Raw genomic sequence first — 859,344 nt, forward strand, 5'->3', positions numbered from 1 at the left:
CCGATGGCAGCGGCTCCGGGCACTAGCGCGAGCAAGCTGGCACCCAGCACGAGCCCCACGCTGAGCAGGAGCACGCTCCAGCCGAGAGCGGCGAGAGGACGCCGGCCGCGGCGGATCTGGCTGAGAAACACGCCGATCGTGCCGATCGACAACACCAGCTCGGCGCTGCCTACCGCAAAGAGCAGCAGACCCAGGCCGGCGGCCCCCGCCAGGCCTCGCACCATCAACCCCTGGCCCTCCACCAGGCTCAGTTCCGGCATCCAACTGCCCGCCTGGGCGGCGGAGCTGGGCAGGGAGAACTGGCGCAGGCGGGTGAGCAGAGCTCCAGGCACACCGCGATCCATCGGCGCGGCAGCTTCCACCTGCTGCTCACGCTGAGAAGCGGTCGCGGCTGCTGAACTGACGCGGCCCGATTGACGCTCACGCAGGCGCTCCATCAACACGGCGTCGTAGGCGGCTTCAACCCGAGCCCGCTCCTGGGGATCGTCACCTGCTGCGGCAAGGGCTCGGTCCCGGGCTTGTTGTACCCCTTCAAAAATGGCATCTCGTGAGATGCTCAGGCGCCCGTAGGGATCCTGGGAGCTGGAATCGGAGCCGGAATCAGTCCCGGAAGCCATGGAAGCCTCGTTCTCTACAAGGAGCGTATCGAGCCAATCATGCCGCCGACGGTTTTGCCCCGAACTGGATGATCAGAACAGCGGTGGACCGTGCCGGTAGCCCTGCTGTTGTTCGAATTCGCGACGGCAGTCGCTCAACTGATCGCAGCCGATCCAGCGGCGTCGCTTCAGCAGGGGCATCTGGGGGGGAAGGTGGTGCCCCTCCAGCAGTTCGATCTGCCCCTTCTGGGGATGGCGGAAACAGATGTAATCGATGCCCCCATCCCGGCCGGGGCGATGCAGCCAGATGTTGTCCACGGTGGCGGACCGGACGATCATCTGATTCTGGCGAGCGCAGCGAGGAGCTGCGAGGCGCTCAGAGGCTGATCGGTTCGACCCCACTCACCACCGGTGCGACGGCGCTGAGTTCGAGGGATGGATGCTCCTCTTGCAGCTGGTTGAGATTCCAGCTGTTCTTGAACAGCAGCACCGGCCGAGACCAGGCGTCCTGCACGGTTTTGCAATTGAAGATCCGACCCACCGTCTCCAGGGCCGGCCAGCCGCCACTGACCCAGCGCGCCACTTGGTAGCCCATCGGTTCGAGCCGGGTGGCGACGCCGTATTCATGCTCGAGTCGGTGCTGCACCACCTCCAGCTGCAGTTGGCCCACCGCCGCCAGGATCGGGTCCCGACGGCTCTGATCGGTGTCGTAAAGGATCTGCACCGCCCCCTCTTCCCGCAGCTCGTTGACCCCTTTGCGGAAGTTCTTGAACGCCGAGGGATTGGGGTTGCGCAGCCAGCTGAAGATCTCCGGGCTGAAGCAGGGAATTCCTTCAAATTCCACCTTTGAGCCGGTGTAGAGCGTGTCGCCGATGGCAAACATCCCCGGGTTGTTGAGGCCGATCACGTCGCCGGGGTAGGCGTCGTCCACCACGGCACGGTCCTGGCCGAACAGCTTCTGGGGTCGCGACAGCCGGATCGTTTTGCCGGTGCGGGCATGGCGCACGGTCATGTCTTTTTCGAAGCGGCCGCTGCAGACCCGCACGAAAGCGACCCGATCGCGATGGCGCGGATCCATGTTGGCCTGCAGTTTGAACACGAAGCCACTGAATTCCGGGCGCAGTGGATCGATCAGGCCATCGTGGCCGCGGCCATCCAGCCCACTGCGGGCCGTCGGTTTCTGGGCCATCTCCAGAAAGGCATCCAGAAACGGCCTCACACCGAAGTTGGTCATGGCCGAACCGAAGAACACCGGCGTGAGTTCGCCGGCATGCACCAGTTCAAGGTCGAGCTCCGCGCCGGCGGCTTCCAGCAGCTCCAGTTCCTCCACCGCCTGCTCCAGCAGCTCCGGTTCCACCAGCTCGGCCAGCTCCGGATCGTCGAGGTGCAACAGGCGTTCCTCCGACTGGCGCCCCCGCTCGGCCCGGCTGAACAGCACCACATCACGACTGCGCCGGTCGATCACACCGCGGAACTGTTCACCACTGCCGATCGGCCAGTTCACGGCCCAGGGGGTGAGGCCGAGTTCGGCTTCGATTTCATCGAGCAGGGCCAGGGGCTCCCGCCCGGGCCGATCCATCTTGTTGATGAACGTGAAAATCGGGATCTGGCGCATGCGGCAGACCTCGAACAGCTTGCGCGTCTGGGGCTCGAGCCCCTTGGCGGCGTCCTCGAGCATGACGGCGTTGTCGGCGGCCGCCAGGGTGCGGTAGGTGTCTTCTGAGAAATCCTGGTGCCCCGGGGTGTCGAGCAGGTTGATCGTGTTCGGGCCGTAGTCGAACTGCAGCACCGTGGAGGTGATCGAGATGCCCCGTTGTTTCTCCAGTTCCATCCAGTCGGAGGTCACCTTGCGCTGCTCCCCGCGGGCTTTCACCGCACCGGCCTGTTGGATCGCACCGCCGTAGAGCAGCAGTTTCTCGGTCAGGGTGGTCTTACCCGCGTCCGGGTGGGAAATGATCGCGAAATTGCGACGACGCTCCACCGCCTGGGCCAGATCCTCGCTGGCGGTGTTGGTGGCGGGAACCGTGGTCATGGGCCTCAGGTGCTGAGCACAGCCTGCCAGCTGACGGGGCCTCGGGTGTCCCTGTGGTTCAGCCGAGCCGGCCCCGCACCTCCAGATAGCGATCCTCCAGCTCCACCACCTCCAACGTCTGCAGTCCGGCGTTGGCCAGTTGCTCCCGCACCTCTTTGGCGGTGAAAGCGGCGTGCAGGGAGTTGAGGTAGTCCTGCTGCAGGACAGCCGGTGCGTCGGAACAATGGCGCTCCCGCAGGGCCAGCGCTTGCTCCGGGCTGTCCGGTCGGCGCAGGTCCCGGTGCAGCACGAGGGCGCCAGTGCTGCCGTGGCGTTGATGCAACCGCCAGAGATCCTGGGGATCGTGGAGATGGTGCAGGAGGCTGTTGCTCACGATCACAGTGGCCTCCAGGCTCGGAGCGCTGGTGAGATCCTGCATAGAAGAGGCCTGGTAGCGCAGTCGCTGCAGTCGAGGCTGATCCTGCTGACGGCGTTGCTCCGCAAGCGCGAGCATGCGGGCTGCCGCATCGACGCCGATCACGTCGGCGTTGGGCCACTGCCGTGCCAGCCGCTCGCTGATGTTGCCGGGCCCGCAGCCCAGATCGAGCAGGCGGTCACCGGCAGCCAACTCGCGCTCGTTGGCCAGGCAGAGCTGCTGCAGGGCTTCGATCAGGGCCGCATCGCTGCGACTGAAATCGGCGGCTCCATAGGCGGCGACCTGCTCGAGATCGTTCATCAGCTCCTGTTCGGGGGTGCGTTGCATCAGCTCTTGTGCAGCATCAGGGTCTGGGTGGGGAAGGGGATTTCAATGCCCTCCGCCTCGAGGGTGCTGATCACACGCCGGTTGAGGTCGTGGAGGCTGTCTTCGAAGGCGTCGTGATTGGTGTGGATGGAGCTGAACTCGAGCACGTGGTCGTAGCTGAAGGCGGCAATCCGCTCCAGCCGGCAGGCGCCATAGCGCAGCTGGGGGTCTTGCTCCACGGCGGCTCGCATCAGTTCGGGCACACGTGCCAATTGGTCGGCGGCGGTGCCGTAGGCGATCCCGATAGGGATTTCGGAGAGCTGGGCCCGCTCCACCACCTCCTCCAGTTGCAACAGCAAGGTTTCGCGCATCTGCAGGTAGGCGGGCCAGCCGTGCAACTCCACCATCGCAAACACCACCAGCACTGGTGACGACTCGCTGGGTCGCTCAAGGCTGACCAAAGGATCGTCCAGCCCGGGGAAGGCGGCGAGGGTGCGGCGGGCCTGATGGAGCACTTCCTCCAGTTGGAAAGGGGACCATTCCCCCTCCAGATCGAGCCGGAGTTCCAGCCCCTGCATCGGGGAGCTGTTGCCGGGCAAACCGCGGCGGGAGAAGTTGATGATCGTTGCCTCATCCACCACCGAGTTGGGGATGGTGACGCGACTTTCGAGCGTTTCCAGTTCGAGCGAGCGCAGACCGATCCGGGTCACGAAGCCCAGGTTGTCGCCGACCCGGCAGAACTCGCCGACCCGCAGGGGGCGATCGGTCTGAATCGAGAGGCCGGCGAACAGATTGCCGAGCAGCTTCGAGGCGCCCAGACCGATCGCCAGACCGGGCACGGCCGAGAAGGCAAGCACGGTGCTCGAGGGCAGTCCGAGCAACAGCAATAAGCGGTAAACCAACACCACGGCCACCAGGCCGCCGATGGCGCGGCAGAGGGGCATCACCAGATTGCTGACCCGTTGCAGCTGTAGCGGGGTGCCGCCACCCCTCAGCTTCACCAGCCACTCCGAGCCGGTGCGCCCCACCGCCTCGAACACGAAGAACATGAACACCCCAGCCGTGAGATACCAGATCACGTAGAGCGCGTAGGTGATCACCGCCAGGGGCAGGCCGGTGAAATTGACAACATCGTCGATGAACACCTCGGTGAAGCGGGTGAGGGGCAGGATCGGCAGCACGATCAACACCCGCCTCCAGGCCAGTCGGTCCTGGTTCCAGGGATCCCCCCCCGGTGCCTGGCTGGCCCGCTCCCGGTAGGTCTGCAGCATGAAGCTGCCGAGCCAGGCGAGAAAAAGCAAATACAACACGATGGCCAGAGCGGCACAGGCGATCTGGAACAGGGTCTGATCGCTGATGGGCACTTCGATCAGCTCGCGTACGTTCCGGGGCAGGGCCAGATACCAGGCGGGCGGCACCAGATAGCCCGGGGTGTACACGAAATCCCGGTAGAACACGGGCGTGGCGAACGGTTGATCCACCACCGGGAAGTCGCGGATTTCCTGATACATCTCCGAGATCGCCGCCACGGTGTCTGCGGAGAACAGGTAATCGTGATTGCCGGGATCATTGCTGATCTCGGTGGTGAGGGTGATCGCAGTACCGGGGATCCGCCAGGCATCGGCGGGTTTGGTGCGCTCATCGTTGATCGTCTTCATGCCGGCGGCATCGGGAATGACGATCGGCTGATGGCTATGGGTGAAGACGTAATCGAGCACATGCTTGAGCTGAATCGCCGCCTCATCCGCCATGTCGGTGCGGACACTTTCTGGGAACACAGACGCATCCAGCGCTTTGACCGCGAGCTGGAAGAGAAGCGAGGTGTCGTCGATCTGCTCGCGGCGTTCCAGGGCCTGGGCGTCGCTGTTGGGCAGGGAGGCAACGCGTCCGAGCCGATCGGCTCGCCGTCCCACCTCGGCCATGACGGCATAGAAGTTCAGCAGCGTGGCCCTGGGGCTGTCGCCCACCACCTGGTCGAGCACCACATCCGACCAGCCCGCAGCGATGGCTTCGAGTTCGGCAAAGAACGGTTGCTCCTGAATTGGGATCACCCGGCCCTGACCCGGGCGCTGGTTGCTCACGGCGGGGCGACCGGCGCCGGCCGGCGCTGCCTGCAGGGCGCCACCCATCTGCACCACCAGCAGCAGCGTGGTGGCGAGCAGGATCACGTGGGATCGCAGACGCCTCAGGCGATTCCGCTGCATCTCTGAGCCCGAAAAACTCAATGCATGCTGGCAGCCGGTCTCGCACCGCGCTGGCACTGCTTGTGGTGGTGGTGACCCTTGCTGCCACCACCAGTGGCGTTAGGGTGCGGGAACGCCTGACCGACCACCCGTGACCCTCAGCCCCAGCCGAACGGAGGCCGGCTCCATCGAGACCTCCAGCACCACTGCGATCAGCCTCGGCAACAGCTTGTCGAGTGATTTCCCCCTGACGGCCCCCGCCGCCAATCCGGTCTTCTATCGCACCTACAGCCGTCGCACTGCTTCCGGTCGGGAGAGTTGGAGTGAGGTGGGCGCTCGCAACCTCGGTGGCCTTCAGAAGCTCGGTCAGCTCAGCCCGGAGGAAGTGGCGTTGTTGGCGCGGATGCAGGCCGAGAAAAAGGCGCTTCCCTCCGGCCGCTGGCTCTGGATCGGTGGCACGCCCTGGATTGAGCAACCTGAAAACTTCTCCGGTGCCTACAACTGCACCTCCACCAACCTGGTGGATTGGCAGGCCTTCGGCCTGATGATGGATCTGGCGATGATGGGCTGCGGCACCGGCGCCATCATCGAGCCCCATCTGATCGAGCGGTTGCCTGTGGTGCGCAATCCGATCGAGGTGGTGTCGGTCACCGACATCGGCCTGACGCCGGCGGGGCAACGTCAGGAGCACACCAGCCACAGCATCGACGGTGACCGGGTGGCGATCAAGGTGGGCGACACCCGACGCGGCTGGGTCGACAGTTATCAGTTGCTGCTCGAGCTGAGCAGCGATGCTCGCTTTGAGGGACGCACCGTGCAGGTGGAGGTGGACCTCTCCGATGTGCGGCCGGTGGGCGAGACCCTCAAGGGCTTCGGCGGCATGGCCAATCCTGTGAAGCTAAAGGATCTCTACGGCCGCGTCGCCCGTCTGCTCGGCAAGGCCGTTGGGCGTCGCCTCAATTCCGTCGAGTGTTGTTTGCTGATCGACGAAGCGGCGGTCACGATCGTGGCAGGCAATATTCGTCGCAGCGCCGGCATGCGTCAGTTCGCTGCCAATGATCACGTCGCTGCTGGCGCCAAGGACAACCTCTGGCAGCAGGATGCGGAGGGCAACTGGCGCATCGACCCGGAGCGGGATGCGTTGCGGATGGCCAATCACACCCGCGTGTATCACACCAGGCCCAGCCGCGAGGTGCTGCTGGAGGCGGTGACCAAGCAGTTCCACAGTGGGGAGGGCGCGATTCAGTTCGCTCCCGAAGCGATCGCCCGCTCCAATGCCGACCTGCTCACCACCCCGGAGCTGCGCAAGGAATTCATCGACATCTACTGCGATCAGGGCCGAGAGGAGGCCGGACGCTGGTTGAGCCTTAACCATGGTCCGATTGCTGCGGATGAGTTGGAGCACCGATTGGGTCGCTACGGACTCAACCCCTGTGGCGAGATCCTTGGGGCTGATTTCCACTGCAACCTGGCTGAGATCCATCTCAACCAGATTGATCCCAGTGACGAGGAGGGCCAGCGTGACGCCTTCCGCGCCGGTGCCCTGTCGGTGGCTTGCCTGCTCAACCACCGCTTCGAGGTGGAGCGTTACCGCCAGAGCCGCGCCTGGGATCCGATCGTGGGGGTGAGCTTCACGGGGCTGTTCGATTTCTTTGTGCATGCCTTCGGCACTCCCTGGCTGCGCTGGTGGGAGGCCGGTCGCCCCGACAGTGAAGAGGGTCGCGCCTTCAAGCAACAGGAGGCGGCCTACCTGAGCCGCTGGAAGCGCATCGTTAACGAGACCGTCTGGGACTACTGCGATCGCCATGGCCTGCGTCGTCCCAACCGGTGCACCACGGTGCAACCGGCAGGCACCAAGAGCCTGCTCACCGGTGCCGCGCCGGGATGGCATCCGCCCAAGGCGCAGCGCTTCATCCGCCGGATCACCTTCCGCAAGAACGATCCTGTCGCGATGGCCTGCATGGACTACGGCTACACCGTGGTGCCGTCCCAGTCGGACAAGGACGAGCAGGGCCGTCTGCTCGACGATCCCTTTGATCCCCGTTGCACCGAGTGGTTGGTGGAGATTCCCACGGAAGTCAGCTGGGCCAACCTGCCCGGAGCCGATGCGGTGGACATCAACGCCTTCTCGGCAATGGCCCAGTTCGATTTCTACATGCAGGTGCAGACGCACTACACCGCCCACAACACATCGGCCACGATTGAGTTCCGCGAGCACGAGATCGAACCGCTCACCGACGCCCTGCATCAGACGATCGAGCGCGGTGATGGCTACATCTCCGCGGCGTTGCTTGCCCGTTTTGATGCCAACGCCACTTTCCCCCGCCTGCCCTTCGAGCCGATCGATGCCGCCACCTATGAGCGGATGCAGGAGGAGGTGATGCAGCGGCGTGTGAGCCAGAACTTCTTCGAAGCTCTGCAGCGCTACGACGGCGGTGAGCTCAGCGAGGCTGGGCCCGCCGGCTGCGATTCCGACAAGTGCCTGTTGCCCCTCGCCAAGCCCCAGGGCTGAATGGCGGCAGCGCGCCGCTTAAACTGATGACCTGTCTGGTCTGACCAGGCAGGTGCAGGGAGAGGTGGTCGAGTGGTTGATGGCTCTGGTCTTGAAAACCAGCGAGGTGCAAGCCTCCGTGGGTTCGAATCCCACCCTCTCCGTTTTCTTTCCTACATCTGCTGCTCAGTAGAGCAGGAATCCCGGCCCGAAGCCCTCATCGGGCCAGAAGCCATCATCGCCGACTTGCCATTGATCCGCTGGGATCGGCCCGGAGCTGGGTTGGCTCCCATCGATGCAACCCTCCGGCGTAGTGAAGCCGGAGCTGAAGGTTTCGCAGTTGATCGGATCCGGCTGGGCGAGGTCAGGGTCCTGGGCGCGTGCGGCGGGGAGTCCAGGCAGAAGCAGGGCAAGGAACGCCAGCGGCATCAGGTCTCGCACGGCATCTCGGGAGGGTGACTTCAGCGTAGGGCTCAGAGCTGACTCAGGGTTCCAAGCGGCCAGCCCAGGTTGCGGAGGTGGCGCACCAACACCCGTGAGGCCGCGAAGTAGTCCTGGCTGTAGGACGCCTTGAAGCCGATCTCCCCCAGGGTGAGCAGCAGCAAGCGATGCTCGCGCCGGGTGCCTTCTCGCTCCGCCAGCAAGGCAAACCCTCGCTGCTCCAGGTCATCGCGGAGTTCCTGATTCAGATCCGCAGTGAAGCCCACGTGAAGCACATGGTCGACCGCGCGATAGGCGGTAAACACCCTGGCGCCCTGATGCTCTTCGAGAAACTGATAGCGCTCGGTGACGGCGATCACCGCATCCATCACCGGGGCCTGCAGCGCCTGCTCGATCATGGCCAGATTGGCCCCACTCATGACGGCATCCCTCCGCCGGCAGCGAGTCGCTCCTCACAGGCCAGCTCATAATTGCGGATGGCGCCGGAGGGGATGGCGCCGCTGCTTTTGAGCTGACGCACGGACAGTTCCACGCACTGGAGCACCACGCTGGTGAGCTCGCGGCCCTCGCACTGGGCCCAGCTGCGCAGCAGCACGTGCAGGCTCGGCGGTACAGACACCGTGAGCTTCACCTGGTTTTCGCGGGGAACGGCCTTCATGCCGGCAGCTGTTGGGCCCTAGTGAGTGACCTGAGAGTAACCCTGGAGTTGCTCTGGGGCAACTTTGAAGTGACTCTGCGGGGTCTTCCAGTTGCTCTTGAGTGGCTGTGTGGATGCTCTTCAGCGTCGGAACAACAGGCAGAGGTTGTTCGCGGGCATCGCTTGCAGCTGCTCCAGCGTCAGCTCCGAGTCGCTGGCGAGTTGCTCCACAGCTTCCAGGTCGCGTACCCCCCAGCGGGGGTCGCGGTCCCGCAGGGATTGATCGAACGCGGCGTTGCTGTCACTGGTGTGCTGCCCGCCGCGCCGGAAGGGGCCATAGAGGATCAGGGCACCGCCGGCGCTGAGCCGACCAGCCGCCTCCTGGATCAGGGCCTGGCAGCAGCTCCAGGGGGCGATGTGGATCAGATTGATCGCCACGACAGCGTCTAAGTGTTGCTCCAGCTTTTGAGGAAGCGGCCAGGGGCGGGATTCCACATCGAGTGCCAGCGGTTCGGGCAGGTCTGGCGCGCCTGGTGGATGGCGAATCCAGGCGCTGATGCTGCGGCGGTGGGCTGGATCCGGATCGCTGGTCTGCCAGTGGATGTCTGGGAGCTGCCGCTGGAACCAGAGGGCGTGTTCGCCGCTGCCGCTGGCCACTTCCAGCACCACGGCGCCATAGGGGAGCCAGGTCTTGAGCGTGGCGGCGATCGGCTCCCGGTTGCGTTCGGTGGCCGGAAAGAACAGACGCGCATCCTCCATGGTGCTGCTCTCAGTCGTTGCAGCCCGTGGCCGGGCGCTGGCAATGGGTCACCAGGGAGCCCAGCCACTCCTGCAGCGCCACCAGTTGGTCCGGTTTCAGGCGGTAATACACCCAGCGCCCACTCTGGCGATCGCTCAGCAGACCGGCTTCGCGCAGCACCTTGAGATGAAACGACAGGCGCGACTGGGAGAGGGCGAGTTCGCCGGTGAGGTCGCAGACACAGCGTTCGCCGTTGGCGAGGGTCTCGAGAATGCGCAGGCGCAAGGGGTCGGATAGCGCCTTGAGCAAGCTGCGGGCCTGTTCAGGCTTCAGCCGCTCGCTGGTGGGTCCGGTTGGGATCGCAGCGGCCTGCATGACCAGGGCTCCATCACGCCAGCTTTCAACTTATCGAGCAAGTGATCACGATTGAGCACGTGATCGAGACGACACCCCCACGGTTGCTGACGCATCAAGGGAGGTTGATCCATCAACTGTTTTTGATTTAGCGTTTGGCCTGACTTCGGGCCCTCGGCCATCGGACGCATGCGCATCGGCATCAATGGATTCGGCCGCATCGGCCGGCTGGTGTTCCGCGCCCTCTGGGGCCGCCCTGGCATCGAGATCGTCCATGTCAATGACCCCGCCGGTGACGCTCCCACCGCCGCCCATCTGATCGAATTTGATTCCGTTCACGGCCGCTGGGATCGCAGCCTCAACGCCGAGGCGTCCGGTTTCAGCGTGGATGGCCAAGCGGTGGGCTGGTCGCAGGAGCGCGCCATCACCGCGGTCCCCTGGCGCGAGCAGGGGGTGGAGATGGTGCTGGAGGCCAGCGGCAAGATCAAGACCCCGGAGGCTCTCCAGCCCTATGTCGATGCCATCGGTCTGAAGCGGGTGGTGGTGGCCTGTCCGGTGAAGGGGGTCGTGGCCGGCGCTGAAGCGCTGAACATCGTGTTTGGCATCAATCACCACCTTTATGACCCGGCCCGCCATCGTCTGGTCACGGCCGCTTCCTGCACCACCAACTGCCTGGCGCCGGTGGTGAAGGTGGTGCAGGAGCAGTTCGGGATCGTGCACGGCATGATCACCACCATTCACGACATCACCAACACCCAGGTGCCGATCGATGCGTTCAAAAGCGATTGGCGCCGCGCCCGCTCTGGTCTCAGCTCCCTGATTCCCACCACCACCGGGTCGGCGAAGGCGATCGCCATGATCTTCCCCGAGCTCCAGGGCAAGCTGAATGGTCATGCCGTGCGGGTGCCCTTACTCAACGGCTCTCTCACCGACGCTGTGTTTGAACTCCAGCGCGATGTGACCGTGGCAGAGGTGAATGGTGCTTTCCAAGCCGCTGCTGAAGGGCCCCTCAAGGGAATCCTCGGCTACGAGGAGCGCCCCCTGGTGTCGTGCGATTACACCAACGACAGCCGCAGTTCGATCATCGATGCCCCCTCCACGATGGTGGTGGATGGCAACCAGCTGAAGGTGTTCGCCTGGTACGACAACGAATGGGGCTACAGCTGTCGCATGGCAGATCTCACCTGCCATCTGGTGGCGATGGAGGCGGCCTGATCGGTCATGACGCTCTCCAACCTGCAGCAATACGGCATCGTCACCGCCAATTACTGGGCCTTCACGCTCACCGATGGCGCCCTGCGCATGCTCGTGGTGTTTCACTTCCACGCCTTGGGCTACTCCACCTTGGAGATCGCCTTTCTGTTTCTCTTCTATGAATTCTTCGGGGTGCTCACCAATCTCTTCGGTGGTTGGATCGGCGCCCGCTATGGCCTCCGCCTCACCCTCTGGGTGGGCACGTTGTTGCAGATCCTGGCTCTGTTGATGCTGGTGCCCGTGGCGGCCAGCTGGCCGAAGCTGTTCAGCGTGATCTACGTGATGGTGGCCCAGGCGATCAGTGGAATCGCCAAGGATCTGAACAAGATGAGTGCCAAGAGCGCCATCAAAACGGTGGTGCCCGAAACGCCCGACGACACGGAGCGGGGCGACCACCAGTTGTTCCGTTGGGTGGCCATCCTCACGGGATCGAAGAACGCCCTCAAGGGGGTGGGGTTCTTTCTCGGTGGTGTGTTGCTCACCGCCTTGAGTTTCAATCAGGCTGTCGCCTGGATGGCGGCGGGCCTGGCCGTGGCCTTTGTGCTCACCCTGGTGCTGCCTGGTGAGATCGGCAAGATGAAGGCGAAGCCGGCATTTTCGTCGTTGTTCTCCAAGTCGGAGGGCATCAACATCCTCTCTCTGGCGCGGTTCTTTCTGTTCGGAGCGCGGGATGTGTGGTTTGTGGTTGCCCTGCCCGTGTTTCTTGAGGCGTCTCTCGGCTGGGGCTTCTGGGAGATCGGTGGCTTTCTCGGTCTCTGGGTGATCGGGTACGGGATCGTCCAGGGCACGGCCCCCAGTCTGCGCCGTCTCTGGGGGCAGACCGCCAGCCCCGGTGTGTCGGCCGTGCAGTTCTGGAGTGGACTGCTCACTGCGATCCCTGCCCTGATTGCAGTGGCGCTCTGGCGTGAGGCTGATGTGACCATCGCGATCGTGGCCGGGTTAGCCGCCTTCGGGGTGGTATTTGCGATGAATTCGTCGATTCACTCCTACATGGTGCTGGCCTACACCGATGCGGAGAGCGTCAGCCTCAACGTGGGCTTCTATTACATGGCCAATGCGGCGGGTCGCCTCGTGGGCACCCTGCTTTCCGGTGCGGTGTTTCTGATCGGCGGAACGCCATCGTCGGGCATGCAGGCCTGTCTGTGGTGTTCCTCGTTGCTGGTGCTGCTCTCCTGGCTCAGCAGCCTTCGCCTGCCCCCTGCCAGAACCAGGGCCACTGTGCCCGCGTAGCTTGAAGCCCTGATCCCTCACCCGCCTGAGCGGGTTCGCCTGCACCATGCCCCATCCCGCCCGTCTTGCCGCTTTGCAGGCCATCCAGCAGCGACAGCCGCTGGCCTGTGAGGCCACACCACCGCTGGCGAAGATCTGGGCCAGTGATGTGTTCACCCTGGGGCGGATGAAGAACGCCTTGCCCAAGGAGGCCTACAAGGCGGTCCGCAAGGTGATTCGCGATGGCGGCAAGCTCGACCTCGACGTGGCCGATGTGGTGGCCCAAGCGATGAAGGATTGGGCTGTGGCCCAGGGCGCCCACTATTACGCCCATGTGTTCTATCCGCTCACCAATTCCACTGCGGAGAAGCACGACGGTTTCATTAGCCCCCAGGGTGACGGCGATGCCATCCACGAATTCTCCGGCAAGTTGCTGGTGCAGGGTGAACCGGATGGATCCTCGTTCCCCAACGGCGGCATTCGCTCCACCTTTGAAGCCCGCGGTTATACCGCCTGGGACATCACGAGCCCGGCCTATCTGATGCGCACCCCGAACGGGGTGACCCTGTGTATTCCCACCGTGTTCGTGAGCTGGACCGGTGAAGCCCTCGACAAAAAAACACCCCTGCTGCGCTCCAACGCCGCCATGAACCGGCAGGCCCAGCGGCTGCTCCGCATCCTCGGCAACCAGGAGGTGGCTCCGGTGAACAGCTCCTGTGGCGCCGAACAGGAGTATTTCCTCGTGGATACCCAGTTCGCGACGCTGCGGCCCGATTTGCTCCTCGCCGGGCGCACTCTCTTCGGGGCGCCTTCACCGAAGGGGCAGCAATTTGATGATCACTATTTCGGGGCGATCCCGGAGCGGGTGCAGGTGTTCATGCAAGACGTGGAGCAGCAGCTCTATCGCCTCGGCATTCCGGCTAAGACCCGCCACAACGAGGTGGCGCCGGGGCAGTTCGAGATCGCGCCCGTCCATGAAGCCGCCAATGTGGCCACCGACCACCAGCAACTGATCATGACCGTGCTCAAAGGCACGGCGAAACGCCATGGCTTCACCTGCCTGCTGCACGAAAAACCCTTCGCCGGCATTAATGGCTCCGGCAAGCATGTGAACTGGTCAGTGGGGAACAGCACCCAGGGTAATCTGCTTGATCCAGGTCATACCCCCCACGACAATCTGCAGTTCCTGCTCTTCTGCGCCGCGGTGATTCGCGGCGTGCACCGCAACGGTCCCTTGCTGCGCGCTGTGGTTGCCACCGCCGGCAATGATCACCGCCTCGGGGCGAACGAAGCGCCACCGGCGATCATCTCGGTGTATCTTGGTCAGCAACTGGAGCAGGTGTTCCAGCAGATCCAGCGTGGCGAAGCCACCGGCAGCGCCAGTGGCGGCGTGATGCGGTTGGGGGTCGACACCCTGCCCGAGTTCCCGAAAGACGCCGGAGACCGCAACCGCACCTCTCCTTTCGCCTTCACCGGCAACCGTTTCGAGTTCCGCGCCGTCGGCTCCGGCCAGTCCGTCGCTGGCCCGCTGGTGGCGATGAACACGGTGCTGGCTGATTCCCTCGAGTGGATTAGCGATCGCCTCGAGGCGGAGATGGCTTCAGGTCAGACCCTGGAACAGGCTGCCGCCGCCGTGCTCAAGCAGGTGATGGATCTGCATGGTGCGGCTGTGTTCGGGGGCGATGGTTATTCCGACGCCTGGCATCGGGAAGCGACCGAGCAGCGCGGATTGGAGAACCTCCGCAACACGGCGGAGGCCCTGCCCGTGCTCCGCCGTGATGACGTGCGCGAGCTCTTCCAGCGCCAGGCGGTGATCAGCCCGGTGGAACTGGAGAGTCGTTATGAGGTGTACGGCGAGCAGTATGTGCTGGCCATTGAGGTGGAGGCCCGCGTCGCCCTTTCGATGGTGCGCACCCAGATCAGCCCGGCGGTGGACAAACAGATCAGCAGCCTGGCGCGCAGCCTTCAGCAGCAGCACGCCCTCGGTCTCCAGCCTGATCAGCGCCGTTTGCACCAGCTCAGTGAACTGCAACAACAAATGGAGGAGCACAGCCTGGCCCTGGAGGGCGAGCTGGATCAGTTGCACCACGGCGACACCGCCGCCTCGATGCACGAGTGCGCCCAGGTGATCCTGCCCCGTTTGGCTCAACTGCGTGAGGCGGTGGATGGCCTGGAGGCCAGGGTTGATGACGATCGCTGGCCGCTGCCCTCCTATCGCGAGATGCTGTTCGTGCGTTGAGCGCGTTGCTGTGAGGCAAGCCAGGCAAGCCATCGCGGTGGCGTTCGGGTTGGCGGTGTGCACCGTCAGCCCTGCAGTGCTGGCCCAGTCGGGGGCTGTCGCACCACAAAAGTCCGTTCAGGTTCTGGCGGTCAACAACGGCCAGGAGTTATTGGTGGAGATCGATGGCCAGGGCCGCACCCTGCGTCTCAGTTGTTTGCAGGCCCCCAGGCCCCAGCAGCAACCCTGGGCCGAGCAGGCGACCGTGGCCCTTGCCAAGGAGGCCCCGGTGGGCAGCCGCTGGCAATTCCAGCTGCGCGCGCGCGATGTGTATGGGCGCCTGGTGGGCACCCTGCAGCGCAATGGGCAGGATCTGGCGGCACCCTTGCTGCGCCAGGGGCGCGTGTTTGCCTACGACGGTTTTCTGGGCCGCTGTGACGATCTGCCTTACGCCCGCTGGCAGCGGGAGGCGGCGGCGCAACGGCTCGGGGTGTGGAGTGTGCCGGGAGGGATCACGCGGCCTTGGGACCAACGGGAGCAGACCGCTGCAGCCGAGCGTTTGGCGCCCTGATCCAGCCGTTACCGCCAACGGTGTGCAATCGCACAGCATCGGTCCTCGCTGGCTGAGTGAATGGATGGATTGACTGATCCGCCATGTCCTACGAACCCGGCAGCACCGATTGCCGTCTTTTGATTGATGCCAAGCAACATCTCGAGGAGGCGATCCGCACTCTCAGCGGTCTGCCCCACACCGACCACATTCAGCGTCAGTTGAAAGCGGTGTACAGACAGCTGGAGGGGATGCATGATCTCAAGCGTGCCGGTGGCGCCGGCATCTCCCTTCGCAACGCTGACTGGTGTTCCGCAACGACCAACGCCCTGCCTGGCTGAATTGGCTGTTCCTGGCGATCTTCCTCTGGAGTTCCTGGCAGCTGGCCGGCTTCTGGTTTGCCCAGCTGCATGGCTGATGCACAACGACAGTCCCGTTAGGGTCGGGCCCAGCTGCGTTTCCGCTCCATGCAACGTGTCCAAGCTGTCGCCTGGTTGCTCACCGCTGCTGCAGGTTTCAGTGTTGCGGCTTCTTCTGTCCAAGCGCAGAGCTTCAATCCGGCGGCTGCCGGTCGTGCGATCGGTCAATCCGCCGCGGCCAACTGGTGCAGTGGTGAGGCGATCAAGCCCGCTGTGGTCACGGCCGTGGCCAGCTATGTCGCCGACACCAACCCTCCCACCGGCGCCCTCAGTGATGCCGCCATGTTGGAGATGGGCGGGGAGATTGTGCTCGCTGGTCTCGGTTATGTGTTCTGCAACTGCCCGGATCGGGCCGCCTCGGTGTTTCGTGCCCTCGGCGGTGATCTGGAGCGGCTGGCTGGTCAGCTCGATGTCGACATCAACAAGGTTCTGGGCAACTGAGCCAGGCTGACCAGCCCTTGATCGCCTCAGTCGCTATAGACGTTGAGGAGGCCCTGCTCGGTCACGAAGTAGGTGCCCTCCTCGTCGGTGTAGCGGCGCACCACGGCACCGCTGGCGTCCACGTAGCCACCGGAACCGTCGGCACTAAAGCTGAAGCGCTCCTCAGCCACGCTCACCTGCGTTGTTGTGGGTGTCTGGGACCACTGGCAGCGCTCCTGCAGGATGTTGCCACCGTTGAGCGGAAACCAGGAGCAGCGGGGCCCATCAGCATCGGCCCGGACCGAGGCACCAAGACCGATCAGGGCGAGGCTGCTGATCAGGGCTACACCCGCGCAGCGGCTGACTCGATGTCGCGTCATCATCGATCGAAGGTTCAGCTGTAAGGGTATGCGTTGGGAACAAAAAATTGCTCATTGATCGGTGGCCGCACGTAGTCGCCCTGCTCCGGGCGGGGAGGCAGTTCGATCGCAGGGGGGGTCATGTCGTCCCAGGGCACCTTGCTGAGCACATGGCGCAGACAGTTGAGCCGGGCCCGCCGTTTGTCATCGGCCTCCACGGTGAACCAGGGGGCTTCCGGGATGTTGGTGTGGGCGAACATTTCATCTTTCGCCCGTGAGAATTCCACCCAGCGGTTGCGCGCTTCTAGATCCATCGGGCTCAGCTTCCAGCGCCGGGTCGGGTCATCGATTCGCGACTGAAATCGTGCTTCCTGCTCCTTGTCGCTCACGGAGAACCAGTACTTGAGCAGCAAGATGCCGCTGCGCACGATCATCCGCTCGAACTGGGGGCACGCCTCCATGAATTGATCGACCTGGTCGTCGCTGCAGAAGCCCATCACCCGCTCCACACCGGCGCGGTTGTACCAGCTGCGGTCGAACACCACGATCTCGCCGGCGCTAGGGAAATGCTCCACGTAGCGCTGGAAATACCACTGGGTTTTTTGCTGATCCGAGGGAGTGCCCAGTGCCACCACCCGACAGCCCCTGGGGTTCATCGGTTCGGTCAACCGTTTGATCGTGCCGCCTTTGCCCGCTGCGTCGCGCCCCTCGAAGAGCACGATCATCCGATAGCCCGTCGCCTTGATCCAATACTGCATCTTGACCAGATCGGTCTGGAGACGCACCAGCTCCGACTCATAGAGCTTCTTGTTGAGCCGATCACCGTTGTGGTTGCGACCTTCCAGCAGGTCATCGAGCAGCTCGGATGGATGGTCGATGTCGGCTTCACTGCCATCGAGGGCCTCAAGCACGGTGTCGGGCAGCTTGCCTTTCACCGTTTTGTGCTTGCCGCTGCCCTTGTCCTTGTGATGGTGCTTGCCGTTGTCGTGCTTGTTTTTGGCCATCGTGCGCGGGGCTGCCCTCCCCATTGGTGCCGCGATCCGTCGCCAGGACGCCGCAGAGCAAAGCTTTTCTCAACCATTGCGCGGCAAGGGCAGCGTAAGGGCGATGCCGAACCGCCCTGGAGCCGTTGGCGGCTCGCCATGCAGCCGTAGAAGTGAGCCGCCGTGGAGCTGGGCCACATGGGCAACGATGGCCAGGCCCAAACCGCAGTGTCCCTGCTGGCCTCGGGCTTCATCAAGCCTCTGAAACGGTTGGAGGGCCCGGTCCCATTGATGGGAGGCCATGCCGGCGCCCTGGTCCCACACTTCAACGGTGCAGTGCTGTGGTTGCTGTCGCAGGCGCAACACCACCGGTGGCTCGCCGTAGGTGAAGGCGTTGTCGATCAGGTTGGCCACAGCTCGCCCGAGGGCGACCGGTCGCACCACGATCGGCACTGGCTCAAGATCCAGACGCAGCAACTCCGACGAATGGCTGCTCGACACCTCCGCCAGCAGCTGATCGAGGGGGAGATCCACCGGTTCCTCCGCATCGTTGCCACCGGCGAAGAGCAGAAACTGACCGGTGATTCGCTCCAGGGCCTGCAAATCGTTGGCGCAGCGCTCTCGCTCATCGGCATTGAGCTCCGGCAGGGAGAGGCGGAACTGCAGTCGGGTGATCGGCGCCCGCAAATCGTGGGCAATCCCCGCCAGCATCGTCGCCCTTTCTTGGCGGTTGGCCGCCAGTCGCCGCACCATCGCATTGAAGCGATGGGTGAGCCGCTGCACCTCCGGTGCGCCGCGCGCCGGGACCGCCGCCGGGTCTTCCCCATCGCCCACCAGGCGCAGGGCTTTTTCAAGGCCCCTGAGCGGTCGTTCCACCTCCAGCAGCAGGAACAGTCCAGCCCAGATCACCGCGGCCCCCACCAGCGACAGCCCCAGCAGGGTGGGCTCAGGTGGCCAGGCCATCGGTGAGCGCAGTTGCACGCGCAGCCAGACCGGTTCCAACGGGGAGATCAGCTTAATCCACGCCATCCGCCCCCGGGCGCTGGCCTGCACCATCGGGCAGTGGGCCAGCCGCTCACACAATTGTTGCTGCAGGGCCTCCGCCTGTCGCTGCATCGCCAGCGAGGGCGCTGGCGCAGCGGGTGGTCGAGGACGCACCGCCAGATCCAGGCCGGTCAATTCGCTGACCAGATCAGGTGGGTAGCGCTCCAGTGTCAGTTCGGTGAGACGCACGTTCAGGGCCAATTCGCGCGCCAGCTGCACCGTTTGAAGAGCCTCGATCTGCTGGCCGAACAGGCCCTGCAGCACGACCAGGCAGAGGCCCCAGCTCGCCAGCGCCAGCCCGCCCCAGCCGAGGCCGGTGGCCAGGCGAGGACCCCAGCCGGCGCGGCTCTTCATCGCGACCGGGGCGTGCCGTCGGGAACAAACACGTAGCCGTAACCCCAGACCGTCTGGATGTAACGAGGTCGGCTGGGATCGGGCTCCACCAGTTTGCGCACCCGCGACACCTGCACATCCATGCTGCGGGTGTCGGTGTCGCAACCCGGTCCGCGGGCCAGCTCGATCAGGCGGTCGCGGGAGAGGGGGCGATGGGGATGTTGCACAAAGGCGGCCAGGAGGCTGAATTCTCCGCTGGTGATCACCGTGGCCTGGCCGTCCTTGCGCAGGGTGCGCGCGGCGAGATCGAGTTCGTTGTCGCCGAACTGGATCGATCCACCCTCCGCCAGGGGAGTGCCGGCGGGCATGGCGGTGCGGCGGCGCAACACCGCTTCGATGCGGGCGGAGAGCTCCCGGGGCAGGAACGGCTTGGCCAGGTAGTCGTCAGCCCCCTGCTCAAGTCCGATGATCCGATCGATCCCATCGCCTCGGGCGGTGAGCATCACCACCGGCAGGTCGTCGTCGGCATCACGCAGCCGGCGCAGGGCTGTGAGGCCGTCATCGCCAGGCATCATCAGATCGAGCACCACCAGGTCGGGGCGCTGGAAGTCGAGGCGAGCCTCGAATTGCTTCACATCGCTGAGGCAGCGCACCTCGTAGCCCTGATCGATCAGGTAAGTGCCCACCATCTGGCGCAGCTCTGGATCATCATCCACCACCCAGATCATCGAGGTGCGTGTCATCGCCGGGGCCGCTATCACTCGGAACTGATCGTATGGAGACCGGCAGCGCCTGTCCGCAGGAATCGGACCCTGTCACAGCTCGTGGGCTCTCGGTTGCGGATCAGACATGACCGGGCTTGGTGTCGTCCATAGGCTGGTGCTATGTCGCGTGTTTCTGCCACCCTTCTGGCTGTCGGTCTGGCGCTGTGCCCCACCGCCGTTTCGGCCGCACCCGATGGCGTCCGTGCCTATGGCCGCCGCATGGAGGCTCTGTTCGTGCGGATGGATGCCAATCGCGATGGTCGGCTGGAGCTGCACGAGGTGCGCGGCCAGCCCTACCTGGAGCGCCGGGTGCTGCGCCGTGATTCGCCCGGTTTTCTGCGCATGGAGGATCTGCGTGGTCCGGCAGGCGCCCCCAGCGGTCAACGGCTGCAACGCCGTTTTCGCCAGGCCGATCGCAACGGCGATGGTCGTCTCGATCGTCAGGAGGTGCGCCGGTTGCCCTGGTTGGCGCGTCACTTTCAGAGTCTTGACCTCAATCAAGACGGTGGCCTCACCCTGGCGGAGCTGTGGCTGTTGCAGCGCGCCCTTGCTCCTCGCCCCCAGCCGTGATCCGCTGTGGCTAGCGCTGCGGTCGGCTGCGTTTCGCCGCTGGCGTCAGGGCCTGGCTGAAGGCCCGGAGGATGCGCACACAGCCGCTCACCAGGGCGATCAGGCCCACAAGGAGCAGCGCGGCGAGCAGCAGCACGGCGCCGATTCCGAGCAGGGCCTCGAGCAACTGGCTGAGGCCACGGATCAGATCGGCGATCGCTTCACTCACCACCACCAGGGCATCGATGCGTTGAGGCAACCAGCTCAGGAACGCGAGCAGGCCCACCCCCAGTGCCAGCAGCAGCACTCCCTCCAGACCCTGACGCCAGGGAGCACGCTGCCGTGGCCGAGGTCCCTTGGCGAACACCTTGCGCTCGCGACTCCGGGCTTGGATCGGTCCAGAACGACGCTGCTTCATACCACCAACGGGTGCCCGGCGCCGCGCATCCAGCGCTCAAACTCCAGCACCACCAGTTCGTTGGGGCAATCGATCAAGGTCAGATCGCCGACTGTGCAGTCGCCGTAGCCGCTGTGATGCAGGGTGAGGTGATAGCCGGAGCCACTGAGTCCGCACACCTCAGGGTCACTGCGCACCACCACATCGAGTGCCGCACCGATGCGCGCCACCCGTCGCCTCAGATCTGACCAGCTGGATGCCATGGCAGGGTCCGGCGACGACCCTAATTCTCTTCCTCAGGGGGCGTTCGTCAACGCTTCCTTGACCGCCTGCTCTGCTGCGGGCGGTGCGCTGGGGGGCTGCACCGGCACCATCACCGCCACAACGGCCACGAGCGCCAGCGCCGAAGCGCCCAACAGGGGGGCGCCGAAGCGGCGTCCTGCGGGAATCGATTCGCTGAGGTCGCGGCGGGCCAGGGGCTGCAGGCTGGGGCTGGGCCAGGCCACCTGCACGTTCGGATCAAGCCGCAGCGCATCGAGGCAGCGCATCAGATCGGCCAGTTCAGCATCATCGAGCTGGATCGTGAGTGGTTCCACCCCCGGTTGGCTGCTGCGCAGTTGCAGTTGATGCCCTGTGGCGTTGGGGCCGATGCTCACTGGATCCTGCTCGGCACCGAAGTGGCGGGCGACGCCGGAGAGCAGGTGGCGGCTGTAGGCGGTCACCACCTGGAGCAGGGCTTCGAGATGCTCCCGTTTGCCCTCCAGTTCCGGTGCACCCACCAGCTGGAGTCGCCAGGTGGAGAGAATGCCGATCACACCGCTGCCCTGATCCGAGGAGAAATCGGGCAGACCCTCCACCACCAGGCGTACCGCCGACTGGTCATAGCGATAGGTGAGCTTGAGCATGACGTCAGGGAGTCGGATCGAGAAGGCTGGCGCGCAGCCGGTCGACGCCGCCACTGCCGGCGGCGAGGGCCAGGGTGAGCACCAAGTGTTTCTGCAGCGGTCGGGACTGCTCCGGATCCAGCATCCGCTGCACGGCGCCGCGGCGCGGGTTCATCCGTTCGGCTACCAGATCACGCAGGCGCTGATCGAGCAGATCCCAGCGCTGTTGGGTGAGTGCCTCCGGCTCACGGCTCGACAGCAGTTGATGCAACAGGGGGTAGAGCCGATCGGCCATGGCACAGAGCAGTCGAATCAGCGCTTCGGTTTCAGCGCCACTTACCACGCCGCGGCGCGTCGATCGACGCAGGGGATTGTGGCAGCGGCGCTTCCACAGCTCGACCCGGTTCGGGAACAGATCCGAGAACCCGAGCTGCTGGGTGGCCCAGAGCATGGCTTCACCGCCATTGAGGTCGAGGGCTTCAACGGTGAGCAGCAGCAGGTCAAGACGTTCAAATCCCCGTCTGCTCAGCTCGGCGGTCGCGTTCGTCATGGCTGCGATGATGACAGGGCTCTGGCCTTTACGTCACCTCTCCTTGGATCTTCGCCAGCTCATCCGGGACATTCCCGATTTTCCCAAACCCGGAATTCTGTTTCGGGATATCAGCCCCCTGCTGCGGGACCCGGCGGGATGGTCGGAAGTGATGCGGCGCCTCGGCGATGTGTGCGACCAGTTGCAGCCGGATCTGATCGTGGGGATCGAATCCCGTGGCTTCATCGTGGGCACCGCCCTCGCCACCGATCGGAAACTGGGTTTCGTGCCGGTGCGCAAGCCGGGCAAACTGCCGGGTGAGGTGATTGCCATCGACTATTCACTGGAATACGGCAGCGATCGCCTCGAAATGCATGCCGATGCCCTGCGGGACGGGGCACGGGTGTTGATCGTGGATGACCTGCTCGCCACCGGCGGCACGGCCAGCGCCACCGCCAGCCTGGTGCAACAGGCCGGGGGCCAGTTGGTGGGCTGCGGCTTCGTTGTGGAACTGGCCGGTCTGGATGGACGCCGTCGCCTCCCCGATGAGACCCCGGTGGAATCCCTGATCATTTACAGCTGACCCAGTCGCTGCTGCCATTCCAGGACCTCTTGATATTGCAGGAGGTTGAGCAGGCCGAAGCTCCAGAGCACGATCGGCAGGGGTGCCTGTTCCAGCTCCGCCTGGCGCAGGCCCAGCTCCAGGGCGTTGTCGCTCAGGCCCAATTTCTGTTGCAGAAACGTGAGTAGCTCCGCTGATGGTTTCGGTTGGGGCTGCGTGCAGAGCACCATGGCGGCACTGGTTCGCTGCTTCAGTCTGGTGGCCGTTGCCCGAATGTCATCGCTGCAGGGTCACGAGTGATGGGGCAAGGGCCCATCGGTCATCGCCGCTAAGGCAAGCCGCCGCAGGCCCGGGGAGCGTTGGAGCAGGGCGAGAGCGATGCGGCGCAGACCGAGGAGCAGGGGCTGGCGGTTGGAGAACAGACGAACCAGGGCATCGGTGGCCAGGCCCACCAGAATCAGATCCGGCAAGCGGCGTCGACCGTAAAGGCGGGCGATCCGGCTGGGGGGCACGGCTGAAGACGCGTGGCCTTCCACCAGATCGAGCAGGGTGGCCACATCACGCCAGCAGAGATTGAGCCCTTGGCCGCCGACGGGATGGCAGCGGTGGCCCGCTTCCCCCACCAGCAGCCGATGACCCTGTTGCAAGCGTGGCGCCAGGCTCAGTTGGAGGGGAACGGCGCTGGGCTGATCCAGCAAGGCCTCGACCTCAAGCCCGGCGGGAAGCACGCTCGCCAGTTGATCGAGCAGGCGCGGGCCAGGTAAGGATGCCCGCTCCTGGCAACGCGCAAGCGGAGCACTCCAAACGATCTGGAACGTGTTGTCACCGAGGGGCAGCACCGCCAGGGGACCCTCGGCCCGGAACAGCTCGTAGGCCAGCTGCGGATCGGGGTCACGCAGACGCACCTTCAGGGTGAGGCAGCCCTGGTAGTAAGGGAGGCTCCAGAATGGCAGCTGCCACTGCTTGCGATGGGGTGACCCTGGGCCGTCGCAGGCGATCTCGAGATCAGACTTGCCGCTGGCGGCGTCTGGAGTGGCCTGGCTGGCCAGACTTAACTCCACCGCGGCTTCACTGCGCAAGCGATCAAATAGCAGCGTCATCAAGGGCTGGTGGTCGAGGATCCAGCCGATCGCGGCAACGCCACGGTTGGAACCGATCAGGTCGTTGGGGCCAAACATCACGACGCGATGCAGCTCCTGATCCTCAAGCCGCAGGGCCTGAAACGGGATCAGATGCTCAGCGAGCGCCCCCCAGAGGCCAAGGCGCTCCAACAGGCGCCGCGAGGAATGGGTGAGGGCATAGGCGCGACTGCGCGCCAGAATCTGGGTCTCGCTAAGAGGATCCTGAAGGATCACCGAGCAATGGCGTTGAGCCAGCCCGAGGGCAAGAAGAGCTCCAGTCGGTCCAGCCCCGGCGATGCTCACGCGCAGGAGCGCGTCCTGCGTGAGGTTGACATCGCTCAGGGGCTGGGTGACCAGGGGAGGGGCAGAGACTGCAGTGAGTCTGCATGATGTGCCCCTGGCATTGCGGCTGATCAGCCGAGGCCGAGCAGGCCGTGGGTGAAGGCTTCACCACCGAGGGCGAATTCGGTGGCGAGCAGGGCGATGAAGCCGAGCATGGCCATGCGGCCGTTGAGCTTCTCGGCGCGCTCATGGAAGCCCCAGCCGCTCTCGGGAGCGACCACTTCCATGCGGGGCTCGGTGGCAAAAGCGTTGAGGCGACCACCATCTTCGGTGGTGACCGTGGCACCGCGGATGGTGGGAGCAGAGGAGGGAGTGGACTGCGTCATGGTTCTCGTGTCGTCTCCCTTCACTGTAGCCCGTTGTTAAGAAATTTTTCGCGCTCGTGACAAACGGAGCTGGCAAAGCTCTTCGAATGCGGGCTTGAGCAAATAGGGATACTCCCCCACCCAGAGGCGCAGGCCCGGTAGCCAGGCGTCACTGAGGGCGGACACGCGGGAGAAATCCTTGCGGTCGCTGAGCACCAGGCATCGCAGTCGCGCTCCAGCGCGAATGCTGGCGTGCTTCTTTTGCATCGGAAAACTGAGTCGGCCCAGATAGCCGTCCTCATCCGCCAGTTCCAGCACCATCCAGGTGCGCCGCTGTTCCACCAGCTCCAGGTCGCCGTGTTGGTCGGCCTGTTCGCGCCGGTTCTCCACCCGCTCGCGGGTATAGGCCTCGGCCACCTCACCATCGAACAGGGCGGCTGCCGGATAGCGGCGCAGGGTGGCATTGCGCTGCCCTGCCTCCAAAATCGGCCCCCAGAGGATGTAGAGCAGCAGGGCAACTCCCGCCACCAGCCACACCGAGCCCCAGCGATTGAAGGACAGGGTCTGGCTGATCAACAGGGTGATGACGCCGCCGATGGTGGAAATCAGCACCCGCTGGAGGATTTTGCGCGGGTTGCCCAGGGCAGCGGTGAACTGGTTGCTGGTGGCCACCGCAGGGATCAGCCGCTGCAGCTCACCAGGACGAAGGGGGATCAGCATGACCGGATCGCAGGCATGGACAGCTCAGTTCAAAGCAGCCGTTCGAGGCCGTACACCAGCCCGTCGAGTTGGCGGACGCGCCGCACGCTGAGCAACACGCCGGGCATGTAGGCGGAGCGATCGATGGTGTCGTGGCGGAGGGTGTAGGTCTCGCCGGGGGCTCCGAACATCACTTCCTGATGGGCCACCAGCCCGGGCAGGCGCAGGGAATGGAGGCGCAGGCCGCTGGGACGGAGGCCACCACGACTGCCCTGCAGCGATTCGTGCTCCTCCACCTCGCTGGGATTGAAGCGTTTGCCCAGCTCTTCCATCAGTTCGGCGGTTTTGATGCAGGTGCCGCTGGGGGCATCGGCCTTGCGGTTGTGGTGCAGTTCCGTGAGCTCGGCGTGGTCGTAGAACCGTGCCGCCGCCGCTGCAGCCTGTTGCAGCAGCACCATGCCCACCGAGAAGTTAGGGATCACCGCCCCGCCCATCGAGGCCTTCTCGGCGAACAGCTGCAGCTCCTTCAGTTGCTCAGGGGAGAGGCCGGTGGTGCCGATCACCGGATGCACCCCGTAGGCAATCGCCGCGCGGGTGTGGTCATAGACCACGGAGGGGTGGGTGAAGTCCACCATCACGGCCCCCTGCCCAGGGCCCGCCTGACGCACCTCCTGGCTCACGGCACAGAGGCAACCCTCCAGATCGGCGGTCACTGCCACCTCCAGGCTGCCCAACCCCAGCGCTTCACCCACATCGACGCCCTCCTTGCCGCTGGTGGTGTCGACGGCGCCTGCGAGCCTGCAATCAGGGGAGGCCTCCACGGTTTTCACCACCTCTGCCCCCATCCGCCCCAGGGCACCCACCACCACCACGGGAATCGGGTTGGCTGTTGCGGTTGTCATCGCATCGGACTGGCTGGCAAGAGCCTATGGGGCCGGGCAGCTCTGTAACACCAGGCCCTCAACCCTCGCAGCAAGAACACGAACGCCCGTAGGCTTCTTCACATTGCTCAAACCACGCCGATGTTCACGCAGGTTCGCTCCTCCGACCGCCGGATTGCTCCTGCCGAGAACAACAGCCATCAATCGGTGATGAAGGCGGTCTATGTGGTGCTTGAGCCCCAGTACCAGAACGCCCTCACCCAGGCCGCCCAGAGTCTCAATGCCCAGAACGGCCCTTTGGGGCTCGAACTGAGCGGCTATCTGATCGAGGAACTGCGCGACCCCGACAACTACGCCGATTTCCAGGCCGATGTGGCTCAAGCGGATGTGTTCATCGCTTCGCTGATCTTCATCGAGGATCTGGCCCAGAAAGTGGTCGAGGCCGTCGCTCCCCATCGGGATCGGCTCAAGGCCGCGGTGGTGTTCCCCTCCATGCCGGAGGTGATGCGCCTGAACAAGCTGGGGAGCTTCTCGATGGCCCAGCTCGGTCAGAGCAAGAGCGCCATCGCCGGTTTCATGAAGAAGCGGAAGGAGTCGGGTGGGGCCGGGTTCCAGGACGCCATGCTCAAGCTCCTCAACACCCTGCCCACCGTTCTCAAGTATCTGCCGGTGGAAAAGGCGCAGGATGCGCGCAGCTTCATGCTCAGTTTCCAGTACTGGCTGGGCGGCACCCCCGACAATCTGCGCAATTTCTTGCTGATGTTGGCGGATAAATACGTGTTTCCGCCGTCGGCTGGGGAGGAGCGCCCGGAGCTGGTGGTGGCCGATCCCGAAGTGTTTCCCGATCTGGGGATCTGGCATCCGCTGGCCCCCTCGATGTTTGAGGACCTCAAGGAGTACCTCAACTGGACAGCCAGCCGCAGCGACCTGAGTGAAGCGGCCCGCACTGGGCCCGTGATCGGTCTGGTGCTGCAGCGCAGCCACATCGTCACCGGGGACGATGCCCATTACGTGGCCGTTGTGCAGGAGCTGGAATTCCGCGGTGCCCGCGTGATTCCGATCTTCTGCGGCGGCCTCGATTTCTCCAAGCCGGTCAACACCTTCTTCTACGACCCGCTCAATCCGGATCAGCCCCTGGTGGATGGGGTGGTGTCGCTTACCGGTTTTGCCCTCGTGGGTGGTCCGGCTCGACAGGATCACCCCAAGGCGATTGACGCGCTCAAGCGCCTGAACCGCCCCTACATGGTGGCGTTGCCCCTGGTGTTCCAGACCACCCAGGAATGGGAAGACAGCGACCTCGGCTTGCACCCCGTACAGGTGGCCTTGCAGATCGCGATTCCTGAGCTGGATGGCGCGATTGAACCGATTGTGCTCTCCGGCCGTGATGACGCCACCGGCAAGGCCCACACCCTTCAGGATCGGGTGGATGCGATCGCTGAACGGGCGATCCGCTGGTCGTCGTTGCGGATCAAGCCCCGCGCTGAGAAGAAACTGGCGATCACCGTGTTCAGCTTCCCGCCCGACAAGGGCAACGTGGGAACGGCCGCCTATCTCGATGTGTTCGGCTCCATCCATCGCGTGTTGGAGGAGATGAAGGCGAAGGGATACGACGTGCAGAACCTGCCCCGCGATGGCAAAACCTTGATGGAGGCGGTGATCAACGATCCCGAAGCCCTGCAGGGAGCACCGGAATTGTCGATTGCTCATCGCATGAGCGTGGAGGAATACGAACGACTCACGCCTTACTCCGAGCGTCTTGAGGAGAACTGGGGTAAGCCCCCCGGCAACCTCAACAGCGATGGCCAGAACCTGCTGATCTATGGCCGCCACTTCGGCAACGTGTTTGTTGGCGTGCAACCCACCTTCGGCTACGAGGGGGATCCGATGCGCCTGTTGTATTCGCGAAGCGCCAGCCCCCACCACGGTTTTGCCGCCTACTACACCTATCTGGAGAAGATTTGGAAGGCGGATGCGGTGCTCCACTTCGGCACCCACGGCTCCCTGGAGTTCATGCCCGGCAAGCAGATGGGCATGAGTGAAACCTGCTATCCCGATTCCCTGATCGGCGCCCTGCCCAATCTTTATTACTACGCTGCCAACAATCCGTCGGAGGCGACGATTGCCAAACGTCGTGGCTATGCCTCCACGATCAGCTACTTGACGCCACCGGCGGAGAATGCCGGCCTCTACAAAGGCCTGAAGGAACTGGGTGAGCTGGTGGGCTCCTACCAGCAGCTGCGTGAAGGCGGTCGCGGCGTGCAGATCGTCAACGCGATCGTGGAAACGGCGCGCCAGTGCAATCTGGATAAAGACGTTGAACTGCCTGAAGGCGATGCCGCCAGCCTCGATCTCGAGGGCCGCGATGCCGTGGTGGGTGCGGTGTATCGCCAGTTGATGGAGATCGAGAGCCGGCTGCTGCCTTGCGGCCTGCACACGATCGGCAAGCCGCCCACGGCGGAGGAAGCGATCGCCACCCTGGTGAACATCGCCGCCCTGGAGCGCGAAGAGGAGGGGATCCGCTCGCTTCCGGGTTTGCTGGCGGAGGCACTGGGTCGCAAGATCGACGACATCTACCGGGGCAACGACGACGGTGTGCTCGCCGATGTGGAGCTCAACCGCACGATCACCGAAACCTCCCGAGCTGCCGTCGGCGCGATGGTGCGCTCCCTCACCGGTCTGGATGGTCGGGTGAATCTGCGCGGCAACTTCGGCTGGTTGCTTGATTGGCTCACCAAGTTCGGTTTCAAGTTGCCGACCCCCTGGCTGCGTGCCTGTTGCAGCGCCGGTTTCACCAGTGTGGATTCAGTGGCGCTCGACAAGCTCTTCGCCTATCTGCGCTTCTGTCTTGAGCAGGTTTGCGCCGATATGGAAATGCAGAGCTTGCTGCGGGCACTCGATGGTGAATACGTGTTGCCCGGTCCTGGTGGTGACCCGATCCGCAACCCCGGTGTGCTGCCCAGTGGCAAGAACATTCATGCCCTCGATCCCCAGGCCATTCCCACCCGGGCCGCCGTGGCGGCAGCCAAGGGCGTCGTCGACAAGCTGATCGAGCGTCAGCGTGAAGAGCAGGGTGCCTGGCCGGAAACGATCGCCTGCGTGCTCTGGGGCACCGACAACATCAAAACCTACGGTGAGTCGCTCGCCCAGATTCTCTGGTTCATCGGCGTGCGTCCGGTGCCGGATTCCCTCGGCCGGGTGAACAAGCTGGAGCTGATCAGCCTGGAGGAGCTGGGCCGACCCCGCATCGATGTAGTGGTGAATTGCAGTGGTGTGTTCCGCGATCTGTTCATCAACCAGATGGCCCTGATCGATCAGGGCGTGAAGATGGCCGCAGAAGCCGATGAGCCCCTCGAGCAGAATTTCGTGCGCAAGCACGCGCTGGAGCAGGCCGAGAAGGAAGGTACCAGTCTGCGCGACGCCGCCTGCCGAGTGTTCTCCAATGCCAGCGGCAGCTACAGCTCCAATGTGAATCTGGCGGTGGAGAACAGCACCTGGGAAGAGGAGGGTGAACTGCAGGAGATGTATCTCTCCCGCAAAACCTTCGCCTTCAACGCGGATAACCCCGGGGAGATGAATCAGAAGCGTGAGGTGTTCGAATCGGTGATGAAAACTGCCGATGTGACCTTCCAGAATCTTGATTCCGCTGAGATCTCGCTCACCGATGTGAGCCATTACTTCGATAGCGACCCCACCAACCTGATCAAGGGGCTGCGAGAGGATGGCAAGGCTCCCACCAGCTACATCGCTGATACCACCACCGCCAACGCCCAGGTGCGCTCCCTCAGTGAGACGATTCGCCTCGATTCCCGCACCAAGCTTCTCAATCCCAAGTGGTACGAGGGCATGCTCAACTCGGGTTATGAAGGCGTGCGTGAAGTGGCCAAGCGCCTCAACTTCACCCTGGGTTGGAGCGCCACGTCAGGCCAGGTGGATAACTTCGTGTATGAGGAAGCCAACGAAACCTTCATCAACGACCCGGAGATGCGCAAGCGGCTGATGGAGCTCAATCCCCACAGCTTCCGTCGCATCGTTGGCACCCTGCTGGAAGTGCATGGCCGTGGTTATTGGGAAACGTCCGACGCCAACATCGAGCAACTGCAGGAGCTGTATCAGGAAGTGGAAGACCGGATTGAGGGGGTGGCCCCGGCCGCTTGAGGCCGGGAGCGTTCAGGAGTTGCAGCGGCAATCACAGAGGCTGTCGAGATCGGGGCGTCCGGTCAGGCGAAGGCGTTGGCTGGCCCAGATTGCATAGATCCGATCCACGATCGGTGCGATCAGGGGCCATGCAGTTGGTGCATAAAGCCAGCCCAGCCCGACCAGCCGATAGGCCTCCCGGAACACCGCCACATCCCGCAGTACCGTGCCATCGCTGCGCAGGGCATGAATGCGTGCCATGCCGTCGCGGTAGCTGATCCCTCCCCAGCGTTGGGGGTCGTAGTCGGGAGCATTGAGATCGACAAATCGGATCGCACCGCGCTGATCACGCCGCTTCAGACCCTTCACCTCCCGTCGGCACAGGGGGCAGGCACCGTCGTAGAGCAGGGTCAGGGCTGGCTCGGCCTGAGGGATCAAAGGATGGTGCGCAACTGGCACCGTTTCTAGGATGCGGTGATGGTGCTTGGGCAGCGCATGCGATGGCCATTCGGGCCAGTTGCCAATTTCAGGCTCGGATTGTTGCCCTGGGTTGTGCTGTCGCTCGGGTTGGGGATCACAGCTCTCTGGTGTGCGGATCAGCGCAATTTCCAACGCCTCGAACATGAGCGGATCGAGCGGGACCTCAGTCAGGAGATCAGCCAGGCGATCAGCGAACGCCTTCAGACCAACATCGTGACGCTCGACTCGGTGGTGGGGTTGTTCAATGCCTCCGAGCAGGTGAGCCTGGCCGAATTCACCACCTTTTATGACACCCTGAATAGCCGAGGTTCCACGCTGAAGGGCATCCAGGGCCTCGGCTATGCCGCTGTGGTGCCGGACAATAACGTCGCCGCGTTTGAGCAACAGATCCGCCGTGAAGGGCAACCGGATTTCACGATCAAACCTCCCCGCCCAAGGGAGCTCACCACGGCGATCGTGTATCTCCAACCCAATGATTGGCGCAATCAGCGGGCGGTGGGTTACGACATGTATTCTCAATCCACCCGTCGCGCTGCGATGCAGCTGGCGGCCCTGACCGGGGAGCCGGTGCTCAGCGGTCCGGTGCGTCTGCTCCAGGAAACCAATCTCCAACCCCAGGTGGGAGCGCTTCTGTATCAGGCGATCTATCGCCAGCCTGAGGCGGTGTTCCCCTCCAGCGAGGATCGCCTCAGGCGACTCCGGGGTTGGGCCTATTCGCCGTTGCGGATCGGTGATCTGATCCAGGGTGCGCTGGCCACGGTGCAGGCGCCGGCCTTAGAGAACGCTGCGGTGGTGATTTACGACAGCGATCGCACCATCAAGCGGAATCTTGTTTTTGACAATCGCAACCTCACCGGCAGTGACCGGTTGACCCATCCCACCTGGCGCAATCTCACCGTGGCTAATCGCAACTGGGAGATCGGCGTGCAACTCGATCACCGCAGCATCGATCCCGACGGATGGAGCCAGGGGCTGCTGCTCCAGGCGTTGCTGGGCCTGAGTCTCAGCGCCCTGGCGGCCGTGATCAGTCAGCGCCTGCTCGCCAGCCACCTGGAGCTGCGCGAGGCGCTGGCGCGGGAGCAGGATGCCGCCAAGGAGCAGGCCCTCGCCGCCACGGTGTTTGACACGACACCCATCGGCATCGTGGTCACCGATCCCAACGGCATCATCGTGCGGGTGAACCCGGCCTTCACGCAACTGAGTGGCTATTCCGATCGAGAGGCCCGGGGACAGAAAACCAACCTGATGCGCTCCGGTCGCCACGAGGCGAGTTTTTATGAGCAGATGTGGACGGCAATCATTCAACGCTGTTTCTGGAACGGCGAAATCTGGAATCGCCATCGCAATGGTCAGATCATGCGCCATGAACTGACGATCACCGCCGTTCTTGATGCTCGCCATCAAATTACCAACTTTGTCGGCTTGTTGAATGACGTCAGCGATCGTTATCGCCAGCAGGAGCAGATGCAGTATCTCGCCACCCATGATCCGCTCACCGGTCTGGCGAACCGTGCCCTGCTCGCCGAAGAACTGGAACGCAGCCTTGCCCTCGCCAGGCGGGAGAACCGCGGTGTGGGGTTGTTGTTCATGGATTTGAATGAGTTCAAACCGGTGAACGATCGGTATGGCCACGCCGCCGGAGATCTGCTGCTCCAGGCTCTGGCCCGGCGCCTGAAAGAGTGCCTGCGTGACAGTGACACCCTCTGCCGGCAGGGTGGGGATGAATTTGTGGTTCTGGTGCCGAACGCCCCATCGATCGAGAGTCTGCTGGTGTTGGCGCGGAAACTGCACCACGCCATTGAGCAGCCGTTTGAAGCGATCACGGGCCTGCCTGAACCGGTGCGCATCTCCGTCAGCATCGGTGTGGCCCGCTGGCCGGATCACGCTGGCGATGCCGACAGCCTGATCCGTACGGCCGATGCGGCGATGTATCGCGCCAAATTGATGCAGGAGCCCCGCATCCTGGTGGCGGACTGAGCCCTAACGCCAGAGCGCATCGGCCATCTGCGCCACCTGCCGGATCGGCCCTACATCGTGCACTCGCACCATATCCACGCCAACGGACGCACACTGGGCTACCACGGCAGCCGTTCCCCACAGGCGTGCCTTGGCCCGTGGCTCCTCCAGCACCGCACCGATGAAGCGTTTGCGCGATGGACCCACCAGCAGCGGCATGCCCGCATCGCGCAGGCGAGGCAGGCCGCGGAGCAGCGCCAGATTTTGCTCGGTGGTCTTGGCGAAGCCCAGACCTGGATCCCAGATCAGCTGTTGCGGCTGCACGCCACAGGCCAGGGCCCGTTCCGTCGCCCGCTGCAGGGCCTGATGCACCGCCTCCACCACACCGAGGCTGCCGTAGTCGGTGAAGTCATCCATCGTGCGGCTGTCGCCGCGGGAATGCATCAGCACATAGGGGCAGCCCGCTGCAGCGATCAGGGGGAGCATCGCCGGATCACGCGTACCGCCGCTCACATCATTGATCCAGTCGGCACCGGCTTCGAGGGCGGCTGATGCGACCGGGGCAAGAAAGGTGTCCACCGACAGAATCGCGTCTGGCTGGCTGCGACGGATGGCGCGAAGCACCGGCAGGAGCCGGGCCAGTTCCTCCTCGCTGCCCACCTCAACGGCACCGGGGCGGGTGCTCTGGGCTCCCAGATCGAGCACATCGGCGCCAGCGGCCAGCATCCGCTCCGCTCTGGCGATCGCCCGCTCCGGTTGATCGAACTGACCGCCGTCGCTGAAGGAATCGGGTGTGAGGTTGAGCACCCCCATCACCCCGGTGCGTTGGCCCCATCCTGCCGGCCAGCGCTGCATGGCTCAGCTCTTCTGGTAATTGGCGATCCGGCCGAAGCTTTCCGGATCGAGCGATGCCCCACCCACGAGCACGCCGTCGATGTCGCTCATCGCCATCAGTTGATCGATGTTGCCCGGCTTCACCGATCCGCCGTATTGGATGATCAGATCAGGAGAGCCCACCCAGCTGCGGATCAGGCCACAGATCCGATTCGCTTCGCTGGCCTCGCAGGTTTTGCCGGTGCCAATCGCCCAGATCGGCTCATAGGCCACCACCAGTTTGGCGGGATCAAGGCCCTCCAGGCCCTGTTCCACCTGGCGGCGGATCACCCGCTCCGCTTCACCGCGGCTGCGTTGTTCATCGCTTTCGCCCACACACACGATCGGGATCAGGCCATGGCTCTGGGCCGACCGGCCCCGATGGTTGATCTGTTCGTCGCTTTCGCTGAAGTATTTGCGCGGCTCGCTGTGACCCACGATTGCGTATTGCACGCCGTGCTCCAGCAGCATGGTGGGAGAGATTTCACCGGTAAAGGCCCCTTCCCCCTCCCAGTGCACGTTCTGGGACGACAACTCCAGGCGGGAACCCTGGCCCATTTCCGCCAGAGTGGAGATGGCCGTGAAGGGCGGTGCCACCACCAGATGGCGATCATCCGGTGTGTTGGCGATCAGCGGCAGAAACACGGTCATCCATTCCCTGGCCTGGGCACAGGTCATGTGCATCTTCCAGTTGCCAGCGATCACCGGTTTGCGCACGCTTGCGTCCTCTGCAGCTCAGCAGCAGCCAACTTACGGCCCAGGCTGAAGCGGCTCCTCAACGCTGGCGACCTCCGGGCCCAGCTGCACACGATCACCGATTTGCAGCTGCCGCCCCCGCCGCTGTTCCACCGCGCCGTTCACCGACACATCCCCCGCCTGGATGCGCAGCTTTGCTTCACCGCCAGTGGCCACCCAACCCTGCCATTTGAGGAATTGATCGAGCCTCATGACCCCTGAGCACACCGGATGCCATTGATAGTGTGGCGCGATGCTCACCCCATCTGAAGCCGGTTTCCGCCGGTTGTTGCCGCTCCTGCGACCCCATGGACGCCGGCTTGTCTGGGGTGGTCTGAGCATGGCCGTGTTTGTGGGCAGCTGGCCGGTGCTGATGCACCTGGTGGGTCAGTTCATCCCTGCCCTCGGCTCCGGTGACCTCCAGGTGGTGGTGCCTGTGCTGGGCCTGGTGCTGGTGGTGTTTCTCGTGCAGAAACTGGCCCAGTTTCTCCAGGATTCTCTGTTGGCCGGTCCGGCGTTGCAGGTGAGTCAGGCGCTGCGGCGCGATCTGTTTGAGCGGTTGCAACGGGTGGAGCTCGGTGCGCTCGAGAAGCTGTCGGCCGGTGATCTCACCTATCGCCTCACCGAGGATGCGGACCGGGTGAGTGAGGTGATTTACAAAACCCTGCACGACACGATCCCCAGTGCCCTGCAGCTGGTGGCGGTGCTCGGTTACATGCTCTGGCTCGACTGGAAGCTCACCCTGGCGATCCTGTTGCTTGCCCCCCTGATCGCCTGGTTGATCAGCCTGTTCGGTGCTCGGGTGATGGCGGCCACCGAACGCAGCCAGAAGAAGGTGAGCGAATTGGCCGGTCTGCTCGGTGAAGCGATCGAGGGGTTACCGCTGGTGCGGGCCTTTGCGGCCGAACCGTGGTTGCAGGGGCGGTTTGAAGAGGAGATTGATCAGCATCGTCAAGCGCGATACAACACCTATCGGCTGGTGGCGCTGCAGCATCCGGTGGTGGGGGTGATCGAGGTGCTCGGGATCGCCTTTGTGCTGGTGTTGGCGGCGATCCGGATCAGCAGCGGCGATCTCGACAGTCAGGGGTTGAGCAGTTATCTCACCGGACTGATCGTGTTGATCGATCCGATTGCGCACCTCACCACCAACTACAACGAATTTCAGCAGGGTCAGGCGTCACTGCGGCGCTTGCGGGCGATCGAGAAGGAACCCGCGGAAGCGGCCGATCCCCAGCCAGCTCTGCCGCTGGGTCGGCCCCGCGGTGATCTGGACCTGGAGCGGGTGGAGTTTGCCTATCAGGAGGGCCAGCCTGTGTTGCACGATCTCAGCCTGCAGGTGGCGGCCGGTCAGGTGGTGGCCCTGGTGGGTCCGTCCGGCGCTGGCAAGAGCACCCTGTTTTCGTTGTTGCTGCGCTTCAACACGGCCCAGAGTGGTCGGGTGCTGCTCGATGGAAAGGACCTGGCCCAGGTGAAGGCCCGGGAGCTGAGGCAGCAGGTGGCCCTGGTGCCTCAGCGCAGCAGTGTGTTTTCTGGAACGATCGCTGAGGCGATTCAGTTCGGGCGCCAGGCCAGCCAGGAGCAGCTGGTGGAGGCGGCGCAGCTGGCCAATGCCCATGATTTCATCATGCGCTTACCGGAGGGTTACAACACCCGCTTGGAGGAGCGGGGCACGAATGTGTCGGGGGGGCAGCTGCAGCGGTTGGCGATTGCCCGGGCCGTGCTTGGTAACCCGGCGGTGCTGTTGCTCGATGAGGCCACCAGCGCCCTTGATGCGGAAGCGGAGGCAGCCGTGCAGCTGGGTTTGCGCCAGGCGATGCGCGGCCGCACGGTGCTGGTGATTGCCCATCGCCTGGCCACGGTGCAGGAAGCGGATCGGATTGTGGTGATGGAACACGGGCGCATCCGCGAGCAGGGCAGTCACGATGAGTTGATGCAGCGGGGCGGCCGCTACCGCGAACTCTGCGAGCGTCAGTTCATTCGCGACTTGCAGAACGTTTGAGCTGATGAAACCATCTGAACCACACAACTCTGGTCATGGGGAGGGGATGGACGACGCAGCATTGCCTAAACCTGAGTCTGCATCTGAATCTTTCTCGAGGCATGACGGCTGGGAGTATCGAGTGATTCATATCAACATCAATGAGAAATCAACGCGAGATTCGAGCACCACTCCCAATCCAGAAGCCGCCAGTCAAAAATTGCAGGGTGCCCTGAGCCCTGAATTCATTAAAAGGGAGTTTCCAGGCCTTTACCCCAATCCCAAGCCGGGGTCTGGGCATCCCGCGATGCAATTGCAGAATTTCTTGAATGATCTAGGTCTGCAGGGATGGGAGCTGATTGAAATTAGTCCGGTTGGGAGTTTGTTGATGTTCTTCCTGAAGAGAAAGCGGTTGTCTTCTCCTCAAAAAAACAGCGACTCCGAGGGGCAGGGGTAAGATTTCGAGGGTTTCAGACGATCTGATGGCTCCCGAAAATTCCGAACAGAACCCCGTGCTCACGTTCGAGGGCAAGCGTTACGACCTCAATGCCCTGCCCGATGAGCTGAAGGAGCTGGTGCGGGGCATGCAGGTGGCCGACGCCCAGCTGCGCATGCATGAAGACACTCTCAAGGTGCTCGCCGTTGGCCGGCAGTCGATGGCGATGCAGCTGAACGAGCGCCTCAAGGACATCACCCCTCTTCCGGACGGGAACTGAAGCGGTAGGCGCCGGTGAGTCGGAAGACCACCGGCGAGAGCAGCAGCAGTGCCACCAGGTTGGGCAGGGCCATCAGGCCGTTGAGGATGTCGGCCACGGTCCACACCGTGCTGAAGGTGGCGACAGCGCCCACCACCACCACCGCAACCCAGACGAGGCGGAAAATGGTGAGGGGGAGGCCCACACCCACCAGAAATTCCAGGCAGCGCTCGCTGTAATAGCCCCAGCCCAGGATGGTGGTGGCGGTGAACAGGATCGTGGCGAAGGTCACTAGGTGATCACCCCCTGGCAGGCCCCAGGCGAAGGCGGCCTTGGTCATGTCCACCCCGGCCAGGCCTTCGCTGTATTGGCCGCTGATCACAATCACCAGGGCGGTCATCGTGCAGATGATCAAGGTGTCGATCACCGTGCCGAGCATGGCCACCGCACCCTGCAGCACCGGATCACCGGGGCGGGCGGCGGCTTGAGCGATTGGGGCCGTGCCCAGGCCGGCTTCATTGGAGAACACACCACGGGCGATGCCCTTCTGAATCACCACTCCCACCACTCCGCCGGCGGCGGCCTGGCCGGTGAAGGCATCGCGCACGATCAGGCCGAGGGCCGCTGGAATCGCCCCGAGGTGGGTGATGAGAATCCAAAGAGCCCCAACGATGTAGATCACCGCCATGAAGGGCACCACCAGACCGGCGATCCGTCCGATCCGCTCGATGCCGCCGATGATCACTGCGAAGGTGATCGCCGCCATCACCACGCCGGTGAGCAGGTTGGGGATGCCGTAGTCGTCCAGGGCGTTGGCGAGTTCATGGGCCTGAACGCCGTTGCCAATGCCGAAGCCGGCGAGGGTGCCGAAGATGGCAAACAGGGTTCCAAGCCAGGCCCAGTGCGGGCCAAGACCGTTGCGGATCGCATACATCGGGCCGCCCACGTGTTCGCCGAGTGCATCGGTTTCGCGGAAATGCACCGCGAGGAGCGACTCACCGAATTTGGTGGCGGTGCCGAAGAGGGCCACCAGCCACATCCAGAACACGGCGCCTGGACCTCCCACTCCGATGGCGGAGGCAACACCGGCCACATTGCCGGTGCCGATGGTGGCCGCTAAGGCGGTCATCAATCCCTGAAAGGCGCTCACATCGCCTTCGCCGTTGGAGCGGCGAATGGAATCGAGCATCGCCTGCACCGCAAAACCGAGGCGGCGCAGGGGCATAAAGCGCAACCCGATCATCAGATATACGCCGGTGAAGGCGATCAGGGTCAGGGTGACCGGTCCCCAGACCCAGCCGTTGATGGCATTGAGAAATTCCATGCAGCGGCTGACCCCCAGCGAAATCTTTAATTTTTCGATTAAAGCGAAAAAATCCTGATCAGCAATCAGGCGGCGCCCAGGGGCTCACAGTCGAGGAACTGGAAGACCTGCTCGGACGCGGGGGTGTCGCCGTGGGCTTCACTGCGGACACGACGCTCCTGCAGCACCCAGGGGCCACCCTCCTGGAGCGGAACAAAGGTGTCGGTGAAGTGATTCAGGCCGCTGCGGGCTTCACCGGTGGCGGGATCGGCGTAGGCGCTGGTGTAGGTGTGGCTCAGGTAGCCAGCGCCGGTGTCGGTGGTGGAGCCGGTGTGGATCGTGACCACGGTGCCGTGAATGTGGCGATGCACCATCGTCACCACTCGGTTGTGGATGCGGTAACGATCACCGGCATTCTTGCCACCGACGATCACCTCCAACCCCTCATCGGTGCTGTCACCGGCGGTGAAGGTGTTGTCGCCATGCACCTGATCGAAACTGCGCCGCACCCGGTGAATCGCCACTTCCCAGAGCTGGGAATGGATCGCCTTCTCCACCTCAGGATCCTCGATTCCTTCCACCGTGGCCTTCAGGTCGGCGCCCACCTGGAAGCGCCCCTCGAGGTGGCGATCACCCTGCTGCCAGAGGCATCGGCCGCGATAGCCGCCGAACTCCGGATCCCAGGTGTAGCGATTCTCATAGGCCGCCCGGAAGGCATCCCGGCAGTCGGCTCCCTGAACAGGGGCAGCGGAGGTGGCGATCGTCACGGGCGCTCGTTTGAGAGAGATTTGACCCTAACGAGCCGTCGTTGAGGCGTGCACATCCTGGAGCGCATGGATCTCCAGTTGTTGATGTTGCAGGGCATCGATGCCCTCCACTGCAGCGCGGGCGGCGGCGAGGGTGGTCACCGTCGGCACGTTGTAGTCCAGAGCGGCACGGCGGATGTAGCGATCATCGTGGGCGGCCTGGCGTCCGATGGGAGTGTTGATCACCAGTTGCACGCTGCCGGAGCGGATCAGATCCTCGATGTTGGGCCGGCCCTCATGCACCTTGAGCACGGGCGTCACCGCGATCCCCGCATCCGCCAACACCGTGGAGGTGCCGGCGGTGGCGTTGATCTGGAAGCCGAGGTCGATCAGCCGGGCGGCAATCGGCACCAGGGCCGGTTTGTCGCGGTCGTGGGTGGAGAGGAACACGGTGCCACTGGTGGGCAGTCCGTCACCGGCTCCTAGTTCGGCTTTGGCGTAGGCCATGCCGAAATCGGCGGCGGAGCCCATCACCTCACCGGTGGATCGCATCTCTGGACCCAGCAGCGAATCCGCTCCCGGGAACCGGCGGAAGGGCAGCACCGCCTCCTTCACCGCCTGAAGGGGGGGCACCGGTTCGCTGAGCAGGCCCACTTGTTCGAGGCTTTCGCCGGTCATCAGGCGGGTGGCGATCCGCGCCAATGGTTGACCGGTGGCCTTGGCCACAAAGGGGACGGTGCGGGAGGCGCGGGGATTGGCTTCGATGATGTAAACCACCTCCCTGCCGCTGGCATCGCGCTGGACGGCGAACTGCAGATTGATCAACCCCTGCACCTTCAGGGCCAGAGCCAGGGCTTCGCTCCAGCGGCGGATCGTGGCCAGGGCCTCCGCCCCCAGTGACACGGCAGGCAGGCAGCAGGCGGAATCGCCGGAGTGGATCCCCGCCGGTTCGATGTGTTCCATCAAGCCACCGATCACCACTGTGCCGGAGGCGTCGCAGAGGGCATCCACATCCACTTCCGTGGCGTTCTCCAGGTATTGATCGATCAGCACCGGGTGATCCGGTTCCACCTGCACCGCTTCGGCCATGTAGCGATCCAGCTCCTGTTGATCGAACACCACTTCCATCGCCCGGCCGCCGAGCACATAGGAGGGACGCACCACCACCGGGTACCCCACAGCTGCCGCCACCTCCCGGGCCTCGGCTTCGCTGCGGGCCAGTCCGTTGCGCGGTTGACGAATCTCCAGCTGCCGCAGGATCGCCTCGAATTGCTCCCGGTCTTCGGCGCGATCGATCGATTCCGGTGAGGTGCCGAGGATACGGGTGCCGGTTTTGAGGCCTTGCTCAGTCGCCAACCAGCGCAGCAGGGGCAGGGCGAGTTTCAGCGGGGTCTGGCCACCGAACTGCACGATCACCCCCTCCGGTCGTTCCGTTTCAATCACGTTGAGCACGTCTTCGAGGGTGAGCGGCTCGAAATAGAGCCGATCGCTGGTGTCGTAATCGGTCGACACCGTTTCTGGATTGCTGTTCACCATCACCGTGGCGAAGCCGCGCTCCTGGGCGGCAAAGGAGGCGTGACAGCAGCAGTAGTCGAATTCGATGCCCTGGCCGATGCGATTGGGGCCACCCCCGAGGATCATCACCTTGGCGCGCTCCTCAGGCTGCACTTCGCTCTCTGGCGCCAGGGTCTCCAGGTGACCGTCGGCATTGAGGCGCTGCACCGGTCGTTCGTAGGTGGAGTAGTGATAAGGCGTGGTGGAGGCGAATTCAGCCGCGCAGGTGTCCACGGTTTTGAACAACGGCCGCACCCCGAGGCGGTCACGCTGACTGCGTACCGCCAGCTCCTCAGAACCCACGGCGAAGGCGATCTGCCGATCGGAGTAGCCCAGCTGCTTGAGTTCGAGCAACGCCTCCGCCGAGAGTTGCTCCAGCCGTTGCCCCTGCAGCAGCCGTTGCTCCGCCGCGATCAGCTGGCGCAGTTTGGCTAGGAACCAGGGGTCGATGCGGCTCAGCTCATGGATCTCGCTATCGCTGCGACCGGCCACCATCGCCGCCCGCACCGCCAGGATTCGATCGGGTGATGGGGTGCGCAGGGCCCGTTCCAGATCGGTTTTGCTCCATTCGGGCTCTTCGCGATCACATCCCCAGCCGGAGAGACCCGTTTCCAGGGAACGCAGCGCCTTCTGGAAGGATTCCTCGAAGCAGCGCCCGATCGCCATCGCCTCGCCCACCGATTTCATCGCTGTGGTGAGAATCGCCGGTGATCCCTTGAATTTTTCGAACGCGAAGCGGGGAATCTTGGTGACGACGTAATCGATCGTGGGCTCGAAACAGGCGGGTGTCTTGCCGGTGATGTCGTTGAGGATTTCATCGAGGGTGTAGCCCACCGCCAGCCGGGCGGCGATCTTGGCGATCGGGAATCCGGTGGCCTTGCTCGCGAGGGCGGAGGACCGACTGACGCGGGGGTTCATCTCGATCACCACCACATCGCCGTCGTCGGGATTGATGGCGAACTGGATGTTGCTGCCGCCGGTGGCCACGCCGATTTCACGAATGATGGCGATCGCTTGATCGCGCAGGCGTTGATATTCCCGATCGGTGAGGGTCTGGGCCGGCGCCACGGTGATCGAATCGCCGGTATGCACCCCCATCGGATCGAGGTTTTCGATGCTGCACACGATCACGACGTTGTCGGCCAGATCGCGCATCACCTCCAGCTCGAACTCCTTCCAGCCCAGCAATGACTGCTCGATCAGAATCTGGGAGACGGGGCTGGCATCCAGGCCGCTTTTGCAGATGGCGGCATAGTCCTCCGGGTTGTACGCGATGCCGCCACCGCTGCCGCCGAGAGTGAAGGCGGGGCGAATGATCCGGGGAAAGCTGCCGATGGCGGCACCCACCGCTTCCGCTTCCTCCAGGCTGGAGGCGATGCCCGAAGGGCAGACCTTCACGCCGATGCGCTCCATCGCCTGTTTGAACAGCTGGCGGTCTTCCGCTTTCTGAATCGCCTGGAGATCGGCCCCGATCAGCTCCACGCCGTAGCGCTCCAGCGTGCCGTTCTCCGACAGAGCAACGGCGAGATTGAGGGCGGTTTGTCCACCCATGGTGGGCAGCAGGGCGTCGGGGCGTTCCTGTTCGATCACCCGGGTCACCACCTCAGGGGTGAGCGGCTCCACGTAGGTGCGATCGGCCATGTCCGGATCGGTCATGATCGAGGCGGGGTTGGAATTCACCAACACCACCTCGAAACCATCGGCGCGGAGCGCTTTGCAGGCCTGCGTTCCGGAGTAATCAAACTCGCAGGCCTGTCCGATCACAATCGGGCCGGATCCCAGGAGCAGAATGCGACGCAGATCAGACCGCCGTGGCATGGTCCTCTTGGGATAGGCAAACCTGTTAAGCCTCCCACGCGGATGCACCGCTGAGTGTTCAGGCTGCGAAGGTTGCAGGATCGAGTCGCTAGCGTGAGGAGATCGGCACGCAAAAACGAGATCATGAGCGAGCTCCAGCGCCTGAAGGGGCTGCTGCCACCGGAGATGCAGAGCTGGGTGTTCGTGGAGGCGGCGGCTGCTGTTGATCCGCCCCTGATCACCCTGGAGGAGATCGGCCGCGATGAGGTGGAGATTCAGGTGGATCTCGAGCCCTGGGACAACCTCGCGCTCGACCACCGCAACCTGCTCTTCTGGCATGAGGTGGGTCGGATCCAGAACGACACGATTCCGCGCGACGGTTGGGAGATGGCGGCCCTGGCTATCGGCCTCGGTGGCGCCATCGGGGAGCTCTGGGTGCAGGATGGCTTGTTGCTGGTGATGGCCCTGGGGTTGTCTGGTTTTGCCGGTTATCGCCTCTATCTCAAGAACAACGCCGAGAAACGGCTGCGGGATGCGATTGCCGCCGATGAGCGGGCGATCGACCTGGCTTGCCGCTTCGGCTACAGCGTTCCCAATGCCTACAAAAGTCTGGGTGGTGCGCTGAAGGATCTGATCGAGCAGACGCGTAAGAAGAAGAAGCGGGGCTTCTACGAAGATCGTCTGGAAGCTCTACGCAAGAGTGCAGGCAAGGCCCGGGCTGAAATGGCCCAACAGCAAGGATCCCGTCAGTCCGTGACCAGCGAGAACGTTTATGGCTGATGGCAGCGCCCCAGCCCCGGAGCTGGAGAGTGTTCAACTGGCGGAACTCGCCGCTGATGCCTGCGACGATCGCAAAGCCACAGACATCGAGCTGATCCGGGTCGATGCCGTCTCGAGCCTGGCAGACTGGCTTGTGATCGCTGGCGGACAGAGTGATGTGCAGGTGCGGGCGATCGCCCGTTCCGTGCATGATCGCCTCGAAGCGGAGGCCGGCCGGCTGCCGCTGCGCAAGGAGGGCCTCAACGAAGGGCGCTGGGCCTTGCTCGATTACGGCGAGTTGATCGTGCACATCCTCCAGCCCGGTGAGCGGGGCTATTACGACCTGGAGGCGTTCTGGAGTCACGGTGAGCGCCGACCTTTCGTAGCGTCGGCAACGACACCGGAGTCCTGAGCTGCGCACGCTGCGTTCAGGCCCGCCTGATTGCCCCGATGGCTGCCACTCCTTGCCCTGTTCCGCCGGATCAACGCCCCCAGGAGGAGTTTGAGCAGCTGTGCCGCTCCTGGTTCTTCGCCTGGCCCACCCGGGTGCCCCAGGGGCTGGACCGGGCCCTGCTGGTGAGTTGGTTGGTGTTTCTGCCGATCACCGTGCTCGTGGCCAGCGGCAGCTGGACCCTCCGCCATGACCCGCCACGTCTTTTGGCGGCAGGTGCAGTGGCGGCCCTGGTGTTGCCCATGCTGCTGCTTGTGCGCCAGTGGCTGGGTTGGAGCTACGTGCACAAGCGCCTGCTCTCAGAGATGGTGGAATACGAGGAATCCGGTTGGTACGACGGCCAGGTGTGGGAAAAACCCCTGGCCTGGCGTGAGCGGGATCTGCTCATGGCACGCCATGAAGTGCGGCCGATCCTGGGGCGGTTGGCCCGCTCGATGGCCTGGACCACGGGGTTGCTGCTGGTGGGAGCGAGTCTCTGCCAGGCTCTTTGAAGGCTGTTGACGTCGAGCACATGGCATTGCCTGCAGGCTTTGGGAGTGGTGGTGCGTCGGTGGCTGGCCCAAGCCCGCTGGAGGTGCGCCTCCGGCGGGGCGGTTGTGTGGAGTCGGTGCACCGCGTGCATGCGGTGGTGTGCGATCAGCGGGGCCGGATCCTGATGCGGGCTGGACGCCCCGATCACGAAACCTTCATCCGGTCTGCCCTCAAACCCTTCCAGGCCCTACCGCTGCTCAGCAGTGGTGCGGCCGAGCAGTTCGATTGCGGCGAGAAGGGGGTGGCGATCGCCTGTGCCTCCCACGCCGGCACGCCCACCCATGCCCGCGAGGCCTTTCGGCTGCTGTGGAATGCCGATCTGGAGGTGTCGCAGCTGCAGTGTCCTGTTCCGATAGGGGCGAGTAGCCCGCTGGAACACAACTGTTCCGGCAAGCACGCGGCCTTCCTGGCCACCTGCCGCAAGATGGCCTGGCCAACCGAGAGCTACCTGCAGGGAGATCATCCTGTGCAGCGGGAGGTGCATCGGCGTGTGGCCGAGTTACTCGGTTTGCCCGCTGCGGAATTGGTGGCCGCCCGCGATGACTGCGGCGCTCCGACGCTGCGCTTGCAGCTGGCTCAGATGGCGCTGCTTTATGCCCACCTCGGTGCTTCCACCCAGGCGGAACTGGAGCAGATCAGCCGAGCGATGCTCGCCCACCCGGAGCTGGTGGCGGGAGAGGGTCGCTTTGACACCGAACTGATGCAACGGGCCCACGGTCAGGTGTTGAGCAAAGGGGGAGCGGAAGGCATCCAGTGCCTGAGCCGAATTGGCGAAGGCCTCGGTGTGGCGATCAAGGTGGAAGACGGCTCCAGGCGTGCCAAGCAAGCGGTGGCCCTGCATCTGCTGCGCCAACTCGACTGGTTGACCCCTTCGGGGCTGCAGGAGCTCGAGGAGCAGGTGCTGATCCTCAATCCCGGTGTGAGCCTGGAGGTGGAGGGGGCGCTTCGTTTCCAGGAGGGCTGACCCCCCAGCCCATGGTGTCGGGTGACACCAAGTTGTAGGATGTGGAGGCCGACGCGGGGTAGAGCAGTCTGGTAGCTCGTCGGGCTCATAACCCGAAGGTCGGGAGTTCAAATCTCCCCCCCGCCACCACTTGAAAGCCCCCGGGAGGACCACCTTCCGGGGGCTTTTTGCTGTTGGGGACTGGGATCTTCCAGGTCTGACAGGACGAGGTCCCCACCCCAACACCTGACAGGGGTAACCCCTCGTTTACAGAAAACTCTGGTAATGCCACTACCAGAGTTTTCAGGCTGTTGCCAAGCTCAAGGGGGAGGAGAGGTGGCTCGATCGTGATCAGAGCCCTTCAAACGCTCACCCTCAGCAATTAGTAAGGCTTATGGCCTCAGCCTCCAGTGCTTATCGCCGGGTCCACTCCCAGAAGGACGCCTTCGCGATCAGGAATGACGCTCTACGCAAGATGGGATGTCGTTTCCGCATGATAAAGCGGAAGCGCATCAGGGTGATTCGGATCCTTGACTACAAGCCCGTATGGGATGGGCTCAGGAAGCACCCCGTCGAGTTTGCATCCCCGTTCCGCTGGCAGGACGAGGATTGGTTGACTGGGCCCAACGAGATCAAGGCCATCAAGGAGTGCGCTCAACTCTGCGAGGAGTCTCACGAAGCCGGTCGCTGGCTCGGGACTCGCATCGACTGGCGTCACCACAGCATCGATGTCGAGTCAGGGGCCACCGGTCTGCTCTCCTGGAGCAGCTTCGCGCACTACGTCATGGACTACATCGACCGTGAGCTGGTCCGAGAAGGAAGCAAAAAGAATTACGTGGGGTTCCTCAACAAGATGGCGTCATGGAGCGGTCCTGTGATGTCTGCCAGGATTGAGCAGTGGATTGAGGAGACTGATCCCACTCAGCATCTCGGGGCTTACAAGAACAAACGGGATTTGATCAACAAAATCATCCAATCCAAGGCGATGCCGTTGGATGACCTGTATCAACGCATGGTGGAGCAGGTGGCGAAGGTTGAAGGTGGTCATGGCAGGAAAAGAAAAGCAGTCGATCGCCAAAAGCCCAGGGCGATTCCGCGCGATGAAGACTTTGAGCGTTGGCTTGATGCTTTCCCGGCGCATTTGGCTCCTTTACGCACGGTGTTTGCTTTGATCGCCACCTATGGACTGCGTCCTCATGAGGTTTGGCATCTGGATTGGATTCGCGACACCGGTATCGCCCATATTCGATTCGGCAAGACTGGTGAACGCGTACTGACTCCAGTTCCGTTCCGCTGGGTCCAGCGTTACTCGCTTCCTGATCAGTTGCAGCAGGCTCAGCGTTGGATGCGCAGCCACTCAAAAGTGTTCACCAGACCCTGGCCAAAGCGATCCGCCGAACCTGTCTTCCATCCCGGTGATCGTCTCGTCCCCCTGATCGAGAGGCGCAATGGCCTGATGGATTGTTGGAACTCGGAGGAGCTGGGAGAGCAGATCGCGGTCTGGATGGAGATGGCTGGGGTTCCTGAGCTCTGGGGTGAAACCGTTGAGGGGCGAGGTGAGAGGGAAGACGGTCTATCGAGGGCTCGCTCCTACGACCCACGCCATGCCTTCGCGATCCGTTGCTACCTCAGCGAAGAAACCATGGCAGAACCAGATCAGACTTTTGCTGATTGGATGGGGCACAGCCTTCACGTTCACAAGGACACCTACCGGCGCTGGATTCCTCTTGAGCGGCAAGTCGAGGCGACTGAAGCACGATTACAACGTCGCACTGAACGCCTCGCTGACAAGACGTTCAAGGATTCATACCAAGAAAAAGGGGCCGCCACTGAGGTGGCGACCCCCTCGATGGATGAGGCGACCTATCGCGAGTTTCTTGAGTTTCAGAAGTTCAAAGCCTTTCAGGCCATGCAGAATCCCTAAATTGCTCCCATTTTCAGAAGGGTGCGGGTGTGATGCCAAACCCATTGGGGGCAGGCATCCGACAGGGGGTTCAGCTTGCGGAAGTGTTGCCCTTCCTTGAAATATCCAGCTTTACGCAAGTTTCGCAGAGTGTTGGGATGGCAACCCAGCTGCCCAGCCATGTCCTTGGTTTTTATCCAAGCCTTGTCCGCTATGTGTTGAGGCATGGATCCATCGTTCAGGTTGCTGACAACGTATGGAGGGCCGTTCGCCTCTCCCCCCAGCTCCTCGCCCTTGCTCAGTCGTCGGCCTGAATGAACCAGCCGCTGGCGGGTCCCTCGATCAGCCAACGGGCGTTGAGGCCCTCAAAGGAGTAGCGGATGGAACGTCCTGCGGTGGCGGATCGGGGGCCATAACCACCGCTGCGGACGTGCATCTCGCCGGCGGGGTCATGGACGATCCACTGCTCGGTGGTGGTGTCGATACCGACGATGAGGAGCCAGTGCCCACCACCTGTGGGTTGCTGCCAGCTGCCCTTGTGGAGCACACCGATGGGGATGGGGATACCGCGCTGGAGCTGGGCGATCAGGTGTTGGGGTGTGCCATCGGTGCGGAATCTGGCGCTGATGCCCCAATGGCGGAGGGCCTGGATCTGAGCGGCCGCTGAGGTGGTGTCGCCGTGGTGGTTGAGGAGATGGCGGAGGTAGAGGTCGTCGGGTTGCTGGTGTGGCCCGGATCTGGTGCTGGTCAGGCTCCCAGGTCTGAGGAATTCGAGCAGCATGGCGTTGGTGCTGGAGAAGCACATGCGATCGCCATGGGCGGTGTCGCTGTCGTGCTGAGGGAAGTAGGGAACGCTGAGCTGGATCGTGGTGGCTGAGCGCTGGTGCTGGGACTCAGCTCTTGCCTGCTCGGAAGTGGTTGGCGTCCGGTAGGTCTGCACCCAGGCGTGGCTGGCCTCAAGGACGGGATGGCCCTGAAGGGCGTGCTGGAGCCTGGCGATGGCCTGGCGCTGGTGGGGCAGAGCGGCGTAGTGGGAGAAGAAATCGGCGAGCTCGATCGCAGTAGTGGTTCCTGCGGGATCGCTGGCTGTTCCGGGAACGGCTGGTGTGTCTGGATCAGCAGTGATGGCATGCTCCACTTCCGCAGCGCGCCTGCGGTTCAGGCCGGCGAGAACGCCGCCTGCGCCTTTGTTCCAGCGGGGCAGCTCCTGCGCGATGACCAGGGCTGACGGTTCACCGGCCTGGATGCGCCGGCGCAGGCTGCTGCCTTCGACGGCATGGAGCCCGACATTGAAGGCCCAGCTGACCAGGGCACAGAACTGGTGCTGGGGGAGACCTGGGAGGAGCGCCTCGACGCCTTGTTCAAAACGCGCCAGGTCGCTGGAGAAGAGTCGCTCGCAGTCCGAGCTGGTGTAGGTCTGATTCGGGTGGACGTCAGGTCCGGTGTGACCCCAGCAGCAGGTCCAGGGAGCACCTCCGGAACCGGGATCGGGATAACTGCGGAGCTCGAGCCCCTCAAAGGACTGGATCAGCTGACGGGCGGCGGAGCAGATGCGGCGCTGACGCTGAGGCTGACGCGGGTTTGCCATGGGGAACCGGTGAGCAGGAGAAGGACCACCAGAGGATTCCGGGGCCGGAACCCTGTGACGGTCCTGTGCAGGTGTTGTGTTGCGTGTTCGGCTCGATCGCTTCTTCTCGGCGTCACCGCCCTCTTCTCCCTCTCCTCCCTCTCCTCCATCTCCTCCATCTCCGGCGTCATCCCTCCCGGTGCCCTCAGCTGCAGAGCAGACGGGGGCAGGAGAACTGCCGGGGGGAATGGAGCTCAGGCCGGGTGAGTGGCCAGCCTCGCTCTGGGCCCTGATCCGCGATTGGCTCCGGCCACCGGGGAGTGTTGGTGGAGCGCTGTGGAAGGCGTTTTCGATCGTCAGCCTGGCGCCTTTGCTGGCGAGCGCCTGGATGCTGTGGCGCTACCCCGAGCAGGTGATGGAGCGATTGCTGCAACGGCAGGAGACTTCGCTGGCGGCGATCTTCCGGCGCAGACCGGAGAGCCAGCGCCAGGTGATGGAGCTGCTGGGTTCGTATGTGCAGGAGTACCAGCCGACGCAGATCGCGCTGATTGCGCGCCATTCCGCCATCGGTGTGGAGGAGATCTGGGCGAATGAATCAACAGCGGGCTGGCCGACAGCGACGGGTGGCTTGATGCACGAGAACATGCAACCGGCGCTGGCGGCGATGCTGTTTGAGCTGTGCTGGCAGGGCCCGCTGCGCCACCCGTCGCCAAGGCCGCGTCTGCTCAGGGATGCGCCGAGCCCCTGGCTGGTGTGCGGCCTGAGCGATGCTGCGGATGTCCGGGGCTATGTGCTGGTGCACTGGCAAGGAGCGGAGCGGATTCCTGCGGGTGCGTTGCAGCGTCTGGATGCGGTGAGCAGCGGCATTGAGCGGATTCTGTTTTGAAAGTGATCTCAGGAGCAGCGAGGCAGGAGGGAAGCAAGCAGCAAGGCGTTGGCCAGCAAGGAGGCGGGATGGGAGCGAGGGACTGGATCGCGGCGGTGCTGCTGAGTGCGGCGCTGGTGACGCCTGTGTCGCGGGCCCTGGAGAGCAACGGGCCGATGGCGGCTGGTGCGTATGCGATGCAGGCGTCGTGCCGGTTGGCGGACGGGTTGGTGCGTGCCTGCATCAAGGAGCGACGCAGCGGCCGGATCCTGGGGAGTCGCCCGTTGGTCAGTGAGCTGGAGAAGGAGTGAGCTGGACCTGTCCCGGAACCCTGGGGGGCGATGGAGGCAATGGAATGGCTGGACAGTGGGTGAAACGGTTGATCACCGGTGTGGTGGTGGCGACAGCGTCCTGCGCTGTGCTGCTGTTTGCCGGTTGCAGCGTGGGTGCGCTGCAGGGGAAGCAGTGCGATGACGGCCAGGAACGCGCCTTTGCGGTGCTGGGGGGATTGCTGACCACGGTGATGGGCCTGGCGATCAAGCTGGAGGCCCTGGATGGCCCGAGTGCTGCCGATCGGGAGAAGCAGTTCCGATCTGGTGGTGCATCGGCATGGGGCAGATCTGAGGACGTGATCGATCCGGACCGCTGAGGCGGAGTCCTGAGCTCGGAACCCGGAACCCTGTGGCAGCCACATCAGCTGTTATGGATCAGGTTCTGCGCATCGTCTTCTGCAACGGACAGGTGGCGGAACGACGGGGCGATGACGATCAGGTGGCGGCCCTGTTTGCTGCCGATGCCGGAGGCTTGATCGATTACGTGATCGCCCTGGATCTGATCAGCGGCGCCTGCGCTTTTTTCACCGACGCCACCGACCACCGCTTTGACGCCGAGATCGTCCTGAAGCTTGAGTTCTGACGGGGATTTGTGCTGGGATTCAGTGGCTTTGGTAACGGCGCGAACGCCACGGTGGTTGACGCCGGGTCTAAGAAGGGGATGTAGCAACAGCTACCAAGCGTTCACTCCACCACTTGCGTGGAGCGCAGTTCGATCCAGGCCAAGGAACGGGGACCTGGACTTGCTCCGAGGAACTGAATCATGACCCTGACCTATCGCGGCCAGACTGTCCAGCAGCGCCACGCTGCCGTGACGATGACCAAGCCTGCCCTGACCTACCGGGGCCAGGCCGTGGCCGAACGCAAAGGTGCAGCAGCCACGGCAGTTCACCCTGCCCTGACCTATCGCGGCACGACCTATCGCAAGTGAGCGGTACTGAGGCGGCTTGCCGCCTGAGTCAACTGCTGAGCCCCGCCTGGAGCGGGGCTTTTTTGATGGCAAGCCCTGCGGCCTAGAGGGCGCTGTCCTTGTGGCCAGACGATGCTCAACCAGGCTCAGCAGCAGCTGGTCAACCTCAACGCGCTGAAGACATTGGAGGGGATGGTGACTGGGATGGATGAGGAGTGATCGAAATTCCTAAAACGGAGGGTGAGAACTGAGCAGCGGCGCCAGAAACGCTCAGGCCCGACCGAAGACCTGAAGCAGTTAGCCGGTCCATGGCCAGAGCTGGATGACAACCAGAAGCTCCACAGCCCCGAGAACGCTGTGAGACAACGTTGGTGCCGTCAGCTGTGCGAAGGCGGCTATGGATCGGTTACATAGAACGACCTGCTGGTGAAAGGTGAGGTGTTGGTCAAGCGAGCAAGAAAAAACCCGCCAAGTGGCGGGGTACGAATGAGTTATCGGGAGATCGATGATGATACCCCCTGCATTTCTCTGTAGGGTCTTGTATTGCTTTCGGTCAATAGGAATCAGGTTTCCTGGTATTTATATTTAGAAGAAGTCAATGGCTACGAGCGACAGGTTGCCATCGGTCTCAATCTCTTCAATAGTGACTCCAGAACCAAATCCAATTGCACTGCCATTGGCGCCGGCAAAGAGGTTGGCTGCTTGATTGTCATAGATAGATTCAGGCTCCATTAGTCCCATGTTTTTAGCTTGCAGGCTATCCTCGAGAGTTGTAGTGGAAGCCAGAGATTCATGAATAGAGCGGGGATTGATTTTGCCAAGGAGTTCGGTCAGGGCATTGCCTTTGAATTCACCTGTGTTGGCATGGTCCCGGTCCCAATCAACACGTGGATTCAGGCCAATCAAGTCGTCATGCTCTCCTTTGTAACCCTGTTCTTTCTTGCCATCTGGGCCGTAATCAATCCAGGGATTGAATCCAATCAATTCATCGTGCTCACCTGAGTAACCCTCAGCTGATTCTCCGTCAGGGCCATAGTCGATATCGACTTGAATACCCCGCAGGTCTTCATGTTGTCCAGCGGATGAGCCGCTCCCACCTGTTTGTTCAGGATTTTCCACACTCTGGGACGCATCCTCTGGATAATTGTCGTGACTGTCAGGCGTTCCATCGTTGTCAGTGTCTTTATCCTGGAATACAACAGCGCCTTCTGGGCTGCCGTTTTCATTGGTAACTCGCCAGTTGCCGGTTGGGTTTCCGTCTTTGTCGACTTCTCTTTGCCATCCACAGGTTTCGGTCTCTCCGGTATCTGAATCTTCGCACTCACTGGAGCCCTGAGTGCGCTCCCATCTTGGTCCTTCCGGCGAATTGCCATTGTTGTTGCTCGGCTGAGCGCTTGAGTGTGAACGATCTTGAGCGGACTCCCGTACTGTGATCTCTCCGGGTTGGCTTTGTCTGGATTGCTGACTTGTCGCTTCGTGCTGGTCTTGTTGAGGATCACTTCCCGGGTGGCCGCCACTCGCTGGCTGCGCGATTTGAGATTGGGCTGGTGATGACTGAGTGCCTCGGCTGCCTGTACCGTAGGCACTTGGTTGCCTGGAAGATCCATCCCCAGGGAGAAGCGAATCTCGTTCGAATGGAATCTGCGAATAATTCCATTTGTACTATTAATACTCTCAAAAGGCACAATCACCTCATCAAAGGATGAAGGCGGGAACAGGGTCTCGGGGTAATCTTCTGAGGTCCAGTTCGACACCTTATCCTTGACCCAGCTATAGAATCCTCCCGCTAGCGACGCGATTCCTACTCCAATGGCAGCTGACGCAAGAGCAGGAGCAGCTGCACCAAGGACTGCTGTTGCGACAGCTGCGCCAACGTAGTTCCCCCCAATGGTCAGTGCTACATCTTCCGCGAAGTCAAGGTAGCCATCGCCCCATCCTCCACGCTCGTGATCTTTGGAAACCTCGAGGCCCTCGTTGAGTACCAGGCCAGCTGCTGATTCGATTGCCAGCTTGGCCCCATCATAATATTTTCCATATTTTGTTTTTTTGAGCAGAACAAGAGCGTCATCAACAATCAAGGTTGCAATCGATGCTCCACTTCCCACGGCAGCACCCCACGCTGTGGGTGCCAGAAAAGTGCTTTGCTCGACCACAGTGCCTTTAGAATTTGTCTCATCGGCTGCGTCAAGTGTGACCGATGACTGGAAAGCCATGCCAGACTGTTCTTTCTTAGGATTCGCAGTGAGAGTTTTGAAGGCCATTTCCTAAGTTTTTGAGGTGTATGTCTTCGGGATCTCTCCCTCCGATGCACACACCATCTCCCGAATCACCGGTCCACTCGATGACCTGCGTCAAAGGTGCCTGTGACTTTGCTCACAGCGTGGTCCCTGAGTTCCCGCCGCTCCGCTCACTTCCCCTGTCCTGCTGGCAGCACATGCGTCACCAGATCACCGTTGACCCAGCGGATCACGCCGGAATCCACATCTGCGATCTGGAACATCGACCACGCCTTCGGGTCCCTGGCCCCGCCCTCGCAGTGGATCACCTGACCCATCCACCAGTCACGGTCCTGGGGCTCGCCGGGCATCGGGTCATGACGCACGATCACCGTCATGCCCTGCTGCAGGCCTAGGAAGACTGGTCGCGCCTCCGCTGGAAGTGGCTTCTGCGGAGGGGAGTGATCAACCGACACCGTGAGTAGAACACCTGTTCTTGAGGGTAGGCGGAGTTACGCGTTGCTGCCATGCCAATTCACCCAGCCACCTGCGAGTTGGCAGGCAGCTGGGTGAGGCCCTGCGCCTCAGAGCGCCGAGACGGTGACGCCGGGTGTGCCCTGCAGCTTGCGGGCGATGGCATGGGCGCGCTCAGCGGGAATCAGGCGCTTGGTTTTGACGGGTTTGCCGCGCTTACCGAGCCACTGCAGCTCATAGGGGCTGGTGCCGCCTTTGGGGACACCGGGCGCATAGCGATGGATGCAGAGGAAGCGGATCGGACAGGAGAGAGGTTGAACAGCACAGGCCATGGAGCGGAAGTGCGAGGGACCCCACCGCAAGACCACGGCCGCGAAACCCTCAGGCAAGGACTCCCCGCAGGGGTGCATGGCTCGATCCTTGCCGGGTGAGCAGGCCCGTGGCTGGATGGGGTCAGACCTCGCGCTGCTCTGTGGCAGGCAGTGCTCCAAGCCAACGCGGTTGGTTGGACCTGTGAATTCAGAAGTGGGTCCGCAGGGCGTCGGCGCTGTTGCCCCAGAGCTTGCGTTTGGCGGCCTCGGCATCGGCGATGAACAGCCGCGCTTCTGCGCGGTTGGTGCAGGTGCGTGCCCGTTCTTCCAGCTGCATCAACTGCACCAGTTGCTGGGTTGTGGTCATGACCACCTCCTGGTGTTCCTGCATTAAAGTTAACCCTGGGTTAACCCATTGGTGCGCGTTGGCGCGGAGGCTGATTGGGATGGAGCTGATCAGGCGGCGTTGTGCTCCTTTTCGGTGCCATGGAAGGGGAAGGGAGCCGGTGCAATGGCGCTCTGCCGGCGCTGGGCGCGGAGACGGCCGTATTGCCGTTGCAGCAGCTCGATCACCAGCGTCGGGTGGCGATGGATGAGCTCGAGAAAGGAAGACCGATCCAGGCGCAGCAGCTGCACGGGCGTGAGCGCCCTGGCCGCCAGTTGATGGTGCTGATGCCGTGAGGCGAGATCGGGATAGGAGAAGAGATCGCCGCTGCGGCAGCGAGAGGCTGAGGCGATGTTCGGGCCATCGAGTGACACCAGCCCGCGCTCGACGGCAAAGATGGCGCGGACCGGATCGCCTTGCTGCACGATCAGGCTGCCCGTAGGCAGGAACCAGCGATCGGCACCACTCTGTTCCGCGATCAGCTCAAGGGGTGTGGGCAGGGTGCGCTGGCTGAGAATCTCCATCGCCAACGTCAGGGACTTGATGGAGTTGTAGGCAGAGCAGCGCAGCGGCGCCAGAGCCCGCTGTTGCCAGTCAGGGCTTGCTGTCGTTGATCTCCTTGAGCAGCTCCTCAAGCAGCTGGCGTTCGTCTGGAGTGGGTTGATTGCGCAGGGGTTCAGCCATGTGGAGATCATCGATCAGGCCGTAGAAGCGCACATCGAACCAGAGCAAGAACAACTCGAGTGTGAGCGGTTGGGGCCAGAAGCTCGGGTCCTCACACCAGCAGCGCAGCTCCTCCTGAAAGATCGGCTGGTAATGCTCCCGCAGGCGCTCGTCTGGGGGGCGGTCCTGATCCTGGATGGGGATCAGATAGAGGGAGGGTTCGAGATCATCGATCAGGGGCGCTTCTGGTTCCATTTCATGGGCCCAGGCCCGCATGGGGGAACGGGCGCGGACGCCGATGGCGCAACGATTAACCACTCCCATGCGCCACCACCTCAGAACCACCTCGTCAGCACTGAACGTTGTGTTCAGGTTGACCTGCGCTCAACCGTAGAAACGGCCATGGCGCCCGTCAGCTGATCTCCAGTAGTGCCATCGGCTTGTGCACGCTGTGATGCAGAACCGGCAAGAAGTGGGGGGCCTGATGCTGATCAGGCGCTCCGGCGTGCGCTCTGCGGGTGGGGTCGCCGGAGGGGACGGACCTTGCCGCCCTCGATCGTGCGCGCTTTGAGGGCAGAACCGTGACTGTGACGCCTGGGCTGGGGCTGGGCACCGAGAAGCCGTTGCTGGCTGGCGGGATCGAGCAGAGCCTGGATGTCCTGACCTCCCTGGTCCTGGTAGCGGTACAGCGCCAGGCCATCGGGGACCTGATCAAAGAGCTGTTTGCGGCCGTCTCGGAGCAGAAAGCAGGGGGCCATGACGTCAGTGCACAGAAGCAGCGGAGCTGCACCCATGGAGACGCCGGATCGCTGAGTCGGCAACGGCCCGATGTGGCAGTTCGCTGGGATCACAGCAGAGGCTGTGAGGCTGGGCAGTCGTTGCGGCGAAAGAGACCACCGAGGTAGTGGCGCACGACCGAACGCTCTTTGCAGCCCTGCTGGAACAGAAATCCGGCGATGGCGGCCTGCACCAGGCGGTACTGGTCCCATTGGGGATGCTCGGAGATGAACAGGCCCATCGCCCGATAGAGATCTTCTGGGAGTTGGTTTTCCACACTCACGTGAACGGGCATGGCATCGGGTGTCTCCTGCAACACGCTCTCTCGTTTTCAACGACCCCATCTGGCCACAGGGCGAGGAGTGCTGTCAAAAGAGCGGCAGAGGCGAGAGACGCTATTGAGAATCCCCGCTGCTACTGGGTTTTAAGTGGTCGTTTGTGCTCTGGGACACAGTGCTTGGAGTTGCCGGCGCCCCGCGTCAAGTGGAAAGAGGCTTTTCCACGGTTCTGGCTGGGAAGGCCGTGGTCGCGGCTGATTGAGCGGTTCAAGGCTGTGGAAATGGTGTGGAATGCCGCGCGCGAGATGGTGAAAACAGCGCTGTTCACCGCTGCTGATCAGTGCGGAGCAGGGGCATCTGGAGTCGCGATCGATGCTTGTTGCTGCAGGGGGCCATCGCGATCGGAGCGGTAGCTGAGCTGAGCGCTTGGCTGGCGCTGCTGCAGCCAGTTCAGAACCCGTTCGAGGGATGCGGTGGTGTGGGGTGCACCGGTGCCCATGCCCTCACGGCTGGTGGCGAGGATGCGGAGCCCATCGGGGCTGAGGCGTTCCAGCAGCACCGTGACCAGGAGAACATCGGGTCCGCAGGCGAGCCTGAGTTCCGCATTGCGGGGATCCAACCACTCGAGGTGACCAGCGAGTTCGGTGTTGAGTCGCTCGAGATCGGCCTGAAATGTCGGACCGTGCTCCATGCCGCCGAGAACGGCTTCCAGGCGTGCCATCGCATCCATCGCTATGGGCCCATCATCCCCTGCGTGCGCGTGCGCGTGAGCGTGAGAGCAGTGGCAAGAACGACAGAGCGATGCGGATCGTGGAGGGTGTAGCCCGGGCTGGCTGTTCTGGCTGTGTTCTGCTGAGGACAGAGTCGGTGCAGGGGTGAGGGGTCACGTTCCGTTGCTGTTGCCGTTGTTGCCGCAGGCGCTGGCATGGGCGTGGGCAGGGCTTGTGACTGCCGTCATGGCAGCGTCACCGTCCTGGGCTGGATCCCAGGACAGACAGGGGCAATTGCCAACTCAGGTTCAGCAGCTGGCCCGTGAGCTCCAGGCCTATGGCTTCCAGATCCGACTGGCGCCGCCACCCAAACGCGGTGCGTATGGATTGTTTGAAAGCAAGAGCCGAACGCTGTGGATTGCGCCGGTCACGATCCCTCTGGGGATTGCCCGCCAGACCTTTCTGCATGAGGCGGTGCATGCCATCCAGAGCTGCCCGTCGGGTCAGTTGACGCCCCTGGGAGTCAGCGGCCCTTTGAATCCGGTGGTGGAACGTGAGATCAGCGCGATCCTGCTGCGGAACTATCACCACACCAACCGCTTGCTCGAACGCGAGGCGTTTCTGATGCAGGCCCAGCCAGATGCAGTGCCCCGCCTGCAGGCGCTGCTCAAACGTCGCTGCAGGACACCGTCTTGACCATCGCCGGCGTGGCAGGACTTGCCACCACCTTGACGATTCCCTCGGGTATGCAGTGATCGTTTTTTGATTGTCCTGCCAGCACTTCGTCGTTCATCCGGAGATCAAGCACTGCACTCTCAACGGCTCCAGGTTGCTGCGGTGGTGACGGCACGACCTACCGCAAGTGAGCGGTACTGAGGCGACCTGCCGCCTGAGTCAACTGCTGAGCCCCGCCTGGAGCGGGGGTTTTTTGATGGCAAGCCCTGCAGCTCAGAGCACCGAGACGGTGACGCCGAGTGTGCCCTGCAGCTTGCGGGCGATGGCATGGGCGCGCTCAGCGGGAATCAGGCGCTTTGTTTTGACGGGTTTGCCGCGCTTACCGAGCCACTGCAGCTCATAGGGGCTGGTGCCGCCTTTGCGCACACCGGGCGCGTAGCGATGAATGCAGAGGAAACGGATCGGACAGGAGAGGGGTTGAACAGCGCAGGCCATGGAGCGCAATCGCGAGGGACACCACCGGTGAGGCACGGCCGCGCAACCCTCAGGCAAGGACACCCCGCAGGAGTGCATGGCTCGATCCTTGCCGGGTGAGCAGGCCCGTGGCTGGATGGGGTCAGACCTCGCGCTGCTCTGTGGGCCGACAGTGCTCCAAGCCAGACGCGATTGGTTGGACCTGTGAATTCAGAAGTGGGTCCGCAGGGCGTCGGCGCTGTTGCCCCAGAGCTTGCGTTTGGCGGCCTCGGCATCGGCGATGAACAGCCGTGCTTCTGCGCGGTTGGTGCAGGTGCGTGCCCGTTCTTCCAGTTGCATCAACTGCACCAGTTGCTGGGTTGTGGACATGACCACCTCCTGGTGTTCCTGCATCAAGGTTAACCCTGGGTTAACCCATTGGTGCACGTTGGCGCGGAGGCTGATTGGGATGGAGCTGATCAGGCGGCGTTGTGCTCCTTTTCGGTGCCATGGAAGGGGAAGGGAGCCGGTGCAATGGCGCTCTGCCGGCGCTGGGCGCGGAGACGGCCGTATTGCTGTTGCAGCAGCTCAATCACCAGCGTCGGGTGGCGATGGATGAGCTCGAGAAAGGAAGACCGATCCAGGCACAGCAGCTGCACGGGCGTGAGCGCCCTGGCCGCCAGTTGATGGCGCTGATGCCGTGAGGCGAGATCGGGATAGGAGAAGAGATCGCCGCTGCGGCAGCGAGAGGCTGAGGCGATGTTCGGGCCATCGAGTGACACCAGCCCGCGCTCGACGGCAAAGATGGCGCGGACCGGATCGCCTTGCTGCACGATCAGGCTGCCCGTAGGCAGGAACCAGCGATCGGCACCACTCTGTTCCGCGATCAGCTCAAGGGGTGTGGGCAGGGTGCGCTGGCTGAGAATCTCCATCGCCAACGTCAGGGACTTGATGGAGTTGTAGGCAGAGCAGCGCAGCGGCGCCAGAGCCCGCTGTTGCCAGTCAGGGCTTGCTGTCGTTGATCTCCTTGAGCAGCTCCTCAAGCAGCTGGCGTTCGTCTGGAGTGGGTTGATTGCGCAGGGGTTCAGCCATGTGGAGATCATCGATCAGGCCGTAGAAGCGCACATCGAACCAGAGCAAGAACAACTCGAGTGTGAGCGGTTGGGGCCAGAAGCTCGGGTCCTCACACCAGCAGCGCAGCTCCTCCTGAAAGATCGGCTGGTAATGCTCCCGCAGGCGCTCGTCTGGGGGGCGGTCCTGATCCTGGATGGGGATCAGATAGAGGGAGGGTTCGAGATCATCGATCAGGGGCGCTTCTGGTTCCATTTCATGGGCCCAGGCCCGCATGGGGGAACGGGCGCGGACGCCGATGGCGCAACGATTCACCACTCCCATGCGCCCGTAGCTGAACCGCGCCTGTCGGTGTCCCAGCGAACCCCCTGCGCTCAACCGTAGAAACGTCCATGGCGCCCGTCAGCTGATGAGGCGAAGCGCGGGTGGACCCGATCAGCCCTGCAGCAAGCGATGGGGGCAGCAGGTGGTGTCGAGCGTGGCGATCACGGCACTGTTGTCGGGATGAAGGATCCGGTAGTGCCGTCCGTCGGAACAGCAACGGGTCTGGGCTTCCTGATGGGCCCAGTATTCGCTGCTGCAACGCCCTTGCTCTCGCCAACCATCGGGATGGAGAACCTGAATGACAAACATGAGGTCAGTGTTGGTCGCTTCCTTTCAGTGAAAAACGAGAGCCGGGGAATGGTATGGGATCTGCAGATCGGCTTTGGGATCAAGGCGATTGGCAGTTGATTTGGTCGTGGTTGTCACCGGTTGATGTGTGCATGTGCGGATCAGAAACTTCGTTCCCTGGTTCATTGCAAAGGGTGGCTCCATTGATCGAGCAGGTTGGAGAAGAGTCTGCGGGCCTGCAGTTCGATCTGGGGGTGCAGCCGGGACCAGTCCTGAAGCAATTGCTCCGGACCATCGGCTCCCATCGCAGCGATGACGTAGTCCCGATCCTCTTGGATCCACTGCTCCAGATTTGGACCACTCACTTCGAGATGGCATTGCAGAGCGAACGCATGCTGTGCGATGCGAAAGACCTGCTCGCGGCAGTGCAAGGAGGAGGCCAGCAATGTCGCTGAGGCGGGGAGGCGAATGCGATCGCCATGCCAGTGCAAAACAGTTTCGCTCGGATTCATGCCCCTGAGCACGGGTTCCTGCTCCGCGTTCCTGAGCCAATGAATGGCGCCGTAGCCAACTTCTTTCAAGGGCATGGGTGGTTCACCGACCCGCAGAGGTTCCACCGAGCCGCCAGCGGCGATGGCGAGGAGCTGGGCCCCAAGGCAGATGCCCAGAATCGGTTGTTGCTTCTGGTGTCTGCATCGGATCCACTCGAGCTCCTGTTGCAGCCAGGGCAGGGGATCGGAGGTGCTCATCGGGCCACCGAGCACCAGGGCGATACTGCCGTGCGTTTCGGTGTGATCGGGTAGGCGATCGCCGCGATCGGTGCGAAAGACCTCAATAGCCAGGCCACGCTCCAGTGCCAGATCTGCGATGAGATCCGGCCCCTCACAGGCAAGGTGTTGAAGCACCAGCAATCGATCGGCCATCAGGGAAACGCCGAGGCCATGACTCAGCAGAATTCGGCAGGACGATGTCACTGTCGGATGAGCCGACCAGGCTTGTTTGTTGTGGTTGCTGCAGACCAGGCCAGGAGGCTTGGAGACGATGGGTACCGAAACAGTTGGATGCCCATCGATGGAATTCGCCCTGCTCGCCGGCGTTGTTACGGCCGCTGTGTCGTTCTGCGCGTTCTGGGATCAGAAGGTATCGCGCTGAGCGGATTGTGATCAATCAGCGAACCCTTGTCCGCCATCAGCACGCCGGAGCTTTCTGGCCATTGCGTCAAAGGCAGCCTGTTCTTCTGCTGAGGGGTGGTTGCGCAGTTCTTCCTCATCATCTGCGTCGATGACAAGCGGATGAAGGATGGCAGTGAACCATTGCTGAAACTGTTCCAGGTTCCGATCCTGCGGCCAGAGGTCTCGGTCGTACGACCATGTGCAGAGCTCTTCCTCAAAAATCCACTCACAGCACTCTGCAAGTAGCTCCTCTCCGTCTTCAGCGGAGTCATATTCGGGGATCAGATACACATGTGGTGGAAATCCAAAGCATTCACATCCTTCCGGTGCCACTGTCATGGCCCAATCGATGAGAGGCTGCCGGGCCTGGATGCTGACTGCGCAGCGGTTGACGACTGACATGGAACCGGATGCGCTTTGGTGTTTGCTTCTCTTGACGATGACCTTGTGTTGTCTGTTTTGGGGCGTTCATACAAGCTTTGTTAAAGCCGTTTAGTTGGTGGTTACCCCCCGGCGGCGGGGGAAGAGGATGCCACGCGGCGCCAGGGCTGCGCGAGCCGATCAAGGCGCGATGCGCTGATCGGCCCTTGCCCTCGCGTGTGGGTTCTATTCCTCGCCGCCACCGGGGTGGGTGGTTTGGGTTCTGCTGGCATAAATGGTCTCCCGCGACTGCGGTGGCCCGGCGCATTGAGGCCGCTCTGAGGTGCATGGAAGCGGCTGTGGTGGCTGCGTTGCTGGCGTTTGGTGATGTGCCTTGCTCTTGTTGAAATAGCGGCGCTGCTTATGCCTTGGGCGGGAAGATTTGGGCGCATTAAGTTCTAAGAAGAGAGCCCGAAACTACCTGTTTAGCCTAGCGCATAGTACGCCTGTATTGATAGAATAAGAGGATGCTCAGGGGAGGGTCTCTCGCCCGCTGATTCCCTTGCTGCTGCTGTCTTTTGCTTCCTGAAAATTGGCTCGAAATTTTTGTTCTGGTGCCGCCGCATTGGCGCCGCCTGTTGTTTCGTCAGATCCCTTGTCTGGTTGCACGCAACTGGTGATGGTGGCTGGTGGCGGCCGTGATCTCACCTGGCCGGTGGAGCGGGTTGCGGCCCATCTGCTTGAGGTCTCCCGTGGCCGCTTGGTTCAGGCCTTGTTCCATGGCGCAGCCCGCGGCGCCGATCAGGCGATTGCCGCTGCCGCTGAGCAGCTGGGTTGGCCTCAGTGGCCCTGCCCGGCGCATTGGGATCGCCATGGCCGCTCAGCGGGCCCGATTCGGAATCGGCTGATGCTTGTCACTGCGCTGGAGCGTGTTGCGGCATTGCCGCAGGGCTGCGGCCTGCTGGTGATCGGCTTTCCAGGCGAGCGGGGCACGCGCTCATTGCTGGAGCAGGCCCGGTGCATGGCGCAGCGCGCCAGTTGCTTTCGGGTCGCGGTGCTGCAGATCCCAGGGGCATAGCTGCTTGTGGCGGTGCTCGGCCTTCTGAGCTGAGCCCCTGCTTTCACCCTCACTTCTCTTCATTCCCTTTTCTCTCCTCACCCCCCCATTCACCGATGTCTGTTGCCTTTCCCCTCACTGCCCCTCTGGCTGAATCCGCCAAATTGCCCAGCCTCTGGGAGCTCGGCAGTGCCCTTGAGGCCGAAACCCACTGGATCGCCCAGCTCGCCGAACGCCTCGATACTGGCGATGAGGACGAACGCGCCCTTGCGATTGCGGACCTGGAGGACTCCCTCGCCTCTGAGGAGCACCAGCGGGAGGCGTTTGTGCGTAAGGCCGATGCCACCTGCTGGGTGATCGAGAGGCTCCGCGCTGAGGCCAGTTACCACCAGAGCCAATCGAAACGCTTTGCTGCCCTGGCCAAAGGGGAGGACAACCGCGCCGATGCCCTGGAAGCCACCCTGGTGCATCTGCTCGATCGGCTGGAACCCGGCGCCAGCGCCCACCGGCTCCACGATCACTGCCTCCGCTCGCGGCTGACAGAGGCAATTGAGATCGATGACGCCAGCGCCCTGCCCGCTGAGCTGCTCACCACCCAGACGACAAGCACCCCGAACAAAAGCTCGATCAAGGCCCGCATCCGCGCCGTGATTGCAGCAGCCGTGGCGGGCCTGCCCAAACCAGAAGCGGCCCACCTCGCCTTTTCGTTGGCTGCCACAGCGGTGCCCGGGGCCCGCCTGATCAAGCGACGCCACTGGTCCATCACCTGAGGCCAGGGGCCTCCTTGCCATGGGGTTTGCAGCAGCGGGCCCCATTTCCACTCCCTTCTCTCCAGTTCTCTCCACTCACCCACACACGCACTGAAATCATCGCCATGGCCATCACTTCCACAGCCAGCACCAGCCAATCCAGCAAGGCCGCAAGGCCTTCTTCCAGCGCCGGAGCCGAGCGCTCCGCCATGCCGCGGTTGCCGCAACGCCACCCCTCGGCGCTGCAACTGCTGCGCGAATCGCTCCAGCAGGAAGGCGACGCCACCACGCCCGCTCCTGCTGCGCCTCCGCACGTTGCAGCTGCTCCAGCTGTTTCAGGATTCAGTGCCCGCCAACGGGAGCTGCTCGCCGCCCCGCTCGATCGCGCCAAGGTGCGGCAACGGGAGCAGGGCCGAATGCGCGTCAGCTACCTGGAGGGCTGGCAGGTGATTGCTGAGGCGAACCGGATCTTTGGCTTTGATGGCTGGGACCGGCTCACCTTGAACGCCAGCTGCGTGGCGGAACACGAGCGGCCCGTGGGCCGGGAACGCAAAAGTGGCTGGGGTGTGACCTACACCGTCCGGGTGCGGATTGTCGTGATCGCCGGTGAACGCTGCTTGATCCGCGAGGGCTCCGGTGCCGGCCATGGCATTGATCTGGATCAGGGCCTGGCGCATGAATCAGCGCTCAAGGAAGCGGAGACCGATGCGACAAAACGGGCGCTGATGAGCTTTGGCAACGCCTTTGGCCTGGCGCTCTACGACAAACAGCAACGCCAGGTGAGCAGCGGCAGGGAGCAGGGCTCGGCCACCAAGACCGCTCAGCAACAGGTCGAGCCGGTTGATGCCCCCCTGGAGCCAGCGGTGATCACAGGCCTGCAGACGCGGATCAAGGCGCTGCCCCCATCACGGCTGGAGGCGTTCTCCAGGGGCTTCCGTGTTGCATTCCAGGTGCCTGATACTCAGCCGTCGCTGGCGGGACTGATCACGACCAGCGCCCATCAGCGCTGGATCGAGGGGTTCCTGGGGTTGCGCTCAGGTGCGTGATTCGCGCTCCTGGAGCCCTGCAGCAGCTGAAAAATGGTATAGATTCAGACCTGTATGGACTTTGAATTCGATCCACGTAAAAGCCAGGCCAATCTGGAAAAGCACGGCATCGATTTCATTGCTGCGCAGGCGTTATGGGGAGATCCTGCTCTGTTGGAGATCCCCGCCCGCCCGGCCGATGAACCACGTTGGCTTGTGATTGGTCGAATCCAGAGCAAACACTGGTCAGCCGTGATCACAAGGCGCGGTCAGGCCACTCGATTGATTTCTGTTCGCCGTTCACGCCCTGAGGAGATTCAGCTCTATGAACAGTTCTGAATTTGATCGACGCTTTGACAGCGGTGAGTCCGTTCTGGAGGGCTTGGATCTGGAGTCCGCCCGGCGACCTCGCTTGGAGCAGAAACGCGTCAATGTCGATTTTCCGCTCTGGATGGTGGATCAATTGGATCGAGAAGCGTCGCGTCTCGGTGTAACGCGCCAATCGATCATCAAGGTATGGCTCTCAGAGCGGCTCGAGCATCAACGCGGTGTCGACCCCACCCAGGTTTCAGGCAACCGTTGATGCAGTCCGTGCCCTGGCAAAGGTCAGCGTGACGAACGCATGACTCCAGCGGTGGTGCTTAGCGTTCGCAGGATGTCCGGGTTGGGGGTTGCGGCCATGCCGATCAATAACCCGCTGACCTGGGCGGACTGCCCAGCAGTCGAACGGAATCCCCAGTGCGTCAGTGGGGCCTGGGTGTTTCGTGGGACCCGAATTCCGGTGGCGGCTCTGTTTCAGAACCTGGAGGACGGTGTATCTCTGGCTGAATTCGTGGAGTTCTTCCCGGGGGTCACGATCGAGCAGGCCCGAGAAGTGCTTGGGCACGCGGCGAGAAGCACCGCTATGGATCAGGCCTGATGCGGATCCTGCTTGATCCAGGCACCCCGGAGCTCTTGCGGCGCTGGTTGATCAACCATGAGGTGAGCACCGCCGCAGAAGAGGGCTGGACAAGCGCCAGCAGTCTGGACCTGATCCAGCTGGCGCAACAGCGGGGCTTTGAGGTGCTCATCAGCACCGATGTGAGCCTGAAACATCACCCGAACCTGCAGCGTCCAGCGATCGCGATCCTGGTGCTCTCCACTGGTGAATGGGGCCGAGTGGGTGTGATCGCAGACAACGTCGCCGATGTGGTGGATGCCTTGCGCCCCGGCGAGTACTGCGAGATGACCATCCCCTGACCCTCCAGACCTGACCCCCCAGACCTGACCCCTTGTTCTAGCGGTTTGCCCGGAAGCAACAGAAAAGGCCGGCCAAGGGGCCGGCCTGGACTGCGGCCTCAGCAGAGCTGTGAGGAGGCCTGGATTGCCTCGATCAACGCCTCCTGCTCGGCCTCAAGCGCCTGATCGATTTCATCGATTCGGGCGAGGAAGGAGGCGAGCACCGGCATCACATCCTCTTCCAGGCGGGTGATCTCTTCCTCTCCGTAGGGGTGATCAATCCAGGGCCTGGGGATCAGGAGCCCCCTGGCAGAACGTGAGGCAAGGATCCACTCCACGGCGCGGTAGCAGGACTCAACCAGGGCGATCGGATCACCTGGAGAGGCGGAGATCAGGGAATGAAAGGCCATGAGCAACTGACGCTTGATGGCGCAGCGACGGGACGCCTGCAGGAACACCCCGCCCGGCAAGGGGCGATGGCAGACAAGAAGGTGCGATGAGCAGCGGCGCACAGCGGCTCGCTGCGATCGCACCAGAGCAAGCAGCCCAATCGCCTCGCGTCAGCCCTTGCCCAGGGGTGACCCTGGAGAGGCCCGGCGCAGCGTTTCTTGCGGCGCCTCCGGGAGTGGATGGTGATGAGATACGGCTGATTCACAAAATTGGCTTTGTCGGAGCTTTGTGACTGTTGTTACATGTCTGGCAAGTAACGATCGATAGCTTAAGAAGGTGTCCACGAGAGGATTTTTGGGCTTCCTGAGATCATTTTGCTTGTTCGCTGGCATTTCGCTGTTGTCAGCAGCTGGCTTAATCGCAACCGCACATCCTGATCATCAAGACCGTGGTCATCACGAGATACAGCACGACCATGAGCACAAGTGATCCGCACTGACTCACGAAAACCGTAGTGGTTGGCACTGTTTCCAGGCTGCGTTTAGTCCACTCTAATAAAGCGGGAGTAATACCTAGGGTTCCGGCTCAATTGAGCGCTGGTCCGAGAGGTATCGGCCGATTTTTTTCGGTTGCACGGAGGGATAAAAGCCCGGGAGACCGCTTTTCTCCATCACACTCTTGTCATGGCATCTGAAATAGGCGCTGAGAGCGCTTTCGATCGATCGCAGTCAACAGAGGGTCAACGTGCTCTCGAGAAAGAACATTTTCTCCCTCTTACTGGTTGGCAACAGGAAGTTGATCAAGCTCATCGCTTCGGATTAGAAGCTGCTGAAAGTATTGTTGATCGCAACATTTCCACGTTCTCCAGAGGTGAACTGCCCCACTTTGCGGGTATCAACACCTTCATGAAGGCGCCCTACATCGAAGATGTGAATCGCGTTGGCGAGTTCGATGTGGCCATCGTTGGTGTACCCCATGACAGTGGCACCACCTACCGTCCAGGGACCCGTTTTGGCCCGCAGGGAATCCGGCGCATTTCAGCGTTGTACACGCCCTATAACTACGAGATGGGTGTCGATCTGCGGGAGCAGATCACGCTTTGTGATGTGGGCGATATTTTCACGATTCCAGCCAACAACGAGAAGAGTTTCGATCAGATTTCGAAGGGCATCGCTCACGTGTTTGCCAGTGGTGCCTTTCCGATCATCCTGGGGGGTGATCACTCGATCGGATTCCCTACAGTCCGCGGCGTCTGCCGACACCTGGGCGATAAGAAAGTCGGCATCATCCACTTTGACCGTCATGTCGATACCCAGGAGATTGACCTCGATGAGCGGATGCACACCTGCCCGTGGTTCCACGCCACGAACATGGCCAATGCACCGGCCAAGAACCTTGTGCAGCTAGGAATCGGCGGATGGCAGGTGCCCCGTGAAGGGGTGAAGGTCTGCCGCGAGCGCGGTACCAATGTTCTTACGGTGACTGACATCACCGAGATGGGTCTCGAGGCTGCTGCCCAGATTGCGATTGAGCGCGCTACCGACGGCACGGATTGCGTTTACATATCATTCGACATCGATTGCATCGATGCTGGATTTGTTCCGGGTACCGGTTGGCCAGAGCCTGGTGGTTTGTTGCCCCGTGAGGCCCTGAAGCTTCTCGAGCTGATTGTGCGCAATGTGCCGGTGTGCGGTCTTGAAATTGTGGAGGTATCTCCGCCTTACGACATCAGTGATATGACATCACTCATGGCCACACGTGTGATCTGCGACACGATGGCTCATCTAGTCGTGAGCGATCAATTACCGCGCAAGGAAAAGCCCAGCTGGATCAGTGATGTCTGCAACATGAATGTGGATCAGAAGTGGAGGTAAGTCATGCATGAAGTCGACATGACGAAATGTTTAGTGCTTTCGATGAATGAATGGCGTCAGCAGCACGATCCGGATGTTCCGAGTGTCACTCGGGTCAACTTACAAGTCGGTCAATTTACATGTGTGGAGCCAAAACAGCTTGAATTGACTTGGCGTGTTGCCATTTCCAATAGTTGGCTTGAAGGCGCAGAACTGTCTATTGAGGAAATTCCATTAGTTGCGCGTTGCATTTGTTGCCATAAAACCTACTCCCCAGCTGTTGATAATGCTTATAAGTCTCCTTGTTGCGAGCATCCGATGGAGGATATAGTTGCTGGTCGTGAACTACGGATAAAATCTGTTGATTTTAGCTTTACCCCCGAACCTTCCACTTTGCCTGCTTGATCATGCACATGCCACTTAATGACACATTAGGTCTGAATCTGCTTAGCGCTAACATCCATCAGGCTGAGCACAATCGTGAGTCTTTTGACGCATGGGAGTTGCTTTGTCTCAATGTCATGAGCAGCCCGGGAGCAGGTAAGACATCGCTTCTTGAGAAATCACTCTCGATGCTTTCACCAGAGCTGTCAATGGCTGTTCTTGAGGGGGATATGACAACTCAGCTTGATGCCCAACGTCTAGAAGCTATTGGTGTGCCAGTTGTGCCAATCACTACTGGCCGCTCTTGTCATCTCGATGCCTCTATGGTGAATGGAGGTTTAAAGCTACTTTGCGAGAGGCTCAAACCCACAGAGCTTGATATTTTGTGGGTCGAGAATGTCGGGAATCTTGTGTGCCCAGCTGAGTTTGAGGTTGGCGAGCATCGAAAAGTGGCGCTTCTCAGCGTTACTGAAGGTGACGATAAACCACTTAAGTACCCAATTATGTTTCGACAGGCTGACGTGGTTCTCATTACAAAGGTGGATTTGCTTCCACATCTTCCTGTTAATGTCAATGCATTTCGTCAAAATATTCTCAATATAAATCCCCACGCAACCGTCATTGAAGTGTCAGCGCTTAGTGGCGAGGGTCTTGAGGAGTGGCACCAATGGCTTCGCCAAGCTTTATCAAGCCATTCAGCAAAGGTTTCTGCTCTGGCTCCTGCTTGAGCAGATTACTACCAACTCGACTCATTTATCTCAAGCTATGACTAAACAACTGCGCAATCTTCTTTTTGCAGGTCTTTCCATTGTACTTGCAGTGGCTTGTTCCAGACCATCCGTTCCAACTTCAGGTGGCACTCCAATCGTCTTGGGTTACAGCAACTGGGCTGGATGGTGGCCATGGGCTATTGCGGTAGAGGAGAAAATGTTTGAAAAGAATGGTGTCAATGTCGAAATGAAGTGGTTTGATGGCTATGTGCAATCGATGGAAACCTTCGCTGCTGGGAAAATCGATGGCAACTCTCAGACTCTTAACGACACAATCTCCTTTCTTCCAGGAGAAAATGGTGGAGAGGTAGTTGTCCTTGTTAATGACAATTCATCCGGTAATGATCAGATCATTGCTGACTCGTCAATTAAGACAGTTTCTGATTTGAAAGGCAAAACTGTCGCCGTCGAGGAAGGAGTTGTCGATGATTACTTATTAAGCCTCGCACTTAGGGACGCTGGCATGAATCGTAACGATGTAATCATTAAAGGTATGCCTACCGATCAGGCTGCTACAGCCTTTGCTGCTGGCCAAGTTGATGCCGTTGGAGCATTTCCCCCTTATACCGGTACGGCAATGCAACGCCCGGGAGCGCGAGTGATTGCCACTTCCAAGGAATTTCCTGGTGCTATTCCTGATCTTCTTACTGTGAGCGGAGATCTTATCAAAGAACGGCCTGATGATGTGCAGAAGATTGTCGACACATGGTGGGATGTTCGCGAATTTATGGTTAAAAATCCCAAAAAAGCAGAAGCAATTATGGCCAAGCGAGCTGGCATCCCTACTCAAGAATATGAACAATACAAAAATGGAACACGTTTCTTTTCAATCAAAGATAACCTTGAAGCATTCAGTCCTGGTCAAGGTATGCAGCACATGCCTTATGCCGCTGAATCAATGGCTGACTTCATGGTTTCTGTCGGCTTCATTCCTGAAAAGCCTGACATGAGTAACCTTTTTGACGATAGCTTTGTCGAGAAATCGGCTGCATCCTGATGACTGTCACGACCACCGTTGGTACTAAGGGGAGAAACATCAAGTTTCTCTCCATTTTCCAACTGGGTGTTATGCCATCCAAGACCGTTCGTGGCGGTCTGCAGGTGACATCTCTTCTCGTTCCATTCCTCTTCTGGGTCGCCATAGCTTCTTTCGATTTGGTGGATGCGAAGTTCCTGCCTTCTCCTCAGGCTGTCTTTCGTTCCCTTCTCTCCATGGCTCAGAGTGGTGTTCTTTTCCAAGACATAGTGGCCAGCACTGGTCGTGTCTTTGTTGGATTTTTTCTAGCAACACTACTTGCTGTTCCGATTGGTATTTATATGGGTGTTTATCCAGCATTCTGTTCATTATTAGAGCCACTAATTGCCATGCTAAGGTACATGCCCGCCGCAGCATTTATTCCACTCCTCATTATCTATTTGGGCATCGGTGAGGAGCCAAAGATAGCACTTATCTTTATAGGGACGCTTTATTTTAATATTTTGATGGTAATGGATGCCGTTAAATTTGTCCCAAAAGAGCTTATTGAGACAACGCTTACACTAGGAGGTCGTAGTCGTCATATTTTGGTTCAAGTAGTCGCCCGCTACAGTTTGCCGAATATCATTGATACACTTAGGATTAATATTGCCACCTCCTGGAATTTGGTTGTTGTTGCTGAACTGGTAGCGGCTGAGGTTGGTCTTGGCAAACGCATCCAATTGGCGCAGAGATTCTTTCGTACGGATCAGATTTTTGCTGAGCTTATTGTTCTTGGCCTCATTGGTTTTGCTATCGACATGGGATTTAGGATTTTACTCCGTGTCAGCTGTAAATGGGCTGTTTGAACAATGGAACTTCGAGCTACAAATCTCTCTAAGCGATTTGGAGATAAATTGGTTCTCGATCAACTCACATTTTCGATTGACTCAGGTGAGTTTATAACATTCGTTGGCAGTTCTGGGTCAGGAAAAAGCACGATCTTGCGCCTGGTTGCTGGGCTTGATCATCCGAGTGATGGCTTCCTTTCTGTAGATGGTTCGCCTATACAGGGACCTAGCCCAGACCGAGGAATGGTTTTCCAAAAATACAGTCTTTTCCCGTGGCTTACTGCCGCTGAAAATGTTGCCTTTGGCATGAAATTGCAAAATTTAGATCAAAGGGAGATTAAAGATCGAACTTCATACTTCCTTGAGGTTGTTGGTCTCTCGGATTCTGGTTCTAAATTGCCTCGCGAACTTTCTGGAGGCATGCAACAGAGAATTGCTATTGCACGGTCACTCGCAACTAACCCGAGGCTCTTGCTTCTAGACGAACCCTTCGGGGCATTGGATTTGCAGATTCGAGAATCTATGCAAGATTTTCTTCTTAGCCTTTGGAGAACTACAGGTTTGACGGTATTGCTTATTACCCATGATGTTGAAGAAGCTCTTGTATTATCCCAATGTATTCATGTTCTTGCTCCTAATCCTGGGCGTATCATCCGTTCATTGCATGTTGATTTGGATAAGAGTGACCTCGATCAACTCCGTATGAGCAGTACTTTTCTAGCTATGCGACGCTCTCTTTCATCCACAATGCGGGAGTTGGAGCCGACATTATGCTGAGTAAGTCTTTTCTTGCGACATCCTTTTATCATGGCCCTGAAGTGCATCATTGGGATTGCAATTTTTATGCAAAACAGTTCTGGCATCCCTTGCTAGCACTTTCTCAATTAAAGCAAGGAGAATCTATTGGTTGCATGCTTTTGTCTCAACGCATTATAATTACCTGGCCTATTGGTGATCGTCCCCGAGCGTTTCTGAACCGCTGCCCCCACCGTGGTGTTGCTTTCCGTGCTGACAGCGTATCCGCTAAATCTTGTCGTCGTTTTGTCTGTCCGTACCACGGTTGGACTTATGACTTGCATGGCAATCTTCTTGCGGCTGCACGTGAATCCGAATTTGATGATAATTTTGATCGAAAGCGCTGGAGCTTGTACGAACTTCCATGCCGTATTGATGGACCATTGATTTGGGCCTCATTAAGTGAATGTGCTCTACGGCTTGATGAACAGTTGCACTTGATACACGATTTGACTGGGAATGAATGGAATACTTCTCTTCAAATGATCCATCACTCCCGACGACATATTTCGTGCAACTGGAAAATTGCTCACGATAACACTCTTGATGATTATCACGTTGCGATTGCTCATCCTAAAACCCTTCATCGCGAGCAAGGTCCTGTTCGCAATTATGTTTACCGCTTTAGTCGCTACTGCAATTTATTGCAAACCCCATTTTTAGGTGGTGGTCATTTTTTTACCTTTGGTTTTCCGCCTTGGAGTCATGTGCTTGTCTGGCCAGATTCACGCATAGCACTAATTGAATTTCTGCCAGATCAGCCCGATTGTTGCGTGATGCAGCTCCGTTTATTTGCGAAACATGACTCCATTGACTCGACCTCCGCAAGTAAATGGTTAACTCACTTACTCTGTTTCCTGGAAGAAGATAGGATGCTTGTTGAGTCGGCTCAGCATGGGTATGACTCTGAGTTTACACCTGGTCCACCCCACAGACTGGAACAAAGAATTTTGCATTGGCAAGAGCTTTATCGAGAGCTTTTTGATTCTTCCGGAGTTACTAGTGCGCTACGCAGCCAAGAGGCCATCTCTGAGTTCAATATTTGAATATCTGCCAGAGGGTTGGCTGTGAATGGTTGAATGGGCATGTAGCCATCAGGTCCAAATTCTGGTGTGATCGTGTTGAGTCTTCCTGCGCAGGTATTCTTGTTTAGAAATAGCTGCCAACACCGACGATGTGCTTCTAGTGCTTCTGACCATTCAGGGGCGAAAGGGTGGCTCACCGAAGGGCCTTGAGCATGGCCAACCCGTGCATGAATATGATCCACTCGCTCGGCCATGACTTTGATTGGTTCTAGGTCAGGGGTCATCAATCTTTCACTCACGGCGCACCAATGGCTCAAATCTGCAGTCAATCGTAACCGCGGATGACGTGACAGTCGATCGACAATAGCCCATGGGTTGAACAAGCTCCTGCTTCTGTGTGTTTCAATAGATACTGCTAATCCGCTTGAATCAATAATGTCTAACAGCTTCTCTAAAAACTTATTCTGTACTGATTCGTCCCAGCTGTCGCTACCCGTGATCAACGTAATCTTTTGCGGGGTTAGCGCCCTCGCTTTGCTCAGTTGTGTTGCTATTTCTTCCAGATGCTGCTCAGGTTTGTTGTCGAGGTCAGGAACATATCCGCCCCCGCTGGTCAGTTCAACAATCAGGCTGAGGTTACGCGAATTAAGAGTGCTGATTATCCGATCAACGTCCAGGTTGGCTATTGATCCGTGATTCAGGTTAACTTCTAGTCCGTTGAAGTTTGATTCATAGGCCCGTCTGACAGCTTCATCCCAGCTACCAGTGAACCCCCACATGCTTTGAAATATTTTTAGTCTGCTAGATTGGCTGGCAATCATTTGTATGTTCTATTGAATCAATTATTTTTGGGGGTATTTTTCCCATCGAATTCGTCTGGCTGAACGCCAAGATATGCGGCTTCTCTGAATAGAGCTGCCTTTGCGTTTGCGTCGTTGTCCGCCATGGCTTTGTTAAATCGTACTTTCAGTGATTCGACCAGGGTTTGGCGCTGGCGATCGTTCGGTTTCGTTTCCACGCTTGAGAAAGATGCTTCTGCATTCCTGATCCAACCATACCCACATGATTTTCTCAATTTCCAGTTTTGGCCGATCGTCTCAGGCCCGGCGCAGCGCTCTTGCGGTGCTTCCGGGTGTTGATGCTGCCGGTGGTCCCTGTCCGTACGGTCCGGTGGCGCAGTGCGCTCACCGCGCAGTCATCAGAGCGCCTGCCATGGCGATGGCGTGCTCACAACCAGGATGCCCACCGGTGCGGGGCTGGCAAGGATCAGGCCAGGCCGCGGTGTCTGCACAGCGCACCTTCCGGTGCGACGCGGTCCCTGCCACCCCCACCCCAGCGGGCCTTGGACCTGGTGTTCCACGCCAGTTCTCTCCATGGCACGTTCCTCTGCTCCCTGCTGCGAAGTCCGCTTCCTGGTGCTGCACACCTACCCGGATGGCATCAAGGCCTATGGCCATGAGCGCCTCACCATCCCGATCGGTCGGCGCGGTAAGCCGGTCAAAAAAATGCGCCTGATCCCTGCCGAAAGAGCTCATGCTCTGGCACGCAAGCTGCAGGGCCAGTTCGGCACCACGGTGTCGGTGCTCTGAGGGCGATCGCCCTCGCCGTGGCCGGGAGGTGCATCAGCCTCCCGGTTTTCTGGGCGTATCAGCTGGAACTTGCCTGGATCCCGTCCTGGCGGCAGTGTGAATCCACCCCTGGGGTTGCCTCCGCATGAGCTGGCAGGAGTTCGAACGGCTGGTGGACGATGCCGAGAGCGACCGGGAGCTCCGCTGGGTGTTGCGCCACTGCCGCAGCGCCGAGGACCTGATCCTGGCGGCCCGCAAGCTCGGCTACCGGGTGACGCGGCTGGATCTGCAGCGGGCGATCGAGGAGGAGCGGCAGGAGCTACGTGGTGATCGTCCGGCTGCAGCAGCAGCTGAGGCCACCGCACTGACGGGTGGCTGGGATGATGCGCAGGAGCGGCTGTGATCACCACTCCGCTGCACCAGCAGAAACAGAAGCTGCGGATCACCTACCGGGTGCTCTGGCCCAATGAAACCTCCCGGGTGTTCATCTCCGATGCCAGCCGAGCTGACGCCCAGCTGCAGGTGGAGCGCTGGCAGGCCTGGCGCTCGTTCACCCGCTCGCAGTGGTTCCCGGCACCGTTGACCGCCGATCAGATGCAAGAGCAGGTGGAAGCAGATCTACGCCGCTCCCATCCCCGCGCGCTCGATCTGGTGGTGGAGCGAATCGAGATGGTGCGCCGCTGAGGGCGCAACAAGGAGCGTGATCGCCAATCTCGTTTGGCACGGATGCCCTTGGCGCCACAGATCAGTTGTTGCGCTGCCAGACTCATCGGTCTCATGCTGCTCCGGTTGCCAGCCATGATCGTCAACATTGAATGGCAGGACCAGCACGGCCGCTGGCATCACCTACAAAGCAAGCAGAACCAGACCGACGCCTATCGCGTCGCCATGCGCCGAGCTGAATCCACCGGCAAACGTCACCGCCTGGTGGATGGGGACGGTCGTTTGCTGGAGCTGCTCGCCGCCTGAGCCTGCGTTGCAGCCCCTCAGCTGCTGTGGGCGGCTGCGGCAGCAGCGCGGGGTCCATGGGCGGGAAAGGTGATCACAAACTCTCGACCGGCTTGCGCGCAGAGGGGCAGGCCAAACCGGCCACCACAGTTGATGCACTGGATCCGCTTGCGGCCGGAGGGAAGAGAGCGGCAGGCCGGACAAGCAACAAAGCGCACGCCCTCATGGCGGAATACAGCGGGAGCATCGGCTGGCACAACGCAGACCACTGGGATGCCCTGCCGAAGCAACGCCGCCGCCTTGGAGCGGGACTCGGTGGAGGCATTGATCACCATCCCCTTGGCGGCTGCCAGCCGGATGGTGGCCTGATTGGCCGGCTTCATTGGGAAGTGGGTGAACGACCAGGCCGCCCGCAGATGACGGCAGGCCCGCGCCAGCTGGAGCAGCAGGGCTTGATCGATACGCAGCGGATCGACCGGATCAGGCCATTGATCACCGGCGACGCAATGACGGAAGAGCGTGCCTGCAGGAAGTTCCCGCATCTGAGCAATAAATTCCCCGGCCTGGACGCCGGTGGCGCCTGCGCTGAGCTGATCCCAGTGCCAGCGGGTGCGATACCCGGCTTCTGCATAGCAGCCCTGATTGCCAGCCAGGGGACAGGAGGAGGGACAGGTGAGCCGGCTGGTGCTGGAGACCGCGATCGGGCCGGTTTTGGCATTCCCGGAAGGAAAGGACAGCGCAGCGCGATGGGAGGGATGGACAGCCACGGGTGTGGAGACGCAGGACCCGCCCTGCCCGCGCGCCGCCCGGCAAGGGCCAGCCCCGTTGTCAGATTGAGGCGCAGCGCAGCGGCGCCCCGATCACCGCAGCGGCTGGCTCGTCTCACCCTTGCCCAGGCGCGCAGCATGGAGGGACCTGCGGACGACGCCATGACTTGGTGATCCAACGGATCACATCTGGCTACAACCAGGGAAAGCGTTGTGCATTGCTGTGGCTTTCTGGTGGGTGAACCACAAGCAGACCTACCAGCAGCAAACAAGTGGTGGCTATATCTGGTCCCCCAAGGCAAAGGCTGATGGCAGGAGGAATATCACCTACGACAACCTCACGTTGTGCAGACAGGGAGATGTGGTGTTCAGTTATGCCCACGCCAAGATTCAACAGATTGGCTTGGTGGAAGCTGAGGCGGTATCTGCGCCAAAGCCGCCTGAATTTGGCAAGGCAGGAGACGCTTGGGGTGATGACGGCTGGTTGGTTCACATCAACTGGGGCATGCTGAGTCAACCGTTGGTAACGCTGAACTTTTTTGAGCTGCTGCAACCGCTTATGCCGGAGCGCCATAGCCCGATCAGCACCACCAGCGGGCGAGGTAACCAGGGGGTGTATTTGGCCGGGCTCAGTGAGCAACTCGGCAAGCTGTTGCTCAAGTTGATCGAGGACCATGCAGATTCGGCTGTCCAGGTGCTGCTGTTGACGCTCTCAGAAGAAGCCATTGATGGCTTCATCGGCACTGGATGGGTTCAGTCCGATAAACATTGCGCAAGGCCTAGAGTCATCCCAGAGGCGCCACAACGCATACCGATACGTCCTGCAGTCTGAAAATATGGCATCGGATTTCACGGCTGCTCCTTTAAAACTTTTCCCCATCACCTTCGTTCGAACTAGCACAGTCACAACCACTTGCGCCCCCCCCCGGGGGGGGGGCACCAGCCGGCGTAATGGCGGCAGGGGTCGACAGAAGCCCTTGACAACGTAGAATGATTCTCGTTTGAGCACCTGATTGCTCTTCGCCTCGCTGCTTGCGTTGATCGTCGATCCAACAATGCCTGATTCGTTGTGATGAAGCGTTCGACCCTTGTGGCCGATGGTGTGGAGGTTCGCCATGGATCCCATACCGTCTTGGCGAACATTTCTCTCAGGCTTGAACCCGGGACCCTCACCGCTCTGGTTGGTCCCAACGGGGCTGGCAAATCCACCCTGATGCAGGTGCTTCAGGGGCAACGACAGCCGACGTCGGGATCTGTGACGCTTTCCGGTGCACCGATCGGTCGCTGCCGTGACCAGGTGGCGCTGATGCCCCAGCGGGGCCGAATTGCTTGGTCATTCCCGATCACCGTGCGAGACCTTGTCGCGCTGGCCTCAACCCACAGGTCAGCTCGAAGGCGCGGCTGTTGTGAGGTGGAGGCAGCACTGCAACGCGTGGGCATGGCGGCAATGGCATCGCGGCGCCTGGACTCGCTCTCCGGTGGTCAGCAACAACGTGCTCTGCTGGCAAGAGCGCTGGCGCAATCCACCAGGGTGCTCCTGCTCGATGAGCCCTGCGCTGCGATTGATCCACCTTCACGCGAGCAGTTGCTGCGTTTGATGCAACAACTGGCTGGCTCAGGCCAGACGTTGTTGGTGAGTGGTCACGACTGGGGGTCAGCGCTCCATCACTACGACCGAGTGATTGTGCTAGACGGTCGGATCGTCGCCGATGGTCCACCGGCTGTTATCCAGCAAAGCCTCGGTGATCGCTTGGCTGGAGGATGGGAGTGCCGTGGATGAGATCAGCCTCTGGATCCTGCCATTACTGATGGCAGCGCTGGTGGGACTGCTCTGCCCAATCACTGGCACATTGCTGGTGACACAGCGAAGGGTCTTGCAGGCCAATCTGATCTCCCACGCGGTGTTGCCCGGCCTGGTGGTGGCCGTGGCCTGCGGGGTCGATCCAGCCATTGGAGGCGTGATCAGTGGCCTCCTGGGTGCCTGGCTGGCAGAGCGCCTGCAGTTACAAGAGGGCGCCAGTCAGGATGCTGTGATCAACACGGTGCTGGCAGGTTTTCTTGGGCTTGGTGTTCTTCTGGTCCCCTTATTACAGCTCCGACTTGATCTGGAAGCGCTGCTTTTCGGTGACCTGTTGATTGTGACCGGATCAGATGTCGTGCGCGTCGCTCTCGCCGGCCTTGCCTTGATGACTCTGCTGCTCTCGCGTTACTCACAGCTTGTCTATCTCGGCGTCGATGCCGATGGAGCTGCAGCGGCGGGTCTACCCGTGCGAGGTCTGCGTCTGTCTCTGGCTCTGGTCACAGCCATGGTGATCGTGAGCGCCATGGCGGCCGTTGGCGTGATTCTGGTGATCGGCCTGCTCTGCGCCCCGGTGTTGCCTGGGTTGAACACGGCGTTGAGTCTTCGTGTGGCCATGGCACGTGCCGCTGGGGTGGGGCTGGGGATGAGCGGCGGCGGCTTTCTGCTGGCCCTGCCATTGAATCTGCCACCAGGCCCCCTGATCGGGGTGCTCTGCCTCTTGATGCTGCTTCTGCCTGGGGGGCGTGGCGCCGAAAAGCGTTGAGCCATGCAAGCTGGCTCGATAATCATTATCATTCCGTGCAGTTGGTCGTCTTGGTATGCCGCTGCCAATGTCGCTGTCTCTGGCAGCTCTGTTGCTGGCTTCGTCTCCTGCCAAGCCAGCCATCGTTGCTGCCGATGGCGTGCTGTGTGATCTCACCCGAACCCTGGTTCGCGATCAGGCGAGCGTGTTGTGCCTGATCCCCGCAGGCGCTGATCCCCACACGCTGGCCTTACGTCCTGCCGATCGCAGGAATCTCAACAAGGCCAAACTGATCCTGATCAACGGTTACAACCTCACACCGGCTCTCAACAACGCGTCCGGTGGCGGACCTGTTGTGCGTGTCGCTGAAAAGGCCGTCCCCAACAGTGCCAACAACGATCCACATGTCTGGCATGACCCGGCGAACACAACCGCGATGGTGAGCACGGTCGCCTCCCAGTTAGAGCCATTGATGTCTGCTGGGGGCGATAGGCGCATTCAGCAGCGACGAGCGGCGATGACGTCCGTGCTGCAAGCCCTGGGCACCTGGACAACACAACAGATTCAGACAGTCCCTGAGAAACAACGGGTTCTGGTGACAGGTCACCGTGCCTTCTCCGCCTTTGCCAAGCGCTATGGCATTCGCGAGCTTCCCGTGATTGATGATTTCACGACAGGCGGTCGTTTGCGGCCAGCCAGTCTCTCCACGATCAGCAAAGCGATCCAATCCTCTGGAACGCGAGCCATCTTCCCTGAATCGCTGCCAGCATCGAAAACGATGCGACGCATCAGCCGGGCCAGTGGAATCCCCATCGCCAAACAAGCACTCGTGGCTGATGGTTTGGCACCAGGGAAAAGCCTGATTCAGACCGCCACCGCAAATGTATGCACATTTGTCGATGCGCAGGGAGGCCGCTGCGACACCAAGGCCGCGTCTCAGCTGCAGCAACGTTGGGCTGCCATTTTCTGAGTGATGTCGACCAGTGTTCTGTTCTCTTCCTTTGTGATGAAATTCATGTTTTCCCCAAAACGAAATCTGCTCGTCGCTCTCATACCCCTCAGCCTATGCCTGGCTGGCGACTTGTTCAACCGTGATGCCAGGGCACACGGTGCTGGCGGTGGTGAGGCTCCATTGCCCGCGGGACAATTTCGTGCCTTGCCCGTTATCACCATTGAGGGCCATGGCGGTTTTGAAAACAATTTGGAAGGGCGCCCGCAGCACTACGCGATTGATGGCATGTTCGGTGTTGTTTTGGAGTGGGGACTACCAAACAACGGAAGCTTTACCCTTGAAGCGCAACTCGGACCTGCGTTGGTATGGGGTGAAGCAGAACATTTTTACGGACGAGTGCATGTCGAATCCGATCATGATGATCACAATGAGCATGCGTCAGAACATGAGCATGACGACCATGGAGACCATGCGTCAGAGCATGAGCATGATCATGACGACCACGAAGACCATGCGTCAGAACATGAGGATGACCATGGGCATGACGACCATGCGTCAGAGCATGGGGATGAGCATGACGACCATGACAATCATGCCGAACACACTCATGCGCATGGATCAGGCGCACCTTTCCGGCGCACAGACATCAAGGGATTCCTGCAAGCGCGTTATCAGCCCAATGATCGCCTGGCGTTGTCTGTGGCCTGGGAGCCTTACTACGTCACAGGTGATGAAGGAGAGGATTTTGGCATTGGCCTGAAGAATGAACTTGGCGCTGAAGTGGTCTATGCCTTCGGCGATGGTGATGTGAACTTTGCTCTAGGCGATGGCCTCGAGTCAGTCATTGACGGTGTGTTTGTTTCAGTCGAGAACAGAAGCGGCTGGGAATCCGATGGCACCTTTATTGGCAATTACACCGATCCATGGCTTGGCTTGGGGTTTAATATTGACCTCCTCAATGTCACCCTCTCGGGTGGACCGCGCTTTTACACGCCGGGAAGTTATTCCGGCTTGCCACAGCGTACCGACTGGGGCGGAGAGATCGAACTGGAATATCCCATTGCAGAGAATGTCGTGCTGTTTGCCCACTGGGAACCCGTTTACAGCACGGAAGGAGGCTCGGGCTGGGGTGTTGGCTGGCAGCACCATGTTGGAACAGGGCTCAGCTTGTTGTTCTAAGGAAAGCTTGATTCAGGTCGCTGTGCCATTGGTTGCCCGGCCCTGTCACTTTCTGGCTGGGCCCAGCCGAATGATCACGCCAGGGTGGTGCAAGATATGCCAATCGCTCTCATGCTCCGCCTCCACGGGACCCGCGACAGCCTGCTGGTTGCACTGACAGCCCACTGGGCCGATCAGCAGCTGCAGCTGCCGTCAGGAATCAAGCCCACTGCCGCTCGATCAACTGCTTCTTGCTACGGACCTTGGGATTCACCGGCGGCATCCCCGCAAACTTCGGCGGGATCTCGATCATTGCCTTGTTGATCAGTCCGCCACCGGGTTCGGGTCACTGGCGTAGGCCTCCAGGCCAAGTCGTTGTGCCTAAAGAGGGATCGCGACCTCGATCAGCTTCTTGCGGCTTTTGACGGGGTGGTCGCTCATGGGATGGTCCAGGGATTGATCAGCTACCAGTGCATCCGTCGCTGCGCCCTCGGGATTGAGGTTGTTGGCCCAGGCCAGAACCCATTGATCCGGCTGCGGGCGCATCAGCTCAGAGATCACGTTGGTGTCGAGAACGACCACCGTCATCGTGTTTGCCGTCAGCGTGGCTCGCACTCAGCTGCTGCCGGGCTTGAGCTGCGTTCCGGCATATCGAGCTCCATACCACCCAGTTCAGCGAAATGGGCCTGGATGCAGCTGCCCAGGCTCTCCACCTGAACCTCAGCCTGGCTGGATTCAATCGCTGTTCGCAGGATCGTGCGCGATTCCTCTTCCATGGATCGGCCATGGCGGGCGGCCTGCAATGCCAGCAGTGCAGTTAACGCTATCGACTCCCGAAAGTAATCGGCATAGGCGAACCGGCGCACCAACATCCGATCGACCGCTGCATCGATCGCGGCGGCAAAGGCTTGCCCCAGAGCTTGGTCGCGTTGGCCGTACCAGCGCTTAGTTTCGAGCAAGTCGTCCAGCGCCGTCCACAACTCCGCATCCATGGGCAGGGCGTCGCTGCGGGTGTCCAGACGGGCCCGGACGATTTCTCCACGATCTGGAGACATTCCTCGATTTCGGCGGGATCGGTGCTGGCGCAGTAGCGGCCGAGCTGGGCGGCCTGATTCAGTCGGCGGTCGTAGCAGGCGAAGAGAACAGTCTGTTCAGCGTTGACGTGGAGTTCATGGGCCGCCGCAAGCTGCACACTGTCGTATCCCCGAAGGGCAAGGACGTTGGCAAAGCGCCCAGCAGTTTCCATTACTGGCTGAGTGACCTCAACAAGGGTAAAGGTCTTCCAGGATTGGATCAGGTGCTGCCGGGCCTGTTCGAGATCTTCGTTGCTGATGCTGTGCGCCGGCCCTGGTGGCGAAGCCCTCCCTTCACTGTCTGCCTGGCTGCTGGCTGCACTTAAGCAGAAGCCCCAGACTGGAAAGACTCCGCTCAACGCCGATGAGCACTGCCACAGCCCAACCACTCACGGCGATCCTTCACCGAGAAGAGGAGGTGTACGTGGCCGAGTGCCCGGAAGTGGGCACCGTGAGCCAAGGCGACACCGTGGAAGAAGTGCTGCCGTTGGTGATGCTGCCGCTCTTTGCGGGCCACGCATTGACCCGTTGGGCCCTCCAAGGGTCATACGAGTGGTCATACCAATGGACAGTGCCCAGGAGGCGCGCGCCATTCATCGGTTTGAGTTCAGGCGCAGACGAAGACAGGACTTGCTGCGGTCGCTGGAAGAGCCCCATCCCGACAGCATCACCATCGGCACCCCAGCACTGGGGGCGCTGTACCCAATGCTTGAAACCGGCAGCAGATTCAAGCCCCAGCCGCTTCAGGTGCCTCCGAGCAAACCAGATCGGCAGATTTGCAGGCATCACTGAGGACCTGCAGCAGCACTCGAGGTGACTCCTTGAGCAGCTCCACCCAGTGGCTCAGATAGGCGGCGTGATGCCTTGGCCTCAGCGAAGCCGCACCAGTAGGGCAGGGCTGAGCCTCGCAGGTGCAGGCCCAGGGTGAGCAGTGCTGGATTGGCGCCGCGGTAGCGGCGGCCTCAGAGCAGATTCACGTGGTGCCCCCCCGAGGCGGCATCCCACTCGCGCCGCCAGGGGTTGGTGCCGGCCTCCAGCAAGGCGACCATGGAGGCCACCAGCTTCTCCTCAGGTGAGACCTTGGAGGCAGCACTCGCTCTGGAGGATCGAGGGGATCGGGAAGGGGAAGCAACAGCCACGGGGGAATAAGCGCAGGACCGCAAGCGCAAGCCCGGCCGCGCACGCTGAGGATTCCTGCGCGACGACTTTTGGGGTCTTCAGGGAGAAACTGATCCCCCGGCAGGTCAGTGCTCGTCGTATTTCTGAGCCATAGGCTGCTGGGCACAGCAGACAAGAGCCTCTAGCACCATGGTGTCCAGAACCGCTGAGGGAGGAGTGCTGCTGTGGGTTTTCGTTTCCGTCGCTCCGCCCGCTTGGGCGCCCTGCGGTTTCACTTCTCCAAAAACGGCCTGAGTTCGATCTCAGTTGGTGGCCGGGGTGCCTCGTTCAATGTGCCGGTGAATCGCCGGAGTGGAGCGCGCAGCACGGTGGGCCTGCCAGGGACTGGCCTGAGCTGGAGTGTGGAGCATGAGGCAGACGCTGCCAGGGGCTTGCCCAACAGCCGCCGGCTCAAACCAGGGCAGCTGCAGCTGCTCAAACAGGAATGCCTGCAGATCCTGCACCAGGAGCTCTTTTCCCCAGACAACGACGCCCACCGGCTCTGGAGCGAGGGACTGGTGAGCCAGCTGCTGCTCGATCCACGCGTCAAGGGCCGCACCGCTGGATTGCTGGCGCTGATCGAAACCCCAGAAGCGATGCAGGCCTACATCGAGCGGGGCCGGAGCCAGGACGACGTCAAACGGCGGGCGCAGCGCTGCCTCCAGGCAGCGGAGCTGGCCGGGCGGTTGCTCAATCCCGGTGGCGAGAAATACCTGAATGAGACAACCGAGAAATGAGTGGTTGTACTGATCGCGGCACCCCGTCAACTGCGGGACGCTCGGGACAGCGGGCTGGGAAGCCTGCATCGGCCGTTGTCATGCCAGGCGGGCTTGAGACCCCCGCCTTTTCTCTGGCCAAGTGCTGCATCGATCACACCAGCGTCCGCGTTTCCGGCCTAGACAATCCTGAGACGCCTGAGACTCATGCCTGCCTTTGCTGTGGCCTGCACCCCGCGCGGGTCTTCGATTGAGCGGTTGCAGGCTGGTCGCTACCGGGTCTGCGACACCGACCATCACTGCCGGGAGGTGGAGGACGTCTGGACCGCCTTTGAGCTGGTGCGGGAACTGGAGCTCGAGGGTGCACCGCTGAGCGACACGAACCTTGCTGAGAACAGCTGATGCCAGACGAGCGCCGCTATCGCCTCACCGATGCTGCGATGCAACCCCACCCTTATCTGGATGTTGATTACCCGTCTCTGCAGGAGGCCCTGGATGCGGCACGCCAATGGAGCCGCAACCGGGCCCTGGACTCCTATCAGGCTTCGATCGGCGTGGAGGTGAGCACCGAGCGGGGGGATTGGCGCACCCTGATGCTGCCGACCGAGATCCAGCAACTGGACTTGATCAGCAAGGGGTGAAGCGGCAGAAGCGTCGCCGTTCACACACCCATTCTGGTGGGCCTGCGTTGTCATCACGTCAATTGCTGCCTCCCCATGGGCTCCAAGTTGACGATTACAGGATCGACCCGAGAACGCTCTGCCGTTGATGAGTTGCTGTCGGTCCGCTTCTGGATGAACGGCATGGCTCAAACGGTTCAGGTAGAACGCTCTCGCGCTCTGCGATGCCGCCGTGACCTGCTGTCCACCGGGGCGGTGCTGCTGAATTGATTTTGGAAAATTGTCTGTGATTCTGACGATTGTGTCTGTGGAGTTCACATCCTGCAGTCGATGCCGACTGCCATGTTCACGATCGAGCGGAAGACCTCAGACGGTTGGGTGTCTGTGATTGCGTACAAAACCGAATTGCGGGCGTTTCTGATGGCCCGCAGTCAATGCTTGAGCACTGGAGAGACCTACCGCGTGTTTGACCACAACGGTGATGTGACCAGCGAGGTCACGTTCGCGGAATGCAATCGCCAGTTGGGGGCGCGGTAGCGATCGGACCATCGGCGCGGTTTGCCGGAGCCCAAAGATCGAGGTATGTGCATCGATGGCCGATGGCTGAGTTTTGGATGCTGAGCAGTGCTGCGATGGCGTCAATCGAGCAGGAGGTCGCGAATGCTTGGAACGACGATGTCGTCCAGGGCAATGCCCCGTTCCAGATCTTTGATCACTTCTTGAGCGGCCCAGGTCCCCACAACGGTGCGGCAGTGGTTGTTGCGATCACAAATGCGGTACTGGGTCAGGCGGCTGCGGCTGATCGCAAGACCAGGTGTGTGGCTTTTGATGGTCGGGTGCATCGCATCTCACGCAACTTGCCAAGATCTAACCGATCAGGTGCTTCCCCACTGTTCTCCATGAGCAGGAGGACATGACGCTTGCTACAGCCTCAGATCGAGAGTGCATCCGCCCCGCACACTTGGCAGTGGTGAGGCGCGATCAATCCGTCCTGCCGCCATCGTCTTGATCTGACTGGAGTCACTGGCAAGAAACCCCTCGGATTCCGTCGCTAAGTGCCACACAGCGATCGGAGCGTCGTCGATCTGGGAGCGCAATTCGAGGCAGAGGGGGAGATCGGTTGGCAGACAGGGATGCAGGCAAGGAAACAGCGCTTCCTCGCGGTAGCGCACAGCCAGAGGTTGCTCCGGATGGGGCCAGGGCAAGGCTCGTCCCTGCAACACCAGGTGACAGTTTTTTTGCAGGGTCTGATCGGCAGTCACTTCGAAACGCCTCAGGGAACTGTCGACAAAGCGGCTTGTGCTGCCTCCCTCCACCGGTGTATCGCAAAGCAGAGGCCAGGGTTCGAGGGCCTGACGCACCCAGAGCTGTCCCTGATCCGAGCACCAGTGCAGCAACACGGGGAATCGCCAGTCCCAGATGGCTCGGAAGGGTTGCTGATCCAGCGTTAATCCGCTGCGCGTCAGATCGGCCAGCACCGTTTCCAGATCACGCCAGAGTTCGCTGGGGAGCAGGGCGCGGTCATGGAGCGATTCCCCCCAGGGGTGAAAGTCCACGGGCCGCGTATGGGGTTCGAGCAAACGAACAGCCAGGGCTCGGAACAGCAGCGCCACCGCCGAACTCCAGTGGTGATCCGGCAGCGTTTCAATGGCCCTGAATTCCAACAGGCCCTGGCAACCAGCAGACCAGGCTGGATTCCAGAATTTGTCGAGACTGATTTCACTGCGATGGGTGTTGCCGCTCCGGTCGGCATGCAGATGGCGCAACGTTTCACCGATCGCTACGCGCTGATCACCGTCCGGCAGGCGCTCCAGGGTGTGGAGTGCGAGCTGGAGATCGAGCCGGTTGGCACTTCCTTCATCAGGCCTGGGTGATTGGGAGGCCGGACCAACACTGCGCCCATTGAAGAGATAGGCGAGCGAGGGGTGGTGTTGCCAGTAGCGCAGAAGGCCGACGAGCCAGGCCGGGCGTGAGAAGAACGGATTGTCGTCCAGGTTTGGTCCGCCAAGCAGCAAATGGTTGCCACCACCGGTGCTCTCCTGCCTGTTGTTCCGGAACCGCCAACTGCGCAACCCCACATGGGTCGCGGCTTGTTCAAGGCAGTGCATCCAATCGGCGTAGTCCTGCCAGGTGTGACACACGGGAAGGTTGACTTCCAGAACTCCGGGATCGGCGGTGATGCCAAGCACCTGCCACTGCGTCATTGCATCCCAGGGCAGAACCCCACTGAGCTCAGGCTCAGACCAGGTCTGGCTGTGTCTGGCGATGGAGCGCAATAACAGCAGCAGTGGTTCCCGCTCCAAGGGCGGCAGAAAGATCGTCCAGCCCTCCGGATCGCTCTCAAGCGTCAGGACCTGGCGTAAGGCATCGTCTGGGAAATGCTCCAGTGGCAGGCGCAGGCCAGCTGGTCCTGGGGCCTGAGTGAGTTGGCGCAGCGGTTCTGGCAGCGGCCATGGCACGCCTCTCCAGAGGCCCTGATCACAGCTGAGCGGTACCGCCCAGATCTGACGATCCGATTGGAGCGGATCCCTCAGGGGAAGCGGGTGGAGGGGGCAACGCAGATCAGCACCGACGGCGTGGATCAGGTCGAGCAGCTGCTGTTGCGATGGGATGGCGTTGCTGGTGTTGCTGGTGTTGCCGTGCTGCGGCCAGTGCACCAGGGGCTGACCATCCAGCCCTGTGATCAGACGCAAGACCCAGCGAGGGTTGACTTCGCCGTCGTAGCGCTTTCCAGGGCAATGAATCAGAGAGGATCCAGGCCAGGCGCGTCGTCGTAGTTCGCCAGCGAGAGCACGGGCATAGGTCAGCTTTGTGGGTCCATCAGCGCTCACATTCCATTCGGCGCCATCGGGATGCAGAGGAACGAGGGTTGGTTCTCCGCCCATGGTGAGCTGGATGCCGGCATCCCGAAGTCGTTGCTCGACAACGGCGGTGGTTGCAGTGTTGGCAGCCATCCCTGGTCTCCCGGCCGTGCGGTGTTCCGACCACCTCCAGCTTTCTGAAGCCAGGGGGTGGTGCAGGTAACGATCCACACCCTTTTCGCCTTTCGTTCTCGCCAGATCCGACTTTCAGTGGAAGGTGACCCGTTCGATGGAACCGGCCAGCACCTCGGTTTCTGGTTCAGAAGCGTTGGCGCCCGCGTGTTCTCCCCGGTGTCCTGCCGGCATCGGTGGCGGAATCAGGGGGCCATTCCATTGTGAGGATCTGCGGCCACCAGGTCATTCCGCCGCTGCCAGTTCCTGTTGCAGGGAGCGCAACCAGTGCCAGTCCTCGGCGGTCAGCTGAAAGCGATCAAGGCGTGAGACCGTGCGGCGCAAACGCGCTGGCGTCAGCTGGTGTTCGGCCTTCTCTGCCAACTGGCTGATCAGCACCGGATCGCGACGTTTGATCGCCACCGCCAGGCAGCAGAGCCAGCGTTGGCCTGGCGTCAGTGGGGTGGGTGAGAAGGGAATGGTTTCTGGCATGGCATCAGGGCAGCACTCCAAGCTATGGAGCAGTGTTCGCGGCTTGCTCAGGGCTCTTGGGCCTCAGCCGTTGTGCTGTTTTGAACCGTCAGATGTGGCGATCCGCACGCCTGCGGGACGTCAGTGCCGGATGAATTCGATCAGGCTGATGGCCAGGCGGAGCGATGGTGCCGATGCGTGAGATCACCTTTGAAGTGGAACAGGCCAGGACCAGGCAGCTGACCGGGCGCTCCCGCAACCCACAACTGCGGATCGATGCCAGCAGCCTGGAGGAGCTGCAGCATGAGGCCCGCGATGCCCTGATTCAGCACTACGGGCCTGCCCATGTGGGCTACCGGGCCCGGGTGCGCCGCCGCGTCAAGCTGATGCCGAGTGGCGGGGAGCATCGCTGAGCAGGCAGCCCCAGGCGCGGCGCTGGATCGTCACCGGTTGGGAGTTGATTCCTGTTGCTGTTGCTGTTGTTGACGCCTGAGCTGCGGGGCGCATGACGACCACCTGGCAGAGATCGCCGATGCGGCGGGCATGCAGCAATTCGGGGATGGGAGCGACGCGTGCCATGGAGGGGAAGCAACTGCAGGCAACGTATGGGCCATGGTTCGGCTGCATCCCCGGTGTTGTCAGGGGGTCAGAGTTGTGGCTTGCCTGTTGCTGGGGCTTGGCTCTGTGAGTTCCAGGGTGAGGCCGTGGGTGGCGGCAGTGGCCTCTAGGGCGCGTATGAAGGCGCGAATGCGTGCTGTCGGTGGCTGGTGCTCCTGCTTCTTTTCATCAAAGAAGTCCTGCATCGCTTTGATCAGAGCAATGCCGCGCTCGGTCCCGAACTCGTTCCCCCAACAGAAGATCGGGCGTCCTGTATCAGCAAAGATCGAGACATCGATGGCCTCTCCGTTGCCATCCAGCAACCGCGCCATGAACAGATGCTCGAGCAGCTGTTCATGGTGGTGGTGAGTGGTTGCGTTGCCTTCTGCGAGGGTCATGGCGGCTGCCTCTGGAGAGGAAACGTCTTCTTTCAACGTACAAACCAGTGGCCTGCTGGCAACTCCAGATCTGGTGGATGGTGCAGGTGCATGACGCCAGAGCTGAGTGAAATTTTGCGGATTTTGCATCAACAGCGACAACAGCTGAATGTCTTCTGGATGTTGTTGCCATTTTTCTGCCCTGCTGGCTAGTCAATGGACAGGGCCCGGGATCGCATGGTACTGCCGTTGCAGTTGCGCAGGAGCGCGAATCGGGCCCGGTGTGGTGGTGGCCTGCCACGTGTTTGTGGAGTGATGATCCCATGAAGAACGGCTATCTCAAGGAAGTGTTTGCGGTGGATCCCGCCAGCCACATCCTGTTTCTCAATTGCTGGTCTGCTGATCTGGAGCGTCTGCATGGCGGTGATCTGCGCTGGCCCCCGGTGGCGCTGCCGGCGGAGACCTGGACCGGTTTTGAAGAGATCGTGCTCTGGGAAACCGATCGCAACCGGGTGCTGTTCAAGCTCAATCTCAGGGGTTGGCAGCGCCTCAGGGGTGATCTCAATGCCTGGATTCCGCAGGTGGTGGCGATCGAGGAATTGCTGGAGCCGATGGAGATTTCTCTGGCCCTGGAGGCTGATGCCAACACGATCGTCAATGGCGACTGCAGCCGGATCAGCTTCCTGCCGATGCTGGAGCCGCGGGCGATTCCTGAGGAGCTGTTTGATCAACGCGAACGGCTGATCCAACGGGCTGTGCGGGAAGGCAGGCCGCACGATCGGGGCGAGAAGCTCGGCAGCGATTACTACCAGGAGGTGTTGCGCACCCTGCTGCGGCAGCACGACAGCCTGCGTTGGATGAAAGGCTGGCCCGAAACCTTTGCGGCGATCGTGGAGGCCCTGACACCGGAGACGACCCCGGCACAATTCCAGGGTGCTGATCTCAGCTATCTGACGGACCTGGGGTTGCAGCGGGGCTCGATCAGCACGGCGGATGTGGAGCATTCACGTCACCTACAGATGTCGCTGCGCTGACAGCAAAGTATTGGCAAAAGGCGAAAGCATGAAAAAACCGGCCCTGGGGCCGGTGGTGGATTGAGCACCGTTTCTGGTGGTGCCTCCCGCTGTTTCAGGCTCTGGCTCAGGGCACGCGCGACTGTTATCAGCTGCAGGCAACGTATGGACCAGCGTTCGCTGTGGGTTGCTGTGGTGTCCGGCTCAGATCACCACCACCACCGGTGTGACCGGCCTGCTGGCCTGGTAGGCCTTGGCATGGCTTTTGGCGTTGTAAGCGCAGAGCTCCTCGATGATCGGATAGCCCTCATAGTCCTCGACATGCTGCAGGTCCACCTTGAGGCCAAAGAGTGAATCGGTGGTGACGATATGGATGTTCTGGGCGGCTTTGGAGGCCAGCTGCAGGGCGTCCTCGCTGTAGGCATTGGCACCGGCCAGTGAGGCATTGCGGCTGACGTAGTCCCCCACCAGGGAGGCATGGATGTGACCGGCGAGCACGTGGGTGATGCGCACGCCGAGGGCCGCGGATTTCTGGCCGATCATCGACTGCACTTTCTTCTGGTCGTTGCAGTTCACCTGATGGCCATGCACGAGCAGAAAGGTTTCGCGGTGCACCGAGAAGATCGCCTCATTGCCCTGCAGGCGATGGAAACGCAGACCGGGATCGCTGCCGCCGAGGATCATCTGGAGGATGTAGAAGATCTGGGCGTCGTAGTTGTCGGTCACCGCCAGATCACTCCAGCCCAGTTCGTCCTTGGCCCGTCCCTCATTGCCGGTGATGCCAAAGACATCAAGGAAGAAGTCCTGACGCAGATCGCGGATGAAGTGCTCGAGGATGTGGGCCGCCAGGATGGTGGCGCGGGCCCGGTTTGTGGCCATGTGCAGCAGTTCATCAAGGCGGCGATCGGAATTGAGGAAATCACCACCGCAGCAGATCACCACCCGTTCCACCCCGAAGGCCTGGCCCTGCAGCCGCACCATGCCGGCGAGTTTCTCCAGCCTTCTGGCTGCCACCTCGAAGTCGTAGCGGTTGTCGGGCTGATCGATCAGCTCGTTGAAATGCAGATCACTGAGGTGCACCACGATGGCGGCAGCCTCCGGGTTGAGCTTGCCGGTGCGCACGCGGTAATCGGGCAGGTAGTCCTGCAGCAGCGCCAGCTGCTCCACCAGGGCCTGGCCATAGGCCTCAAGGGCGTTCTCAATGCGGGCGTGCTGGCGGAAAGCTTTGGTTTCGATCCGGTTCCTGTCGCACTGGGCCTGCTTCTGTTTGGCGAGGCGCACATTGGTGCAGAGGAGCTCCTGATCGGCGGCGCGGCGTTTCTCCTCGCTGCTCCAGCCCTCAAGGGGAGCTGACCTCTGCAGGGGCGGCCGGGGCAGGGGAGCGGCGCCGTAGTGCCTGCGGTAAGCCGCCAGGGTGTTTTTCAGAGCCGAGGCCATGGATTTGTAGCCCTGGCGGACGTTGGGGTGGTGCGCGATGAGCTCGCTGACTGCAGCGGTTTTGCTGGGATGGCGCCCGGACTGGATCAGGGCATGCAGATGCTCCAGGTGTTGGGCAGAAGCGGTCATCGGCAGGGAAGGGAAAGGGCGGAAGTGACGAGGGGGGGACGAGGTGGTGATGCGGGGGAAGGCCGCGAGCTTTTGACCTGAGGCCTGACGCATCACGAGACAAGGTATGGAGTGCTGTTCGTTATCGAACAGGAGTTGGTGGGCTGGCCTCTGATGGCTGCTCTGGCCGGGTGTGTTGCTGCAGCTGTTGCTGTTGCCGGTGCCAGCAGCGCTCCACCGCCCGCTCCAGGGGGCTGAGGCGATCGTCCTCCTGGGCCTCCAGGGGGGAACCGGCAGCGTCCAGGCCGGGCTTGAGTTCCAGCACCGCCAGACTGCAGGCCTGACGGATGTCGAGCCATTCCGCCAGGGCGATGCCGAGCGTTTGGGCCACCTGTTGATCGCTGGCGCCCCGCTCGCTGTGGCGCCGGCCCCTGACCCAGAGCTCGCGCATGCGGTGGGTCAGCCGCAGCAGAAAGGAGGTGTCGCGCACGTGGTGCAGCAACTCTCCTTTGATTGCCGGCACCGCATAACTGGAGAAACGCCAACCGCGTGTGGGGTCAAAGCGCCGGCAGGCCTTGAGCAGACCGAGGAAGGCTGCCGATTCCAGATCGTCGTACTCCATCCGGGTGCGGCGCTGAAATCGCCAGGCCTCACGGCGGGCCAGGTTCAGATGGCGGCAGGCCTGATCGGCCTGGGTCTTGCTGAGCTGGAAGCCGAGCGGCCGGACGGACATGGGCAGAAAGGAGCGGGGAGTACCACAACGTATGAGCGTCTGTTCGCAATCGAACAGGAATAGCGTTCCTGGGTGTGCCATGGCGCCGGTGGTGCGTTTTTCGCTGTCGCCTCAGGCCTGGGAGTGCCACTGGGCCCAGGCGGGCAGCTGCAGGGTCTGGATCTGGGCTGGATAAGCGGGCCACGCGCCGCTGGCCTGAGCAGCGCAGAAGCGATCGATCGCCAGGGCCCGTTTTTTGTCGCCGTTGGTGAGCATCGCCTCACTGACGCGGTAGAGGCCGATGGCGTGGGGCGGCTGCTTCTCGATCGCCACAAGCACCACATCCACCGCAAAGGCCGGGAAGGCCTGGGTGGCCAGATGGCGATACCAGCTGGCCTGCAGATCGAGGTGCAGATTGGCGGCCATGCGGGCGATCTCCTCCGGCGCTGCACTCGTGGTGGTTTTCAGATCGAGGATCGTCAGCTGCTGCTGCTTTTGATCGATCAGCACGCGATCCAGGCGCCCCTTGAGCTGCAGACCACCTGCGCTTGTGCTGTGGATCACCAGCTCGTTGTGGCGCCGGTACTGGGGCTGCTCGGGGTTGAACCAGGTGCCGGTGAGGGGATGGCCCAGCAGGCAGGCGGCCATGGCCTCAATGCGCACCAGCTCCTCACGATCGAGGCCGATGCGGGGATCCACTGGGCGACCCTGCGGCCAAAGGCAGGCCTCCAGTTCAGCCTTGCGCCACTGCTCACCTGTAGGCCGCGGGCAGTAGCGAGGGCCTTGAGCTCGCTGAGGTTTAGGTTCACCTCCAGGTCCTGTCTGTCTGCATAGCGACTGCAGAAGTCAGCGGGTTCGAGAATGCGGCAGTGGAAGGCCTGGCCAAAGAGCATCGCCCTGGTGGGCTGCAGCGGTTCGGCATCGGGGCCATAGCGGGCCTGCCAATGGGCGGCTGAACGCAGCAGTTCCCTGGCTTCTGATTGGCTGAGGCCGGGGGCGTTGCGGTAGTCGGCGTCGCTCTGCTGGTAGGTGATCAGGGCAGAAGTGCCTGGTGCGGCGGTTGCCTGTGGTGATGGCATGGCGGAGACCCCCTCAGGCGGCAGCGTTGCTGCTGCTGTTGCTGCCGGTGCGTTGATGGAGGATCAGCTGATCAACGATCGCTGCGGTGACCTGCTCAGCGCCCTGGCCTGCATCGCCCCAGGCTGTTGCATCGGCATAGAGAGCATCCACGTCGGCGATCAGCAGCGGTGTGGTTTCTGCCGGCGAGGCGATGCCGAGCAGGGTTTCCTGCACCTGCAGCAGCGCCGCATCGCAGGGCAGGGGGTCAAGCAGTTCATCCACCAGGGCGATCACGGGCTCGACAGTGCCCGCTGCGGTGCCCGTGCTGTTGTTGGTGCCACTGCGGCGGTGCGCCCGCCGAAACGGTGTGGCGGCGTTGAGCAGGGCGACGTGGCTGATCTCACCGCGCTCGCGGTTGAGGAAAAGCAACTGATCGATCGTCCGATGCTCGGGGTTGACGTTGAGTGCCCCCCAGGCCTGGGTGCGTTGCAGACGCTCGATGCCGGCGTCATCAGTGCTGATCAAGAGGGCCGCAGTAGCGATGTCGGGGCAATCGGTGAGCCAATCGGCGTCTGCGGGGAGGGAGGTGCTGGCCTGACGAGCGGCCTGGGGGGAACGGGTGCTGGTCATGTGCTGGTTCGAAACCGAACAACTGCCAGCAACGTATGGGGCTGCGTTCGCGGAGGTGGCGGAGGTGAATGAGCGGTGCTAGTACATGTGTACGCATTGAGGGCGGTCCGCATGACGAAGGGAAAGACGCAAGCGCAGGCGGAAGGGCCCGTGCTGGTGCCGGTGAGCGCTGACTGCGAGGGCTGGCCCTACCTGCCACCCGAACTGCTCCGGCCCAGCCGCAGCCGCCAGGTCTGCATGACCTGCCACTGGTTTCGCCATCACGCTGGCGCGAGCTGCATCACCCTGCTCTGCTGCCAGTTGCATCAGGGCCTGATCGCCCAGGGTGAACACCTCAGCCGCCGCTGCCACGGCTGGAGCGAAGCGCAGGCGCTGCGGCAGGGCTGGGCACCGGAGGTGGGGTGAGGCGACACCACATTCACGCAGTGGTGAATGCCATAGCTCACAACCACATAAAAACGCCCTGGCTCACCGAAGAGCGTTCCGTTGCTGGGGGAGCGGCGGCGATGCCCGTGGCAGGCGGGGTCGTCCTGGGAATACGCCTCCGTTTCCACAATCACGCCCCACAGCAGCTCACCAGAGGATTGGCGTTTCACCAGCAGGCAACCGATCAGGTCGGGGGCGACCAGCTCGGCAGGGCGGGCGAAAAAAGCTTGGAGGAGCGCTGGGAAGTCTTGGGTGATGGGCTGGGTGGGTATAGGAGTGGCTTGCAGGTCTTGATTCATCCTGCTGACATCAAGCTGTGGATGACCCAAAATGGAGGCATCACACCCACTCACAGCGCAGCAATGTCAGAAGAGCAACTCAAAGCCTTCATGGAAGCTGCCAAATCCGACGCAGGTCTTCAGGAGAAGCTAAAGGCAGCAAAAGATGGTGATGCCGTCGTAACGATTGCCAAGGCTGCAGGTTTTATTATTTCAGCTGAGGAGTTGAAGAGGGCTCATTCAGAGGTATCAGAAGAGGAGCTTGATGGTGTGGCTGGTGGTGGTTTAGCTATATTAGGTACACCGTATCTGTTGGATTGTTGACGCATCCTCTACCCTAATACCCCCAAAGCCCCTGCAGTCGCAGGGGCTTTTTATTTCTTCAATAACCCGCCAGCGCCCATAAATCAGCCTCCAATACCTGGCACCATTGCACTCAACGCAGCCTAACTACAGCCCCATCAAGGCACTCAGTGCATCACAACAAAAACTCAAGGCACACCAAAACCATCCTCAATACTTCTCTCCTATTTTCTACCCTTATTCCTTCAACACATTCACCAAATACTTCGCTCCCTATCGCCATCACGGATGCCATTGGCTCGTCTAAATCTCACCGCAATCTGATGCCACTCGTCAGGGATTTGATTGAGGCGACAATCAAATGCAAAAGGCAGTTGCTGCTGCCCTGACGAGACACGCCTTCTCTTGCTTCTATGAGCACCTCTTGCCTCCACCAATCGCTTCAGCATCCTTGAGCTCCAAAGCAAGCTGCCGACCACTTGGCGCTTCACCAGCAGGCAGCCGATCAGGGCGGGGGCGACCGCCTGGGCGGGGCGAAAGAAGAAGGATTGGGGGAGGGCTGAGAAATCTTGGATGGGCGTGGTGGCTATGGGAGTGGCTGATGCGTAGGTCTCAACATCCAGCTGACGGCAGCCATGGAATGGACGATAATGGGGGCTCACCACACCTCGCCCACTCAAAGCGATGTCAGAAGAGCAACTCAAAGCCTTCCTGGAAGCCGTCAAGGCTGATGCAGGGCTTCAGGAGAAGCTGAAGGCGGCAGGCGATGCGGATGCGGTGGTGGCGATTGCCAAGGCTGCAGGCTTTGTGATTTCTGCTGAGGAGCTGAAGAAATCTCAGGCAGAGATTTCTGAAGAGGAGCTGGAAGGCGTGGCTGGTGGGACTGCAGTGTGTACTTTTGGTTGTGTAACTACTAATAGGTGAAGAGGACATTATAAATAAGAAAAATCTTGCTTAAGCTCCTGTCTGCGTAGGAGCTTTTTATTTTTTCAACTGCCCACGAAGACCCCTCATTCAGCCTCCAATACCTGGCACAATTTCCGTCAATCAAGCAACAGTATTACGTCAGCAATGGCGGAGTTCTTTATTGAACAGATAAATGCTGTCCGTTTTGCTATGATGTGACTGTTGAAGCTCAAACCCAATGTCAGAAGAGCAACTCAATGCGTTTCTGGAAGCAGTTAAGTCTGATGCAGGTCTTAAGGAGAAGATGAAGGCGGCTTCCGATCCGGATGCTGTAGTGGAGATTGCCAAGGCTGCGGGCTATGCCATTTCTGTTGATGAGTTGAAAAAATCTCAGGCAGAGATTTCGGACGAGGAGCTGGAAGGCGTGGCTGGGGGAACCGGCACTGGTGTGACGGGGGGCGGCTGTGGTGGGGTTTTTTAGAAAATATCATAGAAAGAAATATCCTGCTACCTAATCCAGTCAAGCCCCTGTCTCCACAGGGGCTTTTTATTCGGGGGCTTTTTATTTTCTTCATCCACCCTCAACCAGCACCAAACGGCTTCCGATGCCTGGCACCATTGCACTCAGCGCAGCCTGACTACAGACCTAATGAGGCACTGAGCACCAAATCGAAAAATCCAGGGCACACCAAAACCATCTTCAATATTTCTCTCCCTACTTCTACCCTTATTCCCTCAAAACATTCACCAACAACTTCGCTCTCCATCGCCATCTCTGATTCCGTTGGCTCGCCGAAATCTCACCGCCACCTGATGTAGACGCCTACTTAGAGCAGAGGCAGAAGTACATGGGCAGTCGTGGTGGTTCTGAACGTGGTTACTGAGTCATTCTCAACACATCCTGCTGACACCAGGCTGTGAATGGGCGACACTGGAAGTCATCACACCTCACCGCGTCAACCCAATGTCAGAAGAGCAACTCAAAGCCTTCCTGGAAGCCGTCAAGGCTGATGCAGGGCTTCAGGAGAAGCTGAATGCAGCAAAAGATGCTGATGTCGTAGTAGCGATTGCCAAGGCTGCAGGCTTTGTGATTTCTGCTGAGGAGCTGAAGAAAGCTCAGGTGGCAGAGATTTCCGAAGAAGAGCTTGAAGGCGTGGCTGGTGGTGGCTGGCGTGACTTGGAACTCCTGTGAGTTTTGCTTTGTGCCTGTGGAAGTATGAAATTAGAATAAATTGTATATATATCTAATAGATACTGCTGCAACCCTTTCAGCCTAATCCTAAAAAGCCCCTGCGACTGCAGGGGCTTTTTATTTCTTCAGCCACCCTCAACCAGCCCCAAACGGCTTCCGATACCTGGCACAATTTTTTCGTCAATTAAGCAACAGTAGTGCGTCAGCAATGGCGGGGTTTTTTGTTGCCTGCTGCCAACGTCGTCAACGGTTGCTAAAAACGGGCTGTAGCTCCACACGTTCCATGTCAGAAGAGCAACTCAAAGCCTTCCTAGAAGCCGTCAAGGCGGATGCTGGTCTTCAGGAGAAGTTGATGGAGGCAGCTGATGCCGATGCTGTGGTGGAGATTGCTAAGGCTGTAGGCTTTGTGATTTCAGCTGAGGAGTTGAAGAAGGCTCAGGCAGAACTTTCGGAAGGGGAGCTGGAAGGCGTGGCTGGGGGTGTAGGGCCTTGGGGAACCCAAGCTGTTTGTGGTTTTTATGCTAACGGTATTCTTGTTGGCGATGTGACTCCTAAACCCAAAACGTAATCCCTAATCCCGTCAAGCCCCTGTCGCTACAAGGGGTTTTTATTTCTTCAATATCCAACCAAGACCCTTCATTTAGTCGCCAATTTCTGGCGCCTTCGTCATCAACGCTTCCTGAAGACAGATAAGCTATAATGGAATTTGACACCTCGCCCTCTCAAAGCCATGTCAGATGAACAACTCAAGGCTTTCCTGAAAGCCGTCAAGGCTGATGCAGGTCTTCAGGAGAAGCTAAAAGCGGCAGGTGATGCCGATGCCGTGGTGGCGATTGCTAAGACTGCTGGCTTTGGGATTTCTGTTGAAGAGCTGAAGAGAGCTGAGGCAGAGATTTCAGAAGAGGAGTTGGAAGGTGTGGCTGGTGGTGAATGCAATGAGACCTACAATTACGTTCATCGAGGCGGAAACTTTCTCGCGACCTGGGCCATGAAATCTGTCTGTCATTAGAAGACGTGTTATAAAGATGCCAAGAGCCCCTGTAGCGGCAGGGGCGTTTCATTTCTTCAATAGCCCACAAAGACCCTTCATTCAGCCACCAATACCTGGCACCATTATCATCAACGCAACCTGAAGAAAGATAGGCTATACTGGAGGTTTATCTCCTGGTCCTTTCGAGGTAATGTCAGAAGAGCAACTCAAGGCTTTCCTGAATGCCGTGAAGGCTGATGCGGGGCTACAGAAGCAGCTGAAAGCAGCAGGTGATGACGATGCCGTGGTGGCGATTGCCAAGGCTGCGGGCTTTGTCATTTCTGTTGATGAGTTGAGAAGGGCTCAGGCAGAAGTTTCTGAGGAGGAGCTTGAAGGCGTGGCTGGCGGTTGTAGGTATGTTCCAAAGTGGCTACTTGAGCAGGGATGCTGAAGCTTGAGCATCAAAAGTCCGTGCAATCGCAGGGGCTTTTGTTTTTCAATTCGCCATAGCCGTCAGGTACGATCAGCCAGGAAGGCCTGCACCGGTTCAAGCAGCTCAGACACCTCAGGCTGCGGCGGCTGCTTGTAGTAGGTCTCCATCAGCCAGCCCGCTCAGAAGCCCGTCGAGCGTGCGTTCGGTGTGGCGTGTCAAGCGCTGGCGATCAATGGGCGTTGCGGTCCCGAGCAGGGGTTTCAACATTGACGCGAGCACGTCATGCACAGCGTTGCCGACCGTCATCGGGATACTGTTCAACCCCTTGAGCTGCAGGATGCGGCCCTAAGGGATCTCAGGGTCGAATTTTCCGTAGTACTGGTAGAAGTACCAGCGGCGGCAGGCTCTGAATGTCTCAGAGCGAGTGGTAGACCAGCCCAGCTGCTGTGTGTACGCAAAACTCGGCAGGCTGATCTCAGGCATGGCGTGCCGCGTGGCCTCGGGCTCCGCTCCAGTCTGAAACCAAGGTCAAATCACTTTCACTCTGCTCCCGCTCAGCCCCAGAGGCAATGCGTGGAATTCCCGATTGCGCAGCGCCACGGGTGGCGCGACTGTATCGATATCCACCAAGGAGGCGCCCGGATGGACGACACGCCACCTCGCTACCTGTCAGAAGCACGCTGACTGCCGGCCCCTGTTCCAACAGTCTTTACCCAACCGTGGGCAGGTCGTTCAGTCGGGCAAGAGGAGAGACCTCAACCGGTGCGCCTGACTGATCGACACTCCGTTTGCACCGTCACAGGTGCCCCAGGAGACCAAAGGAGCCCACACCTGGAACGTATGGCCCCAGGCGCCAACGCCAGCAGCTTCGCTCAAGACCCAATGCTTCATCGGGATGTGGTTTGCCATGCACCCCCGGGCAGTGCTCGGGGGTTTTGCTTGGAACCCCGTTATCGCCTCTCTCCAGGCACTCGGGCCACATACATACCGTAACCAAAAAAGGATTTGTACTTCCTGTATAGATCGATTTCTGCCTGTTCGCCAGCCACCACTGCACGCGCATCATCCGACTGGTTGTTTCGCTCGAGGTAGGCCTCAAAGCGATCCTGCATCGGCTTGTAGTAGTGATCGAGCCAGCAGTTTTCTGGGAGGATAAAATAGGCATCTGGGATGTAACCAAGTCGTTCGAGAACTTCAAACTTCTCAGATGCCAAGCGAATCTCTGGGTATTCGGATTCCCAGTGTTGGGTGAGTTCCGCGGGTCGCTCGCGCGTCAGCCATGTGATCTCGGAAGCCACGAGATAACCGCCTGGTTTGAGACAGCGCTTCCAGGCGCCTGCTCCATTCTCAAAGCCGATGTTGTAAATTGCACCCTCCGACCAAATTGCGTCAAGCGATTGGTCTTCGAATGGCAGATCATCAATGCTGCAGCAGATGGTGTCAATCTGATCGTCGATCCCGCGTTCGCTCGAGCGAGCATTGAGAGCGTCCAGAAAAGGTTGCAAGAAATCAACAGCAAGCACTTTGGCGTTGAGTTCTTCCGCGAGCACCATCGCTGAGGCGCCGGTGCCGCAGCCAAGATCTGCAATCTGCAGGGCTTTCTCTCGGTTCAGTCCCGTCAGCTGCAGGGCTTTTTTGGTGCAAGCGTCGCTTCCCGGTCCCTGACGCTCGCTGTCCACATGCAGGTCGATCAATAGGCTGAGATCATCCAAGGTGGCATCAGTCACGCTATCTAACTGTAGTGCGATTGCCTTTATGTTCAGTCGTCTTCAACAAGAGAGCTCTACGTTTGGCTCAGGACTGGCCTGCGCTAGCTCAAAAGCGCGATACAGCTCCTTACCGGTTTCAACTACCGGTTCGTAAAGGAGGTCTACGGCTCTTGGGAGTCTGATCCCGTTGTCGTCAGGTTTCCTGCAACTGGTGGTCGCGGAAATGTGATTTCAACAAGCCCCCCTAGGCGCTCCGTCGCACCCAGGGGCTTTGTGTGATGGTTGGGGCTTGCTCTGCCCTGCTCGGCTTAGAACGGCGCACCGGCGCCAGTGCGGCTCCCCGTGTGGGCTGAGCCTCCGGTCTCAGCCGTAGAGGTAGTGGCTGCCAACGCTTGCCGTTCGCTTTTGCTGTCGAGGAAGGTGAGGTTGGCCCGGGTCACCTTGAGGCTGCGGCGCTTCTCGCCATTGCTGTTTCGGTACTCCTGCCAGATCGCCTGGCCCTGCACTGCCACGCGGCTGCCTTTGTGGAGCCGATCGACGCAGTGCTCAGCGGCCTTGCCCCACACCTCCACGTCATAGAACTGCCCCGGTGCGTCCTCTTCTCCCTTGCGGGGCCTGACGTAGGCGCGATCAGCGACGCAGAAGCAGCAGACCTGGGAGCCGGAGTCAAAGCTTCGCAGGCTTGGCGCCTGAACGAGCATGCCGGCAAGAGCGATGGAAGCCATAGGCAACAAGTGGAATCAGGAGGCGTATTGAGCAGGTGGTCGATCAGACCTCTGACAGGATATGGGTCAAGGAAACATCGGCCCGCTGCAGCTGGCTCTGGATCCGCTCCATCAGCCGGTGGTACTGGCAGCGGATCGCTGCGCTGGTGACGCCATAAGTCCTGCCCAGTTCCCGGAAGGTGACCGGCACCGTGTAGAGCTGCCGTTTGCAGACGATCGCCCGTTCCCTGGCGCTGAGACCAAGGCCATCAAACACCGCCTGCAGGACCGTGCCGATCCGCTCGGCGCGCTGGTCCTGCTGCTCGTCATAGTCCTGATGCGGGTCCGCCAGGAACTGGAGCAACTCCTGGCCTTCCTCTGACTGGACCTGTTGGTTGGCGCTCATGCAGTCGGTGCTGCGGAACGCCTGCAAGTACTGCCGCACGGTGTCCAGGGGCTTCTGCAGGCTGTTGGCCACCTCCTCCAGGACGATCGGGCCTCCAGTGCCGTTGCGTGCTGCGGAGCGGGCAGCGAGCTTGCGGGCGGTGTAAGCAACGCTGTGGCAATCGACCGGCACCCGGATCATGCGATGACGATCGCGCAGGAATTCGCCGATCTCCTTGGCGATCCACTGGGCGGCGTAGGTGGAGAAGCGATAGCCCTTCTGGTGCTGGTATTTGAGGGCGGCGCTGCGCAGGCCGATGCTGCCTTCCTGGAGGCAATCGGCAGCGAGGGGTCCGCGCAGGCTGATCCAGGAGAAGCGCTTGCGCATCACGGTGACGATCAGGCGCAGGTTGGCGCGGATCACCCGATCGAGAGCCCGCTGCCCAGCGCGTTTGGACGCTTTGCCGCTGCTGCTGCTCTGGATGGTGCGGCTGAGGATGATCAGCTCCTCGTCGGTGAGACGCGGTTCGCGTCCAGCGGCCTGGAGCCAGCAGGTGACGGTGTCAAGCATGGATCTGGCCTCCGCAGCTGGTGTGGGTTGATTGGTTGGTCTGTTGGGCGGTTGTCGTTGCGGCTTTGGCCTCGTTGTTGAGAGCTGCGCGGATCTGCTCGGCGATGCGCCGCCGCAGGCAGGCATGGTCCAGGCGATGGGCCTCAGGGCGCTGCTGCCCGGCCTGCGGGCCTGAGGCTTGCCGCTGTGGCTGCCGTTGCTGCTCGCGGTGCTGGAGCAGGGCCAGCTGGATGTCATCGCAGCGGGGCAGGGCGGGATTGATGCGCATGCCCTTGCTGTTGATGCGGATGGCGCTGTTGCCGCAGACGCGCCGGCCCTGATGGTCCGATTGGATGCGCTGCATGATTGAGACCTCCTGGTGATGCGAACTGGAACAGGCGTGACCACAAGCTGGCCTCGTTGCGCTGAGGCTGTCAACGTCCATACGAAAGCTTCATGGTTTGCTTATGAATCAGAAGTCGAACAGGGTGCGGTGGTTTGGGCCTCTGCTCCCTCCGGTTCAGGTCCGCGCTTGAGCAGCTGCAGGGCGCCTTCCAGTTCCCCCAGCGGATTGGCCCGGATCACCCGCAGCACCTCCTCAGGTGGCCTGCAGAGCGCAGCGATCGCCTCGGCCAGGGCGCGGCGGTTCTGGCCGATCAGGGGCTGAATCAGGCCCATCAGCAGCCCGCGCAGGCCTGTGCCGCCACCACCCATCGCCTCGACGGTCTCGATCACCTGCTGGATCTCCGCCAGCAGCGGTTCGCGGTAGCGGATCGCTTGCAGGGCGGCCCGTTGGCTGGGGTCGTGGATGTAAAGGCGCAGGGCGCGTCGCTCGGCCCAGCGCTGGTGATCAATGCCGCCACGGCTTGAGCCGGTGAGACGCGATCCCGCTGGGTTGTCGCTCCGGTTGGCTTCGGCTGTTGCCGGCAGGCCTGCCAGTTGTCGCGAGGTGGCAGGTGCTGGAGCGGGCGGGATCGCCTCCAGGCCGGTGCTGTTGAGATCGCTGCTCAGCAGGGCGCTGGCGCGGCGCAGCACGTAGGCGCGCAGGCCACCGGCGGGCAGCTGCTTGAGCAGCGCCTGGAGCTCCTGCTCGCAGCGCTGGATCGTGGCTGGATCGCCCAGATCGAGCCCCGCACTGGCGCGGGTGAGGCGGTGGTCGATCCAGCTGATCGCGCGGTCCAGCAGCGCCTGGAACTGATCGGCCAGTTCGGCGGGATCCTGCCCCGCCGGCAGGCTGAGGATGCGCAGATCCAGCCCGCTGCTGAGCACCTGGGGTTGGAGGGCCGCAATGGCGCGATCGGCGGCACTGGCGCCAGCGGCATCGCCGTCAAAACAGAGCAGCAGCTGCTCGATGCGGCAGTGCTGCTGCAACAGCTGGAGCATCGAGGCTGTGAGGTTGGAGCCCGACACCGCCAGCACGTTGCTGAGTCCCGTCTGGGCGAGGCGGATCACATCGAACTGTCCCTCCACCAGCACCGCCTGCCTGCTGCGGTTGATCGCCTCGCGGGCGCGATCGAGGCCAAAGAGCAGCTGGGATTTCTGGTAAAGCAGGTCATTGCGGGAATTGCGGTACTTGGGTGCTCCCCCCGGCTGGTCGTTCTGGTGGTTGAGCAAGCGACCGGAGAAGGCGACGGTGCGGCCCTGGGGATCGTTGAGCGGCACCATCACCCGCTCACCGTTCCAGCCCAGCTGCCAGTCCCGAATCGTCTGTGGCGTCAGACCACGCCCCTGCAGGTAGGCCAGGGCAGCGGCGCCCTCGCTGCGCCAGAGCCGTTCGGCAAAGGTCTGGCGCTGGGTTTGCCTGAGGGCATACAGCCGTTTGCGTTCGGCCCTCTCCTGCTGCAGGCGATCCCGGTCTGCCGCATCGATCGGCTCAGCTGTGATGCCGAGGCGCTCGGCGAGTTGGAGCACCGCCTCCTGGAAGCTCAGCCCCTGCTGCTCCATCCACCAGCCGATCGCGTCGGTGCCGCGGGCGCAGACATGGCAGTAGGCGAGGTTCTTGCTGGGGTTGAGGCTGAGGCTGGGCCGGCGGTCCTCATGCCAGGGGCAGCGGGTGAGGAACTCACCGCCCACCCGCCTGAGGCTGGCGGGCTCAAAGAGATCGACGATCTGCAGCCGTTGCCTGACCTGCTCGATCACCGTTGGATGCAGCCGCATCAGCAATGGGCCTCGCTGGTGATGGCGTTGTATTCGCGGTTCACCTGCAGGATCGAGGTCTTGCAGTGGATGAAGTCATCGCCGACGCGCTGACCATTGCGGCACTTGGCGTGGGTGAGCTGCAGCACCCCCGGATTGAAGCTTTCGCTGTTGCGCTCGAACTCCAGCAGCCAGACGGCGGTAGCGAGCTGGGCGATCGCATCGGTGCCGTTGATGTGATCCAGCCTGGGTGCATCGCTGAGGCAGGCGTCGCGGTTGAGTTGGGCCATCAGGAACAGATCCAGCTGGCAGGCCTTGGCGGCCTGGTAGAGCAGCAGGATGCGGGCCTCCATCTCCTGGCTGCGGTTGATGTAGCCCTTGCTGGGCCTGAGGGCATGGAAGTGATCGATGAACACCGCTGAGAGCCCGGGGTTGCGGGCCTTGGCGGCATGCATCGCATCGATCATGTCCTCCGCGGTGGCATGGAAGAGGGCCTTGGAGTGGAAATCACCGATGACGCCGGCGTCCCGCTCCTGTTGCCATTGGCTGAGCATCGCCTCAAAGCCGCTGGCCACCTCCCGGCGCCGGCCCCGGCCCTCGAGGATCCAGGCGCGGCAGGCGAGATGGTCGCGGCGGTAGGCGTAATGGCTGAGGGCGCGGGCGGTGATCTCGCGACTGCTGAGTTCACTGGAGAGAAAGAGCACCCCGGCGCCATGGAGGGCCAGGCCCATGGCAGCCGCCATGCCGACGGTGGTTTTGCCGACACCGGTGCGGGCGCCGATGACGTTGAGCTTGCCGGTGTCGCTCGGTTGGACACCGCCCTGCAGGTCCATGTCGAGGGCGGCGATGCCGGTGGAGATCGCCGAGCAGCGCTCCTGGGTCATCGCCTCCAGCAGGGTCTCGCGCTCGCTGGAGAAGCACTCCAGTTCGATGCTCTGGCCCAGGCGCCCGGCGACCAGGGCCCTGGCGTTCTCGATCGCGTTGAGCATGGTCTGGGCGACCTGCTCGATGCAGCGATCGCGGCGCAGGGCCAGCTCCAGCTCAGAGCCGGCGGCCTTGAGGAGGGTGCGGGCACGCGTGGACTGGAGCAGCTCGATCGCGATCTGCAGATCATTGGCGATCAGGCCTGAGGCATCGCGCGCCAGCGCGGTGATGTCAGCGCTGATCTGCTGCAGAGAGCCCTTGATCTGACCACGCTCGAGCCGCAGGCGGGTGGATTCGATCAGGGTGTGGCCATTGAGCGTGCGCAGATCGCGCTGGCCCTGGAAGATCGCCTCGATTTCACTGGAGAGCTGCTGGTGCAGAGGCAGCGACCAGAGGCTGTCTGGGACGCTCTGATCGGGCCTGAGGCCGAGTGCAGCGCGAAAGCGTGCCCAGATCGGGCTGTTGTCCTGCTCGCCGTGGAGCGCAAAGCCGAGGATGAGGCGCTCCTGTTCCAGGCTGCACTCGCCGCTGCTGGCGTTGCTGGGGTCGTCCTTGGGGGCGGAGTTGCTGGGGTCGAGGTTGCTGAGCAGCGCGTCGTCGGCGGCGGGTTCCGCCTCAGCCGCGAGCTGGAGCTGCCCGTCCTGGATCACGACCGTGCCAGCGGCAAGGGCGGCATCGACCGCACCGAGCACCTGCTCGGGAAGGCTGGTGGCGGTGAGTGTGTCCATCAGGCCTGCACCCCGCTGGCTGCGTAGAAGCGACGGGCGTCCTCACGGGCGGCCAGGCGTTCGGCCTTGCTGGGGAAGCCATGCCGGGGCCTGAGGTCACCGGTGAGCGGTTCCGGCGGGAAGAAGTCCGGGTGCTGGGGACCGGCGAAGGCCGGGATGCTGTTGATCGCTGCAGCCAGACGACTGGCATGGGTGCTGGTGGGGTTGGTCTTGCTGGAGGGTTCCGGGGCTTCTTCTGCCAGGGCATGGAAGTGGCCCTTGGGGGTCAGGCCGGTGCCGATCAGCTGCTCGAAGGCGATCGCCTTGCCGCTCCACCAGCGGTTGGCCTTGGCGCCGGCCATCACCTCGGGGAGGAGGGCGAGCACCTGGCGAAGGCCGCCGAGGGCACGGATCGAGCGCTGCCGGGAGGGGGAGAGGTGCTTGAGCGGCCGCCAGGCATCGGGCTTGAGGCGGTTCCAGGAGTCGATCAGCTGCTGCTGCAGATCGGCCGTGTCCGGTTCCGGTGCCGGATCAGCTGGCGGGTCAGGTGGCGGATCAGCTGCGCTTGCGGCAGCGGTTGGCTTGGATGGCTCCTCCCCCCTGCTGCTGGTGGTGACGGGAGAGGGGCTGCTCTTTTCTTCTTCTCTGTTTGGCTGTTGTTTTTGTTTTATATGTGCACCAGGAGAGGGGTCAATATCGACCCCTGAGCGGGTTGGGTTGCGCTCCCGGAGCGGGGTTGGAGCGCGATCCCTTTGCGGGGTGAGGACGGAAGGGGAGTCCTCCCGCGGCGGGATGCCCTTGAGGAGGATCTCGGTGCCCTTGCCCTCGATCGTGCGCAATTCGATCCAGCCGAGCCGGGCGAGATTGGCGAGCTGGCGATCGATCGTCTTGATGTTGGTGCAGCGATCGAGGGCGAGCTGGCGTTTGCTGGTGGAGAGCTGCACCCGGGCCCCGGCTTTGTAGGCCAGGGCGCCATAGAGATCCAGCAGCAGCAAGGCGCCTGGATAGTTGGTATCGGCGAGCTGACAGACGTGAGCGAGCTGGGAGTTGGAGAAGTTGATCAGCATGGCTCTTGATGCGGACTCGCACAAGGTATGGGGGAGCGTTCCATGCCCGGGGACCCCTGAGGCGGGCCGATGCCCGCGAAAGCCGTGTTGTGGCCTGGATTCAGGCCTGAGCTGTCAGGTCATGTGGCGCCCCTGCACGCCGGCACACCAGCTGTAGTGTCTTGATCCGTGCAGGTACCTGTTGACATTCGAATCGTGACGGAGCCATGCTGATCCAAGAGAGGGCTCCGTAGTGATGACGATTCCTGTGCTCAGCCGCGATGGCGTCCTTGCCGACAACGAAGCGCGGCGGGAGGACGGCAAGCAGCACATGTCGGCGGTGATGATCTATTGGATCGCGCGCAACCGCTGGTCCCATCCGATTCTCGAGGAGCTGGCCACCTGGGCCCTGAACGAGGAAGGGGCGCTGCACACCAGTCAGATCTCCCACATCCGCAATGGCCGGATGCGCATGCTCGGCGTCAAGACCGTGGATGCGCTCGGTGCGATCAACCTGGGTCTGTGGATCGTACGCTATGGCGAGCCGGAGCAACTGGAGCAGCTGGGCTGCGCGCCGCTCACCCCCCGGATCGAGGAGCTGCTGGAGGGGGCTGAACCGCTGATCGACCCCCGCACCGAGCAACCCCTGACCCAGGGCGGTTTTCTGGAGCTGTATCTGGGCTATGTGCACCTGCCCGGTGTGATCGGCGGCAGTGGCGGCAGCACCGACATGGCCCAGGTGGCGGCGAACCTCGGCCCCTACATCGAGACGGTGATCCGCAACGCCAGGGTGGATTTCGTTGAGGCACGCCAGGCGTTCACCAAAGCGCTGGCGGATGAGGCCAAGGCCAAGCTGGTGGTGGCAGCAGCAGCGGGCCTGGAAGTGCTCAGCGCCGAGGAACTCACCACCAACGTGCAGGGCATCTGCGCGGGTCTGGAGCGCATCGATGGGCGGGCACGAACACCGGAAGAGCTGGTGCAGGAGCTGCAGGGCTGAAGCTCTGCATCAGCCGGGAGGGTTGCAATGCAGGCTCAGCTGTCGAGCAGCTCCAGCAACCGACCGGAGTCATCCACAAGGCGGTGCCGCTTGCCGGTGGATTCAGCCCGTCGCATGGCGACGCGATAGGCGTCGGTCTGGTTCTGCTTGCTTTGAAGGTGATGCCAGCGGCCGTGCTGGTCCTGCCATTCGATGTTGACGCTCACAAGGGGCGGTGCGGCAGGGTGGGTTGAAAAACTCTATGCGCCACGCGTCACCGCGGCCATGCCAAGGGAAATAGCAGGCTAGTAAATGCCTGGAGTTCTTGAACAGCTCCTCTGTAGATAGTGTCAAGCCGTACGACTGCGCGATCTCAGTGAAATGCTCCGGTGATGTGCATGATCTGATTCTCTCTTGCAACGTCAGGTTGCAAGCGGAGCGGTCAATAAACTCCACAAAATCTTCTGAAACAATTCTGCCGAGATCGGCCACCAGCGTGAGGCTAACAGCTGCATCGCGGGAGACAATACTCAGCATTGATGATGCAGGAACTGCAAACAGTCGGGGCTTCTCCAGTCGCGATCGCCCGATACCCTCAGCCTGCATTCGCGGTTGCATCATTGCCATGGAGCTGATCAGGTCAAGCGATGTGAACACCACGATGACTGAGGCCCACGCGCTCAACCGTGCTCCCAGCAGGCGTGAGAAGCCCGGCAGTTCATCTTTGAAGAAATTTCTGTGGGTTCGCAAGACACTCTCACCCCCTAGAGAAAGCCCTTCCAGGCAATGGACAGACGAGGACCTTGTAACTGGCGCTCGAAGGAGCAGGCAGAAGGGACCTTCAGCAAATCTGAGGCTTGCGCACGCGTAGCCAGGTGGCTACAGTGGTTGGGTGGTTGAAGTTCGGCAAACAGAGCGCTTTGCGCAATGGCTGGGGGATCTACGTGATCTCAGGGCCCGAGCGCGCGTTCAGGCCAGGATTGAGCGTCTTATTGGCGGCAATCCGGGTGACGTCAAACCCATTGGTTCTGGTGTCTCAGAGTTGAGAATCAACTACGGCCCTGGTTACAGGGTCTACTTCCAGCAAAAAGGCTCCACGTTGATCATCCTCTTGGCTGGTGGCGATAAGTCATCACAATCAAGAGACATCGAGGAAGCTCTCTTGCTGGCTCGTCAGATCACGGAGAACCGTTGATGAAGATCAAGACTCTGCCCTACGACGTCGCTGAGACACTTAGAACACCTGACGAAATGGCGGCCTATCTCGAGGCATGCATCGAGGATGCCGATGGCGATGCTGCCTTCATTGCCAAGGCTCTTGGCGATATCGCTCGTGCTCAGGGGATGACGCAGATCGCTCGCCAGACAGGACTCTCTCGCGAAAGCCTGTACAAAGCGCTGTCTGGTGATCGCAGCCCTAGTTTTGACACTGTTCTCAAAGTGATCTCCGCGCTCGGATTAAAACTGAGTGCCGGAGTTCAGGAGAAGGCTGAGGTCGTTTGAGTGCAAATGACCAAGCAAGAGTCAAGTGACTGGGAGTACTAAAGAACAGGAAAAATTCCGTGAATAGAGCATCGAAATCACTGAGTCAGTCCGTCTTGCGCCGCCTTACCAATGACGCCGTCACTACGTTTCTTGGCGAGGCGACACGCTATGAGGCGGCCGCCTGCCCCGGCCTTCAGTTGGCCTTGAGCAACGAACCGGTTGCCGATATGAACATGCTCGTTGTTGGGGCCGGCGCTGACCAAAATCGCTTCCGGGACATGGTGGATTCGTGCCTGGATCGACAGCTTCCGTTTCTCGCCATCATCTTCCCAGAAGCTGACAAGGCTCTCAACGACATCGCAGCCGATCTGGGACTGGTCTATGCGGTGGATTTTCCGATCATGGTGCGTGATGATGTGCCAATCGAGCCATCCGGTAACCCCGACGTTGAAGTTGTTTGCGCGTCCGGCGCCGAGGATGCGGAGGCAAGCGCAGATGTGCTGGTTTCAGCCTATGGCATGCCAAAAGACAGCGTACTTCGAGCGCAGCCTGCGTCCTTGTTCGATTCGACGGGCATCGATGTCTACGTCGCTCGCACCAATGGTGACCCCGTAGGCAGCGTTACATTGACCTATCACGGCGATACCTGCGGCATCTGGGCGATGGGGACGGACGCATCGCGTCAACGGTGCGGAATTGGTCTAAGGCTCCTGTCGACAGCGATGGCGCAGGCACGCAATAACCAGATCCGCCGCTTTTTCCTCGGAGCATCGCCCGCTGGTTACCGCCTTTACGAGAAGCTCGGATTCGAGACTGTCTGCACAGCCAACGTTTGGGTGTCCGGTGAAACTCACCAGGCCTAATATGTCAGTTATCGGGAAACCCAAGAGGCGCAGTCGGGCTGGGTCTCCTGCGCGCTCTGCCCCCGCTCACCTCAAACGTAAGCCTCTAAAGTCGGCCACTAATTATCAGCATTCTGCACAAATCTTCAATACGAATCATGCAGCTTGCATTCGCTTGCGCGTCATTATTCTGGCGCTCATTGGCGTCTGAGGCTTCGCATTCAGGCCCCTGGATGCTGATTAGCGGAATTCAGTGATCGCTTTCCACCCCGCCTTGACGCCAATATCCGGCACGCCTGATTCTTTGTTGATTTTCTCCATCCATTTGGTTTTCACCATCCTGTGACCCTTGAGCACCTGACGCATCCCTGCAGGCGCCTGGGCGGCCGCACACGAGGATCCTCCATCCAGGCAAGGGCTGCGATGGGCGCTCTCAGCTTGGATGCTGCAGGCTCCGAGCAGGAGCATCAACGGCAGAGCCGTGCCTGGCCTCATCGCCTCTGCTGATCCTGCTCCCAGATCCGCTCGAGGGTCTGCCGGGCCGCGTCCGTGTCGGTTTGATCGGAACTGGCGATCTCCCGTTGCCGCCAGGCGCTGGTGAGACGCCAGAACTTGATGCCTGCAGAGAGCGCCACCAGCGCCCAGGGCAGCAGCAACCAGAGGGGGTTGGCCATCACGATGCTTGTTGCGCCCTCCGGCAGCGCTTGGTCTGCTGATGCTGGCGGAAGGCCCATTGGTTGCCTTTGACCGCCATGCCGCAGTGCTCGCAGATCGTCACAGGCGTCTGTTTGTGCCAGTGGGGGCTGCGTTCACCCACCAGCTCGCGCCGGGCGGGATCGATGCCTCTGCCCTGCTGGTAGCGGGTCAGCGCCGGTGCGGTGGTGACGAACCCCGTGTCCAGACAACGGAACAGCAGGGACTGCCCCCGCAGGTTCTGGGTGTTGAAGGTCGTGGTCATCCGGATCGCCGTTGCCGCTACCCATAGTGCCTGTAGAACAGCCCTGCCGCTACTGGTGCTGACTTGTTGGTAGGCCTGTCGAGGCTGCTTGGGGCTTGCTAGAGGTTAATTCTGAACTGCATATTGAAAGGGTTTTGTCAAGACCCATGGGGCCCTCGCTTGACGGCGTCGAATCGGCGTGACAGGGAAGTCGGTGCCTGAGAGCTCTTGTTCCTGGCTACTCTGGTAGTACGACTCTGGTCATGCCTGGTGCTTGTCCTGTGGTAGCAGAGGTTCTGAGCGATTTGCATCGCTCTCATAACCCGAAGGTCGGGAGTTCAAATCTCCCCCCCGCCACCACTTGAAAGCCCCCGGGAGGTCCACCTTCCGGGGGCTTTTTGCTGATCGCCAGGAGCGCGCCTTTGCGGTGCTGGGGGGACTGCTGACCACGGTGATGGCCTGGCGATCAAGCTGGAGGCGCTGGATGGCCCGAGTGCTGCCAACAGGGCGCAGCAGTTCCGATCCGCTGGTGCATCGGCATGGGGCAGAGCTGAGGACGTGATCGATCCGGACTGCTGAACCCATAACCCTGTGGCAGCCACATCAGCTGTCATGGATCAGGTTCTGCGCATCGTCTTCTGCAACGGTCAGGTGTCGGAACGACGTGGCGATGACGATCAGGTGGCGGCCCTGTTTGCTGCTGATGCCGGAGGCTTGATCGATTACGTGATCGCCCTGGATCTGATCAGCGGCGCCTGCGCTTTTTTCACCGACGCCACCGACCACCGCTTTGACGCCGAGATCGTCCTGAAGCTTGAGTTCTGACGGGGATTGTGCCGACTAGAACATCGACATTGCTTTTATTTTACTAATTTTCTTATCGCTCAAACCCTGAAGGTCTTCTGTGGAGATCAAATTGCGTTTGACCATATCGGCCAGAACGAACAATATTTTGGCTTCATCAAATTCTGATCTGCCCTCATGGTCAAACCTCTCTGTGCTGAGAAAGTCGTGGAACTCCCAAATGGATTCCGCTGAACTGAGGGTATTCACCTGCTGTTGCAGCGTAATGATAAGGACCTCAATCGATTTCTGGTTGCCTCGCTCGAAGGCATGGCGAGCAATGACTATTTCATCTTGTGACCAGTCAGTTGCCGACATGAGAATGGAAGAGTGATGAACAGATGGTTGAACTTAAACTGCTTTGTTGGCGAGATTAAGTTTAGGAAGCTCGAACCAGGGAGCGGAAGGAGACTCGTGATGTTCGCGATGATAGCCAAAGTGATAACAGGCCGCGAATGAGACGATCGGATTGAGGGATAGGCTTCTCGGTGTTGCGTTTAAAGATGCATGATTGCTGTGTCGATGTGGCAACCAAGTGCCAACAATGAACAGTTGGAGAGAGCTCAAGACAAGTGGAAGCACGCAAAAGGTAAGCACATTGACAATTGGGGACGTGTTGACCATGCTGGCAAGCCAATAAATCGTCAACCAACCAATCGTCAACTTCATCAGTTGCGAGGAGTGGATATAATTCCCAATAAAATGGGCGTACCAGTTCATGATGTTGGTGTCGTTGTCCCTGTCTGGAGAGAAATCGGGATCGTTCTCTGTTTCCGGAAATTGGTGATGAAGGTTGTGATTACGCTCACACAAATCAAAATCAAGACCGGCGTAAAGAAACAGCATGAGGCTTCCGATCCATCGATTGGCCTCAGGCTTTCCAGCTAGCAGGCTGTTGTGCATCGAATCGTGCGCAACAATGAACAGACCCGTATGCAAAAAGGCCTTAATTGCTACAAGGACAGCAATTAGAATCGGGTGACAAGATCCCAAGTCAAGCTCGAGACCTACGGCAAGTGACCAAATCCAAGCGCCTAAAATGATGGCCGCAATGCTAAGCCCTTTGTAATTATCGACTAACGATTCACTTGCCACTCAGCTTATCTGCGCCTAGCTTGAGAAGCTCATCTGGAGATGCCAAAAGATCAATCGCGACGAAATAAATTTTATTGTTTTCGTCGAGCAGAAAACGCCAGGCAACATTCATGCCGACTTCACGGCCAAACCAGGGTGTCTCGACTTTTCCAGTCACTTTAATTTGATTGAAGCCTCCCTCTGTAGGCTCACCAAAGCCGCCGCGAGGAATCAATTTGAGGTTTTGGCAATCCCGCCTGAAAAATTTCAGAATAGCATCACGACCGATAATTGGTCTTTGGAATGGTGGTTGCAGGGCGCCATCTTCAAGAAAAAGCTCAATAAGTTGATCAAAATCATTTGCATTGAGCAGTTGCATGTAGCTCAAAACCGTTTGGTTGAACACCCCGGGAATCGTAATGATTTCACGTTCGTCTGCAGGTGTTGGAATGACAATCGGTTCAGAAACGATTTTGTCGTCATCGATATTTGGATCGAAACCCATGTCGACAACGAAATTGCGCAGCAATGTAATCTGCTGGCCTTGTTCAACTTTTTTGACAGCTTCCAATACGGAGGAAGCGTTAGCGGAGAGTTTGTATCCTTGGGGAATAGGGGCAACTTTTCCTTGTCGCATGAGCTCGCCGAGCTCATACCAGAATCCGAGTTTCACATTGACTGACCAATAGGCATAGCGGTTTGAAATCGGGCTGTTGATCTTGGAGGCAAGATCACACATGGCTTTTGTTTGTTCGTCAAAAGTCATCGCCTCGATCTCGTCGAGCGTTGGTTTCGCCAGTGCCATCCTTGCGGCTCCAGGTGCCGCCACCGTGATAGTTCGGCCCATTTCCAGATAGGCAAACCAGATGAGAGCGAGTTGATCTTCTGCGCTGAGGAGCTTGTATCGGGCTGTGATGGCGGGAACCGCGTCAGCCGTTCGCGTCTCAGGAAAAATTTGCCGTGCTTTTTCAAGCGTGAACATATGGAGCCGCCAACTGGTTGAACTGTAACACTTTATTTCTTGCTCTGGCCTGTTTGGGCGTTTTTGCCACGGCATCCATGCTGCATTTGTTAAGCGTTGCGCCGCAGGCGTTCTTGAATTCTTCCTTCGCTCGCAGCGCTTTTGTTGCGAGTGCAGTTCGATCCAGCCCCTGGCTTTGGTAACGGCGCGAACGCCACGGTGGTTGACGCCGGGTCTAAGAAGGGGATGTAGCAACAGCTACCAAGCGTTCACTCCACCACTTGCGTGGAGCGCAGTTCGATCCAGGCCAAGGAACGGGGACCTGGACTTGCTCCGAGGAACTGAATCATGACCCTGACCTATCGCGGCCAGACCGTCCAGCAGCGCCACGCTGCCGTGACGATGACCAAGCCTGCCCTGACCTACCGGGGCCAGGCCGTGGCCGAACGCAAAGGCGCAGCAACAACGGCAGTTCACCCTGCCCTGACCTACCGCGGCACGACCTACCGCAAGTGAGCGGCGCTCAGGCGCGTTGCCGCCTGAGTCAACTGCTGAGCCCCGCCTGGAGCGGGGCTTTTTTGATGGCAACGGCTGATTGCAGTGCACCAACGCACCAATGCACTGAGGTGCTGAGCAAGACAAGATGCAAGTGGGAGCGATGCCGATTCGCCGTTTTGCAAGCGACACCAGCGGAGAATCAATTGGTTAGTTTCTCTGGCGTCAAATGCCAACGACGTCATGAAGTTAGATCCGAACCAATTGCCCCGCCGCGTTGAGATTGACGTGCCTGAGCGGGTCATGGAGTGGGTGCGCCAGAAAGCTGCGGAGACGGGCCGCGATCCAGATGAGCTGCTGCTGGAGCTTCTGGATCGGGGACTGCAGCAGGAATAGAACTGAGAGGCCCACAGGGCCTCGGTCGATTGACGGATGTCTTCAGCCAAAGGCCGCGCGTTCGAGCATGTAGGCGGCAAGGTTGCTCATGGAGCGTCCCTCCTGGGTGCTGCGCTTGGCGATCTGTTCGTAGACGTGCAAAGGAATGGTGATGGTGATCCTCTGGGGAGCCCGAGCGATCAACAGGGGAGCGACGAAGTGAGACCTTGCCACTGAAGGGAAAGAAATTGGGCTTGGCGACACTGAAGGCCAGCCACCCCCTTGGTCAATATCATGAAGAAACTCTTAAAATATGCATAAAGCGCATGATTGCGTTGGTTGCTGTGTTGCTGCAGTCGATGTGGAGATCTACTAGTTCGATGCGAACGTTTGATCTTCTGCAGAGTGCAGCAGATTTTCTGCAGTAGCAGAAAAGGAAAACCCAGCCACCTGCGCATTGGCAGCCAGCCGGGTGAGGCCCTGCGGCTCAGAGCACCGAGATGGTGACGCCGAGTGTGCCCTGCAGCTTGCGGGCGATGGCATGGGCTCGCTCAGCTGGAATCAGGCGCTTTGTTTTGACGGGTTTGCCGCGCTTGCCGAGCCACTGCAGCTCATAGGGGCTGGTGCCGCCTTTGGGGACACCTGGCGCGTAGCGATGAATGCAGAGGAAACGGATCGGACAGGAGAGAGGTTGAACAGCGCAGGCCATGGAGCGGAAGTGCGAGGGACCCCACCGGTGAGGCACGGCCGCGCAACCCTCAGGCAAGGACACCCCGCAGGGGTGCATGGCTCGATCCTTGCCGGGTGAGTAGGCCCGTGGCTGGATGGGGTAAGACCTCGCGCTGCTTTGTGGGTGGCAGTGTTCAGCCAGACGCGGTTGGCTGGTCGGACCCGTGAATTCAGAAGTGGGTTCGCTGGGCCTCGGCGCTGTTGCCCCAGAGCTTGCGTTTGGCGGCCTCGGCATCGGCGATGAACAGCCGTGCTTCTGCGCGGTTGGTGCAGGTGCGTGCCCGTTCTTCCAGTTGCATCAACTGCACCAGTTGCTGGGTTGTGGTCATGACCACCTCCTGGCGTTCCTGCATCAAGGTTAACCCTGGGTTAACCCATTGGTGCACGTTGGCGCGGAGGCTGATTGGGATGGAGCTGATCAGGCGGCGTTGTGCTCCTTTTCGGTGCCATGGAAGGGGAAGGGAGCCGGTGCAATGGCGCTCTGCCGGCGCTGGGCGCGGAGACGGCCGTATTGCTGTTGCAGCAGCTCAATCACCAGCGTCGGGTGGCGATGGATGAGCTCGAGAAAGGAAGACCGATCCAGGCGCAGCAGCTGCACGGGCGTGAGCGCCCTGGCCGCCAGTTGATGGCGCTGATGCCGTGAGGCGAGATCGGGATAGGAGAAGAGATCGCCGCTGCGGCAGCGAGAGGCTGAGGCGATGTTCGGGCCATCAAGTGACACCAGGCCGCGCTCGACGGCAAAGATGGCGCGGACCGGATCGCCTTGCTGCACGATCAGGCTGCCGGTGGGTAGGAACCAGCGATCGGCACCGCTCTGTTCTGCGATCAGCTCAAGGGGTGTGGGCAGGGTGCGCTGGCTGAGAATCTCCATCGCCAACGTCAGGGACTTGATGGAGTTGTAGGCACAGCAGCGCAGCGGCGCCAGAGCCCGCTGTTGCCAGTCAGGGCTCGCTGTCGTTGATCTCCCTGAGCAGCTCCTCAAGCAGCTCGCGTTCTTCTGGTGTGGGTTGATTGCGTAGGGGTTCAGCCATGTGGAGATCATCGATCAGGCCGTAGAAGCGCACATCGAACCAGAGCAGGAACAACTCGAGTGTGAGCGGTTGGGGCCAGAAGCTCGGGTCCTCACACCAGCAGCGCAGCTCCTCCTGAAAGATCGGCTGGTAATGCTCCCGCAGGCGCTCCTCTGGGGGGCGGTCCTGATCCTGGATGGGGATCAGATAAAGCGAGGGTTCGAGATCATCGATCAAGGGCGCTTCTGGTTCCATTTCATGGGCCCAGGCCCGCATGGGTGAACGGGCGCGGACGCCGATGGCGCAACGATTCACCACTCCCATGCGCCCGTAGCTGAACCGCGCCTGTCGGTGTCCCAGCGAACCCCCTGCGCTCAACCGTAGAAACGGCCATGGCGCCCGTCAGCTGATGAGGCGACCTGCGGGTGGACCGATCAGCCCTGCAGCAAGCGATGGGGGCAGCAGGTGGTGTCGAGCGTGGCGATCACGGCACTGTTGTCGGGATGAAGGATCCGGTAGTGCCGTCCGTCGGAACAGCAACGGGTCTGGGCTTCCTGATGGGCCCAGTATTCGCTGCTGCAACGCCCTTGCTCTCGCCAACCATCGGGATGGAGAACCTGAATGACAACCATGAGGTCAGTGTTGGTCGCTTCCTCTCAGTGAAGAACGAGAGCCGGGGAATGGTATGGGATCTGCAGATCGGCTTTGGGATCAAGGCGATTGGCAGTTGATTTGGTCGTGGTTGTCACCGGTTGATGTGTGCATGTGCGGATCAGAAACTTCGTTCCCTGGTTCATTGCAAAGGGTGGCTCCATTGATCGAGCAGGTTGGAGAAGAGTCTGCGGGCCTGCAGTTCGATCTGGGGGTGCAGCCGGGACCAGTCCTGAAGCAATTGCTCCGGACCATCGGCTCCCATCGCAGCGATGACGTAGTCCCGATCCTCTTGGATCCACTGCTCCAGATTTGGACCACTCACTTCGAGATGGCATTGCAGAGCGAACGCATGCTGTGCGATGCGAAAGACCTGCTCGCGGCAGTGCAAGGAGGAGGCCAGCAATGTCGCTGAGGCGGGGAGGCGAATGCGATCGCCATGCCAGTGCAAGACGGTTTCGCTCGGATTCATGCCCCTGAGCACGGGTTCCTGCTCCGCGTTCCTGAGCCAATGAATGGCGCCGTAGCCAACTTCTTTCAAGGGCATGGGTGGTTCACCTACCCGCAGAGGTTCCACCGAGCCGCCAGCGGCGATGGCGAGGAGCTGGGCACCAAGGCAGATGCCCAGAATCGGTTGTTGCTTCTGGTGTCTGCATCGGATCCACTCGAGCTCCTGTTGCAGCCAGGGCAGGGGATCGGAGGTGCTCATCGGGCCACCGAGCACCAGGGCGATACTGCCGTGCGTTTCGGTGTGATCGGGTAGGCGATCGCCGCGATCGGTGCGAAAGACCTCAATAGCCAGGCCACGCTCCAGTGCCAGATCTGCGATGAGATCCGGCCCCTCACAGGCAAGGTGTTGGAGCACCAGCAATCGATCGGCCATCAGGGAAACGCCGAGGCCATGACTCAGCAGAATTCGGCAGGACGATGTCACTGTCGGATGAGCCGACCAGGCTTGTTTGTTGTGGTTGCTGCAGACCATGCCCGAATGGCTGGCGACGATGGATACCCAATCAGTTGGATGCCCATCGATGGAATTCGCCCTGCTCGCCGGCGTTGTTACGGCCGCTGTGTCGTTCTGCGCGCTCTGGGATCAAAAGGTTTCGCGCTGAATTCCGGGGCACACTCGGCTGCCTACACTTGTGTAGAAGGAATGAGTTGATGGCATGGTCGCCAATCGCCATCGTCCCCATGGCCATACCCAAAGGGGTATAGAGCTGATGTTTTCCCGTTACCTGTCCTCAGAAGTGAGCCAGGGTTGATGGGCCGGGCGACTCCCTATCAGCCGTCCCTGCTGCGTTTGCTCCATGGCGTGACGGCGTTGCTTGTGCCTCTGGCCTGGCTGAGTGGGTTGGTGGTGTTGATCAATCACGACGGTCGATGGGTGCAGCTGCCAGCTGTTCCTGGTGATTGGATTGATGTGCATGGAACGATCGGTGTGGTGCTGTGGCCCGTGGCGCTGCTGTTTGCGCTCTATGCCTTCACAGCTGGCCGGGCCCGACTGCGCCACCCGGCCAATGCTGCGGTGTTGATCGGGCTGCTGCTGGCGATTGGCAGCGGCAAATTGATGGACGAGGACTGGTTGCGCAGCGGTGAATTGGAGCATTGGCCTTATCGCCTGCATTGCCTGGCCTGGTTGATTATCAGTGGGGCTGTGATCTGGCACGTCGTCGATGTGGTGCGACGTGGCGGTTTGCGCTTGGCAGGTTCCATGGTGAAGTTGACTGTGCGCGACTCAGATCGTCCGCGCCACTGGCCTAAGCAGCTGTTGCAACGGCGTTAAAGCCTGTTGAGTCAGTGTTGATGACGATGGTGAGCATCGCTCACGTGAGGATGTTCATGCTCCTGTTCATCATGAACATGATCGTGGGCGTGCCAAAACGGTTCCTGATTTGCGTTCTCAGGTAACCATTCAAGTGGATGGTCGTGGTTGTGATGCAGGCTGCCGGCTTGGGGGTCATGACGGTGGCGATGGTTATGTCGTTGCAGCGCATGCCGGTGACTGTGGGTATGTTCCTCGCCAAGAAGAACCAACATGCCGATGAGCATCAAGAGTGATGCCAGCGTGATGGCAACCGTCAGCTGCACTTGCAACACAATGACCGAAAACAATGCGCCGATAAAAGGAGCCGCAGCAAACAGCACCGCCTCTCTGGCCGCTCCCAGATTGCGTAGGGCTACCAGATCCAGCCAGATCGAGAGGCCATAACCAAGAGCACCGATCAGCAGCAAGAAGGCCATTGCCGCAGGCGATGGGAACCGTTCATGCATGGCGAAGGCGAGGCCAAGCATTGGCACGGTCGCACCAAGGGATTTGATCGCTGCGATCTGGAGTGGATTGCGCAGAGAGAGTCGTTGGCTGATGGTGTTGTCGATGCCCCAGGCCAGCGTGGCCAGGGTGATCCAGGCGCCGCCTTGCCAGGTGCTGCCATCCAGTGAACCCTCCGAGAGGATCAAGGCTCCGGAGATGGTCAGAGCTGCGGCGATAACACCACGAGAGCCGATGTGTTCGCGACCAATGAGCACCGCAATCAAGAGCGTGAATACGGTTTCCAGATTGAGCATGAGTGAGCTGGATGCGGGCGACAGCAGCGTCAGTCCGTTCACCAGGGCCAATGGACCGACCACACCGCCAAGAAGGGTCAGCATCACCAGCCCACCCCAGTCGCCCCTTTGCACAGGAGTTTCTTGGGATTGCCTTGCCTTGAGCAGCTGCAGAGGACAGAGCATCAGTGCTGCTCCGCCATAGAGCAGGCCCGCGAGGGTTAAGGGAGAGCCTGTGGTGGTGAGGGTGCTGATCAATGGAGCACTGCACCCGAAGAGCACAGCAGCACTGAGACCAGCCCATTGACCTCGCGATCGTGAGGTCATTTCTGAGTTGAGACGAGATGTCTGGGGCATCACATGGGGTTCGCCAGGGATGCGAGCTCCACCAGACTGATCAAGTTCCTTCAGATGATCAAGGGCTGATGACACAGGTTTCTCCTGAGACCCGTTCAGCGCTGCGGGATGTTCAGCTCTATCGGATGGACACCCCGGAGCATGCCTGCCCCTGGGGCCTGAAGGCGGTGGCCCTGCTGCAGAGCCAGGGGATTGCGTTTGAGGATCATCCGCTGCGGAGCGCAGACGAGGTGGAGGCGTTCAAACGTTCCCACGGCGTCAGCACCACGCCCCAGGTGTTCAGCGGCCCTGAGCGGATCGGTGGCTACAGCGAACTGGCCACACGGCTGGGGGTGAAGGCGGAGGGACCGGAGGTGTCGTACACACCAGTGATCGCGGTGTTTGTCAGCGCGGCCTTGATGGCCCTTGCCCTTGGCGCGGGCGTGCGGGGCTTCATGGGCCTGGCGATCAGTCTGCTTGCGATGCTCAAGCTGATGGATGTGCCGGCCTTTGCCGCCAGCTTTCAGAAATACGACCTGCTCAGCCAACGCTGGCGGGCCTGGAGCCGCCTTTATCCAGGGGTGGAGTTACTGGTGGGTCTGGGCATGCTCATGCAACCGGCCTCTGGTCTGGATGGCCTGGTGGGCGCTGTGGCGGTGTTGTTGGGCGGGATGGGGATGCTGTCGGTGGGCAAGGCGGTGTTCATTGATCACCTCGCCCTCAACTGCGCCTGCGTGGGCGGCAACACGCGCACACCGCTTGGCGTGGTGAGTTTTGCCGAGAACCTGATCATGACCTTGATGGGTGCGGCGATGCTGCGGTGAAGACATTGACTTGATGATGGGCAGATTCATCAGCGGTGTCGAATCGCAGCGCATTTGCTTCGTCAGTCACTATCGCCATGCGAGCCCTTTAAGTTAGTTGGCTGAATGATTACATTCTTTCGCCTTTGTGCATGGCCACCACTGTCGGCTCAAGCATTCAACATGATGTTCCACTTAAAATATCGCGAGTTCTGCTAACGGTTGCTGATGTGTCGGCGAACTGTCGCTATTCAGAACGAATACCTCGACAGAACCGGCTTTTGATCGTCAGCAACCACCGTAGCCCGTTTGATGCGCCTCTGCTGATGAGAGCGATCGGTTGCCCGGTGAGATTTGCTTGTCATCACTACATGAGTCAAGTGCCACTTCTGCGCCAGATCACGCTCCTTATGGGCGCATTCCCACTTGAATCTGGACATAGTTGTCAGTCATCCTTCTTTCGCACGTCAACCAATCTTTTGTTGTCCAATCAGTTGGTGGGTGTGTTTCCAGAAGGAGCGGATCCGATGGTGAACGTCAATCCGCCCCATCACCTCAGCACGTTTCATCGAGGGTTTGCACACCTCGCCCTGAAGGCTCCGGTGGACGACCTGGCGATTCTTCCAGTGGCCATCTTTTCAAGGCAGGAAAAGCTGGCAAAGATTGCACCGCTCGCATTGTTTCGTCGTTTCGATCCATCGGAAGCACTTTTCCAAAATGAAGGTTGGCATGCTGCGGTTATTTATCGCCATGTTGACATTGCTTTTGGCAGGCCTCTGATGATTGATAGGGAAGTGAAATCCCGTTATCGAGGTTGTCACGGAGCTTCTATTGTGAGGGAGATCACTGAGGCTTGTCGGGGTCAGATTGCTGATTTTCTAACTCGCAAAAACTGTTAATTTCTGAGTTTATGGCCAGCAATTCAAATTATTTGCGGTTGACTAATTTGACGCAAGCGACATCATCTCGGCCATTGTTTGTGTTTTTGCCGGGTATGGATGGCACTTGCTTTTCCTCGCAATCACAAGCTGTTGGCCTTGGTTCTAGTTTTGATGTCCGAGGTCTTTTTATTCCCCCGTGCGATCGCTCGGGATGGAGCGAGCTGACCGAAGAGGTAGCCACACTGATTCGATTGGAGCAATCTCTACATCCCGGGCAAGCCACCATAATTTGTGGTGAATCGTTTGGAGGTTGTCTTGCCCTAAGTCTGGTGTCGCGATTTCCAGATCTCTGTAATCAGCTGATTTTGGTCAATCCTGCTTCTTCAGCCAGTCAACAGCCATGGATTAGTTCTTTCGCTTTTCTGGCTGAGCTGTTGCCAGCGACGTTCTACAAACTTTCGACTTTCAGTCTCCTTGATCTATTGATTGCATCCCACAGGGTTCGCAAGCCGATGAGGCAGAAATTGTTGTCTGTCATGCAGGCTGTTGGCCCTCAAAATGCCGCCTGGAGGTTGTCATTGCTGAGCAAGTTTGATGTCGACGACTTTGTCATTGATCGTCCGCCGCAATCCATTTTGATTCTGGCTTCCGGCGCTGATCGTCTTCTCCCTTCCAAGCGCGAAGCGTCGCGATTGTCACAACGTTTTCCGAGGGCAACAACCGTGTTGCTCCCTGAGAGCGGACATGCCTGTCTGCTGGAGGATGAGATCGATTTGTCTGCCATCCTCAAGGGTCTTGATCGATGATCTGACCGAGACTCGATCGTTCAGATCACCCACTCCTATGGAACGCAATCAATCTGAATCAGCATGGTGATCAATCGATCGAAGAGGTATCAAGCAACTCCTGATAGCTCTGACTCCGTCTTGGTGTTCGCTGCCAAGGATGCTTCCAGTCGAGACTGCTGGGCTTCGAGGTCGGGCGCAAAACGACGCAGGATTAACTCATCAAGAGCAAATCGGCCAGGACCTGAGGCTAGCAATGACGCTGAAGCTGCAAAATAAAGACCAAGCAGCTCCAATAGGTAGATGTTGAAGCCGTTGATGGCGATTGCGTGATAAATGGCAACGCTGATTGTTCCCAAAATCGCAAGTGCTCCGAATCGGGTCAACAATCCGAGAATGAGAAGCCAGCTCCCGACGATTTCGGAAAAGGCAGCGATGTAAGAGAGTACAATGGGGAATGGCAGATGCAAGGGGCGGACGAAAGCGTCAGCAAAATTCTCGATATTCGCGAGCTTTTCATAGCCGTGATGGATCAAGAGCATTCCTGTGACCACCCTCAGCACAAGGAGCCCAAGGTCAAGAAGGAATGGCTTTGAAAGAATGATGCGAAGCATGAAAAGACTCTTGCGCTTTACAAAACTTAAAGGCAGTGTGGTCGTGGTCGCGAGCTACGCCGCGATGGCAATGCGAATTGAGCAGAACTACCTAGCCCGATAAGGATCCGATGACGTCTCTGGGCGTATCCGCCGAAACTTGCCCGAATTCGCTTCTGGCGGCAGCGTGGATTCACCTCTGGGGTTGCCCCCGCATGAGCTGGCAAGAGTTCGATCCCCTGGTGGACGATGCCGAGAGCGATCGGGAGCTCCGCTGGCTGTTGCGTCACCACCGCAGCGCAGAAGACCAGGTTCTGGCGGTCAGCAAGCTCGGTTTCCGGGTGCTCTGGCCGAATGAAAGCTCCCGGGTGTGCATCTCCGATTCCAGCCGCACGGACGCCGAGCTGCAGGTGGAGCTGGACTTGCGCCACTCCCACCCCCGCGCGCTTGATCTGGTGGTGGAGCGAATCGAGGTGGTGCGCCGCTGAGGGCGCAACAAGAAACGTGATGGTCAATCCCGTCTGGTTACTGCTGCCCTGGGCACTGGTGGCGCTCTCAGCCGGGGTGAAGATCTGGCGTCTCACCAGTCCCTGGCGACAGCGGGGGATGGCCAGCTCTGATCAAACCGACATGAACGCGGCCCGGCAGACCCTCGAGCGGATCTGGGAGCAGGATCAGCAGAGGAGATGAAGGCATGCATTCCCTGCTCTGGGCAAATCGTTGGGGACCTGCTCCGCCTTTGGCCAGCAACCGATTGACGAGCAGCAGTTCATTGCTGCTCGTAATCAATCACACTCGCGGATCTCTGATCGGTGTCCACCAAGCCGGGGGAAGCCCACCCTCATCCGTCAGCCGTGATTACTTGCAGCTAAAGCGTGCGTTTTCAATGGGATGGGACCCATTGGGAACGTCAAGAACGCACTCAAGACGGTTGCCGACCGGGTAATGACTTGACGAGCCAGCGAGGTAAAAGGCGAGTGATGCGACGGCAGATACAGTAAGTAGCGCAACGAGGAAAGCTGAGAGATGCATGGTCGTATTCGTGAGAAGTGTGTGGTGATCAGCGATAGGTGGGGGTGATCCGGATGTGATCTACCCATTCGCAGTCCATATGGGCCGATATGGCTTCCGTATAGATCTGCTGGGTTTGGTTGCCGACTTGGATGAACCCTGCGTGTTGCGCTGATTGAGCAGGCACTGGTGTGCACTGGCGGGTTTGGATGTGAGTCATGGTCTGTGCCTGCGCAGGTACAGCAAAGGTCAGGGTGGTGAGGAGAGGAAGGAAGAATGTGCTGAGGTTCATGAGTCAGGGAATGCGTGCAGGGTTCCCCCTTGATGCATTCATCGTCGGCCGTGGCTATGACGTTCTCCATCACCTATCAAGGGGATTTGTTTGCAGATATCCACTCCCCCACATGGGGGATGTAAAGCTCTGGCTATGCGCTTTGAGCCTGCAATCTGGTGCACTGGCAGAATGTCAGTCTTCAGGTCAAGAGAAGTCAGCAACGTGCTCGCTTGCAGGCACGAGCTATGGCCAGGCGCCTGAGCCCCGGACTCCCTGTCGCATTGGTGGCGCTTGAAGACCCTGATGGGCAGACTGAGTCGATGGACCTCACCCCCAATATCCCAGTCTTGATCTCTGGACTGCCCCAGGTGGCCGACCTGATGCAGGGCAGCAGCACCTTGGCCTGTATTGGGAGTCGTGCCTTGCTGTCCCTTTTTGTTTGCGCTGCGCCTTTCCCTGAAAGTATTGTTGGGGCAGTCACCACAGAAGGAGAGGCTCTCTCCCTGTTAGAGCAACACAAGCCTGCCTTCCTTTTTGTGACCGAATCGCTGGAGAAAGGCAACGGCTTATCGCTAGTACATCGCGCTCACCAGCTGCAACCAGAGCTGCGCACGCTGCTGATCTTGTCGAGCGATCGCCATGAGCGCCTACAGCAAGCAATTGACTACGGCTGCAATGGAGTCGTGGTTGAAAACCGGCTCGCAGAGGGTTCCATGGTTCATGCCATCCGTGCCGTCGTGGGCGGCGGCATCTACTTCGATAGAGTTGCCGTTGGGGCACTGAGATCAAGTGGCCGGGGAGAAATATCTGAACCCGTCGAGCCTTTGAGTCAACGGGAATTGGAAATCTTGCAGCTCGTTCTTCAGGGCTACACCAATAGAGAGATGGCCGACGTCCTAACCGTGTCAGCTGAGACAGTGAAAACTCATATGAGCCATATTCTTTCAAAGTTGCAGGCTAAAGATAGAACCCATGCCGCTGTCATTGGACTGCGCCGTGGACTGGTGAGCTGGGTTTAAGCGGAAGCATGATGCGCCATCAGAACCTCTGGGTGATTGTGGGATCCATCGACAACCAACTGACGATGATGCTCACCAGGTTATCCGCGGTGCTGAAATGTTGATTTTTAATGGCAGCCTGAGCAGTCCCCTTTGAGGCTTCTACCTTCATGCGCGCGATGCAGGCTCTGATGCGCTTGCTGATGCGTGTGATGCTTTCTGTCTCTGCTGCCATGGCAAGAGTTCGAACGCCTGGTGAATGATGTCGAGAGCGATCGTGAGCTCCGCTGGATGTTGCGCTACTGCCTCAGTTAGCGGTGACCGGTTGGAGCGTGTTCGACGCCCGATGATCGCAACTCTCGATGGTCCTTGAGCCAGGCACTGACGCATTGCACGCAGGCTTCCGTCGATTCGTAAGGCAATACATTGCGGCCCGGGATGGTCTCGATCGCCGCAGCAGGCAGCTTCTGCCGATAAGTGGCGAGGCGTTGATCCACGTCGTCCCAGTTGCGTGAGCGGCCGATGCCAGTTGCTGAGCGGCCGAACACTACCAGCAATGGAAGGCTCAGCTGAGTGAGTTGGGGTTCCCAGTCACGCCGCCAGAACCCCGCCAGAAACGAATACACGGCCCATCGGGTCTCCATGGCGCGGGATCCCTGCCTGAGGGTTTCCAGCCACTCCTCATCCACCGCGTCGGCATCGGCAAACAGGTTCTTTTTGGAGAACGACTGCAGAAAACTGCGTCGCCTCGCGTAGCGATAGAAGATGTTGCCGATGGGGCCTTGGAACAACCAGCGCCAGAGCCGCTGGGAGCGTTCAATCGGGAAGGGTTCTTGCAGCACTCGCCAGCCCGGCGGACTGATGGCCACCAGGCCGCTCACCGATTCCGGGGCCTGCTGCATCAGGGCCAGGGCGATGGGCAGAGAGCTGCCCTGGGTGACGAGCACCACTGGACCTGCGTTGCGCTGCTTGAGCAGAGTGACCAGTGGTTGCGCCCAGTCGTTAGGTGAGAGCGGTGCCGTGGAGTAGGGCGCGTTGCCGCATCCGATCAGATCGGGAGCCAGCAGTTCAGTGTTAGGACTTTTTCTGTGCCAGCGCTGAATAAAGCGATCCCAGAACCGTGAGGAGAGCCCCACTCCGATCGGATGGATCAGCAGGAGCGTGGGTTCCTTCTGGTGATCGGCCGATGTCATGCAGCTGTGGGTTCCGGGGTGTCCTGGTCTGGGAAGTGAACGACCAAAAGGGGTTCGTCGGTGAGATCACCGTTGGCGTTGAGCAGTTCCGGGTGGGTGGTGCGCAAGCCAGTGCGGTCTGTTGTCCGAGAGTGCTGGTGACCTCTCGCTGCTCCGGTCTGACCTGCCATCAAGCGGAAGGCCTGCAACAGAAGCACCAGACAACAGGAGCCATAGAGGAGGGGGAACAGGCTGGTCAACATGGATCAGCCCTTTTGCTTGAGCGAGGGAAGGTCGGTTGGTTGGGCCAGAACGTAGGTGACGGCAGCCGTGATCACCACCGAAAAGACAACCATGCCCAGAATGAAAGGAGTGTAATCCGTCACGAGATCAAGCATCTGCAATAAATCGTAACGCTTTGCGAGGGCTGCTGCGTTGGTGCGGCCGGGCATTGGCCAGATCCTGCGATTCAGGCTCCACCGTGTGGATCGCTTTCAGGTGCGGGCTTGGTCATGATTTGGTAGAGCCTGTAGCCACCCCAGCTCCAGACTATTGACCAAAGCACAAAGGTGATGGCGGTACCAAGTTGGCCAGATTCCAGAGAATAAAGGCCAGCATGGATCAAGCCGGCATCAATCAAAGAACCACCGATTCCCCACCCGAGCACCCAACTGAACAGAAAACCAATGGCTTGCAGATTTCCGGTCATGCGAGTGCCTGGTTGTAGCGACGGTTCACCTCAGTCCAGTTCACCAGATCCCACCAAGAACTGATGTAGTCGACCCTGCGATTTTGGTACTTGAGGTAGTAAGCATGCTCCCAGACATCGAGGCCGAGCAGCGGCGTACCGTTCTCGATCCCAGGTAGGTCCATCAAGGGATTGTCTTGGTTGGCCGTGCTGGTGATCGCCAGGCTTCCGTCGTCGGTGCAGATCAGCCAGGCCCAGCCAGAACCGAATCGGCTGGCGGCAGCTTGCGAGAATTGCATTTTCATCGCGTCCAGCGACCCAAAGCTCGAGGTGATTGCTGCTAACAGGTCGTCTGATGGCGTGCCGCCCTCACCAGGTGGTGCCATCACTGCCCAGAATTGGCTGTGATTCCAATGGCCACCGCCGTTGTTCCGCACTGCGAGCGGAAAGTGGGACATCTGACCCTGGAGTGTCTCGAGATCCAAGGATTGCAAGGCAGGGTTGGCTCTGATCTGGCCATTCAGATTGCTCACATAGGCGGCGTGATGGCGATCGTGATGGAGCGTCATGGTGTCTGCATCGATCGCCGGCTCCAGGGCTTCCACTGGATAGGGCAATGGGGGAAGGCTGAATTGGGCCCAGGCCGGTGCTGCAACGGCAACCAACGCCAGAAGTGTTAGGCAGCACGTGCGAATCAGGCGCAACATGAACGGGCAAGCGCAAGTGGCTCCAGCCTGACGGATACCTCGGCTTGGCCGCTGTGGCCCATTCGTGCCGATGCTTGAACTTTCCTCCGTGGGCTGACATGTAGAACGGGCTCTGGCGCTGTTGTTGAGCGGTGGATCTGCGGCCCTGGGAGGCGATCGTGGTGGGCTCCGGCGCCACCGGTGGTGTGGCCGCCCTCACCCTGGCCGAGGCCGGTGTGCGGGTGTTGGTGATTGAGGCGGGGCGCTCGCTATCTGCGCGCGATGCCCTGGGCTTTGAACCGCTCAACAGCCTGCGCCGCTTCAGCGCCCTCAGCAGCGGACGACAGCAACGCCAGGCTCAGCATCCCGGCTACTGGAAGCACAACCCCCAGCTGTTCATCGACGAACAGGAGCACCCCTACAGCCATCCGGCCGAGCGTCCGTTTCTCTGGACCCGGGCCGATCAGGTGGGTGGCCGCAGCCTCACCTGGGGTGGTATCACGCTGCGGCTCTCAGACGCCGATTTTCAGGCGGCCGAACGGGATGGCGTTGGCAGCAGCTGGCCGATTCGCCACGCCGATCTCGATCCGCACTACACCGCCCTGGAGCAACGGCTCGGCGTATATGGGCAGCGGGATGGCTATGGCCAGGTTCCCGATGGCTGGGCCCAGCAGGCCTTGCCCTCCACCCTCGAGGAACAGCGCTTTGCTGCCGCCGTGCGTGAGCAGCACGGCTACCCCTGGATGCCCTCCCGTGGCTTCGCGGCCCATCCAGCCCAAGCCAGGAAGCGTTGGCCCAGCTCCAGCAGCCCCGGAAGCACCCTGCAGGCCGCTCTGGCGACAGGGCGTGTGCAGCTCCTCAGTGAGCACCGCGTCGAGCGTTTCGAGCTCAACCGCCATCACGACCGCGCCGAAGCGGTGATTGCGATCGATCGGGCCACAGGCCAGCGGCAGCGACTGGCGGCCCAGCAGATCGTGCTTTGCGCCTCCACGATCCAGACCCTGCGTCTGCTGTTGCAGTCAGAGGAACAGGCGGCTGAGGGTCGCGGCTTCATCGATCCCTCCGGACGACTCGGCGTGGCCCTGATGGATCACGTGTCGACCTGCCGCTTCTTTGCCATGCCGGCAGCAACGCCCGCCGATCCAAGTGCTCCCGCCACGACCCCGGCGGAGCTTTCCGGCGCCGGCAGCTTTTTTCTTCCTTTCGGTCATGCGCTGCCCGACACCAGCGCCGCCCGGCCCCTGCGGGGCTATGGCCTCTGGGGCGGCATCAATCGTTTCGATCCGCCCGCCTGGCTTAAACGGCAGCCCGAGTGCCGGCTCGGGTTCCTGATCGGCCACGGTGAGGTGCTTCCGGATCCGGCCAATCGGGTCAGCCTTGAGGGGCCCCTCGATCGCTGGGGCAGCCCCACCGTGCACATCGACTGCCGCTGGCGCCGCAATGAAGAGGTGATGACCCGGCACATGGAGCAGACGATCGCCGCTGCGATCGCTGCAGCCGGCGGCACGATGTTGCCCCTGGTTGATCTGGTCAAGGCCCCTCTCATCGAACCGCTGCTGCGGCAGGCGGTCGCTTTGACCGATGGGGCTGCCCCCCCCGGCTACTACATCCATGAGGTGGGCGGGGCGGCGATGGCGGCCAACGAAAGCGAGGGTGTCGTGGACCCCTGGAATCGGCTCTGGCGTTGCCCCAATGTGCTGGTGGTGGATGGCGCCTGCTGGCCCAGCTCCGCCTGGCAGAGCCCCACACTCACGATGATGGCGATCACACGCCGGGCCTGTCTGGCGGCGCTCAGGCCTGGGAGCGACTGAACAGGTCGTCGAGGTAGCGCTCCGTCACGGCGCGATCACTGCAACCGTTCTGGAACAGAAAATGGGCCAGGGCGGAACTCATCAGCCGGTATTGATCCCAGTGGGGGTGGTCGCCGATGAACTCCTTCATGCCGCGATAGAGCACCTCAGGGATTTCCGCTTCCATACTCACGTAGGTGGGTGCGTTCTCGGCCGCAGCCGATCCATCCACACAGCGTTCCAGATGATTCCGATCCATTGAGCGCCTCTGGCGTCAGCACGACATGACCCCAGTAGGAAGCCACAGAACGGTGCGGGGCGTCAAAAGCTGACGCAATCGATCAACATCCCACGATCTCAGGCGAGACTCAAGCACCACATTGGGGCTCCTTGGCCGTCGAGTGGTCCGCAACACGTTGGCTAAGTCGGTTCAGGGCGATGTCAAGCCGAAGTGAATACCGATCCTGCATTTCACAGCCGCAGCACCGCTGAAGCGATGTCAACCCCCGACCTGGGGAAAACGCTGCACAGGCTGTGGAAACCCGGCGCAAAACCGTTGGCCCCGCGAACCGATAAGCCCTGCTAATGGGAGCGAGTCTCGCGAGACCAGGTCGGGAATGAGAAGTATGAGGGGGTGGGAATCACCGGTTTCTTTCAGCTTTCTGTCGCGTTCCTGTTACCGGCGGCGTTGGTGGGTCCAAGCGTGCTCGGCCCGAGGGGATGGGCCGCGTGGGGATAGGGATGGTGGCCATGGCTGTGCTCGTGTGCATGGCTGTGGCCACCCAGGGGGATCGGGATGCCATCGGGCTGGCAGGCGCCGGTGCATTCGCGCTCGCACAGGTCGCAGCCCTCCGTGAGGCCCTCCACGTGATGGTGATGGCTGGCCTGGGCCAGGCCCACCTCCGCCTCGAAGCCCAGCACCTGCGCTCGGTATTTGCACAACGAGCAGTTCATCACCGCCTCGCCGCCCAGCACCTCCTCCAGTCGCTCCAGGAAGGTGTCGAGCACCAGGGGGTGATCGCCGAGATAGGGCGCCGAGAGGAACTCGATCTCGGGGTGATCGGCGGCCACCTTGTCGGTGTGCATTCGGATCCGGCTCACCAGCACGCCGGAGAAGAGGAAGTAAGGGAACACCACGATGCGGCGGAAGCCCAGGCGCACCAAATGACGCAGGCCCGGTTCCACCAGCGGGAAGGTGACGCCGGAATACACGGTTTCACCCCAGCCGAAGCCGAACCCCTCCACCAACATCCGCGTGACCTTGGCCACATTCGAGTTGGCATCAGGATCGGAGGAGCCGCGCCCCACCACCACCAGCAGCGTTTCCGCCAGGGGCACAGCCGGCGCCGCCTCCAGGGTCTCCCGAATCCGGGCGCCGGCGGCGGCGATCATCAGCCGGTCCACTCCCAGCTCCCGTCCGTAGTCGATCGGCAGGTTCCACTCGGCGCTGTAGGTGTTCAACACCGAGGGGATGTCGTTTTTGGCATGGCCCGCAGCGAAGAGCATCGCCGGCACGGCGAGAACCCGCTGCACGCCTTGTTCCCGTAAGCGATCGAGGGCATCGCGCAGGATCGGTCGGGCGAATTCGAGGTAGCCGTGTTCCACCGGAATCCCCGACAGCTTCGGGCGCAAGCCTTCGGCCAGCTGGGCGAATTCCTCAACAGCCAGTTTGTTGCGGCTGCCGTGGCCGCAGATCAAGACCCCATAGCCCTTGGCCTTCAGTTCCGATAACGATGGGATCACAACGGGAAAGTTCCTGATCTGACCCTATCGCCATAACGCCATTGCCAGAACTTGAGCCCCGTCCCGGTGATCTTTCCAGTTGCTTACGCGACTGGAGCGGGCCGACCCCTTTGCTGGTGCGCAGCGGCGGCACCTCGAGCCGTTCCCGTGATCCAGTTCTGTGGAGCCTCGATCTGCGGACCCACTGCCGCGAGCTGCAGCTCAGTGATGACGGCCACAGGGTGCGCGTCGGCGCTGGCGTGACGATGGCGGAGCTGCAACGGCATCTGGCCCCAGCGGGACGCAGTATTCCCACCGGCCTTTCCGGCCTGCCGGGAGCGGGCTATCTGCTTACTGGAGGCATCAGTCCACTCAGCCGCAGTCAGGGTCTGGCGATTGATCGGATCCTCGCTTTGGAGGGGGTGTGGGGCGATGGGGAGCCGTTGGTGCTCACGGCAGAGCAAAGCACCAGCGCTGATGGCCATGCCTCAGACGCCTGGCGGGGTCTGCTCGGGGCGGCGCCGTTTCTGGCGGTGGTGAGCGCCATCGAGCTGCGAACCACACCACGCCAGCCCCTCCAGATCGCCCGTGCCCTGGTGTCGCCCGATCAGCTGGCTGAGTGGATTCAGCGGGCGGAGACCTGGCCGGATGGCCTCAGTTTGCAGTGGTTCTGGTCGGAACGGATCGAAATCCTGCTGGTGGCGATCGAGGTGGATGCCCCGTCGGTTCAGGCCTGGGCCGCGTGTCAACCGCAGCTCGCGCGCCTCCCCGGCGCCGTGGTGGAGCGGATCGATGGGCTGGAGGCCTTGCCGCCGTTCGGGGCGTTGGCCCGTTGCCCACTCCAGAGAGCGCCAGTGGCTCAGGAAGTGCTCGGTCTGCTGGCGCCCGCCTGGGGGGCGGCCACCCCGGCCCTGATCCAGGTGGCACGGCAAGCGATGGCGCAACGGCCGGATCCCGGTTGTGCCCTGGCAAGCCAGCAGCTGGGGGGCGCGACCGCCCGGGTGCCTGCCACCGCGACTTCCTTTGTGCATCGTCAGGCGATCTGGAAACCCTGGATCACCGCCGCCTGGCCCGCTGCCGATCCAGCGGCGCGGCAGCGCAGCCTGGCTTGGCTGCTGCAGCTGCGGGATCAGCTTCGGCCCCACTGCCCCGGAGTGCACCTCGCCCAGCTCCATGACCATCTGCCCTGGCATGGCTGGGAGCTGAAGGCCGCCTTCGGCGACTGGCTTCCCGGTTTGCGACGCCTGAAAGCGCAGCACGATCGCCACCGACTCCTGCCAGGGTTGTGAGATACGGTCGCCGCCAGATGCGGCGGCACTCCATGCGGCAGTGGTTCAGCAATCCAGGCCCGGAACTGCTCTCCGGCCTGGTCGTCGCCTTCGCCATGATCCCGGAAGCGATCGCCTTCTCCGGCATCGCCGGTGTGGATCCCCAGGTGGGCCTGTTCGGTGCCTTCTGCCTCTCGCTCACCATTGCCGTGGTGGGGGGACGCACGGCGATGATCACCTCGGCGACCGGCTCTACTGCCCTGCTGATGACAGGCCTGGTGGCGGCAGGCAATGCCCGCGGTGAGGGGTTGGGGCTGAGTTATTTGTTGGTGGCCGGCCTGCTCACCGGCGTGTTTCAGATCCTCTGGGGCTATCTGCGCCTGGCGTATCAGATGCGCTTTGTGCCCCAAGGGGTGCTCAGCGGCTTCGTGAATGCTCTGGCCCTGCTGATCTTCCAGGCCCAGCTTCCCCAGCTCGGCCTCAATCTCCATTACGGCGAGGCTCAGGCGGCGGATCACGCCTCAACCCTGTTGCCCCACGGCAGCCAGATCCCGATTGTGTGGCTGCTGGTGATTCTCGGCCTGGTGATCATTTATGGCCTGCCTCGGCTCACCCGGCTCGTGCCCTCCCAGCTGGTGGCGATCGTGGTGCTCACCGCCTTGAGCATCGGCTTCCGCCTCGACATCCCCTCCGTGCAGAGCCTCGGCCAGCTGCCCAGCGGCCTGCCCAGCTTTCAGCTTCCCTTCGGTGCCCTCAGTGATGGACGGGTTCCCCTCAATCTGGAGACGTTCGGTCTGGTGTTACCGACGGCCCTGGCGATTTCCCTGGTGGGGTTGATGGAAACCTTCCTCACCCAGGACATCCTGGATGAACGCACCGACAGCAATTCCAACAAAAACGTGGAAGCGCGTGGTCAGGGCATCGCCAACATCGTGTCGTCGCTGTTCGGTGGGATGGCCGGCTGCGCCTTGGTGGGTCAGTCGGTGATGAACATCGAGAACGGTGGGCGCGGGCGCCTCTCCACTCTGGTCTCAGGTCTCAGCCTGATGGCGATGATCCTGTTGGCACGCCCCTGGTTGGAGCAGATCCCCATGGCGGCACTGGTGGCCGTGATGATCAGCATCGCCGTGAGCACCGCCGACCTCAACGGATTGCGTCAACTGGCGCGCATCCCCAAAAGCGACACCTCCGTGATGCTGATGACGTTTGCCGTCACCATGCTCACCACGCCGCACAATCTGGCCCTCGGGGTGCTGGCCGGTGTGGCCCTGGCGGCCATCCTCTTCAGCCGCAAGGTGGCGAAGGTGATCCGCGTGGATGTGGAAGACCTCGGTCCGGACGAGCGTCGTTATGTGGTGAGCGGTCAGCTGTTCTTCGTGAGCAAGGTGTATTTCCTCCAGGGATTTGATGTGCACACCCATCCCGCCCGAATCACGATCGATCTCTCCGCAGCCCACATCTGGGACCAGACCGGCGTCGGCGCTTTGAATCAATTGATTCGCAAGCTCGAGCTCGGTGGTTCCACCGTCACGGTGGAGGGGATGAACGCAGAGAGCCTCAACCTGTTCGAGCGGATCGGCAGCCAGGCCCAGGGGGCCCACGGCTGACTCCGCGCCAGCTGCATCAGCGCTTCTGCGGCGGTTCGGGGGTGTCGGAGGGCTTGAGGAGAACGGCCACCGTTCCCGCCACGATCACCAGAATCAGCAGGCCACCGCCCAGCAGGGGAAGGGTGAGATCGGCATCCATGGCGGTGCGGCAACGATCCTCATGCTGACGCCCGATCCGGATCAGCGGGACTGCTGCATCAGCGCCAGGCAGCTGAGCAGGTCTTTGCGCATGCCCTTGAGACGCTTGCGGATCTGTTCATCCTTCGGTTTGGCCTGCACGTAGCGCTCGGTCACATCCACGCCGATGCTGAGCACCAGACAGAGGGTTTCCACATCGCCGCTCTGGGCAGCCCGCTGCCCGGCGCCATCACGAATCACCTGCAACAGCGCCATCTTGTTGTTGTAAAGCTGGCGATCGGTGGCTTCCCAGGCGCGCACCTCGATCGGTGTGCCAAGGCTGAGGGCCATCCCCACCAGTCCTGCGGTCCAGGGCCAGTTCTGCGTCACGATCCGCCCCGACACGATTGCGCGGAACTTAGGGAGCTTGGCGCCGTTCTGCCATCCTCTCCTCAGCGAGGAGGTTGGAAGCCATGGCCAAGCGTCGCCCCATGGCCCTGCTGCTGGGTCTGGCGCTGCTCGCGGGCTGCGCCACCCTCGGTGAGGGCGGCGCCTCACGGCTCGATCTGATCCGACAGCGCGGCAGCCTGCGCTGTGGCGTCAGCGGCAAGATTCCTGGCTTCAGCTTCCTGCAGACCGACGGCAGCTATTCCGGTCTTGATGTGGATCTCTGCAAGGCGTTTGCGGCAGCCTTTGTGCCCGGAACCGGCGCTGTTGACTATCGCCCGCTGACGGCACCGGAGCGGTTCACGGCCCTGCGCACCGGGGAGATCGATCTGCTCTCGCGCAATACCACCATGAACCTCAGCCGGGATGCGGCGGGCGGCAATGGCCTCAGCTTCGCCCCCGTGGTCTTTCACGATGGCCAGGGTTTGATGGTGACATCAGGCAGCGGCATCAACCGGCTGGAGGATCTCCAGGGGAAGAGCATCTGCGTGGGCTCTGGCACGACCACCGAGCAGAACCTCAACGATGCGTTTGAAGCCAGGGGCATCGCCTACACACCGATCAAATACCAAGACCTGAACCAGGTGGTGGCCGGCTACCTGCAGGGTCGTTGTCAGGCGATGACCTCCGATCGCTCCCAGCTCGCAGCGGCCCGGTCCGGATTCGCCGATCAGGGCAACCACCGGATCCTTGAGGAGGTTCTGAGCAAGGAGCCCCTGGCTCCCGCCTCAGTGGGCGGCGATCAGCGCCTGGCCGATGCGATGCGCTGGGTGGTGTACGCCCTGATCACCGCCGAGGAGCTGGGCATCACCCAGGCCAATGTGCAGGAGCGCTATACCGAAGCGCAGCGGCGCCCGGAACTCACCCGGCTGCGGCGGTTCTTCGGGCTCGATGCTGGCCTGGGCGAGAAGCTCGGTCTGCGCGACGACTTTGTGGTGCAGGTGATCCAGGCCACCGGCAACTACGGCGAGATCTATGCCCGCAACCTCGGACCTGACAGCCAGGTGCCGATCTCCCGTGGCCTCAATCGTCTCGGGAGCGATGGCGGTGTGATGGTCGCCCCTCCCTTCCAATGAGCGCTCCCATGCCTGGGCGACGTCGCTGGTGGCTTCAGGCCCTGGTCGTTCTGGCGGCCCTCACCCTGCTGGGGCTGCTGGTGAACAACCTCACGGTGAATCTGATCCGCACCGGCCTTGGCCTCAGTTTTCATTGGTTATCGCGGCCGGCGGGTTTTGCCCTGGCTGAGCATCCTCTGCCCTACGCCCCATCCGACAGCTACGCCTGGGCTCTGCTGATGGGGTGGCTCAACAGCCTCAAGGTGATCGTGGCCGGTCTGATCCTGGCCACTCTCCTCGGGGTGAGCGCTGGGGCTGCCCGCCGCAGTGCCAATGCCCTGCTGCGCTGGTTGGCGGCGCTCTATGTGGGCCTGATCCGCCAGATCCCCCTGCTGCTGCAGTTGTTGTTCTGGTATTTCGTCGCCTTTCTCGGTCTGCCCCCCGCCTCGGAACCCCTCAGCCCGCTGCCAGCGCTGCTTCGCCTCTCCAACCAGGGCATCGAGCTGCTCGGCGTGCCAATGAGTGTGGAGTTCAGTGCGGTGTTGGTGGGCTTGTCGGTGTTCAGCGGGGCGGCGATCGCCGAGGTGGTGCGGGGCGGTCTTGATGCGGTGCCCAGGGGGCAGTGGGAGGCCTTCCGCAGCCTCGGGTTGCCGGAAGGGTTGGGCCTGCGTCGCGTGATCCTGCCCCAGGCCCTGCCGGCGATCCTGCCCGGACTGAGCAGCCAATATCTCAATCTCGCCAAGAACAGCACCCTGGCGATTGCAGTCGGTTACGCCGATCTCTACGCCGTCAGCGATACCACCATCACCCAGACAGGCCGGGCGATCGAGGGATTCCTGCTGCTGTTGCTCAGCTTTCTTCTGCTCAACCTGCTGATCAATGGCGGCATGCAACTGCTCAACCGGGTGGTCGTGAGCGGACGGCACCACCCCTAAGCTGCGGCCGTTCTTTCCAGAAAGGTCATGGGATCCCGTCGGATCGCTGCCGTGCTGCTGATCGTTGCCGCGATCGCCGCCATCCTGCTCCCCTTTGCGTCCGGAACGCTGCTCACCATCGGCTTGGGCGGTATCGCCTTCGCGGCCGGCATCGGTCAGTTCCTGCGTCTCGGTGGAGAAACCGGCCTGCAGGCCCGCCTCTTCCGCGTGCTCACCGGCCTGCTCTACTGCGGCGCCGCCATCTGGGTGTTGATCGATCCGATCGACAGTGAAATCAGCCTCACCCTGTTTGTGGGCGTGTTGCTGCTGGTGGAAGGGGTGATGGAACTGGCGGTTGGAGCCACCGCAGCGGTTCCTGCCGCTGGCCTGGCGGTGCTCGATGGTGTCGTCACGGCGATTCTCGGACTGCTGCTGGTGCTCGAGTGGCCCACCGACAGCCTCTGGGCCCTGGGCACCCTCTTCGGTGTGGGTCTGTTCCTCTCCGCCCTCAATCTGTTCCAGTCCCCCACCCCCAGCGGCGGCGCCAGCTGATGGGGCGTTGGCGCCATTTCCGGCGCCATCTGCGCCGCCATCCCCTGGATTCGGTCCTGTCCCTGGCGATCCTGCTCTTGATCGCCTGGGCCCTCTGGGCCACCGGCCAGTGGGTGGTGCAGGTGGCCGATTGGCGGGTGGTGGGCGCCAACCTGCCGCTCTACGCCAGTGGCAGTTATCCCGCTGAGCAGCGCTGGCGCCCCCTGCTCTGGCTGGGCCTCATCCTGTTGCTCACCCTGGTCACCCTGCTGGCGCCCTGGCCCGCATCGGGTCAACGCTCCGGCCCCTTCCGGCTGGCCCTCCCCTGGTTGTGGCTTCTGATGCTCCCCCTGGGGTTGGCGGTGCTCGGCGGTGGTGCGGGCACGGGGCTCAGTGCCGTCTCGTCCCGGGCCTGGGGTGGGCTGGTGCTCACCCTCTTGCTCACGGGCGCCAGTGCACTGCTCGCCCTGCCATTGGGCGTGATGCTCGCCCTTGGCCGCAGCAGCGACCTGCCGGTGCTCCGTCATGGCTGTCGTCTGTATGTCGATCTGATGCGGGCCGTGCCGCTGATCGCCGTGTTGTTCTTCGGCCAGCTGCTCATCCCCCTGTTTCTGCCCGTGCAGCTCGAATTGAATCGGCTGTTGCGCGCGGTGCTGGCCTTTGCCCTGTTCGCCTCGGCCTACGTGGCCGAAGATGTGCGCGGCGGGCTGCAGTCGATTCCCGCCACGCAAAGGGAGGCGGCGGCGGCTCTCGGCCTCAACACTTGGCAGAGCCTGCAGCTGGTGGTGTTGCCCCAGGCGCTCCAGATCGCGATTCCCGCCCTCACCAATCAGGCGGTCGGCTTGCTGCAGAACACCAGCCTGATGGCCCTGCTCGGCCTGGTGGAATTGCTGGGCATCAGCCGCAGCTTGCTCGCCAACCCCGCCTTCATCGGCCGGCACCTGGAGGTGTATGTGTGGCTGGCGGCGCTTTATTGGCTGCTTTGCACGGCGATGGCCCTGTTGGCCCGTCGCCTCGAGCGCTCCGTCCAGCCGATCCCCCGCGCCCCAGGCCGATGACCACTGACGCTTCCAGCCCGATGCAGCCGGCGATCCAGGCCAGCGCGATCTGCAAGCGCTACGACCAGGGGCCTGCCGCCCTCGATCAGGTGTCGCTGGACGTGCGCCTGGGTGAGGTGCTGGTGGTGATGGGGCCCTCGGGATCGGGGAAGAGCACCCTGATCCGCACCTTCAATGGTCTGGAGGCGATCGATGCCGGTGCGCTGAATGTGCTCGGGATCCACCTTGATGCCGACCATGACGAGCGCCAGATCCGCCACATCCGCCGGCGGGTGGGGATGGTGTTTCAACAGTTCAATCTGTTTCCCCATCTCTCGATTCTCGACAACATCACCCTGGCGCCGATCCGGGTGCAGAAGCGCTCCCGCCAGGAGGCCGAGAGCCAGGCACGGCAGTTGCTCGAGCAGATGGGCATCGCTGAACACATCCACAAGCGACCGGGCCAGCTCAGCGGCGGTCAGCAGCAGCGGGTGGCGATTGCCCGCGCCCTCGCCCTGAAGCCCGAGGTGATGCTGTTTGATGAACCCACCAGCGCCCTGGATCCGGAGCGGGTCAAGGAGGTGCTCGATGCGATGCGTGCACTGGCGTCCCAGGGCATGACCATGGTGGTGGTGACCCATGAACTGGGCTTCGCCCGGGAGGTGGCCGACCGGGTGTTGTTCATGGATGCCGGCCGGGTGGTCGAGCTCAACGACGCCCGCCGCTTCTTCCACCATGCCGAAGAAGAGCGCAGCCGCCGCTTCCTCAACCAGATGCAGCACTGACTCAGACCGCCTGGAGCCGTTGCAGGGCCCGCTCCGCCGCCATCAGCTCCCGCTCGGTGTGCAGCCAGCTCTCATTGCCCTGGGGCAGCCGGTCCACCTGGTCGGCCAGGCGCAGCAGCAACTGGTCTCGGCGCCCCCGCAGGCTCTCCACCAGCGAGAGCCAGTGCCTGGAGAGGGAGCAGGTCGGTCCGGCGGCAACCATGCAGACAATCTGTAGACAGTTGCCACTCTGGCACAGCTTTGGTTTTGATTTGCTCCTGGCGCTGACGCCATGCTCCGCCTCCTGCTCGAACTGCTGCCCTGCCTCAGCCTCGGCGTTCTGATCGGACGCCAGCGGCCGGGATGGATCCGGCCCCTCTCCGTGCCCTTGGTGCGCTATGGCGTGCCGATCAGCCTGATGGGCCTGTTGCTGCGCGCCGGTCTGAGCTGGTCCCTGCTTGGCTATGCGGCTGTGGCGGTGGTGGTCATCGCGGTGATGCTCACCCTCAGCCATCAGATGGATCCCCTGCGTCGCTGGATCGGTCGGCCGGCACTGGAGCTGGGCACCTGCGTGGGGAACACGGCCTATTTCGGCATTCCCGTCGCTCTGGCCCTGCTGCCGGCGGAGGCCCTCAAGGTGAGCATCGGCTACGACTTCGGCGCCACCCTGCTCGCCTGGGCCCTGGGGCCGTTCTGGCTGGCGCGTGGATGCTCCGTGCCTGGAGAGCATCAACTCCGGGCCCTTTGGCGGCATGTGTGTGAAAGCCCCGCCAGTCGTGGCTTGCTCGGCGCCCTGCTCGTGCACTGGACCCCCTGGCAGCAGGCGGTGTCCGATTGGCTTTGGTGGCCGGCCCGGGTGGTGATCGTGTTGGCCCTCGTGGTGGTGGGGATGCGCCTTGGCGCGATCGATCCCGCTCAGGCGTCGGCCCCAGGCCCCCAGGGCAGCCGCTGGGCCCTGCAGGGCACCGTGATCGCCAAATTGCTGATTTTTCCAGCCCTGGTGTTGCTTCTCACTGGTCCGTTGCCCCTTGCCACCGCCGCCCGCGATGCCCTGGTGCTGCAGGCGGCGGCGCCTACGGCGATTTCCGTGCTCCTGATGGCGGAGACGCAACAGCGGGATCACCACGCCGCTGCACTGGTGGTGTTGCGCAGCACGGCGCTGGCCCTGGTCACCGTGCCGCTCTGGTGGTGGGTCTTGCAGAAGGGGTTGCCGTGGCAGGGTTGAGGCCTGCAGGCGGGAGGAAGACGCGGAAGGTGAGATTGATGCGTGCTTTGGTCACCTTTTTGCGCACGGGCACGGCGTGCAGCCAGGCCTGTTGACAGCCCGGTGCCATCACGAGCAGATCACCATCGCCAAGCTCAAGGTCGTGCCGTTCCCGGGTCTGCCGGTGACGGAACTGAAAGGTGCGGCTGGCACCGAGCGACAGGGAGGCAATCGCCTGATCGGCGGCGATCTCCGGCTCGTCGTCGGCATGCCATCCCATGCGGTCGTTTCCATGCCGATAGAGATTGAGCAGACAGCCGTTGAATGGCGTGTTGGCTGCCTCCCTGACCCGCTCGAGCAGGGGCCGGAACCAGTCGGGCCAACCGTCGCCGCGATGGACAACGCCGCTGTAGCGGTAGGCGAGCCCCTGATCAGCCAGATAGAGGGTGAGACGGGGCACCGGATGCTCCCGCCCGTAGACCCGCACCACCGGTTGTTGCCACAGCAGCCGCTCCGAGAGAAGGGTCTGCCAGTGCCGACAGTCGGGTTCCGGCAACCAGCTGTCATGCCAGTGCCAGGGACGCGTCATCATGCGGCAATGGATCCAGCGGACCTTGCCCATGGTGGCTGACTCCTCCGATGGTCTGCCGCCCCTGATTGCGGCGCTGCTCCGGCCTGAGGCCTACCCCCATCCGGTGGAGACGGTGCAGCTGGTGGAGACCCATATCTCCTGGGTGCTGCTCACCGGCACCTGGGCCTACAAAATCAAAAAGCCGATCGATCTCGGCTTTGTGCAGGCCGGCTCCCTCAGCCAGCGCCAGCACTTCTGCCGCGAGGAGCTGCGCTTGAATCGCCGGCTTGCTCCCGATCTCTACTGCGGTGTGGTGTCTGTGCTCGGCCCTACGGAGCGGGCTCGGATCTCCCTGGACGAGGGGGCGGATGGGCTGATCGAACCGGCGGTGAGGATGCGTCAGTTTCCCGCCCGATCCCTGCTCAGTCGCTGCCTTGCCGCTGGGGTGCCCCGCAGCAGTTTTGAGCAGCTGGCCGAGGATCTGGCCCGCTTTCATCGCCAGGCCGATGCGGCACCGGCCGGTGGCCGCTTCGGCAACGTCGAGGCGGTGGTGGAACCGGTTGAGACCAACCTGCGGGTACTGGAGGAAGAGGTGAGCCCAGCCGCCAGCCGCCACCTCCTGGCCAGGCATCGCGCCTGGGTGGCCTGTGAGGCCAGCCGCCTCGGCTCCCGGTTCCGGCAACGGCTGCGCGATGGTGCCATCCGGGAATGCCACGGCGATTTGCACTGCGGCAACGTGCATCGCCGCGACGACGGCAGCCTGGAGGTGTTTGATGCCATCGATTTCAACCCAGGCCTGCGTTGGATTGATCCGATCAGTGAGATGGCCTTTCTGGCCATGGATCTGCAGGTGCTCGATGAGCCAGCGGCGGCAGCGTGTCTGCTCAATCGCTGGTTGGAGTGCAGCGGCGACTACGCCGGGATGGACCTGTGGCGTTGGTATTCGGCCTATCGGGCGATGGTGCGCGCCAAGGTGTCAGCGCTGCGCCAGCGCCAGGCCCCGAATCCAGCCAACCTGGAGGAACTGGAGCGCTACCTCGCCCGCGCTGCCGCCATGGAGTCAGCGCCCGGGGGTGGGCTGGTGTTGATGCATGGGCTCAGTGGCAGTGGCAAGTCTTTTTGCAGTGAGCAGCTCGTGGCCTCCCTGCCGGCCCTTCGTCTGCGCTCGGATCTGGAGCGGGCCCGTGCCTTCGGTCGTCTGCCGGGGCAGGCGGGCTGGCGCCGCGATGCCGATCCTTACAGCCCGGAGGTGAATGCCTGGCTGTTCGGTCAGCATCTGCCTGCTTTGACGCAGCGGCTGCTGAGCAGCGGCTTCCACGTGATCGTGGATGCCACCTTCCTGCGCCAACGGGAACGGCAGCAGATGTTGAGCCTGGCTTCGCGCTTGCAACGTCCCGCCTGGATCGTTGCCTGCCACTGCAGCGACACCACTGCCGCCCAGCGGCTCATCCATCGTCAGCAGCAGGGGCGGGATCCCTCCGAAGCCGACCTGGCGATTCGTCAGCGGCAGCAGCGATGGCTGGAGCCCCTGGTGGACAGCGAACGGAGTCGCTGTCTGCCGTTCCATGAAGATGATGACCCGGAGGCCTTGGCGGTGCAGTTGCGGCAACGCTTGTCTGCTGACGTCGCGTAACAACGGATGACATCGCCTCGGGCCTGATCGGTCCACCCCCATAGATTTCCGCTATGGCAGCGCGCATCACCAAAGACGAGTTTCTGGCCCGGGCGCAGCAGCGCTTCGGTGATCGCTTTGATTACTCCGCCATTCATTACCGCAGCTATAAGAGCCCGATCAAGATCATTTGCCGCAAACATCCCGTGCAGCCGATATCAATCACGCCGGAAAAACATCTGCAAACCACTGGCGGTTGTCGCCATTGCCTACGGGAGAAACGCGTGGAGTCGCTCGAGCGGGAGTTGAATCGCCAGTCGCCGGAGCGGCAGCTCGAGAGGCCGATCAGCCAGGTGCAGCGTCTGGCCCTGTTGGCTCTGCTTCTCGGTGCGGCCCTTCCGGTTCAGGCCGGCAGCATCACCGCCGAATCGGTGTGGAGTGAAGACGATGCCACGCAGCGCGCCGAGGTGCAGGTGCCCAAAAACAGCACCATCACCGACACCCAATGTGAGACCATTCAGGTGAGAAACAGCGACCGTTATCGCTGCACGGTATTTTTCAAGCCGTAAATCACATTATTCCTTCAGGCTGACGCGTTGATAGCAGAACCAGACCCACTGCTGAAATAGCAGATTGCGGTGGGAGCGCCACAGGGTGCGGGGTTGGTCGGCGTCGAAATTTTCCGGAGGGGGCACATCGCCGCGGGCGCGATCCCGTTCCATTTCGCCAAGGATGCGGGAGGTGTTGTATTCCGGGTGACCCAGATGCATCAGTTGGCGCTGATCGGTGGTCTCGAAAATCGTGTACCCCACCTGCTCGCCATGGGCGAGCAGGCGCAGGCGACCCTGGCGCTGGGCTGCTTCCATCGCTGCATCGCGCAGACCGGCATGGCGACTCTGCGGGCAGACAAAGCGGTCGTCCTGGGTGCCCATCAGGGCGTGACCCGGCACCAGACTGCGCATCGGATACACCCCGAATAATTTGCGCTCGAACGGCACCTTGTCGACTCCTGCCAGATAGGCCAAGGCGAAACCGGCCCAGCAAAGGCCCAGGGTGCTAGCGCACACTCGCCGTGCCTCCTCGATCAACTCCACCAGTTCCGGCCAGTAGTTCACCTGCTCATAAGGCAGATGTTCAACCGGGGCGCCGGTGATGATCAATCCATCCAGGGGAGCGTGAGCCGTCGCTTCGTCCCAACTCACATACAGCTGGTCGAGATGATCGTGATCCCAGGTTTTGTAGCTGTGACTCTGCAGGCGAATCCAGATCGGCTCGATCTGCAATGGCGATAGCCCGAGTGGATGGAGCAAATTGAACTCATATTGCTTCCCCAATGGCATGATGTTGAGGATGCCGATGCGCAGCGGTCGTATGTCCTGGCGTTCCGCCAGCGCCGGTTCAATCCAGGAAATGCCGTTGCGTTCAACCGAGGCGATCTTGTGGTAATTGCGCGGCAGAATCAGAGCCATGGCGTCCGATTGTGAGGTCGCAGATCAGGGAAGGAGAGCCAGGGCCTGATCGAAATCGGCCTTGATGTCGTCGATGTGCTCCAGACCCACCGACACCCGCACCATGGTGGGCGTCACACCGGCGGAAGCCTGCTCCGCTTCCGAAAGCTGCTGGTGGGTGGTGGAGGCCGGGTGGATCACCAGGGTCTTGGCATCGCCCACATTGGCCAGATGACTGGCCAGTTTCAGGCCATTGATGAACTGCACCGCATCATCGAACCCGCCTTTAAGGGCGAACATCAGCATGCAGCCCATGCCGCGACCGGTCAGGTACTGCTTGGCGCGGGCGTGATACGGATCCCCGGGGAGACCGGGGTAGCTGACGGACGCCACCTTCGGGTGCTCCTGCAGCCAGCTGGCGAGAGCCATTGCATTCTCGGCATGGCGCTCCACCCGCAGACTCAGGGTCTCCAGGCCCTGCAGCAGCAGGAAGCTGTTGAACGGGCTCACCGCCGGCCCCCAATCCCGCAATCCCTCCAGACGGGCCCGCAGCGCGAAGGCGATGTTGCGGTCATCGGGCACACCGAGCATTGTGCAGATGTCGCTGCCAAAGCCGAAGGCCTGCCAGTGCACCAGGCCGTGATAGGCGGCGCTGGGCTCACTCATCAGGGGGAAGCGGCCATTGCCCCAGTCGAACGTTCCCGCATCAACGATCACACCACCCAGGCTGGTGCCATGGCCTCCGATCCATTTGGTGGCGCTCTCCACCACCACATCGGCCCCGTGCTCGATCGGGCGGAGCAGGGCACCGCAGGCGCCCAGGGTGTTGTCGACAATCAGCGGAATGCCACGCTCCTTGGCAAGGGCGGAGAGGCCGGCGAAATCGGGAATGTTGAAGCGGGGATTGCCCATTGCTTCCACATAGATCGCTTTGGTGTTGGCATCGATCTGGGCCGCGAAGCTGTCCACGTCATCGCCTTCGGCGAACTTCACCTGGATTCCCAGGCGGGGAAACTGCACCTTGAATTGGTTGTAGGTGCCGCCATAGAGGAACGACGTCGACACCAGGTTGTCGCCCGCCTGCATGCAGTTGGTGATCGCCAGAAACTGCGCTGACTGGCCCGACGCCGTCGCCAGGGCGGCCACACCCCCTTCCAGGGCCGCCACCCGTTTCTCGAACACATCCGTCGTCGGGTTCATCAGACGGGTGTAGATGTTGCCGAACTCCTTCAGCCCGAAGAGGTTGGCGCCGTGCTCGGCGTCATTGAAGACGTAGGAACTGGTCTGATAGATCGGCACCGCCCGGGAGTTGGTCACCGGATCCGGGACCTGGCCGGCGTGGAGCTGGAGGGTCTCGAAACGTTGGGATGCCAAGGCGTGCCAGGTCTGGGACACCCGTTCTAGCTGGCGGCCCCACCCCCCGGACTCCAGTCGGCGGGGGGCTCGGGCTTGTCGCTTTCGGCAAGAGAGGGCAGGGTCTCCCGCAACAGGGGCACGAAGCGGCTGCGCACCTGCTGCCGGAAGCCATCCACCGCCTCGGCGTGCAGCACCGGATAGGCCTGAGGGCCGGCCTGATCCCGCAGGGGCCGCCAGCGGTTGTTGTCTTTGGCCTTGAGCTCTTGCAGTGGTGTGCTCAGATCGAGCTGACGCAGTTCCCCTTGGGCGGCGGCCAGTGTGGTCGCCACCTCCGCCAGTTCATCGCGCACCGGGTCAAAGCCCTTGGCTTTCAGCGTGTCGGGCAGGCCGAGCACCGGCTGGTAGTAGTCGAGCAGGCGCAGCTCCTCCTCCAGCAGGATTGCCCAGGCGCCCCGGGCCCCCTCCGGCAGGCCAAATCCCGCCTCCGCGCTGGTCATCACGTCGAGGTGAAACTGGAGCCAGCGGTAGTACGACTTGTCGCGCAGGCCTTTGCGGACTGCGGCCTTGCCGCTGAGGATCACGGGGAGGGCCGCTTCCGCCTTGCGCAGAAAGAGACGATCCTCCCGCTCCAGATTCATCGCCCCCCAGCGTTGGCGGTATTCCCACAGCTCTGCATAGCGGGCCACATCCTCGTCGGACCAGCCCAGCGCCTTCAGCTCATCGCCCCGATGGGTCAGTTCCTTAGCCACGCGCAGGATCGGTTTCAATCAAAGGCAGCGTAGGCGGTGGCCTCAGGCCCACCTGGTCAGGACGCCGGTGGACTGCTGGCGGGTTGCCGTTGGAGATAGGCGCCAACCCCGATCGGCTCGCTCTGGGCGTAGCCCACCGGCAACCAGAGATCCCCCGCCGCTGAAGCGAAATGAATTTCCCAGTGATAGAGGCCGCGATAGGCCGCCGGGTTGTCCTTGAGCAGGGCGGCGTAGCGGAGCACGGCGTCGCCGTAATGGTCGCTGTTGTTGTAACCCCAGAGCCCGCGGCGGATGTCCTTCAGCCCACCCCGTCGCACCAGATAGCGGGCAGCGGCGTGGATCGCATCCCAGGGATTGCGAATGTCGCCTCCCTTGCCGATGCCTGGCTCCGCCCAGGTGCTGGGCAGAAACTGCATCGGGCCCTGGGCATTGGCCACCGACACCCCATCGATGCGTCCCATGCCGGTTTCCACCAGGTTCACAGCCGCCAACACCTCCCAGTCGATGCCGGTCTGGGCAGCGGCGCTGCGGTAAGCCTTGAGCAACTGGTCAGCCGGTGCGGGTGGGCGGATTCGCCAGGCGGGGAGGCGGTTGCTGGCAGGCCCGCGATGCATGGCGAGTAATTGGCGCCGTGCGGCGATGTGCTGATCGAACACCCAGTGCCAACGCTCGGGGAGGGCGCTGCGCACGGCGGCAGCCCGCTTCGGCTGTTTGGACAACACCCGATAGATCACCTGCTGTTGATGCGCCAGGGGAGGCAGGGCGCTGCTCGGCAACTGCGGATCGCGGATCGAGGTCTCCAGTGCCGCAAGCAGATTCGCCAGGGCCGTGGCGTCTTCAGGAACCAGCGGGTAATGACGCCCTGTGGCGTTGCGGGGCAGGGTTGGATCTGTGGGTAACGCCGGACCCTGGCTGAGTTGTGTTGCGGTGGGTTCGTCGACCTGGGGAGCGTCGCTCTGGGAGCGGGGCTGGCTGGCGATCACCGCCGGCACTAGGGCGGCAGCGATCAGGGGCAGAAGCCAGCGCATCGATCGAGCCATCAACAATGGGTGCAGATCAGGTGGGCAGGAAGGCGCGCCGATCGTGAAAATCAGGCTGGTCGCCGGGGTGGGAGAGGGCCCAGTAGGAGAGGCGACCCCCTTGGTCTTCCACCACCATCGCAAGGCCGATCTCGGGCTGCATCGCTTCGGGCCAGCACGGGTGCAGGTCGAGCTCGATGTCGCAGCGCAGATCCCGGGCCTGACGGCGCAGCTGAATCCGGGGTGCCTGGGGCAGATCCACCAGCTCCGGGGGGCTGCGGTAGGCGCTGAAGGCGTAGAGGTTCCAGTCGCCGTTGGCAGCGGCGTTGAGCTCCCAATAGCGCGGCGAATCGGGCCAGCCGAGGAAGGCCTCAAAGCAGGTGTGTTGCCAGAGGCCATCGCGGCGTTGCGGGTGGCCGGTGCGGCTGGGGCAACGCAGGCCCTCCAGGGAGTCCCAACCCGGTCCGGGCCGCAGACCGAAGCTGAAGGCCAACGCACCGGAGGTCTGCCAGACGGCTTCCACACGCACCAGCAGAGGCGGGCAGGTGTCCGGCGCAAACGGCTGCAGGACGCAGAGCTGGCGCACCATCACCGCGTGACGTGCCATCTCAGGCAGGCTGCTGCGACAGCACGTCGCGGACCAGGGCTTCGATGCCATCCCACTGACGCTCGATCGAGTCGGTGAGGGCGAACTGCACCAAGGCCCGATCCAGGTTGTGGCCCGGTCGTTCGGTGCGGAAGTAGCGATCCCCCTCCAGGTGATCGGTCAGGAAGCGCAGGCCCAGTTCAAAAGGCAGCAGGCGGATGCAGTCGGGCAGATAGTGGCGATCGGCAGCGCTCAGAAACGAACGCCCCACGCCCAGATAGCCCTCGAGGATGGAGCGGCAGAGGTCCAGATCAAAGTGCACCGTGCTCCACTCGCGGCATTCCTCTCCGGCTGGGTTGCAACAGGAGCGCAGACAGTCGCCGATGTCGTAATGCACCAGCCCGGGCTTGACCGTGTCGAGGTCGATCAGGCCCACGGCCTGTCCGGTGCGCTCATCGATCATCACGTTGTTGATCTTCGGATCGCCGTGGATCGGTCGGCGCTGCAGCTCGCCACGTGCACAGGCCGCCTCGAGTACATCCACCGCATGGCGGCGGCGTTCCACATGCTCGAGGGCCAGAGTCAGAGCCGCATCTGTTGATCCCTGTTGACAGTCCTGCCGCACCTGATCGAAGCGGGCCAGATAGGCCGGGGTGATGTGAAACCCCTCCAGGGTGTCCGCCAGATCGGCGATCGGCAGGTCACTCACCAGATGGTGAAACATGCCCAGGCCATAGCCGATTTCGCGGGCATGGGCTTCATCACGGATCACATCGCTCGTGGTGGCGGCGCCGATGTAGCTGATCGATCGCCAGAACTGCCCTTCATGCTCCACCCAGTGCTCCCCGTCGGGGCGCGCGCTGAGCACCCGGGGCACCTCCCAGCGACGCCCGGCCAGCTCCGCCGGTGCGTTGGCGAGGCGATGTTCGACATGGCGGCCCAGGGTGAGCAGGTTGCCCATCACGAGGTCGGGACGCTGGAACACGGTGGTGTTCAGCCGTTGCATCACGAAGGCGTCCGGTTCCCCCTCGCCCCGCAGCTGCACCAGGTAGGTGTCGTTGACGTTGCCCGTGCCGAGCGCGCGGATTGCGGCGATCCGCTCGGGCGCATGGAAGCGGCCGGCCACCAGCTGGAGGGAGGGTTCAGAGAGCGTGGCCCCATCCGCCATGGCTGATCGCATGCGTCTAAAAGGGAGAATGACGCGCTCCCCTGCCGCCGCAAGGCTCGAGTGTGCGGAACCTCAGGCAGCATGGGGCTGACCCGAGCCGACGTTGCCCTTGCCCCGTCTGTTGCATACGGCCGACTGGCAGATCGGTAAGCCTTTCCGCTGGGTGGAGGACACCGCCAAACGCAGCCGTCTGCAGCAGGTGCGCATCGCCATGATCGAGCGCCTCAGCGCTCTGGCGCAGGAGCACAGGCCAGAGGTGCTGCTCGTGGCCGGTGATCTGTTTGATTCCGCGGCGGTGCCCACCGCCACGGTGTTGGAGGTGCTGGAGGCGATCGCTGCCGTCCCCTGCCCGGTGCTGGTGATCCCTGGCAATCACGATCATGGTGGCGCCGGGGGGTTGTGGCGGCGCGGTGACGTGCAACGGGAGATGGCCCGGCGCTGCCCGGATCTGCACCTGCTTTTGGAACGTCGTCCTGTCGAGATCGGCGACCTGGTGGTGTTGCCCTGCCCTCTACTGCGTCAGCACGAGAGCGACAGCCCCACCGCCTGGCTGGAGTCGTTCGACTGGAGTCAGCTGCCTGCCGATCGCTGTCGTGTGGTGTTGGCCCATGGCTCCGTGCAGGGGTTCGGCGCCAGCGATGCGGACCTCACCGCCGCGAATGCCGGGCGCCGCAGCGACAGCAACCGGCTGCGTCTGGAGCGTCTGCCACAGGAGGAGATCGATTACGTCGCCCTGGGCGATTGGCATGCCTTGCATGCGGTGAGCGATCGCTGTTGGTACAGCGGCACTCCGGAGCCGGACCGCTTCCCCCGGACTGCTGATGACCAACGTGGTCAGGTGCTTCTAGTGGAGCTGGCGCGGGGCACCAGGCCGGCCGTGACCCCCCTGCCCACGGCGTCGTTGCGCTGGCACAACGAACGGATCAGCCTCCGCTCCGCCGCCGATCTGCACCGGTTGGATCAATGGCTCGAGCACCGCATCGGTCGGCGCGTTGGGCGGGACCTGCTCCGGCTCGAGCTCGAAGGGCAGCTCGGCCTTGCGGACCATCAGCGGCTCGGTGAGCGTCTGGAGGAGCTGCGCCAGGCGTTGCTGCATCTGCGTCTGCGCGGTCACTGCCATCGCCGCCCTGAGGCGGATGAGCTCCTGGCCCTGCGGGACTGCCCTGAGGGCCCCCTGATCCGGGCCGTGGCCGAGCAGCTCTGCCAGGGCCTCGAGGCCGGTGACGAGCCAGGCGAGGTTGAGCGTCTGGAGACCGCCCTCTGTGAATTGCATCGGCTCACGGAACAGGAGCGCAACGCCCAGGAGGCGCCATGCGCCTGACCCACTGCCGGCTCGAGAGTGTGCGTCGCCACCGCCAGCTGGAGCTGGCGTTTGCCTCCGGGGTGACACTGGTTGCCGGTGCCAATGAGAGCGGCAAGAGCACCCTGGTGGAGGCGATGCATCGCGCCCTGTTTCTGCGTGCCAACGCCACCGGGGCGCCGATTCAGGCTCTGCGCTCGCAGCAACACCCCGGCCACCCCCAGGTGGAGATCGGCTTTGAGGCGGCGAACCAGGCCTGGACGCTCCAGAAACGCTTCAGTGGCGCCAGTGGCACCGCATCCCTGCGCACAGCCGGGCAGGACGTGCTTCAGGGGGGGGATGCGGAAGATCGCCTCGCCCAGTTACTCGGTGTGTCGGAAAGTCTCGGCAGTCGCCAGGCCAACCGCCAACTGCCAGGCCGCTGGGCCCATCTCTGGGTGATGCAGGGTGAGGCCGGGCGCGATCTGTTGGCTCAGGGTGCGGAGCATTACGCCCTGGCGGCCCTGATTGAGGCGCTGGAGGCGAAGGCGGAGGGGGCGTTGCAATCGCCCCTGGATCAACGCGTCAACGACCAGCTCGAAAGTCTGGTGCAGGCCTCGTTGACCAGCCGTGGCGTGCGCACCAACAGCGTGCTCTGGCAATGCCAACAGAGCTGCGCAGCGGCTCAAGAGGCGTTGGAGACGGCGATCGAGACCCGCGAGCGGTTTGAGCAGAGCGGTAAAGCGCTTGATCGGCTTGTGCAGGAGATCGACACGATCGAACGCCAGCAACTGCCCGCGCTGCAGGACCGGATCCGCAGCCAGAAGCAACGCATCAGCCTGCTGCAGAGCCTTGAACCGTTACGGCTGCGGCGTGAGCAGTTGGAACGCCAGCGCAGCAGCCTGCAGCGCCTGGAGACGGAGGCGCACAGCCAGGCGGAGCGCCTCCGCCAGCTGGAGCTGGGCCTGCAACGGTTGCAGCAGGAGAATCACCAAGCCAGCCAGACCTGCCGGCACCAACACACGGAGCTGCAGGCGCTTGAGCAGCAACGCCAGGCTCTCGAGCAACGCGGCCAGGCCTTGCGACGCCTGGAAGAGCGAGCCGGTCTCGAGCAGCGCTGCCGTGAGCTGGAGAATCGTCGGATGAAGGTTCAGGCGTTGCATCGCCAACGCCAGCAGTTGCAGGAGAAGCTGAAGCGTTGCCGCTCCCTCAGCGCCTCGGAGCATGAGGCGTTGCAGGAGCAGCGTCAGGCCTTGGAGGCCCTCAGGATCCGGCGCGAGGCGATGGCCACCCGGGTGCGACTGCTGCGCGCTTCCACGCCTGTGGCGCTGGGTGGCTCAGCACTGCAGGTGGGGGAGGAACGTCTGCTTAGCCAACCCTTCGGCCTGACCGTTGGCGAGGGCGTGGAGCTGGAGCTGACGCCTGGGGGAGGGGCGGACCTGGAGGCGCTCGAACGGGAACGCCGGCAACGGCAGCACCAGCTGGAGCAGATGCTTGAGCGCCATGACCTTGCCAGTGTTGAGGAGGCCGAAGCCCAGTGGCAGCAGCGCTTGCGTCTCGTTGCCGAGCAACGGTTGCTTGAGGGGCAGTGGCAGCAGGTTGCGCCAGCTGAGGACCTCGAGACGGAACTGCAGCACCTGCGCCAGCGGCTGGCGGCGCTCCAGGAGGAGGACACGGCTGTTGCTGATGACCAACCTATTGCTGATGACCAACCTGATCTTGATGACCAGCTGGAGCAGCTCGCGCAGCAACCCGACGCTCTGCATCGGGCTCTGGAGCAGTGCCGGATCAACTATCGGACCGTGCAGGAGAGCTGGAAGCGCCTGCAGGGCCAACGGGAGCCAGCGGAGGCGCGCCTGGCCCAGACCGCAAAGGACTTGCAGAGCCATCAGCTGCAACGGGAACGGCTGCTGACGGAGCAGGCCTCTGGCGCCAAGCAGCAGCAGACCCTGGTGGAGGAGTGCGGGGATCTGGCCCGGCTGGATGCCGCCCTAGAGGCGCTGCGGCGCGAGGAGGACGCCCTGCGCCAGAGCGCTCAGGGCGTACCAAGCGAGGTTGGTGGGGGTGAAGCGGTGCGTGAGGCCGAAGCTGAGCTGCAGCGCCTGGAGGCGGAGGAGCAGCGTCTGGCACGCAGCCTGCAACAGCTCAGCGGGGAGCGGGGCGGATTGCAGGAACGCTGCTTGGCGCTGAGTGATGCCGATCCCTATGCAGCAGAGGAGGAAGCTGCCGCCCGCCTGGAGCAGGCGGAGGCGCGGGAGCGCAGTGAGCGGTTGGTGGTGGAGGCGCAACAGCTGTTGCTGCAGGAATTCCAACGGGCGCGCAGCGATCTCTCCAGCCGCTACACGGTGCCGCTGCGACGCAGCATGGATCGCGTTCTCGCCCCCCTCTTCGGCCCTGAGGGAGCACGCACCGCCCTGGGTTACTCCGCCAAAGATGGCCTTGGCGATCTGGGACTGGAACGGGATGGGCTGTTGTTGCCGTTTGCCGCGTTGAGTGGTGGTCTGCGCGAGCAGCTCAACGCGGCTCTGCGTCTGGCGATCGCCGATGTGTTGCGTCAGGGCCACGACGGATGTCTGCCCGTGCTCTTCGATGACGCCTTCAGCAACAGCGATCCGCAGCGTCTGCAGGCGGTGCTCACCATGCTCCGCCAGGCGGCGGAACGGGGGCTGCAGGTGATTGTGATGAGTTGCGATCCCGATCCCTACCGGGCTATCGCCGATGCGGTGGTGGAGCTGCCAACCAGCTGAGAAGCACCGGCCTCAGAGCGCTGTCATCAGAGCGCCGTTTCGATCACATTCATCGCCCGCAGGTAGGCGGGTGGTTCGGTGGCGGCGTCCAGCTCTTCGAGGCTGCTGTCGTCGCGGATCAGGCGACGGGCGTTATCGGCGATCACCGCATTCACCACCAGATCCATCGCCTCCGGTTGGTGGAGGTTCTGCAGCGCCTCGGCGTAGCGGCGGCTGTGAGTGGGACGCACCGATTCCTGGCAGTAGTTGGAGAGCTCCCGGCTGTCGGTCATCACGGAGAAGGCCACCTCCTTGGTGGAGGTTTTGCCGTAGATCGCCATGTAGAGCAGGTTCACCATCGAGGCGTCATGCACCGGAATGGCGTAGTTGCGCACGATCTGCGGCCAATAGCGCAGCGCCTTCAGCCCTTCCAGTCCGCCTTTGCGCAGACCGGCCTGTTCACACCAGTCCTCCACCTCTTCCATCGCGTGGGGGCAGCGCTGCACCTCACGCATCCGATCCGCCAAGACTTGTCCGGCCTGGAAATTGCGCGTCGGTTTCCCCGACACCGGCAGCATCATGCTGCCGCGCACATCCGCCACCATGGCAGTGAGCTGGGCGAAGGTGTGGTCGCGCACCTTCTCCATATCTCCGCCCCGCACCAGCGCCGCTTCGATCCGCTGCACGCCATAGCCGAGTTCGGTGAGGGCGAACGGTTGACGGTTGTAGAGCCGCTGACGATCCCGCCGGGCCATCGACACGGTTGCCGCCTGATCCAGGCATTGATCCAGCAGCAGGGTGAGCAGGGTCGGCAAGACCCCCGGATTTTGCTGGTGATAGCTGTATCCGAAGCCGGCAAACACCGACGACATGTTTTTTGCCGCCTTGATGTATTGCCCTTCGACGTTGTGGACGCCGGGGGACACCTGAATGTTGGGGGAGAGGCGATCGAGCATGCGCGCGCCGAGCAGGGCGGTGAGCGCATTGGGATGGCAGAAGTTGGCAGTGAAGCTGTCGAGTGGGTTGCGCAGGGCGCCGTGACGGTGGAAGCCGGAGAAGAAGGCCAGGTTCGGCACCTTCTCGCAGAGCACATACGACTCGTTGGCGATGTGGTCATGGCTGAAGGATCCGGCCAGGCAGGCGAGCACCACCTGCTCTCGCCCCAGCTCCTCCCGCAGTCGGCAGGCCTCCTGCAGGTCATCCTCCACGTGGTTGCTGTTGGCACTGAGCACCACCAGCTCACAGCGCTGCAGCAGGTCGGCCAGGGAATTGGGGCGCCGTTCGCCTGCACCAGCGTCGTGGCTCGCCATCCGCTCCACGGCGGCCACATGGTCGGGATCCATGCCGGCGAGGGCGTCGGCGTTGAAGGCACCGAGAAGACTGCGTCCGGGGCGGGCCGCCAGCAGCAGATCGCCTTCGCTCTCCTGCTGCATGGCGCAGTTGTAGGCCAGGGAGGCCGGGTAGAGCCCCACGCTGTAGAAGCCCACCTTGCCCACCTCCAGCTCGCGGATGCGTTGACGCACCAGCTCGGCGTCGAGGCTGCGGGGGAAGAAGGTGTTGCTCTTCAGCGAGGTCTGCATCGTGCTGGCATCACTTGGGGCCTCGGGGCCATGATCCCTCGACACCCTACGCAGCGATCCGATGACGCTCACGCTCTACGGCGGGCCGCGCACCCGCGCTTCGATGCCGCGCTGGTACATGGAGGAAAAGGGCATCGCGTACCGCTTGGAGGAGCTGGATCTCCAGGCCCAGGAGCAGCGTCAACCGGAGTTTCTGGCGATCAATCCCTTCGGCAAATTGCCCGCCCTGGTGGACACCACGGTGCAGGGGGCCGATGGCCAGCCGCTGACGTTGTTCGAAAGCGGCGCGATTCTGCTCCATCTCGCCGACTGCCACAGCGACGACATCACCACCGCGGCGGAGCGGGCCCTCACCAGCCAGTGGCTGCTGTTTGCCAATGCCACCCTGGCGATCGCCCTGTTTGTACCCAGCAACCGGGAGCGGGACTTTCCCCGTCTGATGGGGGTGCTCAATGAGCAGCTCGATCCCGATCGGCCTCTGGTGGGGCGCTGCTGGGGTGCGGCTGACTGCGCTGTGCAGGCCTATCTGGCCTACCTGCCGATCTTTTTCCCGGACATCGATCTGAGCCCCTATCCCAGGATCCAGGCCGTGATTGACGCCGTGCAGCAGCGACCGGCCTATCAAATCGCCATGGGAGCGCGCTGAAGCCGATGCAGTCCCTCAGTCTCAACCAGCTGCACGACGAGCTCGCCGCCAGCCCCGATCTGTTGATCATTCAGGACCTCGATGGGGTTTGCATGCCCCTGGTGCAGGACCCTCTCACCCGGAAGCTCCCGGCTGACTATGTGCAGGCAGCAGCGGATCTTCATGGCCATTTCAATGTGCTCACCAATGGCGAACATGAGGGGCGCCGTGGCGTGAATCGCCTGGTGGAGCAGGCCCTGGGTGATCGGGAGCGTCCCGGTCGCGATGGCCTCTACCTCCCCGGCCTCGCCGCCGGTGGTGTGCAGCTGCAGGATCGCTACGGCAGCCTCAGCCATCCGGGCGTGAGTGAAGCGGAAATGACCTTTCTCGCCGCTGTGCCTGCCACGATGGCGGCGCTTCTTGCCGAGCAGTTGCCGCCGCTGCTGCCCGAGCTGGGGGAAGGGGAGCTGCAGCTGGAGATTCAGCGGGCGATTCTCGACACCCAGGTTTCACCCACGATCAATCTGAACAGCCTCTTCGCCCGGCTCCCCGACGCTGTGGAGCGGCAACGTCAGCTGCAGACGATGCTCGCGGATGTGATGGTCACCCTGATGGACCGGGCGGCGGCGGCGGGATTGGCGGAGTCGTTCTTTCTGCATGTGGCGCCCAACCTGGGCCGGGATGCGGAGGGGCAGGAGCGTCTCAAGCCGGCCCAGCCTGGGGATGTGGGCAGCACCGACATTCAGTTCATGCTGCGCGGCGCCATCAAGGAGGTGGGGCTGCTGGTGTTGATCAATCGCCATATCGCCGCCCGCACCGGTGAGGCTCCCCTCGGTGCTGAGTTCAACGTGCGCTGCGCCCCCCACGACCATGCGGCCCTGCTCGATCTCTGCCATCGCCACATCCCGCTTGATCAGATGCCCCATCTGGTGGGGGTGGGTGACACGGTCACCTCCCATCCCTGTCCGCAGGGGTCGGGCTGGCTGCGTGGCGGCAGCGATCGCGGCTTTCTCACCCTGCTGCAGGAACTCGGTGAGAGCTATGGCCAGCCCAACCGCGTCGTGCTTGTCGACAGCAGCGGTGGCGAGGTGGATCGCCCCTCTCTCGCCGATGGATCGTTGGCGGGGATCAGCGATCCGGAGGATCCGCTCCGCTTCGATGTCTGCGTACCCGGTGGCCCAGAGGCCTACGTGAACTGGTTCAAGACGTTGGCGTTCGCGCGGAGGCGGAACTGAGGGTTCGGGGAAGCACCCGCATCATGAAGGGCAGGGCGGTGATCGACGGTTTGCCGCCACTAACCCACACCGCCTGCTCTTCGCTCCACAGCCTGCGGCCCGGCACGATCAGGCGCGACTTGGAGGCATGGTCGGGCAGAAACGCCGCCGAGAAACCTCGGGCCTGCACGAAGCGGTGCAGGTCATCGAACAAGACGCCATCGTCGGTTTCGATCACCTCCAGGCGACCATCGGGCCGGAAGCCATACAGGATGCGCACGTCGGCCAGACGCATCGGGCCATAGACGCCGCGATAGGTGCTGGGCGGGGTTGAGTTGGGATGGGCGAAGGCATGGAGCCCACCGATGAAAAGGCGATAGCGCTGCTGGCGCTCGGGGGTGAGATCACCAAAGCCGTAGCGCAGCTCTCCCGCTTCGGTGACGGCGATGTAGGCACGCTCGGAGGCAGCGGCTCGATTGCCGGCCCGGCGGATGCCATCGCTCAACATCAAATCGCCATGGAGCACCATGCCCAGCGGTTCGTTCGGATGGCCCTTTTCAAAAGTGGGACCGGTGAAGAACAGCAGGGCCTCGGCATCCCGATTCGCCTCCAACTCCCGGTTCCAGCCGCCGAAGAATTCCAGGTCCACCCAGCGGGGATCGAGGATCACACTCGAATACCCCACCGACACCGTGCTGCCGTCATCGCGGCTGAGCTGCTGCACCTGGTCGGCTTGGAAGACGGCGATCTCCGCCAACGGGGGTGGTTGGGGAGGAGGTTCCGGCAGGAGCCAAGCCAACGACTCGATGCTGCTGGCTTGGCGATCAGAGTTCTGTGCGACCCGCCAGAAGGGTTGGGCTGCCGCCACCAGGGCACCGAGAAGAGTGGAGGCCACTCCGATCGCCACAAGGGTGCCCGCTTTCATGATCCGAAGGGGATCTCAGCGTGGCCATCCTGTCGCGATCCGGCGCTGGGCTGCGGCATTTTCACCAAAGCCTCATCCAATCCTGTGGACGCGGAGCGTCGTTGGCTTCCAGACTGAAATCAAGGCGACATGGGGGTGATCACCATGGGACAGGCTCATCCACCTCTGTCGCTGCCTCGGCACGCCAGTCTCTGTTTGGCGGTCGGTCCCGACAGCGGCGATGCCGACGACGACAGCTGCTGGGAGTGTGTGCAGGGCGAGCTGAGTGAACTCAGCCCTGAGGGGGCCTGCATCGTTCTGGATGCCGATCTGGGACCGACCCGCGCCAGCCATGGCCACCTCAGCCTCGAAGACGACCAGGGCCACTTCGGACATCGACGTCGGGTGCGTGTGCTCTGGCATCGACGCGATATGGGCCACAGTTGCCTCGGTCTTGGCTTCACGTCCTGAGGAGAATGCCCTAGTGCTGCCGCTCCGCCTGCTGCCGCTCACCTCTGCACTCGCGGCACCTGCCCTCGCCTTGTCGCTGGCCAAAGCCGCCGAGCCGCCTGCGGCCTGTGCCGCACCGCAGCCCGGTCAGTATTTGGTGGTGGCGCGGGGCAGCCGCGCCGGTGTGCCGGTGGGGCGGCTCAATCTGGAAACCTGGCAGGCGGATGGTTCCGTGCGCGGTCGTCGTTTTCTGCGCGTGGGTCGCAGCTACAGCGCCTCCAGTTATGAGGGCCGCTGGTCCAGCCTGGGTGGTTGCGGGGCGACGGTGAGCCGAGGGGATGCCGGGCCGTCGAGCCAGCTGTTGCTCAATCAGGTCGGTCGGCCCCGGGTGGGCCTCACCATGGCCGCAGACACGGTGGTGAGTGAGCGCTGGATTCACCAGCCCGACACGGCCTGCACCGCCACCACGCTCGAAGGCACCGTGCTCAGCGATCAACAGGGCTTCAATGCCGAGGGCGCCAACTGGGTGGCCAATGCCGTGATCCAGCGGGAGGTGTGGTCGAACTGGGGCATGGCTGGCCTGGCGGTGTCGTCCTATGGCGGCAAGGCCGAGGTCGCGGCCTATCAAGGTCGCTTCACCCAGGAGGACGGCTGCCTGGGGCGCATCCGCCAACAGGACGCCAAGGGTGTGACCTACGCCTATGTGGCGATCTTGCGCTCTGATGGCCAGGGCTATGCCTATTTGCAGACCCAGGGGGATGGCCTCACGGTGGCCCTGCTCAACCGTGAAGAGACCTGAAGCTGAGTGAAGAAATCGGCGGATCTCGCCCTTGCCGGTTGCTGGATCAGGGCCCTTGATCAACACTGAGATCACTGATTCGGAGGCTCCTATGTCGGATGACACTCCACCCCGCCAGCAACGAGGAGTTGGCTGACGTGTTCGGACCCTGCTCCAACAGTCTCACTTGATTTCTGAAGTCTTCAGCTGAACAAAGCCCCTGCGATTGGACGGTTCTGCTGAGTCCCGATGCATCGCCCTAGGTGCCCCCGGGTGAATAAGACTTCCCACCATGAAACGTCATGGCCCCAGGGCCCTTCGCCGGCCACTCCGCCACACATTGTTCACACAAGATTTCACGGTTCACGATCACAACGATCCGCTGCATCGACAGCACCATGAACCAGAGGCCCGGCCCTAGGTCGGGCCTCTCTGTTGTTCGCCAGAATGCGTTAGCGCCTCAAGCAGCCCGCTGACCTGCTCCTCGACGTCTCGTCTGTTCCCGCCCCTGCAGCGCCGTCGGCTGCAGACCCTGCAGGTGAATCTCGGCTACCGCTGCAATCAGAGCTGCAGCCATTGCCACGTCAACGCCGGGCCGTGGCGCACCGAAGCGATGGCGGAGGCCCAGATCGAGCAGGTGCTCGAGGTGTTGGCCCATCCCAGCGTCGAAACCCTGGATCTCACCGGCGGCGCTCCGGAGCTGCACCCCCGCTTTCGCTCCTTAGTGCGGCGGGCCCGGGCCTTGGGGCGGCAGGTGATCGATCGCTGCAATCTCACCATCCTGTTGGAACCGGGCCAGGAGGATCTGGCCGCCTTTCTCGCCGATCAGGCTGTGCACGTGGTGGCCTCCCTGCCCTGCACAGAGGCGGAACGGGTGAACCAGCAGCGGGGTGATGGTGTGTTCGAGCGCAGCATCGAGGCCCTGCAGCGTCTCAATCACCTCGGCTACGGCGATCCCACCGGCCCGTTGCGATTGGATCTTGTTTACAACCCCTCAGGTGCCAATCTGCCGCCGGCGCAGGCCAGCCTGGAGGCCCACTACCGCGAGGCCCTCGCCCGTGATTACGGCCTCCGTTTCAATCGCCTGCTCACGATCACCAACATGCCAATCGAGCGCTTCGCCCGCGATCTCGCCCATCGTGGTGCGCTCGACGACTACCTCGAGCGGCTCCAGCAGGCCCATCGGCCCGAGAACCTCGAGGCGGTGATGTGCCGCGGTTTGATCAGTGTGAACTGGAAGGGGGAGCTGTTTGATTGCGACTTCAACCAGCAGCTGGGCTTGCCGCTGGGCGGACGCCACCGCCACCTCAGTGATCTGCTCGATCAGGTCGGCGACCTGGAGGGGGAGCCGATTCGGGTGGCGACGCACTGCTTCGGTTGCACGGCCGGTCATGGCTCCAGTTGCGGTGGGGCCTTGAGCTGAGAGCATGGAGCGAACACCGACTTGAGCATGGAGACCCCGGGGCCGGCCCACTGCGGCAGCAAGCCGAAACGCTTTGCTGTGGGAATCGCCCCGCTGGGCACGATTTCGATTGGCATCGTGCCCATGGGAGTGGTGTGCATCGGCATCGTGCCGATGGGGGTGGTCTCCATTGGTGTGGTGGCGATGGGGGTGATCAATTTTTCCGTGGTGGGCATGGGCCTGCTTGCCGTGGGGCTGAACACGATGGGGGTATGGACAGCCGGGCCCCAGGGCATGGGATTGGTGCATCTGGGTGGCAGCCAGGGCGGGCACCACAACCATCAGGGCCATCACCCCGGCCCCGAGGGCGCAGCTACTGGAGGTGAGGCCAACATGCTGGCCTACCCCACTCGGGAGGAGGCGGAGGCGGAAGCGAAAAAACTCGGCTGCACAGGGGTGCATCGCATGGGCAGCTTCTGGATGCCTTGTGAGCACCATCCAGGCAGCTGAGCTCAGCTGCGGCAGTCGGGGCAGATGCCGCGCACGTTGAGGCTCGATTCGATCAGGTCGAAGCCAAACAAACGGGCAGCCTCCTGGCCGGCTTCGATCACCGGTGTGCTCTCAAATTCCTCGGTGCGTCCGCAACGCACGCACACCAGATGGTGATGGTCGTGATGGTCGTCGCAACGGAGCTCGAAACGGCGACCGGCGTCGGTGAGTTCCAGCTCCTGCAGGAAGCCCATCTCTACGAGCAGACGCAGGGTGCGGTAGATCGTGGCCAGCGACACCCGAGCGTCTGCTTCGAGCAGCTGCTGGTGCACGTCTTCAGCGCTGAGGTGCCGGCCGGAGCCGATGCGTTCAAACAGATCGAGGATCCGACGCCGCTGCGGCGTCAGACGGCGCCCGTCCTCATGCAGTCCACGCTCCAGGGGCTCTTCAAGACGAGCCGACGTCGATCCTGAAGGCATCGGCCACGCACCAGTCTTCTCAACAGTAACGACTAATGAGAGGAGGCGACAATGGCTGCAGGCCACGGCGCCCCACAGCATGCGCATCCTTCAGCTCAGCGATCCCCATCTCCTGGCTGATGCCGAGGGGCTGGTGCGTGAGCGCCCCGCCCTCAGCCTCTGGCAACGGGCCCTCGCCCAGGTGCGGCAGACCCGGCCCCACCTGCTGCTGGTCACGGGCGATCTCTGTCAGGACGAAAGCTGGGGCGGCTACAGGCAGCTGCGCGAGTCCCTCACCGATCTTCCCGCCGAGACGGCGGTGGCCCTGGTCGCCGGGAACCACGACCAGCCGACGCTGCTGCGCGCTGCCCTGGGGCGCCAGGCCATGGTGGGACCGGCGGAGATTGTCCGCGGCCAGGGCCGGCTGCTCTTGCTGTCCAGTCATCTGGCAGGGCAGTGCGGTGGCGGCCTGGGAACGCCGCAATTGAGTTGGTTGGAACAACGGCTCAACGATCCGCGCCACACCAGCACCGCCACCTTGGTGGCCTTGCACCATCCACCGCTGCCGATCGGTGACCCCGGTCTGGATCGGATCGGTCTGCGTGATGGCGAGGCGCTGATCAGCCTTCTGCAACGGGCGCCGGCGCTGAAGGCGGTGGTGTTCGGCCACATCCATCAGCACTGGCAGGGGCGCTTGCCAGGCCGGGCCGATGTGGCTCTGCTCGCCTGTCCCTCCACCCTCAAGTCGTTTCAGGCGGTGCAGCCCTGTCCACTGGGACGGCCGGACGATCCGGGGGGGCGATGGCTGGATCTGAAAGCGGACGGTGCCCTGGAGACAAGCCTCTTGCGCTGGTCTTAAGGTTCCGCACTCTGATACGGCTCTGGCGAACGACGGTGGCAGGCTCCTGGCAAGTGGTGATGCGCTGTGTCGCCAGCGCCATGTTTCTGCTCGCCCACGGCTTGCTGGTGCTCGAACACGTGGCGATCGGCACCGCACTCCACGGCGTCGCCGAGCTGTTCCTCGCCCCCTGGGCGGTGCGTCACCGCGCCTGGGACATCATCGTGATCGGTGTGGTCTTCTGTGTGTTTGATCTCTGGGGAACCGTGCGGCTCACGGGGGCGATCAGCTGAGGCTGTCTCCTCAATTGAGCTTTCTCCTCAGTGCGATCCAGCCACGACCCGCTCGACCCACCAGCGCTCGACCACACCGCCGATGCGTTCCCCTGAGGACGGCGTGTTTGGGGCAGGGATCGTGACCACCGACAGTTGGCGGCCGTTGCGGCGATAGTCAAAGCGACAGAAGCCGGCGCCGGTGCCGGAGCAGGCCGACAGGCTGGTGAGAGGCACGCCGGCCCGTTCCTGATCCAGGGGCAAGGCCGGACCAATCGGATGCGGACGCCAGCCTGAGGACACCAGCACCGCATCCGCTTCCAGGATCGACTGGCCTGCGCTGAGCGGCAGACCGCGGCTCGGCTGGGCGGCCACGGGCGCCATGCCCAGGGCCAGCAGCATCACCAGGAAGGACGAGCGGGGCATGCCGGTGGAGGCGACCACCCTGATCCATAGCCACGGATCGGCGGCCCCGACCACAGACCCTCAGGCGGGCACCCTCCCCTCGCTCAAGCAGAGGCTGGTGAGCTTCTGCACGCTGCCAGGCAGGTTGCGCGACACCGGGCAGAGGGCCATGCGCTGGCGGATGTGATCAAGGGCAGCGGCATCGGCCTTGGCGCGATCGTCTGGGCTGGCCGCAGGGTCGAGGCTGATGCGGAAGTCACCCTGGAAGGCGGTCAGAATCCAGTCTTCGCCAGTCGTGACCTTGATTTCGCCTTCGACGCGATGGAGGGGAAGCTCCATCTCCCGGGCATTGGCCACGAGATAGAAGTGTTGGCAGAGCACCAATGAGAGCAGGAAAAGCCGAAAACCGGGCGTGGTGAGGGTTGGATCCTGGGGTTCCCACTGCCCCTCAGCATTGAGAAATTCCACCACCAACGCTTCGGTCTGACGGTCCGGCGCGGGGTGGTCGCTGCGTAGGCGGAACTGGAAGACGCGATCGGCCATGGGAGGAGGGTGATCCACTGGACAAACCCATGGTATGCCTTTACCGGCATGAACGCATCTAGGGATTGGTCGGATCGGCTCTGTGTTCAGGGGGCGAGTCGCTCCACGTGCCAGGTCTCGCCCTCGCGCTGGTAGCGCAAGCGATCGTGCAGGCGATCGGCGCCCCCCTGCCAGAACTCGATCGTCTGCGGACGCACCCGATAGCCACTCCAGAACGGTGGCAAGGGCACCTCACCAGCCTCAAACCGCTGCCGCATCGCCGCCAGCTGCTGCTCCAGCAGTTGGCGGCCGGAAATCACCGAGCTCTGTTGGGAGACCCAGGCACCCAGCTGGCTGCCCCGAGGCCGGGAGCGGAAGTAAGCCAGGGTCTCCAGGAGGGCAATGGGCGACGCCTCACCCTGGATTTCCACCTGGCGTTCGAGGCCATACCAGGGAAAGAGGAGGCCAACCCGGCCATTGGAAGCGATCTGCCTCGCTTTGCGGCTGCTGCTGTTGGTGAAGAAGACAAAACCGCGCTGGTCATAGGCCTTGAGCAGCACGGTGCGGCTGCTCGGCTGATCCGCCGCCACGGTGCTGAGCACCATGGCGTTGGGTTCGAGCAGCTCAGCGGCAAGGGCCTGCTCGAACCAGAGGCGGAACTGGGCGATCGGGTCATCCGCGAGATCGCGGCGGCGAAGGGCCGCCGATCCGTAGTGACGTCGCAGTTCCGCCGGATCCATGCCGATCAGGAGTGGCCCGCCGTGGCCTTCGGTTCGCGATAGTCGAGCCCCATGGCATGCACCAGCGGTTTGAACGGCTTGAGGTAGCGGGCCTCGTGGGGTTCGCCCGGCAGCATCCGATTCCAGTAGAGCCAGGGCAGCATCTTGGTTTTCATCAGATACATGCTCCAGCGCTCCTTGGTGGGATCCACCAGGAAGGAACTGACCGGCTTGTTCTCGTAGTTGAATTCCGCCATCAGGGTCCGGTTGTAACCCGTGATCAGGGGGCAGACGGTGTAACCGTCGTAGTGAGCCGTCAGCGGACGCCCCTCCAGCTGAGCGATCAGGTTCGCTGCGGCAATCGGAGCTTCACCACGCACCGCCCCTGCGGTTTTTGAGGTGGGCAGCTTGGCCACATCGCCGAGGCAGAACACATTCGGCCAACCCGGGTGTTGCAGGGTCTGTTTGTCGGCTGCGGCCCATCCGCCGGGGCCCTCGCCAGCCAGGGGGCTGTTGGCCACCACCTCCGGTGCCGTCATCGGCGGCACGGCGTGGAGCATGTCGAAATGGAGCTCCTGCCGGTGGGGCTCGCCCTCCTCGGGGGTCACCTCAAACACCGCCACTTTCTTCTCGCCGCGCACCTCCACGAGATTCCAGCGGAAGCGGGCATCGATGCCGCGACGGGCCACCACCTGCCGGAGCGTGGCGGCATAGGCGGGCACCGAGAAGATGCCAGCGGTGGCGGTGCAGAACATCACCTTGGTGTTCACCCCCACGCCGCTGCGACTCTTGAAGCGGTCATCGGCCATGTACATCACCTTCTGGGGCGCCCCACCGCATTTCACGGGGGTGCCGGGCATGGTGAAAATCGCGGTGCCGCCCTGGAAGGCTTCGATTGTTTCCCAGGTGTAGGGGGCGTAGCGATTGGAGTAGTTGCTGCAGACGCCATTGCGGCCGAGGCTCTCCACCAGGCCGGGAATCCAGTCCCAACGGCATTGCAGCCCGGTGGCCAGCACCATGGCCTCGTATTGAATGCGCTGACCTGCATCGGTGATCACCGCGTTCTGGTCGGGATCAAACGTGCTGGCCGCCGCCTGGATCCAGGTCACACCCTTGGGAATCAGATCCGCTTCATTGCGGCGGGTGCGCTCCACCGGCATCAGTCCGCCGCCCACCAGGGTCCAGCCGGGTTGATAAAAGTGATCGCTGCTCGGCTCCAGGATCGTGATCTGCAGCGCAGGACGCTGTTTGCGAAGGAGGTTGGCCACGGTGATGCCAGCGGCACCACCGCCCACGATCAACACCTTGGTGGAGACGGTCGCAGGGGAATCAGACATGAACAATCAGCGATACCCAAAAGGTATGCAGACATGCGCTTCCTGACATTCCCCTGAATCGGAAGGAATCCTGCGACCTGAAGGGCCCGACTCAGATCCACCAGGGAGCGCTGCCATCCCGGAAATCGGTCTCCGTCCATGGCGTCAGGCGCACCTGGTCGTCGTCGACCTGCACGTGGTTGAGGGCGAGGGAGAGGGGGGCCGGTCCGCGCACCACCTTGCCCGTGTCGTCGTATCGGGAGCCATGGCAGGGGCAGATGAACTGGTTCGCACCGCTATCCCAGGGCACGACGCAGCCCAGGTGGGTGCAGATCGCATTAAGGCCGTAACTGCCGATGGCCTCCTCACCGGTGACGATCAGATAGGTGGGGTCGCCCTTGAGCCCCTGCACCAGGGAGCGATCGCCAACGTCATGGGCGGCGAGCCAACCGGTGAGAGCGATCGGTTCACCCTGGGCGTTGCGAGCGAGGACGCCGCCTGCCGCAGACGCCTCCCGGCTGGGGGTCAGCATGCGCAGCACGGGATAGAGCGTGCCGAGGGCCACGCCACCAACGGCGCCGAAGCTGAGCCAATTGAGCAGCTGACGGCGTGAGGGGCTGGGCACCGAGTCCGGAAGGGAGGCACCACTGGAGGAAGCCTGGGTCATGGCGGGAAAAGCCGGGATCAAAAGGTTAACCATTTTTGTAGTATCACTGTGATGTGATGTCAATCTCGGCGCTAGGTCTGGGTTGAGATCTAGATGGAGTGGGCAGCGTCGGATGGGCCGAAGTCAGCGTCTGAGGCGCCATCGCGGCATCCTCGAAACGGAGCGGCGGGGCAGCTGGTTGCAGCATTGGCGCGAGCCCTACCTGCAGGCCCTGGCGATGTCATGGCCTGTGTTCCTCGCCCTGGTCGCCGTCGCCTATGGCGCGATCAACGCCTTGTTTGCCGTGCTCTATCGCCTCGACCCCACCGGGATCGCCGGCGTCAGGGCGGCTGGCTTGAGCTGGGCTGAGGCGTTCTTCTTCAGCGTGCAGACCCTGGGCTCGATCGGCTATGGCGCCATGCATCCGATCAGCCTGTACACCAACCTGGTGGTGACCGTGGAGGCGCTCTGCGGCCTGCTCTTCATCGCCCTCACCACCGGGCTTGCCTTTGCGCGCTTCGCCCGGAGCACGGCCCGGATCCGCTTCTCCCAGTTGGCGGTGGTGCATGCCTACAACGGCGTGCCCACCCTGGTGTTCCGACTCGCCAATGAACGTCGCAATGGTCTGCTCGATGCCCGCCTGCGCGCCTTCCTGGCCGTCGACGAAGTGAGCAGCGAAGGGCATCGCATGCGTCGCCTGCTCCCCCTGGCTCTGGAGCGGGATCAAAGCATCGCCTTCCAGCTGATCTGGACGGGAATGCACCGGATCGATGCCAGCAGCCCGCTGTGCGGCCTGGATGGCGCGGCGCTGCAGCGCCTCAACGCCGAGCTGGTGGTGGCCTTCGCCGGGGTGGATGAAACCCTGGAGCGCCCGGTGCATGCCCGCCACAGCTGGCCTGTGGAGCGGATCGCCTTTGGGCGTTGCTTCGAAGACATGCTCGAGCATCAGGCCGATGCGACCCACATCCACTGGGAATCACTCGATCGCACCAGCCCCTGTTCGTTGACGGGGTGACAGCGATCCCAACACAGGGCAGCATGGGGTGCTTGAACGGAGACGCATGCGACGCACTGCTCTGTTGCTGGGCAGCCTTCTGGCCCTGTCTGGTCCAGCCCATGCAGGGCTGATGGACATCCTCGAGAGCATGCGCCCGGCCCAGCCCCAGCGCCTCGAGCCCCAGCTACCACCGTTGCCGGCCCGGCCCGGCCGAGGCAAAAACTGGATCGGCAGGCGGGCCCCTAACGCCAAGCTGCCGATCCTGGTGATGGCCGGTCATGCCGATTCCCAGCGCATGCACGGCGCTGGCACCCCCGGATGGGCGGTGGATCTGGGCGGCGCTGCACCGATGCAGGCAGGGATCACCGATGAGCTCTACTGGAATCTGCGCACCGCCAGAGCCGTGGTGGCTGAGGGGCAGAAGCAGGGTCTCAACATCCGCTTCTACGACCCGGGGATCCGCACACTGCGCAATGAAAACGATCCCCGCTCGAACTGGAGCGTCGGTGCTGAACACGCCGCGCAGGGTGGGTATGTGGTGGAGATCCACTACGACGCCTACAGCCCCCATGGCATCGGCCCAGGCATCATCCCGGCGGTGTCCTACGGCTTTTCGGTGATCGACGAAGCCCTGGCGTCGGAGTTCGGCGCCTATCCCTACGACTACCGCGGCATGCTCGGTGCGCCGCGTCGCGGCATCGCCATGCTGGAGATCGGTCAGCTCGAGGGGGCACTGGAGGCCAGCCTGCGCGATCCCCGGCGCCGTGACACCACGTTGAATCAGATCGCAGCGCGGGTGGTGAAGGCGCTCCAGGACGGCCAGGAGCTGGCCGCCAAAGCCTCCGAGCCGACCGCCGTGTCTCAGCTCGCCAAGCCCGACATCAACCCTCGGGAATGAACACGGCGTACATGCCGCGCAGATCTCCGGGCTTGAAGTTGAAGGCCCGGTCGTTGGGGTAGTTCTCCTGAATGAAAGCGGGTCGATTCGCCTTGCTGCCATGACACGCCAGGCAGCTCGCCTGGACGTCGATGCGGCGGTAGTAGTTCACGCCCGCACCCTGCTCAGCGCTGGCTGGCTCCCAGAGCCCATTGATTTCGGGGTGCTTGGCGAAGAGATCAATCACCTCGGTCTCCTGGGCGCCGATGGGGGCATGATCGGGGTTGCGGTAGTGGCTGGCCACCTGGCGCACGGTCCAGCCGTTGTCCTGGCCAATCGCCATGGCTCTCTTGCCGACGGGCATGCACACCTCACGCATCGTGTCCATGGTGGGCTCGTCCGTACTGCCCTCCAGGGATGAGGCGAGGGAGATGCGCATGCGATCCAGCGCTTCCATCTGATCCACGGCTTTCGCCAAGACAGCCGGGTCGACGGGAGCGGCCCCCTGGTTGGCCAGGGCGATGGCGGGCTGAACAGTGAAGAGCAGCCCTGCGATCAAAGCAGCGAGGAGCTGCGAGAGGGGAGACGTGAGGTTGTTCATCAGGCCGTGAGCAATGTGTTCAAGATGGCCACGCCGCTCACGGCCTGCCACCCAAAAAGGGCCTGGAGGATCCAGGCCCTGATGCCCTGATCAGCTGGGCGGGGTTCAAAGCCCCACTAACCGATCGCAGGTGCTGTGAGCGCCACGGGTTGACTGTCGACCGCTGCCAGATCGAGCGGGAAGTTATGCACGTTGCGTTCATGCATCGCTTCGATACCAAGACCGCCACGGTTGAGCACATCGGCCCAGGTGCTGATCACCCGACCCTGGTTGTCGAGGATCGACTGGTTGAAGTTGAAACCATTGACGTTGAAGGAGAAGCTCACCACCGCCATGGAGGCGAACCAGATGCCGATCACCGGCCAGGCCGCCAGGAAGAAGTGAAGGCTGCGGCTGTTGTTGAAGGAGGCGTATTGGAAGATCAGGCGACCGAAGTAACCGTGGGCAGCCACGATGTTGTAGGTCTCTTCTTCCTGGCCGAATTTGTAGCCACGGTTCTGGGATTCCGCTTCGGTGGTTTCACGCACCAGGGAGGAGGTCACCAGGGAGCCGTGCATGGCGGAGAAGAGGGCTCCACCGAAGACGCCGGCCACACCCACCATGTGGAAGGGGTGCATGAGCACGTTGTGTTCCGCCTGGAGCACCAGCATGAAATTGAAGGTGCCTGAAATCCCGAGGGGCAGGGGATCGGAGAAGGAGCCCTGGCCGATGGCATACACGAGCAGCACGGCGGTGGCTGCAGCCACAGGGGCGCTGTAGGCAACGGCGATCCAGGGACGCATGCCGAGGCGGTAGGAGAGTTCCCACTCGCGCCCCATATAGGCGTAGATGCCGATCAGGAAGTGGAAGATGATCAGCTGATAAGGGCCGCCGTTGTAGAGCCACTCATCGAGGCTGGAGGCCTCCCAGATCGGGTAGAGGTGCAGTCCGATCGCGTTGGAGGTGGGCACTACCGCTGCGGTGATGATGTTGTTGCCATAGAGCAACGAACCGGTCACTGGCTCACGCACGCCGTCGATGTCAACGGGGGGAGCGGCGATGAAGGCGAGGATGAAGCAGATGGCTGCCGTGAGCAGGCAGGGAATCATCAGCACACCGAACCAGCCGATGTAGAGGCGGTTGTCGGTGCTGGTGATCCAGTTCTTGAAGGCATCCCAGGAGCCAACGCGCCTGCGGGACAGGGTTGTTGAAGACATGAGGTAAGGAAGACAGGATGGGAACAGGCGGTGAAGAAAAATCCTCCGATCGGCTGGGGGCTGAGCGGAGGATCACCGTCCCATTCGTTTATAACAGTAGCGTAATGACGTACAGGTGGGGAGTCTTGACGATGCGTACAAACGCTCAATTGTTCAGGCAACCGGCTCGGCTTCTGCTGGCACTGGTGCTCAGCCTTCTCGTGGTCCTGGGGGCAGCGGCCGCCACCAGCGCGGCCGCCCAGCGCTATCGCCTGCACGACCAGAACGGTGAGGCCTGGCTCGCTGTGATGATCGAGACCGAGCCAGCGGATGCCATCCCCTGGCAGCTGCGGCTCACGGCCAGTGACATGGACCAGCACCTAAACCACAGCGCCCCCCTCGCCCTCGCGGATGGCGTGGACCAGACCTGGTCACTCAGCAACACCAGCGCCATGATGGTGCCCTCAGAGCAGGCCGCGATGCCGGCCGGTTCGGCCCAGTTCAGCCTGGAAGCACTCGTTCCGGCGCCTTCGGAGAATCGTCCCCTGCTGTTGCGCATCCCTCTGGAGCCGGGGGGCGAAGCCGTGATCATCAGCGACCCAGCCCTCACTGCAGCCCTGCATCGGGCAGGAGAGCACTATCCAGTACTGACCCGCTGAGATCAGCGCTGCGTAGGCGCGTGTCGCGCAGGTCGCAGCCACTCAGGTCGGCACCCCGCAGATCGGCCCCACTGAGATCAGCGCCATAGAGGCAACTGTGTCGCAAGTTGGCGCCCTGCAGGTTGACCCCCTGGAGCAGGGCAAAGCTGAGATCGGCGGCAGCGAAATCGGCGCCGCCGAGATCGGTGAGCTGGTCGAGCCCGGAGCGGAAATCCGCTTCCACCAGACGGGCGCCGCGCCAGAGGCTTCCGGCGGCCACCACGCCCCGCAGGCAGCAGCGGTGCAGGAAGGCACCAGTGAAATCGGCCTTCTGCAGGCGGGAGCCGGAGAGGTCGGCGTCATGCCAGGAGGAGCCCTGGGCGAGCACGCCGGAGAGGTCGGCGCCCCAGATCAGCGACTGCTGGAAGCAGCAGCCTTCAATGTTGGTGCCGGCCAGACAGGCGTGACCGAAACGGGCTTCCTTGAAGCAGCCGCCGTGGAGATCACATCCGGCCAGATCGAGATCGACGCCATCAATCTCACCGAGGCGCAATCCCGGAAATCGGGTCTGACCGGAGTTCAGTTGATCCCGCAGCTCCTCGACCGTGGTGGGCAGGGCGCTGAAACCAGCCATCAAACGATGGCGCTGAGGGCATCGAGCTGTTGACGCCGGGAGGCGAGCAACAGCTTCTCGGCCTGGGCCACGAAGCGGAACACCGAGCGATCGATCACTTCGTAGAACACCAGCGATCCTTCAGGGCGGCGCTCCACCACGCCGGCGATCGTGAGCAGTTTGAGGTGCTTGGAGACCAGGGCCTGACTCAGACCGGTTTTCTCCACCACGGCGGTGACATTGATCGGCCCGTCGCGCAGGGCTTCCAACACCGCCAGACGGTTGGGTTCAGAAAAGACCTTGAAATAATCGGCGAGATGCTCCATCGGGCCGCGTCACAAGCTTCAGACGCAATCATCATGGCACGGATCCGTTGATCGCCGATTCCGTGTCATCACGCTTTCGTTATGGCATAGTCCTCGAAGCGACTTGCCCTGCGCTCTCGACGCCATGACAGCCACCACCAGCGGAGCACCGGCGGCTCCCCATCTTCGTGAAGACCTGCTCACACCTCGCTTCTACACCACGGAGATCGCCAAGGCCGCCCGCACGGATCTCGAGGAGCAGCGGTCCTCCTTCGAGGCGATGCTCAGTGAAATGGAGGCCGACTACAACCGCGATCACTTCGATCGGCGAGCCCCGCTGGATCGCCTGCACGACCTCAATCCCGAGCAGAAGGGCGCTTATGAAAGCTATCTGGTGCGCTCCTGCGTCTCAGAATTCTCCGGCTTTCTCCTGTTCAAGGAGCTCTCCCGCCAGCTGCGCGACGCCAAGCGCCCGGAGCTCAGCCGTCTGTTCAACCTGATGGCCCGCGATGAGGCCCGCCATGCCGGCTTCCTGAACCGGGCCCTGGTGGCTGAAGGGATCGAAATCGACCTGCCCTCCCTCAGTGGAAAGCGACCGATCACCTGGTTCCCGCTCAACTGGGTGCTCTATTCGGTGTATCTCTCCGAGAAGATCGGCTACTGGCGTTACATCCTGATCGACCGGCATCTCAAGGCCCATCCGGAGAACGCCTTCGCGCCACTGTTTGATTTCTTCGAGCCCTGGTGTCAGGACGAGAACCGCCATGGCGACATTTTCAACATGCTGATCCGTTGTTGGCCCGGCCTCAACAGCGGCCTGCGCGGCTCCCTGCTCAGCCGCTTCTTTCTCTGGAGCGTGTTCCTGACCCACAGCCTCACGGTGTGTGAGCGCGGTGACTTCTACCGTCTGCTCGGCATGGATCCCGACCATTTTGATGCGGAGGTGATGCGCCAGACCAATCGCACAGCCCGGCGCGCCTTCCCCCGGGTGTTTGATCTGGAGAACTCCCAGTTCCTCGCCCTGCGGGATCAACTGGTCGACACCTTCCGGCGCCTGAACAACAGCAAGCGGGATCAGCCAGGGCTGGCCGGTGCCTGGACTCGCCTCGGCCTGAGGCTGCGCTTTGGTCAGTTGTTGCTGCGCCAGTTTCTGCAGCCGATGCAGGCCAGCAACGAGGTGGCGGCATGACACCCACCGATCCATGTCCCCGCGTCTTCATTGGTTTTGATCCGCGCGAAGACGTGGCGGTGAATGTGCTCACCGATTCGATGCAGCGTCATGCCAGCGTGCCAGTGCAGATCGCCCAGATCCGCCTCTCCCAGCTGCGCTCGGTGTACACCCGGCCGCACAATCCACTCCAGAGCACGGAGTTCTCCTTCAGTCGCTTTCTGGTGCCCTGGCTCTGCGGCTACGAAGGTTGGGCCCTCTTCATCGATGCCGACATGCTCTGCCTCGGTGATCTGGCTGAACTCTGGGCCCTGCGCGACGACCGCTATGCGGTGCAGGTGGTCAAGCATCAGCACGACTGCGAGTCGGGCACCAAATTCCAGGGCATGCCCCAGACCCCCTATCGCCGCAAGAACTGGTCGTCGGTGATGTTGTTCAACTGTGATCGCTGCAAGGCACTCACCCCCCAGGTGGTGAACACGGCCAGCGGTCTGGAGCTGCACCAGTTCCAATGGCTCGAGGACGGCGAGATCGGCGAACTGCCGCCGCAATGGAATGTGCTGGTGGGTGTGCAGGACGTTCCCGAAGACGCCCGCATCCTCCATTACACCCTGGGCGGTCCCTGGTTTGACGACTGCCAGACCATGCCTCGCTCCGAGCTCTGGACACAGGCCCGCCAGGCCCTCAACCACCCCTTAGCGCTTCAAGCTTCTTCGTGATGACCCAGCTCGACTTTGCCAGTGCGGCCTACCGCGAGGCCTACAGCCGGATCAACGGCGTTGTGATTGTGGGCGAAGGTCTCGCCAATCGCCATTTCCAGATGTTGGCGCGGCGCATTCCCGCTGATCGCGACGAGCTGCAGCGGCTCGGACGGATGGAGGGAGACCATGCCAGCGCCTTTGTGGGCTGTGGTCGCAACCTCGGCGTGGTGGCCGATCTGCCCTTGGCCCGACACCTGTTTCAGCCCCTCCATGATCTGTTCAAACGCCACGACCACGACGGCAATCGGGCCGAATGCCTGGTGATCCAGGGGTTGATCGTGGAATGTTTCGCCGTGGCGGCTTACCGCCACTATCTGCCGGTGGCTGATGCCTACGCCCGGCCGATCACCGCAGCGGTGATGAACGATGAATCGGAACATCTCGACTACGCCGAGACCTGGCTGCAGCGCCATTTCGATCAGGTGAAGGCCCGGGTCAGCGCGGTGGTGGTGGAGGCGTTGCCCCTCACCCTGGCGATGTTGCAGTCGCTCGCTGCAGACATGCGACAGATCGGCATGGATCCGGTGGAAACCCTGGCCAGCTTCAGTGAACTGTTTCGGGAGGCGTTGGAATCGGTGGGATTTGAGGCTGTGGAGGCCAGGCGACTGCTGATGCGCGCGGCCGCCCGGATGGCCTGATCGCCGGGTCTGATCGCTTGGCCTGATCAATCCAGGGCCACAGGGGCTGCCGCCGGAGGCAGCCCACCAGCATTGCGGTTGAGCCACTCCGGTTCGAGCGACAGGGGTTGGGGGGCGACGCCGAAGCGAAGCTGCAGCCAGGTGGCCACGTTCGGGTCCTGCACCACCACCGCCTCCCGGCCGGCCACACCGAACACCCCTTCCGACCAGGCCTCGGGGAGATACCAGATCCCGGCGTCGCTGGGGGAGGAATGGGCGTGGCGTTCCTTGATCAGTTCGCGCAACTGGCCATCACCACTGAGGCGCCCGACGGGGGCGATCAGAGCCTGCAGGCCGGAGGAGGAGTTCTGGGGGGCGCGGGCCATGACAACACACAACAAACCGAAAACATTGAACCATGGCATAACGGCAGCGTATTACTGTTGACACATTGGTTGCCTCGTTGCCATGACCGCCAGCCACTCGATTTCCGATCACGCCAAGCCCGCCGATGCCGACATGCGTCGCGGCTTTGGCCCAAGAGTGCGCAAGCTGCACAGCCGTATCGGCAAAGCGCATCACAAGGCCGAAGGCATGTCCTTCTCCAGAGCCCTTCTTGCCGGTGATGCGTCGCCTCGTCAGCTGGCGGCCCTGATGCGGGCGCTGGCGCCGGCCTATGCCTTCCTTGAACAGGAAGCGCCCGATCTGGCCTTCTCGCTCGGATCTGATTCGATTCCCTGGCACGACCTGGCCCGCACCACCGCCCTGCGCCACGACCTCGCCATCCTCGCCAGTGTTGCCGCCACGCCGGCATCGGCGGCGGCGGCGATCTGGATGGAGCAACTGCAGCAGCTGGCCCGCCAGGCCCCCCATCGGCTGATGGCCCATGTGTACGTGCGCTACGGCGGCGATCTCTCCGGCGGCCAGCAATTGGCGGCCCAGGCCAACGCCATCCTGAACAAGGCCGGCCTTCCCGCCCTCAGCTTCTGGTCGTTCACGGCACCGATCACCGAGCTCAAGCTGGCGCTCCATGACGGCTTCGAAGCAATGGAACTGTCCGAAGCCGAGGAGGTGGAACTGCTGGATGAGGCGGTGCAGGCCTTCCACGCCACCCAGCGCTTGCTGGCGGAACTGGCCCAGCTCGACTGATCACACCAAAACAGCCCCACGGGTCGCTGCCCCCGGCCCCGTTCATCCATCCCGCCACCAAGCCATCGCATGACAGCAACGCCCCAGACCAGCCGTGCCCTCGAGTTGCTGCTCAAACATGATCGGCCGGTACCCCGATACACCAGCTACCCCACCGCCGCTGCGTTTCGCACCGATGTGGGCGACCTCCAGTTGCGGCAACAGCTAGCGGAAGTCACCGACGCGCCCCTGTCGCTGTACGTCCATGTGCCCTTCTGTCGCCATGCCTGCTGGTATTGCGGCTGCAACCGGATCACCACCCAGCTCGGTTCCAAGGTGGTGGAGCCCTATCTCGCCTCGTTGGCACAGGAACTGGAGCTGATCACCGAGGCCATGCCCCAACGCCGGCGACTGGCGCAGATGCATTGGGGCGGCGGCACCCCGAACTATCTGAATCGGGAGGAAACGTCCCAGCTCTGGGAGCTGATCCGTCGCCATTTCGATTTTGACGACGACCTGGAGGCCTCGATTGAGGTCAACCCGGAAGGTCTCAGCCGCGATGCGGCCTGCCAGCTGCGGGAGCTGGGCTTCAACCGCATCAGTTTCGGTATCCAGGATGCGGATCCGGATGTGCAGAACGCCGTCAACCGGGTGGTGCCGGACACCCAGTTGCGCCGCGCGATGCACTGGCTACGGGAAGCGGGCTTCGAGAGTGTGAATGTGGATCTGATCTGTGGTCTGCCCCTCCAGACCCCGGAGCGGTTCCAGCGCACGCTGGAGCTGGTGCAGGAGTTGCGCCCGGATCGGATCTCTCTGTTTTCCTTTGCCTACCTGCCCGAGCAGTTGCCGATGCAGCGCAAGATTCAGGCGGAGGATCTCCCCAGCCAGCGGCAACGGCTGAGCATGCTGGAGGACGCCAATCAGCTCCTCTGCGTCAACGGCTACGACGCGATCGGCATGGACCATTACGCACTGCATGACGATGGTTTGGCGGAGGCCGCCCGGGAGGGCCGGCTGCATCGCAACTTTCAGGGCTACACCACAGGCGGTGAGCTGGATCTGCTCGGGATCGGGCCGAGCGCGATCAGCCAGTTCCGCCATCTGTTCAGCCAGAACGAACGGGATCTCAAGGCCTATGGCGCTGCTCTGAACCAGGGGCAGTTGCCCGTGGAACGGGGTCTGCTGGTGACCGAACCGGATGTGCTGCAACGCCGGGAGCTGATCCGCGAGGTGATGTGTCGGTTTGAAGTTCAGCTGCCGCCAACCGGTTTTGAGCAGGAATTGGCCGATTTCAAGCAGCTGGAATGCGATGGCTTGGTCTGTCTGAGCCGCGGCGTTGATGGAAGCATCAACGTGCGCGTGACCACGGATGGCCGGTGGTTGATTCGCACAATCGCTGCCGTGTTGGATCCGAACCAACGGCATCAAGCCAGCGGATCGCGGCTGATCTGAAGTGGCCAACATTCCTGGTTTGAAGCCACATCACAATGGAGTCAGAGCTCCCCGCAGCCATGTCTCCAGATCGGGTTGAGAACGCCACCCTGCAGCGTCTCGCCCCTCATCTGGTGGCGCGGCCCCGACGCGGTGTGGTGGGCAGCAGTCGCCAGGCCAAACAATTGCGTGAGGCGATTCGAACCGCTGCTGCTGATCGGGAGCGCCATGCCGTGTTGGTGTTCGGTGAACCGGGCCTGGAGAAAGACAACCTGGCGGCGCTGATTCATTTCGGTTCTGTCGATCGCCATCGGCTGATGTTGCGGATCGACGGCTCACGGATGCGCTCCGATGGGGCCGACCTCTTCGGTACTGCGTCCCAATCCGAGGATCCGCCCCTGTTGCAGCTGTTGGGCGATGGCTCTCTGCTGGTCGACAACCTCGATCAGGTGCCGGAGCCGGCCAGGCAGGCCTTGCTCGATCTGGCCCGCACCGGTGCGTGGCGATCGGTGGGTTCCACCGATCCACCGCATCGGTTTCAGGGGCGCTTGTTCTTCACCGCCGAAACCACCCAGACCCCATTCGATGGCTGCTGCAGCGTGATCAGGGTGCCGCCCCTAAGGGTGCGGCGTCAGGATCTGGGCGAGTGGCTGCGCTATGGCGTGCGCCAACGCAGCCGCAGCCTTGGCTGGGAGCCGGCGCCGGAGGTGCCAATGGCCGTGGTGAAGCAACTGCAGACCCATGATTTCCCCAACAACCTGCGCGAACTGGATGCGCTGATCGATCGAGCCATCCAGCAGGTGCGCCATCAGGAGAACCATCAGAACAACACACGCACGCGGCGTGGGCCGAAACAGTTGCCGGAGGATGTGTTCTGGACCTCACCACGGCAGGAGCACGCCCGCTTCGATCTCTGGCGCTGGAAACCGCAGCTGCGCGATTGGATGCGATCACCACGGCTCTGGAACGGCCTGCTGTTCGGTCTGGTGAGCTGGGTGTTTGTGCTGGTGAATCTCTGGCTCTGGCAGGGCCCCCAGGATCGGGCCCACAACGGCGCCCTGAACCTGTTCTGGGCTTGGTGGTGGCCCTTGATCCTGATCGGTTTCCCCCTGGTGGGGCGGCTCTGGTGTTCCTTCTGCCCGTTCATGGTGTGGGGCACGATCACGCAGCGCCTGGCGCAAAGGCTGGGCTGGCAACCGCTGGCCTGGCCCCGAGGCGATCACGACCGCTGGGCCTCGCGTTGGCTCAGCGCTGGCTTTGCGTTGATTCTGATCTGGGAAGCGGTGTGGGACCTTCCCAACACGGCCTGGTTGAGCAGTTCCCTGTTGCTGTTGATCACCGCTGGTGCCGTGATCGGCTCCCTGCGCTTTGAGAAACGGTTCTGGTGCCGCTACCTCTGCCCGATCGGTGGCATGAACGGCCTGTTCGCCAAGCTTTCGATTCTGGAGTTGCGCGCCCAGGCCGGCATCTGCAGCGGCAATTGCAGCAGCTACGCCTGCTTCAAAGGCGGGCCGGCGGAAGGGGAGGGTCTGGCCACGGAGGGTTGCCCGCTCGGCACCCATCCCGCCCACCTGCGCGACAACCGCAACTGCGTGCTTTGCCTCAGCTGCGCCCAGGCCTGTCCGCATCGCTCGGTCCGTCTGGCGATCCGCCCGCCTGCTGCAGATCTGCAACGGGAGATGGTGACTCCCGAGGGGGAACCGTCCTTGCTGTTGATCCTGGTGGGAAGCATTGCCCTCGGCCATTGGCAGCGCCTGTGGCAGTGGAGTGGTCTCGCGCCGGCCAGCCTCAGCGAGGGGCCCCTCCTACCGCGACTTGCTGTGGCGTCGGCGACCTTGGCCCTGCCCGCCCTGATGTTTTGGCTCGGCCGGACAGTCGTGAGTCGGATCCGGCTCGAACGCTGCCTTTACGGATTGCTTCCGTTGTTCTGGGCCCTGTTGCTCGCGCACCATCTCCCCCTGGGGATGTCGGAAGCGGGACTCCTGCTGCCCGTCAGCCTGTCGCCCTGGCTTGGCGGCGCGGCCCTGTCATTGCCCCACTGGCAGGCTCAGCCCGCGGTGATCGGCTTCTGCCAGAGCGGCGTGGTCGCCCTCGGAGCGATCTGGAGCCTGGTGATCCTGCGCCGCATGTTCAGCCATCGCCGCAGCGTCTGGATCGGAGCGTCCAGCCTGATGGTCACGCTGGCGATCTGCGGCCGCTGGCTGGTGAATGGATCGGGGTAGAGGGATTTGAACCCCCGGCATCCTGCTCCCAAAGCAGGCGCGCTACCAAACTGCGCTATACCCCGGAAGCCCGATTCTAACGCCAGGGCTGTTCGGTGCTGAGATCTGCGGTCTGGCGGCGGAACAGCCCACCCAGGTAGTGACGCACCACCGAACGCTCCTTGCAGCCCTGTTGAAACAGGAATCCGGCGATTGCGGCCTGCACCAGGCGGTACTGGTCCCATTGGGGGTGGTCGGCAATGAACATCCCCATGGCGCGATAGAGATCCTCCGGCAACTGGTTTTCCACACTCACGTGAACCGGCATCGCATCAGGTGTCTCCTGCAACTCGCTCTCTCGCTGTCAACCCATCCATCACGCCATGGCAACCGGTCGACTGTCAAAACGGCTTGATCGGAGGTGATGCAACGGGTGCGTTAGAGCAGATTGCTTGCCCTTACTGGGTTTTGAGGATGGCGATGTGTGCTGGAACACCATCCGGAAGCGGCCTGGAGCTCGCCGTCAAGGGGAAAGGGGGTTTTCCCGAGCTGCCCGACAGAACCCCGCTCGGCCATTCGATTGCCGTGATTGCCCCTGTGGAAAAGCTGTGGAAACGATTGGTTGCGAGGGGGAAAGGAGCTCTGTTCAAGGCTGCTGATCGATCCGCTCCGCTGGCACAGCAATCGCGATCAGCGGACGCAGCCAGGGATTGTTGCCATGGTGATGGGGTGCGCGTTCTATCGATGAAGACGCTCCCTCTGGCCAATGGCGATCGGATGCCGATCCTTGGCCTTGGCACCTGGAAATCGGAACCGGGACAGGTGGAAGCAGTGGTGAGGGAAGCGATCCGCCTGGGCTATCGCCACATCGATTGCGCCTGGTTCTACGGCAATGAGCGCGAAATCGGTCGGGCGATTGCGGCAGCCATCGCGGCCGGTGAGGTGCGCCGCGACCAGCTCTGGATCACCTCCAAGCTCTGGTCCAACAGTCATGGTCGTGAGCGGGTCGAGCCCGCCCTGCGTGAGACGCTCGAGCATCTCGAGCTGGAGTGGCTGGATCTCTATCTGATCCATTGGCCGATTCCGATTCAACCCTCAGTGCAGTTCCCCGCTTCTGCCGAGGATTTTCTCGATCCCATGGCCATGCCGCTCAGCGACACCTGGGCCGGCATGGAGGCGGTGGCTGAATGTGGTCTGACACGTCACATCGGGGTCAGCAACGTGTCGATCGCGAAGTTACAGAACCTGATGGTCCACAGCCGGCGCCCCCCGGAAGTGAATCAGGTGGAACTGCACCCGCTGCTGCAACAACCCGAGCTGGTCAGTTTCTGCCAACGTCACAACATTCTCGTAACCGCCTATTCACCCCTGGGATCGATGGACCGTCCCAGTTTTGTGCAAGCCAGCGATGCGCCGGTCCTGCTCGAGCACCCGGAGATCGTTGCCATCGCCGCTGAGCAGGGCTGCACCCCCGCCCAGGTGTTGCTCGCTTGGCAGGTGCAGCGGAACATTGCTGTGATTCCAAAAACGGTGACCTTGTCACGGTTGCGGCAGAACCTGGAGGCCGCTGCCGTCGAACTCACCCCGACGGCGATGGCCCGGATTGCCCAGTTGGATCGGGGCTATCGCTTCATCGATGGTCGATTCTGGGTGCTTGAGAACGGCCCCTGGTCCCTGGCCTCCATCTGGGACACCTGAATCGTGGCGAGCCAAGTGATGGCACTCAGCGCCAGAACACGCCAAAGCAACCGATCAGCAGGAACAAAAGCGACAAGACCAGAAGGCCGACGCGTGGGTAGCTATGGAGCGTTTCGCCATGGCGGTCGACGCGCAGATGCCTGAGATCGATCCAAGGCACGACACCGCGACGAAACCAGCCGACGCTGGTGACCTCGGATCCGATCAGTTTCGGAACCCGCCGGCGGGCCGTGACCAGCGCTCCAACCAGGGGCACCAGGGCTGCATAGCGGAGGCTGATCAAGCCGGTGCCATCGCGCAGCTCCATGTCGGCACTCCAGCGGTTGCCAGCATTCGCCCGGCCGATCAGCTCGCCCTTGAGGCTCACCAGCCGACCACGCACCGGACTCGCATAGGGATCCGAGAGCAGAGACAGAACATTACAGGCTTCCGGCTGCTTCGAGAGGGGATCGATATAGCCCACCTGCAGCAACAGGCCCAGGCTTAAACCCAGACTCATCCACCCCAAACTGATGGTCATGCGACCGCTCCCCAACCCAAGGAACAGTCCCAGCAGCGCCAAAACCCAGGCGGCATTGGCGACGAGCAGATCCTGGCTGAAGCGAACCAGCAGGCGGCGCTGATCCAAACGACGGCCCGCCTGGATCACCTGGGCCATGTCGAATTCCGCCGTGCGACCCATCCGTTCAGCGGTGGTGCTCAGTGCTCGAATCCGCTTGGCCGTGAGGGGATGGGTGGAGGCAAGCTCCTGCCACCAGGCCCAGGGATTGAACAGATCCCAGAGAAACACCTGGGTGATGACCTCGGGATTAGCGTTGATCCCGAAGGCCGTACCGGTGCTGAGGGCGGCGCGAGGGTCGACCACCCCGAGAGCGCGGGTACCTTCCAACAACCGGGAACGGGACTGCTTTGCGGCCTGAGGCTGCTGATTGAGCCGTTGTTGCTCCTGCACGATTCCGTAGGCGATCTTCACCAGGGCACGGCTGAGGGCGTTGGGATTGCCGGTGACCGTCGCTGAGAACTGATCAGCGAAATATTCCCGAACCCTGGAGAGATAGAGCAGCAGATAGGAGCCCGCCTCATAAACAAGAAACGCCACCGCAGAAATCCAACCGGTGGCACCGCTGTTGTCGTTGGCTTTTCTGTTGAACGTCTCGCCAGCCACATAGATCAGGTAGGCCACCTGCACCAGGCTGGCTGCCAGTGTCATCACCGCGAAATCCCAATGCACGATGTGACCCAGTTCGTGGCTGTAAACGGCGGCGACCTCGTCGTCGTCGAGATAATGAAACAAGCCACGGCTGACGACGATGCGGGCGTGACTCGGCAATGAGCCGTAGGTGAAGGCGGTGGGGTTGTCGTCGTCGATGATGCCCAGACGGGGCATGCTGATGCGGCGTTCCTGACAGATGCGCTGGAGGATGGCGAGGGATTGGGGACTGGACGCCTTGAGCTCCTCTGTTGTGACCCAGCGCGTTTTGTAGAGCCAGGCCTGGATCCAATCCATTAGGAAAGGAGCGAGCAGAAAGCCGAGACCATTCACCGCCAGGGTGATCGCCAAGGCGAGAAGGAGCCCGATCACCGGTTGGGTGTTGTCGACGATCAGCAGCAACGCCAGGATCAGGCTCAGCACCATGCCGCCCAAGAGGGTGAGGCAAGCGAGGGAAGCGAACCAGAGCTGCCCAGTCAATCCAGGCTTAGTCAGACTCATCGGTGTTCTCCATCAGCACCTGAAGGATCAGGTCGGCGTTGACCCAGCGAATCACGCCGCTATCCACATCGGCGATTTGAAACAGCGTCCAGGCCTTGGGATCCCGGGCGCCGCCACTGCAATGCACCACCTGGCCCATCCACCAGTCCCGATCCAACGCCTCGCCAGGAAGCGGGTCATGGCGCACAACCACGGTCATGCCCGGCTGAAGCTTCAGAAAAGCTGGGCGTGATTCCGACGGTAACAACGGCGGTGGAGGGGAGTGATCAACCGACATGGGATCAGTGCATTTGTACTGCAAGCTAAGCGGAGGCAGGCGTTCTGGCGATTCAACCGCCGTAGGACCAGCCGGTGCTGCTGAGCTCGAGCGCCTCGCCATCGCGATGGAGCGTTGCCGTTTTCACCTCCCCCACAAACACGGTGTGATCGCCATGGGCGACCTGGCCCACCAACTCGCACTCCACGGTGCCGAGGGCTTCCTGGAGAATCGGCAACCCCAAGGCACCGAGGCTGTAAGGCGCCGCTTCAAAACGACCTCCCACACCCTGTTGCGGCTTGAAGAACACGGCCCCCAACTCCTTTTGATCCGACGCCAGGACGTTGAGCGAAAAACGGCCAGTGCGCTGGATCATGCCGTTGCTCGTGCTGTCGGCTCGAACGGCCATCACCACAAGAGGTGGTTCAAAGGAGCCCTGGGTCACCCAGCTGGCGGTGAAGCCGTTGATCTCTTCGCCTTCGGCCACGCCGCAGATGAACAGACCATGGGGGATCTTGCGCAGCAGGGTCTTTTTGGCATCGGCATTCAAGGTCATGGGCGTCACCACAACAACTGGCCCTATCTTGGCGAGTGTTGGTGTGGGGTGTCGCACGCGCTCCCAGGGCTGATGCCAGGGTCACATAGCACTAGTCACGCCGCATCATCACTGGAGAGTTCCGCGCCTTTTCGGAAGCGATTGACTCCCGTTGTCGCAGCGCGCTGCGAACGGTTGATCGTTTTGACAAGCAAAAACAAAACCCATCCCACAATCAGGGAGTTGAGAATCACGTCGAGAATGCTTCCGATCGCGATGTTGCCACCGTAATAAGGGAGGTTCAGATCCCTCCAATTGCCACTTCTGATGAATGGATTCAAGAGCGGCATCAGAAAATCATTGGTGAGAGCATCCACGATCTTCTGGAACTGGGTGCCGACCACCACGGCGATCGCAAGGTTCAGGGCATTACCTTTCTGGAAGAAAAATTCTGCAAATTCTCTGAGCCAGCGACCAAACATCAAGCCATAAGACCAAGAAGTCGCAATCATGCCCATGGATGCTGTTTCAATGTCTGGGCGATGGTCAGTCTCGGGGGTGACTCCTGAGCTCGGGATGAACGGGCTTGCTAGGAAGGGGGTGGATCGTGAAATAGGAGAGTGCGGTGTCCAAAGAGCAGCTCGAAGCCCTCTTGGAAGCCATCAAGGCTGATGCGGACCTTCGAGAGAAGCTGAGGGCGGCGGCTGATCGGGATGCGGTGGTGGCGATTGCCAGGACAGCTGGCTTTGTGGTTTCAGCTGAAGAGTTGAAAACCGTTCGCACTGAGATTTCGGATGAGGAGCTGGAGGGCGTTGCTGGTGGAACGGGCCTGCTGTTTGGGGAAGTCACTGTGGAAGCAGCCACAGTGGTGATGCAATCCACAGCAAAAATGGGGCTTGTGTGTAAAGCAGCAGGACCCGACCTTGATTGACTTCAAGACAATAGAGACTCTCCTTCACTGCCGCGCCAGCCAGTGGGCACTGTCTCGCAAAGGAGGTGCCTACGAAAAAAGCAAACAAGTGGCTCGGGGGAGACTTGAACTCCCGACCTTGGGGTTATGAATCCCACGCTCTAACCAGCTGAGCTACCGAGCCGTGTAGGAAGAGTTTAAACGATCGTCCGATCGGGCTTCAGGCGCGGCGGCTGGGCAGGAACGGCATCGGGTCGGTGGCGGCACCGCCGGGCTTACGGATCTCGAAATGGAGGTGCGGCCCGGTGCTGCGCCCCGTGCTTCCCATCAAAGAGATCGTGGCGCCCTGGGGCACCATCTGACCTTTGCGCACGACCAGGCGGCTGTTGTGGGCATAACGGGTGGCGGTGCCATCGCCATGAGACAGCTCGACGAGATAGCCGTAGCCACTGCTCCAGCCTGAGAACACCACAAGGCCATCCTTAGCAGCCACGATCGGCGTGCCGACGTTGTTGGCAATATCAATTCCCTTGTGCATCCGCCCCCAGCGCCAGCCATAACCGGAGGTGAAGACGCCCTTCGCCGGCCAGATGAACGCCTGGCGCTCACCCTGGGGACGCGACGTGCCTGGGAGATTGGGGAGCTCTGGCCAACTGGCACCACCCGAGACGGTGGGACGAATCGCCAACAATTTGCGGGGGGCGGCTTCGGCCACACGCACCGTGGATCCCACCACCAGGCGGGCCAGGTCCATGCCTGGGTTGAGCTTGCGGAACTGGCTGAGGCTCAAACCATGGCTCTTGGCAATCTTGGCGATGGAATCGCCCCGCTGCACCTCCACTTCCGCAACGGGTGCCGGGGGCGCTGACACCGGCGCAGTTCTGCGGATGCTGGAAGCATCAAGTGACAGGCTGCGGCTGAGACGGCTTTCCACCTTGGTGGGCAAGATCAACCACTGCCCTTTGCTCAGCGTTGCCGTGGGTGCTTGCTCATTCAGTTCAGCTAGGGCTGTGAGCGGAAGATCCAGTTCAGCGGCCAGCGCTTCCATGCTGGTGTCACGACTGGCCTGGATCCAGAACTTGGTCTGCAGGGTCGGCAGCGAGGCCAGGAGTTGTTGCTGGCTGACTGGTCTGGCCCCATCGGCGATTCCAGGCTGATGTCCGAGGGCGATCAAGCCAAGAACGGGAAGCGCTGATGTGGTGGTGAGAACCAGCAGGGGCTTCATACCAAGAAAGGGAAACAACAACTCCGGAGAAGCCGCCACGACCCGGAGACGGCCCGAAAGTAACGGGCCGAACACCCCGGTGCAAGGGGGCGTGGTTCAGCCTGACAATCACCACAAGCCGAGTTGCAGGCCGGCCTGGAAGCTCACAAGCGCCGCTGCCACCGACAGATTGAGGCTGCGCACCGCTGCACCACCGGGCATCGGAATCGTGCACATCTGGTCGCAGCGCGCACGGACGCTCTCCGGCAGGCCGAGGTCCTCCCGTCCAAACAGCAACACATCGCCCGGTTGAAAGCGCATCTGAGGCAGGGCCGTGCCGCCATGGCGACTGCAACCGATCAGGCGAAACGGAGTGGGCAGGGCCGCGATGAGCGCTTCGACATCGCCGTGGGTGCTCAGCTGCACATGGGGCCAGTAGTCAAGACCAGCCCGTTTGAGGTAGCGATCCTCGAGACTGAAGCCCAACGGCTCGATCAGGGCCAGGGGTAGCTGGAAGGCCGCTGAGGTGCGGGCGATGTTGCCGGTGTTCGGCGGGATCTGCGGCTCATACAAGGCGATACGCAGGGGGGCAGGCGTCAACTTGGTTGTCGTCATGGCACCCGCTGCCCCACCTGGTGTAAATCGATGGCGCGGCCCTGCACCACCAACCAGCTGCGGCTGGCCAGGCCCTCAAGGCGCTGAGCTAGGGCACCGAGCCGATCCCGGAACAAGCCGCCGATCGCGGTGGGGGGCACCAGGCCCCAGCCTGTCTCCTCGATCACCAGCACAACCGGCTGCTTGCGAGTCTGCAGAGCAGTGAGAAGATCCGCCACGGTGGCCTGCCACTGGGCTTCGACCTGCTCCAGGTGCCAGGCCACAAATCCACCGAGGGAATCAATCAACAGGGCCCGATCCGAGGCAATCGACGCCAAGCCCCACGCCAAGGCAGGGCCGCATTCCAGCAACTGCCAGGCCTCGGGGCGACGCTGGCGATGCAGGCGCAACCGCTCCTGCCAGGCGGGATCCTCGGGTCTTGGATCAGAGGTGGCCACGTAGGTCACGGCGGGATGGTGGCCGAGAAGGTGTTCCGCCCAACGGCTCTTGCCGCTCCGGCTGGGGCCACTCACCAGGATGAGATCCCGCTCGCCGCAGGCCCCAATCCGATCAACCACCCCCATTCATGCCGCGCAGGGTTGCCACGGAAGAGGGGCTGACACGGTTGAGATAGCGGAAGATCCAATACTTGAAGATCGTCGCCAGGATCACCGGGAAGGTGGCGATGAACAACAGGATGAAGTTATCCCGCGCCGGGAAGCCAAAGTGATTGGCGATGCCATCGAGCAGCACCGTCCAACCCTCCGGGCTGTGGAAACCCACAAAGATGTCGGTGAAGAGGATGATCGCGAAGGCCTTGGCGGAATCACTGAGGCCATACACGGCTTCATCAAAGAAACCACGCAACACCCGCAGTTCCTCCCGGCTCACCAGACACACGCCCACGAAAGCGAACAGGGCGGCAATGTCTGAGAACACGTTCTTGACGGCGTGGGTGCTCTCGGAATCCGCCTCCTCCTTCAGTTCCTCGGCCTTAAGGGTGAGGGCCTGTTGCAGGTCTTCCTCACTGGGAATGCCTTTGCCGCGCAGGAGCGCATCGAATTCAATCTCTGCCTTGTAGACCCGCAGTTTCTCCACCGCCTGCTCCTCCAGCTGCGGTTTCGGGTAACTGAGAAAAGGAAGATCGGGGGCGTAGCGATCCACCAAGGGGCTGATCACATAGGTGCGGCTCACCTGTTGCACCAGCAGGGGCACCAGGATCAACAGCAACAGCACCTTGAGCGAGATCAAGGTGGAATCACGGCGCCGACGGAAGCCGGCCACCAGGGTCGCCTCGGCGGTGGGGTCCAACTGCCGCCGCACGGTGTCGACTACGCCGAGCAACGAGCGGGGCAGCGGATCGGGCGCCCGGCTCATGGTGGGGGCGGCCGCTGCGCGCCGCGGTGAATAGCGATTCACCACACTTTCAATCAGCTGCAGCTGACGCAGCTCCTGCATGTCGAGCTGGCCGCGTTGCCCCTCGAGCTTGTCGAGGCTGGTGCGACACACATTCAGGGCGGCTCGGAATTTGCGCAACACGGTGGCCTGCACCGAGCGAGGCACCGACAGCTCAAGGTCGGTGCGGATCGGGCGATCGCCGTAATATTCCAGCTCCAGGCTCTGGATCAGCAGGGCGGCTTCATAGCCCCGATCCAGATCGCTGTTCACATCGCGGTCGTTCGCCTGACCGAAGGTGCTGATCCAATTGCGCATGATCGTGTTCTCAGGCGAGGTCAGCGGGAGAAGACCCACCAGGTGGCCATCGGCACGATGGTGCCCACCACCAGCAGCACCACCACCCAGGTGAAGGCGTTGCTGCTCTGGGTTTCCTCTTTGCTGGGAATGTTGGTGGGCAGGGTGGTGCGCTCCACCTCCACAGGCGGACCAGGGTCTTCGCCGCCATCAAGCACCACGGCGAGACGCTCGATGCCATCCAGGCTGGCTTGGCGGTAGCGATCACCATCCCGCATGGGCTGGCTCATGGTGGTGCGGCCGGTGCTGCGTAACAACTCGGCGGGCAAGCGCTGGCTGAGGGAGGGATCGGCCACCACGGCGGCCTGCTTGTTCTGGGCCTCGATCAGAAACAGCAGGATCGGATCACTGGAGCCCTGATTCGACCATTGAGCAATGAGATCCTCACCGAAGGCGGGAAGGCTGAGGCCGTAGTCGAGTCGACGCACGGTCACCAGACGGGCATCAAGGCGCTGCTCATCGAGCTGATCCAGCCTGGCGCTGAGTTCACTGCGGCTGGCGCGACTGAGCACATCGGCCGCATCCAGCACCGGATCCTCCGGAGCCACCGCAGGAAAATCCTGGGGCGCTACGGCCAGGGCCGCAGGCACCAACAGCAGCAACGACAGGCAGGCGGCGGCAAGTCCGGCCAGCAGCTTCGAGATCCTCGGCATCGATGGAAAAGGCCTGATGCGGGCAGTCTGCCGTCAGTCGGCCAGGCTGTCGCGGTTGAGAGCCATGATCGCTCCGACCACCGCCTCGGCGCGACCTTCCGGCAACACCAATTGGGCGCCGAGTTTGTTCAAAAAATCCGTTTCCGGGGCACCCACTTTGCGGTCGGCATGCACCAGTTGAGCCGCCACCGCCAGGGCGGTTTCCTGCTGATGGGGCTTGAGCTGGGGAAGAGCCTGGGCGATCAGCTGATCGATCCCCTGCTCCCGCAGCACGGTGAGCAGCGTGTCGAACAGCGCCGCCATCTCCTCTTCGCTCCGGTCTTTGTAAGGCGAGCGATATTCGAGTTGGCGCCGCAAGGCATGCGCTTCGTCCTTGCCCAGGACGCCATCACAGGCCACGGCTCCGAGAGCCACGGCGGCAAAGGCTTCGGCCTCAGTCATACCCGCTGGTGCGTGCCACCCCATTTGAGCAAGAGTGCAGCGATCTGACAGCTCTTTCGCGTTCCTTCATGCCAGCCGCCGCCCGCATCACCCTGTCTGCCGGCGTACTGGTGCTCGTTCTGGCCGTTCTGAACGGCTTCACGGCAGCAACGATCGAGCCAAGCCTGCAGCGGGCGGAGGTGATCGCCGGTCTGGCCGGGGTGGGGCTGATGTTGGTGGCAGTGCTCTGGACCCGCGCCGTGCCCCGCGCTGCAGAAGCGGTGGCACTCAGCGCCGAACAGGGCTTTGTGCTCAAGCCGGATCTCACCGAGGCAGAACGGCTCGAACTGGCCTGGGGCAGCCAGATGCTGCTCACCGCCACCTCCGCTGCCACGATCCTGGTGGCCTGGGACGGGGAGGTGCTCCTGAGGCGGGGTCTGATCAGCGACAGCCCGTTTCACCCCGGCGCGATCTGCAGCCGTGCCAGGGAGCAACAACAGCTGGTGTCGCTCGTAAAAACAGCGTTGTATCCCGGCCGCGAAGAATTTGATTCAGTGGTGCCTCAATTGCCGGCGGTGATGGTGCACCCCCTTGGCCAGCGGGGCTGGGTGGTGCTCGGTGGCTGGTCGGAACGATGTTTCACCCGTGCCGATGAGCGCTGGTTCAGCGGTTGGTGCGAACGGCTCAGAACGACACTGGAGCCGGCTTGCGCTTCTTCTGAGGGCCTGGACGGCCCTCCTCCAGGCTGAGCTGGGAGCGCACCTTGTCGCCCGGGGCGGAGAACACCACCAGCCCTTGCTTGCCCACCTTGCCCTCAAGCCTCTGGCTGCGGGTGATCTGGTCATTGGCCTGGCGCCGCAACACCACCTGGCCTTCGGCGAGCACAGCGTCATCGCTCCAGTTCCAGAGACACCGCTCCGCATCGAGCTGATCGCCGGGCTGCTTCAAGCGACAGCCACCGGTCACCAGCACGGTGGTGTCCTTGAGGTTGACGCGGAAGTTCTGGCCGCTGAGGCTTGATTGCTCCATGCGGGCCCGGAACGGTTCGCTGCTGGTGAGCGTCTCCTTCTGAAAGTTCCAACGGGTGGTGAGGGCCTCAAGCACGCCTTGGCGTTTGGGGATCCGCACCTGCACCGGCTCGATCAGATCAATGAATCCTTTCTGGGTGTTGCCGGTGAGGCGACTGGCCTGCAATTGCTGCAGGGTGTTCTGGTCGTCCCGCCGCTGACCGAGAACGGGTCCGCGGGCCTTGAGAGCACCATCGCCGAGATTCCAATCGGCCACACCAGTGCGGATCACCGTGGTGGGAACCACCTGTTTGTTGACCTTGCCGGTCCACTGCTCGAGCTGCACCACGCCCTTGAGCGTGAGTTGCTGGGTGTCCTGGCGCAGCTGGGCCGTGGTGGAGCGGATCCGACTGCTGGCGTCATCGGCTTGGGGACGTTGTTCGATCACCAGCAAGGATTGGCCCGGGGTCCAACGCAACCGATCACCGCTGATCAACACCTTCTGGCCTTGCAGCTGCTGAAGCTGCACCTGACCCTCCAGGATCACCAGCTCGCCGTCGTTGAACACCATCGCCGACTGGGCACGGATTGCAAAAGCCGGGCGGTTGTTGCGATACAACACCCCCGCAGGATTGCGGGCCCGCACCAGGCGCTGCCTCACGTTGTAACGGGCTTCCGGGCTGCTGAGATCCCAATCGCGCTGCCCATCCGCCTTTTTCTGGCGCAGGTCGAGGGAGCGGAACACGAACGGCGGCGTCTCCGGCGTGGTGATTTCGGGTGACGACTGGCAACCGACGAGGACCAGGGGCAGCGCCAGCAAGCCCCCGACCAGGGCTCGCCCAGGGATGGGGTGCATCAGAGCGGAGCGTCGAGTTCGAGGCGGGCCATCACCGGTTGGGGCTGGGGCAGGGGAGAACCGGCGCTCAGCTTGCCCCAGATCAACCGTTCCTTCCAGGTGGTAGCGACGGGCGCTTCACCAAGTTGGTCGAGGATCCGCTGGCTCAGGTCTGGCACAAGGGGCTGCAGCAACAGACCCACCAACCGGCAGCACTCGAGCACGGCGTAGAGATCACGGGCCACGCTCGCCTCATTGCCGGGTTGCTTCATCCGGCTCCAGGGGGCCTGCTCATTGAGGTAGCCATTGGCCTGGATCGCCAGAGAAAGAATCGCCTCACAGGCCTGCTGGAAGTGCAACTCGGGCATCGCTTGGCGCACCTTTTCGATCGTCTGTTCCGCGTCGGCTTGAAGCGCATGCCCCGCAGACGCGGTGGAATCGATTGGCGGCACAGCGTCGTTGAACCATTTGCGCGCCATCGACGCAGTGCGATTGAGCAGATTGCCGATCGTGTTGGCGAGATCGTTGTTCACCAGATCGGTGAAGCGTTGCTGCTGAAAGTCACCGTCCTCGCCAAATTGAATGTCGCGCAGCAGATACCAACGCACCGCATCAGCGCCGCAGCGCTCCAGCAACACCTCCGGATCGAGCACATTGCCCAGTGATTTGCCCATCTTCTGGCCTTCTCGGGTGAGAAATCCATGGCCAAACACCCGTTTGGGCACCGGCAATCCAGCCGACATCAACATCGCCGGCCAATACACGGCATGAAAGCGGAGGATGTCTTTGCCGATCACCTGCACATCGGCAGGCCAACCCGCTGCGCCCAATCGGTCGAGATCCACATCGCCACCGTCATCGAGCAGGGCAGTGAGATACCCGAGCAGGGCATCAAACCAGACATAAAAGGTGTGGCCCTCATGGCCGGGAACGGGCAACCCCCACGCCACATTGACGCGGGAAATCGAGAAATCACGCAATCCGCCCGCCACAAAATTCTGAATCTCCTTGCGGCGGCTGGCGGGAGCGATGAAGCCCGGTTGGTTGATCAGCGCTTCGATCCGCTCCTGGAAATGGGAGAGGCAGAAAAAGAGGTTCTCCTCATCGCGCCATTCCAACGGCTTCTGGTGCAAGGGGCAGCAGGGCTCCTTGGCCTCAGCAGGTTCGTCTTTGAATTCCTCGCAACCGACGCAATACCAGCCGGTCTGGCGGCCGCTGCGGATATCGCCGGCCGCTTCACAGCGCTGGAAGAAGGCTTGCACCAGGGGGCGATGGCGCGGCTCAGTGGTCCGCACGAAGCGGTCGTTGCTGATGCCCCACTGTCGCCAGGCCTCCAGGTAACGGGCGGTGATCCGGTCGCAGTGCTCGCGGGGTTCGATCCCCTGGTCTGCTGCGGTGCGTTGAATCTTCTGGCCGTGTTCATCCACTCCGGTCACGAACAGCACCGTTTCCCCCTCGAGCCGCTGAAAGCGGGCCAAGGCATCGCAGGCGATCGTGGTGTAAGTGCTGCCGAGGTGCGGCCGGTCGTTGACGTAATAGAGCGGCGTTGTGAGGCTGTAGGTCATCGCTTCGGCGGTCGCTCCCGGCCTCAGGCATGGCGCTGGATCCTAACGACCGCTCTTCGCTGCACTTTCCAACCACGATCGTTTCCCATGGCCTCCCCTGAGCCGCTCGATCCCTCCCTCCAGGTCTGGTTGTCGGCCCTGCACCAACTGGCTCTGGCCGATGGCGATTTCGATGCGGAAGAGCGGCGCATGCTCGCGGAACACCTCTCAGAAACCCTGCCGGAATCAGCGCTCGATTGGGAGGCGATGGAGACGGTGGACGACGGTGAACTGGCGCGGCTTCTGGCGGCGGATCCCACCGTGGCCGAGCAGTTTCTGCGCACCGCTGTGGTGGTGGCTCTCGCCGATGGCCATCTCAGCCGCTCCGAACTCGATCTGTTGCAGCACTGGGCCGACCTGCTGGGCTGTGATCAGGCGCCGCTGGCGGGTCTCAAACCCTGCATCGACCACCTCAGCAACGACGACTGGCAACCATTGGAGCCGCTCAAGCATTGGCTGGATGATCTCGACCCCAGCGATCCGCGGGTGGCGGGCTTCATCGTGAACCTGATCCCGGCCCAGTGTCCGTTTGAACGCGACATCGTGCTGTTCGGCCACAAGCTGGTGCACATCCCGCCGATGTGCAAACTAAATCCGCTTTACGACCAGCTGGTGGGTCTTCGTTTCCGCTGCCTCGGCCATCTCTCGGAAGAACAACAATTGCGGATCTGCCGCAAAGACTCCGCCCAGGCATGAGCGCCTCCCTCGACTCAGTCGACGTGCTCGTGTGGGGCGGCGGCACCGGCGGCGTGGCGGCAGCGATCCAGGCGGCGCGTGGTGGTGCCTCCACACTGTTGTTGACCCCTAGCCGCTGGCTCGGCGGGATGGTGAGTGCCGCCGGGGTGTGCTGCCCCGATGGCAACGAGCTCACCCCCTGGCAGACGGGCCTGTGGGGAGCCTTCCTCAGGGAACTGGAGCGGCGTGAGCCTGAGGGGCTCGATCACAATTGGGTGAGCTGTTTCGGCTACCGGCCCACCACCGCAGAGCAGATCCTGCAGGACTGGGTGGCGGCTGAGGCCAAGCTGCTCTGGTGGCCAGGCTGCCGGTTGCTGGCGGTGGAGCGGCATGGGTCGCTGATCACGGCGGTGCGCGTCGAAGTCGACGGAGAGCAGCGCCGGCTTGGCTGTCAGGTGGTGATCGATGGCAGCGATCGCGGCGATCTGCTGCCCCTGGCCGAAGCTCCCTTTCGCTTCGGTTGGGAACCACAGGAGCAATGGGGCGAACCGAGTGCTCCCAGCGCTGAGCGGATTCGCACGGAAGCGTTCTTCAAGGAGCAACCGGTGCAATCGCCCACCTGGGTGGTGATGGGGCAATTGCAGAGCGACACCCTGAAGGCGGATCCAGTTCGTGGCATCGATCCCGCCGCTTACCCCCAGCTACCAGCACCGTTTGAACGCGCCTGTGAAGCCTTCGGCCTGGAGCGCACCCTCACCTATGGGCGCCTGCCTGGTGGGCTGGTGATGCTCAACTGGCCCCTCCATGGCAACGACTGGCATTGGGGGTTGGAGCGAGCCTTCAGCAATGATCCTGCGCAGGAGGCGGAGCTCTTTCACGAGATGCAGGCCCACAGCCTGCGTTTTGGCGAAGCCCTGAAGGAAGCGAGCGGCGGCTGGCTGCAACTCGGCGATGCGTTTCCTGCTGAATCAGGCAGCCCGGCCCCCTGGCTGGCCGCCATGCCCTACTGGCGGGAGGGGCGCCGCATGGTGGGACGCGCCACGGTGATCGAGCAGGATCTGCTGCCCCTTGGCGAGGGGTCTTCGTGCGCTGCCTTGCCGCGCGATCCAGCCGGTGCGCTGCAATCGATCGCTGTGGGCAATTACGCCAATGACCATCACTATCCTGGGCCGGATTGGCCCTTGGCAGCCAAGAGCTGCCGTTGGGGTGGGCGCTGGACGGGCACACCGTTCTGTGTCCCCTACGGCGCACTGGTGAGTGCCGAGATCGACAATCTGCTGGCGGCTGATAAGGCGATCAGCACCAGCCACATGGCCAATGGCGCCACACGACTGCAGCCATTGGTGTTGAACGTGGGCCAGGCGGCTGGAGCAGCGGCAGCGCTGGCGGTGCAATCAGGACGACGACCTGCGCAGGTGACAGCAAGTGAGCTACAAAAACGCCTGCTGAGCGATGCCTACGCACCAGCGGCGGTGATGCCCGATTGGCACACGCCTTGGCATCACCCGCAGTGGCGTGAGCGTCAGCGCAGAGCTCTTGCCGATCCCACAAGCTTGATCCACCCAGTTCTGACTCCGTTCAGCGGGTTCGCCTCTGACGCAGAGTCAGGTGGCATCCCAACAGAACGACAGGCCTCGCACTGGCCTGGGCGGTTGGTGCCTGATGGCTCAGGGGGCTACACCCTCCAGCAGGCCGAAGGGATCTCTTGGCCTTTGATCACCTTGGAACCCTCGATCGATCGTTGGCTGGCGCAACATGAGAAGCCCGTCGACATCAACCTTGTGGGGGTTGTGAATCAATGGGGGCCTTGGCTTCGCGTGATTGGTGTGGCTTGAGGGTTAGTTCAATCCGGGATGATGCCCAGAACCTCTGAGCTTCGGTCCGGCTGAATGCCCACTGCACTGACGCGCCTTCTGGGCCCCTGGAGGCCCGGAGATCTGGATGGCTTCCTGGCTCTGGGTCTCAACAACCTGATTCAGATCCTGCTCATCATCAGCCTCTGCCGCGGCATCCTCGGTTACCCCGATGCCCTGCTGTTCGGGCAGATCCTGCCAGCTGCTGGCGTCAGCCTGTTGGTCGGCAATCTGGCCTACACCCACCTGGCCAGACGCCTCGCTGCTCGGGAAAAGCGCAGTGACTGCACAGCACTCCCCTATGGGATCAACACGGTCAGCCTGTTTGCCTACATCTTCCTGGTGATGCTGCCAGTGAAGCTGGCGGCTCTGAACAGTGGCCAGCCGGAGGCAGCCGCTATCACACGCTCATGGCATGCCGGCATGGTGGCCTGCCTGGGCTCAGGCCTGATCGAAACGGCGGGTGCTTTTTGCGCCGATCGCTTGAGACGCTGGTTGCCTCGTGCCGCATTGCTCTCCACGCTCTCTGGCATCGCTCTCGGTTACATCGCCCTGGGTTTCCTCTTGCGGACCTATGCCAATCCACTGGTTGGATTGGCGAGTTTGGCTGTCATTTTGCTCGGTTACTACGCCAGGGTTCAGTGGCCTTTACCCACGGGGTTAATGGCCGTATTACTCGGCATGGTGCTCGCCTGGAGTAGTGGTCTGATTCATCCCTCGACAAGCGCTTGGCAGGACAGCCTCAGCACAGTCAAGCTTCAAACCCCAACACTGCACCTCACCACCCTCTGGCAGGCACGCGCCGACTTGCTTCCCTGGCTTGGGGTGATCGTACCGATGGGACTGTTCAATGTGATCGGGTCTTTGCAGAATCTGGATAGCGCTGATGCCGCAGGAGATCACTACGGCACTCGCTCCTGCCTCTTGATTGATGGCATCGGCACGTTGGCAGCCGCAGCCTTGGGATCCTGTTTTCCGACAACGATCTACATCGGTCATTCAGGCTTCAAAGACCTCGGGGCCCGTTCGGGTTATTCGTGGCTCAATGGTGTGGTGATGGGAGCAGCCTGCTTCCTTGGACTGTTCGGTCTGATCTCACTGCTAGTTCCCATTGATGCCGGTATGGCGATCGTGCTCTACATCGGGATTGCGATGACGTCACAAGCGTTTCAGGCCACACCGTCCAGGCATGCGCCGGCCGTGGTGTTGGGAATCCTGCCTGGCCTGGCGGGATGGGGAGCACAATTACTGAAAGCTGGCCTGCGAACAGGCGGGTTGGGGAGCGAGGCCAGACCCTTCAACGAGTCGATGATCACCCAGTTGGCATCAGGTGATGTCTGGGCGGCGGGTGCCTTTGCACTTGAGCAAGGACAGATCATCACATCGATGCTGTTAGCCGCCCTGTTGGTCTTTGCCATTGAAAAGCGGTTTCTCGCTGCGGCAGTCTGTAGCGGCTCAGCAGCTGTTCTGTCCTGGTTCGGGGTGCTGCATGCCTGGTCGTTCTCAACAGCAGACACCGTTTTGAATCTGGGCTGGGGGACGGGCCAGCCTTGGGCGATTGCCTATGGCGTCATCACTGTGTTGATTCTGATTGCCCGGATGCTTCCGCAAGATTCTCAAATCGCTGGATGAACCTAGGTCTGGAAGAGGTCGTCTGCTTCATCAAAGCCGGCGGTGCAGCGACAAAGGCAAAGGTTGAGATGATGACGTCACGGTTGGCTCAGATTTCAGTGCTTGGCTCTCTACTGATCACCTTCAACATCCCCAGCCCTCATCTGGAAGGCACGCTGCTACCACGCGGTTTCTTCCTTGGCGTTGGCTTGATCTACCTGGCTGCCCTTGCCGTAGACCGACTGGCGGCGAGCTGGCGTTTGCCAGGGGCTGCCGCCGTGTTGCTCCTGGGCTTTCTGATTCCCACAGCATGGTTGAACCAATCTCAGCTCCTTGATGCCGCTCACGAGGAAACCCTGCATCGGGTCAGCCTGGCGCTCCTGATGTTCTACGCCGGTTGTGTTGAACGCTACATCCAACACATGAACTGCATAGACTCGAACCCTAGATGGGCACATCCTTCAGAATGGACCTGGTCTCTCATTATGAAGACAGTAGATAAGGATTGATTGAGTCTGATCGTTATCGTCATTCCTTTGGATCTCTGTGATCGCTGCTTCACTGTCTAGCTGTACTCCCCTGTCATGCAATCTAATCCGCAGAACCGACTTGATTCTTCAGAAGAATGGGCTGACATTCTCATAATGACAGGATTGCATGAAGAATTGGTAGGGCTCCAAAGGGTATTTGGAAGTGAATGTCATAGACTGGCTCGATATGGGACCTCCTATCTCGTCTACGAATGGAGGCGATCATCACGACATGTGCGGATTGTTGCCCTTCGACAGCAGGAGAAAGGGTTAACCAGCTCGGCAGTCACGGCAACGAAGGCGTTGTGCCTCTGGCGGCCCAAACTAGCAGTGATGACTGGCATCTGTGCCGGCGTAAAATCAGCTGTCAATTTAGGAGACCTGGTCGTAGCTAGCCAATGTTTTGAGCACTCCAGCGGCCAGCTCAGGGATGGTGAATTGATTCCTGAGCAGAATCGAGTATCAACACCGCCGTGGGTACTAGATTTTTTGATGGCGCACACAGATTCCCAGGAGTTGCAAGAGCAAGTTCGAGTTGGTTTCGGCCAGTCGTTGCCCTCTGATCTGATACCAACCATTCATTATGGTGCGATGGCATGCGGTCCGCAAGTGATAAAAGATCAATCGTATATTGAGAGCCTGAAAAGCAAAGAGCATTCCCTGCTTGCCATCGATATGGAGTCGTACGGGATTGCACTCGCCGCCTCGATGTGTAGCACGTATGTGCGCCCGATCGTTCCCTTGATCGTGAAGGGTGTATGTGATTTTGCTGATTCAGAAAAGACAGACGCATGGCACGATTATTGTTCTTATGCAAGCGCTGCGTTTCTACATGCAGTTCTTGACCGAGCCATCAGTCGCGAAAGGGCCTACAATTGGATTAAAGACATCGCAAATGATGACTGATTTGCATGCCGTTGACACTCTGATCTCTGGAGGCATTGTCGTCACCATGGACTCCCATCGTCGTGTCATCGCCGATGGGGCCGTTGCTGTTAAGGCCGGCAAGATCGTATCGGTGGGCGAGCGTCAATCTGTTGAAGCAGTCTGCAGTCCTCAGGATCGCATCGATGCCCAAGGACGCACGGTGATTCCGGGGTTGATCAACGGCCATGCCCACCTGCCGATGACCCTGTTCCGCGGTCTGGCGGATGACCAGGATGTCGATGAGTGGCTGCAGCACACGATCTTCCCAGCCGAGGCGATGAACGTGGATGAGGCATTTGTGCGTTGCGGAACGCGACTTGGCCTTGCTGAGTTGATACGAGGCGGGATCACCACCGTCTGCGATATGTATTACTTCGAAAATGCCGTTGCCGAGGAGATGGCGGCGGCTGGGCTCCGCGGCTTACTTGGTCAGGCTTTGATCGACTTCCCCTCTCCCGATGCCAACGACTATGCGACGGCGCTCGATGTCATCCATCGTTTTGTGGAGCGTTGGCGTGGTCATCATTTGATTACCCCGGCCATCGCTCCACATGCCCCCTACACCGTAGGGGATGAGCACCTGAAGGAAGCCCACCGTTTTGCTCTCGACCACGATTGCCCGTTCATCATCCACCTGGCAGAAAGTCAACACGAGGTGGCTGAAAGTATGCGGCTCAAGGGTGCCAGGCCCGTGGAACATCTTTCCCATCTCGGTGTTTTAAGCAATCGCATGGTAGCAGCGCATGTTGTCTGGGCTGAAAACCATGAACTTGATCTGTTGGCCGACCATGGCGTCGGCGTGGTACATAACCCTCAGTCGAACATGAAACTTGCCTCGGGGGTGGCACCGTTACCACAGATGCTGATGCGGGATATGGCCGTAGGCTTGGGCACGGATGGTTCAGCCTCCAATAATGATTTGAGCTTGTGGGAGGAAATTGACACAGCCGCCAAGCTGCACAAACTGGTTACGGCTGATCCCAAGATGATCTCTGCTCAACAGGCGTTTGAGCTCGCCACGATTCACGGAGCCAGAGCTCTGCATCTGGATCAACAGATCGGCTCGCTGGAGGTGGGCAAGCGAGCCGACATCGTAGTGCTGGAGATGGAGGCGATCAACCAGGTTCCCCTTAGCAGTATTTACTCAGCGCTGGTGTATGCCACCAAGGCCAACGATGTCTGCGATCTGATGGTGGAAGGCCAGGTATTGCTTCGTGATCGCCAGTTAACCACGATCGACGAGAGAATGGTAAAAGATGTTGGCCTTGTGCTGCGAAAGAAGATCGTCGACCGACTGCAAGTCCCACTCTGAATTTTTTAGTGGTATTCCCGGATCGCTGTTGTCATTGCGACCCAGATTCACAATCGGATGTATGCCGCTCTTGCACCATTCATGGTGAAGAGGTCTATTAGCGTGGTGGAATTGAGGGGTTAGCACGAGATCCCAAAAAATTAAATTTGATCCTCGACTATGTTTGAGCAAATCAAGTTGATTGTTGGGAGCTCGCAGCCTTGGTTGTGAGTTCCAAAGTCGTCTGCTTCTGCAATCTACATCCCCAACATGTCATGAGCTCTGCCATCGCAGTGAATTGCGCCGATTGCATGAAGCTGACGCGCAGCAAACCAAAAAGTATTCATTTTTACATCTTCACTAGGCTCGATAGCCAAGCTAGGGCGTTGGCTAAGGCCCTGATTCGGAAACTCCTACGAATGTAGGTGGTTAAAGGGTTTGCCTGCAACTATGGTGACGGGAAACTGCTTATCAAACGATGACTAAGTTCGTACTACATGGCCTTGATGCCGTTCAGGCTGAGTTCTTTGCCTTGATCGAAGGTGATCCTGAACTACGAACGGCCTTCACTGCGATCGCTGAATCCATTGAGAGTGGTGAAGCTAGTGTATTCGAGCGAAGCATGTCCGATTGGCTCAAGTGGCTCGACGATGAGGGGTATAGCGCGCAAACAGTACAAGATAACTCAAATAGATTTGTATCACTCCTTCATGACGCTGGAATTTCGCATCTCATCAGTGGTGACACGAAAACAAATTATTTAGTGCAAGAGCTGAAACAAGTTCCTCATTTGCTCGAGTTGTTGTTCACTCTTTTTGATCATTCGTTAACACTTCATTCTGATGTAGTCGGAGCCGCAGGTGGAACGGGGCTGGCTCGCGGTAAAATTGTGGCTAAGCGTCTTGGTGTAGATCGGAAAAAACTGGCGATTCGAGAAGGTGCAGGTGAGGCTCGGGAAGCATCGAGCGAATTTGATAGCACAGCGCGAGATGGCCAAAGCCAAGGAGGTCTTAACGACCGAGGACTTGAGCCGCGCCGTGACGAGTTTGGCGGCAGAGCACAAGATGTTGCAGACCGGATCAGCACAGCGCGAGAAGGGCGGTACGTCACAAGGGAGGACGGCCTCAATGACCGCGGCCTAGAGCCCCGCCGTGACTACATGCCAACGGGTGCCGAAATGGATTACAAAGCCGAAATGCGGGAGACTACGCCCGGATCGGAGGGCGCTACAGAGAATCGTGGTGGTGAGTCTCAGCGTGCGGCAGACCGGATCAGCACAGCGCGAGAAGGGCGATACGTCACAAGGGAGGACGGCCTCAATGACCGCGGCATGGAGCCCCGCCGTGACTACATGCCAACAGGTGGAGAACGGGATGCAAGAGCTGAAATAGTGCCTGAAGAAGGTCGCAACGGTGCAGGAGTGGAGAGCCCAGCGACGAAGGCCTATGACGATGTGCGAGAGGTGGTAAGGGAAGAGCGAGAACCCATCATTGGTGGAAAAGGAGGAGTGGAGAGACCAGAAGCGAGGAGGTATGACGATGTGCGAGAGGTCATCAGAGATGAGCGTGACCCCATCACGTACGCCTCAAGGGAGGACGACCTCAATGACCGCGGCATTGAGCCCCGCCGTGACTACATGCCAACGGGTGCCGAAATGGATTACAAAGCCGAAATGCGGGAGACTACGCCCGGATCGGAGGGCGCTACAGAGAATCGTGGTGGTGAGTCTCAGCGTGCGGCAGACCGGATCAGCACAGCGCGAGAAGGGCGTTACGTCACAAGGGAGGACGGCCTCAATGACCGCGGCATGGAGCCCCGCCGTGACTACATGCCAACAGGTGGAGAACGGGATGCAAGAGCTGAAATAGTGCCTGAAGAAGGTCGCAACGGTGGAGGACTTAGCCCAGAAGCGAGTAGGGTATATGAGCGAGAGGAAAGAATAGAGAGGAGAGCGGATATGGTCGCTGACGATGTAGCCAAAGTAGCCAAATTGGAGATGCCTGGTCGCAACGGTGGAGGAGTGGAGAGCCCAGCAGCGAAGGCCTTTGACGATGTGCGAACGGTGGTAAGGGAAGAGCGAGAACCCATCATGGGTGGAAAAGGAGGAGTAGAGAGTCCAGAAGCGAGGAGGTATGACGACGTGCGAGAGGAAAGAATAGAGATGAGAGCGGATATGGTCGCTGACGATGTAGCCAAAGTAGCCAAATTGGAGATGCCTGGTCGCAACGGTGGAGGAGTGGAGAGCCCAGCAGCGAAGGCCTTTGACGATGTGCGAACGGTGGTAAGGGAAGAGCGAGAACCCATCATGGGTGGAAAAGGAGGAGTAGAGAGTCCAGAAGCGAGGAGGTATGACGACGTGCGAGAGGAAAGAATAGAGATGAGAGAGGATATGGTCGCTAAAGATGTAGCCGAATTGGAGATGCCTGGTCGCAACGGTGGAGGAGTGGAGAGCCCAGCAGCGAAGGCCTTTGACGATGTGCGAACGGTGGTAAGGGAAGAGCGAGAACCCATCATGGGTGGAAAAGGAGGAGTAGAGAGTCCAGAAGCGAGGAGGTATGACGACGTGCGAGAGGAAAGAATAGAGATGAGAGAGGATATGGTCGCTAAAGATGTAGCCGAATTGGAGATGCCTGGTCGCAACGGTGGAGGAGTGGAGAGCCCAGCAGCGAAGGCCTTTGACGATGTGCGAACGGTGGTAAGGGAAGAGCGAGAACCCATCATGGGTGGAAAAGGAGGAGTAGAGAGTCCAGAAGCGAGGAGGTATGACGACGTGCGAGAGGAAAGAATAGAGATGAGAGAGGATATGGTCGCTAAAGATGTAGCCGAATTGGAGATGCCTGGTCGCAACGGTGGAGGAGTGGAGAGTCCAGCAGCGAGGAGGTATGACGATGTGCGAGAGGTCATCAGAGATGAGCGTGACCCCATCACCTACGCCACAAGGGAGGACGGACTCAATGACCGCGGCCTAGAGCCCCGCCGTGACTACATGCCAACGGATGGCGAACTGGATGCAAAAGCCGAAATGCGGGAGACTAAGCCCGACATGCTCGGTGCCACCGAATGAAGTACCAGCAGTCATAGAAGATAGTGTTCATCACCCTTCCCCATTTTCACAAATGGGGAAGATTTTTCATCTCTGGGGTTAAGATGAAGCTAGTCCACAACTACGTATGACGGACTCACACCATGGCTAGCAATGGTTACCTGACACCACGAGACTTAGCTCGATTAGCATTCATCGAAATGAAATCGAATAATTCCAATCTTACCTCCTCGTTATCGAATGCATGTCATGGATAAAGATTGGTGATGAACAAAGAAGAACGGCCAGCAGGTCGCTTTGATCTGACGACAAGCGAATTCACAAATAGGACGGTTACAGTTAATTCTTTGCTTCGAAACTACAATATAATAGCTGCAACAGGATCACTCTTGGAAGCGCATCTTTTGGCTAGGTTGGGTATTAGTGGAGGGTTTCCAAATCTCGTGGGCTGTGGCACCGACCTTAACGAGGTCCGACAGCTGTGTGCGAATACGAACAATATCCTATTGTTCATGACTGAATCTATAAGTTCCGATTACGGCGCCAAACTCATCAAACTGCTTCGCAAAGACTTCGATTCAATCAAGATTGTTTATATACTTCAGGAAGGAACCATCGCAAACATAATTCGTACATTTGACATAGATGCAGTGCTTATGACAACTTCGTTCGGAACAGGTGCTGTTGCGATTGCACTGTCAGAGATAACTTCAGGCCGTCGCTATCTTGACAAAGCATTCCTAAGGAACCTTTCTCAATCAAGCGTAATATTGACAAAGCGTGAACAGCAAGTGCTTGAATATTTGAAAACAGGCCTGACGAATAAAGAAATTGCAAACAAATTGACAATATCACCAGTGACTGTTCGTGATTATGTGCAAAATCTTATGGTGAAGCTAAATGCAACAAATAGAACGATGGTTGTTGTCAATGCAGGAAACATCGGCTTGACGTAGGTCAGTTGCAACACCGTCCACTCATGCCTACATTTGTAGGTGGTGTGCTGGCCTCTAAATCAATATCATTTGCACAGCTGATTAACTTGTATGCTTGAGAAAAGTGCCAATGATTTAGTTGATCGTCGTTTTGTATACATCACAGGTAGCCTGGCCCTACTAACAGGGGCAACATTGCTTTGGTCTATTTTTGGTAGTCTAAAGCTTGAATCAACTGGGATCGGAATCATTGTACGCGGTAAGCATTTCTACACCATTAACAGTAAACAGCAGGGTGTCGTTGCTAAGCAGTTCTTTGAACTGGATGAGCCAGTAAAAGCTGGAGATATTCTCATGTCTCTGGATACACAGATGGATCAGCTTGGTCTCCAAGCTTCAACTAAAACTCTCGGGTTATCACGACCATTGAGTTTGCTTAGCGATCAAGCAGGTAAGCGTGCTGAACAGATCGCCAAAGATAACATATTCTCTGCCGAGAAACTTTTCAATCGCAATGCTCCATCTCTGAGAAGCTTAATTCAAAAGCAAGAGCTAGCTTATCAGGGAGTTCAAGAACTCTATTCACAAAACAAGGTGAGTAGTGACGAACTTGCATCTGCTTTTTCTTCACTCGTAGATCTAAAGCAACAGCTTGCAGGCCTAGAGAATAGTGTACAAGAACAAAAGTCTAATTATCAACAGCTCTTGCAGGCAAATGCACAGGCTAAAATTAATTTAGAATCGCAGAATATATCAACAGATTCTAATGTGAAACAGTCGCAACTTGCGCTTGATCAATCGAAACTTATACGTTCACCAATCGATGGAACAATGATTAGTTACGACGTACAGCTTGGTGGATACGCAAATCCTGGAGACCCTCTCGTAACTATTGCGCCAAAACACGGCCCGCTCAGGGCCATACTTTTGGTTGGGTCGGATCAATTTGGACGCATCAAGAATGGTGACCGTGTCTTGGTATCTCCCTCTGCTAGCCCGTCGATTCGCTTTGGTTATATTAAAGGAAAAGTTGTAGCAAAAGCTGACGCTCCTGCAACTTCAGCTGAGCTGCTAAAAGCGTTTGGGAGTCAGGATATCGTTCAGTCGCTTCTGCAGAGTTTTAGTAAGGAAGGTCAGGTTAATCTTCCCTACCTCGTGAACGTGCTAATCGAAGAAAAGAATCAACAGCCTATATGGACATTAGGACGACAGCCTCCTTGGGGTCTACGACCCGGCAGCCAGGCAAGTGCTCGGATTATCTCTGAGCAGGTACGCCCAATCAGCCTCCTCATTCCCTTCCTGAGGCAGATATGAGCTACTTCATTAATTGGATTCAATCATTAATTCAGCGGATCGGCCGTCAACCCCCATTCCCACTTGCCATCCAATCTGATGAGACGGAATGTGGACTTGCTTCATTGGCAATGGTGATACGAGCTCTAGGCTGTAACTGTGAATTGGAACGTTTGCGCGAACGTTACGGCTCAACTCGAGGTGGCATGACGGTAGGTGAATTATGTGATTTCGCAGCAACAATTGGACTTCGAGGAATCCCTGCTCGAGTGGCATCGGACGAGTTAACAAAAACACCCTCTATTATATTTTCTAGAAATGAGCACTTTAGTTTATTGTGGAAGATTGAAAAGACAGACGCAACTCGTTTCTATATTGCTGACCCAAGCGATGGCATTCTGTGTTTTTCAGATGATGAAATAAGAGATTACTACTCAGGCATACAGATTTCGTTCCGTCCAATTAAAAAAATCTTTAAAAATCAAAATCTTAGCTCAGCAAGTCAAATCCACTCTGTTTCCTTGTCCTCTCTTCTGATTGGCAGGACACTTATTGTTGCGATCATTTGTGTATTGGCCGTTGTTTCAGCCGTTCTTGCACTGTTGAACGCAGCAGCCCAAGATGTCTTCATGACTTACGTAGTAGAGGAAGGTGAAATTCTATGGACTAAAGGTTTGATTATTGTAACTATCAGCCTCTCCATTCTTGTTTCGTTGGCTGGGCTTATGATGCAGATTGCAGTGCAGAGGCAGTTACAAAAAGTCATCCAGACATGGAACATAGATCTATTTAAATCACTATTTAATGCACCTTACTCGTTTTTTATAAATAAGACTTCAGGTTTGATCTCGTCTCGGTTTAGTCAAGTTGAGGAAGCCTTAGAAGGGTATCAGTCTGCAGTGTTGAGTGCGTTTACGGGATCGTTGAACCTTTTGGTTTTTGTAGTTGCGGTGATGCTTGTTAGCCCACCCCTTGGTCTCGTCTCTGCCCTTGGCATAGCTGGGTTCCTCTATGTAGGTCTGAAATTCTATGGTTATAATATTCAGAACAACTACATGATACGAGAAGCAGAATGTTTAGCCGCAACTGCTGAATTCAAGTTAATTAAGGGACGTGAACAAATCATACTTGAGCACTCAGAAGACGCTATCCAGAGAGAACTCGCATCGGGTTATATTTCGCTTGCGAAGGCTGATCTGTCAACATCTCGAGTTGGGGCGATCAGCGAATTCTTTCTGGGTTTTATCGACCAGTCTCTCAATGCATTACTGCTTATTGTTTCTTCAATACTGATTGTGAATGGAAATCTTACCACAGGTACATATGCGGCCATTAACGTCATCATCGGAACAGCATTGGAGCCAATAAGATCCCTCTCTCAGCTCTTAGAGACATTTCAAAACTCAAAGCTTACTTTTCAATCCGCTGCTGAACTCTTACCCGTTCTTGATGATGCTCCTTCTGATGTAGGAAGCCTGAGCGATTCTGATCCTCAAATCTCGCAGAATGCACCAGCGATACAACTTGTTGACGTTTCATTTCAATATTCAAAATACTCTAAACCCGTATTATCTAATGCCAATTTAACAATTAAGTCCAAATCAGGTCGCTCAATTGCTATTCGCCTAGATGGTAATAGTGGCTCTGGCAAAAGTACTCTTTTGAATTTACTTATGGGACTAATACATCCAACCTCTGGTCATGTACTAATCAATGGAGTTGATCTCAGAACCTTAAACCTAACTGAGCTTCGTAAATTGGTCCAGTACGTGGATCGATCTGCTTTGATAGCTTTCGGTTCTGTTGAGTCAAACGCACGTCTTGGCACTACCGCCAGTCATGACGACTATGAGGCTGTCCTAGCTGACCTTGGATTAAGCCATGAATCAGTTTTTAGCCAGCAGAATGCACGCATCCTGCAGAACGAATCTTCGATCAGTACTGGCCAAGCAGTGATGATTTCCCTCGTTCGCGCCGCCTTACTTAAACCTAAACTCTTAATGATAGACGAGTCTTTAGTAAGTATACCCGAAACTCTTCATAAACAAATAATCGAAGGATTCTTAAAACTCAATGTCAATGTAGTTATTGTTCAACATGGGGACAGTTCGTTCATAAGTGGTTTGCCAACAGTAATGATGCGAGACCTTCAGAAGGAGGGCGCCAACCAATGACAAACAAAAAACTAATACAATCAAATCAACGCTATTGGCTAACCACTACTGAGTACGTTAGATACTTGCTATCAGAGAGCAAGAGTTGTTCCTTCCTCAATACAGAACTGATCCAAGATTCATTATCAGCAATATGTGATCAAGAGAATCTTGGTCTTGAGGGGCTTCTTCAACAATTCTCAGAGTTGTTTCAGGTTAATGAAATTCCATTTAACAGTCGGCAGCTTTCTTCTCTATCTCGCCTCGCGAACGTCGCATTTCTTGTTCATGACAGAAAATTACTTCCTCTCGAATGCGCTCAAGATTCTGAGATCTCATTTGGGGCCGGTGATCAACCTCGAGTCTTCTTTTTGTCAGTGCCGCTACCTAAGCAAAAACTGACAAAGAAGCAATTTGTTAACACATTGATGGAGCGACGCTGGTCGATCATCACTGTGGCCATAGGGCTTGGCAGTCCGCCAGTCATTGGATCGGCAATCGCTGAGCTGCTCCAACAACCTCTTTTTGACAACTTTGTACCAGAAGGACGAATTTCACCCATCATTCTTGTTGGTATTGCAACGATAATCTTGCAGTTGACTGCACAGCTTTTTACATCGATGCAGACGTTAGCTCAGACCTATTTTACGCAGAACCTTGATCTTGAGACCAAGGTTGCAACAGCAAGGCGCTATTTGGACGCCAATAGCAGTACATTACCGCAGAAAGATATCGGTAGCTGGCGCCTTACCTTTAGTGTGGCAAGTGCGTTTCTAGGATCCATAAATTCACTGTTTATATCAATCCCCTTGGCAGTGATATCAATGATTGCCAACGTTCTTGTAATCGGTGCCTTTACAGATCTTTCTGCTGTATGGAACTTATTCTTGATACTTTTGATCCCTACTGCGATCAGCATTGTTATTTCATACCTCAGCTCTAATATATCGATACGTGTGATCGGCCAACAGTCTTCAGTCGAATCAACCATCTATGATACTGTTCGTCAGATAAGAGGTATTTGGTTAACGAATACAGAATCTGTCTACATTAATCGCTTTGTTCGTGCCCGAGTAGCTATGTCAAAAAGCTTGCTTAAATCGGGTAGGCTTGAGGCTATTAGTTCTGTATTAAACGGACTCTTCCAGGGGTTTTTATATGCATTTATCTTCTATCAATATTATAGAAGTTATCTTGATCCCTCAAGGTCCAATTTGTCCGTTGGTTCACTTCTTGTCATCTATTTTGCAATCGGTACATTAAGCGGTTCACTTGCCTCTGTTGCTCAAGATCTTGTTTCAATCGCTCAAAGTCTTCCTACTTACTGGATGCCAAATGCTATCAGAGATATTAATTTCTTTAGGAAACCTCGCACATCATCTTTTTTAGCGGCTCCGCAGAGCATTGTTTTATCTGATTTAACATATACAGCCAGTAACGTTGACTATCCATTTAGTCAACCGATCTCATTTGAAATAAATCTAAATCGCAGCTACGCTCTTATAGGCCCATCGGGCTCTGGCAAATCAACCCTTCTTAGCCTACTTATAGGTCATCTAAATCCACGATCGGGTTCAGTGGACTTGTACGATGATAGACAACAGATTCTACCTTATAATCTTACCGATTGTCGATTACTTGTTCTGGGACAGGAGGCTAGTGCCTGCGGAAGCTATCTCTCTGATGTGGTTGATCCATCACGCCATGTATCCATCGAGAAAATAGAAGCTGCATGCAGGGAACTTGGGTTGTCTGAGTTGCTTGATAGTCTTCCATTGCGGTGGAAAACACCAGTAAATGAATTTAGCCGTGATTTGTCTTTGGGCCAGCTGCAGAGATTTAAAATAGCAAGAGCGCTTGTCAATGACTACGATATCATTATTAGCGATGAGGCAACATGTCATCTTCCGGAGAAGCAGCATCTGGAGATCATGGCCCTACTAAACAAACGCTCTAAACTTCACATTTCTGTTTTGCATCGTTTATCAGCGTTATCACTCTTTGATTATGCGATTGAAATTGATCGATCAGGACAAATTTCAGTCAAATCCACATCAGGTATTACTCCATGAACATCATCACTTCTACTCTGCCCGTACTTGGTATCCTATTTTTGGTAGGATCGCTTGCTCGAGCGCAGGATAAAACTTCATCTTTGAATTGCCAACAAGTATCAATAAAATCCGAACTCTCGACACTTCCCCAGCTTCCTCCGCTTATCTTCTGTGGACCAAGTGATACACATTCACCTTCCCAAGAAAAATCGCTAAACCTTGATCAAACATCTTATCTGAATAACATTGTCTTGGAGAGCCCGTCAGTTTTGTCATATAAATCACAAGTTAAGTCATCCGAATACTCATTAAAATCCGCCAAGGGAAGTTGGTGGCCGAGTGTATCTATGTCGAACAGTTCCGTTTTATTTACCGATATTCTCTCTGCCCAGAACTACGGTGGTACACCTAGCACACCCTCATCACCATCAACATCCGGTACAAGCTTTAATCCCTTTAATGGGAGCAGTTTACGCGATGGTTTCCGAGGTCGATCCAGTAGTGAGCTCACTGGCTGGGCTGAATCCTATTCCAATTACACTCAGGCTTATCCAGTTATTACAATTCAGTGGAACTTTCTAGATCCCTCACGTTACCCACAAATTGCAGCAGCAAAACACCAGCTCGAACTTTCTAAATCCCAACTACTCCAGGCTACACAGGAGAAACGCCAGCAAATTTTGCAGTCATATGGCAATTTTCTTTTTACGGGCTTTCAGATTGCAGAAGTATTGAGGCTTATAGAGCTTCAAGGAAAGATCGTTGGCGAGGCAAATAACCGCGTTAAGCTAAAGCTTTTGCCACGTTTTCAGTATGACCAAGAGTTTCGAACGCTTCTCTCGTACCAGACGCAACTACAGTCATTGAGAATTCAGCAAATGAACGCGAATGTTGCTCTTAACACGCTTCTTTCACCTATAAAAGACGCAGATAATAATCAGCTTGGTGCTCTCACACCTGTATTTTCTCCCATTACACTGCACGAAATTCTTGCACCTGCTATCAAACCGTGGCCATGGGATGATCTTGAGACGGTTAAACGATCTCTAGCCCACTCAGAATCATTAAAGCAACTGATGCTTCAATCGCGTATTGCCACAGATAATGCTAATGAGCAATGGGGTGGTATTTTGCCCACCATTGGACTTCTTGGATATATGACCTACCAATATACAGCTGGTAGCCAGAACTACGCTCCCCCCACACAACCTACTGGTGCCGCGTCTTCCACGTTAAGTAACTACGCTGGTCTGTCATTCTCCTGGAATATCTTTGATGGTTATGCAACGAGAAATCAAGCAAAATCCTATGAACAATCAGCGTTATCATATAAAGCGCAATATCTTGACGCCGCAACGCAACTGAAGGCACAGACTCTTGAAACACTGAACCAACTTTCAGGTAATAATCAATTAATAGGACTCAGCCTCAAAGATTTACAAAGCGCTCGGCAGATCTCATCTGACACCGAAGAACGCTCTGCTGTAGGGCTTGCGCAGCAGTATGACGTCATCAATTCCGAGATGGAAAAGCACCAATCTCGTCTTCAGCTTATTCAAGCTCTTGCCGCTTACGTTAAAAGCTATGAGCAGCTGAAGGGGTTAGTGGGTACCGATTCGAGGCCACAAACTAACAGCACACTGACCAAGTAACTTTGCCCTTTTTATGCTAAACCTTCATACATGTACTGCCCCAGAATGATCTCTTTGGTCTTCCCCTGGTTTGGTAAACACCGATCAGTAATTCATGCAGGTGAGTGTACGAGCCACGAAGATCTGCTACTCGTATTCAACCGCTCTGAGGTATCTCAGCGTTGAGTGGCGGCGTTGAGGTTTTAATTCCGTCGAACCAATAGGCCAAAACACGCTGCAGCTGATTCCCACCGGTTTCAAAAAAGTTTTCACCCCTCTGATCAGGTCACCCGGGGGTTCAAGGACATGACCAATGCGTCGTTACAGCGAAGCCGTCAATGCTGTGAGATGAATGAATCCCCCCAGGTTCGTTGAAAGGGAGATAACGCATTCGAGAAATGCCTACAAAAGGAGGTGTTGGATGGTGCCCCACCCCGACCACAATTGAACCAGTTTTGACATGCACCATCATGGCCCACCTGTTCTGTCCGGTCGCCATCGCTGATGGCCGCAATGCCTTCGCCCTTGAAACAGCGCTGGTGGTGGCTGATGCCAGCTGCCCGCAGATCCGTGAGCTGCTGAGGGCTGCAGAAGCACCGGTGCTCTGGCTCGATGGCCAGGAGCCGCCGCTGCAGGCCGTGAGTCGCGCCCTGGTCCAGCGCCGGCTTTTAGCCAAGCCGGTGGAAACTCTGCACTGGCTGAGCCATGGCAGCCCGGGACGACTGCAGGTTGGTGCCACTGTGATAGGTAGCGCCTCCTTGGCGGCCAATGCTCACAACCTTGCCAGCTGGGGGATCAGCACCCTGGCCCTGTGGAGTTGCCAGGCCGGCGCTGATCAACGTTTCATTGCCCTGTGGGAAGAGCTCACCGGCGCCAGCGTGTGGAGCAGCAGCGGCGTGCTCGGACGCCTTGAGGACGGGAGCTCCCATTGGACTCTTGCGTCAGCCTCCGCAACAGCTCCACCTGCGCTTCCAATTCCAACTGCAAGGCAGCAGGATTGGAGCGGACGGCTGAAAGACAGTCCCCAGAAGGGCGTTGGGTACAACACCGTGGCTACCCCTAACACCTACAGCATCACCAATGCGCCAATTAACTACGTCCATGGCGTCTACGCGAGCGGCGGCACCATTTATGCGGCGACCCAGGGCTCGACGTTTGGTGGCTTGAGCATCTCCACCGACGGCGGCAGCACCTTCACCAACTACGGCATTGCCAATGGGCTGGGGAGCTCCATGGCCAATGACGTCTACGAGAGCGGCGGCTCCATTTATGTCGCGACCTACGGCGGCTTGAGCATCTCCACCGACGGCGGCGCCAGCTTCACCAACTACACCAGAGCCAATGGGCTGGGGAGCAACTTTGTCAATGACGTCTACGAGAGCGGTGGCACCATTTATGCCGCGACCGAGAAAGGTTTAAGCATCTCCACTGACGGCGGCGCCACCTTCACCAACTACACCACCGCCAATGGGCTGGGGAGCAACTTTGTCAATGGCGTCTACGAGAGCGGTGGCACCATTTATGCCGCGACCGAGGAAGGTTTAAGCATCTCCATTGACGGCGGCGCCACCTTCACCAACTACACCACCGCCAATGGGCTGGGGAGCTACAATGTCTGGGACGTCTACGCGAGCGACGGCACCATTTATGCCGCTACTGGCGAACTTCGCAACCCTAAAGCTGGCGGCCTGAGTATCTCCACTGACGGCGGCAACACATTCACCAACTACACCATCCTTAATGGGCTGGGGACCAACACTGTCGTAGGCGTCTACGAGAGTGGCGGCATTATTTATGCCGCGACCCAGAACTCTTACGATGGCGTCTCTGCAGCCGGCGGCTTGAGCATCTCCACCGACGGAGGCAGCACCTTCACAAACTACACAACAGCCAATGGGTTGGAGAGCAACACTGTCAATGCTGTCTACGCAGCCGACGGCACCATTTATGCAGGGACCGCATATAGCCTGACCGTCGCAGCCCCACTCCCGTTGCTGTCGGTCTCCGCTTCCACCAGTCAGGGGTCTCAACTACCTGCCGTCACTGTTGTCTCAACCGACAGTGTCATCACAGAACATGCGCGTGCGCAGCTCAGTGACCAGCAGGTTAACCTCAGCTCCCAGGCGATTGATTTTGGGCTTGAAATCGGTGATGAGTCACCTTCGGCCACGGCCAATATTCCGCTCACCGCTCTGCTTGGTGATCTCACCCTCATTACTGGCGATGGAAAACGTGATCCCTCTATCAATCCGATTTACTACGCAATTGATTCTCAAGGTGCTCTCTCACCCCTCTCCTACGACCCCCTGATCAATGCCGGTGCTCGCTTCTACGACACCGATGGGGATGGCATTGCCGATTTCCTCTCGCTCAAGCTGATCGATGGTGGCTTCGGGGACAAGGACGGCGTCAAAAATGGCGTCATCGATGATCCCTCCGCAATGGGCACCGTCGCCCTCGATCCGGTGATCACCGCTCTTGAGAACGGCTTTCTGCAGGTGGCTGATGCCGCCAATGCCGCACCCGCTGCCATCGCATTGGAGGCCTCTCTCACCAGCCGCGCCAATGCCGTCACGGAGATCGGTTACGTGATCCTCAACGAGGGCGAGGAGGCCTCAACCGTCAGCGACCTCACCGCCTTCCAGGAGCGCGCCAGCCTCCTGTTCTCCGCCCTGGAAAACAACGACGTGACCCTCACCGAGGCGATGACGTTCAACAGTCAGTTCCTGCTGCGCAACGGACAGAGCATCCGCTTTTTTGCCGTCACCAACGGCAGCCTGGCGGATCTCGCCAGCCTCGAGGATTCACGCTTCTCCTTCCTTGATGGCAGCGTCGATGCCACCACCGGCGCGGCCTCCTTCTCCAGCGCCAGCGGCATTGGCTTTGATCTGGAACTGCTCAACAGCGATCAGACGCTCGGTGCTCTGATCGCCCAGGAGCAACACGCCGCACCCCTGCTCGATTTCACCGCCTTTACGAACGACGAAACCATCACCGGCACGATCATTCAGGCCCGTGAAGCCGACTACGACGCCGTCACCGGTTTCTACCGCGTGCTCGACACCAGCGGCAGTGTGCGTGCCGCCGATGGGTCTCTGCTCACCCCCGGTGATGACGGCTACGCCGCCGCCGCTCTGCTGGAGGCCAATCGCATCAGCGCTTTTGACAATCTCTCCATCGCTGATGGTGAATCCTCCTCCACCGAGTTCAGCCTTCAGGACGCCTCCTACCTCGCACCGTATGCCAAGGTGAACGGCAACACCTTCTTTGCCTTCGCGGATGCCAACACTGATGGCCTCTCCCACTTCCGCTCCCTCGGCAGCAACCTCTTTGGCCTGGAAGACCAGCTCGGTGGCGGTGATCTCGATCACGACGACCACATCCTCGGCTTCTCGATCGGTGGCCTCACTGTTTGACGACAATTAGGTAGGCGGAGGACCAAAAGCGGATGTCGCTTGACAACATCGGCACTACCACGACCTACATCAAACCAGGATCACCGTGGCAGAACGGGTTTGCCGAGTCGTACAACAGCCGGTTCAGGGATGAGTTCCTGAACACTGAGCTGTTCACCAGCGTGAGCGAGGCCCAAACCTTGGCTGATCGCTGGCGCTGGGAGTACAACACCTTGAGGCCGCATTCAGCCCTCCAGGGGCGTACGCCCCTGGAGGCAGCTCAACCAGCTGCTGCATAACCACCCACTCTCATTGCGCCTGGACCAATGAAGGGGGTCACGTCATACCCTTTTCTTCTTGAGTCTGATCTGAGGTGGGAGAACCAGAATGGACAAGAAACATCTCAACTCGCCATGAGCTGGTTCAGCTGGTTTTGCGTCTTGCTTCTATGAAGATCAAACTAACTAACCTGCATCACTGATCTGATCGCAGCTATATGATTGTCTTCAGAGTTATGGCTCTGATCTGCTGATATTAGAATTCAGGATTCACGCCAACATCAGTTGGCGTGAATCCTTTGGTCTTAGCTGTTGATTTGTACGTCCTCGTCTCCAGCTGCATCCAAGTCAAGTGGCTGAATATTGCGAAGTAACGAGACAACCAGTTCCAAGATTGCAAGGTCGCGAGTCCATGAGGTCGCCTGTTGCGCATCAGAGCTCTTCAATGATTCCTCAAGGCCTGACTCATGAAGTTTTACCAGGGTGTCAACTAGAATGAGTGCCATGGCATGAGCCTCCATCGGCGACAGATTGGGGAAGCCTGAGCCCAGTGCGTCGGCTTGAGCCTTGAGACAGGCAATAAACTTATCAGACAGTTGGTCGGCTTCTGCCACATTGTCGGGTGCAGTGCCAGTGGAAAATGTCATTTTAATCAAATGTGTTCACGAAGTAACGAGTGAATCGGCATCATTGCAACTGCAAATCACGCCCGAGACACTCTTCTGCTTTTTAGCAGTGTTAGACGCTTGTAGGTACCTACATCTGTAGGTGGCTCTCGAAGCAGCAATTGCTCAGTCCGCCTCCATCACCAGACTCGATATGCTCCGCGCTTGCGATGGGTCATTCTGACAGACCTATCACGACGATCGTTCCGACCGGAATCAAACCTTCTGCAACAGTTGCCCGTTGAACTCTGATCCTGATCTCCCAGGGCAGATGCCGCCTCTGCTCCTTTTCAAATAATTCTTGTCAAGCTAGACAGCTCGATTCGTCTTCCGCTGGTGATGGATTGATTCAAACCAAATCCGGTTGATTCTAACACCGCATCGTTACCGACTATCGCTGTGGATTGAAATGTCTGGCCTGTTCGTAGACAGCAGCACGGCTCTAGATATTTCTTCACCCTTACCGCTGTGACGCTCCTCGGGAGTGACGGCCTTAATTCAGATGTGGTGGTGCCGATGGTTTTACCAATCCGCAGGTGACACGACCACTGACAGGCCTTGCTCTTGCCCATAAACAGCCGTCTGGGGTAGTCGGCACTTCGCCGATCTGATCATCGATACGGAGTAGGGGTCGTCATTCGCCACCCTCGGCCTGGGCGAGATTCAGAGCACGCCCACTCAGTTCAGGGATGAATCATTAACACTGAGCTGTTTGCCACGGTGACGGAAGCCCAGGGTTTGGCCAATCGCTGGCGCTGGGAGTAGACACCCTCGGGCCCCATCAGGCTGCTCAACAAGGAGCTACAGCATGATCACGACCATCCACTCTCATAAGCACGGGATCGGTAGAGGGGGTTACGTCACGGTTCCTATGGAATCCGTCCACCCTAACCGTGCCCGTATCAAGGATGTCCAAGGCCTCCCGGGCGTCGTCCGGTAACGTCACTCGTCGCCGTCCTCTAACCGCACGGAGCTGTACTTGCGGTACAGCCCGCGTTTCCTATCGGCCTGTATTGTTTTGGTAAGAGAATCTGTCTAAATATGCCCGTCTAAAAACGCGGTCATTTTACACTCAGTGATAGAAATCATAGTTCTATCAACGTATCTATGGCCATCTCTTCACCCGCTTCAACAGCCTCACCCTCACCCACTATGACTGCCTCGCTCTCATCAACAACTGTATCAACAATTGCAGACTCTTCATTCGCGAGATCAGCCTCTAAATCGCTCTTCAGAATATTTTCCTCAGAAGAGATGTCTCTTTTGACGTCACTTTCCGCATTCTCGCGGATATTGTCATCAGACTTATCGCCACTATCTTTTTTATCTTCCTTTTTGGTTGCCTTATTCCAGATCTTCTTGATCAGGTGTGAAGACATTTTGATTTTCATGGCGTACCCAAAGATGTTCACCTTTATCTTGTCGCTGGAAGTGTCATTGGAAGTCGATGATTGCGAATCTTTATTATTAATAACATTGTCAGGGTTACTGCTGTTTCCACCATTATGAGCCGGTGTAACCGGCTGAGTAATATCGGATGGTTTCTCTAGGTGTAAACCCCATTGATCTTGGCTAGGCTTGAGTGAATTAATAACTTCACCAACTGTTAGAGTCTGACCAGACTTGATCGCGTTGACATCCTGTTGCCAGGCAATCGCAACTCCCTTGCCCTTGCTGGCATCCTTGCTGATTCGAGGTCTCCATGTCTTTAGAAAACGCCCATTTGAAGACTCGTTTTTATACCATGTCATATCAGCCTTTGCCCATTTGGGATGTCTAATCTTAAATTTAGATGCAAACTGACGAAGAGCCCGGCGAGCATAAGATCCAGTTCGAACTACTGTAGACTTATTAATGTCTAAAGAGGCAATACGATTTAATCTTCCCAAATCACTTCGTAATTTCCGATTGTCCCAACGAACAAGATCCGCTACAGCCGTTCCAACTGATGTGGAACGAAGAGCTGCCGAGATACGCTTGTCCACCCTAATGACAGATGTATTATTAAGCACTCGACTTGCATAGTCCTCTAGTAGTATTGCTCCGAAGACTTTTTCTCCTATGTTGTAAGAGAAAAATTTAGAAATCTCTCTTCTTACGTCCCTTTTCTGATTCTTAGGTAGCGGGATCGTATTGCCGATGGGATAGACGAACAAGTTTTTGAATAGTTTTTTGCCACCACTTTTCCAGTCTGACTTAATTTCAGAAGAATACATGGTCTCAAAAAGTCGTTTTGTATGTTTAATCGACTTTTGTAATTTGATTGCATAGGGGAGGTCATTATTAATGAGCCTACGGTGTTCATGGGCGAATTCAAGTGCAGTGACCTGGTCTTTGAGTCGCTGTGCTTGTCGAGCATGCACGGCCTTGAAATACTTACGTTCCTCAACTGTATTATTTTTGATATAGCTCTGTAGTTTTGCCTTTGCGTTCCAATTCGCAAGATATCCTTGTATCTGCTCATTGAAAGCCTGAGCAGACGCTTTTAGTGATTTATTGTATTTACCGCGGAATAATCTCAACATATCAGCGTGTTTATGCGACGAAATCTGATCTTCGATTTGTGTGATATCAGCCATTTGTGTGATATCAGCCTTTGCAAGTGTCTTAAGTTGATCCACAAGTTTATGCTGAGCAACTTTAACTTTTGGTGATTGCATCTCAAGCAACTCATACGGAGACTTGATGAGGTTGGGTGCAAACTCATGTAATTGCTTGTGAAGCCGGATTTCAACCTTTCCTTCAACGAGATCTTTTTTAATTTTTGCCTTATGTCTCATGCCACTGATACCCACTCGTGCCATATTAGCCGTATCAGAGATATTCTTGAAAACCGGATCTTGTTTGCCCCTGATCTTATGAACGAAATAGTTTAATTCGGAATATTTATAACCTTTCATAAACAGTTTTCTTGGCATGCTTGTATCCCTCCGATAGGCGTTAAAACTACCCTTCCATGTGGCTTCACCTTTGAAAATCTTGCCAAGCTGTCTGCTAAGATTTCTTGTATCTTTGTAGAGATGCTTTGGAAATGTTTTAATACCATGGGCCATTGCAAATACAAGGCCTTCAGTAAACCCAATGGCCCCATTGAATAAACCCGATAAGGTAAAGCTGGGCAAGAACCGTAGCAGAGTACTATTGTTGATAAGTTTTGGTATGCGTGTCCACGAGATGGCATGCAGTATGGGGTCGAAAACGTAATGCTCAAAAACATTCGTAACGCCCAGAATCTTGTCCTTCGAAAATCTAAATACACGATGAACAGGATGGAAGCCAAGATAGTTGCTGTAATATGTATCGCTATACTTTAGAAGCTCTGTAAGACAGTTGTTTTTGAACTTATCGTACGTATACAGAAACTCTGCCGTTTTGGGATCACGCTGGTCTATCACTTCCAAGTTAAGAATGTGATGGCTCTCGTGAATTTGACGACGGATCACGAAAGGCATCGAGCGGTAAGTCATTTCCTCTAAGGCCTTGTCACCAGTTAGTGTGCTTAGCTCTCCATTCGCTAGCCGCGGAAGTGCTTTAGATGCCAGAAAAGAGTCAAAGAGGACAAGATCAGATACATAACAAAGATCTGCAAGCTTAAAAGCAGTTGACTTTGATAGTCCATCGCTGAAAGCTCGTTTATACACATTCTCAGAATTCTTGATCGCGTATTCTTCCGTCTTATTTGCGGCGAGTTCCGCACCGTAGAGCATACGCAACCCACGGGCATCACGCTTCTGATTATGCGAATTAGACTTGAGAGTCGCAAGCTCTGCCGATCTCTGGTGATTAAGATGAGAATAAGCCTTTCCCCAGCTATGAGTTCTAGTTCTTTCAACGATATTGCTGAACTGGTCTGGCCAGAATCTCTTTTCAATTGTTATATCTCGTTTCAAATTATAAGCTATCGCAGAGAGTGCTAATACGCGCCCGAATTTTAACTTAAGATCGTGAGGAATCAGCGTGCCATCACGATACTTCTTGAGGACTTCTTGATCTCTCTGGTACATTTTGAGGCTGCCAAAAGAAATGGTACCAGATTTAGGAGTACAACCTTTCTTAGTACTTTTAGTGTAGGTCCAGGAGGCAGTTGCGGTTTTCGGGTCAAGGGCAACAGACGCATTAATCTGAGTATCGTCTTTATTATTTGGGTCAAAATAATAACCTATTGTAACAGGTGGTGCACCCGTTTGTTTAGATTCAGCAAGTCCTCCTTGGATGAACCCAACCGAAAGGGTTTTTTGTACGTTGTTGTCTGAATACGAGTAATTAGTCTCGTTATAATCAACGCCATCATACCAATTGGTATTTTTAAAGCTTGATGACCAATCATGTCCATTCTGCTTACCTTGACTAGCACTCACGTATCCGGAATAAAACTTCTTAACCTGGTAAGCGACTATACGATGCGCAAGATCTAACTCTAAGTTTTTTACACTGATGTCTTCTATGTGGACACGGCTGTCAATATAAGCTTTTTTGTAAACACTAAAAGCCCTTGAATGATTTTCAAGCGTTTCACGATCGTGATGGATCTCGCGATGAGAACCTGTAGATCGATGTTCTTGCTTGTTCTCCAGGACACTACTGACTTCCTTGAAGTTAGAAAGTCTATGTTCGATTGCACCGATATCTTGCTCCTTAAGTTGAGTTAAATCGTTATTACCTCTTTCCTGAAGCAACGATGCCTCACGTTGCTGCAACTCTGACCTGTGTGATTGCAACTTATTCCTGATATTACTAAGTGAGTGGCCTGGTGTAACGTGGCCAAACCCAGCTCCCGTGTATTGTATAGAATCATCATCTCTATTAATACTGTACTTATCAATAAAACCTAGCGCAGCTTCGCGGCTGCTAAAAAGGGTTGAGTAATCATTGAGTTCAAGTAATTGGGCGTGCTCTACTTTTTGATCGTCTAATAACCCAATGAACTCGTCATTAATTCTATCTGGATCATATCCTTGGTCAATGAGAAACTGATCAACGCTTTCTTTGCTTAATGATATGTTAGCGGCAAGATCTTCGCTAAGCGCTGTCTTAAGAGCTGAGAGTAGTTCAGACACGAATGGTTGCCATCTCTACTTCCATCGTATATGCCCGTCTTGGAGGCGGCAACCTACATTTGTAGGTATACGGCTTGGTAGGTATCTGGGTACTGATCGCATGATATCTGTCAGTTTATCCCCATGATAGTGGATGTTAGCAGTTTAATACCGAATTCACGGATGATTCAGAGCGTTGTTACACAACCCTGGGCTATGCGTATTACTGTGCAGGTCTAACTCCCTTAATAGTGTCAATATTATTAGACAGAGTGCTCACGCAGAATGCTCTCATCGACACATTCCCTCGCCATCTGCTCAGCGCGGCCCTCCCTCGAATCCTGTTCTCTGCATAACTACAATCCAAGCAACAACAACTTATTTAAGCTTTACACTGCTTGGTTATGATAGCTCAGCATAATGCAGCACATGGTGTCATAAATTGGCAATGAAGAGCTGAGAGCGAATGTTGAGTTGATGATATGGCAACCCATTAACTAATCTAGATCAGACTCAAAACCCTCCTCTACATTAATTTCAGCCCTAACATCATTTGTTATATCAGAAGCGGCATCGTCCAGTGCCTTGTCTACACCATTCTGAGCAATATCGGCCAATTCGGGAGCAGGGTGTACGTCCAAGTCGAGCGAGAATCTCATCGGGCGCTCCGGATCAAAAGGATCAGTATCGGCACGAGGGCGAGCCATTAAATTGCTTAGGTCGCTTTGAGCAAACCTACGATCGAGTTTACGGAAATCTGCATTTCCCAGATCAGAGAACACATCTTCATCTGTCAAGTCCGCTGGGTCGATGTCTGAGACCTCTTCGTGTGTCCTAGTGTCAATTTCGACATCATCTTGTCCATGACGCCGTATCGTGACTATGCCTTTCCACTCACCATTGTCAGGAACTTCTGCTTTCTGTCGTCCTTGTAGTGCTAAATGGCCAAGCTTACCAACACCACCCACAAAAAGGACACCAGCTGCCACTTCTAACGCATCAGCACCAAATGCCTCAAACTTCTGCTTTGTGGTCCTCGTTCCTGGTGTCTTCCAAGTTTTTGTGAAACCAGAATCCTTGCCTGTCCCACCTGCTTGAGCGCTAAGAGCCTTTCGTTCTTCTTCAGCAGCAATGGTAAGCTTGGTCAAGATGAGCTTCAGTTCCGGATAATTCAATAAGAGCGCTGCAATAAACTCGGCAACAGTTATGTTACTCGATAGACTCGATGACCAGTCGGCGAGAAATCGTTCTTGTTGCCTGGCTGACAGGACCGCTGATGCGATGTGCCTGAGTGTCTGCTGAAGTGTGTCTGAGTCATATCCTTGATCACCTGCTTACTCGAACCATTCTTGAAGTGTTGATGAATCCAATAGGTCTTGATCAACTTCATGACTGGCTGCAAGAAATTCACGTAGCTCAGATGAATGGTCGCTGGACAGGCCAGGGCAGATCTGATCTAGTTCTTCCAGAAACCCCATCGATCTACCTAACAACTATCTCTCATTCTACCTTGGGTATGTCGACGATGCCTCCTATAATTGTAGGTGTCTGATGCTTCAGGTATCACTGGCTACCAGCGTCAGGGCTGCCTAAAAGTGTGATCAAGGTGCTCAGGCGGTGGTTGTCACCCCTCCCAGCGCCAGCATTCCCTTGATGTCGTAGGCCAGCACTCGCAGGCTGCCGGATCGAGGTAGCCGCCGCGCCGTAGCAAGTTCATCACGATGGTGCGCAGGAAGGCGAACACCGGGCCCCGATCCGGTTGGCGTAGCGGTGGGCGTTCTCACCCAGTTGGGCATCACGCGCCCAGTGCCATTCGTTCTCAATGCTCCAGCGCTGCCAGACCAGGAGCAGCAAGGCTTCTGGAGCTGTGCGCACGCTTGTGAGGAACAGATGCCGCCGCACGCTGCGCTTGTGCTTGTGGGTCAGAGTGTCGGTGATCACCTTCACGATCCAGGCAATACCCGGCCAGTTGGCCTTGATGTACTCCGGGAGCTCCTGGGCCTGCAGTTCCCAGACGGTGTCGCGCCCGTGGCGCTTCTCGTGATCTCTTGAAGTTAAAAGCATGTGACGCTTTCCCTGGAACTGGTAGCCGATCTGGCGGTAGAGGGTCTTCTGGTTGGATTTGACGGTCAGGAGCACGTCGGCACCCTGGGAGAGGCACCAATGAAAAACGACTGCGTGGTGTGCAGGGCATCCGCCTGGATCAACACGCCAACGAGATCCAGTCCGCTGAGCAGCTTTTTCAGCGCCGCACGCTCACTGGATTCGTGGGTGTCCTAGGTCTTCTGGGCAAGGGCAACGCCAAGGGCCCGGGCATAGACCGTGACCTGGGCCACAAAACGGTGGTTACCCTCTTCCGTCTCGATGGCTGAGCCGCGCAGGGTTTTGCCATCACACACCAACTGATCCAGACCATTGCCCCGCCTGGGATCTGGCTGACCATCCAGGCCTGCAGCGCCTGGCCAAATGCCTGCAGGTGGGCCTTGTTGAATAGGTAAAGGAAGGTGGCATTGGAGGGCCAGCGCTTGAAATCAGGCCCCAGAGCCTCGTTCAACACCTCCCGATGCCGCCGGGCAGAGGCCTCCAAATCACGGGAGCTGCGGCAGCCGCTCAGGATCCCGAGCACCGCCACCAGCAGTAGGACCCACTGCGGGTGACGCACCCCACGGCTGTATCGTCCGTCAGGGATGCACTTGAGAAAATTAATCAGGTCATCCGGTGCGGGCTGATTGACTGCGGTGGAGCAGGTTTCGGGGATAGGGGGCACTGAGACCAGCCGAGCGAACCCGATGCTGACAGCACCGCCAAGAGCTACCAGAACAGACTTTTAGGCGGCCCTGCTACCTGCGTAAAACCGCCTCCTTAGTTTCATGGAGCTGAACCATGCGAGTGAAGCTGTTGCCGCTGCTGCGGTGATGGAGGTCGCTGCAGCCGCAGCTGACAATTTCACCTCGAAAGCAGGTGCTCCAGCTGCTCCTACTTGGACCATCACATGAAAGCGCAGGACCAAAATCAGCCAAGCTGTAGTGGCGCCTATTCGTGGAGGAGTGGGCGCAGCATTGATAACTTAACAGAGGGTACTTGCGGACTTATCTGTTCTTTGGTCTCTAAAGAATGCTAGCCCCTGATTACGTTTGGCTTGAATGACCTTCCATCTTCAGAGACATTGCTCTGCTCTGCAATGAGCCGTCAACACAGATCATAACTCAAGTTCCTCTGCATCTTCAATGGTATCGACGAATGATTGTGCTTCGACTTGAACATCTTCCCTTACGATGCCGCCCAATTCAGATTCAAATGATTCTTTAAATACTCCAGCTTCGTTTTCTATACCTGATTCAAAACCTTCTTCTAGCTTTCCTGGGGCTTCAAGGAGGCTGTCGAGCTCACCATCGTTGTCCAGGCGGCCGCCATCGTTTTCACCACCTTTTTTACGGTCGGGCGGCTGAATACGCATACCATCATTATTAACTGCTCTCCTGGCTTCGCGTCCAGCTTTTCTGAAGTTAACATTAGGATTTATCAGACGACTATCGTCATTCATCACCCTGCTGACAAGGTCATCTTCGTCTACATCATTGGGGTTAAACTGCTTATCTGGATCAAGTAGCGCCTTGGTGTCATGCCTTAAGTCCATTTCAGTTGCATCAGGGTTTTCTCGTATAAAATCTTCGATTTGCCCTTTGTAGTGCCCTTTTAATTCTTTTGTCACTTCTGACCTGAGTTTTCTCAATCTGGGCTCGTCTGTTCTGCTAACTTCCTCCCAAGTGCTGGGGCTCAGCCTTTCATCTAGAATTCTCTTTATATGATCCTGGTGATTCACTAAGTGACTACTCATTGCTCCTTCTGCATAGTTATTGATTGAGTTCTCAGTTAATTCGCTGGCCTTACCACCAAATTCAACCGCTTCACCCTTGGTAACTTTATTCATTGTGTCCATTACTTCCCTCGCGTCTTTCATGGCTCTCTCCCTTAGGCCTATAATTTCATCTGGCCCGGTATCTCGAGCAGCGTTATCTGCCAGTCTTTCAACCTGTTGTACCTCTTCCCCTCCTCCTCTAGTCATAGCGCGCTTAATACCCTTATAAGCTAGTATTCCACCACCGGCGACCAACGTGAGACCAACAGTGGCCTCTAGTACATCGACACCAATCGCCTCTCCTTTTTCCATTTTCGTTCGATTCGGATTTTTCTTCCACGTCCGAGTGAATTTCGATGTTCCTCCTGCCATGCCGGCAAGCGTCTCATGTTCCTTCTGAGCTTCTTGAATCAGCAGCTGTAGCTCTTCTAGGGCGCTGGAATAGTCGGATGCCATCACGGATCCAACTTCCAGTAGGCTGGCATTGCTGGCATACAAGCGATCCAATTCTGCAACAAACCGCCCGTGCTGGTCTTCTTGCATATCAGCACTTACAAGATCAACCAGCATGCTGATCAATTCACCCCACTCATACCCTTCATTCAAGATTTCTTGTTTCAGAGTCTGGAATCCTATCGACAGCACTTGGCTGTCCGATTGGTGTCTTGAATGAGCCGTGACAAGGAACTCGCGAAGCTGAGCCGCACTCTGCTCTGTAATATCAGGGTGGACTTGCTGAATGCTTTCAACAAACATGACCGTGGTATCGGATTTCACAATTGTGATTCAGTTTCGAGCTCAGCGCATCCTACAAATGTAGGATTTCTATGATTTTCCTTAGAGTCCTTGTCGAATGTCGCAGAAACTGGTTGCTCGCCGGCCAAAATTTGTCGTTACACAGGCTCATGTCGGCAGCATCAGTTCCTATCGGCAGGTCGGTGGTCCATGGCCCGTATCAGCATGTCTGAGTGGCTGCTGTCTTGTGTCATCTGATCACACCACTTCTACGCGTCGCAGTCCTGCGGCACTCCATTGAGGCATTCGGCACACCACTTAAACCCATTATCCAGTATATTAGTCTATCAGTGTTTTCATTCAATCGGTCACACAACGCCACTCTTCGTCTTGCACATGTTTAGCACATCTGCTATTCCTTCGACAGTATTGCCATCCCTTATAGATGCTGAATCATATCAGTTTGCTAGTGTCAGCTTCATAGTTTAACCCCAACTCGGCATTGCTCGTTTCCACATCGAACTGACTGCGTTGATACAGATATCCATCAACCTGACAATAACTGCCTAGCGGATTATATTGTGCTTTGACAACACGTTGTGTGATCAACTGCTATTGACTCAGATCTGCGCCAGTGCTTACGCAGATTCCCCGGCTTCAGCAACATTCAGCCCTGATCCCACGTTCTTAAACAATCCACCTCCTCAGTAGTCATGCCTACTCGCAGCAAGTTGTGTTAACCCGTGCATGCGCCACTAGGTGCCATCATGGAATCCACTAGCCCTGACCCTGGGAACCCAACAACGCTCAAGTAGCCGTTATCCATGAAGCTCACATGTCGCTGAGTCCATGATTCACGGCTCTGTGTAGGTAAATTTAGAACCTTCAGCGAGCCAGCGGGTCTGCTCAGCTCGGTCATAGATGAACCAGGGCTCAGCACGGTTAAACGTCTCTGGCGTGGTCTGCGTGAGCACCCAATAACAGAACTGAGCCGCCACAGCTGCAGGTATCAGATTGGCTCGGTTGCCACGGAAGAAGGAAGCGAGTGGGAATTCCTCAGGATCTGGTTCGCGCAGGTCGGCTTGCATACCAGTATCCACCTCGCCGGGTATCAACTCAGCAACACCGATGTTTGGATTCAGATCATGCCGCAGACTTGCAGTGACGGCATGCAAAGCATGCTTACTCATGCAGTAAGCACCGAGACCTGGAAATACCGCCTGTGCTGATCGACTCGAAAGGTTGAGTATCCTGCCGCCTGTTGGCATTTGCGGGGCGATTGCGGCAGTGAGCTGAACCGGTGCCACAGCCATTAGGCATAGGGCTCGCTGTAGGTCAGAGGTGCCCTGGTCAATCAGAGCTCCTAACGGCTTAATTGCTCCAGCCGCATTCACAAGCCCTGCAACCGGTCTGCCATCGATCACAGTCTTCAACATGTCGACAGCGGTACTGATCCCATTCGCGTCGCTGAGATCCACGCTCAGTGCAGTGAGATTCTCAGCATGGTCGCAAGCTTGTCGCGACAGTGCCACCACCTCCATTCCAGAGGCGAGCAACAGATTCACGAGTTCACGGCCGATGCCTCGGCTGGCTCCGCTCACCACCACCAACCCATCCGGTAACTGATTGAGCTGATTCAAAACCGCATGCATGACTTTGGCATTACCTTACAATGAATGCTTCGTTGTCGCTTGGAGTGGTGTCATCATGTTTCATAACATGGTAGCGACAAATCCTGATCATGACTATTAATGCCAACTATGACTCAATGAGATGCACGGTCTGATTGGCAAGGGTTTGCGGTGAGCCACAGCCACCCTCCATTCTCGACGCTGCCTGTGGCGTTGTAGTTTTCAGCCAATTGATTGATGACAAGGGCTTTTCTTTTGTTAGGGTTGATATTCATCAAGCAGCCGTCATACAAGCCCTTCAATCCACTGCAGGATTGAGGCAAGCTTCAGATGGCCCTTCCGGCAGAAGCCCCACCATACAAGCTGGTGCGTTTGACGAAGTGACCTGGCCGCCCTGCTTACGAATTTATACAAAGCACTTCGGATCACACATGCTTTTGATGCATTAATCAATCTCGGTGGCAATCAGGCTTGGCTGATGAGAATCAGCGATTGGCAGACTGTGTGAATCGGCTTGCCGATTGCTCTGTGGCTGTGTCATCAACCCCCGCAACCGGATGCCACTGAGCCAGGCCAGTGCAACGGTGGCTGCCGTTGCGATCATCGTCATTGCGGCACTTACACCATTGAGGTGTCCGGTGGCAGCCTCAACGCCAAGGGCTCCAACCTGAACCATCACGGCAAAGCGAAGCACCATCGCCAAGGAGGTGAAGGCATAGGGCTGCCAGCGGGTTGATGACAGCGCGCACATGGCATTCACCATGGTCATCGGTAACAAGGCCAACCGCAACAGGAGCAACGTTGGCCAAGGCAGACAGGTGTTGGAGAAGGTCAGCATCCATTGCCAACGGCGGCGGCTCTCAAAGCGTCGCCTGATCCAGCCGCGACACCAATGGCGGCAGACATGCCAGTTGATGGTGAGCCCGGCACCCTGGGCGATCACTACCACGACCAATCCGCTCACTCCGCCGTAGAGGGCACCAGCCCCGACGACCACCGGACCCATCGGCATCCCCAGACCGACACCGCCTGCGAGCAGCAGCAAGTAAACCAGCGGACTGATAGCGCCCTCAAACAGCATCGACCGGGTACGAGGCGCCCCATGCTGTCATGGGTTTGGCGATGCCACCCTGCGATGTGCTGGAGGCCTCACAGGGCTGGGAGTTCTGGTGGCATTCGCCACAATGCATCCATGAAGGTTGCGTTGTAGAACCAAGCCTGGCTGCAATGGCCAAGACCCTCACGCTCAAGAATCTGCCGGATACGGCTCTTGGCGCCGCAACTCCCACGGCGGACGAGGAGTTGACACGACGCAGCTCCTTGCGCGGTGATCCAACTGCTGGACCCGTGCCATGCTGGAACAGTCTGTAGGAACACCATGCAGGCCTTTTCGGTGCGGCAACTCAAAAGCAACCCATCAACGGTGCTTCGCGCTGCAGAGGCGGATGCCATGGCCCTGGTGACGAGCCATCAGGAGCCCACTGCACTGGTGGTGGCACTAGATCGTCTTGGCTTGCCAGACACAGGAGCCGTCCGCTCGGGTCTTGCCCTGTCGCTGTTTCAGGCCGGATCGTTGTCTGTAGGTGCAGCGGCAAAGATCGCTGGCTTACCCCTCACGCGTTTTCTTGAGATCCTTGCTTCGCTCCGGATCCCTGTGACGGATGCCACGGCTGTTGAATTGGATGACGACCTCGCTCAGGCCAGACGCTGGCTCGCTCAAGAGGTTTGATCCATTCAGAGCATGCGGATTCTCCTGGCAGATGCTGGTCCATTGATCGGTCTGGCCAGGATCCAAAGGCTCCACCTGCTGCACCCGCAGCAGCAGTAATGCAACTGCATTACAATTGGAAGAAGAATCTGGTCAGCCTGTGTCTGCGCCTTCCTCCATTGATCGCTCCCCTGATCAGGTCGAGTCTTCGCTCACCGACCGCTATCAGACAACCGTGCCGCAACCGGTGCGGCAAGCCCTGGGGCTACGCAAGCGAGATCGGATTCGCTACGCCTTCCGCACCAACGGTGAGGTGGTGCTGCAGCGCGTGAGCCCTGAGCCCGTCGATGACGATCCAGCCCTGGCGCCGTTCCTGGCTCTGCTCGAGCAAGACATCGCCAGGGCACCAGCCCGTCTCCAGCCCATCACCTCCGACCTTGTTCAACGCTTGCAAACGCTGGTCGGCGATCTCGAGGTGGATCTCGAGACGCCACTGACGGATGAAGACGAGAGCAGCTCGTGAGCGCTGCCAGTGCAACGCCTATTGCCATCAACGGATGGAGACTCTTTGCACACCCCTTGTTTCTCAATCAGCTGGAGAGCCTGACCGCTGAGGTGGAACGGCTGCGCCGTAGGGATCCTGAGGGTTACCGCAGCAAAAACGCCAGTAAACGCTTAGCGGCGGTGATGCGCTTGATGCTCAACGACATTCCCCAAGACCCCGGCCGCAAGGAATACCGCCAGGGGTCCACCCTCGGCCCTGAGCACCGCCACTGGCACCGGGCCAAGTTCTTTCAGCAATACCGGCTCTTCTTTCGTTTTCACAACCGATCCAAGGTGATCGTTCTGGGCTGGGTGAACGACACAGCCACCAAGCGGGCCTATGGAAGCAAGACAGATGCCTACCGAGTCTTTCAATCGATGCTGGACAACGGTCATCCACCCAGTGACTGGGAAGAACTCCTTCAGGAAGCCAGCCAGGTCAGCACGCGCATGAGGCTTCTCACAACCAGATCCACCGAGCCGAATGGCGAATCAACTGGCTGAAGCCACCAGCTTCAGCTGATCGCGCAACGAATCCACTTGTTGCACCCGCAGGAGCAGCGCTTCGCCGGGCTGGGCGTTCTGGGGACATTCGGCCGCCAGGTCAATGGCCAGCGCCTCGATGCGCACCAGGCCGAGACGATCCTGGGGGCGGAGCCAGCGCAGGAAATCGGCTTGCCACTGTTCCTTGCTGTGCGCTTCAAACCAAACCTGTTGCCAGTGGCGCTGATCTTCTCTGGAGATCGCGATGCCTTCGCGCACGGCGCCATCGAAACTGTTAACGAGCTCCTGCAGAGCGTCGTCGCTCAAGGGAGTGGCGCCGCTGAGCTGCGCCTGGATCTGGCGTTGCACCACCAGATCGCCATAACGGCGGATCGGCGAAGTGGCCTGGGCGTAGGCCGGCAGGCCGAGGCTGAAATGGGGCGCTGCAGTCGTGCCCATCAGCCCGCGGCTGAGGCAGCGCTTGATCGCCGCAAAGCGCACCGCCCCGTCAGGAAGCTCATCCAACTGAGCAGGAGAAGGCAGATCCGCCGGCAACTGACTGCGGAAGGGCAAGGCCAGGCCCTGCTCCATACCGAAACGGGCCGCCACCGCCCCGGCCAGGATCATTGCCTCGGCCACCATCAAGCGCGAGGGGCTGGGCTCGGTGATCGCCACGCTTGGACGATCATCCTCACGGCAGCGGATCCGCCCTTCCGGGAGGTCCATCAACAGCGCACCCTGGCTGACGCGCCATTGGCGGCGGCGCTCCAGCAAGTCGTTCAGCTCCGTCAGGTCCGCCTCTTCCGGCGGAGCAAAATCGATCAATTCATCGGCGTCCTCGTAACTGAGCCGATAGCGGGGCGCCACCCAGCTGCGCGCAATGCCATAGGTCTCGATGGCACCGCTGTCGTCCAGCTCCACCCAGGTGCTCCAGGCGGGATTGCGCTGTCCGGCCCGGAGGCTGAAGGGGCCGGTGGAGAGTGATTCCGGGAACATCGGCAGGATGCCCCGCGCCAGATACAAGCTGCTACCCCGACGTCGTGCCTCCAGATCCAGGGGAGACTCCGCTGCCACCAAACGCCCCGGATCGGCCACATGGATCCAGATCCGTTGTCTGCCGTCGGGCCTGCGCTCCAGGGCCAGGCCGTCGTCGATATCGCGGGTGTCGTCATCGTCGATTGTGACGCAGCGCTGCTGGGTGCAGTCGAGCCTCTCCTCATCCCCGGGCAGGGTGTGATCGTGCAAAACCAGCAATCGCTCCGCCTCAGCGATCAGCTCAGCGCTGAAACCCTGGCTCCAGGTGGTGCCGCCCATCGACACCAGGTGATGGGGATCCCACTGCCCCAGGTCCACAAGCCAATGGCGCAGGCTGCCGCGGTCGTCATCGAGGTGGAGCTGTTTCAGTGCGCTGCGCACCAGGGGGTCGCAGTCGACGAGATCCAACTGGGACGCGGCCACCTGTTGCATCTGGCGCAGAGCGGCTTGCGTCCAGGCATCGAGGCCAGCCGCTTCCACAGGCTGGGGTTGACGCAATAGCGTCAACCAGCGCTGCTCCTGGCGATCACGCAACACCTGTTGATAGCGCTCGCGACGCCGTTGACGCACATCGGTGAGGCTGCGGGGTTCCACCACCCCCTGGCGAAGCCGAAACAGATCCTGACCAGCCTGCAGAGCCAGCCACACGGCAGCACGGGCCACGGCCGAATCGGCGGCGCCCACCAGGGAAGCAAAGCCAGCGAGATCAAGCGTCTCACCCGTGTCGACCAGCAAGACCCAGGCCTGGCCCCAGTCGCGACGCTTGGGACTGGCTTCTGTGAGCTGCTCAGGGCTGAACGACCATGGAAAGACCCCCAACCGGGCCGGTGCATCCACACCGGACGGCAGGGGGTGAATGGGATCGATCTGGCGCGCAGGAAGCACCTGTTCTCGCGCCTTGAAACCAACCTGGAGGCGGACTTTGCTGCCCTGGATGGCCTGGACGACAGCGAGCTGAGCTGTTCCGGAGGCCTGGATCCCGACCAGATCACCCGGTTGGCACGCGACAGCCGCCAGGACTCAACCCTCGGGATTGACGAAGGGGAGCAGGGCCACGATGCGTGCACGCTTCACCGCATTGGTGAGATCGCGCTGCTGTTTAGCGGTGAGACCTGTGAGGCGACGGGGCAGGATCTTGCCACGCTCAGTGATGAACTTCTTGAGCAGATCCACATCCTTGTAATCGATGGGATCGCCGGGTTTGATCGGGGAAAGACGCTTCTTGAAGAAGGAGCTGGACATGACTCAGGAACGCTGGTGGATGGGGAAGACCTGCAAGGTCACTTGATCTCCTTGTGGGGAGTCGACTTGTTGCAGTGGGGACAGAACTTCTTGATCTCCAGCCGTTCGGTGGTGTTCCGGCGATTCTTCTCGGTGGTGTAGCGAGACACACCGGGAGAGCGCTTGGCGGGATTGGACCGGCATTCGGTGCACTCGAGAGTGATCACGATCCGGACGCCCTTGTTCTTGGCCATAAAGGACGTTGCGCCGCAGTTGCGTAGCGAAGTGACAAACAACGAGCCTACAGGGCCGTTGCCCTCCCTTTGGGCTCCGTAGGATCAGTCGCCGTTCCGATCGTCCCGATGCGGGTTTCCCTTTCCTGGCTGCAGGATCTGGTGCAGGTGACTGAACCCGCTGAGGCTCTGGCCGAGCGCCTCTCGATGGCCGGCTTCGAGGTGGAGGCGATAGACGATCTCAGCAGCCTGGCTCAGGGCGTGGTGGTGGGGCATGTGCTCGAGCGGGAGAAACATCCCAACGCCGACAAGCTCAGCGTCTGCAGCGTGGATGTCGGTGAAGCCGAACCGCTGCAGATCGTTTGCGGTGCCAGCAATGTGCGCGCCGGCATCCACGTGCCCGTGGCCACCGTGGGCGCCGTCTTGCCTGCGGTGAACCTCACGATCAAGGCCGGTGAGCTGCGCGGCGTGGCCAGCAACGGCATGATCTGCTCCCTCGCCGAACTGGGTCAGCCCAGTGCGGTGGATGGCATCGCCGTGCTCGAGGACCTCAGCAGCGCGCCCTTGGTGGTGGGGGCACCGATCGCCCCGGTTCTTGGTCTCGATGATGTGGTGCTGGAGCTGGCGATCACCGCCAACCGGCCTGATGGCCTCTCGATGACCGGTATTGCCCGCGAAGTGGCCGCCCTCACCGGAGCCGATCTCAACCTGCCGGCGTTGACGCCCCCAGCGGCTCTGGACGGCCTGGCGGTGGACCCGGCCAGTGCGGAGGCGATGCGGGCCGGCGGGATCTATGCCCTCACCGAACTCAGCGGTGTGGACGCCTCTGGCCCCTCGCCCGACTGGTTGCAGCGACGTCTGCAACGGGCGGGCATGAACAGCGTCAATCCAGCGGTGGATCTCACCAACCTGGTGATGCTCGAACTGGGGCAGCCCCTGCACGCCTTTGACGCCGATGCCCTTGAGCGCCTCTGCGGCAGCGCCGTGCAGGCGGCTGATTTCGGCCTGCGTCAGGCCCGGCAGGGTGAGACGTTCCGGGGCCTCGATTGTCGAGACCTGAGCCTCGATCCACGGGCCCAGGTGGTGACCTGCAACGACATGCCGATCGCCCTGGCCGGCGTCATGGGCAGTGAGGCGAGTGGCGTCACCGCCCAGACCACCAGAATCTGGCTGGAGTCGGCGATGTTCTCCGCAGCCTCAGTGCGCAACACCGCCCGCTGCGCCGGGCTGCGCACTGAGGCGTCCAGCCGGTATGAAAAAGGTCTGCCCCGAGAGGTCACCCTGCTCGCTGCGCAGCGGGCCTGCAGCCTGATTCAGGAGCACTGCGGCGGTCAGGCCGGACCCACCCTGGTGTGCGAGGCACCCATGGAGAGCCCCCAGCCCCTGCTCTTGCGGCGCGATGCCCTGCACCAGCTCCTGGGGCCGCTGGACACGCCGGAGGGGCCGGAGGATCTGGACGATGATGCGATTGAGCGCTGCCTTGAGGCCCTCGGCTGTGAACTCACCAGCACCGAAGCGGGCTGGCAGGTAGCGATTCCACCGTCGCGACGTTGCGACCTGGTGCGAGAAGTGGATCTGATTGAAGAGGTGGCCCGCCTGATCGGCTTTGATCGCTTTGGCTCCCATCTGCCCGATCCCCTGACCCCCGGTGGCCTGACGCCCCAACAGACCGCCGAACGGCGCCTGCGCCAACTGCTCTGCGCCACCGGTCTGCAGGAGGTCACCACCCTGTCGCTCACCGGACCCTCCGACGACGTCGACCGCATCGCCATCGCCAATCCGTTGCTTGCGGAAACCAGTCACCTGCGCACCAGCCTCTGGGACGAGCATCTGCGCATCTGTCAGCGCAATCTGCAGGCGTCCCAACCCGGTTGCTGGATCTTTGAACTGGGGCATGTGTTCCATCGCCAGGGCGAGAGCGGAACGATCGAGCAACGCGCCCGCCTCGGCGGCATGATCTGCGCCGAGCGCCGCCTGGAGCGCTGGAGCAGCAGCGGTAAACCCGAGCCCCTCAACTACTTCCAGGCCCGCGGTCTGCTCACGCGCCTGTTTGCAGGCCTGAAGCTCGAGGTGTCCGATCGGCCCCTGAGCAGCGACGTGCGGCTCCATCCCGGTCGCAGTGCCGAGCTGATTCTGGAGGGCCGTCCCCTGGGCTGCTTCGGTCAGCTGCACCCCCTGGTGTCGGAGCGGTTTGATCTGCCGGAGCAGACCTACGGCTTCGATCTGGATCTAGAGCGACTGCTCCAGGCCGCCACCCGCAGCAACCGCTGGGTGCCTGCCTTCAAGCCCTATCCCACCGTTCCCGCCATGGAACGGGACCTGGCGGTGCTCGTGCAACGCAGCCAGACCTCAGCTGAGCTGATTCAGGCGATCCGTAAGGCGGGCAAACCGCTGCTGGAAAGCGTCGAACTGATCGACCGCTTTGAGGGCGGCCAACTGCCAAGCGACCAATGCAGCCAGGCCTTCCGGATCCGTTACCGGAGCCAGCAGGCCACCCTCACCGACGAAACCGTGCAACCGGTGCACGACAAGGTGCGTCAGGCCCTGGTGAAGCAATTCGGCGCCGAACTCAGGAGCTGACGCGCTCCAGCAGCGCCAGGCACTCCAGGTGGCTGGTCTGGGGGAAAAAGTCAAACGGTTGCAGCCTCTGGATCCGATAGGGCGCCTCCGGACCAGCCAATCGCGCCAGATCCCGCGCCAGCGTGGCCGGATCGCAACTGAGATAGGCGAGCCAGTGGGGCGGGCGGGCGAGGATCTGCTCTGTGACCGCCGGCTCCAGGCCCTTGCGGGGAGGGTCCACCACCAGGGCCTGATGCTGCGGGAGAGCTTCGGCCAGGTGTTGATGCACATCGCCGGCGAGGAAGCGCACACCGGTCAGGCCGTTGTGCTCGGCGTTGCGCCGGGCCTGCTCCACCGACGCCTGGTGCACTTCCAGCCCGAGAACGTTGTGACCAGCCGCGGCGAGGGGTAAGGCGATCGTGCCGATGCCGCAATAGGCATCGATCACGGCAATCGGGCCCGCCTGTGAGAGCAACCACTGGCTCAGGCCCAGCACCGCCCGCTCCGCCTCCGTTGTGTTCACCTGAAAAAAGGTGGTGGAGGCCAGGGTGAGCTGCAGGCCGCAGAACTGCTCCTCCACCGTGCCCGCACCGGCCAGGGTGAGGGTCTGCGGGCCGAGCACGGTGTTGGTGCGCCTGGGTTGGAGGTTGAGGGTCACGCCCTTCACCTGGGGCCAGCGATCACACCAGGCCTGGGCCAGCCTGTGCACGCCGGGCAGTTCGGCGGTGCTGCTGATCAAGGTGATCAACACCTCGCGGCTGCGACTGCCCAGTCTCAAGCCCAGGTGGCGCAGGCCATCGCCCTGGTGCAGATCGGCATCGGCGGGCCAGCCCGTGGCCTGCAGATCCGCCTTGAGCGGTGCCAACAGCTCATCGAGGCCAGGATCAAGCACCGGGCAATGGTTCAGATTCACCAGCTGGTGACTGCCACGCTTGTAATACCCCATGCGCAGTTGCCCCTCCGCATCGCGCTGTAGCGGCAGCAGGGCGCGGTTGCGATAGCCAAGCGGTGCACCCATCTCTGATGGCTCCAGCGGATCCACCGGGTGGTGGAGGCCACCGATCCGGTGGAGGGTCTGCACCAGGCGATCGCGTTTCCAGACGCTCTGATGGGCATCGTCCCAGTGCTGGAGCGTGCAGCCGCCACAGCGCCTGGCGAGGATGCAGGGGGGCGTGCGGGCGCCTGGGGCGGCGAACAGGGTTTCGAGGCGTCGGCCAATCCATTGCGAGCGTCGCCGCTGCACCAGCTGCACCCGGGCCAGTTCACCGGGGAGCAGTTCGGGGATCACCAGCACCCAGCCCTGCCAGCGGGCGATGCCTTCACCGCGCAGGTTGAGATCCTCCCCCTTCACCGTGAGGGTCAGACCGGGGCGGGGTGCGGTTGCGTTCTCGGCCATTGCAAAGGCGTTACACCCAGGCCATCCACCGCGGTCGACAGGCCGGAGAGCACTAAACTCACCTTCAGCATGCCAGCTGCCATGAGCGTTGTTCGGGATCTGATTCTCCAGGCCGATGACGATCTCCGTTATCCGACCAGCGGCGAATTGCGCTCCATCGTCGATTTCCTGGGGCAGGGAGCGATGCGCCTGGCGGTGGTTCGGATCCTCACCGACAACGAGAAGAAAATCGTCGATGAGTCGGCGAAACAACTGTTCAGCCGTAAGCCGGAATACGTCGCCCCCGGCGGCAATGCTTATGGCCAGAAGCAGCGGGCCCAATGCCTGCGCGATTACAGCTGGTATCTGCGCCTGGTGACCTACGGCGTGCTCGCCGGCAGCACCGAGATGATCCAAAACATCGGCCTGATCGGCGCCCGCGAGATGTACAACAGCCTTGGCGTGCCGATGCCGGGGATGGTGGAAGCGATGAAGGCGATGCGGGAAGCCTCCCTGGCCTTGCTCTCCGACGAGCAGCAGTCGCTCGCCTCCCCTTACTTCGATTTCCTGATCCAGGGCATGCAAACCACCACCTGATCTGATCCTTCGCGCACTTCTGTTACTGAATAACCGCCGGCCCACGGGCCGGCTTTTTTGTTGCGCGCAAGTCTCACCAGCCCTGAATAAGACGCAATTCAGGTCTTATCTCTATTCTCAGCCAAGATGTAAGAGAACTCTGCGCCGATCGTCATAACCCGACCGCCGCCGCCTCGATCTGCACCCCATAGCCCACCCCCAATCCTTTGCGTATCTGCTTCTTCAGCAGATACGCGACAGCCAAACAGCCTGTCAGAACTGGGCGATCCAGAGGCCTTCTTTGGACTGGACAAGGCCTACCGCCGCCATGGACGCGGGCTGGCGCCAAGAGGGCCGCAAAATACTCCAAAGCTGTCACCACTTCTGGCAGGTGCGTGCAAGGAAGTAGAAGCCAACCTCTCGAATAAAACTGCACGATTTTTCGTTCTTAAAGAGAACGAAGAGAGAGATCTCGACAGGCTCACACAAGACACCAATCGGGTCCAATCAATCGTCTCATCTGGGACGATTGATTATCGGTCGCGGTAGAGCTCACGCAGCATCTGATACGCCTCATTAAGGCGGCGCATGCCATCGGTGGAACCACCGGCATCGGGATGGCTCTGCATCGCCTGCTGTTTATAAGCGTCGCGAATCGCACGCAAGGTCAATGACGCACCCGCTTGAGTCGGTAGGCCGAGAAGCCGCAGCGCACCATGCACCGTCATCGTGGATTCGAGCGTTTCAAAGGAGGTGATCCGGCGACTGCGCTTGAAGCGATTGACGAAGCGGCGAATCAGGGTAGGGATACGGTTGTGAAGATCGGAGGTGGCGAAGGGGTCTTCCAGCACGCCTGCCACCACCATGACCTGAGCAAACGAAGGCTCAGCCAGGAGCCAGCCCGGGCAACGGGGCTGCAATTGCCGCCCCAACTCAGACCAAGTGAAGATCCGGCTCTCCAAGCCTTCCGCCTGCGGCCAGATGTCGCGCGCCAGCCAGAGCATGGCTGCTTCCAGCACGGTGGCGCCCGGTGCCTGGCCATAGAGATTCACCCAGTGCGACTGGGCCAACTCGGCGCAATGTCGCAACAGGGCCGGTTCAATCGCCGGCAACACCATCGCCTCCTCCAGTGACTCTGGAGCCTCGGGCTCGCGCCGCAAACTTTCGCGCAGATTGCGACTCTTGCGTCGCACAAAGCCAGGCAGGTCAATCCCAGAGCGCGTCTCAGGCTCAACAGGTGGGAGGTAATCGGTGTCATCAGCGGAGGCCTCGCCATCCAGGCGGCGCAACCCCTGGCCACCGATCAAAACCAGGGCCCGATCGTCGCGAAAGGCGCCTGGCTCGTTGGTTTCTGGTGCGGGATCCGGTGGCGAGGGGAGCACGTCCTCGCCATCAGCGGGGAACACCTCTTCAAGCAGACGGGTGAGACAATCACCCCGACCGCGCAGTCCCCACTCGCTGCGCAGGGAATCAATCCAGTCGACGAGATGCTCCGGCAGCTCGACACTGATGCGTCGACGACCGTCTCCTGCAGGCGCGCTCACTCAGCCGTCGTCGCTTGGGGCCAAGACTATCGGCCCTGGAGACGTTTGAGCCACTCCTGCTGGGCACGGATCGCATCGCGATAGCGCTGTTCCAGCGATTGATTGAGGCGATTGGGCATGATCATCGCCGGCGGCATCGGATTGAGACCACCGCGGGGGGCCACCAGCACCGGCGGCGGTGGCACGGGGGCAGTAGGTGGCTGACGTGTGGGCTTGGCCACCGGCTGGGCGGCAGGTTTCGTGGTGGGTTTGGCCTTCGTTGTGACGGGCTTGTCAGTGGCGGGCTTCGGTGCAGCGTTGAGATTGGGCGGAGCCTGGGCTGGGGTGACCTGACGCTTCTTCGCCTCCTGCTGAGCCCGTCGCGCCGCCTGCAACATCTCCTCGCGCTTGCGGAGCATGGCCAGCTGCTGCACTGGCACCACACTGAGCAGGTGGCCCGGCGTGGCATCGGCGGGATACACCAGGCTGACGCGCACCGGGTTCACCTGGCCGCCCTTGAGGTTGAGCTGGGCGATCGGCAGGCTCTGGCCCGACTTGAGACCCACATGGACTTCCTGATATCCCTCCTCGGTTTTGATGCCGATGGAGCCACGGAAGGCGGTGAACGGGGCCCGGCCGGAGGCGACAGGATGGCTGAACACCAACTCGTAGGGACCTTCGCCGCTGAGGTTCAGATCCACATCAAAGCGAACGCCGTAGGTGCCCACATTGTTCACAGCGGAATCGACCATCCGGGTCTTCAGTTGGTTGACCTGGATGTCGCGAGTGCCGAAATGATGCTTGCGGGTGCTGGTCAAGGGCACATGCAAAGGGCCCTGGCCGAGGTCATGGCGGATCGACGCTTCGTATTCATCGCCGAGGGCCACCCCCGCCACCCGAGAGAAGATCTGACCGGCCTGAATTTCTCGGATGCGATTGAGGTAAATCCGGCCGGGAGCGAGGCGTCCTTGATCCAGCACAGCCACCAGATCCTGATCGCGTTTGGTTTCCTCTGCAGCCACGACGGCCATCTGGAAGGGCCCATCACTGCGGCCCTTGAGCAAGCCATTGGCAATACCCCTTGCCGGTAACACAGTGCTCACAATCACCTTGCGGCTCCTGGGCGGAATCACCACCTCGCGCGGAAGACGACGATCCAGTTCACCGCGGAGCATCTGCACAGCGGTGGCATCACCTGGGCCGGTGTTCCAGGGCCTGGGTCCGAGAGGTTTGACCCCCATCAATTTATTGGGGTGATAAGGAGCCTCAAAACTATTTTTCACCGACCCCCGCTCGAATTTGAGGGTCACCGGCTGATCGCCCGGGTTGATCGCGATCGCCGCAATGGTTAACAAGCCGCGCTGACGACGTCCTCCCAGCTTGCTGGCATCGTTTGGGTAATATTTATGATGCATATGCAAGCCAAATTCGCCATTAAATGTGTAGCTTGCGTTTTTTAGTGGTTGATTGTTTTCGCTGGCGATCGCAGACCCCGGCGTTGTGCTCACCAGAATGCCCGGGCCCTCCACAATCTCCGGCTGATTGGAGTGAAGAACGGGCACATTGTTGAAGTTGCCATTGAGCGGCTTGGCCCGCTGGCCCGCCATCAATGGCACATAGGCCCGGGAGGGCGCCATCCACACCGCCTCAGCTGTCGCTAGCGAGACGCCCGTCAAGACCAGGAGTGGGATTCGTTGAGACACCTGAGACGTGGCGAGGGTCGGATTGGGGCGGTTGATGCTTACCAACCCGCGCAAGCCCCAACGTTAAACACGACCACCCCGGAAGCCAAGCACGCCCCCAGCGACCCGATCGGTTCGTCAGGATGGGAGCGAGATCCACCTTTCGTCATGCTGCCTCCCTTCTGCGCCTCGAGCTGCCACAGCACCGATTGGCGCCACAAGCACCAGAAACGCAAATTGGAGATGCTTCGCTTCTGGCGCGACGGCATCGAGCGCCAACTCGCCGCGATCAATGCAGCGATCAGCACCCTGGAGGGCCAGATCGAGCGCGATCAGCCGACTGTCACCCAGGGCTGAGCTCAGCAGACCAGCGGGCTGCAGGTCGTCGCCAGACGCTGCAGCCCCCGGCGCAGGCGCCGTTGCACCGTCATGGCGCTGACCCCCTGCTCCCGGCCGCACTGCCTCAGGCTGAGGCCCTCCAGCACCACGCTGCGGACACTGCGCTGCTCAACCACCGGCAATCGCTTCAATTGCCGCACCAACTGTTCGCGAGTCTCCCGCTGGCTCAGATCCGACCAGCCACCATCTCCCGGTTCCGTCATCGCCTCCGCTTCGCGCCCCTGATCCTCCAACGACCACCAGCGGCCTTGGTTCCGGTACAGCGCCATCACGAGATCATCGCCCCGCTGCTCGGTGCCGTCCTCACGACGGTTGAGGCGCTGGGCTCGTTCCTGCAGCCGCCGAGGCAATTTCACCAAGCCTCGGCTGTCTCGCAGATAGTGAAGGATCGCGCCCCGCACATGGGGCCGGGCAAAGGCCTCAAAAGGCACACCCTTGGCGTCGTCGTACAGGCCGGCGGCTCGAATCAAACCGAGACAGCCCACCTGGAGCAGGTCATCCCTGTCTTCGCCGCTGCGCTGGGCGTAATGGCGGGCAATCGGCTGCACCAGCCGCAGGTGTTGTTCCACCCGCCGATTGCGTTGCTTGGTTGAGGCTTTCATGGTTCTGAATCGTCGACGTCAGCTCGATCTGCCGCCGTCTCTTCAGCGATTCACATCCACATCGGTGCCGCCAACCGTGGAAGCACGGATGTTCGGAACCACCGCCCGCAACAACGCCTCCGGTCCGTGGCGCTCAAGCCAGTCGGCATCGGAGTGGTCGGTGAGCAGCAGATAGCCGGCAAAACCCAGGCCATTGATACTGAAGCCGTGGCTGTGTTCACGCTCGCGGCGAATCAGGGCCATCCACTGGGGCGTCAACAGCAGGTTGTACGGATGGGCTGGAGCAGCGGAGCTCTCCGGATCACCTAGCTCCAGACTCCGCGCCAAGCGCCGATAGAGCTCCTGCAGGCTCAGAGCGGGATCGGAATCGGCTGACCCCCTCTCACGGCTCAGAACGGCGCAGGCGGCCCGCAGCGGATCACCTACCAGGCACTCGGGGCCTTGATTCCCCAGCTGGTCGTTGGTGAATCGAATCTGAGTCTCGAACCAGTGCTGCCTCGGGCAGAGGGGCTCCGTGGGGCTGCGGGGCAACAACTGCAAATGACGATGGGGCTGGCTGGCACCGGCCAAGGGGCCGCTATTGAAGAACCACAGCCCCGTGGTGTCGGCATCCACCTGTGCCACGGCACGCCAATCGTTGGCGGTGAGCCAGGCGCCCTGGGGCACCCAGTCGCGACTGATCAGCAACAGGTGACCGCGTTGCACGGGGTATTTATTGAGGATCAGCACGTGGTCGTCCGCCACGGGCTCCACTTCAAGGCGACGATCCCAGGGCCGGAATGGATTCGGTTTCGGGCCGGCAGGGCGCAGATGGCGGGGCAGGCGACTGCGTAAACGACGGCACTCAAAGCCGGCGTCCTGCAGCGAGGCCAGGGGAAGCACCGCGGTGTCGAGCGGTTGCAGGGCCCCCTGCGCCAAGGCCGAGGCACTGCACTCCAGGGCCCGCTCCCCGATCCTCCCCTCAGCCATCCGCCTCAGCTACCTCCTTCAGCCATCCGTGCGCAGCCGGGCCAACGCAGCACCGGTGTAGTAGCGCCCGAGGATCTCATTGAAACGCAGTCCTTCGCTTGCCAGTTCCTGGGCACCGGTCTGGCTCATGCTGGCACCGAGATGGCCATGGGCTTCGCGGCTGATCTCGCTCGAAGCGGCATAGAGGCTCTCCACCAACCCGCCGCGATAGCTGAGCACCATGCCGCGGGTGGCGGCCGTCGCCTGTCGGGTCGCGTCGGTGCTGGTGGCCTGGCCGCCGTAGGCCTGCCAGCGGGTGGTGTCCCCCAAGTTGTAGAGGGGGCTGGCTGGACGGACCAGATGCACCAGCGCATAGGAGCGCGCTGCAACAGCCTGGGCTTTGAGCGCTTCGCTGCGCCAGTGGCTGGGCATCTCCGCCCCCACCACCGAGGCGACATAACGCTCGAGATCGAGCACATTCACCGCCAGCCAGCCGGCGTCCTGGCGATGGAATTCGATCAGACCCGAGTAGGCACGGCCATTCAGGAGCAAGGCGCCATCGCCTGAGGACTCACAGAACCAGCGCCCGTCGCCCCGCTCCAACCAGAGCGGCAGCTGATCCATGGCCAAGCGCTGGCCAGCTGCCGTGCGGCAGGAGGCGGATCCGCTGCTGCGCACGGAGCGAATCGGCGCCTGACTGAGCAGGGCCACCCGCAGGCGCGGGTTGGGGGATGCCCCGGCGGGAGGCACCTTCGGGACCGGGAAGCCGCGCGGCTTGGTCGGCTGAGCCGATGGGGCCTGTGCCTCTGTGGGGCGAGCCCCTGGCTTGGTGCCGGCATCCGACGCCGCCTCGCCATGGAGCAAGGCCTCAAGGAGCGGCTCCTGGGCCGACCCTGGCGACGGGCGCTGAAAGCCACTCAGCCAGGGCATCCGGCCCAGGGCCAGGCCCCCAAGCGTCAGCAGGGGGAGTAATCCCACCAGCGCCCATCGGCGAAGCATCCAGGCCAAGCGCAAGCGCCACCATCATCGCTGTTTCGCTAGAGGTTGGCGATGACAATCAGCTCCTGGAACGGACTGGCCCTGGTGGTGGGCGCCGGTGGCATCGGCCGGGCCCTGGTGCCAGCCCTGCGACGCCGCTGCAGGGATCTGACCGTGGTGCTCTGCGGTCGCCAATTACCTGCAGACGAGGGCTGGTGTGTGGACCTGGAGGATCCGCGATCGCTCGAGGCCTTGCGGCAACGGGTGGGAGACGCGCCGCAACCGCTGCGGCTGGTGATCAACGCCAGCGGTCGCCTGCATGGCCCCGGCCTGCAGCCGGAAAAACGATTGCAGCAGGTGCGAGCTGAAGCCCTCACCGCCAGCTACGCCATCAACGCGATGGCGCCGCTGCTCCTGGCCCAGGCGATCGAACCTTGCCTCGAGCGGGAGCGGCCGTTCCACTTCGCCAGCCTCAGCGCCCGGGTGGGCAGCATCGGGGATAACCACAGCGGTGGTTGGTACGCCTATCGCGCCGCCAAGGCGGCCCAGAACCAACTCCTGCGCTGCCTCAGCATCGAGTGGGCCCGCCGCTATCCCCAGGCTTGCGTCACCCTGCTCCATCCCGGCACTACCGACACGGCCCTGTCGCGCCCCTTCCAGAGCTTCGTCCCGCCAGGCAAGCTGTTCGCGCCGGCACGGGCCGCCGAACAGCTGCTCGATGTGCTCCTGAGCCAGTCAGCGGCCGACAGTGGTGCCTTTCTCGCCTGGGATGGTCAGGCGATCCCCTGGTAGGCGTGTTCCTTGAGGATCTCGAGGGGCACCACCTGGAGGGTGGACTGCTCGGTGGCCTCCAGGCGCACCAGCGGTGCCATGCCGTCCTCGTAGGCCTGTTTCCAGCGCGGCGCACACACGCACCAATGATCCCCGGGCTGGAGCCCGGGGAATCCGAAGGCCGGCACCGGCGTGGAGAGATCGTTGCCCTGAGCTTTGCTGTAGCTCAGAAAGGCCTCCGTCATCACACAGCAGACGCTGTGTTGGCCGAGATCAGCGGCTTCGGTGCGGCAGTGACCGTCGCGGAACCATCCGGTCATGGGCGAACAGCCACACAGGGCAAGCGGCTGGCCGAGAACATTGAGATCCTCGCTTGGGGACTGGCTTTTCACGGCAGCTGGCGGCGATCGTCGAGCAGGAGTCTGCCGAATCAGTGGCACATTGCGCGACAAGGTGGTTGACGGATCCCGGGGGCGAGGCGTTAAAGGTCAATCAGTTATGCCTCCTCGATGGATTGGGAGTTCACGGAAGACGCGGCCTTCATGGCCCTCTGCGATGCCTTTCGCGAGAGCGGCGAAAGCTCGGCGATCGAATTTCTCGCGAACGGGGAGGGAGCCTTCCATTTTCAGGAGCTCACCCAGAATGCAGCGGGTGAGGGCGTGGACCTGAGCGATTCCGACGATCTCGAGGCCTTTCAGCAGGATGTGATCGACACGATGGAATCGCTCTGTCAGGACTGAGCCTGCCGGCTCTGATTTCTGATTCGTCCGTTGATCAGCTGTAGAAGAAGCTGATCTCCTTCTCCTTCAGGCCCTCCCAACCGGCCGACACCAGCCGCTGGTTCAAGGTGTCCTGATCGAAATGCTTGGCTCCGGTGCGCACGATTCGATTGCGCATCGATTTCCGCACTCCACTGCGCTGGCGCTGCGCCTCGAGGTCCATCACCTCGCGGTAGAGCGTCAGCATCGGCTCGGGCAGGGGGGAACCATCGAGGTCGAGGCCGGCGGCAATAGCCTGGTCAATCGCATCGGGACCGCTGAGATCCATGGGCACAAGGTGGGGCCTGTTCAGTCTGCTGCTGCCGGCCCCTCAGCGGCGTCGAGTCAGGCGCTGAAGTAACGCGCCTTGCTGTGCAGAGCCACCAGGGCCGTGGTGCTCTGCTCGGGGTGGAGCTGCTCCGACTCATCCATCGCCAGGCCGATCCGCTCAGCGTCGAGCCAGGCGAGCTGTTGCCTCGAATCACCCACATTCGGGCAGGCCGGATAGCCAAAGGAATAGCGGCTGCCCCGATACCGCTGTGCCAACACATCGCGGATGGGCAGACCCTCCGGATCAGGGAAACCACAGTCCCGGCGGATCCGGGCATGGGTCCACTCCGCCAGGGCCTCCGCCATCTGCACGGCCAGGCCGTGAAAGAAGAGATAGTCGCTGTAGGCATCCCGCTGGAACAGATCCTGAGCGAAGCGACTGGCCTCCTCGCCCATGGTCACCGCCTGCATCGGCAATACGTCGGTTGGTCGGCCATCGCGCAGATCAGCGAAGAAATCGGCGATGCAATAACGATTGCCGCTGCGTTGGCGCGGCAGGGAGAAGCGACCGAGCTCCTCGGCGCCATCGGTGGAAAACACCAGCAGATCGTTGCCCTCCCGGCCGCACGGGAAGTAGCCGTAGGCCACGGCCGGCCTGAGCAGCTGCTCCGACCGCACCCGCTCCAGCCAGCTCTGCAGGATCGGCTCCGCCTTCTCCTGCAGCTCCGCCTCATAGGCCTCACGCGTTTGCTCCCGGGCTTTGCGCATCTGCCATTGGCCGGCGAAGAGAGCCTGGCGATCGAGGTAGGCGATCACGTCCTCGAGCGGAATCGCCTCCGGGCCCTCGAGCAAGCTGGCGCCCAGGAAGGGGGGCTGGATCGGGGCTTCGGCTGGAACGGCCTCGGAGCGCTCAGAGCTGACCGGCAGAGCTGCGTTTGCCTCACGGGTGGTCTCACTGGCCTCAGCCGCCGCTTCAGCTGCAGCTGCTTGACCTGCACCAGCCTCGCTGACCGCAGAATCCTCTCCACCGATGGTGAGACCTTCAGGCGTGCCATCGAGGAAGCCGCGTCGATCATCCCAACGCTCCTCGGCTCGAGCCTTCACATAGGCATCCATGAAGCGCAGATCGGTGAAAGCATCACGGCCATAGATCACCTTGCCCTCATACACCTCGCTGCAATCCTTGTTGACAAACCGAGGGGTGAGTGCAGCACCACCGAGCACCACGGGCACGCTGATTCCAGCGTCATTGAACGCCTGCAGATTGTCTTTCATGAAGGCGGTTGATTTAACCAGCAAACCGCTCATGGCAATGCAGTCGGCCTGGTGCTCCTGCTGCGCCGCGATGATCGCACCCACCTCCTGTTTGATGCCGAGATTGATCACCTCATAGCCGTTGTTGGTGAGGATGATGTCGACCAGGTTTTTGCCGATATCGTGCACATCGCCCTTCACGGTGGCGATCAAAAACTTCGCCTTCGCCGAGCGCTTGCCATCGGATTTCTCCATGTGGGGCTCGAGGAAGGCCACGGCGGCTTTCATGGTTTCGGCGGATTGGAGCACGAAGGGGAGCTGCATCTGGCCGGAGCCGAATAGATCACCCACCACCTTCATGCCATCGAGCAGAAACGTGTTGACAATCTCCAGGGGCGGATACGACTGGAGGCCTTCGCTGAGTGCCTCCTCAAGGCCAATGCGTTCCCCATCGATGATGTGCTGCTTGAGGCGCTCCTCCACCGGCAGATCGGCCAGGGACGGCCCCGACTGGCGGGCCTCCTTGGCACTCACCCCCTCAAACAGGGTGGTGAGTTCGGTGAGTGGGTCGTAGGTGCAGACGTCGCCCTCAAAGCGACGCCGATCAAAGATCAGATCACGGCAGACCTGCTGGTGCTCCTCGGCGATCTTCATCAAGGGCAGGATCTTGGCGGGCGACACAATCGCTGCGTCCATGCCGGCCTCACAGCAGTCGTGCAGAAACACGGAGTTGAGGCTGATCCGCGCCGCTGGTGACAGGCCGAAACTCACGTTGGAAACACCGAGCACCACGTGCACTCCGGGCAGTTCCTCGCGGATGCGCCGGATCGCCTCGATCGTTTCCAGGCCGTTGCGGCGATCCTCTTCAATCCCCGTGGAGATCGGCAGGGCCAGAGGGTCGTAAAAGATCTCACGGGCAGGAATTCCGAATTCCACCGCATCGCGATAGGCCCGTTTCGCGATCGCCAGCTTCTTCTCAGCCGTGCGCGCCATCCCCTCTTCGTCGATGGTTCCCACCACCACGCCGGCGCCGTAGCGCCGCGCCAGTTCGAGCACCTTGAAGAAGCGTTCATCGCCATCTTCGTAGTTGGTGGAGTTGAGGATGCACTTGCCGCCGGCCACCTTCAGGCCCGCCTCCATCTTCTGCCACTCGGTGGAGTCGAGCATCAGCGGCAGGTTGATGTTGGTGACCACGCGGGTCACCAATTCGTGCATGTCCTGCTCACCATCACGCCCCACATAATCGACGTTCACATCGAGCACGTGGGCGTTTTCTTTCACCTGGCCGCGGGCCACCGCCACCAGGCCATCCCAGTCTTCAGCATTGAGCAGTTCCCGCACTTTCTTGGAACCGCTGGCGTTGAGGCGCTCACCGATGATCAGAAAAGAATTGTCCTGGTGATACGAGGTGGCGCCATAAATCGAGGCCGCCGCCGGTTCGTAGCTGAGCTGCACCCGTTGACGATGCTCCGTGCGGCAGGGACGCTGCGCAGGCTTGAGCTCAGCGGACAACTCCGAGAGCGCTTGGATATGGGCCGGTGTGGTGCCGCAGCAGCCACCGATCACCTGCACACCGAGATCCTCCACGAAGTGCATGAGCTGCATCTTCAGCTCCAGCGGCTGCAGGCGGTAGTGCGCCACGCCACCCACATTTTCAGGCAGGCCGGCATTAGGAATGCAACTGACCACAAAAGGGGAATGCTCCGCCAGATAACGGATGTGCTCCTTCATCTGCTCCGGGCCCGTGGCGCAGTTCAGACCAAGAATGTCGATGGCAAAGGGTTCGAGAATCGCCACCACAGCGGCGATGTCGGATCCCACCAACATGGTGCCGGTGGTTTCCATCGTCACCGACACCATCAGGGGCCGGCGTTCACCAGCGTCGGCGAAGGCGGCCTCAACACCCTGGAGCGCCGCTTTGATCTGCAGCACGTCCTGGCAGGTTTCGATGATGAACAGATCCACATCACCGGCCAACAGCCCGGCGGCCTGTTCGCGGTAGGCCTCTTTGAGGGTGTCGAAGCCGATATGGCCCAGGGTCGGCAGTTTGGTGGTCGGTCCCATGGAGCCGGCCACGAATCGGGGCTTCTCTGCAGTGCTGTATTCCTGCGCCACCGTGCGGGCCAATTCAGCCGCCCGTTTGTTGAGCGCAAACGCCTGATCCTGAAGCCCGTATTCCGCCAACACCACCGAGGCGGCACCGAAGGTGTCGGTTTCGATCACATCGCAGCCGGCCTCCAGAAACTGGCGATGCACGGCCTGCACCGCATCCGGACGGGTGACCACCAGGTTCTCGTTGCAGCCCTCCAGTTCGGGACCGCCGAAATCCTCAGCGGTGAGATTGAGTTGCTGCAGAGAGGTGCCAGTGGCACCGTCAAACACCAGAACCGGGCGTTCAGGAGAATGGAGGCGAGAAAGAAAGCGGGAAACAATGGGGGTCGGCGCCACCAGTTCTGCCTGCATTCCGATTGCTTGCCTCTGGGGCCATCCTAAGAATCGCCTCAGCCGTTGAGGTCGATGCGCGTGACCCAGTGCTCATACGCGGGATCGCGCCCTTCGGTGATCGCCACCAGTCGCTCGCGCAGTGCATTCATCAAGGGACGCTCACTGGAAAGGGTGGTGGATTCCAGCTGGCGCACCGGTGTGATCTTGGCGGCCGTGCCGGTGAGAAACACCTCATCAGCGATGAACAGCTCCGTCTTGTCGACCGGACGCTCCACCACCGTGACCCCCATGCTGCGGGCCAGCTCGATCACGCTGGCGCGGGTGATGCCCTCGAGGATGTCCTGATCCACCCCGGGGGTGATCAGGACGCCGTCGCGCACGATGAACAGATTCATGCCGCTGGCCTCGCTGATCTTGCCGCGGCTGTTAAGCAACAAGGCTTCGTCGAAACCGCTGAGTACCGCCTCGGTCTTGGCCAGGGAGCTGGTGATGTAGGCGCCGCTGATCTTGCCGCGCAGGGGCAGGGAACGATCTTCCTGACGGGTCCAGGAGCTGATCCGGCAACTGACGCCCTCGGGCGAGAGGTAATCCCCCAACTCGAGGCCATAGATCAGGAAGTCGGTTTCGATGTTGTGCAACCGGGGGGCGATGCCGAGGTCACTCGTGTAGACGAACGGTCGCAGGTAGATCGGTGTGGTGGGCCGATTCGCCCGCAGCATCGCGGTGAGTGCCTCCATCACGGTGGTTTCACTCAAATCCGTCAGCAGGAGCCGGGCGCTCTGACTGAGGCGACGGGCATGGCGATCAGCCCGGAACAGAAGCACGTGATCTGCCGTCTGCGGATCGGGAATCGCCCGCATGCCGCCAAACGCGCCCGTGCCGTAGTGGAGCGCGTGGGTCGCGACCGACACCTTCGCTTCTGAGAAGGGGATGCAACGGCCTTCAAACCAGGCGTACGGCAGGAACTGATGCATGGCTGACGGGGCCGTTCGCCAAATCTTCTCACCCACCATCCCACCGGCACGAACGACAATGGCGGCATGCACCGACTGAGCAGCGTCCCTGGATCCGATGAAGGCGGCGAGGTGGTGCTCGTCGAGCAGCCGACGGCACCGCTGTTGCTACTCACCAGCGCCCAGACCGACATCAGCACCCTCGCCAGGGTGTTGGAGGCACCGGAGGCGGCCCCCTGGCGCGATCGGATCCGTGCCCTGCCGCTCGATGCGCTGCAACACCAGGCCCAGATCGATCACTATCTCGCCAGCACTGGTGCCGACGCCCGCTTGATCGTGGTGCGTCTGCTCGGTGGCCGGGGCCACTGGTCCTATGGCTTCGAGCAAGTGCTGCGCTGGCAGGAAGCCCGCAGCGATCGCCAGCTGATCGTTCTGGCTGGCACCCCGGATCAGGACCGTGCCCTGCATAGCCTGAGCTCCGTTCCCGAACCTCTCTGCGATGGCCTCGCTGGCTTGATGCGAGAAGGCGGCCCGGAGAATCTCAAGCGTTGCCTCGATGCCTTGGCTCTGGTGCTGGCAGGCGAGGAGCCCCAGACCTCGGCGCTGGAGCCGCTGCCGATGGCCGATCCGGCCCCCTGGCAGTGGCAGGACACCCCCGGGCCTCGGGTCGGTGTGATCCTGTATCGCGCCCTGGCCCGTGCCGGCGACACGGCGGTGGCGGAAGCGCTGCTCACCAGCCTGCGCCGGCGTGGCCTGGTGCCGCGAGCGCTCTGGGTGAGCAGCCTGCGCGATCCGGTGGTGCAGCAGGGCGTGTTGGATCTCTTGCAGCAACAGCAGGTGGAGCTGGTGATCACCACCACCGCCTTCGCCTCGGTGCAATTCGAAGAGGCCGGTCTTGGCAGTCCGCTCTGGGATCAGCTCGATCGCCCGGTTCTGCAAGTGCTCAGCAGCGGCCGCTCCCGCCAGGTGTGGGCCGATTCCTCCCGAGGCCTCGACCCCCTCGACCTCTCGCTCCAGGTGGTGCTGCCCGAGCTCGATGGACGCATCACCACCCGGGTCGGTGGCTTCCGGGAGCAGCAGCAGGCCCATCCCAGCCTGGCCACGGCGGTGCATGGCCTCGAACCGGACCTCACCGGACTGGACTGGGTGGTGCAACACGCCGAGGCCTGGATTGCGTTGCGGCGCAGCCAGGCCCGCGAGCGTCGTGTCGCCTTGGTTCTGGCCAACTATCCGATCCGCAATGGGCGTGTGGCCAATGGCGTCGGTCTCGACACCCCCGCCTCGTTGCACAACGCCCTGCACTGGTTGCAGGAGTCGGGTCACGACCTCGGTGTCGACCCTTTGCCCGGCACTTCAGAGGCCTTGATGCAGGCTCTGCTGAGGGGGCGCAGCAATGATCCCGAGAGCCACCATCGCCCAGCCCTCGACCACCTCCCCCTTGGCGACTATCAGGCCTGGTGGCAGCAATTACCTGCCGAGGCGCGCCAGGCGGTGGAAGGGCGATGGGGGCCACCGGAGCAGGCGGTGGATCTCGACACAACGTTGGATGGCTCCACTGGTTTCGCCATCCATGGCTTGCGCTTTGGCCATGTGGTGGTGCTGATTCAACCGAGTCGCGGCTATGACCCGGATCAGCTCAGCGATCTCCACTCCCCTGACCTGCCGCCACCGCACCGCTACCTGGCCCAATACCTCTGGATGCGCCAGGTGCACGGTTGCCAGGTGATGGTGCACCTGGGTAAACACGGCAGCGCCGAATGGCTGCCGGGCAAAGCGGTGGGCCTGAGCAAGTCCTGTGCACCGGCTCTGGCTTTGGGGCCGATTCCCCATCTCTATCCCTTCATCGTCAACGATCCGGGCGAAGGGTCCCAGGCCAAACGGCGAGGCCATGCCGTGATCCTCGATCACCTGACGCCGCCGTTGGGGCGTGCTGGATCCCATGGCGACCTGGTGAGCCTGGAGCAGCTGCTCGATGAAGTGGTCGAGGCCCGGCAGCTGGGAGCGGAGCGCTGTGGCGTGCTCGATGAGCAACTGCTCGCGCTGCTCACCCGCCTCAACTGGCCGGGTTTGCCCAGCGGCAGCGTCAACAAGACCCAGGAGCGCCAGGCCCTGTTTGCTGCACCGGAGTGGAGCGATTGCCTGGAGCAGGTGGAGACCTATCTCTGTGAATTGAAGGAAGCGCAGATCCGCACTGGCCTGCATCGCCTCGGCACCGAGCCGGAGCCGCACGCCCTGGTGGAACTGCTGCTGGCGATCGCCCGATGTCCTGGGCCCGATCGCCCCGGCCTCACCCAGGCGATAGCCAGGCGTCTCGGCCTCAGCTGTGATCCCTGGGCCGATGAGGATGGCCAGGCTCTCCAGGCCAGCGATCAGGCCTGGCTGGAGGGCCATGGCATGGAGCGGCCCCGCCGCGTCGCCGATGCCGTCGACTGGTTGGAGCGTCAGGCCTCCACGCTGATTCAGCACCTGATCGAGCGTGAGGGCCGCAACGAAACCGACGGCCAGGCCCTCCATTCCGATCTGGAGCGCTGGCTGCTGGATGGCCGTGATCCAAGCCTGCTGCATCTCACACAAACGTTGATTCCCCGCCTGCGGGCCTGCGCCGATCGGGAGCGGGCGGGATTCCTCCATGCCATGGCCGGTGGCCGGATCGCCAGCGGCCCCTCCGGCGCACCCACCCGGGGGCGACCGGATGTGCTGCCCACAGGCCGGAATTTCTATTCGGTGGATCTGCGCGGACTGCCGACGGAAGCGGCCTGGGATCTGGGCCGGCGCAGTGCCGAACAGTTGCTCGAGCTTTACCTGCTGGAGGAGGGCGAGCCCTTGCGGCATCTGGCCTTGTCGGTGTGGGGCACGGCGACGATGCGCAACGGCGGCGAGGACATCGCCCAGATGCTGGCCCTTTTGGGGGTGAGACCGGTGTGGGATGGACCGACCCGGCGCTTGGTGGATCTGGAGGTGATTCCCCTCGCCCTACTGCAACGCCCCCGCGTCGATGTGACGCTGCGGATCTCCGGTCTGTTCCGCGATGCCTTTCCCCAACTGGTGCGCTGGGTGGATCGGGCGTTGGCGTTGGTGGCCGGCCTGGAGGAAGACGCCCACGACAATCCCCTGGCAGCCCGCAGCCGCGACAACGGTCGCCCGCCGCGGGTGTTCGGCTCCGCACCCGGTGCCTACGGCGCTGGCCTGCAGGCCCTGATTGATTCAGGCCAGTGGGAGGAGCAGGGCGACCTGGCCGAGGCCTTCCTGAGCTGGAGCCGTTGGGCCTACGACGGGCAGGGGGAACCCCAGGAGGATCGGGAGGGCCTGGAGCGCAGCCTGAGCGAGGTGCAGGTGGTGCTCCACAACCAGGACAACCGGGAGCATGACCTGCTCGATTCCGACGATTACTACCAGTTCCAGGGCGGTCTGGCCGCTGCCGTGACGGCAGTGCGCGGTCGACCTGCCGCGCTCTGGTTTGCCGACCACTCGCGGCGAGAGCGCTTGCGCCTGCATCCGCTCGGCAAAGAAATCGACAAGGTGATGCGCAGCCGGCTGCTCAATCCCCGCTGGATCGAGGGCATGCGCGGCCATGGCTACAAGGGAGCCTTCGAGATGGCCGCCAGCCTCGACTACCTGTTTGCCTATGACGCCAGCAGCGGCGTGGTGCAGAACTGGTGTTACGCCGCCGTTCAGGACGCCTGGCTCGATGACAGCGAAAACCGCGCCTTTCTGATCCGCCACAACCCCTGGGCCCTGCGCGACATGGCGGAACGGTTATTGGAAGCCGCCAATCGCCAGCTCTGGTCCGATGCAACGCCTGGGCGACTGGAACGGCTGCGCCAGTTGGTGCTCGAGGCCGAGACGCGCGTGGAGCACGACGGCCTCAGCGACTGAGGCTCAGAAATTGAGACTCAGCTGTTGAGATCCCGCACCATGGCACGGAAGGGATCGATCGAGCCGGGAGCGGCCGACTGGGCACTGCTGGGCTTGGACGCGCTGGCTTCCGGCTTCAGTTCCGTTTTGCGGGCCACGGGAGCGGCATCGGCTGGAGTCGGGGCATTGACGCCGGAGAGGGCGCTGCCTTTAAGGCGTTGATTCAACTCCTGCTGACTCATCGGTTCAGCGAAGGTTTTCTTCACCGGTTTGGGCACGCCCTGGGTCACCGAAACAGTCGCCTCGGTTTTGCTCACACCACCGAGCCCCTCAGAGGCCACATCCACCTTCAGGTCCATGGCATCCACCTCGGTGACCAATTCCTTCGTCCCTGGACTGTCGGCAGTACCGGGGAAGGTGCGGCGGATCGTCTTCGCCTCACGCATGTAGTTGAGATCCCCCAGGGAGGTGGAGGTGTCGCTGTCGAGGAAGAAGGCGTCCTGCTTTTTCGCGGGCTTCGGCTGGACCTGGTTCGTATCGGTGCGCGGCGCTGCAGCGCGGGGATTCAGCAGACGATCGAAGAAACCCATGCCTGATCAACAGGAAGTGGACTGAACTTAGCGACCCTTGAGGTCATGGCCGTGGGTATCGGTGCCACACGTACGCAAAAGGCCAAGGTTCTTCAACTGGGCATCGATCGCTTCGCACATCAGCGGTGTCGGGCTCCAACGCGGTTGCATGTCGTAGTCGTACCAGGCCTCGCCGCCATCGAAGCCCAGCTCAGCCGCCGCATCGATCAGCTCGGGGTAACCGAGGCGATAACGGGCCGGATGGGCCAGCACAGCCAGACCGCCAGCAGCATGAATCGCCTTGCGGACGGCCTCTGCCCGGAGCGGTTCTCCCACCGCCGCATCCCCCTGGCTGTAGACGTGCAACGCCGGGTGGTCGAGCTCGAAGCCCAGCGCCAGCACGTGCACGAGGCAGCCGCGCAGCACGCAACTGATCTCCATGCCGCTCCAGAGGGTGGGCACCGCGTGGCCGGCGTCCAGCTGCCGCTCCAACCAGGCCTGCATCGGGCGGAACGCCGCCGCACTGTGGTGATCGGTGACGGCGAGATGCTTGAGGCCCTGATCGCGGGCCTGCCGAATCAGGGCCTCGGGGGAGAGGCTGCCGTCGCTGCAGAGCGTGTGGCAGTGGAAATTGAGAGCCGCCGGGCAGCTCTCGGGGCCCACCGTTTCAAGGATGGGCCTCAGGGGGTGGCGATCAGTGGCCATGGGCTTCGGCAGGCTCGGCTGCGAGGGCTTCGGCTTTGAGCCGCCGCCAGCGGGCATAGAACTGAATTGAGGCGGCCATGAACACCACTAGGGCAACCACGAACCAGGTGGCGGCGCCGGTCGGAAACTGGTTCTTGAACACCACGAGCATCACCACGATCACCAGGAGCAGGGTGGGGAGTTCATTGAGGGCGCGCAGCTGTCGTCCGCTCCAACGGCAGTCGCCTCGCTGCAATTGCCCCATGAGGCGGTAGCAAAAGGCGTGATAAACGAGGAGTGCGGCGACAAACGCGAGCTTGGCGTGCATCCAGCCCTGATGCAGCCAACTGGGTTGCACCGCCAGCAGGCCCACCGCCATCGACACCGCCACCACCATGCCGGGGGTGGTGATGATGTTGGCCAAGCGCCGTTCCATCAGGCCGTATTGGGTCTGAAAGGGCGTGCGCAGCTCAGGGGCCAGCTCCTCCGCTTCCACGTGGTAGATGAACAACCGCACCAGGTAGAAGAGCCCGGCAAACCACACCACCACGCCCACAATGTGGAGGGTCTTGAACCAGAGGTAGGCCTCGGACGGCAGGGTCATGGGATGAACGTCAACGCGGTGACCCTACGCAGCATTCAGGCCAGCCCGTCAAGAAAACGCTGAGCCCGCTCGCGATGCTCCGCCAGGGTCGCCTCACCCATGCGATCGAGATGGCGCGCCATCATCGCCAGACGCACCTGGCTGCGGAAAAAGTCGCCATGGCGATCGATGAAGCTCCAGAAGAGGCTGTCCCAAACGTCGCACCAAGGCCCCTTCGGGTAATCCGACATCTTGCGCACATAGTTGGAGCCGGAGACGTAGGGCTTGGTGGTGAACAGACCCCCATCGGCGAACTGACTCATGCCATACACATTCGGCACCATCACCCAGTCGTAGGCATCAAGGAACAGCTCCATGAACCAATTGCAAATGCGGGTGGGGTGGAAGCCGCAGAGGAGCATCACATTCCCGAGCAGCATCAACCGCTCGATGTGATGGCAGTAGCCACTGCGCCGCACCCGTTGAATCACTGCATCGATCGGGGGAAGGCCGGTGTGACCGGTGTAGAAGGCCTCAGGGATTGGCCGATCCTCCAGACCCCAGAAATTGCCGTTGCGCAGGGTCACGCCGTGGTGGCGATACATCAACGCCATGAATTCACGCCAACCAATGATCTGACGCACAAACCCCTCGAGTGAATTGAGCGGCACATCCCCCGCCTCAGCCCGGGCCAGGGTGCGATCGAGCACCTGTTGCGGGGTGAGCAGGCCGATGTTGAGCATGGGGGTGAGCACGCTGTGCCAGAGCACGTGATGCTGCCGGCTGATGGCGTCTTCGTAGGCCCCGAACTTCTGCAAGCGTTGCTCGAGAAAGGCCTCGAGCCAACGCTCCGCTCCGCTGTGATCGACCGGCACCAGGCCAGTCACCGGATCCGCCTGAAGATCAGCCTGAAGTGGATCCGGTGGCAGCTGGATCTGCTTCGGCAGCTTTTTGCGATTGTCGGCATCAAAACTCCATCGACCGCCCACGGGTTGACCCTGCGGATCGATCAACACGCCCAAGCGCCGCCGCTGGCGCTCGTAAAACCGGGCCATCGAGGGCTTCTTGCCACGGGCCAGGAAGGCTTCGCCCTCCTCCACCGGCGTCAGCAGCATCGGCGAGGCATACCACGTGAGCCTGAGGCCCTCCCGGGCCGACCAGCGGCGGATGCGGCGCTCCAGCCAGTCATCAACGGGATCGACCAGGTGGAGGTGACGCACCCCCTGCGCCAGCAGCAGGGCCAGATGGTCTTCCGTGCTGGCCGCCTGATCGTGGCGCTGCAGCCGCACCGGATGCCCGGCCGCCTCGAGCCGATGCCTGTAGGCCTCGATCGAGTGGCGATGCAACAGCAGCTTCTGGGGATGGAGCTGCAACGGCCAGGACGGATCTGTGCCAAACAGCAGCGGCTCCTCCACCAGCACCACCGGGCGGCCGGGGGCCAGACCGGGGTGGTGGGCAAACAGCTGGTGGGGGTAGATGAGGGTGATTTCCTCCATCGGCTTCAGCTCAGTTCACCGGCCAGCCGGCAGGCCCGTCGCCCCAGGGCGGTGGCGTAACCCCGGTCGACCTGACCCGCCCGTGGGCTGAGCACCAGGGCGCGACAATCCATCACCACCTTTTCCCGATGGCCGAGCTGATCGTTGAGACGCAGCACCAACTGCCAGTGGTTCTTGGCGCTGCGGGTGATGTGATCCGCGCAGACCGCTCCGGTACAGAGGCCGGGAGCGGCCCAGGCGGCCTGGCCAGCGCAGAGCGCACTGCTCCACAACAGCGCGAACAGGGTGCACAGCAGTGGCCTCAGGCACCTCATCGCGGCAGGGCATCGAAGCGTTCACTCTGGCCCCCAGCCGCCGGCGGGGGGGCCTCCACCTCGGCCTCGTCGAAGCCATGGTCGTCCTGGGGATGAAAGAAGCCATGGATCTGCTCGGCAAGGGAGGGGCCGATCCCCGGTGCCGCCGCCAACTGCTCCACAGGCGCCAGCTGGATGGCATCGATGGAGTGGAAATGGGCCAGCAGGTCGCGCACCCGTTTCGGCCCCAGACCGGGAATATCGGAGAGACGGGAGCGCTTCATCCGTTCGCCCCGCTGTTGACGATGGAAGCTCACGGCGAAGCGATGGGCCTCATCACGAAGCCGTCGCAGCAGAGCCACCCCCAGTTGATCCGGCTCGCTCTCCAGGGGCTGCCGTTCACCCGGCAGAAAAATCTCCTCCCGTTGCTTCGCCAGAGAGCAGACGGTGAGGTCCTGATCCAGATCCAGTTCCCGCAGGGCTTCCATCACGGCTGAGAGCTGACCCTTGCCACCGTCGATCATCACCACATCGGGCCAGTCGTTGAGGCCATCGGTCTGCAGAGCACTGCCACCCCGATGCCGCAGCGCCCCCAGGTCAGCCCCCTCCGCCTTGGCCCGCGCCCACCGCCGGAACCGGCGACGAATCACCTCCGCCATCGACATGAAGTCGTCGCTGTGGCCCGCCCGGACGCTGCTGCTGCGGATCTTGTATTTGCGGTAGTGCTGCTTGGCGGGCAGACCATCGATAAACACCACCTGCGAGGCCACCGCATCGCTGCCCTGGATATGGCTGATGTCGTAGCCCTCGATCCGTCGGGGGGGGCGGGGCAATTCGAGCAGCTGGGCCAGATCTTCCGTTGCCAGGGCCTGCTGTTCCTGCCCCCGTTGGGCCCGCAACAGCTCGAATTCGGCGTTGCGTTGCACCAGCTCGATCAGATCCGCCTTCTGGCGGCGCTGCGGACAGTGGATCTGGACCCGCCGCTCCCGCTGTTCCCCCAACCAGTCCTCCAGCAGGGCCCGCTGGGGCAACGGATGTTGCACCAACAGCTCCGGTGGAATCTCCACCGCATCCACCTGGCTGTAGTGCTCTTCGATCACCCGCTGCAGGATCAATCCCGGCTCCAGGCCCTCGGCGTCGGCGGTGAAACCGAGGCGACCCACCAACTTGCCGGCGCGCATCTGGAACAACTGCACGGCGGCCACCCGTTGATCACACGCCAGGGCGAGCACATCCCGACTCACCGAGGAATCGGGCAGGCTCATTTTCTGATCGGCGGTCAGTTGATCCAGCCCCTGCAGCTGGTCACGGATCCGGGCCGCCGCTTCGAAATCGAGCCGTTCGGCGTAGCGCTCCATCTGCTCGGTGAGCAGGGTCTGAAGCTCATCGCTGCGGCCCTGAAACACCATCGCCACCTTGCGCAGGATGCGGTGGTACTCCTCCGAGCTGATCTTTTCCTGACACACCCCCGGGCAGCGGCCGATGGCATGGTTGAGGCAGGTGCGGTCGGGGTAAAGCGGCCGCGGACGCTGCCGCAGGGGAAACACCCGTTTCACCAGAAACAGGGTGCGGCGCAGCAGGCCAACATCCACATACGGACCATAAAACCGATCGAGGGGGCTGCGAAAACGGCGCCGGCGGGTGATGAACAGACGCGGATAGGTCTCACTCCAGGTGATGCACAGGTAGGGGTATTTCTTGTCGTCCTTCAGCAACACATTGAAGTGGGGCTGATGGTTCTTGATCAGATTCGATTCCAGCGCCAGCGCTTCCGCCTCGCTGTCAGTCACGATGAATTCGATCTCGCACACCTGCCGTGTCATCAGGCGGATGCGGGGGGAGAGGTCGTGACGACTGCGGAAATAACTGCGCACCCGGCTGCGCAGACTCTTCGACTTGCCCACGTAAAGAATGCGATCGTCCTGATCGCGCATCAGGTAACAGCCGGGCTGGGCCGGAATCTCCTTGAGGCGGCGTTCCAGCCGCTCCGGTTGCATCAGCAAGGGTGATCGCACCGACGGTGAAGCCAAGAAGCATCCGCTCCGCATCTTCATAAGATCCTGGCTCGCCCGTCGCCGCACATGCGTGCCCTCTACCCCGGCAGCTTTGATCCGCTCACCCTGGGCCATCTGGATCTGATCGAGCGGGGCTACCGCCTCTTCGGCGAGGTGGTGGTGGCCGTGCTGCAGAACCCCGGCAAAACGCCGGCTTTCAGCCTCGAGCAACGCCTCGACCAGATCAAAGCCTCCACCGCGCACCTCAGGGGCGTGCAAGTGACCAGCTTCGACGGCCTCACCGTGCGCTGCGCTGAGACCATCGGCGCCGATCTGATTCTGCGGGGTCTGCGGGCGATGAGTGACTTCGAATACGAGCTCCAGATCGCCCACACCAACCGATCGCTGCAACCAGAGATCGAAACCGTGTTCCTGGCCACGTCAGCTCACCACAGCTTCCTCAGCAGCTCGGTGGTGAAGGAAGTGGCCCGTTTTGGCGGCCGTGTCAGTCACATGGTGCCGGAGGTGGTGGCGCAGGACCTCGCCAGGCTCTTTAATTTGCCTTTCCCACCTGAACAGCGATGAGCGAGATCCGGTTTCCCGTGCTCGACCAGCTTGATCAGCTGGAGGAGATCGTCCTTGAGGGGAGTCGTATTCCCTTCAGCGGAGGGCGATTGGTCAATGAGCAGGATGCGATCGAGATCCTCGACAGCGTGCGTGAAGCGCTGCCGGCCCAGATCACCCAGGCCGATGCGCTGATCGAACAACGCGACAGCTTCATCGCCACGGCCCGCCAGCAAGCCGAGGAGATCGTTCAGAAAGCGCAGCAGCAGCGTGAGCAGATGGTGAACGCTGCTGCGATTCGCCAGGAGGCGGAGCGCCAGGTGAATGAACTGCGGGAACACACCCGACAGCAGTGTGAACAGCTGCTCCAGTCCACCCGGCAGCAGTCGGCCCAGATGGAGCACGACATGCAGGCCAAGCTCGCCCAACTCGAGCAGCAGTTCGCCGGTCGTCGTCAACAGCTCGAACAAGAAGCGCTGCAGCGACGTCAACAGCTCGATCAAGAAGCGATGGAGCTGAAGCGGCAACTGAGCGAACAGCACGAGCGCAACCGCACCCAGGCGATGCAGGAGCTGGAGCAGATCCGCCAGGAGGGTCTGCGCCTGCAGAAGGAAGCCCAAGCCGAAGCGGAGCGGCTGCATCAGGACGCCCTCAGCTACCGGCAACAGACCCAACAGCAGTGCGAATCCTTGATTCAGCGCAGTCGCCAGGAGGCGGCTTCGGTGCAGGACGGCGCCAACCGCTACGCCGAGCAGACCCTGGGTGAACTGGAAACCCGCCTCAAGGAAATGGCCCAGGTGGTGCTCGCCGGCCGTCAGGAGCTGGTGAAAATCCAGACCCTGAAAACCGAACCATCGCAGGCCAGGCCTGCTGCCGAGAACGAACGGGAGAAAGCGGTGCCCATCTCACGGGCCCGCCGCGCCGCCTCACGGCTCAGACAGATCCGGGGCACGGGCTGAGGCGTTGCACCGAGCGCAACACGGCCCCGATCGTTTGATTCGGGGCCCCGGCACCATTGGAGATCAGGCTCACAAACCGAGGGCCATCGGCGGTCTGGAGAATCCCACTCACAGACCGCACCCCACGCAGGGTGCCGGTCTTCGCCCATAACCGTCCCTCCAGGGACGTGCCTCGGAAGTAATTGCGCAGGGTGCCCCGTCGCCCGGCGATAGCCATGGAGGCCTGGTAGTAGGGCCCCAGGGGGTGTTGATGCATGTGCAACAAGAGGGCCGCCAGGGTCTGGCTGCTGACCCGATTGGAACGGGAGAGGCCGCTGCCATCAGCGATGCGCAGTCCCTGGACGGGCAGATTCTGGGCCGTCATCCAGGCCATCGCCTCACGCGAGGCGGCCTTCACATCCCACTGATCCGCCGCCGCCCGCAACAACACCTCAGCGGTGAAGTTGTGGCTCTCGGTGTTGGCGAGGCTGAGCAGGGCATGCATGGGCGCAGAGGTTTCCTCATGCAGCAACGTCGTGCCCTCGCCATCGGCTGTTCCCATGCCATCGTCCTGGCTCAGATCGGGCGTGACCCGAAGCGGTTGGGGCGCCGCAACCGTGAGCTGCACCGCACCGCCCTGCCGTTGCACCTGTTTGCTGAACAAGGTCTTGAACCGGGCCGCCGGGTTCTGCACCGCCATGTCGAGGGCATTGCTGGTAAGAGCCAGCCGGGTGATCGGTGCGCCATAGGCATAGGCACGATCAGCGGGTTCCCAGTCGCGGGGCCACCAGCGTTGGGGTGGTTCTTCCCGCAACATCAGTTTGATCGGCGCCGCTCCGGTCTCGGGGTTACGGGAGCCGCCTTGCCCCAGAGCTGCCATCGCCAGCCGCTGCAGACCGGCCAGACCCAGGTCGGGATCGCCCTGACCGCGCAACTCCAGCACCCCATCAGGGCGGCGCACCAGTTGGGTGCGCAGGCGGAAGTCTGGGCCAAGACGATCGAGAGCGAAGGCGGTGCTGATCAACTTCTGATTCGAAGCGGGGACCCGAGCGACCCGACCATTCACATCCGCCTGCAACTCCCCATTGCCATCCACGATGCTGATGCTCCAGGCCTGCTTGCCAGCTCCCAGATCGGCTTCCACAGCCCGCTGCAGCGCAGGGCAGCGCTGGCCATCGCGCAAGGAGGGCAGACCACGCGCTTCCTGGGGGGCCTGGGGGCTGAGCAGGGGCACCGGCGGAGGTGCGGCAATCGCCGGTGCGGCGATGGTCAACAAGCTCAGGAGGGGAAGACTGCGTCGCAACGGTTGGATCGGGGTCATGGTCACTCCACCTCGACGCCGCTGACGGTGCCGTTCACCCGATAACGCGGCCCCTCGAGCTCCACCGGGGTGCCGATCTTCAGATTGGTGCCGGCCATCACCACACCACTTTTGGAGACCGTCGCCTCCCCTTCCAAGACAAAGCGAGCATCAAGGGTGCTCTGCCTGAGCCGATTCGGATCCTCCGCCGTCACCACCCGCCCCTCGGGGGTGAGGGTCACCAGTTGTCGGGTGATGTCATCGACTTTCACCAGACGGACCGAGCCATGGGGCTGGTTTCGAATCACGATGCTGGTGCGGCCGTTGGCGAGCGCCTCCTGAATCAACTTGGAGGGATCAGCCGCCGGCACACCGCGCACATCCACGCTGATCTGCACGGGCTTCACAGAGCCGGTAGCGCGAGCGACGGTGTTGCTGAGCTTCGGGCTCCAGAGCACACCGGCCAAGGCAGCCAGTCCGATCACGGCAGCGACGCCATCGATGGCGCTGATCGATCTGAAGCGGGGTCCGCTGGCCATCTGCAGTGCTCTGGAATCGACAGGTTACGGAGGTCAGCCCCAGGCTTCAAGGGCCCGGGGCGATCAGCCGCTCAGGTCCTTGAGGAAGCGATCCATCGCACCGATCTGTTGACCCAGTGCTGCTGCACCATCGTGGAGAGCGCTGTCGATCTGATCCGCGTCGGGGCGCTGATCAAACCGGGTGACCTCCCGGTAGCCATCGGCGTCTTGTCGGAACAACGTCCAGGACGCGGGGTAGCGCCCGAGCAGTGCCGCTCCGGCCAGGGGCTCGAGCCAGTAGGCCACCTGCCAGGTGGCGACAAAACCGCGGCGGCGGGCCCGGGCCACACTGCCGATGCCCACGGCGGCATCCTCCAGGCGACCATTGAGCATCACCACCGGACCGGTCCAGCGTTCACACACCTGCTCCAGCGTGTCGTAATCACTCGGTTGGGGGGTGACCGCGATCAACAGATCGCCCTGGCGCTGATCCATCCGACCGGTAAGCACATCCTGCAGCGAGGCATTGGCGCTCGCCAGCGCACCGCCATCTCGGCGCGCCAGAGCCGCCGCACCAGCATCGGGCCAGACCAGCAGCGGTGAGAGCTCCTGGGCGGCGAGAGCCTGGGCGAAACGAAGCGCCACCGGAAGAATGCGCAGGCCCTCAAAGCGCCAGTGCACCGACCAACGCCGTTGCTTCGGCTCGGCGAGGGCCTCGAGCATGGCCTGCTGAGCCTGATCTTCAGCCTCGAGCAGATCGGCGGGAAGGCGAAGGCTCACGGTCGGGTGCTGGTGGCAGGCCGGAGGGTACTGCGGCTCAAGGCGGTGCCGTCGTGGCGGCGACCTGCTCAAGCGCTCCTTGCACCTGGGCTGCCACACCGTTGAGATCGGCTTCGCTGAGCCAGGGGCCGAGGCTGAGGCGAAGGCCGGAACGACACCAATCCGGTGCGATCCCCATGGCCGCCAGCACCGGGCTGCCACCATCGCGGCCGGAAGCGCAGGCACTGCCACTGCTGATCGCCACACCCTCAGCGGCCAGAGCCCGCACAACGGCGCGTCCAGGCAGCGGTCGTCCCTTCGGATCAGCCGCCAACAGGGCGATGTGGTGCGGCAGTCGCTGCACAGGAGCACCGAGCAGCTGGAGCGGAGCGAGGTTGAGCAACTGCTTCAACAACCGATCGCGCCGTTGTTGCACGGCGCCTATGCCACTGGGGCCTGGTTCGGCTTCAGGCGCCTGCGGATCCACCCAGGGCTCCAACAGGCTGATCGCCCGTGCCATCCCGGCCATCAGGACCACTGGCTGGGTTCCGCCCCGGAGCCCCCCCTCCTGGCCACCACCAGCTTGGATAGGGCCATGCCTTTCCTGGAGAGCCCGGCGTCGCAACAGCAGGCCCACCCCTTTCGGACCACCACACTTGTGGGCTGAGGCACTGAGCAGATCCACGGGCAAGCTGCGCCAGGCGGGCCGACCCTGGCTCACCACCTGGGTGGCATCCACATGCAACGGAATCTCCCGCGCACGACAGGCTTCCCCGACCCTCTCCACCGGTTGAAGCGTTCCCACTTCGCTCTGCCCCCAGATCAACGACACCAGCCGCGTCGGCGGCGCCAGCAAGGTCTCGAGCTGATCGAGGCGAACGGTGCCCTCTTCATCCACGGGCCAACGGGCGATCTGCCAACCCCGCTCCACCATCCTGAAGGCGGCAGCCTCCACCGCCGGATGTTCCACCGCGGAGATCACCAGCCGCCCTGGAGGCTGGCAACGGGCCACACCGAGCAGGGCGAGATGGATCGACTCGGTGGCGCCCGAGGTGACGATCAACTCATCGCGATCGGCCTCGAAGGCCTGGGCGAGCTCGAGGCGGGAGCGCTCCAACTGCTCTGCCGCCTGAAGCCCCTGGGCGTGCAGGCTCGAAGCGTTGCCCCAGGCCGTACGCTGCACGGCCGCCATGTGCTGCAGAACCTCAGGCCGAGGAGGCGCGGTGGCGCAGGCATCAAGGTAAAGACCAGGTCCCAGGTCTGGGCTGAACTCAAGCACCACGATCCCGATCCATCCGCGCCCGCGTGCGCTGCTCCAGGCTCTCGCCGGCCAGATTGATCATGGCGTCAAGCGACATGGACGACAGCAGCGATTGCACCTCCTTCTGCGCTTCCTCCCGCAGACAGCGCTCCGGTTGCTGACAGGTGTCGCTGCAGTCGCGGGCGCAATCAAGTGAGCTCTCCGGGGCTGCGTCAGGGATGGGCACATCGACCTCAGGGAGGACCGGATCAGCGGCCACATCGGCAGGCATATCGGCAGGCACTAGCTCCGGCACCAGAACGCCATCAAACACCGCCTCTGCCGGACCGGTCATCAGGATCGAGCCGGAGCGATCCGGCCAGCTGATCGTGAGCGGGCCGCCGGGGAGTAGCACCTCCGCTGTGGCCTCCGCCAGACCGAGCAGGTGGGCCGCCACGAGGGTGGCGCAAGCTCCGGTGCCGCAGGCCAAGGTCGGGCCCGCACCCCGTTCCCAGACGCGGATCTGCAGACGGTTGGGGCTCAACACCTGGAGAAAATGCACGTTGGTCTTGGCGGGGAAGAGGGCATCCACCTCCAGGGCCGCCCCCCAACGTTCAAAAGGGATCTGATCCAGATCGTCCACTGTCACGACGACGTGGGGATTGCCCATCCCGGCGGCGGCCAGTGCCAGGCGGCGACCATCCAGCTCCACCTCCCCCTGCGGCAGGCCCGCAGCACCCACCGGCAAGGTGGTGGGCACCTGCTCCGGCTGCAGAAAGGGCCGCCCCATGTCGACCTGGATCTGACCATCAGCCAGCAAGGTGGGAATGATCATTCCGGCGGCGGTTTCGATCCGCCAGGTGCGACCGGGGGCATCGCCGTCGCTGTCGGCGAGGAAGCGGGCGAGACAGCGGATGCCGTTGCCACACATCTCGGCCTCACTGCCATCGGCGTTGAAGATGCGCATCCGCAACTCACCTGCCGCCGCTGGTGGAAGCGCCAGGATGATGCCGTCGGCGCCGATGCCGAAGCGTCGGTCGCACAGACGCCGCACCCAGGCGGGGTCTGGTTCGCAGATCGCCGCAGACAGCTGCCCCGAACGCCCCTCGAGCAGGATGAAATCGTTGCCGAGACCCTGATACTTGCTGAACTGGAGCATGGTTGTTCGCGGCGGCAGGATCGATGGAGACCACCAGTTTCGACCCCAGTCTGCCGGGGGTGCGACTGCTCCAGGACTGGCTGCGACAGGGCCGTGTGCTTCGCATTGAACTGAACGACGGGCAATGCCTGGAGGGATCCCTGCGCTGGCAGGACCCGGAATTTCTCGCGCTCAATCGCTCAGACAGTGACCAACCGGTGCTTCTCAGTCGCCGCGCCATCGCCCTGATCCGCACCCTCGGCTGACGCGAAGGCGCTTGCTGGTGGCGGCCACTGGGGGCGGTGTGCGGTTGTGTCACGATCGCCCCAGGTGAGCCCTGCCCGTGACCGCCGCGACCCCGTCGAATTCCGCCCCAGCCCAGCCCGGTGGCCAGCGCTACACCCCCCTGGAGCTGGAGGAACGTTGGCAGCGTCAATGGAAGGCCGAGGGGCTTGATCGCACCCAGGAACCGGCCGAGGGGCAGAAGGCTTTCTATGCCCTTTCGATGTTCCCCTATCCCTCGGGAACACTGCACATGGGGCATGTGCGCAACTACGTGATCACCGATGTGATCGCAAGGGCGCAGCGGATGCGCGGCGATGCGGTGCTTCACCCGATGGGCTGGGATGCCTTCGGACTGCCGGCGGAGAACGCAGCGATCGAGCGTGGTGTGAATCCGGCCGACTGGACCGATCGCAACATCGCCCAGATGAAAGCCCAGCTGAATCGACTCGGCCTCTCGATCGACTGGCAACGGGAACAGGCCACGTGCCACGACGATTACTACCGCTGGACCCAGTGGTTGTTCCTCGAGCTGCATGAGGGCGGGCTGGCTTATCAGAAGGAAGCGACGGTCAACTGGGATCCAATCGACCAGACCGTGCTGGCCAACGAACAGGTGGATGGCGATGGCCGCTCCTGGCGCTCCGGCGCCCTGGTGGAGCAACGCAAACTGCGTCAATGGTTCCTGCGGATCACCGACTACGCCGACGCCCTGCTGGACGATCTCGAGCAGCTCCAGGGGTGGCCGGAACGGGTGCGCACCATGCAGGCGAACTGGATCGGTCGCTCCCGCGGAGCAGAAATCGATTTCGCTGTGGTCGAGCCGGGCGGGGCCACGACGGGTGAACACATCACCGTGTTCACCACCCGCCCCGACACCCTGTATGGCGCCAGTTATGTGGTGCTCGCTCCCGACCATCCCCTGGTGGAGGCCCTGACCAGCGAGGCCCAGCGTGACGCCGTCACCGCGTTCCGCGACCTGATGGAGACCCTCTCCCAGGACGAACGCACGGCAGACGATCAACCCAAACGCGGCCTGCCGCTCGGCAGCCACGTCATCAATCCGGTGAACGGCGAATCGCTGCCGATCTGGATCGCCGATTACGTGCTGTCGGACTACGGCACCGGCGCCGTCATGGGGGTGCCCGCCCATGACCAGCGCGACTTTCTGTTTGCGCGGCAGCATCAGCTGCCGCTGCGCCAGGTGGTGCAAGCCCCTGGCCAGGACGGTCCTGACCCCCTGGGGGAAGCCTGGACCGAAGCCGGTGTGCTGGTGAACTCAGGCCGGTTTGATGGCCTGACCTCCAACGGCGCCAAGGCCGCCATCACTGCCTTTGGCGAGGAGCATGGCTGGGCGAGGGCGACCGTGCAATACCGCCTGCGCGACTGGTTGATCTCCCGCCAGCGCTACTGGGGTTGCCCGATTCCGATCATCCATTGTCCGTCCTGTGGGGCGGTGCCCGTGCCCAGGGAGCAGTTGCCGGTGGAGTTGCCCCGCACGGTGGAGCTGTCGGGCCGGGGCGGTTCGCCCCTGGCCCAGCTTGAGAGCTGGAAAGCGGTGGCCTGTCCCTGTTGCGGTGCCGACGCGCAGCGGGAAACCGACACCATGGACACCTTCATGTGTTCCTCCTGGTATTTCCTGCGCTTCGCCGATCCCCGCAATCAGGAGAAGCCATTCAGCGCCGAAGCGATTGCGCGCTGGCTGCCGGTGCAGCAGTACGTGGGCGGCATTGAACACGCGATCCTGCATCTGCTCTATGCCCGCTTCTTCACCAAGGCCCTGCACGATCGCGGTCTGCTCACGATCCGCGAACCCTTCCAGCGGCTGCTCACCCAGGGCATGGTGCAGGGGGTGACCTATCGCAACCCCAGCACCGGTCGCTACGTGCCCAGCGCCCAGGTGAGCGATCCCGCCGATCCACGCGACCCAGACGACGGCAGCCGTCTGGAGATCCTGTTCGAAAAAATGTCGAAGTCGAAGCACAACGGCGTCGACCCAGCGGCGGTGATCGATCGCTACGGGGCCGACACGGCCCGCATGTTCATCCTGTTCAAGGCGCCTCCGGAAAAGGATCTGGAATGGGATGACGCCGATGTGGAAGGGCAGTTTCGCTTTCTGCAGCGGCTCTGGCGCCTGGTGGATCAGGCCGCTGGCTGCGGCGTTGCACTCGCCACACCCCTGCCCCTGCCAACCGAACTCACACCAGACGACCGCGAGGCGCGCCGGGCCATCCACAGCGCCATCGCCGCCATCGACGAGGACCTGAGCGGGGAACTGCAGTTCAACACCGCGATCTCCGAGCTGATGAAGCTCGCCAATGCTCTTGGAGGGGGCCTCGATCAGCTCTCCGAGGCCGTGCGCCAGGAGGCGCTCTCGGCGTTGATCCGCCTGTTGGCGCCGTTTGCCCCCCACCTGGCCGAGGAGTTCTGGCTACGTCTTGGCGGCCACGGCAGCGTGCACCGGCAAGCCTGGCCCAGCCACGATCCTGAAGCCCTGGTGCAAGACAGCATCGAGCTGGTGATTCAGGTGAAGGGCAAGGTGCGGGGCAGTGTGACCGTGCCGGCCGACGCCGATCGCGAGACCTTGGAGCAACTCGCCCTGGCCAGTGATGTGGCCCAGAAATGGCTGGAGGGCCAGCCGCCCCGACGGGTGATTGTGGTGCCGGGGAAGCTGGTGAATCTGGTGCCCTGAGCTCAGGCCTTGCTGAAGCGCAGCGAGGCGGGTTGATCCCAGCTGCCCTGGGCGATGTAGCCCCGCTTGTTGGCGCAGAGGTGACGCAGGATCCAGAAAATCGGCTCCACGGGTCCTTCACCGATCGCCTGCTGCACATCAGCGGCGGAGCGGCTCACACCGTCGGCGAGCAGGGCCTCCACCTGACCCTGCAACTTGAGGATGGCGGCCGCCGCTTTTTTGCCGGCCTCCACGCCCGGTTGGTGATAGGCATTGATGTTCACCAGTTCGCCGTAGAAGCCCACCGCCCTCTCGAACAGAGCGATCAGAGCACCGAGACGGCGAGCATCGAGGTGGCGCATGCTGATGCTGATGCTCTGGCGACCGCCCTCCGTGAGGGCTGAGCGGGTGCCCTGCAGGAAGCCATCGAGGAAATCGCCGGGGCGTTCGCCGTTGATCTCCGGGATGTCCTCCACATCGGTGAGCTCTTCGATGAAAGTGACGAAGAAATTGTCGACCCCGTCCCGCAGTTGCTGCACGTAGGCGTGCTGATCGGTGGAGCCCTTGTTGCCATACACGGCAATGCCCTGATGCACCTCGGCGCCGCTGCGATCGAGACGCTTGCCCAGCGACTCCATCACCAGTTGCTGCAGGTAGCGGCTGAACACCTCGAGCCGATCGCGGTAGGGCAGCACCACCATGTCGCGCTTGCCCTTGCCCTCACCGGCCACAAACCAGGAGGCAGCCATCAGGGCGGAGGGATTGCGGCGCAGATCGGCGAGCCGGGTCGCCTCATCCATCTGGGCGGCACCGGCGAGGAAATCGCGAATGTTGGCACCGATCAGGGCGCCGGGCACGAGGCCCACGGCGCTGGTGATGCTGGTGCGTCCCCCCACCCAATCGAACATGTCGAAGCGCTGCAGCCACCCCTCCTGCTGGGCTTGCTGGTCGAGGTGGCTGTTCTTCATCGTGATCGCCACCGCCTGACCTGGCCAATCACCCCCGCTGGCCTCGAGGCGGTGACGGGCCTGCTCCATGCCCAGGTGCGGCTCCGGCGTGCCACCGGACTTGCTCACCGTGATCACCAGCGTGGTCTTGATCGCCTCGCCCAGGCCAGCGAGCACGCGGCTCATGCCGTTGGGATCGACATTGTCGAAGAAGTGAAACGGCAGGCCTTCCCCTTGCTTCTGCAGCGCCCGGATCATCAGCAGGGGGCCAAGACCGCTGCCGCCGATGCCGATCCAGAGCACATCGGTGAAGGCCGCACCATTGGGAGCCTTGATCTCACCGGCGATCACCGCCTTGCCGAACTGCTCGATCTGGTCGATCTCGGCGCTGATGTGGTCGGCAACCTCGGGGCTGGGGGCCAGCTGGGGTTGGCGCAGCCAGTAGTGGCCCACCTGCCGCTGTTCATCCGCATTGGCGATGGCCCCGCCCTCCAGGGCCTGCATCGCCTGGAAAGCCTGGTCAAACTGGGGAGCGAGGGCGTCGAGGTCGGCGCTGTTCACGTGCATGCGACTCACATCGAGCCACATCCCCAGATCATCGTGAAACCAGAGCAGATCACAGAAGCGCTGCCACTGGGTCTGGGCATCGCTTGCACTGAAATCCGGAAAGCTCATGGCTGGTCAAACGCTGACGCTCACCAGCAGAAGGTATCCATGATCGGCCGGCCTGCCCATCAACTGCGACACCCCAGCTAGCGTCAGTTCATGGAACGGTTGCGTTCACAACTGCGAGGTCTGGCCCGCCCACTCGTCTGGTCACCCCTGGTGGCCCTTCTGGTGCTGGTTCAGCTCCTGCAGGCCCTGCGCCAGCCCCAGCCTCTGCCCATCGCTGCCGCTGATGGTGGGCCGACCACGCCCCAGACCCTGCAGCCGGAAGCGGAACCCACGGATTTCTCGCCCGAGGAGCTGGCCTACCTACAGCGGCGCTTCGGGGTCCATGGCCCCCAGACCCCCCTCGCCCAGTTGTTCACCCGCGGCGTCGATCAGCTCGAACCGCTCCGCGCCAACACGCTGCTTCGCCTCAGGGAGCTGAAACCGGTGATCCTGCGGGAATCCAAGCGGTTGCGGGTCAATCCGATGCTGATCAGCGGCATCCTCTACGACGAGATCCAACACTCCAAACCCGGCGAAGGTCTTCCCTTCGTGGCCCACTCCGGCCTGGTGAGCACCCTGGGCCCGGCCCAGCTGGGCATCAGCGAACTGATCCATCAGGGCAAACTGCCGCCGGAACCCAGCGCTGCCGACATTGCCGCAGCCCGCGAGTTGCTGCTCGATCCCGAGTCGAATGTGGCGCTGCTCGCTGGCAAGATGGCGCGTCTCAAGGCCGAACTCGGCTTCTCCACCCGCTCGCCGTTGATCGCCAGCCGTTCACCGATGGAGGCGAAAGCGATCGCCACCCTGGCCTATCTCCACAACGGCAAGCTCGACTATCCGGCGCGCATCCTCCGTTACATGCAGGATCCGGCCTTGCATGGACTGATCTACTCACAGCAGCGTTCCGCCCTCGGTGGCCTGATCTGAGCGACTGCAGCAACGTCTTAGCCGGCGCACAGATCGCCGAGGGCGGCGAGGCGTTGCTGCAGGGCCGACCAGTCGAAGCTGCGCGGATCAGCCCGCTCTCCGCCCAGATCCACATGTTCATGGGTGGTGATGGCAGCGGGCGGGATGCCGAAGCTGCGGATCCAGTCGTGCAACACCAGGGCCAGCGCGTCGTATTGCGCCTCGGTGTAACCGCTGTGGCCCGGGTTGTTGTGCTGACCGTCCTCCGGCGTTTCCAAGCTGAGATGCAGGGCGAAGTTGTTCACCGATCCCTGGAAGTTCGGGTTGGTGGCCGCCCATTCCCCCAGAAAAGCGGAATATCCCGCTCCAAAGGCCCGTTTGAGCGGATCCACCACATCCACCACCGTGCCATCGAGGCCGATCAGGGTGTGATAACTCACCTGATCCTCATCGCGGGGATGGGGCGTGCGGAAGGTGTTGAGGGCGGAGGAGAGTGAATAAACGGTTTCATGCAGCACCACCACCCGGGGGCTGGGATTGAGGTTGCGGCCCCAAGGGTCGCGGCGGTAACGGTCGCCGAAGTTGGTCGGATCGATGGCGATTCTCTGACGGCGACCAGGCAGCTGGCGGCGTTCCTGCAGGAGGCGCTGGCGCAGCTTCGGGTCGATGCCGCTGCATTGCTGCGCCAGGGGCGAGGACCAGGCGACGGCCCGCGGCTGCTTCGGTGGGGGTTGATCCGGTTGCGCCTGCTCCGGCCGCCCCTGCTCCGTCACCTCCTCCAATAGGTCCAGCAGGGAAGGGCGACGCTGCTCTGCGCCCGTCTTGGGGTCCTCGGCGCTGAGCCAGAGGGCTCCCATCAGGCCAATCGCCACTGCCGAGCCGACCACGGGCAACCAGCGCCACGGATCGCGCCCCCCAGCGCCCCAGCCGGCACGCCAGCGACTCCACAGCCTGGTCAGATGATCTGGAACCATGCGTCGCGGAGTGCGCAGGCGGAGGGGGACGCCTCAGGATCACAACGGAGGTGCCAATGGTCCAGGGTCGGTTCCGCTTTGATCAGGGTTGCTGTGGCCAAAACGCCGCGACGCGCCAGCACAATCGGCACCGCATCATCGCCGCGCAGAAGCTGCGGCCACTGCTCGAGAGTGCGCAGCCGGCGACCGCGCACCGCCACCAATTCGTCGCCCGGCACCAGGCCGGCCCCATGGCCGGGGCTTTGGCGACGCACCCGTTCCACCACCACCATCTCGCGGTCCTGCCGCAGCTGCAGCCCGGTGTCGTCCTGGTCTGACCGCACTGGCTCCAGACGCAGGCCGATGGCCCTGACGCAGGCCTCGATCGGCAAGGTGCCCCGATCCTCCAACCAACCGGGCAGTGATGCGGCGAGCTGGGGTGAGACCCGGGCGATCTGGGCCTGGATGTCGGCGCGGCCGTAACCGCGACCGCTCCGGCCGAACCGGCGCCAGAGATCGCGCAGCACCTGGGCCAGGCTGGCCTCCGCCTGACGCAATTGCACATCGAGGCAGAAGGCGAGGGCGGCGCCAAGCAGGTAGTAACTGATCTGGCTGTCGGCAGCGGCCGGTGTTCGTTTGTAGAGGCGCACCCAGGCCTCGCGGGAACTGTCCGCCAGGCTCTGCACCTGCAAGCCGGGACTGAGCAACACCCGGGAGAGATCCCTCCCCAGATCCTTCAGCAGCTGATCGCGATCGGAACGGCCCGCCAGCAGGGGCAGGGCCAGGTCGTAATAGCTGGTGACGCCTTCGGCGAACCACAACCCATCGGAGAGCACCGCAGCGCCGTGGTCATAGGGCACGTACTCCTTCGGGCGCAGGCGTCGCACATTCCACTGGTGCAGATATTCATGCCCCACCAGCTGAAGCAGCTCGTGATACCCACTTTCGGACGCCAGGGCCGACCAGGAGAACTGGAGCACGGCGCCATGATCGTGTTCCAGACCGCCGTAGCCCTGCTCCAGCATCTGAATCACCAGCTGATAGCGATCACGGGCCGCCGGGGGCTCAGCCATGAGGCGACAGGTGGCGGTGCAGACGGCCTCAATGTCGGCCAGAAGGGTGGTGGGCCAACCCTGGGGCGGGGCGCCGATCAGCACCAGCTCATGACGGCACCCCTCCACCTCGAAGGTCTGGGCCGAAACGTCACCGGCATGCACCGGGCTATCCACCAACGCATCAAAATGCTCAGCGCAATATCGACCCGACTCCAGCGGCAAGGGCACATGGGCTTGCCATTCGGCAGGCAACTGCAGCTCCAGCCGGTGTTCGCTCCAGCGCTCCCCCTCCACCAGCATCGCCACGGCCGAGAGGCAAAGAGAGGCGAAGTCGGGATCGAGATAGCAGGTGCGCACCGTGAGCTGTCGCGCCTCCAGTTGATAAGTCAGATGGAGCGGCGAGCCCGGTTCGACGGTGGCGGTCCACCGCGACGGGGAGCAGCGCTGCGGCGTCAGGACGTGATCGCCCTGGCGCAGGCAAAGCGAATGCAGGTGCTGCACCGGATCGCGCACCGTGTAAGAGCCCGGCGTCCAGATCGGCAGTTGCCATTGGGCCCGGGCATGGCGCGGCATCCAGCTCTGCTCAACACGCAGGGTCTGGGAGGCGGCATCCCGTAGATCGAGCCGGAGTGTGACGGCAGGTGCGGCAGACAAGGCTTCAGTCGACGCTGACGACAGCGCGAGCGTCCAAGCTGCTCAAGGCCTGAATCAAGGCGTAACGCCGCAGGATCTTCCGCAGCCGCAGCTGGGTCGCGGCACTCCACACCTGTCGCTGCAGGTCAGTGACAAGGTCGAGAGGCTGCTCCGGCGCCGGGCGTCGCCAGGCGAAACAGACCCGACCGTGGCGAGACGCGACGAGATCAACGGGCAGGACGCCGGAGGCGAGCGTGGCCACCGTGCCGTTTCGGCTGACGCTGTAGCCCTCAGCCTCCAACGCTGCCGCCAGACCCTCGAGGTCGGTGAGCACGGTGGGCAGGATGGAGAGATGGGACATGAACCAAATGCCCGCTTTTTCGAACCTTAGCCAGGCTGCGCAACCCGGGGATCAGGCTTCGACCTCTCTGCTGGTGCCGGCGATCGACAGCTGGCCCCAGTTCGATCCGCCCTTGCGCCTCGGGGTGATGGCCTCAGGCGAGGGAACCAATCTCGAGGCCCTGGCCCAGGCCTGCAGGGATGGGCTGCTGCAGGCCCGGCTGCTGCGCCTGGTGGTGAACAAGGCCAATTGCGGCGCACTGGCGCGGGCCGATCGGCTCGGCATTCCCTGGGTGCTGCACGACCACCGTCGCTTCGAGACGCGAGAGGATCTTGATCGCGCCCTGGTGGCGAGCTTCCAGGCCGATGCGGTGGAAGCGGTGGTGATGGCGGGATGGATGCGCATCGTCACCAAGGTGCTGATCGAGGCCTTCCCGCAACGGCTGATCAACCTGCATCCGTCCCTGCTGCCCAGTTTCCGGGGCCTCGATGCGGTGGGACAGGCCCTGGGTGCCGGTGTGCCGATCAGTGGCTGCTCCGCCCACCTGGTCTGTGAAGACGTGGATTCCGGTCCGCTGCTGGCCCAGGCCGCCGTCCCGGTGCTTCCCGGCGACGATCCAGCCAGGCTCGCGGCGCGGATCCGGGTGCAGGAGCATCGGCTCCTGCCCTGGGCCGTGGCGCTCGCCGCGAAGCGTTGGCGCGCTCAGGGGTAGAAGGGTGCCAAGGGCAGTCCGGTGGCCACCGGCAGACCCGCCATCAGATTGAGGCACTGCACCCCCTGACCGGCTTGCCCCTTGATCAGGTTGTCGACAGCACTCATCAGCACCAGGCGGCTGTTGCGCTGATCCACCTGAACCGACAGGAGGGAGAGATTGGTGTGGCGCACCCACTTTGTTGCGGGGTAGGTACCCACCGGAAGCACCCGGATGAAGGGGTGATGGCGATAAAAGGCCTCCAGCACGGTGGTGCAGTCTTCAGCGGTGAGGCCGGGGTCGCGCAGGCGGCCATACACGGTGGCCAGCAAACCGCGCACCATCGGCACCAGGTGGGGCGTGAACTGCAGCTGAATCCCACAACCGGCGGCCTGGCTGGCGAGCTGTTCGATTTCGGATGTGTGGCGATGGCCGATCACGCCATAGGGCGCGATCGACTCCGACGCCTCCGAGAGCAGCAGGTTCTCCTTAGCGGCCCGACCACCACCGGAGGTGCCGGTTTTGGCATCGATGATCAGCCCTTCGGTTTCAATCAGGCCCTGCTTGAGGAAGGGAAGTAGGGGCAACAGGCTGGCGGTGGGAAAACAACCGGGCGCGGCCACAAGCGACGCTGTGGCGATCGCCGGCCCGTTCCATTCCGGCAATCCATACACGGCCTGTTCGCAGAGATCGGAATCCTGACGCTGGCGCTGGGACGCCTCCTGTACATACACCTGACTCCATTGGTCCAGTGAGCGATAGCGGTAGTCAGCGGAGAGATCCACCACCCGAACACTTCGCTCCAGCAGGGCCGGCACCAGATCACTGGCCAGACCGTTGGGAAGACTCAGAACGGCGAAGTCAGCCTGCTCGGCGATCCGATCCGGATCGGGCTTCTCAACGATCGGGTCATCTGCCAGGGGAAGAAAGGAACACAGTTCACTCCAGCGTTGGCCCGCGCTGCGTTCACCACCGAGAAAGGTGACCACCAGGCCAGGATGGTTCTGCAGCAAGCGAAGCGTCTGCAGACCGCCGTATCCGGACGCCCCGATCACAGCAACCCTGCCAACGGGCGTGTCGGGAAGGGCGGGGGAAACGCTCTGCATGAGCCGGTCTGGACGCCGGCTGATCGTAACGGTGTCGATAATGACAAGAGCGCGAACAACAGCCATTTCCTTCGATTCGATTTCCGATGCCCTGGCGGCGATCCGCAACGGAGAGTGTGTCGTTGTTGTCGATGACGAACGTCGGGAGAACGAAGGCGATCTGATCTGTGCCGCCCAGTTCGCCTCACCGGATCAGATCAATTTCATGGCCACCCATGCCCGGGGGTTGATCTGCCTGGCCATGGAGGGGGAACGCCTGGATGCCCTCGATCTGCCCTTGATGGTGGACCGCAACACCGATGCCAATCAGACCGCTTTCACGGTGAGCATCGATGCCGGCCCGGAGCATGGCGTGAGCACGGGCATTTCCGCCGACGACCGCTCACGCACCATTCAGGTCGCCCTGCGTCCGGATGCGCGCCCGGCCGATCTGCGCCGCCCCGGCCACATCTTTCCCCTGCGCGCACGCCAGGGCGGGGTGCTCAAACGGGCAGGGCATACCGAAGCCGCGGTGGATCTTGCCCAGTTGGCAGGCCTCATCCCCGCCGGAGTGATCTGCGAAATCCAAAACGCCGATGGCTCGATGGCGCGGCTTCCGGAACTACGGGACTACGCCCGTCAATGGAACCTGCGCCTGATCAGCATTGCCGACCTGATCCGCTATCGCCTCAACAACGAGCGTTTCGTGCGTCGCCAGGCCCAGGCCACCCTGCCGAGCCTGTTCGGCAGCTTCCAGGCGATCGGCTATCGCAACGAACTCGATGGCAGTGAACATGTGGCGATCATCAAGGGGGATCCGCAACAGCTGCAGGAACCGGTGTTGGTGCGGATGCACTCCGAATGCCTCACCGGCGATGCCTTTGGCTCCTTGCGCTGCGACTGCAGACCCCAGCTGGAATCAGCCCTGGCCCGCATCGAAGCCGAAGGCGAAGGGGTGGTGGTGTATCTGCGTCAGGAAGGTCGTGGCATCGGCCTGATCAACAAACTGAAGGCCTACAGCCTTCAAGATGGCGGGCTCGACACGGTGGAAGCGAACGAAAAGCTGGGCTTTCCGGCGGATCTGCGCAACTACGGCGTCGGTGCCCAGATCCTCAGCGACCTGGGCATCCACCGCCTGCGCCTGCTCACCAACAATCCGCGCAAGATCGCCGGCCTCGATGGTTACGGACTCGAGGTGGTGGAGCGGGTTCCCCTGGTGATCGAACCCGGTGACCACAACGCCGACTACCTCGCCGTCAAACGCGACAAGCTCGGCCATTGGATCCACGAAGTCTCCACGGTGATCTGTTGGGACGGCACCCTGCCGGCGGACGCCCTGCCGCAGCCCCTGGCCATGGCCTCGGAGGCCGCTGCGCTCGAAGGATTGGTGCTGGTGCCCGTGCAATCGCCCCGACTGCTGGCCCTGTGGGAACGCCCCCAGTTCGCCTGGCGGCTGGCGGATGCCACCGCAGAAGCTGCGGGTGAGGGGGAGACCAACTCGACTGAACCCTTGGACAGCCGACTGAACCGCTTGCTGAGCGCCATGGCGTCCTGGCCGATCACGCGCCGGATCGGCCTCTATCGCACATCAAGGCCTGACCAACTGAACCACCCACCCCAGACCCTGGAGCGAGACGAACGGCTGCTGGAGCAGCTGCGGAACGGGACGCCGCCATTGCCGCTCGGCAGCAACGACGTCGCCCTGATCCAGTGGAGCTGACTGCTTAGCAGATCAGTCTTCGACGTTCACCTTGGTGATCCGGGAGCCGTTCTTCAGAGCCAGCACCACCGCCATGTCACCGGTCTGACCGAAGACGGTGTGGACCCCATCGAGATGGGGCTGGGCCTCGTGGACGATGAAAAACTGGCTGCCACCGGTGTTCTTGCCGGCATGGGCCATCGAGAGAGCGCCGGGCACGTGCTTGCGACTGTTGATCTCACAGTCGATCGTGTAGCCAGGGCCACCGGTGCCGGGCATGCCCTTGGCACCTTCACGGGAGTTGGGGCAACCGCCCTGGGCCATGAAGCCGTCGATGACGCGATGGAAGGCAAGCCCGTCGTAAAAGCCATCGCGGGCCAGTTTGACGAAGTTGGCCACGGTGTTCGGAGCGTCGGCATCGAACATCTCCAGCCGGATCAGGCCGGCGTCCGTCTCCATCAGAACAGTCGTCAAGGGGTGAACTGCGCAAACGGTCAGCCTAAGCAGGCGATGATGGTTGTCGACGACAAGATCAGCCAATGAACGCTTCGGCAGGGACGGCTCCCCTCGATGCGGCCCGGGTGGGAGTGATCGGTGGCAGCGGTCTCTATGCCATCGACGGGCTTACGGATGTGCAGGAGGTGGTGGTGGACACCCCCTTCGGCAGTCCCTCCGACCCCCTGCGGGTCGGGCGGCTCAACGGGGTGGATGTGGTGTTTCTGGCCCGCCATGGGCGCGGCCATCACCTGCTCCCGAGTGAAGTCCCCTATCGCGCCAACATCTGGGCGCTGCGCTCCCTCAACGTGCGCTGGTTGGTCTCCGTCTCGGCGGTAGGCTCCCTGCGGGAACATCTGCGCCCCCGCGACATGGTGGTGCCCTCCCAGTTCATCGATCGAACGATGCAGCGGCCCCAGTCGTTCTTCGGAGAGGGTTGCGTCGCCCACGTCAGCCTGGCGGAACCCTTCTGCTCCCGCCTCAGCACCCTGCTCGCCAACGCCGCCGAAGCGGAGATGCCAGCCGGGCACCACCTGCATCGGGGCGGCACCTACCTCTGCATGGAAGGGCCGGCATTCTCGACCCGAGCGGAAAGCGAGCTCTACCGCAACTGGGGCTGTGATGTGATCGGCATGACCAATCACACCGAAGCGCGACTGGCAAGGGAAGCGGAAATCGCCTACGCCTCCCTGAGCATGGTCACCGACTTCGATTGCTGGCACAACGACCACGACGCCGTGTCGGTGGAGATGGTGGTGGGCAATCTGCGCGCCAATGCGGTGGCCACCGGCCCGATCCTCCACCAATTGATGGAGTCTCTGAAGCAGCAGCGGCCCGCCTCGGTGGCCCACACAGCCCTCAAGGACGCCCTGATGACGGCGCCCGAAGCCGTTCCCGCTGAAACAAGACAGCGCCTCGATCTGTTCACCGCCCCCTATTGGGGGCCAGTGAGCACCACCCGGTGAGCCGCAGCCCTAACTAGGGCGACACCAGCGCCGCGCCGCACGACGCCAGGGCGGGCCGCAGTTGTTCGTTGTGCTCCCCCAGACAGGCTCGCGCCGGCTCCGCCTCCAGGCCCGTTGCGGCCATCAGCAAGGCGAGCTTCACCGAGCCTCCCGCTGCCTGCAGCAACCGCTCCCCATCCTCCCGGGGCACCCCCGCCAGATCGCGCAAGATCCGCAGGGCCCGGTCCACCAGCTTGCTGTTGCTAGCGGCCACATCCACCATCCGATTGCCATACACCTTGCCCAAGCGCACCATCACGCCGGTGGAGAGGATGTTTAGCGCCATTTTGGTGGCCGTCCCGGCTTTGAGCCGGGTCGAACCGGTGAGCAGTTCCGGCCCCGTGAGCAGACGGATGTCGATCGCGCAGGGCAGCGACGCCTGGGCGCTGGGGACGCAGGCCATGCCGATCGTGAGCGCGCCGAGGGAACCGGCGTAATCGAGCGCCCCATGCACATAGGGCGTGGTGCCGCCAGCAGCAATGCCCACCACGCAATCGGCCGTGCCGACACCGCGATCACGCAGAGCCTCGGCTCCGGCATCGCGCTGGTCCTCCAAACCCTCCGAACTGCGCAGCAACGCTGGAGCACCACCGGCGAGCACACCCTGCACCAGCTCGGGCGGACTGCAGAACGTGGGGGGACATTCCGCCGCATCCAGCACCCCGAGCCGTCCGGACGTCCCGGCGCCCACATAGAACAAACGGCCACCCTGGCGCAGCCGATCAGCGATCTGATCAATCGCCTCGGCCAGGGCCGGGGCGGCGGCGGCCACCGCCTCCTGGGGGCGACGATCCTCCGTAACAAACAGATCCACCAGGTCTGCGGTGCAGAGGCGATCGAGGGCGTGACTGCGCGGATTGGCCTGCTCCGTCATCAGATGGCCCCGGTCTTCCGATGCTGGAATGTGAGTCATCAGATAGCTCCTCAGAGCAGATTTTCAAGCTGTCGGCGAAACGCCTCCAGCTGGGCTGATTCATCAGAGGGCACAGCGGGTTCGGCGTCCTGCCAACCCGTCACATCCCGGTTGGCTGTGGGCGGCGACAACAACAGCCGCTCCTCATCGGTTTTGGGGACGAAACCACTTTCCACAAACCGCGCCACATAGCCAGCCTCCCGGCAGAAGATCTCGATGTCGTCCCGCTCGATCGCCTCCAGGCTGGGCACCGGAAAATCCTGGGCCTCGAGCAGACCGGCATAGCGCTCCGCATCATCCCGGTTCTCGAACATCAACACCACGGTGGATCCCGCCAGTTCGAGCGAATGGATCCCTTCGCTTTCACCGCCGGCGTCGTAAAGCAGCACGTGAACGAGCATGGCTGTTGGCAAAGCGCAGGCAGTTTGGCACCGGCCCGCGCTCACTCCTCCAGAGCCAGCTCCTGAAGCCGGCGATAGAGAGCCCGTTCAGCCTCCGTCAACGACGAGGGAATCACCACCACGATTTCCACCAACTGATCACCACGCTGACCTTCCAGCTCGAGCCCCCGGCCGCGCAACCGGAGCAAACGGCCGCTGGAGGAGCCAGGCGGCACCTGCAGGGTTACCGGTCCACGCAGAGTGGGCACCTCGACGGCGCATCCGAGCGCCGCGTCTGGAGGCAGCAGTTCGAGGCGATACAGCACTCGCAAGCCATCAATGCGCAGGCCCTCGTCGGTCTGTACGCGCAGGTGCAGAAAGTGATCACCCCCGCCCGGCGTCACCCCCGCCAGGCGCAGACGCCACCCATCACCGGCCCTTGATGGGGTCTGCACCTCCACCAACGTGCCGTCGGCCAGCTCCAGTTCCACGGCGGTGCCGTGCAGCGCCTGATCAGGGCTGAGCCACACATCGGTTTCCAGGCTTTCGGCGGCCTGGACCGGGGGAGGGGGCGGCGGTGGTGCGGCGGCAGGCCAGTCGGCATGGGCCGCCACGTCCGGTTCCGGTCGATCCATCGGTTCCGGCTCGGCCATGCCAAGCACCACGGCGAGGTAGTGCTCAAAACTGGGAAAGCCGCTGGCGAAGGGATCCGCACCGGGCTCGCCCGCGCCCCCCTGCTGACGCGACTCCCAGGCCTGACGACGCCTCGGGTCGCTGAGCACCGCATAGGCCTCATTGACCAACTTGAAGCGTTCCTCGGCCCGAATGTCGTTGCCATTGAGATCGGGATGCCAACGGCGGGCTTCCCGCCGGAAGGCGCGCTTCAGGGCCTCGCTGTCGCTGTCAGGAGGAAGACCGAGCAGCGCCCAGTAATCCGTTTCAGCGGTAGGGGTCATCGTCCCAGGGGTCGAAGCCTTGTCGGGTCGGGCCGTAGCGACCGGATGGCCGCCCACGCGGTGCCGCCCAGGGATCGTCATCCCAGTCGTCATCGGCGAAGAGCTCATCCTTCAGCGAACCGAGCGTGTTGCGGATGCCCTGCAAGGGGCTGGCCTCACTGCGCCGTTCCGCCGAAAGGCGGCGGTTGAGTCCGAACAGCGCCTCCTCCAGGGCACTCACGCTCAGTTCCAGCTCCTGCAGATCCTCCTGCTCGAGCGTGTCCTGCACATCACGCATGGCCATTTCCACGGCGCGCTGCTGCCGTTCGGCGCCGTAGGGCCCCAACTCCAACGCCGCGTCCCGCAAGCGCCGCTCCGCCTGGGCCACCAGGGTGAGGGCCCGGTTGCGCCGTTCGATACCGGCCCGCTTGCGCCGATCCTCATCGGCCCGCTCCTCCGCCTCCTTGAGCATGGCCTGTAGTTCGTCTTCGTTGAGGGTGGAGCCACCCTGAATCGTGACCGATTGCTTTCGGCCCGTGGTGCGGTCGGTGGCGCTGACCTGAAGGATGCCATTGGCATCGATATCAAAGGCCACCTGGATCTGGGGCACACCGCGAGGCGCCGGCGGAATGCCGGAGAGGCGGAAGCGACCGAGGGATTTGTTGTCGGCCGCCATCTGTCGCTCGCCCTGCCACACATGAATCTCCACCGAGGATTGATTCGGCTCCGAGGTGCTGAACACATCGGACTGACGCACCGGAATCGGTGTGTTGCGGGGGATCAGCACCTTCATCAGCCCACCCACGGTCTCCAAGCCGAGCGAGAGGGGCGTCACATCATTGAGCAGCAGATCGCGCAGTTCACCGGTGAGAATCCCGGCCTGCACCGCTGCACCGATCGCCACGACTTCATCGGGATTGACCGACTGGCAGGGGTCGTGGGGAATCAGGGTGCGCACCAGTTGCTGCACCATCGGCATCCGGGTGCTGCCGCCAACGAGCACCACATCGTCCACATCCTCGGCGGCCCAACCGGAATCGCGCAGGGCCGCCTGCACGGGAAGCAGCAGGCGGTCGAGCAGATCGGGGCAGAGGGATTCGAACGTGGTGCGATCCAGCCGGGTTTCGATGTGCAGAGGGCCATCAGCACCGGTGGCGATGAAAGGCAGGGAGATGGGCGTGCTGGCCACACCGGAGAGCTCCTGCTTGGCCTTTTCCGCCGCCTCGGTCAAGCGTTGCAGCGCCTGGCGATCCCGGCGGAGATCGATGCCGTGCTGCTCCTGAAACGCAGCGGCCAACCAGTCGACAATGCGTTGGTCAAAATCGTTGCCGCCCAGCTGGGTGTCGCCATTGGTGGCTTTCACATCAAACACACCGTTGGCGATCCGCAGCAACGACACATCGAAGGTGCCGCCGCCGAGGTCGAACACGAGCACCCGCTTCACAGCGCTGCGGTCGAAGCCGTAGGCGAGCGCTGCCGCCGTGGGTTCGTTGAGGATCCGCTCCACCTCCAGGCCGGCCAGGCGCCCCGCATCGCGGGTGGCCTGGCGCTGGGCGTCGTCGAAGTAGGCGGGAACGGTGATCACCGCGGCTTCGATCGGTTCACCTAAATAAGTGGAAGCGTCATCGACGAGCTTGCGCAGGATCGAGGCCACCAACTCCTCCGGCGCATACTCCCGCTCCATCTGGGGGCAGGCGACTCTCACATTGCCGCGGTCATTGGCGCGGATGGTGTAGGGCACCGCCAGGCTGGAGTCATCGAGCTCGTCCCAGGCGCGCCCCACGAAGCGTTTGAGGTTGGCGAAGGTGTTGCGCGGATTGAGCACCAACTGGCGACGGGCGGCCTGTCCCACCAGCAGTTCACCCTCTTTCGTGTAACCCACCACCGAAGGGGTCGTGCGCATCCCCTCGGCATTGGCGATCACCTGGGGACGACCGGCCTCCAGCACGGCCACGACGGAATTGGTGGTTCCCAGATCAATCCCGACGATTCGGCCCATAGCCACCTGAAGGTCGAACCCACGCTACCGAGGCCACCGCTGGCTTTCAGAGCCCCATGGACAGGGCAATCCCCGCCCTTTAAAGGGACCTTAGTGATGGACCACCCCTCCCAGCATTAGTTTTCGGGGGTCTGTTGCTGCACAGAATGTCTCCTGACACTGAGGAGCAGTACCTCCTGAGGCGTCGGCCGGCTTCCGAGAAGCTTGTTGATGTCGGCTTCAAAAATCTGGCGATCGCGCTGGCCTCGATGGTGGCGATCGTGCTGTTCGCCATTCTCGTGGTGGTGTTCTGGGGTTCCCTGGACTCCATGGGCCGTTACGGCTGGAAGTTTCTGGTGACCTCCAACTGGAATCCTGTCGACGATGAATACGGTGCCTTCACGGCCATTTACGGCACGATTGTCACCTCTCTGTTGTCATTGGCGATCGCCGTTCCCCTCGGCGTGGGCACCGCTGTGTTCATCACCGAAAACATCATTCCGCGCCGAATCCGCGATGTGATCGGTGTGATGGTGGAACTCCTGGCGGCGATCCCCTCCGTCGTTCTTGGCCTCTGGGCCATCTTCGTGCTCGAACCCTTCATTCGGCCCTTCCTTAATTGGCTGAATCAGGCCTTCGGCTGGCTGCCCATCTTCAGCTCCGCTCCGATGGGTCCTGGCATGGCGCCGGCGATCCTGATCCTCGTGGTGATGATCCTGCCGATCATCACTGCGATCGCCCGCGATTCCCTCAATCAGGTGCCGATCAAGCTGCGGCAAGCCGCTTATGGCGTCGGTACCACCCGTTGGGGAGCCATTCTCAACGTGATCCTGCCAGCTGCGGTGTCGGGGATCGTTGGTGGTGTGATGCTCGCGCTCGGACGAGCGATGGGTGAAACCATGGCCGTGACCATGATTATCGGCAATTCGAACAATTTCAGCTGGTCGCTCCTGGCCCCCGGCAACACGATTGCGGCGATGTTGGCGAACCAATTCGGTGAAGCCGATGGCAGCCAGGTGTCGTCGTTGATGTACGCCGCCTTTGTGCTGATCGTGTTGACCTTGGCGGTCAACGTGTTCGCCCAGTGGCTGGTGAAGCGTCTCAGCCTTAAGTACTGATCGAGATCATGACTGTTTCCAGTTCCGCCCGTCCGATTCCCGATCTCAGCTACAAGCCGGGCTTGCAACGCAACCTGCTGAGTCGCCTGCTCACCTTGATTGCCGGCCTGTTTTCGGCCATCTGCGTGCTTCCCCTCGTGCTGGTGTTGGCCTATGTGCTGATCATGGGCGGCGGCAAGATCAGCCTGGCTTTGTTCACCCAACTGCCGCCACCGCCGGGCCTGGAAGGTGGCGGTATCGGTAACGCCATTATCGGCACGATCATCGTGTCGATCATCGCCGGGCTGATCGCCATTCCGGTGGGTGTGGGCGGTGGCATCTTCCTGGCGGAATATTCCAAGGGCGGATCTTTCGCTCAGTTCATCCGCTTCGGCACCAATGTGCTCTCCGGCGTTCCTTCGATCATCGCCGGTGTGTTCATCTACGGCATCATCGTTTCGACCCGGATCTTTTTCGGCAATTCCTACAGCGCTCTAGCCGGTGGTATAGCCCTCTCGATTTTGATGCTTCCCACGGTAATCAAAACCACCGATGAAGGGCTCAAGCTGGTGTCCGACGACCTGCGGCGTGGTGCTCTTGGCGTCGGCGCCTCCCGATTCGTCACGATCGTGCGGATCACCCTGCCGACGGCCTTTACCCCGATCGCCACAGGAGTGGTGCTCTCGATCGCCCGTGCGGCTGGTGAAACAGCACCCCTGATCTTCACTGCCCTGTTCTCTCCCTTCTGGCCAGAGGGAATTTTCAATCCGATCGCCAGCCTGTCGGTGCTGATCTACAACTTCGCGATCATGCCTTATCAGGCCCAGAACGAATTGGCCTGGGCAGCCTCCTTTGTTCTGGTGGTGTTCATCCTCGCCATGAACCTCTTCGCCCGTTGGCTTGGCCGTTTTGCTGCCAAGTAATCGGCATCTTGAACGGTCGCTTCAGCACCCCCTTCTCTGACACCTCTACCAATCACCCTTCAGGGTCATGACTCTCTCCACTGCCATTCCCAGCCAGCAGGTGTCAGAAGATACCTGCATCTCCCTGCAGAACGTCACGATCAGCTACGGCAGCTATGAAGCTGTCCGCAACGTCTTCTGTGACATTCCCCGCGGCAAGGTCACAGCCTTCATCGGCCCTTCCGGTTGCGGTAAATCCACCGTGCTGCGGGCCCTGAACCGCATGAACGACCTGATTGAAGGCTGTTCACTCAAGGGGCGGGTGATTTTCGACGGGGCCGACCTCTATGACCCCAACGTTGATCCTGTGGAAGTGCGCAGGCGCATCGGCATGGTGTTTCAGCAGCCGAACCCCTTCCCCAAGAGCATCTACGAAAACATTGCCTTCGGGGCCCGGATCAACGGCTACACCGGCGACATGGATGAGTTGGTCGAGCGCTCCCTGCGTCAGGCCGCCGTGTGGGATGAGTGCAAGGACAAGCTCAACGAGAGTGGCTATTCCCTCTCCGGTGGCCAGCAACAGCGCCTCTGCATCGCCCGCACGATTGCCATCCAACCCGAAGTGATTCTGATGGACGAGCCCTGCTCGGCCCTCGACCCGATCTCCACCTTGAAGATCGAGGAAACCATGCATGAGCTGAAGAAGAGCTTCACGATCGTGATCGTGACCCACAACATGCAACAGGCCGTTCGCGTCAGCGACATGACGGCCTTCTACAACGCCGAGGCCCAGGAAGGGGGCTCCGGCAAGGTGGGCTACCTGGTGGAATTCAATGAAACCGAGAAAATTTTCAACGCCCCTACCCAACAAGCCACCCAGGATTACGTGTCTGGCCGCTTCGGTTGATCCAGTTGGCGGCACTGCCAAGCTCCGCTCCAGCAGCGGGGCTTTTTTAATGGCAAAAACTAATGGCAAAAAAAACCGGCCCCCTGGGGCCGGATCATGCAACGGAGAGGGAGGGATTCGAACCCTCGATAGAGTTGCCCCTATACAGCATTTCCAGTGCTGCGCCTTCGACCACTCGGCCACCTCTCCAGAGGCTGGGTGTGGCAAGTGAGAATGTAGCAGGGCGTTCCCTCACCACCAGCCATGCCACGCAGCCATCGGATCACGATTCATTGGCGTCAGGCGCATCGCACGATCACCCATGAAGTGCCTGAGGGGGACTACATCCTCAAAAGCTTTGAAGCGCAAGGGGATCCCCTGCCCTTCTCCTGCCGCAATGGCTGCTGCACCGCCTGCGCTGTCCGCGTCCTGAGTGGTGAAGTCGACCAACGCGAGGCGATGGGCCTCTCGAAGGAGTTGCGTGCCAAGGGCTATGGCCTGCTCTGCGTTGCGCGGGCGGTGGGACCGCTTGAGGCCGAAACCCAGGATGAAGATGAGGTCTACGACCTCCAGTTCGGGCGGCACTTCGGACGGGGACAGGTGCGCCCGGGGCTGCCCCTGGATGAGGACTGACGTGATGGACCAACAACAGATCAACCATCTGCACGGGATCGCCCGCCAGGCCGCCGAGGTGGGCGGCACCGTGCTGATGGCCCACTACGGTCAACTCACCTCGATCCGCAGCAAGGGACGCATCGGCGATCTGGTGACGGAGGCCGACCTGGCAGCCGAGGCCGAAGTGCTTGGACTGCTGCGGGAGCGCACGCCTGAGATCGGCATCCTGGCGGAGGAATCGGGCCTCAGTGGCCCGAATCAGGGGCTGCAATGGGTCGTCGACCCGCTCGATGGCACCACCAACTTCGCCCACGGCTATCCCTTTTTCGCCACGTCCGTAGGCCTGACTCTGGAGGGTCGGCCTCTGCTGGGGGCCATCGCCGTGCCCTACCTGAAGCAGACCTATCACGGTTGCCCTGGCCTCGGCGCCTTCTGCAACGACACCCCCATCCATGTGAGCGACTGCAGCAGCCTGCAAGATTCCCTGCTGGTCACCGGTTTTGCTTACGACCGACACAGCCGCCTCGACAACAACTACGCCGAGTTCTGCACATTGACGCACCAGAGTCGGGGTGTGCGACGGGGCGGCGCCGCGGCGGTGGACCTGGCATTCGTCGCTGCCGGACTTGTGGATGGCTACTGGGAACGGGGACTGGCCCCCTGGGATCTGGCGGCCGGCGTGGCTCTGGTGGAATTGGCTGGTGGCGTGGTGAGCGGCTATGGCGACGCCCCGTTTGATCTCCACGAGGGTCGGATCGTGGCAGCGGGGGCAGGGCTGCATACCCCGTTGCGGCAGTGCCTGGCCGGCATCGAACCCCTGGATGGGGCCAGCTATGGGGCGCCAGCGCTGGGGGCCATGGGATCCTGAGAAGGCCCAGTGGACCCATCGCGATGGCCCTTCAACCGGCGGCGGGAGCCCGCGATCTGAATCCCCAGCAGGTCGAACACAACCATCGGCTCAGGGAGCGCCTTGCTTCGGTGTATCGGCGTTGGGGCTACGAGGAAGTGGCGCCACCGCGGGTGGAGCGCCTCGACACCCTCAAAGCCGGCGGCGGCATCGCCAGTGAAGACATCGTGCGGCTGGTGGCGGATGAACCTCTCGGTCTCAGGCCGGAAATGACAGCCTCCATTGCCCGGGCGGCCAGCACCCGGTTTGCCAAGCGCAGTCGTCCCCTGCGGCTGTGGGCTTCGGGCACGGTGTTTGAAAATCGGCAGGCCGATGAAGGCCGCCAATGCATCGAAGAGAAACTGCACAGCGGCGTGGAACTCTTCGGTGCCAACGCGATCGGCGCCGAACTGGAGCTGCTGACGCTGTTGATGGATGCCCTGGCCAGCCTCGATCTTCAGGGGGATCCGCAGGTGCGGCTGCTGCTCGGCCACGCCGACCTGATGACCCTGATCCTGGCCCCCTTCCGCGGCACGGAACGGGAAGCGATCCGCATCGCCCTGATGCGCTACGACCGGCTCAGCCTCGAGGCCCTGGATCTGGATGCCACCACGATGGAGCGGTTGACACGCCTGATGGATCTCCGTGGTGAACCGAACGCCGTGCTCGAAGCCCTGAGGCGATTGTTTGGGCCTCAACCCTCCCTGAGCGAACTGGAGCGTTTGTTCGAGCACCTGACGCCCCTCGCCCGGGGCCAGGGCGTCACCCTGCAGCTGGATCCGAGCTTCCAATCCCATTACGGCCTCTACGACGGCCTGGTGTTTCAGCTGATCTGCCAGGGACAGTCCGCACCCGTGGTGGTGGCCCGGGGTGGTCGCTACGACGCCCTGGTGAAACGCTTCGGCGCCAGCGGCGGTGATGGTGCTGGTGTTGGCTTCAGCTTCTGTCTCGATGACATCCGCGATTTGCCCTCCTCCCTGGCCGATTCCGCCCCATCGGAGCGCCGGGTGCTGGTGTGCCATGGCCCCACGCAGCGCCTGGAGGAAGCGATCGCGGAGCAACGTCGTCTGCATGGCCAGGGCCGCCAAGCCGAACTGGCACTGGAACCCTGCACCGACCGCGCCATGGCGGAGCAGCAGCAACACGACAGGCAATGCGACGACCTGGTCTGGCTTGGTGCCTAAAGTTGCCGTTGCTTGGTTCACGGCATGGCCCACACAATCGTCACCGATGTCTGCGAGGGAATTGCCGACTGCGTCGATGCCTGTCCGGTGGCGTGCATTCAACCCGGCCGAGGGCGCAATAAGAAAGGCACAGAGTTCTACTGGATCGATTTCGACACCTGCATTGATTGCGGCATCTGCCTGCAGGTGTGCCCGGTGGATGGTGCGATTCTTGCCGAGGAACGGGCCGATCTCCAGCGCCGCCCCTGAACGGTTCGGTCACCACCCCACGGGCTGACTTGTTCCGGCCTTCGCTCCTGCCATAGGTTCTGTCAGTCATTGACCCAGGGCGATGCTGGAACAAGGCCAGATTCAGATTCATACCGAGAACATCTTCCCGATCATCAAAAAGGCCGTGTATTCCGGCCATGAGGTGTTCCTCCGTGAATTGGTCAGCAACAGTTCTGACGCGATCAGCAAGCGCCGCATGGCCTCCATGGCTGGCGACTGCTCCGAAGGTTCGGATGGCCTGATTCAGATTCGAATCGACCGCGAGAAAAAAACGATCACCGTGTCTGACAACGGCATTGGCATGACAGCCGATGAAGTGAAGCGGTATATCAACCAGGTGGCGTTTTCAAGCGCCGAGGATTTCCTGGAAAAATACAAACAGGAAAGCGATGCGATCATCGGCCACTTCGGCCTGGGCTTTTATTCCAGCTTCATGGTGGCCAGGCAGGTTGAATTGGTCACCCTCTCAGCTCGGCCAGAGCAGCAGGCCGTGCGCTGGAGTTGTGATGGATCCCCCTCCTTCACGCTGGATCAGGCGGAACGCTCGGAGCCGGGCACCGATGTGATTCTGCATCTGCTGGAGGAGGAGCTGGAGTATCTGGAGCCGGCCCGCCTCCGCACGCTGATCACCCAGTACTGCGACTTCATGCCGGTACCGGTGCAGCTGGAGGGAGAAACGATCAACAAGCAAACGGCGCCGTGGCGTCAGAGCAGTCGGGAGCTGAGTGATCAAGACTACATCGATCTCTACCACTATCTCTATCCCTTCCAGGGTGATCCCCTGCTCTGGGTGCACCTCAACACCGACTATCCCTATGCCCTCCAGGGAATTCTGTATTTCCCGAAATCGACTGGACGAGCCGACTGGGAAAAGGGGGAGATTCGGTTGTATTGCAACCAGGTGTTCGTGAGCGACTCGATCAAAGAAATCGTGCCCCGCTACCTCCTGCCCCTGCGTGGCGTCATTGATTCTCCTGATATTCCGCTGAATGTGAGTCGGAGTGCCCTGCAGACCGACCGACGGGTGCGTTCCATCGGCAATTTCGTGGCCAAGAAGGTGGCGGATCGGCTCAAGTCGTTGAAACAGGACGATGCGTCGGCCTATGCGGATGCCTGGGAAGCGCTGGCGCCCTTCGTGAAGATCGGCGCCATGGAGGATGAAAAGTTCGCCGATCAGGTCGAGCCCCTGGTGCTGTTCGGCACCACTGCCGAAAGCGACGATGGGGAGTCCGAAACCGGGGCGGCCATCCTGCGCAGCGGAGACAAGGCTTACACCACCCTGGAGGGTTACACCTCGCGCCTACCCCAGAGTTCCGACAAGCAGCGCGTGCTCTATTGCAGCGATGAGATCGCCCAGGCTGGCGCCCTCAGCCTCTGGAAGGGCCAGGGCGCGGAAGTGCTCTTTGCCGACACGGTGATCGACAGCCAATTCCTTCCCTGGTTGGAGTCACGCCATGACGAGCTCCGCTTCCAGCGCGTCGATGCGGAACTGGATGACAGCCTGAAAGACGACGCACCAGACCTGGCCGATCAAGGCGGTGAGACCCAGGCGGAAAGTCTGCGCAACCTGATGAAGGAGGCGCTCGCCAACGACAAGGTGACGATTCAGGTGCAGGCGCTCAAGGGAGGAGCCGACGCTCCGGCGGCCCTCATCCTTCTGCCCGAACAGATGCGCCGGATCAACGACATCGGTGCGCTGATGGAACAGCGACTGCCAGGCCTTCCGGAGCATCACGTGTTGGTGGTGAATCGCAGCCATCCGATGGTGGAAGGCCTGCTCAAACTCGAATCCGGCGGCGTGCTGGTGGGCGCTGGCAGCAGCTCCCCCAGCAAAGCCCTCGCCCGCGATCTCGCCGTCTATCTCTATGACATGGCGCGCCTGGCGGTCGGTGGCCTCGAACCGAAGGAACTGAGCGGGTTCCAGACCCGCAGCAGTCGCCTGATGGCCTCACTGATGGAACGGGGACTGTGAGCTTGCTTTGCTAAAGTTGTCGTTTGATCCTTTTGGATCAGCGATCAGTCACGGAGTCGATCATGTCCCGGGTATGTCAGCTCACCGGCACGCGCGCCAATAACGGCATGGCTGTGAGCCACTCCCATATCCGCACCAAAAAGCTGCAGCAGGCCAACCTGCAGCAGCGTCGTCTCTGGTGGGCCGAGGGCAAGCGCTGGGTCAACCTGCGCATCACCACCCGCGCTCTGAAAACGATCCAGAAAAAAGGTCTCGGCGCCTACGCCCGCTCCCTCGGTATCGATCTCAGCAAGATCTGAGTTCTGCCTAAGGTCCTGAGAACGTCAGGATCCTGTCACCATGCAGCGTCGCACGCTCCTCCAACTGTTTCTGGTCGGAGGGGCTTTTGTATGGCGCACGCCCCAGCAGGCCCTGGCCCTCGGCGGCACACTCCCGAGCTTGAACCAAGCGGCCCCAGGATTTGATTGCCCGGGCACCTCACGCCGTGATCCCAGCCGCACCCAGTGGTCGCTGCAGGATTTTCGTGGTCAGTGGCTCGTTCTTTATTTCTATCCACGCGATTTCACCTCCGGCTGCACCCTTGAAGCCCATGGTTTTCAAGCCGCCCTCGCCGACTTCGAAGCTGCCGGAGCATCAATCGCCGCAGTGAGCGCCGATCCTGTCGATGAGCATGCCTCGTTCTGCAGCAGCGAAGGCCTCGATTTCGTGTTGCTCTCCGATCCCAAGGGCCAGGTGAGCCAGCGCTATGGCTCCTGGATGGCACCCTTCTCGATGCGCCACACCTTCCTGATCGATCCGAATGGTGTGTTGCGCCAAATCTGGACCGGAGTGCGCCCAGCCGGACACGCCCGGGAGGTGCTCGCTTCACTGCAGACGCTTCAGGCCACAGGCTGACCCCGCCTCAGGTTTGACAAAGAGCCCGCTTTAAGGAATGGTGGAAGGGGATGTTAAGCGTTGGATTGAAGCAATCCAACCGAGGAGAAATCGCTTCCATGTTGAAAGAAGAAGGCAAAAGTTCATTCATTCTTCTCTACCACCGCACCCCTTTTGACGAAGGTAGAGATGAGCAGGGAAAGCGAATCTGGATCGATCAGAAGAGTCCCAACGGCATCATTCCAACCCTGCGGAACCTGTTTAGCAGCCGCCTTGATGGCACCTGGATTGCCTGGCGTCAGGTGGAATCGATCGATGGGGTTGAGGATGAGCGCATCGCCATGGACGCGCCGGCAGACTTCACGTTGCGACGCATTCCGCTTGAACAGGAGCAGATCTCAAGTTTTTATCACGTCACGTCGAAGGAATCGTTCTGGCCGATTCTTCACACCTTTCCCACTTATTTCGACGTCAACAACACCGACTGGACGATCTTTCAGGACGTCAATCAACGGTTTGCCCAAGCCGCCTGCCACGAGTCGGCTCAAGGGGCCACCGTGTGGGTGCACGACTACAACCTTTGGTTAGCACCCGGCTACATCCGCCAGCAACGACCAGATCTGAAAATCGCCTTTTTCCATCACACCCCCTTCCCCGGGAATGATGTGTTCGCGATTCTGCCCTGGCGGGAGCAGATCCTCGAAAGTCTGCTCAGTTGCGATCTCGTTGGTTTTCATATCCCGCGCTACACCGAAAACTTCGCCCGAGCCGCCAACTGCCTTCTCGGTGCCCGCAAGGGACCGAAGCAGCCAGTCAACGCCCGATTCCTCTCCACCGGCTCCGCCCTCACGGAACCGTCGGAAACACCCTGGCTCGACTACAAAGGTCGGCGGATTCGGCTGCTCTCGTCGCCGGTGGGCACCTCACCGGATGTGATTCAGGCCCTGGTGAATCGCGACGACATTCAGGACTATGCCGCTCGCATTGAAGAGGACACCCGCAAGGGTCGTCAGCTGATCCTCTCGGCCAGCCGGGTGGACTACACCAAAGGCAACGAGGAGTTGCTGCTGGCCTTCGAGCGACTGCTGGAACGTCGCCCGGAATTGCACGGCCAGGTGGTGCTCATGCTCGCCTGTGTGTCAGCCGCCAGTGGGATGAAGATCTACGAGGACACGCAGCGCTCCATCGAAGAAATGGCAGGGCGGATCAACGGGCGCTTCAGCCTCATGGACTGGGTGCCGATCCGCTTCTCGACCCGCCGGATTCCCTACGAAGAAATGGTGGCCTGGTTCAGCAAAGCCGATGTCTGCTGGATCACCCCCCTGCGCGACGGTCTCAACCTGGTGGCCAAGGAATACGCCGCTGCCCGCCGCGATCACGGCGGCGTGCTGGTGCTCTCCGAGTTCACCGGTGCCTCGGTGGTGCTGGATGGTGCCGTGCTCACCAATCCCTATTCCCATCGCCGCATGGATGAGGCGATCGATCAGGCCCTGGCGATGCCCCCCGAGGAACAGCAACAGCGCATGCGCAAGATGTCGGCCGCCGTGGAGGCCTTCACCGTGAGTGACTGGGCTGAGGAGCAGATGGGAGCCCTGCGCGAGGACTCCGGCGCGGCATGACAGCCGCCCTGCGCCGTCTTCGGCCCTGGATGGTGGCGGCCCTGACCATGGCACTGCTGGTCGCAGGGAGCGTCGCCTGGCTACAGGCTCGCCCTATCGAACCGGTCAACATTCTGATGCCGGCGCCGTTTGCCGATGCGACCCAACCCCTGGTGCAGCGGTTCAACCAGGAGCATCGCGGTCGCATCCGGCTCACGGTGACGCGAGGTCCGTTGGAGACGGAGGCAATCTCCGATCTAGCCATCAGCAGTCTGCTGCTGGGCGACACCCCCTTTGATGCCCTGTTGATGGACGTCACCTGGATGCCCAAATATGTGGCCGCGGATTGGCTGCAACCCCTCGATCCCTGGTTTGGCCCCGAGGCTATGGAAGCCCTGGCCGAGGGCGTCCGTGCTGGCAACAGCGTCAACGATGTGCTCTACCGCTGGCCCCTCGTCGCCAGCATGGGGCTGCTCTACTGGCGCACGGATCTGATCGAGCAGCCGCCCCGCACCCCGCAGGAACTGGTGACGATCAGCCGGCAGCTCCAGGCCGATGGCCGGGTGCCCTGGGGCTACGTGTGGGAAGGGCGCCAATACGAAGGGCTCAGCTGCGTGTTTCTCGAGCTGGTTCATGGCTTCGGGGGGTTCTGGTTCCACCCCGACCAGGTGGCTGTGGGCCTCAACCAACCCCAGGCGATCGCCGCAGCCGCCTGGCTGCGTCAACTGATCAGCGAGGGGATCAGCCCCGAGGCGGTGACCAACTACGCCGAACCAGAGGCCTTGCAGAGCTTCAAGGCCGGGGATGCCGCCTTCATGCGCAACTGGCCCTATGCCTGGGCCGAACTCCAGCAGCCGGACAGCGCCGTGCGCGGTCGGGTGGGGATCACCACGATGGTGGCCAACAGCGGCGATCCCTCCACCGCCACCCTGGGCAGTTGGGGCCTTTCCATGTTGCGCGGCAGTGCCCACCCTGAAGCCACGGCCACGGCGATCCGCTATCTCAGCTCCACCGAATCGCAGAAGGCGCTGTTTCTCTCCCACGGCTACACCCCCACCGCAGCAAGCTTGTATCGCGATCCCGAGTTGATCGCTATGAATCCGATCCTCCCCCAACTGGAGGAGGCGCTGAAGCACGCCCTGCCCAGGCCGGAAACCCCCCTCTACGCCCAGATCAGCGACGTGCTGCAGCGTGACCTGAGCGCCAGCCTCACCGCCCAGCAGTCCGCCGCGCAGGGGATGGAGCGGGCCAACGCCAGCACCGAGGCGATCCTGCGGTCCGCCGGAGAAACGCTGTGATCCTGCTGCTTGTTCCCGCCGGCCTGCTCCTGCTCGTGGTGTTTGCGGCGCCGCTGCTGCATTACGCCTGGCTCAGCAACCACGCCGACTCGGTGGTTACCGGCCTGGAGCCGGTGCGCAATCACGGTGCCAACTGGATCCGACTGCTCCAGGATCAACGCTTCTGGCAAGACGCCGCCCAGACCCTGCGCTTCGCCGTGGTGTCGGTGGGGGTGGAACTGCTGCTGGCCCTGGCAATCGCCCTCTTGCTCGATCAACGCTGGCGTGGCCGCGGTGCCGTGCGTGCCATCGCCCTGATTCCGTGGGCGCTGCCCACCACCGTGATGGCCCTGGGCTGGCGCTGGATCTTCAACACCCCCTACGGCCCCCTCGATCAACTGGCACACGCACTCGGCTGGCCATCGCTGAACTTGTTGGCCAATCCTTCAATCACCTGGATCGCCACGGTGGTGGGTGATGTGTGGAAAACCACGCCGTTTGCGGCCCTGATCCTGCTAGCCGGCTTGCAGACCATTCCCGGCGATCTCTATGAGGCGCTGCGCCTGGAAGGGGGCAGCAGCTGGGTCTGCTTCCGACGCATCACCCTGCCCCTGCTGCGCCCTTACCTGGCTCTGGCCCTGTTGTTCCGGCTGGCCCAGGCCTTCGGCGTGTTTGATCTGATCCAGGTGATGACCGGTGGCGGACCGGCCAGCAGCACCGAAAGCCTGGCGCTGTATGCCTACCTCAACGCGATGCGGTTCCTCGATTTCGGCTACAGCGCCACCGTGGTGAGTGGCAGCTTCCTGCTCTTACTCGGTCTCTGCCTCGGCGGTTGGTGGCTGGCCCTCGGCCTCTCCAGGCCCCAGGGGCAGCAGGAGGTGTAAGCGGATGTCACACCAACGTCGCTTCTGGATTGTGCTGTTGCTGGCCTGGTCGCTCGGCCCCCTGCTCTGGCAGCTTTACACCTCCTTTTGCAGCGATCAGGCCCTGGTGACACCCTTTGCCGCCACGCCGGAGCACTGGACCCTGGCCCATTACCGGGCCGTGCTCAACAGTGAGCCACCGTTTTGGCGCTATCTGCTGAACAGCCTGATCGTGGGCACCAGCAGCACGCTGCTCACCCTGGTGATCGCCCTCCCCGCCGCCTATGCCCTCACCCGGCTCAAGCCCTGGATTGCACGCCCGGCGCGGCTGCTGCTGCTGGCGGCCGCGCTGTTTCCCTACGTGTTGCTGTTTTTGGCCCTGTTGGAGGTGGCGCGGAGCTTACATCTGGGCAATCACCTGCTCGCCCTGAGCATTCCCTATGCCGCCCTCTCCCAGCCCCTGGCGATCCTGCTGCTCACCGCAGCCTTCCGGGATCTGCCCCTCGACCTGGAGGATGCCGCCCGTCTTGAGGGGATGGGGCTGTGGCAACGCCTGCGGTGGGTGCTGATCCCTCTGATCGCACCCGCCACCACCAGTACGGCGATTCTGGTGTTTCTCTTCTACTGGAACGAATACCCGATCGCCCTCACCTGGATCAGCGACGCCTCCCTGCTCACCCTGCCGGTGGCGATGGCCCGGATCGCCGGATCCTCGATTTACTCCGTTCCTTACGGTGCCTACGCAGCTGCCACCGTGCTGGGGTCGATTCCGCTGGTGCTCCTGGTGCTGCTGTTCCAGAAATCGATCGTTTCAGGTCTGACCAGCGGAGCCGTGAAGGGATGAGTCTGCGCCTCTCAAACATCGGTCGCCGCGCCGGCCAGCAGTGGATTCTTCGCCATCTGGAGCTGACGGTGAGCGATGGCCAATGCCTCGCCCTTGTCGGCGCGAGCGGCTGCGGCAAAAGCACCACCCTGCGGCTGATTGCCGGGCTTGATCCAGCTGATGAGGGCACCATTGAACTCGGTGGACGCGACATCACCCACATGCCTGCTGTGCAACGCCGCATCGGCATGGTGTTTCAGAGCTATGCCCTGTTCCCCCACCTCAGCGTCGCCGACAACCTCGATCTGGGCCTGAAGATTCGCGGGATCGCCATCCAGGAACGACGCCGTCGGGTGAGCGACGTGCTGGAACGCATGCGGCTGAAGGAACGGGCCGCCCACAAACCGGCCCAGCTCTCCGGTGGTCAACGCCAGCGCGTCGCCCTGGCCCGGGCCCTGCTCCGCGATCCACTCATCTATCTGATGGATGAGCCAATGAGCAATCTCGATGCCCAGCTGCGGGAAGACCTCCGGCCGGAATTACGCCAACTGGTGTTGCGCGATCAGAAACCGGTCCTCTACGTGACCCACGATCAACACGAAGCGATGGCCATGGCGGATCGGATCGCCGTGCTGCATCAGGGCAGGCTGGAACAGATCGGCACGCCGAGCGAGCTGTATCGCGATCCGGTGTCGCTGTTTGTGGCCACCTTCATCGGTCGCCCCCAGATCAACCTGCTGCACACCGAGTCCAGCATCGTGCGTGGCGTCCGCCCGGAGGCCCTGCAGCTGCAAGCCGACGGCCTGCCCTGCCGACTTACCCACCTGGAGTGGCTCGGTGCCTCCCAACTCTGGTATCTCGACAGCCCGCAGGGGGCCTTGCGCATGGTGCTGGCCGCCGACAGCCGCGTCCCCGAGACGATCCGAGTCGGCTGGCGGCCCCAGGACGAGCTGCGGTTTGACGCAGTCAGCGGCCAGCGCCATCGCTAGGTTGACGGCGGCAGTGCTGCGGTCATGGGCGACGGCGGTTCCGGACCGATCCTGATCTGTGGCGTTGGCTCTCTCGGTCAGATCTGCCTGGAGCGGCTCCGCCATTTCGACGTCCCTCTGATCTGCATCGACCGGGATCGACCCGTCTGGCGCTCCGAACAGCTGGAACAGGCGGTGGCCGGCCAGCTGGTGATCGGCGACATGCGCCGGCCCGAGATCCTGCAACGCGCCCAGGTGCGACTCGCCCGCAGCGTGTTGCTGCTCAGTTCCGACAGCACGGTGAACCTGGAAGCGGCGCTGCAGGTGAGAATTCTCAATCCCGACACCACGATCGTGGTGCGCTCGAACAGTCAGCAGGCCTCCCTCAACACCCTGCTGCAGAGCCGGCTGCCGAAATTGACGGTGGTGGATCCGCTGCTGCTCTGCGCCGGAGCGATCGCCCAGTCGCTGCGGCCAGACCGGGCTCCCGCCACCTTCCGCATCGGCGGGGAACGGCTGCGCCTGGAGCGCCTTTCCCTAGGGGATGGCCATGGCAACACCCGCCGAATCCGGCCCCTGCAACTGCAGAGCGGTGACCCACCGGCGGAGGGATGCCCTCTGGTGGTGAGCTGGGAAGCCAGCAGCAGCCGATCGCGACAACACCGGCGCACCCCCTGGACAAGCTTGGGCGCCATGCGGCTGGTGGCCCTGCGGGATCGTCTCCGCCAGCAACTGAAAACTCGCCTGGCCCAACCCCGCGCCTGGGATCTGGCGATCCTGCTGATGGTGGGTCTCTTGATGGTCGGTGTGCAGTATTTCGCCACCGGCAGGGGCCTGCAGGAAGGCCTGTTCATCACGGTGGCCTTGCTCAAGGGGGAACTGGTCGACCCCGTGAACATGCTGATCGAGGCCAGCGGTCAGCCGCTGAACCAATTGCCCCTGCTGGCTCTGGTCACCTCCTTGCTCTATGCCCTGCTCGGCACCGTGCTCACCTCGGCGATTGTGGCCCTGATCCTCGATCAGGTGCTGAGTCGGCGTCTGGGCCTGCAACGGCGGCGGGCGCCGAAACGGGGCAGTCGCACCGTGTTGCTGCTGGAGGGAGGTGCCCTGGCGGCACCGGTGACGGAGCAGCTGGCCCTCGATGGCCTCGATGTGGTGCGGGTGGAAGCGGGAGACGACGAAGGCGACCAACAGCTGAACCGCAGCCTCGAGAGTTTGCGACGCACCCAGTGCCTGGGGGCCGGATTGCTCTCCAACGACCTGCTGCGCAACCTGAGGATCGGCCTGGAACTGCAACAGAGCCTCCCCCACACCCGATTGGCGATCGTGACGAAAGACCTCGATGCGGCCGACGCCCTCGGCGATCTGCTCGGCGGCATCACCCTGATCTCCACCCTCGACCTGGCGGCGGATGCTTTCGTGGCCACCGCCTTCGGCGAGAAAGTGGAGGAGGTGCGCCGGTTGGATGGCAACAACCTGCTTCTGGTGCGCTATCGAGTCGAAACCGACGACACCCTGCATGGCCTCAGCATTGCCAGATTGCAATGCGGCTTCGGGGTCACCGCCGTCGCCCTGCGACGCCAGCTCCACGCCACTTACACCTTGCTGCCCGGCCTCGACTGGACGCTCTCACCCGGCCAGGAGCTGGTGGTGCTGGCCGATCTGAAGGGACTGCGCCGGATCGAACGCAACGACATCCGGCCACCGCGCTGGCGGCTGCGCTACCAGGTGCATCATCGATCGGCCCAGAGCTTCGACACCCAGCAGGTGCTGGCGCGCCACCTGGGCCAGGCGCCTGGTTCCTTTGCCGAAGCGATGGATGGCGCCTGGCACTGCACCCCCGCCCTGGATCTGCCCCTGGCCGAACAACTGCAGGCGGAACTGCGTCGCATGGCGGTGCGGACGGAACGGCTGGCCATGGACGACGGTGCGATGTGCTGCTGAGTACTGCAACGCCTCAGCTGGATCGATGAAATGGGGCGACGCTCGGCCGTCTACCGATGACAACGCTGTTGTGGAAACATCGCAACGACGTGATCGCTTGCCTGGTGCTCCAGGGGTTGCTGCTGCTCATCGGCGCCGCGCTGCACACCCTGATGCTCTCCCAGCCCCTCCCCTCTGACTCCGGACGCCACGGTCTGGTGCTGCCAAGATCGGGCCAAGCCATGCCAACGCCATGACGACGGCGTCCAACGCCTCGCTCAGTTATCAGGACAGCATTCCGGAACCGATCCGACTCCCGGACAGGCCAGGGGAGATGCCCTCCCACCTGTTCGTGCACGGCGGCCTGGCACCGGTGAGTTGCCGAACCCTGGACCTCAGTGACACCGCCGCCGGATGGCAGCTGATCCGTAACGGTGCTGCGCTTCGGGCCTTACGCCAGGAGGGGCAACCTCTCTGGGTGCAGATTCGAGGCCTGGGCGATCGCCCCCTCCTGGAAGACCTGCTCAGCGGCCTCGACCTGGATCCCCAGCTCTGGCCCCTGCTCCTCGATGCCCCCCAACAGGCCCGGGTCGACTCCTTCCCTCAAGCCGTGTTGGTGGTGCTGCATCAGTTTTCACTGGCATCCAATCCGGTGCATCTGATCAGTGAGCAAATCGCCCTGTTATTGGTGAATGATCTCCTGATCAGCATTCATGAAAATCCCCGCAGCGACTTCAGTGATCTTGAGGCCTGGATTCAGAGCTTAGAAGCACCAGAATCCGATCTTGATCTCGACAACCTGCTGCACTATCTGATCGACGAAGTGCTCGACACCCAGTTGCCCATGCTGGAAATCATGCGCAGCTACTTCGATGATCTGGAGGAGACGGCCCTCTTGAGGCCGAAGCCATCGCTGCTCAATCGCGCCTTTCAGCTGCGGATGAATCTGCGTCGCACCCGTCGGCAGCTCTGGCCGCTGCGCAATCAACTGATTCGCCTGCTCAGACAGAGCCAACGCCTGCTCGGCCCCGGCGCACGCCAGGGCCTGCATGAGATGGCCGAACACGTGAACACGCTGCTCGACATCGGTGAACAGATCCAACGCCAGGCCGACGCCGTGACGGATGCCTACATGGCAAGCACTGGCAACCGGATGAATCAGATCATGAAAACGCTCACAATCGTGAGCACAATCTTTGCCCCGCTCACATTCATCGCCGGGATCTATGGCATGAACTTCGAGAACATGCCCGAACTCAAATGGAAATACGGCTATGCCTATTCCCTTCTCTTGATGACCATCATCGCCGCTCTCCAGGCCTATTTCCTCTGGCGCCGGGGTTGGTTTCAAGACTGGACCGGCGGCCGACAAGGAAAACGGCTGCCATAACGCTGCATTAACCCTGGTTCGGAACGCACGGTTCAAGATGGAAGTGTTGTTCTGACTCCTGATGGCCTTCCGCAAGCCTCTGGGTGCCTTCGCCGTGACCGCTACGGCCCTGACGTCGCTGCTGGCTGTCTCAGCCCAACAGCCTTTGCGGGCTCAAGCGACCATCCGGATCAGTGGCTCAAGCACCGTGTATCCGATCACGGCCCGGGCGATTCAACGCTTTCAGAAGACAAGCGAAGGCAAGACCGTCAAGTTTGATCTGAAGGAAACGGGATCCAGCGCCGGCTTCCGCGACTTCTGCAGCGGCAAGGTACCGATGGCCAATGCCTCCAGGCCAATTTCCAGCAAGGAGATCAAGGCCTGCAAGGCCAAAGGGATTCAGTTCATTGAGCTGCCGATCGCCTTTGATGCGATCACCGTGGTGGTGAACCCCAAGAACACCTGGGCCACCACGGTGACCCCGAAGGAACTGTCGCGCCTCTGGCGCAAGCAGGCCCAGGGAACCGTGACCCGCTGGGACCAGGTGAACCACGATTTCCCCAATCAGCCGATCAGGCTCTGCGGCCCTGGCAAGGATTCCGGCACTTACGACATCTTCAACAAAGCGATTAACAAGTCGACCACCAACACGCGCACGGATTACACGGCCAGCGAAGACGACAACGTGCTGGTGAAGTGCGTGGCCACCGATCCCAATGCCCTCGGCTATTTCGGCTTCGGTTATTACAAGAAAAACAGCCAGCGGCTGAAGGCCCTCAAGGTGGTGAATCCGAAAGGCAATCCGATTGCGCCGTCGGTGGCCAGCGTGCAGAAAGAGCTGTATCAACCATTGTCACGCCCTCTGTTTCTCTACGTCAACGACAAAACGCTGAATCAGAACAAAGCCTTCCGCAGCTTTGTCACCAGCTACCTGCGCCATGCCCAGTCATTGGTGGAGAAAGCCGACTACATCCCCCTACCACCCCGCACCTATCGGCTGGTAGAGAGCAAGCTCTATCGCCACATCCTTGGCACCTCCTTCGGCGGCAACATCCCGGTGGGCCTGACCATCGGTCAAGTTCTCGAGCGCAGCTTCGATCAGCACAAGAAACCGAGCTATCGCTGAAGGCAGACGGGGGTCTGCAGCCATGGATGCAACGCCGGATCGCATCGACGCCTACGCCTGTGAACGCATTGCCTCTCAGCTGAAGCGCATTGTTGGGCTCCAGGCCGAAGTACTCGAAGACCGCGATCCAGAACCGTTGCATCAGTTGCGGGTGAGTCTGCGGCGCTTGCGTTGCGTCCTGCTGCAGTTCGAACCATTCCTGGTGTTGCCGAGTGGTGCCACACCCCGCCGGGTGGGGCGGATGTGCGCCAAGCTCGGCCTGGTCCGTGACCTGGATGTGTTGCAGGAGCTGGTGGGCTCCAGCTTCGCCGAGATGCTGGGGCCGCAGGCGTCCGAGGAACTGGCGCCCCTGCGCAAGGCCCTCAGCCGGGAACGGCGCCGGGCCTCGGAGGAGATGAAGCAATCGCTCCGCAGCTCGGCCTACCTCAAAGTGATTGCCCGTCTGCAGCACTGGCTGCGGGAGCCGAACACCACTCCGGCAGCATCGATGCCCATGCAGGCCTGGATCGATGAATTGATCATGCCCTGGTTACCGCCGCTGTGGTTGCATCCGAGCTGGACGCTCGATCCCCTTGAGCATCCCCAGGAACTGCACAGCCTGCGCGGCCGCATCCGGCGCTGCCGCTACATGATCGAAAACCTCGAACCGATCTGTTCGGCGCCGCTCTCGGCCCATCTGCAACGGTTCAAGACCCTGCAAGACATTCTCGGGCAACTGCACGATCTGAATGTGTTCGACAGCCTGGTGGAGGACGCACGCATCAACCTGAGTGCACGCCAGACCAAAGCGGTGCTCCAGCTCAGCCACCAGCGCCAGGAGAGGCTGGCGGCCCAGTGGCGCCTGCAGAGCCAGCGCATGCTCAGGAGTTCGCAGCGCAAGGTCCTGATCCGTCGATTGACCACACCGCGTTGAGCGTCGCCTGGTGCACGGCTGCGTCCCGCCGGATCCGGGCGAGACGCTCAGGATCCGGGAGATGGCCGATCTGCTGCTGCCAACAGGCCGCAATCACCTCGGTGGCAGGCAAATCAGACAGCTCATGACAGGGAACTGCTGCCATCGCTGCTGCTGCAGCCACTTTCGGGTCATAGCTGAGGGCCGCGCAGGGCGCAGCCGCAAGTTGAGCGAGCACCAGGGCATGCAACCGCATCGGAATGACCAACCGTGAGCGGGCGAACCGATTCAGCACATCGGGAACGGAGCGGGCAACGGCGGTTGTACTGATCGCCTGCAGCCTGGCTGGCAACAGCCCCTGGTCGCTCAACCAGCCCAGAAGTGACCCATCCTGCTCCGCGTGGAACGCCAGCCAGAGCAGGGAGGCGTCGGGTTGGCTGGCCATCAGCTGATCCAGCGCCTGGCCGAGACGGCGCCATCCCTGATGATCCAGCAACGGGGTGGGCCGCCAACAGAGCACGATCGGACCATCGCCATGGCGAGGAGTGCCGGGGTGACACCACACGGGGTCGGGCCCCATGGCCATCGGCACCGGAATCCGCCAACGCTGCGCCAGGGCCAGGGAGGCGGGATCGCGCCAGCTGATGCGGCTCGCGCAAGCGAGGCAACGACGCACCAACCAACGGCTGCGACGGCGGCGCAGGGGGCCCAGCCCCTGGCCCCAGAGCACCACCGTGAGCCCGCGGGCGCGGGCGATCAGCAACAGGGCCAGGTAATAGAGCAGGCTTTTGAAGCTGGTGCTGTCCTGCAGCAGGCTGCCGCCACCGAAGACGAGCACATCGGTCTGCTCCAAGACCCGAAGGGTCGCCAGCAAGGAGCGACGTGGCACCAGGCGGGCAGACGGGGCCCGTTGCAGCACAGGTGTTGGATCGTGGGCCGTGATGCTGAGCTGACAGTCGTCAGGCAACTGACCCAACAGCACATCGAGCAAGGCATCGTCGCCAAGGTTGTGTTCGCCGTAGTAGCCGCAGAGCAACACCCGCCTGCGCCCTGAAGCCCTCTGGCCCATGAGGCTCTCCGATCGCACGCCATTATTGGCCAGCTGCTGCGGCCTAAGCTTTTCAAGGCTCCTCAGTGCCCATGCATGCCCTCTCGCTCGGCACCTGGTGGATTCATGTCGCCTCGGTGTTGGAGTGGATCGTGGCGATTGTGCTGCTGCAGCGACTGGCCACGCAACAACGGGAACCGTCCCTCAATTGGCTGGCGCTGGCGATGACTCCCGCCCTGATCAGTGCCATGGCCGCTTGCACCTGGCACTGGTTCGACAACGCTGAAGCGCTGCGGTTCCTGGTGGTGCTCCAGGCCGCATGCACCTTTCTTGGGAACGGCACCCTGGCGCTGGCCGCCTGGAACCTCCGCCGATGAACCCGGATCAGATCAGCCTGGCCATCGCCGCGATCGATCCGGCACCCCTGTTTGCCCTCTCCCTGTTCCCTTACCTGCTGTTTCTCTGGTGGGCGCAGCGGCGTCAACTGATCCCCAGGCTCAGCCTGCTCGGCTTCCAGCTCACCCTGCTGTTCGTGGCGGTCACGATTGCTGCGGCCTTGTTCGCCGACCTGCGCTTCGGGGCCGAACTGGTGGAAGTCGACGGCCTGCATGGGGGTGCCGAAGCCTTTCTCACCCTCAGCAATGCGGTGATCGTGGCGGGGCTGATCGGACGTTTGCGTCACCTGCACCAGGCGAAACAGACCGATGAGACGGTGGATTCAGCACCGAAGGAGGCCGGTGAATAACTCTTACGAGGAGCAGACCGGAGGCTGCTGAAACCTGAAGATGAGGCGTCGCATCATGTTTGGCATGCTCCCCTCGCTTCTGGCTATTGCCCCTGCCACGGTTTCCTGGACCCCGAAAGTGGCCCTGGTGATGGTGATCTGCAACGTTCTTGCCATCGGGATCGGCAAGGCCACGATCAAATACCCGAATGAGGGAGCCAAGCTGCCCAGCCCCGCATTCTTCGGTGGCATGGGTCATGCAGCCCTGCTGGCCACCACCAGCCTTGGCCACATCCTCGGCATCGGTGCCATCCAGGGTCTCGCCGCCCGCGGCGTGCTCTGAAATCATTTCGCTGGCGTTGAGAGTCAGCCTGCGGCCCCAAGGGGCCGCTTTTTGTTGGTTTTGTTGGAAACGTCCTGTCTCCGGACCAGAGCTCTGACCAGAGCTCTGAACTCAGCCAACAGCAGCCGTCGCGGCAACATTGGAGCTGGCCTGAGCAGAACTTGCGCGCAGGGGAGCTCTGCCAAAGCGAGCCACAATCCGCTCGGCCATCTGATCGGGCGTGAGGCCCAGGCTTTCGAAGCTCTGCTGGGGGGTGGCGTGATCCACCAGGGTGTCAGGGATGCCAAGACGGAGCAGGGGCAAGTGCAGGTCTTGATCGCTGAATGACTCGAGCACCGCAGCCCCAAAGCCACCGGCAAGGGCACCCTCTTCCATCGTGACCACCCGGCCGATCCGGCGCGCCAGGGGATGAATCAGCTGCTCATCGAGGGGTCGAAGGAAACGGGCATTCACCACGCTGGCCTCAATGCCCTGCTGGGCCAGGCGATCAGCTGTGGCCATGGCGCGACTCACCATTGAGCCGTAAGCAACGATGAGGAGATCGTCGCCTTCGCGAATCTGCTCGCCGCAGCCGATGGGCAGGGGCTCCCAACCCTCTTCCATCAGCGGCACCCCCTCGCCAGGACCGCGGGGAATGCGAAGGGCGGTGGGGCCATCGTGTTGCAGACAGGTCACGAGCATGCGCTGCAGCTCAGCCTCATCGCGGGGAGCCATCACCGTGAAATTAGGCACGGCGCGGAAGTAGCTGATGTCGTACTGGCCCTGGTGGGTCGGGCCGTCAGCACCAACAATGCCGGCCCGATCCAACACGAAGGTGACGGGCAGATTCTGGATCCCTACATCGTGGATGAGCTGGTCATAGGCGCGCTGCAGGAAGGTGCTGTAAATCGCCACAACCGGCCTGAGCCCTTCGCAGGCCATTCCCGCCGCCAGGGTGACCGCATGCTGCTCGGCAATGCCCACATCAACATATTGTTCAGGAATCGCTTTCTGGAGCAGATCCAGGCCCGTGCCGGTGGCCATGGCGGCGGTGATGCCGATCACCCGGGGATCCTGCTCACACAGCTTCACCAGGGTCTGGCCAAACACCTTGCTGTAGCTGGGGGGTTTGGGGGTTTTACTCGGTCGAGCCTTACCGGTGGAAAGATCGAAGGCCGACTGGGCGTGATAGCCCACCTGGTCGGCCTCAGCGTAGGGGTAGCCCTTGCCCTTGGTGGTGACGACATGCACCAGCACAGGTCCGCCAACGCGATGGGCCGCCTGGAAGGTGCGCACCATCTCGGCCATGTCATGGCCATCAATCGGCCCCATGTAGGTGAAGCCGAGCTCTTCAAACACCGCACCGACCTTGGGCACCGCCAGTCGGCGCATGCTGCCCTTGAGGCGATTCAGTTCCGCTGGCAGCTCACCACCCATGAAGGGCAGATGCTTCATGCTCTCCTCCACGGATCCGGAGAGGAACTGCATCGGCGGGCTCAGCCGCATGCGATTGAGATAGGTGGAGAGAGCGCCGACGGGCGGTGAAATCGACATGTCGTTGTCGTTCAACACCACCACGAGCGGCGTGTGCGGCAGGTGGCCGGCGTGATTGATCGCCTCAAGAGCCATGCCACCGGTGAGGGCGCCATCGCCGATCACCGCCACACATTTGAACTGTTCACCGCGACGGTCTCGCGCGATCGCCATCCCCAAGGCCGCTGAGATTGAGGTGCTGGCATGGCCAGCGCCGAAATGGTCGAAGTCGCTCTCACAACGCTTCAGATATCCGGCCACACCGCCCTGCTGCCGCAAGGTATGGAAGTCGCCGTAGCGGCCGGTGATCAGTTTGTGGGGATAGGCCTGGTGGCCGACATCCCACACCACCCGGTCATGATCCAGGTCGAGGGTCTGGTAGAGAGCCAGCGTCAGTTCCACAACGCCAAGGCCAGGCCCCAGATGGCCACCACTGTTGGAGACCACTTCCAGGTGACGCTCACGGATCTGCCGCGCCACATCCTCCAGCTCAGCCATCGAGAGGCCATGCAGCTGATTCGGATGGGTTAATTCGCTCAGATGCATGCCCGTCCCACGGCCGATCAGGGCAATCTACGGGGCCTACGGCGGAGGCGGCGGTTGCCAGACTGACCCAATGGATCATTACCTGCCCCGCATCCTGCGCGCCCGCGTCTACGACGTGGCCCGGGAAACGCCGCTGGAGCCAGCTGCAAATCTGAGTGAACGACTCGACAACGCGATCTGGCTGAAGCGGGAAGATCTACAGCCGGTCTTTTCGTTCAAACTGCGCGGTGCCTACAACCGGATGGCCCAGCTCTCACCGGAGCAGCTCTCGCGCGGGGTGATTGCCTCCAGCGCAGGCAACCATGCTCAGGGTGTGGCCCTGAGTGCCCAGCACCTCGGCTGCCGGGCCGTGATCGTGATGCCAATCACCACCCCCGAAGTGAAGGTGGACGCGGTGCGGCGTCGGGGCGGCACGGTTGTGCTGCATGGCGAGACCTACGACGAGGCCTATGCCGAAGCCCGTCGGCGCGGCGAAGCGGAGGAGCTCTGCTTCATCCATCCCTTCGACGATCCGGAAGTGATCGCCGGGCAGGGCACGATCGGCATGGAGATCCTGCGTCAACTGCCGACGCCGCCTGATGCCATCTATGTCGCCGTCGGCGGCGGCGGACTGATCGGCGGAATCGCTGCCTACGTGAAGAGCCTCTGGCCCGATGTGGAGGTGATCGGGGTGGAACCCCACGACGCCGCAGCCATGACCCTGTCGTTGGAGGCCGGTGAACGGATTCGCCTCCCCCAGGTGGGCCTGTTCGCCGATGGCGTCGCCGTGCGGGAGGTGGGGGAGCACACCTTTGCGATCGCCCAGGAGCACGTGGACGCCATGGTGACCGTGAGCACCGATGAAATCTGTGCGGCGATCAAGGATGTGTTCGAAGACACCCGCTCGATCCTTGAACCCGCCGGTGCCCTGGCAGTGGCGGGGCTCAAGGCCGATGTGATGCGGCGGGGTTTGCGGGGACAGCAGCTGGTGGCGGTGGCCTGCGGCGCCAACATGAATTTCGATCGGCTGCGCTTCGTGGCCGAGCGCGCCGAACTGGGCGAGGAACGGGAAGCGATGCTCGCGGTGCAGATTCCGGAGCGGGCCGGCAGCCTCCGCCACCTCTGCGAGCAACTCCAGAACCGCAGCCTCACCGAATTCAGCTATCGCATGGCGGCGGGCGACACCGCCCAGATCTTCATGGGCGTGCAGGTGCAGGACCACGACGACCGCCAGGCGCTGATCGAACAGCTGCAGGAGCAGGGCTTCGGATGTCAGGACCTCAGCGACGATGAGCTGGCCAAGGTGCATCTGCGCCACATGGTGGGGGGCCGGCTGCCCCAGGGGGCCCTGGAGGCGGCAGGCCAGCACTGCCAGGAATTGCTGTACCGCTTTGAGTTCCCGGAACGACCCGGCGCCCTGATGACCTTTGTGAGCGCCTTGCACCCGGACTGGACCATCAGCATCTTCCATTACCGCAACCATGGCGCCGATGTGGGCCGGATCGTGGTCGGCGTGCTGGTGCCCGAAGCGGATCGGGACGCCTGGAACGACTTTCTGCGCGATCTCGGTTACGGGAGCTGGGAGGAAACGGGCAATCCGGCCTATGCCCTGTTCCTTGGCCATCGCCCCTGAGGCCAATGGGCGGTAGCTTGAAGCGTTGACGGCCCGGGGCATCGGGATGGCTGACGACAGCACGATCTCCCTGCCCGCCAGGCTTGAGGCGATTCTTTATCTCAAAGGGCGATCGCTCAGCCTGCGGGAACTCGCCGAACTGGCGAATCGACGTGAGCAGGAGGTGGAGGAAGCGATGGTGGCCCTGATGGCGGCCTACGCCCAACGGGACACGGCCCTGGAGATCAGCGTCAGCCAGGGCCGCTACAGCCTCCAGCTCAGAGCCGGCCTGGGAGAGCTGGTGCGCGATCTGTTGCCGGTCAATCTGTCAACGGCCACGCTGCGCACATTGGCCACGATTGCGCTGAAAAAACGGATCCTCCAGTCAGACCTGGTGGAGCTGCGCGGTTCCGGGGCTTACGACCACATCAAAGAGCTGCTCAACCAAAAGTTCATCGAACGCCAGCGCCACAGCGAAGGACGTTCTTACTGGATCAGTCTCACGGAAACATTCCACCGCACCTTTTCGGTGCTGCCCGCCACCGGTCCTGTCGACACCAGCACCGACGAAGCTGCATAGAGTCTGGGGAGATCATCAGTCATCGATGGCCTTCGAACTCGCCTCCAGCCTTCTGCAGATCCTGGCGCAGACACTCCAGATCTATTCACTGGTGTTGATTGTGCGAGTGCTGCTCAGCTGGTTCCCCAACCTCGACTGGGGGAATCCGGTGCTGAGCACGGTCAGCTCGATCACCGATCCCTACCTCAATGCCTTTCGGGGTCTGATCCCGCCGATGGGGGGTCTGGATCTCTCCGCGATCCTCGCCTTCATCGCCCTGAGCCTGATGCAACAGCTGCTGATGTCAGCCAGCTTTGCCTTCGCCAGCGGGATGGCGGCCTATTGAGCTCCTGGCCCACCTCAGCGATGGTCGCCGCTACCACGAAGGCGGCCCCTGGCGGCACGACTCGCCAATTTGGCCAGGTTGGCTTCCGCCACCTCCTCCAGGCTCAGGCCCAGTTCACTGGCCAGCTGGGCGACATACCAGAGCACATCCCCCAATTCCAGCTTGAGCTCCTCACGCACCGCCGCATCAAACACACCACCCCGATCCCGGAGCACCTTCTTCACTTTGTCGGCCACCTCGCCGGCTTCACCGCTGAGCCCCAGGGTGGGATAGATCGGATTGGCGCCAACGTCGGGATAGCGAGCCGTTGTGCGGGCGGATTGCTGGTAGGTGTTGAGGTCCATAAGCGCAACTTCCCCAAGGGATCCTGAACGCCGGAACGCGTCGCTTGCAACGGATCCCGACAGGCCTGGAGGGTAGATTCCGCAATGACTCTGGCGCCGCTGATGGCCCTCATCGATCTGACACGCCGTACCAAGATCGTGGCCACCATCGGCCCCGCCACTGAAAGCCCCGAGCGGATCCGCGAGTTGATCCAGGCCGGAGCCACCACCTTTCGACTGAATTTTTCCCACGGCGATCACAGCGAGCACGCCACCCGCATCGCCACCATTCGTCAGGTCGCCAGCGAACTGGGCCAGCACATCGGCATCCTTCAGGATTTACAAGGGCCGAAAATTCGTCTGGGGCGTTTCGCCCTTGGTCCCATCACCCTGGCCAAGGGCGATTCCTTCGCACTGACCTCGAGATCCGTCCCCTGTGATCAACAGATCGCCACGGTGACTTACGACAAGCTAGCGGCAGAAGTGAGTGCCGGGAGCCGGATTCTTCTCGACGACGGTCGGGTGGAAATGAAGGTAGAGCGCGTCGATCAGGCCGAGCAGACCCTGCATTGCACGGTGACCGTCGGCGGCGTGCTCTCCAACAACAAAGGCGTCAATTTCCCCGACGTGCAGTTGTCGGTGCGAGCTCTGACCGAAAAAGATCGAATCGATCTGGCCTTCGGTCTGCAGCAAGGGGTCGACTGGGTGGCACTGAGCTTCGTGCGCAATCCCTCCGACATGCTGGAGATCCGCGAGCTGATCCGCCAACACGGCTTCTCCACTCCGGTGGTGGCCAAGATCGAAAAATTTGAGGCGATCGATCAGATCGACGCGATCCTGCCGCTCTGCGACGGCGTCATGGTGGCCAGAGGCGACTTGGGCGTGGAAATGCCTGCGGAGGAGGTGCCGCTGCTGCAGAAAGAACTGATTCAGAAAGCGAACAGCCTCGGCATCCCGATCATCACCGCCACCCAGATGCTGGATTCCATGGCCTCCAGCCCGAGGCCAACCCGCGCCGAAGTGAGCGACGTGGCCAACGCCATCCTTGATGGCACCGATGCGGTGATGCTCTCCAATGAAACCGCGGTGGGCGATTACCCGATTGAGGCGGTGGAGACCATGGCCACGATCGCCCGGCGCATCGAACGGGATTATCCGCAACGCAGTATCGACAGCCATCTGCCCAGCACCATCCCCAATGCAATCAGCAGCGCGGTGAGCACCATCGCCAGCCAGCTGAATGCGGCGGCGATCCTGCCGCTCACCAAAAGTGGTGCCACGGCCCACAACGTGAGCAAGTTCCGCCCTGCTGCACCGATTCTGGCGATCACCAGTGAAGTGGCCGTGGCCCGGAAACTGCAGTTGGTGTGGGGCGTGACCCCGCTGGTGATCGCCCAACAAAGCAGCACCTCGGGAACCTTCACCACCGCCATGGGCGCCGCCCAGGACAAAGGCCTGCTCAAGGAAGGAGATTTGGTGATTCAGACCGCCGGCACCCTGGCGGGCGTCGCCGGCTCCACCGACCTTGTGAAAGTGGGCATCGTGAGCGCCGTGCTCGGCCAAGGCACGGGTGTGGGTCAAGGCACGGTGAGCGGCCGGGTGCGCTTGGCCCAGTGCCCTGGCGACGCCTGCAAGATCGAACAAGGGGAGATCCTCGTGGTGCATGACACCACTGCCGATGATCTCGACGCGATCCGCAACGCCGCCGCCGTGATCACCGAAGTGCCGGCGGCTACCTCCCATGCGGCCGTGATCGCCCAGCGACTCGGCACCCCCCTGATTGCCGGCGTGGCCAATGCCACCCGCCACCTACTGGAAGGCGAGGTGGTGACCCTGCAGATCAAGGACGGGCTCGTGCATCGCGGCACCAGCATCAACACAGCCCTCTGATCCGTCAGGATCGGCGTCACCAGCTAAACAATCCTGATGGCGCGCAAGCTACCGCTGAGGGACACGGTGGGCATGGCCCTCAACACCCTCCGGGCCAATCGGCTGCGCAGCCTGCTCACCATGCTGGGGATCATCATTGGCAATGCCTCGGTGATCAGCCTGGTGGGGGTGGGCCGGGGTGCCCAGAACCTGGCGGAAGACCAGCTCAGCAACCTGGGCGCCAACGTGTTGTTTGTGGTGCCAGGCAACAACGACACCCGGCGGCAGGGGGTGGCGTTCCCGAAGACCCTGGTGCTCGAAGACGCGGAAGCGATTGAAGCCCAGGTACCCAGCGTGCGCCGGGTCGCCCCCCAGATCAGCAGCAGCAACGTGGTGCAGGTGGGATCGCGCAGCGCCACGAGCTCCATTTCCGGCGTCACGCCTGAGTTTCTGCCTGTGCGCAGTTTTGAAGTCGCCCAAGGTCGCTTCCTGTCTGAACAGGATCTTCAGGCAGCTCGCAGTGTGGTGGTGATCGGGCCCGATCTCAAAGACAAGCTGTTTCCCAGTGGGTCCGCCATCGGCCAGACGCTGCGCATTCGCAACCAGAGCTTTGAGGTGATCGGTGTGATGGCACCGAAAGGGGCCGTGTTCGGCAGCAATCAAGACGAAAATGCTTACATCCCCCTCACAACGATGGTGAGCCGGCTCACGGGCCGCGATCCCACCTATGGCGTCAGCCTCAGCTTCATCAGTGCTGAAGCCAACGACGAAGCAAGCACCGGTGCCGCCAAATTCCAGATCACCAATCTGTTGCGCCAGCGGCATCGGATCCTCCGGGAGGATGACTTCGCCGTGCGTTCACAGAAAGATGCCCTCACGATTGTGAGCACCATCACCGGCGGCCTGACCCTGATGCTCGGCGCGATCGGCGGGGTCTCCCTTCTGGTGGGAGGCATCGGCATCATGAACATCATGCTGGTGTCGGTGAGTGAGCGCACCGAGGAGATCGGCCTGCGCAAAGCCCTTGGCGCCCGTCGTGCCGATGTGTTGTCGCAATTTCTGGTGGAATCGCTCGTGCTCGCCAGCCTCGGTGGCCTGGTGGGCACCGCGGTGGGGCTCGGCAGCGTTGCCGCCGTTGCTGCCCTCACGCCCCTGCCGGCGAGCATCGGCGCCAGCACCGTGTTGATCACGGTGTCACTGTCGGGCTCGATCGGCCTCTTTTTCGGGGTGGTGCCGGCCCGTCGTGCCGCCCGCCTCGATCCGATCGTGGCCCTGCGCAGCCTCTGAAGCCAGCGATCAAGCGGTGGTGACACCTACAGTCATCGGATCGAACGGTCACCCATGAACCAGCGCTGGCGCCAAATCGCACTCTGGATTCTTCCCATCGGCGTCGCGCTTCTGCTCGGCTGGCAGCTGCTCGGCCAGGGTGGTCTGCAGGCGCTCCGGCCGGGGGGACCCACTGTGGCACCGCGGAATACCGCCGTGGCGCGCATGAGCTACGGCCGTTTCCTTGACTATGTGGAATCCGGCCGCGTCACCGCTGTCGACATCTACGACGGTGGCCGCAATGCGGTGGTGGAGGCGGTGGATCCTGACCTCGACAATCGCGTGCAGCGCCTGCGTGTGGATCTGCCTGGCCTGGCGCCCGAACTGATCAACACTCTCAAACAGGAGGGCATCAGCTTTGACATTCACCCGCCCCGCACGACACCGCCAGCTCTGGGCATTCTCGGCAACCTGCTCTTCCCCCTCCTGCTGATCGGCTCCCTGATCTTTCTGGCGCGTCGATCCAGCGGCATGCCCGGTGGTCCTGGCCAGGCGATGCAGTTCGGCAAAACCAAGGCTCGCTTCGCCATGGAGGCGGAAACCGGCGTGAAATTTGACGACGTAGCCGGAGTCGCCGAAGCGAAGCAAGACCTTCAGGAGGTGGTGACCTTCCTGAAACAACCGGAGCGTTTCACCTCGGTGGGTGCCCAGATCCCTAAAGGTGTGCTGTTGGTGGGTCCTCCCGGAACTGGCAAGACCCTCCTGGCCAAAGCGATCGCCGGCGAAGCCGGCGTGCCCTTCTTCTCCCTCTCCGGTTCGGAGTTCGTGGAGATGTTTGTGGGCGTCGGTGCTAGCCGTGTTCGCGACCTGTTCAAACGCGCCAAGGAAAACAGCCCCTGCCTGATCTTCATCGACGAAATCGATGCGGTGGGACGGCAACGCGGTGCCGGAATCGGTGGCGGTAACGATGAGCGCGAGCAAACCCTCAACCAGCTCCTCACGGAGATGGATGGCTTCGAAGGCAATAGCGGCATCATCATCATCGCGGCCACCAACCGCCCCGATGTGCTCGATTCGGCGCTGATGCGACCAGGGCGTTTCGACCGTCAGGTCACGGTGGATGCACCTGACATCAAGGGCCGACTGTCGATCCTTGAAGTGCATGCGCGCAACAAAAAACTCGACTCCGAGCTTTCCCTCGACAGCATTGCGCGTCGCACCCCCGGGTTCACCGGCGCCGATCTCGCCAATCTGCTTAACGAGGCGGCGATCCTCACAGCCCGGCGCCGGAAGGAGGCGATCGGGTTAGCCGAAATCGACGATGCCGTGGATCGGATCATCGCCGGCATGGAAGGTCAGCCCCTCACCGACGGACGTAGCAAGCGCTTGATTGCCTATCACGAGGTGGGCCATGCCCTCGTGGGCACCCTGGTCAAGGACCACGACCCGGTGCAGAAAGTCACCCTGATTCCCCGGGGTCAGGCCCAGGGCCTGACCTGGTTCTCCCCCGATGAGGAGCAGATGCTGGTGTCACGAGCCCAGCTCAAGGCGCGGATCATGGGCGCCCTCGGTGGACGAGCCGCTGAAGACGTGGTGTTCGGCCACCAAGAGGTCACCACCGGTGCTGGCGGAGACATTCAGCAGGTGGCCTCGATGGCCCGTCAGATGGTGACCCGCTTCGGCATGAGTGACCTTGGACCGATGTCCCTCGAGGGGGGCAGTCAAGAAGTGTTCCTTGGTCGTGACCTGATGACCCGCAGCGACGTGTCCGATGCGATCTCACGTCAGATCGACGAACAGGTTCGGGCCATCGTGAAGCGCTGCTACGAGGAAACCGTGACCCTGGTGCAGGCCAACCGCGACCTGATGGATCGCCTGGTGGAACGCCTGATCGAGATCGAGACCATGGACGGCGACGAATTTCGCGCCATGGTTGCCACAGCGACAACGATTCCCGAGAAAGAGCGATTTTCACCTGTCCTTAACCCTTGAGCCGGGTCGCGACCCCCTTTTGTTCCTAAGTTGACGTGGATTGATACCTCAGCATGAAAGACGATGGGACCCGCTCTCCCATGGAGGGTTTCAGCAGCTTTCGCGGCGACAACTGGAGCCCTCAGCGCCTGATTTTCCATCAGAACCTGGAACAATTTGCCGAGCGCGTCGGCTTAATCGTGGGGCTACAAGCCAACGGCAAAATTGATCAGGACGCGGCCTACGATGAAATCAAATCCCTGTGGGCAGAATTAAAGGAAAGCAAAAAAGACCTCCTGAAATAGAAGGTCTTAAGATCAATACTCTGGTTTTATACCGAAATTCAGTGAGCTTGGCTAAACCGAGTGGACCGGCCTGCGATCAATCACAGAATCAATCAATCCATAGCTCACCGCATCTTGCGGTGACATGAAAAAGTCACGGTCGGTATCCTCCTGAATTTTCTCCAGTGGTTGACCGGAACGCTCAGCGAGCTCACGGTTGAGCTTGTCCTTGAGGAAGAGAATCTCATCGGCCTGGATGCGGATGTCACTGGCCTGCCCCCGAGCCCCACCGAGGGGCTGGTGAATCATGATGCGTGAATGCTGCAGACTGCTGCGCTTGCCCTTGGCTCCGGCACAGAGGAGAAAGGCGCCCATGCTGGCCGCAAGACCGACGCAGACCGTATGAACGTCGGGTTTGATGTGTTGCATCGTGTCAAAAATCCCGAGCCCGTCATACACGGATCCTCCAGGAGAGTTGATATAGAGATAGATGTCCTTGTCAGGATCTTCCGCTTCAAGGAAAAGCAGTTGAGCCACAATGCGATTGGCCGAATCGCTGGTGACAGGCTCACCGAGAAAAACAATCCGCTCCCTCAGAAGACGGGAATAAATATCAAAGGCCCTTTCTCCCCGGCCCGATTCCTCGATCACGATCGGGATCATGCTGCTCCAGCGTCGGATCCACTGATCTTAACGGCGCCATCAGCGACGCTAAGGTCGTTGGCATCTTCTTTCCGTGCCAACGTTGGCTGAGCATCAGACCATTGCTGACAGCAAGCGCGCCTTTCACACCGCCTTCCCGTTTGTAATTCCGCCGCTGTACCGGCGCACGGCCGACGAGCTTCTTGTGGAGCTGCACTTGCTCAGCCATCAGCAGCAGTTTCAGGTGGATGCCCTGTTTGCCGTGGGCTTGCGTCAGGTCTTTCGCGCCTTCACCCGCGGCTACAAACCGGAGCAGCACCTGGCCTCTCTGTTTGAAGCCCTCTGCAGCAGCACCGGATTCCAGGCCGGCGAGTTGGAAAGCCTGGCCGATCAGAGCGAAGCCGCCGTGCGTGGCCATTCCATTGAGGAAGTGCGCCATTGGCTCGAACATGGAGGCGATGGCGCCCCGGCTCCTCTCGCCTCCGTGCTGCAACGGGCCGATAGCAGCAGCTTCCACTATTCACGCCTGATGGCTGTGGGTCTGCTCAGCCTTTTGTCGGAAGCCCAGGGTGATCAAGCCGACCCGGAGCAGCTGCGCAAACTGGCCCATGAGTTGAGCGGACCGCTCGGGTTTGCCCAAACCAGAGTTGAAAAAGATCTCGGTCTTTACGCCAGCAACCTTGAGAAAATGGCCCAGGCGGTGGAACTAATGGAGGAGACCTTGGCGGCGGAACGCCGCAAACGGGAACGACAGCAACAGGAGGCTGCAAGCAGCTGAGGCTCAGGAACCAAAACTGAGTCGACCGTCACAGCGCAGCCAGTCCGTTCCCATCGTTCATCCCGGGAGTGGTCTGAGTTCAAGGGAGAGCATGCCAGCGTCGCGCACCACCTTGGGCCAACGGCCAGGAAGCAGCTGCAACGCCTGCAGTTGCTTCGGCCGGGCCTGCATCTGAAGCCCCTGGCCAGGTGTCATCGAGGCCGCCATGCGCCAGGGGGAGTCGGCAGGTGGCCGCCCCAGACCGATGCTGAGCAGCGCCGGAGCAGGCTGGCCTTTTCTCGCGATCCATCGCCAACCTCCCACCAATGGGCTCCCAGGCCGCTGAGGATCTTCGAACAGCACCTCGCCCGGTGGGGTGTCGGGCTGGGCGGCGAGGCCCCGCTCGATCAAACGACTCTCAATGCGTTCGAGGCTGCGGCGCCAGCGGGTCTCATCCCCCGGAAAAGGAATCTGGATCTCCAGACCGGCCTGAAACGGCCCCTTCGCCTGCTCGATCAATTGCAGGGCAAAAGGTCGGCTCGACAATGTGGTGCGAGCCTTCTGATCGATGCCGTAGTCCTTCTCCAGCGGGGTCTGAATGATCCGCCTTGACAACAAAGCACCGAGCACATCGGCCAGTTGAGGTCCGCGCAGACTCAACAGGGTCTGGGCCGGCAGCGGCTCAGGTTGGGGCCTGGAATCCGCACGGTCCGCCTTGAATGTGGCGGGTGCTGCCGCAAGGGGACGACGACCCACCACCCCCTGCCAACGCAAGGCACGCCCCTGAAGTTCAAGCGACAGACAACCATGGCTGGCCCGTTGCAAGAGGGGCGCGAGAGTGCCACTGACTGAGGCCAGACCGTCGGACGACCAGACCACCGCGGGCCCCTGCTGGAAACGACTGAGGCAGTTCCTCTGCAGTGGCGACGTTGCCTGCGAAGCCCCAGCAGCCTTGAGACGCTGTAGCAGTTGCTGACGATGCAAGGGATCGGCAGCGGTGGCAAGAACCCCCTGAACCGGGGTAAGCATCAGACCCGAGCGATCGGCCCCAGGCAGCAGGGTGGCGGGAAGCACGAGATAGGCCTCCCCATCCGTGCTCCACGCCTGCCACCAGATCGCTGAACCCTGGCGATTCCAGAGTTCCTTCGCCCTGCGCAGGCCGAGCCTCTGGGTCCAGAGCTCGGGCACGGGACGGCCGGGGTCACCGCGGAAACCCTGCAGCAACTGAGTGGCGGCCATCAGGCGACTAAGGCCCGCCTCTTGGGATGTCACCACACGATGACTCGATGCGGAGTGAAGCCACACCCCCAAAGCGCCACTGCAGGTGAGCAACACGACCCCTCCAATCGTGAAGGGACGGGCGAACAGCTGGTGCTTCAGCCTTTCCGCGCAGTGCCTCGCCGCCGCCGCCGATCGCGCCATTCAATGGTGGAGAGATAGATCACGGCCACGCTCACGAACACGAGCAGCGCAGCCGCAGTAAGAGCCAACGCCTGACCCAAACCGGGATTGAGCAAAAACTCCTGCACCTCAGAAGTTCAGGGTGCCGTCGCCGTTACGTCCCCACACCACCATGGCGATGGAAAAACTGAACACGGCGGCCAGGGAGGCCCAGGCAAGGGTGAACAGCATGGAGGTGCAAGCGAATGCTGAGACTTTAACGAGGCCCACGCCCGGATTCGCCAGCGCACCTGATTGCTCCCCATGACCGTTACACCCACAGGCACAGCCACCGTTCTGGACCGCGTGACCAGCCGAAGCGAGTACCCCCAGGCGCGGGTGATCGTGCTCGACGACGACGTCAACACCTTTCAACACGTGGTGGATTGCCTGTGTCGGATCATTCCAGGGATGGGCTCCGAGCGTGCCTGGGACCTGGCTCACCGCATCGATGGCGAAGGGGCTGCTGATGTGTGGTCTGGCCCACTGGAGCAGGCCGAGCTGTACCACCAGCAGCTGAGCGCCGAGGGACTGACAATGGCACCACTCGAGCGCTGCTGAGGAGCGGAGCCAGCCATGACCGCAGCCACCACAGAGCCGGAGGCACTCCGCCCCAGCCAACGCCTTGGCTGGATCGACCTGATGCGCCTGAGCCTGTTTCAGGCCTGTCTGGGCACCCTGGCGGTGGTCTTCACCGGCATGTTCAACCGGATCCTGATCACAGAACTGGCCTTTCCAGCCCTCCTCGCCGGCGGCGGCCTGGCCTTTGAGCAACTGGTGTCACCCTCACGGGTGCTGTTTGGCCATCTCAGTGATTCCAGGCCCTGGTGCGGTGCGCACCGCACCCCCTACATCCTGGTGGGGGCCATCGGCATCTGCCTGCTGGCAGCGCTGAGCGTGCCGATCAGTTTTGCCGTGCGCGAAGCGATCACCAGCGGCTCTGGCGCCCTTGGCACCGCCGGTGTGCTGGCCTTCTGCGGCTTGTTCGCCGCCTACGGACTGTGCACCTCCCTGGCGAGCACCTCCTATCTGGCCCTGGTGATCGATCGCTCCAGCGAAGAGGAGCGCCCCCGCTGCATCGGCATCATCTGGGCGATGCTCACGGTGGGGATTGTGGTGGGCGCCATCGTCATCAGCGTGGCGACCCGTTCTATGGATGGAATCGAATCTCCCGAGCTCCTGCAACCGCTGCTGCAGAGCTTCATGCAGCGGGTGGCCCTGGCGGTGCTGCTGCTGACACTGGTGGCGATCCTGGGCATGGAGCGCCGCCGCGGCAGAGCTGGAGAAACGCCGATGCAAGACCTGGTGACCCTGAACGATGCCTGGGCTGTGATCACTTCCAGCCGGCAGATTCTGGTGTTCTTCGGGTTTCTGGTGCTCTACACCCTCGGACTCTTCCTCCAGGATCCGATCCTCGAAAGCTTCGCCGCCGAAGTGTTCGGGATGCCGATCTCGAAAACGACGCTGCTCAATGCCTATTGGGGGTCGGGAACCCTGGTCGGCCTGCTGTTCGCCGGTCTGTGGTTCACCCCGAAGGTGGGGAAGTTGGCCACCGCCCGGATCGGTTGCTGGCTGGTGGTGGTGTCTCTGGCGCTGTTGGTGCTCACCGGCTGGTTGGAGGCGATGCGCTTCCTTCCAGCGGTGATGGTGCTGTTCGGGCTGGCGGCAGGCATCGGCACCAACAGCGCCCTCACGTTGATGCTCGATCTCACGCTGCCGGCCATGGCCGGCACCTTCGTGGGGATCTGGGGCCTTGCCCAGGCGCTGTCTCGCGCCCTGGGCAAGGTGGGCGGCGGTGGCCTTCTCGATCTGGGTCGGCGCCTGTTCCCGAATCAGGGACCCTTCAGCGGCTTTGCCCTGGTGTTCGGTGTCGAAATCCTTGTGATGATCGCTGCCGCCCTGGTGCTCAATCACCTCAGCGTTCGGCAGTTCCGCGCGGCAACGTCCCAGCGGCTTGAGACGGTGCTCCTGGCGGAGATCGAAGGCTGAGGGCCTTCGTGTCGCCTCAGGCGGCAGGTTGGCGGCTGGATCGGGCGAGCCGAAGCATCACCGAAGTCCTCAGCCGATCGGTCTGGGCATCCAGCACATAGCGGAGGATCCGTCCTGGCGAAAAGGCCAGACCCCGCACCTCATGCCCGTGCACCTCAGCCGTGAGCACCCGCACCTCGACGCCGCAACGCTCCGCCAACGGCCCGGAGACCTGGTGGCGCAGGGCATCCACTGACTTGAGCATCACGCCGAAAGGAGACCTGCCTTTGTCGTAGCCAGAGCCGCTAATTTCGACCAGTCGCAGCGCAAGGTGCCGCCGCTTGGGCCGTCTGGTGATCACCCACAGCACCTACGTGGAGGGCCTGATCGACTGGCTCAAACCCCTGGCTGGGGATCCGAGGATTCAAACAATCACCCCGGCCGTGATCCGTCGCGTGCGGGGTCGCGCCCCCGGACTGCTGCTCAGGGTGTCGACGCCAATCCGCGGTGGACACAAACTGGTAGCCCGCCGGGGCAGCAGTGTCCAGGAGGTGTTCGTGGTCACCGATCTGAGTGCGGAGGAGCTGGGCGATCGGATCGCGCGCTGTCGCCCTGCCTGAACACGGGCCTTGGAGCGAAGGGGGTGAACCGCCGTGCCGTGCAAGCCCCAGTGATCGACCTGGATGAACCAGAAGGGGTAACAAAGTGGGGATTCGTTTCCGGCTGCTTGGCCGGTCTACGGCACCGTCACGACAGTCGCCCCAAGTCGACAGAGAGTCAGATCAGAGCACTAGAGAAAGGCTGTCACCAACACGGCAGTCCGCCGTCAATCTAAGGGCAGAGGCCAGATCGAACGGATCGCACCACGCAGTTCCCGTGCTTCGTGAAACCGCCCTTCACCATCCGTCTGCTCCAGAAGCACCGTGACATGCCCGAGCTTGCGGCCAGGGCTCTCCTCAGCCTTGCCGTACCAGTGCAGGTGAAAGCGCGGGTCGGCCTTCAGGGCCTGAAGTCGTTGCTCCAGGGGGGTCGCCTGATCGGCATCCAGGCCGAGCAGATTCACCATCAGCGCCCCCTGACAGAGCAGGTCAGGATCGGGCACCGGCAGTCCCGCCGTGATGCAGAGCTGCTGGTCGAACTGGCTACTACTGCAGGCTTCAATCGAAAAATGACCGGAGTTGTGGGTGCGCGGTGCGATCTCGTTCACCAGCAGTCCCTGGGGGCCGTAGAAGAACTCCAGGGCCATCACCCCCACATAGTTGAGCTTGGTGAGCAGGGATGCGGCCATGTTGTAGGCCGTGGCCTCCACCAACTGCTCCACCGGAGCTGGAGCCAACACCCAGTCGCACACCTGCTGGTTCTGGTGGGTCTCCACCAGGGGCAGGCTGCGAACCCTTCCCTTGCCATCACGGCTCACCACCAGCGCCAGTTCCCGCTCATACGCCACCCAGGATTCGAGCAGCCAAGCGCCTGGATCCACGGTCCGGAGCAGGTGGGCCAGGTCTTCGATCGACTGGAGAATGCGGGTTCCCTTGCCGTCGTAACCACCGCGGGCCGCCTTCGCCATCACCGGAAACACCCAGCCCTTCGGCAGGGAAGGAGCGCCAGGGTCGATCGACCGGAGCGGCACCCAGGCCGGACCTGGAATCGCCAGGTCATCAAGCAATTGACGCTGCTCCAGCTTGTCGACCAGAGGTTTCAGACTGGCCAACGTGGGCCGGAAACGCACACCCTGCCGCTCCAGCGGCATGAGCGCGTCGAGATCAATCCATTCATTCTCGAACGTCACGCCCTGGCAACCGGCCACCAGCTCCTGGCTGGCGCCGGCATCGAGGGGGTTCGCCTCCACCAGCCGACTCGCCAACGCCGCCGCCGGGTCCTCCCGGGAGCTGCACTGCACCGCCAGGGCCACGCCGCGCTCATGCGCCGCTTCAGCGAGCATCTGGGCCAGCTGCCCGCCTCCGATCACCCCGATGGTGTCGGTGGCCAGCTCCCTCGGGGTGGTGGTCATCGCTGGCGGGCCAGGCACTGCCCGAAGAATGCCATTCCACGCTGCATCGCGCTGCCTCAGGTCAGATCAGGGCCTCGCCTCAGATCAGGCCCCGGTCGCCGGCAAAAGCCAGGCGCACCAGCGTGAGCAGCATCACCAGCAGAAACAGAGCCAGACCCACGGTGCAGGCATAGCTGATCTCCAATTCGGCAAAGGCCTGGTCGTAGACGAAATAGACCAGGGTGCGGGTTGAATCAGCAGGCCCCCCCTGGGTCATCAGGAACACCTCCTCGAACACCTTGGTTGCCGCAATGGCGGAGATCACCGACACCAGGGTGATGTAGGGGCGCAGAAGGGGCAGTGTGATGTCGACATGCTGGCGCCACCCCTCGCTCCCATCCAGCTCGGCCGCCTCGTAAAGCTCGCCAGGGATGCCCTGGAGCCCCGCGAGAAAAATCACCATGTAGTAACCGAGGCCTTTCCAGAGAGTCACCAGCATCACCGAGGGCAAGGCCAGCAGAGGGTTGGTGAGAAAGCCGATCGGCTCGAAACCGGCACCGATCAACACCGACAGCCAGCCGTTGATCAATCCGTTCTCGGCATAAAGCCAGCGGAAGGCGATCGCAGCCACCACGATCGACACCAGCACCGGGGTGTAGAAGGCCGCCCGCAGCCCATGCATGCCTGGCAGGCTTCGGTTGACCAAAACCGCGAGGGCGAGGGAGCCGAGCACAATCGGTGGCACGATCCCGACTAGATACAGCAGGGTGGTGGCCAACACCCGATAAAACATCGGATCCAGGCTGAGCCGTCGCAGGTTGGCTAGGCCAACGAAGCGCAGCGGTTCACTCACATCCAAGCCGGTCTGGGTGAAGGTCATCACCAGGGCCATCAGAGCTGGAATCAACACCGACAACCCGAGCAGGATCAAGGCCGGTGTCAAAAAGGCCCAGGCGGTGAGGGTCTGGCGGGAGCGGGCGATGCGGGGCCGGAACACGTCACGTGATCGAACGCTTGGCGGGAGCGTAGGCGGAGTCCAGCAACGGACCGGCAGAGTGGGGTCATGAACAGGCCCCAGACAGCAGCACCCAGCGCCGAACCCTCCCACCCGGGACTGAGACGCATCCCGGTGGCGCTTGAGCAGCAGCCCTACGCGGTGATGATCGAAGCGGGCGGCCTCGATCATCTGGGGCAGCGCCTGAGCGATGCGGGGGTCCGCTCCGGTCGCAAGGTGCTGATCGTGAGCAATCCCGACGTGGCCAAGCCCTATGGCGAGCGCTGCCTCACCTCACTGCGACAGGCGGGCTTCGACGCCAACCTGCTGGTGCTTGAGGCGGGAGAAGATCGCAAGACCCTGGCCAGCATCAGCCTCATTCACGATGCGGCTTTCGCCCAACGGCTGGAGCGCAGTTCCCTGATGGTGGCTCTGGGCGGCGGCGTGGTGGGCGACATGACCGGCTTTGCCGCTGCCACCTGGCTGCGGGGCATCGGGGTGGCGCAGGTGCCCACCACCCTGCTGGCCATGGTGGATGCCTCCATTGGTGGCAAAACCGGGGTGAACCACCCCGGCGGCAAGAACCTGATCGGCGCCTTCCACCAGCCCCAGCTGGTGCTGATCGATCCAGACACCCTCGCCACCCTGCCGGAGCGTGAATTCCGTGCCGGCATGGCAGAAGTGATCAAGTACGGCGTGATCGGCGATGCGGAGTTGTTCAGGGAACTGGAGGCCGCCGGGGAGCGGCTCGCCTCGATGCGCACACTGCCGGCCGAACTGCTCCAGCGCATCCTGGAGCGCTCCGCTGCCGCCAAAGCCCGCGTGGTGGCGGCTGATGAACGGGAGGGCGGCCTGCGGGCGATCCTCAACTACGGCCACACCCTCGGCCACGTGGTGGAAACGCTCTGTGGCTACGGCACCTATCTGCACGGCGAAGCCGTGGCGATCGGCATGGTCGCCGCCGGCGAATTGGCCCTGGAGCTGGAGCTATGGAACGCTGAGGATCAAGCCCGCCAGCGGGCGGTGATCGCCGCCGCCGGACTGCCCGGCCGCTGGCCGGAACTCGACAGCACAGCCGTGCTGGAGTGCCTGCAGGGCGACAAGAAGGTGCGCGACGGTTGCGTGCGCTTCGTGCTGCCCACCAGCCTCGGCAGCGTGGAGATCCGCAGCGACGTGAGCGGCGCGCAGGTGGTTGCCGCGCTGGCACGCTGCCACGACTAGCGCCCCGTTCAAACCAGCGGCGGTTCCTGCAGAAAGAACAGAGCCGATGCATCGCTGTTGGCTCCCTCGAGGCTGCGACTGAAGGCGATCCAGCGAAAATCACCGAGGGTGTGGGGATCCACCAGGCGCAGCAGCGCTTCGCGGCGCGCCAGCAAAGCCTCCAGGCTCACTCCGCTCTGTTGCTGCAACCCATGCAGTCGCTGCGCCAGACCGAGCGCCAACAAGGCTTCGCCCTGACGGCGCTGGCCCAGGAGCTGCCAACCGGCGGCCAACGCCGCCTGCTCCAGAGTCTCCAGGCAGAGATGGGCCGTGAGATCCCAGCAACCCGGTTCCTGCAGCGGATCGGGGCTGGCCCGCTGCTGCCGGTAGGCCATCAGGGTGCCGCTGCTGCGCTGGGGGGCGTAATAACGCCAGGCCTCAAGGGCGTAATCGATCACCAACAGCACACCGGACTCCAGGGCTGCGGCTGCAGCCCGCAACCAGGGACCCTGCTCGGGATGGAGCTCCGTGCACCAGCCGGGGTCGCGCTGAGGACCAGGCGGCAGCAGCCCGAGGGGCTCAAGCTGGGCGAGCTCCACGGGCTCCAGAGGCTCGCCGGGCTCAAGTCGCAGCGAGGGCTCGGCTCCCGGCACCTGCTGGAGGGCCACCTGCTGACGGCGCCAGAGGGCGCCATCCCACACGATCCGCTCCACCGCCAGGGCATCGAGCACCTCATGGGCCAGCACCACCCCCCGCACGGGCTGGGCTGCCAGCTCTTCAACGCTCAGCCACTGGCAGGGGAGGGGGCACTGGCGCAGGCGCAAGCGCTGCCGCTCGGCCATGCCGGCATTGGGTTCGAGCAGCAGCAATGTGGTGCGCGCCGCCAGCTCGGGCCAGCCGACGGCCAGCTCCTGGGCCAGATCCCAAGCGAAATCGCCTTCACCTGGGCCGGCTTCCACCAGGGCCAGGGGCTGATCGACCGGTTGCTGCTGCAGCCACTGGGCGATCTGGGGCGCCAGGAGGGCAGCGAAATCAGGGCCCAGCGACGGGGAGGTAGCGAAATCGCCGCGGGGGCCCACCAGCAGACGGCCGCTGCCATAGGCCCCATGCTCGGGGTGATGGAGCGCCAGTTTCATGAACTGCCGAAAGGGAATGGAGCCGCCATTCGCAGCCAGTGCGGCGATCATCCAGGCGGGGCAGGCAGCACCAGAAGCGTCCATTGGAGAGAATGCCGTTCACTGCATCAAGGCCATGGGAGCACAACAGCGCTTGCGCACGTTGGTGATCGGGATCGCGCTGACGTGCCTGCTGATCGGTGGAGCTCCCGCAGAAGCGAGTGACAACCCGGAGCTCCTTCCCGACCATGCCACTCCGGTGATCGATCTGGCCCGAGCCTTCAGCGACCAGCAGCGGGCCGATCTCGAAACCAGCCTCGATGACTTCGAGCAACGCAGCGGCTGGAAATTGCGGGTGCTCACGCAATACGAACGAACGCCCGGACTGGCGGTGAAGTCCTTCTGGGGACTGGATGAACGCAGTCTGCTGCTGGTGGCCGATCCCCGTGGCGGCAACCTGCTCAACTTCAACGTGGGGGATGCGTTCTTCGCCCTGATGCCGCGCACCTGGTGGGTGGAACTGCAAACCCGCTACGGCAATCAGTATTACGTGCGAGACAACGGCGAAGATGGCGCCATTCTGGCCGCGATTGGAGCCGTGGAACTGTGTCTCGATCGCGGCGGCTGCCAGGTGGTTCCCGGTCTGCCAGTGGAACAGTGGCTCTGGACGCTCACAACAGCCGTGCTCGGCGGTTTGATCGCCGGATTCGCCGCCTATCCGCGCAAGGAGGGTGAGGTCATCTCCTGGTCGTGGTTGCTGTTGCTCTCTCCGCTCTGGGTGATGCTGTTTGGTGTGTTCGGCATCGCTCCGGTGATCACCCGAACTCAGGAGCTGCTACCGCTCCTGCGCAATGGCCTGGGATTCCTAGGAGGGGCAGTCGCGGCCTATCTGATTGCCGGAGCCACCGTGGGCCGCACCCGTCAAAGCAGTGGCGAGGCCTGAGGACTCAGGCTCCCGCTGATTAGGAGTCAACGCCTCCAATCAGAGGCCGCAGAGCACGGTGGGGCCGGTGCAGACCGGTCGGCGCACGCCCACGCCTTGCTGTTGTTCGGCTGGCTCACGGCGGCTGAGCAACTCACGACGCCGATCGCGAATCTGACGCAGCTGGGCAAGGCTGACGTTGTAGAAGCCACGCAACTGGGTGAAGCGCTTCACGGGCTGGCCGTAGAAGCTGACACCGCGCAGGGTGGGGAAGGAGGCCCATTCCGGGGCCAGAAGGGCAGCGAGTTTCGGGCTCATCACACCGGTGTCGGTGAGGCCCATCGCTTTACGGCGTTGCACCAGAAAAAGGGCACCTTGATCCTGAGCTTCTGGACCGAATCCCTGCACGCCGATGCTGCGCTTGACCAGATCCCAGGTGAAAGGCATGAACTGATACGCCCCAGCGGCAGCGCTGGCATAGCGAGAGGATCGAATCACGCGATTGGGATGGCGATCAAGCGATGCCATCAGACCGCCACCGAACATGACGCGGTAACCAAGGTCACGCCCACCTTTCCAGGTGCCCTCAGCAAAACGGATCGTATTCAGCAGGGCGCGGCGCTCAGGCGTGATGATGTAAGGAAGGGCTGAGGCTTTGGGCTCCTCGGGCAGAGTGACCGAAAGGGATCTAGCCGAAGACTCAACGGAAGGGAAGGGAACGGCAGCAGCCTGAGCAGAAGGCTGCATCGAAACAACGGGTAAACCTGCGACGGCCGCTGCAAGAACACGACAGACGGACGGAGCGAGGGAAACCATAAAAGCGTTCTGTGAAGGACTCTGCCGAAGCAGAAAAGATCGAACCAGAAGCGGATGGAACGATCGATGAACGTTGCCATCGATACGAAATCAATGACGAACAATTCAGGACTGAAACCTCAGTCAGCGGAACTCTGTCGAACGCACCCTCGCGACCCAAGCATCAACGTGCCAGTCACACTTCCGTCCATGGCGTGTTCCTTGGTCATGAATCTGTCAAGAACCAGTGAAAAACCTCCTCACGATTGAGCCCCAATCCGAAAGCGGAAAAGGATCAAAAGTTCTGATCGGAACAGGCCGCATCCGTCGCCGCGATGTGCACGATGGCTCGTGCCGCCTCCAACGCCCCGTCCTTGGGCAGGGCTGCTGCGCTGGGAGCGTGCAGGGGTTGATCCAGTTGCCAGTCGCCACACTCCAGCTGATCACGACGGAGCAGACGGTGGTGTCCATGCAGGCGCAGCCCATTGATCAAGGCGGCGGCCTCAGCAAAGCCAGAGCGTTCCACCACATGCAGGCCACATCCGGCACTGAGGGCTTCACAGAAGCTGCTGTAGCCCGGCTTTCCGAGGTGGCGCTCGCAATGCTTGAGCACATCCAAGGGCCGCACACCAGCGGGCAGAAGCAGCACATTGCCGCAAGCCTCGAGCGCGCGGCAGTGCTCCGGCTCAGCAGGGGCGCTGAGCAGAAAGCGGTGGGTCGGCCAGCGCCTGAACAGCTCAGGGTTCAACGCCAGGCCAAGGCCACCGAAACCCACAAACACCGTGGCACGAGGGTCAGCAGCGAGGGTCTCCTGCAGAGCGGCTGGCAAGGGTCGGCTGGGCGGCACCGTCAGCCCCACCGATCGCTCCGGCAGCCCCCAGGGCATGGCCAGGGAAAAAGGGCAGCGAAGGAGCAGGGTTCCCTGCCCGTAGGCCGCAGCTGCAGTCTCGGCATGGCCTGCGAACTCATTGCCCAGAGGGGCATAGATCTCGTCCCAACCGAAATTGGCCATCCAGATCAGGGGAGCGCCAAGGCGTTGCGCCAGCGCGGCCGCGGCAGGGGGCACATCCCCCACCACCAGCACCGGCTCCCCCTGGCTGGCGAGCCAGGCCGACTCGGCATCCAGCTGCTGCGGCAGCTCCTGCTCGAGTCGCTGGAGCGCGGCGAGAGTGGCGGCGGGATCGGTGCCAAGCGCATCCGACTGCACCATGCCCACGTCCCAGCGCAGGCGCCGCTGCTCCACGGGGAGCCCCATCAACACCAGGCGCAGGAAGGCGGGATCCACAGCGGAACTGAGCACCAACCGCGCCGTGGGTGCGAGGCAATGCAGGGCCGACAACACAGCGGCCTGGCGGGCCGCATGCCCGAAGCCATGACTGCTAAGGCAGACATAGATCAACATGGCGTCACCTCCTGATGGCGCGGATGCTCCGACCGCTGCCACAGGGTTTCCGCATAAACCAGCCGGCCTTCAGGCGCATACCAGCGATGGCTGGCATGGGTCAGTTGCAGGCCGTGGAATTCCACCCAGGCCCAATGGATCAAGTCACGACCGGCCGCGTCCTGTCCGCAGCGGGGAACACAGGCGGCGTTGAGATAGGCCGTGCCATAACGATCCATCAGAAAGGTGCTGCGCTCTCCCTGGCCGCGCTTGAGGCGGTGATGCATGTGGCCGAACACCACCAGGGGCAGGAGGCGTGTGCTGCGGATGCGCTCCAGAGCCAACGCAAGATCCTGATCGCCCCAATCGATGGCTGGCCGCTTCCAGTCTCGACCGCAAAGGCTGGACACGTCGGAGCCCAGACCGCTCGGACCCACATGGGCCAGCACCACCAAAGGCTGATCCAGGGGAGCGCGGGCGGCGGCCTCCACCAGGCGCGTCGCCGACTCCTCCAGCTTCAGCGGCCCATACACAGCGGTGATGGCTCTCGACAGGTGATAGCCCCCGCCGGCACTGCCGGGGCGTGCTCCCAGCACCGAAACGGCTGGCACTGCCGCAGCGTCCCGGTCCCAACGGCGCAGATCCCAGGCGCAGTGGCGTGGACCCAGCAGGTTGAGCTGCCGTTGAAACACCTGGCCACTGGCGTCCTTGCCGTGATCGTGATTGCCAAGAATCACTGCCGTCGGCAACGGCAACGCGGCGATCGCTTTCACCAGGCGTAGATCGCCATCGCTGAGATCGCCGACGAAGAGCACTGCATCCGGCTGCAACCGCTCGAGCAGTTGCCGGTCCCGCGGCCCCCACTGACCATGCAGATCACCGGCGATCGCCAGGCGCAGGGAGGGCGAGGCCGGGGGACTCGAAGCGATCAGGGGCGATGCCTAGGCTGGATTCATCCTGCCCCGAGATGGTCCCGATGACCGCGGACTCCCCAGCGTCCACGGCCGCGACAGCGGTGCCAGCTGACCTTCCCGCCGCCATCGAGGCCCTGCGGCAAGAGCGCAATGCGGTGATCCTGGCGCACTACTACCAAGAGCCAGAGATCCAGGATGTCGCCGATTTCATTGGCGATTCCCTCGAGTTATCGCGTAAAGCCGCCGCCACCGATGCCGATGTGATCGTGTTCTGTGGCGTTCATTTCATGGCGGAAACGGCCAAGATCCTGAGCCCCAACAAAACCGTGTTGCTTCCGGATCTGGAGGCCGGCTGCTCGCTGGCCGACGACTGCCCCGCCGACGCCTTCGCCGCATTCCGCGCCCAGCATCCCGATCACATCGTCGTCAGTTACATCAATTGCACGGCCGCAGTCAAAGCCCAGAGCGATCTGATCTGCACCAGCAGCAATGCGGTGGATCTGGTGAAGCAACTCCCCGCCGATCGGCCGATCCTGTTTGCACCCGATCGCAACCTCGGACGCTGGGTGCAGCAACAAAGCGGCCGGGAGCTCACCCTCTGGCCGGGGCGCTGCATCGTGCACGAAACCTTCAGCGAGGAAGCGGTGCTCAAACTGCAGCTCCAACACCCTGAGGCGGAGGTGATCGCCCACCCGGAATGCCTCGAACCGCTGTTGGATCTAGCCGACTTCATCGGCTCCACCAGCAAGCTCTTGCACCACGCCGAAGCCAGCCCAGCGCCAAGTTTCATCGTGCTCACCGAGCCAGGCATCCTCCATCAGATGGAGCAACGCCTTCCCCAGAAAACCTTCCTCTCGGTGCCGGGAATCGATGGCTGCAGTTGCAATAGCTGCCCCTACATGCGGCTCAACACGCTCGAAAAACTCTGGCGCTGCCTCCACAGCGGCCAACCAGAGATCCAGATGGACGAAGAGCTGCGGCGGCGGGCACTGGCGCCGATCCAGAAGATGTTGGAGATGAGCCTCTGAGCCTGCTGCGTCGCACGCCTGAAGGCCTGTATTGCCCGGCGGCCCAGGCCTGGATCGATCCGATCCGCCCCGTGCCCCGCGCCCTGATCACCCACGCCCATGCCGACCATGCCCGGCCCGGCTGCGGCGAGTATTGGGCTGTGGCCAGCAGTGAAGCGATCCTGCGCCAACGCCTGGGCCGCGAGATTCAACTCCTGCCTGTGGGCTACGGCCAGCTGCATCGCATCGGTGACGCCCGGGTGTCGTTTCATTCAGCCGGCCACGTGCTGGGTAGCGCCCAGATCCGCCTGGAAGCGGCGGGAGAGTGCTGGGTCGTGACCGGCGACTACAAGCGCTGCCCCGATCCAAGCTGCGACCCGTTCGAGCCCGTGCGCTGCGATGTGTTGATCACCGAAGCGACCTTCGCCTTACCGATCTACCAATGGGGCAGTGGCGCCAGCCTGGCCCGGCAGATCCGTGATTGGTGGCAGGCCGACCAGGGCCGCGCCTCATTGCTCTTCTGCTACTCCTTCGGTAAGGCGCAGCGCGTGCTGGCAGAACTGGCCGCGATCGGAGTGGAGGAGGAGGTGCTCCTGCACGGTGCCGTGGAGACCGTGACGCGGCATTACCGGGAGGCGGGGGTGCCGATGACGCCCAGCCGGCCCCTGAGCGACCTGCCCCGCAAACAACCGATGGACGGACGCTTGGTCCTAGCGCCGCCCTCCGCCCATCGCTCCGCCTGGATGCGGCGATTCAAGGCACCACAGACGGCCTTTGCCTCCGGCTGGATGGCCGTGCGCGGTGCCCGGAGGCGACGCGGCTACGAACGGGGTTTCGTGCTCAGCGACCACGCCGACTGGAACGGCCTGATTCGCACAGTGAAGGAGAGCGGGGCGCGGCAGGTGTACGTGACCCACGGCCATAGCGACGTTCTGGCGCGTTACCTCAACGAGGTGGAAGGAATCACGGCAGCACCGCTGGAATCACTGCCTTAGCGTCAGCGCAAAGCCCTGTGCCTCCATGCGTTCTCTCCTGACGGCCTGTCTCGCCCTCACCACCATGGCCGCAGCGATGCCCCAGCACGCAAAAGCCCAGGAGGTGGAGGAGGTGACGATCGAACAGATCCAGACCGTCGTGTTCCCGGCCCAGGGGAATGAGGCGGCAGCGGCGATCTGTGCCGGCCTGGCCGAAGGCGTGCTCAGCCGCGATGGCGTCGGCGTTGATCTGGCCCGGCTGCAACGGGCTCTCTCCCTCACTGGCGACCAAGCGCTGGTGAACCGCTACGTGAACAGCTTCAACACCACGGCCCAACAACAATCCGGTTGCAACATCCGCATCACCGATCCCCAGAACACCGATCTCTACCAGTGGAATTACTGATGGTCTGAACGTTGTGCAGGCCTTCGCAGCCCTGATCGAGGACCTGGACGCCACCACGGGGTCCAAGCGCAAAGTGGCCCTGATCCGTGCGTTCCTCACCAGCCAGCCAGCTGCCGACGGCGCCTGGGCGCTGCAGTTGCTGATCGGTCAGCGCCGCCGGCGTCTGATCACCGGGCGTCGCCTGCGCGAGATTCTGCTCAGCTGCAGCGTCATGCCGGATTGGCTGTTTGCCGAGTGTCACGGACAGGTTGGGGACTCGGCTGAAACCGTCGCCCTGCTCTGGCCCCAGGTGCAGGGCAAGCTCACAGAGCCGGCCAGCACCTGCCCGGCCACCGTGCGCGAAGGGATCGCAGCGATCGCCAACGATCCGCCCTTGCACTGGTGGATGGACACACTCCTGCCCAGCATCGCCAGCCTGGACAACGCCCAGCAGAGTGCCGCCATGCTCAGCCTCTGGCAACACTGCGATCCAAGCCAACATCTGCTGATCAACAAACTGCTCACTGGCGGATTCCGCATCGGCGTGGCCCGCGGGTTGGTGGTGCAAGCGATTGCCAGCGGCTTCGACCTTGAGGAGACGGTCGTGCTCGAGCGTCTGATGGCACCCCAGAGCCCCAGTGCTGCTTGGTTCACCCAGCTCACGGTTGCTGCGACAGCGTCCCGCACCGACCGAGGAGCCATCCCCTATCCATTCTTTCTCGCCAGCCCGCTGCAGCTGGAGGCATTGCGCGACAGCCCGGCCACTGACTGGTGGGTGGAGCACAAATGGGATGGCATCCGCGGCCAGCTCATCCGCCGTGCCAGCGGCGTTTTTCTCTGGAGCCGGGGTGAGGAACTGATCAACACCCAGTTCCCGGAGCTGGTGACGATGGCGGAGTCTCTCCCCCTGAACACGGTGCTGGATGGGGAGGTGATCTGCTGGCCACAGCAGCATCGACAACCCCTGCCGTTCAGCGCCCTGCAGCGGCGTCTGGGTCGCCAACAGGTGGGACGCCGCCTGCGTTCGGAGTGCCCGGCAGCCTTTGTGGCCTATGACCTGCTCGAGCACGAGGGGGAGGATCTGCGCAACCGGCCCTTGCATCAGCGCAGGGACCAGTTGCAAGGCCTCGATCGCAGCGCCATGGAGGAGCCCTGGCGCTTGCGCTGGAGTGAGGCCGACCCTCTGCAGAGCTGGGACGAGCTGGAAGAACTCCGCAACCGGGCAGTCGCCGCCGGCGCGGAGGGCGTGATGCTCAAACATCGAGACTCTCCCTATCTCAGTGGCCGCAAACGGGGTCACTGGTGGAAGCACAAACGGGATCCGATGGCCCTGGATTCGGTGCTGATCTACGCCCAGGCAGGCAGCGGCCGTCGCGCCAACCTCTTCACCGACTACACCTTCGCCCTCTGGGATCGCACCGCCGCCGAACCCGAGCAGCACCGGCTGGTCACCTTCGCTAAGGCCTATTCGGGCCTCAATAATGAAGAGATCCTCGAACTCGATCGCTGGATTCGAGGCCACACCCGCGAGCGGTTCGGACCGGCACGGGCGGTGGAACCCCAACAGGTGTTCGAGATCGGGTTCGAGGGCATCCAGCACTCCAGACGCCACAAGTGCGGCCTGGCGGTTCGTTTCCCTCGGATTCTGCGCTGGCGCCGTGACCGCACCGCCGAAAGCGCCGACTCACTCGGCCAGGCGATGGAGCTGGTCAACAGCACCACCAGCCCCACTCCAGCGGATTGACAGTGCCCTCCCTGCGTTGCCTGGAACCGATTGAACGCTGGTTTGCACGGAAGGGCTGGCAACCCCTGCCCTTTCAGCGACGCGCCTGGGACGCCCATCTCGCAGGGGAAAGCGGCCTGATTCAGGTGCCGACGGGCTCCGGCAAAACCTATGCGGCGGTGATGGCCCCCATCGCCAGGATGCTCGAAACACCAGCGGCGGAACGGGGCGTCCGCCTGCTGTACGTCACCCCGCTGCGTGCCCTCAGCCGAGACCTGGCCCTAGCCCTGGAAGAACCGGTCGAGGCGATGGCCTGGCCCCTGAGGATCGGCATCCGCAACGGTGACACCACCACAACGGAGCGCAGCCGTCAGATCAAGACCCCGCCCGAGATCCTGATCACCACACCCGAATCTCTCTGCGTGCTGCTGGCGGGACGCCACTGCGAACGGCTGTTCCGCGGCCTCGAGACAGTGATCCTGGATGAATGGCATGAGCTGGTGGGCAGCAAGCGCGGCATCCAGACCGAACTGGCCCTGAGCTGGCTGCGCCAGCAGCGGCCAGCTCTACAGACCTGGGCCATCAGCGCCACGATCGGCAACCTCAACGAAGCAGCCCGCCATGCCCTCGGCACCGGGGTCAGGCCCCGCCTGATCACTGGAGCACCGGATCGGGCGCTGCGGATTCAGAGCATCCTTCCCGACAGCATCGATGGCTTCCCCTGGGGCGGGCATCTGGGGCTGCGGCGCTACGACGACCTGGTCGCCTGCCTGCAACCGGAGGTGAGCACCCTGCTGTTCACCAACACCCGCAACCAGGCGGAGCGCTGGTATCAATGCCTGCGCTATGCCTGCCCTGAGATGGAGGGCCTGCTCGCCTTGCATCACAGCGCACTGGATCGCCAGGAACGGGAGGCGATCGAAGCCGCGGTGAAGGTCGGTGCCCTGCGCTGGGTGGTCTGCACCAGCTCCCTCGATCTCGGCGTGGATTTTCAACCGGTGGAACGGGTGGTGCAGATCGGTTCCCCAAAGAACCTGGCTCGCCTGCTCCAACGGGCCGGACGATCGGCCCACCTGCCGGGGGGCACCTCCCAGGTGTTGTTCATGCCCACCAATGCCCTGGAACTGCTCGAGCTCAGCGCCGTGCGTCGTGGCCTGGACAACGGCCTGATCGAAGAGCGACGGCCACCGCAGGCGGGCCTGGACGTGCTGTTGCAACACCTCACCACCCTGGCCTGTGGACCCGGTTTCCAGCCCGAGCCCACCCTGGCGGCGATTCGAAGCACCGCCAGCTTTGAGAACCTCAGTGATCCGCACTGGCACTGGTGCCTGCGCTTTCTCCAGCACGGCGGCGACTGCCTCGGCGCCTATCCCCGTTACCGCAAGCTCGAAGAAGCCGCAAACGGTCGGCTGGTGGTGCGGGACCAGGCGATCGCTCGACTGCACCGGTTCAACATCGGCACGATCACCTCCGCACCGGCCATCCGCGTTCGCTTTGTGCGCGGCGCCGTGCTCGGCCATGTGGAGGAGACCTTCATCAGCCAACTGAAGCCGAAGGATGTGTTCTTCTTCGCCGGTCGTCAGCTGGAATTCGTACGGCTTCGCGACATGACCGCCTACGTGAAGGCCACCAGTCGCAAAAGCACAGCGGTGCCCGCCTGGGCCGGCGGACAGATGGCCCTCTCCGACCTGCTCACCGAGCATCTGCGCCAGGAGGTGGCCCGCGCCGGCCGTGAGGAACTCGACACCCCCGAATTGGAGGCCCTGGCACCGCTCCTGGATCGCCAGCGCGACCTCTCCATCCTGCCGCAGGCGGATCAACTGCTCATCGAAACCTGCCGCACCCGCGAGGGGCGCCATCTGTTCGCCTACCCCTTCGAAGGACGCTTTGTGCACGAGGGGCTCGGGTTTCTCTGGGCCACCCGGCTCACCCGCTGGCAGCGCGGCACGATCACGGTGTCGGTGAACGACTACGGCTTCGAGCTTTTGGCACCACCTAGCTACCCGATGGAGAGCTTGCTGGACAGCCACCTCGACGACCTAATCGCTAGCGACGCCCTGGAAAGCGACCTGGAGCAGGCCCTGAATCTGTCGGAGCTCTGCCGCCGCCGCTTCCGCAGCATCGCCCAGGTGGCCGGCCTGTTGGTGCAGGGCTATCCGGGCCAGAGCAAAAGCGCCGGTCAGCTGCAGATCAGCGGCGCCCTGCTCTGGGAGGTGTTCAACAAACACGAACCCACCAATCTGCTGTTGCAGCAGGCGCGGCAGGAGGTGCTGCAGGAACAGCTGGAGCTCCCGCGTCTGCACAAGGCGTTGGATCGGATGCGCCGCGGCGAGGTGGTGCACAGCGCCACACCCCGCCCTGGTCCGCTGGCCTTTCCTTTGCTCGTGGAGCGTCTCAACAACCGGATGAGCAATGAGTCGGTGCTGGAGCGGGTGCAGCGGATGGTGGCAGCAGCGCAGCGGCTGGAAGCGGATTAGCGTCGGCGCGACTTTGCCGACGCAGTTCCGATGCCGAGGTCCTGGGATGTCTTTCGCCAGTTCCTGCTGCTGGGTTGCACCTCGTTCGGCGGGCCGGTGGCCCACCTGGGTTATTTCCGTGAACGCTTCGTGACCCGCCAGGGCTGGCTCACGGATGCGGCTTACGCCGACCTCGTGGCCCTCTGCCAGCTGTTACCTGGCCCGGCCAGCTCCCAGGTGGGCATCGGTCTCGGCTTGATGCGAGCGGGTTGGCTCGGTGGGCTCGCCGCCTGGATCGGCTTCACCCTTCCCTCGGCGCTGCTGCTGATCATCAGCGCAGCCCTGCTGGCCGCGCACCCCGACTGGCTGAGCGGTGGCTGGCTGCAGGGGTTGAAGGTGGCGGCCGTGGCCGTGGTGAGCCAAGCGGTGCTGGGGATGCAACGAAAGCTGGCGCCGGATCGCGCCCGGGCGAGCTTGATGGTGGCCGCAGCGGCGCTCGTGCTGCTGCTGCCCGTGCCCTGGGTGCAGGTGCTGGCGTTGCTGCTGGGGGCCGGCCTCGGACTGACGGTGCTGGATCCGCCCGACGACCAACCACTCGATCTCGACCAGGCGCATCACACGCAGCTGCGCGTTCCGATCGGTCGGGGTGCGGCACTCCTGATGCTGGTGGGACTGGGATGCTTGCTACTCACCCTGCCTTGGCTAACCGCCAGTGCACGGCCCATGCTCGTGCAACAGCTCGCGTCCTTTCTGCAGGCGGGTGCCCTTGTGTTTGGCGGCGGTCACGTGGTGCTGCCCCTGCTGGAGCAGTCCCTGGTGCCTCCGGGCTGGATCAGCCTGGATCAATTTCTGGCGGGCTACGGCGCTGCCCAGGCGGTCCCCGGCCCGATGTTCAGCCTGGCGGCATTTCTCGGTTTCGACCTCCAAGGCGGGCTGCACGGGGTCGGCGGCGCCCTTCTGGCGCTGCTCGCCCTGTTCTTGCCCGCCTTCCTGCTGATCGGGGGGGTGCTTCCGTTCTGGAGTGATCTCGGCCGACTGGCCACCATGCGGCGGGCCCTGCGGGGCATCAACGCGGCTGTGGTGGGCATCCTTCTGGCGGCCCTGTTCCAACCCGTCTGGCAGGTGGGCATCCGCAGCAGCGCCGATTTCAGCCTTGGCATCGCCGCCTTTTTGCTGTTGGTGGCCTGGCGACAACCGGCCTGGCGCGTGGTGCTGCTCTGCGGCCTGATCGGATTCAGGCTGTGACCGCTGTGGCGGCATCCCACCAGAGCGCCAGCCGTTCCGGCGAGCCATACCAGGTCGTTCCAAACAGGCCGCCGTGGGCCGTGGCCGGCAACACCAGCTGGCGCGCTCCCGTGAGCAGGGCCGAGCTCAGTGGCACCAAGCCATCGCCGAGCACTTCCGCTTCCCCCACGATGCTGCGATAGCTGCCGCGGGCGCTGCGGCGACTGAAGGCCGAGGCCATCGGCCCCTGGAGGTCGAGCTCCCCGGCCACGGCCAGATAATCGACGCCGGCTTCATGGCAGCCGGGAAAGCGCCGTTCCACCATCGCCCGCAGGGGCGTGGCCCGCACCGCCTGATGCGGACTGCCGAGTGTGATCAGCCGGTTGCAACGTTCCGCGCCTGCATAAACCCGTCCGGCAAAAGGCTCCCGGCTCAGATAAAGCCTCAGCATCACCCCACCGGAACTATGACCGATCAGGGTGACCTGACCGGATGGAGAACGGGACTGCTGCTCCTGGACTAGAGCATCGACCCGATCGAGCAACCGCCGCCATCCGAATGCCCAGGTGGTGCTCAGCCAATCAAGCCGGCCCGCCGGCGTGATCGCCACATCGAGTTGGTGCTCCTGCCGCAGCCAATCCGCCATCGGCGCATAGGCCTCATCGGTGATCAGAAAGCCGCCGAGGATCACCACTGGCTGCTTGGGGTCTACCGCAGGCATCGCTCCGCTCGGCATTGATCGACGCCATCATCGGGTCAGCTGGTGAGCACCTGAATGGCTCCGGAACGGGTTGCCGACTATCCCCGCCCGCCGAGGCTCGAGCCCTGCCGTGATCAGGTGCTGGTGCGGGCCTGTGGAGAGAGGTTGTTCGAGGGCCGTGGCTGCATGCGAGTGCTGGAAACCTTCCATGCACCCACCTATTACCTGCCGCCGGAGGGCATGAACCTGCAGCTGTTGCAACCGGCTCAGGGGCGCAGTTTCTGCGAATGGAAAGGAGTGGCCGAATACTTCGATGTGGTGGTGGGCAGCAAGCGACTGGAGCGGGCCGTCTGGCGTTATCCCTCGCCCACAGCCCGCTTCGCGCCGATCGCAGGCTGGTATGCGCTCTATCCCCGCCAGATGGACGGCTGCTGGGTCAACGGTGAGGCCGTGATTCCCCAGCCGGGCAACTTCTACGGCGGCTGGATCACCTCCGCAGTGGAGGGGCCCTTCAAGGGAGACCCGGCCCACCCCGAACTGATCTGATCCCCCGTTTCCGCCGTCCGTTCCCCTCGCCCCATCCCCGATGCCCAACGCGGCCGACGATCCCAGCACCTCCCCGCGACACCAGTTGATCGCGGCTCTGCGCACCAACCCACGCGATCCCACGATCCCGAATCTGATCGCGCAGGTCGAATCCGACAGCACTGTCGACCTTCGCGAGCAGGCCTCTCTGCTGACGGGGGTGTGGGAGCTGCGCTGGAGCTCGTCCTCCCAGCCCTGGCTGAAACAGGCGCCCTGGCTGGAAAATCTCCAACTGCTGGATCCAGCCAGGGGACGGGGCATGAACCTCCTTCGCCTCAGCGGCCCCTTGGGCGGCCTAGCCGCGGTGGCCGTGCAGGCCGACCTGGCGATCGAAGGGCCCCACAGGGTGGGAGTGCGTTTCCAACGCGGTGGCTGGATCGGCCCTTCCCTGCCCGGGGGCTGGCGACCGGAGCTGCTCGCGACCGTGAAGCAATCCTTCCCTGCCTGGCTGGAGATCACTTCTCTTGATCATCAACTGCGCCTGTGCAAAGGCAACGCCGGCACCTATTTCGCCCTGTTGCGACGCGACGACCTGTCACTCGATGCCTTGATGCCGGCCCCGGCTCAAGACGCCTGAAGCCACAGCACCAACAACACCACGGCGGTCAAGAGCAACAGCCACCAGAGCCAGCGACCTCTGGATCGCCCCGCAGAAGCAGTGTTCCGTCCCATTGCCCTCGCCGAGGCCGGAGCACCACAGCGGCTGCAGACCAGGCGTCCCGCCAAGGAGCGGTCGGCGCGAAAACTGCTGGCTCCGCAGCGTGCGCAGCGGCGGCTGTTCACCATGACCTCAGCAACCGATCGGAGAATGCCGCGATGCCGAGTCGTTCGACAAGCGCCAGAGGGGCGATCTGGCTCGATCTGCAGGCGGTGGAGGCCTGGATCGACGGGTACCGGGTGTTCGACGACCTGAGCCTGCACCTGCGCTGCGGGGAGCACACGGCACTCCTGGGGCCAAATGGCTCAGGCAAGAGTTCGCTAGTGAAACTGATCAGCCGCAGCCTGTATCCGGTGGTGCGTGCGGGCTCCCATCTCAAGCTCTTCGGGTCGGACACGGTGAACCTCTGGCAGCTGCGCCAGCGCCTGGGGCTCGTCGCCAGCGATCTTGAAGCCCGCATCCCCGCTGGGCTGATCGGCAGAGAACTGCTGCTGGCCGCCTTCTACGGGGCGATCAGTCTCGGGCGGGATCGCCATCCCAGTGCTGAACAGATCGAGCGCTGCGAGCGCTTACTGCAGGAGCTCGAGCTGGAGGACCAGGCCGATCAGCCCTTCGGCCGTCTCTCCGACGGCCAGAAACGCCGCTTCCTGCTCGCTCGGGCCCTCGTGCATCAACCCGAAGTGGTCGTTCTGGATGAACCCACCAATGCCCTCGATCTCAAGGCCAAGCACCACCTTCTCAACCAGTTGCGCCGTCTGATGGCCACAGGCACCACCCTGGTGATAGTGACGCACCAGCTCGACGCGATCCCACCGGAGATGGAGCGGGTCATCGGCCTGCGCCAAGGCCGGGTCATCCTCGATGGCCATCCGGACCAGGTGCTGGCGGATCGCCCCCTCTCCGACCTGTTCGACACCCCCCTACGCATTGTGACCGCTTCCGGCTACCGACAGGTGCTGCCCGGATGAGCAAACTGGGCGATCAGCCCAGCCAGGACGCTTCGTGATTCTGATGATCCTGCCGGCGCTCACCCTGATGGGTGGCGGTGCACTCGGCAGTCGCTTCCATCCCGGCCATCGCCTTCGCGGCATGATCGCTCACCTGGTGGGAGGCCTGGTGCTGGGCACCGCCGCCGCCGACCTAATGCCCGCAGCCAGCCGCAGCGGTCATCCTCTGGCCCTGGCGCTTGGCTTCTGCTTGGGCTTCTCCCTGCTGCTGGTGATCAATGCAGTGCTCAAAGAGCCGGAGCTCCCCAGCGATGGGGTGCGGGCGCGGCCGCTGGCCATCCTGCTGCTGCCCTTTTTAGTCGACAGCCTGATCGATGGACTGGTGGTGGGCATCAGCAGTGAAGCCACCAGCAACGGTTGGATCATTCCGATCGCCGTGGCCCTGGAGATGGGCCTGGCCGCCCTTGGAGTGGGCACCCTGCTCGGGCGGGGTGCCGGCCGTTGGCGCAGCAGCCTGGCCGGAGTGCTGATGGGCCTGACCTATCTGCTCGGTTTAGGCGTGAGCCAATGGTTGGGCGACTGGTTGCGGGGCTCCGCCCTCACCGGCCTGCTCGCCTTCGGAACCGCAGCCCTGATTTATCTGGTGGTGGAGGAAGTGATGAAGGAGGCCCATGCCGATGGGGAAGATGATTCCGGCGTGGTGAATCTGGCCTTTTTCATCGGCTTGCTCGTGGTGTGGTTGCTCGACAGCGTCCAGGCCTGATCATGGGGTGGGAGCGATGCAACCGACTCAAACCGCTGCCGGCCCTGCTCGGCGGCCTGCTGCTGGGGCTCCCTGGCGCCGACGCGGCGAACGCCAACGACTGCCGCAGCCTGCTGCAACTTGGCGAGCGGGAGGCGCCGCTCAACCGGATGGCGATGGCGACCTGGCTGCTTCGCTGCCTCAACGCAGCCGCTCTCCCCATGGCAGAAGCGGAACGCCTGCGGCGGGAGTATGCGGCAGAGCTCGCTGCCTTGCAGTTTCGGATCGATGCCCTCGAGAGCCGTAGCACCGAGCTGGAAGCTCAGCGATTCAGCACGACCACCAGCCTGCGGGGCACCACCACGGTGGTGGTGGGGGGCAACGCCTTTTTCGGCACCCAGGATTCCACCCTCACAGACACGAGAGCGACCTATGGCGCTGGGGTGGTCAATTACGACCAGAAACTGATTCTCAAAACCAGCTTCACGGGCCGAGATCTGCTCAACATTCGCCTGCGGGCGGGTGACTTTGACAGTGACCGCAATAGCTTCGGCGGCGGCGGCCCCAGTCGTCTATCGGAACTGGAGGTGGCGTTTCAGGAAGGGCCCACCCCAAACCTGCTGGGAATCAATCGCGCCTACTACCAATTCCCGCTTGGATCCAACCTGCGCGCCACCGTGGGCGGCCGGGTGAACCAGTCGGTGATGCTCGGGCTTCGACCCACCGTCTATCCCGACGACACGGTGCTCGATCTGTTCACCCAGGGGGGAGCCTCAGGTGCTTACAGCAGCAATCTCGGGGTCGGTGCTGGCCTGATCTGGTCGCAGGACGGTCTTCGTCTCAGCGGTCAGTACATCGCCGGCAATGGCCAGAACGGCAGCAACAGCGGCGGTGTCTTCGGCGCGAATGCCGGCAGCAGCACCACCGTGCAGATCGGCTATCAGGGCACCAACTGGCGACTGGCGGCCGCAGCGGCCTGGATCGAAAACGGATTCGGGATCATCGATTACGGCAGTCCGTTTGTGCTCTCGAGCTACGAGAATCCCGGCCTCACCAGCAGCTACGCCCTCAGCGGCACCTGGCAACCGCAACGGACTGGCTGGCGGCCCTCGATCAGTGCCGGTTGGGGCCTGAACCAAACCCGCTACGACCCGCAGGTGCGATCCACTGGGCTGGTGTCCACCAGTCAGTCATGGACGCTGGCCCTGCAGTGGGAGGACGTGCTGCTTCAGGGCAATGCCATGGGGGGAGCCATCGGCCAGCCGATCGTCGCCACCGCCCTGGTGGGGGGAACCACGCCGAATGACAGCAGTTTCGTCGCGGAATGGTGGTATCAGGCCCGGATCACAGATGCGATCACGATGACGCCGGCCCTGTTCTGGCTCAGCCGCCCTTTGGGGGCCGACACCCCTGCGGGCACGGCACTGGCCCAACTGGGGCTCTTGCTGAAAACGACCCTGCACTTCTGAGCCGGGCCACTGGAGGTTGGCAGCAGCTGTCATAACCTCGCTGCGCGATGTTGCTCTCGCCATGCACAGCAATGCCAGGATCGATGCGCTGGAGCTCATGCTCACCGACCTGCGCACCCGCAACGAACCGATCCGGCACAAAGCGGCATTCCGTGGCTGCCAGCCGGAGTTTCAGGCCCTGGTGAGCCAACTGATCGAGCAGCTGGAAACGGAATTGCTCGACCAGAAGCGTCGGCACAGAAATGACAAGGGCGCTTAGGAGCTGGCAGCCCTTGGCACCAGCACCAGAAACAGCAGCCACCAGGCGCTCACGGCCACGGTGACCAAGGCGGTGAGCCAAATCCAATGCAGCAAAACCCAGCTGCCAACAATCGCTCCCACACCGGTCAGGAGAATCGACCAGGGCTGACACCACCAAGGCTTCAGGCTCCAGAACGACGGAACCGACTCCGGCTCGGTGTGGCTCATCGCAGCTGCATCAGGTCACCGCGTTCATGCAGGGCCGAGAGGGCGTCGTATCCGCCAAGAAGGGTGCCATCCACAAACACCTGGGGGAACGTGGACATGCCGCTGCGGCCGTGCCAATGATGGAAGGCATCGTCGTGATCAACGCGGAACACCTGATGGGGCACCTCGGCACTGCTGAGCAGACGAAGGGCGCGGGCGCACCAAGGGCAACCGGGAAGAACGGCGATCTCCACCCGGGAGGGCAACGCTTGCCAGGGCGAAACCTGGGTTGATGGCGCCGGCATCGGAGCTGTAACCGGATGGGAGCCGACCGCCACAGCCACCTTGGGCTGGTCGAGCACGCCGAGCAGCAACTCCACCCCTTTGAGCACCAGGGTGCCCGGTTCGAGATGGCCACCCCACACCTGACAGGCACCATCGGAAAGACTCAGATGCAGGTGAGCGCCTTGGGGCGAGACGGTTCCATTGAGGGTGATGATCTCAAGATCTCCCTCCAGCACAGTGGGCTCAGGGCGACCGGGGCACTGAAAGGCTGCGCGGCTGAGATTCCCCACCACGCCGAGCACGAAACCGGAACACTGCTGCTCCCTTGCCAGGGTGTCCAGAAACACCTTGAGATCCTGACCGGGTGCCAATGTCAGCGGCAGCGCTCGCATACCTACGGAATTCGGCCTTTAAACGCGGCCAGGTTACCGCTCACTGGGAAGGTGACTGTCCCTCGCTCGGAAGCTGGCGGTCAAACGTTGTGCGGCCGAAGGTTTTTTCCGTGATCGCATGGATGCGGCCGGAGCGATTCAGCTCCACGATCGACACATCCAGCGCTGTACCCAGAGGGCTGCCGGCTGGAAAGGCAAAGCCATAGGTCTGATCCGCCAGGGAAAAACTGGCGAGCTTGAAGCCATTGTTGGGATTCTGCTGCTGGTAGTAGCGCAGCACAGGTCGGTCGAACATCACACCGTGCACCTTGCCTTGCTTGAGCAGGCTGATCGCCGCGTCCAGGTTGGCTGCCGCCGTGGGCCTGGCTCCGTAGATCCGCGCCCACACCGCACTGGTGGTGCCCTCCACCACCGCAATCGGCTCCCCGGCCAGCGCTTCCGGACGCTGGATCGTGCCCGGTGCCCAGCGGGAGAACGACACCGTGAAGGCCGAAGCCAGACCGGCGGTGACAGATGACAGGGCCACCAGCGACAGCACCATCCAGACCCCGGCAATGGTGCGACCTGTGCGCGACAGGGGCGCCCGATCGCCGTATCCCACCGTGGTGAGGGTCACCAGTGCGAACCACATCCCGTTGCCGACGCCGTGGAAGTAGTGCCGCGGGAACTGTTCATAGTTGCGCCGCCGTTCCGCCAACCAGATCAGGTTGCCGACGATGAACAGCAACAGCATCAACACCCCCAGCGATGAGAGAGCGGCCCAACCGAAAAAGGGAGCGAGGCGGGAGAGCAGACCTGGCGGCCGGATCGGCACCAGAAGACCGAGCTGACCATGGAAATAGGGCTGACTGAAATCGATCGCTTTCTGGGCCAGTCGATCCGGTGTGATGCTCAGCGGTCCGATCGCCAGGTCAACCTGTCGCTCGGCCACCGCCTTGAGATTGGCCTCAGCATTGGCTTGACGCACCAACACGAACGGTTGATCGAGTTGATCGGCGACCTCACGCCACACCTCCACGCTGATCCCGGAGAAGGCATCGTCGCGCTCAAACACAAAGGGAGGACTGCCGCTGACGCCCACCCGGATCGTGGCGGGCAGCCCGGCCTCGAGGGCAAGGCCTCGACTGCCGATGGCCAGGCCGGAGAGGGCCAGCAGGGAACAGAGCAGGGACAGCCGTTGGCGCAACGTGCTCCCTCCGTGAGACTGGGCCATGGCTATCACAGGGGATCAGCCCTGATCGAGCCGACGCACAATCCAGGCCATGGCAGCCAGGGATCCGGCAAGAGCAATCAGAAGGGCGATGGTCATGGCGGAGCGCTCAGTGTGCGAGGGGAGCACTCAGGTTTGCATTGCCATCAGCCAGCAACCAGTCGGCCACTTCCATGCGCAGAGCGAAGGCGCATTCGTGCTGCCCAAGTTGCTCAAGCCAAAGCAGGCGCTGCTCGAGATAACGGACGGTCTCGCGTTCCGGGTGGTGCGGGCAGTCGGATGACGCCACAATGCAACCGCGCAGGCTCGCTCAGGCTGCAGCAGCGGATGTCCCTTCGTATGCCATTGAGATCACACCGGCTCGGACTAACCGCATGAAGGACAACGCCATGGCGAGAGGAGAGGTCCTGTGGCGCTGGGGAGAGGAGGAACTCGTGATGCTGCCGCAACGTGCCCTCTGGCGTCCTGAAAGCCGCCAGTTGCTGGTGGCCGATCTCCATCTCGGCAAGGCGGAACTGTTCCAGGCCCATGGCATTCCCCTGCCCAGCGATGGAGACCAGGCCACCTTCGACCGCCTAATCGACCTCTGCGATCGCCTCGAACCTGACGAGGTGATCGTGCTCGGCGATCTAATCCATGGCCGCCTCGGGCTCACCCCATCCCTGCATCAGCGCCTGCGCAGCCTCCCTGAAGCCTGCGGCTGCGCGGTCCGCCTGATCGGTGGCAACCACGACCGGGGCAGTGATCTGGAGGGTCTTCCGCATCAACCCAGCCAGCGACTCGGTGCCCTCTGGCTGAGCCATGAACCGGAGCCGCAACCGTCGTCATCGCTGCTCAACATCTGCGGCCACGTGCATCCCGTGGCACGCCTCAGGCAAGGCTGCGATGGCCTGCGTCTGCCCTGCTTCGCCTTCCATGCCTCCGACCAGCAATTGCTGATTCCGGCCTTCGGGGAGTTGACGGGAGGGCATGAGTGCGGCCAGCGTTACCGCAAATGGCTGGTGGCTGAGAATGCCATCGTTCCTTGGCTCGATCCGCTCTCCCACTCTCCAAGCAGAAGGCTGGCCCGGTGAAACGCGGATCCTCCCCTTCCGGCACCGCTGAACGCCAGCCCAAACGGCGGCGCTCGCCGGCGCCACGCCGACGCCGCAAGCGGGGATTGCGCAAACGCTGGGTGGTGATCGGTTTGCCCCTGCTCACCTTTGCCGGGCTCCTGGCTCTGGCGCCACCCACCCCGGAAGCCCCCAGCAAGAAACAAACAGCCACCAACGAAGCGTCCTTGGAGGAGGGCGCGGAGGCCGGCACGTTCCGTTATCTGCCCGATGATGAGGTGTATGCCCTCGATTTCGACCCGCGCAAAGTGCGGGTGGGCCTCCTGGAGGGTTGGGACCGCGAACAGGATGCCTTCCAAGACACGGCCGCCCTGGCTTACGTGTCAGGCCCGATGTATGAACGGCATGTGGACAGCGGTGGTCAGGAGATCACCGTGCCCCTGGGCGATCTCAAGCTGGGGCAGCGGATCTGGAAGGGCCGCAACCGTACGGCTGCTCTGCAGAGGGCCTATGTGGGCATCGCCCACGACGGCAGCGTCGACTTCGGCTACGGCGCCCTAACCCCGGAACGGGAACAGCGCTACGACACCTTCATCGGCGGTTTGCACAGCATCTACAACGATCTGGAGGAGCCGCCCGAGAGCTACAAGGGGGCCTACAGCATCAGCATGGGCCAGCGCATCCGCTATTACCTGCCCAGGATCCGAATGATCTTCGGGCTCAAGCAGGACGGCCGCCTTGAGATGCTGATGAGCAAAGACGGGCTCACCCTCGAGCAGACCAGGGATCTGGCCCGCCGCCGCGGACTGGTCGCCGCCTACATGCCCGACCATGCCTCCAAGAGCCGCCTGATTATTCCTGGGGTGAAGGGCTTCACCGAGGAAGACGCCAACTGGATCAGCGGCGGCGCCACCAGTTTTGTGCATGTGCCCTACCTGCTGCGGCTGAGTGAGCGACGTTTCGCCCTGGAAGGCAATCTGATGGCCAACCTCAGCAGCCGCGTCGGGATGGGTGCCCACTGCGATGGACCGATCCGGTGCAGTCAGTGGCTCGGAGGCCGATTGATCGACCGAGCCCTCGCCGGCCTGAACCGCGTCATGGAGCAAGGTGTGGAACCGATCGCCCGAATGATCTGGCCACCGCGCCAACCCTCCCCCGATCCATCGGCACCCTCAGGCGCCGCGCCTGCCACCGCCGTGCGCGAGCGCTCACCCCTGCCGGAACCGCCGATCACCGCTGATCCCCTGGTGCTGCAAGACCCGGAACCACTCCGCACTCCCTCCCTGATGGATGACCCTGTGCTGCCGGAAGCCGATGCCCAGGCAACCCCGCGTCCGAGTCTTCCCCCCGACCTGCCACCGCCTCTGGTGGTGCAGGACGAAGAGCCTGTGGAAGCGACAGCGGCAGCCCCAAGCTCATCGCCAACGACACCGCGCCGGGAACCGGTGATCGGTGCGCCGCCACCGCCGGTGCTGCCGCCGCCCCTGCCCTAACGCCGGAACAGGCCGTTGCAGTCGCCCTGAGGCGGCTTGCTGAAACAGACATTGTCGGGAGACCAGTAGCCGATGGCGGGAAAGCGCAAGCCCTGCCGCCTGGCCTCCGCGTTCACCGCGTCCACACCCCGGGCCGTGACCACCACGTGGCCAGGTTGCTCCACCTGATCCAGAAACTTCTGTTCCTTCATTTCCTGGGCTGCAACGACAGGGGAGGGCAGCAACAGGGTGCCAAGCAGGGGCAGAGCGGTTTTCAGAGCAGACAGAGACATGACGACAAACGTTGACGATTCAGCTGTGATCAGTTGGCTTTCACCACCACGGGCGTGCCGACATCCACCATGTTGAACACCTTCACCACATCGGAATTGAGCATGCGAATGCATCCGAGGCTCACGGCCGCACGCAGCTTGACCCAGTTGGGCCAGGCGGTGCCGTGAATGGCATATTCACCCGAACCCAAAGTGAAGTAAGCCATGTAACGCACGCCCACGGGATTCTTCGGCCCTGGGGCGATCACTTTGCCGTGCTTGTGATACACGGGTTTGGCTTCCTTCCGGGTGATCGCGTAGTCACCAGGAGGAGTGGGAGATTCGGGAGCACCGATCGCTACAGGGAAGCGGGCCACCGGCTCCCCATCATCGAGAATCGTGAGGTACCGCTCCTTGAGGCTCACTTCAACGGTGCGCTCCGCCCGGACCGGACTGGCCGCGGCGGTCGCCAGCACCCCGGCTCCGGCAACGATGGCGAAGCGCTTGAACAGAGCGGAACCCATGGGGTGGAGGCAACAGCAGCGGCAGCATTGTGACGCAAAGGGGTTGGCAGTAACGTCGCCACGTTTTTATGAAGGCTTCAGGCGATGCGCGGATGGATGCTCACGGCAGCGCTCGGCGCCTCCCTGACCCTGCCGGCCGTGGGGGCCCGGGCAGGCTTTTCGCCGGAGGAACTGGCCGGCCATGAAGTCACCGAAATCCAGGCCACCGTCACCACGGTGATTCCGAGTGAAAAGGTGCTGGAAATCGAAGACCCCCAGGGCCACACCGAAGTGCTCACGGTGGGCAGCGATCTCACACCCCTGGCGCTGCAGCCCGGCGATCGAGTGAAGCTCTCGATCCTCGATGGCCTGGTCGTGGATCTGGAACCCTCCCAGGAGCAGGAGCTCAGCTTCAGCAGGGAAGACATCATCCTGCCGATGGACATGGGGCAGATGACCAAGGGCATGCGCGTGGCCCTGGCCTCGGGAACAGCGCGCGTGATCCGGATCGACCGCCAGGATCACAGCATCAGCCTGATGGGCCCCCTTGGCGGCATCCACAATCTAGATGTGCTCAACGCTCAGGGGGATGACGACTTCGCTGACCTCAAAACGGGCGACCTGGTGGACTTCCGTCTGATCCAACCGATGGCGCTCAGCGTGCGCAAGCTGCCGGCATCGAGTCTCACCAAGGCTCCGACTGGCGCCGCTCCAACCTCGGTGCGAACGGTGCGCCCCTCCGCGTCGCTCAAAGCTGAGCTGCTCGAGTCCTTCGAATTCGCCCATCTCGATGGCACCGTCACCCAAGTAATGGATGACGGCCAGGCGTTTGTGGTGCGGGGGCCGGAGGGTCACAGCATCACCCTGTCGGCAGGCCTCGATCTCGGCCGCACGGGCCTTCGCTCGGGCGATCAGGTGTCCGTCGATTTCCTGGAGGGCCTGGTGGTGGACCTGCTGCCAGCCTCAGCGACGCAGCTGACAGTCGCAAGGGAAACCGTGATCCTGGCCAGTGCGTTTGGTCCGGTGCCCAAGGGCACCCGGGTGACCATGGCCACCGGAACGGCCGAAGTGGTGCGGATCGCCAGAAAGGATCACACGATCAGCCTGCTCGGACCGGATGGCCATGTGCACAATCTCGATGTGCGCCGAGCCCTGGAACAGGAGGCTCTGACCTCGCTGCAAGTGGGTGATCTGGTGGATTTCCGCCTGATCCAACCGATTGCCTACGCGATTCAGCGACAAGCAACCGGCAGGAGCTGAGGTCAGGCCTCCGCACCGGAGGCCAGCGCCCGCACCACATCGCCGCGGGTGATGACACCGATGGGTTTCTGCTGATCATCGACAACGATCAAGCGCTGGGTGCTGCGTTCATGCAACAGAGACGCAGCCCGTGGCAGGGGCAAGGCGGCCGCGCAGGTGTGGCTGTCGCGGCGCATCAGGTCGTTCACCGCCGTGCCCAGCACCTGATGGACCTGCCGATCCCAGTGCAGGGGATTGCGGAGGTAGATCACGCTGTCGAGCAGCATCACGTAAGGACCCACATCCACACCGCTCTCGCGCACCATCAGATCCTGTTCCGTGATCTCTCCAACCAGGACCCCCGAGGCATCCACCACTGGCAGGCCGCTGATGTGGTGATCACTCATCAGCGCCACGGCCTCCTGCAGAGGGGTCTCCGGCGTGACCGTCAGCACCGGCGTGGTCATCACCTCACGAACCGACTGCTGGAGCACCATGGAACACATGCGAGTGCAGGCATTCTGAGCCTTGAACAACCCATGTCGCATCTGGGCTGACCGCGTCACGGTGATGCGGGCGATCGCGGGGCTGCCCTTGATTCTCTGCCTGGTGACCGGCCAGGAAGGCATCGCCTGGCTCCTGCTCCTGCTCGGTGGTGCGAGCGACGCCCTCGACGGCTGGCTGGCCCGACGGGCGGGCGCCGGCAGCAGCTGGGGCGCACGCCTGGATCCCCTGGCCGACAAGCTGCTGATCCTGGCCCCCCTGCTCGCGCTCACGGCCCGGCAAACCTTGCCCGCCTGGGCGGTGTGGCTGCTGCTGGCCAGGGAAATGCTGATCTCCGGCTGGCGACGGGACGCCCAGGATGGAGCCCCCGCCTCAAGCGGGGGAAAAGCAAAGACGCTGCTGCAGTTCCTCAGTCTCTTGCTGCTGCTCTGGCCCGAGTCCTGGGGGGTCGCCGGCCTGGTGGATGGGCTGCGGCGCCTGGGCTGGTGGCTGTTCTGGCCCTCCCTTGCCCTGGCGCTGCAATCAGCCCTGCTGTATCTCAGGCCGCGCCGATCAGGGTCTGATCAGCGCTGAGGTCCGGGGCCGGACCCGGATCGCGATGGAAGTCGCGGACATAACTGTCGTGGAAGGCGGACGCCGCATCGAAGCGGGGGCTCCAGGCCAGTTCACGTTCCACCCGGGTGATATCGGTGAGGAAATGGCTGATGCGCAGCGGGAAGGCCTTGCGCGCCTTGGGATCGAGGCCACTCGGATCGAAAAAGCGCACATCGACACTCTGCGGCTCCTTGCCGGCCGCAAGAGCCGCTGCCGCCACCAACCCATTGAAGGTGATGCCACGACGGGAGGAACAGTTGTAGATCCGATTGGTGGCGGCATCGACAGCCAGCGACCGCACCATGGCCTCGGCCAGATCCTCCACATGGCCCACCTGGGTGATCGTGGTGCCATCGCCGGGAACCGGCACCGGCAGGTCATGGTGGATGCGCGCGAAGAACCAGCGCTCAATCGGGTTGTAATTGCCAGGCCCCACGATGTAAGTGGGGCGGAAGCTGGTGAAAGGAATGCCCTCCGCCTGCAGCCAGGCCTCGGTGTGGGCCTTGCCGACATGGCGACTCGCCGGATCCAGAGCGCTGTCTTCATCGAGAGGCCACTGCTCCGAGGCGGCGTACACACCGGCTGAGCTCACGTAAAGAAAGCGATGGCTGGGACTGCCTGTGTGGTCGAGCACAAGGCGACTGTCGTCCAGCGTGCGACCGGAGCTGTCGATGATCACCTCAAAGCGCCGGCCCTGGAGTTGCTGCAGATCAGAGGCCTTGGTGCGATCACCACAGCAATGCTCCACCCCATCCGGCACCCCCTGACGCCCGCGGGTGAACAGGGTGAGGGCATGGCCCTGCGCCAGCAGAGCTGCCACCAGGGGCCTGCCGACGAAGCGGGTTCCCCCCATCACGAGGATGTTCACAACTCATGCAGCGGTTGAGGCGCCATTGAAGCGCGTGCGGCGTTGCTGCTGAAAGCCAGCAACGCCGGCAAGATGCCTGCGGTCTAGGCACCGAGGCTGCGATGAACGATCTGGCAAGAGCGTCCCTGAAGACCCTCGTGGCCAGTGGGTTGGGCATCGCGGTGATGGAGTGGGCCAATCGCGGGCCGTACCTCTCACTCACATTGATCACAACCGTGTTGTTCATCAGCGAAAACGACACAGCCCCTGTGCGCCGGAGCGTGATCGCTGTCGAAGGTGCCGCGATCGGTGTGGTGGTGGGGATGGCGTGCCACAGCTTCGCGAGCAACTGGCTCACCCTGAGCATCGCCCTGCTGATCACCCATTGCCTCGTCACCCAACTGCGGTTGGAAGCGGGCCGGGGGATGGCCTACCTGGGTTGCTGGTCCATGAGTCTGTTCTGGCAAGCCGACACCCGCTTTCACTGGGCCATGTTGATCAACCTGGTCGTGGCCGCGGCCGTGGGCATCGTGATGGCCCATCTGGCCACACTCGCCTTCTTTCCTCGCCTGCGTCGCGATCGTGCCCAGGCTCTGGATCAACTGATCAGCCAAGCTCTGGAACAACGCACTGAGCAGGTACGGCACTGGCTCCTCAACGGTGGCGAGCGACCTACCGCCGACCGCCTTGATGCCATTCAGACGGCGATCCTCCAGCTCACCCAGCTGGTGCAAACAGCGCCAGCACAGGATCACCGCAGACGACGGCTGCGTTCCCGATGGCGCCAGAACGGCCTGCTCTGGCAACAATGCCTGCGTCATTGGACCCTCTTGGAGCAGCAGCTGCTGCACGGTGAGCCACTGGCGGCGCAACCCTTGCTGATCAGCCTCGAACAGCTCCAGGATCTGGTCGACTCGCTGCGCCTGGGCCAGTGGAGCGAAAGCCTGCGCCGCGGCGAGCGGCTCAACGCCACTCTGCAGAGCCAGAGAACTTCGGAGACGACGGAGGGCAACACCGCCCTCAGCACCCTCACTAGCCGAGCCCAACTGCAGGTGGTGCTCAACCTGCTCACCAGCCGAGCCCAGCTCGGAGCGTCCCTCACCAAAGCCTGAGGGATGGCAGCACCGCAATCCCATCGCATTGCCCTGCGTCTCATCGTTGTGGTGGGTCTTCTGCAGGGCCTGGCCCAGATCAGCGGACTGGCCTTTGGCTATTACGCCTCGTTGGCCTGCCTCAGTGTGATGAGTGGCACCTACGGCAACACCCTGGAATTGGGCCGCCAACGGGTCATCGGCACGGTGCTGGGCGGGGTGATCCTCTTCTTTGCCTTTAAGGGGTTCGTGGGAATTCCCCTGGCGTTGGCGTTGCCTCTGGCCTTGCTGCTGGCCCGCCTTGTGGCCGGGGCGTTCGGGCTCACCGTGGGCTATACCGTGTGTTGCTTCGTGGTGGCCATCGGCTGGCTGAAACACGAAAACGTCTACGACAGCTGGATCAGCCTGCGCATTTTCTGGACCTCTCTGGGGGTGATCGTGAGCCTCCTGGCCCTGCGACTGATCTGGCCCTCACGGGCCCGGATGGAGCAACGCCTCGGCCTGCTCAAGCTGTTGGTGGACCTGGCCAGCACCCTGGAGGCCCACATCCAACGGGAGCAGCAGATCCTGCTCTGCGACGAGGAACAGACGCACAGCACGCTCGTGCGCCACGACAGAAAGGAGTTGCAAGAGCGACTGGACGGCCACCGCCAGACCCTGCTGCAACTGCGCAGCAGCCGGCCCGCCGCCATGCGGGAACTCGGTGCCAGAGCCGCCGATCACCCGGTCGCCAGGATGTGGGTGCTGCTCGATGGAGCCGCCTTCACCCTGATCCTGGCGATGGCGGAACTGAGTCGGTTGCCGGTGATCCCCATGGGATTGTCGGCGCTGCAGGCAGCGGCGGAGGAACGTCGGCAGCGGGCCGAGGCGATCGTGGCCCGACTGAGGCTTTGGGAATCCAGCCTCGGCAGATCCATGGTGCTACCGCCTGCTCCGGCCGACACCTGGAGCCTCCGTGGCCTATCAGCGCCCCATCGTCAAAACCTGGAGCAGGCATTCCAGACCCTCACGGAACAGGAACGGAGCGGACTGGCCAGCCGCCTGTTCCAGATCGATCGGATCGACCAGATGCTGCGGGAGGTGGAGGTGAGCTGGGGCCAGATCATCCAACCTCGCCAGGCCCCCTTGATCGAGTCGATCGGCGCCCCTGACCGATGAAAGCCGAGGATGGACGGCTGCAGAGTGCTGGCTGTCATGGAGATCATTCCCGCCATCGACCTCCTGGGTGGGGCCTGTGTGCGCCTGCACCAGGGGGATTACAACCAGGTGACTCGGTTCAGCGATGATCCGGTCGCACAGGCGATGAGCTGGCAGAACCAGGGAGCCCGCCGTCTCCATCTGGTGGACCTGGATGGCGCCAAAAGCGGCGAGCCCGTGAACGACAGCGCCGTGCGCGCGATCACGGCCGCTCTCTCCATCCCCGTGCAACTCGGTGGTGGCGTCCGCACCATTGAACGCGCCGAAGCGTTGCTGGCCTGCGGCCTTGACCGGGTGATTCTGGGCACCGCAGCGCTGGAGAACCCCGAGCTGGTGAAGACGCTGGCGTCACGCCATCCCGGCCGGATCGTGGTGGGCATCGATGCGCGCGATGGAAAGGTGGCGACGCGCGGCTGGTTGGAGACCAGCAACACGGAGGCCACGGGGCTGGCTGCAGCGCTGAGCAGCACCGGCATCGCCGCAATCATCAGCACCGACATCGCCACCGACGGCACCCTGCAGGGCCCGAATCTGGCGGCGCTCCGGTCCATGGCCGCAGCGAGTGCGGTGCCGGTGATCGCCTCCGGCGGCGTGGGCTGCATGGCCGATCTGCTGGCCCTGCTGGCCCTCGAACCCATGGGCATCTGCGGTGTGGTCGTGGGTCGGGCGCTCTATGACGGTCGCATCGACCTGGCAGAGGCAATCAAAGCCCTGGCCACGGAGCGGTTGCAGGACCCGCCGACAGGAACGGTGCGCAGCTGTTGATCGGCGGAAAGCATGCGCTTGCCTTGCGCTTTAAGGTGAAGTCATTCCTGATTCGCCTGTGAGCGGAGCGTCTGCCTCCATCGACCCGCAAGGGAAGCGCGCCATCGAAGGCGGCGTGCAGATCGCCTTTGAGCGTTGCCGGGAACTTGGGATGCGTCTGAGTCGGCAACGACGCATGGTGCTCGATCTGCTCTGGAGTGAGGCCAGCCATCTCAGCGCCCGAGACATTTTTGAAAAGCTCAATGCCCGCGGACGCCACATCGGCCACACGTCCGTGTACCAAAACCTCGAAGCGCTGCAGAGCGCCGGTGTGATCGAGTGTCTCGATCGGGCTAACGGCCGTCTCTACGGCTACCGCAGCGATCCCCACAGCCATCTGACCTGTCTGGATTCCGGCCAGATCGAGGATCTGGACATCGAACTTCCCGAAGACCTACTGCGTTCGATTGAAGAGCGCACCGGCTATCGCATCGAGTCGTACACCCTGCAATTGAACGGCCGTCCTGTGGCTGAACCCGACTGATCCACCGTTGCACTCTGGAGCGGAAGCGCTGCCCTCGTTACGTTGTCGGCAACCATGAGCCTCCGGGGATGCCGTTGTGAGCAGCGCGAACACCGAACTCCTCCTGCTCGCCCCTGAACTGCTCGGCGAATCCCTGGCCCTCCAGCTCAGCCAGCGCTTCTCCGATCTTGAGATCAGGCTCAAGGCCGAGGCTCTCAGTGGATGTCCCTGCCTGGTGATCTGGTCGATCGAGCCAGCAAGCACCCTCGACACCATCCGCCGGGAGCTTCGCCATCTGCAGGAGCGTTGGCAGCCCGCCGCTCTGCTGCTGCTGCTTCCGGCCCATCTGCAGCTGAGCTCAAGCGATCTGCTGACCCTGGATTGCCCCGGTCTGTTGCAGGACCCGGATGTGCAGACCCTGGCGGAGGCGATCACCACCCTTCGCGGAGGGGGACGGGTGGTGCGACTACGGCAGGAGCGCGCGGCGGCTGAAGCCACGACGCCCGACTCGACCATGGGGCTGGGGCAATGGCTGCTGGTGAGCGGTCTGCAACAAATCAGCCAAGATCTTCAGGTGATCGAAGCGCTGCTGACTCCCCCGCCGGAGCACCTGCTGCTGCGCCTTTTGCTGGAGGGCCGTCAGCGGGAACTGCGCAGTGCCCGTGATCTTTTGCTCTGGCTCTGGGGGCCCCTGGAGGTGGGCCTGGCCGATGCCGTGCCGCTTCGCCGCTCTAGCGATCGGCCTGCCCACTCCCGTGATGAAGCGACGGAGGACACCATGGCGATCACCCTGCGTGAGCGCCACGCCACCGCGGTGTGGGCCGCCATTCAGGAGCGGCTCAATGGCGCCGTGAGCGCGGGGCTGGGCAACGCCACCGGCAGCCTGCTGGCGATCGAAGGGCTCCATCCGGAACGGCGTCGAGACCTGCTGCTGGCACTTCTCCAGCAACTCGACCGGGTGATGGCACGACTGCGAAGCGAGGGCAACCTCGAGGGAACCCTGCAGGACAACTGGCATGCCCTGCAACCGGAACTGCGACGCCAGGCCCTGCAGGCCATGGCTGGCAGCTACGTGCGACTGCCCCAGGGCGAGAGTCTCCAGCCCGTGGCCGCCTCCCTCCTCGCCCAGGCTGATTTCGATCAGGGGGATGACGAGCTACCCGATCCCCGCCGCATGCTTGAACCTCTCCTGCTCGACCAGCCGGTGCTGGTGGACGGCCAGCTGTTGCCAGCGGATCATCCCCGGGCCCTGCTGCAGCTGGAGACCCTGGTGAGCAACTGGCTGGTGCGCACCGCCGAACTGATCAGCGCCGAACTGATCAGCGCCTGCAGCGCCTGGCCGGAACTGCGTCGCTACCTGCTCGATCAGCGCCTGATCTCCACCCGGGAGCTCGAGCGACTGCGCAACCAACTCAACAATCAAAACCGCTGGCAAGACTGGATTCAGCGACCGATTCGCCTCTACGAAAGCCGTCGGTTGCTGTATCGGCTCAAGGCCGGTCGCATCGAACCGCTGTTGCTCACCGAGCCCCGCGATGTTGAGTTGCAACAACTCGGTTGGTGGCAACAACAGGTGGCTCTGGTGCTCGAAGCCCGTGATGCCCTGGCCCCGCAGATTCAGGCCTTGGTGCGCACGATCGGAGATCTGATGGTCGTGGTGCTGACTCAGGTGGTGGGACGGGCCATCGGACTGATCGGTCGGGGCATCGCCCAGGGCATGGGACGGAGCCTGAGCAGCCGGCCAGCCGGCCGTGGCTGAGCCGGAGCGTCAGAATGCCGCCTGCTCCGGAGATCGGATGGCCCGCCTGCTGCAAGCGCTGCTTAGTGTCTGTCTCGCCTTTCTGCTGATCGTGCCGCCAGCCCAAGCGGGCCGCGACGACGACGCTTACGACGGCAACATCTTTGCCCTCTATGCCGGCAACGGCTCCCTGGTGCCACCCGCCACCAGCCTCGACGACGCCCTGGCCGCGGGTCGCACGAGTGTGCTCGTCTTCTATCTCGATGACAGCCGCACGAGCAAAGCCTTTGCCCCCTCCGTCTCCGAACTGCAACGGCTCTGGACCCGAAACATCGATCTGATGCCCCTCACCACCGACGCCCTTCAGGATCGCGTCGATCAGGGCCCGACCGACCCGGCCCATTACTGGGGCGGACACATCCCGCAAGTGGTGGTCATCGATGGTGCGGGCTCCGTGCTCCTCGACGCCACGGGGCAGGTGCCCCTCGACCGGATCAACGCGGCCATCAGCAAGGCGACGGGATTGCCGGCCCCGGAAGGGAGCAGCACCAGCCTCAGTTTCAATGAGCTGAACACCGAGATCCAGACCCGCTGACTGTCAGGGGCCTGATCGGTCCAGCGAAAGCGCTTACGCTGCGCGGCTGAACATTCGGTCGGATGACCGCTGGGGCATGGCCGCGTTGATGCTGGTTCTTCTGATCCTCGGGCTGGCGGTGGCCTGGCTCGAAGCACGGCATCGCCTTCGCCCCGCTTCGCCACTCCGCCTCACCCCCCTCGACTGGCAGGTCCAGGCAATCGATCAGGGCCTCCTGATCAGCGGCTGGCTTGACATCCACAACCCCCATCCCCGCATGGAGGTGATGGTGCCCGAGCTCACGATCCAGCCTGTGCTGCTCGGTCAGCAGGACCTCAGCGACCTGCAAACCCAGACCCGGGTCACCCCCCATCACCCCGATGAGGACGCCCGACCCGATGGGTACTGGGCCGCTTACATCGTCAAGGGACGCAAAACCACTCGGGTTGAGGTGGAGATCCGGATCAGCGACCCCGCCGCGTCGTCCCTGGCGGGGCGCGTCGACACGCTCTGGGCCGAGGTGCAGTGGGTGAACTATGGCCCCTTCGGACGCCTGCAACGCCGCCAGGGCGTGGTGGTGCCCGTGCGCCGCCCAGAGGTGCTGGAGCCGGATCAGGTCGTGTTCCGCAAGGGCGAGGGTTGCACCGTGCTGCCCATCCGAACCCATCTGCTCGGCCCACTCGATGACACGATCGAGGTGCTGCGGACCTACGCCGGCCACCTGGTGCAACCGGGTGATGTTCTCACCATCGGAGAAACCCCGGTGGCCGTGATCCAGGGTCGCTACCAGCACCCCTCGATGGTGGAACCCGGCTGGCTGGCCCGCCTGCTCTGCCGCGTGTTTCATCCCACCAGCAGCCTCGCCACCGCTTGCGGGTTGCAGACCCTGATCGACCAGGTGGGGCCGACCCGGGTGTTGGTGGCCTGGGGTCTGGGCCTGGCCCTGAAGCTGGTGGGAAGCCCGGGCGGTTTCTATCGACTCGCCGGCGACCAGGCCCGGCTGATCGACGACATCACCGGCACGACGCCGCCCTACGACCAAACCATCGTGCTCGGGCCTGAGGCACCGGAGGCGCTGTGCCAGGCGGCGGCATCAGCTCTCGGGGTGGATGTTGCGATCGTGGATGTCAATGACCTGGGCCGCGTCAAAGTGCTCGCCTCGAACCAACACTGCGATCACACCTTGCTGCATCGCGCCCTGCGTCCGAACCCGGCAGGCAACGCCAATGAACGCACTCCCCTCGTGCTTGTGCGCCCGGCCTGACAACGCGGCATCTCGCCACGGGAGATACATTGAAGTCACTCTTGTTGAGTGTTCCGGTGGAGTCTTCCGGCAGCTCCCTTCGGGTTGAGCCGCTCCGGGCGGCTCACCTTCATGGTCTCCAGACCGAGGGCTTGGGCGACGACCTGCCCCGGTTTCAGAGGTTGTTGCTGCGCAGCCTGGTGGCACGGCTCGATGGTCTCTGGCCCGGTGAGCCGATCACGCGCCAACCGCGGGTGCTCGTGGCTCTCGAGCAGGGAATCCTCCGAGCCCTTGTTCAGGTGCGTCCCTACAACCGGCAGTGGAGCTGCTGGTTGCTGTCACTCGAAGAGCTCAGCCCCGGCCAGTGGGTGGGCCGGCGTCAACTTCTGAAAGCCCTGCTGCAACAAGCCCTGCTCGGCACTGATGTCCGCTCCCGCAGCTGGGTGATCCGTTGCGACAGCAGCTGCGATGAGCAACTGGATGTGCTGCGCGAACTGGGCTTTCAGCCCCTGAAAACCCAGCGCATCTGGAGGCCAGGGAACGCGGATGCCAGTCAGCCTGCAGCTCTCCCTCACACCCCCACTCCCCTGCCGACCACCTGTCAGTGGAGTCCCTTAAACCGGCGCACAGCTCCCCTGCTCTGGCCCCTGGAACAGGCGGCAAGTTCCAGTCACCTGCGCCAGATCATTGATCGACGCTACCCCGATCTCCTGGATCAATCCGGACGTCACACCGGCGTTCTGCTCTGGGACAGCGGTGAAGCATCGGTCGCCATCGCAGGCCTCGTCCGCCAGGAACTGGCGGACGGGTCGTTCGGGATCGAGCTATTGCGGGATGTGGCCTGGGATGAGCGTCTTAGTCAGGCATTGCCGGCCCTGCTGGATCAGCTCCTGACGCAGCGACCAGCCGTCGTCCTCGTGACCGACCAGGCGGACTCGCCCCTGAGCCAGCTGCTGACCACGGGAGGCTGGCACCCCCTCAGGGAGGAACTCCTCCTCGGCCGCAGCCTCTGGCGGCAACACGGACGCAGCCGGGCCGTTCCCCTCACCCATCCGCTCGACACCATGCTCGGGCGCCTGCAGCCCCAGCATCCTCCGCTGCCCACCCCGAGTTTGGGGCGGCGTTGAGCCAGCCGATGGCCAACGCCAGACCACGACCTCGCTCCGGCTTGAGTCTCGATGTGGGCCGCCGCCGCATCGGCCTGGCCGGCTGCGACCCCCTCGGCATCACCGTGCGCCCCCTGGCAGCCCTCCAGCGCCGTCGCTTTCCCGAGGATCTGGCCCACTTGCGCGACCTCTGCCGCCAACGGCGCGTCGAACTGCTGGTGGTGGGACTTCCCCTGGATCGCAACGGAGAGCCCACTGAACAAGCGATGCATTGCAAACGCTACGGCCTGCGGCTGGCACAAGCCCTGCAGCTGCCCCTGGCCTGGATCAATGAACACAGCAGCAGCTGGGCGGCCGGCGAGGCGCTCGGACTTCACGGCGATCGCAGTGGACAGCTCGACAGTGCGGCGGCAGCCCTGCTGCTCGAGCAGTGGCTGCGGGAAGGCCCCGAACCGGAACCGGTGACCGCGGCGGCCTCGGAGCGTGGCACAAGACCCGACGATGCAGGATCCTGGAGGAACAGCGCAAGCCAGACATGAGCGCCAGCGGAACGGGGAACAGCGGTGAGGTCCCGACTGTTCTGGTCAAAGACAGTGGCGGACGGGATCTGCTCTGCTTCCTGGAGCAGCTGATTCCCCTCGATGGGGAGGATTACGCCCTGCTCACTCCGGTCGACACCCCGGTCTGCCTGTTCCGTCTCAAGGACGGCGAGGATCCGGAGCTGATCGATGCGATTGCCGACAGCGAGCCAATCCTTTCCGTGGCCGATGTGGTGCTTCAGGAGCATGACCTCACCCTGGTGCGCTCTGCCGTCACCCTCACGGTGAGCGGCGAACTCGACGAGCCCGACCCGGATGACCTCGACGATGAGGGCGAGGACGACGACGACTCGGAAACCTACGAGCTGCTGGTGAGCTTCCTGGTGGAGGAACAGGAATATGGTCTTTACATCCCACTGGATCCCTTCTTCGTGGTGGCTCGCATGGTCGATGGTGCGGCGGAGCTGGTGGAAGGGGAAGCGTTTGATCGCATTCAGCCCAGGATCGAGGCCGAGCTCGAGGAACGGGAGCTGCCCAACTGATGAGCCACCACTGGCTGCAACCCGACTGGGATCCCGGCGTCACCGTGGCGCAACTGCCGCTGCAGCCCCTGATGCACCGTGGCATCCACGCTCTGCTCCTCGATGTGGATCGCACCCTGTTGCCCGGCCATGACGTGACCCTGCCGGCGCCGGTGCTCACCTGGGCCACCGAAGCGCGCCGACATCTGAACCTGCACCTCTTCAGCAACAATCCCTCACGGCAGCGGATCGGCGCCGTGGCCGACCAGCTCCAGGTTGAGTTCACCAGCGGTGCGGCGAAACCCCGGCGGGCAGCACTCCGTCGTGTGCTGCACCAGCTCCAGCTCAAACCAGAGGAGATGGCGATCGTGGGCGATCGCCTCTTCACCGATGTGCTGGCCGGCAATCGGCTGGGGCTATTCACTGTGTTGGTGCGTCCGCTCCGAGCTGATGGCACACCCTGTCGCCATGACCGGGTGCAGCGGCTGGAGCGGCAGGTCGCCCGTTGGATGGGGGCAGGGCGTCGATGACGCTGCGGGTGGTGAAAGTGGGCACCAGCCTGCTCCGCGGCGACAACGGCTCTTCCACCTCAGCCGTGATCGGCTGGCTGGCTGATGCGCTCGCCGCGAGTCTGATCCAGGGCGATCGCACGGTGCTCGTAAGCAGTGGGGCCGTGGGCCTGGGCTGCCGGCGCCTGGGGCTGAGCCATCGCCCCGACAACGTGGTGGCCCTGCAGGCGGCCGCAGCCGTAGGCCAGGGACACCTGATGGGCCTCTACGAAGAAGCGATGGCCCGCCATGGTCAGCCCGTGGCGCAGGTGCTGCTCACCCGCTCCGATCTCGCCGACCGACGCAGCTACCGCACCGCTTCAGCCACCCTGCACCAGCTTCTCGACTGGGGTGTGCTGCCGGTGGTCAACGAGAACGACACCGTGTCCTCAGCGGAATTGCGCTTCGGCGACAACGACACCCTCTCGGCCCTGGTGGCGGCGGCTGTGGAGGCCGATGAGTTGATCCTGCTCACGGATGTGGATCGTCTCTACACCGCCGATCCCCGCACCGATGCCAATGCCCATCCGATCACGGATGTGCACCATCCCGCCGAGCTGGCCCGCCTTCAGGATGGGGCCGGTGATGGCGGCCGCTGGGGAACCGGAGGCATGACCACCAAACTGGCAGCCGCACGGATCGCCACGGCCAGCGGCATCACCGTGCACCTGGCCGATGGCCGGCAACGCGAGGTGCTCGAGAAACTGCTCAGCGGTGGCCGGGGCGGCACCGTGTTCCATCCCCACCCCGAACCGCTGGGAAACCGTAAAAGCTGGCTCGCCCATGCCCTTCGGCCCCAGGGGGATCTCAGGCTCGACAACGGTGCCTGCAACGCTGTGGAACAACGCGGCGCCTCTCTACTCCTGGTGGGGATCACCGCCGTGGAAGGCCAGTTTGCCGCCAACCAACCGATCCGACTGCTCGCAGCCGATGGTCGGGAAGTGGCGCGTGGGTTGAGCTCATGGAGCAGCGAAGCGCTTCAGCGGGCCCTGACCCAGGCCCCAGCCACCGCCAGCGGCTCCCCCGTTGTGGTGCATCGCGATGCCCTCGTGCTCACCACGCCTACGATCCGCCCGCAGGACACCTGAATCATGCGTTTCAGTCAGTTGGTTGCGGCGCTGCAGGCGGGCGAGGCCGGCCTTCTCCGCCACGGACTCGGGTGCGACCCTCAGTTGCACTCCGCTGCCTCCCTCGAGAAGGCCACGGCCGATCAACTGAGTTTCCTGGAGCCTGGCAATGCTCTGGTCCAGGCGCTGGCCAGCAGTGCGGTGGGAGCCGTTTTGCTCCCGGATCAGGACGAGCTGGTGCAGCAGGCGCAATCGCGCCAGCTGGCCTGGGCCGTGTGCAAAGACCCGCGCCTGGCCTTCGCGGAATCGCTCGAGCAACTCCATCCAAGGCGTCTTCCCCAGGCGGGCATCCACCCCACGGCGGTGATCGGTGATCGCGTCGAACTCGGTGCCGGTGTCTCGATCGGCGCCCATGTCTGCATCCAGGACGGCAGCCGGATCGGCAGCCAGAGCGTGATCCACCCCGGTGTGGTGATCTATGACGACGTGGTGGTGGGCGAGCGCTGCGAAGTGCATGCCAATGCCGTGTTGCACCCCGGCTCTCGCCTGGGGAACCGTTGTGTCGTTCACTCGAACGCCGTGGTGGGATCGGAGGGGTTCGGCTTCGTGCCCACTGCCCGCGGCTGGCGCAAGATGCCCCAGACCGGCCTGGTGGTGCTGGAGGAGGGCGTCGAGGTGGGCTGCGGCAGCACGATCGACCGCCCTGCCGTGGGCGAAACACGCATTGGTGCCGGCACCAAGATCGACAATCTGGTGCAGATCGGCCATGGCGTGGAAACCGGTCGAGGTTGTGCCCTGGCCTCCCAGGTGGGCATCGCCGGCGGTGCCCGCCTCGGGGATGGCGTGATTCTTGCCGGCCAGGTGGGTGTGGCCAACAGAGCGGTGATCGGCGACCGGGCCATCGCCAGCTCCAAGAGCGGCATCCACGGAGAGATCGCTGCGGGGGAGGTCGTGAGCGGCTACCCGGCGATCCCCAACCGCCTCTGGCTCCGTTGCTCCGCCGCCTTCAGCAAATTGCCCGAACTGGCGAAACAGCTCCGGGAGCTCAAGCGTGCCCAGGAGACGGGAACCACCCCTCAGTAGTCTCGCCGCGTCAGGTCTTGGCTCTGGTTCCATGCGTCACCATCGCGTTGTTCTGCTGCCCGGTGACGGGATCGGTCCGGAGATCACGGCGGTCGCTCGAATGCTGCTGGAGGCCGTGGCGGCAAGGCACGGTTTTGCGATCCAGTTTGATGAGCAGTTGATCGGGGGGGCCGCGATCGACGCCACGGGTGTCCCCCTGCCTGAAAACAGCCTCGAGGCCTGCCGCGGCGCCGATGCGGTGTTGCTCGCGGCAATCGGCAGCCCCCGTTTCGATGCCCTGCCCCGAGAGCAACGCCCGGAAAGCGGTCTCCTCGCCCTGCGCTCCGGCCTGGGACTGTTTGCCAACCTCAGACCGGTGAAGATTGTTCCGGCCCTGAGCGCCGCCAGCAGCCTCAAAACAGAGGTGATCGAAGGAGTCGATCTGCTCGTGGTGCGCGAACTCACCGGTGGCATCTATTTCGGTCAGCCCAAAGGACGGGTGACGGCCGATGGAGAGGAGCGGGGCTTCAACACCATGACCTACTCCGCCTCCGAAGTCGACCGGATCGCCAGGGTCGCTTTCGAGCTAGCGAAAGAGCGCCGCGGCCAACTCTGTTCGGTGGACAAGGCGAATGTGCTGGATGTGAGTCAGCTCTGGCGCGACCGGGTCGAGGCCATGGCTGCCGCCCATCCGGAGGTCAGCGTGAGCCATCTCTATGTCGACAACGCCGCCATGCAGCTGGTGCGCGATCCGCGCCAATTTGATGTGCTGCTTACGGGCAACCTGTTCGGCGACATCCTCAGCGATGAAGCGGCGATGCTCACCGGCTCAATCGGCATGCTGCCCTCCGCTTCCCTCGGCAGTGAAGGGCCCGGCCTGTTTGAACCCGTGCACGGCTCAGCGCCTGACATCGCTGGTCAGGACAAGGCCAATCCAATGGCGATGGTGCTGTCTGCCGCCATGATGCTGCGCATCGGTCTGAAGGAGACGGAGGCTGCCGATGCGCTCGAAGCGGCGGTGGACCGGGTGCTCGCTGCCGGTTACCGCACCGGAGACCTGATGGCCGAGGGCTGTACACCCCTCGGCTGTCGTGCCATGGGTGAACAGCTGCTGGCCCACTGCAACGGTTGAGGCCATTGGCATTCCCGGCCCAGTCACCACGGTGCCGGTCCGCTGACCTGCCAAACTCTTCCAGCCTGCTCAGCCTGCGTCGATGTCGAAGCGTCACCCCGTTGTCGCCGTTACAGGGTCCTCCGGTGCCGGAACCAGCACTGTCAAAAGGGCCTTTGAACACATCTTCGCCAGGGAGAACATCACCCCGGCCGTGGTGGAAGGTGATAGCTACCACCGCTTCGAGCGCACAGCGATGAAGGAAGCCATGGCGGAGGCCATGGCGAAGGGCGAAAACTTCTCCCACTTCGGGCCGGAGGCCAATCTCTTCGACAAGCTCGAAGAGCTGTTCCGCATTTACGGCGAGAGCGGTGGTGGTCAGAAGCGCTACTACCTGCACAGCCCCGAGGAAGCGGCTGAGCACAACGCTCGCCTGGGTACCGATCTGGCCCCCGGTCAGTTCACCCCCTGGGAAAACATTCCCGCCGGCACCGACCTGCTCTTCTACGAAGGCCTGCACGGCGGTGTGCAGGGTGATGGCTACGACGTGGCTGCCCTCGCCGATCTTCTGGTGGGTGTGGTGCCGATCACAAACCTGGAATGGATCCAGAAGATCCACCGTGATAACGCCGAGCGTGGTTATTCGGCGGAAGCGATCGTTGACACGATCCTGCGCCGCATGCCCGACTACATCAATCACATCTGCCCGCAGTTCAGCCGCACGGACATCAACTTCCAGCGTGTCCCCACCGTGGACACCTCGAATCCCTTCATCTGCCGGAACATCCCGACGCCGGATGAAAGCTTTGTGATCATTCACTTCCGCAAGGGAGCCCGGGAGAAGTGGGGAATCGACTTCCCTTACCTGCTGAGCATGATCCACGATTCCTTCATGTCCAGCCCCACCAGCATCGTGGTGAACGGCGGCAAGATGGGCTTCGCCATGGAGCTGATCCTCACTCCGATCATTCATCGAATGATCGAAGAGAAGCAGAAGCTGGCCTGATTCATTTCCAGGCAGGAGCTCTATCGTGGGTCCATCTGAGCAATCAGGTGGGCCCATTTCCATTTCGCCGCCATCCTTTCTGATCAGTGGAGCCGGTGCCCCCATCGGTTCAACGCCGCGATGGGATCGGGTCAACAGCCAAGCGCTGATTGCCCTCGCTAGACAGATCTATTTCCGTTATCTCAGCGAAGCAACGCGAAGCCAGGAACCCAGTGGTGTGGTCGTCTGCCAGCGGAGCGGTGAAGGCCGGGTGGTGTTTGAGCCGCCAACCCTGCTGCCGGATGAGGAATTCCTCTCCACAGCACTGCTGCGCAATCGCGCCCGGCGCTCCGGTGGGCGCTGAAGCCTCCCCCCCATGGCCGCCTTCCTTGCCCTGATGCCGCCCCTCGCCCCGGTGCTGATCCTTTTCGGGGCCTGCGTGGGCAGTTTTCTCAATGTGGTGGTCTGGCGGCTTCCCCGCCGCGAATCGCTGATCTGGCCCGGTAGCCATTGCCCCAACTGCGGCCACGCCGTGCGCTGGCACGACAACATCCCGCTGCTCGGATGGCTGCTGCTGAGGGGCCGCTGCCGCGACTGCGCCTGGCCGATCCCTGCGCGTTACCCCGCCACCGAAGTGCTCTGTGGCGGGCTCTGGCTCACGGCGGCATGGGCCCACGGATCAGCCCTCCATCTGATCGCCGGCCTCGTGCTGGTCAGCCTGCTCCTCACCCTGAGCCTGATCGACTGCGACCATCTCTGGTTACCCGAACCGCTCTGCCGCAGCGGCGTGATCCTGGGGTTGGTGGCCACAGTTGCCCTCACAACGCCGGAACGCTGGCTCGATCACCTGCTGGCGGCGGCGGCCGCACTGCTGGTAATGGAGGGACTGAGCGCTCTGGCGGAGCGACTTCTCGGGCAACCGGCCCTCGGGCTCGGGGATGCCAAACTCGCCGCCCTCGGGGGTGCCTGGCTCGGCCTGGCCGGAATCACCGCCGCCATGGCCCTGGCGGTGTGCAGCGGCGCGATCCTCGGCCTCCTGGGCCGGATCAGCGGGCGCCTCGGCCCCCGGCAACCGTTTCCCTTTGGTCCGTTCATCGCTCTTGGCATCTGGTTGGTGTGGCTCACCGGGCCCCTGTGGTGGTGGCAGAGCTGGATGCGACTGATCGGGGCGAGCTGAGCGTTGCTGCGATGCGATGGGTCTTAAATAGGGCCCAGCAGGAGCGATGACGTGTCACTGTTCGACTGGTTTGCTGATCGCCGCAAGGGTCAATCGGTGAACAAGGTGGCCCAGGAACCGGAAGAGGGCGATGGCCTCTGGAGCAAATGCCCGGAATGCTCTCAGGTGGTGTATCGCAAAGATCTGCTGGCCAATGCCAGCGTGTGTAGCAACTGCGGTCATCACCACCGCATCGACAGCAGTGAGCGGATCGCCGTGATCGTCGATCCCGGCAGTTTCGTTCCTCTTGACACCGACCTGGAACCCACCGATCCCCTGGGATTCAAGGATCGTCGCGCCTACGCCGAACGCCTGCGGGAGATGCAGGCGAAAACAGGCCTGAAAGACGCCGTGGTGACCGGGCTCTGCCGTGTCGAGCACCATCGCATGGCCCTGGCGGTGATGGATTTCCGCTTCATGGGCGGCTCGATGGGCTCGGTGGTGGGAGAGAAGATCACCCGCCTGGTGGAACGGGCCACCGAGGAGCGCCTGCCACTACTGATCGTGTGCGCCTCAGGGGGGGCGCGCATGCAGGAGGGGATGCTGAGCTTGATGCAGATGGCGAAGATCTCCGGGGCGCTGGAGCGCCATCGCGACGCGGGCCTGCTCTACATGCCCCTGCTCACCCACCCCACCACCGGAGGTGTGACCGCCAGCTTCGCCATGCTCGGAGACCTGATCCTTGCCGAACCGAAAGCCTTGATCGGCTTCGCCGGACGGCGCGTGATCGAACAGACCCTGAGGGAGAAACTGCCCGACAATTTCCAGACTGCTGAGTATCTGCAGGAGCACGGATTCGTCGACACGATCGTGCCCCGCACCCAGCTGCGCTCCACCCTGGCCCGACTGCTGCGGCTGCACGGCAGCCGTCCGCTGGAGGCCGTGGGTTGATGGGGCGCCTGCGCCAGTGGTGTCGAGGGGTTCTGCTCTGCGGCGTGGTTCTTCTGCTGAGCTGGTGCTGGAGCGGACCGGTCTGGGCAGGCCCCGTCGACTGGCGTGAGGTTCCCGCCACGAGCGAAGGCCGCCAGTGGTGGGATGCGGGCAGCCTGCGCCGCGATCGAGACGGCAACCTCTCGGTGTTGAGCCGCTACACCGCAGAGACCGATCCCGACACCCCCAGCCTGGGGACCCTGGTGGTGATGCAGATTGACTGCGGCCAGAAGCTGTATCGCGACAAACAGGTGAATGGATTGCCGCGCTGGGGTGCCCAGTGGGAAGCTGCCGGCGATGACGCCCTGATCAGCAACGTGATCGAGGCGGTCTGCAGCTCTGCTCCGGCCTGAATGCCTCTCTCTGCCTCGAATTCTCCCTCAAACGTCCCAGCGCAGATCGGCGTCGCCATCGCTGGCCTCGGCTTCGGCGAAGCTGTGCATCTCCCAGCACTGCACAGCCTGACCGATGCCCAGCCTGTGGCGCTCTGGCATCCCCGCGCCGAACGGCTCGATCAGGCCTGCGCCCAGCATGGGCTGAAGGGGTACCACCACTGGGATGCCCTCCTGGCCGATCCGGCCGTTGAGGCCATCGTGATCGCCACCCCACCGCAGGCACGGTTCGATCTCGCTCGCCGCGCCCTTGAGGCGGGCAAACACCTGCTGCTGGAAAAACCGGTCGCCCTCGAGGCTGACCAGGTGGCCGATCTGCAGCGACTCGCGATCCGGCAGGGCTGCAGCGTGGCGGTGGATTTTGAATATCGGGCCGTGCCGCTGTTCATGCAGGCGGAACGCCTCCTGGCGGCGGGGGCGATTGGCACCCCCTGGCTGGTGAAACTGGATTGGCTGATGAGCAGCCGCGCCAACCCCGAACGGCCCTGGACCTGGTATTCGTCAGCCGAGCAGGGGGGCGGTGTCATCGGCGCCCTGGGCACCCATGCCTTCGACATGCTCGCCTGGTTGGTGGGGGAGATCGATCAACTCCAGGCGTTGCAGCACACGGCCATCGCGGCACGCCCCCTGCCCGGTGGCGGCCAGGCCGCGGTTGATGCGGAGGATGTGGCCCTGATCCAGGCCCGCCTGCTCAGCCATGGAGGCACTGGGCCTGTGCCCGCCCAGGTGAGCCTCGCGTCTGTGGCGCGCAACGGGCGCGGCTGTTGGCTGGAGATCTATGGCTCCGAAGGAAGCCTGGTGCTGGGCAGCGACAATCAAAAGGATTATGTGCACGGGTTCGGACTCTGGCTGGCCCAGAACGGGGAGGCGCCCCGCAGCCTTCAGGCGGATGCAGATCTGCGCTTCGCCACCACCTGGAGCGACGGGCGGGTGGCTCCCGTGGCGCGCATCCAGCAGTGGTGGATCGACAGCATCCGCTCCGGCCGCCCCATGCTGCCGGGGCTGAGCGAAGGGCTACGCAGCCAGCAGGCCTGTGACCGCTGCAGACTGACGCCTTGGGACAAGCCCGGAACAACACGGAATCGGTCGAATGAGATCCGGTAGATTCGCCCGCATTCGTCCCCACGACGTACCACCACCGAGGATTTCACCATGGCGCTCGTTCCGCTTCGGCTTCTGCTCGACCATGCCGCTGAGAACGGCTACGGCATTCCTGCGTTCAACGTGAACAACCTGGAGCAGGTGCAGGCGATCATGGAAGCCGCTGCCGAAACCGACAGCCCCGTGATCCTGCAGGCCTCCCGCGGCGCCCGCAGCTACGCCGGTGAGATCTTCCTGCGCCACTTGATCCTGGCCGCCACCGAGACCTATCCGAACATCCCGGTGGTGATGCACCAGGACCATGGCAACGCCCCTTCCACCTGCTACTCCGCTGCCATCAACGGTTTCACCTCCGTGATGATGGATGGTTCTCTGGAAGCCGATGCCAAGACCCCGGCCAGCTACGACTACAACGTGGCGGTCACCAAGGAAGTGGTGGATTTCGCCCATTCTGTGGGTGTGAGCGTCGAGGGCGAACTGGGTTGCCTCGGTTCCCTGGAAACCGGCAAGGGTGAAGCCGAGGACGGCCACGGTTTCGAAGGCGAACTGTCGAAGGACATGCTCCTCACCGATCCGGCCGAGGCTGCTGATTTCGTTGCCAAGACCAAGGTGGATGCCCTGGCGATCGCCATCGGCACCAGCCATGGCGCCTACAAGTTCACCCGCAAACCCACCGGTGAAGTGCTGGCGATCAGCCGCATCGCTGAGATCCACAAAGCCATCCCCAACACCCACCTGGTGATGCACGGCTCTTCCTCCGTGCCTCAGGAGTGGCTCGACATGATCAACAAGTTCGGCGGTCAGATCCCCGAGACCTACGGCGTCCCCGTCGAAGAGATCCAGGAGGGCATCCGCAACGGTGTGCGCAAGGTGAACATCGACACCGACAATCGCCTTGCCTTCACCGCCGCTGTGCGTGAGGCGGCCTTCGCCGATCCCGCCAATTTTGATCCCCGTCACTTCAACAAGCCGGCCCGCAAGTACATGAAGCAGGTCTGCCTCGATCGTTACCAGCAGTTCTGGTGCGCCGGCCAGGCCAGCAAGATCAAGCAGCAGAGCATCAACTACTACGCCGATCTCTACGCCAAAGGCCAGCTCGATCCCAAAACCGCTGTGGCCGCCTGATCACCGCACGGATCGATCCAGAACAGTTGGGGGGGGGCTATGCCCCCCCTTTTTGATGGAATCAGAACGGACCTTCAGCGCAGTGCCAGGGACCCGCTGCGGCCATCCAGGAGCGCCATCTGGCCCAGTGGTAAGGCCAGGTTCGGCTGGCCGTGACCCACCGGCAGATCCATCACCAGCGGAACTCCCAAATCGCCCAGGCGCTCCTCGAGGATCGCCGCCATCGAGAAATCGCCGGGGAGGATGTCATCTTCCGCCCAGCTGAAGCGGCCGGTGCCGATCCCGGCGACACCCCGCAACACCCCGGCGCTGCGCCATTGGGTCAGCATGCGATCGACCCGATAGGGCGCTTCCCCCACATCCTCCAGCACAAGAATCGCCCCCTCGAGTGAAGGCCACCACGGTGTGCCGATCAGATGGGTCGCCACCGTGAGGTTGGTCACGACCAGGGGACCGGTGGCCCGACCGGGCCGAACAGCCCGACCCGTGAGTGGCGCCACCTCGCGGCCGCTCAGCAACTCCACCGTTCGTTGCCACTGGGCTTCGCTGCCACCGCTGGAGCCATGAATCGCGCCGCGGGAGCCTGCGGCCCACTGCGCCAGCAAAAGAGAGCTGGTGTCGGAAAAGCCCAGGGTCCAGAGGGAACGACGAGGAAACTGGAAGCCAGCTTCAAGAACCCGAGCACCACCCCAACCGGCCCCCACCACGATCAGGCCATCAAGGCTTGGATCGCGCCAGGCCTCCTCCAGGGCTGCACAACGCTGGGCATCCGTACCGGCGAACCACTGCCATTGACGCCGCACCGATACCGGAATCTCCAGGTGCCAACCCTGCGCCGCGCAGCGGTTCTGCAACGGCGTGAAGTCGGTGTCGGGGGCGATCCAGGTGCCCAGATTGAGCGCTCGCAAGCGCGACCCAGGACGCAGCGGTGAGGGTGGGGGTAGCGGTGACGGCAAGGAGCGACCCCGCACCCAAGCGGGAAGCGCCGAACCGAGCAGGGCCCAAGCACTGCTGCTCAGAACGGTGCTGCTCAGAAACGTGCGACGCCGCATCGTCATCGCCCGAGCCCCCCGATATCAGGCGATCAGAGCGCGCAGGAGGCCCTGACCATCGACTCCGCCGATCTGGGGATCGCAGGCACGTTCCGGGTGGGGCATCAAGCCGAGCACAGTGCCGCTGGCATTGGTGATCCCGGCGATATCCGCGATCGAGCCGTTGGGATTGTTGCAGTAGCGCAGAGCAATGGCATCGTCGTCCTGCAGCTGCTTGAGCGTGTCCTCGCTGCACTGATAGCGCCCCTCACCGTGGGCGATGGGCAGCACGATTTCACTGCCGACGCTCTGATCCCGCAACCAGGGCGTGCGAGAGCTGGCCACAGACAGCGCAGCGTCTTCACAAATGAAATGGAGGTTCTGGTTGCGGGTCAGAGCACCGGGCAGCAGGCCCAGCTCCGTCAGCACCTGAAACCCATTGCAGATGCCCAGCACCCGCCCGCCTTTGGCGGCGAAGTCGACCAGAGCCTGAAGCACGGGAGCAAAGCGGGCAATGGCACCGCAACGCAGGTAATCGCCGTAGCTGAATCCGCCCGGCAACACCACCGCATCCAAGCCGCTCAGGTCTTGGTCCTCATGCCAGAGGAAACGGGTGGGCAAGCCGAGGCAGCCCTCAGTGGCCCAACGCACGTCCCGGTCACAGTTGGAGCCGGGAAAAATGACCACCCCGATGCTCATGACTGCTGCAGCTCCAGGCTCCAGTTTTCGATCACGGGATTGGCCAACAGCCGATCGCTGAGCAGCTCCAGTCGCCGCCGGGCCTCCTGCTCATCGGGCGCCTCCAGCTCCAGCTCCACCGCTTTGCCGATTCGCAGCTTGCTCACCCCGTCGACTCCGAGGCGGACCGCTGCGGCACGGGTGGCCTCTCCAGCCGGATCGAGCACGGAGGGACGCAGGTTCACCAAGACGCGGGCTTGAAAACGCGGCACGGACTCCGGGCGGGGATTGTTAAATCTTGACAGGCCGGGGCACCGCTGCCGGAGCGCTCTGGGCACGTTGAAGGCAGGCCGCCATCAGCGCCTTGGCTCTCGCTCCTGCCCAACGGATGCCGTTAGCTCGCCTGCGTGGAGGGCGCTGGATCGCCGTGGGCGCCCTGGGCCTGGCACTCGCGGTCGCGCCGACAAGCCAGGCCGCCGGGCCCCCGGAACTGGTGCTTGAGCTGGAATGCCGCGAGAACGGTGGTCGCTGGCAGACCTGCCGAATGGGGGTGGTGAAGCTGGGGGAGGAGTGGTGGCTGGATCTGGCCCATCAACGCATCCGCTTCCGTCATGACGGCAGCGGCCGGATGCGCATGAAAGGGTCGCGTGATCCGAGCTGGCAATCGGTGCAGGCCCGCTGGATCGCCGAGCGCACCCTTTGCTGGGACGGGGTCTGCGCCCGGGGAGACCTGCCCCTGGATTGAGGGCGAGGTGCAAGCGAAAGCCAAACCGGGAACTGGCTTTTTCTCTCGTGAGCGTTAAAAACAATCCGTAGTTTCGGCATCCGTTTGCGCGCTGCCGATGCCGCTATCCCGGCTCACCACTGCCCTGCTGCTGACCGTTGGGCTGAGCTCCGGTGTCGCCAGGGCCGACACCAGCCCGGAGCAGTGGCTGGCCCTGCTTCAGGAGCGCCAGGAATCGGTGCTGGTGTTGGAGCGCACCGATCGCTCCCTCCAGCCCACCGGCGATCCGATCTGGGATCTGCGCCTTGAGATCCCCGGCCAACCGCCACGCCATTACCCGGCCCTCAGCGGCCGTGCCAATCGCCAACAGGCCAACCGGGACCAGATGGGCAGCCGGGCCCCCCTCCCCCGGGGCCATTACACCCTCGGCGCCGTGGAGCCCCTCGCCGACGGCGCCTATCCGGAGCTGGGTCCGGTCTGGATCAGCATTGAGCCCACCTTCCCCACCGGTCGACGCGTGCTCGGCATCCATCAGGATCCCAGCGCCGGTCTGAATGGCAACAGCGGTACCCTCGGCTGCATCGGCCTCATTCACCGCAAGGACCTGCTGGAACTGTCTGCGCTGATTCAACGCAGCGGCACCCGTCAGCTCGTAGTGCGCCACTGAGGTTTCCTCATCCGCCTCTGGGGCCACCGATCGGCCACTGAGGCCACGCAGCTGAAAGGAGCGACGTTTGAGCCCAATTCCAACCCTGCCATTGCTGACAGCGCCCCTTGATGTGGCGGCGGCTCCAGCACCGCTGCGGCGGCGGGTGCTCCTGGCCTACGGGATCGGCGATGCGGGCACTGGCATGGCAGCGGCGCTCGTGGGGTTCTACCTCTTCGTGTTTTACACAGCCGTTGCCGGCCTGCCCCCCTGGCTGGCTGGCACGGTGCTCATGGTGGTGCGTCTCTGGGATGTGTTCAGCGATCAGCTGATCGGCTGGCTCGGAGACCGCACCCGCAGCCGGATGGGGCCCCGCATCCCCTGGATGCTGGCCAGCGCCCTGCCCCTGGGGATTTCGATGGCCCTGATGTGGTGGGTTCCACCATTCCCGGATCCCTGGCGCTTCCTCTGGTTTGTGTTGATCGCCAGCCTGTTTCAGGCCTCCTATTCCGGTGTGAATCTGCCCTATTCGGCCCTGGCCACCGAGCTCAGCACCGACGTGAATCTGCGCACGAGGCTCAACAGCGCCCGCTTCACCGGGTCCGTGTTGGCCTCCCTGGTGGGCCTGCTTCTGGGCGCCGCCCTGAGCCACAAGGGCGCTGCGGGGTACTGGAGCATCGGCCTGGCCGCGGGAGCGATTCTGATTGTGGGCAGCCTGCTCAGTGCCTTCGGACTGGCTCCGGCAGCGGCCCGATGTCAGCGTCCGAGCCAGGAGCATCGCCCGCTGCTGCCCCAGTTACGCAGCCTGAGCCACAACGGATTCTTCCTGCGGGTGGTGTCGCTCTATCTCCTGGTGTGGGGCGCTCTGCAGCTGATGCAGCCCGTGGCGATCATCTTTCTCTCCGATGGCCTGCACCTGCCCCACAGCTGGAGCACCTCCCTGCTGATTCCCTTCCAGATCAGTGCGATGGTGGGGATCTGGATCTGGAATCAGGTGGCAGCGCAGCGCAGTCGCTTGCTCGCACTGCAGATCGGGGGATCCGCCTGGGTGATCCTGTGTCTGATCACCATGCTGCTGCCCGCTCTGCCCCAGGGGCAGACTCCTCTGGCGCCGGCCAATCGCACCGACCTGGCCCTCTTGCTGGTCAGCCTGGTGGGGCTTGGCATCAGTGCCGCCACCGCCTATCTGCTGCCCTGGGCTTTTCTCCCCGATGCAGTGGATGCGGAAACGGAGCATCCGGCTGGCCTGATCACGGCCTTCATGGTGCAGATTCAGAAACTCGGCAGTGCCCTGTCGGTGTTCGCCCTCGGGCTGCTGTTGAGCTGGAGCGGCTACAACCCCGCCCTCAACGACAACCAACCCGCAAGCGCCCTGGTGATGATCCGTCTGTGCATGGGGCTGATCCCCGCGCTGCTGGTAGTCGCCAGCCTCTGGGTCATGCGGGACTGGAACCGGTTGTTGGCGACAAAGCCAGCAGCTGGGCGCTGAGCTGATCCGCTGCCGCCGGATCGAATCCGATCAGCACCAGATCCACACCCACACCAGTGGCCGGACGCCAGGCCTGCTCGGGTGCGGCTTCAAACCAGCTGTCGAGCCTGGGGCCCACCATTTGGAGCTGGAGGGGCAGGCTTTTGCCTTCCAGCCACATGCGCCCTTTCAGGCGAATCACCCGATGCGCCTGCACAAAGGCAGGCAGGCTGTGCTCCAGTTGCTGCCGCGTCAGTGGCACCTCAAGGCGCACACTGCCGCCAACCACCTCCACATGGCTGTGGTCGTGATGGTCGTGATCGTGATGGCCGTCGTGGTGATGGCTGTCCTGGTGATGGCTGTCGTGATGATCGCCCGTTGGCGTGGGCTCGGCGGCCGAGGCCGTGTTGAGGCCCAACACAATCCTTGGATCCACCTGCCCCCGCTCCATCGCCAACAGGCCCGTGCCAGGACGCACCCGCTCTTGCAACTGGGCCTGGAGTGCGGCCAAAGCCGAAGAATCCAGCCGGTCGGCACGACTGATTAACACCTGATCGGCCGCCTGCAACTGATCCTCAAACAGCTCGTCGATCGAGCTGAGGTGATCGAGGCTGGGATCCTCTAGGCGCTGCTGCTCCAGGGCTTTCGGATCACCCACCGGACTCCCGGCAACCAGGGCCTCCCCATCCACCACCGTGACCACACCGTTCACCACCACCCGGGAGCGCACCTCCGGCCAGGCCAAGGCCTGAAGCAGCGGACGGGGAAGCGCCAACCCACTCGTTTCAACGACGATCCCATCGAGGCGGTCAGCACGCTCCAGCAGGGTGTTCATCGTGGGCAAGAAGTCGTCCTGAACCGTGCAGCAGAGGCAACCGTTGTTCAACTCCACCAGTCGCCCATCGAGCTCATCCTCCGGGCAGAAGCCGCAACTGCGGATGAGATCCCCATCCAGCCCCACAGTGCCGAATTCATTGACCATCACCGCCAGGCGCTGACCGCTTTGGGCGAGCAGATGGCGCAGCAGGGTGGTTTTGCCGGCCCCTAGGAAGCCGGTGATCACGGTGACGGGAAGCCTGGCCATCAGCGGCAACCCAGACTGTCGCGGGTGATCACACCAGTGCGGCTGTTCTCTCCAGCGGCGCGGGCACAGAGGGCCTTCAGCTGTGGCAGATCAATCACGGCATCCGTGAAATCAGCACCTTCAATCTGGGCATCGCCGAAGCGGCTCTGCATCAGCATGGCGTTGGTGAACACGGCATTGCGCAGATCGGCACCATCAAAACGACTGGCAAAGGCCACCACATCCGAAAGATCAGCACCCTGGAGATCGGCACCCTGCAGAGAGGAGGTGTTGATCACAGCCCCGCGAAGATCACTCCCCGACAGATCAACCCCTTGCAGATCCGCCTTCAGAAACTCCTTTTCCTTGAGATCCATCCCGTGCATGTCGGGAACGATCTCCTGAACAGCCCGTTGCCCGCGCAATTCGGGAGCCGTGATGGCCAGGGCCGGTGCAGCGGGGAGCCAGAGCCCGATTGCAAGAACGCAGGCAGCCAAGCTGATCGCCAGGGTGGTAAAGCGGCGGAAAACACGCATGCGCGGCAGAGGAAGCGTCATTTGGTCGTCAGACGACCTGACGTAATTTGATTCGTCACGTTATGGCAGTCCTCCGCCGCCCCACGCGTCATGGCCAACACTCTGCGGGTGGTGGTTCCCCCCCATCCCCTGATCGCCCACTGGCTGACCGTGCTCAGGCATGGCGACACACCGGCGGCTCTCTATGGCACCGGCATGGAGGAGATGGGCCGCTGGCTCACCTATGAAGCGGTGCGCGACTGGCTGCCCCACCGCGCCGAAACGGTCACCACCCCGGTGGCGACGACGGAGGGACGGGTCATTGAAACGGGCGTCCCCCTGTTGGCGATCCCCGTGCTCCCGGGGGGCTTGTCCCTTTGGCAAGGGGCCCGTCAGGTTCTTCCCAATGCGGATCTGTGCCTCTCGGGCATCCCCGACCAGGTAGAAGCGCAGGCGGGCCTGGTGCTGTTTCTCGATCAAATCGCCGACGGCAGCACCCTGTTGGCCCTGTTGGAGCAGCTTCAGGCCCGAGGCGTCGAGGATGCCCGGCGCCTCCGGGTGATCACGGCTGTCGCGGCGAGCCCCGGCTTGAAACGGATCGGTGAGCGCATGCCCGAGCTCACGATTCACACGGCCTGCATCGATGAGGCACTCGACGCTGAGGGACGCATCACGCCGGGCATCGGCGATCCAGTGCAGCGCCAGCAGATTCGATCGGCGAGCCACTCGGCCGGATCGACCTAATCTGGGTGCACTGCGACACACCCCATGGCCCAGCAGCGGGACACGGCCAGCGGCACCCTGATCACCCTGGTGAGTGGTGCCGTTCTCGGAGCTGCCGGGCTCGCCTGGTGGCTTCTTTCCGAGGCGGACCGACGCCAGCGCGGCCAGCGGCAACGCAACATGCTCTACGCCTCGCGCCTCCAAGACGGGAGCGAAGCCAGCGATCCCAGCCGGCGTCGGAACAACCAGGCCCAGCTTGAGCAACGGGTGGAGCAACTCAACGCCGCCATCGCCGATGTGCGCCGTCAGCTCGAAGATCTGGGCGCCAGGAACTGAGGGCTGCGCTCGGTAGGTTGGCGTCAGTCAATCACCGGGCTCCGGCTGCCATCGATGCTCCGCTCCGACGCCGTCACGCAGGGGATCCAGCGTTCACCCAACCGAGCCATGCTCCGCGCCGTTGGCTTCGGGGATTCCGATTTCGGCAAGCCGATCATTGGGATCGCCAACGGGTACAGCACGATCACGCCCTGCAATGTGGGGCTGAACGACCTCGCCCGGCGCGCTGAGGAAGCGGCCCGATTGGCCGGTGGCATGCCCCAGACCTTCGGCACGATCACGGTCAGTGATGGGATCTCCATGGGCACCGAGGGGATGAAATATTCCCTCGTGAGCCGTGAGGTGATCGCCGATGCGATTGAAACGGCCTGCAATGGCCAGAGCATGGATGGTGTGCTGGCCGTGGGCGGCTGCGACAAGAACATGCCCGGGGCGATGATCGCCATGGCCCGGATGAACATTCCGGCGATCTTTGTGTATGGCGGCACCATCAAGCCGGGCAAGCTCGGTGGCTGCGACCTCACGGTGGTGAGTGCGTTTGAGGCGGTGGGTCAGATCACCAGCGGCAAGATCGACGAAGAACAGCTCACAGCGATCGAAAAGAACGCCTGTCCGGGCGCGGGGAGCTGCGGCGGCATGTTCACCGCCAACACCATGAGTGCCGCAATCGAAACGATGGGGCTGAGCCTGCCCTACAGCTCCACCATGGCGGCGGAAGATGCCGAAAAGGCCGAGAGCGCGGCGCGCTCCGCCGAGGTGCTGGTGGAGGCGATCCAACAAAACATCCGTCCCCTCGATCTACTCACCCGTGAAGCGTTTGAAAACGCCATCAGCGTGATCATGGCGGTGGGTGGCTCCACCAATTCCGTGCTGCACCTGCTGGCGATCGCCCGCACCGCGGGCGTGGAACTGAGCATCGACGATTTCGAGCGGATTCGGCAGCGAGTGCCCGTGATCTGTGATCTCAAACCCAGCGGCCGCTTCGTGACGGTGGATCTGCACCAGGCCGGTGGCATCCCCCAGGTGATGAAACTGCTCCTCGATGCCGGCCTGCTCCACGGCGACTGCCGCACGATCGAAGGCAAGACCCTCCGCGAGGTGCTCGCCGCTGTGCCGTCGGTCCCCCCCGCCGGCCAGGACGTGATTCGCCCCCTGAGCCATCCGCTCTATGCCAAGGGGCATCTGGCGATTCTCAAAGGCAACCTGGCCGAGGAAGGCGCGGTGGCCAAGATCAGCGGCGTCAAAAACCCGGTGATCACCGGCCCAGCCCGCGTGTTTGAAAGCGAGGAAACCTGCCTGGCCGCCATTCTCGACAAGCAGATCAACCCCGGCGATGTGGTGGTGGTGCGCAATGAGGGGCCGGTGGGAGGCCCGGGGATGCGGGAGATGCTCAGCCCCACCTCGGCGATCGTGGGCCAGGGGCTGCTCGACAAGGTGGCTCTGATCACCGATGGCCGCTTCTCAGGCGGCTCCTATGGCCTGGTGATCGGCCATGTGGCTCCAGAGGCCGCGGTGGGCGGCACGATCGGCCTGGTGCAGGAAGGCGACAGCATCACCGTGGATGCGAACCAGCTGCTGATTCAACTCAACGTGGATGCAACCGAGCTGGCCCAACGCCGGGCCGCCTGGACCCAACCCGCACCCCGGTATCGCACCGGCATCCTCGGTAAATACGCCCGACTGGTGAGCTCCAGCAGTGTGGGAGCGGTCACCGATCAACCCTGACGGACTGTCCGCCGGAACCCGCTCAGCCATGGCTCCCCTCAGAACACCGCTGCTGCAGCTCGCAGCCTTGGTGGTTTTGCTCGCCCCCATCTCCGCCAGGGCCATGCCCCTGCGGGTGGGGGTCCCGATCGATCAGCCCCCCTGCAGTGAAGGCAGCAGCAGCGGTGGATATCGCGGCTGGGCTTACGACACCTGGGGCTCGATCGCCGATCATCTCGATCGAGACCAACTCCTGGTTCCGCTCGACTCGCTGGAGGCAGGACTGCAGGGTCTCGAAACCAATGCGCTGGATGTGCTCGCGACGTGTCTGACCAATACGCCAGGACGTGCCGCCCGGATCGACTTATCCCTGCCCATCCGGGAAGACAGCCTGCGCTTGATCCAGAAGCGATCGGTCACCCCCCTGCAGGTGACCTTGGCTGTCGTCTCCAATCAGGTGCTGATCGGTAGCTTGATGCTTCTGGTGGGCCTCTCCTGCCTCACGGCCGTGCTGCTGCAGGTTGCCGAACGGAACCATCAAGCGGTCAGCCCCCCACCAACCTGGCCGCAATTGCTCCGGCAGCTGCTGCAGAACACCGGAAGCTTGATCATCGGCTCAGGCATCCATTCCCTGGGCAGCCGATCTGCATCCATTTTGATCTGGACCAGTTTTGGCCTGATTCGCCTGGTGATCGCCGCATTCGTCACCGCCAGTCTCACCACTTGGCTGATCAACAAAGATGAGGCCGGTCCGCGCTTTCAGCTCCCAAGCCGCACGGCACGCGTGGTCTCAGCAAACGACCGGATCGGTGTGATCCAGAACCATGCCGCTGAGGAAATCCTCCGGGCTGCGGAGCTCAGCACGGGAACGCAGTTCAAGCACCTGCGTCGCTACAGCAACCTCACGGCCCTGGCGCAGGCGGTGGCCCGGGATGAGGTTCGCTTCGGTGTGGTCGATAGCCAGGAGGCGATGGCGCTCACCAGCCAACGGCCATGGCAGCAGATGCTCACTGTGAACGAAGCCCGCAAGGCCTACTTCAGTTTCAGTCAGAGTTTTGGCTTCAATCCCCGCCTCCCCCAGGCGACCCAGCGGCAGATCAACCAAGGAATTAGCCGCCATCGGCTCCAACAGGCGCTTCTCGAGTCGGTGAACAGCACCTCCGAACCGTGACCGTCTCGCCGCAGCGGCGATCCTCTCAGCCGGCAAACGGTCAGAGATCAGAACCGCACAGCAACGCCCGCAGCCGCCGCGCCAGTGCTTCCAGTGGCGCCCCATCGCGAGGGCGCTCACACCGTTGGCCACTGCTGCCATCCATCCACACCGGATGGGATCCCTGCCAGAGCAACGGCCGCTCATCCTGCTGCCACCAACTGAGCATCAGGTGCAGATCAGCGCCACTGCGATAGATCTCCAGCTCCAGATCCAGCTCAGGGCGTCGGTCGCCGCCAGGGTCCCTGCTTTCAATCCGCAGGTGGGCGTCGTCTGCGGTCAGATCCACCGCACCATTCACGTTTGACTCCCCAACCACAGGCACGACCGCATGCCGCTGCGGTTTGAGGCACACATCCGCCGCCGCGGCAATCAGCACCTGCAAATCCATCAAACCACCGGTTCAATCGCGCGCACGAGCAGCTGAATCGGGCCAGCGCGGAAGCCGGTGTTCTCACGGCCATCCTCGGCAAAACGGGAATGGAGCAACTGGAGCCGGGTCACTCCCGAGGCATCAAAACGCACCGGCAGGGTCACGGGCTTGGCCCGGACCACAGGCTTGAGATCAGCCAAGGGAATCACCGTGGTGGTGGTTCCCTCAGCCTCGGTCGGCAGCGAAGCCACCCAACGCAGCCCTCCCGGGATCAGATCGGTGAGGCCCAAAACACCATCGCGACAAGCGACAGCCAGCTTGAGGGTGCGACCACCTCCATCCACCACGATCCGCAACCCCTGGGCAGCGGACCAATCCAACGGCGGCCGGAACACCGGAGAGCGGCAGCTCACAAAGCCGCCACCCTCGGCCACCACGTCACCCTCGAGCCAGAGGCCCTCGGAGCTGAAGCGGCAGCCTGCCCTGCTGGACCCGCCCATGATCGTGTCATTGAGGCAGGTCCAATCCGCAAGTCGAACAGACAAGGAGGCCAATCCTCAGTCGACCACGACGGCTTCGAACACCACCAGATCGTTGTTCTTCAGGGCCTCGGCAACGGCGTTACCAACGGAAATCGCCCGGATGCGCGCGTTAATCACGTTGAGCGCAGCGTTGGGATTGACGTTGCTGGGCAGGGTGCCGAGCACATCGCCGAGGCTGAGCTGGCCGATGGCGATCACGGGCTGCTTGGCGATCTTGCCGGCCACGAAGTAGTCACTGAGCGCCACGATCCCAGCGGGAGTCGCCGTCTTGGTGGCGAGGGCCAGGTTGGTGAGGCGAGTGGCGATGGAGGAGCAGCGCTTCTTCACCGAAACGCCTCCCTGGGGAGCGTTCACCAGGGCCACGGGGTAGGAGCCGGAACCGGCCAACGGTGCGATCGTGCTGGGGTTGATCGCCACACCATCAGCGGGGCGGGGCATGGGACCGAGACCCACCACATAGTTCTTGCCCGCTTTGAGGCACTGGAAGGCAAAGATCGTCTGGCTCTTGGCCTCAGCCATCGGCGCACCAAAAGCGAGAGCGGAGAGGGAGAGAGCGCCAGCGGTGGCAGCGAGGCGATGCAACATGGGAGGAAGGAAAAACGGCCCGAGCTTAAGGGGTCCCCAAGGCCGCCTCATCGGCAAGGATGATCACTTCGGCAGCCGGTTGCACCAGGCGAGCCGGGGTGCGCACAGGGGACTCGGCGGGATCGAGCAATCGACTGAGGGCCTGACGCTTGCCTTCACCGCTCACAAGGAACACCACCTGGCGGGCGGCGCTGAGCACGGGAGCGGTGAGGGTGATCCGATCCAGCCCCTTGCCGCGACCGATCGTGGTCCAGCGATCGCGCACCAACGGGGCCTCCGTGCCCGGGAACAGCGAGGCAGTGTGACCGTCATCGCCCAGACCGAGCAGCATCAGATCAAACACAGGCGGTGCACCACTGCACAGGCGCGACACAAGGTCCGCGAAGGCTTCGGCACTGGCCTCAGCCGACGCCAGCTCCACCGTGGGTACGGGGTGAAAACAAGCACGTGCACCCGGCTGCCCCGGCTTCAGAAGCGTGTTGCGCAGCATCCGGGCGTTGCTGGAGGCATCATCAGCGGCAACCCAACGTTCGTCGCCAAGCAGCACATCCACCCGATCCCAAGGCAGGTGCTCATGGCCGAGAACCTCGTAGGCCCTGGCCGGTGTGGTGCCTCCGGAGAGGGCGATCTGGGCTCGGTCTCGCTGATCGAGAGCCAGATCAATTGCCGTGGCGATGTGCTCTGCGGCGCGGCGGGCCAGATCCTGGGGATCCTTGGCCCGCTCGATGCGATAAGAGGTCATCCGACGAACCTCAGTTCAGCCACTCGGTGTGGAACACACCGTCTTTGTCGACCCGCTCGTAGGTGTGGGAGCCGAAGCAATCGCGCATGGCCTGCACCAGGTTCTGGGGCAAGCGCGAGGTGCGGTAGCTGTTGATGTAATCCAGCGTGCTGCTCAGGCAGGGCACGGGAATCCCGGCCTCAGCGGCGCCAGCCACGATCCTGGCCAGGCCGGGTAAGCGACGGTTCACCTGATCGGCAAACCAGGGGTCAATCAGCAGATTGGGAAGCTGGGGATCAGCGTTGAAAGCATCCTGAATGCGCTTGAGCAGACGGGCGCGAATGATGCAGCCGCCCTTCCAGATCTGGGCGATCGACGGCATATGCAGGTTGTAGTTGTGCTCGGCGGAGGCGATGCGTAGCAGCTCCATCCCCTGGGCGTAACTGGCCATGCAGGCCAGCACCATCGCATCCATCAACGGCGCCATGCCGTCGGCGGGGCTGCCCATGTCAAAGGGCTTCATTGCCGGCCCCTTGAGAAGGGTTTCGGCCTTGATGCGCTGATCCTTCATCGAGCTCATCACCCGACCGTTCAATGCGGCATAGATGGTGGGCACGGAAGCCCCCATCTGGAGGGCACTCACGACGGTCCAGAGACCGGTCCCCTTCTGGCCGGCCTTGTCCTGGATCTTCTCCACCAAGTCGCTGCCGTCATCGGGATCCTTGGTGCGCAGACACACTTCCGTGATCTCCACCAGATACGAAGACAATTCCTCGGTGCTGTTCCAGTGGGCAAACACATCTGCCATCGCGCTGCCGCTCAGGCCACCGACCCGCTTCATCAGGTCGTAGCCCTCCGCCAGGATCTGCTCGATGCCGTACTCAATGCCGTTGTGCACGGTCTTGACGAAATGGCCCGACCCCCCGGGGCCGATATAAGTGACGCAGGGCCCGTCTTCCACCTGGGCCGCCATCTTGCACACCAGACTCTCAATCGCGTCGTAAGAGGCCTTGGTGCCGCCGGGCATCATGCTCGGACCTTCCAGAGCACCCTTGGCACCACCGGACACGCCCATGCCGATGAAGCCAAAGCTTTTGCTCTCCAACTCAGCCACCCGTCGCTCGGTGTCGTGGTACTCCGAGTTGCCACCATCGATCAGTAGATCGCCTTCCTCCAGGTAAGGGGAGATCTGCTGAATCACAGCGTCGACCGGGCCACCGGCTTTCACCATCATCAGGATCCGGCGGGGACGCTCCAGCTTGTTGACGAAATCCTGAAGGTCCGTGGCGCCCTGGATGTTGCGGCCGGCCCCGCGCCCGGCGAGGAACTCCTCCGTCTTGGCGTAGGTGCGGTTGTAAACGACGCTGGAGAAACCGTTGCGTTCAGCGTTGAGGACGAGATTCTCGCCCATCACGCCGAGACCGATCAGACCGAAGTGCGCCTTGGACATGGATCCGTGAAGTCATTCACTGGGGTCAGTGTGACCACGACGGAGCGATTCGGCTGCAACCTGCACAACCTCTGACAGAAGGAGGGGATCGGTGGCGATCCCGCTGGCGCGATCAGATCACCGTGCCATCGGGGATGGAGGCATTCTTCACCACCACAACGATGCCGTTGCGGATGTAGAAACCCAGCTCAGGCCGGTCGGCTTCTTCCACGTGGTCTTTGTTGACGATGGTGACGTTGGAGCCGATCCGGGTGTTCTTGTCGAGGATGGCGCGTTTCACCGTGGTGCCCTGACCCACACCCACCGGAATGCCACCACGCTCCCTGAGAACGGCGCGCTCGGTGGAGGATTCGAAGAAATCAGCCCCCATCAGCAGCGAATCTTGAAGCACCACATCGTTTTCCACCCGGCTGCGCACACCCAGCACGCAATGGTGAATGCTGCACGACTTGAGCATGGTGCCCTCGCCGATGATCGACTCCGTGATCTGGGCATCCACGAGTTTGCTGGGTGGTAGATAACGGGGCCGGGTGTAAATCGGAAAGTCTTCGTCGTAGAAGCTGAAGGGCGGTGAAGGTTGCTGGGTCAGGGCCAGGTTGGCCTCGTAAAAAGCTCCGATCGTTCCGATATCTTCCCAGTAATCATCAAACACATAACTCTTGAGCGTCATGCCACCCGCCAGGGCCTCAGGAATGACCTCCTTGCCGAAATCCTTATGTTGGGGATGATCGTTAAGGAGATCGATCAGCGCCTTACGGCTGAACACATAAATGCCCATCGACGCCAGATAGGGCTTCTGCTCAGCCGATTCCGGTGACAAGCCGAAGCGGGAGGTGTCTACGGCCATCTCTTTGAGGGAGTTTCCCTTGGGCTTCTCCCGGAACTCCTGAATGGTGCCATGGGCATCGGTGCGCATCAGGCCGAACGCCTCCGCCTGCTGGGGGTCAACCGGAAGAGCGGCTACGGTGAGATCAGCTCCCGACTGACGGTGATGCTCTACAAAGAGGCTGTAGTCCATCCGGTAGAGCTGGTCCCCGGAGAGGATTAGATATTCATCAACATCCCATTCCTGAAACAGCCATTGATACTTACGCACCGCATCGGCGGTGCCCTCAAACCAGGATGGGCTTTCAGGTGTTTGTTGAGCCGCCAACACTTCCACGAACCCCTGACCGAAACCTGCGCTGAGGTCGTAGGTCTGGGAGAGATGTCGGTTCAGCGATGCACTGTTGAACTGCGTCAACACATACATCTTGGTGATGTTGGAGTTGATGCAGTTGCTGATCGGAATATCGATCAATCGATATTTTCCAGCCAGTGGGACCGCCGGCTTGGCCCTCATCTTGGTGAGCGGGTAGAGGCGGGTTCCTGCTCCCCCCCCCAGAATGATGGCCAGAACGCGCTTCATGCCGCCCCCTTCAGATCGGCGTTGCGCGTGCAAACTTACCGGACATTGCGCCGTTCCAACCGCCATCCGGTGAAGATCGGCCAAGAATGCTGGGAATCAGGTCTGGACTGCAGCGGTGACCGGACGGAAAGGCAAGGCCTCAGGCATCGGCGGAGGCTGGATCGAGCTCCAGCTCGAAGATCCGCTCCACAACCCGCAGGGCTTGCTGACGATCCTGACGGGGCTGGGGACTGCGCAACTGAGTCACGGGCGTGTGCAGGATTTTATTGATGATGCCCTTGCTGAGGGCTTCCACCACCTTGCGCTCCCTGGCCGAGAAGTCGGGCCCCATGCGACTGAGCGCTTTCTGCAGTTCATCCGAGCGGATCTGCTCGAGAGCTGAACGCAAGCGGTTGATCGTGGGAACCGCCTCCAGGCTGTCCCACCACTCCAGGAACAGGCGCCCCTCCTCATCCAGTAGTCCCTGGGCTTCACGAGCCACCTGCTGGCGCGCTTCCTGATTGCGCGCCACCACTTCCTGGAGGTCGTCCACATCGAAGGCCTCAACGCCGGCGATGCCAGCGACATCCGAAGCGATGTTGCGGGGCACGCCGATGTCGATCAGACGCAGGGAGCTGCGGCGGTTCAGCCGTAGCAGGCGAGCGGCATCGATGATCGGATCATCGGCCGCCGTGCTCGTGAACACCAGGGAACAGGTGCTCAAGCAATGGTCCAGCTCCTCCAGGGTGCGGCACTGCACCGGCAGCCCGGGGAAGTCGGCGGCGAGCATCTGGGCCCGTTCACGGGTGCGGTTGAGCAGCACCACGCCGGAACACCCCTTGGCCTGCAGATGTTGCAACAGCAAACGGCTCATGCGGCCGGCACCCACCACGGCCACCTGCTCAGACTCCAGGGTGACCAACTGATCGAGGCCGCGGGCCTGACCGAGCTTCAACTGGGCCAGCTCCACCGCCGCCGAGCTGATCGATACCGCACCGGTGCCGAGGTTCGTTTCACTTCGCACCCGCTTGCCGGTGCTGACCGCCTGGGTGAGGAGACGGTTGAGGATCGGGCCGATCGATTTGTGCTCCTGGCCCAGGCGCATCATCTTCTTCACCTGGGACAGGATCTGGCCTTCGCCGAGCACCAGACTGTCGAGCCCGGCAGAGACCCTCAACAGGTGGGCGACTGCGTCTTGATGGTGATACGTGAAGAGATGGGGGGTGAGGTCATCGGTGGGAAGACCGGAATGACCGCTGAGGAACTCACGCACGGCGGACATGCCCAGCTCGGGATGCCGCACCAGGGTGTAAATCTCAAGCCGGTTGCAGGTGCTGAGGATCGATGCCTCGAGCACCTGCTCATGGTCGCGCAGGGTCTGGAGCGAGGACTCCATCGTCTGCTCCGGGATACTGAGCTTCTCCCGGACTTCAACGGGTGCCGTGCGATGACTGAGGCCGACGACGGCAATATGCATGGAGTGAATCCCTCGAATCCAGACGAAACGGTGATCAGCTCAGAGCGATGCTCTGGGCGCCGTCCTTGATGTGCACCGTGTTGGTGAAGCGGCAGGTGTTGTCGAGATTGCTGATCACCAGGCTGCTGGTGCGGGTGCAGTCCTTTTCGAACTTAACGCCGTGGAACAGGAGGCCGTCGGTGATCCCGCTGCCGGCGAACACGACGTGCTCACCGGAGGCAAGCTCCTCAGCTTCATAGATCTTGTCAGGGTCGCTGATTCCCATCTCGGCCAGGCGAGCCAGGTTGCCCTCCTTGGTGAGATCGGCCCATTCCTTGGTTTGAGCGACAGCGGGGTCATAGACGAGCTGGCCCTGGAAGTGACCACCGAGGGCGCGCATGGCAGCGGCGGAAATCACCCCTTCGGGAGCGGCGCCGATCCCCATCAGGCAGTGGGTGCCGGTGCCAGCGAAGCCACAGGCGATGGCCGCTTGCACATCACCATCGGAAATGGGCTGCACGCGGGCGCCGGTGGCGCGGATTTCAGCGATCAGATCCTTGTGGCGGGCCCGATCCATCACCACGATCGTGAGCTCGCTCACCGCCAGGCCGAGGCACTCGCTGAGGATCTTGATATTTTCGGTGGCCGACTTGCGGATGTCCACCTTGCCCTTGGCAGCCGGAGGAGCGGCCAACTTCTTCATGTAGAAGTCGGGTGCATTGAACAGACCACCGCGATCGGAAGCCGCAAGCACGGCCATCGAACCGCGCTGGTTGTTAGCGCAGAGGTTGGTGCCTTCACAGGGGTCGACGGCGAAGTCGACGCCGGGGCCCGTTCCGCTACCCACTTCTTCACCGATGTAGAGCATCGGCGCTTCGTCACGCTCGCCTTCCCCGATCACGATCCGGCCCTGCATCTGGATCTGGCCCATGCGCTGACGCATGGCCTCAACAGCAGCGGCATCGGCTTCATCCTTCTTGCCGAGACCGGTGAGGCGAGCAGAGGCGATGGCCGCCTGCTCCACGACCTCGAGTATTTCCTGGATGAGAGTGCGATCCACGGGTGTGCGGCGTTGGGGACGGTTGCAGCGAACGGAGAGCGGTGCGGACCGGTCTGGGACTCGCCGAGAGCATCGGCAGGCCTGGGCCAGGGGCGCGATGCCGCAGGGCTTTCCAGCTCTTAAGCGCGGCTCACTGTATCAGTGGCTTCAGCGCTTCCTACAATCGCCGCGCACTCCCGTGGACCCTTCATGAGCACCAAGCCCCTGGTGATCTCCCCGTCGATCCTCTCGGCCGATTTCGCCCGCCTCGGCGAGGAGGTGAAAGCGGTGGATCAGGCCGGTGCCGACTGGATCCACGTTGACGTGATGGATGGTCGCTTCGTGCCGAACATCACCATCGGCCCCTTGATCGTTGAAGCCCTCCGCCCGGTGACCCAGAAACCTCTGGATGTGCACCTGATGATCGTGGAGCCCGAGAAGTACGTGCCCGATTTCGCGAAAGCGGGAGCCGACATCATCTCGGTGCAGGTCGAAGCCTGCCCGCATCTGCACCGCAACCTGGCGCAGATCAAGGATCTGGGCAAACAGGCAGGTGCTGTGCTCAACCCCAGCACCCCGCTCGACACCCTGGAGTACTGCCTTGAGCTCTGCGATCTGGTGCTGATCATGAGCGTGAACCCCGGCTTCGGTGGTCAGAGCTTCATCGAGAACCAGGTGCAGAAAATCCGCGACCTGCGTCGCATGTGCGAGGCCAAAGGTCTCGATCCCTGGATAGAAGTGGATGGTGGCGTCAAAGGAGCCAACGCCTGGAAAGTAATCGAGGCAGGGGCCAATGCGATTGTGAGTGGATCCGGCGTGTTTAATCAGCCCGACTACGCCGCCGCCATTGAGGGCATCCGCAACAGCAAGCGCCCGGAAGGCGTTCTCGTTTGATCAAGAACGGCCATACCCATTGCACAGCCCCGCCACTACGCGGGGCTTTTTCATGGCGTGGGAGCGACGGTTGAATGCATGGCGATGCAGATGGCGATGGCGATGCTCAACCCTCGAAAAACCAGCCATAGCTGTGCAGGCCGATCCCCAGCAGGTTCACGCCGATGTAGCAGACCACAATCACCACCAGTCCGGCAGAGGCCACCAGGGCAGGCCGCCGGCCCTGCCAGCCGCGACTGAGGCGCGTGTGCAGATAGGCGGCATAGACCAGCCAGCAGATCAGGGCCCAGGTTTCCTTCGGATCCCAGCTCCACCAACTCCCCCAGGCTTCATTGGCCCACACGGCACCACTGATGATGCCCACGGTGAGGAGAAGGAAGCCCACGGTGATCGTGCGATAGCTGAGGCTGTCGAGCTGCTCGGCTCGGGAAAACTGCACCGGCGAGAGCTGCCAGGATGCGGTGGACTCAGGCTCCAGGCTGGGTCCGGTCAGAGCCGCACGACGAAAGCCACCGCTTCCGATCGAACTGCTGCGCAATTCCAGGGCATTGCCCCGATCGGTGACGAGTACAGCAATGGACAGCAGGGAGCCCACCAACAGGGCGGCGTAACTGACCATGATCACGCTCACATGCATGACCAACCAGCTCGATCTCAGGGCCGGCACCAAGGGCGATGCCTCCTGCAGACGATCGGGCAGGGCAAAACTGGCGAAGGCAATGCAGCCCAGACCCATCGGCGTAGCGGCAGCCGCCACCAGGGGCGAGGCCCAGGCCCTCTCCACCAGCAGCTGGGTGAGGGTGCAGGCCCAGGCGAGGAAGCAGAGGGATTCGTAGAGATTGCTGATCGGGAAGTGACCCGACTGCCACCAGCGCAACACCAGCTGGGCGGTGAAGGCCAGGTTCGCCAGCGCCACCAGGGTGCGCACGGAACTGGAACTCTCCCCGGTGGAGAGGGCCCAGAAGGCCCAGGGAAGCGCGAGCAACAACAACGCGAACGCGATCAACCCCAGCAGCAGCACAGGCTCGGACAGGGCGGTGTCCAGGAAGGGCGTCAACGCGGAGAACACGAGAGCTGGGGAGGGGATCATCGGCCGATTCTGACGTTCGGATTCAACGGCTGGCCTGCCGAAGCAGCACGCCACCCCCGGCGAGGGAGATCAACACCGGCGCCCAGGCAGCCACCACCGGGGGCAGGGTGCCTTTGACGCCAAGGGAACTGAAACTGAAGCTCAGCACGTAGTACACCAGAATCAGCACCACACTGATGCCGAAGCCCTGGCTGCGACTGGTGCGGCCATTCGGCTTCGCCCCGAGGCTGCTGCCGATCAGACCGAAAACCAGACAGGCCATCGGCAGGGTGAACTTCTCCTGAATGCGCACGCGCATCCGCCGCGCTTCCTTGCGATCGCCGGCTTCATCGAGCATGCGTTCGGCTTCGATCGCCTCGGCCACCGTCATGTTGTTGGCATCCTTCGGCAACTTGGCAATCCGGATCGGTGCGGCACTGAGCGGATAGAGATAGCGATCAAAATCGGCCGACGTCACGCTGCCGGAGGGAGACAGGGTGAGGATCTGGCCATCGAGAAACTCCCATTTGCTCTCACGCTCGTTCCAGCGCGCCTCATCGGCCACCAACATCTGGGTGAAGCCGAGGCGGGAGAAATCGAGCACCGTGACGCCACTCATGACCCCCTCGTTGAACTTTTTGGCATAGAACAACTGGGCCAGCCCGGTCTCCGATTCGCCATCACCGGCCACCAGGCGCCCGAAGCGGGAATAAATGATGTTGCTTCCTTTCTCGGTTGACACGGAGCGACCCAGCGCCCGCTGCAGCGTGATCTCCGCCGAAAGGCTGGTGCGGGGCACGATCACGTCATTGAAGACGAAGGTGAGGCCGGTCATCACCAGCGCGAGGGCCAGGGCCGGCGCAATCATCCGTCTGGCACTGATGCCGACGCTGCGCAAGGCCGTTAGTTCACTGTTCGCCGACAGGCGGCTGTAGGCCAGCAGGGTGGCCATCAAGGTGGCCATCGGGAAGGAGATCACCAGAAAGCTGGGCAGGCGCAGCAACAACACCTGCACCGCGATGCCCACCGGCAACCCCGATTCCACAATCCGGCGGACCAGCTCAAACATCACCCCCACCGAGAGGGACACCACGGTGAAGGCCGCGATCGCAAACAGAAGGGGCCCGATCAGCTCACCGAGGAGCCAGCGATCCAGGAGAGGAATGCGTCGGCACCAGCTGCCAACGCGGGCGATCATCCGTTGGATCACAGCTGGAACCCCTCCCCGAGATAGTGGCGCCGCACCTGGGGATCGTGGGCGACCTGATCGGAGGGACCGGAGGCCAGGATCGAGCCGTCGGTGAGGATGTAGGCGCGATCGGTGATCGCCAGCGTTTCGCGCACGTTGTGGTCGGTGATCAGGATGCCCATCCCCCGATCGCGCAGACCCTGAATCAGCTGTTGCAGATCCGCCACGGCGAGGGGATCCACCCCAGCGAAGGGTTCGTCGAGCAGCAGATAACGCGGACCCTCCAGGCCCACGGCCAGGGCCCGGGCCACCTCGCAGCGGCGGCGCTCCCCGCCGGAAAGCTGATAGCCACGACGGTTGAGAAAGGCACTGAGGTGGAAATCCTCCACCAATTGATGCAGACGCTCACGGCACTGCTGCGTGGGCAGGCAGCTCTGGGCGAGAACAAGCTCGAGGTTCTCGCGCACGGTGAGCTGGCGGAAGACACTTGGCTCCTGCGGCAGGTAACCGATCCCGAGCCGGGCCCGTTCCGGCATCGGCAGCCCGGCGATCGGATGCCCATCCAGCAGCACCTGCCCCTGGTCGGGGCGTAACAAGCCGATCACCAGATTGAAACTGGTGGTTTTGCCAGCCCCGTTCGGCCCGAGCAAACCGATCACCTCACCAGGTGCCAGCGCAATCGAGAGATCGCGCACCAACGGTCGGCCCCCCAGGGTCAGGGAGACCCGTTCCAGGGTCAGGCTCATGGCAGGAGAGGGGTGACGGCCGGCAGCGGTTGGCCCTGGTCCTGGCGGATCACCATCTGGCTGAACACCTGCCCCCCCTGCGGTGGTTCGGCCACGGCGCGCTCATCGTCGAGTGAATACACGACACGTTCAGCCCGAAGGGCATTGCCACCCTCCTGAATCACATCCACATCACCGCTCAGCACCAGCCGCCCCTCCTTGCTGTAGTACTGGGCCTGACGCGAAGTGGCCACCATCCCCCTGGCGGGATAGACAATGCGCACATTGCCGAGTGCCGTCACCACACCGGTGATGTTGTCGGCGCTCTGGGTGTCGGATTCAATCGTGATCAAACCGCCCTGCTGAGCAGGCTGTTGGCTCGCAACAGGCTGTTGCGGCTGGGCGCAGAGGCCCGGCGCCAGAGCACTGAGACACAGCATGGAAAACCAGGCGGTCGACAGCCGTGACACAGAAACCGACAAGGCGTAGCCGAAGATGCGATGGCTCAATGTACCGACATCCCGATCAGGACAACAGACGCAGCGGCGGCAAAGTGATGTCTGGATCCTCACCGTTCTGAAGCGCCTTCAGGCGCTGAGAGACCCGTTCGCGCAAGCGCGGAAGATCAAGTCCGAGATCGGGATCGGCGCGGCCACTGAGGCGACCGAGCCCTTCACCGAACAGAATCGTGGCACCCCGCACATTGCCGCGCTGCAGATGTACCTGGGCCACGGCAATCTGGATCAGCCCCTGCAGCACCCGCCGCTCGGGATCTGAGGTTTCATGCCAGAGATCCTCGAGCACATCGTGGGCGGCGTACCACTCGCCTTGATCAAACAGAGCGACACCCCGCGCGAAACGGGGATCGTCTGCCGTCGCGGTGGGATTGACGCTCAACGCTTGGCCATCTTCTTGGCTGGCAGCTTGCGCAGACGGATCGACTCCGGGGTGACTTCGAGCATCTCATCGGGACCGATGTACTCCAGCGCCCGCTCCAGGGTCATCTGGACGGGGGCCTGCAGGGTGTCGAGTTCATCAGCACCAGCCGAACGCATGTTGGTGAGCTGCTTCGCCTTACAGATGTTGATCTCAAGATCCTGAGGACGATTGTTCTCACCGATGATCATGCCCTTGTACACCTTGGTGCCGGGAGAGATGAAGAACTGGCCCCGATCTTCGGCATTCTTGAGGGCATAGAAGGTGGCGGTTCCCTCCTCAAAGGCGATCAGCACACCATTCCGGCGAGTGTCGAAATCACCCAGCATCGGCCGGTATTCAAAGAAGGAATGGCTCATGATCCCTTCACCGCGGGTGGCGCGGATGAATTCCCCACGGAAACCGATCAGGCCACGTGAGGGAACGATGAATTCGAGCTGGGTGCGACCGTCCTGGCCGGTTTCCATGTTCTGCATCTCACCTTTGCGGGTGCCGAGCTTCTCTATGCAGGCCCCAACCGCTTCCTCAGGCACATCCATCACCAGAGTCTCCACCGGCTCGCAGGGGGTGCCGTCAATCGTGCGGAAGATCACCTGCGGCTGGGACACCTGGAACTCATAGCCCTCGCGCCGCATGGTTTCAATCAGGATGCCCAGGTGGAGTTCACCACGACCGCTCACGGCGAAGCGGTCCGGTGAGTCGGTGTCTTCCACGCGCAGAGCGACATTGGTGAGCAGTTCGCGCTGCAGGCGGTCGCGCACCTGGCGACTGGTCACGAATTTGCCCTCCTTACCGGCGAAGGGGGAGTCGTTGACCACGAAAGTCATCTGCAGGGTGGGCTCGTCCACCTTGATCAGCGGCAGAGCTTTGGGCTCATCCGGGCAGGCGATCGTTTCGCCGATGTTCACATCATCGAAACCGGCCACGGCCACCAGATCACCGGCAGAGGCTTGCTCGATTTCCACACGCTGCAGGCCTTCGAAACCGAGCAACTTGCTGATCCGCCCCTTCTTGACGCTGCCGTCGTCCTTGATCAAGGCCGCACTCTGCCCCTGCTTTATCACGCCGTTGTGAACGCGGCCGATGATGATCCGACCGAGGAAATCGGAGTAGTCGAGGGTGGTGATCTGAAGCTGCAGTGGCTTCTCGGGATCACCGACCGGCGGCGGAACATGGCGCAGGATCGCATCGAACAACGGCCGCATCGTGTCGCTGTCGGTTTTCATATCGGGCTTGGCGAACCCACCCAGACCACTACCGAACAGGTAAGGGAAATCGCACTGATCGTCATCGGCGCCCAGCTCGATGAACAGATCCAGCACCTTGTCGACAGCCGTCTCGGGATCGACGCGCGCCCGGTCGATCTTGTTCACGAACACAATCGGACGGAGCCCCTGCTCCAGCGCTTTCTTCAACACGAAGCGGGTCTGGGGCATCGGCCCCTCATTGGCATCCACGATCAGCAGGCAGCCATCCACCATGCCGAGCACCCGCTCCACTTCGCCACCGAAATCGGCGTGACCGGGGGTATCGACGATGTTGATGCGGGTTTCGTTGTAAGTGACCGCCGTGTTTTTGGAGAGAATGGTGATGCCGCGCTCCCGCTCCAGATCGTTGGAGTCCATCACGCAGGTGGGCACCGCTTCGTTGTCGCGGAAGATGCCGGACTGATTGAGCAGGGCGTCGACCAGGGTTGTTTTGCCGTGGTCAACGTGGGCGATGATCGCGATATTGCGAATCGCCTTATTCGGGGCGCTCATGGGGTCCGTATCGGTCTGAAAAAAGGCTGATCTCGCCCGTGGGCGCAGCCGGCCCAGGCTATCTCAACGTGAGATCCGTCAGGAACCGAGGCGACTGGTGCGTTCGGACCTCGCTCCCCGCAGGCCGCCGCGGGTGACCCCGAGCCGGTGGTCGATCCGTTCCTGCCGCCACACAGCCTCAGAAGCAATCCTGCCCTGGAGAGCCTGTCCATACAGCCTGACGCGGCGCACGCTGGCCTCGGCGTTCTCCTCTAAAAGCTCCAGCCGGAAGTGGCGCAACCCCGCCGCCAGCAGATCGGGCAAAGCCTCCACACCACTCTGGGCTCGGCCATTGAACAGGGTGTTGCGACACCCCAGGTCGGCCCGCAGCGGATGGTCGACACCACTGCGATCGCGCAGGCTCACCACATGCTGTTCACAGGGGCGACCGCAATCGGTGTGGTCGTGCCCCTCGGAGAGGAAGGCACAGAACAAGCAGTGCTCCATGTGAAACAGGGGCATGTGCTGATGCAGGGTCACCTCCAGCTGGGCCGGATCGACCGCCCTGGCCAGGTCGAGCAACTGGCTCAGGTTCAGGTCATAGCTGGCGGTGAGCCGCTGGAGCCCCCAGTGCTCAAGCATCCAGCGATGGCTCAGGGGGTTGGCAATATTCAGGGAGAAGTCGCCGACGCAAGGGGCGAGGGGACTGAGTGTTTCGAGCTGATCGGCATTGCGCACCAGATAACCATCGGCTTCAGCGCGAATCAGCGGTTCCAGGCTCCAGCGCTCGTCGGGCCGGGTGATGCGGGCACCGGCCAAACGGATCCCCCCGGGCCAGTGACCACGGCCGAGCCGCACCGCAGTTTTGAGATCACTGGGGCACTCCAGATCCGCCACCACGCTGGCGATCGGGACGGCATCACCCACCTCGATCAGGGCCTGGAGCTGCTCAAGGCTGCGCACCAGCACATGCAGAGCCGGCACTTCAATGGCAGCGGAACGCTCCGGTCGCTGCGGCGCGCAGGCCGCCAAAGCCCGCTCGATCGCCTCGTGATCTTCCGCAGGCCCGGCGGTGGACGCGCTGTGATCCGTGTGATCCACGTCGGCCATCGCCGTCAGCAGGCGTCGTCGCATCCTGTTGAGTTCGGCGACCGGCAAGAACATCCCCTCCGCCAGGTCGAGCTCCAGAGCCTCCAGCCGCCAGCCCGTACCGCCAAGCCGTCCCAACTGACCCTCGAGTCGCGATCGATCCAGCGCCTGAGCCTGGGCGGGCTGGAGGGCCATGGCACTCTCCACCGTGATCGGCCCGGAGGCCAGGGGCGGCACCACCGCCTGGAGCCGAAGCGGCGCCCCGACCTGACCCGACACCCGCAGCCGCAGCGGCCGCTCCAGGGCTGAGACCTCTAGGGCCGCCTGCCGCTGCCAATGGCTCTGCCACTGGGGATCATCGGTGAGCCACACGGTGGCGCCAGGACGCAGGGCACGCACATCGTGTCGTTTCGGCCCGAGGCGCAGACGACAGCGATCCGTTCCCAGACTTTGAATCTCCATGATCCGCCCCCCGAGCTCCCGAGGCGGCTCCAGGGGATCGGCGTTGACGTCCGCCACCTCCAGCACCAGCCCCTGCCCGGGCCGAAGCGATTCGGAACTTCGCAACACCAGCCAGCCCCGCGCTTCCACACGCTCGAGGCGCCCGATCACGGGTCCACGCTTCTTGCTCCAGAGGCCATGGACAAGCCGGCGGTGGTTCACGCCCTCCAGCCAGCCACTCGAGAGGCCACGGGAAAAGCCCAGCTCCAACTGGCGACGAATGGCTGCAGGGTCGACCGCGAGGCCATCCAGCTGCTGGCGATAGGCCTGGGTGACGGAGGCCACGTAGGTGGGGTCCTTCAGGCGACCTTCGATCTTGAAACTGGCGATCCCCAGGTCGACCAGCTCCGGGAGCAGCGCCCAGGCCGAAAGGTCCTGGGGAGAGAGCAGATAGCGCTGCTCCACCAAATCCCGCTGCTCACCATCCACGATCAAGGCGTAGGGCAGGCGACAGGCCTGGGCGCATTCGCCCCGGTTGGCACTGCGCTGCCCGAGCGCTTCGCTGGTGAGGCACTGCCCCGAGTAGGCCACACACAGGGCACCATGCACGAACACTTCGAGCGGCATCGGCTGCTGACACTGACCTATCTGCTGACACTGCCGCAGCTGCTGTTGCAGGCGCCGCAGGTCCTTCAGGCTCAGTTCTCTGGCGCACACCACCCGCTCACAGCCCGCCGCCGCCGCCTGGGCGACACCGGCAGCGCTGGTGATCGACATCTGGGTGGAGGCATGCAGGGCCAACTCCGGGACGAGTTGACGGGCGAGCATGCAGAGGCCCAGGTCCTGCACGATCAAGGCATCCACCCCAGCCCGTGCCGCGGCCAGCAGCAGGCTCGCCGCGGCGGGGAGCTCATCCGTGAACACGAGCACGTTGAAGGTGAGAAACCCCTTCACGCCCCTGGCATGCAGCCAGGACATGATCTCGGGCAGCTCCTGGAGGCGGAAGTTTTCAGCCCTCAAGCGAGCATTGAAGGCCTCCACCCCGAAATACACCGCATCAGCGCCCTGGGCCACGGCCGCTTTGAGTGCGGCCCAATCGCCGGCGGGGGCCAGAAGCTCGGGCAGCGACAGTGCCGATGCGTTCGACGTCAAAGCGTTTGGGCGAGCTGTCGGGCTGGCTCGAAGCGCCGCAGAGCTTCGGCTGACCCCTCAAAACGCCAGTGCCACGGCTCGTAACTCACCCCCTGAGGGTTCGAGGGTGGGAAGGAGAGCACAAAGTGGTAGCTGGCCGCATGGTCCTGGAGCCAGCGGAAGGCGCGAGTTGTTTCAAACGACTGGGAGAGGTTGGTGCCGGGCGCATCGCCATCCCCCAGATCCATGGCGAATCCCGTGCTGTGCTCCGAATAGCCCGGGGGGGCACTCACCTTGGCCCGCTCTGATGCCGTTTGATTCCGCTCCGATTTCACATCGAAGAAAATCCCCTTCTGGAGGGCATGGGAGCGGTAGCCACTGAGCAAGCGAAGATCCACGCCATCGGCGGCGGCAGCCTGCTGCAGAGCCCTGAACGCCGAGGCCGCATCAGTATGGAGCTCAATGCCAGGCTCCACCGAGACCAGTTCCGTCACAGAGGCCTCCGGGTAGGGAAAGTGGCCGAGAAGGCGACCGTCGGTGCTGGGGGTTTCCTCGATCCCTTCCACCACCACAGACGGTGGAGACAATCTGGCCAGGAGGGACGGACCGAAAAGCACCGTTCCCAAAGACCCCCCAAACACCAGCACACAGGCGATCCAGACACCCGACCCGCCGCCGGAGCGGCGCCGCTCCGGCCGGGCGCGACGTGCGACCGGAATGTCATCCCGGCTGGTGCGACGGGGCGCAACGGCACGAGCCACAACGTTGATGCAGTCTTGTGACGATCGTAAGGGGGGGTGCCAGGCCCCCTCCACAGCACCACCGTTGACGGTGATAGCTTCGCGAGAACAATCCAGCGGAGTCAGGCTGCGATGCTTCGAGTTGCCGTCGTCGGTGGGGGTCCATCCGGATCCTGCGCTGCAGAAATTCTCGCCAAAGCCGGCATCCAGACCTGGCTCTTTGAGCGAAAACTCGATAACGCCAAACCCTGCGGCGGGGCCATCCCGTTGTGCATGGTCGATGAATTCGAGATCCCCGATCACATCATCGACCGCAAGGTGCGGAACATGAAAATGATCTCCCCCTCCAACCGGGAGGTGGATATCAAGCTTGATCCGCTCGGCTACGACCAAAACGCCTACATCGGCATGTGCCGGCGTGAGGTGTTTGATGCGTTTCTGCGCAACCGGGCCGCCGAGCTCGGTGCCACCTTGGTGAATGGTCTGGTGCAGAAGATCGACACCGGCAACCAACGCCAAGGCCCCTACACCCTCCACTACGCCGACTACAGCAGTGGTGGACCCACTGGTGAGATCAAAAGTCTGGAGGTGGATCTGATCATTGGTGCCGACGGGGCTAATTCCCGCGTCGCCAAAGCGATGGACGCCGGCGACTACAACGTGGCGATCGCCTTTCAAGAGCGGATCAAGCTTCCTGCCGAAGAGATGGCTTACTACGAGGATCTCGCCGAAATGTATGTGGGCACCGATGTGTCCCCTGATTTCTATGCCTGGGTGTTTCCCAAGTACGACCACGTGGCGGTCGGAACGGGCACCATGCAGCAGAATCAGTCGCTGATCAAAGGGCTGCAGAAAGGGATTCGGGAGCGAGCCAGCAAGCGCCTGTTCAAGGGCGAAGTGATCAAGGTGGAAGCCCATCCGATCCCCGAGCATCCCCGTCCCCGCCGGGTGGTGGGACGGATGGCCCTGGTTGGTGATGCGGCCGGCTATGTGACCAAGAGCTCTGGTGAGGGGATTTACTTCGCCGCCAAGAGCGGCCGGATGTGCGCGGAGGCGATCGTGGAAATCTCAGGCAACGGTGCGCGCATCCCCACTGAAAAGGAGATCAAAGCCACCTATTTGAAGCGCTGGGACCGCAAGTACGGTGCCACCTATGCCGTCCTCGACATTCTGCAGCGCATTTTTTATCGCAACGATGCTGCCCGCGAAGCTTTCGTGGAAATGTGCGATGACCGCGACGTCCAGAAGCTGACCTTCGACAGCTACCTCTACAAGCGGGTGGTGATGATGAACCCCTGGCAACAGGTCAAGCTCACCCTTCGCACCCTGGGCAGCCTGCTGCGCGGCGAAGCCCTGGCCCCCTCCAACTACGGCCCGGTTCCCTCAGCGGTGGGACGATCGGATGGTGACTTCCTTGCCCAGGAAGCGGCCGAAGCGATTAAAGCCCAAGCCAGCGGCAGTAGCGATCACAAAGAAACCGCCACCGTCGCCTGAGACCAGCCGCCTGAAACCGCGCCCTTGATGCCATCCGTGGATCCAGGCCTCAGGCCTGGATCCGTTCGAACTGAGCCAACACCGTGGCCTGATTGCGCAGGACAGAGAGCAGATTGAGACGATTGCGGCGAAGCTCTGGCTCGTCGGCCATCACCATCACACTCTGATCGCCATCAAAGAACGCTTCCAGGGTGGGCGTGGCCTCCACCAGAGCATGAGTAAGAGCCTGATAATTGCGAGCTTGGGCTAGAGGCTCCAGCTGTTGCACCACGCCATACATCGCCTGCTCGCTCGGTGAGGCAAACCGTTTCGGATCTACGGCGTCGGCGGCATTGAGCACGCCGAGAGACAGATCGCCTTTCTCCGCGAGGCGGGCGGCCCGCTGCACCACCGCCTGAACGGCCACCAGTCGGTTCTGCTGACGCAGCTGGGAGAGAAGGCGGATCCGATCCAGCACATCGATCGGATCGCAGAGGAGGCGTTCGTCGCTGACCGCATCCCCTGCAACGGCCTGCACCAAGTCGGGGTCATGGCCATCGTCTTCAAGCTGGGAATGGATGCGCTGGCGCAACAGGAGCACCAGATCCCTCACCAGGGCATCGGTGTCCACAGCGAAAGCGGGCAGCAGCTCCTGCCAACGCCCAGCAGCGCCCTTCAGGAGCTCGAGCAGATCGAGACGCCAGCCCCGTTCCCAGAGGATCTGAAGGATGCCATTCCCAGCGCGGCGCAAGGCATAGGGATCGGAGGAACCGCTGGGTCGCTCACCTTTGGCGAAAATGCTCAGGAGCAGTTCGAAGCGCTCGGCTAGAGCCACCACGGCGCCGGCATCACTGGATGGCAAGGCATCGCCGGCACCCCGGGGTTGATAGTGCTCCACTACAGCCAGAGCGACGGCGCGGGATTCTCCCTCCTCCAGGAGATATTTGCCTCCGATCAATCCCTGCAATTCCGGGAACTCGCCCACCATCTGACTCACCAGGTCGTGTTTGCAGAGGTGGGCGGCACGACGGGCCGCTTCCTGCGTGGCCAAGGGACAATCGAGCTGCTCGAGCAGCTGGCCTGCGAGGTACTCGATCCGATCGGAGCGATCGCGCAAACTACCCAATCCCTCCGCAAAGGTCACGGCCTGCAGCGCCTCTCTCCGCTCGCAACTGGGCTGGCGGCGATCCACGGTGAGAAAGAATTCAGCATCGGCCAGGCGCGCACTCAACACCCGTTGATTACCTTCACGAATCCGATCATCTGCCGAAGCCAGGCCGTTGCTCACCAACAGGAAGTCGGGGCATAAAACCTCGCGGGCTCTCAACCCGAGGGGATCCATGTTCACGCCTGGACGGCGGAGGGGCACATAACGTTGATGCGATTGCATCACGGTGATGATCACCTCCGGCGGCAACGCCAGATAGCGATCGGCAATCGAGCCGGTGAGCACCCTGGGGGCCTCGACGAGATCCACCAGCTCCTCGAACAGAGCAGGCGGGCAATCAGCCTCGCCCTGCAGGGCCTGGGCCCGCTCCTTAAGGGCGGTGCGGATCATCTCCGCTCGCTCGTCGCGGTCCACCACCACTCCCGCCGCCGCCAGGGCAGCGCCGTAGGCCTCCGCCTCGGCAAGATCCACAGGCTGATCCAACAGGCGGTGGGCCCGGCTGGAACGTCCGCTGTGCACCACCGGATCGCTGGCCGCCAGAGTCACTGGCACGCAGGCCTCGCCGAAGAGAGCCACCAACCAGCGCACCGGACGGCTGAAGCGCTGATCACCCGAACCCCAACGCATGAAGCGACGCCCCTGCAGTGCATCAATCCAACCGGGGATGCGCGCCTGCAACAGCGCCAGGGTGCTTTGACCTTCCACCAACACCGTGGCAAACACACAGTCGCCTTTGGGTGTGGCACGGACCTGCAGAGCCGAGGGGTCGACGCCGCAGCGGCGCGCGAAACCAAGGGCAGCCGGACCGGGCTGGCCATCGACATAGGCCTGGGCAACGGGCGGCCCCTTGCGGTCCTCGCGCAGATCCTCCTGGCGCTCGACCAGGTTCTCCACGATCACGGCCAGGCGCCGGGGGGTGCTGGTGACCTGAATCGCGCCATGGTTCAGACGCCACTCCTTCAGATCGCCCGCCACCGTCGCCTTGAGCTGGGGCAGAGCCAGGCGGGCAAAATCAGCCGGCAGTTCCTCCGTTCCGATCTCCAGCAGAAAGGTTGAAGCCACGCCCGTCGATCCATCCAGTGGCCGACTGTATTGGAAGCCGTTTCGCTACTTTCGGAGAGATGGATTTCGTGTGCCAGTGAGCCAGCTCGACGTCGATGCATCGCAGAGTCCGCTGGGCTCCGGCAACGGCGACGGTGCTCAGACACTACCCAAGGCGGAACAACGCAAGGTCGACAGCGATTACCTGCGCGAACCGTTACTAACAGAACTGGCGAACGATCGGCCCCAGTTCAGTGAGGATGCGCTTCAGATCCTCAAGTTTCACGGCAGCTATCAACAGGATGATCGCGATCGGCGCGAGAAGGGAAAAGACAAGCACTGGCAGATGATGCTGCGTTTACGCAGCCCCGGCGGCAGAATTCCCGCCTCCTTGTTCCTGGCTCTCGACGATCTTTCCAATCGCCTCGGAGACGGCAGCCTGCGGGCCACCACCCGCCAGGCCTTTCAGATGCATGGGGTGGCCAAAGCCGACCTCAAGGAAGTGATCGGCACGATCGTGCGCCACATGGGCTCCACCCTGGCGGCCTGCGGAGATGTCAATCGCAATGTGATGGCACCGGCGGCCCCATTCGACAAGGATGGCTATCCGGCAGCCCGGCAGCTCGCCGATGACATCGCCGATCTGCTCAGCCCCGAAACAGCCGAAGGCTCCTATCTCGACCTCTGGGTCGACGGCGACCTCAGCTATCGGATCAAACCAAACCGCAACGTCAAAGCGGCCCGGCAGCGCCAGCTCGATGGCGCTGTGTTTTCCGGTGATCCACAGGAACCCCTCTACGGCGACACCTATCTGCCCCGCAAGTTCAAGGTGGCCGTTACCGTTCCCGGTGACAATTCCGTGGATCTGCTCACCCAGGACATCGGCCTGGTGGCCTTCAGCGATCCCTCCGGCGCCCTGCGCGGTTGCAATGTGTACGTGGGAGGGGGCATGGGCCGCACCCACAACAAAGAGGAGACCTTTGCTCGGATCGCCGACCCCTTGGGCTATGTAGCCGCCGACCAGGTTCTGGATCTCGTGCAGGCGATCCTCGCCCTCCAGCGCGATCACGGCGATCGAACCCTGCGGCGCCATGCGCGAATGAAGTATCTGATTCACGATCGGGGCATCGACTGGTTCCGCGACGAGCTGCTGGCCCGCTACTTCCAGGGGGAGCTAGGCGCCCTGCGCCATGAGGCAAAACCAAAGCTCACCGACTACCTCGGCTGGCACCGCCACCGGCCTGGCATGTGGTTTGTCGGCATCCCCCTGCTGTGCGGTCGCCTGGAGGGAGAGCTCAAAGCTGGGCTGCGGCGGATCGTGGAGACCTACCAGCTCGAGATCCGGCTGACGCCCAATCAGGATCTGCTGCTCTGCAACATCGGCACCCCGCAGCGGGCCGGCATCCGCCAGGCCCTTGCCGATCTCGGCATCGAGACGCCGGACGCGCCTGCACCGCTGGCCCGCCATGCGATCGCCTGTCCGGCCCTGCCCACCTGCGGCCTGGCGATCACAGAATCGGAGCGCATTCTTCCCGACGTGCTCGAGCGGCTCAACACCCAGCTGGAACAGCTGGCGATCAACAAACCGATCCTGGTGCGGATGACCGGCTGCCCGAACGGGTGTGCACGCCCTTACATGGCGGAAGTGGCCCTGGTGGGCAGCGGCGTGAATCAATATCAGCTCTGGCTTGGCGGCAGCGCCAATCTGCAACGCCTGGCCCGCCCCTTCCTGCAACGGATGCCCCTCGAACAACTCGAGACCACCCTGGAACCTCTGCTGATCAGCTGGCGCGACGCCGGTGGCCGGCGCAGCCTCGGCGACCATGTCGAGAAACTCGGCGATCAGGTTGTGGCGGCACTGCTCGGTGATCAGGCGGTGAGTGATCAGGCGGTGGCCCCCACCTGATCCACCCGGCCGTATCGGGCCGATGGCGCCTGCGTGCGCCAGGCCCAGAGCTGGTCACCGAAACTGAAATGCCACCACTCGTTCGGGTGACGGACCAATCCCTGGGTGTGCAGGCATTCCGCCAGCAGGCAGCGGCGCTGATGCCAGAGCGCAGCCTCCGATTCGGGATCGGCAGCAGCGGCGGCGGCGTGGAACTCCGGCTCCGACACCGCATCGATCGCATCAATGGCCCCGCCCATCTCCAGGGGATGGCCGTTGCGGTCCGCCAGGGTGAGATCCACTGCAGCGCCAGTGCTATGGGGAGGTGGCGTGGCAGGGTCAGCGCTAGGAGGGGCCCAGAAACGGCCCACCCGGCGACGGAGCTCCTGACGCAACATCGGCTGATCGGCGCCGGTGGGATGCAAGCCATGCCGTCGGCATTCCTCGGCCACGGCATGCTCCACCATGAAGGCCTGCACCGCCACCGGACGCCAGGCATCAAAAATCGCCAGGCGCAAGGAGGCATCCCATTGCTGCAGCTGCTGCTCGGCCCGGATCAGCCGCTCGCGCACACCCCGGCGCAAACGAAAGGGATCGGCCCCCTCCCCATAAGGGGCACCGAGGCGCTGATAGGGATGGGGGCGGAGGCAATGAAGAACCGATGGGAGTGGCTCCAGGGGTTCGCCGCACTCATGAATCGAACACTCGTTCCAGGGCCTGGTCATGATTCGCACGCCGAGAAGCTCACCGTCGCATTCCAGACCGTGGCCTTCAATTCAACTGCCCGGCGGCGGCCGTTCGCTGAAGCTGATCCGCCAGGAGTTGCCGGAGGATCGGCTGGTTCTGCAGGCTGGGGTCAGCGCTGATCAACGCTGCGGCCTCTTGCCGAGCTTCTTCCAGCACACTGCCGTCATCAGCCAGGCTGGCCAGGGCCAGATCGGGCAATCCAGACTGGCGGGTGCCGAGAACCTGCCCGGGGCCGCGCAGGCGCAGATCCATCTCGGCGATTTCAAAGCCATCGTTGGAGCGCACCAGCACCTCCAGCCGCTGCTTCGCCAGCACATTGCGGCTGTCGTTGATCAGCAGGCAATGGGAGGCGGCCGCCCCCCGACCAACACGACCGCGCAGCTGATGGAGTTGCGCCAAACCAAAGCGATCGGCGTGGTCGATCACCATCACGCTGGCCTCCGGCACATCCACCCCCACCTCCACCACCGTGGTGGACACCAGCACCTGCGCCCTCCCTTCCGCAAAGGCATGGATCACCGCCTGCTTCTCCGCACTGCTGAGGCGACCATGCAACAACCCCACCTCCAACTCGGGGAACACCTCATCGGACAGTTGGCGATGGACCTCCACCGCTGAACGAAGGTCCAGTTTTTCTGAGTCCTCCACCAACGGCAGCACCACATAGGCTCGCTGGCCACGTGCGACCTCCTCACGGATCAGGGCATAGGCCTCATCCCGGGCTGAAGCGGTGAGCAGCCGGGTCTTGATCGGCGTGCGCCCCGGCGGCAGCTCATCGATCTGACTCACGTCAAGATCGCCATGGAGTGACAGGGCCAGGGTGCGGGGGATCGGCGTGGCCGTCATCGTGAGCAGATGGGGCTGCAATCCTTTGCCAAGCAGGCGGTTGCGCTGTTTCACGCCGAAGCGATGCTGCTCATCCACCACCACCAGGCCGAGCCTTGAAAAGTCGACCGGGTCTTCAATCAGGGCATGGGTGCCCACCAGCATGTTCAACTGGCCGTTCGCCAGATCCGTGAGCAGGCGTCGCCGCGCCGGCCGAGGCGTGGCACCGGTCAGCAGCTCCACCGTCACGTTCAAAGGAATCAACCAGCGACAGAGGCTGCGGTAGTGCTGCTCCGCCAGCACCTCGGTGGGTGCCATGAACGCGCCCTGCCAGCCCGCCTCCACGGCCTTGAGCAGGGCTGCGATCGCCACCACGGTTTTGCCACTGCCCACGTCGCCCTGCACCAGCCGTGCCATCGGTTCCGGCCGGGCCAGATCCAGCTCAATCTCCGCCAGTACACGCTCCTGGGCCGCCGTGAGCCGAAAGGGAAGCTCATCAAGAAAACGCCCCACCAGACCATCACGGGCCCCCAGGGCGCGTAGGGCTGGCGCCTGACGCTGGCGCAAAGCCGCCCGGCGCTGCATCAAGCCGAGCTGAAGCAGGAGGAATTCATCAAACACCAGGCGACGCCGGGCCTGCTGGAGGCTGTCGCGGTGGGGCGGCTGATGAATCGCGTGCAGCGCTTCCGAGCGGGTCATTAAACCGAGCCGCTGACGTTGCTGAGCCGTCAACGGCTCGGGCCAGAGCCGTCCCAGGGGCAGAACGGCGTCAACGGTGCGACGCAGACGATCGGCGGTCAACCCTTCCGTCAGCGCATACACCGGCAGCAGTCGTCCGATCTGGCGAGAACGCAGCGGCGCCTGGGCGCTCTCCATCACCTCGATCAGGGGATCCTGAAAACTGAGTCCATAGGGGCCCGCTTTCACCAGACCGCTGACGGCCACCGTGGTCCCGGGAGGGTATTGACGGGTCTGGCTGTGCAAAGCCGCTGGAGAACTGAAGCGTCGTCCGGCCAGAAAGCGCGTGACCTTCAAACGGCCGGTGGGATCCTGCAATTGCAGCTCCAGAATGGAGAGATTGGGATTGCGCGGACTGGTGAAGCCATGACATCGGCGCACGCTGGCGACGATGGTGGCAGTCTCTCCGGCCTGCAGGGCCTCAATCCGGCGCAAGGCGGAGTAGTCGACGTAGTCGCGGGGGTAATAGAGGAGCAGATCGCGCACCAGCAGCAGACCAAGCGCCGCCAGGCGCTCCGCCAGTTTTGGCCCAACCCCCTTCACCTTCCCCAGGGGCGTGTCAAGGGTCGGCTGGCCACCATGGCGGCTCGGGGACGGCGACGGTGTTCCCGCCGATGGAGCGGGGGGCGCATCGAAGCGGAGCCGTGGCGGCGCCATCGGTGTGCTGGGCTCCAGCCGTTGGCGCAGATCATGCAACCACTGCCGCGTGCTGGTCACCAAACGACGCCGCGCCGCCTCATTCAGCTGCGGATAGCCAGCGAAAGACTCCGCCATCCGAGCCAGACGCTGCCGACTATCAGTAGGAAGGGGGCAAGGGGGCGGTGCCTGCAGTTGCCGGCTCAGAAAGGCGTGGAAGCGCTCCTGGCGGCCCTGCAGATCAGAGCAACCCCGTTCAACCTCCAGGCCCAGAGCAGTCTGCAGTGGCTGCAACCAGGCCCGGAGCACTGACAGATCTTCGGCGGCTAGACCCTGACCAGCCGCCCGTGGTGTCAGCTCTGATCCAGTGGAGGATTGGTTGGGCTGGGCCACCACTGTTGTTGCACCTGCCGGGTCGTTGCACGCCGCTGCCAGTGGCGTTGCTGTCGCACCATTGTGAGCAGCTGACGGCGCCGTTGGCGCAGGCGGGATCGACAGCGACGCAGATCAATCCGATCAAACTCCAGGTCGGCAGGGCGCAGCAGCACCCCGGTCAGGTCGACCCAATGGCCGGCTGGGGCCGTGGGCAAGGGCACACGCAGCCGCAGCAGATTGGACACGGACGGCAACGTCTCGAGCTGACCGGCAAGCGCGGCATCGAGCAGGCTGATCGGCAACAGGCTGTGCATCAGCTGCGCCCGCATCAACTCCACGTTGAGGGCATGGGAGAGATTGCGAAGCCGGCGCATCAGCGCCTGATCCTGGCCGTCCATCCAATGCAGCAGATCCAACGGCAGGCTGGGCAGGAGGCGATCCGAATCGGGGTCGAGCGGATCTGCATCGGTGGTTCCATCCTCCTGTTCAGCCTCACTGCCGGCATCGGACAGCGCGGCACCACTGGCCATCACCTGACCGGCCATGGCAAACAAAGACCTCAGGGTGGTGAGATCGTCCGACTCGGGAGCCGATGCGTCATCGTCATCTGCGGCATCGGCTGCAGGCTGGAGCGCTGGTGACTCCTGAGTGGGCGGCAGCAATCCCTGCAACAGCTCCGGCTGATCGATCGGTGGTGTCAGGCTCAGGGCAATCGAAGCGGACGACTCTCCGCCCCCTGGCGCCTCATCGGTGGTGGGGCGATCGTCAAGCAGGGCCCGCTGGGCCTGCAGTCGCCTCACCAGGTGCTCGCGCTCGATCTGACGCGACAGCTCCATGAGCTGCTCCACCGTGAGCAGGGAGCAACAGCGCTGCACCAGCGCGTCAATCTTTGCCTGAAACGCCTGGCGTGCCGTTGCGTCCAAAACATCCAGGCGCACGCCCTGGTCAGCCGTCAGGAGCGCCGTGAGCACGGTGCGAACAGCGGAAGGAAGCTGCTCGCGCAGCAACTGCAGATAAAGGGCCTGATCCCTGTACAACGCCGGGGCCAGGGATTGGCCCCAGGCGCTTAGGCGAGCGAGTTGTTCGTTCGGATCGCGCACGTGTGAATCGTGCAAGGACGCAGGCTCTGGGGCGGCGACCAACTCAACTCGCAGTCATGGAGGCGACCTCCGTGGCGAAATCAACCTGCTCCACCTCGATCCCCTCACCCAGGGTGTAACGGGTGAAACGACGCACCTGCACGTTTTCGCCGATTTTGCCAGCGACTTGCTTCACCAACTCCGCCACGGTGAGGGAGCTGTCGCGAATGAAGGGTTGATCCAACAGGGCCATCTCCTTCAACCGTTTGCCGATGCGGCCCTCCACGATCTTGGCCTTCATGGCCTCGGGCTTGCCGTCGAGATCGTCGCGGCCCATTTCAATTGCCTTCTCGCGATCCACCACATCCTGAGGGATGTCATCGGTGCTCACGTACTCCACACTCGGGCAGGCCGCAATCTGCATGGCGACGTCGCGCAGCAGCCCCTGGAACACATCGCCACGGGCCACGAAGTCAGTCTCGCAGTTCAGTTCGAGCAGCACACCCACCCGGGCACCGGTGTGGATGTAGCTGCCGATCGCACCTTCAGCAGCGGTGCGACCGGATTTTTTCTCGGCACTGGCGATGCCCTTCTGGCGCAACCACTCGACGGCCTTGGTCATGTCGCCCTCGGTCTCCGCCAGGGCTTTCTTGCAATCCATCATGCCTGCGCCGGTCTTATCGCGCAGATCCTTGACAAGCTTGGCAGAAACGGCAGCCATCGGAGAGGAGAAAAAGGTGGGAAGGAACTGTGACGAACCGCCGATCCGCAACAGCGCATCGGCGGCGTGAACTTAGCGGTTCAGGAGACTCAGCCCTGGGCGTCGTCGGCACCACGCTGATCGTTGGCGCCGTGGCGACCTTCATTGATCGCATCAGCGAGGCGACTCAGCACGAGTTGCACCGAGCGCACGGCATCGTCGTTGCAAGGAATCGGCACTTCGCAGAGATCGGGATCGCAGTTGGTGTCCAGCATGGAAACCAGGGGGATATCCAGCTTGCGCGCCTCCAGCACCGCATTGGTTTCGCGGCGCTGATCCACCAGGATCACCACGTCGGGAAGACGACGCATGTTCTTCAGACCGCCCAGATACTTCTGCAGACGATCGAGTTCGCGCCGCAGCACGGCGGCTTCCTTCTTCGGACGCATGGCGATGGCACCACTGGATTCCATCCGCTCCAGATCCTTGAGGCGATCAATGCGGGCCTTCATGGTGGTCCAGTTGGTGAGCATGCCGCCCAGCCAGCGTTGGTTCACATAGGAGGCGCCACAGCGGCTGGCCTCCAGGGCCACCACTTCAGAGGCCTGCTTTTTGGTGCCAACAAAGAGAAAACGCTTGCCGCTGCGGGCCGCCGAGCGGACCCACTTGTAGGCATTGTTCATGCAGACGGCAGTCTGCACGAGGTCAATGATGTGAACCCCGTTGCGCGCGCAATAGATGTAGCGCGACATCTTGGGGTTCCAACGACGGGTCTGGTGCCCGAAATGGGCGCCAGCTTCCATCATCTCGGCGAGAGTGACAACAGCCATGGTGTTTGGGTTTCGGGTTCGCCTCCACCTGTCAGGGATGGTCTGGGACCAGCACCCGAAACAGACAGGTGTGCGGAATGAATGAACTTGACGAACCTATCAAAGCGTCCGTTGCCGCTCAGGCGATGCCCTGCTGCCGCGCTTCCCGCGCCATCGCCCGCACACCGATTCGATTGAGTGGCAACCGCAGCAACTCCAGAGCCAGATCGGGACGACCGCGGCGAATCAACCAGGCAAGAATCGGCCGCAGACTGCGTTCATTCAGCAGCCCTCCCAGGGTGAGCAGTTCCCAGAGTGCCCGATGCAGCCAGGTGAACTGAATGATGAAACGCACCCGACGGCTTGGGTGCTTCCGATAAAACACAAGCCCCATCCGGGCCCGTTCCTGCTCCACCCGGATCAGATCGGGAATCTGCTCCAGGCGAAAGGCGGGATGCCAGTGGTACCCCACAGCTTCCGGACACTTGACCAACACAACGCCCATCTGACGCAGGCGTTCCCCCAGCTCGAGGTCTTCCCAGCCATAGAGACGAAACCCGGTGTCAAACAGGCCAGAGCGTTCCAGCACCTCCCGATCAATCGCCACATTGCCGGTGGCGAAATAGGCCCAGGAGAGGTCACGCAGCTTGTGACGTTCCGAGGTGGGATCGGCGAAATTGGCCGTGTTGATCACGGCGCCATAGGTGAAACAGAGTCGATCACCCCGTTGCTGCCAGGTGCGGTCCAGGGCGGCGGCGTGGGAGGCCAGGAATCCGGATGTCACGACCAGATCACTGTCGATGAACACGATCACATCGCCTCGGGCCTGATCGACGCCGCGGTTGCGCCCCTCAGCGGGTCCGCCATGGGCCTGCTCGACGAGCCGCACATGGGGAAAGCGGTGGCTGTTGTCGCGCAGCCAGTCGGGTGTGCCATCGGTGGAGCCATCATCGACGACGACCACCTCATACCCCTGCAGCAGTGGACTGGCTTGCTGCTGCTCCAGAGCGTTCAGGCACTTCTCAAGGATCGGCCGCCGGTTGTAGGTGGGGATGACGACGCTGGCAAACATCCGCACGGAATCGGCAGGAGGCTTCTCAGCCTAAAGACATGAAAAAAGGGGGCCGAAGCCCCCCCAAAAGTCTTGTGCGACCGCAGATCAATCGGCGGCGCCACCGTTGTTGGCCGTCCCGGTCACGCCATTGCCAGCACCTTCACCACGGCCATCGTTGCGGAGCTTGCGCTTCTTGAACTTGCGGGCGTAGGCGCGATTGCGCTCCTGCTTTTCCTTCTTGAGATTTCTGCGCTTGGCCATGCGGTTCGAAGAATGGATCGTCGAGAACTGCCACCAACCTACCCTTCCGCCGCATACAGGCGGCCGTCTTCCATGCGCACCAACCGATCGGCCAAATCAAGAATGCGGGGGTCATGGGTGACCATCAGCACCGAACAGGCCTGTTCCCGGGCCAGCCGACGCAATAGCTCCACCACTTCGCGGCCGGTGGTGCTGTCGAGAGCCGCCGTGGGCTCATCAGCCAGGAGCAACTGGGGCTGGGCCGCCAGCGCCCGGGCAATGGCGACGCGTTGCTTCTGACCTCCGGAGAGATCGTGGGGGCGCTTGTTCATGTGATCCTCCAGGCCCACCGCCCGCAACCATTCCCGCGCCTGACCGCGGCGGGCGGCATAGGAGAGGTTGGGCAGAAGGTCGGCGCCCATCTGCACGTTCTGTTCCGCCGAAAGGCAACGGAGCAGGTTGTGGCCCTGAAAGATCATGCCGATCCGGCGGCGCAGGCGCTGCCGGGCACCCCGGCCAGCTCCGCGCAACTGCTCGCCGAACACGCGCAGATCACCCTCCTGCACCTGACGCAACGCACCGATGAGGGTGAGCAGGGTCGTTTTCCCGCAACCGGACGGTCCGGTCAGCAGCACCACCTCGCCGGGCTCGATGCGCAACGACACCTGCTGGAGCACCTGACGGCGCATGTCGCGACGGCCATACCAGTGGCTCAGGCCCTCGATGTCGACCGTGGGAGAACTACCCACGGGGCTCAACGCCGAGGGAGACAGGGTCCTGGTCATCGCGTCAGAAGATCTCGGCGGGGTCGGCATCGATCAGGCGACGCATGGCGAGACAGGCGGACACCATGCACATCACCAGAATCATGCTGAACACGGTGACGGCACGGGTGACGTCCATCCCCACGGGCAGCCGGGTGGCCTGGCGCACGAACCAATACAGGCCCTGGCCAGCGAGGTAGGCCGGCACGTAACCGAACATTGCCAACAGCAGCCCCTCCCGCACCACCACACCCAGCAGTGACGAGAGGCGATACCCCATCGCCATCAGGGTGGCGTACTCGGGCAGATGGTCGCTCACATCGGTGTAGAGCACCTGATACACGATCACGCAGCCCACCACGAAGCCCATGGCAGCGCCAAGGGTGAAGATGAATCCGATCGAGGTGCTGCTGCGCCAGTAGTTCTGCTCGAAATCGATGAATCCCTGCTTTGTGAGCACGCGCACGTCCTGAGGCAAGAGGGCCTGAAGTCGCTGCTGCACCAAGGTCGGATCTGCACCGGGCTTCAACCGGATCAGGCCGAGCTCGATGCTCCCCGCCGGAGTGTTCGGCATGAGGTCGAGAAAGGTCTCGGAGCTGGTGAGCAGGTTGCCGTCGGCCCCGAAGCTGGTGCCGAGCGCCACCAGACCGGCCACTCGCACCCGATTGCCACTGATCTCACTCTCCACAGTTCGCCCCTCGCGGAACCATTCGGCGACGGGGCCAAATTCAGGCCGGGAGCGTTCGTCAAAGAGCACCCGGCCTTTCTGCGAGAGCAGACGAGCCTTGGCGGGCAGGTCCTGATCGGTGAAGAAAGGATCGCCCGGATCAAACCCCAGAGCGAGGATGGAGCGGGTCTGAAGCGTTTCCGGGTTGCGCCACAACATCAGACTCCAGTGCACCGGGGTGATGCCTTCCACGGCCGGATCAGCCATCGCCTGGATCAGCCGCCGCCGCGGAAACCCCGCCATTCGCACCGAGCTGGTGGAGCGGGGACTGATCAACACCAGATCAGCATCAAAGCGACGATGCACGGTGACGCTGGCATCAAACAGCCCGTCCCGAAAGCCGAGCTGCATGAACATCAGAATCCCGGCGAAGCTGATCCCCGCCAGGGCCACCAGAAGCCGCACCGGTTGGCGCACCAACATCAGCGACGCCAGGGGAATCCGACGCCACCACCAGAACCGGCCCATCAGTGCCCCCTCGTCACGGATTCTGGAAGCGGGCGATCACCTTCATCCCCGCCAACCGGCTCACCTTGGCCGCTGATTCAGGCGAAAGCCGCACCCGTACTTCCACAATGCGCGCATCGGCATCCCCGGTGGGATCGGTGGAGAGAACCCGCCGTTGGCGCACCTGGGGGCTGATGCGCACCACCTCACCACTGAGACGACCGCTAAAGCCACCGTTCTCGCTGACCAGGGCAACGGGCTGACCGAGGCGGATGCGATTGACATCCGATTCGTACACCTCAATCAGGGCCTCCATCTGCTGACTGGCACCCACCTCGAGCACACCGTCGGCACTGGAACGCTCACCGACGCGAGTGTGCAGCTTCAGCACCACACCATCAATCGGTGAGCGCAGCTCGGAGTCGGCCAGATCCGCCTTCAACTTGCGCTCACGAGCGAGAGCTTCACGCCGCTCACCCTCGAGGCGCACCAGGTCATCCTGCTTGTCTTCCAGCAGAACAAGCGCGGCGGCTCCTTCCCGGGCAGCAGCGGCATAACGGGACACTTCCCGCTTCTGCATCCGGATTTCGATGTCGAGGGTGCGGAGCTTCTCCCTCACCGCAGCGAGGTCAGCGAGGATCTGGGGGCGGCTGTCGAAACGGGCGAGCACTTCGCCCTGAGCCACTGGATCACCCTCCTTCACCAACAACTCAGCGACCCGAGGCGTGCCACCAAAGCCACTCACCGGAGCGGCCAGCCGCCGCACATCACCAGCGGGCTCGAGCTGACCCAGGGCCGCAACGGCTTCCGGCGGGCGGACTGCTTCAGCCGTGGGAGCAACCGGCTTGGTGGGGGCGGAAGGGCGACGCAGGATCGCCACCAGCAGGATCACAACAAGGAGACCCAGCCCCCCCACGAACCAGACGAGGCGAGGGCGGGCGCTCAAGGTTGCGGCGGATTGTCGAAGAGCAGTTCCTCGATGTAACGGTCCGCCCACTCCGGACTGAACGCCTTCTCCAGAACCCGTCGCGTCTTGTCGTTGCGTTTCTGTTGGAGGCAATAGGAGAGCTGACCCTGATATCGAGCGATGGTAGGAGCCGCCTGAGGCGGATCGGGCTCGGTCTGGTCGATGGCGGCCGCAAGAATCGCCAGGTAAGCCCCCACCAGATCAACAAACCACCCCTCCTCTTCCCGATCAACCGGGCGGATGAAGCGCACATAAGGAGAGAAGATCGTGCCCCAGGGCGGCAACTCGCGCACCTGCTGGAACGGCGGCAACACCAGATCCTCCAGCGGAGTCCGCACCGCATCCGGCAGGCGGTCCGTCACCGGGGAGAGATCGACGATCGCGGCGGAGATGCCGGCCGGACTGGCGACAAGATCAGCGCCGAAAACGGGCAGATCAAAACGCGGATCCGGGAAAAACACGCAGTGAAGGATCTGCAGGCCAAGCCCCAGTCGGGCCGTTTCCAGGTGGAGCTTGCGCAGGCCCCTGCAGTGATGCAGCTCGTTGCGAATGAACAGAGCTTCGCCATCGAGGCTCGCGCTGATCTCCTCCAAGGAGGGATCCACCGCCAAATCGTCCAGCGCCGGAAGCTGGGAGCGGCACTCCCGGATCCGATCCGCCAGAGCATCCATCAACGGATGCATGGGCCGGTCGGGAGCGGTGACGGACGTCGACACAGGTGCGAAAGAGCACAGAATGGGACTTTGCCACGGGATCCTGAGCCACCCCACCCCCGGCCCTGAGCTGTTGCATCAGACCCTGGCCAATGGCAGTCGCTGTGTGCTCGCCCCCATGCCGGAGAGCCCGCTCACCTGTCTGGATTTCTGGTGCCGGGCCGGCAGCGCCAGCGAAGAGAACGGCGAAGAAGGGCTGGCCCACTTCCTGGAGCACATGGTGTTCAAAGGAAGCGACCGGCTCGGCGCCGGGGAGTTCGACCTGCGGATTGAAGCCCTCGGCGGCAGCAGCAATGCCGCCACCGGTTTTGATGACGTGCACTTCCATGCCCTGGTGCCGCCCGACGCGGCGGCGGAAGGGCTGGAGCTGCTGCTCGATCTGGTGCTGCAACCGGCCCTGCAAGCGGAGGCCTTCGCCATGGAGCGGGATGTGGTGCTCGAGGAGATCGCCCAGTACCGCGATCAACCGGATGAACAGGTGATCCAGCACCTCCTGTCGGCCTGCTGCCCAGACCAGGCCTATGGACGACCGATCCTCGGCTGGGAGAGCAGCCTGCAGGCCTGCGATCCCGAGGTGATGCGGCAGTTCCACCGCCGTCGCTACCAGGGTCCCCATTGCTGCCTGGCCATGGCCGGCGCAGTCCCAGCAGGCTGGGAGCAATGGCTGCAATCGAGTGCGCTGGCAGGGCTCGACAGCAAGGGCGACGCCATTCCCGACCCCATCGAACCCACACTCCAGTTCCGACCCGGGCGGCAGGAACAACGGGTGCCCCGACTGGAAGCAGCGCGACTGCTGATGGCCTGGCCGGCCCCTCCCGCCCGGGAGCAGACCACCCTCATGGGCTTCGATCTGGCCACCACAGTGCTGGCGGAAGGACGCCGCAGTCGCCTGGTGCAGCGCCTGAGGGAAGAGCTGCAGATCGTGGAATCGATCGACATGGATCTGACCAGCCTCGAGCAAGGAAGCCTGGTGATGCTGGAAGCCTGCTGCCCCCCGGATCTGGTGACGCAGGTGGAAGCGGAGGTGCGCGCCGTGCTCGGGGCGATGATCGACGCACCGATCGAGAGCCAGGAGCTCGAGCGGGCCCGACATCTGGTGGGCAACGGACTGCGCTTCAGCCTCGAAGCTCCGGGCTCGGTGGCGGCCATCGCCGGCGCCCAGACCCTCTGGCGAGGTCCCCAGGCCCTTCTAGATCCTTTGCTGCAGATGGAGACCTGGGACGGCCCCAGCCTGCAGGAGCGGATTTTTCCCGCGCTGCAACCGGAACTGGCCAGCACCCTGATCGCCCTCCCTGCAGATCCTGCGTGATGGCGACACCTGAATGGATTGTGGATGCGATCAGCACACCCGGTGTGATCGCCGCCAAGCTCTGGCTTCGGGGGGGGAGCGGCAGTGACCCGCTCGGACAGCGTGGCGCCCATCAACTGCTGGGATCCACTCTCACCAGAGGCTGCGGCCCCTACGACCATCTCCAGGTGGCCGATCTGGTGGAAGGATGCGGCGCTGGCCTGCGGTGCGACACCCATGAAGACGGCATCCTGATCAGCCTCAAATGCCAAGACAGCGATGCCAGGCGGCTGCTGCCCCTGCTGGGTTGGATGCTCGACGATCCCCATCTCAGCGAGGAGCAGGTGGAGCTGGAACGGGATCTTAGCCTGCAGGCACTCCAGCGCCAACAGGAGGATCCCTTCCACCGGGCCCATGACGGCTGGAGACAACTGGCCTATGGAGGCGGTCCCTATGGGCACGACCCGCTGGGAATCGCTGCCGAACTGGAGACTCTGAATGCGGAGACCCTGCATCCCCTGGCCCGGCAGTTGGCCCGCAGCCAGGGCATCCTCGCCCTCTCCGGCACGATCCCTGACGGTCTGCTCACGGAGATGCAGGCCTTCCCGGGGTTCAGCAAACCGGCCACCGACCGCGACTGCCCAGGCGCAACCGGCTTGCCACCCATAGCGGAGAGCAACCGGTCGGAACGGGTTGGCCTCCAACCGCTCGACACCGAACAGGTGGTGATCATGCTCGGCCAGCCGACCCTGCCCCATGGCCATACCGATGACCTGGCCCTGCGCATGCTGCAGGCGCACCTCGGGGTCGGCATGACCAGCGTGTTGTTCCGACGATTGCGGGAAGAGCATGGCGTCGCTTACGACGTAGGCATCCACCATCCAGCCCGCGCCGGCGCCGCTCCCTTTGTGCTGCATGCCAGCAGCAGTGCCGAGCGGGCGGCGCTGAGTCTGCGGTTGCTGCAGGAGGCATGGGATGACTTAGCCCACCGGCCGCTCACGGCCCAGGACATGACACTGGCCGCAGCCAAGATCCGCGGTCAGATCGCCCACGCCACCCAGACCTCAGGCCAACGGGCCGAGCGTCGGGCCCAGCTCAGGGCCCTCGGACTGCCTGATGATTACGACCACACCAGCCTGGAGCGCCTGGCCACACTCGAACCCGAGCAGCTGCGCAGGGCCGCCGAACGTCACCTCGATCGCCCCCTGCTCAGCCTCTGTGGACGCGGCGCGGTGATTGATTCTCTCGCCGCAGAGTGGCGCCAAGGGGCTGAACGGAGCGGTTAAGAGCTAGCGCCAGCTGATGCGCCGGTCTCGGGGATCTGCTGCAGCTGATCGAGTGGAATCAGAAACGTGCCGCGGCGAAAGCGCACCACTGCTGTGTTCAGTGGCCGCAGACCGACCAGTTCACCCGGTTCTTCGGGGGTCACGAGATCAGCCGGCCTGAGCATGGGCATCGGATCAGCCGTTTTTAAATAGGGCAAGGGGCGTCGGAGCTGGACGCGATCGCCGATGACTGGGTTCATGATCCCTGGGCAATGGATGCGTCCTACAGCAGGATGGTGGCCAGTTGAGTGTTGCCCGTGCGGGCTCTCGCCACCTGGAGCGGCGCCGTCGCCGGCCTGATGCTGATTCTGGTGGGCAGCCTCATGCCCGCAGCCGTCGTGCTCCCCGTGCTGCCTCCCCAGGTGCTGCCGCTGCCGAGCACCTGGCAGGTGCCGGCCCTGTTGCTCACCGCCCTGATCTGCGGCCCCCGCGCCGGCGTGATGGCGGCCATGGCCTATCTCACCATCGGCCTTGTGGATCTGCCCGTGTTCCATGACGGCGGTGGCCTCGGGTATCTGCTCAATCCCGGTTTTGGCTATCTGGCCGGCTTTGTTCCGGCCGCCTGGTTGTGCGGGCGCCTGGCCCAGCAACGGGGCATGAACGATCTGGCGCGTTTGAGCCTGGCCGCAATCGCCGGGCTGCTCACGATTCAGCTTTGCGGTCTGCTCAATCTGCTGCTGGGCAGCCTGTTTGGACGCTGGAGTGACCCCCTGCCCGAATTGCTGTTCAGCTACGGCATCGGTCCGTTCCCAGCCCAGATCGCTCTCTGCATTGCTGCAGGGGTGTTGGCCCTGCCGCTCCGCCGCCTGCTGATCATCGATTGATGACGCAACGCTGGCCCCCATCGATGCCCGCGCTCGCCTCCAGCAGGCGGGGCGTGTCGAGGACAGCGCTCCTCGGCCTTGCGCTTCTCCTGGTGCTCCTCGATCAAGGCAGCAAGGCCTGGGTGCGGCAGCATCTGCTCCCGGGTGTGGTGGCCCCCCTGATCCCCGGCCTGCTGCAACTGCGCTGGGTCCGCAACACCGGCGCCGCCTTCAGCCTCTTCACAGATGCCACAGGGTTGCTCGCCCTGCTCAGCCTGGTGGTGGCGGTGGTGCTGTTGGTCTGGTTGTGGCGTGCTCCCAAGCTTGGACTGTGGCAAGGGCTAGCGCTCGCCTTTCTGCTGGGCGGAACGGTGGGCAACGGGATCGATCGCTGGCGGCTTGGCCACGTGACCGATTTTCTGGAACTGGTGCCGATCTCGTTTCCCATCTTCAATGGAGCTGATCTCGCCATCAACCTTGCCGTCGCCTGCTTCGCCATCGACGCCCTCAGCCGACGCCGTGACCCCAACGGCACCTGAGCCGCCAACGTCGGGCCACCACCCCTCGGTGGCACGGCTCTGCATCGATCAGGCCGGTCAGCCCTCCCAGTCGATCCCCCTCCACGGCGAGGCCTACCGCCTCGGGCGTGAAGAGGGGATGGAACTGAGCCTCGACCATCCTGCAGTCAGCCGGCAGCATGCGCTGTTGCGCCGGCGTGGCCGCCGCTGGGTCCTGGAGGATCTCAACTCCACCAACGGGCTCTGGTGGCGAGGGCGACGGGTGCAGGAATTGGAGCTGCGCGATGGCGATCGGATCAGCCTCGCTCCTGCCAGTGAACCAGGAGCCCCGAGCCTGCGGTTTCTCAATCCAACCGAACAGGGCCGGCGCAGGCTGGAACGGCTGCTGGGGTTTGGGCTATTGACGGGCCTTGGGGCCACGGCGGCGCTGATGCTCATCGCCGTGCTCGATGTGCCGATCCGCGGACGCCTGGCCACGGTGCAGGGGCCGATCGCCATCTACGACCGCCTCAACAAACCCCTCGAATCGGTGGATTCCAGCCGCCACCGGGAGCTGAAGACGATTTCGGCGTTCTCTCCAGCGCTGGTCGATGCCCTGCTGAGCTCGGAAGACAATCGCTTCTGGTGGCACCCGGGAGTGGATCCCATCGGCACCCTGCGCGCGTTTGCCACCAATCTGAGCGGCGGTCGCCTGATCGAAGGGGGCAGCAGCCTCACCCAGCAGCTGGCACGCAGCCTGTATCCCGATCAGGTCGGTCAGGGGGACACCCTGGGCCGGAAATGGCGGGAGCTGCTGGTGGCCCTGCAGCTGGAAAGCCGTTTCAGCAAAGGAGAGCTGCTGCTCAGTTACCTCAACCGGGTGTATCTGGGCGTGGGCTGGGGGTTCGAGGATGCCTCCCGCGTGTACTTCAACAAATCCGCCTCCAAGGTGTCGCTGCCCGAAGCGGCGCTGCTTGTGGGGCTGCTGCCATCACCCAATGGCCACGATCCCTGCCGCTATCCGCAACGGGCCCTGGAGGCGCGCAACCGCGTGCTCAACAAGATGGCGGATGCCGGGCGGCTTTCTCTGGAGGAGGCCCGTCTGGCAAGACGCCAACCGATCCAGCTGGCCAAGGCGGCCTGCAGCAAGGAAGCGTTGCGCCGCTCCGCTCCCTTTTACACCGATCAGGTTCGGCGCGATCTCAGCGCCCTGGTCGGACCTGATGTGGCCGCCGAGGGCAATTTTCTGATTGAAACCCACCTCGACCCGGTGCTCCAGCAGGTGGTGGAGCGGCAGCTGCAGGAGCTCCTCAACCAGGCCAAAGGGCTGGGCGTGGGCGAGGGCGCCGCGGTGGTGATCGACAGTCGCAACGGCGGCGTGCTAGCCATCGCCGGCGGCAGGGACTACCGATCGAGTCAGTTCAACCGGGCCACCATGGCGCTGCGTCAGCCCGGTAGCACCTTCAAGCTGTTGACCTATCTGGCGGCGCTGCAGCGGGGAATCAAGCCAGGCGACGGAATCGATTGCAGCACTCTGGAGTGGGGCGGCCAACGCTTTGAAAGCAGCTGCAACGGTCGCCTCAGCCTCACCAGTGCCTTTGCCTCCAGCAGCAACACGGCGGCGCTGCGCCTGGCGCGGCGGGTGGGGCTTGAGCAGGTGGTGCGCCAGGCTCGGGCCCTGGGGATCAACACGCCGCTCGACCCCGTGCCCGGGCTAGCGCTCGGCCAGAGCGAGGTGCGCCTGATCGAACTGACTGGAGCCTATGCCGCCGTTGCCAACGACGGGCTCTGGCACCCCCCCACCACAATCCGCAGGCTGCTGGATGCGGAGAGCTGCACCGCCGACACGTTGAAACGCTGCGGCAGCCTCACCGGCGATGGCTCGGCGCAGGTGACCAGCGCCCGTCGTGCCATCAGCAAAGACGTGGCGCAACGCATGCAGGCGATGCTGCGGGCTGTGGTGCGCGGTGGCACCGGCTCCGCCGCCTCCCTGGGGGGCCTGGAGGGGGGCAAGACCGGCACCACCAACGATGGCCGGGATCTGCTGTTCATCGGCTACGAACCCAGCCGGCACTGGGTTCTCGGCATCTGGCTCGGCAATGACGACAACAGCCCAACCGCCAGTTCCAGCGCCCTGGCCGCCTCCCTCTGGGGCGACATCATGCGCGCCGCTGGCAGGGGCAGCGCTGGTCAGCGATGAAAGGGCAGAAGCGATGGATCGTCTGGGCGGGTGGCGCCCTGGTGGTCCTGATTGTGCTGGGGATGGTCCTGCAGGCGATTCGCAACCTGCTGTGGGATCTCAGTTACTGGCTGCCACCCTGGCTGGTGGGTCCGGTGCTGCTGCTGGGCTTCGGTGTGATCGCCGCCCTGGCCTGGCAGCTGGGTTGGCCCTGGTGGCAAGCCTGGCGCCAGGGGAGGGGCCGAGCTGGTAGCGCCGGCCGAAGCCACACCACAGCAGCACCGCCAGCGCCGGACAATCGCCGCCAGGCCGCCGAACAGAGCCTGGAGAGCATCGACCGCTTGCTCGAAAAACTCCAGGATGAGGTAGCCCGCGAAGGCCTGCGTCAAGAGCGTGAGCGGGTGGCGCAGGAGCTCAAGCGCGGTGATCTCACTGTGGTGGTGTTCGGCACGGGATCAAGCGGCAAAACCTCCCTGATCCGCGCCCTGCTCCAGGAGATGGTGGGGGAGGTGGGCGCCGCCATGGGCAGCACCAGTGAAACCCGCAGTTATCGGCTGCGCCTCAAGGGCCTCGAGCGCGGCCTGAAACTCATCGACACCCCCGGCATTCTCGAGAGTGGTCGCGACGGCCGCGAACGGGAGCAGGAAGCGCGCCGACAGGCCAGTCGAGCCGATCTGATGCTGGTGGTGGTGGACGGAGACCTCAGAGCAGCGGAGCTAGAGGTGACCCGCCACCTGGCCGGATTGGGCAAGCGGCTGCTGCTGGTGCTGAACAAATGCGACCTGCGGGGAGAGGAGGAGGAGCGGCGCCTGCTCGCCCTGCTGCATCGGCGTTGCGGCGATCTCCTCAGCAAGGAGGACGTGGTGTCCGCGAGCGCAGCCCCCCAGTCGGTCCCGAGACCTGGGCGCTCCCCCTGGCAACCGCCGGCCGAAGTGGACCGCGTCTTGCGACGCCTCGCCGTCGTGCTCCATGCCGATGGCGAAGAACTCCTCGCCGACAACATCCTGCTTCAGTGCCGCCATCTGGGCGAAGCGGGCCGGGACTTGCTCGATCGTCAACGTCGCCAGGAGGCCGGCCGCATCGTCGATCGCTACAGCTGGATCGGTGGAGGGCTGGTGGCGGCCACTCCCCTCCCCGGGATTGATCTGCTGGGAACCGCTGCAGTGAACGCCCAGATGGTGATCGAGGTGGCGGGGGTCTACGGGGTGCAACTGACCCGAAGCCGGGCCCAGGAGCTGGCGATGTCGGTGGGACGCACCTTGGCGGGCCTGGGGGTGGTGAAAGGGGCTGTCTCCCTGATCGGCACAGCCCTCACCCTCAACCTGCCCACCCTGTTGCTGGGCAGGGCGGTCCAGGGGGTCGCGGCCGCGTGGCTCACCCGCATCGCCGGAGCCAGTTTCATCACCTTTTTCCAGCAGGATCAAGACTGGGGTGATGGCGGCGTGCAGGATGTGGTGCAGCATCACTACGACCTCAGCCGGCGCGAGGCCTCGCTCAGGCGCTTTCTGGAGATGGCGCTGCGGCGGGTGGTGGAACCACTGCAGCGGCGGGAGGCGAAACGACTGCCGCCCCAGCCAGGGCCTCGGGCGGCGGCGGACGCATGGGACCGCGGGAATCCAGCACCGTGATCAGAGCGAGATACACCACACCGATCAGCACCGACAGGGCCCCGGTCACGATCGCCACCCAGCGACCACGGGGCGAGGCAGGTGCAGCCATCAGCCGTTCTCCAGAACCGAACGATTGAGCATGGCAGCCAGCTGATCGAGGTGATGACTTTGGGTGTGGGGATTGCCCAGCACCGCCTTCAACGGATGGCAACCGCCATGGAAGGGGCGCGACAGCATGAATCCCTGCTCAAGCAGCCTGGCGCGTGTGGTCGCCGACCAGGCATCGACTTGATCGGGCGCAGCGATGCGGGGCCGGCACACCAGCAGATGCAAGGGGCCGGAACTGACCTGAATCCGCTCCGGATCCAGACGGGCTTCCAGGAGCTGACGACGCTGCAGGGCACCCTGGAGCAGCGATCGTATCCCGGTTTCGCCCAACTGGCGCAGGCCCAGCCAGAGCTTGAGAATCTCCGCAGGTCTTGAGCCCTGCAATCCCTGCTCGCCTCCATGGGCGTCGCCCCAGGCCGGCTCCATGTAGGGCAGACCGGTGGCGAAGGCCTCCGCCAGCAGTCGACGGTCGGCAACCAGGAGCAGGGAGGACGTTTTGGTGATTCCGAGCAGTTTCTGGGGGTTGACCGTGATCGAATCAGCAAGACCCAGCCCCTCCAGGGGGGCCGAGGTGTCGGGGGAGAGCGCATAAACGGCTCCAATCGCACCATCCACATGCAGCCAAACACCGCGGCGACGACAGAGATCCGCCAGCTGGGGCAAGGGATCGATCGCCCCGCGCACGGTGGTGCCGGCGGTGGCCACCACGGCTAGGCAGGGTCGTCCTTCCGCCTGAAGTTGCTCCAGTGCGGTCTCGAGCGCCTCCAGCCGCATGGCGCCATCGACATCAACGGCGATGCGACGCAGGCCATCCGGCCGCAACCCCATCACGCGCACCGCCTTGTCGAGGGACACGTGGGCCTCGTCGCTGGCGAGCACCACCGCCCCGGGCTCGGCGCTGAGACCAGCCCGCTGCCGGGCCACCACCAAGGCCATCAGATTGCTGAGGCTGCCGCCACTGGCGGGCACGCCACCGGCGCCGGAGGGCAGGCCAAGACGCTGTGCCAGCCACTGACAGAGCTGTCGCTCCAGATGACTGAGGCTGGGCGCCAACTCTTCGGCAAGGAGATTGTTGTTGAGACCAGCGCAAATCAGGTCGGCCGCGATGCTGGCCGTCAACGGCGGCGGATCAAGGTGGGCCAGAGCGCCGGGATGGGAGGGGCGGTAGGCCCCATCCATGACCAATTGCAGGTCCTCCAGCAGCGCGGTGGCCGAGCGCGGGGTCGGCTCCGGAGCGATCGCCGGCAACACCGAGAGGGCCGGCAACGGCCCCCGGCCCTCGGCATCGGCGAACCAGCGACAGAGCCTTTGGCTCGCCTGATCGAGAAACGCCTGCAGCGCCGGGTCCAACCCCTCCGGCGCAGCAAAGAAGGGCAGGGTCAGCATCGGTTCGCGCGCGGGGTTGCCGACCAAGACCATCGCCAGAACAGACGCCATTCTCCCCTGCGGTGGCACAGTGCCATCGACAGGTCACCGTGACGAGTGCCGTGGCTGCCCACCATGTTCTGAGCGATGCGGAACAGAGCCTCTGGATGGGGCGGCTGCTGCGGCGCGCCGATCAGCTCGGCCGTGAGGGCGAAGTGCCGGTGTGCGCCGTGATCCTGGATGGACAGGGGCGGTGCCTCGGTTACGGCGGCAACCGACGCGAACAGCAACGGGATCCCCTCGGCCATGCCGAACTGGTGGCTTTAAAGCAAGCCAGCGAGCTGCGCCAGGACTGGCGTTTCAACGACTGCACCCTGCTGGTGACCCTGGAACCCTGCCCGATGTGCGCCGGCGCCCTGGTGCAGGCCCGCATGGGCCAGGTGATCTTCGCCGCCTGGGACAGCAAACGCGGGGCGCTGGGAAGCACGATCGATCTGAGCCAGCACCGCAGTGCCCACCACTCCATGCGCGTGGTGGGTGGGGTGATGGAGCCTGAGGCGAGAACCAGGCTGGAGGCCTGGTTCAGGCAGCGGCGGCAGCGGCCGACTTGAACCGGGGCAGCTCGGTCTCAAACAGGTTGAGCAGGCGATCCACGTTCTCGGGATTGGAGTTGTAGCCCATCAGGCCGATCCGCCAGATTTTGCCGGCCAGGGTGCCGAGACCACCACCCACTTCGATGCCGTGGTTGTTGAGCAGGTGCTGGCTGAAGGCCTTGCCATCCACCCCGTCCGGGATGCGCACGGTGGTGAGGGTGGGAAGACGCAACGCCTCAGGGGCATGGAGCACTAGGCCGAGCCGCTCGAGGCCGGCCCAGAGCGCTTCGGCATTGCGACGATGACGGGCCCAGGCCTGCTCCAATCCCTCTTCCGCCAGCAGACGCAGGGCTTCCCGCATGCCGAAATTCATGTTCACCGGTGCCGTGTGGTGATAGACCCGGTCACTCCCCCAGTATTGATTCAGCAGGGAGACATCGAGATACCAGTTGGGCACTTTGCTGGAGCGGGAGGCGAGTTTCGCTTCAGCGCGGGGGCCCATGGTGAAGGGTCCGAGGCCTGGGGGGCAGCTCAGCCCTTTCTGACTGCAGCTGTAGGCGAGATCAACTTTCCAGGCATCGAGGTAAAGGGGAACGCCACCAAGGGAAGTGACGGTGTCGAGCAGCAGCAGGCAATCATGCTTGCGGCAGAGATCACCCACACCCTCCATCGGCTGGCAGATGCCCGTGGAGGTTTCGGCGTGAACCATCGCCAGAATCGCGGGCCGATGCTCAATCAGGGCCGCCTCGAGTTCCTCCAGGCTGAAGGCCTCTCCCCAGGGACGCTCAATCACCCGCACATCGGCTCGGTATCGACCCGCCATATCAGCGAGGCGATGACCGAAATAGCCCTTCACAGCCACGAGCACGGTGTCGCCGGGCTCGACCGTGTTGGCCAGGGTGGCTTCCATGGCAGCACTGCCGGTGCCGCTCATGGGAAGGGTGAGGCGATTGTCGGTTTGCCAGGCGTAACGGAGCAGCTCCTGCACCTCGCTCATCAACTCCACGTAGAGAGGATCGAGATGACCAATCGGAGTGCGCGACAGGGCCTGGAGCACCGTGGGATGGGCATTGGAAGGGCCTGGACCCAACAGAAGCCGATCCGGTGTGGCAATCGGGGCAAGAGCCCGGCGGTGGCTCGAATCAACCGGACGCTGAGAGAGCGATGTCGCCAAGGCCTGCACAAGAAATTGTTGGCGTGAAGCCTACGCAGTCGCTCCGCCAAGACGGGGAGAGATGTGCGTTTGCAACGGTGACAGCAGCGAACCGTCAGCGCTGCCGCACGTCGGTGGCCGCCAGGCCGGAGGCCATGTGATCAAAGGGCTGACGGATCACCGCACAGCGATCGAGATCCAGACCCTCCGCCACAAGCCGCTCACAAAGAACCTCGGCCAGCAAAGTGATGCTGCGCACGGTCGGGCCCGTCGGCACTCCCAGGCTCTTGTAGGTGTCATCCAGTCCGTTCAACACCCGTTCGTTGAGGATGGTGCTGTCACCGGCCGCCAGGGCGTAGCTGGCATAGCGAAGGAAATAATCCATATCGCGCAGACAGGCGGCCAGGCGTCGGGTGGTGTAAGCATTACCACCCGGAAGCAGCAGTTCCGGGTCGCCGGCAAACAGCCGCTGGCTCGCTTCGCGCACCACCTCAGCGGCCTCGCGGTTGATCAGTTCCACGGCCTTAAGCCGAATGGAAGCTTCCGAGAGGTAGTCATCGATCCTGTCCATGGCGGAGCGATCGAGGTAACGACCAAGCTGGTCGTAGCGGCCGATCAACCCGGTGATGGCATCACGCATGGCGCAGGCATAGACGATGACAAGCTGGAAAGTAACACCAGCGAACCTCGGAGAACGCTTTGGGTAGCTGCGATATGGGCCAATTGACAGAAACGGTTACCAAGCAGAAAACCGGCGCATCCGCCACAGCGCGAGTGACGAGCGAGGGCAGCAAAATGTACGCATTGATACAAAAAGGGGGTTGATCTCTCCCTACGGTCCGCCACGACTGAGGCTTCGTGCCACCCACACCATTCATGGCCAAGACCGCACAGGACGTTCTCCGGCAGATCAAAGACGACGGCATTGAGCTGATCGACCTGAAGTTCACCGATCTGCATGGCAAGTGGCAGCACCTGACGGTCTGCGCCGACATGGTGGATGAAGAAGCGTTCAGTGAAGGCCTGGCATTCGACGGGTCATCGATCCGGGGCTGGAAGGCGATCAACGCCTCCGACATGGCGATGGTTCCCGATCCCAACACTGCCTGGATCGATCCGTTCTACCGGCACAAAACCCTGAGCCTGATCTGCTCGATCCAGGATCCGCGCACGGGCGAGCCCTACGACCGCTGCCCCCGGGCCCTGGCGCAGAAAGCGCTCTCCTACCTGGCGGGCACCGGCCTGGCCGATACGGCCTTCTTCGGTCCAGAACCGGAATTCTTCCTCTTCGATGACGTCCGCTACAACTCCAGCGAAGGCGGCTGCTTCTACAGCGTTGACACGATTGAAGCCCCCTGGAACTCCGGCCGACTGGAAGAGGGCGGCAACCTGGCTTACAAGATTCAGTTGAAGGAGGGGTATTTCCCGGTCGCCCCCAACGACACCGCCCAGGACATCCGCTCCGAGATGCTCCTGATGATGGGACAACTGGGGATTCCCATCGAGAAGCACCACCATGAAGTGGCCGGCGCCGGCCAGCACGAACTGGGGATGAAGTTCGCGGAGCTGATCCAGGCCGCCGACAACGTAATGACCTACAAATATGTGGTACGGAACGTTGCCAAGAAATACGGCAAAACCGCCACATTCATGCCGAAGCCCGTGTTCAACGACAACGGCAGCGGCATGCACGTGCACCAGAGTCTCTGGAAAGGCGGCCAACCCCTGTTTTTCGGAGAGGGCACCTACGCCAACCTGTCCCAGACCGCCCGTTGGTACATCGGCGGCATTCTCAAGCACGCCCCCTCTTTCCTGGCCTTCACCAACCCCACCACCAACAGCTACAAGCGACTGGTGCCTGGCTTTGAAGCGCCAGTGAACCTGGTGTATTCGGAAGGCAACCGCTCCGCCGCAGTGCGGATTCCGCTGACAGGCCCAAGCCCTAAGGCGAAGCGCCTGGAATTCCGCTCCGGCGATGCTCTGGCCAATCCCTACCTGGCCTTCAGCGCCATGATGATGGCCGGCCTCGATGGCATCAAAAACCAGATTGATCCCGGCGATGGCGTGGATGTGGATCTGTTCGAGCTGCCCGCCGATGAGTTGGCGCAAATCGCCACTGTGCCGGCATCCCTGAATGGAGCTCTGGAGGCCCTGAACGCCGACAAGCACTATCTGATGGAGGGGGGCGTCTTCAGCGAAGACTTCATCAACAACTGGATCGACATCAAATACGAGGAGGTGCAGCAGCTGCGTCAGCGGCCCCACCCCCACGAATTCGTGATGTACTACGACGCCTGAGCCGATCAGCGAAAAGCGTGCCGCAGCTGGGCCAGGGCGCTGTCATGCAAGTGGCGGCGGTGCTGGTCCCGCTGGGCCCAAGCCCGTTGCTGGGCCATGGCATTGCGGCCATCCAGTTGATCGGGATGGGTTTCCAATTGCGCCAAGAGCACCTCGTGGTGGCGCTGCTCCTGAGCATGGTGATCCGACCAGGCGACGAATTCAGCGGCGGCCCGTTGGCGACGCTCCAGCAGGTTGCGGCGATCACGATCGGTCATGGCTTCTCCCTCCGATTCCTGCACTCAGTCTGTAGCAACCACTACCATTTTTTCGGGCTGCGACATGAAACGTGCCATGGCCACGCCAGCAGGGTTCGGTGAGCTGGAATAAGCAGCATCTGAAGACCCGACAGCCGCGATGGCGACGCCCAATCTCACTGAAATCGCCTACCGCACCCTGCAGCAGAGCCGCAGCCTGGCGGGCCTCGCGCACAAGGAATTGAGCACCAAACTCATGGAGTGGGTCGCGCCTGATGCCACCCCCCAAACCGAAGCGGTGCCCCAGGAGATGTTTCTGGAGCTGCGCCGTTCTCTCGCCACCCTTGAGGATCAAGACTGGCAAGACGCCGAAGCCGGGCTCTACCCCACCCGTCAGCTCTTCGATCTCCCCTGGGTCGACTGGGCCACCCGCTATCCCCGGCTCTGGCTCGACCTGCCCTCCACCTGGATGCGGCGCAAAGAGCGGAATGTGCGCGACCTGCCCGATGAGGCGCGGGATGAGCTCTACCCCTCCTATTACCTGCAGAACTTTCACCATCAGACTGATGGCTACCTGAGCGACCACTCCGCCGAGCTCTACGACCTCCAGGTCGACATCCTCTTCAACGGCGCTGCTGACGCCATGCGCAGGCGCGTGATCGCCCCTCTGCTGCGCGGTATCCGCCGTTTTAACAACCGCCCGGCCGCCACCCTGAAGGTGCTCGATGTGGCCACGGGAACGGGGCGAACCCTGCATCAGATCCGGGCTGCGCTGCCCGACGCCACCATGATCGGCCTTGATCTGTCCGAGGCCTATCTGCGGCAGGCGAATCGGTGGCTGAACCAGGGCCGGCAGGGTCTGGTTCAGCTGTTGCAGGGCAATGGCGAATCCCTCCCCTTCGCCGACGGCAGCATGCAGGCGGTCACCTGTGTGTTTCTGCTGCATGAGTTACCCGGCGACGTGCGTCAGGCCGTGCTTGCAGAGTGTTACCGCGTGCTCGAACCCGGCGGTGTTCTGGTGCTGGCCGATTCGATTCAGCTGGCCGATTCCCCCCAGTTCAGCGTGGCGATGGAGAACTTCCGCCGCGCCTTCCACGAGCCCTACTACCCGGATTACATCCGTGATGACATCGACGCCAGGCTCAGCGCAGCAGGCTTCCAGGGGATCACGGCCGAGTCCCATTTCATGACGCGGGTCTGGGCCGCCCAGAAAACCCCATAAGGTTTCCCTGACACGGGCTCTTGCGCCGGGGTCTCTCGACCATAAGGTGCACTCATCCCTGTTGCGGGAGCCCATGACCAACCCCTTTCGTCTTCGCTGGCTTCAGGGCTGGACCTTCCAGCTGGTGCTGATGGAGGGAAAGGTTCAGGTTGAAGCCCATGGCTTCGGCATCTGCCTGCGCACAGCCCTCTTCCCCGGTGAAAGCCCCCGCGCTGCCGCTGATCGCCTGGTGCTGGCAGAAGATCGCCGGCGCCGCGCCCTTCATCAGGCCTGGATTCGCGGGCAGGATCTGACTCAGGCCAGCCCCCAGGTGGTACCCGCCCTCGACGGCCCCCGCCCCGAAGCACCGGAGTCGCTGGTGGTGGTCCACCCCGAGCCCCTGGCGGCCTGATCGCTTCGCCACCAGCCGCTGGCTCGCCCTCCTCAGAGTCGCGCCAAGATCCAGCCCAGAAGAAGGCCCGGCCCACCCCAGCGCAAAGCGCGCCAGAACCACCAACCGGAAGGCATCAGGTTCAACCTCTGCTGCTCCGGCAGTGCTTCGAGGAGCTGGCGCACCAGGGCCTGGCGTTGCCGCACACGCACGCGCTGCTGCCGGCTGTGGCGCCCAGCCCTAACTGGAGCTGAGAGCTGCTGCTCAACCCGCAACCAAGCCCCCAGGCGATGCAACAGGCCCTGGTCTTTCAACAGCCTTTGCCGCGCCATCGGTTGCCGTCGCCCTGAAGGCATGGCTCCATTCCGACGCTGCAGCCCCCAGGATAGAAAGCCGCCACTTTGCCGCCATGGCCCCCTCCAGCGCCTCCTGGCCCGACACCGCACCAGAACTGGCCCGGACACTGCATAGGCAGCTGAGCCTGAACGATCGCAACTGGCATCAGCTGAAAACCGATCCGGATCGCCGCGCCGCTGAACTCCTCGCTGGCGCCCTGGCTCAATTGCTTCAGGGTGGACAGCGCGAAGATGTGGACGCGCTCGTGTGCCAAGGTCTGCGTTGGCTCAGACGGGAACTGAAGGATCCAGGCTGCCCGCACCGCTGACGGCAGGACTCACCGAGGCGGCCTCAGGCCGGCGACAGGCCACCTGCAGACGATTGCCGCGCCGACTCCAGCGCACATCGTCGAAGCACTGATGGATCAGAAACAGGCCGCGGCCATGGTCGATATCAAGGCGGCTGGGGAGATCGCCGCGGCGGGCATGGGCCGGCAAGCCCGCTCCCTCATCCTGGATCTGCCAGACCAACCAGTTGGGGGTGAGGATGCGTCGCACCCGCAGGCATTTGCGCGGATCGCCGGCATTGCCATGGCGCACCGCATTCACCAGAGCCTCCTGCAGGCCGAGCTCAAGGCGACAACAGGTGTCGCGGCAGCGCACCGGCTCGAGGAGCAGCTCCAACAGCGGACTGAGCTGCAGCGTGGACGGCAGGATGAAATCCGCCCAGCGGAACATGGGCGCCACGCCAAAGGACTGCAGCAAACTCTGTAGTGGGTCAACGCTGACGCTCCGTTGCCCGGACGACATCGCAGATCCTGCATCCTGTTTCGACCATACCGGGATGCGGACCGGCTGCCACTACCGCATGGAGCTGGAGCGACGGGCCAGCAGAGAGGGGTGGTTGAGAATGGCATCCATCAAGCGCACGCCTCGGAGCTGGTTGATCAGGGGCATGTGGCCTTCCGGCGCCGTGATCGACCAATCGAACGCACCGGGATACCGGGTCCAGACCCCGTCGAGCTTCCAGCCGATCCGCGGCCAGAGGCGGTCGTAGCGGCCATTGAGGCCCTCCAGGAGACGGGCCTGAACACTGAAACCGAAGCGACCCTGGGAGTAAGCGAACCAGAGGCGATCGAGCGTGACCAGATCCTGCCCCGGCATGGCAGGAACTTCGCTGAAGTACACGTAACCGCGGCGCTCCGCCTCCGCACCGGCCAAGCGGCGGAGAATCGCGCTGGTGCTGCGGTCGGCATCTTCGAACCGTTCGGCCAACAGATCCCGCTGCAACGGGCCGTAATCGATGCCGACCGAGGACGAGGCCTGGAACCATCCGTCGCGGGCGCCGAGCAGGGCGGGCAACACCTGGGGTTGATGGCGTTGCAACACCTGGAGCAACCAGCCCGCTTCCCAGGCGTCGCCGGCTGGGTCAAAAGCGGCAAGGGCGGCGGAACCGAGCGCCGCGATCTCGCCGGCCCTGGATTCCAGCGTGGGGATCAGGGAGCGACGCTGCCGGGTGGAGCCGCTGCTGAAGCGCTCCAACAGTTGTTCAGCGCTGAGGCTGGTGCTGGGAGAGGAACCGGAAAGCATGGGTCAGGGCCGGCGCTGACAGGCTCGGCGTTGGCCCACTATGTCAGGCATGGGCCCATCAACTTCTCTCGAGCTGGAGAGCTTCCGTTGCACGGCAGGTCCGCTGGTGGATGTGCGCAGCCCATCGGAATTCCGGCAGGGTCACTGGCCCGGAGCGATCAACCTGCCGTTGTTCAGCGATGACCAACGGGCCGAGGTCGGCCTCACCTACAAAACCGTCGGCCGGGAGGAGGCGATCCAGCTGGGCCTGGAGGTGGTGGGACCCCAGCTGGCAAGCCTGGCCAAACAGCTTCGCCAGGTTGCGGCTCCAGCGAAACACTCCGCCTCGGGCGCAGCCCTGCGGATCTATTGCTGGCGCGGCGGCATGCGTTCCGGCAGCGTGACCTGGCTGGCCCAGCTGATCGGCCTGTCCCCCGTGCTGCTGGCGGGGGGCTACAAGACCTATCGCCGTTGGGTGCTGCAGCAGTTCCTACGCCCATGGCCCCTGCATCTGTTGGGTGGACGTACAGGAACTGGCAAAACCGACCTGTTGCTGAGCCTGCAGCGGCATGGTGTGGCCGTGGTGGATCTCGAAGGACTCGCCCATCACCGCGGCAGCAGCTTCGGTGGTCTGGGCCAGCCGGAGCAACCGAGCACGGAGCACTATGAAAATCTGCTGGCGGAGCAGCTGGACCACCATCGTGCGCGCGGAGCGTCGCAGATCTGGTTGGAAGCGGAGAGTGCCCAAGTGGGTCGTTGCCGCATCCCCCAGGCCCTGTTTCAGCAGATGCGTGACGCGCCCGTGCTGGAAATCCAACGCAGCCTGGAGGAACGCATCGCCCAACTAGTCAAGGTCTACGCCCCCCTCGGTGCGGCTCCCCTGCAGGCAGCGACGGAACGGATCAGCCGTCGTCTCGGCCCCCAGCGCACCAGGCAAGCGCTTGAGGCGATTCAAGACGCTGACTGGGCGACGGCCTGTCGAGCGATGCTGGATTACTACGACCGCTGCTACGACCATGAGCTCGCCCGGGCCGTGAAGCGCCGGGAGGTTGATCTGCAGGGGCTGGATGTGGAGGAGTCCACCCAGCTGCTGCTGGAGCAGGGCCTGCTGGATTGGTCGGTTTAGTGTTGGCGTTTGGCCTGCTGGGGGACCGCAATGGCAGAAGACACAAACGCTGGTGCAGCGAACAGCGCCGGGCAGGCGGCGGCGGCCATCCAGTTTTTCCGGGGTGTGAATGAGCCGGTGGTGCCCGACATCCGACTCACCCGCAGCCGTGATGGACGCACCGGCCAGGCGATGTTCGTGTTCGAGGAACCGGATGCCCTGGCACCGGAGAGCATGGGTGACATCACCGGCATGTTCTTGGTGGATGAGGAAGGCACCCTGGTGACCCGGGAGGTGAAGGCCCGCTTTGTGAACGGCAAACCGAGCGCGATCGAGGCCACCTACACCTGGAAGAGCGAAGTGGACTTTGAGCGATTCATGCGCTTCGCCCAGCGCTACGCCGATGCCCATGACCTGGGCTATTCGCAGAATTCCGGCAACAATGCCGAGGACGACGACGGGAACGGGTGAAGCTGCCCCAATGGCTTGGACTCGCGGCCCTCATGGCCGCGGTCGTTCTGCTCTGGACGCTCAAGGATGTCCTGATCCATTGCTTTGCCGCCGTCGTGTTGGCGATGGCGCTCTGCACCCTGGTGGGTCGGTTGCGCCAACGCCTGCCCATGCCCAGACCCCTGGCCCTGCTGGTCTGCCTGGTCGGTCTGGCTCTGGTGATCGGTATCGGCGCCGCGATCGTTGTGCCGCCCTTCACCACCCAGTTTCATCAGTTGCTTCTGCAGCTGCCCGCCGCGGCCCGCGAGTTGAAATCGCTCGCGATCCAGAGCATCAACGGCATTTCCGGCATGGTGTATGGCTCGGGAACTGCGGCCAGCTGGAGTGAGCGCCTCTTCCCCGATGGCGTGAACGGTTGGCCCGACGGTTCCGCCCTGGCCTCCGGACTGGGGGGGAGCCTTCAGGGACTGCTCGGGCTCGCCGGCAATCTGGGCAGCGGCCTGGTGCAGATCGTGTTTGTGATCGCTGTGAGCCTGATGGTGGCCGTGCAGCCCCAGGCCTACCGCGAGGTGGCGATCCTGCTGGTGCCCTCCTTCTATCGGCGCCGGGCTCGGGAGATCCTGCTCCAGTGTGGTGATGCGCTGAGCAGCTGGATGGTGGGCCTGCTGATCAGCTCCCTCTGTGTGGCCGTGCTGGCAGGCATCGGCCTCTCCCTGCTCGGCGTGCGCCTGGTGATGGCGAACGCCCTGTTGGCGGGGCTTCTCAATGTGATCCCCAACGTGGGGCCCACGATGAGCACGATCTTTCCCATGGCGATGGCCCTCCTGGATGCCCCCTGGAAATCCCTGGCGGTGCTGGGCCTCTATGTGGTGATTCAGCACCTGGAGAGTTATGTGATCACCCCTTCGGTGATGCACCACCAGGTGAAATTGCTTCCCGGCCTCACCCTCACGGCCCAGTTTGTGTTCACGGTGTTGTTCGGCCCCCTCGGTCTGCTGCTGGCCCTGCCCCTGGCCGTGGTGCTGCAGGTGCTGATCCGAGAGGTGGTGATCCACGACATGCTCGACCGCTGGAAACCGGCACACCGCCACCGGCTCAACCGACAGCTTCCCCACCCGGCCCGATGAACGCCAGGACCCTGCTCGCCGCCCTCACCCTCGTAGTGCTCGCCCTGTTGGTGTGGGAACTGCGCTGGGTGCTTCTGGTGCTGTTTGGGGCCGTGGTATTGGCCGTTGCCCTGGACGTGCCGATCGGCAAGCTGATGCATCTGGGGCTGCCGCGCCATCTGGCGCTGCTCGTGGTGCTGGCCGTGATGACCCTGGGGGGAGCGCTGGTGATCCAGCTGCTGGTGCCGGAACTGCTCACCCAGCTGCAACAGCTCACCTCCCTGGTGCCGAGCCTGTTCGACAAACTCAAATCAATGGTCGCCAGCCAGCCCCAGCTGAGTGAGCTGGAGCGGTCCTTGCCCGATCAGTTCAGCTGGGATCGCATCCAGCCCGTGGGGGTGCAACTGCTCGGAGTGGCGGGGGGTGCCGCCAACAGCGTGATCCAGCTGTTGCTGATGAGCCTTCTCGCCATCCTGATGGCCCTGGACCCCGGAGCCCATCGGCGCATGGTGGTGGCGGTGACACCCCGGCCCGCCCGGCCGATGATGAATCGGGTGCTGGATCGGTGCCGCACGGCCCTCGGCGGCTGGCTGGCCGGGATGACCCTCTCGGCAACGGCCGTGTTTCTGTCCACCTGGCTCGGCCTGGCCCTGCTCAAAGCTCCTTTGGCCCTGCTCAGTGCGCTGGTGTGCGGACTGTTCACCTTTGTGCCCACCATCGGTCCGACGGCGGCGACACTGCTGCCCATGGGCCTGGCCCTGCTGATCTCACCCACGCTCACCGTGCAAGTGCTGGTGCTGCGGCTGGTCCTGCAGAACCTGGAGGCCTTCGTGCTCACGCCGGTGCTGCTCAGCCGCACGGTCAACCTGCTGCCCACGGTGGCCCTAATGGCCCAGCTCAGCCTGGGGGCCCTGCTGGGTTTACCCGGCGTCTTGCTGGCCCTCCCTCTGGTGGTGGTGCTTCAGGTGGGCATGGAGCTGGTGGTGGTGCGCCAGATCATGGATCGCTGGTCTTGACCTGACGAATCGTGTTGCGCGGGCTTGTGCGGGCGGGCCTGGCCTTCGAAGGCCGCAGCTTGGTGGCGGGTTGCCCGGGGCGATGGGGCTGAAACTGGGAGCGGCTACGCGCCATCAGCATCACCAACACCAGGCCGCAGAGCAGATACACAGCCCAGAAGCGCTGCAAACCCATGGATCACTCCTGACCTGAGGGTCCATAACGCCGCCACAACGAAGGCATGGCACAGAGCACCGTGATCGCGAGCGCATGATGACGAATCGCGTAGGAGAGCGCCGTGACGGTGACGTGATCACGGAGGAGGAGAAGCTCCGTACGCAGGTCCAGCAGAGCCAGCAACAGGAGCAGCAGCGGGAACCAGCGATTTCCGCTCGGGGCCGGGCCAACGACACGCTGGCGCCGCCGCGACGTCAGCGGATCAGGCACCACGACGCTGCTGGGACCAGAGCATGAGGAGAGAGGGGGCCAGGGCAATGCTCGACCAGCTGCCCACCACCACGCCCACCGCCAGGGCGATGGCAAACCAGTAGAGCGTGGCGCCACCGAAAAGGATCAGCGCCAACAGGGGCAACAGGGTGGTGCCACTGGTGTAGAGCGTGCGGGTGAGGGTGGCATTCACCGCATTGTCGACCTGTTCCGGTAGGGAGAGAGCGTCATCGAGCCGCTGCCGTTCCCGAATCCGATCGAACACCACCACGGTGTCATTCACCGAATAGCCCGCAATCGTGAGCAGGGCCACGGCGAACAGGCTGTCAACCTCCAGGGAGATCAACAGACCCAGCCAGGCGAACAGGCCACAGACGATCACCACATCGTGGGCCAGGGCCACCAGGGCGAGGAAGGCATAGCGACGGTCGTAGCGAACGCTGATGTAGGCCGAAATCCCGATGAAGGCCACCGCTAGGGAGATCAGGCTGCTGCGCAGCAGCTGGCTGCCGAGGGTCGGACCGATCGTGTCGACCGCTTCGCCACCGGCTTGAAACGGTCCAGCCACAGGCTGAAGTGCCTGAATCAGCGCCTGCCCCTGGGCGGCCGTGAGCGTGGGCAGCCTCAACACCAGCGACTGGCCCCGATCGAGCAACTGCACCCGCGCCGAGGCGAGGTCGGGCGCCGGGATACCGTCCTGCTCAGGCAGGGAGAGCTTGGCCAGGCTGGCCTGCACCTCGGAGACCCGCAACTGGGAGCAGGTGGCACCACAGGCGCGTTCCAGCTGAATCTGGGTGCCGCCCGTGAAGTCAAGGCCAGGGCGGAGCGGCGCCTGAATCGAGGGATTGGTCCAGCAGAGCAGCAGACCAAGGCTGCTGATCAGCAGCACCAGCAACGACACCCACCAGACGCGGCGACGAAGACGACTGAGAGGAAAAACGACCATGGCTCAGGCGGGAGTCGAGGGGAGCTGCCGGGCCGGCAGGAAGTTGGTGGGTCGGCGGAGCGCCTGGTACCCCATCAGGAAGCGCAGCAGCGTTCGCGTGCAGGTGAGGGCCGTGAACAGACTGAGCAGCACGCCGATGCCCAGCGTTGCCGCGAAGCCCTTCACCAGACCGGTGCCGAGGAAAAACAAGGCGGCACAGCTGATCAAGGTGGTGAGGTGACCATCCACGATCGAGGAGAGCGCTTCGGAGAACCCGGTTTCAATCGAGCGAATCAAGGTGGTGCCGCGCCGCAATTCGTCTTTGATGCGCTCGAAGATCAACACATTGGCGTCGACCGCCATGCCGATGCTGAGGATGAATCCGGCGATGCCCGGCAAGGTGAGCGTGACCGGGATCAGGGCGTAAACCGCCAGGTTGAAGAGGGCGTAGAGGCTGAGCGCGAGAACGGCCACGAGGCCGGCGAGGCGATAGACGAGCAGCATGAACAGGGCCACGAGCGCCAAACCGGAGAGAGCGGCGATCAGGCTGCGCTGCACGTTCTCCGCCCCCAGGGTGGGGCCGATGGTGCGCACCTCGAGAATTTTCACCGGCAGGGGAAGGGAACCACCCCGGAGTTGCACCTCAAGATCGCGAGCTTCCTCGGCGCTGAAATTGCCCGTGATGCTGGCGGCGCCCCCCGTGATGCCCGCCGCCTTGAACTGCTCCCCCACGCTCGCTTCGCTGATCGGCTGACCATCGAGAACGATCCCCAGCAGGCGACCAGTGCCGGCAATCGAACTGGTGAGATTGGCAAACGCTTCACCGCCTTCCCGATTGAACGTGAGCGTGACCTCCCAACCGGTGGCATTGGGCTGCTGCTGACGTCCGGCAGTGACCAGATCCTTGCCGGTGAGAGCGGCCGGTTCGAAACGGGCGACGATCTCCTCGTTGACCTTGGCCTGCAACTGCTCCAGCTGCTCCTGTTCACTGCCGGCGCTGCCGCTTAACCCCAGAGCTTGCTGAGCCTTGGCCAGCTGCTCCTGATCCAGGGCCGTCTCGGCATCGTCGGCGGACGACTCCGCACTCCCATCACGGCTGCGAGCCTCCCGCAGGGCGAGAATCTGACGCACCTGGTTTCGCAGTCGCAGCAGACCGCGCATCTCCTCCTCGGTGCCAGGCTTCTGGGCACGGAATTCGAGCAGGGCTGTGCTGCCCAGCACCTTTGCGGCGCGGGACGGGTCGGTTTCGCCCGGAAGCTGCAGAACCAACTGGTCATCACCCACGGTCTGAAGCGTGGATTCCGCCACACCCAGGCCATTGACGCGGCGATCGAGCACGGCCTTCACGGCCTCGAGCTGCTCCGGCTTCACGGTTTGAATTGAGCCTCCCGGCTGCACTTCAAGGGTGAGCTGACTGCCGCCACGCAGATCGAGGCCCAGCTGAAGAGGGAAGCTGGCGAGCACCGAAGCGGCGGCGATCGCCAAAGCGAGGATGAGGGCAAACCAGCCCTGCTGTCGGGCCATGGATCAGAGCCCCTTGCGCACGATCTGCTGCGCCGCCTCAACAATCTGATGGGGCTGGATGATGGTGAGATTCTCCAGGGTGCCGTTGTAAGGCGTGGGAATGTCCTGGCTGGACAACCGCAGGGGCCGGGCGTCCAGGTCGTCGAAACATTGCTCTGTGATCAGGGCGATCAGTTCGGCACCGATGCCACCGGTTTTCATGCACTCCTCCACCACGATCACGCGGTGGGTCTTGCGGACCGATCGGGCGATCGTGTCCATATCGAATGGCTTAAGGCTGATCAGATCGATCAGTTCGGCGCTGATGCCATCGGCCTCAAGTTGCTCCACAGCCTTCAGGCAGTGATGACGCATGCGGGAATAGGTGAGGATCGTGACGTCCGATCCCTCCTGCACCAGATCGGCCTGATCAAGCGCACAGGTGTACTCGCCAGCTGGCAGTTCTTCGCTGAGGTTGTAAAGCAACACATGCTCGAAGAACAACACCGGGTTGTTGTCGCGAATGGCGGCCTTCATCAGGCCCTTGGCATTCGTGGGCGTGCTGCAGGCCACGATCTTGATGCCGGGCACCGCGTGGAAATAGGCCTCGAGCCGTTGGCTGTGCTCGGCGCCCAGCTGCCGGCCCACCCCACCGGGCCCACGCACCACGGTGGGAATGGTGAAGTTGCCGCCACTGGTGTAGCGGAGCATCCCCATGTTGTTGGAGATCTGGTTGAAGGCCAGGAGCAGGAACCCCATGTTCATGCCCTCCACGATCGGGCGCAGCCCCGTCATCGCCGCACCCACCGCCATGCCGGTGAAGCTGTTTTCCGCGATTGGAGTGTCCAGCACCCGCAGCTCGCCGTACTTCTCGTAGAGATCCTTGGTGACCTTGTAGGAACCGCCGTAATGACCGACGTCCTCCCCCATCACGCAGACATGGGGATCACGGGCCATCTCCTCGTCGATGGCTTCACGGAGTGCATTGAAAAGGAGCGTCCCTGCCACGGCGTTGCTGTCGGTCCGGCCAGGCCGGCGTCAGCGGCCAAGCTATCTCAGTCCGGTCAGGCTCAACCGCCGGCGGCAAAGGTGGTGAGCAGCAGCACCGACAGGAGCAGTCCTGGTGAGAGCAGCAGCACCAGTTGACCAAGGTCATGCAGCGTCATGGCAGCCACTCCCCTGAGTGCATCGCATTGGTTGGACCCTAGGCAGGGTCGGCGGGCCGGCCTGTGAAAAGACTGCGAAGAAACACCAGCGCCAGGCCCAGGCCGATGAAGGCAAAGCTGAAGGTGGCGAGAAAGCACATGCCAGTCAGCAGGGTCTTGAGCGCCGAAGCAATGCTCTGGGCGATCGCCGAGCTGTAGTGGGGTGGATGCTCCGCGAAATAGAGCACCATGCGCTTGCTCAGACCAAGGCTGAGCCAGGCCAGCACCAGGCTCGTGAGGGATCCGGAGAGAAAACTGAGCGGCCCTTTGCGTCGCTCGTCGACCGGGGGGGTGCTGTTGGTGTCACTCATGCCAACAGCTTGGCCCCATGGGCGAGAAAGGAACAACTCCAGGCCTCCAGTCCGGCGGCCTGAAACTGCTGCATCCCCTGCTCCAGGGCCCTGTCGGCCTGGGGTCGCCCCGGAAACAGGGCGAAGCAACTCGGCCCCGACCCGCTCATCGCCACCCGCAGCTGGCCGGGAAGCGCCTGCAACAGCTTGAGGGCTGTTTGCACCGCCGGCGTCTGCGGCGCCACCACATCCTGAAGGTCATTGCGCAGAGGCGGTGGCATCGCGGCCTGGGCCGACGCCAACCAGGGAGCCTGTCGCAGCGCAGAGCGCCGTTGCTCAAACGCCTCTTCTCCGTCTTGATAGGTGGCATCACGCCGGCGACGGCATTCGCCGTAGGCCCATGGCGTTGACACGCTGACGCCGGGATCCTTCACCAGCACAATCCCAAAACCCTCTGACGCTTCAGCAGCAGCGGGCAAGGGCTCGAGGCGTTCGCCTCGCCCAAAGCACAACTGGGTGCCTCCCGCCACGCAGAAAGGCATGTCGGAGCCCAGCTCGGCCGCCATCCGCTCCAGATCGGCCTGAGAATGCCCCAGTCCCCAGAGCGTGTTGAGGGCCACGAGAGTGGCAGCCCCATCACTGGAACCACCGGCCAACCCTGCACCGATGGGAATCCGCTTGCGCAAATGGAGACGTGCCCCCAACTCGGAAAAGCCTGAGCGTTGTCGCAGCAGCTCAGCGGCGCGAAGTATCAGGTTGTCAGGTCCGCAACTGAGCTCAGGCCGATCGCAACTGAGCTGGAGTGAGGCGTCGGCGGTGTTGTCGCAGAGCAGCTCGTCGGCCAGGTCGATGCTCTGCATCACCATCGCCAGTTCATGAAAACCGTCGGGTCGCAACCCGAGCACCTCCAGATGGAGATTGATCTTGGCGGGAGCGCTGACGCGAACCGTGGCCGTCATGGCATCGATGCGGCGGGATCGGTCTGATTCAAGCCCCTGGCCAGCGCCACCCAGGCCGCCGGCGCAATCTCCTGAGGCCGTTGCTGAAGATTGATCCCAGCCGCAGTCGCCAGGGCCTGCAACTGATCCGGCGCCGCGAGAGGAGCCAGGGTGTTGCGCAGCATCTTGCGGCGAGCCAGAAAGGCCATACGCAGCAAGCGCTCAACGCCACGGGCCAGCTCGATCGGCAAGCGCTGGTCTGCAGGCAGAGGGTCGAGTCGCACCACTTCCGACTGCACCTTCGGCGGCGGTTGAAAACAGCGCGGCGGCACAGGACAGACGCTGCTGCAGTGCGCCAGCAACTGCATGCGCACGCTCAATGCACTGAAACTGCTCTGCCCGGGGCGGGCACGGATCCGCTCGGCCACCTCCTTCTGCACCAGCAGCACCAGCGACTGATAGGGCGGATCCACCGGTCGATCCAGCCGTCCGACCAGGCGCTCCAGCAAAGGGCCTGTGATGTTGTAAGGGATGTTGGCGACCACCTTGGTGGCACGGCTGCCGCCTGGGCCCTCCAGGGCCACGGCCAGCACATCCCCCTCCTGCAGGGAGAAGCGGGGCTCGACCGCGAAGCGCTGGCGCAGCCCACCCACCAGGTCGCGATCGAGCTCCACCGCATGCACCCACGCGACCGGTGAGGCCAGGAGACGCTCGGTGAGGGCGCCGCGCCCAGGCCCCACCTCCAGCACCCGGTCATCCGCCTGCAGATCGGCGGCCTGCAGGATCCGCTCCAGCACCTGCTCATCCCGGAGCCAGTGTTGGCCGAAGCGTTTGCGCGCGGTGTGACCAGAAAACGTCATGGCGTGTGGCTCGACAAGGTTTCAAAGACGACGCAGGGCACCACTCAATTCAATCGGCGTGCGCGTTTCCACCTCAATCGCCTCGAAGGGAATCCGGATGCCGTTCTGATCCAGCGCCTCCTTCATCGCCTGCTGCACGATCCGTGTGGCCCACCACTGATTTTCATTGCCATGGATTTTGGTGTTGACGCGCACCACCACCGCATTGGCACGCAATTCCTCCACATTCGAGAAATAAGGGTTGTCGAGAAAAACTTCTTTGTATTGCGGGTCCTGCCCTAACGATTTGCCAGTGGCGTTGATGATCGCCTCCACCTGGCGCAGATCGGCGTCGTAAGGAACCGGCAGTCGCACCAGAGACCAGGTCCAACCTTTCGACTGATTGGCCAGAAACGTGACTTGGCTGTTGCGGATGTACCAGACCACCCCCCAGTAATCACGGATGCGGATGTTGTAGAGATTCACCTCCCGCACCTGGCCCAGCACCTCTCCGATTTTCACCGAATCACCGATGCCGAGCTGATCCTGAAAGATGATCAACGTTCCGGCGATGATGTCGGCCACCAGGGATTGGGCACCGAAACCCACCACGCCGGCCACAATGCCCGCGCCGGCCAGCAAGGGCACCAGATTCACCCCAAGGGAATCGAGCATCCAGAGCAGCGCCATGAAGGCCACCAGCAATCGCCACAGGCTCTTGAAGAGGTTGCCCAGGGCCGACACGTGCTGTGCACGCCGGTCGAGCATCATCTTGGTGGCCATCTCGAAGTCGGTCTCACCGAAGAAGGCCGCCCGATCCTGAGGAGGGCGTTTGCGCACCAGCCGCCCCACGACCCGCTCGATCAATCGGGATCCCAGCAACACCGCCAGCCAAGACACCAGGAGAATCACGAGCAGTTGGGGGAGGGCCAACCACAGGCGACTGCTGGTCAGCAACTCCAGCGGGTGAACCAACGGCACGGAATCGATCAGATCAGTCTTTCCACCATGACCCAGCGCACCGGCCTTGTGCTCGGCGCCAAGGGCACCAGTGCCAGCACCACCTCGAGCCCGGCCGTGGCCATCCAGGGATGGTCCGCCTGCCAGCAGGCCAGGGCCCGTGCCAGCCGCAGTCGTTTGCGGTGATGAAAGGCGGCCAGGCCGCCGGCATCAGGACCAAGGCGCCGCCGGGCCTTCACCTCCACGGCGAGCAGACGCATGCGGCAGGAGCGTCCCTTGACCATGAGCAAGTCGATCTCGCCGTAGCGGCAGCGCCAACGCTGGGCCACACAACGCCAACCCTGACCCCGTAACAGACGCAGGGCCCGCTGCTCCGCCCAGCGACCATCCAGGTTCCGGCCGCGGTTCCGTGGTTCCATGCTCTTGTCTCAGGCTCCGCTCTTAGGGTTCCCCTGTGGCCTTTCGATCGATGTCGTTCCGTCCCGCTGCAGCAGTCCTTGCCCTGCTGCTCTCCGTTTGCACCCTGGTGATGGCGCCGCCGGCCGCCCAGGCCGCCATGGACTACGCCAAACAGGTGCTGATCGGCGCCGACTTCTCTGGACGGGAGATGCAGGGCGTCACCTTCAACCTCACCAACCTGCGCGAGGCCGATCTCTCCGGCAGTGATCTGCAGGGGGCCAGCCTGTTCGGCGCCAAGTTGCAGGATGCCGATCTGAGCAACACCAACCTGCGCGACGCCACCCTCGATTCCGCCGTGCTGGATGGCACCAACCTCAACAATGCGGTTCTGGAAGATGCCTTCGCCTTCAACACCCGCTTCATCAATGTGACGATCAGCGGCGCGGACTTCACAAACGTGCCCCTGCGCGGCGATGTGCTCAAAACCCTCTGCGCCGCCGCCGATGGCGTCAATCCGGTGACCGGCCGCAACACCCGCGACACCCTCGGCTGCTGATGAGCTTCGATCCCCGCAGTCTCGAACGCCTGAAGGAACTGGGCCGGACCCTTCCCCAGGCCCTGCCGACGCCTGAGGCGAAACCAGCGCCAGCGCCGAAGGCCAGTGAAAGGCGCCACAAGGTGGAAACGGAGCAAAACCCGGAGCAGCTGTTTCGCGAACTGATGCAGGTGAGCCCCGATGGCACGGTGCCCGAGCATCTGATGCAGCGCCTGAAGGAGGCGGAACAGCGCAGCAAAACGGAACGCCGGCCGGCCACAGGGGCCACCGGCTCCCCCTTGCCGGCCCCGACGGCTGCTCAACGGCCGAACAAAGGCAAAACCACCCGCCCCCAGCGGCCCTCTGTGGCGCCTGGCAGCGAGGAGGAAAGCCTCTATGTGGCCTTCGGCCAGTTGCTGCTGGAAGACGAGGAAGAGGATTGAATCCCTCCCGCTGCCGGATCATCGCCGTCGGCAAAGTGCGCAAAGGCTGGGTGCAGGAGGGGGTGGAGCTCTACCTCAAACGGCTGCCTGGACTCCAGGTGCTGGAACTCAAAGACAGCAACCGAGACAAGGAGGCGGAGGCGATCCGAGCGGCGCTGCGCTCCGATGAGCATCCGGTGATGCTGATGGAGCAGGGGGACAGCCTCGCTTCGGTGCCCTTCGCTAAGCGGCTGCAGCAGTTCGGCAACGAACGCCTGGCCTTTGTGATCGGCGGCGCCGATGGACTCAGCGATGGGCTCAAAGCAGCCGCCCGCTGGCAACTGAGCCTCTCACCGATGACCTTCCCCCATGAACTGGCCCGGCTCCTGCTGCTCGAGCAGCTCTACCGCGCCCAGGCGATCCTGCAGGGGAGCCCGTATCACCGGGCTTGAAACATCTTCAGCGCACGCCTCTGTCGCCAAGGCTTCTGCCCAGGCATCCCGGCAGCGCCACCAGTTCAGATACCCCAGTTGACGAACATGGGGCAGCAGTTCACGCATCATGGCAGCGGCGGCTGAACCGGCAGGGTTGGACTGTTGCCGCGCCAGGCGATAGTTGGCGCAGAAGGCGCCGAACGTTCCCTTTCGCACGCCTTTCTGGCGCTCTAGATGCTTTTGCAACAAGGCATCGCAGCGGTGGGTGCTGACCTCCGTGGCAGCGGCTGAGGCGCCGTAATCCTGATCTCCAGGCAGTAGATCTTCGCCGGTGAATCCGCACACGACACCAGCAGCGCGTGCCGCCCGGTTGTCGTCATCAAAAGCCTGCACCGCTTCCCCGCCCCGGTTTGCCATCTCCTGACGGCAGATCGCAGCGATGTCCTGATCGCGCCAGTCGAACAGATCGCCCACTCCATTGGAATGCACGATGTCGACCATCTGACGGCGCAGCATCCGTTCACTGGCAGCAGCCTGCAGGCGATCGTGCTCCGTTGCCTGCGGCTGGCGCAGCGCCCATTCCGCATTGAGAAAAAACGCCGATGTCGTTCCCTTGCGATGCCCTCCGGCACTCTGCTGGGACTCTCCCATGATCTGCTCCGGCGTCACGACAGGGCCTTCAGGCATCACCATCACTCCGTCCAGATGACGTCATCCAATCCGTCAACGTCAGTGGCTGGAACTTGGCGACGCTCAGGGTCCAGCCGCGGCCGGCCATCGCCCGAAGGCCGGCCTGGAACGCTGGGGTATCCCCCGTGTTCAGCCAGGCGGCCTTGAGAGCCGGCAAGTCTTCCGGCAACCGCTCCATCGGCAACTCCACCAGCAGCAGACTGTCCAGCCCGCAGGCGCGGCGTAGCGGTCCGTCATCACTGCGCTGCCACACACGCAGCAACAGCTCCAGCGCCAGGACATGCGCCACCTCCAAGGGCTGCTCAGCCGCAGCAGCCTCGGCCGTGAGCGAGCGACCGGCCAGAGGCAAGGCCCGTCGCCCCTCCTGCTCGATCAGGGCCAGAGCGACGAGATAGGGAGCCTCAGCCATCAGGAACGCGCCAATGGGCGCATCCTCACCGATCACCCACGCCATCGCCGGAGAACGCCTGTACTATTGCGGTGCGTTAGATGGTCTCCTTTGGCGGTCGATCGCTCCTCTCTTCAGCCCCCGCTGCCCCTGCGGGCCCAGCGCCAGCCCCTGCTGCTGCCTCTGGCGGGCGAACGTGTCGCGGCGGGGTTCCCCTCACCCGCCGACGACTACGTGGAGGTGGGCATCGATCTCAACGACCAGCTGATTCGCCATCCCCTCAGCACCTTCTTCCTGCGGGTGAGCGGCGATTCCATGCTCGGCGCCGGCATCCACGACGGCGACCTGCTGGTGGTGGACCGCAGCCTTGAACCCAGACCAGGCCGGGTGGTGGTGGCCGTGCTCGATGGCGCCTTCACCCTCAAACGCCTGGCCCGCCATCGCGGCCAGCTGCGCCTGGAGGCGGCCAACCCCGACTATCCCCCCCTCGATCTGCACCGCTGCGGTGACGTGCAGATCTGGGGGGTGGCAATCCATGTGATTCACCCCCTGTGATCCACCCGCTCTGAGCCCTCAGAACGCAGCGCCATGCCTGCCGCCACGGCACTGATTGATGCCAACAACTTCTATGCCTCCTGCGAGCAGAGCCTCGATCCCTCCCTGATCGGCCGGCCGGTGGTGGTGCTCTCCAACAACGATGGCTGCATCGTGGCCCGAAGCGCCGAAGCCCGGGCCCTGGGCATCGCCATGGGCACGCCATTCTTCAAGGCAAAACGGGAGCTGGAACGCCATGGCGTGGTGGTGCGCAGCTCGAACTACGCCCTCTACGCCGACATGAGCCAGCGGCTGATGAGCCTGCTGGAGAGGCAGGTGGAAGACCTGGAGATCTATTCGATCGACGAAGCCTTTGCACGCCTGAGCCGACCGGCCGACGGCGACCTGCTGGCCTGGGGGCGACACCTACGCGCCCTGATCCGTCGCAATCTGGGCCTCTCCATCTGCATCGGCCTGGGGGCGAGCAAAGGGCAGGCCAAACTCGCCAACCGCCTGGCCAAAATGGTGGCGGCCCATGCCGGCCTGTTCGACCTGACGCGGTGCAGCGACCCCGACCGCTGGCTGGAAACCATCGCGATCGAGGATGTGTGGGGCATCGGCCGCCAGTTGGCCCACTGGTGTCGAGCGCGGGGGGTGACCCACGCCCGGGCACTGCGCGACATGCCCAGCGGCATCCTGCGGGCCAAGGCGGGGGTCGTGGGAGTGCGGCTGCAGCGAGAGCTGCAGGGTCACAGCTGCCTGCCGCTGGAGCTGACGCCCGCACCGAAGCGGGAAACCTGTGTGAGCCGCAGCTTCAGCCGACCGATCACCGGCCTGGAGGAGCTGCGCGAGGCGGTGGCCACCTACGTGGTGCGCGCCGCCGAAAAATTACGCCAGCAGCATCAGCGCGCCGCCGCCCTCAGCGTCTACACCCGCACCAGTCCCTTCGTCCCCGGTTTCTACAGCAACACCGCCAGCACCCGTCTGGACCTACCCAGCAACGACACCCAGGCGCTGCTCAACGCAGCTTTACCTCTGGTGGAGCGGATTTTTCAGCCGCACCGCCAACTCGCCAAAGCCGGCGTGTTGATGCAGCACCTGGAGAGCACCGACCAGCTGCAACATCACCTGCTGGTGCCCTGCAGCGCCGCCGAGCAACAGCGTCGGCAGGCGCTGATGGCCACGATCGATGCACTAAACCGGCGCTATGGCCGTGGCACGGTGCAATGGGCCGCCTGTGGCCTGGATCCGAGTTGGGCGATGCGGCGGGAACGGCTGGGCCGGGCCGCCACGACCCGACTGCGTGATGTGCCGATCGTGCAGGCCTGAGCCACGATGTCAAGCAGCACACAACCCAGAGATCAGCATGAACAAAGTGCTCAGAACGCTGGCCACAGCCCTGGCGGGGGTGGGACTGCTCGGAAGCACGGTGGGGACGCCGACCCAGGCCTGCACCAGCTTCACCTTGAAGGGCAATGACGGTGGCCATGTGTATGGCCGCACGATGGAATTCGGCCAACCGCTAAACAGCGAGGCGGTTCTGATTCAGCGGGGCACGCCGTTACGCGGCAATGGACCCAACGGCGGCATCGGCAATGGCCTGGCCTGGACCAGTCGCTACGCGGTGGTGGGCATGAACGCCCTGGGCCTCAAGGATGTGGTGCCCGATGGCATGAATGAGAAGGGGTTGGCGGGCGGCCTGCTCTATTTCGCTGGCTATGCAGACTTTCAGACAGTGCCGGCAGGGCAGACGAAGCGATCGATCAACAGCGCCCAACTACTCACCTATGTGCTGACCAACTTCGCCACCATCGAGGAGGTGAAGCAAGGACTTCCCAAGATTCTGGTCAATGGAGCCGCCGTGAAGGCCTTCGGCGGACCGCTGCCCATCCACATGACGCTGCATGACAGCAGCGGCAAAAGCCTGTCCGTGGAATACATCCAAGGGGAGCTGACCATGATGGACAACCCCACGGGGACCTACACCAACGATCCACCCTTTCCTTATCACCTGGCGACGGCAGGGAATTACGCCAACTTGAGCGCCATGCCACCGGCGGAGATGACGATCAATGGTCTGAAGCTGCCACCCACCAGCACCGGTGGGGGCCTGCATGGCCTGCCCGGAGATTTCCTCTCCACCTCCCGCTTCATTCGTGCCCTGCTGCTCAGCCGCTTCGCACCAACCAATCTCAGCACCCGGCAACAGGTGGGCACCGCCTTCCGGCTGTTGGGCCAATTTGACCTGCCACCGGGGAGCATTCTGCTGCCGCCAGGTGGGTCTTTCGGTGGTGCCGGATCCACAACCACTTACGAGATCACGGAATGGACCGTGGCAGCGGATCAGAAAAACCTGGTGTATTACATCCAGACCTATGACAATCCCGGCTTACGCAGTCTGAATTTCGACCAGCTGCCCCTCGATGGAGGAACAATCAAGGTGATGCCGTTGAATCAACCTCTCGACGTGACAGTGCTGACTCCCTCCTGAGCCGAGCTCAGATGTGCTGAAGCAGCTGCACAGCCTGCTCGCGCTGGCTGAGCAGCAACACCATCCGCTCGCCGTGGCTGTTGAGACCGGTCTGCTCCCGGAGCAGATCGTTGCTGGCCAGGGCCAGACCGCAGGTTTCACAGAACAGCACCGGCAGGGTGCCGTCATGGCCAGCCATCCCCTGAAGGTCGAGGGCCTGACGCACGGCCCGCTGCGCTCTCTCAAGACCGAGTCGTTCCACCAGAGCTGGCCAGAGGTGGTTGACGGGGGTGCAGCTGGCGAAATCAAACGACGACGCTGTCATCAAATCAGACCGGGAGCTGCTCGATCGCGACCACGATCATCTGCGGTGTGACCGGGATCGTCTCCAGTGCATCCTCGTTGTCGAGATAGGCGTCGAAGGAGGCGAAGCGTTCGATCCGAGGGGCTGCACCTTCGGCGGCACAGGCCTCAATCCAGTCGTTGTCGTCGGGCTTCACCGCCACGTAGGCCTGAAGGGCTTCCTGCAGGTCGCCACCATCGCCGATGCCCTCCCCGTGCCAGATCGCTTCAAAAAATTCAGACATGGCCCGTGGGGAACAGACGACGGTTGCGGTTGGCGATCGCCACCAACGACAGCATGACCGGAACTTCCACCAGCACACCCACCACGGTGGCTAACGCAGCACCGGACTGCAAGCCAAACAGACTGATGGCCACGGCGACCGCCAGCTCGAAAAAGTTCGATGCCCCGATCATCGCTCCCGGCGCAGCAATCGCGTGCGGTTGCCTCCAAAGGCGCATCCACTGGGCGCTGATCCAGAAGATCAGATAGGTCTGAAGGATCAGGGGTACGGCGATCAAGGCGATGGCCAGGGGATCCGCCAGGATTGATTCGGCCTGCACCATGAACAGCAGCAACACGGTGCCGATGAGGCACACCACGGTGAGCGGTTTCAGGCGTTGTTCCAGCCGCTCAATCCGGCCGGGCGACCTGAGGAACACCCTCGTGAGCCAGCCGGCCGTGAGCGGCACCACCACAAACAAGCCGACAGCAGCAATCAACGTGTTCCAGGGCACCAGAACCTCACTCACCCCCAGCAGCAGGGCGGCAATCGGTGCGAAGGCGAACACCATGATCAGATCGTTCACCGCCACTTGCACGAGGGTGTAGTTGGCATCTCCGTCGCTGAGACGGCTCCACACAAACACCATCGCCGTGCAGGGAGCCACGCCGAGCAGGATCATGCCAGCCACGTACTGATCCCCGAGCTCGGCAGGGATCCAGGCAGAAAACAAGCCACGGATGAACAGCCAGGCCAGCGCCGTCATCGTGAGGGGTTTGATCAACCAGTTCACCACCACGGTGATGAGCAGACCGCGGGGCTGACGGCTGAGACCACCGATCGCGGCGAAATCCACCGCCAGCATCATCGGGTAGATCATGCCCCAGATCAGCAGAGCGATCGGCAGGTTGATCCCAGCCACCTCAAGGGAGGCGATCGCCTGCGGCCATGCGGGCACAGCCGCCCCGAGGGCCACACCGGCAAGGATCGCCAAAGCCACCCACACACTGAGATACCGCTCAAAGATGCCCATCAAATTTCGAGAGTGTGTCGTCATATTGTCGATGACACCATGCGCCGCCATGCAGCCAAGCAACCCTACACAGCTGCTTACATAGAATCTACGAGACTGAAAAGAGGCGCAGTTTCGCTGGGAACCAAATTAAAGATGGCTTCAACTCAAAACCAGACTCGAGAAGTCAATGTCGATGTTTTGATCGTGGGACTTGGGCCAGCTGGTACCGCCTGCGGCCTGGAACTCAACGCAACAGGCATCAAGGTGCTTGGTATCGACCGAAGCCACTTCCCTCGCGACAAGATTTGCGGTGATGCACTTCCTACAGAAGCACAGTTCGAGGTCGACAGGCTCGGACTGGGACAGTCTTGCCCTGAAATAAGGACAACATCACGATTTGCGCAATGGAGCCCAGACGGGAGCCCAAGCTATCAACACTGCTTTCAAACACAAGCGCCCATTTTCCAGGCCATTCGGCGATACGATCTTGACAATTGGCTTGTTAGACAATGCGCCAGCGAAGGGCTCTGGATGGAATTCGGCTGGAAAGTGCAAGTGATCCAACGCGACAACAAGAATAAGACGTGGATTGCCAGCGGATCAATACACTCAAAAAGAGGCCTAAGAATCGGCTCATTTTCGATTTATACGCGCTGCATCGTTGGCTGTGACGGAGTTGGCTCTGTTGTAAGGCGTGCAACAGAACGAAGCAAAGAAACAAAAACCATTGTCCTGGCATCGAGGTGCTATCGACTAGTCGATCCCAGTAGGAATCACAACCAGTCGACCATTGCATTTCGCTGGCAAGGAACGGGGGCATACTCCTGGCGTTTCGCAGTGCCGGGTGGACACAACTGCGGCATCGCTTGGCTTTGCCAGTCGGATCAACCAAAAATCTCAGGAAAAGCCATCATAGATCTCACTCGGACGCTCGAGCCAGGCTGCCGAGACGTCCGCACCATGGGGCTCCCTATCCTTCAATCTATTCCTTCGATCGATGGCGCTGAAGGAATTTTTCTTTGCGGAGATGCCGCCTGCTTGGTCGATCCACTGCTGGGCCACGGAATCGATCGTGCCATGAAAAGCGGAAAGCTCGCTGGCAAGGCATTGAGGGAGAGCCTGAAGAAGGGCGAAAAGCCTGCAGAAACGAGCTTTCGTTATCGAGAAAACCTAGCGAAACAATGCAACGAATGGCTGAATCGTTGCTCATAAATTCAGGCAGTGGGAGGCAAAGCACTGGATGATTCCGAATCGGGATGCACAGGAACAGAGGGTGAATAACCGGCGCAGCGCTGTTGATCGAGAAAAGACAGATGTTGACGCTCGCTGTAATACAGCTGCTGAAAACGCAAGGCATCCGCATTCAGCGTTTCGAACATCGACTGAATGCGCTGCTCCATGTCAACCGAGGGCTGGGGGTCCTGCTGCTCCTCTTGAATCAAGGCCGCAATGCAGCGTTCCAGCGTTTCCAGTCGTTGGCCACTCCAGGCCTCAAGCAGATGGCGACAGCGCTTGAGACTTTTCTGACGCTCGAGCATGGCAGCCGTTCCCCGCAGCTGCTGCAACGGCTGCTCCAGGCTGAGTCGCTGCAACTCGCCTGGTTCCAGCAGCGGGGTCAGCCTGGTGACCAGGGCACTGTTCTCTAGCAACAACTGATCGGTGAGCAGTCGCGCCAATTCAAGATCGGCCAAGGCATGGCCGGGATCGTCGCCCCGACTGATCGCTTCCAGCCGTCCCGCACCCAGGTTGGTTTCCTCCAGTTCACTGATGGCAGCCCAAAGCAGGCGATGGTGCTGAAGGCCAAAATCCTCCAGCTCCCGCTGGCGCAGCTCGCGCCGGATCTCCGGCCGATGGGACGGGCAATGGAGATACAACATCAACAGCTGAGCCTCACAACGCTCCCGTTGACTCGACTCGCCCGGCTGTTCAAAGCGGGCTGCCCGGCCATGCCAACGCTGACCCTTGACCTGCTGACGCAGGTCGTCTTCCAACTGCAAGGCCACCCGGCTCTGACCACCACTGAGGCGTTCAGCCACCTGCTGCAGGTAGTGGGTGCGCAGTGCGGACTGGGGCAATTTGCCCAGCAGTTGCACCATGCCTGACACCGCCTGCTGAAACTGGTCGGCCCGATCAAGATCACGCCCCTCCAGCACCTGCTCGATCTGCCAATCGAGCCAGAGCGGCGCCTGATCCAAGAGGGCGCGGTAGTCGCCGGCGCCATGATCCTGGAGAAATTCATCCGGATCCTTGCCCGAGGGCAGGTGGAGAACCCGCAATTCGAGCTGCCCCTGAAGGGCCAGCTGCTCCACCTCACCGATCGCCCGGTTGGCGGCACGCACACCAGCCCGATCGGCATCAAAGTTCAGAATGATGCGCTTGCTGTCGGTGCAACGGCAGAGCTGGGTGATCTGCTGACCGCTGAGCGCCGTGCCCAGAGAAGCCACCGCATTGGTGATGCCGGCAGCGTGGAGGGCGATGACATCGAAATATCCCTCCACCACCACAGCGCGATCGGCTTTGCGAATCGCGTTGGCGGCCCGATCCAATCCAAACAGGTGCTTGCCTTTTTCAAACACCTCCGTTTCCGGTGAATTGAGATATTTCGGTTCGCTGCCATCGAGGCTGCGCCCACCGAAACCGATCACCCGGCCCTGGCGGTCGTGGATCGGCACCATCACCCGATGGCGGAACCGGTCATAAAAGCCATTCCCCCCCTTGCGCGGCACCACCAGCCCCGCCGCCTCGAGCAGTTCAGGGGCCAGTCCCTCCACCTGCTGGAGATGCTTGAGCAGACCGTCCCACTGATCCGGGGCGTACCCGAGACCGAACTGCTCCAGCGTCGCCTCCCGCAGCCCCCGTTTCTCCTTCAGATAGGCGAGGGCCTCAGCGCCGCCGGCGCTTTTCAACTGGCCGCGGAACCAGCCGGCTGCCAAGGCGAGAGCCCGCTGCAACGTCTCACGACGGGACAGTTGCTGCCGCAGGCGCTCCTGCTGGGGGCCCTCGACGGTTTCAACCGGCAACTGATATTTGCGCGCCAGCTCCAGCACCACGTCACTGAAGCTGCGGCGCTGCAGCTCCATCAGAAACTTGATCGCATTGCCGCCGGCGCCGCAGGAGAAGCAGTAATAGAACTGCTTGGCGGGGGACACCGTCATCGACGGCTTGCTGTCGTCGTGGAAGGGGCAGATCCCCACGAACTCTCTGCCCTTCTTCTTGAGCACCACGTGCTCGCCGACGACATCGACGATGTCGGCCCGTTCCTTGACGGCGTCAATCGTGCGCGGGTGGAGCCTGGGCATCGCCATCCCCGCATTCTGCGAGACCCGGAGCCGGGTGGCATGGTTGACAGGCGATCGGCGCTGGATGGGGATGGCGAGCCTGCTCAAGGCCCTGCGTGGTCGACAGTCGGATGCGGAATGGCGAGCCTGCGGACTGCTGGTGGCCTGCGCCCTGGCGTTCAGCCTGATGACCGTGTGCGTGAAGCATCTCGGCGGTCGGCTGCCGGTAGCGGAAATCGTGCTGGTGCGTTCCGTGATCAGCCTGGCGATCACCCTCGCCATGCTCCAGCAAGCCCAGATCTCGCCCTGGGGACACCAACGCCCCCTGCTGATACTCAGGGGAGCCCTGGGCACCGGCGCCCTGCTGCTGTTCTTCGAAGCCCTGGCAAGGCTGCCCCTGGCCGCCGCCACGCTGATCCAATACACCTATCCAACCCTCACGGCGCTGACCGCCTGGCTGCTGCTCGGTGAACCCCTGCGCAAGCGCATCGGCCTCGCCGTGTTGCTCGGCTGGCTGGGGGTGACCCTGGTGGTGCAGCCCGAATGGATGGGGGAAACGGTGCGGAACCTGCCGCTGCTGGCGGTGCTGGTCGGCCTGGGAGGGGCCCTGCTCACCGCCCTGGCCTATGTGAGTGTGCGCCGCCTGTCGGTGCGGGAACACCCGCTGGTGATCGTGTTCTATTTCCCGTTCATCTCAGTGCCGGTGACCCTGCCACTGCTGTGGGGGCAGGGCGTCTGGCCCACCCTCACCGAATGGTTCTGGCTGATCGGCGTGGGGCTGTTCACCCAACTGGGTCAGGTATGGCTCACGGAGGGACTGGCGGTACTCCCCGCCGCCAGGGCGACCTCGATCAATTACGTGCAGGTGGCCTTCGCCACGCTCTGGGGTGTGTTGTGGTTCGCCGAACCGATCACGGGCACAGTGGTGATCGGGGCCGGCTGCGTGCTAGCCGCCACCCTGATCAGCCTGAGCGCGAGGCAGCCGCGCAGCCTTCAGGAAGGATCCAGCGGCAAAGGGTAGGTGACCCATTCCTGCGTGAGGCCATCAGACGATCCCACCGGCTGGGCCAGCCTCCAACTCTCTCCCCGTTCGCCTTGTTCCAGGAAGAGCTCGAAGGGGCTGTCGACCCGCACCCGATCACCGGGAAGCCGCCAATCGAAACGGCCGGTGAGATGAACGCCACGGTGCTCGCCCAGGCGGATGCTCTCCTGGTCTTCCAGCCGCACCCGGCTCACATCCGGATCCCCGGCGACATCGAGATCAAGGGAATGGGCGATCGCGGACTGCGTGAGTTGAATCTGCAGCCCGAGGGCGCTGAGCAGCACCGAGCGGGGCGGCTGGGAGCCACTACCGCAGGCGCTGAGACCGAGAAGAAGACACACACTGAGAAGCGGACCGAGCGATCGTTTCAGCAGCAAAGCCCTGGTGCGGGCCCAGGTGCGACTCAGCACGGAGACCCCCTGGGTGAACGGCGTCTGGTCGGGCAGCATGGGCGCAGGCGGGAACATCCCCATGATCGGCTGGCTGCAAGGGGATCGCATCGACACCTGGGAGCAGGGAACCCGGCGGGGCTGGCTGATCGCCTGTGCCGGCGTGGGCTACGAGGTGCAACTGTCGGAACGGCACATGGCCGATCCAGAGCAGCAACGCCAGGTGACCCTCTGGATCCACCAGGTGCAGAAGGAGGATGGCAGCAGTCTTTTCGGCTTTCCGGAACGGCGTGAACGCGATCTGTTTCGTCAGCTGATCAGCGTGAACGGTGTGGGACCGCAGGTGGGGTTGGCGTTGCTGGCGTGCTGGCGTGCTGATGAGCTGGTGAACGCGATCCTTGATGGTGATGTGCGCCGCCTGAGCCAGGCGCAGGGGGTGGGGAAGCGCACGGCCGAGCGTTTGGCCGTGGAATTGCGCGATCGCCTCGCCGCCTGGAGCCACCGCGTGGACGCGCCACTCTCCCTGGTGGACCGCCAGGACGTGCACGCCCTACCGATTACGGCCGATCCCCTGCAGGATCTGCAGCTCACCCTGACCAGCCTCGGCTATGAGGATCTGGAGATCCGTCGTGCCCTCAAAGCGGTGGCGACCAGCGCCACCAGCCCTGCGGCAACGGACGGGGAGGCCTGGTTGCGGGAATGCCTGCGCTGGTTGAGCCGAGAGGCAAGTTGAGGGATTCACAGAGAGGCGAGCTGATGAGGGGGCCGTCGAGGAGGTAAATTGGTTGTTTGCACTGTCAGGGCCAGACGCCGCGCATGTCGCTCGATACCACCGAAAAGCAGCAACTGATCAACACCCATCAGACGCACGCCACCGACACCGGATCGGCGGAAGTGCAGGTGGCGATGCTGACCGAGCGAATCTCCAAGCTCAGCAGCCATCTCCAGCAGAACATCCACGACTTCTCGTCACGCCAGGGCCTGCTGAAGATGATCGGACGCCGCAAGCGCCTGCTCGGCTATGTGCGTGGGAAGAGCGAGGAGCGCTACACCAGCCTGATCGCCAAACTGGGCATCCGCGGCTGATCCGCCGCGGTTCCGCCTCGCTCCCCTGCCTTGATGGCCGATCCACGCCGCCCCCTTCCTTTCGAGCCTCGTCGTGCCCCCGCTGCTGGCCCATCCAGCGGCAATGGGAAGCCAAGCAAGGCGAGCCAATCAGCGAAGGGTAGAGCGAACACTGAGGCAATCCCCAAGCACGTGGCCAATCGGATGGCACGCCGGGTGGCGATCGCCACGGGTGTGCCATCCGTGCTTGGCATGGCCGTGTTTGTGATCAGCTACTGGTTGGTGAGTCGAGGCATTCTCGATATTCCCCCCGGTGTCACCCTGCTCGCTTCCGGTGGCTGCTTTCTGCTGGGGCTGGTGGGTTTGAGTTTCGGTGTGCTCTCTGCCAGCTGGGAACCCGAGGCCGGAAGCCTGCTGGGGCTTGAAAACATTAAGCCCAATCTTCAACGCATGCGCAGCTCGATCAAAGCCCAGAAGAGCTGAATCAACTGAGCAGGGGATCGGTGCAACGCGCTGTGAAGGCCTTTGCAGACAGATCGCTGGCGGCCAGGGCCGCATCGCGCACACAGAACTGGGGTCCAAAGCGCACGTAACGCACCTGGGGTCCTTGGCGAACGGCCGCCACCACAGGAACGCGCACCCCCAACTCATCCTGTTGGGGCCGGTGCGACTGCAGGCATTCCCGCAGCCGGTGCTGCACCGCCACATCGCTGGCCTGGTCAGGATCAAGCTCCACAAGCAACAGGCGCAGATCATCGATGGCGCGGCAGTCGTCCACGATCAACTGAACCCGCTCATCGCGGCGATCCACCGCAGCCCACACCAGCAGACGGGCCTCGGCCATCAGGTGATCGGCCAGACGGGCATAACTCTTCGGGAACACCACGGCTTCGCAGCTGCCGGTGAGATCCTCCAGCTGCAGCACAGCCATGCGATCACCCTTGCGGGTGGTCACCTGACGCAGCTCACTGACCATCGCGATCGCACTGACCTTGGCCTTGTCGGCCTGCTCCTGCAGGCTTGCCAAGCCAATGGGAGCCAACAGCCTGGCCGGTGGCCTGAGCTGTTTGAGCGGATGGTCGGACAGATAAAAGCCCACCAGTTCCTTCTCAAGCCGCAGTTTTTCGGAGGGGTGGTAGTCAGGAACGGGGGCAGCCTTGGGGGCCAGGCTGAGATCCGCAGGGCCCGATCCCGCACTGTCTGCGGCGGACGCCATCAGATCAAACAAATTGCCCTGGCCGCTATCGCGATCCTTCGCGCGGGACGAGGCCCAATCGAGCAACAGATCAAGATCGGCGATCAACTGGGCCCGATTCGCCTCGGGCGCCAGGGCATCCATCGCACCGCAGTGAATTAAAGATTCAAGGCTGCGGCGATTCAGCACCGATGAGGGCAAACGGTCGCAGAGATCGGCCAACGACTGGAACGGACCATCCGTCTCACGGGAGGCGATCAGCTGCCGGATCGCACCGTCACCGAGATTGCGCACCGCGGAGAGACCGAAAAGGATGCGATCGCCGGTGGGAGTGAAATCGGTGCCCGATGCATTCACATCCGGTGGCATCACTTCGATGCCCATGGCATTGCAGTTCGCGATGTAGCGCTGCACCTTGTCGCTGGCACCGGCATTCACCGTGAGCAGGGCCGCCATGTAGGCCACTGGGTAGTGGGCCTTGAGATAGGCGGTTTGATACGTCACTGCGCCATAGGCCGTGGAGTGGCTTTTGTTGAAGCAATACTCCGCGAAGAGCACCATCTGATCAAACAGCTCATCGGCGACCTTGTCATCGACACCGCGTTCGCAGGCGCCCTTCACAAAAATGCTGCGGTGTTTCTGCATCTCCGCCACCTTCTTCTTGCCCATGGCGCGACGCAACAGATCGGCCTCGCCCAGGGAGTAACCGGCCAGATCCTGAGCGATCTTCATGATCTGCTCCTGATACACCATGATCCCGTAGGTTTCCTGAAGGATTGGCTCTAGCGATTGATGGGCGAAATCAATCGCCTCGCGCCCATGCTTGCGATTGATGAACTTCGGAATCAGGCCGGCATCGAGAGGGCCAGGGCGATAAAGCGCCAGGATGGACGAAATGTCCTCCAGCGACGAGGGCTTCAGATCGCGAACAATCTGCCGCATTCCCGTTGATTCGAGCTGGAAGATACCTTCCAGATCACCGCGAGCGAGCAGAGCAAACGTGTCGGGATCCTTGGCAGGCAGTTTATCGGGATCAATCCGTTCTCCCAGGCTGGTCTCCACCAGCTCGAGAGTTTTGTCGATCATCGTGAGATTTTTGAGGCCAAGGAAATCCATCTTCAGGAGTCCCATCGACTCCACATCCTCCATGAAATATTGGGTGATCACCTGGCCGTCGTTGTTGCGCTGCAAGGGCACCAGTTCATCCAGCGGGTCAGCGGCAATCACCACCCCGGCCGCGTGCACACCGAAGGTTTTATTGGTGCCTTCGATGCGCATGGCCATGTCGACCCAGCGCTTCACCACCGGATCCTTGTCATATTTGTCGCGAAATTCAGGATTCGGAGACTCTTCTCCAATCATCGCCTTGAGCTTGGCGGGCTTACCGCGCACCACCGGGATCAACTTCGCCAGTCGGTCGGCATCGCCATAGGGGATATCCAGCACCCGCGCCACATCCTTCAACACCGCCTTGGAGGTCATGCGGTTGAAGGTGATGATCTGCGCCACCTTGTCGTCGCCGTAGCGGCGGGTGACGTAGTCGATCACTTCACCACGGCGCTCAATGCAGAAATCGGTGTCGATATCCGGCATCGATTTACGCTCCGGGTTGAGGAAACGTTCGAACAGCAAGCCATTGCTCACCGGATCGATATTGGTGATGCCAAGGGCGTAGGCCACGAGAGAGCCTGCCGCAGATCCACGGCCCGGTCCCACCGGAATGCCCTGGTCGCGGGCAAAGCGGATGTAGTCCCACACCACCAGGAAGTAGGTGGGGAAGCCCATCTGCTCCATGATTCCCAGCTCATAGGTGAGCCGTTCGCCGTAGGTGGGGGCGATCACCGCATCGGCATCGAGCTCCAGGCGCTCGCGCAGGCCACGCTCCGACACCTCCCGCAAATAACTCACCGGGGTGTGCCCCTCCGGGATTGGGAACCTCGGCATCTGGTACCGGCCGAGAATGTCGTAATCCTCGACCTTGTCGGCCACCAACGCCGTGGTGGTGATCGCCTCCTGCACCACCTCCGGCGCGAGATGGTCAGCGAAGAGACGCCCCATCTCCTCTTCGCTGCGGATGTATTCCGTGCCGGTGTAGCGCAGGCGTTTCTCGTCGCTGATCAGCTTGCCGGTGAGCACGCACAACAGGGCGTCGTGGGCCTCCACGTCGTGGCGCGTGAGGTAGTGGGCATCGTTGGTGGCGATCAGACCGATGCCCAGCTCCTTGGCGATGCGCACGATCTCCACATTGACGATGCGGTCTTCGGGAGAACCGTGATCCTGAATCTCAAGGTAGAAATCATCACCGAACACCTCCTGATACCAACGGGCCACATCCCTGGCCACATCCGGACGACCACGCAAAATCGCCTGAGGAATCTCGCCGCCGAGACAGGCCGTGGCGATGATCAGACCTTCGCTGTATTGCTTGAGCAGGTGCTTATCAATGCAGGCCCGCGAGAAAATGCCTTTGCCGCGCATGCCGCGCAGATGACTGAGGCTGGTGAGCTTCACCAGATTGCGGTAGCCGGTGACATTCTTAGCCAGCACCACCAGGTGATAGCGCCGTTCTTTCTTCTGCTGGGGATCCTCGATCGAGCCGTTGATCACATACATCTCATTGCCGATGATCGGCTTGATGCCTGCGGCTTTGCAGAGTTTGAGCAGCTCGATCGCCCCATACATCACGCCGTGATCGGTGAGGGCCAGCGCCGGCATGCCCAGCTCCTTGCAGCGCTCCACCATCTGGGGCAACTGGGAGGCGCCATCGAGCAGGCTGTAGTCGCTGTGGTTGTGTAGGGGAACGAATGCCATAACCCCAGCCTAGGGGGCGGCGCAAGATAGGGGGTCAGGGGCTGAGGTCAGACACCAGATCTGGCGCCTTGACCGCCCCGGGGCTGGGTCAGCCCGGGATCAGGGCCCCCTCAGGACGATGCTGCATCACGGCCGCCGCCTGTTCGTATTGGTGGGCTACCTGCAGCAAACGGGGCTCCTCAAGCACATTGCCAATCAACTGAACACCGATCGGTAGTCCGGCTTCATCAAAGCCACAGGGAACGCTGATCGCCGGCAGGCCGGCGAGGTTGGCCGGGATGGTGAGCAGATCGGCCAGATACATCGCCAGAGGGTCATCGGCATGGGCACCGCGACGGAACGATGTGGTGGGAGCCGTGGGCGTCAGCAGCACATCCACTTGTCGGTAGGCCGCATCGAAGTCCTGACGGATCAGGGTGCGCACCTGCTGCGCTTTTTTGTAGTAGGCATCCACATAACCGGCCGAGAGGGCGTAGGTGCCGATCAGGATGCGGCGCTGCACCTCGGCCCCGAATCCTTCAGCGCGACTGCGGGCCGTCATGCCGGCCAGGCTGTCGGCGTCCTCGGCCCGATAGCCATATTTGACGCCGTCGTAGCGGGCGAGATTGGCGGACGCTTCCGAGGGGGCAATCACGTAATAAGTGGCAATGCCATCGTTGAAGCGAGGGCAGCTCACATCCACCAATTCGGCGCCGAGAGCCTGAAGCTGCTCCGCCGCGGCCATCACCGAAGCTTTCACTTCCGGATCCAGACCTTCCTGATCGAAGCATTCACGCACCAGGCCCACCCGCAGGCCATCGATCGGATCAGCCAGCGTGGCGCTGTAGTCGGGCACCGCTGCCCGCAGGCAGGTCGAATCGCGCGGGTCCGGGCCGGCCATCACCTGGAGCAGGGCGGCGGCATCGGCCACCGTTGTGGTGAACGGACCGACCTGATCAAGGGAGCTGGCAAACGCCACCAGCCCGTAGCGGCTGATTCGGCCATAGGTCGGTTTCAGACCCACCACACCACAGAAGGAGGCGGGCTGACGAATCGAGCCGCCGGTGTCTGAACCGAGAGCAGCCATGCATTCACCCGAGGCCAGCGCCGCCGCACTGCCCCCGGAGCTACCGCCGGGCACATGCTCGAGATTCCAGGGATTGCCCGTGGGACCAAAGGCGGAGGTCTCGGTGGATCCACCCATGGCGAATTCATCGAGATTGGTTTTACCGAGAAGCACGGCACCTGAGCGCCAGAGACGCTCGGTGACGGTGGATTCATAGGGCGGCACAAAGTGCTCCAACATCCGGCTGGCGCAGGTGGTGCGCACACCCCGGGTACAGAGGTTGTCTTTGATGGCCAAGGGCACGCCGGCCAGCGGCGGCAGAGTCTCACCTGCCTGACGTGCCGCGTCGATCCGATCCGCATCGGCACGAGCCCTCTCGGCCGTCACATCGAGAAAGGCGTGGAGGCTGGGATCCACCGCAGCTATCCGGGCCAAATGATGATCGGTGAGCTCCCGGGCGGACACCTCACCAGATTCAAGTTGCTGACGCCACTCGGCGATCGCCATCGGCAGGGCTGTGATGCAGTTGCGACGCTATCAGCCGTTGTCGACCGCAATGGTGAAGGGTTCACCGCGACGGCAGCGCAGCAGGCTGTGATCGATGGACTGAGGCGATTCGGAGGAGACATCCTCCAAGAACGCCGGCAGTTCCCGCTCCAGGCTGGTGCGGGTCACAAACGGACCGAACCAGTAGGTGACATCGGGGCCATGGGTCTGAATTCTTGCCCACCAGGCCATGCCGAGGCCGTTGGCAAGGGTGCGCAGCGGCCGAATCAGGGGGCCCATGGAGCGGGTGGCATGTCTTCGTCATTTTGGCCCGATTCCGCGGCGATGGGACCCGCCGATCCGAGGAAAACAGCGGATCGGATCCGAATCAGAGCTCGATGCTGCCGTCAAACACAGCTGGCGAAGGGGCCGAAGCGTTGTCTTGCTCCGTCCGATTCAGATCGAGGTGCACCACGTCTGCCGATAAACCCTCTGCCGGTGAAGACTCGGGCGCTGGCGCCTCGGGGTTGGGCGCCTCGGGGTTGGGCGCCTGGGCGGCGTTGCTGAAGCGGGGGCGCCGGATCGCAGGGGAGGGGGCCTGACCGCGCAGATCCTTCATCCAGCCGCGGCGGGCAACCTCGTAGAGGCACAGTGCCGTGGCCACCGAGGCATTGAGACTCGGGGTGATCCCGCGCAAAGGAATGCGGATCAGTTGATCGCAGTGACGACGAGTCAACAGCGAGAGGCCATCACCCTCCGAACCGGTGACCACCACCAGGGGCCCCTCCAGATCAGCCTCGGCCAGGGTCAGATCCCCCTCTTCAGCCAGACCGACCACCCGATACCCCGCATCCTTCAGGCTTTCGAGGGAACGATTCAGATTCACCACCCGGGCAACGGGAAGGTGTTCCAGCGCCCCAGCCGCCACCTTCGCCACCGATCCAGTCAGACCGGCACTGCGTCGCTGGGGCAACACCACACCGTGGGCGCCGAGAGCCTCGGCAGATCGAACAATCGCACCCAGGTTGTGGGGATCGGTGAGGCCATCAAGAGCCAGAAGAAGGGGGGGTTCCCCCAGGGAGGCACAACCTTCGATCAGGGTCGGGAGATCGAGGGTTTCCGCAGCGGCGGTCTGCAGGGCGATGCCCTGATGCACCGCACCGCCGGTGATCTGGCCCAGCCGGGCCCAGGTGACCTCTTCCACCAGCACTCCAGAGGCCTTCGCCTCCCGCAGCAGGCCCATGAATCGAGGCGCACTGCGCATGTCGGAGGTGCACCAGATGCGATGAATCGGCCGTCCCGCCTCCAGCGCGGCCTGGGTGGCGTGTCGACCCCAGAGCAGATCATCGGCCGGCGGCTCGGCCGCATGGCTGCTGGCTTCAGGCGCAAGCGCAGGCGCAGCGGCGCGCTCCGGTGGGGTCCAACCGGCACGCTGGGGTCCGCGGCGGTAGTCGGGGCGGGAGCGTTCTGGGCGAGAAGACATCGGCTTGCGCTGATCCCGATCAAAGCGACCTGTTCGATCAGAACGGCCCTCTTGATTCCAACGCGGCTCCCGCGGGGAGTGCTCCTCTCGGTTGAAGCGATCGGGGCGGTCACGCTCCGGGCGACCCCGATCGAATCGATCGCGACTGGGGCGCTCCCGAAACGAGCGTTCGCGATCCGGGCGCTCCCGATCCGGGCGACCTCGGTCGGCACGGTCGCGGCGATAGCGGTCCTCGCGGCGGCCATCGCTGGGCGGTCGGTCATCGCCCTGGCCAGCCCCATCGCGACGGCTGCGGTAAGGACGACTGGAGCGACCCGCTCCTCCTGGCGAACGGCGATCAGAACGGAAGCTCATGGGCAGAACGGTCTATGGCAGGGCGGTGTCGGTCTCCTCGAGTCGATCCAAAAGCTCGGCAAGCCGCGCCGGATTCTGCAAAAAGAGCCAGCCCACCATTGTCTCAAATCCCGTGGCCCGGCCATAAATCGACGCCTCACCGCGCCGGGGCCCACGACCGGCGCGATTCCGCCCCCGGCGCACCCAATCCCTCTCCTGGTCGGTGAGCAGGGGATCAAGCCGCTCGAGCAGATCGGCCTGGGCTGCTGCTTTCACCTCCGCCACCACCGCCCGATGCAGGTCATCGGAGCGTCCCGGACGCCGGCAGTGGCGCAAGCGCTGATGCAGTTCCCACACCGCATCACCCAGCCAGGCCAGCTGAAGTGGCCCAAGACCATCGGCGATGCCGACCTGGGTCGCCTGGGCACGGATCCAGTCGCTCAAATCAAGCCGCCAGCTGATTCATGGCGCTCTCCAGATCGGGAACCAGATGGAGAAACTCCTCCAGACGCACCAGTTTCACCGTCTGAATCACCCGGGCATTGCCAACCACCAGGAAGCTGCGCTTCCCGTCGTTGCACTGCTTGGCGAGCTGCACCATCGCCCCCAGACCGGAGGAATCGATGAAATCGATCTTGCTCAGATCCACAACGACAGCAGACTTGTTGGTCTGCAGCACGTCGCCCACATAGGCCAGGAACTGCTTCTCGGAATAGGCGTCCAGCTGGCCGGTGAAATGGAAGACCAGGCAACGGTCCCGTTGCTCGAAACCGCCGCGCAGAGAAACGGTCAATCGCTGCAGTTCAGTGATGGAACCAGACCCCCTCGAAAGTGTTGTGCCGAAGTGTAGGGATCCTCACCGCAGAACACCACGATTCAGCGCCGTTCCGCCATCAACGCCACAAATCGAGCGAAGTGATGGTCGGCATCGTGGGGACCTGGACTGGCTTCCGGGTGGTACTGCACCCCGAAAACCGGTTGATGACGATGGGCCATGGCCGCCACGGTGCGGTCGTTCAGGTTGAAGTGGGTGATGGCGATCGCCTCAGGATCGAGCGATGCACCATCGAGAGCAAAGCCATGGTTCTGGCTGGTGATTTCCACCTGTCCGGTGGTGCCGCACGGATGGTTCAGACCACGATGGCCGTAAGTGAGCTTGAAGGTGGAGCCCCCCAGGGCGAGGCCGAGAATCTGATGGCCGAGGCAGATCCCGAACAAAGGCAGGTTCTTCTCAGCCAGCAGGTCGCGGGCCAGGCCGATGCCGTTGGTCACAGCGGCGGGATCACCAGGGCCGTTGGAGAGGAACACCCCTTCGGGCTGTTGGGCTAGCACCGTGGCTAGATCGACATCGGCAGGCATCACGGTCACATCGCAGCCATGGCCCACCAACCGATCGAGAATCGCCCGCTTGATGCCGAAATCGATCGCCACAACGCGATACCGCTGGGAGGGCGAGGGCTGCAACCGCTGATCAAAGGCGGCCGAACAGGCGCTTGTCCAGGTGTAGGGATGCTCGGTGGAAACCTGATCGGCCAGGTTCAACCCCTGCATCGACGGAGCGGAGCGCACGGTGTCGAGCAAAGCCTGGGGCGACTGCCCATCACTGCTGATGACGCCATTCATGGCACCGGTCTCGCGCAGATGACGCACCAGGGCCCGTGTGTCGATGCCATGGATGCCCACCACACCATGGGCGTCGAGCCAGTCGGGCAGCGTCTGATGGCAGCGCCAGTTGCTGGGACGGGGTGCCAGCTGCCGAGCGATCAGTCCTCGGGCGTGGGGCCTCTCCGCCTCCTGATCGTCTGGATTGACGCCGGTGTTGCCCAGTTCGGGATAGGTGAATGTGACCAGCTGGCCGGCATAACTGGGGTCGGTCAGCACCTCCTGGTACCCGGTCATGCCGGTGTTGAACACCACTTCGCCCACCACCGACCCCCGGGCACCGCAGGCCAGCCCTTCAAACACGGTGCCATCGGCCAGAACGAGTCGCGCCGTCGCTCTGGCCTGAGCGCCTGAATCAGCAACAGTCATCGGCAGCGCGCTCCCTTCGGCGACAGTCGTGAACTCATTCTTCCTCGGCGGGGTCCAGCGCCTGGCGCAGCTGCTCCAGACGCTTCCAGGCTCGCCCCTCCGCCAGGGCGGTGATGGCGCGATCGACACCGGATCGCAGATCCATCTCCACGCCAGCCACCCAGAGCACCAGCGCCGTGTTGAACGCCACCACATCCCGCTGCGCTTCGCTGCCCCGCCCCTGCAACAGCTCGCGCAGGATCGCCTGATTCAGCTCCAGATCTCCGCCCTTGAGGGCCGACAACGGCGCCTCCCGCAGGCCGAAATCTCCGGGCGCCAGGGTTTCGGCGCGGATCCGGCCCTCCTCCACGATGCGCACGGCATTGGGGCCGGCCAGGGAGGCTTCATCTAAACCGCCGGCGCCATGCACCACCACAGCGCGCCGTTGCCCGAGCTGCTGCAGGGCCTCCGCCATCGGATCAAGCAGATCCGCGCGGGCCACACCGAGCACCTGACCATCGGGCAGAAGGGGATTGACCAGCGGACCGAGCAGGTTGAACACGGTGCGCACGCCAAGGCTGCGCCGCAACGGCGCCAGATTGACCAGGGCCGGATGCCAGGCCGGAGCAAAGAGAAAGGTGACGCCCACGGCGGGCAGCGCCTCCACCACCTGGCGGGCGTCAGCCTGCAAGTGCAACCCCAGGCCTTCCAGAACATCGGCCGAGCCCACCCGACCACTGGCGCTGCGATTGCCGTGTTTGGCCACCACCGCGCCGCAGGCCACTGCGGTGAAAGCCACCGCAGTGGAGATATTGAAGGTGTCGGCGCCATCACCACCGGTGCCGCAGGTATCGACCAGCAGGCCCTCGGGGCGGGCGCAGGGCAGGGGACAAGCCCGGCGCAGCACCTCGGCCATGGCCGCCAGCTCTCCCCCCTGCGCCCCCCGCGCTCGCAGGGCCGCCAGGAAGGCTCCGGTCTGAACCGGGGTGAGCTCCTCCGCCAGCCAGGCCTCCATCAGCGCCGCGGCATCCGAGGGCAGAAGCTGCTCACCCTCGAGCAGGCGATCGAGCAAACGGGGCCAGGGGGCGGAGGCAGTGGCCATGGGCAGACAGAAAAAAACCCGGGTGCGAAGCACGCCGGGCCGGGTGATGGGGACTGTTCCAATATCCCTCAAAAAGCATCATCTGGCCAGAACGCCCCACTCGTTTCCGGCGGCCCCCGACGCAAACTCCGGGTCAAGCCCAACAGCTTCCTAAGTTGAAGCCTGCACCGCCGACTGCATGGCAGCCTTTCGCATTGACCTGATCGGCCGATATCTGAGGCCCCATCGCCGCACCGTCCTGTTCGGCGCTGTGGCCCTGGTGATCGTCAATGTGCTGAGCGTCACGATTCCCCTCGAAGTGCGGCGGATCATCGACGAGCTCCAAGGCGGCTTCGCGGTGAGCGATGTGCTGCGTCAGGCGGGCTGGATCGTGCTCCTGGCGAGCACCATGGCCGTGGTGCGGCTGATCTCGCGGCAGCTCGTCTTCGGCGTGGGCCGCCAGGTGGAGGTGGACCTGCGCCAGAAACTGTTTGAACGGATGCTCGAGCAGGAACCGGGCTGGGTGCAACAGACAGGCAGCGGCGAAGTGATCAGCCGGGCCACCAGCGATGTGGAGAACGTGCGACGCCTGCTTGGTTTCGCCGTGCTCAGCCTCACCAACACCGCCCTGGCCTATGCCTTCACCCTGCCGGCGATGCTGGCGATCGATCCAGGGCTGACCGTCGCGGCGATCGCCCTTTATCCGGTGATGCTCGGAGCCGTGCGTCTGTTCGGGGGGCGGATGATGCGCCAGCAGCGGCGCCAGCAGGAGGAACTGGCCGGCCTCAGCGATCTGATCCAGGAAGACCTCTCCGGCATCGCCGCCATCAAGATCTACGGACAGGAGCCTCAGGAACAGGCCGCCTTCGGGGAACGGAACCTGCGCTACAGGGATTCCGCCATCCACCTGGCGCGCACCCGCAGCACCCTGTTCCCCCTGCTCGAGGGCATCTCCTCGATTTCACTGCTGCTGCTGCTTGCCCTGGGCAGCGGCCAGCTGGAGCGGGGCAGTCTCACGATCGGCGGCCTGGTGGCCCTCATTCTTTATGTGGAGCGGCTGGTGTTCCCCACCGCCCTGCTGGGCTTCACCCTCAACACCTTCCAGACCGGTCAGGTGAGTCTGGAGCGGGTGGAGGAACTGCTGAAACGGGAGCCTCAGATCAGCGATCCGATCACACCCCAGCAACCAACAACGCCAGCGCGGGGACGGATCGAAGCCAGAAACCTCCACATCCGCTACGACGGCAGCAACCGCGACACACTCAACGGCCTCTCGTTTGTGGTGGAGCCCGGCGAGCTGGTGGCGGTGGTGGGCCCCGTGGGCTGCGGTAAAACCACCCTGGCTCGGGCCCTCGGCCGCATGGTGACTGTGCCGGAGGGGGAGCTGTTCATCGACGGTTGCGACGTGACCCAGCTGCGCCTCACAGACCTTCGTAGCCTCATCGCCCTGGTGCCCCAGGAGGGGTATCTGTTCACGAGCACCCTGGCGGACAACCTGCGCTACGGCGAACCATCCGCCCCCCTGGAAGCGGTGGAGGCGGCGGCAGCGGAAGCGCGCCTGCTGGATGACGTGCGCGGCTTTCCGGATGGCTTCGACACCCTGGTGGGTGAACGGGGGATCACCCTGAGCGGCGGCCAGCGGCAGCGCACCGCCCTGGGGCGGGCCCTGATCATGTCGTCTCCGGTGCTTGTGCTCGACGATGCCCTGGCCAGTGTTGACAACAACACGGCGGCGGCAATCCTGGCGTCGGTGCGCGCCCAGCGGCAGCGCACGATTCTGATGATCAGCCATCAACTCTCCGCCGCTGCAGCCTGCGATCGGATCCTGGTGATCGAAGACGGTCAGCTGGTGCAGCAAGGTCATCACAGCGTGTTGGTGGAGGAGGACGGCGCCTATCGACGCCTCTGGGAGCGGGAACAGGCTGCGGAACGTCTCGAAGCGGTGGCCTGACGGCCCGGGCGCGGCTTAGCTGGAGAAGACCCATGGCCTGCCGCCCATGACGCCCGGCACCCCGTTCGCGGTGCGCTGCACCCTCACCTTCGGCGACATCTATCTCCAGATCCTGGCCTGGATGGCGGTGATCTTCGTGAGCCTGGCCGCCGGCCTCGGCTTGATGGGAGCCAGCCGGCCCATCTTCGCCCTGGTGGGCGTGGGCCTGATCCTGGTGCTCAGCCTGCCGTTTCTGCTCTTCGCCTTTGTCACCACCCTGCTGAACCACATTCAGCTGGAGCCGGTGCAGGGTTCCTAGGGTCGAGCGATCTGCCCTCCCCTCCATGCTTCCTTCCTGGTTGACCGGACAGCCGGCGGCGGCCGATGCCGGCGCCGCTGATCGCCATGCGGTGTTGAAGACACCGCTGCATGCGGCCTTGATGGACGACCAGGAAGAAGCCCTGTTCGGTTGCGGTTGCTTCTGGGGCGCAGAAAAGGGGTTCTGGCGCCTCCCGGGCGTGGTGACCACCACGGTGGGGTACGCCGGCGGCAACAGTCCATCGCCCAGCTATCAACAGGTGTGCAGCGGTCGCACCGGCCACGCCGAGATCGTGCGCGTGGTGTGGAGCACGCCAGCGATCGATTTCAGCGATCTGCTCAAGCTCTTCTGGGAATGCCACGACCCAACCCAGGGGGATCGCCAGGGGAACGACCGCGGCAGCCAATACCGCTCGGCAATTTTCACCACCACAGCGCACCAGCTGGAGCTGGCCCAGGCCAGCAAGGAGGCCTATCAGCAGGCCCTGAGCGAGCAGGGGCTGGGCCACATCACCACCGACATCCGCCCAGATCAGACCTACTACCCCGCGGAGACGTATCACCAGCAATACCTGGCCAAACCGGGCAGCCGCCCCTACTGCTCGGCCATGCCCACCGGCGTGCCTCTCAAAGACTTCCCGGGTGCGGCCTACAAACTGCCCGCCCGGGTGTGGAGCCACTACGACTGGTCGATCGACCACTGTGTGCTGCGGGGTGAGAACGCTCCGATCCAGCTGGCCTGATGAAATCCCCCTGGCCCGATTGGATGGTGTTGCTCACCCTCGCCCTCACCCTGGCGCTGGTGTTCGGCCTGGTGTTCAGCCAGCGGCCTTCCGGCACCAAGGAGCCGCCGCTGCTGTGGCGCACGCCAGCAGGCCAGGAGAGCTCCGGTTCCCTGCAGATCTGACCACCAACGGGAACGGGGCGGGAACTTTGCTGGCAAGGTACGCCTTGGCCATGCAGGATCGCCGATCGTGACCTCCCCTCCCGATCCTCATCAGCGACGCCAACTCCACCCGCTGCCGAAGGGGCTGGTGGAGCTCTACGGCTTGATCGCCGTGCTCGTGGTGCTGATCCCGGAATGGCTCGCCGATGGAACGATCAGCCTGGGCAACGGCCGCAGCGGCTCCAGCCTGCCGCTGAAGTCCCGCGCCTGGCGCACCCTGCCGGAGCTTCAACTCGCCTCGATGTCGCTGGCTGAGCTGCGTCAGCTGGCGCGCCAGCTGCGCCTGTGGGGCTATAGCAGCGACAACCGCACCGGGCTCACCGCACGGCTGCTGAAGCGCATCCAACGCCGGACTCAAAGCGGAAGCCGAGGGGGGAATGCCTTGTGATAACTTGCATCTGACGGGGCGTAGCGCAGCTTGGTAGCGCACCACTTTGGGGTAGTGGGGGTCGTGGGTTCAAATCCCGCCGCTCCGATTTCTTTCCATCGTCACCCCAGCTAAAAGCCCCTCCATGGAGGGGCTTTTTTTATTGCTGGAGGGTCAACGCCGGGGCAGATGGCTGATCACCAGATGACGCTGATCATCGATCTTCAACCAGCCTTCATCCCGCAACAAACCGATCACCCGAGTCACGGTCACCCGGGTGGTGCTGAGGGCACTGGCCATCTCCTGATGGGTGAGGCGCAGATTGAGGCGCAGACCGTCCTCACACACCTGGCCGTAATCCTGAGCGAGCAATTCAAGAAACCCGCGCACCCGCTCCTCAACCCGACGTAACCCCAGCAGCGACAACAGGTATTCAGCCTGGCGGTAGCGCACGGCAATCGCCTCCAACATCGCCGTGGCCAGCGCGGGTGACTGCTCCACCTCAGCCATCGTTAAACAGAGCAGATCGCAGTCGGTGAGCGTGACGGCTTCATAGGCCTCCACCGTGCTCAGGGGCTCACCAAAGGGCTCATTGGGGCCAGCGAGACCCAGCAGCAGCTCATCGCCATGCACCGACACAGCGCCGAGCTTCACCATGCCGCGCACCACCAACCAAAGGTTGTTTTTCAGGAGGGGCACCACGCTGCCGGCCGAGAGATGCACCAGATTGCGTTTCTGATAATTCGCCTCGAGCAGATCTCGGAAGCCGTCTCGACGGCGAGCACTGTCGCGGGAGGGAACGGCAACCATGGCAGGTGTCTGTCAGTACGTTCTAACTGTATGGAGCACAACATGCCCTGCAGGCAAAGAGCAGGAAGTGAGGCTATTAAGAGTGGCCTAAGTGGCTGCTAACAACCAAGAAAAAAGGGGTCCTAGCGGACCCCTCCTCAACAAATCTCGCGTCACCACAGCGGTGATGCGATAGAGAGCGGCGATCAGTTGCCGATCTTGTTCACAGCAGCGCGGGCCTTGCTGAGGATTCCGCCCTTGAGGGGAACGAAGCCCATGTCATCGGCCTGACTCTGAGCCTTATCGCTCAGCATGAAGTTGAAGGTCTTCTTGATCGCGTTGGTGTTTTTGCCGTTGCCGGTCTTATAGGCCAGCACCCAGGTGAGGGTGGCGATGGGATAGGCACCCTTGGCGGTGGGGTTGGGGTTGGAGCCGGCCAGGTTGGCATCGAGCTTGATGCCGTTCAGAGCCTTGGCACCGGAGGAGAAGCTGGGCTTCACGTACTCACCAGACTTGTTCTGGAGAGCAGCGGCCTTGACGTTGCCCTTGATGTAGGACTGGTTCACATAGCCGATGGCGCCCACTTTGCTCTGGATGACGCCGGCCACACCGGAGTTGCCCTTGGCACCCACAGCGTTCTTACCGGGCCACTTCACGGACTTACCGGCGCCGAGGGTCCACTCAGGAGAGAAGGCAGCCAGAGAAGCGGTGAACGCCTTGGTGGTGCCGGAACCATCAGAACGGTGCACCCAGGTGATCGGGCCAGCGGCGCAGCCGACCTGCTTCCAGTCGGTGATTTTGCCCATGGCGACCTGAACGGCCTGCTTCTGGGTGAGCTTCAGGTTGCAGCCGGGCTTGTTGTAACCGAAGGCAATCGTGCCACCCACCATGGGGATCTGCACCACACCGCGCTTCACCTTGGCCATGTCGGCGGCCTTCATCGGGTCATCAGAGGCACCGAAGTTGACGGTCTGGTCAATGAAAGCCTTGCGGCCGGAGCCGGAGCCCACGGCCTGATAGTTCACCTGGGGGCCACCGGATTTGGCCAGTTCAGCGAACCAACGCTGATAAATCTTGGCGGGGAAGGAAGCTCCGGCACCGTTGAGACGATCGGCAGCGGAAGCGGAAACACCGGCTCCAAGAGCGAGCACGGAGGAGAACAGAAGAGCCTTCTTGGCGAAGCTCATGGGAAGCCATAGGGAAATCGGCGTCCTATGAGTAGCCAAATGAAAGCGAATTGGTCGTTAGGGGAAGGTTAAGGAGCGATCCGATTAGCGGCCTGCGAAGCGGCAGTTGCGCCTTTTTTATTCACGCTTCCCCCATGGATCTGTTTGCTGCGATACCAAAGCGCGATCCTGCAACCGCGTCGCCACGGCATAACGCTGCAACCAGCGATTGACCCGCGGTCGTTGTGCCGGAGGCACCTCCTCCAACAGCTGCGACAGCTCCAGGGCACCGAGGCGCTTCAGTTCACGCACATCCACATGCCAGAGCGCTTCCGCCTCCCGGATCAGCCGGGCCCAGGTGCGCACCTGCTGCCAATGACGCAGGCGACTGCAGGGTGAAGGTGGGACTTGAACAACCATGCCTTCAGGCTGCTCGAGGCACAGCGATCCAGCGCAAACCATCGGTGTCCTTTCGGACTGCTGAAGCAAATCCTGTCGCGCACCCGCTTCAGGAGGCCAGGGGCTCGGAGGTCTCCAGTGCCACCACCGGGAAATCCAGCGCCTGGGCTTCCCGAGCACTGAGGCGGCGGGTCCAGGCCCCGGCCACCGGATCGTTCCAGCGGAATCCCGCCTCCCGGGCCAGATGGCGCTGCTCAAACGACACCTGGGCGCGCATCAGCAGCCTCGGTTCCAGCCCGAGCCGAATCAGGGTCTCCAGATCATCGCGGCGTTTGAACACCTCCGCGATGTACACGCAGTCGGCGAGGGCGCGGTGTACGGCCCAGACTGGAATGCCGTGGGCCAGAGCGAGATCGCGCACCGAAGGCCGGGGGCGCAGCTGCAGCTCGGCGGGCCAGCGAATGTCGTCCATGGTGCAGAGCCAGGCGGCCCGGGCCGCGGGCAGATGGCCCCGACCGAACCACTGGCGATCAAAGGCTGCGTGATGGGCCACGAGCAGATCCGCCGTATCCATCAGGGCCTGGAGATAGCGCAGCCCATCGCGCCAGGGCTGGGGACAGCGGGTGGCGCTGGCGGCGATGTGATTAATCGCCTGGGCGGGATTGTGGTCAACCGGCAGCAGAAACGACTGCTGCACCAACACCTCCCGCTCCGGCACATCAAACAAAATGGCTCCCACCTCCAGGCATTGATCCTGCTCGGGGTCGAGACCGCTGGTCTCCGTGTCGAGGATCAAGAGGGTGCGCGGATCAGCCGTGCAGGGACCATCGTCGGAAGCTGCTGGCTCTGGCTCCGCAGCAGGGATCGGCTCCACAGGCATCGCTTCAGAGAAGCCCGAGAGCAGATTCAATTGCGATGCGCCAGCCCCGCTCTCCATCCCTTCAGCCTCGACTCCCCCCATTCTCCAATCGCTCGCCAGCGCCCCCTAGGGTGCGAGGCCGATCCGTGCATCCCCCATGGCCCTTGGCGTCGGCGATTCAGCCCCAACCATCCAACTGGAGGATCAGAACGGTGTACTGCGGGACAGCAGTGCCCTCAAGGGCTGTTGTCTGGTGCTGTTTTTCTATCCCAAGGACGAAACACCGGGATGCACCGCCGAGGCCTGCGGGTTCCGGGACAACTACAGCGAGCTTCAGGCCCAGGGCGCGGAGGTCTGGGGGGTGAGCGGGGATGACATCGTCAGTCATCGGCGGTTCGCCGAGCGGCATCAGCTGCCCTTTCCCTTGTTGAGCGATCGCGACCAGAGCCTGCGCCGCGCCTTCGGCGTACCCAAAACCCTGGGCCTGCTGCCATCGCGGGTCACCTACGTGATCGATGGATCCGGCACGATTCGGCATGTGTTCAACAACCTGCTCGATGGCCCCGCCCATGTGAAAGAGGCGCTAAGAATCCTTCAGGGCCTTCAGGGCAAGGCATGAGCCGCTGGCGACGATCTGGGGAATGCTGGTGTCTCTGGCCCGCCCAACCCCGCGCTCTGATCGACTTCATCGGTGGCAGCTACCTAGCGGCGACGCCCCAGATCAGTTATCGGCGCTTGCTGGAAGGGCTGGCGCAGCAGGGATGGGCGATTCACGCCTGGAGCTACGTGCCGGCCTTCGACCACCAGCTGCAGGCCAGACAGGCCTGGGATGCCTTCCGGAGCTGCCGCAACAACCTGATCCAGCGGATGGGTGATCTACCCCAATCGCTCCGGGTCGGCCACAGCCTCGGCTGCAAACTGCATCTGCTGGCTCCGGATGGCGGTCGCAACAGCAGCGGTCTTGCCGCCCTCAGCTTCAACAACTTCGCGGCCGATCGCTCGATCCCCCTGCTCGGCAACCTGGCACCGAGCCTGGGGGTGAGCACGGAGTTCAGCCCGAGCCCGGAGGAAACCCTGCGCCTGATCGCACGCCACTACCTGCCAGCCCGCAACCTGGTGGTGCGCTTCGGCAACGACAGCCTCGATCAAAGCGCGGCGCTGCTCGCCTGCCTCCAGAGCCGTCCCGGCGACCAGAGCACCTGGCTGCAGATGGAGGGGGATCACTTGACGCCCGCCAGTGCCGGGCTGCGTCAGGGCCTGCTGGGCGACTGGGCCGATGATCCCAAACGCAGTCGCAGGCTGCGGCAACTGACTGAAGCCCTGGTGGCCTGGGCGCGCTGAAGCCCCCAGGCGAGCTGACTCGCAGGTGATCAGGCCCGCAGGCGATCCAGCACGGAGCGATCCTCCAGGGTGCTGGTGTCGCCGCTCACCTCCTGACCGGCCGCAAGCGAGCGGAGGATGCGACGCATGATTTTGCCGCTGCGGGTCTTGGGCAGGGCATCGCTGCAGCGGATCTCATCGGGCTTAGCGATCGGACCGATCTCCTGGCCCACATGGGCACGCAACTCAGCCACCAACGCTTCGCTGGGGTCGCGATCGGCCTCCAAAGTGACGAAGGCGACGATGCCCTCCCCCTTGAGCGGATCGGGACGCCCGACCACCGCCGCTTCAGCAACGGCAGGGTGGCTGACGAGCGCTGACTCGATCTCCATGGTGCCGAGACGGTGGCCGGAGACATTGATCACGTCATCGACCCGTCCCATCACCCAGAAATAACCATCGGCATCGCGGCGGGCGCCATCACCGGCGAAGTAGATGCAGGAGCCATCGGCGGGGCGGATGTGCTCCCAGTAGCTCTCCCGGAAGCGCTGGGGGTTGCCGTGCACGGTGCGCATCATCCCGGGCCAGGGGCGACGCACCACCAGGTAGCCGCCTTCATCAGCTCCGACACTGCGGCCCTCAGCATCCACCACATCGGCAGCAATCCCTGGCAATGGCAGGGTGGCGGAGCCGGGCTTGGTGGGGGTGGCGCCTGGCAACGGGCTGATCATCACGCCACCGGTTTCGGTCTGCCACCAGGTGTCCACGATCGGGCAGCGGTTGCCACCGATCACCTCGCGATACCACATCCAGGCCTCGGGGTTGATCGGCTCACCGACCGTGCCGAGCAGGCGCAGGCTGCTCATGTCGTATTGATCGGGCACGGCGCGACCGCTCTTCATGAAGGCGCGGATCGCCGTGGGGGCCGTGTAGAAGATCGTGACGCCGTGCTTCTGGATCAGCTCCCAGAAGGCACCGGGTTTGCTGGGGCGCGGAGCCCCCTCATACATGACGGTGGTGGCCCCGTTGGAGAGGGGGCCATAAACGATGTAGCTGTGGCCGGTAATCCAGCCCACATCGGCGGTGCACCAGTAGATGTCGTCGTCCTTGATGTCGAAGATCCACTGGAAGGTGAGATGGGCCCAGAGGTTGTAACCGGCGGTGGTGTGCACCACCCCCTTGGGTTTGCCGGTGGAACCGGAGGTGTAGAGCACGAACAAACGATCTTCGCTGGCCATCGGCTCCGCCGGGCACTCGGGGCTCTGGCCCTCCACCAGCTCGTGCCACCAGTGATCGCGACCCTCCACCATCACCACCGGTTGCTCGGTGCGCCGCACCACCAGAACTGACGACACGCTGGGGCAGGCGCCGTCTTCAAGGGCCGCATCGACGGCAGGCTTGAGCGAGACGGGCTTGTCTTTGCGGAAACCGCCATCAGCGGTGATCACCGCCTTCGCCTCCCCATCAATGAGGCGATCGCGCAGGGCCTCGGCAGAGAAACCGCCGAACACTACCGAGTGGGGGGCACCGATGCGGGCGCAGGCCAGCATGGCGATCGCCGCCTCCGGCACCATCGGCATGTAGAGCGCCACCAGATCCCCCTTGCCGATACCCATGGCCTTCAGGGCATTGGCGGCCTTGCACACCTCGGCATGGAGCTCCCGGTAGCTGAACCGACGCACATCGCCCGGTTCGCCCTCCCAGATCAGGGCCGTTTTCTCCGCTGTGGGCCCCGCAAGATGGCGATCCAGGCAGTTGTAGGAGAGGTTGGTGGTGCCGCCTTCGAACCAACGAGCGAAGGGAGGATCCCGCCAATCGAGCACGGTGTGAAAGGGCTCGAACCAATGCAGTTCCCGCCGGGCTGCCTCACCCCAGAAGCGATCGGGATCCGCCGACGCCGCCTCGGCCATGGCGCGATACGCCTCCAGGCTGCCGATCCGGGCCCCAGCCGCCAGCGCTGCCGGGGGCTCGAACACCCGCTGCTCATGCAGCACCGACTCGATCGTGGTGGAGGGATCGGAAGCCATCAACAGAGATCAACGGAGCATTGGCCGCATTCAAGCCAGTCGGAGCCACCTGACAGGGCGGGGTGACACGCTTGTTCAAATGCATCCGATCCCGCGGACCATGCCCGCCCCAGCCGCCTGCCTGTTTGATCTGGACGGCCTGCTGCTCGACACAGAGCCCTTGCATGGCCAGGCCTGGACCAGGGCGGCGGCCCATTTCGGCGGCCAGCTCAGCCCAAGCCAACGGCTTCAGCTGCGGGGACGGCGTCGCCAGGACTGCGCCGCCCAGGTGGCCACCTGGCTCCTGGCCGCAAACGCCATCCCGGTGAGCAGCGATGACCTGCTCGCGGTGCAGCAACCGATCTCCCGGCAGTTGCTCGCGGCTGCGCCAGCGATGCCTGGGGCACAAGCATTGGTGCGCTGCTGCGCCGAGCTGTCGATTCCGATGGCGCTGGTCACCAGCAGTGCCAAGGAAGCGGTGCAACGCAAAAGTGCGTCCCATCCCTGGCTGAAGCAGATTCAGACACGGGTACTGGGGGATGACCCGGAGCTGGCGCAGGGAAAGCCTGCCGCTGACCCCTTCCGGCTGGCCGCAGCCCGACTCGGCGTTGATCCGGCGGCCTGCTGGGCCCTGGAAGACTCCCTCGCCGGTGCAACGGCAGCCCTAGCGGCGGGGTGCCGCGTGTGGATTCTCGAGAGCGACGCCGAAGGGGATGGCATCGCCCTCGACCAGTTGCCCGAGGGGACTTGGACCCTGATTCAGCGGCTGGACCAAGTGCAAGGGGAACTGCGACTGCTCGCGGGGGCCTGAGGCAAGGCCACCAACCAATCAGTAGAGACGGCCGAGCACGAAGTCGGGCAGATCGAGCAGAGCACGCCGACTGGGCGACTCGGGCAACCAGACCAGGGCTTCCCGCGCTTCGCGGGCGAAGGTTTCAGCCAGCTCCCGGGTGCGCGGAATGGCGCGGGAGGCGCGCACGAGCTCCAGAGCCTGATCAAGATCTCCGTCACCACTGAATTCCCGCTCGATCAGACCGGCCAGGGTGGGCTGCTCTTCCAGGGCATACAAAGCGGGAGCGGTGAGATAGCCACTGGCCAAGTCGCTGGCGGCGGGTTTGCCGAGCTGCTGATCGCTGCCGGTGAAATCAAGGATGTCATCCACCACCTGGAAGGCGAGGCCGAGCTGACGACCGTAGTGATAAAGAGCCTGCAGGTGATCCGGGCTCTCACCACTCAAAACACCAGCAGCCTTGGCGCTGTTGGCAATGAGTGATGCCGTTTTGCAGTAGCTCTTTTCGAGATAGGTCGCGAAGGTTTGGCCGGTGTCGTAACGGAACAGGCCCTGCTTCACCTCCCCATCCGCCAGATCCATGATCACCCGGCTGAGCAGTTTCACCACCTCGAGGTCATCCAGGTTGGCGAGGTGCCAGCTGGCCTGGGCGAAGAGGAAATCCCCAGCCAACACCGCCACTCGATGGTTGAAACGGCTGTGGACCGTGGCCACACCCCGGCGGGTGGCCGCCTCATCCACCACGTCGTCGTGCACTAACGAGGCGGTGTGAATCATCTCCGTGATCTCCGCCAGCCGACGATGGCGCGCCGTCAGGTCGCCGCTGGGGGAAAGGGCACGGGAAATCAGCAGGACGATGCCCGGACGCAACCGCTTGCCACCGGCACTGAAGAGATGTTCAGCCGCTGCCTGCAGGATCGGATGACCGGCACCGATCAGACTGCGCAGATCGCTCAGGAGCGCTTCGAGATCCTGCTCAACCGGCTGCAGCAACTCTGTAACGGTGCTCATGACTCCCCTCGGCGCTGCGATCCTAGGGGCAGCGAGCCGATGAACGCTGAAGGCTCAGCGCAGCTCCACCAGCTCCACGAGCGGCCGCTCCCCCAGCCAGGGAGTGGCCCGACAGGCAAAGCCTTCGGGATCGGCGGTGACACACAGGCGGGTTGAGCTGAGGGAAAGGGGTTGGTCCGGTCGGCCCTCCTGGGGTGTGCCGAGCAGGGCATCGAGCTGGCGCGCCACCCCTTCCGCCGGATCGATCAGCCGCACATCGGGTGGGAGCAGGCTCTGCAGCAACGGTTGCAGCAAGGGGTAGTGGGTGCAGCCCAGGATCACCGATTGCACCGACGCCTCCAGCAGGGGAGTGAGATACAGCTGGGCGATCTGACGCAGGGCCGGGCTGCTGAGATCACCGGCTTCGATCCGGGGCACGAACTCCGGGCAGGCCTGCTGCACCACCAGCGAACCGGGATGGAGCGCCTCGATGCTTTCCCGATAGGCACCGGAGGCCACCGTGGCCGGCGTGGCCAGCACCCCGACGCGGGACTCCCGCACCAGGGCCGCCGCCGCACCGATCAGGCCCACCACCGGCACCCCCGCCTGGCCCTCCGCCACATCTCGGGCAAGGGCATTGGTGGTGTTGCAGGCCATCACCACGGTGGACACCTGCTGGGAACGCAGCCAGGCCACCACCTCCGCGGCGATCGAGCGGATCTCGGAGGGCGAGCGACTGCCGTAGGGCACCCGGGCGGTGTCGCCGAGATACACGCAGGGCACCGGTCCGTGGCGATGCAACACGCTGCGCAGCACGGTGAGGCCACCGACGCCGCTGTCGAACAATCCAAGACAAACGCTCACCGCACCCCCTGGAGGTACTCGAGGATGCCGGCAGCGATGGCGAGCGCCAGGCGACGGCGATGACCCGCATTCGCCAGCCGGGGCGCATCGATCTCCCCGGTGACAAAACCGGTTTCCACCAGCGCCGAGGGCATGGTGGTGCGGCGGATCACAAAGAAGCGACCGCGACGCACGCCACGATCGGGACTGCCCGGCGAGACATTGAGCACCTGCTGCTGAATGCGCGAGGCCAGGCGAGCCGAGCGGGGGTCGGAGAAATAGAAGGTCTCGATCCCGTTCACCTCCGGGCGCGACATGCTGATCGCATTGGCGTGAATGCTCACGAAGGCGGTGGCACCGATGCGGTTGGCGATCGCCACACGGGGCGGCAAGTCAACATCCACATCCGCCGTGCGCGTCATCGTGACTTGCACCCCCTTGGCCTCCAGCAGCTGGGCCACCTGCAGGGAAATATCGAGCACCACATCGGTTTCGCGCAGCCCGCCGATTCCCACCGCTCCGGGATCCGGGCCACCATGGCCGGGATCGATCACAACCCGATACCGACCCCGCGGCACATCGGGCAGGCCGGAGGCATTGATCGGCGTGCGCGTGGGGGTGATGCGCACCCCAGGCGACCAGCCCCCGGAGCGGGCGGTGAGGTCGCCCTCTCCCATCGCCCGCAGTCCCCGCGTCGGCAGATCGGGGAAGACCAGTTTCCAGCGGTCGGCGGCCGTGCCCACCAGCTTCAGGCGGCCGGGATCAAGATCAACGCCAGGCTGGAACTCGAGCACAAGCCGGGTGGTGCCCGGGGTGGGCTTGCCGAGTCGCACCTCCCGCAAGGCCCCACTGCCAGCCAGGCTGCGCGCCCGACTCAGCTCGCCGGGAAAATCAATCCACACCCGCGGGCCCTGCCGACGATCACCGGCTTCAAAAAAAGCTTCCAGGCGGGCACCGGTGGCGGTGCGCAGTTCGAGCACACCCTCGCGATTGAACGACCAGGCAGCCAGGGCGCTGGCCGCTCGCGCCGGCAGGGCCAGCAGCAAAGCGGACAGCTGCACAAGCGCCAGGCTCGCCAGCGCCAAGGGACGGGGACGGACCGGGCGCATGGGCTCAGAACAGCGCAGGCCGGCGATGTTCAAGGCTGGGCATCTGGCCGCGGATCCGCTTCAGATGGTCGGGATCGATGGGGGCGATGGCAGCACCGGGCGCAACGCCGGCATCGGCGAGCACCGTGCCCCAGGGGTCGATCACCATGGCGTGACCATGGGTCTGACGCCGGCCGTAGTGCAGCCCCGTCTGGGCCGGAGCCAACACGTAGGCCGTGTTCTCGATCGCCCGGGCCTGCAGCAGCACCTGCCAGTGATCCTTCCCGGTGAAGGCAGTGAAGGCGGCTGGGATCATCAACACCTCGGCTCCATCACCGACGAGATGGCGGTAGAGCTCAGGGAAGCGCAGGTCGTAGCAAATGGACACCCCCACTCGGCAGAGACCGGGGATGGTGACGACCGGCGGATGGTTGTGCCCCGGACTGAAGCTGGCGGATTCCCGGTACGTACTGCCGTCTGGCAGGTCCACATCGAAGAGGTGGATCTTGTCGTAGCGCGCCAGCAGCTGGCCATCACGGCCCACCAGCTGGGCCCGTTGATAGGTGTGCTGTCCGTCGCCGACCGGCACAGGAAAACCGCCACCGAGGATGGCCAGCTGGTAGCGGCAGGCCATGGTGACCAGGAAGCGCTCGCACTGCTCCGAGAGGGCGGAGGCCAGTTCGAGGCGGCGCGCATCGTCGCCCATGAAGGCGAAATTCTCCGGCAGGCCCACCAGCTCGGCACCGCGTCGGGCCGCCAGTTCGATCTGTTCTTCCGCCGCCGCGAAGTTGGCCTCTGGATCAGAGCCGCTCGTGAGTTGCACAGCCGCCGCCAGGAAGTCGCTCACGGAAGGTCGAGAAAGGCTCTGATCGTAAGGGGATCCCCCTGGGCGGCAATCTGAAGACCGCGCGGATGACACCGAAGCCGATGACACCGGAGAATCAGTTGGTGAACGGCACGGCCCGGAGCACGCCCGGCTCCACCTGGGTCGGCACCACACGCAGCTGATCTAAACCAGCGCAACAGCGGAAATCGGCGTCGTGATTGCCGAGCCCGATCAGACGTTGACCATGGCTGGCGGTGCGCAGACAGGCTTCAGGGTCGGCCTGCCAGCGCTGCCAGAGCGCCAAAGCCGCCTCCAATTCATCGTTGGCAACCTGGGCCCCCTGGGCGATCAACAGCGAGGCGAGGGCGCCGGCGGCGAAGGAATCCTCCAAGGAGTAGGCCCCTTCCCAGCCACTACCGACGATCAACAGCCGCTCCAACGGCTCTTGCAACAACCGCTCCGCCACTGCCTGGCGATTGGGTAGGGCCGCGGTGAACACCCGCGAAACATCACGCACCCGCTGCAGCGAGCGGGTGCCATTGGTGGTGCTCATGAACAAGCGTTTGCCCTGCACCAACTCCGGCACCACGGCCACCGGTGAATTGCCCAGATCAAAGCCCTCGATCTTCTGGCCACCCCGTTCGCCCACCAACAGTCGGGATCCTTCCGGCCAGGCCGCCGCCGCGGCCCGCAAGGCATCGAGATCACTGAAGGTCTGCACCGCCTCCGCCCCGTTGTGGAGCGCCCAGGCGATCGTGGTGGTGGCCCGCAGCACATCGATCACGACCGCAGCATCGGGAGAGGCTGCCTCCGGCACGTCGTTGGCAACGTGGAAATAGGCGATCTGCAGGGCCACGGCGATCCGGCGGGTGCGTCACAGTACCGGGATCGCCCGATCCGCCACCGTCTGCTCCATGGCCCTGTTTCGCTCCGGACCGGCGACCCGAGACCTGAGGGGCTTCCTGCAGCTCCTGGAGGAGCGGGGCCAGTTGCGTCGGATTACGGCGGCGGTGGACCCCGATCTGGAACTGGCTGCGATCGCCGATCGGGTGCTGGCCGCCGGTGGCCCGGCACTGCTGTTTGAGAACGTGATCGGCTCCTCGATGCCCGTGGCCGTGAATCTGCTCGGCACCGTGGAGCGGGTGGTGTGGAGCATGGGGCTGGAGCGGGCTGAGCAGCTGGAGGAACTCGGCTCCCGCCTGGCCCTGCTCCAGCAGCCCAAACCACCGAAAGGCTTGAAGGAGACCAAGGCCTTTGCTCGGGTGTTCTGGGATCTGGTGAAGGCGGTGCCCGACCGCGACCTCACCCCCCCCTGCCGCCAGCGGATGGTGATGGGCGATGAGGTCAATCTCGACGCCCTGCCGCTGATCCGTCCCTGGCCGGGGGATGCCGGCGGTGTGATCACCCTCGGCCTGGTGATCACGAAGGATCCGGAAACCGGTGTGCCGAATGTGGGGGTGTATCGCCTGCAGAAGCAATCGATCAACACGATGACCGTGCATTGGTTGAGCGTGCGCGGTGGCGCCCGCCACCTGCGCAAGGCGGCGGCTCTGGGCCAGAAGCTCGAGGTGGCTGTGGCAATCGGGGTGCACCCGCTGCTGGTAATGGCCGCCGCCACGCCGATCCCGGTGCAACTGAGCGAATGGTTGTTCGCCGGGCTATACGCCGGTGAAGGAGTGCGGCTGGCCCCGTGCAAAACCCTCGATCTGAAGGTGCCGAGCCACAGCGAAATCGTGCTGGAAGGCACGATCACCCCCGGAGAAGTCAGCCCTGACGGCCCCTTCGGTGATCACATGGGCTTTTACGGCGGCATCGAGGATTCGCCGCTGGTGCGCTTCCACTGCATCACGCAACGGCGCGACCCGATCCTGCTCACCACCTTCAGCGGCAGACCGCCCAAGGAGGAAGCGATGCTGGCGATCGCCCTCAATCGCATCTACACGCCGATCCTGCGCCAGCAGATACCGGAGATCAAAGATTTCTTCCTACCGATGGAAGCCCTCAGCTACAAGCTGGCGGTGATCTCCATCGACAAGGCCTACCCGGGCCAGGCGAAACGCGCGGCGATGGCCTTCTGGAGCGCCCTGCCCCAGTTCACCTACACCAAATTCGTGGTGGTGGTGGATCAGCACATCAACGTGCGCGATCCGCGCCAGGTGATCTGGGCGATCGCCGCCCAGGTGGATCCCCAGCGGGATCTGTTCGTGCTCGAGAACACCCCCTTCGACAGCCTCGATTTCGCCAGCGAACAGCTCGGCCTCGGTGGTCGGATGGCGATCGATGCCACCACCAAAATCGGCCCGGAGAAGAACCACGACTGGGGCGAACCGCTGAGCCGGCCGGTGGAGCTGGAGCAGCGGGTGAGCGCACGAATGGAAGAACTCGGCCTGGCGGACATCGACAGCCATGAGCCCGACCCAGCCCTGTTCGGCTATGTGCTCGACCGGCTGCTGCAGAACCGCCCCATAGGATCGGCTCCATCTCAAGGGGGGTGACCCACCGTGTCCGGAACGACTGGCTCTCCCCGTGACCTGAAGGCGGGCGGACGACTGGGCGGACGGGTCCGGGTACCGGGCGATAAATCCATTTCCCACCGAGCTCTGCTCTTCGGTGCGATCGCCGAAGGCACCACCACCATCGAAGGCTTGCTGCCGGCCGAGGACCCGATCAGCACCGCCGCCTGCCTGCGGGCGATGGGGGCGGTGATCAGCCCGATCGAGGCCGGAGCGGTGATCGAAGTGCAGGGTGTGGGGCTTGATGGCCTGCAGGAACCATCCGAAGTGCTCGACTGCGGCAATTCCGGCACCACCATGCGCTTGATGCTCGGTTTGCTGGCCGGTCGCGAGGGCAGGCACTTCGTGCTCAGCGGCGATGCCTCCCTGCGCCGGCGACCGATGCAACGGGTCGGGCAGCCGCTGGCCCTGATGGGAGCGGAGGTGCGCGGACGCAATGGCGGCAACTTCGCCCCCCTCGCGGTGCAGGGCCAACCGCTCCATGGCGCCGTGGTGGGCACGCCGGTGGCCAGCGCCCAGGTGAAATCCGCGCTTCTCCTCGCTGCCCTCACCGCCAAAGGGGCGAGCACGGTGATCGAACCGGCCCATTCTCGTGACCACAGCGAACGGATGCTGCGCGCCTTCGGTGCTGACCTTGAGGTGGGTGGCGAGATGGGACGCCACATCACCGTGCGGCCTGGTGCCAACCTGCGCGGTCAGCACGTGGTGGTGCCCGGAGACATCAGCTCGGCGGCCTTCTGGCTGGTGGCCGGCGCTCTGGTGCCGGGCGCGGATCTGACGATCGAAAACGTGGGGCTCAATCCCACCCGCACCGGGGTGTTGGAGGTGCTGGAGCAGATGCAGGCGCGGATCGAGGTGCTGAACCAGCGGGATGTGGCCGGCGAGCCTGTCGGCGACCTGCGCGTGCGTCAGGGCCCGCTCCAACCCTTCAACTTCGGCGAGGAGATCATGCCCCGCCTGGTGGATGAGGTGCCGATCCTGGCCGTGGCGGCCTGCTTCTGCGATGGCGTCAGCCGCATCAGCGGCGCCTCCGAGCTGCGGGTGAAGGAAACCGACCGGCTGGCGGTGATGGCGCGCCAACTCAAGGCGATGGGAGCCTCGATCGAGGAACACGACGATGGCCTCACCATCCATGGCGGCCAGCCCCTGCGCGGAGCCGCCCTCGACAGCGAAACCGACCATCGGGTGGCGATGAGCCTGGCGGTGGCGGCGATGCTGGCGGAGGGAGACTCCACGCTGGCCCGCAGCGAAGCAGCCGCCGTGAGCTATCCCGGTTTCTGGAGCGATCTTGAGCGACTGCGCTGCTGAGGGGTCCGGAGCCGAACCCGGAAGCCATCCGCTCGGTCCGCTGACTCCCCTGGACACGGCGGACGGCAGCCTCAGCCTGCACAGCGGCCATTTCCAGGAGGCCTTCCACAGTTCTGCAGGAGCGCTGGCGGAAGCCCGGGCCAAGTTCGCCCAGCCGGCTGAACTGCAGCGCTTTGGCGCCGGTTCCACCCTGCGGGTGCTCGATGTGTGCGTGGGGCTCGGCTACAACAGCGCCGCACTGATGACAGAGCTGGACCAGCCCCAACTCGCCTGGTGGGGGCTGGAGCTGGATCGCCGTCCTCTCGAGCTGGCGCTGGCGCACCCATCCTTCCGCCGGCTCTGGCCTGAGCCGGTGCTGCGGCGGCTTGAGGCGCTGCAGCACCAGGGCGCCTGGCAGGACAGCGGTAGTAGGGGCACGCTCCTGTGGGGGGACGCGCGCCTGACCCTGACGCAGCTGCCGGCGCACAGACGCTTTGACCTGATCCTCCACGATGCCTTCTCCCCCAGCCGCTGCCCCGAGCTCTGGAGCGAGGAGTTCCTCAGCGCTCTGGCACAGCGCCTGGCCCCCGGCGGTCGCCTGCTCACCTACTCACGGGCGGCGGCGGTGCGAGCCAGCCTGCGCCGGGCCGGGCTGACGTTGCGTTCACTGCTGCCGGCACCGGGCCAACGCCAGGAATGGAGCTCGGGGACGCTGGCCCAGCGACCGAACCCGGTGGAGCCCTTACCGGAGCACGGGCCGGGCTGGCAACCGCTGAGCGCCATGGAAGAGGAGCACCTGCACACCCGCGCCGCCATCCCCTACCGGGATCCCCACCAACAGGACGCGGCCACGGCGATCCGCCAACGTCGAGGTGAGGAACAGGAGCGCTGCGCCCTGGAGAGCACCAGCGCCTGGCAACGCCGTTGGATCGGCACCAGCATGGGCAAGAGCAGCGGAATCTCCCGGTAGATTCCGGCCGACTCGCCTGCCGCGCATGCTCGCCGTTGCCGTTCTGGCCGCCGGAAAAGGCACCCGGATGAAAAGCGCCCTGCCCAAGGTGCTCCAGCCCCTGGCCGGCGCCACCCTGGTGGAGCGGGTGCTGGCCAGTGCCCGCCGCCTGCAGCCGGAGCGACGGTTGCTGATCGTGGGCCACCAGGCGGAGCGGGTGGAGCAACAACTGAGCCATGTGGAAGGGCTCGACTTCGTGCTGCAGCAGCCCCAGAACGGCACCGGCCACGCCGTGCAACAACTGCTGGAACCGCTCAGCGACTTTGACGGCGAACTGCTGGTGCTCAACGGTGATGTGCCCCTGCTGCGGGAGGAGACCGTGGAACAGCTGGTGGCGACCCACCGCAGCAGTGGTGCCGACGTGACCCTGCTCACGGCCCGGCTTGCTGACCCGACCGGCTATGGCCGGGTGTTCGCCGATGCCGAAGGCCAGGTGAGCGGCATCATCGAGCATCGCGACTGCAGCGAAGAGCAACGACGCAACACGCTCACCAATGCGGGGATCTACTGCTTCAACTGGCGACAGCTGGCGCGGGTGTTGCCGCAACTCAGCACCGACAACGACCAGGGAGAGCTCTATCTCACCGACACCGTGGCGATGCTGGCCAAAGCCATGCATGTGGAGGTGGCCGATCCCGATGAGGTGAACGGCATCAACAACCGGCAACAGCTGGCCCAGTGCGAAGGGCTGCTGCAGGAGCGCCTGCGACAGCACTGGATGGCGGAAGGCGTCACCTTCATCGATCCCGCCAGCTGCACCCTGAGTGAGGAGTGCCACTTCGGCAGAGACGTGGTGATCGAACCGCAGACCCATCTGCGTGGACGCTGCCGGATCGGCGACAACTGTCGACTCGGACCCGGAAGCATGCTGGAGGATGCAGTCCTGGGTTGCGATGTGACCGTGCTGCAGTCGGTGGTGCGCGGAGCCACCGCGGGCGATGGGGTGGCGATCGGCCCCTTTGCCCACCTCAGGCCGGCCGCGGAGATCGGCGATCAGTGCCGGATCGGCAACTTTGTGGAGGTGAAAAAGAGTGTGCTCGGCAGCGGCAGCAAGGTGAATCACCTCAGTTACATCGGCGATGCCGAACTGGGCCGGGATGTGAATGTGGGGGCGGGCACCATCACCGCCAATTACGACGGCGTCAACAAACACCGCACCGTGATCGGCGATGGCAGCAAAACCGGTGCCAATTCCGTGATCGTGGCCCCGGTGACCATCGGCCAAGCGGTGACGATCGGTGCCGGTTCCACCATCACCAAGGATGTGCCCGATGGCGCCCTGGCCCTGGGCCGCGCCAAACAACTGATCAAGGAACACTGGCAGGGCCCCAAGCCCGAAGCTTGATCAGGCCAGGGCCCGGCCGAGCTCCGGCAGCAGGCGCTCCAGGGCCACCCCGCGACTGGCTTTGAGCAGGAGCGTGTCGCCGGACTGAAGCCAGGCCGCCAGCACCGGCACGGCCTGCTCGGGGGTGTCAACCCGCTGAAGGCGGGGGAGGGCGGCAGCGGCCTCGGCCATGGCGTCGGCTTCTGCTCCCGCCATCACCAGCACCAGACCATCAATCCCGCAGGCCACCGCCCGTTCCGCCACCTGCCGGTGCAGCGCCACGCTCTGGTCTCCCAGCTCAAGCATGGTGCCCAGCACCGCAAAGCGCCGCCCAGCCTGTTGCGCCAACAACTCCAGGGCGGCGAGCACCGCCTCCGGTGAGGCGTTGTAGGTCTCATCGAGCACCTGGATGCCGGCCAGCTCCATGCGGCGATTGCGCCCGCCGGGAACGGCAACCTGCAGATCCTGAAGCTGCGCCAACGGCACGCCGAGCTCCTCCGCCACCGTGAGCGCCAGCAACAGATTGCGGGCGTTATGGCGCCCCTCGAGCGGCAGACGGATCGCGAAGCCATCGAGCCGCAGCACCCCGGCGCAGGCATCGACGACACCGAGGCGATCCACCGGAGCTTCGGGCCGCACAGACCCGAGAGCATCCCCCTCCAACGCCACACGCCGTACCCGACCGCGCCAGCACTGCGCCAGGGCCGCCTCCAGCAGGGGATCACCGGCAGGAATCACCACCAGACCATCGGCCGCCAACGACGCGGTGATCTCACATTTGGCGGCAGCGATCGCTTCCCGACTGCCGAGACGACCGATGTGAGCCGTGCCGATGTTGGTGATTACCGCGATCTGCGGTTCGGCGCATCGGGAGAGACGGGCGATCTCACCGGGGCCGCGCATCCCCATCTCGATCACGGCAGCGCCGTGCTCCGGACCCACACCGAGCACGGTGAGCGGCACTCCGACGTCGTTGTTGTTGTTGCCGATGCTCGCCTGCACGACACCAAGGGGCGCCAAAGCAGCGCGGATCAGCTCCCGCGTGGTGGTTTTGCCGGCGGACCCGGTCACCGCCACCACGGGGCACGGGAGCTGGCGGCGATGGGCGCGGGCCAGCATCTGGTAAGCCTCCAGGGTGTCGTTGACGCGCCAGTGGAGCAACCCAGATGGCATGGGGTCGCTCCAAGCGGTCGCCACCACGGCGGCCTGGGCCGAGCGAGCGGCGGCTTCTGGCAGGAAGCGATGGCCATCAAAGCGCTCGCCCACCAGGGGCACGAAAAAGGCCCCGGCCACGAGCTGGCGGCTATCGGTGCAGACCGGGCCCAGGGGCTGATCCAGCAGCTCTGGGTGCTGCAATCCCACGGGTTCGCCCCAGATCTCGATCAGCTGCCTCAGTGTCAGCACGGTCAGCGGTCTTCGACGTTGAACAGGATCATGCCGTTGCCAACCCGGGCTGTCCTGGCCAGGAGGCGCTGATCGGACGATTCGATCGTGAGGGCGCTGAAGCCCTCGGCCTCAAGTCGCTCCCACCAGCTCTCGGCCAGCGCCTGGCGACGGGCTTGGGGCCAATCCAGCCAGTCGTCCGACACGAGCAGGCGCACGCTGTTGCGGCTCAGTTGGGGTTCGGCGGCAAGAATCAGCCCATCGGAATCGTCAGCGGCGAGGAACTGCAACAGAGGGTCGAGGCGCGGCAACGCAGCTTCCGGCTCAGGAGCTGGTTCAGGGGCTGGTTCCGGTGCTGAATCTGGGGCTGGCTCTGGAACTGGTGCTTGGACAGGCTCCGTGGCCGGCTGTCCCGGCAGAAGCCGGGCTTCAGGCAGGGGCGTGGTGGTGAGCTGCTCCACCTGGGGAGGTGGGGTTGGCTCGGGGTGCAGCCGCTGCCATTGCATCACTCCTGCAGCGAGCAACAAGGCAGGCAGCACAAGCACCAGGGGCCAGAAGAGCGGCGCCAGATCCCGGGGCCAGAACCCCGGCGTGGAGAGATCACCCTCGCGGTTACGACGCCATAGCTCCTGCAGACGCAGGCGCAGATCGGCAGCCACAGCGCGGAGATCCTGGGCTAACGACGACCAGGGGTTGGCATAGGGCGCCGGAAGCGAACCGCTCTCCTCGACGCCTGGATCGGAACGATCGGATCGATCCGCCATTCAGGGTCAGGAGCGGGAGCGGCCGAGCAGGCGAGCCAGAGGATTGCGCCGTTGCACCGGAGCAGCCACAGCGCCTGTCGCCGAAGGGCTGGGCTCGACAGCCGCCTGATGTTCCTCTGCGGACGGACGTGCTGACGGGTCCATCCGGCTGGGATCGGCGTCCTGGCCCTGGGAGAACCGTTCCACGGCCGCCGCATCCGGACTCGGCTCCTTGAGACCACAGACATCGCGGTACATCTGGTCATAGGCGAGGGCGGAGCGATCCCAGCTGTAGTCCTGACCCATGCCGCGAAGCTGCAGCTCCCGCCAGCTCTCCTGATGGCGGTAGGCCTCCCAGGCCCGCACCAGGGCGGTGTAGAAGTCGACCGGTTCAAAGCGATCGAAACAGAAGCCCGTGCCGCTGTGGTGGGCTGGATCGTGGGGCGGCACCGTGTCGACCAGGCCACCCACCTTGCGCACCACCGGCACGCAGCCGTAGCGCATCGCCATCAGCTGACTGATGCCACAGGGCTCGAAGCGGCTCGGCATCAGGAAGGCGTCACTGCCGGCGTAGATCAACCGCGACAGGGCATCGTCGTAGGTGAGGAACACGGCGACCCGGCCGGGATGGCGCGAGGCCAACTGCCAGAGCCCGGATTCCAGCCCCCGATCTCCAGTGCCGAGCACCACGATCTGGGTGTCGGTGTAAGCGAGCAGCCGGTCGGCCACCTGCAGCAACAGATCCACCCCCTTCTGATCCACCAGCCGACTCACCATGCCAAGCAGGAAGGTGTCGGGATTGAGCGTCAGCCCCATCCGCTCCTGCAGCACCCGCTTGTTCTCGGCCCGACCGGAGAGGTCGTCGGCACTGAAGTTGGCCGGCAGGGTGCGGTCGGTGGCTGGATCCCAGGCCTCCAGATCGAGGCCATTGAGAATGCCGCGCAGCTTGCCCGAGATGTAATTGAGCAGTCCCTCCAGCTTTTCGCCGTATTCGGCCGTGCGGATCTCACTGGCATAGGTGGGCGACACGGCGTTGACCCGATCGGCGTAGAGCAGCGCCGCCGCCATGGTGTGATCACCCTGCATGTACCAGGGGCACCAGGTCATCCGATCGAGCTTCCAACGCCAGGGGCCCTGGTATTTGAGGTTGTGGATCGTGAAGACCGTGCTGATCTCCGGGTCTTGATGCATCCACACCGGAATCATGCCCGTATGCCAGTCATGGCAATGCATCACCTGGGGCTTCCACACATTCCAGGCGAACTCCGCCGCCGCGCTAGCGAAGAAGGTGAAGCGCCAGTCTTCGTCTTCACCGCCGTAGATCCGTTCCGGATCAAACACCGGATGGCCCACCAGATAGATGGTCATGCCGTTGCTGGGATGGCGTGTTTCGAACACGGCGAACTCGGTGCCCATGGTCTGGGCCCGCCAGATCGGCTCGTCGGGGATCTGCAGACGACTCCAGAGCTTGCCGTAGCCCGGCATGATCAGACGCACGTCGTGGCCGAGCTTGGCCAGGGCCGGCGGCAGGGACCCCACCACATCACCCATGCCACCCACCTTGACCATCGGGGCGCACTCGGCAGCAGCGAACAGGATGCGCATGGACGGGGAGGCCCCAGGAAGGCGCCGCGACTTTAAGGGGAACCGGGGCCGGTTCAGGGAATCACCGTGACCGGGGTGCCCAGTCGCACTAGGTCGAACACCTCCTGCACGTTTTCCTCATAGAGACGCACGCAGCCATGGGACACGGCCCGGCCGACGGTCCAGCGATAAGGGGTGCCATGGAAACCGGCGACGGTGCAGCCATCGATATCGAGGTATTGCTCGCCATCCCAGCCATTGCGGCCCTTGCAATCGCGATAGAAGCCGATCCAGCGGGATCCGAGGGGATTGCGCTCCCCCTGGCCGATCCGTTCACCGGTCACAGGGTGCACCCAGATCGGCTCCAACACCTTTTCGAGCACCCGATGGCGGCCAGCCGGCGTCTCCCAACCCACCGTGCCCACCGCTGCCGGGAAGCGATGGGTAAGTTGGCCATCCTTCAGCACCATCAGCTGGCGATGGGTGCGGTCGAGCACCAACTGCACACCCACCGTCTGGAACAGATCGGGAGGAATCCGCGCAAGCGACTCCTGCTCCGAGATCGGCTGGGCCAGCGGCGGAATCGGATCGGCAGCTCGATCTGCGGGCGCGGTTGAAGGCGGCGATTCGGCACCGCCGATTTCGCCCTCCACCCTGGCCGGTTGGGGAACCATGGCCTGGCTAGGGGAGGCCAGCAAGAGGCCCAGCGCCATCGCAAGCGACAGGAGGCGTGCGCTGCGGAAACGCGACAGAGAAGCAGCCAACAAAACAGTCAACAGCGATGGCGAGGCCGCACCATCTTTAGCTATGGCAACCAGGGGGATGACGAGAAATCAGGACGGCGCTTCTCCAGGAAGGCATTGCGACCCTCCTGGCCCTCGGCGGTTCGATAAAAGAGATGGGTGGCCTGACCGGCCAGCTCCTGGATCCCGGCCATGCCGTCGGTTTCGGCATTGAAGGCAGCCTTGAGGCAGCGGATGGCTGTGGGGCTGTGCTGCAACACCTCCCGGGCCCAGCGGACCCCCTCAGCCTCTAGCTGCTCGAGAGGCACCACTTGGTTCACCAGCCCCATCGCCAGGGCGTCCTCAGCGCCGTATTGACGGCAGAGAAACCAGATCTCCCGGGCCTTGCGTTGCCCCACCAGCCGGGCCAGATAACCGGCACCGAAGCCACCATCGAAGCTGCCCACCTTCGGGCCCGTCTGCCCGAACACGGCGTTCTCCGCCGCCAGGCTGAGATCACAGAGCAGATGCAACACCTGGCCGCCGCCAATGGCATAGCCCGCCACCAGGGCGATCACCACCTTGGGCAGGCTGCGGATGATGCGCTGCAAGTCGAGCACATTGAGGCGGGGCAGGCCGTCGTCATCGAGGTAACCGCCATCGCCACGCACGCTCTGATCACCTCCGGCGCAGAAGGAGAACCCCCCATCGGCAGCGGGCCCGACGCCGGTGAAGAGCACCACACCGATGTCGCTGGCTTCGCGGATGCGACTGAAGGCATCGCAGAGCTCCACCACCGTGCGCGGCCGGAAGGCGTTGCGTTTCTGGGGCCGATTGATCGCCACACGGGCGATCCCCTCGCTGCAGCGATCGAGCAGGATGTCGCTGTAGTCGCCCCAGGGCTGCCAGGGCACCACAGGCGCACCGGGCAACACGGCGCGGGCGGAACGATCGGTCATGGCAGGCACCCCGTGACGCAGTCATTGTGGTCACCCGCTTGCACAGCGCGGCGCAGGGCCAAGCGCAGGGCCGCATCGCGCCCGCGATCGGTGCGCACCCGCAGCAAGGCCGGACGGCCCTGGGCCCAGCCCCAGTCGAGGGCCTCAGCCAGATCCTCCAGGCAGGCCACCGCACGACCAGGCACCCCATGAGCTGCGGCCAGGGCGAGATGGTCTGCGGCCTGGGGCATGGCGAAGAGCTGGTCAAACTGATCCGCTGCAGCCACCGGCACCGGCAGTTGCGCAAAGATGCCACCGCCACCGTTATCGATCAGCAGCACCAGCAGAGGCGGGCCCTGCGCCGAGGCGAGCAGCCAACCGTTGCTGTCGTGCAGCAGGGCGAGATCGCCCGTCAGCAGCAGGGTGGGTCCATGGGTGCGGGCAAAGCCGAGCGCCAACGACAAGGTGCCATCGATCCCGGAGGCCCCCCGGAAACTGATGCAGCGATGCCGACCACGCTCCGCCAGGGCGAACGCCTGCCAATCCCGCACCGGACTGCTGGCCGCGAGCATCACGGCGCAGTCGGCGGGCAACAAGGGCGGCAAGGCGCACATCAGGGCCGGTTCGCTGACGGCCCCGCGAGCAGGAAGCTGCGCTTCTAACCAGGTCCGCAGCGCCTGATCCTGCTGCTGCCAGAGCTGGCGCAGCGCCTGGGAGGGGGCCTCCGCACCATCAGCGGCAGGAAGTTCCGACGCCAGGGCCTGCCACCACGAAGCCAGACCTCCAGACCACTGGCTGGCCAGCCGCAACGGATCGAGACCGCGCCGCTCCCCCTCGCTGATCACCACCTGGGGGCCGGCCAGCGACTGCAGCCAGCGCTCCAAGCGGCGACTGGCCGGCATCGGGCCGAGGCGCAACACCTGCAGGTCCCGCGGCTCCAGCCCATCGGGCAGGGGCAGGGCATCGGGAAGCAAGAGATCCCAGGCGTGGATCTGTCCCGGCAGATCGGCGGGAATGGCGGCGAGAGGATCCACCAGCAGCGGCCAACCGCTGCGCTGCTGCCAGGCGCTCAGGGCCTGCCGATAGGCCCCGTGCTGATGCGGCTGACCCCGCCACGGCCCGGCGATCACCACACCGGGACGATCGGGATCGAGGCGGCAGCGGGCGTCGAAGACCGGTGCCGCGGACGGGCGCTCCGACGTTCTCGTAGGCGAGGCATCCGCCCAGGACCGCCAGACCTGGTCCTGCTCCTGCGCCGAAGGATGGAGCGGCTCTTCAAAGGGCAGGTTGAGGTGCACCGGACCAGGCCAGCGGTGGGCCTCCCCCCAGGCCTGAACCGCCAGCACCTGCAGCGCTTTGGGCTCCATCCGATCGATCCCGGCGGAATCGCCGTGACCCATCCAGCGGCAGACGCTGCGCAGAAACGTCTCCTGATTCACCGTCTGATTGGCACCGCAGTGCTTGAGCCGCTCGGGTCGATCAGCACTGATCAAGAGCAAGGGCAAACAGGACCGATCCGCCTCCACCGCCGCCGGCAGCAGATTGGCCACCGCCGTGCCGGAGGTGGTGATCACAGCCACGGCCCGACCACTCCCAGCGGCGATGCCCAGGGCATGGAAGGCCGCGGAGCGCTCATCGATGGCGGTGATCAAGGTCAGGCGACCACGTCGGGCCAGCCCACCGGCGGCATGGGCCAGCGGACCACTGCGACTACCCGGGCAGAGCACCAGATGGCGGAGGCCCTGGACGCAGAACCCCTCCAGCAGGGTCAGTGCGGCCTGCAGATTGGCGATCGATCGCGTCAAGCGAGGATGGCGGTGCTGATGGGATCCTCGGTGACCAGGGATCGGACAGGACAGATGACAGCGGACTCCAGGCCTCAGAAGGACGGACCGGCCTGGCGGAACCTGCTGGTGTGGGTGCTAGTGGCGCTGCTGTTGCGCTGGTTGGTGCTCGAGCCACGCTGGATTCCCTCCGGCTCGATGCTGCCCACCCTGCAACTGCAGGACCGGATTCTGGTGGAGAAGCTGAGGCCCAGATGGACGGAGCTGCGCCACCAATCCCTGCCCCTGGGCAGCGTGGTGGTGTTCGCGGCGCCGCCCCGGCTGGTGGAGGCGGGTTACGACCCGAACGCGGCCTTGATCAAACGGGTGGTGGGACGGCCCGGGGACGCCCTGGAAGTGCGCGACGGGGTGTTGCTCCGCAACGGACAGGTGGTGAGCGAGCCCTGGCTGGACACACCGATCGACTATTCCCTCCCACCGGTGACGGTGCCGGAGAATCAGCTCTGGGTGCTGGGAGACAACCGCAACGCCAGCCTGGATTCCCATCTCTGGGGTTCGCTGCCGCAGGATCGGGTGATCGGCACAGCCGTATGGCGCTACTGGCCGCTGACCCGGTTCGGTCCGATTCGGTTCCCCCACCCGGATGCGGAGCTTGCGCATCAGACAGCTGCGGTAGGGTCAACGTCGTGACGGAGAGCACACGGGATGTTCAACCCGGAGTTCCTGACCACCGATAGCCAGGACGGACAACCCGTCAACGGTCTGATTCAGTACCTGCAGGATCAGTCGCCCGATGTGCTGCAACGGGTCGCCAAATCGGCCAGCGGCGACATCCAGGACATCATTCGCCACAACGTGCAGGGGCTGCTGGGCATGCTCCCTGGCGAACATTTCGATGTGAAGGTGACGGCGAGCCGCGACAATCTCGCCAATCTGTTGGCCTCAGCCATGATGACGGGGTACTTCCTCCGTCAGATGGAACAGCGCAAGGAGCTGGAGGAAGCGCTCTTCGCCGACGATCAGATGGCGGTGAATCCCGACGACGATCTGCGTCTCTGATCACGTGGTTTCGGGATCGGAGGGCACCAGCTTGAGATCCAGGAGCCGTTGATCGAGCGCCCCGAGGAAACTCCAGTTGCCCTCACTCGGTGCCCAGGCGCGAGCGTTCAGTTCCGCCCGCAACTGCTGCACCCGCTCCGGCGTGAAGGGCAAGGGCGCGCTGTAGTGGGCGGGCACCAGCCAGCGCAGATCGGGCAGGGCTTCGAGTTGTTCCAGCCAGGCCAGCAGGGTGCGACGGGCGCGGGGGAGCACCAACCGCTCCAGCACCGGCGCCACCTGCAGTTTGGGGGTGGTCTCCCCCATCAAGCGTTCGGCATCGGCCTGCCAACCGGGCTGCCAGGCAAAGGGATAGAGCCCGAAATGGGCCCGGGCATTGCGCAGGCCGGGGCGGAAGGCACGGCGCACCAGCTCGGCCAGGCCGGGAATCTCCAGAGGTTGCGGGCGTAAATAGGACGCGAACAGCACCAATCTGGCCCAGCCACGACGCCTGGCCTCCGGCGTGTCGGTGAGGGGCGCATCGCCACGATCGCGGGCATGGAAGAGCAACGGGGTGGGATCGCGATCGAAGATCGCGGGCGGGGTGGCCGAAATCCCCACCAGGGCGTCGGTGATCAACAGACTCCCCGAGGGACGATGCAGGCAACTGATCTCCTGAAACCGACCCACACCGAGATCGAGGGGGCCCAGCGAGAACCAGTGGCAGACCTCAGGGTGAGGCACACCGTCTTCAAGCAGCAGGCGCCTTCGGCTGCGGGGAATGCCGAGCCAGCTGAGGGGCAGCGGCAGCGGGAAACTCCACTGGCCGGGGCAGAGCCAGAGCTGGGCGTCGGGAAAAGCCCGAGCCAAGGGAGCGAGTGGCAGCTTGTGCTCCAGACCGGAGGCGGTGGGCAACACGATCGTGCACACGGGCCCATGTTCGGCTTCCAGAGCCCGGAGGGCTGTGCGCAATTCGGCCGTGGGGGGCAGCGGATTCACCAGCATCAAGCCCCCCGGCACCTTCACCACCGTGAGCCGGATCGGCACCGCCACGTAATACACGCCCTGGAGCTGCACGAAGCTCCACACCTGGCCGGGGATCAGCTCCTCCATGCAGGTGGCCCGGCGGCCGTAGGGATACAGAGGCAGCAAGGGCCACCAAGGCCAGCGTTGATCGCGCCTCGACACCTCAGAAATCAGCGTTGATGGGTGAGGAGACTCGCTCATGCGCTCAGCATCTGACAATGGGGAGCGGGCCTATCCCCCGAACCCCTGGCGACAACAACGAGCAGACTACGCGCCCCGGAAGGATCACTTGAGCGCGCATGAAGATGCCAAGCCAAGGTCAATTGGGGTTAAAACTCAACTAGACCATCGGCTTAACATCAATGAAGCAAGAGAATCCATCACAATATTGCTTAATAGCAATATCTCACAACCGCAAACATCGCCGCAAACCAGAGGCACGTGTGCCAAATGCGAATCAATTCACAAGACTTACTCGCAAGGCAAGCAACAGAAACGACGCAGGCTGACGCACATCAGTCACTGAAACACTTTGGTGCAACAGCGCAAAGCGCAAGCCGAGAGGTAGCACCGTAGAGTGAAAGTTTGACAAAAAGCAATGGCGCGCATCACCATTGCGCTAAGTGATCGCAACCATTTGGCGCTGAAGCTTTTATCACTACAAAAGGGCAAGCGGGTAATCAAGATTATCCAAGAAGCAATTGAGCACCACCTAAAAAATGAAGGTGCCTACGATTTGGAAATCCAATCAAAAACTGATGACGAGAAAAGCCCAAAAGCGAACACCCTATGAACGCTTCTTAAGCGAAGCACAAAGCCTCAACATGCAATAGAGCTTGAAGTCCCAACAAAGTCCGGAAAAGTTAAATATAGTCAAGGACAAGATTTCGACTGCTGCATGTACGCAGCAGCACTGCATAGACGCAGAATCGTTAGCGCCAGATCTCTAGGTTCCGCCTGACCATTGCCGCAGGTTGGCCGCATGACACGACCACAGATCAGCGCCCTGACACTGGCGCTCGCCCTGGGTCTCACTTCACCCTTAAGCGCCGAAGCCGGCGGATTCCGAACCGGCACTTACCAAACGAACGACAGCTCAAGCAGCCATCGCAACATCACCTCCGGCATGGAGGAGATCCGCAGCGAACGCACTTACACCAACACCATCAACGGCAGCAGCCGGGTTGACCACATTGGGCTGACCATGCAGGCGGATGGATTCGCGTTCAGCCGCCAGATCAACCAGGTGGATGCCAGCCTTGGCGCTCATGGTCTCAGTCGTGATCTCAGCGCAGCCGGCATGAGCCAATCGGATCTCCTGCAATGGAGTGCCACTACCAGTGCCTCGAGCGGCAACAGCGCCGACCATGACCTGAACCTGCAGATGCCCGGAATCGGCCTGGAGAGCTTGTTGATGGAGCAGGCCTCTCAAAGCCTCGGTACCGACGTCAGCAGCAGTCAATCGTTCTCCGGCGGAGCGATCAACCTGCAGGCCAACGATTCCGCCGCCAGTTCCGTTCTGGAACGCCTCCAGACGGGAGAGCAGATCGGCATGAACGGCAGCCTCGATCTGCGCATCGAACGTGGAGGCCAGAACGCTGTGTATGCCATGCAGGACTCCGGTTCCCAACGCCTCCATTCCATCGAGCGCTTCACCGGCAGCAGTGTTTATCAGTCGGAGCGAAGTGGACGTGGTGACCTGTTCGCCTTCGATTGATGCGGCCCCTTTGTCCTGAGCGTGCAGCACACCGCAACGCCACCATCCTCACCGGGTGCCTGCTGGGCGGCTTGCTGGCCATTGCGCCAGTGGGCCTGGCCCAACAGGCATCCATGAGTGCCGATCAAAACACTAACAATCAGGCCATCGCTACGCCGAACAACAACCAGACCAATCAATCGAGCAGTTTCAGCACAGGCGGCGATCTGATCCAGCAAAACATCAATCCCGCCATCGGCAAGCTTGGCGTCATGACCGTTGGCAAGGGGGGCGTCAGTTGCGAATCGGCCAGTGTGTATTTACAGCTCGGTGTTTACCCCTACGATAATCAATATTATGCTGTTTTTGATGACAATGTGCGTGACAAAGACTGGATGCCGCAGGGGGCCTTTGGCGTCTCCATTCCCTTCGGCCCCCAGGTGTCTAGCTGCATTGACGCGATGCGGCATCAGACCCGCCAGGTGACCGTGGCCACCGAGGCGGGGATTCTGCGCCACTGCCTGTCTCTTAGATCGGCAGTGCAGCAGCTTGGCGAGGAGAGGCAACGGCTGGCCGATGCCTTTCCAACCCTTGCCAAGGACTGTCGGGAGATCTGGACAACCGCAGCTGATCCGCTGCCATGGAGGGATTCAACATCGGCTCCAGTTGGTCCTTGAGTTTGCGCAGGGCTTGTTGTTCTAGGCGATGGGCCTGGTATCGGCTCAACCCCATCGCATCGGCGGCATGACTGAGGCTCACGGGCTCAGTCGAGCCAAACCGGAGACCCAGAATCCTTTGTTCGCGCTGATTCAATCCCTGAATCACTTGATGGAGCCAGAGATAATCATCCTCGGGCTCCTGCAAGCGGCCATCACAAACGGTCTCCATCAGAGAACCACCTGACTCACTCGGATCCCAACGTTGATCCAATGACGACACACGGGCGCGTTGCAGAGCATGCAGGGCGAAGCGCAGGCGCTCAGGTTTTTCGTTGAGGTCCACGGCGATCGCATCCAACGAAACGCCTCGATCGGCATCCGAGCGAGCGAGCATCGCACTCACCTTGAAGGCGAGTTGTAACACATTCGAAGGAATATGAATGGCGCTGTGTTGCTCATGTAAAAAGCGATTGAGTGATTCCTTCACCCACCAGAACGCATAGGTGGAGAAGCGATAGCCGCGGGAAGGGTCAAAGCGTTGCGCAGCACGAATCAGGCCAAGATTTCCCGCCTGAATCGCATCCATCGGATCCACACCCAACTGCTCCAGGCGTGCGTGGGATCGTTTCACCACCGCGACCACCAAGCGGAGATTGGCGGTTACCACCCGAGACAGGGCCCGCTGGCCACTACGGACACGACGGGCATCCGGTGCAGCATCTCCCCGCCAGCGCTGAATCAGAGTGCCGAGATGGATTTCTTCTGCCGTGGTGAGCAACGGTGAGCCAGCGATCTGACGCAGGTAATCCGTGAAGGCATCAGCCATAGGAGCCAGGACCTGAACGAGGACTGCAACAGGCTCTGAGCAGAACCAGGCGACGTCTATCGACTTTCGCGTCTCCGGAGCGGTGATGAAGCAGATCGCCATCAGCCAATGCCCCACCCTCCTGAAACGACAGAGGATCCAGACAGTGATCGGAACAGTTGGCCATGAGCGACCACATCCTTGAGCGAAGCCTTGACAGCCGCAGCCCGGGCCACCGCATCCGCCAAGCGGGTATGGCACAGCGCGGTCGACTGGATCCCTTTGTGGACAAGGAGAAGCCCAGGGAGCACAGCCTTTGCCCCCACTGCGGCGCCACCGTGCATCAGGGGCGCTGGAGCTGGCACCAGGCTGTGGAGTCAGCACCTGAGCAGATCTGTCCAGCCTGTCGCAGGATCGCTGAACGCCTACCGGCCGGTGAGCTGGAACTGAGCGGTCCCTTCCTGCAGGAGCACGAGGAGGAGGTGATGCATTTGCTGCTCCACAACGAACAGCGCTACCGATCTGAACATCCCCTCGAGCGGATGATGTGGATGGAGAGCAACGGCCTCAGCGGTGCCACCCGGATTGCCTTCAGCGGCCACCACATCACCCATGGACTGGCCAAGCGTCTGCAACGGGCCTATGGCGGTCGACTCAGTGGCGACGACGTCACCCCCGGCAGCAAGCTCCGCCTGCAATGGCACCGTTGACAATGACGTTGAACAAACGATCGATCAACAGCGGGCACGACTGGGCGGCGGAAGTGAATCGTCGCCCACCGGTGCTGGATCTGGAGCCAGGCCTCTTCACCTGGGACCAGCCGGAGCAGATTGCAGCCTCTCTGTTGCAATCAGCGCGTCGAAGCCGGGCCCGCAAACGCAGCGTTTACGGCAGTGCCATGGCCATGCTGTGTTTGTACATCAACCGGGCCGGGCGCAAGCTTCCCGCCCGGCGTCGTTCGATCCTCACGCAAGCAAAGACGTGCTTGAGGGAGCTGGCTGGGGTTCACCAGAACGGTGGGGAGCCAGGATTGCCAACACATCAGCGTCGCTGAGCTGATCAAACCGCTCGTACCAGAGCCCTACGGCGGTGAGGTGATCCACCAACAGCAACACTTCCAAACGGTCGACAACATGACGCATCGTCTCCACCAGTGCGCGGTCCATCACCGGCACAGCCAGCGTCAGCATCGAGGGACGAGCCAGCCTTAGCGATTGCAAGGCCGCCAAGGTGGTCATGCCCGTGGCGACTCCATCATCGACAACGATGAGGTGATGATTGAAGAGCTCACTGACGTCGGGGTCGTCAAACTCCTGATGGCGGCGCTCCCATTCCTGTTGGGCCAGCCTCAGCCAGGCTTCCGCTTGGGGAAGCATCGACCAGGCCGGATCACCAGGTTCGTGGCGCCAGAGCACCACACCCTCACCAGCCACTGCGCCCAGGGCCAGCTCCGGGCGGGCTGGTTCCACGATCTTGCGCACCGACCAGGTGTGCAGGGGGAGTTGCAGCTTGGAGGCCATCGCTGCCGCCACCGGAACACCGCCTCGGGGCAGGGCGATCAGGCTGGTCATCCCATCGCCATCGGCACAATCCTGCAGGCGTTCGGCGAGAGCGAGGCCGGCCTGATGCCGATCGGTCCAGACCGGTGAATGGTGAAGCATGGAGCGACAGCGCGAAGGGCTGTCTGTCACCTAGGCAGGGCGCCTGGAGCCGGGGCGGTGATGCTCAGCAATGCAGCGGATCAGGTGGGTACCAGCAACCGCAACTTGCGCAATAACAGTCCCATCACCGTTCCTCGGCGGATGATCAGATCGGCGTCCACATCCATACCGGCACGGAGAGCACAGCGCCGCTGACCCTGCCTGAGCTGATCGGCGCTCGGTGTGATCGTCACGGCGTATTCACCATCCACAGCATCAGCAGCGATGGCCTGGATGCGCCCGTCCAGCACCCCGAAATCGGTGTAAGGGCAGGAGCTCACCCGCAGTGCCGCCGCCTGTCCTGCGCGCAGGGGCGCCACATCCCGAGCCGGAAGTTGCACCCGCACGGCCAGGGGCTGGGATGCGGGGGCCAGGGTGGCGACCACATCGCCCGGTTGGAGCACTTGGCCCGGGTAGCGAAGTTTTGTCTCCACCACCGTGCCATCCACGGGAGCAAGCAACCGCATCTGTTCCGTGGCCCTGGCGTTCTCGCGCAGGCGACCCTCGATGGCTGCCAACTGCCGCTCAAGCTCGGCCTGGGAACTGAGTGCCGTACTGAGAGACTGGCGCAATCGGGCCTGTTCGGCCTCAAGACGGGCGCGCTGCTCTCCCACACCGAGGCGTGCCTGCTCCAACCTGCTGCTAGCAACGGCGACCCCGGCCTCTTTTTCCTCCAGCAACAACTGGGGAATCGCCCCTTCCGCCGCCAGGGAGCGCAACCGCTGCAGTTCGCGATCCTGAAAGCGTGATCCGGCGAGGGCCTGGGCCACGCCACCACGTGCTGAGGCGATCTGGGTCTGGATCAGACGGGCGATCGATTGCGTTTGCGCCTGCAGATCAGTGCCTTGCCGTCTGGCCTGATGGAGCTGCTCCTGCAACTGGGTGCGCTCCCGCAGCAACTGCCGACGTTGCGACAGCAAGGGTTCCCGATCGAATTCCGCTAGCAACTGGCCCGCCTTCACCTTTTGATTGGGCGACACCAGCACGCGGCTGAGGCGACCGCCGCCCAACGACTGAACCGGCGAATTTTCTCCCTGGGGTCGCACCTGGCCACTGGCCCGTGCCAATTCATCCAAAGGCCAGACGCAGGCCATGGCGAGGAGAGCGACACCGGCGGCAGCGGTGCGCCAACCGAGCTGGTGTGCCCAGGCCCCGGGCGGCGGCAGAAACTCATCCGGGGTGGCGGGGGGGAGCGCGTGATGGTGTGGAACTGTCATCAGGCCACCTTCAGGAAGGGTGCAACAGGGGCGTGCTCCTGGAGCAAGCGTGGTGTGTTTTCCGCCAACACCTGGCCCTGCTCGAGATAAATAATCCAATCGGCACGCATGATCACCGAGGGGCGGTGACTGATCAGCACGGTGGTGTGTCCCTGACGCTGCTCGAGCAGGCGCTCCATCAGCCGGCTCTCCAGCACGGGGTCGAGTGCAGAGGTGGCCTCATCAAGAATCAACAGCGGTGGATCACTGATCAAGGCCCGCGCAATCGCCAGCCGCTGACGTTGACCGCCGGAGAGGTTGGCGCCGAACTCACCAAGAATCGTGCGATAGCCATCCGGCAGTTGCCGGATGAAATCATCGGCGAGGGAAAGCTGACAGGCCGCAACGATCTGCTCAAAGCTCACTCCCGGATGGGCGAAGGTGAAGTTCTCCGCGATGGAGCGATTGAAGATGACCGATTCCTGCGGCACCAGCACCACCTGGGAACGCAACACATCAAGCGACAGGTCCCGACTATTGAACGGCCCGAAGTGGATCGTGCCCTGATCAGGTGGATAGATGCCGGCCAGGATCTTGCTGAGGGTGCTTTTGCCACAGCCGGATTCCCCTACCAGAGCCGTGGTGACACCTCCTGGAATCAGGAGGTTGAGGTCTTGAAGCAACGCGCGCCGACCAGGATGGTTGTAGGTGATCGCTTCGCAGCGGATTTCAGCATTCCTGGGGATCGTCACCGAGGCACCGGTTCCTGGACCCATCGGTTCCGGTTTGCGTTCCAACACATCACCCATCCGGCGAATCACCACATCCGCCAGCAACAATTCCTGGGTGACACCACTCAAGGATGCGAGCAAAGCCAGCACGTTGGCACCAAAGCCGTTGAACGCCAGCAACTGGCCGATCGAGAGCTCGCGGGCAATCACAAACGAACTGCCGTACCAGAGCAAGGCCACGGTGACCACGCTGCCGAGGGCTCCGGTGAGGCTGGATTCAGCCAACTTCAGCCGCAGCTCGCGCCAGGCGAGGTGTGACATCCGACCGAAATTGCTTTGATATTCCTGCCAGGCCTGGGCGAAGGCCTCACTCGTCTTCAACACACTGGCGCCACGAAAGATCTCCACCAGGAAGCCTTGATTGTCAGCAGAGCGCACCAACAGCTCCCGCGAAGCCGCCTTCAAGGCAGGTAGAAACACCAAACTGCAGGTGATCACCAACGTGTAACCGAGTAAGGCGGCCAGCGTCAGTGAGGCTGAATAGGTCCACATCAGAACCAGCGAAATCAGCGCAATGCAGAACTGACTGGGAAGGCCAAGCACCACCGAGCCAATCAGGTTGTTCACATGCTCGATGTCGCCGATGCGACTCACCGCCTCGCCGCTGCGATGGGTTTCGAAATAACGCAGAGGCAAGAGGAGCAGCTGTCGGCCGTAATGCATCACCATCTGCAACTGCAGCTTCTGACCGAAGTAACCGACCAGATGGCCCTGCAACTGTCCGATCAGCGAACGGAAGGCAAAAAGCAGCATCAGGCCGAGGCAGAGGCTCACGAGCATGCGCTGATCACCGCGCACTAGCACGTCGTCGGTGAGTAGCTGCATCAACAGGGGCAAACCCAGCGACATCATGCCCACCACCAGATTGAGCAAGAGCGCCTGAACCAGAAGTTTGCGGAACGGCAGCACATAGCGCAGCAGCACTGCAAAGGCATGGCTGGGTTCTTCGGGATGCTCAGGACGGCGGGCCGGATCGGGCTCGAGCAGCAGAACGACGCCGTCATTCCAATGCTGCAGGAATCGCTCCCGACTGAGGCGGCGCAAACCGACAGCTGGATCGGCAATCAGCACCTCATCGCCGATCAGGTGATGTAACACCACCCAGTGCTGGCCATCCCAGTGACAGATCAGTGGCAGGGGAACCTCCCTGAGCGCGTCAAGAAATCGCTCCGGCGCTCGGGCAGCCCGCGCTGCGAACCCGAGTTGCTCGGCACCGCGGCGCAGGCCGAGCAAGGTGGTGCCATGGCTGGTGGTGCCCACCGCGTCGCGAATCATCCCCTGGGGAAGCTGAATGCCATGGCTTTTGGCCACCGTGGCCAAGCAGGCGGCCCCACAATCCTCCTCATCGAACTGACGCACGCAGGGATAAGCAGGCGCAAGATGTTGTCCCAGGCGCCGCAATGGCGACAGCAAGACGGCAAGGGAAATGGGCACAGAACCAGCCTTTACGCAGAACATCGGAACAACAGCCATGGGCCTGAGCCCATGGCTGCAAGGGACTAACTACGAATGCGCAGCGACAGCATGTTGACCATCGAAGACACATTCGATTCAGCCCGTCCGCCCAGCACTCCAACAGCCGTGGGTACGGCAAGGTTGAGCTGGTTGGTCTCCACCACAGCCACATCAGTGCTGATCATGGGAGCCACCACTGGTGCCACCTGAGGTGACACCCGGGTGACCAATCGGGGCGACACCTGGATGGAGAAGAAGCCACCTTGAAGGGCTTCACATTGAAGGTCTGAGAGAGCTTCCATAGGAATCAAGAAGAAAGGCGGCCGAAGGCCGCCCGAACAACGAGTCTCAGGCGCGCTGAGCGATCGAAATCTCAGCCGCGTTGAATTGGTCCCGCACACTCACAGCGCCGAGGCCCAGAGCGCCGGCGGTGTACATGCCGTTGTCCTGCACAGTGTTGGTGCGGACGGATTGACGGGCATAGGACTTGCTGCTGTAGCTCGGGCGGGACCAGCGACCACGACGGGAATATCCACCCTGGAGGGTCTCAGCGTGGAGGTCAGAAATCAGTTCGAAAGCAGGCATTGGGTTGATCCAGAGAAGGAACAAAAGAGAGGCGCGCGCCCCAGACAGTCATAAGCAGGAGGCGATTCGTCATTTGGGAATTTCACACAAGTGCAGCTGAGGCGCAGCGCCATCAATCCGCCCATTGGATCAGCACGGATCGGCATCCAGAGTGCTGCAGTGAAGCTGCACCTTGATGCGAGCAACACGCATAAGATTCAGGCGTCGAGCATTCTGCTTCAACACACACCATGAACAACCGCATTCGCGTGCTGCAAAGACAACCCAAGCGAATTTCAATCACCCTCAGTCACAATGTTCATGACGCACTCCTCACACGCTCAGAAGACGAAGGACGCTCCGTATCGAATCTCTGCGCCTTTCTGCTTGAAGAGGCCCTTCGCGACCCTTTGCGCAACGGACAAGCCAATATGGCCTATGGCCAGACCAACGCCCTGAACACTGGCCCCGGCAACGGCTTCAATCCAAGCCCCGGGATGGCAGGGAAACATCCGCCGATCAACAAACCCCGTTACTTTTGAAATGGCAAAGCCCCGGCCTGACCAACCGGGGCTTCTTTGTGTCGCCATCTGCCTTGGCTCAGAGGGCGGGACGCAGGAGCAACTGCCAGAGCTGGCCATGGCCAGAGCGGAAGTAACCCGCACAACCGAGAAGGTAGTAACGCCACATCCGGTAAAACTCATCGCTGAGCGTCCCTTGCAACAGGGGCCAGTGGGCTGAGAACTTCTCCCACCAAGCCAACAGGGTGCGTTCATAGTGGAGTCCATAGTTTTCCCAGCTTTGCAGCTGAAAGACCCCCTCAACGGCTTGCGCTAACTGGGACGGGGCTGGCAGGCGACCACCCGGGAAGATGTAGCGCTCAATCCATGGATCGGTTTGGGCGGTGGTCACAAAGTGACCGATTGTCTGCAACAGGAAGAGGCCATCCGGCAGCAAGCAATCCCGCAAGATCCGATGATACGTGCCTTGATTGACGGGACCCACATGCTCAAACATTCCCACAGATACGATGCGATCAAAGCGCGGTTGATTCAGTTGCGGCAGGGAGCGATAATCAGCCATCAGCACCTCAATCGGCCAATGGGTGTGGTGATCACGGATATAGGCATACTGTCGCGCTGAAATCGTGATCCCATAGCCTTGCACCCCATAGTGCTCGCAGGCATAGGCCAACAAGCCGCCCCAGCCGCAGCCCACATCAAGGAGGCGATGGCCAGGCTGTAACTCCAGTTTGCGGCAGATCAGATCCAGCTTGCGTTCCTGGGCCTGATCCAGGGTGTCGCCGTCGTTCCAGATCGCACAGCTGTAAATCCGCCTGGCATCGAGCATGGCCGCGTACACCCTCGGATCGATGTCGTAATGCACCCGCCCTACGCGAAAGGACCGATGCAGGGTCTGGGGATTCAGCATCCACTCCCGTAGCCGCTGCCAGGCTTCTCGAAGACCCTGCAAAGGATTAGCCTCAAGCTGATAGCGAGCACGCAAGAGCCGTGCAATCAACTCCGGCAGATCATCACAATCCCAATCACCACGAACATATCCCTCCCCAAGAGCCAGCCCTCCCCTCTGAAGCAGGTCAGAAAAAAGACCCCGATCATGCACATCGAGGTCATAGGGCCTTTGGCCATCAAAGCGAACATCTGCCATCGAGGCGATGGTCTCAATGAGAGCTGGTGCGGTCATGCGTGGCTGAACATTGCCTGACAAGGCAAACACGCATCACCAATCAAACCATCACCTGCATCCATTCTGCGGCAGTTGCTCAGCACGGGCACACCAGCTATCAAGACACAGGAATCTTGATCGCCTTTGTTTCGACCGCGCCGCCCTTGCGGGGGATGGAAATCGTGAGCTCACCATTTTCGCAGTGGGCCTTCACTGCCTTGAGATCCGCGTCTTCAGGCAAGGTAAAACTGCGACTGAAGCTGCCATAGGAGCGCTCGACCCGGTGAAAACGAGGATTCTTCTCCTCTTTTTCCCGTTTCCGTTCACCTTGCACGGTGAGTCGGTCACCCGACACCATCACCGACACATCATCACGGCGCATGCCCGGTAGATCGGCTTTGAATTGATAGGAGCCATTGGCTTCATAGATGTCCACACGAGGGCCCCATTCATTCCAGGGCATCGTGGATGTGAATGGCATCGTCGGCATGGCCAGGGCTCGATCCATCATCGCTTCAAGATCATTGAGAGGCTCCCACTTGATCAAGCTCATGTCATCACCTCAAAGGTGTGAAGAGGACACCTTCAGGATATGAATCCCCGTGAAGGCTGAGGATGAAGGGGCTGATCTGCATCAGCCCCACTGCATGGACTCAATCCTGGCAGATCCACTCCTGCGCCTCCAGCATGCGCCCACTGGGAAACACTTCGACCCTGGGCTCACCAAAGCCGCGAACAAGCCTGTGCGCCAACTGCTGCCAGAGCTCACCTGTGACCACCGCAATGCGGGAAGGTTGTTGCCTGTAGGTGTGAATCAGTCGCAGGTGCTCCCGTAGCGCTGTCAATGCAAGCCAACCATCAAACTGACGCAGATCCACAAGTACACGGGGGCGCTCACCGGCGGTAAACAGCCTTGACAGGTCTGTCTCGATGCGTGCAAAGGTCTGCGAATCCAGTAAACCAAGCAGCGTGATCGTGATGACATCACCTGCCCGTTCGAGATGGATGGTGCCAAGGGATTCACTCAACCAACGACGTGCCTCATCTTGTTGCTCCAGACGAAACATGCGCACAGGGCATGGAAGCAGCAGGGCCATCACCGTCGTGGCGTGACGGATCAGGGGCTGATCCGTCACGACGGCGATCCGCTCGAAACCCTCCCAGTGGCGTAGTCCCAGCACCGCGTCATCGAGCGCTGCTGCCAAGCCAAAATGCTGAAAGCTTGATTCAAACACCAGCAGAGCCTTGATGCGCTCAACGTCCAGCAGCCTTGATTCGATCGTTGGCACCACACAGCGCTGTAATTCTGCATCACTGACCTGACCACGAAATGCGAAACCCACAGTGGCTGAGGGCAAGGATTCGATCACTTCAATCATTGGATGGGTGAGAACATCGGCAGAACCGTATCGCCTCGTTATCTCGGCCCTGAACGATGATCCAAAGCCGCTGCATCCATGCAGCATGCCGCAGGCTGATCCACAGCAACAGTCGCGGTTCTCCTTGGTCACCCGCAAAGTTGAGGCCGAACTCTGTAGACAGCGAATGGCCAGCGGTAACGGCGTGTTTCACCTCGATTCACCGGCCTTTGGCGATGGCGACCTGATCCCCTTGATTCATACCGCTGAGAGCCTCAACCTCTCGCCGCCATTGCGTTGGGCTGGAGCACCGGCCGGCACCCGGAGCTTTGCACTGATTGTGGATGATCCCGATGCAGCGGGCGGTCACTGGGTGCACTGGGTTCTCTTCAATCTGCCGCCTGAGCAACGCGCCCTTTCCGCAGCTCAGCCGCAATCGCTGCAGTTGGCCAATGGTGCTCGCCAGGGTTGTTGCTGGGGCATCAACCATTTTCAGCGCACCGGCTACCAGGGTCCACTGCCCCCTGAGGGTGAACTGCATCGCTATGTGTTTCAGCTGTATGCCCTCGATGAGTCGCTGCTGCTACCGGCAGGAAGCACAGCGAGTGATCTGCGGGATGCGATGCAGAGCCATGTGCTGGCTGATGCCTCCCTGATCGGACTGTATGGCCGGCATCAGGGTGAATGAGATGGATCTGTTCTCTGTCGCTCTGTTTTCGGCCTTTGTCGTGCTGCCCCCCGTAGGCCAGGCGCTACGGATCGCCGCACTCTGGATTGCCTGGCTGATCGTCATGCTGTTCCACGTGGAGCTGGGGTTGATGCCCTTGTTTCATGGTCGCTCCGTGCAGATCGAAACGGATGTGCCCGTCGCCAGGCTGCCGCGTCTGTTCATGGCGATGTTGCTGTATCTGATGGTGCCGGTGTTGGCGATGCTCTTGGCCTTCCACGCCGCGGCAGATCCGCAAAGCTGGAGTGCGGCATCCAGCTGGCGGGGCGCCCAGTGGTGGTTGAGCCTGCTCTACACGCTCACCAACCTGATTCACCTCACCGCCGACATCCGCATCCCCGATGCGCGCCGTGATCAGATCGTGCTGATGAGCTTTCTGACCCTGATCGGTCTGATGCTCAATGTGGAGACCTGGCTGTGGTGGCGCGGATGAGCGCCGATCTGACCAGCGCCATCACAATCGCCATAGGTGCCGTGCTGATGAGCCTGATCGCCATGGTGGGAGCGATCACCCTGGTGCTGCCGGCCCGTCGACTGGAAGCTCTGCTGCTGCCACTGGTGGCTCTTGCGGCGGGATCACTGCTCGGAGGTGCACTGTTCCACATGCTTCCCGAGGGATTCTCCCAACTGCTGCCCCGCCGTGGAGCGCTCTGGATCGGCGCTGGTTTCAGCACCTTCCTGGTGCTGGAGCAATCGCTGCATTGGCATCACAGCCATCGCGCGCAGACGCATCGATCAACCGTTGCCGTGAAACCGATGGCTCTGTTGATCCTGCTCGGCGATGGTCTGCACAACTTCATCGGTGGCCTGGGCATCACCGGCACTTATCTGATCAATCCGGCGGCGGGGGTCGCCGCCTGGTTTGCAGCTGTGCTGCACGAAATCCCCCAGGAGCTGGGCGATTTCGGCGTGCTGGTCCACAGCGGCTGGCCACCGACTCGCGCCCTGTTCTGGAATCTGATCTCGGCACTCACCTTCCCGCTCGGTGCCCTGCTGGCCTGGAGTTTTCGCGCCAGCCTGCCCCTGGCCCCCCTGGTGCTCTTTGCCGCCGGAAACTTTCTCTACATCGCCGCCTCGGATCTGGTTCCAGAGATCAAGGCCACACAGCGCACCCTGCCGGCCCTGGCCAATGTGGGTTGGTTTCTGCTCGGCCTGCTGATGCTGCAGCGACTGGCTATTTAATCGTCACGCGCCTCACTTCTCGCGCGCCAGGGATTCCTCAATCAGATAGGCGGCCAGGTTGCTGATCGACCGCCCTTCGGAACTGCTGCGCAGCACCAATCGCTCATACACTGCATGGGCAAGCGTCACCGTGAGGCGTTGTGGTGACTTGAATCGAGCCGGTTGGTTGGGGTTTCCAGATGGCGCCATACCTCAAGAACAACGCAACGTTTCAGCGGCACAACACCCCGCGAAACGGCCTGGTGAAGTCGTGCCTTCATGACTGATGCAAGCGCACCTTAGTGCTCTTGCAAATGCAAGCGCAGCCTTCCGTTGTGGGAATGCGCTGATGTCAGGACAACGAAAATTGAAACGTTTCTGCAGCGCCCGCAGCAATCCAAACGGCATCAGCCTTGATCTGCCTTCCGGCGGACCCTCGTGCAGCTCGCCGCCAGTCAACCGATCTGGGCACTCCAACGCCATCAACTCTGGTCAGCCCTTCGCACCAGGCCTGAGGGACTGAGCAGCGCAGAAGCGGCAGCCCGTCTGCAGCGCTTCGGCCCTAACAGTCTCCCTCCCCTGCGGCGGCGCCCCCTGGCACTGCGCTTCACCGACCAGCTGGTGCACTTCATGGCCCTGCTGCTCTGGGTGGCGGGCGGTCTGGCCTTCCTGGCCCAGGCGCCTCAACTCGGCTGGGTGATCTGGGCTGTGGTGCTGATCAACGCCCTCTTTTCCTTCTGGCAGGAATTCAAAGCGGAACGCACGCTGGAGGCATTGGCAAGCAACCTGCCAGCCCAGGTGCAGGTGTGGCGCGATGGCCAGTTGCAACAGCGCACGGCCCTCGAGCTGGTCTGCGGCGATCGGATTGTTCTCGAGGAAGGCGACCGGATCCCCGCCGACTGCCGGTTGTTGGTGGCCCATCAGCTGGCGGTGAATCTCTCGGTGCTCACAGGCGAATCCCTACCGGTGTGCCGAGAGGACACGATTCAGTCGGAGGCCAATCTCCCCAGCCGTGAACGCTCGAATCTGCTCCTGGCGGGATCGACGGTGGTCGCTGGCCATGGCGAAGCGCTCGTGTATGCCACCGGAGCGGAAACCGAATTGGGGCAGATGGCTCACCTCTCGGCCAGCACAAGCCGCGGCATCAGCACCCTGGAGGTGCAGATCCAGCGGATTGTCCACACGATCACGCTGATCGCGGTGAGCACAGGCGTGCTCACCTTCCTGGTGGACCTTTTGATCGTTCGCCTCACGCCTCTCGAAAGCCTGATCTACGCGGTGGGCATCCTGGTGAGCTTTGTTCCCGAAGGGCTCCTGCCTCAGGTGACACTCACCCTGGCTCTGAATGTGCAGCGCATGGCCCGGCGCCAGGCGCTGGTGCGCAGACTCTCGGCGGTGGAGAGCCTGGGGTCGGTGGGGGTGATCTGCACCGACAAAACCGGCACCCTGACCCAGAACCGTATGGCTGTGGAGACCACCTGGTCGCCTGCGGGCTCCGATCACTGCGATCTGTTGCTCCTCTCCGCCAGCCTCTGCAGCAACGCCAGGATTCAACCCACGGAGACTGGACAGTGGCACGCCAACGGGGATCCGACTGAAGCCGCCCTTGTCATTGCAGCAGTGCAGGCGAAATGGATCGATCTCCACGCTGCACAGGCCTTCCCACGCTACCGAGAAGTGCCATTTGACTCCCATCGCCGCAGGATGAGTGTGGTGGTGGCACCGATGACGCCGATGCCGGGGCTGCCATCACCCGCTTGCCCCGAGCGACTGGTGATCTGCAAAGGAGCGTTGGAGGAGGTGCTGCCGCGCTGCAGCCACTGGCTGAGCGCCGATGCGTTCACACCTCTTGGCCATCAGAACCGTGCGATTGCCGAGGATGCGGAACGCGCCATGGCCGCCAGGGGCATCCGCGTCATCAGCGTGGCCCTACGAACGGGGGATCAGGCACTCGACAACGCGCCACCCGAAGCTCTGGAAAACGATCTGTGCTTGATCGGGCTAGTGGGACTTTATGACCCACCCCGCCCTGAGGTGCCTGATGCCATCCGTCTCTGCAGGAACGCCGGCATCAAGGTGACGATGGTCACGGGCGATGCGGGCCTCACGGCCCAGGCGATCGCCCGCCAGATCGGCCTGCTCGACCCTGAGCCAGGTAACGACCACTCCTCCGGTTTCGATCCTGTGCGGGTGATTGAAGGCAGCACCCTGGAGCGAATCAGCGACCTGCAACTGCGCCACCTTCTGAAGTACCGAACGCGACTGGTGTTTGCCCGCATGTCTCCGGAGCAGAAACTACGGCTCGTGCAGGCCTATCGGCAGCTGGGTGATGTGGTGGCCGTGACGGGCGATGGCGTCAATGACGCGCCGGCCCTGCGGGCTGCAGATGTGGGGGTGGCCATGGGGCGCATTGGCACCGATGTGGCACGAGAAGCTGCCGACATCGTGCTGCTCGACGACAACTTCGCCACCGTTGTGGAGGCCGTGCGCTACGGACGAGGCGTGGTCAGCAACATCCGCAAGTTCATCACCTACATCCTGGTGGCGAACATCGCGGAAGCGACACCCTTTTTTCTGATGGTGGCCTTGCGGATCCCACCGGCCCTCTCGGTGATGCAGATCCTGGCGGTGGACCTGGGCACCGATGTGCTGCCAGCCCTTGGTCTTGGCGCGGAGCGTCCGGATGCCGGGATCATGCAACAACCGCCGCGAGCACGACAGGCACCACTTTTAGATCGCGGGATGCTGATCCGGGCCTACGGATTTCTGGGGGCGCTGGAGGCGTTCTTTGCCATGGCTGCCTATCTGATGGTTTGGCAGCTGGGGGGCGTGAACCTGTGGGAGCTACGCGAACTGACACCAAGCCTGTTCAATCACACGGCGAGCGATCCAATCCAGATGCTTCAACGCAGCGCTTCCAGCGCTGCTTTCGCCACGATCGTGGCCAGCCAGGTTGGTGTGCTGATGGCGTGCCGCAGTGACTGGCGATCGGCATGGTCGATGATGCGCTCGGCCAATGCGCTGCTCTGGCTGGGGGTGGGTGGCGAGCTGGTTCTTTTGATCGCACTGGTGCTTTGGCACCCCCTCGCCGCGCTGTTTGGAATGGCACCGTTTCCGGAGCCGATCCTGCTCTGGATGACCAGCTCGGCTGTGTTGATCGTGCTGGCCGATGACTGGTTGAAACGGCAACAGATGCAACATCGACGCAGAGATACCGTGCATCGGTAACCCACGCATCGACAAGCCGGTCCGCACTCCAATCTGCCCTCAATCGCTGTGGGCTCCATGCGTGTGCTGTTGCTCTATCCCGAATTCCCAAGCACGTTCTGGAGCCTGCATGGGGCTCTGGAATTGCTGGGACGGAAGGTGCTGCTTCCGCCGCTGGGACTGATCACCGTGGCAGCCCTACTTCCGCAGCAGTGGGAGTTCCGTCTGGTGGACACCAACATCCGTCCGGTGCGTGCAGACGATTGGGACTGGGCGGAGCTTGTGATGGCCTCCGCCATGCTCGTGCAACGTCAGCATTTGGCCCAGCTGATTCGTCGTGCCAAACAGCAGCAGCTGCCTGTGGCTGTGGGTGGCCCGTTTGCCACCTCCACGCCGGACGCTCCGGAATTGAAGGACGCTGATTATCGAATCCTGGATGAGGGGGAAATCACGATCCCGCTGTTTCTGGAGGCCCTGGCCCGGGGTGAGACGCAAGGACAATTCCGAGCAGGGGGCGAACGGCCGGATGTGCATCAGTCACCGATTCCCCGATTCGACCTACTCGATTTCAAGCACTACAGCATGATGGCCGTCCAGTTTTCCAGAGGCTGTCCGTATCAGTGTGAATTTTGCGACATTATCGTGCTCTACGGCCGCAAGCCACGCACCAAAGAGCCCTCCCAATTGCTCGCAGAACTCGATTGCCTTCATGCTCTCGGTTGGGGTGGAGAAATCTTTCTTGTTGATGACAATTTTATCGGCAACAAGCGCAACGTGAAGCGACTTCTGCCCGTGCTACTGCATTGGCAACGCTTGCATCAGTGGCCCTTCAGCTTCACCACCGAAGCCTCCCTCGATCTGGCCCAGGATGAGGAGCTGATGATCGCGATGGCGATGGCAGGGTTCAGGCGGGTGTTTCTGGGGATTGAAACTCCGGATCAAGACAGCCTCAAGCTCACGAACAAAATCCAAAACACGCGCCATCCCCTCGATCTGGCCGTGGAGAGAATCACTGCCCATGGTTTGGAGGTGATGGCAGGATTTATTTTGGGCTTTGATGGCGAAACAACCGGAGCCGGGGATCGGATTGTGCAGTTCATTGAACGCACCGGGATCCCCTTGGCCATGGTTGGCATTCTGGTGGCCTTGCCGAACACGGCCTTGTGGCATCGCCTGCAGAATGAGGGGCGACTACTCGAGAGCAAGGACGGCTTCGATCAGGGGGTGCAAACCCATCTGCTCAACTTTCGACCGCAGCGCCCGATGCCGGAGATCGCCGCAGAATTTCTACAGGCCTTCGCAACGCTCTACGACCCACACGCCTATCTGGAGCGGGTGTTTCGTTACTGCTGCTGGCTTGATGCCGGACGGCGTCGGATCGGCCACGAACCGGACCAACATTGGCGATGGAATCAGAGTGCAGGCTTGCTCCGGGGAATCACGATTCTCTGTTGGCGTCAGGGGGTTCTGCGCAAGACACGCTGGCTGTTCTGGAAGCATTTATGGCAGATCGCGACTCATCATCCCCTGATCCTGGATGAATACCTCTGGCTCTTGATGCTCAATGAACATTTCATCACCTATCAAGTCAGCATGACCAATCAGGTGCAACAGCAGCTTCAGCTCTTGACCAGCACCATGCCGTCATGACGAGGCACTCCTGCGTCAGGTGACGTGATCGAAACCAATGGCACCGATCATCACAAGAGTCTGCACCATTCACCCATGTCGACGCAGCATCAAGACGACGAGCTCAAAAAACTGATCGCCTGGTTTGATGAACGGGATCCGCAGGCGGAGGCCTGGCTGAAGGCGATGGCCGATCGTGTCTTCATTCGGGCCTCCCTGGAACAACTCTGGAAGGGAGGGGAGCCAACTCACCACCGACCGGAGGTGTGATTCGCCGCCTGCAGGGGGGTGGCCTCACGCAGCTCTACCAGGGCGCCATGGCCCTGCAGGCGAGCCAGATCCAACGCCTGTTCAGAGCGATGCACCAGATCATCAAAACTGCGATCCGCCGCATGGGTGAGGGCAAGGCCGATCACCGGATTCATCACATAGCCGGGAGGAGCGGACGTCAACTCCATCGCTGCCAGTTTGCTCTGCAGCTCCCGGGCCAACGTGATGCCCTGCTCCACCTCCTGGAGAGGCAGCAAGAGAGCAAAGCGGTCGGCCTGCATGTGAGCAGGAAAATCCTCGGGCCTGGCGTGCTCAGCCAACGCTCTACCCACATCATGCAGAAAGTGATCGCCTTGTTCGTGTCCGCAACTACGGTTGACGGCACGGAAGTTGTTGCAATCCAACAAGAGCAATGCCAGCGGCTGAGCCTGTTCTGTGGCTGCCTGCCATTCCTTCCGCCCCACCCGAAGCAACTGATGCAGGGTGGGTAAGCCGGTGACCGGACAGCGATGGTGCTGTTCATGGCGTTGCAATTCCAGAACCACCAGATCAGCCAACCAACGCAACTGCTGCCGTTGGCGTTCTCTCGGATGGTGGGGATGGCGCGGATCAGCAACACAGAGGGTGCCGAGCCTCGCGCCATGGGGGCCTTTCAGCACAGCCGCAGCGTAAAAACGCAGGCCCGGTTCACCACGCACCAGGGGGTTGTCTCGAAAGCGGGGATCCCGCCGCGCATCCGGAATGACAAACAGCTCGCCCTCGGCGGCGATGGCTTGACTGCAGAAGGAGAGATCACGGGGAATCGCCTCCAGATCACACCCAACACCCACCAAGGGACGCTGGTGCTCGGCGTCCACGATCGACACCATCGCCATGGGCGCTTCCAGGCAACTGCTGGCCAACGACACCAAAAGGGAGAGGGCAGGATCGTGCTCCAGGCCGGAACGATCCAACCGCTGCACCTCTCGGAGGCGCTCCGCTTCCTGAGCACTGTGAACACCAGTGCGTGCAATCAGTTGCGTCATGATCGACCTCTCTCGCCCTTAACCCCAGGCTATGAAAGCTGTCTCAGCTCGTGAGACAGCTGAGAGCTTCATGACGCCGAGCTTCACTGAGACTTTGCTGAGGCACCAAGGCAGCCCGGGGAGAAGCAGGGGCTGGTGGGCTGCAACGAGGCCTCGAGCAGGAATGCAGCCAGATTGCTGAGCGAGCGCCCCTCATGGATGCTGCGCTGCATCAGGCCGTGGGCGATCGCAAAGGGAAGTGTGATCGTGATCCGCTGACTGGAACGAAACCCAACGCGTACGGACGATGTTTGGGGAGACTGCGACAACACCATGGGAACAATCTGACAGGACATAGCCGGTTGGCCCAATGAGCTTCTAGCCAGCGCAGTGCCGCTGCCAAGATCCCACTTCAGGGCGTCCTACAAAAGGGATGGCTGCTTGATGTAGAAACTTCATAAAACCTCGTTGCTTCTTGATCAAGTCGTCAGAAAGAAGTAGAATGAATGAATGAATGAATGAATGAATGAATGAATGAATGAATATAATCATCATCGCAGCTTAAGCCATGAATGTGATCGTGCTGGATGATCATCGGATGGTGGCCCAGTCCATCGCTGCCCTGCTCTCTGAGCTTGGTGGACTGTCGGTGTTAGGAGTCTGCAGCGGCGTCAACGACGCCTGTGCCTTGATCAAGCGGCAGCCGCCCGACCTGCTGGTGTTGGATGTGGACCTGGGTGGTGATGATTACCGCGATGCTGTCCATCTGCTGCACCGCCTTGCACCCGAAGCCCATGTGCTCTTTGTCACCGCTCTGGGGGCCAAGTTTCAACCACCCGCTGAGCTTCGCGCCTTCACCATTGGCGTGGTCGACAAGACCCAGGCTTGGGAGCAACTGCTGAGCAGTCTGCAACTCTGGCGAGCTCAGCACGGCGCTCCGGCGATCAATCTGACGATCGATCAGCTGCAGCGCATCCAGGCGCTCGCACCAAGGGAACAGCGCTTGATGAAAGCCCTCGGCCATGGACTGCTCAACAAAGAAATTGCCCGTTCATTAAATCTAAAAGAAGCCACTGTGAAGACTTACCGAAAACATGTGGCGACCAGCCTCGGTGTCAGTGGATCCCAACTGGTGCGCCTGGCAACGCTCTATCGATGCTGGTGCCTGGATCAACAGAACAGGGCTGGAACCAAAGGGAACATTCAGCTCCCCTGAGCGCCTGCGATCGCGCCAGCGTCAATCGACCTCGATGTTGCTTCGCAATGGCATGCACCGTAAACAGACCCAAGCCCATGCCTCCTGCTGTCGAACTGTTCATCATCAATTCGCGTATGGAGTCACTGGGTAAGCCAGGTCCGCTATCGGCCACCTGCACCAGAATCTGTCCAGCATTCTCAGCCAGAGTCACCGCAAGATGGCGGTGCTGCGGTTCCACGTCGAGCAGCGCCTGCTGAGCATTGACCAAAAGATTGCGGATCGCGATGCTGATCTGGGCTTGGTTCAGCTCCAGAATCACAGGCTCAGCGGGCAGATCCAGATGCAACTGAATCTGGCGCAGGCTGCGTTCGGCACAACGACTGGCAACCAGCTTGTGCACCAGGGCCACCAGATCCACAGGCTCCGTCTGGCCCGGCTGACCACGCAGTAATGCTGTGATTGTGTCGATCAATTGATCGATCTGCTGCGCTGATCGCTGCAGATTCTGAACCTCTGCGAGCACAGCCTCAGGCTGTTCAACACCGCTTTCCAGGCGGCATTGCAGCAGGCGGCTCTGCAGCAGCAGATGACTGAGGGGCTGACGTAATTCATGGGCCAGAGCTGAGGCCTGAAGTCCGCGCTCCAACTTGGCTTCCAGCAAGGCTTGCTGGCGCAGCTGAACAACCTTCAGGCGGCGATTGTGCTGCACAAGCACGACCACCAGGAGGAGCAGGGCGACAGCCGCCATTGAGACCCACATCACTGGAACAGCAAGCAGGGTCCTTTCACACTGACGCCTAGCAACCCGATGACATGTGCGGCCGTAAACAGTGCTGCACATTGGCAGCATCATCGCCGCGGATGCGCATCAACCAATGGCCTGCGCCGCTTCAATCGTGGCCACCTTGAGACGCATCCGCAGCACCGCATCCGGGTTGAGGCTGATCGAATCGATGCCTTCCCGCACCAGAAATTCAGCCAAAGCCGGATGGTCACTCGGCGCCTGGCCGCAGATCCCCACCGGTTTGCCGCAGCGCTTGGCCGCTCTGATCAACAGTTGCATCATCGCCAGCACCGCTGGATCCCGTTCGTCAAACCAGGGCGCCACGGCAGCGGAATCACGATCCAACCCCAGGGTGAGCTGGGTGAGATCGTTGGAGCCAATCGAAAAGCCATCAAACCGCTGGGCGAGCGCATCTGCGCTCAGGGCATTGGCTGGTAATTCACACATCACATACACCTGCAGACCATCACGGCCACGCACCAACCCCTGCTCGGCCATTGCCGCCAGCACCCGATCGCCTTCCTGAGGTGTGCGGCAGAAGGGCACCATCGGAATCAGGTTGGTCAGTCCCAACGTCTCCCTTGCCTTCTGAATGGCCTGACACTCCAGGGCAAAGGCTTCCTGAAATCCCGCTGAGGTGTAGCGGAGGGCGCCACGCCAGCCAAGCATCGGATTGTCTTCCTCGGGTTCGAAGACGCGCCCGCCGAGCAGATGGGCATATTCGTTGCTTTTGAAATCGGAAAAGCGCACCAACACTGGCCGGGGGTAGAACGCTGCCGCCAACCGACCGATTCCCTCCACCAATTGGGTGCGATACCCCTCCACCGGATCGGATGTTGAGGCCTCAGCCAGCCGGGCCGCGATCAAGTGCCGTTCGTGCGGATCCACCACACGCTCGGGATGGAGCAGGGCCATCGGATGCACACCGATCTGATGCGCAATCACAAATTCCAGTCGCGCCAGGCCGACCCCATCACAAGGGATCGCCGCTAAGCGAAAGGCCTCCTCCGGGTTGGCCACATTCATCAGAATGCGGGTGCGCGTTGGAGGAAGGTCACCCAGATCCCGTTCCTCCACATGGAAAGGCACGGCACCGCGATACACCAGCCCCTCATCTCCCTCACAGCAACTCACGGTGACCAGCTGACCGGGCTGAATGCGCAAGGTGCCATCACCGGTGCCCACGATCGCCGGTAGTCCCAACTCCCGCGCCAGGATGGCCGCATGGCAGGTGCGCCCACCGCGATCGGTGATCACAGCGGCGGCGCGCTGAAGAATTGGCTCCCAGTCAGGGTCGGTGCGGGGTGTGACCAACACTTCACCGTTCTGAAACGTGTCCATCTCCTGTTGTGTGTGCAACACACGGGCAACACCACTGCACACACCAGCCCCGATCGCACGCCCGAGGCAGATCGGCTCGCCACCAACGTCATCGAGCACCCAACGGCGCAACACGGTGGCCGGGCGCCTGGCCTGAACCGTTTCCGGGCGCGCCTGAAGAATGAACAGTTCCCCGCTGTCGCCATCCTTGGCCCATTCGAGATCCAGGGGAGTGGGCTGGCCGCGTTGGGCGCTCAGATGCGCTTCGATCCGACAGGCCCAGCGACTGAGCTGCAGCACCTCGTCAGGCGACAGGGCAAAGCGGCGCTGCAAATCTTCCGGCACGGACTCGAGCCGGATGCAACCGCTGGCATCGAGGACACGCCGGCGGGCCTTGGTGCCGCGGCGCCAGCTGAGGATGGCGGGAAATCCCTGGGCCAGGGTGGGCTTAAAGACGAGGATCTCGTCGGGATTGACATCCCCCTGCACCACCGTTTCGCCCAGGCCGTAAGCAGCATTGAGCAACACCACATCGGCGAAGCCCGACTCTGTGTCGAGAGTGAACATCACCCCTGAACAGCCGCGATCGGCCCGCACCATGCGTTGCACCACGATCGCCAGGGCCACCTGCAAGGGGTCAAAGCCATGCAGCTGGCGGTAAGCGATCGCTCGATCGGTGAACAGGGATCCATAACAACGACGACAGGCTTCCAGCAGGGCCTCGTCGCCTCGCACATTGAGGATCGTGTCTTGCTGCCCAGCGAAGGAGGCCTCCGGCAGGTCTTCGGCGGTTGCACTGGAGCGCACCGCCACGGCAGGCCGGCCCATGGCCCGGTAGGCGTCGAGGATCGCCTCAACTAAGGCTGCTGGCAGCGGGGTGTGCTGAACCAAACCCCGGGCTGCAGAGCCGGCTGCATGCAGTGCCGAAAGATCCTGCACATCGAGATTCCCGAGCAGTTTCTCCAAGGGTCGCTGCAACGCCCCCGCCTTCAGCAGCAGGCGATAGGCCTCGGCTGTGGTGGTGAAGCCTTCGGGCACGCGGATGCCTTCAGCGCTCAAGCAGCGGCGCATCTCACCGAGCGAAGCGCTTTTGCCACCCACGATCGCGATGGCATCGTGCCCGACCGCATCGAGCGGCAGCACAAGATCAGATGACACCGCCCCTCATCCCACTCATGGAACGATGGGTTCGCCATGGCAGACCCGCGAGCTCTGCGTAGTTCTTGCAGTTGATCTGCAGCGAGAGGAGTGTGGCGCTGCGATCGGCCTAAGACATGGCCAACATTCGCCCGGCCCAACCGATGCGTGATGGAGCTGTGACCCTGATCCTCAATGGGGCTGGTCGCCAGCCGATCCCCACAAAGGCGGAGCAACTCCACCTTGCGCGTCTGATCCGGCAGGGTCAGGCGGTGGGCGCCTCTCGATCTCAGGCTCGAGCCGGTCAACGGGCCTGCCAGCGCCTGATGAGCGGCAACGTTCGACTGGCGGTGGCGATCGCCCGCGGTTTCATGCCGCGCCTGGGGCAGGGATCGAGCCTGGAATTCGCCGACCTGATTCAAGAGGCGATCATCGGGCTGCACACCGCGGCGCAACGCTTCGATCCGGAACGGGGGTGCAGCTTCAGCACTTATGCGGTGTGGTGGTGTCGCCAATCAGTGCATCGCCTGATCCAGGGGCAGGCCCACACGATTCGGCTTCCGGCCCATGTGCAAGACCTGGAGCGGCGCTGGAATCTGCGTCCGCCCGGCCAGAATCTGGAGCAGTTTTGTGAGCAGTGGCACACCACCCCTGAAGCGATGCAAGGGGTGCTGACCCTCGTGCATCAGGCCAGAACCCGCAGCATCGATGCCGCCGGAGGGGAGCAGGAGCGTGAGGGGATGAGCCTGGCCGAACGGCTGAGTGTTGCCGCCAGTGATCCCCTTGATGCTCTGGACCGCAACCTGCTGCTGGATCGGCTGGCAGCGGCCCTACCGGAGGAGCTGGCCCTAGTCGAACGGCACGTGGTGAAGCAACACACCACCAAGGCGATGGCAACAGAAAGCGCCATCAGCGCCACGGCGATGGCCCGCCGACTGAACCGGGCTCGCAGGAAGCTGCGGGACGCACTGGAGCCCAACAACAGAATCTCGAGACAACAATGACGTTGACACGAAACTGATTCGCAATAGCGGTAGAATCGCGGCATGACCGAGCCCACCACCCTCATCCCCCTCAGCCAGGCGCGCGCTGGCCAGCGGGTCCGCATTCACTCCCTGCCCCAGCAGCCCGAGTGCCGCAGCCGCCTCGCCGCCATGGGAATCCAGATCAGCTCCGAGCTGGAGGTGCTCAGGCTTGGCGCCCCAGGGGGCCTTCTGCACCTCGCCAACGGCTTCCTCGAATTCATGCTGCGCCGGGATGTGGCCCATCACATGACCGTGGAGCTGCTGGCGAACGCCTCACCATGAGTGCAAACGTCTCAACATCAATGTTTTGGTCATGACCGACATGCGCCAGCCGCAGGCATGGGATGCGCGCTATCGGCAGGGCACGGACCGCTGGGAGCTGGGCATGGCAGCGCCACCGCTGCAAGCCTTTCTCGAGCAGCACCCCCTGGCACCCAAGCCCACTGGGACAGTGCTGGTGCCCGGTTGCGGGCGCGGCCATGAAGCCGCCCTGTTGGCCCGCCTGGGCTTCGATGTGGTGGGGCTGGATTTCAGCGTTGAAGCAATCCGTGAAGCCCGGCGCCTGCAGGGCGAACACGAGCACTTGCGCTGGCTTCAGGCCGATCTGTTCGATGGCGCCGCCCTGGATAGAGCCGGTCTGGGGGCCCACAGCCTCAGCGGCGTAGTGGAGCACACCTGCTTCTGCGCCATCGATCCCAGCCAACGCGACCACTACCGCAGCACGGTCGATCGCCTGCTGGAGCCGGGGGGATGGTTGCTCGGGGTGTTTTTCTGCCATGACCGACCCGGTGGCCCGCCCTACGGCAGCGATGCGGAGCAACTGGCAGCGAGCTGGTCGCAGATCGGATTCACCGGCGTGATCTGGGAGCCGGCCCGGGGCTCGGTGGCGCAGCGCAGTGATGAATGGCTTGGGCTCTGGAGCAAACCGAGCCAGGCTGACAACGAAGCCATCCCGGCAGGTTCGCGATGACCCAACCCAACCCTCTGCAGGAACGGCTCACGCGCTGGGGCTTCAGCTGGGCCGGCCTGCGCGATAACCGCCACGGTGAATGGTGGCTGCTCGCCCAGATGACCCTGATCGCAGCCCATGCACTGCCACCGGAACCATCGCTGCAGGCCCTTGGCTGGCACTGGCCTCTGGTCTGGCGCGGGGTCGGTGGCGTGGTGGTGTTGATCGGTGTGGCTGTGGGCGCCCAGGCGGTGTTCTACCTGGGCGATTCCCTCAGTCCGCTGCCGGAACCGATGCCCGGTGCCGCCCTGGTGACCGAAGGGGCCTATGGCCGCTGCCGTCATCCGCTGTATCAATCGCTGTTGTTGTGTTCGCTTGGTGTGGTGCTGCTGTTGGGGAGCCTGCTGCACCTGGGCCTGCTGCTCGCCCTGGCCCTGGTGCTGGGCTGGAAGGCGCGGCGGGAAGAGACACGCCTCTGCGCTGAGCATCCGGATTACGCGACCTACCGGCAGAACACGGCTGCGATCGTGCCCTTTCTACCCTGGCTGGATTGGCGCGGTTGAACCGCCGCTGCCAACGCAGAACGCCGAAGGCCCGGGCCAGGGGAGTGAACGGTCGCAGATAGCCCCCTTCGTGGGGCAGGCCTTTGAGCATGCGATTCCAGTAGATCCAGGGGAAACCGAACCGCTCCAACAGCCACTGGAACCATCTCTCCCGCAGGGGGTTGACCAGAAAACTGCTCACCGGCTGGCGGCTGTAGTCGAATTCCATCAGCATCACCGTGTGATCCGTGGTGATCAACGGGCAAGCGGAATAGCCGTCGTACACGGCCGAGGCCTCTCGCCCCTCCAGTGCAGCGAGTACGTGGGCCGCCACCACCGGCGCCTGCTTGCGGATCGCCGCTGCCGTTTTGGCCGTGGGGAAATTGCCCACATCACCGATGGCCAACACGTTGGCGTAGTGGCGATGTCGCCCACTGGCCGGATCCACATCCATCCAGCCCCCCGGCTCCGCTGAAGCGAGGGGACTGGTCGCCACCACCGGCGGAGCCGTCATCGGCGGCACCACATGCAACAGGTCGTAGTGCAGCGTCTGCAACTGTGGGGATCCGTCCGGTGCCGTCACGGCGAACACCGCCTCGCGACTGCTGCCATGCACGGCCACGAGACGGTGGTTGAGGTGAATCTCGGCGCCGTGCTCCCGTGCAATCCGCCCCATCTGCTCGGCATAGGCGGGCACGGGGAAGAGGCTGGGCTTGGCGCTGCAGAACAGGTAGCGAGTCCTGACGCCCACCCCACTGCGTTGCGCGAAGCGCTCGTGGGCGAGATGCAGGATCTTCTGGGGCGCTCCACCGCATTTGATCGGTGTTTCCGGTTCGGTGAAGATCGCGGTTCCGCCGGCGAAACGCTCCAGCATCCGGCGCGTGTCCTGGGCGAAACGACGGCTGTAGATGCTCACCACACCCTCACGGCCCAGCGCCTGCACTAGACCCGGGATCGAGGTCCAGCCCAGCTCGAGGCCGAGGGCCACGATCAGCACGTCGTAGTGGAGCCGTTCACCCGTGATCAGCTCCAAACGGTTGGCCTCAGGCTCAAAGCGGGCAATGCGGCTGTGAATCCACTCCACATCGGGCGGAAGCACACTCTGCTCCGAACGGCTGGTCTGCTCCGGAGGGATGAAGCCACCAGCCACCAACACCCAGCCCGACTGGTAGTGGTGTTGCGTGGATGGCTCCACCAGGGTGATCGGCACGTCGGGATCGAGGCGACGCAACCAGCTGGCCAGGGTGACACCGCCGGTGCCACCACCGGCGATCAGCACCCGGCGACGCCTTGATGCTCCTTGAGGGATGAATGCCATGAAAGCAAGCCTCTCGCCATATTCATTAACCCCTTCATAGCGATATCGTGATATTCAGAACCAGAGTGTTTTCACCTGTTCTTCCGCCGCTAACAGTGGAAAACGACACCGCCTCAACCCGCCCGGAGCTGCTTCATGCCCCTTGATCCCCTGGTGCTCTCACGCATGCAGTTCGCCCTCACGGCGATCTTCCACATGCTCTGGCCCGTGTTGTCGACCGGGCTGGCGATTTTCCTGGTGGTGCTCGAAGGCTTCTGGCTGCGCACCCGGGATCCCTTCTATTACCGCCAGGCCCGCTTCTGGGCGAAGCTCTACGTGCTCAATTTCGGCATCGGCGTGGCCTCAGGCCTGCCGATGGAGTTCCAGTTCGGCACTAACTGGGCTCCCCTGTCGGAATTCGTGGGGGATTTCTTTGGGGCGGTGCTCGGCTTCGAAGGGGCGATGGCCTTCATGCTCGAAGCAGGCTTCCTCGGAATCATGCTGTTCGGCTGGAACCGGGTTCCCCCGGTCGTCCACTTTCTCTCCACCGTGATGGTGGCCTTCGGCGCCAATCTGTCGGTGTTCTGGATTCTCAGCGCCAATTCCTGGCTGCAGACGCCCGCTGGCGGCAGCTTCGCCGATGGCCATTTCCACGTGCAGAACTACTTCGCTGCGATCAACAACCCCTTCATGCTGCGCAGCGTGTGGCACATGAGCCTGGCCACCGTGGAAACCAGCATGCTGGTGGTGGCCGCGGTGAGTTGCTGGTGGCTGCTACGCCGCGAGGCAGCAGAGGCCATCCGCAGGTTCTTCAGTTTCTCCTTGAAACTGGCTCTGGTGATTCTGCTGGTGGTGGCACCGATGCAGGTGATGGCGGGCCACGAGAGCGCCCTGCAGGTGGCCGAGCACCAACCCACCAAACTGGCCGCGATTGAGGGGATCTGGGACACCCAACCCGCCGGAAGTGCTCCGGAGTGGAGCCTGCTGGCCTTGCCGGATGAAGCGGCGGAGCGGAACCGTTGGCAACTGGGCGTGCCGGGTGGCTTCAGCTGGATTCTCGAAGGTCGCTCCCGCCTCAGCCATGACGTGCGGGGCCTGGACAGCTGGCCCCAGGCCGATCGCCCCAAGATGGTGGGGTTGCTGTTTTATTCCTTCCGGGTGATGGCCGGCATCGGCATCGCCATCACCCTGTTGATGGCGGTGACCATTCTGCTGTGGTGGCGGCGGGGGCTGACGGCGGAGACCCTGAGCCAACTGCCCTGGCTTGGCTGGGCCTGGATCCTGGCGGCGCCGGCGGGATATCTTGCGATCGAAGCGGGCTGGGTGGTGCGCTGCGTGGGCCGGCAACCCTGGACGGTGTATGGCGAACTACGCACAGCCGATGCAGCCACGGTGTTGCCCGCTGGCGAGATTCTCACCAGCTTGATCAGCTTTGCCGTGCTCTACAGCGTGCTGCTGGTCTGCGCCCTCTGGTTCGGTTCCCGCATCATCCGCCGAGGCCCCGACCTCGACCTCACCGCTCCCTAACGCACGACCTCCCAAGCGATGGACTTCCTCGACCTGTTCATGCCAGCGGTCTGGTTTGTGATCCTGGCCCTGTTTCTATTGCTGTATGTGATTCTCGACGGTTTTGATCTGGGCGTTGGCATCCTCTCGCTCACATCGTCAGACGAACAACAACGCAGCGTGTTGATGACCTCTCTGGGCAATGTGTGGGACGCGAATGAAACCTGGCTCGTCTTGATGGGCGGGGCCCTGTTCGGCGCCTTCCCCCTCGCCTACGGCACCATTCTCCATGCCTTGTATGCCCCGATCTATCTGATGATCCTGGGGCTGATCCTGCGGGCGGTCGCCTTTGAATTCCGGGAGAACTCCAGCCAGAAACGGCCCTGGAATCTGATGTTCGGCCTGGGGAGCGTGCTGGCCGCTGCTGCACAAGGCGTGTGCCTCGGCACCGTGCTCACCGGCATTCCCACCGACAGCCAAGGCCACTTCATCGGCTCCACCTGGATCTGGCTGAACTGGACCAGCCTGTTGGTGGCGTTCACCCTGATCCAGGGTTATGTGCTGATCGGATCCACCTATCTGATTCTCAAAACCAGTGGTGATCTGCAGCGCCAGCATGTGCGAACGGCCCAGATTGCCGCTGCCACCACCCTGATCGGCGCTCTGGTGATCACCTCCACCACACCCTGGGTGTCGAGCAGCCTGCGGGAGCGGATCTTCGATCACCAATTTCTCCCCTTGTTCATCGCCTTGCCGCTGCTGGGCATCGCCCTGATCGTGCAACTGTTCCGCAGCCTTCGCCTCGGCCAGGAGGTGTGGCCGATGGTCTACACAGTGCTGCTGTTCGTGCTCAGCTTCGCGGGCCTGGGCCTGCTGGTGTTCCCGGCGATCATCCCCCCGTCGGTGACGATCTTCGAGGCCCACGCCTCGATCACTTCCCTGGTGTTCATGCTCACCTTCATCGGTGTGCTGATCCCGATCATGCTCTTCTACAACCTCTACAACTACGTGGCCTTCCGCGGCAAAGTGCCCAGCCTCGAACAGGCCGACTGAACGCCGCTCCAAAGACGGAACCGCACTAAGCGAAATAACTCATAGTCATAACGAGTCCGCCTTAGTAGGCTCAAGACATGCTCATCAACGCATATGAGCATGTCCAACTGCCATCCGACCATGGACTCCGCCACCCCTGCCGCCACACCGAGCCTGCCGCGCCTGAAGGAGCCGGCACCGGCCTTTGAAGCTCGCACCACCCACGGCCCTCGCAAACTCAGCGACTACAGCGGACGCTGGCTGGTGCTGTTCTCCCATCCGGCCGATTTCACTCCTGTGTGCACCACGGAATTCATCGGCTTCGCGCGTGCCTACTCCCAGTTTCAGGATCTCAACTGCGACCTGCTTGGTCTGTCAATCGATAGCAATTACGCCCACCTCGCCTGGGTCCGCAACATCCGGGAGAAATTCGGCGTGGAGATCCCCTTCCCGATTATTGAGGACCTGTCGATGAAGGTGGCCCATGCTTACGGCATGATCCAACCGGGAGCCTCCGACACATCAGCGGTTCGCGCCACCTTCGTGATCGACGATCACGGCATTCTGCGCGCCATGGTGTATTACCCGATGACCAACGGCCGCTCGGTGGAGGAATTCCTGCGCCTGGTGAAAGCGCTCCAGACCTCTGACACCCATGGCGTTGCGACACCGGAAAACTGGAAACCCGGGGAACAGGTGATCGTGCCCCCACCGGCCGATGCGGCCGCAGCCGATCAACGCATGCACGAAGGCTACGACTACACCGATTGGTACTTCTGCAAGAAGTCGCTCTGAGCCAGCTGAAGCGATGACGAGATCAGCGAACGCCGTTGCGACTCGTCATCGCTTCTTCCCATTCGGCGAACACCGACATCTTGACCAGCAGGCTGGAGTCCGGGTTCAGTCTCTGGCGCAACAGCAGCTCGAACGCTTTCACTTGGAGCATTTGGATTTCTTGCAACCCTTTTTCTTCGTGGGTGACGGGATCAACACCCGGTTGTCAGATGCCTTGGTGCCCACTCAGAAACTGAGGGGTGATGTGGCGATCAGCTCAGGAGCGATGTCCACCTTCACCTTCTCGACCAGAACCAAAAAGAACAAATCGCGGCGACGAATCACACCATTGACTTGCATCAACTCCCCATGGCCAAGATCAAACCTCCTCCCTGATACACGATCAGCGCCAGAATCCAGGCCAGGCTCAGCGACCAGGCCAACGACATGATTGCAAAGTTGCGGCTCTTGGATTCCTGCAGCTGGGCGGCAATCGTGCCAAGGCAGGGGGTGTAAAGCAGCACGAAGGTCATGAAGCTGAGGGATTGCAGTGGGGTGATCACGCTCTGAATCGCCCCACCCAGATTGGATTCGGTGGTCTTGTAGATCACGGCCATCGCCCCCAGCAGGATCTCCTTAGCAATCAAGCCAAAGAACAGCGACACCGTGAGTTCGGGGTTCATGCCGATCGGCCCCAAGATGGGCTGAAAGAACTGACCGATCGCATCGGCGTAGCTGCCGCCGGATCCCTCCCGCGCACCCGGCGGCAAGTTGGTGAGCAGCCAGATCGCCGCCGCACCACCGATGATGAAAATGCGTGTGGTGAAGAGAAAGTTCAGCATCGACGACCAACCCCGGCGGAGGATCGTGATCAGGCTCGGCGCTCGATAAGGAGGCAGCTCCAGCACAAACGACTCATTGCTGGGATAGGCGCGCTTGAAGATCAAACCGGTGATGATCGCCGCCAGAAAACTCATCCAATAGAAGCTGAACAGCACCAACCCCGGCGCCCACCAGGGTTTCGGAAAGAACACCCCAGCAAGAAACACAAACACCGTGAGCCGGGCCTGACAGAGGGCAAAGGGAATGCAGAGCATCGCCAGCAGGCGCATGCCCTGGTCGCGGACCACGCGGGTGCCCAGGATCGAGGGCACATTGCAACCGAACCCCATCACCTGGAGCACAAAGCTGCGACCATCCAGCCCCAGCCAGCGCATGAAGCCATCCATCAAGAAGGCGGCGCGCGGCAGATAGCCCGAATCTTCGATGATGCCGATCAACACATAAAACACAAAGATCAGAGGCAGGAAGGTGGCCACCGTGCTCACCCCCAGCCAGATGCCATCGAGAAGGAAGCGCTTCAACCAATCAGGCGAACCGAGCCACGTCAGCCCCGGCTCCAGCCAGCGGCCCTGGATCCAGTCGAGGCCGAAACCGAGCCAGTCCTGCAGTGGCGTGGTGACCGCATACAGCAGCTGGAACACCACCAGCACAATCGCCAGAAACAGCACCACCCCCACAAGGGGATGCAGCAGGATGCGATCCACCGCTCTCGTGCGGTGATTAAGCAGCCGCTCCGGCAGTGTCACGAATCGGGTGATCAGCTGCTCCTGCACCACCTCGGAAACCTTCGGCTCCAGGTTGAGAGGCTGCTGAGCCCTGGCCGATCGGCACTCCAAACGTTCACCCAGCTGGTGGACGCGATCAATCAGAGCGTGAATGCCCTGGTTGCGCTTGGCACTCACCGGCAACAGCGGCAAACCCAACGCCTTGGACAGGCCTTCATGGTTGATCTCAATCCCGAAACGCTGCGCTTCATCGCTCATGTTGAACGCCGCCACCACCGGCAGCCCCAGGGCCTGGATCTGCATCAACAAGCGCAGCTGACTGGTGATCTGACTGGCATTGAGCACCACCAACACCAGGTCGGGCGGCGTGTTGCGCATGAAGCGCTGCACCACAGCCTCGTCTTCACTGCTGCCGCTGAAATCGTGGATGCCGGGGAGATCCACCAGTTCATAGGCGCGCCCCTGGCGATCCGCCGGCATGGCCCCACGCAGCAGCTCCACGGTGAGCCCGGGCCAGTTGGCAATCTGGGCATTGCCGCCGGTAAGGCGGTTGTAAAGGGTGGACTTGCCCGTGTTGGGCATGCCGAGGAGGGCAATCTTCAGAGCAGACAGGTCCGCACTGCGGCGATGCCGCAGTCGGCGACGCCAGCGCGGCCTGACAGGCCCTGGCCCGCCATCTGGACAGGCACAGGAGTCAGCGGACGACGGAACGGGCTGATCAGAATCAGACATCACATCAGTGTACTAACAGAAACTGCGACTCCTTCTCAAGTTGTCATGGCTCCGCGGCCGACGCCCGCGATGTAATAGTTGAACACCTCGAACCACTCGATGGTGGATGCCCGCTCGATCCTCTGGATGCGCATCGAGCCGGTTTAGCCACTCGTTCCATGGCGGCGCCAACCAGGTTCATTGGCATGAGGACTGATCCACGACATACGGCATCGGTCGCGCCAATCCGGGCTGGTACAAAGGGTGCGCCGGCTCACCGGATTGATTGATTTTCAGGCACATCAACTCCGGAATCATCACCCGGACGTCCTGAGAGCGACCCAAATAGGAGCCATGATTTCCCCATGCCGCGACCACAAGCCCAGCCTTCTTAACCAGCCTGATGATCCAATCATCATTGCCTGAACCAATGGGTTGATCAGCGGCCTTCAGATCACCTGGGGTCGTTGCTCGAAATGCAAAGAGGTTGGCCATGCATAACCCTCCATATCCCCAGTCGTGAGAAAAAGCGATGCATCGACGGATCGTTGGATCATTGACAGCTTCATCGGCACTGGATGGATTCAGACCGATAAACATTGCGCAGGGCCTTGAATCATCCCAGAGGCGCCACAACGCATACCGATACGTCCTGCAGCCTGAAAAAATGGCATCGGATTTCACGACTGCTCCTTTATGTTTTTAGCTTGATATATCCATCCTCAGCAAACAGAGAGATGGTGGTCCGGGGTCTCCATAGGTTGGGAGAAGTCAAAGGGAGCGTGCCAGGTGGCGTCGCGTCGTTTGGCTGATCACCAGCGCCACCACAAAGCCCAGAAATTGCACCATCACCACACACGGACCTGAGGGCAGGTTCGTTAAGCCGGAGCCCAGTAACCCCACGAGGGCGCACCCTCCTCCCAGAAGAGCTGAACTGACTACGTAAACAGGAAAACGACGGCTGAGAAGGCGGCCGGCGCACGCAGGAATCACCACAAACGCACTGATCAACAAGACACCCACCGCCTTGATCGAGACCGCCACAACCACGGCCAACAGAACAATGAAGGACAGGCGGTGCCAGCCGCTGCGCACGCCCATTGCCCCGGCGAGGTCGGTGTTGAGCGTGAGCAACACCTGAGCGCGAAGGCTCAGAGTGAGATACAGCAAAGCAACCAGGAGTAATCCAGCAATCACGCCGAGATCCAGCCAGCTGATGCCCAGAATGTCGCCGAAGAGCAACTGCTGGATCCCACCGCGATAGGTCTCCACCAGACTCAGAGCCAGCACAGCAGCCGCCAGCGAGCTCGAATACACAATGTTCAGCAGGGCATCGGTGGGTAGAGCACTGCGTTGCACCAGTTGATGCACCAGCAAGGCGAAGACCACGGCAAACGGAATCAACACCAAGGTGGGATTGATCCCGAGCAAGATGCCCACGGTGATCCCCAGCAAGGCCGAATGGCCAAGCGCATCGCTGAAGAACGACAGCTGGCGCAAGACCGCAAAGCTGCCCAACACACCTCCGAGGCTGCCCGTGAGCAGCCCCCCCACCAGGGCCCGTTGCATGAAGGGTTCGGCCAGGATGGGAACCAGGGAGGCACCATCAGCCATGGTGCTGATGGCGGTAAGTGATCATGTTGGGGCCGTAGAGCTCATTGAGCCGCTCCGGGCTGAGGGCGTGATCGGGGCTGCCGCTGCAGCGCAAACGCCGATTCAGGCAGAGCACCTGATCGCAGCTGCGGCGCACCATGTCGAGATCGTGGGAGACCTGCAGCACTGTCCAGCCCTCCTGCCGGCGCAGGTCGAACAGCAGCTGTTGGAACTGCTCATTGGAGGGCGCATCCAGACCCGCCTGGGCTTCATCCAACACCAACAACTGACGGGGGCGCACCACACAGAACGCCAGCAACACCCGCTTCAGCTGACCGCCTGAGAGCTCACTGAGCAGGCGCAGGCCCAGATCCACGCAACCGGTGCGCTGCAGGGCCTGCTCCACCGCAGCCTGGCGCCTGCGGCGCTGCGCCCATGGCAGCCGAATGCCAGGGGGATCAAATCCGTACGCAACGAACTCCGCCACCGTGAGCGGGAAACGCCCTTGCAGAGCCAGGGTCTGGGGCATGTAAGCGATCTGGGACCGCACGGCCCGTGGCAGCTGCCCATCGGGGCCCAACGGCTGCCCGAGGATCTCCACGGCACCGGATCGCCGTGGCAGCAGTCCCAGCAAGGCCGCCACCAGGGTGCTTTTGCCCGCACCATTGGGCCCCACCAGGGCGGTGTCGCTTTCCGGGGCAAGGGCGAAAGTGACGCCCTCCACCGCCAAACGCCCACTGCGCTCGACGCTGAGATCGTGCACCTGCAGGACCGGTTGGGTCATCGGGCCTTAACCACCGAACGCCTTGATCAGATCGGCCACGTTGCGCCGCATCACCACAAAATAGGTGTCCGGCTCACGGGCGGACACTTCGGAACCGGTGCCCAGGGGATCAAACACACTGATGGCAACTCCCAGATCCTTCGCCAGGGCTCGATAGGAGCGCTGGTGCTCCTGGGGCTCGGACAGCAACACCTTGATCTGCTGACGCTGCACGACCGCCGACAGCCGCTGCAGATCAGCGGGGCTCGGGCTCAACTCCGGCACATCCACCAGAAAATCGGCCTTGAGCTTGTAGCGCTGGGCGAAGTAAGGGGCGAAATCGTGGAAGGTAATGAAGGTTTTGCCTTGGTAGGGCTTCAGTTGGCTGGCAAATGCGTCGTCCAGCGCCCGCAGCTCTGCGGTGTAGGCCGCTGCATTGCGCGTGTATCCCTCAGCGCAGCTGGGGTCGGCCTTGATCAGGCCATCGCGGATCGTTTCCACCTGCTGCACAGCCCGCAGCGGATCCAGCCAGATGTGGGGATTCACCTCCCCATGGCTGTGGCCGTGCTCATGGTCGTGGTCCTTGTCGTGGTCGTGCTCCTCAGGGGAGTCGATGGTGGCAATGCCGCGACTGGAATCAATCACCACCAGCTCGCTGTTGCCGGCTGACGCCACCAGTTTGTCGAGAAAGGCTTCCATCCCCAGGCCGTTGGTCACCAGCACCCGGGCCTGGCGCAGCGCCACCAGATCGCCAGGTTTGGCCTGGACGTCGTGGGGGCCCGTGGTGGGGGGGGATCAAGGACTTGACCGTGGCGCAATCGCCGGCGACCGCGCGGGTGAACAGGGTGATCGGCAGGAAGGTGGTGACCACCGGCAGCTTCGAGGGGATTCCGGCAGATGGATCCGAGCGAGGCGTGATGCCGCAGGCCGTCATCACACCGGCGAGGAGCACTGCAGCGGAGCAGCGCCAGACACGGGGGAGAAGCGACACAGGGAACGCGTTACCGATAATCGTTCTCATTGTATTCTTCTGCCGCGCGATAGAACGTGCCGCGCGACCGACCGCTTGCTGCCTTCGTCCTGTTTCTGTGTGAGGACCTCTGAATGAACTTCTTCCAGCACCTGCTGGTGGCGCCTGCGGCCCTGGGCCTGCTGGCTCCACTGGCTGTTGACGCCACCAAGCCCGCGACTGCCGCTGAGCTGAACGCAAGACCGCTAAACATCCGTGGCGTTTCCGACTACGCCAGCTCCAGCGAGCAGGTCACCAGCATCACCCAGTTCTCGGATGTGTATCCGACCGACTGGGCCTACCAGGCTCTGAGCAACCTGATCGAGCGCTACGGCTGCGTTGCCGGTTACCCCAACGGCACTTACCGCGGTCAGCGCGCCATGACCCGCTTTGAAGCGGCCGCCCTGCTGAACGCCTGTCTCGACCGCGTCACCGAAGTGACCGACGAGCTCAAGCGCCTGATGAAGGAATTCGAGAAGGAGCTCGCCATCCTCAAGGGCCGCGTGGATGGCCTCGAAGCCAAAGTGGGCGAGCTTGAAGCAACTCAGTTCTCCACCACCACCAAGCTGGAAGGGCAGACCACCTTTGTAGTGGGTGCCAACAGCTTTGGGGGGAATGCCAAGGGAAACCTGGATGAACCCAATGCCACCCGAGCGAACAAGGACTACGGAGCCACCACCTTCAACTACGACCAGCAGCTGATCTTCAACACCAGCTTCACCGGCAAAGACAACCTGATCGCCGTGCTGCGTGCCGGCAACTTCGATGATGGCACCAATGCCTTCGGCGGCGGTGGTCCGAGCCCACTCTCCCAGCTCGAAGTCGCCTTCCAGGAAGGAGACACGCCGAATTTTGTCGTAATCGACAAGCTTTTCTACACCTTTCCTCTCGGTGACAACATCGTGCTGACAGCTGGCGGCAGCGTTGGCCAGGAAGACATGCTCGGCATCTGGCCCAGCGTGTATCCCAGCAGCACCGTGCTCGATGTGCTCACCCTCAACGGGGCGCCAGCGGCCTACAACAAAAACCTGGGGGCAGGCGCCGGCATCACCTGGAACACCAACGGCTTCAGCGTTACCGCCAACTATGTGGCCGCCAACGGCAACAGCAGCAACCCCAACGAAGGCGGCATCGCCACCAACGGATCGGGCGGAACCGGCACCGTGCAGATCGGCTACCAGAGCGACACCTGGGGACTGGCCGCTCTCTATTCGTCGATCCAGAACGGGAACGACATCATTGTGTACGGCACCACCTTTGCTCTGGAGAGCTTCACCAACAAAGGCACCACCTCAGCCTTTGCCCTCAGTGGCTACTGGCAACCGGAAGAAAGCGGCTGGATCCCCTCCATCAGCGCCGGCTGGGGCATCAACTCCACCTCCTACAACGGCAGCGTTTACAACGATCCGAGTGTGGATGCCAGCCGCTTGGTCACCACCAGCCAATCCTGGAGTGTGGGCCTCGACTGGACCGACGTCTTCATCCGAGGCAACAACGCCGGCATGGCTGTCGGCCAACCGGTGTTCGCAACTGCGCTGGAATCCGGGGACACACCACGGGACGGCAATTATGTGTGGGAGTGGTGGTATCAGTTCCAGGTGACGGACAACATCAGCATCACTCCCGCCCTCTTCTACCTCTCTCGTCCTTACGGTCAGGACACACCTGCTGGCGACACGTTCAACCAGTTCGGTGGCTTGGTGAAAACCCAGTTCCTGTTCTGAGCCAATCAAAAGCCCCCTGCGGTTGGTCCGCAGGGGGCACTGTTTGAGATCGCAGAAGGCAGATGTGCAAACAGCTCAGCTCCAGCCGTTGCCTGCCTGCTGTTCCACATAGGCCGCCACATCGGCAATGTCGGTGTCGCTCAGCTTGCCAAGGAAGGAGGGCATCGCGTTTTTGCCTTTGGTCACCTGGGCGGCAATCGCCGCTTCGTGACCTTCGCCATAGCCGCTGAGGTAGGCATCCAGATCGGCCTGCTTCAGGGTGCGCTCCGCGTTCACCACGTTGCCGCCACCGATATGGCAGGCCGCACAGTTGGCGGAGAACACCTGAGCACCATGGGCAGCATCCGCCGCAAAGGCGGCCATGGGTGACAGGAGGCCGATCAAAAGGGCCAGGGCGGCACCGAACAGAACACGCATGGGTGAAATGACAGTCGGATTCATTGTCACGCCCTCTTGGAGCAGAACTGGCTGCGGATGCCGATGTCGTGATGAAGTGTTATCGCGGGCAGGCCCCGGACTCCAGCCCGGGTCATCCGCTGCGTTGCCGCATCTAACGTCATCCAGCACAAGGGTTCCCGCAGGGCTGAACGTTGATGGCTGCGATCCGGCTCCTGGAACTGTTGATTTTGCTCACGGCCCTCATCGGCTTCTGCGGGCTGCTGCTGCGCAAAAACCTGATCCAGAAAGTGCTGGCGATGGATGTGCTCGGCAGCGCCGTGGTTGCCCTGTTTGTGCTGCTGGCCGCCCGCACCGGGCTGCGCAGTCCGATCCTGCCCACGGGCGGCCAACCCCTCACCCAGGCCCTGCTGCAGAACGCCGACCCGATTCCCCAGGCGGTGATCCTCACGGCCATCGTGATCGGCCTCTCGATTCAGGCCCTGTTGCTGGTGGTGATCAGCCGCCTGTCGGCTGTGGATCCCTGCCTGGAACCGGAGAGCTTTGAAGAATGAGCCCACTCGCTCTCCCCATCACTGCCCTGCTGGGCCCCTATCTGGCCGCCTTTCTCAATGCCCTGCTGCCCTCCCTCGGACGGCCCTTGTTGCTCGCCTGCAGCCTGAGCTGTGCCGGGCTTGGCCTGAAGGCGATCCTCAGCGGCAGCCCGCAGCTGCTGACCTGGCTCGGCCCCCTCGGAGTGCAGCTGGCCATCGACCCTCTGGCGGGTTGGTTTCTGCTTCTGGATGGCCTGGTGTTTTGCGCCGTGTTGCTCGATGGCTGGAGCCGACCGCAACGGGCCAGCCAACTCACCCTGATGCTCGTGCTGCTGGGAGGTTTGGGCGGGGCCGCGGTGGTGAGCGATCTGATCAGCCTTTACGTGACCCTGGAGGTGATCAGCATCGCCGCCTTTCTGCTGATCCTCTCCGAGACCGACACCAACCTCTGGATCGGCCTGCGCTATCTGCTGATCGGCAACACCGCCATGACTCTGTACTTGGTGGGTGCTGCCTTGCTCTATGCCCAGACAGAAAGCTTCGGCCTCAGCGAGGCCTCAGCGCTGCCTCTCTGCGCGGGCCATGTGTTCCTGCTGATCGGCCTCTTCACCAAAGGCGGCCTCTTCCTGAATGGGTTCTGGCTGCCCGCCACCCATGCGGCAGCCGCAGCACCGATCTCGGCCCTGCTCTCAGGCTCGGTCGTGACCGCCGGGGTGATCCCCCTGGTGCGCTTCAGCCTCCTCAATGAAGCGCTGGCCCTGCGCATCGGCGCGGTGGGACTGGCCAGTGCGCTGCTGGGCGTGATCGCCGGCCTGATCTGCACCGATGTGAAGCGGTTGCTGGCCTGGAGCACCCTGTCGCAGATGGGATTGCTGGTGTTGATGCCCGCCAGCGCCGGCCTCTTCGGCCTGGCCCATGGACTGGCCAAGGCCGCGCTCTTTCTCAGTTGCCGCCAACTGCCCACCCGGGCACTGGCCCACTGGAACCTCGCGCACTGCCGCCCGGATCAGCGCCTCGCCTTCTGGCTGGCCCCCCTCTCCCTCGCCGGCCTGCCGCCCCTGATCGGTGCCCTAGCCAAAACCGGCACTCCCTCCCTCGCCGGCCCCTGGCTCGCCCCCCTGCTCAGCTTGATCGCGATTCTGGCGATCGCGGTGTACGCCCGTCTCTGGAGCCGAGGCGAAACAACGCCTGCACCTGGGGATCTGACCCAAGCGACCGCCTCAGACGCCCGGTGCTGGTCGGCGGGAGTGGTGCTGCTGCTGGCGTTGTTGTGGCTGCCCCTGCTTCGGCCCGCCTCCCTCACCCCCCTGCTGATGCCCACCAAGTGGCTCTGGCTCGGCGCGAACCTGGCGGCAGGCCTGCTGCTCCATCAGCTGCTGCAGTCACAACGCCAAGGTCCAACCGACGCTCCCTGCACCGCGCCTCCCTTTGTGCTCGAACGCCTAGAACACCTGATCGGAGGGCTGGGCTTGATGGGCAGCGGCCTGCTCCTGAGCCTGCCGGGAGGGTGGCCGCGATGACCTGGTTGCTCAGCTGCCTCTTCCGCCTGCTGCTCTGGTGCCTGCTCACCGGCGATCGCTCCGGCCTGAACCTGCTCATCGGCGCGATCGTGGCCGTGTTGTTACCCCAACGGCGCGGACGCAGCGATCTGCTGTCGTTGCTGCGGGCGCTGGTTCAGGCGATCGCGGCCATCCCCCACGCCTATGCCGAAGCCTTTCGGCTGATGCTGGCGCCGGCGGAAACGGAACAGTGGCTGGAGCGACCCTCAAGCGGCACCCGCACCGCAGCAGCGATCTTTCTTGAGGTGTTTGCGATCACGCTCACGCCCTTCACCCTGGTGCTCGGGGTCAGCGCCGGGCCCGATGGCCCCACCTACCGCATCCATCAGCTGCAGCCGAGCAGCGGCCTTGAGGAGCGCGAACCATGACGCTGCTGCTCTGGGGCATGGTGCTGGCCCTGCTGGTGCCGATCACGGTGATGGTGCGACCGATTCCCGCCTGGGATCGTCTGGCGGCCTTCGCCAGCGTGTCGACCAAGGTGGCGATGATCATTCTGGTGGTAGCGGTGATCCGGGACGAGCGGATGCTCGCCCTGGTGGGTGCGATCGCCCTGAGCGCCGGCAACGCCGGCATGATGCTGCTCGCCCATCTGCTGCGGGAGGTGGAAACCTGATGCACGCCTGGCTCCATCCCCTCAGCCTGATCCTGCTCAGCCTCGGCCTGCTGATGTGGTTCTGGGGCACCTGGCCCCTGCTGCAGCAGCGCAGCCTGCTGGTGAAGCTGCATCGCCTCTCGGTGGCCGACACACTCGGCTCGGCCCTGATGCTCGCGGGGCTGTGGCTGCGCCGTGCCGATCTCTGGCCCCTGCTGCTGCTGGCGCTGATCGGCCTGATGCTTTGGAACACGATCTTCGGCTACGTGCTCGCCAGCTCCTCCCAGACCCCCCGAAGCCGATGAATGCCTTGCTCAGCCTGCAGGGACAGCTGGATGTGCTGCTGCCGATCACGGCCCTGCTTCCCCTCTGCGCCCTGCTGTTGGTGAGTCAGTCGAGCCCCTGGCAGAGCCTGATGCTGCGCGGCATCCTCGGCTCCCTCTCCACCCTGCTTTACGCCCTGCTCGGCGCCGTGGATGTGGCCCTCACCGAAGCCCTGGTGGGCACCTTGCTCTCTACCACCCTCTACGCGGTGGCGATGCGTTCCTCCATGACCCTGCGCCTCGATGACCGGCGCCAGCAAGCCGGCAGCGAAGACGAGGAGCTGCTGCAGTGGATCAGCCCCCTGAACCTCCGGCTCCGGCTGATGACCAGCGCCGACATCATCAGCGGCCAGACCAGGGTGCGCCACGGCTGGCTCGAAGAGGGCCGCACCCTGGTGCTCACCCGGGCCGCCCTGGCACGACGCCTGCGAAACACACCGGGATTCGAACGCTGGCAGGCCCTTGGCGGCAGCCTCCGCCTCCAGGAGGACCCAGCAGCATGAACTGGATCTGGATCTATCTGTTGGCAGCGATCGCCCTGTTCGCGGCCCCCCTGCAGAGCGCACTGCCTTCGGTGGATGGCATCACCACCAGCATCGAAACGATCCGGCAACAGACCGGGGTGCCCAATCTCGTGTCGGGGGTGATCCTGCAGACCCGCCTGTTCGACACGGTGGCGGAGGTGGTGGTGTTCACCCTGGCCGCCAGCGGCGTGCGCCAGGTGCTGAGCGGTGAACCCCAGCGCCTGAGGGTGCGCGGCATGGTGGATGCGCCATCCCGGGTGCTCTGCGAAGTGGGATCCACCGTGGCCGCCCTGATCGCCGTCGAACTGGCCCTGCGTGGTCACCTCAGCCCCGGCGGCGGTTTCGCGGCGGGCGTGGCGGGCGGCACCGCGATCGGCCTGTTGTTGATCAGCGGCGGCGCCGAGCGCTACGAAGGCTTGTATCGCCGTTGGCGGGCCGATTGGCTCGAAAAAGTTGCCGTGGTGGTGTTCATCCTGATCGCCGCGGCCTCCCTGGCCGGGGTCGAGCTGCCCCAGGGGCGTTTCGGTGCCCTGTTCAGCGGCGGCTGGATCCCGCTGCTCAACGCCCTGGTGGCCATCAAGGTGACCCTCGGCTCCTGGGCGATGATTCAGCGATTGGTGCGGCACCGCGGCTTGCTTTAAGGCAGCCAGCGGGCCAGCGCCACCGGGAAATCGAGCACGGTGAGCTGGAGCCCCGCCAGCTTCACCAGGGCCGGTTGGGCCGCACCCTGTGGGCCCTTGCGCAAGGTGAGCAACAGCTGTTGTCCCACTGGATCGAACGCGAGGGATGCCCCGCTCTCCAGCGACCACGGCGCCAGAGAGCGCCGAGCCTGCACCGTTCCCTGCGGATCCAGCTGCAGCAAGGTATCCGTACCCTGCCCGCCCCCCTCGCGCAGCACCACCCAGATACGGGTGCCCATCGCATCACAGCTGGCCGCCATCACCGCCTGCTCCCCCAGCCAGAGCTGACGGGGAGCCTGCGACGGAATCACCAGCTCCAGGGAGCGCCGGTAGTCGGGCCAGTGACGCACCAACACCGCCCGTCCGGCACCACTGCAGAAGGCGCGCAGATCCCGGCTGCCAGGCAGGAGCTGCCGCCGCTCCGTGCCACCATCCGCCGACTGCAGCGCCTCCAGCGAAGCCAGGGCCAGACCGTTGTCGGTCGGCAGCACCACGGCCCCACCACTCGGCAGCAGCTGAATCGTGCCGGAGGGTTGCACAGCGAGATCCACACGACGCCCGGCGCGCTCGCGCAGGGTCACCTGATCACTGTCTGGCTCCTGACCACCGGTCTGGATCAGCAGATCCCCCTGGCGGTCAGCGCTCAGGTGCACAAACATCTGGGCAGGGGCTGTGAGCGGGATCGTCTGACCCCGCAGCGGAAACGAGGGACGCTCCGGAGCCGGCAGCAGCGACCGGGGTTGCAACCGTTGCAGCCAGCCCCGCTGATAGCCCTGGGCATCGGCGCTGACATAGGCCACGCCAGCCCCCTGGCCGAGAGGCTCCACCTGCAGGATGCGCGGATGCATGCCGCTGAGGGGCATCCAGGTGCCGTCATGGCGACGCAGCCGCAGTTGTTCCCCCTGGCGCGTGCGGGCCACCACCAGCAGATGGGGGCGTGGATCCCACCACCAGGCCGTTGTGGGCAGGGCGAGGCCGCGGTTGTCGTCTCCGCCCAACTGGAGCTGCAAGGGTTGACGCAACGGCTGCTCCAGATCGAGCAGCAAACGCAGCAGCCGTTGCTCCCCCTGAAAGCGATGGGGACGGTCGGGCTGCAGACGACTGTCCTGCTGCACGGACGCGAGGCGCATCGGTCGGCTGAAGCGCAGATCCAGCGCTGCAGCAGCGGAATGCACCGGCGCCGGCGCGATGGTTTCCATGTGAGGCGGTTGGCGCAGCAGGACCTGCTGCTGGACGATCGCCAGCCCGGCCGAACCGATCAGCAGAAGCCACAGCGTCCGTGTCATGGCTCCAGGGGCCGCTCCGGTCGCGGGATCGGCGTGATCCGCTCCGGCACCACCACCGGTCGCTGTCGACCCGCCACGCTCTTCACGGTCATGGTGCCGTCAATCTCCAACCACTGATTCACCGCTGGTGCCACCCCACCTGGCCAGGCCACATCCAGCCCGGCCGGCGTCGCATCAGCCAGACAACAGCGCACCAGCAAGCGCGCCAGCTGGGGCGGCTGACCGGCACGCTCCAGCACGAATCCACTGATGCGCACCGGTGCCCCGTCATGCAGGGCAGGGTCGGGCTGACTGCGCAACAGACGCACCCATTCGGTGAGGCTGCGCTGCTCCGGGGGCAGATGAAAGATCAAGACCGGTCCGTCGGGCAGGGCCGTGGGCCGGGTGGCCGCCAGATCACTGAAGGAGGGGGCCGGTGGAAACGCCAGCACGGCAGCTGCCGCACCAGCACTCAACACCCAGTGCCAGGGCACCGCTCCACTGGCGCGCAGGCGCAGGGCCGGCGGGCGGCGCCACCCCAGGGGCAGCCACCAGAGCACAGCGAGGAGAAGCAGCAGAGCTCCAGCCAGGCTCACCAGGGGATGGAAGGCTTCGCGCAGAAGCAACGACAAACGGCCGGACCAACTACTCCAGAACAACAACCAGCCCCAGAGCGCCAGCAGCAGGGAGGGAAGCATCGCCGCCAGCACCCTCACAGCAGCAGCCCATTGACCCATTGCCCCATCAGCAGCACCACCATCGCCGCCGCCACCGCTGTGATCGCAATCGCCCGGGGCTTGAGCACCACCGTGAACAAGCCAGCGAGCTTGAGATCCACCACCGGCCCCAGGAGCAGAAAGGCGAGCAGGGCACCAGGCGTGACCTGGGCCGCAAAGCCCAGGGCCAGGAAGGCATCCACACTGGAGCAGACCGAAATCACCACCGCCATCAGCATCAGGGCGAGGATCGAGAGCGTTGGCGCCTCCCCCACGGCCAGAAGCCAGCTGCGGGGTAGAAAGGTCTGCACGCTGGCAGCGATTGCGCAACCCACAACCAACAGGCTGAGCAGATCGAGGAACTCACGGCTGCTGTGGGCGAGCAGATCCGCAGGCGCCAGCCGGGCCGGTGCCGGTGCCGGCAGGGGTGCCTCGATGGCAGAGGCGCCGAGCATGCCGCTGCGGCGCTCCAACAGGCCCACCTGGGCGAGAGGCTGGCACAGACGCCGCTCCTCCAGGAGAGCATCGGTGAGCAGGGCGTGCTCGGGAACAGGCCGCAACACGAAGGTGAGCGCCAGGGCGATCAGAAAGGCACCGCAAGGCCGGGCGATCAGTAGCCAGGGTTGATCGGGAAACGCCGCCCAGGTGCTGGCGATCACGATCGGGTTGAGCACCGGCGCGGCGAAGAGAAAGCCGAAGCCGGTGCCGAGGGGCGCACCACTGGCGATCAGACGCCGGGCAATCGGCACGTTGCCGCACTCACAGGCGGGCAGGGCAAACCCCATCAGGGCGCCCACCACGGGGGCCAGGAAGGGCTGGCGTGGCAACAGACGGATCCAACCGGTCTGGGGCAGCAGCCAACGCGCCAGACCGGAGATGGCCACACCGAGCAACAGAAAGGGCAGGGCCTCCAGCAACAGGCCCTGAAAGATCGCCCAGGCTGTGGAGAGGGGAGCCATCAAGGCTCCGCCGCAACTTCAGCTCCAGCCCTTGCTGGCCTGCTCTTCCACATAGGCCGCCACATCAGAAATCTGAGTTTCGGTGAGCGTATCGATGAATGCCGGCATGGCGTTGCGGCCGTAGGTCACCTGGGCGACGATCGCGCTCTCATGACCATTGGAATACTGGGCCAGATAGTTCTGCAGATCGGCCTGCTTCAAGGTGCGCTCGCCGTTGACGATATTGCCCCCACCGGCATGGCAGGCGGCACAGTTGGCGGAAAACACCTTCGCTCCCAGGGCGGCATCCGCAGCGGAGGCGCTCAGTGGCGACACCAAACCACAGAGCAGAGCAAGGGCAAAGGAGAGAAGCAGGCGCATGACCAACAGCGCAGTGTTGGTCACATTGTTGGCAGGAATCTCCAGCGGGGTTGTTCGCAACCAGCAGTTGTCATCGATTTGTCACCGAAGACCGATCGAGCCGCCATCAACAACCGATCGGAGACAGATCGCCTGGCCATCCGTATCGTCCAGACAATGGCATCAGCACCTTGATCCCTCCCTTCCCCCGGCACTGCCTCGCCGTCCTGGTCGGTCTGCTCTGCTGGCTGCTGCCCCTGGCGCTGCCAACCGCGGCGATGGCCTGTGTGCCAGGGCTGGATTGGGGCATGCAGCGCTCTCATCTGGAAGACCGCCTCGGGGTGTCGCTCACCGAGGCGGGCGATCGCACCCTTGAAGCCCATGGGTTGACGATCGGTGAGCTGCCCGTGACGCGCCTGCGGCTTCAGCTCAGCGATGGGGGTCTCCAACAGCTCGCCTATGAATTGGAGCCGGATGCGATGACGGAAGTGCTGGCTGGCCTGCGCTCGCGTTATGGCGCTCCGGTGAGCACCACGGTGGAAACGGAGGGCCAACCCATGCAGCAGGTGTGGGTCTGGAACACCGGCACCGATTGCATCACAGCGGTGCGAGCAGGAGACGAAGCGTTCCTGCTCAGCTACCGGCCGAGTCGACTCAATCCAGCCCTGCTCTGACTTCGCTGGGCAACGCCATCAAGCGCTGATCGCTACCGGCAAGAACAGCAAGCCACCGCCCAGCACCACAAACACCGCACCGGCACGACGCAGCAGGGGGGCGGGAAGGCGTTGCATTAACACGGTGGTCACACCCACTACCAGGGCAGAAGCCAGCAGGGCACCGGTCCACCAGAGCAGGCTGCCCTGATCGCGGGGGGCTTCCAGGCCGTGAAGCATGGCGTGGATCGCGATGCCACCAGCCACCAACGGACCAGCCACAGCCGCCAGACGGGCGGGCGCCATCAGCACCAGCCCCACCGCAGCGATCGCCAGGGAGGCGAGGATTTCAGCAGCGGGAACTGTCACACCAGCGAAGCCGATCGCAGCACCCAGCAGGGCACCAGCCAGGGCCCAGAGCAACAGGCGCGTGGAGAGAGCCGCCGCAACGGTGCCGACCGCCACCAGCATCACCAGGTGATCGAGTCCGAGCAGCGGGTGGGCAACACCGGCGAGCAAGCCACCGGAAGCCTCGCCGTGGGCCTGGGCGGAGGGGGACGCAAGCGTGGCCACCAGGGCGGCTGTCAGTCCGACCGGCAGGAGCAGTCGGCGGTTGGGGGTGAAAACCATGGGAATAAAACCGAAAAACAACGCGGAGTGATCAGGCCACCAGGGCCGTCCAGGCGAAGGCGGCGCCAATGCCGATCCAGATGCCGGCAGCTAGACGTCGACCGTTCTCACCGATCGCGGCGATCCAGCGCCTTGAGCCAAGGCACACGGCGAGCAGCAGAGCTCCCTGACCGAGAAACAGTCCGAGGAAATAGGCGAACAGCGGCGTGGGTTCGGCCCCCACGATCATGCCACCGAGCAGATAGCCATGCAGGCCCATCACCGGCAGCAACAGGGCGCTGGGCAGGCTGCCAAGGGCGATCAGGCCTTCGATCGCCAGGCTCAGCGACACCAGCACTTCCGCGAACGGCACCAGGTCGGCCGACAGGGGCACCACCTGGGTGAGGGCCGCCCCCAGCAACCCAGTGCCCAGCAACGGCAACACCCAGGCCACGGGACGCCCCAGGCCGATGAAACCGATCGCCAGCAGGAAGAGCAGATGGTCGGGACCCAGCAGGGGGTGGCCGATACCGCTCACCAGTCCCTGCCAGGCATTGAGCTCGGCCCCCTCAGCCATGCCGAAGGGGTGATGGGCGAGGGCGGGGCCGGCCAGGCTCAGCAGCAACAGGGCGCTGCCACCGAGCAAACCGATGCCACGAAAGGCACCGGAACAGCGGGAAAACTTCAAGTCGATCCTCGTCGATGGAAACCCCGGCGGGCGTTCTGACTGCCATCTGGCCAGGGCCGATGGTTCACAGCTGCGGGACAGCGATGGATTTTCACCATCTTTCCCCGTTACCTCCGGAGGCTGATCCCCACCGGAACCGAGACACCCTGTTCTAGCTCAGGGCTCAATGGCCAGACTGAGCATTCCCACCATGGTCATGGGTGCTGCAGGGCATCCACTTGCTGCCCATCGCATGGGCCCCCTTGCAGTTGAACAAAGGCGCGGCCGCCTCGGCCTCCGCCTTGGTGTCGTAGAGCGCTTTCACGGCACCGCTGCCAGAGGACGACCCACCACTGGTGTGCTGGGCACGGCCGGGTGCGGCCAGCAAGCCTGCAGAACAGAAGGACACGGCGATCAGCAGGGTCGCCACCGGTGACTGACGCATGGGAATGGAAGGATTCAGGTCATTCTCATGCCAAACCGCCCCAAACCGATCAAGCTGCGTTGAACAACGTTGGCAGCCGATCCATTGCGCTCGGGGGGTTCCCAGTTCCAGCCCGCTTCCACTCTCTTCAGCCTGCTGCTGGCACTGATCACCGTGGCCTGCAGCTCAAGGCCACAGCCGGCCGCCCCGCGCAGCGACAGCAGCACACCATCCCAGGCCTGCCTCGGCGATGCCAGCCAGGCCGCCCAAGCCCGGCGTGTGGCCGTGGTGCCCCAGCTGCCCCCCTCGGAGATCTACAGCCGCTGGGCCCCCCTGCTCCAGGAGCTGGGCCAGCGCAGCAAGCTCTGCTTTGAGCTGGTGGTGCCGCCGTCGATACCAGCCTTCGAGCAACTGCTGGAGACCGGCGGCGTCGACTACGCCTTCATGAATCCCTATCACCAGGTGATGGTGAAAGACACCTATCAACCGCTGATCCGAGATGACCAGCGCCAACTGAAGGGCGTGCTGGTGATCCATCGCAAGTCGACAGTGAACACACTGGACGACCTCAAAGGCCAGACCGTCGCCTTCCCCGCTCCCAATGCCTTTGCGGCGTCGCTGTTGATCCGGGCCGATCTGCGCCAGCGCGGAATTCCGATCGAGGCGGATTACGTCACCAGCCACTCGAACGTGTATCGCTCCGTCGCCTTGAAGCTGAGCAGCGCCGGTGGCGGCGTCAACAACACGCTCAACCGGGAGGAGCCGGAGATCGCGCGACACCTGAAGATCCTCCACACCACCCGCGGCTATGCCGCCCACCCCTTCTCCGCCCTGCGCAGCCTCCCCACAGCGGAAACCACCGCACTCGCGGAGGCCTGGCTCGCCCTCGGCAACCAGTCGCAGCAACAGCCCCTGCTCAACCGGGTGCAGATCCCGCGCCCCGTGCGCAGCGACTATCCGCAGGATTACGGCCCGTTGGACCAGCTCGGACTTGATGCCCTGGTGCAGCGGAGCGCGCCATGAACGGCGCGACCCTGCGGCGGCTGGCGATGCTGGGTGGGGTCACCCTGCTGGCCACAACGATTGGGCTCTTGGGGTATTGGCGTTCGGAATCGATCGTGCGCCTAAGCCAGGAGCGCAACCGACAGGCCTTGCTGCGGGGGCTGAGCATCGCCCTGGTGGATCCCCTGATCGGCGAAGATCTCGCCGGCCTGGAATCACGCCTCAAGCAGGCGATGGCCGACCCGAATCTGCACGGCATCGAGGTGCGCAACCGCCAGGGCCAGACCCTGGCCCACCTGGAACGCCCGAGCCCGGGAGCACCCCCCAGCACAGTGATCGGCGCCCCTGCCGCCACCGAGCCAGGACTGATCGAACTCCGCAGCACCATCAAGGCCGGCGGACCGGTCGGCAGCCTGGCGATGACGCGCTGGTCCACACCGGTGGAACAGCTGCTGTTGGAACTGCGGTTGCAGATCCTGCTGATCAGCCTGATGGCGGCCCTGGTGTGTGGAGCCGCGATGTGGCTGGTGGCCCTGGGGCTGCAGGCACGCAACCGGCAACAGCGGTTGGTCCTGGAACAGGAAAACCAGTCGCTGCAACAGGACGCCCTGGTGGATCCGCTCACCGGGCTGGCGAACCGACGCCAGCTGGAGCATTGCCTGGAGCAGCACCTCAGCGCGATGCAGCGCGGCACCACTCCCACCCTGGCCCTCTGCCTGCTCGACCTGGATGGCTTCAAGCCGATCAACGACGTGTTTGGCCATGAAGCTGGCGATCACCTGCTGCAAGAGGTGGGAAAGCGCCTGCGGGCAGGTGTACGCCAGAGCGATCTGGTGGCGAGGCTCGGCGGCGATGAATTCGTTCTTGTGCTCATCAGCACCACCTCGCCCCAGCAGGTGGAGGGATTGCTCAACCGCCTGATCGAGCAGATCCGCCAACCAGTGCATTACCGCGACACCACGGTGTCGGTGACGGCCAGTTTCGGCTGCACCTTGCTGCAGCCCCACACTGACCGACGCGGCAAGGCCGAGTTACCGGGCGTGTCCCAGCTGCTGCGCTGCGCCGATCAGGCGATGTATCAGGCCAAACACCACGGGCGTGACAACTGGAGAATCGTGACGGTCCACAGCATCAACGACCTGACGAGCCTGGCGGCCCCAGCTCCGGCAGCGGCTGCCTCAAGTGGTCAGGTTGGCCTGCTTGTGCCGCAACACACCGTGCTGGGGCGCGAACAGAAAAGCGAGCAGAAACAATCCGGTCTGTACCAAAACGATGCAACCGGCCGTTGAGCTGTCGCTCCAGTAGCTGAGATACACCCCGAACAGACTCGACACCACGCTGCTGCCCACAGCCAGCCAGGTCATGCGATCAAAGCGATCGGTGAGCAGATAGGCGGTGGCGCCAGGGGTCACCAACATCGCCACCACGAGGATGATCCCCACGGTCTGCAGGCCGGCCACCGCCGCTAGCGACAAAATTGAAAGCAGCAGGTAGTGCAATACACCGGTGTTGATCCCGATCGAACGGGCATGGGTGGGATCAAAACAGAACAGCAGCAGATCGCGCCGCAACAGCAGCAGCACCGCCGTCACCACCGCCGAAATCAAAAGGGTCTGCTGAATGTCAGCGGCAGAGATGCCCAGCACATTGCCGAAGAGGATGTGGGTGAGATCGATGTTGCTCCGGGTCTTCGACACCAACACGAGCCCCAGGGCGAAAAACCCCGTGAACACCAGGCCGATCACCGTGTCTTCCTTGATGCGCGATTTCTGCTTCACGAAACCGATCGCCGCCACCGAGCCCACACCGAACACAAAGGCCCCAAGCGAAAAGGGCAAACCAAGGGCGTAGGCAAGCACCACCCCAGGTAGCACCGCATGGGAGACGGCATCCCCCATCAAGGCCCAACCCTTCAAGGTCATGTAACAGGAGAGCAGGCCGCACACGGCCCCCACCAGGCCGCTCACCACCAGGGCACGCACCATGAAGTCATGGCGAAGGGGTTCCAGCAACCAGTCCATCGGCAGATCAGGCGACCGTTCGATCTTCGCTGGCCGGATCGGCGCTAGCCCGATGGGGGATCGTGCGGTTGAGCGGGGTGCGATCCAGGGAGGGGCGCTGCAGCAGTTCCTGACGCCATTGCTGGGCCCAGCGCATCTGACTGCGCTCGTAGATCCGCTCCAGTTCCACAACGGCATCGTCGTGGAAATCCACACGAAGATCGAGCAAAGGGAACGCCGCTTCGCCGCTCACCTGAAGCGCCGCCGATGTCGAGCGCTCCGCGCGCCGGTCACCCCCAGCATCCTCGCCGGCTCGCAGCGCCTGGAGCAGCCGTCGCCCTAACTTCCAACTGGCGTCGGAGGCCAAGAAGGTCGCTTCCATCGCCAGTAGCACCTCCTCCCCCACAAGCAGATTGCCGGCCACGGCCACGTTGTCGCTGCAACGATGCCCAGCCCAGGCGCCGCAACCGTCTCCGGTCCAGCCGGCGGTGTGGCCCGACCCATCGATCAACTGCACCTGGCGCAGCTCTGCCTGGGGGTCATCGGCGAGCAATCCAGTGAGCACCACGGGGGCACTTTGGTGCTGCTCCAGCCGCTCCAGTCCGCAGATGCCGAGATAAGGGTTGGTATGCGCCTGAGTGGCCACCGCTCCAACACCGGCACGGATGTGAGGCACGGTGGAACCCACGGCCAGATGGCAGGTGGCCACAGCCACGCCAAAGCGACCGTTGTGGGGATCCCGGGCCAGGATCGAAAAGGTCATGGCGCCGGATCCAGGCTGCGGTCGAGCTGAAACAGGCTCTCCAACAAAACGGCAGTGCCGGCTTGGCACTGATCGAGGCTGGTGAATTCAGCCGCTGAATGGCTCAGGCCCCGATGGCTGGGCACAAAGATCATCCCCATCGGCCAGCGGCGACCGATCTCCTGGGCATCATGACTGGCCCGGCTGGGCAGATAGCTGCTGGGCAGGCCCAACCGCTCGGCGGCCTGGCGGATCGCAGCCATCAAGGTGGGGTCGGCCGGGGTTGGGGCCACCGCGAACTGGGGTTCCATCGCCAGGCGGCAGCCGGAGCGAGCACGGATCTGCTCCAAAGCGTGTTCCAGACCAGCCTCGAGCCCATCGAGCACCGTCGCATCGAGATCGCGCATGTCGACCGTGAGCGTCACCGCACCCGACACCACATTGGCCGCATTGGGCCACACATCGAGCCGACCAACGGTGGCCACGGGGTCGCCGGGATGGTCCGCAGCCAGACGCTCCACCGCCAGCACCACCTGGGCGGCTGCCACCAGGGCATCCTGACGCCGATCCATCGGGGTAGTGCCGGCATGGTTGGCCTGGCCCTCCACCCGGATTGTGAAGCGGCGCTGTCCGACGACCCCCTCCACCACTCCGATCAGGTCACCGCGATCCTCAAGCACGCCCCCCTGTTCCACGTGCAACTCCAGGAAGGCGGCGATCGCCTGATCCTCGCGGCGGGCCTGGGGCAGGGCATGCCAATCGCCACCGATGCTGGCGAGATTGCGCTCGATCGATTCGCCATTGCTGGTGGCATAGGCGTCAGGGTCGGCAGGGGCGACACCGGCCATTCCCTTGCAGCCCACCATCGTGGACTCCTCATCGGCGAACACCACCACTTCCAGCGGATGGCGCAGGCGAAGGCCCCGCTCCCCCAGGCAGCGCACCACCTCCAGACCGGCCAGCACCCCCAGGGCGCCGTCATAGCGGCCACCCGTGGGCACCGTGTCGAGATGGGAGCCGGTCATCAGGGCGGGCAAGCTGGGCTCCGTGCCCTCAAGGCGACCGATCAGGTTGCCGGCCGCATCGACCCGCACCGTCAAGCCGGCTTCCAGCAACCAGGAGCTGAACAGTTCACGCCCCTGACGATCAGCAGGGGTGAAACCGCGACGGCAGACGGAACCATCCTCCTGACCGCCCACTTCCGCCATCGATTCCAGGCTGGCGAGCAAGCGCAAGCTGTTCGGTTCGAGGCGACCCTGCCCGGCCTGACCGTGGAATTCAGCAGTTGGGAGCGTTTGCAGCAGGGTCAAGCACCAATCTCAGTGGGAAGAGATTAACGATCTCGGCAATGCTGAGGCGGTGATGTATCGAGCGCCACCATTCACCATCCGCTCACACGTGCCAGCCGAGGGCATCCGCTTTCTGGCGCGCCTGGGCGGGCACATCGGTGGCAATGAACATCCGATGCAGCATCTGCACCCCGAGCAGATGGTTGATCAGGGCGTCCATCTGCACCCGATCCGCATCGGTGGTGGCGGGATCCTCATGGCGGGCGAACAGGTCGCGCACCCCATCGGCGCTGAGCAGACCGGCCTCGGCGATCGCCGCATCACTGAGGTAGTCGTCGGCCAGCTGGCGCATCTGATTCCACTTGTCGGGCTCGGTGTGGGCCGGAGGAGCCATGAAGGCGAATTTCTCGCGCTTGTAGAGCACCTCGGGCAACAGCCCGGCCATCGCTTCACGCAACACGTATTTCTCCGTTTTGCCCTTGATGCGCAGCTCCGGAGGCACCTGCACCGCCGCCGCGACCAGATGGTGATCCAGGAACGCGGGCCTCGCTTCCATCGAATTGGCCATGTCCACCCGATCGCCACCCCAGGTGAGGATTTGGCCCTCAAGCATGGTCTTGATCCACACGTATTGGGCCTTGTCGAGGGCGTGGCGCCCCTCGAGCTGATCGGCATCGAGGGTGGCGGCAATCGCTTTGCCAGGGGCATAGCCCTCCAGCGCCTGGCGATGGGGCTCCGCCAGCAGGTCGGGCACCAGGGGAGCGCAGGCCAGCCAGGGCTGCAGGCAGCTGGGGGTGAAGCCCACCACCGCATCGAGATCGGGATCATCCACCTGATCCGCCGCCAACATCGCGCCCTGCACCAGGGCATTCGACTGCTGCAGCAGCTCTTCCCAGCTGCGTCGCTCCGCTTCCGGCAGGTCGTTGAAACCATGCAGAAACATGTCGCGGCGGAAGGCGGGATAGCCCCCGAAGAGCTCATCGGAGCCCTCACCGGTCATCACCACCTTGTAATCCACGGCATTCACATGGCGGCTCATCAGAAATTTCGCCACCGCCAGGGTGTTGTAGATCGTGCGTTCGGTGTGCCAGAGGGTGCGCTCCATCCAGCCATAGAGCTCCTTACCCGACAAGCGCATCAGGTCCTGTTCGGCGCCGGTCGCCTCCGCCATCTCCCGGGCGATCGGCGATTCGTCGTAACGGGCGTCATCGAAGCCGATCGTGAACGCCTTCACCGGGTTTTGACTCACCGCCGCCGCCAGCCCGAGGATCGAACAGCTGTCGATACCGCCGGAGAGATAGCAGCCCACCGGCACGTCGGCCACCATGCGCAGCTCCACCGCTTCCAGCAGGGCGGCCCGGATCGTGTCGATATGCTCCTGCTCGGTGATGGCGGCGTCGCGCTCCCCCTGTCTGGGGAAATCAAGATCCCAGTATTTCCAGTGCTCCACCGTGAGCTGGCCCTCGCGGCGACGCACGGTGATGCCATGACCGGGTGGCACCTGGTGCACACCGGCGAAAGCGGTGGTGCCCGGCACCATCGTCTGCATGAGCTGGTGGAAGAGTCCCTCCGAGGTGAAGCGCCGCTCCACAGCCGGATGGGCAAACAGCACCTTGAGCTCGGAGCCGAACACCAAGCCCGCCGGCGTCAGCGCCCAATACTGGGGCTTGATGCCGAAGCGATCCCGCACCAGATGCAGGGCATCGTCGGCTTCGTCGTAGATCGCGAAGGCGAATTCGCCGCGCAGCTGCGGCAGGGTGGCCTCAAGCCCCTGCTGTTGATAGAGGCGCAGCAGAATTTCTGAATCGCTCTTGCTGTCGAAATGCACACCGCGGGCGGTGAGATCGGCGCGGATGCGCTGGAAGTCGTAGAACTCACCGTTGTGGGCCATCAGCAGCCGCGCCCCGGGGCCGGCGGCCTCGCTCAGGAAGGGCTGACGGGCCCGCGTCTCGTTGAGGTCGATGATCGAGAGGCGGGCATGGCAAAAGCCCACGCCGGCATCGTCAAGGCTGCGGTAGCCGAAGCCATCCGGACCACGATGCTCCTGGATCGCGGCCATGTTCACCAGCAGCTGGGGATCGACGCGCTGATGGGCCTGGGCGCTGAACACCCCTCCGATTCCACACATAACGGTTCCTCAGATCACATCCATGACGCGGTCGATGCGCTCCACCATGCAGGTGAGCAACGCCATGCGCAAAAACACCGCACCGCGAGCCTGCGAGAAATACCAGTTGTGGGGCGTGGCGTCCATACAGGTGCTCAACTCCGCACCACGGGCGAGCGGATGCAACACGATGGCGTTGGGCTTGAACGGCAGATCATGGGTGATCCGAAAGGAATCACCGTGGGTCTCGTAGCTGTCGCCCACCCAGGCGATCGCATTGATGTAGAGCACATCCAGTTCGGGCAATTCGCTCCGCAGGCTGGAGGTCCAGCGCACCGTCAGCCCCGCCTCCCGCAACTCCTCCAACTGGCCGGGATCAAACAGATCCCCACTGGCATTGGTGGCGGGATCATGAATGATCACCAGCTCCGACACCATGTAGGGGAATTTGGCCAGGATGCGCAGCAATGAGCGCACCGTGCGCATCCGGCTGGGGATTCCGATCACCCCGATACGGATGCGTTCCGCCTCAGGCAGAGAGGGATTGGCCAGCTCAGGCCGCCATTTAAAGATCGTGTAGAGATCGGCCATCGCCTGGGTGGGATGTTCATCGATGCCGTTGCCCGCATTGATGATCGGGATCCGCAATCCCTCCACCATCTGATACACGGCATCCGCCTGGTTGTCGCGCAACACCACACAATCGCCGTAGTTGTTGAACATGTGGGCGACATCCAGAAGCGATTCCCCCTTGGCGATCCCGGTGGAGCCGCGATCGGTGATGTTGATCGAATCGCCGCCGAGCCGGTGCCAGGCGCTATCGAAGGAGAGGCGGGTGCGGGTGCTCGGTTCATAGAAGGCGTTGATCAGCACCTTGCCGCGCAGGGGATGGTTGTGGGCGATGTAGCGGTTGGGATTGCTCTCAAACTTGGCCGCCAAACGAAACAGCTGCAGCAGAGAATCGGCGCGGAAAGGCCGGATCGAGATCACATGCTGGTCGGCGAGATCCAACAGGGCATCACCGTTCTCCTGCACCGCATTGAGCAGCGACTGGGGATGACTGGATCCGTACACATCCGGGCCAAGACGCTCAAAACGCTGGGGATCGCAGCGATGGTCGCGCTCAATCACAGGACAACTGGCCATAACAACAACAGCGACACCACCGAAGGCGAAGATGTGGAGCGGGTGGGCATCCGGTGTGTCTTTGGACACCCTTAGACCAGGCTGTGCACGGGGGGCGAGCCCATGCACGGTTTTCTTTACGAGATTGACGCGTTTTTGTAGCCGTTCAAACGTTTGACCGGTGCAAAGGTTCGCTGAGCTACCAGATGCGCCCCCGTCGCCATTCGATCCACCAGATCAGCAGCAGGGCGAACACGGCGAGGATCAATCCCAGCAGGCTGCCCACCACCACCAGTTCAAACAGGGTCGGTCCGGCGATCCAGGTCATGGCCAGCATTCCTCAACCCTCCTTCAAGATGTGCCAGGAGAAACGCTCCGGCCACAGCTGGGTGCCCACTGCCATCACCAGGGCCGACACCGCCGCGGAAATCAACGCAGCGCAGTAGGGCGCAATCAGGGTGTAAGCCAGGAGGCCGCACCCACTTCCCGCCACCATCGCAGCGATGGCGGCGGTGCGATTGGCACTACGCCAGTAGAGGCCATAGGCCACCGGCCAGATCGTGGAGGCCACCAGGGCACCGGTGAAGAACAGCACCGAGGCGAGCGAATCCAGCCGCGGCCAGGAGAGTGCCAGGGTGACGACCCCGAGGCCGATCACCACCAGCCGGGTCGCGCGTTTGAGCTCGGCATCGCTGAGCCGGGGGTTGAGCAGTTTGAACACCACATCCTCAGCCACCAGATCGGCCGTGGAGGCGAGCAGAGAATCCAGCGTGGAGGTGAGCGAAGCGAACACCACCACGAACACCATCGCCGCGCCGCCGGCGCCCAGCAGCTGGGAGGCCACCACAGGGAACACCATGTTCACCTGGGGCAGCTCAATCGCCTGGGCCAGCGCCACCAAGCCGATCGAACCGGTCACCACAGGAACGGTCATCCAGGCGAGGCCACCGAACACAAACGAGCGAAACACCACCGAGGGGCGGCTGGCGAACACCCGCGACCACCAGATGTTGTTGTGAAACACCTCACCCATCGAGAAGAGGGCCGAATTCCAGGCGATCAACAGACCGGCGGGAAGCAACAGATTGAGGCGGCCGGGATGGCTGGCCACCAAGGCGCGATGCACCTCCGGCACGGGGAACTGGCGAAAGGCGAGCACGGCCACCACCACCAGGAGCACCATGATCAGCAACGACTGAATGAAATCGGTGCCCACCACGGCGCGCATGCCGCCATAAAGGGTGTAGATCGTGGACACGCCGATCACCACCACCATGCCGAGGCGGTAATCGAAACCCGATAAGGCCTCCAGCAGGATCCCCGCCCCCATCGCCTGGGTCATCAGGAAGCCGAGGGTGTAGATCGCCGTGATCACCATGAACACCCACCAGGCCGCCCGGCCGTAGCGCAGCCGAAAGAAATCGCCGCTAGTGCGACCGGCAGGCATCAGTTGCTTGATGCGCAGGGCCAGCGGGGCGAACAGAATCAGGCCCAAGCCGGCCAGGGCATAGCTGAACATGCCCCAGAGCCCGTTGCGGTAGCCGAATTCGGGCGCCAGCAGGGTGGTGTTGCCGGTCACCCAGGAGGCCATCAGGGTGGCGGTGCTCAAGGCCAGGCCGATATTCCGCCCCGCCAGCATGTAGTCGTCGGCGTCGCCCTTGCCCTTTCGCCCCCAGGACACGCCGAGGGCGATCCAAAGCACGGAGAAGATCACCACCAGAGCCCAGGCGATCCCGGGCGCCAGAAAGGGTTGGGCCATCAATCCGCTCCCTCGAAGGGATCGCGGCCCTGCCAGTGCCGATACCCCTGCCAGATCATCAACGTGGTGGCCAGTGTGACCACGGCACCGAGCCCAAAAATCAGCAGGGCCTGTGGCAAATCATCCATTGGATTGCGTGCTGCCCTGGGGGGAACCTACCCGTGCCGCCAAGGCTTGCCCATTCCGCAAGGGAGAGGAAAACTTTCTGAATCCGTAACAACACCCACATTCAGCCGTCACCGCGCTCCTGTTCTGTGTGATCACTCGACTGGGTCACCCACCATGCCCTCAGCTGCGCGCCTGCAGGCTTATCAGCAGATTCAGCAACGCCAACCGGTTGCTGTGGAGGCCTCCCAGCCCCTCGCCACCACCTGGGCCGACGATGTGTTCACCCTCGAGCGCATGAAGGGTGCCCTGCCCAAGGCGGTGTTCAAATCAATCCAGCGCTCGATCCGTCAGGGCAGCAAACTCGACCTCTCCGTGGCCGATGCCGTCGCCCAGGCGATGAAGGAATGGGCAACCGCCCACGGCGCGCTGTATTACGCCCATGTGTTTTATCCGCTCACCAACCTCACCGCAGAAAAACACGACGGATTCATTTCACCGCAATCGGATGGCTCAGCGATCAGCGAATTCTCCGGCAAGTTGCTGGTGCAGGGCGAACCGGATGGGTCGTCGTTTCCCAATGGCGGCATTCGCTCCACCTTTGAAGCCCGCGGTTACACCGCCTGGGATGTCACCAGCCCCGCCTATCTGATGCGCACACCGAATGGGGTGACGCTCTGCATTCCCACCGTGTTCGTGAGCTGGACCGGGGAAGCCCTCGACAAAAAAACACCTCTGCTGCGCTCCAATGCGGCGATGGATCAGCAGGCGCGCCGGCTTCTGCAGCTCCTGGGCGAAACCGAAATCGCACCGGTGAATTCCAGTTGCGGTGCGGAGCAGGAGTATTTCCTGGTTGACGAAGCCTTTGCCGCCCTGCGCCCCGACCTGCGCCTCGCCGGTCGCACCCTCTACGGCGCTCCGCCAGCGAAAGGGCAGCAGTTTGACGACCACTATTTCGGGGCGATCCCGGAGCGGGTGCAGGTGTTCATGCAAGACGTGGAGCAACAGCTCTATCGCCTCGGCATCCCGGCCAAAACCCGTCACAACGAAGTGGCGCCGGGACAGTTTGAAATCGCGCCGTTCCACGAAGCGGCCAATGTGGCCACCGATCACCAGCAGCTGATCATGACCGTGCTGCGCAGCACGGCCAAACGCCATGGCTTCACCTGCCTGCTGCACGAAAAACCGTTCGCGGGCGTGAACGGTAGTGGCAAACACGTGAACTGGTCGGTGGGGAACAGCACCCAGGGCAACCTGCTCGACCCCGGCGACACCCCGCATCAGAACCTGCAGTTTCTGCTCTTCTGCGCCGCGGTGATCCGGGGCGTCCACCGCTTCGGCCCCCTGATGCGCACGGCGATCGCCACCGCCAGCAATGATCACCGCCTCGGCGCCAACGAGGCCCCGCCGGCGATCATCTCGGTGTATCTCGGCAGCCAGCTCGAGGAGGTGTTCTCCCAGATCCAGAGCGGGTCTTTGAGCGGCTCGGCGAGCAAGGCGCTGATGTCGCTGGGGATCGACACCCTGCCCGAACTCAACCGCGATCCGGGCGATCGCAACCGCACCTCCCCCTTCGCCTTCACCGGCAACCGCTTCGAATTCCGCGCCGTTGGCTCCGGCCAGTCCGTGGCCGGCCCCCTGGTGGTGCTGAACACGATCCTGGCCGATTCGATCGCCTGGGTGGCCGACCAGCTGGAGGACCTGCTCAAGGCCGGCTCCTCCCTGGAGGAAGCGGGCTTCCAGGTGATCAAACGCACCATGGACGACCACGGTGCCGTGGTGTTCGGCGGCGATGGCTACTCAAGCGAGTGGCATCACAAAGCCGTGGAGGAACGCGGGCTGGAGAACCTGCGCACCACCGCCGATGCCCTGCCGGTGCTGCATCGCCCCGAGATCCGCGAGCTGTTCGAGCGTCAGGGGGTGCTGAGCCCGGTGGAGCTCGAAAGCCGCTTCGAGGTCTATGCCGAGCAATACGTGCTGGCGATCGAAGTGGAGGCCCGGCTGGCGTTACGTCTGGCCCGCACCCAGGTGCTGCCCGCCGTGATGGCCTATCAACGCACGCTCACGGAAGTGATGCTGGAGCAGAAACACCTACACCAACCGGTCACACCGGAGATCCCCGCCACGATCGCTGAGGGGATCGGCATCGTGAGCAGCCGATCCACCGAACTCGAGCGGGCGATCAAGAGCCTGCCCGAAAGCGATGCCGTCGCCCAGATGCGCTACTGCGCCGACACCCTGCTGCCTCTGATGGAGGCACTGCGCGGTGCGGTGGATGGCCTGGAAGAGCTGGTGGATGACAAGCTCTGGCCGCTTCCCACCTACGAAGAGATGCTGTTCATGCGCTGAGTCAACCAGAGACTCACTCAGGCGGTGGGCTCATCGGAACTGTGACCGGTGAGCAGATCCGGGGGGAGCCCACCGAAGGCGAGGGAGAGGTTCTCTGGCGTGAACACCTCCGAAGTCTCGCCATAGGCGAGCACGGTTTTGTTGATCAGCACCACGAGGTCGCAAAAATCGCGCACATGGCTGAGGTCGTGGGTGGAGATCAGGATCGTGCGCCCCTCGCGGCGGAACTGGAAAAACAGTTCAGCCATCAGTTTCTCGGTGCGCACATCCACACCGTTGAACGGCTCATCCAGAAGCAGCACTGAGGCTCCCTGGGCGATGGCCCGGGCCAGAAAAGCCCGCTTGCGCTGACCGCCGGAAAGGGCGCCGATCGGGCGATGGCGCAGATCGAGCAGATCCACCCGGCTCAGGGCCTCACGCACCGCCACGCGATCGGCCTGGCTGGGAATCCGCAGCAGATTCATGGCGCCGTATCGCCCCATCATCACCACATCCCACACCGACACAGGAAAGGCGCAATCGATCCCCTCGTTCTGGGGCACATAGGCCACGGCCTGTTCACGCTGGGCCTCACTCACCTGCAGGCCATTGATCCGGATCCTGCCCCGACTGGGCCGTAGAAAGCCTGTGAGGGCTTTGAAGAGGGTGGATTTACCAGCGCCATTCATCCCCACCAGGCCGCAGATGCAGCCAGGGGGCAAATGCAGCGATGCGTCGTAAAGGGCAACGCTGCCGTTGTAGTCCACGCAAAGCTGATCCACGTCGATGCGGTTGGAATCAGCAGCAGGGAGGCTCCCCACCCGGTGCCCGCGTCGCTGCTCCCCCATCCAGGCATCGATCGAAGCCGTCATCCTGGCAGGTCTGATCCCTTCAGCCCGTCGAGCAGCAGCTTGACGTTGTGGCGCTGCAGATCGATCAGGGTGGGGGCTGGTCCACCGGGCTCTGAAAGGGAATCGACGTAGAAACTGCCGCCGAAGCGGGCGCCGCTGGCACGGGCCACCTCCCGCTGCGCCTTGTCGCTCACGGTGGTTTCGCAGAACACCACCGGCACCTGGCGCGAGCGCACGGTCTCGATCAACTGCACCATCCGGCGGGGCGTGATCTGACTCTCCGCATTCACCGGCCAGAGATAGGCCTCCTCAAGGCCATAGTCATGGGCGAGATAGCTGAAGGCTCCTTCGCAGCTCACCAGCACCCGTTGCTTGGGCGGGATGGTTGCCAGGGCCACACGCAGCTCCTGATCCAGCGCCTGCAGGCGCTGCTTGTAGGCCGCTCCGTTCTGCTGATACGTGGTCTGTCCCTCCGGATCCAGTTGGCTGAACGCGTCCACCAGGCGATCCACATACACCTGGGCTCGCTTAGGGGACATCCAGGCATGGGGATTGGCTTGGCCCGCAGCGGCATCCGAGGCGATCAGCAGCGGCTCCATCCCTTGCGAGAGGGTCACGGTGGGCACATCGCCGGCCGAGGCGATGTAACGCTTCGCCCAGCGCTCCAGCCCAAAGCCGTTCTCCACAATCAGATCCGCCCCGGCAGCCCGCTCCATGTCGCTGGGAGTGGGTTCATAGCCATGCACCTCGGCACCGATCCGGGTGATCGATTGCACATCGAGGCGATCACCGGCCACCTGCCGTGCCATATCGGCCAGCACGGTGAAGGTGGTGAGCACGCGCGGGCGACCGTCCACGGCCTGCGGCGGGGTTGATCGAGGCTCACCGCAGGCCACCAGCAACGCCAGAGCAGCGGCTCCCCCCAGGCGAAGCAAGGCCGACCCCACCCCTCCGACGCACGCCATCATCCCGCGATCAACAGCAGCTTGTTCCAGAAAACGCTAAAGAAGTGCCGTCTCTCCCCTGCCGCCTCCGCACACGATGAATAGCGAATCCCAGATCTGGCCGGTGGTGCTGGTGTCAGCCACGGTTGTGATTCTGCTGATGATCCTCTCGATCACCAGCACCGGCAGCGGCGAAGTCGTGGGGGTGGGCTGAGCTGGAGCCCGACACCCTCAAGAGCGACGCATCTCCTGTTCGATCTCTGCCTCACTGAAACCAGGGTCGGGGTGGGCTGCCGTCCAGGCCTGGATTAACAGCGAGAGCCCCCAGAACGCGATCGGATAGATCGGCCAGAAAAAGCCACGATCGCTGCCCAGCCACACCAGCACCAGAACCACGTTCACCACCACATAGAGGCGGAACTGGTTGTTCAGGTTGCGCCGACGGCGCAACCGTTGCAGAGCCTCATGACGCGCCGCTTCATCATTCATGGAAATGCAGGCGAGGGAACAAAGGAACGACTCAGGCGCTGATCCAGGCTTCCGCCTCGCTGCGGTCGTGGAAGTGACGCATCTCGCCGGCGAGCAGCAGCTTGCCGATGTTGCTTAGCAACTCCATCCAACGGGCTTCGGTGACCAAAGCCATCCGCTCCACCTGGCGGCCGTGGGTCATCACCACCTTGAGGTCGTCGAGCGCTGCGCGCAGTTCCCACCCCTGAAGCTCGCGGGCATCAAACAGCAAGCGCAAGCGATCACCGGTCTGTTCCGCAAACGCCGCATCCAGTTGGGGCATGAAGGCGACGTAGTCGTCATGGGTGAGGGTGCCCCGAGCGGTGACGCGAACCACGGGAACTGGACCCAACGTCAACGACTCGATCTGGAGGCCATGGCTGGTGGAGGTCGTCATCAGTGTTGCTGCGGTTACCCCAGCGTTAGCAACATTGGAGCCGAGAGCAGCCAATGTCGCCTTAATCGTCAAAGTCATGGTCGTGCTTGTTCATCGCTTCGATCACCAGGTCGTGGATCATCAATCGGGTTTCCAGGCGACTGTGATGGGCCACCGTGCGCTGGATCACGTAGTACACGACCAACATCACGGGGAGAACGGCGATGCAGGTGATTTCATACATGGCGTTCAGACATGAACGGCTCTTCCACCAGCATGCCGCTGTTTTCCGCCCGTGCACTGGAGCCGATCCAGGCCGGTCGGGCCTGCTGGCAGCAGATCAGCTTTTCCCTGCAAAAGGGCGATCGGCTCGGCCTTGTCGCCCCATCCGGTGCAGGCAAAACCCTGCTGCTACGCGCCTTGGCTCAACTCGACCCCCTGCGCAGCGGTGACCTCTCATGCCGTGGCACCAGCCCCGGGCAGCTAGGCATGACGCAATGGCGCGCCATGGTGATGCTGGTGGCGCAACGCTGCGCCGTGACACCAGGAACGGTAGAAGACAATCTGCGCCTGCCACTGCACTGGCGCCAACATCGCCACCAGACCAGCTGGCAGCCCGCCACGATCGTGGCCTGGCTGGAAGCGCTGGGGCGCACGAGCGACTTTCTCGGCTGGGATGCGGAGCAACTCTCTGGCGGTGAGCAGCAAGTGCTGAACCTGCTCCGGGCCCTGCAACTGCAACCGGCGGTGCTGCTGCTCGACGAATGCACCGCCTCGCTCGACCCCACCACCTGCCGAGCGATGGAGACCCTGCTGCAGCGCTGGCTCAGCGAGGCGGAACGCGCCTGCGTGTTCACCAGCCATGACCCGGATCAGATCGAGCGCTTCTGCAACCGGGTGCTGGCACTGCCATGAGCATGGGCACGGGGGCCATCGCCATCAGCAACGGACAGCTGGCCGCATCGGCGAGCTTGATACTCCTGAACATCGTCCTGTCGATGGGCCTGCGCCTCGGCCTGGGGCGCTCCCTGCTGCTGGCATCGGTCCGGATGGTGGTGCAACTGCTGCTGATCGGGCAGGTGCTGCAGTGGCTGTTTCTGCAACAAAACCCTGGCCTGATCCTTGCCCTGTCGCTGTTGATGGCCCTCATGGCCAGCCTGGCTGCGGTGCATCGCACCCGACACCGTTTCGCCGGGATTTACTGGCAAAGCTTCCTGAGCATCACCGCCTCCGCGGCCCTTGTCACGGGTCTGGCGATGGCCGGCATCATCCGGGTGCAACCCTGGACCACAGCGCAATATTGGATTCCGCTTCTGGGGATGGTGTTGGGTAACACGCTCAATGCAATCTCACTCGGACTCGACACGTTGATGGAGCGAATGCTGAGTCAACGCGCGATTCTCGAATGTGCACTTTCACTCGGTGCCAGTCGGTGGGAAGCCTGCAGACCGCAGGTGCGTGAAGCCATTCGTGTGGCGATGATTCCCACCATCAATTCGATGATGGTGATGGGTCTGGTGAGCCTGCCTGGAATGATGACAGGCCAGATCCTTGAAGGGGCGCTGCCTTCCGCTGCAGTGCGCTATCAAATCGTGATTCTGTTCATGATTGCCTCGGCCACAGCCCTTGGCGTCACAGCGATTGTTGCCCTTGCCTACCTGCATCTCACCAGCCCTCAACACCATCTACGCCTCGATCGCCTGCAACGCCTCGATCAACCAATGAGGAAACGGATCCTTTAGGGCAAAGGGTGATTCACCCGATACCCGGCCATGGTGATCCCAATCATCAACAACACCAAGGCCAGCGAACCCAGCCAATCCACATGATTCATACGCTCTCCCTCGCGCCCGACTTCTTTATTAAAAACCGGGCAAGCGACTGGCACAAGGGCGGTCGAGAGCGAACACGCAAATCTTTACAACAAATCGTTTCAGGCGATGGATCGCGGCCAATTTCATACTTCAAAGCAAAAAATCACCGGGAAAGCATCAAGAACCACTACCGCGCCCCGGCGTGGCCAGCCAGCAAAGCGCCCACCAACAACTGGCACAGTGCCAGTGCGAAGGCCAAGGTGTGGTTGTGAGGAGTGCCCCTCCGATCCGGAGTCGAAACAAGGTCAGACGCCTGGATTCGGATGTGCCACAGAGCCCTGCCTTCGGCGGGGCTTTTTTCTTGCCGCCTCTCCCAAACGCATCCAGAACCACCCGGGAAAATGACGCCACCGCTACACCCGCTGCGGCGCCAAGTCGGTTCAGTGCAAGGAGATTCAGCGACGCGATGCGCGCGCTCTCCATCCACTTGCTGATCCTGGCCCGCCTGGTGGCTAACGACGGCATCTTCCTCGACAAGCGGCGCATGCCCCAGCGAACCCGTTCGCGTGAAGTGAATGCGGCGATTCAACGCACCTGGCGCCGGGGAGGACGACCACGATCCGGACAATCAGCCGATCGTCCACACCAGATCTGGTGCACCTGAACCCGGAAGCGCCAACGTGGCGATGCAGGCTTCCCGAAAGGGTGCCAAACCCGGCCCACCACACCAGATCTGGGACTTGCGCCGAGCCAACCACCAGGACTATTGGTATGTGCGGTGGATGGCACGACGCGTTTTCGCTCTAGCGTCCGCTCAGGGTCGGGTGATGGGGCACATCACCGACTGACGTGACCCCCGGTCTTGAAGCCGGGGGATTTTTATGGGGCCTTGCTATCAACTGGGGATCCAGGTCGTTCCTGACACGATGACCATCCATCCCGGCCGCCACCTCTCCCCCGAACTGCGCCAGTGCCTGGGGCAGGCCGGCCTGCCCTGCCTGATGACCATGGCGCGCCTGCGCGGAGAGCCATCGGAGCGGGCCCTGGCGGCGATTCGCGGCATCCGTGATCACCTGCTGGAGTTGCCGGACGTGGATCTGAGCCGTCTGCCCAGCCTGGAGCCGGAGGCAATGGCCGCGGGCATCACGGCCTGCGATGCCGATCCGGAATGGCGGGAACGCATCCTCCGAGGCATGACCCTGGTGGCCCTATTCGATGGCGAGCCCAGCCCTGAGGCCCTGGAGCTGCTGGAACGCACCGCCCGCAGCTTCCAGGTGAACGCATCGCCAGTGCGCTCCTACCGGAATGTGATGCAGGAGCGCCTAGGGATGGTGCGCCTCGATCTGGTGCGACGCAGCTTTGTGCGCGATGCAGCACGCGCCACCTTGCGGGATGGGGGGCTACCGATGCTGGCTGCCACCTTGAAGGTGGTGAGCGGACACCGTGATCAGGCCACCCTGGAGCGGTTCCAGGCCCTGCAGGACTACCCGAGCGGCAGCTTCGGCAAGGCCTACGCCGACTTCATCAGCATCAATCAGTTCAATTTCCCAGGTGATGTGGGCGGACCGCCGGTGCCGGTGTTTCGCCACGACTGTTGCCATGTGCTGGGCGGATACGGCACCACGGCAGCGGAAGAAGGCGGTGTGGTGGGCTTCCAGGCCGGTTTCGAGCACCTCGATCCCTTTGATGTGGTGATGTTCGCCATGGCGGAATTCGAGCTGGGGATCGGCGCCTCACCGTTCATCCCTGGGGAATTCGGCCAACTCGATCCCGACCGCCTGTTCGCAGGGCTGGAACACGGCAGCCACGTGAGCACCGATCTGATCCGCGACATCGATCCCTGGGACCATTTCGCCGATCCGCTGGAGGAGGTGCGTCAACGCTTTGCCATTCCTCCCCGGGGCCGCAACCCTGAGTATCCCCAGCCCAGTGCTGCCCCTATTCAGGATTGAGGTCGGCAAGGCGTTCGCGCTGTTGCTGACGGTTGCGATCACGGCGACACCGCTCTGAGCAGTAGCGCACCTCATCCCACACGTCCTTCCACTTGCGACGCCACTGAAACGGGCGTCCGCACACGGCACAGATCTTGGTGGGGCGATCACGCGGTCGCGTCATTGGAGCCAAGGCACTACGCAGCCATAGGGATCAACTCAGAATCATCGCGCCCATGCACAGGCACTGCAGGATGCGGTGGGCGCCCCTTCTGAAACAAGCAGGGTTAGTGGAGGATTCTGTGGGAAGAAGGCGATGGTCAGCCAAACCATTAAAATTGAAAAAGGATCCTTAATAATCTCGCCTAATCACAGCCCTGTATTTTACTTTTAAATTCCCAGTAAAATTCAGCCAACCCACCAGCCAAGCCTTCCAGCTCCTCCTCAGAAACCTCTGCCTGAGATTTCTTCAACTCATCAGCAGAAATCACATAGCCCGCAGCCTTGGCAATGGCCACCACGGCATCGGCATCGCCTGCCGCCTTCAGCTTCTCCTGAAGCCCTGCATCAGCCATGACTGCTTCCAGGAAAGCTTTAAGTTGATTTTCTGACATCGCTTTGAGAGTGAGAGGTGTGATGACATCCAGTATGGCCTATCTGTCTTCAGGCTGCGTTGATAGCAAAGGCGCCAGGAACTGGCGACTAAATGAAGGATCTTTGTGGAATATTGAAGAAATAAAAAAACCCCTGAGTTCTGCAGAGACTTGGGGGTAAAAGGTGAAATAAGTCCCTTCCGCTACATTGGTCCCGACGCGACTCTACCGACCGGATCCACATCAATCCCATAAATCCTCATAATTCCCTGCACAGCCCACCTCCCAGCCACGCCTTCCAGCTCCTTTTCGGAAATCTCTGCCTGAGATTTCTTCAACTCATCAGCAGAAATCACAAAACCCGCAGCTTTCGCAATCGCCACCACGGCATCCGCATCACCTGCCGCCTTCAGCTTCTCCTGGAGATCTGCATCAGCCTTGACGGCTGCCAGGAAAGCCTTGAGTTGCTCTTCTGACATCACTTGGAGTGGGGGCGGTGTAGATCACTCCAGTATCGCCCAACTTCATCCTCTTCGCAGCAAGATGGGATAACGTACGCACAAACAACTACTACAGCGAGTGAGATGAGACTTCCCCAAAAAAGTGCTTTTTACCACCTCGCCGAGCTGGCGCAACAACGATCGAATAGCATTCGCAATGGAAATAAAAAACGCAAGTTGTCGGTATAAATTTTGATGCATCTTACATAGTACAGGAGGGATAGATGCCGAGACTTACCTTGGCATTCATTAGGGCTTCCTGAGAAAGTGAGCCCGAGCCCAATCCGTCAAAGACCTGAGCTCGAATGGCCTGGAGTCTTGTAGTTCATGCGGGGGCCACCTGATTACTCAGATACGCGTAACGTGAATCCTTCCCTGGTTCATTGCCGAGGAGAAGCTGGAGCCAGTACGCAAAAAAGACAAAAAGAAGCTCCAGCAGCTTCTCCAGGTTCATCACCAAAACATTCAGTGCAATGGTTGAACCCTGTGTCGCAGGGAGCTTCTCACGAATCAGGCCCAGTCCAAAGCGCCGCTTGCCTTGTCCAATCTTGCCTTCAACGGCATTCCTTTGGCGCTGGTCATCGATGAATTGCTGCTTCTCTGCCGCCACCAACTCAGGATCGTTCTTCGGCCGTCCCAGACGGGGGCCGCTCAAGCGGATTCCGTGACGCTGACAGAATGCACGGTTTGATCTTGACCGGTAGATCTGGTCAGCACAAATCACTTTCGGATAGTGACCATATCGGCGGCGATAGGCGATCGCTTGAGCCTTGAGGTCCTCTCCTTCGTTATAGGGGTCGTAGCTGAGCCGATCAAGGAAGATGAATCCCTCACCGGTGACAGAGATTGAGATCTTGGCTCCGAACTCAACATTGCAACGAGCTTTCCCGCGTACAATCGGTCTGACATGTGCCTGGCAGAGGCTGACGATGCGAGCAGGGATGCTTCTGCTGTCTGCGTGATAGAGAATGGTCTGCTGTCGGACCAGCTCGCTGATCACAAGCAGCTTCTGGTAGATATGTCGTCCAGCAGCCAGAAGGCAGCCACCACAAGCGATCAGGGCGTCAATACTTGCCAGATTCCTCTTGAGATAGCCAAGCTGCTGCTTGATCGCCTTGCGGATCTTGCTGATACGGGGCTTCTTCTTCTTGGCCACAGCAAGAAACTGCTGTCTCGCCTTTTTGCGGTGTGTACGCGGCTTGTGGCCAAAGCGTTCCCTGACCTGAGGATGCATCGCGTCAATCAGGATCTCAGTCACCTCCCTGGCTTCATTGAGCAGGGATAGATCGGTGGGATGACGGATATCCACCGGCGCACAGGTGGCATCGATTAAGAGTGAACCCTGGTTCGCCTGCTTCTGGGGTGACGGTTGTGGCTGGTCGGCTGTGCTGGTCGATCCGCCTCCACTGCCGTCGTCGTCGCCGGGATCATGGTCAATGGATGAGCGAATCACCTTCAGGCCATGGCGCACAATTCGTTCGTTGCAGTCATTCACAACAGCTTCCGGCAGGCGCTTGCGGAAATACACCATCATCGATGGATCAAACGGTGCCGAATACTGGAATGCTTCCAGGCCGATGAAGAACTGCAAGTATGGGTTCTCCTTGATCTGCTCGACCAGTTCTTCATCCGTGAGCCCGAGGCGAGCCTTGATGATCAAGGCACCCAGTGCCATGCGAAAGGGCTTTGCTGGCGCTCCAAATCCCTTGCAGAACTGAGCCGCGTAATCATCCTCCAGCTCATCCCACGGAATGAGCTCAGCCAGCTTGATCCAGCGATTGTCACCCGAGAGTTTGCCACCAAACGGCAGGAAGAAGTCTTCGAACGAGAGCTGATGACGATGCTCACGCCGGTACATGTGGAAAACTCCGGGCCGCTTTTGGGCTCAAATTGGCCAGTTCTCGCACATTTTAGCGTCAAAAAGAGCTGACATCCATTGCGCTGCAGTGGATCCGGTCTTGTTCAGGAAGCCCTCATTAAATCTTGACTTGGCGCACAGAACCCCTTGCTGAGCCCATAGCCAGCCAAGCTAATAGCATTTAGCCGGGCATTGGATATTAATTAAAGGCTTAGAATTGATTATTAATTAAACAAATTTATCTGCACTTGTGGAAGCGATGCAGAAAAATATCAACTCAGGAAGAGAGATTTTCAATTAACAAGCCGCAAACCCACCACAGGAGAAACTATCACCGACATCCTCGTAGTCAGTCATAATCCCGCACCACCAACCACCACCAGCCATGCCTTCCAGCTCCTTTTCTGAAACCTCTGCTTGAGACCCTTGGAGCTCTTCAGCAGAAATCAAAAAGCCCGCAGCCTTGGCAATCGCCACCACGGCATCAGCATCTCCAGTCGCCTTCAGCTTCTCCTGTAGCCCCGCATCAGCCTTGACGGCTTCCAGGAAGGCTTTCAGTTGCTCTTCTGACATGATTTTTGAGAAGGGGAGGTGAGAACTCCATCATGGCTGACCTTCAGCCTGGTGTCAGCAGGATGTGTTGAGAATGACTCAGTAACTACGTTCAGAACCACCACGACTGCCCATCTACTTCTGCCTCTGCTCTAAGTAGGCGTCTACATCAGGTGGCGGTGAGATTTCGGCGAGCCAACGGCATCCGTGATGGCGATGGAAAGCGAAGTTGTTGGTGAATGTTTTGAGAGAATAAGGATAAAAGAAGAGAGAGATATTGAAGATGATTTTGGTGTGCCCAGGATTTTTGGTTTGGTGTTCAGTGCCTCCTTGGGTCTAGGGAGACTCTGGAAAACCAGGGCCATTCGCGGGACAATGTCCCTGTGATCGCAGGCCAGGACTGGGTTGATGGGCGGCAAACAGCTCGGCTTCTTGGATTACGAGCTCACCACGGCCAAGAAGCAGACCAAACGGGAGAAGTTTCTCTCTGAGATGGAGGTGGTGGTGCCATGGCAGGCGCTGATCGACTTGATCGAGCCCCACTACCCAAAGACGAGCAAGAAAGGCGGTAGGCCTCCCTATCCGTTGGCCACCATGCTGCGGATCCACCTGTTGCAGCAGTGGTATTCACTCAGCGATCCGGCCATGGAAGAGGCCCTGATCGAGGTGCCCACCATGCGCCGCTTTGCCGGCATCGAGTTGATCAGCGACCGGATCCCTGATGAGACGACGATCCTGACCTTCCGCCACCTGCTGGAGAAGCACGATCTGGGCCAGCAGATCTTTGAGACGGTCAAAGCCCATCTCAGCACAAGGGGCATGACGATGCGCCAAGGCACGATCGTCGATGCCACCTTGATTGCGGCACCCAGTTCCACCAAGAACAAAGAAGGGAAGCGCGATCCCGAGATGCACCAGACCAAGAAGGGAAACCAGTGGTATCACCGCTGCGCGGAAGGCTGCGCCTACGGGATGAAAGTCCATATCGGCGTCGACAAGGACTCCGGCCTGATCCATTCAGTCGTCGCCACAGCCGCCAACGTGCACGACCTCACCCCAGCGGCTGAGCTGTTGCATGGCGATGAGGAGGTCGTCTACGGCGACGCCGGCTACCAGGGCATCACTAAACGACCTGAAATGGCGGGCCATTCAGCAGTGTTTCGGGTGGCGATGCGACCAGGCAAACGCCGAGCGCTACCTGACACTCCAGAAGGAAGGCTTGAGGATCTGATCGAGGCTGCAAAGGCACACGTCCGCGCCAAGGTTGAGCACCCATTCAGGGTGATCAAACAACAGTTCGGCTTTCAAAAGACCCGACTGCGTGGCCTGGCCAAGAATCGATGCAAGATTAATGTGATGGCCGCACTGACCAATCTGTTTCTCGCTCGTGGCCATCTACTGGCTGCAGCATGAACACAGAACTGGTGTGGCTGTTGGGATGAACAGGGTGCCAAAAGAGAAGGCAAAGAGCCCGTAATCAGCTATCCAGGGGCTGATTCAAGTCTCAATGCAACACAAAGGCCACGTCAGACAACTTTTGGCGGCCCCGCGCCGCTCAAACCGGCGTTGCCCAGAGCTTCCCTAGTGTCAGGCTGCGTTGATGGAAATGGAGCCAGGTATTGGAGGCTGGATGAAGGATCTTTGTGGGCTATTGAAAAAATAAAACGCCCCTGACGCTACAGGGGCTCTTGTCATCTTTATACCACGTCTTCTAATGACAGACAGATTTCATGGCCCAGGTCGCGAGAAAGTTTCCGCCTCTATGAACGTAATTGTAGGTCTCATTACATTCACCACCAGCCACACCTTCCAACTCCTCTTCTGAAATCTCTGCCTCAGCTCTCTTCAGCTCTTCAACAGAAATCCCAAAGCCAGCAGTCTTAGCAATCGCCACCACGGCATCGGCATCACCTGCCGCTTTTAGCTTCTCCTGAAGACCTGCATCAGCCTTGACGGCTTTCAGGAAAGCCTTGAGTTGCTCATCTGACATTGTTTTGAGAGGGAGAAGTGTGAAATTCCATTATAGCTTATCTGTCTTCAGGAAGCGTTGATGACGAAGGCGCCAGAAATTGGCGACTAAATGAAGGGTCTTGGTTGGATATTGAAGAAATAAAAAGCCCCTGAGTTCTGCAGTGATTTGGGGGAAGAAGGTGAAATGCGACCCTCCCGCTAGATTGGTCCTGACGCAGCTCTACCGACCTGATCCACATCAATCCCATAAATCCTTGCGCAGCCCACCCCCCCAGCCACGCCTTCCAATTCTTCATCCGAAAGCTCTGCCTGAGCTTTCATCAGATCATTAGCAGAAATTACAAAGCCCGCAGCTTGAGCAATCGCCACCACGGCATCCGCATCTTTTGCTATCTTTAGCCTTTCTTGAAGACCTGCATCAGCCTTGACGGCTTCTAGGAACGCTATGAGTTGGTCTTCTGACATCGCTTTAAGTGGGTGAGGTGTATTTGCTTCAATTTTCTCGCAACTCCAGTCTGATGTCAGAAGGATTTAATTCGTCCCAGCCATTGGCTGCTGCACTGGATATCTAGTTCCTACCTGAGGATGATAGATCTTATTCTAGTGTGTCTTGAGTTATTTTGTGAGCGCTGAACACCTTATTGGTCCTGTTGAAAGGTAGCTCTGATAGCGATGCTGCCAGGTATAAGATGCTGGTTCATTGGCTTGTACGCATTATTGATGCAATGAAAAGCCCATGCGATTACAGAAAAATCCGGAACAAAAGATTCATGGATTTACCATCTAGAGACACATGATATAGGTGCAAAACAGAGAGGGCATTTTACAGAGTGGGCCCATAGTAGCTCCTCCAGATCTGCCCTGACCCCCAGCCACACCTTCCAGCTCTTCTTCTGAAACCTCTGCCTGAGCCCTCTTCAACTCATCAGCAGAAATCGCAAAGCCCGCTGCCTTAGCAATCGCCACTACGGCATCAACGTCTGTTGCCGCTTTTAGCTTCTCCTGAAGACCCGCATCAGCCTTGACGGCTTCCAAGAATACCTTGAGTTGCTCATCTGACATCGCATTGAGTGGGGGAGGTGTGATGACCTCAATTATCGCTCAACTCCAGCCTGGTGTCATCATGCCACTGGGGCTCAAGGATGCTGAAGCGATTAGTTGAGACAAGAGGTGCTAAAAGAAGCAAGAGAAAAGGTGTCTCACCAGAACAGCAACAACTGCCTTGTGCATTTGATTGTCGCCTCAATCAAATCCCTGACGACTGGCACCAGATTGCGTTGAAGTTTCGCAGGGCGAATGGCATCCGTGATGGTGATAGGGAGCGAAGTATGTGGTAGCTGCGTTGAGGAAATAAGGGTAGGAGTAAGGAGAAAAGCTTTGAGGATTGCCTTGGTGTGCCTCGAGTTTTTGTTGCGATGCACTGAGTGTCTTAATGGGACTGTCGTTAGGCAGCAGTGATGGCAATGGTGCCAGGTATTGGAGAGTAAATAAGGTTTTTCTGCGGGATATTTAAGAAACAGAAGCCCATGCGTTTGCCGGGACTTTGGGTGTATAGCCTCCCTTTTCTCCCAGTCTATTATACAATCGAATAGTTGTGTTCTTTTCCACAATATATTGGCATGCCCCCAGCTACGCCTTCCAACTCCTCGTCCGACAAGTCCGACTGAGTCTTCTGAAGCTCCTCAGCAGAAATCACAAAACCTGCTGACTTGGCAATCGCCACCACCGCGTCCGCATCTGCAGCAGCCTTCAGCTTCTCCTGAAGCCCTGCATCAGCCTTGACGGCTTCCAGGAAATCCTTGAGTAGCTCTTCTGACATTGTTGTGAGGGAGCGAGGTGTGGTGACCTCCATCATCGCCCAAGCTCTGTCAGGTGTCAGCAGGATTGCATAAGACCCAGCCAAAAGCAGCCACTCCCATAGCCACCACGACCTCCCAGCCTCCCCCAATCTTTCTTCTCTCACCCCGCGGAGCTGGTGGCTGCTGAACTGCTCGGCTGCTTGTTGGTGAAACGCCAATTGGACGGCAGCTTGCTAAGGAACGTGGTGGTGGAAACGGAGGCTTTAATCACGATCTGCGATTCAATCCAATAGCTTGCTAAGTACTCAATCATCTTTGCATATAATCGAGACATCTACTGTGCGAAGGTAATTCATCACCTCGTTTCCAGGCGAGCCCACATGAGAAGCGCCAAGTAATTCCATGTTACGGATCTGTTATTTCACGTTCCTGGGTAGTATGCCATTCATGCCCCCAGCTACGCCTTCCAACTCCTCATCTGAAAGCTGTGCTTGAGCCTTCTTCAGCTCCTCAGCGGAAATCACAAAGCCTGCAGCCTTGGCAATCGCCACAACGGCATCAGCATCTTCAGCCATCTTGAGCTTATCCTGGAGACAAGCATCAGCCTTGACAGACACCATAAAGGCCTTGAGTTGCTCTTCTGACATCGATGCGTCTGAGAGGGACATCATTGATGCCATCATGACACATTTTCAGCCTCGCGTCAGATTCAACAATCGCGTCAGATGCATCCATCCCTTCCGTTGATCATCGCCCTGTGGCTAGCGCCACCGGCCACACCCTCGAGCTCTGAGTCTGAAAGGCCCTCCGGGAATAGATAAGATTCTATGATTGCATCAGCAGAAATCAAAAAGCCAGCTGCATGAGCTATCGCAACCACAGCATCAGAATCGGTTGCTGCATTGATTTTCTCCTGAAGGCCGGCATCAGACTTGATAGCAGCCAAGAAAGCGTTGAGTTGCTGCTCTGACATATGGCAGGTGGATAACAGAAATCAAACCTAGAGGAGCACGTCTATGCTTGCAAGAGAGATGCGATGAGGCATCATCATCTAGCTCAGAGGCATCCATTGGGCACAACCTGCCGATTGGTATGCACAGGGGTTCCAGGAGGGAACCAAGTGCCACCAACAACTTGCTCTAAATCGGCTTCAGACAACGTATTCCATGCCTGCTGCAAAGCGTCGACTGAGAGAAAGAAACCCCTATCTCGTGCCAAGTCACCCAGCTCCTGGAACGATTGGAGACGACTCACCTGTTGACGCAAGTCAGCGTCCGATTGGATCACCTTCAAAAAGTTCTGCAGATCGGTGTTGCCGCTGTTCATCTCAGCAATCTGGTCTTACTAAATTTTAACAGCCTGGACCATCATCAGGCTACACGTGGCTGAATGACCTGGAGCCGTTGGCGTAGTGGAGAAGCTACGGCAGCAGGAATTTCAGTGATGGCATTCTAGAAAAGCCATAACAATCTTCATGGTTTCAAGAGGGATCACAACGTACTTACGGCCAAGACCTAGAAATGCGACCCTTGAAGTCGGGTCGATCGGCTCTCTCTAAAGGGTGTTGTCGGGTCACATTATTTGGCAATCAATCGGCGAGGGCTCGCATGTAGGATCGAGAGAAATATCTCTGTCTATGGAAAGCGAGCCACAGATCCAGCCGCATGCGAAGCGCCGTTGGGGTGCATTAATCGAATTGTTTCTAGCAATCGCAGCGGAGCAGATCGGCACCTCAGCGATGAAGGCATCGAATGGCTTCACGCAATTGCCACTCACCGTGTTGGCTCTTGCAGGCTACGCCCTGTCCATGCTGTGGTTCGGGAGAAGCATGCGTGTGCTGCCCATGGGATTCGCCTATGCCCTTTGGGTTGGTATCGGCATGGTGGTAGCAAGTATTTCGGGGATTGTTCTTTTTTCAGAGGTCTTAACACCTTCTGTGGTCATTGGCTTGATATTCGTTTTTGCAGGAATTCTTGTTTTAAACTCAAGCCAACAGGAGGCCGTCTGATGTTAATTGGCTACGCCGTTCTGATTGCCGCCATTCTTTTTGAGAATCTTGGCACGGCCGCATTAAAGGGTTCCAATGGATTCAAGAGACCAGTGCTGGGTTCAGTTGCGGTCTTGGGATACATCCTGTCGTTCGCTTTTATGGGGCAGGCCTTGGCAAGGCTACCCCTTGCCATTGCCTATTCCATTTGGTCTGGCCTCGGCATGTCTGTTGTGACCCTGACGGGAATTCTCGTTTACAAAGAGAAATTTGGATGGAAAGTTGCTCTTGGCTTGCTTCTCATCTTTTCGGGTGTCGTGATCTCAAACTATCCGGGCTTGGTGGAGTCAATGCCAGGAGTCGCCAGGTGATTTGGGGTTGTTCAGCTCAGGGATGAGTTGTCTGAGCATGTCGTGGTGTTCTCGCAACGCTTTTTCAGAATCCCCGAGCAGCCCATGATCCCAGTATTTTGAGGCAGTAGCTTGATAGTGAAGCTCGCAGACATGTTTGTCCTCCAACATCACCTCCGCGTCAATGGCTGTGGATGTTTTTCTAGCGAATGTCATGCTCTCGCTTTCTCCGTCGTACTTGTAAGTCGCTCCCGTCATCACCGAGGTCTGCACGTCGAGCGGAATGGAGCGGTAGAAGCCTGCTGATTCGGGATAAAAGACGAGGACTGAAACTGGAAATAGCCCAATGTAAAGCCAGGCTTGTGGAATGGAACGGAAGGGGTCCGGATGTTGTTCCACCAGCTCTCGATAGCGCTGATTCAACTCTCGCCTCGATGGGTTCTCGTTGAAGGGACCTCGGATTCGATGCGTTCCATTAATCCATGGGCCTTCCTCGTAGCGGCGTCCATAGAGATCAGTGAGGCCAGGATGGGCAGTGGGGCAGTGGTAGCACTCGTTGTCCACATCCACCATTGCTTTCCAGTTCACCGGTGTGATCGGGCTGGTGTAGAGGCCATCCGTTGGTTCGAGTGATTCCAGCGGGTAAACACTGAGCTCGTCCTCATGACGCGCCATCATTTCAGCGATCGAGCTCTGCGGGCCAGGTTCAAAGCGCAGAAAGAGGAAGCCTCGCCAAATCTCCAACTCCAAGGGCTTCAGCGCCCAGGTGTTGCTGTCCAGGTCAGGGAATTTTTCTGGCTGGGAGACTTTCTTAAGATCTCCTTCCAATGTGTAAACCCAGGCATGGAATGGACACATGATGGCGCCACGACAATGCCCCTGATCCCCTTCCACCAGCCTTGAGCCGCGATGCCGGCAGGTGTTGTGAAATGAGCGAATCACGCCGTCCTGCCCCCGCATCACCAGGGCTCGTTCACCCAACAGGTCAAAGCTGAGCCAGTCTCCAGGCTGCTTGAGATCGTTGACGTGACCGACGACATGCCAATGATTAAGAAAAACCTTCTCTTTCTCCGCGTCCAGTAGCGATGCGCTTCGGTAGCTCCAGGCCGGGAGTCCGTCGCGATTCCAGGTGTTTGCTGATGTCATGGTTCGATTCGACTCAACTCTTGGTAGCAAGCGCGGAGCGGATTGACCTGATCAGAGGCGCGGGCCCGGTCTCCCAGCTGCTTCAACTGCAGCCGTTGCTGGGTTGTGGTCATGATCACCTCACAGCGCACGCCTCAAAAGCTAACCCTTAGTCAACTCATTGGATTAGTCACACTGGTGGGTACGCAACCCCCTTGTTCAGACCAGCCAAGCTGGGCGGCAACGTGCCATAGAGATATTGATTAATCGCTGGGGTGATTGACAGAGCCATCGCAACGGGACAAGACGGTTAATAGCTTCAGCATTCTATCTGCTGGCACAGGTACCGTATCAATGGGTCGAGTGGCTAAGGGGACTGGCTTGCCGTTGCTTGCCATCCTCACTTCGGTGCTTTATAACCACTATAGAAGATTGGATGTCTCTCCCTACTTCATAACGCAGTTGTAAGCCAAAGAGGGAAGATAGAGCCACACACTATAGAAACTCACCATGCCCACCTCGAATACCTGGATGCGTTGACGCACAAAATCTGCGTCTAAGTAGCGGGCAAAGAAGGGATTGCTCTTAAGCGAGTTCAAATTGTGCTGGGATCTGAGTTGGGTGGCTCTTATTTGACAGCTCATATAAAAATATATTAGCCAACATTGCCTCCGGAATTGGTTATCGCCTCCCCTTAGCGACCCGCAGATGACATACCGAAGAAGTAACTAATGAAACTAAATACGCAGGAAAGCAAGAAACATTGCACCAGAGTCTAAAATCAGATACCTCAACAACTATGTCCTGTTTGTCTACAATTTGCGTAGTACTGATTGGTAATACCAAATAAGACCTTTTTCCAATCCCATCCTCCACCAGCCACTCCTTCTAACTCCTCCTCTGAAACCTCCAGAGAGCTTTTAAGCCCCTCAACAGAAATTACAAAGCCCGCAGCCTTGGCAATCGCCACCACGGCATCAGCATCCGCAGCCGTCTTTAACTTCTCCTGAAGTGCCGCATCAGCCTTGACGACACCCAGGAAGGCTTTGAGTTGCTCTTCTGACATCGCTTTGAGAGGGTGAGGAATGGTTAATTTTATTATAACCCATCCTCAGCCTCGTGTCAGCAAGCATTCGGCAACGCAAGCAGCAAGGTTCGCTTCGGCGCAATGGTGTCTGGTATTGGAGGTCGTCTTTAGTACTTCGAGGGTGGTTGAAGAAACAATAAAACCCTCTGCAAGCGCAGGAGTTTGTGCAGGCCTATGTCAATGACTACAAGGTTGTCCATTTCCTTGGCCGGGGTGAAACACACTGTAAATGTAATCGGCCATCCCAGTCATGAAAGCATTGCAACCACCAGCCACGCCTTCCAGCTCCTCCTCTGTAACCCCTGCCTGAGGCTTCTTCAGATCTTCAGCAGTAAACACAAAGCCCGCAGCCATCGCAATCGCCACCACAGCATCAGCATCAGCATCAGTAGCCGTCTTCAGCTTCTCCTGAAGACCTGCATCAGCCTTGACCGCTTCCAGGAAGGCTTTGAGTTGCTCTTCTGACATTGCTTTGAGTGGGCGAAGTGTAATGAGTTCCAGTATCGCCCACTTCAGCCTGATGTCAGCAGGATGGCGTGACAACCAGGCAACAGCAGCCACTCCCATAGCCACCACGACCATCCAAGACCTCCCCTCCCTCCCCCAAGCCTTCTTCTCTCGCCCCGCCCAGTTGGTCGCCCCCGACCTCATCGGCTGCCTGCTGGTGAAACGCCAAGAGAGTGGCGAGCTGCTCTGGGGCGTGATTGTGGAAACGGAGGCGTATTCCCATCAATCAAATCCCTGACGAGTGGCATCAGGTTGCGGTGAGATTTAGAAGAGCCAATGGCATCCGTGATAGCGATAGGGAGCGAAGTTATTGGTGAATGCGTTGAGGGAATAAGGATAGAAGTAGGGAGAAGAAATATTGAAGATGGTTTTGGTGTGCTCTGGATTTTCGGTTTTGCGCTCAGCGCCTCGTTGGGTCTGTTGTCAGGCTGCGTTGATGGCAATGGTGCCAGGTATTGGAGACTGATTTGCTGGTTTATTGGTGTGTCTGAAGAAATAAAAAGCCCCTGCGACTGCAGGGGCTTTAGAGGATTAGGATCGGATCCTATAGCTCAATCTATTCGCCTGCCTCCTTTAGAACAGGCCAGCCAATCGAAGGCACCACCACCAGCCACGCCTTCCAGCTCCTCATCGGAAATCTCTGCCTGAGCTCTCTTCAAATCTTCAGCAGAAATCACAAAGCCCGCAGCCTTGGCAATCACCACCACAGCATCCACATTTTCTGCTGCCTTCAGCTTTTCTTGAAGACCCGCATCAGCCTTGACGGCTTCCAGGAAAGCCTTGAGTTGCTCTTCTGACATCGCGTTGAGTGGGCGAGGTGTGTCTGGCTTCAGTATCGCCCAGTCTCAGCTTGGTGACAGCAGGATGGCATAAGACGTAGGCACGAGTAGCCACTCCCATAGCCACCCAGCCCATCGCCAAGGATTTCCCCGCTCTCCCCCGCAGCTTCTTCTGCCGCCCCGCCGAGCAGGTCGCCCCCGACCTGATTGGCTGCAGGTTGGTGAAACGCCAAGCCGATGGCGAGCTGCTCTGGGGTGTGATTGTGGAAACGGAGGCGTATTCCCAAGACGACCCCGCCTGCCACGGCTATCGCCGCCGCTCCCCCAGCAACGAAACGCTCTTCGGTGAGCCAGGGCGTTTCTATGTGTATGTGAGCTATGGCATCCACCACTGCGTGAAATGAGTGCTTGATCGCCAAGCACCCGTCAGATCTCATTGGATTGGCCGATCCAACCGCTGCTGGCACAACCATCTCAGGCGATCCATCGCCTGTTCACGCAGAAGCAGCTCTGGTCGATGGTCCAGGTGGTGCTCAAGCTCGCATGCGCGCAGCATCACCAAATCCAGTGCGAGGCGTGCATCTGTTTCCGATAACGCGTTGGTGTAGGTCGTCCAACGCCCTGATGCCGATTCAGTAGCCAGACAGCGGCCAAACAACTCCGCATGAAACCGACCCAGTGCTGCCACCATGCCCATGCAGTCGGCGATCAGTTCATCCAACAGGTTGATGCGCATCTGACTCAGCAGGCGTTTGGTGGCCAGATGGGTGAGCTCATGCTCCAGGCGCAGGTTGGATGAGGCCTGCAACCATTCGGCCTCTGTGAGATCTCCAGGCACATCGCTAGCCTGCACCGAGCCATAGGGCGCATCATGCAGAACGATCAGCCGCGCTCTGCTCTGGCGGCCGAACGCTCGAATCAAGCCCCAGTGAATCAGGCCACTCACTGCCTGAGCATGCACGCCATCAACCAGCTTCGCGGGTTCGCCGCGATGAGCCAGGGCACGCACCAACAGCACAAAATCAGCCCAACTGGGCGTCTGCACTACAGGCATGGCGCCGCAAGGATGCGGTGCGATCCAGAAACGCAACGCCTCTGGATCGTGCCAGTGGGGAGGTGCATCAACGCCTGCGATCAAAGCCTGATCCACGCTCTCCCCACGGAGCACCAAAGCCTTGTAGAGATCGCTAGAGCTGATGCCACTCTGTTGCGGCAAAAGCAACTGAGGCAGCCCGCTTTGCAGAAGCTCCAACACGCTCTGGCCCTGCAACACGCCATCCAAAGCATCAGCGGTGAGGTTGCTCCACCACGCCAACTCCGGGGGCTGAGCCAACGGAAACGCCGGCCAGGCTTTTGTTGCATCAGGAAATCCTTCGCAATAGCTGGCAAGCGTGGAATGGATCATCCCAACCAGGATTCTCAGCTCGCGGTGGAGTGATCGAGAGCGACTACAGCGTGAAGTTGACCATTCAGATCACCCATGAAGCGGAAGAGAACAAGGGCAGGCGCGAAAAGAAAATTAGAGAATAGGGCTCGTGAGCTTGCGAAATACTTGATCAATATCGTATCGCCTGCAAGGAAGCAAAACTCAAAGCCATCCTTCTACGTCCCGAACCCTTTATTTCAAATATAAATGCGCCGAGAGAATCAATGAATAATGGTCTCTGTTCCGGGCTCGCCAATGACGCAAGGGTTCTTCGTCATATCGCACATAAAAGTTGGGCCAAATGGATCGCCGCCGCCTGCAACACTCTCGAGTTCTTTATCGGTCAGCCCACGAGAGACGTTCAGCAATTCAGAGGGCTCAATTGAAAATCCCGCCGCCTTGGCGATCGACACAGCTTCCTCAGCCGTCTTGGCCTGCGAAATTCGCTCTCGAAGGCCTGCATCGTCACGACAGGCATTAAGGAAGGATTTGAGTTGATACTCGGTCATTGAAAATATAGAGCTACCATTCTTTTTAAGCTGTCTACTAAGGATTGTCAACAGTCGGTCTCAACAATCGGGGTAGGATTGACCACTCAACAGGAATAACTCGGCTTCATGGCCTGGACCCAACAGTGGCTTGAGCTCATCGCTCCAGACGAGCCCCACAAGCTCGAGCGACGCCTCGCCTGGGACCAGTGGGCTAACAGCAACGCCTTTGCGGAGTGGCTCTCGGCTCCACCGCAGATCGAAACCAACCAATCCAAAGCCTGGCAAGAGGCCCTGACCCATTGCCAGGGATGGCTTCAATGCGCCTGGGATCAGCCCCTCCAGCCGGTGCAGGCCAGCGAACAGCGGCCCTTTGTCGACCTTTGGCTGCCAGTTCGGGATGGCGCCGCAGCAGAGCTGCGTGCAGCGCTTGAGCGCAGCGCTGGGCTTGATCGCATCGGCCCCAACGTGGTCGATCAACTGGCCGACTCCCTGCTGAATCGGCTCTGCGCCATCGGCGAGCAGGTGCTCTGGGATCAGTTCAACACGGGCCGCACTCCTGGAGCGATGCTGCTCGCCCATCTGGGGTCTGCAGGTGATGGAGAAGGGCCGCCGGTGCGAGAGCTCTACACCCGCTTCATCACAACGCACCGGCGCGATGGCTTGCAGAGCCTGCTCACCACCTTCCCCGTGTTGGGGCGCTTCATCGGCACGGTGGTGGCCCTCTGGCATCAGGGCAGCCTGGAGATGCTGGAGAGGATCCAACAGGATCGCTCCATCCTGGCCGAGCATTGTTCGATCCCTCGCGATTGGTGCCTGCAGGCGGTGCAGCAGGGCCTCAGTGATCCCCACCGCGGTGGTCGCGCTGTGGCCATCCTCAGCTTCACATCACCGGATCGCAGCAACAGCCATCGGTTGGTCTACAAACCCAAAGACATGGGAGTGGATGCGGCTTACCAGGCCCTGATTAAGGACCTCAATGCCAACTCCGAGCTGCCTCCCCTGCGCAGCCTCGTGGTGCAGACCTGCGATGGCTATGGCTACATGGAGTATGTGTCCCACACCCTCTGCACCAACGCTGAGGAGCTGGAGCGCTTCTACCGCAACGCCGGCCGACTCACCGCCCTGCTGCACCTGCTCGGCTGTACCGATTGTCACCATGAAAATCTGATCGCCAGCGGTGATCAGTTGGTGTTGATCGACACGGAGACCCTGCTGGAAGCTGACCTTCCCGATCACATCCAGGCGGCTGCTGAGGCAGCAGAACACCAGGAGCCCTCAGGCCTGCAGCAGCGCTTTCGGGGCTCCGTGCTCAGATCCGGTCTGCTGCCCCAGTGGTTGTTCATGGGCCAGGCCAAACAGGCCATCGACATCAGTGCCCTTGGCATCGCACCTCCCGCCAAAGAGGAGATCACGATGGCCGGCTGGCTTGGGATCAACAGCGACGGCATGATGCCCGGCCGGATCAACCGAGCGGCCGAATGCCCCACCAGCCTGCCGGTGGGCTTTGGCCACAGCAATCCGTTGTCCGACCATCTGGAGCCGTTCTGCGCCGGTTTTCGGCTCCAGGCTCAAGAGTTGCTGCAGCTGCGCGAGCGTTGGTTGAGCCCAGACAGTCCGCTGGATCGTTTTGAGGGCCTGCCGCGCCGGATCGTGTTGCGGGCCACGCGGGTGTATTTCGCCCTGCAGCGGCAACAACTCGAAGCCTCAGCCTTACGGACAGAAGAGGCCCAGGCCCTGCGCCTCGAGCAACTGGGCCGCAGCTTTCTTTTAGCCGAGAGCAAACCGCTGCACTGGCCAGTGTTTGCCGCCGAGCGCGAGCAAATGCAACGGCTGGATATTCCATTCTTCACGCATCCGATCGATCGCGATGGCCTGGAACTCGACGAGAAAGGCTCGCTGCTGCCGGGGTTCATCGAAACCAGTGGCCTGGCCTCCGCACGCAAGCGGCTCAGGGCCTTCAATGCAGCCGAAATCGACTTTCAGGAGCGCTTGATTCGTGGTGCCGTGCAGGCCCGCATTCTCAAGCAACGGCAACAGGTCAGTCCATCGGAAGGCATCAATCAACAAGAAGCCCCCCCCCATCCGGCTCCTGCGATCACAGCGGTTGAGGCTGCCACCACCATCGCCCAGACGCTCCTAGATCTTGCGATCCGAGATCCACAGGGGCAGATCGAGTGGTTGGGAATGGATCTCGGTGCCGATGGTGAGAGTTTTTCGTTTGGGCCGGTCGGTCTCTCGCTCTACGGCGGTTCGATCGGCATCGCTTGCCTGTTGAAGCGGCTCCAAGCCCTCGGCACCGCGCCAGCCAAAGTGGAGGCGATCCAAGCGGCGATCCTCAAACCACTGCATGACCTTGTGGGTCAAGCCCATGGCGATGGGCTGAGGCGCTGGTGGCGCGACCAACCCCTGGGCCTGAGTGGCTGCGGCGGCATTCTTCTGGCACTACTCGAGATCGGGGAAACCGAGTTGGCCGCCCAACTCCTGAAAGGAGCCCAGCCCCGCTTCATCGAGGCCGATCAGCAATGGGATGTGATCGGCGGCTGCGCAGGTCTGATCGGACCCTTACTGCAGCTCCGATCCACAGCATCGATTGAACTGGCTGTTTTGGCTGGCGATCGGTTATTGCAAGCCCAGGATGCCAATGGCAGCTGGCGACTGTCGACGCGCCACTCCGGACTGCTGGGGTTCTCCCACGGCACTGCGGGCTATTCCGCCGCCCTGGCGCGGCTCCATCAGGCCACAGACGAGGAGCGCTTTCTAAGGGCAGCACGCCAAGCCGTATCCCATGAGCGAGGCCATTTCCACGCCGATGTCGGCAACTGGCCCGATTTTCGCGGCCAACAGACATCTGCGGAAGGACCCTCTTACATGGTGAGCTGGTGCCATGGCGCACCCGGCATTGCTCTCGGCCGCGCCTGTCTCTGGGGCACCGAACTCTGGGATGACCAGTGCGCTGAGGAACTCAGCATCGCTCTTGAAACCACAGCATCGATCAAGCAAATTAGGATGGACCATCTCTGTTGCGGCTCCCTCGGCTTGATGGTGCTGCTGCGCGATCTGGCCCAAGGGCCCTGGCCGCTGAGCGAACGCGTCCAACAGCTGGCGTTGGCCCAAGCCAGGCAGATCCAGGAGCAGGCGCTGGATCGATGCCAAGGCACGGAACCACAGCTGCGCTGCTTTGGCACCCAGGAAGGCAACCTGGTCTTGCCAGGCTTCTTCACAGGATTGAGCGGGATGGCCTTGGCGTTGCTGGATGATCGCGACTCACAATGTGCAATTAACACACTCTTGAGCGCCGGCCTACTGAAAAAGTAAAGTCAATGACTGGCCAACATGCGCTGAAGGTAACCATGGTTCTTTAGTTCATCCCACTGGCCTGATTCCGCAGGGCAGCCGCGCTCGAGGATCACAATCTGATCCGCCTGTTGAATAGTCGCCAGTCGATGAGCGATGGAAATCCGCGTAATGCCAAGGGCGTTGATCGTTTCAGTGATCGCCAGCTGAGATCGATTATCAAGGGCGCTGGTGGCTTCATCCATGATCAACACCTTCGGTTGGGTGATCAGAGCACGGGCGATCGCAATGCGCTGCACCTGGCCACCCGACACGTTGCCGCCGGAATCGCTGAGCAGGGTCTCCAACTGCATGGGCATCGCACGCACTTCGTCGGCCACTGCAGCCCTTTCAAGGGCTTCCCAGACCTCCTGCTCAGTGCGTTGCACGCCACCGCAGATCACATCGTAAATCGAGCCAGCATTCAGGCGTGCGGTCTGCATCACCACACCAAGCTGACGGCGATAGGCGCGAATCGCCAGCTGACTCAGGGGAATACCATCTACCAATAATTCACCTCCCATCGGTGTGATGAAGCCCAGCAACATTCGCACCAGTGTGGTTTTACCGCACCCACTCGGGCCGGTGATCGCCGTGTGTTGACCCGCCGGGATCGAGAACGACAAATTCTGAAAAAGAGATTCACTGCTGCCCGGAAACTCATAGGCAATGCGGCGCAAACGAAACTCACCCTTCAATTGATGGTGCACCGCATCGGCTTGATAGCCAGGCTCCACGTCGGCGTACATCACCGGTTCAGCCCGCTGCCACAGCACAGCAGCGCGCCCAGCAACGTTGGCAATGAGGTTGACCGCACCGGTCACCGAACCATTGAAGCTACCGAAGGCAGCATTGAAGGAAATAAAAGCCACCACCGTTTGATTTAATTCAAAGCTGGTCGGGCTGTTGAGAACCCGATAAGCCACTACAGCAAACAAAAACAAGCTGGCCAGAGGCGAGACAAGCGTGCCGTATTGCTCAATCGCATCGCTATACACGCTGCTGCGTAATTGCAGGAGGGCATAGCGATTCACCTCACGCAACCATCGCAACAGCACAAACGGTTCCGCACCGGCACTGCGTATCTGGGGCATGCCCATCACGGCTTGGAGAGAAAAATTGGTGATTTCTGCTCCACTCTCGAGCAAGGGCATCTGCAGCTGAATCGAGCGCCAGGTGATCCAAAGCAGGCAGATCACGGCCACCAACGTGAAGGCACTGGCCCAGAGGGCCAGATGACTGTCGTAGACGAACATCAACACGAAATAGCTGACCGCGAACAAGCTCGACAGCAACGTGGAGAGCACACCATTACCCATCAACTGGCGCAACTGGCTGATGGAGCTGACGCGAGAAGCAAGATCACCAGTGGTATAGCGGCTGACAAAACTCATCGGAAGGCGCATCACCCGATCCCAAACGGCCGATTGCAAGCGGAGATCGGCCACACTCTCCAGCCGCAGCATCATCAAATTCTGGAGATATTGGGTGGCGACCGAACCGATCACGATCAACACCACCACGGCGAGCCCCTGAAAAAGCAACTCCTGATCGTTTTGCGGCAGGATGCGACTCACAAGAAGATTGGTCAGCATCGGGATCGACAGATTGAATCCCATCACCACAGCTGACGTGATGATCAACGCCAGCAAGGCTGCGAATTCCGTGCCGAAAGCAAAGCGCAACACCGCCAGGGGACCAGGGACACGCTCCGGTAAGGAAAGGTAAATTTCAAAGCCCGTATCTTCAAACGCCGTGGCATCCGTAGCGGGCTGGTGCGTTTGTTTGACGGGGTCGTAAAGCCAATTAGTGCGACCGCGCCGATAAAGAGCACAAGGGGTGGTGCCCCCTTGGGGAATCACGACCATCAAGGGAACCTCATCACCTTGTGGATGACGAGGCACCTCGACGCGGCGATGATGAATGTCGTTGTGATTTAACAGCGCCTCAATCGAAGCACCCGGCAGTGGCTCCAAAGGCTGATGCCGACGGCCGAGCTCGGCGAGGCAGAAACCCAACAGACGCAGGGAAGCGTCTTGATCATCGTTGGGAGCTTCCTCAAACAACAGAGCCGATTCCAGCGACTGCGCAGCCAGCAAGGCCTGCTCAGCAGCAGGTTGTGGATGTTGACGGTCCATCACGCCACCCCCTGGCCGGCATGCTCTGAATCGACGAGCGCACGAAAAGCGCCGTTTTGATCGAGCAGCTCCTGCGGAGAGCCAAGTTCCACAACAGCGCCCTGAGCCATCACCAACACCTGATCACTGCGCAAGGCGGCATCAAGACGATGCGCCACACTCACCACCGTGAGTCGCCTGGCCTTGAGGGCATCCAAGACGCGCATCTGCGTGGCATTATCGAGCGCACTGGTGGCCTCATCGAGCAGCAAAATGGAGGGTCTGCGCAGAAGTGCTCGACAGAGTTCCATGCGTTGACGTTCGCCACCGCTGAGGTCACTGCCATTGTCTTTGAGATGACGGGCAAAGGCCTCTGGGTGGCTGGTAATGGTATTAAGAATTTGAGCATCGCTGGCCGCCTCCTCAAGATCCTGCAGGAGATAACCAGAGCGCCACAGGGTGATATTGTCGTGAATCGAGGCGTTGAACATGAACACCTGCTGGGGCACATAGGCCAAGCTGTCGCGCATCAACCGATCACCGTGATGCTCCCAGGACTCACCATCAAAGAGCAAACGGCCACCGCTGGGTTGGTACAAACCGGCGAGAACGCGAATCAAGGTGGTTTTACCCGATCCACTACCACCCACGATCGCCAACTGCGATCCTGCCGGAATCGAAAGACTGAGATTACTGATGAAGGGGGGTGAAACAGGATTGAAGCTATAACTGAGGTTCTCAAGGTCTAAACGCCCTTGAAGGCGATCCTGCCGATCCTCGTGCGGCGGAGAAGAGTGTGCTGGCAGGGCAAAACTGCGCACCAAAGGATCATCATTGCTGCGCTTGAGGTCGTCTAGGCGGCCAAGGCTGCCGATCAACTGTTGAAGCGTGGCATTCAGTTGGGGCAACGACGAGATCGGAGCGGTGAGTTGTCCTTGCAGAAACTGAAACGCCACCAGGGTTCCCAGCGACATCTTGCCAGCAATAATCAGCAGACCTCCAGCTGTGATGATCAGGGCACTAAGAAGGAAGGTGCTGCCGCTCGCCGTGATAGTGGCCAAGGCCATCTGGGCGCCGAGCTGTTGATTCTGGGTCACCACATTGCCAAAACTTCCTTGCCACTGGCTGAGGAAGTCAAATTCCAGACCAGACGCCTTCAAGGTTTCAATGTTGTTGATCCCCTGCAGGCCCTTGCCCTGAGCCTTACCCTGTTCGATCGCCAGACGCCGATTGGAGTCATAGCGCTGATCGGTGAGCCACCAATTCAAAACCAGATTGCCGAGCATTACCACCAAAACCAGGAGCGCCAGCCAGGGAGAGATCACCAAAGCAAAAATCAAAACAAAGAGGCCAATCCAGAGCGACAGCCCGAAGCGGAGCATCTGCCCCACCACCACCTGGGTGGTTTCCATCCCCAACAGCATCCGGCTGGCAATTTCCCCCTGAAAACGCGCCTGATAGAAGGCAAACGTCACCTGAAACAACTTACGGAAAAGATCCGCAGTGAGTCGTTTGGAGAGCAACAGCTCCATACGCCGCAACACCAGAAACTGGCCAGCCAACAGCGCCAACCAGGCCAGCAGGGTGATCAGCAACAACCAGATCAACGGGATCCCGAAATAGAAGCGCTGATTCTGAAGAAAACTGTCAATAAACGTAGAGGTAAAGCCAGCCACGAGAAGAGTGAGCACGGCTTGGGCGCTGCTCACCAGTAGCAACACGGCAATCGAATGGCGATAAGGAGCCAGGGTGGCTGGCAGGCTCAGCAAAGGCGAGCGCTCACGCCCGCCGGTTTGAAACTCAGGGCCCGGCTCGAATTCGAGCACAATGCCGGTGAAATTATCGAGGAATTCCTCCATCTCCACCCGCACACGCCCCTGGGCAGGATCACTCAAAAAGGCATGGCTGGCATCAAACCCTTCCACAACAAGGAAATGATTGAACCCCCAGAACACAACGCAAGGAAATTGGCCCTCGCGCCTGAGCTGCTCACCGGAGCAGCGATAGGCGCGAGCCTTGAGTCCGTATTGGCGGCCTGCCACGAGCACCTGTTTCGCGTTTGATCCATCCCGATTCACACCGCAGGCCAAACGCAGCTCACCCAGCTCCACCACTCGGCCGAAGTAGGCGAGGATGGTGCCAAGCGATGCAGCGCCGCATTCAGCAGCTTCGTATTGAAGTCGGGTGCGAGCCTTCACCCGATGACGCTGCAGGCGTTTCATGGCTGCCGTTGTGGTTGGGAAGCCGCGGCTGCCGAGGCTGGTGACTCCGGTGGCGACCAGCCAAAGAAGCGACGCAACGCTGGCAGGACCAGCTCAATCGGAGCCACCCGGCGTGTGGTGACTTCCACGTCCAACCGGTCGCCTGGTGTAGGCGGGAAAGGAAGATCCCCCCGGGAACTCCAGAGGTAACCACCTGTGTTGCGGCCGGTTGAAGTCTTGGCACGCTTGAGTGCCAACACCGCCAAGGTGGGGGCTGGCTCCTTCTGCATGATCACATCAGCGAGAGAGCGCACACCCACCCTGGCCTGCACGTCCTCGCGGCCACTCGGGAGCTTGCCCATGGAGACAACCTCAGCCTGAATTCCACCCACCTCCGATCGTTTATACCCTGATGGTGTTGCCAAGGCACGCATCCCGGGAAACACCTGGGCCATTTCCTTGCTGCTGAGGAACAATGGCACTGCCACAGGATCGTTGAGATCGTCATCACTCAGTTCGAGCAGCACCTGCCCCTGGGTGACCGACTCACCATCGTTGGGGATCACCTGAGAGAGATAGACATCGCGTGTGGCGAACAAAAGCTCTTCGTTGATCAACTTGGCAAGCTCATTACGGAGCTGCTGATAAGCCTGATTACTTTGATTTTGGATCCGAATCAGTTCATTACGATTGCCAAGAATCTGTGATCGGATATTATCCACCTGGGCCTGCTCCTGGAGGATCGACTCGCGACTGACGAAACCACGACCTTCCAACGCCATCATCTTTTGGAGATACGACAAACGACTCGAGAGCTCGCCCGAGAGGATGGCCTGCTTCGACTCGATATTGTCGGATTGGGCACGGGAATCGGCGAGGGTACGATTCAGATCCGTGAGTGCACTCTGCAAGCGCTCCTGCTGCGCTGACGATTGCACCCAAAGCAGCAACGTGCCAGCAGGAATTTGTTGCCCCTTGTAAGTTCGGTTCAGGCTCTCCGCAAACTTGGTTGATGTTTGATCATCTGCACGCGGCTTCGCCTGCCTGTCATAGAGGGAAGCGGTCTGACGCACCATCGTTCGGGCCAAGGCGGCCATCTGTTGGTTGTCAAACTGCTCCGGATCATTGCGAAACTTGAGAGCTGTGCTGTGCCAAGCCTGAACTGGTTCATCGAAGAACCAATGCACCGTGCCATTGGTGCCACTCAAACTGCTATTGATCGTGCTCACAGGCAACAAAACGCCGGTTCCCTGCACAGTGATCGGAATCCTTGCCAAAGTGGCCCAAAGCGCACCGGAGGCTGCAATCAAGACACCTAACACCAGGGTGAGTCGCAAGGGAGGCGTCAAAAGACGCACAGGTCCAGTGCGATCACCGACACGGTGACGCTTGCGTAAGGCCCGATCATTGAATAACTGGGTCATGGCTCGAGCCTCGTGAAGGAATCCGGACGAAAAGGCTCAGGAGAATCTCGCATCATTTTGAGACGCTCCTGCACCTCCTGCTGCGAGGCGCCGGGCCAGGTTGCCGAATAGCGATACAACTCAGCAACAGCACTGTTGTAGCTCAGAACCGCTTGCGACAGCTGCTGAGCCGCAGTAGAAAGTTGTTGAATCGTTTGCACCACACTGGTGATATCGCCCACACCCACATCAAACCGAGCTCGAGCCGCCTCCTGGGCCAATTCGGCACTCCGGTACGCCTGGCGAGCGGTCGTGACGGCTACCTGCGAGGTCTGATACTGGCCATAGCTGGAACGGACTTGCTGGGTGACTTGCAGTTCCGTGAGAGCCGCCTGGGCCAATTGTTGCTGAGCCTGGGCCTTGAGCGCCAGCGCATTCGCGGCATTGATCCCACCATCAAACAACAACCAGTTGAAACCAATACCAATCGCGGCGTTCCACTGACGATTGCGGGCATACTGAGAGCCTGGATCATTCGGCACCGGGACATTTTGGTAGCCGTTTTGACCGAGTAGATTCCCCGTAGCGACCAGAGAGAAGACGGGTAAATATTGTCTTAAGGAGGCCACACTGCTCCACTTGGAAGCTTCTGCAGCTGCCAAGCTCGCGAGAATTTCCTCCCTCTGCTGCGTGGCTCTACGAATGGTCTCCTGCAAAGAGACCTGCCAACGCCCCTGTATCTGGGCTTGCTGGTCTGGAATGGCCAATTGATTAGCAGGTAAGGCTAATTGCTGGGCCAAAAGGGCTGCCTGATCAATGTATTCGCGTGTATACAGCACAAGCTGACTGAGCTGGGCATAGAGCTGAGAACGGGTTTGCTCGAGATCGAGCACCGTGACCATACCAATCGACTTTCGCGCCTCGAGAATCTCAAGCTGTTTCTGGTTGATCGCATAGATTTCCTGAAAGCTGTTGATCAACTGCTGATTGCTCTGAATCGCGTAAAAAGACTCCTGGATCTGCAAAACCAGATTGCGCGCACTCACGTCAAAAAGAAACTTTTGCTGCTGAAGAGAATCAGAGGCGGCATTGATATTGGGTTGACGAGTAGGGTCAAGAAAATTCCAATTCACCTGGGCACCAGGCTGCACAACAAACTGCTGTGACTTTGCCGCCATTTTCCGGCTTTGCCCCTGCGCCTGAAGCTCCTGAACTTGTTGCGCTGGCAAGGCGTACTGATCCTGAACAAATGTGCCCCAGTTACTGCCAACAAAAGGAGTTCCATTGGTGAGCTGCAGCGTGGGATACCAGCGCCTTTGCGCCGCAATCAACTGCCACTCAAACTGCTGAATCGTGCTGAACGAACGAGCGAGCTCGGGATTGTTCTGCAATCCCAACCTGATTGCATCAGAGAGACTGACAGGTCTCGAATTAGCCTTGATTTGATCTTGCAGCTGCTTGAGCTTCCCAACAAGCTCAGACGGCGAAACTTTCTGTTGATCAACGAGGGGTGTCGCTTCAGACGCCGTGACTGCGTCTTGAGCGACAAGAGGTATTGAGAAGCATGCGGATTCAACGCCCAAAAGCAAAGCGCAAACAAGTTGTGCCGTGCAGGCCTTCAAAGCCATGGCATCGAAACAAGCCAGCTTAGTGTGATTTCACGCAAGAGTAACGCAGCTTGCGATGCCACCAGCAAATCAGCAGTGGAATCGGCTGGTGAAAGGCCCCCCGGGCAAGTTGCCGGTGCAATTCATCCCCGCAGTGAATGTGCCCCCAGCCACGCCTTCCAGCTCCTCTTCCGAAAGCTCTGCCTGAGCTGTCTTCAACTCCTCAACAGACACCTCATAGCCCGCAGCTCTGGCAATCGCCACCACGGCATCAGCGTCGGTGGCGGCTTTGAGTTGCTCGTGAAGACCTGCATGAGCCTTGAAGGCTTCCAGGAATGCCTTGAGTTGCTCTTCTGACATCCCTTTGAGAGGGCGAGGAGCTCTCTTTAGTATCACCCATCGTGAGCCTCGTTTCAGCAAGGTGGGGGCAAATGCAGGCAATAGCAGACATTTCAACAGCCGCACAAACGATCACAACGGATCGCTCAGCTATCCCACGCAGCTCCATCACCCGCCCGACGAGCCCAGCTGAGCCGGATGAGGTCTCTCATTCACCCTGGTCGGATCTCCAGGATTCACATTAAACATATCAATCATCAGGGAAACACCTTAACCATTAGCTGCAATCTATTTTTTAAATGCAAGCAAAATGCCCATAAGCCTTTTGCGATCACTGCATGCACAACCATCAATGCTTTCATCCATGTAACTTGAGAGCTTTCAAGAATGCATCTGGGTTGATTGACTCTCAATTGAATGCGTACCTACGAGAAGAGCGCTTCCTGAAATTATAGCATTAATTTCACATTTTACTCACAGCAAGTTTTGCTAAACAATTCTGCAGTGACAAATACTGGTCATCTTTTACCCTAAGCGTGACTGCGACTTCTTCCTTGTATAATTAATCTGTGGAATAAATCAATTCGCTGAAGGCAATCCTTCGGGACTAGCGCCCCTCGAGAAAATGCATATAACTTCTCTTTGTTCGCAGAAGGAGGGGCATCCTCTTTGTTCCATTCTATCAACCCAAGGGAAGAAAGTGATTGATTCTTCGGCAAAATTGTAGACGGAATAATCGTTCCATCACTCATATTTATTTGTTCTGTATTTGCGTATCCACCCTTAAAAAACTTCTGATTCCGCTTACCATAATTTTTCACCCTTAAGTCGGCTCCCCGCAGGTCGGCCCCTTTGAAAATACTGGCCCCATGCAGCTCAGTATCATACAAACTAGCTTCGATTAGGCTTGCCCCTTCAAAATTAGTCGCATATATATTAACATTGTCGAATGAAACCTTAGGCAAGTAGGCATTTTTGAAGCTAGAATCCTTGATGGCTCCCATTATTCTTGAAGAATCCAAGTGGGCAGATTGTAGATCAACCCCATCGAGCCACCACAAGATATAGGAGAATGGTAACTCAGAATGTCCCAAATTAGTATTTGACATAGTGACTGCATTTATATTTAGACATGTTAGCCGTGATTCAGAAAGATTTAGGTCGCTCATGTCGACGTGAGACAAGATGCTTCTTCCTCCAGACATGAGCCCTAGGCCATGGAGAAATTCAAGCGTCTCCTTTATCTTTGCAGATGAAGCCATCGATTCACTCTGAGAGTAGGTTTTGCCTAATCTACTGGCGCTGATAAGGCTTTGAAGTCGCACTTTTAAATAATTAAAAAGTGAACGCTGCTTTGGCGTCAAGCTTTTGGATTGGCGAATTAGTAATCTAAAATCTTCGAGTTGCTGTTGGCTGTATCCTGTTCCAGCATTACCCTGATCTGCTATTGGCGCGAGTTCATTGATGACAATAGACGCCGTAAGAGAGTTTGATGACTGATCCATGAAGCCAAGCTCGTTTTGCCTGAGATATGAGCTGATTTCTTTGGAAAAGTTCTCGTGCTTATCTTCCATCCCCTCTATCCACTGTCGTTGCGACTGTGCTGCTTGACGAGCTTCTTGCATATAATTAAGCCACAAACCGCCTAATGGCACTAACAACGCAATTGCTATTGTGTTAAAATGTTTTTCAATGAATGACACTATGTTCTTGAGCATTACGGCTGTATAAGGTAGTCCAGTATAGCTGAAAATATGTTTCAGCTTGGGATGCCTACGATTGTCTGGAATGAAATCAAGATCTAGGTTTTGACGCAAAGAGCAGTCATTTCCAAAGCCATAAAGGCTTTACGAGCCCTCACCCAAGCATTCTTCGCAAGCCCCGCCTAGTTGGCAGCCTCCCGACCTAACCGATTACGTGCTTGTGAATCGGCTATCCATTAGTATCCCTGATGGCAAAAGAGAGAGAAGTTATCAGCAAATATATCGAGGAAACAGAGACTGTAGCAAGTATATAGATAACGGTACCTGTATGATTTGCCTTGTTTTTGCCGTGAAGGGAAGAGAGTTTTCGCTGGGCTTTTACCCACCCTGTCCAGATGACGATGAAGCCTGGCATTGGATCCCGATAATAACTTGACTACCTGGCAAAATTTAAGAAATTGAAAGCCTCACGATTACAGAGTTTTTAGAGGGGGGATCTTGCAAAATCACAAAAACCCGCAAATAACAACATTTACAATGAGTCCTGATGCCTACTTATAGATTGGAAACAGAAAGACCTGCGAATCGGAATGCAAATCTGTACGGCAGTTGGCTCGGACCAATCAGCCGCGCCTTCCAGCTCCTTGCCTCGAAAGTCACCAACACCTCTTAGGACACCACATATCGATATTAGTATTAGGCATAGATATTCTTCCCCCAGCAACATCTTCCAGCTCATCCCCTGGAACCTCTGCCTGAGCCTTCTGCAGCTCCTCAGCAGAAATCACAAAGCCCGCAGCCTTGGCAATCGCCACCACAGCATCAACATCTTTTGCTGCCTTTAGCATCTCTTGAAGCTCTGCGTCAGCCTTGACGGCTTCCAGGAAGGCTTTGAGTTGCTCTTCTGACATAGGTTTGGAGTGGGCGAGGTGGATGACTTCATTATCGCCCAAGGTCACTCCTGCGTCAGCAGGATTACTTGAGAGACCTCTGGAAAACCCGTCCAGCAATAGTCCCCGCCAATGAAATGGTGCCAGGTATTGGTGGCTGAATGATGGGTCTTTGTGGGCTATTGAAAAAATAAAAAGGCCCCTGCGGTTACAGGGGCATCGGAGCTGATATATGAGTTGTTCAGGCTAATTGCCTATGTAGCTGTTGCATCGGTTAACCAATATAGCTCTTTATTAGTTGTCTTGCCATATGAATGAACCCTCTTTGCAAATAAGTTTCCGACCACCAGCCACGCCTTCCAGCTCCGCGCCCGAAACCTCATCCTGAGCCGTCTTCAGCTCCTCAACAGAAATCACAAAGCCCGCAGCCTTCGCAATCTCCACCACTGCATCCGCATCGCCTGCTGCCTTCAGTTTCTCCTGAAGCCCTGCATCAGCCTTGACGGCTTCGAGGAAGGCTTTGAGTTGTTCTTCTGACATTGCTTGGAGTCGGGTAGAGGTGTGGTTACCTCCAGTATCGCTCATACACAGCTTGGTGTCAGCAGGATAGCGTGAAAAACCTCTGAATAACCTGTACAGCAGTTGTCTCCGCTTTTGAGATGATATCAAGCCAGGTTGATTGACAGGATTAATCGACTGTTAAAGAAATAAAAATCCCCTGTAGCGACAGGGGCTTCAGGGATGTAGGTTCTCGGTATTCAGGGTTTAGCCGCCAGGATGGCCGCAGTACCAGTGGCATTCCATGCTCCACAAGGTTGGTATAAATATCGTGCCACCAGCTGCACCTTCCAACTCCTCCTCTGACAATTCCCTTGATTGCATTGGATTAATATCTTCTGCAATAATTGAAAATCCTGCTGCTTTAGCGATTTCAATAGCAGCTTCAGGGGAGGCTGCTGCCTTGAGCTTTTTCTGAAGGCTGGTGTCAGCTTTGACCTTCTCTAGAAAGGCTTTGAGTTGCTCTTCTGACATCGCGTTGAGTGGGCGAGATGAAGTGACCTCCAGTATCACCCATCCTCAGCCTGGTGTCAGCAGGATGGCGTGACAACCGGGCAACAGCAGCAACTCCCATAGCCAGCACGCCCATCACCAACGATTTCCCAGCCCTCCCCCAAGCTTTCTTCGCCCGCCCTGCCGAGCTGGTCGCCCCTGACCTGATCGGTTGCCTGCTGGTGAAACGCCAATCCTCTGGTGAGCTGCTGTGGGGCGTGATTGTGGAAACGGAGGCATATTCCCAGGACGACCCGGCCTGCCACGGGTATCGCCGCCGCTCTCCCAGCAACGAAACGCTCATTGGTGATCCAGGGCGGTTTTACGTCTATGTGAGCTATGGCATCCACCACTGCGTGAATGTGGTGTTGCCTCACCCCACCTCCGGTGTCCAGCCATGGCAGCGGCGGTTCAGATGTGCACCCTGGCCGATCCGGCCCTGATGCAACTGGCAGCAAAGCAGGCTGATGCAGCTCGCGCAGTCAGCGCTCGCCGGCACTTGCACGGGCCCTTGCGCTTGCGTCTACACGTCCGCCATGCCGACCATTCTCAATGGAGTTGCGTGCCTTTCAGAAATTCGATGATCGTGTTCTGAGTGCGTGCAGCGTCTGGATGGATCCAGGCGCAGGAGTGTGATCCCTTCATGACCCACAGGCATTGCGATTTTGCAATTTGATTGCTCGCAAAGACAGCCTGATAGAGCAACAGATTGTCATGAGTTCCATGCACGATCAACGTTGGACAGCGGATCTCGGCCAGCTCAACCGGTGCCATGATGGTGAATTGCTTAATATCGTTCAAGACCCCTGCTTCCCTGAGAGGGATCTGGTTCCATTGTCTTGACGGCTCTAAGCATCAATTTGAGTTGGCTTGGATCCTGGATCGCTGTCATGACCTGAACATTGAGTTCCTCTGTTGCCAAATGTGAGTTGCCTTTGATTAACTGCAAAGCTTCAATCTTGGGGGCTCGCGAGCCAGCCACTTGAAGAGTTTCTGGCCTGCATCAGCAATCCAATCAAAACCAAGAATCCCTTTCTCCTCTGCTGGCGTATTCCACCGTGCCCCTGACAGTTTCAATGGTCCGACGTAGTGAGTAGACCTGATGTTGCGCCATAGGGAATTCACTGGCTTCCATGGGTGTCGACTTGGGAAGCCGCTTCCAGCTTGATAACAGTATCAGGACATAACGCTTGCAGGAAGCTTTATCGGGTCGGAAGGAAGAAACTGCACCCCAAGGGCTGCGATCATCTCAGCCTCATCACGCCATCGCACACTCACCCGATGGAGCTCAGACGCGCCGATCGTCGATGGGATCCAGAGCTGCGCCTGATCTCCCGGCTGCAGCAGACAATCGTTAGCGATCGCCAGACAAGCTCCACCCTCACTGAGATCGAGCAGATCAGCCTGATGCAGGGGCCCCACCGCTTGATCCGCGCTCCAGCGCTGCAACTGCACAGGCACAGACGGCAGCAGATCCTGTCGGTGATGGCGCCGTTTCTCCCTCCAGGAGCCAGACCAGCGCTGCAACTGCAGATCAAGGTCTCCTGTCATGGCGAAGACAACAGCCAATGGTTGGCAAAGGCGTCGGCCGTCATCGGCCGATGAAAAAGGTAACCTTGGAAGGCATCACAGCCCAGAGAGAGCAGTGCTTGTTGTTGCTGCTTCGTTTCCACCCCCTCAGCCAGGGCCATCATGCCAAGGTCATGAATCAATTGAATCGTGCGACGAACGATAGACAGATCCACAAGATTCCCATGCATTCTCTGAACGAAACTACCATCAATCTTGATCGTTCTGGCAGGAAACATCCGCAAACTCACCAAGGAGCCGTAACCGGTGCCGAAGTCATCCAGGGCCAGACGGAAGCCAGCCGCCGCAAGGGATTGAGCCTGCGCGCAACACACATCAAGTTGCTTCAGCAGGGCTGTTTCGGTGATTTCCAACTCGAAGGCTTCAGGCTCCAGCCCATGACGTTGCAGAATACTGAGTAAATGGCGATCAAAATTCGATTCGGCCACACCAAACTGAGCCGCCGAGAGATTGATCGCCAATCGGGGAACAGGCAACCCATCCTGTCGCCAGCGCTCACATTGCCGGCAAGCCTGATCGAGCACCCAATCGGTGATGGAATGAATCAAGCCCGATTGCTCCGCCAACGGAATAAACACACTGGGCGGCACAAGATGGCCAAGAGAATTGCGCCAGCGCAACAGCACCTCGGCACCTAACAGGGCACCATCTCGGTCCACCTGGGCCTGAAAGACGAGATGAAAATCATCGCGCTTGATTGCCTGCTGCAGATCAGACTCCAGCGACACCCGCTGATGGATGCGCTGACTGATCGTGGTGCTGTAGATGCAGCGGCCCTGCCGAGCCCGCTTGGCCTCCATCAATGCCGTGTTCGCCGACTGCAGCAACACCAGTGGATCATCGCCGTGGGTCGGGTAATGGCTGACGCCGATCGACACCGGAGGGATGAAAGGGATCCCAGCCTTGTCCAACGGGCAGGTAGCGATCAGATTCTTCAGCGAGTCGCACGCAGCAGAGAGCTGCTGAAGAGCAACCGGCATCAGCACAAGAAACTCATCACTTTCCAAACGCACCACCATCGCCTCTGGCGGTAACTGATCGCGCAGGTGGGTGGCAATCGCCAGCAGTAACTGATCTCCCACAGCGTTACCAAAACTGTCATTGATCGCCTGGAATCCATCCAGGTCCAGGTTGAACAGAGCCAGCCCATCGTCACTCACAGCAGCAGAGTGATCGATTGGGCCATCACCGCACTGCCTGGCTAGTTCACGCACAACCGCCTGACGATTGGGCAAGCCCGTCAGGGGATCGTGGTAGGCCAGGCGAGCCAGCTCAGCCTCGATGGTGGCCAGCTTGGTGATGTCCTGCACAATGCCCAAGGAGCGCACGGGAGCGCCGTCGTCGTCGTAACTGGTGGTGCTTCGCGCCTGAATCACCTTCTCGGTGCCATCCGCACAGAGAACGCGATGACGCATGTCGTAAGGCTGCCCGGTTCTCACCGCATCCTGGTAAGCCTGATCCACCCGCTGACGATCCTCGGGATGCACGCAGCAAAGAAACAGGTCGTAGTCGGGTGTTCTGGTGGGCGAGGTCCCGAAGACGCGGTGGGTGCCGGCTGACCAGAGCAGCTCACCGGTGGCATGGATCAGCTCCCAGCTCCCCATCATCCCGAGCTGTTCGGCCTCGATCAGCAGCTGCTTCAACCGATCAGTCAGGCTCTCGCGCTTGATCTGCATGCTGAGAGCAAACCGATGCAGAAACTGCAAGTAATCTACTGAGAACTGATGCAGGCGCACAGCTTGAGCCGCCGCTTGACGCTGGGCGAGGAAACGATCACCCTGCAACCATCAAAGATCTGAACACGAAGGCATGGCGCGTCTGGCCTGGGTGAGCCTCCATCACCAAGCCAGACCGCCCGAGGCGATGGCAGGCATCGACTGCCTCCGGTTCTCCAGCGTGCCCCAACTCCTGGAGCAGAGCACGGCGTCTGATGTGGTTGTTCTGGATGGCCCCGCCGACGCCATGGGCAAGGCGGCCCTGGGCCTCCGCCGCCATACGGCCTACCAGCAGGCTCTGATTTACACCGCCCAACCCGGTGATGACTGGTGCGCAGCCCTCACCGATGGGATAGCCCCGAACGATCCCAACCAGATCAGCGTCGCCTGGAGCCAATGGAACGAACGCCTACAGGTGTTCAACCGCGGCCTACCGCCTCAACGGCTCGATCACCGTGTCCTCTGCTGGCTTTGGCTGCGCCCCACCGCAACGCTCTTGCCCGTGCGCGATTGCCGCAGTGCGGGGATCTACCGCTACCCCCTGGTGGAAGCGATCGCTGCCGACAGCAGCTTCAACAGTTTTGGCTGGCTGCAACAGAAACGCCAGGAGAACCTCCTCGAGGCCGGCAGCCTCACCGATCGCATCCGTCAATGCAGCCAATGCCAGTCGAGCCGGCTCAACTATGTGGATGTCTGCCCCGAATGCCACGGGCTCGACATCGCTCGCCAACCCTCCCTGCACTGTTTCGTGTGCGGCCATGTGGCGCCACAGCAGGAGTTTCTCAAAGGGGAACTGCTGATCTGCCCCAACTGCCTCAGCCGCCTGCGCCACATCGGCAGTGACTATGACCGGCCGATGGAAAACTATCGCTGCCGCGATTGCAGCGCTTTTTTCATCGATGCTGAGGTGGATGTGCGCTGCTTCGATTGCGACCATAACGAGCAACCCGACGACCTGAGGGTGCGGGAGGTTCGACACTTCGGCCTCAGTGAAACTGGCCGACTCGCCTGCCATCAGGGGCTGGATGACAACGCCTTGACCGCCAGCAGCTTTCAGCGCCTGAAGTTGATGGGAGAAAGTGATTTCCTTGAAGCCCTCAACTGGCAAATGGCGATTGCCCGGCGCTACAGCGGCTCCGCCAGCACCACCATCGCCTCAGTGCTGGGGCTCAAGCTGATGAATTTGGAGGCGTTGCTCGGCCAGGCGGGTGAAGGGCGAACGATCGCCATGCTCGACAATCTTGTGGAGCGTCTGATGCAGGTGATCCGCGACACTGATCGCTGCATGCGCGGCAGCGAGGACGTGCTCTGGCTTCTCCTCCCCCAAACATCGGCAGGGGGTCTCCAGCGGTTACAACAGCGACTCGAGGAGGCAGTGATGACACTGCATGACCGCAATGAAAGCCCCCTGGAGCTTCGCTTTGTGGGTTGTGTCCTGCCCGATCAGATCCAGACCGATGAAGACGCCCCCTTACTTCTGGCGCGCCTCAACGGTGATCTGAACTGATCCGGAAGCCAACGAGGAGCACGCATCACGATGGAACTGCTGAACACAGACGCCGAGACCATCCGCCTGTTTCTTCTGCTCTTTCCCTTCTTCATCCTGGTGGATCTACCCCTCACGCTGGTGGTGGTGCTGGGCCTTCTGCGCTGGTGGGTGCGCGAACTGACCTTGCCGCCGCGTCAATCGCCATATCGGCCACGGGTGTCGTGCATCATCACCTGCTACAGCGAGGGCAGCGATGTGCAACGCACGCTGGAGTCGTTATGTGAACAGACCTATGCCGGAGAGATCGAACTGATTCCAGTGGTGGATGGGGCCGCTGTGAATCAGCACACCCTCGAAGCCGTGCGCAGCTTCCAGGTCCGACCGGAATGGAAGCCCAAACGACAGCTCAGGCCCATTGCCAAATGGAAGCGGGGCGGGCGGGTGTCGTCGCTCAACGCCGGGCTGAGCCATGCCACGGGCAGCATCGTCATGGCCCTCGATGGCGACACCTCATTCGACAACACGATGGTGCGTGCGATGGTGCGTCATTTCGAAGACCCGAACGTTCCAGCGGTTGCCGGCAGTCTGCGCATTCGCAACACCTGGACATCTCTGGCCACCGCCATTCAAGCGATCGAGTATCTGATTTCGATTCAGATGTCGAAAACCGGGCTCAGTGAATGGAACCTGGTGAACAACATTTCGGGGGCTTTCGGAGCGTTCCGACGCGACTTTCTGCAACAGATCGGTGGCTGGGACAGCCACAGCGCCGAAGATCTCGATCTCACTCTCCGCATCAAGAACTACTACGCACGTCACCAACGTCTCCATATTCCCTTCGAACCCAAGGCGATCGGCCACACCGACGGACCCACCACCTTCCTGGCCTTGCTCAATCAACGCCTGCGCTGGGATGGCGATCTGCTCTTTCTTTATGCGCGAAAACATGCCGCCAGTTTCAACCCCAGATTGATCGGCTGGTCCAATCTCTTGATGACCCTCTTCAGCGGCTTGTTCATTCAGGTGATGCTTCCTTTCATCATCGTGGGCTACAGCCTGGTCATGCTGATGGTGCTGCCATGGTCCACGCTGCTTTCCCTCAGCTGGATGGTGTATTGCGTGTATCTGGTCATGCTGGGTGTGCAGTTTCTGCTTGCCTTGCTGCTCGTGTCTGAACGGCCTTGGCATGACCTCAAATTAGCTCCGGTGCTCCCCCTATTTCCTATCGCCACCTTTATTCTGCGCTGCTGGAGTGCGGTGACGATCCTGAACGAGTGGTGGCGCCGTGGCCATGAGGAATCCTCAATGGCTCCCTGGTGGGTGCTGCAGCGCGCCACCCGTTTCTGACCTGACGCTTCAGCCATGCGTGTTCCCCATCTGCTGCTTCTGCTCCTCACACCTCTATTGGCGGGCTGGAGCCAGGGCACCTACATCTGGCAAAGCGACGCCTTGTTGAACCACCAAACACGCCGCCAGGAACTGCGTCAACTGCGCCAGCACGGCATGACTGATTTGATGGTGGGGCTGAATGGGGCCCAGGTGCGGAACTCCTCCACACCCGGAGCCCTCAGGGCCTTGGTGCAAGAGGCCCATGCCAACGGCCAGCGGGTGGTTCTGCTGCTCGGGGATCCCGCCTGGATCACCCCGAAAGGGCGGCCCCAAGTGTTGGCCTTGATTCAGCGCTTCCGCGATCTGCCTCTGGATGGTGTACACCTCGATCTGGAGGTGGAACAGCTGGGCTGGCCGGTACCGGCCAGCCGCCTACAGCAGTGGATCACCACAGTTCAGGCGGCACGGGAGGCCAGCCCCTGGCCCCTCAGCCTCTCCGTGCATCCCCGCTGGTTTGAAGCACCAACATCCGCCGAGATGCCCTCGTCACCTTGCGTACCCTGCGCCCTGAAAGGGGTGGAAAGCATTGATCTGATGCTGTATCAACGCAATGCCAAGCGAGTGAGCGAGCGCACGTTGGCGATTGCCAAACGTTGGCCCCAACTCAACTTCCGCCTTGCCCAGAGCGTGGAGCCAGGCCTCCCTGCCACCGAGAGCTGGCGGGGCAGCACAGCCAGCCAACTTCAGAGCCAAGTGCGGCAATGGCAGGAACGCCTAAGCCCGGTCGGCATTGACGGTGTCGATTGGCAGGACTGGGCCTCCTATCCGAAAGACCGCTGACCCATGAAAGTGCGCTTCAACGGAGAGAAGGAACTGACCCCTGATCGGGACAACGGCCTGAAGGTGCTCTATGGGCCTGGAAAACGCACGGCCTATCGCCTGCGCTGGTATCTGATCCTCCTGCTGGTGGCATCCCCCCTGGTGCTGGTGTTCACACGATTGCTTCTGGGTGTGATCCACCAGGAGGTGCCCGCCCAGCTCTCGATTCCCACCCAAGACCTACGCGCTGGCGTGAGCGGCATTGTGGAAACCCTACCGGTGAAAGTCGGTGACAAGGTGAAAGCTGGCCAACTGCTCGTGCAGATCAACAACCCGGATTGGCGCCTGCGTTTGAAGCAACTGGCACCCGCATCCTTGCAACGCCAAGACAACCTCGGCCGTTCGGCCCAGGCGATCGCCCGCAACACTGTGCAGCTGCAAGACCAGATGGTGGATCTCTACAAGGGTCTGCAACGGGAAGGCGGGCTGAGCTCAGCGGAACTGTTGCAATCGGAAGTGCAGCTCAACAGCACCAAGTTGTCGCTCTTGGAGTTGCAACGACGACTACGCCTGGAGACGTATCAGGTGGAGGGTGATCCGATCCAGAATCTGCGAGACGAACGGGAACGGGAATGGCTTCGGGGCCAGATCAAACGTCTCAACCTTCGAGCCGAGGTCAATGGTCGCGTCGCGGAGGTGCTGGTGGATCCCGGCGACAACGTTGGCCCCGGAACGCTACTGATGCGGATTGAACGCGATGAGCAACCTCTGTTGTGGGTGTATTTGCAACCTCGCCAAGCGCGCTCGGCCACACCGGGGCAGCCTGTGAAGGTTCAGATGCCCGACGGCAGCTGGCTGGGAGCCACAGTGGTGGATCAACCCGATTTGGCGCGTCGGTTGCCGCCAGGGCTACGACCCCCAGGCGACGATGATCGCCTGGCCTTGGTGGTGCCGATGCAGTTCAACCAGCCCCTGCCAACGCTTTGGCGCGTGAACCAACTGCCCCTGAAGGTGCACTTTCCGTTTCGATGGCAGAATTTTTGGCCGGGCTGAGCCTCCATGGGCTGACGACACTCGCGATTTAAGCAACGATGAAGGTGGATTCCGGGACGAAGGCTCCGGATTTGCCGCCAAAAGCCAGCAACGACATGCTCGATGCGCCAATCCCCGCTTCTGAGCGCGAGCGGCTCCAGGAGCTCCGCAGCTACGGCATTCTCGACAGCGCCTCGGATCCGGCCTTCGACGACCTGTCGGCACTGGCTCGAGACATCGCCAACGTCCCGATCGGCATTGTCAGCCTGGTCGATGAAAACCGTCAGTGGTTCAAGAGTTGCCTTGGGCTGGAGGCCGAGGAAACCCCTCGAAACATCTCCTTCTGCGGTCACACCATCCTGCAGCGCCATCCTTTGATCATCGAGAACGCCCTGGCCGATGGGCGCTTCGCCGATAACCCCCTGGTGGTGGAGCCACCGCACATCCGCTTCTATGGAGGCTTTCCCCTGATCGCCACCAATGGCTACGCCCTCGGCAGCCTGTGCGTGATCGACACGATTCCCCGCTGCCTAAGCCAACAGCAGGTCCAGTCGCTGCAGAGGCTGGCGCGCGTGGTCGTGCAGCTGATGGAGAAACGACGCAGCGAAGAACTGCTGGCCGAGTCTCAGCGCCGGGCCGTGAATCAACCCTCCGTGGGAGCCAACACCACCAGCATGTTCATCTCGGCGGAGCAACTGCGCTCCATGCTGAACCTGATGATCAGCCTGCAGGAGCGCCAGTGCTTTGCCCTGATGCAGCTCCAACTCAAGGATCTGCGACGTATCGCCATGGCGATGGGTGATCGCACGGCCAATCCGCTGCGTCGCACTCTCCAGGCGCGTCTGACTGAGGTGCTGCCAGCCGATGCGAGCTGCTGCGAGTTGAACGACTACGAATGGATGATCCTTTTGCCCTTTGCCAATCTTGAGGAACCGGTGAAAGCGCTGGCGACAACGATCACCCGCGCACTCGAACAACCGGTGAAGATAAATGATCAACTCTTTGGTTCCACAGTATCGATCGGCATTGCCCTCTTTCGCGACAACTACGACGATGTCTCTTCACTCATCGCCGACACAGCGCTGGCCCTGCGCAAAGCCTCAACCCAGAGCAGCAGCGGCATACGCATGATCGATCTCACCACCCGGCTGCAAGCCCAGGATGATCTGCAGATCGAGGTGGAGATGCGTCACGGTCTCCAGATCGGCGCGCTGACGAAGAACGAGAGCGCTCTGGTGCTGCATCTCCAACCATTCGTGGCGCTGGACAACAGCCAGGTTGTGGGCTTTGAGGCCCTGGCGCGCTGGCGCCGCCCCGATGGCACCCTGCTCTCCCCCGATCGCTTCTTGCCGGCCGCTGCAACGGCAGGTCTGCTGGCCGACCTGGATCAGCAGATGCTCCGCATGGTTCTGGAGGCTTCGGATGCGCTCCATCACGCCGACCCAGACGGCCCCCTCACCCTGAGCATCAACCTCTCCGATGCCGTGCTCAGCAGCGATGCCGCCTTTGAGCGATGGCTGGAGCAGATCGCCAGCCATCCCCTCCCGGCCGGCTGGACGCTGCAGATGGAATTGCTGGAAACGAATCTGCAATTGCGTCCTGATCAACTGCTTCAGAAGCTCCAGATCTTGAAGCAGAGCGGTGTGCGGCTGGCGATCGATGATTTCGGCAGCGGCTATTCCTCTCTCGCGCGCCTCAACCGCTACCCCTTTGATGCTCTGAAAATCGATCGATCGTTTATCCAGCGCATTGACGATCCCGAGCAACCCAGCAACCGACTGCTCGAGGTCATTCAGGCCATGGCGTCCGCCCTGAAGTTGCACACCCTGGCCGAAGGCGTGGAAACCGACGCGCAAGCGCAGTGGTTGCGGCGCCATGGAATCCGAGCCGGGCAGGGATACCTGTTCGGTCGTCCCGTGCCCCTGGCCGTTGCGGTCAAGGAACGGGCAGCACGACGGCGCCAAGCGCATCAAAGTTGGTCGATTTGATGACGTGAGCGGAGCGTGATACGGCGCCAGGCGCTACCAAACAATCAGATTGCGCCTTCCGCATGAATGGAGCTCAGGCCCTGGTGAAGCTGCTGGAGCAGCACGGCGTCACCCATGTCTTCGGCATCCCCGGCGCCAAGGTCGACAGTGTGTTCATTGCCCTGCTCGACTCGCCGATCGAGCTGGTGCTGTGCCGGCATGAACAGAACGCCGCCTTCATGGCCCAGGCCTTCGGGCGTCTGACGGGAACAATCGGCGTCTGTTTGGCCACCTCAGGCCCCGGCGTCACCAACCTGGTAACCGGGCTGGCCACCGCCACCTCCGAAGGCGATCCGGTGCTGGCGATCGGCGGAGAGGTGCCCCTCGATGACCGCTTCAAGCACACCCATCAGGCCCTCGATGGCGTCGATGTGATGCGACCGGTCACCAAATTCGCCCAGTCGGCCCTGAACGTGCACGATCTACCGGAGGTGTTCGGCAATGCGGTGCGCGCCGCCGAAAGTGGACGCCCCGGCGCCGCCTTTCTCGGCCTGCCCAAGGATGTGGGCCTCGCCGAACTCGGCGAGCTGCCGGCCGGACCCTGGGGCCAGCCGATCAGCATCGGCTCGGCCTCAGCCACCAGCGTCAGCCACGCCGCCCAGTTGCTCAACAGCTGCCGCAAACCGATCGCCCTGCTCGGCATGCAGGCCTCCTCCCCCCAACACGCCGAATCGCTCCAACACTTTCTCCAGGCCGCCGGCATTCCCTACGCCTCCACCTTCCAGGGGCCGGGCCAGTGGGTCGCGCCCGACCATTTCGTCGGCCGGGTCGGTCTGTTCCGCAACCAACCGGCCGACAAGCTTCTCGATGCCGCCGATGGCGTTCTCACCATCGGCTTCGATGCGATCGAATACGACCCCAGCCTCTGGAACAGCGGCAATCCACGGCCCCTGATCGCCGTCGATGTGGTGCCCCCCGATCAAGACCGGGCCTTTCTGCCAGCAGCGGAACTGATCGGTGACATCGGCGCCAGCCTCAAGGCCCTGCAGGCAGGACTCACCGTTCAGGTGGATCCCAGCTTCCGCAGCGCCGCCACGGCGCACATCGCTGAACTGCACAGCACCGTGGCCGAGGGAGCCCAGATGGGCGGCTCCCCCGTGCCGCCCCTGCGTGTGGTGCACGACATCCAGCAGGTGATCACCCCCGAGACGATCCTGGCGCTGGATGTGGGCTCCCACTACATCTGGATGAATCGCTACGTGCCGGCGCAACATGCCCGCCAGGTGATGGTGAGCAACGGCCAGCAGACCCTCGGGGTGGCCCTGCCCTGGGCGATGGCGGCGCGGTTGCTCTATCCCGATGCACCGATCCTTTCGGTGTCAGGCGATGGCGGTTTCCTTTTTACAGCCACCGAACTGGAGACGGCCAGGCGCATCGGTAGCCGCTTCGTGCATCTGATCTGGAACAGCAGCTCTTACGACATGGTCGAATTTCAGGAGCAGGCCCACTACGGCAAGGTATCGGGCGTGAAGCTCGGCCACTACGACGTGGAGAAGTTTGCCGAGTCCTTCGGCTGCCGCGGCCATCACATTGACGATGCCGACCAGCTCCTGCCCTTGATCCGGGAGGGGTTGCAACAGGACGTGCCGGTGCTGATCGACATCCCGATCGACTACTCCAAGAACCTGCGTCTGATGCAGGACGTCTACCAGGACTTCATTCACTGATCGCGCCAAACCGTTCCACACCATGAAGACCCATCCCGATCTCGGCCACACCCTGCGACTGCGCCTGGGCGAAGGCCTCTGGCAAGAACTGCTGGCCGAAAGTCAGCGGCGGGGCGAAAGCCCGGCCCATCTCGCTCGCAGCCTGCTCAGCGAGGCTCTCGATCTGGAGCATCACACCGTGTATCAGGTCTCGACTTCCGGGGCCCTGGTGCAGGGGGTGTATCAGGGCTGCGTGCGCGTCGCCGATCTGTTGCGCCATGGCGACTTCGGCCTCGGCACCTTCGCTGACCTCGATGGCGAGGGGATCTTGCTCGATGGCACCTGCTGGCAAGCCCGCAGTGATGGCAGCGTGCACCAAGCTCCCGCCGATGCCGAGGCGCCCTTCTGGGTCACCACCCACTTCCGGGCTGACCGGCAGGAGACCTTGTCCGATGTGCGCAGTTGGGAGGATCTCACCACACGCCTCGATACCCTGCGCGACAACAACAATCTGTTTGTGGGCCTGCGCCTGGAGGGCCAGTTCGAGCGCATGCATTACCGGGTGGCCTGCCGTGCTGAGCCGGGCACCGACCTGGTGAGCGCCACCTCCCATCAGGCCGAATTCCAACTTGAGAATGTGAGCGGCACCCTGGTGGGCTTCTGGACCCCGAGCTTTGCCCGCACCATCAACGTGCCGGGATACCACCTCCATCTGCTCAGCGATGACCGTCAACACGGGGGCCACGTGCTCGATCTGCACTGCCGCGAACTCAAGGTGGCCCTGCACCGCGAAGATGAACTCCATCTCGCCCTGCCGGAAACGCCCGACTTCCTGAAGGCCGACCTCAGTGGCGATCCCGCTGCCGCCCTGGCAGTGGCAGAAAGCAAACACAGCTGACCTCCATCCCCACCACCCCGGCATCGCCCTTGGCCCAGCGTTCTCTCGATCTGCAACAGAGCCAGGAGCTGCTGGAGTGGATCATCCGTTTCGATGCAGCAACCGTGCGGGAACGGGTGGAGGCAATGCGACGCCGCTGGCCCGACGACAGTTCCTTCGCCCTGGCCCAGCGGGCCTTCGATCAGGCCGGCCTCTGGGTGATCGGGGCAGGGGTGGTGACGGGCCTGGCCGCCAATCCCTTCCTCGGTGTGGTGGGCACCCTGGCCGACCTCTCGATCACCGTGCGCACCCAGATCTTCGCGGCCGCCTGCGCAGCAGAACTGCTGATCCCTGGCTTTCTCGATGCCGAAACCGCCCGTCAGGAATTACTGCTGCCGATCTTCGGCACCGGTGTGATCAGTCAGGTGGGGCTGGAGCTGGGCGTCAAGGCCCTCAACACCGCCAGCCGTGAGGTGGTGGTGAAACTGCTGAAACGCCAGGGGGCAGAGATTGTGAACCGGGTGACGGCACGGGCCCTGGGGCGGCGCGTCATGCAACAGGGGCTCATCACCAAAACCCTCCCCGTGCTGGGGGGGCTGCTCGGTGGTGGCTGGAACGCCGTGGAGGTGCGACTGGTGCGCGACCGCACCCTTCGTTATCTCACCAACCACGCCCTCGACGCCTCTCCCGTGATCGACGTGGAAGCCCGACCGATCGAGACGGCCCAGAAGGTTCAGCAGGAACCATTTTGGTAGCAACTGTTACAGACATCCCCTTAGAATGAGCTCACGTTGAGCCCCTTGGGGCTGCAGTTCGTTCCACGCCAGGCAACGGGGGCGTGGGCACTGTGGAGTTCCACCATGAACACCCTCGATCTCACCCGCAATCGCATCCAGAAAGCGGAAGCCCTGCGCGAAGCACAGCGCCTGATGGCGAAGGCCTACCGGGGCGTCGAATACATCGATGCCCATCACACGGCCCAGAAACCCAAAAAGCCCTCCGAACTCCGCTATCGCGGTGTTCGCTACAGCGTCTGAGCCCGGTTACAGGTCCCACAAAAAGCGGCGGGTGTCTCACGCCCGCCGTTTCGTTTGCCGATTTCAGGACGCCGTCCTGCCCCGCAAGTTTGCCGCAGATTGACGCATTGGCCGAGGTTTGACTCAGCGTTTCGGGCCTTCAACCTGTGACTGAATCTGATTGCCACCGTGCTGGCGCCGATGCGCAGGTCTGCTCCTGGGCGAGCAGATCCTCTGAGAGCATCAACAGGGCCATGCCCATCAAGGCAAAGCTGGTGCCGAGATCGGCGGACCTGCTGGTTTCCAGGGTGCGCGCTGCCTGCAGATGCTGGGACCAGGACAGGCGCATGGGAGCTCGTCAAACCTCTCGAATCTGATGGCGGCACAGGCCAGATGCGAGCAGCTTTACAACCCGAAACACTGACAATCGGAGCAGGGCGTGGCTTTTGTTACAGCTTCAACGTGCCCACTCGATACATTCACCTCCATCCATTGGAAGCTGATGAGCATGACGAGCGGAATTCAGTTCACCACGGAACAGCTGTTTCACGTGGAGCAGTTCAACCGAGCCCTGGATGCCACCAGTGATCCCACCCAACTGCGGGATCTGGCCAAACAGCTGCTGAAGGCCTGGCAAACCCAGAAAGCAGCCACAACCTGGATCATGCATCAGCAACTGCAGGGCTCCACCAATGCCTGGGCCATGGCCCAATCCCTGCAGAACGACCAGGCTGATCCAAACGTCGCCTAGCCGAAGAGCATCCACAACCACACCAACAACGCGGCCACGGCTCCCGCACTCAGTAACACCAACAGCGTGAGCCCCAGGCCAGCCGCCACCACAAAGCGGCGGGTGGTGAGCGGAAACAACAGATACACGCTCAAGCCCAGGGCCAGGGGCCAGAGAGGAGGAATCAGCAGGCAAATGAGGGTCAGCGCCCACAACTTGCCCCGGTTGCGCTCGATCTCCTGCTGGCGTTGCCGCAAGCGAGCCTCCGCCTCGGCCGCTGAGAGCGCCTCCTCATCGCTGAGCCAGCGCCCAAGCCGCTGGGCCTGGGCGAAGTCGCGCTCAATCTGAAGTCTGTTCGCGGAATCAGCCATGCCTCAGCCTAAATCGATCAGGATGGACTGAAGCGGAGAACCGAACCATGCGTGAGATGAGCCTGATGGAGCTGGTTTTGCGGAACCTGGCCAAGGTGGCCGCTGGGGCCGGCATTGCCGCGGCCCTGCTCTGGCTCACCTATGTGATGCTCGATGTGCAACACATGCAGAGCGGCTTCACCCTGCCGAGCTGACGCTGAGCTCACCCCCACCTCAAGCCACGGCCTGATGGAACGGAGAGGCCATCGCATCGGCCGCCAGCTCAGCATCACTGGCATTGGCATTGGCGGCAAAGTCATTCACGTCCGCGCGGACGCTGAGCAGTTGGCCATTAATCGCCATCTGCCAGATCTCCACCCGCGATTCTTCCGGTGCGTTGAACCAATAGGTCTCCGACGGCAGGATCACCTTTTCCAGATAAAAGTGGTTTTCACCGATACACTTCAGCACCACCATTTTCGGGGTGCTGTTGGTGTAGAGGTAGTCGCCCATTCAGAGAAAAGCTGCTGCTGCCACAGTGGCGCCGACCCGTCGACCCGGTTTGTCGGATCCAACACAGAAACGCCACTGCTTCAGGTTTTGTTCAGAAACAGGGCTCAATCCACAAAGCGTTTGTAAAGCCAGCGCACAAAACCACCCACCACGGGCACCGGCGCAAAGGTGGGCCCCACGAAATCGAAGTAGTCGCGGTGATCGCACACCTTGCCCTCCGCGTTGAAGCGCAGGCGGCTCGTGCCGGGATAGAGGAACTCGATGCCCTTGATCTTCAGACCCATCTCCCACTCCACAAAGGCGGTGTCGCCCTCGATCGCGATGGCCCCTGGCGCCAGAAACACGTCATCGCAGCGCTGCATCAGCCCGTCCTGGGCGGCGATGTAGGCGGCGATGCCCTGCCGCTCCTGGGTGGGATCCTGAAAATGCACGTTCTCGTCGTAAAGCTCACGCCACTGGGCCTCCGTGGGCGCCGGCTGGCCGTAGGGCTTGGTGAAGAGCGCGCGCAACCGCTCGGAATCATGCAACGCCATCAGCCAGCCGCAAACGCCCTCAGCTTATGGAGGTCCGTTCTGCGGCGGTGAGCTCATGCAGGGCGGAGTAATCGGCCGCATCCAGGTCGGTACCTTCCGCCTGGGCCAGCAAATCGGCCAAGCCCTCCAGGGCCTCGGCGTTCACCCCGGCCAGGGAGGCCTCACGCAGGAACAGGTTGAGGTCTTTGCGCAGGAGGCTGGTGCTGAAGTTGGGGTCGGCATAGTGATGATCGAGCATCCGCGTCAGCTTCTTATCGACCGTGGGGGCGTAAAGGGCGGAGGGGCGCAGCACCTCCATGAACCGCTCCACGTCCAGTCCGGAGGCCTGCACCAGGCGCAGGGCTAGTGAATAACCATGGGTGAGGCTGGCGATCAGCTGGTTGAGCGCCAGTTTGGCCGCTGCGCCGGTGCCCACCGCACCCATCAGGCGCGGCTCGCTCGCCAGACCACGCAACAGGGGCAGTTGACGGGCGAAAACAGCCTCATCACCGCCCGCCATCACGAGCAAACGCCCCTGGAGCGCCTCCGGGCGGCTACCGAGCACCGGCGCCTCCAGATAGCAGCCTCCCTGCCCCTGCACCTGGGCGGCCAGAGCCACACTTTCACTGATGCCCATCGTGCCCATCGGCATCACACAGGCACCGCTCAGAGGACCGATCCGCGCCACCACGTCGGCCGTGACGGGGCCATCACGGAGCACGCTGATCACCGTGGCGCATCCCTGGGCCGCCTCAGCCGGATCGGCGACCACCTGGGCACCGGCGGACATCAGCGACTCACAGCGGGATGGATCCCTGTTCCAAACCCGCAGCAAACAGCCAACCGTCAACAGACGGTGGCCGATGGCGGAGCCGAGGAGGCCAGCCCCAAGCAGAGCAACCTTGGTCATCAGGCCGGAATCGCCTCCATCTCTGGCTCCAGGAGCAGATCCCGGGCGTTGTTGAGCCTGGTCATCATCTCGGGATCACCGCCTTTGTCAGGGTGATGCTGAACCGCCAAGGCTTTGTGAGCCCGCTTCACAGCCTGCTCCGTCAGGCGCCCCGACAAGGCCAGCCCCAATGTCTGGCGGGCACAGATCGCCTCAAAGCCGGGATCCCGGCCGAGGGGGCAACGTTCCCGCTGATGATTGGACTGCCGTGGCTTGCGTTTGGAGCTGCTGCGTTTCCCACCAGTGGCAGAGGAGCTCTTCGCTCCGAATCCATCTCCAGCCATCGACTCATGGGACGTTGGCTTCCCACCTTGCTTGATCGCGAAGCCCCGATCAGGTGACCGAGCCGACAAATGGTCTGGGATCCTGATCAAAGCGATGCTCAAACGGCAGCGCGGACGGTTGGTCCTGGCCTGCAAGAGCCGCGGTGCTTTCAAGGGCCTGCCTGAGCAGCCGGGCGCTGTGCAGAGGCATGTCGCGGGGCACCGAAATCCGGTCGCGCAGATACCGCAGAGCTGCCGCAGACCCTGGAGCTGGCATCACAGGCGTCCCAGCGATCAGCTTCGTGAGTGCTGCGCGCAAGGGCTGATCCAACCCCTCCCCGAGAGGACTGCGTGCCAGCAGCGTGCTGCGATGGCGCAACACCCGCTCCAGGGCTCTGGCCTGGGGAGTCAACTTTCCTTCGGACGGTGACCAGCGGCATTCGAGGGCACCCAGTCCCTCCCCTTGATCCACCGCCGCGGCCATGCGTTGCTGCTGCGCACTGCCGTTGGCCCAGCAACCGCCCATCTGCGGAGGCAGATCGTGCGCATGGGTGTGCACATCGCTCTGGGTGCCCCGGTAGGTCTCGAGCTGCTCGAGGGCTGACAGCCAACGGTCGATGCCGCCATGGGCTTCGCGCAAGGCAAACCCTTTGAAATAGGCCAGCGATGCGTTCATGCGCTCCACATAGGGGATGAACACCAGATCCGCGGTACCGGGTGTTGCCCCTCTCGGATTGTCGGGATCGAGCCAGCAGCCACCACCAATGGCGATCGCCTCCTCCATTTGGGAGGCCAGCCGCTGGAACTGATCCCTGGCACGTCGTTCCTGGTCCTCGCGCAGGCCTGGGGTGCAGAGCCAGACACACCAGGCGCGGAACAGCAGCCGTTCCATCTCACGCAAACGCCTCACCCGCCTGTCATTCATGCCAGCTCCCACCGGCCCGAAAGCGCGTTCGAGGGCGTCCAGGATGCGATCGCTTTCCGTGATCAGCCGACCATCCAGCTCCAGGGCCGGCAGCATCCCCGAGGGCACCTTGGCGGTGAACCAGGGCTCCTTGGGCCCATAGCAGCGCATGGTGACCTTGCGGATCCGATAGGGGATCCGGCGGAACTCCAGCCACAACCACACCTTCTGGCAGTACGGGCACCAGGCGTGATGATCTCGATACAAGGTGACGCGAATCGCGTCCTCGGGTTGACCGAAAAGGCGCAGCGTCGCCTGGGCGTTCGTGGGGCCCTGCACCCGTTCCTCGGGGTCGGGAGCCAGGGCCTCCAACTCCGACCAGCTCAAGGCCTCGGCTACGGCTGCCCTCATTGCCACACCATCCCCGCGTGCCATGTCGCGCCACAGATTGGCAGAAAAAAAGCGCCCGCTGGTGTGAGGAAGACGAGCGCCGATTTCCCAGACCCATGGTTAACGCCACGTAAAGAGATGGCGTCGTTCAATCCGCTACCGAATCCAAAACAAAGCGATAGCGGACATCACCACGACGCAGCCGATCGATCGCTTCATTGAGCCGATCCATCGGCAGATGCTCCACCTGCGGGCGGATGTTGTGCCGCACGCAGAACTCCACCATCTTGATCAAGCTGGCGGGTGAGGAGGTGGGGCTACCGGTGATCGATCGCCGCCCCGGAATCAAATCAAAAGCACCGATGCTGATCGGCTCGAGCACAGCGCCAAGCTGATGCAGGCGCCCGAGCGGCGCCAGCGAGGCCATCACCGCGCCCCAATCAAGGGAGTGGTTGACGGTGTTGATCACCAGATCGAAGCGGCCCGCCAGATCAGGCAGCTCCTCCAACGACTCCACGTGATGGGCCCCGAAGCGCTTCGCCTCCTCCGCCTTGGCGAGATTGGTGGTGAGCGCGGTGACCTCACAACCCCAGGCGCGGGCGAACTGCAGGGCCATGTGGCCAAGCCCACCGATGCCGATCACCGCCACATGGGCCGTGGGCGACACCACTTCATCCACCAAGGGCGCAAATACGGTGATTCCCCCGCAGAACAGAGGGCCGGCTGCCGCCGGATCCATCCCCTCCGGCAAGCGAATCGCCCAGTCTTGCCGGGCGGTGACATGGCTGGCAAACCCGCCCTGGCGGCCCACGATCGTGGCCTCGAGGGACCCGCAGAGATTGGCGGTGCCGCCGAGACAAAGAGCGCAGTGCATGCAACTACCACTGATCCAACCCAGGCCGCGCAGCTCGCCGATCACACCGGGATCCACCCCCTCACCCACACGCACCACCCGGCCGACCACCTCATGGCCGGGAACCAACGGATAGGCACTCAGGCCCCAGTTGTTGTCAAGCATCGACAGGTCGCTGTGACAGAGGCCGCAATGCAGCACCTCGAGCACAAGCTCACCGGCCGCCGGCTCCAGCATCGGCCGCTCGGCCCGCTCCAGGGGTGCGCCGGCCTCACGGGCCTGCCACACGGTGATCGTCACAAGCAAAACCTGCGTGAGACCTTGTTCTAACCATGGCCACCCAATCCGTGTTGACACATTTGTACTACAGCTTTAGAACAGGCGTACCAGCGGCGGATCCATGGCCTCCAGCTCCCCCTACGCCCCCTTCAAAGCCGAGGCCTGGATGCGCGCCTCCGCCCTCTCGCCCCGCAAGCAATGCCCAGGCACGGTTGGATCCAGGACCCCCGCACGAACGACACGAAGCGTTTCCATGCCGATGAAAAAAGCTGGAACCGCGATCCGCGCGTGTTCGTGGATTCAGGGCGACCTCTTCCAGGCCAGCCCCCACTGCTGAAAACCAGGGTGTATCTGCGCCGCGACACGGCTGAACTGCTCTGGCGCGAACTGCTGCGCGTCGGTTGGCGCACCTGCGAGCCCCAATGGGGTGCCGATATCGACGTCTGAGCGATCAGGTAAAGCGGTAGTGCTTGCGCACGGGCTTGTGCACAGTCCAGGTGCAGCACAGCCCCTTGGGGAAATCCACAAGATCTCCCGCGCCGAAATGCACCGGATCCCCACCATCGGGGGTGACGGTCACCTCACCCTCCAGCACCAGGCAGGTTTCATGCTGGTCGTAATGCCAGGGGAAGCTGCTCACCTCACAGCCCCAGATCGGCCACTCCCGCGCCCCCAGAGCGATCACCACGCTTTCCGGGCAAGGAGAGGTCACACGAATCGACACAACGCCTGCATCACAGCCAGTCACTCATGATTGCGCGGCGCCTGGCCATCCCCGGCGAGCAGGCCCTGCTCCCAGCGCCCCAGCTGACGCAACGCCAGGCCCGAGGCCAGAGCGAGCCCAAGACCAACGGCACTGATCCAGCCCCACTGGCCCAGGCCCACCAATGCCGCCGACAGCCAGAGCATGGCAATCAACCAGGGCCGCAAGGCGCGAAGTCGTTGCAATGCCCCTGAACAGCTGCGGCAGTGCTGGGTATGGCTCCGCTCGCGATCCATCAGCGCCTCCAGCCCCTGGCGCGGCGGCAGAGCCCGCCCCGGGAACGGACCACCACCCTGGCGCTGCACCCAGCGATGCAGAGCGGCCACATAACAATCAGAGGCGGTGGGCAGGTAAAAGGCCTTCTCCGCAGCCGCAGAGCCTCCGGCGGCCTCGAGCACCCGCTCCTGCCAGTGCAGGAACACCTGGTCGTCTTCCAGCACCTTGTGGTTGCCGATGTGCTGCAACCAGCGAGGGCGCAGACCGAGCAGCAACCGCGGCGCTGCCGCCTGAAACTGGAACGGGAAGCGGGCAAAGAGCCGGCACTCCCCCGGACGAATCGGGACGGCATACACCACCGTGAGGATGCGGGCGAACCCCTTGGCGGTGAGGTCGTGCCACATCAGCTGGGGAGCCCGGAAGCAGGTTGTCTGGGAACCGAGCTTGCCCCGCCTAGGCCCCTCCTGCCAGAACGCCTCGAAACCGGTGCCATCCTCACGGGTGATCTCGGCCTGAACAGGAGAGGCGTTGTCGCGCCGCCCCACGGTGCGGTGGTGAGTGAAGGGCACGTGGCTCACATCGAGCACGTTCTCGAGCAGCGTCAGCGCATCCATCGGCAGGTCCCGAAAGGTGTCCTGCACCACCCAGCCATCAGCCCACCCTTCCCCCTGCTCCTGCAGCACCGGCACCAGGGGAAGCGCCGCCGGATCGGCTGACGCCGGATCACCGCTCCACACAAAGAGCAAGCCCTGGGCGCTGGCGGTTGGCAAGCTGCGGCAGCTGGATCGACGCCCCTCCGGCCTTGCCTCCTCCGTCATCTGAGGAATGCGGCGGCAATGGCCGCTGCCATCAAAGCTCCAGCCGTGATACGGGCACTCCAATTGCCCCTCCGCATTGATCCGCCCCTCACTCAGGGGCACGAGGCGATGGGGGCAAACGTCGTCGAAAGCACGCCACTGGCCAGCCTCGCGATCCCACCAGAGCACCAAATCCCTCTCCAGCAGCGTGAAGCGGGAGGGTCGACCCCGATTCAGGTCGCACAGATAGGCCACGGGCCACCACTGTTCGCTCCAGCTGGGGGGCATGGCTCAGACACAGATGGGGTCATGATCGCCCCAGGGGCAGCATCACTGCGACCTCAGACCGATGATCGAATCCGGCAACTACGGCGATCCACCACGCACGCGCCGCAAGGACTACGCGCACGTACTGCTGCAACTGCTCAGCCGCATGCGCTACGACCTCCTGCTGCTCCTGCTCGTGACCGGCCTCGTGATGGGGGGGCTGATCCCGAGAGGCTGGGTGGAGAGCGATGAGATCGTGCGCATCCTCGGCATCGCCGTTTCGATCTTCATCGGTTTTCGCAACACCCAGGCGATCAGTCGCTGGTGGGAAGCCCGCAAACTCTGGGGAACCATGGTGAACCAGAGCCGCAACTGGGCCGACAGCCTCGCCGCCTACCTCCCGGTTTCACCCGAAGGGCGGCGCTGGACGACGCGGCTGGTTCGCCTGCAGGTGGCGATCGTGTGGCAATTGAATTTCCAGTTGCGCAACTCCTGGCACCGGGATCTGCGCAGCCTGCAGACCGAGCTTCTCCAAGCCCTGCGGCTGCCGAACAGCACCAACCTGCGCCAGCTCGGCAGGCAACGGGGGCTGTGGTTGCAGCACCTGCACGCCGAAGGGTTGATCGATGGTTGGGGACGGCACCAGCTGGTGGAGGTGGGCAATGCCTGCACCGATGCGATCGGCGGTCTGGAGCGGATCCGCAACACCCCTCTGCCGGCGTCGTATGACGTGTTCGTGCGGATCATCAACTGGGTGTTCGGAATCCAGCTGTTGCTCAGTTTTCACTACCAGGACGGAGGCCGCTTCAGCAGCTTCAACGGCTTCATGATCATGCTCTGCTTCCTGATGGCCGAGCGAATCGGTGCCTATGTGGAAGGGCCCTTTGATGCCGATGGCAGCAGTTTCTCGCTACCCCTCAACAGCATCTGTCTCACCATCAGTCGCGATCTGCTGGGATCGGAGGCTGATCATGTGTTGCACCTGCAATCGCAGGATCCCGTGCGCTGGACCTGACCATGGCCCCACTCATCCGCTTCACCGTCCCCTTCATCCTGGGGCTCCTGCATCTGATCGGACCGGTTCCCGCCGACCTCGGTGTTCAGCAGGGCCAGTTGAGCCCCTGCCCTTCGCCGGCCCACTGCGCGCGCCAGGTCTGGAGCGTGCAGAACCCGACGCAGGCACTCCAGGGTCTGGCCGACCAGCTCAGCCAAGCGCCGCGCACAGCCGTGGTGGAGCGGAGCGACACCTATCTGCATGCCACCTGCAGCAGTCGCCTGTTCGGCTTTGTCGATGATCTCGAGCTCTATGCCGATCAAGAACGGCAGCAACTGCAGGCAAGGTCGGTGTCCCGCCTCGGAGACTCCGATCTAGGCGTGAACGCGCGCCGCCTCGAGGAACTGCATCAGCAGCTGAGCAGTAGTTGATCGGCGAGATCGAGGGCGCTCTGAATCGCGCCCTCGGCCATGGCGAAGCCTGGGCCGGCGATCCAGTCGCCGCAGAAGCCAACCCGGCTTCGGGCACACCATTGCAGCTGCGGCGCCAAACCAGGCGCAACGGGTTGGGCCGCACCCCAGCGCATCACGCCAAGCACCTGGGCCTGAACTAACGAAGCCTGCAGATCCGGCCAGGGGCCGAGGAGCTGGGGCAACAGGGCCCGCAGCCGTTGCTCCTGCTGGCGCAGCAGCTCCGGTTGCTTCGCCGGTGTGATCGTTGCGCCCCCATCGAGACCATGCACCACCAGTCCCAAACGGCCATCGCGCTGACGCTGCAACACGAGCCGTTCCACCCCGAAGTGCTGCTGCGCCTGCGGCGTCAGCCAGATCTGCCGCGGAACCGCCACTGCCTGCGCAGCCGCCTGCGGGGGCAGCGCCAGCATCAGGTTCCAGCGCACCGACGCCTGCATCGCAGCGATGGCCAGCAAAGCCTGATCGAGGCAGGGGTCCTCCCCCTCGGGCAGGGCAACCCGCAGCGGCACCTCGGGCCAATCGAGCATGGCCAGGGAACGGGGATGGGCCAAGAGCGTGCCACTGAGCACCAGCGTGCGGGCCCGGATCGACTGGTCGAGCCACCAGCCCTGGGGGCCATGCTCCAGGCTCCTGATCCGGCCACCGAAACGGGTGATCGTGGCGCCACCGCCACCGCCAGCGGCAAGCAGGGCCTCCGCCACCGAAGCCATCGTCGGCATCCCCCGCCAACGGGGACCTCGCAGCAAGGGGTGATCAGGCGGGGCGACCAGCTGAACAGCGCCAGAACCCAGGTCGAGCCCCACCACCGCGCCCCGATCAGGCACCAACACCCCCTGGGCGATCAAGGGCGCCAACAACGCGGCCAGGGCCGCCTGGGGCTGCTGGCTGAAGCTCAGGGTCGGGCTGCCGTGGTCCAGCCGCCAGAGCGGGTCGTCGCGGCGACGCCGGGTTGCTGCCCGTCCGCCCGCACCACGCCCTGCTTCCAGCACCAGGATCGAGCCGCCAAAGCCCCTGGCCCGCAGGGCCGCCACAAGGGCACAGCCCGACAGACCAGCGCCGATGATGGCGAGATCAACAACCTGATCAGCGGTCGCTTGCATAAAAAAGACGGGTGGCGGCCCGTCTCTCAACTCCCGACATTGTTCCCGAGAAAACCCCAGGCCCTTGCGTTATCGCGCAAACCCTTCAGGGGCTGCTGTAGGAATTCATACTCAAAGGGAAGTTGCCAGGACCGTGGCGAGCAGTTGAGGCGCCAGATCGGGGCGGCTGGTGACCTCAAGAATCCGGCCGATCGACTCCGAGGTGTCCAACGCCTCCACACAGGCCTTCGCCACGAGACGGCGCGGAATGGCGTTGCTGGTCTGTGCGTCGGGCCCAGTCCAGAGAATGCCTTCCGACGCGAGTCCTTCCTCCCGCTCCGAGAGCCCACCCGGTCGGATCACGGTCCAGTCCAGACCGCTGCGCTCGAGAGCCCTCTCGCCCACGCGCTTCCACACCAGGATCAACCCAAACAGGTTGAGCGGATGGCGCCAACGACCAGCGCACAAGGAGCTCACCAACAGCACCCGGCGCACGCCCACCCGGCGACAGCTTTCCACCTGGCGCTGCACGCCCCAGGCGTCGACCCGCATCGGTCCGCTGAGATCCACCGAAGGCCGCGCGCCCGTAGCGATCACCAGCCCATCGACTCCCGTGAGGGCATCATCGAGGGCTACGGCATCGGAGAGCTCAAGCCGGCGCTGGTCGCAGCCCTGCAAGCTCTCAGGCAGCTGCGATGCAGGCCGAAGCAGCAGACGCGGTTGATCACCGCGCTGGAGCAGGTCTTCAGCGATGCGGTACCCGGTCTTGCCCGAGGCACCACTGATGGCAATCGTGCGTGGAGACATGGCAGAGAGTTCAACGACCAGTGGAGGGGACCGGCTTGGTGGCGATCACGGCAAAAAAGGGATCGCCCTGACCACCGATCCAACCCAGCGGTCCCGAAGCGCGCGTCGGCTCGGCGATCAGCTCCGGGCGGGGCCATCCCTGGGCGATCAACACCTCCGCCACGTAGGCGAGGTGGTCACGATCGCCGCCATCGGTCCAGACCTGCGGCGCCTTGCTGAAAAACATCCGATTGCTGAAGGCCACGATCAGCTCTCCTCCCGGTCGGGTCACACGCCACAGCTCTGCCGCCACCGCCTCCGGCTGCTGGAGATATTGCCAACCGGCCACGATCAGGCTGCAGTCGATGCTGGCATTCGCCAGCGGCAATGCTTGCGATTGGTTGAGGTTCTGAACCCAGTGACGATCGAGGCGCGGGTTGGCCTCCAGCTCCGCGGCATTGAGGCCATGGCCGATCACCTGCTCGTAACGCACCTCCTCGGGCAGGTGGCTCACCCAGCTGCTCATCAGATCGAGTACCACGGCGCAACTGGGAATGCGCTGCCGGTACAGCTGGGTGAGACGACGGCGGAAGGGCGCATCCAGATGATGGACGAAACGGGGTTGGGCGTAGAAGAGCGCGTCATCGCTGCCGTCGAGCTTGGTGCGCTGCGCCTCTGTGAGCACCTGCACCGCCATGGCCACTCCCGTGCTGAACACTGCTGCGGAACCTAAAGAAACCCTCGAAAAAACGCGATGCGCCCCCCATGTCCCTGGCTAGGGCAGGGGTGAACCCCACCCCCGCAGGCCCATGGTTCCCTTCGAAACCGAACTCGCCAGCACCGGCACAGCGCCGGTGGCCGAGCCCACCACCTCCACCACGACCGCCCGCCGCAGCATGCGCGAGCAGATGGTGGACGTGATCGATCCACTGCAGAAGCAGCTCGACGCCAAGTTGCACGAACTCGATGAAACGCTGCGTCCTCGCCTGGAGCAACCCGTGAAGGAAAAGCCACTTCTCGCCGTGGCCGTTTCCGCCGGTGTCGGCGTTCTGGTGGGCGCGCTCACCGTGATGGCCGTTCTGGCTGGCGCCCGCTCAAAGGCCGAGTGAGGCCAACAACTCCCGCTGGGCTGCCCGTCCGGTGATGGCATGAGCGGCCATGGCGCCGCTCGCTGCCACCGGCGGAATGCCGATCCCTGGAAAGGTGCTGGCGCCGCAGTGAAGCAACCGCTTCAGCGGTGTTTGCACCCCAGGGAACAGCCCCTTGGCGGCAGACAGCGCCGGGCCATAGCTGCCCTGGTGCACCGAAAGAAAATGGCGATGGGTGAGCGGCGTGCCTTCCATCACCAGATGGCAACGACTGCGCAGGTCGGGGATGCGCTGCTCGAGCACCTGCCAGAACAGGGCACAACGCTGTTGACGCAGCTGGGCATAGGCCTGCGAGCCACGGTCAAGATCAGCCCAGAGGTGCCAGGGTTCGTTGGCCGGCGTGTAGGCATGCAACACGTGCTGGCCTGGAGGCGCCATGGCCGGATCGAGCAAGGAAGGGATCGACACCACCACGGCATTGCGCTCTGCCTGCACCCCCCGCTCCCAGTCCCCCACCCAAACGGTGTGAATCGGCAGATCCTCCAGACCCGCCGCATCAAAACCGAGATGCAGATGGAGGAAAGAGCCGCAGGCCGGCGTCTGCATCCGCTGGCGCCGCCAGGCGGGCACCGCTGCTTCGGGCAGCAGCGCAGCCGTACTCCAGGCATCGGCATTGCTCACCACATGGTTGGCGCGCCACTGCTCGCCATTGGCCAGCACAACGCCAACGGCGCGATCATCCTCCACCACCACCTGCCGCACCCGCGCCCCCAGACGCAGCGCACCGCCATGGGCCTCCAGCCCCCGCACTAAGGCCGCTACCACCGCCGCACTGCCGCCAAGGGGGAAATCAAGGCAGGCTTCCGGATCAAACCATTCGCCGAACAGGGTTGCCATCGCCGCGGCATTGGTATCGGCCATCGGCATGCCGCTGATCAGGAAGCAGAGCAGATCCACCCAATGGCGCAGGAAGGGATCCTGCAGATGGCGGTCCACCAGCGGGCCGAAGGCACCACTGAGATGGCGCAGGGCGGGCAGGTGGGGCAACAGGCGACCACTGCGCCGCAACAACGGCCCCAGGCCTTCGAGCCCATTGGCAGGAAGCGCCAACAGGGGCAGGGCGTCGGCCGCTGCAGCGATCGGCTTCAGCACCGCAGCGAAGCGACACCATTCCTCCACCACCGCAGGCCCACGCAGGTCGGCCACCACCCGTTCAAATCCCTCCGCTCCCACACCGATGCGCAGGTGCCCCTCGGGAAACAGCACATCCCAATCGCGATACGACACCACCTCCAGGGGCTGGTCCAACACCCGCAGGATCTGCGCCAGGGGATTGGCACTCGGCCATCGGCCCAAGCCACTCCAGAGCGAGGGACCTGACTCAAAGTGATAGCCCTGGCGTTCAAAGCCATGGGCGGCGCCGCCCGCATGGCCGTGCGCCTCCAACACCACCACCTCAAGGCCTGCCCGGGCACAAAGCGCTGCACAGCAGAGGCCACCGATGCCGCTGCCGATCACGATCACGTCAGTTGTCGATGCCATCGCCCGGCTACCCGTGGATCGTTCAGTCCGAGTCATAGCCGGTCATTCCTAGGCAACGAATGATGCATGCCGAGGCTGCCGGCCATCGGTAGGTTCGAAACACCACAACCAACGGGCATGGCGGGCGAATCAGAGACCATCAACAACGCAACAGGGCCATCGCTGCCGCTCTGGCGCCGGACGCCGCCGTTGGTGTTGCCGATGCTGGTGTTGAGCGCCGGGTTGGTGATCGCTGGAGCGGTCGCCGTGAAAGGGATCCGCACCGCCGCCGACACGATCACGGTGACCGGAGCCAGCACGGAACGCATCCGCAGCGACTATGCCGACTGGACCGTGGTGGTGACGGGCAATGGCGGCAGCCAGCAGGCCGCCTACCAGAATCTCCAGCCCGATTTGCAACGCACCCTCACCTTCCTGCGTGAGCAAGGCCTGCCCGACGAGGCACTGCAGCTCGCGGTGTTGGAGTCGAACAGCAACCCTGTGCGCAACCGGGTCACCGGTGCGCTGATCAGCACGGAGTGGACCGCCCGCCAACCGATCCGAATCAGCTCCGCCGATGTCGATCGGATCGCAAAGGTGTCTCGCGCCATCGGCAGCCTGATCGGCGACGGCGTCTCATTGACGATCCAACCACCGGCTTACACCTACACCAAACTGGAAGGGAAGCGAGTCGACATGCTCGCCAAGGCCACCGCCGATGCGCGCAAACGGGCCGTCGCCATTGCCCGCCAGGCCGGTTCGGGAATCGGCGCCATCACCAAGGCCGACACCGGCACCTTCCAGATCACCGTGCCCAATTCCACCGACATGGGCAGCTACGGCTCCTACGACACCCGCACGATCGACAAAGACATCACCGCCGTGATGGGTGTGACCTTCCGGGTGCAATAGGAATCAGCCTTCAAGCGCGGCGGAGCTAGCGCGCAAGGCCATCGCCAGATGGGCCTGAAGGGCGCCAAGGGCCATCAATTGCTTGGCACTGCGGCCTTCGGTGAGACCCGAAGATGGCGCTTGAAGACTCCTCATCACGGATACGCTCAAACGGCTCCACTCCTTGAGCAATCCCTGGGGGTCAGAAGCATCAGGTCCAGCATCGGAAGCAGATCCAGCTGGCAATGGCTCAGGATCCGGCTGAGCGGTTTGCAGCATCGCGCTCAACTGCCGGTGGCTGATGGCATCGGGGAGGTTGACGTGCTCCATCGGTCATCACAATCTGTTGCGATCACGCTAAGGAACGGGTGCCGACGCCACCAGTTCGGTCGAAGACCGGATCACCGACCCCAACCCGGCCATGGTGGACACGACGGCTGCTGGCGCCAGGAGTGCTGCTGCCCTGGATCCTGTTGGGCGTGGCCTGGCTGCTGGAGTTGCTTGAGCAGCTGATCGGTGCAGGCCGCTGGTCTCTGGCCATGGGCCCCGGTACGCCCTGGTGGACGCTGTTCACTGCCCCCTTCAGCCACGGCGGCCTCGGGCATCTGCTGACCAACAGCCTGGTGTTTGTGCCCCTGAGCTATCTCGTGCTGATCCGAGGCTTCAAGGCCTACCTGGCCGTGTGGATCGGCGTGATCCTGTTGGAGATTCCGATCTGGCTGCTCTGGCCGGTCGGCAGCCATGGGCTGTCGGGGGTGATCTACGGACTCCTGGGCTATCTGCTGCTGATCGGCTGGCTGGAGCGACAACCCCTGGCCCTGGCCCTCAGCCTGACGGCGCTGCTGCTCTACGGCAGCGCTTTGCCGGGGCTGCTTCCCTGGCTGACGCCAGCGGGAGTGAGCTGGATCGGCCACGCCAGCGGCTTTGCAGGTGGGGTCGTCGCCGCGCTGGCGGTGTCACGCCAACAGCGCCGATCCTCCGCCAAGCCCTGAACGATCAGGCGTCATCACCCGACGAGGGTTGCTCGCCATGGGATGGTGCGGCAAGAAAGCGACCCGACCAGCGCACGGCCAGCACCACACAGGCCGCCCCGTAGCCGATGAAGGTGATCACCTGACCGGCCGAACCGCTGGCATACACCTCCTGATTGAGCAGGAGCCAGTCCACCAGGGATGAGGCCGTCCCCCAAAGAAGCACCCACACCGACACATACAGCACACCCTTCATCACTCAACCCCCTTCCATCGACTGCTGATGGCTGTGCTGGCGATACATATCACTCAAAGGCTCATCCTCCGTTTCGCCCGCGGAAACAGGCGCTGAAGGCCGTGGCTTCGGCGGAGGCTCGGAATCGGAACGTTCCACGCCAGCTTCTTCTCGGGCGATCGCACGGGCATAGGCGGACTCAAGGTCGGACGCCTCGGAGGCTGGATCGCGGGCATGATCACGGGCCATGGGAGCGGGTGCCTGAAGCCGGTCAACCCTCCCATCCTCCCAGGCCTTCGCCAACACCCAAGAGCCTTGAACAAGCAGCAGCGGGCCCAGCGCATTCTGGAGCGCCTGAACGAGCACTATCCGGAGCCGCCCATTCCTCTTGACCACTGCGATCCCTTCACCCTTCTGGTGGCGGTGCTGCTCAGCGCCCAATGCACCGATCGCAAAGTCAACGAGGTGACGCCGGCTCTTTTCGCCGCCGCACCCACCCCCAAGGCCCTCGCCGCCCTCGAGGAGGCCGAAATCCTGAGCTTCATCCGGCAGCTGGGCCTGGCGAAGACCAAGGCTCGCCATCTCAAAAAACTGGCCCACATCCTGGTGGAGGTCCATGGCGGCGAGGTGCCACGCAGCTTTGAAGAGCTGGAGGCCCTACCCGGCGTGGGCCATAAAACAGCCAGCGTGGTGATGGCCCAGGCCTTTGGCGTGCCCGCGTTCCCGGTCGACACCCACATTCACCGACTGGCCCAGCGCTGGGGCCTCAGCAAGGGACTGAGCGTGGAACGCACCGAAGCCGACCTGAAGGCCCTCTTTCCGAAGGAAGCCTGGAATCGCCTGCACCTGCAGATCATTTTTTATGGCCGGGAGCACTGCACGGCAAGGGGCTGCGACGGCACGGTGTGTCCGCTCTGCCGGGAGCTGTATCCCAAGCGCCGCACGCCGGTGACCTGGCGCAAGCCCTAGCAAATGTGGAGATTACGACACTGCAAACGTCAAAAGACTGTTACGTTACGTAGCAATCCACCCCGGAGAGTCGATGAACCGCGATCAAACCCTTCCGAACCAGGCCAGCGACAAGTGGTTTCAGGACGCCGCAGCCCGCGCCATCCATGAAGAGCAACTGGAACGCGTGGAGCGCTTCAACGGCCGCGCTGCCATGCTCGGCATTGTGATCGGCATCCTCACCGAAGCCCTCACCGGTCAGGGCATCGTGCACCAGATCGGCCTTGGCCCCCTCGTGGATGGCTATGCCGCCTGCACCACCCGCTTCCTCCCCTTCTGCTTCTGATCCCAAGGAGAAGACGGAGCGCCATTGAGAATCCAGGCCGCAGCTAGGCTCAAGGGCTGCAATCGCAACTTGGATGGCAAAAAAACGGCGCAAGCTCAGCAAACCGATGGAGGCCGCCATCAGTGCGGCCCAGAAAAAGGTGGAGCTGATCACCGCCAAAATTCGCGACATTCGCGACGAAGACATCCAGAATGAATTCGCCGAGGCCTTCTCGGGTGTTCACGCCACCCTGACTCAACTCAGCAAGCTCTACATTCTCGAGGGTTTCACAGAGGAGAGCGAAGCCTTACTGAATGACTATGGCCGCCTCATTCAGGAATTCGAAGAAGACTACGAGCTTTAAACGAACGACGATTCGGTCTCCTTGGCTCTGCTTCTCCGGGAACTCCCTTGCTTTTGTCGCACCCGCCTCATCAGCGAGATCATCGCCAACACACCATGACCCGCGTCCACTGCCGGTACACCAACGACCTGCGCTGTGAAGCCGAACATGGCCCCAGTGGAGCCGTGATCCGCACCGATAACCCCCTCGATGGGGAGCGGGATCCGGAGGCATTCGGGCCCACCGATCTGGTGGCAGCCTCAGTGGGCACCTGCATTCTCACGGTGATGGGCATCGTCGCCCGACGCCGCGGCTGGGATCTCACGGGCAGCGCGGTTGATGTCGACAAAACCATGGCCAGCGAGGGGCCGCGCCGGATCGGCCACCTGCGCGTGGCGATCAGCCTGCCTGCAGCGCTCGATGCCCAGCAGCGCAGCCTGCTGCAGCGCGCCGCCGAGACCTGCCCGGTGAAACACAATCTCGAACAAACAGCCGAGATCGACCTGGTTTGGTTGTGAACGAGGCGCTCGACTGGAGGACCTGACGACGAAGGGCTGACTATGGGGACCTGAACAATCGGGCGATTGCCTGTACAACCGGTGGGTGGATCAGGAGCGCGCAACCACCATGCCGGAGCAAGCCAACCCATCGCCATCGCCCTCTGTTTCGAGTGAACCGCGCTGGTTCAGGCTCGCGCTGGCCTGCCGCTGGCCCCTCGCTGTGGTGATCGCCGCCTGGGCCGCGGCGGTGGCTGCGATTCAGATCCTCAAGCAACCCCTACCCGTCGGCCTGCCGCTGAACCAACCCTTCCCCGTGCGCCTGGTGGGTGGCATCACGGTGGATCAGCTGAAAGCGCCGATTCAGGTGAACAGCGCCACCCCTCTGAAGATCGAAGCTGCCGCCACCCTGCCGGTGCAGGGCGAGGTGGGTGTCCCGGCTGGCATTGCGGTCAGCCAACCCGTCACCGTGACCGGCGGCGTCGATGTGCAGGGCCAGGTCTCGGTGGATGAGGTGAGCGCACCGGTCAAGGTGCATGGCAGCGATGAGGGGCCAATTCTGGTCGGCACTCCCGAGGATCAGTCCTTGTCGGTGCAGGGAGGCGTGAGCGTGAAGCAGGTGGGCGGCAAGATCAATGTGCAGATCCGCGATGCCGCCAAATCAATGCTGCCGATCCCTTGATGCAGTCGTTGCCCCAGGATTTGCACCTGCCAAGGCTGCGGCTCGCCGTTGTCGGGCACCTCGAATGGGTGACCTTTTTGGCCGTTGATCAGCTCCCCCAAGCCGGGCTGATCAGCCGTGCCCATCGCAGCCTGGAGGAACCCGCCGGAGCTGGTGCTGTGGTGGCGGTGCAGCTGGCGCAACTGTGCGGCGCCGAAGTCATCTTTTTCACGGCGCTGGGGCGGGATGCCATCGGTGAGCGCAGCGAAGCACGGTTGCGGGAGCTGTGGGTGACCCCCCAGATCGCCTGGCGCGATCAACCCACGCGCCGGGGGCTCAGCCTGGTGGATGGCAGCAGTGATCGGGCCATCACCGTGATCGGCGAACGACTCACCCCCACCGCAGCCGACCCCCTTCCCTGGGAGCAGCTCAGCGACTGCGCTGGCGTGTTTGTGTCCGCCAGCGATGCCGAGGGCTTGCGCTTGGCACGCCGCGCACCGGTGCTCACGGCAACGCCACGGTTGCGGTTGCCGCTGCTGCTGAAAGCCGGCGTGGTCCTCGATGCCCTGATCGGCAGCGGCCTCGATCCGAGTGAACAGATCCCCAAGGGTGCCCTCGCCCCTGCGCCACGCCTGCAGATCACCACCGAGGGAGCCGACGGTGGCCTGCTCATCCCCGGTGGACGCTTCTCCGCCGAACCGCTTCCAGGGCCACTGGTGGAGACGTACGGCTGTGGCGACAGCTTTGCAGCCGGCGTGACGGCAGGCCTGGCTGCCGGCTGGAGCGTGGCGGAGAGTGTGCGCCTGGGCGCCCATTGCGGCGCGACCTGCGCCACACGCTTCGGTCCCTACGGCTGAGCGTGGCGCGAATCCGCAGCTGTTCATAGCGTCCTGGTAGTGCCTCCCGAACCGCAGCGGTCGATTCAGCATGTCGGAACTGCAATGCCCCTTCAGTGGTCACGCTGGTGCCACCACCCCAGCAGGCGGCACCCGCAACAGCCAGTGGTGGCCCGACCAGATCGACCTTGGGATCCTGCATCAGCACCACCCCGCCGCCAATCCACTCGGGGTTGATTTCGATTACCCCGCGGCCTTCTCCCAACTCGACTACGCCGGGCTCAAGGCCGACCTGAAGGCCCTGATGACGGATTCCCAGGCGTGGTGGCCCGCCGATTGGGGCCACTACGGCGGCCTGTTCATCCGCATGGCCTGGCACAGCGCCGGCACTTATCGCAGCGCCGACGGTCGCGGTGGAGCCGGCCATGGCAACCAGCGCTTCGCACCGCTGAACAGCTGGCCCGACAACACCAATCTCGACAAGGCCCGCCGCCTGCTCTGGCCGATCAAGCAGCGCTACGGCAATGCCATCTCATGGGCGGATCTAATCATCCTCACCGGCAACGTGGCCCTGGAATCGATGGGCTTCCGCACCCTGGGCTTTGCTGGCGGTCGCACCGACATCTGGCAGCCGGAAGAGGATGTGTTCTGGGGCAAAGAGACCCGCTGGCTTGCCGATGAACGCCACAGCGCCGATGGCCAGCTCGACAATCCACTCGCGGCGGTTGAGATGGGCTTGATCTACGTCAACCCGGAAGGCCCGGAGGGGCACCCGGATCCGCTCGCCTCCGGCAAAGAAGTGCGTGACACCTTCGCGCGCATGGGCATGACCGTGGAGGAAACCGTGGCCCTGGTGGCCGGTGGTCACACCTTCGGGAAATGCCATGGGGCTGCAAGCGCCGATCACCTGGAGGCGGAACCAGAGGCTGCCGAGCTGGCGGAACAGGGCCTCGGATGGCACAACCGCTTCGCAAGCGGCAAGGGGGAACACACCATCACCAGCGGCATCGAAGGAGCCTGGAAACCCAATCCCACCCGCTGGGATCAGGGCTACTTCGAAATGATGTTCACCTACGAGTGGGAGCTGTGCAAAAGCCCCGCCGGTGCCTGGCAGTGGGTCGCCAAGGATGTGAAACCCGAGCACATGATTCCCGATGCCCACGTGGCCGGGAAAAGCGCAGCACCGATCATGACCACAGCGGATCTCTCCCTCCGCCATGACCCGATCATGGCGCCGATCGCCCATCGCTTTCATCAAGACCAGGAGGCCTTCGCCGATACCTTCGCCCGCGCCTGGTTCAAACTCACTCACCGCGATCTCGGGCCTCGCTCGCTTTACCTCGGCCCCGAGCAACCCACCGAGGTAATGATCTGGCAAGACCCCCTGCCGGCGGTGGATCACCCCCTGATCGACGCCTCCGACGTGGCCGTGCTCAAACGGGAGGCCCTGGAGCAGGGCATCAGCATCAGCGCCCTGGTGGCCACAGCCTGGGCGGCCGCCTCCAGCTTCCGCAACTCCGATCGCCGTGGCGGAGCCAATGGCGGCCGGATCCGGCTGCTGCCGCAACGCACCTGGGAGGTGAATGATCCGGATCAGCTCAACAACGTGCTCGGCGCCCTTGAGCAGGTGCAGCAGCGCTTCAACGCCAACCGCTCCGATGGCCGGAAGGTGTCGATGGCCGACCTGATCGTGCTGGCGGGTTGCGCCGCAGTGGAACAGGCGGCCGCCGCCGCTGGGCATGCCATCAGCGTGCCCTTCCGGCCAGGGCGCACCGATGCGGGGCCAGAGCACACCGACACCGCCTCCTTCAACGCGCTCAAACCACTCGCGGATGGTTTCCGCAACTGGAAGCGCCAGGGTCTACCGCTCCGCGACGAACAGCTCCTCGTCGATCGAGCCCAACTCCTCAACCTCAGCGCGCCGGAAATGACCGTGCTGGTGGCAGGCCTCCGGGTGCTGGGTGCCAACAGTCATGGCAACCGCCAAGGGGTCTTCACCGATCGCATCGGCGTGCTCAGCCCCGACTTCTGTACCAACCTGCTCGACATGGGCACGGTGTGGGCACCCACCAGCGAAGCGAAAGATGCCTATGAAGGGCGCGATCGAACCAGCGGATCCCTGCGCTGGACCGCAAGCCGCGTCGATCTGGTGTTCGGCTCCCACAGCCAGCTGCGCGCCATCGTGGAGGTCTATGCCCAGAGCGACGGGGGGGAGCGCTTTGTGCGTGACTTCGTCAGCGCCTGGGTGAAAGTGATGGAGCTCGACCGCTTCGATCTGCGCTGAACGGCAACCAATCCGGCGCTTTTACGAGCTCTCGGGCTTGGTGAATCCAGGCCTGCACCGCGGCAGATTCGACAGCGGGACGCTCTCCAGCCTCGACAGCGCGATAGTGATCGGCCACCGCCCAGGCGGTGGTCTGGGAATCCTCCCCATGGCGCGGGATCAGGTGGAGATGCAGATGGCGGGCACCCTCGCCAAAGGCGATCGCATACACCCGATCGCAGCGCGTGAGCTCTTGCACTAGCTGAGACGCCCTCTGCACCACCAGGCCCCAGGCCTGGGCTTCCTCAGCGGTGAAGTCGATCGGACCGCTCAGATGGCGCCGGGCATCGAGACAACACCAACCGAGCAATGGCGACGGCTGTGGATGATGGCGCAGCAACCAATCTGGATTGCGCCAGATTTCCATGGCATCCAGCTGCACCTGGTCCGCATGCAGGGCGCAGATGCCACACGACAGTGTTGAAACAGGCATCAGTTCAAAAAGCCCCCACCATGCGGCAGGGGCTGTTCCGATTCAACCGCGTGGAGCGCAGCTCAACCGATGGCGGGAGCCTGCAGAGCCACGGGGGTGGACTCAGCAGCAGCCAGGTCGAGGGGGAAGTTGTGAGCGTTGCGCTCGTGCATCACTTCCATGCCGAGGTTGGCGCGGTTCAGCACATCAGCCCAGGTGTTCAACACCCGGCCCTGGGCATCCAGAACCGACTGGTTGAAGTTGAAACCGTTCAGGTTGAAGGCCATGGTGCTGATGCCCATGGAGGTGAACCAGATGCCGACCACAGGCCAGGCCGCCAGAAAGAAGTGGAGGCTGCGGCTGTTGTTGAAGGAGGCGTATTGGAAGATCAGGCGACCGAAGTAACCGTGGGCAGCCACGATGTTGTAGGTCTCTTCTTCTTGGCCGAACTTGTAGCCGTAGTTCTGGGACTCGCTCTCGGTGGTTTCACGCACCAGGGAGGAGGTCACCAGTGAGCCGTGCATGGCGGAGAACAGGGAACCACCGAACACACCGGCCACACCCAGCATGTGGAAGGGGTGCATCAGGATGTTGTGTTCAGCCTGGAACACCAGCATGAAGTTGAAGGTGCCGGAGATGCCGAGGGGCATGCCGTCGGAGAAGGAGCCCTGACCGAAGGGATAGATCAGGAACACCGCAAAGGCGGCCGAGAGCGGCGCGCTGTAAGCGACACAGATCCAGGGGCGCATGCCGAGGCGGTAGGAGAGCTCCCACTGCCGGCCCATGTAGGCGGAAATGCCGATCAGAAAGTGGAACACCACCAACTGGTAAGGACCGCCGTTGTAGAGCCACTCATCGAGGGAGGCAGCTTCCCAGATGGGATAGAAGTGCAGGCCAATGGCGTTGGAGGAAGGCACAACAGCACCGGAGATGATGTTGTTGCCGTAGATCAGGGAACCGGCGACGGGCTCACGGATACCATCGATATCCACCGCCGGAGCAGCGATGAACGCAACGATGAAGCAGGTGGTGGCAGCCAACAGGCAGGGAATCATCAGCACACCGAACCAACCCACATAAATGCGGTTATTGGTGTTGGTGACCCACTGACAGAAGGATTCCCAGCTGCTGAGGCGACCGCTGCGAATGGCAGTAGCCATAGAACAACAGATGAAAAGGACGGATCCACCCGGACGCCACCATGGGCAGCAGAAGGGCAGGCCTTAAGGGTATGGAAAGGTCTCGTCTTTTCCTGAAAACCACAGATTTCGAGTCATGCCTACAGAGAAATTGATGAAGCGCTTCATCAAGCCTTCATGAACTTTTGATGCGCAAGTTTGAGGTCTGGGCGCTCGTCCATTCACGGGCCTGCTGCAGAAAACCATTCCAATCGAGCCGCTCCCGTTCCGCCGCTTGGGCCACCAGTAGGGGAGCCTGTTGCTTCAACAAAGCCAGGTCGGGCTCAGCCACCCCTGCATTGAGGGCCATCCAGTCGGCCATCGACGCTCCCACCACCCGGGTGAGATAGGCGGCGCTGAGGGCCTGGAGTGCACCAGCAGCCAGCCAGCTGCCGCCATCGAGCTTGGCGAAGCCAAGCAGGGCCTGACCACTCCACTCCACCACGCCCTGCGCCAAGGCGGCAGCACCGAGATGGCGCGCCGCCACCTGCAGCACCTCAGAGGTCCAGGGGCAATCCCACACCTGGGCCATCTCCCGCAGCATCAGGCCATTACCAACGGCGACGGCCACCAGATCACCACTGGGCAATGGCGACACCACCACCGCACCCGCCACCAGCCATTGGCTGCGCTGCAGCAGGTTGCGGAACCGTTCACGACGTCGCTGCTCGAGCTCAGCCTGCCAGCGTTGATGCAGACGGGCCAGGAGCCGCTGCCGCGTGGCATCGAGGCTGCGTTGCGGTTGCTGGAGGAGGCGACGCAAGGGCTGCAACAACGGACGCAGCGCCGTCGGCGTGCCGTCCCAGATCAAAAGACGATCGTGCCACCGCTCCGGCAACTGGGCGCACAGGTCGGCTTCGGCGCCGACGTTGCGCTCCACCAGCAGCCAGGCGGGCTGATCGTCAGCGATCTGCTCCAGACGCAGGAAGTCGGCCGCCCGCAGGGGTAACGGCAGGAGAAACAGCAGGGCGTCCTGGTGCTCTAAGGCATCGGGCAAGGTCCAGCTGCCCGTGTTGGTGGTGAGCGGGTGAGCCAGCGACAGCTGCAGCGGGCTGGGGCCGGCCAGGGCCTGCTCGAGCTGCTGGCGTTCTGGGAAAGCCACGCCGGCCGATGCCACAACCGCCATGGCAAGGGGGCCGGAACGCTCCAGCAACGCATCAAGCTGACGCTGGCGTTCCTCGCGGGCCCCAGACTCTTCCAGGGGCTCCTCCAGGCGATCGAACTGATCGAGCACATCCCGGCATCGCTGCACCCAGCCGGGAAGCGTGGTGGGTGCCTGAAACCTCGCGGCTGCCGCTGGCCGGCTCAACCACCACACACCAGCACCGACCACCAACACGCCGAGGCCACCACCGGGAAGATGCAACACGTCGGCGCAGACCCACTGACCAAACAACAGGCTTCCGCCTGCCCAAAGCAAGGTTTGACCCTTCACCGGAAGCCAGTTCAGAGAACCCAGCGACGGCACCGGAAGCATGGGGAGTCGTCTGAAGACCCGGCCTTCCTAGCTCAACCCCGGCACGCACACCAGGGCACAACAGCGCAGAGCACTGGGCGGCAGGCAATCCGACCCCGGCGCTGCACCGCAACTCATGGTGCTCCATAGCCTGGAAGCACCAGCACCCCCCGGATGATCACCGACCGTCGCACCGAGGTGAAACGGGTGTTGCTTGCAGCCCTGGTCATCAACCTGAGCATGACCGGCCTAAAGCTGGTGCTCGGCCTGATCAGCGGCTCCCTCGCCGTGGTGGCTGACGCCATGCACAGCGCCACGGATGCCCTCTCCAGCCTGATGGGGCTTCTCACGAACAGCCTGTCGGATCCCCATCCGGATCGGGACCATCCCTATGGCCATGAGAAATACGAAGCGGTCGGTGCCCTGGCGATCGCCGGTTTCATCCTCTTCACCGCCCTGGAAATCCTGATCACCGCAGGGGAGCGGCTGCTCGACGGTCTGCCAGCCCTGCGCATCAATGGTCCGGAACTATTCCTGCTCCTCCTGGTGCTGCTGTTCAACCTGGGCCTTGCCAGCTACGAGCGGCGGGAAGGTCGCCGCCTGCAGAGTCAGCTCCTCCTCGCCGACGCCCGCCACACCACCAGCGACATCTGGACCACGGTGATCGTGCTGGTGGGTCTGACCGGCGCCTGGTGGTTCAAGGTGAACTGGCTGGATGTCGCCCTGGCCGTGCCGCTGGTGGTGTTGCTGCTGCGGGTGTGCTGGCAGGTGCTCCGCGCCAATCTTCCCTGGCTGGTGGATCACATCGCCATCGCCCCTGAGGCGATTCACGAACAAGCGATGGCCGTGCCGGGCGTGCTCAACTGCCACGACATCGCCAGCCGCGGCGTGCTTGGCCAACGCGTCTTCATCGATATGCACATGGTGGTGGACGCCGATGATCTGCCCACGGCCCACAGGATCACCGAAATGGTGGAGGAGCGTCTGGAGAGTCGCTTCGGACCGGTGCGCTGCACCATCCATCTGGAGCCCCGCGACTACGCCGAACAACACATCACCTTCCGGGGCGCCCACGGATGACGGATCGGAGGACTGACCCGCAACTGGGCCGGTCGTCAGGGCGGCGCGACCGGGCACCGACAGGCCCCCAGTGATGCGTCACACTTGCCGCTGGTTGCAAGGCCTCAGGCCATGACGGATTCCTACGGCGATTCCCAGACGTTTGCGGGAGAGGGTGACACGGGTCGCGATCGCGGCCAAGACGAGGGTGGTCGCCGAGGCGGCTTCCGTGGCGGTGGCGGTGGACGTGGCCAGGGCAACCGGGAGGGCGGCGGCTTCCGCATTCGCCTGAGCGATAACGAAATGCGCGCCACCCGGGCGCTGCAGGAGGCCTTCAATCTCCGCTCCACCGTGGCCGTGCTCGGCTTTGCTGTGCGCACCCTCGGCCAGATGCTCGAGGACGGTGAACTGGACGCCCTGGTGGAGCAGCAGCGCTCCCAGGCCCCCCGTGGCGGTGGTCGCCGGGAAGGCGGACGCAGTGAAGGCCGTGATGGTGGCCGGGGCGGCTGGCGCGGCGAAGGCGGCCGGGGCGAGGGAGGTCGCGGCTCCAGGCCTGACCCCTTCGCCCGCCCGGCCAAACCGCAGCCGGCCGCTCCTGAACCCGAAGCGGAGGTGAACGACGCAGCGGCTGTTGAGGCTGCCAGTGCTGTTGAGGCTGTCGCTGATGTTGAGACAGCCGCTGACACCGACACCAGGACCGACGAGGCCTGAGGCGATGGCACGGTCGCGTGTTCTCTCCGGGGTGCAGCCCACCGGCGCCTTGCACCTCGGCAACTGGCTGGGCGCCATTCGCAACTGGGTGGACCTCCAGCACGACCACGACACCTTTTTCTGTGTTGTGGATCTGCACGCGATCACCGTGCCCCATGACCCGACGCGCCTGGCGAACGACACGCTCAACACAGCAGCGCTCTATCTCGCCTGCGGCATCGACCCCAGGGTCAGCACGGTGTTCGTGCAAAGCCATGTGGCCGCCCATGCCGAGCTCTGCTGGCTGCTCAATTGCGTCACACCGCTCAACTGGCTGGAACGGATGATCCAGTTCAAGGAGAAAGCGGTCAAACAGGGCGACAACGTGTCGGTGGGGTTGCTGGATTACCCAGTGTTGATGGCCGCCGACATCCTTCTCTATGACGCTGACCTGGTGCCGGTGGGAGAAGACCAGAAGCAGCACCTCGAACTGGCGCGCGACATCGCTCAGCAACGCATCAACGCCCGTTTCGGCTCCGAGGAGTCGCCGGTGCTCAAGGTGCCCCAGCCCCTGATCCTTAGGGATGGTGCCCGGGTGATGAGCCTCACCGACGGTCGCAGCAAAATGAGCAAAAGCGATCCGAACGAAGGCAGCCGCATCAACCTGCTCGACCCGCCCGAGCTGATCACCAAGAAGATCAAACGGGCCAAGACCGATCCCCAGATGGGCCTGGAATTCGGCAATCCGGAGCGACCGGAAACCGACAACCTTCTCGGCCTCTACGCCATTCTCAGCGGCCTGGGCCGCGATGCCGCAGCGGCGGAGTGCGCCGCGATGGGCTGGGGCCGCTTCAAACCCCTGCTGGCCGAGGCGACTGTGGCAGCCCTGGAGCCCATTCAAGCTCGGCACAAGGAGCTGCTGGATGATCGCGCCGAACTGGAACAGGTGCTGCAGCAGGGACGTGAACGCGCTCAAACCGTGGCGACCACCACCGTGGAGCGGGTGCGCCAGCAGCTGGGCTTCCTGCCAGCTCGCTGATCAGTGCCACAGCATTACAAAAGTTTCGCTGATCATTAAAACTTCCTGAGGGGATTCCCGGACCTGCGGCGGCCCACTCCCGGAAGCTATGCACGGCCAACGGGTCTCATGGGTCTCAAGCGCCAAACGGCTTCTGCCTGGTGCGCCTATACACATCCGATCGACTCCGTCAAGGGCGGTCGTGCTCCCCTCGTCACCGTCCCAGGCCGGCCTTCAAGGTATGGGGCCCTCGATGGATGGATTTGCGTCGGTTCTCTCGTTGTCAGACCCAACAGCTCCTCTCCGCCACTGCGGTGAGTGCCGGCCTGCTCCTGTGCTTCGGCCAGGGGCTCCATGCCGAACGCGCCCAGGAGCGGCTGGATCAGGCCGAAACCCTGCAGGCGTCGCTGCGCGAACAGGCGGACGCCCGCGCTGAGCTGCTGGCGGATCGCCCCTATCGGATCACCCCCGAGCGCCGCGCCCTCCTCAACACCATCCGCTACGCCGAAGGCACCTGGAAGGACGGTCGCGATCACGGCTACCGCGTGCTGTATGGCGGCAGCCTGTTCCAGGACCTGTCGCGCCACCCAGAAAAAGTTGTGGTGAAGCGATACACCAGTGCTGCCGCCGGTGCTTATCAGTTCCTGCCAGGCACCTGGCGACAAGTGGCCCGCGAATTGAAGCTACCCAGCTTTGAGCCCCAGCACCAAGACCAGGCAGCGCTGCGTCTGGTCGAGCGTCGCGGCGCTCTCGACGAAGTCGACCGCCATGGCCTTACGCCCACGGTCATGAATCGTCTGGCGCCCGAGTGGGCCTCCTTTCCCACCCACGCTGGAACAAGCGCCTATGGGCAGCCCGTGAAAAGCCACGCTGACTTGGCGCGCTTCTACAGCAGCAATCTCGAAGCGATTCGCCAAGGCGCCTGAGTCAGGCCGGCCAGGGCTGTCCGGCCAGCCCCCAGCGAAGCAAACGCAGAGCCCAATAGAGCACCATCGCCGCGCCCACCAGCCAGGCGAGCCTGCGCGCATTCGGGCCGAAGCGGAGCGGTCGGCCCCACACCGCCTGCCGCCAGCCCAACCAGGCCAGGCCTGTCACCAGGGGAGGGCCGAACAGATGCAGCTCCAGGGCCTCCCCCAGATCGCCTTTCAAGGTCGCCAGAGCTGATCGGGTGAGGAAACAGGTGGGGCAGGGCACACCGGTGAGGGCCCGCCAGGGGCATCCCGGTAGCAGCAACGGCACGCCGCGGGCGCGAAGCGTCAACACCAGCAAGACCGCCAGGGATCCGAGGCCGAGCCGCCGCTGACGCCAGCGGATCTTCATCGGGCCGCCTGGGAGATGCGGGCCGCCAGCGCCCACACCTCCATCACCAGCTGATGCCAGGGCGCCATTGCTTCCATGGACACGGCCATGGCCTGAGGAGACGCCTCCACAAGGGCCCGGGTCGCCGCAATCGCCTTGCGGCCCTCCGCCAGGCGCCCAGCCATCTGGGCCCGTTCCTGCGGGGCCATCACCAGATCCGGACACACCGCCAGCAACTCCTCGCCCCGCTGGAACCAATGGCTGAAGTCATTCAGCAGAGAGTCCAGCAAGTTTTCAAGCAGGGCATCGGCATCCGGGTCCATGGCGCTGAATCTCACGCCCATAGGATGGCCGTTCTTGTGCATGAACCGGTGAGCAGCGCTGCAGCAACCACCCCAGCCCCAGCCGCACCGGTGGTTCTGCCCAAAACCAGCGAAAGCGATCAGCTGCTCCGCATCCGCCATTCCATGAGCCACGTGATGGCCATGGCGGTGCAACACCTGTTTCCCCAGGCCCAGGTGACCATTGGCCCCTGGACCGAAACCGGCTTCTACTACGACTTCGACAACCCTGATCCCTTCACCGAAGCCGACCTGAAGGCGATCCGCAAAGAGATGATCAAGATCATCAACCGGAAGCTGCCGCTGGAGCGGATCGAGGTGAGCCGGGATGAAGCCGAGGCCAAGATCAAGGCTCAGAACGAGCCCTACAAACTCGAAATCCTCGCTGGTCTGCAGGAACCGATCACCCTCTACACCCTGGGCGAGCAATGGTGGGATCTCTGCGCCGGACCCCACGTGCGCAACACAAGCGAGCTCAACCCCAAGGCGTTCGCCGTCGAAAGCGTTGCCGGCGCCTATTGGCGTGGTGATGAAACCAAAGCCCAGCTGCAGCGGATTTATGGCACCGCCTGGGAAACACCGGAGCAACTGGCCGAATACCAGCGGCGGAAGGAGGAAGCGCTGCGCCGCGACCATCGCCGCCTCGGCAAGGATCTCGACCTGTTTTCCATCGAGGATGAAGCCGGTGCCGGTCTGGTGTTCTGGCACCCGCGCGGTGCCCGCATGCGCCTGCTGATCGAAGACTTCTGGCGTCAGGCCCACTTTGAGGGGGGCTACGAGCTTCTCTATACCCCCCATGTGGCCGACATCGGCCTCTGGAAGACCTCGGGGCACCTGGATTTCTACAGCGAGAGCATGTTCGGACCGATGCAGGTCGACGAACGGGAATACCAGCTCAAGCCGATGAACTGCCCGTTCCATGTGCTGACCTACGCCAGCCGATTGCGCAGCTATCGCGAACTGCCGATTCGCTGGGCCGAACTGGGAACGGTGTATCGCTACGAGCGCCCCGGGGTTATGCACGGCCTGATGCGCGTGCGGGGCTTCACCCAGGACGACGCCCATGTGTTCTGCCTGCCCGAGCAGATCAGTGATGAGATCCTGCGCATCCTCGACCTCACCGAAACAATCCTCTCCGCCTTCGATTTCCGTAACTACGAGATCAACCTCTCCACCCGTCCGGAGAAATCCATCGGTGACGACGCCGTCTGGGATCTGGCGACGCAAGGACTGATCGAGGCTCTCGAGCGCAAGGGGTGGGCCTACAAGGTCGATGCCGGTGGCGGTGCCTTCTACGGCCCCAAAATCGATCTGAAAATCGAGGATGCGATCGGTCGGATGTGGCAGTGCTCCACGATCCAGCTCGATTTCAACCTGCCGGAACGGTTTGCTCTCAACTACGTCGCCGCCGACGGCAGCAAACAGCGCCCGATCATGATCCACCGGGCGATCTTCGGCTCGCTCGAGCGCTTCTTCGGAATCATGACGGAGAACTACGCCGGCGACTTTCCTTTCTGGCTGGCACCGGAGCAGATCCGCCTGCTGCCCGTCACCGATGAGGTGCTGGCGGATGCCCAGCAGCTCAGCGACCAGCTCCGGGCCGCTGGCATCCGGGCCACGGTGGATCGCAGCGGTGAGCGGTTGGGCAAGTTGATCCGCACCGGCGAACAGATGAAGATCCCCCTTCTGGCCGTGATCGGCGCCAAGGAAGCTGAACAGGGCAGCGTGAGCCTGCGCAGCCGCCGCGACGGCGACCTGGGCTCGGTGAACCGCAAGGCCCTGATCGAGGCGGCCAGCCAGGCCAATCAGGAGCGTCTCGCCTCCCTCCCACTCAGCCCCGCCTCATGACATCCACCCCCATCCGCCATCTCAAGGATCTGGCCCTGCTGCGCACGGCTCCGAGCCTTGAACCGGCCCAGCGCCTGGCCTTGGGCCAGGAACTGCGTGAGACCATGGCCGCGTTTGACTGGTTCACGGTGGGCGTGATGGCCGCCGATGCCGAACAGGCCCTGACAAGCCTGCGCCAACTCGAGGCGGCCTGCGGCTGGGAGGCCATGCAGGTGCAGGACGAGGCACTCGCGCCGGGCGACGGCGTGTTTCTCAAAGCGAATCAAGCCAACGGCACCGTGCGGCTCCGCCAGGAGAGCGGCTTGGGGGAGGGCGTGCTGATCACCGGGCATCGGCACAACGGCGATGGCTCCGGCAGCACCTGGGGGCCGCTCCCGCTCGATTGCTTCGCGAGCTGAGCAAAAGCTTGCCGTTTGGAGCCGCGCTGATCAGCCTTGGTGGGAACGGATCCAACCGGACCCATGGCACCCACGACCTTCCTGGCCGGTGATCTAGGGGGAACCAAAACCTTGCTGTCCCTCTTCAGCACGGTGGAGGGCCAGCTCCAGGCCTTGCATGGACACCGCTACGCCTCAGCGGAATGGCCCTCACTGGACGCGATGCTGGTGCACTTCCTGGAGGAGATGCCAGCGGACCTGGCCCGACCGGCCACCAGCTGCATCGCCGTGGCCGGCCCCGTGCAAGAGGGTCAGGCCAAGCTCACCAACCTGCCCTGGCTGGTGCAGGAAACCTCACTCTGCGCTGCCACCGGCCTGGAGCGACTGGAGCTGGTGAACGACTTCGCCGTGCTCATCCACGGGCTGCCCCACTTCAGTGACAACCAGCAGGTGGTGCTCCAGGAAGGGCAAGCCAGCCCTGGTCCGGTGGCGATTCTCGGGGCGGGCACCGGCCTGGGCATGGCCCGCGGGTTACCCGGCACGGAAGGTTGGATCGCCCTGCCGAGCGAAGGCGGCCACCGGGAGTTCGCTCCCCGCACCGAGGCGGAGTGGGAGCTCAGCCGCTGGCTGATGGCCGACCTGGAGCTGGACCGCCTCTCGGTGGAGCGGATCGTGAGCGGCACCGGCCTCGGCCATGTGATGCACTGGCTCCTGCAACGCCAGGGCAACGAGGACCATCCCCTTCAGGCCCAGGCCCGAGCCTGGCGAACGATCGGGGCCGATCAGCCAGGCCATGAGGACCTTCCCGCCCACACGGGCCGGGCCGCAGCCGCAGGGGATCAGCTGGCCCAGGACGCGCTCACGCTCTGGTTGGGGGCCTACGGCTCCGCGGCCGGGGATCTGGCGTTGCAGGAGCTTTGTCGCGGCGGGCTCTGGGTGGGGGGTGGCACCGCTGAGAAAAACCTGGAAGGGCTCCGCTCCGAACGCTTTATGGAACCCCTGCGCCGCAAGGGACGCTTCCGTCCCTTCCTGGAAAGCCTGCCGATCCGGGCGGTGATCGATCCGAATGCCGGCCTGTTCAGTGCCGCCTGCCGTGCCCGGGATCTGCAGGGAGGCTGACGGCCGGGTGAGACACTGGCCCAAATAGGACAGCAGGGATGGTGCAGCCGCGCATCGGCCAAACGGTGGTGGTGGACGTGCCTGCCACAACGGCCAACATCGGCCCGGGTTTTGATTGCCTCGGTGCCGCCCTCGATCTGAACAATCGCTTCAGCATGCGCCGGATCGAAGGCAACGGCGAGCGCTTTGAACTGATTATCGAAGGCCAGGAGGGCAATCACCTCCGCGGCGGCCCGGAGAACCTCGTGTATCGCGCCGCCCAGCGCGTCTGGAAAGCAGCCGGCGAGGAGCCGGTGGCCCTGGAGGCGAGGGTGCGCTTGGCCGTGCCTCCGGCGCGGGGCCTGGGGAGCAGCGCCACGGCGATCGTGGCCGGTCTGGTGGGGGCCAACGCCCTGGTGGGAGAACCCCTGAGTCGGGAAAAGCTGCTGGAACTGGCGATCGACATCGAAGGCCATCCCGACAACGTGGTGCCCTCCCTGCTCGGCGGTCTGTGCATGACGGCCAAGGCGGCCTCGCAGCGCTGGCGCGTCGTGCGTTGCGAATGGCTGCCGAGCGTGAAAGCGGTGGTGGCGATCCCCGCGATCCGTCTCAGCACCAGCGAAGCGCGGCGGGCGATGCCGAAGACGATCCCCGTGGCCGACGCCGTGGTCAACCTCGGCGCCCTCACCCTGCTCCTCCAGGGCCTGCGCACCGGCAACGGCGACCTGATCGCCGATGGCATGCACGACCGCCTGCATGAGCCCTATCGCTGGCGCCTGATCAAGGGGGGCCAGGCGGTGCGCGAGGCGGCGATTCAGGCGGGGGCCTGGGGTTGCGCCATCAGCGGGGCCGGCCCGAGCATCCTGGCGCTCTGCACCGAGGAGAACGGCGCCGCGGTGAGCGCGGCGATGGTGCGCGCCTGGGAAGCGGAGGGGGTGGCGAGCCGTGCACCCCTGCTGAATCTGCAGACCACCGGCAGTCACTGGCAACCGAAACAGCCTGGGTAGATGTACCCAGGCACCCCCCAGGTGCTGATAAGTTCAATCACAATCTTGTTGCTGCCATGGACGCCAACCTGCCTCTGACGGTTGCGTCCCCGGAAGCCTTTCCCTGGTTATCCCTGATCGTGCTGCTGCCAGCGGCGACGGCCCTGGTGATGCCGTTGTTGCCAGGGGATGACGATCACCCCTCGCCCTGGCCGCGCAACCTCGCCGTCACCATGCTGGCGATCGATTTCGGGCTGATGCTCGCCGTCTTCAGCCGGCTCTACGACCCCCTCGATGGCGGGCTCCAGCTGGTGGAACGGGTCAACTGGCTTCCGGTGATCGGCCTGGAGTGGTCCTTGGGCGCCGATGGCCTGTCCATGCCCCTGGTGGTGCTGAGTGGCCTGGTCACGCTGCTGTCGGTGTGCGCCAGCTGGAAGGTGCACCACAAATCCAATCTTTACTTTGGCCTGCTGCTGGTGCAGGCCTCCGCTCAGGCCCTGGTGTTTCTCTCTCAGGACTTCCTGCTCTTCTTCCTCGCCTGGGAACTGGAACTGGTGCCGGTCTATCTGCTGATCGCCATCTGGGGTGGACAGAACCGCCAGTACGCCGCCACCAAATTCATCCTCTACACCGCTCTCGCTTCGCTGCTGATCCTGATCAGCGGGTTGGCCCTGGCCCTCTCCGGCGACAGCTTCAGCCTCAATCTCACTGAACTCGCCCAGCGCTCCCCCGGCGGCAGCTTTGGCCTCCTCTGTTATCTCGGATTCCTAGTGGGTTTCGGCGTGAAATTGCCGATGTTCCCACTGCACACCTGGTTGCCGGATGCCCATGGTGAAGCGAACGCTCCGGTGTCGATGCTGCTGGCGGGCGTTCTGCTCAAGATGGGCGGCTATGCCTTGCTGCGCTTCAACGTGCAGATGCTGCCGGAAGCTCATCTCACCCTGGCCCCGGCCCTGATCATCCTGGGCATCGTCAACATCATCTACGGCGCCCTCAACGCCTTTGCGCAAGACAATGTCAAGCGCCGCATTGCCTGTAGCTCTGTGAGCCACATGGGCTTTGTGCTCCTCGGCATCGGTGCCGTCGATGCTCTCAGCCTCAGTGGCGCCATGCTGCAGATGATCAGCCACGGCCTGATCGCCGCGGCCATGTTCTTCATCACAGGCAGTTTCTACGAACGCACCAAAACCCTCTCCATCCCCAACATGGGAGGGCTGGCCAAGGTGCTGCCGATCACGTTCGCCTTCTTCCTGGCCAGCTGTCTGGCCTCGCTCGCCCTGCCTGGCATGAGCGGCTTCATCAGTGAAATCACGATCTTCCTTGGGGTGACCAGCCAGGAGCAATTCACCACCCTCTTCCGGGTGATCACCGTGGTGGTGGCAGCCATCGGCCTTGTTCTCACCCCGATCTACCTGCTCTCCCTCTGCCGTCGGGTCTTCTTCGGGCCGCGCATCCCCGCTCTCGCTTTCGTCGATGACATGAGCCCCAGGGAGTTGGTGATTGGCCTCACCCTGCTGGTGCCCACCCTCACCATCGGCATCTGGCCCCGGGTCGCCATGGATGTCTACGAAGCCTCCACCGACGCCCTCGCCGAAACCCTCTCTGGCCATAGCTTGATGGCCCTGAGCTCCCTCTTACCCCTGGGCTGACGCTATGCCTGAGACCCGCGATTTGGCCCTGCTGGCGGGCCAGGGATTCCCCGACTACGAGGCGATCACACCCGACCAGGTGCAAACGCTGATTCCCCAGTTGTTGCAGCGGCTCTCCGACCAGTTTGCCGCCCTGGAAACCAGCCTCGACGACGCCCTGGGCGCCGGCGCCCCCCTGGGCTGGGACATGGTGATGCCGCCCCTGCATCGGATCGGTGAACAGTTGCGCTGGAGCTGGGGTGTGGTGACCCACCTCAATGCGGTCTGCAACTCTCCCGAGCTGCGCGATGCCCACGCCTCCCAGCAGGCCGACGTGGTGCGGTTCAGCAATCGCCTCGGTCAGAGCCGCAGCCTGCATCAGGCCCTCGAGGCTCTGCAGCAGCGGCCATCCGAACCCCTCGACCGCACCCAACAACGAATTCTTGCGTCCGAATTGCTCTCGATGCAGCAGCGAGGCGTCGGCCTGCGCGGCGACAGCCAGGCCGCCTTCAACGCTGCCAGTGAGCGACTCGCCGAGCTCTCCACCCAATTCGGCAATCACGTGCTCGATGCCACCCAGGCCTGGCATCTGGTGGTGGAGAATCCCCGTCACATCGCCGGCCTCCCCGAGCGGGCCCTCGAAGCCCTGGCGCAGGCGGCCCGAGAGGCGGGCGATCGTCATGCGGATGGCAGCGAGGCCTCGGCAGAACGCGGCCCCTGGCGCTTGGGCCTCGACATGCCGCGTTACATCCCCGTGCTCAGCCATGCCGACGATCGGCAGCTCCGCGAAACCCTTTACCGGGCCCATGTGAGCCGCGCCAGCAGCGGGGAGCTCGACAACACCCCCTTGATCCAAGAGATCCTGGAACTCCGCCAGCAGCAGGCCCAGCGCCTCGGCTATGCCCATTGGGCCGAACTCAGCCTTGCCGGCAAGATGGCTGAGGATGTGCCAGCCGTGGAGGCCCTGCTCGAGGAGCTGCGGGCGGCCGCCTACCCCACCGCCTGCCGTGAGCTGGAGGATCTTCAGGCCTGTGCCCGGCGCCATGGAGCCGCCGAAGCCGACGCGCTCGCCCCCTGGGACGTGAGCTACTGGGCCGAAAAGCTGCGTCAGGAACGCTTCGACCTCAACCAGGAGGCGCTGCGCCCCTGGTTCCCGCTGCCCCAGGTGCTCGACGGCTTGTTTGCGCTCTGCGAGCGCCTGTTCGGGATCCGGATCACGGCCGCCGATGGCGAAGCGCCGATCTGGCATCCCGATGTGCGTTTCTTCCGTGTGCTCGAGCGGGATGGCTCGCCGCTGGCCGCCTTTTATCTCGATCCTTACAGCCGACCGGGCAGCAAGCGCGGTGGGGCCTGGATGGACGAATGCCTCAACCGACAACCCGACGGCAAGGGAGGCTGGATCACGCCGGTGGCCTATCTGATCTGCAACCAGACCCCGCCAACCGACAGCAGCCCGAGCCTGATGAGCTTCGAAGAGGTGGAGACCCTCTTCCACGAGTTCGGCCATGGCCTGCAGCACATGCTCACCACGGTGGAGCACCCCCAGGCGGCGGGCATCAACAACGTGGAATGGGATGCGGTGGAGCTGCCGAGTCAGTTCATGGAGAACTGGTGCCTGGATCGCCCCACCCTGATGGGCATGGCCCGCCACTGGCAGACAGGTGAGCCGCTTCCGGAATCCGACTTCGAGAAGCTGAAGCGATCCCGCACCTTCATGACCGGCTTCAGCACCCTGCGGCAGGTGCATTTCGCCCTCACCGATCTGCGGCTGCACAGCAGCTGGACCCCAGACCTCGGCATCAGCCCAGATGAGATGCGGCGCCAGATCGCCGCGACGACGACGGTGATCCCACCGATTGCCGAGGACCGCTTTCTTTGCGCCTTCAGCCATATCTTTGCGGGGGGCTATTCCGCCGGTTACTACTCCTACAAATGGGCCGAGGTGCTCAGCGCCGATGCCTTTGCCGCCTTTGAGGAAGCGGGGCTCGATCTTGATGACCAGGTGAGCGCCACGGGAGAGCGCTTCCGCAGCACCGTGCTCAGCCTCGGCGGCAGCCTCTCACCAGCGGCGGTCTATGAAGCCTTCCGTGGGCGCGCCGCCAGCACCGACGCCCTCATTCGCCATTCCGGCCTGGTCGCCAGCCATGGCTGACCTGCTGGCGCTCTCCGGCCAATGGGGGGCGCGCAAGGAGGACCGAACAGCGCTGGCTCCGCTGCTGCCCTTCCCTGCGGTGCTCGAGGACAGTTGGCTCCGCCGGGGAATCCAGCGCGATGCCTTTCTGCGTGAGCTGTTGCAGGGACTGCACCAACGCCGACTGATCCCCCTGCTCGCCATGCTGCCCAGGGGCTGGCGGCTGGCGCCGGCCGCCCTTCCTGAAAAGCTGCGCGGCCTAGGCTCCCTGCTGGAGGAAGGGCTGGTCAGCCCCACCCTGCTGGCGGCGCTGGCCGACGATCTGCAGCATCTGCTGCCCATCGGCGACCCCGACAACGCCTCGGACGCCACGGCGCTCAGCCGCTGGACGGCCCGGCATGTGGTGAACCCTGAGAACGGTTCGCGCCAAGCCCTGCCCCAATCGCTGCAGCAGTGGCAAGAGCTCGCCAAACAGTCGGCCCAGGAACCCACCCCATGGCCACCCACCAAGGCCGGATCCACGTCAGCCGCGAACCTGGGCAGCCTCGGCGCCGGCCTCACCTGGCACAACCAGGGGCTGACGCACCTGCAACCCGCCCACTGCCGCCAGGCCAACCGCCTGCTCGCCCAGGTGTTCAACGCCCTCGGCGCCAACCGCCTGCCGGCTGCTGCGGTGGAACCCTTCCAGTTCGAAGGTGTCGCCAGCACTGCGGCGCTCATGGCGTTGCTGCGCGGCCGCGGCTGGTCCGCCAGGGCCAGGGTGCGCTCGAGCGTGGCCAGTTTCGGGCTGGGTGCCAGCGCAGCCGCTGAAGACGGCACCTGGCACCAGATCCCCCTGGCCCTTCCGTATCGCACCGGCTTGCTGCGCCATGGCCAGGAGATCGAATCCCTGCTCCCCCACTGCTGCCTGGAGCTGGAACTGCAGCCACCGGAAGCGGCAGAGCCTGTGCTGTTGCAGTACTACCAGGGCACCGAAGGGTTGAACGGCTGGGCAGCGATTAACGACCTCGACCGGCCTTGGCAGAACGACCGCGGCAATGGCACCGTCGCGTACCCAGGCCCAGCCTTTGAAGCGGAGCACCTGGACCTTGCTCTCGATCTCTGCGATCTGATGGCAGCGGTGCACAACAGCACCGCTGCAGCGGGCCAGCTCCGTTTTGGTGGCTATGGCGCCCTCGGCTTCTGCATCGATTCCACCGCCCTACTGGAGCAGGCCCTAACGGGCCGCAGCACGCTGTTCCCCCTCACCCTGGGGGGAATCTGGCGGGAACGGCTGGCGCAGCAACTGGAGCGATTGCTGAACACCGGCCTGAGCACGGCCAACACCAACCACAGCGATGAGGCGGTGGAGCGCTATCGCGACGCCCTCCAACGCCTGCCCCAGGACCTGAGCCTGCATGGCGAAGCAGCCCTGCGCGCCGAAGCCCGCCTGATCCGCAGCCTGCCGACCCACTCTCCCTTTGTGTGCGTGCGCGCTCTCAATGGCGAAGCCGCCGCTGAGACGTCCCTCAGCGATCCGTTGTGAGCTCCAGTTCGCGGCAGATGGCCGCCACCACCTTGCCGCGGTAGTGGTCGCTGAACGGGCCTGAATCACCGTTATGACTCATGCCATCAATGCTGTAGCGATGCAAGGAGCGCGTCCGCTGCCAACGATTCCAGTTGGAGAGAGGAAGCAGGAACAAACGCCCCGGGTAAGCGATACGGCCGAGCGCCGCCACCGGATCCCGACTACCCACCACCATCGCCACATGGTCGACGCTGCTGAGATCGCCATTGCCACTGAACACACCACAAACGGTGATCACCTGCACCGGCACATGGCAGATCTTCTGCAGCATGGCCGCCGTTCCGATCGCCATCTCTCCGCCACCGCTATACCCCACCAGCACCACCCGCACCGCCCGAGAGGGATGGAAACCGAGCCCCTCCAGACGCCTGGCAATTTTGAGCGCCAGCTCGTAATTCATCACCGGGCCGTAGCGACGATCTGAAGAGATCCCCACCTTGATCACATTGTTGGCCTGCACGAAAAAGGCGCACAGAAAACGGATCAGGCCAATCGGATGCTGCTCCTGCAGGGCGAACAGACGCTGCCAGAACCACTGCGAATACGACGAGGCGCGCAAGCCCACCGGCATGATCGTGTAGGCCTCGATCCCCTTCACCAGCAGCATGTCGGCAGCGATGCCCTGCTCGAGCACATCGAGAAAATCACTGACGCGAGGAGGATGGCTCTCCTCGCTCTGGTGAATGCCATCGAGATACACCACAAAGTGACGATGGGGAGACTCGGTCGCTTCGGAGCTTTCAAACAGATGGGAGGGATCGGGAAGGCCCTGCTGCCAACCTTCCCAGAAAACAAAGTCCGCCATCACCGAATACATGCCGGCGAGAGCAACAACGATCAACACGACCGCCACAGTCACCCCGGTGACTTCCTCCAACACCTCCCGTCGAAAAATCAACGAGGCGTCGTGGCGCAGAGCGCTGATGCTGAGCAGAGCCAGCACAGCAACAATCACCAACACGATCAACACCAGGCGCCGACTGAAACGCAGATGGTTGCGGTGATGCTGAATGGCCGAGGTGGCGCCAGTCATGAAAAGACCGTCCGTTGGCGGCAGAGAATCAGGAGAGAGACGCCACTTCCCGCGCCAGGGTGTTGTAACTGGCGCGCCAACGCTGGGCGAAGAGCAAGCCGATCAGGATCAACGACAGCACATAACCCGGCAGACTGATGACCAATCCTTTCTCCAGGGGCACGCCATACACCGCCTGGAGAAGCACCAGTACATTCAGATGCACCCACGCCAGCAGGGTGACGGCGATCAGATCGCTGATGTAGGGCGCCGCGACGAGCACATAAAACAGTCCTGGCCAGAGGGCGACACCCATGCGGTTTCCAAAGGTGATGGGCTGCAGGGGGACCCCCGCCACCAGGGTGAGCATGAGGCTATGGCTGACGATGCCGATCAGGAACGCCAGGCTGAGCACCAGAGCATCCACCACCATGTGAAACAGGATCTGCCGTGGTCGTAACCGATTCGCCAAGAGAGCGAACAGATGGGAGGCCGACATCGACGCGCCGACTCCCACCAGCAATCCAACGCCAACATCCAGTTCGACGAGAAGCTCGCCCATGCCGGCAAGCCCAGCGCTGATGCTCTGCAGCATGGAGTCAGGCACGACGCAGGTGCGGCCGATTCACAATCCAGATCACCACAATCGAAAGCACGGCGCAGTAGAAACACCACACCGAATTGAAAGTGGCGCTGTAGGTGGCCCAGGTGAGAAAGATCGAAACGAAGATCAGCACACCAAACAGCTTCACGGCACGATCACTCACCGCCAGCAGGGGCACCACGATGAAGCCCCAGTAGACGAGTTCGCCAACCGGCTCGGTGTTCACGAAATTATGCAGAGCGCTGTGCAAATTCGACACGTCGTAGAGCAGTCGACCGGTGCTATGCACAGCGGGCTGGACAGCCGGTGGATTAAACAGCACCGGTAGATAGAAACCAACGCCGATCACCGTGGCGACGATCGCCACCCATTTCAATCGATGCTGGAGCCCCTTGGAATCGGTGCTTCGACTGATCGACCAGGCACTCCAGGGGATCCAGATCATCCAGAAGCAGTAGGCGAAAAAGAGAAACCCCAAGGCAGCTGCCGTGGCGAGTGGTTCAATTCCGCCGCGGTCGAGCGCGGTCCACTCCAGGCCCTCCACGAACTGCTGCACCCCGAAGAAGAAGGGCACCAAGGCCAGAGGTTTGTAATCCGGGCGTTCGTGACGGGAGGCCAGATGGTGGGAATACAGACCCAGAGGCATCAGCACCGCAGAGGCGGTGAAACTGGCGGAAGCCGAAAAGCACATTGGCTCAAACGACGGGTGAAGGTGAATCAATGGTGGCAACCGACACCAAACCTGTCACTCAATCGCTGAGAATCGTTTGGGTCAGCAGCTCGAGGGCTCGGGGATGGGCCATCAGCTGCTGGTGAGTCAACACCGGAACCGATTGTTGCGTCCCGAGGGGCAGCACGGCCTGCCATCCGGGAAACACCATCAGATCCCAGCGGCAATAGAAACTGGCGCACTCGAGGGGGCGGAGGCTGGAGGGATCCGCATTGAGGCGTCGCAGCAAACGACTGCCCCGCTTCATATCAGCCAGCCCTGCAAACAACCACCGGGGAATCCACTGCGCCGTGAGCGTGCCGCGCTGAGGGCTGCCGACGCTGATGAAGCGATGGGTGCGGTTGGCACCGCCCAGCTCCTGCAACCACACGCGGCTGATGATTCCTCCCATCGAAAAACCGAGGATGTCGATCTTGCGCTCCGCACCCCACCGGGCCTGGATGTGACCATCCAACTGCTCGGCGAGGCTCCGCAGGGGGATCGCGCCAAGTCGGTGAGGCAGATGGGGCACCAGCAGAGGCACCCGGTGGTCCTCCAGCTGCCGCACCAGTCGATGGAAGAGGTGGGGCGTATCCCAGAGACCATGCACGAGCACGAGGGGCCTGGGCTGTTTCACCGAACCATTCACCGAGGAGCCGGCCAGTGCCGGTGCCGTTCGACGGCAACCGTACCGCTGAATCCTGGAATCGGCGGTTTGGTTTTGCGCAGCAACACGCGCATCGGCACTACCCCATACAGATCGGCAAGACGCTCCAACACCCGTTCGCTGAAGTGCTCAATGGTGTAACAGCGGAGCTCCGACGCCAGCGTCTGCACCGCCTGCACCGCCAGGCTGTAGTCGGCCGTGTCGATGAGGGCGTCGGATCGGGCCGCCGCCTGACAATCCACCAGGAGGGTCAGATCAAGACTGAAGCATTGCCCCTCCAGGCGTTCCCGCTCCAGCACGCCGACATGGGCCCACACGCGCAGATCCTGGATGTGAATCGCGTCGTTCATGGCTCCAGATCGCGGTGACTGAAGCGACGACGACCTTCGGCGAAATCGGCGGCCACATGGCCATCGCCACGCAGGCGATAGCGATAGGTCACCAGCCCCTCCAGGCCAACCGGCCCGCGTGGCGGCAGGGTCTGGGTGCTGATGCCCACCTCCGCACCGAAGCCGTAGCGGAACCCATCGGCGAAACGGGTCGAGCAGTTGTGATACACACCGGCACTGTCCACCGCCCGCAGAAATCGTTCGGCGGTGGTCACGTCCAGGGTGGCGATGGCCTCGGTATGGCGCGAGCCATGGCGACGGATGTGCTCCAACGCCTCCTCCAGATCGCTGACCACCCGCACCGAAAGGATCAGATCGAGGTACTCCCGATCCCAGTCGTCCTCTGTGGCCGCCTCTGCTACGCCGAGGGCCTGACTGCGGGAATCACCAAGCAGACGCACGCCCGCGGCCTCCAACGCCGGCACGGCCGCGGCGAGAAACGCCGGAGCACTGTCTTGATGCACCAGCAGAGTCTCGATCGCGTTGCAGGCCGCGGGGTACTGGGTTTTGCTGTCGATGGCGATCCGCACCGCCTGGGGCACATCCACCTGGGCATCGACGTACAGATGGCAGACACCGTCCGCATGGCCGAGTACGGGGATGCGGGTGTTGTCCTGGATGAAGCGCACCAGCGCATTGCTGCCGCGAGGAATGATCAGATCCACCAATCCATCGAGACGCAGCAACGCCAGGCTCTCCTGGCGGGTGGTGAGCAAGGCCAGGGCATCGGCCGAAATCGTCGTGTCGACCTGGGCACCGCCGAGCCCCTCCTGCAGGGCTTCGATCACGGCACGGTTGGTGCGGTTCGCCTCACTGCCACCTTTGAGAATCGCCCCGTTGCCGGAGCGGATCGCCAGAGACGCAATCTGAATCACCGCATCCGGTCGCGCCTCAAAGATCACCCCCAGCACGCCGAGGGGCACGCTGACCCTCTCCAGCACCAGCCCCTCATCCAGCTCCCGATGCAGCTGACGCACACCGAGGGGATCGGGCAGCGCTGCCACCTGGCGCACGCCATCGATGGCGCCGGCGAGTTTGGCGGCATCCAGCTTCAGACGCGCCACCAGCGCCGGGGCCAGGCCTTCGGCCACGGCTTGCTCAAGATCCTGCTGATTCGCCGCCACGATCGACTCGGCGCGGTGCTCCAACGCTGCGGCCATCGCCTCCAGGGCCTGCTGCCGTTGGCCATCGTCGGTTTGCCCCAGGGCTGTGGCGGAACGGCGCACATCGGTCGCCAACCGCAACAGTTCTGGCGACGGTTCGGGCACACCCTGAGGGGTCATGGGCTGGGGCGGAATCTGCTCAGCATCATCCCGTCCGGCGGGTCAGGCGGGAGGAAGCAGACGATCGATGGCCAAACGGGCGGCACCAAGACGTCCGGCGCCATTCCCCAGCTCACAGGAGCGGATCTCCAGTCCCTCCCGACTCACCGCCTGCACCCGGAGGTCCACTTCACGGCGCACAGCCGGCAGGAAATGCTCTGCTGCCCCGGCCAACCCCCCACCCAGCAGCACCCGCTGAGGCGTGAACACATACACCAGGGAGCTGATGCCAACGCCAAGTGTGCGGCCATAGCGCTCCCACACCGCCAGGGCCTCGGGATCAGCGGCGCAGGCGCGGCGATGGAGCTCCTCCGGCTCCCCATCCCAGAGGCGTCGCAAGGCGGCGATGCTGGCGTATTGCTCGAGCGACCCCCGATTGCCGCTGTTGCACGGGGGGCCGTTGGGATCAATGCCGATCAGGCCCGGCTCGGCGGCGGCTCCGTTATGGCCCGTGAACAGGCGGCCTCCCAGCATCACCCCACCGCCGACGCCGGTGCCGAGGGTGAGCAGAACCACATCGCCGCAACCGCGTGCCGCCCCCTGCCAGGCCTCGCCCACCAGGGCGCAGTTGCCATCGTTGGCCAGGGTGACCCGCCGCTGCAGCTGCGGCTCCAACCATTCGGCCAACGGCACCTCCTGCCAACCCGGCAGATTGATGCACACCCGCGCCACCCGGGCCGCCGCATCCATGGGCCCCGGCAAACCGATGCCCACCACGGCAGCGCAGCGATCGGGATCGAGCGCTTCAATCGCCTCGCAGAGGGCCATGCAGACGGCGCCCGGCACCGCAGGCTGAGGGGTGGCGATGTGCTGTTCAGCCAAGAGTTGGCCAGCACGATCAAACCGGGCGAGTTTGATGCCGGTACCGCCCAGATCGACACCGATCACCTGTTGGCTTGAGGCCTTCATGGGGCTCAGAAGCGAACAAACACCTGGAACTGGCTCTGCCAGGTGCCCTGCGTATCCACCGAACCGGACAGATTGAGGTTGGGACTGATCTGATACGTCAAGGTTCCCTGGGGCGGAATGTCGTTGCGATTGGGGGCGGCCAGCACGGAGAAATTGAAGCGATCGGTGAGGTCCACGCCCACATCGGTGACCACAGCCAGCTGCGGCGGCACCCGACCGGAGACACGTTCATTCTCATCCTGCACCTCAGGCGTGATGTAGGTGGGGTACACGGCAAATTGCAGACGCTGACTGAAGGCATCGGTGAGGGAACCGATCACCGGCGAGAGCAACGACTGACCAAGAACGGCGGCAAGCGCCGCACCACCGCCAGCACCGGTCAAGCCGGCGAGGGAGTTGCCGCCGATCAGACCCAGCAGCTGAGCCCGCGACATCGGTGGGGAACTGCGCAGCTGGATGTTGTCAGCCAGGCGATCGGCCGGCCCCGTCGCCGTGAGCATTACTTTCACAAGCCGCAGCTGGCCGCCCGCACCCAGGTTGCCGGTGCCATTGGTGTCGAACACATTGGTCGACACGGCATTGCTGCCGGTGCCCACACTGATGCTGTCGGAAACCCGGCTGTTGAGCGCCACATCCACATAAGGAATCAATCCCTGCGATGGCGTAAACACGGCCACGTTGGGAGCGCGGCGATCGAGGTTGAAGGTGGTGGTGAACAACGACACGCGGCCAGACAGGAGTTGCACCACCCCCCGCAACTGAAGGCTGGGGTCGAGCGCACCATTGAGCGTGAGCCGACCGGCGGTGCTGAAACTGGCCACAGGCTCCACCGTGACCCGCAGCTTGGGCCCAAGCCGCAGTTGAAAACGATCGAAACGGATCGCGGGGAGATTGGGCAGGGAGGCGCGCAGAGAGCGACTGCTGCTCGCCTCCACATCCGGCCCCAGCAGCACCAGCGGCTGCTGGAAGTTCCAGTTTTCCTCCAGCAGGGTGTCGGCCGTGACCGGTTGGGCCATGGCGGTGGTCGCCGGGGAGGCAGGAGATGAAGCGGCCGAGGCGGTCAGCGACGCCGGCTTCACAAACATCGAGCGAGCCGGTTTGACCGTGCCGTTGTCGATCGTCAGATCTCCCGACAACTGCGGCTGAATCAGGGCACCACGCACCTTCAGATCAGCAGCCACCGCCACATCGGCGATGGGCAGCTTGATCCGTGCCTTCTGAAGGGTCACCGCCAGCGGCTTCGGCTCCGGTACGGGCGAGAACAGGGCCAGGGCGCCGGAGCCACGCAATTCCCCCTGGGAGCCGACGCGGGCGCTGAGGGATTGCACTTCCAGTCGATTGAAATCGAACACGATCGAGGTGTTCAGGTCACTGATCACCTGCTTCTGGATCGTGAAACGCCCCTGCTTCACCACGATGAAGCCATTGGCCTCAGGGGCGCTGAGCGGACCGCGCAGCAACAGACGCAGATTGGTGTCGCCCGCAGTCCAGGCGACCTGATCATCCGTGAATCCGGTCAGGAAGCGCAGGGCATCGCCACGGCTCACCACGCGCACATCCAGCTCTTTGGAGGGATCGAGCGGCACCTGGCCGATCACGGTGACTGGGTCCTGGGCCCCATCGCTGATCAGGGCCAGATCAAGGCGCAAGGCCCCATCCTCGAGGTTGATCTGACCGCGTTCAAGGCTGAGGCGATGACGCCCCACCCGGGCATCCTCCAGCTGGAGATCCGTGCTCAGATCGGGCAGCCCACGGCCGAGGCGGTAGCTGCCGGAGAGCCCGAGCGCTCCCTGCAGCGCCGGCGGCACCGGGGCGACCAGGGCCAGGAGCGTGAAGGGCAGATGCTCGAGTGAAAAGCGTCCTTCGCCGGATTGGATCGGTCCGTTGAGGCTGGCGACGAAGGGTTCGATCTGCAGCGCCCTGTCCTGGTCGTCGCCCTCCACCCAGAGATGGCCACGCGCCTTCAGATCAAGGTTGAGATCCGCCAGGTTGGGCCCGGTGAGATCGAGCACCGCATCCAGCTGGCCGCGGAGATCTTCGGGATGAAATTGGCTGTCGCTGTGCTTAGACAAGGCCTGCTGCCGCAGGCTGGCCTGAATCTCACGCAGGGCCCGCAACTGACCGTCGATCGAGCCACCGAAAGTGTTGATCAGGAGGGTACCCAGATCGCTGGCCCGCCCCCGAGCCGGCGGTTCATCCTCTGCAAGCTGCGGCAGGCTCAGAGCCCCGCTGGTGAGCCAACGGGCACTCAAGCCACGGGCCTCGAGATGGGCATCCAGAGCACCGCCCAACCGTCCCTTCGCCTCCAGCAGCATCTGCCCCGTATCCGGCGGCAGCAATTCACCGCTCAGGTCAAAGCGCTCATTGCGGTAGCGGGCCTGCAGGATGGCCTGACGCAACTGCAGCCCCATCAGCCCGGGGGAGTCGAGCGTTACGGCGCCATCCATGGCCAGAGGCTGCAGGCCGAGGCTGCCCTGCCCGCTGATGCGGCCATAGAGCCCCTCAAAACGCCCCTTGGGGGGAAGCGCCAGCTCCAGACCATCCAGGCTCATGCCATCGGCACGCCATTGATACGACGCGGGTGTGCCCTCCAGGCTCAGCACCCCCTGACGGCGGGTCAGGCGCACCTGGGTGGGCAACCAGTTGGCACCAAGGCTGGCCTCCAGGCGGCCGGGCAGCAGGGACTCCACCGACGCCATCTGCAGCCGGCCGCCACCACCCACCTGGCCTTCAAACCGACCACGCCAGGTTTCCAGCAAACGCAGGGTGCCGGCCTGTGGATCCGTGAGCTGAAGCTCCAGATCGGGCCGGAGGGCCGTCAATGGACCGCCAATACCGCCATAGGCGGAGAGAGTGCCATCCATCGTGGTGCCCAACAGGGGCCCAACGCGAGCGAGCGGAAAGGCCTCAAGACTGAGCTGCGCCGCCAGATCGCCGAGCTTGAGACCGCCACCGGCCAGGGCCAGCGGCAAGGCCGCGGTGGCCTGCAGCTGCGGACTGCGGAAGTGCTTGAGACGCAACTCCCCGGCCTTGGCGCTCCAGTCGGCCCGCAGAGACCAGCGCTCCAGCAGGGGATTGCGCGCCTGATCGAAGCGAAGCGACAGCTCCGGGCTGACGCTGGCGCCACTGAGACGCAGATCTCCCCGCAGCGGCGCCTGGGTGCCCAGCAGATCCGGCACCAGGGGCCAGTGCTTCCACGCCTCTCCATCGAGTTGCAGCTGCTGGCTGCGAATCGCCAACTCGGGATAAAGGGCTCCGCTGAGCGAGGCCGCCAGGCCTGGCCCCGCCAGCTTCAACCGCTCCAGAACGGCTGTGGGGGCCTTGGGCTTGCGCCAGTCGCCGTTCAACTGCAGATCAATAGCGAGGGGTGCCATCACGGGCACCGACTCAGGCAGGGCCCAGCGGCCCGCCAGCCGCAGCCGCGGCTGCTTCCAACGGCCATCAAGGCGCAGGGTGAGCTGGCGCTCTTCGCCGGGTTCACGCAGCACCGCCTTGAGGTCGAGGGCCTGATTCAGATCCACATGGCCGGAGAGGCTGGCTTGGTAGGCGCCATAACGCCAGGTGCTGGCGGGAAGACTGAGGCGCTGGTCACGGCAGCGCAGGCGCCACTGGGGATTACGCAGGGCGCTCTGCAGCGGTTTGCCGCTCACCTCCAGGCCCACCAGAGACAGGGCGCCGGCGCATCCGGCCCGCCCCTGACTCCAACTCAGGCGAAGGTCACCACCGATCTGGCCGCGGAAGGTCAGGGGCATGGAGGCGGGCAGCAGCCCCTGGAACGGCTCCAGACGCACCCGTTCCAGCCTGGTCTGCAGATGCAACTGGGGTTTCACCCAACGACCACGGGCCTTGAGGCTGACCCGTCCCTGCTGCGGCAGGGCCACCTTGAGGGCGACATCGGCCCAGTTTTCGGCCAGATGCACAGAGGCCCGACCATCAGCGCTGAGGGTCAGGCCTGCCGGCTGGATCTGGAGCCGAGCCGGATCCTGAAGCTTCACCTGCAGATCCAGCTTGGGCGGCTTGCCACCGCTGGAGGGCCCAGGCACCCAATAGGCCCCCTGGGCATTGCGGCGCAGATCCACCCTGGCGCCGCGAAGGCTGACCACCGCGACGGGACGCCAGCGCCGCAGGCTGGCCAGCGGATCGAGCTGGAGGGTGAGCCCCGTGATCGAGGCCTTGGACTGATCCTTGAGCCCTGGCAGCACCCGGCTGGGACCGATCGCCAGGCCCCAGGGGCGCAACCCCTGAAAAGGGCCGATCTCCAGGGGATGGCCAAGCGGCTTGGAGAACTGGGTTTCCAGCGAAGGCTTGAGCCGCGTGAACACCGTCGCGACAATCCGATCCAGAGCGACCCACGCGGTCGCTCCGCCCACCAGCAGGACCACCCCACCGCCAAGGAAAACGCGCGACAGGGTCTGCGATCTCACGCCCCTCCCCATCAACGCCGACACTTTTCTCTGGGGCCAGCGCAAAATAACGCTCTCCCCCTGGAAGCACCAGCCCCATGCCACTCCCCGACCTCCTCGACCGTGCGATCGGATGGCTGGCCTGGAGCGGCCTGGCCTTCGCCCTGCTGACGCTGGTCGCGTTTGGGGCCCGTTGGGGTGTGCGCTTCCGTCTCGTGGGGGTGACCAGCTTCACCCTGCTGCTGGCGGTGAGCTGCTGGGCCTTCAGCGTCAGTTACCAGCCTCCCGTGATCGTGGAGGGAGCCGTGCGGGCTCCTGTGGTGTTCGACAACGGCAACGATCTGGTGGTCGCCCAGGCACCGGCCGGGATTTCCAAGGAGGCGGTCGAACCGACCCTGGCTCAACTGGCGGCGAATCTGCGCAGCGGAGGCCGCAACGGTGAAGAGGTGGTGATCCGACTGCGACAGCTCCAACCCGGACCTGAGGGCAGCAGCACCCCGGTGGTGCTAGGGGAGGTGATCGTGGGTCCCCAGGCGGCGGCTTGAGCGCTTCGATGGCGCCACGCTCCCGAAACGACGGCCCGTTCGCCGATCTGCCGGCGTCCTTCCGGGAGGAGCGGCGGGTGATCGAAGCGGCGGGCCTGACCGGCTGGAGCGCTCTTCGGGCCCTCGATGAGGAGGCCCTGAGTCAGCTGGCACGACGAGGCCGCGCGACGGCCCGCAACCTGCGCCGCCTGCAGGGCATCGCAGCCCTCGTCTGCGATCTCGATCTGGCACCAGCTGATGCGGCTCTGTTGATGCATGCAGGCCTGGCGACGATTCCGGCGTTGGCGGCTGCCAGCCCCCAGGATGTGGTGACCCGCACCGGCCGGTTGGAGCGCCAGCTGCGCACCGGTCGCCCACCAGTGGTGGATCTGGCCCTGGCCCAGCGCTGGATTCAGAGGGCACGCCGCTGGCAACCGACGAACTGACCATGACCCGCTGCCGGCCCAGGGGCGGCGGGGTTCAAATGCAGGAAGTGAATGGAGGAGGCACCATGCGCCACCTCTCCTTGGTTTTATCTCTCGCAGCCCTATTGGGTGCATCGCTTGTCGCCCCCGCGACCCAGGCCCAGGAATCCACGCTTCTCGAAAGCGTCAAGCGCAACCCTGGCGAAGCCCGGGCGATGTGCCAACAGTTCAAGGCCCTCAATGCCAAGAACATGTCGGCCACTTCAGCGCAATCGATCAGTGCCGTCGCCAAGCAGCGCAATCTCAGCCGACAGGATGCCGAAATCCTCGTGACCTATGTGATCGGTCTTTACTGCCCGGATGTGCGCTGACCAGCGCTCCGGGCCCGGTTCTTGCCATGACGCGGACCTGACCTGCCGCGACGGCATCCGCTTGAAGGCCACGGTGTGGCGACCTGCTGGGGAAGGGCCCTGGCCGACCCTGGTGATGCGCCAGCCCTACGGTCGCGCCATCGCCTCCAGTGTCACGCTGGCCCACCCGCAGTGGTGGGCTGCACAAGGTTATGTGGTGATCGTCCAGGACGTCCGCGGCCAGGGGGAGTCCGAGGGAGACTTCCGCGGCTTCGCCCAGGAAGCTGCCGACACCGCCGACACCCTGGCGTGGGTGCGCTCACGGCCTGACTGCAACGGCCGCATCGGTTTGTATGGCTTCTCCTATCAAGGGTTCAGCCAACTGGTGGGCGACAGCAGCGTGCCACCACCCGATTGTCTGGCCCCGGCAATGACCGGCCTCGATGAGCGGGACCACTGGAGTTGTGAAGGCGGTGCCCACTGGTGGCATCTCGGCCTGGGCTGGGGTCTGCAGCTGGCGGCGCTACAAGCCGCTCGCCGAGGTGATGCGGAGGCCTGGGACACGATCCGCTCCGCTCTGGAGACGGGGAGCTATCTCCGCGAGGGACGCGCCCTGCTGGCGCAGCACGATCGCCAGGGGATGGCGCACCGCTGGCTGAGCGAAGACCCCAGGGAACGCCAGCGATGGGCGATCCATTCGCCGGCCCCCGGCTGGTTAGCCAGGCCGATGCTGCTGATCGGCGGCTGGTGGGACCCCCATCTCCGCGGCGTGCTGGATCTTCAGGCCCGCAGCCTGGCCGCGGGAGGCGAGCCAGAGCTTCACATCGGTCCGGCCACCCATCTGCAGTGGTGGCCTGAGGTGCAGGAGTTGCATCGACGCTTCTTCCAGCGCCATCTGATCGATGCGGATCCCAATCCCACCCCTCACCAACAGGTGCATCTCTGGGACCAGCGGCTGGAGTGCTGGGGCGGCGTCGTCACGGATCAGGCCGAGGGAGGCTGCTGGCATCTGTGGGGCAACGCCTTGAGCAGCCATGACCCGAGGCTGGGTCAGCTGAGGATCGCCGCTGCAAGCCCGGCCTCCCCCCCAGCAGCGCCGGTGGTCATCGTCCATGACCCATGGCGACCGGTGCCGGCGGTCGGCGGCCATCTGAGCGCCTCGGCGGGCCGCTGCGATCGGTGCAATCTGGATGCCCGCAACGATGTGGTCACCTTCACTAGCCCCCCACTCGAAACACGCCACCGCCTGCGAGGTCGTCCCGAGCTGGAAGTGATCGCCTGGGCTGATCAACCCGGGTTCGACCTCTGCGCCGCCCTCTCGGTCTGCCCCGCCGGCTCCGACGCTGTCGAACAGCTGAGTACCGGCGTGATCCGGCGACTGGGCCCCTCCGCCCTTGAAGCCCAGAGCCAGCGACTGGAACTTCAAGCCCTGGAAGCAGAGCTCCAGCCCGGCGATCGCCTCCGCCTCTCCCTGGCCGGAGCCGCCTGGCCGGCGATCGCCATCAACCCTGGCCACACTGAGCATCCCTGCGGCCCGCCGAGCAGCCACTGCCGGATCATCACCATCACGATCCGCAGCGACAGCGCGCGCCTGCGCTTCCTGCCCCTGATCCCTGCCCCAAGCCGCTGAACCTCCGGCAAACTGGGCGCCAGCTCTGCTTCAGTCGCCCGTGAACACAGCCGTCCGTCTGCTTGCCGTTGCCCTGAGTGCCCCGCTCGGAGCGGTGCTTCCCGGCGCCACAGGGGTGGCCCTGGGCACACCAGCCCTTGCCCAGGCTCAGGCGGTGCCAACGGCGACCCCCAGCACCAGCCTCACGGCCGCCCAGGCCAATGAGGCTGCCCGCACGCTCCTGGAAGCCATCAAGGGGAAGGACGGCGCCACGATCTACAACGGCCTCTCCGATCCCCTGCGCAACAGCACCAGCATCAAGGCCGTGCAGCAGCGGATGGACAGCAATCCCCGGGTGACCTCCTATCGGATCAGCGAGATCTCGCGCGGCATGGATGACACCACCGTCGAGGCCTTCGCCGTGGTGGAGACGCGCAAAGGCGAGGTGCCGCTGCTGCTGGTGCTCGACGACAGCGGCAAATTGGTGGCCTGGAAATGGGTGGGCACCACCCTGCCGATCGAGGAAACGGCGCTGAAGTTCGTGAACGATCTGAATGCCGGTCGCTGGATTGCCGCCCGCTACTACCTCGATCTCAATTTCCAGCAGGAACTGACCCCCCAGGATCTCAAGCGGAAATGGACCAAGCTGGAACGCACCCTCGGTGGCGTCAAACGGGTGAAGAGTGCGCTGGTGGCCAGTCAGGGCGGGGAGCAGCAACTGGTGCTGGTCACGATCGAATTCGGCAAGGTGACCGACAACCTGTTCGTGATCTTCAACCGTGAGGGCCGGATCATCAACGTGGATTTCTCGGCTGATCTGGTCTGAGCCCGATCTGAAGCGCAACGGAAGTTGGCGGCCAGGTTTTTCCGCTTAAGCTCCCGGCCAATCAAGCATTGGCCGGCATGACCAGCACCGTTCTCGACTGGATGGTTCAGGACGGTCAACGTCTGGCGGAATGCCGCCATGACCATCCCTTCGCCGTTCTGGGACCCCAGCCACTGGAGGCTGGCCGATGGGTGGTGCGGGCCTGGATGCCCGAAGCCGATCGGGTCGAGCTCCTGCTCAACGGTCAACGCCTGCCGATGCAGACGCCCCACCACCCATGGCTGTTCGAGGCAGAGTGCGCTCACGACCCAGGCAACGCCTACCAACTGCAGGTGAGCCGGGGTGGCATCGAGCATGTGCAGCACGACCCCTGGGCCTTCCGCGAGGCGTGGATGGGGGAGATGGACCGCCATCTCTTCGCCGAAGGCAACCATCACCACATCTGGCGGCGCATGGGGGCCCATCGCATCCAGATCAACGGGGTGGACGGGGTGATGTTCTGCCTGTGGGCCCCCCACGCCCGCAGCGTGAGCGTGATCGGTGACCTCAACAGCTGGGACGGCCGCCACCACCCCATGCAGCAACGCCTGGGGGGCATCTGGGAACTGTTTGTTCCCGGTCTGGCCGAAGGCCAGCTTTACAAATACGAAATCCGCACCCAGGACGGGCACTGCTACCAGAAGGCTGATCCCTACGGTTTCCAGCACGAGGTGCGCCCTGCCACCAGTTCTGTGGTGAGCCACCTGGATGGGTTCGACTGGACCGACGCGCGCTGGATGCAGGAGCGGGACAGCCGCAATCCCCTCGACCAGCCGATTGCGGTGTACGAAATGCACCTGGGCAGCTGGATCCATGCCTCAGCCCAAGAGCCCTTCATCGAGGCCGATGGCACGGCCCGGCCCCCCGTACCCGCCGCCGATCTCAAGCCGGGTGCCCGCCTCCTTACCTATCCGGAACTGGCGGATCGACTGATCCCCTACGTGAAGGAACGGGGCTTCACCCACATCGAACTGATGCCGATCACGGAGCATCCCTTCGATGGCTCCTGGGGTTATCAGGTCACCGGCTGGTATGCCCCCACCAGCCGCTACGGCACCCCGGATGAATTCCGTGCCTTCGTGGATCGCTGCCATGCGGAAGGCCTTGGCGTGATCATCGACTGGGTGCCCGGCCACTTCCCGCGCGATAGCCACGGCCTCGCCTTCTTTGACGGCTGCCATCTCTACGAGCACGCCGACCCGCGCATCGGCGAGCACAAGGAGTGGGGCACGCTGATCTTCAACTACAGCCGCAATGAAGTTCGAAACTTCCTTGTTGCCAATCTGGTGTTCTGGTTTGACCAGTTCCACATCGATGGCATTCGGGTCGATGCGGTGGCCTCCATGCTTTACCGCGACTACCTGCGGCCGGATGGTGAATGGCTACCCAACGAGCATGGCGGCAGGGAAAACACTGAGGCGGTGCGCTTCCTGCAACAGGCCAACCACGTGCTGTTCGAGCACTTCCCTGGTGCTCTCTCCATCGCAGAAGAATCCACCACCTGGCCGATGGTGACCCAACCCACCGACATTGGTGGCCTGGGCTTCAACCTGAAATGGAACATGGGCTGGATGCACGACATGCTCGATTACTTCGAGCTCGACCCCTGGTTCCGCCAGTTCCACCAAAACAACATCACATTCTCGATCTGGTACAACTACACCGAAAACTTCATGCTGGCCCTCAGCCACGACGAAGTGGTGCACGGCAAGAGTCATCTTCTCCACAAGATGCCCGGAGATGATTGGCAGAAATACGCCAATACCCGTGCCCTTCTGGCCTACATGTGGACCCATCCCGGCAAGAAAACCATCTTCATGGGTATGGAATTCGGCCAGCGCGCCGAATGGAATGTGTGGGGTGATCTGCAGTGGGATCTGCTCCAGTTCGAGCCTCATCAAGGCCTGCAGCGGCTGGTGGGCGACCTGAATGCGCTCTACAAAGCCGAACCCGCCCTCTGGCGCGACGACTTTGATCAATACGGCTTCCAGTGGATCGACTGCAACGACAATCGCCACTCGGTGATCAGTTTCATGCGTCGCGAAAGTGCCGGTGGCAGCTGGCTGGTGGTGGTGGCCAACTTCACGCCCCAGAGCCACTCCCACTACCGGGTGGGAGTGCCGGTTGCCGGCTTCTACGAGGAGATCTTCAACACCGATGCGGCCCAATACGGCGGCAGCAACCTCGGGAACATGGGCAGCAAACCCACCGATGAATGGGGCATCCACGGCTATGAGCACTCGCTCGATCTCTGCCTGCCCCCTCTCAGCGTGATGGTGTTCCGTCACGACCCGAAGCGGAGTTTGCTGGCCGGCGAAAGCGATGTGACGAACCCACCGGCTTCGGCCTGAAGACGCGGGAAGTGGCGGGTTCTCTCAGGTAGGTTGCCCGCTTGATCCGACCGCATTCATGAGCGACGCCCTCCCCCTGCTGCTCCGTGCCGCCCGAGGTGAAGTCGTCGAGCGGCCGCCGGTGTGGATGATGCGCCAGGCGGGCCGCTACATGAAGATCTATCGCGACCTGCGTGATCGCTATCCCAGCTTTCGTGAACGTTCGGAAAACCCCGATCTCTCCTACGAGATCTCGATGCAACCGTTCCACGCCTTCAAGCCCGACGGCGTGATCCTGTTCTCCGACATCCTCACTCCCCTGCCTGGCATGGGGATCGATTTCGACATCATCGAGAGCAAAGGTCCCCAGATCAACGCGCCGATCCGCACGATCGAGCAAGTGAAGGCCTTGCGACCGCTGGAGCCTGCAGAATCGATGCCGTTTGTGGGTGAGGTGCTGGGGCGCCTGCGGCAGAGCGTGGGCAATCAAGCCGCCGTGCTCGGATTCGTGGGTGCACCCTGGACCCTGGCCGCCTACGTGGTGGAAGGCAAGAGCAGCAAGAACTATGCGGTGATCAAGGCGATGGCCTTCCGCGAACCCGAGCTGCTCCATCAACTGCTCGACCACTTCGCTGAGTCGATCGCCACATACCTGCGTTACCAGATCGATGCCGGTGCCCAGGTGGTGCAGATGTTCGATTCCTGGGCCGGCCAGCTCAGCCCGACCGATTACGACACCTTCGCCGCTCCATATCAGAAGAAAGTGGTGGATCGGGTCAAGCAGACCCACCCCGACACCCCCTTCATCCTCTACATCTCCGGCAGCGCCGGGGTGATCGAGCGCATGGGTCGCACCGGCGTTGACATCGTGTCGCTCGATTGGACCGTGGACATGGCCGATGGCTGCGCTCGCTTGCCCGAACACCTCGGTGTGCAGGGCAACGTGGATCCTGGCCTCCTGTTCGGGACGCCGGAAGCCATTCGCGACCGCATCGATGACTGCGTGCGCAAAGCGCGCGGCCGCCGCCACATTCTCAACCTCGGCCACGGCATTCTTCCTGGCACCCCGGAAGAGAACGGGGCCGCCTTCTTTGAGGCGGGCAAATCGGTGATGGAGCGGCTCGGAGCCTTGGCTTGAGCGACGTCACTCAAAACTCCAGCGTGCCCTCGCGCATCCTGATCACCGGCGCCAGCGGCTGCGTGGGCCAATACACAGCGGCCTGGCTGCTCGAACACAGTGATGCCGAGCTGCTGCTCTGGCTGCGGGATCCGGCCAAACTCACGGCGATCGCGGCCGACCACCCCCGGGTGCGGCTGCTGGTGGGTGACCTGCGGGACACCGATCGCTTCGCCGCCGATCTGGCCAGTGTGAACCGCGTGATCCACACCGCCACTGCCTGGGGGGATCCGGAACGGGCGGAGCAGGTGAATGTGGTGGCCGTGAAACGTCTCCTGGCCCTACTCAATCCGGCACAGATCGAACAGATCACCTACTTCTCCACGGCCAGCATCCTCGATCGCCACCTCCAGCCGCTGCCCGAGGCACTCGCCTATGGCACGGAATACATTCAGACCAAGGCCCGATGCCTGCGCGATCTTGAGCAGCATCCCCTGGCCGAGAAGATCGTGGCGGTGTTTCCCACCCTGGTGTTCGGGGGTCGGGTGGATGGCAGCAGTCCGTTTCCCACCAGCTATCTCACCGAAGGGCTGGCCGAAGCGAGCAAGTGGTTGTGGCTGGCCCGCTGGCTCCGGGCTGATGCCAGCTTCCACTTCATCCACGCAGCCGACATCGCCGCGATCTGTGGCCATCTCGCCACCACAGCGCACAAGCCGAATCCGGAGCCGGGGCAAGGCCCCGTGCGGCGCATCGTGATGGGACAGGCCGCCCTTGGGGTCAACGAGGCCGTGGCCACCCTCTGCCGCTGGCGCGGTGTGGCCCGCACCCCCGGAATTCCCCTCTGGCCCTGGTTGATCGAGACCCTGATCCGCATCCTGCCGATCGAGGTGAACGCCTGGGATCGTTTTTCGATCCGCCAACGCCACTTCATTCATGATCCGGTCAGCCAGCCGGAGCGCTTCGGTGGCCGCAGCCATGCCCCCGACCTTGACGCTGTGCTTCAGGATTCCGGCCTGCCTCGGCGGGGACGCCTCTGATCAGCGTTAAGATTGCGTCCAGTTTTGACCACGCGTTGATGTCCCGACTCCGCTCTCTGATTTCCGCTTGCTTCGCTCTGATCCTCGTGTTTGGCCTCGGCATTGCCTCGGCTCATGCAGCCACCGTGGAAGTGAAGCTCGGTAGCGACTCCGGCATGCTCGCCTTCGAACCCAGCACCGTCACGATCAAAGCCGGTGACACCGTCAAGTTCGTGAACAACAAGATGGCTCCTCACAATGCCGTCTTCGAAGGGCATGACGAGCTGAGCCACACCGATCTCGCCTTCGCCCCCGGCGAGTCCTGGGAAGAAACCTTCACTACCGCCGGCACCTACGACTACTACTGCGAGCCCCACCGTGGTGCTGGCATGGTGGGCAAGGTCATCGTCGAATGATCGTCTGACCGACGATACAAACGTTTCAACCCGGTGGTGATGATTGAATCACCATCGGGCTTTTTTTTTTGGTGAAGCTCTGGATAGGGTTGGTCCAGCCGTAACGCAACGCCTTGCCCCTGCCCGGCCTGTCTCTTGGTGTGCTGCTGTTGCTGTGGTTGAGCTTGCTTAGCGGCAGCCCGACCCTGGCCCTCAACCCCACGGACGCGGTGCCGGCCAATCTCGAGAATGGCAGTCAGGTCTTCTCAGCCCAATGCGCCGCCTGCCACATGGGCGGCGGCAACGTGATTCGGGCCAACCGCACCCTCAGCCAGACCGACCTGCAAGCCCACCTTGCGGCCTACCGCAGCGATCACCTCGAAGCGATCGAAGAGCAGGTGGAACACGGCAACAATGCGATGCCGGCCTTTGCCGGCAAGCTGAGCGAGCAAGACATTGCTGACGTGGCGGCCTTCGTGGAAGAGCAGGCGGAGCGGGGCTGGGGCCGATGAGTCGCGAGGCGCTACGAGAGTTTGTCCATGCCGTGGAGCACAGCGCCGCGCTGCGGCGCGACTGCCATCAGGTTGAGGATGCGGAGGGATTGATCGCCCTGGCCCTGCGCTATGGCTTCGCGATCAACCACCAAGACCTTGATGACGATGCCCGCTGCGAGGCGATCGACGCCTGGTTCGCCACCAGCAGGATTCAGCGGAAGCGATCCAACACGGCCAGATAGAGCGCCTCATCCACCTCCCTGATGTCGTATTCCGTCGGCATGGCGCCATGGTGATGTTCGTGCACCACCGTCCAGCACATGCGTTCAGGGTCTTGGGGTGAAGAGCCATAACGCTCCCTGACCCGCTCCACCAACGCCGACACCACAGCAGGATCCACTGCACGCGTTTCAGCCATGGCTGCTCCCCTTGCGTCTCCGAAGATTCGGCTGACCCTACCGACCGAGACCGGTTTGCCGCAGGCTGCCGCAGAGACCGAACGGAACGGATTCGGTTCTCCGCTCCCCAGCGCGGCTCGCCGTTCATACGGTTTGGTCAGCACAACACTGATCCATGCAACCCACGGCCGAACAGTTCACCGAAAAGGCCTGGGCCGCGATCCTGTCGGCCCAGCAGCTGGCCCAGAGCCGGCGCCATCAACAACTGGAAACGGAACACCTGCTGCTCGCGCTGCTGGAGCAGAACGGGCTGGCCTCGCGCATCCTGGAGAAGGCCGGTGTCTCCCCTCCAGCGCTCACAAGCGCAGTGGACACCCACCTGAATCAACAAGCAGCGCTGCAAAGTCCACCTGAGTCGGTGTATCTGGGCAAGGGCCTGAGCGATCTGTTCGACCGGGCCGACGGGCTCAAGCAGACCTACGGCGACAGCTATCTCTCCATCGAGCATCTCCTGCTGGCCCTGGCCGAAGATCCACGCTGCGGCAAACGGCTCCTCAGTCAGGCCGGCGTGGATGCTCAAGGCCTCAAAACCGCCGTTGACGCTGTGCGCGGCAGCCAGAAAGTGACCGACCAGAACCCCGAAGGCACCTACGAATCTCTGGAAAAATATGGGCGGGATCTCACGGCCGCGGCCCGCGATGGCAAGCTCGATCCGGTGATCGGTCGGGATGAAGAAATCCGGCGCACGATCCAGATCCTTAGCCGCCGCACCAAGAACAATCCGGTGCTGATCGGCGAACCCGGCGTGGGCAAAACGGCGATTGTGGAGGGGCTCGCTCAGCGCATCGTCAACGGCGATGTGCCCCAGGCCCTGCAAAACCGCCAGCTCATCGCCCTCGACATGGGCGCCCTGATCGCCGGCGCGAAATATCGCGGTGAGTTCGAAGAGCGACTCAAGGCCGTGCTCAAGGAGGTGACCGCCTCCGAAGGGCGGATCGTGCTGTTCATCGACGAAATCCACACCGTGGTAGGCGCTGGTGCGACCGGTGGCGCCATGGATGCCAGCAACCTGCTCAAGCCGATGCTCGCCCGCGGTGAACTGCGCTGCATCGGTGCCACCACCCTGGATGAGCATCGCCAGCACATCGAGAAAGATCCCGCCCTTGAGCGGCGCTTCCAGCAGGTGCTGGTGGATCAACCCACAGTGGAAGACACGATCTCGATTCTGCGCGGTCTCAAGGAGCGCTATGAGGTGCACCACGGCGTGCGCATCGCCGACAGCGCCCTGGTGGCCGCCGCCGTTCTCAGCAGCCGCTACATCGCCGATCGCTTCCTTCCCGACAAGGCGATTGACCTGGTGGATGAATCCGCCGCCCGCCTGAAGATGGAGATCACCTCCAAACCGGAGGAGATCGACGAGATCGATCGCAAAATCCTGCAGTTGGAGATGGAAAAACTCTCCCTGGGCCGGGAGTCGGATGCGGCCAGCCAGGAACGGCTGGAGCGTCTGGAGCGGGAACTTGCCGAACTAGCTGAGCAGCAGAGCAGCCTCAATGCCCAGTGGCAGCAGGAGAAAGGAGCCATCGATGAACTCTCGGCCCTCAAGGAGGAGATCGAGAAAGTGCAGCTGCAGGTGGAGCAGGCGAAGCGGAACTACGACCTCAACAAGGCCGCCGAGCTGGAATACGGCACTTTGGCCACCCTGCAGAAGCAGTTAAGTGCCAAGGAGGCCGCCCTCGCCGGCGACGATGGCGGCAGCAACGGTGAGAAATCGCTGTTGCGGGAGGAAGTCACTGAAGATGACATCGCCGAGGTGATCGCCAAGTGGACCGGCATCCCCGTGGCGAAGCTGGTGCAGAGCGAGATGGAGAAACTGCTCGGTCTCGAAGACCAGCTGCACGAACGAGTCGTCGGCCAACAGCAGGCTGTGACTGCCGTCGCCGATGCGATCCAGCGCTCCCGCGCCGGCCTCAGCGACCCGCATCGGCCGATCGCCAGCTTCCTCTTCCTCGGCCCCACCGGCGTGGGCAAAACCGAACTCTCCAAGGCGCTGGCCGCTCAGCTGTTCGACAGCGAAGACGCCATGGTGCGCATCGACATGTCGGAGTACATGGAGAAGCACAGCGTCAGCCGCCTGATCGGGGCGCCTCCGGGTTATGTGGGCTACGAAGCCGGTGGCCAGCTCACCGAGGCGGTACGACGCCGTCCCTATGCGGTGATCCTGTTCGACGAGGTGGAGAAGGCGCACCCCGATGTCTTCAACGTGATGCTCCAGATCCTCGATGACGGGCGCGTCACCGATGGTCAGGGGCGCACGGTGGATTTCACCAACGCGGTGCTCATCCTCACCAGCAACATCGGCAGCCAATCGATCCTCGATCTCGGCGGCGATGACAGCCAGCACAGCGAGATGGAGCGGCGCGTGAATGACGCCCTCAGGGCTCACTTCCGGCCCGAGTTCCTCAACAGGCTCGATGAAACGATCATCTTCCACAGCCTGCGCCGCGAGGAGCTGCACCGGATCGTGAACCTCCAGGTGGAGCGCCTGCGGCAGCGCCTCAGCGATCGGAAACTCGGCCTCAGCATCAGCGATGGGGCCACCGACTGGCTCGCCAATGCCGGCTACGACCCGGTGTATGGCGCTCGGCCACTGAAGCGGGCGATCCAGCGTGAACTGGAAACGCCCATCGCCAAGGCGATCCTGGCAGGACGCTTCAGCGATGGCACCACGGTGCAGGTGGAGGTGGATCAGGAGCGGCTGGTGCTGCGCTGAATCAGCTCACCCCAGAGCTGAACCAACCTGGAAGCGCCTCATAACAGGCGGCATTGGCCCGGTTCTCCCGGGCCTCCACCTTCCAGCAGCAGCTGCGACCGCCGTCCCGGTCCTGCAGCAGCTCATTCGCCCAGCCCCAGAGCAGCTGGGCACTGGCTTCCATGCCCACGTTCTCCATCACGCGTAGATCGAGGGCACCCTGCTCGTGCAAGCGCTCCCACTCAGGCAACAGGGGGTCATCAGCATTGACCAGAAACGTGTGGTCGAACTGCTGGCGCAGTTGTGCCTCCAAGGGCCGCAGGCTGGAGAAATCCACCACAAAGCCATTGGCATCTAGCTCACGAGCTGCAAACCAAAAGGTGAAACTGCGGCTGTAGCCATGCACAAAGCGGCAGTGCCCATGGTGCTGCCACTGACGATGGCAGCAGGGATAGCCATCAAAGTGCTTGCTACAGGTGTATCCAGCGGGGGGCGACAACATCAGAACAGGGAAGGAATCGCACTGCGGGAGGATCTTCCTGTCTACATCTGCAGGCTCCCCGACCAGATCCGATGCAGCTTCCCTCCACCGCCTTCCTCGATCAGCTCCGCTTCAATGAAGCCGGTCTGATCCCCGCCATCGCTCAGGATTGGCTGGATGGTGCCGTGCTCATGCAGGCCTGGATGAACCGGGAGGCACTTGAGCGCAGCCTCTCAAGCGGAGAAGTGCACTACTGGAGCCGCTCGCGGCAGGAGCTCTGGCACAAGGGTGCCACCAGTGGCCACACTCAAAAACTGAAGGGAATGCGCTACGACTGCGACGCCGATGTGCTGTTGCTCACGATCGAGCAGACCGGAGATGTGGCTTGCCACACCGGAGCGCGCAGCTGCTTCTACGACGACAGTTTCGGCCCAGGTGGCCTGTCGCCAAGCGGCGGTGGTGCCCAGGCGGAGCCACCGCCGGCGGATGTTTGTACGGAACTGATGCGCGTGATCGAGGGTCGGCGCAATCACCCCGAAGCCGGGAGCTACACCAACACCTTGCTGGACGGTGGCGACAACCGCATCCTCAAGAAAATCGGCGAGGAGAGTGCCGAGTTCGTGATGGCCTGTAAGGACAACAACGCCTCCGAGATTGCCGGCGAAGCCGCCGACATCATCTTTCACCTGCAGGTGGCTCTCGCTCACCATGGGGTGAGCTGGCGCCAGGTGCAGCAGGTGCTGGCTGATCGTCGCGGCGCCCCCAGGCGGGGCTGGGGAGGCCAAAGCGCGTCGGCTGAAGCCTCAACCATTCCAGGGTGAGACGATCTCGCTCACTCAACTGCAACAGGGGCTCTCGCCCCTGATGGACTGCCATCACATCAGCCGCATCGGAACTGTGGCCCCAGAGCCCGAAGGCATGGCCCAGTTCATGCAGGGCCGTGGCCTGAAGTACTGGACCCCGCAACTCCGGAGAGACAAGCACGGTGACCTGCGGCTCAAGGCGCCAGCGATCCAACCGTTGCACCTCCACCACCTGGAGCAAACTGCGGCCGTTGCTGGCCCGCCACCCCGTCGCAAGTTGACGCAAGGGCGGCCGGCGGCGCTCGAGCCGCACATGGGCTCGATCGGGATCATCCACACGGACAATTGGCACGACTTCCCCCCAGGTGGCCAGAGCCGCACCAACTGCCTGAAGCCACCGCGTCTCCCAGCGATCGGGCGTGACGCCTCGGGCTGGCTCCAACCAGACACACCAGCGGGGCAGGACGGGAGGCCCCTTCACCGTGCTGGCCAGGGCGTCGCCGTAGCCGGGAGCACCTCGACGCTCGGGTGGCTGAACGGCCAACGCGAGACTTCGCAGCTCCTGGGCCGGAGGGCATGGATCGGCAATCACGCCGCCGGTAATCCCACCCCCCGGGCCATCAGCGTGGCCAGGAGGGGAACAAAGGCAAATCCCACCAGTTCCACATTGATAATCCAACCCAAACGCGTGGCCAGGGCCTCGCTCACCTTCGGCAACTCCCCCTTACGCAGGGGGATGGCCCAGAGGATGTAGGTGATGGTGGGATACAGCGATAGGGCCCCGACCGAGAGATAGAGCCCCACCTTCCACCAGAACAGGGGATTGCTGGTGTAAAAGGCGCTGCCCTGACCGAAGTAGAGCACCCGGAGGATGCCGCTCACGAGCAGGGCCAAGGCTGCCAAGCCATAAATAATGTCGGTGATCACCATCGCGGTGGCGGCACGCCGATCGGGATCAGGACGGAGCAGGCGTCGCTCAACCACGAGGGCGGCGAAGCAGAGCATGAAGCTCAGGTAATGGACATACGCCACACCGGCGCTTTTGGCGACCGCGGGGGTCAACAGGGTGGCCAGAGGCATGGGAGCAGATCGGAGGCGCCGAGAGTAGCGAGGGGGCGGCGTTCCCGCGGTAGCGCCAAGCAGGAAAACAAAAGCAAACCTGAATAATGCAGCAATCTGGAACTTCGTACAAAGTGTGAATTCCGCAGTCTTTCTTACACTCGCAGAGACAAAAGGTTTTCGTTCTAGGTTCAAAAAAGACAAGCGTCAACCCGGAGTCAGCAATGGTGAGTTCCCTCAGCGCCTTTCTCGGCGAAATCGGTCGCCATCAACTGCTCACTCCGGAACAGGAACTCACCATGGGCCGCAAGGTTCAGGCGATGGTAGCGATCACTGACCGCTGCATGCTTGCGGGAGGAGAAGGCCCGGCCTGCGAGTACAGCGATGATGAAAAGCGCGTGATCAAGCGCGGAGAGAAAGCAAAAAATCAGATGATCACTGCCAATCTACGGCTGGTGGTGAATCTGGCCAAGCGCTATCAGGGCAAGGGCCTCGATCTGCTCGATCTGATCCAGGAAGGCACGCTCGGCCTCACCCGAGCCGTCGAGAAATACGACCCTACCCGTGGCCACCGCTTCTCCACCTATGCCTACTGGTGGATCCGCCAGGGCCTGAACCGAGCCCTCTCCACCCAGAGCCGCACCATCCGCATTCCCGTGAATGTGAATGAAAAGCTCACCAAACTGCGGGCCGCCAAAGCGCGCTTGATGCAGCGCCATGGCCAGTCAGCCAGCCCGGAACAACTGGCGGAAGCGATGAACATCCCCCTCAGTGAAGTGGAGGATCTGCTCGCCTGTGAACTCCGTAGCGTCACGGTGAGTTTGCAGGGGATTGTGAAATCGAAAGCCGATCCATCCGAACTGGTGGATGTGCTTCCCAGTGATGAATTACCACCGATGGAGCGGGCGGAAATCGCCGAGCGCACCGCCTCCGCCTGGACGCTGCTGGAGAAAGCCAATCTCACTCCCAAGGAGCGCACGGTGGTGATGCTGCGCTTCGGATTGGATGGCAGTCACGAATGGCGCACCCTGGCTGAAGTCGCCCGTCACATGAGCTGCAGCCGTGAATACTGCCGCCAGGTGGTGCAACGGGCTCTGCGCAAACTGCGCAAGACCGGCATCCAGCAGGGCCTGGTGAGCAGCGCAGTCTGACCAGAGCTCCAAGGGGAGGGTTCGGTTTGGGACGGTTCCCCTCCCTCGCCGGCCACAAGCGTTCGACTCAGAGTGGATGGGTTCCATCGCCCTTCCGTCATGGCCAAGGCTCGATCCGGCAACGACGTCGTCGAGGCGGAAGTGATCGACAGCGAGGTGATTGATGAAGGGCTGCTGCGGCGCCTACTGCGCCGGGCTGGCCGCGCCCTGGCGCGCCCGGCTCTCGAGGCGATGGAACTCGTGCTGGATCCGGGCACACCGCCCCAGGTACGTCTCACCATGGTCGCGGCCCTCACCTATGTGCTCCTGCCCACCGATCTGATCCCTGATCTGCTGCCGGTGGCTGGCTTCAGTGATGACCTAGTGGCCCTCACGGCTCTGATCGGTCTGCACCGCAATCACGTCACCGACAGCATCCGCCAGCGGGCTCAACGCAAACTGGATCAGTGGTTTCCCAGAGATCGGCCATGACGGGCTGGAACACAACATTCGAAGCGGATCTCGGCCTCCTGCTCAAAGACTGGCTGAAGCAGCAGGGACGCACCCAGGCCGATCTCCGGCGCAGTCTCCGCGCCACATCCACCCGGATGCCGGCACTGCTTGAGGTTCTCGAACGCGAGCATCGCCTCGGCGGTCTCCCCCAACTGGCCGGCCGTTTGTGCGCGATCGAGGCGGAATGGGCGGCCAGCCCCCAGCACGGCAGCGCAGGGGTAGAAGGTCTCAGCGACCTCAACCCCGAAGCGGATCCCTTCGGCCAGCTGGATCTACTCCTGCAGGAGATCCGCGACGATCGTGTCAGCTGAGGGGGATCACGGGCAGGATGGGCGCAGTCGCCCTGTGCCCGTGTCCGGTTCCCCGACGCTGCCCACCTCCCACGGCCTGATGCTCAGCCTCGTCACCGGCCTGCAGCTGCTGGCCCCCACCCCCCTGATGGCCCAGACCGAGGGTTGGCTGCTTGGCCCCAACAGCCGCACGGGCAAAGACAGCACGGTGGTGCCCACCGATTGCGTTGAAGGACCGGATGGCTCCATCAGCTGCAACACCAAGATCGTGAATCCCCCCGGTGACACGCCGGCACGCCCTTACTACGACCCCTTCAGCAACTGAGCCGTTCCGTGCCCCGTCCCCGCCGGTCTCTTCCCAACTTTCTGCACAGCGTTGACACGCTGGAACGGTTGGTGGCCAAGGTGCTCGCCGTGGTCACCTGTGTGGTGATCGCCGCCTCCCTGATCCAACTGATCCAACAGGTTCTGATCTCCCTGATCACTCCTGGCGGTACCTCCTGGCTGGGTGATGGCCTGATCAAGGTGCTCGGCGATCTCCTCACCGTGCTGATCGCCCTGGAGGTGCTGCAGAACGTCACCAGCTACCTGCGCCGTCATGTGGTGCAACTGGAGCTCGTTCTGGTCACCGCCCTCACCGCCGTCGCCCGGAAAGTGATCGTGTTGCCGGCAGGTTCGGAAGACAAACCCCAGTTGTTGATCGGCCTGGGGATTGCCTCCATCTCCCTGGCTGGGGCCTACTGGCTGGTCATGCGGGCCGCGAATCTGCGCCTTCCGGCGACGGATCCCTCCAAAACAAGGTCAGCCACAGCGTTCCAGGCGCCGGATCCGTCCGCTCCAGGCGATGGGGGCGGTGGGGCGGCAGCACCAGCACATCCCCCACGCTGAGATCACGCTCCTCCTCAGGCTCGCGCAAGCGGAGTCGGGCACTGCCCCGCAGCACCAGGAGCCATTCATGCTCGTCCTGGTCGTACCAGAATCCATCGGGACTCGAATGGTCGCAGGAGTGAATCAACTGCAGCCGCCACCCCTCTCCCCGCTGGAGATCGAGCACGGCTTCGGCACCAGCTGCGGGCACGGGGTGCGCCAACAGGTTGTCAGAGCGAAGTCCTGGAGTTTCAGCCGTCTCACCCCAGCGGCGGCCGATCTCAAATCCCCAGTCGCGGGCTAACTGCACCACCTGATTGTGATCGGTGCAGGCCGCGAAGCGTTGACGCCGATCGGGCTGCTCCTCCAGGAACGCCACCAGGGCATTGAGCTGACTGACCTTATCGAGAAATCGCTGCAGATCCGCTTCCGCCAACGCCTGAGTCGTGCACTCTCGTGATCCTGGCAACAGACGGATCGCAGGCGTTGCTATGAAAGTCACAGGGTCCTCACAGGATCACCATGACAACCTCCAGCAGATCTCTGACCATCGGTGAACTGGAGGCGGGATTCTCAAGCTATTGCCAGGCCCTGCGTCGCCTGGTGTCGGAGGGGAGAGATCTCAAGGCGATTCAACGCACCATCTGCTGGGACTACCTGGAACGTTTGCACACCTGTCTGCCCCAGAGCTATCGCTCCCCCAAGGATCTGGTGCTGCGTTACCAGCGCGCCCAGCTCACCGCTGGCGCACAATGAAGCATCCCCTTGGAATGGACGACCTTGATGGCACGCATCAACCGGATCGGCGCCCTGATACTTGCCGTCGCCATCTGGTTGCTGAGTCCTGCTCTGCAGGCCAGCGCTGCCGATGGTGAGCAACTGTTCAACAATCACTGCGCCGGTTGTCACCCCCATGGCGGCAACATCATCCGTCGTGGGCGCACGCTGAAACTCCGCGCCCTGGAGCAACGACAGCTGAACAATCCCGATGCAATTGCACGCATCGCCCGGGAAGGGATCGGCCAGATGGGCGGCTATGCCGAGGTGCTGGGCCCCAATGGTGATCAAGTCGTGGCCCAGTGGATCTGGAACCAGGCTCAGAAGGCTTGGGTCCAGGGATAAACCTCCAGAGCCGTCCAGATTCCTTCGCGCCAATACACATCCTCTTCCAGCAGGTTGCGCACCTGCTCGGACGTTGACGCTTCAAACACACCGAACACGTGCGTGCTGCCCTCCGTGGGGCCCAGGGTGATCAATACCCCCTCATCCTTCAATGCCGCCAGCCTGGCCAGGTGCTCCTCTCGAAATGGCGCACGCTTCTCCAGTGCGTTCTCGCAATACGTGCCCCAAAGAACAAATCGAGCCATCTGTGCAGTGCAATCCAGCATCCACAGAATAAATCAGGAGGATTGGCGCAACCTCAAGAGTGATCGCTATGTTTGGACCGTTGATCTCTTCACACACGATCATGCTCACCGGGAGCGACCTTCTCAACAAAGTCAAAGAGCTCGGCGATGTCAGTAAGTCCGACCTTGTCCGCGCCTGTGGCTACGTCTCGGACAAGAAGGATGGTGGCGAGCGTCTCAACTTCACGGCGTTCTATGAGGCCCTGCTCGAAGCCAAGGGCGTCAACCTGGGCATCGGTGCTGGTGCCGGCGTGGGCAAAGGTGGCCGCAAGCTTTCTTACATCGCCACAGTTCAAGGCAATGGCAATCTCTTGATCGGCAAGGCCTACACCCAGCTGCTCGACTTAAAGCCGGGCGATGAGTTCGAGATCAAACTGGGCCGCAAACAGATCCGCCTCGTCCCCGTCGGCGGCAGCGACGAAGACGACGAGTGATTCTCAACCGGCAGCGGTTCGCAGCTGCCGGCAGAACGCACCCACTTCGGCGGCGGCGGCGCTTCGATCCACCGCCGCCATTCTTTTCACCAACGCGCTGCCAACAATCGCTCCGTCGGCACCCCATTCACGCACCTGCCTCACCTGCTCAGGGCCGGAAATCCCAAACCCCACCGCCACGGGAATCGGACAACATCCCCGCAGGGACGTCACCAACGACGCCACCCGCTGTTCAAGATTGCTGCGTTCACCAGTCACACCAGTGACGCTCACCAGATAAGTGAAGCCTCGACTGGCTTCGGCGATGCGGCGCATGCGCTCAGCCGGTGTGGTGGGTGCCACCAGCAACACCAGATCAAGTTGGTGCTGGGCCGCCAAAGGAGAGAGTCGCTCCGCTTCCTCCAAGGGCAGATCTGGAATCACCAAGCCAGCGGCACCGGCGGCGGCGGCATCAGCAAAGAAGCGTTCAGCTCCGCGATTGAGCAGCGGATTGCTGTAGGTGAAGAGGATCACCGGAAGGGTCAGCCGGCCCCTCAGGCTCTGCAACATGTCCAGCACCCGATCGGGCGTGGTGCCGGCCGCAAGGGCCCGATGGGCCGACGCCTGGATCACGGGACCATCCGCTAGGGGATCGCTGTAAGGAATGCCGAGCTCCACCATGTCGGCACCGTTTGCCTGAAGACTGAGCAGCACCTCGGCGGTGACCTCAAGATCGGGATCCCCCGCCATCAGAAACGGCATCAGGGCCATGCGCCCCTCGTGCTTCAGCGCCTGGAAGCGGGATGCGATCGCGGATGGGGTCATGGTGGGGTGGGTGGCGGGTCGCCACGCCTGAAGCTCTGCGGGAGCCTACGGTTCAACGGGCATCCTCAGAACCTGCCGCGGATTCCGCCTCAAGCTGCGCCAACAAGGCCTGCTGCTCAGCTTCACTGAGGGCATCGAAACGCGCTTGAAGCTCCGCGTCGGTGACCTGGTCGTAGACCTGGCGGTAGCGCCGACGCTGCTCCATGAAGGTCATGCGACCGGTGACCACGCGCAGCAGATAGGAGCCAGTCCAGACGACCACCACAACGATCAGAACCGCCTCAGCGGCAATGCCTGCCGAGGCCCCTTCAAAACCCAAGGCGCTGAATGCGCCATAGCCAAGGGCGCCCAGGCCGAGAACGAGGCCACCCAGCAATAGAACCTTGAATCGTGTCAACCGTTCAGACCTCGCCCTGACCCTGCAGACGGAAATTCAGGAAGGGCGCAAACACAATCATCCCCGGGAAGAACAGAAACACCAGCCCGTACACGACCAAACGCTCGATCTTGCCCATGCGGGTCCAGCGACGCTGCATCCAGAACAGCAGCCCCAGAGGTACCACGATGAGATAAGCGCCAGCCAAGGCGCCATAAACCACAAGCACGGCCAGCCATTGGAGGTCGATCAGACTGGTGATTGCATCCACCTCGGTACGGCCCTTCGTTGGAGCTGAAATCTAGGATGCCGATCAGGGCGCCGGCATGGGCACCTGCGGGGGCGTGGCGGAATCGGTAGACGCACGCGACTTAAAATCGCTTGGGATGCAAATCCTGTGGGGGTTCAAGTCCCCCCGCCCCCATGCCGCCCACCTGATCTGCAGCGGAAGGCCTGGGCAATCCAGAGTCCTCTCCCTAGGTTGTGGGCAACGAGAATTCGATGCTCCATGGAGCCCGCTGAACTGCTGCGCTGTCGACAGCGAGATGCGGGAGAGGAGCCCTGGGATCGCTGGGGGACCTATCTGAGCGACCGGCAATGGGGAACGGTGCGGGAGGACTATTCGGCCGACGGCAACGCCTGGACCTCCTTCCCCTTTGAACACAGCCATCTGCGCACCTACCGCTGGGGGGAGGACGGACTGCTCGGCCTCTGCGATGAGCAAGGCCTGCTCTGCCTGGCCCCCGTGCTCTGGAACGGCGAGGATCCAATCCTCAAGGAGCGTCTGTTCGGCCTCGGCAATCCGGAAGGCAATCACGGCGAAGACATCAAGGAGGCGATGTATCACCTCGCCGGCACTCCCACCGGCAGTTACGCCAAAGCGCTGTATCGCTACCCCCAAACACGCTTCCCCTACGAGCAACTGCGCGAGGAGAATCGCCGCCGCGGCAGGGACCAGCCCGAATTCGAACTGGTGGACACCGGCGTCTTTGACGCCGGACGCTTTTTCGACCTGGAGGTGGAAATCGCCAAAGCCACTCCGGAGGACCTGCTGATCCGCTACACGATCACCAATCAGGGGCCAGACGCGGCGACCCTGCACCTGCTACCCAGCCTTTGGTTCCGCAACACCTGGGGATGGGGTGATGGCAATGCCGCCCGCAGCTGCATTGAACGCACAGACGGCGGGGTGAAAACCTCTGGTCTGCCGGGCCTGCCGGCAATGGAGCTGCGCTGCAATGCGCCGGGCACCTGGTTGTTCACCGAAAACGAAACCAACACCGAAAGCCTCTACGGCCAGCCCCTGACGCAGCCCTATGTCAAGGATGCGTTCCATCGCTATCTGATCCATCAGGAGTCAACGGCGGTCAATCCGGCCCAAAAGGGCAGTCGCTGCGCCCTGCTGCTGCAGCGCCAGCTGGCGGCAGGTGAGGTGTGGTGCGTTGACCTGCGGCTCTGCCGGCATGACCGCAACCATGCCAGCGAGAGCGATTGGCTCCAGCCCAATCAGGCCTCCAGCCTGTTGCAACAACGCCGGGCCGAGTGGGACGACCATCTGACGAGCGTCACAGGCGCGATGGCTGCGGATGACCGCGCCATCCATGCGGCCGCCGCCGCGGGTCTGTTCTGGTGCCGCAAATTTTACAACTGGAATGTGTCGCGCTGGCTGCGGGGCGACCGAACCGGACCGACGCCACCGGAAGCGCGCTGGCACACCGAGAACGCCTACTGGAAAACGCTGCGCTCCCGCGATGTGATCTCCATGCCCGATTGCTGGGAGTACCCCTATTTCTGCCAGTGGGATCTGATGTTCCATGCCGTGGCTTTCGCTGAACTCGATCCAGGTGAGGCGAAACGCCAATGCCGCATGCTGCGCCAGGCCTCCTACACCGCCAACAACGGCCAATCACCGGCCTATGAGTGGGCCCTCTCCGATGCCAACCCGCCGATCGGCGCTTGGGCGGCGCTGCGCATAGCCCAGATTGAAAAACGCTCCGGTCACCCGCTCGACTTCGCCTTTCTGCGCAGTGCCCTGCGCCAATTGATGCTCGAATACGGCTGGTGGGCCAACCGCACCGATCGCAACGGCGACAGCCTGTTTGAGGGTGGCTTTCTCGGCCTCGACAACATCGCCATCTTCGATCGGCGCTATCCCCTCAAGGACGGCAGTCGCATCGAGCAATCCGACGGCACCGCCTGGATGGGCATGCTCAGCCTCAACATGCTCGAGATCGCCGTCACCCTGCATCAAGACCGGCCGGAGTATGCCGAACTCACCGATCGTTTCATCGATGACTTCAGCGTCCTCTGCTTTGCGCTCAACAGCCCGGGCGTGCGGGGCTTCGTGAACTGGGATGAACAGGACGGGTTCTATTACGACGTTCTCAAGCGCCCCGATGGTTCCACCGACTATCTGCGCACCCGCTCTCTTTCAGGCCTCATCCCCTTGCTCGGCATCGCCAGCTTCGACGCTGACGAGGTGAAAGCCATTCCCAACCTCGATGTGCGCCGCACCCTCTCAGAAGTGGCCAAGGAACGGGGCGCACCGTTTGAACACATCAGCCATCTGGGCAGCTGGCACCGCAACCGCGTGCTCTACTCCCTTGTGCCGCCATCCCGACTGCGTCGCATCCTGACGCGGGTCTTCGATGAAAACGAATTCCTCTCGCCCTATGGCATTCGAAGCCTGTCCAAGGTGTACGCAACGTCTCCCTACACCTACGTGGAGGGCAGCGATGTAGCCACCATCAGCTACAGCCCAGCCGACAGTCCGGTGGCCATGTTCGGCGGCAACTCCAACTGGCGCGGACCGATCTGGATGCCGATCAACTTCCTGCTGATCGAAGCGCTGCAGAAATACGGCTTCTTCTTCGGGGATGACTTCCTGATCGAATTCCCCACCGGTTCAGGCCAGCAGATGAACCTGTGGCAGATCTCTCTGGAGCTGCAGAAACGCCTGGTCGGCATCTTCCGTCGCGATGCCTCCGGCAGGCGCGCCTTCAATGGCGAGGTGAACCTGTTCCAGCAGGATCCGCTCTGGCGCGATCTGTTCCTGTTCAACGAATACTTCCACGGCTGCAATGGCAGCGGCGTGGGGGCCAGCCACCAGACGGGATGGACCGCTGTGGTGGCCAAGATGATCACCCAGCTGAATCGATGGCAACACTCTGATTCACCCAGCCATCCTTCATGACGGCACGGTGCGGGCTCCCTAGCGTTGAACCACATCGCCAAGCCCGTGACTGCCATGGACTGTTCCACCCGTGCGGCGCATCGCAACAACCCGATCGAACCGCAGAGCGAACAGTTCGATGTGGTGATCATCGGCAGCGGAGCCGGTGGCGGCAGCCTGGCCCGTGCCCTCGCCGACCGTGGCCACTCGATCCTGATCCTGGAGCGGGGCGGCTGGCTGCCCCGTGAACCCCAGAACTGGGACCCGGTGGAGGTGTTTCAGAACAACCGCTACGTGAGCACCGACCTCTGGGAGGACAAGCACGGCAAGGCCTTCCAACCCGGTAGCCATTACTTCGTGGGAGGCGCCTCCAAGATGTACGGCGCCGCCCACTTCCGCCTGCGGGAGCGCGATTTCGAATCGGTGCTGCACGTGGATGGTGAATCACCGGAATGGCCCCTGAAATACGACGTGTTCGAGCCCTACTACCGCCAGGCGGAGGAGTGGTATCACGTGCACGGAGCACGGGGTGAAGACCCCACCGAACCACCGGCCTCCTCGCCCTACCCCTACGCGCCGATCAGCCACGAACCGCGCATGCAGAAGCTGGTTGACGATCTGCGTTCCGCCGGTCTCCATCCCTTCCATGCCCCCACGGGCGTGGCCCTCAATGAGGCCGATCCCGCCTTCAGCGCCTGCGTGCGCTGCAATCGCTGTGATGGCTTCCCCTGTCTGGTGCACGCCAAGGGAGACGCTGAGGTGATGGGGGTGCGCCCAGCCCTGGATCACGACAATGTGTTTCTGCTCACTGAAGCGGAGGTGCTGAAGCTGCACACCGATGAAAAAGGGCGACAGGTCACCGATGTGGTGGTGAACCATCGGGGCGTGGAACGGCGCTTCCGGGGCCATGTGGTGGTGGTGTCGGCCGGTGCGGCCAACAGCGCCCGCCTGCTGCTGATGTCAGCCAACGATGCCCACCCCCGCGGCCTCGCCAACAGCTCCGACCAGGTAGGCCGCCATTACATGTATCACAACTGCAAAGCCGTAGTGGCTCTGGCCCATGAACCCAACACCACGGTGTTCCAGAAAACGGTGGCCGTGAACGATTGGTATTTCGGTGATGACGCCTTCGACTATCCGATGGGCAATGTGCAGATGACCGGGAAAACCAATGGGGCGATGATGAAGGGCTACAAACCCCGCCTCACGGCTTTAGCACCCACCTGGACGATGGATCGGATCGCCCAGCATTCGCTCGATTTCTGGTTGCAGACGGAAGATCTGCCGCTGGCCGACAATCGGGTCACCGTGAATCGAGACGGTCGCATCCGACTCAGTTACACCCCCACCAACAACCGGGCGTCACAGGAGCTGACCAACCGGCTGGAACAGCTCCTCGACAAGCTTTACCTGCAGAACCATCTGGCGGAACGCCAGATTTACTTCGCCTCAGCGATGGAGATTGCTGCGGTGGGCCACCAGGCCGGCACCTGCCGGTTTGGGACCGATCCGACCCAGTCGGTTCTCGATCTCAACTGCAAGGCGCACGATCTCGACAACCTCTACGTCGTCGATACCAGCTTCATGCCCAGCATCGCCGCCGTGAATCCCTCCCTGACGGCGATTGCCAATGCCATCCGCGTGGCCGAACACCTGGCGGAGCGGCTGGCTTGATCTCAACCCAGCCAGAGCTGGAGACGCGGCGCCAACACAAGCAGATCGACGCTGATCGGACCACCACCTGAACCGATCAGCACGGCGCACATCACCACATACATCGCCGCTTTCTCCCAGCTGGGGGGCTCACCCACCCCCATCGGTCCGGCGTAATCACCTTCAGGAATCTGAAACGGATCCGGTGCAATGAAGGGAAAGCCACTGCGGATTTCCAGCACCACGGCGTAGAGCATCGACACCGCGATCGCAGCGGCCGCCAGAGGCGTCAACACGCCAAGGATCAGGGCGATCCCCCCGGCCCACATCGAAAAAGCGGAGAGAAAACAGAGCCAGGCGGGTGTCTTCATCGCCGTCGCCCAGGTGTTGAGATGACGCAGCTTCGGCCAGCCATGCCGGATGAACACCAGGCCGGTGAACACACGCAGGAGCAACACACTGGCTCCGGCCAGGCCCGAGGGAGCGGCGGGCACCAACAGAGCGACGGGATCCATACCTTGAAGCCGATGGGTGCGCCGACGTTAAGGACAATCGCCTGAGACGTCGTTAAGGCTGCAGCCAGAGGCGATGCCCATCGGGGTCGTGCAGAAGACAGCCCTGCGCCAGCCCAGGATCTCGCACCAGGATCTGGGCATAGAGCGCATCCTCAGGCTGTAGATCCGTGGCCATCGGCCCCGGGGACGCAGGCTGGAGGTAGCGAAGGAATTCCACACCGCAACCCTGGGCCGGACCGATGCCGTGAATCGCCACCTGGGCCTGCTCCAGAGCATCGAGCCGATCCTGCTCCAGCCCCATGTTGTATGTGGCATAGCGGAGCTGGAAGCGCAGCTCACCCACGTAGAAGGCCAGGCTGCGATCACTGTCTGACACGGCGATTGCCGTGTGGTCGAACCCCATGAACAAAGGCTTCTCCGGGCCATGCCAGCGGCGATCCCCCTGCCCCTCGGGGAAGCTGAGCAACTCCATCGCATGGCCGCAGGCATTGCGGAATTTCCAGGCACCCACGCCATTCGGCAACCACTGGGGCGCCTGGGAGATCGGGGTGACCAGGGGCCTGAGACGGGCCGCGGCCTGCTCCAGATTGCTCACAACGATCGCCACATGCTGGAACCAGAGGCCGTTGGACGGCCCCGGCTCCAGGGGCGGCCGGGGCGGCCGATCCGGGAAGGTGATCAACTCCAGCCGCTCCTGCCCCAGCTGGTAAGGGTGCAGCACGGCATGGCTATCACGAAGGCCGAAACGGCGTTGCAACAACTCCCCTGCCAACTGCTCACATGGAAGGGGTCGGGCCTCAAGCGCCGCCATCAGGGGCGTCAGGCGTTGGGGATCGGGCGTGGACACAGCCAGACCCTCGATCCGGCGCTCGGGTCGATCGACAGACACGGCCATGGCAGGAAGAACGCACGTCTGGCAGACAGCACGCCTGTCTTAGCCGGAACCACGCCGATCCACAGGACGTGACAGGAACACAGCAGGATCGGCGAAACCCGGCTATCCATAAGGAGCTTTCCTTTCCCTTCATGACTCAGGTCCCCCAGGCGATGACCTCCCTGTGCCTGCAGGACAAGGTGATCGTCGTGACCGGTGGCAATTCCGGCATCGGCAAAGCGATCGTGGAAACGGTCGGCGGCCTGGGCGCCAAAGTGGTGATCGACTACCGCTCCCATCCCGAGCGCACGGAGGAACTGATCGAGGAGATCGGTGAACTCGGCGGCCAGGCGATCGGTGTGCAGGCCGACGTGAGCAAGCTGGAGGATCTGCAACGCCTGATCGACACCGCCGTGTCAACTTTCGGCCGCGTTGATGTGATGGTGAACAACGCTGGCATCGAGACGCGCACCTCGATTCTCGACACCAGCCCGGAGGACTTTGACAAGGTGATGAATGTCAACCTTCGGGGCGTGTTCTTTGCCACCCAGTACGCCGCCAAGCAGATGATCGCGCAGGGCACGGGTGGGCGCATCATCAACATCTCCTCGGTGCATGAAGACTGGCCGATGCCCAACAACACCCCCTACTGCGTGGCCAAGGGTGGGGTGCGCATGCTCACCCGTACCGCCGGTGTGGAGCTGGCTGGCAAGGGCGTGACAATCGTCAACGTTGGCCCTGGTGCCGTTGCCACGCCGATCAACGACTCCACCATGAACAATCCTGAGCTCCTCGCCAAGCTCAATGCCGCCATTCCGATGGGGCGCATGGCCCAGCCGGAGGAGATCGCGTCCGTGGTGGCCTTCCTCGCCAGCAACGGTGCCAGCTACATGACCGCCACCAGCCTCTTCGCCGACGGCGGCATCATGATGAGTAGCCCCGGACTCTGAGCGCGAACGCCTCCACACCGGCACGGGCGACTGCTGCATCCACATCCGGCGTCATGCCGGACACCCCGATCGCCCCCACCAGCGCTTGATCGCAGCGCAGCACCAGCCCACCGGCCATCAGGGCACAGGGCTGGTGCAGCACCCCCTGCAAGGAGAGCAGCGCCAGCCGCCCGCCGGCGATCGCCTGCTCGGCTGCAGCACTGTCAGCTCCCGTCAGAGCGGCGGTGCGCGCCTTGGCCATGGCCGTTTCCACGCTGGCAGGCGAGGCGCCATCGCAGCGGCGGAAACAGACCAACTGGCCCGCACCATCCACCACCGCAATCGAAACCCGGGCCGCAGCCTGCTCGGCGGCGGCTAAGGCCGACGCCAGCACCGCGTCCGCATCGGCGAGATCCATCCAGAGGCGCTGATGCATCAGCTCAGCTCCACTGAATCGCCATTTTCCAGAGGTGACCCTCCAGCTCCACGCCGGCGGCCAGGGCCTCGAGGGCTTCCGCCGGCAAGCGAAGGGTGGCTTCAGCCTGATGCACGAGGATGTCGACACCCGTGAAATGGAAACCCATCGCCTCACCCTGGGCGGCGATGTCATTGAGGCAGGCGGCGCTGTGAAAACGCTCCAGAAGAGCGGGATCGGCTTTCACGGTGCGGAGGAAGGCCTCCAGTTGGGGATTGCTGGTCATGGCAAAGGATGGCGGTTCAGTCTTTGATAGCGATGCAAGAGATTTCGATTCGGGCTCCCACCACCAGCTTGCTGATGCCGATCACGGCGCGGGAGCAATAGTTGTCGGCATCGGGGAAGAACTCCTGCCACACCGCATCCATCGCCTCGATCTCATCGATGTCGGTCATGTACACCACCGCCTGCCCCACATCGCGATAGGTGCATCCGGCCGCTTCCAGCACACCGAACACATTCTTCAGACATTGGCGCGTGTGTTCGGCCGTGCCGCCCGCCACGGTCTGGTTCGTGACCGGATCCACAGGCATCTGGCCGGACACAAACACAAACTGGCCGATGCGATACCCCTGGCTATAGCTGGCAACCGGCCGGTTGGCCTGCTCCGTGCGAATCGGATGACGTTCAAGGGGCATGAGGCGCGATCAGGCGTGAATCCCCGTGATAGCGGTGGTCAGGGCATGGCGGGGTGTTGAACGCCACGGGTGTTGAGGTGAATGGCATACACCGCATCCCAACTGCAAAGGAACAAACGGTTGCCGAACTCACCACCGAAACAGAGATTGCCCACCAGTTTCGGGGTGAGAATCTTGCCGAGCAGGCTGCCATCGGCAGCGATGCAGTGCACGCCATCCCCGGCGCTGCTCCAAAGATGGCCCTGCTCATCCACACGAATGCCGTCGGCATTGCCCGGGGCGACGCGATGAAAGCTGCGGCCGTTGGCCAGGGTCCGGCCGCCATCGCGCACATCGAACACCCGGATCTGTCGATCGGGGGCAGGGTCATCGGGGGCCCCGGTGTCGACGATATAAAGCAGCGACTCATCCGGCGAGAACGCCAGACCATTGGGGCCTTGCACCTCCTCCAGCGTGGTCATCGCCTGCAGGGAGCCATCGGCGGGATCAAAGCGATACACCGACGGAGCCTGCCAGGAGGCACGACGACCGCCCTCGTAGTCGTTCACCAGACCGTAGAGGGGATCGCTGAACCAGATCGTGCCGTCACTCTTCACCACCACATCGTTGGGCGTGTTGAGGGGTTGGCCAGCATGGGAATCCACCAAGGTCACCACGCGCCCGTTGTGCTCCGTGCGCAACAGGGCGCGATGACCGTGGCTGCAGGTGAGCAAGCGCCCTTGCCGATCCCGGGTCTGACCGTTGGGGAAGCCGGCACGGTGGCGATACACCGTGAGGCCCAGCGCGTCATCCCAGGCGAGGATCCGATCGTTGGGGATGTCGGACACCAGCAGCCGCTGCTGGTCGCCGAACCACACCGGACCCTCCAGCCAACGGCAGCCATCGAACAGGCGCTCCAGCTGGGCGTTGAACAACACCAACTGCTGAAAGCGGGGATCAACGATTTCGAACCGTGTCTCCACGAACTGGCTGCGGGTCACCTCCATCGCTCAGTCCTCACTGAAAGAAGCCGGGAGGACGGTTGCGCCAGGCCTGGTCATGGCGCTGGATGATCAGCTGCACGCAGGGCTCGTCCCCCACCTGGGCGGAGAGATGGCCCTGCTTGCCGTCGGCAGTGGCCACGCAGCCCTGGTCGCCGCCATAGGAATACTCCCCGGCATGCATCACCACCTTGGTGCCGTCCATGCTCTCCACCGACCAGGCCCCACGCAACACGTAGATCCATTTCGGGACGTGGTTTTCATGCCAGTCGGCGGTCCAGCCCACGGGCAGGTAGGTGACAAAGGCATGCCCGTTGTCGAACAACTCACGGGAAAACTGGGGCGAATCCCCGGGCCCGAGTTGGCCGAGCTGAAAGTCACTGATCGTGCACTGCTCCTGGCGACTGACCCCATGCGCATCGGTCCAGAGATGCCAGTAGCGCTCGGGCTGGGGAGCCTGGCTGAAGGGATCGCTCATGCCATCGCAGATGCCTGCGCGCACCCTATTCAGAACGTTCCGCTCTGCCCAGCGTTCTCCACACTCCAGGCCAGCTCCTCACCGGCATGGAACAGCCGTGGCGCTTCCGCAGCTTCGAGTGGTGGGGTCATCGCCGCATCCAGCTGCAGCCGCTCGGGCACGCTCTGGGGCTGGCGCACCAGGGTGACCGTTTCGCTGTTGAGAGGCAGGCGGTAAAAGCGCGGACCATGCTCACTGGCAAAGCCTTCCAGTCGATCTAAGGCCCCTTCCCGATCAAAGATCGCGGCATAGCTCTCCAGGGCGTGGGACGCATTGAAGATGCCCGCGCAACCACAGCTGGTTTCCTTGCCGGAGCGGGCGTGGGGAGCGGAATCGGTGCCGAGGAAAAAGCAGGGTTCACCTCCCGTTGCTGCCGCCACCAACGCTCGGCGATGCCGCTCCCGCTTCAACACCGGCAGGCAGTAGGCATCGCTGCGCAAGCCGCCGGCGAACATCGCATTGCGGTTGAGGTGGAGGTGGTGGGGGGTGATCGTCGCCGCCAGGGTGGTCTCACCGGCGCGATGGCAGGCACTCACATAGTGGGCGGCCTGCTCGGTGGTGATGTGCTCCAGCACCACGCGCAGGGCGGGAAAGCGTTGGCGCAACGGCACCAGATGGCGTTCGATGAACACTGCCTCCCGATCAAACACATCCACCTCGGGATCGGTGACCTCGCCATGGATGAGCAGGGGCTGATCGATCGCCTGCAACATCTCGAGAACGGGCGTGATCGCCTCCAGATCCGTCACCCCCGCTGCGGAGTTGGTGGTGGCGTTGGCGGGATAGAGCTTGACCGCCGTGAACACGCCGGTCTCAAACCCCTGCTTCAGATCCTGCGGATCGGTGGAGTCGGTGAGATAGGCCGTCATCAGCGGCGTGAACGACAGACCAGGCGGCAAGGCCGCCAGGATGCGGTCGCGGTAGGCGACGGCAGCGGCCGCGGTCGTGACCGGAGGCCTGAGGTTGGGCATCACGATGGCCCTGGCGAAAAGGCGCGCTGTTGACGGCAGCACCGCCGCCAGCATGGCCCCATCCCTCAGATGTAGATGCCAGTCGTCGGGGCGACGCAGGACGAGGCGAGAGGGAGAGGCCATGGGCTGCAGACGATCAGGCGGGAAGGCCGGCCACGGCGGAGCGCAGGGCCTCCAATCGATCTTCGCTGATCTGCTCCTGGGGGATCCGCTCAAGCAGCTTCAGCTTCTCCAGCCGGTTGCGGGCGCCACCGGGCAGAAGCACAAGGTGCACCTGGCGGCCCACCTCAAGTGCTTCCTTGATGGCGTTTTCCAAGGCGAGGGAGGCTGTGACGCCGAGATGGGTGACCTCACTGAGGTCAAACACCACGGCATTGCAATTGCTGATCGCGTTGTGCTCCCGGGCGATGGTTTTGGCCACACCGAAAATCATCGGGCCGGCCAACTGGAACAGCAGCACCTTGCCGCCAGCCTGGTCGAGCAGTTGCTGCTCCTCGCCAGACAGCTCCACGTCATCGTCAGCGGTGCTGATCGTTTTCACCCGTTTCGACTGCAGCGCGCTCATGCGATCGATGGTGAGCACATTGGCCACGAACACACCGATGCCCACGGCCGCGATCAGATCCACCAACACGGTGAGGGCAATGACGCCATAGGTGATCAAGGCGGCCTTCAACGACAGGTGATGGGCCCGGCGCAGGAAGTCCCAGTCGATGATGTCGATACCGACCTTGAGCGCGATCCCGGCCAGCACCGCCAGGGGAATGGTGGAGACCAGGGGCGCCGCCAGCAGGATCACGAGCATCAGAATCACGGCCCGCACCACGCCGGACAAGGCGGAGCGTCCACCGGCCTGAATGTTCACCACCGTTCCCATGGTGGCGCCGGCACCGGGCAGCCCTCCGAACAAGCCGGAGGCGATGTTGGCCAGGCCCTGACCCACCAGCTCTTTGTTGGAGTTGTGCTCCGTGCGGGTGAGGCTGTCGGCCACCACGGACGTGAGCAGGGCATCAATGCAGCCGAGCATGCCGAGCACAGCACCATCGATCACCATCAGCCGCAGCTGATCGGCCGAGAAGGTGGGCATGTGCAGGCTGGGGAATTCCGCCTGAAATTCAGGAATCGTGCGCAGACCTGCGGCACTGAAGATGGTGAGGGAGAGAATCGTGCCGACCACCAGCGCCAGCAGCTGGGGCGGGCAAACTTTTTTCAGCCTGGATGGGGTGAACCAGAGGATGGCCACGGTGATCAGGGCCAGGATCAGTTCGTAGGGCCGCACGCCCGAGAGCAACTGGGGCAGCTGCGACAGGGTGCCGATCACGCCACCTTTGGGGCTGGCTTGCCCCAGGAAAGGAGCCAGCTGCAGGATCACCAGGATGATGCCGATGCCCGACATGAAGCCGGAAATCACCGTGTAGGGCATCTGGGTTACATACCGGCCCAGGCGAAACACCCCGAAGAGGATCTGGAACACTCCGGCCAGGATCACCACGGTGAAGGCCATCGCCAGAGCCGTTTCCTTGTCGGGGGCCGTGGCGGTGAAACTGAGGATCACCGAGGTGAACACCACGGTCATGGGACCGGTGGGCTCGGAGATCAGGGTGGGGGTTCCACCGAACAAGGCAGCCACCAGGCCGATGATCACGGCGGCCCACAGACCGGCGGCAGCACCGGCTCCGGAGGCCACTCCGAAGGCCAGGGCCATCGGCAGGGCGATCACGGCGGCGGTGACGCCACCGAAGGCATCACCGCGCAGGTTTCTGGTGCTGATGTGGTTGAAGAGCACCGAAGACAAACGATCAAGAGCGGCGAAATGCTAGGTGGCTTCTGAAAAGAGGAGCCCTGGTTCCGATCAGCGTCCGTGATCAGACTGAACAGGACAATGAATCCCCTGGCCCTGCGGAGCGATGTCGCCGTTCCTGATCTCCGTTCTTGACGTTGTGGTGGGGATCGGCCTGCTCTTCGGCGGTGGTGAGCTGTTTGTGCAAGGGGCCGTGAGTCTGGCCCTGATCCTGGGCATTCCCCAGCTGGTGATCGGCCTCACCGTGGTGGCCCTCGGCACCAGTTCACCTGAACTCTTCGTGAGCGTGGGCTCGGCGCTGGCTGGCTCCGCCGATCTGGCCTTAAGCAACGTGGTGGGCAGCAGCATCTTCAATGTGATGGTGGTACTGGGCAGCAGCGCCCTGGTCATGCCGCTGCGCGTGGAAAGTCGACTGGTGCGACGCGATGTGCCCCTGTTGCTGGCGGTTTCTGCGGCCGTGTGGGGCATGGCATCGGCGGGTCGGGTCACCTGGCAGGCGGGCGTGGCCCTGCTGCTCGCTCTGGTGATCAACACCCTCTGGGAGATCCAGACCGCCAAGGAGGAACCGGAGGGGATCGAGGAGGCCGAGCCAGAGGTGGATGCGGCAAGCGCCAACCGCGGCTGGGGTGGCTCCCTGGTCCGGCTGGCGATCGGAATCGTGCTGCTTGGCTTCGGTTCCAACGTTCTGGTGAAGGGAGCGAGCGCAGCAGCGGCCATGCTCGGCGTGAGTGAAGCGGTGATCGGCCTCACGATCGTGTCGGCGGGAACCTCGATGCCGGAACTGATCACCTCCCTGGTGGCGGCACTGCGGGGACGCACGGATCTGGCGATCGGCAACGTAGTGGGCAGCAATCTGCTCAACCAGTTACTGGTGCTCAGCGGCTCCGCCCTCGCTTCAGGCGCCTATGGCCTGCACGTGGATCCAATCCTGATTCAACGGGACCTGCCGGTGATGGTGCTCACTACCCTGGCCTGCATGCCAATTTTCTGGAGCGATGGCCGGATCACCAGGGTCGAGGGCGGCGTGTTGCTGGGGCTTTACGTGTTTTATGTGATCGATCAGGTGCTGCCCCGCACCCTGCCCAGCTGGCAGGACGAGTTCCGACTGGCCCTGCTCTGCCTGGTGCTTCCGGTCGTGTTGGTGTTGATCAGCGTGCAGGTGATCAGCCACTGGCGCCAACTTCGCTACAGCCGCCGGCGGGGCGACGACGACCTGGCGTGATCAACAGCACAGGAGAGCGGTCGGCATGCGCACACCCACATTTGCAATCCGACAAGAGGGGATGACTCCTGGGGCAAAGCTGACCATCCTTGTAAGGCCAAGTGCGGCTTGCCGATGCTGGAGCTGCTGCCTCCCTTAAACGACAAGAATCTTCCCTGGCTCGATGTGATCCACCCGATCGTGGTTCATTTCGTGATCGCGATGGCTCTGATCACAGTCGTCTTCGACCTTCTGGGCGTGCTGACCAAACGGCGCAACCTGTTTGAGGTCAGCTTCTGGAATCTGGTGGTGGCCACGGTGGCCATCTTCGTGGCGATCATTTTCGGCCAGATCGAAGCCGGGCTCGCCAATCCCTATGGCGCATCCCGCGACATCCTCAACTACCACAGCACCATCGGTTGGAGCCTCGCCGGTGTGCTCGGCCTGCTCACGGGCTGGCGCTACGTGGTGCGGCAGAAGGATCCCACCAGCCTGCCTTCGGGCTTCCTGGTGATTGATGCGGTGCTGGCAGTGCTGGTGTTCTGCCAGGTGTATCTGGGCGACAAGCTCGTGTGGGTCTATGGACTGCACACCGTGCCCGTGGTGGAAGCGGTGCGTAGCGGGGCCCTCTCATGACCACCATTTCGATGGATCTCCTGATTGAGATCGCGTCGCCGATCAATGAAATCGTCGACCAACTCGGGGCCAACGATCTCCCCTATGCCATCCCCCTGCACCCCAACCTGGTGCACTTCACGATCGGATTGTTCGCCATCGGCATCGCCTTCGACTTCGCCGGTGCCTTCTATCCACTCGAGAAGCGGGTGTTCCGCTTTCTGGCGCTGCCGGTGACCCGCACCGGCTTCCACGACGTGGGCTGGTACAACGTGCTCGCCTGTGCCGTGATCACCTTCTTCACGGTGGCTGCCGGTTTCTACGAAATGCTCCTGGCGGTGCCGCTGCCGGGGATCCGCAGTGTGATCGGCCAGAACGCGATCGACACGATGCTCTGGCATGCGATCGGCGGCGTCGCCCTGCTCCTGATCATCGTCGCCATGACGATCTGGCGCGGCTATCAACGCTTTGTGTGGCGCAAGGACCTCGGCCGTCAGGTGAGCTGGCTGTATCTGGGCTGCGGAGCCCTGATCCTTGTGATCATGGGCGTTCACGGCAGCCTCGGCGCCTGGCTTGCCAGCGAATTCGGGGTCCACATCACTGCGGATCAACTCCTGGCTGCTGGAGCCGATCTCCAAGAGGTTCTGCCATGACATCGACAACCCCCAAAGGCAAGAGCGGTTGGCCGATCCGGCTGATCGCCGTCATCCTCCTGGCCACGGCCAGCGACGCCCTGCTCAGCTATCAGGTGTCGCAATGGGCTTATGGCTGGCTGCCCGTACCGGCCTCCACCGCCGCTCCCTATGTCGACGATCTCTTCAGCCTGGAAGTGGGAATCGGCGCCTTCATCTTCTTCGGTTGCACCGGTTTCATTCTTTGGTCGGTGCTGTTCAATCGGGCCGAAAAATACGACGAGAGCGATGGCCTGCCGATCGAAGGCAACAACACACTGGAGGTCACCTGGACGGTGATCCCCTTCATCATCGTCATGATCCTGGCCTATCAGGCCATTCACGTGAGTGAAACCCTCTCGGCCCTCGGGCCCAAAGTGAAATACGACGTGGAAGGGGGCCTGAGCCCAGACACGGCAGTTGTGACGGGCGTGCGGGCTGACATCGGCCCCATTGATGTTATCGCTCGGCAATGGAGCTGGGAGTTCATCTATCCCAACGGCGTGCACAGCTCAGAACTGCATCTGCCCCTCGATCAGCGGGCCAATTTCCGCATGAGCAGCGAAGATGTGATTCATGGATTCTTTGTTCCCGCCTTCCGCCTGAAGCAGGACATCGTTCCCGGCAGCGTGATTTCTTACAGCATCACACCCACCCGAGAAGGGCGTTATCGCCTGCGGGATTCCCAGTTCAGCGGTGCTTATTTCTCCCAGAATCAAACCGATGTGGTGGTGGAGAGCGAAGACGTGTTCAACGCCTGGCTGAAGCAAAGTGCTGCCAATCCCCTGGTTCCCGGATTGAGCCCGGGAACGGCCCTCTATAACGAGCGCCTCGCCAAAGGCAATAAGGGCTGGGCCACGGTGCCACCGGCACCGCCTCCGATGGTGAATGATCCCGGCAATCCCGACGCTCCCCACGACGCCTGACCCCGATGACCACCACCAAGTACGACCCGAGAGTTCTCAAGGCGCCCCATCCCGTGCCCGGTGCACCGGACAACTGGAAGCGCTTTTTCACCTTCAACACCGACGCCAAGGTGATCGGCATCCAGTACATGGGCCTGTCCCTGTTCTTCCTGCTTGTGGGAGGACTGCTGGCCATGGTGATGCGCGGTGAGCTGATCACACCGCCATCGGATCTGGTGGATCCCACCGTTTACAACGGGCTCTACACGATGCATGGAACAGTGATGCTGTTCCTGTTTCTGTTCCCGATTCTCAACGGCTTCAACAACCTGCTGATCCCCACCATGATCGGCGCCCCCGACATGGCCTTCCCGAAGGTGAATGCCGCCGCCTTCTGGCTGGTTCCGGTGTTTGCGGTGGTGTTGCTCTCCAGCTTTTTCGTGCCGGGAGGACCGGCCTCAGCCGGTTGGTGGTCCTATCCACCGGTGAGCATCCAGAACCCCCTCGGCCACTTCCTCAACGGTGAATTCCTCTGGATTCTCGCCGTGGCCCTCTCGGGGATTTCCTCGATCATGGGCGCGATCAATTTTGTGACCACGATCATTCGCATGCGCGCTCCTGGCATGGGCTTTTTCCGGATGCCCGTGTTCGTCTGGACCGCCTGGGCGGCCCAGACCCTGCAGCTGGTGGGCCTTCCTGCCCTCACCGGTGGGGCGATCATGCTGCTCTTCGACCTCAGCTTCGGCACCAGCTTTTTCCGGCCCGAGGGTGGCGGCGATCCGGTGCTCTACCAACACTTCTTCTGGTTCTACTCCCACCCGGCGGTGTATGTGATGGTGCTGCCAGTGTTCGGCATCTTCTCCGAGCTGATCACCGTGTATTCGCGTAAGCCTCTGTTTGGCTACAAGTTTGTGGCGATCGCCTCCTTCATCATCACCTTCCTGGGCTTGATCGTGTGGGTGCACCACATGTTCTATTCAGGCACGCCCCAATGGATGCGCAACATCTTCATCGTCACCACGATGCTGATCGCCGTGCCAACCGGTGTGAAGGTGTTCGCCTGGCTCGGCACGCTTTGGGGAGGGAAGATTCGGCTCACCACGCCGATGCTGTTCGTGCTCGGTGGTGTGGTGAATTTCATTCTGGGTGGCATCACGGGCATCATGCTCGGCACCGCCCCGGTGGACATTCACGTCGGCAACACCTATTTCGTGGTGGCGCACTTCCACTATGTGATCTTCAACACGATCGGCTTCGGAATCTTTGCCGGCATCTACCACTGGTTCCCCAAGTTCACCGGCCGCATGTATTACGAAGGCCTCGGCAAAATTCATTTTGTGCTCACCTTCATCGGCGCCACCCTCAACTGGCTGCCGATGCACTGGGCCGGCCTTTACGGCATGCCCCGTCGCGTTGCCTCCTACGACCCAGAATTCGCCATCTGGAACGTGATTGCCAGCATCGGCGCCTTCATGCTCGGCGTCGCTTCGATTCCCTTCATCCTCAACATCGTCAGCTCCTGGGCCCGCGGCGCCAAGGCCTCCGCCAACCCCTGGAACGCGATCGGCCTCGAGTGGCTCCTTCCCTCACCGCCCCCGGCTGAGAACTTCGAGGATGACGTTCCCACCGTGATCAGCGAGCCCTATGGCTATGGCCTGGGCAAGCCCCTCGTGAAAGACGAGGAGTATTACATCCGCCGTTCCATGGAGGCCTGAAACCGATGACCACAGCCACCCCGGATCTCAACCTCAATCACGAGCCAGGCCACATCAAGCACGATGGCCACAACCTCACCGGCTTCATCATCTTTCTCTGCTCAGAGAGCATCATCTTTCTGGCCTTCTTCAGCGGCTTTGCCTTGCTGAAGCTCACCAGCCCCGAATGGCTCCCGGAAGGGGTGGAAGGCTTGGAGACCAAACTGCCCCTGATCAACACGATTGTGCTGGTGAGCTCCAGCTTTGTGGCCTACTTCGCCGAGCGTTATCTTCACAAGGAAAACCTCTGGGGATTCCGGGCTCTCTGGCTGCTCACCATGGCGATGGGCACCTATTTCGTGTACGGGCAATACGTGGAGTGGTCGGAGCTTCCCTTCAGTCTCTCCAGTGGTGTATTCGGGGGCACGTTCTACCTGCTCACCGGATTTCATGGTCTGCATGTGATCACGGGCATCCTCTTGATGGCCCTGATGCTGTTCCGTTCCTTCCGTCCTAACAATTACGCCAAGGGCGATATGGGGGTCACCTCTGTGAGCCTGTTCTGGCACTTTGTGGATGTGATCTGGATCATTCTCTACATCCTCATCTACGTGTGGCAGCGCCACACCTGAGTCGTTCCTTACCTGAATCGAGCCATGATCATCGATGATCGCCACTACGACGTCATCATCATCGGCAGCGGTGCCGGTGGTGGAACCCTGGCCGGTGCCCTGAGCCGCAAAGGGCACCAAGTGCTGCTATTGGAGCGGGGCGGCGCCATGGCTCTGGAGGATCAGAACGTGGCCGATGTGGATCTGTTCAGGAAAGACCGCTACCACCCCAAGAACGAACGCTGGTTCGGGCCCGATGGTGATCCCTTCGCTCCCCAGACCACCTATGCCCTGGGGGGCAATACCAAGATCTGGGGAGCCGCCCTGGAGCGAATGCGGGAGAAGGATTTCGGCGAAGTCCCCCTCCAGGACGGCGTGTCACCAAGCTGGCCCTTCGATTACGCCAGCCTGGCGCCTTACTACGACGCCGCCGAAACGCTCTATCAGGTGCATGGCCAAGCGGGGGTGGACCCCACGGAGCCGTCACGGTCGGCGCCTTTTCCCCACGCCCCGAAACCGCTGCTTCCCTTCCTGGAACCGCTACGCGATGGCCTGCAGCGTCAGGGGTGTCAGCCCTATGACCTCCCCCTTAGCTGGTCGGCCGATCCCGAGGATCCCTCCGGCGATGCCCAGATTTTCGGTCTGAACCAGGCCGATCCCAACACGCTGGAGACGCGAGCCCTCGCGCGGGTGACCCGCTTGCACACCAGCCCTGATGGACGGGAGGTGAAAGGGGTGGAGGCCGAAGTGGCCGGGGAACTGTGGCTGTTCAGCGCTGATCTAGTGGTGCTGGCCGCCGGTGCGATCAACACTGCAGCCATCTTGCTGCGCTCCAGCTCCGATCGGCATCCACGCGGCCTGAGCAACGGCTCCGACCAGGTGGGCCGCAACCTGATGAATCTGCAGCTCACCTCGATCCTGCAGCTGGCGGCCGAGGCCAACGACGGCCGTTATGCCCGCTCCTTTGGCATCAACGACTACTACTGGGGAGACAAGAACGTCAGCTTTCCGCTTGGTCATCTCCAGAGTGCCGGAGGCGTCTTGCAGGACGCCTTGTTTGCGGAGTCGCCGCCGGTGCTCTCCCTGGTCAGCAAGCTGATCCCCGATTTCGGCCTCGAACGACTCGCCTCCCGCTCGGTGGCCTGGTGGGCGATGACCGAAGTACGACCCGATCCCCACAACAAAGTGTGGCTGCACAACGACCAGATCCGGATCAACTACCTCCATAACAATCGAGAAGCCCACGATCGGCTGGTTTATCGCTGGATCGACACCCTGAAGGCGGTGGAGGCTGATCCGGTGACGCGGGTCGTGACCTCAGCGCCCACCCATCCGCGCGGCGAAGCTCCCCTGAGCGTGGTGGGTTATGCCTGCGGAACCTGCCGGATGGGACAAGATCCAGCCGCCTCAGTGGTGGATGCCACCGGCAAGTGCCATGAGCTCAACAACCTCTACGTGGCCGACACCAGTGTGTTCCCAAGCTGTCCGAGCGTTGGCCCTGGTCTCACCGTGATTGCCCTGGCCCTCAGGCTCGCCGATCAGCTCGATCAGCGCCTTCAGGCCTGAGCCTCAGGCGCACGGCATCACAGCCGGTCTCCATCAGGACTGACGCCATTCACCCACCGAGGAGAAAGGCGCGCAGCGAACCGATCGCTCCAGCCTGAGACGGTTCGGACACCAGCGCTCCCGCCACCAAGCCACCGGCCAGAACACCATTGGGCAGAAAACGGGAGGCCAGCCGGGCCTCCAGTTCGGCATTGATGTCGTCGTCGGGATAGAGGCTAAGCACCGCCATCACTTCGCGATCATCCATGAACTGGCGCACCAGGGGGGTGAGCAGGGCATCGGGGAGAAACCCCTGCTCGCGGCCGAACTGATGCTGGAGCCCATGAAACAGTTCATGGCGCGCCACCTCCGCCATGCTGCGCTGCTTGCGACGTGCCACCTCAGAACACAGGCTCACCTTCTGCTGCGCGGGATCAAAACTGCCGGCACCGTTGTGAATCGCCTGGCAGCCACTCCCTCCCTCCACCACCTGAATGCCCGCCAACGACGACACCAGCAGGAGCAGAAACAGGGGCATCGAGGGTTAACACATCCTTAACCCCTCCATTCTTAAGGGTCTCATCGGATTCCCACAGTCCGTTTGAATACCTATTCGAAGGGTCGACGTCCGATCCAGACCCCCTGATCGTCGGCCCTCACCAGGAACTGATCGGCCTCGGATGTGAGGCTCAATCGGTTGAGCTGCTTCACGTTGACGCCAGGAAAGGCCGTGAGGGGCAAGCGCCGGAGCTGTATCCCCTCGGGGAGTGGGCCGAAACGCTCAGGCCAGCTCCGCACCAGGGTTCCCTCCTCCCAACGGGCCCGGATCAACTCCACGGACACCCCTGAAGCCACAGCGACAGCAGCCGACGGGCGTGGTGAGACAGCTGGTGCATTGTCAACAGGCTTGGCCTTCGCAGCAGCCTTGCCGTTGGCAACAGCCTTGCCGTTGGCAACAGCCTTGTCCCCCGATGCACTCGGTGGGCAGGCCGGGTCCTTCTCGGCACCGGGCTTGGCAGCCGCATCCTTGGCCTCGACCAGCTCCGGTGGCGGCGGCAACTTGGCACTGAGAGTCAGTAGGGAGGAGGGCACCAGCGGCTCCTGTCCACCCAGGCGCCGGCTCAGCCTCACGAGCTGGCGCGTGTTGTCCACCACCGTGGCCGCAGCGGCGGGAGGCGCGGCTCGGCTGCGCCAGCTGGAGGCACCGATCACCGCCGCGTGGATTGCGATGGCCACCGCAACAGGAAGGGCCAAGGGCCACGCTTCAGGGGCGCGCCGGAGGAGGGAGTTCAAGGTCCACATGGAGCGTGCTGGAGTCAAGTTGGGGGAGCAGGTCCTGAACCACACCCCAGGGAACCTGGGGTGCCACCACCAAGCGAACGCGCGTGCTGGAATCCAGGCGTTCGGCGCGCCGCAGGAGAGCGGGCAGGGCGGTGGCGGCAATCGGGCGGTTCCAGAGTCGGAGCGAGCCATCGGCGGCCAGATGGAGACTGACTAGTCCTTGCCGCGCTGGCAATTGCCGCTGCCACTGGGGCAGCACCACCGCTGCCGTGGCGAGAAGCGCAACGGAGACACTGGAAGCAGCGAAGGCCAGCGCCCAGGGCGCCGATGGCGTCTCGTTCATGGCTGCGCCAATCCCTCCGGTCGCTCCAGACGAATCGGCACGTTGCTCTGGCGCCTCAGCCAGCTGAGATCGGCCGCGACCGCTGCACTGGTGCGGGCACTAGAGGGCAGAAGCAGCACCGCAGAGGGCTTGGGCCTGGCCTGACGCAGGGAGCGGGCCAACACCGCGGACGACACGGCATCACCATTGAGGTACCAGCTGCCGCTGCTGGAGCGGACCAACAGCCATTGGCCCGCCGTCCGGGTCCTGGGTGCCGCCTCGACGACGGCAAGATCCTGCGAACTCAGCAACGCAGGCACCACAGCAAGAAAGCCGGTCAGGCTGACCACAACAACCGCAGTGGCAAGCACGAGAGGCATCAACCCAGTGCCGCTCGGCGGTGGAAACAGGCGTCGGCGAAGGTGCTGATCACCGCCTGGCGTTGCATCCGGCAGAGACGCTGCACCACCAGGGCGATGGTGGCGATCAACAGACCCAGCACGGTGCCCACCAGCACCTGGCCATAGCCCACGACCAGGGCAGCACTCTGCGCCGGCAGCACCAGATCTGGGCCCAGATCCCTGAGCAAACGCATGAGGCCCACCACGCTGGCGAGCAAACCGAGCAGGGGGCCGAGCACCATGGCGAGTTCCAAACAGCCATCCCAGCGAGATAGCGATCGCTCCAATCGGCGGCAAAGCCTCTCCTGATGCAATGCCGCCTGAGCGGCGGTTCGATCACTGACTTCATTGAGCAGAGCTTCGAGCTGGGCGGCACCGACCTGGCGCCACCGCCACCAGAAACGGAGGCGATCGATAGCCACCGCAACGACAGCCACCGACAGCAGCAGCAGAGGCACATTCAAAACGCCACCGTGGCGCAGGGCCTCAGCAGTCAGCACGATTCCGCTACCACGCGATCAGGTTGACGTTAGGGACCCCTCGACGACACCCATGTGTTGCACCTGCTTGACAGGAGCGCGTTGACGCCGCAATCCCTCCCATCCCGTGAGCAAGGCCGCAGACACCAGCAAGACGGCGAAGCCGATGCGGAGCTGGCGATCCTTGAGATGGGGCGCCAGGGCCTGGCCGACCAGGCCACCCACCGCACCGCCGATCAACAGGGGAATCACCAGGGGCAAGCGTTCGGCAGGCCAATGACCCAGGGCACCGAGGGCCACCAGGCTGTTCAGGGCAATCAGCACCAGGCTGGTGCCGCTCGCCAACTGCATCGGCAGGCCGGCCAGAAGCACAAGGGCGGGCACGATCGCAAAGCCGCCACCAACGCCGGCAATGCCCGTCAGCAAGCCCACCAACACCCCCTGCAGCATCAGGGCCGGTGCTCGCACCGTGGCAGCGGCAACAGCAGGCTCGTCATCCGCTCGATCCGATCGCTTCTGGCGACTCAGCATCAACCAGGCCGCCAGCAGGGCCGCGACGGCAAACACAGCCAGCTGCACCGGCTCGGCGATCCAGCCGGCCTTCACCATCGTGCCTCCGATCCAGGCCCCCACCAGGGCCGGAACCCCCAGGAGCAGGGCCGGACGGGGCGCGACAAGGCGACGGCGCAGGTAGGGAATCATGTTGGCGATCGCCAGCAGGGTCACCACCACCAGCGAAAGGGGCACCGCATCGCGGGTGGAGAGGCCGGCTCCCGTCACGAGGATGGGAAGCAGCAGGATCGATCCACCGGCGCCGAGCACGGCCAACAGGAAACCGATCACACCACCGCCGAAAAGCAGCAGCGCGATCACGGGCGCACCTGATTCCAGGGCATGGCAGCCAGCAGTCGGGCCATCCCGCAGAAACCACTGATGCCGGCGAACATCAAGCCGGCACCGACAAAGCCACTGAGCCAGATCCAGCCCGGGGCCACCAGCACCGACAGGAGCACGCCAGCGAGCACCAAGCCACCGGCCACGATCTGCACCTGACGCATCAGGGGCAATGGGGCCCCCTTGCGCTTCTCCACAGGAAGACCGGCCTGCTGCCAGGCCAACATGCCGCCCTCCAGATCAGCGAGGCCTTCGCCAAAGCCCTTGGCGCGCAAAGCCGCCATCCCCCGCTCACTGCGGGCACCGCTCTGGCACACCAGCACCACAGGCGCAGAAGGGAGTGGCGCCTCGGTGAGCTGACCGAGGGGCACATTGCGGCTGCCGACGATATGGCCGCCGACGTATTCCATCGGTTCACGCACGTCGATCACGCTGACGCGACCTTGGCGCAAACGGTCCTGCAATTCGTGGGGACTGAGACGCAAGGGAGTGGTGCTGGTCATGACGAAGGGATGGGGTGAATGGGAAGGGGAAGGGGAAGGGATGCAGTGAATCGACCCAGGGAAGCCGGGCCGGTGCCGCTCAGACGCTGAGGGGTTCGGGCATGGGCAGCCCCTTGCGATACCAGTCCTGAAGTCCGCCGCGCAGGTTGGCGACCTTCTTGAAACCGGCCTTGACCAACTGCTGGGTGGCCAGGGCGGAACGGCTGCCGGCATGGCAGAACACCACGGTGGCAGCCTCGGGATCGAGCCGATCGAGATGCTCCGCCAGCTCGGGTAGGGGGATGTTGCGGCTGCCGGGCAGCGCGCCATCGGGCCCCCGGGCTTCATCGGCGTTGCGGACGTCGAGAATCGTGAGCTCGGCGAGATGGTCGGCGACCCACTCGGGCTCCAGCTCCGGCAGACCGGAGTAGCTGCGCTTCAAGGGCGCCCACGCCGGTTGGTCCGGCCCATCGATCCGGGGGCGGCCACTGCGCAGATTCGCCGGCAGGGCCTGGGCGATGCGATGCGGGTGGGGAAGCTTGAGCGATTCCATGTGAATCACGAAATCCCGCTCATCGGCCCCACCACCCAGACGGGCGTTGAGAGCACGCTCCTCGGCAACGCTCGTCACCTGACGACCGATGTAGTCGTGGCCGGGATACAGAAGGCACTGGTCGGGGAGGGAGAGGATCTGCTCGGTGATCGAGCGGTAGAGCGTGCGCGCATTTCCCTGCTGAAAGTCGCAGCGGCCGCAACCCCTGATCAACAGGGCATCGCCGGTGAAGGCCGCACTGGCGTCATCCAGCACGAAGGTCAGACAGCCATCGGTGTGCCCGGGAGTGGCGCGCACCTCCAGGGAACGGGCTCCGAAACCGACGCGATCGCCGTGTTGCAGCGGCAGGGTCACGTTCTCGGCCCTGGCGGCCTCGGCCAGACCGATGGCGCAGCCGGTGGCCTCATGCATCAGCCAGCTGCCAGTGACATGGTCGGCATGGGCGTGGGTGTCGAGGCAGGCCACCAGATCGACCCCCAGCTCACGCACCAGGGCGAGATCCCGCTCATGGCGCTCGAAGACCGGATCAATCAGCACACCCTTGGCCGAGGGCACATCCACCAGGAGATAGGTGAAGGTACCGGTCTCAGCATCGAACAACTGGCGCAGAAGCAGGGAATGGCCCCCTGCGGCGGCCTGGAGAAGCGAAGCGCTAGCCATAGGTCCTCAGATCACTTTATGAGTGTACACGCATATCAACATCGCTCATGGCTTCCGGCCCAGGACCTGCACCACGGCGCTGTCTCCCTGGTGGTAGCGCCCTTCCGCGATCGGGCGCACACATTCCCGCAGGATGTCCAAGTCCAGCCCCTGCAGCTCTCGCTCCAGCTGCACCGGCTCCACCAGCAACTCGAGCACCGGCGGGCCGCCGCTGCCCCGGCCGAGCTGCCGGGGCGTGTAGGCCTCCAGCACCAGCACCCCACCAGGACGCAGGGCTGACACGGCCTCGCCGAGCACACGGGCGCGCAGCGGTGCCGGCAGGTGCATCCAGATCGCCACCACGAGATCCAGGCTTGCGGGGGCGGCTCGCCAGTCCGCCAGATCCCCCTGCAGCGTCTCCAGCTGAAGACCGCGCTGCGCCGCCAGCGACCGCGCTTTCTCCAGCCCCACCACACTGAGGTCCTGGACGGTGACGCGGTGTCCGAGGGCAGCGAGGTGAACGGCGTTACGCCCCTCCCCCTCCGCCAGACAGATCGCATCGCCTGGCGTCAGCGCCGCCGCCTGTTCCCGCAGAAAGTCATTCGGCTGATCGCCATAGGCGAAGCCGTCCTCCCGGTAGCGCTCGTCCCAGAAGCGCGCATCCATGGCCGCATCGCATCACGACGGCATAATGCCTGTATCGGCATAGGGGATGCCATGGCGAGACAACCAGAACACGCCGAAGGGTGTTCCATGCATCAGCTCTCCCCCGAAATGATCGAGGAGCTGAGCGGCTTTTTCCGACTGCTGGGCGAACCGGCACGCCTGCGCCTGATGTGCGAAATCCGCAACGGCAGCAGCGATGTCGCCACTCTGATGGACCGTACCGGCTTCAGTCAGTCCCATCTCAGCCGCCAGCTCGGCCAACTGCAGAAAGCCGGGCTGGTGCAGGTGGAACGCGATGGGAATCGCTCTCTTTACACCGCCACCGATCCAGTGGTGGAGGCCATCTGCCAGCTCGCGCAAGAGCGACTGATGAACCACCTGCGTCAACGACTCGACAGCCTCAATGTCGCCTGAGCCGCCCCAGCTCAGGCCATCGTGACGAATTCCTCCGAGATCGTGGGGTGCAGTGCCATGGTGCGATCGAAATCGGCCTTGGTGGCACCCATGCCAACGGCGATGGCCGCCATCTGAATGATCTCGGCCGCATGCTCTCCCACCATGTGGCAACCGAGCACGCGATCGCTGTCTTTCATCACCACCAGCTTGAGCAGGCAGCGCGGCCCACTCTTCGGCAAGGCCTGGGCCATGGATCGGAACCGGGCGCGATGCACCACGATCGCCTCGGCCCCATAACGCTCCAACGCCAGTTCTTCGCTCAGACCCACGGTGGCCAGCTCCGGCTGGCTGAACACAGCACTGGCGACCAGATCATGATCCACCCGACGGGGGGATCGGCCAAAGACGGTGTCGGCGTAGGCGCGTCCCTCATCCACAGCCACGGGGGTCAGGCAGATCCGATCGGTCACATCACCAACGGCATGAATGTGGGGCACGTTCGTGGCCTGATCGGCATCGACGGCAATGTGATGCCCCTCCACCGCCACCCCGGCGGCCTCCAGGTTGAGACCCTCCAGAAAGGGGCGTCGACCGGTGGCGAGCAACACGCCACCGCACGCAAGCCGCTCTCCCGCCTGGGTGATCACAGTGCAATCCCCTGGCGCCCCCTCGATCGCCGCTGGACTGTGGCAGAAGCGCAAGGCGATGCCTTTCTCCTCCATGCCCTCCTGCACCACCGCCGACAGTTCTCGATCAAACCCCCGAAGGAGGTGATCGCCTCGCACCAACTGGGTGACCTGCACCCCGAGGCCGCTGAGGATGCAGGCGAATTCACAGGCAATGAAGCCGGCGCCAACGATGACCACCCGCTCCGGCAATTGATCCTGGAGGAACATGTCATCGCTGACCCAACCAAGCTCAGCACCGGGAATCTGGGGCCGATGGGGACGGCCGCCCACGGCGATCAAGGTGCGCCCGGCCTGCAACACCTGCTCCGCCTCTCCTCCGGGGCGCGACGACATGGCAATCCGATGGGGATCTTGGAAGCGACCCCAGCCACTCACCAGGGTGACACCAGCCTTCTCCAACAGACTGATGTGGAGAGCATTCAGGCGATCCACCTCCTGGCGGACATTGGCCAGCAAGCGGGAGGTGTGGAACTGGGCGGAAGCGATCTCCACGCCATAGGCAGGGGCATCCTGGAGTTGCTCACTCACCCTGGAGCCATACACCAGCAACTTTTTGGGCACACAGCCCCGGATCACACAGGTGCCGCCAACCCGATCCCCTTCGACGATGGCGACCCTGGCGCCATAACGCGCTGCCCGTTTGGCAGCGGCCAGACCGCCGGAACCAGCCCCCAGCACCACCAGATCAAATGACGTTTCCATCGACACGACCAACAGGCGACCCAGACATCACAGCATTGTGATGACGAACGGATGCCGACACAAGCCCTGACCTGCTCCGGGACAAAGGGCAATCCCGGCCAGAGGAGTGCGCTGGGACACCTGACTGCAGGTAAAGAGATCGTTATCGTGCGGGAAAGAGTTGTATGGCCCAATGAGAAACAAGCGACGCGCTCAACAGCCTGATGGCCGTATCAGCGCTCCGATGCGCCGGGAGCTGACCATGCTGATCACCTGCGACGACATGGCAGCCCGCTTGAAATCCCTCGCTCAGGAAGGACGACGCGACGATTGCCTGGCCCTGATGCAGGAGCTGGGGGAGTGGCAGAGCCGCAGCGCCAAAGCCAAAACCAGCGTGCTTTGGATCCCCTTGGTAACTCAGACGCCCGAGGAGGGCGCCTGAGCACAGAACACAGCCGGATCAGGCGACAGCAGCGGCAGCGCGGTCGAAGTAGGTGCCGATTTCAGACATCAGAGCGGAGCAGTCACCAGCGGTGATGCCGTTCTTGTCGTTGGCGATAGCGATGGCCGCGTCCTTCATCTTGCGAACGCCTTCAGCCACGGAAGCGCCAGGAACGCCCAGGGCCAGGTAGGTCTCACGCAGGCCATTGAGGCAACGGTCTTCCAGCACGGAAGCGTCGCCGGTGAAGGCGGCGTAGGTGACGTAGCGGAGGATGATCTCCATGTCGCGCAGGCAGGCAGCCATGCGGCGGTGGGTGTAAGCGTTACCACCGGGGGCGATCAGGGCGGGCTGCTGAGCGAACAGTTCGCGAGCGGCGTTGGTGACGATGGACGAAGCGTTGGAGGTGATGCGGTTCACGGCATCCATACGCTTGTTGCTGTCAGCAACCATGGCAGCCAGAGCATCGATCTGGCCGGCGTTGATGAATTCGCCACGGGCGTCAGCCTGGGCAACAACCTTGGTGAAGGCGTCGAACATGGGGAAAGAGGGAAGGGACGAGCGTTCCAGGCCAAAAGCTAGAGAGCCCGAAGCGAGAAACGCGATTCAGAATCACAGCGTTGCCAACCCTTCCAGCATGGGGACGATTCAGCGCAGGTTCAAGGCGGCCATCGGCACCGCCATCAGCGTCGCCATGACCGGGTTATGGGTGCCGCCAGCGGCTCTTCAGGCGATCGAGATCAACGGTCAGACCAGCTTTGTGGCCGTGCCCACCAAAGCGAAACTGATCAATTACCGCTGGTATGCCTTCGAGGGAGGCGCAGAACTCTTCTTCGTGCTTGAGCTGCCCGCCGGAGCCGAAGCCGGCCTGGGCGGCATCGGCCTGGAACAGATTCGCGGCGTGCAACCCGCCTTCTATTACGGAGCGATCCAACCCACCGCATTTCTGGGAACCCCCCGCCGGGAAGGCGCCGCCGTGCCGGTGACCGCCAGCTTCAGCGATGAGGCCCGCTCTATCGCCATCCGTTTTCCGGACCCTGTGCCCGCTGGCTCCACCGTCACCGTGGCCTTTCGCATCGGCACCAACCCACCGGCCGACATCTATACCTTTGCCGTTTCAGCCACGCCCTGGGGACCGAACCCGATCCCTCAAAGCGTGGGAGTGGTGCAAATGAGCATCCTTGAGCCGGGAATTTGAGACTCCATAGTGGGTGAGCCACCGCGCCATGCAGATCCTGCACCTGTCTCACTACGAGCCCATTCCCGACTCCGAGGGCGTTGAACTCTTCGAGGTGGCGGTCGCTGCGCTCCAACCCACCCAACTCTGCATCGGGCTGGCCGAAATCCGGAGCCGGCAACACGACTTTGCCCGCGACACACCAGAGCAACAGCGGCGCTACCTCCGCAGCAAACCCGTTCCCCTGGTGCGCAACCAAACGGGAGATCTATGGATGATCGATCGCCATCACAGGCTGCGCGCCCTGCTTGAACTGGATGCCTCGGTCACCACCTTCGGCTATCTGGTTGCTGAAGTCGCATCCAGCAGCCGAGCCGAGACCCTGCGTGAACTGCAAAGCCGGGGCTGGCTCTACCTGCACGACGGCCGGGGCCAGGGCCCCTGGCCACCAGAGCAACTTCCCACCAGCCTGCTCGACCTTCAGGACGATCCCTATCGCAGCCTGGTGTGGAAGCTGAAAAAAGAAGGAGTCCTGCGCCCCCAGCCCCTGATTCCCTATCACGAGTTCCGCTGGGGCGCCTGGCTGCGCCGGCGCCCCCTGCCGCCCTTCCACTCCGGCTGCCTGGAACCGGCACTGCCGACGGCTCGGCGGCTGGCCCGCTCACCGGCAGCCTCCCACCTGGCCGGCTGGAAAGGGGAGGCTTAACGCTTGCGGCGTGAATCGATCTGCAGCAGATCCCGAACCCGTTGCACCTGGCTGGCGAGCTGGGGGTCACTGGCAAGTTTCTTCTCCACCTGCTCGATCGCATACATGACGGTGGTGTGGTCTTTGCCCCCGAAGGTCTCACCGATCCGGGGCAGGCTGAGCCCGGTTCCCTGACGCATGAGGAACATCCCCACCTGCCGCGCCTGGCTCACGGCACGACGTCGGCTGCTGCTGAGCATGTCATCGGCAGACACATCAAACACCTCCGATACCTTCTCAATCACCTGCTGGGGCGTCACCTCCACCCCCTGACCGCTGGGATCGAGCATCGGCGCCACCGACTCCACCGTCATCGGCAGACCGGTGATCGACGCGAAGGCCACCGCCCGGGTGAGGGCACCCTCGAGTTCGCGGATGTTCGATGTGAAACGCCCGGAGATGTACTGGATGAGATCCCGAGGCAGGGTGACCCGTTCCTGTTCCGCTTTTTTCTGCAGAATCGCCATCCGCGTCTCCAGATCGGGCGCCTGAATGTCGGCGATCAATCCCATCGAAAATCGGGAAATCAGGCGCTCCTGCAAACGGGGAATCTGGCTGGGCGGTCGATCACTGGCAATCACGATCTGCCGGCCGGCCTCATGCAAGGCATTGAAGGTGTGAAAGAACTCCTCCTGGGTGTATTCCTTCCCTTCAATGAACTGAATATCATCCACAAGAATCAGATCCGTGGCGCGGTAGCGGTCGCGGAAGGCCTGCATCCCGTCCTTACGGATCGCCTGAATCAGATCGTTGGTAAAGGTTTCGGTCGACACATACGACACGCGGGCGTCTGGATCGATCTCCAAGCGGTAGTGCCCGATCGCTTGCATCAGATGGGTCTTGCCCAGACCGACGCCACCGCAAATAAACAGTGGGTTGAACTCCCGCCCGGGTGATTCCGCCACGGCGAGGGCGGCGGCATGGGCCATGCGGCTGTTGGGGCCCACCACAAATCGGTTGAACACGTAGCGCATGTTCAAGCCGGGCAACCGACGCGGTGCTGCGGCGGTGGCTGTGGCGTTGGAGGTGGCTGAGGAGTTGGCCGTCGCGGCCTGAGCCAACTCAGCGGCCTGGGGCGGAGCGGCCTTGGCCGGATCGGCCGACGCCTCCTCCTCCCGGGCCAGCACGGTCACCGTGACCGGAGCACCATGCAGGTCACTGGCCACCTCGGCGATGGTGGCCACGTAGTTCTTGCGCAGCCAGTTGCTCGCGAAGCTGTTGGGGGCCTGAAGCGTGAGTTCGCCATCGGCGAAGGCGCTGCAGCGGGCCGGCCGGATCCAGGTTTCAAACGTGGGCTTGCTGAGGCTCGACTGGAGGGCGTGCTGCACCTTGTTCCACAGCTCGCTGCCGGTCAGCACCACACCCTCAAGTTCCCTGGAGAGCCGAATCTACGCACCCCCAGCCGGTCGGTCCGTCTTTAATGAGACCCTCGTCTCCGATCGCAGCAACGCCATGGCCCCCGCCGCGCACCCCTCCCGGCAGCGCCTTCTTCGCTGGTTGGGACTCAGCGTCATGGCTCTGGGGTTGACGGGTTGTGATCCCTCCTGGCGTCAGCGCCTCGGCCTCGATTCCAAGCCCGACACCAGCCCCGCCCCCGTCGTCAGCGATGGGCCGCGGTCGGCACCGCTGCAACCGGGCAAGAACGTGATCGTTTCAGCCGTGGAGCGGGTCGGCCCCGCCGTGGTGCGGATCGACACTGTGAAACGGATCAGCAACCCGCTGGGGAACCTATTCGGAGCGGGGCCCTCGATTCAGCAGCAGGCGGGGCAGGGATCAGGCTTCATCACCCGATCCGATGGCCTGATCTTCACGAACGCCCATGTGGTGGAAGGGGCCGACCAGGTGTCGGTGACCCTCCCCGATGGCCGCAGCTACAACGGCAAAGTGCTGGGGGGAGATCCACTCACCGATGTGGCCGTGGTGAAAGTGGTGGCCGAAAAGCTGCCGGTGGCCCCCCTGGGAAATTCCGATGACCTCAAACCCGGGGAATGGGCGATCGCCATCGGCAACCCGCTGGGGCTCAACAACACGGTCACCGCCGGCATCATCAGCGCCGTGGAACGCACCAACGCGGTGGGGGCAGGCCAACGGGTGCCCTACATCCAGACCGATGCGGCCGTGAATCCAGGCAACAGCGGCGGGCCGCTGATCAATGCGTCCGGACAGGTGATCGGGATCAATACCGCCATCCGCCAGGCCCCCGGTGCCGGCCTCAGCTTCGCGATTCCGATCAACCTGGCCAAGCGGATCGCCCAGCAGATCATCAGCACAGGCCAGGCCTCCCACCCCTTCATCGGCGTGCGCCTGCAGAGCCTCACCCCCCAGTTGGCCCGTGAGATCAATGCCACCAGCAAATCCTGTCGCGTCCCGGAAGTGAATGGGGTGCTGGTGATTGAAGTGGTGGAGGACAGCCCCGCGTCCCGGGCCGGAATCCGACCCTGCGATCTCATCCGCAGCGTCAACGGTGAAGCGGTGAAAGACCCCTCCCAGGTGCAGCTCGCCGTGGATCGGGGCCGGGTTGGCAAGCCGATGCCCCTCAGCGTTGAGCGGGATGGCAACACCCAAACGCTGACGGTGCGTCCTGCGGAACTGCCGCGGGAGGGATGAACGGCAACGACTGCAGCGCCGCCCACCGGCCCGTGGTGGTGATCATGGGGCGCTGGCCGGCCGAGGGGCGCTGCAAGCGACGGCTATCGCAAGGCGTGGGAGCCCAGAGGGCGGCGGCGATCCAGCGGCGTCTCAGCCACCACAGCCTGGCCGTGGCCCGTACCCTCGCCCAGGCGGGGCATGTGCACCTGCGCGTCGCCCTCTCCGGCTGTGGCAGCAAAGCGGCCCGTCGCTGGCTGGGGCGAAGCGCCGGCACCCCAACGCTCCAGGGAGCCGGCGGGCTGGGGGAGCGCATGCGCCGTCAACTACTGCAGACCCAGCGGCGCCATCGCGGCAGCGCCATCTTGCTGATCGGCAGTGACCTTCCGGGCCTGGAGGGCCGCGACCTGATGGCAGCCCTGGACGCACTGCAGCACCATCCCCTGGTGCTGGGTCCGGCCGCCGATGGGGGCTACTGGCTGTTGGGCCTCCAGGCGAACCTGCTGAACCCGGTGGTGAGCTGGCCCTTCAGCGCCATGCCCTGGGGCAGCGAGCGGGTGCTGGCGATCACCCGGCAACGGGCCAGGGCCCAGGGACTGGATCCCTGGCTGCTCCAGACCCGCAACGACCTGGATCGGATTGATGACCTGAGCCCGTGGCTGGCCTCCGGCGTCCATGGCTGACAACCGCACCCTGCCACCACCACCACCCCTGAGCGTGGTGATCCCCTGCCTGAATGAGGCGGAGCGGCTTCCCTTGCTGCTGGCGGATCTGCAACGCTGGCCAGCCGCATCCGAGCTGTTGCTGGTGGATGGGGGAAGCACTGATCGCAGTGTCGCCAATGCCGCCCTGGCGGGGGCCCGGGTGCTGACCAGCACGCCTCCCTGCCGCGGCAGACAATTGGCCACCGGGGCGGATCGGGCCCAGCACTCCTGGCTACTGTTTCTCCACGCCGACAGCCGCCTGCCGCCCGACTGGGCGGAGTGCGTGAGCCAGGCGATCAGCCGGGCTGCCCACCACGCCGATGCCATGCTGGGCACCGCCTGGTTCTTCCGCCTCCGGATTACCCCCAGCACCCCCGCGCGACGCCTGTTGGAACGGGCCGTGCAGCTGCGGAGCCAGCTGGGCCAGACCCCCTACGGCGACCAGGGCCTACTGATGCACCGGCGTCTCTACGACGCCTGCGGGGGCTTTGCGCCGATCCCCCTGATGGAAGACCTGGATCTGGTGTTGCGCATCGGCCGCCGGGCTCACCTGCAGAGCCTGCCCTGCCCGATCAGCACCGATGGACGACGCTGGGACCGCTGCGGCGTGTGGCAGCGCAGCTGGAAAAACGCACGGCTGCGACGCCGCTGGCGCCGGGGAGAGGCACCCGAACGCCTGGCCGTTCTCTACGAGAACTGAAACGCAGCTCAGCTGGCGTACCAGAAACCGCAGCGATGCCCATTCGGCTCCAGTTCCCAACCGAGACGCTCATAGAACGGCAGTACACCGGGGTCGGCGAACAGGGTGACCCGTTCGGTTCCCATCCCACGCAGGGCATCGAGCAAGTAGTCCATCAACTGCCGGCCCAGGCCGGCTCCCTGATAGAGCGGATGGATGGCCACGTCCCAGATCGTGGCCTCCAGCACCCCATCCCCAGTGCAACGGGCAAACCCGATCAGCCGGGGCACCCGGGGGTCATGACGCCAGAGGCCAACGGTGATCAGGCTGTTCTCCAGGGCGCGTCGGACCCGGCGCACGGGCCGCCGGCTCCAGCCCACCGCCTCGAGCAGCCGCTCCAGTTCCACGAGATCCAGGGGTCTGGAGCGGCTGAACACCAAGCTCACCTGGGGATTGGGAGACGCGCAAAGACGGGCTTTCTCGCCGTAGGCCTGCACCATCGACTGCGACGTGAGCGGTGGTGCGCTGATCACCCAAGCCTTGCGAATCGGTTCCGATCCTGACGCATCACCCCGTTCTCCGGTCAGCATGGAATCCCCGCTGCGGCCGATGCCTGTCCAGCCTTCCCCGGTTCCACTGCTGGTCGGCATCCACGGCTGGATGCTCAGCCGCAAGGTCTGGGCACCGTTTGAACCGGTCTGGGCAGACACATCGCACACGGCTGGAAGCACACCGACCATGCCCCTGTGGTGTCCGGATCTACCGGGCTTCGGGGAACGGCATCGCCCCTCGGCCCTGCTGCCCACCCTGCCGGCCTACGGCCGCTGGCTGGCGGATCAGGCCGTCGCCGAGGCTGGTCCTCGACCGATCGTCTTGATGGGCCATTCCCTTGGGGCGAGTGTGGCTCTGCATGCGGCCCAGGTGCTAGAGCACCACACGCCGGGGCGTCTCCATGCCCTGGTGCTGATTGCTGCCGGTGGCGGCATCTACCAGCCGCGGCCGTTCCAGCGCCTGCGCCGCGGCGGCCGCCTGGTGGTGCGGCTGCGTCCCCGACTCCCCCTGGCACTCGGTCCGTTTCAGGCGGAGGAACGCGCTGCCCTCGGCCTGTTGATGAACAGCACCTGCCGAGGAGCGATCCGCCAGATTCCCAACCTGGTGGCCAACCTGCCGGTGGCCAATCTCTGGATCAGCGGCAGTGACGACCGCGTCATGGAGCCGGGCTACGTGCGCCATCTCGCCAGCTACAGCCCGCGGCATGCACTGATCCATCTGGAGGGTTGCGGCCATCTGCCGATGCAGTCCCACGCCACCGAGCTGGCCGAGCTGCAGGAGCGCGGGCTGGCTTCAGAGCTTGGCCAGCCCGCGCTCCTGCAGCTCGGCCAGCTCGGCGTAAAGACCACCGAGCGCTCGCAACTCCCGGTGGGTGCCCTGCTCGATCAAACGACCACGGCGCAACACGAAGATCCGATCCGCCGCTTCCACGGTCGCCAGGCGGTGGGCAATCACCACAGCCGTGCGGCGTTCGAGCAGGCGATCGAGATCACGCTGCAGGGTGGCCTCGGTGGAGGGATCCATGAAGGCGGTGGCTTCATCCATCACCAGCACCGTGGGATTGCGGATCGCCACCCGGGCCACCGCGAGAAGCTGACGCTCACCGGAGGACAGATTTCCGCCCCGTTCTCGCAACGGGGAGTTCAACCCTTCTGGCAACCGGGCCAACAGGGGGTCGAGGCCGAGATCCCGGCAAATCTGCTGAAGGCGCTGATCATCGATCGGCACATCCAGGCGCAGGTTATCGGCGACATTGCCGCTGAAGAGGAAGGTGTCCTGCAACACCACCCCCAGCTGCCGGCGCAACTCCGGCACGGGCAGATCACGAATGTCCTGGCCGTCGAGAAGGATCCTGCCTTGCTGGGGTTCATATAAACGGCAGAGCAGGCGGATCACCGTGCTTTTGCCCGATCCAGTCGGCCCCACCAGGGCCACATGCTCGCCGGCGGCAATCCGGAAACTGAGATCCCGCAGGATCGGCTCATCGGGGCGATAGGCAAAACTTACGTTGTCAAACACCACCTCGCCGCGACGGGCCGGCAGGGCCACGAGGTGGGCTGGCGTGGTGCTGGCGCGACGCGACGCCGTGGTCTCGCCCAGGGGGTGATCAACCTCGCCCAAGGTGTGGTCAACGATGTCGAGGGGCTCCTCGAGCAGTTCGCCGATGCGTTCCACGGCCGTCAGGCCCCCCTGGATCTGGGTGAAGCGTTCAGCCAACTGACGCAGGGGATCAAACAAGCGCTGCGAGTAGAGGATGAATGTGGTGAGGGTGCCCAGACCGATCGCCCCGGCAGTCACCATCCAGCCGCCAAGCGCCAGAACCACGGCCACAGCCCCGAGGGCCACCCACTCGATGAAGGCGGAGATGCTGCTGTCGAAGAAGATCGTGCCGTTCACAGCACGGCGGTAGGCCTGTCCGGTATGGGCAAAACGGGCGCTGTTTGCCGCCTCTCGCCGGAACATCTGCACCACATCCAGGCCCTGCAGGTTTTCCTGAAAGTCAGCATTCAGCTGCGACAACTCCTCGCGCACCCGGTAATTGGCCTTCCGGTAGCGCCGCTGCAACCAGAGAATGGTGAGGGTCACCGGAACCTGTGACACCAGCAGCAAGAGCCCGAGTCGCCATTCCACCAACAGCATGGTGATCGCAATCACCAACAGGGTCACCAGGTCGCCGAGCACGCCCACAGCACCGCTGCCGAACACCTCCGCAAGGGCATCGACATCGCTGGTGAGCCTGGTGAGCAACTTGCCGACCGGCATTCTGTCGTGAAAGCGCAGCGACAGCTGCATCGCATGCGAGAAGAGATCGTTGCGGATTCGGGCCGTGAGGCGCTGCCCGACCGCCTGAATATTGAACGACTGGAATCCCTGCAGAGCCAGGCGCAACAACACTGACACCAGCAGCGTGATCACCAGCAGGCGGACCGCCAGAGGCGTGTCGAGCGACTGCAAGAGGGGAAGCACTGATTCGTTGGTGGCACCGCCCGTGCGCCGCAGCACGGCAATCGCCTGGCCCACCAGCAGGGGCTGGATCGCACCGGCCAGGGCCACCGGCACGAGCAACAGGAGCGTGAGCGTGAGCCGGCGTCGATCGCGGCCGAGATAGCGACCAAGCCGCTTGACGCGCTGCAGATCAGAACCGGCCATCAGGCTGCTACCGCCGGATGGCCGGCGGATGACCGCATCGCCTCCACGATGGCGCCCAGCTCACCGCGATCGAGCCGCAGCGACAGGGGGTGGCCCACCAGCCGGGCGGTGGAATAGAACAGGTCTTCGATCGCGACCAAGCCGTTATCCCGCAGGGTTCTGCCGGTGGCCACCAGGTCGACGATCGCTTCAGCGATGCCGGTGATCGGCCCGAGCTCCACAGACCCGGTGAGATGCACCAGTTCGACCGGCAGGTCGAGGGCATCGAAATAGGTGCGGGCGCAGTGGGTGAATTTGCTGGCAACGCGGCAATGGGGGGGCAGATCGGCGGCGCTGAGGTAGCCGCTGCCGTCCTTCACCGCCACCGACATGCGACAGCCGCCAAAGCCCAGATCCACCAGCTGGGCAACGGGCATCTGGTGCTCACGGAGCACGTCGTAACCGACCACCCCCAACTGAGCCTGGCCATAGGCCACATACACCGGCACGTCGCCATTACGCACCAGCAGAGCCCGGGCCTTGCCACAGACGGACGGCACCATCAACTGGCGATTGTCGGGATCGAGGACGGCACTGAAATCCAGCCCTGCCGCAGCGAATCGAGCCACGGAATCCTTCAAGAGCGCTCCCTTGGCCAGGGCGACGGTGATCATGGAGTGATGCGTCGACCTGGACTTTAACGATGCCCCCTGCTGCTGAGGTGCGCGATGGCCTGCACGCCCTGCCGGTGCTCCAGGACAACATCGTCTGGATCTGGGTCGCCGGAGATCGAGCGGTGGTGGTCGACCCCGCCGTGGCCGCGGAGGTGATCGACTGGCTCGAAGCCCGCTCGCTCCGGTTGGACGCGGTGCTCCAGACCCACCACCACGCCGATCACATCGGCGGCACGCCGGCACTGCTGCAACGCTGGCCAGAGGCAGCGGTCCTGGCCGCAGCCAACGATCGAGACCGGATCCCGTTCCAGACCCTGTCGGTGCGGGAAGGCGAGCGGATTCCCCTGCTCGACGGGGAGCTTGAGGTGATGGAGGTTCCCGCCCACACCCGTGCCCACATCGCCTTTGTGCTCACCCCCAGCGATGGACGCCCAGCGGCCCTCTTCTGCGGCGACACCCTATTCAGCGGTGGTTGCGGTCGCCTGTTCGAGGGCACCGCAACCGACATGCACCGCGCTCTGCAGCGCTTCAGTCGTCTACCGGCCGACACCACCGTGCATTGCGCCCACGAATACACCGAAGCCAACCTGCGCTGGGCCGCAGCGCTGCAACCGACGAACGAGGCGATTCAACAGCGGTTGAAGGCGGTGCAGGCCCTGCGCCGAGAGGGCGGCTGCAGCCTGCCCAGCACGATCGCGATCGAACGGGCGACCAATCTGATGCTGCGGGCCGCCGATGCGGAGGAGCTGGGGACGCTGCGCCAGCACAAGGATCACTGGAGGGGCTGAAGCGATCTCAAATGGTGGCCAAGGCCACCGGCGGCAGACGCTGGGGATAGAGCACCACCGCCTCCCCCGGAGACAGCTCCAGGCGGCAGCGGGTGCCGCGCCGGTAATCGCTCTGCAAAGGCAGGCGCAGCCGCAGCTGACGCGATCCCACCTCAACCCGATACAGCCATTCGCGTCCGAGAAATTCCCGACCCATCACGCAGGCCTCAGCCGACGCATCCGGGACCAGGCGAATGGCAGCAGGATCAATCAGAACCGAGGCCTCGGCCAGATCGTCGGCATGGATCCCAGCGGGCATCGGGAAGCGGCCCAGGGGGCAGACCAGATGGCCGCCAGCGTCGGCGTGCACCGGCAGCAGATTGCCCTGAAGCACAAAACGGCCCACGAATGGCGTCGCCGGTTGCTCCACGAGGGTGCGGGGCGACGCACATTGATGAATGATGCCGTTCTGCATCACCGCAACCCGATCGCAGATCGCCAGGGCTTCCCCGGGATCGTGGGTCACGAGGACGCCCGAAGTGCCGCAACGGCTGAGCACGGCGGGCAATTCACTGCGCAGACGCAGGCGCACCTCCACATCGAGATTGGAGAAAGGTTCATCGAGCAGCACCACAGCGGGAGCGGGCGCCAGGGCCCTGGCCAGGGCCAGCCGCTGGCGCTGGCCACCGGAGAGTTCGTGGGGATAGCGGGCGGTGAGCCGCTCAAGCCCAAGCAGCTCCAGCAGCCAGGACGCCCGGCTGGTGTCCTGGCCCCTGCGCAGGCCGAACACCGTGTTCTCCCACGCGGTGAGGTGGGGGAAGAGGGCGTAGTCCTGAAAGACCATGCCCACCCCACGCCGTTCCGGGGGCAGACAGCGCTGAGCATCGGCGGCGATCTGCCCCTGCAGGCACACCTCCCCCCGCGAGGGCTCCTCAAAGCCGGCGATCAGGCGCAGGAGGGTGGTCTTGCCGCATCCGGAGGGGCCGAGCAACCCCACCAGCTCACCCGCCGCCAGGCTTAGGTCGATGCCCTTGAGCGTCCAGTCGCTGTCGCGCCCTGGGTAGCGGTGCCAAAGGCCCGACACCGCAACCGGCGCGGCCTCTGATCCGCGACCCTCCATAGTCCTCAGGGGCGATGATGCCCGCTCATTCTGCGACCCGACCATGCCGGCATCCGCCAGCCCCGAGGCGATCAACACTCCTGCGGCCCCGACCCCGGTGGGGCCCTACAACCAGGCGGTGCGCGCCGGCGAATGGCTCTATTGCTCCGGCCAGATCCCCCTGGATCCCCAAAGCGGCGCCATGGTCGGCGCCGGAGATGTGGAGGCGGAGACCCGCCAAGTGCTGCGCAATCTGGAGGCGGTGCTCTCCGCAGCAGGCGCCAGTGCCGCCCAGGTGGTGCGCACCACCGTGTTCCTGGCCGATCTGAATGATTTTCAGGCCGTCAATGCCATCTATGCGGAGATGTTCGGTGCGGGGGTGAGCCCAGCGCGGGCCTGCGTGCAGGTGGCGGCCCTGCCGAAGGGCGCCCGGGTGGAGATCGATTGCGTCGCCTACCTGGGCTGAACACCGCCGGTGCGGATTCGGCAACGGTGTCATCCAGCTCACCGCGGCCTCCACCCGCTGGCTCTTAATCAGAGCTCAGCTCCTGAACCACGGTGATGCCATCGATCTCCGAGATCACTCCAGTTGCAGCATCTACCGATTCCCTGGCCTGCCTGGATTGTCGTGATCAAGCCGCCCGCACCCTGATCAGCCACGGCTGGCAGCTGCTCTACTCCGGCAGCACGCCGCAACGGGTCACCACCACCCTGCTGGATCCCAGCGAAAGCCTCCAGATCAGCCTGCAGATTCCGGTTCACCATGACGACGACTGGAATCTCTGGCTTGAGGCCTGCCACCACCAGCTCAGTGCGCCACTGCGCGACTGGCTCCAATCCCTCGGAGTGGAGCAGGGCACGCTCAGTCGTCTTAGCGGCCTGGAAAACAGGGTGAATCACGCCCTTGACCTGAGCGCCATGCTTCAGGTCGCGCGCTGGCTGCAGGGGCCGATCCAAGAGATCGAACAACTGGCCCAGGAGCACAACAGCCAACTGGTGCTCCACCTGGCCGGACTGGGTCCGAACAGCTGACGCGGGCCAGCCGCCAACGATCGACCGAGGGGCAGCCGGTTGCATAGGTTGGAGTTGCGCTGCGTGACCCCATGGCACAGACCAAGCTGACCATCGGTGAACTGGAGGCGGGCTATCCCCTGTATTGCAAGGCCCTGCGCCGCTTGCTGAAGGAAGGTCGCAGCACCCAGGACATCCAGAAAACCGTCTGCTGGGGACACCTGGAAACCCTCAACCGCTGCCTTCCCACCCGTTACAAAGCTCCCTCCTATCTGCTCGCCCTCATCCGTCGCGATCTGCAGCAACCCAAGGTCTGAGACGGCGCAGCCGCCCATTCACAACCTCAAGACGTCAGCGGGCGAGCGGGATCCACACCTTCCACCTCCCCTTGAAACACGCGGCTCGCCAGGATATCGGCGGCCTCGATCGTGATCAGGTCATCGCGACTGAGCGGTTGATCCATGCGGGAAAACAACCGGTTGGCCTGGCGCAGACGCAGGCGATCCAGGGCATTGCGAATTGAGCGGGCATTGGCAAAGAACGGCAACTGACGACGACGACGGATGTAATCCGCGAACACCTCCTGGGCATCGTCGGCAAAGCGGTAGCTTTGCTGTTCCAACAGGAGCAAGGCGATCGCCATGAGTTCAGCATCGCTGTAATCCGGAAAATCAATATGGTGGGCGACACGCGATGAAAGCCCTGGATTGGATTGATAAAACTGCTGCATCCGGTCTTTATAGCCCGCAAAAATCACCACAAAATCATTGCGCTGCCGCTCCATATCCTGCAGCAGGATTTCAATCGCCTCAGCCCCATAATCCCTTTCGTTGCCAGGCTTATAGAGGTAGTACGCCTCATCAATGAACAACACACCCCCCTGAGCCCGCTTGATCATCTCGCGGGTTTTCGGGGCGGTATGCCCCACATACTGACCAACAAGATCGTCTCGCGTCACCGTGACCACATGGCCTTTACGCAGATAACCAAGCCGATGAAGAATTTCGGAGATTCGATTGGCCACGGTGGTTTTGCCCGTTCCCGGATGACCGGTGAACGACATATGCAGCGACGGTGCTGAGCTGGGAAGATCGAAGGAACGGCGCGCGCGATCCACCAAGAGCAGAGCGGCGATTTCGCGAATCCGCGTCTTCACCGGCTTCAACCCGATCAGTTCACGGTCGAGCTGCTCCAGCACCTCCGCCACGCCAGATTCGGCGAGGCTCGCTGAAAGATCAATCGAGGAGTCCATCGACCCCTGCCGCGAAGGCATGATCCTGCTCCTGCAGCTGGGCGCCCGCAGACTCATCAGCCGGCCGGAGCGTCAGATTCACATAGGTACGACCAAAGCTGATATCGGGGAAACGCTGCTGTTGCTCGCTGAACACACCGAGTCGATCGAGAAAATCACGGGTGGCGCCGTAGGTTTCGAATTCAACGCGTCGCTCCAGACGAGTCGGGCGCTCGCGCTGCTGCCATTGATGCCTCCCGGTGTGGTCCTGCCCCTGCACCTTCTCGATCGGTCGCTCCACGCTCTCCAGCCTCCCGGCTCTCTGGCTGAACCTAGATCAAGGCTTCGCGACGGGTGCCCATCAGCCGATCCACCCAGGACTGGGCATAGGCCAGGTTCGCCTTGCGGGCCTCGGGATCCTGGCTGTCGAGCGGGTGAGGCATGGTGCCGGCAATAGCGCCATTGGTGACGCAGAACATCGATTTCTGGAAGCTGATGCAGATCTGCACGTGCACATCCACCTGACCGCGCCCATGGTGCTCGTACCAGGCACTGAGTTCCTCAGGTAGATGGCGATACATGTCTTGCATGCAGAGACTGGGTGGGATCCCAGCCCCCATGCTCGGCAGGGGATCGGCATAGAGCGCCCCATACCGAAAACTGCTGGGATCGGGAGAGATCTGCTGGGCCTGGGCGTTGTACGACACCGTGCCCAGAAAGGGCATCCCCCGAAAGAACACCGCTTCCACATAGGGCACGGCAACGTCGGCAAGAAACGTGAGGCCGGCCTCCGGCGGCAGGATCCAGATCGCTTCTCCTCCCAGCTGCACTTGATAGGTGATCGGATCGGCAGCGGCTGCCACGAGCCCATCGCGGATGTGATGCACGACATCTTGCACAGAAGCCACCTCACCGAGGCGATAACAACGGGCCAGATCGAGGAATAGATCGCTCATCACCCGCCAGAACAGGCCAAGGGCGTAGATGGTGGTCAGGGAGCGGATCGCCTCCGGGGCAAAGCCCGGGAACAGGGCGTTGACGCCTGCCAGCAGGGGATCCCGCCGGCGTTTCAACTGGATGATGCGATCACAGGCTGCCAGGAAGGGCGGGCTGTCGAGATAGGCATCAAGACCTCCGGTGCCATGCCAGAACATCGCTTTCTGGCAGTACTCGGCGTATTCAAAATTGATCCGATCCCCGGCCAGATGCTGCCAGAGCCTCGACAGGTTGAAGCCGTCGTGGAAAAAGCGCAGCACCGGGAAGGGATTGAGCAGCTGCGTCTGCCCCTGATACACCAAGTTGCGGCTGTAGGCATCAAGAACAATGCCGTAGCTCTCGAGCACATTCACCACCTGAAGCAGGTGATCAGGAGTGTCGGCCAGAAGAGGCACATCGCCGAGGAGGCGCTCGATCAGCTGCTCACGATCGGGCGGAGTCTGAAGCGGGGACTGGAACTGGAGTTGGGTCATCAGGTGAAACCTCCAGGCAAGGCGGTGAGAGCAAGCTGGCTGAGCCCGGTGGTGGCCGCTTCGCTGATGCCCACCAAGAGGTCAGGGGCCAACCCGAGCACCAACACGCCCAGACTGAGCAGAATCGCAGGCATCTGCTCAGCCAGAGGCACGGGCAACAGGATGCGGGGGTTGGGCTGATCGCCCACAGCGATCGCCAGACGACCAAAGAAGGCGCGATTCACCAAGAGAAGGAAATACACCGCTGTCAATCCAGAGCCCACCATCGACAGCAAGGTCGCGAGAGTGAACGACGGAAGACTGCCGCGGAAGATCAGAAATTCGGAGATGAACCCAGCCATACCGGGAATCCCAGCACTGGCCATCACGCCCACAATCATCAACGTGCCACTGAGGGGAAGACCCCGCTGGGGGTTGAGCAGACCGCGCAGAACATTGAGATCGCGGGTGCCTGTGCGCTCATACACAACGCCCACCACCAGGAAAAGAATGGCCGAAATCAAGCCGTGGCTCACCATCTGGAACACGGCTCCAACCAAAGCCACGGGGGTGGCAGCGGCGGCTGCGAGCAACACGTAGCCCATGTGGCCCACCGAGCTGTAGGCCACCATGCGCTTCATATCGGTCTGGGCGATGGCGGCGAGGGATCCGTAGAGAACGGAAACTGCGGCCCAGATCGCCAACCAGGGGGCCGCCACGGCCCACGCCTCCGGGAACAGACCCAGACAGAAGCGCAGAAGGCCGTAGGTCCCAAGCTTGAGCAGCACACCGGCCAGGAGCACCGACACCGGCGTGGACGCCTCGGTGTGGGCGTCGGGCAACCAGGTGTGAAAGGGAAACAAGGGAATCTTGATCGCAAAGCCGATCAGGAGCGCCCCCATCAACACCAGTTGACTCAGCAGCCCCATGTCCGTGCCGAGCACAGGGTGGAGGCTGAAGTCCGCCGATCCGGTCAGCACGGCCATGCCGAGAAATGCGGCCAGGATCAACACACCCGACACTGCGGTCACGATCAGGAACTTGGTGGAGGCATAGGCGCGATTCGCACCTCCCCACACCGCGATCAGCAGCCAGAGCGGGATCAGCTCCAGTTCATAAAAGAGGAAAAACAGCAGCAGGTTCTGGGCCAGGAACGCACCATTTACGGCGCCACTGATGATCAACAGCAGGGCGAAATAAATCCGGGGGCGATTCTCAACACGCCGGGAGGTGAAGGCGGCGACAAAGCAAAGCAGCCCATTCATCAACACCAGGGGCAGCGACAGACCATCAATGGCGAGGGCGTAATCAAGACCGAGGCTCGGCAGCCAGGGCATGCGCTCGATCAGCTGCAAGCCCGCCTCTCCCGGCTGAAACGCCCACAGCACAGGCAATCCGAGCAGACATTGGGCCATGAGCACAGCCAGGGCCAGGCGGCGAAACACCGGCGCATCGGCACCTGAGGGCCAGAGGCTGATCAGCAGCGCACCGGCAAAGGGGATCAGGAGCAGAAAGGTCAACATCATGGCGTTCATCTCAGCGCTGCAACCAGCTCAAACTGGACAACAGCAGCACGATCGCTGCAATCGCCGTGAGCACATAGGTCTGGCTTCGACCGCTGATGCTCAGCTTCAGCCCCTCCGCACTCTGCAGGGAGAGACGGGCCATGGAATGGAGCACCCCATCAACCACCACACGGTCGAAACGATCAGCCAGAGTGGAAAACGCTGCCACAACACGCACAATCGTGAGCCGATAAAAACGCTCGGTGTAGAAATCGAAGGCGAGAAGATCCTGACACCAACGCATCACCGGGTTCAGGGAACGACTCCAAGCCTTATTAAGCGGTATCAGCGCACCAATCAGCAGCCCCAAAGCTCCACTGCCCACCACCAGAGCGGCTGCCCAGAGCGGGAAAGCCAGCATCCCCTCAAGCGATTCGAGCCTGATCAACAGAAACGGCGTGAGCAGAACGATCACCGCAAGGGCCACCATGGGAAGCGCCATCTGCCAGTTCACCTCCACCGCCCTCCGGGTCTTGAGCAGAGACGCGCCGAGGAACACATGGCGATACACACGGGTGAGGTTGAGCGCCGTGAGCGCATTGGTGAGCAGGAACACACTCAGCAAAGCGGGCGCACGGGCACCGATCAGTTCCACCGACTGGGCCAGGCAAAGGAACCCCCCCAGGGGCAGCAGACCCACCAGGCCGAGGGAGCCGATCAGAAAGGAGCCGGATGTGGCTGGCATCCGCGAGCCAAGACCACCGAGCTCGGTGATGTCCTGACAGTTGGTAGCCGCAATCACGCCACCCACACTCATCGACATCAGCGCCTTGGCAACCGCATGAGCGAACAGAAGCAGGAGGGCGAGCACGGGCACCTGCAGGGCGATGGCAATGAACACCAACCCCAGATAGGCGGTCGTTGAATACGAGAGATTGCGTTTGATATCGACCTGGGCGATCGACACGAGGGAACCACCGATGGCACTGATCGTGCCGATCACCTGGAGCACCACCAAGGTGACCGGAGTCTGCTGAAGCAAGGGCATCACCTTGAGCAGCACGATCGCTCCACAGGTGACGACCACCGAGTTCCGCAGGATCGAGGCTGGATTCGGACCCTCCATGGCTTCATCAAGCCAGAGGTGCATCGGAAACTGGGCACACTTGCCGGTGGGACCGGCAATCAACCCCAGGCCCAGCAAGGTGGCGGCCAGGGGCGGAAGCGTCTGCGTGGCCGACCAGGCATAGAGATCCTCGAAACGCATCACCCCAGCCCAGGCGGCCAAGGCCACCACACCCATCAGCAGCAGCACATCGCCGACGCGTTTCGTGAGAAAGGCATCGCGGGCGGCGGTGACCACCAGGGGCTGGGCGTACCAGAACCCCACCAGCAGATAGGTCGAAAGGGTGAGCATCTCCAGCAGGAAATAGCTCTGAAAAAGGGAGTCGCTGAGCACCACTCCCGACATCGCCCCCTCGAAAAACCCGAGCAGGGCAAAAAAGCGCGCCAGGGCCCACTCCTTATCGAGATACCCGAGGGCATACACCTGAGCGAGCAGGCTGAGGCCGGTGATCAGCTCCAGAGCGGCCAGATTGGTGAGCGACAAGCTGATGCTGATGCTCAGATCGAGATCGGCAAAAGACAGCCAAGGAAACTCGAGCGTGGCCGGCCCAGCGCGCATCACCCCCTGCAGCACCAGGCTCCCGTGCACAAACGCCACCAGCGAGAGCAGGATGTTGAGGTAGGCCGCCGGTCGGTGAGCGTCACGCCGGAACCACCCGAATGCCCAGGGAAGAGCCACGAGTGTGCCAACCACTCCATACAGAGGAATCAGCCAGGCCGTTTGGATGGGCAGTGTGAAAACCGAGCTCAAGAAAGAGGAATCAAACGGAGCGAACCAAAGCCGCGTTGGCCGGGGAATCTAGGCGAAAACCCCAAAATCGAGCATCACAACAGATCAGAGACGCCTCCGGATCCCGGTGGCGACCAGGGCAGGCTCCACCTCCTGGTGCGGGCGGGCAATGATGTGAGCAGCCACCAGACCGTCGCCGACCCGCTCACAGGCATCGGCACCGGCGCGCACGGCGGCATTGACGGCACCGGTTTCGCCACGCACCATCACCGTCACATAACCGCCACCCACATACTCGCGGCAGATCAGCTGCACTTCGGCGGCCTTGGTCATCGCGTCGGCAGCTTCGATGGCTGGCACCATGCCCCTAGTCTCGATCATGCCCAGAGCAATGCCTTGAATCGGGGCTGGTGCACTGGGGGGGAGACTGCTGTCCGACCCCATGGAACCACCAGCTCCGGCCGTGCCACGGGTTGTTGCACTCCCCCGCGCGCTAGTGCTGCGAACCGGTGTGCTGCGAGCGCTGGTGGAACGCCGAGTGGTGGTGCGCCGTGTTGTGGTGGCGCCACGCGTTGGCACCGGCGTCACATCGACCGTGGCTTTCGCTGCAGGCGAGACTGCCGCAGTGGAGCCTGTGGAGGCCGCAGCCGGGGCAGGGGACGCAGGCAGAGCGCTGCCCGAGGCTGGGGTGCCGGAGGTTGCGGCCTTGGCCTGCTCCGTGGGCGAAGACGGCGTGCTGGTGGAAGCGGAAGAACGACGACGAGGAGCTGGAGTGGCCATAGCGAGAGAGGAAGGGATGGGGCGGAGGACGCGGCGCTGGTCAGCTATCCATCCGGCATCCAGTGGTCGATGATTCCACCGATCGTGAGATCCGTGAGCACCTTGTTATCGGGACAAGCGTGACGGGCAGCGGAGCCACTGGCGGTGAACACCCAGTTGCCCTCGCGGGCGCCAACGGGATCCACAGCCACGAGCTGCTTGCCTTTGCTGTTTTGAAGAATGCGCAGGTGCATATGGTCGAGACCAGCCACCCGATAGGTGCACACCAGGGTTCCCTTCACCTGCATGATTTCCATCAGCCCACGCCTTCCTTGGGGGGAGTGGACATCGGCGCCGGGGATGGACTCGGAGCTGGAGCAGCGGCTGGCTTGGGCGGATCAGGTTCCCAGTGATCGATGATGCCAACGATGGTGAGATCGCTGGGATACGACTTGCTACCTGCCGCTTCGCGAGCTGCAGAACTGCTGACACAAATGACCCAGTCACCGGGTTTGGCGCCGACGGCATCGACAGCCACCTTCTTCGTGCTGCCGTCCTGCACCACCTGGAGATGTTTGTGCTCGAAATCCGGGATCCGGTTGGTGGAAACGAGCGGCTTGATGACCTTGACGATCAACATGATCAGTGGGCCTCCTGTTGAACAGGATCGAGTGAGGACCCTACCGGTTCGGCAGGGGTGGCGTCGTCGCGGTCGCGGATGGTGAGAAAGGTGTGGAGCAGACCGTCCTGCATCAGATCGCCATAGCGCTCCACAATCGCCCCATGCACCCGTCGGCAGTCGGAGATGGCTCGCTCGCGGGCGCCAGGCACCTTGCCTGAGTAGTCGAAGCGAACGACCACCGGAATCGGCAGATCTCGGGAAACATTGAGACCTTTGAAGATCTTGACGCCCACATCGAGATCAGGCGCACCCTCCTCCACCGTGTCGAGATGGGCGAAATAAGTGAGGTTGCGAAGGTGCACCTCCTTGAAACCGATCCCCACACCGATGAAGCGCTCGGCGTGACCGGCGTCGGGATAGGCGCCTCCATGCAGAGCACGCACGTAATCCTGCTGGGAAAAATTGTTGATCAGCATCTGACTGATGAACCGCACCATCCCCGGGTCGGGTGCCTCGGCCTGGTGTGTCTCCACGGCTGCTGTCACCGCGTCCCGAGCCTGGCTGGCCGTGAGTGGCAGGGTGCTCTCATACAAGGCACGGCCGCAGAGCCAGCGGCCGAGTTGCAAGCTGCCAGCACGATCGGGCACATGCACGCGAATCGCGTCGGTGTCGGTGTCGAGACCGATCAGAAGCAGATCAACCGAGGCCCCGCAGCAGAAGCTGTTTTCCACCGCTTCACGGAAATCCAGCAGCCGTTGCAGGCCTGCCGAGGCCGCAAGGGCATCGTTGCTGCCATGGGCAGCGCAACCCTGATGCTCGGGGTCCAGGGAACTGAAGTGGTAGTTCACCACCTTCAGATAGCGGGTGGGGGCATGGGGCTCATTCGGCACCTGTTCCCGGTAGCGCCGATGTTCCGTTTTCACCCAGCGGTTGACGGTGTTCTCCACATCGAACATGGCACCGGCATGGGCCCGACGCCGCACCGAACTGAACGGGATCCGCAGGGTGTAAGCGATGGCATGCGCCAAGCGACCATCGGCGCAGGGCGTGACATCGAGAAGATGAAAGCCACAGTCCAGCAGGAAGCGATTAAAGGCTTCCGCCGGTGCACTTGAGGCCCCTCCGTTGAGGGGGTCATCCAGAAAAAATCGATCGCTGATGCTTTGGTGCGACTGAAACACGCACCAGGCGAACAGGGCCCGCATGTCCAGAGGGCGCACCCAGGCCTTGGCCAGGATGTGCTCGGGAAGGTCAAATCCGAGTTCTGCTCGGGCCAGTCGCTGGGCTTGGGCAGTGAAATCGGGGTCGTGCTGAAGCGCAGACACCCGCTGAAGCACAGGAATGATCCGTTCAAACCGGCCCTTCACTTCCAGCTCATATGCCTGGAGTCGGGCATTGTCGTCGCGTTCGGTGAGCGGATGGACAGCCGTGTTGCGAGCCGTGGAGGCTGACTGACGTCGGATCCAGGCCGGCTGCTGCAGCTGACGACGCGTCGGAGCGGTTGGAGCCTGGGACCGCCCGCTCCGCAACGATGGTGTGGAGCGAACCATGCCCCGATCAGCCCCGTGCGCCGCCGGAGACGGTAATCAGGGACCCTTTGTCGGTGTTACCGCTGGACCCAGTCACACGGCTGACCGGCCACTCCGTCTCTTGATTGCGCTTGCGCTCGAATGGTGGCATCGCACCCATGGGGCCGGGACGGGTGGGATTACGACGACGGGCTGAGACCCCTTCCGTGCCGGTGACGTGCTCACCACGATCCCAATCATCGCCAGTGATTTTGGTGGAGGATCCCTCTCCCGTCACCCGGGATGCGGGCGGGGCGGTGGGCTCACTCACCACGGCCACCGTGGGCTGAAACTGACGCTGCTGACGGTTCTGGAAGTCGCGGTTATCGAAGCGAAATTGCTCGGTCCCGGTCACCTTGCCGCCAGCCATATCAAAAGGGCCGGTGATGCGGCTCCCTTGCTCATAGGCCGTGCCGGTGACGCCGGTGCGTTGATCGCGCTGCTGCTGGGCGGCGCGGGCAGGAGACATCACGCTGAAGCGGGTCCAGGCAGCACCTTCAGGCGCGACACCATGGGTATCGGTTCCCTCTGGGGCATCGGAACCACAGGCCGCAGCCAACTGATCGGCCCCCACATAGGGAGTGCCGGTCACCGTTTCGCAGGCACCACGCTCATCACCGGTCATCACACCGCCAACTCCGGGCTGGATTCCGGTCATGGCAGCGCCTGGAGTTCCAGGACGGGAAGGGGTGCGCTCACGCATGGCCTTGACCGCAGGGGTGCCGCAGTAGTGACCAGCCTGCTCAAGCCCGGCGTAGGGAGTGCCGGTCACTGCCTTGCAGCTGCCTGGCTCATCGCCGGTGACCTTGTCGGAACGACCAGTGCGAGTGCCGCTCACCACCTGGTTGCGATTGGTGATGCTGAATCCCACCTTGGCCGCTTCCGGTTCTGCTTTGGTGCCACAGAACGCATTCACCTGTTCGGCACTGATGTATTGATCGCCGGTGACGCGATGGCAGGAGCCAAATTCATCACCGGTCACCTGGGCCGACCGGCCCACCAGGGTGCCGGTCACACCAGTGCCCGACAGAGTGGCCGACACACCGACCTTCGGGGCAGGCCGGCCTTCGGGCAGGGGATCGGAGCCCAGATATTGATCTCCGGTGAGGCTGCGACCAGCACCGGCCTCGTCTCCGGTGACGCGGGAGGAGCGACCGACCATCACGCCACTCACTGGACGCCCCTGGTCAGTGAGGCTGTGTCCCACCTTGCGCGGCGACGGCTGAGAGGAGCCACCACACCAGGCTGCGGCCTGGTTGGCGGAGATGTATTCGGTGCCAGTCACGTTCTTGCAGGTACCGGGCTCATCCCCAGTGACCTTCTCACTGCGGCCGACTTCGTTCCCGGTGACCCGGTTGCCGTGGCTGGTCGCCGACACCCTCACCTTGGCTGGGGTGGTGACCGGAGGCGCGCTCTGGCAGAAGGTCTGGAACACCTCAGCACCGAGATATTCAGTGCCGGTGATCGTGCGACAGGTGCTGGCTTCGTTGCCGGTGGTCTTCACGGAACGGTTGGCCTGGGTGCCGGTCACGGTCTGGCCCGCACTGGTGGTGCTTTCGCCCACTTTCCAATGGGCATCCGCAGCAGCGGCCTGCTTGGCGCCGTGGCGATTGGGACCGGTGGGGCGAGTCACACCGGCGCTTTGCTTGTTGCGGGCACCGGCCTTGGCACGGAGCTCGCGCACCTGCTGGGCAAGCTCGCGGCTGGTGAGATCGGGATTGGCCTGTCGAGCGACAGCTGCTGCACTGGTGGGCTGCTTGCCGGCGGTTTTGCCGTGCTTCGACATCGCCTCACGACGGGCGAGCACCAGAGCTCGGCTCGGATTTTCGATAGCCCGCCGCTTTGGCGTCGCAGAGCGGCGCTCGCCGTTGCGGCTGCTCAGTTGAAGGCGAGATGCGGGACGACTGAGGACTTCGGCGCTCTCCGCTGGCCGCTGGCCACCGCAGGAGCAGGATGAGTTGACCTCGCTGGAGCTGGCAGCAACCTTGCTCGACTGACTGGTCTGCTTGGCCACATCGGCACGATTGCGATCGCGCGTGGTGTCGGCCGATTTGCCTCGACGGGAGAGAGCTTCGCGGCGCGCGAGCACCAGCTCGCGGCTCGGCTGGCTGATGGGCTTGACATGAGAACGGACCGTGGTGGATCGCACAAGCCGTTGCGGAGCTGCAGCAACGGGCTCTGGCGTCGTCACGACGGCCGGCTCGTCAGCACCACTGGGATTGGTGCGGGTCTGGCGGGCATCCGATGCATTGCGAACCCGGTTGGCACTGCCAACAGCGACGGCCGCCTTCTTTCCGGAGGCGGTGAGCGCCTTACGGCGTTCAAGTGCGAGTTCGCGACTGGAAAGTCTTGCCATGTCCGCCCGATGGATTCGTCGTGAAGTGGAGGGGTCATCCCCCCAGAAAAAAATTGAGCCCTGAAGAAGGTCAGGGCTCGGAACCGTTCGATCGAAGATCAGCGGCCTTCGAAGACCACGAAGCAGGCACCCTGGCTTTGGGTGTAAGCGTCGTAACCGACGATGCGCACGTGATGGTCGGGATAAGCGCGATGGCAGGCCTCGAGCTCACTCACCACAACGTTGAGATCTTTCTCGCCGAAGAAAGGCAGCTTCCAATACGACCAGTAGGTGGCCATGGAATTGCTGGGATGGACGTGCTCAACGAGCGGGCTCCAGCCCTGGGCAATGATGTAGGCGATCTGGTCGTAGATCTCGTCCTGGGTCATCGGCGGGAGGAAGCCGAAGGTCTCCAGGGTGGCGACTGTTTGGTAGTCACCCACGGTGCTCTGGAAAGGCATGGGGATCCTGGGTGTAAGAAAAGGGGTTGGCCGGTTGCATCAACCGGCCGAAGAAACGATCAGTTCTGAACGTCGAGCTTGTCGACGGTGTCGAATTCGAACTTGATCTCCTTCCAGGTCTCGAGGGCGATGGCCAGCTCGGGGCTGTGCTTCGCAGCCTCGGTGAGGATGTCGCGGCTCTCCTTCTCGAGATGACGGCCAGCGTTGCGTGCCTTGACGCAGGCCTCGAGGGCCACACGGTTGGCCGCAGCACCTGCAGCGGAGCCCCAGGGGTGACCATGGGTACCACCACCGAACTGAAGAACGGAGTCATCACCGAAAATGGTGACGAGGGCCGGCATGTGCCACACGTGAATACCGCCGGAGGCAACGGCGAACACACCGGGCATGGAACCCCAGTCTTGATCGAAGAAGTTGCCGCGGCTGCGATCTTCGGGCACGAAGGATTCACGCAGCTGGTCGATGTAGCCGAGGGTGGTCTGACGATCACCTTCGAGCTTGCCCACCACGGTGCCGGTGTGGAGCTGGTCACCACCGGAGAGACGCAGACACTTGGCGAGGACGCGGAAGTGAATGCCGTGCTTGGGGTGACGGTCGATCACCGCGTGCATGGCGCGGTGGATGTGCAGGAGCATGCCGTTCTTGCGGCACCACTTCGACAGACCGGTGTTGGCGGTGAAGCCCCCGGTGATGAAGTCGTGCATGATGATCGGCATACCGAGTTCTTTGGCGAACTCAGCACGCTCGTACATCTCTTCCGGAGTGTTCGCGGTCACATTGAGGTAGTGACCCTTGCGCTCACCGGTTTCCTGCTCCGACAGCTTGATCGCTTCGGCAACGAACTCGAAACGGTTCTGCCAGCGCTGGAACGGCTGGGAGTTGATGTTCTCGTCGTCCTTGGTGAAGTCGAGACCGCCGCGCAGGCACTCATAGACCACTCGACCGTAGTTTTTGCCACTCAGGCCGAGCTTCGGCTTAATGGTGCAACCGAGGAGGGGACGACCGTACTTGTTCATCCGATCGCGCTCGACCTGAATGCCATTCGGCGGGCCGTAGCAGCTCTTGATGAAGGCGATCGGGAAGCGGATGTCCTCGAGACGCAGGTGGCGCAGAGCCTTAAAGCCGAACACGTTGCCGACCAGGGAGGTCAGCACGTTGGTGATGGAACCCTCTTCGAATAGATCGAGAGGGTAGGCGATGAAGGCATAGAAAGATTCCTTGTCACCAGGGACATCTTCGATGCGATAGCAACGGCCCTTGTAGAAGTCGAGGTCGGTGAGGAGCTCGGACCACACGGTGGACCAGGTGCCGGTGGAGGATTCCGCTGCCACAGCAGCAGCCACTTCTTCCTTGGGCACACCTTCCTGGCCGGTGCACTTGAAGCAGGCCAGAAGATCGGTATCGAGGGGAACGTAATCAGGAGTCCAGTACGTGTCCCTGTACTCCTTGACCCCTGCGTCGTACTTCTTGCTCATGGGATAACTCCGTTAGGTCGGTGAAGGGGAGGGTTTAGATCGCGACCTTCGAGGACCGATGGTCAGCACCAGTCGCTCAGAGGGTCAGCGGGAGATCTCAGTCCTTCTGACCCAGGAAGTTGCCGTTGCCCAGAGCAGGCTCCACTTCACGGTGGGGGCGGGCGATGATGTGGGCAGCCACCAGGCCGTCGCCCACGCGCTCACAGGCATCGGCGCCAGCGCGAACGGCAGCGTTCACAGCACCGGTTTCACCGCGCACGAGCACGGTCACGTAACCGCCGCCGACGAACTCACGACCAATCAGGCGCACTTCAGCAGCCTTGGTCATGGCGTCAGCCGCCTCGATTGCGGGGACCAGGCCGCGGGTCTCGATCATGCCGAGAGCGATGCCCATGGTTTCGTTAGCCATTGCCTACCGGAGAAGGGGGTGGAATGTTCGCCGCTGACATTGCTCTGCCACGAGCCCAGACGTCAAGCGATCCGGCCCTGCTCGCGCATCACTGTCCATAGTGAACCTGATAAGCGCAGCTAATCAGCAAGGCCCCAACTGTTACGAACGGCTGTGGGGGTTCCGGTGAGCACACCGCCACACAGCGTTGTCAATGCCCTGTGACCGCCATAACTTCACATTCGGAGACAGAACCCTGCGCTTGTGGGGGTGGAATGTTCAACCCGATCTGACTCCTGGCCGACGAGCGAGCGCCGAGACTCCTTACCCCTAGCCCACACAATGGAGGCCCCCATCTCTCCGCGGATTGGCACGGCCCACCCTCACCATTGCCAGCGGCAACCCCATAAAAGTTGCTGAAATCGAGGCGATGCTCGGCCCTCTTCCCCTGGAGGTCCGTCGTCAGCCCTCGGATCTGGAGGTGGAAGAAACGGGTGCGTCCTACCTGGAGAACGCCCGCCTCAAAGCCAGGGCTGCCGCCCAACGCACCGGTCACTGGACCCTGGCGGATGACTCCGGCCTCGAGGTGGACGCCCTGGACGGTGCGCCCGGGCTCTATTCCGCCCGCTTCGCCCCCTCCGATGCCGACAAGGTGAGTCGGTTGCTGGAGGCCCTCAAAAACCACCCCTACCGCAGCGCCCGTTTTCGCAGCGCCATGGTGCTCTGCTCACCGCAGGGCGAGTGCCTCGAGGAAGCGGAGGGACTGTGCTGGGGAGAAATGCTTCAGGCTCCGGCCTATCCAGGGGGCGGCCTTGAATCCCTGTTCTGGGTGCGAGAAGCACAGTGCAGCTACGGCGAATTGAATCCCGCCCAGCTGGCCCGCCTGGGCAGTCGTGGCAAAGCGGCCAGAACCCTGGCTCCCCGGCTACGGAGACGGCTCGGACTGGACTGATCAGCGCGCGGCGGATCGCCGGTTGACCAACTCAATCGCACGCATGGCGGCAGCGGCGGCCTCCTCCACGTCACCCTCGCGACCGGCGAGGGTGAGTCGGCCGAATGCCCCCACCGCTTTCACATCCACCAGGGTGATGTTGGAGGCCTTTTCCGCTTCATTGGCGGCGATCAACACGTAACCCGCCGGCTCCGTTTCCAGGATGAACATGCTCATGCCCGCTTCGATCATCGAACCGCGCCGGTTCTGACGGTTGATCAACACGGCGTGGTCGGGGGTGATCGCCCGGATCACCTCGGTCCAGCTCACATCCGCCGGACTGCGCTGCTCAACCGAGCTGCCGATCGCTTCCAGCACCACATCGCCGGAATGGAGCACGGTGCTCTGATCGCGGTGGTAAAGCGCCATGGATCCGAAGGCCCGCTCCACCACCATCTGGCCAAGCCGCACATTGCTGGCCTTGAGAGCAATGTCGGTGACACGGTGCACCGCCATCCCTGGCGACACCTCCATCCAGAGGCAGGCATCGCCGGGAATCGGCAGGAACCCCTGGCTCACCGAGCCCATATAGGCCGCCAACTGCGGCTGCAGGGAATCGATGAACACATGCGTGCGCAGCTCGATCGACTGCACATGGCTGTTGAGCCGGGTCAGTCGCGGCGATTCGCTGTCGGTGGTGACCACACAGCTGGGACCGCCTGCGGAGGGACGAACCTCCGTACCGGTGACGAGAGCGCTGCCGCCACGTCGCCGCTCCCGAGCATCGAAGCCGGCGAAACGATTCATGACGCGGATCTTACCGGAAGCTCAACGACAAAAGGCCAGTGGCAATCTTGCGCGGCGGCAGGCAACCGATACCGTCCGGCCATCTGCGCTTGGATCGATGGCAGCTCCTGAGCTCAATGCGGAACAGGCTCTCGGCCTGGTGAGCTACTCGCTGATGCAGCGGCTCGCTGACCAGAGCCAGGATCCCCTCCCCTGGCTGGACGCCACCCACTTGCAAGAGAGCGATGGGCTGCGCCAACTGCGGCAGCGTCTGGAGCTGACGGCCCTGGCGATCGACACCGGCGCCCCGCTGTCCACCAGCGAGGTCACCCACTTACTGGGTGCCCGACCAGGGGCGGATGTGGTGGAGCGGGGCGGTCTTCGGGCCCGACGTGTCAGCCGCAACGTGTGGCGGCTGACACGTCTCGACGCTGACTCGCGCTCCTCTGGCGGCTTCAGCGATGACCGCTTCCGCCGCCGCCTCTGAGACGTCTGAGCGCTGAGGGATCAGGACTGACCTTTGTCACCCTCCTTGGCCTTCTCATCGGTCTTGGCTCCGTCCTTCTTCGGTGCGGCGGTCTCATCGATTTCCACACACACGGTGGTGGCAGCCAGCTGCTCCTGGGCAGCTACCACAGGCGCGGCCTTGCCCTTGAGCTTCTCTGCCGCCTGCTCGAGAGTGAGCGACTTGTCTTTGCTCACCGTTTCCACTTCCTTGCGGAAGATGGCAACCTGATCGCGGTATTCCTTCACCTCAGCCTTGTTGAGCTGCTCTTCGGCGCCCTCAAGCTTGGCCAGGGCCGACTTCAGCTGCTCGCCAGCCTTCTCGGCATCGCCGATCGTGGATTGGGGCGTCAAAGCGTTGACCGTTTCGAGGGCGGCATCCACATCGACGCGAGCGGCACAGACCGCTTCCACACCCTGGGCCACCTTCACTTCATCCTTGACCGCCTTTTTCTCTGGCGATTGACAAGCCGCCAGAACCACGGTCAGGGCGAGAACCGCAGGCAGGACGCGCAAAGGAGACATGGGAGATGCAGAACGATTGCGGCAGAAATGTAGACGCAGTTTCCTCCGCCCAGACCACCTGATCCCGAAGAGTTCCTGAGTGCAGGCGCCTCAGCCGATTCCGGCGCCACCCTGAAGACATTGACCGCCGGGCGGGATGCTCACCAACCTGCTGAAGGAATCGGGCCCAAGGGAGGTGTTCTGCGGCCTCACCTCGATCGTCTGGCTGCATCGGCGCATGCCGGATGCCTTTTTCCTGGTGGTGGGGTCACGCACCTGTGCCCACCTGATTCAGAGCGCCGCTGGCGTGATGATCTTCGCCGAGCCGCGCTTTGGCACCGCCATCCTGAGCGAGCGGGATCTCGCCGGCCTCGCCGATGCCCAGGAGGAACTGGACCGCGTCGCCCGCGACCTGCTGCAACGACGCCCTGAAATCCGCACCCTGTTCCTGGTGGGGTCCTGCCCCAGCGAGGTGATCAAGCTGGATCTGGCACGGGCGGCGGAACGGCTCAATGCCAGCCTCTCCGGCAGGGTGCGGGTGGTGAATTACTCCGGCAGCGGCATCGAAACCACCTTCACCCAGGGGGAGGACGGTGCCCTGGCCGCCCTGGTGCCGACGCTGCCGGCGCGGGATGAGCCCCAGTTGTTGCTGGTGGGGACCCTGGCCCATGCGGTGGAAGACCGGCTGATCACCCTGTTCCAGCGCATGGGGATCGCAACAGTGCGGAGCTTCCCGCCTCGCCTGTCAACCGATTGTCCGCCCGTCGGCCGCGGCACCCGGATGCTGCTCTGCCAGCCCTACCTCAGCGACACCAGCCGCGAGCTGCAGGCCCGCGGCGCCGAACTGATCAGGGCGCCCTATCCACTGGGGGCTGAGGGCAGTCGGTTGTGGATGGAAGCCGCGGCCAGGGCCTGGGGCATCGACGAGCCGATCATCCGCGCCACCCTCGATCCCCTCAGCGCCCGGGCGCGCCAGGCCCTCGAACCCCACCGGCAGCGGCTCCAAGGCAAGCGAATCTTCCTTCTGCCGGACTCGCAACTGGAACTGCCCCTCGCCCGCTTCCTGCACCGGGAATGCGGCATGGCGTTGGTGGAGGTGGGCACGCCTTACCTCCACCGCGATCTGATGGAGGAGGAACTGAAGCTCCTGCCCGCCGACACCCGCGTGGTGGAGGGGCAGCACGTGGAACAGCAGCTCGACCGGGTACGGCAGGCGCACCCGGATCTGGTGGTCTGCGGCATGGGCCTGGCCAACCCACTCGAAGCGGAGGGCATCGCCACCAAGTGGTCGATCGAACTGGTGTTCAGTCCGATCCATGGCATCGACCAGGCCGGAGACCTGGCCGAACTGTTCTCACGCCCCCTGGTGCGCCACGGCGCCCTCGCCTTCGCCTGACCCCCACACTCTCACCGCATGGATCTCACCCTCTGGACCTATGAAGGCCCCCCTCACGTGGGCGCGATGCGGATCGCCGCCTCCATGGAGGGTGTGCACTTCGTGCTGCATGCCCCCCAGGGGGACACCTACGCCGATCTGCTGTTCACCATGATCGAGCGGCGCGATCGCCGCCCGCCCGTCACCTACACCACGTTTCAGGCCCGTGATCTCAGCGGCGACACGGCGGAGCTGGTGAAGCGACATGTGCGTGAAGCGGTGGATCGCTTCCAGCCCGATGCCCTGCTGGTGGGCGAGAGCTGCACGGCCGAGCTGATTCAGGATCAACCCGGTGCCTTGGCTGCCGGCATGGGGCTGGAGCTACCGGTTGTGAGCCTGGAGTTGCCGGCTTACAGCAAGAAAGAGAACTGGGGGGCTGCTGAAACGCTTTACCAACTGGTGCGCGGCCTGCTCCAACATCTGCGCCCTGGCTCCACCGATCACGATCCCTGCGCCTGGCGCCGGCAGGAACGGCGCCCACGGGTGAATCTGATCGGCCCCTCCCTGCTGGGATTTCGCTGTCGCGATGACGTTCTCGAGATCCGCCGCCTACTGGAGGCGCACGGCATCGAGGTGAATGCCGTGGTGCCCCTGGCTGCCCGGGTGACGGATGTGGAGCGCCTGCCGCTGGCCGACGCGAATGTGTGCCTGGTTCCAGAGGTCGCCGAACCGTGCTGCACCTGGCTGGAACGCCATTTCGGACAACCCTTCACGCGCACGGTGCCGATCGGCATCGGGGCCACCACCGACTTTCTGAAGGAACTGCACAGCCTGCTGGGCCTGGAGGCACCGGATCCACGGGAAGCCCAGCGTCAGTCGAGGTTGCCCTGGTACGCCGCTTCGGTGGACTCCACCTATCTCACTGGGAAGCGGGTGTTCATTTTCGGAGACGGGAGCCATGCCCTGGCGGCCGCCCGCATCGCTCAGCAGGAACTGGGGTTCACAGTGGTGGGCCTCGGCACCTACAGCCGCGAGATGGCACGGCCGGTGCGGGCGGCCGCCAGGGAACTGGGCCTCGAGGCCCTGATCACCGACGACTACCTGAGCGTGGAGGCCGCCATGGCGGACGCAGCACCGGAGCTGGTGCTCGGGACCCAGATGGAACGCCACAGCGCCAAGCGACTCGGCATCCCCTGCGCCGTGATCAGCACCCCGATGCATGTGCAGGATGTGCCCGCTCGCTACGCCCCGCAGATGGGTTGGGAAGGGGCCAATGTGATTTTCGACAGTTGGGTTCACCCACTGATGATGGGGCTGGAGGAACACCTGATCGGCATGTTCCGCCACGACTTCGAGTTTGTGGATGACCAGCCGAGCCATCTGGGCCATCTCGGCAGCGCCGACACTGCCAAGCCATCCGGCAGCGATTTTGACGCTGCAGGCTCAGAACCGGACCCCGCAGCGAATCTCAACGTGGAGCTGCAATGGACGCGCGATGGTGAAGCGGAGCTGAAAAAGATTCCCTTCTTCGTGCGCGGCAAGGTGAAACGCAACACCGAATGTTTCGCCAGGCAGCAGGGGAAATATCAGATCGACAGCGAAACGCTGTATGACGCCAAGGCCCACTTCAACACCTAAAACCGGCAGCAGATTCTTAGGGTCAGCATAAAGACCTAAGCACAAATCCTCATCAGCTCAGCATCACTTTCCAGACACTCAGGAGCCCATTCAGCATGACCTCAACACTGAAACGCCCGATCGATGGTGAAGGCAGTGTGCAGGTGCACCAGGACGCCTCCATGCGCATCGAAGAGGGGGCGCTGGTGATCGCCGTCTATGGCAAGGGGGGCATCGGTAAATCGACCACATCCTCCAATCTGTCGGCGGCCTTTTCGAAGCTGGGCCGACGGGTTCTGCAGATCGGTTGCGACCCGAAACACGACAGCACCTTCACCCTGACCCATCGCATGGTGCCCACCGTGATCGACATCCTCGAAGAGGTGGACTTCCACAGCGAGGAACTGCGTCCTGAAGATTTCGTCTTTCCCGGCTACAACGGTGTGCAATGCGTGGAGAGTGGTGGCCCCCCGGCCGGCACGGGCTGCGGCGGCTACGTCACCGGTCAGACGGTGAAGCTTCTGAAGGAGCACCACCTGCTCGACGACACCGATGTGGTGATCTTTGACGTGCTCGGTGATGTGGTGTGCGGCGGCTTTGCAGCGCCGCTGCAGCACGCCAACTACTGCCTGATTGTCACCGCCAATGACTTCGATTCCATTTTCGCGATGAACCGCATCGTGGCGGCGATCCAGGCCAAAGCGAAGAACTACAAGGTGCGGCTGGGCGGTGTGGTGGCCAACCGCTCGGCCGACACCGATCAGATCGATCGCTTCAACAACCGCACGGGCTTGCGCACGATGGCCCATTTCCGCGATGTAGACGCAATCCGCCGCTCACGCCTGAAGAAATGCACGATTTTCGAAATGGACGACGACGAGCCAGGAGTCAAAGAAGTCCGCAACGAATACCTGCGCCTGGCCCAGACCCTGCTCGACAGTGTCGAGCCCCTCGAGGCCTCGCCACTGAAGGACCGGGAGATTTTCGATCTCCTGGGCTTCGACTGAGATCAGGCCTCCGCCGATAGCCCCACCAGCTGCATCGAGAGATCCCAGACCCGTTGCGCCGTGTGTGGGTCTGTGGCCTTGTCAGACAACTCCTGACTGAACTGACGACCATCCTTCTTCTGCCGATTGCCCCAGCTCCAGTGCACTCCAGAGGTGCCAAAGTCTGGATCCGCAACGACCTGGGCCACCCGCTCCCCGGCCAGGGCCTGGGTCACATACCCCCCGGTGATGTTCTTCTGGAACCAGGGGAAGATGGTTTGAAATGCTTTCGGTGTGTTGCGAAACAGGGGTGTGTCAGCCACGCAGCCGGGGTAAAGAGAGCTGAACACGATTCCTGTCGGCTCATGCAGGCGCCGATGCAGCTCCTGGCTGGTGATCATGTTGCAGAGCTTGCTGTCTTTGTAGGCCTTGCCGGGCTTGAAGGTCTTGCCGCTGGCCATGCTGATCGGAGCCTGGAACCCCTGCTCGAAGCCCGACAGGTCGCCAAGATCGGCCGGCGCGGGGATGGGAATCTTGCCGCCCAGCTCCTTGGAATTGGCGGTGACCGTGCCGAGGATCACTACCCGACGTGACGGGTGACTGGACGCCTGAAGTGTGGGCAGCAGCAGCTGAATCAGGAGAAAATGGCCGAAATGATTCGTGGCCATCGAGATCTCGTAGCCCTGGGGGGAGCGCTCCGGCTCCTTGAGGCGGGGTTTATAGACGGCGGCGTTGCAAACCAGGGCGTCGAGTTCACCAGGGAGGGAGCCGATCAGGGTCTCAACGCCGGCCCGCACACTGTCGAGATCGCCCAGATCGATGCGCAGATGATGCATCTGAGCGGAGGGAAGCCCCAGAGACTCCGCGGCCTGGGCGGCCCGCACTGGGTCGCGATTGGCGGTCACCACACGCCAGCCCCGATCGACCAGGGCCTTGGCAGCATTCAATCCCACGCCGGACGTGGTTCCCGTGATCAGCGCCGTGCCCGGAGTGGCGGTGGAGGCAGCTGAAGAAGCAGGAGAAGCAGCCATCAGGGCGGGCCGAGAAGGTTCAGAGAGCCAAGGTAACCGCAACACTTGGCGACTCAGCGCCAGATCACACGCAGACGGTTGGGTTCAATCCACTGATCCTGCTCATCCATCAAGCGCTGGTCGCCACCAAGGGTGAACAGGCGATCAAAGCGCTGCTGCAGTTGGCGCAGCTTGCCGGTTTCCACGTCAACAACAGCAGCCAGTTCGCTGTGTCGATCCAGTCGCTGTTGATAAGCCATGGACAGCTTGACCAAGCTGACCACGCCCAGAGCGACCAGACCGAACTTCACGGTGAGTGCCAGGGCACTGCAGAGCAGTTCTCGGCGCTCCGTCTCGAGTTGCAACTCAGAAGCCAGGGAGGCGGCGGCGTGGGGTCGACGCTGGGAGACCTCGCGACCTTCACGCCGCTGACGGGACGACTGAGCCAGGGATGACGCCACCAGGTCGTTCGCGCGGATGACCGCTTGTAACGCAGCCCGTGGGACCTGCCAAGAGGCCCGATCCTGGGATCAGGCGCGATAGAGGCTGACGCAGAGACGCACAGCCAACACACCGGCGTGGGCCGCCACCACCAGAGCGATCAGCACTTCAGCTTGGGTAAGGGAGCTGGCCATGACGTCGAGAGAAAAACACCACCATTGTTCTCCCAACTCCAACGCAGACGCCATCATTCGCAAAGGCCTGTCACACCGCCCATGTCTGTTCTGGTCTCGCAGGAGGGAATCCGCCGCCTGGATCTCACGCCCCTGCAGGACTGGCTCCACACCCCCCTGAGCGAGCGCCTGGCCGCTGGGCCGGTGCTGGAGTTGCGTTACGACTGGCCCCGCGACGGGGACGATCCGCGCGAACTGAGCGAATGCCCGGAACCGCGACTCTGGGCCCTGCGCGCCGATGGTCGCTGCCCCTGGCTACCGCTGCTGCTGGAACGCCAGGGGGGCTCCCTGGCGCAACATGTGGCGATGCTGGTGCCCCACACCTTCAGCCGTAGTGAAGGACTGCGCTTCGACCCCCAGGCCCTCGAACTCTGGATCACCCACCGCCTGATCCTGCTCGACACGCTCGCCAGATCGGAACGCGCATCCCAGCGCGGCAACCTCACCTTGATGGCCCAGAGCCTCGGCTATGAGCTCGATCCAGGCTTCTGGCAGCTGCTGGATCAGGCGCCCTGATGCAGGGCGAGCATCACGGCCCGGCGACCGCTGTCGATCGCCAGCAACAGGGAGAGTCCTCGGAGCATCCAGGCCAGACGGGCACCGCCCACCCGATCGAGCCGGGAAGCCGTCCACTGGGCCGCCACAGCCGCCACAGCCCCCAGGGCAAGGCCCAGCACAGGCACGCCCCGAGCGTCTCCCAGAAACTGGAGGGACGCCGCACTGGAGGAACAGGCCACGGCCAAGGTGCTGAAGCGGATCGCCAGATGAATGGGCACCGCCAGCCCGCGCACCATCAGGGGCACCATCACCAGGCCGCCGCCCAGACCCAACAGCCCCCCGGCCAACCCCGCCACCCCTCCGACGGCCGCCAGGGGCGCCAAAGGCAGCGGGCGAGCATCAACCTCCTCAGAAGCCGCGGCATCCGCCTGGATCGTGAGCGCGAGCATCAAATACAACAGGGCCTGAAGACCGAGCAGATGCCAATCCGCCGCAAAGCGCCCGAGCCGGCTGAACACCAAGGCCGCCAGAAACGCCGCCAGACCGATGGCGAGTCCAGGCCGCAGCGGCAGGCGGCGACGGCGCACATGGGAGAGCGTGCCCCCGAGGGCCGTGGGAACGATCGCGAAGGTGCTGGTGGCCAGAGCCTGATGCGGCGTCAGCCCCATCCAGAGCAACAACGGAGCGAAGATCAGACCGCCGCCGATTCCCAGCAACCCCGCCAGGGCACCGGCCAGCAGGCCCAGGGGCACCACCACCAGTAGATCCCCGAGCTCCATGCATGCCAAGACAACATCCGCATCCTGCCGCTCCAGCCACCCAGGGGAAGGCTGGCGACTGCCATTCCTGGAGTTGGATGGGCCCGAGCAAATGGCCCTGGATCGGTGGTTGCTGGAGCGCAGCGTGCAGCAGCCCGACAGCGGCCCCGTGTTGCGCTTCTACGGCTGGCGCGGCCCCTGGCTGTCGTTGGGACGTCACCAGGGCCGCCTACCGGAGCACTGGCGAACGATGGCCGCCGCCGGCTCCGTGTCCCTGGTGCGACGCCCCAGTGGCGGTGGCGCAGTGCTCCATGCCGGCGGGCTCACCTACGCCCTGATCTGGCCCCAGGCGCCCCGCCACCGACGCCAGGCCTACGGCTACACCGCCGCCTGGCTGATAGACGGCTTCCGCCGACTCGGGTACCCGCTCCAGTGCGGCGAACAAGCGGCTGAGGCCGGAGCCAGGGATTGTTTCGCCACGGCAAGCCCGGCGGACCTGGTGGACGCGCTGGGGCAGAAGCGCATCGGCAGCGCCCAGTACTGGCGCCACGGCCATCTGCTCCAGCACGGTGAAATCCTGATCGAACCGCCGCCGCAACTCTGGATGGAACTGTTCGGCGGTCCAGCACCGGACCCACTGCCTGGGCTGAGCCGCAAGCAACTGATCCAGGCCCTGCAAACGAGCCTGGAAGAACGCTGGGATCCTCTGCGCTGGATCGACAAGACCCTGATGCTGGAAGAGGGGGAGCTGAACCCTTACCGACTGGAGACTCGGCCCACCTGAACGGTGCCGTCGTCCTCGAGCAGCCCCGAAGCACGCATCGCCTCAACCGCCTGAACAAGGGGAAGGCCGAAGGGATAGGTGTTCTGTCGCCGGGCCGCCTGCAGCAGCGGCGGTGGCAATCGCAAGGCCATGGCCTTGAGCACGGCCTCTCCCAGATCACTGCGATCAAGGGTGCCACCGGGCAGCCCGGCCCGATTGATCACCAAGAGGCGACCCTGCGGGCTGGATTCCAGCGCCGGAACCGCCTGCCAGAGCGGTGCTGTCTCGGCAATGGAGGGGAGCTCGGTCAGGGGCTGGAGGTGATCCGCCAGGCGCTGGCGGTCCCATTGCTGCACAGGCAGATCCCTGAGGGGCGCGTCGGTGACATAACCCACCCAACGACCGTCGCGCGTCACCAGCACCCAGTCACCGAGTGGATCGGCGCCGTCGCTGTCATCCGCACCGGCCAGCCGCAGCTGGGACAGGCGGCGCAGGGGCTGATCGGCTTCAAGCACCCGAAACCGACGGCTGGCCGCCTCGGCCACGGTGACACGGCGCAGCACCTGCTGCAGCGCCAGGATCTGGCTCTGGCTTCGGGAGGCGCCGAGACCGAACCAGCCCAGCATCACCAGCCAGAGCGCACCGATGCCACCTCCACGCAGAAACATCCAGGCTCCGAGCACGATCGCGAACAGAGACAGGAAGCGGCCCGTGGCGGTGGCCACCTGGATCCCCTTGCGCTGGCTCCCGGTCCATTGCCAGACCAGAGCCTTGAGGATCAATCCCCCATCCAGGGGGAGTCCGGGCAGAAGATTGAACAGGGCGAGCACCAGATTGAGCGCTCCCAACTGGCCCACCAGGTTGCCGAGCAGGGGGCTGACGTGACTGGCCTGATGCATGGACGACAGGAACAGCCCAGCCAGCACAAGGCTGACCAACGGACCAGCGGCAGCCACCCGCAGGGCCCCCATCGGAGTGGGGCACTCCCGTTCCACGCTGGCGACACCGCCCAGGAGAAACAGGGTGATGCTGCGCACCTTCACACCTTCCTGCAGCGCCACAAGGGAATGGCCCAGTTCGTGCAGCAACACGGACGCGAACAGAAGCAGGGCCGTGAACAACCCCAGCAACCAGCTGAGCCAGGGACCGCTCGCCTGAGCGGCGGGCAGCGAAGCGACCTGATTCTGGAACGCGAGCGTGGCCAGCATCAGAATCACGAACCAACTGGGATGCACCCGCAGGGGAATACCCCTGATCCGCATCAACTCCCAGCCCTGACCCACGCGTCAACCTCCACCGGGCTGTGCAGTATCCCGGAATGACTTCATCCTAGAAACAGTTCCTCCGATGTCCCGATCGCCCCTCGCCCTCAAGATCTGCGGACTGACGGATCCGGCCCAGGCTCTGGCGATCGCCGCCCTCGGCGTCGATGCCATCGGTGTGATCGGCGTTCCTGGCTCCCCCCGCTATCTCCCGGAGAGGGAACGTCGTGAGCTGTTTTCGACCCTGCAGCGCCACCATCCCGCAGTCCTGCGGGTGTGGGTGGTAGCGGATCTCGAGGATGGGGCCATCGCAGCCGGGCTGAGCGGCCCAGGCCGCCCGACGGTGGTGCAGCTGCATGGATCGGAGACCCCGGAGCGGTGCCTCTGGCTGAGGCGACACCACCCGACACTGCAGTGGTGGAAAGCGCTGCGCATCCGGCAACCCGCCGATCTGGATCAGCTGATCCGCTACGCCGAGGCCGTGGATGGCTTGCTGCTGGATGCCTGGAGCCCCGAGCAATTGGGGGGCACCGGCCATCGCCTCGATCTGCACTGGCTCGACACCCTTCAGGACCGCCTGCCGGCTGGCATGCCGTGGTGGCTGGCCGGCGGCATCAGCGCCGAATGGGTTCCGGAACTGCGCCAGCGGGTGGAGCCCCATGGCCTCGATGCCTCCAGTCGCCTGGAAACGGCCCCCGGGGTGAAAGACCTGCAACGGGTCAAGGAACTGATCGATGCCATCCGCCCTGGAGCGGGATAAGTTGAGCGCTTCGATTCAGCATTCGGATGGGTTCTGCCCCGCTTCGCCTCGCCACCCTCGGTGTGGCTTCCCTGCTGCTGGTGACCCAGGCGAGTGCGGGCCGCGGCCAAGGCATGTTGGCCGGATGCCGCCTGGTGAACGGCAGTCTCCAATGCGTCCCGGGCCTCACGACGAGCCCGCAGCAGCAGATTCAGATCCTGGACGGGGAAATCAGCCAGGATCAACAGGAGGAGGGAGCGATCGAGCAGACGATCCAAAACCTGAAGCGTTTCGAACTGGTGGGGGAAGCCAGGCAGGGAGCGTTGATCCGCGCCGAGCTGATGCTTCAGGGGGACAACGTGCAGGAAGTTCACATTCACTGGTACCGGCGCCAGGGCGATGGCTCCTGGATCCTGGTGGATGACATCAGTGAAAGCACTTACCGCATCGGGCCCGATGATGCGGGCGCATCAGTGATGGCGGTGCTCACCGTCCAAACCGACGACGGAACGGTCCGACGCCTGCAGAGCAACGCCATTGGACCGGTACCAACAATCTGAGAAGCTCAGGTGCTCAGAAGAGCTTCCTGCTGGCGGACGAGTTCAAAGAATTCCTGCTTCAGGCTCGGATCGTGACGGAAATCGCCGCGCACCACTGAGTTGACCATGCTGGTTTGCGGTTCACGCACACCCCGCCACTTCATGCAGTAGTGCTGGGCTTTCACGATGATTCCGAGCCCCTGGGGTTCGCAGAGTCGCTCGATTTCATCCGCAAGGATCATCACCGCTTCTTCCTGAATGTGCGGGCGTGAAAACACCCAGTCGGCCACTCGCGTGAACTTGGAGAGTCCGATCACACGACTGCCTGGCTTGATCCCAATCCAACAGTTGCCCATGATCGGCACCAAATGGTGAGAGCAGGCAGAGCGCACCGTGATCGGTCCGACCGTGTAAATCTCATCCAGCTGTTTCACATTCGGAAAACTGGCGATCTTCGGCTGCTGGTGATAGCGCCCTTTGAACACCTCGTGGAGATACATGCGAGCCACGCGCTCAGCAGTTTCCTCGGTGTTGTGATCATTCTCGATGTCAATCACCAGAGCACGCAGCAGGTCGCGCACGCGGTCCGCCACTTCCTGCTCGAGCCCTTCGAGTTCTCCGTCGAGAATGTGATCGGCAATGTTGTCATTGGCCAGAAACGTGGCGCCGGCAGATCTGAGTCGGGCACGAATGCGCTCAGACATCGACTGCGACAGCAAGGGAGCTGTCTCACGGCTGAGTCCGTTGGCTGAAGCAGGAAGCGTGGAAGTCATGAAAGCCGGTTATCAGAAAGCGCCAGTCGCTGGCATCAGAGTGAGATCCTCGATCACCTGCGTGGCGGGTTGCTGGGCGAGGTGAAGAAGGGCTGCCGCCGCCTGTTCGAGAGGAAGCATGGCACGGCGGTCGAAATCGCTCTGCACCGTGGACGAGTCCCAGAGGGGGGAATCGACAGCACCGAGTGTGAGCGTGCAAGCCCGAATTCCATGCGGGCGCTCCTCCTCCGCCAGACATCGGGTGAAGCTAGCCAGTGCCGCCTTGGTGGTGCAGTACGCACCCCAGCCGGGAAAGGCATGGCGGGCGGCATGGCTGCTCACATTGATCACCAAACCTCCGGAGGGGCGCATCACGGGCACCACCGCGGCACACATCTGGAAGACGCTGGTGAGGTTGAGCTGGAACAACCATTGCCAGCGCTCGAGAGGCATCGCGAGCAGATCACCGGTCCAAGCGGCACCGGCATTGTTGATCAGCACGGAGGGGCGCAGCCCCTCACTCAAGAGGGCGGCGACACCCTCAGCGATGGCCTCGGGATCCGCCAGATCAATCGCCCGATAGCGAACGTTTCGCCCGGATGCAGACAACTCGCTGGCGAGGGATTGGAGTGCCGCTTCACTGCGGGCGACGAGAAGCAGATCCCAGCCCGCCTTGGCGAACTGTCTCGCGGCGGCGTGACCGATGCCTCGAGACGCTCCGGTGATCAGAACAGAGGGCAAGATGCCGTTGCAAGCCTCGACACCTTAGACAGCGTGATCGTTCTCCGACGCGGCCCCCGTGGAGAGAACCCGCCCCATCGCTCTGAACTTGCGATAGCGCTGCTCGCGCAACGTGTCGACTGAGAGCCCATCGAGTTCGCCCAGATGGCGCTCGATCGCCTCCTTCAGCACCTCACCGGCCTGAAGCGGAGCCCAGTTGTTCCCACCAGCCGGTTCCGGAAGCACCTCATCCACCACCCCCAGCGTGCAGAGATCAGGACCGGTGATGCGCAGGGCCGCTGCTGCCTCCGGCGCTTTAGCGGCATCACGCCAGAGGATGGAGGCACAGGCCTCGGGGCTGGCCACCGTGTAGACGCTGTGTTCAAACATGAGCAAGCGATCGGCGACTCCAATGCCGAGCGCACCGCCGGATCCCCCCTCCCCGATCACCGTGGCGATGATCGGCACCCGCAAGCGGAACATCTCCCGCAGATTCACGGCAATCGCCTCTCCCTGCCCCTGCTCTTCGGCCAACAGGCCGGCATAGGCACCGGGTGTATCGATGAAGCTGAGGATCGGCAATCCGAACCGATCGGCGTGATCCATCAGGCGCAACGCTTTGCGGTAGCCGCCCGGCGTGGCCATGCCGAAATTACGGGCCACATTTTCTTTGGTGTCGCGTCCTTTCTGATGGCCGAGCAGAAGCACCGCACGGTCTCCGATCCGACCCAGGCCGCCAATCAGGGCCTGGTCATCGCTGCCGCGACGGTCGCCATGGAGCTCAACCCAGTCATCGCAGAACATCTGGATGAAATCCAGAGTGCTTGGCCGGTGGGGGTGGCGGGCCACCTGGATTTTCTGTGAGGGGGTGAGATTGGAGAAGATCTCCTCACGGCGTCGCGCCGCCAGGGTTTCGAGCTGGAGCAGCTGCTGGCTCACATCCACCTCAGAATCCCTGGCTAGCTGGCGGATCTGCTCGATCTGCTGCTCCAGTTCCACCAGGGGCTTCTCGAATTCGAGCAGGGGACGACGGGCCATGGAAGGTGGGGGGAAGAAAGTCAGGCAGCGGCGACCTGAACAGGAGCACTGAGGTTGAGGGTGGAGAAGCCGTGTCGACGCGATGCCTCACCAATGAAATCCATTTTCTCGAGGGTGATGTTGTTTCTCCCCCAGCTGAAATTGGTGTGGCAAGACTCAAATTCGAGCAACATCGCCTCTGCAAAGCAGGCAAACATCTGACGCTGCGGTTTCTCCATTTCCGCCAGCTCCATCATGTTCCAACCAATATCACTACCGAATTCAACAATGCCGCCTTTGAGCACATGCACGCCGGATCCGGCGATCCGGGCATCCAGGTTTTTGGGATAGCCGCCGTCGATCATCAGGCAGGGCTGACGCAGGCTGGCGGCATCGATTTCCAGCGTCCTGGGCATGCTTGCCACCCAGACGACCACATCCGCTTCGGGGAGGGCTTGGTCAAGGGAAAGGATGCGACCGCCACCCAACTCGTTCTGCAGGTCGAGGAGGGGCTGCGGCTGCCGCGCCACAAGCAGCAGCTCTGCCACGCCCGTGCGTTGAGACAGCCACCGGCAAACGGCACTGCCGATATCGCCGGTGGCCCCCACCACAGCGACACGGGCTTTCGAGAGATCGATGCCTAGGCGGGGAGCATTGATCTCAACTTGACGGCTGATCACCCAGGCCGTGTGGGTGTTGCCGGTGGTGAAGCGCTCCCACTCCAGGGTGGTGCTGCGCACATGTTGATGCTGCAGCAAATTGAAGTTCTCGAAAATGATCGAGGTGAAGCCGCCGAGAGCCGTGATGTTGATGCCCTTTTTCTGAGCCAGTTCCATGGCATTCAACACCTTGCGCCGAGCCGTCTTGAAACGGCTGAGCATCTCCGGCACGAAACAGGAATCGATGTAGGCCCCCGTGATGGTTTGGCCGGTGGGGCTGGTCACATCAAACGTTTCCACCAGCTGGGGCGGGGCACTGCACCACACATCAAGATCGCCATCGGCGATGTGATCGAACCCGAGCTCGGAAGCCTTCTGCCTGGCGGCTTCAAAGCTGGTGGAGTGTCCGATCAGACCAAACATGTCCCGCCGACGGTCAAAAGAGAAAGGAACCAGGGCCCAACCGAGCGGCGGACCGGTTGGCCATGCTCCCACGAAAGCATGTATCCGAAACTACGTGACAGTGCACGCAGCGGTTCCGGCAACGTGGGAGCTGGTGAAGTGGATCAGACCGCGAGGGCAGCCGCGGCCATGCGGGCAATGTCACGGGAGCTGAAACCGATCTCGCCGAGGGCCTCTTGGTAAGCGATCAGGAAATCTTCGATCAGATCTTCCTTTTCCATCTGCAGCACAGCGGCGTCGGCTGCCACCTGCTCCAGCATGGAGCGGATCAGGGGCAGGTTGGCCTTGTTGGCCTCCATCAGCTCAACCTTGCTGGCCTCGAAATTGGCCTTCAGCCATTCCTGGCCGTAATTGAGGTGGGTGTACTCATCCTTCACCACGCCTTCGGTGATCTTGCGAGCGAAGGGATCCGCCACCGGGATATAGATGTGATAGGCGGAAATGGCGAACGCTTCAATCAGCAGCGCCTGAATCAACAGGCAGGTCACCACCTTGCCCTCTTGGAGAGCCGTCTGGAAGTTCCCGTGCAGGGGCGCGAAGAATTCCTTGGCAAAGGGAAGGTCTGCCTCAACGCCAAGATTGCGGCCACAGGAGGTGAATCCCTTCATGTGCTTCATCTCCATCCGGGCGAGACGGGCCAGCTCATCCTTCTGCTCAGGGATCAGCGTGCCGAGGGCGATGTAGTTGTCGTGCGCTTCCTGCTCACCCTCGATCACGATCGCATTGATGCGGCTGTAGGCATCCTTGTAAGCCTCGCTGGTGAAATCAGGCAGCTGGGAGCCTGCATCCATTGAATTTTCGAGAACGGCGACCTCAGACGTCTCAAGGGTCGGCATGGGTCTCACAGAACTAGCAATGGATCCGACTGTAACCAGCACATCCGCGGTTGGACTGCTGATGCGTGGTGAGATCACCACCTCGGGACGGAGCCCGGAGCTTCAGGGCGGGGCGGCCAGTCACTCGCCAGCAGCCGTTCGAGGCGATCGCACCAGTGGTCCACCAGGGCAGCCTCCAGGGCTTCCCCCAGCGACCTGGACGCGCCTCGGCTGTCACCGATCACGCCGCTGTCACTGAGATCGCGGCTCATCCAGGCCCAGGGAGCATCGCCCTCCAGGCTCCAGCCAGCCGGTGGCGTCACGGCAGCGTCGAGGCGCTGATGCTCCCCATCCACGGGGCGCTCGGAACCGACCAGATCCGGAGCCAACTGCAGCATCAGGCTGGTTTCTGCCAGGCCGGCATGGAGACCGGTCTGTAATTCCGGAGCGGGAATCAGATCCCCGATGCCGTCGACACCGGCCCAGAGAAAGCAAGGCAGCACAGCCAGGGCCGGCCGGCTGGCCCGCAGGCTACGGGCCGCTGTCTGTAGCAGGGCGATCTGCCCACCATGGGCATTCAGCATCACCAGACGTTGCGCACCGGCATCGGCCAGCTGGCACCCCACCTCTTCAACGAGACGCATCAACAGTTCTGCCGACAGGGAGAGGGTGCCGGGGAAGCCGAGGTGCTCCGGGGAGAAACCGATCGCCTGCACCGGCAACGACCAGACCGGAAGCGCATCCGGCAGGCGTTCCAGGACCGCCGCGAGGATCCGCTCCGCGAACAGGGCATCAGTGGCCAGCGGCAACTGGGGGCCATGTTGTTCGCAGGCACCGAAGGGCCAGACCACCGTGGCCCCCTCCCGAAGCAAGCCGGTGCGCACCTCCGGCCAGGCGAGACGGTCCAGGCGCCGTTGCGGCTTGGGCATCAGACAAAAGGGCGCAGGACACCCCACCCTGCCTGTCAGACTGACCGATCGACGACCCCCCAGGGCCCATGGCCGGATCCGGCAGTCCGCAGCCCAAGCAGCCGAAGCCACCCGCTGCGGCTGCTCCGCGCAAGCCCCAGCTGGTGATGCACATCAGCAAGAAAGAGGAGCAGGATCGCCTACGCCGCGAGGCGGAGGATGCCCGAGCTGCGGCCGTTGCAGCCGAAAAGCGAGCCCTGGAGCTCGAGCAGGCGGCCCAGGCGGCCGGTGTGGTGCCGGCAAGCGGGCCGAGCCGGCCCGTGGCGCCGAGCCGGCCGGGCAGCCCTGTTAACACGGACGAAAGCCGTTTCGACACCGCGGAGCTCGAGGGCCTCTCGATGGCGGATCTGCTCGGCCCCGCAGACCAGCAGAGACGTGCGGGAAGCGCGTCCCGGCAGGAGTCACCACGGGATGAATCGATCAGCCGCAGCGTTGACGATTTCGACTTCGATGAAGATGCCTTCCTCGCGGCACTCGATGCCAACGAACCGGTGGGAACCACCGGTGAAGTGGTCACCGGAACGGTGATCGGCCTCGAGAGCGACGGTGTGTATGTGGATATCGGCGGCAAAGCGCCGGGGTTCATGCCCAAGAGCGAATGCGGCCTGGGGGTGATCACCAATCTCAAGGAGCGTTTCCCCAAGGGCCTGGAGGTGGAAGTGCTCGTGACACGCGAGCAGAACGCGGATGGCATGGTCACGATCAGCTGCCGCGCCCTCGCCCTGCGCAAGAGCTGGGACAAGGTGAAGGAGCTGGAGAAACAGGGCAAGGTGGTTCAGGTGAAGATCAGCGGTTTCAACCGCGGCGGTGTCACCTGTGACTTGGAGGGCCTGCGCGGTTTCATTCCCCGGTCCCATCTGCAGGATGGGGAGAACCATGAAGCCCTGGTGGGCAAGACCCTCGGGGTGGCCTTCCTCGAAGTCAATGCCGACACCCGGAAGCTTGTGCTTTCAGAGAAGCGGGCGGCCACGGCGGCCCGCTTCGCCGAACTCGAAGTGGGCCAGTTGGTGGAAGGCACCGTGGTGGCCGTGAAGCCCTACGGCTTCTTCGTCGATCTCGGCGGCATCAGCGGCCTGTTGCACCAGTCGATGATCACCGGCGGCAGCATGCGCTCACTTCGCGAAGTCTTTGATCAAGGGGATGCCGTGAAAGCCCTGATCACCGAACTCGATCCGGGCCGCGGTCGGATCGCCCTGAACACCGCCCTGCTGGAAGGTCAACCCGGTGAGCTGTTGATCGAGAAGGACACCGTGATGGCGGAAGCCGCCGATCGGGCCAACAGGGCTCGTAACGTCCTCAGGCAGCAAGAACAATCTGCCGGATGATCACGGCCGAACCCGCCTCCAGTGATGGCAGCGCCGATTCCCGAAGCAGCCGCCAGGCCGATTGGGAGCTCGACTTCTACTCACGTCCGATCCTGGAGGCCGATGGCAAAAAACGCTGGGAGCTGCTCATCACGGGCAGTCCCGATCGTTCCGGCCGCCCCCCCTTCCGCTATGAGCGTCGCTGCCCTGCAGGAGAGGTGAATTCCACCTGGCTGGCCTCAGCCCTCCGGGACGCGCTTGATCTTGCCCTGAGTGAAGGATGGTCACCACCGCAACGGCTGCGTTGCTGGCGCAGTGCCATGCGCACCATGGTGCAGCGGGCCGGAACAGAACTTGGTCTGGAAGTCCGCCCCAGTCGGCGCACCTATGCCCTGATCGACTGGCTGGCCCAGCGGGAACGGGAGGTGTACCCGGCTGAAGAGGGCTTCATGGCCGGGCCTCTGGCACCCTCACCGGCGCCGACCCCCACCCCAGCACTCCCCCTGCCGGAAGCGGTGCGCGGCGATGCCTGGAGCTGGGCCTCGCTGCCTCTCGGCAGCCTTCGCGACGCCGAAGACTGGCCCCTGGGCTTCCACGACCTGCTGCCGATCCCCGATGCTCTGGCAGCGGATCACCCCGTGCCCGGGCTTCGCTTGTTCAGCCGCAGCCGCGCCCTCGCCCTGGCGGGTTGGCTTGGTGGCCTGGAACCCGTTCGCCTGCGGGTGGAGGGCTGCCAGCTGGTGCTCGACGCCGGGCAGGACGACGCCTGGCTGGTGACGGACCTCGAGCCTGAGGCCGCCCACACCACACGGCGTGAGCTGGACACGGCACGGGAGCAGATCGGTGGTCTGCAATTCATCGCTGTGCAGACCACGCCTGAAACCCCTCGGTTTGAGGGGTTCTGGATGCTGCGGGATCAACCGGAACCATGACCGGGCTGAGCAGCGATCCGTTGGCCCAGCCCGACAGCCGCTTCAACCTGCTCCAGGGGTGGACCTGGATCGGCTGCTATGGCGGCTACTACCTCAGCGCCGACCTATTGCAGGAGCAGGGGTTTGAGCATGGCTTCTTTACCCGCCGCTGGCAGGGACGGGACCCCGATGCCCTGGCGGCCTATGTGTCGGCCGGCGTCAGCGTGCATCGTCCGCAACAGGTGCATGGCGCCTTGGTGCTAGAGGCCTCCAAGGCCAAGGGGCCACCCTGGCCCGCTGCCGACGGTCTGGTGAGTGATCGGGGAAGCCAGAGCCTCTGGGTCTGTGGCGCCGACTGCACCCCGGTACTAATCGCCGATCCAGGCCATGGCCATGTGGCCGCCTGCCATGCCGGCTGGCGTGGGGTGGCCGCCGGCATCCTGCCCGAGGCCATCAGCCGACTGGAGCAACGTGGTGCCCAGCGGGAGCAGCTGGTGGTGGCCCTGGGCCCGGCAGTGAGCGGTCCCCGTTACCAGGTGGCCCTCGATGTCGCCCAGCAGGTGCTGGCCAGCGTGCCTGTGGATCACCAGGCCGGCATCGTGTCGGACGACCCGGAACCCGGGCGCTGTCGCCTCGACATCCGCCAAGCCGCCACGGCCCAGTTGATCGGCGAGGGACTGCAACCTCAACACATCAGTCGCTGCCCGCTCTGCACCGTCAGCGAACCGGAGTTGTTCCACTCCTGGCGCCGGGATCAGGTGAAGGCGGTCCAATGGAGTGGCATCGTCTCCCAGGCCGCCAGCTGACCGCTCAGCCCGTCTCAGCTGCGAGAATCCGCAACGCCACCGCCTCCGCAGCGCGGATGCCATCAATGGCTGCCGACAGGATGCCGCCGGCGTAACCAGCCCCCTCCCCCGCGGGTGTGAGCCCCAGGGTGTTGATCGATTCGAAACTTGAATCGCGAGGCAGCCGCACGGGAGATGAGGTGCGGGTCTCCACGCCGGTGAGCACAGCATCCGGATGGTCATACCCCTCCAGGCGCGCGGCGAACCGAGGGATGGCCTCCTGCAGAGCTTCAATCATCGGCGCCGGGAGGGCACTGCGCAGATCAGCGGGCCTGGTTCCCGGTTGATACGACGGTTCAATCGTGCCCAGGCTGGTCGAGGGCCGATCGGCGAGGAAGTCGTCCAGGCGTTGCACAGGAGCGCTGTGATCGCCACCGCCGAGGAGAAAGGCCCGCTCCTCGAGCGCACGCTGAAACGCCACACCGGCAAGCGGATCGCCGGCATATCTGGCGAAAGCGGTCAGTTCCTCCGCATCCACCGGCACCACCAGACCACTGTTGGCATTGCGCTCATTACGGGTGTGCTGACTCATGCCGTTGGTGACCACTCGACCGGCCTCGCTGGTAGCTCCGACCACCAGGCCCCCGGGGCACATGCAGAAGCTGTAGACGCAACGTCCGTTGCTGGCGTGGTGAACCAGCTTGTATTCCGCCGCACCCAGCCGCAGATGGCCCGCCTGCGCTCCCCAGCGGGCCTGATCGATCAAGGGCTGGGGGTGTTCGATCCGTAGGCCGACGGCGAACGGTTTGGCGTCCATCGCCACGCCGATCCGATCCAGCATGTCGAAGGTGTCGCGCGCCGAGTGACCAGGGGCGAGCAGCAACTGGCGACAGGGAACGGTCGTGCCATCGGCCAGGCTCAGGCCCACCAGGCGCTGAACCCTGCCATCGGCTCGGGGCTCCGGCAGGGGCTCGAGCTGGAGCTCCTCCACCTTGGCTCCGAAGCGCACCTCACCACCGAGCGCTTCCACCCTGGCTCGCAGCCCCCGCACGACGGTGGCGAGCTTGAAGGTGCCGATATGGGGCCGATGCACCGTGAGGATCTCGGAATTGGCCCCGCACGCCACCAGCTCCTCCAGCACCTTGCGTCCGTAATGCTCCGGATCGCTCACCTGGCTGTAAAGCTTGCCATCGGAGAAGGTGCCGGCTCCGCCCTCACCGAACTGCACGTTCGATTCCGGCTTGAGAGACGCCGTTCCCCTCCAGAACGCGAACGTATCGGCGGTGCGTTGGCGCACCGGCTGGCCGCGCTCCAGCAGGAGAGGCCTGAAGCCCATCTGGGCCAGCACCAGGGCAGCGAAATAGCCGCAGGGGCCAGCCCCCACCACCACAGGGCGCTGCTCGATCCGGTGCGGGAATCCGGCTGGCGCCTGTGCCACCGGGCGGTAAGTGGTTTCAGGCGCCAACCGGATGCGCTGATCACCGCGATGCCGACGGCGCAGCGCACTCTCCCCACGCACCTCCACATCCACGCTGTAGATCAGCTGGATGCGGTCGCGACGACGCGCATCGATGCTGCGTTTCACCAGGCGGTGGCGAATCAATTGCTCCGGAGGCACACGCAACCTGCGCAGAATCGCCGCCTCCAGATCTTCGGGCCCGTGATCGAGGGGGAGCCGAACTTCGCTCAACCGCAGCACGGCCGTTGCCCGCCAGACCTCCTGAAAACCTTACTGAGTGGCGATGAGGCGAGTGAGAGCCTCCCCTGAAGGTGCCTGGGCAGGCCGAAGATCAAGGCCGCTGCTCACCCCCTCCAGACGCACAGCCTGGCCGGTTCGTCGGCGCACGATCGCCTCACAGAGCGGCAGGGATGAGGCGCCTGGATCCATCCAGCCAAGGGGATCACGGGTGCCTTCCGAGGACACAGGAGCGGGGGCCACCGAGGCCAGCGCCAGCAGGCGAGCGGTGTCGTAACCGGCTCCGGCTAGCTGATCGGGTTGCTGTCCGTAACGCTCCTGAAAGCGATGGGCAAAGTTCTCCCAGCCCGGACCGACGGCGGGCCGGCGCAGGGCCAGCTGGGGCCAGGGCTGCTCCTTCAGCTCCGTGACCTGATCGGAAGAGAGCGGCCAGATCCAGGCGGGAGCGGCCGGAGCGAAGGCACCATCGCGCTGAGCACGGCGGAGCGCCTCGGCCAACCGTCCCTGGGGAGGCGCTGCCATCACCAGGGCATCAGGCGCCAACCAGGCCAGGTCCTGCGCCAGCAGTCGCAGGCGGTCGGGATCAACAGGGTCCACCTCCTGAACCAACGCATCGGTGTAGGAGAGCACCTGACCCCCTTCTCCTTGCACCAGGCTGATGAAGGGGGCGGCAGCATCCGCCTCCATGGTGCCCGGATCGCTCACCACCACCATCCGGGTCCAACCCCGACGGATGGCGTCCTGAGCGAGAGCCCGCAGATCGGTGTCGCGTGAAGGCAGCAGGGGCGAGAATCTGGTGCCGGACTCAAGGGCTTTGAGGCCCTGCAGTGAGGTTCCCCTCTGGAAGGGCAGCAGCACCCGGCTGTCGGTAGTCTCCGCCAGCTGAGCGAAGGCACGCAAATCGGCAGCGAAAGGAGCCACCAGCAACGGCGGTGCCATGCCGGAAGGGAACGCTGAGCCGGGGTCGCTGTCCCAGGGCAGCGTGCGCCAGTCGACGCTGACGGGCTGCAGGCCACAGGCCCGCACGGCCGCATCACCGAGCTGAAGACCTTGGAGGAAGGAGACCCTGGCTCGAGCCGGACCATCCGCCAGCAGGATCGCAGCTGCGGAGAGGGGCCGCTGACTGGCCGCAATCACCTGACAGCCCAGCAGACTGGCCGTGATCAGGAACAGCCGGGCGAAGGGCCAGCGTCGCCATGGCAGCGCCCGCAGGAATGGCGCAGCCTTTGATCGCTCAGACCCCGTGGAGGCGTGATCAACGCCGGTGTGGGTTGGAGCCTCCGACGAGGCAGCCATGGCGATACACAGGGCAGTGACAATGCAACCTAGGGAGAGGAATCGGATTCGTCCGGGATTGTGATGGAATCCCCGGGATCAGAGTCCCGTTCGGGTTCAGCCTCGGCTTCGGCTGCTGCCGGGAGCCACAACGCCGCCAGGCCAGCCAACAGCAACATCACACCCAAACCCAGCGCCAGGGAGCGATTCTCACCCGCAGCATCGGTCCAGACCGCCGTGCTCAGAAAAGCAGCGCCCAGGAGCACACAGGGCACCATCACCACTCCGGCAGCAACGCGATTGCGCCCCATTCAGAGCTGGGCAGAGGTGCAGGTGTCACGCCCGAATCCGGCGGCAACCAGTCCCTGCGACAGATCCCTCTCCTCACCGAGAGGCGTCACCCTGGCCAGAAGGACGCCATCGTCGCTGCCTTCAGGGCGGAGGTTGACCCGACGCCGGCGGGGCAGCTCCTGCTTCAACCAGGCCAGGGCTTCAGCCTCTGACGCCGGATCCACGGCGACGCAGGCCAGGCGCACCGTATAGGTGCGGTTGTGATCGCCCACCTGCAGCAGGGATGGCGTGCGCACCTGCAGTACCTCGGCCGCTGCGGCGTTGAAGGGCATCCACAGCAGCATCAAGACCAGCACACCGGCCCCGAACCAGCGACCCATCAGAGCGAGGCCCCGCAGGAGGGGCAAAAACGGTGCTCGTGGGCGGTGGTCGCCCCACAGGCGGCACAGGAGCGGGTCGTGTCCATCGCCAGTTCGGGGTGGGCGGGCAGGCCCACCATCTGAGCATTGCTCTTGCCCGGCGGCACCATCGGATAGCAGTTCTCGCCCCGGCGAACGTGCACATCAATCAGCATCGGACCCGGTGCCTGGAGTGCGGCGCTCAGATCGCTCCGGAGGACCTCCCGATCACTGATCTTCACCCCGTCGACACCGAAGGATCGAGCCAGAGCAATGAAATCAGGCATGCCATTGAGCATGTCGGAAGCGGAATAACGCTCGTCGTAGAAACTTTCTTGCCACTGGCGCACCATGCCCTGCCAGTGGTTGTTCACAATCACCACCTTCACCGGCAGGCCATAGGCCGCCAGAGTTCCCAGCTCCTGAATATTCATCAGAATGCTGGCGTCACCGGCAATGCAGATCACCTGACGTTCCGGGCAGGCCATCTGGGCGCCGATCGCTGCCGGCATGCCGAAGCCCATCGTGCCGAGACCTGAGCTACTGATCCAGCCGCGGGGTCCGTTGCGCAGGTATTGCGCCGCCCACATCTGATGCTGCCCCACATCGGTGGTCACGATGGCGTCATTGGAGCAATCACGCACCGCCATCAGCACCTCCTGGGGGTAAATCGCACCCTCCGGCTGGGGCACCACCAGGGGATAGCGCTGCTTCCAGGCCTCGATGCGCTGCAGCCAGGCGGCCGTTCGGGGCTCCTCGTGACGTTGCAGGCTCATCTCGACCATCCGGGCAAGGCTGAGGCCGAGATCGCCGAGCACGGCCACATCCGCCTGCCGGTTCTTGCCGATTTCCGCCGGGTCGATTTCGAAGTGGATCACCCGCGCCCGTGGCGCGAAAGTGTCGAGCTTGCCGGTGACACGATCGTCAAAACGGGCTCCGACCGCAATCAACAGATCACACTCGGTGACAGCGAAATTGGCGTAGGCGGTGCCATGCATGCCCAGCATGCCCACCGACAGTGGATCGTTCTCATCGAAGGCACCCTTTCCCATCAGGGTGGTGGTGACAGGAATCTGGAACCGATCCGCCAGCACGCGCAGGCTGTCGTGGGCGAAGGCGGAAATCGCTCCACCCCCCACATAAAGAAGCGGGCGGTTGGCCTGTTCGATCAGATCCAGAGCTGCAGCAATCGCGCCATCTTCCGGAGCGGCAGGCTGGCGGAACCCGGCCGGGATCACCGAGCCGGGTTCCACAGGCACATAATCGAATTCCTCCTGGCCCACATCCTTGGGAATGTCGATCAGGACCGGACCGGGGCGACCGCTGGCGGCAATCAGGAAAGCCTGGGCGACGATCGCACCGAGATCCGCAGGGTCACGCACCACCCAGGAGTGCTTCACGATCGGCAGCGTGATGCCGAAGATGTCGGTTTCCTGGAACGCATCGGTGCCAATCGCCGCCCGAGGCACCTGACCGGTGATCACCACCATCGGCACCGAGTCCATCTGGGCCGTCGCGATCCCGGTGACCAGATTGGTCGCCCCAGGTCCCGACGTGCCGAAGCACACACCGACCTTGCCGGTGGCGCGGGCATAGGCATCGGCAGCGTGGGTGCCGGCCTGCTCATGCCGCACCAGAATGTGTCGGACCCAACCCTCCCGCTCGGCCACATGGAGGGCGTCGTAGATGGGCAGGATGGCACCGCCTGGATACCCGAAAATCGTGTCGACCCCGTGTCGACGCAGGGCATCCATCAGCGCCTCAGCGCCGGTGATTCGGCGGTGACCGCCCTGATCGGATGCTTGGGAGACCGAGGGGGCGGAAGTCAGGGTCACTGCGGCATCACACGGGTCTGACCCTCAAGATTAAGGGCCCAGCCGATCCGCTGCTCAGAGCAGGCCGAGGGCATGCAGGGGACCCTGACCGGTGATCAGCTCGAGCAGGAATGCTGAGAAACCAATCATGGCGAGACGCCCATTCCACACTTCGGAGCTGTTGTTCCAACCCCACTCCCACTTCTCCTGGGGATAGAGCTTCACTTTGGTGGGCAGTTCCGCCGCCTGATCCAAATTGATCTCCGGGCCCTCGAGGCTGGCACTGACGAGATCGGCCAGGCCTTCGATGAACGGGGGATAGGTGTCGAGGGCAGGAACGCGACGGAAATGGACCACGCCGGCCTCGGTGGCCAGTTCGCGGTATTCGATGTCGATCTCCTCGAGCGTCTCGATGTGCTCACTGACGAAACTGATGGGCACCACCACCAAGTCGCGGGTGCCGGCGGCACCGAGGGCCTCCAGTGCTTCCTCGGTGTAGGGCTTCAGCCATTCCACTGGGCCGACCCGACTCTGGTAAGCAAGGGTATGGGGATTGGGGCGACCGAGAAGGCGCTCAAGTTCCGCCATGATCAGGGCGGTGCAGGCCTCGATCTCCCGTTGGTAGGGGTCGCCGGCCTCCTCCACATAACTCTTCGGCACCCCGTGGGCACTGAAAAAGACATGGGCTTCCTCGGGCCGCTCCGACGCACGCACCTGTTCAGCGATCAGCTCCGCCATCGCCCGCACATAGCCGGGATGGTCAAACCAGCTGCGGATGCAGCGGATCGGCAGCTGTTGAAACGCAGGATCGAGCTGACGCAGACGCTGGAGCTCGCGAAAGCTGGAGCCGCTGGTGCTGATCGAGAAGTGGGGATACAAGGGCAGAACCACCACCTCATCCATGGCGTCAGCCTTGATATCGGCCACGGCCGATTCCGTGAACGGGTGCCAGTAGCGCATGGCCACGTAAGTGGTGGCCTCGATTCCCCGCTGGCGCAACACACTCTGCAGCTCCCGCGCCTGCTGCTCCGTGATCCGGCGAAGCGGTGAACCGCCGCCGATGGAGCGATAGGCCTCCTGCGACTTGCTGCTGCGCAGGGTGCTGATCAACCAGGCCAGCGGCTTTTGCAGGGCCGGAATCGGCAACCGGATGATCTCTGGATCCGCAAAAAGGTTGTAAAGAAACGGACCCACATCCTGAATCCGTTCGGGTCCCCCGAGGTTGAGAAGCAGGACGCCGACCCGGGCCATGGGGGATGTGCGGGGCATGAGGGGCTTGAGCGTAACCCCCATCAACGCGATGGTGGCGGCGGCAGACCCGGGGCATGGATCTGAGCGGCGACCTGGCACGAATCAATGCCTCCCTGGCGGCGGAGGGCATCCGGCTACGTCTCGAGCAGCGCGGCCGGAAACTCAACCTGCGCGGTCCCCTGCCCTGCCGGCAGACGCCGCACACCACCCGCACCCAGCGCCTCAGCCTCGGTCTACCAGCGGATGCCCAAGGGCTCCGAGAAGCCGAGCGCACCCTGCAGCTGGTCGATCTGCAGCTGCGCCGCCAGCAGTTCCGCTGGGACCAATGGGCCGCCCAGGCCGGCACGGAAGGGAGCACAGGGGAGCGGAGCGGGGACGCCAACGGGATCGCATCCAGCAACGCCGCGGCCGCCCCCAGGCTCGAGCACCAGCTCGAACAATTTGAGCAGGCCTTCTTTGAGGACCCGCGACGGCGGCGCTCAGCGGCGGGCAGCCGTAGCACCTGGACTGCGGCGTACCGGCCCTACCTGCGGCGCCTCAGGAGCCTGGCCAGCGAGCACAACCTCCCTCTGGGGACGGAGCTCCTGCGCATCACGCTGGAGAGCTATGGCGAGGGCAGCCGCAGCCGACAGCAGTGCGCCACGGCCCTCCAGGCCTTGGCCGTCCACGCCGACCTCGCCTTGCCGGAGGACTGGCGAGCCCAGGCGGGGGGCTATGGCCTGCACCGCGCCCGCTTCCGCCAGCTCCCCAGCGACGCCGACATCCTCGAAGCCTTCCTGTTGATCCCCAACCGAAGCTGGCGCCTGGCCTTCGGCCTGATGGCGACCTTCGGGCTGCGCAACCACGAGGTGTTCTTCAGCGACCTGTCGAGCCTGCGCGCGGGCGGGGATCGGGTGATCCGGGTGTTGCCCACCACCAAAACGGGCGAACACCAGGTCTGGCCCTTCCTTCCAGACTGGGTGGAACGCTTCGATCTGCACCACCTGGGTGATGGTCGCGAGGCGCTGCCGCCGGTCTGCACCGATCTGCGGCGCACCACCCTGCAGCAGGTGGGCCGTCGGGTCGCGGAGCAATTCCGTCGCTACGGGCTGCCGCTGACGCCCTACGACCTGCGCCATGCCTGGGCCGTGCGCACCATCCACATCGGCCTACCCGACACGGTGGCGGCCAGGATGATGGGGCACTCCGTGGCCATTCACACCCGCACCTACCACCACTGGATCACCCGCCGAGATCAGCAGCAGGCGGTGGATGCCGCCCTCGCTCGCCTCAAGGCCTGAGCCGGCCCGTCTCGATTGCATCCACTTCCATGACCACTCCCCTTCGCCAGCTCGCCTATCGCCATCGCTGGCTTTACGACACGGTCACGGCGCTGTCGGCTGTAGCTGTGGGGGGTGTGGGCCGGTTGCGCCGCCTGGGGTTGGACGGCCTGGCCTCCCGATTGCCCTCCGGAGCTCCCGTGCTCGATCTCTGCTGCGGCAGTGGCGAGGCAGCCGCTCCCTGGTTGGCCTGCGGGTTTTCGGTCACCGGCCTGGATGTGTCGCCAAGGGCGCTGAGCCTTGCGGCACAACGGCATCCGGAGCTGCGACAGGTGGAAGGACTGGCGGAGGAGCCCCCCCTGGAGAGCGGGCAGTTTGAGGGAATTCAGATCAGCCTGGCGCTGCATGAGTTCACCCGATCGGAACGGCAGAAGGTGCTGCAGAGCGCCTATCGGTTGCTACGCCCCGGCGGCTGGCTCGTGATCGTGGACCTCCATCCCGCCGGGGCCTGGCTGCGACTCCCGCAACAGCTCTTCTGCGCCCTGTTTGAAACCGACACCGCCCTCGACCTGCTGCAGGACAACCTGCCTGCCGAGCTGCAACGACTTGGCTTTGGGGCGGTGGAGCAGGAGCGACTGGCGGGGGATGCCCTACAACGGATCGTGGCGCAGCGACCGCCAGCGGCCATGCTGCCCCCGGACCCCACGCCAACGCCATGACCTCGGGAGAGACCGGATCCGCCCACGACCTCGACCAATCCGCCGACGCCCTCGGCATGGGAGGGGATCTGGCACCGGAGCGAGATGCGGAGGCCTACCGGGCCAGGATGCGGCGGCGGGAGGAGGTGCAGCAGCAGCGGCTCCAGGAACGGTCGCTGGAAAAAGGGCTGGTGATGGTGTTCACCGGGCATGGCAAAGGCAAGACCACCGCAGCCCTCGGCCTCGCCCTGCGCACCCTCGGGCACGGCGAACGGGTGGCGGTGGTGCAGTTCATCAAAGGCGGTTGGGAACCGGGAGAGGCACGCGCACTGCAGGCCTTCGGCGATGCGCTCCAGTGGCATGCCCTTGGCGAGGGCTTCACCTGGGTGACGCAAGATCGGGAACGGGACCGGGAGCTGGTGCAGGGGGCCTGGCAGCAGTCGCTTCACTACCTGCGCAGCAGCGAGCATCAGCTGGTGATCCTCGATGAGATCAACGTGGCTCTCAAGCTCGGCTACCTGTCGCTGGAGCAGGTGATCGCTGGGCTCGACACCCGACCGGAGCTCACCCATGTGGCCCTCACCGGTCGCGGCGCTCCCGCGGGGTTGATCGACCGCGCCGACCTGGTCACGGAGATGACCCTGGTCCGCCACCCCTTCCGGGAACAGGGGGTGAAAGCCCAGGCCGGTGTTGAGTACTGAATTACGTCTGCTCGAGATCAGCCAGCAGCAGGGTGGAGGCGGTGGTCAACACCGACAGACCACTGACCAGAAGTGCTCGATGCACGATCGGATCACGCCAACAGGAGGGATCCCGGCTGGCACGATCCAGCGCGGAGAGCGTGAGGCGGGCCATCACCCCGCTCCGTGGCTCCTGCGACTCCGGCATGAAGGCTCTGGCACTGCCCCATCCAAGCGAGGAATGGCACGCCGCACCAGCCCGTCTCCCGCAAGGGTTGCTGAAAGCCGTTGTGCTTGAAGCCTGTTGCTACTGTCATCAAGATCTGGATGCTGCATGGCTTACGCACGTGCCCTTCTCAAACTCAGCGGCGAAGCGCTGATGGGAGATCAGGGGTATGGAATTGACCCCGCCATCGTTCAATCCATCGCTGAAGACGTGGCTCGCGTGGTTGCCGGAGGCACCCAACTTGCGATTGTTGTGGGTGGCGGCAACATTTTTCGCGGCCTCAAGGGATCGGCGGCGGGGATGGACCGAGCCACCGCCGACTATGTGGGCATGCTGGCCACAGTGATGAATGCGATCACCCTCCAGGACGGCCTGGAGCGGGCGGGGGTGGAAACCCGGGTGCAGACCGCCATCGCCATGCAGGAAATGGCTGAGCCCTACATCCGCCGCAAGGCGATCCGCCATCTCGAAAAGGGACGGGTGGTGGTGTTCGGAGCGGGTTGCGGCAATCCCTTCTTCACCACCGACACCACCGCCGCTCTGCGCGCAGCCGAGATCAGTGCCGACGTGGTGTTCAAAGCCACGAAAGTGGATGGGGTCTATGACCGTGACCCCAACGTGCATGCCAACGCCGTGCGTTACGACCACCTCACCTTCCAGCAGGTGCTGAGCGGAGAGCTGGCGGTGATGGACAGCACCGCCATCGCCCTGTGCAAAGACAACAACATTCCGATTGTGGTTTTCAATCTGTTCGAGCCCGGCAACATCGGCAGAGCCGTGGCCGGCGAATCCATTGGTTCCCGCATCAGCAACTAAAACCTCAACACTCCAGCATCGTCGTCATGTCGCAGAACGATCTCGAAGCCAGCATGCATAAGTCGGTGGAATCCACCCAACGCATGTTCAACACGATCCGCACCGGTCGTGCCAATTCTTCGCTGCTCGACCGCATCAGTGTCGAGTACTACGGCGCCGACACCCCCCTGAAGTCGCTCGCCACCCTGTCGACGCCCGATTCACAAACGATTCAGATTCAGCCCTTCGACATCAGCGCCCTGGCAGCGATTGAAAAGGCGATTGCCATGAGTGAGCTGGGATTCACTCCCAACAACGACGGCAAAGTGATCCGCATCAACGTGCCTCCCCTCACCGAGGAGCGACGCAAGGAATTCTGCAAGTTGGCCTCGAAATATGCCGAAGAAGGCAAAGTGGCCCTGCGCAACATCCGCCGCGATGCCATCGACAAAGTGAAGAAGCAGGAGAAAGAGGGTGAGATCTCTGAAGACCAGAGCCGCGATGAACAAGACAAAGTTCAGAAACTGACGGATCGCTTCATCGCTGCCATCGAAACCCACCTCGCTGACAAAGAAGCCGACATCCTCAAAGTGTGAGATCCCTCGCATGAGCCAGTCGGTGGCCAGTCTTGACGCCGATGTTCTGATCCTCGGCGCCGGCGCCGCCGGTGGAGCCGCGGCCTTTCATCTCGCCGCTGCCGGCCATCGGGTGCTGGTGCTGGAGAGGGACGGAAACGAGCGGATCAAGCCCTGTGGCGGCGGCATGGCGGCCTCCGTGCAGCAGTGGTTCCCCTTTCCCCTCGCCCCGGCGGTGGAGGAGGTGATCCGTCGCGTTGACTTCAGTTGGTGCCTCAGTGATCCGGTGGTTGCCGAGCTACCCGGCAGCGCACCGTTCTGGATTGTGCGCCGGGAACGGCTGGATCAGCTGCTGCTGGAGGAGGCCATGGCGAAGGGGTGCCGGATCGAGCGCGGCTTTGGCGTCGATGACGTCCAGCGGGACGGTGAGCATTGGTGCGTGCGCTCCACAGACGGACGCACCGTGCGCGGCCGAGCGGTGGTGATCGCCAATGGCTCCAACTCCCCCTGGCCAGCGCGGTTCGGGCTCGGGCCCTCAAGCCTGCACCTGGCCAGCACCACCTCGGTGCGCCTCCAGGGGCGGGGATCCCTGCAACCCGGAGCGGCCCGATTTGAATTCGGCCTGGTGCATCACGGCTTCGCCTGGGCCTTTCCCATCGCCGATGGCGTCAATGTGGGGGTTGGAACCTTCATCGGGCGCCAGGCAGACAGCAGCGACACGATCCTGCAGCAGCTCCTGCCCGACCTGGGATTTCCCTCCGACGCTGGCCTGCGCCAGACCGCTTCCCTGCGGGTCTGGAACGGCCATGAGCGTCTCGATGGCGATGGAATCCTGGCCGTGGGGGATTCAGCCTCCCTCTGCGATCCCTTTCTCGCTGAAGGGCTGCGGCCTGCGCTGATGAGCGGCTGCGAAGCGGCCACCCACCTGAACCGCTGGTTGCGGGGAGAGTGCAGCGATCTGCGCGGCTACAGCATCGGCATGCGGCAACGCTGGGGTGACTCGATGGCCTGGGGACGACGCATCGCCCAGGTGTTCTATCGCTTTCCGAAGGTGGGGTATCAGCTCGGAGTCAAACGGCCCACAGCACCCCAACGGATCGCTCAGATCCTCTCCGGTGAGATGGGATACGGAGACATCGCCCAGCGGGTAATCCGACGCCTGTTGTTGCAACGGCGTTAAGCCGGGTCGATGTCGACCTGAAGGCTGAGCTGACGCATCGACGCATCGGCGACGTCAGTCCGGCGCCGACGGCGGCTGCCCTGGCCTCCCGTCGGCGCGAGCCCAGCCCGGCGGGAGCCATGGCGTTCCTGGATCGCATCGGCGATGCGATCAAAACCGGCGGCGCGACGGATTGCCCAGATCCTGTCCCGAGCCTCCCTGGCCGCCTGAGCAGGATCCACGATCGGGGCGGGATGATCACCGCCGCCCCGCCAGGGTTCATGCAGCCATACATCGGGCCGATCGGCGAGTTCCGGACACCAGCGTCGGATGAACACACCCTTGGGATCGTGGTCGAGGCCCTGCTTGATCGGGTTGTAGATGCGGATCGTGTTGATCGATGTGCTGCCGGACTGCATCTGACACTGACTCCAGTGGATCCCCGGCTCGTAATCCACAAACAACCGGGCCAGATGGAGGCCGGTTTCCCTCCAGGGGAGCCAGAGGTGATACGACGCCACTGACATGAGCATCGCCCGCATTCGGAAATTGATCCAGCCATGGGCGATCAGGGCGCGCATGCAGGCATCCACAAACGGCAACCCCGTGCGCCCCTCTGCCCATGCCTGATAACGCTCCGCATCCCAGGCACGGATGTCGCGCATGAAGGGATGGAAATCGCGATGCTCGATCGCCGGCTCACTCTCCAGCTTCTGTATGAAATGGCAATGCCAGTGGAGGCGGGAGCGAAAGTTGCGCACCCCCCGGCCGGCGAGGGAGGCACTGGCCTGCACCACTTCCCGCAGCGACAGGCAGCCCCAGGTGAGATAGGGCGACAGGCGGGAACAGCCGTCGAAGGCGGTGAGCGGACTGGAGATGCTGCCGGAGTAGCGCTGAACGCGACGCTGAAGAAAATCCTGCAACACCGTCTCACCCTGCGGGCGACCACCACGCTGACGGCAAGGACAGGGATCTGCCGCCAGACCCAGGTCTGAAGTCGAGGGCAGACCACCGGGCTGAATCGAAGGCAGCGGCGGCAGAGCGAGCGGCTCCGGCGTGAGCGGAGTCGCCATCCGCTCTTGCCAGCGGGTCGCCCAACCCTCGCGACGGCGCAGACCACGAATCACGCCGAACTGGGGACACTCATGCCAGGGGATGCCGTGACTGCGCGCCCAGGCCTTCACCCGGCGATCCCGGGCAAAGGTGAAGGCATTGCCTGTTTCTTGATGACTCCAGAGCGCCTCCACACCGAGCCGCAGGCGAGCCCGCTCCAACACCTCCACCGCATCGCCCACCCGCACCACCAGGGGCTGACCCAGCGCAGACAGGCGCTCCCGCAGTGCTTCCAGAGCCTCACGGCAGAACGCCCACTGGCGTGCGGACGCATCAGGCTGCAACCAGAACTGCGGCTCAACGATATAGAGAGGCAGCACTGGACCACGCTCGAGCGCCAGGGCCAGCGGCCGGTGATCCACGCTACGCAGATCACGCTTGAACCAGACCAGCTGCAGGGGCTGATCGGCCACCGCCATCACATGCCAAATAGAAGGCCGACCCTAGGCAGGGTCGGCATGGATCGGCATGGAATGGATCAGCGGACCATGCCGGAAGAGAGCTCAGGTGTGAGCCTTGAGCTTGAGGTCACGCAGTCGCTCATCCACCGACGCCAGCAATTCGATCGCGAACATCGGTGCTTCTTGCACGGCAAACAGGAACTTCTCTCTGTTCATCTCGATCAGGCGACAGGAGGTCTCCGCCACAGCGGTGCCGAGACGGCGGTGATCCGGCGTGACCAGGGCACCAGCACCGAACACATGACCAGCCTCGATGACCTCATACCCCTCAAGCCCCTTCTCGGTGAGCCAGTTCAGACGCACCGAACCCTCAAGAACCCCGAACATCGACGAGCCGCTATCACCGGCGGAAAAGATCACATCACTGGCGTTGAAGGTGCGGGACTCGCCTTTGGCGGCGAGGGCACGCATGGTGTCAAGAGCGTTCACGGAAAGGAATCGAGGTCAAGACCCGATGCTGCTCGCACCAGGTAAAGAAGCCGCTAACACGATCGCCATCAAGCGGTCGTAAGCGAAAGAGCAGCACCCAACCCCTGACGCACCTCATCGGGCGTGAGGCGGCCGTCATGGTCTTGATCCAAAGCATCGAACACGGCATCGCTGCCGAGCCATTCATCCCGCGTGATCGAGCCATCACCATTCATGTCGTTGAGCAGGAAGATCTCCTGCACGGCATGACGGAACGCTGAACCGCCCTCCAGTTCGGCGAGGCGATGAGCGAGCTGCTGTTCGAGGGTTTCGATCGCCTTGCTGAAACCCTTGATGCCCTCGCCCAGTTTGTCGCTCGCCATCCGGTCATCGCGCATCAGAGCATCGAAACGCTCCCGGTCGACATGAATCTGCGGCTCGCTGCTGGAGGGGTTGGCGCCATCCAGCTTGCGGGAGAGCACGGCGTCGCTCTGCCGCAGCTGATCCAGCAGCTTGGGGGAGATGGTGAGCAGATCACAACCAGCCAGCTCCACGATCTCGTCGGTGTTGCGGAAGCTGGCCCCCATTACCTCCGTCTTGTAGCCGTAGGTCTTGAAATAGTTGAAAATCCGCGTCACTGACAGCACGCCGGGATCCTCCGGACCCGGATAGGACTCGCGCCCCGTCTCCGCTTTATACCAATCAAGGATGCGGCCGACGAAGGGAGAGATCAGGGTGACGCCGGCTTCAGCGCAGGCCACCGCCTGACCGAAACCGAACAGCAACGTGAGGTTGCAGTGGATGCCTTCCTTCTCCAGAACCTCGGCGGCTTTGATGCCCTCCCAGGTGGACGCAATCTTGATCAGCACGCGGTCGTTGCTGATGCCGGCATCGTTGTAAAGCCGGATCAGTTTGCGCCCCTTGGCGATCGTGGCGTCGGTGTCGTAGCTGAGGCGCGCATCCACTTCCGTCGACACCCGGCCAGGAACGATCTTGAGGATCTGCTTTCCGAAGATCACACTGATCTCATCCAGCGCCTCGTGCACCACATCCTCCACGGGTGCATTGTCACCGATGAGCTTTCGGGAGGAGCGCAGAGCCTCATCGATCAGGCTCTGATACGCAGGAATCTGTGCAGCAGCGAGGATCAGCGACGGATTCGTGGTGGCATCCCGGGGAGTGAATCGACGGATCGCCTCAAGGTCACCGGTGTCGGCCACGACAACGGTCATGGCGGACAACTGCTCGAGGAGGGTGGCCATGGGGTGGAGAAAGGCTCAGTGCCCGTAACGTAGCGGCGGTTTTCGAACTGACAGCCTCCTGAATCACCCGGGTTTGGCGGTGGCGGGCACCTGGGGTGGAATCTGTTCCAGCACCAGCAGACCATCGATGATCTGTTTGGCAACGGGCACGGCCACCGTGGAGCCGTAGGCATTGCCGCCCTGCGGTTCGTCCACCACTACCACCACCACGAAGCGAGGATCGTTCACCGGCAAGGTGGCCACAAAACTGCAAATCCGGGCGCCGGGGATGTACACCCCATTGCGCGCTTTCTGCGCCGTGCCTGTCTTGCCACCGATGCGATAGCCCGGCGTCTTGGCCCCTTTGCCACTGCCCTGGTCGACCACCGACTCCATCCAGGCCATCACGGTGCGGGTGACCTCAGGCTTGAGCAACTGCTGACCTTTCGGCGGACTCGAGCCGGCCAGACCATCGCCGGAGCGGAGACCGCGGGTGATGTGGGGACTGACCAGGCGACCACCATTGGCCAGCATGGCGTGCAGCTGGGTGAGTTTCAGGGGAGTCAGGGCGAAGCCCTGACCGAAAGCGGCAGTGGCCGGTTCGATCGGCTGACTGGTGAACTGCTCTTTCGTCTTCAGCTGACCGGCCTGGGCCCCGGGCAGATCCGTATCGGGTCGCGCTTCCAGCCCCAGCCGCTCCAACCAGTCCCAGTAAAGGGAGGGTTTGAGGTTGCGCATCGCCTGCACCATCCCCACGTTGCTCGACACCTGGAGCACGGTGGGGAAATCGATCACGCCATTGGCCTGGCGATCGTGATTGAAGATTGGCCACCCGCCGATCTGCAACTGCCCCACATCATTCACCGTTCCTTTCGGTTGAATCACCCCCTCCTGCAGGGCGATGGCCAGGTTGATCGGCTTGAACGTGGAGCCTGGTTCATAAAGATCCTGCACCGACCACTCGCGAAAACGCCCCGGAGCGAACGACCAGTAGCGATTCGGGTCGTAGGTGGGGGTGGAGGCGAGCGCCAGCAGTTCGCCGTTGCGAACATCCATCACAATCGCCACACCTTTTTTGGCCTTCCACTGCTTCACCTGGGCGGTGAGAGCCTTGGCCGCCAGCTGCTGCAGGCGGGCATCGAGGGTGAGCTGGAGACGCAGATCATCACCGAAGAACACCCCGGGGCTGAGGTTGTCGGGAAGAGGCGTGCCATCGGCGCCCCGACGCAGGCTGCGCGACTGCTCATGGCGCATCAGGTCGTCATGCCGGCTCTGTTCCAGCCCCGCCTGAGGCACACGCTCCTGATTCAGGAAGCCCACCACATTGGCGAACAGATCTCCCTGGGGATACACCCGATAGGGATAGGCCTCGAGATCAAGACCACTGATGCCGAGACGCCGGATTTCGGCCGCCGTTTCCGGATCGATCGCCTCGGCCAGGCGAATGCCCGATGGGCGGTCTCCCATGCGCTTCACGAGCTCCGCCATCGGCACAGCCAGTAGCCCCGAGAGACGTCGAGCCACATCAAGCGGAGGGCGCACCAGCTGGGGGTCGTCGCCAGGAATATTGAAGTAACGGGGATGGGCCCAAAGCCGAAAGCGTTCCTCATCCAGCGCCACCAAGCGGCCGGAACGATCGACGATCGGTCGACGCGTCCCCAGGGGGTCGGTCGTCTGGGTCTGGAGGGAACGGGCCCGGGCCTCCAGGGCATCACTCTGCACCACCTGGAGCCAGGCCATCCTGCCGATCAGGCCCACCAGGCCCACGCAGAGGAGGGCATACACCAGACGCATCCGGCCAGCAGGAACGGGCTCGAGGCGCACGACCCGCTGGCGGAGCCGTTGCTGCGGACGGGCCCGGCGCTCCGTCAAAACAGGCATCAGCTCAATACCCCTGATGGATGGGTTCCTCCATCCAGGCACCGATCATGGCCAGATGGTCGACCTGGGGCTTCGAGGCCGGCTTCGGGCGTTCGAGATACACGAGATTCGACACCTTGGTGGGCACCAGGGTCTTGGGAAGACGCCCCTTCTCAAGCAGATGGCGCTCAAGCATGGCCGTGGACTCGGTCAGGCGGTGGGATAGGGAACGGGTGTCGTCCAACTGTTGAAACGCCAGGGTCCAGCGGTGCTGCCAATGCAGCGTCAACCCGGTGAGCACCAACACAGCCGCAAACACCCCCACCAGGCTGCCGTCAGCTGCACGATGCAGGCCTGCCAACAGGGGGGATCGCCGGGCCACTTTCTGGGCCGACAGCGACCCCTGAATCAACTCCAGGGCACCGTTCGTGTTGCTCCGCGCAGCAGGAGCAGATCGAGGCTGGGGAACGGCAGTCACGGCACAGACCGACCAATGGGCCAGTGAACCATTCCCAACGCGCTGCCGCAAGCCCGAAACGTCAGGTGCTCACAGGCCCGTTCCCCTTCAGGCCAACAGGATCAGATTGAGAAAGGTGGCGCCGTTCCAGAAGGCATGCATCACCACGCAGGGGAAGAGTCGACCGCTGCTCAGTCTGAGAAGCCCCAGCCCCAGCCCCAGCACAAGCAGCGGCGGCAACTCACCGATGCTGAGATGGGCCACCGCAAAGATGAGCGCACTCAGAAACACGCTCCAACCACGACCGATACTGCGCCCCAGCACCGGCAGCAGCACGCCGCGAAACACCATCTCCTCAAACAGGGGGGCCAGCAGCACCGCGGTGGTGGCCAGAAGGGCCAGGGCCCAGCCATCCCGACTGCGCAACACCAGCTCCAGCAGAGGGTTGCTCCCCCCCTGATCACCGAGCAAGCGCCCCATCAACCACCCGGTGAAGGCCACCGGAGGCATCACCATCAGCCAGGCCCTCCCTCCCTGCAACAGGCCCTGGCCCACCGGCTGCAACCGCCACTGCAGCCAGCCTCCCTCCGGCGCTTCGCGGCGGTCGAGACCGCCGAGCTGCTGCTTGATGATCAGCAGGGGTGGCAGAGCCAGAGCGGAGTAACCCACGAGAACGGCGGCAGCCTGGCTGAGGGGGCCGCGGAGATCGCGCGTGATCCAGCTCGTGAGCGGACTGACCACGAGGGGCAGCAACACTTCACCGAGCACCACGAACCCTCCGGCCACCAGCAGCACCATGTCGATGAGACTGAGGGGCAGCCCCTGAAGCCTGGGCCAGCGCGGTAGATCACCACGCCACAGCATCCAGAGATGGCGCAGGAGCAAACCGACACCCAACAGCAGCGCGAGCAGGGGAAGCAGCTCCGCCAACAACAGACGCCGGGCCGTGGAGCGGGCAACAGCGGGCTGCTCACACTCCTGTGCCGTGCCGCCCAAGGCCAGACAGCTCACCTGCCGGAGCAGCGGGTCTGCCGGAGCCACCTCCAGGAGCCGCCGCTCAGCCGCCGAGAGGCTGGTGCGGTCGGAATCCTCCGCCAGGGCCCGCTGAAGCGGATTCAATCCAGCACCACCCAGGGGAGCTGCCAACAGCCGACGTTGCTGCTCCGCATCGGTCTCGAGGGAGGCCAGCAGCAGACGCTGACGGTCATCGAGGCGATCCAGAGGAATCTCTTGCAGAGATTCCAGGAGGACCTGGGCAGGATCAGCCCCCACCAGAAGAGGGCGGACCGGTTCCGGCAGGGCTGGGCCCGCCAGGAGGGCCATCTCCTGCTGCTGCAGCGACAGGGCCGGGGCCACCGAAGGTCGACTGAGGCTGTCCATCAACCCCACAACCCAAACGGTCACCGCCAGCAGCAGGGACAGAACGGCCAGGAAGCCTTTGAAGGAAGCGATGCGTCCGATCGGAGGAGAGGTCAACGGACCGGCGGCAACTGGGCTCGATTCTCCCCGGCGACCGGGACATGTGGGTGACACCGTGGCGGCAGAACGGGCCCATACGATGACCGCGCCTACGTCTTGATGCGGTGACCTTGCGTCTTCTCCTGGTTCGCCATGGCCTGAGCAGTTTCAATGTGGAACGGCGCATTCAGGGCCGCAACGACCTCTCGGTGCTGACGAGCGAAGGGGAGGACCAGGCCCGTCGCACAGGCCAGGCTCTGATCGATCTCCCCCTCGACGCTGTCTACAGCTCGCCGCTTCAGAGGGCCGCGGCCACCACCGCCGCGATCCTGGGCGTGCGCAGCGACAGCCTGCAACCGGTGCTCGATGAAGGTCTGCTGGAAGTCGACCTGGAACCCTGGAGCGGTCTGACCGCCGATGAGCGCGCCCAACGCGATCCGGAGGCTTACCAGGCCTGGAGGCTCCGGCCGGAAGAGCTGGAGCTCACCCGGACGGATGGGAGCCGCTATCGACCGATCCCCGAGCTGATGGAGCAGGCGCGCCGCTTCCTTCAGACCCTGCTGCAACGCCATCCAGTGGGTGGCGACAGCACCGTTCTGGTGGTGGGACACAACGCGATCCTGCGCTGCCTGATCCTGGTGCTGCTGGGAGAACCGGAGCGTGGCTTCCGACGCCTGCAACTCGACAATGCCTCCCTGTCGGTCTTCAACCTCCAACCGAGCAGCGAGGGGCACAGCGTTCAGATCGAGTGCCTCAACAACAGCAGCCATCTCGGTCAGCCCTTGCCGGCCAAGGGCAAAGGCGCCCGCCTGGTGCTCGTCCGCCATGGCGAAACGAACTGGAACCGGGAGGGCCGCTTCCAGGGACAGATCGATATCCCCCTCAACGCCAACGGCCACGCCCAGGCAGAAGCGGCCCGCGCCTTCCTCGCACCCGTGCCTCTGCAACGGGCCTACAGCAGCTCCATGTCGCGCCCCCGTCAGACGGCGGAGGGCATTCTTCGCTCCCACCCCGGGGTCCCCCTCACCGTGACCGGCGGTTTGATGGAGATCGGCCACGGACTCTGGGAAGGCAAGTTGGAAGCGGAGATTCAGGCCCAGTGGGGCGACCTGCTGGCGGAATGGAAACGCACGCCGCACACAGTGCAGATGCCGGAAGGGGAAACCATCCAACAAGTGTGGGAACGGTCGGTGCACACCTGGACCACGATCGCCGCGAGCCTCGATCCAGAGGAAACAGCCCTGGTGGTGGCCCATGACGCCGTCAACAAAACGATCCTCTGCCACCTGCTCGGTCTGTCCCCCGCCGACATCTGGGCGGTGAAACAGGGGAACGGCGGCGTCACCGTGATCGACATGCCCGTCGATCCTGGCCAGCCTGCAGTGGTGACCTGTCTGAATCTCACCTCCCACCTGGGAGGCGTTCTCGACCGCACGGCCGCCGGAGCCCTCTGAGCCCATGCCGCACACCATGCTGCTGGATCCAGTCCGGATCCTGATCGGCAGCGACCAGGATCCGATTGAGCAGGGCGCCGCCCTGATCCGCGACGGTGCGCTGGTGGACTTCGGTGACGACGCCAGACAGTTGGCCCAGCGGGAGGGCATCGAAGCCCAGGCCATGCCCAAGGCGCTCCTGGCGCCTTTGCTGGTCGATCCCCACTCCGTTCTTGAGCAGCCCCTCATCGGCCAGGCGGAAACGCTGGAGAGCCTGTGCCGCGCTGCCGCTCGGGCGGGCTACGGCCAGGTGGCCCTGCTGCCTCGGGCCGAAACCTGGCGCGACAGGGTCGAGCAGCTCCAGGGGTTCCAACGCCCTGAGCTTGGGGTGCGGCTGCATCTCTGGGGCGGGTTCAGTTGTGGCGGACGCGGCGAGCAGTTTTCTGCCCATGGTGACCTGCTGGAGCATGGCGCCATCGGCCTCGCCGACGATGACCACTGCCCGCCGATTCCCCTGCTGCAGCGGGCCCTGGTGCTGGGAGACATGGGCGCGGCCCCGCTGCTGCTTGCGCCACGCGACCCCCAGATTCAGGGGGACGGCATGGTGCGCGAAGGGGTGGAGACCCTCCGGGCCGGTTGGCCTCCGGATCCGGTCGCCAGTGAAACCCTGCCCCTGGGCCAGCTGCTCGAACTGCAGCGCCAGCACCCGGAGCGCCGTCTCTGCCTGATGAACCTGTCCACGGCCGACGGCGTTAACCAGCTGAAGGCAGCAGTCGTGCCACCACAAGCCAGCGTCTGCTGGTGGCACCTCGTGGCCGACAGCGGCAGCCTGCAGCCCACGGAGACCGGCTGGTGTATCACCCCCTCGCTGGGGGGCCCGGAAGACCGGCAGGCCCTGATCGACGCATTGGAGCGGGGCACCCTGACGGCCGTGGCAGTGCACGCGGTGCCGCTCGACGAGGAAGACTGCCTGCTACCGCCGGGAGAACGCCGCCCAGGACTGGCGGGACACCAGCTGGTGCTGCCGGCCCTGTGGCAGGAGCTGGTCAACGTCCGTGGCTGGTCGGTACGTCAACTCTGGAACGCACTCTGCTTCGGCCCCTCCCGCCTGCTCGGTCAACCGGAGGAGCGACTGGAGGTCGGCAGCAACCGCTGGCTGTTGTTCGACCCCCAGCAGCGCTGGCGCCAGTCGCGTCAGTCAGCCGATGCGCCCCTGGCGGCCAATCAACCGTGGGAAGGGCGAGAGTTGGTGGGCCAGGTGACGGCCTGCGGTCTCACAACCCCAGAGATCCGCTGCGATTGAGGGGCCAGAAACGCCACACAGCGCGGCCGAGGATCTCTTGTTCAGGCAGAAAGGGGCCGCCGGGCCAGTACCGGCCATCCCAGCTGTTGCTTCGGTTATCGCCGAGCGCCAGCACATGGCCCTTGGGCACGGTGACGTTGAGCGTGCGGCAACGGCTCATCCCCTGCGCATCCAGAGGGCAGTAGTTGCTCACATAGGGCTCGGGCACGGCCTTGCCGTTCACACTCACCTCACCCCGAGGATTCACCACCACCTGATCGCCGGCCACCGCCACCACTCGCTTGATGTAAGCGTCACAGGCTGGATCGCCGAGACCGGGGATTAGACCCAGCAGGGGAAAGTTGGCCAGGGCGCATTGCAACGGCGAAGGTGACGTGGTGGATTTCAGTGCCGGATCGAAGGAATAGGGAGAATTGAAGACAACAATTTCACCTCGGCGGGGGGAACGCTGCCGGTAGGTGAGCTTCTCCACCAGCAGGCGATCGTGAATCTGCAGACCCGGCAGCATGGAGCCGGACGGAATGAAACGGGCTTCAGCGATCCAGTGCCTGATGCCCAGGTAGAGAGCGAGGGTGAACAGCACCGGCCCCCAGAAATCCCAGAACGGGTGGGAGCGCCGCGGGCTCGGATCCCTCTGCGCGTCGGACAACTCGCTACAACACGGATTGGAAACGGCAGGATAGGCGCGACCGGTGTCGGCTCCTAGGCTGCCCATCGCCAGGATCGCCCATGGTTCGACCCCGCTGGCAAGCGTTGAAACCCTCCTCAAGCGGACGCTTCTGGCTGCGCTGGGATCGATTGCTGGCGCTGATCGCCAGCGCCAACCTAGCCTGGGTCGTGTTCGATGTGACCTATGTGCCGTTGCGCACCTTCTGGCTGCAGCGCAACCTCTACCCGCTGCCGTCGGTGCCGCTGGCCGTACCGCTGCCCTGGATCCCCGACATCACCCCGGTTTATGACCGGGTGAAGGGCATCGAACCTCATCGCGACACCGCCGCCTACATCGCCCACTTCCGCCAACTCGAGCAGGTGGCCGACCGCCAGGGCATCAACAGCCTCGCCGCGCGGCAGCTGCGCCTGGAAATGGTGGTGCGCAACAGCCAGCTCATCGACGAGAACCCCTTCATCGGCTCTGGCCAGGCCGGCACTCTCGAAAAACTGAAAAATCGTCTACGCGCCCGCGCCGGCCTTGATTCGGCCAAACAAGCGGCCGCCCGTCTCCTGAGCGATGACCAACTCGCTCACGGCGGCTGGGAACAGGAGCGTGAATTCTGGAACCGCCAGATCCTGCCGCTGGCCGCCACCAATTACTGGCGTGGCATCGACGAAAACGGGCAGCCGATCGACCACGCCTGGCGCATCGACACCCCGTTTCAGGTGGTGTTCCTCCTCGACATCCTGATCCGAGCGATCCGACTCAAACGTCGCTTCCCGGCGATCGCCTGGCGGGATGCCCTGCTGCGGCGTTGGATCGACCTGCCGCTGCTGTTGCCGTTCTGGCGCCTGCTGCGAATTATCCCGGTCACCGAGCGGCTGTCCAGCAGCCGTCTGATTCAGCTGGAGCCGCTGCGAACGGTGGTGAGTCGCGGCGTGGTCGCCCTGCTGGCCCTGGAGCTGTTCGAAGTGCTCACCCTGCGGATCCTCGATGCTGTGCAAGGGGTGATCCGCTCGCCGCTGCTGCCCCAGAGAATCCGCGGACTCTGCAGTCACCAGTCGGTGGATGACAACGGCGAACGGGAGCTTGCCGAACTGATCAGGTTGTGGATTCCCCTGTTGCTCACCCAGGTGGGACCGGGCATGCGTCCCCAACTGGTGGCCCTGTTCAGCCACGCGCTGCAGCGCAGCATGAGCGATGCCATGGTGCCTGCTCCGCTGCGTGAACTGGCGGCGGTGCAACGGGCCGAAAACGGCATCAGTCGCCAGCTGGCAACCGGCATGGTCGACGCCTTTCTCGATCTATCGCGACAGACCGGTCAACGCCTGGGACGACGGGACGCCCAGATGGACGATCTGGCCCTGGAGGCGCTCGATCGGTTCTGGGAGGAGTTGGCACGCACTTTGGAGCAGGGTCCCGTGCTGGAGAGGAGTCAGGAGCTGGTGGCGGCCTTCCTCGAGGAACTCAAACGCAACAGCGTGCAGCAGCTGCGCGATCAGGGAGGCGTCGATCAGCTGATCACGGAACTCGATGGTCTCAGCTTCACTGAGGAATCGCCTCGCTCCACACCTCGGCGTTGAAACCGACAAGGAAACGGCCATCCGGGAGTTCGACAAACGGCCGTTTGATCAACTTGCCATCGGCGGCAAGGGCGTCGAGAACCTGGGCATCGGTCATGGCCTTGACGCTGGCCGCACCCAGAGCGCGATAACTCTGACCACTGGTGTTGAGGAGCGGTTGGCGGCGGCCAAACTGCGCCAGAGCACTGGCTAGGAGGTCCCGATCGGGCGGGCTCACGGTGATGTCGTGGAGAGTTACCTCAATTCCCCTCTCCTGAAGCCAGGCCAGGGCCTTTCGACAGGTGGAACAGCGGGAGTAACTCCAGATCGTGAGGCCCGTCACCGGCGATCAGCGGCCGATCAGGGATTTGAGAGCGCCCAGAAGAGAATTCGACCCTTTGCCGACACCGTCATCGGGACGGGTGCGAACGGTGACATCACCATTGACGCTGGTGCGGCAGCTGAGGCGGTAGTTGGCAGGGCGATCAGCCAGATACACCTCCTCAACATCGCTCCGCGGAGAAAGATTCTGAGCACCCTCCAGCACCTCCACCACGCAGGTGCCGCACTGACCGACGCCGCCACAGTTGTTGAGATTGTTGAGCCCCTTGTAGGGATTGATGCCGGCATCCAACGCTGCTTTGCGGAGATTGGCACCTTCAATGCAACCGACCTGCTGGCCTTCCTGCTCGAAACGGATGGTGGGCACGGGTCGTTCACATGCTGGGCGCGCACCAACTTACAAGCTTCCAGGCCCATCCCCGCGGGTCTGCAACGGAACTTGGCTCTTCATGCCTGAGCCGCCCGGATGCAGGACTCCAGCAGGGGCGCCACCGCATCAGCGTCTCGCCAGCCGCCGATCACCGTCACCCGGCCTTCGAGGTTTTTATAGACGCGAAAAAACTCCGCCACATCCTCGAGCTGGTTCGGTGCGATCTGGCGGATGCTGGTGATGCTCCGCTGGCGGGGGTCCGCCACGGGGACGCAGAGGATCTTGCCGTCGTAATGGCCGGTGTCATGCATATCGAGAACACCGATCGGCCTGGCGCAGATCAGGCAGCCCGCGAAGGTGGGCTCCTCCATGATCACCATCGCGTCGAGGGGAGAGCCGTCTTCGGCAAGGGTGTTGGGGATGAAGCCGTAGTCAAACGGATATTTCACCGACGAGTGCAAGACCCGATCCAGGGCCATCACACCGGCATCGGCGAAATACTCGTATTTATTCCGGCTGCCCGCCGGGATTTCCACCAGCAGGTTCACCAAGCCGGGTGATGGCGAAGGGGGAAGGGAGCGCAGATCCATCGCGTTCCTGAACCATGGTGGGGTGGTCACCTCGGACTGGCCGGTCACTCAACACGGCCAACGTCGGTACGCCGATCGTGGCAACCGCAATGGCGAATCCGGTGAGAATGAGTGCCGGGCCTGCGAGATCGAGGCTGTCTTGGGCCGAAAGGTCGGGTTGGGAACCGTGAGGAGGTTCGGGGTCCATGCAGGTGGAAGAGGGAACATCCCGAGCGCTTCGAACCCTCGAAGGGGTTTGTGTTGAGAGCGTCGAGAACCGCAACTCCTGCTATGGAGCAGAAGTGGGCTTCTTTACTATGACACCTCTTTCAGAGGGTTGCCGGCCAACCGGTCGCAACAACCAAGGTCAGGCAGCAGCGCGGTCCTGACGCTCGCGCCGGGAGGCGAGGTCGGAAGGGGGCTCCTGCAGACCCTCCAGATGGGAACGGATCAACCGCAACTCTTCGAGAATTGCCCCAAGACATTGCTGCGTGGCCGTCGAGGGTGAATTCAGCACCTCAACGGTGACTTCCTTGATCCGCAGCACATCCTTGGCAAATCGAGCCACCTCGTTGGGGTGAAACAGAAGCGGGTCTTTCTGATCGCTTCGGTATTCGGGATTGAGCTTGCGGGGATTGAAGGGAGGATTGAGGTTTCTCGGATCGGTGTTGGTGTAGCGATACACCGAAGCACGGGAACGATTGAGTGACTTTTGAACGTCTTCGATACCGACAAGGGCATCGGAACGCGCCATTACCGCATCCACATCAACGGAAGGGTCAACCGTGCCAGCGGCGGCGGAAAGGCTGGGGTCGACCGGCCGTGAGAACATGGAACAAGCCTTATGGCAACTGAAGTCTCACGGACGTTAGCAGTTGAGACTCAGTCGTCACTCCCTCTCTCCCGGATCGGGTCCACTTCGCGGATCGACCCTCTCTGAGGCGGTGGTAACTTCCCGCTTCTTGCTGAATCACGATCATGCGCGTCTCCCGCCTGATGCTGGTGACGTTGCGGGATGTTCCCGCAGACGCGGAGATCGCTTCCCATCAGCTGTTGCTTCGAGGTGGATTCATCCGACGGGTGGGGTCCGGCATCTATGCCTATTTACCGCTGATGTGGCGCGTGCTTCAGCGGATCAATGCGATTGTTCGCGAGGAAATGAACGCGGTGGGGGCCCTTGAGACTCTGCTGCCCCAGCTCCAACCGGCCGAACTCTGGCAACGCAGCGGTCGCTGGCAGGGCTACACCGCAGGAGAAGGGATCATGTTCCATCTCGACGACCGGCAAGGTCGCCAGCTCGGCCTGGGGCCGACCCATGAGGAGGTGATCACATCGTTGGCGGGTGAACTGCTGCGGTCCTACCGGCAACTCCCCGTGACGCTTTATCAGATCCAGAGCAAGTTCCGCGATGAGATCCGCCCCCGATTCGGGTTGATGCGCGGTCGTGAATTCATCATGAAAGATGCGTATTCCTTCCACGCCGACGCATCAGATCTGCAGGCCTGTTACGGGGCCATGGATGGGGCCTATCGCCGGATCTTCGATCGTTGCGGCCTGCAGACCGTGGCGGTGGAGGCCGATAGCGGCGCCATCGGTGGCGCCGCCTCCCAGGAGTTCATGGTCACGGCTGAAGCCGGTGAAGACTTGATCCTGATGAATGAATCCGGTAGCTACGCCGCCAACCTCGAGAAGGCTGTCTCGATCGCACCTGACGCCATTCCACTCCCCGAGGGCGACAGCCGGTCCCTCGACACGCCCGGAGAGCACACGATCGAGGCTCTCTGCAGTGCACAGCAACTCGAGCCCTCCCAGGTCGTGAAGGTTCTCGCGCTGATTGCCCGCATGGATTCCGGAAGCGAGCGCCCAGTGCTGGCCTGCCTCAGGGGCGACCAGGAGCTGAACGAGGTGAAGCTGATCAACGCCCTTACCGCTGCGCTTGGGGAGGGGGTGCTGGATCTGGCCGCCGTGACTGCCGAACAGCTGGAACGGCAGGGACTGCAGCCCTGGCCCTTCGGCGCCCTCGGCCCCGACCTGGAGGACAGCCGACTCGCGGGCGCGCGCACCTGGGTTCCCACGTTTCTGCGCTTCGCCGACCCCACCGCTCTGGCGCTCGAGCGATTCGTGTGCGGCGCGAACACCCCCGACCAGCACCGTTGGGGGTGGCGTTGGCCTGACTGCCAGGTCTTGCCTCAAGCGGTGGATCTACGCAATGCCCAGGCCGGTGACCGCTGCCAGAGCGATCCGGAGCAGACCCTGGTGGCGCGCCGCGGCATCGAGGTGGGCCACATTTTTCAGTTGGGCCGAAAATATTCGCAAGCAATGGACGCCAACTTCACCAACGCCGATGGGGGGCAGGAAGCGCTCTGGATGGGCTGTTACGGCATCGGTGTGTCCCGCCTCGCCCAGGCAGCCGTGGAACAACATCACGACGACGCCGGCATTTGCTGGCCGCTGGCGATCGCTCCATTCCAGGTGATTGTGGTGGTGGCCAACCTGCAGGACGCAACGCAACGCGGCCTCGGTGAGGATCTCTACGCCAAGTTGATGGCCCAAGGCGTGGATGCCCTGCTCGATGACCGTCAGGAGAGAGCTGGGGTGAAATTCAAGGATGCGGATCTGATCGGCATTCCCTGGCGGATCGTGGTTGGCCGCGCCGCCGCTGACGGACAGGTGGAACTGGTGGAACGGGCGACCCGCCAGGCCGATGTGCTGACGGTTGACGCCGCACTCGAACGGGTGCTCGCTGCGGTTGCCGCCGCCTGAACCGCCCCATCCAGGCCTCTTCACCGGCGCCTTTACAGTCCTCAGAACTGATCCGTCGCCATGCTCACCGCCCTGCTTCGCCTGACGAACAAGTTGCTCAAGGCGACCACGACGGCAGCACTGGCCGCCATCCTCGGCGTTTCCCTGCTGCTCACGGCCTGTTCAGGGGCCTCCGCTTCCGGCTTGAGCGGTGACTACGTCGAAGACACCGTGGCTGTGGGCCACAGACTGCAGGCCACCATCGCCCTTCCGCAGGATGATGCCGAACGGCCGGAAGCGGAGGCGGAAGCCCGCACGCTGATCAACGACTACATGTCGCGGTACCGGCCGCGCCCCCAGGTGAACGGACTCGCATCCTTCACCACCATGCAGACGGCCCTGAACTCCCTCGCCGGCCACTACAACACCTACGCCAATCGCCCCCTGCCTGAGGGCCTGAAAGAGCGGGTCGACAAAGAGCTCACCAAGGCGGAGCGGGCGGCTGTGCGCGGCAGCTGAGCACGGCGACCCACTGCTTTTCTTTTGACCGAAGGGTGGTGGATCTGTAAAGCTGTCGGATTGTGCAGATTGGCGGCTTCGGGCCGCAGTGTCTTTGGCCAACGTTGTCGTCATCGGTGCGCAGTGGGGTGACGAAGGAAAAGGGAAGATCACCGACCTTCTGAGTCGTTCCGCCGATGTGGTCGTCCGCTACCAGGGGGGCGTCAACGCTGGCCACACCATCGTGGTTGACGGACAGGTGCTCAAATTGCACCTCATCCCTTCCGGCATTCTTTATCCCGACACCATCTGTCTCATCGGTTCTGGAACGGTGGTGGACCCCAAGGTGATGCTTGGGGAGCTCGACATGCTGATCGAGAACGGCATCGACATCTCCGGCCTGCAGCTGGCGTCGACGGCCCACGTGACCATGCCCTACCACCGCCTGCTGGATCAGGCGATGGAGATGCAACGCGGTGATCGACGCATCGGCACCACCGGGCGAGGGATCGGCCCGACCTACGCCGACAAGTCGCAGCGCAGCGGCATTCGCGTGATTGATCTGCTGGATGAACAACGGCTGCGGGATCGCCTCGAAGGCCCCCTGAAGGAAAAGAACCAGCTCCTGGAAACCATCTACGGCTTGGAACCCGTCGATGGGGAGGCGGTGATCGGCGAATATCTGGATTACGGACGTCGCCTCGCCCCCCATGTGGTCGATTGCACCCGGGCAATTCACACGGCGGCACGGAATCGCAAGAACATTCTCTTCGAAGGAGCGCAGGGAACCCTGCTCGACCTCGACCATGGCACCTATCCCTACGTCACCTCCTCCAACCCGGTGTCCGGAGGTGCCTGCATCGGCGCCGGCGTCGGTCCGACCCTGATCGACCGGGTGATCGGTGTGGCCAAGGCCTACACCACCCGTGTTGGCGAAGGGCCTTTCCCCACCGAACTAAGCGGCAGCCTCAACGATCAGCTCACCGAACGCGGCGGTGAATTCGGCACCACCACCGGCCGCCGCCGTCGCTGTGGCTGGTTTGACGGGGTGATCGGTCGGTATGCCGTTGAGGTGAATGGGCTCGACTGTCTGGCGGTGACCAAGCTGGACGTGCTCGATGAGCTGGATGCCATCCAGGTGTGTGTGGCGTACGAGCTCGACGGGCAGACGATCGAATATTTCCCAAGCTGCGCCGAGGAATTTTCCCGTTGCAAGCCGATCTTCAAAACCCTGCCGGGCTGGCAGTGCTCCACCGCCGATTGCCGCCGACTGGAGGATCTGCCTGAAAAAGCGATGGCCTACCTGCGTTTCCTCGCCGATCTGATGGAAGTGCCCATCGCCATCGTCTCGCTGGGCGCCAGCCGAGATCAGACGATCGTGGTGGAAGATCCGATTCACGGACCGAAACGGGCCCTGCTCAGCGCCTGACCAACAGCCGCAGCGCCCGAAGGGCGATACTGCCGCTGTTCTGCGCCTGATGGCCCCATGACGACACCCCGATTCAGCAACCACGACTGCTCCCTGGATGTGGTGGGAATCGGAAACGCGATCGTGGACGTGCTCGTGCAGACCGATGACAGCTTCCTCGAGACGCACGGTCTGAATAAAGGCGCCATGGCTCTGGTGGATGAGAACCAGGCCCATGCGCTCTATGAAGCCAGCGGCAGCGGTCTGGAGACTTCAGGTGGATCGGCGGCCAATACTCTCGCGGGCCTGGCGCAACTGGGCAGTCGCGCCGGCTTCATCGGCAGGGTCCGCAACGACCAGCTGGGCGAGATCTTCAGCCACGACATCCGTGCCGTCGGCACACGCTTTGACACCCCTGCAGCGATCGATGGCCCCAGCACGGCCCGCTGCCTGATCCTGGTCACCCCCGATGCCCAACGCACGATGTGCACCTACCTCGGTGCCTCGGTGCAGCTCGAACCGGAAGACCTGGACCTTTCGATGGTGCGAGACACCAAAGTGCTCTATCTGGAGGGCTATCTCTGGGACAGCCCCGCCGCCAAACGGGCCTTCATCTCCGCTGCTGAAACCTGCCGGCAGAGTGGTGGCCAGGTGGCTCTGTCACTCTCCGATGGCTTCTGCGTGGACCGGCACCGCGACAGCTTCCTGGAGCTGGTGAACGGTCATGTGGATGTGTTGTTCGCCAACGAGAGTGAGATCACGTCGCTGTACGGCACAGACGATTTCGATCACGCCATCGCCCAGGTGAAGGGGTGTTGCCACGTGGCGGCCCTCACCCGCAGCGAAAAGGGTTCGGTGGTGCTCAGCGGTGATCAACGCTGGGACGTTCCCGCCTACAAGCTGGGGGATCTGATCGACACCACCGGCGCCGGTGACCTCTATGCCGGCGGCTTCCTGCATGGCTACACCCAGGGGCTCGATCTGGAGACCTGCGGCCGGATCGGCTCCCTCTGTGCCGGGCAGGTGGTCACCCAGCTCGGCCCCCGCTCCCAGGTGTCACTCCAGACGTTGGTGCGGGAGCACCTGGGGAGCTAACGCCTCCTGCAGCCAGCCGCCATAGGCGGCTGATGCTGATGCAGTCCAGTGCAGGCACTCGGGTGTGTCGTAACTGTGCAGCGTGTCGAGGGCCTGCCGCAGCGCGGCGAGGCCCTCGGCTGAAGTTTTGATCAGGAGCTGCACCTCCTCAGCCCGTTCAACACCACCGTTCCAGCGATAGCAGGAGCGGATCGGCATCAGGCTCACGCAGGCGGCCAAGCGGCGCTCCACCAGGGCTGAGGCCAGGGCTTCCGCCCGTTCACGATCCGCTTCGGTGGTAAGCACAAGCGTGATCGGCGCGGCCTCGGATCGGGAGTCCATCAGCGAGAAAGGAGGGTCAGGCCAGAGCAGCCAGAAGCGCCTCCACGCTATGCACAACGGAAACTCCGGCGGGCGGGGCTGGCCGCCGCAGCAACCAGAGCCGCAGGCCCAGCGCCTCGGCGACCCGATGCCAGCAGCGTTCGCTCACTCCACCAGACTGGCGGCAGAGCACATCCGTGATCTGCCAGCGGCGGCAAAGAGCCAGCTCCAGAGCCCCGCTTGACCCCGCCGGTGCGAGCGAGTGAAGGGGCCGGAGCAGGGCGAGCTGCTCGGGCGGAATCCCGGCAGCACGGGCCTGACGCAGACCGGCGGGAGTGGGCAGCACGCGGGCGAACAGCTGGGGTGGCGGTGCCGGCAAGGCCGCCACGACAGCCGAGAGATGGCGCGCTCCCAGGGCCAGCAGCAAGCGCTCCGCGCGCAGAAACTGAACGTTGTCGATCATGTGCAGCTGCGCGGCCGCTGCTGGAGCGATCGGTTCCAGCCTCCGCTCGAAACGCACCAGGCACCCTTTGGAGGCGCCGCAGGCCTCCACCAACTGACGGCTGATCAACGTGGCGAAAGGATGGGTGGCATCCACAACCCGATCGATCCTCTGGGTCGCCAGGCGGTGCCGTATCGCCGCCACGTCAGCCAGCGGGCCCACCCAGACATGGCTGAGCGACAGCTGGCGGTAGGCCGCTGCGGCGGCAGGCGTCACAACGCTGACGCTGACCCGCCAGCCCTGCTGGAGCAGGGCGCTCGCAAGGCCTGGCCCCTCACCGGTGCCGGCCAGAAGCCACAGATGCCCCTGGCGATTGTGCGGGCCGTGCATCAGGATGGCGGCTCCATCAAGGCGTCAGACGGCGATGAACCACTGCGTGCTCGAAGTGGAGGTGCTGGAGGCCCCCACCCTTCGCTACACCCAGGACAACCAGACGCCGATTGCGGAGATGGAGGTGCGCTTCGATGCCCTGCGCGCCGACGATCCCGCCGGTCAGATCAAAGTGGTGGGCTGGGGGAATCTGGCCCAGGATCTGCAGAACCGGGTTCAGCCAGGGCAGCGCCTTGTGATCGAGGGACGCCTGCGCATGAACACGGTGCCGCGGCCGGACGGCATGAAAGAAAAACGTGCCGAATTCACGCTCTCCCGCCTGCATCCGGTGGGAACCGCAGCCGCCGGCGCTCCGTCCGCCAGCCCTTCCGCAACGGGCGGCAGGCCAGCCCAGCCCAGCCGTCAGGTCTCTGCCAACCGCCCCCCTGCGCCTGCTGCGCCTATTCAGGACAACGCCTCCACCTGGAACAGCGCACCGCTGGTGCCGGAGACCGACGACATCCCCTTTTGACGGGCGATCCATCCGCAGCTCAGGTGGTCGGGTCGAGTCGCTCCGAGGCCTTGGCGAGCAACTGACCTAGTTCCCGCTCCAGGGCCGCGAGATCGAGACGCAGATCCGACCAGCGACCGCGGTCAATTTGTTCGAGCAGCCAGGCCCGGTCCTGATCGAGCTGGGTGATCAGCTCGGTCAGCTCCGGGGGCTCCGCTGAAGCCGTGCCGGGCATGTCTGACGCAGGACGGTCCATGGGCGGAGGCATCGTGATCCCCATTCTCCCCATGGCGCCCCGCCATCGCGATCGACACCCATGCGTTCGACACCATCACGAGGCACCAGGGGGATGCAGCAAAGTGCAGCTATGAACAACCTGCTTTCACCAGGCAATTTGATCACCGTGGCCGGTGGCGTGCTCACCGTGGTGGGCGCCGTCGCTTACGGCAGCGGCAATGCCAACCTCAGTTTGCCGACGATCTTCTACGGGATCCCGATCCTGCTGGGAGGCCTGGCCTTGAAATCCTCGGAACTGCCTCCTGCCAAGCGGGTGACGCCGGCCAGTCAGCTGAAGAACGAACGCGCCGCCGGCGCCCCCGAACTGGCCAAGCTGCTCAGCGATGTGACCCGCTGGCGCTACGGCCAGAAAGCGCATCTCGAATCATCCCTGGAAGCCCTGAAGCTCTGGGATGAGGACGAACCGCCCCAGCTGCTCGAGATTGAAGAACTGCATGGTTCATCGGGATACGGGCTCAGATTGCGCTTCGAGCGTGGCAAGGTTCCCCTGGAGCAGTGGCAGGAGAAGCAGGAACGGCTCGGTCGCTTCTTCGCCAAGGGGTTGCAGGCCCAGATCACAGCGTTGGGATCCTCCCGGCTGGACCTCACCCTGCTGCCCGCCACAGGCGAGCATGGTCAGCAGTGACCGCGAGCGATGGCCAGCGACGACGCCCTGAGGGTTTCGGTTCTCAGTGAAGCCCTTCCCTACATCCAGCGCTTCGCAGGGCGCCGGATCGTGGTCAAATACGGCGGTGCCGCCATGGCCCATGCCTCGCTGCAGGAGGCCGTGTTTCGCGATCTGGCCTTGCTCACGAGCGTGGGGGTTCGCCCGGTGGTGGTGCACGGAGGCGGCCCGGAGATCAACCACTGGCTGAAAAAGCTTGAGATTCCCGCCGAATTCCGCGACGGGCTGCGGGTCACCGACCCTTCCACAATGGACGTGGTGGAAATGGTGTTGGTCGGACGGGTCAACAAGCAGATCGTGAATGGGCTCAATCGACTGGGTGCTCGTGCCGTGGGCCTCAGCGGCAGCGATGGGGGCCTGGTGCAGGCCCGCCCCTGGGGGGACGGCAGCCACGGGCTGGTGGGGGATGTGGCCCGGGTGGACCCCGACGTGCTCGAACCTCTCCTGGAGAAGGGCTATGTGCCGGTGATCTCCAGTGTGGCGGCCACCAGCGATGGCCGTGCTCACAACATCAATGCCGACACTGTGGCCGGCGAACTCGCCGCGGCCCTCGAAGCGGAAAAGCTGATCCTTCTCACCGACACGCCCGGCATCCTGCGAGATCGGCAGGATCCTGAGTCGCTGATCCGCCAACTGCGCCTGTCGGAAGCGCGGCAGCTGATCGCCGAAGGGGTGGTGGCCGGTGGCATGACCCCGAAAACCGAGTGCTGCATCCGCGCTCTGGCCCAGGGGGTGGCCGCGGCCCACATCATCGATGGCCGCGTCCCCCATGCCCTGTTACTGGAGGTGTTCACCGATGCGGGAATCGGCACCATGGTGCTGGGTCGCGGTTGATCGATGAGCACGCCCACGGCAGCGGCGGAGGCCGCCCTCGAACGGGGGGATTACGGCCAGTGCCTGCAGCTGTTGGAGCCACTCGCAGCGGAGCACCCGATCACCGATCCCCTGGGCGCCCATCTGCGCATGCTGATGGTCACCGCCTGGATGGGCCAGGGCCAGGAGGAGAAAGCCCTGAGCACCTGCCGGCTGCTCACCCGCTGCAAAGACAGCGAGATGCGCAACCGCGCCCGCCAACTGCTCACGGTGCTGGAGGCGCCCAGCCTGCAGAGACCGGCCCGCTGGTCGATGCAACTGCCGACACTGGCGATCGATCCGCAGCTGGGGGCACCGCCTAAGTCAGCACGCCGCCGTCGTCGTCAGGTCCCGGCCGCTCCACCGCCGCCGCCCACAGGGCCAACCCAGGCAGCAGCTCCGGGCTTTGCTGTGGTGGTGCTGGCCGTGCTGCTTGGGCTCACCCTGCTGTTGGGGGGCTGCGGACGCCTGACCACAGACATCCACCTCCCCGGACCCGACCGGATTCAACTGGGCTGGAGCACCGCCAGTGACAGCGACCAGCTGCTTCCCTGGCAGGAACGGCTGGCGTCCAGTCTCGACGCCACAGGGGATGACTGGACCCTGCACAGCAGCGGACACGGGCACCAGCAGTTTGCAAGCCGCACCCTGCGGGGGCAGGAGGCTGGAGCGCTCTGGCAGCGCAGCGTGGCGGTCGCCGCAGCAGCGGCCGGACTGCGCCTCCCCCCACCGCAACTCAACCTGCAGGAACGCAACTGGTTCCTGGGGGTACAACAACGGCTGGAGCTCAGCGTTGATCTGAGCCCGCTTCAGGACTTACCCCTGCCTGCCCTGGATGTGCGCATCGAACCGGCGCCCTCACCCCGGGCCCAGCACGGTGCACCGAACCCAGCGGAGCGCCAGGGCAACACCCTGATCTGGCCCCTGGAAGCGGGCCGGATCAACCAGCTGTCGATGCACCTCTGGCGCTGGAATCCTCTGGGAATCGGCAGTTTGGCCGTGGTGGTGCTGCTGCTGATCAGCCTGCTGTTGCAGCGGCTGAGACTGACCATGGGATTCGGTTATCCGGAACTCCCCTCGTGATTCAGAGGGCGAGCGGGTCAGGATCGACCGCCAGAGCCACATCCGCGGGCAAGGTCTCCCAGAGAGCCATGCCGGCTGGCAGGGGCAGGTCACTCCCCTGCGGGCCGTGGAGCAGCAGCTGCCAGCGACTGCGTCCCGCCACGCGTGCCACCGGAGCCGGCGCAGGGCCGAGCAGCTGCCAATCAGCGGCGGCGCAGAGCGGGCGCAACCGTTCCGCCAGAACGCTGGCGGCGGTAGCGGTGCCCGAAGCCGAGGGCCCCGACAAGCGCAGCAGGCAAGCCCGACTGAAAGGCACCAGGCCCGCCTGCTGCCGCACGGTCCTCTCCTCTTCAAGAAAGCGCTCATAGCGTCCATCCACCAGATGGCGGATGACGGGATGGTCGGGGGAGTAGGTCTGCACCAGCACCTGACCGGGTTTTTCGCCGCGGCCAGCCCGGCCGGCCAGTTGCAGCAGCAGTTGCAGGGCCTGCTCTCCGGCTCGCAGATCGGGGCGATGCAGCAAACCATCCGCAGCGAGCACCGCAGCAAGGGTGACCCGGGGCAGGTCCATCCCCTTCGCCAGCATCTGGGTTCCCACCAACACATCCGCCTCACCGGCGGCGAACTGCTCCAGCAGACGGCGATGGCCGTCGCGCCCACCGGTGGTGTCGCGATCGAAGCGCAGCAGACGCAGCCCCTCCAGCTCCTGGGACAGCTGCTCCAGAACCCGCTGGGTGCCAGCCCCGAAAGGCTTGAAGGCGAGGGACCCGCAATGGCGACAGGACGCCTCCACCTCGGCGCGATGATCACACCAGTGACAACGGAGCCACTGCCGCCCGGGCTGGCTGCCATGCACCGTGAGGGCCACATCGCAGTGCGGACACTGCACCACCTCGCCACAGCTACGGCAACTGAGAAAGCTGCTGTAGCCCCGTCGCGGCACCAGAACCACGGCCTGCTCCCCCCGCTCCGGCAGCACCGCCAGACGATCCATCAGTGCACGACTGATCAAGCGGCGATGGCCGTCCTGCAGTTCTGCCCGCATGTCGATCACATGCACCGGTGGCAGGGGTTGGCTGGAGATGCGCCGGCTGAGGCGCGCCAGGGCCAGTGGACCGGCGGGCGATAGCTGCATCCAGGTTTCCAGGGAGGGGGTGGCGCTGCCGAGAAGCAGCTTTCCCCCCAGATGTCGCACGCGTTCCAGGGCCACATCCCTCGCGTGGTAGCAGGGCATGGGCGACTCCTGCTTGTAGGAACTGTCGTGCTCCTCATCCAGCACGATCAACCCGAGCGGTTCCAGGGGAAGAAACACCGCGGAGCGGGTTCCCACCACCACAAGCGGCGTCTCCGCCTCGAGGCTGCGGCGCCAGGTGAGCACCCGCTCCCGCTCCCTGCAACCGCTGTGATATTCGAGCACCTGGCTGCCGAAGCGACGCCGACAGCGATCCACCAGCTGGGGAATCAGGCCGATTTCTGGAGTGAGCAGGAGCACGTGGCGGCCGGCGGCCAATTCACGGGCCGCCAGCTGCAGATACACCTCGGTCTTGCCGGAACCGGTCACCCCCCACAGCAGCATCCCCCCGCCTGAGGGCTGCTGGGCAAAGGCTTCGAGAACCTGCTGCTGTTCGTCGGTGAGGGTTCGGCCCCCAGCATCCGACGCCACGGGAGTGATCTCAAGCGCAGGAGCCTGACGCCGCTCGCGCCGCGCCAGGCCACGGCGCACCAGGGCCTGAATCAGATGGGGGCCGAATCCATCGGCCTGCAGCTGCCGCTGCCAGGTGCCGCCGCACTGCATCAGGGCCGCATGAAGCGCCGCCTGGCGTGGGGGCAACGCCGTCTCACCCTGAGCACGCGTGTCGGCATCAACGGGCTGAAGCAAGGGCTCCACCCACCAGAGCTCACGGGCGGCGCTGGGCCCTGCCGCGCGCTGCCCAAGCCAGCCAGGCGGCAGGGCCGCCTTGAGCATGCGAAACGAACTGGTGTGACACCGCACCGCCATGGCATCCAGCCATTGGCGCCAGCGGGGCTCCACAGCAGCGCGCTGCAGCAACGCCTCCACCGGTTGCAACGCCGGAGGCGGCGGATCCCCAGGCGACAACAGCAATGAATCAGAGGGGCGGCAGGCGATCACCAGTCCCTGCAGAGGCCGACCCCGCAGGGACACCCGCACGAGATCACCGAGACCAACACCCAGCCCCCGGGAGTCGCTGTAGGTGAAGCTGCGGCCGTCGCGTCCCGCTTCCAACCAGACATCAACCTCAGTCATGGTCGGTGTTTGGAGCACTCACCGGCTGAATGGGGTTGCGGACGCTACAAGTATTTCTTAAGATAAAGATGTTGGACAGCCATGAGCTGTTGTCGGAACCGCGCAGAGTTCCGTCCAGAGGGAAGACACGAAGCTCGAGCCACAGGAGTTCTCTCCAGCATGGCCGACCGGTCTGAGAAAGCCCCTGACAGCCCTGCACCGGTCCCCGGCCCACTCCCCCCTTGTTGATTCAGACACGTTTGGCTGCCATCAGGTCCTGATGACGGCCTGATCGCTCTCCCGTCGATGGGTCATGCACGCATGCCCGTTCGGTGATGTCTTGTCTTGATGCCCGCCCAACCCCTCCTTTTGCCATGAGCCCTGCTGCGACGAAATCCGCTGCGGCCAAACCCGCCATCGTGATGATGGCCGATGCCAACGGAAAGCCCAAAACGGTCAAGGCAGCGGAGAAAAAGCCCGCAGCAACGAAGGGGAAGGCCGCTGCCAAGTCGACGGCCAAATCCAGCCGCAGTCGCTCAACAGGCCTCAAGCCTGGTGACAATCTGAATGCTGCCGCCGATGCCCTGCTCGCCGCGGCCGAGCAGGAATCCACCAGCAAGGCCTCCGGCAAAACAACAAGCGCGAAGACCGCCTCAACCAAAACGGCCAGCACCAAGGCCACCGCTACCAAAGCAACCAAAAGCAAAGCTGCTGAAGCCAAAACGGCCAGCACCAAAGAGGTTGCGGCCAACGCGGCCACAGCCAAGCCTGAAACGACGGCAGCAGCCGAAAAGGATGCCAAAGCCAAAGCCTTGGCCAGCATCAAAATCGGTCCGAAAGGGGTCTACACCGAAGATTCGATCCGGGTCTATCTCCAGGAGATCGGCCGCATCCGCCTGCTTCGTCCAGACGAAGAGATCGAACTGGCCCGCAAAATCGCCGATCTGCTTCTCCTCGAAGAACTGGCCGCTCAGTTCGAGAGTGACAACGGCCGCGAACCCGATACGAAGGAATGGGCTGCCCTGGTGGAGATGCCGGTGATCAAGTTCCGCCGTCGTCTGATGCTTGGCCGACGAGCCAAGGAAAAAATGGTGCAGTCCAACCTGCGCCTGGTGGTGTCGATTGCCAAGAAATACATGAATCGGGGCCTGAGCTTCCAGGATCTGATCCAGGAAGGCAGCCTGGGCCTGATTCGCGCCGCCGAGAAGTTCGATCACGAAAAGGGCTACAAGTTCTCGACATACGCCACCTGGTGGATCCGTCAGGCGATCACCCGCGCCATCGCCGACCAGTCCCGCACCATCCGTCTGCCGGTGCACCTTTACGAGACCATCTCACGGATCAAGAAAACCACCAAGGTGCTCAGCCAGGAATTCGGTCGCAAGCCCACCGAGGAGGAGATCGCCGAATCGATGGAGATGACCATCGAAAAGCTGCGCTTCATCGCCAAGAGCGCCCAGCTGCCGATCTCCCTTGAAACGCCGATCGGCAAAGAAGAGGATTCCCGGCTGGGCGACTTCATCGAAGCCGACATCGAGAATCCCGAGCAGGATGTGGCCAAGAACCTCCTGCGTGAAGACCTCGAAGGCGTGCTGGCGACCCTGAGTCCGCGCGAACGCGACGTGCTGCGTCTGCGCTACGGCCTTGATGACGGCCGCATGAAAACACTCGAGGAGATCGGCCAGATCTTCGATGTGACGAGGGAGCGCATCCGTCAGATCGAGGCAAAGGCGCTACGCAAACTGCGTCACCCCAACCGCAACGGCGTGCTCAAGGAATACATCAAGTGATCACCGGCTGGTGATCGGCTCGGTCTGGAGGGATCAGCCCCCCTCCAGACTTTCGGTGAATTCCTCGAAAGCCCGCTTCAGGCGTTCCACGGGGGTCTCCTCCGGCGGACATTCCTGATTGGTTCGGATCGTGTAGGCATGCAGAAGCCTGGGCTCCGGATTGAGCACGGAAGCCACTGCGGCTTTGAAAAGCACCAGATTCTCCTGGGTGGAGAGTCCGGCCAGAAAAGGCGACAGGATCCAACCGCTACCGGGCTGGGCGGAATCGGAAGGATGTTTTTCCTTCACAAGCAGAGGACGCAGGAGCTGGTAAGCCCGTTCACCGTCTCGATCACTGGTCTGCCGCAGACGGGCGATCAACAGCTGACCGCTTGTGAGCAGCACCAGCCGAATTGTGCCTTCGGCCAATAAAGGCAGAAAGGGCTTCTCGGCATGGGCCGGAACTCCGCTGGCAGAATTCGCTGGCACGCCTCCACCCGAATTGGCGTCATGGCGAACGCCATTGACCACGGGTCCGGGCATGACGAGATCTCAACTGTCTCGAATCGTAAAGCGAGCCGCCGCTCCGAGGTGATGGTCATTCGACTGCGTAATCTGGGCGGCTGCAATCCCCAGGCCATGGCCCTCGAGCATCTGCGCATCGCCTCCCGCCGCAGCCAGCTGGCCATGGTGCAGACCAACTGGGTGAAGGCTGAGCTGGAACAGGCCCATCCAGGTCTGCCCATTTCGGTGGAAGCGATGGCCACCCAGGGCGACAAGATTCTGGATGTGGCCCTGGCCAAAATCGGTGATAAGGGCCTGTTCACCAAGGAACTGGAGGCCCAGATGCTGGTGGGGCGGGCCGAGATCGCCGTCCACTCCCTCAAGGATCTGCCCACCAACCTTCCCGAAGGCCTGATGCTGGGCTGCATCACCGAACGGGAAGATCCGGCGGACGCCCTCGTGGTGAATGCCAAGAATGCCGAGCACAAGCTGGAGACCCTGCCGGAAGGCGCCGTGGTGGGCACCAGCTCCCTGCGCCGGCTGGCCCAGCTGCGCCACCACTACCCGCACCTTGAGTTCAAGGATGTGCGTGGCAACGTGATCACACGCCTGGAAAAACTCGATGCCGGCGACTACGACTGCCTGATCCTGGCTGCAGCCGGACTCACCCGTCTGGGATTCGCTGATCGGATTCACCAGATCATCCCCAGTCATATTTCCCTGCATGCCGTCGGTCAGGGCGCTCTCGGGATTGAGTGCGTGGAAGGGCAGCCCGAAGTACTGGAGTTGATCAAGGTGCTCGAGCATGGTCCCACCGCCAGCCGCTGCCTCGCCGAGCGGGCGTTTCTCCGGGAGCTGGAGGGCGGCTGTCAGGTGCCGATTGGCGTCAACACCCGCATCGAAGCCAACGAACTGGTGCTCACCGGCATGGTGGCCAGCCTCGATGGCAAGCGCCTGATCCGGGATGAACGCCGCGGCACAGTCGACAAAGCCGAGGCAATCGGACAACTGTTAGCCGCTGACTTGAAAAGTCAGGGGGCAGGCGACATTCTTCAGGAAATTTTTGCGGCGGTCCGTCCAGAAGCCTGAAACCATGTCTCTCTTGCACACCGCCGTCGGCATCTTCACCATCTCCAACCCGATCGGCAACCTGCCGATCTACCTGTCCTTCACCGACGGGAACAAGCGCAAGGATCGGGCGATCGCCCGTAGCAGCGCCTTCACGTTTTTGATTGCCCTGTTGCTGGCCACCTGGCTGGGCGACGCCCTGCTTGGTTTCTTTGGCATCGGCCGACCGGCCTTCCAGGTGGCCGGCGGCTTGATCGTGGTGCTGATCGGTCTGTCGATGCTGCGCTCAGAGCCCTCCAAGGTGCATCACGATCCCGATTCGGTGGAGCGAGATCAGGATTCAGCCGTGAAGGGCATTGTTCCCCTCGGGATCCCTCTGCTGGCTGGCCCTGGCACCCTCACTGTGGTGATCGCCGATCCGGCCGCCGCCAGCATGGGCGGCAAGCTCGGCCTCAGCCTGGTGGTGCTTCTTCTCACCGTGGTGGTGTATGTGATCTTCGATGCCGGTGAGATGCTGTCTTCCAAGATCAGCGCATCCGCGTTGCAAGTGCTCACCAAAATCATGGGCCTGCTACTCACGGCCATCGCTGTGCAGATGCTCTTCAGTGGTCTGAGCGCCGGCTTCCCTGTGCTGATGCAGCACATGGCCACCTCCTGATCAATGGGCACAGGCTGATCTTGGGCTCAGCGGGTGATCACCACCGGCGTGCCCACCTCCACCAGGTCGTAGAGCTTTTGCACATGCGCGTTCAGCATGCGCACACAGCCATTCGAGACGGCCGCACGAATCTTCACCCAATGGGGCCAGGGAGTGCCATGAATGCCGAACTGGTTCTGCCCCTGTTGCAGGAAACCGATCCAGCGATGACCCAGGGGAGCCTTGGGTCCTGTGACCGGATGCACCTTGCCTGACTTCGTGCTCTGATACTGCGGGTTCTTTCGCATGTTCTCCACCTGAAAGACTCCGGCGGGGGTAGGCGTTTTGGGATCGCCGATGGCCACCGGCCAGGGCCCGAAGCGCTGACCATCGCGCAGCACGCTGATGCGACGCTGACGCAGATCGAGATGGATCTGCGTGGTGGGAGCGGCTGGGAGCACCGCCAGAGGACCGGGCACCGAAGCGGGGCGAGCCCGTGATTCCATCGGCATGGCCACTGGGATGGCCAGGGCAACGGAAAGACCAGCGAGGGCCGGCCAGGAAAGAGGCACAGAGCGCGTGGACATGAGATCGTCAAGACCCTTTGGTCTCAAACTAAACATCGCCCAGCAAAAAAGCAGCCCTGTCGTCGCAGGGCATGAAAAAGGCGGGGTTGCCCCCGCCCGGATCGACCTCAGACCGGGTTCAGGACTCAGTCGACCAGCTTGGGTTCGATCTCAGCTATGTAGCGAGCTTCGCAGCTCTTGATGATCTCCACAGCCTTCTCGGTGCCGAAGAAGCCGTTGACACTGCAGGTACCGGGCTTCTTGAGGTCCTTGTAGTGCTCCCAGTAGTAGGTGGTTTCCTTCTTCCAGTGCTCACCGAGATCTTCAAAGCTCTTGATGTGATCCATGCGCTTGTCGTCAGCCAACACGGCGATCACCTTGTCGTCCACCTCACCGCCGTCATCGAAGGTCATGATGCCGATGATGCGAGCCTCCACCACGGAGCCCGGGATGAGGGGCTCGGTCACGTTGACAATTTCGATATCGAGCGGATCGCCGTCCTCATCCCAGGTGCGGGGAATGCAGCCGTAGGCAAAGGGGTAAGCCAGAGAGGAGTAGCCAACACGGTCCAGCTTCAGGTGACCGGTCTCGGTGATCAGCTCATATTTGTTGATCGTGTTGGAGTTCAGCTCCACGATCGTGTTCAGCCGCAGCTCCGCCTCATCGGCGAAGGCCGGCAGCACATGCAGCAGGTTGGGCATGCTGCGGCTCGGGGCCTGGTCAAGGTTGGCCATGGACAGGGTGGTTCGGCGCGGCGCATCCTACGAGCCACAGATCGCTGCATACAGCCGATCGACATCGGGCTGCAGAGATCAGTTCACCACCTGCAGCCGCCGAACCCCAGCCTTGTTGATCCAAGCGGCCACAGCGTCGGTGTCGGCTTTGTTGGGCAGACAGATGCAGCCGCTGCCCGGCAAGCAGGTGTGAATCCCGAGGGCGCTGCGGGTTGTGGAGAAGCGAGGGCTGAGATCAATCCACCAGGAACCATCCCAACGCTCCGGCCGGCCGACGTTGTAGCTGCCCACCGGTAGCGGCGCGCCGTTGCCAGGCGACCAGCGCCGATCCGATGCCTGGGCCCTGCGGGTGCCGCTCACCGCTGGCCAACTGGCCAATGTCTTGCCGCCTCGCCGCAACTGCAACACCCAGCGCCGGTCACCGGACGGGAGTGTGCCCTTGGCCTTCTGAAACACCAGCGTGGCTGGCGAAGCCTCAACTGCAAGCAGAAGCGGTGGTGGGGGTGGTGGCAACCAAGCCATGCGGACATCAACCCGTAGGACGCATCTCGCGAATCACTGCATCGATGCAGTGGGGACGATTGCGAATGTAGGCGTTGAACTCAATGGCAAGCAAACGCGCCTCGAAAGCATCACTTGCATAGAAGCAGGCTTCCAATTTCTGACCGTCGAAGTGTTTATAGCGAACCGTGTAAGGATTGAGCAAGGAAAGCGACCGCATGACAGGAACCTAACAGCAACTTTATTTTTACTCAATCTTGACAGCGAGCACCAACATCTTCTCTTGAGATTTCACTAACCAAACCTTAGAGAAGATAGCTCCCCCCAAGCTGGCACTATCAGCTCAGCGGCACTTTCTGGACCGCCTGAGCCTGGATCGCATCCACGGTGTGATGGAGCTGGGCGATGTCATGGAGACCGTTGACGTCGAACCAAGGTGCCGTGGCCCAGTCGAACCCTTCGCCAAAGGTGTTGTCAGGCGCCACCACATACCAATGGCAGTCGACATCCGGCACATCCACAGCGCAGTGCGACCAGTCGTTGCTCCACTGGGGCACCTGCACCCAGAGCACCGCGGCCATCAGCACGCCAAACAGACTGCGGAGCATGGGTCCAATTATGAGACAGGCGGAGCCTAACGGGTCTTCTGGCTGATCCAAGCAGGAGCTCAGGCCAAGGGTTCACAGCTGTAGGTCTCAACCCCACCACGCCGCTGGCGGAACTCAGGGTGATCAGGGTCCTGGGCCCTCCACCACCAGCGACCATCGGTGTAACTGGGGGAACCAGCGTTGTTGGTGCGGGGTAGCTGCAGGGTGACGCCGCGCCAATGAATCAGAACGCCATCACCAGGCAAGGTGCCGGCAGCCGTGTTGGGGATCGAGTCGGCCAGAGCCCCCATCGCCTCCCGGCCCAGATCAATCGTTTCAACACTGAGCCGATCGCCCTCGCAGATCCAGTCGGCCGACACCGGGCTCGGAATCGCCAGCATCAGCTGCAGGGTGAGTGCAAGCGTCACCACGACGCAACAGCAGCGATTGAGCAGGGAGGAATCCACAGCGGGCTCAAGGGCGCGACAGAGTGACAGTGTGGCCTTTCCAGCAATGCTCCCCTTCAGTCCGTTCTGCCCGATCAGTGCAGCGAAGATCGCCGGCCTGAAGGCCACGGTGATGCTGCTGCTCGTGCTTCTGATCAAGTCGAAACTGCTGCGCGTGAAGATGTCACTGCTCGGCTCCCTGCTCGGCCTGTTCATGCTCACCGGATTTCTGTTGAGCACGGGCCTCCTCACCCTGATCGCCGGTGGCGCCGTGGCCTACGCCGCAACAAAAGGCAAGTGATGGACGATTCCTCGAACCAGACCACGGCATCTCCCAGCCGCGAGCAGATCCTGGCTGCCTCGGCAGGCTGGGTAGCCGTTTTGCTCAATGTGATTCCCGGCCTTGGCGCCGGCTACCTGTATCAGCGCCGCTGGAAGGCGTATTGGATCACCTCGGTGCTGGCCACAGCCTGGTTTGCGGCAGGTGCGGCCCTCGGCCAGAACGCTGACCCTGCCGCTGAAGCTCAGAATCAGCTGGTAGGTCTGATCGGCCTGGTGCTGCTGGCAGCAATCACGGCTGCTGAAGCGGGGCTGTCCGTGAAGCGGGTGCGTCGCAACCAGGGGTGAACAACCAGCAGGCCGCTGCCGCTGTGCTTCGGTTCTGGTTTGAAGACTGCCGGCCCCATCAGTGGTTCCAACAAAGCGATGCCTTTGATGGGGAGGTTCGCAGCCGCTTTGGGCCCCTGACCATGGAGGCCCTTGCTGGCCAACTGACGGCATGGGGAGAGGAACCGGACAGCGGGCTTGCCTTGGTGCTGCTGTTGGATCAGTTCAGTCGACAGCTGTATCGGGATCAGCCAGAGGCCTTCAGTGGCGATGCAGCGGCCCTGGCCCTGAGCCGTCAGGCGTTGGCCTGCGGCTGGTTGTCCGACGAAACATCCCGCCCGCGACGACAGTTCTGGTTGATGCCCTTTCTGCACAGCGAAACCCTCGCTGACCTGGAGGAGGGGATTCTGTTGCTCGAGCGCTTCAGCGATCCTGCAACTGCTGCCGTGGCACGAAGAAACAGGGAGCTTCTCCTGCGTTTCGGCCGGTACCCCCATCGCAATGCTGCCCTGGGGCGACTCTCCACTGCAGAGGAGGAGAGCTATCTGCTGACGCGTCACTTACCCCAGTGCGACTGCTGCGGCAGAGCAGGCCCCCTTCACTACCGCGTGCGCAGCGATGCACGGCCTGAGTGGAGACTCGCCTGCCCTGAATGCTGGGAACCAATCAGCCGACAGCCCGGCTACCGCTACGGCGGCACCCGCAAGGCCAACCGCCGTCAACGCAAACGTTGAGGACAAGCGTTGAACACAGGCATCAGAATTCAACCAAAGGTTGAACCGTTCCAGCCCCAGCAGCTGGCCTGGACATCCTCAAAGCCGATGTAGATGCGATTGGCGGGAATACCCGTGCGGGCCTGGATGAGCTCACAAAACGCGGCGGTCATCGCCGGCGGCCTCAGGGCTCCGATCGACTTGACCTCCACATAGGCACAGGGCTCAGCGCTACCGGCGAAGGTCATGGGCACGCCGGTCTCCAGCAGGGTCATCACATAAGCCTCCGGCTTGCCGGTCTGCTCGGCCAACGCCGAAGACAGCTCCTGCAGCAGCGCCGAACCATCCTGGACGGCAGGCAACGACGTGCGCACGTTGATCAGGGGCACAGCGGGCGGAGCAGCGATGCGGAAATGCTGCCACGTCAAGGCATGACTGTCTTGAACCAGCTAGTCCTCCCGCCGGAAGATGCGCTCCAGCTCAGCGCGGAACTCTCGGCTGCTCAGCGGCTCCCCCGCACGGCGGCGGCGGTTGCGCTTCAACAGCGAGGCGATCCACCACACCTGGAGGGCCGCGAAACAAGCACCGAACACCACCAGACTGATGGTGGGCGTATCGAGAGCGGTGAGCATCGGTGGGTTGTTTCTAGGGTGGCCTGCAGGCCTGAATCATCGCGATGAACGCTCCATTCGTGCGCCAGCAGGACAAGGATGAATGGCGTGACTTCATCCTGCGCGAACTGGTGAGCTTTCTCTCGGCTCGCAAGGAGGAGATCTACAGCAACTACGCCGAACGCAGCCAGGGACAATTACCCCTTGAGACGATCGAAGCCGCCGGGCTGATGGATTTCGAGCTGGCGGTCACCTTCCTGCAGGACAAACGCTCCGGCCTGGGCCGCGGTTTCCTGGGGATGAACCTGATCCCCTGAGGTCGGGTCGTCGATCACGCCATCGACACCGGCCGAATCCTCCATCTGAGACTGGAGCTGTTCTGCATCAGGCAACCGATGGTTTTCCAACCCAGTGATCCTCGCTTCTGGAAGGCGATCGTTGGCGTGATCTCCCTGGTGGTGGGTTGCGGCCTGGCTTGGCTGGTGCTGCAGATGTGAGGGGCTTCAGAAAGCAGCCTGCTCAGCCGGTTGTCCTCGGTGATGCGGGAACGCTGAAAAACAGCTGCACTGTCGCCATCGCGACGACCGGACTGGTTCAGGGCACCAAGCATGAACAGACAATGCCCTCGCCCCCATGACCACCGAACAGGCGATCGAACTGATCGAAGGCGCGTTGGATTACAGCCGTCAACGCACCAAATTGCTGGGTAGCTGGGAACGTCAGGGTGATGCTGAGGCGATCCAGCAGGAGTTCGACGAATGGCTGAATCCTCGCGGTGATGCCCTGCCATTGATGCCCTGCCCCCTGCCTGACGGGAAGTGAACGGTTGTCGGCTGGGAAGGGTTCAGCTGATCTCCACCCCTTTACCCCGGTAAAAGGCGAAGCGTTCGCGGATCGATTCGGCGTCGGGCTTGGGAGTGTCATACGCCCAGACGGCATTGCTGATCGATTGATCTCCCACCACCACATCCCAGTAGCGGGCCGTTCCCTTCCAGCCGCACACGGTGGTGTGAGTCGACTCGCGAAAGAATTCCGGGCGCATGGAGGGTCGGGGGAAATAGGGATTACCATCCACCATCACGATGTCGTCGCTTTCAGCAAGCACCTGGCCGTTGAAGATCGCCTTCATCGCAATGCGTACCACCGGAATCAACGGCAGCGTAGGAGGAAGCAGCCCCATGCCATGACCATTCACACCCTTCATCTGGCGGCGTTTTCCGCCGAACCGCTCTACGGCCCCGAGGAAGCACGCACGATCGCCGACCTGGCCGAGACATTGATCGCCGAAGGGCAGGCCAGCTTCACGCTGGAACGGGAGGGAACCGTGGTGGCCCATGCCTGCTACACACCGCTCAGGCTGGTTGAAGCGCCCCAGCTCAAGGCCTATGTGATGGCGCCCCTGGCGGTGCTTCCCGCCTGGCAAAAGCAGGGTCTGGCCACTGAGTTGATGCACCAGGCGGAAGAGGCGCTGGATGCTGATGCGATCTTCGTGCTGGGCAATCCCCTGCACTACGCCCGCCGCTTCTCCACCCCGCATCAGGTGTCGCCTCCCCAACCCACCGACCACGCGGCCTGCTGGTTCGCCCGGGCGCTCAAGCCCGGGGTTCTCGATGACCTCAAGAGCGCATCACAGATCGACGGCGCTCTCAACAATCCGGAGTTGTGGTGATCCCGAATGATTTGGATCTGTGCCATGGTGGAGGAGTGAAGCGGGTGTTCCCACGCAAGGGGGCCCGCCAGCCAAGTGAGCCTGAATATCCACTCCATTCAGCGCGATCCGAATACATCGACCAAGCAAAAACCATGAAAAAACACTCCGCGCCCAAGCGCGATCTGCTCAGTTCGACTGAGCGGACAAGGGCTGTCAGCAGCGCGACTCCTCCCCGGAGCAAGGGCAAGGCCGGTCACTCCACAACACCCCAGTGGATCAGCTGGGAGGATCTGCTCGGGCATCGCTGAGATCTACGAGGGCCAAGCCGCCTTTTGCAGAACGGCCGCAGCATGGGCCTGGGCCTCCGCCGCATCGGGAGCGATCCAAAACGCCAGGTGGGAGCCCGCCGGGATCCAGTGCAGCTCGGCAGCTTCGATCTGGCCATGGGCCCACCGGGCATCCTCGGGAAGCACATCCCGATCGGCTTCACCATGCAGGATCAGGGTGGGGCAGCGGATGGCGGTGAGATCGAGCTGGCTGATCGCCGCCAGCTGCTTTAGATCATTGCGAAGGCCCTCGTGACGTTGCTGAAACCGATCCGACATCGTGCGCATCATCGCCTGCACGAAGGCCAGCTTGTCTGACGAGTGCATCACCTCGCTGACCCGCTCCTGCAAAGCTTCCGGACTGAGGCTGCTTTCCGTCTTCAACAGATTGCTCACCACGGCGCCGGGGAAGTGACGCCCCAACCAATCCATCAAACCAATACCCGGTCGGCTGAGAAAGATCGCTTCTTCCCAGGCACTCAGCTGCTCACCCTTGAGATAAGCCTGCGTCACCCCATCAATCACCACGAGGGATTGCACCCGATCGGGGTATCGACTGGCGAGCAGATAGGCCGGCGGGCCACCAGCAGACGCTCCCACCACGCCAACGGAAGGCAGCTCCAGGGCGTCGAGCAGCGCCGCAAGCAAATCCGCCTGCTCCTCCAGGTGGACGCCGCTGCTGAGGGGAGTGCCCAGATACCCCGGCCGCGACGGCGCAATCACACGAAACCCTGCCTCCAGCAAGGGAAGAGCCATCAACAGCCCCTGGTCGCAACCACCAGGCCCACCATGCACCGAGAGCACGGTGGGCCCCTCACCCAGACAGGCGATCTCCACCGCACCCAAAGCGGTTTTAATCAGCCGGGAAGGCTGGGACAGACAGACCTCAACGCTGAACACGCGGCGGCTGGGCAACTTGAATAACGCTAAAGCGATACCGTCGTCAGCGCATCCCCCTTTTGGGGCATGCCATCTTCACTCTTGAACGTTTTCCTGTGGAGAGCAATGCGCGATTCCACCGATTGCCTTTGTGTTGCGGAGCACCAAGAGTGTGTGCATCGAGATCGGAGGAGCCCATGACGGCCGACACTCCACCGGAGCAAAACTGAGAAGCAGCCTGACTTTCCGGCCCCTGCTCCAACAGTTTCCACCCATCCGTGAGGCTGGTCCTTCGGCAGGCAACGACTGTGCGCCACGTCGATCGACACTCCACTGCACTGCTCACGCGGTTGGTCAACACACCCGTTGCTCAACCGATCAGGTGCCCCGGAGCTGCATCAGCCCCACCTCTGGACTCAAGGCCCCAGGCGCCAACAGCCAGTCGCTTCGCAACGAACGCGAACAAGGCCGTCCCTTCCACCGGAGGGGGCGGCCTTTGCCTTGAAGAAGGCACCGTTTCCCCTGCGAACGGGGTGATGATGCAGGCATGATCAGTTCCCTGCTCAACATTCTCTGGGTCGTGCTCGGGGGGTTTGTGATGGCCCTGGGCTGGTGGCTGGCAGGCCTGATCTGCGCGATCACGATCATCGGGCTGCCCTGGGCGCGCTCCTGCTTTGTGATCGGCAGGTTCTCGCTCTGGCCGTTCGGGCAGGAAGCCGTGAACCGCAAAGATCTGAGCGGCCGAGGCGATCTGGGCACCGGGCCGCTGGGGCTGCTCGGCAACGTGCTCTGGTTCCTGGTGGCGGGGTGGTGGCTGGCGATCGGCCATCTCACCTCGGCGCTGGCCTGCTTCGTGACGATCATCGGCATTCCCTTCGGGATCCAGCACATCAAGCTGGCGCTGATCGCTCTTGCGCCGGTGGGCATGACCGTGGTGCCGGTGCGCTCGACTGATTGAGATCCACTGGCACAACATCGGCCCATGCAACGCGACATCCCCAATCAGGAGACCACGCAGAAATGGTTCCGCAGCCACCTGCTCAACCGCGAGGTAGAACTGCAGGAGCTCTACGAGCTGCCGCTGGGGGAGCTGGATCTGTTGATGGCCGAAACCGCGGAGATCCGCTCCGATCCGGAAAACCGGGCCCGCAACCATGGCCGCTGGTGCACAGCGGGCTACATGCTCGAGCTGGCGCGGATCATTGATGCAAGGCGCCTCAGCGGGGCACCCACCACCACCCCTGGCTGATCAGCATCACCCCATGGACTGAGACGCATGCTCAACGACGGCTCAGCCAGCTCCACACAAACCACACGATCACGGCCAGCAGCACCCAGGGCAGCAGCCCCCGCAGCAGGATGGCCGCGATGAGCAACACGAGCAGGCTCACGGCGGTGCGCTTCACCAGAGCCTTGCTCTGGTCGGTCATGTAGTGCCAGCGGGGAAGGAGCGCCATCGATCTGGAACCTCAGGGTTGCCACCAGGGCCATTGAAACCCTGGCCACTCGATCCGCGTGTTCACCTAATTTGCCCCCTCCCGTGAAGTTGCGGAGGCAAGGGAAGTGTCTCAGTGACATCGTGCTTGAGGATCGGGGTTGAGTTAGTGATCCTGGTCTGCCTGGGCGGAGTGCTGACGTCTTGGCCCTTCGGGACTCCGCCGGTAGACAGCTGGAGGTGTTGCCTTGAATTCCCTATCCCACCAGGGCCAGCCAGGCGCCAGCGGCAGCGGCAAGCAAGCCACAGATCAGTGCCTGCAGCACGGTGGCGGAGGGATCCGGCTTCTCCCAGCGATCAATCGTGCGGCAGGCGATCGCATAACACTCGCCATTGCGATCGAGCTTGGCGAGGTAGCGCTCAATGAAGCGCTCATCCAACTCCAGGCGGTGGAGCTTGGCGCGGATCTGGTTGCGCTCGAACTGGGTCATGGGCGCTCTTCTAACCAAAGGCCACCAAGGGACGTGAGGGCCATCCCCCATTCGGGGGATGCAAAAGCGAAAACACAAACCAAGACTGGCTTCAGGCTGATTGCTTCGATGCCTAACCGCCTGAGGCGTGGTGGCCCAGCTCCTTCAGCTGGAGGTATTGGCATGAGCAGCGACGCCGCCCCGATGGCTCAGAACACGCAAAAGCGCACATCCACAGCATCACCGTTGAGCACCCTGTAGCGGTACAGGCCGGCACGGGGCGTTCTGATCCGCCGATAGCCCGCGGGTTCGGCCATGGCATCAGCCTCTTCGCCGGGGTAGATCACCATCACCTGCAAAGGAACCGCATCGGGCCGTGGATCAAGGCGTGGATCGATCCGCCACTCCTGCGCGCCACCCAGTTGCAGCGTCAGCTCAACCGGCGCTGCTCCCGCGTAAGTGCCGCAACTGGATCCCCTTGCGAATTGAATCGGCACCACCGGAATCGGCGCCGCCGAAGCCGCTGGACTCAACAACGGCAGCAGCATCCATGCGAGCCCAGAAAGAAACGAACAACGCATGCGTGATCAAGTAGCTCAACGGATGATGATGCAAAGCCAAAGCATCACGCACAACATGATCCGCATTGCAATGGTGATGGGTTGGACACTCCTCGTCGGCGGGGTCAACGCCATCACGGCGAGCAGTGCCGGGAAGGCCATGACCGCCGAGCCCTGGGTGAACTGCCTTTACAACAACAAAAGCATCGCCTGCCGGCGCACCTTCCTCTGCACCGATGCCCCCTGCAACCGTTTCAAGCTGGAGTGGAAAGACGGTATCCACGACACCTACACACGGGTGAGGGACGGTGCTGCACGCAATGTGGGCTTCTACAAAGACCAACGGGGAGGAGAATGGATGCTTCGGGGGTATGCCGACAGCTTCGGACTTATCAATCAAACCAACGGGAATACCATCATCTTCGGCATGACGCTGGCGGAATGCCGCAACAGTTCCGGCCTGAGCGATCTCTGCGGACCGAAACAGAATGAGGCCAGGGCTGAGCCCCAGCAGGTCTTGGCAATCCTGCTCAGACAGCTTGATGCCAAGCCCATGGGCCTCTACGACGGGGTGCGCTTGCTGCGGATCAACCGGCAGGGTGGCGGTAGTGTCACCGTGACCGTGAGCTGCGAGCGCGAGCAGTGGCGGGTGCAGAACAGCGACAACCCACAAGGTCGCCCCAGCTTTTACGACGCCCCCTTCCTCTCAGCGAAAGGAATCAGCCGCACCTGGGTGTGCACAGAGCCGGCCAGGGTCCTGGAGTGAGGGATCGAAGAGCGCAGGATCACTGATCGAGGCGGATGGACGCCGAGTCGGGCAATGGATGAAAAAACTTCGTCCAATACAAGACAAAACAAAGTGTGCCATCCGCTCGCCTCTCAATCACCCAATCTTCCCCAACCACAGCCTTAATCACACCCGAGCCAGAAGCAGGGCTTTCGCGATAGCGCGCCTGCCAATACACCGTGCCCGATGCATGGATACGGCAGGGATCATCGCACAGGGTAGTGGGAGCGAAATCACCCAACTGATGCGACTCGTCGATCCATTGCTGATGCAGTAAACGGTGCTCCTCGAGAGAGAAAGCTTGTCCATCAGGCGCATGAATCCGCGCATCAGGATGAAAGAAGAGCCTGGCGATACTGCTGGCGCATTCATCGGATGCAACTCCACAAAACCAATCCTTTGCGAGAGCAGACACTTCGCCAAGCGTGATGCAATTCGACACTCAGACAGCCTTGTAATCCAAACCACATTGTCAGAGAGCGGAGCCAGCCGGGCGGACAGGATGGCTTCCGCTTCGTGCATCAGCGCAACAGCAACTGCATGGGCTGATCCCGGCTCACCAGGGCAGCGGCCCGCGTCCTGCCGCAGTGTTGCAACCCACCTGGGAGCCGAGCAGTGCTCCGAGAGGAATCGCCCAGGAGCGGCCGTCATCCCGTGACATGGCGTAGGCCGCAGCACCACCACCGAGGCCTCCGATCAGGCGACCGAGATTGCAGCGCTGCACCTGTTGCTCCGGCGTGAGTGCTGGAGTGCCGTAGGCCTGATAGCCATTGTTCACTGGTGCTCCATAGCCGTTGCTTTGGACTGCTTGGCTCCTCCACCAGGGGCGCGCCTCGGCCATCGGGGGGAACAGGGCGCTGATGGTTGCGGAAACGCCAAGGCAGCAGACAGCCACTGGCCGCAGCCAACGGTGCTGAAACGCGAAAAAGGTCATGACGCTTGAGTGTGTGTGAGGAGGTCCAACAGACGCCATGCCTGTTGACCTACCACCAGCCAACTCCGAGCCGATAGCGGAAGGATGACTGAACCTGGAGAAGAATCTGACCGGATCTATCCAGCGCCGATCTGCCGACGGCTGAGATCCATGAAATGGCCGGGTCCATACAGCGCCAGAGCAATCACAGCAAACGCGATGGAAGCCATCAGGCTGCAAAGTCCCACCGAGAGTCCTAGAGGTAAGCCGTGCTGCTGAATCCTGCGTGCCGACAGTCCGCTGAAGGCGAAAGCCACCACACCCACCAGGGCCCAAGCGACTCCAGACAGAGACAACCCTCCACTCTCGAACATCGCTGAGCCACCGGCTGCAGCAGCCACCAGCAAACCAACCATGATCAGCCCCACGCTGAGAGGGAACGTTCGCGGCAGGCGTTCCCCCAACGACCAGAAGGCCAGAAGTGCACTCGCCGGCACCGTGAGTGAGAACACCAGGGTCGGCTGGTGCTCAAGGCTTCAGCTGATCCAGAAGGGTCTGGGTCAGCTCCAACTCGCAGCGTGTGGTGAAAATGCCATAGCCCGTGCCCTGGAACGCCATCGACTTGGCATAGGCGCAAATCTTGCGGCGTTCAGCCCGGAAGGCAGAGGCCTGTGCTTTTGGATCGGCACTGGTTTTGTAGAACCCGGTCAGGTTGTCGCGCCAGAGTGTCTGAAACACCTCACTGGGCACCTCTTTGGCCTCCTTGGCCACCCGAGCGAGGGCCTTCTCCAGGCTTTGGTCCATCGTTTTCAGTGCGGCGATCACACAACCGGTTTCAGCCACGGTGCTTTGAGATGAGCTGCACACCTCCGCCGCTGGAGCCGGCAGCGGCAACAGGGGCACGACGGCAGCGGCGAGCATCAGAGAAAGTGAGGCGCGCAAGATCGAACCCTGTCTTCAAGCTGTCCACCATCTTGGCTGAGGTCTGCCAGATAGCAGCTGCGGCACCTAGGACTGGGCCATCTCCCCCTGAACTGGGCCCGATGCTCCGCAGCGTTTGTCTCACATCAGCTCTGATCGCCGGTTCCCTGGTGGTTCCAGCCAAGGCCGAGATCGTGAAATCATTCTGCGTTCTCTCCCGGCACGACCACACCATCCCGGTGGAGGAGTTTGACTGCGAGTTCCGGCAATCCCAAGGGACGGTGCAGGTCACCTCCACACGCTGGTCGTTTCTGTTCCCGGCAGCAGAGCAGGGCAAGACCTTCCAGCGCGACAACTCAATCGAGCGGATCCAGTTGACCAGGGAAGGGGACTACACCCTCAGCATCTATCAGGGCGGCAAGCCGGCTCCGAAAACAGCCCCCAAGGTCTCCAAGGCCTACCCCCTCCTGTGCTGGCTCAACACAGTCGCCTCCACCTGTAAAACCACACCAACGGCGAAGGGCGGCTTCCGCCTTGAGTTTTCCCATGCCGACAAACCCACTTACACCCTCACCCCGGTGGGGCCTGCCACAACTGATCGGCAGGAGATGGTCGACAGCACCGGCACCCGCTGGGCGATGAGCGGTCATCGCTCCTTCCAACTGATGGAGATCGGTGGCTACGGCAACAAGATCGAAGTGAGCGCCCCCTGAGGCGCCTGCATCAAACTCCAAGCAAGCATCTCCTTCCGGCCTGATGGACAAGCCTCAACAACCCTGGCGCCTCTGGGCCTTTGTGATCGGGTTCAACGTGGTGGCGTTTCTCGGCTACGCCTGGGCCCGATCCCATGGCATGTGAAGCAAAGCCTCCGAAAGCTGCCATAACGAAGCCGCCAGCTCGTGATCGGCACCTGCCTCACTCGTGGCCGTGGCCTCAAAGCGATGCAGGCCCGGGCGCACCAGCCGGTTGCTCCAGTAGCTGAAGCCAGGGCTCGAAAAGGCGGCATCCGAAGCCAGATCAGCCAGCAACCGACCGGCCGTTGGCACCGATTCGGTGAGACGCAGCAGATCCCGTGCCACCAGCGCAAACAACGCCATCCCCAGAGGATTGTTCTGGCGATTGTGGCGGAAGAAACCTCCGCTGCTGCGGGGAATCACCAACCCAGGGCTCCAGCTGATCACCGGCATGGAGCCCTCCAGTTGCCGATCGAGCTCGCGCCCCAGCAGCACATTGCAGAGCTTGCTGTCTTTGTAGGCCTTGTCGCCATCGAAGCGATCACTGCCATCGAGCATCACGAAGCCGGCACCCGCCCGAAGCCCCGCCAGATCCCCCAGGTCAGCCGGTTGACCCACACGCCCGCCGCCGCTGGCGGGGTTGTGCACCTCCGAAGCGGTGATCACGATCCGAGGCTGCGTGCCCGCTTGCAACAGCGGCAGCAACCGGGTGGCGATCAACTGGTGGGCCAGCTGGTTCACTGCGAAGGTGATCTCAATCCCCTGGGGCGTGAACACGGGCGCAGTGGCGCCGGCACGTTGCTGGCCGGCATTCAGCACCAGACCATCCAGGGATTGATGTTCATCCAGCAGCTGTTGACAGGCCCTGTCCACACTGGCCAGATCCGCCAGATCGACGGCAATGCAGGCGAGCTGACTGGGCGCCGCTCCGGCAGCAAGCAGCTGCTGCTCCGTCTCTTCTGCACGCTCCGGCGTGCGACAGAACAGAGTGAGCTGATGGCCGCTGCGGGCGAGACGCCGAGCCGCTTCCAGACCGATGCCCGAACTGGCGCCCGTGATCAAGAGTCGTTTCATGGCAACCACGGCCAGCGCAGACCCAGAGCTTCCGCCGGGTTCATCACCAGAGCATTCAAGGCGCGACCGATCAGCACCTGCGGTTCATCGGCGCGGATCGGGATCACCCGGTGCTGGTGGGTGCCGGAAGAATCACTTCCCTTGACCACCCTGCGCCGGATCAGGGAATTGGCGGCCTCCAGGCCACAGACATAAGCCCGCTCCTGACACAGACCCTTGGCGCCATGCTCGCGGCTGCCCATCCGCACCCAGTCGCCGGCACACACGATCGATGGCACCGCCGTTTCCAGCGGCGGCCGCTGACTGAAGCTCCCCGGTGCAAACAGCGACACCGACGCCGGATAGCGCCTCACCTCGGCCTCCAGCACCGTGGCGGTGTGAAAGGCGGGATTAGCCACAGGCAACAACTCCCGCATCAACAACGCCACGATCTCCTGATCGCTGAGGGTTGCGATCGCTGAGGCGTTGTAAAAGTCACTGGCAATCACCGATCCCTGGGGCTGCTCCCCGCCCCATAGGGCTGCTTCCTCCTCCTTCTGCAGCTGATCGAGCATGAAGAAGGTGCCACCGGCCCCCCGCAACGCCTCAAAACGGGAGAACACATTGGCGGGATCGGCAACCTCCACATAGGCATCGAGCCACAGACGCACCGAAACCACATCGATGGCACCGAGCTGTCCGGCCTCCACAAGCTCAGGAACGGCAGCAGCACAGACCGGAGACGCCGCCATCAGCGCGCCCATCCCCTTGGCCCCCACGGCCAGAACCACCGCATCCACCGCTTCAATCAGCCCCTCCTCCCCCGTTTCAACGGCACGGGTTGCCACCGAAGCAACCGCCGAACCATCGGGCGTGAGGTTCAAGCGCGTAGCCAGCGTGCCCCCCAGCACCCGCAGGCCCTTGTGCTCGATGAGCCTTCGGGCCAGGGGTGCAATCAAGGCTTCGCCAATGCTTTGGGCCCGGATCCAGCGCACATCGAAGGAATTCTGGTGCGCAAAGGAGTAGTAGTAAAGAAGCTCCATCGTCACCGCCGCCGAGAGCTCTTCAGGCGGCTTGAACAGTCCCACCAGCAGGGTGGGGCGCAAAAAGTCGTTGATCATCCGCTCGCTGATTCCGACGCTCCGGAACAACGTCAGCGCATCAAGGTTGTCGTAACGCCGATACACCGCATCACTGCGGTGGAGATCGAGCATCGCGTAGAGAAGCCCTGTGATGCTCAACCGATCGGCGATTGGCAGGCGTTTGAAGTTGGTGAGCGTTGCTGCCACCTGTCCCAAAGGACTCGGCCACTGGGGCGCATCCCCGAACACCGGCGCCGAGGCCTCCAGACCATCGGGCGACCAGAAGGCACTGGTGGTGAAGTCCGTGAACACATCGCTGAGGCCGAGCTCAGCGGTGAGGGCATTGATGTTGGGGTAGTCCTTCCAGAAACCGCGGGTGCCGGCTTCAAACGGCTTACCGGTGGCGGTGGTGAGGGGCGTGCTGCCGGTGGGATCTGCCATCCCATCCAGCAGGGTCACACGCACGCCGGCTTCGCCAAGGGCCTTGGCTGCACCCCAGCCAGCCCAGCCGCCGCCAATCACCACCACGTGGGACGCACTGGATTGTTCCGTCATCGCCATCACTCGATCGAAAACTCCCTGCGCAGAGCCCGCGCATCCTGAATGCGCTGCGCTGAGGCCAGCTGGCGCAAACGCATGTTCAACCAGGCTTTCAGCCGGGTGGACGCCACCGATCGGTTGAGCAGCCGATCACTCGGTTCAGGCTCTCCGAAAGGAATGGTCATCAGAACCAGACGGTGCTTGAGGCTAGGCAGATCCGTGCGGCGGCCCGAAGGCGGCACGCTCAGGGCGTGCAAGGGCCATGGTCGGCCGTCACGATGACCTCATCGCCAAGCTTCACGGTCTTTAGCAGGGTTTTGAGGATCGGTTCCTTCACATTCAGGCAACCACCGGTGACTTTCTCACCAATGCGGGCCTCGTTGTTGCTGCCGTGGATCGCGAAGCTGTACCAGCGGAATTTGCCGTCGTATGTGTTGAATCGGAACGGTTGCTTCACGCTGTCGACCGGCTCCAGGCTGATGTAGCCGATGCCGTATTCCCCCACCTCGCCATCGCCACTGAAATCGATGGCGCTCATATTCTTGAACAACGTCGCCTTGAGCTCGGCTTCGCTCTTGCCCGATTGCTTGATCAGCTGCGGGGCCATCACGAACTGGTCCTGGCTCAGAATCGCATTCACCTTGAAGCGCCCCAGCGGTGTGTAGCCCTCCTCGAATCGGGTGCCGGCACAGGTGACGCCATAACGGCCGTAGCCCACTTGAAAACTGGTGGGCTGCTTGCCACGGACCAACGCGCCTTTGCTCTTGGCCGGGTCGCTCAGATCGATCACAATCCGAATTGGACTGTCCAGCGATTCAGCGCTGCCCGAGCCACCGCCTGGCTTTGTGTCATCCCGCCCGCCGCAGCCCGCCAGCAGCAGAGTGAGAGCAAACAACGCAAAGGGAACACAGCGGCCCATCCCGAAGCAACAAGGTGAGTGGTCTCATGCTGGCCAGGCTCAGCGCGCCTACTCCCTGTGGCAGCTGCCATTCTGGACCCACAAAAAAGAGGCTCCTTGCGGCAGCCTCTCGGAGGGTGTGAGGAGAAAAGCCCTGTGAGGAGCTTTCCTATCCACAGTCATAGATCCGAGCCGCCCCTCTGGGGAAGCCCCCAGATCGAAACAGCCCTCAAGGTGCCTTCTGGAATCCAGGGCCAGGCTTGACGGGGATTCCGCCGTTGCAGAAGTTGGAAGCAAACACCTCCTGGTCCTGCACGGTCCAGTCGGGCTTGTTGGCCTGATACCAACGGATGCTGTCGAGATAACAGGTGTTCCAGCGAGCCGACTGTTCCGCAATCGGCCGCAGAGACACGGCGATCGACACCGCACTGGCCGTGGCGATGATCCCCAGCACCGGCATCAGATGGGCATTGATCATGTCGCGTGCTTTTGACATCGCCAAGAGGAAACAACTGGTCTCAGTCTCACTCCATAGCATCGACCAACACGGAAGCCGGGCCCATGCCAACGAGAAACGAGAGCAGCACGTTGGTGATCACCGACTTCAGCCAATTCGCTGAGCGAGTGGATTACTCGCTGCTGGAGGCCCTACGTCCTGATCCTGAGGCCACCAACGATGGCAACGATCACCGGCCTCGCCAGGTGTGCTCGGGCCATTACGTGCCGGTGACGCCCACCCCCTTGCCTGAGCCCGAGTATGTGGCCCACAGCCCAACGCTCTTCGCCGAGCTGGGGCTCAGCGACGCCCTGGCCCACGACGCTCGGTTCCGCCGACTGTTTTCCGGGGATGCCTCGGTGGCCACCAGTCCGATGCGCCCCTGGGGTTGGGCCACGGGCTATGCCCTCTCGATCTACGGCACCGAATACATCCAGCAGTGTCCTTTCGGCACCGGCAACGGCTACGGCGATGGCAGGGCCCTGTCGATCGTGGAGGGTGTCTACGCAGGCCGGCGCTGGGAGATGCAGCTCAAGGGTGGCGGCCCCACCCCCTACTGCCGCGGCGCTGACGGGCGTGCAGTGCTGCGCTCCAGTGTGCGTGAGTTCCTGGCCCAGGAGTTCATGCACGCCCTCGGTGTGCCCAGCTCCCGCTCGCTCAGCCTCTATGTGTCGCGCGCCGAAACCGTGCGCCGGCCCTGGTACAGCCCCCAGTCACGCTCCTTCGAGCCGGATGTGATGGTCGACAACCCCGCAGCGATCAGCACCCGGGTGGCACCGTCTTTCCTGCGCGTGGGGCAGCTCGAGCTGTTCGCCCGCCGCGCCCGCAGCCAAGCCCACCCCGAGGCGATGGCCGAGCTGCGGTTGATTGTGGAACACCTAATCGAACGCAACTACAGGCCCGAAATCGATCCAGCGCTGCCGTTCTCTGAGCAGCTCCTGGAGCTGGCCCGACACTTCCGCGCAAGGCTCACGCGATTGGTCGCCGACTGGATGCGCGTCGGCTACTGCCAGGGGAACTTCAACAGCGACAACTGCGCCGCTGGGGGCTACACCCTCGACTACGGCCCCTTCGGCTTCTGCGAACTGTTCGATCCGCGCTTCCAACCCTGGACCGGAGGGGGTGAGCACTTCTCCTTCTTCAACCAGCCAGCGGCGGCGGAAGTGAATTACGGGATGTTCTGGCGATCGCTGCGGCCGCTGCTCGAAGGCAACCATGGAGCCCTGGCCCAACTTGATGCGATCCACGAAGGCTTCGCCGCCGTGATGCAGCAGGAACTCGAGGCGATGTGGGCCCGCAAGCTCGGTCTCGCCATCTACGACGAAGAGCTGGTGAGCACACTGCTGCAGCTGCTGATGGCCTCTCGAGCCGACTACACCCGCAGCTTCCGGCTGCTGTCGGCCATTCCTGAGCAGGCCTCCGATCTGCACCCCAGCTTCTATGTGCAGAGCTCCAGTGAGCTCGATCAGCAGTGGGAGAGCTGGCTGCAGCAATGGCGCACACAACTGCATGCCAACGGCACCCTGGAGGCAGCATCGGCAGCGATGCGTCGCGTCAACCCCGCCGTCACCTGGCGCGAGTGGCTGATCGCCCCCGCCTACCAGCAAGCGGAACAGGGAGACCACAGCCTGATCCAGGAGCTGCAGGAGGTGTTCAGCACTCCCTACGACGATCTCTCAGAAGACCGTGCTACCCGTTACGACCGCCTCAGGCCCCGCGACTTGTTCAATACCGGTGGCCTGTCCCATTACAGCTGTTCGTCGTAGTCGTCTCTTCCAACGTCATCCCCCACCCAGCGACGAGCGCCTAGGTCAGCGGCAGTATCCCCAGCTGGCCAGAAACCTGTCACCACGATCGACTATTCCGCTGATGGGCCGCAGTACAGGCTGAGTTCAATCAGCCAGCAACCAACAACTTTTAGATGATCTAAAAAAGCATGGTGAGCTGCACCATTCCACTCAAAGAATTCGCTTGAGCATCACGTAGACTCACCAGCGGCAGATACGTGATAGCAGGCTGAAGATAAAGAGCTGGAGCAAGAGAAATCTGCTTATAGACCTGAAGCATCAATTCATTGGAATTGAACGAATCGGCCAAGAAATCACGTGTATTAATACGAGCCCAGGAAAGCCCGAGACCAACACTGTCGTCAGGTCGACTCTTCAGGACTCCCTGAGCCGTGAGACCCGCAGTAATCGAAAGACTCATCTGATTGGTCGTGGAGGGAGACCATCCCGTACTAATAAAACCATTGATGCCACTGCTATCCACTTCAGGGCGGAAACTCGAAAGCCGCTGATTCAGGAGTCCATACAAGCCCCAGGCTCCCAGCTCACTAAAGCAAAGCCCCGGATCAAAACGATCGCAAACCACAGATTCTCCTCCCTGGGACCAGACACCGAACCCAAAAGAGCCAGGCTTGAGGGCATTGCCAGCAACCCAACCGCTGCCGACCTCTGCAATAGCGAAGAGGGGTCCTGTCAGCGAAGGCGTAACCAGACCAGTCTGAATAGAGGCATCACGAAGACCAGCACGACCATCAAAAACTCCAGCACTGACATAGGCACGCGACAGAAAAAGTTCTGGCAACCATGTCGCAGTGACACCGAATGCAGAGTTGGTGTAGCCAGGCAAGCGCCCCAGAAGAGTGGGCATCGAGTAAACAGGGGTAAACGCCAAGCTGGTGAGGCTTGAAATCTCGTAACGGGGATCTCGCGTCACATCCGGACGGTTGATATTGGCGAATACGGTGCTGGCAGATTGCTTCCCTGCGACGAGTCGCAATCTCCTATCGAAAAGGTCCTTGCGCAGAGCAAATTCAAACAGCTCGGTGCGATCCAGAGGAGGAGCTGCCACAAGGCTGTTGCTGCCCTGGACACTTCCGCTCGGCAACCCTGCATCCGTCGTTGCATTCACCTGCAAGCCCTGCACCCAAATCCAGGTGTGATCCAGACCAATCGCCTTGCCTAGATCAAGACTCGCTTCCAGCAACAGCTCCTGAGCAGCCTCATTGGGATTGATCAGACCACCGGAAGGGCCTTCAGAAATCCCTCCAAACCACTGGTCGGTGCCGTTTCCCACCCAAACACCACTAATCCGAAGTGCTCCATCAGCAGGTAGCCCTAGCAATCGCCCCAATTCTCCTGTTCCCGGAGCAGTCTGGGAAGCCGCAGGATTACTCGTGGGCGGTAGAACCTGAGCCATGACTGGCCGGGAAACGGCACCCAGAAGAAGCAAGAGATGCAATAACGAAACACGCTTCAACAGGTATCGGAGATTACGCAACAAACGGAGCCACCGTGAATCCCTCAAAGCATGACGACCCCAGCCAACCGATCCCATGAAGAAACCCTTGAAATATACACCAAAAGCATGATTGCACTGTTTTGCATTGCCGCAGTAGATATTCAGGGCTTCTAGTTCTTGGCTAAACAGAAACAAATTAGATCGGCCCTACGACTCACCTTGACTTGAGTGCAAATATTTGCGAACGAGACACCCAACGCAGGGTGACAAGCAGAAAAGTGATTACCAGACTTTATGGACGCAACTTTCTAAAATGACTAGTCTTCTCGCCCGCAATGCCGAGGTTTTGGTCACAATGGATGGAGAGCGCAGAGAACTGCGAAATGCATCCCTTTATACCGAAGATGGCTGGATCAAGCAGATCGGTCCAGCCGAGGAACTGCCTCAGCATGCCGACACAATAATTGATCTCACCGGCCAAATCGTTCTGCCAGGGTTGGTGAATTGTCACCATCACCTCAACCAGACCCTCACACGCAATATCCCAGCAGCCCAGAACAACAACCTCTTCGCCTGGCTCAAGGCTCATTACAAGATCTGGGCAGGCACCACACCGGAAGCATCACGTCTCAGCGTGCTTGTGGGCTGCGCAGAGCTCGCCCTCTCCGGGTGTACAACTGTTTTTGATCATAGCTATGTCTTCAAGAATGGCAACAGCGCGGATGTGATCATCGAGGCTGCGCGTGAATTAGGCATCCGCTTCCACTGCAGCCGTGGTTCGATGTCCCTCGGGGAATCCAAGGGGGGGCTGCCACCCGATAGCTGCGTGGAGGAGGAGTCGGCAATCCTGGAGGATACGCAACGCGTGATCAAGGCTTATCACAACAGCGAACCCGGTGCCATGACGCGGATCGTCGTCGCCCCCTGCTCACCCTTCTCCGTCACTCCTTCCCTGCTGAGAGACTCAGCAGATCTGGCTCGCCAGTATGAGGGAGTAGGCCTCCATACCCACCTTTGCGAAACGTTCGACGAAGAGCGCTACACCCTCAACACCTACGCCCAGCGTCCCGTTGAATTCATGGAAAGCGTGGGTTGGCTGGGGAACGAAGTTTGGTTCGCTCATGCCATACATGTGGATGACCAGGAGATCGGCCAATTCGCCAGTTGCGGCTGCGGGGTCTCTCACTGTTCCTCCTCGAATATGCGCCTGGCGTCAGGAATTGCGCCCATCAAAAAATACATGGAAGCGGGTGTCAAAGTAGGGATTGGTGTGGATGGATCCGCTAGCAACGACAGCTCAAACATGATGCTGGAGGTACACACAGCCTTCCTCCTCGCGCGTCTGAAGATGGGGCTACAGCCACCAGAAGGGCCCAGCCGCTTCATGAACTTGTCGCAGTCTCACCCAAGAAGGGCCAAGGAATGGATGACGGCTCGCGAAATACTCGAAATCGCCACTCTTGGGGGAGCCTCTGTAATCGGCAGAGACGACATTGGATCACTGGAAGTTGGCAAGTGCGCCGACTTCTTTACGATAGATCTACATACAGTGGACTATGCAGGTGCCCTTCAGGATCCAGTCGCTGCAACCGTATTCTGTGCACCACAGAAAGCTTACTTCACCGTTGTCAACGGCAAGGTGATTGTTGATCAAGGCCGACTGGCTACTGTCGATCTGCCGATGATCATCGAACAGCATAACGCTACTAGCGACAAGCTGATGGGAAATAGCGAGGTTCAATGAGATGAACGGATGGATTCGCTGGGGTATAACCCAGCTCTTCTTCGTCTTAAGCGTGATCTGCAATATCAGTTTCGCGATTTCATCACCCAACCTAATCAGTTCTCTAGGCCTAGAGGAGGCTCAGCTCGGCGAACTGGGTGGTATTTACTTTGCCTCCTTCTCGATAGCGCTGCTCATTATCGGAGGTCTTATGTCCACGATCGAGCCACGGCTTTTGCTGGGCGGTTCCGCGGTTGTGGCAGCGATCGGAGCCCTGATTCTGTCTGCTGCCAATGGATTCGAGGGAGCCCTGATCGCAAGGCTGCTGATGGGCGTCGGACTGTCGACCGCTTTTGTTGGGGTGATCACCTACGTGAGCAAGGAATTCCCCCAGAACTTCGCCTTCATGGCCGCCCTGAGCAATGCCATCGCCAACCTCTGCTCGGCGCTGCTCGCCATCACTAATTCGGTGATTCCAATTCTTGCCGGCTTCCGAGCCCCCTTCCGGCTTCTGGCGCCGCTGATGCTGTTCACCGCTGGTCTGCTGTTTGTGGTTCTGAGAGAGCGCAAGAGCAGCAGCGAAAGTGCTTCCATTCCAGCCGAGGGAAGTCCTCAGGCCACGCTATCGGCAGCGGAGCTACCCACTGCAATCTGCAAAATTCTCACAACTCCTCAGTTCTGGTATGTCGCTCTCTACTTCGGTGGACTTTTCGGATCGTTTCTGGCTTATGCCGATCTCTGGAACATCCCCTACCAGCTCAAGGTATTCGGGCACACCATCCAACATGCCTCGCTCCTGAATTCCGCCTTCCCCATCGGCATGTCTGTCGGCTCGCTGATCGGTGGTGCTTGGGCGAACCGGGCAGGCTTTCTGATACCGATCCGAGTTTTTTCGATCGTTGCGCTGGTTACTGAAGCCCTGCTGTTTGGCAACGCTCTTCCTGAAGCAGGAGCTGGGTTTGCCTTCTTCCTGGTAGGCATTGGCTGCAGCGCCGCATCCCTGGCATTGGCCGCTCTTCCCGAGCACCTGGAGGCGATTCTTGTCCCCATTGCCACCACCTTCGTGATGACCTTCACGTATCTACTGAGTGCCCTCATTCAGGTCCTTGCCGGGCAGCCAGGTGGAAAGTCAGGAATCACGACCTTCACGAGTTACCAGGGAAGCATCGCCACGATCGTGGTTCCGGTCGCCATCGCGGCGGCCTCCTCGTTCCTGATCCGGCGGCGAACCAGAGCAACTGCCGCAATCTGAATCTATCCATGTTTTTCTTGGACAAGTCCAGCCAGGGACACCTTTCTTCAGCTATAAAGAACAAGCTGATTTACACTGAAAGAGACGTGAAACCACCTAGGCTTATCATAGGCAGACATTCAAAATGAGGCAAACCAATCCAATGAATACCTGCAGACTCCAACAAGAATCAAGACAACCCTACGGGTTCAAAATGCTTCAAAAACTTTACGCAACAGGCCTCACACTGCTGATCCTTTTTTCAGCCTGCCTACCGGCTTCTGCTCTGGCATCGACAAATCTGGAGCAACAACTAAGCAACAAAAACGGAATCGCCCACTTGCTGCCGTCATTTCGTGATACCAAGGGGCGCTTTAAAGTTCCTGATCCCACTGAAAATGCTCAAGCTTTTCTCACAGCACAACAAACCCTCACCATCCTGATTGATCAAGCCGAAAGCCAGGCACTCAACCGCCTCAATCCAACTGAGTTGGAAAAGCGGCTCGCCAAGGCGCCCACACGCCTACCAGCGCGATGGAAACGCGCAGAAATTGCAGTGCGGACCGATGGTCGAACCCAGAGCTGCGCAGATGACGGACCAAATTGTGCTGCCTACGGTTCCGACTCGTTTTTAAACACTCTGGAACCAGTTGAGGGCCTTGGAGAAAGCTTCTACCGCAGCGTGAATGCGCGTGGGGAGGCACAGGCTCTTGTCTATGTGCAGCCAACAGCAGTACCCAGCGTCAGCAGACTCCTTCTTGCTGCGGCCAATTCTGCTGGGGTTTGGATTCCCGCTGCATACGCTTTAGGGCCAGCAGGAGGAGAGGCTTTCATGATTGTCAACAATTGCTTGGACCTTGCACAGGAAACCAATGGAGTACTCAAGCCTTCAGCGATGCTCGTTGCCGCTTTGCAATGGGTGGATTAAAGGCGGGACAGGAAGAAACCATTGGAGCGCTAATACAACAAAAATAACAACAAAATCCAAACGCAGAATCACAGCACTCCCAATGCGAGCACCCAGAGAAAGCATTCGAATAGTTCGCATAAAAGCGACTGAACCAATGCAAAACAATACCCTGCGCTGATCGCAGCATGATTTCCATATCATCATGTCAACTTCATAACACTCTCTCACGGACCAACACAGTGTCAATTACGCCATGTCTTTGCGCTTGAAAAACCAACCAAGGTGATCGCGATGGCGATGTTCTGATTCGCCATAGGGCAAGTCAGCTCAGCGGGCCTGGCCAAACGCCGCTATCTCTGCCGGTGTCGGATTCATCGCGATTGCCATCAACAGCAGGTCGGCAGCCAGCAGATGATCCCCCTCAGCAAGCAGTAAGCGTCTCAACAGAATCACATCGCCGTAGTCAGCAGCAGCGTTTCCACTGAGCAAACTCCGGGCCGTACCTCGGGCAACCACCAACTGAAGAGACATGCTCATGGCTTCAAGATGGCACCGCCAATGATTCCAGTGATGAGACAGCAGATTCTCAGCTGATTTGCCAGCCAGGCCCGGGCCGCTACGCCATCAGTGATTGATAGGCCTCTGTCACCCGCCGGAAGGCCTCTGCCGGCGATCACTGCTTCGTTGGTCCGTGCAGCGTTGGTCCGTGCGGGTGCGCCGGCTGCTGTCAGCTCCGGTGCAGCTGGCAGAGTTCCTGATCCAGCAATGCCACCTAGAGAACAGCGATTAAGAAGGGGGATCGAGAGACGGCAGCAACCCTTCGGGATCCCACTGTTTCTTCATCTGCCGCAGCTGGGGCAGCTCAGAGCCGTAAGCAAGCTCCAACTCCCGCTGGTAGCGGACCGTGCTCGGATGCCGCTCCACCAGGTAGACGTGACAAGCCAACGACTCCAATGCATCGAAGACCTCATCGGCCCAACGACAGACGGCCTGCTGATGCAGAGCATCTCCCGCCGACCAGAAGCCGGAGATCACAATCGACCACTCCGCATGACGGCCCCGGTACAGGCTGCTGGCCATCGGCTGATCGGCGACGGCGCCTCCGATGTGCTGGAGATCAATGCGGCAGAGACGATTCGGGGCCTTCCGCATCGCCTCCTCAAGGCGAGGCGCCAACGCATGACTCAGGCCTGAAGGCACACTGACGGTGTAGATCCAGGAGCGCAGGCGGCGAAAGCGATCAGGCTCCACAGGTGGTTCAGGCGGCAGAACACCGTTGCGATCAGGGAGATTGAAATCGGGCAGCCACTCCTGGCCCGCCACATGGTCATGCCAGCACTCCAGACCCTCGCGCAGAAAGGCCGGCAGCAATGCCTCATCGCCCTCCTGGAGCACCACGTAACGCATCAGCTGTGCTTGCTCCTGGTCGGGAGGGACACCAAGCACGAACGAGCAGGCAATCTGCCGCGGCAAGCTCTCGGCACAGTTAAGGGCATCCACAAGGAACGGGAGGGCATTGAGCTGTCGGATCCCATGCAGCGGGCGACGGGGATAGGTGCGCAAGGTCGTCTCCGTGATCACCGCCAGAAAAGGCGCCGCGCCGCGCAGCAGTCGCCAAACCTCCGATCCATCAGCATCTTCGGCTCGAATCTCGAATCGGTCCCCATTGGCACGCACTCCACGCATCGCCACCACGCAATCGAGGGTGAGTCCGAAACTGCGGCTGAGGTGACCGATGCCACCCATGGTCAACAACCCGAAACCCGGCGTGGCGTGCGTCCCCACAGGCACCATCCGGTCGTGGGGCTCTAAGGCCCGCAGAACAGCCCCAACACCGCAGCCCCCCTGCACCGTCACCAAATCTCCACTGACCGTGACGCCCCTCAAATGAGCCGCCAGGTCAAGCATCAGGGCACCGTCACCACTGCAGAAGCGACTGTGGCCGCCACTGCGCACCCGCAGAGGTCGCTTCTGTGCGCAGGCTTGTCGAACGAACGCCGCAACCTCCTGCTCATCGCGAGGCTGGGCGATGGAGGCCGGATGGGCTGCAGCAGCATCGCCATTGAACACTGCGGCCAGCGCGGTCTCATAGGCCGTTTCGCCTTGGTGAAGCTCCATCGAGCGCTGCCGTCAGTACCGCCGACCTCTCGATAGCAAGACCACCACGATTGCCATCAAAACAACATGGTGAGCTGCAGCAGTCCGCTCAAAGAGTCATTGCCTGCATCTTTGTTACCAACACGGGGCAGCAGCGTGAGGGTTGGCTGAAGGAAGAGGGCCTCGGCCAGAGCGATCTGGGCATATCCCTGCAGCATCAATTCATGAGAGTTAAAAGCCTCGGAGAGAAAGCCGCGGGTGTTGAGGCGAGCCCATGAAAGACCCACGCCAAGGCTGTCGTTCGGACGCGCCTCAAGAGGGCCCTGCAACGTGAATCCTCCGGTGATCGACGCATTCATCTGATTGGTGATGGATGGCGACCAACCAGCGCTGAAGAATGCATTGATGCCGCTGCTGTCTTGGTCCGCTCGAAAACTGGAGAGACGCTGATCCAATAGCACATACAGTCCCCAGGCGCCCAAGTCGCTGATGCACTGCTGAGGGTCAAGAGGATTGCACAGCAACGACTCACCTCCCTGAGACCAGACCCCCACACCAAAGGAGCCGGGCTTACGGGCATCGCCAACGACCCAGCCGCTTCCCACCTCCATGATGTTGAACAGTGGACCGCTGAGCGACGGGGACGTCAACCCCGTCTGCACGGAGGCAGCACCAAGTCCTCCCCGTCCATCAAACACACCGGCACTCAAGTACGAGCGGTTGTCAAACCATCCCGGCTGAAGGGTGAACCTCAGGCCAAGCGCTGAATTGGTGTAGCCGGGCAGCCGACCCAGAAGCGTCGGCATGGAATACACCGGTGTGAAGGCCAGACTGGTGAGGCTGGAGACTTCGTAGCGGGGATCATCGGTGGCGTCGGGGCGATTCATATTGGCGAACACAGTGCTGGCCGACTGCTTGCCGGCAACAACACGCAGGCGCCCCTCAAAAAAGTCCTTGCGGATGGCGTACTCGAACAGCTCGGTGCGGTCCAGGGGTGGCGCAGCCACAAGGCTGTTGCTGCCCTGGACACTGCCACTGGCCCTTCCGGCGTTGGTCGTGGCATTCACCTGCAGTCCCTGAACCCAGATCCAGGTGTTCTCCAGACCAATTGCATTGCCCAGATCCAGGCTTGCCTCCACAAGCAGTTCCTGCGCTTCATCGGTGGACCTGGAGAGTCCTCCGGACCACTGCCCCGTGGCGTTCCCCACCCAAACACCACTAATCCGAAGCGCTCCATCAGCAGGTAGCCCCAGCAATCGCCCCAATTCACCCGTTCCCGGAGCAGCCTGAGAAGCTGCAGGATTACTCGTTGGCGGATGAACCTGAGCCATAACTGGCCCAGGAACGGCACCCAGCACAAACAAGAGATTCAATAACGAAACGCGCTCAAACAGGTATCGGAGGTTGCGCAACAAACGGAGCCACCGTGAATCCTTCAAAGCATGATGGCATGCAAAACGAGGAAAACCAGTCCAATGAATACTTGCGGACTCCAACAAGAATCAAGACAATCCTACGGGCTCAAAATGCTCCAAAAACTTTACGCAATAGGCCTCACCTTTCTGATCCTTTTTTCAGCCTGCCTACCGGCCTCTGGTCTCGCATCGACAGGCCTGGAGCAACAACTATGCAACAAGAACGGAATCGCCAATTTGTTGCCGTCATTCCGTGATACCAATGGGCACTTCAAGGTTCCTGATCCCACTGAAAATGCTCAAGCTTTTCTCACAGCACAACAAATCCTCACCATCCTGATTGATCAAGCCGAAAGCCAGGCACTCAACCGCCTCAAGCCAACGGAGTTAAAAAAGCGGCTCGCCAAGGCGCCCACCCGCCTAGCAGCACGATGGAAACGCGCAGAAATTGCAGTGCGGACCGATGGGCGAACACAGAGCTGCGCAGATGACGGACCGAATTGTGCTGCCTACGGTTCCGACTCGTTTTTAAACACTCTGGAACCGGTTGAGGGCCTTGGAGAAAGCTTCTACCGCAGCGTGAATGCGCAAGGAGAGGCACAGGCTCTTGTCTATGTACAGCCAACAGCAGTTCCCAGCGTCAGCAGACTCCTTCTTGCTGCGGCCAATTCTGCTGGGGCTTGGATTCCCGCTGCATACTCTTTAGGGCCAGCAGGAGGAGAGGCTTTCATGATTGTCAACAATTGCTTGGACCTTGCACAGGAAACCAATGGAGCGCTCAAGCCTTCAGCAATGCTCGTTGCCGCTTTACAATGGGTGGATTAAGAGTGGATCAGAAAGAGAATACTGGAGAGCTAAAGATAACAAGAAATAACAACAAAAATCCAAGCGCAGAAGCACAGTACAACCAACTCGAGCGCCCAGAAGAAGCATTCAACCAGTTTGCGTATAGGCGACTGAGCCAAGGTACTAACAACCAGCCAGTGACTGCGACTGTGATCGCATTACTGATCAACATATTAAGCGGTAATGGCATCCGACCCAGAGTAGTGCGACCCAACACCATCAAGATCATCACTGATGGATAGAGCGCCAACCAGACCAGAAGATTGACTTTCCAGGCCGGTGGCTTTTGACCACTCCGAGAGGTAATCCACTGGTCGAAAGACTGAGGTTCGACAAGCGAGCGATAGCGATAGCCAATTGCCTCTTCAGCATGAACCAAAAGCCGCCTTCTGACACGACTATCAAGCCAGGCAAGGCAGTTTTCTAAACTCGTAAATCGAATTCGAGCAACGCAGCGCGTCAAACCCTGCTGATCACTCGGCTCGTAGTCAAGCTCTTGACCAAGATAGCCTTCAAAGAGACTCGCTGCCCGATCAAGCTCTTCTTGAAGCTTGGCAAAAGCACTCACCTGCGAGGGAGGCAATTCATTGTGAAAAGTATAAACAAACTGCTCATCAGAGCCCGTCTGATTACCCATCGAACCAACCTATAAATTGAACGCATCAATAGCGAGCACCATCAGGCAACAAGCGAAATTCCTTCCAAATAGCACAAGCCTCCTCCTGAAGGATTTGATTCAAGCGAATCTCTCGCTCGCCCCTTGCTTTTTGCATGTCAGCATTAATCGCCTCATCAGAAAACAGATCACTATAATCAGACCAAGATGCGGCATAAAAAACGGTTCTAATTCCAGCCCAATAAGCCGTGGCATAGCACATCGGGCAACACTCACAACTCGTGTACATCACACAACCAGAAAGATCCCAGGTTCCGAGAGCCTTGCAAGCAGCACGAATTGCATTCACCTCTGCATGAGCACTTGGATCAAGATCTTTCACCACACTATTCCCTGCCGCAGCGATCACCTCACCATCCTTGGCGATCACAGCACCAAAGGGACCCCCGGTCTTTTCAATAACTCCGGCATTGCGCATTAAGCGAATCGCTTGCCGCATCATTTTCAGATCCAACTCAGTAGCCATCGCCAAGAATCGACTCATTGCATGATGACCATTCAGGCACTGAGTGGCAACCCCTCGACCCATTGCATCGCGACCAAAGAGCTCGATGTCATCGGGCCATAAAAAAATTATCAGAACATGCCATCAAGTCATCAGTGAAGCATAAATTTATAAACGGCTTTAAACCTTTCTGCAACTCTGCAACCTCCTCGCGCCAGAGGACAGAGCCAGAAAGCCAGCAGCCCTCGTTCCATTGATTATCAGTGAATAGAGTTCGCCACCCTCAGGCCACCAGGCGCTGATAGGCCTCTGTCACCCGCCGGAAGGCCTCTGCCGAGCCACCCATATCCGGATGGTGCTGTTTCACCAGGCGCCGAAACGCCTTCTTGATCGCCTCCTGAGACGCACCGGCCTGGAGGCCCAGCACCGCCAGAGCATCCGAACTGGAGGTCCAGGCCTGGGCGTTGCTCTGCCGGCGATCACTGCTGCGTTGGTCCGTGCTGCGTTGATCCGTGCGGGTGCGCCGGCTGCTGTTCGGACGCAGCCGCTGCCGTAGCTCCGCCACCACCCGGGCCGGATCCTCATCCAGCCACTCGCTTGCCCGCACGCCATAGAGCGCGAAGGCGGCCAGCACGGCCATGCCCTTTTTGGTGGCCTTGCGCCCCACCGCCGACAGCAGATCGGTGCCCAGTCCGCTCACCAGCCGGTCAAGGCGCTGCTGGAGACTGAGCTGCGGGTGGAAGCTGCTGCGGTTGAGTCGATCCACCAGAGCCTCCAGGCCGCTCTGACGCAGGTCAGTCCAGCCCGCTTGCTGGGCCATGGCCTCGCCCCAGCGACGCACCTGATCAGCACTCACCCGCGGCGGCGGACTGGCGGAAGGCTCCTGCCATCGCGGCGGCTGCACCCACTGCTGACGTCTCTGCCGCTCAAGCTCCCGCTGCAGCCGTCGCACCTCCCGGCGCAGGGCCTCATTCTCCTCGAGCAATGCCGTGAGATTGACGGTGACACGGGGATCAGCCCCCGGGTCCTGAGCGCACGATCGAGTGGTCGACCACTGGCGCGGATCAAATCCCATGGAATGCGCTCACCAGGGCAGCAGCTCACCATTGGAATGCCAGAAGCTGCCGCTGGTTTCCAGGGTGAGTGCATCGATGCGCGCCAGCAACCCCTCGACCGCCTGCTCCGGAGCAATGCCGTTGGGGTTGAAATTGATCATGCGGGTGCGCACGAGCCCCGGATGCAGAATCGCCACAGCGATACCCCGGGGTTGGAGGTCGATCGCCAGCGACTTGCCGGCCATGGTCAAGGCCACCTTCGACATCCGGTAGCCATAGGAGCCCCCGGAGCTGTTATCGGCGATCGAACCCATGCGACTGGTCATCAACGCAAGCTTGGCCCCCCGCGGCATCTGATCCAGCAGCGCCCGCGCCAGGAGCAACGGCGCCAGGGCATTCAGCTCGAACTGACGGCGGATCCCCTCCGGATCGAGATCCTCCAGCCCCATCGACTGCAGGATGCCGGCATTGAGAATCACCACATCGAGACTCTGTCCCTGCAGGCGAGCCACCAGCTCGGCGGGCGCCGAAGCAGCAGCAAGATCCAGCCCCGCTTCAATTCGCACCCCCAGGGCCTCCAGCTCCGGCGAGGGCTCGCGGCAGACCGCAATCACCTGGTCACCTCGTGCCTGCAACTGCCGGCAATACTCCAGGCCGATACCCCGGTTGGCGCCGGTGACCAGAACTGTTGCCATGACGCTTCCCGCCCGTTCCGTCCCATCCTGACGGCAGCGCAGCCCATCAGCGCATCAGCGTCAGGTCGGGGTACTGACCGGTGAGCTTGCCGTTGCGGTCGTAGGTGTTCATCGCCATCCGGTTGCTGCCATCGAGGGGGATGGCCAACTGCACCACGGCATCACCGGTGTGGCAGGGCTTCGGGAACAGGGTGAGGCGCGCGACGCCGACCACCAGATCGCTGGGCTCGCTGGGGGGCACCAACTGGTCCGGGAAGGTGCCGTTGCGGCCCCAGGGCAGGATCTCGACGCTGTAGTCGCTATCGCAGATTCCGTTCAAAGGCGTGCCCCAGCGGAGGCGAGTGGGCTCGACTGTCAGAACATTCACAACAGCACGACCGGCCGTGCTGTTGGCCTTCCAACGGCCCAGATACATGTTGTCGCCAGCCCATTCGTCGGGCTTGATCGGCTCCTTGACAGGCTGGTCGTTCGATTCAGCACTGAGCCGATGGGCGCGCATCGCCCCGCCGTAGATCGCCCCGATCACGTAGCCGCTCGCCTGGTAGCCCAGTGCACTCACCAAACCGGCAATCAAAGCAGCACTGAACAGGGTCTTCAGGGTGGCGCGGCGCATGGTGATCAAGCAGACAGTCAATCTTCGGGCGCAGCGCGCGGCAGCGCCACCGCGACGTCAGCGTTCCAGCGACTGCAGCAGCTTCTTCAGCTTGCCTGCATTGCGCTTCGAGAGACAGGAGATGGTGGCAGCCGTCTGCCCGCGGGTTTCGATCGCGATCGCATCCCAGAACAGGCCGGATCGATGCGAAAACCCCGCCACCTTCTCCCAGGGCAGCTCCTCATGCCTGGCCGTGAGGCCAAACAGGCTGTAGGAGGAGATCGTGAGTTTCTCCGGTTGCACCACCACCCGCTGCGGATTGAGGCTCAGCTCAAGCAGCAGCGTGGGCAGCAGCTCGGCTTCGATCACCATCGTTCGCAAATCGGCCAGAAGATTGCTGCGATCGCCAGGCCTGCTGGAGCGTTCAAGGCTGCTGCCGCAATGCCGGCAGAGCGTGGCTCCATGAGGACAGAACGATCGACAGGCCTCGCACTGAATGCCTTCCAGTCGGGTGCCACAGGCGCGGCAGACCTGAGCGTCCGAAGGAATCTCCGTGAGGCAGGCGCTGCAACGCTTGAACTCCGGCGCATCGCCTGGAGGGAAAGGCGGCTGCATCGGGGGCATCACCATCGGCGATCAGCGATCGTGTGGTTCGATCCTCCCATTTTCATTTCTTGGAAATGATGTCGAAATGAAATTCCTCTGGCAGAAGGGTCACAGGCGGCCATAAGACAACAGCAGCACTGCGTTCAATCCCATGGCTTTCATCAGTCGCATCTGCGCGACCTCCCGTGGCTCCACGATTGATGCGGTCGGCGAAGGCCGCTACCGCGTCTGCGATCGGCAGGCTCACTGCGCCGAAGTGCAGGGTCTCTGGCAGGCCTATGAAACCTTGCGCCTCCAGGAACAGCGGACCACGTCCTGAACCCGCGCCAACCATCAGAAACTGCTCTGGGTCTGACCGGCGAATCGTCCGGCGTAATGCTCATCGCCCTCCATTCGCTGGAAGATGAACTGGCAGATCGGCGTGTCGGGATACACCGCCAGCGGCGCCGGGCCGAAATTACTCATCTCCAGCACCTGCTGACTGTCGATCCCCGGCCCCATGAACGGTGCACTGATGTGCACCATCAATCCCAGTCGGGCGAAGCGGCTGCGTCCCTCCAGCCAGCCGCACAGTCCAGGGCCGAGCCGCAGACGTTCGCGTGTGATCCCGAGCACGGTCTCGCCGGGCATGATCAAGATGTGTTGGCCGTCGGCAACCTCAACCCGGTCGGTGAGGGCGCGGTAATCGGTGTGCTCACGCACCTCGATCACTTCATGCACCTTGCGGAACACCCGGAAGGTGCTGGCCAGGGTCAGATCCACCGACGCAGGCCCCACCCGGTCGAGGCAGAAGGGGGTGATCGTGATCAAACCATCCTCGATCGCCTGAAGAATGGCCTGGCGTCCAAGCACCACCATGGCGAGATCCTGTGCGGGGCCATGAGTATGGGTGACAGCAGCGGCATCATGACGATGCCGCTTCAAGCACTGACCGTATGCCCGCCTTCACCCTGCCCGGCACCTTCCTGGTTGGCCTGATCGGCCTGTCCGTCGTGCAGGGAGACACGATTCGCTACCGCTGCGGTGGTGGCCAGATCATCGAAGCGCAATACGGCTCCCTCAGCGATCAGTCGTTGTCGTTCGTGCGCCTGCGCCTCCCCGACGGGCGCCGTCTCACCCTGCCCCAGGTGGCCTCCGGCTCCGGTGCCCGCTACAGCGCCGACCAAGACTTCACCTGGTGGAGCAAAGGCAACGGCGGCTTTCTCCAGGAAAGGGGTGACGACGGGAAGTGGCGCATCACCCTGGATGCCTGTGATGCTCAGAACTGACGCTGATCCCCCCCTCGTGATCCCACCCCAGAAACAGATGACCGGCATGCTGGGTCATCCCGTGGCCGAGAACCCGATCGACCGCATGTTCGATGCGGTGTATGCCCACTACAACCTGCCCTGGCAGTTCTGGAAAAGCGACATCGGCTCTGCAGCTGATCTCGCCCATGCGATTCGGGCGCTGGTGCCCCTCGGCTACCGCGGAGTCGGCATCACCGTTCCTTACAAGGTGGCGGTCATTCCGATGCTGGATGCCATCGACGCTGACGTGCGCGCCATCGGAGCGGCCAACTACGTGACGGTGGAACAAGGCCGCCTGATCGGCCACAACAATGACGGCAAAGGGGTCGTCAAAGCGATTGAGAAGGTGTTCTCCCTCCGCGGCCAGCGTGTGGTCATGCTCGGTGCCGGTGGCGCCGGACGGGCGATGGCGGCGGAACTGGCCTGGGCCGGGGCCGACCAGCTCACCCTGATCACCCGGCGGCAGGAGCAAGGGGAGGAGGTGGCCGCGATGGTGAAGCGTGTGTCGGGCGTTGCGGCGGAGTGGCGCCCCTGGCAAGGAAACGTGGTGCTGCCGGAAGGCACCACCCTGGTGATGAATGCCACGCATCTCGGCTGTGCTCCCGACCTGGAGCCGGTGCCCCTCGACTGGAACAGCCTCCAGCCGGGCACCGTGGCCGTGGATGTGATCACCAACCCCCGCATCACCCCCTTTCTGGCGACAGCACAGGCGAAGGGCTGCCAGGTGGTGGATGGAGTCGAGATGCTGGTGCAGCTGGCGATTCAGATCTTCCAGCAGTGGACGGGCATCACCCCGGAAGAAGCGGTGTTCCAACGGGCCGTGGCCGAAGCGCTGGGTGAATGAGCCCGCACACTTCGTCGCCGAAAACTGCCAGGCGATGGTTTTGCGGTGACCATGGGACGCCCCCACCGGCCTCCAGCCGCAGGCCCATGGTCTTCCCCGAACACGGCCTCATTGAGGAGATCCTGACGTCTTACGCCCGGCAGACCGGCGTGGCTGAATCCGACGGGGAACTGCAGCGACGCATCGAGTCGTTCCATGTTCAACTACTCACCCTCACCCACCAGCAACTGACCTGGGTGCATCAGGAATGGTGCGTCTGAGGGCTTGCACGTCCGAAGAGTTGGGCCTCAGAAGCTCAGGCGGCAGCGGGCGGCATGCATCTGGAGCTCCCCCGAATAAGCGCCCCCACCTGGCTGATAGGCATAGGGAGCTCGGTTGCCGGCACCGAGTTCGGCGGCGCCGCAATCGAGCGGACGTCCATCGATCTGCAGGGAAAACTCCTCGACGGTGAGCCCCGGGGCCTGACGACTCTCCTTGCGAATCTCCACTGGTGGCAACGGCGGAATCGGTGGTGGATCCAAGCGGGTGCCTCCAGCCATCACAACGAGCTGTGCGACAGCTTGCCCCAGCAGCCAGGCCTTGACCAGCGCCGCTCAGCAGATCCTTGGCAGCAGTTCCCCGCTCAAGGGCGTCAGGAACCGTTCGGTGCCCAGGGGCGTCCGCAGGCGGACCCGGGGAGCGCTCCGCTCCGCCCACGCCTCCACCGCGCCCACAACGGCACCACCGGTGCCAGCCAGCACGGCCAGAGCAGACTCCGCCTGATCCGGTGGCACCACCAGCACACAGCGTCCTTCGTTGGCCAGGTGGAGCGGATCGAAGCCGAGCAGGTCACAGCAACGGCTCACGGCCGGAACCACCGGGATCCGCGCCTCCTCCAGCACCAGATCACAGCCACTGTCATCGGCAAGTTCCTGCAGGGCCGCCGCCAGGCCGCCACGGGTGAGGTCGCGCAGGCAATGGGGCTGCACTCCGGCCGCAAACAACGCGGCCACCAAGGGCCAGAGGGGGGCACAGTCGCTCAGCACCGGTGGCTGCAGGTCGAGACCATGGCGAGCCGCCAGGATCGCCACGCCATGGCGGCCCAGGTCACCGCTCAACAGCAGCACATCCCCCGGACGGATTGCCGCGGGGCTGATCGCGGCCGGGGCCTCCACCACACCGAGACCACTGGTGCTGATGAAGATCCCATCGGCCTTGCCCCGCTCCACCACCTTGGTGTCACCGGTGGCAATCTCCATGCCCGCCTCGGCGGCGGAAGCAGCCATCGACGCCACCACCCGTCTCAGCAGCTCCAGAGGCAACCCCTCCTCGAGGATCAACGACACGCTCAGATACCGGGGTCGCGCACCCGCCATCGCCAGATCGTTGGCGGTGCCGGTCACCGCCAGGCTGCCGATGTCTCCGCCGGGAAACTCCAGGGGCTGCACCACATAGCCATCGCAGCTGAAGGCCAAAGGAGCGGCAGCAGACGGCAGAACAGCCGCATCGTGGAGAACCACGGCAGCCTCATCGCCTCCTCCCGAACGATCGAGCGCCTGACCTGGCAACAGCGGCCGTAACTCCTGCTGGATCAGGTCGCGCATCAGGGCGCCACCGCCGCCATGGGCCAAGCGGATGCAGTCCGTCATCGCCGATAGCGGTGATAGGCCGCACAGGCTCCCTCGCTCGACACCATCGGCGCCCCCAGGGGCCGCTGCGGAGTGCACGCCCCACCAAAGGCCGGGCACTCCGGCGGCAGGGCCAGACCCCGCAAAATGCGGCCGCTGATGCAGAGCCTGGGGTCGGAGTCATCGCCAGCGGCGACGGCAGGCTCCAGGGCTGCGGCATCGAGATGCCGGTAAGCGGGTCGCAGGGCCAGCCCCCCCTGGGGCAGAACTCCCAGGCCACGCCAAGGACGATCCGCAGGTTCAAACACCGCATCGATCAACGCCTGCGCCGCCCGATTGCCCTCCGGCGTCACCACCCGGGCGTAGGCATTGCTGAGACGCGCTTCGCCCGCCTCCAGTTGTCGCACCGCCTCGAGCACGCCCGCCATCAACTCCGCGGGATCGAAGCCGCTCACCACCACCGGCACCCGATGGCGCTCCACCAGCTGCTCCAGCTGCCGTGTGCCCATCACCGCCGCCACATGACCGGCGGCCAGAAAAGCCTGCACCTCGCTGGCCGGATCGGCAAGGATCGCTTCCATCGCCGGCACGACGCGCACGTGGGCGACCAGCAGCGACAGATTGGGGAGCGCCAGGGCCTTGGCCTGACGCGCCAACAGGGCCGTGGCGGGAGCGGTGGTCTCAAACCCCACCGCCAGAAACACCACGCGGCGATCGGGATGGCGCCGGGCCAGCGCGATCGCCTGAAGCGGCGAAGTGAGCAGCTGCACATCCCCTCCGGCCGCCCGCACCGCCAATAGATCCTGGCCGGGATCACTTCCCGGCACCCGCAGCATGTCGCCGTAGGAACAGAGCACCACATCGGGACGCCGCGCCAGCTTGAGGGCGAGATCAATGCAGGCGGCCGGTGTGACACACACCGGGCAACCGGGACCATGGATCAGACGCACCACTGGTGGCAGCAGCTGATCAAGGCCCCAGCGGAGGATGGCGTGGGTCTGGCCGCCGCAGACCTCCATCAGGGTCCAGGGGCGACGGGTCAGGGCAGCGAGGGTGTCAGCCAGCTGCGCCGTTTGGGCATGGGCGTGGATCAACCGCTCACCTCCAACCCGTCAGGCCACTGAGGGCACGGATGTACTGGGCCCGTTCGTAATCCGCGGGCGTGGCGCAACGCTGCTGACTCATGCAGCCGATCAGATCGGCGACCGCGCCGTAGTCGTGCGCCTCCAACCACTGACTGAGTTCCAGCTCGATCGCCTGCAACCGGTCCGGACCGTGGCGCAAGAGGCTGGCCACCAGCTGGGTGCCACTCGCTCCGGCCATTAATAGGCGCACCACATCGGTGGCGCGCTGCACCCCGCCGCTGGCGGCGAGCTGCAGCGGTTCCCTGCCGTGCAACAAGGCGATCCAGCGCAGGGGCAGATGGAGATCGTGAGGGGTGGAGAGCAGTGGATTGGCCTGCAGCTCCAGCCGCTCGATGTCGATATCGGGTTGATAAAAACGATTGAACAGCACCAGACCATCGGCGCCGGCTGCGGCAAGACGATGGGCCAGCCCCCGGAAGTTGGTGAAGAAAGGGCCGAGTTTCACCGCCAGGGGAAGCCTCACCTGCGCCCGCACACCACGCACGATCGCTTCAATCTCCGCCTCGATCTCACCGCTGCTCAGCAGGGGGTCGGTGGGGAGGCTGTGAATGTTGAGCTCCAGCGCCTGGGCGCCGGCGCTCTCGATCCGGCGCGCCGTCTCCACCCAGCGGCCGGGATGGGTGCCATTGAGACTGGCAATCACCGGGATCGTCAGTTGCTGCCGGGCCCGCTCGATCAGGCGCAGATAGAGATCCACCCCCTCATGCACCACGGCACAATCGGGGAGGTAACTGAGGGCCTCGCCGTAGCTATCGCTGCCCAGGGTGGCGTGATCATGGAGCGCGAGCTGTTCCTGTTCGATCTGCTCCTCAAACAACGAATGCAGCACAATCGCTGCAGCGCCATGACGCTCGAGCTCCAGCATCGGGCCGACATGGTCGCTGAGGGGCATGGCCGCTCCCACGATCAGGGGCGATCGCAACGGCAGCCCGAGCCAATCGCATCGCAGATCCGGATGGCTGGTCATGACGCGCCCTCCTGATGGCTGGCCGCCAGATTGCGATAGACCGCCCAGCGCCGATCGAGATCCGCCTGGGCCGCTTCCACAAGGGCCCGGGCATGCTCCGGCTGGCTGAAGCGCAGCATCCGGAAGCGGTTCTCCTGATCCATCGCCTCCGCCAGGGGGCGCCGGGGACCGGCACTGTCGAGCTGAAGCGGCGTTTCACCGCGGGCCAGCCGCCGGGGGTCGTAGCGGTACAGGGGCCAGCGACCGCAATCAACTGCGAGCTTCTGATGGCCCATCCCTTCGGCCATGTCGATGCCATGGGCGATGCAATGCGAATAGGCCAAGATCAACGACGGCCCCGGGTAGCTCTCCGCCTCCAGAAAGGCGCGGATCGTGTGTTCATCCCGGGCCCCCATCGCCACGCTGGCCACGTACACACTGCCGTAAGTCATCGCCATCAAGCCAAGATCCTTCTTGCCGGCTGGCTTTCCTGCCGCAGCGAATTTGGCGACCGCACCGAGCGGCGTCGCCTTGGAGGCCTGACCGCCAGTGTTCGAATACACCTCCGTGTCGAGCACCAGCACATTCACGTCGCGGCCGCTGGCGAGCACGTGATCCACGCCGCCGAAGCCGATGTCGTAAGCCCAGCCGTCGCCTCCCACCAGCCAAATGCTGCGCTTCACGAGGGCATCCGCCAAACCGAGCAGGGCCTCGGCCCGCTGGCGATCGGGGTGGCCCGCCAGCAGTCGGCGCAGCTCCTCCACCCGCTGCCGCTGCTCGACAATCCCGGCCTCCTCCTCCTGCTCCGCACCGATCAAGTCCTCCACCAGGGCAGGGGGGAGTGGCGGATCCAGCGCGCGCAGCAGGTCCTCAGCCATCTGCCGCTGCTGATCCACCGCCACCCGCATGCCGAAGCCGAATTCGGCGTTGTCTTCAAACAGGGAATTGCTCCAGGCGGGTCCGCGTCCGTCTCGATTGGCGCGCCAGGGCGTGGTGGGAAGGTTGCCGCCGTAGATCGAACTGCAACCGGTGGCATTCGCCACCAACATGCGATCGCCGAACAGCTGGGTGGCGAGCTTCAGGTAAGGGGTCTCACCGCAACCGGCGCAGGCACCGGAAAATTCGAACAGGGGTTCCTGCAGCTGCTGCTGGCCGATCTTGTGCAGGTTGAGGTCGGCGCGCGGCACCTCGGGGAGATGCAGAAAGAAGTCCCAGTCGGCGCGTGCCTGCTCCCGCAGCGGTCGCTGCGGTGCCATGTTGATCGCCTTGCGCTTGGGCTCACTGCGATCCCGCGCCGGACAGACGTTGACGCACAGGGCACAGCCGGTGCAGTCTTCGGCCGCCACCTGGATCGTGAACGTCTGGCCCTGGAAGGCTGGATCGCGAGCGGGGGCGGTGCGAAACCCCTCCGGGGCCTCAGCGAAGGCGGGCCCAGGAGCCACCTTGGCGCGGATCACCGCATGGGGGCAGACCATCACGCATTTGCCGCACTGCACGCAGAGGTCGCTTTCCCACACCGGAACCGACTCAGCGATGTTGCGCTTCTCCCATTGGCTGGTGCCCACCGGCCAGGTGCCATCACAGGGAAGAGCGCTCACCGGCAGCGCATCACCACAGCGCGCCAGCATCGGTGCGATGACGTCGCGCACAAACACCGGCGCCTGCTGCAGTCGATCCTCCCCTGCTGCTCCAGAGGTCTCCGGCCCTGCTTGGGTTTCCAGCGGATCCACCAGGTGTGGCCAGGGCACGGCATGGAGCTGATCCAGGCTGGCGTCCAGGGCGCGCAGATTCATCGCCACCACGGCCTCACCCTTGCGGCCATAGGTCTTGGCGATCGACTGACGAATGCGCTCGATCGCCTGCTCCCGCGGCAACACCCCACTGATGGCAAAGAACCCGGCCTGCATCACGGTGTTGATCCGCGACCCCATGCCGCTGGCTCGGGCCACACGACTCGCATCCACCACCCAGAGCTGCAGATGGCGCTCGCGGATGGTGCGGCGCATCGCCCCAGGCAGGTGACTCCAGGTCTCCTCCGGTGAATAGGGACTGTTGATCAGCACGGTGCCGCCGGGCTGGATGCCGGCCAGCAGATCAAAACGACCGATGAAATCCCACTGATGACAGGCCACGAACGTGGGGCGCTGAATCAGATAAGTGGAGCGAATCGGCCGCGGCCCGAAGCGCAGATGGGAGACGGTGACGGCTCCCGATTTCTTCGAGTCGTAAACGAAATAGCCCTGGGCGAAGAGATCAGTGCTTTCGCCGATGATTTTGATGGCGGCCTTGTTGGCTCCGACGGTGCCATCGGAGCCGAGGCCATAAAACACCGCCCGCACTTCGCCATCATCCCGCGACCCCTCGGTGACGATCGAGGCATCCACCGGCAGAGACGTGTGGCCCACATCGTCTTCGATTCCCACGGTGAAATGGTTGCGGGCCGGCTCCCCGGCGAGCAGCGCCTGCAGATGGCGATCCACGGCATGCACCATCGCCGGGGTGAACTCCTTCGACGACAGGCCATAGCGCCCGCCCAGCACCCGGGGTGGTGCAGCCCCCGGCCACTGCTCACTCAAGGCCGTCACCACGTCGAGATAGAGCGGTTCGCCGCTGGCACCGGGATCCTTGCAGCGATCGAGCACGGCGATCGCCCGGGTGGTGGCGGGCAGGCTCTCCACCAGAAGTCGGGCACTGAAGGGGCGGAACAGTCGCACCTTCAACAGCCCCACCCGCTCGCCCGCGGCCAACAGGGGCTCCAGGCTCTCTTCAGCGGTTTCGCAGCCGGATCCCATCAGCACCAGCACCCGTTCAGCATCGACGGCGCCGCAGTAGTCGAAGGGTCTGTAACGGCGACCGGTGAGCGCCGCGAACGCGTCCATCGCCTCCTGCACCAGACCTGGTGCGGCCTCAATGAAGGGATTCACGGTCTCCCGCGCCTGGAAATAGACATCGGGGTTCTGAGCAGTGCCACGCACCACGGGGTGATCGGGACTCAGGGCCCGGGCGCGATGCGCAGCGATCGCAGCCTGAGGGATCAGCTGCTGGAGCACCGCATCAGGAATCGCAGCCACCTTCTGGATTTCGTGGGAGGTGCGAAAACCGTCGAAACAGTGCAGGAACGGCAACCGACTGCACAGGCTGGCGCGGCTGGCGATGGCGGCGAAATCAGCGGCTTCCTGCACAGACGCCGAGGTGAGGATGGCACAGCCACTGCCGCGTGTGGCCATCACATCACTGTGGTCACCAAAGATCGACAACCCCTGCGCTGCGAGTGAACGGGCGGCCACATGCAGCACCACCGGTGTCAGCTCACCGGCGAGTTTGTAGAGGTTGGGGATCATCAACAGCAATCCCTGGCTGGCCGTGAAGGTGGTGGTGAGGGTTCCGGCCTGGAGGGCGCCATGCACCGTGCCGGCCGCACCCGCCTCGCTCTGCAGCTCCACCACCGACGGCACCGAGCCCCAGAGGTTGGGGCGATCCGCTGCTGCCCAGGCATCGGCCCACTCCCCCATCGGCGACGCCGGCGTGATCGGGTAGATGGCGATCACCTCATTGAGGCGATAGGCCACGCGGGCAACGGCCTCATTGCCGTCGACGGTGATCATCTCCGTCATGGCGCGTGCTCCGTCACAAGACTGAGGGCGATCCCCACATGCACCAGCACCCGATCGCCCACCATCGCCTCGGGCAGGCAGGCCAGGCTCACCTGTTGATGCACGCCACCGAAGTCGACCTCGGCCATCCGGAACAGGGGGTCCGCCGTCTCCTCAATCGTGCGGATCACTCCGGGGGTGGCCAGGCACATGGCGCATGGATCTCGCCTGTTCTCGGTATAGCCATGCTCTGGCGAGCGGCCCAGAGCTGCCCCAGGGCCAGGCCTCCATCGTTGCAGGGGAGCTGTTCCGGCCAGAACACCTCCAGGGAGGCCGCCCGCAACAGGGTGATGCAGCGCTGCAACAACCACCTGTTCTGAAAACAGCCCCCACTCAGGGCCACCTGGCGGCAGCGGTGACGCCGTGCCGTGGTCACGAGCGTGGCGGCCAGCCCCACCGCGATGGCCTCATGGCAAGCGGCCGCCAGGGCGGCAGGCGTATCCCCTCTCCCACCCGGGTCAGCGGCAAGCACAGCGAGCACTCCATCCAGCAGCGGCTGCCAGTCGAGCCAACCAGCCGCCTGATCCCAGCGCAAGGGAGCCAGTGCCAGCGGCGCTTCGATGCCATCATCCGCATCGCCGTGGCGGTGGGCCAGCGCCTCCAGCCGCATGGCCGCTTCCCCTTCATGGCTCTGGAGCTCCACTGCCGCCACCAGGGCGGCAAGACCATCAAACAGACGGCCGAGGGAACTGCAGAGCGGCGACTGCACACTTCGATCCAGAGCCTGCTCGATCAGCTTGAGATCGGCTGGAGCAAAGCGCTGCCGTAACGCGGAAGCGCCTGGATGCGCCGACTGCTGGGCTTCAGAAAGAAGCCCGAGGGCGCAGCGGCGTGCATCGCGCACAGCCAGCTCGGAGCCGGGGAGGGGAAAAGAGCGCAGGCTGAACAGCCGTTGCGGTGGAGCGTTGCCCTCCATCAGGAACAACTCGCAGCCGCGGCCATGGGGTGGTGTGGCGCTGTAGCCCAAGCCATCGGCGGCCCATGCCAACACCGGACCGGCCAGACCATGCTCCGCCACCACCGCCAGGGCGTGGGCGGGATGGTGCTCCACCCGGTAGAGCGGCAAGTGCTGGCGCTCGCTGAGTTCTACAGCCAACTGCGCACTCACATAGCCGGGATGGGCATCGCAGACCACCGCCTCCAGATCGCCGGCGCAACGTGTTGTGATCTCCTTCAGGCCCTGCTGCAGATCGCTCTGTTGGTCGGCGTCGGCCAGATCACCGCGGAAGGGCGCCGGCCAGACCGCTCCCCGATGGGCCAGCACGGGCGCCGACTTGAGATCGCCGCCCAGCGCGAGCAGACACTGATCCGGCGCGAGGCCGACAGGAAGATCCAGGGGGGCCGGCGCGTAACCCCGGGCACGGCGCAGCAGCATCGGTCGTCCATCCACCAGCCGCAGCAGGGAATCATCCAACCGCCGGGCGATCGGTCGGTCGTGAATCAGAAAGGCATCAGCAAGGTTGCCGAGCCGTTCGCGGGCTTCGTCGGGATCGCGGCACTGGGGTTCACCACTGCGGTTGCCACTGGTGGCCACCAGCGGGGCGGCAATGGCCTGGGCCAACAGATGATGCAGGGGAGAAGCCGGCAGCATCACCCCCAGCCAGGGGCTGCCTGGCGCCACCGGATCGGCGCCGTCGGCCTCCATCGACGGAGGGATCCGTCGCCGTTTGAGCAACACGATCGGCGCCGCAGGGCCGCTGAGCTCCCGACGCTCCTCTGCATGGCAATGCACCTGATCGTCAAGCCGATCGATGCGATCCACCAGCAGGGCGAACGGCTTGTGGGGCCGATGCTTACGCAAGCGGAGCCGCCGGACGGCCGCAGCGTTGCCGGCCTCCACCAGCAGCTGAAAACCGCCCACCCCCTGCAGTGCCAGGATCTTCCCCTGCTGCAGGATCGCGATCGCTGCAGCCAACGGCTCCTGCCCGGAGCCATGCCGACCAGCAGCACAGAGATCCTCACCAGCGGCGTCCACCAGCTGCAGCCTCGGTCCACAGGCTGGACAACTGATCGTTTCGGCATGGAAGCGCCGCTGTCCTGGGGTTTCGAACTCGTGCCGGCAGGCCTCGCAGAGGGGAAAACAACCCATCGTCGTGTGGGCCCTGGCAAAGGGCTCCGCCACAGCGATCGAGTAGCGGGGACCACAGCGACTGCAACTGATGAAGGGATAGCGATGGCGGCGATCAGCGGGATCAGCCAGTTCCGCCAGGCAGTCGGCACAGGGGGCAAGATCCGGCACCAGGGCCGGAGCGATCAGGCCCTGACCGAGTGGCAGTGGAGCGCTGGCGGCGATGCTCAACTGCCGTGGTGGCGCTGGCGACGGCGGCAACCAGACTGGATCCAGGCCATCGAGACGGGCAGGAGGCCGCAGGCGCTGGGGCAGCAGCTCCAGCAGACGCTGCAGCTGCCGACGCGACCCATGCAGATCCAGGCACACCGCTCCAGCCTGGTTGTCCAGTCGACCGGTGAGATCAAGCTCCCGAGCCAACTGATGCACCTGGGGGCGAAACCCCACCCCCTGCACCAGGCCGCGGCAGAGCAGCCGCAGGCGCACCCGGGACTCCGCCGTGCTCAACGGGGCTGCAGCGCTCCCAACCGCAGCTGCTGCATCAGGGCATCCATGCCGGCGCCAGTTCTGGCTGACACCTCGAGCACCGTCGCATCCGGAGCCACCTGGGCGATGTGCTGCAGGGCGAGCGACCGGTTGAATCCCACCGCTGCCGCCAGATCGCTTTTGCTGATCACCACCAGATTGGCGCTGTAAAAGGTGGCTGGGTATTTCAAGGGCTTGTCCTCACCCTCGGTAACCGACAGAAGAACGATGCGCTGGGTCTCGCCCAGGTCGTAGGCGGTGGGGCAGACCAGATTGCCCACGTTTTCAATCACCAGCAGCTGGAGCTCCGGCAGGGGAAGCGCATCCACAGCAGCGCCGAGCATCGCGGCCTCCAGATGACAGGCCTGTCCTGTGGTGATCTGAATCGCCTGCACACCGGAGCGTTGCAGGCGACGGGCATCGTGGTCGGTGGCGAGATCGCCGACGATGACCGCCATGGCCGCGGGATCGCAACGGCTGGCCAGGGCTTCAAGCAGGCTGGTCTTGCCCGATCCCGGCGACGACAGCAGGTTCACCACATGAACGCCGGCCTGCTCGAAGCGTTGGCGCAGCAACGCAGCACCAGCGTCGTTCTGGGCGAGCAATGCGGTGTGCAGATGCAGCATCCGCTGGTGTTGATGCTGATGCTGGGGAGCCTGCAGGGAGGTGAGACTGCAGCCGCAATCAGTGCACATGACTGCATCGCAATGGTCTCAGGTTAGACAGCACAGCGCGACTTGACCGTGGCCAATGGCGAGCCTCACGTGACGTCGAGTGAGACCAACTGCAACTCCCGTCCTCGCTCCAATGAGGCGGGACCGCCGCAAACGGGACAGACCAACAGACCGGCTCGCACCGCAAACACCTGGCCACACGAACGACAGCGCCCCTCCGCCGGCACCGACTCGATCTGAAGCCGGGCGCCGGCGGCGAGGCTCTCCGCCATCACCACCTCAAAGGCCATGGCGAGACAGTCGGGCTCAACGCCAGCCAGGGCACCGATGCGCAGCGTGATCGCAACGATGCGCTCGCCGCCATGGCGATCCAGCGCCTCCAGCGCCTGCCGTCGCACCGCCTCCATCAGGCTCAACTCATGCACAACGCTGTTGCCTCCAGCCATTGCCGCACGAGCCGGCGCGCTGCCGGCAACTGCAACTCCATCGCCGCCGACAACCGGGTGCCATGGGCGATCTCTGTGGCGGGGATCCGGAGCATCGCCGCTTCCGGTTCGGCATGCCACAGCGATCGCGCCAGGGCCAGAAGCTGCGCAGCCGTCAGGTGATGGCTGTTCAAGACCGACTCGCCGCAGGCCACAGGGCGAGACACCGATACGAGCAGACGCTGCAACACCGGTGCCGCGGGCGCCGCAGGCGACAGCCAGGCATCGATGAACAGCACCCGATCCACGCCGGCCAGATCGGCCACAAGTTCCGGCGTCAATTGGTGGACGCTGCGCACCCTGAGGGCAGCATCAACAGCCTTGTCATCCACAACAGCCTCCCATTCCTCCGCCAACAGCCGCCCCACCCCGTCATCGCCCCGCAGCGGATTGCCGATACCGATCAGAAGGTTCCGGGCCACCCCGGTGGCCATCGCTGCATCAAGCATCCATCGACATCCCCCTACCGCGCTCGCTCCGCCAACACGGTGCCCCGGTGATCCAGCACTTGCAGATGCAGCGGCATCTGCCCAGCGGCATGGGTACTGCAACTGAGGCAGGGGTCGTAGCAACGGATGCCGGCCTCCACCCGGTTCAGCAACGCCTCGGGAATCGTGGCGTCCGCGGGAACGGGCTGAGGGATGAACTCCCGGGCGATCTGGGCCACGGTGCGGTTCATGGCCAGATTGTTCTGGCCCGTGGCGATGATCAGATTCACGGCGGTGATCAGACCGTTGTCGTCCACGCGGTAGTGGTGGAACAGGGTGCCCCGGGGCGCTTCACTGACGCCGATCGCTTCATTGGCGTTGAGCTGGGCCCGGGCCCGGATCCGCCCCGACAGCAGGCTGTCATCGGCGACCAGCTGTTCCATCCCCTCCAGACAGGCCACGATCTCCACCAGACGCGCCTGGTGATACGCGAACGATGAGGTGACGATCCGACCGCCACTGGCGGCGGTGCCGTTACGGGAGCGGAACGCCTCCAGTTCGCGATCGGCCCAGGGGGTGCCGATCCGCTCGCAGACGTTCAGGCGGGCCAGGGGGCCCACCCGATAGAGGCCCTGGGGATAACCCAGGGGCCGGTAATAGGGGAATTTCAGATAACTCCAGCTCTCCACCGCTTCGCCCACCACGGCGGCGTAGTCCTCTTCCCGCACGCCATCGGCCACCACCGTGCCGTCACTGTCGATGAAGCGAAGCCGTCCCTCGATGCACTCCCAGCCGCCGTCGTCTGCAACCAGAGCCATGAACAGGGAGGGGAAGTCGCCGAAGCTGCGCTGCTCCCGCTCCAGCGGTCCATCCAGCAGACGATTGAGCAGATCAAGAGCCAGGCGCACCGTCTGCTTTGCCTCCGGCAGGTTGGCCAGGATCCAGTCGCGCGCCTCCGGCGACAGCGCACTGCGCACTCCACCGGGTACGGCCCAGGCGCTGTGAATCTTGCGCCCACCGAGCAGCTCCAGCACCTGCTGTCCGAACTGACGCAAACGGATCCCCGCACGGGCCAGGTCGGGATCGGCGGCCATCAGACCGAACACATTGCGGCGATCGGGGTCGCTCTCCCAGCCGAGCAGGAAATCAGGGCTGCTCAGGTGAAAAAACGAAAGCGCGTGGCTCTGGCAGATCTGCGCCAGGTTCAGCAAGCGCCGCAGTTTCCGAGCTGCCGGCGGGGGCTGCACCGCCAGCAGCTTGTCGCCGGTCTTGGCGGCGGCAAGCAGATGACTGACCGGACAGATGCCGCAGATTCGGGCGGTGATGCCCGCCATCTCCGTGAAGGGGCGGCCTTCGCAGAAGGTCTCGAAGCCCCGGTATTCCACGACGTGAAAGCGGGCATCGGCGAGCTGGCCCTCGTCATCGAGATGGAGGGTGATCTTGGCGTGACCCTCAATCCGGGTCACCGGGTCGATCGTGATCGTGCGCATCATCCGAAACGGGGTGGCTGGGGCGGGATGGGCTCGGCCCGGTCCTGGACCACCGATGGCGACCCATCGCCTTGCAACAACGGAGCGATCGCCTCCCGGATGCGCGTCGCCGACGGTGGGCAACCCGGCAGCCACACGTCCACGGCAATCACCTCATGCAATGGCAGCACCCGCTCCAGCAGCTCCGGCACGATTCCAGGCGCTTTTGGGAGCATTCCGGTCGCATCCGCCAGTTCCAGATAGCCCCGCTGCAACACAGCGGCACGGCTTCCACCCTCCTGCCGCTCCTGCCAGAGATTGCGCAGGGCGGGCACATTCCCGGTCACGGCGCAATCGCCGAACGACACCACGCAGCGGCTGCGGGCTCGTAGCTTCAGGGCCAGCTCCAGGTTGTCGGTGTTGGCCACCGCTCCTTCCACCAGGCAGACATCCACCTGCTCGGGGAAGTCCTTGCGGTCGTTGGCGACCGGCGAGTAGACGACGTCGGCCAGAGCGGCGAGCTCAAACAACCACTCGTCGAGATCGAGGAAAGACATGTGGCACCCGCTGCATCCCGCTAACCAGACGGTGGCGAGACGGCAACGATCCGTGGGCGGGCTGGTGGTCATGACAGGGGGTCTCCGGTGGGATGCCAGCGATGCTGCTCGCGGGCCTGTCGCAACAGCAGCGGGCGCTCACGGTGGGGATGTTTTTCCGCCGTCGTGTCGTCCTTGCGGACGATGGCGCCGGTGGGGCACACATCCACGCACTTGCCGCAGGAGGTGCAGGCGCTGACCTCGCCCCAGGGCTGATCGAGTCCGGCGATGATGCGGCACTGTTCGCCTCGGTCGGCCACATCCCACACGTGGGCGCCTTCGATCTCGTCGCAGACGCGCACGCAGCGGGTGCAGAGAATGCAACGGTGATGGTCGATGCTGAACTGGGAGTGGGAGCTGTCGACGCAACGATCGGGGTAGCGGTAGGGAAAGCGGGAGTGATCCATGCCCACCTCGCTGGCCACATCCTGAAGTTCACAGGCGCCATTGGCGACGCAGAAGGCACACACGTGGTTGCCTTCTGCAAAGAACAGCTCCACTGCCATCCGGCGGTAGGTCTGCAGGCGTGGCGTGGCGGTGAGAATCGCCAGGCCCTCCACGGCTTCGGTGGCGCAGGCGGGCAGTAGGCGTTGGCTATCGACCTGCTCCACCAGGCACAGGCGGCAGGCACCCACAGGCGTCAGGCCATCCAGATGGCAGAGCGTGGGCACGCGACTGCCAGCGGAGCGGATCGCCTCCAGCAACGTGGCACCGGCTGGCACCGCCACCTCGACGCCATCAACGCTCAGGGTGAGAACGCTCATCGGCCTAGCTCAGGAGTATCCAGGCACTGGGAGGGCTGGCGGCAGGCGGCCTGATACTCCTGACGGAAGTAGCGCAGCGTGCTGAGCACCGGATTCGGGGCGGCCTGACCGAGACCGCAGAGGCTCATCGCCTGCACCATCCCGCAGAGCTCTTCCAGTCGTGCCAGATCGGCGAGGTCGGCGCGACGTTCGACGAAGCGATCGAGCAAAGCGGCCAACTGCACCGTGCCGGCGCGACAGGGAATGCATTTGCCGCAACTCTCGTTGCAGCTGAACCGCATGAAATGGCGTGCCACCTCTGGCATCGAGGTGGTTTCACCCATCACCACCATGCCCCCGGACCCCATCATCGACCCCAGGGCCCTGAGGCTTTCGTAGTCGACCGGCGTATCGAGCAGATGGGCAGGGATGCACCCCCCCGAGGGGCCGCCGGTCTGCACAGCCTTGACGCCCCCGTTGGGTCCATCGGCGCCTGGAACGCCACCTCCCATGGTCTGAACCACGGTGCGCAGACTCGTGCCCATCGGCACTTCCACCAGACCGGTGCGCTCCACAGCCCCGGAAAGGGCAAACACCTTGGTTCCCTTGCTGCCCTCAGTGCCGATCGCAGCGAACCAGTCGCCGCCTTCGCGCAGGATCGTCGGCACGGCCGCGAAGGTCTCCACGTTGTTGATCAGCGTTGGCGCGCCGGCCAGACCGGACTGGGCCGGGAACGGAGGCCGGGGGCGCGGCGTGCCGCGCCGTCCTTCGATGGAGGCCATCAAAGCGGTCTCCTCACCGCAGACATAGGCACCGGCGCCGACTCGCACCTCGAGCTGCAAGCGAAAGCCGCTGCCGGCGATCGCAGGCCCCAGCCAGTGCTGGCTGCGGGCCTGACGCAGGGCCAGGCGGAGGCGATCAATCGCCAGCGGGTATTCAGCACGCACGTAGATGAAGCCGTGATCAGCGCCAACGGCGTAGGCGGCGATCGCCATGCCCTCGATCAGGCGATGGGGGTCACTCTCGAGCACGCTGCGGTCCATGAAGGCGCCGGGATCACCCTCATCGGCGTTGCACACCAGGGCCCGCGGGCCGGGCGGTTGCAGGGCCACCGTGTCCCACTTCAGACCGGTGGGGTAACCGGCTCCACCCCGACCGCGCAGACCGCTGCGCTTCACCTCCTCCCGCACCTCCGCAGGCGTCATCTCCGTCAACACGCGCTGCAGCTGGCTGTAGGCACCGTGGGCCACGGCATCGTCGATCGATTCCGGATCGATGCGACCACAGGAGGCCAGCACCACCGACTGCTGCAACGCAAAGAAGGGATGGTCGAGATCGAGGCGTTGCCCCCGCAAGGACGAACCCTCCTGGTGCGGGAGATCCGCGGCCAGACGCAGCAGATCCGCGGCCTGCTCCGGGCGTAGACCGGCATACACGGCGGAGGGGCGATCGTCTATCGGATCAAGGGCCACCAGCGGACCACGCCCGCACAGACGCAGGCAGCCCACCGATTTGATCTCGACAGCTTCCGCAGTGCCACCGAGCTGATCGCGGGCCTGAAGCAAGGCCTGCTGAACGGCAGCGGCACCTGCCGAGCGACAGCCACTGGCACTGCAACAACGCAACTGAGTGGCCGTCATGGCGCTTCTCCCAGACCGAGCTGCTGCAGGCGCTGATCCAGGCCTGCAGGATCATCCAGCGGCAGCTTCGGCTCCAGCGCACCATCCACCACCAGCACCGGCGCCTGGCCGCAAGCTCCGAGACAACTGACGTGTTCCAGCGCCCACTCGCCATTGCCGGCCGGATCATCCAGACGCACACCCAGACGGCGTTCCAGGAGGCTGGCCAACTCCGCCCCGCCTTTGACGAAACAGGCGGTTCCGAGGCAGATGGCGCAGCGATGGGCCGTGGGGGCCTTCAGACGGAACAGGTGATAGAAACTGGCAACCCCCATCACGGTGGCGTGGGGCAAGTGCAACTCCTGCGCCACCTGATCCAGCGCCGAACGCGGCAGGTAGCCATGCATCTCCTGCACCTGATGCAGCACCTCGATCAGGGCATCAGCCCGCCCCCGATGCTGGCGGATCAGGCGGGAGGTGCGGGTTGTTGCGGATCCTTCCACCATCCCAATGCTCCCGGCTCGACCGTCCCCGATCCTTCTGGTAGCTCTGATGCAGGTCGTTGTCAGTGATGAGGGCAGCTTCGCCGGATCAGGCCCGGGTGGGATTGGTCTTTGATCACAGGCTGCAGGGACACGACACGGGCCCGGGCCATCCGGAGCAGCCGGAACGGGTGCGTGTTGTGGAGCAGGCCCTGCGGCAACGGGGCCTGCTGCAGCGCTGCCGGCGAATCGACGCCCGACCGATCACCGATGCGGAACTGCTGCGCTGCCACAGCCAGCGCTATCTCAACACCGTGCGCCGCGATGTGGCCTATGGCCGCGGCCAGCTCTCCACCGGCGATACCGCCATCGGTGACGACAGCGAGGATGTGGCGCGCCTGGCTGCCGGTGGCACCCTGGCGGCGGTGGATGCGGTGCTGCAGGGTGCGGTGGATCGGGTCTTCGCCCTGGTGCGACCTCCCGGACATCATGCCGAGGCGAATCGGGGCATGGGCTTCTGCCTGTTCAACAACATCGCCCTGGCGGCCCGCCATGCCCAGGCCGCTCATGGCGTCGAGCGGCTGCTGATCCTCGACTGGGATGTGCATCACGGCAATGGCACCGAAGCGATCCTCGGCGCCGATCCATCCGTGCTGCTGGTGGGCGTCCATGAACGAGGCAACTATCCCGGCAGCGGCGAGAGCAGCACCGCATCGTCGATCAACATCCCCTTGCCGAGCGGGAGTGACGGCCCGCCCCTGCTCCAGGCTCTCGAACACACCCTCGTCCCGGCTGCTGCCCGCTTTCAACCGCAACTGGTGTTCATCTCGGCGGGATTCGATGGCCATGCCGACGATCCACTGGCTGGGTTCCAGCTGCAAGCGGCCGACTACGGCGCCCTCACCCAACTGGCCCTGGCCGTAGCCCGAGACCACGCCGACGGCCGCTTGGTGTCAGCGCTGGAAGGGGGTTACAACCTGCCGGCGTTGGCCAGCAGCTGCTGCGCTCACGTGGAAGCCTTGCTCAAGGCCTGATCGGTGGGATGATCGCGGGTCCAGCGGCGCAGATCAACCCTGGCCTCCACCACGTCGCCGGCGTCACGGAGGCTGAAACCGAGCTTTCGGCAGATCTGCCGCATGCCGTGATTCTCCGGAAGAACCTCGGCCAGCACATGATCAATGCCCTCCTGGCGCCCGATGTGAAGAAGCTGGAATAACAGCGATGTGCCAAGCCCACGCCGCTGGTGGGAGTCGCGCACCAACAGGGAGAACTCAGCATCGTTGCAGCCGTGGAGTCGACTCAGTCGGGCCACCGCCAGCACCTGCCGTTCCTCCTGCCCGCCCCTGCCGTCGACCATGGCGGGATGCTCGGCCACCAGGGCCATCTCCCGGTCGTAATCGGTGCAGCAGATACGCACCAGACGCTCATGGGCGGTGCGATGCCGCAGCGACATCTGGTGGAAATAGCGCAGATGCACGCTGTCGCCCGACAACTGACCGTGAAAGGCCACCAACAACGCCTCATCCTCCGGACGGATCGGGCGGATCAACACCTCGGTGCCATCGGAAAGTTCCATCCGACGGATGTAGTTGGTGGGGTAGGGGCGAATGGCAGGCCTGGGCAGATGGCAGCTGGCCCCGGCGCCCGGCTGCAGCACGATGCGGGCATCCAGAGCCACCAGGGGACGCACCGGATCCCCCGGCAGCACCAGCAGGGGGTTGATGTCGACCTCACGGATCGATGGCTGCTCGAGCACCAGCTGACTGAGGCGTACCAGCAGCTGCTCAATGGCAGCCTGATCAGCGGGCGGGCCGCCACGCACACCGGCCAGGGCCGCAAACACTCGCGTCTGTTCCATCAGACGCCGCGCCAGGGTGGTGTTCAGGGGCGGCAGGGCAACGGCGCTGTCGCGTTGCACCTCCACCAGCGTGCCGCCGCTCCCGAAGAGGATCACCGGGCCGAACTGGGGGTCAAGGCTGCTGCCCACGATCAGTTCCAAAGCCCCATGGCTCGGCAGCATGGCTTGCACGCTGACGCCAGCGAAGGCCTCCGGGCCGCACCGCTCCGGGATCGTGCACGCCATCGTCTCCCAGGCATGGCGGACCGCCTCCGGCCCGCCTAAATCCAACCAGACGCCGCCCACATCGCTTTTGTGGGTGATCCGTTCGCTGTGGAGCTTGAGCACCACCGGATAGCCGATGGTCGCCGACGCGTCCAGGGCTTCTTCAAGGCTCTTGGCCAAGCGAGTTTCCAACACAGGGATGCCGTGGCTGGCGAGCACCTGTTTGGCCTCTACTTCGCTCAACAGCTCCCGGCCCTGGCGTCGCGCCTGCTCCAACACCGCCACACCGCGGCTGCGGCCACCATCGTGATGGGCCGGATCGCGCTCGTCCTCCGGCAGCAGGCTCGGCGTCTCATACACCCCCCGCAGGTTGTAAGTGTGTTGCCAGAGCGTGGTGAACAAGCGAGCGGCGGCGTCCGGGTAGTCGTTGGTGGCGATCCCGGCCTCATTGAGCAACTCCACCGCTCCGGTGACGTCGGCGCCTCCCATCCAGCTCGCCACCAGGGGCTTGCGGCTGCCAGCGGCAAGCTGGCGCAGACGCTCGGCCGTGGCGAGCGGATCGGTCATCGCCTGTGGAGTGAGGATCACCAGCAGGCCGTCGCTGCCGGGATCGGCAAGGGCGATCTCTACAGCGCGGGCATAGCGCTCCGGATCGGCATCGCCAAGGATGTCGATCGGATTGGCATGGCTCCACTGCGGCGGCAACACCTGATCAAGCGCTGCGATCGTGTCGCCCTGAAGGGAGGCCAGGGTGCCACCACTGAGCACCAGCGCATCGGTGGCCAGCACGCCTGGACCGCCGGCGTTGGTAACGATCGTGAGCCGTGGCCCCTGGGGGCGAAGCGGTTGCTTGCCGAGCACATCCGCAAGCTCGAACAGATCGGAGAGCTGGTTGACCCGAAGCACACCGCAACGGCGGAGTGCGGCATCGAGAACCTGATCGCTGCCCGCCAGGGCACCGGTGTGGGAAGCGGCCGCCCGGGCCGCCTCGCTGCTGCGCCCGCCCTTGATCAACACGATCGGCTTGGTGAGAGCCACCTCCCTGGCTGCGGAGAGAAAGGCGCGAGCATCACCGATCGCCTCCATGTAGATCACGATGCTGTGGGTCTCCGGGTCATCGCCCAGATGGGTGATCAGATCGCCCCAGTCCACATCGAGCATGGACCCCATCGACACAAAGGCGCTGAACCCGACCTTTTCACGCCGACTCCAATCGAGAACGGCCGTGCAGATCGCTCCGGACTGGCTGAGAAAACCCACATGACCTGGCTCCGCGATCGTCGAGGCAAAGGTGGCGTTCAAGCCGAGGCGGGGGTTCATCAGGCCCAGGCAGTTGGGACCGAGCACTCGCATCCCCGTGCCGCGCACCAGATCCATCACCCGAGCTTCGCGGGCCAGCCCCTCCGCTCCCACCTCGCGGAAACCAGCGGAGATGATGATCACGGCCTTGACGCCGGCGGCGACGCATTCAGCGATGCGATCGGGGACTCCCGGCGCCGGGGTGGCGATCACCGCCAGGTCGATCGGTTCAGGCACTTCAGCCAGCGCGCTGCAGCAACGCACTCCCAACACGCTGTGCCGCCGTGGGTTAATCGGGTAAACCGTGCCGCCGAAGGGCGAGCGGATCAGATTCCAGAACAGAGTGCGTCCGACGCTGCCAGGCCGTTCACTGGCTCCAACAACGGCGACGCAACCGGGCTCAAACAAAGCCCGCAGGGGCATCGAGCCGCTGCGCAGGATGTCGGCCGTGGGGTCAAAAAGCCTGGGCACACCCGACGGAACCTCGCTTCCCGGGTTGTAGCCAGACCCAGTGCAATTGGCGCTAGCAAGGCAACCGAGCGAGCGTCAGTCGAGCGCGTCGCAGTATTCATCAATCATTTCGACCTTCGACACCGTGGAGGTGTGCGCATCGGTGAGCTGCAGACGCTCCATCGCCGTGGTGGTTGTGATCTGGTGCGCGCCGTACTGAGCACAGACGAGATGGTGACGCTCATAGGTGCTTTCACAACCGCTCAGCGCAGCCGCGACAACAGCGGTGCTGAGGAGCGCTGCTACTTGACCAAAGACCCTCGCATTAACCGTCAAGCGTTTATGCGCACGTTGCCATCAGGTTGAATCAGCTGCAGCCCCCAAGCAATGCGTGATTACACCGATTGCCGATGTGTTCCAGGCGACCAAGACTGTGGGCATCGAGATCGGAGGAACCGGATGACGGCAGACACTCCACCTGAGCAACACCAAGAAGCAAGCTGACTTTCTGGCCCCTGCTCCAACAGTTTTCACACCCAACGAAGGGCTCGTCACCTCATCAGGTCAACAACGCCTGAACGACCCTCCACACCGCACCGCCACAGGTGCCCTTCGGAGTTAAAAGCCCCTCACCTGGAACCATGGCCCCAGGCGCCACCAGTCAGACGCTTCCTGTTTCCTTTCGCTTCACACACTGTCCTTCGCAACGGAGTTTCTTTCTGATTCGCGTTCAGTTCAGTCGTTGACAGGAAACTGATGAACAAACGAGCGACCTAGGCCGTCTCTTCCATCCGGGAGGGGCGGCCTCCCTTTTGACAAGGCGTCACAGTTCCTGCCATGAGGCAGGCCGAGATCCGGGCTCTGAAAATGCAGATCAGCGGCTGGCAGCGTGCCCCGGACAAAAGCGGTTCGCCACTGCCAGAGCCGTGGGGTCGTTGGTCACGGGCTGCCAACCTTTCGGGACTGACCGGGGGATGCGCACATCACCGAGTCGGTCAAAGGTGCGGTCCTGACAGTCGAGGCGATAGGTGAAAAAGGAGCGGGTCGACCCCGCGGGCGTCCCGCCCGTGAAGCTCGGAGCCACATAGCCATCACGCCAACACCGGTTGCGCTCGCAGCGCACCGTGCCGGGGTTGCCTTGATTCAGTCGAGCGGGGATGGCTGGCCACTTGATCACCGTGTGGCCGACGAATTCCAGATATCGATCACGACGACCGCTGAGCACAATCGGTCGCACGGAGGCATCGTCGTAGCTGTAGGGGCTTGGCACCGGCACGGCAACCATCTCCGCCATCGCTGCACCCTCCAGGCCGATTAGCACCTGAAGCAGGGCCGCTGCAGCGGGTATCAACGGCAAACGAGGCATCGGTCTTCGCTTGGGCCCTCACTGTCGATGGCACAGAGCCCGAAGATCTCCCCCAAATGGGGGAGGGTTGTGACCAGCTGCAACTCAGGCTGCGGTATCAAGGCAATGACGTTCGGCAGCACGGCATCGATGGCAAGCGCAGGGGGACCGACGCCGAATCCGATCGGCCATGCGGTGGAGCAACTCTCGAACGCAGTGTTTCCCCAGGCATCGCTCGGACAACTGCTGTTCACCCTGCTGTTACTCGGCCTCGTCGCGCTGTTGATCGGCGTCCCCATCGCCCACCAACGTCGCCACGTGCAGCAGTTTCAGAAGCGCGTTCAGGAGCGCGACAAACCGGACTAGAGCTCAAACGCCCTTACAGCTCAAACACCGTGCCCAGCAGGCTGGCCGGATGATCCACCCCATCCGTGCACAGCAATTCCAACTGCAGCAGCAGGACGACATGAGCCGAGAAGCGAAGCGCCGAAACGATCGCGAGGCCGAGGCAGAGAGGGCAGTGCATCAATCCCATGGATGCAGCTTCGAGCGGTTCTCCCTCCGCTGACGAGAACCGTGCGATTTCTTGACCTTGCGGTGAAGCAAGGAGGCCACAGGGTCTCCGCACTGCGGTCAGTAGTAACGCCCTGGATACTCCCCGGGATGGTCCACCCGCGTCACCCGCACGCCGGCCACGGATCGCCCTGAAAGGCGCAGAAGGTCGCTCCCCGAAACGGCATAACCCAACTCCTGGGCGAGCATGGCCACCTGATCCGCAGTGATCGCCTCCTGCACCTGCCGCCGCAACTGCGGATCGCGCGCCAGCCGCTGAAGAAACTGCTCGAGCGGATTCAGAGGCCTGCCATGCAATCGAGGCAGACCCTACAGGCAGCGATCAGCCTTAATCCTTTCTCCCTTGCGCAGCAGCCGCTGCGCCAGCGTCTATTGCCCCAGGGAGACCATCTCAGCCGCACCTGTTCGTTCTGGGCCCCCACCTGGCAGCAACAGGCGGGTTGGGCACCGGAGGTGGCCTGAGGAGTCAGCGCTCTCGCCAGCGATTCCAGGCCTTTCGATGCCATGGGGTGACGTCCTGCAGGGGAGGCGGAGGCCCTTGCTGGACCCGTTCCATCCGCTCCAACTCCGCACGCAGCTCACGCAACACGGGGATCAAAAGTAGCGCTGCAACGAGTCCCACCACCAGCAGCAGCGGCAGCAAAGTGACCAGCCAGATCGCAGCCACGGTCGCAGCCACAATCCCGGCGAGCATGGCACTCAGTCGCCGCAGCCATCGCGGCCGGCTTCGCCCAGGAAGTTGCTTCATGACAGCACCGCTCTCGAGCTGCACTCTGCCGCGGGCACGCCAGATTCAACCTGGACCAGCGTCAGTCGTGAGGCAATGCGTGATTGCACTGATTGCCGATGTGTTCCAGGCGACCAAGACTGTGGGCATCGAGATCGGAGGAACCGGATGACGGCAGACACTCCACCTGAGCAACACCAAGAAGCAAGCTGACTTTCTGGCCCCTGCTCCAACAGTTTTCACACCCAACGAAGGGCTCGTCACCTCATCAGGTCAACAACGCCTGAACGACCCTCCACACCGCACCGCCACAGGTGCCCTTCGGAGTTAAAAGCCCCTCACCTGGAACCATGGCCCCAGGCGCCACCAGCCAGACGCTTCCTGTTTCCTTTCGCTTCACACACTGTCCTTCGCAACGGAGTTTCTTTCTGATTCGCGTTCAGTTCAGTCGTTGACAGGAAACTGATGAACAAACGAGCGACTTAGGCCGTCTCTTCCATCCGGGAGGGGCGGCCTCCTTCGTGAATGGTCATCGCAGCCAGCCTGGACCATGCTTTGAACAAACGGAGCAGCTGCCACCTTGATCACCACCACTGCTCCACCGCCGATCGCCGGCCGCGAAGACGAGCTCCGGGCCCTGATGGAACAGTCCGCGCTCAGACCACTCATCTCCTCAGAGCGACCGCTGGCGTCGAGCCGCTCCGCCTTTGCCTGTGCGCTGCACATGCATCAGCCCACGATCCCAGCCGGGCCCGATGGAGCGCTGATCTCCCACCTGCAATACATGCTCGACCACCCCGGCGAGGGGGATAACCACAACGCCGAGCCATTTGCCCATTGCTACCGGCGAATGGCCGAGCTGATTCCCGAGCTGATCGGTGAGGGCTGCGAGCCGCGGATCATGCTCGATTACTCCGGCAACCTGCTCTGGGGTGCCACCCAGATGAGGCGTGAGGACATCACTGGCGCGCTCCGATTCCTGGCCTGCGACCAGCAGATGCAGCGCCATGTGGAGTTCCTCGGCACCTTCTGGAGCCATGCAGTGGCCCCCTCCACGCCGATCCCGGATCTGAAGCTGCAGATGAGCGCCTGGCAGCATCAGTTTGCGGCGATGTTCGGTGATGAGGCGCTGCAGAGGGTGCGCGGCTTTTCGCCACCGGAAATGCATCTGCCCAACCATCCCGACACCCTGTTCAGCTTCATCACCGCTCTCCGGGAGAGCGGTTATCAGTGGCTGCTGGTTCAGGAGCACAGCGTGGAAACCCTCAGCGGTTCCCCCCTGAGCAGGGAGCAGTGCCTGCTGCCCAATCGCCTGGTGGCCCGCAATGCTTGCGGTGAGGAGATTGCGATCACAGCGCTGATCAAGACCCAGGGCTCCGACACCAAGCTCGTGGGTCAGATGCAACCCTGCTATGAGGCACTGGGGCTTGATCGCCTCCCCCTCGGCACCACAACGGTGCCCGCCCTGGTGACACAGATTGCCGATGGTGAAAACGGGGGCGTGATGATGAACGAATTTCCCGAAGCCTTCCGGCAGGCCCATCGCCGTCTCCGTGAGAACGGAAACGGTTGTATCGCCATCAACGGCACGGAGTATCTGGCGCAGCTGGATGCCGCCGGAATCGACACCAGTGCATTCCAAACCATTCAGGCGATGGGTCAGAGCCGGCTCTGGGAGGTGGTGGGATCGGCCCCGACGCCGGCAGCTGTGCAGGCTGCGATCGAGCGACTGCAGCAGGCCGATCCCTCCTTTGCGATGGAGGGATCCTCATGGACCAACGATCTCAGCTGGGTGCAGGGTTACGACAACGTGCTGGAGCCGATGCAGGAACTCAGCGCCCGTTTTCACGCCCGCTTCGGTCCACTGCGCGATCAGGATCCAACGATCACCTCAACAGCCCCTTACCAGGAGGCCCTCCTGCATCTACTGCTGCTGGAAACCAGCTGCTTCCGTTACTGGGGGCAGGGCACCTGGACCGACTACGCCAAGGAGATTCACCGGCGCGGCATGGCGCTGCTTGGCTGATCCCGGCGGTTCCGGCAGATCCAATCAAAATGGATGGTGTGTGGGTCACCCCGATGCTTCAGCGCACCTCGCTTGCGGCGGCCGCCCTTGGCCTGAGCCTGATTCCGCTCCAGGCCTGCGCCCAGCCCATCCAACGCAGCGGCCGGTTCCTGGCGGCAGAACACCCTGCCGCCGGGGAGGTGCGCCTGGAGCAGCGAAACGGCAACGCCACGCTGGTGTTCAGCCAAGACTTCCGAACCACTGATCAGGCACCGGACCTGTTCGTGGTGGTGAGCCCCATGGCCATGCCGCTGGAGAACAGCCCAGCACCGGCCTACCCGCTGACGCCAGGAACATTCCGCGTGGTGGCGCCACTGAAGGCAACCAGCGGCAGCCAGCGTTACGGGCTGCCTGCTGATCTCAAGACCAGCGAGCAACGGTCAGTCTTGATCTGGTGTCGCCAGTACAACGCCACCATGAGCTGGGCTCAGCTGGAGTGAGGCTTGCCGATGCAGCGCTCAGCCGGCTGAGCTGGAGCGTCGCCGCACAACACGTCGCCCATCCGGGGTCTGTTCCACCTTGGGTGAGGATTCAGCCGTCGAGGTGACGTCGTCCCCCTTCGGTTCGTCTTCGGGAGGTTCCATTTCAGCCACGAGGCCCACGATCACCGCCGCCTGCACCTGATCAGCCAGATCGCCGATCACCATCAGGGCTTTGAGTGTGAGCTCCAGGCGGGAATCGCGGGGAAGGCCCGGACGCAGCTTCTTCACGCTGGACCAGAGCTCCTGGGCCACTTCCTTCAACAGCGCCTTATCGGACATCCTTTGATGCGATCAATCGCATCAACCTACCGCTCAGCGACTCCCTGCTCATGCCGTCAGAATCGCTGGATGTCCCTGACCCTCGTCTACGACGGCGGCTGCCCGTTCTGCCGCCATTTCGCCCTGCGGAGTGAACTTCTGGGGGGAATCCCAGACCTGCAGATCCGCGATGGTCGCGCCGACCACGGGCTGCGCCGAGATCTGCGCCAACGGGGTTTCGACCTCAACAACGGGGCCGTTCTGCTCGACGGCGAGCAGGTCTGGCACGGCAGTGAAGCGATTGCCGTGCTTTGCCGTCAGCTCACGCCCACCGATCCGATGCTGCAGCTGCTCCACGGCCTCTTTCGCAATCGAAGACGCGCCAATCTCCTCTACCCAGGCCTTCTGGCCGCCCGCCAGCTGGCCCTCGGCCTTCGCGGCCTGCCCCTCGATCCGGACTCCCCTTGAATCAATTCAGCCGACTGTCGCGAAGTGGTGACTCGGCGGTTTGCTGCTCCGAAGCCATGGGCCAGAGACTGAGAACCAGCAGAACCAGAGCCGCCACAGCCATGGGCAGATTTGCGATTGCGCCGGGGGCCGCCGCCGTGGTGGGAATCGTTTTAAGAGCGGGGATTACCAGACCGCGCATCGAATATTCAAACGCGGTGAGCAGATAAAACAGGGGGATCAGGGCGCGGTAACGCACCAGAACTAACAGCTCCAGCAAGGCCAGGATCAACTGGGATAACCCCCAGAGCGCAAAGATCCCCACGATCGTTTCCGCTGCAGCGGGCGAATAGGCATCAAGAGGAATGTGGGCAATCGTCTGGGCCCCACCATCTGGCGCGAAGAGGTGGTGCTGGCTGCGCCAGAGCGTGACCAGCGTCAGCGGCGCAAACATCCAAAGAGCAATGGGATGGCCGGGAAACGCCGCAGTGATTGTGACCGGGAGAAGACGACTCAGCCATCCGAATGTCATTGCTGCACTGCTCAGCGATCCCGATCATCATCAAGGCTGAACACCTCGGGCGCACCTGTCAATGAACGGCAAATGGCTGGTTCTCACCATTCTGCTGGCCCTGGCTGGCGTCGCCGCCTACGAATACGTGCTCCTGCAGGGGCTTGCACCTGCCTGATTGGCTCCCATGGTTTCGCGTCTGTTCTTCGCCCTTCTGCTGGTCGCAGCATTGCTTCTGGCCCCTTCAACGGCCTGGGCCGCCGACCTCAAACTCAGCGCCGTGGAGCTGGCCCCCTGCGACGCCGCCGATCCCGGTGCCCAGCCGGGAGCGACAAGCGCCGGCAACCGCGGCAGCATCAGCAGCCCGGAGGGAGCGAGCTGCTACGTGCTCACGGGCACCGTTGAAAACCCCGGCCGCCGTCCCGTGGTCGACACCGACGTCTACGCGCGCATCCTCGACAGCAGCGGCGAACCGGTGTTGCAGAACCGCACACGGGTGGGGTCCATCGGCGATGTGGAACCTGGCTCCCATCCCTTCGCCTTGCGTCTGGCCGTGCCCACCGGCACCCCAGGCCCCTTTGTAGTGAAGAACGCCCGGGCGCGCGGCTTCAGCGCCCCGGTGCGCAGCCGTGCCGGCGACGACGAAGAGCTGCTGCCCCTGGAACAGGGCGTGATCAGCAGTCAACCCGACCCCGGCCCCCGCTGACGTCTCCATGGACCGCGTTCTGTTTCTCTGCACCGGCAACTACTTCCGCAGTCGCTTTGCGGAGCAGTGGTTCAACCACAGGGCACGTCAGCTCGGACTTGATGACCAGGTGCAGGCCTGCTCAGCCGGCCTGGGGGTGAGGCCTGACAGCGGCAACATGGGTCCGATGGCCAAGGAGGCTCTGGCGGCCCTGCAGGAGCGCGGATTGGAGCTGGATCCAGCGGAGCTGGCCCTGCCGCATCAGGTGAGCCGCCAGGAACTGGAACAAGCCACACTCGTGGTAGCGGTGGACGCCGAAGCCCATCGACCCATGGTGCAGGCCCAGTGCCCTGACTGGGAGGAACAGATCAGCTTCTGGAGTGTGAAGGACCTGGGCGAGGGGGAGGCTGATGCCGACCCGATCGTCCAGCTGCAGGGGCGGGTGGAGCAGGTGCTGCAGCGCTGGCAGGTGCAGCTGAAACGGATTGACCAGCCCCTGCTCGATGCGGTCGCCACCGAAGCGCGCCAACGCAAACGCCTGCGACGCAACCACAACCTGCACCAGGAGAGCGACCTGGTGCAGAGGTTTCTCAATGCACTCCAGCCTGGCACCTACGTGCGTCCCCACCGCCATGTGCGAGCCGAGGCGGGCAGCGGCTTCGAGTGCTTCCTGGTGCTGCAGGGGGCGCTCGGCCTCCTGGTGCTGGATGCTCAGGGCCACGTGCTGAAGCAGGAACGATTGAGCGCCAAGGGCTCCCTACGGGGTGTGGAGCTGGCAGAGAACCAGTTCCACACCCTGGTGGCACTGGAACCCAACACGGTGATGTTCGAACTCAAGCAAGGCCCCTACATCCCCACCGCCGACAAGGACTTCCTGCCGATGTTCCCGCTCGAGGGGACCCCAGAGGCCCAGGACCAGGAGCAGCGCTGGCGGGATCTGTTTAACGGAAACGGCCCCGACTCAGAACAGTGATCCCTGCACCGCCGACCCCGCTGGAGCGCGCACCGATGTGAGCGGCCGGGCCTGCCAGCCGCATGGGGCCCAACCACTCAGCAAAGGCTCGAGAGCACGCAACTCCGCACCGTCACTGGGCGCCATCCAGGCCTCCTCCAGGCCCGCGGGAATGAGCACGGGCATCCGGTCGTGGAGGGGCCTGATCAAGGCATTGGCCTCGGTGGTGAGCACGGTGCAGGTGTCCACCTCACTGCCATCCGCCCCGAGCCAGCGCTCCCAGAGGCCGGCGATCCAGAAGGGCTCACCGTTGTCCCGGGCGATCCGATGCCCCTTCTCGAAAAACGAGGTGGCCGGTATCAGGCAGCGCCGGTGTCGCCAGGCGCCACGGAAACTGGCCTTTTCGGCCACGGTTTCGGCACGGGCATTGAACGGCCTGGGGCCGGTGGAGGGATCCTTGACCCAGGAGGGAATCAGCCCCCAGAGCATGAGGGACGCCTCGGTATTGCCCTCGTCGCGCCGCAGGGCCAGCAGAGGTTCACCGGGGCGGATCAGATCCCTGGGGGCGTATTGGCGCCGGTGCTCCCCATCCAACCGATCCCGCAGCGGCGCAGGCAGACCGTTGACCTCGGTGCTTAAGGCAAAACGACCGCACATCAACCGAGCTCCAGGCAGGCCAAACCAAACACGTCATCCAGAGGAACCGCAGGACAGGGGCCTCGGTACATCCTCAGGGTTCCGCCCACCCGCTCAAAACCCAGATCAGCCAGGAGCGGCCCAGCGCCGGGATTGGCCCCGGGCGAATCGATCAGCACCACTCCCGGATGCTGACTCAGAAGCTGTTGGATCAGCAATGCCGCCAAGGCAGGCGTATCAGCGAGAAGCGGCCCGATGCGCCACCCCTCCCCCCGCGGCAACAGGCAGGGGCGGATGCGGCCGAAGCCATGGCAGCGACCCTCGTCATCGATCAGGGCCTTGACGGTGCCAGCGCGATGGGCGAGCCAATCAGCGAGAAAGTGGGGGCGCGGACTCAGTTCCCGCTGAGCGTCGTAGAGCTGCACAGAGGCCTGGGGAATCGCCGCTCCCTCCAGCAGGCGCAGCCCCTCCGGCAGGGCAGGGCCCACAAGCGAATCAACCTCGCCACTGATCTGCTGACTGATCCGCTGCCAGCGACTTGTGGGTGACGCCGGACGGAACCCCCAGCCGGCGTAATCCTCAATCCGGTCGCTCGCGGCTTCCAGACCCACACAGGGGAGAGCGGCGAGATGGTCGAGGGCGTGCTGCCAGAGCTGTCGCCCATAGCCCTGCCCCCGGTGCTCAGGCACAACGATGTACAGCCCGATGAAGCCGTACTCGAGGTTGTATTTGACGCCAGCGATGCAGCCCACCGGCTCGCTGCCCAGCCAACCGATCCAGAGTCCCTGACGATCGGTGTGGCGATAAATCTCCACATCGCCAAGGCCTGGCGCGAATCCCTCACGCCGGGCCCAATCCGTGAGCCGATCCACCTGATTGGGCTGGAGGGGCCGGATCTGCAGCGTTGACATCCAATGGCGCCCAAGCGCGATGACCCCATTTAGGCATGCACGCACTCAAGCCCACGACCTGCCAAGATTGGTCAAGAAATGCAACGCATTGTTGACATGACCACGGAATCTTTTCTCACCCTGATGCTCGGCTTCGGTGCTGCGGCCACCAGCCTGGCCTTCTGGAAGATCAGCCAGGCCGGATCGGGCTCCAGCGAAAGCTGAATAGGCTCGCTGTCCCCGTCAGTGTTCCGATGACCCCTGATCCCTTCCTCTACGAGCCGTTAGAGGGCTTCGGGGACAGCCTCACGAGCCGGCGGCCATGGAACACCTCCGCCCTGATTGGCGTCGAGCGACTCAATGGACGTGTCGCCATGCTCGGCTTCGCCGCCGCCGTGATCGGCGAATGGATCAGCGGAGTAGGACCGGCCGGCCAAGTGATGGCACTGCTGCGCTGGTACCTCAGCCTCGGGTGAATGATGCATCCACCCAGCATCGGTGAGCTGCTCAAGCTTGAACAACAGGTCCGCTGTGAGGGAACTGGCCTCAGAAACACCGATCTGCAGGGGTCCTGGCGCCTGCAGAGTGTCTGGTCTCGCAGCGGCAAGGAAGCCAGCGCTATCAGCAGTTGGATGCTGCGCCTTGTCAAGGCCCGACTTGAGCTGACCGACACGCGTGATGGATCGCTCTCCATCAGCAACGTAGTGAATCTGGGAGCTCTGGAGCTTCGTTTTCGAGGCAGCGCTCAACTCCATGGCCCACGGCCCCTGTTGCGCTTTCAGTTCGACAGCCTCTCCCTGACCTTCGGCAAGCAAACGCTGCTGCAGCGCCCGCTCACCCCAACAACAGAGCCACGTCGTCAGCCTTTTTTTGCCCTGATCCGGCGTGATCCCTCCGGCTGGCTAGCCGCCCGCGGCCGGGGTGGTGGATTGGCGCTCTGGAGCCTCAAGGGTTGAGGTGCTGTTCCAGCCAGCCCTGATCCCGCAACCAGCAGCGACGGAGATGGGGATGGGGCTTGAGATCGAGCTGCTCCACCCGCTCCAGTTTTACCCGGATCAAAGCCAGCACCTCCGGCTTGGGGGCACCATCAGGGATCTGCTCAGGCCAGGGGCCCTCCGGATTGAAGCCTTCTCCTGGCTGAGGCCAGCCCCAGACCGCACGCCCCCGAGGCGTGAGCCGCTGCCAGTGCTGTTCAAGGGCCTCGCGACCCTGCTCGCCGTCGATGATTCGGGCAAGGCCGCGCAGTCGAAATTGCTCGCGGGTTTTTCGAAACAGCCAGCACAATTCCACCCTGGGCTGATGCAGAAGATCGCTGGGCTTCTCACTGCGCGTGTCGGTGAGCAACTCCAGCTCCCCTTGGGCACTCCAGCCGCGAAACACCAACGTCCTCACCCGAGGACAGCCCTCCGCGGACATCGTGGCCAGTTGCAGCCAACCGCTCCCAGGGGCGCGACCCTCCCGTTGCCGAGCGGCACGCAGGAGGAGGCGCCAGGGAGGCAAGCCCACACCGGCTTCATCGGCCATCTCAGGCTGCAGCATCAGCCTGCAACCAGGGATCAAGGAAAGCCAGGGGCCGATGCATGGTGGCCGAGAAGCCGAGGATCCCCCTGTCCCGGTGGACGTAGAGCGGGGAATTATCGGCAGCCAACAGAAACGTTCCGCCCCGTTGGGTGATGAAACGGTCATCGGGCACATAGGTGCGCCAATGACGCAGCACCTCATTCATGTTGCGCAAGCGCACAGTGGCCAATTCGAACGGACGCTGAAAGCCACGACCGCCAGCCCGTTGAAAGAGAGCCGCAGGAAACGCTGGCAACACCCCGGTTTCAACCACCGCCTCGTCATCGAAGCACTGCGGTGCTCTGCGGTCGCCGGTGTAACCACGCACCACCTCCGCCAGCGTTCCGGGTGACCCGATGCCCGCGCACATCAAGAACAGCGCAGGCCAAGGGCCGCCTGGCAGCTGCAGACCGGGAGAGCAGCCCAGGGCACGATGCAAAGAGGCATCCGCCTCAACCTGAAGCCGTTCGCGAGGGAAGCCTGTGAAAGCGCAGAAGCGATCAGCTCCAGCGCCATCGCCGATAGCGATCGCCAGCACCTGGATGCCGACCCGGTCAAGCTGGGGAAGAACCGGCACCAACGCCTGGGCGTATTCAAGCGAATCGAAGTCCCCAAGCTGGCTGAGCAGGATCACGAGTCGGGGTGCCCCAGCTTCCATGCCAGGAAGCAATGCCAGGCGCGACAGCAACGGCTGCAGATCTGTCATCCCAGGGGAGGCAGCAACTCAGGCTCCGAGGTCGCCAGGGCCGTAAAGGGCTCAACAGCGGCGACGTCAACCTGAAAAGCGAATTCCTGCAATTCCGCATCCAACTCCAGCAGCATCAGGGCCAACGACTGAGCCAGATCTCTGCTGAAGGATCGCGACATGCCAGGTCTCACGCGGGACTCATCCCTTGTAGAAGGCCGGCAGCCACCGCCGTGGCTGCCGTCGCAGCTCAGACACAAAACGTGCCGGAGCCGCGGATCGATCACTGGTGCTCTCGCTGCCAGCGGGTCAGGTTCGCTGGAGAAAACTTGTGACCGTGACGGAGGGCAACCTTGGCAACACAGGTGTTGTCGGTGCCGCAGCTCTCCACTTCACGACGGATCGTGTCGTTGCTTTGAGCCTTGGCGAGGAAAGTCTCCAGTTGTTTCATCGACATGGGCAAGCAGGCGATGGGACTCCCCACCGCTAGGCACCAACCCGTGGGTATGGAGCGACACATCGCTTTTTCTTCGGCTCAGCAGCTCCCTGACAGCGCCGGAGACAGCCTGCTGATTTTCGCCTCGAGATAGGCGAGAAACGGCTCGGCCGACAGGGGGCTTCCACTCACTTGCTCCACCAGCTGCTCCGCATTGAGGGCACGGCCGATCGGATGCACATGCTCGCGCAACCAGGCGAGCATGCTGCTGAGATCGCCTCGAGCGACATGGTCTTCCGGGGCACCGATCGCCGCGGTCATCGCCTCGCTGAGCTGGGCACTGATGAGATGGCCGAGCAGATAGGAGGGGAAGTAACCGAACAATCCCTCGCTCCAGTGCACATCCTGGAGGCAACCCTCGGCGTCGTCGGCGGGCTTGACCCCAAGCAGCTCCCCGTAGCGACGGTTCCATTCCTGCGGCAGATCGTCCACCGCCAGCCCCTGCTCCAGCAGCGCCAGCTCCAGATCCGTGCGAATCAGGATATGTAGCCCGTAGCTGAGTTCATCCGCTTCCACGCGATTGCAGCCTGGCGCCATCGGATTCATCGCCCCCCAGAACTCCCTGGCCGACCCAAGCGGGGCACCCGCCGCGGCGAACCGCTGCCACCAGCGTTCGGCGAAGGGCAGGCTGCGGGCCACCCGGTTTTCCCAGAACAGCGACTGGCTTTCATGCACGGCCATCGACGTGGCCTGCCCCAGGGGCCAGGCAAACCACTGATGGCTGGCGGTGGGCAGCCCCTGTTCATAGAGCGAATGCCCCCATTCATGCGCCGTCGCCAGGAAACAGGAGAGCGGCTGACCGGCCACCACCCGGGTGGTGATCCTGAAATCCCTGGGGCCCAGGGTGATCGAGAACGGATGCGGGGATGCGGCCACGCAGGTGATCGCCGGATCCCGGCCCCAGTCCTCCAGGAGCTGATCACAGAGCTGCTGCTGGGTGGCCGCAGGCAGATCCCAGCTGAGGGACGTGGGCCTTGGGCCGCTGCGCAGCTGATCCAGCAGTTCCGGCAACCGCTGACGCAGGGGCGCGAACAGCTGCCGAAGTCGCTCCAGGCTGAGATCGGGCTCAAAGGGCTGGGCCAGGGTCTCCCAGCAGCTGCGCGGTTCCGCCAGCTGCCGCGCCTGCTCCTGTCGCAGGGCGACCATTCGGGTCAGAGCCGGCGCGAACAGGCTGAAATCGGCGCTGGCTTTGGCCTGCTGCCAGCGGTCGTAGCCTTCAGCCTTGGCCGTGGCCAGGGCACTCACCAGATCGGGGTCGAGAGCCTGCTGGCGGCGCAGATCCTGCTCCAGCAGATCGAGATTGCGGCCACGGGCCACCAGATCGGGAATGGCCGCAGCTCCCGCTGCCGCGATGGCGACACGCCAATCCTGCCGGGCTTCGGCGATCAGGTCGGCATAGGAGGCAGCGCTCTGGCGGGCATGGAGCTGACGCGCCAGCAGGGCCAGCTGCTCACCACGCCAGGCGGCTCCCCCGCTGGGCATGCGCGTGTTCTGATCCCAGTAGAGCGTGCTCTGGATCGAACCGAGCAGATTGGTCTCCCTCAGATGGCGTCCTAGTCGCTCCCAGGCAGTGTCTCCAGCGCCCATGCCATGCCCTTTAACGGGGCACGTTACGGGTGCGGCGGCGGGCTTGCTGCTCGCTGGTCCAGGTGGCCCAATGGCGCCACTCCACTTCGCTGGCGGGTTGCACCGCAGCCACCAGAGCGTTGTCCGTCCAGTAATCGGGAGAATCCAGTGTGCCCAGATGAATCGGGCAGGAGGGTCCGGCTTTCATGGCCGTTCTTTCGATTGTCTTAAGACTGGCTCAATCTGGGACGGATCGGCAAGGGGCGCAGCCCGCCGCAACCGTCAGTCGATCACCTCACCGTCGACGGTGATCTCGAACTCGATCCCAAAGCGATGGGCAGTGGCGCGAAAACGCCGCGCCAGCTCAATGAACAGACGACGCACCAAGGCATCATCGAAGTCGTAGATCTCGAGATTGGCCGTCTTGGCCACAGCCTGCAGAGAGTCGATCAGCTTTTCCACCCGCGGCGCGAATACCTTGCCGAAACGGGCTCGCTTCTCGGCGGCACTATTGAAATCAGGCGTTGCCGCCATCTCACTCGGAATCTGGAAGGATCGAGGCAGTCTGGTGCACACCCTTCGCCTCGACCGAGCCGCCGGTGCCCCTGCCGATCGTTTATCACCCGCGCTACTCGGCTCCACTGCCCAGCAGCCATCGCTTCCCGATGGCGAAATTCCGCCTCCTGCATGACCTGCTGCTGGATCGCGGCTGGATCAGGCCCGATGCGGTGATAAGGCCTGTGAGCATCGCCCGCCGCGACCTCGAACGCATCCACGAGCGTTCTTATCACCAGGCCTTCAGCCTGGGCCAGCTCGGCCGGGCTGAACAACGCCGGATCGGTCTGCCAAACAGCAACGCCCTGGTGCAACGCACCTGGTTGGCGGTGGGTGGCACCCTGCTGACAGCGCGGCTGGCCTTGCGTCATGGCATCGCCTCCCACCTGGCCGGTGGCACCCATCACGCGCACCCTGGCTTTGGTAGCGGCTTCTGCATCTTCAACGACTGTGCTGTGACCGCCGCCGTGCTGCTGGCCGAGGGGGCCGTGAAGCGACTGATGGTGGTGGATCTGGATGTGCATCAGGGCGACGGCACCGCGGCCTGTTTCGCGACGGATCCCAGGGTGTTCACCCTCTCGGTGCACGCCCAGAGCAACTTTCCACTCCGCAAGGGCCGCAGTGACCTGGATCTGCCCCTGGCCGATGGCACGGGCGATGCGACCTACCTCAGCACCATCGGCGATCGCCTTCCCGATCAGCTCGATACCGTTCGCCCCGATCTGGTGCTTTACAACGCCGGCGTGGATCCCCACAGAAACGACCGACTCGGGCACCTGGCTCTCAGCGATGAAGGGCTGCTGCATCGCGATCGCCTCGTCCTCGATG

974 protein-coding genes, 7 tRNA genes, 1 other RNA gene, 10 pseudogenes and 2 riboswitches (2 of these 994 cut by a window edge) are annotated in these 859,344 nt (G+C 62.7%); of the genes and pseudogenes, 453 read left to right on the forward strand and 539 right to left on the reverse strand.

Annotation, left to right across the window (positions count from 1 at the left end):
* From SynWH8101_RS05575 to SynWH8101_RS05595, 5 genes are all read right to left on the reverse strand, one after another.
* A protein-coding gene (locus SynWH8101_RS05575) for a CPP1-like family protein (RefSeq protein WP_130128915.1) crosses the window boundary here: on the reverse strand, positions 1-617 show its 5' portion. The gene continues 76 nt to the left of window position 1, outside the view; the window shows 617 of its 693 coding nt (coding positions 1-617); the start codon lies at positions 615-617; the stop codon falls past the left edge of the window.
* Positions 618-689: 72 nt separating this feature from the next.
* Positions 690-935: a hypothetical protein gene (locus SynWH8101_RS05580; protein WP_165380933.1), complete on the reverse strand. Its 246-nt coding sequence runs from the start codon at positions 933-935 to the stop codon at positions 690-692.
* A gap of 37 nt (positions 936-972) precedes the next feature.
* Positions 973-2,628 (reverse strand): peptide chain release factor 3, encoded by a 1,656-nt coding sequence (locus tag SynWH8101_RS05585; protein ID WP_130128916.1) that lies wholly within the window; start codon positions 2,626-2,628, stop codon positions 973-975.
* A 58-nt stretch (positions 2,629-2,686) separates the two neighbouring features.
* Positions 2,687-3,370 carry a trans-aconitate 2-methyltransferase gene (locus SynWH8101_RS05590; protein WP_130128917.1) on the reverse strand — a complete coding sequence of 228 codons (684 nt, stop codon included), beginning with the start codon at positions 3,368-3,370 and terminating at the stop codon, positions 2,687-2,689.
* Positions 3,370-5,553, reverse strand: coding sequence for a mechanosensitive ion channel domain-containing protein (locus SynWH8101_RS05595; RefSeq protein WP_130128918.1), 2,184 nt, complete (start codon positions 5,551-5,553; stop codon positions 3,370-3,372). The genes SynWH8101_RS05590 and SynWH8101_RS05595 overlap by 1 nt, the downstream gene beginning before the upstream one ends.
* Before the next feature lie 130 nt (positions 5,554-5,683).
* Here SynWH8101_RS05595 and nrdJ point away from each other — a divergent pair, with 130 nt between their 5' ends.
* Both nrdJ and SynWH8101_RS05605 read left to right on the forward strand, forming a co-directional pair.
* The gene (nrdJ, locus tag SynWH8101_RS05600) at positions 5,684-8,044 is read left to right on the forward strand and encodes a ribonucleoside-triphosphate reductase, adenosylcobalamin-dependent (RefSeq protein ID WP_130128919.1); all 2,361 of its coding nucleotides are present in this window, start codon (positions 5,684-5,686) and stop codon (positions 8,042-8,044) included.
* A 58-nt stretch (positions 8,045-8,102) separates the two neighbouring features.
* Positions 8,103-8,187 (forward strand) — tRNA-Ser (locus tag SynWH8101_RS05605).
* A 22-nt stretch (positions 8,188-8,209) separates the two neighbouring features.
* Here the strand turns inward: SynWH8101_RS05605 and SynWH8101_RS05610 are convergent.
* The 5 genes from SynWH8101_RS05610 to SynWH8101_RS05630 form a co-directional block, all read right to left on the reverse strand.
* On the reverse strand, positions 8,210-8,452 hold the full coding sequence (locus tag SynWH8101_RS05610) for a hypothetical protein (RefSeq protein WP_130128920.1): 243 nt from the start codon (positions 8,450-8,452) through the stop codon (positions 8,210-8,212).
* 44 nt (positions 8,453-8,496) lie between these two features.
* Entirely contained in the window at positions 8,497-8,883 is a 387-nt protein-coding gene (locus tag SynWH8101_RS05615; protein WP_130128921.1) for a hypothetical protein, read from the reverse strand.
* Positions 8,880-9,122 carry a hypothetical protein gene (locus SynWH8101_RS05620; protein ID WP_007102692.1) on the reverse strand — a complete coding sequence of 81 codons (243 nt, stop codon included), beginning with the start codon at positions 9,120-9,122 and terminating at the stop codon, positions 8,880-8,882. The genes SynWH8101_RS05615 and SynWH8101_RS05620 overlap by 4 nt, the downstream gene beginning before the upstream one ends.
* Before the next feature lie 120 nt (positions 9,123-9,242).
* The gene (locus tag SynWH8101_RS05625; protein ID WP_130128922.1) at positions 9,243-9,860 is read right to left on the reverse strand and encodes a DUF938 domain-containing protein; all 618 of its coding nucleotides are present in this window, start codon (positions 9,858-9,860) and stop codon (positions 9,243-9,245) included.
* A 10-nt stretch (positions 9,861-9,870) separates the two neighbouring features.
* A complete protein-coding gene (locus tag SynWH8101_RS05630; RefSeq protein WP_130128923.1) occupies positions 9,871-10,215 on the reverse strand; it encodes a helix-turn-helix transcriptional regulator in 345 nt (114 codons plus the stop codon).
* 168 nt (positions 10,216-10,383) lie between these two features.
* On the opposite strand from SynWH8101_RS05630, the gene SynWH8101_RS05635 reads away from it, so the two are divergent.
* From SynWH8101_RS05635 to SynWH8101_RS05660, 6 genes are all read left to right on the forward strand, one after another.
* On the forward strand, positions 10,384-11,409 hold the full coding sequence (locus SynWH8101_RS05635; RefSeq protein ID WP_130128924.1) for an ArsJ-associated glyceraldehyde-3-phosphate dehydrogenase: 1,026 nt from the start codon (positions 10,384-10,386) through the stop codon (positions 11,407-11,409).
* A 6-nt stretch (positions 11,410-11,415) separates the two neighbouring features.
* Positions 11,416-12,678: an organoarsenical effux MFS transporter ArsJ gene (gene arsJ, locus SynWH8101_RS05640; RefSeq protein WP_130128925.1), complete on the forward strand. Its 1,263-nt coding sequence runs from the start codon at positions 11,416-11,418 to the stop codon at positions 12,676-12,678.
* A 46-nt stretch (positions 12,679-12,724) separates the two neighbouring features.
* A complete protein-coding gene (locus SynWH8101_RS05645; RefSeq protein ID WP_130128926.1) occupies positions 12,725-14,896 on the forward strand; it encodes a glutamine synthetase III in 2,172 nt (723 codons plus the stop codon).
* Positions 14,897-14,906: 10 nt separating this feature from the next.
* A complete protein-coding gene (locus SynWH8101_RS05650) occupies positions 14,907-15,446 on the forward strand; it encodes a thermonuclease family protein (protein ID WP_254428063.1) in 540 nt (179 codons plus the stop codon).
* Between the two features lie 83 nt (positions 15,447-15,529).
* Positions 15,530-15,766 carry a hypothetical protein gene (locus SynWH8101_RS05655; RefSeq protein ID WP_130128927.1) on the forward strand — a complete coding sequence of 79 codons (237 nt, stop codon included), beginning with the start codon at positions 15,530-15,532 and terminating at the stop codon, positions 15,764-15,766.
* Between the two features lie 126 nt (positions 15,767-15,892).
* Positions 15,893-16,285: a hypothetical protein gene (locus tag SynWH8101_RS05660; protein WP_130128928.1), complete on the forward strand. Its 393-nt coding sequence runs from the start codon at positions 15,893-15,895 to the stop codon at positions 16,283-16,285.
* A 26-nt stretch (positions 16,286-16,311) separates the two neighbouring features.
* Here SynWH8101_RS05660 and SynWH8101_RS05665 read toward each other — a convergent pair whose 3' ends face one another.
* The 4 genes from SynWH8101_RS05665 to SynWH8101_RS05680 form a co-directional block, all read right to left on the reverse strand.
* Positions 16,312-16,644 carry a hypothetical protein gene (locus SynWH8101_RS05665; RefSeq protein ID WP_130128929.1) on the reverse strand — a complete coding sequence of 111 codons (333 nt, stop codon included), beginning with the start codon at positions 16,642-16,644 and terminating at the stop codon, positions 16,312-16,314.
* Positions 16,645-16,658: 14 nt separating this feature from the next.
* Positions 16,659-17,627, reverse strand: coding sequence for a polyphosphate kinase 2 (gene ppk2, locus SynWH8101_RS05670; protein WP_254428064.1), 969 nt, complete (start codon positions 17,625-17,627; stop codon positions 16,659-16,661).
* Positions 17,628-17,696: 69 nt separating this feature from the next.
* Positions 17,697-19,004, reverse strand: a complete 1,308-nt coding sequence (locus tag SynWH8101_RS05675; RefSeq protein WP_130128930.1) for an ATP-binding protein — start codon at positions 19,002-19,004, stop codon at positions 17,697-17,699.
* Positions 19,001-19,726 carry a response regulator gene (locus SynWH8101_RS05680; protein ID WP_174719501.1) on the reverse strand — a complete coding sequence of 242 codons (726 nt, stop codon included), beginning with the start codon at positions 19,724-19,726 and terminating at the stop codon, positions 19,001-19,003. The genes SynWH8101_RS05675 and SynWH8101_RS05680 overlap by 4 nt, the downstream gene beginning before the upstream one ends.
* Positions 19,727-19,867: 141 nt before the next feature.
* Here SynWH8101_RS05680 and SynWH8101_RS05685 point away from each other — a divergent pair, with 141 nt between their 5' ends.
* Positions 19,868-20,317: an EF-hand domain-containing protein gene (locus tag SynWH8101_RS05685; protein ID WP_130128931.1), complete on the forward strand. Its 450-nt coding sequence runs from the start codon at positions 19,868-19,870 to the stop codon at positions 20,315-20,317.
* Between the two features lie 10 nt (positions 20,318-20,327).
* On the opposite strand, the gene SynWH8101_RS05690 is transcribed toward SynWH8101_RS05685, so the two are convergent.
* The 4 genes from SynWH8101_RS05690 to SynWH8101_RS05705 are packed head-to-tail and all read right to left on the reverse strand — an operon-like array spanning position 20,328 to position 22,127.
* Complete coding sequence (locus tag SynWH8101_RS05690) at positions 20,328-20,714, reverse strand: hypothetical protein (protein ID WP_130128932.1); 387 nt, start codon at positions 20,712-20,714, stop codon at positions 20,328-20,330.
* Positions 20,711-20,956: a hypothetical protein gene (locus SynWH8101_RS05695; RefSeq protein ID WP_007102679.1), complete on the reverse strand. Its 246-nt coding sequence runs from the start codon at positions 20,954-20,956 to the stop codon at positions 20,711-20,713. The genes SynWH8101_RS05690 and SynWH8101_RS05695 overlap by 4 nt, the downstream gene beginning before the upstream one ends.
* Positions 20,957-20,989: 33 nt before the next feature.
* Positions 20,990-21,598 (reverse strand): DUF4335 domain-containing protein, encoded by a 609-nt coding sequence (locus tag SynWH8101_RS05700; protein ID WP_130128933.1) that lies wholly within the window; start codon positions 21,596-21,598, stop codon positions 20,990-20,992.
* 4 nt (positions 21,599-21,602) lie between these two features.
* The gene (locus SynWH8101_RS05705; RefSeq protein ID WP_130128934.1) at positions 21,603-22,127 is read right to left on the reverse strand and encodes a DUF3038 domain-containing protein; all 525 of its coding nucleotides are present in this window, start codon (positions 22,125-22,127) and stop codon (positions 21,603-21,605) included.
* On the opposite strand from SynWH8101_RS05705, the gene SynWH8101_RS05710 reads away from it, so the two are divergent.
* Positions 22,126-22,689, forward strand: coding sequence for an adenine phosphoribosyltransferase (locus tag SynWH8101_RS05710; protein WP_130128935.1), 564 nt, complete (start codon positions 22,126-22,128; stop codon positions 22,687-22,689). The genes SynWH8101_RS05705 and SynWH8101_RS05710 overlap by 2 nt on opposite strands.
* Here the strand turns inward: SynWH8101_RS05710 and SynWH8101_RS05715 are convergent.
* From SynWH8101_RS05715 to dapB, 5 genes are all read right to left on the reverse strand, one after another.
* Positions 22,680-22,898, reverse strand: a complete 219-nt coding sequence (locus tag SynWH8101_RS05715) for a DUF2949 domain-containing protein (protein WP_130128936.1) — start codon at positions 22,896-22,898, stop codon at positions 22,680-22,682. The two genes, SynWH8101_RS05710 and SynWH8101_RS05715, sit on opposite strands and share 10 nt — an antisense overlap.
* 60 nt (positions 22,899-22,958) lie before the next feature.
* The gene (locus SynWH8101_RS05720) at positions 22,959-24,098 is read right to left on the reverse strand and encodes an FAD-dependent monooxygenase (protein WP_370587024.1); all 1,140 of its coding nucleotides are present in this window, start codon (positions 24,096-24,098) and stop codon (positions 22,959-22,961) included.
* A 104-nt stretch (positions 24,099-24,202) separates the two neighbouring features.
* Positions 24,203-24,457, reverse strand: coding sequence for a hypothetical protein (locus SynWH8101_RS05725; protein ID WP_007102673.1), 255 nt, complete (start codon positions 24,455-24,457; stop codon positions 24,203-24,205).
* 36 nt (positions 24,458-24,493) lie between these two features.
* Complete coding sequence (locus tag SynWH8101_RS05730; RefSeq protein ID WP_130128938.1) at positions 24,494-25,156, reverse strand: hypothetical protein; 663 nt, start codon at positions 25,154-25,156, stop codon at positions 24,494-24,496.
* A 29-nt stretch (positions 25,157-25,185) separates the two neighbouring features.
* Entirely contained in the window at positions 25,186-26,037 is an 852-nt protein-coding gene (gene dapB, locus SynWH8101_RS05735; protein WP_130128939.1) for a 4-hydroxy-tetrahydrodipicolinate reductase, read from the reverse strand.
* A gap of 120 nt (positions 26,038-26,157) precedes the next feature.
* Between dapB and SynWH8101_RS05740 the strand changes: the two genes are divergently transcribed.
* Positions 26,158-30,171 carry a magnesium chelatase subunit H gene (locus SynWH8101_RS05740; protein WP_130128940.1) on the forward strand — a complete coding sequence of 1,338 codons (4,014 nt, stop codon included), beginning with the start codon at positions 26,158-26,160 and terminating at the stop codon, positions 30,169-30,171.
* A gap of 12 nt (positions 30,172-30,183) precedes the next feature.
* On the opposite strand, the gene SynWH8101_RS05745 is transcribed toward SynWH8101_RS05740, so the two are convergent.
* Entirely contained in the window at positions 30,184-30,585 is a 402-nt protein-coding gene (locus SynWH8101_RS05745) for a thiol-disulfide oxidoreductase DCC family protein (protein ID WP_370587025.1), read from the reverse strand.
* Positions 30,586-30,690: 105 nt separating this feature from the next.
* On the opposite strand from SynWH8101_RS05745, the gene SynWH8101_RS05750 reads away from it, so the two are divergent.
* The gene (locus tag SynWH8101_RS05750; RefSeq protein ID WP_174719477.1) at positions 30,691-32,607 is read left to right on the forward strand and encodes a CHASE domain-containing protein; all 1,917 of its coding nucleotides are present in this window, start codon (positions 30,691-30,693) and stop codon (positions 32,605-32,607) included.
* 3 nt (positions 32,608-32,610) lie between these two features.
* Here the strand turns inward: SynWH8101_RS05750 and folP are convergent, their stop codons facing one another.
* Genes folP through SynWH8101_RS05765 form a run of 3 tightly spaced genes read right to left on the reverse strand, consistent with a single transcriptional unit; the run spans position 32,611 to position 34,407 of the window.
* Positions 32,611-33,441, reverse strand: coding sequence for a dihydropteroate synthase (gene folP / locus SynWH8101_RS05755; RefSeq protein WP_130128943.1), 831 nt, complete (start codon positions 33,439-33,441; stop codon positions 32,611-32,613).
* A gap of 3 nt (positions 33,442-33,444) precedes the next feature.
* A complete protein-coding gene (tpiA, locus tag SynWH8101_RS05760) occupies positions 33,445-34,176 on the reverse strand; it encodes a triose-phosphate isomerase (RefSeq protein ID WP_130128944.1) in 732 nt (243 codons plus the stop codon).
* 33 nt (positions 34,177-34,209) lie between these two features.
* On the reverse strand, positions 34,210-34,407 hold the full coding sequence (locus SynWH8101_RS05765; RefSeq protein ID WP_130128945.1) for an RNA-binding S4 domain-containing protein: 198 nt from the start codon (positions 34,405-34,407) through the stop codon (positions 34,210-34,212).
* A 40-nt stretch (positions 34,408-34,447) separates the two neighbouring features.
* Between SynWH8101_RS05765 and SynWH8101_RS05770 the strand changes: the two genes are divergently transcribed.
* Genes SynWH8101_RS05770 through SynWH8101_RS05780 form a run of 3 tightly spaced genes read left to right on the forward strand, consistent with a single transcriptional unit; the run spans position 34,448 to position 36,888 of the window.
* Positions 34,448-36,193, forward strand: a complete 1,746-nt coding sequence (locus SynWH8101_RS05770; protein WP_130128946.1) for an ABC transporter ATP-binding protein — start codon at positions 34,448-34,450, stop codon at positions 36,191-36,193.
* A 4-nt stretch (positions 36,194-36,197) separates the two neighbouring features.
* Positions 36,198-36,629: a hypothetical protein gene (locus SynWH8101_RS05775; RefSeq protein ID WP_254428067.1), complete on the forward strand. Its 432-nt coding sequence runs from the start codon at positions 36,198-36,200 to the stop codon at positions 36,627-36,629.
* Positions 36,630-36,654: 25 nt separating this feature from the next.
* Positions 36,655-36,888 (forward strand): DUF6447 family protein, encoded by a 234-nt coding sequence (locus SynWH8101_RS05780; RefSeq protein WP_130128947.1) that lies wholly within the window; start codon positions 36,655-36,657, stop codon positions 36,886-36,888.
* On the opposite strand, the gene SynWH8101_RS05785 is transcribed toward SynWH8101_RS05780, so the two are convergent.
* From SynWH8101_RS05785 to carB, 3 genes are all read right to left on the reverse strand, one after another.
* The gene (locus SynWH8101_RS05785; protein WP_130128948.1) at positions 36,863-38,191 is read right to left on the reverse strand and encodes a sodium:alanine symporter family protein; all 1,329 of its coding nucleotides are present in this window, start codon (positions 38,189-38,191) and stop codon (positions 36,863-36,865) included. The genes SynWH8101_RS05780 and SynWH8101_RS05785 overlap by 26 nt on opposite strands.
* Positions 38,192-38,256: 65 nt before the next feature.
* Complete coding sequence (locus tag SynWH8101_RS05790; protein WP_130128949.1) at positions 38,257-38,937, reverse strand: DUF3386 domain-containing protein; 681 nt, start codon at positions 38,935-38,937, stop codon at positions 38,257-38,259.
* 27 nt (positions 38,938-38,964) lie between these two features.
* Positions 38,965-42,288, reverse strand: coding sequence for a carbamoyl-phosphate synthase large subunit (gene carB, locus SynWH8101_RS05795; protein WP_130128950.1), 3,324 nt, complete (start codon positions 42,286-42,288; stop codon positions 38,965-38,967).
* A gap of 123 nt (positions 42,289-42,411) precedes the next feature.
* Between carB and SynWH8101_RS05800 the strand changes: the two genes are divergently transcribed.
* The 6 genes from SynWH8101_RS05800 to SynWH8101_RS05825 all read left to right on the forward strand — a co-directional run bounded on the left by SynWH8101_RS05800 (position 42,412) and on the right by SynWH8101_RS05825 (position 46,875).
* Entirely contained in the window at positions 42,412-43,047 is a 636-nt protein-coding gene (locus tag SynWH8101_RS05800) for a DUF3318 domain-containing protein (protein WP_007102660.1), read from the forward strand.
* A gap of 22 nt (positions 43,048-43,069) precedes the next feature.
* Entirely contained in the window at positions 43,070-43,438 is a 369-nt protein-coding gene (gene rsfS / locus SynWH8101_RS05805) for a ribosome silencing factor (protein ID WP_130130376.1), read from the forward strand.
* Between the two features lie 38 nt (positions 43,439-43,476).
* Positions 43,477-43,968 (forward strand): CGLD27 family protein, encoded by a 492-nt coding sequence (locus SynWH8101_RS05810; protein ID WP_130128951.1) that lies wholly within the window; start codon positions 43,477-43,479, stop codon positions 43,966-43,968.
* A gap of 20 nt (positions 43,969-43,988) precedes the next feature.
* Positions 43,989-44,972: an asparaginase gene (locus SynWH8101_RS05815; protein ID WP_130128952.1), complete on the forward strand. Its 984-nt coding sequence runs from the start codon at positions 43,989-43,991 to the stop codon at positions 44,970-44,972.
* Positions 44,973-45,024: 52 nt separating this feature from the next.
* Positions 45,025-45,101, forward strand: a tRNA-Met gene (locus SynWH8101_RS05820).
* Positions 45,102-45,345: 244 nt separating this feature from the next.
* Positions 45,346-46,875: a hypothetical protein gene (locus SynWH8101_RS05825; RefSeq protein ID WP_130128953.1), complete on the forward strand. Its 1,530-nt coding sequence runs from the start codon at positions 45,346-45,348 to the stop codon at positions 46,873-46,875.
* Between the two features lie 277 nt (positions 46,876-47,152).
* Here the strand turns inward: SynWH8101_RS05825 and SynWH8101_RS05835 are convergent, their stop codons facing one another.
* A complete protein-coding gene (locus SynWH8101_RS05835; protein WP_130128955.1) occupies positions 47,153-48,442 on the reverse strand; it encodes a glycoside hydrolase family protein in 1,290 nt (429 codons plus the stop codon).
* Positions 48,443-48,668: 226 nt separating this feature from the next.
* On the opposite strand from SynWH8101_RS05835, the gene SynWH8101_RS05840 reads away from it, so the two are divergent.
* The 5 genes from SynWH8101_RS05840 to SynWH8101_RS05860 all read left to right on the forward strand — a co-directional run bounded on the left by SynWH8101_RS05840 (position 48,669) and on the right by SynWH8101_RS05860 (position 50,549).
* The gene (locus SynWH8101_RS05840) at positions 48,669-49,307 is read left to right on the forward strand and encodes a hypothetical protein (protein WP_165380934.1); all 639 of its coding nucleotides are present in this window, start codon (positions 48,669-48,671) and stop codon (positions 49,305-49,307) included.
* 68 nt (positions 49,308-49,375) lie between these two features.
* Positions 49,376-49,597 carry a hypothetical protein gene (locus tag SynWH8101_RS05845; protein WP_130128957.1) on the forward strand — a complete coding sequence of 74 codons (222 nt, stop codon included), beginning with the start codon at positions 49,376-49,378 and terminating at the stop codon, positions 49,595-49,597.
* A 44-nt stretch (positions 49,598-49,641) separates the two neighbouring features.
* Positions 49,642-49,935, forward strand: coding sequence for a hypothetical protein (locus tag SynWH8101_RS05850; protein ID WP_130128958.1), 294 nt, complete (start codon positions 49,642-49,644; stop codon positions 49,933-49,935).
* Between the two features lie 53 nt (positions 49,936-49,988).
* A complete protein-coding gene (locus SynWH8101_RS05855) occupies positions 49,989-50,201 on the forward strand; it encodes a hypothetical protein (protein WP_130128959.1) in 213 nt (70 codons plus the stop codon).
* Between the two features lie 180 nt (positions 50,202-50,381).
* Positions 50,382-50,549 (forward strand): DUF4278 domain-containing protein, encoded by a 168-nt coding sequence (locus SynWH8101_RS05860; RefSeq protein ID WP_130128960.1) that lies wholly within the window; start codon positions 50,382-50,384, stop codon positions 50,547-50,549.
* 564 nt (positions 50,550-51,113) lie between these two features.
* Here the strand turns inward: SynWH8101_RS05860 and SynWH8101_RS14070 are convergent.
* The 10 genes from SynWH8101_RS14070 to SynWH8101_RS05905 form a co-directional block, all read right to left on the reverse strand.
* On the reverse strand, positions 51,114-51,512 hold the full coding sequence (locus tag SynWH8101_RS14070; protein WP_165380935.1) for a hypothetical protein: 399 nt from the start codon (positions 51,510-51,512) through the stop codon (positions 51,114-51,116).
* Positions 51,509-52,789: a hypothetical protein gene (locus SynWH8101_RS05865; protein WP_130128961.1), complete on the reverse strand. Its 1,281-nt coding sequence runs from the start codon at positions 52,787-52,789 to the stop codon at positions 51,509-51,511. The genes SynWH8101_RS14070 and SynWH8101_RS05865 overlap by 4 nt, the downstream gene beginning before the upstream one ends.
* Before the next feature lie 146 nt (positions 52,790-52,935).
* The gene (locus SynWH8101_RS05870) at positions 52,936-53,220 is read right to left on the reverse strand and encodes a DUF3104 domain-containing protein (RefSeq protein ID WP_130128962.1); all 285 of its coding nucleotides are present in this window, start codon (positions 53,218-53,220) and stop codon (positions 52,936-52,938) included.
* A 108-nt stretch (positions 53,221-53,328) separates the two neighbouring features.
* Positions 53,329-53,607, reverse strand: coding sequence for a hypothetical protein (locus SynWH8101_RS05875; protein ID WP_254428069.1), 279 nt, complete (start codon positions 53,605-53,607; stop codon positions 53,329-53,331).
* 130 nt (positions 53,608-53,737) lie between these two features.
* The gene (locus tag SynWH8101_RS05880; protein ID WP_254428070.1) at positions 53,738-53,896 is read right to left on the reverse strand and encodes a hypothetical protein; all 159 of its coding nucleotides are present in this window, start codon (positions 53,894-53,896) and stop codon (positions 53,738-53,740) included.
* A gap of 89 nt (positions 53,897-53,985) precedes the next feature.
* Positions 53,986-54,438 carry a cyclic nucleotide-binding domain-containing protein gene (locus tag SynWH8101_RS05885; protein ID WP_254428071.1) on the reverse strand — a complete coding sequence of 151 codons (453 nt, stop codon included), beginning with the start codon at positions 54,436-54,438 and terminating at the stop codon, positions 53,986-53,988.
* A gap of 70 nt (positions 54,439-54,508) precedes the next feature.
* Positions 54,509-54,901 carry a hypothetical protein gene (locus SynWH8101_RS05890; RefSeq protein WP_130128964.1) on the reverse strand — a complete coding sequence of 131 codons (393 nt, stop codon included), beginning with the start codon at positions 54,899-54,901 and terminating at the stop codon, positions 54,509-54,511.
* A 167-nt stretch (positions 54,902-55,068) separates the two neighbouring features.
* The gene (locus SynWH8101_RS05895; protein ID WP_130128965.1) at positions 55,069-55,335 is read right to left on the reverse strand and encodes a hypothetical protein; all 267 of its coding nucleotides are present in this window, start codon (positions 55,333-55,335) and stop codon (positions 55,069-55,071) included.
* Between the two features lie 89 nt (positions 55,336-55,424).
* Complete coding sequence (locus tag SynWH8101_RS05900) at positions 55,425-55,649, reverse strand: DUF2811 domain-containing protein (RefSeq protein ID WP_130128966.1); 225 nt, start codon at positions 55,647-55,649, stop codon at positions 55,425-55,427.
* A 320-nt stretch (positions 55,650-55,969) separates the two neighbouring features.
* Positions 55,970-56,353 carry a hypothetical protein gene (locus SynWH8101_RS05905; RefSeq protein WP_130128967.1) on the reverse strand — a complete coding sequence of 128 codons (384 nt, stop codon included), beginning with the start codon at positions 56,351-56,353 and terminating at the stop codon, positions 55,970-55,972.
* 283 nt (positions 56,354-56,636) lie between these two features.
* Between SynWH8101_RS05905 and SynWH8101_RS05910 the strand changes: the two genes are divergently transcribed.
* Positions 56,637-57,038 carry a hypothetical protein gene (locus tag SynWH8101_RS05910; protein WP_130128968.1) on the forward strand — a complete coding sequence of 134 codons (402 nt, stop codon included), beginning with the start codon at positions 56,637-56,639 and terminating at the stop codon, positions 57,036-57,038.
* Between the two features lie 252 nt (positions 57,039-57,290).
* On the opposite strand, the gene SynWH8101_RS05915 is transcribed toward SynWH8101_RS05910, so the two are convergent.
* The 7 genes from SynWH8101_RS05915 to SynWH8101_RS05945 all read right to left on the reverse strand — a co-directional run bounded on the left by SynWH8101_RS05915 (position 57,291) and on the right by SynWH8101_RS05945 (position 60,727).
* Positions 57,291-57,512, reverse strand: coding sequence for a hypothetical protein (locus tag SynWH8101_RS05915; RefSeq protein WP_130128969.1), 222 nt, complete (start codon positions 57,510-57,512; stop codon positions 57,291-57,293).
* 189 nt (positions 57,513-57,701) lie between these two features.
* Positions 57,702-57,860, reverse strand: coding sequence for a hypothetical protein (locus SynWH8101_RS05920; RefSeq protein WP_254428072.1), 159 nt, complete (start codon positions 57,858-57,860; stop codon positions 57,702-57,704).
* An 89-nt stretch (positions 57,861-57,949) separates the two neighbouring features.
* On the reverse strand, positions 57,950-58,402 hold the full coding sequence (locus SynWH8101_RS05925) for a cyclic nucleotide-binding domain-containing protein (protein WP_254428073.1): 453 nt from the start codon (positions 58,400-58,402) through the stop codon (positions 57,950-57,952).
* 70 nt (positions 58,403-58,472) lie between these two features.
* Positions 58,473-58,865 carry a hypothetical protein gene (locus SynWH8101_RS05930; RefSeq protein WP_130128964.1) on the reverse strand — a complete coding sequence of 131 codons (393 nt, stop codon included), beginning with the start codon at positions 58,863-58,865 and terminating at the stop codon, positions 58,473-58,475.
* Between the two features lie 111 nt (positions 58,866-58,976).
* The gene (locus SynWH8101_RS05935; RefSeq protein WP_130128971.1) at positions 58,977-59,174 is read right to left on the reverse strand and encodes a hypothetical protein; all 198 of its coding nucleotides are present in this window, start codon (positions 59,172-59,174) and stop codon (positions 58,977-58,979) included.
* Between the two features lie 161 nt (positions 59,175-59,335).
* On the reverse strand, positions 59,336-60,127 hold the full coding sequence (locus SynWH8101_RS05940; RefSeq protein ID WP_254428074.1) for a type 1 glutamine amidotransferase: 792 nt from the start codon (positions 60,125-60,127) through the stop codon (positions 59,336-59,338).
* Between the two features lie 189 nt (positions 60,128-60,316).
* On the reverse strand, positions 60,317-60,727 hold the full coding sequence (locus tag SynWH8101_RS05945) for a hypothetical protein (protein ID WP_130128972.1): 411 nt from the start codon (positions 60,725-60,727) through the stop codon (positions 60,317-60,319).
* A gap of 613 nt (positions 60,728-61,340) precedes the next feature.
* Between SynWH8101_RS05945 and SynWH8101_RS05950 the strand changes: the two genes are divergently transcribed.
* Together SynWH8101_RS05950 and SynWH8101_RS05955 are read left to right on the forward strand one after the other, a co-directional pair.
* The gene (locus tag SynWH8101_RS05950; protein ID WP_254428075.1) at positions 61,341-61,763 is read left to right on the forward strand and encodes an SLOG family protein; all 423 of its coding nucleotides are present in this window, start codon (positions 61,341-61,343) and stop codon (positions 61,761-61,763) included.
* A gap of 95 nt (positions 61,764-61,858) precedes the next feature.
* Positions 61,859-62,512, forward strand: a complete 654-nt coding sequence (locus SynWH8101_RS05955; RefSeq protein WP_130128973.1) for a siphovirus Gp157 family protein — start codon at positions 61,859-61,861, stop codon at positions 62,510-62,512.
* On the opposite strand, the gene SynWH8101_RS05960 is transcribed toward SynWH8101_RS05955, so the two are convergent.
* On the reverse strand, positions 62,505-62,702 hold the full coding sequence (locus SynWH8101_RS05960) for a hypothetical protein (protein WP_130128974.1): 198 nt from the start codon (positions 62,700-62,702) through the stop codon (positions 62,505-62,507). The two genes, SynWH8101_RS05955 and SynWH8101_RS05960, sit on opposite strands and share 8 nt — an antisense overlap.
* Between SynWH8101_RS05960 and SynWH8101_RS05965 the strand changes: the two genes are divergently transcribed.
* The 5 genes from SynWH8101_RS05965 (at position 62,701) to SynWH8101_RS05985 (ending at position 64,755) form a co-directional block, all read left to right on the forward strand.
* The gene (locus SynWH8101_RS05965; protein WP_130128975.1) at positions 62,701-63,537 is read left to right on the forward strand and encodes an RAD52 family DNA repair protein; all 837 of its coding nucleotides are present in this window, start codon (positions 62,701-62,703) and stop codon (positions 63,535-63,537) included. The genes SynWH8101_RS05960 and SynWH8101_RS05965 overlap by 2 nt on opposite strands.
* Before the next feature lie 54 nt (positions 63,538-63,591).
* Complete coding sequence (locus tag SynWH8101_RS05970) at positions 63,592-63,855, forward strand: BrnT family toxin (RefSeq protein ID WP_130128976.1); 264 nt, start codon at positions 63,592-63,594, stop codon at positions 63,853-63,855.
* Entirely contained in the window at positions 63,842-64,099 is a 258-nt protein-coding gene (gene brnA / locus SynWH8101_RS05975) for a type II toxin-antitoxin system BrnA family antitoxin (RefSeq protein WP_130128977.1), read from the forward strand. The genes SynWH8101_RS05970 and brnA overlap by 14 nt, the downstream gene beginning before the upstream one ends.
* Positions 64,100-64,195: 96 nt before the next feature.
* Positions 64,196-64,435 (forward strand): DUF433 domain-containing protein, encoded by a 240-nt coding sequence (locus tag SynWH8101_RS05980; RefSeq protein ID WP_130128978.1) that lies wholly within the window; start codon positions 64,196-64,198, stop codon positions 64,433-64,435.
* A complete protein-coding gene (locus SynWH8101_RS05985; RefSeq protein ID WP_130128979.1) occupies positions 64,435-64,755 on the forward strand; it encodes a hypothetical protein in 321 nt (106 codons plus the stop codon). Before SynWH8101_RS05980 ends, SynWH8101_RS05985 begins: the two co-directional genes overlap by 1 nt.
* 98 nt (positions 64,756-64,853) lie before the next feature.
* Here the strand turns inward: SynWH8101_RS05985 and SynWH8101_RS05990 are convergent, their stop codons facing one another.
* Entirely contained in the window at positions 64,854-65,267 is a 414-nt protein-coding gene (locus SynWH8101_RS05990; protein WP_254428076.1) for a hypothetical protein, read from the reverse strand.
* Positions 65,268-65,685: 418 nt separating this feature from the next.
* A riboswitch (guanidine-I (ykkC/yxkD leader) is annotated at positions 65,686-65,782 on the forward strand.
* A gap of 25 nt (positions 65,783-65,807) precedes the next feature.
* Between SynWH8101_RS05990 and speB the strand changes: the two genes are divergently transcribed.
* The 7 genes from speB to SynWH8101_RS06025 are packed head-to-tail and all read left to right on the forward strand — an operon-like array spanning position 65,808 to position 71,778.
* The gene (speB, locus tag SynWH8101_RS05995) at positions 65,808-66,998 is read left to right on the forward strand and encodes an agmatinase (RefSeq protein ID WP_130128980.1); all 1,191 of its coding nucleotides are present in this window, start codon (positions 65,808-65,810) and stop codon (positions 66,996-66,998) included.
* 3 nt (positions 66,999-67,001) lie between these two features.
* Entirely contained in the window at positions 67,002-67,382 is a 381-nt protein-coding gene (gene hypA / locus SynWH8101_RS06000; protein ID WP_130128981.1) for a hydrogenase maturation nickel metallochaperone HypA, read from the forward strand.
* 2 nt (positions 67,383-67,384) lie between these two features.
* Positions 67,385-68,089 carry a hydrogenase nickel incorporation protein HypB gene (gene hypB / locus SynWH8101_RS06005; protein ID WP_130128982.1) on the forward strand — a complete coding sequence of 235 codons (705 nt, stop codon included), beginning with the start codon at positions 67,385-67,387 and terminating at the stop codon, positions 68,087-68,089.
* Between the two features lie 37 nt (positions 68,090-68,126).
* Positions 68,127-69,128 (forward strand): ABC transporter substrate-binding protein, encoded by a 1,002-nt coding sequence (locus tag SynWH8101_RS06010; protein WP_130130383.1) that lies wholly within the window; start codon positions 68,127-68,129, stop codon positions 69,126-69,128.
* Positions 69,128-69,955, forward strand: coding sequence for an ABC transporter permease (locus tag SynWH8101_RS06015; RefSeq protein WP_130128983.1), 828 nt, complete (start codon positions 69,128-69,130; stop codon positions 69,953-69,955). Before SynWH8101_RS06010 ends, SynWH8101_RS06015 begins: the two co-directional genes overlap by 1 nt.
* Before the next feature lie 3 nt (positions 69,956-69,958).
* Positions 69,959-70,714: an ABC transporter ATP-binding protein gene (locus SynWH8101_RS06020; RefSeq protein ID WP_130128984.1), complete on the forward strand. Its 756-nt coding sequence runs from the start codon at positions 69,959-69,961 to the stop codon at positions 70,712-70,714.
* A complete protein-coding gene (locus SynWH8101_RS06025) occupies positions 70,708-71,778 on the forward strand; it encodes an aromatic ring-hydroxylating dioxygenase subunit alpha (RefSeq protein ID WP_130128985.1) in 1,071 nt (356 codons plus the stop codon). The genes SynWH8101_RS06020 and SynWH8101_RS06025 overlap by 7 nt, the downstream gene beginning before the upstream one ends.
* Here the strand turns inward: SynWH8101_RS06025 and SynWH8101_RS06030 are convergent.
* Positions 71,700-72,578 carry a sugar phosphate isomerase/epimerase gene (locus tag SynWH8101_RS06030; protein ID WP_130128986.1) on the reverse strand — a complete coding sequence of 293 codons (879 nt, stop codon included), beginning with the start codon at positions 72,576-72,578 and terminating at the stop codon, positions 71,700-71,702. The two genes, SynWH8101_RS06025 and SynWH8101_RS06030, sit on opposite strands and share 79 nt — an antisense overlap.
* Positions 72,579-72,595: 17 nt before the next feature.
* Positions 72,596-72,775, reverse strand: coding sequence for a hypothetical protein (locus SynWH8101_RS06035; protein ID WP_254428077.1), 180 nt, complete (start codon positions 72,773-72,775; stop codon positions 72,596-72,598).
* Positions 72,776-73,130: 355 nt separating this feature from the next.
* Between SynWH8101_RS06035 and SynWH8101_RS06040 the strand changes: the two genes are divergently transcribed.
* From SynWH8101_RS06040 to SynWH8101_RS14075, 4 genes are all read left to right on the forward strand, one after another.
* The gene (locus SynWH8101_RS06040) at positions 73,131-73,346 is read left to right on the forward strand and encodes a hypothetical protein (RefSeq protein ID WP_130128987.1); all 216 of its coding nucleotides are present in this window, start codon (positions 73,131-73,133) and stop codon (positions 73,344-73,346) included.
* A gap of 124 nt (positions 73,347-73,470) precedes the next feature.
* Entirely contained in the window at positions 73,471-73,728 is a 258-nt protein-coding gene (locus SynWH8101_RS06045; protein ID WP_130128988.1) for a Nif11-like leader peptide family natural product precursor, read from the forward strand.
* Positions 73,725-74,009 carry a hypothetical protein gene (locus tag SynWH8101_RS06050; protein ID WP_130128989.1) on the forward strand — a complete coding sequence of 95 codons (285 nt, stop codon included), beginning with the start codon at positions 73,725-73,727 and terminating at the stop codon, positions 74,007-74,009. Before SynWH8101_RS06045 ends, SynWH8101_RS06050 begins: the two co-directional genes overlap by 4 nt.
* Before the next feature lie 114 nt (positions 74,010-74,123).
* Positions 74,124-74,294, forward strand: a complete 171-nt coding sequence (locus SynWH8101_RS14075; protein WP_165380937.1) for a hypothetical protein — start codon at positions 74,124-74,126, stop codon at positions 74,292-74,294.
* A gap of 17 nt (positions 74,295-74,311) precedes the next feature.
* On the opposite strand, the gene SynWH8101_RS06055 is transcribed toward SynWH8101_RS14075, so the two are convergent.
* Complete coding sequence (locus tag SynWH8101_RS06055) at positions 74,312-75,040, reverse strand: hypothetical protein (protein ID WP_130128990.1); 729 nt, start codon at positions 75,038-75,040, stop codon at positions 74,312-74,314.
* A gap of 238 nt (positions 75,041-75,278) precedes the next feature.
* Between SynWH8101_RS06055 and SynWH8101_RS14615 the strand changes: the two genes are divergently transcribed.
* The gene (locus SynWH8101_RS14615) at positions 75,279-75,872 is read left to right on the forward strand and encodes a hypothetical protein (protein ID WP_370587036.1); all 594 of its coding nucleotides are present in this window, start codon (positions 75,279-75,281) and stop codon (positions 75,870-75,872) included.
* Here the strand turns inward: SynWH8101_RS14615 and SynWH8101_RS14620 are convergent.
* Positions 75,753-76,166, reverse strand: a complete 414-nt coding sequence (locus tag SynWH8101_RS14620; RefSeq protein WP_370587016.1) for a DUF1643 domain-containing protein — start codon at positions 76,164-76,166, stop codon at positions 75,753-75,755. The two genes, SynWH8101_RS14615 and SynWH8101_RS14620, sit on opposite strands and share 120 nt — an antisense overlap.
* On the opposite strand from SynWH8101_RS14620, the gene SynWH8101_RS06070 reads away from it, so the two are divergent.
* The 4 genes from SynWH8101_RS06070 to SynWH8101_RS06085 are packed head-to-tail and all read left to right on the forward strand — an operon-like array spanning position 76,113 to position 79,714.
* A complete protein-coding gene (locus tag SynWH8101_RS06070) occupies positions 76,113-76,820 on the forward strand; it encodes an ABC transporter ATP-binding protein (RefSeq protein WP_130128992.1) in 708 nt (235 codons plus the stop codon). The two genes, SynWH8101_RS14620 and SynWH8101_RS06070, sit on opposite strands and share 54 nt — an antisense overlap.
* Complete coding sequence (locus SynWH8101_RS06075; RefSeq protein WP_130130386.1) at positions 76,813-77,604, forward strand: metal ABC transporter permease; 792 nt, start codon at positions 76,813-76,815, stop codon at positions 77,602-77,604. Before SynWH8101_RS06070 ends, SynWH8101_RS06075 begins: the two co-directional genes overlap by 8 nt.
* Positions 77,605-77,659: 55 nt before the next feature.
* Positions 77,660-78,553 carry a metal ABC transporter substrate-binding protein gene (locus SynWH8101_RS06080; protein WP_254428078.1) on the forward strand — a complete coding sequence of 298 codons (894 nt, stop codon included), beginning with the start codon at positions 77,660-77,662 and terminating at the stop codon, positions 78,551-78,553.
* Positions 78,554-78,556: 3 nt separating this feature from the next.
* Positions 78,557-79,714 carry a hypothetical protein gene (locus SynWH8101_RS06085; protein ID WP_254428079.1) on the forward strand — a complete coding sequence of 386 codons (1,158 nt, stop codon included), beginning with the start codon at positions 78,557-78,559 and terminating at the stop codon, positions 79,712-79,714.
* 360 nt (positions 79,715-80,074) lie between these two features.
* On the opposite strand, the gene SynWH8101_RS14265 is transcribed toward SynWH8101_RS06085, so the two are convergent.
* Both SynWH8101_RS14265 and SynWH8101_RS14410 read right to left on the reverse strand, forming a co-directional pair.
* The gene (locus SynWH8101_RS14265) at positions 80,075-80,308 is read right to left on the reverse strand and encodes a hypothetical protein (protein WP_174719478.1); all 234 of its coding nucleotides are present in this window, start codon (positions 80,306-80,308) and stop codon (positions 80,075-80,077) included.
* Positions 80,293-80,748: a hypothetical protein gene (locus SynWH8101_RS14410; RefSeq protein ID WP_254428080.1), complete on the reverse strand. Its 456-nt coding sequence runs from the start codon at positions 80,746-80,748 to the stop codon at positions 80,293-80,295. Before SynWH8101_RS14410 ends, SynWH8101_RS14265 begins: the two co-directional genes overlap by 16 nt.
* Positions 80,749-80,864: 116 nt before the next feature.
* On the opposite strand from SynWH8101_RS14410, the gene SynWH8101_RS06100 reads away from it, so the two are divergent.
* Positions 80,865-81,092 (forward strand): hypothetical protein, encoded by a 228-nt coding sequence (locus SynWH8101_RS06100; RefSeq protein WP_130128993.1) that lies wholly within the window; start codon positions 80,865-80,867, stop codon positions 81,090-81,092.
* Positions 81,093-81,728: 636 nt separating this feature from the next.
* Here SynWH8101_RS06100 and SynWH8101_RS14415 read toward each other — a convergent pair.
* Positions 81,729-81,824 carry an ArdC family protein gene (locus SynWH8101_RS14415; RefSeq protein WP_254428081.1) on the reverse strand — a complete coding sequence of 32 codons (96 nt, stop codon included), beginning with the start codon at positions 81,822-81,824 and terminating at the stop codon, positions 81,729-81,731.
* A 285-nt stretch (positions 81,825-82,109) separates the two neighbouring features.
* On the opposite strand from SynWH8101_RS14415, the gene SynWH8101_RS06115 reads away from it, so the two are divergent.
* From SynWH8101_RS06115 to SynWH8101_RS06130, 4 genes are all read left to right on the forward strand, one after another.
* A complete protein-coding gene (locus SynWH8101_RS06115; RefSeq protein WP_130128994.1) occupies positions 82,110-82,661 on the forward strand; it encodes a DUF4236 domain-containing protein in 552 nt (183 codons plus the stop codon).
* Positions 82,662-82,847: 186 nt separating this feature from the next.
* Positions 82,848-83,042, forward strand: a complete 195-nt coding sequence (locus SynWH8101_RS06120; protein WP_130128995.1) for a hypothetical protein — start codon at positions 82,848-82,850, stop codon at positions 83,040-83,042.
* A complete protein-coding gene (locus tag SynWH8101_RS06125; protein WP_130128996.1) occupies positions 83,042-83,281 on the forward strand; it encodes a hypothetical protein in 240 nt (79 codons plus the stop codon). Before SynWH8101_RS06120 ends, SynWH8101_RS06125 begins: the two co-directional genes overlap by 1 nt.
* 357 nt (positions 83,282-83,638) lie before the next feature.
* A complete protein-coding gene (locus SynWH8101_RS06130; protein ID WP_254428082.1) occupies positions 83,639-83,797 on the forward strand; it encodes a hypothetical protein in 159 nt (52 codons plus the stop codon).
* Positions 83,798-83,898: 101 nt separating this feature from the next.
* Here SynWH8101_RS06130 and SynWH8101_RS06135 read toward each other — a convergent pair whose 3' ends face one another.
* From SynWH8101_RS06135 to SynWH8101_RS06145, 3 genes are all read right to left on the reverse strand, one after another.
* Positions 83,899-84,102 carry a hypothetical protein gene (locus SynWH8101_RS06135; protein WP_130128998.1) on the reverse strand — a complete coding sequence of 68 codons (204 nt, stop codon included), beginning with the start codon at positions 84,100-84,102 and terminating at the stop codon, positions 83,899-83,901.
* Positions 84,103-84,183: 81 nt separating this feature from the next.
* Positions 84,184-86,214 carry a transglutaminase family protein gene (locus tag SynWH8101_RS06140; RefSeq protein WP_130128999.1) on the reverse strand — a complete coding sequence of 677 codons (2,031 nt, stop codon included), beginning with the start codon at positions 86,212-86,214 and terminating at the stop codon, positions 84,184-84,186.
* 264 nt (positions 86,215-86,478) lie between these two features.
* Entirely contained in the window at positions 86,479-86,724 is a 246-nt protein-coding gene (locus SynWH8101_RS06145) for a hypothetical protein (RefSeq protein ID WP_130129000.1), read from the reverse strand.
* 173 nt (positions 86,725-86,897) lie between these two features.
* On the opposite strand from SynWH8101_RS06145, the gene SynWH8101_RS06150 reads away from it, so the two are divergent.
* Positions 86,898-87,116: a hypothetical protein gene (locus SynWH8101_RS06150; protein WP_130129001.1), complete on the forward strand. Its 219-nt coding sequence runs from the start codon at positions 86,898-86,900 to the stop codon at positions 87,114-87,116.
* Here SynWH8101_RS06150 and SynWH8101_RS06155 read toward each other — a convergent pair.
* Complete coding sequence (locus tag SynWH8101_RS06155) at positions 87,082-87,282, reverse strand: hypothetical protein (RefSeq protein ID WP_130129002.1); 201 nt, start codon at positions 87,280-87,282, stop codon at positions 87,082-87,084. The genes SynWH8101_RS06150 and SynWH8101_RS06155 overlap by 35 nt on opposite strands.
* A 59-nt stretch (positions 87,283-87,341) precedes the next feature.
* Positions 87,342-87,839 carry a hypothetical protein gene (locus SynWH8101_RS06160; RefSeq protein WP_130129003.1) on the reverse strand — a complete coding sequence of 166 codons (498 nt, stop codon included), beginning with the start codon at positions 87,837-87,839 and terminating at the stop codon, positions 87,342-87,344.
* A 161-nt stretch (positions 87,840-88,000) separates the two neighbouring features.
* Here SynWH8101_RS06160 and SynWH8101_RS06165 point away from each other — a divergent pair, with 161 nt between their 5' ends.
* Positions 88,001-88,711, forward strand: a complete 711-nt coding sequence (locus tag SynWH8101_RS06165) for a hypothetical protein (RefSeq protein WP_130129004.1) — start codon at positions 88,001-88,003, stop codon at positions 88,709-88,711.
* A gap of 183 nt (positions 88,712-88,894) precedes the next feature.
* Here the strand turns inward: SynWH8101_RS06165 and SynWH8101_RS06170 are convergent, their stop codons facing one another.
* From SynWH8101_RS06170 to SynWH8101_RS06190, 5 genes are all read right to left on the reverse strand, one after another.
* Positions 88,895-90,256, reverse strand: a complete 1,362-nt coding sequence (locus SynWH8101_RS06170) for a hypothetical protein (protein ID WP_130129005.1) — start codon at positions 90,254-90,256, stop codon at positions 88,895-88,897.
* Positions 90,257-90,377: 121 nt separating this feature from the next.
* Positions 90,378-90,968: a sigma factor gene (locus tag SynWH8101_RS06175; RefSeq protein ID WP_130129006.1), complete on the reverse strand. Its 591-nt coding sequence runs from the start codon at positions 90,966-90,968 to the stop codon at positions 90,378-90,380.
* A 111-nt stretch (positions 90,969-91,079) separates the two neighbouring features.
* Complete coding sequence (locus tag SynWH8101_RS06180) at positions 91,080-91,595, reverse strand: PD-(D/E)XK nuclease-like domain-containing protein (RefSeq protein WP_130129007.1); 516 nt, start codon at positions 91,593-91,595, stop codon at positions 91,080-91,082.
* The gene (locus SynWH8101_RS14420) at positions 91,508-92,026 is read right to left on the reverse strand and encodes a PD-(D/E)XK nuclease-like domain-containing protein (RefSeq protein ID WP_130129008.1); all 519 of its coding nucleotides are present in this window, start codon (positions 92,024-92,026) and stop codon (positions 91,508-91,510) included. The genes SynWH8101_RS06180 and SynWH8101_RS14420 overlap by 88 nt, the downstream gene beginning before the upstream one ends.
* Before the next feature lie 13 nt (positions 92,027-92,039).
* On the reverse strand, positions 92,040-92,636 hold the full coding sequence (locus SynWH8101_RS06190; protein WP_130129009.1) for a hypothetical protein: 597 nt from the start codon (positions 92,634-92,636) through the stop codon (positions 92,040-92,042).
* A gap of 111 nt (positions 92,637-92,747) precedes the next feature.
* On the opposite strand from SynWH8101_RS06190, the gene SynWH8101_RS06195 reads away from it, so the two are divergent.
* A complete protein-coding gene (locus SynWH8101_RS06195; RefSeq protein WP_254428083.1) occupies positions 92,748-93,041 on the forward strand; it encodes a galactose oxidase in 294 nt (97 codons plus the stop codon).
* 2 nt (positions 93,042-93,043) lie between these two features.
* Here the strand turns inward: SynWH8101_RS06195 and SynWH8101_RS06200 are convergent.
* A pseudogene (locus tag SynWH8101_RS06200) lies at positions 93,044-93,334 on the reverse strand (DNA-3-methyladenine glycosylase); the annotation flags it as partial.
* On the opposite strand from SynWH8101_RS06200, the gene SynWH8101_RS14625 reads away from it, so the two are divergent.
* From SynWH8101_RS14625 to SynWH8101_RS06240, 7 genes are all read left to right on the forward strand, one after another.
* On the forward strand, positions 93,221-93,664 hold the full coding sequence (locus SynWH8101_RS14625; protein ID WP_370587017.1) for a Nif11-like leader peptide family natural product precursor: 444 nt from the start codon (positions 93,221-93,223) through the stop codon (positions 93,662-93,664). The pseudogene SynWH8101_RS06200 and the gene SynWH8101_RS14625 sit on opposite strands and share 114 nt — an antisense overlap.
* Before the next feature lie 663 nt (positions 93,665-94,327).
* Entirely contained in the window at positions 94,328-94,567 is a 240-nt protein-coding gene (locus tag SynWH8101_RS06215) for a Nif11-like leader peptide family natural product precursor (protein ID WP_130129011.1), read from the forward strand.
* A gap of 220 nt (positions 94,568-94,787) precedes the next feature.
* Positions 94,788-95,030 carry a Nif11-like leader peptide family natural product precursor gene (locus SynWH8101_RS06220; RefSeq protein WP_130129012.1) on the forward strand — a complete coding sequence of 81 codons (243 nt, stop codon included), beginning with the start codon at positions 94,788-94,790 and terminating at the stop codon, positions 95,028-95,030.
* 483 nt (positions 95,031-95,513) lie between these two features.
* Complete coding sequence (locus SynWH8101_RS06225) at positions 95,514-95,741, forward strand: Nif11-like leader peptide family natural product precursor (RefSeq protein WP_130129013.1); 228 nt, start codon at positions 95,514-95,516, stop codon at positions 95,739-95,741.
* Between the two features lie 283 nt (positions 95,742-96,024).
* Positions 96,025-96,309, forward strand: coding sequence for a Nif11-like leader peptide family natural product precursor (locus tag SynWH8101_RS06230; RefSeq protein ID WP_130129014.1), 285 nt, complete (start codon positions 96,025-96,027; stop codon positions 96,307-96,309).
* A 162-nt stretch (positions 96,310-96,471) separates the two neighbouring features.
* A complete protein-coding gene (locus tag SynWH8101_RS06235; protein WP_130129015.1) occupies positions 96,472-96,750 on the forward strand; it encodes a Nif11-like leader peptide family RiPP precursor in 279 nt (92 codons plus the stop codon).
* Between the two features lie 172 nt (positions 96,751-96,922).
* Positions 96,923-97,162 carry a Nif11-like leader peptide family natural product precursor gene (locus tag SynWH8101_RS06240; protein ID WP_130129016.1) on the forward strand — a complete coding sequence of 80 codons (240 nt, stop codon included), beginning with the start codon at positions 96,923-96,925 and terminating at the stop codon, positions 97,160-97,162.
* Positions 97,163-97,276: 114 nt separating this feature from the next.
* Here SynWH8101_RS06240 and SynWH8101_RS14080 read toward each other — a convergent pair whose 3' ends face one another.
* The 8 genes from SynWH8101_RS14080 to SynWH8101_RS06270 form a co-directional block, all read right to left on the reverse strand.
* On the reverse strand, positions 97,277-97,450 hold the full coding sequence (locus SynWH8101_RS14080; RefSeq protein WP_165380939.1) for a hypothetical protein: 174 nt from the start codon (positions 97,448-97,450) through the stop codon (positions 97,277-97,279).
* A gap of 644 nt (positions 97,451-98,094) precedes the next feature.
* Positions 98,095-98,856 carry a class I SAM-dependent methyltransferase gene (locus tag SynWH8101_RS06245; RefSeq protein ID WP_130129017.1) on the reverse strand — a complete coding sequence of 254 codons (762 nt, stop codon included), beginning with the start codon at positions 98,854-98,856 and terminating at the stop codon, positions 98,095-98,097.
* A 305-nt stretch (positions 98,857-99,161) separates the two neighbouring features.
* The gene (locus tag SynWH8101_RS06250) at positions 99,162-99,578 is read right to left on the reverse strand and encodes a single-stranded DNA-binding protein (protein WP_130129018.1); all 417 of its coding nucleotides are present in this window, start codon (positions 99,576-99,578) and stop codon (positions 99,162-99,164) included.
* Between the two features lie 43 nt (positions 99,579-99,621).
* Positions 99,622-100,512, reverse strand: a complete 891-nt coding sequence (locus SynWH8101_RS06255) for a sigma-70 family RNA polymerase sigma factor (protein WP_165380940.1) — start codon at positions 100,510-100,512, stop codon at positions 99,622-99,624.
* Positions 100,505-100,855 carry a hypothetical protein gene (locus tag SynWH8101_RS14085; protein WP_165380941.1) on the reverse strand — a complete coding sequence of 117 codons (351 nt, stop codon included), beginning with the start codon at positions 100,853-100,855 and terminating at the stop codon, positions 100,505-100,507. The genes SynWH8101_RS06255 and SynWH8101_RS14085 overlap by 8 nt, the downstream gene beginning before the upstream one ends.
* A gap of 101 nt (positions 100,856-100,956) precedes the next feature.
* A complete protein-coding gene (locus SynWH8101_RS06260; protein ID WP_130129020.1) occupies positions 100,957-102,648 on the reverse strand; it encodes a DNA primase in 1,692 nt (563 codons plus the stop codon).
* Positions 102,648-104,279 (reverse strand): DnaB-like helicase C-terminal domain-containing protein, encoded by a 1,632-nt coding sequence (locus SynWH8101_RS06265; RefSeq protein WP_130129021.1) that lies wholly within the window; start codon positions 104,277-104,279, stop codon positions 102,648-102,650. Before SynWH8101_RS06265 ends, SynWH8101_RS06260 begins: the two co-directional genes overlap by 1 nt.
* A complete protein-coding gene (locus SynWH8101_RS06270; RefSeq protein WP_130129022.1) occupies positions 104,279-105,325 on the reverse strand; it encodes a hypothetical protein in 1,047 nt (348 codons plus the stop codon). Before SynWH8101_RS06270 ends, SynWH8101_RS06265 begins: the two co-directional genes overlap by 1 nt.
* A 235-nt stretch (positions 105,326-105,560) precedes the next feature.
* On the opposite strand from SynWH8101_RS06270, the gene SynWH8101_RS06275 reads away from it, so the two are divergent.
* Complete coding sequence (locus SynWH8101_RS06275; protein ID WP_130129023.1) at positions 105,561-106,301, forward strand: hypothetical protein; 741 nt, start codon at positions 105,561-105,563, stop codon at positions 106,299-106,301.
* Positions 106,302-106,336: 35 nt separating this feature from the next.
* Here SynWH8101_RS06275 and SynWH8101_RS14090 read toward each other — a convergent pair whose 3' ends face one another.
* Positions 106,337-106,507: a hypothetical protein gene (locus SynWH8101_RS14090; protein WP_165380942.1), complete on the reverse strand. Its 171-nt coding sequence runs from the start codon at positions 106,505-106,507 to the stop codon at positions 106,337-106,339.
* Positions 106,508-106,622: 115 nt separating this feature from the next.
* A pseudogene (locus tag SynWH8101_RS14630) lies at positions 106,623-106,907 on the reverse strand (Nif11-like leader peptide family natural product precursor); the annotation flags it as partial.
* A 265-nt stretch (positions 106,908-107,172) separates the two neighbouring features.
* On the opposite strand from SynWH8101_RS14630, the gene SynWH8101_RS06285 reads away from it, so the two are divergent.
* The 3 genes from SynWH8101_RS06285 to SynWH8101_RS06295 all read left to right on the forward strand — a co-directional run bounded on the left by SynWH8101_RS06285 (position 107,173) and on the right by SynWH8101_RS06295 (position 108,628).
* Complete coding sequence (locus SynWH8101_RS06285; protein WP_130129025.1) at positions 107,173-107,475, forward strand: type II toxin-antitoxin system RelE/ParE family toxin; 303 nt, start codon at positions 107,173-107,175, stop codon at positions 107,473-107,475.
* Positions 107,475-107,783, forward strand: a complete 309-nt coding sequence (locus tag SynWH8101_RS06290) for an addiction module antidote protein (protein ID WP_130129026.1) — start codon at positions 107,475-107,477, stop codon at positions 107,781-107,783. The genes SynWH8101_RS06285 and SynWH8101_RS06290 overlap by 1 nt, the downstream gene beginning before the upstream one ends.
* A gap of 95 nt (positions 107,784-107,878) precedes the next feature.
* Entirely contained in the window at positions 107,879-108,628 is a 750-nt protein-coding gene (locus tag SynWH8101_RS06295) for a GNAT family N-acetyltransferase (protein WP_130129027.1), read from the forward strand.
* A 219-nt stretch (positions 108,629-108,847) separates the two neighbouring features.
* On the opposite strand, the gene SynWH8101_RS14515 is transcribed toward SynWH8101_RS06295, so the two are convergent.
* The 3 genes from SynWH8101_RS14515 to SynWH8101_RS06305 form a co-directional block, all read right to left on the reverse strand.
* A complete protein-coding gene (locus SynWH8101_RS14515) occupies positions 108,848-108,973 on the reverse strand; it encodes a hypothetical protein (RefSeq protein ID WP_255423186.1) in 126 nt (41 codons plus the stop codon).
* A 125-nt stretch (positions 108,974-109,098) separates the two neighbouring features.
* A complete protein-coding gene (locus tag SynWH8101_RS06300; RefSeq protein WP_130129028.1) occupies positions 109,099-109,281 on the reverse strand; it encodes a hypothetical protein in 183 nt (60 codons plus the stop codon).
* Positions 109,281-109,565, reverse strand: a complete 285-nt coding sequence (locus SynWH8101_RS06305) for a hypothetical protein (RefSeq protein ID WP_130129029.1) — start codon at positions 109,563-109,565, stop codon at positions 109,281-109,283. The genes SynWH8101_RS06300 and SynWH8101_RS06305 overlap by 1 nt, the downstream gene beginning before the upstream one ends.
* 591 nt (positions 109,566-110,156) lie before the next feature.
* Here SynWH8101_RS06305 and SynWH8101_RS06310 point away from each other — a divergent pair.
* Positions 110,157-110,369, forward strand: a complete 213-nt coding sequence (locus tag SynWH8101_RS06310) for a hypothetical protein (protein ID WP_130129030.1) — start codon at positions 110,157-110,159, stop codon at positions 110,367-110,369.
* Between the two features lie 15 nt (positions 110,370-110,384).
* Here SynWH8101_RS06310 and SynWH8101_RS06315 read toward each other — a convergent pair whose 3' ends face one another.
* Genes SynWH8101_RS06315 through SynWH8101_RS06325 form a run of 3 tightly spaced genes read right to left on the reverse strand, consistent with a single transcriptional unit; the run spans position 110,385 to position 112,443 of the window.
* Positions 110,385-110,705: a hypothetical protein gene (locus tag SynWH8101_RS06315; RefSeq protein WP_130129031.1), complete on the reverse strand. Its 321-nt coding sequence runs from the start codon at positions 110,703-110,705 to the stop codon at positions 110,385-110,387.
* Between the two features lie 33 nt (positions 110,706-110,738).
* Positions 110,739-111,482, reverse strand: coding sequence for a fatty acid desaturase (locus SynWH8101_RS06320; protein WP_130129032.1), 744 nt, complete (start codon positions 111,480-111,482; stop codon positions 110,739-110,741).
* The gene (locus SynWH8101_RS06325) at positions 111,472-112,443 is read right to left on the reverse strand and encodes an orange carotenoid-binding protein (RefSeq protein WP_130129033.1); all 972 of its coding nucleotides are present in this window, start codon (positions 112,441-112,443) and stop codon (positions 111,472-111,474) included. Before SynWH8101_RS06325 ends, SynWH8101_RS06320 begins: the two co-directional genes overlap by 11 nt.
* Before the next feature lie 327 nt (positions 112,444-112,770).
* Between SynWH8101_RS06325 and SynWH8101_RS06330 the strand changes: the two genes are divergently transcribed.
* Both SynWH8101_RS06330 and SynWH8101_RS14520 read left to right on the forward strand, forming a co-directional pair.
* Positions 112,771-112,938 (forward strand): DUF4278 domain-containing protein, encoded by a 168-nt coding sequence (locus tag SynWH8101_RS06330; protein WP_130128829.1) that lies wholly within the window; start codon positions 112,771-112,773, stop codon positions 112,936-112,938.
* Between the two features lie 243 nt (positions 112,939-113,181).
* Positions 113,182-113,313, forward strand: coding sequence for a hypothetical protein (locus SynWH8101_RS14520; RefSeq protein WP_255423187.1), 132 nt, complete (start codon positions 113,182-113,184; stop codon positions 113,311-113,313).
* Positions 113,314-113,355: 42 nt separating this feature from the next.
* Here the strand turns inward: SynWH8101_RS14520 and SynWH8101_RS06335 are convergent, their stop codons facing one another.
* The 7 genes from SynWH8101_RS06335 to SynWH8101_RS06365 form a co-directional block, all read right to left on the reverse strand.
* Entirely contained in the window at positions 113,356-113,526 is a 171-nt protein-coding gene (locus SynWH8101_RS06335; RefSeq protein WP_130129034.1) for a hypothetical protein, read from the reverse strand.
* A 253-nt stretch (positions 113,527-113,779) separates the two neighbouring features.
* The gene (locus SynWH8101_RS06340; RefSeq protein ID WP_130129035.1) at positions 113,780-114,001 is read right to left on the reverse strand and encodes a hypothetical protein; all 222 of its coding nucleotides are present in this window, start codon (positions 113,999-114,001) and stop codon (positions 113,780-113,782) included.
* A gap of 190 nt (positions 114,002-114,191) precedes the next feature.
* A complete protein-coding gene (locus SynWH8101_RS06345) occupies positions 114,192-114,350 on the reverse strand; it encodes a hypothetical protein (RefSeq protein WP_254428084.1) in 159 nt (52 codons plus the stop codon).
* A gap of 89 nt (positions 114,351-114,439) precedes the next feature.
* Positions 114,440-114,892 carry a cyclic nucleotide-binding domain-containing protein gene (locus SynWH8101_RS06350; protein WP_254428085.1) on the reverse strand — a complete coding sequence of 151 codons (453 nt, stop codon included), beginning with the start codon at positions 114,890-114,892 and terminating at the stop codon, positions 114,440-114,442.
* Between the two features lie 70 nt (positions 114,893-114,962).
* Complete coding sequence (locus SynWH8101_RS06355) at positions 114,963-115,355, reverse strand: hypothetical protein (RefSeq protein WP_130129037.1); 393 nt, start codon at positions 115,353-115,355, stop codon at positions 114,963-114,965.
* Positions 115,356-115,465: 110 nt separating this feature from the next.
* Positions 115,466-115,663 (reverse strand): hypothetical protein, encoded by a 198-nt coding sequence (locus tag SynWH8101_RS06360; protein WP_130129038.1) that lies wholly within the window; start codon positions 115,661-115,663, stop codon positions 115,466-115,468.
* A 161-nt stretch (positions 115,664-115,824) separates the two neighbouring features.
* A complete protein-coding gene (locus SynWH8101_RS06365) occupies positions 115,825-116,616 on the reverse strand; it encodes a type 1 glutamine amidotransferase (RefSeq protein WP_254428074.1) in 792 nt (263 codons plus the stop codon).
* A gap of 46 nt (positions 116,617-116,662) precedes the next feature.
* Between SynWH8101_RS06365 and SynWH8101_RS14525 the strand changes: the two genes are divergently transcribed.
* On the forward strand, positions 116,663-116,794 hold the full coding sequence (locus SynWH8101_RS14525) for a hypothetical protein (RefSeq protein ID WP_255423188.1): 132 nt from the start codon (positions 116,663-116,665) through the stop codon (positions 116,792-116,794).
* Positions 116,795-116,943: 149 nt separating this feature from the next.
* A complete protein-coding gene (locus SynWH8101_RS06370) occupies positions 116,944-117,465 on the forward strand; it encodes a cytochrome b/b6 domain-containing protein (RefSeq protein WP_130129039.1) in 522 nt (173 codons plus the stop codon).
* Between the two features lie 11 nt (positions 117,466-117,476).
* Here SynWH8101_RS06370 and SynWH8101_RS06375 read toward each other — a convergent pair whose 3' ends face one another.
* Complete coding sequence (locus SynWH8101_RS06375; protein ID WP_130129040.1) at positions 117,477-118,583, reverse strand: DMT family transporter; 1,107 nt, start codon at positions 118,581-118,583, stop codon at positions 117,477-117,479.
* 68 nt (positions 118,584-118,651) lie between these two features.
* Here SynWH8101_RS06375 and SynWH8101_RS06380 point away from each other — a divergent pair, with 68 nt between their 5' ends.
* From SynWH8101_RS06380 to SynWH8101_RS06390, 3 genes are all read left to right on the forward strand, one after another.
* Complete coding sequence (locus tag SynWH8101_RS06380; protein WP_130129041.1) at positions 118,652-119,386, forward strand: MauE/DoxX family redox-associated membrane protein; 735 nt, start codon at positions 118,652-118,654, stop codon at positions 119,384-119,386.
* A gap of 131 nt (positions 119,387-119,517) precedes the next feature.
* Positions 119,518-120,264 carry a lysophospholipid acyltransferase family protein gene (locus SynWH8101_RS06385; RefSeq protein WP_254428086.1) on the forward strand — a complete coding sequence of 249 codons (747 nt, stop codon included), beginning with the start codon at positions 119,518-119,520 and terminating at the stop codon, positions 120,262-120,264.
* Positions 120,265-120,275: 11 nt separating this feature from the next.
* Positions 120,276-121,052: an alpha/beta fold hydrolase gene (locus tag SynWH8101_RS06390; RefSeq protein ID WP_254428087.1), complete on the forward strand. Its 777-nt coding sequence runs from the start codon at positions 120,276-120,278 to the stop codon at positions 121,050-121,052.
* Positions 121,053-121,141: 89 nt separating this feature from the next.
* On the opposite strand, the gene SynWH8101_RS06395 is transcribed toward SynWH8101_RS06390, so the two are convergent.
* On the reverse strand, positions 121,142-121,645 hold the full coding sequence (locus SynWH8101_RS06395; RefSeq protein ID WP_130129042.1) for a DoxX family protein: 504 nt from the start codon (positions 121,643-121,645) through the stop codon (positions 121,142-121,144).
* A gap of 194 nt (positions 121,646-121,839) precedes the next feature.
* Here SynWH8101_RS06395 and SynWH8101_RS06400 point away from each other — a divergent pair, with 194 nt between their 5' ends.
* Positions 121,840-122,112, forward strand: a complete 273-nt coding sequence (locus tag SynWH8101_RS06400; RefSeq protein WP_130129043.1) for a hypothetical protein — start codon at positions 121,840-121,842, stop codon at positions 122,110-122,112.
* Positions 122,113-122,131: 19 nt separating this feature from the next.
* Positions 122,132-122,314 (forward strand): hypothetical protein, encoded by a 183-nt coding sequence (locus SynWH8101_RS06405; protein WP_130129044.1) that lies wholly within the window; start codon positions 122,132-122,134, stop codon positions 122,312-122,314.
* A gap of 370 nt (positions 122,315-122,684) precedes the next feature.
* Here SynWH8101_RS06405 and SynWH8101_RS06410 read toward each other — a convergent pair whose 3' ends face one another.
* The gene (locus SynWH8101_RS06410; protein WP_130129045.1) at positions 122,685-122,927 is read right to left on the reverse strand and encodes a hypothetical protein; all 243 of its coding nucleotides are present in this window, start codon (positions 122,925-122,927) and stop codon (positions 122,685-122,687) included.
* A gap of 302 nt (positions 122,928-123,229) precedes the next feature.
* Between SynWH8101_RS06410 and SynWH8101_RS06415 the strand changes: the two genes are divergently transcribed.
* Positions 123,230-123,928 carry a response regulator transcription factor gene (locus tag SynWH8101_RS06415; RefSeq protein WP_165380944.1) on the forward strand — a complete coding sequence of 233 codons (699 nt, stop codon included), beginning with the start codon at positions 123,230-123,232 and terminating at the stop codon, positions 123,926-123,928.
* Positions 123,929-123,947: 19 nt separating this feature from the next.
* On the opposite strand, the gene SynWH8101_RS06420 is transcribed toward SynWH8101_RS06415, so the two are convergent.
* From SynWH8101_RS06420 to SynWH8101_RS06445, 6 genes are all read right to left on the reverse strand, one after another.
* The gene (locus SynWH8101_RS06420) at positions 123,948-124,142 is read right to left on the reverse strand and encodes a hypothetical protein (RefSeq protein WP_130129047.1); all 195 of its coding nucleotides are present in this window, start codon (positions 124,140-124,142) and stop codon (positions 123,948-123,950) included.
* Between the two features lie 76 nt (positions 124,143-124,218).
* Complete coding sequence (locus SynWH8101_RS06425) at positions 124,219-125,100, reverse strand: alpha/beta fold hydrolase (protein WP_130129048.1); 882 nt, start codon at positions 125,098-125,100, stop codon at positions 124,219-124,221.
* A complete protein-coding gene (locus tag SynWH8101_RS06430) occupies positions 125,097-125,342 on the reverse strand; it encodes a DUF2973 domain-containing protein (protein ID WP_130129049.1) in 246 nt (81 codons plus the stop codon). Before SynWH8101_RS06430 ends, SynWH8101_RS06425 begins: the two co-directional genes overlap by 4 nt.
* 3 nt (positions 125,343-125,345) lie before the next feature.
* A complete protein-coding gene (locus SynWH8101_RS06435) occupies positions 125,346-125,531 on the reverse strand; it encodes a hypothetical protein (protein WP_130129050.1) in 186 nt (61 codons plus the stop codon).
* A 17-nt stretch (positions 125,532-125,548) separates the two neighbouring features.
* Entirely contained in the window at positions 125,549-125,788 is a 240-nt protein-coding gene (locus SynWH8101_RS06440) for a hypothetical protein (protein WP_130129051.1), read from the reverse strand.
* Entirely contained in the window at positions 125,785-126,474 is a 690-nt protein-coding gene (locus SynWH8101_RS06445) for a superoxide dismutase (protein WP_130129052.1), read from the reverse strand. The genes SynWH8101_RS06440 and SynWH8101_RS06445 overlap by 4 nt, the downstream gene beginning before the upstream one ends.
* 131 nt (positions 126,475-126,605) lie before the next feature.
* Between SynWH8101_RS06445 and SynWH8101_RS06450 the strand changes: the two genes are divergently transcribed.
* Positions 126,606-128,264: a GMC oxidoreductase gene (locus SynWH8101_RS06450; protein WP_130129053.1), complete on the forward strand. Its 1,659-nt coding sequence runs from the start codon at positions 126,606-126,608 to the stop codon at positions 128,262-128,264.
* Here the strand turns inward: SynWH8101_RS06450 and SynWH8101_RS06455 are convergent.
* Entirely contained in the window at positions 128,245-128,502 is a 258-nt protein-coding gene (locus SynWH8101_RS06455; RefSeq protein ID WP_130129054.1) for a DUF2811 domain-containing protein, read from the reverse strand. The genes SynWH8101_RS06450 and SynWH8101_RS06455 overlap by 20 nt on opposite strands.
* A 395-nt stretch (positions 128,503-128,897) precedes the next feature.
* Positions 128,898-129,986: a sirohydrochlorin chelatase gene (locus tag SynWH8101_RS06460; RefSeq protein ID WP_130129055.1), complete on the reverse strand. Its 1,089-nt coding sequence runs from the start codon at positions 129,984-129,986 to the stop codon at positions 128,898-128,900.
* Between the two features lie 41 nt (positions 129,987-130,027).
* Here SynWH8101_RS06460 and SynWH8101_RS06465 point away from each other — a divergent pair, with 41 nt between their 5' ends.
* Together SynWH8101_RS06465 and SynWH8101_RS06470 are read left to right on the forward strand one after the other, a co-directional pair.
* Positions 130,028-131,254, forward strand: a complete 1,227-nt coding sequence (locus SynWH8101_RS06465) for an FAD-binding oxidoreductase (RefSeq protein ID WP_254428088.1) — start codon at positions 130,028-130,030, stop codon at positions 131,252-131,254.
* 32 nt (positions 131,255-131,286) lie between these two features.
* The gene (locus SynWH8101_RS06470; protein WP_254428089.1) at positions 131,287-132,840 is read left to right on the forward strand and encodes a SulP family inorganic anion transporter; all 1,554 of its coding nucleotides are present in this window, start codon (positions 131,287-131,289) and stop codon (positions 132,838-132,840) included.
* Between the two features lie 16 nt (positions 132,841-132,856).
* On the opposite strand, the gene SynWH8101_RS14530 is transcribed toward SynWH8101_RS06470, so the two are convergent.
* Together SynWH8101_RS14530 and SynWH8101_RS06475 are read right to left on the reverse strand one after the other, a co-directional pair.
* Positions 132,857-132,979 carry a hypothetical protein gene (locus SynWH8101_RS14530; protein WP_007102585.1) on the reverse strand — a complete coding sequence of 41 codons (123 nt, stop codon included), beginning with the start codon at positions 132,977-132,979 and terminating at the stop codon, positions 132,857-132,859.
* 41 nt (positions 132,980-133,020) lie between these two features.
* Positions 133,021-133,347, reverse strand: coding sequence for a hypothetical protein (locus SynWH8101_RS06475; protein ID WP_254428090.1), 327 nt, complete (start codon positions 133,345-133,347; stop codon positions 133,021-133,023).
* Positions 133,348-133,430: 83 nt separating this feature from the next.
* On the opposite strand from SynWH8101_RS06475, the gene SynWH8101_RS06480 reads away from it, so the two are divergent.
* The 5 genes from SynWH8101_RS06480 to SynWH8101_RS06500 are packed head-to-tail and all read left to right on the forward strand — an operon-like array spanning position 133,431 to position 137,726.
* The gene (locus SynWH8101_RS06480) at positions 133,431-134,480 is read left to right on the forward strand and encodes an amino acid ABC transporter substrate-binding protein (RefSeq protein WP_254428091.1); all 1,050 of its coding nucleotides are present in this window, start codon (positions 133,431-133,433) and stop codon (positions 134,478-134,480) included.
* Between the two features lie 8 nt (positions 134,481-134,488).
* The gene (locus SynWH8101_RS06485) at positions 134,489-135,394 is read left to right on the forward strand and encodes an ABC transporter permease subunit (protein ID WP_130129057.1); all 906 of its coding nucleotides are present in this window, start codon (positions 134,489-134,491) and stop codon (positions 135,392-135,394) included.
* A 27-nt stretch (positions 135,395-135,421) separates the two neighbouring features.
* Positions 135,422-135,925 carry an HdeD family acid-resistance protein gene (locus SynWH8101_RS06490; protein ID WP_130129058.1) on the forward strand — a complete coding sequence of 168 codons (504 nt, stop codon included), beginning with the start codon at positions 135,422-135,424 and terminating at the stop codon, positions 135,923-135,925.
* Complete coding sequence (locus tag SynWH8101_RS06495; RefSeq protein WP_130129059.1) at positions 135,925-136,962, forward strand: amino acid ABC transporter permease; 1,038 nt, start codon at positions 135,925-135,927, stop codon at positions 136,960-136,962. The genes SynWH8101_RS06490 and SynWH8101_RS06495 overlap by 1 nt, the downstream gene beginning before the upstream one ends.
* Positions 136,963-136,982: 20 nt before the next feature.
* On the forward strand, positions 136,983-137,726 hold the full coding sequence (locus SynWH8101_RS06500) for an amino acid ABC transporter ATP-binding protein (RefSeq protein WP_130130398.1): 744 nt from the start codon (positions 136,983-136,985) through the stop codon (positions 137,724-137,726).
* Between the two features lies 1 nt (position 137,727).
* On the opposite strand, the gene SynWH8101_RS06505 is transcribed toward SynWH8101_RS06500, so the two are convergent.
* Entirely contained in the window at positions 137,728-137,928 is a 201-nt protein-coding gene (locus SynWH8101_RS06505; RefSeq protein WP_007102578.1) for a hypothetical protein, read from the reverse strand.
* 69 nt (positions 137,929-137,997) lie between these two features.
* Between SynWH8101_RS06505 and SynWH8101_RS06510 the strand changes: the two genes are divergently transcribed.
* Positions 137,998-138,930 (forward strand): AEC family transporter, encoded by a 933-nt coding sequence (locus SynWH8101_RS06510; protein ID WP_130129060.1) that lies wholly within the window; start codon positions 137,998-138,000, stop codon positions 138,928-138,930.
* Here SynWH8101_RS06510 and SynWH8101_RS06515 read toward each other — a convergent pair.
* Positions 138,875-139,531, reverse strand: coding sequence for an alpha-ketoglutarate-dependent dioxygenase AlkB (locus SynWH8101_RS06515; RefSeq protein ID WP_130129061.1), 657 nt, complete (start codon positions 139,529-139,531; stop codon positions 138,875-138,877). The genes SynWH8101_RS06510 and SynWH8101_RS06515 overlap by 56 nt on opposite strands.
* Here SynWH8101_RS06515 and SynWH8101_RS06520 point away from each other — a divergent pair.
* Together SynWH8101_RS06520 and SynWH8101_RS06525 are read left to right on the forward strand one after the other, a co-directional pair.
* On the forward strand, positions 139,530-141,113 hold the full coding sequence (locus SynWH8101_RS06520; RefSeq protein WP_130129062.1) for a bifunctional aminoglycoside phosphotransferase/ATP-binding protein: 1,584 nt from the start codon (positions 139,530-139,532) through the stop codon (positions 141,111-141,113). The genes SynWH8101_RS06515 and SynWH8101_RS06520 overlap by 2 nt on opposite strands.
* Before the next feature lie 53 nt (positions 141,114-141,166).
* A pseudogene (locus SynWH8101_RS06525) lies at positions 141,167-141,421 on the forward strand (hypothetical protein); the annotation flags it as partial.
* A gap of 246 nt (positions 141,422-141,667) precedes the next feature.
* On the opposite strand, the gene SynWH8101_RS06535 reads toward SynWH8101_RS06525, so the two are convergent.
* From SynWH8101_RS06535 to SynWH8101_RS06560, 6 genes are read right to left on the reverse strand one after another with little or no spacing between them, the layout of a single operon-like run.
* Positions 141,668-142,561: a homoserine O-succinyltransferase gene (locus tag SynWH8101_RS06535; RefSeq protein WP_130129063.1), complete on the reverse strand. Its 894-nt coding sequence runs from the start codon at positions 142,559-142,561 to the stop codon at positions 141,668-141,670.
* A 24-nt stretch (positions 142,562-142,585) separates the two neighbouring features.
* Positions 142,586-143,914, reverse strand: a complete 1,329-nt coding sequence (locus SynWH8101_RS06540; RefSeq protein WP_130129064.1) for an O-acetylhomoserine aminocarboxypropyltransferase/cysteine synthase family protein — start codon at positions 143,912-143,914, stop codon at positions 142,586-142,588.
* A gap of 26 nt (positions 143,915-143,940) precedes the next feature.
* On the reverse strand, positions 143,941-144,645 hold the full coding sequence (locus SynWH8101_RS06545) for a hypothetical protein (RefSeq protein WP_130129065.1): 705 nt from the start codon (positions 144,643-144,645) through the stop codon (positions 143,941-143,943).
* Between the two features lie 56 nt (positions 144,646-144,701).
* Positions 144,702-145,685 carry a lytic transglycosylase domain-containing protein gene (locus SynWH8101_RS06550; RefSeq protein ID WP_130129066.1) on the reverse strand — a complete coding sequence of 328 codons (984 nt, stop codon included), beginning with the start codon at positions 145,683-145,685 and terminating at the stop codon, positions 144,702-144,704.
* A gap of 16 nt (positions 145,686-145,701) precedes the next feature.
* Positions 145,702-146,271: a DOMON-like domain-containing protein gene (locus SynWH8101_RS06555; protein ID WP_130129067.1), complete on the reverse strand. Its 570-nt coding sequence runs from the start codon at positions 146,269-146,271 to the stop codon at positions 145,702-145,704.
* A gap of 1 nt (position 146,272) precedes the next feature.
* Complete coding sequence (locus SynWH8101_RS06560) at positions 146,273-147,430, reverse strand: phosphotransferase enzyme family protein (protein WP_254428092.1); 1,158 nt, start codon at positions 147,428-147,430, stop codon at positions 146,273-146,275.
* 91 nt (positions 147,431-147,521) lie between these two features.
* Here SynWH8101_RS06560 and SynWH8101_RS06565 point away from each other — a divergent pair, with 91 nt between their 5' ends.
* Positions 147,522-148,739, forward strand: coding sequence for a DNA repair exonuclease (locus SynWH8101_RS06565; protein WP_370587018.1), 1,218 nt, complete (start codon positions 147,522-147,524; stop codon positions 148,737-148,739).
* Positions 148,730-151,444, forward strand: coding sequence for an AAA family ATPase (locus SynWH8101_RS06570; RefSeq protein WP_130129069.1), 2,715 nt, complete (start codon positions 148,730-148,732; stop codon positions 151,442-151,444). The genes SynWH8101_RS06565 and SynWH8101_RS06570 overlap by 10 nt, the downstream gene beginning before the upstream one ends.
* A 26-nt stretch (positions 151,445-151,470) precedes the next feature.
* Here SynWH8101_RS06570 and SynWH8101_RS06575 read toward each other — a convergent pair whose 3' ends face one another.
* Complete coding sequence (locus SynWH8101_RS06575) at positions 151,471-153,003, reverse strand: hypothetical protein (RefSeq protein ID WP_130129070.1); 1,533 nt, start codon at positions 153,001-153,003, stop codon at positions 151,471-151,473.
* 61 nt (positions 153,004-153,064) lie between these two features.
* Here SynWH8101_RS06575 and SynWH8101_RS06580 point away from each other — a divergent pair, with 61 nt between their 5' ends.
* Together SynWH8101_RS06580 and stpA are read left to right on the forward strand one after the other, a co-directional pair.
* Positions 153,065-153,649 (forward strand): glutathione S-transferase family protein, encoded by a 585-nt coding sequence (locus tag SynWH8101_RS06580; protein WP_130129071.1) that lies wholly within the window; start codon positions 153,065-153,067, stop codon positions 153,647-153,649.
* 5 nt (positions 153,650-153,654) lie between these two features.
* Complete coding sequence (gene stpA, locus SynWH8101_RS06585) at positions 153,655-154,863, forward strand: glucosylglycerol 3-phosphatase (RefSeq protein ID WP_130129072.1); 1,209 nt, start codon at positions 153,655-153,657, stop codon at positions 154,861-154,863.
* Here the strand turns inward: stpA and SynWH8101_RS06590 are convergent.
* Entirely contained in the window at positions 154,829-155,767 is a 939-nt protein-coding gene (locus SynWH8101_RS06590) for a hypothetical protein (protein ID WP_130129073.1), read from the reverse strand. The two genes, stpA and SynWH8101_RS06590, sit on opposite strands and share 35 nt — an antisense overlap.
* A 144-nt stretch (positions 155,768-155,911) precedes the next feature.
* On the opposite strand from SynWH8101_RS06590, the gene SynWH8101_RS06595 reads away from it, so the two are divergent.
* The 4 genes from SynWH8101_RS06595 to SynWH8101_RS06610 all read left to right on the forward strand — a co-directional run bounded on the left by SynWH8101_RS06595 (position 155,912) and on the right by SynWH8101_RS06610 (position 158,886).
* On the forward strand, positions 155,912-156,217 hold the full coding sequence (locus tag SynWH8101_RS06595) for a hypothetical protein (RefSeq protein ID WP_165380945.1): 306 nt from the start codon (positions 155,912-155,914) through the stop codon (positions 156,215-156,217).
* Positions 156,201-156,995 carry a hypothetical protein gene (locus tag SynWH8101_RS06600; protein ID WP_130129075.1) on the forward strand — a complete coding sequence of 265 codons (795 nt, stop codon included), beginning with the start codon at positions 156,201-156,203 and terminating at the stop codon, positions 156,993-156,995. The genes SynWH8101_RS06595 and SynWH8101_RS06600 overlap by 17 nt, the downstream gene beginning before the upstream one ends.
* Before the next feature lie 451 nt (positions 156,996-157,446).
* Positions 157,447-158,397, forward strand: coding sequence for an arsenosugar biosynthesis radical SAM (seleno)protein ArsS (arsS, locus tag SynWH8101_RS06605; RefSeq protein WP_370587026.1), 951 nt, complete (start codon positions 157,447-157,449; stop codon positions 158,395-158,397).
* A 27-nt stretch (positions 158,398-158,424) separates the two neighbouring features.
* Positions 158,425-158,886 (forward strand): hypothetical protein, encoded by a 462-nt coding sequence (locus SynWH8101_RS06610; protein ID WP_130129077.1) that lies wholly within the window; start codon positions 158,425-158,427, stop codon positions 158,884-158,886.
* A 2-nt stretch (positions 158,887-158,888) separates the two neighbouring features.
* Here SynWH8101_RS06610 and SynWH8101_RS06615 read toward each other — a convergent pair whose 3' ends face one another.
* Entirely contained in the window at positions 158,889-159,344 is a 456-nt protein-coding gene (locus tag SynWH8101_RS06615; RefSeq protein ID WP_130129078.1) for a Fur family transcriptional regulator, read from the reverse strand.
* Positions 159,345-159,423: 79 nt separating this feature from the next.
* Here SynWH8101_RS06615 and SynWH8101_RS06620 point away from each other — a divergent pair, with 79 nt between their 5' ends.
* The gene (locus SynWH8101_RS06620; RefSeq protein ID WP_130129079.1) at positions 159,424-160,182 is read left to right on the forward strand and encodes a metallophosphoesterase; all 759 of its coding nucleotides are present in this window, start codon (positions 159,424-159,426) and stop codon (positions 160,180-160,182) included.
* A 35-nt stretch (positions 160,183-160,217) separates the two neighbouring features.
* On the forward strand, positions 160,218-160,454 hold the full coding sequence (locus SynWH8101_RS06625) for a hypothetical protein (RefSeq protein ID WP_007102556.1): 237 nt from the start codon (positions 160,218-160,220) through the stop codon (positions 160,452-160,454).
* A 27-nt stretch (positions 160,455-160,481) separates the two neighbouring features.
* On the opposite strand, the gene SynWH8101_RS06630 is transcribed toward SynWH8101_RS06625, so the two are convergent.
* The 5 genes from SynWH8101_RS06630 to petC all read right to left on the reverse strand — a co-directional run bounded on the left by SynWH8101_RS06630 (position 160,482) and on the right by petC (position 164,062).
* The gene (locus SynWH8101_RS06630; protein WP_130129080.1) at positions 160,482-160,859 is read right to left on the reverse strand and encodes a hypothetical protein; all 378 of its coding nucleotides are present in this window, start codon (positions 160,857-160,859) and stop codon (positions 160,482-160,484) included.
* A gap of 60 nt (positions 160,860-160,919) precedes the next feature.
* Positions 160,920-161,381 carry a hypothetical protein gene (locus SynWH8101_RS06635; protein WP_130129081.1) on the reverse strand — a complete coding sequence of 154 codons (462 nt, stop codon included), beginning with the start codon at positions 161,379-161,381 and terminating at the stop codon, positions 160,920-160,922.
* Positions 161,382-161,467: 86 nt separating this feature from the next.
* Positions 161,468-162,100, reverse strand: a complete 633-nt coding sequence (gene pdxH, locus SynWH8101_RS06640; RefSeq protein WP_130129082.1) for a pyridoxamine 5'-phosphate oxidase — start codon at positions 162,098-162,100, stop codon at positions 161,468-161,470.
* Positions 162,101-162,105: 5 nt separating this feature from the next.
* Positions 162,106-163,416 (reverse strand): FAD/NAD(P)-binding oxidoreductase, encoded by a 1,311-nt coding sequence (locus SynWH8101_RS06645; RefSeq protein ID WP_130129083.1) that lies wholly within the window; start codon positions 163,414-163,416, stop codon positions 162,106-162,108.
* A 91-nt stretch (positions 163,417-163,507) separates the two neighbouring features.
* Positions 163,508-164,062, reverse strand: a complete 555-nt coding sequence (petC, locus tag SynWH8101_RS06650) for a cytochrome b6-f complex iron-sulfur subunit (RefSeq protein ID WP_130129084.1) — start codon at positions 164,060-164,062, stop codon at positions 163,508-163,510.
* A gap of 112 nt (positions 164,063-164,174) precedes the next feature.
* Between petC and SynWH8101_RS06655 the strand changes: the two genes are divergently transcribed.
* Positions 164,175-165,056 (forward strand): ion channel, encoded by an 882-nt coding sequence (locus tag SynWH8101_RS06655; RefSeq protein WP_130129085.1) that lies wholly within the window; start codon positions 164,175-164,177, stop codon positions 165,054-165,056.
* Positions 165,057-165,102: 46 nt separating this feature from the next.
* Positions 165,103-165,936 (forward strand): dehydrogenase, encoded by an 834-nt coding sequence (locus SynWH8101_RS06660; RefSeq protein WP_130129086.1) that lies wholly within the window; start codon positions 165,103-165,105, stop codon positions 165,934-165,936.
* Here SynWH8101_RS06660 and SynWH8101_RS06665 read toward each other — a convergent pair.
* On the reverse strand, positions 165,920-166,516 hold the full coding sequence (locus SynWH8101_RS06665) for a DUF3365 domain-containing protein (RefSeq protein ID WP_130129087.1): 597 nt from the start codon (positions 166,514-166,516) through the stop codon (positions 165,920-165,922). The two genes, SynWH8101_RS06660 and SynWH8101_RS06665, sit on opposite strands and share 17 nt — an antisense overlap.
* Positions 166,517-166,632: 116 nt before the next feature.
* Positions 166,633-167,712, reverse strand: coding sequence for a photosystem II q(b) protein (gene psbA / locus SynWH8101_RS06670; RefSeq protein WP_130129088.1), 1,080 nt, complete (start codon positions 167,710-167,712; stop codon positions 166,633-166,635).
* Between the two features lie 131 nt (positions 167,713-167,843).
* On the opposite strand from psbA (SynWH8101_RS06670), the gene SynWH8101_RS06675 reads away from it, so the two are divergent.
* Positions 167,844-168,350, forward strand: coding sequence for a DUF3122 domain-containing protein (locus tag SynWH8101_RS06675; protein WP_187007180.1), 507 nt, complete (start codon positions 167,844-167,846; stop codon positions 168,348-168,350).
* Here the strand turns inward: SynWH8101_RS06675 and SynWH8101_RS06680 are convergent.
* Together SynWH8101_RS06680 and SynWH8101_RS06685 are read right to left on the reverse strand one after the other, a co-directional pair.
* A complete protein-coding gene (locus SynWH8101_RS06680) occupies positions 168,298-168,963 on the reverse strand; it encodes a pentapeptide repeat-containing protein (protein ID WP_130129090.1) in 666 nt (221 codons plus the stop codon). The genes SynWH8101_RS06675 and SynWH8101_RS06680 overlap by 53 nt on opposite strands.
* Positions 168,963-169,268 carry a helix-turn-helix transcriptional regulator gene (locus SynWH8101_RS06685; RefSeq protein WP_130129091.1) on the reverse strand — a complete coding sequence of 102 codons (306 nt, stop codon included), beginning with the start codon at positions 169,266-169,268 and terminating at the stop codon, positions 168,963-168,965. The genes SynWH8101_RS06680 and SynWH8101_RS06685 overlap by 1 nt, the downstream gene beginning before the upstream one ends.
* A 124-nt stretch (positions 169,269-169,392) precedes the next feature.
* Here SynWH8101_RS06685 and acsF point away from each other — a divergent pair, with 124 nt between their 5' ends.
* The 3 genes from acsF to SynWH8101_RS06700 are packed head-to-tail and all read left to right on the forward strand — an operon-like array spanning position 169,393 to position 171,814.
* Positions 169,393-170,436, forward strand: coding sequence for a magnesium-protoporphyrin IX monomethyl ester (oxidative) cyclase (gene acsF / locus SynWH8101_RS06690; RefSeq protein WP_130129092.1), 1,044 nt, complete (start codon positions 169,393-169,395; stop codon positions 170,434-170,436).
* The gene (locus tag SynWH8101_RS06695; protein ID WP_130129093.1) at positions 170,433-171,134 is read left to right on the forward strand and encodes a glycosyltransferase; all 702 of its coding nucleotides are present in this window, start codon (positions 170,433-170,435) and stop codon (positions 171,132-171,134) included. The genes acsF and SynWH8101_RS06695 overlap by 4 nt, the downstream gene beginning before the upstream one ends.
* Entirely contained in the window at positions 171,134-171,814 is a 681-nt protein-coding gene (locus SynWH8101_RS06700) for a long-chain fatty aldehyde decarbonylase (protein WP_130129094.1), read from the forward strand. The genes SynWH8101_RS06695 and SynWH8101_RS06700 overlap by 1 nt, the downstream gene beginning before the upstream one ends.
* Before the next feature lie 26 nt (positions 171,815-171,840).
* Here the strand turns inward: SynWH8101_RS06700 and SynWH8101_RS06705 are convergent, their stop codons facing one another.
* Positions 171,841-172,179 (reverse strand): hypothetical protein, encoded by a 339-nt coding sequence (locus tag SynWH8101_RS06705; RefSeq protein WP_130129095.1) that lies wholly within the window; start codon positions 172,177-172,179, stop codon positions 171,841-171,843.
* Between the two features lie 82 nt (positions 172,180-172,261).
* Here SynWH8101_RS06705 and SynWH8101_RS06710 point away from each other — a divergent pair, with 82 nt between their 5' ends.
* From SynWH8101_RS06710 to SynWH8101_RS06720, 3 genes are all read left to right on the forward strand, one after another.
* The gene (locus SynWH8101_RS06710) at positions 172,262-172,942 is read left to right on the forward strand and encodes a biliverdin-producing heme oxygenase (protein ID WP_130129096.1); all 681 of its coding nucleotides are present in this window, start codon (positions 172,262-172,264) and stop codon (positions 172,940-172,942) included.
* 69 nt (positions 172,943-173,011) lie between these two features.
* Entirely contained in the window at positions 173,012-174,373 is a 1,362-nt protein-coding gene (gene hemN, locus SynWH8101_RS06715; RefSeq protein WP_130129097.1) for an oxygen-independent coproporphyrinogen III oxidase, read from the forward strand.
* 59 nt (positions 174,374-174,432) lie between these two features.
* Entirely contained in the window at positions 174,433-176,574 is a 2,142-nt protein-coding gene (locus tag SynWH8101_RS06720; RefSeq protein ID WP_130129098.1) for a sigma 54-interacting transcriptional regulator, read from the forward strand.
* Here the strand turns inward: SynWH8101_RS06720 and SynWH8101_RS06725 are convergent.
* Positions 176,566-176,639: transfer RNA gene (locus tag SynWH8101_RS06725), tRNA-Pro, on the reverse strand. The genes SynWH8101_RS06720 and SynWH8101_RS06725 overlap by 9 nt on opposite strands.
* Before the next feature lie 11 nt (positions 176,640-176,650).
* The gene (locus SynWH8101_RS06730; RefSeq protein WP_130129099.1) at positions 176,651-176,881 is read right to left on the reverse strand and encodes a DUF2811 domain-containing protein; all 231 of its coding nucleotides are present in this window, start codon (positions 176,879-176,881) and stop codon (positions 176,651-176,653) included.
* Positions 176,882-177,297: 416 nt separating this feature from the next.
* On the opposite strand from SynWH8101_RS06730, the gene SynWH8101_RS06735 reads away from it, so the two are divergent.
* Complete coding sequence (locus tag SynWH8101_RS06735; RefSeq protein ID WP_130129100.1) at positions 177,298-178,251, forward strand: aldo/keto reductase; 954 nt, start codon at positions 177,298-177,300, stop codon at positions 178,249-178,251.
* Between the two features lie 25 nt (positions 178,252-178,276).
* On the opposite strand, the gene SynWH8101_RS06740 is transcribed toward SynWH8101_RS06735, so the two are convergent.
* The 4 genes from SynWH8101_RS06740 to SynWH8101_RS06755 all read right to left on the reverse strand — a co-directional run bounded on the left by SynWH8101_RS06740 (position 178,277) and on the right by SynWH8101_RS06755 (position 181,271).
* Positions 178,277-179,962, reverse strand: a complete 1,686-nt coding sequence (locus tag SynWH8101_RS06740; RefSeq protein ID WP_130129101.1) for a M48 family metalloprotease — start codon at positions 179,960-179,962, stop codon at positions 178,277-178,279.
* Positions 179,949-180,239 carry a DUF3104 domain-containing protein gene (locus SynWH8101_RS06745; protein WP_130129102.1) on the reverse strand — a complete coding sequence of 97 codons (291 nt, stop codon included), beginning with the start codon at positions 180,237-180,239 and terminating at the stop codon, positions 179,949-179,951. Before SynWH8101_RS06745 ends, SynWH8101_RS06740 begins: the two co-directional genes overlap by 14 nt.
* A 52-nt stretch (positions 180,240-180,291) precedes the next feature.
* On the reverse strand, positions 180,292-180,774 hold the full coding sequence (locus SynWH8101_RS06750) for a flavin reductase family protein (protein WP_130129103.1): 483 nt from the start codon (positions 180,772-180,774) through the stop codon (positions 180,292-180,294).
* Between the two features lie 95 nt (positions 180,775-180,869).
* The gene (locus tag SynWH8101_RS06755; RefSeq protein ID WP_254428093.1) at positions 180,870-181,271 is read right to left on the reverse strand and encodes an MscL family protein; all 402 of its coding nucleotides are present in this window, start codon (positions 181,269-181,271) and stop codon (positions 180,870-180,872) included.
* Positions 181,272-181,378: 107 nt separating this feature from the next.
* Here SynWH8101_RS06755 and SynWH8101_RS06760 point away from each other — a divergent pair, with 107 nt between their 5' ends.
* Entirely contained in the window at positions 181,379-181,684 is a 306-nt protein-coding gene (locus tag SynWH8101_RS06760; RefSeq protein ID WP_130129104.1) for a Nif11-like leader peptide family natural product precursor, read from the forward strand.
* An 89-nt stretch (positions 181,685-181,773) separates the two neighbouring features.
* Here SynWH8101_RS06760 and SynWH8101_RS06765 read toward each other — a convergent pair.
* The 7 genes from SynWH8101_RS06765 to SynWH8101_RS06795 all read right to left on the reverse strand — a co-directional run bounded on the left by SynWH8101_RS06765 (position 181,774) and on the right by SynWH8101_RS06795 (position 186,307).
* Positions 181,774-181,847: transfer RNA gene (locus SynWH8101_RS06765), tRNA-Met, on the reverse strand.
* Between the two features lie 36 nt (positions 181,848-181,883).
* Positions 181,884-182,963, reverse strand: a complete 1,080-nt coding sequence (locus SynWH8101_RS06770) for a peptidoglycan DD-metalloendopeptidase family protein (protein ID WP_370587019.1) — start codon at positions 182,961-182,963, stop codon at positions 181,884-181,886.
* 33 nt (positions 182,964-182,996) lie between these two features.
* Positions 182,997-183,482: a tRNA (cytidine(34)-2'-O)-methyltransferase gene (locus tag SynWH8101_RS06775; protein WP_130129105.1), complete on the reverse strand. Its 486-nt coding sequence runs from the start codon at positions 183,480-183,482 to the stop codon at positions 182,997-182,999.
* The gene (locus SynWH8101_RS06780; RefSeq protein ID WP_130129106.1) at positions 183,479-184,045 is read right to left on the reverse strand and encodes a bifunctional adenosylcobinamide kinase/adenosylcobinamide-phosphate guanylyltransferase; all 567 of its coding nucleotides are present in this window, start codon (positions 184,043-184,045) and stop codon (positions 183,479-183,481) included. Before SynWH8101_RS06780 ends, SynWH8101_RS06775 begins: the two co-directional genes overlap by 4 nt.
* A complete protein-coding gene (gene pxcA, locus SynWH8101_RS06785; protein WP_130129107.1) occupies positions 184,032-185,174 on the reverse strand; it encodes a proton extrusion protein PcxA in 1,143 nt (380 codons plus the stop codon). The genes SynWH8101_RS06780 and pxcA overlap by 14 nt, the downstream gene beginning before the upstream one ends.
* 20 nt (positions 185,175-185,194) lie before the next feature.
* Complete coding sequence (gene psb32 / locus SynWH8101_RS06790) at positions 185,195-185,866, reverse strand: photosystem II repair protein Psb32 (RefSeq protein ID WP_130129108.1); 672 nt, start codon at positions 185,864-185,866, stop codon at positions 185,195-185,197.
* Between the two features lie 33 nt (positions 185,867-185,899).
* A complete protein-coding gene (locus tag SynWH8101_RS06795; protein ID WP_130129109.1) occupies positions 185,900-186,307 on the reverse strand; it encodes a tellurite resistance TerB family protein in 408 nt (135 codons plus the stop codon).
* Between the two features lie 68 nt (positions 186,308-186,375).
* Between SynWH8101_RS06795 and SynWH8101_RS06800 the strand changes: the two genes are divergently transcribed.
* Entirely contained in the window at positions 186,376-187,035 is a 660-nt protein-coding gene (locus SynWH8101_RS06800) for a cofactor assembly of complex C subunit B (protein ID WP_130129110.1), read from the forward strand.
* Here SynWH8101_RS06800 and lptC read toward each other — a convergent pair.
* Positions 186,971-188,149, reverse strand: a complete 1,179-nt coding sequence (lptC, locus tag SynWH8101_RS06805) for an LPS export ABC transporter periplasmic protein LptC (RefSeq protein WP_130129111.1) — start codon at positions 188,147-188,149, stop codon at positions 186,971-186,973. The genes SynWH8101_RS06800 and lptC overlap by 65 nt on opposite strands.
* Positions 188,149-189,693: a methionine--tRNA ligase gene (metG, locus tag SynWH8101_RS06810; RefSeq protein WP_130129112.1), complete on the reverse strand. Its 1,545-nt coding sequence runs from the start codon at positions 189,691-189,693 to the stop codon at positions 188,149-188,151. Before metG ends, lptC begins: the two co-directional genes overlap by 1 nt.
* Positions 189,694-189,780: 87 nt before the next feature.
* On the opposite strand from metG, the gene SynWH8101_RS06815 reads away from it, so the two are divergent.
* The 14 genes from SynWH8101_RS06815 (at position 189,781) to SynWH8101_RS06880 (ending at position 211,422) form a co-directional block, all read left to right on the forward strand.
* Complete coding sequence (locus tag SynWH8101_RS06815; protein ID WP_130129113.1) at positions 189,781-190,428, forward strand: Mo-dependent nitrogenase C-terminal domain-containing protein; 648 nt, start codon at positions 189,781-189,783, stop codon at positions 190,426-190,428.
* On the forward strand, positions 190,425-192,242 hold the full coding sequence (locus tag SynWH8101_RS06820; protein WP_130129114.1) for an FAD-dependent oxidoreductase: 1,818 nt from the start codon (positions 190,425-190,427) through the stop codon (positions 192,240-192,242). Before SynWH8101_RS06815 ends, SynWH8101_RS06820 begins: the two co-directional genes overlap by 4 nt.
* A gap of 54 nt (positions 192,243-192,296) precedes the next feature.
* On the forward strand, positions 192,297-193,892 hold the full coding sequence (locus SynWH8101_RS06825) for an NCS2 family permease (RefSeq protein WP_130129115.1): 1,596 nt from the start codon (positions 192,297-192,299) through the stop codon (positions 193,890-193,892).
* Positions 193,889-194,380: a hypothetical protein gene (locus tag SynWH8101_RS06830; RefSeq protein ID WP_130129116.1), complete on the forward strand. Its 492-nt coding sequence runs from the start codon at positions 193,889-193,891 to the stop codon at positions 194,378-194,380. The genes SynWH8101_RS06825 and SynWH8101_RS06830 overlap by 4 nt, the downstream gene beginning before the upstream one ends.
* 135 nt (positions 194,381-194,515) lie before the next feature.
* Positions 194,516-195,307, forward strand: a complete 792-nt coding sequence (locus SynWH8101_RS06835; RefSeq protein ID WP_187007181.1) for a hypothetical protein — start codon at positions 194,516-194,518, stop codon at positions 195,305-195,307.
* Positions 195,300-196,640, forward strand: a complete 1,341-nt coding sequence (locus tag SynWH8101_RS06840) for an amidohydrolase family protein (protein WP_165380947.1) — start codon at positions 195,300-195,302, stop codon at positions 196,638-196,640. The genes SynWH8101_RS06835 and SynWH8101_RS06840 overlap by 8 nt, the downstream gene beginning before the upstream one ends.
* A 457-nt stretch (positions 196,641-197,097) precedes the next feature.
* Positions 197,098-199,683, forward strand: coding sequence for a hypothetical protein (locus SynWH8101_RS06845; protein WP_130129119.1), 2,586 nt, complete (start codon positions 197,098-197,100; stop codon positions 199,681-199,683).
* A 245-nt stretch (positions 199,684-199,928) separates the two neighbouring features.
* A complete protein-coding gene (locus SynWH8101_RS06850) occupies positions 199,929-200,618 on the forward strand; it encodes a response regulator transcription factor (RefSeq protein WP_130129120.1) in 690 nt (229 codons plus the stop codon).
* Positions 200,619-200,708: 90 nt separating this feature from the next.
* Entirely contained in the window at positions 200,709-201,911 is a 1,203-nt protein-coding gene (locus SynWH8101_RS06855; protein WP_130129121.1) for an HlyD family efflux transporter periplasmic adaptor subunit, read from the forward strand.
* The gene (locus tag SynWH8101_RS06860; protein ID WP_130129122.1) at positions 201,908-204,064 is read left to right on the forward strand and encodes an ATP-binding cassette domain-containing protein; all 2,157 of its coding nucleotides are present in this window, start codon (positions 201,908-201,910) and stop codon (positions 204,062-204,064) included. Before SynWH8101_RS06855 ends, SynWH8101_RS06860 begins: the two co-directional genes overlap by 4 nt.
* A complete protein-coding gene (locus SynWH8101_RS06865; RefSeq protein WP_130129123.1) occupies positions 204,061-206,115 on the forward strand; it encodes an ABC transporter ATP-binding protein in 2,055 nt (684 codons plus the stop codon). The genes SynWH8101_RS06860 and SynWH8101_RS06865 overlap by 4 nt, the downstream gene beginning before the upstream one ends.
* Positions 206,112-207,749 (forward strand): TolC family protein, encoded by a 1,638-nt coding sequence (locus SynWH8101_RS06870; protein ID WP_130129124.1) that lies wholly within the window; start codon positions 206,112-206,114, stop codon positions 207,747-207,749. Before SynWH8101_RS06865 ends, SynWH8101_RS06870 begins: the two co-directional genes overlap by 4 nt.
* Positions 207,750-208,198: 449 nt before the next feature.
* Positions 208,199-211,144, forward strand: coding sequence for a DUF4347 domain-containing protein (locus SynWH8101_RS06875; protein ID WP_165380948.1), 2,946 nt, complete (start codon positions 208,199-208,201; stop codon positions 211,142-211,144).
* 32 nt (positions 211,145-211,176) lie between these two features.
* A complete protein-coding gene (locus SynWH8101_RS06880) occupies positions 211,177-211,422 on the forward strand; it encodes an integrase core domain-containing protein (protein WP_130129126.1) in 246 nt (81 codons plus the stop codon).
* A gap of 284 nt (positions 211,423-211,706) precedes the next feature.
* On the opposite strand, the gene SynWH8101_RS06885 is transcribed toward SynWH8101_RS06880, so the two are convergent.
* The 4 genes from SynWH8101_RS06885 to SynWH8101_RS06900 form a co-directional block, all read right to left on the reverse strand.
* A complete protein-coding gene (locus SynWH8101_RS06885) occupies positions 211,707-212,048 on the reverse strand; it encodes a hypothetical protein (RefSeq protein WP_130129127.1) in 342 nt (113 codons plus the stop codon).
* Positions 212,049-213,151: 1,103 nt separating this feature from the next.
* Positions 213,152-217,123 carry a hypothetical protein gene (locus SynWH8101_RS06890; RefSeq protein ID WP_130129128.1) on the reverse strand — a complete coding sequence of 1,324 codons (3,972 nt, stop codon included), beginning with the start codon at positions 217,121-217,123 and terminating at the stop codon, positions 213,152-213,154.
* A 476-nt stretch (positions 217,124-217,599) separates the two neighbouring features.
* Complete coding sequence (locus SynWH8101_RS06895; RefSeq protein WP_130129129.1) at positions 217,600-218,250, reverse strand: hypothetical protein; 651 nt, start codon at positions 218,248-218,250, stop codon at positions 217,600-217,602.
* A 568-nt stretch (positions 218,251-218,818) separates the two neighbouring features.
* A complete protein-coding gene (locus tag SynWH8101_RS06900) occupies positions 218,819-219,241 on the reverse strand; it encodes a transposase (protein ID WP_130129130.1) in 423 nt (140 codons plus the stop codon).
* Between the two features lie 44 nt (positions 219,242-219,285).
* Here SynWH8101_RS06900 and SynWH8101_RS14430 point away from each other — a divergent pair, with 44 nt between their 5' ends.
* Positions 219,286-219,474, forward strand: coding sequence for a hypothetical protein (locus tag SynWH8101_RS14430; protein ID WP_254427902.1), 189 nt, complete (start codon positions 219,286-219,288; stop codon positions 219,472-219,474).
* 80 nt (positions 219,475-219,554) lie between these two features.
* Here the strand turns inward: SynWH8101_RS14430 and SynWH8101_RS14635 are convergent.
* The 4 genes and pseudogenes from SynWH8101_RS14635 to SynWH8101_RS06920 all read right to left on the reverse strand — a co-directional run.
* Positions 219,555-219,869, reverse strand: a pseudogene (locus SynWH8101_RS14635) (transposase family protein); the annotation flags it as partial.
* A gap of 432 nt (positions 219,870-220,301) precedes the next feature.
* The gene (locus tag SynWH8101_RS06910) at positions 220,302-221,738 is read right to left on the reverse strand and encodes a hypothetical protein (RefSeq protein ID WP_130129131.1); all 1,437 of its coding nucleotides are present in this window, start codon (positions 221,736-221,738) and stop codon (positions 220,302-220,304) included.
* An 812-nt stretch (positions 221,739-222,550) separates the two neighbouring features.
* Positions 222,551-223,348 carry an SDR family oxidoreductase gene (locus SynWH8101_RS06915; RefSeq protein WP_130129132.1) on the reverse strand — a complete coding sequence of 266 codons (798 nt, stop codon included), beginning with the start codon at positions 223,346-223,348 and terminating at the stop codon, positions 222,551-222,553.
* 424 nt (positions 223,349-223,772) lie between these two features.
* Positions 223,773-224,408, reverse strand: a complete 636-nt coding sequence (locus tag SynWH8101_RS06920) for a VTT domain-containing protein (protein WP_130129133.1) — start codon at positions 224,406-224,408, stop codon at positions 223,773-223,775.
* A gap of 297 nt (positions 224,409-224,705) precedes the next feature.
* Between SynWH8101_RS06920 and SynWH8101_RS06925 the strand changes: the two genes are divergently transcribed.
* From SynWH8101_RS06925 to SynWH8101_RS06935, 3 genes are all read left to right on the forward strand, one after another.
* On the forward strand, positions 224,706-225,056 hold the full coding sequence (locus tag SynWH8101_RS06925; RefSeq protein ID WP_130129134.1) for a UPF0175 family protein: 351 nt from the start codon (positions 224,706-224,708) through the stop codon (positions 225,054-225,056).
* Between the two features lie 139 nt (positions 225,057-225,195).
* Positions 225,196-225,558 (forward strand): type II toxin-antitoxin system PrlF family antitoxin, encoded by a 363-nt coding sequence (locus SynWH8101_RS06930; RefSeq protein ID WP_254427903.1) that lies wholly within the window; start codon positions 225,196-225,198, stop codon positions 225,556-225,558.
* Positions 225,555-226,082, forward strand: a complete 528-nt coding sequence (locus SynWH8101_RS06935; RefSeq protein ID WP_130129135.1) for a type II toxin-antitoxin system YhaV family toxin — start codon at positions 225,555-225,557, stop codon at positions 226,080-226,082. Before SynWH8101_RS06930 ends, SynWH8101_RS06935 begins: the two co-directional genes overlap by 4 nt.
* Here SynWH8101_RS06935 and SynWH8101_RS06940 read toward each other — a convergent pair.
* The 3 genes from SynWH8101_RS06940 to rpmG all read right to left on the reverse strand — a co-directional run bounded on the left by SynWH8101_RS06940 (position 226,071) and on the right by rpmG (position 228,571).
* A complete protein-coding gene (locus tag SynWH8101_RS06940) occupies positions 226,071-227,981 on the reverse strand; it encodes a ribonuclease catalytic domain-containing protein (RefSeq protein ID WP_254427905.1) in 1,911 nt (636 codons plus the stop codon). The two genes, SynWH8101_RS06935 and SynWH8101_RS06940, sit on opposite strands and share 12 nt — an antisense overlap.
* A gap of 135 nt (positions 227,982-228,116) precedes the next feature.
* Entirely contained in the window at positions 228,117-228,338 is a 222-nt protein-coding gene (gene rpsR / locus SynWH8101_RS06945; protein ID WP_006041316.1) for a 30S ribosomal protein S18, read from the reverse strand.
* A 38-nt stretch (positions 228,339-228,376) separates the two neighbouring features.
* Positions 228,377-228,571 (reverse strand): 50S ribosomal protein L33, encoded by a 195-nt coding sequence (rpmG, locus tag SynWH8101_RS06950; RefSeq protein WP_007102505.1) that lies wholly within the window; start codon positions 228,569-228,571, stop codon positions 228,377-228,379.
* Positions 228,572-228,679: 108 nt separating this feature from the next.
* Between rpmG and pheT the strand changes: the two genes are divergently transcribed.
* Positions 228,680-231,130: a phenylalanine--tRNA ligase subunit beta gene (gene pheT, locus SynWH8101_RS06955; protein WP_130129137.1), complete on the forward strand. Its 2,451-nt coding sequence runs from the start codon at positions 228,680-228,682 to the stop codon at positions 231,128-231,130.
* Here pheT and rlmD read toward each other — a convergent pair.
* Positions 231,120-232,505 carry a 23S rRNA (uracil(1939)-C(5))-methyltransferase RlmD gene (gene rlmD, locus SynWH8101_RS06960; protein ID WP_130129138.1) on the reverse strand — a complete coding sequence of 462 codons (1,386 nt, stop codon included), beginning with the start codon at positions 232,503-232,505 and terminating at the stop codon, positions 231,120-231,122. The genes pheT and rlmD overlap by 11 nt on opposite strands.
* A gap of 81 nt (positions 232,506-232,586) precedes the next feature.
* On the opposite strand from rlmD, the gene SynWH8101_RS06965 reads away from it, so the two are divergent.
* On the forward strand, positions 232,587-233,081 hold the full coding sequence (locus SynWH8101_RS06965) for an allophycocyanin subunit alpha-B (RefSeq protein WP_130129139.1): 495 nt from the start codon (positions 232,587-232,589) through the stop codon (positions 233,079-233,081).
* A 512-nt stretch (positions 233,082-233,593) separates the two neighbouring features.
* On the opposite strand, the gene SynWH8101_RS06970 is transcribed toward SynWH8101_RS06965, so the two are convergent.
* Both SynWH8101_RS06970 and SynWH8101_RS06975 read right to left on the reverse strand, forming a co-directional pair.
* A complete protein-coding gene (locus SynWH8101_RS06970) occupies positions 233,594-234,604 on the reverse strand; it encodes a molecular chaperone DnaJ (RefSeq protein WP_130129140.1) in 1,011 nt (336 codons plus the stop codon).
* A gap of 26 nt (positions 234,605-234,630) precedes the next feature.
* Positions 234,631-236,220, reverse strand: coding sequence for a DUF3370 domain-containing protein (locus SynWH8101_RS06975; RefSeq protein WP_165380950.1), 1,590 nt, complete (start codon positions 236,218-236,220; stop codon positions 234,631-234,633).
* 213 nt (positions 236,221-236,433) lie between these two features.
* On the opposite strand from SynWH8101_RS06975, the gene SynWH8101_RS06980 reads away from it, so the two are divergent.
* Positions 236,434-236,622: a hypothetical protein gene (locus SynWH8101_RS06980; protein WP_130129141.1), complete on the forward strand. Its 189-nt coding sequence runs from the start codon at positions 236,434-236,436 to the stop codon at positions 236,620-236,622.
* Between the two features lie 2 nt (positions 236,623-236,624).
* On the opposite strand, the gene SynWH8101_RS06985 is transcribed toward SynWH8101_RS06980, so the two are convergent.
* Genes SynWH8101_RS06985 through SynWH8101_RS06995 form a run of 3 tightly spaced genes read right to left on the reverse strand, consistent with a single transcriptional unit; the run spans position 236,625 to position 239,213 of the window.
* A complete protein-coding gene (locus SynWH8101_RS06985) occupies positions 236,625-237,266 on the reverse strand; it encodes a sigma-70 family RNA polymerase sigma factor (protein WP_130129142.1) in 642 nt (213 codons plus the stop codon).
* A gap of 42 nt (positions 237,267-237,308) precedes the next feature.
* Complete coding sequence (locus SynWH8101_RS06990) at positions 237,309-238,235, reverse strand: ATP adenylyltransferase (protein ID WP_130129143.1); 927 nt, start codon at positions 238,233-238,235, stop codon at positions 237,309-237,311.
* 18 nt (positions 238,236-238,253) lie between these two features.
* Complete coding sequence (locus SynWH8101_RS06995; RefSeq protein ID WP_165380951.1) at positions 238,254-239,213, reverse strand: SpoIID/LytB domain-containing protein; 960 nt, start codon at positions 239,211-239,213, stop codon at positions 238,254-238,256.
* A 51-nt stretch (positions 239,214-239,264) separates the two neighbouring features.
* On the opposite strand from SynWH8101_RS06995, the gene SynWH8101_RS07000 reads away from it, so the two are divergent.
* Positions 239,265-239,984, forward strand: coding sequence for an SDR family NAD(P)-dependent oxidoreductase (locus SynWH8101_RS07000; protein ID WP_130129144.1), 720 nt, complete (start codon positions 239,265-239,267; stop codon positions 239,982-239,984).
* On the opposite strand, the gene SynWH8101_RS07005 is transcribed toward SynWH8101_RS07000, so the two are convergent.
* Positions 239,966-240,283, reverse strand: a complete 318-nt coding sequence (locus SynWH8101_RS07005) for a DUF2237 family protein (protein ID WP_254427906.1) — start codon at positions 240,281-240,283, stop codon at positions 239,966-239,968. The two genes, SynWH8101_RS07000 and SynWH8101_RS07005, sit on opposite strands and share 19 nt — an antisense overlap.
* Positions 240,284-240,472: 189 nt before the next feature.
* Here SynWH8101_RS07005 and SynWH8101_RS07010 point away from each other — a divergent pair, with 189 nt between their 5' ends.
* Positions 240,473-240,703, forward strand: coding sequence for a hypothetical protein (locus tag SynWH8101_RS07010; protein ID WP_007102493.1), 231 nt, complete (start codon positions 240,473-240,475; stop codon positions 240,701-240,703).
* 34 nt (positions 240,704-240,737) lie between these two features.
* On the opposite strand, the gene SynWH8101_RS07015 is transcribed toward SynWH8101_RS07010, so the two are convergent.
* Genes SynWH8101_RS07015 through SynWH8101_RS07025 form a run of 3 tightly spaced genes read right to left on the reverse strand, consistent with a single transcriptional unit; the run spans position 240,738 to position 245,664 of the window.
* A complete protein-coding gene (locus SynWH8101_RS07015; protein ID WP_130129146.1) occupies positions 240,738-241,010 on the reverse strand; it encodes a DUF4090 family protein in 273 nt (90 codons plus the stop codon).
* A 56-nt stretch (positions 241,011-241,066) separates the two neighbouring features.
* Complete coding sequence (gene metH, locus SynWH8101_RS07020; protein WP_130129147.1) at positions 241,067-244,708, reverse strand: methionine synthase; 3,642 nt, start codon at positions 244,706-244,708, stop codon at positions 241,067-241,069.
* A gap of 38 nt (positions 244,709-244,746) precedes the next feature.
* Positions 244,747-245,664 carry a branched-chain amino acid transaminase gene (locus SynWH8101_RS07025; protein ID WP_130129148.1) on the reverse strand — a complete coding sequence of 306 codons (918 nt, stop codon included), beginning with the start codon at positions 245,662-245,664 and terminating at the stop codon, positions 244,747-244,749.
* 66 nt (positions 245,665-245,730) lie between these two features.
* Between SynWH8101_RS07025 and cobN the strand changes: the two genes are divergently transcribed.
* Positions 245,731-249,519 carry a cobaltochelatase subunit CobN gene (gene cobN, locus SynWH8101_RS07030; RefSeq protein ID WP_130129149.1) on the forward strand — a complete coding sequence of 1,263 codons (3,789 nt, stop codon included), beginning with the start codon at positions 245,731-245,733 and terminating at the stop codon, positions 249,517-249,519.
* A 17-nt stretch (positions 249,520-249,536) separates the two neighbouring features.
* Here cobN and SynWH8101_RS07035 read toward each other — a convergent pair whose 3' ends face one another.
* From SynWH8101_RS07035 to uvrC, 6 genes are read right to left on the reverse strand one after another with little or no spacing between them, the layout of a single operon-like run.
* Entirely contained in the window at positions 249,537-250,088 is a 552-nt protein-coding gene (locus SynWH8101_RS07035) for a hypothetical protein (protein WP_130129150.1), read from the reverse strand.
* 27 nt (positions 250,089-250,115) lie between these two features.
* A complete protein-coding gene (locus SynWH8101_RS07040; protein WP_130129151.1) occupies positions 250,116-250,772 on the reverse strand; it encodes a PHP domain-containing protein in 657 nt (218 codons plus the stop codon).
* Complete coding sequence (hemJ, locus tag SynWH8101_RS07045; RefSeq protein WP_130129152.1) at positions 250,762-251,355, reverse strand: protoporphyrinogen oxidase HemJ; 594 nt, start codon at positions 251,353-251,355, stop codon at positions 250,762-250,764. The genes SynWH8101_RS07040 and hemJ overlap by 11 nt, the downstream gene beginning before the upstream one ends.
* Positions 251,356-251,390: 35 nt before the next feature.
* Complete coding sequence (locus SynWH8101_RS07050) at positions 251,391-252,830, reverse strand: cryptochrome/photolyase family protein (protein ID WP_130129153.1); 1,440 nt, start codon at positions 252,828-252,830, stop codon at positions 251,391-251,393.
* A gap of 5 nt (positions 252,831-252,835) precedes the next feature.
* Positions 252,836-253,144, reverse strand: coding sequence for a hypothetical protein (locus SynWH8101_RS07055; protein ID WP_174719502.1), 309 nt, complete (start codon positions 253,142-253,144; stop codon positions 252,836-252,838).
* The gene (gene uvrC, locus SynWH8101_RS07060) at positions 253,141-255,171 is read right to left on the reverse strand and encodes an excinuclease ABC subunit UvrC (RefSeq protein WP_130129154.1); all 2,031 of its coding nucleotides are present in this window, start codon (positions 255,169-255,171) and stop codon (positions 253,141-253,143) included. The genes SynWH8101_RS07055 and uvrC overlap by 4 nt, the downstream gene beginning before the upstream one ends.
* 33 nt (positions 255,172-255,204) lie before the next feature.
* Between uvrC and coaD the strand changes: the two genes are divergently transcribed.
* Together coaD and SynWH8101_RS07070 are read left to right on the forward strand one after the other, a co-directional pair.
* The gene (gene coaD, locus SynWH8101_RS07065; protein ID WP_130129155.1) at positions 255,205-255,702 is read left to right on the forward strand and encodes a pantetheine-phosphate adenylyltransferase; all 498 of its coding nucleotides are present in this window, start codon (positions 255,205-255,207) and stop codon (positions 255,700-255,702) included.
* Positions 255,699-256,640 (forward strand): hypothetical protein, encoded by a 942-nt coding sequence (locus tag SynWH8101_RS07070; RefSeq protein ID WP_130129156.1) that lies wholly within the window; start codon positions 255,699-255,701, stop codon positions 256,638-256,640. Before coaD ends, SynWH8101_RS07070 begins: the two co-directional genes overlap by 4 nt.
* Here SynWH8101_RS07070 and dacB read toward each other — a convergent pair.
* The 5 genes from dacB to dapF form a co-directional block, all read right to left on the reverse strand.
* Complete coding sequence (gene dacB, locus SynWH8101_RS07075) at positions 256,615-257,940, reverse strand: D-alanyl-D-alanine carboxypeptidase/D-alanyl-D-alanine-endopeptidase (RefSeq protein ID WP_165380952.1); 1,326 nt, start codon at positions 257,938-257,940, stop codon at positions 256,615-256,617. The genes SynWH8101_RS07070 and dacB overlap by 26 nt on opposite strands.
* Positions 257,941-257,942: 2 nt before the next feature.
* Entirely contained in the window at positions 257,943-258,458 is a 516-nt protein-coding gene (locus tag SynWH8101_RS07080; RefSeq protein WP_130129158.1) for a DUF4330 domain-containing protein, read from the reverse strand.
* A 63-nt stretch (positions 258,459-258,521) separates the two neighbouring features.
* Positions 258,522-259,217: a DUF1995 family protein gene (locus SynWH8101_RS07085; RefSeq protein ID WP_130129159.1), complete on the reverse strand. Its 696-nt coding sequence runs from the start codon at positions 259,215-259,217 to the stop codon at positions 258,522-258,524.
* Positions 259,218-259,254: 37 nt separating this feature from the next.
* The gene (locus SynWH8101_RS07090; protein ID WP_130129160.1) at positions 259,255-260,478 is read right to left on the reverse strand and encodes a cysteine desulfurase family protein; all 1,224 of its coding nucleotides are present in this window, start codon (positions 260,476-260,478) and stop codon (positions 259,255-259,257) included.
* A complete protein-coding gene (dapF, locus tag SynWH8101_RS07095) occupies positions 260,468-261,595 on the reverse strand; it encodes a diaminopimelate epimerase (protein ID WP_130129161.1) in 1,128 nt (375 codons plus the stop codon). The genes SynWH8101_RS07090 and dapF overlap by 11 nt, the downstream gene beginning before the upstream one ends.
* A 23-nt stretch (positions 261,596-261,618) precedes the next feature.
* Between dapF and SynWH8101_RS07100 the strand changes: the two genes are divergently transcribed.
* Complete coding sequence (locus tag SynWH8101_RS07100; protein WP_130129162.1) at positions 261,619-261,840, forward strand: hypothetical protein; 222 nt, start codon at positions 261,619-261,621, stop codon at positions 261,838-261,840.
* A 77-nt stretch (positions 261,841-261,917) separates the two neighbouring features.
* Positions 261,918-264,548: a leucine--tRNA ligase gene (leuS, locus tag SynWH8101_RS07105; RefSeq protein WP_130129163.1), complete on the forward strand. Its 2,631-nt coding sequence runs from the start codon at positions 261,918-261,920 to the stop codon at positions 264,546-264,548.
* 2 nt (positions 264,549-264,550) lie between these two features.
* On the opposite strand, the gene SynWH8101_RS07110 is transcribed toward leuS, so the two are convergent.
* Positions 264,551-266,149, reverse strand: coding sequence for a glucose-6-phosphate isomerase (locus SynWH8101_RS07110; RefSeq protein WP_130129164.1), 1,599 nt, complete (start codon positions 266,147-266,149; stop codon positions 264,551-264,553).
* A 90-nt stretch (positions 266,150-266,239) separates the two neighbouring features.
* On the opposite strand from SynWH8101_RS07110, the gene SynWH8101_RS07115 reads away from it, so the two are divergent.
* On the forward strand, positions 266,240-267,055 hold the full coding sequence (locus SynWH8101_RS07115; protein ID WP_130129165.1) for a helicase DnaB: 816 nt from the start codon (positions 266,240-266,242) through the stop codon (positions 267,053-267,055).
* Between the two features lie 17 nt (positions 267,056-267,072).
* Here SynWH8101_RS07115 and SynWH8101_RS07120 read toward each other — a convergent pair whose 3' ends face one another.
* The 3 genes from SynWH8101_RS07120 to SynWH8101_RS07130 are packed head-to-tail and all read right to left on the reverse strand — an operon-like array spanning position 267,073 to position 270,036.
* The gene (locus tag SynWH8101_RS07120) at positions 267,073-268,008 is read right to left on the reverse strand and encodes an N-acetylmuramoyl-L-alanine amidase (protein ID WP_130129166.1); all 936 of its coding nucleotides are present in this window, start codon (positions 268,006-268,008) and stop codon (positions 267,073-267,075) included.
* Positions 267,990-269,696 carry a M61 family metallopeptidase gene (locus SynWH8101_RS07125; RefSeq protein WP_130129167.1) on the reverse strand — a complete coding sequence of 569 codons (1,707 nt, stop codon included), beginning with the start codon at positions 269,694-269,696 and terminating at the stop codon, positions 267,990-267,992. The genes SynWH8101_RS07120 and SynWH8101_RS07125 overlap by 19 nt, the downstream gene beginning before the upstream one ends.
* A gap of 4 nt (positions 269,697-269,700) precedes the next feature.
* Complete coding sequence (locus SynWH8101_RS07130) at positions 269,701-270,036, reverse strand: hypothetical protein (protein WP_130129168.1); 336 nt, start codon at positions 270,034-270,036, stop codon at positions 269,701-269,703.
* Between the two features lie 7 nt (positions 270,037-270,043).
* Here SynWH8101_RS07130 and purN point away from each other — a divergent pair, with 7 nt between their 5' ends.
* Positions 270,044-270,727, forward strand: a complete 684-nt coding sequence (gene purN, locus SynWH8101_RS07135) for a phosphoribosylglycinamide formyltransferase (RefSeq protein WP_165380953.1) — start codon at positions 270,044-270,046, stop codon at positions 270,725-270,727.
* Here the strand turns inward: purN and argC are convergent.
* Positions 270,718-271,812 (reverse strand): N-acetyl-gamma-glutamyl-phosphate reductase, encoded by a 1,095-nt coding sequence (argC, locus tag SynWH8101_RS07140; protein WP_130129169.1) that lies wholly within the window; start codon positions 271,810-271,812, stop codon positions 270,718-270,720. The genes purN and argC overlap by 10 nt on opposite strands.
* Before the next feature lie 40 nt (positions 271,813-271,852).
* On the opposite strand from argC, the gene ribBA reads away from it, so the two are divergent.
* The gene (gene ribBA, locus SynWH8101_RS07145) at positions 271,853-273,511 is read left to right on the forward strand and encodes a bifunctional 3,4-dihydroxy-2-butanone-4-phosphate synthase/GTP cyclohydrolase II (RefSeq protein ID WP_130129170.1); all 1,659 of its coding nucleotides are present in this window, start codon (positions 271,853-271,855) and stop codon (positions 273,509-273,511) included.
* A 12-nt stretch (positions 273,512-273,523) separates the two neighbouring features.
* Here ribBA and SynWH8101_RS07150 read toward each other — a convergent pair whose 3' ends face one another.
* Positions 273,524-273,949: a peptidylprolyl isomerase gene (locus tag SynWH8101_RS07150; RefSeq protein WP_038001350.1), complete on the reverse strand. Its 426-nt coding sequence runs from the start codon at positions 273,947-273,949 to the stop codon at positions 273,524-273,526.
* Positions 273,950-274,029: 80 nt separating this feature from the next.
* On the opposite strand from SynWH8101_RS07150, the gene mtnP reads away from it, so the two are divergent.
* A complete protein-coding gene (gene mtnP, locus SynWH8101_RS07155) occupies positions 274,030-274,950 on the forward strand; it encodes an S-methyl-5'-thioadenosine phosphorylase (protein WP_130129171.1) in 921 nt (306 codons plus the stop codon).
* 13 nt (positions 274,951-274,963) lie between these two features.
* Here the strand turns inward: mtnP and murQ are convergent, their stop codons facing one another.
* The 4 genes from murQ to dnaK are packed head-to-tail and all read right to left on the reverse strand — an operon-like array spanning position 274,964 to position 279,216.
* Positions 274,964-275,902 carry an N-acetylmuramic acid 6-phosphate etherase gene (murQ, locus tag SynWH8101_RS07160; protein ID WP_165380954.1) on the reverse strand — a complete coding sequence of 313 codons (939 nt, stop codon included), beginning with the start codon at positions 275,900-275,902 and terminating at the stop codon, positions 274,964-274,966.
* Between the two features lie 11 nt (positions 275,903-275,913).
* Positions 275,914-276,303 (reverse strand): DUF3110 domain-containing protein, encoded by a 390-nt coding sequence (locus tag SynWH8101_RS07165; RefSeq protein ID WP_130129172.1) that lies wholly within the window; start codon positions 276,301-276,303, stop codon positions 275,914-275,916.
* 41 nt (positions 276,304-276,344) lie between these two features.
* Positions 276,345-277,238 (reverse strand): DnaJ C-terminal domain-containing protein, encoded by an 894-nt coding sequence (locus SynWH8101_RS07170; RefSeq protein WP_130130410.1) that lies wholly within the window; start codon positions 277,236-277,238, stop codon positions 276,345-276,347.
* On the reverse strand, positions 277,222-279,216 hold the full coding sequence (dnaK, locus tag SynWH8101_RS07175) for a molecular chaperone DnaK (RefSeq protein WP_130129173.1): 1,995 nt from the start codon (positions 279,214-279,216) through the stop codon (positions 277,222-277,224). The genes SynWH8101_RS07170 and dnaK overlap by 17 nt, the downstream gene beginning before the upstream one ends.
* 146 nt (positions 279,217-279,362) lie before the next feature.
* Between dnaK and pstC the strand changes: the two genes are divergently transcribed.
* From pstC to pstB, 3 genes are all read left to right on the forward strand, one after another.
* Positions 279,363-280,313: a phosphate ABC transporter permease subunit PstC gene (gene pstC / locus SynWH8101_RS07180; protein WP_130129174.1), complete on the forward strand. Its 951-nt coding sequence runs from the start codon at positions 279,363-279,365 to the stop codon at positions 280,311-280,313.
* Positions 280,314-280,321: 8 nt separating this feature from the next.
* A complete protein-coding gene (gene pstA / locus SynWH8101_RS07185; protein ID WP_130129175.1) occupies positions 280,322-281,215 on the forward strand; it encodes a phosphate ABC transporter permease PstA in 894 nt (297 codons plus the stop codon).
* Positions 281,216-281,282: 67 nt separating this feature from the next.
* Entirely contained in the window at positions 281,283-282,101 is an 819-nt protein-coding gene (gene pstB / locus SynWH8101_RS07190) for a phosphate ABC transporter ATP-binding protein PstB (RefSeq protein WP_130129176.1), read from the forward strand.
* A gap of 102 nt (positions 282,102-282,203) precedes the next feature.
* Here the strand turns inward: pstB and SynWH8101_RS07195 are convergent.
* Positions 282,204-282,290: transfer RNA gene (locus SynWH8101_RS07195), tRNA-Ser, on the reverse strand.
* A 54-nt stretch (positions 282,291-282,344) separates the two neighbouring features.
* Between SynWH8101_RS07195 and SynWH8101_RS07200 the strand changes: the two genes are divergently transcribed.
* The 17 genes from SynWH8101_RS07200 to SynWH8101_RS07280 all read left to right on the forward strand — a co-directional run bounded on the left by SynWH8101_RS07200 (position 282,345) and on the right by SynWH8101_RS07280 (position 298,740).
* Positions 282,345-282,713, forward strand: a complete 369-nt coding sequence (locus SynWH8101_RS07200) for a 2Fe-2S iron-sulfur cluster-binding protein (RefSeq protein ID WP_130129177.1) — start codon at positions 282,345-282,347, stop codon at positions 282,711-282,713.
* Between the two features lie 4 nt (positions 282,714-282,717).
* On the forward strand, positions 282,718-283,563 hold the full coding sequence (locus SynWH8101_RS07205; RefSeq protein WP_130129178.1) for an inositol monophosphatase family protein: 846 nt from the start codon (positions 282,718-282,720) through the stop codon (positions 283,561-283,563).
* Positions 283,564-283,586: 23 nt separating this feature from the next.
* Positions 283,587-284,765, forward strand: coding sequence for an ATP phosphoribosyltransferase regulatory subunit (locus SynWH8101_RS07210; protein ID WP_130129179.1), 1,179 nt, complete (start codon positions 283,587-283,589; stop codon positions 284,763-284,765).
* 24 nt (positions 284,766-284,789) lie between these two features.
* Positions 284,790-285,014, forward strand: coding sequence for a ferredoxin family protein (locus SynWH8101_RS07215; protein WP_130129180.1), 225 nt, complete (start codon positions 284,790-284,792; stop codon positions 285,012-285,014).
* 82 nt (positions 285,015-285,096) lie between these two features.
* On the forward strand, positions 285,097-287,007 hold the full coding sequence (htpG, locus tag SynWH8101_RS07220) for a molecular chaperone HtpG (protein ID WP_130129181.1): 1,911 nt from the start codon (positions 285,097-285,099) through the stop codon (positions 287,005-287,007).
* A gap of 62 nt (positions 287,008-287,069) precedes the next feature.
* Entirely contained in the window at positions 287,070-287,306 is a 237-nt protein-coding gene (gene rpmB, locus SynWH8101_RS07225; protein WP_007102451.1) for a 50S ribosomal protein L28, read from the forward strand.
* 40 nt (positions 287,307-287,346) lie between these two features.
* Positions 287,347-287,901, forward strand: a complete 555-nt coding sequence (locus SynWH8101_RS07230; RefSeq protein ID WP_130129182.1) for a peroxiredoxin — start codon at positions 287,347-287,349, stop codon at positions 287,899-287,901.
* Positions 287,902-287,999: 98 nt separating this feature from the next.
* Positions 288,000-289,499 (forward strand): glucosylglycerol-phosphate synthase, encoded by a 1,500-nt coding sequence (gene ggpS / locus SynWH8101_RS07235; protein WP_130129183.1) that lies wholly within the window; start codon positions 288,000-288,002, stop codon positions 289,497-289,499.
* On the forward strand, positions 289,496-290,776 hold the full coding sequence (locus SynWH8101_RS07240) for an ABC transporter substrate-binding protein (RefSeq protein ID WP_130129184.1): 1,281 nt from the start codon (positions 289,496-289,498) through the stop codon (positions 290,774-290,776). Before ggpS ends, SynWH8101_RS07240 begins: the two co-directional genes overlap by 4 nt.
* Entirely contained in the window at positions 290,773-291,639 is an 867-nt protein-coding gene (locus SynWH8101_RS07245) for a carbohydrate ABC transporter permease (protein ID WP_130129185.1), read from the forward strand. Before SynWH8101_RS07240 ends, SynWH8101_RS07245 begins: the two co-directional genes overlap by 4 nt.
* A 4-nt stretch (positions 291,640-291,643) precedes the next feature.
* On the forward strand, positions 291,644-292,462 hold the full coding sequence (locus tag SynWH8101_RS07250) for a carbohydrate ABC transporter permease (protein ID WP_130129186.1): 819 nt from the start codon (positions 291,644-291,646) through the stop codon (positions 292,460-292,462).
* Positions 292,459-293,430: an ABC transporter ATP-binding protein gene (locus tag SynWH8101_RS07255; RefSeq protein WP_130129187.1), complete on the forward strand. Its 972-nt coding sequence runs from the start codon at positions 292,459-292,461 to the stop codon at positions 293,428-293,430. Before SynWH8101_RS07250 ends, SynWH8101_RS07255 begins: the two co-directional genes overlap by 4 nt.
* Before the next feature lie 24 nt (positions 293,431-293,454).
* Positions 293,455-295,353, forward strand: a complete 1,899-nt coding sequence (locus tag SynWH8101_RS07260; protein WP_130129188.1) for an NAD(P)-binding protein — start codon at positions 293,455-293,457, stop codon at positions 295,351-295,353.
* Between the two features lie 56 nt (positions 295,354-295,409).
* Positions 295,410-295,589, forward strand: coding sequence for a hypothetical protein (locus tag SynWH8101_RS07265; RefSeq protein WP_130129189.1), 180 nt, complete (start codon positions 295,410-295,412; stop codon positions 295,587-295,589).
* On the forward strand, positions 295,586-296,722 hold the full coding sequence (gene corA / locus SynWH8101_RS07270; protein WP_130129190.1) for a magnesium/cobalt transporter CorA: 1,137 nt from the start codon (positions 295,586-295,588) through the stop codon (positions 296,720-296,722). The genes SynWH8101_RS07265 and corA overlap by 4 nt, the downstream gene beginning before the upstream one ends.
* 61 nt (positions 296,723-296,783) lie before the next feature.
* Positions 296,784-297,827, forward strand: coding sequence for a PstS family phosphate ABC transporter substrate-binding protein (locus SynWH8101_RS07275; RefSeq protein ID WP_130129191.1), 1,044 nt, complete (start codon positions 296,784-296,786; stop codon positions 297,825-297,827).
* 22 nt (positions 297,828-297,849) lie between these two features.
* On the forward strand, positions 297,850-298,740 hold the full coding sequence (locus SynWH8101_RS07280; RefSeq protein WP_130129192.1) for a CHAD domain-containing protein: 891 nt from the start codon (positions 297,850-297,852) through the stop codon (positions 298,738-298,740).
* Here SynWH8101_RS07280 and csaB read toward each other — a convergent pair.
* Complete coding sequence (gene csaB, locus SynWH8101_RS07285) at positions 298,688-299,788, reverse strand: polysaccharide pyruvyl transferase CsaB (RefSeq protein WP_254427908.1); 1,101 nt, start codon at positions 299,786-299,788, stop codon at positions 298,688-298,690. The genes SynWH8101_RS07280 and csaB overlap by 53 nt on opposite strands.
* Positions 299,789-299,859: 71 nt before the next feature.
* On the opposite strand from csaB, the gene SynWH8101_RS07290 reads away from it, so the two are divergent.
* The 3 genes from SynWH8101_RS07290 to psaK all read left to right on the forward strand — a co-directional run bounded on the left by SynWH8101_RS07290 (position 299,860) and on the right by psaK (position 300,834).
* Positions 299,860-300,144, forward strand: a complete 285-nt coding sequence (locus SynWH8101_RS07290) for a DUF2499 domain-containing protein (RefSeq protein ID WP_007102438.1) — start codon at positions 299,860-299,862, stop codon at positions 300,142-300,144.
* Positions 300,141-300,512: a DUF3593 domain-containing protein gene (locus SynWH8101_RS07295; protein WP_130129193.1), complete on the forward strand. Its 372-nt coding sequence runs from the start codon at positions 300,141-300,143 to the stop codon at positions 300,510-300,512. Before SynWH8101_RS07290 ends, SynWH8101_RS07295 begins: the two co-directional genes overlap by 4 nt.
* A 64-nt stretch (positions 300,513-300,576) precedes the next feature.
* Positions 300,577-300,834, forward strand: a complete 258-nt coding sequence (psaK, locus tag SynWH8101_RS07300) for a photosystem I reaction center subunit PsaK (RefSeq protein WP_130129194.1) — start codon at positions 300,577-300,579, stop codon at positions 300,832-300,834.
* Between the two features lie 111 nt (positions 300,835-300,945).
* Here psaK and dxs read toward each other — a convergent pair whose 3' ends face one another.
* Positions 300,946-302,892 (reverse strand): 1-deoxy-D-xylulose-5-phosphate synthase, encoded by a 1,947-nt coding sequence (dxs, locus tag SynWH8101_RS07305; RefSeq protein ID WP_130129195.1) that lies wholly within the window; start codon positions 302,890-302,892, stop codon positions 300,946-300,948.
* A 70-nt stretch (positions 302,893-302,962) separates the two neighbouring features.
* Here dxs and ilvA point away from each other — a divergent pair, with 70 nt between their 5' ends.
* The 3 genes from ilvA to SynWH8101_RS07320 are packed head-to-tail and all read left to right on the forward strand — an operon-like array spanning position 302,963 to position 305,388.
* Positions 302,963-304,504, forward strand: a complete 1,542-nt coding sequence (gene ilvA, locus SynWH8101_RS07310) for a threonine ammonia-lyase, biosynthetic (protein ID WP_130129196.1) — start codon at positions 302,963-302,965, stop codon at positions 304,502-304,504.
* Positions 304,505-304,550: 46 nt separating this feature from the next.
* Positions 304,551-305,063 carry an SMC-Scp complex subunit ScpB gene (gene scpB, locus SynWH8101_RS07315; RefSeq protein WP_130129197.1) on the forward strand — a complete coding sequence of 171 codons (513 nt, stop codon included), beginning with the start codon at positions 304,551-304,553 and terminating at the stop codon, positions 305,061-305,063.
* 25 nt (positions 305,064-305,088) lie between these two features.
* On the forward strand, positions 305,089-305,388 hold the full coding sequence (locus tag SynWH8101_RS07320) for a YggT family protein (RefSeq protein ID WP_130129198.1): 300 nt from the start codon (positions 305,089-305,091) through the stop codon (positions 305,386-305,388).
* A 14-nt stretch (positions 305,389-305,402) separates the two neighbouring features.
* Here SynWH8101_RS07320 and SynWH8101_RS07325 read toward each other — a convergent pair whose 3' ends face one another.
* Positions 305,403-305,732 carry a nucleoside triphosphate pyrophosphohydrolase family protein gene (locus tag SynWH8101_RS07325; RefSeq protein ID WP_130129199.1) on the reverse strand — a complete coding sequence of 110 codons (330 nt, stop codon included), beginning with the start codon at positions 305,730-305,732 and terminating at the stop codon, positions 305,403-305,405.
* A gap of 102 nt (positions 305,733-305,834) precedes the next feature.
* Between SynWH8101_RS07325 and pyk the strand changes: the two genes are divergently transcribed.
* From pyk to SynWH8101_RS07345, 4 genes are all read left to right on the forward strand, one after another.
* Positions 305,835-307,601, forward strand: coding sequence for a pyruvate kinase (gene pyk, locus SynWH8101_RS07330; RefSeq protein WP_130129200.1), 1,767 nt, complete (start codon positions 305,835-305,837; stop codon positions 307,599-307,601).
* Between the two features lie 36 nt (positions 307,602-307,637).
* Entirely contained in the window at positions 307,638-308,867 is a 1,230-nt protein-coding gene (locus SynWH8101_RS07335) for an ABC transporter permease (protein WP_130129201.1), read from the forward strand.
* Positions 308,868-308,921: 54 nt separating this feature from the next.
* Positions 308,922-310,838, forward strand: coding sequence for an ATP-dependent zinc metalloprotease FtsH (gene ftsH / locus SynWH8101_RS07340; protein ID WP_130129202.1), 1,917 nt, complete (start codon positions 308,922-308,924; stop codon positions 310,836-310,838).
* An 80-nt stretch (positions 310,839-310,918) separates the two neighbouring features.
* A complete protein-coding gene (locus SynWH8101_RS07345) occupies positions 310,919-311,122 on the forward strand; it encodes a hypothetical protein (protein WP_130129203.1) in 204 nt (67 codons plus the stop codon).
* A gap of 51 nt (positions 311,123-311,173) precedes the next feature.
* Here SynWH8101_RS07345 and clpP read toward each other — a convergent pair whose 3' ends face one another.
* A complete protein-coding gene (clpP, locus tag SynWH8101_RS07350) occupies positions 311,174-311,764 on the reverse strand; it encodes an ATP-dependent Clp endopeptidase proteolytic subunit ClpP (protein WP_130129204.1) in 591 nt (196 codons plus the stop codon).
* 82 nt (positions 311,765-311,846) lie between these two features.
* On the opposite strand from clpP, the gene psb29 reads away from it, so the two are divergent.
* A complete protein-coding gene (gene psb29, locus SynWH8101_RS07355; protein WP_130129205.1) occupies positions 311,847-312,521 on the forward strand; it encodes a photosystem II biogenesis protein Psp29 in 675 nt (224 codons plus the stop codon).
* A gap of 57 nt (positions 312,522-312,578) precedes the next feature.
* Here the strand turns inward: psb29 and SynWH8101_RS07360 are convergent, their stop codons facing one another.
* The 3 genes from SynWH8101_RS07360 to petN all read right to left on the reverse strand — a co-directional run bounded on the left by SynWH8101_RS07360 (position 312,579) and on the right by petN (position 314,132).
* The gene (locus SynWH8101_RS07360) at positions 312,579-313,775 is read right to left on the reverse strand and encodes a hypothetical protein (RefSeq protein ID WP_130129206.1); all 1,197 of its coding nucleotides are present in this window, start codon (positions 313,773-313,775) and stop codon (positions 312,579-312,581) included.
* Between the two features lie 101 nt (positions 313,776-313,876).
* On the reverse strand, positions 313,877-314,029 hold the full coding sequence (locus SynWH8101_RS14100) for a hypothetical protein (protein ID WP_165380880.1): 153 nt from the start codon (positions 314,027-314,029) through the stop codon (positions 313,877-313,879).
* Position 314,030: 1 nt separating this feature from the next.
* A complete protein-coding gene (petN, locus tag SynWH8101_RS07365) occupies positions 314,031-314,132 on the reverse strand; it encodes a cytochrome b6-f complex subunit PetN (protein ID WP_006041398.1) in 102 nt (33 codons plus the stop codon).
* Positions 314,133-314,204: 72 nt separating this feature from the next.
* On the opposite strand from petN, the gene clpS reads away from it, so the two are divergent.
* Positions 314,205-314,501 carry an ATP-dependent Clp protease adapter ClpS gene (gene clpS, locus SynWH8101_RS07370; RefSeq protein ID WP_130129207.1) on the forward strand — a complete coding sequence of 99 codons (297 nt, stop codon included), beginning with the start codon at positions 314,205-314,207 and terminating at the stop codon, positions 314,499-314,501.
* Positions 314,502-314,516: 15 nt separating this feature from the next.
* Positions 314,517-315,929: a BCD family MFS transporter gene (locus tag SynWH8101_RS07375; RefSeq protein WP_130129208.1), complete on the forward strand. Its 1,413-nt coding sequence runs from the start codon at positions 314,517-314,519 to the stop codon at positions 315,927-315,929.
* A 16-nt stretch (positions 315,930-315,945) separates the two neighbouring features.
* Here SynWH8101_RS07375 and SynWH8101_RS07380 read toward each other — a convergent pair whose 3' ends face one another.
* Positions 315,946-316,173: a hypothetical protein gene (locus SynWH8101_RS07380; protein ID WP_130130412.1), complete on the reverse strand. Its 228-nt coding sequence runs from the start codon at positions 316,171-316,173 to the stop codon at positions 315,946-315,948.
* A gap of 76 nt (positions 316,174-316,249) precedes the next feature.
* Between SynWH8101_RS07380 and SynWH8101_RS07385 the strand changes: the two genes are divergently transcribed.
* Entirely contained in the window at positions 316,250-316,528 is a 279-nt protein-coding gene (locus SynWH8101_RS07385; RefSeq protein WP_130129209.1) for a DUF2103 domain-containing protein, read from the forward strand.
* 21 nt (positions 316,529-316,549) lie between these two features.
* Here the strand turns inward: SynWH8101_RS07385 and ssrS are convergent.
* The 3 genes from ssrS to SynWH8101_RS07400 form a co-directional block, all read right to left on the reverse strand.
* Positions 316,550-316,733: non-coding RNA, 6S RNA (gene ssrS / locus SynWH8101_RS07390), on the reverse strand.
* Position 316,734: 1 nt separating this feature from the next.
* On the reverse strand, positions 316,735-317,919 hold the full coding sequence (locus tag SynWH8101_RS07395) for a 5-(carboxyamino)imidazole ribonucleotide synthase (RefSeq protein WP_130129210.1): 1,185 nt from the start codon (positions 317,917-317,919) through the stop codon (positions 316,735-316,737).
* A gap of 79 nt (positions 317,920-317,998) precedes the next feature.
* The gene (locus tag SynWH8101_RS07400) at positions 317,999-318,895 is read right to left on the reverse strand and encodes a carbohydrate ABC transporter permease (protein WP_130129211.1); all 897 of its coding nucleotides are present in this window, start codon (positions 318,893-318,895) and stop codon (positions 317,999-318,001) included.
* A 66-nt stretch (positions 318,896-318,961) separates the two neighbouring features.
* On the opposite strand from SynWH8101_RS07400, the gene aroB reads away from it, so the two are divergent.
* Positions 318,962-320,113 carry a 3-dehydroquinate synthase gene (aroB, locus tag SynWH8101_RS07405; protein ID WP_130129212.1) on the forward strand — a complete coding sequence of 384 codons (1,152 nt, stop codon included), beginning with the start codon at positions 318,962-318,964 and terminating at the stop codon, positions 320,111-320,113.
* A gap of 8 nt (positions 320,114-320,121) precedes the next feature.
* Here the strand turns inward: aroB and SynWH8101_RS07410 are convergent, their stop codons facing one another.
* Complete coding sequence (locus SynWH8101_RS07410; protein ID WP_130129213.1) at positions 320,122-321,312, reverse strand: class I SAM-dependent methyltransferase; 1,191 nt, start codon at positions 321,310-321,312, stop codon at positions 320,122-320,124.
* A 31-nt stretch (positions 321,313-321,343) separates the two neighbouring features.
* On the opposite strand from SynWH8101_RS07410, the gene SynWH8101_RS07415 reads away from it, so the two are divergent.
* Complete coding sequence (locus SynWH8101_RS07415; protein ID WP_130129214.1) at positions 321,344-322,150, forward strand: TPM domain-containing protein; 807 nt, start codon at positions 321,344-321,346, stop codon at positions 322,148-322,150.
* A 39-nt stretch (positions 322,151-322,189) separates the two neighbouring features.
* On the opposite strand, the gene SynWH8101_RS07420 is transcribed toward SynWH8101_RS07415, so the two are convergent.
* From SynWH8101_RS07420 to SynWH8101_RS07430, 3 genes are all read right to left on the reverse strand, one after another.
* Complete coding sequence (locus tag SynWH8101_RS07420; protein ID WP_130129215.1) at positions 322,190-322,945, reverse strand: glycoside hydrolase family 104 protein; 756 nt, start codon at positions 322,943-322,945, stop codon at positions 322,190-322,192.
* Positions 322,946-323,219: 274 nt separating this feature from the next.
* Entirely contained in the window at positions 323,220-324,326 is a 1,107-nt protein-coding gene (locus SynWH8101_RS07425) for a hypothetical protein (protein WP_130129216.1), read from the reverse strand.
* Positions 324,320-325,204, reverse strand: a complete 885-nt coding sequence (locus SynWH8101_RS07430) for a TIGR04168 family protein (RefSeq protein ID WP_130129217.1) — start codon at positions 325,202-325,204, stop codon at positions 324,320-324,322. The genes SynWH8101_RS07425 and SynWH8101_RS07430 overlap by 7 nt, the downstream gene beginning before the upstream one ends.
* A 68-nt stretch (positions 325,205-325,272) precedes the next feature.
* Between SynWH8101_RS07430 and nadA the strand changes: the two genes are divergently transcribed.
* The 6 genes from nadA to chrA are packed head-to-tail and all read left to right on the forward strand — an operon-like array spanning position 325,273 to position 333,009.
* Positions 325,273-326,247, forward strand: coding sequence for a quinolinate synthase NadA (gene nadA / locus SynWH8101_RS07435; RefSeq protein ID WP_174719503.1), 975 nt, complete (start codon positions 325,273-325,275; stop codon positions 326,245-326,247).
* A 2-nt stretch (positions 326,248-326,249) separates the two neighbouring features.
* Positions 326,250-327,221, forward strand: coding sequence for a ligase-associated DNA damage response exonuclease (locus SynWH8101_RS07440; RefSeq protein ID WP_130129219.1), 972 nt, complete (start codon positions 326,250-326,252; stop codon positions 327,219-327,221).
* Positions 327,222-327,246: 25 nt separating this feature from the next.
* Positions 327,247-327,606 carry a DNA ligase gene (locus SynWH8101_RS07445; protein ID WP_130129220.1) on the forward strand — a complete coding sequence of 120 codons (360 nt, stop codon included), beginning with the start codon at positions 327,247-327,249 and terminating at the stop codon, positions 327,604-327,606.
* 13 nt (positions 327,607-327,619) lie between these two features.
* Positions 327,620-329,329 carry an ATP-dependent DNA ligase gene (locus SynWH8101_RS07450; RefSeq protein ID WP_130129221.1) on the forward strand — a complete coding sequence of 570 codons (1,710 nt, stop codon included), beginning with the start codon at positions 327,620-327,622 and terminating at the stop codon, positions 329,327-329,329.
* Positions 329,326-331,785: a ligase-associated DNA damage response DEXH box helicase gene (locus tag SynWH8101_RS07455; protein WP_254427909.1), complete on the forward strand. Its 2,460-nt coding sequence runs from the start codon at positions 329,326-329,328 to the stop codon at positions 331,783-331,785. The genes SynWH8101_RS07450 and SynWH8101_RS07455 overlap by 4 nt, the downstream gene beginning before the upstream one ends.
* 30 nt (positions 331,786-331,815) lie before the next feature.
* Positions 331,816-333,009 (forward strand): chromate efflux transporter, encoded by a 1,194-nt coding sequence (gene chrA, locus SynWH8101_RS07460; protein WP_130129222.1) that lies wholly within the window; start codon positions 331,816-331,818, stop codon positions 333,007-333,009.
* Here the strand turns inward: chrA and SynWH8101_RS07465 are convergent.
* Entirely contained in the window at positions 332,999-333,709 is a 711-nt protein-coding gene (locus SynWH8101_RS07465; RefSeq protein WP_130129223.1) for a triacylglycerol lipase, read from the reverse strand. The genes chrA and SynWH8101_RS07465 overlap by 11 nt on opposite strands.
* Positions 333,710-333,763: 54 nt before the next feature.
* On the opposite strand from SynWH8101_RS07465, the gene SynWH8101_RS07470 reads away from it, so the two are divergent.
* Positions 333,764-334,234 (forward strand): DUF427 domain-containing protein, encoded by a 471-nt coding sequence (locus SynWH8101_RS07470; protein WP_130129224.1) that lies wholly within the window; start codon positions 333,764-333,766, stop codon positions 334,232-334,234.
* Between the two features lie 40 nt (positions 334,235-334,274).
* Entirely contained in the window at positions 334,275-334,850 is a 576-nt protein-coding gene (locus tag SynWH8101_RS07475) for a PAP/fibrillin family protein (RefSeq protein ID WP_130129225.1), read from the forward strand.
* Here the strand turns inward: SynWH8101_RS07475 and SynWH8101_RS14300 are convergent.
* A complete protein-coding gene (locus SynWH8101_RS14300) occupies positions 334,838-335,059 on the reverse strand; it encodes a transcriptional regulator (protein ID WP_130129226.1) in 222 nt (73 codons plus the stop codon). The two genes, SynWH8101_RS07475 and SynWH8101_RS14300, sit on opposite strands and share 13 nt — an antisense overlap.
* Before the next feature lie 30 nt (positions 335,060-335,089).
* Between SynWH8101_RS14300 and SynWH8101_RS07485 the strand changes: the two genes are divergently transcribed.
* The 4 genes from SynWH8101_RS07485 to SynWH8101_RS07500 all read left to right on the forward strand — a co-directional run bounded on the left by SynWH8101_RS07485 (position 335,090) and on the right by SynWH8101_RS07500 (position 338,348).
* The gene (locus tag SynWH8101_RS07485) at positions 335,090-335,899 is read left to right on the forward strand and encodes an ABC transporter ATP-binding protein (protein ID WP_130129227.1); all 810 of its coding nucleotides are present in this window, start codon (positions 335,090-335,092) and stop codon (positions 335,897-335,899) included.
* Positions 335,900-335,942: 43 nt separating this feature from the next.
* The gene (locus tag SynWH8101_RS07490; protein WP_254427910.1) at positions 335,943-336,641 is read left to right on the forward strand and encodes a ZIP family metal transporter; all 699 of its coding nucleotides are present in this window, start codon (positions 335,943-335,945) and stop codon (positions 336,639-336,641) included.
* A 2-nt stretch (positions 336,642-336,643) separates the two neighbouring features.
* Positions 336,644-338,089: an iron uptake porin gene (locus SynWH8101_RS07495; RefSeq protein ID WP_254427911.1), complete on the forward strand. Its 1,446-nt coding sequence runs from the start codon at positions 336,644-336,646 to the stop codon at positions 338,087-338,089.
* A gap of 61 nt (positions 338,090-338,150) precedes the next feature.
* Positions 338,151-338,348, forward strand: a complete 198-nt coding sequence (locus SynWH8101_RS07500) for a hypothetical protein (protein WP_130129229.1) — start codon at positions 338,151-338,153, stop codon at positions 338,346-338,348.
* Here the strand turns inward: SynWH8101_RS07500 and SynWH8101_RS07505 are convergent.
* The 4 genes from SynWH8101_RS07505 to SynWH8101_RS07520 form a co-directional block, all read right to left on the reverse strand.
* Positions 338,345-338,557 (reverse strand): DUF6737 family protein, encoded by a 213-nt coding sequence (locus SynWH8101_RS07505; RefSeq protein WP_130129230.1) that lies wholly within the window; start codon positions 338,555-338,557, stop codon positions 338,345-338,347. The two genes, SynWH8101_RS07500 and SynWH8101_RS07505, sit on opposite strands and share 4 nt — an antisense overlap.
* A complete protein-coding gene (locus SynWH8101_RS07510; protein ID WP_130129231.1) occupies positions 338,554-339,213 on the reverse strand; it encodes a PCC domain-containing protein in 660 nt (219 codons plus the stop codon). Before SynWH8101_RS07510 ends, SynWH8101_RS07505 begins: the two co-directional genes overlap by 4 nt.
* A 40-nt stretch (positions 339,214-339,253) precedes the next feature.
* A complete protein-coding gene (locus tag SynWH8101_RS07515) occupies positions 339,254-340,426 on the reverse strand; it encodes a transporter substrate-binding domain-containing protein (protein WP_254427912.1) in 1,173 nt (390 codons plus the stop codon).
* Between the two features lie 106 nt (positions 340,427-340,532).
* On the reverse strand, positions 340,533-340,712 hold the full coding sequence (locus SynWH8101_RS07520) for a hypothetical protein (protein WP_130129232.1): 180 nt from the start codon (positions 340,710-340,712) through the stop codon (positions 340,533-340,535).
* 85 nt (positions 340,713-340,797) lie between these two features.
* Here SynWH8101_RS07520 and pdeM point away from each other — a divergent pair, with 85 nt between their 5' ends.
* Both pdeM and SynWH8101_RS07530 read left to right on the forward strand, forming a co-directional pair.
* The gene (pdeM, locus tag SynWH8101_RS07525; protein WP_130129233.1) at positions 340,798-341,496 is read left to right on the forward strand and encodes a ligase-associated DNA damage response endonuclease PdeM; all 699 of its coding nucleotides are present in this window, start codon (positions 340,798-340,800) and stop codon (positions 341,494-341,496) included.
* The gene (locus SynWH8101_RS07530) at positions 341,493-342,968 is read left to right on the forward strand and encodes a hypothetical protein (protein ID WP_130129234.1); all 1,476 of its coding nucleotides are present in this window, start codon (positions 341,493-341,495) and stop codon (positions 342,966-342,968) included. The genes pdeM and SynWH8101_RS07530 overlap by 4 nt, the downstream gene beginning before the upstream one ends.
* Here SynWH8101_RS07530 and SynWH8101_RS07535 read toward each other — a convergent pair.
* The gene (locus tag SynWH8101_RS07535) at positions 342,965-343,240 is read right to left on the reverse strand and encodes a hypothetical protein (protein WP_174719504.1); all 276 of its coding nucleotides are present in this window, start codon (positions 343,238-343,240) and stop codon (positions 342,965-342,967) included. The genes SynWH8101_RS07530 and SynWH8101_RS07535 overlap by 4 nt on opposite strands.
* 29 nt (positions 343,241-343,269) lie before the next feature.
* Positions 343,270-343,743 carry a L,D-transpeptidase gene (locus SynWH8101_RS07540; RefSeq protein ID WP_130129235.1) on the reverse strand — a complete coding sequence of 158 codons (474 nt, stop codon included), beginning with the start codon at positions 343,741-343,743 and terminating at the stop codon, positions 343,270-343,272.
* A gap of 84 nt (positions 343,744-343,827) precedes the next feature.
* Between SynWH8101_RS07540 and SynWH8101_RS07545 the strand changes: the two genes are divergently transcribed.
* Positions 343,828-344,982 (forward strand): hypothetical protein, encoded by a 1,155-nt coding sequence (locus tag SynWH8101_RS07545; RefSeq protein WP_254427913.1) that lies wholly within the window; start codon positions 343,828-343,830, stop codon positions 344,980-344,982.
* Between the two features lie 2 nt (positions 344,983-344,984).
* On the opposite strand, the gene SynWH8101_RS07550 is transcribed toward SynWH8101_RS07545, so the two are convergent.
* Positions 344,985-345,458, reverse strand: a complete 474-nt coding sequence (locus SynWH8101_RS07550; protein ID WP_130129236.1) for a CBS domain-containing protein — start codon at positions 345,456-345,458, stop codon at positions 344,985-344,987.
* Between the two features lie 31 nt (positions 345,459-345,489).
* Here SynWH8101_RS07550 and SynWH8101_RS07555 point away from each other — a divergent pair, with 31 nt between their 5' ends.
* Positions 345,490-346,038 (forward strand): CDP-alcohol phosphatidyltransferase family protein, encoded by a 549-nt coding sequence (locus SynWH8101_RS07555; protein ID WP_130129237.1) that lies wholly within the window; start codon positions 345,490-345,492, stop codon positions 346,036-346,038.
* Here SynWH8101_RS07555 and SynWH8101_RS07560 read toward each other — a convergent pair.
* Positions 346,004-346,927, reverse strand: a complete 924-nt coding sequence (locus SynWH8101_RS07560; protein WP_130129238.1) for an NAD-dependent epimerase/dehydratase family protein — start codon at positions 346,925-346,927, stop codon at positions 346,004-346,006. The two genes, SynWH8101_RS07555 and SynWH8101_RS07560, sit on opposite strands and share 35 nt — an antisense overlap.
* A 101-nt stretch (positions 346,928-347,028) precedes the next feature.
* Between SynWH8101_RS07560 and SynWH8101_RS07565 the strand changes: the two genes are divergently transcribed.
* The 21 genes from SynWH8101_RS07565 to fba all read left to right on the forward strand — a co-directional run bounded on the left by SynWH8101_RS07565 (position 347,029) and on the right by fba (position 365,719).
* The gene (locus tag SynWH8101_RS07565) at positions 347,029-348,018 is read left to right on the forward strand and encodes a hypothetical protein (protein WP_130129239.1); all 990 of its coding nucleotides are present in this window, start codon (positions 347,029-347,031) and stop codon (positions 348,016-348,018) included.
* A 3-nt stretch (positions 348,019-348,021) separates the two neighbouring features.
* Entirely contained in the window at positions 348,022-349,155 is a 1,134-nt protein-coding gene (locus SynWH8101_RS07570; RefSeq protein WP_130129240.1) for an FUSC family protein, read from the forward strand.
* 36 nt (positions 349,156-349,191) lie between these two features.
* Positions 349,192-349,959 (forward strand): 1-(5-phosphoribosyl)-5-[(5-phosphoribosylamino)methylideneamino]imidazole-4-carboxamide isomerase, encoded by a 768-nt coding sequence (gene hisA / locus SynWH8101_RS07575; protein ID WP_130129241.1) that lies wholly within the window; start codon positions 349,192-349,194, stop codon positions 349,957-349,959.
* A gap of 151 nt (positions 349,960-350,110) precedes the next feature.
* A complete protein-coding gene (locus SynWH8101_RS07580) occupies positions 350,111-350,482 on the forward strand; it encodes a Fur family transcriptional regulator (protein WP_254428115.1) in 372 nt (123 codons plus the stop codon).
* Positions 350,483-350,558: 76 nt separating this feature from the next.
* The gene (locus tag SynWH8101_RS07585; protein ID WP_130129243.1) at positions 350,559-352,220 is read left to right on the forward strand and encodes a DUF3685 domain-containing protein; all 1,662 of its coding nucleotides are present in this window, start codon (positions 350,559-350,561) and stop codon (positions 352,218-352,220) included.
* A 37-nt stretch (positions 352,221-352,257) separates the two neighbouring features.
* The gene (locus SynWH8101_RS07590; RefSeq protein ID WP_130129244.1) at positions 352,258-352,794 is read left to right on the forward strand and encodes a thylakoid membrane photosystem I accumulation factor; all 537 of its coding nucleotides are present in this window, start codon (positions 352,258-352,260) and stop codon (positions 352,792-352,794) included.
* A 76-nt stretch (positions 352,795-352,870) separates the two neighbouring features.
* A complete protein-coding gene (locus SynWH8101_RS07595; protein WP_130129245.1) occupies positions 352,871-354,037 on the forward strand; it encodes a F420-0:Gamma-glutamyl ligase in 1,167 nt (388 codons plus the stop codon).
* 56 nt (positions 354,038-354,093) lie between these two features.
* Positions 354,094-355,143 (forward strand): hypothetical protein, encoded by a 1,050-nt coding sequence (locus tag SynWH8101_RS07600; RefSeq protein ID WP_130129246.1) that lies wholly within the window; start codon positions 354,094-354,096, stop codon positions 355,141-355,143.
* A gap of 8 nt (positions 355,144-355,151) precedes the next feature.
* On the forward strand, positions 355,152-355,661 hold the full coding sequence (gene ruvX / locus SynWH8101_RS07605; protein ID WP_130129247.1) for a Holliday junction resolvase RuvX: 510 nt from the start codon (positions 355,152-355,154) through the stop codon (positions 355,659-355,661).
* A complete protein-coding gene (locus tag SynWH8101_RS07610) occupies positions 355,658-356,203 on the forward strand; it encodes a DUF3727 domain-containing protein (protein ID WP_130129248.1) in 546 nt (181 codons plus the stop codon). The genes ruvX and SynWH8101_RS07610 overlap by 4 nt, the downstream gene beginning before the upstream one ends.
* Positions 356,203-356,712 carry a YqeG family HAD IIIA-type phosphatase gene (locus SynWH8101_RS07615; protein WP_130129249.1) on the forward strand — a complete coding sequence of 170 codons (510 nt, stop codon included), beginning with the start codon at positions 356,203-356,205 and terminating at the stop codon, positions 356,710-356,712. The genes SynWH8101_RS07610 and SynWH8101_RS07615 overlap by 1 nt, the downstream gene beginning before the upstream one ends.
* A complete protein-coding gene (gene proB, locus SynWH8101_RS07620; RefSeq protein WP_130129250.1) occupies positions 356,709-357,818 on the forward strand; it encodes a glutamate 5-kinase in 1,110 nt (369 codons plus the stop codon). Before SynWH8101_RS07615 ends, proB begins: the two co-directional genes overlap by 4 nt.
* A gap of 3 nt (positions 357,819-357,821) precedes the next feature.
* The gene (gene lpxD / locus SynWH8101_RS07625) at positions 357,822-358,880 is read left to right on the forward strand and encodes a UDP-3-O-(3-hydroxymyristoyl)glucosamine N-acyltransferase (protein WP_130129251.1); all 1,059 of its coding nucleotides are present in this window, start codon (positions 357,822-357,824) and stop codon (positions 358,878-358,880) included.
* A gap of 31 nt (positions 358,881-358,911) precedes the next feature.
* Positions 358,912-359,991 (forward strand): 3-isopropylmalate dehydrogenase, encoded by a 1,080-nt coding sequence (gene leuB / locus SynWH8101_RS07630; RefSeq protein ID WP_130129252.1) that lies wholly within the window; start codon positions 358,912-358,914, stop codon positions 359,989-359,991.
* Between the two features lie 82 nt (positions 359,992-360,073).
* Entirely contained in the window at positions 360,074-360,976 is a 903-nt protein-coding gene (locus SynWH8101_RS07635) for a phosphoribulokinase (RefSeq protein ID WP_130129253.1), read from the forward strand.
* 25 nt (positions 360,977-361,001) lie between these two features.
* A complete protein-coding gene (locus SynWH8101_RS07640) occupies positions 361,002-361,319 on the forward strand; it encodes a hypothetical protein (RefSeq protein WP_174719505.1) in 318 nt (105 codons plus the stop codon).
* A 12-nt stretch (positions 361,320-361,331) separates the two neighbouring features.
* Entirely contained in the window at positions 361,332-362,132 is an 801-nt protein-coding gene (locus tag SynWH8101_RS07645; protein ID WP_130129254.1) for an A24 family peptidase, read from the forward strand.
* Between the two features lie 51 nt (positions 362,133-362,183).
* Positions 362,184-363,062 carry an acetyl-CoA carboxylase, carboxyltransferase subunit beta gene (gene accD / locus SynWH8101_RS07650; protein ID WP_130129255.1) on the forward strand — a complete coding sequence of 293 codons (879 nt, stop codon included), beginning with the start codon at positions 362,184-362,186 and terminating at the stop codon, positions 363,060-363,062.
* Positions 363,062-363,454 (forward strand): hypothetical protein, encoded by a 393-nt coding sequence (locus tag SynWH8101_RS07655; protein ID WP_130129256.1) that lies wholly within the window; start codon positions 363,062-363,064, stop codon positions 363,452-363,454. Before accD ends, SynWH8101_RS07655 begins: the two co-directional genes overlap by 1 nt.
* A complete protein-coding gene (locus SynWH8101_RS07660) occupies positions 363,455-364,597 on the forward strand; it encodes a Gfo/Idh/MocA family protein (protein ID WP_130129257.1) in 1,143 nt (380 codons plus the stop codon).
* A gap of 48 nt (positions 364,598-364,645) precedes the next feature.
* Positions 364,646-365,719 (forward strand): class II fructose-bisphosphate aldolase, encoded by a 1,074-nt coding sequence (fba, locus tag SynWH8101_RS07665; RefSeq protein ID WP_130129258.1) that lies wholly within the window; start codon positions 364,646-364,648, stop codon positions 365,717-365,719.
* A 74-nt stretch (positions 365,720-365,793) separates the two neighbouring features.
* Here fba and SynWH8101_RS07670 read toward each other — a convergent pair whose 3' ends face one another.
* The 3 genes from SynWH8101_RS07670 to purS are packed head-to-tail and all read right to left on the reverse strand — an operon-like array spanning position 365,794 to position 367,700.
* Positions 365,794-366,771, reverse strand: coding sequence for an LD-carboxypeptidase (locus tag SynWH8101_RS07670; protein WP_370587027.1), 978 nt, complete (start codon positions 366,769-366,771; stop codon positions 365,794-365,796).
* Positions 366,772-366,795: 24 nt separating this feature from the next.
* A complete protein-coding gene (gene purQ / locus SynWH8101_RS07675) occupies positions 366,796-367,449 on the reverse strand; it encodes a phosphoribosylformylglycinamidine synthase subunit PurQ (RefSeq protein ID WP_130129260.1) in 654 nt (217 codons plus the stop codon).
* Complete coding sequence (purS, locus tag SynWH8101_RS07680; protein ID WP_130129261.1) at positions 367,446-367,700, reverse strand: phosphoribosylformylglycinamidine synthase subunit PurS; 255 nt, start codon at positions 367,698-367,700, stop codon at positions 367,446-367,448. Before purS ends, purQ begins: the two co-directional genes overlap by 4 nt.
* Before the next feature lie 92 nt (positions 367,701-367,792).
* On the opposite strand from purS, the gene SynWH8101_RS07685 reads away from it, so the two are divergent.
* From SynWH8101_RS07685 to SynWH8101_RS07695, 3 genes are all read left to right on the forward strand, one after another.
* Positions 367,793-368,173, forward strand: coding sequence for a hypothetical protein (locus SynWH8101_RS07685; RefSeq protein ID WP_254427914.1), 381 nt, complete (start codon positions 367,793-367,795; stop codon positions 368,171-368,173).
* Positions 368,174-368,270: 97 nt separating this feature from the next.
* Positions 368,271-368,819: a L,D-transpeptidase gene (locus SynWH8101_RS07690; protein WP_130129262.1), complete on the forward strand. Its 549-nt coding sequence runs from the start codon at positions 368,271-368,273 to the stop codon at positions 368,817-368,819.
* A 67-nt stretch (positions 368,820-368,886) separates the two neighbouring features.
* Positions 368,887-370,287, forward strand: a complete 1,401-nt coding sequence (locus SynWH8101_RS07695) for an MFS transporter (RefSeq protein WP_254427915.1) — start codon at positions 368,887-368,889, stop codon at positions 370,285-370,287.
* Here SynWH8101_RS07695 and cobW read toward each other — a convergent pair.
* On the reverse strand, positions 370,235-371,350 hold the full coding sequence (cobW, locus tag SynWH8101_RS07700) for a cobalamin biosynthesis protein CobW (protein WP_130129263.1): 1,116 nt from the start codon (positions 371,348-371,350) through the stop codon (positions 370,235-370,237). The genes SynWH8101_RS07695 and cobW overlap by 53 nt on opposite strands.
* The gene (locus SynWH8101_RS07705) at positions 371,350-371,886 is read right to left on the reverse strand and encodes a pentapeptide repeat-containing protein (protein WP_130129264.1); all 537 of its coding nucleotides are present in this window, start codon (positions 371,884-371,886) and stop codon (positions 371,350-371,352) included. The genes cobW and SynWH8101_RS07705 overlap by 1 nt, the downstream gene beginning before the upstream one ends.
* A gap of 69 nt (positions 371,887-371,955) precedes the next feature.
* On the opposite strand from SynWH8101_RS07705, the gene SynWH8101_RS07710 reads away from it, so the two are divergent.
* The 4 genes from SynWH8101_RS07710 to SynWH8101_RS07725 are packed head-to-tail and all read left to right on the forward strand — an operon-like array spanning position 371,956 to position 375,778.
* On the forward strand, positions 371,956-372,588 hold the full coding sequence (locus SynWH8101_RS07710) for a uracil phosphoribosyltransferase (RefSeq protein WP_130129265.1): 633 nt from the start codon (positions 371,956-371,958) through the stop codon (positions 372,586-372,588).
* Positions 372,589-372,612: 24 nt separating this feature from the next.
* A complete protein-coding gene (locus SynWH8101_RS07715; RefSeq protein WP_130129266.1) occupies positions 372,613-372,903 on the forward strand; it encodes a hypothetical protein in 291 nt (96 codons plus the stop codon).
* A 54-nt stretch (positions 372,904-372,957) separates the two neighbouring features.
* Complete coding sequence (gene ilvD / locus SynWH8101_RS07720; RefSeq protein WP_130129267.1) at positions 372,958-374,628, forward strand: dihydroxy-acid dehydratase; 1,671 nt, start codon at positions 372,958-372,960, stop codon at positions 374,626-374,628.
* 28 nt (positions 374,629-374,656) lie between these two features.
* Positions 374,657-375,778, forward strand: a complete 1,122-nt coding sequence (locus SynWH8101_RS07725; RefSeq protein WP_130129268.1) for a transporter substrate-binding domain-containing protein — start codon at positions 374,657-374,659, stop codon at positions 375,776-375,778.
* A 40-nt stretch (positions 375,779-375,818) separates the two neighbouring features.
* On the opposite strand, the gene SynWH8101_RS07730 is transcribed toward SynWH8101_RS07725, so the two are convergent.
* The 8 genes from SynWH8101_RS07730 to glpX all read right to left on the reverse strand — a co-directional run bounded on the left by SynWH8101_RS07730 (position 375,819) and on the right by glpX (position 383,391).
* Positions 375,819-376,208 carry a hypothetical protein gene (locus SynWH8101_RS07730; protein ID WP_130129269.1) on the reverse strand — a complete coding sequence of 130 codons (390 nt, stop codon included), beginning with the start codon at positions 376,206-376,208 and terminating at the stop codon, positions 375,819-375,821.
* The gene (locus tag SynWH8101_RS07735; protein WP_130129270.1) at positions 376,208-376,735 is read right to left on the reverse strand and encodes a CIA30 family protein; all 528 of its coding nucleotides are present in this window, start codon (positions 376,733-376,735) and stop codon (positions 376,208-376,210) included. The genes SynWH8101_RS07730 and SynWH8101_RS07735 overlap by 1 nt, the downstream gene beginning before the upstream one ends.
* 12 nt (positions 376,736-376,747) lie before the next feature.
* Positions 376,748-377,317, reverse strand: a complete 570-nt coding sequence (locus SynWH8101_RS07740) for a hypothetical protein (protein ID WP_130129271.1) — start codon at positions 377,315-377,317, stop codon at positions 376,748-376,750.
* 25 nt (positions 377,318-377,342) lie between these two features.
* Positions 377,343-378,059 carry a 6-phosphogluconolactonase gene (pgl, locus tag SynWH8101_RS07745; RefSeq protein WP_130129272.1) on the reverse strand — a complete coding sequence of 239 codons (717 nt, stop codon included), beginning with the start codon at positions 378,057-378,059 and terminating at the stop codon, positions 377,343-377,345.
* Positions 378,060-378,069: 10 nt separating this feature from the next.
* On the reverse strand, positions 378,070-379,488 hold the full coding sequence (gndA, locus tag SynWH8101_RS07750; protein WP_130129273.1) for an NADP-dependent phosphogluconate dehydrogenase: 1,419 nt from the start codon (positions 379,486-379,488) through the stop codon (positions 378,070-378,072).
* Positions 379,489-379,600: 112 nt separating this feature from the next.
* A complete protein-coding gene (locus SynWH8101_RS07755) occupies positions 379,601-380,896 on the reverse strand; it encodes a glucose-1-phosphate adenylyltransferase (protein WP_130129274.1) in 1,296 nt (431 codons plus the stop codon).
* Between the two features lie 139 nt (positions 380,897-381,035).
* On the reverse strand, positions 381,036-382,352 hold the full coding sequence (locus SynWH8101_RS07760) for a glutamyl-tRNA reductase (RefSeq protein ID WP_130129275.1): 1,317 nt from the start codon (positions 382,350-382,352) through the stop codon (positions 381,036-381,038).
* 34 nt (positions 382,353-382,386) lie between these two features.
* Positions 382,387-383,391 carry a class II fructose-bisphosphatase gene (glpX, locus tag SynWH8101_RS07765; protein ID WP_007102342.1) on the reverse strand — a complete coding sequence of 335 codons (1,005 nt, stop codon included), beginning with the start codon at positions 383,389-383,391 and terminating at the stop codon, positions 382,387-382,389.
* A 189-nt stretch (positions 383,392-383,580) separates the two neighbouring features.
* Between glpX and rpe the strand changes: the two genes are divergently transcribed.
* The gene (gene rpe / locus SynWH8101_RS07770; protein ID WP_130129276.1) at positions 383,581-384,264 is read left to right on the forward strand and encodes a ribulose-phosphate 3-epimerase; all 684 of its coding nucleotides are present in this window, start codon (positions 383,581-383,583) and stop codon (positions 384,262-384,264) included.
* A 106-nt stretch (positions 384,265-384,370) separates the two neighbouring features.
* Here the strand turns inward: rpe and ccsB are convergent, their stop codons facing one another.
* The 8 genes from ccsB to SynWH8101_RS07810 all read right to left on the reverse strand — a co-directional run bounded on the left by ccsB (position 384,371) and on the right by SynWH8101_RS07810 (position 393,344).
* On the reverse strand, positions 384,371-385,354 hold the full coding sequence (ccsB, locus tag SynWH8101_RS07775) for a c-type cytochrome biogenesis protein CcsB (protein WP_130129277.1): 984 nt from the start codon (positions 385,352-385,354) through the stop codon (positions 384,371-384,373).
* 22 nt (positions 385,355-385,376) lie between these two features.
* Entirely contained in the window at positions 385,377-386,531 is a 1,155-nt protein-coding gene (locus SynWH8101_RS07780; protein WP_130129278.1) for an LptF/LptG family permease, read from the reverse strand.
* 8 nt (positions 386,532-386,539) lie between these two features.
* On the reverse strand, positions 386,540-387,268 hold the full coding sequence (lptB, locus tag SynWH8101_RS07785; protein ID WP_007102338.1) for an LPS export ABC transporter ATP-binding protein: 729 nt from the start codon (positions 387,266-387,268) through the stop codon (positions 386,540-386,542).
* A complete protein-coding gene (locus SynWH8101_RS07790; RefSeq protein WP_370587028.1) occupies positions 387,265-387,687 on the reverse strand; it encodes an LptA/OstA family protein in 423 nt (140 codons plus the stop codon). The genes lptB and SynWH8101_RS07790 overlap by 4 nt, the downstream gene beginning before the upstream one ends.
* Positions 387,688-387,772: 85 nt before the next feature.
* Positions 387,773-388,144, reverse strand: a complete 372-nt coding sequence (locus tag SynWH8101_RS07795; RefSeq protein ID WP_130129279.1) for a DUF309 domain-containing protein — start codon at positions 388,142-388,144, stop codon at positions 387,773-387,775.
* Positions 388,141-389,943: a translational GTPase TypA gene (typA, locus tag SynWH8101_RS07800; protein ID WP_130129280.1), complete on the reverse strand. Its 1,803-nt coding sequence runs from the start codon at positions 389,941-389,943 to the stop codon at positions 388,141-388,143. The genes SynWH8101_RS07795 and typA overlap by 4 nt, the downstream gene beginning before the upstream one ends.
* A 78-nt stretch (positions 389,944-390,021) precedes the next feature.
* Entirely contained in the window at positions 390,022-392,583 is a 2,562-nt protein-coding gene (locus SynWH8101_RS07805) for a U32 family peptidase (protein ID WP_130130422.1), read from the reverse strand.
* A 17-nt stretch (positions 392,584-392,600) separates the two neighbouring features.
* A complete protein-coding gene (locus tag SynWH8101_RS07810) occupies positions 392,601-393,344 on the reverse strand; it encodes a M15 family metallopeptidase (RefSeq protein ID WP_130129281.1) in 744 nt (247 codons plus the stop codon).
* 111 nt (positions 393,345-393,455) lie between these two features.
* On the opposite strand from SynWH8101_RS07810, the gene chlP reads away from it, so the two are divergent.
* Complete coding sequence (gene chlP, locus SynWH8101_RS07815) at positions 393,456-394,817, forward strand: geranylgeranyl reductase (protein WP_130129282.1); 1,362 nt, start codon at positions 393,456-393,458, stop codon at positions 394,815-394,817.
* A gap of 49 nt (positions 394,818-394,866) precedes the next feature.
* Here chlP and glyS read toward each other — a convergent pair whose 3' ends face one another.
* Complete coding sequence (glyS, locus tag SynWH8101_RS07820; protein ID WP_130129283.1) at positions 394,867-397,026, reverse strand: glycine--tRNA ligase subunit beta; 2,160 nt, start codon at positions 397,024-397,026, stop codon at positions 394,867-394,869.
* Positions 397,027-397,102: 76 nt separating this feature from the next.
* On the opposite strand from glyS, the gene SynWH8101_RS07825 reads away from it, so the two are divergent.
* Positions 397,103-398,911, forward strand: a complete 1,809-nt coding sequence (locus SynWH8101_RS07825) for an NADPH-dependent assimilatory sulfite reductase hemoprotein subunit (protein ID WP_370586979.1) — start codon at positions 397,103-397,105, stop codon at positions 398,909-398,911.
* On the opposite strand, the gene SynWH8101_RS07830 is transcribed toward SynWH8101_RS07825, so the two are convergent.
* From SynWH8101_RS07830 to SynWH8101_RS07880, 11 genes are all read right to left on the reverse strand, one after another.
* The gene (locus SynWH8101_RS07830) at positions 398,890-399,615 is read right to left on the reverse strand and encodes a M15 family metallopeptidase (RefSeq protein WP_165380956.1); all 726 of its coding nucleotides are present in this window, start codon (positions 399,613-399,615) and stop codon (positions 398,890-398,892) included. The genes SynWH8101_RS07825 and SynWH8101_RS07830 overlap by 22 nt on opposite strands.
* Before the next feature lie 46 nt (positions 399,616-399,661).
* Entirely contained in the window at positions 399,662-402,232 is a 2,571-nt protein-coding gene (recG, locus tag SynWH8101_RS07835; RefSeq protein ID WP_174719506.1) for an ATP-dependent DNA helicase RecG, read from the reverse strand.
* Positions 402,190-403,326, reverse strand: coding sequence for a hypothetical protein (locus SynWH8101_RS07840; protein ID WP_130129284.1), 1,137 nt, complete (start codon positions 403,324-403,326; stop codon positions 402,190-402,192). Before SynWH8101_RS07840 ends, recG begins: the two co-directional genes overlap by 43 nt.
* Before the next feature lie 28 nt (positions 403,327-403,354).
* Complete coding sequence (gene tsf / locus SynWH8101_RS07845) at positions 403,355-404,011, reverse strand: translation elongation factor Ts (RefSeq protein ID WP_130129285.1); 657 nt, start codon at positions 404,009-404,011, stop codon at positions 403,355-403,357.
* Positions 404,012-404,100: 89 nt separating this feature from the next.
* Entirely contained in the window at positions 404,101-404,820 is a 720-nt protein-coding gene (gene rpsB / locus SynWH8101_RS07850; RefSeq protein WP_007102325.1) for a 30S ribosomal protein S2, read from the reverse strand.
* 118 nt (positions 404,821-404,938) lie between these two features.
* The gene (locus SynWH8101_RS07855; RefSeq protein WP_130129286.1) at positions 404,939-405,871 is read right to left on the reverse strand and encodes a glycosyltransferase family 2 protein; all 933 of its coding nucleotides are present in this window, start codon (positions 405,869-405,871) and stop codon (positions 404,939-404,941) included.
* An 87-nt stretch (positions 405,872-405,958) separates the two neighbouring features.
* On the reverse strand, positions 405,959-406,114 hold the full coding sequence (locus SynWH8101_RS07860) for a hypothetical protein (RefSeq protein ID WP_006171625.1): 156 nt from the start codon (positions 406,112-406,114) through the stop codon (positions 405,959-405,961).
* A 38-nt stretch (positions 406,115-406,152) separates the two neighbouring features.
* Positions 406,153-406,878, reverse strand: coding sequence for a DevA family ABC transporter ATP-binding protein (locus SynWH8101_RS07865; protein WP_130129287.1), 726 nt, complete (start codon positions 406,876-406,878; stop codon positions 406,153-406,155).
* A 4-nt stretch (positions 406,879-406,882) separates the two neighbouring features.
* Entirely contained in the window at positions 406,883-408,052 is a 1,170-nt protein-coding gene (gene devC / locus SynWH8101_RS07870; protein WP_174719507.1) for an ABC transporter permease DevC, read from the reverse strand.
* A gap of 13 nt (positions 408,053-408,065) precedes the next feature.
* Positions 408,066-408,977 (reverse strand): HlyD family efflux transporter periplasmic adaptor subunit, encoded by a 912-nt coding sequence (locus SynWH8101_RS07875; protein WP_130129289.1) that lies wholly within the window; start codon positions 408,975-408,977, stop codon positions 408,066-408,068.
* Entirely contained in the window at positions 408,974-409,681 is a 708-nt protein-coding gene (locus SynWH8101_RS07880; protein WP_130130426.1) for a phycocyanobilin:ferredoxin oxidoreductase, read from the reverse strand. Before SynWH8101_RS07880 ends, SynWH8101_RS07875 begins: the two co-directional genes overlap by 4 nt.
* Before the next feature lie 52 nt (positions 409,682-409,733).
* On the opposite strand from SynWH8101_RS07880, the gene SynWH8101_RS07885 reads away from it, so the two are divergent.
* Complete coding sequence (locus SynWH8101_RS07885; protein WP_130129290.1) at positions 409,734-411,020, forward strand: pitrilysin family protein; 1,287 nt, start codon at positions 409,734-409,736, stop codon at positions 411,018-411,020.
* Positions 411,020-412,285: a pitrilysin family protein gene (locus tag SynWH8101_RS07890; protein ID WP_130129291.1), complete on the forward strand. Its 1,266-nt coding sequence runs from the start codon at positions 411,020-411,022 to the stop codon at positions 412,283-412,285. Before SynWH8101_RS07885 ends, SynWH8101_RS07890 begins: the two co-directional genes overlap by 1 nt.
* Here the strand turns inward: SynWH8101_RS07890 and SynWH8101_RS07895 are convergent.
* The gene (locus SynWH8101_RS07895; RefSeq protein WP_130129292.1) at positions 412,282-412,524 is read right to left on the reverse strand and encodes an NAD(P)H dehydrogenase assembly family protein; all 243 of its coding nucleotides are present in this window, start codon (positions 412,522-412,524) and stop codon (positions 412,282-412,284) included. The two genes, SynWH8101_RS07890 and SynWH8101_RS07895, sit on opposite strands and share 4 nt — an antisense overlap.
* A 57-nt stretch (positions 412,525-412,581) precedes the next feature.
* Here SynWH8101_RS07895 and SynWH8101_RS07900 point away from each other — a divergent pair, with 57 nt between their 5' ends.
* From SynWH8101_RS07900 to SynWH8101_RS07915, 4 genes are read left to right on the forward strand one after another with little or no spacing between them, the layout of a single operon-like run.
* Positions 412,582-413,148, forward strand: a complete 567-nt coding sequence (locus SynWH8101_RS07900; protein WP_130129293.1) for a biotin transporter BioY — start codon at positions 412,582-412,584, stop codon at positions 413,146-413,148.
* Positions 413,149-413,171: 23 nt separating this feature from the next.
* Complete coding sequence (gene lspA / locus SynWH8101_RS07905) at positions 413,172-413,666, forward strand: signal peptidase II (protein WP_130130427.1); 495 nt, start codon at positions 413,172-413,174, stop codon at positions 413,664-413,666.
* The gene (locus SynWH8101_RS07910; RefSeq protein ID WP_370586980.1) at positions 413,647-415,824 is read left to right on the forward strand and encodes a transglycosylase domain-containing protein; all 2,178 of its coding nucleotides are present in this window, start codon (positions 413,647-413,649) and stop codon (positions 415,822-415,824) included. The genes lspA and SynWH8101_RS07910 overlap by 20 nt, the downstream gene beginning before the upstream one ends.
* On the forward strand, positions 415,821-417,431 hold the full coding sequence (locus SynWH8101_RS07915) for a YcjF family protein (RefSeq protein ID WP_130129294.1): 1,611 nt from the start codon (positions 415,821-415,823) through the stop codon (positions 417,429-417,431). The genes SynWH8101_RS07910 and SynWH8101_RS07915 overlap by 4 nt, the downstream gene beginning before the upstream one ends.
* A 90-nt stretch (positions 417,432-417,521) precedes the next feature.
* Here SynWH8101_RS07915 and SynWH8101_RS07920 read toward each other — a convergent pair whose 3' ends face one another.
* Positions 417,522-418,940 (reverse strand): aminotransferase class V-fold PLP-dependent enzyme, encoded by a 1,419-nt coding sequence (locus SynWH8101_RS07920; RefSeq protein ID WP_254428117.1) that lies wholly within the window; start codon positions 418,938-418,940, stop codon positions 417,522-417,524.
* A 113-nt stretch (positions 418,941-419,053) separates the two neighbouring features.
* On the opposite strand from SynWH8101_RS07920, the gene SynWH8101_RS07925 reads away from it, so the two are divergent.
* Positions 419,054-419,497 (forward strand): nucleoside deaminase, encoded by a 444-nt coding sequence (locus SynWH8101_RS07925; protein WP_130130429.1) that lies wholly within the window; start codon positions 419,054-419,056, stop codon positions 419,495-419,497.
* On the opposite strand, the gene SynWH8101_RS07930 is transcribed toward SynWH8101_RS07925, so the two are convergent.
* Positions 419,469-420,653 (reverse strand): alanine--glyoxylate aminotransferase family protein, encoded by a 1,185-nt coding sequence (locus SynWH8101_RS07930; RefSeq protein ID WP_130129296.1) that lies wholly within the window; start codon positions 420,651-420,653, stop codon positions 419,469-419,471. The two genes, SynWH8101_RS07925 and SynWH8101_RS07930, sit on opposite strands and share 29 nt — an antisense overlap.
* A gap of 94 nt (positions 420,654-420,747) precedes the next feature.
* A complete protein-coding gene (locus SynWH8101_RS07935) occupies positions 420,748-421,272 on the reverse strand; it encodes an allophycocyanin subunit beta (RefSeq protein WP_130129297.1) in 525 nt (174 codons plus the stop codon).
* A 236-nt stretch (positions 421,273-421,508) separates the two neighbouring features.
* On the opposite strand from SynWH8101_RS07935, the gene glnA reads away from it, so the two are divergent.
* Positions 421,509-422,930, forward strand: a complete 1,422-nt coding sequence (gene glnA, locus SynWH8101_RS07940; protein ID WP_130129298.1) for a type I glutamate--ammonia ligase — start codon at positions 421,509-421,511, stop codon at positions 422,928-422,930.
* Positions 422,931-422,935: 5 nt separating this feature from the next.
* Here the strand turns inward: glnA and SynWH8101_RS07945 are convergent, their stop codons facing one another.
* Positions 422,936-423,187 carry a hypothetical protein gene (locus SynWH8101_RS07945; RefSeq protein ID WP_130129299.1) on the reverse strand — a complete coding sequence of 84 codons (252 nt, stop codon included), beginning with the start codon at positions 423,185-423,187 and terminating at the stop codon, positions 422,936-422,938.
* Between the two features lie 139 nt (positions 423,188-423,326).
* Here SynWH8101_RS07945 and SynWH8101_RS07950 point away from each other — a divergent pair, with 139 nt between their 5' ends.
* Positions 423,327-424,388 carry a class I SAM-dependent methyltransferase gene (locus SynWH8101_RS07950; protein ID WP_130129300.1) on the forward strand — a complete coding sequence of 354 codons (1,062 nt, stop codon included), beginning with the start codon at positions 423,327-423,329 and terminating at the stop codon, positions 424,386-424,388.
* Between the two features lie 73 nt (positions 424,389-424,461).
* Positions 424,462-424,779, forward strand: a complete 318-nt coding sequence (locus tag SynWH8101_RS07955; RefSeq protein WP_130129301.1) for a copper-binding protein — start codon at positions 424,462-424,464, stop codon at positions 424,777-424,779.
* A gap of 32 nt (positions 424,780-424,811) precedes the next feature.
* On the opposite strand, the gene SynWH8101_RS07960 is transcribed toward SynWH8101_RS07955, so the two are convergent.
* Positions 424,812-425,090, reverse strand: coding sequence for a hypothetical protein (locus tag SynWH8101_RS07960; protein ID WP_130129302.1), 279 nt, complete (start codon positions 425,088-425,090; stop codon positions 424,812-424,814).
* Between the two features lie 77 nt (positions 425,091-425,167).
* Between SynWH8101_RS07960 and SynWH8101_RS07965 the strand changes: the two genes are divergently transcribed.
* Positions 425,168-425,422: a DUF6439 family protein gene (locus SynWH8101_RS07965; RefSeq protein WP_130129303.1), complete on the forward strand. Its 255-nt coding sequence runs from the start codon at positions 425,168-425,170 to the stop codon at positions 425,420-425,422.
* Here SynWH8101_RS07965 and SynWH8101_RS07970 read toward each other — a convergent pair.
* Complete coding sequence (locus SynWH8101_RS07970; RefSeq protein ID WP_130129304.1) at positions 425,382-425,903, reverse strand: ATP-binding protein; 522 nt, start codon at positions 425,901-425,903, stop codon at positions 425,382-425,384. The two genes, SynWH8101_RS07965 and SynWH8101_RS07970, sit on opposite strands and share 41 nt — an antisense overlap.
* A 51-nt stretch (positions 425,904-425,954) precedes the next feature.
* Positions 425,955-426,683, reverse strand: coding sequence for a GUN4 domain-containing protein (locus SynWH8101_RS07975; RefSeq protein WP_130129305.1), 729 nt, complete (start codon positions 426,681-426,683; stop codon positions 425,955-425,957).
* A gap of 40 nt (positions 426,684-426,723) precedes the next feature.
* Between SynWH8101_RS07975 and mnmH the strand changes: the two genes are divergently transcribed.
* Genes mnmH through SynWH8101_RS07995 form a run of 4 tightly spaced genes read left to right on the forward strand, consistent with a single transcriptional unit; the run spans position 426,724 to position 430,339 of the window.
* Positions 426,724-427,788, forward strand: a complete 1,065-nt coding sequence (gene mnmH, locus SynWH8101_RS07980) for a tRNA 2-selenouridine(34) synthase MnmH (RefSeq protein WP_130129306.1) — start codon at positions 426,724-426,726, stop codon at positions 427,786-427,788.
* A 30-nt stretch (positions 427,789-427,818) separates the two neighbouring features.
* Positions 427,819-428,238: a photosystem II reaction center protein Psb28 gene (psb28, locus tag SynWH8101_RS07985; protein WP_130129307.1), complete on the forward strand. Its 420-nt coding sequence runs from the start codon at positions 427,819-427,821 to the stop codon at positions 428,236-428,238.
* Complete coding sequence (locus SynWH8101_RS07990) at positions 428,235-429,344, forward strand: AI-2E family transporter (protein ID WP_130129308.1); 1,110 nt, start codon at positions 428,235-428,237, stop codon at positions 429,342-429,344. The genes psb28 and SynWH8101_RS07990 overlap by 4 nt, the downstream gene beginning before the upstream one ends.
* Positions 429,341-430,339, forward strand: coding sequence for an AI-2E family transporter (locus tag SynWH8101_RS07995; protein WP_130129309.1), 999 nt, complete (start codon positions 429,341-429,343; stop codon positions 430,337-430,339). Before SynWH8101_RS07990 ends, SynWH8101_RS07995 begins: the two co-directional genes overlap by 4 nt.
* Here the strand turns inward: SynWH8101_RS07995 and SynWH8101_RS08000 are convergent.
* The 10 genes from SynWH8101_RS08000 to SynWH8101_RS08045 all read right to left on the reverse strand — a co-directional run bounded on the left by SynWH8101_RS08000 (position 430,320) and on the right by SynWH8101_RS08045 (position 437,845).
* Entirely contained in the window at positions 430,320-430,514 is a 195-nt protein-coding gene (locus SynWH8101_RS08000) for a hypothetical protein (protein ID WP_130129310.1), read from the reverse strand. The genes SynWH8101_RS07995 and SynWH8101_RS08000 overlap by 20 nt on opposite strands.
* A 3-nt stretch (positions 430,515-430,517) precedes the next feature.
* Entirely contained in the window at positions 430,518-430,769 is a 252-nt protein-coding gene (locus tag SynWH8101_RS08005) for a hypothetical protein (RefSeq protein ID WP_130129311.1), read from the reverse strand.
* The gene (secF, locus tag SynWH8101_RS08010) at positions 430,759-431,712 is read right to left on the reverse strand and encodes a protein translocase subunit SecF (RefSeq protein ID WP_130129312.1); all 954 of its coding nucleotides are present in this window, start codon (positions 431,710-431,712) and stop codon (positions 430,759-430,761) included. The genes SynWH8101_RS08005 and secF overlap by 11 nt, the downstream gene beginning before the upstream one ends.
* Before the next feature lie 3 nt (positions 431,713-431,715).
* Positions 431,716-433,215: a protein translocase subunit SecD gene (secD, locus tag SynWH8101_RS08015; protein WP_130129313.1), complete on the reverse strand. Its 1,500-nt coding sequence runs from the start codon at positions 433,213-433,215 to the stop codon at positions 431,716-431,718.
* 3 nt (positions 433,216-433,218) lie between these two features.
* Positions 433,219-434,202 carry a pyruvate dehydrogenase complex E1 component subunit beta gene (locus SynWH8101_RS08020; protein ID WP_130129314.1) on the reverse strand — a complete coding sequence of 328 codons (984 nt, stop codon included), beginning with the start codon at positions 434,200-434,202 and terminating at the stop codon, positions 433,219-433,221.
* A 196-nt stretch (positions 434,203-434,398) separates the two neighbouring features.
* On the reverse strand, positions 434,399-434,710 hold the full coding sequence (locus SynWH8101_RS08025; protein WP_130129315.1) for a DUF3082 domain-containing protein: 312 nt from the start codon (positions 434,708-434,710) through the stop codon (positions 434,399-434,401).
* Complete coding sequence (gene ispE, locus SynWH8101_RS08030) at positions 434,707-435,648, reverse strand: 4-(cytidine 5'-diphospho)-2-C-methyl-D-erythritol kinase (protein WP_130129316.1); 942 nt, start codon at positions 435,646-435,648, stop codon at positions 434,707-434,709. The genes SynWH8101_RS08025 and ispE overlap by 4 nt, the downstream gene beginning before the upstream one ends.
* Positions 435,645-436,487 carry a 16S rRNA (adenine(1518)-N(6)/adenine(1519)-N(6))-dimethyltransferase RsmA gene (rsmA, locus tag SynWH8101_RS08035; protein ID WP_130129317.1) on the reverse strand — a complete coding sequence of 281 codons (843 nt, stop codon included), beginning with the start codon at positions 436,485-436,487 and terminating at the stop codon, positions 435,645-435,647. Before rsmA ends, ispE begins: the two co-directional genes overlap by 4 nt.
* 21 nt (positions 436,488-436,508) lie before the next feature.
* Positions 436,509-437,447, reverse strand: coding sequence for a mechanosensitive ion channel family protein (locus SynWH8101_RS08040; RefSeq protein WP_130129318.1), 939 nt, complete (start codon positions 437,445-437,447; stop codon positions 436,509-436,511).
* An 8-nt stretch (positions 437,448-437,455) separates the two neighbouring features.
* Positions 437,456-437,845, reverse strand: a complete 390-nt coding sequence (locus SynWH8101_RS08045; RefSeq protein WP_130129319.1) for a YraN family protein — start codon at positions 437,843-437,845, stop codon at positions 437,456-437,458.
* Positions 437,846-437,895: 50 nt separating this feature from the next.
* On the opposite strand from SynWH8101_RS08045, the gene SynWH8101_RS08050 reads away from it, so the two are divergent.
* The 3 genes from SynWH8101_RS08050 to SynWH8101_RS08060 are packed head-to-tail and all read left to right on the forward strand — an operon-like array spanning position 437,896 to position 439,234.
* Positions 437,896-438,381: a pentapeptide repeat-containing protein gene (locus SynWH8101_RS08050; protein WP_130129320.1), complete on the forward strand. Its 486-nt coding sequence runs from the start codon at positions 437,896-437,898 to the stop codon at positions 438,379-438,381.
* Positions 438,381-438,803, forward strand: coding sequence for a hypothetical protein (locus SynWH8101_RS08055; RefSeq protein ID WP_130129321.1), 423 nt, complete (start codon positions 438,381-438,383; stop codon positions 438,801-438,803). Before SynWH8101_RS08050 ends, SynWH8101_RS08055 begins: the two co-directional genes overlap by 1 nt.
* Positions 438,800-439,234 (forward strand): 23S rRNA (pseudouridine(1915)-N(3))-methyltransferase RlmH, encoded by a 435-nt coding sequence (locus SynWH8101_RS08060; RefSeq protein WP_130129322.1) that lies wholly within the window; start codon positions 438,800-438,802, stop codon positions 439,232-439,234. Before SynWH8101_RS08055 ends, SynWH8101_RS08060 begins: the two co-directional genes overlap by 4 nt.
* On the opposite strand, the gene SynWH8101_RS08065 is transcribed toward SynWH8101_RS08060, so the two are convergent.
* The gene (locus SynWH8101_RS08065; protein ID WP_130129323.1) at positions 439,133-439,903 is read right to left on the reverse strand and encodes a hypothetical protein; all 771 of its coding nucleotides are present in this window, start codon (positions 439,901-439,903) and stop codon (positions 439,133-439,135) included. The two genes, SynWH8101_RS08060 and SynWH8101_RS08065, sit on opposite strands and share 102 nt — an antisense overlap.
* Positions 439,896-440,315, reverse strand: a complete 420-nt coding sequence (locus SynWH8101_RS08070; RefSeq protein ID WP_130129324.1) for a hypothetical protein — start codon at positions 440,313-440,315, stop codon at positions 439,896-439,898. Before SynWH8101_RS08070 ends, SynWH8101_RS08065 begins: the two co-directional genes overlap by 8 nt.
* A gap of 90 nt (positions 440,316-440,405) precedes the next feature.
* Between SynWH8101_RS08070 and SynWH8101_RS08075 the strand changes: the two genes are divergently transcribed.
* Genes SynWH8101_RS08075 through SynWH8101_RS08085 form a run of 3 tightly spaced genes read left to right on the forward strand, consistent with a single transcriptional unit; the run spans position 440,406 to position 443,319 of the window.
* Entirely contained in the window at positions 440,406-440,849 is a 444-nt protein-coding gene (locus SynWH8101_RS08075) for a LexA family transcriptional regulator (RefSeq protein WP_130129325.1), read from the forward strand.
* A gap of 33 nt (positions 440,850-440,882) precedes the next feature.
* Positions 440,883-442,157 (forward strand): Y-family DNA polymerase, encoded by a 1,275-nt coding sequence (locus SynWH8101_RS08080; protein WP_130129326.1) that lies wholly within the window; start codon positions 440,883-440,885, stop codon positions 442,155-442,157.
* 37 nt (positions 442,158-442,194) lie between these two features.
* Positions 442,195-443,319, forward strand: coding sequence for a choloylglycine hydrolase family protein (locus tag SynWH8101_RS08085; RefSeq protein WP_130129327.1), 1,125 nt, complete (start codon positions 442,195-442,197; stop codon positions 443,317-443,319).
* A 7-nt stretch (positions 443,320-443,326) separates the two neighbouring features.
* Here SynWH8101_RS08085 and SynWH8101_RS08090 read toward each other — a convergent pair whose 3' ends face one another.
* From SynWH8101_RS08090 to arsB, 3 genes are read right to left on the reverse strand one after another with little or no spacing between them, the layout of a single operon-like run.
* The gene (locus tag SynWH8101_RS08090; RefSeq protein ID WP_007102261.1) at positions 443,327-443,623 is read right to left on the reverse strand and encodes a hypothetical protein; all 297 of its coding nucleotides are present in this window, start codon (positions 443,621-443,623) and stop codon (positions 443,327-443,329) included.
* Positions 443,624-443,627: 4 nt separating this feature from the next.
* Entirely contained in the window at positions 443,628-443,885 is a 258-nt protein-coding gene (locus SynWH8101_RS08095) for a hypothetical protein (RefSeq protein WP_130129328.1), read from the reverse strand.
* Positions 443,878-444,897, reverse strand: coding sequence for an ACR3 family arsenite efflux transporter (gene arsB, locus SynWH8101_RS08100; RefSeq protein ID WP_130130430.1), 1,020 nt, complete (start codon positions 444,895-444,897; stop codon positions 443,878-443,880). Before arsB ends, SynWH8101_RS08095 begins: the two co-directional genes overlap by 8 nt.
* Before the next feature lie 39 nt (positions 444,898-444,936).
* Between arsB and SynWH8101_RS08105 the strand changes: the two genes are divergently transcribed.
* Complete coding sequence (locus SynWH8101_RS08105) at positions 444,937-446,091, forward strand: NAD(P)/FAD-dependent oxidoreductase (RefSeq protein ID WP_130129329.1); 1,155 nt, start codon at positions 444,937-444,939, stop codon at positions 446,089-446,091.
* Between the two features lie 2 nt (positions 446,092-446,093).
* Here the strand turns inward: SynWH8101_RS08105 and dnaG are convergent, their stop codons facing one another.
* A complete protein-coding gene (dnaG, locus tag SynWH8101_RS08110) occupies positions 446,094-448,184 on the reverse strand; it encodes a DNA primase (RefSeq protein WP_130129330.1) in 2,091 nt (696 codons plus the stop codon).
* Between the two features lie 64 nt (positions 448,185-448,248).
* Here dnaG and SynWH8101_RS08115 point away from each other — a divergent pair, with 64 nt between their 5' ends.
* Positions 448,249-449,178 (forward strand): DMT family transporter, encoded by a 930-nt coding sequence (locus SynWH8101_RS08115; RefSeq protein WP_130130431.1) that lies wholly within the window; start codon positions 448,249-448,251, stop codon positions 449,176-449,178.
* Here the strand turns inward: SynWH8101_RS08115 and SynWH8101_RS08120 are convergent.
* Positions 449,151-449,648, reverse strand: a complete 498-nt coding sequence (locus tag SynWH8101_RS08120; protein ID WP_174719509.1) for a hypothetical protein — start codon at positions 449,646-449,648, stop codon at positions 449,151-449,153. The genes SynWH8101_RS08115 and SynWH8101_RS08120 overlap by 28 nt on opposite strands.
* 22 nt (positions 449,649-449,670) lie before the next feature.
* Here SynWH8101_RS08120 and ruvA point away from each other — a divergent pair, with 22 nt between their 5' ends.
* The 3 genes from ruvA to SynWH8101_RS08135 all read left to right on the forward strand — a co-directional run bounded on the left by ruvA (position 449,671) and on the right by SynWH8101_RS08135 (position 451,136).
* Positions 449,671-450,321, forward strand: coding sequence for a Holliday junction branch migration protein RuvA (gene ruvA / locus SynWH8101_RS08125; RefSeq protein WP_130129331.1), 651 nt, complete (start codon positions 449,671-449,673; stop codon positions 450,319-450,321).
* Positions 450,322-450,404: 83 nt separating this feature from the next.
* Positions 450,405-450,674, forward strand: a complete 270-nt coding sequence (rpsO, locus tag SynWH8101_RS08130) for a 30S ribosomal protein S15 (protein WP_007102254.1) — start codon at positions 450,405-450,407, stop codon at positions 450,672-450,674.
* A gap of 33 nt (positions 450,675-450,707) precedes the next feature.
* Positions 450,708-451,136 (forward strand): PAM68 family protein, encoded by a 429-nt coding sequence (locus SynWH8101_RS08135; RefSeq protein ID WP_130129332.1) that lies wholly within the window; start codon positions 450,708-450,710, stop codon positions 451,134-451,136.
* Position 451,137: 1 nt separating this feature from the next.
* Here the strand turns inward: SynWH8101_RS08135 and SynWH8101_RS08140 are convergent, their stop codons facing one another.
* The 8 genes from SynWH8101_RS08140 to trpD all read right to left on the reverse strand — a co-directional run bounded on the left by SynWH8101_RS08140 (position 451,138) and on the right by trpD (position 461,118).
* Complete coding sequence (locus tag SynWH8101_RS08140; protein ID WP_130129333.1) at positions 451,138-454,659, reverse strand: DNA polymerase III subunit alpha; 3,522 nt, start codon at positions 454,657-454,659, stop codon at positions 451,138-451,140.
* 88 nt (positions 454,660-454,747) lie between these two features.
* The gene (gene gatA, locus SynWH8101_RS08145) at positions 454,748-456,211 is read right to left on the reverse strand and encodes an Asp-tRNA(Asn)/Glu-tRNA(Gln) amidotransferase subunit GatA (RefSeq protein WP_130129334.1); all 1,464 of its coding nucleotides are present in this window, start codon (positions 456,209-456,211) and stop codon (positions 454,748-454,750) included.
* A gap of 30 nt (positions 456,212-456,241) precedes the next feature.
* Positions 456,242-456,490: a DUF1816 domain-containing protein gene (locus SynWH8101_RS08150; RefSeq protein ID WP_130129335.1), complete on the reverse strand. Its 249-nt coding sequence runs from the start codon at positions 456,488-456,490 to the stop codon at positions 456,242-456,244.
* An 88-nt stretch (positions 456,491-456,578) separates the two neighbouring features.
* Positions 456,579-458,027 carry a 23S rRNA (guanosine(2251)-2'-O)-methyltransferase RlmB gene (gene rlmB, locus SynWH8101_RS08155; protein ID WP_130129336.1) on the reverse strand — a complete coding sequence of 483 codons (1,449 nt, stop codon included), beginning with the start codon at positions 458,025-458,027 and terminating at the stop codon, positions 456,579-456,581.
* Positions 458,028-458,039: 12 nt separating this feature from the next.
* A complete protein-coding gene (locus SynWH8101_RS08160) occupies positions 458,040-458,450 on the reverse strand; it encodes a ribonuclease III domain-containing protein (protein WP_130129337.1) in 411 nt (136 codons plus the stop codon).
* A gap of 1 nt (position 458,451) precedes the next feature.
* Positions 458,452-458,799, reverse strand: a complete 348-nt coding sequence (locus SynWH8101_RS08165; RefSeq protein WP_130129338.1) for an STAS domain-containing protein — start codon at positions 458,797-458,799, stop codon at positions 458,452-458,454.
* A gap of 83 nt (positions 458,800-458,882) precedes the next feature.
* The gene (gene carA, locus SynWH8101_RS08170; protein WP_130129339.1) at positions 458,883-460,037 is read right to left on the reverse strand and encodes a glutamine-hydrolyzing carbamoyl-phosphate synthase small subunit; all 1,155 of its coding nucleotides are present in this window, start codon (positions 460,035-460,037) and stop codon (positions 458,883-458,885) included.
* A gap of 34 nt (positions 460,038-460,071) precedes the next feature.
* Positions 460,072-461,118, reverse strand: coding sequence for an anthranilate phosphoribosyltransferase (gene trpD, locus SynWH8101_RS08175; protein WP_130129340.1), 1,047 nt, complete (start codon positions 461,116-461,118; stop codon positions 460,072-460,074).
* Positions 461,119-461,296: 178 nt separating this feature from the next.
* On the opposite strand from trpD, the gene SynWH8101_RS08180 reads away from it, so the two are divergent.
* The 6 genes from SynWH8101_RS08180 to SynWH8101_RS08200 all read left to right on the forward strand — a co-directional run bounded on the left by SynWH8101_RS08180 (position 461,297) and on the right by SynWH8101_RS08200 (position 464,767).
* On the forward strand, positions 461,297-463,048 hold the full coding sequence (locus SynWH8101_RS08180; protein WP_130129341.1) for an ABC transporter ATP-binding protein: 1,752 nt from the start codon (positions 461,297-461,299) through the stop codon (positions 463,046-463,048).
* A gap of 46 nt (positions 463,049-463,094) precedes the next feature.
* Positions 463,095-463,346: a hypothetical protein gene (locus tag SynWH8101_RS08185; RefSeq protein WP_130129342.1), complete on the forward strand. Its 252-nt coding sequence runs from the start codon at positions 463,095-463,097 to the stop codon at positions 463,344-463,346.
* A 25-nt stretch (positions 463,347-463,371) separates the two neighbouring features.
* Positions 463,372-464,088 (forward strand): peptide-methionine (S)-S-oxide reductase MsrA, encoded by a 717-nt coding sequence (msrA, locus tag SynWH8101_RS08190; protein ID WP_130129343.1) that lies wholly within the window; start codon positions 463,372-463,374, stop codon positions 464,086-464,088.
* Entirely contained in the window at positions 464,088-464,252 is a 165-nt protein-coding gene (locus tag SynWH8101_RS14105) for a hypothetical protein (protein WP_165380957.1), read from the forward strand. The genes msrA and SynWH8101_RS14105 overlap by 1 nt, the downstream gene beginning before the upstream one ends.
* A 67-nt stretch (positions 464,253-464,319) precedes the next feature.
* Positions 464,320-464,679 (forward strand): hypothetical protein, encoded by a 360-nt coding sequence (locus tag SynWH8101_RS08195; protein ID WP_130129344.1) that lies wholly within the window; start codon positions 464,320-464,322, stop codon positions 464,677-464,679.
* A gap of 14 nt (positions 464,680-464,693) precedes the next feature.
* A tRNA-Pro gene (locus SynWH8101_RS08200) sits at positions 464,694-464,767 on the forward strand.
* 65 nt (positions 464,768-464,832) lie between these two features.
* Here SynWH8101_RS08200 and SynWH8101_RS08205 read toward each other — a convergent pair.
* The 4 genes from SynWH8101_RS08205 to SynWH8101_RS08220 form a co-directional block, all read right to left on the reverse strand.
* Positions 464,833-465,468, reverse strand: coding sequence for a Crp/Fnr family transcriptional regulator (locus SynWH8101_RS08205; RefSeq protein ID WP_007102239.1), 636 nt, complete (start codon positions 465,466-465,468; stop codon positions 464,833-464,835).
* A gap of 185 nt (positions 465,469-465,653) precedes the next feature.
* The gene (gene pstS, locus SynWH8101_RS08210; protein WP_130129345.1) at positions 465,654-466,634 is read right to left on the reverse strand and encodes a phosphate ABC transporter substrate-binding protein PstS; all 981 of its coding nucleotides are present in this window, start codon (positions 466,632-466,634) and stop codon (positions 465,654-465,656) included.
* A 117-nt stretch (positions 466,635-466,751) separates the two neighbouring features.
* Complete coding sequence (locus SynWH8101_RS08215) at positions 466,752-467,033, reverse strand: hypothetical protein (RefSeq protein WP_130129346.1); 282 nt, start codon at positions 467,031-467,033, stop codon at positions 466,752-466,754.
* An 88-nt stretch (positions 467,034-467,121) separates the two neighbouring features.
* The gene (locus SynWH8101_RS08220; RefSeq protein ID WP_165380958.1) at positions 467,122-467,949 is read right to left on the reverse strand and encodes a 3'-5' exonuclease; all 828 of its coding nucleotides are present in this window, start codon (positions 467,947-467,949) and stop codon (positions 467,122-467,124) included.
* A 79-nt stretch (positions 467,950-468,028) separates the two neighbouring features.
* Between SynWH8101_RS08220 and SynWH8101_RS08225 the strand changes: the two genes are divergently transcribed.
* Complete coding sequence (locus SynWH8101_RS08225) at positions 468,029-468,490, forward strand: peroxiredoxin (RefSeq protein WP_130129347.1); 462 nt, start codon at positions 468,029-468,031, stop codon at positions 468,488-468,490.
* Complete coding sequence (locus SynWH8101_RS08230; protein WP_130129348.1) at positions 468,487-469,212, forward strand: DUF1350 family protein; 726 nt, start codon at positions 468,487-468,489, stop codon at positions 469,210-469,212. The genes SynWH8101_RS08225 and SynWH8101_RS08230 overlap by 4 nt, the downstream gene beginning before the upstream one ends.
* A gap of 29 nt (positions 469,213-469,241) precedes the next feature.
* Here the strand turns inward: SynWH8101_RS08230 and acs are convergent, their stop codons facing one another.
* Positions 469,242-471,218, reverse strand: a complete 1,977-nt coding sequence (gene acs, locus SynWH8101_RS08235) for an acetate--CoA ligase (RefSeq protein ID WP_130129349.1) — start codon at positions 471,216-471,218, stop codon at positions 469,242-469,244.
* A 100-nt stretch (positions 471,219-471,318) separates the two neighbouring features.
* Between acs and SynWH8101_RS08240 the strand changes: the two genes are divergently transcribed.
* Entirely contained in the window at positions 471,319-472,008 is a 690-nt protein-coding gene (locus SynWH8101_RS08240; protein WP_130129350.1) for an HAD family phosphatase, read from the forward strand.
* 18 nt (positions 472,009-472,026) lie between these two features.
* On the opposite strand, the gene sds is transcribed toward SynWH8101_RS08240, so the two are convergent.
* From sds to SynWH8101_RS08265, 5 genes are all read right to left on the reverse strand, one after another.
* Positions 472,027-472,998, reverse strand: a complete 972-nt coding sequence (gene sds / locus SynWH8101_RS08245; protein ID WP_130129351.1) for a solanesyl diphosphate synthase — start codon at positions 472,996-472,998, stop codon at positions 472,027-472,029.
* Between the two features lie 54 nt (positions 472,999-473,052).
* A complete protein-coding gene (murI, locus tag SynWH8101_RS08250; RefSeq protein WP_130129352.1) occupies positions 473,053-473,841 on the reverse strand; it encodes a glutamate racemase in 789 nt (262 codons plus the stop codon).
* Positions 473,838-474,929, reverse strand: coding sequence for an N-acetylmuramoyl-L-alanine amidase (locus SynWH8101_RS08255; RefSeq protein ID WP_130129353.1), 1,092 nt, complete (start codon positions 474,927-474,929; stop codon positions 473,838-473,840). The genes murI and SynWH8101_RS08255 overlap by 4 nt, the downstream gene beginning before the upstream one ends.
* A 4-nt stretch (positions 474,930-474,933) precedes the next feature.
* Complete coding sequence (locus tag SynWH8101_RS08260; RefSeq protein WP_130129354.1) at positions 474,934-475,755, reverse strand: carbon-nitrogen hydrolase family protein; 822 nt, start codon at positions 475,753-475,755, stop codon at positions 474,934-474,936.
* A 94-nt stretch (positions 475,756-475,849) separates the two neighbouring features.
* A complete protein-coding gene (locus SynWH8101_RS08265; protein WP_130130434.1) occupies positions 475,850-476,584 on the reverse strand; it encodes a 2-phosphosulfolactate phosphatase family protein in 735 nt (244 codons plus the stop codon).
* 64 nt (positions 476,585-476,648) lie between these two features.
* Between SynWH8101_RS08265 and SynWH8101_RS08270 the strand changes: the two genes are divergently transcribed.
* The 4 genes from SynWH8101_RS08270 to glmU are packed head-to-tail and all read left to right on the forward strand — an operon-like array spanning position 476,649 to position 481,888.
* Positions 476,649-478,229, forward strand: a complete 1,581-nt coding sequence (locus tag SynWH8101_RS08270; RefSeq protein WP_130129355.1) for a UbiD family decarboxylase — start codon at positions 476,649-476,651, stop codon at positions 478,227-478,229.
* A gap of 6 nt (positions 478,230-478,235) precedes the next feature.
* The gene (gene aroA, locus SynWH8101_RS08275) at positions 478,236-479,555 is read left to right on the forward strand and encodes a 3-phosphoshikimate 1-carboxyvinyltransferase (protein WP_130129356.1); all 1,320 of its coding nucleotides are present in this window, start codon (positions 478,236-478,238) and stop codon (positions 479,553-479,555) included.
* Complete coding sequence (locus SynWH8101_RS08280; RefSeq protein ID WP_130129357.1) at positions 479,536-480,504, forward strand: tRNA (5-methylaminomethyl-2-thiouridine)(34)-methyltransferase MnmD; 969 nt, start codon at positions 479,536-479,538, stop codon at positions 480,502-480,504. The genes aroA and SynWH8101_RS08280 overlap by 20 nt, the downstream gene beginning before the upstream one ends.
* Positions 480,505-480,529: 25 nt before the next feature.
* On the forward strand, positions 480,530-481,888 hold the full coding sequence (gene glmU, locus SynWH8101_RS08285; protein WP_130129358.1) for a bifunctional UDP-N-acetylglucosamine diphosphorylase/glucosamine-1-phosphate N-acetyltransferase GlmU: 1,359 nt from the start codon (positions 480,530-480,532) through the stop codon (positions 481,886-481,888).
* On the opposite strand, the gene murF is transcribed toward glmU, so the two are convergent.
* The 6 genes from murF to menD form a co-directional block, all read right to left on the reverse strand.
* Positions 481,889-483,271: a UDP-N-acetylmuramoyl-tripeptide--D-alanyl-D-alanine ligase gene (gene murF, locus SynWH8101_RS08290; RefSeq protein WP_130129359.1), complete on the reverse strand. Its 1,383-nt coding sequence runs from the start codon at positions 483,269-483,271 to the stop codon at positions 481,889-481,891.
* A gap of 2 nt (positions 483,272-483,273) precedes the next feature.
* Positions 483,274-484,014 (reverse strand): hypothetical protein, encoded by a 741-nt coding sequence (locus tag SynWH8101_RS08295; RefSeq protein ID WP_130129360.1) that lies wholly within the window; start codon positions 484,012-484,014, stop codon positions 483,274-483,276.
* A 6-nt stretch (positions 484,015-484,020) separates the two neighbouring features.
* A complete protein-coding gene (gene glgA, locus SynWH8101_RS08300; RefSeq protein ID WP_130129361.1) occupies positions 484,021-485,598 on the reverse strand; it encodes a glycogen synthase GlgA in 1,578 nt (525 codons plus the stop codon).
* Between the two features lie 53 nt (positions 485,599-485,651).
* Positions 485,652-486,251, reverse strand: a complete 600-nt coding sequence (locus tag SynWH8101_RS08305) for a L,D-transpeptidase (protein ID WP_370587029.1) — start codon at positions 486,249-486,251, stop codon at positions 485,652-485,654.
* 131 nt (positions 486,252-486,382) lie between these two features.
* On the reverse strand, positions 486,383-487,258 hold the full coding sequence (menB, locus tag SynWH8101_RS08310; protein ID WP_130129362.1) for a 1,4-dihydroxy-2-naphthoyl-CoA synthase: 876 nt from the start codon (positions 487,256-487,258) through the stop codon (positions 486,383-486,385).
* Positions 487,255-489,042: a 2-succinyl-5-enolpyruvyl-6-hydroxy-3-cyclohexene-1-carboxylic-acid synthase gene (gene menD, locus SynWH8101_RS08315; RefSeq protein ID WP_130129363.1), complete on the reverse strand. Its 1,788-nt coding sequence runs from the start codon at positions 489,040-489,042 to the stop codon at positions 487,255-487,257. Before menD ends, menB begins: the two co-directional genes overlap by 4 nt.
* A 54-nt stretch (positions 489,043-489,096) precedes the next feature.
* On the opposite strand from menD, the gene lepB (SynWH8101_RS08320) reads away from it, so the two are divergent.
* Together lepB (SynWH8101_RS08320) and SynWH8101_RS08325 are read left to right on the forward strand one after the other, a co-directional pair.
* The gene (gene lepB, locus SynWH8101_RS08320; protein ID WP_130129364.1) at positions 489,097-489,711 is read left to right on the forward strand and encodes a signal peptidase I; all 615 of its coding nucleotides are present in this window, start codon (positions 489,097-489,099) and stop codon (positions 489,709-489,711) included.
* Positions 489,712-489,726: 15 nt separating this feature from the next.
* Positions 489,727-490,080: a DUF760 domain-containing protein gene (locus tag SynWH8101_RS08325; RefSeq protein WP_130129365.1), complete on the forward strand. Its 354-nt coding sequence runs from the start codon at positions 489,727-489,729 to the stop codon at positions 490,078-490,080.
* Here SynWH8101_RS08325 and SynWH8101_RS08330 read toward each other — a convergent pair whose 3' ends face one another.
* On the reverse strand, positions 490,081-491,283 hold the full coding sequence (locus SynWH8101_RS08330; protein ID WP_130129366.1) for a DUF4336 domain-containing protein: 1,203 nt from the start codon (positions 491,281-491,283) through the stop codon (positions 490,081-490,083).
* Between the two features lie 397 nt (positions 491,284-491,680).
* On the opposite strand from SynWH8101_RS08330, the gene SynWH8101_RS08335 reads away from it, so the two are divergent.
* Positions 491,681-491,875 carry a hypothetical protein gene (locus tag SynWH8101_RS08335; RefSeq protein ID WP_130129367.1) on the forward strand — a complete coding sequence of 65 codons (195 nt, stop codon included), beginning with the start codon at positions 491,681-491,683 and terminating at the stop codon, positions 491,873-491,875.
* A 189-nt stretch (positions 491,876-492,064) separates the two neighbouring features.
* A complete protein-coding gene (locus SynWH8101_RS08340; RefSeq protein WP_130129368.1) occupies positions 492,065-492,799 on the forward strand; it encodes a hypothetical protein in 735 nt (244 codons plus the stop codon).
* Between the two features lie 507 nt (positions 492,800-493,306).
* Here the strand turns inward: SynWH8101_RS08340 and SynWH8101_RS14435 are convergent.
* Positions 493,307-494,263 carry a sigma-70 family RNA polymerase sigma factor gene (locus tag SynWH8101_RS14435; protein ID WP_254427918.1) on the reverse strand — a complete coding sequence of 319 codons (957 nt, stop codon included), beginning with the start codon at positions 494,261-494,263 and terminating at the stop codon, positions 493,307-493,309.
* A 164-nt stretch (positions 494,264-494,427) separates the two neighbouring features.
* Here SynWH8101_RS14435 and SynWH8101_RS08350 point away from each other — a divergent pair, with 164 nt between their 5' ends.
* Together SynWH8101_RS08350 and SynWH8101_RS14640 are read left to right on the forward strand one after the other, a co-directional pair.
* Complete coding sequence (locus SynWH8101_RS08350; RefSeq protein ID WP_130129370.1) at positions 494,428-494,952, forward strand: BCAM0308 family protein; 525 nt, start codon at positions 494,428-494,430, stop codon at positions 494,950-494,952.
* Between the two features lie 2 nt (positions 494,953-494,954).
* A complete protein-coding gene (locus SynWH8101_RS14640) occupies positions 494,955-495,296 on the forward strand; it encodes a DUF3175 domain-containing protein (RefSeq protein WP_174719546.1) in 342 nt (113 codons plus the stop codon).
* Here the strand turns inward: SynWH8101_RS14640 and SynWH8101_RS08360 are convergent.
* The 5 genes from SynWH8101_RS08360 to SynWH8101_RS08380 all read right to left on the reverse strand — a co-directional run bounded on the left by SynWH8101_RS08360 (position 495,208) and on the right by SynWH8101_RS08380 (position 499,969).
* Positions 495,208-495,903 carry a phosphoribosyltransferase gene (locus SynWH8101_RS08360; protein WP_130129372.1) on the reverse strand — a complete coding sequence of 232 codons (696 nt, stop codon included), beginning with the start codon at positions 495,901-495,903 and terminating at the stop codon, positions 495,208-495,210. The two genes, SynWH8101_RS14640 and SynWH8101_RS08360, sit on opposite strands and share 89 nt — an antisense overlap.
* Before the next feature lie 80 nt (positions 495,904-495,983).
* Entirely contained in the window at positions 495,984-497,159 is a 1,176-nt protein-coding gene (locus SynWH8101_RS08365; protein ID WP_130129373.1) for an HlyD family efflux transporter periplasmic adaptor subunit, read from the reverse strand.
* Positions 497,159-499,402, reverse strand: a complete 2,244-nt coding sequence (locus SynWH8101_RS08370) for a peptidase domain-containing ABC transporter (protein ID WP_254427919.1) — start codon at positions 499,400-499,402, stop codon at positions 497,159-497,161. Before SynWH8101_RS08370 ends, SynWH8101_RS08365 begins: the two co-directional genes overlap by 1 nt.
* 26 nt (positions 499,403-499,428) lie before the next feature.
* Complete coding sequence (locus SynWH8101_RS14305) at positions 499,429-499,686, reverse strand: hypothetical protein (RefSeq protein WP_130129374.1); 258 nt, start codon at positions 499,684-499,686, stop codon at positions 499,429-499,431.
* Between the two features lie 46 nt (positions 499,687-499,732).
* Complete coding sequence (locus tag SynWH8101_RS08380) at positions 499,733-499,969, reverse strand: hypothetical protein (RefSeq protein WP_130129375.1); 237 nt, start codon at positions 499,967-499,969, stop codon at positions 499,733-499,735.
* A gap of 230 nt (positions 499,970-500,199) precedes the next feature.
* Between SynWH8101_RS08380 and SynWH8101_RS08385 the strand changes: the two genes are divergently transcribed.
* Entirely contained in the window at positions 500,200-500,490 is a 291-nt protein-coding gene (locus SynWH8101_RS08385; RefSeq protein ID WP_130129376.1) for a hypothetical protein, read from the forward strand.
* A 58-nt stretch (positions 500,491-500,548) separates the two neighbouring features.
* On the opposite strand, the gene cfa is transcribed toward SynWH8101_RS08385, so the two are convergent.
* The 3 genes from cfa to SynWH8101_RS08400 form a co-directional block, all read right to left on the reverse strand.
* Entirely contained in the window at positions 500,549-501,652 is a 1,104-nt protein-coding gene (cfa, locus tag SynWH8101_RS08390; RefSeq protein WP_130129377.1) for a cyclopropane fatty acyl phospholipid synthase, read from the reverse strand.
* Between the two features lie 100 nt (positions 501,653-501,752).
* On the reverse strand, positions 501,753-502,142 hold the full coding sequence (locus tag SynWH8101_RS08395; RefSeq protein ID WP_254427920.1) for an Hsp20/alpha crystallin family protein: 390 nt from the start codon (positions 502,140-502,142) through the stop codon (positions 501,753-501,755).
* A gap of 145 nt (positions 502,143-502,287) precedes the next feature.
* Positions 502,288-502,992, reverse strand: a complete 705-nt coding sequence (locus tag SynWH8101_RS08400) for an STAS/SEC14 domain-containing protein (RefSeq protein WP_165380961.1) — start codon at positions 502,990-502,992, stop codon at positions 502,288-502,290.
* Positions 502,993-503,179: 187 nt separating this feature from the next.
* Between SynWH8101_RS08400 and SynWH8101_RS08405 the strand changes: the two genes are divergently transcribed.
* The 3 genes from SynWH8101_RS08405 to SynWH8101_RS08415 are packed head-to-tail and all read left to right on the forward strand — an operon-like array spanning position 503,180 to position 504,901.
* The gene (locus SynWH8101_RS08405; RefSeq protein ID WP_130129380.1) at positions 503,180-503,680 is read left to right on the forward strand and encodes a YbhB/YbcL family Raf kinase inhibitor-like protein; all 501 of its coding nucleotides are present in this window, start codon (positions 503,180-503,182) and stop codon (positions 503,678-503,680) included.
* On the forward strand, positions 503,658-504,152 hold the full coding sequence (locus SynWH8101_RS08410) for a hypothetical protein (RefSeq protein WP_254427921.1): 495 nt from the start codon (positions 503,658-503,660) through the stop codon (positions 504,150-504,152). Before SynWH8101_RS08405 ends, SynWH8101_RS08410 begins: the two co-directional genes overlap by 23 nt.
* Positions 504,149-504,901: a ZIP family metal transporter gene (locus SynWH8101_RS08415; protein WP_130129381.1), complete on the forward strand. Its 753-nt coding sequence runs from the start codon at positions 504,149-504,151 to the stop codon at positions 504,899-504,901. Before SynWH8101_RS08410 ends, SynWH8101_RS08415 begins: the two co-directional genes overlap by 4 nt.
* Before the next feature lie 12 nt (positions 504,902-504,913).
* On the opposite strand, the gene SynWH8101_RS08420 is transcribed toward SynWH8101_RS08415, so the two are convergent.
* Positions 504,914-505,090 carry a hypothetical protein gene (locus tag SynWH8101_RS08420; protein ID WP_130129382.1) on the reverse strand — a complete coding sequence of 59 codons (177 nt, stop codon included), beginning with the start codon at positions 505,088-505,090 and terminating at the stop codon, positions 504,914-504,916.
* Between the two features lie 228 nt (positions 505,091-505,318).
* Between SynWH8101_RS08420 and SynWH8101_RS08425 the strand changes: the two genes are divergently transcribed.
* The 3 genes from SynWH8101_RS08425 to SynWH8101_RS14125 all read left to right on the forward strand — a co-directional run bounded on the left by SynWH8101_RS08425 (position 505,319) and on the right by SynWH8101_RS14125 (position 509,986).
* On the forward strand, positions 505,319-508,108 hold the full coding sequence (locus SynWH8101_RS08425) for a cation-transporting P-type ATPase (protein ID WP_130129383.1): 2,790 nt from the start codon (positions 505,319-505,321) through the stop codon (positions 508,106-508,108).
* Positions 508,109-508,165: 57 nt separating this feature from the next.
* Complete coding sequence (locus SynWH8101_RS08430; RefSeq protein ID WP_130129384.1) at positions 508,166-509,737, forward strand: B12-binding domain-containing radical SAM protein; 1,572 nt, start codon at positions 508,166-508,168, stop codon at positions 509,735-509,737.
* Positions 509,738-509,812: 75 nt separating this feature from the next.
* Entirely contained in the window at positions 509,813-509,986 is a 174-nt protein-coding gene (locus SynWH8101_RS14125) for a hypothetical protein (protein WP_165380962.1), read from the forward strand.
* On the opposite strand, the gene SynWH8101_RS08435 is transcribed toward SynWH8101_RS14125, so the two are convergent.
* Together SynWH8101_RS08435 and SynWH8101_RS14535 are read right to left on the reverse strand one after the other, a co-directional pair.
* Positions 509,965-511,011 carry a sensor domain-containing diguanylate cyclase gene (locus SynWH8101_RS08435; protein ID WP_130129385.1) on the reverse strand — a complete coding sequence of 349 codons (1,047 nt, stop codon included), beginning with the start codon at positions 511,009-511,011 and terminating at the stop codon, positions 509,965-509,967. The genes SynWH8101_RS14125 and SynWH8101_RS08435 overlap by 22 nt on opposite strands.
* Before the next feature lie 83 nt (positions 511,012-511,094).
* On the reverse strand, positions 511,095-511,346 hold the full coding sequence (locus SynWH8101_RS14535; protein WP_371413206.1) for a hypothetical protein: 252 nt from the start codon (positions 511,344-511,346) through the stop codon (positions 511,095-511,097).
* A gap of 212 nt (positions 511,347-511,558) precedes the next feature.
* On the opposite strand from SynWH8101_RS14535, the gene SynWH8101_RS08445 reads away from it, so the two are divergent.
* Positions 511,559-512,206, forward strand: a complete 648-nt coding sequence (locus SynWH8101_RS08445) for a response regulator transcription factor (RefSeq protein WP_130129387.1) — start codon at positions 511,559-511,561, stop codon at positions 512,204-512,206.
* Here the strand turns inward: SynWH8101_RS08445 and SynWH8101_RS08450 are convergent.
* Together SynWH8101_RS08450 and ppsA are read right to left on the reverse strand one after the other, a co-directional pair.
* On the reverse strand, positions 512,106-512,936 hold the full coding sequence (locus SynWH8101_RS08450) for a HAMP domain-containing sensor histidine kinase (RefSeq protein WP_165380963.1): 831 nt from the start codon (positions 512,934-512,936) through the stop codon (positions 512,106-512,108). The genes SynWH8101_RS08445 and SynWH8101_RS08450 overlap by 101 nt on opposite strands.
* A 120-nt stretch (positions 512,937-513,056) precedes the next feature.
* Positions 513,057-515,450 carry a phosphoenolpyruvate synthase gene (gene ppsA / locus SynWH8101_RS08455; RefSeq protein ID WP_130129389.1) on the reverse strand — a complete coding sequence of 798 codons (2,394 nt, stop codon included), beginning with the start codon at positions 515,448-515,450 and terminating at the stop codon, positions 513,057-513,059.
* A 116-nt stretch (positions 515,451-515,566) separates the two neighbouring features.
* Here ppsA and SynWH8101_RS08460 point away from each other — a divergent pair, with 116 nt between their 5' ends.
* From SynWH8101_RS08460 to SynWH8101_RS08495, 7 genes are all read left to right on the forward strand, one after another.
* Complete coding sequence (locus SynWH8101_RS08460; protein WP_130129390.1) at positions 515,567-516,433, forward strand: sigma-70 family RNA polymerase sigma factor; 867 nt, start codon at positions 515,567-515,569, stop codon at positions 516,431-516,433.
* A 42-nt stretch (positions 516,434-516,475) separates the two neighbouring features.
* A complete protein-coding gene (locus tag SynWH8101_RS08465; protein WP_130129391.1) occupies positions 516,476-516,736 on the forward strand; it encodes a ferrous iron transport protein A in 261 nt (86 codons plus the stop codon).
* Positions 516,737-516,767: 31 nt separating this feature from the next.
* Entirely contained in the window at positions 516,768-517,424 is a 657-nt protein-coding gene (locus SynWH8101_RS08470; RefSeq protein ID WP_130129392.1) for a methyltransferase domain-containing protein, read from the forward strand.
* The gene (locus SynWH8101_RS08475) at positions 517,421-517,966 is read left to right on the forward strand and encodes an isoprenylcysteine carboxylmethyltransferase family protein (RefSeq protein WP_130129393.1); all 546 of its coding nucleotides are present in this window, start codon (positions 517,421-517,423) and stop codon (positions 517,964-517,966) included. Before SynWH8101_RS08470 ends, SynWH8101_RS08475 begins: the two co-directional genes overlap by 4 nt.
* A 1,432-nt stretch (positions 517,967-519,398) precedes the next feature.
* Positions 519,399-520,769, forward strand: coding sequence for a cytochrome ubiquinol oxidase subunit I (locus SynWH8101_RS08485; protein WP_254427923.1), 1,371 nt, complete (start codon positions 519,399-519,401; stop codon positions 520,767-520,769).
* A gap of 18 nt (positions 520,770-520,787) precedes the next feature.
* Positions 520,788-521,801: a cytochrome d ubiquinol oxidase subunit II gene (gene cydB / locus SynWH8101_RS08490; RefSeq protein ID WP_130129394.1), complete on the forward strand. Its 1,014-nt coding sequence runs from the start codon at positions 520,788-520,790 to the stop codon at positions 521,799-521,801.
* 93 nt (positions 521,802-521,894) lie between these two features.
* The gene (locus SynWH8101_RS08495; RefSeq protein ID WP_254427924.1) at positions 521,895-522,575 is read left to right on the forward strand and encodes a peroxiredoxin; all 681 of its coding nucleotides are present in this window, start codon (positions 521,895-521,897) and stop codon (positions 522,573-522,575) included.
* 338 nt (positions 522,576-522,913) lie between these two features.
* Here SynWH8101_RS08495 and feoB read toward each other — a convergent pair whose 3' ends face one another.
* The 5 genes from feoB to SynWH8101_RS08520 all read right to left on the reverse strand — a co-directional run bounded on the left by feoB (position 522,914) and on the right by SynWH8101_RS08520 (position 527,933).
* Positions 522,914-524,854 (reverse strand): ferrous iron transport protein B, encoded by a 1,941-nt coding sequence (gene feoB, locus SynWH8101_RS08500; RefSeq protein ID WP_254427925.1) that lies wholly within the window; start codon positions 524,852-524,854, stop codon positions 522,914-522,916.
* Positions 524,855-525,031: 177 nt separating this feature from the next.
* Positions 525,032-525,517, reverse strand: coding sequence for a DUF1643 domain-containing protein (locus SynWH8101_RS08505; protein ID WP_130129395.1), 486 nt, complete (start codon positions 525,515-525,517; stop codon positions 525,032-525,034).
* Positions 525,518-525,604: 87 nt separating this feature from the next.
* Positions 525,605-526,447, reverse strand: coding sequence for a metal ABC transporter permease (locus SynWH8101_RS08510; RefSeq protein WP_130129396.1), 843 nt, complete (start codon positions 526,445-526,447; stop codon positions 525,605-525,607).
* Complete coding sequence (locus SynWH8101_RS08515) at positions 526,440-527,210, reverse strand: metal ABC transporter ATP-binding protein (protein ID WP_130129397.1); 771 nt, start codon at positions 527,208-527,210, stop codon at positions 526,440-526,442. The genes SynWH8101_RS08510 and SynWH8101_RS08515 overlap by 8 nt, the downstream gene beginning before the upstream one ends.
* Before the next feature lie 6 nt (positions 527,211-527,216).
* Complete coding sequence (locus SynWH8101_RS08520) at positions 527,217-527,933, reverse strand: metal ABC transporter solute-binding protein, Zn/Mn family (RefSeq protein ID WP_254427926.1); 717 nt, start codon at positions 527,931-527,933, stop codon at positions 527,217-527,219.
* 360 nt (positions 527,934-528,293) lie between these two features.
* On the opposite strand from SynWH8101_RS08520, the gene SynWH8101_RS08525 reads away from it, so the two are divergent.
* The gene (locus tag SynWH8101_RS08525; RefSeq protein ID WP_130129398.1) at positions 528,294-529,922 is read left to right on the forward strand and encodes an iron uptake porin; all 1,629 of its coding nucleotides are present in this window, start codon (positions 528,294-528,296) and stop codon (positions 529,920-529,922) included.
* A 75-nt stretch (positions 529,923-529,997) separates the two neighbouring features.
* Here SynWH8101_RS08525 and SynWH8101_RS08530 read toward each other — a convergent pair whose 3' ends face one another.
* Positions 529,998-530,339: a c-type cytochrome gene (locus SynWH8101_RS08530; RefSeq protein WP_130129399.1), complete on the reverse strand. Its 342-nt coding sequence runs from the start codon at positions 530,337-530,339 to the stop codon at positions 529,998-530,000.
* Positions 530,340-530,515: 176 nt separating this feature from the next.
* Between SynWH8101_RS08530 and SynWH8101_RS08535 the strand changes: the two genes are divergently transcribed.
* From SynWH8101_RS08535 to SynWH8101_RS08565, 7 genes are read left to right on the forward strand one after another with little or no spacing between them, the layout of a single operon-like run.
* Positions 530,516-530,872: a cation:proton antiporter subunit C gene (locus tag SynWH8101_RS08535; RefSeq protein ID WP_130129400.1), complete on the forward strand. Its 357-nt coding sequence runs from the start codon at positions 530,516-530,518 to the stop codon at positions 530,870-530,872.
* Entirely contained in the window at positions 530,869-532,371 is a 1,503-nt protein-coding gene (locus tag SynWH8101_RS08540) for a proton-conducting transporter membrane subunit (RefSeq protein ID WP_130129401.1), read from the forward strand. The genes SynWH8101_RS08535 and SynWH8101_RS08540 overlap by 4 nt, the downstream gene beginning before the upstream one ends.
* The gene (locus SynWH8101_RS08545) at positions 532,368-532,778 is read left to right on the forward strand and encodes a Na+/H+ antiporter subunit E (RefSeq protein ID WP_130129402.1); all 411 of its coding nucleotides are present in this window, start codon (positions 532,368-532,370) and stop codon (positions 532,776-532,778) included. The genes SynWH8101_RS08540 and SynWH8101_RS08545 overlap by 4 nt, the downstream gene beginning before the upstream one ends.
* Complete coding sequence (locus tag SynWH8101_RS08550) at positions 532,775-533,023, forward strand: hypothetical protein (RefSeq protein WP_007102150.1); 249 nt, start codon at positions 532,775-532,777, stop codon at positions 533,021-533,023. The genes SynWH8101_RS08545 and SynWH8101_RS08550 overlap by 4 nt, the downstream gene beginning before the upstream one ends.
* Positions 533,023-533,307, forward strand: a complete 285-nt coding sequence (locus SynWH8101_RS08555; RefSeq protein ID WP_130129403.1) for a monovalent cation/H(+) antiporter subunit G — start codon at positions 533,023-533,025, stop codon at positions 533,305-533,307. The genes SynWH8101_RS08550 and SynWH8101_RS08555 overlap by 1 nt, the downstream gene beginning before the upstream one ends.
* A complete protein-coding gene (locus SynWH8101_RS08560) occupies positions 533,304-533,828 on the forward strand; it encodes a hydrogenase subunit MbhD domain-containing protein (protein ID WP_130129404.1) in 525 nt (174 codons plus the stop codon). Before SynWH8101_RS08555 ends, SynWH8101_RS08560 begins: the two co-directional genes overlap by 4 nt.
* On the forward strand, positions 533,825-534,490 hold the full coding sequence (locus SynWH8101_RS08565; RefSeq protein WP_130129405.1) for a Na(+)/H(+) antiporter subunit B: 666 nt from the start codon (positions 533,825-533,827) through the stop codon (positions 534,488-534,490). The genes SynWH8101_RS08560 and SynWH8101_RS08565 overlap by 4 nt, the downstream gene beginning before the upstream one ends.
* On the opposite strand, the gene SynWH8101_RS08570 is transcribed toward SynWH8101_RS08565, so the two are convergent.
* From SynWH8101_RS08570 to SynWH8101_RS08585, 4 genes are read right to left on the reverse strand one after another with little or no spacing between them, the layout of a single operon-like run.
* Positions 534,487-535,815, reverse strand: a complete 1,329-nt coding sequence (locus SynWH8101_RS08570) for a hypothetical protein (RefSeq protein WP_130129406.1) — start codon at positions 535,813-535,815, stop codon at positions 534,487-534,489. The genes SynWH8101_RS08565 and SynWH8101_RS08570 overlap by 4 nt on opposite strands.
* Positions 535,812-536,531 (reverse strand): TIGR03943 family protein, encoded by a 720-nt coding sequence (locus tag SynWH8101_RS08575; protein ID WP_130129407.1) that lies wholly within the window; start codon positions 536,529-536,531, stop codon positions 535,812-535,814. The genes SynWH8101_RS08570 and SynWH8101_RS08575 overlap by 4 nt, the downstream gene beginning before the upstream one ends.
* Positions 536,507-537,469, reverse strand: coding sequence for a permease (locus SynWH8101_RS08580; protein ID WP_130129408.1), 963 nt, complete (start codon positions 537,467-537,469; stop codon positions 536,507-536,509). Before SynWH8101_RS08580 ends, SynWH8101_RS08575 begins: the two co-directional genes overlap by 25 nt.
* An 18-nt stretch (positions 537,470-537,487) precedes the next feature.
* Positions 537,488-537,829 carry a c-type cytochrome gene (locus tag SynWH8101_RS08585; RefSeq protein ID WP_130130441.1) on the reverse strand — a complete coding sequence of 114 codons (342 nt, stop codon included), beginning with the start codon at positions 537,827-537,829 and terminating at the stop codon, positions 537,488-537,490.
* 170 nt (positions 537,830-537,999) lie between these two features.
* On the opposite strand from SynWH8101_RS08585, the gene SynWH8101_RS08590 reads away from it, so the two are divergent.
* Complete coding sequence (locus SynWH8101_RS08590) at positions 538,000-538,482, forward strand: hypothetical protein (RefSeq protein WP_130129409.1); 483 nt, start codon at positions 538,000-538,002, stop codon at positions 538,480-538,482.
* An 18-nt stretch (positions 538,483-538,500) separates the two neighbouring features.
* Here SynWH8101_RS08590 and SynWH8101_RS08595 read toward each other — a convergent pair whose 3' ends face one another.
* The 3 genes from SynWH8101_RS08595 to SynWH8101_RS08605 all read right to left on the reverse strand — a co-directional run bounded on the left by SynWH8101_RS08595 (position 538,501) and on the right by SynWH8101_RS08605 (position 540,182).
* Positions 538,501-539,091 carry a HupE/UreJ family protein gene (locus tag SynWH8101_RS08595; protein ID WP_254427927.1) on the reverse strand — a complete coding sequence of 197 codons (591 nt, stop codon included), beginning with the start codon at positions 539,089-539,091 and terminating at the stop codon, positions 538,501-538,503.
* Positions 539,092-539,122: 31 nt separating this feature from the next.
* The gene (locus SynWH8101_RS08600) at positions 539,123-539,758 is read right to left on the reverse strand and encodes a HupE/UreJ family protein (protein WP_130129411.1); all 636 of its coding nucleotides are present in this window, start codon (positions 539,756-539,758) and stop codon (positions 539,123-539,125) included.
* Between the two features lie 7 nt (positions 539,759-539,765).
* A riboswitch (cobalamin riboswitch) is annotated at positions 539,766-539,914 on the reverse strand.
* A gap of 7 nt (positions 539,915-539,921) precedes the next feature.
* Positions 539,922-540,182 carry a DUF3721 domain-containing protein gene (locus SynWH8101_RS08605; protein WP_130129412.1) on the reverse strand — a complete coding sequence of 87 codons (261 nt, stop codon included), beginning with the start codon at positions 540,180-540,182 and terminating at the stop codon, positions 539,922-539,924.
* Positions 540,183-540,251: 69 nt separating this feature from the next.
* Between SynWH8101_RS08605 and SynWH8101_RS08610 the strand changes: the two genes are divergently transcribed.
* Both SynWH8101_RS08610 and SynWH8101_RS08615 read left to right on the forward strand, forming a co-directional pair.
* Complete coding sequence (locus SynWH8101_RS08610; protein WP_130129413.1) at positions 540,252-541,184, forward strand: phosphate/phosphite/phosphonate ABC transporter substrate-binding protein; 933 nt, start codon at positions 540,252-540,254, stop codon at positions 541,182-541,184.
* Positions 541,181-542,452, forward strand: a complete 1,272-nt coding sequence (locus SynWH8101_RS08615; RefSeq protein WP_130129414.1) for a diguanylate cyclase — start codon at positions 541,181-541,183, stop codon at positions 542,450-542,452. The genes SynWH8101_RS08610 and SynWH8101_RS08615 overlap by 4 nt, the downstream gene beginning before the upstream one ends.
* Here the strand turns inward: SynWH8101_RS08615 and SynWH8101_RS08620 are convergent.
* The 8 genes from SynWH8101_RS08620 to SynWH8101_RS14545 all read right to left on the reverse strand — a co-directional run bounded on the left by SynWH8101_RS08620 (position 542,342) and on the right by SynWH8101_RS14545 (position 550,313).
* Positions 542,342-543,184: a metal ABC transporter permease gene (locus SynWH8101_RS08620; RefSeq protein ID WP_130129415.1), complete on the reverse strand. Its 843-nt coding sequence runs from the start codon at positions 543,182-543,184 to the stop codon at positions 542,342-542,344. The two genes, SynWH8101_RS08615 and SynWH8101_RS08620, sit on opposite strands and share 111 nt — an antisense overlap.
* A gap of 7 nt (positions 543,185-543,191) precedes the next feature.
* Positions 543,192-543,926 carry a DUF1028 domain-containing protein gene (locus SynWH8101_RS08625; protein WP_130129416.1) on the reverse strand — a complete coding sequence of 245 codons (735 nt, stop codon included), beginning with the start codon at positions 543,924-543,926 and terminating at the stop codon, positions 543,192-543,194.
* Complete coding sequence (locus tag SynWH8101_RS08630; protein WP_130129417.1) at positions 543,923-545,215, reverse strand: Zn-dependent hydrolase; 1,293 nt, start codon at positions 545,213-545,215, stop codon at positions 543,923-543,925. Before SynWH8101_RS08630 ends, SynWH8101_RS08625 begins: the two co-directional genes overlap by 4 nt.
* Before the next feature lie 82 nt (positions 545,216-545,297).
* Positions 545,298-547,322 (reverse strand): asparagine synthase (glutamine-hydrolyzing), encoded by a 2,025-nt coding sequence (gene asnB / locus SynWH8101_RS08635; RefSeq protein ID WP_130129418.1) that lies wholly within the window; start codon positions 547,320-547,322, stop codon positions 545,298-545,300.
* A 9-nt stretch (positions 547,323-547,331) separates the two neighbouring features.
* Positions 547,332-548,447, reverse strand: coding sequence for an aspartate carbamoyltransferase (locus SynWH8101_RS08640; RefSeq protein ID WP_130130442.1), 1,116 nt, complete (start codon positions 548,445-548,447; stop codon positions 547,332-547,334).
* Positions 548,448-548,625: 178 nt separating this feature from the next.
* Positions 548,626-548,754 carry a hypothetical protein gene (locus tag SynWH8101_RS14540; protein WP_255423167.1) on the reverse strand — a complete coding sequence of 43 codons (129 nt, stop codon included), beginning with the start codon at positions 548,752-548,754 and terminating at the stop codon, positions 548,626-548,628.
* Between the two features lie 12 nt (positions 548,755-548,766).
* A complete protein-coding gene (locus SynWH8101_RS08645) occupies positions 548,767-550,185 on the reverse strand; it encodes an urea transporter (RefSeq protein ID WP_130129419.1) in 1,419 nt (472 codons plus the stop codon).
* The gene (locus SynWH8101_RS14545) at positions 550,185-550,313 is read right to left on the reverse strand and encodes a hypothetical protein (protein ID WP_007102131.1); all 129 of its coding nucleotides are present in this window, start codon (positions 550,311-550,313) and stop codon (positions 550,185-550,187) included. The genes SynWH8101_RS08645 and SynWH8101_RS14545 overlap by 1 nt, the downstream gene beginning before the upstream one ends.
* Before the next feature lie 154 nt (positions 550,314-550,467).
* On the opposite strand from SynWH8101_RS14545, the gene SynWH8101_RS08650 reads away from it, so the two are divergent.
* Positions 550,468-552,639, forward strand: a complete 2,172-nt coding sequence (locus SynWH8101_RS08650) for a glutamine synthetase III (protein ID WP_130129420.1) — start codon at positions 550,468-550,470, stop codon at positions 552,637-552,639.
* A 17-nt stretch (positions 552,640-552,656) separates the two neighbouring features.
* Here SynWH8101_RS08650 and SynWH8101_RS08655 read toward each other — a convergent pair whose 3' ends face one another.
* The 5 genes from SynWH8101_RS08655 to SynWH8101_RS14130 all read right to left on the reverse strand — a co-directional run bounded on the left by SynWH8101_RS08655 (position 552,657) and on the right by SynWH8101_RS14130 (position 555,540).
* Positions 552,657-553,466 carry a metal ABC transporter ATP-binding protein gene (locus SynWH8101_RS08655; RefSeq protein WP_174719547.1) on the reverse strand — a complete coding sequence of 270 codons (810 nt, stop codon included), beginning with the start codon at positions 553,464-553,466 and terminating at the stop codon, positions 552,657-552,659.
* 20 nt (positions 553,467-553,486) lie between these two features.
* Positions 553,487-554,434: a metal ABC transporter substrate-binding protein gene (locus SynWH8101_RS08660; RefSeq protein WP_370586981.1), complete on the reverse strand. Its 948-nt coding sequence runs from the start codon at positions 554,432-554,434 to the stop codon at positions 553,487-553,489.
* A 210-nt stretch (positions 554,435-554,644) separates the two neighbouring features.
* The gene (locus SynWH8101_RS08665) at positions 554,645-554,902 is read right to left on the reverse strand and encodes a 2TM domain-containing protein (RefSeq protein ID WP_130129422.1); all 258 of its coding nucleotides are present in this window, start codon (positions 554,900-554,902) and stop codon (positions 554,645-554,647) included.
* 31 nt (positions 554,903-554,933) lie between these two features.
* The gene (locus tag SynWH8101_RS08670) at positions 554,934-555,317 is read right to left on the reverse strand and encodes an STAS/SEC14 domain-containing protein (protein WP_130129423.1); all 384 of its coding nucleotides are present in this window, start codon (positions 555,315-555,317) and stop codon (positions 554,934-554,936) included.
* A gap of 61 nt (positions 555,318-555,378) precedes the next feature.
* Entirely contained in the window at positions 555,379-555,540 is a 162-nt protein-coding gene (locus SynWH8101_RS14130) for a hypothetical protein (protein ID WP_165380965.1), read from the reverse strand.
* An 11-nt stretch (positions 555,541-555,551) separates the two neighbouring features.
* On the opposite strand from SynWH8101_RS14130, the gene SynWH8101_RS08675 reads away from it, so the two are divergent.
* The 5 genes from SynWH8101_RS08675 (at position 555,552) to SynWH8101_RS08695 (ending at position 559,062) form a co-directional block, all read left to right on the forward strand.
* Complete coding sequence (locus tag SynWH8101_RS08675) at positions 555,552-556,211, forward strand: ATP-binding cassette domain-containing protein (protein ID WP_130129424.1); 660 nt, start codon at positions 555,552-555,554, stop codon at positions 556,209-556,211.
* A 2-nt stretch (positions 556,212-556,213) separates the two neighbouring features.
* Positions 556,214-557,038 carry an iron export ABC transporter permease subunit FetB gene (gene fetB / locus SynWH8101_RS08680; RefSeq protein WP_130129425.1) on the forward strand — a complete coding sequence of 275 codons (825 nt, stop codon included), beginning with the start codon at positions 556,214-556,216 and terminating at the stop codon, positions 557,036-557,038.
* An 83-nt stretch (positions 557,039-557,121) separates the two neighbouring features.
* Entirely contained in the window at positions 557,122-557,382 is a 261-nt protein-coding gene (locus tag SynWH8101_RS08685; protein ID WP_130129426.1) for a hypothetical protein, read from the forward strand.
* A gap of 194 nt (positions 557,383-557,576) precedes the next feature.
* On the forward strand, positions 557,577-557,774 hold the full coding sequence (locus SynWH8101_RS08690; RefSeq protein WP_130129427.1) for a hypothetical protein: 198 nt from the start codon (positions 557,577-557,579) through the stop codon (positions 557,772-557,774).
* Between the two features lie 262 nt (positions 557,775-558,036).
* Positions 558,037-559,062, forward strand: coding sequence for a TerB family tellurite resistance protein (locus SynWH8101_RS08695; protein WP_130129428.1), 1,026 nt, complete (start codon positions 558,037-558,039; stop codon positions 559,060-559,062).
* On the opposite strand, the gene SynWH8101_RS08700 is transcribed toward SynWH8101_RS08695, so the two are convergent.
* The 5 genes from SynWH8101_RS08700 to SynWH8101_RS08720 form a co-directional block, all read right to left on the reverse strand.
* Positions 559,049-559,225: a DUF2256 domain-containing protein gene (locus tag SynWH8101_RS08700; RefSeq protein WP_130129429.1), complete on the reverse strand. Its 177-nt coding sequence runs from the start codon at positions 559,223-559,225 to the stop codon at positions 559,049-559,051. The genes SynWH8101_RS08695 and SynWH8101_RS08700 overlap by 14 nt on opposite strands.
* A 181-nt stretch (positions 559,226-559,406) precedes the next feature.
* Positions 559,407-559,655, reverse strand: coding sequence for a Nif11-like leader peptide family RiPP precursor (locus SynWH8101_RS08705; RefSeq protein ID WP_130129430.1), 249 nt, complete (start codon positions 559,653-559,655; stop codon positions 559,407-559,409).
* Positions 559,656-559,837: 182 nt separating this feature from the next.
* Positions 559,838-560,113 carry a Nif11-like leader peptide family natural product precursor gene (locus SynWH8101_RS08710; RefSeq protein WP_130129431.1) on the reverse strand — a complete coding sequence of 92 codons (276 nt, stop codon included), beginning with the start codon at positions 560,111-560,113 and terminating at the stop codon, positions 559,838-559,840.
* Between the two features lie 346 nt (positions 560,114-560,459).
* Complete coding sequence (locus SynWH8101_RS08715) at positions 560,460-561,992, reverse strand: IS5 family transposase (protein ID WP_254427928.1); 1,533 nt, start codon at positions 561,990-561,992, stop codon at positions 560,460-560,462.
* Positions 561,993-562,289: 297 nt separating this feature from the next.
* Positions 562,290-562,565: a Nif11-like leader peptide family natural product precursor gene (locus tag SynWH8101_RS08720; protein ID WP_130129432.1), complete on the reverse strand. Its 276-nt coding sequence runs from the start codon at positions 562,563-562,565 to the stop codon at positions 562,290-562,292.
* 387 nt (positions 562,566-562,952) lie between these two features.
* Here SynWH8101_RS08720 and SynWH8101_RS08725 point away from each other — a divergent pair, with 387 nt between their 5' ends.
* Positions 562,953-563,957, forward strand: coding sequence for an IS5 family transposase (locus SynWH8101_RS08725; RefSeq protein WP_130129433.1), 1,005 nt, complete (start codon positions 562,953-562,955; stop codon positions 563,955-563,957).
* 298 nt (positions 563,958-564,255) lie between these two features.
* Here the strand turns inward: SynWH8101_RS08725 and SynWH8101_RS08730 are convergent, their stop codons facing one another.
* From SynWH8101_RS08730 to SynWH8101_RS08770, 7 genes are all read right to left on the reverse strand, one after another.
* Positions 564,256-564,534, reverse strand: coding sequence for a Nif11-like leader peptide family RiPP precursor (locus SynWH8101_RS08730; protein ID WP_130129015.1), 279 nt, complete (start codon positions 564,532-564,534; stop codon positions 564,256-564,258).
* A 179-nt stretch (positions 564,535-564,713) separates the two neighbouring features.
* Complete coding sequence (locus tag SynWH8101_RS08735) at positions 564,714-564,980, reverse strand: Nif11-like leader peptide family natural product precursor (protein ID WP_130129434.1); 267 nt, start codon at positions 564,978-564,980, stop codon at positions 564,714-564,716.
* A 318-nt stretch (positions 564,981-565,298) separates the two neighbouring features.
* Complete coding sequence (locus tag SynWH8101_RS08740) at positions 565,299-565,577, reverse strand: Nif11-like leader peptide family RiPP precursor (RefSeq protein ID WP_130129435.1); 279 nt, start codon at positions 565,575-565,577, stop codon at positions 565,299-565,301.
* Between the two features lie 514 nt (positions 565,578-566,091).
* Positions 566,092-566,334: a Nif11-like leader peptide family natural product precursor gene (locus tag SynWH8101_RS08750; protein ID WP_130130444.1), complete on the reverse strand. Its 243-nt coding sequence runs from the start codon at positions 566,332-566,334 to the stop codon at positions 566,092-566,094.
* A gap of 396 nt (positions 566,335-566,730) precedes the next feature.
* Positions 566,731-566,961, reverse strand: coding sequence for a Nif11-like leader peptide family natural product precursor (locus SynWH8101_RS08760; protein ID WP_130129436.1), 231 nt, complete (start codon positions 566,959-566,961; stop codon positions 566,731-566,733).
* A gap of 74 nt (positions 566,962-567,035) precedes the next feature.
* The gene (locus SynWH8101_RS08765; protein ID WP_130129437.1) at positions 567,036-567,287 is read right to left on the reverse strand and encodes a Nif11-like leader peptide family natural product precursor; all 252 of its coding nucleotides are present in this window, start codon (positions 567,285-567,287) and stop codon (positions 567,036-567,038) included.
* An 83-nt stretch (positions 567,288-567,370) separates the two neighbouring features.
* The gene (locus SynWH8101_RS08770; protein WP_130129438.1) at positions 567,371-567,640 is read right to left on the reverse strand and encodes a Nif11-like leader peptide family RiPP precursor; all 270 of its coding nucleotides are present in this window, start codon (positions 567,638-567,640) and stop codon (positions 567,371-567,373) included.
* A 310-nt stretch (positions 567,641-567,950) separates the two neighbouring features.
* On the opposite strand from SynWH8101_RS08770, the gene SynWH8101_RS08775 reads away from it, so the two are divergent.
* Both SynWH8101_RS08775 and SynWH8101_RS08780 read left to right on the forward strand, forming a co-directional pair.
* Positions 567,951-568,322, forward strand: a complete 372-nt coding sequence (locus tag SynWH8101_RS08775) for a multidrug efflux SMR transporter (RefSeq protein WP_130129439.1) — start codon at positions 567,951-567,953, stop codon at positions 568,320-568,322.
* Entirely contained in the window at positions 568,322-568,672 is a 351-nt protein-coding gene (locus SynWH8101_RS08780; protein ID WP_130129440.1) for a multidrug efflux SMR transporter, read from the forward strand. The genes SynWH8101_RS08775 and SynWH8101_RS08780 overlap by 1 nt, the downstream gene beginning before the upstream one ends.
* On the opposite strand, the gene SynWH8101_RS08785 is transcribed toward SynWH8101_RS08780, so the two are convergent.
* The 3 genes from SynWH8101_RS08785 to SynWH8101_RS08795 form a co-directional block, all read right to left on the reverse strand.
* Positions 568,649-569,797, reverse strand: coding sequence for an aromatic ring-hydroxylating dioxygenase subunit alpha (locus tag SynWH8101_RS08785; protein WP_130129441.1), 1,149 nt, complete (start codon positions 569,795-569,797; stop codon positions 568,649-568,651). The two genes, SynWH8101_RS08780 and SynWH8101_RS08785, sit on opposite strands and share 24 nt — an antisense overlap.
* A gap of 769 nt (positions 569,798-570,566) precedes the next feature.
* Positions 570,567-570,842, reverse strand: a complete 276-nt coding sequence (locus tag SynWH8101_RS08790) for a Nif11-like leader peptide family RiPP precursor (protein ID WP_130129442.1) — start codon at positions 570,840-570,842, stop codon at positions 570,567-570,569.
* A gap of 198 nt (positions 570,843-571,040) precedes the next feature.
* Entirely contained in the window at positions 571,041-571,445 is a 405-nt protein-coding gene (locus tag SynWH8101_RS08795) for a Nif11-like leader peptide family natural product precursor (protein WP_370586982.1), read from the reverse strand.
* On the opposite strand from SynWH8101_RS08795, the pseudogene SynWH8101_RS08800 reads away from it, so the two are divergent.
* Positions 571,384-571,596, forward strand: a pseudogene (locus SynWH8101_RS08800) (DNA-3-methyladenine glycosylase); the annotation flags it as partial. The gene SynWH8101_RS08795 and the pseudogene SynWH8101_RS08800 sit on opposite strands and share 62 nt — an antisense overlap.
* A gap of 325 nt (positions 571,597-571,921) precedes the next feature.
* Here SynWH8101_RS08800 and SynWH8101_RS08805 read toward each other — a convergent pair.
* A complete protein-coding gene (locus tag SynWH8101_RS08805; RefSeq protein WP_130129444.1) occupies positions 571,922-572,170 on the reverse strand; it encodes a Nif11-like leader peptide family natural product precursor in 249 nt (82 codons plus the stop codon).
* Positions 572,171-572,268: 98 nt separating this feature from the next.
* On the opposite strand from SynWH8101_RS08805, the pseudogene SynWH8101_RS14645 reads away from it, so the two are divergent.
* Positions 572,269-572,547 (forward strand): annotated as a pseudogene (locus tag SynWH8101_RS14645) (DNA-3-methyladenine glycosylase); the annotation flags it as partial.
* Positions 572,548-572,582: 35 nt separating this feature from the next.
* On the opposite strand, the gene SynWH8101_RS08815 reads toward SynWH8101_RS14645, so the two are convergent.
* Both SynWH8101_RS08815 and SynWH8101_RS08820 read right to left on the reverse strand, forming a co-directional pair.
* Positions 572,583-573,482 (reverse strand): hypothetical protein, encoded by a 900-nt coding sequence (locus SynWH8101_RS08815; protein WP_130129446.1) that lies wholly within the window; start codon positions 573,480-573,482, stop codon positions 572,583-572,585.
* 314 nt (positions 573,483-573,796) lie between these two features.
* Positions 573,797-574,084: a Nif11-like leader peptide family natural product precursor gene (locus tag SynWH8101_RS08820; protein ID WP_130129447.1), complete on the reverse strand. Its 288-nt coding sequence runs from the start codon at positions 574,082-574,084 to the stop codon at positions 573,797-573,799.
* Between the two features lie 108 nt (positions 574,085-574,192).
* Here SynWH8101_RS08820 and SynWH8101_RS08825 point away from each other — a divergent pair, with 108 nt between their 5' ends.
* Positions 574,193-577,381, forward strand: a complete 3,189-nt coding sequence (locus SynWH8101_RS08825; RefSeq protein WP_130129448.1) for a type 2 lanthipeptide synthetase LanM family protein — start codon at positions 574,193-574,195, stop codon at positions 577,379-577,381.
* A gap of 2 nt (positions 577,382-577,383) precedes the next feature.
* Here SynWH8101_RS08825 and SynWH8101_RS08830 read toward each other — a convergent pair whose 3' ends face one another.
* The 9 genes from SynWH8101_RS08830 to SynWH8101_RS08870 form a co-directional block, all read right to left on the reverse strand.
* Positions 577,384-579,537 (reverse strand): ATP-binding cassette domain-containing protein, encoded by a 2,154-nt coding sequence (locus SynWH8101_RS08830; RefSeq protein WP_130129449.1) that lies wholly within the window; start codon positions 579,535-579,537, stop codon positions 577,384-577,386.
* Entirely contained in the window at positions 579,537-581,738 is a 2,202-nt protein-coding gene (locus SynWH8101_RS08835) for an ATP-binding cassette domain-containing protein (protein ID WP_130129450.1), read from the reverse strand. Before SynWH8101_RS08835 ends, SynWH8101_RS08830 begins: the two co-directional genes overlap by 1 nt.
* Positions 581,735-583,141, reverse strand: a complete 1,407-nt coding sequence (locus SynWH8101_RS08840) for a hypothetical protein (protein WP_130129451.1) — start codon at positions 583,139-583,141, stop codon at positions 581,735-581,737. Before SynWH8101_RS08840 ends, SynWH8101_RS08835 begins: the two co-directional genes overlap by 4 nt.
* Complete coding sequence (locus tag SynWH8101_RS08845; protein WP_130129452.1) at positions 583,138-584,748, reverse strand: TolC family protein; 1,611 nt, start codon at positions 584,746-584,748, stop codon at positions 583,138-583,140. The genes SynWH8101_RS08840 and SynWH8101_RS08845 overlap by 4 nt, the downstream gene beginning before the upstream one ends.
* A 69-nt stretch (positions 584,749-584,817) precedes the next feature.
* A complete protein-coding gene (locus SynWH8101_RS08850) occupies positions 584,818-585,087 on the reverse strand; it encodes a Nif11-like leader peptide family natural product precursor (RefSeq protein WP_130129453.1) in 270 nt (89 codons plus the stop codon).
* A gap of 509 nt (positions 585,088-585,596) precedes the next feature.
* Entirely contained in the window at positions 585,597-586,769 is a 1,173-nt protein-coding gene (locus SynWH8101_RS08855; protein ID WP_187007146.1) for a pentapeptide repeat-containing protein, read from the reverse strand.
* Between the two features lie 656 nt (positions 586,770-587,425).
* Positions 587,426-587,722, reverse strand: coding sequence for a Nif11-like leader peptide family natural product precursor (locus SynWH8101_RS08860; protein WP_370586983.1), 297 nt, complete (start codon positions 587,720-587,722; stop codon positions 587,426-587,428).
* A gap of 231 nt (positions 587,723-587,953) precedes the next feature.
* Positions 587,954-588,199: a Nif11-like leader peptide family natural product precursor gene (locus SynWH8101_RS08865; protein ID WP_130129455.1), complete on the reverse strand. Its 246-nt coding sequence runs from the start codon at positions 588,197-588,199 to the stop codon at positions 587,954-587,956.
* Between the two features lie 225 nt (positions 588,200-588,424).
* Positions 588,425-588,691 (reverse strand): Nif11-like leader peptide family natural product precursor, encoded by a 267-nt coding sequence (locus SynWH8101_RS08870; protein WP_130129456.1) that lies wholly within the window; start codon positions 588,689-588,691, stop codon positions 588,425-588,427.
* Between the two features lie 98 nt (positions 588,692-588,789).
* Between SynWH8101_RS08870 and SynWH8101_RS08875 the strand changes: the two are divergent.
* A pseudogene (locus SynWH8101_RS08875) lies at positions 588,790-589,077 on the forward strand (DNA-3-methyladenine glycosylase); the annotation flags it as partial.
* 181 nt (positions 589,078-589,258) lie between these two features.
* Here SynWH8101_RS08875 and SynWH8101_RS08880 read toward each other — a convergent pair.
* The 3 genes from SynWH8101_RS08880 to SynWH8101_RS08890 form a co-directional block, all read right to left on the reverse strand.
* Positions 589,259-589,510 carry an alpha/beta fold hydrolase gene (locus SynWH8101_RS08880; RefSeq protein ID WP_130129457.1) on the reverse strand — a complete coding sequence of 84 codons (252 nt, stop codon included), beginning with the start codon at positions 589,508-589,510 and terminating at the stop codon, positions 589,259-589,261.
* A 375-nt stretch (positions 589,511-589,885) separates the two neighbouring features.
* Positions 589,886-590,260, reverse strand: a complete 375-nt coding sequence (locus tag SynWH8101_RS08885; RefSeq protein WP_130129458.1) for a PilZ domain-containing protein — start codon at positions 590,258-590,260, stop codon at positions 589,886-589,888.
* Positions 590,257-591,975: a bifunctional diguanylate cyclase/phosphodiesterase gene (locus SynWH8101_RS08890; RefSeq protein WP_130129459.1), complete on the reverse strand. Its 1,719-nt coding sequence runs from the start codon at positions 591,973-591,975 to the stop codon at positions 590,257-590,259. Before SynWH8101_RS08890 ends, SynWH8101_RS08885 begins: the two co-directional genes overlap by 4 nt.
* Positions 591,976-592,108: 133 nt before the next feature.
* Between SynWH8101_RS08890 and SynWH8101_RS08895 the strand changes: the two genes are divergently transcribed.
* From SynWH8101_RS08895 to SynWH8101_RS08935, 9 genes are all read left to right on the forward strand, one after another.
* Entirely contained in the window at positions 592,109-593,521 is a 1,413-nt protein-coding gene (locus SynWH8101_RS08895; protein WP_217350133.1) for a hypothetical protein, read from the forward strand.
* A 30-nt stretch (positions 593,522-593,551) separates the two neighbouring features.
* Positions 593,552-594,850: a glycosyltransferase gene (locus SynWH8101_RS08900; RefSeq protein ID WP_130129460.1), complete on the forward strand. Its 1,299-nt coding sequence runs from the start codon at positions 593,552-593,554 to the stop codon at positions 594,848-594,850.
* Positions 594,851-594,865: 15 nt separating this feature from the next.
* Positions 594,866-595,672, forward strand: coding sequence for a hypothetical protein (locus SynWH8101_RS08905; RefSeq protein ID WP_130129461.1), 807 nt, complete (start codon positions 594,866-594,868; stop codon positions 595,670-595,672).
* A gap of 3 nt (positions 595,673-595,675) precedes the next feature.
* Positions 595,676-596,704 (forward strand): HlyD family secretion protein, encoded by a 1,029-nt coding sequence (locus tag SynWH8101_RS08910; RefSeq protein WP_130129462.1) that lies wholly within the window; start codon positions 595,676-595,678, stop codon positions 596,702-596,704.
* 38 nt (positions 596,705-596,742) lie between these two features.
* A complete protein-coding gene (locus tag SynWH8101_RS08915) occupies positions 596,743-598,671 on the forward strand; it encodes a sensor domain-containing phosphodiesterase (RefSeq protein WP_130129463.1) in 1,929 nt (642 codons plus the stop codon).
* Positions 598,672-598,733: 62 nt separating this feature from the next.
* Complete coding sequence (gene alsS / locus SynWH8101_RS08920; RefSeq protein ID WP_130129464.1) at positions 598,734-600,377, forward strand: acetolactate synthase AlsS; 1,644 nt, start codon at positions 598,734-598,736, stop codon at positions 600,375-600,377.
* Between the two features lie 22 nt (positions 600,378-600,399).
* Positions 600,400-601,254 (forward strand): acetolactate decarboxylase, encoded by an 855-nt coding sequence (budA, locus tag SynWH8101_RS08925; RefSeq protein WP_165380968.1) that lies wholly within the window; start codon positions 600,400-600,402, stop codon positions 601,252-601,254.
* Between the two features lie 29 nt (positions 601,255-601,283).
* Positions 601,284-601,988, forward strand: coding sequence for a hypothetical protein (locus tag SynWH8101_RS08930; protein WP_130129465.1), 705 nt, complete (start codon positions 601,284-601,286; stop codon positions 601,986-601,988).
* A 105-nt stretch (positions 601,989-602,093) separates the two neighbouring features.
* The gene (locus SynWH8101_RS08935; RefSeq protein WP_130129466.1) at positions 602,094-602,270 is read left to right on the forward strand and encodes a DUF4278 domain-containing protein; all 177 of its coding nucleotides are present in this window, start codon (positions 602,094-602,096) and stop codon (positions 602,268-602,270) included.
* Between the two features lie 139 nt (positions 602,271-602,409).
* On the opposite strand, the gene SynWH8101_RS08940 is transcribed toward SynWH8101_RS08935, so the two are convergent.
* A complete protein-coding gene (locus SynWH8101_RS08940) occupies positions 602,410-602,598 on the reverse strand; it encodes a hypothetical protein (RefSeq protein WP_130129467.1) in 189 nt (62 codons plus the stop codon).
* Between the two features lie 159 nt (positions 602,599-602,757).
* Between SynWH8101_RS08940 and SynWH8101_RS08945 the strand changes: the two genes are divergently transcribed.
* Positions 602,758-603,000 (forward strand): hypothetical protein, encoded by a 243-nt coding sequence (locus tag SynWH8101_RS08945; RefSeq protein WP_130129468.1) that lies wholly within the window; start codon positions 602,758-602,760, stop codon positions 602,998-603,000.
* On the opposite strand, the gene SynWH8101_RS08950 is transcribed toward SynWH8101_RS08945, so the two are convergent.
* Complete coding sequence (locus SynWH8101_RS08950; protein ID WP_130129469.1) at positions 602,997-603,350, reverse strand: hypothetical protein; 354 nt, start codon at positions 603,348-603,350, stop codon at positions 602,997-602,999. The genes SynWH8101_RS08945 and SynWH8101_RS08950 overlap by 4 nt on opposite strands.
* Before the next feature lie 47 nt (positions 603,351-603,397).
* On the opposite strand from SynWH8101_RS08950, the gene SynWH8101_RS14140 reads away from it, so the two are divergent.
* Complete coding sequence (locus SynWH8101_RS14140; protein WP_165380969.1) at positions 603,398-603,544, forward strand: hypothetical protein; 147 nt, start codon at positions 603,398-603,400, stop codon at positions 603,542-603,544.
* A gap of 19 nt (positions 603,545-603,563) precedes the next feature.
* Here the strand turns inward: SynWH8101_RS14140 and SynWH8101_RS08955 are convergent, their stop codons facing one another.
* The 6 genes from SynWH8101_RS08955 to SynWH8101_RS08980 all read right to left on the reverse strand — a co-directional run bounded on the left by SynWH8101_RS08955 (position 603,564) and on the right by SynWH8101_RS08980 (position 608,013).
* Positions 603,564-603,842 (reverse strand): DUF1830 domain-containing protein, encoded by a 279-nt coding sequence (locus tag SynWH8101_RS08955; RefSeq protein ID WP_130129470.1) that lies wholly within the window; start codon positions 603,840-603,842, stop codon positions 603,564-603,566.
* Positions 603,843-603,946: 104 nt separating this feature from the next.
* A complete protein-coding gene (locus SynWH8101_RS08960) occupies positions 603,947-604,375 on the reverse strand; it encodes a nuclear transport factor 2 family protein (protein WP_130129471.1) in 429 nt (142 codons plus the stop codon).
* 19 nt (positions 604,376-604,394) lie between these two features.
* A complete protein-coding gene (locus SynWH8101_RS08965) occupies positions 604,395-605,264 on the reverse strand; it encodes an NAD(P)-dependent oxidoreductase (protein ID WP_130129472.1) in 870 nt (289 codons plus the stop codon).
* Complete coding sequence (locus tag SynWH8101_RS08970) at positions 605,264-605,587, reverse strand: molecular chaperone DnaJ (RefSeq protein WP_130129473.1); 324 nt, start codon at positions 605,585-605,587, stop codon at positions 605,264-605,266. The genes SynWH8101_RS08965 and SynWH8101_RS08970 overlap by 1 nt, the downstream gene beginning before the upstream one ends.
* 49 nt (positions 605,588-605,636) lie before the next feature.
* Positions 605,637-606,881: a glutathione S-transferase family protein gene (locus SynWH8101_RS08975; protein ID WP_130130449.1), complete on the reverse strand. Its 1,245-nt coding sequence runs from the start codon at positions 606,879-606,881 to the stop codon at positions 605,637-605,639.
* A 127-nt stretch (positions 606,882-607,008) separates the two neighbouring features.
* Complete coding sequence (locus tag SynWH8101_RS08980; protein ID WP_174719510.1) at positions 607,009-608,013, reverse strand: NAD(P)-dependent alcohol dehydrogenase; 1,005 nt, start codon at positions 608,011-608,013, stop codon at positions 607,009-607,011.
* A 177-nt stretch (positions 608,014-608,190) separates the two neighbouring features.
* On the opposite strand from SynWH8101_RS08980, the gene SynWH8101_RS08985 reads away from it, so the two are divergent.
* A complete protein-coding gene (locus SynWH8101_RS08985; protein ID WP_130129474.1) occupies positions 608,191-608,439 on the forward strand; it encodes a DUF1651 domain-containing protein in 249 nt (82 codons plus the stop codon).
* A 4-nt stretch (positions 608,440-608,443) separates the two neighbouring features.
* Here SynWH8101_RS08985 and SynWH8101_RS08990 read toward each other — a convergent pair whose 3' ends face one another.
* Positions 608,444-608,716 (reverse strand): cupin domain-containing protein, encoded by a 273-nt coding sequence (locus SynWH8101_RS08990; RefSeq protein WP_165380970.1) that lies wholly within the window; start codon positions 608,714-608,716, stop codon positions 608,444-608,446.
* Positions 608,717-608,736: 20 nt separating this feature from the next.
* The gene (locus tag SynWH8101_RS08995) at positions 608,737-610,056 is read right to left on the reverse strand and encodes a Rieske 2Fe-2S domain-containing protein (RefSeq protein WP_130129476.1); all 1,320 of its coding nucleotides are present in this window, start codon (positions 610,054-610,056) and stop codon (positions 608,737-608,739) included.
* Positions 610,057-610,117: 61 nt separating this feature from the next.
* Between SynWH8101_RS08995 and SynWH8101_RS09000 the strand changes: the two genes are divergently transcribed.
* Together SynWH8101_RS09000 and SynWH8101_RS09005 are read left to right on the forward strand one after the other, a co-directional pair.
* On the forward strand, positions 610,118-611,050 hold the full coding sequence (locus SynWH8101_RS09000; RefSeq protein ID WP_130129477.1) for a bestrophin family ion channel: 933 nt from the start codon (positions 610,118-610,120) through the stop codon (positions 611,048-611,050).
* A gap of 2 nt (positions 611,051-611,052) precedes the next feature.
* Positions 611,053-611,460, forward strand: coding sequence for a DUF1499 domain-containing protein (locus SynWH8101_RS09005; protein WP_130129478.1), 408 nt, complete (start codon positions 611,053-611,055; stop codon positions 611,458-611,460).
* On the opposite strand, the gene SynWH8101_RS09010 is transcribed toward SynWH8101_RS09005, so the two are convergent.
* From SynWH8101_RS09010 to SynWH8101_RS09020, 3 genes are all read right to left on the reverse strand, one after another.
* Complete coding sequence (locus SynWH8101_RS09010; protein ID WP_130129479.1) at positions 611,439-612,602, reverse strand: NAD(P)-binding protein; 1,164 nt, start codon at positions 612,600-612,602, stop codon at positions 611,439-611,441. The genes SynWH8101_RS09005 and SynWH8101_RS09010 overlap by 22 nt on opposite strands.
* Before the next feature lie 111 nt (positions 612,603-612,713).
* Positions 612,714-613,388 carry an SDR family oxidoreductase gene (locus tag SynWH8101_RS09015; RefSeq protein WP_130129480.1) on the reverse strand — a complete coding sequence of 225 codons (675 nt, stop codon included), beginning with the start codon at positions 613,386-613,388 and terminating at the stop codon, positions 612,714-612,716.
* Between the two features lie 10 nt (positions 613,389-613,398).
* The gene (locus SynWH8101_RS09020; protein WP_130130451.1) at positions 613,399-614,064 is read right to left on the reverse strand and encodes a methyltransferase domain-containing protein; all 666 of its coding nucleotides are present in this window, start codon (positions 614,062-614,064) and stop codon (positions 613,399-613,401) included.
* A 112-nt stretch (positions 614,065-614,176) separates the two neighbouring features.
* Here SynWH8101_RS09020 and SynWH8101_RS09025 point away from each other — a divergent pair, with 112 nt between their 5' ends.
* Entirely contained in the window at positions 614,177-614,476 is a 300-nt protein-coding gene (locus SynWH8101_RS09025) for a hypothetical protein (protein WP_130129481.1), read from the forward strand.
* On the opposite strand, the gene SynWH8101_RS09030 is transcribed toward SynWH8101_RS09025, so the two are convergent.
* On the reverse strand, positions 614,462-615,997 hold the full coding sequence (locus tag SynWH8101_RS09030; RefSeq protein ID WP_130129482.1) for an NAD(P)/FAD-dependent oxidoreductase: 1,536 nt from the start codon (positions 615,995-615,997) through the stop codon (positions 614,462-614,464). The genes SynWH8101_RS09025 and SynWH8101_RS09030 overlap by 15 nt on opposite strands.
* A 117-nt stretch (positions 615,998-616,114) precedes the next feature.
* Between SynWH8101_RS09030 and SynWH8101_RS09035 the strand changes: the two genes are divergently transcribed.
* Complete coding sequence (locus tag SynWH8101_RS09035) at positions 616,115-616,888, forward strand: SIMPL domain-containing protein (RefSeq protein WP_130129483.1); 774 nt, start codon at positions 616,115-616,117, stop codon at positions 616,886-616,888.
* A gap of 3 nt (positions 616,889-616,891) precedes the next feature.
* Here the strand turns inward: SynWH8101_RS09035 and SynWH8101_RS14550 are convergent, their stop codons facing one another.
* Positions 616,892-617,023, reverse strand: coding sequence for a hypothetical protein (locus tag SynWH8101_RS14550; protein ID WP_255423168.1), 132 nt, complete (start codon positions 617,021-617,023; stop codon positions 616,892-616,894).
* Between the two features lie 296 nt (positions 617,024-617,319).
* Here SynWH8101_RS14550 and SynWH8101_RS09040 point away from each other — a divergent pair, with 296 nt between their 5' ends.
* Positions 617,320-617,859, forward strand: coding sequence for a rhomboid family intramembrane serine protease (locus SynWH8101_RS09040; protein ID WP_130129484.1), 540 nt, complete (start codon positions 617,320-617,322; stop codon positions 617,857-617,859).
* 4 nt (positions 617,860-617,863) lie between these two features.
* Here SynWH8101_RS09040 and SynWH8101_RS09045 read toward each other — a convergent pair whose 3' ends face one another.
* Together SynWH8101_RS09045 and SynWH8101_RS09050 are read right to left on the reverse strand one after the other, a co-directional pair.
* Positions 617,864-618,094 (reverse strand): hypothetical protein, encoded by a 231-nt coding sequence (locus SynWH8101_RS09045; RefSeq protein WP_130129485.1) that lies wholly within the window; start codon positions 618,092-618,094, stop codon positions 617,864-617,866.
* A 3-nt stretch (positions 618,095-618,097) separates the two neighbouring features.
* On the reverse strand, positions 618,098-618,322 hold the full coding sequence (locus tag SynWH8101_RS09050) for a hypothetical protein (protein WP_130129486.1): 225 nt from the start codon (positions 618,320-618,322) through the stop codon (positions 618,098-618,100).
* 66 nt (positions 618,323-618,388) lie between these two features.
* On the opposite strand from SynWH8101_RS09050, the gene nth reads away from it, so the two are divergent.
* The 7 genes from nth (at position 618,389) to katG (ending at position 623,967) form a co-directional block, all read left to right on the forward strand.
* Positions 618,389-619,042: an endonuclease III gene (gene nth, locus SynWH8101_RS09055; protein WP_130129487.1), complete on the forward strand. Its 654-nt coding sequence runs from the start codon at positions 618,389-618,391 to the stop codon at positions 619,040-619,042.
* Between the two features lie 73 nt (positions 619,043-619,115).
* Entirely contained in the window at positions 619,116-619,367 is a 252-nt protein-coding gene (locus SynWH8101_RS09060; protein WP_130129488.1) for a high light inducible protein, read from the forward strand.
* A 73-nt stretch (positions 619,368-619,440) separates the two neighbouring features.
* Positions 619,441-619,710, forward strand: a complete 270-nt coding sequence (locus SynWH8101_RS09065) for a hypothetical protein (protein WP_130129489.1) — start codon at positions 619,441-619,443, stop codon at positions 619,708-619,710.
* Between the two features lie 95 nt (positions 619,711-619,805).
* The gene (locus tag SynWH8101_RS09070) at positions 619,806-620,207 is read left to right on the forward strand and encodes an OsmC family protein (protein WP_130129490.1); all 402 of its coding nucleotides are present in this window, start codon (positions 619,806-619,808) and stop codon (positions 620,205-620,207) included.
* An 85-nt stretch (positions 620,208-620,292) separates the two neighbouring features.
* Positions 620,293-620,868, forward strand: coding sequence for a hypothetical protein (locus tag SynWH8101_RS09075; RefSeq protein WP_370586984.1), 576 nt, complete (start codon positions 620,293-620,295; stop codon positions 620,866-620,868).
* Positions 620,868-621,704, forward strand: coding sequence for a PfkB family carbohydrate kinase (locus SynWH8101_RS09080; RefSeq protein WP_130129491.1), 837 nt, complete (start codon positions 620,868-620,870; stop codon positions 621,702-621,704). The genes SynWH8101_RS09075 and SynWH8101_RS09080 overlap by 1 nt, the downstream gene beginning before the upstream one ends.
* 70 nt (positions 621,705-621,774) lie before the next feature.
* Complete coding sequence (gene katG, locus SynWH8101_RS09085) at positions 621,775-623,967, forward strand: catalase/peroxidase HPI (RefSeq protein ID WP_130129492.1); 2,193 nt, start codon at positions 621,775-621,777, stop codon at positions 623,965-623,967.
* Here the strand turns inward: katG and SynWH8101_RS09090 are convergent.
* The 3 genes from SynWH8101_RS09090 to SynWH8101_RS09100 all read right to left on the reverse strand — a co-directional run bounded on the left by SynWH8101_RS09090 (position 623,918) and on the right by SynWH8101_RS09100 (position 627,073).
* On the reverse strand, positions 623,918-624,439 hold the full coding sequence (locus SynWH8101_RS09090) for an HIT family protein (protein ID WP_254427930.1): 522 nt from the start codon (positions 624,437-624,439) through the stop codon (positions 623,918-623,920). The two genes, katG and SynWH8101_RS09090, sit on opposite strands and share 50 nt — an antisense overlap.
* A gap of 62 nt (positions 624,440-624,501) precedes the next feature.
* Positions 624,502-625,578, reverse strand: coding sequence for a photosystem II q(b) protein (gene psbA, locus SynWH8101_RS09095; protein WP_130129493.1), 1,077 nt, complete (start codon positions 625,576-625,578; stop codon positions 624,502-624,504).
* A 154-nt stretch (positions 625,579-625,732) separates the two neighbouring features.
* The gene (locus SynWH8101_RS09100) at positions 625,733-627,073 is read right to left on the reverse strand and encodes a YcjF family protein (protein WP_130129494.1); all 1,341 of its coding nucleotides are present in this window, start codon (positions 627,071-627,073) and stop codon (positions 625,733-625,735) included.
* A 153-nt stretch (positions 627,074-627,226) separates the two neighbouring features.
* On the opposite strand from SynWH8101_RS09100, the gene SynWH8101_RS09105 reads away from it, so the two are divergent.
* The 4 genes from SynWH8101_RS09105 to SynWH8101_RS09120 all read left to right on the forward strand — a co-directional run bounded on the left by SynWH8101_RS09105 (position 627,227) and on the right by SynWH8101_RS09120 (position 630,745).
* Positions 627,227-628,132 (forward strand): cation diffusion facilitator family transporter, encoded by a 906-nt coding sequence (locus SynWH8101_RS09105; protein WP_130129495.1) that lies wholly within the window; start codon positions 627,227-627,229, stop codon positions 628,130-628,132.
* 111 nt (positions 628,133-628,243) lie between these two features.
* On the forward strand, positions 628,244-628,822 hold the full coding sequence (locus tag SynWH8101_RS09110; protein ID WP_130129496.1) for a hypothetical protein: 579 nt from the start codon (positions 628,244-628,246) through the stop codon (positions 628,820-628,822).
* Between the two features lie 4 nt (positions 628,823-628,826).
* Positions 628,827-629,840: a tryptophan--tRNA ligase gene (gene trpS / locus SynWH8101_RS09115; protein WP_130129497.1), complete on the forward strand. Its 1,014-nt coding sequence runs from the start codon at positions 628,827-628,829 to the stop codon at positions 629,838-629,840.
* A 236-nt stretch (positions 629,841-630,076) separates the two neighbouring features.
* The gene (locus tag SynWH8101_RS09120) at positions 630,077-630,745 is read left to right on the forward strand and encodes a glycoside hydrolase family 104 protein (RefSeq protein WP_130129498.1); all 669 of its coding nucleotides are present in this window, start codon (positions 630,077-630,079) and stop codon (positions 630,743-630,745) included.
* 1 nt (position 630,746) lies between these two features.
* On the opposite strand, the gene SynWH8101_RS09125 is transcribed toward SynWH8101_RS09120, so the two are convergent.
* Positions 630,747-631,139, reverse strand: coding sequence for a DUF2752 domain-containing protein (locus tag SynWH8101_RS09125; protein ID WP_130129499.1), 393 nt, complete (start codon positions 631,137-631,139; stop codon positions 630,747-630,749).
* The gene (locus tag SynWH8101_RS09130) at positions 631,136-631,441 is read right to left on the reverse strand and encodes a DUF2605 family protein (protein WP_130130454.1); all 306 of its coding nucleotides are present in this window, start codon (positions 631,439-631,441) and stop codon (positions 631,136-631,138) included. Before SynWH8101_RS09130 ends, SynWH8101_RS09125 begins: the two co-directional genes overlap by 4 nt.
* 24 nt (positions 631,442-631,465) lie before the next feature.
* Between SynWH8101_RS09130 and thrS the strand changes: the two genes are divergently transcribed.
* From thrS to SynWH8101_RS09165, 7 genes are all read left to right on the forward strand, one after another.
* Positions 631,466-633,307, forward strand: a complete 1,842-nt coding sequence (thrS, locus tag SynWH8101_RS09135) for a threonine--tRNA ligase (RefSeq protein ID WP_130129500.1) — start codon at positions 631,466-631,468, stop codon at positions 633,305-633,307.
* Positions 633,304-633,705, forward strand: coding sequence for a DUF1824 family protein (locus SynWH8101_RS09140; protein ID WP_130129501.1), 402 nt, complete (start codon positions 633,304-633,306; stop codon positions 633,703-633,705). The genes thrS and SynWH8101_RS09140 overlap by 4 nt, the downstream gene beginning before the upstream one ends.
* 63 nt (positions 633,706-633,768) lie before the next feature.
* Entirely contained in the window at positions 633,769-634,803 is a 1,035-nt protein-coding gene (locus tag SynWH8101_RS09145; protein ID WP_130129502.1) for a glucokinase, read from the forward strand.
* A 38-nt stretch (positions 634,804-634,841) separates the two neighbouring features.
* Entirely contained in the window at positions 634,842-635,789 is a 948-nt protein-coding gene (thrB, locus tag SynWH8101_RS09150) for a homoserine kinase (protein ID WP_130129503.1), read from the forward strand.
* 56 nt (positions 635,790-635,845) lie between these two features.
* Positions 635,846-637,417, forward strand: a complete 1,572-nt coding sequence (locus tag SynWH8101_RS09155) for an NAD(P)H-quinone oxidoreductase subunit 4 (RefSeq protein ID WP_130129504.1) — start codon at positions 635,846-635,848, stop codon at positions 637,415-637,417.
* Positions 637,418-637,421: 4 nt separating this feature from the next.
* Positions 637,422-639,548: a M3 family metallopeptidase gene (locus SynWH8101_RS09160; protein WP_130129505.1), complete on the forward strand. Its 2,127-nt coding sequence runs from the start codon at positions 637,422-637,424 to the stop codon at positions 639,546-639,548.
* Positions 639,541-641,052 carry an arginine repressor gene (locus tag SynWH8101_RS09165; RefSeq protein WP_130129506.1) on the forward strand — a complete coding sequence of 504 codons (1,512 nt, stop codon included), beginning with the start codon at positions 639,541-639,543 and terminating at the stop codon, positions 641,050-641,052. The genes SynWH8101_RS09160 and SynWH8101_RS09165 overlap by 8 nt, the downstream gene beginning before the upstream one ends.
* Here SynWH8101_RS09165 and SynWH8101_RS09170 read toward each other — a convergent pair.
* From SynWH8101_RS09170 to SynWH8101_RS09205, 8 genes are read right to left on the reverse strand one after another with little or no spacing between them, the layout of a single operon-like run.
* Positions 641,036-642,127 carry an alpha/beta hydrolase gene (locus SynWH8101_RS09170; protein ID WP_130129507.1) on the reverse strand — a complete coding sequence of 364 codons (1,092 nt, stop codon included), beginning with the start codon at positions 642,125-642,127 and terminating at the stop codon, positions 641,036-641,038. The genes SynWH8101_RS09165 and SynWH8101_RS09170 overlap by 17 nt on opposite strands.
* Before the next feature lie 28 nt (positions 642,128-642,155).
* Positions 642,156-642,701, reverse strand: a complete 546-nt coding sequence (locus SynWH8101_RS09175; RefSeq protein ID WP_165381019.1) for a hypothetical protein — start codon at positions 642,699-642,701, stop codon at positions 642,156-642,158.
* Positions 642,702-642,705: 4 nt separating this feature from the next.
* Entirely contained in the window at positions 642,706-643,401 is a 696-nt protein-coding gene (locus SynWH8101_RS09180) for a DUF6629 family protein (RefSeq protein ID WP_130129509.1), read from the reverse strand.
* A gap of 58 nt (positions 643,402-643,459) precedes the next feature.
* Positions 643,460-644,056 (reverse strand): triacylglycerol lipase, encoded by a 597-nt coding sequence (locus tag SynWH8101_RS09185; protein WP_254427931.1) that lies wholly within the window; start codon positions 644,054-644,056, stop codon positions 643,460-643,462.
* An 8-nt stretch (positions 644,057-644,064) separates the two neighbouring features.
* Positions 644,065-644,436 carry a dihydroneopterin aldolase gene (folB, locus tag SynWH8101_RS09190; RefSeq protein ID WP_130129511.1) on the reverse strand — a complete coding sequence of 124 codons (372 nt, stop codon included), beginning with the start codon at positions 644,434-644,436 and terminating at the stop codon, positions 644,065-644,067.
* The gene (locus tag SynWH8101_RS09195) at positions 644,433-645,758 is read right to left on the reverse strand and encodes a glutamate-5-semialdehyde dehydrogenase (RefSeq protein WP_130129512.1); all 1,326 of its coding nucleotides are present in this window, start codon (positions 645,756-645,758) and stop codon (positions 644,433-644,435) included. Before SynWH8101_RS09195 ends, folB begins: the two co-directional genes overlap by 4 nt.
* A 42-nt stretch (positions 645,759-645,800) precedes the next feature.
* Positions 645,801-646,706, reverse strand: coding sequence for an ROK family protein (locus tag SynWH8101_RS09200; protein ID WP_130129513.1), 906 nt, complete (start codon positions 646,704-646,706; stop codon positions 645,801-645,803).
* Between the two features lie 5 nt (positions 646,707-646,711).
* On the reverse strand, positions 646,712-651,142 hold the full coding sequence (locus SynWH8101_RS09205) for a translocation/assembly module TamB domain-containing protein (RefSeq protein ID WP_130129514.1): 4,431 nt from the start codon (positions 651,140-651,142) through the stop codon (positions 646,712-646,714).
* A 65-nt stretch (positions 651,143-651,207) separates the two neighbouring features.
* Here SynWH8101_RS09205 and SynWH8101_RS09210 point away from each other — a divergent pair, with 65 nt between their 5' ends.
* From SynWH8101_RS09210 to SynWH8101_RS09260, 11 genes are all read left to right on the forward strand, one after another.
* The gene (locus SynWH8101_RS09210; RefSeq protein WP_130129515.1) at positions 651,208-651,654 is read left to right on the forward strand and encodes a Ycf51 family protein; all 447 of its coding nucleotides are present in this window, start codon (positions 651,208-651,210) and stop codon (positions 651,652-651,654) included.
* A gap of 8 nt (positions 651,655-651,662) precedes the next feature.
* Positions 651,663-652,079, forward strand: coding sequence for a DUF4332 domain-containing protein (locus tag SynWH8101_RS09215; protein WP_130129516.1), 417 nt, complete (start codon positions 651,663-651,665; stop codon positions 652,077-652,079).
* A gap of 2 nt (positions 652,080-652,081) precedes the next feature.
* Positions 652,082-652,429 carry a hypothetical protein gene (locus SynWH8101_RS09220; protein ID WP_370586985.1) on the forward strand — a complete coding sequence of 116 codons (348 nt, stop codon included), beginning with the start codon at positions 652,082-652,084 and terminating at the stop codon, positions 652,427-652,429.
* Positions 652,419-654,038 carry a CocE/NonD family hydrolase gene (locus SynWH8101_RS09225; protein WP_130129517.1) on the forward strand — a complete coding sequence of 540 codons (1,620 nt, stop codon included), beginning with the start codon at positions 652,419-652,421 and terminating at the stop codon, positions 654,036-654,038. The genes SynWH8101_RS09220 and SynWH8101_RS09225 overlap by 11 nt, the downstream gene beginning before the upstream one ends.
* A gap of 40 nt (positions 654,039-654,078) precedes the next feature.
* Entirely contained in the window at positions 654,079-654,843 is a 765-nt protein-coding gene (locus tag SynWH8101_RS09230) for a DUF3887 domain-containing protein (protein ID WP_130129518.1), read from the forward strand.
* Between the two features lie 77 nt (positions 654,844-654,920).
* Positions 654,921-657,233, forward strand: a complete 2,313-nt coding sequence (gene glgB, locus SynWH8101_RS09235) for a 1,4-alpha-glucan branching protein GlgB (protein ID WP_130129519.1) — start codon at positions 654,921-654,923, stop codon at positions 657,231-657,233.
* A gap of 58 nt (positions 657,234-657,291) precedes the next feature.
* Positions 657,292-658,350, forward strand: a complete 1,059-nt coding sequence (gene hemE / locus SynWH8101_RS09240) for a uroporphyrinogen decarboxylase (RefSeq protein WP_130129520.1) — start codon at positions 657,292-657,294, stop codon at positions 658,348-658,350.
* 23 nt (positions 658,351-658,373) lie between these two features.
* The gene (locus tag SynWH8101_RS09245; protein ID WP_130130456.1) at positions 658,374-659,366 is read left to right on the forward strand and encodes an NAD(P)-dependent oxidoreductase; all 993 of its coding nucleotides are present in this window, start codon (positions 658,374-658,376) and stop codon (positions 659,364-659,366) included.
* Positions 659,367-659,404: 38 nt separating this feature from the next.
* Positions 659,405-659,761 (forward strand): plastocyanin, encoded by a 357-nt coding sequence (gene petE / locus SynWH8101_RS09250; protein ID WP_370586986.1) that lies wholly within the window; start codon positions 659,405-659,407, stop codon positions 659,759-659,761.
* Between the two features lie 113 nt (positions 659,762-659,874).
* On the forward strand, positions 659,875-660,252 hold the full coding sequence (locus tag SynWH8101_RS09255; protein WP_130129522.1) for a c-type cytochrome: 378 nt from the start codon (positions 659,875-659,877) through the stop codon (positions 660,250-660,252).
* The gene (locus tag SynWH8101_RS09260) at positions 660,249-660,476 is read left to right on the forward strand and encodes a Nif11-like leader peptide family natural product precursor (protein WP_130129523.1); all 228 of its coding nucleotides are present in this window, start codon (positions 660,249-660,251) and stop codon (positions 660,474-660,476) included. Before SynWH8101_RS09255 ends, SynWH8101_RS09260 begins: the two co-directional genes overlap by 4 nt.
* Here the strand turns inward: SynWH8101_RS09260 and SynWH8101_RS09265 are convergent.
* Positions 660,446-660,652, reverse strand: coding sequence for a hypothetical protein (locus tag SynWH8101_RS09265; RefSeq protein WP_130129524.1), 207 nt, complete (start codon positions 660,650-660,652; stop codon positions 660,446-660,448). The genes SynWH8101_RS09260 and SynWH8101_RS09265 overlap by 31 nt on opposite strands.
* Positions 660,653-660,807: 155 nt before the next feature.
* Here SynWH8101_RS09265 and clpB point away from each other — a divergent pair, with 155 nt between their 5' ends.
* Positions 660,808-663,405: an ATP-dependent chaperone ClpB gene (clpB, locus tag SynWH8101_RS09270; protein ID WP_130129525.1), complete on the forward strand. Its 2,598-nt coding sequence runs from the start codon at positions 660,808-660,810 to the stop codon at positions 663,403-663,405.
* 1 nt (position 663,406) lies between these two features.
* Here clpB and SynWH8101_RS09275 read toward each other — a convergent pair whose 3' ends face one another.
* On the reverse strand, positions 663,407-663,886 hold the full coding sequence (locus tag SynWH8101_RS09275; protein ID WP_130129526.1) for a 6-carboxytetrahydropterin synthase: 480 nt from the start codon (positions 663,884-663,886) through the stop codon (positions 663,407-663,409).
* Between the two features lie 71 nt (positions 663,887-663,957).
* Between SynWH8101_RS09275 and hisIE the strand changes: the two genes are divergently transcribed.
* Positions 663,958-664,686, forward strand: a complete 729-nt coding sequence (hisIE, locus tag SynWH8101_RS09280) for a bifunctional phosphoribosyl-AMP cyclohydrolase/phosphoribosyl-ATP diphosphatase HisIE (protein WP_130129527.1) — start codon at positions 663,958-663,960, stop codon at positions 664,684-664,686.
* Here hisIE and SynWH8101_RS09285 read toward each other — a convergent pair.
* Positions 664,640-665,260, reverse strand: a pseudogene (locus SynWH8101_RS09285) (peptidase); the annotation flags it as partial. The gene hisIE and the pseudogene SynWH8101_RS09285 overlap by 47 nt on opposite strands.
* Positions 665,257-665,748 carry a DUF2214 family protein gene (locus tag SynWH8101_RS09290; RefSeq protein ID WP_130129528.1) on the reverse strand — a complete coding sequence of 164 codons (492 nt, stop codon included), beginning with the start codon at positions 665,746-665,748 and terminating at the stop codon, positions 665,257-665,259. The gene SynWH8101_RS09290 and the pseudogene SynWH8101_RS09285, both read right to left, overlap by 4 nt.
* Positions 665,749-665,951: 203 nt before the next feature.
* On the opposite strand from SynWH8101_RS09290, the gene SynWH8101_RS09295 reads away from it, so the two are divergent.
* The 5 genes from SynWH8101_RS09295 to SynWH8101_RS09315 all read left to right on the forward strand — a co-directional run bounded on the left by SynWH8101_RS09295 (position 665,952) and on the right by SynWH8101_RS09315 (position 668,548).
* Complete coding sequence (locus tag SynWH8101_RS09295; RefSeq protein WP_130129529.1) at positions 665,952-666,878, forward strand: sigma-70 family RNA polymerase sigma factor; 927 nt, start codon at positions 665,952-665,954, stop codon at positions 666,876-666,878.
* Between the two features lie 99 nt (positions 666,879-666,977).
* A complete protein-coding gene (locus SynWH8101_RS09300) occupies positions 666,978-667,349 on the forward strand; it encodes a YkvA family protein (protein ID WP_130129530.1) in 372 nt (123 codons plus the stop codon).
* Positions 667,346-667,681 carry a hypothetical protein gene (locus SynWH8101_RS09305; RefSeq protein ID WP_130129531.1) on the forward strand — a complete coding sequence of 112 codons (336 nt, stop codon included), beginning with the start codon at positions 667,346-667,348 and terminating at the stop codon, positions 667,679-667,681. The genes SynWH8101_RS09300 and SynWH8101_RS09305 overlap by 4 nt, the downstream gene beginning before the upstream one ends.
* Before the next feature lie 79 nt (positions 667,682-667,760).
* Positions 667,761-667,985: a hypothetical protein gene (locus tag SynWH8101_RS09310; protein ID WP_254428119.1), complete on the forward strand. Its 225-nt coding sequence runs from the start codon at positions 667,761-667,763 to the stop codon at positions 667,983-667,985.
* 8 nt (positions 667,986-667,993) lie between these two features.
* Positions 667,994-668,548 (forward strand): phosphate-starvation-inducible PsiE family protein, encoded by a 555-nt coding sequence (locus tag SynWH8101_RS09315; RefSeq protein ID WP_254427932.1) that lies wholly within the window; start codon positions 667,994-667,996, stop codon positions 668,546-668,548.
* Here SynWH8101_RS09315 and SynWH8101_RS09320 read toward each other — a convergent pair.
* Positions 668,511-669,029: pseudogene (locus SynWH8101_RS09320) on the reverse strand (Nif11 domain/cupin domain-containing protein); the annotation flags it as partial. The gene SynWH8101_RS09315 and the pseudogene SynWH8101_RS09320 sit on opposite strands and share 38 nt — an antisense overlap.
* 20 nt (positions 669,030-669,049) lie before the next feature.
* On the opposite strand from SynWH8101_RS09320, the gene SynWH8101_RS09325 reads away from it, so the two are divergent.
* Both SynWH8101_RS09325 and SynWH8101_RS09330 read left to right on the forward strand, forming a co-directional pair.
* On the forward strand, positions 669,050-669,283 hold the full coding sequence (locus tag SynWH8101_RS09325) for a DUF3136 domain-containing protein (protein WP_130129533.1): 234 nt from the start codon (positions 669,050-669,052) through the stop codon (positions 669,281-669,283).
* A gap of 27 nt (positions 669,284-669,310) precedes the next feature.
* Positions 669,311-669,649, forward strand: a complete 339-nt coding sequence (locus SynWH8101_RS09330; RefSeq protein WP_130129534.1) for a c-type cytochrome — start codon at positions 669,311-669,313, stop codon at positions 669,647-669,649.
* On the opposite strand, the gene SynWH8101_RS09335 is transcribed toward SynWH8101_RS09330, so the two are convergent.
* On the reverse strand, positions 669,625-669,894 hold the full coding sequence (locus tag SynWH8101_RS09335; protein ID WP_130129535.1) for a YciI family protein: 270 nt from the start codon (positions 669,892-669,894) through the stop codon (positions 669,625-669,627). The genes SynWH8101_RS09330 and SynWH8101_RS09335 overlap by 25 nt on opposite strands.
* Positions 669,895-669,995: 101 nt before the next feature.
* Between SynWH8101_RS09335 and SynWH8101_RS09340 the strand changes: the two genes are divergently transcribed.
* Entirely contained in the window at positions 669,996-670,367 is a 372-nt protein-coding gene (locus SynWH8101_RS09340) for an AbrB family transcriptional regulator (protein ID WP_130129536.1), read from the forward strand.
* Between the two features lie 3 nt (positions 670,368-670,370).
* Here SynWH8101_RS09340 and trpA read toward each other — a convergent pair whose 3' ends face one another.
* Genes trpA through SynWH8101_RS09355 form a run of 3 tightly spaced genes read right to left on the reverse strand, consistent with a single transcriptional unit; the run spans position 670,371 to position 671,818 of the window.
* Positions 670,371-671,171 (reverse strand): tryptophan synthase subunit alpha, encoded by an 801-nt coding sequence (gene trpA / locus SynWH8101_RS09345; RefSeq protein ID WP_130129537.1) that lies wholly within the window; start codon positions 671,169-671,171, stop codon positions 670,371-670,373.
* Positions 671,172-671,223: 52 nt separating this feature from the next.
* A complete protein-coding gene (locus SynWH8101_RS09350) occupies positions 671,224-671,568 on the reverse strand; it encodes a DUF3007 family protein (RefSeq protein ID WP_130129538.1) in 345 nt (114 codons plus the stop codon).
* A gap of 4 nt (positions 671,569-671,572) precedes the next feature.
* Positions 671,573-671,818, reverse strand: coding sequence for an NAD(P)H-quinone oxidoreductase subunit L (locus tag SynWH8101_RS09355; RefSeq protein WP_130129539.1), 246 nt, complete (start codon positions 671,816-671,818; stop codon positions 671,573-671,575).
* A 67-nt stretch (positions 671,819-671,885) separates the two neighbouring features.
* On the opposite strand from SynWH8101_RS09355, the gene SynWH8101_RS09360 reads away from it, so the two are divergent.
* From SynWH8101_RS09360 to SynWH8101_RS09370, 3 genes are all read left to right on the forward strand, one after another.
* A tRNA-Leu gene (locus tag SynWH8101_RS09360) sits at positions 671,886-671,971 on the forward strand.
* Positions 671,972-672,055: 84 nt separating this feature from the next.
* A complete protein-coding gene (locus tag SynWH8101_RS09365; protein ID WP_165380971.1) occupies positions 672,056-674,740 on the forward strand; it encodes a glucosidase in 2,685 nt (894 codons plus the stop codon).
* 54 nt (positions 674,741-674,794) lie between these two features.
* Positions 674,795-676,393 carry a GMC oxidoreductase gene (locus SynWH8101_RS09370; protein ID WP_130129540.1) on the forward strand — a complete coding sequence of 533 codons (1,599 nt, stop codon included), beginning with the start codon at positions 674,795-674,797 and terminating at the stop codon, positions 676,391-676,393.
* A gap of 2 nt (positions 676,394-676,395) precedes the next feature.
* On the opposite strand, the gene SynWH8101_RS09375 is transcribed toward SynWH8101_RS09370, so the two are convergent.
* Positions 676,396-676,887, reverse strand: a complete 492-nt coding sequence (locus SynWH8101_RS09375; protein ID WP_130129541.1) for a DoxX family protein — start codon at positions 676,885-676,887, stop codon at positions 676,396-676,398.
* A gap of 52 nt (positions 676,888-676,939) precedes the next feature.
* A complete protein-coding gene (locus SynWH8101_RS09380) occupies positions 676,940-677,782 on the reverse strand; it encodes a VOC family protein (protein ID WP_130129542.1) in 843 nt (280 codons plus the stop codon).
* A gap of 152 nt (positions 677,783-677,934) precedes the next feature.
* Here SynWH8101_RS09380 and SynWH8101_RS09385 point away from each other — a divergent pair, with 152 nt between their 5' ends.
* A complete protein-coding gene (locus SynWH8101_RS09385; protein WP_130130459.1) occupies positions 677,935-678,711 on the forward strand; it encodes an SDR family NAD(P)-dependent oxidoreductase in 777 nt (258 codons plus the stop codon).
* On the opposite strand, the gene SynWH8101_RS09390 is transcribed toward SynWH8101_RS09385, so the two are convergent.
* From SynWH8101_RS09390 to SynWH8101_RS09420, 7 genes are read right to left on the reverse strand one after another with little or no spacing between them, the layout of a single operon-like run.
* Positions 678,686-679,126 carry a heme-binding protein gene (locus tag SynWH8101_RS09390; protein WP_130129543.1) on the reverse strand — a complete coding sequence of 147 codons (441 nt, stop codon included), beginning with the start codon at positions 679,124-679,126 and terminating at the stop codon, positions 678,686-678,688. The genes SynWH8101_RS09385 and SynWH8101_RS09390 overlap by 26 nt on opposite strands.
* A 4-nt stretch (positions 679,127-679,130) precedes the next feature.
* Positions 679,131-679,391 carry a Nif11-like leader peptide family RiPP precursor gene (locus SynWH8101_RS09395; RefSeq protein WP_130129544.1) on the reverse strand — a complete coding sequence of 87 codons (261 nt, stop codon included), beginning with the start codon at positions 679,389-679,391 and terminating at the stop codon, positions 679,131-679,133.
* A 16-nt stretch (positions 679,392-679,407) separates the two neighbouring features.
* On the reverse strand, positions 679,408-679,803 hold the full coding sequence (locus SynWH8101_RS09400; protein WP_130129545.1) for a RidA family protein: 396 nt from the start codon (positions 679,801-679,803) through the stop codon (positions 679,408-679,410).
* Between the two features lie 38 nt (positions 679,804-679,841).
* Complete coding sequence (locus tag SynWH8101_RS09405) at positions 679,842-680,789, reverse strand: SMP-30/gluconolactonase/LRE family protein (protein ID WP_130129546.1); 948 nt, start codon at positions 680,787-680,789, stop codon at positions 679,842-679,844.
* Positions 680,790-680,799: 10 nt separating this feature from the next.
* Positions 680,800-681,261, reverse strand: a complete 462-nt coding sequence (locus SynWH8101_RS09410) for a cupin domain-containing protein (RefSeq protein ID WP_130129547.1) — start codon at positions 681,259-681,261, stop codon at positions 680,800-680,802.
* 29 nt (positions 681,262-681,290) lie between these two features.
* Entirely contained in the window at positions 681,291-682,394 is a 1,104-nt protein-coding gene (gene pyrC, locus SynWH8101_RS09415) for a dihydroorotase (protein WP_130129548.1), read from the reverse strand.
* Positions 682,395-682,407: 13 nt separating this feature from the next.
* A complete protein-coding gene (locus tag SynWH8101_RS09420; RefSeq protein WP_130130460.1) occupies positions 682,408-684,057 on the reverse strand; it encodes a SulP family inorganic anion transporter in 1,650 nt (549 codons plus the stop codon).
* Between the two features lie 121 nt (positions 684,058-684,178).
* Between SynWH8101_RS09420 and SynWH8101_RS09425 the strand changes: the two genes are divergently transcribed.
* The 7 genes from SynWH8101_RS09425 to SynWH8101_RS09455 all read left to right on the forward strand — a co-directional run bounded on the left by SynWH8101_RS09425 (position 684,179) and on the right by SynWH8101_RS09455 (position 691,335).
* A complete protein-coding gene (locus SynWH8101_RS09425) occupies positions 684,179-685,294 on the forward strand; it encodes a calcium/sodium antiporter (RefSeq protein ID WP_130129549.1) in 1,116 nt (371 codons plus the stop codon).
* 114 nt (positions 685,295-685,408) lie between these two features.
* Positions 685,409-685,909, forward strand: coding sequence for a DUF2231 domain-containing protein (locus tag SynWH8101_RS09430; RefSeq protein WP_130129550.1), 501 nt, complete (start codon positions 685,409-685,411; stop codon positions 685,907-685,909).
* An 11-nt stretch (positions 685,910-685,920) separates the two neighbouring features.
* The gene (locus SynWH8101_RS09435; RefSeq protein ID WP_130130461.1) at positions 685,921-686,541 is read left to right on the forward strand and encodes a DUF2231 domain-containing protein; all 621 of its coding nucleotides are present in this window, start codon (positions 685,921-685,923) and stop codon (positions 686,539-686,541) included.
* On the forward strand, positions 686,538-687,485 hold the full coding sequence (locus tag SynWH8101_RS09440) for a cytochrome c oxidase subunit II (RefSeq protein WP_130129551.1): 948 nt from the start codon (positions 686,538-686,540) through the stop codon (positions 687,483-687,485). Before SynWH8101_RS09435 ends, SynWH8101_RS09440 begins: the two co-directional genes overlap by 4 nt.
* Positions 687,486-687,490: 5 nt before the next feature.
* Positions 687,491-689,179: a cbb3-type cytochrome c oxidase subunit I gene (locus SynWH8101_RS09445; protein ID WP_130129552.1), complete on the forward strand. Its 1,689-nt coding sequence runs from the start codon at positions 687,491-687,493 to the stop codon at positions 689,177-689,179.
* A gap of 5 nt (positions 689,180-689,184) precedes the next feature.
* Positions 689,185-689,790: a heme-copper oxidase subunit III gene (locus tag SynWH8101_RS09450; RefSeq protein WP_130129553.1), complete on the forward strand. Its 606-nt coding sequence runs from the start codon at positions 689,185-689,187 to the stop codon at positions 689,788-689,790.
* Positions 689,791-689,814: 24 nt separating this feature from the next.
* Positions 689,815-691,335 carry a GMC oxidoreductase gene (locus SynWH8101_RS09455; RefSeq protein ID WP_130129554.1) on the forward strand — a complete coding sequence of 507 codons (1,521 nt, stop codon included), beginning with the start codon at positions 689,815-689,817 and terminating at the stop codon, positions 691,333-691,335.
* A 49-nt stretch (positions 691,336-691,384) separates the two neighbouring features.
* Here the strand turns inward: SynWH8101_RS09455 and SynWH8101_RS09460 are convergent, their stop codons facing one another.
* From SynWH8101_RS09460 to SynWH8101_RS09500, 9 genes are all read right to left on the reverse strand, one after another.
* Positions 691,385-691,852 carry a hypothetical protein gene (locus SynWH8101_RS09460; protein WP_130129555.1) on the reverse strand — a complete coding sequence of 156 codons (468 nt, stop codon included), beginning with the start codon at positions 691,850-691,852 and terminating at the stop codon, positions 691,385-691,387.
* A 71-nt stretch (positions 691,853-691,923) separates the two neighbouring features.
* Positions 691,924-692,568, reverse strand: coding sequence for a hypothetical protein (locus tag SynWH8101_RS09465; RefSeq protein WP_130129556.1), 645 nt, complete (start codon positions 692,566-692,568; stop codon positions 691,924-691,926).
* Positions 692,569-692,578: 10 nt separating this feature from the next.
* Positions 692,579-692,938 carry a hypothetical protein gene (locus SynWH8101_RS09470; RefSeq protein ID WP_130129557.1) on the reverse strand — a complete coding sequence of 120 codons (360 nt, stop codon included), beginning with the start codon at positions 692,936-692,938 and terminating at the stop codon, positions 692,579-692,581.
* Complete coding sequence (locus SynWH8101_RS09475; protein ID WP_130129558.1) at positions 692,935-693,297, reverse strand: hypothetical protein; 363 nt, start codon at positions 693,295-693,297, stop codon at positions 692,935-692,937. The genes SynWH8101_RS09470 and SynWH8101_RS09475 overlap by 4 nt, the downstream gene beginning before the upstream one ends.
* Positions 693,297-693,818: a MotA/TolQ/ExbB proton channel family protein gene (locus tag SynWH8101_RS09480; protein ID WP_130129559.1), complete on the reverse strand. Its 522-nt coding sequence runs from the start codon at positions 693,816-693,818 to the stop codon at positions 693,297-693,299. The genes SynWH8101_RS09475 and SynWH8101_RS09480 overlap by 1 nt, the downstream gene beginning before the upstream one ends.
* Positions 693,819-693,836: 18 nt before the next feature.
* Complete coding sequence (locus SynWH8101_RS09485; protein WP_130129560.1) at positions 693,837-694,670, reverse strand: sulfite exporter TauE/SafE family protein; 834 nt, start codon at positions 694,668-694,670, stop codon at positions 693,837-693,839.
* Positions 694,667-695,194 (reverse strand): rhodanese-like domain-containing protein, encoded by a 528-nt coding sequence (locus tag SynWH8101_RS09490; RefSeq protein ID WP_130129561.1) that lies wholly within the window; start codon positions 695,192-695,194, stop codon positions 694,667-694,669. Before SynWH8101_RS09490 ends, SynWH8101_RS09485 begins: the two co-directional genes overlap by 4 nt.
* A 79-nt stretch (positions 695,195-695,273) precedes the next feature.
* Complete coding sequence (locus SynWH8101_RS09495) at positions 695,274-696,386, reverse strand: MBL fold metallo-hydrolase (RefSeq protein ID WP_130129562.1); 1,113 nt, start codon at positions 696,384-696,386, stop codon at positions 695,274-695,276.
* 45 nt (positions 696,387-696,431) lie between these two features.
* The gene (locus SynWH8101_RS09500) at positions 696,432-697,031 is read right to left on the reverse strand and encodes a class I SAM-dependent methyltransferase (RefSeq protein ID WP_130129563.1); all 600 of its coding nucleotides are present in this window, start codon (positions 697,029-697,031) and stop codon (positions 696,432-696,434) included.
* A 51-nt stretch (positions 697,032-697,082) separates the two neighbouring features.
* On the opposite strand from SynWH8101_RS09500, the gene SynWH8101_RS09505 reads away from it, so the two are divergent.
* The gene (locus SynWH8101_RS09505; protein ID WP_254427934.1) at positions 697,083-697,445 is read left to right on the forward strand and encodes a helix-turn-helix transcriptional regulator; all 363 of its coding nucleotides are present in this window, start codon (positions 697,083-697,085) and stop codon (positions 697,443-697,445) included.
* Between the two features lie 11 nt (positions 697,446-697,456).
* Here SynWH8101_RS09505 and gorA read toward each other — a convergent pair whose 3' ends face one another.
* Positions 697,457-698,818: a glutathione-disulfide reductase gene (gorA, locus tag SynWH8101_RS09510; protein WP_130129565.1), complete on the reverse strand. Its 1,362-nt coding sequence runs from the start codon at positions 698,816-698,818 to the stop codon at positions 697,457-697,459.
* A gap of 223 nt (positions 698,819-699,041) precedes the next feature.
* On the opposite strand from gorA, the gene SynWH8101_RS09515 reads away from it, so the two are divergent.
* Positions 699,042-699,239 (forward strand): hypothetical protein, encoded by a 198-nt coding sequence (locus SynWH8101_RS09515; protein ID WP_254427935.1) that lies wholly within the window; start codon positions 699,042-699,044, stop codon positions 699,237-699,239.
* A gap of 18 nt (positions 699,240-699,257) precedes the next feature.
* Here the strand turns inward: SynWH8101_RS09515 and SynWH8101_RS09520 are convergent, their stop codons facing one another.
* Complete coding sequence (locus SynWH8101_RS09520) at positions 699,258-699,776, reverse strand: phycocyanin subunit beta (protein ID WP_007100570.1); 519 nt, start codon at positions 699,774-699,776, stop codon at positions 699,258-699,260.
* Positions 699,777-699,873: 97 nt separating this feature from the next.
* Here SynWH8101_RS09520 and SynWH8101_RS09525 point away from each other — a divergent pair, with 97 nt between their 5' ends.
* Both SynWH8101_RS09525 and SynWH8101_RS09530 read left to right on the forward strand, forming a co-directional pair.
* Complete coding sequence (locus SynWH8101_RS09525; protein WP_130129567.1) at positions 699,874-700,434, forward strand: DUF2808 domain-containing protein; 561 nt, start codon at positions 699,874-699,876, stop codon at positions 700,432-700,434.
* Between the two features lie 28 nt (positions 700,435-700,462).
* Positions 700,463-701,119 (forward strand): ParB-like protein, encoded by a 657-nt coding sequence (locus SynWH8101_RS09530; RefSeq protein ID WP_130129568.1) that lies wholly within the window; start codon positions 700,463-700,465, stop codon positions 701,117-701,119.
* Here SynWH8101_RS09530 and dnaA read toward each other — a convergent pair.
* Positions 701,116-702,519 carry a chromosomal replication initiator protein DnaA gene (dnaA, locus tag SynWH8101_RS09535; protein WP_130129569.1) on the reverse strand — a complete coding sequence of 468 codons (1,404 nt, stop codon included), beginning with the start codon at positions 702,517-702,519 and terminating at the stop codon, positions 701,116-701,118. The two genes, SynWH8101_RS09530 and dnaA, sit on opposite strands and share 4 nt — an antisense overlap.
* Positions 702,520-702,610: 91 nt before the next feature.
* Here dnaA and SynWH8101_RS09540 point away from each other — a divergent pair, with 91 nt between their 5' ends.
* Genes SynWH8101_RS09540 through SynWH8101_RS09550 form a run of 3 tightly spaced genes read left to right on the forward strand, consistent with a single transcriptional unit; the run spans position 702,611 to position 705,148 of the window.
* Positions 702,611-703,765 carry a trypsin-like peptidase domain-containing protein gene (locus SynWH8101_RS09540; protein WP_130129570.1) on the forward strand — a complete coding sequence of 385 codons (1,155 nt, stop codon included), beginning with the start codon at positions 702,611-702,613 and terminating at the stop codon, positions 703,763-703,765.
* On the forward strand, positions 703,762-704,427 hold the full coding sequence (locus SynWH8101_RS09545) for a TIGR04282 family arsenosugar biosynthesis glycosyltransferase (protein WP_130129571.1): 666 nt from the start codon (positions 703,762-703,764) through the stop codon (positions 704,425-704,427). Before SynWH8101_RS09540 ends, SynWH8101_RS09545 begins: the two co-directional genes overlap by 4 nt.
* Positions 704,420-705,148: a TIGR04283 family arsenosugar biosynthesis glycosyltransferase gene (locus tag SynWH8101_RS09550; protein WP_130129572.1), complete on the forward strand. Its 729-nt coding sequence runs from the start codon at positions 704,420-704,422 to the stop codon at positions 705,146-705,148. Before SynWH8101_RS09545 ends, SynWH8101_RS09550 begins: the two co-directional genes overlap by 8 nt.
* A gap of 8 nt (positions 705,149-705,156) precedes the next feature.
* Here the strand turns inward: SynWH8101_RS09550 and SynWH8101_RS09555 are convergent, their stop codons facing one another.
* On the reverse strand, positions 705,157-705,627 hold the full coding sequence (locus SynWH8101_RS09555; protein WP_130130462.1) for a GNAT family N-acetyltransferase: 471 nt from the start codon (positions 705,625-705,627) through the stop codon (positions 705,157-705,159).
* A 160-nt stretch (positions 705,628-705,787) separates the two neighbouring features.
* On the opposite strand from SynWH8101_RS09555, the pseudogene SynWH8101_RS09560 reads away from it, so the two are divergent.
* Positions 705,788-706,390: pseudogene (locus tag SynWH8101_RS09560) on the forward strand (alpha/beta fold hydrolase); the annotation flags it as partial.
* An 81-nt stretch (positions 706,391-706,471) separates the two neighbouring features.
* Here SynWH8101_RS09560 and SynWH8101_RS09565 read toward each other — a convergent pair.
* Together SynWH8101_RS09565 and hisG are read right to left on the reverse strand one after the other, a co-directional pair.
* Positions 706,472-708,328 (reverse strand): ABC transporter ATP-binding protein, encoded by a 1,857-nt coding sequence (locus SynWH8101_RS09565; RefSeq protein WP_130129573.1) that lies wholly within the window; start codon positions 708,326-708,328, stop codon positions 706,472-706,474.
* Complete coding sequence (gene hisG, locus SynWH8101_RS09570; RefSeq protein WP_130129574.1) at positions 708,328-708,981, reverse strand: ATP phosphoribosyltransferase; 654 nt, start codon at positions 708,979-708,981, stop codon at positions 708,328-708,330. Before hisG ends, SynWH8101_RS09565 begins: the two co-directional genes overlap by 1 nt.
* A gap of 29 nt (positions 708,982-709,010) precedes the next feature.
* On the opposite strand from hisG, the gene gloB reads away from it, so the two are divergent.
* Positions 709,011-709,769, forward strand: coding sequence for a hydroxyacylglutathione hydrolase (gloB, locus tag SynWH8101_RS09575; protein WP_130129575.1), 759 nt, complete (start codon positions 709,011-709,013; stop codon positions 709,767-709,769).
* A 7-nt stretch (positions 709,770-709,776) separates the two neighbouring features.
* Here gloB and SynWH8101_RS09580 read toward each other — a convergent pair whose 3' ends face one another.
* On the reverse strand, positions 709,777-710,868 hold the full coding sequence (locus SynWH8101_RS09580; RefSeq protein ID WP_130129576.1) for an ABC transporter ATP-binding protein: 1,092 nt from the start codon (positions 710,866-710,868) through the stop codon (positions 709,777-709,779).
* A 43-nt stretch (positions 710,869-710,911) separates the two neighbouring features.
* Between SynWH8101_RS09580 and SynWH8101_RS09585 the strand changes: the two genes are divergently transcribed.
* From SynWH8101_RS09585 to SynWH8101_RS09595, 3 genes are all read left to right on the forward strand, one after another.
* The gene (locus tag SynWH8101_RS09585) at positions 710,912-711,313 is read left to right on the forward strand and encodes a Rid family detoxifying hydrolase (protein ID WP_130129577.1); all 402 of its coding nucleotides are present in this window, start codon (positions 710,912-710,914) and stop codon (positions 711,311-711,313) included.
* 95 nt (positions 711,314-711,408) lie between these two features.
* A complete protein-coding gene (locus tag SynWH8101_RS09590; RefSeq protein WP_130129578.1) occupies positions 711,409-711,879 on the forward strand; it encodes a hypothetical protein in 471 nt (156 codons plus the stop codon).
* Between the two features lie 71 nt (positions 711,880-711,950).
* Positions 711,951-712,175, forward strand: coding sequence for a DUF3136 domain-containing protein (locus tag SynWH8101_RS09595; RefSeq protein ID WP_130129579.1), 225 nt, complete (start codon positions 711,951-711,953; stop codon positions 712,173-712,175).
* A 26-nt stretch (positions 712,176-712,201) separates the two neighbouring features.
* Here SynWH8101_RS09595 and cbbX read toward each other — a convergent pair whose 3' ends face one another.
* The 13 genes from cbbX to SynWH8101_RS09665 all read right to left on the reverse strand — a co-directional run bounded on the left by cbbX (position 712,202) and on the right by SynWH8101_RS09665 (position 725,526).
* Positions 712,202-713,110: a CbbX protein gene (cbbX, locus tag SynWH8101_RS09600; protein ID WP_130129580.1), complete on the reverse strand. Its 909-nt coding sequence runs from the start codon at positions 713,108-713,110 to the stop codon at positions 712,202-712,204.
* Complete coding sequence (locus SynWH8101_RS09605) at positions 713,094-713,390, reverse strand: 4a-hydroxytetrahydrobiopterin dehydratase (RefSeq protein ID WP_130129581.1); 297 nt, start codon at positions 713,388-713,390, stop codon at positions 713,094-713,096. The genes cbbX and SynWH8101_RS09605 overlap by 17 nt, the downstream gene beginning before the upstream one ends.
* A 31-nt stretch (positions 713,391-713,421) precedes the next feature.
* A complete protein-coding gene (locus tag SynWH8101_RS09610; RefSeq protein ID WP_130129582.1) occupies positions 713,422-714,558 on the reverse strand; it encodes a CO2 hydration protein in 1,137 nt (378 codons plus the stop codon).
* A complete protein-coding gene (locus tag SynWH8101_RS09615; RefSeq protein WP_130129583.1) occupies positions 714,558-716,063 on the reverse strand; it encodes an NADH-quinone oxidoreductase subunit M in 1,506 nt (501 codons plus the stop codon). Before SynWH8101_RS09615 ends, SynWH8101_RS09610 begins: the two co-directional genes overlap by 1 nt.
* A 10-nt stretch (positions 716,064-716,073) precedes the next feature.
* Positions 716,074-717,918: an NAD(P)H-quinone oxidoreductase subunit F gene (locus SynWH8101_RS09620; RefSeq protein WP_130129584.1), complete on the reverse strand. Its 1,845-nt coding sequence runs from the start codon at positions 717,916-717,918 to the stop codon at positions 716,074-716,076.
* Between the two features lie 84 nt (positions 717,919-718,002).
* A complete protein-coding gene (locus SynWH8101_RS14560) occupies positions 718,003-718,677 on the reverse strand; it encodes a BMC domain-containing protein (protein ID WP_304623157.1) in 675 nt (224 codons plus the stop codon).
* A gap of 44 nt (positions 718,678-718,721) precedes the next feature.
* On the reverse strand, positions 718,722-718,973 hold the full coding sequence (locus SynWH8101_RS09635; protein WP_007101973.1) for a carboxysome peptide B: 252 nt from the start codon (positions 718,971-718,973) through the stop codon (positions 718,722-718,724).
* Positions 718,973-719,296 carry a carboxysome peptide A gene (locus SynWH8101_RS09640; RefSeq protein ID WP_130129586.1) on the reverse strand — a complete coding sequence of 108 codons (324 nt, stop codon included), beginning with the start codon at positions 719,294-719,296 and terminating at the stop codon, positions 718,973-718,975. The genes SynWH8101_RS09635 and SynWH8101_RS09640 overlap by 1 nt, the downstream gene beginning before the upstream one ends.
* 2 nt (positions 719,297-719,298) lie before the next feature.
* Positions 719,299-720,828, reverse strand: a complete 1,530-nt coding sequence (locus SynWH8101_RS09645) for a carboxysome shell carbonic anhydrase (RefSeq protein WP_130129587.1) — start codon at positions 720,826-720,828, stop codon at positions 719,299-719,301.
* A gap of 7 nt (positions 720,829-720,835) precedes the next feature.
* Positions 720,836-723,202 (reverse strand): CsoS2 family carboxysome shell protein, encoded by a 2,367-nt coding sequence (locus SynWH8101_RS09650; RefSeq protein ID WP_130129588.1) that lies wholly within the window; start codon positions 723,200-723,202, stop codon positions 720,836-720,838.
* Positions 723,203-723,300: 98 nt separating this feature from the next.
* A complete protein-coding gene (locus SynWH8101_RS09655) occupies positions 723,301-723,642 on the reverse strand; it encodes a ribulose bisphosphate carboxylase small subunit (RefSeq protein ID WP_006043651.1) in 342 nt (113 codons plus the stop codon).
* 59 nt (positions 723,643-723,701) lie between these two features.
* The gene (locus SynWH8101_RS09660) at positions 723,702-725,117 is read right to left on the reverse strand and encodes a form I ribulose bisphosphate carboxylase large subunit (protein WP_007101969.1); all 1,416 of its coding nucleotides are present in this window, start codon (positions 725,115-725,117) and stop codon (positions 723,702-723,704) included.
* A 97-nt stretch (positions 725,118-725,214) separates the two neighbouring features.
* A complete protein-coding gene (locus SynWH8101_RS09665; protein WP_006169870.1) occupies positions 725,215-725,526 on the reverse strand; it encodes a BMC domain-containing protein in 312 nt (103 codons plus the stop codon).
* 346 nt (positions 725,527-725,872) lie between these two features.
* On the opposite strand from SynWH8101_RS09665, the gene SynWH8101_RS09670 reads away from it, so the two are divergent.
* Complete coding sequence (locus SynWH8101_RS09670; RefSeq protein ID WP_130129589.1) at positions 725,873-726,457, forward strand: non-canonical purine NTP pyrophosphatase; 585 nt, start codon at positions 725,873-725,875, stop codon at positions 726,455-726,457.
* Here SynWH8101_RS09670 and SynWH8101_RS09675 read toward each other — a convergent pair whose 3' ends face one another.
* A complete protein-coding gene (locus SynWH8101_RS09675) occupies positions 726,458-727,243 on the reverse strand; it encodes a BMC domain-containing protein (protein ID WP_130129590.1) in 786 nt (261 codons plus the stop codon).
* Positions 727,244-727,340: 97 nt separating this feature from the next.
* On the opposite strand from SynWH8101_RS09675, the gene SynWH8101_RS09680 reads away from it, so the two are divergent.
* Positions 727,341-727,709, forward strand: a complete 369-nt coding sequence (locus SynWH8101_RS09680) for a hypothetical protein (RefSeq protein ID WP_130129591.1) — start codon at positions 727,341-727,343, stop codon at positions 727,707-727,709.
* Positions 727,710-727,729: 20 nt separating this feature from the next.
* Here the strand turns inward: SynWH8101_RS09680 and SynWH8101_RS09685 are convergent, their stop codons facing one another.
* Positions 727,730-728,251, reverse strand: coding sequence for a hypothetical protein (locus SynWH8101_RS09685; RefSeq protein WP_130129592.1), 522 nt, complete (start codon positions 728,249-728,251; stop codon positions 727,730-727,732).
* Positions 728,252-728,387: 136 nt separating this feature from the next.
* Here SynWH8101_RS09685 and SynWH8101_RS09690 point away from each other — a divergent pair, with 136 nt between their 5' ends.
* The 3 genes from SynWH8101_RS09690 (at position 728,388) to bchL (ending at position 732,229) form a co-directional block, all read left to right on the forward strand.
* Positions 728,388-729,626 (forward strand): ferredoxin:protochlorophyllide reductase (ATP-dependent) subunit N, encoded by a 1,239-nt coding sequence (locus SynWH8101_RS09690; RefSeq protein WP_130129593.1) that lies wholly within the window; start codon positions 728,388-728,390, stop codon positions 729,624-729,626.
* An 18-nt stretch (positions 729,627-729,644) separates the two neighbouring features.
* On the forward strand, positions 729,645-731,243 hold the full coding sequence (locus SynWH8101_RS09695) for a ferredoxin:protochlorophyllide reductase (ATP-dependent) subunit B (protein WP_130129594.1): 1,599 nt from the start codon (positions 729,645-729,647) through the stop codon (positions 731,241-731,243).
* Between the two features lie 95 nt (positions 731,244-731,338).
* Positions 731,339-732,229 (forward strand): ferredoxin:protochlorophyllide reductase (ATP-dependent) iron-sulfur ATP-binding protein, encoded by an 891-nt coding sequence (gene bchL / locus SynWH8101_RS09700; RefSeq protein ID WP_130129595.1) that lies wholly within the window; start codon positions 731,339-731,341, stop codon positions 732,227-732,229.
* Positions 732,230-732,231: 2 nt separating this feature from the next.
* On the opposite strand, the gene SynWH8101_RS09705 is transcribed toward bchL, so the two are convergent.
* From SynWH8101_RS09705 to psaM, 3 genes are all read right to left on the reverse strand, one after another.
* Complete coding sequence (locus tag SynWH8101_RS09705) at positions 732,232-733,239, reverse strand: protochlorophyllide reductase (protein WP_130129596.1); 1,008 nt, start codon at positions 733,237-733,239, stop codon at positions 732,232-732,234.
* A gap of 53 nt (positions 733,240-733,292) precedes the next feature.
* A complete protein-coding gene (locus tag SynWH8101_RS09710) occupies positions 733,293-733,679 on the reverse strand; it encodes a hypothetical protein (protein ID WP_130129597.1) in 387 nt (128 codons plus the stop codon).
* A 69-nt stretch (positions 733,680-733,748) separates the two neighbouring features.
* Positions 733,749-733,853: a photosystem I reaction center subunit XII gene (gene psaM, locus SynWH8101_RS09715; protein ID WP_007101959.1), complete on the reverse strand. Its 105-nt coding sequence runs from the start codon at positions 733,851-733,853 to the stop codon at positions 733,749-733,751.
* Between the two features lie 81 nt (positions 733,854-733,934).
* Here psaM and SynWH8101_RS09720 point away from each other — a divergent pair, with 81 nt between their 5' ends.
* Positions 733,935-734,408, forward strand: coding sequence for a CRR6 family NdhI maturation factor (locus tag SynWH8101_RS09720; protein WP_130129598.1), 474 nt, complete (start codon positions 733,935-733,937; stop codon positions 734,406-734,408).
* On the opposite strand, the gene SynWH8101_RS09725 is transcribed toward SynWH8101_RS09720, so the two are convergent.
* Entirely contained in the window at positions 734,396-735,169 is a 774-nt protein-coding gene (locus SynWH8101_RS09725) for a TSUP family transporter (RefSeq protein WP_130129599.1), read from the reverse strand. The two genes, SynWH8101_RS09720 and SynWH8101_RS09725, sit on opposite strands and share 13 nt — an antisense overlap.
* A 91-nt stretch (positions 735,170-735,260) precedes the next feature.
* Here SynWH8101_RS09725 and SynWH8101_RS09730 point away from each other — a divergent pair, with 91 nt between their 5' ends.
* Entirely contained in the window at positions 735,261-735,932 is a 672-nt protein-coding gene (locus tag SynWH8101_RS09730) for a lipoate--protein ligase family protein (RefSeq protein ID WP_370586987.1), read from the forward strand.
* Here SynWH8101_RS09730 and SynWH8101_RS09735 read toward each other — a convergent pair.
* On the reverse strand, positions 735,905-737,194 hold the full coding sequence (locus tag SynWH8101_RS09735; protein WP_130129601.1) for a site-2 protease family protein: 1,290 nt from the start codon (positions 737,192-737,194) through the stop codon (positions 735,905-735,907). The two genes, SynWH8101_RS09730 and SynWH8101_RS09735, sit on opposite strands and share 28 nt — an antisense overlap.
* A 64-nt stretch (positions 737,195-737,258) precedes the next feature.
* Here SynWH8101_RS09735 and SynWH8101_RS09740 point away from each other — a divergent pair, with 64 nt between their 5' ends.
* Both SynWH8101_RS09740 and SynWH8101_RS09745 read left to right on the forward strand, forming a co-directional pair.
* Positions 737,259-737,933 carry a phosphoribosylanthranilate isomerase gene (locus SynWH8101_RS09740; protein ID WP_130129602.1) on the forward strand — a complete coding sequence of 225 codons (675 nt, stop codon included), beginning with the start codon at positions 737,259-737,261 and terminating at the stop codon, positions 737,931-737,933.
* Positions 737,934-737,959: 26 nt separating this feature from the next.
* Positions 737,960-738,472 (forward strand): hypothetical protein, encoded by a 513-nt coding sequence (locus SynWH8101_RS09745; RefSeq protein ID WP_130129603.1) that lies wholly within the window; start codon positions 737,960-737,962, stop codon positions 738,470-738,472.
* A 5-nt stretch (positions 738,473-738,477) separates the two neighbouring features.
* Here SynWH8101_RS09745 and folE read toward each other — a convergent pair whose 3' ends face one another.
* The 6 genes from folE to SynWH8101_RS09775 form a co-directional block, all read right to left on the reverse strand.
* Positions 738,478-739,224: a GTP cyclohydrolase I gene (folE, locus tag SynWH8101_RS09750; RefSeq protein WP_130129604.1), complete on the reverse strand. Its 747-nt coding sequence runs from the start codon at positions 739,222-739,224 to the stop codon at positions 738,478-738,480.
* 12 nt (positions 739,225-739,236) lie between these two features.
* Positions 739,237-739,944, reverse strand: a complete 708-nt coding sequence (locus tag SynWH8101_RS09755; protein WP_130129605.1) for an SDR family oxidoreductase — start codon at positions 739,942-739,944, stop codon at positions 739,237-739,239.
* A 24-nt stretch (positions 739,945-739,968) separates the two neighbouring features.
* Positions 739,969-740,961 carry an acetyl-CoA carboxylase carboxyltransferase subunit alpha gene (locus tag SynWH8101_RS09760; protein WP_130129606.1) on the reverse strand — a complete coding sequence of 331 codons (993 nt, stop codon included), beginning with the start codon at positions 740,959-740,961 and terminating at the stop codon, positions 739,969-739,971.
* Positions 740,962-740,981: 20 nt separating this feature from the next.
* Complete coding sequence (locus SynWH8101_RS09765) at positions 740,982-742,022, reverse strand: long-chain acyl-[acyl-carrier-protein] reductase (protein ID WP_130129607.1); 1,041 nt, start codon at positions 742,020-742,022, stop codon at positions 740,982-740,984.
* 143 nt (positions 742,023-742,165) lie between these two features.
* Positions 742,166-742,897: an aldehyde oxygenase (deformylating) gene (locus tag SynWH8101_RS09770; protein WP_130129608.1), complete on the reverse strand. Its 732-nt coding sequence runs from the start codon at positions 742,895-742,897 to the stop codon at positions 742,166-742,168.
* A gap of 74 nt (positions 742,898-742,971) precedes the next feature.
* Positions 742,972-743,805 (reverse strand): creatininase family protein, encoded by an 834-nt coding sequence (locus tag SynWH8101_RS09775; RefSeq protein WP_130129609.1) that lies wholly within the window; start codon positions 743,803-743,805, stop codon positions 742,972-742,974.
* A 68-nt stretch (positions 743,806-743,873) separates the two neighbouring features.
* On the opposite strand from SynWH8101_RS09775, the gene SynWH8101_RS09780 reads away from it, so the two are divergent.
* The 3 genes from SynWH8101_RS09780 to pgeF are packed head-to-tail and all read left to right on the forward strand — an operon-like array spanning position 743,874 to position 746,865.
* The gene (locus tag SynWH8101_RS09780; protein ID WP_130129610.1) at positions 743,874-745,169 is read left to right on the forward strand and encodes a S1 RNA-binding domain-containing protein; all 1,296 of its coding nucleotides are present in this window, start codon (positions 743,874-743,876) and stop codon (positions 745,167-745,169) included.
* Positions 745,166-746,080: a Tab2/Atab2 family RNA-binding protein gene (locus tag SynWH8101_RS09785; RefSeq protein WP_130129611.1), complete on the forward strand. Its 915-nt coding sequence runs from the start codon at positions 745,166-745,168 to the stop codon at positions 746,078-746,080. Before SynWH8101_RS09780 ends, SynWH8101_RS09785 begins: the two co-directional genes overlap by 4 nt.
* Entirely contained in the window at positions 746,077-746,865 is a 789-nt protein-coding gene (gene pgeF, locus SynWH8101_RS09790) for a peptidoglycan editing factor PgeF (protein WP_130129612.1), read from the forward strand. The genes SynWH8101_RS09785 and pgeF overlap by 4 nt, the downstream gene beginning before the upstream one ends.
* 4 nt (positions 746,866-746,869) lie before the next feature.
* Here pgeF and SynWH8101_RS09795 read toward each other — a convergent pair whose 3' ends face one another.
* Genes SynWH8101_RS09795 through hemH form a run of 6 tightly spaced genes read right to left on the reverse strand, consistent with a single transcriptional unit; the run spans position 746,870 to position 753,569 of the window.
* Entirely contained in the window at positions 746,870-748,543 is a 1,674-nt protein-coding gene (locus tag SynWH8101_RS09795; protein ID WP_130129613.1) for an NAD(P)/FAD-dependent oxidoreductase, read from the reverse strand.
* Positions 748,544-748,573: 30 nt separating this feature from the next.
* Positions 748,574-749,836: a histidine kinase gene (locus tag SynWH8101_RS09800; RefSeq protein ID WP_254427936.1), complete on the reverse strand. Its 1,263-nt coding sequence runs from the start codon at positions 749,834-749,836 to the stop codon at positions 748,574-748,576.
* A gap of 29 nt (positions 749,837-749,865) precedes the next feature.
* Positions 749,866-750,126, reverse strand: coding sequence for a GIVxVP protein (locus SynWH8101_RS09805; protein WP_130129614.1), 261 nt, complete (start codon positions 750,124-750,126; stop codon positions 749,866-749,868).
* Positions 750,127-750,486, reverse strand: coding sequence for a nuclease (locus SynWH8101_RS09810; RefSeq protein WP_130130465.1), 360 nt, complete (start codon positions 750,484-750,486; stop codon positions 750,127-750,129).
* Positions 750,486-752,339 (reverse strand): biosynthetic-type acetolactate synthase large subunit, encoded by a 1,854-nt coding sequence (gene ilvB / locus SynWH8101_RS09815; protein ID WP_130129615.1) that lies wholly within the window; start codon positions 752,337-752,339, stop codon positions 750,486-750,488. Before ilvB ends, SynWH8101_RS09810 begins: the two co-directional genes overlap by 1 nt.
* A 54-nt stretch (positions 752,340-752,393) precedes the next feature.
* Complete coding sequence (hemH, locus tag SynWH8101_RS09820; protein ID WP_130130466.1) at positions 752,394-753,569, reverse strand: ferrochelatase; 1,176 nt, start codon at positions 753,567-753,569, stop codon at positions 752,394-752,396.
* Positions 753,570-753,643: 74 nt separating this feature from the next.
* Here hemH and SynWH8101_RS09825 point away from each other — a divergent pair, with 74 nt between their 5' ends.
* From SynWH8101_RS09825 to cobO, 3 genes are read left to right on the forward strand one after another with little or no spacing between them, the layout of a single operon-like run.
* The gene (locus SynWH8101_RS09825; RefSeq protein WP_130129616.1) at positions 753,644-754,849 is read left to right on the forward strand and encodes a site-specific integrase; all 1,206 of its coding nucleotides are present in this window, start codon (positions 753,644-753,646) and stop codon (positions 754,847-754,849) included.
* A gap of 29 nt (positions 754,850-754,878) precedes the next feature.
* On the forward strand, positions 754,879-755,547 hold the full coding sequence (locus SynWH8101_RS09830; protein ID WP_130129617.1) for a class I SAM-dependent methyltransferase: 669 nt from the start codon (positions 754,879-754,881) through the stop codon (positions 755,545-755,547).
* Positions 755,544-756,227: a cob(I)yrinic acid a,c-diamide adenosyltransferase gene (gene cobO, locus SynWH8101_RS09835; RefSeq protein ID WP_130129618.1), complete on the forward strand. Its 684-nt coding sequence runs from the start codon at positions 755,544-755,546 to the stop codon at positions 756,225-756,227. Before SynWH8101_RS09830 ends, cobO begins: the two co-directional genes overlap by 4 nt.
* Position 756,228: 1 nt before the next feature.
* Here cobO and SynWH8101_RS09840 read toward each other — a convergent pair whose 3' ends face one another.
* Positions 756,229-756,414, reverse strand: a complete 186-nt coding sequence (locus SynWH8101_RS09840) for a hypothetical protein (RefSeq protein WP_007101934.1) — start codon at positions 756,412-756,414, stop codon at positions 756,229-756,231.
* 126 nt (positions 756,415-756,540) lie between these two features.
* Between SynWH8101_RS09840 and pyrH the strand changes: the two genes are divergently transcribed.
* From pyrH to SynWH8101_RS09855, 3 genes are read left to right on the forward strand one after another with little or no spacing between them, the layout of a single operon-like run.
* Positions 756,541-757,248, forward strand: a complete 708-nt coding sequence (gene pyrH, locus SynWH8101_RS09845; protein ID WP_130129619.1) for a UMP kinase — start codon at positions 756,541-756,543, stop codon at positions 757,246-757,248.
* A 26-nt stretch (positions 757,249-757,274) separates the two neighbouring features.
* Positions 757,275-757,823: a ribosome recycling factor gene (gene frr / locus SynWH8101_RS09850; RefSeq protein WP_130129620.1), complete on the forward strand. Its 549-nt coding sequence runs from the start codon at positions 757,275-757,277 to the stop codon at positions 757,821-757,823.
* A 10-nt stretch (positions 757,824-757,833) separates the two neighbouring features.
* Positions 757,834-758,982 (forward strand): NAD(P)/FAD-dependent oxidoreductase, encoded by a 1,149-nt coding sequence (locus SynWH8101_RS09855; protein ID WP_130129621.1) that lies wholly within the window; start codon positions 757,834-757,836, stop codon positions 758,980-758,982.
* On the opposite strand, the gene SynWH8101_RS09860 is transcribed toward SynWH8101_RS09855, so the two are convergent.
* From SynWH8101_RS09860 to SynWH8101_RS09885, 6 genes are all read right to left on the reverse strand, one after another.
* Entirely contained in the window at positions 758,979-760,493 is a 1,515-nt protein-coding gene (locus SynWH8101_RS09860) for a deoxyribodipyrimidine photo-lyase (RefSeq protein WP_130129622.1), read from the reverse strand. The genes SynWH8101_RS09855 and SynWH8101_RS09860 overlap by 4 nt on opposite strands.
* 84 nt (positions 760,494-760,577) lie before the next feature.
* Entirely contained in the window at positions 760,578-760,964 is a 387-nt protein-coding gene (locus SynWH8101_RS09865; protein WP_130129623.1) for a Crp/Fnr family transcriptional regulator, read from the reverse strand.
* A gap of 68 nt (positions 760,965-761,032) precedes the next feature.
* Positions 761,033-762,205 carry a transaldolase gene (locus tag SynWH8101_RS09870; protein WP_130129624.1) on the reverse strand — a complete coding sequence of 391 codons (1,173 nt, stop codon included), beginning with the start codon at positions 762,203-762,205 and terminating at the stop codon, positions 761,033-761,035.
* Between the two features lie 63 nt (positions 762,206-762,268).
* Positions 762,269-764,065, reverse strand: a complete 1,797-nt coding sequence (locus SynWH8101_RS09875) for a penicillin-binding protein 2 (protein ID WP_130129625.1) — start codon at positions 764,063-764,065, stop codon at positions 762,269-762,271.
* A 4-nt stretch (positions 764,066-764,069) separates the two neighbouring features.
* On the reverse strand, positions 764,070-764,522 hold the full coding sequence (locus SynWH8101_RS09880; protein WP_130130467.1) for a hypothetical protein: 453 nt from the start codon (positions 764,520-764,522) through the stop codon (positions 764,070-764,072).
* Positions 764,523-764,609: 87 nt separating this feature from the next.
* Positions 764,610-765,977: a CPBP family intramembrane glutamic endopeptidase gene (locus SynWH8101_RS09885; protein WP_130129626.1), complete on the reverse strand. Its 1,368-nt coding sequence runs from the start codon at positions 765,975-765,977 to the stop codon at positions 764,610-764,612.
* 107 nt (positions 765,978-766,084) lie between these two features.
* On the opposite strand from SynWH8101_RS09885, the gene SynWH8101_RS09890 reads away from it, so the two are divergent.
* On the forward strand, positions 766,085-767,413 hold the full coding sequence (locus tag SynWH8101_RS09890) for a histidine phosphatase family protein (RefSeq protein WP_130129627.1): 1,329 nt from the start codon (positions 766,085-766,087) through the stop codon (positions 767,411-767,413).
* Positions 767,414-767,417: 4 nt separating this feature from the next.
* A complete protein-coding gene (locus SynWH8101_RS09895) occupies positions 767,418-768,695 on the forward strand; it encodes a dihydroorotase (protein WP_130129628.1) in 1,278 nt (425 codons plus the stop codon).
* On the opposite strand, the gene lepB (SynWH8101_RS09900) is transcribed toward SynWH8101_RS09895, so the two are convergent.
* Complete coding sequence (lepB, locus tag SynWH8101_RS09900; RefSeq protein WP_130129629.1) at positions 768,667-769,344, reverse strand: signal peptidase I; 678 nt, start codon at positions 769,342-769,344, stop codon at positions 768,667-768,669. The genes SynWH8101_RS09895 and lepB (SynWH8101_RS09900) overlap by 29 nt on opposite strands.
* An 80-nt stretch (positions 769,345-769,424) precedes the next feature.
* Here lepB (SynWH8101_RS09900) and SynWH8101_RS09905 point away from each other — a divergent pair, with 80 nt between their 5' ends.
* On the forward strand, positions 769,425-770,930 hold the full coding sequence (locus SynWH8101_RS09905) for a hypothetical protein (protein WP_130129630.1): 1,506 nt from the start codon (positions 769,425-769,427) through the stop codon (positions 770,928-770,930).
* Here the strand turns inward: SynWH8101_RS09905 and SynWH8101_RS09910 are convergent.
* From SynWH8101_RS09910 to SynWH8101_RS09925, 4 genes are all read right to left on the reverse strand, one after another.
* Positions 770,893-771,252, reverse strand: coding sequence for a Spx/MgsR family RNA polymerase-binding regulatory protein (locus SynWH8101_RS09910; protein ID WP_130129631.1), 360 nt, complete (start codon positions 771,250-771,252; stop codon positions 770,893-770,895). The genes SynWH8101_RS09905 and SynWH8101_RS09910 overlap by 38 nt on opposite strands.
* Before the next feature lie 6 nt (positions 771,253-771,258).
* A complete protein-coding gene (locus SynWH8101_RS09915) occupies positions 771,259-771,618 on the reverse strand; it encodes a 2Fe-2S iron-sulfur cluster-binding protein (RefSeq protein WP_130129632.1) in 360 nt (119 codons plus the stop codon).
* Positions 771,619-771,698: 80 nt separating this feature from the next.
* Complete coding sequence (locus SynWH8101_RS09920; protein WP_130129633.1) at positions 771,699-772,211, reverse strand: inorganic diphosphatase; 513 nt, start codon at positions 772,209-772,211, stop codon at positions 771,699-771,701.
* A gap of 346 nt (positions 772,212-772,557) precedes the next feature.
* Entirely contained in the window at positions 772,558-773,022 is a 465-nt protein-coding gene (locus SynWH8101_RS09925) for a resolvase (protein WP_130129634.1), read from the reverse strand.
* A 146-nt stretch (positions 773,023-773,168) separates the two neighbouring features.
* On the opposite strand from SynWH8101_RS09925, the gene SynWH8101_RS09930 reads away from it, so the two are divergent.
* From SynWH8101_RS09930 to SynWH8101_RS09945, 4 genes are all read left to right on the forward strand, one after another.
* On the forward strand, positions 773,169-774,953 hold the full coding sequence (locus SynWH8101_RS09930) for a proline--tRNA ligase (protein ID WP_130129635.1): 1,785 nt from the start codon (positions 773,169-773,171) through the stop codon (positions 774,951-774,953).
* 60 nt (positions 774,954-775,013) lie between these two features.
* Entirely contained in the window at positions 775,014-775,451 is a 438-nt protein-coding gene (gene psb27, locus SynWH8101_RS09935) for a photosystem II protein Psb27 (RefSeq protein WP_130129636.1), read from the forward strand.
* A gap of 88 nt (positions 775,452-775,539) precedes the next feature.
* Complete coding sequence (locus SynWH8101_RS09940; protein ID WP_174719511.1) at positions 775,540-776,859, forward strand: adenylosuccinate synthase; 1,320 nt, start codon at positions 775,540-775,542, stop codon at positions 776,857-776,859.
* A 57-nt stretch (positions 776,860-776,916) separates the two neighbouring features.
* Entirely contained in the window at positions 776,917-777,933 is a 1,017-nt protein-coding gene (locus tag SynWH8101_RS09945) for an adenosine kinase (protein ID WP_007101913.1), read from the forward strand.
* On the opposite strand, the gene cutA is transcribed toward SynWH8101_RS09945, so the two are convergent.
* Positions 777,895-778,254 carry a divalent-cation tolerance protein CutA gene (cutA, locus tag SynWH8101_RS09950; RefSeq protein WP_130129638.1) on the reverse strand — a complete coding sequence of 120 codons (360 nt, stop codon included), beginning with the start codon at positions 778,252-778,254 and terminating at the stop codon, positions 777,895-777,897. The two genes, SynWH8101_RS09945 and cutA, sit on opposite strands and share 39 nt — an antisense overlap.
* A 16-nt stretch (positions 778,255-778,270) precedes the next feature.
* On the reverse strand, positions 778,271-779,065 hold the full coding sequence (locus SynWH8101_RS09955) for a precorrin-6A/cobalt-precorrin-6A reductase (RefSeq protein ID WP_130129639.1): 795 nt from the start codon (positions 779,063-779,065) through the stop codon (positions 778,271-778,273).
* Positions 779,066-779,099: 34 nt separating this feature from the next.
* Between SynWH8101_RS09955 and SynWH8101_RS09960 the strand changes: the two genes are divergently transcribed.
* On the forward strand, positions 779,100-779,576 hold the full coding sequence (locus SynWH8101_RS09960; RefSeq protein ID WP_130129640.1) for a single-stranded DNA-binding protein: 477 nt from the start codon (positions 779,100-779,102) through the stop codon (positions 779,574-779,576).
* Positions 779,577-779,595: 19 nt separating this feature from the next.
* Here SynWH8101_RS09960 and SynWH8101_RS09965 read toward each other — a convergent pair whose 3' ends face one another.
* A complete protein-coding gene (locus SynWH8101_RS09965; RefSeq protein WP_370586988.1) occupies positions 779,596-779,811 on the reverse strand; it encodes a hypothetical protein in 216 nt (71 codons plus the stop codon).
* 111 nt (positions 779,812-779,922) lie between these two features.
* Between SynWH8101_RS09965 and SynWH8101_RS09970 the strand changes: the two genes are divergently transcribed.
* Genes SynWH8101_RS09970 through SynWH8101_RS09980 form a run of 3 tightly spaced genes read left to right on the forward strand, consistent with a single transcriptional unit; the run spans position 779,923 to position 782,451 of the window.
* Positions 779,923-780,477, forward strand: coding sequence for a DUF2854 domain-containing protein (locus SynWH8101_RS09970; protein WP_130129641.1), 555 nt, complete (start codon positions 779,923-779,925; stop codon positions 780,475-780,477).
* A gap of 9 nt (positions 780,478-780,486) precedes the next feature.
* Positions 780,487-781,350: an acetylglutamate kinase gene (gene argB / locus SynWH8101_RS09975; RefSeq protein WP_007101907.1), complete on the forward strand. Its 864-nt coding sequence runs from the start codon at positions 780,487-780,489 to the stop codon at positions 781,348-781,350.
* 3 nt (positions 781,351-781,353) lie between these two features.
* The gene (locus SynWH8101_RS09980) at positions 781,354-782,451 is read left to right on the forward strand and encodes a DUF3153 domain-containing protein (protein WP_130129642.1); all 1,098 of its coding nucleotides are present in this window, start codon (positions 781,354-781,356) and stop codon (positions 782,449-782,451) included.
* A 1-nt stretch (position 782,452) separates the two neighbouring features.
* Here the strand turns inward: SynWH8101_RS09980 and priA are convergent, their stop codons facing one another.
* Entirely contained in the window at positions 782,453-784,696 is a 2,244-nt protein-coding gene (priA, locus tag SynWH8101_RS09985) for a primosomal protein N' (RefSeq protein WP_130129643.1), read from the reverse strand.
* A gap of 353 nt (positions 784,697-785,049) precedes the next feature.
* On the opposite strand from priA, the gene rpoD reads away from it, so the two are divergent.
* Entirely contained in the window at positions 785,050-786,465 is a 1,416-nt protein-coding gene (rpoD, locus tag SynWH8101_RS09990) for an RNA polymerase sigma factor RpoD (protein ID WP_130129644.1), read from the forward strand.
* 33 nt (positions 786,466-786,498) lie between these two features.
* On the opposite strand, the gene SynWH8101_RS09995 is transcribed toward rpoD, so the two are convergent.
* Positions 786,499-786,987, reverse strand: a complete 489-nt coding sequence (locus tag SynWH8101_RS09995) for a DUF6561 domain-containing protein (protein WP_130129645.1) — start codon at positions 786,985-786,987, stop codon at positions 786,499-786,501.
* Positions 786,988-787,083: 96 nt separating this feature from the next.
* Here SynWH8101_RS09995 and hemC point away from each other — a divergent pair, with 96 nt between their 5' ends.
* A complete protein-coding gene (gene hemC, locus SynWH8101_RS10000; protein WP_130130469.1) occupies positions 787,084-788,037 on the forward strand; it encodes a hydroxymethylbilane synthase in 954 nt (317 codons plus the stop codon).
* Positions 788,038-788,041: 4 nt separating this feature from the next.
* Positions 788,042-788,674, forward strand: coding sequence for a MarC family protein (locus tag SynWH8101_RS10005; RefSeq protein WP_130129646.1), 633 nt, complete (start codon positions 788,042-788,044; stop codon positions 788,672-788,674).
* A 26-nt stretch (positions 788,675-788,700) separates the two neighbouring features.
* Here SynWH8101_RS10005 and SynWH8101_RS10010 read toward each other — a convergent pair whose 3' ends face one another.
* From SynWH8101_RS10010 to SynWH8101_RS10035, 6 genes are all read right to left on the reverse strand, one after another.
* Positions 788,701-789,240 (reverse strand): L,D-transpeptidase, encoded by a 540-nt coding sequence (locus SynWH8101_RS10010; protein ID WP_254427937.1) that lies wholly within the window; start codon positions 789,238-789,240, stop codon positions 788,701-788,703.
* Between the two features lie 125 nt (positions 789,241-789,365).
* Positions 789,366-789,953, reverse strand: coding sequence for an inorganic diphosphatase (locus SynWH8101_RS10015; protein WP_130129647.1), 588 nt, complete (start codon positions 789,951-789,953; stop codon positions 789,366-789,368).
* Positions 789,954-790,031: 78 nt separating this feature from the next.
* Positions 790,032-790,475, reverse strand: a complete 444-nt coding sequence (locus SynWH8101_RS10020) for a L,D-transpeptidase (protein WP_130129648.1) — start codon at positions 790,473-790,475, stop codon at positions 790,032-790,034.
* Between the two features lie 7 nt (positions 790,476-790,482).
* Entirely contained in the window at positions 790,483-790,674 is a 192-nt protein-coding gene (locus SynWH8101_RS10025; RefSeq protein WP_130129649.1) for a hypothetical protein, read from the reverse strand.
* Between the two features lie 118 nt (positions 790,675-790,792).
* A complete protein-coding gene (locus SynWH8101_RS10030) occupies positions 790,793-791,062 on the reverse strand; it encodes a hypothetical protein (RefSeq protein WP_130129650.1) in 270 nt (89 codons plus the stop codon).
* Positions 791,063-791,121: 59 nt separating this feature from the next.
* Positions 791,122-791,442, reverse strand: coding sequence for a hypothetical protein (locus SynWH8101_RS10035; RefSeq protein WP_130130471.1), 321 nt, complete (start codon positions 791,440-791,442; stop codon positions 791,122-791,124).
* Between the two features lie 112 nt (positions 791,443-791,554).
* Here SynWH8101_RS10035 and SynWH8101_RS10040 point away from each other — a divergent pair, with 112 nt between their 5' ends.
* Genes SynWH8101_RS10040 through SynWH8101_RS10050 form a run of 3 tightly spaced genes read left to right on the forward strand, consistent with a single transcriptional unit; the run spans position 791,555 to position 792,827 of the window.
* Positions 791,555-791,788: a hypothetical protein gene (locus SynWH8101_RS10040; protein WP_130130472.1), complete on the forward strand. Its 234-nt coding sequence runs from the start codon at positions 791,555-791,557 to the stop codon at positions 791,786-791,788.
* The gene (locus SynWH8101_RS10045) at positions 791,788-792,114 is read left to right on the forward strand and encodes a hypothetical protein (RefSeq protein WP_130129651.1); all 327 of its coding nucleotides are present in this window, start codon (positions 791,788-791,790) and stop codon (positions 792,112-792,114) included. The genes SynWH8101_RS10040 and SynWH8101_RS10045 overlap by 1 nt, the downstream gene beginning before the upstream one ends.
* Positions 792,111-792,827, forward strand: coding sequence for a DUF924 family protein (locus SynWH8101_RS10050; RefSeq protein ID WP_130129652.1), 717 nt, complete (start codon positions 792,111-792,113; stop codon positions 792,825-792,827). The genes SynWH8101_RS10045 and SynWH8101_RS10050 overlap by 4 nt, the downstream gene beginning before the upstream one ends.
* Positions 792,828-792,856: 29 nt before the next feature.
* Here SynWH8101_RS10050 and SynWH8101_RS10055 read toward each other — a convergent pair whose 3' ends face one another.
* Both SynWH8101_RS10055 and SynWH8101_RS10060 read right to left on the reverse strand, forming a co-directional pair.
* Positions 792,857-793,195 (reverse strand): phenylpyruvate tautomerase MIF-related protein, encoded by a 339-nt coding sequence (locus tag SynWH8101_RS10055; RefSeq protein WP_130130473.1) that lies wholly within the window; start codon positions 793,193-793,195, stop codon positions 792,857-792,859.
* Positions 793,196-793,255: 60 nt separating this feature from the next.
* Positions 793,256-793,438 (reverse strand): hypothetical protein, encoded by a 183-nt coding sequence (locus SynWH8101_RS10060; protein WP_130129653.1) that lies wholly within the window; start codon positions 793,436-793,438, stop codon positions 793,256-793,258.
* A 44-nt stretch (positions 793,439-793,482) separates the two neighbouring features.
* On the opposite strand from SynWH8101_RS10060, the gene SynWH8101_RS10065 reads away from it, so the two are divergent.
* Positions 793,483-793,734, forward strand: coding sequence for a hypothetical protein (locus SynWH8101_RS10065; RefSeq protein WP_130129654.1), 252 nt, complete (start codon positions 793,483-793,485; stop codon positions 793,732-793,734).
* Between the two features lie 316 nt (positions 793,735-794,050).
* Positions 794,051-794,239: a hypothetical protein gene (locus SynWH8101_RS10070; RefSeq protein ID WP_130129655.1), complete on the forward strand. Its 189-nt coding sequence runs from the start codon at positions 794,051-794,053 to the stop codon at positions 794,237-794,239.
* A gap of 22 nt (positions 794,240-794,261) precedes the next feature.
* Here the strand turns inward: SynWH8101_RS10070 and SynWH8101_RS10075 are convergent, their stop codons facing one another.
* Positions 794,262-794,546 carry a DUF427 domain-containing protein gene (locus SynWH8101_RS10075; protein WP_130130474.1) on the reverse strand — a complete coding sequence of 95 codons (285 nt, stop codon included), beginning with the start codon at positions 794,544-794,546 and terminating at the stop codon, positions 794,262-794,264.
* A gap of 54 nt (positions 794,547-794,600) precedes the next feature.
* Here SynWH8101_RS10075 and SynWH8101_RS10080 point away from each other — a divergent pair, with 54 nt between their 5' ends.
* Positions 794,601-795,086: a GNAT family N-acetyltransferase gene (locus SynWH8101_RS10080; protein ID WP_130129656.1), complete on the forward strand. Its 486-nt coding sequence runs from the start codon at positions 794,601-794,603 to the stop codon at positions 795,084-795,086.
* Positions 795,087-795,379: 293 nt separating this feature from the next.
* On the opposite strand, the gene SynWH8101_RS10085 is transcribed toward SynWH8101_RS10080, so the two are convergent.
* The gene (locus SynWH8101_RS10085; RefSeq protein ID WP_254427938.1) at positions 795,380-796,309 is read right to left on the reverse strand and encodes an alpha/beta fold hydrolase; all 930 of its coding nucleotides are present in this window, start codon (positions 796,307-796,309) and stop codon (positions 795,380-795,382) included.
* Between the two features lie 511 nt (positions 796,310-796,820).
* Between SynWH8101_RS10085 and SynWH8101_RS10095 the strand changes: the two genes are divergently transcribed.
* Positions 796,821-797,231: a YccF domain-containing protein gene (locus SynWH8101_RS10095; RefSeq protein WP_130129657.1), complete on the forward strand. Its 411-nt coding sequence runs from the start codon at positions 796,821-796,823 to the stop codon at positions 797,229-797,231.
* Between the two features lie 24 nt (positions 797,232-797,255).
* On the forward strand, positions 797,256-797,522 hold the full coding sequence (locus tag SynWH8101_RS10100) for a hypothetical protein (RefSeq protein WP_130129658.1): 267 nt from the start codon (positions 797,256-797,258) through the stop codon (positions 797,520-797,522).
* 31 nt (positions 797,523-797,553) lie between these two features.
* Here the strand turns inward: SynWH8101_RS10100 and SynWH8101_RS14145 are convergent, their stop codons facing one another.
* The 3 genes from SynWH8101_RS14145 to SynWH8101_RS10110 all read right to left on the reverse strand — a co-directional run bounded on the left by SynWH8101_RS14145 (position 797,554) and on the right by SynWH8101_RS10110 (position 798,726).
* Positions 797,554-797,730 carry a hypothetical protein gene (locus SynWH8101_RS14145; RefSeq protein ID WP_165380973.1) on the reverse strand — a complete coding sequence of 59 codons (177 nt, stop codon included), beginning with the start codon at positions 797,728-797,730 and terminating at the stop codon, positions 797,554-797,556.
* Positions 797,731-797,965: 235 nt separating this feature from the next.
* The gene (locus SynWH8101_RS10105) at positions 797,966-798,199 is read right to left on the reverse strand and encodes a hypothetical protein (RefSeq protein ID WP_130129659.1); all 234 of its coding nucleotides are present in this window, start codon (positions 798,197-798,199) and stop codon (positions 797,966-797,968) included.
* Between the two features lie 188 nt (positions 798,200-798,387).
* Positions 798,388-798,726: a hypothetical protein gene (locus SynWH8101_RS10110; RefSeq protein WP_130129660.1), complete on the reverse strand. Its 339-nt coding sequence runs from the start codon at positions 798,724-798,726 to the stop codon at positions 798,388-798,390.
* A gap of 88 nt (positions 798,727-798,814) precedes the next feature.
* On the opposite strand from SynWH8101_RS10110, the gene SynWH8101_RS14450 reads away from it, so the two are divergent.
* The gene (locus tag SynWH8101_RS14450) at positions 798,815-799,504 is read left to right on the forward strand and encodes a hypothetical protein (protein WP_254427939.1); all 690 of its coding nucleotides are present in this window, start codon (positions 798,815-798,817) and stop codon (positions 799,502-799,504) included.
* 19 nt (positions 799,505-799,523) lie between these two features.
* Here the strand turns inward: SynWH8101_RS14450 and SynWH8101_RS10120 are convergent, their stop codons facing one another.
* The 4 genes from SynWH8101_RS10120 to SynWH8101_RS10135 form a co-directional block, all read right to left on the reverse strand.
* A complete protein-coding gene (locus SynWH8101_RS10120; RefSeq protein WP_130129661.1) occupies positions 799,524-799,967 on the reverse strand; it encodes a hypothetical protein in 444 nt (147 codons plus the stop codon).
* A gap of 114 nt (positions 799,968-800,081) precedes the next feature.
* Entirely contained in the window at positions 800,082-800,459 is a 378-nt protein-coding gene (locus SynWH8101_RS10125; RefSeq protein WP_130129662.1) for a glycine zipper 2TM domain-containing protein, read from the reverse strand.
* A gap of 116 nt (positions 800,460-800,575) precedes the next feature.
* Complete coding sequence (locus tag SynWH8101_RS10130) at positions 800,576-800,950, reverse strand: hypothetical protein (RefSeq protein ID WP_130129663.1); 375 nt, start codon at positions 800,948-800,950, stop codon at positions 800,576-800,578.
* Between the two features lie 16 nt (positions 800,951-800,966).
* Entirely contained in the window at positions 800,967-801,359 is a 393-nt protein-coding gene (locus SynWH8101_RS10135) for a lysozyme inhibitor LprI family protein (protein WP_130129664.1), read from the reverse strand.
* Between the two features lie 122 nt (positions 801,360-801,481).
* Between SynWH8101_RS10135 and SynWH8101_RS10140 the strand changes: the two genes are divergently transcribed.
* On the forward strand, positions 801,482-802,072 hold the full coding sequence (locus tag SynWH8101_RS10140) for a hypothetical protein (RefSeq protein WP_130129665.1): 591 nt from the start codon (positions 801,482-801,484) through the stop codon (positions 802,070-802,072).
* Between the two features lie 114 nt (positions 802,073-802,186).
* Here SynWH8101_RS10140 and SynWH8101_RS10145 read toward each other — a convergent pair whose 3' ends face one another.
* From SynWH8101_RS10145 to SynWH8101_RS10160, 5 genes are all read right to left on the reverse strand, one after another.
* Positions 802,187-803,167 carry an SDR family NAD(P)-dependent oxidoreductase gene (locus SynWH8101_RS10145; RefSeq protein ID WP_130129666.1) on the reverse strand — a complete coding sequence of 327 codons (981 nt, stop codon included), beginning with the start codon at positions 803,165-803,167 and terminating at the stop codon, positions 802,187-802,189.
* Entirely contained in the window at positions 803,164-804,789 is a 1,626-nt protein-coding gene (locus SynWH8101_RS10150; protein ID WP_130129667.1) for an FAD-dependent oxidoreductase, read from the reverse strand. Before SynWH8101_RS10150 ends, SynWH8101_RS10145 begins: the two co-directional genes overlap by 4 nt.
* Positions 804,789-804,953: a hypothetical protein gene (locus tag SynWH8101_RS14150; protein WP_165380975.1), complete on the reverse strand. Its 165-nt coding sequence runs from the start codon at positions 804,951-804,953 to the stop codon at positions 804,789-804,791. The genes SynWH8101_RS10150 and SynWH8101_RS14150 overlap by 1 nt, the downstream gene beginning before the upstream one ends.
* Positions 804,954-805,012: 59 nt before the next feature.
* Positions 805,013-805,687, reverse strand: coding sequence for a L,D-transpeptidase (locus tag SynWH8101_RS10155; RefSeq protein WP_130129668.1), 675 nt, complete (start codon positions 805,685-805,687; stop codon positions 805,013-805,015).
* A 208-nt stretch (positions 805,688-805,895) separates the two neighbouring features.
* A complete protein-coding gene (locus SynWH8101_RS10160) occupies positions 805,896-806,162 on the reverse strand; it encodes a hypothetical protein (protein WP_130129669.1) in 267 nt (88 codons plus the stop codon).
* 65 nt (positions 806,163-806,227) lie between these two features.
* Here SynWH8101_RS10160 and SynWH8101_RS10165 point away from each other — a divergent pair, with 65 nt between their 5' ends.
* The gene (locus SynWH8101_RS10165; protein ID WP_130129670.1) at positions 806,228-807,928 is read left to right on the forward strand and encodes a YdiU family protein; all 1,701 of its coding nucleotides are present in this window, start codon (positions 806,228-806,230) and stop codon (positions 807,926-807,928) included.
* 160 nt (positions 807,929-808,088) lie between these two features.
* Here SynWH8101_RS10165 and SynWH8101_RS10170 read toward each other — a convergent pair whose 3' ends face one another.
* A complete protein-coding gene (locus SynWH8101_RS10170) occupies positions 808,089-809,603 on the reverse strand; it encodes a carbohydrate porin (protein ID WP_254427940.1) in 1,515 nt (504 codons plus the stop codon).
* Positions 809,604-809,721: 118 nt separating this feature from the next.
* On the opposite strand from SynWH8101_RS10170, the gene SynWH8101_RS10175 reads away from it, so the two are divergent.
* The 3 genes from SynWH8101_RS10175 (at position 809,722) to SynWH8101_RS10185 (ending at position 813,290) form a co-directional block, all read left to right on the forward strand.
* Complete coding sequence (locus tag SynWH8101_RS10175) at positions 809,722-811,152, forward strand: 8-oxoguanine deaminase (protein ID WP_130129671.1); 1,431 nt, start codon at positions 809,722-809,724, stop codon at positions 811,150-811,152.
* A 1-nt stretch (position 811,153) separates the two neighbouring features.
* Complete coding sequence (locus SynWH8101_RS10180) at positions 811,154-812,383, forward strand: nitrate/nitrite transporter (protein WP_130129672.1); 1,230 nt, start codon at positions 811,154-811,156, stop codon at positions 812,381-812,383.
* 193 nt (positions 812,384-812,576) lie between these two features.
* Positions 812,577-813,290, forward strand: a complete 714-nt coding sequence (locus tag SynWH8101_RS10185; RefSeq protein WP_130129673.1) for a hypothetical protein — start codon at positions 812,577-812,579, stop codon at positions 813,288-813,290.
* Positions 813,291-813,599: 309 nt separating this feature from the next.
* Here the strand turns inward: SynWH8101_RS10185 and SynWH8101_RS10190 are convergent, their stop codons facing one another.
* The 3 genes from SynWH8101_RS10190 to SynWH8101_RS10200 form a co-directional block, all read right to left on the reverse strand.
* Positions 813,600-813,809: a hypothetical protein gene (locus SynWH8101_RS10190; RefSeq protein ID WP_130129674.1), complete on the reverse strand. Its 210-nt coding sequence runs from the start codon at positions 813,807-813,809 to the stop codon at positions 813,600-813,602.
* Between the two features lie 249 nt (positions 813,810-814,058).
* The gene (locus SynWH8101_RS10195) at positions 814,059-815,390 is read right to left on the reverse strand and encodes an FAD-binding oxidoreductase (protein WP_130129675.1); all 1,332 of its coding nucleotides are present in this window, start codon (positions 815,388-815,390) and stop codon (positions 814,059-814,061) included.
* Between the two features lie 56 nt (positions 815,391-815,446).
* Positions 815,447-816,577, reverse strand: a complete 1,131-nt coding sequence (locus tag SynWH8101_RS10200; protein ID WP_254427941.1) for a carbohydrate porin — start codon at positions 816,575-816,577, stop codon at positions 815,447-815,449.
* Positions 816,578-816,895: 318 nt separating this feature from the next.
* Between SynWH8101_RS10200 and SynWH8101_RS10210 the strand changes: the two genes are divergently transcribed.
* Positions 816,896-817,609 carry a hypothetical protein gene (locus SynWH8101_RS10210; RefSeq protein ID WP_130129677.1) on the forward strand — a complete coding sequence of 238 codons (714 nt, stop codon included), beginning with the start codon at positions 816,896-816,898 and terminating at the stop codon, positions 817,607-817,609.
* Between the two features lie 7 nt (positions 817,610-817,616).
* Here SynWH8101_RS10210 and SynWH8101_RS10215 read toward each other — a convergent pair whose 3' ends face one another.
* The 6 genes from SynWH8101_RS10215 to SynWH8101_RS10240 all read right to left on the reverse strand — a co-directional run bounded on the left by SynWH8101_RS10215 (position 817,617) and on the right by SynWH8101_RS10240 (position 821,723).
* Entirely contained in the window at positions 817,617-818,267 is a 651-nt protein-coding gene (locus SynWH8101_RS10215; protein ID WP_130129678.1) for a hypothetical protein, read from the reverse strand.
* A 25-nt stretch (positions 818,268-818,292) separates the two neighbouring features.
* Positions 818,293-818,772: a nucleoside deaminase gene (locus SynWH8101_RS10220; RefSeq protein ID WP_130129679.1), complete on the reverse strand. Its 480-nt coding sequence runs from the start codon at positions 818,770-818,772 to the stop codon at positions 818,293-818,295.
* A 262-nt stretch (positions 818,773-819,034) separates the two neighbouring features.
* On the reverse strand, positions 819,035-819,826 hold the full coding sequence (locus SynWH8101_RS10225) for a J domain-containing protein (RefSeq protein ID WP_130129680.1): 792 nt from the start codon (positions 819,824-819,826) through the stop codon (positions 819,035-819,037).
* A 9-nt stretch (positions 819,827-819,835) separates the two neighbouring features.
* On the reverse strand, positions 819,836-820,501 hold the full coding sequence (locus SynWH8101_RS10230) for an SDR family oxidoreductase (RefSeq protein ID WP_130129681.1): 666 nt from the start codon (positions 820,499-820,501) through the stop codon (positions 819,836-819,838).
* Positions 820,502-820,547: 46 nt separating this feature from the next.
* Positions 820,548-821,114 (reverse strand): hypothetical protein, encoded by a 567-nt coding sequence (locus tag SynWH8101_RS10235; RefSeq protein WP_130129682.1) that lies wholly within the window; start codon positions 821,112-821,114, stop codon positions 820,548-820,550.
* A 57-nt stretch (positions 821,115-821,171) separates the two neighbouring features.
* The gene (locus tag SynWH8101_RS10240) at positions 821,172-821,723 is read right to left on the reverse strand and encodes a zinc ribbon domain-containing protein (RefSeq protein ID WP_130129683.1); all 552 of its coding nucleotides are present in this window, start codon (positions 821,721-821,723) and stop codon (positions 821,172-821,174) included.
* A 127-nt stretch (positions 821,724-821,850) separates the two neighbouring features.
* Here SynWH8101_RS10240 and SynWH8101_RS14155 point away from each other — a divergent pair, with 127 nt between their 5' ends.
* Positions 821,851-822,018, forward strand: a complete 168-nt coding sequence (locus tag SynWH8101_RS14155) for a hypothetical protein (RefSeq protein WP_165380976.1) — start codon at positions 821,851-821,853, stop codon at positions 822,016-822,018.
* Positions 822,019-822,032: 14 nt separating this feature from the next.
* On the opposite strand, the gene dcd is transcribed toward SynWH8101_RS14155, so the two are convergent.
* On the reverse strand, positions 822,033-822,557 hold the full coding sequence (dcd, locus tag SynWH8101_RS10245; RefSeq protein ID WP_130130478.1) for a dCTP deaminase: 525 nt from the start codon (positions 822,555-822,557) through the stop codon (positions 822,033-822,035).
* A 77-nt stretch (positions 822,558-822,634) separates the two neighbouring features.
* Between dcd and SynWH8101_RS10250 the strand changes: the two genes are divergently transcribed.
* The 3 genes from SynWH8101_RS10250 to SynWH8101_RS14160 all read left to right on the forward strand — a co-directional run bounded on the left by SynWH8101_RS10250 (position 822,635) and on the right by SynWH8101_RS14160 (position 824,092).
* Positions 822,635-822,967 (forward strand): MliC family protein, encoded by a 333-nt coding sequence (locus SynWH8101_RS10250; RefSeq protein ID WP_130129684.1) that lies wholly within the window; start codon positions 822,635-822,637, stop codon positions 822,965-822,967.
* Between the two features lie 16 nt (positions 822,968-822,983).
* Positions 822,984-823,832 carry a shikimate dehydrogenase gene (locus tag SynWH8101_RS10255; protein WP_254427943.1) on the forward strand — a complete coding sequence of 283 codons (849 nt, stop codon included), beginning with the start codon at positions 822,984-822,986 and terminating at the stop codon, positions 823,830-823,832.
* An 86-nt stretch (positions 823,833-823,918) separates the two neighbouring features.
* Entirely contained in the window at positions 823,919-824,092 is a 174-nt protein-coding gene (locus SynWH8101_RS14160) for a hypothetical protein (protein ID WP_165380977.1), read from the forward strand.
* Positions 824,093-824,119: 27 nt separating this feature from the next.
* On the opposite strand, the gene SynWH8101_RS10260 is transcribed toward SynWH8101_RS14160, so the two are convergent.
* From SynWH8101_RS10260 to SynWH8101_RS10330, 15 genes are all read right to left on the reverse strand, one after another.
* The gene (locus tag SynWH8101_RS10260; RefSeq protein ID WP_130129685.1) at positions 824,120-824,371 is read right to left on the reverse strand and encodes a hypothetical protein; all 252 of its coding nucleotides are present in this window, start codon (positions 824,369-824,371) and stop codon (positions 824,120-824,122) included.
* A gap of 54 nt (positions 824,372-824,425) precedes the next feature.
* The gene (hypE, locus tag SynWH8101_RS10265) at positions 824,426-825,460 is read right to left on the reverse strand and encodes a hydrogenase expression/formation protein HypE (protein ID WP_130129686.1); all 1,035 of its coding nucleotides are present in this window, start codon (positions 825,458-825,460) and stop codon (positions 824,426-824,428) included.
* On the reverse strand, positions 825,457-826,458 hold the full coding sequence (gene hypD / locus SynWH8101_RS10270; protein ID WP_370587030.1) for a hydrogenase formation protein HypD: 1,002 nt from the start codon (positions 826,456-826,458) through the stop codon (positions 825,457-825,459). The genes hypE and hypD overlap by 4 nt, the downstream gene beginning before the upstream one ends.
* Before the next feature lie 79 nt (positions 826,459-826,537).
* On the reverse strand, positions 826,538-827,551 hold the full coding sequence (locus SynWH8101_RS10275; RefSeq protein ID WP_130129688.1) for a dihydroorotate dehydrogenase-like protein: 1,014 nt from the start codon (positions 827,549-827,551) through the stop codon (positions 826,538-826,540).
* Complete coding sequence (gene nifJ / locus SynWH8101_RS10280; protein WP_130129689.1) at positions 827,548-831,144, reverse strand: pyruvate:ferredoxin (flavodoxin) oxidoreductase; 3,597 nt, start codon at positions 831,142-831,144, stop codon at positions 827,548-827,550. The genes SynWH8101_RS10275 and nifJ overlap by 4 nt, the downstream gene beginning before the upstream one ends.
* On the reverse strand, positions 831,141-831,335 hold the full coding sequence (locus SynWH8101_RS10285) for a HypC/HybG/HupF family hydrogenase formation chaperone (RefSeq protein ID WP_130129690.1): 195 nt from the start codon (positions 831,333-831,335) through the stop codon (positions 831,141-831,143). The genes nifJ and SynWH8101_RS10285 overlap by 4 nt, the downstream gene beginning before the upstream one ends.
* Positions 831,311-833,758, reverse strand: a complete 2,448-nt coding sequence (hypF, locus tag SynWH8101_RS10290; RefSeq protein ID WP_165380978.1) for a carbamoyltransferase HypF — start codon at positions 833,756-833,758, stop codon at positions 831,311-831,313. Before hypF ends, SynWH8101_RS10285 begins: the two co-directional genes overlap by 25 nt.
* On the reverse strand, positions 833,755-834,471 hold the full coding sequence (gene hypB, locus SynWH8101_RS10295) for a hydrogenase nickel incorporation protein HypB (RefSeq protein WP_130129692.1): 717 nt from the start codon (positions 834,469-834,471) through the stop codon (positions 833,755-833,757). The genes hypF and hypB (SynWH8101_RS10295) overlap by 4 nt, the downstream gene beginning before the upstream one ends.
* A 65-nt stretch (positions 834,472-834,536) precedes the next feature.
* On the reverse strand, positions 834,537-834,875 hold the full coding sequence (hypA, locus tag SynWH8101_RS10300; protein ID WP_130130480.1) for a hydrogenase maturation nickel metallochaperone HypA: 339 nt from the start codon (positions 834,873-834,875) through the stop codon (positions 834,537-834,539).
* Positions 834,863-835,369 (reverse strand): hydrogenase maturation protease, encoded by a 507-nt coding sequence (locus tag SynWH8101_RS10305; protein ID WP_165380979.1) that lies wholly within the window; start codon positions 835,367-835,369, stop codon positions 834,863-834,865. Before SynWH8101_RS10305 ends, hypA (SynWH8101_RS10300) begins: the two co-directional genes overlap by 13 nt.
* A 29-nt stretch (positions 835,370-835,398) precedes the next feature.
* On the reverse strand, positions 835,399-836,856 hold the full coding sequence (locus tag SynWH8101_RS10310) for a Ni/Fe hydrogenase subunit alpha (RefSeq protein WP_130129694.1): 1,458 nt from the start codon (positions 836,854-836,856) through the stop codon (positions 835,399-835,401).
* Positions 836,853-837,461, reverse strand: coding sequence for an oxidoreductase (locus SynWH8101_RS10315; RefSeq protein WP_130129695.1), 609 nt, complete (start codon positions 837,459-837,461; stop codon positions 836,853-836,855). The genes SynWH8101_RS10310 and SynWH8101_RS10315 overlap by 4 nt, the downstream gene beginning before the upstream one ends.
* Positions 837,458-838,192 carry a bidirectional hydrogenase complex protein HoxU gene (hoxU, locus tag SynWH8101_RS10320; protein WP_130129696.1) on the reverse strand — a complete coding sequence of 245 codons (735 nt, stop codon included), beginning with the start codon at positions 838,190-838,192 and terminating at the stop codon, positions 837,458-837,460. The genes SynWH8101_RS10315 and hoxU overlap by 4 nt, the downstream gene beginning before the upstream one ends.
* Positions 838,189-839,811: a NuoF family protein gene (locus SynWH8101_RS10325; protein WP_130129697.1), complete on the reverse strand. Its 1,623-nt coding sequence runs from the start codon at positions 839,809-839,811 to the stop codon at positions 838,189-838,191. Before SynWH8101_RS10325 ends, hoxU begins: the two co-directional genes overlap by 4 nt.
* A complete protein-coding gene (locus tag SynWH8101_RS10330; protein ID WP_130129698.1) occupies positions 839,808-840,296 on the reverse strand; it encodes an NAD(P)H-dependent oxidoreductase subunit E in 489 nt (162 codons plus the stop codon). The genes SynWH8101_RS10325 and SynWH8101_RS10330 overlap by 4 nt, the downstream gene beginning before the upstream one ends.
* A gap of 65 nt (positions 840,297-840,361) precedes the next feature.
* Here SynWH8101_RS10330 and SynWH8101_RS10335 point away from each other — a divergent pair, with 65 nt between their 5' ends.
* Positions 840,362-841,306: a histone deacetylase gene (locus tag SynWH8101_RS10335; protein WP_130129699.1), complete on the forward strand. Its 945-nt coding sequence runs from the start codon at positions 840,362-840,364 to the stop codon at positions 841,304-841,306.
* On the opposite strand, the gene SynWH8101_RS10340 is transcribed toward SynWH8101_RS10335, so the two are convergent.
* From SynWH8101_RS10340 to SynWH8101_RS10350, 3 genes are all read right to left on the reverse strand, one after another.
* A complete protein-coding gene (locus tag SynWH8101_RS10340) occupies positions 841,279-844,104 on the reverse strand; it encodes a bifunctional acetate--CoA ligase family protein/GNAT family N-acetyltransferase (RefSeq protein ID WP_370586989.1) in 2,826 nt (941 codons plus the stop codon). The two genes, SynWH8101_RS10335 and SynWH8101_RS10340, sit on opposite strands and share 28 nt — an antisense overlap.
* A 75-nt stretch (positions 844,105-844,179) precedes the next feature.
* A complete protein-coding gene (locus SynWH8101_RS10345; RefSeq protein ID WP_130129700.1) occupies positions 844,180-844,419 on the reverse strand; it encodes a hypothetical protein in 240 nt (79 codons plus the stop codon).
* A 538-nt stretch (positions 844,420-844,957) separates the two neighbouring features.
* A complete protein-coding gene (locus SynWH8101_RS10350) occupies positions 844,958-845,449 on the reverse strand; it encodes a hypothetical protein (RefSeq protein ID WP_130129701.1) in 492 nt (163 codons plus the stop codon).
* Positions 845,450-845,554: 105 nt separating this feature from the next.
* Here SynWH8101_RS10350 and SynWH8101_RS10355 point away from each other — a divergent pair, with 105 nt between their 5' ends.
* Entirely contained in the window at positions 845,555-845,794 is a 240-nt protein-coding gene (locus SynWH8101_RS10355) for a hypothetical protein (protein WP_254427944.1), read from the forward strand.
* 13 nt (positions 845,795-845,807) lie between these two features.
* On the opposite strand, the gene SynWH8101_RS14165 is transcribed toward SynWH8101_RS10355, so the two are convergent.
* Both SynWH8101_RS14165 and SynWH8101_RS10360 read right to left on the reverse strand, forming a co-directional pair.
* A complete protein-coding gene (locus SynWH8101_RS14165) occupies positions 845,808-845,963 on the reverse strand; it encodes a hypothetical protein (protein WP_165380980.1) in 156 nt (51 codons plus the stop codon).
* Between the two features lie 98 nt (positions 845,964-846,061).
* Complete coding sequence (locus tag SynWH8101_RS10360) at positions 846,062-846,298, reverse strand: Nif11-like leader peptide family natural product precursor (RefSeq protein ID WP_236629647.1); 237 nt, start codon at positions 846,296-846,298, stop codon at positions 846,062-846,064.
* Here SynWH8101_RS10360 and SynWH8101_RS14170 point away from each other — a divergent pair.
* The gene (locus SynWH8101_RS14170; protein ID WP_165380881.1) at positions 846,293-846,463 is read left to right on the forward strand and encodes a hypothetical protein; all 171 of its coding nucleotides are present in this window, start codon (positions 846,293-846,295) and stop codon (positions 846,461-846,463) included. The two genes, SynWH8101_RS10360 and SynWH8101_RS14170, sit on opposite strands and share 6 nt — an antisense overlap.
* A 4-nt stretch (positions 846,464-846,467) precedes the next feature.
* On the opposite strand, the gene SynWH8101_RS10365 is transcribed toward SynWH8101_RS14170, so the two are convergent.
* A complete protein-coding gene (locus SynWH8101_RS10365) occupies positions 846,468-846,749 on the reverse strand; it encodes a hypothetical protein (RefSeq protein WP_130129702.1) in 282 nt (93 codons plus the stop codon).
* Positions 846,750-847,368: 619 nt separating this feature from the next.
* On the opposite strand from SynWH8101_RS10365, the gene SynWH8101_RS10370 reads away from it, so the two are divergent.
* Both SynWH8101_RS10370 and SynWH8101_RS10375 read left to right on the forward strand, forming a co-directional pair.
* Positions 847,369-848,754, forward strand: coding sequence for a glycosyl hydrolase family 57 (locus SynWH8101_RS10370; protein ID WP_254428120.1), 1,386 nt, complete (start codon positions 847,369-847,371; stop codon positions 848,752-848,754).
* Positions 848,755-848,807: 53 nt separating this feature from the next.
* Positions 848,808-849,233, forward strand: coding sequence for a DM13 domain-containing protein (locus SynWH8101_RS10375; RefSeq protein WP_165380981.1), 426 nt, complete (start codon positions 848,808-848,810; stop codon positions 849,231-849,233).
* A gap of 18 nt (positions 849,234-849,251) precedes the next feature.
* Here SynWH8101_RS10375 and SynWH8101_RS10380 read toward each other — a convergent pair whose 3' ends face one another.
* Entirely contained in the window at positions 849,252-849,554 is a 303-nt protein-coding gene (locus SynWH8101_RS10380; protein WP_130129704.1) for a TIGR03894 family protein, read from the reverse strand.
* 69 nt (positions 849,555-849,623) lie between these two features.
* On the opposite strand from SynWH8101_RS10380, the gene SynWH8101_RS10385 reads away from it, so the two are divergent.
* Positions 849,624-850,001 (forward strand): DCC1-like thiol-disulfide oxidoreductase family protein, encoded by a 378-nt coding sequence (locus SynWH8101_RS10385; protein ID WP_130129705.1) that lies wholly within the window; start codon positions 849,624-849,626, stop codon positions 849,999-850,001.
* Between the two features lies 1 nt (position 850,002).
* Here SynWH8101_RS10385 and SynWH8101_RS10390 read toward each other — a convergent pair whose 3' ends face one another.
* Complete coding sequence (locus SynWH8101_RS10390) at positions 850,003-850,512, reverse strand: hypothetical protein (protein ID WP_130129706.1); 510 nt, start codon at positions 850,510-850,512, stop codon at positions 850,003-850,005.
* A gap of 166 nt (positions 850,513-850,678) precedes the next feature.
* Here SynWH8101_RS10390 and SynWH8101_RS10395 point away from each other — a divergent pair, with 166 nt between their 5' ends.
* The gene (locus tag SynWH8101_RS10395) at positions 850,679-851,197 is read left to right on the forward strand and encodes a hypothetical protein (RefSeq protein WP_130129707.1); all 519 of its coding nucleotides are present in this window, start codon (positions 850,679-850,681) and stop codon (positions 851,195-851,197) included.
* Between the two features lie 7 nt (positions 851,198-851,204).
* Positions 851,205-852,149, forward strand: a complete 945-nt coding sequence (locus tag SynWH8101_RS14650; protein ID WP_370586990.1) for a WbuC family cupin fold metalloprotein — start codon at positions 851,205-851,207, stop codon at positions 852,147-852,149.
* On the opposite strand, the gene SynWH8101_RS10410 is transcribed toward SynWH8101_RS14650, so the two are convergent.
* Together SynWH8101_RS10410 and SynWH8101_RS10415 are read right to left on the reverse strand one after the other, a co-directional pair.
* A complete protein-coding gene (locus SynWH8101_RS10410) occupies positions 852,138-852,785 on the reverse strand; it encodes an SOS response-associated peptidase (protein WP_130129708.1) in 648 nt (215 codons plus the stop codon). The two genes, SynWH8101_RS14650 and SynWH8101_RS10410, sit on opposite strands and share 12 nt — an antisense overlap.
* The gene (locus SynWH8101_RS10415; RefSeq protein WP_130129709.1) at positions 852,785-853,675 is read right to left on the reverse strand and encodes a GNAT family N-acetyltransferase; all 891 of its coding nucleotides are present in this window, start codon (positions 853,673-853,675) and stop codon (positions 852,785-852,787) included. Before SynWH8101_RS10415 ends, SynWH8101_RS10410 begins: the two co-directional genes overlap by 1 nt.
* A gap of 233 nt (positions 853,676-853,908) precedes the next feature.
* Here SynWH8101_RS10415 and SynWH8101_RS10420 point away from each other — a divergent pair, with 233 nt between their 5' ends.
* Positions 853,909-854,130, forward strand: a complete 222-nt coding sequence (locus SynWH8101_RS10420; RefSeq protein ID WP_130129710.1) for a chlorophyll a/b-binding protein — start codon at positions 853,909-853,911, stop codon at positions 854,128-854,130.
* A gap of 3 nt (positions 854,131-854,133) precedes the next feature.
* Positions 854,134-854,610 carry a hypothetical protein gene (locus SynWH8101_RS10425; RefSeq protein WP_370586991.1) on the forward strand — a complete coding sequence of 159 codons (477 nt, stop codon included), beginning with the start codon at positions 854,134-854,136 and terminating at the stop codon, positions 854,608-854,610.
* Here the strand turns inward: SynWH8101_RS10425 and SynWH8101_RS10430 are convergent.
* From SynWH8101_RS10430 to SynWH8101_RS10450, 7 genes are all read right to left on the reverse strand, one after another.
* The gene (locus SynWH8101_RS10430; protein WP_254427945.1) at positions 854,600-855,193 is read right to left on the reverse strand and encodes a pyridoxamine 5'-phosphate oxidase family protein; all 594 of its coding nucleotides are present in this window, start codon (positions 855,191-855,193) and stop codon (positions 854,600-854,602) included. The two genes, SynWH8101_RS10425 and SynWH8101_RS10430, sit on opposite strands and share 11 nt — an antisense overlap.
* Entirely contained in the window at positions 855,180-855,920 is a 741-nt protein-coding gene (locus SynWH8101_RS10435; RefSeq protein WP_130129713.1) for a peroxiredoxin-like family protein, read from the reverse strand. Before SynWH8101_RS10435 ends, SynWH8101_RS10430 begins: the two co-directional genes overlap by 14 nt.
* Positions 855,917-856,081 carry a hypothetical protein gene (locus SynWH8101_RS14175; protein ID WP_165380882.1) on the reverse strand — a complete coding sequence of 55 codons (165 nt, stop codon included), beginning with the start codon at positions 856,079-856,081 and terminating at the stop codon, positions 855,917-855,919. The genes SynWH8101_RS10435 and SynWH8101_RS14175 overlap by 4 nt, the downstream gene beginning before the upstream one ends.
* 101 nt (positions 856,082-856,182) lie before the next feature.
* The gene (locus SynWH8101_RS10440; RefSeq protein ID WP_130129714.1) at positions 856,183-856,356 is read right to left on the reverse strand and encodes a Nif11 family protein; all 174 of its coding nucleotides are present in this window, start codon (positions 856,354-856,356) and stop codon (positions 856,183-856,185) included.
* Positions 856,357-856,434: 78 nt separating this feature from the next.
* Positions 856,435-857,982: a carboxypeptidase M32 gene (locus SynWH8101_RS10445; protein WP_130129715.1), complete on the reverse strand. Its 1,548-nt coding sequence runs from the start codon at positions 857,980-857,982 to the stop codon at positions 856,435-856,437.
* Positions 857,983-857,992: 10 nt separating this feature from the next.
* Entirely contained in the window at positions 857,993-858,169 is a 177-nt protein-coding gene (locus SynWH8101_RS14180; RefSeq protein ID WP_165380982.1) for a hypothetical protein, read from the reverse strand.
* A 74-nt stretch (positions 858,170-858,243) separates the two neighbouring features.
* Positions 858,244-858,495, reverse strand: coding sequence for a hypothetical protein (locus tag SynWH8101_RS10450; RefSeq protein ID WP_130129716.1), 252 nt, complete (start codon positions 858,493-858,495; stop codon positions 858,244-858,246).
* Positions 858,496-858,560: 65 nt separating this feature from the next.
* Here SynWH8101_RS10450 and SynWH8101_RS10455 point away from each other — a divergent pair, with 65 nt between their 5' ends.
* Positions 858,561-859,344: the 5' portion of a histone deacetylase gene (locus tag SynWH8101_RS10455; RefSeq protein WP_130129717.1), read on the forward strand. Its footprint extends 131 nt past the window's final position; only the first 784 of its 915 coding nucleotides appear in the window; the start codon lies at positions 858,561-858,563; its stop codon lies off the right edge, out of view.

Source organism: Synechococcus sp. WH 8101 (assembly GCF_004209775.1).
Classification (GTDB): Bacteria; Cyanobacteriota; Cyanobacteriia; order PCC-6307; family Cyanobiaceae; genus Synechococcus_C.

Excerpts from the sequence above, each read along its gene's own strand:
- SynWH8101_RS05580 (WP_165380933.1), bottom strand. The coding sequence starts at position 935 with ATGATCGTCCGGTCCGCCACCGTGGACAACATCTGGCTGCATCGCCCC.
- SynWH8101_RS05585 (WP_130128916.1), bottom strand. The coding sequence starts at position 2,628 with ATGACCACGGTTCCCGCCACCAACACCGCCAGCGAGGATCTGGCCCAG.
- SynWH8101_RS05590 (WP_130128917.1), bottom strand. The coding sequence starts at position 3,370 with ATGCAACGCACCCCCGAACAGGAGCTGATGAACGATCTCGAGCAGGTC.
- SynWH8101_RS05595 (WP_130128918.1), bottom strand. The coding sequence starts at position 5,553 with ATGCAGCGGAATCGCCTGAGGCGTCTGCGATCCCACGTGATCCTGCTC.
- SynWH8101_RS05610 (WP_130128920.1), bottom strand. The coding sequence starts at position 8,452 with ATGCCGCTGGCGTTCCTTGCCCTGCTTCTGCCTGGACTCCCCGCCGCA.
- SynWH8101_RS05615 (WP_130128921.1), bottom strand. The coding sequence starts at position 8,883 with ATGAGTGGGGCCAATCTGGCCATGATCGAGCAGGCGCTGCAGGCCCCG.
- SynWH8101_RS05620 (WP_007102692.1), bottom strand. The coding sequence starts at position 9,122 with ATGAAGGCCGTTCCCCGCGAAAACCAGGTGAAGCTCACGGTGTCTGTA.
- SynWH8101_RS05625 (WP_130128922.1), bottom strand. The coding sequence starts at position 9,860 with ATGGAGGATGCGCGTCTGTTCTTTCCGGCCACCGAACGCAACCGGGAG.
- SynWH8101_RS05630 (WP_130128923.1), bottom strand. The coding sequence starts at position 10,215 with ATGCAGGCCGCTGCGATCCCAACCGGACCCACCAGCGAGCGGCTGAAG.
- SynWH8101_RS05635 (WP_130128924.1), top strand. The coding sequence starts at position 10,384 with ATGCGCATCGGCATCAATGGATTCGGCCGCATCGGCCGGCTGGTGTTC.
- arsJ (WP_130128925.1), top strand. The coding sequence starts at position 11,416 with ATGACGCTCTCCAACCTGCAGCAATACGGCATCGTCACCGCCAATTAC.
- SynWH8101_RS05645 (WP_130128926.1), top strand. The coding sequence starts at position 12,725 with ATGCCCCATCCCGCCCGTCTTGCCGCTTTGCAGGCCATCCAGCAGCGA.
- SynWH8101_RS05655 (WP_130128927.1), top strand. The coding sequence starts at position 15,530 with ATGTCCTACGAACCCGGCAGCACCGATTGCCGTCTTTTGATTGATGCC.
- SynWH8101_RS05660 (WP_130128928.1), top strand. The coding sequence starts at position 15,893 with ATGCAACGTGTCCAAGCTGTCGCCTGGTTGCTCACCGCTGCTGCAGGT.
- SynWH8101_RS05665 (WP_130128929.1), bottom strand. The coding sequence starts at position 16,644 with ATGACGCGACATCGAGTCAGCCGCTGCGCGGGTGTAGCCCTGATCAGC.
- ppk2 (WP_254428064.1), bottom strand. The coding sequence starts at position 17,627 with ATGGCCAAAAACAAGCACGACAACGGCAAGCACCATCACAAGGACAAG.
- SynWH8101_RS05675 (WP_130128930.1), bottom strand. The coding sequence starts at position 19,004 with ATGAAGAGCCGCGCCGGCTGGGGTCCTCGCCTGGCCACCGGCCTCGGC.
- SynWH8101_RS05680 (WP_174719501.1), bottom strand. The coding sequence starts at position 19,726 with ATGACACGCACCTCGATGATCTGGGTGGTGGATGATGATCCAGAGCTG.
- SynWH8101_RS05685 (WP_130128931.1), top strand. The coding sequence starts at position 19,868 with ATGTCGCGTGTTTCTGCCACCCTTCTGGCTGTCGGTCTGGCGCTGTGC.
- SynWH8101_RS05690 (WP_130128932.1), bottom strand. The coding sequence starts at position 20,714 with ATGAAGCAGCGTCGTTCTGGACCGATCCAAGCCCGGAGTCGCGAGCGC.
- SynWH8101_RS05695 (WP_007102679.1), bottom strand. The coding sequence starts at position 20,956 with ATGGCATCCAGCTGGTCAGATCTGAGGCGACGGGTGGCGCGCATCGGT.
- SynWH8101_RS05700 (WP_130128933.1), bottom strand. The coding sequence starts at position 21,598 with ATGCTCAAGCTCACCTATCGCTATGACCAGTCGGCGGTACGCCTGGTG.
- SynWH8101_RS05710 (WP_130128935.1), top strand. The coding sequence starts at position 22,126 with ATGGCTGCGATGATGACAGGGCTCTGGCCTTTACGTCACCTCTCCTTG.
- SynWH8101_RS05705 (WP_130128934.1), bottom strand. The coding sequence starts at position 22,127 with ATGACGAACGCGACCGCCGAGCTGAGCAGACGGGGATTTGAACGTCTT.
- SynWH8101_RS05715 (WP_130128936.1), bottom strand. The coding sequence starts at position 22,898 with ATGGTGCTCTGCACGCAGCCCCAACCGAAACCATCAGCGGAGCTACTC.
- SynWH8101_RS05725 (WP_007102673.1), bottom strand. The coding sequence starts at position 24,457 with ATGACGCAGTCCACTCCCTCCTCTGCTCCCACCATCCGCGGTGCCACG.
- SynWH8101_RS05730 (WP_130128938.1), bottom strand. The coding sequence starts at position 25,156 with ATGCTGATCCCCCTTCGTCCTGGTGAGCTGCAGCGGCTGATCCCTGCG.
- dapB (WP_130128939.1), bottom strand. The coding sequence starts at position 26,037 with ATGACAACCGCAACAGCCAACCCGATTCCCGTGGTGGTGGTGGGTGCC.
- SynWH8101_RS05740 (WP_130128940.1), top strand. The coding sequence starts at position 26,158 with ATGTTCACGCAGGTTCGCTCCTCCGACCGCCGGATTGCTCCTGCCGAG.
- folP (WP_130128943.1), bottom strand. The coding sequence starts at position 33,441 with ATGCAGCGCTGGCCGGCAGGATGGGGCCAACGCACCGGGGTGATGGGG.
- SynWH8101_RS05765 (WP_130128945.1), bottom strand. The coding sequence starts at position 34,407 with ATGAGGCTCGATCAATTCCTCAAATGGCAGGGTTGGGTGGCCACTGGC.
- SynWH8101_RS05770 (WP_130128946.1), top strand. The coding sequence starts at position 34,448 with ATGCTCACCCCATCTGAAGCCGGTTTCCGCCGGTTGTTGCCGCTCCTG.
- SynWH8101_RS05775 (WP_254428067.1), top strand. The coding sequence starts at position 36,198 with ATGAAACCATCTGAACCACACAACTCTGGTCATGGGGAGGGGATGGAC.
- SynWH8101_RS05780 (WP_130128947.1), top strand. The coding sequence starts at position 36,655 with ATGGCTCCCGAAAATTCCGAACAGAACCCCGTGCTCACGTTCGAGGGC.
- SynWH8101_RS05785 (WP_130128948.1), bottom strand. The coding sequence starts at position 38,191 with ATGGAATTTCTCAATGCCATCAACGGCTGGGTCTGGGGACCGGTCACC.
- carB (WP_130128950.1), bottom strand. The coding sequence starts at position 42,288 with ATGCCACGGCGGTCTGATCTGCGTCGCATTCTGCTCCTGGGATCCGGC.
- SynWH8101_RS05800 (WP_007102660.1), top strand. The coding sequence starts at position 42,412 with ATGAGCGAGCTCCAGCGCCTGAAGGGGCTGCTGCCACCGGAGATGCAG.
- SynWH8101_RS05810 (WP_130128951.1), top strand. The coding sequence starts at position 43,477 with ATGGCTGCCACTCCTTGCCCTGTTCCGCCGGATCAACGCCCCCAGGAG.
- SynWH8101_RS05815 (WP_130128952.1), top strand. The coding sequence starts at position 43,989 with ATGGCATTGCCTGCAGGCTTTGGGAGTGGTGGTGCGTCGGTGGCTGGC.
- SynWH8101_RS05825 (WP_130128953.1), top strand. The coding sequence starts at position 45,346 with ATGGCCTCAGCCTCCAGTGCTTATCGCCGGGTCCACTCCCAGAAGGAC.
- SynWH8101_RS05835 (WP_130128955.1), bottom strand. The coding sequence starts at position 48,442 with ATGGCAAACCCGCGTCAGCCTCAGCGTCAGCGCCGCATCTGCTCCGCC.
- SynWH8101_RS05840 (WP_165380934.1), top strand. The coding sequence starts at position 48,669 with ATGGAGCTCAGGCCGGGTGAGTGGCCAGCCTCGCTCTGGGCCCTGATC.
- SynWH8101_RS05845 (WP_130128957.1), top strand. The coding sequence starts at position 49,376 with ATGGGAGCGAGGGACTGGATCGCGGCGGTGCTGCTGAGTGCGGCGCTG.
- SynWH8101_RS05850 (WP_130128958.1), top strand. The coding sequence starts at position 49,642 with ATGGCTGGACAGTGGGTGAAACGGTTGATCACCGGTGTGGTGGTGGCG.
- SynWH8101_RS05855 (WP_130128959.1), top strand. The coding sequence starts at position 49,989 with ATGGATCAGGTTCTGCGCATCGTCTTCTGCAACGGACAGGTGGCGGAA.
- SynWH8101_RS05860 (WP_130128960.1), top strand. The coding sequence starts at position 50,382 with ATGACCCTGACCTATCGCGGCCAGACTGTCCAGCAGCGCCACGCTGCC.
- SynWH8101_RS05865 (WP_130128961.1), bottom strand. The coding sequence starts at position 52,789 with ATGGCCTTCAAAACTCTCACTGCGAATCCTAAGAAAGAACAGTCTGGC.
- SynWH8101_RS05880 (WP_254428070.1), bottom strand. The coding sequence starts at position 53,896 with ATGACCACAACCCAGCAACTGGTGCAGTTGATGCAGCTGGAAGAACGG.
- SynWH8101_RS05885 (WP_254428071.1), bottom strand. The coding sequence starts at position 54,438 with ATGGAGATTCTCAGCCAGCGCACCCTGCCCACACCCCTTGAGCTGATC.
- SynWH8101_RS05890 (WP_130128964.1), bottom strand. The coding sequence starts at position 54,901 with ATGGGAGTGGTTAATCGTTGCGCCATCGGCGTCCGCGCCCGTTCCCCC.
- SynWH8101_RS05895 (WP_130128965.1), bottom strand. The coding sequence starts at position 55,335 with ATGGCCCCCTGCTTTCTGCTCCGAGACGGCCGCAAACAGCTCTTTGAT.
- SynWH8101_RS05900 (WP_130128966.1), bottom strand. The coding sequence starts at position 55,649 with ATGCCCGTTCACGTGAGTGTGGAAAACCAACTCCCAGAAGATCTCTAT.
- SynWH8101_RS05905 (WP_130128967.1), bottom strand. The coding sequence starts at position 56,353 with ATGGCACGCCTGGAAGCCGTTCTCGGCGGCATGGAGCACGGTCCGACA.
- SynWH8101_RS05915 (WP_130128969.1), bottom strand. The coding sequence starts at position 57,512 with ATGGCCTGCGCTGTTCAACCCCTCTCCTGTCCGATCCGTTTCCTCTGC.
- SynWH8101_RS05920 (WP_254428072.1), bottom strand. The coding sequence starts at position 57,860 with ATGTCCACAACCCAGCAACTGGTGCAGTTGATGCAACTGGAAGAACGG.
- SynWH8101_RS05925 (WP_254428073.1), bottom strand. The coding sequence starts at position 58,402 with ATGGAGATTCTCAGCCAGCGCACCCTGCCCACACCCCTTGAGCTGATC.
- SynWH8101_RS05930 (WP_130128964.1), bottom strand. The coding sequence starts at position 58,865 with ATGGGAGTGGTGAATCGTTGCGCCATCGGCGTCCGCGCCCGTTCCCCC.
- SynWH8101_RS05935 (WP_130128971.1), bottom strand. The coding sequence starts at position 59,174 with ATGTTTGTCATTCAGGTTCTCCATCCCGATGGTTGGCGAGAGCAAGGG.
- SynWH8101_RS05945 (WP_130128972.1), bottom strand. The coding sequence starts at position 60,727 with ATGTCAGTCGTCAACCGCTGCGCAGTCAGCATCCAGGCCCGGCAGCCT.
- SynWH8101_RS05955 (WP_130128973.1), top strand. The coding sequence starts at position 61,859 with ATGTCTGTTGCCTTTCCCCTCACTGCCCCTCTGGCTGAATCCGCCAAA.
- SynWH8101_RS05965 (WP_130128975.1), top strand. The coding sequence starts at position 62,701 with ATGCCGCGGTTGCCGCAACGCCACCCCTCGGCGCTGCAACTGCTGCGC.
- SynWH8101_RS05960 (WP_130128974.1), bottom strand. The coding sequence starts at position 62,702 with ATGGCGGAGCGCTCGGCTCCGGCGCTGGAAGAAGGCCTTGCGGCCTTG.
- SynWH8101_RS05970 (WP_130128976.1), top strand. The coding sequence starts at position 63,592 with ATGGACTTTGAATTCGATCCACGTAAAAGCCAGGCCAATCTGGAAAAG.
- brnA (WP_130128977.1), top strand. The coding sequence starts at position 63,842 with ATGAACAGTTCTGAATTTGATCGACGCTTTGACAGCGGTGAGTCCGTT.
- SynWH8101_RS05980 (WP_130128978.1), top strand. The coding sequence starts at position 64,196 with ATGCCGATCAATAACCCGCTGACCTGGGCGGACTGCCCAGCAGTCGAA.
- SynWH8101_RS05985 (WP_130128979.1), top strand. The coding sequence starts at position 64,435 with ATGCGGATCCTGCTTGATCCAGGCACCCCGGAGCTCTTGCGGCGCTGG.
- speB (WP_130128980.1), top strand. The coding sequence starts at position 65,808 with ATGGCATCTGAAATAGGCGCTGAGAGCGCTTTCGATCGATCGCAGTCA.
- hypA (WP_130128981.1), top strand. The coding sequence starts at position 67,002 with ATGCATGAAGTCGACATGACGAAATGTTTAGTGCTTTCGATGAATGAA.
- hypB (WP_130128982.1), top strand. The coding sequence starts at position 67,385 with ATGCACATGCCACTTAATGACACATTAGGTCTGAATCTGCTTAGCGCT.
- SynWH8101_RS06010 (WP_130130383.1), top strand. The coding sequence starts at position 68,127 with ATGACTAAACAACTGCGCAATCTTCTTTTTGCAGGTCTTTCCATTGTA.
- SynWH8101_RS06015 (WP_130128983.1), top strand. The coding sequence starts at position 69,128 with ATGACTGTCACGACCACCGTTGGTACTAAGGGGAGAAACATCAAGTTT.
- SynWH8101_RS06020 (WP_130128984.1), top strand. The coding sequence starts at position 69,959 with ATGGAACTTCGAGCTACAAATCTCTCTAAGCGATTTGGAGATAAATTG.
- SynWH8101_RS06025 (WP_130128985.1), top strand. The coding sequence starts at position 70,708 with ATGCTGAGTAAGTCTTTTCTTGCGACATCCTTTTATCATGGCCCTGAA.
- SynWH8101_RS06030 (WP_130128986.1), bottom strand. The coding sequence starts at position 72,578 with ATGATTGCCAGCCAATCTAGCAGACTAAAAATATTTCAAAGCATGTGG.
- SynWH8101_RS06040 (WP_130128987.1), top strand. The coding sequence starts at position 73,131 with ATGGCACGTTCCTCTGCTCCCTGCTGCGAAGTCCGCTTCCTGGTGCTG.
- SynWH8101_RS06045 (WP_130128988.1), top strand. The coding sequence starts at position 73,471 with ATGAGCTGGCAGGAGTTCGAACGGCTGGTGGACGATGCCGAGAGCGAC.
- SynWH8101_RS14075 (WP_165380937.1), top strand. The coding sequence starts at position 74,124 with ATGATCGTCAACATTGAATGGCAGGACCAGCACGGCCGCTGGCATCAC.
- SynWH8101_RS06070 (WP_130128992.1), top strand. The coding sequence starts at position 76,113 with ATGAAGCGTTCGACCCTTGTGGCCGATGGTGTGGAGGTTCGCCATGGA.
- SynWH8101_RS14620 (WP_370587016.1), bottom strand. The coding sequence starts at position 76,166 with ATGGGATCCATGGCGAACCTCCACACCATCGGCCACAAGGGTCGAACG.
- SynWH8101_RS06080 (WP_254428078.1), top strand. The coding sequence starts at position 77,660 with ATGCCGCTGCCAATGTCGCTGTCTCTGGCAGCTCTGTTGCTGGCTTCG.
- SynWH8101_RS06085 (WP_254428079.1), top strand. The coding sequence starts at position 78,557 with ATGTCGACCAGTGTTCTGTTCTCTTCCTTTGTGATGAAATTCATGTTT.
- SynWH8101_RS14410 (WP_254428080.1), bottom strand. The coding sequence starts at position 80,748 with ATGTCTCCAGATCGTGGAGAAATCGTCCGGGCCCGTCTGGACACCCGC.
- SynWH8101_RS06100 (WP_130128993.1), top strand. The coding sequence starts at position 80,865 with ATGGGCCGCCGCAAGCTGCACACTGTCGTATCCCCGAAGGGCAAGGAC.
- SynWH8101_RS06120 (WP_130128995.1), top strand. The coding sequence starts at position 82,848 with ATGCCTGCCTTTGCTGTGGCCTGCACCCCGCGCGGGTCTTCGATTGAG.
- SynWH8101_RS06125 (WP_130128996.1), top strand. The coding sequence starts at position 83,042 with ATGCCAGACGAGCGCCGCTATCGCCTCACCGATGCTGCGATGCAACCC.
- SynWH8101_RS06135 (WP_130128998.1), bottom strand. The coding sequence starts at position 84,102 with ATGCACCCGACCATCAAAAGCCACACACCTGGTCTTGCGATCAGCCGC.
- SynWH8101_RS06140 (WP_130128999.1), bottom strand. The coding sequence starts at position 86,214 with ATGGCTGCCAACACTGCAACCACCGCCGTTGTCGAGCAACGACTTCGG.
- SynWH8101_RS06145 (WP_130129000.1), bottom strand. The coding sequence starts at position 86,724 with ATGCCAGAAACCATTCCCTTCTCACCCACCCCACTGACGCCAGGCCAA.
- SynWH8101_RS06150 (WP_130129001.1), top strand. The coding sequence starts at position 86,898 with ATGCGTGAGATCACCTTTGAAGTGGAACAGGCCAGGACCAGGCAGCTG.
- SynWH8101_RS06155 (WP_130129002.1), bottom strand. The coding sequence starts at position 87,282 with ATGGCACGCGTCGCTCCCATCCCCGAATTGCTGCATGCCCGCCGCATC.
- SynWH8101_RS06165 (WP_130129004.1), top strand. The coding sequence starts at position 88,001 with ATGAAGAACGGCTATCTCAAGGAAGTGTTTGCGGTGGATCCCGCCAGC.
- SynWH8101_RS06170 (WP_130129005.1), bottom strand. The coding sequence starts at position 90,256 with ATGACCGCTTCTGCCCAACACCTGGAGCATCTGCATGCCCTGATCCAG.
- SynWH8101_RS06175 (WP_130129006.1), bottom strand. The coding sequence starts at position 90,968 with ATGTCCGTCCGGCCGCTCGGCTTCCAGCTCAGCAAGACCCAGGCCGAT.
- SynWH8101_RS06180 (WP_130129007.1), bottom strand. The coding sequence starts at position 91,595 with ATGGCCGCCTGCCTGCTGGGCCATCCCCTCACCGGCACCTGGTTCAAC.
- SynWH8101_RS14420 (WP_130129008.1), bottom strand. The coding sequence starts at position 92,026 with ATGCCATCACCACAGGCAACCGCCGCACCAGGCACTTCTGCCCTGATC.
- SynWH8101_RS06190 (WP_130129009.1), bottom strand. The coding sequence starts at position 92,636 with ATGACCAGCACCCGTTCCCCCCAGGCCGCTCGTCAGGCCAGCACCTCC.
- SynWH8101_RS06195 (WP_254428083.1), top strand. The coding sequence starts at position 92,748 with ATGACGAAGGGAAAGACGCAAGCGCAGGCGGAAGGGCCCGTGCTGGTG.
- SynWH8101_RS06215 (WP_130129011.1), top strand. The coding sequence starts at position 94,328 with ATGTCAGAAGAGCAACTCAAAGCCTTCCTGGAAGCCGTCAAGGCTGAT.
- SynWH8101_RS06220 (WP_130129012.1), top strand. The coding sequence starts at position 94,788 with ATGTCAGAAGAGCAACTCAATGCGTTTCTGGAAGCAGTTAAGTCTGAT.
- SynWH8101_RS06225 (WP_130129013.1), top strand. The coding sequence starts at position 95,514 with ATGTCAGAAGAGCAACTCAAAGCCTTCCTGGAAGCCGTCAAGGCTGAT.
- SynWH8101_RS06230 (WP_130129014.1), top strand. The coding sequence starts at position 96,025 with ATGTCAGAAGAGCAACTCAAAGCCTTCCTAGAAGCCGTCAAGGCGGAT.
- SynWH8101_RS06235 (WP_130129015.1), top strand. The coding sequence starts at position 96,472 with ATGTCAGATGAACAACTCAAGGCTTTCCTGAAAGCCGTCAAGGCTGAT.
- SynWH8101_RS06240 (WP_130129016.1), top strand. The coding sequence starts at position 96,923 with ATGTCAGAAGAGCAACTCAAGGCTTTCCTGAATGCCGTGAAGGCTGAT.
- SynWH8101_RS14080 (WP_165380939.1), bottom strand. The coding sequence starts at position 97,450 with ATGACGGTCGGCAACGCTGTGCATGACGTGCTCGCGTCAATGTTGAAA.
- SynWH8101_RS06250 (WP_130129018.1), bottom strand. The coding sequence starts at position 99,578 with ATGGCTTCCATCGCTCTTGCCGGCATGCTCGTTCAGGCGCCAAGCCTG.
- SynWH8101_RS06255 (WP_165380940.1), bottom strand. The coding sequence starts at position 100,512 with ATGCTTGACACCGTCACCTGCTGGCTCCAGGCCGCTGGACGCGAACCG.
- SynWH8101_RS14085 (WP_165380941.1), bottom strand. The coding sequence starts at position 100,855 with ATGCAGCGCATCCAATCGGACCATCAGGGCCGGCGCGTCTGCGGCAAC.
- SynWH8101_RS06260 (WP_130129020.1), bottom strand. The coding sequence starts at position 102,648 with ATGCGGCTGCATCCAACGGTGATCGAGCAGGTCAGGCAACGGCTGCAG.
- SynWH8101_RS06265 (WP_130129021.1), bottom strand. The coding sequence starts at position 104,279 with ATGGACACACTCACCGCCACCAGCCTTCCCGAGCAGGTGCTCGGTGCG.
- SynWH8101_RS06270 (WP_130129022.1), bottom strand. The coding sequence starts at position 105,325 with ATGCTGATCAACTTCTCCAACTCCCAGCTCGCTCACGTCTGTCAGCTC.
- SynWH8101_RS06275 (WP_130129023.1), top strand. The coding sequence starts at position 105,561 with ATGACGATTCCTGTGCTCAGCCGCGATGGCGTCCTTGCCGACAACGAA.
- SynWH8101_RS06290 (WP_130129026.1), top strand. The coding sequence starts at position 107,475 with ATGAAGATCAAGACTCTGCCCTACGACGTCGCTGAGACACTTAGAACA.
- SynWH8101_RS14515 (WP_255423186.1), bottom strand. The coding sequence starts at position 108,973 with ATGCGTCAGGTGCTCAAGGGTCACAGGATGGTGAAAACCAAATGGATG.
- SynWH8101_RS06300 (WP_130129028.1), bottom strand. The coding sequence starts at position 109,281 with ATGGCCAACCCCCTCTGGTTGCTGCTGCCCTGGGCGCTGGTGGCGCTC.
- SynWH8101_RS06305 (WP_130129029.1), bottom strand. The coding sequence starts at position 109,565 with ATGACCACGACCTTCAACACCCAGAACCTGCGGGGGCAGTCCCTGCTG.
- SynWH8101_RS06310 (WP_130129030.1), top strand. The coding sequence starts at position 110,157 with ATGGATCAGGTTCTGCGCATCGTCTTCTGCAACGGTCAGGTGTCGGAA.
- SynWH8101_RS06315 (WP_130129031.1), bottom strand. The coding sequence starts at position 110,705 with ATGTCGGCAACTGACTGGTCACAAGATGAAATAGTCATTGCTCGCCAT.
- SynWH8101_RS06325 (WP_130129033.1), bottom strand. The coding sequence starts at position 112,443 with ATGTTCACGCTTGAAAAAGCACGGCAAATTTTTCCTGAGACGCGAACG.
- SynWH8101_RS06330 (WP_130128829.1), top strand. The coding sequence starts at position 112,771 with ATGACCCTGACCTATCGCGGCCAGACCGTCCAGCAGCGCCACGCTGCC.
- SynWH8101_RS06340 (WP_130129035.1), bottom strand. The coding sequence starts at position 114,001 with ATGGCCTGCGCTGTTCAACCTCTCTCCTGTCCGATCCGTTTCCTCTGC.
- SynWH8101_RS06345 (WP_254428084.1), bottom strand. The coding sequence starts at position 114,350 with ATGACCACAACCCAGCAACTGGTGCAGTTGATGCAACTGGAAGAACGG.
- SynWH8101_RS06350 (WP_254428085.1), bottom strand. The coding sequence starts at position 114,892 with ATGGAGATTCTCAGCCAGCGCACCCTGCCCACACCCCTTGAGCTGATC.
- SynWH8101_RS06355 (WP_130129037.1), bottom strand. The coding sequence starts at position 115,355 with ATGGGAGTGGTGAATCGTTGCGCCATCGGCGTCCGCGCCCGTTCACCC.
- SynWH8101_RS06360 (WP_130129038.1), bottom strand. The coding sequence starts at position 115,663 with ATGGTTGTCATTCAGGTTCTCCATCCCGATGGTTGGCGAGAGCAAGGG.
- SynWH8101_RS14525 (WP_255423188.1), top strand. The coding sequence starts at position 116,663 with ATGCCCGAATGGCTGGCGACGATGGATACCCAATCAGTTGGATGCCCA.
- SynWH8101_RS06370 (WP_130129039.1), top strand. The coding sequence starts at position 116,944 with ATGGGCCGGGCGACTCCCTATCAGCCGTCCCTGCTGCGTTTGCTCCAT.
- SynWH8101_RS06375 (WP_130129040.1), bottom strand. The coding sequence starts at position 118,583 with ATGCCCCAGACATCTCGTCTCAACTCAGAAATGACCTCACGATCGCGA.
- SynWH8101_RS06380 (WP_130129041.1), top strand. The coding sequence starts at position 118,652 with ATGACACAGGTTTCTCCTGAGACCCGTTCAGCGCTGCGGGATGTTCAG.
- SynWH8101_RS06385 (WP_254428086.1), top strand. The coding sequence starts at position 119,518 with ATGGCCACCACTGTCGGCTCAAGCATTCAACATGATGTTCCACTTAAA.
- SynWH8101_RS06390 (WP_254428087.1), top strand. The coding sequence starts at position 120,276 with ATGGCCAGCAATTCAAATTATTTGCGGTTGACTAATTTGACGCAAGCG.
- SynWH8101_RS06395 (WP_130129042.1), bottom strand. The coding sequence starts at position 121,645 with ATGCTTCGCATCATTCTTTCAAAGCCATTCCTTCTTGACCTTGGGCTC.
- SynWH8101_RS06400 (WP_130129043.1), top strand. The coding sequence starts at position 121,840 with ATGAGCTGGCAAGAGTTCGATCCCCTGGTGGACGATGCCGAGAGCGAT.
- SynWH8101_RS06405 (WP_130129044.1), top strand. The coding sequence starts at position 122,132 with ATGGTCAATCCCGTCTGGTTACTGCTGCCCTGGGCACTGGTGGCGCTC.
- SynWH8101_RS06410 (WP_130129045.1), bottom strand. The coding sequence starts at position 122,927 with ATGAACCTCAGCACATTCTTCCTTCCTCTCCTCACCACCCTGACCTTT.
- SynWH8101_RS06415 (WP_165380944.1), top strand. The coding sequence starts at position 123,230 with ATGGACCTCACCCCCAATATCCCAGTCTTGATCTCTGGACTGCCCCAG.
- SynWH8101_RS06420 (WP_130129047.1), bottom strand. The coding sequence starts at position 124,142 with ATGGCAGCAGAGACAGAAAGCATCACACGCATCAGCAAGCGCATCAGA.
- SynWH8101_RS06425 (WP_130129048.1), bottom strand. The coding sequence starts at position 125,100 with ATGACATCGGCCGATCACCAGAAGGAACCCACGCTCCTGCTGATCCAT.
- SynWH8101_RS06430 (WP_130129049.1), bottom strand. The coding sequence starts at position 125,342 with ATGTTGACCAGCCTGTTCCCCCTCCTCTATGGCTCCTGTTGTCTGGTG.
- SynWH8101_RS06435 (WP_130129050.1), bottom strand. The coding sequence starts at position 125,531 with ATGCCCGGCCGCACCAACGCAGCAGCCCTCGCAAAGCGTTACGATTTA.
- SynWH8101_RS06440 (WP_130129051.1), bottom strand. The coding sequence starts at position 125,788 with ATGACCGGAAATCTGCAAGCCATTGGTTTTCTGTTCAGTTGGGTGCTC.
- SynWH8101_RS06445 (WP_130129052.1), bottom strand. The coding sequence starts at position 126,474 with ATGTTGCGCCTGATTCGCACGTGCTGCCTAACACTTCTGGCGTTGGTT.
- SynWH8101_RS06455 (WP_130129054.1), bottom strand. The coding sequence starts at position 128,502 with ATGGATCGGAATCATCTGGAACGCTGTGTGGATGGATCGGCTGCGGCC.
- SynWH8101_RS06470 (WP_254428089.1), top strand. The coding sequence starts at position 131,287 with ATGCGGCAGTGGTTCAGCAATCCAGGCCCGGAACTGCTCTCCGGCCTG.
- SynWH8101_RS14530 (WP_007102585.1), bottom strand. The coding sequence starts at position 132,979 with ATGGATGCCGATCTCACCCTTCCCCTGCTGGGCGGTGGCCTGCTGATT.
- SynWH8101_RS06480 (WP_254428091.1), top strand. The coding sequence starts at position 133,431 with ATGGCCAAGCGTCGCCCCATGGCCCTGCTGCTGGGTCTGGCGCTGCTC.
- SynWH8101_RS06485 (WP_130129057.1), top strand. The coding sequence starts at position 134,489 with ATGCCTGGGCGACGTCGCTGGTGGCTTCAGGCCCTGGTCGTTCTGGCG.
- SynWH8101_RS06490 (WP_130129058.1), top strand. The coding sequence starts at position 135,422 with ATGGGATCCCGTCGGATCGCTGCCGTGCTGCTGATCGTTGCCGCGATC.
- SynWH8101_RS06495 (WP_130129059.1), top strand. The coding sequence starts at position 135,925 with ATGGGGCGTTGGCGCCATTTCCGGCGCCATCTGCGCCGCCATCCCCTG.
- SynWH8101_RS06500 (WP_130130398.1), top strand. The coding sequence starts at position 136,983 with ATGCAGCCGGCGATCCAGGCCAGCGCGATCTGCAAGCGCTACGACCAG.
- SynWH8101_RS06505 (WP_007102578.1), bottom strand. The coding sequence starts at position 137,928 with ATGGTTGCCGCCGGACCGACCTGCTCCCTCTCCAGGCACTGGCTCTCG.
- SynWH8101_RS06510 (WP_130129060.1), top strand. The coding sequence starts at position 137,998 with ATGCTCCGCCTCCTGCTCGAACTGCTGCCCTGCCTCAGCCTCGGCGTT.
- SynWH8101_RS06520 (WP_130129062.1), top strand. The coding sequence starts at position 139,530 with ATGGTGGCTGACTCCTCCGATGGTCTGCCGCCCCTGATTGCGGCGCTG.
- SynWH8101_RS06515 (WP_130129061.1), bottom strand. The coding sequence starts at position 139,531 with ATGGGCAAGGTCCGCTGGATCCATTGCCGCATGATGACGCGTCCCTGG.
- SynWH8101_RS06535 (WP_130129063.1), bottom strand. The coding sequence starts at position 142,561 with ATGGCTCTGATTCTGCCGCGCAATTACCACAAGATCGCCTCGGTTGAA.
- SynWH8101_RS06550 (WP_130129066.1), bottom strand. The coding sequence starts at position 145,685 with ATGGCTCGATCGATGCGCTGGCTTCTGCCCCTGATCGCTGCCGCCCTA.
- SynWH8101_RS06555 (WP_130129067.1), bottom strand. The coding sequence starts at position 146,271 with ATGGCACGTCACGCGGTGATGGTGCGCCAGCTCTGCGTCCTGCAGCCG.
- SynWH8101_RS06560 (WP_254428092.1), bottom strand. The coding sequence starts at position 147,430 with ATGCGATCAGCCATGGCGGATGGGGCCACGCTCTCTGAACCCTCCCTC.
- SynWH8101_RS06570 (WP_130129069.1), top strand. The coding sequence starts at position 148,730 with ATGCGCCTGACCCACTGCCGGCTCGAGAGTGTGCGTCGCCACCGCCAG.
- SynWH8101_RS06575 (WP_130129070.1), bottom strand. The coding sequence starts at position 153,003 with ATGCAGACCTCGCTGAAGAGCAACACCTTCTTCCCCCGCAGCCTCGAC.
- SynWH8101_RS06580 (WP_130129071.1), top strand. The coding sequence starts at position 153,065 with ATGACGCTCACGCTCTACGGCGGGCCGCGCACCCGCGCTTCGATGCCG.
- stpA (WP_130129072.1), top strand. The coding sequence starts at position 153,655 with ATGCAGTCCCTCAGTCTCAACCAGCTGCACGACGAGCTCGCCGCCAGC.
- SynWH8101_RS06590 (WP_130129073.1), bottom strand. The coding sequence starts at position 155,767 with ATGAAAGCGGGCACCCTTGTGGCGATCGGAGTGGCCTCCACTCTTCTC.
- SynWH8101_RS06595 (WP_165380945.1), top strand. The coding sequence starts at position 155,912 with ATGGGACAGGCTCATCCACCTCTGTCGCTGCCTCGGCACGCCAGTCTC.
- SynWH8101_RS06610 (WP_130129077.1), top strand. The coding sequence starts at position 158,425 with ATGGAGACCCCGGGGCCGGCCCACTGCGGCAGCAAGCCGAAACGCTTT.
- SynWH8101_RS06615 (WP_130129078.1), bottom strand. The coding sequence starts at position 159,344 with ATGCCTTCAGGATCGACGTCGGCTCGTCTTGAAGAGCCCCTGGAGCGT.
- SynWH8101_RS06620 (WP_130129079.1), top strand. The coding sequence starts at position 159,424 with ATGCGCATCCTTCAGCTCAGCGATCCCCATCTCCTGGCTGATGCCGAG.
- SynWH8101_RS06630 (WP_130129080.1), bottom strand. The coding sequence starts at position 160,859 with ATGCCCCGCTCGTCCTTCCTGGTGATGCTGCTGGCCCTGGGCATGGCG.
- SynWH8101_RS06635 (WP_130129081.1), bottom strand. The coding sequence starts at position 161,381 with ATGGCCGATCGCGTCTTCCAGTTCCGCCTACGCAGCGACCACCCCGCG.
- pdxH (WP_130129082.1), bottom strand. The coding sequence starts at position 162,100 with ATGGATCCGGCGGAACTGCGACGTCACTACGGATCGGCGGCCCTTCGC.
- SynWH8101_RS06645 (WP_130129083.1), bottom strand. The coding sequence starts at position 163,416 with ATGTCTGATTCCCCTGCGACCGTCTCCACCAAGGTGTTGATCGTGGGC.
- petC (WP_130129084.1), bottom strand. The coding sequence starts at position 164,062 with ATGACCCAGGCTTCCTCCAGTGGTGCCTCCCTTCCGGACTCGGTGCCC.
- SynWH8101_RS06655 (WP_130129085.1), top strand. The coding sequence starts at position 164,175 with ATGGGCCGAAGTCAGCGTCTGAGGCGCCATCGCGGCATCCTCGAAACG.
- SynWH8101_RS06660 (WP_130129086.1), top strand. The coding sequence starts at position 165,103 with ATGCGACGCACTGCTCTGTTGCTGGGCAGCCTTCTGGCCCTGTCTGGT.
- SynWH8101_RS06665 (WP_130129087.1), bottom strand. The coding sequence starts at position 166,516 with ATGAACAACCTCACGTCTCCCCTCTCGCAGCTCCTCGCTGCTTTGATC.
- psbA (WP_130129088.1), bottom strand. The coding sequence starts at position 167,712 with ATGTCTTCAACAACCCTGTCCCGCAGGCGCGTTGGCTCCTGGGATGCC.
- SynWH8101_RS06675 (WP_187007180.1), top strand. The coding sequence starts at position 167,844 with ATGCGTACAAACGCTCAATTGTTCAGGCAACCGGCTCGGCTTCTGCTG.
- SynWH8101_RS06680 (WP_130129090.1), bottom strand. The coding sequence starts at position 168,963 with ATGGCTGGTTTCAGCGCCCTGCCCACCACGGTCGAGGAGCTGCGGGAT.
- SynWH8101_RS06685 (WP_130129091.1), bottom strand. The coding sequence starts at position 169,268 with ATGGAGCATCTCGCCGATTATTTCAAGGTCTTTTCTGAACCCAACCGT.
- acsF (WP_130129092.1), top strand. The coding sequence starts at position 169,393 with ATGACAGCCACCACCAGCGGAGCACCGGCGGCTCCCCATCTTCGTGAA.
- SynWH8101_RS06695 (WP_130129093.1), top strand. The coding sequence starts at position 170,433 with ATGACACCCACCGATCCATGTCCCCGCGTCTTCATTGGTTTTGATCCG.
- SynWH8101_RS06700 (WP_130129094.1), top strand. The coding sequence starts at position 171,134 with ATGACCCAGCTCGACTTTGCCAGTGCGGCCTACCGCGAGGCCTACAGC.
- SynWH8101_RS06705 (WP_130129095.1), bottom strand. The coding sequence starts at position 172,179 with ATGGCCCGCGCCCCCCAGAACTCCTCCTCCGGCCTGCAGGCTCTGATC.
- SynWH8101_RS06710 (WP_130129096.1), top strand. The coding sequence starts at position 172,262 with ATGACCGCCAGCCACTCGATTTCCGATCACGCCAAGCCCGCCGATGCC.
- hemN (WP_130129097.1), top strand. The coding sequence starts at position 173,012 with ATGACAGCAACGCCCCAGACCAGCCGTGCCCTCGAGTTGCTGCTCAAA.
- SynWH8101_RS06720 (WP_130129098.1), top strand. The coding sequence starts at position 174,433 with ATGTCTCCAGATCGGGTTGAGAACGCCACCCTGCAGCGTCTCGCCCCT.
- SynWH8101_RS06730 (WP_130129099.1), bottom strand. The coding sequence starts at position 176,881 with ATGCCGGTTCACGTGAGTGTGGAAAACCAGTTGCCGGAGGATCTCTAT.
- SynWH8101_RS06735 (WP_130129100.1), top strand. The coding sequence starts at position 177,298 with ATGAAGACGCTCCCTCTGGCCAATGGCGATCGGATGCCGATCCTTGGC.
- SynWH8101_RS06740 (WP_130129101.1), bottom strand. The coding sequence starts at position 179,962 with ATGAGTCTGACTAAGCCTGGATTGACTGGGCAGCTCTGGTTCGCTTCC.
- SynWH8101_RS06745 (WP_130129102.1), bottom strand. The coding sequence starts at position 180,239 with ATGTCGGTTGATCACTCCCCTCCACCGCCGTTGTTACCGTCGGAATCA.
- SynWH8101_RS06750 (WP_130129103.1), bottom strand. The coding sequence starts at position 180,774 with ATGACCTTGAATGCCGATGCCAAAAAGACCCTGCTGCGCAAGATCCCC.
- SynWH8101_RS06755 (WP_254428093.1), bottom strand. The coding sequence starts at position 181,271 with ATGGGCATGATTGCGACTTCTTGGTCTTATGGCTTGATGTTTGGTCGC.
- SynWH8101_RS06775 (WP_130129105.1), bottom strand. The coding sequence starts at position 183,482 with ATGACGACAACCAAGTTGACGCCTGCCCCCCTGCGTATCGCCTTGTAT.
- SynWH8101_RS06780 (WP_130129106.1), bottom strand. The coding sequence starts at position 184,045 with ATGGGGGTGGTTGATCGGATTGGGGCCTGCGGCGAGCGGGATCTCATC.
- pxcA (WP_130129107.1), bottom strand. The coding sequence starts at position 185,174 with ATGCGCAATTGGATCAGCACCTTCGGTCAGGCGAACGACCGCGATGTG.
- psb32 (WP_130129108.1), bottom strand. The coding sequence starts at position 185,866 with ATGCCGAGGATCTCGAAGCTGCTGGCCGGACTTGCCGCCGCCTGCCTG.
- SynWH8101_RS06795 (WP_130129109.1), bottom strand. The coding sequence starts at position 186,307 with ATGACTGAGGCCGAAGCCTTTGCCGCCGTGGCTCTCGGAGCCGTGGCC.
- SynWH8101_RS06800 (WP_130129110.1), top strand. The coding sequence starts at position 186,376 with ATGCCAGCCGCCGCCCGCATCACCCTGTCTGCCGGCGTACTGGTGCTC.
- lptC (WP_130129111.1), bottom strand. The coding sequence starts at position 188,149 with ATGCACCCCATCCCTGGGCGAGCCCTGGTCGGGGGCTTGCTGGCGCTG.
- metG (WP_130129112.1), bottom strand. The coding sequence starts at position 189,693 with ATGACCTACAGCCTCACAACGCCGCTCTATTACGTCAACGACCGGCCG.
- SynWH8101_RS06815 (WP_130129113.1), top strand. The coding sequence starts at position 189,781 with ATGGCCTCCCCTGAGCCGCTCGATCCCTCCCTCCAGGTCTGGTTGTCG.
- SynWH8101_RS06820 (WP_130129114.1), top strand. The coding sequence starts at position 190,425 with ATGAGCGCCTCCCTCGACTCAGTCGACGTGCTCGTGTGGGGCGGCGGC.
- SynWH8101_RS06825 (WP_130129115.1), top strand. The coding sequence starts at position 192,297 with ATGCCCACTGCACTGACGCGCCTTCTGGGCCCCTGGAGGCCCGGAGAT.
- SynWH8101_RS06830 (WP_130129116.1), top strand. The coding sequence starts at position 193,889 with ATGAACCTAGGTCTGGAAGAGGTCGTCTGCTTCATCAAAGCCGGCGGT.
- SynWH8101_RS06835 (WP_187007181.1), top strand. The coding sequence starts at position 194,516 with ATGACAGGATTGCATGAAGAATTGGTAGGGCTCCAAAGGGTATTTGGA.
- SynWH8101_RS06840 (WP_165380947.1), top strand. The coding sequence starts at position 195,300 with ATGACTGATTTGCATGCCGTTGACACTCTGATCTCTGGAGGCATTGTC.
- SynWH8101_RS06845 (WP_130129119.1), top strand. The coding sequence starts at position 197,098 with ATGACTAAGTTCGTACTACATGGCCTTGATGCCGTTCAGGCTGAGTTC.
- SynWH8101_RS06850 (WP_130129120.1), top strand. The coding sequence starts at position 199,929 with ATGAACAAAGAAGAACGGCCAGCAGGTCGCTTTGATCTGACGACAAGC.
- SynWH8101_RS06855 (WP_130129121.1), top strand. The coding sequence starts at position 200,709 with ATGCTTGAGAAAAGTGCCAATGATTTAGTTGATCGTCGTTTTGTATAC.
- SynWH8101_RS06860 (WP_130129122.1), top strand. The coding sequence starts at position 201,908 with ATGAGCTACTTCATTAATTGGATTCAATCATTAATTCAGCGGATCGGC.
- SynWH8101_RS06865 (WP_130129123.1), top strand. The coding sequence starts at position 204,061 with ATGACAAACAAAAAACTAATACAATCAAATCAACGCTATTGGCTAACC.
- SynWH8101_RS06870 (WP_130129124.1), top strand. The coding sequence starts at position 206,112 with ATGAACATCATCACTTCTACTCTGCCCGTACTTGGTATCCTATTTTTG.
- SynWH8101_RS06875 (WP_165380948.1), top strand. The coding sequence starts at position 208,199 with ATGGCCCACCTGTTCTGTCCGGTCGCCATCGCTGATGGCCGCAATGCC.
- SynWH8101_RS06880 (WP_130129126.1), top strand. The coding sequence starts at position 211,177 with ATGTCGCTTGACAACATCGGCACTACCACGACCTACATCAAACCAGGA.
- SynWH8101_RS06885 (WP_130129127.1), bottom strand. The coding sequence starts at position 212,048 with ATGACATTTTCCACTGGCACTGCACCCGACAATGTGGCAGAAGCCGAC.
- SynWH8101_RS06915 (WP_130129132.1), bottom strand. The coding sequence starts at position 223,348 with ATGCATGCGGTTTTGAATCAGCTCAATCAGTTACCGGATGGGTTGGTG.
- SynWH8101_RS06920 (WP_130129133.1), bottom strand. The coding sequence starts at position 224,408 with ATGCTGTTTGAGGGCGCTATCAGTCCGCTGGTTTACTTGCTGCTGCTC.
- SynWH8101_RS06925 (WP_130129134.1), top strand. The coding sequence starts at position 224,706 with ATGCAGGCCTTTTCGGTGCGGCAACTCAAAAGCAACCCATCAACGGTG.
- rpsR (WP_006041316.1), bottom strand. The coding sequence starts at position 228,338 with ATGTCCAGCTCCTTCTTCAAGAAGCGTCTTTCCCCGATCAAACCCGGC.
- rpmG (WP_007102505.1), bottom strand. The coding sequence starts at position 228,571 with ATGGCCAAGAACAAGGGCGTCCGGATCGTGATCACTCTCGAGTGCACC.
- pheT (WP_130129137.1), top strand. The coding sequence starts at position 228,680 with ATGCGGGTTTCCCTTTCCTGGCTGCAGGATCTGGTGCAGGTGACTGAA.
- rlmD (WP_130129138.1), bottom strand. The coding sequence starts at position 232,505 with ATGGCCGAGAACGCAACCGCACCCCGCCCCGGTCTGACCCTCACGGTG.
- SynWH8101_RS06965 (WP_130129139.1), top strand. The coding sequence starts at position 232,587 with ATGAGCGTTGTTCGGGATCTGATTCTCCAGGCCGATGACGATCTCCGT.
- SynWH8101_RS06975 (WP_165380950.1), bottom strand. The coding sequence starts at position 236,220 with ATGGCGCCCTCCCGGGCCTATGTGCCATTGATGGCGGGCCAGCGGGCC.
- SynWH8101_RS06980 (WP_130129141.1), top strand. The coding sequence starts at position 236,434 with ATGCTGCCTCCCTTCTGCGCCTCGAGCTGCCACAGCACCGATTGGCGC.
- SynWH8101_RS06985 (WP_130129142.1), bottom strand. The coding sequence starts at position 237,266 with ATGAAAGCCTCAACCAAGCAACGCAATCGGCGGGTGGAACAACACCTG.
- SynWH8101_RS06990 (WP_130129143.1), bottom strand. The coding sequence starts at position 238,235 with ATGGCTGAGGGGAGGATCGGGGAGCGGGCCCTGGAGTGCAGTGCCTCG.
- SynWH8101_RS06995 (WP_165380951.1), bottom strand. The coding sequence starts at position 239,213 with ATGCTTCGCCGATGGGCGCTGGTGGGATTACTCCCCCTGCTGACGCTT.
- SynWH8101_RS07000 (WP_130129144.1), top strand. The coding sequence starts at position 239,265 with ATGACAATCAGCTCCTGGAACGGACTGGCCCTGGTGGTGGGCGCCGGT.
- SynWH8101_RS07005 (WP_254427906.1), bottom strand. The coding sequence starts at position 240,283 with ATGACCGGATGGTTCCGCGACGGTCACTGCCGCACCGAAGCCGCTGAT.
- SynWH8101_RS07010 (WP_007102493.1), top strand. The coding sequence starts at position 240,473 with ATGGATTGGGAGTTCACGGAAGACGCGGCCTTCATGGCCCTCTGCGAT.
- SynWH8101_RS07015 (WP_130129146.1), bottom strand. The coding sequence starts at position 241,010 with ATGGATCTCAGCGGTCCCGATGCGATTGACCAGGCTATTGCCGCCGGC.
- metH (WP_130129147.1), bottom strand. The coding sequence starts at position 244,708 with ATGCAGGCAGAACTGGTGGCGCCGACCCCCATTGTTTCCCGCTTTCTT.
- SynWH8101_RS07025 (WP_130129148.1), bottom strand. The coding sequence starts at position 245,664 with ATGCATCAGTTCCTGCCGTACGCCTGGTTTGAAGGCCGTTGCATCCCC.
- cobN (WP_130129149.1), top strand. The coding sequence starts at position 245,731 with ATGCACCGACTGAGCAGCGTCCCTGGATCCGATGAAGGCGGCGAGGTG.
- SynWH8101_RS07035 (WP_130129150.1), bottom strand. The coding sequence starts at position 250,088 with ATGGGTTTCTTCGATCGTCTGCTGAATCCCCGCGCTGCAGCGCCGCGC.
- SynWH8101_RS07040 (WP_130129151.1), bottom strand. The coding sequence starts at position 250,772 with ATGGCCACTGATCGCCACCCCCTGAGGCCCATCCTTGAAACGGTGGGC.
- hemJ (WP_130129152.1), bottom strand. The coding sequence starts at position 251,355 with ATGACCCTGCCGTCCGAGGCCTACCTCTGGTTCAAGACCCTCCACATT.
- SynWH8101_RS07050 (WP_130129153.1), bottom strand. The coding sequence starts at position 252,830 with ATGGAGGAAATCACCCTCATCTACCCCCACCAGCTGTTTGCCCACCAC.
- SynWH8101_RS07055 (WP_174719502.1), bottom strand. The coding sequence starts at position 253,144 with ATGAGGTGCCTGAGGCCACTGCTGTGCACCCTGTTCGCGCTGTTGTGG.
- uvrC (WP_130129154.1), bottom strand. The coding sequence starts at position 255,171 with ATGCGGAGCGGATGCTTCTTGGCTTCACCGTCGGTGCGATCACCCTTG.
- coaD (WP_130129155.1), top strand. The coding sequence starts at position 255,205 with ATGCGTGCCCTCTACCCCGGCAGCTTTGATCCGCTCACCCTGGGCCAT.
- SynWH8101_RS07070 (WP_130129156.1), top strand. The coding sequence starts at position 255,699 with ATGAGCGAGATCCGGTTTCCCGTGCTCGACCAGCTTGATCAGCTGGAG.
- dacB (WP_165380952.1), bottom strand. The coding sequence starts at position 257,940 with ATGACCCCGATCCAACCGTTGCGACGCAGTCTTCCCCTCCTGAGCTTG.
- SynWH8101_RS07080 (WP_130129158.1), bottom strand. The coding sequence starts at position 258,458 with ATGGCCAGCGGACCCCGCTTCAGATCGATCAGCGCCATCGATGGCGTC.
- dapF (WP_130129161.1), bottom strand. The coding sequence starts at position 261,595 with ATGCTCCAGTTCAGCAAGTATCAGGGTCTCGGCAACGATTTCATCCTG.
- SynWH8101_RS07100 (WP_130129162.1), top strand. The coding sequence starts at position 261,619 with ATGGAGACCACCAGTTTCGACCCCAGTCTGCCGGGGGTGCGACTGCTC.
- SynWH8101_RS07110 (WP_130129164.1), bottom strand. The coding sequence starts at position 266,149 with ATGAGCTTTCCGGATTTCAGTGCAAGCGATGCCCAGACCCAGTGGCAG.
- SynWH8101_RS07115 (WP_130129165.1), top strand. The coding sequence starts at position 266,240 with ATGGAACGGTTGCGTTCACAACTGCGAGGTCTGGCCCGCCCACTCGTC.
- SynWH8101_RS07120 (WP_130129166.1), bottom strand. The coding sequence starts at position 268,008 with ATGGTTCCAGATCATCTGACCAGGCTGTGGAGTCGCTGGCGTGCCGGC.
- SynWH8101_RS07130 (WP_130129168.1), bottom strand. The coding sequence starts at position 270,036 with ATGTCCCATCTCTCCATCCTGCCCACCGTGCTCACCGACCTCGAGGGT.
- purN (WP_165380953.1), top strand. The coding sequence starts at position 270,044 with ATGCCCGCTTTTTCGAACCTTAGCCAGGCTGCGCAACCCGGGGATCAG.
- argC (WP_130129169.1), bottom strand. The coding sequence starts at position 271,812 with ATGCAGAGCGTTTCCCCCGCCCTTCCCGACACGCCCGTTGGCAGGGTT.
- ribBA (WP_130129170.1), top strand. The coding sequence starts at position 271,853 with ATGACAAGAGCGCGAACAACAGCCATTTCCTTCGATTCGATTTCCGAT.
- SynWH8101_RS07150 (WP_038001350.1), bottom strand. The coding sequence starts at position 273,949 with ATGGAGACGGACGCCGGCCTGATCCGGCTGGAGATGTTCGATGCCGAC.
- mtnP (WP_130129171.1), top strand. The coding sequence starts at position 274,030 with ATGAACGCTTCGGCAGGGACGGCTCCCCTCGATGCGGCCCGGGTGGGA.
- murQ (WP_165380954.1), bottom strand. The coding sequence starts at position 275,902 with ATGACTCACATTCCAGCATCGGAAGACCGGGGCCATCTGATGACGGAG.
- SynWH8101_RS07165 (WP_130129172.1), bottom strand. The coding sequence starts at position 276,303 with ATGCTCGTTCACGTGCTGCTTTACGACGCCGGCGGTGAAAGCGAAGGG.
- SynWH8101_RS07170 (WP_130130410.1), bottom strand. The coding sequence starts at position 277,238 with ATGACCCCTACCGCTGAAACGGATTACTGGGCGCTGCTCGGTCTTCCT.
- dnaK (WP_130129173.1), bottom strand. The coding sequence starts at position 279,216 with ATGGGCCGAATCGTCGGGATTGATCTGGGAACCACCAATTCCGTCGTG.
- pstC (WP_130129174.1), top strand. The coding sequence starts at position 279,363 with ATGTCTCCTGACACTGAGGAGCAGTACCTCCTGAGGCGTCGGCCGGCT.
- pstA (WP_130129175.1), top strand. The coding sequence starts at position 280,322 with ATGACTGTTTCCAGTTCCGCCCGTCCGATTCCCGATCTCAGCTACAAG.
- pstB (WP_130129176.1), top strand. The coding sequence starts at position 281,283 with ATGACTCTCTCCACTGCCATTCCCAGCCAGCAGGTGTCAGAAGATACC.
- SynWH8101_RS07200 (WP_130129177.1), top strand. The coding sequence starts at position 282,345 with ATGCCACGCAGCCATCGGATCACGATTCATTGGCGTCAGGCGCATCGC.
- SynWH8101_RS07205 (WP_130129178.1), top strand. The coding sequence starts at position 282,718 with ATGGACCAACAACAGATCAACCATCTGCACGGGATCGCCCGCCAGGCC.
- SynWH8101_RS07210 (WP_130129179.1), top strand. The coding sequence starts at position 283,587 with ATGGCCCTTCAACCGGCGGCGGGAGCCCGCGATCTGAATCCCCAGCAG.
- SynWH8101_RS07215 (WP_130129180.1), top strand. The coding sequence starts at position 284,790 with ATGGCCCACACAATCGTCACCGATGTCTGCGAGGGAATTGCCGACTGC.
- htpG (WP_130129181.1), top strand. The coding sequence starts at position 285,097 with ATGCTGGAACAAGGCCAGATTCAGATTCATACCGAGAACATCTTCCCG.
- rpmB (WP_007102451.1), top strand. The coding sequence starts at position 287,070 with ATGTCCCGGGTATGTCAGCTCACCGGCACGCGCGCCAATAACGGCATG.
- SynWH8101_RS07230 (WP_130129182.1), top strand. The coding sequence starts at position 287,347 with ATGCAGCGTCGCACGCTCCTCCAACTGTTTCTGGTCGGAGGGGCTTTT.
- ggpS (WP_130129183.1), top strand. The coding sequence starts at position 288,000 with ATGTTGAAAGAAGAAGGCAAAAGTTCATTCATTCTTCTCTACCACCGC.
- SynWH8101_RS07240 (WP_130129184.1), top strand. The coding sequence starts at position 289,496 with ATGACAGCCGCCCTGCGCCGTCTTCGGCCCTGGATGGTGGCGGCCCTG.
- SynWH8101_RS07250 (WP_130129186.1), top strand. The coding sequence starts at position 291,644 with ATGTCACACCAACGTCGCTTCTGGATTGTGCTGTTGCTGGCCTGGTCG.
- SynWH8101_RS07255 (WP_130129187.1), top strand. The coding sequence starts at position 292,459 with ATGAGTCTGCGCCTCTCAAACATCGGTCGCCGCGCCGGCCAGCAGTGG.
- SynWH8101_RS07260 (WP_130129188.1), top strand. The coding sequence starts at position 293,455 with ATGGGCGACGGCGGTTCCGGACCGATCCTGATCTGTGGCGTTGGCTCT.
- SynWH8101_RS07265 (WP_130129189.1), top strand. The coding sequence starts at position 295,410 with ATGACAACGCTGTTGTGGAAACATCGCAACGACGTGATCGCTTGCCTG.
- corA (WP_130129190.1), top strand. The coding sequence starts at position 295,586 with ATGACGACGGCGTCCAACGCCTCGCTCAGTTATCAGGACAGCATTCCG.
- SynWH8101_RS07275 (WP_130129191.1), top strand. The coding sequence starts at position 296,784 with ATGGCCTTCCGCAAGCCTCTGGGTGCCTTCGCCGTGACCGCTACGGCC.
- SynWH8101_RS07280 (WP_130129192.1), top strand. The coding sequence starts at position 297,850 with ATGGATGCAACGCCGGATCGCATCGACGCCTACGCCTGTGAACGCATT.
- csaB (WP_254427908.1), bottom strand. The coding sequence starts at position 299,788 with ATGGGCCAGAGGGCTTCAGGGCGCAGGCGGGTGTTGCTCTGCGGCTAC.
- SynWH8101_RS07290 (WP_007102438.1), top strand. The coding sequence starts at position 299,860 with ATGCATGCCCTCTCGCTCGGCACCTGGTGGATTCATGTCGCCTCGGTG.
- SynWH8101_RS07295 (WP_130129193.1), top strand. The coding sequence starts at position 300,141 with ATGAACCCGGATCAGATCAGCCTGGCCATCGCCGCGATCGATCCGGCA.
- psaK (WP_130129194.1), top strand. The coding sequence starts at position 300,577 with ATGCTCCCCTCGCTTCTGGCTATTGCCCCTGCCACGGTTTCCTGGACC.
- dxs (WP_130129195.1), bottom strand. The coding sequence starts at position 302,892 with ATGCATCTGAGCGAATTAACCCATCCGAATCAGCTGCATGGCCTCTCG.
- ilvA (WP_130129196.1), top strand. The coding sequence starts at position 302,963 with ATGGATCATTACCTGCCCCGCATCCTGCGCGCCCGCGTCTACGACGTG.
- scpB (WP_130129197.1), top strand. The coding sequence starts at position 304,551 with ATGGCTGACGACAGCACGATCTCCCTGCCCGCCAGGCTTGAGGCGATT.
- SynWH8101_RS07320 (WP_130129198.1), top strand. The coding sequence starts at position 305,089 with ATGGCCTTCGAACTCGCCTCCAGCCTTCTGCAGATCCTGGCGCAGACA.
- SynWH8101_RS07325 (WP_130129199.1), bottom strand. The coding sequence starts at position 305,732 with ATGGACCTCAACACCTACCAGCAATCCGCCCGCACAACGGCTCGCTAT.
- pyk (WP_130129200.1), top strand. The coding sequence starts at position 305,835 with ATGGCCCTCATCGATCTGACACGCCGTACCAAGATCGTGGCCACCATC.
- SynWH8101_RS07335 (WP_130129201.1), top strand. The coding sequence starts at position 307,638 with ATGGCGCGCAAGCTACCGCTGAGGGACACGGTGGGCATGGCCCTCAAC.
- ftsH (WP_130129202.1), top strand. The coding sequence starts at position 308,922 with ATGAACCAGCGCTGGCGCCAAATCGCACTCTGGATTCTTCCCATCGGC.
- SynWH8101_RS07345 (WP_130129203.1), top strand. The coding sequence starts at position 310,919 with ATGGAGGGTTTCAGCAGCTTTCGCGGCGACAACTGGAGCCCTCAGCGC.
- clpP (WP_130129204.1), bottom strand. The coding sequence starts at position 311,764 with ATGATCCCGATCGTGATCGAGGAATCGGGCCGGGGAGAAAGGGCCTTT.
- petN (WP_006041398.1), bottom strand. The coding sequence starts at position 314,132 with ATGCTGTTCACCCTTGCCTGGGCCTCCCTGGCCGCCGTGTTCAGTTTT.
- clpS (WP_130129207.1), top strand. The coding sequence starts at position 314,205 with ATGACCGTTACACCCACAGGCACAGCCACCGTTCTGGACCGCGTGACC.
- SynWH8101_RS07375 (WP_130129208.1), top strand. The coding sequence starts at position 314,517 with ATGACCGCAGCCACCACAGAGCCGGAGGCACTCCGCCCCAGCCAACGC.
- SynWH8101_RS07380 (WP_130130412.1), bottom strand. The coding sequence starts at position 316,173 with ATGCTCAAGTCAGTGGATGCCCTGCGCCACCAGGTCTCCGGGCCGTTG.
- SynWH8101_RS07395 (WP_130129210.1), bottom strand. The coding sequence starts at position 317,919 with ATGACCACCACCCCGAGGGAGCTGGCCACCGACACCATCGGGGTGATC.
- aroB (WP_130129212.1), top strand. The coding sequence starts at position 318,962 with ATGAACAGGCCCCAGACAGCAGCACCCAGCGCCGAACCCTCCCACCCG.
- SynWH8101_RS07410 (WP_130129213.1), bottom strand. The coding sequence starts at position 321,312 with ATGGACGCTTCTGGTGCTGCCTGCCCCGCCTGGATGATCGCCGCACTG.
- SynWH8101_RS07415 (WP_130129214.1), top strand. The coding sequence starts at position 321,344 with ATGGGAGCACAACAGCGCTTGCGCACGTTGGTGATCGGGATCGCGCTG.
- SynWH8101_RS07420 (WP_130129215.1), bottom strand. The coding sequence starts at position 322,945 with ATGGTTTCCCTCGCTCCGTCCGTCTGTCGTGTTCTTGCAGCGGCCGTC.
- SynWH8101_RS07425 (WP_130129216.1), bottom strand. The coding sequence starts at position 324,326 with ATGTTGATCTATGTCTGCCTTAGCAGTCATGGCTTCGGGCATGCGGCC.
- nadA (WP_174719503.1), top strand. The coding sequence starts at position 325,273 with ATGGTCCCGATGACCGCGGACTCCCCAGCGTCCACGGCCGCGACAGCG.
- SynWH8101_RS07445 (WP_130129220.1), top strand. The coding sequence starts at position 327,247 with ATGCGTTCTCTCCTGACGGCCTGTCTCGCCCTCACCACCATGGCCGCA.
- chrA (WP_130129222.1), top strand. The coding sequence starts at position 331,816 with ATGCCGAGGTCCTGGGATGTCTTTCGCCAGTTCCTGCTGCTGGGTTGC.
- SynWH8101_RS07465 (WP_130129223.1), bottom strand. The coding sequence starts at position 333,709 with ATGCCTGCGGTAGACCCCAAGCAGCCAGTGGTGATCCTCGGCGGCTTT.
- SynWH8101_RS07470 (WP_130129224.1), top strand. The coding sequence starts at position 333,764 with ATGGCTCCGGAACGGGTTGCCGACTATCCCCGCCCGCCGAGGCTCGAG.
- SynWH8101_RS07475 (WP_130129225.1), top strand. The coding sequence starts at position 334,275 with ATGCCCAACGCGGCCGACGATCCCAGCACCTCCCCGCGACACCAGTTG.
- SynWH8101_RS14300 (WP_130129226.1), bottom strand. The coding sequence starts at position 335,059 with ATGGTGAACAGCCGCCGCTGCGCACGCTGCGGAGCCAGCAGTTTTCGC.
- SynWH8101_RS07485 (WP_130129227.1), top strand. The coding sequence starts at position 335,090 with ATGCCGAGTCGTTCGACAAGCGCCAGAGGGGCGATCTGGCTCGATCTG.
- SynWH8101_RS07490 (WP_254427910.1), top strand. The coding sequence starts at position 335,943 with ATGATCCTGCCGGCGCTCACCCTGATGGGTGGCGGTGCACTCGGCAGT.
- SynWH8101_RS07495 (WP_254427911.1), top strand. The coding sequence starts at position 336,644 with ATGGGGTGGGAGCGATGCAACCGACTCAAACCGCTGCCGGCCCTGCTC.
- SynWH8101_RS07500 (WP_130129229.1), top strand. The coding sequence starts at position 338,151 with ATGCACAGCAATGCCAGGATCGATGCGCTGGAGCTCATGCTCACCGAC.
- SynWH8101_RS07505 (WP_130129230.1), bottom strand. The coding sequence starts at position 338,557 with ATGAGCCACACCGAGCCGGAGTCGGTTCCGTCGTTCTGGAGCCTGAAG.
- SynWH8101_RS07510 (WP_130129231.1), bottom strand. The coding sequence starts at position 339,213 with ATGCGAGCGCTGCCGCTGACATTGGCACCCGGTCAGGATCTCAAGGTG.
- SynWH8101_RS07515 (WP_254427912.1), bottom strand. The coding sequence starts at position 340,426 with ATGGCCCAGTCTCACGGAGGGAGCACGTTGCGCCAACGGCTGTCCCTG.
- pdeM (WP_130129233.1), top strand. The coding sequence starts at position 340,798 with ATGAAGGACAACGCCATGGCGAGAGGAGAGGTCCTGTGGCGCTGGGGA.
- SynWH8101_RS07535 (WP_174719504.1), bottom strand. The coding sequence starts at position 343,240 with ATGTCTCTGTCTGCTCTGAAAACCGCTCTGCCCCTGCTTGGCACCCTG.
- SynWH8101_RS07540 (WP_130129235.1), bottom strand. The coding sequence starts at position 343,743 with ATGGGTTCCGCTCTGTTCAAGCGCTTCGCCATCGTTGCCGGAGCCGGG.
- SynWH8101_RS07545 (WP_254427913.1), top strand. The coding sequence starts at position 343,828 with ATGCGCGGATGGATGCTCACGGCAGCGCTCGGCGCCTCCCTGACCCTG.
- SynWH8101_RS07550 (WP_130129236.1), bottom strand. The coding sequence starts at position 345,458 with ATGGTGCTCCAGCAGTCGGTTCGTGAGGTGATGACCACGCCGGTGCTG.
- SynWH8101_RS07565 (WP_130129239.1), top strand. The coding sequence starts at position 347,029 with ATGAACGATCTGGCAAGAGCGTCCCTGAAGACCCTCGTGGCCAGTGGG.
- SynWH8101_RS07570 (WP_130129240.1), top strand. The coding sequence starts at position 348,022 with ATGGCAGCACCGCAATCCCATCGCATTGCCCTGCGTCTCATCGTTGTG.
- hisA (WP_130129241.1), top strand. The coding sequence starts at position 349,192 with ATGGAGATCATTCCCGCCATCGACCTCCTGGGTGGGGCCTGTGTGCGC.
- SynWH8101_RS07580 (WP_254428115.1), top strand. The coding sequence starts at position 350,111 with ATGCGTCTGAGTCGGCAACGACGCATGGTGCTCGATCTGCTCTGGAGT.
- SynWH8101_RS07590 (WP_130129244.1), top strand. The coding sequence starts at position 352,258 with ATGGCCCGCCTGCTGCAAGCGCTGCTTAGTGTCTGTCTCGCCTTTCTG.
- SynWH8101_RS07595 (WP_130129245.1), top strand. The coding sequence starts at position 352,871 with ATGGCCGCGTTGATGCTGGTTCTTCTGATCCTCGGGCTGGCGGTGGCC.
- ruvX (WP_130129247.1), top strand. The coding sequence starts at position 355,152 with ATGGCCAACGCCAGACCACGACCTCGCTCCGGCTTGAGTCTCGATGTG.
- SynWH8101_RS07610 (WP_130129248.1), top strand. The coding sequence starts at position 355,658 with ATGAGCGCCAGCGGAACGGGGAACAGCGGTGAGGTCCCGACTGTTCTG.
- SynWH8101_RS07615 (WP_130129249.1), top strand. The coding sequence starts at position 356,203 with ATGAGCCACCACTGGCTGCAACCCGACTGGGATCCCGGCGTCACCGTG.
- proB (WP_130129250.1), top strand. The coding sequence starts at position 356,709 with ATGACGCTGCGGGTGGTGAAAGTGGGCACCAGCCTGCTCCGCGGCGAC.
- lpxD (WP_130129251.1), top strand. The coding sequence starts at position 357,822 with ATGCGTTTCAGTCAGTTGGTTGCGGCGCTGCAGGCGGGCGAGGCCGGC.
- leuB (WP_130129252.1), top strand. The coding sequence starts at position 358,912 with ATGCGTCACCATCGCGTTGTTCTGCTGCCCGGTGACGGGATCGGTCCG.
- SynWH8101_RS07635 (WP_130129253.1), top strand. The coding sequence starts at position 360,074 with ATGTCGAAGCGTCACCCCGTTGTCGCCGTTACAGGGTCCTCCGGTGCC.
- SynWH8101_RS07645 (WP_130129254.1), top strand. The coding sequence starts at position 361,332 with ATGGCCGCCTTCCTTGCCCTGATGCCGCCCCTCGCCCCGGTGCTGATC.
- SynWH8101_RS07655 (WP_130129256.1), top strand. The coding sequence starts at position 363,062 with ATGGGGCGCCTGCGCCAGTGGTGTCGAGGGGTTCTGCTCTGCGGCGTG.
- SynWH8101_RS07660 (WP_130129257.1), top strand. The coding sequence starts at position 363,455 with ATGCCTCTCTCTGCCTCGAATTCTCCCTCAAACGTCCCAGCGCAGATC.
- fba (WP_130129258.1), top strand. The coding sequence starts at position 364,646 with ATGGCGCTCGTTCCGCTTCGGCTTCTGCTCGACCATGCCGCTGAGAAC.
- SynWH8101_RS07670 (WP_370587027.1), bottom strand. The coding sequence starts at position 366,771 with ATGCGGCGTCGCACGTTTCTGAGCAGCACCGTTCTGAGCAGCAGTGCT.
- purQ (WP_130129260.1), bottom strand. The coding sequence starts at position 367,449 with ATGAGCATCGGGGTGGTCATTTTTCCCGGCTCCAACTGTGACCGGGAC.
- SynWH8101_RS07690 (WP_130129262.1), top strand. The coding sequence starts at position 368,271 with ATGCCGCTATCCCGGCTCACCACTGCCCTGCTGCTGACCGTTGGGCTG.
- cobW (WP_130129263.1), bottom strand. The coding sequence starts at position 371,350 with ATGGCCAGGCTTCCCGTCACCGTGATCACCGGCTTCCTAGGGGCCGGC.
- SynWH8101_RS07705 (WP_130129264.1), bottom strand. The coding sequence starts at position 371,886 with ATGACGCTTCCTCTGCCGCGCATGCGTGTTTTCCGCCGCTTTACCACC.
- SynWH8101_RS07710 (WP_130129265.1), top strand. The coding sequence starts at position 371,956 with ATGGCCAACACTCTGCGGGTGGTGGTTCCCCCCCATCCCCTGATCGCC.
- SynWH8101_RS07715 (WP_130129266.1), top strand. The coding sequence starts at position 372,613 with ATGGCCCAGCAGCGGGACACGGCCAGCGGCACCCTGATCACCCTGGTG.
- ilvD (WP_130129267.1), top strand. The coding sequence starts at position 372,958 with ATGCTCCGCTCCGACGCCGTCACGCAGGGGATCCAGCGTTCACCCAAC.
- SynWH8101_RS07725 (WP_130129268.1), top strand. The coding sequence starts at position 374,657 with ATGGCTCCCCTCAGAACACCGCTGCTGCAGCTCGCAGCCTTGGTGGTT.
- SynWH8101_RS07730 (WP_130129269.1), bottom strand. The coding sequence starts at position 376,208 with ATGGATTTGCAGGTGCTGATTGCCGCGGCGGCGGATGTGTGCCTCAAA.
- SynWH8101_RS07740 (WP_130129271.1), bottom strand. The coding sequence starts at position 377,317 with ATGTTGCATCGCCTCGCTGCCACCGCTGGCGCTCTCTCCCTCTCCGCT.
- pgl (WP_130129272.1), bottom strand. The coding sequence starts at position 378,059 with ATGACCTCTTATCGCATCGAGCGGGCCAAGGATCCCCAGGATCTGGCC.
- gndA (WP_130129273.1), bottom strand. The coding sequence starts at position 379,488 with ATGTCCAAGGCGCACTTCGGTCTGATCGGTCTCGGCGTGATGGGCGAG.
- SynWH8101_RS07755 (WP_130129274.1), bottom strand. The coding sequence starts at position 380,896 with ATGAAGCGCGTTCTGGCCATCATTCTGGGGGGGGGAGCAGGAACCCGC.
- SynWH8101_RS07760 (WP_130129275.1), bottom strand. The coding sequence starts at position 382,352 with ATGCATATTGCCGTCGTCGGCCTCAGTCATCGCACGGCACCCGTTGAA.
- rpe (WP_130129276.1), top strand. The coding sequence starts at position 383,581 with ATGAGCACCAAGCCCCTGGTGATCTCCCCGTCGATCCTCTCGGCCGAT.
- ccsB (WP_130129277.1), bottom strand. The coding sequence starts at position 385,354 with ATGATCCCCTCCCCAGCTCTCGTGTTCTCCGCGTTGACGCCCTTCCTG.
- SynWH8101_RS07780 (WP_130129278.1), bottom strand. The coding sequence starts at position 386,531 with ATGATCGCCCGCGTTGGCAGCTGGTGCCGACGCATTCCTCTCCTGGAT.
- lptB (WP_007102338.1), bottom strand. The coding sequence starts at position 387,268 with ATGAGCCTGACCCTGGAACGGGTCTCCCTGACCCTGGGGGGCCGACCG.
- SynWH8101_RS07790 (WP_370587028.1), bottom strand. The coding sequence starts at position 387,687 with ATGCTGTGTCTCAGTGCTCTGGCGCCGGGCCTCTGCGCCCAGCCGCAA.
- typA (WP_130129280.1), bottom strand. The coding sequence starts at position 389,943 with ATGAGCGCCCCGAATAAGGCGATTCGCAATATCGCGATCATCGCCCAC.
- chlP (WP_130129282.1), top strand. The coding sequence starts at position 393,456 with ATGCTTCGAGTTGCCGTCGTCGGTGGGGGTCCATCCGGATCCTGCGCT.
- SynWH8101_RS07830 (WP_165380956.1), bottom strand. The coding sequence starts at position 399,615 with ATGACCAGGCCCTGGAACGAGTGTTCGATTCATGAGTGCGGCGAACCC.
- tsf (WP_130129285.1), bottom strand. The coding sequence starts at position 404,011 with ATGGCTGCCGTTTCTGCCAAGCTTGTCAAGGATCTGCGCGATAAGACC.
- rpsB (WP_007102325.1), bottom strand. The coding sequence starts at position 404,820 with ATGGCTGTTGTCACTCTCGCCGAGATGATGGAAGCTGGCGCCCATTTC.
- SynWH8101_RS07855 (WP_130129286.1), bottom strand. The coding sequence starts at position 405,871 with ATGTTTGCCAGCGTCGTCATCCCCACCTACAACCGGCGGCCGATCCTT.
- SynWH8101_RS07860 (WP_006171625.1), bottom strand. The coding sequence starts at position 406,114 with ATGGCCAAGCGCAGAAATCTCAAGAAGGAAAAGCAGGAGCGCAATCGC.
- SynWH8101_RS07865 (WP_130129287.1), bottom strand. The coding sequence starts at position 406,878 with ATGACCAGGACCCTGTCTCCCTCGGCGTTGAGCCCCGTGGGTAGTTCT.
- devC (WP_174719507.1), bottom strand. The coding sequence starts at position 408,052 with ATGGGCCGGTTCTGGTGGTGGCGTCGGATTCCCCTGGCGTCGCTGATG.
- SynWH8101_RS07880 (WP_130130426.1), bottom strand. The coding sequence starts at position 409,681 with ATGCATCCGTTGATGGATGCTCTGGCGGATCGGATCCGGGAGTGCCGC.
- SynWH8101_RS07885 (WP_130129290.1), top strand. The coding sequence starts at position 409,734 with ATGGGACTTTGCCACGGGATCCTGAGCCACCCCACCCCCGGCCCTGAG.
- SynWH8101_RS07890 (WP_130129291.1), top strand. The coding sequence starts at position 411,020 with ATGGCGACACCTGAATGGATTGTGGATGCGATCAGCACACCCGGTGTG.
- SynWH8101_RS07895 (WP_130129292.1), bottom strand. The coding sequence starts at position 412,524 with ATGAACCCAGTCATCGGCGATCGCGTCCAGCTCCGACGCCCCTTGCCC.
- lspA (WP_130130427.1), top strand. The coding sequence starts at position 413,172 with ATGCCCGCGCTCGCCTCCAGCAGGCGGGGCGTGTCGAGGACAGCGCTC.
- SynWH8101_RS07915 (WP_130129294.1), top strand. The coding sequence starts at position 415,821 with ATGAAAGGGCAGAAGCGATGGATCGTCTGGGCGGGTGGCGCCCTGGTG.
- SynWH8101_RS07920 (WP_254428117.1), bottom strand. The coding sequence starts at position 418,940 with ATGGTCTTGGTCGGCAACCCCGCGCGCGAACCGATGCTGACCCTGCCC.
- SynWH8101_RS07925 (WP_130130429.1), top strand. The coding sequence starts at position 419,054 with ATGGGGCGGCTGCTGCGGCGCGCCGATCAGCTCGGCCGTGAGGGCGAA.
- SynWH8101_RS07935 (WP_130129297.1), bottom strand. The coding sequence starts at position 421,272 with ATGCGTGATGCCATCACCGGGTTGATCGGCCGCTACGACCAGCTTGGT.
- glnA (WP_130129298.1), top strand. The coding sequence starts at position 421,509 with ATGGCCAAGACCGCACAGGACGTTCTCCGGCAGATCAAAGACGACGGC.
- SynWH8101_RS07945 (WP_130129299.1), bottom strand. The coding sequence starts at position 423,187 with ATGACCGATCGTGATCGCCGCAACCTGCTGGAGCGTCGCCAACGGGCC.
- SynWH8101_RS07950 (WP_130129300.1), top strand. The coding sequence starts at position 423,327 with ATGGCGACGCCCAATCTCACTGAAATCGCCTACCGCACCCTGCAGCAG.
- SynWH8101_RS07955 (WP_130129301.1), top strand. The coding sequence starts at position 424,462 with ATGACCAACCCCTTTCGTCTTCGCTGGCTTCAGGGCTGGACCTTCCAG.
- SynWH8101_RS07960 (WP_130129302.1), bottom strand. The coding sequence starts at position 425,090 with ATGGCGCGGCAAAGGCTGTTGAAAGACCAGGGCCTGTTGCATCGCCTG.
- SynWH8101_RS07965 (WP_130129303.1), top strand. The coding sequence starts at position 425,168 with ATGGCCCCCTCCAGCGCCTCCTGGCCCGACACCGCACCAGAACTGGCC.
- SynWH8101_RS07970 (WP_130129304.1), bottom strand. The coding sequence starts at position 425,903 with ATGTCGTCCGGGCAACGGAGCGTCAGCGTTGACCCACTACAGAGTTTG.
- SynWH8101_RS07975 (WP_130129305.1), bottom strand. The coding sequence starts at position 426,683 with ATGCTTTCCGGTTCCTCTCCCAGCACCAGCCTCAGCGCTGAACAACTG.
- mnmH (WP_130129306.1), top strand. The coding sequence starts at position 426,724 with ATGTCAGGCATGGGCCCATCAACTTCTCTCGAGCTGGAGAGCTTCCGT.
- psb28 (WP_130129307.1), top strand. The coding sequence starts at position 427,819 with ATGGCAGAAGACACAAACGCTGGTGCAGCGAACAGCGCCGGGCAGGCG.
- SynWH8101_RS07995 (WP_130129309.1), top strand. The coding sequence starts at position 429,341 with ATGAACGCCAGGACCCTGCTCGCCGCCCTCACCCTCGTAGTGCTCGCC.
- SynWH8101_RS08000 (WP_130129310.1), bottom strand. The coding sequence starts at position 430,514 with ATGGGTTTGCAGCGCTTCTGGGCTGTGTATCTGCTCTGCGGCCTGGTG.
- secF (WP_130129312.1), bottom strand. The coding sequence starts at position 431,712 with ATGGTCGTTTTTCCTCTCAGTCGTCTTCGTCGCCGCGTCTGGTGGGTG.
- secD (WP_130129313.1), bottom strand. The coding sequence starts at position 433,215 with ATGGCCCGACAGCAGGGCTGGTTTGCCCTCATCCTCGCTTTGGCGATC.
- SynWH8101_RS08025 (WP_130129315.1), bottom strand. The coding sequence starts at position 434,710 with ATGAGTGACACCAACAGCACCCCCCCGGTCGACGAGCGACGCAAAGGG.
- ispE (WP_130129316.1), bottom strand. The coding sequence starts at position 435,648 with ATGACGGCCACGGTTCGCGTCAGCGCTCCCGCCAAGATCAATCTCCAT.
- rsmA (WP_130129317.1), bottom strand. The coding sequence starts at position 436,487 with ATGACGTTTTCTGGTCACACCGCGCGCAAACGCTTCGGCCAACACTGG.
- SynWH8101_RS08045 (WP_130129319.1), bottom strand. The coding sequence starts at position 437,845 with ATGGAACCACGGAACCGCGGCCGGAACCTGGATGGTCGCTGGGCGGAG.
- SynWH8101_RS08050 (WP_130129320.1), top strand. The coding sequence starts at position 437,896 with ATGTCGTTCCGTCCCGCTGCAGCAGTCCTTGCCCTGCTGCTCTCCGTT.
- SynWH8101_RS08055 (WP_130129321.1), top strand. The coding sequence starts at position 438,381 with ATGAGCTTCGATCCCCGCAGTCTCGAACGCCTGAAGGAACTGGGCCGG.
- SynWH8101_RS08065 (WP_130129323.1), bottom strand. The coding sequence starts at position 439,903 with ATGCCTGAAGGCCCTGTCGTGACGCCGGAGCAGATCATGGGAGAGTCC.
- SynWH8101_RS08070 (WP_130129324.1), bottom strand. The coding sequence starts at position 440,315 with ATGGCTGAGGCTCCCTATCTCGTCGCTCTGGCCCTGATCGAGCAGGAG.
- SynWH8101_RS08080 (WP_130129326.1), top strand. The coding sequence starts at position 440,883 with ATGCCTGCCGCCACGGCACTGATTGATGCCAACAACTTCTATGCCTCC.
- SynWH8101_RS08085 (WP_130129327.1), top strand. The coding sequence starts at position 442,195 with ATGAACAAAGTGCTCAGAACGCTGGCCACAGCCCTGGCGGGGGTGGGA.
- SynWH8101_RS08090 (WP_007102261.1), bottom strand. The coding sequence starts at position 443,623 with ATGACAGCGTCGTCGTTTGATTTCGCCAGCTGCACCCCCGTCAACCAC.
- SynWH8101_RS08095 (WP_130129328.1), bottom strand. The coding sequence starts at position 443,885 with ATGTCTGAATTTTTTGAAGCGATCTGGCACGGGGAGGGCATCGGCGAT.
- arsB (WP_130130430.1), bottom strand. The coding sequence starts at position 444,897 with ATGGGCATCTTTGAGCGGTATCTCAGTGTGTGGGTGGCTTTGGCGATC.
- SynWH8101_RS08105 (WP_130129329.1), top strand. The coding sequence starts at position 444,937 with ATGCGCCGCCATGCAGCCAAGCAACCCTACACAGCTGCTTACATAGAA.
- dnaG (WP_130129330.1), bottom strand. The coding sequence starts at position 448,184 with ATGGCGATGCCCAGGCTCCACCCGCGCACGATTGACGCCGTCAAGGAA.
- SynWH8101_RS08115 (WP_130130431.1), top strand. The coding sequence starts at position 448,249 with ATGGCGAGCCTGCTCAAGGCCCTGCGTGGTCGACAGTCGGATGCGGAA.
- SynWH8101_RS08120 (WP_174719509.1), bottom strand. The coding sequence starts at position 449,648 with ATGCTGCCCGACCAGACGCCGTTCACCCAGGGGGTCTCCGTGCTGAGT.
- ruvA (WP_130129331.1), top strand. The coding sequence starts at position 449,671 with ATGATCGGCTGGCTGCAAGGGGATCGCATCGACACCTGGGAGCAGGGA.
- rpsO (WP_007102254.1), top strand. The coding sequence starts at position 450,405 with ATGTCGCTCGATACCACCGAAAAGCAGCAACTGATCAACACCCATCAG.
- SynWH8101_RS08135 (WP_130129332.1), top strand. The coding sequence starts at position 450,708 with ATGGCCGATCCACGCCGCCCCCTTCCTTTCGAGCCTCGTCGTGCCCCC.
- SynWH8101_RS08140 (WP_130129333.1), bottom strand. The coding sequence starts at position 454,659 with ATGGCATTCGTTCCCCTACACAACCACAGCGACTACAGCCTGCTCGAT.
- gatA (WP_130129334.1), bottom strand. The coding sequence starts at position 456,211 with ATGGCGATCGCCGAGTGGCGTCAGCAACTTGAATCTGGTGAGGTGTCC.
- SynWH8101_RS08150 (WP_130129335.1), bottom strand. The coding sequence starts at position 456,490 with ATGGGCCCCCTGATTCGGCCGCTGCGCACCCTTGCCAACGGCCTCGGC.
- rlmB (WP_130129336.1), bottom strand. The coding sequence starts at position 458,027 with ATGAGCTTCCGTTCTGATCGCCGTTCGCCAGGAGGAGCGGGTCGCTCC.
- carA (WP_130129339.1), bottom strand. The coding sequence starts at position 460,037 with ATGACTGTTGCTGATTCAGGCGCTCAGGCCAGAGCGACGGCGCGACTC.
- trpD (WP_130129340.1), bottom strand. The coding sequence starts at position 461,118 with ATGGCCACTGCCTCCGCCCCCTGGCCCCGTTTGCTCGATCGCCTGCTC.
- SynWH8101_RS08180 (WP_130129341.1), top strand. The coding sequence starts at position 461,297 with ATGGCAGCCTTTCGCATTGACCTGATCGGCCGATATCTGAGGCCCCAT.
- SynWH8101_RS08185 (WP_130129342.1), top strand. The coding sequence starts at position 463,095 with ATGACGCCCGGCACCCCGTTCGCGGTGCGCTGCACCCTCACCTTCGGC.
- msrA (WP_130129343.1), top strand. The coding sequence starts at position 463,372 with ATGCTTCCTTCCTGGTTGACCGGACAGCCGGCGGCGGCCGATGCCGGC.
- SynWH8101_RS14105 (WP_165380957.1), top strand. The coding sequence starts at position 464,088 with ATGAAATCCCCCTGGCCCGATTGGATGGTGTTGCTCACCCTCGCCCTC.
- SynWH8101_RS08205 (WP_007102239.1), bottom strand. The coding sequence starts at position 465,468 with ATGGTTGCCGTTCCCTCCCGCGACAGTGCTCGCCGTCGAGACGGCTTC.
- pstS (WP_130129345.1), bottom strand. The coding sequence starts at position 466,634 with ATGAGCTTCGCCAAGAAGGCTCTTCTGTTCTCCTCCGTGCTCGCTCTT.
- SynWH8101_RS08215 (WP_130129346.1), bottom strand. The coding sequence starts at position 467,033 with ATGGTTGTTCAAGTCCCACCTTCACCCTGCAGTCGCCTGCGTCATTGG.
- SynWH8101_RS08220 (WP_165380958.1), bottom strand. The coding sequence starts at position 467,949 with ATGGAGAGCGGGGCTGGCGCATCGCAATTGAATCTGCTCTCGGGCTTC.
- SynWH8101_RS08225 (WP_130129347.1), top strand. The coding sequence starts at position 468,029 with ATGGCCCTTGGCGTCGGCGATTCAGCCCCAACCATCCAACTGGAGGAT.
- SynWH8101_RS08230 (WP_130129348.1), top strand. The coding sequence starts at position 468,487 with ATGAGCCGCTGGCGACGATCTGGGGAATGCTGGTGTCTCTGGCCCGCC.
- acs (WP_130129349.1), bottom strand. The coding sequence starts at position 471,218 with ATGGCTTCCGATCCCTCCACCACGATCGAGTCGGTGCTGCATGAGCAG.
- SynWH8101_RS08240 (WP_130129350.1), top strand. The coding sequence starts at position 471,319 with ATGCCCGCCCCAGCCGCCTGCCTGTTTGATCTGGACGGCCTGCTGCTC.
- sds (WP_130129351.1), bottom strand. The coding sequence starts at position 472,998 with ATGAGCACCGTTACAGAGTTGCTGCAGCCGGTTGAGCAGGATCTCGAA.
- SynWH8101_RS08255 (WP_130129353.1), bottom strand. The coding sequence starts at position 474,929 with ATGCGCCCGGTCCGTCCCCGTCCCTTGGCGCTGGCGAGCCTGGCGCTT.
- SynWH8101_RS08270 (WP_130129355.1), top strand. The coding sequence starts at position 476,649 with ATGGCCCTGTTTCGCTCCGGACCGGCGACCCGAGACCTGAGGGGCTTC.
- glmU (WP_130129358.1), top strand. The coding sequence starts at position 480,530 with ATGCTCGCCGTTGCCGTTCTGGCCGCCGGAAAAGGCACCCGGATGAAA.
- SynWH8101_RS08295 (WP_130129360.1), bottom strand. The coding sequence starts at position 484,014 with ATGGCGGATCGATCCGATCGTTCCGATCCAGGCGTCGAGGAGAGCGGT.
- glgA (WP_130129361.1), bottom strand. The coding sequence starts at position 485,598 with ATGCGCATCCTGTTCGCTGCTGCCGAGTGCGCCCCGATGGTCAAGGTG.
- SynWH8101_RS08305 (WP_370587029.1), bottom strand. The coding sequence starts at position 486,251 with ATGGTTCCCCAACCGGCCAGGGTGGAGGGCGAAATCGGCGGTGCCGAA.
- menB (WP_130129362.1), bottom strand. The coding sequence starts at position 487,258 with ATGACCGATCGTTCCGCCCGCGCCGTGTTGCCCGGTGCGCCTGTGGTG.
- lepB (WP_130129364.1), top strand. The coding sequence starts at position 489,097 with ATGACAGCGGACTCCAGGCCTCAGAAGGACGGACCGGCCTGGCGGAAC.
- SynWH8101_RS08325 (WP_130129365.1), top strand. The coding sequence starts at position 489,727 with ATGTTCAACCCGGAGTTCCTGACCACCGATAGCCAGGACGGACAACCC.
- SynWH8101_RS08330 (WP_130129366.1), bottom strand. The coding sequence starts at position 491,283 with ATGAGCGAGTCTCCTCACCCATCAACGCTGATTTCTGAGGTGTCGAGG.
- SynWH8101_RS08335 (WP_130129367.1), top strand. The coding sequence starts at position 491,681 with ATGGCGCGCATCACCATTGCGCTAAGTGATCGCAACCATTTGGCGCTG.
- SynWH8101_RS08340 (WP_130129368.1), top strand. The coding sequence starts at position 492,065 with ATGACACGACCACAGATCAGCGCCCTGACACTGGCGCTCGCCCTGGGT.
- SynWH8101_RS14435 (WP_254427918.1), bottom strand. The coding sequence starts at position 494,263 with ATGGCTGATGCCTTCACGGATTACCTGCGTCAGATCGCTGGCTCACCG.
- SynWH8101_RS08350 (WP_130129370.1), top strand. The coding sequence starts at position 494,428 with ATGAGCGACCACATCCTTGAGCGAAGCCTTGACAGCCGCAGCCCGGGC.
- SynWH8101_RS14640 (WP_174719546.1), top strand. The coding sequence starts at position 494,955 with ATGACGTTGAACAAACGATCGATCAACAGCGGGCACGACTGGGCGGCG.
- SynWH8101_RS08360 (WP_130129372.1), bottom strand. The coding sequence starts at position 495,903 with ATGCTTCACCATTCACCGGTCTGGACCGATCGGCATCAGGCCGGCCTC.
- SynWH8101_RS08365 (WP_130129373.1), bottom strand. The coding sequence starts at position 497,159 with ATGACAGTTCCACACCATCACGCGCTCCCCCCCGCCACCCCGGATGAG.
- SynWH8101_RS08370 (WP_254427919.1), bottom strand. The coding sequence starts at position 499,402 with ATGGCTGTTGTTCCGATGTTCTGCGTAAAGGCTGGTTCTGTGCCCATT.
- SynWH8101_RS14305 (WP_130129374.1), bottom strand. The coding sequence starts at position 499,686 with ATGGAAGCTCTCTCAGACCTTCAATGTGAAGCCCTTCAAGGTGGCTTC.
- SynWH8101_RS08380 (WP_130129375.1), bottom strand. The coding sequence starts at position 499,969 with ATGCCTGCTTTCGAACTGATTTCTGACCTCCACGCTGAGACCCTCCAG.
- SynWH8101_RS08385 (WP_130129376.1), top strand. The coding sequence starts at position 500,200 with ATGAACAACCGCATTCGCGTGCTGCAAAGACAACCCAAGCGAATTTCA.
- cfa (WP_130129377.1), bottom strand. The coding sequence starts at position 501,652 with ATGACCGCACCAGCTCTCATTGAGACCATCGCCTCGATGGCAGATGTT.
- SynWH8101_RS08395 (WP_254427920.1), bottom strand. The coding sequence starts at position 502,142 with ATGGATCGAGCCCTGGCCATGCCGACGATGCCATTCACATCCACGATG.
- SynWH8101_RS08405 (WP_130129380.1), top strand. The coding sequence starts at position 503,180 with ATGGCCAGCGGTAACGGCGTGTTTCACCTCGATTCACCGGCCTTTGGC.
- SynWH8101_RS08410 (WP_254427921.1), top strand. The coding sequence starts at position 503,658 with ATGGCCGGCATCAGGGTGAATGAGATGGATCTGTTCTCTGTCGCTCTG.
- SynWH8101_RS08415 (WP_130129381.1), top strand. The coding sequence starts at position 504,149 with ATGAGCGCCGATCTGACCAGCGCCATCACAATCGCCATAGGTGCCGTG.
- SynWH8101_RS08420 (WP_130129382.1), bottom strand. The coding sequence starts at position 505,090 with ATGGCGCCATCTGGAAACCCCAACCAACCGGCTCGATTCAAGTCACCA.
- SynWH8101_RS08430 (WP_130129384.1), top strand. The coding sequence starts at position 508,166 with ATGCGTGTGCTGTTGCTCTATCCCGAATTCCCAAGCACGTTCTGGAGC.
- SynWH8101_RS14125 (WP_165380962.1), top strand. The coding sequence starts at position 509,813 with ATGTCGACGCAGCATCAAGACGACGAGCTCAAAAAACTGATCGCCTGG.
- SynWH8101_RS08435 (WP_130129385.1), bottom strand. The coding sequence starts at position 511,011 with ATGACGCAACTGATTGCACGCACTGGTGTTCACAGTGCTCAGGAAGCG.
- SynWH8101_RS14535 (WP_371413206.1), bottom strand. The coding sequence starts at position 511,346 with ATGTCCTGTCAGATTGTTCCCATGGTGTTGTCGCAGTCTCCCCAAACA.
- SynWH8101_RS08445 (WP_130129387.1), top strand. The coding sequence starts at position 511,559 with ATGAATGTGATCGTGCTGGATGATCATCGGATGGTGGCCCAGTCCATC.
- SynWH8101_RS08450 (WP_165380963.1), bottom strand. The coding sequence starts at position 512,936 with ATGGCGGCTGTCGCCCTGCTCCTCCTGGTGGTCGTGCTTGTGCAGCAC.
- SynWH8101_RS08460 (WP_130129390.1), top strand. The coding sequence starts at position 515,567 with ATGGCCAACATTCGCCCGGCCCAACCGATGCGTGATGGAGCTGTGACC.
- SynWH8101_RS08465 (WP_130129391.1), top strand. The coding sequence starts at position 516,476 with ATGACCGAGCCCACCACCCTCATCCCCCTCAGCCAGGCGCGCGCTGGC.
- SynWH8101_RS08470 (WP_130129392.1), top strand. The coding sequence starts at position 516,768 with ATGACCGACATGCGCCAGCCGCAGGCATGGGATGCGCGCTATCGGCAG.
- SynWH8101_RS08475 (WP_130129393.1), top strand. The coding sequence starts at position 517,421 with ATGACCCAACCCAACCCTCTGCAGGAACGGCTCACGCGCTGGGGCTTC.
- SynWH8101_RS08485 (WP_254427923.1), top strand. The coding sequence starts at position 519,399 with ATGCCCCTTGATCCCCTGGTGCTCTCACGCATGCAGTTCGCCCTCACG.
- cydB (WP_130129394.1), top strand. The coding sequence starts at position 520,788 with ATGGACTTCCTCGACCTGTTCATGCCAGCGGTCTGGTTTGTGATCCTG.
- SynWH8101_RS08495 (WP_254427924.1), top strand. The coding sequence starts at position 521,895 with ATGAGCATGTCCAACTGCCATCCGACCATGGACTCCGCCACCCCTGCC.
- feoB (WP_254427925.1), bottom strand. The coding sequence starts at position 524,854 with ATGTCTGATTCTGATCAGCCCGTTCCGTCGTCCGCTGACTCCTGTGCC.
- SynWH8101_RS08510 (WP_130129396.1), bottom strand. The coding sequence starts at position 526,447 with ATGGCTGATGGTGCCTCCCTGGTTCCCATCCTGGCCGAACCCTTCATG.
- SynWH8101_RS08515 (WP_130129397.1), bottom strand. The coding sequence starts at position 527,210 with ATGACCCAACCGGTCCTGCAGGTGCACGATCTCAGCGTCGAGCGCAGT.
- SynWH8101_RS08525 (WP_130129398.1), top strand. The coding sequence starts at position 528,294 with ATGAACTTCTTCCAGCACCTGCTGGTGGCGCCTGCGGCCCTGGGCCTG.
- SynWH8101_RS08530 (WP_130129399.1), bottom strand. The coding sequence starts at position 530,339 with ATGCGTGTTCTGTTCGGTGCCGCCCTGGCCCTTTTGATCGGCCTCCTG.
- SynWH8101_RS08535 (WP_130129400.1), top strand. The coding sequence starts at position 530,516 with ATGGCTGCGATCCGGCTCCTGGAACTGTTGATTTTGCTCACGGCCCTC.
- SynWH8101_RS08540 (WP_130129401.1), top strand. The coding sequence starts at position 530,869 with ATGAGCCCACTCGCTCTCCCCATCACTGCCCTGCTGGGCCCCTATCTG.
- SynWH8101_RS08545 (WP_130129402.1), top strand. The coding sequence starts at position 532,368 with ATGACCTGGTTGCTCAGCTGCCTCTTCCGCCTGCTGCTCTGGTGCCTG.
- SynWH8101_RS08550 (WP_007102150.1), top strand. The coding sequence starts at position 532,775 with ATGACGCTGCTGCTCTGGGGCATGGTGCTGGCCCTGCTGGTGCCGATC.
- SynWH8101_RS08555 (WP_130129403.1), top strand. The coding sequence starts at position 533,023 with ATGCACGCCTGGCTCCATCCCCTCAGCCTGATCCTGCTCAGCCTCGGC.
- SynWH8101_RS08560 (WP_130129404.1), top strand. The coding sequence starts at position 533,304 with ATGAATGCCTTGCTCAGCCTGCAGGGACAGCTGGATGTGCTGCTGCCG.
- SynWH8101_RS08565 (WP_130129405.1), top strand. The coding sequence starts at position 533,825 with ATGAACTGGATCTGGATCTATCTGTTGGCAGCGATCGCCCTGTTCGCG.
- SynWH8101_RS08570 (WP_130129406.1), bottom strand. The coding sequence starts at position 535,815 with ATGACACGGACGCTGTGGCTTCTGCTGATCGGTTCGGCCGGGCTGGCG.
- SynWH8101_RS08575 (WP_130129407.1), bottom strand. The coding sequence starts at position 536,531 with ATGGGTCAATGGGCTGCTGCTGTGAGGGTGCTGGCGGCGATGCTTCCC.
- SynWH8101_RS08580 (WP_130129408.1), bottom strand. The coding sequence starts at position 537,469 with ATGGCTCCCCTCTCCACAGCCTGGGCGATCTTTCAGGGCCTGTTGCTG.
- SynWH8101_RS08585 (WP_130130441.1), bottom strand. The coding sequence starts at position 537,829 with ATGCGCCTGCTTCTCTCCTTTGCCCTTGCTCTGCTCTGTGGTTTGGTG.
- SynWH8101_RS08595 (WP_254427927.1), bottom strand. The coding sequence starts at position 539,091 with ATGGTTTTCACCCCCAACCGCCGACTGCTCCTGCCGGTCGGACTGACA.
- SynWH8101_RS08605 (WP_130129412.1), bottom strand. The coding sequence starts at position 540,182 with ATGCGTCAGTCACCGGTGGCGACCCTGCTGATCGCCGTGTCCTTCTGT.
- SynWH8101_RS08615 (WP_130129414.1), top strand. The coding sequence starts at position 541,181 with ATGAACGGCGCGACCCTGCGGCGGCTGGCGATGCTGGGTGGGGTCACC.
- SynWH8101_RS08620 (WP_130129415.1), bottom strand. The coding sequence starts at position 543,184 with ATGGACTGGTTGCTGGAACCCCTTCGCCATGACTTCATGGTGCGTGCC.
- SynWH8101_RS08625 (WP_130129416.1), bottom strand. The coding sequence starts at position 543,926 with ATGACCTTTTCGATCCTGGCCCGGGATCCCCACAACGGTCGCTTTGGC.
- asnB (WP_130129418.1), bottom strand. The coding sequence starts at position 547,322 with ATGTGTGGAATCGGAGGGGTGTTCAGCGCCCAGGCCCATCAGCGCGTC.
- SynWH8101_RS08640 (WP_130130442.1), bottom strand. The coding sequence starts at position 548,447 with ATGGCCAGTTGTCCTGTGATTGAGCGCGACCATCGCTGCGATCCCCAG.
- SynWH8101_RS14540 (WP_255423167.1), bottom strand. The coding sequence starts at position 548,754 with ATGACCTGGATCGCCGGACCGACCCTGTTTGAACTGGTGGTGGTGGGC.
- SynWH8101_RS08645 (WP_130129419.1), bottom strand. The coding sequence starts at position 550,185 with ATGGCCCAACCCTTTCTGGCGCCCGGGATCGCCTGGGCTCTGGTGGTG.
- SynWH8101_RS14545 (WP_007102131.1), bottom strand. The coding sequence starts at position 550,313 with ATGGATGATTTGCCACAGGCCCTGCTGATTTTTGGGCTCGGTGCCGTG.
- SynWH8101_RS08650 (WP_130129420.1), top strand. The coding sequence starts at position 550,468 with ATGCCCTCAGCTGCGCGCCTGCAGGCTTATCAGCAGATTCAGCAACGC.
- SynWH8101_RS08655 (WP_174719547.1), bottom strand. The coding sequence starts at position 553,466 with ATGGGGGAGCAGCGACGCGGGCACCGGGTGGGGAGCCTCCCTGCTGCT.
- SynWH8101_RS08660 (WP_370586981.1), bottom strand. The coding sequence starts at position 554,434 with ATGGCGTGCGTCGGAGGGGTGGGGTCGGCCTTGCTTCGCCTGGGGGGA.
- SynWH8101_RS08665 (WP_130129422.1), bottom strand. The coding sequence starts at position 554,902 with ATGAATGATGAAGCGGCGCGTCATGAGGCTCTGCAACGGTTGCGCCGT.
- SynWH8101_RS08670 (WP_130129423.1), bottom strand. The coding sequence starts at position 555,317 with ATGACGACCTCCACCAGCCATGGCCTCCAGATCGAGTCGTTGACGTTG.
- SynWH8101_RS14130 (WP_165380965.1), bottom strand. The coding sequence starts at position 555,540 with ATGTATGAAATCACCTGCATCGCCGTTCTCCCCGTGATGTTGGTCGTG.
- SynWH8101_RS08675 (WP_130129424.1), top strand. The coding sequence starts at position 555,552 with ATGAACGGCTCTTCCACCAGCATGCCGCTGTTTTCCGCCCGTGCACTG.
- fetB (WP_130129425.1), top strand. The coding sequence starts at position 556,214 with ATGGGCACGGGGGCCATCGCCATCAGCAACGGACAGCTGGCCGCATCG.
- SynWH8101_RS08685 (WP_130129426.1), top strand. The coding sequence starts at position 557,122 with ATGATTCATACGCTCTCCCTCGCGCCCGACTTCTTTATTAAAAACCGG.
- SynWH8101_RS08690 (WP_130129427.1), top strand. The coding sequence starts at position 557,577 with ATGCGCGCGCTCTCCATCCACTTGCTGATCCTGGCCCGCCTGGTGGCT.
- SynWH8101_RS08695 (WP_130129428.1), top strand. The coding sequence starts at position 558,037 with ATGACCATCCATCCCGGCCGCCACCTCTCCCCCGAACTGCGCCAGTGC.
- SynWH8101_RS08700 (WP_130129429.1), bottom strand. The coding sequence starts at position 559,225 with ATGACGCGACCGCGTGATCGCCCCACCAAGATCTGTGCCGTGTGCGGA.
- SynWH8101_RS08705 (WP_130129430.1), bottom strand. The coding sequence starts at position 559,655 with ATGTCAGAAAATCAACTTAAAGCTTTCCTGGAAGCAGTCATGGCTGAT.
- SynWH8101_RS08710 (WP_130129431.1), bottom strand. The coding sequence starts at position 560,113 with ATGTCAGAAGAGCAACTCAAGGCTTTCCTGGCAGCCGTCAAGGCTGAT.
- SynWH8101_RS08715 (WP_254427928.1), bottom strand. The coding sequence starts at position 561,992 with ATGTACCGGCGTGAGCATCGTCATCAGCTCTCGTTCGAAGACTTCTTC.
- SynWH8101_RS08720 (WP_130129432.1), bottom strand. The coding sequence starts at position 562,565 with ATGTCAGAAGAGCAACTGAAAGCCTTCCTGGAAGCCGTCAAGGCTGAT.
- SynWH8101_RS08725 (WP_130129433.1), top strand. The coding sequence starts at position 562,953 with ATGGGCGGCAAACAGCTCGGCTTCTTGGATTACGAGCTCACCACGGCC.
- SynWH8101_RS08730 (WP_130129015.1), bottom strand. The coding sequence starts at position 564,534 with ATGTCAGATGAGCAACTCAAGGCTTTCCTGAAAGCCGTCAAGGCTGAT.
- SynWH8101_RS08735 (WP_130129434.1), bottom strand. The coding sequence starts at position 564,980 with ATGTCAGAAGACCAACTCATAGCGTTCCTAGAAGCCGTCAAGGCTGAT.
- SynWH8101_RS08740 (WP_130129435.1), bottom strand. The coding sequence starts at position 565,577 with ATGTCAGATGAGCAACTCAAGGTATTCTTGGAAGCCGTCAAGGCTGAT.
- SynWH8101_RS08750 (WP_130130444.1), bottom strand. The coding sequence starts at position 566,334 with ATGTCAGAAGAGCTACTCAAGGATTTCCTGGAAGCCGTCAAGGCTGAT.
- SynWH8101_RS08760 (WP_130129436.1), bottom strand. The coding sequence starts at position 566,961 with ATGTCAGAAGAGCAACTCAAGGCCTTTATGGTGTCTGTCAAGGCTGAT.
- SynWH8101_RS08765 (WP_130129437.1), bottom strand. The coding sequence starts at position 567,287 with ATGTCAGAGCAGCAACTCAACGCTTTCTTGGCTGCTATCAAGTCTGAT.
- SynWH8101_RS08770 (WP_130129438.1), bottom strand. The coding sequence starts at position 567,640 with ATGAACAGCGGCAACACCGATCTGCAGAACTTTTTGAAGGTGATCCAA.
- SynWH8101_RS08775 (WP_130129439.1), top strand. The coding sequence starts at position 567,951 with ATGGAAAGCGAGCCACAGATCCAGCCGCATGCGAAGCGCCGTTGGGGT.
- SynWH8101_RS08780 (WP_130129440.1), top strand. The coding sequence starts at position 568,322 with ATGTTAATTGGCTACGCCGTTCTGATTGCCGCCATTCTTTTTGAGAAT.
- SynWH8101_RS08785 (WP_130129441.1), bottom strand. The coding sequence starts at position 569,797 with ATGACATCAGCAAACACCTGGAATCGCGACGGACTCCCGGCCTGGAGC.
- SynWH8101_RS08790 (WP_130129442.1), bottom strand. The coding sequence starts at position 570,842 with ATGTCAGAAGAGCAACTCAAAGCCTTCCTGGGTGTCGTCAAGGCTGAT.
- SynWH8101_RS08795 (WP_370586982.1), bottom strand. The coding sequence starts at position 571,445 with ATGGTCGTGGTGGCTATGGGAGTGGCTGCTGTTGCCTGGTTGTCACGC.
- SynWH8101_RS08805 (WP_130129444.1), bottom strand. The coding sequence starts at position 572,170 with ATGTCAGAAGAGCAACTCAAGGCTTTCCTGGAAGCCGTCAAGGCTGAT.
- SynWH8101_RS08820 (WP_130129447.1), bottom strand. The coding sequence starts at position 574,084 with ATGACCGAGTATCAACTCAAATCCTTCCTTAATGCCTGTCGTGACGAT.
- SynWH8101_RS08825 (WP_130129448.1), top strand. The coding sequence starts at position 574,193 with ATGGCCTGGACCCAACAGTGGCTTGAGCTCATCGCTCCAGACGAGCCC.
- SynWH8101_RS08830 (WP_130129449.1), bottom strand. The coding sequence starts at position 579,537 with ATGGACCGTCAACATCCACAACCTGCTGCTGAGCAGGCCTTGCTGGCT.
- SynWH8101_RS08835 (WP_130129450.1), bottom strand. The coding sequence starts at position 581,738 with ATGAAACGCCTGCAGCGTCATCGGGTGAAGGCTCGCACCCGACTTCAA.
- SynWH8101_RS08840 (WP_130129451.1), bottom strand. The coding sequence starts at position 583,141 with ATGACCCAGTTATTCAATGATCGGGCCTTACGCAAGCGTCACCGTGTC.
- SynWH8101_RS08845 (WP_130129452.1), bottom strand. The coding sequence starts at position 584,748 with ATGGCTTTGAAGGCCTGCACGGCACAACTTGTTTGCGCTTTGCTTTTG.
- SynWH8101_RS08850 (WP_130129453.1), bottom strand. The coding sequence starts at position 585,087 with ATGTCAGAAGAGCAACTCAAGGCATTCCTGGAAGCCTTCAAGGCTCAT.
- SynWH8101_RS08865 (WP_130129455.1), bottom strand. The coding sequence starts at position 588,199 with ATGTCAGAAGAACAACTCAAAGCCTTCCTCGAAGCCGTCAAGGCTGAT.
- SynWH8101_RS08870 (WP_130129456.1), bottom strand. The coding sequence starts at position 588,691 with ATGTCAGAAGAGCAACTCAAAGCCTTTCTAGAGAAGGTCAAAGCTGAC.
- SynWH8101_RS08885 (WP_130129458.1), bottom strand. The coding sequence starts at position 590,260 with ATGACAGGAGACCTTGATCTGCAGTTGCAGCGCTGGTCTGGCTCCTGG.
- SynWH8101_RS08890 (WP_130129459.1), bottom strand. The coding sequence starts at position 591,975 with ATGCAGATCAAGCGCGAGAGCCTGACTGATCGGTTGAAGCAGCTGCTG.
- SynWH8101_RS08895 (WP_217350133.1), top strand. The coding sequence starts at position 592,109 with ATGGCGCGTCTGGCCTGGGTGAGCCTCCATCACCAAGCCAGACCGCCC.
- SynWH8101_RS08900 (WP_130129460.1), top strand. The coding sequence starts at position 593,552 with ATGGAACTGCTGAACACAGACGCCGAGACCATCCGCCTGTTTCTTCTG.
- SynWH8101_RS08905 (WP_130129461.1), top strand. The coding sequence starts at position 594,866 with ATGCGTGTTCCCCATCTGCTGCTTCTGCTCCTCACACCTCTATTGGCG.
- SynWH8101_RS08910 (WP_130129462.1), top strand. The coding sequence starts at position 595,676 with ATGAAAGTGCGCTTCAACGGAGAGAAGGAACTGACCCCTGATCGGGAC.
- SynWH8101_RS08915 (WP_130129463.1), top strand. The coding sequence starts at position 596,743 with ATGAAGGTGGATTCCGGGACGAAGGCTCCGGATTTGCCGCCAAAAGCC.
- alsS (WP_130129464.1), top strand. The coding sequence starts at position 598,734 with ATGAATGGAGCTCAGGCCCTGGTGAAGCTGCTGGAGCAGCACGGCGTC.
- budA (WP_165380968.1), top strand. The coding sequence starts at position 600,400 with ATGAAGACCCATCCCGATCTCGGCCACACCCTGCGACTGCGCCTGGGC.
- SynWH8101_RS08935 (WP_130129466.1), top strand. The coding sequence starts at position 602,094 with ATGAACACCCTCGATCTCACCCGCAATCGCATCCAGAAAGCGGAAGCC.
- SynWH8101_RS08940 (WP_130129467.1), bottom strand. The coding sequence starts at position 602,598 with ATGCGCCTGTCCTGGTCCCAGCATCTGCAGGCAGCGCGCACCCTGGAA.
- SynWH8101_RS08945 (WP_130129468.1), top strand. The coding sequence starts at position 602,758 with ATGACGAGCGGAATTCAGTTCACCACGGAACAGCTGTTTCACGTGGAG.
- SynWH8101_RS08950 (WP_130129469.1), bottom strand. The coding sequence starts at position 603,350 with ATGGCTGATTCCGCGAACAGACTTCAGATTGAGCGCGACTTCGCCCAG.
- SynWH8101_RS14140 (WP_165380969.1), top strand. The coding sequence starts at position 603,398 with ATGCGTGAGATGAGCCTGATGGAGCTGGTTTTGCGGAACCTGGCCAAG.
- SynWH8101_RS08955 (WP_130129470.1), bottom strand. The coding sequence starts at position 603,842 with ATGGGCGACTACCTCTACACCAACAGCACCCCGAAAATGGTGGTGCTG.
- SynWH8101_RS08960 (WP_130129471.1), bottom strand. The coding sequence starts at position 604,375 with ATGGCGTTGCATGATTCCGAGCGGTTGCGCGCGCTCTTCACCAAGCCC.
- SynWH8101_RS08965 (WP_130129472.1), bottom strand. The coding sequence starts at position 605,264 with ATGACCAAGGTTGCTCTGCTTGGGGCTGGCCTCCTCGGCTCCGCCATC.
- SynWH8101_RS08970 (WP_130129473.1), bottom strand. The coding sequence starts at position 605,587 with ATGGCTGGAGATGGATTCGGAGCGAAGAGCTCCTCTGCCACTGGTGGG.
- SynWH8101_RS08975 (WP_130130449.1), bottom strand. The coding sequence starts at position 606,881 with ATGAGGGCAGCCGTAGCCGAGGCCTTGAGCTGGTCGGAGTTGGAGGCC.
- SynWH8101_RS08985 (WP_130129474.1), top strand. The coding sequence starts at position 608,191 with ATGCCCAGGCACGGTTGGATCCAGGACCCCCGCACGAACGACACGAAG.
- SynWH8101_RS08995 (WP_130129476.1), bottom strand. The coding sequence starts at position 610,056 with ATGCCCCCCAGCTGGAGCGAACAGTGGTGGCCCGTGGCCTATCTGTGC.
- SynWH8101_RS09000 (WP_130129477.1), top strand. The coding sequence starts at position 610,118 with ATGATCGAATCCGGCAACTACGGCGATCCACCACGCACGCGCCGCAAG.
- SynWH8101_RS09005 (WP_130129478.1), top strand. The coding sequence starts at position 611,053 with ATGGCCCCACTCATCCGCTTCACCGTCCCCTTCATCCTGGGGCTCCTG.
- SynWH8101_RS09010 (WP_130129479.1), bottom strand. The coding sequence starts at position 612,602 with ATGCAAGCGACCGCTGATCAGGTTGTTGATCTCGCCATCATCGGCGCT.
- SynWH8101_RS09015 (WP_130129480.1), bottom strand. The coding sequence starts at position 613,388 with ATGTCTCCACGCACGATTGCCATCAGTGGTGCCTCGGGCAAGACCGGG.
- SynWH8101_RS09020 (WP_130130451.1), bottom strand. The coding sequence starts at position 614,064 with ATGGCGGTGCAGGTGCTCACAGAGGCGCAGCGCACCAAGCTCGACGGC.
- SynWH8101_RS09025 (WP_130129481.1), top strand. The coding sequence starts at position 614,177 with ATGGTTCCCTTCGAAACCGAACTCGCCAGCACCGGCACAGCGCCGGTG.
- SynWH8101_RS09030 (WP_130129482.1), bottom strand. The coding sequence starts at position 615,997 with ATGGCATCGACAACTGACGTGATCGTGATCGGCAGCGGCATCGGTGGC.
- SynWH8101_RS09035 (WP_130129483.1), top strand. The coding sequence starts at position 616,115 with ATGGCGGGCGAATCAGAGACCATCAACAACGCAACAGGGCCATCGCTG.
- SynWH8101_RS14550 (WP_255423168.1), bottom strand. The coding sequence starts at position 617,023 with ATGAGGAGTCTTCAAGCGCCATCTTCGGGTCTCACCGAAGGCCGCAGT.
- SynWH8101_RS09045 (WP_130129485.1), bottom strand. The coding sequence starts at position 618,094 with ATGAAGGGTGTGCTGTATGTGTCGGTGTGGGTGCTTCTTTGGGGGACG.
- SynWH8101_RS09050 (WP_130129486.1), bottom strand. The coding sequence starts at position 618,322 with ATGGCCCGTGATCATGCCCGCGATCCAGCCTCCGAGGCGTCCGACCTT.
- SynWH8101_RS09060 (WP_130129488.1), top strand. The coding sequence starts at position 619,116 with ATGAACCGCGATCAAACCCTTCCGAACCAGGCCAGCGACAAGTGGTTT.
- SynWH8101_RS09065 (WP_130129489.1), top strand. The coding sequence starts at position 619,441 with ATGGCAAAAAAACGGCGCAAGCTCAGCAAACCGATGGAGGCCGCCATC.
- SynWH8101_RS09070 (WP_130129490.1), top strand. The coding sequence starts at position 619,806 with ATGACCCGCGTCCACTGCCGGTACACCAACGACCTGCGCTGTGAAGCC.
- SynWH8101_RS09080 (WP_130129491.1), top strand. The coding sequence starts at position 620,868 with ATGCAGTCGTTGCCCCAGGATTTGCACCTGCCAAGGCTGCGGCTCGCC.
- katG (WP_130129492.1), top strand. The coding sequence starts at position 621,775 with ATGTCGGAACTGCAATGCCCCTTCAGTGGTCACGCTGGTGCCACCACC.
- SynWH8101_RS09090 (WP_254427930.1), bottom strand. The coding sequence starts at position 624,439 with ATGCCTGTTTCAACACTGTCGTGTGGCATCTGCGCCCTGCATGCGGAC.
- psbA (WP_130129493.1), bottom strand. The coding sequence starts at position 625,578 with ATGGCTACTGCCATTCGCAGCGGTCGCCTCAGCAGCTGGGAATCCTTC.
- SynWH8101_RS09100 (WP_130129494.1), bottom strand. The coding sequence starts at position 627,073 with ATGCTTCCGGTGCCGTCGCTGGGTTCTCTGAACTGGCTTCCGGTGAAG.
- SynWH8101_RS09105 (WP_130129495.1), top strand. The coding sequence starts at position 627,227 with ATGATCACCGACCGTCGCACCGAGGTGAAACGGGTGTTGCTTGCAGCC.
- SynWH8101_RS09110 (WP_130129496.1), top strand. The coding sequence starts at position 628,244 with ATGACGGATTCCTACGGCGATTCCCAGACGTTTGCGGGAGAGGGTGAC.
- trpS (WP_130129497.1), top strand. The coding sequence starts at position 628,827 with ATGGCACGGTCGCGTGTTCTCTCCGGGGTGCAGCCCACCGGCGCCTTG.
- SynWH8101_RS09120 (WP_130129498.1), top strand. The coding sequence starts at position 630,077 with ATGGATTTGCGTCGGTTCTCTCGTTGTCAGACCCAACAGCTCCTCTCC.
- SynWH8101_RS09125 (WP_130129499.1), bottom strand. The coding sequence starts at position 631,139 with ATGAAGATCCGCTGGCGTCAGCGGCGGCTCGGCCTCGGATCCCTGGCG.
- SynWH8101_RS09130 (WP_130130454.1), bottom strand. The coding sequence starts at position 631,441 with ATGGACCCGGATGCCGATGCCCTGCTTGAAAACTTGCTGGACTCTCTG.
- thrS (WP_130129500.1), top strand. The coding sequence starts at position 631,466 with ATGGCCGTTCTTGTGCATGAACCGGTGAGCAGCGCTGCAGCAACCACC.
- SynWH8101_RS09140 (WP_130129501.1), top strand. The coding sequence starts at position 633,304 with ATGACATCCACCCCCATCCGCCATCTCAAGGATCTGGCCCTGCTGCGC.
- SynWH8101_RS09145 (WP_130129502.1), top strand. The coding sequence starts at position 633,769 with ATGGCACCCACGACCTTCCTGGCCGGTGATCTAGGGGGAACCAAAACC.
- thrB (WP_130129503.1), top strand. The coding sequence starts at position 634,842 with ATGGTGCAGCCGCGCATCGGCCAAACGGTGGTGGTGGACGTGCCTGCC.
- SynWH8101_RS09155 (WP_130129504.1), top strand. The coding sequence starts at position 635,846 with ATGGACGCCAACCTGCCTCTGACGGTTGCGTCCCCGGAAGCCTTTCCC.
- SynWH8101_RS09160 (WP_130129505.1), top strand. The coding sequence starts at position 637,422 with ATGCCTGAGACCCGCGATTTGGCCCTGCTGGCGGGCCAGGGATTCCCC.
- SynWH8101_RS09165 (WP_130129506.1), top strand. The coding sequence starts at position 639,541 with ATGGCTGACCTGCTGGCGCTCTCCGGCCAATGGGGGGCGCGCAAGGAG.
- SynWH8101_RS09170 (WP_130129507.1), bottom strand. The coding sequence starts at position 642,127 with ATGACTGGCGCCACCTCGGCCATTCAGCATCACCGCAACCATCTGCGT.
- SynWH8101_RS09175 (WP_165381019.1), bottom strand. The coding sequence starts at position 642,701 with ATGCTGCAGAGCATCAGCGCTGGGCTTGCCGGCATGGGCGAGCTTCTC.
- SynWH8101_RS09180 (WP_130129509.1), bottom strand. The coding sequence starts at position 643,401 with ATGTGCTTTTCGGCTTCCGCCAGTTTCACCGCCTCTGCGGTGCTGATG.
- folB (WP_130129511.1), bottom strand. The coding sequence starts at position 644,436 with ATGAACGACGCGATTCACATCCAGGATCTGCGCGTGTGGGCCCATGTC.
- SynWH8101_RS09195 (WP_130129512.1), bottom strand. The coding sequence starts at position 645,758 with ATGACCCCTCAGGGTGTGCCCGAACCGTCGCCAGAACTGTTGCGGTTG.
- SynWH8101_RS09200 (WP_130129513.1), bottom strand. The coding sequence starts at position 646,706 with ATGAAGGCCTCAAGCCAACAGGTGATCGGTGTCGATCTGGGCGGTACC.
- SynWH8101_RS09205 (WP_130129514.1), bottom strand. The coding sequence starts at position 651,142 with ATGGGGAGGGGCGTGAGATCGCAGACCCTGTCGCGCGTTTTCCTTGGC.
- SynWH8101_RS09210 (WP_130129515.1), top strand. The coding sequence starts at position 651,208 with ATGCCACTCCCCGACCTCCTCGACCGTGCGATCGGATGGCTGGCCTGG.
- SynWH8101_RS09215 (WP_130129516.1), top strand. The coding sequence starts at position 651,663 with ATGGCGCCACGCTCCCGAAACGACGGCCCGTTCGCCGATCTGCCGGCG.
- SynWH8101_RS09220 (WP_370586985.1), top strand. The coding sequence starts at position 652,082 with ATGACCCGCTGCCGGCCCAGGGGCGGCGGGGTTCAAATGCAGGAAGTG.
- SynWH8101_RS09225 (WP_130129517.1), top strand. The coding sequence starts at position 652,419 with ATGTGCGCTGACCAGCGCTCCGGGCCCGGTTCTTGCCATGACGCGGAC.
- glgB (WP_130129519.1), top strand. The coding sequence starts at position 654,921 with ATGACCAGCACCGTTCTCGACTGGATGGTTCAGGACGGTCAACGTCTG.
- hemE (WP_130129520.1), top strand. The coding sequence starts at position 657,292 with ATGAGCGACGCCCTCCCCCTGCTGCTCCGTGCCGCCCGAGGTGAAGTC.
- petE (WP_370586986.1), top strand. The coding sequence starts at position 659,405 with ATGTCCCGACTCCGCTCTCTGATTTCCGCTTGCTTCGCTCTGATCCTC.
- SynWH8101_RS09260 (WP_130129523.1), top strand. The coding sequence starts at position 660,249 with ATGAGTCGCGAGGCGCTACGAGAGTTTGTCCATGCCGTGGAGCACAGC.
- SynWH8101_RS09265 (WP_130129524.1), bottom strand. The coding sequence starts at position 660,652 with ATGGCTGAAACGCGTGCAGTGGATCCTGCTGTGGTGTCGGCGTTGGTG.
- clpB (WP_130129525.1), top strand. The coding sequence starts at position 660,808 with ATGCAACCCACGGCCGAACAGTTCACCGAAAAGGCCTGGGCCGCGATC.
- SynWH8101_RS09275 (WP_130129526.1), bottom strand. The coding sequence starts at position 663,886 with ATGTTGTCGCCCCCCGCTGGATACACCTGTAGCAAGCACTTTGATGGC.
- hisIE (WP_130129527.1), top strand. The coding sequence starts at position 663,958 with ATGCAGCTTCCCTCCACCGCCTTCCTCGATCAGCTCCGCTTCAATGAA.
- SynWH8101_RS09290 (WP_130129528.1), bottom strand. The coding sequence starts at position 665,748 with ATGCCTCTGGCCACCCTGTTGACCCCCGCGGTCGCCAAAAGCGCCGGT.
- SynWH8101_RS09295 (WP_130129529.1), top strand. The coding sequence starts at position 665,952 with ATGGTGAGTTCCCTCAGCGCCTTTCTCGGCGAAATCGGTCGCCATCAA.
- SynWH8101_RS09300 (WP_130129530.1), top strand. The coding sequence starts at position 666,978 with ATGGCCAAGGCTCGATCCGGCAACGACGTCGTCGAGGCGGAAGTGATC.
- SynWH8101_RS09305 (WP_130129531.1), top strand. The coding sequence starts at position 667,346 with ATGACGGGCTGGAACACAACATTCGAAGCGGATCTCGGCCTCCTGCTC.
- SynWH8101_RS09310 (WP_254428119.1), top strand. The coding sequence starts at position 667,761 with ATGCTCAGCCTCGTCACCGGCCTGCAGCTGCTGGCCCCCACCCCCCTG.
- SynWH8101_RS09325 (WP_130129533.1), top strand. The coding sequence starts at position 669,050 with ATGACAACCTCCAGCAGATCTCTGACCATCGGTGAACTGGAGGCGGGA.
- SynWH8101_RS09330 (WP_130129534.1), top strand. The coding sequence starts at position 669,311 with ATGGCACGCATCAACCGGATCGGCGCCCTGATACTTGCCGTCGCCATC.
- SynWH8101_RS09335 (WP_130129535.1), bottom strand. The coding sequence starts at position 669,894 with ATGGCTCGATTTGTTCTTTGGGGCACGTATTGCGAGAACGCACTGGAG.
- SynWH8101_RS09340 (WP_130129536.1), top strand. The coding sequence starts at position 669,996 with ATGCTCACCGGGAGCGACCTTCTCAACAAAGTCAAAGAGCTCGGCGAT.
- trpA (WP_130129537.1), bottom strand. The coding sequence starts at position 671,171 with ATGACCCCATCCGCGATCGCATCCCGCTTCCAGGCGCTGAAGCACGAG.
- SynWH8101_RS09365 (WP_165380971.1), top strand. The coding sequence starts at position 672,056 with ATGGAGCCCGCTGAACTGCTGCGCTGTCGACAGCGAGATGCGGGAGAG.
- SynWH8101_RS09370 (WP_130129540.1), top strand. The coding sequence starts at position 674,795 with ATGGACTGTTCCACCCGTGCGGCGCATCGCAACAACCCGATCGAACCG.
- SynWH8101_RS09375 (WP_130129541.1), bottom strand. The coding sequence starts at position 676,887 with ATGGATCCCGTCGCTCTGTTGGTGCCCGCCGCTCCCTCGGGCCTGGCC.
- SynWH8101_RS09380 (WP_130129542.1), bottom strand. The coding sequence starts at position 677,782 with ATGGCCGTGTCTGTCGATCGACCCGAGCGCCGGATCGAGGGTCTGGCT.
- SynWH8101_RS09385 (WP_130130459.1), top strand. The coding sequence starts at position 677,935 with ATGACCTCCCTGTGCCTGCAGGACAAGGTGATCGTCGTGACCGGTGGC.
- SynWH8101_RS09390 (WP_130129543.1), bottom strand. The coding sequence starts at position 679,126 with ATGCATCAGCGCCTCTGGATGGATCTCGCCGATGCGGACGCGGTGCTG.
- SynWH8101_RS09395 (WP_130129544.1), bottom strand. The coding sequence starts at position 679,391 with ATGACCAGCAATCCCCAACTGGAGGCCTTCCTCCGCACCGTGAAAGCC.
- SynWH8101_RS09400 (WP_130129545.1), bottom strand. The coding sequence starts at position 679,803 with ATGCCCCTTGAACGTCATCCGATTCGCACGGAGCAGGCCAACCGGCCG.
- SynWH8101_RS09405 (WP_130129546.1), bottom strand. The coding sequence starts at position 680,789 with ATGGAGGTGACCCGCAGCCAGTTCGTGGAGACACGGTTCGAAATCGTT.
- SynWH8101_RS09410 (WP_130129547.1), bottom strand. The coding sequence starts at position 681,261 with ATGAGCGATCCCTTCAGCCAGGCTCCCCAGCCCGAGCGCTACTGGCAT.
- pyrC (WP_130129548.1), bottom strand. The coding sequence starts at position 682,394 with ATGGCCTCTCCCTCTCGCCTCGTCCTGCGTCGCCCCGACGACTGGCAT.
- SynWH8101_RS09425 (WP_130129549.1), top strand. The coding sequence starts at position 684,179 with ATGTCGCCGTTCCTGATCTCCGTTCTTGACGTTGTGGTGGGGATCGGC.
- SynWH8101_RS09430 (WP_130129550.1), top strand. The coding sequence starts at position 685,409 with ATGCTGGAGCTGCTGCCTCCCTTAAACGACAAGAATCTTCCCTGGCTC.
- SynWH8101_RS09435 (WP_130130461.1), top strand. The coding sequence starts at position 685,921 with ATGGATCTCCTGATTGAGATCGCGTCGCCGATCAATGAAATCGTCGAC.
- SynWH8101_RS09440 (WP_130129551.1), top strand. The coding sequence starts at position 686,538 with ATGACATCGACAACCCCCAAAGGCAAGAGCGGTTGGCCGATCCGGCTG.
- SynWH8101_RS09445 (WP_130129552.1), top strand. The coding sequence starts at position 687,491 with ATGACCACCACCAAGTACGACCCGAGAGTTCTCAAGGCGCCCCATCCC.
- SynWH8101_RS09450 (WP_130129553.1), top strand. The coding sequence starts at position 689,185 with ATGACCACAGCCACCCCGGATCTCAACCTCAATCACGAGCCAGGCCAC.
- SynWH8101_RS09455 (WP_130129554.1), top strand. The coding sequence starts at position 689,815 with ATGATCATCGATGATCGCCACTACGACGTCATCATCATCGGCAGCGGT.
- SynWH8101_RS09460 (WP_130129555.1), bottom strand. The coding sequence starts at position 691,852 with ATGCCCCTGTTTCTGCTCCTGCTGGTGTCGTCGTTGGCGGGCATTCAG.
- SynWH8101_RS09470 (WP_130129557.1), bottom strand. The coding sequence starts at position 692,938 with ATGAACGAGACGCCATCGGCGCCCTGGGCGCTGGCCTTCGCTGCTTCC.
- SynWH8101_RS09475 (WP_130129558.1), bottom strand. The coding sequence starts at position 693,297 with ATGCCTCTCGTGCTTGCCACTGCGGTTGTTGTGGTCAGCCTGACCGGC.
- SynWH8101_RS09490 (WP_130129561.1), bottom strand. The coding sequence starts at position 695,194 with ATGACCAGCACCACTCCCTTGCGTCTCAGTCCCCACGAATTGCAGGAC.
- SynWH8101_RS09495 (WP_130129562.1), bottom strand. The coding sequence starts at position 696,386 with ATGGCTAGCGCTTCGCTTCTCCAGGCCGCCGCAGGGGGCCATTCCCTG.
- SynWH8101_RS09500 (WP_130129563.1), bottom strand. The coding sequence starts at position 697,031 with ATGGATGCGCGCTTCTGGGACGAGCGCTACCGGGAGGACGGCTTCGCC.
- SynWH8101_RS09505 (WP_254427934.1), top strand. The coding sequence starts at position 697,083 with ATGGCGAGACAACCAGAACACGCCGAAGGGTGTTCCATGCATCAGCTC.
- gorA (WP_130129565.1), bottom strand. The coding sequence starts at position 698,818 with ATGGAAACGTCATTTGATCTGGTGGTGCTGGGGGCTGGTTCCGGCGGT.
- SynWH8101_RS09515 (WP_254427935.1), top strand. The coding sequence starts at position 699,042 with ATGCGCCGGGAGCTGACCATGCTGATCACCTGCGACGACATGGCAGCC.
- SynWH8101_RS09520 (WP_007100570.1), bottom strand. The coding sequence starts at position 699,776 with ATGTTCGACGCCTTCACCAAGGTTGTTGCCCAGGCTGACGCCCGTGGC.
- SynWH8101_RS09525 (WP_130129567.1), top strand. The coding sequence starts at position 699,874 with ATGGGGACGATTCAGCGCAGGTTCAAGGCGGCCATCGGCACCGCCATC.
- SynWH8101_RS09530 (WP_130129568.1), top strand. The coding sequence starts at position 700,463 with ATGCAGATCCTGCACCTGTCTCACTACGAGCCCATTCCCGACTCCGAG.
- SynWH8101_RS09540 (WP_130129570.1), top strand. The coding sequence starts at position 702,611 with ATGGCCCCCGCCGCGCACCCCTCCCGGCAGCGCCTTCTTCGCTGGTTG.
- SynWH8101_RS09545 (WP_130129571.1), top strand. The coding sequence starts at position 703,762 with ATGAACGGCAACGACTGCAGCGCCGCCCACCGGCCCGTGGTGGTGATC.
- SynWH8101_RS09550 (WP_130129572.1), top strand. The coding sequence starts at position 704,420 with ATGGCTGACAACCGCACCCTGCCACCACCACCACCCCTGAGCGTGGTG.
- SynWH8101_RS09555 (WP_130130462.1), bottom strand. The coding sequence starts at position 705,627 with ATGGTGCAGGCCTACGGCGAGAAAGCCCGTCTTTGCGCGTCTCCCAAT.
- SynWH8101_RS09565 (WP_130129573.1), bottom strand. The coding sequence starts at position 708,328 with ATGGCCGGTTCTGATCTGCAGCGCGTCAAGCGGCTTGGTCGCTATCTC.
- hisG (WP_130129574.1), bottom strand. The coding sequence starts at position 708,981 with ATGATCACCGTCGCCCTGGCCAAGGGAGCGCTCTTGAAGGATTCCGTG.
- gloB (WP_130129575.1), top strand. The coding sequence starts at position 709,011 with ATGCCCCCTGCTGCTGAGGTGCGCGATGGCCTGCACGCCCTGCCGGTG.
- SynWH8101_RS09580 (WP_130129576.1), bottom strand. The coding sequence starts at position 710,868 with ATGGAGGGTCGCGGATCAGAGGCCGCGCCGGTTGCGGTGTCGGGCCTT.
- SynWH8101_RS09585 (WP_130129577.1), top strand. The coding sequence starts at position 710,912 with ATGCCGGCATCCGCCAGCCCCGAGGCGATCAACACTCCTGCGGCCCCG.
- SynWH8101_RS09590 (WP_130129578.1), top strand. The coding sequence starts at position 711,409 with ATGCCATCGATCTCCGAGATCACTCCAGTTGCAGCATCTACCGATTCC.
- SynWH8101_RS09595 (WP_130129579.1), top strand. The coding sequence starts at position 711,951 with ATGGCACAGACCAAGCTGACCATCGGTGAACTGGAGGCGGGCTATCCC.
- cbbX (WP_130129580.1), bottom strand. The coding sequence starts at position 713,110 with ATGGACTCCTCGATTGATCTTTCAGCGAGCCTCGCCGAATCTGGCGTG.
- SynWH8101_RS09610 (WP_130129582.1), bottom strand. The coding sequence starts at position 714,558 with ATGACCCAACTCCAGTTCCAGTCCCCGCTTCAGACTCCGCCCGATCGT.
- SynWH8101_RS09615 (WP_130129583.1), bottom strand. The coding sequence starts at position 716,063 with ATGATGTTGACCTTTCTGCTCCTGATCCCCTTTGCCGGTGCGCTGCTG.
- SynWH8101_RS14560 (WP_304623157.1), bottom strand. The coding sequence starts at position 718,677 with ATGGCCACTCCAGCTCCTCGTCGTCGTTCTTCCGCTTCCACCAGCACG.
- SynWH8101_RS09635 (WP_007101973.1), bottom strand. The coding sequence starts at position 718,973 with ATGGAAATCATGCAGGTGAAGGGAACCCTGGTGTGCACCTATCGGGTG.
- SynWH8101_RS09640 (WP_130129586.1), bottom strand. The coding sequence starts at position 719,296 with ATGTTGATCGTCAAGGTCATCAAGCCGCTCGTTTCCACCAACCGGATC.
- SynWH8101_RS09645 (WP_130129587.1), bottom strand. The coding sequence starts at position 720,828 with ATGGTTCGCTCCACACCATCGTTGCGGAGCGGGCGGTCCCAGGCTCCA.
- SynWH8101_RS09650 (WP_130129588.1), bottom strand. The coding sequence starts at position 723,202 with ATGGCAAGACTTTCCAGTCGCGAACTCGCACTTGAACGCCGTAAGGCG.
- SynWH8101_RS09655 (WP_006043651.1), bottom strand. The coding sequence starts at position 723,642 with ATGCCTTTCCAGAGCACCGTGGGTGACTACCAAACAGTCGCCACCCTG.
- SynWH8101_RS09660 (WP_007101969.1), bottom strand. The coding sequence starts at position 725,117 with ATGAGCAAGAAGTACGACGCAGGGGTCAAGGAGTACAGGGACACGTAC.
- SynWH8101_RS09665 (WP_006169870.1), bottom strand. The coding sequence starts at position 725,526 with ATGGCTAACGAAACCATGGGCATCGCTCTCGGCATGATCGAGACCCGC.
- SynWH8101_RS09675 (WP_130129590.1), bottom strand. The coding sequence starts at position 727,243 with ATGAATCGTTTCGCCGGCTTCGATGCTCGGGAGCGGCGACGTGGCGGC.
- SynWH8101_RS09680 (WP_130129591.1), top strand. The coding sequence starts at position 727,341 with ATGGCAGCTCCTGAGCTCAATGCGGAACAGGCTCTCGGCCTGGTGAGC.
- SynWH8101_RS09685 (WP_130129592.1), bottom strand. The coding sequence starts at position 728,251 with ATGTCTCCTTTGCGCGTCCTGCCTGCGGTTCTCGCCCTGACCGTGGTT.
- SynWH8101_RS09690 (WP_130129593.1), top strand. The coding sequence starts at position 728,388 with ATGCTCACCAACCTGCTGAAGGAATCGGGCCCAAGGGAGGTGTTCTGC.
- SynWH8101_RS09695 (WP_130129594.1), top strand. The coding sequence starts at position 729,645 with ATGGATCTCACCCTCTGGACCTATGAAGGCCCCCCTCACGTGGGCGCG.
- bchL (WP_130129595.1), top strand. The coding sequence starts at position 731,339 with ATGACCTCAACACTGAAACGCCCGATCGATGGTGAAGGCAGTGTGCAG.
- SynWH8101_RS09705 (WP_130129596.1), bottom strand. The coding sequence starts at position 733,239 with ATGGCTGCTTCTCCTGCTTCTTCAGCTGCCTCCACCGCCACTCCGGGC.
- psaM (WP_007101959.1), bottom strand. The coding sequence starts at position 733,853 with ATGGCCAGCTCCCTTACCCAAGCTGAAGTGCTGATCGCTCTGGTGGTG.
- SynWH8101_RS09720 (WP_130129598.1), top strand. The coding sequence starts at position 733,935 with ATGTCTGTTCTGGTCTCGCAGGAGGGAATCCGCCGCCTGGATCTCACG.
- SynWH8101_RS09725 (WP_130129599.1), bottom strand. The coding sequence starts at position 735,169 with ATGGAGCTCGGGGATCTACTGGTGGTGGTGCCCCTGGGCCTGCTGGCC.
- SynWH8101_RS09730 (WP_370586987.1), top strand. The coding sequence starts at position 735,261 with ATGGCCCTGGATCGGTGGTTGCTGGAGCGCAGCGTGCAGCAGCCCGAC.
- SynWH8101_RS09740 (WP_130129602.1), top strand. The coding sequence starts at position 737,259 with ATGTCCCGATCGCCCCTCGCCCTCAAGATCTGCGGACTGACGGATCCG.
- SynWH8101_RS09745 (WP_130129603.1), top strand. The coding sequence starts at position 737,960 with ATGGGTTCTGCCCCGCTTCGCCTCGCCACCCTCGGTGTGGCTTCCCTG.
- folE (WP_130129604.1), bottom strand. The coding sequence starts at position 739,224 with ATGACTTCCACGCTTCCTGCTTCAGCCAACGGACTCAGCCGTGAGACA.
- SynWH8101_RS09760 (WP_130129606.1), bottom strand. The coding sequence starts at position 740,961 with ATGGCCCGTCGTCCCCTGCTCGAATTCGAGAAGCCCCTGGTGGAACTG.
- SynWH8101_RS09765 (WP_130129607.1), bottom strand. The coding sequence starts at position 742,022 with ATGTTTGGTCTGATCGGACACTCCACCAGCTTTGAAGCCGCCAGGCAG.
- SynWH8101_RS09770 (WP_130129608.1), bottom strand. The coding sequence starts at position 742,897 with ATGCCGACCCTTGAGACGTCTGAGGTCGCCGTTCTCGAAAATTCAATG.
- SynWH8101_RS09775 (WP_130129609.1), bottom strand. The coding sequence starts at position 743,805 with ATGCCCAAGCCGCAACGGCGCCTGGACCGTCTCGCCTGGCCGGAGGTG.
- SynWH8101_RS09780 (WP_130129610.1), top strand. The coding sequence starts at position 743,874 with ATGGCCGGATCCGGCAGTCCGCAGCCCAAGCAGCCGAAGCCACCCGCT.
- SynWH8101_RS09785 (WP_130129611.1), top strand. The coding sequence starts at position 745,166 with ATGATCACGGCCGAACCCGCCTCCAGTGATGGCAGCGCCGATTCCCGA.
- pgeF (WP_130129612.1), top strand. The coding sequence starts at position 746,077 with ATGACCGGGCTGAGCAGCGATCCGTTGGCCCAGCCCGACAGCCGCTTC.
- SynWH8101_RS09800 (WP_254427936.1), bottom strand. The coding sequence starts at position 749,836 with ATGGCTGCCTCGTCGGAGGCTCCAACCCACACCGGCGTTGATCACGCC.
- SynWH8101_RS09805 (WP_130129614.1), bottom strand. The coding sequence starts at position 750,126 with ATGGGGCGCAATCGCGTTGCTGCCGGAGTGGTGATGGTGCCCTGTGTG.
- SynWH8101_RS09810 (WP_130130465.1), bottom strand. The coding sequence starts at position 750,486 with ATGGGTCGCTGGTTCGGGGCCGGTGTGCTGGTCTTGATGCTGCTGTGG.
- hemH (WP_130130466.1), bottom strand. The coding sequence starts at position 753,569 with ATGGCCCGGGTCGGCGTCCTGCTTCTCAACCTCGGGGGACCCGAACGG.
- SynWH8101_RS09825 (WP_130129616.1), top strand. The coding sequence starts at position 753,644 with ATGGATCTGAGCGGCGACCTGGCACGAATCAATGCCTCCCTGGCGGCG.
- SynWH8101_RS09830 (WP_130129617.1), top strand. The coding sequence starts at position 754,879 with ATGACCACTCCCCTTCGCCAGCTCGCCTATCGCCATCGCTGGCTTTAC.
- cobO (WP_130129618.1), top strand. The coding sequence starts at position 755,544 with ATGACCTCGGGAGAGACCGGATCCGCCCACGACCTCGACCAATCCGCC.
- SynWH8101_RS09840 (WP_007101934.1), bottom strand. The coding sequence starts at position 756,414 with ATGCCGGAGTCGCAGGAGCCACGGAGCGGGGTGATGGCCCGCCTCACG.
- pyrH (WP_130129619.1), top strand. The coding sequence starts at position 756,541 with ATGGCTTACGCACGTGCCCTTCTCAAACTCAGCGGCGAAGCGCTGATG.
- frr (WP_130129620.1), top strand. The coding sequence starts at position 757,275 with ATGTCGCAGAACGATCTCGAAGCCAGCATGCATAAGTCGGTGGAATCC.
- SynWH8101_RS09855 (WP_130129621.1), top strand. The coding sequence starts at position 757,834 with ATGAGCCAGTCGGTGGCCAGTCTTGACGCCGATGTTCTGATCCTCGGC.
- SynWH8101_RS09860 (WP_130129622.1), bottom strand. The coding sequence starts at position 760,493 with ATGGCGGTGGCCGATCAGCCCCTGCAGCTGGTCTGGTTCAAGCGTGAT.
- SynWH8101_RS09870 (WP_130129624.1), bottom strand. The coding sequence starts at position 762,205 with ATGGCCACCCTCCTCGAGCAGTTGTCCGCCATGACCGTTGTCGTGGCC.
- SynWH8101_RS09875 (WP_130129625.1), bottom strand. The coding sequence starts at position 764,065 with ATGCCTGTTTTGACGGAGCGCCGGGCCCGTCCGCAGCAACGGCTCCGC.
- SynWH8101_RS09895 (WP_130129628.1), top strand. The coding sequence starts at position 767,418 with ATGCCGCACACCATGCTGCTGGATCCAGTCCGGATCCTGATCGGCAGC.
- SynWH8101_RS09905 (WP_130129630.1), top strand. The coding sequence starts at position 769,425 with ATGGTTCGACCCCGCTGGCAAGCGTTGAAACCCTCCTCAAGCGGACGC.
- SynWH8101_RS09920 (WP_130129633.1), bottom strand. The coding sequence starts at position 772,211 with ATGGATCTGCGCTCCCTTCCCCCTTCGCCATCACCCGGCTTGGTGAAC.
- SynWH8101_RS09925 (WP_130129634.1), bottom strand. The coding sequence starts at position 773,022 with ATGTTCTCACGGCCGGTCGACCCCAGCCTTTCCGCCGCCGCTGGCACG.
- SynWH8101_RS09930 (WP_130129635.1), top strand. The coding sequence starts at position 773,169 with ATGCGCGTCTCCCGCCTGATGCTGGTGACGTTGCGGGATGTTCCCGCA.
- psb27 (WP_130129636.1), top strand. The coding sequence starts at position 775,014 with ATGCTCACCGCCCTGCTTCGCCTGACGAACAAGTTGCTCAAGGCGACC.
- SynWH8101_RS09945 (WP_007101913.1), top strand. The coding sequence starts at position 776,917 with ATGACGACACCCCGATTCAGCAACCACGACTGCTCCCTGGATGTGGTG.
- cutA (WP_130129638.1), bottom strand. The coding sequence starts at position 778,254 with ATGGACTCCCGATCCGAGGCCGCGCCGATCACGCTTGTGCTTACCACC.
- SynWH8101_RS09955 (WP_130129639.1), bottom strand. The coding sequence starts at position 779,065 with ATGCACGGCCCGCACAATCGCCAGGGGCATCTGTGGCTTCTGGCCGGC.
- SynWH8101_RS09960 (WP_130129640.1), top strand. The coding sequence starts at position 779,100 with ATGAACCACTGCGTGCTCGAAGTGGAGGTGCTGGAGGCCCCCACCCTT.
- SynWH8101_RS09965 (WP_370586988.1), bottom strand. The coding sequence starts at position 779,811 with ATGGACCGTCCTGCGTCAGACATGCCCGGCACGGCTTCAGCGGAGCCC.
- SynWH8101_RS09970 (WP_130129641.1), top strand. The coding sequence starts at position 779,923 with ATGAACAACCTGCTTTCACCAGGCAATTTGATCACCGTGGCCGGTGGC.
- argB (WP_007101907.1), top strand. The coding sequence starts at position 780,487 with ATGGCCAGCGACGACGCCCTGAGGGTTTCGGTTCTCAGTGAAGCCCTT.
- SynWH8101_RS09980 (WP_130129642.1), top strand. The coding sequence starts at position 781,354 with ATGAGCACGCCCACGGCAGCGGCGGAGGCCGCCCTCGAACGGGGGGAT.
- priA (WP_130129643.1), bottom strand. The coding sequence starts at position 784,696 with ATGACTGAGGTTGATGTCTGGTTGGAAGCGGGACGCGACGGCCGCAGC.
- rpoD (WP_130129644.1), top strand. The coding sequence starts at position 785,050 with ATGAGCCCTGCTGCGACGAAATCCGCTGCGGCCAAACCCGCCATCGTG.
- SynWH8101_RS09995 (WP_130129645.1), bottom strand. The coding sequence starts at position 786,987 with ATGCCCGGACCCGTGGTCAATGGCGTTCGCCATGACGCCAATTCGGGT.
- hemC (WP_130130469.1), top strand. The coding sequence starts at position 787,084 with ATGGCCCTCGAGCATCTGCGCATCGCCTCCCGCCGCAGCCAGCTGGCC.
- SynWH8101_RS10005 (WP_130129646.1), top strand. The coding sequence starts at position 788,042 with ATGTCTCTCTTGCACACCGCCGTCGGCATCTTCACCATCTCCAACCCG.
- SynWH8101_RS10010 (WP_254427937.1), bottom strand. The coding sequence starts at position 789,240 with ATGTCCACGCGCTCTGTGCCTCTTTCCTGGCCGGCCCTCGCTGGTCTT.
- SynWH8101_RS10015 (WP_130129647.1), bottom strand. The coding sequence starts at position 789,953 with ATGGCCAACCTTGACCAGGCCCCGAGCCGCAGCATGCCCAACCTGCTG.
- SynWH8101_RS10020 (WP_130129648.1), bottom strand. The coding sequence starts at position 790,475 with ATGGCTTGGTTGCCACCACCCCCACCACCGCTTCTGCTTGCAGTTGAG.
- SynWH8101_RS10025 (WP_130129649.1), bottom strand. The coding sequence starts at position 790,674 with ATGCGGTCGCTTTCCTTGCTCAATCCTTACACGGTTCGCTATAAACAC.
- SynWH8101_RS10030 (WP_130129650.1), bottom strand. The coding sequence starts at position 791,062 with ATGCTCCGCAGTCTGTTTGGCGTGCTGATGGCCGCGGTGCTCTGGGTG.
- SynWH8101_RS10035 (WP_130130471.1), bottom strand. The coding sequence starts at position 791,442 with ATGCTGGCGATTCCGAGCCCGGTGTCGGCCGACTGGATCTGCGAGGGC.
- SynWH8101_RS10040 (WP_130130472.1), top strand. The coding sequence starts at position 791,555 with ATGCTCCCCTTCAGTCCGTTCTGCCCGATCAGTGCAGCGAAGATCGCC.
- SynWH8101_RS10045 (WP_130129651.1), top strand. The coding sequence starts at position 791,788 with ATGGACGATTCCTCGAACCAGACCACGGCATCTCCCAGCCGCGAGCAG.
- SynWH8101_RS10060 (WP_130129653.1), bottom strand. The coding sequence starts at position 793,438 with ATGCTCACCGCTCTCGATACGCCCACCATCAGTCTGGTGGTGTTCGGT.
- SynWH8101_RS10065 (WP_130129654.1), top strand. The coding sequence starts at position 793,483 with ATGAACGCTCCATTCGTGCGCCAGCAGGACAAGGATGAATGGCGTGAC.
- SynWH8101_RS10070 (WP_130129655.1), top strand. The coding sequence starts at position 794,051 with ATGACCACCGAACAGGCGATCGAACTGATCGAAGGCGCGTTGGATTAC.
- SynWH8101_RS10075 (WP_130130474.1), bottom strand. The coding sequence starts at position 794,546 with ATGAAGGCGATCTTCAACGGCCAGGTGCTTGCTGAAAGCGACGACATC.
- SynWH8101_RS10080 (WP_130129656.1), top strand. The coding sequence starts at position 794,601 with ATGACCATTCACACCCTTCATCTGGCGGCGTTTTCCGCCGAACCGCTC.
- SynWH8101_RS10095 (WP_130129657.1), top strand. The coding sequence starts at position 796,821 with ATGATCAGTTCCCTGCTCAACATTCTCTGGGTCGTGCTCGGGGGGTTT.
- SynWH8101_RS10100 (WP_130129658.1), top strand. The coding sequence starts at position 797,256 with ATGCAACGCGACATCCCCAATCAGGAGACCACGCAGAAATGGTTCCGC.
- SynWH8101_RS14145 (WP_165380973.1), bottom strand. The coding sequence starts at position 797,730 with ATGGCGCTCCTTCCCCGCTGGCACTACATGACCGACCAGAGCAAGGCT.
- SynWH8101_RS10105 (WP_130129659.1), bottom strand. The coding sequence starts at position 798,199 with ATGACCCAGTTCGAGCGCAACCAGATCCGCGCCAAGCTCCACCGCCTG.
- SynWH8101_RS10110 (WP_130129660.1), bottom strand. The coding sequence starts at position 798,726 with ATGCTGCTGCCGTTGTTGAGTCCAGCGGCTTCGGCGGCGCCGATTCCG.
- SynWH8101_RS14450 (WP_254427939.1), top strand. The coding sequence starts at position 798,815 with ATGATCCGCATTGCAATGGTGATGGGTTGGACACTCCTCGTCGGCGGG.
- SynWH8101_RS10125 (WP_130129662.1), bottom strand. The coding sequence starts at position 800,459 with ATGACCTTTTTCGCGTTTCAGCACCGTTGGCTGCGGCCAGTGGCTGTC.
- SynWH8101_RS10135 (WP_130129664.1), bottom strand. The coding sequence starts at position 801,359 with ATGCTCGCCGCTGCCGTCGTGCCCCTGTTGCCGCTGCCGGCTCCAGCG.
- SynWH8101_RS10140 (WP_130129665.1), top strand. The coding sequence starts at position 801,482 with ATGCTCCGCAGCGTTTGTCTCACATCAGCTCTGATCGCCGGTTCCCTG.
- SynWH8101_RS10145 (WP_130129666.1), bottom strand. The coding sequence starts at position 803,167 with ATGAAACGACTCTTGATCACGGGCGCCAGTTCGGGCATCGGTCTGGAA.
- SynWH8101_RS10150 (WP_130129667.1), bottom strand. The coding sequence starts at position 804,789 with ATGGCGATGACGGAACAATCCAGTGCGTCCCACGTGGTGGTGATTGGC.
- SynWH8101_RS14150 (WP_165380975.1), bottom strand. The coding sequence starts at position 804,953 with ATGACCATTCCTTTCGGAGAGCCTGAACCGAGTGATCGGCTGCTCAAC.
- SynWH8101_RS10155 (WP_130129668.1), bottom strand. The coding sequence starts at position 805,687 with ATGGGCCGCTGTGTTCCCTTTGCGTTGTTTGCTCTCACTCTGCTGCTG.
- SynWH8101_RS10160 (WP_130129669.1), bottom strand. The coding sequence starts at position 806,162 with ATGTCAAAAGCACGCGACATGATCAATGCCCATCTGATGCCGGTGCTG.
- SynWH8101_RS10165 (WP_130129670.1), top strand. The coding sequence starts at position 806,228 with ATGCCAACGAGAAACGAGAGCAGCACGTTGGTGATCACCGACTTCAGC.
- SynWH8101_RS10175 (WP_130129671.1), top strand. The coding sequence starts at position 809,722 with ATGACTAGTCTTCTCGCCCGCAATGCCGAGGTTTTGGTCACAATGGAT.
- SynWH8101_RS10180 (WP_130129672.1), top strand. The coding sequence starts at position 811,154 with ATGAACGGATGGATTCGCTGGGGTATAACCCAGCTCTTCTTCGTCTTA.
- SynWH8101_RS10185 (WP_130129673.1), top strand. The coding sequence starts at position 812,577 with ATGCTTCAAAAACTTTACGCAACAGGCCTCACACTGCTGATCCTTTTT.
- SynWH8101_RS10190 (WP_130129674.1), bottom strand. The coding sequence starts at position 813,809 with ATGAGCATGTCTCTTCAGTTGGTGGTTGCCCGAGGTACGGCCCGGAGT.
- SynWH8101_RS10195 (WP_130129675.1), bottom strand. The coding sequence starts at position 815,390 with ATGGAGCTTCACCAAGGCGAAACGGCCTATGAGACCGCGCTGGCCGCA.
- SynWH8101_RS10210 (WP_130129677.1), top strand. The coding sequence starts at position 816,896 with ATGCTCCAAAAACTTTACGCAATAGGCCTCACCTTTCTGATCCTTTTT.
- SynWH8101_RS10215 (WP_130129678.1), bottom strand. The coding sequence starts at position 818,267 with ATGGGTAATCAGACGGGCTCTGATGAGCAGTTTGTTTATACTTTTCAC.
- SynWH8101_RS10220 (WP_130129679.1), bottom strand. The coding sequence starts at position 818,772 with ATGGCTACTGAGTTGGATCTGAAAATGATGCGGCAAGCGATTCGCTTA.
- SynWH8101_RS10225 (WP_130129680.1), bottom strand. The coding sequence starts at position 819,826 with ATGGGATTTGATCCGCGCCAGTGGTCGACCACTCGATCGTGCGCTCAG.
- SynWH8101_RS10230 (WP_130129681.1), bottom strand. The coding sequence starts at position 820,501 with ATGGCAACAGTTCTGGTCACCGGCGCCAACCGGGGTATCGGCCTGGAG.
- SynWH8101_RS10235 (WP_130129682.1), bottom strand. The coding sequence starts at position 821,114 with ATGCGCCGCGCCACCCTGAAGACCCTGTTCAGTGCTGCTTTGATTGCC.
- SynWH8101_RS10240 (WP_130129683.1), bottom strand. The coding sequence starts at position 821,723 with ATGGTGATGCCCCCGATGCAGCCGCCTTTCCCTCCAGGCGATGCGCCG.
- SynWH8101_RS14155 (WP_165380976.1), top strand. The coding sequence starts at position 821,851 with ATGGCTTTCATCAGTCGCATCTGCGCGACCTCCCGTGGCTCCACGATT.
- dcd (WP_130130478.1), bottom strand. The coding sequence starts at position 822,557 with ATGGTGGTGCTTGGACGCCAGGCCATTCTTCAGGCGATCGAGGATGGT.
- SynWH8101_RS10250 (WP_130129684.1), top strand. The coding sequence starts at position 822,635 with ATGCCCGCCTTCACCCTGCCCGGCACCTTCCTGGTTGGCCTGATCGGC.
- SynWH8101_RS14160 (WP_165380977.1), top strand. The coding sequence starts at position 823,919 with ATGGTCTTCCCCGAACACGGCCTCATTGAGGAGATCCTGACGTCTTAC.
- SynWH8101_RS10260 (WP_130129685.1), bottom strand. The coding sequence starts at position 824,371 with ATGGCTGGAGGCACCCGCTTGGATCCACCACCGATTCCGCCGTTGCCA.
- hypE (WP_130129686.1), bottom strand. The coding sequence starts at position 825,460 with ATGACGGACTGCATCCGCTTGGCCCATGGCGGCGGTGGCGCCCTGATG.
- hypD (WP_370587030.1), bottom strand. The coding sequence starts at position 826,458 with ATGGAGGTCTGCGGCGGCCAGACCCACGCCATCCTCCGCTGGGGCCTT.
- SynWH8101_RS10275 (WP_130129688.1), bottom strand. The coding sequence starts at position 827,551 with ATGACCAGCCATCCGGATCTGCGATGCGATTGGCTCGGGCTGCCGTTG.
- nifJ (WP_130129689.1), bottom strand. The coding sequence starts at position 831,144 with ATGACGGAGATGATCACCGTCGACGGCAATGAGGCCGTTGCCCGCGTG.
- SynWH8101_RS10285 (WP_130129690.1), bottom strand. The coding sequence starts at position 831,335 with ATGTGCCTGGCCACCCCCGGAGTGATCCGCACGATTGAGGAGACGGCG.
- hypB (WP_130129692.1), bottom strand. The coding sequence starts at position 834,471 with ATGTGCACTGATTGCGGCTGCAGTCTCACCTCCCTGCAGGCTCCCCAG.
- SynWH8101_RS10305 (WP_165380979.1), bottom strand. The coding sequence starts at position 835,369 with ATGGCCACCGGGGTGGCCCGGAACCTTCTGATCGGTATCGGCAATCCG.
- SynWH8101_RS10310 (WP_130129694.1), bottom strand. The coding sequence starts at position 836,856 with ATGATGCGCACGATCACGATCGACCCGGTGACCCGGATTGAGGGTCAC.
- SynWH8101_RS10315 (WP_130129695.1), bottom strand. The coding sequence starts at position 837,461 with ATGACCACCAGCCCGCCCACGGATCGTTGCCGTCTCGCCACCGTCTGG.
- hoxU (WP_130129696.1), bottom strand. The coding sequence starts at position 838,192 with ATGAGCGTTCTCACCCTGAGCGTTGATGGCGTCGAGGTGGCGGTGCCA.
- SynWH8101_RS10325 (WP_130129697.1), bottom strand. The coding sequence starts at position 839,811 with ATGACGGCCACTCAGTTGCGTTGTTGCAGTGCCAGTGGCTGTCGCTCG.
- SynWH8101_RS10330 (WP_130129698.1), bottom strand. The coding sequence starts at position 840,296 with ATGGTGGAAGGATCCGCAACAACCCGCACCTCCCGCCTGATCCGCCAG.
- SynWH8101_RS10335 (WP_130129699.1), top strand. The coding sequence starts at position 840,362 with ATGAGGGCAGCTTCGCCGGATCAGGCCCGGGTGGGATTGGTCTTTGAT.
- SynWH8101_RS10350 (WP_130129701.1), bottom strand. The coding sequence starts at position 845,449 with ATGCCTCGTTTGCCGTTGATACCCGCTGCAGCGGCCCTGCTTCAGGTG.
- SynWH8101_RS10355 (WP_254427944.1), top strand. The coding sequence starts at position 845,555 with ATGACGTTCGGCAGCACGGCATCGATGGCAAGCGCAGGGGGACCGACG.
- SynWH8101_RS14165 (WP_165380980.1), bottom strand. The coding sequence starts at position 845,963 with ATGGGATTGATGCACTGCCCTCTCTGCCTCGGCCTCGCGATCGTTTCG.
- SynWH8101_RS14170 (WP_165380881.1), top strand. The coding sequence starts at position 846,293 with ATGCAATCGAGGCAGACCCTACAGGCAGCGATCAGCCTTAATCCTTTC.
- SynWH8101_RS10365 (WP_130129702.1), bottom strand. The coding sequence starts at position 846,749 with ATGAAGCAACTTCCTGGGCGAAGCCGGCCGCGATGGCTGCGGCGACTG.
- SynWH8101_RS10370 (WP_254428120.1), top strand. The coding sequence starts at position 847,369 with ATGGAACAGTCCGCGCTCAGACCACTCATCTCCTCAGAGCGACCGCTG.
- SynWH8101_RS10375 (WP_165380981.1), top strand. The coding sequence starts at position 848,808 with ATGCTTCAGCGCACCTCGCTTGCGGCGGCCGCCCTTGGCCTGAGCCTG.
- SynWH8101_RS10380 (WP_130129704.1), bottom strand. The coding sequence starts at position 849,554 with ATGTCCGATAAGGCGCTGTTGAAGGAAGTGGCCCAGGAGCTCTGGTCC.
- SynWH8101_RS10385 (WP_130129705.1), top strand. The coding sequence starts at position 849,624 with ATGTCCCTGACCCTCGTCTACGACGGCGGCTGCCCGTTCTGCCGCCAT.
- SynWH8101_RS10390 (WP_130129706.1), bottom strand. The coding sequence starts at position 850,512 with ATGACATTCGGATGGCTGAGTCGTCTTCTCCCGGTCACAATCACTGCG.
- SynWH8101_RS10395 (WP_130129707.1), top strand. The coding sequence starts at position 850,679 with ATGGTTTCGCGTCTGTTCTTCGCCCTTCTGCTGGTCGCAGCATTGCTT.
- SynWH8101_RS14650 (WP_370586990.1), top strand. The coding sequence starts at position 851,205 with ATGGACCGCGTTCTGTTTCTCTGCACCGGCAACTACTTCCGCAGTCGC.
- SynWH8101_RS10410 (WP_130129708.1), bottom strand. The coding sequence starts at position 852,785 with ATGTGCGGTCGTTTTGCCTTAAGCACCGAGGTCAACGGTCTGCCTGCG.
- SynWH8101_RS10415 (WP_130129709.1), bottom strand. The coding sequence starts at position 853,675 with ATGTCAACGCTGCAGATCCGGCCCCTCCAGCCCAATCAGGTGGATCGG.
- SynWH8101_RS10420 (WP_130129710.1), top strand. The coding sequence starts at position 853,909 with ATGACCCCTGATCCCTTCCTCTACGAGCCGTTAGAGGGCTTCGGGGAC.
- SynWH8101_RS10425 (WP_370586991.1), top strand. The coding sequence starts at position 854,134 with ATGCATCCACCCAGCATCGGTGAGCTGCTCAAGCTTGAACAACAGGTC.
- SynWH8101_RS10430 (WP_254427945.1), bottom strand. The coding sequence starts at position 855,193 with ATGCTGCAGCCTGAGATGGCCGATGAAGCCGGTGTGGGCTTGCCTCCC.
- SynWH8101_RS10435 (WP_130129713.1), bottom strand. The coding sequence starts at position 855,920 with ATGACAGATCTGCAGCCGTTGCTGTCGCGCCTGGCATTGCTTCCTGGC.
- SynWH8101_RS14175 (WP_165380882.1), bottom strand. The coding sequence starts at position 856,081 with ATGTCGCGATCCTTCAGCAGAGATCTGGCTCAGTCGTTGGCCCTGATG.
- SynWH8101_RS10440 (WP_130129714.1), bottom strand. The coding sequence starts at position 856,356 with ATGTCGATGAAACAACTGGAGACTTTCCTCGCCAAGGCTCAAAGCAAC.
- SynWH8101_RS10445 (WP_130129715.1), bottom strand. The coding sequence starts at position 857,982 with ATGGGCGCTGGAGACACTGCCTGGGAGCGACTAGGACGCCATCTGAGG.
- SynWH8101_RS14180 (WP_165380982.1), bottom strand. The coding sequence starts at position 858,169 with ATGAAAGCCGGACCCTCCTGCCCGATTCATCTGGGCACACTGGATTCT.
- SynWH8101_RS10450 (WP_130129716.1), bottom strand. The coding sequence starts at position 858,495 with ATGGCGGCAACGCCTGATTTCAATAGTGCCGCCGAGAAGCGAGCCCGT.